This window comes from Nonomuraea sp. NPDC001831 (assembly GCF_042892035.1).
GTDB lineage: Bacteria > Actinomycetota > Actinomycetes > Streptosporangiales > Streptosporangiaceae > Nonomuraea.
Window position 1 is genome coordinate 1 of the sequence record NZ_JBIATU010000001.1, and the last position, 778,011, is coordinate 778,011.

The window sequence follows — 778,011 nt, forward strand, 5'->3', positions numbered from 1 at the left end:
GACCTCACCGGCCGGTCAGCGTCACCACAGCTCCCCGAATCAGGGACGAAATACACCTCAAGTGGTGACCCTCATCCTCATAATCAACTCACTAGTCGAGGGCGGCGGCGAACGTCACGCTCGTGCCCGCGGGACCGGACACGATCGTGATGTGGTCGCACAACATCCGGGTCAGCCACAGCCCCCGCCCGCGGAACTCCAGCCCCGCGGGCGGGCGCGCCTCGCCCATCCAGCCGGGCGGCAGCCCCGGGCCCTGGTCGGTGACCTCGCACCACAGCCGTCCCTCGCCCGACCACAACCGCAGCCGCCCCTGGCCGCCGCCGTGCAGGACCGCGTTGGTGGTGACCTCGTTGACCGCCAGCACGAAGTCCTCCAGCCGCCGGCCGCTCAGCCCCTCGTAGGCGGCCTGCTCGGCCACGGCCCTGCGCAGGAACGTGATGCGCCCGCGCGCGAAGGTCGCCCGGAGCACCTGCCTACCCATCGCCCACCCGGCGGACGACGACGTGCGTGTCGGCCCTGACCAGCCGGAGCACCCGGGCCACCCGCTCGGCGCAGACGACCACGGTCGAGCCGTACGGCCTGGCCGCGGCCGTGACGGTCAGCAGCCGGGCCGAGCCGGCGTCGATGAAGTCGAGGTGGGAGGCGTCGATCACGACCTGGCCCGGCTCCTTCTCCAGCGGCGACAACACCGAGCCGAACGCCGGCCGGTTGGTGAGGTCGACGTCGCCCCACACCCGCAGCCCCGGCGGCGAGGAGGTGCTGGCGAAGCGCAGCAGGGCCTGCTCGGGCGCGATGGGGTGCACCGCGGTGGCCCGCTCGATGGCGTCGAGGGGGAACAGCTCGCGGTCGTACTGGCACACCGCGGCCAGCCAGCGCTCGCCGAACAGCTCGTTGGCGGTGGCCTCGAACGCCGCCTGGGCCTGCGCGTCGCGCGCTCCCCAGGAGGCGTCGATCAGGGCGTAGACGCCGTGCTGGCCGTGCCGGCGCGCCCGGTGGTGGGCGTCGGCCAGGGCGTGCAGCAGGCGGTCGGGGTCGAGGCGGCCGTCGGTGAAGTGCGTGTCGGCGCAGGACAGGATCTCCACCTGCCCGGCCGCCTCGGCGTCGTCGAAGCCCGGGACGAGCGGCGCCAGCCGGCCCCGGGTGCGCTCGGGGGTCTCCGCATGGGTGATGATCACCACCTTGGTCCGGCGGCGCAGCCCGTTGAGTGTGAACTGCCTGGTCGTCGTCATGCGCTCCCGCTCGCCCTCGAACGGCAGGCAGACGTGGTCCCCCAGATCGGGGTCGAGGACCGAGCCCGCGACGTGCACCACGATGTGTCCTCCCTAGCACGCGTCGCCTAGAAATTACCGTGATGCCCGCGATCACGTAACGCGTTCTCGGCAAAACACACCGTCACCCGTTCCGCCGGTGTACGTTTTCGGCGGGGCCGCCCAGGAAGGGTCATGAAAGGCATGGGCGTGAACGTTCTGGAGACGACGCACAGCAGGCACGGGGACATCGTGGTGGTCGCCCTCACGGGCGAGGTCGACGTGGACAACGTCGCCCGGGTCAGGAGGTGCCTGGACGAGGCGGTGGCGGCCGACGGCACGCGGCTGGTGGTCGACCTGACCGGGCTGACCTTCATCGACACCACGGGGCTCGGGGTCCTGGTGCGCCAGCTCGCCGCGTTGCGCGACAGGGACGGCACGATGGCGCTGGTGGCCTCGGACGGCCAGGTGCTGCGGCGGCTGCGCAGGACGAACCTGGCGGCCCTGTTCCCGATCCATGACACCTTGTCGCAGGCGCTGGCCCAGCCGGAGGCGGGAGCACGGGGCAGGGCTGGTTGAATGGCACCATGTCCCTCGACCCCGAGATCGCCGCACGGCTGAAGCGCAACGCGGACGGCCTCGTGCCCGCCATCGCCCAGCAGCACGACACCGGCGAAGTGCTCATGATGGCCTGGATGAACGACGAGGCGCTGCATCTCACGCTCACCACCGGCCGGGCCACCTACTGGTCGCGCAGCCGCGACCGGCTGTGGGTCAAGGGCGACACCTCCGGGCACGTCCAGCACGTCAAGAGCGTGGCCCTCGACTGCGACGGCGACACCATCCTGGTCAAGGTCGACCAGGTCGGCGCCGCCTGCCACACGGGCGACCGCACCTGCTTCGACGCCGGTCTGCTCGGTTAGCGGCTCCGGCATGACGTCTGGCGAGGGTTCCGGCAAGGGCTCCGGGAACGGGCGGCGCGAGTTGTGGGCGTGGCTGGCGCTGACCGTCCTGGGCAGCTGCCTGGTGCTGCTGGCGGCCGGTCAGGTCTGGGTGCGGGTGCTCGGCGCGCAGGCCGCCGACGCGGTCGCGCCGACCGGCGGCGACCTGAGCCCCGTGCTCTCGCCGCTGGGGCTGGCCGGGCTGGCGGGCGTGGTGGCCGTCCTGGCGACCAAGGGCGCCGGACGCCGGGTCGTCGGCGCGCTGGTGGCGCTCTGCGGCGCGGGCGCGGCGGCGGGCACGTGGGCGGGGCTGGCCTCGGCCACCGTGACCGGCTGGCTGCGCGAGCACAACGCGGTCCGCGCGGTGGCCGGCCTGCCCTGGGAGCCCGTGCCCGGCTGGCCGGTGGTGGCCGGGCTCGGCGCGTTCCTGCTCCTGGCCGGCGGCGTGCTGGCCGCGGTGCGCGGCGGCAGGTGGGCGGGCATGTCGTCGCGTTACGACAGAGCGGCTGACGCGACGGGCGAGCGGGCGAGTGAGCGGGCGGGCGCGGTCGCGACCACGGCCCGCAGGGGCCGTGAGGACCGCGAGTTGTGGGACGCGCTCGACCGCGGCGACGACCCGACGGAGTCCCCGGAACCCCGTTGAGGGCGGTAGTTACGAAATCTCCACGGTTCTGAACCTCTGTCTGCTCGGCAAACGTTTTCTCAATAAGCTGCCGGTGCAACTCGTCAGAAGACAAGAGGAGCCAGCTCATGAGCTACGGGGACCAGGGCGGCAGCGGGGGCCACGGCGGGCAGCCCCCCGGTGGCGGCTACGGCCAGCAGCCGCCCACCGGCGGCGGCTACGGCCAGGGCCCGGGTTACGGCCACCAGCCCCAGAGCGGCGGCTACGGCCAGCAGCCCCAGAACGGCGGGGGCTACGGCCAGCAGCCGCAGAGCGGCGGCGGATACGGCCAGCAGCCGCCCAGCGGCGGCGGTTACGGCTACAACCAGCAGCCGCCGAGCTATCCCCAAGAGCCCCTCGGCTACGGCCAGCAGCCGCAGCCCCCGAGCGGCGGCTACGCCCAGCCGGGCTACGGCCAGCAGGCCTACGGCCAGCAGGGCTACGGGCAGCAGGGCTACGGGCAGCAGGGCTACGGCCAGTACGGCGCCCCGCAGCAGCCCCGCTCCACCAACGGCATGGCGGTGGCCTCGCTCATCCTGGGCATCGTCGGCCTGGTCACCTGCGGCGCGACCAGCATCGTCGGCGTCATCCTCGGCCACATCGCGCTCAACCGCATCAAGCGCACGGGGGAGGAGGGCCAGGGCATGGCGATGGGCGGCCTGGTGACCTCCTACATCATGGTCGTGCTGTTCGTGCTCTTCTGGATCCTGTTCGGCGGGTTCTGGCTGACCCTGATCGGCATCGGCTCGGCGGCCTCCGTCAGCGACTACTCGTGAACGGGCGGGGCGCAGCGTGACGCCCCGCTTGCGGTGTGATTACGAATTGTCCGCAACGTGGGCGTTAGTCCACGTAGGGGATGCTTTATCGCTAGGCTGCCGCGCGCAACTCGCTTCACGCTGACGACATGAGGAGTCACGAGCATGAGTTACGGAAACCAGGGCGACGGCGGTTACGGCGCCCAGCCGCCCGGCGGCGGTTACGGGCAGCAGCCGCCGAGCGGTGGTGGCGGCTACGGCCAGCAGCCGCCCAGCGGCGGTGGTTACGGCGGCGGCTACGGCCAGCAGCCCCCGAGTGGCGGCGGCTATGGTGAGCAGCCCCCCGGTGGCGGTTACGGGCAGCAGCCCCCGAGCGGTGGCGGCTACGGCCCGCCCCCCGGCGGCGGTTACGGGCAGCCGCCCGGTGGCTACCCCGGTGGCGGTTACGGCCCCGGCGGCGGCGGCACCCCGCCGGACAACCAGCTGGTCCCGGCGATCCTCACCACCCTGTTCTGCTGCCTGCCCCTCGGCATCGTGGCCATCGTGAAGTCGTCGCAGGTCAACTCCAAGTGGCAGGTCGGCGACGTCCAGGGCGCCATGCAGGCCGCCGAGGAGGCCAAGACCTGGTGGAAGCGCAGCCTGATCTTCGGCATCATCGCCATCGTCCTGCTCATCATCTTCTACGTGGTGGTGTTCATCCTGCTCGCCGCCTCGACGAGCAGCTACGGCTCGTACTGACGGACGGGGATACTGACAGCATGGACATCGCAACAACCGGGCGGCGGGGGACGGGGCGGCTGAAGGGCCTGCTCGCGCCGCTCGGTGTTGCGGCCGCGGCGGGAGCCGTGTTCGGCGTGGTCGGCGTGGTCGACCCCAACCAGCCCGGCCACTACCCGACCTGCCCGTTCCTGTGGGTCACCGGCCTCTACTGCCCGGGCTGCGGCACCTTGCGCACCATCCACGCGCTGGCCCACCTCGACCCGGTGGCTGCCCTGGGGCTCAACCCGCTGGCCGTCGCCATGATCCCGTTCCTGCTGTTCTGGTGGGGCCGGTGGGTCGTACGGGCGTGGCAGGGCAGGCCGCGGCGCACCACTTTGGCCCATCCGGCGTGGCTGTGGGCCTTCCTCGCGGTCGTGATGGTCTACTGGGTCGTCCGAAACCTCCCCTTCGGGGCGTTCCTCGCGCCGTAGTACGGGCCCTGTGGCGAGGTGACCCCGGTGGGGCCGATACCATCGCAGGACAAGGCCGAGAGCGGACGCGAGGCGAACTCTCTGCCACCCCCACTGTCAACCGGAGGGACCTCAAGCGCGTGAGTGAGCGGACGGAAGGACCGAGTGTCCTCGACGACATCCTCGAAGGGGTGCGCGCCGATCTCGCCGCACGTCAGCAGGCCGTGTCGATCGACGAGCTCAAGCGGCGAGCCGAGCGGGCCCAGGGGCCGAGAGACGCGATGGCCGCACTCGGGGGTGACAGGATCTCGGTGATCGCCGAGGTCAAGCGGTCGAGCCCGTCCAAGGGCGCGCTCGCCGCCATCGCCGACCCCGCCGCGCTCGCGGCCGACTACGAGGCCGGCGGCGCCCACGTGATCAGCGTGCTGACCGAGCGGCGCAAGTTCGGGGGCAGCCTGGAGGACCTGGCGGCCGTCCGCGCCCGCGTCGACATCCCCATCCTGCGTAAAGATTTCATCCTCACCTCCTACCAGCTCTGGGAGGCCAGGGCCCACGGCGCCGACCTGGCGCTGCTGATGGTCGTCTGCCTGGAGCAGGAGGCGCTGGTGTCGCTGATCGAGCGGGCCGAGTCCATCGGGCTCACCCCGCTGGTCGAGGTGCACACCGAGGAGGAGCTGGAGCGGGCGGTCGCCGCCGGGGCGCGGGTCATCGGGGTCAACGCGCGTAATTTGAAGACTCTTGAGGTCGACCGCGACGTCTTCGCGAAGCTGGCGCCGAAGATCCCGGATAATGTGATCAAGATCGCCGAGTCGGGCGTGCGCGGGCCGCACGACCTGCTCGCCTACGCCAGGGGTGGCGCCGACGCCGTCCTGGTGGGGGAGAGCCTGGTCACCGGCAAGGATCCGCGCAAGGCCGTGGAGGCGTTGGTGACCGCCGGCGCTCACCCGTCGACGCGCCCCGACCACTCAGCAGAGGGATAGCAGTGGCTAACGAAGGCTCCATCCTCAGCGCCGCCGACCTGGCCGGCGGCGCCGCGTACGGCAACGACCCCGACCTGCACGGCAAGTTCGGCATCTTCGGCGGCCGCTACGTGCCCGAGGCGCTCATCCCCGCGCTCGACGAGGTGGCCGCCGTCTACGACAAGGCCAAGACCGACCCCGAGTTCCTGCGCGAGTTCGACCACCTGCTGCGCACCTACGCCGGCCGGCCGACCACGCTGACCGACGTGCGGCGCTTCAGCCAGGAGGCCGGCGGCGCGCGCATCGTGCTCAAGCGGGAGGACCTCACCCACACCGGCGCCCACAAGATCAACAACGTGCTCGGCCAGGCGCTGCTGACCAGGCGCCTGGGCAAGAAGCGGGTGATCGCCGAGACCGGCGCCGGCCAGCACGGCGTGGCCACGGCCACCGCGGCCGCCCTGCTCGGCCTGGAGTGCGTCATCTACATGGGCGCGGTCGACTGCGAGCGCCAGGCGCTCAACGTGGCCCGGATGAAGCTGCTCGGCGCGACCGTGGTGCCCGTCCACAACGGCTCCAAGACGCTGAAGGACGCCATCAACGAGGCGTTCCGCGACTGGGTGACCAACGTCGACACCACCCACTACCTGTTCGGCACCGTCGCCGGGCCCCACCCGTTCCCCGAGATCGTGCGCGACTTCGCCCGCATCATCGGCGTCGAGGCCCGCCGCCAGATGCAGGAGCTGACCGGCGGGCTGCCCGACGCGGTGTGCGCGGCGGTCGGCGGCGGCAGCAACGCCATCGGCATCTTCCACGCCTTCATCGGCGACGAGGGCGTGGCCCTGCACGGCTACGAGGCGGCCGGCCACGGCCTGGAGAGCGGCGAGCACGCGCTCACCCTCACCGCCGGCTCGGTGGGCGTGCTGCACGGCTCACGCACGTACGTGCTCCAGGACGACGAGGGCCAGACGATCGAGTCCCACTCGATCTCGGCCGGCCTCGACTACCCGGGCGTCGGCCCCGAGCACGCCTGGCTGAAGGACTCCGGCCGCGCCACCTACCACGGCGTCACCGACGACGAGGCCATGGCGGCGTTCTCGCTGCTGGCCAGGACCGAGGGCATCATCCCGGCCATCGAGTCCTCCCACGCGCTGGCGGGCGCGCTGAAGCTGGGCCGCGAGCTCGGCCCCGACTCGACGATCCTGGTCAACCTGTCCGGGCGCGGCGACAAGGACATGGGCACCGCCATGAAGTACTTCAACCTCTGACGCCCCCGGCAGCGCGGCGCGGGTGACCGGGAGACGGCCTGCGGCAGGGCATCATGGTGGGACTCGACCTTCGAAACGGACAGACATGACGACTCTTCAGACGGTTTTCGCCAAGGCGAAGGCGGACAACCGGGCCGCGCTCGTCGGCTACCTGCCTGCCGGCTTCCCGTCCAAGGACGGCGCGATCGCCGCCGCCGCGGCCTTGGTCGAGGCGGGCTGCGACGTCATCGAGATCGGCCTGCCCTACTCCGACCCGCTCATGGACGGGCCGACGATCCAGGACGCGGTGCACCGCTCGCTGGTCAACGGCACCCGCATCGCCGACGTGATGCGCACCGTCGAGGGGGTCGCCGCCACGGGGGCCGCCACGCTCGTCATGACGTACTGGAACCCGATCGACCGCTACGGCGCCGACCGGTTCGCCCGTGACCTGGCCAACGCGGGCGGCGTGGGCACGATCACGCCCGACCTGACGCCGGAGGAGTCCGAGCCGTGGCGCACCGCCTCGGCCGAGGCGGGCATCGACACGGTGTTCCTGGTGGCGCCCAGCTCCACGGAGGAGCGCATCAAGGCCGTGGTCGACTGCTGCACCGGCTTCGTCTACGCCGCCTCGCTGATGGGCGTCACAGGCGCCAGGGAGAGCGTGAACTCGGCGGCCGAGGGCCTGGTCAAGCGCACCCGCGCGCACACCGACCTGCCCGTCTGCGTGGGCCTGGGCGTCGGCACGGCCGCGCAGGCGGCCGAGGTGGCCCGCTACGCCGACGGCGTGATCGTGGGGTCGGCGTTCATCCGCCGCATCCTCGACGCGCCCGACGAGGCCGCCGGGCGCGAGTCGATCATGGCGCTGGCCGGCGACATGGCCCGCGGCGTGCGTCGCTGAGCCCTCGCCGGGCCGTCCCAGTCCGTCGCGAAAGGCGCGTCCCCCAGTGGGGGCGCGCCTTTCGTCATGTCGTGCCGCCGCCGGGGTCAGCCCAGGTCGGGTTCGGTGCGCAGTTCCAGGGCCGGGCCCACCTGGTCGAGCTCCAGGACGACGATCTCGTTCGTCCCGGCGCGCAGCAGCGGGGCCGGGACGTAGAGGGTGCGCTGCGGGCCGCGCTCCCAGTAGCGGCCCAGGCAGAAGCCGTTCACCCAGACGTACCCCTTGCCCCAGCCGGGCAGCGCGAGGAACGTGTCGGCGGGCTCGTCCACCTCCAGGACGAACCGGAAGAACGACCTGGGCCCGGCTTCCGGGCCGTCGGCGAACGGCACCGCGGAGACGTCCGCCAGCGGGATCGGCCGCGCGCTCCACCCGTTCAGGTACTGCTGGTGGTGCAGGACGCCGCCGGTCAGGCCCTTGCTCTCGCCGGTCAGCGGCCCGTAGTTCGTCCGTCCCATCGACTCCACCAGCAGTTCCACCGTGGCGGGGCCGGACACCGTCACCTCCGGCTCCTCGGCGTCGCGCTCGAACACCCCGGCGAGCCGGCCGTCCACGAACACGTGCGCCCGGTCGCGCAGGCCCGGCAGCCGCAGCCGGTACGCGCCGCGCGGCCCCGGCACCTGCGCCCGGTACAGCACCAGCCCGTGCTCCAGCCCCAGCTCCTCGAACGACGGCGGCGCCGGCGCGCTCGTCACCGGCCCCGCCACCGCCTCCAGCGCCTCGCCCAGCGGCACCGACTGCACCGGCCGCAACGTCGCCGGCGGCAGCACGGCCGGGACCGGCGGCACCGCCGGCGGCTCGCCCGCGTACCGCGACAACACCTCGCGGAAGCGCCAGAACTTCTCGGTGGGCGCCCCGCGCTCGTCGATCGGCGCGTCGTAGTCGTAGGAGGTGACGGTCGGCCGCCAGTCGCCCATCGCGCGCTCGCCGGCCTGGTTGGCGCCCGCCCAGGTGCCGAAGTTGGTGCCGCCGTGCGCCATGTACAGGTTCACCGACGCGCCGAGTTCGAGTATGCGCTCCAGGACGGCGGCCGCGTCACCGGCGTCCCTGGTCATGTGCTCGTGGCCCCAGTGGTCGAACCAGCCGCACCAGAACTCCATGCAGAACGGCGGGTCGTCCGGCCGGTGCTCGCGCAGCGCGGCGAAGGCCCGGTCGGGGTCGGAGCCGAAGTTCACCGTGGCCAGCACGCCCGGCACGGTGCCGCCGGTCAGGTACCAGTCGGCCGGGCCGTCGGAGGTGAACAGGGGCACCTCGACGCCCCTGGCCGCCAGGCCGTCGGCCAGGTGGCGCAGGTAGGTCAGGTCGCTGCCGTAGGAGCCGTACTCGTTCTCCACCTGGACCATGATCACGTTGCCGCCGCGGGTCACCTGCCGCTCGACGACCTGCGGGAGCAGCCGGTCGAAGTAGCGGTCCACGTGACCCAGGTACTCGGGGTCGCAGGTCCTGATCCGGCCGGTGAGCCAGGCCGGCAGGCCGCCGTTGTCCCATTCGGCGCAGATGTACGGGCCCGGCCGCACGATCGCCAGCAGCCCCTCCTCGGCCGCCGCGTCCAGGAACGCGCCCAGCTCCTCCAGCCGGCGGAACTCGCCCCTGCGCGGCTCGTGCAGGTTCCACGGCACGTACGTCTCGACGGTGTTCAGCCCCATCGCCCGCAACATCGCCAGCCGGTGCCGCCACTGCCCGGGATGCACCCGGAAGTAGTGCATGGCGCCCGACAACACCCTGAACTCCGCGCCGTCGAGCCGGAACACTCCGTTCTCGACCGAGAAAACACCCATAACTCTTCCTCCGATAGGATTTCGCGCCCCGCAACCCTGCCAAGACCGCAGGTCAACGGCCATGGACAAACCCAGACAACCTGTTGGACTCACCCGCGGAGACCGGATGACCCCGCCCTACGGCAAGTGGATGCAGTACCTGACCCCCGGGCCCGCCCATCGCGGGCTCGGCCTGGTGTGCCTCGGCGTCGGGCGCCAGGAGGGGCGGCTGCCCACGGTGGGGCCGCGCACCCTGCAGCACCACGTGGCCGTCCTGGTGACCGCGGGCCGCGGGTGGTTCCGCCAGGGGGAGGGGCCCGTCGTCGACGTCGTCGCGCCCGCCGTCATCTGGCTCCTGCCCGGCGTACGCCACCACTACGCGCCCGACGAGGCCGGCTGGGACGAGTGGTTCGTCGACTTCACCGGCCCCGCCGCCACCGCCTACCAGGACCTCGGCTTCGTGGACGCGGACAACCCGGTCACCCCGCTCACCACCGCGGAACCGGCCGCCCACGCCATCGGCCGCATTGCCCAGGCGTGCCGCAGGGGAGGCCCGTACCTGGAGGTGGAGACCTCGGCCATCGTGCACGAGGTCCTGGTCGCCCTCAGGCGCGGCCGCGCCGACGAGGACCCCTACGGCGACCCCGTGCTGGCCGGGCTGGCCAGGGACGCCTGCCTGCCGGTGCCGGTCGCCGAGCACGCCAGACGCCTCGGCATGCCGCTCACCGAGCTGCGCCGCGCCGTGCGCCGGCTGGCCGGGTGCAGCCCCAAGGACTACGTGCTGTCCATCAGGCTCAACCGGGCCAAGGACCTGCTGGCCACCACCGACCTGCCGGTCGCCGCCGTGGCCCGGCGCGTCGGCTACGACGACCCGGCCTATTTCACCAGGTTGTTCACCCGCCGCGCCGGTCTGCCGCCGAGCGAATTCCGGGCGCAGCAGTATCGTGGACTTCCTACCATTTCGTGAACGGGACTCTGCCTTAGCCGACGCTTATCCCGAGCGTGATCGGATGATGTCCCGGTACTGTGCGCATTCCCGGCGCAGAGGAAGAGGAGATCACCCGTGGCCGCGTCACAACCGTCACACAACGGCAGATCGGCGATACTGTGGGTGACGACCGTCGCCCGGCTGATCCTGGGGGGCGTGCTGATCGCGGCGGGCGCGCTGAAGATCGGCAATCCGTCCGACTCCGTGGTCGCGGTCAAGGCGTACCAGTTGCTGCCCGAGTCGATCGCCGAGATGGTGGGCTACGTCCTGCCGATCCTGGAGATCGTCGTCGGCGTGCTCCTGGTCGTCGGTCTGCTGACCAGGGTGGCAGCGGTGGTCGCCGCGCTGCTCATGTTCGCCTTCGTGTTCGGCATCGCCTGGGCCTGGGCGCACGGCCTGCGGATCGACTGCGGCTGCTTCGGCGGCGGCGGCCAGCTGGAGACAGGACAGGAGCCGGCCTACCTGCTCGACATCCTGCGTGACTTCGGCCTGGTGCTGCTCGGCGCATGGACGGCCCGCTTCCCGCCGGGACGGTTCGCCCTCGACGGGGCGCTCGGACTGGCGGGTGCCGAGGAGGACACAGGTGACGAAGAGGAGATCGAGGATGAGCAAAGCGCAGCGCACCAAGTCTGACCAGAACATGTCGGCGCGCGAGAAGATCAGGGAACAGCAGGCCGCCGCCCGCGCCCAGGAGAAGCGCAAGAAGGTGGTGACCTACACGACCGCGGCCGTGGTCGCGGTGGCCGCGGTCGGCCTCGGCGCCTGGTACACGATCAGCTCCTCCAAGTCGGAGCAGGCCGGGGCCGAGCTCGCGCCGATCACCCTGCAGCCCGACGGCAGCGCCGTGATGGCCAAGCCGGGCGTGACGCAGCCGGTGGTCGACATCTACGAGGACTTCCAGTGCCCGGTCTGCAAGGAGCTGGAGCGGGTCAGCGGCTCGACCTTCAAGAACCTGGCCGCCGAGGGCAAGGCCAAGGTCGTCTTCCATCCGATCACGATCTTCTCCAGGGAGCCGACGAAGGGCAACTCCGTGCGCGCCGCGGCGGCCGCCCGCTGCGTCGCCGACGGCAAGCAGTGGATGGCCTTCCACGACCTGATCTACAAGAACCAGCCGGCCGAGACCGTCGAGGGGTTCAAGACCGGCCAGCTCGTCGAGTGGGGCAAGGAAGCCGGGGTCACCTCGCCCGATTTCGAGAGTTGCGTCACGTCCCAGAAGCACGCTCCCGCCGTGCTGACGGACAGTGCGAAGATCATGTCGGCGCAGTCGATCGAGGGCACGCCCACCGTGAAGCTCAACGGCACCAGCATCGGCGAGGCGGCGTTCTCGCCGCAGCAACTTCGCGATGCGGTCACGAAGGCCGCCAAGTAGCCGCAGGCTGCGCTACCCTCACCTGACATGCCCCTAGCCTCGATTCCCAGCCCTTCCCAGGGGGTCTGGTATCTCGGAATCATCCCGATCCGGGCCTATGCACTGTGCATCGTGCTCGGCGTCGTCGTCGCCGTCTGGCTGAGCGAGCGGCGCTGGGTCGCCCGCGGCGGCCAGAAGGGGACGATCATCGACATCGCGGTCCCCGCGGTGATCTTCGGTCTGATCGGCGGCCGGCTCTACCACGTCATCACCGACTGGCAGACCTACTTCGGCAGCCGTGCGATCAAGAAGCCGTACCAGGCCCTGTTCATCTGGGAGGGCGGGCTCGGCATCTGGGGCGCGATCGCGCTCGGCGGCGTCGGCGTGTGGTGGGCCGTGCGCAAGCGCGGCATCTCCATGAGCGCCGTCGCCGACACGGTCGCGCCGGGCATCGCCTTCGCGCAGGCCATCGGCCGCTGGGGCAACTGGTTCAACCAGGAGCTCTACGGCGGCCCGACCACGTTGCCGTGGGGCCTGGAGATCGACGTCGACCACGGCGGCGAGCCGGGCGTCCTGTACCACCCGACCTTCCTGTACGAGTCGCTGTGGGACGTCGCGCTCGGCTTCCTGCTCATCCTGGCGGGCAAGCGGTTCGCGCTGCGGCACGGGCGGCTGTTCGCCCTCTACGTCGCCGGCTACACGCTGGGCCGCTTCTGGATCGAGGGCCTGCGCATCGACCCGGTCGGCGGGGTCGACCACGCGGTGACCTTCCTCGGCCTGCGGCTCAACCAGTGGACGTCCATCGTGCTGTTCGTCGGCGCGCTGGTCTACCTCTGGCTGACCAGGAACAAGGACACCGAGGAGCGGGTCGTGCCGCTCGACCTGGCGGTGGATCCGGCGCACGAGAGCGGTCAGGCCGATCCCGGCTCGTCCGACGCGCCGGCCGCCGTGCCGGCCGAGCCAGCCGATCACGGCGAGGAGGGCGACGGCCCGGCCGAGCCCGCCGAACCCTCCGACGCGGACGACGATGCCGCGGCGAAGGAGAAGAACCCGCGATGACCGGCGGCGCGGAGATCCACCATCGCCATCGCGACGTCAGCGGGGGCTGGTTGCGGCCCTCGGTGTTCGGCGCGATGGACGGCCTGGTGTCGAACTTCGCGCTCATCGCCGGCGTCGCGGGCGGCACCGCCAGCACCAGGGTCGTCGCCCTCAGCGGCGTGGCCGGGCTGGCGGCCGGGGCCCTGTCCATGGCGGGCGGCGAGTACGTCTCCGTGGCCAGCCAGCGCGAGCTGGCCCAGGCCGAGATCGCCGTGGAGCAGCGGGAGCTCGCCGGCAACCCGGAGGCCGAGCTGGCCGAGCTGGCTCAGTCGTTCGTGGACAAGGGGGTGGAGCCCGACCTCGCCGCGGCGGTGGCCCGGCAGATCTCCCGCAATCCCGAGCGGGCCCTTGAGGTCCACGCCCAGAACGAGCTGGGTGTCGTTCCCGGCGCGCTGCCCTCGCCGAAGGTGGCGGCGGTGTCGTCGTTCCTGTCGTTCAGTGTGGGGGCGGTGCTGCCGCTCCTGCCGTACCTGTTCGGAGTCGAGGGGCTTACCTTGTCGGCCGTGGTGTCGTGCGCGGCGTTGTTCGGGGCGGGCGCGCTGGTGTCCGCCGTGACGGCGCGCAGCTGGTGGTACTCGGGGTTGCGTCAGCTCGTGGTGGGCGCGGTGGCCGCGGGGATCACGTACGGGCTGGGCAACCTGATCGGGGCGTCAGGACTGTGAGATCGGGACGACGCTCCGGCGACTCCGCCGACAACACCCCGGGCACGGGCGGCCCCTTCGCCTCCAGCGGCGCTTCCGGCGGGTACGGCGGTGCCCCCGGCGCCTACGACGGTTCCGGCCGTTCCAGCGGGGTTCCCGGCGCTTATGACGGTTCCGGCCGTTCCGGCGCGCCCGGTGCTGCTGCCGGGGCCGGCGACGGGCGAGCCGGTGGTTCGCGTGGCGGGCGTGGCGCGGGGTCCGGCAGGGCTCGTCGCCGCTCCGCTGCTCGTGCCGCCGAGGCCGCGGCCTCCGCTGCTCGTGCCGCCGAGGCCGCGGCCCCCGAGCAGCCGGCGACCGGCGGCGACGGCGGACAGGACCTCTGGGCGGCCCGCCGCGCCGCCCGCCCCCAACAGCCCGCCGACGCCGGCTGGGCCGCCCGCTCGTCCGCCCCCCAGACCCCCGACGCTTCCTGGCCCTCCCACCCCGCCCCTCAGGGCTCCGACGCACAGTGGCCCGCCGGTCCCGCCGCCTCCCAGGGGTCGAACGCGCAGTGGCCTGCTGGTTCCAGTTCTCAGGGTTCCGACGCGCAGTGGCCTGCCGGCTCCGGCTCTCAGGGTTCCGACGCGCAGTGGGCGGCTCGTTCGGGCTCTCAGGGTTCCGACGCGCGGTGGCCTGCCGGTCCGGCCGCCTCCCAGGGGTCGAACGCGCAGTGGCCCGCTGGGGCCGGCTCGCAGGGCTCGGTCGCGCAGCCCGCTGCGCCAGGCGCGGCAGCGGCCGCCGACGACGCCGAAGCGCCCCGCGGCAGACGTTCCCAGCGGGGCAGACGTGCCCAGGCTGGCGCGGAGACCGGCCGGGGCAGGCGTGCCCAGGAGGGCGGAGAGGCGCCGCGGGGCAGACGCGCCCCCGACGGTGGGGAGACGGCTCGCGGCAGGAGGCGGGCGCCGGACAACGACGACTCCGTCTGGGCCGCGAGCATGGACGACCTGGCAGAAGCCGCCCGTACGGGCCGCCGCAGCGCGGCCACCGGCGGCGGCGAGCAGTCCCGTCCGGGACGCCGGAGCGCCTCCGCCGACGACGGCGGGCACGACGACGCGGCTGAGGGTTTCGCCGGGTTCGGGGCGTCCGGATCGTCCGCGGAGTCCGGCAGGACCGGGGAGTCCGCCGAGTTCCCGACCGGCTCCGGGTCGCGCAAACGGCGCCGCACACCGCGCTCCGACTGGCAGTTCCCGGTGCTCACCGAGTGGGGCCTGCGTCCGCAGCAGCAGCGGCTGATCGTCATCATCGCCACCGTCATCGGCGTCGTCGCGGGCGCGGCGGGGCTGGTGGCGGTCGTCGGCTCGCTCGGCGAGTACGCCCCCGAGCGGGAGGCCGGCGCCGCCGTCCTCGGCCCGGACGCCGCCATGCCCATGTCCTACCAGGGCTGGAGCTCGCCCAAGCTGTTCGCGGCCCTGGCCGACCGGGCCAAGGACAGCCGGGAGCTCACCGACAAGGAGGTGTTCGGGCAGAGCGAGCTCGCGGTCTCCAAGAAGCTCACGCTCAAGCTCGCCGCCAAGCGCATCGACGCCGACTGCTCGGCCGCCCTGTGGGGCACGGCCCTGCTGGAGAAGGTGGCCGACGCCGACTGCCTCCAGGCGGCCCGCGGCCTGTACGTCAGCTCCGACGGCCGCTACGTCGGCCAGTACACGCTGCTCAACCTCAAGGACGGCCAGTCGGCCGGCGACCTGGTCGAATCCCTGAAGACGCTCTACCGGGGCGGCTGGGCACGGCCGTTGACCTCGTCCAAGGCGGCCTTCCCTGCGGGCGGCTACTCCGAGGGCGGCGGCTACGCGCTCGGCCACTACGTCGGCCTCGTCTGGCTGGGCAAGACCGACGGCCTCGACCCCACCGCCCGGGACGACTTCGTCTCCGTCACCCTGGCGCTGCGCGGCGCCGAGAAGTCCGTCTACCGCCGGGTCGTCGCGATCACGGGGCCGGCCTCGTGATGTCCCGTCGTGCGGTCGTGGTGGCTGGGGCGGCCGTGGGGGTGCTGGCGGTCGCCGTGGCCGGGTGGTTGTGGCTGCGTCCGGGGGAGCCGCGGCCGGCCGCCTTCCGCGGCGAGCCCACCTCGGCCTTCTACGCGGCCGTAGACTCCCGTCAGGCCGACGCCGCGCCGCTGACCGCGCAGGAGGTCTTCACCGCCGAGACGCAGACGCTCGGCGCGCTGCGGCGGGTCTCCACGCAGGAGCACGACGACTGCGACGAGGTCCTGTGGGGAGCGTCGGCGTCCGGGTGCACGCAGGTGCTGGCGGCGGCGTACGAGGGCGACGGGCTGGCCGGGCAGTTCGCCATCTTCAACCTGCCCGACGGGCGCGCGGCCGACGCCCTGGTGGCGGCCCTGGGCAAGGACGGCTTCGTCCGGCAGGACGCCGCGTTCGACGCCGCCCGCAGCCGGGCCCAGGCGCGTGCCATGGGCCACTACGTGACGGTGAGCTGGGCGGGCGGCACGATCTCCGCCGACGGCCTGGTCACGGCCCTGGTCGCCCTCGACGGTCTCGGCCGCGTGGTCCAGAACCGCATCCTCGCCGCCACCTGACCGTCCGCCCTCGTCCGGCCGCCTGCCGCCCGGTGTGTCGCCGAGAGGTCAGGGGGTTGTGGCGGTGAGGGCGGTGACGGTGGTGGAGACGGCGGCGGGCAGGCCGGTCAGGCGGTGGAGGGGGGCCTCCAGCACGGTCAGGTCGTCGGACCAGGGAGCCGTCTGGCGGATGAGGGTGCGGGCCTCGTTCTTGGTGAGCGCCGTGCCCTGGTCGCGGGCCACCGCGACGAGGGCCTCCCGCCAGGTGTTGGCGAGTTTGGCGTGGCCGTTGTCGAGGATCCGGCGCAGCGCCGCCTCGGCCGCACCGGCGGGTTGCGGGCGGCGGACGGCGTCGAGCGCCCCGCCCGTGCGGCGGAACTCGTAGACGGCGGACAGCGCCTCGGGCAGCGGCGGCAGGTCGGCCCCCCACACGCGCACCTGCGCGGCGCGGGTGGCGAGCAGCACGCGGGGCAGCGCCGCCTCCAGCCCCGGCGGCAGCGCGACGGCCACCCGCTCGACGGCCGCCGCGTAGGGTTTGGCCAGCCAGGTAGCCAGCCGCACCCGGGGCTGGGGAAGCTCCTTGGGCCACTCGCCCACCAGCAGGTCGGCCTCGAACCCGGCCAGCTCGGGCGCCGGCGCCGCCGCGGGGGCCGACTCGACCGACTGGGGGCCCTGGGTGTAGATGGCCGTGGCCTGACGGCCCAGCCGGGCGTTGACCGCCGGGCGGGTCTTGGTCGTGGGACGCAGCAGGTAGAGGTCGGCCGCCGAGCCGATCGCCTCCGCCCCGAAATAGCGATTGAAATCCGGATAGATCGCCTCGTAGGCGAGGTTGAGCTCCGACAACGCCTGCTGAACCTTGAACGCCAGCATCGGCGTACGCTCGCTGGCCCCGTACGCCACCAGCACCCGCCCGTCGTCCTTCAGCCCCTCCACGGCCCGCGCCGCGAACAGCCCGATCCCCTCCGGCGTGTACGGCGGGTCGGTGAACGCCAGGTCGTGCTCCCGCGCCGAGGCCGGCAGCCCGAGCCGCAGGTCGGCCCATCGCGTGCGCACCCCGAGCCCCTGCTCGTCGATGTAGGCCAGGATGCGCTCGTCGACGTCGACCACCGTGACGTCGGTCTCGGGATGGACCAGCTTGACGGCCAGCGAGGTCAGGTCGTGGTCGCCAACGCACAGCAGCCGCGCCCCGGGCAGCCAGAACCGCGCCCCGAGCAGCAGCGCGCGCCGCAGGGCCGTCTCGGGGGTGGCCGAGACGTGGTCGAGCACGTGACGGGCCCGCGGCGCGCCCGCGACCAGCGCCGTCAGCCGTTCGAGCACGCCGGGGTAGTGGGGGAGCAGGTGGGCCACCGGGTCTTCGGGCGGCGGCGCCATGGCCAGCAGATCCTGGTAGGCGGGTGTGTCGCCGGGCGGCACCCGGAACTTCTCGCCCGAGCGCTCCAGGCGCATCTCGCGCAGCAGGGCCTCGACGGTCCGCCTGGAGGTGGCGGTCTCCCTGACCAGGCCGGCCAGGGACCACCACTGGCCGTCGCACAGGAGGGTGAGGGCGTGCCGCAGCCGCCTGCCGTCGACGCCCGCCTCGGCGAGCAGGCGCTCCACCCCGTCACGATCCATGCGCCAACCCTATCGAGGGGCGGGGCCGGGTCCGGCCGCCCGCCGGGGAGGGCCGGGCTCGTCCGCGGGGAGCTTACGAGGCTCCTGAGGGTCATGGGACAACAGGGGCGTGACCTGGGAATTCTGATGGCCGGGTCCGGGGTTTGGGATGGGGAGTTCGGATGCTGGAACCATGCGCAATGTTCGCAATGCGGACGTGGCGGGCACCATTCCGGCAGCGTGCGGTAATCTCTACCCACGATATGCAGCAGGGCCAACGTCGTCCCCGCCTGTAGAGCAGTTCTTGACAGACGAAGACGACGGGAGGGATTCAATGCCTGCTGCCCACCTCGGATTCCCCGAGCCTCAGGGCCTCTACCACCCCGCCAACGAGCATGATGCCTGCGGTGTCGCCATGGTTGCCGACGTCGCCGGACGCCGTGGGCACACAATCGTGGTCAAGGCGCTGACGGCGTTGTGCAATCTCGATCACCGGGGAGCCAAGGGTAGCGAGCCGGACACCGGCGACGGAGCCGGGATCCTGACGCAGATCCCCGATGGGTTCTACCGCGCGAGCGTGCCGTTCGCGCTGCCCGAGGCCGGCGCGTACGCGACCGGCATCGCCTTCCTGCCGGCCGACGAGCAGGCCAGGGGCGTGGCCACCGGCCTGATCGAGGAGATCGCGGCCGAGGAGGGCCTCACGGTGCTGGGCTGGCGGGACGTCCCCGTCGACCGCGACCTGCCGGGCCCGAGCGCCCGCGCCGTCATGCCGCACTTCGCCCAGCTCTTCGTGTCGAGCCCCGGCGGCGAGCAGGGCCTCGACCTCGACCGGCTGGCCTTCTGCCTGCGCAAGCGGTCCGAGCACGAGGCGGACGTCTACTTCCCCTCGCTGTCGGCCCGCACGGTGGTCTACAAGGGGATGCTCACGCCCGACCAGGTGGAGCCGTTCTTCCCCGACCTGAGCGACGAGCGTTACGAGAGCGCGATCGCGCTGGTGCACTCGCGCTTCTCCACCAACACCTTCCCGAGCTGGCCGCTGGCCCACCCCTACCGGTACGTGGCGCACAACGGCGAGATCAACACGGTCAAGGGCAACCGCAACTGGATGCGGGCCCGCGAGGCGATGCTGGCATCGGCCCACATCCCGGGCGACATCTCGCGGCTCTTCCCGATCTGCGACCCTGACGGCAGCGACACCGCCAGCTTCGACGAGGCCCTTGAGCTGCTGCACATCGGCGGCCGGAGCCTGCCGCACGCGGTGCTGATGATGATCCCCGAGGCGTGGGAGAACCACACCGAGATGGATCCGGCGCGCCGCGCCTTCTACGAGTTCCACTCCTCCCTGATGGAGGCGTGGGACGGCCCGGCCTCGATCACGTTCACCGACGGCACCCTGGCCGGGGCCGTGCTCGACCGCAACGGGCTGCGTCCGGGGCGTTTCTGGGTGACCGCCGACGGGCTGGTCGTGCTGGCCTCGGAGGCCGGCGTGCTGGACTTCAAGCCCGAGGACGTCGTCCGCAAGGGCCGCCTGCAGCCGGGCCGCATGTTCCTCATCGACACCGCCCGCGGCAAGATCATCGAGGACGACGAGATCAAGGCCGAGCTGGCCGCCGCGCACCCGTACGAGGAGTGGCTGCACGCCGGGCTGGTCAGGTTCGAGGAGCTGCCCGCGCGGCAGCGGGAGATCCCCACGCACGAGGCGCTGGTCAAGCGGCAGCAGACCTTCGGCTACACCGAGGAAGAGCTGCGGATCATCCTGTCGCCGATGGCCAGGTCCGGTGCCGAGCCGATCGGCTCGATGGGCACCGACACGCCGGTCGCGGTGCTGAGCGAGAAGCCGCGGCTGCTGTTCGACTACTTCACGCAGCTGTTCGCGCAGGTCACCAACCCGCCGCTGGACGCCATCCGGGAGGAGCTGGTCACCTCGCTGGCCAGCGTGCTCGGCCCCGAGGGCAACCTGCTCGACCCGGGCCCGACCTCCTGCCGCCAGCTCGTGCTGCCGTACCCGGTGATCGACAACGACGAGCTCGCCAAGATCATCCACATCAACGACGAGCACGACCTGCCGGGCTTCCACCCGCACGTCATCAGCGGCCTGTACGAGGTCGCCGGCGGCGGCCAGGCGCTGCTCGGCCGCCTTGAGGAGATCAGGGCCGAGGCGTCCAGGGCCATCGCGAACGGCGCGCGCATCATCGTGCTGTCCGACCGCGGCTCCTCCGACACGCTCGCCCCGATCCCGTCGTTGCTGCTCACCGGCGCGGTGCACCACCACCTGATCCAGGAGAAGACCCGGACCAAGATCGGGCTGGTCATCGAGACCGGCGAGGCCCGCGAGTGCCACCACATGGCGCTGCTCATCGGCTACGGCGCCGGCGCGGTCAACCCGTACCTGGCGATCGAGACCGTCGAGGACCTGGTCGACACCGGGGTGCTGCAGATCGGCAAGCACAAGGCGGTGCGCAACCTGATCAAGGCGTACGGCAAGGGCGTCATCAAGGTCATGTCCAAGATGGGCGTGTCCACGGTGGCCTCCTACACCGGCGCGCAGATCTTCGAGGCGCTCGGCCTGAGCCAGGAGGTCATCGACGCCTGCTTCACCGGCACGACGTCCCGCCTGGGCGGCGTCGGCTTCGACGTGCTGGCCGAGGAGACCGCCCAGCGCCACCGCCACGCCTACCCGCGGGCGGAGAACGCCCACCGCAGGCTCCAGGTCGGCGGCGAGTACCAGTGGCGGCGCGAGGGCGAGCCGCACCTGTTCAACCCCGAGACCGTCTTCAAGCTGCAGCACGCCACCCGCACCCGCCGCTACGAGATCTTCAAGGAGTACACGAGCCTCGTGGACTCCCAGGCCGAGCGGCTGATGACCCTGCGCGGCCTGTTCAGGCTGCGCAAGGGCCAGCCGGTCCCGATCGACGAGGTCGAGCCGGTCGAGAGCATCGTCAAGCGGTTCTCCACGGGCGCGATGTCGTACGGCTCGATCTCGATGGAGGCGCACGAGACGCTCGCCATCGCGATGAACCGGCTCGGCGCCAAGTCCAACACCGGCGAGGGCGGCGAGGACCCCGAGCGCCTGTACGACGCCACCCGCAGGTCGGCGATCAAGCAGGTCGCCTCCGGCCGGTTCGGCGTCACCAGCGAATACCTGGTCAACGCGGCCGACCTGCAGATCAAGATGGCCCAGGGGGCCAAGCCCGGCGAGGGCGGCCAGCTCCCCGGCCACAAGGTCTACCCGTGGATCGCCAAGACCCGGCACTCCACGCCCGGCGTCGGCCTCATCTCGCCGCCGCCGCACCACGACATCTACTCGATCGAGGACCTGGCCCAGCTCATCCACGACCTGAAGAACTCCAACCCGGAGGCCAGGGTCCACGTGAAGCTGGTCGCCGAGGTCGGCGTCGGCACGGTCGCGGCGGGCGTGTCCAAGGCGCACGCCGACGTGGTGCTCATCTCCGGCCACGACGGCGGCACCGGCGCCTCGCCGCTGACCTCGCTCAAGCACGCGGGCGCGCCCTGGGAGCTCGGCCTGGCCGAGACCCAGCAGACGCTGCTGCTGAACGACCTGCGCGACCGCATCGTGGTGCAGGTGGACGGCCAGCTCAAGACCGGCCGCGACGTCGTCATCGCCGCCCTGCTGGGCGCCGAGGAGTACGGCTTCGCCACCGCCCCGCTGGTCGTCTCCGGCTGCGTGATGATGCGGGTCTGCCACCTCGACACCTGCCCGGTGGGCGTGGCCACGCAGAATCCCGAGCTGCGCAAGCGCTTCAGCGGCAAGCCCGAGTTCGTGGTCAACTTCTTCGAGTTCATCGCCCAGGAGATCCGCGAATACCTGGCCGAGCTGGGCTTCCGCTCGCTCGACGAGGCGATCGGGCACGTCGAGATGCTCGACACGACGGCCGCCGAGAACCACTGGAAGGCCGGCGGGCTCGACCTGTCGCCGATCCTGCACCAGCCCGACCTGCCCGCGGGCACGCCCAGGCGGCGCACCGTCGAGCAGGACCACGGCCTGGAGCACGCCCTGGACAACACCCTGATCCAGCTCGCCGAGGGCGCGCTCGACGACGGCACCCCGGTCATGCTGGAGCTGCCCATCCGCAACGTCAACCGCACGGTCGGCACCATGCTCGGCTACCAGGTGACCAAGCGGTACGGCGGCCAGGGCCTGCCCGAGAACACCATCGACATCGGCTTCACCGGCTCGGCGGGCAACTCCTTCGGCGCGTTCGTGCCCCGCGGGATCACGCTGCGGCTGACCGGCGACGCCAACGACTACCTCGGCAAGGGCCTGTCGGGCGGGCGGATCACCGTCCGGCCGCACGAGGAGGCGCCGCTCGACGGGCACATCATCGCCGGCAACGTCGCCCTGTACGGCGCCACGTCCGGTGAGGTGTTCGTCCGCGGGGTGGTCGGCGAGCGGTTCTGCGTGCGCAACTCCGGCGCGACGGCGGTCGTCGAGGGCGTGGGCGACCACGGGTGCGAGTACATGACCGGCGGCCGGGTGGTCGTGCTCGGGCCGACCGGGCGCAACTTCGCGGCCGGCATGTCCGGCGGCGTGGCGTACCTGCTCGACCTGCGGCCCGAGCGGGTCAACCGGGAGATGGTCGCCATCGAGACGCTGACCGAGCAGGACGCCGAGTTCCTGAAGGAGACGGTCGAGAAGCACTTCGCCGAGACCGCGTCCCCGGTGGCCAAGCAGCTGCTGGCCGACTGGGACGCCGCGCTCGCCCGGTTCGGCAAGATCATGCCGACCGACTACAAGAGGGTGCTGGCGGCGGCCGAGGCCGCCCGCGCCGAAGGCAGGGACATCGACGAGGCCGTCATGGCGGCTGCGGTTCAGGGCTAGGGAGGCGTACTCGATGGCTGACCCCAAGGGTTTTCTCACGCACGAGCGGGAGCTGCCGGCGCGCCGTCCGGTCGACGTCCGCATCAGCGACTGGCGGGAGGTCTACCAGGACTTCCCGCAGGAGAAGCTGACCAGGCAGGCGGCCCGCTGCATGGACTGCGGCATCCCGTTCTGCCACAACGGCTGCCCGCTCGGGAACCTCATCCCCGAGTGGAACGACCTCGTCTACCGCACCGACTGGCGCGAGGCGATCGAGCGGCTGCACGCCACGAACAACTTCCCGGAGTTCACCGGCAGGCTCTGCCCGGCTCCGTGCGAGGCGGCGTGCGTGCTCGGCATCAACTCCGACCCGGTGGCGATCAAGCGGGTCGAGGTCGAGATCATCGACCGCGCGTTCGCCGAGGGCTGGGTGACCCCGCAGCCGCCGCGGGTGCGCACCGGCAGGAAGGTGGCCGTCGTCGGCTCGGGCCCCGCGGGCCTGGCCGCCGCCCAGCAGCTCACCCGGGCCGGGCACGACGTGGTGGTGTTCGAACGCGCCGACCGCATCGGCGGCCTGCTGCGGTACGGCATCCCCGAGTTCAAGATGGAGAAGCGCCACATCGAGCGGCGCCTGGAGCAGATGCGGGCCGAGGGCACCCGGTTCCGCACCGGCGTGAACGTCGGCGTCGACGTCACCGCGGCCGAGCTGCGCGAGCAGTTCGACGCGGTGGTGCTGGCGGGCGGCGCCACCCAGTGGCGTGACCTGCCGGTCGCCGGGCGCGAGCTCAAGGGCGTCCACCAGGCGATGGAGTACCTGCCGCCGGCCAACAAGGTCCAGGAGGGCGACTACGAGGTCGCGCCCATCTCGGCCGAGGGCAAGCACGTCGTGGTGATCGGCGGCGGCGACACCGGGGCCGACTGCATCGGCACCGCGATCCGGCAGGGCGCCGCGTCGGTGACCCAGCTGGAGATCATGCCGCAGCCGCCCGCGTCCCGGCCCGGCAGCCAGCCGTGGCCGACGTTCCCCATCCTGTTCAAGATGGAGAGCGCGCACGAGGAGCTGGCCGACGGCGGCGGGGAGCGCGTCTACGCGGTCTCCACCACCGAGTTCGTCGGCGACGACGAGGGCAACGTCAGGGCGCTGCGCCTGGTCGAGGTCGAGGGGCCGCAGAACGGCTTCAAGCCGATCCCCGGCACCGAGCGGGAGATCCCGGCCGAGCTGATCACGCTGTCCATGGGCTTCCTCGGGCCGGAGAAGGGCGCCCTGCTGGAGGACCTGGCCGAGGTCGCGGGCGAGGGCTTCTACGACGCCCGCGGCAACGTCGCCCGGGACAAGACGTACATGTCGAAGGTGGACGGCGTGTTCGTGGCCGGTGACATGGGCCGCGGGCAGTCGCTCATCGTGTGGGCCATCGCCGAGGGCCGTTCGGCCGCCTCGGGCGTCGACCGGTACCTGAGCGGGGAGACGGCGCTGCCGTACCCGATCCTGCCGACGGCGCGTCCGCTGGTCTGACCTGCGCGAAGGGCCCCGGAGCTGGACGGCTCCGGGGCCCTTCGTCATTTGCACACTCTGCAAGACTTGCAGAGAGTGCAAGTTCTGCGTAGAGTGCAACACATGGAGAGTCCGGAACAGCGCCGTGAGCGCCGCCGGGCCGAGAAGCGGCAGGCCATCCGGCTGGCCGCGGTGCGGCTGGCGCTCGACGAGGGCCTCGACGCCGTGACCGTCGAGGCCGTCAGCGCGGCGGCCGACATCTCGCCCCGCACGTTCTTCAACTACTTCGCCTCCAAGGAGGAGGCGCTCGTCATGGAGCCGATCTGGCGGCCGGACGACATCGTCGCCCTGCTCGCCGACCGGCCGGCCGACGAGCCCGCCTTCCGCTCGCTCAAGGCGGTGGCCCGGGAGCTCGCCGTGCGCGTGCGCCCGATCTGGGACACCATGCAGCCGTTCATGGAGCTCAGCAACCGTTACCCCGAGCTGGCCGCCCGGGCGCGCGCCGCCGACCAGACCCAGATCATGGAGACGGTCCTCGGCGCCGTGCGGGCCAGGCCCGGGGTCACCGGCGGCATCCACGCCCGGATGCTGCTCATCACGACGTTCGGCGCGATGATCTCGGCCATCCAGGAGTCGGCGGCCACGGACCAGCCGGTCGAAGAACTGCTCGACGAGGCGTTCGCGCTGCTCGAACGCGGACTCTGACACATCGGGAAAGAAAGCGGCGATCGGGGTGGCACCCCCGACCGCCGCGGATTCCTCCTGCCCTCGCGAAAGAAGCAAGGAGACAACTGAATGGTATCGACAATCGCCCAGGAGGCCCCACCGCGGCGCGGCCTCCTGCTCAGCATGGGCTCGCTGCTGCTGTGCCTGTTCCTGGCCGCCGTCGACCAGACGGTGGTGGCCACGGCCACCCCCACCATCGTGGGCGAGCTGAACGGCCTGGAGAACGTGTCGTGGCTGGTCACGGCCTTCTCCCTGACCTCCGGCATCGTCGCGCCGCTCTACGGCAAGCTCAGCGACATGTACGGCCGCCGCCGCCTGTACCTGTCGGCCATCGGCCTGTTCCTCGCCGGCTCGGCCCTGTGCGGGCTCGCCCAGACGATGGCCCAGCTCATCGCCTTCCGCGCTTTCCAGGGCATCGGCGCCGGCGGCCTGATGGTGCTGACCCTGGCGATCTCGGCCGACATCGCCACCCCGCGCGAGCGCGCCAAGTTCCAGGGGCTGTTCGGCGCGGTGATCGGCGTGGCCGCCGTCCTCGGGCCGGTCATCGGCGGCTACCTCACCGAGCACGTCTCGTGGCGCTGGATCTTCTACATCAACCTGCCGCTCGGGGCGGTCGCGCTGGCGGTCGCGTTCGCCGTGCTCCGGCTGCCGCGGCGCACCTCGCCGCACCGGATCGACTGGCCGGGGGCCGCGCTGATCTCCGGGGTGCTGACCTGCCTGACGCTTTTCGCCTCGTGGGGCGGGACGACGTACGCCTGGACCTCGCCGGTCGTCGTCGGGCTCGGCCTGGGGGCGGTCGTGCTGGCGGGGCTGTTCGTGCTGGTGGAGCGGAGGGCGAAGGAGCCGGTGCTGCCGCTCGGGCTGTTCCGCGACCGCACGCTCACGATCGCCACGGCGACCATCGTGCTGATGGCCACCGGGATGGTGGGGGCGGCCACCTTCCTCCCGCTCTACCTGCAACTGGCCGCCGGGGCCAGCGCGTCGAACTCCGGGCTGCTGCTGCTTCCCCTGATGGCGGGCATGATCGCCGCCTCGGCCGTCGCGGGGCGGGTGGTGACCCGGCTGGGGACGTACAAGTGGGTCGTGGTGACCGGGGCGGCGCTGGCGACGGTGGCCGCGTTCCTGTTCTCGACCATGGGGCTGGGGACCGGGGCGGTCACGTCCGGGCTGTACATGGTGCTGTTCGGGGTCGGGCTCGGCATGGTGCTGCAGAACCTCATGCTGGCCGTCCAGGTCAGCGCGCCCGCCGCCGACCGGGGCGCGGCCACGTCGGTGGTGTCCTTCGCCAGGAACGTGGGCGGCGCCGTGGGGGTGGCCGTGCTCGGGGGCGTCTTCAGCGGCAGGCTGGGGCAGGCGGCCCTGGCCTCGGGGGTCGCGGGTGCGGTGCCCGAGTCCGTACGGCCGGCGTTCGCCGAGGCGGTCACCGGGGTCTTCGTGTGGGTCACGCCGGTCATGCTGGTCGGCGTCGTGCTGCTGGCCTGCCTGCCGAACGTGCGCCTGCACCGCGACGCCTGACCCTCGTACGGCCTCCGGCTGAGCGGGCTCCGCACGAAACCCCCCAGAGCCCGCTTAGCCCCCCATCTGCCGAAATTTCACACCTAAGTTGCATCAGCCGTTGAGTGTCGGGAAGATGCAGATTCTGCGACAGTCGGTGGATGGGGGAGCAATGCGGCGAGTCGCCTCTGGCCTGACGGCGCTGGCCGTCGCCGCCGCCCTGACCGCGTGCTCGGCCGCCGCCGGCGACCGGGCCACCCCCGAACAGCCCGCGCAGGACGGCCCCACCGGCTCCGCGCAGCCCACCGCGACCCCTCGCCCCGGCCAGAACCAGAACCTGGTCTTCTACGCCGACGGCAAGCAGGGCGAGGCCCTGGCGGCCGTCAAACGCGCCGGCGGCACGGTCGTCGAGGAGGACGGCAAGCTCGGCTACGTGCTCACCCAGGGCGGCGGCGACGGCTTCGCCGAGAACGTCGGCGCCGACCCGGCCGTCGTCGGCGTCTCGCCCGACCGCCGCGTCATCGGCTCCACCTCCTCCCGCGCCGCCCGTCCCACCGGCCGGGGCTTCCCCGACGCCGGATCCATGGCCGGGAAGGGCCTGAGCCAGGAGCCGCTGGCCCACCTGCAGTGGGACATGAAGATGATCGGCGCCGACCGGGCCAACGCCAAGGCCCCCGGCGACAAGAAGGTGCTGGTCGGCGTCATCGACACCGGCGTCGACGGCAAGCACCCCGACATCGCCCCCAACTTCGACCGCGAGCTGAGCCGCAACTTCGTCACCGACAAGCCCAAGGACGAGCGCGGCGAGACCCTGGACGGCCCCTGCGAGGTCCCCACCTGCAAGGACCCCGTGGACGAGGACGACGACGGCCACGGCACCCACGTCGCCAGCACCATCGCCTCCCCGATCAACGGCATCGGCATCGCCGGCGTCGCCCCGGACGTGCGGATCGTCAGCATCAGGGCGGGCCAGGACTCCGGCTTCTTCTTCCTCAAGCCCAGCCTCGACGCCCTCACCTACGCCGCCGACATCGGCGTGGACGTCGTCAACATGAGCTACTACGTCGACCCCTGGCTGTTCAACTGCGCCGCCAACCCCGCCGACACCAAGAAGGAACAGCTCGAGCAGCGGGCCGTCGTCGTCGGCATGCAGCGCGCCCTCGACTACGCCCGCGGCAGGGGCGTCACGCTCATCTCCGCCCTCGGCAACGGCTCCACCGACCTCGGCCACCCCACGGCCGACAAGCAGAGCCCCGGCTACCCGCGCGGCGACGAGAAGACCCGCAAGATAGACAACTCGTGCGTCAACGTGCCCGCCGAGTCCAAGGGCGTGATCTCGATCTCCGCCGTGGGCCCGTCCGGACGCAAGGCCGTCTACAGCGACTACGGCCTGGAGCAGACCGACCTGGCCGCCCCCGGCGGCGACGCGCTGGACGGCAAGGGCGCCGCGGCCACCCGGTCGATCCTGGCCGCCGCCCCCGAGCACGTGCTCAAGGCCGGCGGCCGGATCGACGCCGCCGGCAAGCCCAAGGGCTCCGACGTCGTGCGCGACTGCCACAAGGGCGCCTGCTCCTACTACCAGTACCTCGACGGCACCTCCATGGCCGCCCCGCACGCCACCGGCGTCGCGGCCATCCTGATCAGCCGGTTCGGCAAGCCCGGCCCCGGCGGCCTGTCCATGGACCCCGCCACCGTCGAGGACCTGCTCTACCGGACCGCCACCCCCGTGGCCTGCCCGACCCCGCGCGCCTACGTCTACAAGGTGTACGGCGAGGACGAGACCCACCAGTGCGAGGGCGACCAGGCCAAGAACGGCTTCTACGGGCACGGCGTCGTGAACGCCTGGAAGGCGGCCACCATAGAGCCATGATGTACCGCCTGCTCGCGGACGCGGTGATGGTGACGCACTTCGCCTTCCTCGCCTACGTGGCCGTGGGCGGCTTCGTGGCCTGGCGGTGGCGGCGGACGATCTACCTCCACCTCGCGGCCGTCGGCTGGGCCGTGGTGACACTCGTCACCCACGTGGACTGCCCGCTGACCGTCGCCGAGGACTGGGCGCGGCGCAGGGGAGGGCTGCCGGGCCTGCCGCCGAGCGGCTTCGTCGACCACTACATCGAAGGCGTCGTCTACCCTGAACAGTACGCGAACTTGGTACGGCTCGGACTCGCCGTTCTCGTGTTGTTCTCCTACGTCGGGTACGTTCTCCGTCGTCAGTGACTGCCAAGTGGTCTGTACCAATTAAGGTAGGACTCGTGACTCGTCGCGCGAAAATCGTCTGCACCCTAGGCCCAGCCACTTCGTCCAAAGAACGCCTCCACGAGCTGATCTCCGCGGGCATGGACGTGGCACGGTTCAACCTCAGCCATGGCAACCATGACATGCACAGAGAGGTCTACGACCGGGTCCGGGAGGTGGCGGCCGACCTCGGCCGCGGTGTAGGCGTGCTCGCCGACCTGCAGGGCCCCAAGATCCGCGTCGGCACCTTCGAGGAAGGGCCGGTGCGCCTCGGCTTCGGCGACGTCTTCACCATCACCACCGAAGACGTGCCCGGAGACCGCGAGCAGGTCTCGACCACCTACAAGGGCCTGCCCGGCGACGTGCGGCCCGGTGACAAGATCCTGGTCGACGACGGCCGCCTGGTCCTGGAGGCCACCCGCGTCGACGGCGACCGCGTCATCACCCGCGTCGTCATCGGCGGCATGATCTCCAACAACAAGGGCCTCAACCTGCCGGGCGTCAACGTCAGCGCGCCCGCGCTCACCGACAAGGACGAGGCCGACCTGCGCTGGGCGCTGCGCACCGGCTTCGACATGATCGCGCTGTCCTTCGTCCGCCGTCCCTCCGACGCCGACGTCGTGCGCAACATCATGGAGCAGGAGGCCGTCCGCCTGCCGCTGCTCGCCAAGATCGAGAAGCCGCAGGCCGTCGACCGCCTGCCGGAGATCGTCGAGGCCTTCGACGGCATCATGGTCGCCCGCGGCGACCTCGGCGTGGAGCTGCCGCTGGAGCAGGTGCCGATCGTGCAGCGGCGCATCATCGGGCTGTGCCGCGAGAAGGCCCGCCCGGTCATCGTCGCCACCCAGATGCTCGACTCCATGATGAGCGCCCCGCGCCCCACCCGCGCCGAGGCCAGCGACGTCGCCTACGCCGTCATGGACGGCGCCGACGCCGTCATGCTGTCGGGCGAGACGTCGGTCGGCAGCTACCCGATCGAGTCGGTCGCGACGATGGACCGCATCGCCTGCGCCGCCGAGAAGTCGTCCCTGCACGCCACCCACAGCCTGGAGCGCCTGCCGGAGACCACCGGCGGGGCCATCGCCAGGGCCGCGGCCGAGGTCGGCGCGATCGTCGGCGCCAAGGCGCTGATCGCGTTCACCATGTCCGGCGAGACCGCCCGCCGCCTGGCCCGCTACCGCTCGCCGATCCCGCTGCTGGCCTTCACCTCGGCCCCGCACGTGCGCGGGCAGCTGTCGCTGACGTGGGGCGTGGAGACGTTCCACGTGCCGTTCGTGCACCACACCGACGACATGGTCCGGCAGGTGGAGGCGTCGCTGCTGTCGCTCGGGCGGCTGGAGAAGGGCGACAAGGTGGTCATCGTGGCCGGCTCGCCTCCCGGCACGCCGGGCAGCACCAACGCGCTGCGGGTGCACACCATCGGCTCCGCGGTCTCCCACGCGAACTGACCCGCCACGTTCCGCGCAGGCTCGCCCGGACGGGTGAGCCTGCGCCGGGACGTCCTGTGGGCCCCCTCCGTGGCGACGGCCGGCGGAGAGGGCCCCTGACGGTCAGTGGGCGTGCAGGGCGGCGTTCAGGGTGATGCCCGAACCGGTGCGGGGCAGGGCCTCCACCGCGCCCGACTGCGAGTTGCGGCGCAGCAGGATCCCGTTGGAGCCCGACAGCTCCGCCGCCTTGACCACCGTGCCGTCGGGCAGCGTCACCCGCGTGCCCGCGGTCACATACAGGCCCGCCTCCACCACGCAGTCGTCGCCCAGCGAGATGCCGATGCCCGCGTTGGCGCCCAGCAGGCAGCGCTCGCCGATCGAGATGACCTGCTTGCCGCCGCCCGACAGCGTCCCCATGATCGAGGCGCCGCCGCCGACGTCGGAGCCGTCGCCGACCACCACGCCCGCCGAGATGCGCCCCTCGACCATCGAGGTGCCCACCGTGCCGGCGTTGAAGTTCACGAAGCCCTCGTGCATGACGACCGTGCCCGACGCCAGGTGGGCGCCCAGCCGCACCCGGTCGGCGTCGGCGATCCGCACGCCCTCCGGCAGCACGTAGTCGACCATCCGCGGGAACTTGTCCACCCCGTACACCGTCACCACGCCCCTGGCCCGCAGGCGCAGCCGGGTGCGCTCGAAGCCGGGCACCGGGCACGGGCCGAAGTTGGTCCACACCACGTTGGCCAGCAGGCCGAACTGGCCGTCCAGGTTCACGCCGTGCGGCCGGACGAGCCGGTGGGAGAGCAGGTGCAGCCGCAGGTAGACGTCGTGCGCGTCGACCGGCGGCTCGGAGAGCTTGGCGACGCCCGTGCGCACCGCCACCACCTCGACGCCCCGCGCCGCGTCGCGGCCGGTCAGCGCGGCCAGCTCGCCGGCCTCCTCGGCGGAGATCCGCTCGGTGCCCGTCGCGGGCGGCTCGCCCAGCTCGGGAGCCGGGAACCAGGTGTCGAGAACGGTGCCGTCGTCGGCGATGGTGGCGAGGCCGACGCCGTACGCGCCGGTCGAGGTGGGATCGATTGCAGTCACGAGCCAAAAATACCGGGCGCCCGCTCAGCCCAAGGAGCCCAGGTCCGCCGAGAGCCACCGCTCGGGCCGCATCCGGAACGTCACCAGGACGTGCAGGTCCGAGCCGTGCACGTAGCCCGTCACCGCCTCCTGCGGCAGGTAGCGGGCGGCGATGCGGGTCAGCTCCTCGATCGTCGTGGGGTCGGAGCGCACCACCGGGCCCTCGACCGACACGTACCGGTAGGTCGGGCTGACCCGCTGGACCAGCATCGTGAACCGGCCCGCCTTCGCCACCAGCCGCGCCTTGCGCGACTCGCTGTCGGTCAGGAACCTGATCTCGCCGCCGGGGCTGTAGTCGTACCAGACGGGCACGGCCAGCGGCGACCGCCCCGCGCCCGTCTCCACCGCCAGGCTGGCGATGTGCGGCTCGGCCAGGAACGTCTCCCGCTCGGTCACGCTCAACGGCATCCCCCGCCACCCCCGTCTCGTCCGTCGCAACTCGTCACAAAGGACTGTTCCCGGCGAACCGCCCGCGAAATCCCACCCGGCCGCCCCGCCGGCTCCTTGATCGCCTCGGCGCCCGCACCGGTGAAAACCACTCGCACCGCCGCCGAGGGGACGCCATCATCGACAGGCTGGCCACCCTCGGGCCGGTCGGGCCGGCCGGGTGGGTTCTTAGACGATGACGGGACATCGCCTTGGCAGACATCATCGAGCTCAACCGGCGGTCGGTGCGGGCCACCGTCGACCTGGTGAACACGATCAAGCCCGCCGACCTCGACCGGCCGACGCCCTGCGCCGGATGGGCCGTCCGCGATCTGCTGGAACACCAGATCGTGCAGAACCACGGCTTCGCCCTGGCGGCCTCGGGCGCGCGTTCGGAACTGGCGAGCTGGCGGCCGCGCCCCCTGGGCGAGGACCACGTGGCCGAGTACGCCGCCTCCGCGCAGGCCGTCGTCGCCGCCTTCGCCGCGGACGGCGTGCTCGACCGGGCCTTCCACCTGCCCGAGATCCGCGACGGCGGCCCGTTCCCGGCGGCCATGGCGATCGGCTTCCACTTCATCGACTGCGTCGTGCACGCCTGGGACTTCGCCAGGGCTCTCGGCGTGCCGCCCGGCATCGACGACGAGCTCGCGGCGGCCGCGCTCCCGCTGGCCGCGCAGGTGCCCGACACGCCGGAATCGCGCGGTTCGGGGAAGGCGTTCCTGCCCGGGGTCGCTCCCGGCGGCGCCGCCACGGCCCTCGACCGGGTGGTCGCCCTGCTCGGCCGCTCGCCCTCCTGGACGCCCTGACCGGTCAGCCTTTTCGGGCCTGCCTGTCATGGGTGGGAAAAGAAGAACCGCCCGGCCTACGAGGGGGCCGGGCGGTCAGGCCGGTGCCCCGGGTGGGATTCGAACCCACACTGTATGGATTTTGAGGCCATCGACTCTGCCGTTGGTCTACCGGGGCGACTTCGTCCGGTTGGTGATCTCGCAGCGTAATGCCCGAGGCCGCACCGGCGTGGATCTAATCTACCGGACGTCTGTACTCTTCTGCTCGTGAGTACGCAGCGGCGAGTAGTGATCGCGGAAGACGAGGCCCTGATCCGCCTCGACCTCAAGGAGATGCTCCAGGAGGACGGTTACGTCGTCGTGGGCGAGGCCGGTGACGGGGAGCAGGCGATCCAGCTCGCCGCCGACCTGCGGCCCGACCTCGTCATCCTCGACGTGAAGATGCCCGTGCTCGACGGCATCTCGGCGGCCGAGCGCATCGTGGCCGACCGGATCGCGCCGTGCCTGATCCTCACCGCCTTCTCCCAGCGTGACCTGGTGGAGCGGGCCCGCGACGCGGGGGCGATGGCCTACCTGGTGAAGCCGTTCACCAAGGCCGATCTGGTGCCTGCGATCGAGATGGCGGTCAGCAGGCACGAGGAGATGGTGGCGCTCAGCGCGGAGGTGTCCAGCCTTTCCGAGCGGCTGGAGACCCGCAAGCTGGTCGAGCGGGCCAAGGGCCAGTTGATGGCCCAGCACGGCTGGACGGAGCCGCAGGCGTTCCGGTGGATCCAGAAGGCGTCGATGGACCGGCGGCTGAGCATGCGGGAGGTTGCTCAGATCGTTATAGACGACGCGGCCGAGCGGGCATGAAAAGCGCCTATATCAGGTGATTTAGCCCCGCGGGTTGTGGCCCGGTCACGACTGGGCATCCAACCGGCTTCGGCTTCTTTCTGCGCAGGCGTCCCGGCGCATGCTGATGGGCGGACGGAAGGTCCGCTCATCTCGAACGGAGACGCTTTCGATGATCCGCATTTCCCGCGCGCTGGCCGTCGCCACAGCGGCGAGCCTGGCACTGGCGGCGTGTTCGACCGGCGGCACGACCGCCGGGACGGGCGCCACCGGCGCCGCGTCCGTGAAACCCTCCTCGGCCGCCGCGGTCAAGGGGGACGGCACGCTGACGATCGGCACCGTGTTGCCCCAGACGGGCAATCTCGCCTATCTGGGACCACCCGAGTTCGCCGGGGTCGACCTGGCGCTCAAGGAGATCAACGACGCCGGGGGAGTGCTCGGCAAGCCGGTGGCGAAGATCGACACCGACTCGGGCGACACCACGACCAACATCGCCTCGCAGTCGGTGGACAAACTGCTCGGCCAGAAGGCCGACGCGATCATCGGCGCGGCGTCCTCGTCGGTGTCGGAGTCGATCGTGGACAAGATCACGCGGGCCGGCGTGGTGCAGTTCTCGCCGGCCAACACCTCCGACAAGTTCACCACGATCAACGACCAGGGCCTGTACTTCCGCACGGCGCCGCCGGACAAGCTGCAGGGCCGCGTGCTGGGCGACCTGGTGGCCGCCGACGGCAACGACACGGTCGCCATCCTGGCCATGCAGGACTCCTACGGCTCCGGCCTGGCCGACCAGGTGACCAAGACCGCCGAGGAGGCCGGCGCCAGCGTGGTCGAGCGGGTCGACTACGACCCCAAGGCGGCCGAGTTCTCCGCCGACGTGGCCAAGGTCAAGGCCAAGAACCCGAAGGCGATCGTGCTGATCGGCTTCGAGGAGACGGCGAAGGTCGTGCAGGAGCTGGTCAAGCAGGGTCTGACGGCCGACAAGGTCAAGTGGTACATGGTGGACGGCAACATGTCGAACTCCAACTACCTGAAGATGCCCAAGGGCACGCTCAAGGGCGTCAAGGGCACGATCCCGGGCGCCGCGGCCCCGGAGGCGTTCCAGAAGCGGCTGCTGACGGTGAACCCCAAGCTGACGAACTACACCTACGCGGCGGAGTCGTACGACGCGGCGACCCTGATCGCGCTGGCGGCCGAGGCGGCCAAGGACGACTCGGGCACCGCGCTGGCCCCCAAGCTGATCGAGGTCAGCAAGGGCGGCGAGAAGTGCCAGGACTTCAAGTCGTGCGCCGACCTGCTGAAGGCCGGCAAGGACATCGACTACGACGGCGTGAGCGGCCCGGTGGACTTCAACGACGCCGGTGACCCGTCGGTCGCGACGATCGGCGTCTACCAGTACGACAAGGACAACAAGTACGACGCGGCCAAGGCGCTGGAATATCGCAAGGGCAACATCGCCGGCTAGGCACTGACAGCACCCCGAGCCGGACAACCACCCCAGTCCCGAAATTTCGGGCTGGGGTGGTTCATATGGAGTCATGACCGTAACGCTGATGAAACATGCAATTACAGAGGGTGATTGCGACATTACAAATTAGCATAAAAGTACCCGAAATCCCCACATCTCCCCGTCAAAGAGGCATGCTGAGCTCGGAAAACGCAGCGAGGGAGATCGTTCCCCCGCTGGGAATAAGGGGAGTCTCTTTTATGATCCGCATTGCTCCAGCAGGGCGCTTCCTGGCCGTCGCGGCAGCGGCGAGCCTGGCCCTGACGGCCTGTGGCGGCGGTGGCGACACGGCCGCGCAGCAGACCACGTCCGCGGCGCCGTCCTCGTCGGCCCCGGCCACCCAGACGGAGGCGGCCAAGGGCGACGGCACGCTCACGATCGGCACCGTGCTGCCCCAGACCGGCTCGCTGGCGTTCCTCGGCCCGCCCGAGTTCGCCGGCGTCGACCAGGCCGTCAAGGAGATCAACGACGCGGGCGGCGTGCTCGGCAAGCCGGTCACCAAGATCCACACGGACTCGGGTGACACCACCACGAACGTGGCCTCGCAGTCGGCGGACAAGCTGATCGCGCAGAAGGCCGACGCCATCATCGGCGCCGCCTCCTCGTCGGTGTCGGAGTCGATCATCGACAAGGTCACCGGTGCCGGCGTGGTGCAGTTCTCGCCCGCCAACACCTCCGACAAGTTCACCACCATCAGCGACCAGGGCCTGTACTTCCGTACCGCGCCGCCGGACAAGCTGCAGGGCCGCGTGCTGGGCGACCTGATCGCCGCGGACGGCAACGACACCATCGGCATCCTGGCCATGCAGGACTCCTACGGCTCCGGCCTGGCCGACCAGGTGACCAAGACCGCCGAGGCGGCCGGCGCCAGCGTCGTGGAGCGCGTGGACTACGACCCCAAGGCGGCCGAGTTCTCCGCGGACGTCGCCAAGATCAAGGCCAAGAACCCGAAGGCGATCGTGCTGATCGGCTTCGAGGAGGGCGCCAAGGTCATCCAGGAGCTGGTCAAGCAGGGCCTGACGGTCGACAAGGTCAAGTGGTACATGGTGGACGGCAACATGTCGAACACCAACTACCTCAAGATGCCCAAGGGCACGCTCAAGGGCGTCAAGGGCACGATCCCCGGCGCCGAGGCTCCGGAGGACTTCCGCAAGAAGCTCCTGGAGATCAACCCCAAGCTCGAGGACTACACCTACGCCGCCGAGTCCTACGACGCCGCGATCCTCATCGCCCTGGCGGCCGAGGCCGCCAAGGACGACAGCGGCAAGTCCATCGCCGCCAAGCTGCCCGAGGTCAGCAAGGGCGGCGAGAAGTGCAAGACCTTCAAGGAGTGCGCCGACCTGCTGAAGGCCGGCAAGGACATCGACTACGACGGCATCAGCGGCCCGATCGAGTTCAACGACGCCGGTGACCCCGCCGTGGCCACCATCGGCGTCTACCAGTACGGCGACGACAACAAGTACGCGTCCAAGGCCCTGGAGTACCGCACGGGCAACATCGAGGGCTGACCCTCACCCGCCGCCCAGGCCGCACACGCGCAACGAGTACTGGATCAACCGGTCCTGCAGCGGCTTGGGCGGCACCACGATCACCACCCGCTCGGGCCCGCCGTCCACGGTGGCCCGCACCGGGAACAGGAACGCCTTCTTGGCCTCGGCGAAGGCGTGCGGGTCGCAGCGGCCGGGGGTGAGCGTCACCGGCACCTCCGTCCGCTGCTGCCCGGCCTCCAGCACGGCCACGGGCCGCCCGCCGGCGTCCGGTGTGATGATGTAGTGCGTGGTGCCGTCGAGCTCGGTCAGCGTCACCTTGCCGGCGCCGCGCCGGGTGACCACCAGCTTGCCCCGCATCTCCTTGCCCACCTGCTTCCAGTCGGGCCCGAACTCGATGCCGGCGGCCTCCTTGATGAGGAATTCCGAGCATTCGTCCCGTAGCAGGCGGGTCAGCAGCGGGCTGGGGTGCGGCACCTTGAAGACCACCCGGCGCGGCTGCTCGCCGCCGGCGCGGATGTTGGCCACCACGGTGGCGGGCTGGAGCTGCGGCAGGCCCGCGGGCAGGCAGTTGGCCGCGCCGTAGGTGATGCGCAGGTCGGTGCGCTCGGTCCGCTTGATCGTGGCGTCCGTCTTTTCCGGCGGCAGTGTTTTGAACGACGGCGTCACGAGCTGGACGTCGGCGAAATACACGGGTATGCCGCTGGTATTACGGACGGCCACCTCCAGCGCGTGCACGGGCTCGTCGGAACGCCATTGCTCCAGCGTGACCGATACGCCGGCGGGAGGATCCGAGGAAGGCGGCGGGGGCGGCGGCGACGAGGCGCACCCGGCAAGAAGGACCACCGTGAACAGGACTGGCGTAAAACGCTTCACCCGTCGCACATTAAGCCTGCTAGCGCAGGTCCGTAAGTTGAGGACTGATTACGACTCCGCATCCAAGTGCCGACAGTTCACCCCGCCATCTGGTTCGAGTACACGGCGATTTTGTACGTTTCCGTCATTCGATCGGGAGCGCTCGGCGGTGCTGACGATCCCGGCCTGGAAATGAAGGAGACACTTCATGATCCGCATTGCTCCCGTGGGACGGGCGCTGGCCGTCGCGGCCGCCACCAGTTTGGCCCTGACGGCCTGCGGCGGTGGCGGCAGCAACACCGCCACGCAGTCCTCGCAGCCGGCCGCGCCATCCTCGTCGGCTCCCGCGGCCAAGGGCGACGGCACCCTCACGATCGGTACGCTGCTGCCCCAGACCGGTTCGCTCGCCTTCCTCGGCCCGCCCGAGTTCGCCGGCGTCGACCTGGCCATCAAGGAGATCAACGAGGCCGGGGGCGTGCTGGGCAAGCCCGTCACCAAGTACGACACCGACTCGGGCGACACCACCACGAACATCGCCTCGCAGTCGGTGGACAAGCTGCTGGCCCAGAAGGCCGACGCCATCATCGGCGCCGCGTCCTCCTCGGTGTCGGAGTCGGTGATCGACAAGATCACGGGCGCGGGCGTCATCCACTTCTCGCCCGCCAACACCTCCGACAAGTTCACCACGATCGAGGACAAGGGCCTGTACTTCCGCACCTCGCCGCCCGACAAGCTGCAGGGCCGCGTGCTCGGCGACCTGGTGGTGTCCGACGGCAACGACACCGTCGGCATCCTGGCGATGCAGGACTCCTACGGCACCGGCCTGGCCGACCAGGTGCAGAAGACGGTCACCGACGGCGGCGGCGAGGTCGTCGAGCGCGTCGACTACGACCCCAAGGCCGCCGACTTCTCCGCCGACGTGGCGAAGATCAAGGCCAAGAACCCCAAGGGCATCGTGCTGATCGGGTTCGAGGAGACCGCCAAGGTCATCCAGGAGCTGGTCAAGCAGGGCCTGCCGGCCGACAAGCACAAGTGGTACATGGTCGACGGCAACACCTCCAACACGAACTACATCAAGATGCCCAAGGGCACGCTCGAGGGCGTCAAGGGCACCATCCCGGGCGCGGCCGCTCCGGAGGAGTTCCAGAAGAAGCTCCTCGGCATCAACCCCAAGCTGGAGGACTACAGCTACGCCCCCGAGTCCTACGACGCGATGAACCTGCTCGCCCTGGCCGCCGAGGCCGCCAAGAGCGACGCGGGCACCGACATCGCCGCCAAGCTGGCCGAGGTCAGCAAGGGCGGCGAGAAGTGCAAGGACTTCAAGAGCTGCGTCGACCTGCTCAAGGCCGGCAAGGACATCGACTACGACGGCGTGAGCGGCCCGGTCGAGTTCAACGACGCCGGTGACCCCGCGGTGGCCACCATCGGCATCTACCAGTACGGCAAGGACAACAAGTACGCCACCAAGGCGCTGGAGTACCGCACCGGCAACATCGCCGGCTGATCGGCCTCCCGCAGCACCCTTCGAGAAGGGCCCGGTCCGCGCGGACCGGGCCCTTCCGTCATGCGCAGCCGGCCACGATCTGGTCGGCGGCGGCCCGGTACTGCCGCAGCAGCGCGACCTGCCGCGCGTGCGGCACGTCGTTCCTGGACAGGCCCGCGGTGGCCGTCTCGACGCTCTGGACGGCGGCGTGCAGCGAGGCCGGCAGCCGGTCGCCGAACTGGAGCGTGATGCCGCGCAGCTCGGCCAGCCGGCCGATGACGGCGTCCTCGAAGTACTGCTGCTCCTCCTGGCCCCTCGGCTTGAGCATCAGGCCGGCGTACCCGATGGCCGAGACCACGCGCGCGCACGGGCTGTCGGTCGGGTCACCGCCGGTGCTGTACCGCTGCGCCGAGGAGGCGTCCTCCTGGCAGCCGACGAGCAGGACGGGCAGGACGAGCGCCACTGTCAGCATTCGTTTCACAGCGTTCATTAAAAAACGGAGAAGGGACCCCGGGGGAGCCCCTTCTCCGTTCGATTCGGTTACGCCTTGGCCAGCGTGCCCAGGTACAGCTCGATGACCTTGGGGTCGTTGGCGAGCTGCCTGCCGGTGCCGGTGTAGGCGTTGCGGCCCTGGTCGAGCACGTAGCCGCGGTGGCAGATCTGCAGGCAGCGGCGGGCGTTCTGCTCCACCATGATCACCGTCACGCCCGCCTTGTTGATCTGCTGGGCCTGGATGAAGACCAGGTCCTGGAGCTTGGGCGACAGGCCCGCCGACGGCTCGTCCAGCAGCAGCACCGACGGCTCGGTCATGAGCGCCCTGGCCATGGCCACCATCTGCCGCTCACCGCCGGACAGGGAGCCCGCGCGCTGCTTGCGCCGCTCCTTGAGCGCCGGGAAGAGCTCGGCGACGAACTCGAAGCGCTCCTTGAACTTGCCGGGCACCTGGAAGGCGCCCATCTCCAGGTTCTCCTCGATGGTGAGGCTGGGGAAGACGTTGTTGGTCTGCGGCACGTAGCCGACGCCGCGGGAGACCAGCGAGTGCGCCTTCATGTTCGTGATGTTCTCACCCTTGAGCAGCACCGTGCCGCTGCGGATGTTGACCAGCCCGAACATGGCCTTCAGCAGCGTCGACTTGCCGGCGCCGTTGGGGCCGATGATGCCGATCAGCTCGCCCTCTTTGACGTAGAGGTCGGAGCCGTTGAGGATGTTGACGCCCGGCAGGTAGCCGGCGATCAGCTCGTCGCACCGCAGCACGGCGTCTTCGGCGCCCTCCAGGTGCGCGGTGCGGTCGGTGACGGCCGCCTGCGACTCGGGGGCGGCCTCGGGGGCGTCGCTCACTTCTGCGTCTCCTCTTCGATCTCGGCCTCCAGGGCCGCCTCGGCCTCGTGGAGCTGCGACTCCAGTTCGGTGTCCGAGAGCGGGGCGTCGTGGTGGGCGCCGAGGTAGGCGTCGATCACGCGCTCGTCCGACATGATCGTGTCGGGCGGGCCCTCGGCGATCACGGCGCCCTGCGCCATGACGATCACCCAGTCGCTGATGTCGCGGACCATGTCCATGTCGTGCTCGACGAACAGCACCGTCATGCCCTGCTCGCGCAGATCCTTGACGTGGCCGAGCAGCGACTGGGTCAGGGCCGGGTTCACCCCCGCCATGGGCTCGTCCAGCATGACCAGCTCCGGCTGGACCATGAGGGCGCGGGCCATCTCCAGCAGCTTGCGCTGGCCGCCGGACAACGAGCCGGCGAAGTCGTCCCGCTTGGCGCCGAGCTTGAAGCGTTCGAGGAGCTCCTCGGCGCGGGCGGTGATCTCGTCCTCCTGGCCGCGCCACATCGACGGGATGAGCGCCCGCCAGAACGTCTCGCCCTTCTGCCGCTGGGCGCCCAGGCGCATGTTCTCCATGACGGTCAGGCGGGACAGCGCCTTGGTGAGCTGGAAGGTGCGCACCATGCCGGCGCGGGCGACCTTGTGGGCCGGCACCCCGCTCATGCTGCGCCCGTTGAACGTCCACGAGCCGGAGTCGGCGGTGTCGAAGCCGGTGAGCTGGTTGAAGAAGGTCGTCTTGCCGGCGCCGTTGGGGCCGATCAGCGCGGTGATGGAACCCCGCTGGATCTCGACGTGGCCGACCTCGACCGCGGTCAGGCCGCCGAAGCGGCGCACGACGTTGTCGACGGTGAGGATCGGGTCCGGCTTCGGCACGCCCGGGTCGCGGGCCAGGTCCTTGAAGGCGGCCAGCGCCGCGGCCTTGCGCTCGGTGGCCGTGGTTTCAGCGTGCATTGATTGCTATCTCCCTCTTGTCGCCGAAGATGCCCTGTGGCCGGAAGATGAGCAACAGGACGAGACCCAGGCCGACCAGGATCCAGCGGACGGCGCCCACCTGGTTCGTGTCCATGAAGGTGATGATCCCGGCGCCGACGGCCTCGGACAGCACGCCGTAGATCAGGACGAGCAGCACCCAGAAGATCGACGCGCCCACGACGGGACCGAGCACGCGGGCGGCGCCGCCGAGGATGACCATCGTGTACGCGTAGAACGTGGTCTCGGTGCCGAAGATGTCGGGCTGGACCGAGGCGTAGGCCAGGCCGTAGATGAAGCCGCCCAGGCAGCCCACGACGCCGCCCAGGATGAGCGACTGCATCTTGTAGGAGAAGACGTTCTTGCCGAGGCTGCGCACGGCGTCCTCGTCCTCGCGGATGGCCTTGAGCACACGGCCCCACGGGCTCTTCATCAGCAGGTAGACCAGCCCGCAGCACAGGGCGATGAGCACCCAGCCGACGGTCAGCACCCACAACACCCGGTGGTTGAAGAACAGGGGGATGGAACCGAGGTTGAAGCCGTACTGGCCCTCGGGGTAGGGGTTGAGCGCGTAGAAGCCGTCGGAGAAGCCGCGCTGGCCGTCCGAGCCGCCGAAGACGCTCTTGAACGCCACCGAGCGGAACACCAGCCGGACGATCTCGGCCGCCGCGATGGTCACGATGGCCAGGTAGTCGGCGCGCAGCTGGAGGGTCGGGATGCCGAGCAGGATCGCCAGGAGCACCGCGGCGAGCAGGCCGACGATGATGCCGACCCAGAACGGCAGGCCCATGACGGTGACGGTGACGGCCAGGCCGTAGCCGGCCACGCCCATGAACGCCGCCTGGCCGAAGTTGAGCAGGCCGGTGTAGCCGAATTGGATGTTGATGCCGATCGCGGCGAGCGCGTACAGCACGGTCTCGACGCCGACCGCGGACTTCAGCGTCGTGCTGATGATCGTGATCCAGTCCATTCTGATCCTCCCCCGATCAGCCGATTCGCTCGCGGCGGCCCAGGATGCCCTGGGGCCGGACGAGGAGCACGATGATGAGCACGACCAGCGCGCCGACGCTCTTGAGCTCCGGCGGCACCCACAGGGTGGAGACCTGGATGAACAGGCCGACCACCAGCGAGCCGACCAGCGCGCCGAAGGCGGTGCCGAGCCCGCCGAGCGTGACGCCGGCGAAGATGAGCAGCAGGATGTCCTGGCCCATCGTGTACTTCAGGTTCTGGGAGAGCCCGAGCATGATGCCGGCCAGCGCCGCGATGGCGCCGCCCAGGGTCCAGATGATCCGGATGACCCGGTCGACGTTGATGCCGGACGAGGCCGCGAGCGCGGGGTTGTCCGACACGGCCCTGGCCGCCTTGCCGGTACGGGTGCGCAGCAGCGCGAAGCCGACCAGGAGCAGCACGGCCAGCTCGATGCCCATCGCCACGAAGTTCTTGGGCGCCGCGGAGATCGGCCCGACCTCGATGCCCGGCTGGGCCGTGTACTGTGCGTAGGCCTCGTTCTGGCCGCCGAAGAAGATCAGCATGACGTAGCGCATGACCAGCGCGACGCCGATGGAGACGATCATCATGGCGACGATGCCGGTGCCGCGTTTGCGCAGCTGGCCCCAGAAGAAGCGGTCCTGGGCGTAGCCGAACGCGCCGCCCAGCGCCACGGCGAGCACCGCGGCGGGTATGAGATGGAGGCCGAAGCCCACGTTGAACATGTACGCCAGCACCGCGCCGAGCGTGACCAGCTCGCCGTGGGCGAAGTTGGTCAGGCCGGTCGTGCCGTAGATCAGCGACAGGCCGAGCGCGGCCAGGGCGATGATCAGCCCGAGGTTGAGGCCCTCGAAGGCGAGCTGCGCCGCGGTGTCCCAGACGCTGCTCTCCCCGCTCCCGTCGTCTCCCTGCGGCTGCCCGGCGACACCCTTGGCCTGCAACGCGAACAGCACGGTCGAGCAGTTGCCCTCGAAGACGGTCGGCGTGCGCACGTTGCTGCCACCGCGCACCTCGGCGTTCTTCGGAAGGGAGTTCGGGTCAAGGGTGACCTTGAACTTGCCCTTGTCGGTAGGAACTTCCCACGTGCCCTGTGCGTTGGTTGTGACCTCCTTGACGGGTTGTCCGCCCTCGGTGGTCACGACGATTTTGACGCCGTTCACTGGCTGGCCTTGGAGTTTGAGCGTCCCCTTCAAACCCTGGCATCCGGCCGGCCCCGCCTGCGCGGGACTGGCCAGCAGGAAGATGAGTCCACCCAGGAAGGCCGTGAACGCGATCACGGCTCTGCGCAATGGTGCTCCCTCAAATAGGTCAAGGCGGGGTTGTACCCCTCCATCTCGACACGCGAGCATCGCAGGCACAACTGGGATGCAATGGCGGGAGCTTATTCCGCAGACGCCCGTTTCAGTATGGTTCGTCACCAATTAGTGACATGCGTGTGCCACACATGTGAGCAAACAACGCGGCAGGTCAGGGGCTAAATGAGGGAAGACGCCTGGCTGCGCCGAAAACGAAACGGTAACGATGGGGAGAAAACGTGGACGAGCCCGCGGAGCGGCCTTTGGGGCCATGTAAGGCTTCCCCGGCCGTACACGTTATCTACCGGGCCTCCCCGCGGGCTCTGTTCGGACAACCGTAGCGATCGTTGGGGCCGCTGCGCAAAGGTTCGGTCAAAGTGACGTCAGGGGCGCTGGTCGCGCAGCATGCATGTCAGCCTGGAGGTGCACACCCGCCGTCCCTCCTCGTCGGTGATCTCGATGTCGTACGTCGCCAGAGTGCGTCCGCCGTGCAACCGCGTCGCGACCCCCGTCACGTACCCGGAGGTCGCCGAGCGGTGGTGGGTGGCGTTGATCTCGATGCCGACGGCGATGCGGCCGGGGCCGGCGTGGATCGCCGCGGCCACCGAGCCCAGCGTCTCGGCCAGCACCGCCGACGCGCCGCCGTGCAGCAGGCCGTAGGGCTGGGTGTTGCCCTCGACCGGCATCCTGCCGACGACGCGCTCGGGCCCGGCCTCGACGAACTCGATGCCCATGCGGTGGGCCAGCGTGCCTTCGTGCACCGCGCCGTACGCGGAGAAGTCCAGCGGATCGGTCTGCGTCAAGGGGATGTCTCCACTCTTCCGAGCTCGGGTTTTCTGTCGTTGACGCAGACTAGGCTGCGTACGTGCCGAAGAGTGAAGTGACCCCCAGCCGCCCGTGCCTGTTGCTGCTTGACGGGCATTCCCTGGCCTACCGCGCCTTCTACGCGCTCAAAGACGCCAACCTCATGACCACCGACGGTCAGCACACCGAGGCGGTCTACGGGTTCACCTCGATGCTGACGAACATCCTGCGCGACGAGCAGCCGACCCACGTGGCGGTGGCCTTCGACCGGTCGGAGCCGACGTTCCGCCACGAGGAGTACTCCGACTACAAGGCCAACCGGAGCGAGACCCCCGAAGACTTCCGCGGCCAGATGCAGCTCATCTACGAGCTGCTCGACACGCTGCGCATCCCGCACCTGTCCAAGGCGGGCTTCGAGGCCGACGACCTCATCGCCACCCTGGCCACCCGCGCGGCCGCCGAGGGCATGAACGTCCTGATCGTCACCGGCGACCGCGACGCCCTGCAGCTCGTCGACGAGCACGTCACCGTGCTGATGACGCGCCGCGGCATCAGCGACATGACCAGGTTCACCCCCGAGGCGGTCGAGGAGAAGTACGGCCTGACCCCGGCCCAGTACCCCGACTTCGCCGCCCTGCGCGGCGACCCCAGCGACAACCTGCTGTCCATCCCCAGCGTCGGCGAGAAGACCGCGGCCAAGTGGGTGCGCGAGTTCGGCTCCCTCACCGCGCTGGTCGACCGCGTCGACGAGGTCAAGGGCAAGGTCGGCGACAAGCTGCGCGAGCACGTCGCCCAGGTGCTGATGAACCGCCGCCTGACCGAGCTGCTGCGCGACGTGCCGCTCGACGTCCAGCTCGGCGACCTCACCCAGGGCGCGTGGGAGCGCGAGGAGATCAACAAGCTGTTCGACACCCTGCAGATCCGCGGCGAGCTGCGCGAGCGCGTCTTCAAGGTGCTCGGCACCGGCGAGGCCGAGCCCGAGCAGGGCTTCGAGGTCGAGACCGTCATCCTCGGCCCCGACCGGGTGGCCGGCTGGCTGGCGGCGCTCCCGCAGGGTCGCGCCGGGCTGGCCTTCAAGGGCTCCTACGGCAGCGGCTCGGGCCGCATCGACGGCATCGCCGTCGCCTCGCCCGACGGCACCGCCGCCCACATCGACCCCGTCAAGCTCACCGAGGCCGACGAGGCGGCGCTGCGGGCCTGGCTGGGCGACGAGAGCAAGCCCAAGGCCGTCCACGACGCCAAGGGGCCGATCCTGGCCCTGTGGGCCCAGGGCATGGAGCTGCGCGGCCTGAGCTGCGACACCGCGCTGGCCGCCTACCTCGCCATGCCGGGCCAGCGCACGTTCGCGCTGGAAGACCTGGCCAGGCGCTACCTCCACCGCGACCTGCGGGCCGAGGAGGAGTCCGGCGGCCAGGCCGCCCTGTTCGGCGACGACGAGGACGCGCCGGCCAAAGACCTCGCGCTGCGCGCCCACGCCGTGCGCGAGCTGGCCGACTCCCTTGAGGGCTTCCTGGCCGGCCGCGGCGGCACCCAGCTCCTGGCCGACGTCGAGCTGCCGCTGCTGTCGGTGCTGGCCGAGATGGAGCGGGCCGGCATCGCCGTCGACAGCGAATACTTCGCGGGCCTGGAGGCCGAGTTCGGCGCCGCCGTCAAGCACGCCGTGGAGGAGGCCCACCGCTCCGTCGGCGAGCAGTTCAACCTGGGCTCGCCCAAGCAGCTCCAGGAGATCCTGTTCACCCGGCTCAACCTGCCGAAGACCAAGAAGATCAAGACCGGCTACAGCACCGACGCCGACCAGCTCGCCTGGCTCGCCACCCAGACCGAGCACGAGCTGCCGACGATCATGCTGCGCCACCGCGACCAGCAGAAGCTGCGCACCACGGTCGAGGGCCTGATCAAGGAGGTCGGCGACGACGGGCGCATCCACACCACGTTCAACCAGATCATCGCCGCCACCGGCCGCCTGTCGTCGGAGAAGCCCAACCTGCAGAACATCCCGATCCGCACCGCCGAGGGCCGCCGCATCCGGCAGGGCTTCGTGGTCGGCGAGGGCTACGAGCGGCTGCTGACGGCCGACTACAGCCAGATCGAGCTGCGCATCATGGCCCACCTGTCCGGCGACGAGTCGCTGATCGAGGCCTTCGAGTCCGGCCACGACTTCCACCAGGCCACCGCGGCCCGGGTGTTCGACCTGCCGCCCGAGCAGATCGACAGCGAGCTGCGGGCGCGCATCAAGGCGATGAACTACGGCCTGGCCTACGGCCTGTCCGACTTCGGCCTGTCCGGGCAGCTCAACATCCCGGTCTCGGAGGCGCGGGCGCTGAAGGAGGAGTACTTCACCGAGTTCGGCGGCGTGCGCGACTTCCTGCAGGCCATCGTGGCCCAGGCGCGCACCGACGGCTACACCGAGACGATCATGGGCCGCCGCCGCTACCTGCCCGACCTGACCAGCGACAACCGCCAGCGCAGGGAGATGGCCGAGCGCATGGCGCTCAACGCCCCCATCCAGGGCTCGGCGGCCGACATCATCAAGGTCGCCATGCTCCACGTCCACCAGGCCATCGCCGAGGAGGGGCTGGCCTCGCGGATGTTGCTGCAGGTCCACGACGAGCTGGTGTTCGAGGTCGCGCCGGGCGAGCTGGAGACGCTGCGGCAGCTCGTGTGCGACCAGATGAACGCCGCCTACCACCTGCGCGTTCCGCTGGAGGTCTCGGTGGGCGTCGGGCGTACGTGGCAGGACGCCGGCCACTGACGATGTTTATCCCGACACGGCGGGGCAGTCCGACATATCGCGAACGGCGTGGCCCCGCCGTCTCCGGGGCTTCTCGTCTACGCTGAAGACAGTTTTGGCCGAGATGCCGGGAGTTTTGTGCGGGTACCAGCGTCCTTCACGCGGATCATCGCAATCGCGAACGTGGCCGTGGTGACCGTGGCCGTCGTCGGGCTGAGTCTCTTACCCGACGGTGAGACTCCTACTACCCAGGCGTCGGCCCGGGTCGGCGTGATCGCCCCCGTCTCACCCCCGCAGGGGCAGCCCCAGGACACCTCCCAGCCGCCCGGCGTGGTCGCCACCCCCGACTTCGCCCGGCAGGTGCGCGCCAACGAGGCGGGCATGGTGCCGATCATCATGTACCACCGGATCCTGCGCAAGCGCGTGGCGTCCATCGATCGCACCCCCGCCCAGCTCAGGCAGGAGCTGGAGAAGCTGGCCAGGCAGGGCTACGTGCCCATCACGGCCAGGGAGTTCGCCACCGGCGACATCCGGGTGCCGGCTGGGCGGTTCCCGGTCGTGCTGACGTTCGACGACGGCCATCCGAGCCACTTCGCGCTCGACGACGCGGGCAACCCCGAGCCCGACACCGCCGTCGGCGTGATCCTCGACGTGGCCACCCGATACCCCTCGTTCCGGCCGGCCGCGACGTTCTGGATCAACCGTGAGCCGTTCGGGCTGCGCGACCCGGAGCGGCAGGCGGCCGCGGTGCGGTGGCTGGTCGATCACGGCTTCGAGGTCGCCAACCACACCTGGTCCCATCCGGACCTGCGGCGGCTGGGCAAGAAGAAGGTGCGCGAGCAGATCGTCCGGCTGGAGCGCCTGCTCAAGAAGCTGGGGGCGCCGCCGGACAAGACCCTGGCCCTGCCGTACGGGTCGGTGCCGCGGCCCAAGAAGCTCGCCCGTACCGGCTCCTGGGACGGGACCCGCTATGATTTCGCGGGCGTGTTCCTCGCCGGGGCCCAGCCGTCCCTTTCGCCCTTCGCGAAAAAGTTCGACCGTGGGGCGATCCAGCGGATCCAGAGCAACGGCAAGCGGGGAGAGTGCCGCAAGTGGTGCTCGCAGTACTGGCTGGAGTGGCTGAACAAGCACCCCGGCGAGCGCTACGTCTCGGACGGCGATCCCACGCGGATCTCCGTCCCGCGCGGACTACGGGGTAATATCAACCCCAAGCGGGAGTCCCAGATCATCGCGTACTGATGTGCCTCCGGATTGACCCCGTGGCCAAGGTCTCATATGCTGATCGCTGCGCTGTGGGCTCGCGCGCGCCTCAGACGGAGCGGGCTCGCGCTCGGTCACGTCGATGTCGTAATTCCTCGGCTTGATGCGGAAGAGGGCCTGCCGCGCATCCGCCACATCGACATCCTGTCCGCGTTCGGAGCAATTCCACACATGACGTCCAGCACTGAGGCCACCTCGAGCACCCCGCAGGTAGCGGTCAACGACATCGGGTCCGAGGAAGCCTTCCTCGCAGCGATCGACGAGACCATCAAATACTTCAACGACGGCGACATCGTCGAGGGCACCGTCGTCAAGGTCGATCGAGACGAGGTCCTTCTCGATATCGGCTACAAGACCGAGGGTGTCATCCCCTCGCGCGAGCTTTCGATCAAGCACGATGTCGACCCTGCTGACGTCGTGGAGGTCGGGGAGCACGTCGAGGCCCTGGTTCTCCAGAAGGAGGACAAAGAGGGCCGCCTGATCCTGTCCAAGAAGCGCGCCCAGTACGAGCGCGCCTGGGGCACGATCGAGAAGATCAAGGACGAGGACGGCATCGTCACCGGTACCGTCATCGAGGTCGTCAAGGGTGGTCTCATCCTCGACATCGGCCTGCGCGGCTTCCTCCCCGCCTCCCTGGTCGAGATGCGACGCGTCCGCGATCTGCAGCCGTACGTCGGCCGCGAGCTCGAGGCGAAGATCATCGAACTCGACAAGAACCGCAACAACGTGGTTCTCTCCCGCCGCGCCTGGCTGGAGCAGACGCAGTCCGAGGTTCGCCAGACGTTCCTCAACACCCTGCAGAAGGGCCAGGTCCGCAAGGGCGTCGTCTCTTCGATCGTCAACTTCGGCGCCTTCGTCGACCTCGGCGGGGTCGACGGTCTGGTCCACGTGTCCGAGCTGTCCTGGAAGCACATCGACCACCCGTCCGAGGTCGTCGAGGTGGGCCAGGAGGTCACGGTCGAGGTCCTCGACGTCGACATGGAGCGCGAGCGCGTCTCCCTGTCGCTCAAGGCCACGCAGGAAGACCCGTGGCAGCAGTTCGCCCGTACCCACCAGATCGGCCAGGTCGTGCCGGGCCGCGTCACCAAGCTGGTGCCGTTCGGTGCGTTCGTCCGGGTCGAGGAGGGCATCGAGGGCCTGGTCCACATCTCCGAGCTGGCCGAGCGCCACGTGGAGATCCCGGAGCAGGTCGTCCAGGTCGGCGACGAGATCTTCGTGAAGATCATCGACATCGACCTCGACCGTCGTCGCATCAGCCTCTCGCTGAAGCAGGCCAACGAGGGTGTCGGCACCGAGGTCGAGTTCGACCCGACCCTCTACGGCATGGCGGCCACGTACGACGACCAGGGCAACTACATCTACCCCGAGGGCTTCGACCCGGAGACCGGGGAGTGGCTCGAGGGCTTCGACAAGCAGCGTGAGGAGTGGGAGCGGCAGTACGCCGAGGCCCAGACGCGCTTCGAGGCTCACCGCAAGCAGATCGAGGAGGCCCGCAAGGCCGAGGCGGAGGCCGGCGAGGCCGCTCCCTCGTCCTACAGCGGCGAGACCGCTCCTCCGTCGGGCAGCTCGTCGTCGGCTCCGGCCAGCGGCGCGCTCGCCTCTGACGAGGCGCTCGCAGCCCTCCGCGAGAAGCTCGCGGGCGGCCAGAGCTAAGGCTCAGCCTTGAAAAGCCCCGCACGGGTTTCCGTGCGGGGCTTTTTCATGCCCTTCTCTGGTACGGGCCTCGCGGAGCGCTCTGCCAGGCCGTTGACGGATGGCGCTCAGTAGGCGAGTTCCCCGATGCCGCCGTCGACGCGCAGGACGGTGCCGGCGGTGTAGGCGGACTCGTCAGAGGCCAGGTAGACGGCCGCCTTCGCCACCTCGGTGGTGGTGCCGATGCGATGCAGGGGCACGGTCTGCCGGAGTTCGTCGTAGATGGCGGCCTGCCGCTCGGGGCCGAGCGACTTGAACGTGTCCGTGAGGGTCGGCCCCGGGCTCAGCCCGTTGACCCGGATGCCCCGGTCCTTCAGCTCATGGGTGAGCCCGCGGGAGAGGGACAGCAGGCCCGCCTTGGCGGCGCCGTAGACCGCCGCGTTCTCGTGCCCGACGTAGGCGGAGACCGAGCCGACGAGAATGATCGAGGCCTGCTGTGACAAGAGCGGGAGCAACGCTCTGACCAGGAAGAACGGCCCCTTGAGGTTGGTGGCGACGAGTGTGTCGAACGCCTCCTCGGTCCATTGCTCGATCGGGAGATGGGTGACGTCGGCGGCGTTGCTCATCACGATGTCGAGCTTCGGCCATTCCTGCCGCAACCGCGCCGCGAGCGCCGCCTGGCCGGGGACGTCGCCGGCGTCGCTGACGACGGGCAGCAGCGGGCCGTCCAGCTGCCGGGCGGCCTCGGCCAGCCGTTCCCGTGAGCGGCCGGTGATCGCGACGATCGCACCCTCGGCGAGGAACTGACGGGCCGTCTCCAGCCCGATGCCGCTCGTCCCGCCCGTGATCAGTGCGTGCTTTCCTGCGAGACGACCCATGAAAGTCATCCTCCTGACTGCCGCAAGGCGCATGGTGGTGGTGCCGATGACGGGCCGTCCCGCCATCGTGAGGCGCCCGCCAGAGGCCGGCCGCGTGCTGCGGACGTGGCTCTGGCGGGTGCGTTCGGGGTCAGATGGCGGTACGTCCGCCGTCGGCGGGCACGACGGCGCCGGTCACGTAACTGGCCTGGTCGCCGGCGACGAAGGCGATGACGCGAGCGACCTCGGCCGGGTCGGCGGCGCGCTTGAGCGCGGTCGTCAGGCCCATGCCGCCGACGTCCGGGCCCATGACCGCCACCACCTTGGAGGTGGCCATCGGGCCGGGCGCCACGGCGTTGACCCGTACGCCGGAGGCGGCGAACTCGGCGGCCCAGGCGCGGGTCAGGGACTCCAGCGCTGCCTTGGTGGCGCCGTAGACCGCCATCGGCGGCATGCCCAGTCCGGCGGCGGTGGAGGTGACGTTGACGATGCTGCCGCCCCCGCCGGCGGCCATCTTCGGCGCGAGCTGGGCGACCAGGATGAACGGCGCGCGCACGTTGACCGCGAAGGCCGCGTCGTAGGCGGCGAGGTCCTGGTCGGCGGTCGCGCTGAACGGGACGACTCCGGCGTTGTTGACCAGGATGTCCACCGCCCCGGCCTCCTCGGCCAGCCGCCGCACGGCCCGCGGGTCGGCCAGGTCGGCGCCGATGAAGCGGGCGGTGCCGGTCGCGCCGGTCCGCACGTCGTCCACGACCTGGGCGCCGCGGCCCGGGTCGGTGCCGGTGATGATCACGTTCGCTCCGGCGGCGGCGAGCACCTTCGCCGTGGCGTGCCCGAGCCCGCCGATGGCGCCCGATCCGGTGATCAGCGCCGTCTTGCCGTGGAAGTCCATGGGTTCGGCCTTTCTCCGCCGGTGCGAGCTCCGGCGACTTCTGTGCGACCGTTCAATAAGTCGCTCGGCCTTCAACGTACAGACTTTTGTGCAGGCGGTCAAAAAGTCGTAACCTGGGCACATGGCACGGACAGGGCGCCCTCGCGCATTCGACAAGGACCAGGCGCTGCAGCGCGCGCTGCTGCTGTTCTGGTCGCGGGGCTACGGAGAGACCTCCATCCAGGACCTCGTCGAAGCGCTGGACCTGGAGCGGGGCAGCCTGTACGGCGCCTTCGGCGACAAGCGGCAGTTCTACCTGACGGCGGTCCAGCTGTACTGGGACACCTACGAGCGCGAGCTGACGGCGGCGCTGGCGTCCGGGCCGGTGCTGCCGGCGCTGCGCGAGGTGCTCGCCAACCCGGCCCGGACCCAGGAGTACGCCTCCGACGCCGGCGTGCCGCAAGGCTGCATGATCGGCAACACCACCGCCGAACTGGTTCCGCAGGACGCCGAGGCCCGCGCGATCGTCGCCCGGTCGCACGACCGCTTCACCCGGATCGTCGCCGACGCCCTGCGCCGCGCGCAGGCCGACGGCGAGGTCGTCCGGACCGCCACCCCCGAGGCCCAGGCGCAGCTGTTGCTGTTCACCGTCCAGGGCCTGTCCCTGGTCTCCCGCGCAGGACTCGACACCTCCGTCGCCCTCGCCGCCGTGGACGCCCTGATCGACGCCCTGCGCGCCTGACCTGCGGTTTCTGGACCACCCGACCCCCGGGTGTCGTCACTCGTTGCGAGTCGGTGACCGGTCAGACGGTCTCTGCGCTGGGGCGCCGGGGGGCGGCCCGGCGTCCCGGACGGGTCAGCTGCGGCCGAGCATGTCCGCGGTGAGGATGTTGCCACCCAGACCCCAGCCGCCGTCCGGAACCTCCTCCAGAAGGACCAGGGTGGTGGCCCGGGCTCGTTCTCCGTAGACGGCGGCGTAGGCGTCGGTGACGGCGTCGATGAGCTTCTTCTTGGACTCGGGGGTCAGGGTGTCCGCGGGAACCTTGAGGTTGGCGAATGGCATGTCGGTTTCCTTTCATGTGGGGATTCAGAGTGAGGCGGCAGGCTTGGGTCGTGAATGCCTGGGCGTGCGCGTTGCGGTCCGAGATTCGCCTCATGCCGGGGGCGACGGTGTCTCCGCTCGTGTCAGGGTCGAAGCCGTCAGCCGGCCGAACCCGCTGAGGACCCGGTGACGACGACGGCGTGTCGCGCGGCGGCCATCAGACGATCCCGCCGTTGGCGCGCACGACCTGGCCGTTGATCCAGTGCCCGGCCGGGCTCGCCAGGAAGGCGACGACCTCGGCGATGTCCTCGGGGGTGCCGAGCCGTTCCAGCGGCGGTTGCTTGGCGAGCTGCTGGATCGTCGCCTCGTCCTTGCCGTCGAGGAACAGTTCGGTGGCGGTCGGGCCGGGCGCGACCGCGTTGACCGTGATGTTCCGCCCGCGCAGCTCCCGGGCGAGCACCAGCGTCATCGCCTCGACGGCTCCCTTGCTGGCGGCGTACGCCCCGTAGCCGGGGAACTGCAGGCCGACCACGGACGTGGACAGGTTGACGATCGCGCCACCGTCGCGCACGCGGCGCGCGGCCTCCCGGGCCATCACGAACGTGCCGCGGATGTTGGTGCGGTGCAGAGCGTCCAGCTCGTGGAGGTCGAGGTCGGCGATCGGGGACAACGACAGCCGCCCCGCCGAGTTGACGACCACATCGACCCCGCCGAAGGACTTCTCCGTCGCGTCGAACATCTCCGCGACGGCGTCCTCGTCGGCCACGTCGGCCTGGACCGGGATCGCCTGGCCGCCGGACGCCGCGATCTCCTCGACGACCTGCGCCGCGGCGGAGGCCGACCCTTGGAACCCCACTGCGACCGCACAGCCCCGCGCCGCCAGCGCCACCGCGATCGCCTTGCCTATCCCGCGAGAGCCACCGCTGACGACGGCCACACGCTGGTCACTCATGGAGAACTCCTTATTTATCAGTGATACGTGCTCTCCGTATCGTCGTTACGTGCATCGACGGTAGCGCACAACTCCGTATCGCCGCTAGCGGTTGGCGGTATCATCGATCGCATGGCAGAGACGGACCCGCTTCGCGCGGCGATGATCGAGGCCGCGGAGCGGCAGCTGGCGTCGTCCTCGGACCACGAGGTGGCCACACGCGCGGTCTGCGAGGCGGTCGGCGTAAGCCAGCCCGTGCTCTACCGGTTGTTCGGTGACAAGCGCGGGCTGCTGGACGCCGTCGCCGACCACGGCTACGAGCAATATGCCGCGCTCAAGGCCGCCCAGGAGCAGACCGGCGACCCGGTCGCCGACCTGCACGCCGGCTGGGACGGCCACATGGCGTTCGCCCAGGCGAAGCCGGCCCTCTACCAGCTGATGTTCACTCCGCGGCCGTGGTCGCACTCGACGGCGCGAGATCGCGTGATGGAGCTGCTGGTGGCGGCGCTCACGCGGTGCGCGGCGGTGGGGGCGTTGAAGGCCGAGCCGCAGACCGCCGCTCAGCTGATCCTGGCGGCGAACGTCGGTACCGCCCTCGACCACATCGCCAGACCGGCTCTGTTCGACGACCCCGCGCTGTCCCACCGGATGCGAGACGCCGTGTTCTCGCACGTCCTGACCGGGCCGGGCGCCCAGAACGACGCCGACCCGCTGTACGCCGCCGCGCTGCGCCTGCACGCACAACTCGATCTCACCGGGACCGAGGCCCTGGAGCCGGCCGAGACCGCCCTGCTGCGGCGATGGCTTGAGCGCATCACGCAACCCGTAAGAGGGTGACGGCCGCGCTCGGGAACACGCTGCCGGCCGCAGCCGGATGACATGTCACAGCAGTGCGGGCCATCGCGTGCAGAGTCGTCCCGAGCGGAAGCGCGAAGAGGGCAGCAACGGCGTTCGCTGAGGGTTTCCAGGACTTCAGTCGTGCATTGGCCCGCTCGCCGGGCGCACGGAGCTGGCTCGACGAGCCCTCGGTCACCGGCTTTCACGGCGTAGCGCCCCCGCTGCCGGGTTCACCTTCTCGTCGTTTCCCGGGCCGCCGGAGGGCGGCAGCGGAGCATCGCCCGCCTGGCGGTCTGGGTTGGGGAGGCTGAGCCACAAGGTGGGGCAGGGTAGCCCCTGAGGGGCCGGTTACAGCCGGTCTGTCTTTTCCGTCCTCTGGCCCGAGCGGGGTTCTGTGAGGGGGCGAGGGTTCGGCGGCACGGAGAATCGCCGAACGGGCGCGAGATTTTACCCAACGACCTTTTACGACTTCTCTACCTGCGAAGACGGCCGCTGGGAAACTGGCATGCGGCTGGAGGTACGAGCGTTCGGGGGCGATGCGGTGCGTATGGTTCGGCGCGTGATCCCGGTGGTGGCGGCGGTGACCGTCCTGGTCTCGGCGGCAGGCGGGGGAGTCGGGCAGGCGATGCGCCTGGCCGCGTCGCCCACCCCCTGGCCGGAACGCGACGTGACCGAGCTCGCGCAGCCGCAACCCGAGGCCGCCTGGCCTGAGAAACCGGAGCAGGACACGGCCGGATCAGTGGGATCAGCCGGATCAGTCGGCTCGGTCGGGTCAGCCCGGCCTGACCTGGGAGCGGCCGGATCGGCAGGCTCGGAGCTTGGGGCGGCCGGATCGGCGGCGTCCGAGTTCGGAGCGGCTGGATCGGCGGCGCCCGAGTTCGGGGCGGCTGGATCGGCAGGGCAGGAGGAGCTGGGAGCGTCGGAGCTCGGGGTGGTGGGGCTGGCGGAGCGGGGTGCTGCCGGGCCGGTGCGGCCGGCGCCTGGGCGGCAGACGCTCGCCTGGTCCGAGTGCGGCGGCGGGCTGCGGTGCGCCACGTTGCCCGTCCCCGCCGACTGGGCCAGGCCGCGTGAGGCCCGAGTGGCCGTCCGGCTCGCCATGATGCCCGCCCAGGACCCGCTGCGGCGGCTCGGTGCGCTGGTGGTCAACACAGGGGCCTCGTCGGTCGTACGAGAGGTCGCGGCGCGGCCGGACACCGTGGGCGAACTGGCCAGATGGTTCGACGTCGTGCTGGTCGAGGCGCGCGGGGCCGGGGATGGGGGGCACGCGGGGGCGTGCCCCCGACCCCGGCCGGACCCGGCCCGGCTGCAGGTGGCCGAAGGGCGGACGGCCTGGCGCGCGTTCGCCCGGGACAACGCCGCCTACGACCGGGCCTGCCGGGCCGCGCTCGGGCCGTCCTTCGCCGGGCTGACGTCCTGGCAGGTCGCTCACGACCTCGACGCCGTACGCGCCGCGCTGGGGGAGTCGCGGCTGCGCTACCTCGGCAACGGCTACGGGAGCGTGTACGGGCAGGCGTACCTGGAGCTGTTCCCCGGCCGGGCCGGGCGGATGTACCTGGAGGGGCTGCCCGACCACACCGAGACCGGGCTCGAACGGCGGCTGCTCGCCCACGCCCGTGCCCAGGAGCGGCAGCTCGGGTACTTCCGCGACTGGTGCCGGAACCGTGCCGGCTGCCCGCTCGGCCGTGCGGACGCCGTCCGGGTGTTCGACGGCCTGGTCAGGCGCGCGCCGCTGCGGCTCGGTGGCGGCGGGCGTACGGTGAGCGGGCACGAGATCGCCGCGGCCGTCTGGGCGGGCCTCACGCCCGCAAGGTGGCCGGCGCTCGCCCACGCCCTCTCCAGAGCCCGGACGGGCGACGCCACGGCCCTGACCACCCTGCTCCCCGCCGACCCCCCACAGCCGCCCCCTCCCGGCCCGACGGCAGCCACCCCCGGCACGGTCCAGCCGGCCCCCGCAGGTACGGCGGGAGCACGCCTGAGCGCGGGACAGGCGCCTCCTGGTACGACGGGAACACCCTTCGGCCCAGGGCAAGCGCCTCCCGGCCCGACGGGGGGAGCCCCCGGCGCAGGCCAGGCGGCCCCGGCAGGTACGGCGGGAGCACGCCTTGGCGCTGGGCAGGCGCCTTCGGCTACGACGGGGGCGGCTCCCGGCTCGGGGCAGGCGCCTCTCGGAACGGCCCGCGGCACCGGGCAGATGCCTCCCGCAACGGCCGGGGCCCGGCCCCCTGAGGCGCTGCCGGGGTCGGCGGGGGCGATTCCTCGGGGCGGAGCGGCGGTTCCTGGAACGGCCGCCCCTGGAGGGGTGGCCCCCGGAGCGGCGGCTCCTGGAACGGCGGTTCCTGGTACCACGGCCCCTGGAGTGGCGGTTCCTGGAACGGTCGCCCCTGGAGTGGCAGGGGGAGGCGTCGTGTCCGATGCGGGGACGGCGGGGGTGGTGGCGCGGCCTGGGGAGGCGGTGCCCGGCGTGGTGGGGGGAGTGGCGTCCAACGTGGGGGAGGTGGGGTCGGCGAGTGCGGAGGGGGTCAGGTGGTGTCGTGACTTCGGGTTGGCCGCGCCCGGTTATCGCAGCTTTCTCCAGGTGGAGGCGCGACTGCGGAAGGCGGCCCCGCGGGTGGGGTGGCTGAGCGGGCGGGCGGAGGTGGCCAGGTGCCTGGGGGTGGCGCGCTCGCCGGGCTGGGCGCCGCACCCGTTGGCGTCCGGGCTCAAGGTGCCCCCGGTGCTGGTAGGGGTGGGACGGCTCGACAACGAGACCCCGTCCTCAGGGGCGGCCAGGGCGGCCGGGCAGATCCCCGGGGCGAGGGTGCTGTGGCACGGGGACGGGCAGGGCGCGTACCTGGTGCAGGGCGTGAGCAGGCTGCGCGCGGCCTGCCTGCGTACGAAGGTGCACGACTACCTGGTCAACGGCGTCCTGCCGAAGCGGGGCACGTTCTGCCCGGGCGAGCTCACGGCGGGCAACGCTCCCTAGCCGGCGGCGCGAGAGGACCGTCCGGGGCGGGGAGGCAGGGGGCGGGAGGGCGTGGAAGTCGGCGGGGGCGGCGGGGACGCAGCCGATAGGGTGCTGGCGTGAAGGTCGAACGGGCGGTGGCGGCGGACGCGGGCGAGATCCTCACCCTGCAGCGGGCGGCGTACGTGAGCGAGGCCCAGCTCTACGGCGACCCCTACATCCCGCCGCTCGTGGAGTCGCTGGAGCAGGTGCGCAAGGCCGTCGAGACCGGCGTCGTGCTCAAGGCCGTGGACGCCGGCCGGATCGTCGGCGCCGTGCGCGGGCAGCTGGCCGGCACCACGTGCCTGGTCGGGCGGCTCGTGGTCGCGCCCGACCGGCAGGGGCAGGGGCTCGGTACGGCCCTCCTCGCGGCGCTGCACGAGCAGGTGCCGGAGGCGGGGGCGTTCGACCTGTTCACGGGGCATCTGTCGGAGGGCAACCTGCGGCTGTACCGGCGGCTCGGCTACCGCGAGACCCGGCGGGAGCGGATGGACGACCATCTCACCCTGATCCACCTGCGCCGCACCCCGACCTGACCGCTTCCCCGAGGCACGCCCGGCCTCCGGCCCGTCCGGCGCCCAAGGTCACGGCGCCTGGGCAGGCGGGATCGTGGAGGCGCTGGACATCTCCGGCGACGGCAAACTCCTAGCCTGGCGACCCGGCGCGGCGCTGTCAGCCGTTCAGTGATCTCCGGACGGCGGCGTCCACGAGCTGGCGCACCTCCTGCTCGCTGAAGATGTCGGGCAGGGTGAGCCGTTCGACGATGAGCCAGTTCAGGGCGAGGTAGAGCAGGACCACCGAGGTCGAGTCGCCGGGCAGGCCAGAGGCGGCGTGGTAGCCGATGTTGGCGTCGATGTCCTCGCGGATGCGCTTGGTGAGCACGGCGCGCAGCTCAGGACGCCGGGTGGACTCCAGCCGCAGTTCGAGCAGCGCCAGGTAGCCGGAGTTGAAGGCGGTGACCCGGTCCACCAGCTCGTGCATGAGCTCGGCGTAGCGGGTCTCGTCCTGCACGCCCTCCTGGCTGCGGGCGAGCGTGGCCGCGTCGGGCAGCAACCGTTCATAGATGCGTCCGCCGGCCTGGGTGAACAGGTCGTCGCGGTTGGCGAAGTAGTTGGACGCCGTGCCCGGCGGCACGGCCGCCTCGGCGTCGACGGCCCGGAACGTCAGCCCGCGCGCTCCTTCCCTGGCCAGCACCTCGATGGCCGCGTCGATCAGCGCCTGCCTCCGCTCGGGGTTCTTCCGCACTTGACACCACTCCAGACGTAGTACTACGTTCAAACCACTTCACTCATAGTACTACAGCAGGAGTTGCTCCGAATGCGAAAGCTTGTCTACTACATCGGCGTCTCCCTCGACGGCTACATCGCCGGCCCCGGCGCCGAGTTCGACTTCTACCCCGTGTCCGCCCAGATGGCCGACTGGATCAACGCCCGCTATCCCGAGACGCTGCCCACCCACATCCGCAGCCTGGTCGGCCTTGAGGACGTGCCCAACAAGGTGTTCGACACCCTGGTGATGGGCCGCGGCACCTACGAGCCGGCCCTGCAGGTGCCCACCACCAGCCCTTACTCCCACCTGCGCCAGTACGTCCTCTCCAGCACGCTGACGATCGACGACCCCACGGTCCACGTGGAGACGGGCGACCCGATCGAGCTCGTCCGGCGGCTGAAGGCCGAGGACACCGGCATGGACATCTACCTCTGCGGCGGCGGCAAGCTCGCCGGCTCCCTGCTCCCGGAGATCGACGAGATCATCCTCAAGAGCTATCCCGTGGTGGCGGGGGCGGGCATCCCCATGTTCTCCGGCGGCTTCAGCCCCACCCTGTTCACCCCCACCAGGCGCGAGTCCTTCGACAACGGCGCCCAGGTCACCTGGCTCACCCGCGCCTGACACACACCCCCAAGGAGAAAAACATGCATATCAAGCTTCCCGCCACGATCACCCAGGCCAAATCCGAGCAGCAGGCCCGCTCTCAACAACGGCACGAGCAGCCGGCGCGCGACCTCAAGCCCACGGGCCGGGCCAACCCCTCCCGCCGTCCGACCGCCGCCCCACGCCGCGGCGGGTACTGAGCGGGCCGTCGGGATGACCGGGTACGCCGGGATGGGTAGTCTTTTCCGGTGCTGAAGATTGGGCTCACCGGCGGCATCGGCTCCGGCAAGAGCGAGGTGTCCAGGCGGCTGTCGGCCAGGGGCGCCGTCGTCATCGACGCCGACAAGATCGCGCGAGAGGTGGTCGAGCCCGGCACGGTGGGGCTGTCCCGGGTGGTGGCCGCGTTCGGGGAAGAGGTGCTGCACCCCGACGGCTCGCTGAACCGGGAGCGGCTGGGCTCGGTGGTCTTCGCCGACCCCGACCGGCTGGCCGCGCTCAACGCGATCGTGCATCCGCTGGTGGGGGAGCGGGTGGCCGAGCTGCAGGGCCAGGCGGCCGACGACGCGATCGTGGTCTACGACGTGCCGCTGCTCGTGGAGAACAAGCTGGCGCCCATGTACGACGTGGTGATCGTGGTCGACGCGGCCGACGAGGTGCGCATCCGGCGCCTGGCCGACCACCGCGGCATGCCGGAGGCCGACGCCAAGGCCCGCATCGCCGCCCAGGCGAGCCGGGAGGACCGTCTGGCCGCCGCCGACCTGGTGATCCCCAACGAGGGCTCGCTCGACGACCTGGAGGCCCGGGTCGACGAGGTCTGGCACGAGCTCGTACGCCGGGCCGCCCGCGGCTAGCCACCCGCCCGCGGTCAGAAGGGCGAGTCGAGCGGCACCTGGCTCACCTCCGGCAGGTACGGATCCAGCTCTCCCAGCTCGAACCGCGACATCCCGATGACGTGCCAGAACTGGCCGCCCGGCTCGCCGTGCACCTTGTACCGCCCGTCCGGCGCCAGGGCGGCCCAGCCCTCGGGCAGCCCCAGCAGCGTCGCCCGCCGCCGGCCGCCCTCCCAGAGGATCACCACGCCGTCGTCGCCGGCGCTGGCCAGCAGGTCGGACGTGGGGCTGTAGGCCACCGACCACACCCGGCGCGCGTGCCCGGCGAGGGTGTGCAGCAGCTGCCCGGTCGCGGTCTCCCACACCCGTACGGTCATGTCGTCGCCGCCGGTCGCCAGGTGGCGGCCCGTGGCGTCGAAGGCCAGGCTCCACAGCCGGCCGTCGTGCTGGGTGAGCGTGTGCACCAGGCGCGGCTGCCAGGGCTGGCCGGGCCGCAGCTCCCACACCAGCGCGCGGCCGTCGTTGCCGGCGCTGGCCAGGTAGCGGCCGTCGGGGGAGAAGGCCACGGAGTACACCCGGTCGGTGTGGCCCTCCAGCGTCGCCACCCGGCCGCCGGAGGAGACGTGCCACAGGCGGACGAGCTTGTCGTCGCAGCCGGTGGCCACGTAGTCGCCGAGCGGGCTGAAGGCGATCGAGCGCACCCGACCCCGGTGGTCGACCAGGTCGACGGCCATGCGGCCGGTCGGCCGGTACCAGATCTTGACGCTGTCGTCGTCGTTGGCGGTGGCCAGCATGTTGCCGTCAGGGCTGAACGCCTCGGCCCACACGTGGTCGGTCTCGGCGTGCAGCTCGCGCTCGTAGTCGCCGGTGGTGGCGTTCCAGAAGTGCACGCCGCCGTCGTTGCTGGAGGTGGCCAGCACCGGTCCGGCGGGCGAGAACAAGGCGGAGATCAGCCGGTCGGCGGTGCCGGTGAACTCCCGCAGCCGCCGCCCGGTGCGCGGCTCCCACACCCGGACGACGCCGTCGTTGCCGCTGGTGGCCAGCATCGAGCCGTCGGCGCTGAAGCGCACCGACGAGATCCGCCGGCCGTGGCCGCGCAGCACCCGCTGGCACTGCCCGGACACCGGGTCCCACAGGCGGACGGTGCCGTCGTTGCTGCTGGTGGCCAGCTGCTGGCCGTCGGGACGGAACGCGAACGGCCAGACTGAGCTGCGATGGCCGGTCAGCTCGACGCGCTTGCCGCCGCCCACGGGCTGCAGCCGGACCGTGCCGCCGGAGTCGCCGCTGGCCAGCGTGCGGCCGTCGGGGCTGAAGGTCACCTGGTAGACGGCCGCCGTGTGGGCGGTGTGCACGCCGAGCGGCTCGCCCGACGCCTGCCACAGGCGGACGCTGCCGGCCGTGTCGCCGCTGGCCAGGATCGAGCCGTCGGGGGAGAACGTCAGGCAGTAGACGCTGCCGGCGTGCCCGGCCAGCTCGTGCCGGGGGGACCAGGTGGCGGTGTCCCAGAGGCGGATCGTGCCCGCCTCGTCGCCGGTGGCCAGCAGGGTGCCGTCAGGGCTGTGCACGGCCCGGTAGACGCTGCCGCGGTGGCCGTCGAGGGTCACGGCCGTCTCCCCGGTGGCCAGGTCCCAGACCCGGACGACGCCCGCGGAGTCGCCGGTCACCAGCTGCGAGCGGCCGAAGGAGGCGGTGTAGACCGGCGCGCGGTGGCCCGGCAGCTCGTGGACCAGCCGGCCGGTCGCGGTCTCCCACACCCGGACCACGCCGTCGCCGCCGCCGGCCGCCACCAGCTCGCCCGAGTCGTTGAGGCGTACCGGCCACACGCCGTCGGGATGGCCGGTGAGCGTGTGCAGACGCCGGCCGGTGAGGGTGTCCCAGAGCTGGACCGTGCCGTCGCTCGCGCCGGTGGCCAGCAGGTCGCCGGCGAAGGTGACGGCGTAGACGCGGCCGCGGTGGCCCTGGAGGGTGCGGACCGGGGAGCCGCCGGCGCACAGCAGCACGCCGCCGTCCTCGTTGCCGATGGCGATGGTCGAGCCGTCGGGGCTGTAGGCGATGGGCTCGGGCAGGCGGGAGGTCTGGAAGTGGTAGCCGTACGGGACGCCGATGCCGGCGGGCGCGAACTCCACCTCCACCGGCTGGCCCGGCACCACCGCCGCGCCCCGCAACGGCGGCAGCGTGCCGGTGACGTTGATCAGGGACGCCCGGTGCCAGCGTGCGCCCTCGACCGTGACGTCGCTCAGGTCGACCTGCGCCAGTCGCGCGCCCGACAGGTCGGCCCCGGTCAGGTCGGCGCCGGTCAGCCTGGCGCCGTCGAGCCGAGCGCCGGCCAGGCTGGCGTCGCGCAGGACCGCTCTGGACAGGTTCGTGCCGGCGAGGGTGGCCTCCGACAGGTCGGCGCCGGTCAGGTCGACCTCCTGCAGGTCGCGCGCCGACAGGTCCTCGCCCTTGAGGTTCGCGCCGCGCAGGTCGGCCTTGGCCGGGGTGCGCAGCCTGGCCGCGATCTTGACCGCGTTCGCCCTGGCCACGTCGTCGGGGGGCGGGTCGGCCACCCAGGCGCGCAACGCCCGCACGTCGGCCAGGTCGCACAGGAACTCGACGGTCAGCGCCGACAGCGGCCTGCGGGTCAGCGGGAGGGGATTGTCGAGGTTCGCGGCGATGTGGCGGGCGATGAGCCATTCCATCACCGAGGCGTGGATGAACCCGAACATGCCCTCCTCGGTGCGTACGAGCAGGCTGCCCGAGCCCATCGCGTGCGCGGCGTGCGCGGGCGAGAGCTGGCCCGAGGCCAGGTCGCTCAGCGTCTCGCCGATCTCGGTCAGCTCGTCGACGCCGAGCAGCGTCTCGCCGCTGTCCCACAGGCGCAGCGCCAGCGCGGTCACCACCCGCCACAGCTCGCCGATCGACAACGCGCCGGGCGAGCCGGGGACGCGGGCCCGCCGCTCCTCGAAGGCCAGCCAGGTGCTGAGGATCTCCTCGTACAGCAGGGCCGGGCTGAGGGTGTGCTGGGCGCCGGCGACCGTGCGCAGACGGTCGGCGTCGAGGTCGGCGATGAAGCTGAGCATGCGCGGGTTCTGGGCCAGGGCCAGCAGGTCCTTGATCTCGCCCATGAGCGACATGCGGGCGCCGGCCTCGTCGCCGTCGTCGAACCGGTTGGCCAGGTAGGAGCGGATCTGGTCGTGCGTGAAGTCCTCCACGCTGAGCACCCGCCGCTGCGGCAGCACGCCCACCATCTCGCCGAGCGAGGTCAGCACCTGGCTGTGCGACTTGAAGTGCTGCGTACGGCTGGCCACCACGATCTTGGCCTTGTCCTCGGCCGCGGCGAGCAGGGTGGCCAGGTGGTCGGCCGCCCGGTCGTAGGTCAGCCGGGTGACCAGCTCGTCGAACCCGTCGAACAGCAGCACGATGCGCCCCTGCCGGAGCAGGTAGCGGAACGCCTTGAGGTCGATGAACTCCTCGCCGTGCCCGGCCAGGTGGGCGGCGACCAGGGCGTCGACCGAATGGGCCTTGTCCAGGGCGCGCAGCTCGATGAAGATCGGCGTCAGGTGCGGCAGCTCGGCCGGGATGCGCCTGGCCAGCTCGCGCAGCGCGAACGTCTTGCCGTGGCCGAAGTCGCCGAGCAGCAGCAGGAACCGGCCGTGGTCGGCGGCCAGCAGCCGCATCAGCTCGTCGGTGAGCCCCTGCCTGATCTGGCTCCCCGGCCGGTCGAGCTCGCGGTAGCGCTGGGGGACGTAGAGGCCCGGCGGGTAGCGGCGGTCGCCGGTGAGCCTCGCGGTCTGCTCGGCGACGTACCCCGACAGGTCGAGCAGGCCCTGGAACTCCAGGAAGCTGCGCACCCGCACGCCCTTGCGCATGAGGTCGTCGCGGAGCGCGCGGGAGGCCGGCGGGCCCTGGTAGATCAGCTCGGCGGCCAGGTCGGCGGCGTGGGCGCGGCGGGCGAACCCGGTCGCGGCGGCCTCGGTCAGCTCGCCGACGTGCGCGCCGATCATGAGCTGCCGGACGAAGCCGTCCTCGGGATGGGTGACCACCAGATGGTCGGGGAAGCGCCGGATCTTGGCCCGCTCGTGCCGGGCCTCGCAGACCTCGGTGATGCGGTCGAGCAGCAGCTCGACGGGGCTGGGCTCGCGCTCCTCGGGCTGGGCGGCGGGCGGCGGCGTGCCGGGGGTCTCGCCGGTGAACGTGGCCCGCACCGCCCGCCAGGCGTGCCGGGCCCGGGCGGGTTTGCCGGTGTCGGGCGTCCAGGTGCGCATGCCGTCGGGGGAGATCTCGATCACCTGGTGGCGGCCGGAGCGCGGGGCCGCGACGGCGGCGAAGCCCGGCCGTGGCTCGGCGGCCGGGACGCCCGCGCCGGACCCGTGGAAGAGCAGGTTGAGCCGGTGGGTGAGCAGCCGGTCGAACGTGGGCGCGTCCCGCAGCGCGGCGGGCGGATGGCCGATCGCGCCCAGCCGCAGCCAGGCGCTCTCCTCGTAGGGGCGCAGCCGCTCGGCGAACCACGCGGCCTGCGCCTCGCCCACCAGCGCGTACGCGTCGCGCTCCAGGTGGCTCATCGCCATCGTCGAGTTGAGCCCCGCCACGACCACCCTCAGGTCGGGCACCTCGAACAACGTCCAGGGCTGGCCGCCGTCGAACACCCGGTCGTCGAGCCCCTGGTAGACCTCGCGGAACAAGCCGGCGAAATGCCGCCACTTGGGCCAGTAGGGCGGCTGCGGGCTCACGTCGTCGGCCTCGCACGTCATGAAGTACGCGCTGGCCGCGGCCTTGGTGACGTCGCGCGGGCCGGGCAGCAGCACCAGCCGGTGGGGCTCCAGCCCGATCAGCAGCCGCAGGTCGGTGACGAACTGCGTGGCCTGCGCGAACTGCCCGAGACTCCCCGACTCGGTCAGGTCGCCGCTGACCACCATGAGGTCGGGACGCGGCATGCCCCGGTCGTACATGGCCGTCAGGTCGGCCCAGATGCGGGCCTGCATGTCCTCCGGCGTGAACGGCTCGCCGGGATCGGGCAGCGCCCGCCCGAACCGCGGCCCGCCGATGTGCAGGACGTTGACCGACTCGCGCCCGCGGTCGTCGCCGCCCGAGGGCGGGAACTTGGGGGCCGTCACCGGGGTGCGGCGGGCCCTGGCCAGATCGGTCGTCGGCGGCAGCGTCGGGACGGCCGGGGGCGGGACGACCCGGCCCGAGGGGAAGGCGGGGGCGGCCGCCGGCTTGGCCCGCCCGGCCAGCGCCTCGCCGACCCGGCCCAGCAGCAGCGCCCTGGCCTGCCCGGAGTCGGTGACGCCGAGCAGGTCGACCCAGGTGATCGTGGACAGCAGGCCCTCCAGCTGCACGTCCTCCAGCCGGATCGTGACGAGCTTGTTGGAGGGGTTGTCGGGGTCGGCGCGCATGGCCGCCTGCCACTCCATGCGCCCGTAGCGCGAGGTGAGGTAGTTGCGCGAGAGCACGGCCACGACGAGCTGCGCCTCGCTGACCCCGCGGTCCATGAAGTCGATGAAGTTGGTGCCGGGCACGAAGTCCCAGGCTTGGATCATGGTCCGGTAGCCGGCCGCCTCCAGCTCCCAGGCGATCCAGGTCGCCCAGGCGGTGTCGGCCGGGGAGTAGCTGACGAAGATCTCGGTCGGCCTGCCGTCACGTGCCATCTGCTCAGTATCCACCGTGGAATCGGTGATTTGGAGTCAGTGTGCGATCATCGTCGAGTGTGGCGGCGTCTGGCTGTGCTCGATCTGATCCGGATCGGGCTGCTTGCTCTCGGTCTGGTCTTCGTGGCGACCGGTCTGCTGCCGTGGCGCGACGCCGTCGAGAGCCTGGAGACGATCGGGCCGCTGCTGATCTTCCTGGTGGCCATCATCGTGCTGGCCGAGCTGACCAAGGAAGCGCAGGTCTTCGACGCCATCGCGGCCAGGATGGCGGTGCTCGGCCGCGGTAACTACACCGCACTTTTCTTTCTTTGTACGGCTTTCGCGTCTTTTGTCACGATATTTCTGAACCTTGACACCACGGCCGTCCTGCTCACCCCCGTCATGCTCGCCCTGGCGCCACGGGCCCGCATCGCCGCCCTGCCGCTGGCGATGACCACCATCTGGCTGGCCAACACCGCCAGCCTGCTGCTGCCGGTCTCCAACCTGACCAACCTGCTCGGCATGGGGAAGCTCGGCCTCGACGCCCAGGGTTTCGCCGCCCGCATGTGGGCCCCGCAGATCGCCTCGATCGCCGTGACGATGGTGTTCCTGTGGGTGTTCTTCTGGCGCCGCGGCGAGCGCCGCGACCTGCGCTACACGCCGCCGGTGCTGGAGCCGGTGGCCGACCGCGTGCTGTTCGGCGCGGCCTCGGCGGGCTGCCTGCTGTTCATCGTCCTGCTGCTGCTCAAGGCGCACGTCGCCGTCGCCGCCACCGCCGCGGCGGTGCTGGTGGTGGCCGCCTTCCTGGTGCGCGACCGGGCCCGGCTGACCTGGAGCCTGATCCCCTGGCAGCTCGTCGTCTTCGTGACGGGGCTGTTCCTGGTGGTGCCCACGCTCAGCGCCCACGGGCTCGACGCGCTGATGACGTGGATGATCGGCACGGAGGGCGACCCGTACCGCACGGCCGCGGTGGGCGCGGGCCTGTCCAACGCGATCAACAACCTGCCCGCCTACCAGGCCGTCTCGCAGGTCATCCCGGCCGCCGACCAGGACCGCCTGCTGGCCCTGCTCGTGGGCACGAACGTGGGTACGGTGATCACCCCGTGGGCCTCGCTGGCCACGCTCCTGTGGTTCGAGTCGTGCCGCCGCCACGGCGTCGCGGTGCCGCTGCGCCGTTTCCTGCTGACCGGCGCCGGCCTGGCCGTCACCGGGCTGCTGGCCACCGTGTGGGCCCTGGTCACGTTCGGCTGAGCGCCGGGCGTCTCAGCCGGGCAGCAGCGACAGCAGGCCGGGAAGGGCGCGCGGGTGGGCGGCCACGAAGCTGCGGTCGTCGGCCGTGCCGTCGATGCTCTCCTCGAACGGGCCGCCGTCGAGCGCCCTGATCTCGATCCCGGCCTCCTGGGCCAGCAGCGCGCCGGCCGGCAGGTCGACCGCCTCGGCACGGTAGCCGACGATGCCGTCGATGTCGCCGCGGGCCAGCATCGCCCACGACAGCAGCGGCGCCCACAGTTGCAGCACCCGCCGCGCGCCCACCTCCAGCGCCGTCTTCAGCGCCAGCACGGTGGCGTCGCCCCGGCTCACGCCGTACCCCTGGGTCCAGGCCAGCAGCAGGCCGTGCGGGCTGGCCGTGTACGGCGGCGCCAGCCGCGTCCCCGTGGACGCCACGGCCCCGCGCCCCCGGATCGCCGACCAGGTCTGGGACGTCACCGGATCGTGCACCACGCCCAGCACCGGCCGCCCGGCCCGGCACAACGCCACCCCCACCACGTACGTGGGCAGCCCGATGGCCACGTTGTTGGTGCCGTCGAGCGGGTCGACCAGCCACGTCCACTCGCCGCCCGCCGCGCCGATCAGCCCCGACTCCTCGGCCACGATCGTGTGCGAGGGGAAGGCCGTCAGGATGCGCTCGACCAGCAGCTTCTCCGAGGCCAGATCGAGATCGGTGACGACGTCGCCGGCGTCGCCCTTGGCCCGGATGCCGACGGCCCCGCGCGTGCCCGCGGCGAGCAGCGCCCCGGCGGCCTGGGCGGCCTCGACGGCCACAGAGCGAGCGTGATCCAGGTCCATCGGGCACCCCTCAGGTCAGGTGGGCGGTGATCAGCCGGACGGCCAGCGCCGTCTCCGCGGCGCTCAGCGGTTCCCGGGGAACGTGGTGGCCGCCCGCTTCGAGCGGGCCGAGCGACAGGTCGCGGCTGCCGGGCCGGCCGCGACCGAGCGCGATCGTGGCCGCCTCGCCGCCCTCCGGCACGACGCTGCTGTGGAAGCGGTCGGCCGACAGGGTGTAGGTGTCGCCGGGGCCGAACAGCTCCACCAGCCCGGTCGCGTGCCGCACGGTGCGGCGGGTGGGGGAGATGCGGTCGCCGTCGGCGCCGCTGACCACCTCGAACACCCGGTGCGTGGCGTCGGGCCCCGCGTCGGTGACCACCGCGTGCACGTTGCGCACCTGGCCGTAGAGCACGTGGCTGACCAGGTCCCAGCTGTGGCAGTGGATCTGCGAGGTGGTGCTCTCGGCGTGCTGGAGCGAGTCGGACCACAGGTGGAGGCATACCCCCTCGCCGCCCTCACGCTCCAGCGGCAGGCAGACGAAGCCGAGCGGATGGCGTACGGCCCTCGGGCGCGCGGTTTCCCTCAGCACGCCGAGCGCCCACGACCTGGCCTGTCCGTCGCGGACCCGCTGGAAGACCGACCGATAGCTCATGAGTCGCACTCACGTTCCGTCTCGTCGGAGGGCCGCAGGACGCGCCTCGCCGTAGGGATCGACGGCGCGCAGGGCCTTGCGCGCGATGTCCACGACGTCGCGGCCGTCGTAGGCCTTGGGAAGAGGCACCCCGATGCGACCGAACAGGTCCTGGACCTCCTCGATCGTGGGCTCGTCGCCGAGCGGCGCCTTCTTGTACATGTCCATCGGCACCCGCCGCGCCTGCTCGAAGCTGAGCCGCAGCTCGGTGTCGCAGTTCTCGTAGTAGAACGTGCCGGCCAGCGCGGTCATGGCGCGGTTGGGGTCCTCCACCGTCATGATCAGGCGAGTGGCCGACAGGTCCCAGCGGAATGTCGTCATCGACGACGACAGGCCGACCTCGATGTCGAGCAGGCCGTAACGCTGGCGGTACCAGAAGGCGGCCAGGATCGTCGCGTACGACTCCTTCCTGACCCGGTCGGTCGTCCACGTCTCGCCGGTCGCGTCGGGGGAGTCCGACAGGGAGCGCCGGTAGTGGGCGTACGTCTCGCACACCTCGACGTTGGACGGGTCGATCACCTCGACCCGCACCACGAGGTGCCGTTTCTCCCGGCGGGCGGCGGCCACGCACTCGGGCAGGGTGACCGCGCGCAGGTAGGTGCCGGTGCCGCCCTTGAAACTCCACCGGGTGGTGTCCTTGCGCGCCTCGGCGTGCATCTGGGCGATCTCCTGCTTGCTGCCCAGCACCCTGACGAGCTGCAGCGCGTCGAGGGCCTTGCGGGTGCCGTGGACGAGCGTCTCGATCTCCTCCAGCCGCGACAGCCGGACGGGGAGCTGAGCCAGCGCGCCGGAGGTGATGGTCTCCTCGACCGGGGCCTGACGGGCGCGGTCGCGCAGCAGGGCGGTGGCCACCAGCGCCATGATCACCAGCGTCGCGGCGTTGACGAGCTGCGTCTGCACATCGGTCGGCACCACCTCGTCGGGCATGATGCCGAGCACGCCGATCACGACCGCCAGTAACAGCGCGATGGCGCCGTCGGCGTTCTGGGCCGCCCATGGGGCGACGCGCTTCAGCGCCGCCGTGAACCGTGCCATCGTTCGCCCGCCCGTCCGACGATCAGTCAATCCCTAGGTCATCGTAACGACCGGCGGCATGCGACTTCCAGCGCACGGGAAGGAGGTATCTCCTACCCGGGAATGACATGACATCTCCCCCTGGCAGCTCAGGACCGGGACCTGACCAGGCTCGATACTGGAAGCGCACGGGGGTGGGGATGAAGGGGATCAGGATGTTCGCGGCGGCCGCGCTGGCGCTGGTGCTGGTGGCCGTGCTGGCGTGCCCGGCCCCGCCCGCGGCGGCGTGGGCGGAGGTCCACCGGCCGTCGCTGTCGGAACGGTTCCTGCAGGTCGTGGCCCATCCGGACGACGACCTGCTGTTCATGAGCCCCGACCTGTACGGCGCCGTCCAGTGGCACCGCCCCACGGTGACCGTCTACCTGACCGCGGGCGAGGGCCAGGCCGGCTGGGACGACGACCGCGACCCCGTCGTCTACGCCCGCGACCGCGCGCAGGGCCTGCGGGCCGCGTACGCCTTCCTGGCCGGCGCGCCCGACGTCTGGCGGGTCACGACGATCACGGCGGGCGGCTTCCCCGTCCGGCTCGAGGAGCTGGCCGGCAGGCCGGCGGTCAGGCTCGCCTTCGTCGGGCTGCCCGACGGCGGCGACCCGCGCGCCGACGGCGGCCGCGACGCGCTGACCAGGCTGTGGCAGGACCGCTCCTGCGTGCGCCCGTTCGGCGCCGGCCCCGAGCCGCGCTGCGTCGGCCGGCAGGACGTGGTCGGCGTGCTGCGCGCGCTCTACGCCCGCTTCCGGCCGACGGTGCTGCGCACGCTCGACCCCGAGCCGCCCGCCCGCCGGGGGTTGTGCGACCACCCCGACCACGTGGCCTCGGCCCGCTTCGCGCTGGCCGCGGCGAGCGGGCTGGGCCTGCGGACGGTCTCCTACCGCGGCTACCCGATGACCGGCTGGGCCCCCAACGTCGCGGGGCCGCTGCGCGAGCTCAAGCGCAAGGTCTTCGGCGTCTACCTGGGCCACGACTACCGCGTCGGGCACACCTGGCGCTACCGGGCCTGGACCGAGCGCATGTACCGGGTCCCCTGAGCCGGGACGCCGCCCGGCCCCGGGGAGCGCCCGGCTAGAACCAGCCGCGGCGGCGGGCCATCTGCTCCAGGCCGTGCTGCAACGCCTGGTCGGCCGCGCCGGGGTGGTCGTCGTAGCGCACGGTGAAGCGGTTGTAGGTGTCGTGGCTGGAGGTCAGGAAGCCGCCGCGCTTGTCGGCCTCCAGGATGACGTCCATCTGCCGCGGCCCGGCGATGAACGTCAGCTCCAGCTCGTTGAAGTGCCGCCGCCACTGGCCGCCCGCGTAGTACTCGATCTCCTGGAAGAACGGCATCGTCGAGCCGTACAGCGTGCCGCGCTCCAGGTCGGCCTTCTTGAAGCCGAAGCCCAGCCGGTCGAGGGCGGCGATGACGTGCTCCTGGGCCGGCAGCGGGCTGACGAACAGCGGGTCGAGGTCGCCCTTGTCGATCGCGCCCGCCAGCGCCAGCTCCGTCTGGACGCCGAGCCGCATGCCGTGCAGCGGGTGGCCGCCGATCGCGCTGATCGGCGTCTCCCACGGCACCATGATCTCGAACGGCTGCTGGTGCTGGGCGCCCGAGGCGAGCTGGAACGTCCCGGCCACCTGCTGGCGCAGGAAGCTGTAGGTCGTCTTGTACTCGTTGTCGCCGCTCTCGACCTCCACCACTGCGGTCAGGTCGAGGTAGATGCCCTCGACCTTGTAGTCGGAGCCGCCGCCGCGGAAGTGCACGACGCCGCGCAGCGGCTCACCGGGACGCACGGTCCTGTCGGTCAGCACCGTGTCGACCTCGACGCCCGCGCCGAAGGCGGCCATCAACTTGCGGAACACCATGGGGTCTCTCCTATGCGGTGGGGGTCTGGCCGTTGGCGGCGGGGTGTCCCGTGCCCGAGATGCGGGGGAGCAGCTGGGCCAGGACGAGGGTGGACAGCGCCGAGTCGGCCTGGCCCTGCTGGGTCCGTACGACCAGCGGCTGGGGGGCGTTCTCGGCGAGCTTGGCGCCCACGTCCAGGCGCCGGCGGGCCAGCTCGTACTGCAGCACGGCCCGGTTGTCGCGGTAGGACTCGGCCAGCCTGCGCAGGGCCTTGGCCTCGTTCTCGGCGGCGGTCAGCTCGGCCCTGCCGCGCGCCTCGATCTCCCACGTCACGCGCTGGGCCTCGGTCTCCTGCTCCTCCAGCATGCGCGCCACGTTCTTGCGCGCGGTGTTGTGGGCGGCCTTGACCTCGACCACGCGGGCGTCGCGGGTCTTCTTGGAGCGCTCGATCTCCATGAGCAGCGTGTCGATGCGGCGCTTGCGGGTCAGCTCCCACTCGCGCTCGTAGGCCGACAGCTCCTTGGCGACCTTCTCCCGGGTGGCCAGGTGCTGCTGGTACTGGTCGGGGAGCTGGACGTCGGGGATGTTGGCGCCGGTGACGCGCACGCCGTAGCGGCCGAGCTGGCGGTTGAGCGCCTCCTGCATGTCGCCGACGTCGGAGCCGCGCAGGTCGTAGGCGCGCTCGGTGTTGACCCGCCGGCTGCGCTGCCTGATCGCGTCCTGCACGGCGCTGGAGAGCACGAGGTCGAAGTTGCCCGCGCCGATCGTCCGGACGAACGCCACCGGGTCCACGATGCGGAACTTCAGGAAGAACTCGATCGACTTCAGCGGCACGTTCTCGGCCGTCGGGCAGGCCACGATCGGCGCCGAGTAGGGGATCTCGGTGGAGGTGTCCACGACCGCGTCCACCCGGTCCCACGGCAGCCACAGGTAGTGGCGGCCCGGCGGGAGCGTGCCGGTGATCGCCCCCCAGCGGCTGCGCACGCCGGTGGTGCCCTCCTCGATCTCGATGATCGCCTTGCGCCACATCGTGACCAGCGCCACGACCAGGAAGAACAGCGCGGCCAGCGCGGCGGGCACGGTGAGGTCGGTGAGCGCGGCCATCCCGGCGAAGTACAGGGCCAGCAGGACGAGCGCCATCCAGGCGAAGCCGCGCCGGTCCTTGGGGATCACCACCGGCACGAGCTGGCCCTGCTCGCCGCCGCGCAGCAGCTGGCGGATGTCGGACCAGGAGGCCAGCGACTCCTTGATCTTCGAGAACTCGCGGGTCATCGGACCTCACCCTCGCTCAGGTGGCCGGGCAGCAGGCGCTCGACCGTGCGTTCCAGGTCGTTGTCGGGCTCGGGCGTGGCCTGCGGCTCGCTCACGTCGGCGGCGGCCTTCTTCAGCAGCGCCGCGATCTCGTCCTCGCGGCCGCTGACGCGGGCGGCGATCTCGTCGAGCCGGCCGCGGATGGCGGCCATGTCCTCGGCGGAGAACAGCGTCGCGCCCTTGCCGCCCACGAGCTGCTGGGCCAGGGCCAGGAAGTCGATGTCGGTCTGCTCGCCCACCTGAACCACCTGCGGCAGCCGGGTGGCCACCGACTCCAGCTTGGTCAGCAGGTCCTGCTGGAAGCGGTAGTCGAGGATCTCGGGGGCCTCGGCGGCCGACAGCGCCCGGATGTCCAGGGCCTGGGCCTCCAGGAGCGCGGCGTTGGCGTTGGCCGTGGACTCGGCCTCGACCAGGCGCTGCCTGGCCTGCGCGGTGGCCTGGTGGCTGGCGCGTTCGAGCGCGGTGTCCATACGGGCCTGGTAGCCGGCGATCTCGGCCTGGATGGCGCTCAGCGTCTCCTGCAGCCCCGCCAGCTCCTTGACCAGGTCGCCCTCGTTCTGCTCCTTGCGGAGCTGGAGCTCGTACTCGTAGGTGTAGGCCTCCTTGGCCACCCGGATCATCTCTGGGGCGGCCAGGTCCATGCGGTACTCCTGGCTGGACGGCTCGGCGTGGGTGATGTTCACGTCGGTGAGCCGTACGGCGGGCAGGAACTGCTGGTTCAGGTTCTCCAGCATGCCGAGGGTGCTCTCGCCCACCAGGTCGTAGATGTCCTCGGCCCGCTGGGCGTAGATCAGCGAGCGGGTGACCTCGCTGATGGCGTTCTGCAGCTTGGACTGGAAGCCGCTGACCGAGCCGAGCACGAAGATGAACTCGGCCGGGTTCTCGATCCTGAACTGCAGGAACAGGTCGACGCTGGCCTTGACGCCCTGCTGGGTCGGGGCCTCCCTGATGGGGGCGTTGAACGGGTACTCACGCGTGGTGTTGACGATGTAGCTGACCCGCTTCCACGGGTTGAACAGCGTCACCCGGCCCGGGTCGGCGATGTGCACCAGCTTGCCGAACTTGGTGATCAGCGCCTTGCAGCCCTCGGGGACCATCACCACGCTCCTGCGCCACCACAGGAACGCGGCGGCCAGCACCAGCGTCACCCAGTAGTGCGGGCCGAAGAAGATGTCCGACCCCGGCACGATCCCGCCGAGCGCGCCGATCAGGCCCAGGACGACGAGAACGGTCAGCGGGATGACCACCTTGGCCGTGCTGCCCTTGGGGATCACCACCGGCGAGATGACGTGCATGCCGTTCTCGGCGAAGCTGCGGTTGACGATCTCGCCGGCCTCGTTCAGCGAGGCGGACCTGGCCTCGATCAGCGTGCCGACGGAGGCGCCGCCGTCGCGGGCGGCGGCGAAGTCGTGCGGGTTGAGCGCGAAGCCGGGCGCCTGGCCGGTGAGCTGGCCGGCCTGGTCGGCGACCTGTCCGATCGCCTGGCTCATCGCCTGCCGTACGTCACCTCCGCCGGCGACCGCTTGGGCTATGCCCTGACCTGCCTGGATCAGTGCCTCTCGGGGTCGTGACATCGAACCTTCCTTTTCCGCTACAGGCGAATCCGACCGTATCGGGTATGACTTGCTGTTCGCTTGCAATGTGTCGTCATATGACTGTTACGTCCCATAGCAGGTGTGTTATGGATGGAGCAGGTCTGCTACCTGGAGGGTTGATGAGCGGGACCGTCCACAACCGCATCGCGCTGCTGCGCGCCGAGCGGGGGGTGAGCCGCAGGCAGCTCGCGCAGGCGCTGGGGGTGCACTACCAGACCGTGGGATACCTGGAGCGGGGCGAATACAGCCCGAGTCTTCACCTGGCGTTGCGCATGGCCGGATACTTCGGGGTGCCGGTCGAGGTGGTGTTCTCCACCACGCCGTTCCCCTGGATCGGGCAGCCCACGGCCTGACGGTTTCTGTCGGTGGCGCCGCCTACAGTGGCAGCATGCGTCCGGTCACAGATTTGCAGCGGAAGGTGGCGCCTTTCGAGGTCGTCACCGAGATGACTCCATCCGGCGACCAGCCGACGGCCATCGCCGAGCTGGAGCGCCGCGTCCGGGCCGGGGAGAAGGACAGCGTCCTGCTCGGCGCCACCGGCACCGGCAAGACGGCCACGATCGCCTGGCTGATCGAGCGCCTGCAGCGGCCCGCGCTGGTCATGCAGCCCAACAAGACGCTCGCCGCCCAGTTCGCCAACGAGCTGCGCGAGATGCTGCCCAACAACGCGGTCGAATATTTCGTCTCGTACTACGACTACTACCAGCCCGAGGCGTACGTGCCGCAGAGCGACACGTACATCGAGAAGGACTCCTCGATCAACGACGAGGTCGAGCGGCTGCGCCACTCGGCCACCAACTCGCTGCTCACCCGCCGCGACACCATCGTGGTCGCCTCCGTCTCGTGCATCTACGGCCTGGGCACCCCGCAGGAATACGTCGACCGCATGGCCAGGCTCCGGGTCGGCATGGAGGTCGATCGCGACCAGCTGCTGCGCCGCCTGGTCGACATGCAGTACACGCGCAACGACCTGGCCTTCACCCGGGGCACGTTCCGGGTGCGCGGCGACACGATCGAGATCATCCCGAAGTACGAAGAGCTGGCCGTGCGCATCGAGATGTTCGGCGACGAGATCGAGAAGCTCGCCACCATGCACCCGCTGACCGGCGAGGTCATCACCGAGGACGAAGAGCTCTACATCTTCCCCGCCTCCCACTACATCGCCGGCGAGGAGCGCATGGCGGCGGCCGTGGCCGGCATCGAGGCCGAGCTGGCCGCGCGCCTGTCGGAGCTGGAGCGGCAGGGCAAGCTGCTGGAGGCCCAGCGGCTGCGCATGCGCACCACCTACGACATCGAGATGATGCGCCAGATCGGCACCTGCTCCGGCATCGAGAACTACTCCCGCCACCTCGACGGCCGCGCCGCCGGCACCGCGCCCAACACGCTGCTCGACTACTTCCCCGAAGACTTCCTGCTGGTCCTCGACGAGTCCCACCAGACCGTGCCGCAGATCGGCGCGATGTACGAGGGCGACGCCTCGCGCAAGCGCACGCTGGTCGACCACGGGTTCCGGCTGCCGTCCGCGCTGGACAACCGGCCGCTGAAGTGGGAGGAGTTCCTGGAGCGCATCGGGCAGTCGGTCTACCTGTCGGCCACGCCCGGCCCGTACGAGCTGGGGCGGGTCAAGGGCGACGTCGTCGAGCAGGTCATCCGGCCCACCGGCCTGGTCGACCCCGAGATCGTCGTCAAGCCCACCAAGGGGCAGATCGACGACCTGGTCCACGAGATCCGCGAGCGCGCCGAGCGCGACGAGCGCGTCCTGGTCACCACGCTCACCAAGAAGATGTCCGAAGACTTGACCGACTATCTTCTGGAGCTCGGCATCCGGGTGCGCTACCTGCACAGCGAGGTCGACACGCTGCGCCGCATCGAGCTGCTGCGCGAGCTGCGCACCGGCGAGTTCGACGTGCTGGTCGGCATCAACCTGCTGCGCGAGGGCCTCGACCTGCCCGAGGTGTCGCTGGTGGCCATCCTCGACGCCGACAAGGAGGGTTTCCTGCGCTCGGAGACCTCCCTGATCCAGACCATCGGCCGCGCCGCCCGAAACGTGTCCGGCCAGGTCCACATGTACGCCGACAAGATCACGCCGTCGATGGAGCGGGCCATCGACGAGACCAACCGGCGCCGGGCCAAGCAGATGGCCTACAACGAGGCCAACGGCATCGACCCGCAGCCGCTGCGCAAGAAGATCGCCGACATCCTCGACTCCCTCCAGCGCGAGGACGCCGACACCGACAAGCTGCTCGGCGGCGGCCGCCAGCAGTCGCGCGGCAAGGCCCCGGTGCCCGGCTTCGCCGCCCGCCAGGCGGGCCAGCACGCCAAGGCCATCGCGGGCGAGATGCCGCGGGCGCAGATGGAGTCGCTGATCGAGTCGCTGACCGAGCAGATGCACCAGTCGGCCGCCGACCTTCAGTTCGAGGTGGCCGCGCGGCTGCGCGACGAGATCAAGGAGCTCAAGCGCGAGCTGCGTGACATGCGGGAGGCAGGCGTCAAGTAGGGCCCGACGACGTGCGCAATGCAGGGGTCGAAGTGGTGGCCGGCGGCAGGCGCGAAGCAGGCGCCTCGTAGGGCCTGGCGGGCCGGTGGCGTGCGCCCGGGTGGCGCGTCCCGCCGGTCCCGGGCTTGGCCCGTGGGTCTGACCTGCGGGAATGAAGGCGGGATCCTGGGGCAGCGGTCCAGGTATGAACAAGTCGATCATCGGGGCTCTGGTCGGTGCGGCGCTGCTCGCAGCCGGCTGCGGCGCCGTACGGGAAGTCGGCCAGTTCGCCGTCGAGCCGACGCCGGGCCCCACCATGGGAAGCCCGTCTCCGTCGATGGAAAGCCCGCCAGAAACGGGGACCATGTCCCCCTCGCCGGGCGCCACGTCCATGAAGCCAGGAGCCGGAGAGCTCAAGGACGCCGCCAAGGTCGCGATGGCCGCGGTGCCCGGATCCAAGGTCGTCTCCGTCGAGAGCGAGGAGAACGGCATGGTCTGGGAGGTCAAGGTCGTCGGCTCCGACGGCACCGAACACCAGGTCGACGTGCAGTCCGGCAAGGTCGTCAAGGGGCCGACGGCCGAGCAGATGGACGAGCAGGAGAAGGCCAAGATGCAGACCCGCATCAACGAGGCCAAGCTCGACTACGCCCAGGCCGCCGACAAGGTCGCCGCGGACGTACCGGAGGGACGCGTCACCGAGCTGAAGCTCGACACCGAGAACGGCAAGACCGTCTGGAAGTCGGACGTGATGACCCCGGACGGGACCAAGCACGAGGTGATGGTCGACGCCGCCACCGGTGAGGTCACCAAGAAGAACGAAACCAGCTGACCCAACGGGGGAGCAGGCCACCTCCGGCCATCGGCGGAGGTGGCCGTCCCGCGGCGTCGCGGGGATGTCTCACGGCTCTGGACGCGTTCCCAGCCGGGCAAGTGCTCTACGGGCTGTAGAGTAAAGTCTTGATCGCGTTTTCGGCCGCCGGCCGCGGCGGTTCGCCGAGCAGCAGAGAGACCTCTTCCCCCATGACCACTCCTTTCCAGTGGCTCGCCACCCGCATCGCCTTCGAACGAGCCGCCCTGCGACGGGCCGCGGGCGCGGCGCTGGCCACCAGCCTGATGATCATCGTGACCGGCGGGGTCGTCCGGCTGACCGGGTCCGGGCTGGGCTGCGACGGGTGGCCGCGCTGCTCGGAGGCCGGTTTCGCGGCCACGCCGGAGCTCGGCGTGCACGGCGCGATCGAGTTCACCAACCGGGTGTTGTCCGGGGTCGTGTGCGTCGCCGTCGGCTGGCTCATCGTCGTCGCCCGGCTGCAGCGCCGTCCGGTGCCCGAGCTGACCCGGTGGGGGTGGGTGCAGTTCTGGATCGTCGTGCTGAACGCGGTCGTCGGCGGCCTCACCGTGTGGGCGCGGCTGAGCCCGTACCTCGTCGCCGCGCACTTCCTGGCCGCCGTGCTGTTCCTGACCGCCACCACGGTCGTCTGGCACAAGGCCCGCCTGCTCGACCGGCCCGCGCGGCCGCTCTCGGCGCCGGTGGGCCGGCTTCCGGCCGCGCTGGTCGCGTCCGTGGCGCTGCTGGTCGCGGCGGGCACGATCGTCACCGGCGCCGGGCCGCACGCGGGTGACTCCTCCGACGTGCCGCGCATGCCGTTCAACTGGACGGCGATGGTGTGGCTGCACGGGGTCGCCGCCGCGCTCAGCCTCGCCCTGGGCGTCGCCCTGTGGCTCAGGACGCGGCGCGAGCCGGGCTCGGCGGCCCACCTGCGCACCACGCTGTTCCTGGCCGTGCTGCTCGCCCAGGGGCTCGTCGGCCTGACGCAGATCGTGACGGACCTGCCCGAGGTCGTCGTGCTGGCCCACCTGCTCGGCTCGGCGATGGTGTGGGTGGGCGCGGTGCGCGTCCTCCTCGACAGCCGGCTCCCGGCGGTGGCGGGAGAGGTACGGCCCCTGCCTGCCGCCGCCCGTACGTAGCCGGTCCGCGCGGACCGGCCCCGGAGTACGTCCGGGGCCGCGCGCGTTCCGCCGGTCACGTCCGGCCGGACTCCTTGCGGAGCAGCTCGGCCAGCGCGTCGGGGTCCGCGGCGGCCACGCCCTTGGCGGCGAACCAGGTGGCCACGTTGCGGGCGTCCCGGTCCAGGTACGACGGGCCCGCGGGGTGGGCGATCACGTCGACGATCTGCGGCAGGTCGATGATCACCAGCCGCCCCTCGTGCACCAGCAGGTTGTACGGCGACAGGTCCCCGTGCGCCAGCCCTTCCGCGGCCAGCGTCACCATGGCCGCCACGAGCTGCTCCCACAGGTCGTCGAGGCCGTCGGAGACCTGGGCCAGCCGCGGGGCGGCGTAGCCGTCGGGGGTGCCGACGAACTCCTCCAGGATCTCCGTCCCGACGATCTGCACCGGGTACGGCACCGGCACCCCCAGCTCCCAGAGCCGGCAGAGCGCCGTGAACTCGGCCACCGCCCACTGCGCGGCGATCACCTGCTTGCCGAAGGCGGTGCGGTTGGCCATGGCCCGGTTCATCCGGCTCTCGCGGGCCCTGCGGCCCTCCAGGTAACCGGCGTCCCGGTGGAACAGGCGGTGCTCGGAGGAGCGGTAACGCTTGGCCGCCAGCAGGCAGACCCGGTCGGTGCCGGGCACGCCCCGCGAGATCAGGTGGACGTCGGCCTCCTTGCCGGTCTTGAGCAGGCCGAGCTCGGTGTCGACGGCGGCCAGCTCGGTGACCAGCCAGCCGGGGTACGGCTTCGGCCCCTTCTCGGTGGGCGTGCTCTGGTCCCAGGTGGACCAGCGGTCGCCCTCGGGCGGCCCGTCATCGGTCTCGGGGGTGCTTTCGAGCCATTCGATGTCGTCGGCGTCGAGCGCGAACTTGCCACGGCGGCGGTGCTGCGAGTGCTTGGGCACGGTGAGATGTCTCCAGTTTCGAGGCCCCACCGGCTCGCCGGACGGATCAGGTCAGCGGACACCTGGTGGGAAGGTCTGAGGTCGCGGAAAACGGCACGCGGGCAACGGTCGTCACGGTCTCAGCCTCCCTTCGTCTCGCTGCGATCGACGCGGACGAGTATGCCGCGTCCGGCACGGCGCTCGCAATCGAATAAACGGCGGCCCGATAATCGGGTGCGCCGCCATTTGCCCGGCTTGTACGGTTCCGCCATGCGGCGATGTGAGGTGTGCGGACATCGGGAACCCGCCGGCGCGCCGGACTGCGACCGCTGCGCCGGGCTGGTGGACGAACTGGTCGAGGAGGGCTGGCGGGCCTTCCTGCTCGCCGAGTTCGGCACCGTGGCCCCGCCGGACGAGCAGCTCATCGCCCGCATGGTGGTCGACGAGCCCGACAGGCACCCGTGGCGGGTCGTCGACGCCGCCTACGACCGCCTGACGTGCCCCGAGTGCGGCGGCCGGCTGAGCCGCGGCCCCGCCGGATGCGCCTCCTGCGACCTCGCGAACGGCTTCCGCTACTCGGCCGTCGAGATCGACCGTCCCGGCGTGCCGCCCGGCAACGAGCACGCGCTGCGGGTCAACGTGGCCGTGACGCGCCGCCCGTACGGCATCGCGGCCACGGAGGTGCTGGTGCGGCGGCTCTCGCTGCCCGTGCTGATCGAGGGCCGCCTGCCCACGACGGCCCAGGCCCAGGCCACCAAGGCCCTGGCCCGCAAGGGCGCCACGGAACAGGAGCTGGCCGCCGTGATCTACGCGGACTGGGACAGCTGAGTGTGACGCGCGGCCCGGCGAAGGGCTCGGCGGGGCCCGTCACTGCTGGTCGGCGGCGGGCCGGTCGGCGGAGTCGCGGGCGAGGGCGACGATCCGCTCCAGGGCCGCCGCATGCCGCTGGAAGGCCGACCGTCCCTGGGGGGTGAGCTGCACGTACGTCCGCCGCGCCCGCTTGTCCTGGTCCTTGCGCACGACCACGTATCCGGCGGCGGCCAGCGCGGAGACCTGCTTGGACAGCGCCGAGTCGCTGGTGCCGACCGAGTCCCTGAGGAAGCCGAAGTCCACCCAGTCGGCCGGCGCCAGCAGCGCCACGACCGACAGACGCGCCGGGACGTGCAGGAACTCGTCGAAGAGCGGATCCATCAGGAGACCCCGCCGTCCCGCCGCACGATCGACCTCATGACGCGGCGGTTGACGGGCGTGGCCGCGACGTACAGCACGGCCGCCACGACCGCGCCCGCGACCGCCTGCGACGGCAGCCCGTGCGCCGGCAGGTCGAACAGCGCGAAGGCGGCGATCCGGCCGATGCCGAAGGCCACCATGACGCAGGCCAGCAGCACGCCGTGGAACAGGGCCTCCCGGCCGGTGGCCGTCCGCCGGACCGCGGCCCGGTGCTCGCAGACGATGCCCACGCCCGCGTACACGACCACCCCGAGCGCCGCGCCGAGGTAGAACCACGGGCTCGGCAGGTCGACGGACGCGAGCATGACGAAGAGGCCGAGCGCGGAGACGACCACGCGGGGGAGCGCGAAACTCTGGCGGACGATCTGCTGCCGGGTCCTGGCCTGGAGGCGGTGGATGTCGTCGAGCGAAGTCTGGGCGTCGTGCTGGTTCATGGGCCTTCCCGGAGGTCGACTACTGCTTTCCTGTGAGGAAAGTACCATCTGTTTTCCTCTCGGGAAAGTCGTTGGTGACCGAACGGCCCGGCGCCGGAGGTGAGACAGGCCTCTTTGATCTTCGGTGCCGGCGGAACCAGGGTCGCTGCATGGTCAAGGCCAGAGGTGACAAACCGTGATCGGCCGCGCAAAGCTCGCCCTCGGGCGGCCGCTCGGGCGTGAGGACGGGGGACTCGGGCGGCCCCTCGGGTGCGAGGGCCGCGGACTCGGGCGGATCCTCGGGCGCGAGGGCCAGGGAGCAGTCTACGAGGAGCGTCGTCGGCTTCCTGATGCGGACCGTGCCGCAGCGGCTCTTCCGCGCGACGCCCGGCCCGTCCGGAGCCGTACGCCGGCTCACGAGCCTCGCCCGCCTGTTCGTGGACTTCGCCGGGAAATGCCGAGCGCCGAAGACGTTCACCGTGCGGCACGTCCTGCGAGGGGACGCCGACAAGGACACCGATGATTTCCGGGCGGCTCCGGTGTCGTACCTGTCGCCGGACGACCCGCGACCACGGAGATGCGCTCATGCGGACGCTGATAGCGACAGTGTTCAACTACTCCCTTGACGGCCTGCTCGCCGACGAGGGCACCGACTTCTGGAAATTCTGCTTCGACCTGCCCGAGAACAACCGGCCCGACTCCCCGGCCTACCTCGACTTCCTGCGCGGCGCGCACGCGCACGTCATGGGCCGCAACGCCTACGAGGGCATCGCCAAGGGCATGACGACCGCCACCGACCACCCGTTCGCCGACATCCTGACCGCCGGGCGCAAGGTCGTCTTCTCCCGGACCCTGAAGACGGCCGACTGGGCCAACACCGCCATCGCCGACGGCGACACGGCGGCAGAGATCGACAAGCTCCGGCTGGACGGCGACGGCCACATCCTGGTCTGGGGCGGTGTCGGCCTCTGGCGGTCGCTCATGCGGCTCGACCTGATCGACGAGTTCCGGCTGAGCGTGTTCCCCTACGTCGCGGGCGAGGGCACCAGGCTGTTCGACGGCTTCCCCAAGTCCTACCGGCTCGACCTGGTCTCCAGCTTCGCCTCCGGCGGCGGCATCATGGAGCTGCAGTACCGCCGGCACCGCTGACCCCCGCCGGGGCCGGAGCCGCGGCTAGGCGGGCGGCCATTCCAGGCCGAGGTCGATGTCCACGTCGAACCCGACGTCGAGGCGCAGCCGCCGGCGATGGACGCCGGCGGACACGTACGCCCCGGCGTCGCGGCCGAGGCGGAAGGCGTGCACCACCGGCTGGTCGTCCTCGCACGCCACCCGCCAGTAGTGCTCGATGCCCGCCTCGGCGTACCAGCTGCGGCGATCCCGCTCCCGGGCCCCCGCCGGGACCACCTCGCACACGAGGTGCACCTGATCAGGACGGAAGGACGTGGTGGCCGGGCCGATCGCCGGTCTGCCGGCCACCAGGACGTCCGGTGAGAGCAGCAGGCGCGGCCCGAGGGCCACGGTCATCGACCGGATCACCGCCAGGTGCGCGGGCGGCCTGAGCGACCGCTCGAACAGCCGGGCCGCGAACATGTGGAAGGCGCTCCGGGGTGGCCGCGTCGTGAGGACGCCGTCGATCAGCTCGGCGCGCCGGGGTGCGTCCGGCGGGAGCGCGTCGAGCGGGCCGGTCGTGGTGAAGCGGCGCGACCAGGCGGGCAGGGCTGGGGACATCGGACGGGCACCTTCCAGGCGAGCGCGCTGCGCGCTCATGGTGCCACGTCAGGCGGAGCTCAGGAGTGGTCTTTGCGCTGCTCCATCGAGCGGCGGTAGAGCTCGTCGATCTGGTCCAGCGGGTCCGGGGGGCGGCGGCGGGCCTCGATCTCCAGCTCCGTGCGCGAGTACAGCTCGTCGATGCCGGAGGACGCGTGGTGCATCTGGTCGCCCAGGAGGTCGGCGCGGATGCGGGCGCACATGGCGGTCAGCTTGGCCTGGTGCTCGCGCAGCCGGTCGAGGGCGGCGTGGTCGACGTACGGCGAGACGCGGCGCTGCTGGGCGTACATGCCGAGCTGGCCGTCGTGCACGTCGGCCTGGGCCGACAGGTCGGCCAGCAGCCGGGGCAGGTCGCCGAGGCCCCAGCCGCGCTGCTGGGCCTGTTCGACGGCCTGGCGGGTGAGGGCCACCTCGCGGCGCAGGTCGAGGCGGAGGCGTTCGACCTCGGCCGCGTCGCCGGTGCCCATGGCGTTGACGTGCGTGGTCAGCCGGGTGGTGGCCTGCCGGGCCTTCCTGGCCGCCTTCTTGCCCACCTTGACCAGCAGATAGACGCCCACGCCGGTCAGCAGCAGGAGGAACGCCAGGATGGCCAGCACGATGACAAGGAACTCGCTGATCTCCGCCACCTCCCGTGGGGTTGTTGCCTAGAAGGATAGTTCGACCCCCAAGGAGTTCAACGCGCGACGGGGATCCGGGGTTCCGGCGACCGGGCCGAGCAAGCTCTTGATCGGGGACGTGGGCGCGTGTTTCAGTGCACATGTTCGGTCGTCTCCGATGAGGGGTGCGCGTGCTCGACGGCAAGGTAGTGATCATCACGGGCGGCGCCCGGGGCATGGGCGCGGCCACGGCGCGCCGGTGCGCGGCGGCCGGGGCGCGGGTCGTGCTCACCGACGTGCTCACCGAGGAGGGGACGGCCACCGCCAAGGACGTCGGGGGCACGTTCGTCCCGCACGACGTCACGGACCCGGAGCAGTGGGCGGCGGTCGTGGCCGCGACCGTCGAGGCGCACGGGCGGCTCGACGGGCTGGTGAACAACGCCGGGATCGTCACCGTGCGGACCATCGAGCAGCAGTCCCTGGCGGAGTTCGAGCGGGTGCTCCAGGTGAACCTGGTCGGCGTGTTCCTCGGGCTGAAGGCCGTGGCCGGGGCCCTGCGGGCGGCCGGTGGCGGGGCCGTGGTGAACCTCTCGTCGGTCGCGGGGCTGACCGCGCTGCCCGGCACGGGCGGGTACGGCGCGTCGAAGTGGGGCGTACGCGGGCTGACCAAGATCGCGGCGCTGGAGTTCGGGCGGGACCGCATCAGGGTGAACTCGGTGCATCCCGGGATGATCGTCACCCCGATGACCGCCTCGCTGGGCGCGGTCTCGGGCGAGGGCACGTTCCCGCTGGCCGCCGCCGGGCGATGGGGTGAGCCCGAGGAGGTCGCCGAGGCCATCGCGTTCCTGCTGTCCGACGCGGCCTCCTACGTCACGGGCGCGGAGCTGGCGATCGACGGCGGCTGGACGGCGGGAGAGACGGCCCTGCTCGGCTCCGTCCCGCGCGCGGCCGCCGCCGCGGAGGAGGAGGCCGGAGATGGCCGTTGACGAGCCGACCCGCGCGGTCATCGACCTGATGAGCGAGTTCTTCCCCAAGGGGGAGGGGCCCTGGGACCCGGTGGCGGCGCGCCGCGTGCTGGCCTCGGTCCCGAACCCCGAGCCGCTGCCCGTGGGCCGGGTGGAGGACCGCGACGCGGCGGGCGTCCCCGTGCGGGTCTACTGGCCGCCGGAGGGCGCCGAGGGGCGGCCGCTGGTCGTGTACTTCCACGGCGGCGGGTTCACCCTGGGGTCGCTGGACAGCCATGACGGCGTCTGCCGCCAGATCTGCGCCGGGTCCGGGGCGGTCGTGGTCGCCGCCGACTACCGGCTCGCGCCCGAGCATCCCTATCCGGCCGCCGTCGAGGACGCCTTCGCCGTCACCCGGTGGGCCCACGAGCACGCGGCCGGGCTCGGCGCCGACCCGGGGGCGCTGGTGGTGGCGGGCGACAGCGCGGGCGGCAACCTCGCCACCGTCACCTGCCTGCGGGCGCGCGAGGAGGGCGGGCCGCCGATCGTGCTGCAGGTGCTGGTCTATCCCGCGACGGACGCCGTCCGCCACTGGCCCTCGTACGACCAGAACGGCGAGGGATATTTCCTGACGACGGCGCACATGCGGTGGTTCTGGGACTGCTACCAGCCCGACCACGAGCGGCGCGGGGAGCCGTACAGCTCGCCCCTGGGCGCGGACGTGAGCGGCCTGCCGCCGGCCCTGGTGATCACGGCCGGGCACGACCCGCTGCGCGACGAGGGCGAGGCGTACGCCCGCCACCTGCGCCACTCCGGGGTCGAGGCGGAGTGCGTCCGGTACGAGGGCCTGTTCCACGGCTTCTTCGGCACGGGCCCGATCCTGCCCGCCGCCGCCGACGCCATGGACCGGGTGTGCGCCGCCATCCGCGCCCTCAAATAAGGGGATATTTCATGCCGTACGCCGAAATTTCGGCAACCATCAGCCTCTTCTACACCGACGACGGCGCCGGCGACCCGCCGCTGCTGCTCGTGCACGGCTGGGGCGCCGACTCCCACCAGTGGTCCTGGCACATCGACGCGCTGGCCGCCCGCCACCGCGTCCTCGCCGTGGACCTGCGCGGCCACGGCTACTCCTCGGTCCCAGAGACCGGCAACACCCCACAGGCGATGGCCGAGGACCTGAACACGCTGCTCGACCGCCTGGACGTCCCCGAGGTGGTCGCGGTCGGCCACTCCATGGGCGGCCAGGTCGCCTCGATCCTCGCGGTCGAGCATCCGGGACGCGTACGGGCGCTGGTCACCCTCGACCCCGGCTACGGCATGGGCCAGGACCTCGCCGCGGGCTTCCCCGGCATGATCGCGGGCCTGCGCGGCGAGCACCCGCACGCCGTCGCCGAGGAGATCGACCGGTGGTGCACCACCTCCGCGACCCCCGCCGTCATCCGGCGCTGGCACAAGCGCCGCCTGTACGGCATGCCCCCGCACGTGCTGGCCGAGGCGTTCGAGGCCATGTTCACCGCCCCAGGGGCCATCGGCGTGCGGCCGGCCAGCGACGAGTACCTGGCCCGCCGGAGCTGCCCGGTGTTGTCGATCTGGGCCGACCCCGGACGCGCGGCCTGGGAGGCCGGGCTGCTCAAGAACCCGGGCTCGAAGGTCGTGTGCTGGGAGGGCTCGGGTCACCGGCTGCACGAGGAGCGCCCGGCGGAGTTCGTGCGCGTGCTGGAGGGCTGGCTCAGGGCGCGTTGACCGGCAGGGCGAGGCATGGTGAGGCATGGGAGGCGTGGTGAGGCGTGGTGAAGGGCCCGGCAGCGCGGACGCTGCTGCCGGGCCCTCCGTGTGAGCGCGCCACGGGATTTGGGGGCCATGACGCTCACACGTCTATGCGGGCAGTTCCACCCGGACGATCTCGCCCTTGCCGGGGGTGAAGCCCTTGTTCGACACGTAGACCGAACCGTCGGCGGCGACCGCCATGCCCAGCGGCACGGTCAGCGTGCCCGGCTTGAGCAGCTCGGTGCGCGTGCCGTCGGCCTCGATCCGGTAGAGCGAGGTACGGGGCTGGTGGTCGGCGGGCACCGGGCCGACCGAGCCGAGCACGAGCAGCCGGCCCGAGGCGTCGAAGGCGACGTCGACGGCGGTGGTGAAGCCCTTGACGGCGGTCCCGGCCTTCCTGCCGGCCAGCCTGAACACCCGGGCCACGCCCTCGGGCTGCGGGAACCCGGCGTGCTCGGCGACGTAGTAGGAGCCGTCGGGGGCGGCCGCGATGCCCATCGGCACCGACTGCATCGGCACCTTGCTGCCCTTGGGGAGCTTGAGCATGGCCGGGGCCGCGACCTTGCGCGCGTGGAACACCGCCCGCAGCGTCACCTTGCCCGACGCGCTGACCTGGAGCACGTCGTTGGCGCCCACGTCCGTGACCAGCGCGCCGCCCTGCGGGGTCGGCACGACCGCGAACGGGTACGAGTCGATCGCGCTGCCCTTGTCCTTCTTGTCGGGGTTGTGCTTGGCCTCGAACGCCAGCAGGTCGCCCATGACGGACGACTTCCCGTCCTTGATCTTCAGCAGCGTGCCGAGGGTGCGGCCCTTGGGGCCGAGGTCGGCCCGCAGCTTGCCGTTGCCGCCCAGGCCGACGGGCACCAGCATGGAGCCGTCCGCGGCGAAGGCGACGTCGTGCGGGCCGGTGCCGAGCCCGTCGGACCCGGCCGAGGGCAGGTCCTTGACCACGGTGGTCAGCGTGCCGTCGGCCAGCTTGGAGATCTTCCCGGTGAGGCCGAGGCACACCTTGCTCGCCTCGCCGCCCGGCTCGGCGGGCACGGTCGCGCACTTGATCTTCCCGCCCGAGCCGGACTCGGCGACGTACAGGGCGCCGTCGGGGCCGAAGGTCAGGCCGCGCGGGCCGTCGAGCTTGGCGGCGACGACGGTGACGCTCGCCTGCGCGGACGCCGACGCCGGGACGGGCGCGACCGACGCGGCCAGCCCGAGAGCAGCGACTCCCCCCGTGATGATGACTCGCTTCATGAGGGAACACCGTAGAAGCGCGGGACGGGGCGGCGGATCAACCCGCAGGGTGAGGCGTACTCAGCCTGGGGGTGGATTTCTTCTGATCCGGCGCCGGGCGCGCAGCCGGCGTACCCGCCGGAAGGTCCACCACGCGAGCAGGACGAGCAGCAGCAGCGCGACGATCACCAGCACCGGCAGGAACACCGCGATCAGGCTCATGCCGAGCGAGCCGGCGTCCTCTGCGGTGCTCACCACGGGCGCGCCCACCCCCGCCGTGCCCGCGTTGATCACCGGACGGGCCGTCGCCTTCAGCGTGTGGACGGCCAGCGCCATCACGATGCCCAGCAGCCAGCCGGCCCACGGGTTCTCGGTCATCCAGGTCGAGTGGTCGAGCTCGGCGGCGGCGTTGGTGGCGGAGAAGACCACGCCGCCCGCGGCCGGGCGCACCACGGTCTGGACGGCGTCGTTGACGGTGTCGACGGCCGGCACCTTGTCGAGGACCATCTCGGCGAGCAGCAGCACCGCGATGATCGCCAGCACGCCCCAGTTCGACAGCCAGGCGTAGCCGTCGGGCAGCTTCACCTTGTCGGTGAGGTTGGCCAGCACGCCCACGACGAGGAGCGGGATGTAGGCGTTCAGGCCGGCGGCGGTGGAGAGGCCGAGACCGGTCAGGGCGGCGAACATCCCCCTAGTCTGCCCCCGCCGCGGCCTCCATCACGCGGGCCAGGCCCGGCCGGGTGAACTCGGCCGCCGCCCGCTCGTACCTCTCCATGCCCCAGGACCAGAAGTCGAAGTCGATCGCGTCGTTGGCGCCGTCCTGGATCGAGGCCCACAGGGTCCAGCCGTACTTGGACATCAGGCCGAGCAGCCGGGCGCGGGCGATCCTGTGGCGCAGGCGGCGGCCGTAGTAGGCGGTGACGAGCTCCTCCAGGTGGCCGGGCGGCAGGTCGGCCTCGCTCCAGAGGTTGCCCAGCTCGAAGCAGGGGTCGTTGTTGCCGGCGTACTCGTAGTCGATGAGGTGGAGGCGGTCGCCGCTCTCGACGATGTTGCCGGGGAGCAGATCGTTGTGGCAGGGGACGGTGGGCTCGGCGCGTACCGCCAGACATTTCCTGATTTCTGCGACGGCGGGCATGAAATCCAGATATTTCGGAGGAAGTCGGAAACCTCGCTCCTGGACGATCCGCAGATACCCCCGCTGCACCTCGAACATGTCGAAATCGCGCACGAAGCGCGGCCCCGCGTGCAGCCGGCGGCACACCTGCGCCACCCGCGCCAGGTTCGCCGGCTCCCACAGGTCGGCCTCGGTGAACGTCCGGCCCGGCAGGAACCCGATCACCAGCACGCCCGCCTCCGGCAGGTAGCCGTGCACGGGCGCGCCCACCCCGGCCCGCGCGGCGGCGAGCGAGTCGGCGTGCTCGGCGTCCTTGTCGATGCCCAGCAGGGAGCCGTCGCTGGCGGCCACGCGCACGACGTAGACCCCGGCCGGGGTGGTGACCTTGTAGTTGCGGTTGGTCATCCCGCCGGGCAGCTCCTCGACGGAGCGCGGCAGGCCGGACAGCAGCGGGATGCGGTCGAGGACCCGGGCGATCGCCATGATCGATGCTAGCTCCGCCGTCCTAAACGGTCTAGACCTTTTACGGTACGCGGGTTAGCCTCGCGACCATGAGCGACTCGGCCCGCATCGTGATCATCGGCGGCGGGGTGGGCGGCGCGTCCGTCGCCTACCACCTCACCCTGCGCGGCGAACGCGACGTCGTCCTGCTGGAGCGGGACGAGCTCACCAGCGGCTCCACCTTCCACTCGGCGGGCCTGGTCGGCCAGCTCCGCGCCGACCCCACCCTGACCCGGATGAACCAGTACTCCGTCGAGCTCTACCGCACCCTCGACGCCGGCTGGACCGAGTGCGGCGGACTCAAGCTGGCCTCCACCCCCGAGCGGATGGCCGAGATCCGCCGCCAGATCGGCTGGGCCAGGACGTTCGGCCTGCCGCTGGAGGAGATCTCGGTCGCCGCGGCGGTGGAGCTGTTCCCGCTGATGGACCCGTCCGGGGTGGTGGGGGCGGCGTACCTGCCGACCGACGGCCAGGTGGACCCCTCGATGCTGTGTTACGCCCTCGCCGCCCGCGCCCGCGAGGGCGGCGCCCGCCTGCGCACCCGTACGCGGGTGCTGGGCATCGACGTCGAGCGCGGACGCGTCGCCGGCGTCCGCACCGACCAGGGGGACATCGCCTGCGAGGTCGTGGTCAACTGCGGCGGCATGTTCGCCGCCGAGATCGGCCGCATGGCCGGGGTGCGCATCCCGATCGTGCCGATGTCCCACCAGTACGTCGTCACCGACGCCTGCCACGACCATCCCGTCCTGCCCACGCTGCGCGACCCCGACCTGCTCGTCTACTACCGGCAGGAGGTGCGCGGCCTGGTCATGGGCGGCTACGAGCGCACCTGCGCCCCCTGGACCGCCTCCGAGACCTCCTACGACGCCGTGCCGGCCGACTTCAACGGCAGGCTGCTGCCCGAGGACTGGCCGCGCCTGGAGGAGATCTCCGCCAACTCCCGGATCCGGGTGCCCGCGATGGCCGACGTCGGCATCCGCAAGCTGATCAACGGGCCGGAGGCGTTCACCCCGGACAACGAGTTCTGCCTGGGGGAGACCGAGGTGGGCGGGTTCTTCGTGGCGGCCGGGTTCTGCGCCCACGGCATCGCCGGCGCGGGCGGCATCGGCAGGGTCATGGCCGACTGGATCGTCGACGGCGAGCCCGGCATGGACGTCCACCACATGGACGTGCGCCGCTTCGGCCGCCAGTACCGGTCGCCGTCGTACACGGTCAAACGCTCGGTCGAGAACTACGAGACGTACTACGACATCCGCTACCCGGGCCACGAGCGCGCGGCCGGACGCCCGCTGCGGGTCTCGCCCGCCTACTCCTGGCACGCCGCCCACGGGGCCGTCTTCGGCGAGAAGGCGGGCTGGGAGCGGGTCAACCACTACTCGGCCGCCCCCGGCGGCGCGGACGAACGCCCCCGCGGCTGGGCCGGACGCCTGTGGTCGCCCGCCGTCGGGGCCGAGCACCGCGCCACCCGCACCGCGGCCGGGCTGTTCGACGAGAGCTCCTTCGCCAAGATCGAGGTCACCGGTCCGGACGCCGCCGCCCTGCTGGAATGGGTGTGCGACAACCGCGTGGCCCGCGAGGTGGGCGTCGTCACCTACACGCAGGCGCTGAACCGGCGCGGCGGCATCGAGTGCGACTTCACCGTCACCCGGCGCGGCGAGCAGGAGTTCCTGATCGTCACCGGCACCGCGTCGGGCTCCCGCGACCTCGCCTGGCTGCGCCGGCAGGCCGCGCTCACCGGCTCGACGGCCAGGATCGCCGACGTCACCGGCCAGTACGCCTGTTTCGCCCTGTGGGGACCCAAGGCCCGCGACATCGTGTCCGGGCTGACCCCGGACCCGCCGGACCTGCCGTTCATGTCGGCCCGGGAGCTCACCGTGGGGGACGTGCCCGTGCTGGCGCTGCGGGTGACGTTCGTGGGGGAGCACGGCTGGGAGCTGTACTGCTCCAGCGAGTACGGGCTCGCCCTGTGGGAGACGCTGTGGCGGGCGGGCGAGCCGTACGGGCTGGTCGCGGGCGGCTACCGGGCCATCGACAGCCTCCGGCTGGAGAAGGGGTACCGGGTGTGGGGCGCCGACATCGGGCCCGGGACGACGCCGTACGAGGCCGGGCTCGGCTTCTGCGTCAAGCCCGGCAAGGACTTCCTCGGCCGCGATGCCCTGGACCCGCACCCGGCCCGCCGCCTGCGCTGCCTCACCCTGTCCGACCCGCGGGCGGTCGCCCTGGGCAACGAGCCCGTACGGGTGGACGGCCAGGTCGTGGCCCGGGTCACCTCCGGCGGCTACGGGTACACGGTCGAGCGGTCGATCGCCTACGCGTACCTGCCGGTCGGGCCGGGGGCCGAGCTGGAGGCCGAGGTGGAGGTCGAGGTCGAGGGGGAGTGGGTGCCCGGCGTCGTGGTCAGGGAGCCGCTGCACGACCCGGCGGGGGCGCGGGTGCGGTGACGCCGCTGCGCACCGACAGGCGCACCCGGTCGGGGCGGAACAGGTCGCGGGCGTACTCGACGGGACTGCCGTCGGCGGCGTAGGCCGTGCGCTCGATCAGCATGAGCGGCGCGCCCGCCGCGATGCCCAGCTCGGCCGCCTCCGCCGGACCGGCGATCACCGGGTCCAGATGCTCGACCGCGGTCCGCGGCTCCAGCCCGTAGTGGCCGGCCAGCAGGGCGTAGAGCGAGCCGCCGAGGTCCTCGTCGAGGAAACCGGGCAGCGCGGGGAAGAAGGACCGTTCGAGCGCCACCGGCGACCGGCCCGCCGACCGCACCCGGGCCACCTCGTGCACCGGCTCGCCCGGCCCGACGCCGAGCGCGGCGGCCACGGCCGCCGGCGCGGGCACGGTGGCGGCCGTCAGGATCCGCGCCTCGGCCCGCAGGTGGGCGCGGCGCATCTGCTCGGTGAACCCGGCCAGGCCCGTCAGGTCGCACTCGATGCGCGGCTCGGCCACGAACGCGCCGCCCGACCTGCCGGGGAGCCTGATCAGCACGCCGTCGCGTTCGAGGGTGGCCAGGGCCTGGCGCAGGGTCATCCGGCTCACGCCGAGGCGGGCGGCCAGCTCCCGCTCGCCGGGCAGCCGGTCGCCCGGGGCCATCTCGCCGGAGGAGATCGCCGCCAGCAGCCACTGCTCGATCTGCGTGTGCGCGGGAACCCCGGTGCCACGCTCCAGCTCAGGCGGTGTCCCGACCACACGCGCATGCTACCGGGCCATCCGGGAGGAACCACTCAGGACGACGAGAGGCGGGCCACGGCGTCGGTGAACTCGCTGATCATGTCGTACACCACGTCCCGGGCCGGCCGCACGCGGTCGAGCTGGCCCACCACCTGGCCCACGTAGTACGTGACGAGCTCCTGGGCGCCGGGGTCGCCGCGGTCGGCCGCCGCGCCGATGCGGGCCATCGCCCCCTCGGCCAGCAGCAGTTGCAGGGGCATGCCCAGCGGCCCGGGGCTCTCCTGCCCGGAGTCCCACTCCTCGGTCCAGGCCGACCTGAGCTGCCGCGCCGGCTTGCCCGTACGCGACCGGGACCGGACGGTGTCCAGCGACGAGGCGGCCAGCAGCTTGCGCCGCAGCGCGGGCGACGTCTCCGCCTCCTCGGTGGTCAGCCACACCGAGCCGCACCAGACCCCCTCGGCCCCGAGCGCCATGGCCGCGGCCATCTGACGTCCCGAGGCGATGCCGCCCGCGGCCAGCACCGGGACCGGCGCGACCGCGTCCACGACCTGCGGCACGAGCACCATCGTGGAGATCTCGCCGGTGTGGCCGCCCGCCTCGGTGCCCTGGGCCACGACGATGTCCGCCCCGGCCGCCACCTGCCTGCGGGCATGCTCCACGGTTCCGACCAGCGCCGCCACCGGCACGCCCGCCGCCCTGGCGCTCGCCACCATCTGCGGCGGCGGCGGTCCGAGCGCGCTGGCGATGAGCCCGATCGGGTGCTTGAGCGCCACGTCGATCAGCGCGGTCGCCCCCGACGCCGTCACCCGCCGGCCGAACTCGTCGGCCACCGCGCTCAGGGGCTGCGGCGGCGCGTGCACGCCGTACTTGGACAGCAGGTGGGCGACGAAGTCGCGGTGGCGGTCGGGCACGAAGTCCAGCAGGTGGGCCCGCAGGTCGAGCGCGGAGGCGTCGATCCGGCCCGGGACGAGCACGTCCACCCCGTACGGCCGCCCGCCCACCCGCTCGTCGATCCAGGTCAGCTCGGCGTCCAGCCGCTCCGGCGAGTACGCGACGGCCCCCAGCACCCCGAACCCGCCCGCGTTCGTGACCGCGGCCACCACGTCGCGGCAGTGGCTGAAGGCGAACAACGGGAACTCGACGCCCAGGCGCTCACAGATGGCGGTCCGCATGCACCGACGCTAACCTCCAGAAGGTTGTTCGGTCCATCCCCGTTCTCGGGGCCGCACGTCCCTGCTGTCAGGACGGTCCGATCTGCCCGTCGAGCGCCAGGGCGATCGCGGCGGCGGCCTCGGCGGCGCCGGGGGCGTGCCAGCCGAGCTCCGGCGTGTACCCGCGGACGCGCTTGGCGGGCACCCCGGCGACCACGCTGTGGTCGGGGAACTCGCCGCGCACCACCGCGCCCCCCGCCACCACGCACTGCCGCCCGAGGACCGTGCCCGGCAGGATGATCGCGCCGGTGCCGAGCCAGGAGCCGGCGCCGATCGAGACCGGGCTGTTGCGCGGCCACTGCCGTCCGATCGGCGTCTCGGGGTCGTCGTAGACGTGGTTCTGGTCGGTGATGTAGACGTACGGGCCGGTGAAGACGTGGTCGCCGATGTCGATCGACTGGTGGGCCACGATGTGCGAGCCCCGGCCGATCGAGCACGAGCCGCCGATCCGCAGGATCGAGTCGGGGCCGAGATCGACGTCCGGCCACATGCCGCAGGAGATCGACACGCGCTCGCCGATCAGCGTGTGCTCGCCGATCTCGATCCACCGCTCACCGAAGATCGCCCCCGGCGGGAAGGCGATGCAGACTCCCTCGCCGATCCGGCGGAAACGATAACCCGCCGTGGAGTCCGGGGAGATCGCCCCGGCGTGGCGGATCGCCGCGTACGCACGGTGAATCAGTGCGCCCATAGCCCGGCGTACTAGTGACATAGGGCCCAAAGTTACCGCTAGGTCATGCCGTTCGGGCATGTGAGGGGCGTTGTTTGATATCCTGAGAGCCCGTGGACACTTCGGCCACCATTCGAGCCACGGGAGCCCCTTTGCGCAGCGCATCGCAAACCAAGCATCTGTTCGTCACCGGCGGTGTCGCCTCCAGTCTCGGCAAGGGGCTCACGGCCTCCAGCCTCGGCCGGTTGCTCAAGGGGCGCGGTCTGCGGGTCACCATGCAGAAGCTCGACCCCTACCTCAACGTCGACCCCGGCACGATGAACCCGTTCCAGCACGGCGAGGTCTTCGTCACCGACGACGGCTCCGAGACCGACCTCGACGTCGGCCACTACGAGCGGTTCCTCGACACCGACCTGCACGGCTCGGCCAACGTCACCACCGGCCAGGTCTACTCCAACGTCATCGCCAAGGAGCGGCGCGGCGAATACCTGGGTGACACCGTCCAGGTCATCCCGCACATCACCAACGAGATCAAAGACCGCATCCGGGGCATGGCCGGCCCCGACGTCGACGTCGTCATCACCGAGGTCGGCGGCACGGTCGGCGACATCGAGTCGCTGCCGTTCCTGGAGGCCGTCCGCCAGATCAGGCACGAGGTCGGCCGCGACAACGTCTTCTTCCTGCACGTGTCGCTGCTGCCCTACATCGGCCCGTCCGGCGAGCTGAAGACCAAGCCCACGCAGCACAGCGTGGCCGCGCTGCGCAGCATCGGCATCCAGCCCGACGCGATCGTGCTGCGCTCCGACCGTCCCGTCCAGACGGTGATCAAGCGCAAGATCAGCCTCATGTGCGACGTCGACGAGGACGCCGTCGTCTCCGCCGTCGACGCCGCCTCCATCTACGACATCCCCAAGGTGCTGCACGCCGAGGGCCTCGACGCCTACGTCGTGCGCCGCCTCGGCCTGCCCTTCCGCGACGTCGACTGGAAGGAGTGGGAGCAGCTCCTGCGCCGCGTGCACCGCCCGGCCAAGGAGGTCACGATCGCGCTGGTCGGCAAGTACATCGACCTGCCCGACGCGTACCTGTCGGTCACCGAGGCGCTGCGCGCCGGCGGCTTCGCCAACGACGCGCGGGTCAACATCCGCTGGGTCAAGAGCGACGACTGCGAGACCCCCGAGGGCGCCGAGCGCGAGCTCGACGGCGTCGACGGCGTGCTGATCCCCGGCGGGTTCGGCGTGCGCGGCATCGAGGGCAAGATCGGCGCCATCCGGCACGCCCGCGAGGGCCGGATCCCGCTGCTCGGCATCTGCCTCGGCATGCAGGGCATGGTCATCGAGGCCGCCCGCAACATGGCCGGCATCGAGGACGCCAACTCCGCCGAGTTCGACCCCGACACCAAGCACGCGGTCATCTCCACCATGGCCGACCAGGAGGACGTCGTCGCCGGCGAGCGCGACATGGGCGGCACCATGCGGCTCGGCAGCTACACCGCCAAGCTCGGCGAGGGCACCCTGGCCAGGCAGCTCTACGGCGGCAAGGCCAAGGCCGACGAGCGCCACCGTCACAGGTACGAGGTCAACAACGCCTACCGCGAGCGCCTGGAGAACGTCGGCCTGGTCTTCTCCGGCCTGTCGCCCGACGGCCGCCTGGTGGAGTACACCGAGCTGCCCCTCGACGTGCACCCGTTCTTCATCGGCACGCAGGCGCACCCCGAGTTCCGCTCCCGTCCCACCCGGGCCAACCCGATGTTCAAGGGCCTCATCGGCGCCGCCCTGGCCTACGCCGACAGCCGCGTGACCACCAAGGTCGGCAAGTGAACGTCACCGGAGCGGCGAGCCTCGGCCCGGAGGCGGTAGCTTGCGTGACCATGGAGGACCGGAAGCGAGTGCGGCCATGATCAGAGACACGCCCGAGGCGTGGGACGTCGTCGCGTCCAAGGAACACTTCCAGGGCTACGTGATCAAGGTCGTCACCGACACGGTCAGGATGCCCCAGGACGAGGTCGCCGACCGCGACTACGTCGTCCATCCCGGCTCGGTCGCCGTGCTCGCGCTCGACGACCGCGACCGCGTCCTGATGATCAGGCAGTACCGCCACCCCACCCGGCAGCTCATGTGGGAGCTGCCGGCCGGCATCCGCGACGTGGCGGGCGAACCGCTCGCCGACACCGCGGCCCGCGAGCTCGCCGAGGAGGCCGGCTACCGCGCCGACACCTGGCACACCCTGGTCGACCTGCGCTCCTCTCCCGGCATGACCGACGAGCGGATCAGGGTCTTCCTCGCCCGCGGCCTGAGCAGGATCCCCGACGAGGAGAACACCTTCGTCCACCGGCACGAGGAGATCGGCATGCCGGTCGAATGGGTGCCGCTGTCCGACGCGGTCGAGAAGGCGCTCATGGGAATGATCCACAATTCCCCGGCCGTGGCCGGTATCCTCGCCGCATATGCGGCTTCGGTTGAGGGATTCGCCCTGTTGCGCCCCGCCGACGCCCCGGAGGCGTGACGGAAGGACCATGTCGTGGAGGCGGTGCTCTCCAGCTACCTCGCCCATCTGGCGGTGGAGCGGGGCCTGGCTGCCAACACGCTCGCGTCCTACCGCCGTGACCTGCGGCGATACTTCGAACATCTGCAGGCGCGCGGGCGGCTGAAGCTCGACGAGGTGGGGGAGGCCGACGTCCAGGCCTTCCTCGCCGCGCTGCGCGAGGGCGACCGGGAGCATCCCGCCCTCGTGGCCAGCTCGGCCGCGCGGGCCGTCTCGGCCGTACGGGGGCTCCACCGGTTCGCCCTGCGCGAAGGCGTCACGGCCCACGACCCCGCCCACGAGGTGCGCCCGCCGCGCCAGCTGCGCAGGCTGCCCAAGGCGATCGCCGTCGACGAGGTCGAACGCCTCATCGCCGCCTCCGGCCCCGACGGCGCCCCGCTCACCCTGCGCAACCGCGCCCTGCTGGAGGTCCTGTACGGCACCGGCGCCCGCATCTCAGAAGCCGTCGGCCTGGCCGTGGACGACCTCGAACCCGACCAGGTGCGGCTGCGCGGCAAGGGCGGCCGCACCCGCGTCGTCCCGCTCGGCCGCTACGCCCGCTCGGCGCTCGACGCCTACCTCGTCCGCGCCAGGCCCGGCCTGCTGGCCCACGGCCGCGGCACCCCCGCGGTCTTCCTCAACGCCCGCGGCGGCCGGCTGACCAGGCAGGGAGCATGGGAAGTGCTCCAGGCCGCGGCCGAACGCGCCGGCCTGGCCGGCATCAGCCCGCACGTCCTGCGTCATTCCTTCGCCACCCACCTGCTCGACGGCGGCGCGGACGTCCGGGTGGTCCAGGAGCTGCTCGGTCACGCCTCCGTCACGACCACGCAGGTCTACACCCTGGTGACGGTCGACAAACTCCGTGAGGTCTACGCCGCGGCGCACCCGCGCGCCCGGCAGTGATCTATAGTCTTTTGCGCGTGCGCGGTGCCCCGGCGTGCCGCCTTGCCGCGTTTAGTGGTGACGCCATAGTGTCCGTCCGGACGGTCCGGTTCGGGATCGTCAGGGAGGTTCGAGCTGGTGACTGTGACGACCAAGGGTTCGACCCCGGGGACCCCCGACAACCCCTGGGGTGACACCAAGACCAACGCGCCTTCCAACGGCGTCAACCTGGGCCCCACCCAGCGCCCGCGGCCGGTGTTCCCTGAACCGGTCCCGCCGCAGGTGCACGGCCCGGCGCGAGTGGTCGCGATGGTCAACCAGAAGGGCGGCGTCGGCAAGACGACCACCACCATCAACCTGGGCGCGGCGCTGGTCGAGTGCGGGCTGAAGGTGCTGCTGGTCGACTTCGACCCGCAGGGCGCGCTCTCGGTCGGCCTGGGCATCAACCCGCTCCAGCTCGACCTGACCGTCTACAACCTGCTGATGGACCGCGGCGTCACCGCCGAGGACGTCCTGCTGGAGACCGGCGTCGAGGGCCTCGACCTGCTGCCCAGCAACATCGACCTGTCGGCCGCCGAAGTGCAGCTCGTCACCGAGGTCGCCCGCGAGCAGGTGCTCGGCCGGGTGATCAAGCCGCTGCTGCCGCACTACGACGTCTGCCTCATCGACTGCCAGCCGTCGCTCGGCCTGCTCACCATCAACGCGCTGACCTGCGCCCACGGCGTCATGGTGCCGCTGGAGTGCGAGTTCTTCGCGCTGCGCGGCGTGGCGCTGCTCATGGACACCATCTCCAAGGTCCAGGAGCGGCTCAACGAAGACCTCGAGATCGAGGGCCTGCTCGCCACCATGTACGACGCCCGTACCCTGCACGGCCGCGAGGTGCTGGCCCGCGTGGTGGAGGCGTTCGGCGACAAGGTGTTCCACACGGTGATCAACCGTACGGTCCGCTTCCCCGACGCCACCGTCGCCGGCGAGCCGATCACCACCTTCGACCCGTCGTCCCTGGGCGCCAACGCCTACCGCGAACTGGCCCGCGAGGTGCTCTCGCGCTGGCCGGCTCCTGCGACAATGGCCAGGTGACCGCAGAGCAGACCGAGGCCCCCCAAGGCTTCCAGGTACACCTGGACGTCTTCGAAGGCCCCTTCGACCTGCTCCTCGGCCTGATCGCCAAGCACAAGCTCGACATCACCGAGGTCTCGCTCTCCAAGGTCACCGACGAGTTCATCGCCTACATCCGGTCCAGGGGCCCGGAGTGGGACCTCGACCAGACCAGCCACTTCCTGCTGGTCGCGGCCACGCTGCTCGACCTGAAGGCGGCCCGGCTGCTGCCGTCCGGCGAGGTGGAGGACGAAGAGGACCTCGCGCTCCTGGAGGCCAGAGACCTGCTGTTCGCCCGGCTGCTGCAGTACAAGGCGTACAAGGAGGTCGCGAAGGTCTTCGCGGGGCGGATGGCCGAGGAGAGCCTGCGTTTCCCCCGCACGGTGTCGCTGGAGCCGCAGTTCGCCAACCTGCTGCCCGAGCTCATCCTCGGCATCGGGCCCGAGCAGCTGGCCCGCATCGCGGCCAAGGCGTTCACCCCGAAACTGCCGCCCACCGTCAGCGTCGGCCACATCTACCAGCCGCTGGCCAGCGTCAAGGAGCAGGCGGCCATCCTGGTCATGCACCTGCGCAGGCTGCGCCGGGCCACCTTCCGCGCGCTGACGGCCGACTGCGAGGGCACCTTCGAGGTCATCGCCCGCTTCCTGGCGGTGCTGGAGCTGTTCCGGGAGTCCGCGGTGACGTTCGAGCAGGTCGAGGCGCTGGGAGAGCTCCACGTGACCTGGACGGGCGCCGACGACGGCGACGTCGCGGTGGGGGACGACTACGAGGATTCCGCGGAGAAACCATCGAATGACTGACAACCCCAACCCCCTGCCGGGCCCCCGTAAGGCCCCCGACTCGGGGTCGCCGCTGCCCGCCTGGATGACTCTCCCGGGCTCCCTCGTCCAGCCGGCCTCCCCGGAGGAGGCGTCCGCCCTGCCCGCCGGCCCCGACCTGCCGGTCACGCCGCCGGAGCCCTCGCCGTCGCCATCGCCCTCGCCGGAGCCCTCGCCCTCGCCGTCGCCGGAGTCGCTGTCCGCCGGGTCTTCTTTTCCCGAGTCGCCTTCCGCGGGCCCCGAGCGGCCCTCGGACACCGCTCCCGACCCGGAGACCGACCAGCAGGCCGACCAGCAGGACACCCCGGAGGACGACGTCCAGGCGGAGGGGCCCGCTCTTGAGGCGGCGCTGGAGGCCATCCTGATGGTCGTCGACGAGCCCGTCGCCGAGATCACGCTGGCCCAGGTGCTGGAGCGCCCCACCCACGAGGTCGCGGCGGCGCTCAGGAGGCTGGCGGCGGAATATACGGCGGCCGGGCGGGGTTTTGATCTGCGGGAAGTCGCGGGTGGCTGGCGTTTCTACACGCGGGCCGACTGCGCGGCGCTGGTCGAGCGGTTCGTCCGCGACGGCCAGCAGACGCGGCTGACCCAGGCCGCGCTGGAGACCCTCGCGGTCGTGGCCTACCGGCAACCGGTGAGCCGCGCCCGTGTCGCCGCCGTGCGCGGCGTCAACAGCGACGGCGTCATGCGGACGCTCGTCGCCAGGGGGCTGGTCGAGGAGGCCGGCACCGACCCGGAGAGCCAGGCAGTGCTCTACCGGACAAGCTCATACTTCCTGGAACGTCTGGGACTACGGGATCTGAGCGAGCTTCCCGAGCTCGCCCCCTTCCTCCCCGACGACGTGGAGAACCTCGAGGAGACAACAAAGTGATCAACAGGCGCAGCACCCCGTCCGGTGATGGACGCGGTCGTGGACGTACCGGCGGCTCCGGCCGCGGCGGGCGTCCCGCCTTCCGCTCCGACGACAACCGCCGCGACGGCTCCGGCGGCGGCTTCGGCGGGGCCGACCCCCGCCGCGACTCCCTTCGTGCCGACCGCGGCGGCGCCCGCGCCCGCTTCGGCGACCGCGACGACCGCCCCCGCCAGGACTCCGGCTCCCGCGGCGGCGAGCGCTCCGGCCGTCCCGCCTCCGGCGGCGACCGCTTCGGGCGCTCCGGCGGCGAGCGCTCCGGCCGCCCTGACTTCGGCGGCGACCGTTCGGGTCGTCCCGGCTTCGGTGGTGACCGTTCGGGTCGCCCTGGCTTCGGTGGTGACCGTTCGGGTCGTCCCGCGTCCGGTGGCGACCGCTTCGGCCGTTCCGGTGGCGACCGTGACGGTTACTCGCGCGGCGACCGTGACGGTTACTCGCGCGGCGACCGGGCGGACCGTCCGGCGCGTGACGACCGCGACGGCCGTTACCAGCGCGCCGACCGGCCCGCCGGTGGCGACCGCGGCGACCGCTTCCGTGACGACCGTCCCCGTGACGACCGCGGTGACCGCGGCCCGCGCGGCGACCGTTTCGACCGTCCGCGCCGTGAGGGCGGGTTCGAGCGTCCGCGCCGTGAGGGCGGGGACCGGCCGCGTGGCGAGGGCTTCGGCGGGGCTTCCCGGTCCGGCGACCGGGGCAGGTTCGGCGACGACCGGCGCGGCGGCTACGGCGCCGACCGGCGCGGCGAGCGCGGCGGTCACGCCGGTGGCGAGCGCGGCGGATACTCCGGCGACCGTGGTGGGTACTCCGGCGAGCGCGGTGGCTTCTCGGGTGACCGCGGCGGCTACTCCGGCGAGCGGGGTGGCTACTCCGGCGACCGTGGCGGGTCCTCCGCGGGCCGTGGCGGCTACGGCGGCGACCGGCGCGGTGAGCGCGGCGGTCAGGCCGGTGGCGAGCGCGGCGGTTACGCCGGTTCCCGGGGCGGCGGGCGTCCCGTGCGTGGCGGTGACGGCGAGCGTCAGGAGCGCGGCGGCTTCCGTGCCGACCGCGGCGGACGCAGGGACGACGCCCCCAGGTCCGGCTCCGCCGGCAACACCCGCGCCCGTTTCGGCAGGCGCGAGGACAACCCCCGTGGGCAGCAGCCGCGTGCCCCGAGGCGCGACGACGTGCAGACGCTCGGCGGCGGACGGCGTCCGGCCGGCTCCGAGAGCCCCCAGGCCAGGCGCGTCAAGGCCGCCCGCCAGCCGCTGCGCGACCGTGCCTTCTACGACGACGACTACACCGACGAGCGCGACACCACCGAGGTGCCCGACGGCGTGCGGCTGCAGAAGGTGCTCGCCCAGGCGGGCGTGGCCAGCAGGCGCGCCTGCGAGGAGATGATCGGCGACGGCCGCGTCACGGTCAACGGCCAGGTCGTGCGCCGGTTCGGCGCCAAGGTCGACCCCGCCACCCAGGTCATCCACGTCGACGGCAAGCGCATCCCGACCGCCCCCGACCTCGTCTACTACGCCCTCAACAAGCCGATCGGCGTCGTGTCCACCATGGACGACCCGCAGGGCCGTCCGTGCCTGGCCGACTACGTCGAGGAGCTGGCGCCCCGCCTGTTCCACGTGGGTCGGCTCGACACCGAGACCGAGGGCCTGCTGCTGCTCACCAACGACGGCGAGCTGGCCAACCGGCTGACGCACCCGAGCTACGGGGTGCAGAAGAAGTACTGGGCCAAGGTGCCGGGGCCGATCCCGCGCGACCTGGGCCGCAGGCTCAAGCAGGGCATCGAGCTGGAGGACGGCATCGCCAAGGCCGACAGCTTCGCCATCGTGCAGGAGCACGGCCAGCAGGCGCTGGTCGAGGTGGTGCTGCACGAGGGCCGCAAGCACGTCGTGCGGCGCATGCTGGAGGAGGCCGGTCACCGGGTGATCGACCTGGCCCGGATCGAGTTCGGTCCGGTGAAGCTGGGCCGCACCAAGGCCGGCACGGTCCGCGCGCTGAGCCTGAAGGAGGTCGGCGACCTTTACGCGGCCGTGAAGCTGTAATCTGGCCGGAACGCAGGGGCCCGTGCGCATCTCCGCACGGGCTCTCCCGCTATGGAAGGGGATAAGGGCGCATGGTGCGGGCGATCCGCGGGGCGATCCAGGTGGACGCCGACGACCGCGACTCGATCATCCAAGGGACGACCGAGCTGGTCCAGGCGATCATGGAGCGCAACAGCCTGACCACCGACGATGTGATCAGCGTGCTGTTCACCGCCACCCCCGACCTGAAGTCCGAGTTCCCCGCCCTCGCCGCGCGCAAGCTGGGTTTCCACGACGTGCCGCTGATCTGCTGCACCGAGATCGACGTGCCGGGGGCGCTGCCGCGCGTGGTGCGTCTGATGGCGCATGTGGAGACCGACCGTCCGCGGGCAGAGATGCAGCATGTGTATCTGCGGGGCGCGGTGGCGCTGCGGCAGGACATCGCCCAGTAGGCGACCGGCGTGAGCCGGATCGTCGTGCGGCACGTGCCTGACGGACACGGCAGGCAACACTCTCACTAGCCCGATAAATCAGGACATCGATATGGCCTCGGAACTCCGTACCGTGCTCGTCGTCGGCACCGGTCTCATCGGCACCTCGGCGGCCCTGGCGCTGCGCAAGCACGACGTGCGGGTGCTGCTCGCCGACCGTGACGCGGGCGCCGTGCGGCTGGCCAGGGAACTGGGCGCGGGCGAGGAGTGGGAGCCGGAGCGGCTGCCCGCCGGTCAGGTCGACCTGGCGGTCATCGCGGTGCCCCCGGCGCACGTGGCCGACGAGCTGCTGAAGCTGCAGAGCCGCGGCGTGGCCCGCTTCTACACCGACGTCGCCAGCGTCAAGGCCGAGCCCATCCGCATGGCCGCCCGGCTCGGCTGCGACCTGACGACCTACGTCGCCTCCCACCCGCTGGCCGGGCGGGAGAAGTCCGGGCCGGGGGCGGCCAGGGCCGACCTGTTCCTCGGCCGGCCGTGGGCGCTGTGCCCGACCGGCGAGGCCGCCGACGACGCCAGGGCGGCGGTGCTCAGGCTGGTCGAGCTGTGCGGCGCCAACCCGGTCGAGGTGGGCGCGGAGGAGCACGACCGCGCGGTCGCCGTCGTCTCGCACGCCCCCCACGTCGCCGCCTCGGCCGTGGCGGCCCGCCTGGCCGACGCCACCGAGGTCGCGCTCGGCCTGGCCGGGCAGGGGGTGCGCGACGTGACCAGGATCGCGGGCGGCGATCCCGGGCTCTGGCTCGGCATCCTGTCGGGCAACGCGACCCCGGTCGCCGAGGTGCTGGAGGCGGTCTCCCGCGACCTGGCCGAGGCCGCGACCGCGCTGCGCTCCCTGGCCGAGGGCGACGGCACCGCGAGCGGCGACCTCACCCAGCTCCTCAAACGCGGCGTCGCCGGGCACGGGCGCATCCCGGGCAAGCACGGAGGTCCCGCCCCCGCGTACGTGGTCGTCCAGGTGGTCATCGGCGACCGTCCCGGGCAGCTCGCGCGGCTGTTCCAGGTGTGCGACGAGGTCGGCGTCAACGTCGAGGACGTGCGGCTGGAGCACGCGCCCGGCCTGCCCCTGGGCATCGCCGAGCTGTGGGTCCAGCCGGACGCGGCCGCCCCGCTCGCCGACGCCCTGCGCGAACGCGGCTGGCAGGTCCCCTGACGTCCGCTGACCGGGGCCATTGAGCGCGACGTGACGGGCGGGCGCCCAGCGCGCCGCCCACGGCGTCAGTCGGCCGTGCGTTCCAGCCTGCGGCGGGCGCGTTCCACGGCGACCGGCAGGCCGCGCCGGGCGGCCAGGGCCCTGGGCAGCCGCCGTACGGCGGTGCGCAGCCCCTCCCGGCCCGCCGGACCGGCCAGCAGCGCCTCCAGGGACCGACGCGCCACCACCGGCCAGGGACGGCGCAGCACGGCGGTCAGCACGGCGTTGCGCGCCGCCAGCGCCTGCCTGCCGCGCGGGTCGCGGGCGGGGGAGGGGTGGTGGTGGGCGACGACGTCGTCCACGTAGGCCAGCCCCCAGCCGCGCGCGGCCAGGTCAACGGCCAGCCGTTCCTCCTCGCCGAAGAAGAAGATCACGTCGTCGAAGCCGCCCGCCTCCAGGAACGCCTCCCTGCGCACGACGGCCCCGCAGGCCAGGAAGCCCAGCACGCTCGGCCCCGGCAGGTCGTCCTCGACGCCGAGCGGGGAGTCGCGCATCGCCTGTGAGACCGCGTCCAGCCGCTCCTGCGGCCCGACCAGCACGCGCGCGCCCAGCACGGCCAGGCGGGGGTGGGCGTCCAGCACGTCGGCGGCCAGCTCCAGGGCGCCGGGCGCCCACCAGGAGTCGTCGTCGGCGAAGGCGACGTAGGGGGTCTCGGCCAGGCGCACGCCGACGTTGCGGCCCGGCGCGCCCAGGTTGGACCCCGCCTCGACCACCTGGACGTCGGGGAAGTGCTTGCGGACGAACCCGGCGGTCCCGTCGGAGGAGCCGTTGTCGACGAGGATCACCGGCCTCGGGTGGCGGGGGATCGTCCGGGCCAGCGTTCTGACCCGGTCCCTGGTGGCCACCACGACCGTGACCCGCGCTCGGTTCGTCTCCGTCACGCCGGACCTCCTTACCTGGGCCGACGCTCTTACTCCTCGCCGGCGGGATTGACGGCGGGACGCAGGAGGCGTACAAAGGTCGGTAACAGCGTTACCGAGAAGAAACGGTGTTACTCACATGGCGGTCACCGCGTACCGGCAAGCCCAGCAGGAAGGCCAGAGCGTGGTCAGGACGGCCATCCTCGACGCCGCCAAACACCTGCTCGTCGCCGAGGGCCCGGCGGCGCTCACCGTCCGGCGCATCTCCGGCGAGGTCGGCTGCTCCACGAAGGTGATCTACACCCTCTTCGGCGGCAAGGACGGCCTCAGCGAGGCGCTGTGGCTGGAGGGCTTCGCCCGGCTGGAGGCGCGCCTGCTGGCCGTCCCCGCGCAGGACGACCCGCTCCCGGCGCTGCACGCGGGCCTGGCGGCCTACCGCGAGTACGCGCTGGACGAACCCGACTACTACCGGGTCATGTTCCAGAACGCGATGCACGGCTTCCAGCCCGCCCCCGACGCGGTCGCGGCCGGACGGCGCACCTTCGACATCCTGGTCGAGGCCGTGGCCGCCTGCCTGGAGTCCGGACGGCTGCGCGGGGCCGCCGCCGGCGAGATAGCCGACGTGCTGTGGATGGCGATCCACGGCGCGGTGAGCCTGGAGATCTCCGGCTTCTTCGACAGCGCCGAGGCGGAGCGGCGCTACCGGCTGCTCTACACCTCCGTGCTCACGCCGTTCCTGACCTGAGAGGAAGCGCACGATGACCAGCACCCCCTTCCGCAACGGCTTCGCACCCGCGACGGAGGAGATCACGGCCTTCGACCTGGAGGTCACCGGCCGCATCCCCGCCGAGCTCGACGGCCGCTACCTGCGCAACGGCCCCAACCCGCTCAGCCTCGACGACCCGGCCGCCACCCACCTGTTCATGGGGGAGGGCATGGTCCACGGCGTGCGGCTGCGCGGCGGGCGGGCCGAGTGGTACCGCAACCGGTGGGTGCGCAACGCCGAGGTGGCCCGCCGGCTGGGCGAGCCGCCGGCGCCGGGCCCGGTGCACGCGGGCATGGACTTCGCGGCCAACACGCACGTCATCGGCATCGCCGGGCGCACGTTCGCGACCGTCGAGGCGGGCGGGCTGCCGTACGAGCTGAGCTACGAGCTCGACACGGTCGGCGCGTGCGACTTCGTCGGCGGCCTGCCCGGCGGGTACGCCGCCCACACCCACCTCGACCCGGTCACCGGCGAGCTGCACGCGATGGCCTACTTCGCCGGCTGGGACCACCACCAGCACATCGTGATCGACCCCAAGGGCGTGGTCGCCCAGGTCAGGGACATCCCGGTCGCCGACCGCCCGATGCTGCACGACTTCGCGCTGACCCGCCGGCACGTCGTGATCTACGACCTGCCGGTCACGCTCAGCATGGCCCACGCCGAGCGCGGCGCGCCGCTGCCGTACGCGTGGGACGACGCCCGGCCCGCCCGGCTCGGCCTGCTCTCCCGCGAGACCGGCGACGTGCAGTGGGTGGAGATCGACCCGTGCTGGGTCTTCCACACCCTCAACGCCTACGACGACGGCGACCAGGTCGTGGTGGACGTCGTCCGCTACCCCAAGCGGTTCGTGGACGCCCGGCTCGACCTCGGCGGCGCCCCCACGCTCGACCGGTGGCGCATCGACCCCGTCGCGGGCCGGGTCACCACCACCCGCCTGGACGACCGTCCCCAGGAGTTCCCCCGCATCGACGAGCGCCGCACCGGCAGCCCGTACCGCTACGGCTACACCTCGGCCGCCGCCGACCTGCACGACGTGATCTACCCGGCCGCCGAGCTGGAGGACCTGCCGGACGAGGCGTTCGACAACACGCTCATCAAGCACGACCTGGAACGCGGCACGCAGGAGGCGCGGCGGTTCGGGCGCGGCGCGTACGTGGGGGAGCCGGTCTTCGTGCCCTCCGGCGCCGCCGAGGACGACGGCTACCTGCTCACCTACGTCAACGACCCGGCCAGGGGAGCGGCCGACCTGGTGATCCTGTCGGCCCGGGACTTCGCCGGCGAGCCGGTCGCGGTCGTGCACCTCCCCGCCAGGGTCCCGCTCGGCTTTCACGGGAGCTGGATCGCGGACTGACCGGAGGCGGTAGCCTCTTCAGGTTGGGGAAACACACGTGAAGAGGGAGAGGCCGTGTCCGGTCTGGTCGTCGCCATGGACGGTCCTTCGGGGTCGGGCAAGTCGAGCGTGTCGCGCGGGGTCGCCCGTGCGCTGGGCCTGCGTTACCTCGACACCGGGGCCATGTACCGGGCGATGACGTGGTGGATGCTCCGGCAGGGCGTCGACCTGGCCGATCCCGAGGCGATCGCGGCCCGTTGCGGCGAGCCGTCCATCGTCTCCGGCACCGACCCCGAGGGCCCCGCGATCCTGGTCGACGGCGTCGACGTGGGCGGGCCCATCCGGGAGGCCGAGGTGACCGGCGCAGTCTCCGCCGTGGCCGCCGTCCCCGAGGTGCGCAGGCGGCTGGTCGCGCTGCAGCGGGAGATCGCCGCCGCCGGTGACATCGTGGTCGAGGGCCGCGACATCGGCAAGGTCGTCTGCCCCGACGCGCCCGTCAAGGTCTACCTGACGGCCAGCGCCGAGGCCCGCGCCCGCCGCAGGAGCGCCGAGCTGGCCGGCTCCACGGTGGAGGCGCAGCAGGCCGCCATGGCCCGGCGTGACACCCTGGACTCGACACGTAAGACGGACCCACTCTCGATGGCGGATGGCGCCGTCGAGCTCGACACCACCGCGCTGAACCTCGAAGAGGTCATCGCTGAGGTGCTGAGGCTGGTCAAGGAGCGCACCTGACCTCCAGGTGCGGTACTCACCTAAGGATGAACAACCATGTCAACGGGGGATTGGGTCGAGGCTGACCTCGACGAGCTGGAAGTCACCGAGCACGGCGACACCACGCCTCTGCCGGTCGTGGCCATCGTGGGCCGCCCCAACGTGGGCAAGTCCACGCTGGTCAACCGCATCATCGGTCGCCGTGAGGCGGTCGTGGAAGACGTGCCGGGCGTCACCCGCGACCGCGTCACCTACGACGCCAACTGGCGCGGCCGCCGCTTCACCGTCGTCGACACCGGCGGCTGGGACCCCGACGCCACCGGCATGAACCTGCGCATCGCCGAGCAGGCTCAGGTCGCCGTCGAGCTGGCCGACGTGATCGTGTTCGTGGTCGACGCCACCGTGGGCGCCACCGACGCCGACGAGATCGTGGGCGCGGTGCTGCGCCAGTCGGGCAAGCCGGTGCTGCTGGCCGCCAACAAGGTCGACAACCAGCAGCTGGAGCTGGAGGCCGCCGCGCTGTGGTCGCTCGGGCTGGGCGAGCCCTACCCGGTCTCGGCGCTGCACGGCCGCTCCAGCGGCGACCTGCTCGACGTGGTGCTCGACGCGCTGCCCGAGACGCCGCAGCTGACCTTCGGCGGCGAGCGCGGCCCGGCCCGCGTGGCGCTGCTCGGCAAGCCCAACGTGGGCAAGTCCTCGCTGCTCAACAAGCTGGCGGGGGAGGAGCGGGTGCTGGTCGACCCGATGGCGGGCACCACCCGCGACCCGGTCGACGAGCTGATCGAGCTGGGCGGGCGCACCTGGCGCTTCGTCGACACCGCCGGCATCCGGCGGCGCGACCGCGAGCTGCAGGGCGCCGACTTCTACGCGGCCATGCGCACCCGCGCCGCGCTGGAGCGCTCGGAGGTGGCGATCGTGCTGATCGACGCCAGCGAGCCGCTCACCGAGCAGGACCTGCGGATCATCGGCCTGGTGATCGAGTCGGGGCGGGCCATGGTGGTGGCCTTCAACAAGTGGGACCTCGTCGACGAAGACCGCCGCTACTACCTGGAGAAGGAGATCGACCGGCAGCTCGTGCGCACCCCGTGGGCGCTGCGGGTGAACATCTCCGCCAAGACCGGCCGCCACATGGACCGGCTGGTGCCGGCGCTGGAGAAGGCGCTCGACTCCTGGTCCACCCGGGTCCCGACGGCGCGGCTCAACGCGTTCCTCACCGAGCTGGTGCACGCGACGCCGCCGCCCGTCCGGGGTGGCAAGCAGCCGAAGATCCTGTTCGCCACGCAGGCGTCCGTCGAGCCGCCCAAGTTCGTGCTGTTCACCTCCGGCTGGCTGGAGGACACCTACCGGCGCTTCATCGAGCGGCGCATCCGTGAGGAGTTCGGGTTCGCCGGGTCGCCGATCGACGTCACGATGAAGATCCGCGAGAAGCGCCCCAAGAAGGATAAGTAACGGCGTTGCCGTATCATCTACGGCAACACGTGGACGGAGACGAGTAGCCAGCGGGCCGCACGGGCCCAGAGAGCCGCCGGCAGCTGTGAAGGCGGTCCCGTGTCCGCTGGTGAAGACACTCCTGAGTGCGGGGAGGAAATGCCCCGCCGGCTGACCCCCGTCACCGGGTCGTGGAGGCCGCCCCTCGCGGGGCGGCGAAAGTGCGGTGGCACCGGGAGCTCCCTTCTCCCCCGCACTCCCAAGGGGTCATGCATTTCCTGCAGAGGAGCTGTAATGATCTCTCGTGTCCTGTCGGCGTCGCTCGCTGAGCACGCCGGCCGACGAGTGACGATCGCCGGCTGGGTCCATCGCCGCCGGCACCTGAAATCCGTCTCCTTCCTGGTCGTACGCGACCGTGCCGGGCTGGCCCAGGTGGTCAGCGCGGACGGGGAGCTGCCGCCGGAGGAGAGCGTCGTCCGGGTCACCGGCACCGTGACCCCGGCCGGGCAGGCGCCCGGCGGGGTCGAGCTGACCGGGCCGGAGATCGAGGTCCTGGCCGAGCCCGCGCAGGCGCCGCCGTTCGACCTCTACCGGCCGGTCGTGGCCGCGACGCTGCCGACGGTCCTCGACCACGCGCCCGTCGCGCTGCGGCATCCGCTGCTGCGGGCGCCGCTGGAGATCTCGGCGGCGAGCGTGGCGGGGTTCCGCGAGACGCTGGACGGCCTCGGGTTCACCGAGATCCACACGCCCAAGATCGTGGCCTCGGCCACCGAGTCCGGCGCGAACGTCTTCGGCATCGACTACTTCGGCCGCCGCGCCTACCTCGCGCAGTCGCCGCAGTTCTACAAGCAGACGATGGTCGGGGTGTTCGAGCGGGTCTACGAGGTCGGGCCGGTCTTCCGCGCCGAGCCGCACGACACCGTCCGCCACCTGGCCCAGTACACCAGCCTCGACGCCGAGCTGGGGTTCGTGGCCGACCACCGGGACGTGATGGCGGTGCTGCGGGAGGTCGTCGACGGCATGGTCGAGTCGGTGCGCCGCCGGGCCGGATCAGCCGTCGAGGCGACCGGGGCCGTGCTGCCCGCCGTGCCCGCCGAGATCCCGGCCGTGCACTTCACCGAGGCCCAGCGGCTGACCGGCGAGGATGAGCCCGACCTGTCACCGGCCCAGGAACGGTGGTTGTCGGACTGGGCGCTGCGCGAGCACGGGTCGGAGTTCCTGTTCGTCACCGGCTACCCGATGTCCAAGCGGCCGTTCTACACCCATCCCGACCCGGCCAGACCGGGCTACTCCAACGGCTTCGACCTGCTGTTCAGGGGCCTGGAGCTGGTGACCGGCGGCCAGCGCCTGCACCGGTACGACGACTACGTCCAGGCCCTGGACGGGGACGTGGAGCCGTACGAGGGCTACCTCCAGGCGTTCCGGTACGGGATGCCACCGCACGGCGGGTTCGCGCTCGGCCTGGAACGCTGGACGGCCCGGCTGACCGGCGCCGCCAACATCCGGCAGACCACCGCCTTCCCCCGCGACCTGCACCGCCTGTCGCCCTGACCGGCGGCGCCGCCTGATCCGCGGTCAGGATTCGGGGTCGGGGACGGCGTCCGCGAGGGCGGGCGCCGCCTCCGGCAGGGCGCGGCGGGGCATGAGCAGCGCCACCGCCGCCCCCAGCAGGCAGACGAACGCCGTGAGCAGGAACATCTCGGTGTACTCGATGTGCAGGGCGGCGTCGACCTGGGCCAGGTAGTCGGCCAGCCGCCGCTGGTAGGTCTGCGCGTCCACGCCGAACGGCAGCGGCGTGTCCAGGTCGGCGGTCAGCGACTGGAACCGGTGGAAGCCCCACGCCGACACGCCCGCCACGCCGACGAGCATGCCCATCATCCTGGCCACCACGACCGCCGCCGAGGCGACGCCGTGCTGGACGGCCGGGCTCACCCGCAGGACCGCCGACGAGACCGGCGCGATCACCAGCCCGAGGCCGAGCCCGGCCACGACCAGGTCGGCGTCCACGGCCAGGCCCGCTGCGGCCAGGTCGAGCGGCCAGCGGCTCATCAGCCAGTATCCGGCCGCGGCGAGCAGCAGGCCGGGCACCGCCACCGCGCGTTCGCCGGCCCGCCGGGCCAGCACGCCGCCGAGCAGCGCGCCCACGGCCAGCGCGCCGAGGAACCGGGCCAGGACCAGCGCCGCGCCCAGGGCGTCCTTGTCCAGCAGCGTCTGGGCGGCGAACTGCACGAACACCATCGTCACCAGCAGGGCCGCGCCCGCCAGGAAGCTCACGCCCAGCGTCGCCAGCAGCGGTGACTTGCGGGCGGCCGACAGGTCGAGCAGCCGGACGGGGGAGCGGATCTCCCACCAGACGAACACGCCGCCCGCCACCGCGCCGGCCGCGATCACCGGCGGCCCCCACGGCGGCAGCACGGTCGTGGCCGGGTCGGGGTTGTACAGGCCGACGACCAGGAGGGCCAGCGCCAGCGCCAGCAGCGCACCCCCGACGACGTCGACGCGGGCCGTGCCGGACGGCGGCCCGGCCGGGACCGTACGCTGCACGGCGACGGCGGCCAGGGCGGCGAGGGGCACGTTGACCCAGAAGATGGCGTGCCAGCCGCCCAGCTCCACGCCCGCGACGGCGACCGGCGGGACCAGCGCCAGCACGCCGCCGTACAGGGGGCCGAGGGCGCTGCCCAGCTCCTGCGCCGCGCCCACCGCGCCCAGCGCGAGCGGCCGGTCGCGCGCCTCCCACAGGTCGCCGATCAGCGCCATCGTGATCGGCAGCAGCGCCCCGCCCGCCACGCCCTGGACCGTACGGCCCGACACCACCATCGCCTCACCGGCCGCCAGCGCGGTCAGCACCGAGCCGAGCGCGAACGCCGCCAGGCAGGCGTGGATCAGCGGCCGCCGGCCGTGACGGTCGGAGAGCTGGCCGAGCAGCGGCATCGCGGCGACGTAGCCGAGCAGGAACCCGGTGACGACCGGCGTGACCCGCTCCAGGTGGTTCTGCGGCACGCCGACGTCGTGGGCGATGTCCATCAGTACCGTCACGACCACGTAGGCGTCGAGCGCGGCCAGCAGCACCACCGCGCCGCCCGCGCCGAGCGCGACCCGGCGGGCGCGGTCCGCCGGGACGTTCCGGCTCACCCGGCTCACCCGGCTCACCCGGCTCATCCGGACGGGGGCGGCGTGATCGTGACCGGCGCGTCGTAGTCGCTGAACGTCACCGTCACCGTGCCGTTCTGCAGCGGCAGGCTTGCCTTGGTGAGCCTGCCGGTGGCCTTGTCGATCCAGACCTTGCCGTTGACGCCCTGCGTGACGCCCGGGACGATCTGCCCGACGACCTGCCCGGAGAACGTCGTGGCCACCCGGTACGAGCCGTCCTCGACCGCCTCCACCCTGGGGTCGGTCGCCGAGGCGAGCAGCTGCGCGATGCCCTTGGCCGGGTTGAGGATCACCGACGGGTCGTAGAACTGGGCGAGCTGCTGCCTGGTCATCGTCTGGAAGCCGCCGGTCGGCCCCTTGAAGTGCACGGTGTCGCCGATCACGGCGAAGGTGATCTCCTGCAGGGTGCCCAGCACCTCCAGCGTGATCGTGCCGTCGGCGTCGCCCGCCGAGGTGAGCCTGCCGTCGGCCTTCTTGAGCGGCACCTGGGGCTTGCCCTCCGTGGCGATCGAGAAACCGGCCGACCTGACGGCCTTCATGGCCTCCGACGACTTCTTCATCAGGTCGGGCCCGGCGGGGAGCTCGTCACCCCCGCCGCCACCCGCGGAGCAGGCCGGCATCAGCGCGAGCACGACAACGATCAGCAGCTTTCGGAGCATGAGCGGATCGTAGCGAGCGCCCGGGAACGCCGGTGAGCCGTCGCCGATATCGGTTGGGCCTCAGCGCAGCTTCTTCAGATGGTCGACGATGGGCCCGAACGCCTGCTCCAGGGCTTCCAGCTGGTCGTCGGTGAGCCGGTCGACGAAATGCTCGCGCACGCTCGCGACGTGGTCGGGCGCCACCCGCTGGATCGTGGCCCAGCCCTCGTCGGTCAGGACGGCGAACGTGCCGCGCCGGTCGTCGCGGCAGTCTTCCCTGGTGACCAGCCCTTTGGCCTCCATGCGGGAGATCTGGTGCGACAGCCTGCTGCGCGACTGGATCGTGGCGTCGGCCAGGTCGCTCATCCGCATGCGCCGCTCGGGGCTCTCGGAGAGGTTGACCAGGATCTCGTAGTCGTTCAGCGAGAGCTGGTGCTCCTGCAGCTCCCGGTCGAGGCGGTGCATGAGCAGCTTGTGCAGCGCGAGATGCGTACGCCAGGCACGCTGTTCGGCGGGGGAAAGCCAGCGGGGCGCGCTCATGATCCCCAATCTATCGCACGCCCCCGACGATGCGGCTACCTGCGGGGGGCCGTCGCGCAGGGCCGCCGTACAGTGAGCTGATGGAGGAGAAGTCGGGGGAGAGCCTGGCGACCGTGCTGGTCGCGGGCGCCGCGAACCTGACCATCGCCCTGGCCAAGCTCGTCGCGGGGCTGATCGGCGGTTCGGCCGCGATGTTGTCCGAGGCGGCCCACTCGGCCGCCGACACGATGACCGAGCTGCTGCTGCTGGTCTCCGTACGCCGGGCGGGCAAGCCGCCGGACGAGCGCCACCCGTTCGGCTACGGCAAGGCGGGGTTCTTCTGGGCGATGATGGCGGCGGTCGCGACGCTGGTCGGCGGGGCGGGGTTCTCCGTCACCCACGGGCTGCACGAGATCAGCCACGGCGAGGAGCTGGGCAACCTCACGCCGTCCTACGTCGTGCTGGCCGTCTCGTTCGTGATCGAGGGCATCTCGTTCACCAAGGCGTACTCGCAGTTGCGCGCCGAGGCCGGCAGGTACAAGGTGCGTCCGACGCGGCTGGTGCGCATCACGTCCGACACCGCGCTCAAGGCCGTGCTGTTCGAGGACGCCGCCGCGCTGGTCGGCCTGGTGATCGCGGCGCTCGGGCTGCTCGGCTCGCAGTGGTCCGGCTCGGCCCTGTGGGACGGTGCGGCCTCGGTCGCCATCGGTTTGCTCCTGCTGGTGGTCGCGCTCATCCTGATCCAGTCGAACCTGTCGCTGCTGATCGGCCAGGCCGCCCCCAGGCAGATCGAGGTCGGCATCCGCGCGGTGCTGCTGGCCCAGCCCGAGGTGGACGACGTGGTCGAGCTGCTGACGATGATGATCGGGCCGGGTTCCATCATGGTCGCCGCGAAGATCGACTTCCGGGACGAGGCGAGCGCGGCGGGCGTGGAGATCGCCTGCGACGAGATCGACCGGCGGCTGCGCGACCGCTTCTCCGGCGTCACCCTCGTCTTCCTCGACCCCACCCCCACCCGCCGCCGCTGACGACGTGACCGGTTTCCTCAACGCCCACTGAGCGTCGGCCGAGTCGCTCGGGTACGGCTCGCGCTCAGTCGCCGCGCCGTCCCGGCACAACCGGCCCCGCAGACCGGCATCACGGACGGAGGCTCACGCAGGCACTCTCAGGCGCTCGAGGGCGGCCAGGACGAGGTCGAGGCCGAAGGCGAACTCCTCCGCCGGGTCGTAGCCGGCAGCGGCGAGCACCGCGGCGGACTCGTTGAGGTAGGGGAACTCGTCAGGAGGAAGCTGGGGCAGGAAGACGTCCTCGGTCATGTCCGCGAACTCGTCGGGGGTGTCGAACGGCAGGCTGGCTTCCTGCAGGGCGAAACCGTAGACATAGCTGTCGAGCAGCCAGTTGGCGTGCGTCGCCATCAGGACCGGGAAGCCGGCCCTCCGCAGGCAGGCGGTGACCGCTTCGCGGTGGCGGAGGTTCGCGGGCCCCGGCGATGTCCGCGACTCCATCAGGCCGATCGCCCACGGGTGGCGTGCGAGAACCTGCCGGGCGGATGCCGCCCGGCGTCGCATCGCCGACTGCCAGTCGGTCTCTTCGGGCGGGAGCTCGATCTCCTCGAACACGAGGTCGATCATGGCGTCCAGCAACTCTTCCTTGTTCGCCACGTAGTAGTAGAGCGACATCGCGCCCGCGCCGAGCGCGCCGGCCAGCCGGCGCATGCTCAGCCCGTGGACCCCCTCGCGGTCGGCGAGCCGGACCGCCTCGGCCACCACCCGTTGCCTGCTCAGCGCCGCGTCCGACGTCCCCTGGCGTTGTTCCCTCGCAGACACGGGTCTCCTCTCGCGCGCTCGAACGGCTTGACAATCGTCCGGCGCACGGTCATGGTACAGCGTACTACTCGTAGTACAGCGTACGACGTACGATGTACGAACCAGCCGGAGTCGTAGCTCGGACGTGAGGAGGCTGCTGTGGGAACCGAACCGCGATCGAGTGCCGGAGCACGCCTGATGCCGGGGACGAGTCCGGCCGCGGCGACGACGATGCGGGCCGCCGGCCGGCACCGTTACGGCCTGCCCCCAGCGCTCGAGTCGGCCGAGGTCGGGGCTACCGCTGTCCGGTCGAGGCGATGTGCTCGTCCAGGTGGGCGCGGCCTCGGTACATCCCTGCCGCCAGTCCGGCGGCGGGACCGCTTCTCTCGAAAGAAGAACCGATGACCATCCGAGCGAAAACCCCGAACCTGCTCGACAACCGGTCGGTCCCCGTGCACGCCAAGCTCGTCGCCGCATGGACCAGCTTCATGTTCCTCTACATCTACGTCGACTACTTCCACCTCCACAAGCCCGGCGTCATCGACAACCTCCGTGCCGGCGTCGTCTTCGAGTTCGACGTCAGCCCGACGTTGTTGACCATGATGCTCGCGTCCGTGGCGATCCCGGCCCTGATGGTGATGCTCTCCATGACGCTGCCCGCCCGGGTGAACCGCGCTGCGAACCTCGTCGTCGCCTCGCTCTACATCCCCTACTCGGTGTTCAACGCGGTGGGGGAGTCGTGGGAGTGGGCCCCCTTCTACGGCCTCTCCATCGGAATCGAGGTGCTGCTCCTGGCCTTCGTCCTGCGCTCCGCCTGGACGTGGCCGCGAACCCCCGCCGTCCCGGCCGGTCCCGCGGCGGCCGCCCTTCAACACCTGACCTGAGAAACGGTCCCTAGCCGGGCCTTCGGAACGACGGGACGGGAACGCGCTCGGCCGGCGTGTCGGTGACGACGGCGACCCTGATGTCCGGGGCGGCCCGCCATTCCAGCAGGTGACCGACCGGCAGCGGGTCGACGCCGGTCGTGCGCAGCTCGTCCAGGGTGAGCTCGCCGCGTTTGACCAGGGCTTCCTTACGGGTCCAGTGGCGGATCAGGTCGTCGTTGCCGGTCACCAGGGCGCGTTCGGCGGGGGTGAGAGCGTGGTCGGCCAGGCCCTCGTTCAGCGGGCCCGGCGGCACGTGCTCGGCGTCCACGCCGACCCGGCCGGGGCCGGCCGCGGCGCACACGTAGCCGCGGGTGTGGCTGAAGCTCACGCCCAGGCCGGGGGCCTCGCGCAGGTACGGCCTGCCGTGGCCGGGGCCGTGCACCTCGCAGTGCTGCAGCAGCGTCAGCCCCTCCGGCGGAAGGTCGAGCACGGCCGCGGCGCACAGGCGTACGAGCAGGTGGGCCGCGACGAAACAGGCGCGGTCGGCGGGGAAGACGAACCGGTCGGCGCGTTCGCGCTCGGCCTCGGTCAGCCACGTCTCGGGAGCGCGCACCTCTTCGGGGCGGCCGCCCATCGCCAGGGGGACGATCGTCAGTCCTTCTTCTTCGCCGCGGGGTCGTCGAGCTTGTACTGGTCCTCCGAGGCCGCGCCGAGCACGGTCACGTCCTGGACCTTCCAGGCGCCCTTCTGCTTCACAAGCGTGATCTTAAGGTGCGAATCCTTCACCGAGCGAATCGCCTGCGCGGTGTTCACCTGCTGGTCCACGACGACGATGGCGTGCGCGGTGGCCTCGTCGGCGTCGGCCAGGTAGACCTCGCGGACCTTGGCCTGGGAGACGGCCTTGAGCTTGACGATCACCTGGGACATCGCGCCGCCGAACGCCGCGTCGTAGGTGGCCTGGAAGTCGCCCGTGGCCTGGGCGGACAGGGTCGAGCGGGTGCTCTGGAGGTCCTTGTAGTCGTAGCTGAGCAGGGCCTGGCTGAAGGCGCTCGCGGCGCCGGAGACCTCCAGGCGCAGGGCGCGTTCGCTCTCCAGGCGGGCCAGCGCGTCCCGGGCCCGGGAGGCGTCGATCCACTGCAGCACGGCCGTGGCCGCGACGGCCGCCGCCAGCATCGCCGCCAGCGCGCCGAACACCCGCGTCCGCGTGAACCGTCCACTCGCCGCCGTCCGGGGCACCGGCCCGTTCCCCGCGGCCTCGGTGGGGGTCTCGGTGGGGGCCTCGGTGTCGGGAACGGTGTCCGGGGCGGTGAGGTGGTGGTCGGTGGTCATGGTGACTCCTCACGGCGGCGGGCTGCCCGGCCCGCCGCGATCCAGCCCACGATGCCACCACTCACCACGACGGCGAGGAAGATCGCGACAATCAGCGGCGTGGGGCTCGGTGGGGTACGGGACGCGTCGCCGGCGGCGGCCACGCTGCTCGACGACGCCGGGGACGGCGGCTCGGGCGCGCCGGACTTCTTCTTGACGGCCTTCGGGCCCTCGGCGTCGGGCCCGCCGGTGTCCAGGTCCGTCCTCGACGCGCCGGGGTCCGGGCTGGCGGGGGTGTGCTGGGTGGCCCTGGAGGTTTCGCGCGAGGTGCCGGCGGGGGTGGGCGAAGGGCAGGTGGCGAGCCGGGGGACGTGGGGCGGGCCGACGGGGCCCGCGTACTCCTCGGCCGGGGTCGGCCCGCCGGGCACGCTGAAGATGAACGACGCCTTGCCGTACACCGTGTCCCCCTGCCGTTCGCTGATGTCGTCGGCCAGGCTCAGCGCGGTCGGCATGACGCTCAGCAGGTGGTGCACGTCCTTCTCGGTCGTGGCGGAGAAGGCCGGCCGGTGCGGCAGCCCGGCGGCGGTCAGCAGGCAGGAGAACCCGGGCCTGGACCTCCTGATCGCCGCGTCGAGCCGGGCGAACACGCCGGGGCCCTGGTCGAGGAAGGCGTTCAGGTCCGTACGTGAGGCCCGCAGCGAGCCCGTGACCGCGCTCAGGTCCGTGATGCCGGCGGCCAGCCGGTCCTTCCGGCCGGCCAGCGTGTGGGTGAGCCGGGTGAGCTGCACCGACAGGTCGTCGAGGGTCCGGGAGTCGTCGGCCAGGGTGGCGGTCAGGTCGTGGGCGTTCTCGATGACGGCCCTGATCGCGGGCGCGCGCCCGTCCAGGGCGGTGGCCAGCTCGTGGGTGATCGTCTCGGCGTCGCCGGCGGGCACCGCGTCGAGCAGCCTGCCCACGCCCTCGAACAGCTTGCGGTAGTCCAGCGGCACGGCGGTCCGCGACAGCGGGATGGTGTCGCCGGGCGCGAGGGACGCCCCGCCCACCCCGCGGGCGGGCGGCGACAGCTCCACGTACGGCTCCCCGACCGCGGACTTGCGGCGCACCTCGGCCGTGCTGTCCTTGGGCAGCCTGATCTCCTTGTCGATGTCCAGCCCGACGACGATCTTCCCGGGCGCCAGCCGCACGTCGCCGATCCTGCCGACCCGCACCCCCAGGTACGCCACGTCGAAGCCGCGTACGAGCCCGGGGGAGGAGGCGAACTCGGCCGACACCCGGTACGGCCGCTCGATCACGTCGAGCCGGATGATCGTGCTGAACGCCCAGATCGTCATGACCACGCCGAGCAGCACGAAGAAGCCGACGTTCAGGTGCACCCGGTGCCTCATCGCGGCGGCTCCCACAGCAGGCGGAAGTCGCTCAGCCGGTCGGCGGCCTTCCTCGCGGCCTCGGCCCCCTTGTTCCGGGGCAGCAGCAGGCCCTTCAGCCAGACGTAGATCAGCACCTGGCCGTTGACCGTGATCGGCGGCGCGTCGATGAACGCCTGGATCCGCGCCACCAGCCCCTTGAGGTCGTCCTTGCCCCGCTGCATGGCCGAGGAGACGGCCTCCAGCTCGCGCAGCAGCGTGCGCAGCCGGGCGGCGTGCCGGGGGTACACGGTGAGGTTGGCCTCCTTGGCCAGCTCGGTCAGCGCCATGATGGCCCGCTTGACGTGCTTGCGGCCGTGCGCGACGCGGCTGGTGGCGGCGGCCAGGGCGCCGGGCAGCCGGTCCAGCTCGTTGCTGCCCTCGGCGAGGTCGTCGCCGAGCCTGGCCAGCGCGTCGATGCCGGTCGCCAGGTCCCGCCGGGCCGCGGCGTAGGCGTCGGTGACCTCGGCGGTGCGCCGGATCAGCTGGTTGACGTCGGCGCCCTTGCCGGCGAACGCGGTGGAGGCGGCGTCCAGGATCGCGTTGACGTCCTGGGCGCCGAGCGCCTCGACGAGCGGGCCGGCCTTGGCGGTGACCTGCTCGATGTCCGGTTCGACCGAGGTGTCGGCGATCGTGGCCCCGTCCGCCAGGTACGGCCCCGTGGCCAGGTCCCGGCCCGCGGGCGGGCTGAGCAGGACGTAGTTCTCGCCCAGCACGGACGTCTTGGCCACGGTCGCGGTGCTGCCCACGGGCACCCGGTGCGTGGACTGGATCGACATCGTCACCCTGGCCCGGTAGCCCTCCAGCCGGATGCCGGTCACCGTGCCCACCCGGACGTCGGCGATCTGCACGCTGTGCCCGGCCACCAGGCTCTGGACGTCGTCGAAGGTGGCGTTCAGCGTCAGGTCGCCGGTGGTCGCGCCCAGCGTGCGCAACGAGCAGGACGCGGTGAGCACCAGCGCGGTGAGAACCAGCGCGAGCAGCGGGCGGGCCCTCATCGGGCGGCCCTCTTCCGCTCGAAGGGACAGTTGCTCAGCCCGGCCGGCAGGCACGGCACCTCGCCCAGGTTCAGCGCCTGGAACAGCGGCGTCAGCCAGGTCCTGGTCATCGCGTTGAGCACGACGCGGATCTTCAGCACGTGCTGGTCCCGGTCCCAGGAGTCGATCAGCACGTCGGCCAGGTCGGCCGCGCCCTTGACCGCCCGCGCCATGGACTCGCTGTTGGCCCGGACCGTCAGCACCAGCTCGGCCAGCGTGCTCGCGGCCCGCGGCAGGCGTGCGGAGTAGGCCTCGATGATCAGGTCGCCGCGCCGGACGAAGCCCGCCATGTCCGCGACGAAGCCGCGCAGGCGCTGCCGTTCCTCGGCCAGGATCGCGCCGGCCTCGGCGAAGGAGTCGATCGCGCCGGTCACCTGGTCCTGCCGCCTGTTGAGGCCGGTGGCGAGCCGGTTCAGGCCCTTGGCCAGGGCGACGAGCTGCTCGTCCTGGCGGGCCAGGGTGTCGGTGAGGCGGGCGGTGCCGTCGATCGCGGCGTTGATCGTCCGGCCGCGCCCCCGTAGGCCGTCGGCCAGGTTGCCGGCCACGTCGCCCAGCTTCTCGCCGTCGAGGGCGTCGGTGAGCCTGGTGAAGGCGGCCAGGGCGTCGTCGATCTCCACGGGCAGCTCGGTGCGCTCCGGCGGGATGACGGCGCCGGGCGCGATCCGCCGGTCGCCCGGCTTCCACGGCGGGTACAGCACGACGTTGCGCTCGCCCAGCGTGTTCTGCGGCGCGACCACGGCCTTGACCCCGGCCGGCAGCGGCACCTCGCGGTCGACCAGCAGCTCGACCCGTACCTTGTCGCCGTCGATGCGGATCTTCTCCACGCGCCCGGCGTCCAGCCCCATGACCTTGACCCGGGCCTGCTCGTACAGGGAGGGCGTCTTGCGGAAGACCGCGACCAGCCGGTACGGCTGCTCGCCCAGCACCGAGCAGCCGCCGTTCGCCGCCAGCAGCGTCCCGGCCAGCAGGACCGGCAGGAGTCGTCTCATCGGTCGCCCTTCCTGTCCTTGGCGACGGCGGCCAGCACCTCGGGGTCGATCGGGCCGAGTCCGGTGGCGACGGCCTCCAGCCACGGCCCCTGACCGCCCATGGTGGCCAGGCCGGAGAACGTCGGGCCCGCCCAGGCCAGCAGCGAGTTGAGCCGCTCGCCGCTGCCGCTGAGGCGGCTGGTGACGGCCGAGGTGTCGTCCAGGATCCGGATCAGGGCCCGCTCGTGCTCGTCGATCAGGCGGGTGGTGCTGCGCACCAGGCCGCTGCCGTCGCCGAGCAGGGTGCGCAGCTCCTTCCTGCGGGCGCGCAGCTCGTTCAGCATGATCTGGACGGCGTCGATGAGCCGGCCGAGCTGGCGGTCCTTCCGCTCCAGCACGTCCATGATCTTCGTGCCGTTGTCGAGCAGCCGCTGGAGTTGCGGTTCGCTCCTGCTCACGGTGTCCGACAGGTCGCCGATGTTCTTCAGCAGCCTGCTCACCCGGCCGCGCCGGGAGGTGTCGATCTTGCCCAGCTCGGTGAGCAGGTCGTCCACGGCGTCGGTGTCGAGCCGCCGGACCAGCCGGGTGGCGTCGTTGACCGCGTCGTTGACGAGCGTCGGCACGCCGGTCCGGTCCACGGGGATGCGTCGCCGCGCCTCGGGGAGCTGGTCGAGGTACGGGGCGGCGACCGGGCCGGTGAGCTTGACGTAGCGGCCGCCGAGCAGGTTCGACAGGGCGATGTCGGCGCGGGTGGACCGGCCGAGCCGCACGCCGTCGTCCACCTTCCAGGTGACGACCACGTTGCCCTGGGCGTAGTCGGCGCGCACCTCGGTGACCTTGCCGACCCGCACCCCGGCCACCCGCACGTCGTTGCCGGTGCGCAGGCCGCCCGAGTCCACGAAGACGCCCGACACGTAGTAGCCGCCTTCGAGCAGTCCCAGGTTGCCGACCAGGAACGTGGCCACCAGCAGCGCGCCCAGCACGGCCACCGACACCAGGCCCACCACGACCTTGTTCCGGTCCCGGAACGACCTGACCGCCATCACCGGCCCACCAGCAGCCTGCGCAGGTCCTTCTCGCTCTGGACCCGGGTGTTGCGCAACGGCGGCGGCGACCGCATGGGGTACGGGCACGGCGAGGGGCCCAGCGCCAGGCAGGGCACGGCGGTGATGAAGTAGTGCCCGCGGTCCACGGTCGAGTACGCGCGGGCGAACAGCGGCTGGAACGTGCTGACCGTCCGGTCGATCTCGCGGACGTGCCGCCGGATGCCGCCGGTCAGCCCGGACAGGTTCTCCACCACCCGGCCCAGCTCGCCGGCGTTCTTCCCGATCACCTCGTCGGAGGTGCGGAAGGTGGCCGACAGCTCGACGAGGGCGTCGTCCACCAGTTCGCGGTTGCCGGCGAACGCCTCGGAGAGCGTTACCAGGTCGTCCACCAGCCGTTCGATCTGCCGGTCGCGCCGGGCCACCACGCCGGTGACCGTCGCGTAGTCCTTCAGCAGCTTCTCGATGGTCGCCCTGCGCTCGCTGAGCGTGCCGGTGACGGCGTCGACGTTGTCCAGCAGCCGCGGGATGTTCCGGTCGTTGCCCTTCAGCGACCTGGCCGCGGCGGTGAGGAGCCGGTTGATCTGCTCGGGGTCCAGGCTGCGCGTCAGCGGGCCGAGGTCGCCGACCAGCTCGCCGACGTCCACCACGGACGAGGTGCGCACGATGCGCGACCCCGGCGCCAGCCGGCCCGGCGCGGTGCCCGGCAGCAGGTAGACCACGCGCTGGCCGATGGCGTTGCGCCAGCGTACGGCCGCCTCGGTGTCGGTGGGCACCCGGACCTCGTCCCGCACCTCCAGGGTGACCTCCGCCCGGCCGGCCACCACCTCGATCGACCGCACCCGGCCGACCGGCGCTCCGGCGATCTTGACCTCGTCGCCCTCGGTCAGCCCCGACACGTCGTCGAACGCGGCCACCAGCCGGTAGCCGCCGCCGGTGCCGACCCGGGCGACCTGGACGGCGATCAGCACGATCAGCGACATCGTCAGGCCGACGAACAGGGCGAACCGGACGAACGTCCACCTGCGCACGACCCGCGTCCTGGAGACCGCCACCTCAGCGCCTCCCGTCGGTGCGGCCGCAGACGCCGACGACCAGCTCGCAGACGTCGGTGGCGACGAACGCCTCGACCTGGAGCATGCCGCTGCCGTCCGGCCCCGGTGTCTCGATCAGCTCGTTGAGCAGGTCCACCAGCCTGCCCAGCCCGCGTACGCCGTCACCGGCCAGGCCGAGCTGGGCGTAGACGAGGGCGGCCACGCGCTCGCCGGAGTGCACGGCCGCGCGCAGGTCCTGGCGGTGCGCGCGCAGGCCGTGCGCGGCCAGCCCGGAGACGGAGGTGATCTCCTGGAGCAGGGCGCGCACCTTGTCGGCCCGCCGCAGCAGGTCGGGGGTGATGACATCGGCGTCGGAGGCGATCGAGACCAGCTCGTCGCCCTTGTCGGACAGGGCCGTGCCGAGCGCGGCGGCGTCGTGCAGGAACCGCCGGGCCCGCTCCCGCTGCCGGTGGGCGACGCCGACGACCGTGCCGGCGTCGCCGATCAGCTCGCGCAGGTTGCGGCCCTCGCCGTCCAGGCCCTTGGCCAGGGTGTGCACGATGACCGTGACCTCGCGGGGATCGACGGCGTCCAGGCCCCGGTAGGCGTCGCCGAGCGTGTCGGACAGGTCGAGCGGCTCCTCGGTGCGGGTGATGACCGCGCCGCTGCCCAGGTAGGGCCCGGTGGCCTCGCCGGGGCCCGGCCGCAGGTCGATCATCTTCGGGCCGAACACCGACAGCGGCTCGACGGCCGCGACGGTGGTCCGCGGCACCTTCACGCCGGGCTGGAGGTGCATCGTGACCACGGCCCGGCCCCTGGCGTCCAGGGTCACGTCCGTCACGTCGCCGACGGTGATGCCGCGGATCTTGACCTTGGAGTTGGTGTCCATGCCCTGCCCGGCCCGGGCGAACACCGCCTCGATCCGGGTGCCGCGCGCCTCGGTGGCGCCGCGCACGACCAGGAACGTCGCCGCGGCTAGCGTCAGGACGACGCCCAGGGCGATGCCGAGGCGGACGGCGAGCGGAAGTTCGGATCGGGACACCGGCTCACCCCGTCAGCGGAATGTTGCCGCCGCCGCCCCAGAACAGGAACGACAGCAGCAGGTTCAGCAGCACGATCGTGACGATCGACTGGCGGATGGCGCGCCCGGCCGCCACGCCCACGCCCACCGGCCCGCCGGTGGCGTGGAAGCCGTGGTAGCAGTGGATCACGATGACGGCGAAGGCGAAGATCCCGACCTTGACCAGGCTGTAGACGATGTCGCTGACCGGCAGGTACAGGTAGAAGTAGTAGTCGTAGGCGCCGGGCGCCAGGCCGAACAGCGCCGTGCACATCAGACGGGTGGCGAAGAAGCTGGCGAACAGCGCGATCAGGTAGACCGGCAGCAGTGCCAGCAGCGCCGCCACCACGCGGGTGCAGATCAGGTAGGTGAAGGCGTTGATGCCCATCACCTCCAGCGCGTCGATCTCCTCCGAGATGCGCATCGCCCCGAGCTCGGCCGTGAACGCCGAGCCCACCTGCGCGGCCAGCGCGGTCGCGGCGATGATCGGGGTGATCTCGCGGACGTTGGCGAAGCTGCCGATCAGCCCCACGAACGACTCCGCGCCGATGGCCTGCAGCCCCTGGTAGCCCTGCAGGCCCACGGTCGCGCCCACGACGAACGCCATCGTGAACACCACGAAGATCATGCCGCCGCCGACGACGGTCGCGCCCACCCCCACCACGACGTCGCTGACCTGCCTGATCACGACCTTGCGGTACCGCAGCCGCAGGACGACGTCGCGGACGGAGTAGAAGAGCACCTTCCCCACGAACAGCGGCCAGTCGGCCGGCGTCGCGAGCCGCTCGGCCAGGCGCCGCCCGCGGCGGGCGAGCCCCGGCCCGGCCGCCGGCGCCGCCGTCACATCGACCTCGGCGGGTAGGCCAGGAAGTAGACGGCCGAGATCACGTAGTTGAACGTGAACACCAGCATGAACGTCAGCACGGTCGCCTGGTTGACCGCCCGTCCCACGCCCACCGGGCTGGTCGCGCACGTCATGCCCTTGTAGCAGGCCACGGCGGCGGCGACGAAGCCGAAGATCCACGCCTTGAACAGGGTGACGTACAGGTCGGAGGCGACGACCAGGGACAGCGCGCCGTCGAAGTACGCGCCCGGCGTGACGCCCTGCACCACCACGTTGAAGAAGTAGCCGCCGCTCGCGCCGGCCAGGATGACCAGCGGGCACAGGCAGACCGCGACCGTGGAGGCGGCCCACATGCGCGGCGTGACCAGGCGGTGGACGGGGTTGACCGACATGACCTCCATGGCGCTCAGCTCGTCGCGGATGTGCCGCGCGCCGATGTCGGAGGTCATCGCGCTGCCGCCGGCCCCGGCGATCAGCAGCGCGCTGGCCAGCGGCGCCACCTCGCGGATGAGGCCGACGAACACCGCGCTGCCGGTGGCCGAGCCGGCGCCGAGCTGCCAGGCCAGCTCGCCCACCTGCAGCGCCACGGTCGCGCCCAGCGGCAGGGAGACGAGCAGCACCGGGACGCTGGTGACCTTGGCGAGGAACCAGCACTGGTCGACGAACTCCCACCACCAGTTCCGCACGTCCCAGGTGCGGCGCAAGCCCTCCAGGACGATGACGAACAGCTCGCCCACCTGGCCCAGGAGCGACCCGGCCGCGCGCCCGACGTACCCGGTCGGGGCCATCAGGCGCCCGTCCGCACGCGTGTACCCGCCATGACCACCTCCGGCTACGGATCAGTCACCTTACTGACGGGTTGTCTAGTAGTCGATGCCTTGTCGGGAATTTGCGCAAAAGCTATGAGACCCGGGTCACACCTTGTCAGTCACCTACGAAAAGTGACCGGGCCGTCACGAACGGACCACGTTCATCCAGGACTCGATCTCGTCGGGGTGGCGGGGGAGCGCCTTGGACATCAGGGTGGCGCCCTCGGCGGTGACCACCAGGTCGTCCTCGATGCGGATGCCCATGCCGCGCAGCTCGGCGGGCAGCGTCAGGTCGTCGGGCTGGAAGTACAGGCCGGGCTCGACCGTCAGCACGTTGCCCTCCTCCAGCACGCCGTCGAGGTAGACCTCGGCCCGCGACCTGGCGCAGTCGTGCACGTCGAGGCCGAGCATGTGGCCGCTGCTGCACAGCGTGTAGCGCCGGTACAGGCCCGACTCCATGAGGGCGTCGGGGGAGTCCTTGAGCAGGCCCCAGTCGTGCAGGCCCTCGCAGACGACGCGCATGGCCGCCAGGTGGAAGTCGCGGAAGCTCGCGCCGGGCTTCAGCGCCGCGATGCCGGCGTCCTGGGCGGCCAGCACCAGCTCGTACGCCTGCCGCTGCGCAGCGGTGAACCGGCCCGACAGCGGGAACGTCCGGGTGACGTCGGCGGTGTAGAGGGTGTCGGTCTCGACGCCGGCGTCCAGCAGCAGCAGGTCGCCCTCGGCCAGCGCGCCGTCGTTGCGGATCCAGTGGAGCACGCAGGCGTGGGCGCCGGAGGCCACGATGCTGTCGTAGCCGACCGCGTTCCCCTCCAGGCGCGAGCGCAGCCCGAAGACGCCCTCCAGGTAACGCTCGCCGCGCGGGTGGCCGAGGGCCGCGGGCAGGGCGCGCACGACGTCCTCGAAGCCGCGCACGGTGGCGTCCACGGCCGACTGCAGCTCGCCGACCTCCCACTCGTCCTTGACCAGCCGCATCTCCGACAGGAACACCTCCAGCTCGGCGTCGCCGCCGCCCGCCGGCACCAGCGCGTCGACGGAGGCGTCGACGCCGCGCAGCACCCGGGCCGGGCCTTGCGGCCGCAGGTCGCGGATGTGCGCGCACTCGATCTGGTACAACTCCGACGCCTCGGCCAGGTCGGGCCTGCGGCCCACCCAGAACTCGCCGTAGCGGCGGTCGCGGTAGAACTCCTCGCCCTCCTCGCGCGGCGAGCGCGGGCGCACGTACAGCACGGCCTGCCCGGACGGCTCGATGACCAGCACGTCGCCGGGCTCGCCCGCGCCCGTCAGGTAGGAGTACGCGCTGTGCGGACGGAACCGGTAGTCGCTGTCGTTGCTGCGCACCTTGAGCGTGCCGGACGGGACGACCAGCCGCTCACCGGGGAAGCGCGCGGCCAGCGCCGCCCTGCGCCGGGCCGCCCAGGGGGCGATCGGCAGCGCGGTCACGCCGGTGCGCCGGGTGTCGGCCCAGCCGGTGCGCATGAACGCGGCCAGCTCCGGGGTGATGGGCAGGTCGTGGCTTCCGGTGTTGAGCTGCTCGGTCATCGATGCCTTCCACGTCGTCGGAGATGCGGCAAGTCAGCCTACGTGACCGCTTGACGGGGTCCCCACTCGGTTGTTTGCCTGTGAGGACCGGGCATAAGCCGGCCCTCGGCCGGGGACAACGGGAGCAGAGGTGGTGCACATGCTCATCGGGACGATCCTGCGTAACAAGGGAAACGCTGTCACCACGGTGGCGCCGGCGGCGACGGTTCGGGAACTGCTCGGCAAGCTCGCCGACCACAACATCGGCGCGGTCGTCGTCTCCACCGACGGCACGACGATCCAGGGGATCGTCTCCGAGCGCGACGTGGTGCGGCGGCTGCACGACCGGGGCCCCGAGATCCTCGACGCGCCGGTCTCCTCGATCATGACGACCGAGGTCCGCACGGCCGGGCCCGGCGACAACGTCGACGAGCTGCGCCGCACGATGACCACCCACCGGCATCGCCACATGCCCGTGGTCGAGAACGGCCGCCTGGTGGGCATCGTCAGCATCGGCGACGTGGTCAAGAGCGCGATCGAGGAGCTGGAGACGGAGAAGGCGTCGCTCGTCGACTACCTCCACCGCTGACCGGGGCGTTGACAGGGGCGTCGATGGGGATGGCACCCTTGGTCCGTGACGTACGGCCCCCCTGAGCCCCCTCGGGCGACGAGCAGTCCGCCGATCATCCTGCTCGTGTCCGGGCTGGCCGCCGTGGTGGCCTTCATCCTGGGCGTCTTCGTCGGGTACGGCGCAGAGGGCTCGTCGGCCTCGCCGGCCCCCAGGGTCACGGTGACGGTCGAGGGCACCGGCCCGCCCTCGGCCTCCGGCCCCGCCACCCAGCCCGCCCAGACGGACGCCCCGCAGACCGGCCCCCTCCAGCGGGACCCCCTCCAGACCGGCCCCGCTCAAACCGGTCCCGCGCAGACCGGCCCCGCGCAGACCGGCCCCGCGCAGACCGGTCCCGCCCAAACCGGTCCCGCCCAAACCGGTCCCGCCCAAACCGGCCCTGCCCAGACCGGACCCACGCAGCCCGGACCCGCGCAGACCGGATCGACGGCCGGGATGCGCACGTTCGTCGTGGGCGTGGACATGCAGCCCGGCACGTACCGCACGACCGGTCCCGTCGCGGGCTCCACGAACTGCTTCTGGGCCCGGCTGAACAGCACGTCCCCCGACCTCGGCTCGGTGATCAACGCGGGCGCGCCGACCGGCCCGGCGAGCGTCACCATCGAGCCGGGCGACAAGGCGTTCCAGACCGCAGGCTGCGCACAGTGGACAAAGGCGTGACGGCCGTGGCCGCCGAGTTCGACCTCCTGGTCGTCGGCGACGCCAACCCCGACGTCGTGCTGGCGGGCGCGCCGCGCCAGCCGGCGTACGGCCAGCGCGAACAGCTCGTCGCGGGCGGCGACCTGGTCCTCGGCGGGTCCGGGGCGATCACCGCGTGCGGGGCCGCCAGGCTCGGCCTGCGCACCGCCTTCGCCGGCCGCGTGGGCGACGACGCGGCGGGACGTTTCGTGCTCGGCGCGCTGGCCGAACGCGGGGTGGACGTCTCCCACTGCGTCACCGACCCCCGCCCCACGGCCATGACCGTCGTGCTCGCCGACGGGACCGACCGGGCCATCCTCACCTCGCCCGGCTGCCTGCCGTACCTGAAGGCAGGCCAGGGCGATCGCGGCCCGCCTGTCCGGCGTCCGTGACGGGCCGCTGGAGGCCGTCGCGGCGCGGCTGGGCGCCCTCGGGCCGGCCGTCGTCGTCAAGGACGGCGCGGACGGCGCGCTGGCCTGGGAGTCCGGCCTGGTGACGCGGGCCCCGGCCAGGCCCGTCGAACCGGTGGACACCGTCGGCGCCGGCGACAGCTTCGACGCCGGCTACCTCGCCGCCAGGCTGCGCGGCATGAGCCCGCGTGAATGTCTCGACGTGGCCGTGGCCTGCGGGTCGTTGTCCACCCGCGCGGCCGGCGGCATCGCCGCCCAACCCGCCTGGGACGACCTGTGAAGACCGCCGTCCCGCGTCGTTGCGCGGGTGAGTCCCGCTGGAGGAGGATGCGCTCAGCCCAACAAGGAGGATGACATGTCGGTGTTGCAGAGCTTCCTGGACAGCGTGCGCGGCGGTGCGATCGAGGTGATCGACCTCACCGCGCCCCTGTCCTCCGAGACGCCGATCCTCCAGTTGCCCGAGCCGTTCGGCAACACCATCCCGTTCCGGCTGGAGGAGATCAGCCGTTACGACGACCGCGGCCCCGCCTGGTACTGGAACGACATCCACACCGGCGAGCACTCCGGCACCCACTTCGACGCCCCCGTCCACTGGGTGACCGCCCGCGACGGCCAGGACGTCTCCCAGGTGCCCGTACGCAGCCTGATCGCGCCCGCGGTCGTACTCGACTTCGCCGCCGAGGCGGCCAAGGACCCCGACTTCCTCCTGCAGATCGACCACGTCAAGGAATGGGAACGCGCCAACGGCCCGCTGCCCGACGGCGGCTGGCTGCTCTACCGCACCGGCTGGGACGCCCGCTCCGCCGACCAGGCCGCCTTCCTCAACGCCGACGAGACCGGCCCGCACTCGCCGGGCATCTCGGTGGAGTGCGCGTCCTGGCTGGCCGCCGAGACCCCGATCCTCGGGCTCGGCGTGGAGACCGTCGGCACCGACGCAGGGGCCGCCCACTCCTTCGACCCGCCCTTCCCCTGCCACTCCTTCCTGCTCGGCGCGGGCAAGTACGGCCTGACCCAGCTCCGCAACCTCGACCGCCTGCCGGTGACCGGGGCCGCCGTGGTCGCCCCGCCGCTGCCGATCGTGGGCGGCTCCGGCAGCCCCGTCCGCGTCCTGGCCCTGGTGGAACGTTGACCGTCCCGGAGACGGCGGCCGCGGCGGTCGGCCGGGCGCTGGCCGCCGGCGGCGTCCGCACGGCGTTCGGGGTGGTCGGCAGCGGCAACTTCCACGTCACCAACGCGCTGGTCGAGCACGGCGTGCGGTTCGTCGCCGCGCGGCACGAGGGCGGGGCGGCGACCATGGCCGACGCCTACGCCCGGATGAGCGGCGAGGTCGGCGTCGTCACGGTCCACCAGGGGCCGGGGCTGACCAACGCGATGACGGGGATCGCCGAGGCGGCCAAAAGCCGTACGCCGATGATCGTCCTGGCCGGGGAGGCGACGGACGCGCGCTCCAACTTCCACGTCGACCAGGACGCCCTGGCCGCGGCGGTGGGCGCGGTCCCCATGCGCCTCACAGACGCCGCGCGGGCCGAGGAGCAGGCGCTCGAAGCCTTCCGCGTGGCCTCGCGGGAACGCCGCACGGTCCTGCTGAACCTGCCGCTCGACGTGCAGTCCGCCCCCTCGCGCCCCCTCGGGCCCGCACCGGCCGTGACGGGCGCGGCCGGGCCCGTCCGGTCAGCCGCGCGGGACACGACGGCACAGTCCGGCCTGGCAACCGCGGACGACGCGACGGCAGGGTCCGGTCTGGCAGCCGCGGACGACACGGCGGCAGAGTCCGGCCTGGCAGCCCCGGACGACGCGACGGCCGAGCTGCGGCGGCTGCTGGCCGGGGCGCGGCGGCCGGTGTTCGTCGCGGGCCGCGGCGCCCGGCACGCCCGCCGCGAGCTGGAGGCGCTGGCCGACCGCACCGGCGCCCTGCTGGCCACCTCCGCCGTCGCCAAGGGCCTGTTCCGCGGCAGCCCCTGGGACCTCGACGTGAGCGGCGGCTTCGCCACCCCGCTGGCGGCCGAGCTGATCCGCGGCGCGGACCTGATCGTCGGCTGGGGCTGCGCCCTGAACATGTGGACGACCCGCCACGGCACGCTGATCGCGCCGGAGGCCGAGGTGGTCCAGGTCGACCTCGATCCGGCGGCCGTCGGCGCGCACGTCCGGGCCGATCTGGGCGTGGTCGGGGACGTCCGCGCCGTGGCGGCGGCCCTGACCGGGCCGGGCGGCGCCGCGCCGGGCTACCGGTCGGCCGAGCTGGCCCGGCGGATCAGGGACGAGGGGCGCTGGCGGGCGGTGCCGTACCGGGACGAGAGCGGCGCGGGCCGCATCGACCCGAGAACGCTCACCATCGCCCTGGACGACCTGCTCCCGAGCGAGCGCGTCGTGTCCGTCGACTCCGGCAACTTCATGGGATACCCCTCGATGTTCCTGGACGTGCCGGACGCAGGCGGGTTCTGCTTCACCCAGGCGTTCCAGTCGGTCGGGCTCGGCCTGGCGACCGCGATCGGGGCCGCCCTGGCCCGTCCGGACCGGCTCCCGGTGGCCGCCCTGGGCGACGGCGGCGCGCTCATGGGCATCGCCGAGCTGGAGACCGTCGTCCGGCTGGGGCTGCCCATGGTGGTCGTGGTCTACGACGACGAGGCGTACGGGGCGGAGGTGCACCACTTCGGGCCGCACGGGCATGCGCTCGGCACGGTCCGCTTCCCGCCCGCCGACCTGGCCGCGATCGCCCGGGGCCACGGGTTCGCGGCGGTGACCGTCACGGACGCCGCCGGGCTGGCGGGCGTGGCCGAATGGCTCAAGGGGCCCAGGGACCGCCCGCTGCTGGTACACGCCAAGATCACCGGCGAACGCGGCTCCTGGTGGCTGGAAGAGGCCTTCAAGGGCCACTGAGGAGCACGGCGAAGGCCCGCCGAACGGCCGTGCGGCACGGAAGGCCGCCGAACGACCGGTGCCATCCGCCGGGTCCGGGTCCGGAGGTCCGGATTAGGGGTCCGGGGTCCGGGTTCGGGTTCGGGTTCGAAGTCCGGGTTCGGGGCCGGGGCGGTCAGAGTTTGCGGTAGGTGCGGGCCTCTTCGGCGGCGGCCAGCACCTCCGCCAGCGACCCGCCCGTGCACGCCGCCACGCACGCCGCCACCGCCCCCTCCACGAACGGCACGTCCGCGACCACCACCCGGCCGTCCTCCTCCAGCAGCCGGGCGGTCAGCACCGAGCTGCCGAGGTCGGGGATGATCAGCACGCCGTCGCCCTGGTCCACGCCGCGCACCGCCTGCTCGACGAGGTCGAAGCTGGTGCCCAGGCCGCCGTCCGCGGTGCCGCCGGCCGCCGCCACCGGCACGGGCTCCGCGGCGATCCCCAGGGCCAGCGCCGCCGTCTCGGCCGCCAGCCCGGCACTGTGCGAGACCAGCACCACGCCCACCATCAGCCCTCCGCCCGCCCCTGGCCCTCTGCCGACGAGGTCCGCCCCTCCGCCGGGACCTGGCCCGCCTGCTCCCGGCCCGCCGCCTGCTCCCGGCCCTCCGCCGGGACCTGCCCCTCCGCCTGGTCCCGGCCCTCCGCCCGGTTGCGGGCCGTCGTGGCCAGGGCGCGCATGATCAGGGCCGCCGAGGCGGCGCCCGGGTCCTCGTGTCCCACGCTGCGTTCGCCCAGGTAGCTGGCCCGGCCCTTGCGGGCCTGGAGGGGGATCGTCTCGCGCGCGCCCTCGGCCGCCGCGTCCGCCGCCCGTTCGAACGCCTCCAGCGCCCCGATGCCGTCCCGTACGGCCAGGGCCAGCGACCGGGAGGCCGGGACCAGCGCGTCCACCATGGTCTTGTCGCCCACGGCCGCCTTGCCCAGCCGTTCCAGCGCGACCACCCCCTCCTCGAACGCCGCCTCGAAGCGGGCCAGCGTCACCGGGGACTCCAGCGTCCGGCCCATCTGGCGGAACATCGACCCGTACAGCGGGCCGGAGGCGCCGCCGACGCGGCGGATGAGGGCCGTGCCCGCGTCAATCAGCACCTGCCCGGGGGAGCCCGGCGGCCGGTCGGCCAGCGCCCTGGCGACCTCGGTGAAGCCGCGGTCCAGGTTCGCGCCGTGGTCGGCGTCGCCGATGGCCGCGTCGAGCTCCGTCAGCCGCTCGCGGTCGCGGCGGACCAGCCGGGCCGCCTCGTCGAGCCAGTCCGCGAAGAAGCGGGTGTCCATCAACGCCCCCAGCGCAGCGCCGGCGTCTCGACGGGCGCGTCCCAGAGCCGGGTGAGCGTGTCGTCGACCCGGCACACGGTGACCGAGAAGCCCTGCATGTCCAGGCTCGTCACGTAGTTGCCGACGAGCGAGCGGGCCACCCGCGCGTCCTTGCCCTTCACGAACGCCGCGACCTCGGCGAACAGCACGTACAGCTCCATGAGCGGGGTGCCGCCCATGCCGTTGACCATGACCAGCAGGTCGCCGCGGAGCGGCAGGTCGCTGTGCAGGGCCTCCATCGCGACGGCGGCCAGCTCGCGGGCCGAGGCCATCGGCACCCGCGTGCGGCCGGGCTCGCCGTGGATGCCGATGCCCAGCTCCACGTCCGTCTCGGGCAGGTCGAACGTCGGCTTGCCGGCCGACGGCGTCGTGCACGAGGTCAGCGCGATGCCGAACGACCGGCTGCGCTCGTTCACCTCGGCGGCCACCCGGGCCACCTCGGTCAGCGGCGCGCCCTCCTCGGCCAGCGCACCCGCGATCTTCTCCACGAACAGCGTCGCGCCCGTGCCGCGCCGCCCGGCCGTGTAGAGCGAGTTCTGGACGGCCACGTCGTCGTCGACCAGCACGGAGGCCACGTCGTTGTCCTCGGCCAGCTCGGCGGCCATCTCGAAGTTGAGCACGTCGCCGGTGTAGTTCTTGACGATGTGCAGCACCCCCGCGCCGCCGTCGACGGCCTTGGTGGCCTCGATGATCTGGTCGGGCACGGGCGAGGTGAAGATCTCGCCGGGACAGGCGGCGTCCAGCATGCCGTGGCCGACGAAACCGGCGTGCAGGGGCTCGTGGCCCGAGCCGCCGCCCGACACCAGCCCCACCTTGCCGGGACGCGGCCCCGCGGCCCGGTAGACCACGCGGTCCTGGACCCTCAACCCGGGATGGGCCGCCGCCATGCCGTTCAGCGCGTCCTCCACCACGGAGTCGGCGGTGTTGATGAGCTTCTTCATGGTCAAAACATCTGCCCGTTCTCACGGGAGGGCAAGCGCCGCCGCGTGAACAGGGGCGATGTCCTACGATCTCGTGACCCGAGCCGATCTTTTCCGGGCGAGAACAGGTCTCCTGAGTGGCCTGCCGACCGGCGTGAGTAGGCTACCTTCTGCTCATGGCTGAGATTGTGTACCCGCCGGTGATCGCCGCCGCGCGGACCCTCTTTCGCGTGCTCGACTACCGCTTCCACATGGAGGGCACCGAGCACGTGCCGCGGACCGGGGGAGCGGTGCTGGTGAGCAATCACATCAGCTATCTCGACTTCATCTTCGCGGGGTTCGCCGCGCTGCCGTCCAAGCGGCTGGTGCGCTTCATGGCCAAGCAGGACGTCTTCGACCACCGTGTCTCCGGGCCGCTGATGCGCGGCATGCACCACATCCCGGTCGACCGCGGGGCCGGGGCCGGCTCGTACGCCACCGCGCTGCGCAAGCTCAAGGCCGGCGAGGTGGTGGGCGTCTTCGCCGAGGCCACGATCAGCCGCTCCTTCACCGTCAAGGAGATCAAGAACGGCGCGATCCGCATGGCCCAGGCCACCAACGTGCCGGTCATCCCGGTCGCCCTGTGGGGCAGCCAGCGGCTGTGGACCAAGGGCCGGCCCAAGCAGCTCACCCAGCGGCACGTGCCGATCACCATCCTGGTGGGCGAGCCGTTCCACCCCAAGCGCGGGGAAGACGTCAATCAGCACACCGTCGACCTGCACACCCGCCTGTCGGAGCTGGTCGACCGGGCGCAGCGCACCTACCCCGAGGTGCCGCCGGGCGTGTGGTGGCAGCCCGCGCACCTGGGCGGCACCGCGCCCACCCCCGAGGAGGCGGCCGCGATGGACGCCGCCGAGGCCGAGGCCCGCGCCCAGAGGGACTGACCCCGGCAGAGCAGGCCAGGGCCGGTCTGAGCCGGTCTGAGCCGGTCAGATGGCGGCCTGGTAGGCGCTGGCGCGCATGCCCGCCAGCAGGCCCGCCGTCTGCTCCGGCGTGTAGCGGCGCACCGGGTCGTGGTGCAGCAGCCCCTCGATGAGCGGGCGCATCACCCCGGCCCGCCGCGGCGGCGGGTACGGGCCGCTGCGGGCCATGCCGAGCACCGTCGCCGCGTCCTGCCCGGGGTAGGGCGGCTGGCCCTCGACCGCGCTGTAGAGCGTCGCGCCGAAGGACCACATGTCGGCCTCCTTGCTGGCCGGCCCGCCGTGCAGCCGCTCCGGGGCCATGAACGCGGGCGTGCCGCGCAGCCGCCGCGAGGTCGTCATGCGGATGTCGCCCTCCGCGGTGGCGATGCCGAAGTCGGTCAGCACCACGCGGTCGCCGGTCAGCATCACGTTGGCGGGCTTGACGTCGCGATGGAGCACGCCGGCCTTGTGCGCGGTGCGCAGCGCGGCGAGCAGGTGCTGCCCGATCGCCGCCACCGACTGCGCGGGCAACGTCCCCACCTGGGAGAGCAGCTGGTGGAGTGAGAGCCCGTGCAGGTACTCCATCACGATCCAGAGCTTGCCGCCCACTTCCATCAGGTCGTGGACCGTGACGATGTTGGGGTGCGTCAGGCCGGCCGCCATCCGGGCCTCACGCAGCACCCGGCGGCGAACCATCTCGGCCTCACCGGCCAGAGTCAGCTCCTTCAACGCCACCTCTCGGTGGAGGAGCCGATCGAACGCCCGCCAGACGACTCCCATACCCCCACGACCGGCCTCCTCGTTCAGGAGGTACCGTCCGCCGATCTCCCGCATACCATCCCCTCAAGCTCGGGGATAATCATGTCATCTCCGCACACGGCATAGGGTGCCTAACGTGATCTGGATATGTCGGGAAGTGTAGGTTCGCTGGTCAGCGCCGCAGAAATTCGCCCAGGCAGGGCGCGCCACACGAGCGCCACCGCCACCAGGCACAGCCCCGCGGCCCCGGCCAGGACGGCGGCCAGCCCGAACAGGTCGCCCGCCAGGCCGCCGAGCGCCGCGCCCACCGGCATGCCGCCCATGCCGACCAGCCGGTAGGCGGAGTTCACCCGTCCCAGCAGCTCGCCGGGGATCAGCCGCTGGCGGACCGAGACGACCAGCACGTTGGCCGCCGCCCCCGTCACGCCCCACACCACCGCGACCGGGTACAGCGCCCACGGCGACGGCACCAGCACGGGGACGAGCAGCAGCAGGCTGCTGATCAGCCACGCCCCGACCAGCGTGCCGGCCTCGCCGGCCAGCCGCGTGACCGGCCCGGTCAGCGGCGAGCCGAGCACCGCGCCGACCGCGAACGCCGTCATCATGAGGCCGTAGCCGCTCGGGTCGAGGCCGATGCGCGACCCGTCGCCGACGGCCCACAGGACGAAGACGGCGAAGTATCCGGCGTTGGCCATGTTCATCATGCCCGCGGAGATCGCCAGCCTGCGCAGCAGCCGGTGGGCCCACAGGTAGCGCAGCGCCTCGGCGATGTCGGCGCGCAGCGGGCGGCGCGGCCCGGACGCGGCGGGAGCGGCACGGAAGGAGCCGGCCATGCCGGTCAGCAGCAGGGCGGCGGCGGCGTACAGGAGGGCGGGGGCGCCGAAGAGGGCGGCCGGCAGCAGGCCGGCGAGCAGCCCGGCCAGCGGCGCGCCGACGAAGTCGTTGCCGACGGTCTGGACGCCGACGATCCGGGCGTTGGCCCTGGTGAGGTCGTCCTTGGAGACGGTCATGGGCAGGACGGACTGCGCCGAGGTGTCGGCGAAGACCTCGCTCACCCCGGCCGCGAAGATCACCGCGAGCAACGTCCACAGGTTCAGCAGGCCCGCCGCGGCCAGCAGCGCCGCCACCGCCAGCACCGCCGTACGCGCGGCGTTGGCCAGCGTCATGACCCGGCGGCGGTCGGCCCGGTCGGCGACCGCCCCCGCGTGCAGCGCGAGCAGCAGCCAGGGCGCGGTCGCGGCGGCCCCGGCCAGCGACACCAGCGTGGGGGAGCGGGTCATGGACACGGCCAGCAGCGGCGCGCCGACCCGCAGCACACCGTCGGCCAGGTTCGACAGCGCGGTGGACGACCAAAGGAACCAGAAGGCTCGGCCGAGACGATTCACGGCTCACTCCGATAGTGTGTAAAGAAAAGTGTGCATAGATTCCTTTGCAAAGATAGGCTTGCACAGTGACAGAAGGCAAGAGCTTCTCCGCCCGCACCCTCGACGCGAAGGCGCTGAAGTCGTTCGCGCACCCGCTGCGGCTGCGCATCTACGAGCTGCTCGACGAGCACGGCCCCGCCACGGCCACCGGCCTGGCCGGCCTGCTCGGGCAGAACACCGGGGCCACCAGCTACCACCTGCGCGAGCTGGCCCGCCACGGCATGATCGAGATCGCGCCCGAGCTGGGCCGGGGCAAGGAGAAGTACTGGCGGATCACGCCCGGCGGCTTCAGCTTCGGGCCGGCCGGGGACCATCCGGAGGAGGCCGACGCCCTGGAGTTCCTGCTGGACGACATGGTCCGGCAGCGCGGCGCGGAGCTGACCCGCTGGCGTGAGGGCTCGGCGCGGGCCCCCGAGGAATGGACGCAGGCCAGCGTGTTCGCCCGCCGCTCGCTGCGGCTCACCCCCGAGGAGACGGCCGACCTGCGCGACCGGGTGCTGGAGGTGCTGGACCGCTTCCGCCGCCTGTCCGACGGCAGGGACACCCCCGCCGGCGGCGGCCACGTCGTCGTGCACTTCGACGTCCTGCCGCTCGGCGCCACGGGCGAGCCGCCCGCGGCCGACCGGCCCTGACCCCCGCAACGCACGGCGCCCCCGTCCCGGGAGGGACGGGGGCGCCGCGGCCGGACGGTCAGGAAATCAGGCTCATGGCCCGCTCGACGGTGCCCTCGGGCGCCTTGGCGGGCGAGCCCGCGTCGAACGGCGGGCAGGGGTCGTACTCGATCGCGAGCTGCACCGCCTGGGCCGTCTCGACGTCGTCGGTCCGGGCCAGCAGGGTGAGGGCCATGTCGATCCCGGCCGACACCCCGGCGGCGGTCACGATCTTGCCCTCGGTGACGACGCGCTCGCTCACCGGCTCGGCGCCGACGCCCGTCAGGCCGTCCAGCACCGCCCAGTGGGTGGTCGCGCGCACGCCCTTGAGCAGCCCCGCCGCGCCCAGCACGTACGAGCCGCTGCACACCGACGTCGTCCACCGCGTGTGCTCGTGGGCCTCGCGCAGCCAGCCGAGCAGCGCCTCGTCCGACATCGCCTCCCGGGTGCCGGGCCCGCCGGGCACGATCACCACGTCGGGACGCGGCAGGTCGGCGTAGGAGGCGGTGGCGGCGATCGACAGGGTGCCCTGGTCGTCGGTCACCGGGCCCACCTCCCCGGCCACGAACGTCACCGTGACGCCGGGCGCGAACGCCAGCACCGTGTAGGGGCCGACCGCGTCGAGAGCGGTGAAACGGGGATAAAGCGGGATTGCCACATGCATGGTGTCATTTCTCCTTCGACTGGAATCTGCGGCGGTGCTCGCCCGGCGACACCCGCCAGTGGCGGCGGAAGACGCGGTAGAGGGTCTCCGGCGTGCCCAGGCCCGCCTCCCTGGCCACGGTCTCCAGGGGGTGCCCGGTGACCTCCAGGAGGCGTCTGGCGGCGTCGGCGCGGCTGCGTTCGACGTACCGGCCGGGTGGCAGGCCGGTCTGCTCGGTGAAGACCCGGGAGAAGTGCCGTTCGCTCATCCCGACGCGCCGGGCGAGCGCGGGCACGCTCAGGTCGGCGGCCGGGTTGGCGTCGATGTAGCCCTGCAGCTCCCGCAGGGGGAGACTGCGCGGGGTCATGGCCCGCATCGGCGCGCTGAACTGGCTCTGCCCGCCCGGCCGGTGCAGGTAGACGACGAGCCCGCGGGCGACGTCGCGGGCCAGCTCGTGGCCGTGGTCCCTGGCCACCAGCGCGAGCGCCAGGTCCACGCCGGACAGCACGCCCGCCGAGGTCCACACGTTGCCGTCCTCGATGTAGAGAGGATCGGGGTCCACCTCGACGTCGGCGTAGCGGTGGCGCAGGTCGTCGGCGGCCAGCCAGTGGGTGGTGGCCCGGCGGCGGTCGAGCAGCCCGGCCTCGGCCAGCAGGAACGCCCCGTTGCAGACCGAGGCCACCCGCCCGGCCCGCGCGGCCAGGGCGGCGACCGCCCCGACCAGCGCGCGGTCCTCCAGCTGCCCGGGAACCGCCAGTCCGCCGGCGACCATGAGCGTGTCGATCGGTCCCGCCACCTCGCCGAGCGCCCCCGCCATGACGGTGACCCCGTTCGACGCGCTCACCGCCCCCGCCTCCACGGCGGCCACCTCGACCCGGTAACCCCGCCCCCGGGCGATCAGGTCGGCGGTCGCGAACACGTCCGCCGGCCCGGCCATGTCCAGCAACTGGAAGCCCGGGAAGACGACGATCACGATCCGTCGCTGCATGCCTTCATGCTGGTCGCGGCCCTGCGTTGGCGTCAATGACACAAACCTTGCACATTACGCCACCCGCTCTCGCCTCCAGGCGCAGGCAGGTTACACTTATTGCAGATATCGAGTGTCGGAGGTGGTCATGCCCCGCAGCGGCGTCCTGGCCGGCGCGACGCGCGTCGAAGCCGACAGCGGTGACCGCAGGCTGCTCGAACATCTGGAGGCGACGGCTGCCGCAGGGAACGCGTCGCTGGTGCTGCGCGGGCCGGACGGCACCGATCTCGTGCTGCCGCGCTCGTTGGTCACGCTCCTGGTCGCCGCGGCGCACGACCTCGGCAAGGGGCACGCCGTCTGGGCCCTGCCTGCCGAAGTCCTGTTGAGCCCCAACGAGGTCGCGGAGTTGCTCGGCCTGTCGCGTCCCTTCGTCGTGCGGCTGCTGGATGAGGGCGAGATCCCCGCACAACGTCTCCCAGGCAGTCGCCATCGTGTCGTTCGCCTGGAAGATGTCCTGGAGTTCCAGGATCGCCGGGAGCGTCGCGCCGAAGCCCGTCGCAGGATCATGGAGGTCGCCGAAGAGGCGGAACTACCCTACTGATCTCCCGAGGGATATTGGCTGATGGCGCGGGTCTTCGTCGACACCAACGTGCTGTTCCCGTTCTCGCTGATGGACCTCGTGCTCGCGCTGACCGAGGACGCCGTGCACACGTGGGTCTGGAGCGATCACCTGCTGTCGGAATGGGAACGGGTCATCGTGCGCGAGCAGCACCGCTCCGCCCGTTCGGCAGCGCGTATCGGGGCGGTGATCCGTGAGTTCTTCGCCGACAGCCGGGTCTCCGAGGACGACTACAAGCATCTGATCGATCAGATGGAGGGCCCTGACCTCGACGACCGCCATCACATGGCTGCCGCGATAGCGGGTCACGCCCGGACCCTGGTCACCTGGAACGTCGCGGACTTCCCGGCGGCGTTCCTCGGCCGCCACGGGGTGAGCGTCAGCGCTCCCGATGCGTACCTGTGCTCGCTGCTGAGCCGCAGTCCGCGTGAGGTGCTGAGCGTGCTGGCCCGGATGGCGGCGGGGAAACGCCGTCCGCCCATGACCACACATGACGTCCTCGCCGCGCTGGACAGGGCCGGGGTTCCCAGCTTCGCCAGAGGCGCGAGGAGTCTGCTGACGATCGTAGAGGGCGGTTCGTGACGGAATTGGAGACGGCCGGCACCCCTGCAGGGGTGCCGGCCGTGGCTCTTGGGGGCGTCAGCCCATGTGCGGGTAGCGGTGGTCGGTCGGCGGGACGAACGTCTCCTTGATCGTGCGGGCGTTCACCCAGCGGATCAGGTTGAAGATCGAGCCGGCCTTGTCGTTGGTGCCCGAGGCCCGCGCGCCGCCGAACGGCTGCTGGCCCACGACCGCGCCCGTCGGCTTGTCGTTGACGTAGAAGTTGCCCGCCGCGAAGCGCAGCCGCTCCGAGGCCGCGGCGATGGCGTACCGGTCCTGGGCGATGATCGAGCCGGTCAGCGCGTACGGGGCGATGCCCTCCATCTGGTCGAGCACCGTGTCGAAGTCGCTGTCCTCGTAGACGTGCACGCCGAGGATCGGCCCGAAGTACTCCTTGACGAAGATCTCGTCCGTCGGGTCGGCGCACTCCAGGATGGTCGGCTTGACGAAGTAGCCGACGCCGGAGTCGTAGGAGCCGGTGAGCACGTCGATGTTCGAGGCGGCCCGCGCCCGGTCGATGGCGTCCTTGTGCTTGGCGAAGGCCCGCTCGTCGATGACCGCGCCCATGAACGTCGACAGGTCGGCCGCCACGTCGCCCACGGTCAGCGACTCGGCCACGCCCACGAAGTCGTCACGCATGCGGTTCCACACCGAACGCGGCACGTACGCCCGCGAGGCCGCCGAGCACTTCTGGCCCTGGTACTCGAAGGCGCCCCTGACCAGCGCGGTCGAGAGCACGGCGGGGTCGGCCGACGGGTGGGCCAGCACGAAGTCCTTGCCGCCGGTCTCGCCCACCAGGCGCGGGTAGCCGTGGTAGGAGCCGATGTTGGCGCCGATCGTGCCCCACAGGTGCTGGAAGGTGGGGGTCGAGCCGGTGAAGTGCACGCCGGCCAGCGCCGGGTGCGTCATCGCGACCTCGGAGACGGCCTGCCCGTTGCCGGTGACCATGTTGATCACGCCCGGCGGCAGCCCGGCCGCCTCCAGCAGGCGCATCGTGTGGTGCGCGGCGAGCTGCTGCGTCGGCGACGGCTTCCAGACGACGACATTCCCCATCAAAGCGGCAGAAGTCGGCAAATTTCCGGCGATGGCGGTGAAGTTGAACGGCGTGATCGCCAGCACGAACCCCTCAAGGGGCCGGTACTCCATCCGGTTCCACACGCCGGGCGACGAGATCGGCTGGTCGGAGTAGAGCTGACGGGCGTAGGCCACGTTGAAGCGCAGGAAGTCGATCAGCTCACAGGCCGAGTCGATCTCCGCCTGCTGCGCCGACTTCGACTGGCCCAGCACGGTGGCCGCGTTCAGCGTCTGGCGCCACGGACCGGCCAGCAGGTCGGCGGCCTTGAGGAAGACCGCGGCCCGCTCGTCGAAGGACAGCGCCCGCCAGGCGGGCGCCGCCCGCAGGGCGCTGTCGATGGCGTCCTGCACGTCCTGAGCCGTAGCGTCGTTGGTACGGCCCAGGACGGAGGCATGGTTGTGCGGCTGCACCACGTCGATGGGCGCGCCGCCGCCGAGCCGCTGCTCGCCGTCGATGGTCATGGTCAGGTCGACGGGGGAGCCGGCCAGCTCCTTGATGCGGTCCTCCAGTGCCGTACGCTCGGCGCTGCCCGGCGCGTAGCCGAGCACGGGCTCGTTCACGGGGACGGGGACGTTGCTGATGGCATCCATTTACTTACCCCCAAGGGCACGAAGGAAGAAGGCGACGTTGGCGGGGCGCTCGGCCAGCCGGCGCATGAAGTAGCCGTACCAGTCGTCGCCGTAGGGGACGTACACGCGGACCGTGTGACCGGCTCCGGCCAGGGCCTCCTGCCGGTCGGTCCGGATCCCGTAGAGCATCTGGAACTCGTGGTCGCCGAGCGTGCGGCCGAAGCGGTCGGCGAGCAGCTCGGTGATGGAGATCAGCCGGTCGTCGTGCGTGGCCACCATGGGGTAACCCTTCCCCGCCATGAGGATGCGCAGGCATCGCACGTACGCCTTGTCCACGGCCTGCTTGTCCTGGTGCGCGACCGAGGCGGGCTCGCGGTAGGCGCCCTTGACCAGCCGGACGCGCGAGCCCTCGTGGGCCAGGTCGCGGCAGTCGTCCTCGCTGCGGAACAGGTAGGCCTGGATCGCCACGCCGGTCGACGGGTAGTCCTCGCGCAGCTTGCGCAGGATGCCCAGTGTCGAGTCGACGGTGGTGTGGTCCTCCATGTCGAGCGTGACGGTCGAGCCGTTGGCCGCGGCGGCGGCGCAGATCTCGCGGGCGTGCTCCAGGGCCATGCCGTCGTCGAGCCGCTGACCGACCGCCGACAACTTGACCGACACCTCGCCCCGGGCGCCGAGCTGCAGCGGCTTCAGCGCCTCCAGCAGCGTCACGTACGCCTGCGCCACGGCCTCGGCGGCGCGCGCGTCGCGCGTCTCCTCGCCGAGGTGGTCGACGGTCACGGCCAGGTTGGCGTCACGCAGCCGTTCGATGGCGTTCCGGGCCTCCTGGACGCTCTCGCCCGCGACGAACCGGTCCACCACCTTGCGGGTGAGCGGAAAGCCTGACACGGAGCGGCGTACGACGCCGCTCCCGGAGGCGGCAAGGAGCAGTTGACCCAACATGCCTCAAGTCTAGAAACCCCAGGTCAGAGGGGGCCATGAACGCGCGTAACGATCGATGTGGCAGGCTGTCATACAAATGCACAACACGTCCGACCTTCAGGAAATCGTCGACGAGATCGCCGCCACGCTCGGGGCGTCCGCGACGCTGGAGGACCGCTCGTTCCGGCTGCTCGCCTACGGCGCCCAGCACGGCGACATCGACACGGTCCGCCAGGAGTCGATCCTGCGCCGGCGCGCCACCGGCGAGGTGCGCGACTACTTCGAACGCTACGGCATCGCCAGGGCCGGCGGCCCGGTCCGGATCCCGGCCGACGCCGAGCTCAAGGTGCTGGCCCGGGTCTGCTGGCCGCTGCGCCACGGCGAGGTCACCTACGGCTACCTGTGGCTGCTGGACTCCGGCAGCCTCGCCGACGAGGCGCTGCGCCGCGTCGCGCCGCTGGTCGCCAGGGCCGCCGCGGCACTGGCCCAGGAGGCCAGGAGCCGCCAGGACCTCGGCCGCGGCCTGCTCGCCCTGCTCTCCGCCGACCCCGAGGAACGCGCCGCGGCCTCCATCGAGGTCCCCGGCCCGGTCACCGCGGTCGCCGTGCGCGAGTCCAGCGAGCGCGTGGCCGCCCTCTGGACGCTCCCGCGCGGCGTGCTGGCCCGCACCGGCTCGCCCGTCGCCCTGCTGGCCCCCGCCCACCTGGCCGGAGAGGTCGCCCAGACCCTGCAGAGCGCGTACGGCACCGCCGCCGGCATCGGCGCCCCCAGGAACGACCCGGCCGAGGCGTGGCAGAGCTGGCGCGAGGCCCGCCAGGCGCTGCGCATCGCCGAGCACTTCCCCCGGCACGCCCCCATCGCCCGCTGGCAGGACCTGGGCGTGCACCGCCTGCTGGCCCGCCTCGGCCGCGCCGACCTGCGCGAGCTGGCCGCCGAGACCGCCGCCCTCGACGCCGAGCTGGCCCAGACGCTGGAGGCCTACCTCGACCTCGGCGGCCACGCCCAGAAGACGGCCGCCGAGCTGGGCGTCCACCGCCAGACCCTCTACTACCGCCTGGGCAAGGCCGAACGCCTCCTGCACCGGGACCTGTCCGACGGCGACGACCGGCTGACCGTGCACCTCGGGCTGAAGGCGGCCAGGCTGCTGCCTCAGGACGGCCGGTAGACCTTCACCCAGTCCACGTACATCGACACCGTCGCGGGGGTGGCGGAGTCGCGGCAGCGCGGCTCGCACACCACGTCGTTCTGCAGCGCCAGGCCCATGCGGTCGCCGCCGGGCACGTACGGGCCGCGGTAGTCCCACACCTTCCCGCCGTCCAGCCAGAACGTCAGCCGGCCGGGCAGCCAGTCCACGGCGGCGGTGTGCCAGCGGGTGAAGTCGGCCCGCAGCTGCCGTTGCGCCCGCCCGTGCCCGCCGTGCACGAAGATGCCGCCGCCCTGCCGGCGCGGGTCCACGATCTCGGCGAAGTCGACCTCGGCGTAGCCGTCGCCCTCGCTCTGGGAGGTGGGCCACAGCAGCGCGACCGGCGTGTAGCCGCTGCCCGCCTCGGCCCTGAACCGCACCTCCCACCTGCCGTAGCGCTGGGTGAGCCGGGTGGCCACGCCGCCGGACAGGTCCTTGCCGCCGTACCGGCCGCCCTTGAGGCGCAGCATGCCGTCCGCGACCGTGGCGGCCCGGCCGGTACGGGGGTTACGGGCGGCGTCCGGCGAGTGGTGCACCATCCACCTGCTCGTGTCGACCGAGGAGCCGTCGAAGTTCTCGACGAGGACGGGCGCGCCCCACCTCGACGTCTCCGCCTGTGCGCTCTGGGGGAGCAGGGCGAGGGCCGTGATCAGCGCCGCCGCCGCCCGCTTTGAACCGCGAGTAAGCATGCGGACCATCGAAGCAAAGATCTCACTCTGGTAACAAGGGCCCCTTCCGGACAGGCTGGGCGCCGCCCAGCATCGCCCTGGTCAGCTCCTCGCGGTCGCGCGTCATCTCCGCCAGCGCCGCCGACAGGTGCTCCTGGCTCAGCGCCTCGGCCCGGCCGCCGGAGCGCAGCGCCTCCAGCACGGCCCTGCGCAGCAGTTCCTTGAAGAACGAGGCGGTCATCCCGTCCGTGCCGGCCACCAGCGGCTCCAGGTCGATGCCCGCCAGCAGGTCGCCGCCGTACAGGCGCAGCAGCGCGGCCCGCAGGCGCGCGTCCGGCCGCGGCACCTCCACGGCCAGGTCCACCCGGCCGGGCCGGTCGGCCAGCGCCTGCTCCAGCACCTCGGCGCGGTTCGTGGTGAGCACGAAGGTGACGTCGGCGTCCGCGCCGACGCCGTCCATGGCGTCGAACAGGGTGAACAGCAGCGGGCTGCCCTCCTCGGAGAAGCGGCGGTCGCGCGCGACGAGGTCGACGTCCTCGACGACCACGATGGCCGGCTGCAGGCGCCTGGCCAGGGCGGCCGCCTCGGAGACGAATCGCAGTCCCGTACCGGCCATGACCACGACCGTCACGCCGGGCATGCGGCCCATCAGGTAGCGGACGGTGTGCGTCTTGCCGGTGCCGGGCGGGCCGTGCAGCAGCAGGCCGCGCTTGAGGTGCTGGCCGCGGGCGCGCAGCACGTCGGCGTGCCTGGCGATGCCGACGACGTGCCGCTCGATCGTCTCCAGCACCCCTTCGGGCAGGATCACCTGCTCGGGGTCGATCGACGGCCGGGGCAGGAACGTCACCAGCTGGTTGCCCCGGTGCTCGGAGACGCCGAAGGTGAGGATCTGGCCGCGCAGCACGTCGTGGTCGCGCATCAGCCGTTCGATCTCCTGGCCGGCGGCGGTCGCGGCCGGGCGGGAGGCCCCGATCAGCTCCACCCGGCAGTCGTCCCTGCCGAACCGCTCGACCGCGCCGCGCACGCCGAGCACGAGCGGCTCGCCGCCGGGCGCGTGCGTCAGGGCCAGCCCGAACGAGACCACCTCGGCCGTCTCCTCCGGGCCGACGGACACGGTGGCGTAGTCGACGGCGCCGACGCCGACCATCTCGGCGCGGGCGGACATGGCGATGACGTCGATGCTGTCGGCGTGCTCGCGTCCGGTCCCGGACACGCCGAACCACTCGGCCCCGCCCCGGGCCTCCAGGTACGCGTCGACGCCCCGCTGGAGGCTCGCGTGCTCCCAGTTCTTGAAGCTGCGCGTGACGCAGATCAGGTCCTCCAGCCCGCAGCCGAGGTGCGCGGTCACCCGGCGCACCAGCTCGGCGGGGGGCTGGGACTCGTCGATCAGGGTGTGGGCGTCCTGCAGGAGCCGCCGCAGCGCGTGTGCCAGCGAACGTGCCTCACTGATCTCCATGGGCGCCACCCTGGCACACCGGGCCACGCCTGGGAACGGCGAGAGGCGGACGGCTTCCGCCGCCCGCCTCTCACACGGTCTCGCACGGTCTTGCGCGGTCTCCGTCAGGCGCAGGCCGACTCGTAGACGCGGACCAGTTCCTGGCTCACGCGCTCCCAGGAGTAGCGCGAGCGCGCCCGGTCGGCGCCGGCGTACCCGAGCGCGGTGCGCAGCGTCGGGTCGCACAGGATCTCGCGGGCCAGCCGCGCGGTGCGCGCCGGCCGGTCCGGCGGGACCAGCAGGCCGGTCACGCCGTCGATCACGGAGTCGAGGTGGGCGCCCACGGCCGAGGCGATCACCGGCACGCCGCAGGCCATGGCCTCCAGCGCGACGACGCCCGTCGCGGCCTCGCGCGGCACCGACACCACGGCGTCCGCGCTGCGCATCAGCTTCGGCACCGAGGCCCGCTTGACCTGCCCCAGCAGCGTCACCCGGTCCGCGACGCCGAGCTGCTCGGCCAGGGCGCGCAACCGGCGCGCGTCCCTGTCGTCGTCCAGGTCCTCGGGCTCGGGGCCGCCGGCGATGACCAGCTCGACGTCCGTCAGCCCCTGCAGCGCCCGCACCGCCGTGTACGCCCCGCGCTCGGGGGACAGCGGGCCGACGTGCAGCAGCCGCTTGCGGGCGCCCTTGGTGGCGATCGCCCCGCGCCGCTGGAAACGCTCGGTGTCCACGCCGTGCGGCACGATCGCGATGTTCCCGCGCGGCACGCCCAGCCTGATCAACGCCGACTCCTCGTCGCCCGAGCCGGCGATGACCGCCTTGGCCCGGCGTCCGAGCGCCCGCTCCAGTTTCTGGTGCGCGGCGTCCACGGTGTGGAAGGTCTGCATGACCGGCACGTCCAAGCCCTTGGCGCCCGCCACGGCGGCGAGCCCTCCGGTCCAGGAGTGGGCGTGGATCACGTCCGGGCGCTCCTGGTTCCACCGCTTCATCAGATGCTCGCCCACGTCGTTCAGGTACGGCACGACGTCGTCGGGCGACAGGTTCTTGGCCGGGCCCACGTCGATCTGCTCCAGAGTGACTCCCGGGGCCACCCGCGTCTTGGGCTTGCCCTCGGCGTCGTCACGGCGGGAGTAGATGGTGACGTGGTGTTCGCGGCCCAGCTCGCGCGCTACGGAGAGGATACGGTGGCGCTGGTTTCCCTTGGCGGACGCGACGATCGCAATATTCATGGCACACCTCAGCGTGGAAAAGCCTTCAAGGTGTGCCTGCGTCTTAGGCACGTTGTTCTACGGAAAGACAATACCCATGTTTAGCCGGATCGCAAACCCCCGCACATCAGACACCCTTGAGCGCCAGGACGACGATCTCGTCCCACACCTGGCCGCCCGAGAAGGCGTGCCGGTCGGCCTCCACCGCCTTGACCACGGTCGCCGGTGACTGGCCCGCGCAACGGCCCAGCACGTCGGCCAGCCGCTCCTCGCCGTACGGCTCGCCGGCGTCGTTCCTGGAGGAGATCAGGCCCTCGGAGTAGAGAACCAGCGTCTCCCCGACGGAGACGGTCAGCTCCTGCACGCCCGTCTCGGCCTCGGGGGAGATGCCCATCGGCACGCCGCCGCCCGCCGCGAAGCGCACGTTGCCGTCGGGCTGCAGCAGCGCCGCCGGATGGTGACCGGCCGAGGAGAGCTGGATCGTCCGGCCCTTGACGAACCCCACCACGGCCATCACGAACATGCCCGTGCCCTGCGCCACCAGAGCCTCGTTGACCTTGCGCATCACCAGGTCGGGATGGGACTCCCAGGTGCTGAGCACCCGCAGCCCGCCGCGCACCATGGCGCTGACCGAGGCCGCCTCCTCGCCCTTGCCCGCCGCGCCGCCCAGGGCGAACCCCCAGCCGCCCGCGACCGGGAACACGTCGTAGAACTCCGCGCCCACCGACGCGCCCGGATGGTAGACCGCCGACGCCTCGTAACCGGGCACGTCGGGCAGGTTGCGCGGCGCCACGCTGGCCGACAGCGCGTCGGCGGCCCGCGAACGGCTCTGGAAGCTCGACTGGGCGCGTACGGCCAGGCCGAGCTGCATCCCCACGTCCTGCAGCACACCGAGGTCGGCCAGCGAGAACGGCGGCCGGTCGTGCGTGCGCACCAGCGTCAGCACCCCGTCGGACTGCCCGATCGGCACCGACAGCAGCGAGCCGGCGCCCATCGCGGTCAGCAGCGGCCCCTCGGCGGTGAAGCCGAGCAGCGACTCGTCGTCGACCATCTCGTGCACCACGCCCGAGCCGCGCTCCAGCACCTGCATCACCACCTGGCTGCCGGCCGGGTCGGCCGACTCCACCTGCCGCACCAGGTCGCCCAGCGGATGGTTCTTCGGCGCAACCACCACAGAACGCCGCGGCAGCCCGTCGCGCACCAGGTCGGCGATCACCCAGTCGGCCCACTCGGCCGCCAGCAGGCGGGTGGTGCGCGGCATCGCCACCGGGCGCAGCAGCGCCTCCTCGTCCAGCAGCAGCCCGCCGACCCTGGCCAGCAGGTCCTGCCGTTTGGAGGCGGCCAGCAGCAGCGCCCCGTCGGACTGCTCGGGCCGCCGCGCCCCCGGCTCGGGGAGCTGCACCTCGGTCGGCAGCGCCACGGCCGCCACCATCTGCTGCGGCTCGCCCGGCATCGTCACCCGCGTCAGCGCCAGCTGCACGGTGTGCGTCCGCCCCTGGTGCGCCAGCCGCGTCTCGAACGCCGACGGCTGCCCGGTCTGCAGCACCGAGTTCAGGTGCGAGCGGAACGCCGCCCGCCTGGAGACGTCGACCAGCAGCGGGAACGACCGCCCGACCAGGTAGCCGTCGGGGCTGCCGAGCACCCGCGAGGTCTCCGGGTTGATCCGCCGGACCACCCCGCCGCCGTCGAGCACGATCACCGGCACCGGGAAGGCCCGGAACACCTGGCGCAGCAGCTTCAGCTCCCGCTGGGTGCCGTCCTTCTTGCTCGCGGCGCGCTTGGGCGCCTTGCGCAGCGCCTCGCGCGCCTCGGCGAGCAACTCGGCGGCGGTGTCCAGTTCGGCGAGGGCGGCGTCGAGCGTGGGCGCGAGGTCGGTAGGGTAGGCGGTCCTCGCCTCACGCAAGGACGACACGCGTCCCGCCAGCGCGTCCAGAGCGTGTTCGAGGTCCGGCATGGTCATCCTTTGACGCTACGCCACCGGGGATAACGGTAGCCATAAGGGGTAGGGGCTTCTTGCTATGGAATCGACGGCGATGATCACTCCCGGGCTCGCCCGAGACCTGGCGGCGCTGGGGCGGCTGGGTGAGGACACCTCCACGGAGAGCGTGTTGCGCGGCCTGACCACGGCGCTGGCGGCCGGAGTGCCCGGGTGCTCGGGCGGCTCGGCCGAACACTGGCGCGACCAGCGGGTGCTGGTCTCCGGCTCGCACAGCGAGCTGATCATGCTGGTCGAGGGCGAACGCGAACTCGGTGAAGGACCGTCCCTGGAGGCCCGCCAGAGCGGCGCCCGCGCGAGCGTGAGCGACGTGCTGAGCGACAGCCGGTGGCCCCGCTACAACGCACTGGCGACCCGCTGGGGGGTGCGTTCGGTACTGATCGTGCCCATCGAGGTGGCGCCGGCGCAGCTCATCGTCGGACTCTACTCCGTGCGCCCGGGTGCCTTCTCCCCGCAGGCCGCCCACTCGCTGGCCGACATGCTGACCGAGCAGGTCGGGGTGGCCATGGCGAACATGTGGGAGTTCGAGGAGGTGCGCACCGACGCCGCCCAGCTGCAGGAGGCCCTGGCCGGCCGGTCGGTCATCGACCAGGCCAAGGGCATCATCATGCAGACCAGCGGATGCACGGCCGAGGCCGCCTTCGAGGAGCTGCGCAGGATCTCGCAGCACCATCAGGTCAAGGTGGCCGATCTGGCCAGGCTTCTGGTGGAGGAGCACCAGCGCAAGTCGACGCGTCGCTCATAGGGCCTCAGCCGATGGCGGCCAGGGCGTCGTCGAGCGTGTCGTACAGCGGCAGGCGCTGCGCCAGCCCGGTGATCCACATCACCTTCGACTTGGAGTACTCCACGCCCACCAGGGCGAACCGCGCACCCGACGACAGGCTGGTCTGCCAGTGATGGACGATCAGCCCGAGCGCTCGCGAATCCATGAACGTCACCCCGGCCAGATCGAGTATCAGGTCGGCTCCGGCCAGCGACAGGTAGTCGGCGAACTGCTCACGCGTCGTGGCGTCGAGCACACCGTCGACCTTGACGACGGTGATCTCGCCGACGGGCGATGACGTCAGGCTCAGGGCGGCCACGGGCCCCTCGCCGTTTTCGGGCATTGTCACGAAGCAACCCTACTGTCACCACGCGACCGAGGAATACTTCCCGCGGCAGGGGGGAGACTGGGACCGAAGTCCAGCAGAGGGCTTCCGTCTCGAGAGTAGAGCGAGGCGTGCCTCTGCCTGGGCTTTTCTGCTGGCGGAGGCCGCCCTGCGACCCATATGAGGAGCAGCGATGGCTGTGCAGGAGTACGTCCTCGAGGAGATGACCGCGGAAGAACTCCTGGCTGAGATGGTCAGGGAAGACACACCCGACAGCCACAGGGAACGGCTGCGCGAGCGCATCGTGGAGATGCACCGGCCGCTGGCCATGGAAATCGCCAGGCGTTACCGTTACCGGGGCGAACCTTTGGAGGACCTCCTCCAGGCCGCGTACGTCGGCCTGATGAAGGCCGTCAACGGCTTCGACCCGACCCTCGGCCACGCCTTCAGGGGCTACGCGGTCGTCACGATGACCGGTGAGGTCAAGCGGCACTTCCGCGACCGCACCTGGGCCATCCGGGTGCCGCGTCTCTACCAGGAGCGACGGTCCGAGCTCAACCGGCTCGTCGCCGACCTCAGCCAGGACCTCGGCAGGTCCCCGACCGTGGCCGAGCTGGCCGCGAAGATGAACATCTCGGAGGAGGACGTCCTGCTCACCCTCGACGCCTCGGCCGCGTACAGCACGCTGTCGCTCGACGCGCCGCTCGGCACCGACGACGACGCGGCCTCGCTCGGCGACGTCATCCCCGAGGACGACGACACGCTGAGCACCATGGTCGACCGCGAGGCCGTCAAGCCGCTCATCGACGCGCTGCCCAGCCGCGAGAAGCACATCCTGCTGCTGCGCTTCTTCGGCAACATGACGCAGGCCGAGATCGCCGCCGAGTTCGGCATCTCGCAGATGCACGTCTCACGGATTCTCCGTAAGGTACTCGACCAGCTCCGCAGTGAGCTACTGGTCGGTTAGCCGCTGGCCGGCTGCTGAGAGAAAGGCGAGTCGCCGGGTGAACGAGGACGTCGAGCCTCAGTCGGGCTACACGAGCCCGCCACCCGGCGTGCCCGTGAAGGAGCTGCGCTTCCGCCTGCCGGACCTGCCGGAGGTCCGGCAGTTCGCCGAGGACGAGGCCCGCGCCGTGGGGATGCCCGAGGAGGCGGTCGGCGACTTCGTCATCGCGGTCAACGAGGTGGCGACCAATGCGGTCACGCACGGGGCCGACCGGGCCGCCATGCGGACCTGGGTGATCAGCGGGGACCTGGTGGTCGAGGTGCACGACGAGGGCTTCTGGAAGCCGGGGCCGCTGCCGGGGGCGGTGGGGGGCATGGGGTTGTGGGTGGCGCGGCTGCTGTCCTCTGATTTCACGTTGAGGGTGGGCAGCGGGGGGAGCACGGTGATCATGAGGTTTCCCGGTAAGGGGTGACCCTCGGGAAGGCCTGCTTCGGGAAAGCCTGCGTCGGCGCCTGGCCCGGTGTGGTGGGCCTGTCTTCCTGGCCCGGTGTGGTGGCCTGTCTTCGTCGATCTCGACGTCGGCTCTTCTTCACCCGTCCGGGCCCCGTCCGGCCCCGTCCGGACCCCCGTCCGGACCCCGTCCGGACCCCGTCCGGGCCCCGTCCGGGCCCCTGCGTCCTCGGCGAGGCGCCCCGATTTTTCTGGATATTTAGCGCTATTTAGTTCTTTGTGTGGTGTTTCGGGTGGGAGGCCGGTTGGCCTCCCACCCGGACAGCGTGCTCAGCTGCTGCTCAGCGGCTGGTCGGTAGCCTGCTCAGCGGCGGCTGCGGCCGCGCCAGTGGCCGGTCCCGCCGCGGATGCCCGCCGTGCCGACGCCTGCCTGGTGCAGGGCCAGCAAGGTCAGCCCCAGCAGGACGAACGTCATGCCGGAGATCCCGCCGATCTTCACGCCCACGAGGTCGAGCAGGAAGCCCAACCCGAAGATGATCGCCGCGACGACTGCGAGCATGTCGATCACCTCCTCGTTTCGGGGGTCAGATTGTGCGTGGACAGCGCGAGCAACTGCTCCAGGACGTTGCGGTAGTCGCGGAACGCCTGCCGCAGGTCCTCGGTGTCGGGGGAGTCGACGTCCTTCCAGCGTTCGCGCAGCGCGCCGGTACGGCTGGTGAGGGAGTTGGTCAGCGACTCCACCACCTCGCCGACCAGGCCGTCAGCACGCTGGATCGCCTCGGCGGGGTCGTCCACGAAGGACGCCTGGACGTCGCGCCAGCGGGCCTGTACCTCGGCGGGGTCCTGGTCGAACAGGGCGACCTCCCGAGGGGCCGCGTGCGAGGGAACGTCATCGACCGGAGCACCTTCGACGTGAGCACCTTCGACGTGAGCACCCTCGACGTGAGCACCTTCGACGGGCGCTCCCTGGACGGGCGCCCCGTCAAGAGGAGCCCCCTCGACTGGCCGCCTGCCCTCGCCGAGCTCACTGTCGGTGAGGTCGTTGTCGGCGCGACGGCTGTCGGTGAGACCGCCATCGGTCGTCAGCCTGTCGCGGGCCGCCCCAGCAGGGGTTACGTCGTCGCGCGCCAAGTCGTCGTCGTCCCGCCCGCCATGAACCAGGACGTCGTCCTGAGCTCGCCCGTCATGGGCCGTCTCGTCGTGGGGACGGTCGCCGCGCGCCGGCCTGTCGTCGGACCGGTCGCCGTGGACGAGCACGTCGTCCGGCCGGTCGCTGTGGACCAGCACGTCGTCGGACCGGTCGCTGTGGACCAGCACGTCGTCGGACCGGTCGTCGTGGTGTGCCCCGGGTCCGGACAGCGCGTCCCGAGAGGTCGCGTGGCCGGGCGTCTCGTCGGTGAGGACGTCGGCGTGCGCGGGGTCGGGGGAGTGGTGGTCGGGGTCGGGGTTGGGGGAGCGGTGGTCGGGGCCGTGTCCCAGAGGGCCCTCGCGGTGCGGCTCGGTCGGCAGGTCGCCGGGGGCGCCGGTGCTCGCGTAAGGGTCCTTGTAGGGCTGCTCGTCGTCATGGTCCCGGTGGGGGGCCGTGGGGTCGTACCCGTGGCTCGCGGGGGTGCGACCGGCGTCGTCCGGGTAGCCGCCGTCGTGCCGCCCGGTGGTGTCGTCGTAACGGTCGCCGGTCCCGTCGGTGAGGTCCCGGTGCTCGTCGTCCCTGGCGGCCTCGTCCGACCGCTGCGACGGGACCTTGAGCTCGTCCTCACTTCTCCTGCTGCTGCTCATCTACGTTCACCGCCCTCGCGTGGTCTCGTGCAGCAGTTCCTCGAACAACGCGCGGTAATGAACCATGGCCTGCCGGAGCTCCTCGGTCGAGGCTTCCTTCCTGGCCGCCCGCCCGCTGATCTCGTGGGCCTTCCGGTAGTGGTCGAGAGTGGCCGCGTGCCCGACCGACAGATCGGACAGCCGCTGCTCGAAGTCGTCCGTGGGGTAGCCGCGGTCCGCCATCACCGAGGTGACGAGCTGGTCCGCCTCGGTCACCGCGAATCCGGGGGCGTCGACGAAACGCTCCTGGACCTCGGTCCACCGGTTGGCGTACGCGTCGCGCGTCTCCTCCGGCAGCGGCCGGATGTCGAGCTCGGAATGGCGCTGCTCGCGGGCGATGAGCTCCCGCTCGGCCTCACGCCGGTTTTCACTCTCGGCCACCGTACGCTCGTACTCAGGGCCGAAACGTTCGCGGAGACGGCTGCGGCGTTGCTGCTGTAGCACGACATAGCCCACTGCGGCGAGCGCCACCACCGCGACCACGACGACGGCCACCCAGATCAAGGTGGTCATTGATGTTCGCCTCCGGTCTCTGTAATGAGACCTGCGACTGCCCACGATCAAGGCCGTCGAAACTCGCGTGCTCAGTGAGCTGCAAGCCCTTTCCTGGCGGCCTCCAGCACCGTCGCGACGTGCGAGCCCGCCGGTGACGCCGGAACCTCACTGAACCCCTCAGCCGCGTCGTACCGGACGTCGAGCCCCGCGTCCACGAGCCGCTGCGCCCACCGCAGCGCCGTGTTCAACCGCTCCGCCGCCGGCGGCTTCCCCTGCGCCGCCGCCGACAGGTTCCGCAGGTTGGTGGCCGGCCCGGACTGCGCGTGCACGCGCGCCAGCTTCCACGGTACGGCGGCACTGTGGTCGAGCATCGGCTTGGCCAGCCCGGCGGCCCGCTTGGCCTGGAGCACCCCCGACTCGGACACCCCGAAATGAGCGGCCAGCTCCTGCACGCTCATCCCGCCGGCCACCAGCCGCGCCAGCTCCGCCCGATCAACGCTCGGCCTCCGCCCCACCACGCCCTCCGCTCCCGCATTCCGTGTACGCGCCTACCTCTGATGTGCGCTAAGGTTATGACGTCCCGCCCCGCAGGGGGCGGCCGACACAACCGGGACGTAGCGCAGCTTGGTAGCGCACTTGACTGGGGGTCAAGGGGTCGCAGGTTCAAATCCTGTCGTCCCGACGGTTGCGAAAGGCCGATAGACGTGGGCATAGGCCCACGTCTATCGGCCTTTTCTCGTGTCTCGATCTTGACCGGCGCTTCCCTAGGCAACTCGCAGCTGGGGACCATTTGGGGACCACGTCCCCGCCATGTGCGCGCTGAGGGCATCTCCGGCCTCAGCGATGGCGCTGAGGTCTGGATGAAGGTAGCGCTGTGTAGTCGTCAGAGACCCGTGGCCGGCGATCTTGCGAAGGACATGGACGGGGACCCCGGCGTCGGCCATCCTGTGCCTGCCGAAAATTCTGTCCATGCAGGTCAAGCGGCATGTGAGTATTCGTGGAGGACGCCGCCGAGCCGGGCTCTTCTACATATGTTCAGGTCGGTGATTCGCTCGGGGACCCTGATCGGGTCCGGGGCGGGACGCAGCAGGGCGGATTGGTTCAGGGCTTGGTGGGCCCGGTGCTGGTTGTAAAACCGTTCGTACTCCCGCAAGGCATGCCGCAGGTGGCGTTCGTTCCAGATCAGGCACCGGTCGAGAAGCTCGTGACGGCACGACTGCACCCACCGCTCCATGATCGAGTTTATCCGCGGCATCCGGATACCGGTGAGCACTGTCTTGATGTCGGCCTCGGCGAGAATCGCATCCATTAGGGCCGGGAACTTCCCATCCCTGTCTCTGATCAGAAACCGCGCTCTGCGGCCCGCATCGTCCAGGTCCATCACCAGATTCTTGATCGCCTGGGTGACCCAGCTTGCGTTCGGGTGCGCGGTGGTGCCGAGCACACGGATGCGCCTGGTGGCGTGCTCGATCACCGCCAGGATGTACTGGCGCTGTCCGTTGAGGGTGATGGTCTCGATGAAATCGGCAGCCAGCAGGGCGTCGGTTTGCGAGCGCAGGAAGCCGGCCCATGTGGTGGAGGCTCGTTCGGGTGCCGGATCGAGACCGGTCTGCTTGAGGATTTCCCACACGGTGGACGGCGTGACCTTGATGCCGAGTGTGGTGAGCTCGCCGTGCACCCGCCGGTAGCCCCAGCCGGGGTTCTCCCGGACCAGGCGCAGGACGAGAGTGCGGATGGACTGGACGGTGGGCGGGCGCCCACGTCGCTTCGTCCGGCAGGTACGGGCATGACGCCGTCGCATCAGATCGCGATGCCAGCGCAGGACGGTGTCCGCTTGGATGAGCAGCCGCAGCCGACGCAGAACCTCCCGGGGCAGCGAGGTCAGGAGCGCGGCCAGGAAGACTCGGTCCTCGGGTGCGAATCACCCGGGTGTCGGCGCCGAGTTGGCGTTCGAGGAGGGTGATCTGGTGACGCAGGGCGAGGATCTCCACGGCCTTGTCTCGATCGCCCATGGGCAGCAAGCGCAGCGCGGCGAACGTGTTCGTGACGGTCATATAGGCCAGGCGAAGCAGCACAGCGGATCATCCTGCCGTACCCGCTTCCGACTCCCGGGTGACCGGATTTCGCGTGCGCCATGCGAAGCAATGACCGGGGCGGATGTAGTTATCGGCAGGCGCAGGCTCCAGTACGGGTTCTAGGCACGGCGGGGACGCCGCCACCGTTCGCCGGCGAGCATGCAGCGGACGTCCCAGTGGCGATTGTGCTTCCCGTCGATCAGTTTGCGGAGGGCCGTGGATGAGCCGAGCGCCAGCAACGCCGACCGTGCACGACCAGGCCTGTGGCGAAGATCGCTGAGCTGTCCTTCGCCAGCGCTGACCGGACCGGGACGTGATCCACAACTTCAACACCGACGGCTTGGACCGGCTCCAGCCTGTGGCACCCCGGCGCCAGCCAACCGGGCACCGGCGAGCGCTCCTGACTGCAGCCCCCGCTCGCCCTGGCCCGCCGACGGAGCGCAAGGTCGTCACAGCTGTCGGGCACGTGGCCGGATGAGGCCATGGCACGAAGACATTTACCGCAGTCCCTCTTGGGGGCTGACGGGACGGAAGGGGTGGGCCTTGCGTAATCTGCCCCCTTGTGGCGGGCCGTGGTTGGGTCGCTTAGGCGCGGATGTGCGGTTTCGCGTTCGAGGTAGGCAAGAGCGCGCGATGGCTGCGGATTGGCTGCCGAGCGGAGCAGGGATGTAATGGATGGTCCTCAATGAGAATGTGAGCTCCACTCTGATTGTTTCGGTCCAACCTGACAGGTTGTGATCATTGTGAGCGCAGTGAGGATCTCTTAACGTCAGCGGGTGGGCTTCCCAGGCCCCGGCAAGGAGGCTCAACGGTGGGGTTTCCACGAGCAGACCGCACGAGCGTTACCGCAGCTCGAGAAGGCTGGGTTCGATCCCTGGCTCCTGCGGATCGCCGGGCTCTGCCAAGTTGGTCTGCGAGTGCGCTCACCCGACATCGATGTGCTCATACCGCCGGCGCCCTCCCCGGGCGGGCAGGAGGGCCAGGCCACAGCCCCACAGGTGTTCTTTGGACCACCGCCGGTGCCCAGGAGCTCAGAGCCCGCCGGGCGCCGGAATGACTTCATCGTTCCCGCTCTTGCAGCGGTGGGGCCGCCACCGTCCGGCAGACCCCGACCTGCCCTGTCCCGCACCGTGCGACCGTTGCAGGACGACGCCGACGCCGGACGCCCTGCCCGTCCCTTGCGGTCGGCGCTCGGGTCGCACCTCCCTCGCCTGACCCGCGACAAGAGCCGGCCGCACGCCCACCCGGCTGACCGGCCCAGCCCCTGACCGGGATCGACACGATCCGGCACCACACCCCCCGCCCATCCAGGCATCACCATCGGCGCCATCGACGACCCAAGCCTGGCTGGGCTGCACTGAGGACCTCTCCCCAAGTCGAAGGGAGCGGTCCGAGGCGACATCCGCAAGTGATCATTCGCGCAGCGCGACCCGCCACCTGTTGGCCGGGCGCCGGGAGTACGCCATCCGTGATGGCGTGCTGCGCTGCATCGACGCGTCGAGGAAGGCGAAGAAGTCAATGGCGTTTCCAATTGCTGCAACGACCACTGGACTTGCCTACACCGCCAACGGTGACCGCACGGTGTCGATGATCGACACCGCGACGGGCACCACTACTGCCACCGTTCGGACTGCTGCTTTCGGTTGGGCCAGTCCCTATGACGTCGCGGTCAGCCCGGACGGCACCCGCGCCTACGCCACCAACCCCGACTACTCCTCCGTGTCCGTGATCGACACGGCGACCAACACGATCACCGCCACGGTCACAGCGCCTGGCACAAGGATCGCCGTCTCTCCCAGCGGCGCGAAGGTGTATGTCACCGGCCAGGGTACGGGTGCCCGGGTGATCGACACCGCGACCAACGTCAGCGCTGACATGCCGGGTGGTGATGGGCAGGACATCGTCGTCTCTCCCGACGGCAGCCGCGTCTACGTCTCCCACTACGTTGATCGCAGGGTGTCGGTGATCGACACGGCGACCAGCAACGTCATCGCCACCGTGCCCACAACCGGTGGCTGCCAAGGATTGGCGGTGCACCCCGACGGCAGCCGGGTGTACGTGGCCGACGACGCAGCCCAAATGGTGTCCGTCATCAACACCGCCACCAACACGATCAGCCGCTCCATCAGTGTGGGATGGCCTCCTTTCAGTGTGGCGGTCACCCCCGACGGAGCGGGCGTCTACGTCGGGCTCGACGACGGCCCGGTGACATTGATCGACTCCGCCGGCAACCGCGTCATGGCCACCATCCCGGTCGAGGAGTCACCGCTGGTGGCGGTCTCCCCGGACGGCAGGTTCGTATATGTTCCCCACTATTCGGCCCACACGATGTCGGTGATCGACGTGTCCACGAACAAGGTGACCGGCACGGTCCCGGTTGGCCGCAACCCGCGCAACGTCGCGTTCGGCCCGGCGGTTCCCCTCAGGACCGACACGTCCACTGTGGCCAAGGGCGCGCCCCTCAAGGTGCGCTACTCCACGACGCTCGGCAATGTCAGCCGTACGAACTGGGTCGGCATCTATCCCGATGACGGCGGCGCGACCATAGGGAAGAAGAACTCCTTCACCTGGGCGTACGCGCCCAACGCCGCCGGCACCGTCACCCTGGACACCGGCAGCGTGCCCGGACCAGGCCGATACGCGGCCTGGTACCTGTACAACGACGGCTACAGCACCGTGGCCGGCCCGCTCACTTTCACCGTGACCTGAGCCCGCGACCACGCGAGGGCCTCGGGCGAGCTGCCACCCAGGCCCTGGGCGATGCAGAGGGCGGCCAGGACCCGGTCGGCTTCCCGGGTGTCGGCCGGCGCACGATGGGCGTCGCCCAGGGCCAGCCACGAGTGGCTGCGTCGCCAGGTCACCAGGTCACCAGGTCACCAGGGCCTGCGTCAGCCAGGCCCAGCGCCCATTACCTGATCGTCCTCACCAGCGGTCCGATGCTGCGCGCCGCCGTCGGCTCGGTCCCATACCTGGCGCTGATCGCCCTGTTCAGCCTGGGGGGCGCCACCGCCGTACGGAACTCCGTGCGCGGCGGGTACTCGCGCCGAGGAATGGATTGACAGGCCGCCGGCGCAGGGCCGCGAAGACGCCTGGCGGCCGGGCGTACCTCGGGTGGCCTCCCGCCCGCCGAGCGGGGGATCTGCCGCCGGTGGTGCAACGATCGATGCTGCGGCCGGCCCGAACATGCCGCCCGGGCCGTGCTTCAGGAAAAGACGACGGAGCGCAGCAGCAGGCGGTCCGAAGCGCCGGCGCCAGGTCGCAGACTGTAGAAGACATCCCCCTCGCAGCCGGCTTCGAGGAAGACCGTGGCGGTTGAGTCGGTCCGGTTCTTCGGCGCGTAGGCGGGCGAGGTGCCGTCAGAGCCGGCTCCCTGGATGTCGATGCAGGTCCCGCTTCGGGGGTTGTTGATGAAGCCGACCACGTCGTACCCGTCGGCGGTGAGGTAGGAGTAGCGGAACTGGCCCATGGCGGCTGAGGCGGAGGCGGGAACCGCCAGAACCAGCATCAGGGCGCCGCCGGCGGCAGCCACAGCAGAGTGCAGACGCATGAGTGCCTTTCGAAGCAGTGCGATGACGTTCTGTAACTATTTACTCACGATCAGTTATTGATGTCGAGTGGCGCCTCGCCCGCGGCGGCGCCGGTCGGCTGGGGCCGGCCGGGCAAGATGTAATCCGGCCGCCATGAGAAAGGGGTGCCTTGACTGACGTGGCGCTCGCGAACGCAGCGCGCTACGGCTGGACTGAAGTTGACGAGATCCCGTCTGGTCACCGAGATCAGGCGGGATCGCGTCGTTTCAGGGATTCCTACGTCACGTCAAGCCGGACCGGGCAGCTGGTTGAGCGCGGCCACAAGCTGCTCCTCCTCGTAGTCGAAGTGGCTTTCCAGCTCCGCGGTCAGCCGGTCGAGATCGGCCTGGAGCTGCCGGAGATCGTCCCGACTGAGGGCCTCGGTCAGGTCATGGTGGATGCGGGCCACTACGACATGCTCATCTCTCAGCTTCTCCAGAACGGGCCGCAGCGTGGGGAAGTGCTGTTCGAGGAGGGGAAAGCCGAGGTGGTCCTCACCCCGGTGATGCTCGTGGAGGGCTTCGCAGAAGGCGAGGCAGTGGGTTTTGAGGTCCATGTCCAGCTGCGGCGGATGGCCGGCGGCCTGGGCACGCAAGGTGGCGAGCTGGTCGCGGAAGCGGGCGTGGATGGCGATCAGCTCGTTGCCCACGGCGAGGGCGCGCTGGAGGTCGTCGGCCACGTCAGCGGGCCAGCGGTGGGTAGTCGGTGTACCCTCGACGGTCGCCACCGTAGAAGGTTTCAGGGTCTGGCTCGTTGTACGGCCCACCGGCCCAGATGCGGGCGGGCAGGTCAGGGTTGGCCAGCCACAGCCCGCCGAGGGCGATGATGTCGGCGACGGGCAGCGCCGCCGCGGCCTCCTCGGCGGAGGCGAACATCCCCGCTACGGGCTTGATCCCGGTGTGCGGATTGAGCACGAGCGTGCCCGGCCAGACCGATCGCAAGTGCTTGGTCAGGGGTCGGTTGCCGATCTCCAGCAGGTGGACGTAGGCCAGGTCAGGCCGCAGGGCGCCGAGGAGCGAGGTGTACAACGTCGAGGGGTCGCGCTCCTCGATGCCGTTGTAGGGGTTGGCCGGTGACAGATGGATGCCGGTCCGCTCGGGGCCGATGGCGTTGGCCACCGCGTGGGTGACGTCGAGGGCGAAGCGGGTCCGCTCGCCGTACTCGTCGTCACGCAGGTTGACGTTGTCGGACAGGAACTGGTGGATCAGGTACCCGTTGGCGGCGTGCAGCTCGACCCCGTCGAACCCGGCAGCCATCGCGTTGCGTGCCGCGGCGACGAAGTCGGCGATCGTCTCGGCGATCTCATGCAGCGTCAGCGCGTGCGGGGTGGGGTGGTCGAGCTGTTCCCCTCTGTGGCTGATCATGTGGCCGCCGGAGGGCACAGCCGACGGAGCCACAGGCAGCCGCCCATCCGGGTAGAGGCTGGAATGGGCAACCCGGCCGCTGTGCCAGAGCTGGGCGAAGATGCGTCCGGCACGATCGTGCACGGCGTCGGTCACCTTCCGCCATGAAGCCACCTGCTCGTCGGTGTGCAGGCCGGGCGTGTTGATGGAACCCTGGCCGATGACCGACGGCTGGATGCCCTCGGTGATGATCAGTCCAGCGCCCGCGCGCTGGGCGTAGTACTCCACCATCAGCTCGGAGGCCAGGCCGTCGTAGGAGCGGCTACGGGTCATGGGCGACATGGCCAGGCGGTTGGGCAGGTCCAGCTTGCCGAGGGTGACGCTGTCGAAAAGGCTCTTCGTCATGGCGCCGACGCTACGGACGGGACTACTGGGGCCGATTCCGTAGCGCCACTGGATAGCGTTACCGATGTGCATGAAGAGGAGAGGGCAGAGCTCCTGGCCGTCGCCGAGCGTACGGCAGCCGGTGCCAGTACCGCCGTCATCGTGTACGGCGAGCCGGGCATCGGCAAGACCACGCTGCTGAACGGCGTGCCGGCGACGATGCGGATCGGCGGGATCGAGGCAGAGGCGGCCCTGCCGTACGCGGCGCTGGACCGGCTGCTGCGCCTCGCGCGGATCGAGACCCTGCCGCACGTCCTGCGGGATCTGGTGATCAGGCCGGCGGAGAACCCGTACCTGGTCGGCCTCTCGATCGTCACTCTGCTGTCGGACCTGGCCCCCGTGACGGTCGTGATCGACGACGCACATCGGCTCGACCGGCAGTCGGCTGAGGCGTTGCTGTTTGCCGCGAGACGGCTGGACGCCGATGGCATCGGCATGATCTTCGCCGCGGAGCACGGTTTCGACGCGCCCGGTCTGCGCGCACTCGCCCTGGATCGCTCGGCGGACGCGGCGGGCCTGCTGGCCGGCATCGAGCTGAATCCGCAGGTGAAAGTCAGGCTCCTGCAGGAGGCGGACGGTAATCCGCTGGCGCTGCTGGAGTTCGTCCGCGCGCTCACTGCCGAGCAACGCCTCGGCCAGGTCTTGCCCGTATCCGTGCTACCCGCGAGCAACGCCGTGCTGGCCAGGTTCGGACATCGCCTCGCCACGGCCGTGCCGTACGAGAGCCGGTTGTTGCTTACCCTGGCCGCCGCCGAGCGCGATGGCGACCTGGCGACCGTCATGTCCGCCGCGGCGGCGCTCGGCTTGTCGGAACGCGACCTGGCCGGAGCCGAAGGGGCGCTGAGGGTGAGCGGGATGCGGCTCGCTTTCCGCCATCCCTTGGAGCGCAGTGCGGCCTACTACCTGGTCCCGCTGACCGACCGGCTGCGGGTTCATCGCGTTCTGGCGGAAACGAGCGCGGATCCGGTCCGTCGCCTTGGACACCTCGCCGCGGTCACACTCGCTCCCGACGAGCGGGTCGCGGCCGAGTTGGAAGATCTTGCACGGCGCGCCGATCCGGCGCTCGCGGCCTGCATGCTCGACCACGCGGCGCAGATCAGCCCGGTTCCGGCGGAGCGGACCCGGCGCAGCAGTGAGGCGGCGAGGAACTTGCTGCGCTCCGACGACTACGAGCGCGCATTGCCGCGCTTGGCCGGGCACGCCAGTGTTCGCGACGCCCTGCTCGCCGGAGACGAGCAGGCCGCCCTGGCCCTGGCGACCAACCAGATCGACGAGCTGCGCGAGCGCGGCACGCTGGGCGAGTTGCCCGGCATCCTGGGCCTGCTCGCGCAGGCTCAGATCGCGGCCGGCCAGTACGGCGAGGCCCGGGCCGCCCTTGACGAGGCGGCCGAGATCGCCCGCGCCACCGGTGGGAGCGAGTCGTCCGCCGAGCTGCTGGCTGAGATCGCCGCCATCCAGGGAGACGCTTCGGGCCAGCCGGGGCTACTGGCGCTGGGGCAGGGCCGCTACGAGGATGCGCTCCCACACCTGCAGGCGGCCTGGCGGACACGGCCCGAGGCCATGACGGTCGCCGCCGACCTGGTGGAGGCCGCAGTCCGGGTGGGCCGGTCCGACCTCGCTGCCGAACCGCTGGACCGGCTCGCTGTCTGGGCCCGGGCTGGAGGCCGGTCCTGGGCCCAGGCTGTCGCGCTTCGTGCCCGCGCTCTGGTGTCCCCCGGGGAGGAGGCGGGGGAGCTCCTGGCGAGAGCCGTCCATCTGCACGAAGGGGCAGGCCGCCCGTTCGAGCGGGCACGGACGGAGCTGTTGTTCGGCCAGTGGTTGCGACGAGCGGGGCGCAAGGCCGAGTCGAGGCACCCGCTGCAGTTGGCCGCGGAACAGTTCGCTCGCCTCGGCGCCACGCCGTGGGCCGAGCGTGCCCGCGGTGAACTGCGCGCGGCAGGAGCGCCGGCCATGACCGCCGCCTCGCCGGACGAGGATCCGCTCGGTGGGCTGACCCCGCAGGAGCGCCGGATCGTCCGGCTGGCCGCGGCAGGTGTCAGCAACCGCGACATCGCTGCGCAGCTCTTCCTCAGCACCCGCACGGTTGAATACCACCTCTACCGCGCCTACCCCAAGCTCGGCGTCAATTCGCGCCAAGATCTTCGCCGGAAGATCTCCCGGCGAAGTTCTTGAGCAGAAGGAGGCGCAGCTTGCGTGCTGTCCGACACAATACGCAAGCACCTCGACGGTGCTACCGGCGTCCGACCTACGGGAAGCGCTCATTCGGCAGGCGGGAAGCGATCCTCAAGTCGGCTGATTCCTTTCAGGCTGGACCCACTTGTGAACGCCCCCTGGCAACCTGCGCCTGAACTCAGAAGCGGTGAGGCTGGAGCACCTGTTCCTTCAACCGCCCTGGCCGCTCTGCCCGTGCAGGGCGTCGGCCCTGACGCGGCCGGCACCTCAAGCGGGGCTCGCCGTTCCCGCTCGGGGCCGTTCGCCACGTGACGTGCTTCGCCTCGTGAACGTCGGTCAGAACGTGGCGATCGGGTTGACCGGGCTGCCGGACGTGCCGGCGAAGCGGACCGGCGCGACCGCGAGGTGGAAGTCCCACTGGCCGAGCTCGGCGGCCGTGGCCCAGCACGCCTCCAGGTCGCAGTTGTCGACCAGCCACAGCCCCATGGCCACGAGGCCGACGGCGTGCACCGGCATCAGCACGTCCTCGTACCCCGACGGCTGAACGTCCTGGGGGGTGTCGGCGGCGATCAACGCGACCTGCCGTTCGTGCAGCCACGGCAGGCAGGACGCGTGCCAGCCGGCCTGCCGGAAACCGCCTGGCTCACCGGCCTCGCGGCGGGCGCGGCCGTAACCGGTGCGCAGCAGCACGGCGTCACCGGGCCGCACCCGCACGCCCTGGCGCCGCTCGGCCTCCTCCAGGTCGCCGGGGACGACGCCCTCCCCCGGCTCCAGCCACGGCACGCCGCGCGCACCGGCGACGTCGAGCAGCACACCGCGCGTGACGATCCCGTTCGCCGCCGCCGTGACGGCCGCCCACGACGAGCCCGTCTCGGCGTCGACCAGTGAGTGGGGCCGCCCGTTGTACATGGTGCCGTCCCAGAAGATGTGGCACGGCGAGTCGAGGTGGGTGAGGCTGTTGCCGTGGAAGGTGAGGCCGAGCCGCTCGGAGGAGAACCCCCAGCGTCGGTCCTTGTGAAAGGCGGCCGGCATGTTCTCGGCGCCCGGCATGTCGGCGCTGCGCGGGCAGGCCGTCGTCGACCGCTCCATGTCCTTGGGTACGGCGACCTCCCACGCGCACGACACGCTTCTGCCGTGGCGCACCGCCCGCGCCGCGGCCAGCCGGACGTCGTCGGTGATGTGGTTGAGGGTGCCGAGCTCGTCGTCGTCGCCCCAGCGGCCCCAGTTCGACAGCGTGTCGAAGTATCCGAGCACGTCGTCCTGCGTGGGCATCGGTCGGCCTGCCGTCATCGCGCTATCGGCTCCTCGGGTCCACGCGGCCCGAGGCGCCGGAGGCGGGGTGTCCCGCCTTCTCCTTCGGCCTGCCGAGGGCCCGCTGACCCGGGATGCTACTGGATCGTCCACGGACGCGCCGCCCCCGCCGGATCCGTGTTCTCGCCGTGATCCACGACCGGAATGATCTCCCGGCATGCAGAAGTACGTGATCTCCGGCGTGGTCGCCGGATTCGTCCTGGTGCCGTCCGTGCCGGCGCTGGCCGCGCCCAACGATCCGCTGGCCGCGCTGCGTGCGTAGCTGCGCGAGGGCAGGGGCGTGACCGTCCAGCAGCGGACGGGTTCGATTCCCCCAAAGAGGAAAACCAGGCCACCTCGCTCGACAAGCCGGAGCGGACCGTCCGCATCGGCCGTACGTCCTACGTCAAGGGCGGGCCGATCGGCGCCGCGCTGCCCGCCGGCAAGTCCTGGTACAAGCAGTCGCCGGGCTGGACGAGCGGGATGACCGCCATGGAGGGCGACTTCATCAACCCGGCCGAGCCGGGCACGCTCAAGGCCATGCTGAGCCATTCCAAGCGCAGCGGCAGCACGTACAAGGAGAGCATGACCGTCAGGAGCTGCTGCGGGTCTCGGCCGGGACGCGCGCCACCCTGTGGTGGAAGCTCACCTCCGGCGTCAAGGTCAACTGGACGCTCACCGTGACCCCCGCCGGGCTGCCGCGCACGATGAGCACCCGGCTCTCCAGTCCCAAGGTGGGTCTGGGCCCGGTCACCATGGAGACCACCTACTCCGGCTGGGGCGCCAAGGTCTCGATCAAGGCGCCGCCCGCGTCGGAAGCGACCACCGAGCGCGACTCCGAAAGGCCCTCCTCCGGCTGCCCCCGGCCCCCAAGCGCTGATCCCGCCGGATCGGACGTGCCGCGCCCCCGCCAGGCTCGGGCGGGAGTGCGGGGGTGGCGCCGGTACGGAAGGTCAGGCGCAGAAGGCGGTCCAGGCGGCGCGGCTCGCCGGGTCGCGCAGGCGGTAGTCGCCGGTTGACCAGTCGAGGCCGAAGTAGAGCGCCCACAGGGTGCCCGTGCCCGTTGAGGTAGGCGGTCATCTGGTCGAGCCAGGCGCCGCGGCGGGTGCCGTCGTCGCCGGTGGCGATGTGGCTGCCGGGCTCGGCCACGCCGGGCGGGAGGTTCTCGGCCTGGTTGACGGCGTAGGTGCGGTCGAGCAGGGCGGCCGGGGTAGTAGTCGTGCCAGTCGCGCCCCGAGGCCGGGTCCACCGTCCAGCCCATCAGGATGAGCATGGCCCGCAGGCGGGGGCTGGCCGCCTCGTCGGCCAGCGCGGCGAGGTGGCTCCAGGCCTGACGGTAGGCCGCGGCGGTGAACTCGCCGTTCCTGATGTTGTTCCTCGGGCTCGTGGTAGAAGGTCCAGTAGATGCCCTGGTCGGCCGGCGCCGCGGCGAACCAGGCGCGCATCGCGGCGTCGTGGGTGTCGGCGACGATCGCGGTGGGGGCCGCTTTGAACGAGATGACCATGGGCCGCTTGCCGGCGTTCAGCTTGCCGGGCCAGGGGTCGGGCAGGCCGCCGTAGAAGACGCGTACCGCCTTCAGCCCGCCGAACAGGGAGTCCTCACGAGCCAGCGCCTGCTGATAGGTCTCGCCGGTCTCGGCGGCGAAGGACGCCCCGCACAGGGGCGGCTGGGCGTAGCTGACGATCAGCCGGGGGCCCAGGTCGCCGGCCTCGCGCGAGTGCACGACGGTGGCCGATTCGGCGCTGGGGTTGGTCATCGCGAAGGAGTACGTCCCGGCCGCGCGCACCGTGGCGGAGACGTCGAGACTGATGCTGGTGGCGCCCCGGCGGGCAGGGTGGCGGTGGCCACGACCGGGCCGGGCGCGGGCCGGACGGGGTAGGTCATGGACTCGGTCCAGGAGTTGTCGGCGACCGAGCGCAGCTCGGTGACGTCGGCCTGCTGCTCGGTCTTCTGGTAGAGCATCTCCAGCCGGGCCGAGGCGATGCTCTGCCCGGCGGGCGGGGCGGGCACCGTGAACTTCAGGTACGCCTGGCTGTGCCAGTGGGTCCTCCAGTTGGAGGCCGCGAGTTTGGCCGACGTCCCGTAGACGGTTCCCGGCGCCTCGGCCACCACGTAGGTGTCGGCGACCGGGGCGATGCTGTCGCGTACCGCCTGCGCTGCGGCCCGGCGGGAGGAGGAGGCTTCCGAGCAGCAGCCCCGAGGACCATCCTTCAGGAGGGCAATGTCGTCACGTGGAAATTCTCCTCGACGGTGCCGGGCGCCCAGTACACCACCGTCTTCTGCCAACGAGTAGCCGCATGGAACATCCGCCGCTCCAGCGGAGTGGAGGGCCCGCCGGCGTTTCATCGGCGGGCTCCGTCATGCGTCATGCGTGCAGGGTGCCGGGGGCGAGGAACCGGCAAAAGCCGTTGGCGCTGAGATGGGTCTTGATCGCAGTGGGCTGAGGCTACTTCTGGTTGCGAAGGACCCGCTGGGGACCACACGCCCTGCTCGCGCCCGCGCGACCTGCAGGCCGTCGAATGGCATGCCGAGTGCAAGAGCGCGTTCGACGTGCGGAAACGGCTACTCCCATGTTCTGGGGGTCAAGGGGTCGCAGGTTCGAATCCTGTCGTCCCGACCAGGTTTTCACTGGTCGGTAAGGGGGTCACTCGAACGAGTGGCACCCTTTCGCATTGGTGAGTGACTAACTGAGTGACTACCGGGCGAAGATCGTGTCCATTGCCGCAGCTCCTTGCAGGCGTACGGGCCGGATCTGCTTCCGATAGACGGCTTCGGTGACCGCCGCCCGCGTCCGCGCCGCCGACGGACATCTGTTCGATCTCGACCGCCCCGAGCGCCGCACCAGCCTCCGGGACGTGCTGCGCCGCCACGGCCGGCCTCTCCGCGTGACCAGCCCGGCGGGCGAGCGGATGGTCCAGGCGGTCTCGACCGGCGCGGTGTTCACCGAGGTCGCCGTCCACCGGCTGCTGGGCCAGGTCCGGGTGCGCCGCGTCGTCGGCGTCTACGACCCCGGCCGGGTACTCAACGAGCGCACCGCGCGCAGCCAGGCCGTCGGCGGCGTGATCTGGGGCATCGGCGTCGCCCTGTCCGAGCACACCCTGACCGACCCCCACCTGGGCCGCATCCTCACCCCGAACCTGTCCGGCTACCTGGTGCCCGTGGCCGCCGACGTGCCCGACCTGGACCTCACGTTCATCGACCGGCCCGACCCGGCCAGCCCGGCGCTCGGCGCCCGCGGCTTCGGCGAGGCTCCCACGACCGGCCTGAGCGCCGCGATCGGCAACGCCGTCCACCACGCCATCGGCCACCGCGTCCGCGACCTGCCGATCACCCAGGACAAGGTTCTCGCCGCCCTTGCCTGACTCCTCGGCGCGGGGTGCGTCACCAGGCCGAATGCCGCGGACCGGGCACGAACGGCCCTACGAGCGGGTCGTGGCCCGGCTGCGTCCGGCCCGGCGGCTGGACGCGGCGCCGTTCTGCGAGCCATGCCGGACTCCACCGGCCGCCCTTTGGCCAAAGTCAGCCCCACCCGCCGCGCTTGAGGAATAGCCTGGCGCCGGGATCCGCCGGTCGGGCCGTAGGGGGCGATCGCGCAGGCGCGTGATCCATGCGTGGTCCGGCCAGGTGTTCTCCCGACAGGGTGGCTGCCTGCCGCGGCACGGCAGCCCCGGTCCGGGTGATCGTGGCCGGCGAGCGTTGCAGGGGGCGACGATGGGGTTGTGGGGGAAGATCGCGAAGACGGGCCGGGTGGCCGAGCCCGCGCCCGCCCGCGAGGAGGGTGGCCCGCCCGCGAAGGCGGCGGAACTCGCCGGATCGGTGCAGATCAGACATGTGGACGCGGGGTCGTGCAACGGCTGCGAGGTGGAGATCGCCTCGGCGTTCGGCCCGGTGTACGACGCCGAACGGTACGGCGCGCGGCTGGTGGCCTCGCCGCGGCACGCCGATGCGCTGCTGGTGACCGGGCCGGTGACCCGCAACATGGAGGTGGCGCTGCGCCGCACCCATGACGCGGTCCCCGAGCCCCGCCTGGTGATCGCGCTGGGCGACTGCGCGCGCGACTGCGGGGTGTTCGCCGGAGCCTACGGGGTGGCCGGGGCGGTGGCCGACGTGCTGCCGGTGGACGTGGAGGTGCCGGGGTGCCCGCCGGAGCCCGCGGCGATCGTGGCGGCGTTGCGCGGGCTGACGGGCCGATGAACCCGGTCGGCACACTGTACGTGGCGGCGCTGTCCGGCTGCGCGCTGGCCGCGGTGACCGCCCTGCTGGCACCGCCCCGGGCGCGGCGGCACCTGGCGGGCTGGTGCACGGCGGCCGCGGGCGCCGCCGCCGCGGCGGCGGGCACGACGGCGATCACAACCGCGATCACGGAGGCAGGCACGACGGCGGTGGGCGGGGCCGGTCGGAGCTGGTCGGCCTGGCTGCCGGACCTGCTGCCGCTGGCCGGGGTACGGCTGGCGGTCGATCCCCTGAGCGGGGTGTTCATCGCGGTCACCGGGTTCGTGGCGGTGTGCGCGGCGATCTACGGGATCGCCTACTGCGCCCACGGCCTGGACGGACGCGTGTTCCAGTCGGTGCTGCCGCTGTTCGTGGCGGCCATGCTGCTGGTGCCCGCCGCGGCAAGTGTGAGCACGTTCCTGCTGGCCTGGGAGCTGACGGCGGTGTCGTCGCTGCCGCTGGTGCTGGCCGAGCACCGGCGGGGGGAGGCCGTGGGCCGGGCCGGGCTCTGGTACGCGGTCATGACCCACCTGGGCCTGGTGACGATCCTCGTCGGCCTGGTCGCGTTCGCCGCCGCGGCCGGCGGGGAGAGCTTCGAGCAGTTGCGCGAGGCCACGCTGTCGCCGACCGCCAGGACGGTCGTGTTCCTGGCGACGCTGGCCGGGTTCGCCTCCAAGGCGGGCATCGTGCCGCTGCACGTGTGGCTGCCGCGGGCGCACCCGGAGGCGCCGAGTCACGTCTCGGCCCTGATGAGCGCGGCCATGGTGAACATGGGCGCGTACGGCGTCGTCCGGGTCGGGCTGGATCTGCTGCACGGCGGCCCCGCCTGGTGGTGGCTGCTGGTGCTGGGAGCGGGCGCGGCGTCGGCGCTGTTCGGGATCCTTCAGGCAGCGGTCGCCTCCGACCTGAAGCGGCTGCTGGGCTACTCCACGACGGAGAACCTGGGCCTGGTGCTGGTCGGGGTGGGCGCGGCGGGCTTCTTCGCGGCCTGCGACGCTCCCGTGCCGGCGGCGCTGGCGCTGGCCGCGGCCCTGCTCCACGTGGTCAACCACGCCGCGTTCAAGACGGTGTTGTTCCTGTCGGCGGGCTCGGTGCTGCACGCGACCGGCACCCGCGATCTGGACGCGCTCGGCGGGCTGCGCGCGCGGCTGCCGTACACCACCGTCGTGTTCGCGCTCGGCGCGTTGTGCGCTTCGGCGCTGCCGCCCGGCAACGCCTTCGTCAGCGAGTGGCTGCTGCTGCAGAGCCTCATCCACGCGCAGCCCGCCGCCGGGGTGGCGGGCGCGGTGACGATGCCGCTGGCCGTGGGGGCGATCGCGCTGTCGGCGGGTCTCGCCATCGCCACCTTCGTCAAGGCGTTCGGCGTGGGCTTCCTGGGCCGGCCGCGCAGCGCGGAGGCCGAACGTGCCGGAGAGAGCCCGCCGGCCATGCTGGCCGCGACGACGCTCGCGGCGGCGTGCTGCGTGGCCCTGGCGCTGGCTCCCACGCTGGTCCTGCCCGCGCTCGTCCGGGCGGTCGGAGTGGCGTTCCCTGGACGGGACGTGGCCGGCGGGCGGGTGACGCTGCGGCTGACCGGGGTCGCGGGGATGATCTCGCCACTGCTGATCGCCGTCGCCCTGGTGGCCGCCGTCGTGGCCGTCCTCTGCCTGGTACGGGTGGGCGCGACGCGGCGGGCACGGCGCGCCGCCCGGCTCTGGGACTGCGGCGCCGGGCCCATGTCGGCGCGGATGGAGTACACCGCCACGTCGTTCGCCGAGCCGCTGCAGCGGGTCTTCGGCGACGTCCTGGAGCCGGAGAGCGGCGTGGACGTCACCCCGATGAAGGAGTCGGCCTACCTGGTGGAACGCGTGAGCTTCCACGCGCGGATCCCTGACCGGATCGAACACCGGCTGTACGAGCCGTTGATCTCCGCCGTGACGGCCGCCGGGCGTGGCGCCCGTGGCCTGGCCACCGGCAGCGTCCACCGCTATCTCGGCTACGGGTTCTGGGCGCTGACCGCGGCGCTGATCGTTCTGGTGGTGCTGCGATGACGGGCGTGATCGGAGCGGCGCTCCAGGTGATCCTGGTCGCGGTCGGCTCGCCGCTGCTGGTGGGGGTGATGCGGCAGGTCCACGCCCGGCTGGAAGGACGCGCCGGCGCCGGGATCGCCCAGCCGTGGCGGGACCTGCGCAAGCTGATGCGCAAGGAGGCCGTCGCGCCACGCGGCACCGGCTGGGTGTTCCGCGCGGCGCCGCCGCTGCTGGCCGGCACGGCGCTGGTCGTGGCCGCGGTGGTGCCGCTGGTGACCACGGACTCGCCGCTGGACGGCGTCGCGGACCTGTTCGCGGTGCCCGCGCTGCTGGCGCTGGGGTCGGTGGCGCTGGCCCTGGGCGCCCTGGACACCGGGACGGCGTTCGGCGGGATGGGCGCCAGCCGGGAGATGACCGTGCTGGCGCTGGTGGAGCCGACGATCCTGGTCTCGACCTTCGCCCTGTCGATCGGCGTCCGCTCCACGAGCCTGGGGGCGATCGTGACGGCGGCGGCCGGGCATCCGCTGTCGGTGCTCTCCCCGGTGAGCGTGCTCGCCTCGGTCGCGCTGGCGATCGTCACGCTCGCCGAGACCGGCCGGATCCCCGTGGACAATCCCTCCACGCACCTGGAGCTGACGATGATCCACGAGGCGACGGTGCTGGAGTACGCCGGGCCCGACCTGGCGCTGATCGAGTGGGCGTCGGCGATGCGGCTGTCGGTGCTGCTGGGGCTGCTGGCCGGCCTGTTCGTCCCCCTGGGGATGGCGGGCGCGGGGGCCGGGGTGCTCGCGCTGCCGCTGGCGATGGTCGCGCTCGTCGTCAAGGTGGGGCTGCTGGGAGTGCTGCTCGCCGCCGGCGAGGTGTTCATGGCCAAGCTCCGGCTGTTCCGCGTTCCGGAACTGCTGGCCGGTTCGTTCCTGCTGGCGCTGCTGGCCGTCACCGCTTCCTTCTTCCTGACCTGAGACACGGACGTGAACATGACCGATGCGACGTACGTCCAGCTCCTGGACCTGGCCTGCGGGGCGTTCCTGCTCACGGGCGTGCTGGTGCTGTGGCGGCACGAGCTGTCGCCGATCGTGCGCCTGTTCGCCCTGCAAGGCGTGGCGCTGACCGTGCTGATCGTCGTCCTCGGCGTCCGGCAGGGGAGCCTCGAACTGGTCCTGATCGGTCTCGGGGTGGGCGCGTTGCGCGCCGCGCTGCTGCCGTACCTGATGCGCCGCGCACTGGTGGCGAGCGGCGCGGGCCGCGAGACACAGCCGCTGGTCAACGTGGCGACCTCACTGCTGGTGGCGGCGGTGCTGGCGATGCTGGCCTACGCGGCCTCCCAGCCGCTGGTACGGCTGTCGCCCACCCCCGCCGCGCACGCGGTGCCGATCGCGCTGACCGTGCTGCTGATCGGGTTCTTCGTGCTGGTGACCCGGCGGCGGGCGCTGTCACAGCTGGTGGGCTTCCTGCTGATGGACAACGCCATCACCGCCGCCGCCTTCCTGACCACCAGCGGCGTCCCGCTCGTCGTCGAGCTCGGGATCTCGCTGGACGTCCTGCTGGCCGTGCTGGTGCTGCAGGTGCTGACCACCCGGATGCAGGCCGCCTTCGGCGGCACCGACCTGGACGAGCTACGGGAGTTGCACGACTGATGGACAGCCTGCTGGTGATCGCCCCGGTCGCGGTGCCCGCGGCCGCCGCGCTCGCGTACGCCCTGATCGGCTGGAACCGGGTCACCGCCTGGCTGGGCGCGTCGGCCGCGGCCGGGCTGCTGGCCTGCGCCGTCGCGCTGGCCGCGGCGGGGAGGCGGGAGGCGCTGGCGGGGCTGCTGCACAGCGACGCGCTGAGCGCCTTCATGCTGATCGTCATCGGCACGGTCGCGCTGCTGGCCATGCTGGCCGGCCCCGCCTACCTGGCGGCCGAGCTCGCCTCCGGGCAGACCGGCCCGCGCGAGATGCGCCGTTACGGCGTGCTGACCCAGTCGTTCGTCGCCGCGATGGCGCTGGCCGTCCTGGCCTCCAGCCTGGGCCTGCTCTGGGTGGCCATCGAGGCGACCACCATCCTGACCGCCTTCCTGGTCGGGCACCGGCGCACCCGTCAGGCCACCGAGGCCGCGTGGAAGTACATGGTCATCTGCTCGGTCGGCATCGCGCTGGCGCTGCTGGGCCTGGTCCTGACCCACGACGCCGGCGACCACGCCGGAGTGGCCTCCCTGGACTGGACGGCGCTGTCCGAACACGCGGGCCGGCTCGACCCCGGCGTGATGCGCATCGCGGTCATGCTGCTCGTGCTCGGCTTCGGCACCAAGGCCGGGCTGGCGCCCATGAACGCCTGGCTGCCCGACGCCTACAGCCAGGCCCCGGCCCCGGTGTGCGCGCTGATGTCCGGGGGGCTGCTGTCGGTGGCCTTCTACGCCGTCCTGCGCGTCAAGGTCATCGCCGACGCGGCGCTCGGCACCGGCTTCACCCGTACGCTGCTGGTCATCGTGGCGCTGGCCTCCCTGGCCGGGGCCGCGCTGCTGCTCATCGGCCAGCGCGACTACCAGCGGCTGCTGGCCTACTCCAGCATCGAGCACATGGGGCTGATCGCCCTCGGCGCCGCGATCGGCAACACCCTCGCCCTGGTCGCCGTCCTGCTGCACATCCTCGGGCACGGGCTGGGCAAGTCGGTGGTGTTCCTGTCCGCGGGACACCTCCACCAGGCGCTCGGCAGCACCCGGATCCGTGCCGTACGCGGCCTCATCTCCAGGGCGCCGATGCCGGCCGGGGCGTTCTCCCTGGGGCTGCTGGCCCTGCTCGGCCTCCCGCCGTTCAGCCTGTTCGCCAGCGAGCTGGGCATTGCGCGGGCGGGCTTCGCCGCCGGCCTGGGCTGGCCCGTCGCGGCGGCCCTGGCGCTGATGCTCGTCATCGTCGCCGCCGTCGGACGCCAGGTCCGGCCGATGCTCGTGGGCGGCGGACCCGGCGAGGCCGTCGCGCTGCCGCCCACCCTGGCCGTCCCGCTGGTGGCGGGCCTGGCCGCCTGCGCCGTCCTGGGCATCACGCTCGGGCCGCTGCGCCCCCTGCTGCAAGCCGCCGCCACGATCGCCGGAGCAACACCATGAGCACACGAACCATCGCCGACGTCGGCACCGCCGAACTGCCCGGCCACGCCGCCCGCCTGCTGGCCGGCGGCCACCGGCTGGCGCTGGTCTCCGCGCGCCAGGAGGCGGACGGGTTCGGGGTGGCGTACCTGTTCGTCGCCGGCGACCCCGATCGCCGTACCGAGCTGCGGCTGCGGCTCCCCTCCGAGCAGCCGGCCGTGCCGAGCCTGGCCCACCTGTCCTTCCCCGCGGGCCGGTTCGAACGCGAGATCCGCGACCTGTACGGCATCACCCCGCTCGACCACCCGCTCCCTCGCCGCCTGGTGCGCCACCACCACTGGCCGCGCGGCTGGTACCCGATGCGCGACGACGCCGGGCCGCCGCCCGCCTTCGGCGACTCCGAGGGGCCGTACCCGTTCGTCACCGTCGAGGGCCAGGGCGTGTACGAGATCCCCGTCGGCCCCGTCCACGCCGGTCTCATCGAACCGGGGCACTTCCGCTTCTCCGTGGTCGGCGAGACGATCATCAAGCTCAAGGCCAGACTCTGGTTCGTCCACAAGGGCATCGAAAAGCTCTTCGAGGGCCGCCACCCCGCCGACGGGCTGCAACTGGCCGAACGTGTCAGCGGCGACACCTCCGTCGGCCACGCGCTCGCCTACTGCCTGGCCGTGGAAGAGGCCACCGGAGCTCCGGCCGACGCGTGGGCGCAGCAGGCCCGAGCCGTGCTGCTGGAGCTGGAACGCCTCTACAACCACGTCACCGACCTGGGCGCGCTCTGCAACGACGTCGCCTTTCCCATCCTGCACGCCCACGCCGGTCGCATCCGCGAACAACTCCTGCGCCTCAACGCCGAGGTCACCGGGCACCGGCTGCTGCGCGGCGCCGTCCGCCTCGGCGGCGCCCGCCTGCGGGGCTTCCCCGACCCCGACATGCTGCACGCCATCGGCGCCGACGTGGCCGAACTCACCGAGCTCGCCCTCGGCCACAGCGTCGTCGCCGACCGCTTCACCGGCACCGCCATCCTGTCGGCCGAGGCCGCCCGCGACCTCGGCACGCTGGGCTACGTGGCCCGCGCCAGCGGCCTGGACCTCGACGCCCGCCGCCGGCACCCCTTCACCGACCTCGGCGACTTCACCCCCGCCCACCGGACCGGCGGGGACGTGATGGCCCGCTTCCAGATCCGGGCCGAGGAGATCGCCACGTCCATCGCCCTGATCACGCATCTGGTCGAGACGCTCGCGGCCCCGGATGCGTCACCGTCCCTCGAAGGGTGCTCCTCGGGCGTGGGGCTCGTCGAAGGCTGGCGTGGCACGATCGCCCACCGCGTCGAGCTCGCGCCCGATCAGACGATCAGCCGCCTGAAGATCGTGGACCCGTCCTTCTTCAACTGGCCCGCGCTCCCGGTGGCGCTCGACAGCGCGATCGTCCCCGACTTCCCTCTGGTCAACAAGAGCTTCAACCTGTCGTACGCCGGCAACGACCTCTGACGTCAGTCGGCGCCCGCCGCGAACCCGGTGACCAGCTCCGGCCGCAGCCGTGCCACCACGTCGATCCGCTCGCCGGGCCACGCCTGGAGCCTGGCCAGGGCCTGCTCCAGCTCCTGCGGGTCCGCCACCAGCCCGGCCCGCCCGGTCAGCACGACGCTCCACCCCGTCCGGGCGGCGGCGTCCAGCTCGTCGGCCTCGTACACGACGACGGAGACCCGCTGCAGCAGCGCGGCGATCTCCGCCTCGTACGGCAGCCCGATCAGCAGGGCGTCACCGTCCATGACATGAGCCACGAACCGGAGGGCCGGCATCGCCCGGCTGATGAACACGATCCTGCCGAAGGTGACGTTCCCCAAGAGCCGCAGCGCCTCATCTCGGGACAGTTCCCTGCTCGTCGGCGCGGACCGCGTGACCTGCTGTTGCACCGCTCCACGATCGCGCACCGGCACCGCCGCCGGTAGGGACGAAAGTCCCTACCGGGGGCGCGCTCCGTCCGCGGGGTGGGCGAGCAGGCGCAGTCCGGCGGCGGCCAGGTCGCGGCTGTCGATCCGGAGCTGTTCGATCTGCTGGAGAGAGGTGAACAGCCGGGTGTCGGCGTCGTCGTTCAGCCGGTCGGTGAGGTACTGGTGCAGGTAGGGGGCGCGTACGAGCTCGCGGATCTCGAAGGCCGCGCGGATCGCCTCCAGCATGGTGTCGCCCGAGTGCAGGTGGTGCTCGTCGCGGTGCCGACCCACCCATTCCGTGTGGGGGTCTGCCACGGCGGCGCCCTGCTCCGAGAGCACGGCGCCGATGTCGTGGAACCACGACGCGGTGGCGCGATCTGCGCGTTCCCCGGCGAACTCGTCGACGATCAGGACTCCGCCCGGCGCCAGCGGCGCTCGTGCCCGTTCGACCGCGCGCGAGGTGACGACCTTGCGGGCGGTTCAGCCCAGGTAGAAGTCCCGGCGAGCAGCCACGAACGCCTCGATCGTCCCGGCCGGCGCGCCGGTCACCCGTTCGACGTCGTCGGAGGCGCGGTCGTAACGGTTCTCGCGGTGCAGCCGGGCCATGGTGGCGATGTGCTCCTCGGTGTGCGGCGGCAGGCCCGCCTTGGCAAGCACCTCGGCCCGCCACCGGTCCAGGGGGACGTCCAGGTAGGACACGGTACGCCCCAAGGCCCGCGAGAACTCCTCGGCCATCTCCGTCATGTCGACCGTGCGCGGCCCGGTCAGCTCGTAGACGTGCCCCACGTGCGGAACGGGATCGCGCAGCACGGTGGCGACCACCCGGGCGACGTCGTCCACGGCGATCGGCGAGGTGCGCCCGGTGCCGAACGGCAGCTCGATCGTGCCGTTCTCCCGGATCGACCGTGCCGCCAGTGTGGTGAACAGCGGATTGTCCAGGAACGACGTCGGCCGGATGTGCACCACCGGCAGGCCGGACCAGTCGAACACCTGCTCCGCCAGCCAGTGCAGCCGCTGCTGGTGCGACTCGGCAGTGCTGGTGGCGGTCATCTGCGACACCGTCATCTGCGACATGTCGACCAGGCCCGTCAGTTCCCCTTGCGCCTTCGCCACGGTGGCCACCACGGTTGCCGCCAGCACATGGTCCGGCGACACGGGCATCGCGAAGTACATCCGCCCGGCTCCTTCCAGCGCGGCGGCGACGGTCTCCGGCCGGGTCAGATCGCCGACGACCACCTCCGCGCCCCGCGCACGCAGGTCCGCGGCACGGTCATCGTCCCGGTGAACCATTGCGCGTACCGGCACGTCCTGCGCGCGCAACTGGTCCAGGACCGTGCGGCTGACGTCGCCGGCCCCGGCGATGAGAACAAGGTTGCTGACGGCCATCGGTCGATCTCTTCCTGGTGGTTGATCATCTGTGCGAAGGTGCGATCGCACGGGCCTGTGGGTGTGACGGAATCGCGCAATGTGATCCCACGGCAGGTGTACCCCACACCGCGGTGGAAGCGCATGACCTCAAGCTCCGTGTCATCGTCACCGGGCCCATGATGAAGACCGGGGCACCTGCTCGGATTCGGGCTCGCGCACCGTCCCGTCGTCGATGCGACATCCCTGAAGCTGCGGCCTGGTTGTCGCCGGAGCTCGCGCGGTGTTTGGATGGGATCATGGCCCTCGACGAGCTGCGCGACCTCCTCAACCGCCACGCTCGGCCTGATCTCGGCACGCCCATCGAGGACGTCCTGATCTTCAAGGCCGAGCGCCCCCGGCCCCCGACGCCGACGACCTATGGCAAGGTGCTGGCGCTCGTCGCCCAGGGCACGAAACGGTTCGCGCTGGGCGACCGCCTGTACGAGTACCGCGAGGGACAGTACCTCGTCGCCTCGATCGACCTGCCGGTGACCGCCCATTTCGCGGAAGCCGGCGCGGACCGCCCCGGGCTCGGGGTCGGGCTCACCCTGCATCCGGCGGCAATCGCGGAGGTGTTGCTGCAGGCGGACCCGGACGACCTGCCGCATCTGGGTGACGACGCGCCGCCCGGCCTGGCGGTCAGCACCGCCTCCGCCGAGCTCCTCGACGCCGTCGTCCGCCTGCTGCGCCTGCTCGACCGGCCCGGTGACATCACCGTCCTCGCGCCGCTGGTCAAACGGGAGATCCTGTGGAGGCTGATCACCGGCGACCAGGGCGCGATCGTGCGCCAGTTCGGGCTTCCCGACAGCAGCCTCAGCCACGTCGCCCGCGCGGTGCAGTGGATCCGCGACCACTACGCGCAGCCCTTCGCCGTCGAGGACGTGGCCGGACTGGCGGGGATGAGCGTCTCGGCCTTCCACCGCAACTTCCAGGCCGTCACCGCGATGAGCCCGATCCAGTTCCAGAAGCAGATCCGCCTCCAGCAGGCGCGGCTCCAGCTCGCCGCGGCCCCGGGCGACGTGGCCGGCGTCAGCCGTCGTGTCGGCTACTCCAGCCCGTCGCAGTTCAGCCGCGAGTACCGTCGCCAGTTCGGCATGCCGCCGAGCCAGGACGCCGGGCGCCTCACTCCAGCACGCGATCGAGACGGATCGGCAGGGATCTCTGCCTGACCCCGGTGGCGTGCCAGACGGCGTTCGCGATCGCGGCGGCCGTGCCGACGTTGCCGATCTCGCCGGCGCCCTTGACGCCCATGGGGATGCCGGGCTCGTGGTCGGGTACGAAATCGGCCTCGATGTCGGGCACGTCGGCGTGCGCGGCGATGTGGTACCCGGCGAAGTCCGCGTTGACGTGCCGGCCGGAGACCGGATCGCGCAGGCCCTCCTCGTGCAGCGCCATGGAGAGCCCGCCGATCATCCCGCCGACGACCTGGCTGCGGGCCATCAGCGGGTTGACCACGCGGCCCACGGCGAACATCCCGAGCAGCCGGCGTACGCGCACCTCGCCCGTCATCGGATCGACGGTCACCTCGGCGAACACGGCGCTGAACGAATGCCGTTCCCGTGCCGGTAACCCGCCGAGCGACCCCGTGGTGTCGGCCGTGACCGTACCGCGGCAGCCCTGGGCGCGCAGCTTCTCCGCGGCCTCGATGATCGCCCACCCCCAGGACGTGGTCCCCCGGGAACCGCCCGCGCCCCACGCGGGACCGAGGCCGCTGTCGGAGATCCGCAGCCGGATCCGGTCCGTGCCGACCGCCAGCGCGTCGGCGGCGATCGCGGTCAGCGCGGTGCGCGCGCCGGTGCCGAGGTCGGTGGCGCCGATGGCCACGGTGAAGGTCCCGTCCGGCTCGGCGGTGATCGTGGCCGACGACGGGAACGCACCGGCGCTGAACGACGTCGCGGCCAGCCCCGTGCCGGCCAGCAGCGCTCCCTCCCGCCGCCGCCGCGGCCGGTGATCGCGGGTGTCCCAGCCGAACCTGCGGGCGCCTTCACGCAGGCACGCGACCAGGTTGCGGCTGCTGAACGGCAGCCCGGACACCGGACCGACCTTCGGCTCGTTGCGCAGCCGCAGGTCGAGCGGATCCACGCCCAGCCGCTCCGCCAGCTCGTCCATGGCCGATTCGAGGGCGAACGACCCGGGCGCGGCCCCCGGCCCCCGCATCGAGTACGGCGGCAGGATGTCGAGCGGGACCGCGCTGAGCCGGGTACGGATCGCCCGCGCCGCGTAGAGCGTCTTGGTGAGCTCGGTGCAGCCCTCCAGGTATTCCACCAGCGGCGAGATCTCGAACGCCGCCTCGTGGTGGATCGCCCGCAGGCGGCCGTCCGCGTCGGCGCCGATCCGGATCCGCTGGTCGGTCGCGGGCCGCATCGCGGTCGCCAGGAACACCTGGGGACGGGTGAGCGTGACCCGTACGGGCAGGCCGAACAGCAGTGCGGCCATCGTCGCCAGGATCAGTTGCGGACCGCAGAGCCCCTTGGAGCCGAAGCCGCCGCCGACGTGCTCGGTGCGGACGCGTACCAGGTCCGGGTGCAACGAGAACAGCGTGGCCAGAGTGCGGGATATGGAGAACGGCGCCTGGTCGGAGTCGATCGCCTCCAGCCGCCCGCCCTCCCACCAGGCGGTCGCCGAGTGCGGTTCCATCGCGCTGCAGTGCTCCTCGGGAGTGCGGTACCGCCCCTCGACCACCACCGAGGACGCGGCCAGCTCCACCTCCACGTCGCCGACGTCCACGGGTTCGTCGAAGATCGCCACCGCCGGACGGCTCGCCGGGTGATCGGCGGAGAAGACCGTGTCGTGCGGCTCCTCGTCGTAGGTCACCGGCAGCGCCTCGGCCGCCGCCCGGGCCTGCTCAAGCGTCTCGGCCACGACGAGCGCGACGGGCCGGCCGGCGAAGGGGATCACCTCGTCCTGCAGCAGCTGTAGTTGGCCGTCCGGGCCGAAGAAGCCGCCCGCCTCCAGGTCGAGGCGGGGCGCGTTCCGGTGGTCGATCACGCCCAGCACGCCGTCCATGTCCTGGACGGCGGAGACGCCGATGTCCCTGATGCGGCCCCGGGACACGGCAGCCAGGACGACCACGCCGAAGGCCAGGCCCGGCATCGGCACGTCGGCGGCGTAAAGGGCGGCGCCGGTGACCTTGGCCCGGCCCTCGACCCGCGGCCGCGCCGCCCCGACCGCGTTCGTCATGGCAGGAGCTCCTCAAGGACGGTCTCGATGAGATTGCCGGCCAGCCGCACCTTGTAACCGTTGCCCGGCAGCGGTTCGGCGGCGGCGAGCTCGGCATCGGCGGCGGCCCGGAACGCCTCGGCCGACAGGGGCGCGTCCAGCAGGAACGCCTCGGCGGTGCGGGCGCGCCAGGGCCGCGACGCGACCCCGCCGAGAGCGATGCGCACCGAGCCCTCGTCCGGGTCGAGCGCCGCCGCGACAGAGACGGTGGCGAAGGCGTAGGACGCGCGCTCGCGGACCTTCCGGTAGCGCGAGCGCGGGGACACCGCGCTCCCCGGCAGGACCACCGCCGTGACCAACGCTCCCGGCGGCAGCGCCGTCTCGCGGTCCGGCGTGTCCCCGACCGGCGGGTAGAACTCCGCCAGCGGGAGCTCCCCGGGACCGTCGAGCGTCTCGTAACGCACGACCGCGTCGAACGCCAGCATCGCGACCGCCATGTCGGAGGGATGAGTGGCCGCGCAGCTCCGGGTCCAGCCGAGGATGGCGTGGTTGTGGTGCTCACCGGCGATCGCGGGACAACCCGTGCCGGGGACCCGCTTGTTGCACACCTGCGTGGCGAAGTAGGCGCACCGGGTCCGCTGCAGCAGGTTGCCGCCCACCGTGGCCATGTTGCGCAGCTGACCGGACGCGCCGGCCAGCACCGCCTGGCTCAGCGCCGGATAGCGCCGCCGTACCTCGGGGTGGGCGGCGAGGTCGCTGTTGGTCGTCGTGGCGCCGACGACCAGCCCGCCGTCCGGCGCCTCGGCGACGCCGGCGAGCGGCAGCCGCCGTACGTCGACCAGCCTCGTGGGAGCCTCCACCCCCGCCTTCATCAGATCGACGAGATTGGTGCCCCCACCCAGGTACCGGGCGCCGCCGCCGGCCGCGATCAACGCGTCACGGACGTCCGCCGCGCGCTCGTAGGCGAACTCCCTCATCCCGCGATCTCCTTCTCGGCAGCCGTCTCCAGCACGGCCCGGACGATGGACGGGTAAGCGCCGCAGCGGCACAGGTTGCCGCTCATCCGCTCCCGCACCTCCGCCGCGTCCAGCACCGGCGCAGGGCCGTCCGGGGACACGTCGGCGGTGACCGCGCTGGGCCAGCCCGCCGCGTGCTCGGCCAGCATCCCGACAGCCGAGCAGAGCTGCCCGGACGTGCAATATCCACACTGGAAGCCGTCGAGCTCGACGAACGCCCGCTGAAGCGGCAGCAGTTCGCCGTCATCGGCCAGTCCCTCGACGGTCGTGACCTCGGCGCCCTCGGCGGCCACCGCCAACGTCAGGCAGGAGACCAGCCGCCGACCGTCGAGGAGCACGGTGCACGCGCCGCACTGGCCCTGGTCGCAGCCCTTCTTGGGACCGGTGTGGCCGAGGTGCTCGCGCAACGCGTCCAGCAATGTCGTGCGGTTGTCGACGTCCAGCCGGTGCGGCACGCCGTTGACCTGGAGCGAGATCACACTGCGGTGCTGGTCTGTCATCGCCCTTCCTCTCTCGGGGCTACGTAATCAGTTCTGCGGCGGGCGGACGATCCACAAGACTGGCGCGTCCTTGCCCATTCCTGCTTGCACCGCGGGCACTCTCGACGGCGATCAGAGCAGCCAGGACGGCCACCACACCGACCAGCCCGGCCGGCGACGGGAGGACCAAGGTGGCCGGGGTGGCGGCAAGGACGGCGCAGGCCGCGGCCGGTCGACGGCGGCCGAGCGTGTGATGCGTCCGGAGCCTGAACAGCAGATGTCCGACGAGGTAGAGCGCGACACCGCCATGGAGCGCGAGCGTGGAGAACACGTCCAAGGGCTCACCCTCACCGGTGTGCGCCACCACCCCCTCGATGCCCAGGGCAGTGAGCAGGACGCCGGCGATGATGGGGAAGTGCCCATAGGTGTAGGCCTCGACGGCCAGGACCACCTGCTCCTTGTCACGTACGCGGCCGAGTCTGCGCGCTGCCGCGCCCGCCACCACGTCGAAGTACAGCCACCACAAGCACACCGCGACGGCGATGCCGAGGACGGCCGCGAGCAGCAGCGCCGCGTTGACGGGCCGTCCCGCGGCCCCGGCACCGACGGCGACGACCGACTCGCCGATGGCCAGGATCAGGAACAACCCGTGCCGCTCGGTCAGGTGCGCCGGGCTGCGCAGCCGCCAGTGGCCGTTCCTGGCCGTGAGATAGATGCCGACCCAGTCCACCACCAGGGCGATCGTGAACAACAGCACCTGCGTCCGGTTGCCCAGCAGCGTCCCGGACACCAGGAGCGCCGCGCCGGCCGTCATGGGCAGCCAGGTGATCGCGATCTGACGGCGCAGCCCGGTGTCACCGTCCGCGGCCACGGCGAAGACCACGAGATGCACCCAGCGCACCACCAGGTACGCGCCCACCAGCACGAAGGCGCCCGGCCCGCCGCCCCACGCCTCCGGGATGGTCAGGCCGACCACGAACATCGCCGCCATCGCGACGACCATCCCGCCCCGCAGCAGACCGCCGTCCGCCCGGGAATGGTTGCCCAGCCAGGTGTAGCCGGACCAGGTGCCCCACAGCAGCGCCAGCATCAGCAGCCCCCGGAACACGCCGTCGGCGTCACGCTCGCGGGCCATGGAGCCGGTGAGCTGCGTGATCGCGAAGACGTAGACGAGGTCGAAGAACAACTCGAAGGGCGTCGCCCGGTGGTCCTCGCCGACCGGCGAAGTCTTCTGCCGCATCTAATCGAGGGCCAGGGCCGGGACACGGGGCCGGCGGCAGAAGTAGACGAACGCGGGCGGCACGTTGGCCCACACCGTCCGGCTGACCACGACCTCGTCGAACAGGCCGCCCAGGGACCGTCGTAACCGCCGGGCCGGCGGCGTCCATCGTGTGTGCGCGTAGGCGAACGTGGTGAACGCGCCGTGCGGGGCGAGGGCGCCGGTGAGGGCGTCGAGCAGGTCGTGCTGGCGGTTCGCGGTGAACGCCGCCCAGGGCAGTCCGCTCACGATGACGTCCGCGCGGTGGTGGCCGCGCGCCGCGAGCACCTCGCCCAGGTCCCGGGCGTCGGCCACGGCGACGTCGATCCGCGGGTACCGGGCGGCGAGACGCCGCGCGAACCGCTCGTTGACCTCGACGGCCAGGTGACGGCCACGGCCGCCGAGCCGGCGCTGGATCGCCGCGGTGAACGCGCCCGTGCCCGGACCGACCTCGACGACCAGCGGGTCACCGTCACGTGTGACAGGCGAGGTGATCAGGTCGGCCAGCGGCTCGCCGCTCGGCGCGACCGCGCCGACGGTGAAGGGGGCGCGCGCGAACTCGTGCAGGAACGCGGCGCGGTCGTGGGCGCTCACCGGACGGCTCCGGAAGACGTGCCCAGCACCCGGGCGAGCCAGTCGTTCCTGGTACGCCGGGCCGCGACCGAGACGCGAGCCCCGGGGCACAGCGCGTCGAAGCCGTGAAAGCCGCCCGCCCAGACGTGCAGCTCCGCCTGGCCGCCCGCGGCCCAGATCCGGGTGGCGAACGCGACGTCCTCGTCGCGGAACACCTCCGCCGTCCCTGCGTCGACGTAGGTGGTCGGCAGGCCGGACAGGTCGTCGGCGATCGCGGGCGACAGGTAGCCGGACACCTCGCCGCCGCCGATGAGCGACCGCCAGCCGAACGCGTTCATCTCGCGGGTCCAGACCCCGGGCGCGCCGGAGTACTGGCGGCTGGAGGTGGTGTCGTTGCGATGATCGAGCATGGGACAGATCAGCACCTGCCCGGCGATCGGCGGCCCGCCCCGGTCACGGGCCATCAGGGTGAGCCCGGCGGCCAGGCCACCGCCGGCGCTGACTCCCGCGACGATGATCCGGCTCGGGTCGATGCCCAGCTCGCCGGCGTGCTCGGCGACCCAGAGCAGGCCCTGGTAGCAGTCCTCGACCGGGATCGTGCCGGTGGCCTCCGGCGCCAGCCGATACTCCACGGAGACGACGGCGGCACCGAACAGGTCGAGCCAGTCCAGGGGGATGTCGATCTGCGAGAAGCGGTCTCCCATGACCATGCCGCCGCCGTGGACCCAGTAGACGCACGGGGCCGGCGCGTCACTGGTCCGGGCCGAGGTGAAGATCGACATCGGGACCGGGGCGGTGATCTCGCGGTGGCCGGCGGCGCGGCCCCGGAGAAGCGCGTCGACCGGCGTGGACGGTAGCCTGCGCAGCTCGGCGAGCACCTCCGCGTCGAGCTCGGGCATGGGAGGCAGGCCGGCGAGGAACGCGCGCAGTTCGGGGTCGAGGCCGGGACGGGGCATGGTGGTCTCCTCGTTCACAGGACGGCCTTGCCGCCGACGGGGATCTCGTCGGCGTACCGCGGCTGCCCGGCCAGCAGCGGCTGGAGGGCCGCGGCGAACGCCTGGGCCTGCCTGGTCGCGAAGAACCGGGCGTGGGCCTCCCGGCTGACCCAGCCCTCGGTGACGTAAACGGTGTCCGGATCGCCGGCCGAACGGCCGACCAGGAAGACGACGCAGTCCTCGTTCGGCAGGGACGGCGCGTCGAGCAGGGCCGCGACCAGGTCGTCGCCCCTGCCCGGTTGCGCGGTCATGGCGGCGTGGAAGCCGTGGCTGATGGTCATGGGATCACTCCTCACGGGTGGTGCCTGTCGCAGCCAACTGTGGGCGCCGCCCGGCCGCCGCCACATCAGTCATCCGACTCCCGCCTCGGACGCCCATCGCGGCCGATGACCTAACCGCCGATGCGGTTAGGTCATTTGACAGATGCGCGGCTCGGGCGCGTGCCCGACCATCGACACGTGACGAGTCCTCCAGAGCCGCCGGCCGTCCTGCGCATGCGGGAGGTCCGGGACCGGGCGCTGTTCGACCCGGACGACGGTGCGGTCACGCCGTCGAACCGGGCCGAGCTGAAAGCGGTCGCGCACCTGCTGAACGTGCTGCTGGCCAGCCTGGTGGTGTCCTCGTTGCAGTACGAGCAGCACGCCCTGCTCGTCCGCGGGCCGTCGCACCGGGCGGTCGCGGAGTTCCTGCACGGCTGCGCCGACCGTGACCGCGCCGGCGCGCGGCTGCTCGCGACCCGCATCGCCCAGCTCGGGTTCGCCGCCGACCACGACCCACGGCACCTCCCGGCGCGCTCGCGCATCATCTTCCAGACGTTCCAGGACGGCGATCTGACCGGCATCGTGACGCAGGACCTGGTGGGGGCGCGGATCCTCGTCCAGTCGTTGCAGGAGGCGGTGCGCTGGGTCGGGGCCGACGACCCCACCACCCGGCGCCTGCTGGAGCGGCTGCTGGAGGAGAAGGAGGCGCAGGCCGACGAGCTCAGCGCGGGGCTTCGGAATCCGGTGCGAGAGCATCCCTGAGCCCGGCGCGGGAGGTGACGCCGAGCTTGGGGAAGATGCGGTAGAGGTGCGCGCCCACCGTCCGGTGCGAGAGGTACAGCCGCTCGGCGATCTGTTTGTTGGTCAGGCCGCTCGCCGCCAGCTCGGCGATCTGCAACTCCTGCGCGGTCAGGGCGGCCGGGCCGCCTGCCGAGGTCTCGGCCGTCCGGTGTCCGGCGGCGTGCAGCTCGTTCTGCGCACGCTCGACCCAGGGCCCGGCGCCCATCGCGGCGAAGCCGTCGCGGGCGATGAGCAGATGCCGGCGCGCCTGTGCCGCCGACCTGTCACGACGCAGCCTCTCGCCGAGGACGAGCCGGACGCGGGAGGCGTCCCACAGCCACCGTTCCGCCACGTGGCCCGACAGCAGCGACTCCAGCCGCGCCCTCGTCCCCTCGTCGTCGGACACGAGGAACTCCGCTGCCGCCTGGATCAGCGTCATCCGGGCCGACAACGCGGCCACGTCGGCGGCCCGCATCGCCTCGACGTGCGCCCTGGCCTCGACCATCCGCCCGGTCCGCACCGCCGCCTCGACGAGGTCGAGCATGACCCACGTGCAGTGAGGCACGTACGCGGCGAGGACGCCGGGCGGGCTCATCGCGGCCGCGTGGTGGAAGGCCGCGCCGAAGTCTCCCTGTCCCAGCGCCGCCAGGGCACGCGGGTGCTGGGCGAACAGCGCCGCGGCTGCCACACCTCGGGGGAGCGCCCAGTGGGTGATCTCGTCGGCGAGCGCGTACGCCTCCTCGTAGCGTCCCCGTCCGGCGGCGAGGATCGCCCTGTTGTACAGGAAGTACCACGCGAAGAAGGAGAAACCGCTGGTCTCACAGACCTGCTGACCCTCGCGGGCCAGCTCCTCGGCCTCGTCCCATCGGCCGACGAGGTAGTCGTCCAGGCACAGGTGCATCAGCGCGCCGAGGTGCCGTCGGGGCGCGCCGCCCTCCCGTCCCTGCCGGACCAGCCGCCAGGAGGGCTCGCGGCACTCGCCCAGCCGATCCAGGTAGACCGAGGCCGTGCCGACCCGCATGATGCGCGTTGGGTCGGTCTCGTCCGCGAGGGCGTCGAGGATGATCTGGCTGCTCGCCAGTGCCGACGCCCCCGTGCGGACCGGGTCGGGGAAGGTCCGGCTCGCCAGCGACAGGACGTCCGGCGGTCGTGGCTCCAGCCGGTCCAGCGCGCGGTAGAACGGCTCCCAGTACTCTGGGGCGCTCCCGTACCAGGACAGCAGCATCAACGTGTGCATGGCTTCGACGAGCGCGGGATCCTCGGCCCGGTAGCCGTGCTCCGCGGTCTCGATGGCGCCGACCAGGAGCCGGTGGGCGGTCGCGACGTCGCCGTCTCCGTTGAGCATCAGGAACGCGGCCGCGTTGGCCGCGTGCAGCGAGCCGGTGGAGTCCGGAGCCGCCCGCCGCGCGTCCGTCAGGAGCGTCTTCGCGTCGTCGATGGCCCCGCTCGCCTCCGCGCCGATGTACGCGGCCTCGGAGAGCCGGCGCCCCCGATCCGCGCTCGTCCCGCTCAGCTCGGCCGCCCGGATCAGCGCGGCGACCGCGGCGAACGCGTCACCGCGAAGCATGATGCGATGCGCCGAGTTCTCCAACAGCGCCGCCACCGTCTCGTCCGGGCCGGTGGCGGCCGCGGCGAGGTGCCACGCGCGACGTTCCTGGTCACCCGTCAGCGCGCCGGCGAGGGCGACGTGCGCGGTACGGCGTTCCTCATGCGTGGACCCGGCCACGATCGCCGACCTGATCAGCGGGTGCCGGAACGCGATCCGCGCCGTGGCGTCGTCCACGCGTACGAACTGCGCCCGCTCGGCGGGGGCGAGGTCAGCCAGCCCGGCCTCGTCCGGCAGGGCGGCCCTGAGCACTCGGACGTCGCCGGTGCCCTCGAACGCGGCCAGCAGGAGCGTTCTCCGGGTCGGTTCGGGCAGGTCGGCGATCCGCGCGGCGAACATCGCCTGGAGCCGATCGCTGAGCGGGACCACCTCCGAGTGCGTCACCGCCGGATGCGTCGCGCCCAGCAGCGTCGAGGGTAACTCCGTCAGCGCCAGCGGATTGCCCTGTGCCAGGTCGAGCAGCCGTTTCCGGATCCGTACCGGCATGCCTGGGAAGTTGTCGTCGACCAATTGTCCCGCCGCCGCTCGATCCAGGGGCTGGACGACCATCTCGGTCAACCCGCGCGGCGCCGCGGAGCTCACCGCGCCCGTCCTGGCAGAGAACAGCAGCGCGGCGCCGACCCCCTGCAACCGGCGGGCGAGGAAGCCCAGCACGACGGCGCTGGCCCGGTCGATCCACTGGACGTCGTCCACGAGAAGGGCGAGCGGCGTCTCGGCGGCGACCCCCTTGACCAGCATGAGGGCGGCGTTGCAGACGAGGAGCGCGTCGGTGGGCGCGCCGGCACCGAACCCCAGCGCCACCGACAACGCCTCCCGAAGCTCGGGCGGCAGGCGCCGGAGGTCGGCTTCGACCGGCAGGAACAGCTGGTTGAGGCAGGAGTAGCTGACATCGGCCTCGAACTCCGACCCGGACGCCCGCAGCACGCGCATGCCCGTCGCGACGGCCAGTTCGGCCGCGGCGGCCAGGAGAGCGGACTTGCCGATACCGGGGTCACCCCACAGCAGCCGCGCGTTGCCATGGCGCCGGGCCGCGTCGAGAAAGGCGGATAGCTCTTCGAGCTCGGCACGGCGGCCGAAGAGTGCGTTGCTGGCCACGGATACCTCGCGCGTCTGTCAGTGCCTCACCGGCTCAGGACGAAGGCTGCTGCGATCATAGCCGTCACTTGATCATCATCGAGGGCCTGCGTCCGCCTCTCTCCTGAGGAAGGCGTGATCGGACAAGGAATCGCGAGCATCGGGCAAGTCCGCGCCGCCTCACGGCCCATCGACGGACGTGTCGGGACCATGGCCGGTACGGCGCTCCTGGTGCACCCCTCCGGGCTGCTGGAGGCGCTGAGCAGGCTGTTCGAGGGGACCTGGGAGCGGGCGCTGCCGATGCGGCTGACCGGTTCGCGCGAGGCGCCGCAGGACGACAAACGGCTGATCGCCCTCCTGCTGACCGGCCTGACCGACGAGGCCATCGCCCGCCAGCTCGGCATCGGCTACCGCACCGCCCAGCGGCGCATCGACGAGCTCATGGCCAGGCTCGGCGCCCACACCCGCTTCCAGGCCGGCGTACAGGCCGCCCGATCGAACACCTCCGGCGTCTGGCAGCGCCTGCACGAGGTACTGCTCGATCGGCTACGCGCCGCCGACGCCCTCGACCTCTCCCGCGCAGCCGTCGACTCCTCGCAGATCAGAGCGTTAAAAGGGGGGCGCAGAACGGCCCGTCCCCGGTCGACCGAGGCCGAGCCGGCAGCAAACATCACCTGATCACCGAAGCTACCGGCATCCCGCTCGCGGTGATCCTCACCGGCGCCAACCGCAACGACGTCACCCAGCTGCGCCCCCTGCTTGACGCCGTCCCGAAGGTGCGAGGCAAGCGCGGCCGGCCCCGCCAGCGCCCGGACGTCGTGCTTGCCGACCGCGGCTACGACCACGACAAGTACCGCTGCCTGGTCCGCGAGCTGCAGACACGCCTGCTGATCGCCCGCCGCGGCACCGCACACGGCTCCGGCCTGGGCAAACAACGATGGGTCGTCGAGCAGACCTTCGCCCTTCTGCACGCCTTCCGCCGCCTGCGCATCCGCTGGGAAGTCCGAGCCGACATCCACGAGGCCTTCCTCAAACTGGCCTGCGTCCTCATCTGCTGGCGGCGCCTCACTTCATTGCGTTAGGAGCTCTAAGGCGGCCTCAGTCCCCAACGTTGTCCGGGGTGGACAGGAAGACCTGCAGGGTCGCCGAGGTCGCGGTCGGAACGAACCTGATCCGTGCGTAGGCAATGCCCTGGAGGTCCAGGAGAAGCCGGCGGCTTCGAGCTGTCCTTCGCGCTCGCCCCGCCGCACGCCATCGGCCAGTACCAGGGGCTGTTCGGGATGGGCATGAGCGCGTTGGAGTTCCTCGACCCGGCCGTCGTTACCACGCTGTGCCTGGGCTGGAGCCGCCCCGGCTGGATCGCCCTCGGCGTCGGCTTCGCCCTCGTCGGCCTCCTGGTGCCACCCGCGCCCCGGCTCGCCGAACGGCGGGCCACCCTGGTCAGCGCCCGGGTGGCGGATCAGCGGCCGTGATAGTGCGGTAGATCGAGCGGCGGCACCGGGAAGCCGCCTGCGGTCGGCTCTTCGCCGAGCTCCTCGAACTCGGCGTCGACCTGCGCTTTCCTGGCTTCCCTTCGCCGCCGGCCGACGGTGTCGAACCGCGTCCAGATGGCCAGTACGCCGACGGCGATGACGACCCCGAGCGCGATGGAGACGACTCCCGGGCTCTGCATGATCGTCCGGACGGCGGCGACGAGGAGGATCCAACTTAGGTTGACCGGGATGAGGACCTTCCAGCCCAAGGACATGAGCTGGTCGTAACGCACGCGGGGCAGCGAGGCGCGGACCCAGATGATGAAGCAGAACGTCAGCACGAACTTGACGAAGAACCAGAGCATCGGCCACCAGCCCTCGTTCGCGCCCGCCCACAGCGAGATCGGGAACGGCGCCCGCCAGCCACCCATGAACAGGGTGACCGCGATGCCGGAGGCGGTGAACGTGTGCAGGTACTCGCCCATCATGATCAGAGCGAACTTCAGCGACGAGGAGTACTCCGTCTGGAACCCGCCGACCAGCTCACCCTCACCCTCGGGCAGGTCGAACGGAATCCGCGCCGCGTCACCGAACATGCAGACCACATACACCAGGAACGACGGCAGCAGCATGATGCCGTACCACAGCGACGTCTGCGCGTTCACGATCTCCGAGGTCGACAGCGTCCCGGCGAAGATGAAGACGGCCACGAACGACAGGCCCATCGCGATCTCGTAGGAGACCACCTGCGCCGCCGAACGCAAACCACCGAGCAGCGCGTACGGCGAACGCGACGACCACCCGGCCAGCACCACCCCGTACACCGAGATGGACCCCATCGCCAGCATGAACAACACCGCCACCGGCAGATCGACCAGCTGCAACGGCGTCTGGTGCCCGAACATCCACACCTTCGGCCCGAACGGCACGATCGAGAACGCCACGAACGCCGGAACCACCATGATGACCGGAGCCAGCAGATACAGCACCTTGTCCACGGTGTTGGGGAAGAGATCCTCCTTCAACCCCATCTTGATCGCGTCCGCCACCGACTGCAGGATCCCGAAGGGGCCCGCCCGGTTGGGTCCGATGCGGTTCTGCATCCTGGAGATGAGCTTGCGCTCGAACCAGACCCCGAACACGACCCCCAGCGACAGGAAGAGGAACAGGAACACCGCCTTGACGATGGTGATCCCCAGCGGATCCCTGCCGAAGTCGGCGAGCGTGACTCCCATGACGTGCTGCCCCTTCCCGTCCCGGGCACGCCGTTCGGCCGGGAGCGGAAGGTCACGCTATTCGGCGAGCCGCCCGGTGTCTTGAACGAATGCGAACAGCTGCGCGGGCGTCAGCCGCGACATCGCCCTGATCTCCCGGCTGAGATGCGGCTGGTCGGCGAAACCACAGCTCAGGGCCGCGTCCAGGGTGGCTGACGGGCGGCGCCAGCTGTCCACGGTCCGCTGGAAGCGGGCGATCCGGGCGACGGTCTTGGGTGACAGACCCACCACTCTGCGGAATCCGAGCTCGACGTACCGCCTGCTGACACCGACCTCGGCGGCGAGGGCCGCGATCGTGCGCGGACAGTCCGGGGCCTGCAGCCGCCACCAGGCGCGCATGATCAGGTGGTCGTGTCCCGGGCCGGGGCTCAGCCATGCCGTCAGGCGCTCCCACAGCAGGGCGAAGCGCTCATCCCAGCTCGCTGACTCGCCCAGCCGCCCCGCCAGCTCCTCGGCCCGGACGCCGAGGAGGTCAGCGAGCGGCACGGTCGCCCCGGCCACCTCCCGGACCGGCGCGCCCGTCAGCGCGGACATCCCGGCGGGGGTGAGCCCGACCGCCATCCCGTGACGCCACGGCGTGCGGACCGCGAACGTCGCGGTGGCGCGCGGGCCGGTGACGATCGGGCTCATGCCGGTGAAGTCGACGATCAAGGTGGCCGCGTTGAGCGGCAGCATCCGCGCGTCCTCCGCCGTCCGCGTCCGGAACCCCGCCGCCCCCAGCGCGTACGGGCGCAGGTGCGGCGGCGACTGCCGCACGATCATCTCGTACGGCTCAGCCTGCCTCAGCGCGGGCACCGAGTGGATCATGCCGTGGTCGGCAGGAGCATGGCGCGTGCCTGACGTGCCGTACATGCCAGACCGACCATGGATGACGCGTCAGACACGTTCTGAATCCTTCATGTGCCCAGCATGCCTGACACTCCAACAGCACCGAAGACAAGCAGGAGCCCTCCGTCGCGACGACCAGCCGGCCCTCGACGCGGGCCTGCAGCTGCGCGCGCAGCACGTCGACGCAGGCTGAAAACGTCTCAGGGTCCTGGTTCACGGGCCCGGACTGCAGGGATAAAACGCCTTAACGTCCCAATAGCCCCCAGGGGAGCAGCCGGTCGCGCAGGTGCACCGGGAGTAGCGCGCATTCATCAATGAATCTGATTATTTCGCTCGAATCAATCGCTCCTGACGATAGCCTGGCTCTCATGGCTGACGTGGAACTGCGCCACCTGAGGACGATGGCCGCCATCGCCGAGGAGGGGACGTTCGGCCGGGCGGCGGTTCGCCTCGGCTACACCCAGTCGTCGGTGAGCCAGCAGATCGCCGCGCTGGAGAAGGCCGTCGGCGGGGCCGTCTTCGACCGGCCGGGAGGTCCCAGGCCGGTGCGCGCCACTCCTCTCGGCGAGTTGGTCCTGGCCCACGGGCGTGATCTGCTCGCGAGGTCGGAGGCGCTGACCGACGCCGTCGAGCGGTTCAAGGCGGGCCACGGCCGGATCGACATCGGCACCTTCCAGGGCGCGACCCGGTTGATCCTGCCCGCAGTGGTGCGCGGGTTGCTGGGCGAGCACCCCGGCTGCGACGTCAGGCTGTCGGAGGTGGCACCGGAGAACCCGGACATCGGAGATCTCGACCTGTTGTTCCACTACGACCGCATCGACGGCGACGTCGAGCACGTCGAGCTGCTGGACGAGCCTCACCTCCTGGTGGCCGCCGCGGGCGCGTTCCCCGACGGTCCGGTGCCGGTCGAGCTGCTCGACGACACTCCCATGGTCGCCTGGCCGCCCACCGTCCACCAGAGATGGCTGGAACGGGAGCTCGCCGGCGCGGGCGCCCGGCCGCGGATCGTGTTCCGCACGGCCGGCCACGAAACCGTCGTCTCGATGGTGCGGGTGGGCCTGGGCTCGGCGGTGTTGCCCTGGCTCGCCCTCCTGGGGTCGGACGTCTGGTCCGACGACCGGCTCCGTGTCCATCGGCTGGAACCGCCGCCCACCTGCACGTGGTACCTGTGTCGGCCGGCCGGGCGCACCCGGTCGCCGCTGGCGGCCCGGGCCATCGACCTCGCCGTCGCAGCCGCCGCTGAGCTGGCCGGCCAGATGGAACACGGTATATCGCTGTAGGCGATCGACTCGATCGGAAATCATAGCTTTTCGCGATGGGGCGGCCAGGCTTAGCGTGCCGGACATGAACGCCAACCAAGATCACCCCGAGCGGCTCCTCGACATCAACGGCATAAAGCTCTGCGTCCAGACGTTCGGCGACCCGGCTGCGCCCGCCCTGCTGCTCATCGGCGGCGCCGAGGCGTCGATGGACTGGTGGGACGACGACTTCTGCGAGCGCCTCGCCGCCGGCGGCCGGCACGTCATCCGGTACGACACCCGGGACACCGGCCGCTCCACGACCTTCCCGCCCGGCGCGCCGCCGTACGGAAACGACGCCCTGTTCGACGACGCCGTCGGCCTGCTCGACGAACTCGGCATCGCGGCCGCCCACATCGTCGGCGTCTCCATGGGCGGCGGAATCGCCCAGCGCCTGGCCGTGCGCCACCCCGGCCGGGTCGCCTCCCTGACGCTCATCGCCACCAGCCCGGGCGGACCCGGCGGCCCCGACCGCCATGACCTGCCGCCTATGAGCGCCGAACTGGCGAAGCGGTTCGCCGAGGGCGGCGACCAGACGCCCGACTGGTCCGACCGCGAGGCCGTCATCGCGTACTACACCGACGGCGAGCGCACCTTCGCGGGCACCATTCCCGTCGACGAGGAGCGGATGCGCCGCATCGCCGGCCGCGTCTGGGACCGCAGCCCGTCCCCTGCGTCGGCGCAGAACCACTGGCAGCTCGACGGCGGCGAGCCCGTCCGCGGCCGCCTCGGCGAGATCGCGGCGCCCACGCTGGTGTTGCACGGCACCGCGGACCCGCTGCTCCCGTACGGGCACGGCGAGGCGCTGGCACGGGAGATCCCGGGAGCCCGGCTGGTCCCGCTCGAGGGCATGGGGCACCAGATGCCACCGCCGGAGCTCTGGGACGTCGCGATCGCAGAGATCCTTTCGGTCTCCAGCGGAGAGCGCCCGTGAGCCGGCTGCGATCGGCACTCTGGCTGCCGCTCTTCGACGAGCTCGCCGACCCGCGGGCGGTGGCGAACCTGGCCGCCGACGCGGAGGAGGCCGGGTGGGACGGCTGCTTCGTGTGGGATCACCTGTCCTGGCGGGAGCCGGTCCAGCAGGTCGCCGACTCGTGGATCACGCTGGCGGCGGTCGCGACCGCCACCGAGCGGCTGCGGCTCGGTCCGATGGTGGCGACGCTCGCCCGCCGGCGTCCGGCCAAGGTGGCGCGGGAAACCGCGACACTGGACCAGCTGAGCGACGGCCGCCTCACCCTGGGCGTCGGACTCGGCAGCGATCGGTTCGGCGGCGAGCTGTCCAGGACCGGCGAGCAGCTCGACGACCGGCAGCGGGGGCGGATGCTCGATGAGTCCTTGGCCATCCTGGCCGCCGCGTGGTCCGGAGAGCCGGTGCGCCACCGCGGCGAGCATTACACCGTCGATGACATCACGTTCCTGCCGCAGCCGGTTCAGCGGCCAGGCGTGCCGGTATGGGCCGCCGGATTCCCCGGCAACGTCAAGCCGATCCGCCGCGCCGCCCGGCTCGACGGCTTCTTTCCGATCAACCTGGAACGCCCGGACCAGCTCGCCGAGGTCGCCGGCACCCTCACCGAGCTGCGAAACGGCGACATGGCCTCGTACGACATCGCCGTCAGCCTGCCCGCCGGCGTCGACCCGCTGCCGTACGCCGCCGCCGGCGCGACCTGGTGGCTGACGGAGTTCGACCCGGGTGTACGGCTCGACACGGTACGCGGCGTACTCCGCGACGGCCCGGCGAACCCGGGCGACGGCGCCTGAGCCGCTTCACCGGCCTTCCTGATCTCCGACGAGTCGTCCTGCGTCAGCGGCGCGGAGATCCCCATGGACGGCGGGCGCACCGCCCACGGCGGCGCCGAATCCATCTCCGACGCCTCCGCTGACCGGCGAGTCATCACTCCGCTCCTGGGCAGACCGCATGGTCTGATCGGATGGGGAGGAGAAACGTCGTGAACGGCGAGATGCATCAGGATCGGATGACCCGGCGGTTGTGGCCCGGCGGAGCGGAGGTGGGCGCGGTCGGGCTCGGCTGCATGGGGATGACGTGGGCGTACGGCGACTCCCCGGACGCCGAGGACCCCCGTACCGTCATCGGGCGGGCGCTGGACCTGGGCGTGAACTTCCTCGACACCGCCGACGTGTACGGACCCTTCATCAACGAGGAGACCGTCGGCAGGGCCATCGCCGGACGGCGGGAGGAGGTCGTGCTCGCCACCAAGGGCGGCAACGTCGCGCGGACCACCGGGAACGGCGCCCCCGCCCTGCCTGTGCCGGACGGAAGGCCCGAGCATCTGCGCGCGGCCGTCGACGCCTCGCTCCGGCGACTGGGCGTGGACCATGTCGACCTGTACTACCTGCACCGCCCGGACCCCGAGGTGCCGGTCGAGGAGAGTGTCGGCGCCCTGGCCGAGATGGTGGCGGCGGGCAAGGCGCTGGCCGTGGGGGTCTCGGAGTTCAGCCTGGAACAGCTCGACCGGGCGCAGGCCGTCCACCCGATCAAGGCCGTGCAGTCGGAGCTGTCCCTGTGGACGAGAGACCACCTGTCCACGTCGCTGGAGTGGTGCGCCCGCCACGACGCCGCCTTCGTCGCCTACTCACCGCTCGGCCGCGGTTTCCTGACCGGCCGCTTCCGTGAGGCCGGCTTCTCCCCGGACGACTACCGCTCCCGCAACCCCCGCTTCCAGGAGGAGAACCTGAAGGCCAACCTGGTCATCGTGGACGCGGTGGAGCGGATCGCCGCACGGCACCAGGCGACCGCGGCCCAGGTCGCCCTCGCCTGGACGCTCGCCCAGGGAGAGCACGTCGTCCCGATTCCGGGGAGCCGGCGTCGCTCACGGGTGGAGGAGAACGCCGCCGCGGCACGCCTCAGGCTCACCCCGGAAGACCTCGCGGACCTGGACGCGTTGCCCGCACCGGCCGGCAGCCGGTACTGACCCGCCGCCCCCGGGAGGGGGCGGGCCGACAACTTGGCGCAGCGACCAGCGAAATGCGACGCGCCCACGTACCGGTACTCGATCACGATTTACGGCCGGTGGAAGTGCCCTGACGATGTGGCATGCGTAGTTGTCGCCGTTCACGGTGGACCGGGCTGGATTCGTGGTCCTTGACTACCGCCCCCGCTCGTCGTTCGATTGCCGGCCGGTTGCGTGAATGCCCGGGAGCATGATGAGGGACCGATCGGCCGCGCGATATCTCCCGCCACGTAGACCCTGTCGGTCGCCACGCCGTTGAGGTCGAAGGCGCGCCCGCCGGCGTCGCAGCCGACACCCCAAGAAGCCGGCCGCCAGTCCGGAGCCCTCCAGCAACGCCACCATGACCCCAGGCGGGGCGTCTCGGACTCCCAACGCTCTTCGGGCCTCGATGGCCATGTGGGGGGCGGAAACGAGCACGCAGCCGTTGCGGAAGCTGAAATGTCGCTACGGCGGTTTAGTGTTGCAAACCGTGAGCGATGTGATCGATTGTCACCGTGAGCGTGTGCGCGCCGCCGACCCTCTCGTCGCCGTCGCGGATCTCGGCGAAGACCTGATCGAGACCGTGAACGCTGTCGGCGCCCCCTCGGTGTCCAGAGCCGATCCCGGCGCCCCGTCAGTGCGCTGGGGCCCGCTGACCACCTACTCCCTCCAGGCCAGAGTCGCCGACGACAACCCCGCGTACGCCCTCGGCGGCCTCCTCGACCGGTGGATCTCGACCCTCGACGCCGAGCCGGGTTCCGGGCTGGTGGTGAACTGGCCGAGCCGGGATGCCGCGCCCGTGGCGGCACTGGTCAGGCGGGGGTTCGCGCCACGCTCCGTGCTCGGCGTCCGCGTCGGCCCCGCTTCAGCGGGCGGGCACTCGTCTCCAGGTATACGGCGGGCCACGGCGGACGATCTGGATGCCATGTGCCGGCTGTACGTGGAGCTGGTCGCCTACGAGGCCCAGTTCGGCTGGCTCTCGGTGCTGCCCTCGACGCCCTCCGCCGCCCGGGCCGAGCTCGAGGAGAAGCTCGCCCGTGACGACGGCTGGTGCTGGCTGGCCGAATCGGACGGTGAAGTCGTCGGCATGCTCGCAGTCCATCACCCCGACCATTCGGGCTGGATCGCGCCCGCCGTGCAGAAGCCTCCGCCCGTGGCGTACGTGGGCTCCTTGTACGCGCGGCCGGTCAGCAGGGGCCGCGGCATCGGCACTGCGCTGGTCGCCCACGCCCATGCCGAGGCCGCAGCGGCAGGCGTCGAGACCATACTGGTGCACTACGCGGCCCCGAATCCGCTGTCCGTCCCCTTCTGGTCCCGCCAGGGCTACCGTCCGCTCGTCACGACCTGGGGACGGTTCGCTTAGGCGAGGCGGCGGCCCTGCGTATCGGCGGCCCGTCTGCAGCCCTACTACTGGTCGACCACGGGAGGAGGAGGCGAGATCCCCGGCGTAAGCCCGGGCTGCGTTGCTTCGGGGGCTGACGTGGGCGGGTGAGGCGCGTTGGCAACCCGAGTGTTCACCGATGAGGAGATCCGCTGTGCCCGCATCGTCTCCGGCAGTCTGCGGGCCGGCGCGGACAGCACCGCTCGATCTGCCCACAACAGCCTCGGACGGCCAAGGTGACGGCGCAACACGGCGACCTCGTGCCGCGGCACGAGGATCTCCATGTTCTTGGTCGCGTCGCTACGAGTCAGCAGCGTCAGCCGGCCCACGATGCGGCAGGCGTGAACGGAGTATTGAGACCCTTCAGGGTGGGGTGACCGCGCATCCGACTGGGGCGTGGACGGTGCAGCGGGCCGCAACTTGGTCATGGACCTGGCGAGCGCATCGCCAGGCTACGATTCTTGATCCACGATCGGAACCGCACAAAATCACATACGGGACAGCAGCTCAGCCTTCCGCCGCGACCTGTTCGATCATGGAAGCTTGTACGGCGGCCAGCACGGCGGCGGCGAAGGGCAGGGAGTGATGCGTGGCTCCCCAGCCGATGCCGAACACCACGGAGGCGGGATCGTTGTTGGGGTTGGAGAGGGCCTGGTGCCCACGGATGCGCAGCCGCAATGACCCGCGAGCGTCCTCCAGTGCATTCCACTCGACGCCCTCGATCTCGGTGATCGGGTAACGCCGGTCACCTGCCGTGTACTTGGCCGGGGAAGCTCCGGACGCGAACCAGGTGAAGGTGACAGCCTGCCCGTCGAAGGCGGCCTCACCGTCCCATGCCTTGAAACGACGCGGTACCGAAGGACCGGCGATCAGGAACCGCTCAGCCGGACCGCGCTGGGACAGGGCCGCGCGCACCTCGTTGGCATACTGGTCGGCCAGCGTCTTCGTGGCGGCGGGCAGCACCAGCCGGTACGGATCGAGCGACTCCTGGAGCTGCCCCGTTGCCGCGGACATGACCGGATCGGCTCCCTCCCGGGGAACCACCCGCAACACCACCCTGCCACGTGCACCAGGCTCCAGCATGACATCGGCCAGCGCGTCGTACGGCACGAACCGCTCTCCGAGCTCCATGCTCAGTTTCGACGCCTTACCCGGCTCAGGCGTGATGCGCAGCCCACCGTCCTCGAACTCCCACGCGCAACCTCGCCCCTTCAGTACGTCACCCATGCAGGCAAGGATAGGTGCCCGAACACTGGCGGCTACGCAGACGGGCGACCACCGCGACGAACTCGCCGGGCCTGCGCACGTCGCCGGCCGCCACGTTCAGCGACGATGACTACGGCGACTTCTGCCGGCGCACTTCGGAGGAGCAGGAAGCGGTCGACCGTGACCGCAGCATGGTGACGCACGGCCACCCCTTCCATGTCGGCCGCTGAGGTGATCGGTTCTGCGGCTGCCGAAAACTCCATCCATGCAGTTCAAGCCGCATATGAGTGGGTGATCCGTGAAGGCTGCAACCGAGGCTGTCTGCCAAATTTCCGACCTGATGTGAGAGATGATGGCCTGTCGTGGTCGGCAGGATACGCAGGCCGACGAATGGCTTGCTCAATGCAAGAGTGTGTTTGACGTGCGGAAACGGCTGCTCCCATGTTCTGGGGGGCAAGGGGTCGCAGGTTCAGATCCTGTCGTCCCGACGGTTGCAAAGGCCGATCGACTTGGGCATATGCCCAGGTCAATCGGCCTTTTCTGTTTCCTCGATCTTGAGAGTGATCTCCTGGGCAACCTCGGCCCATCCGGTGATCTCGCCCTGCGTGTCGACGGCATCAGCCATCGGGGGTGCCCCGGCGACGTGCGCCCGGTGACACGGCGGTGCGGGCATGGTGATCGTGCGGGGGCTCAGGTCAGGGTGCGGATGACGCGAGCCGGGTTCCCGTAGGCGACGACGCCGGCGGGGACGTCCTTCGTGACCACGCTGCCGGCGCCGACCACGGAACCCTCGCCGATCGTGACCCCCGGCAGCACGATCACGCCACCGCCGAGCCACGCGTCGGGCCCCACGGTGATCTTCTCGCCGTACTCGTAACCTGCCTTCCGCAAGGTGGGGTCGAGCGGGTGGGTGCCGGTGAGCAACTGGACGCCCGGGCCCAGCCACGCCCCGTCGCCGACGTCGACGGGCGCCATGTCGAGAAAAACACAGCCGAAGTTCACGAACACCCGGTGGCCGAGGGAGATCGGCTCACCGTAAACACAACTGAACGGCGGCCGCACCTCGACCGAATCGCCGACGGAACCGCACAGCTCTTTCAGAATCAGCTGCCGGAGCTGTGGATCGGCGGCGCTCGACGAATTGAATCGCGCCACGATCAGGGCCGTTTCGAGCCGTTCGGCGTTGAGTTCGGGATCGTCCGCGATATAAAGCTCGCCCGCAAGCATCTTCTCTTTCGCTGACGCCATCGATGACCTCTCCATGGTGTGGATCCGGGCGATCATCGAGTGTAACCCGCGACTCCGGAGTTCCGCGAGACCGCTCTCCGCCGCCGGACCGTCAATAATTTTCGGACCGAAATTCGCGCGCCGTCGCCATTTATGGCGGGCATGGTCGGAAGCCCGGCGCGCACGAGGATCGCCGCCTTCCCTGCCCCGGTCGAGGGGGCGTCCCAGGCGTGTACGCTGTGGAGCGAAAAAACGCGGAAGTCCGCGCTTGGCAGCGTCCGGACCGGGGAAGAGACCCCGCCGGGATAATGTCGGCACAGGTGGCCTCGAATCCAGAGGTTCCGAACGACTGGGATACTCCGCCAGGGGTGGCCAGATGCGAAGGAGCGACTGAAATGGCACGCCTCGGTGATCGTGCGGATCAGCTCAAATGCTCGTTCTGCGGAATGAGCCAGCGGCAGGCCAGGAGGCTCATTGCGGGCCCGGGCGTCTACATCTGCCAGGAGTGCATCCAGATCTGCAACGAGATCTTCGAGGAAGAAACCGAGGAGACCACCGAGGTCAGGCGCGGCAACCTGCCCAAGCCGCACGAGATCTACAAGTTCCTCGACGCGCACGTCGTCGGACAGGAGAAGTCCAAGAAAACGCTGTCGGTCACGGTCTACAACCATTACAAGCGCGTCTTCTCCGGCAGCACCGGCTCGCGCGGCGACGACGTCGAGCTCGCAAAGTCCAACATCCTGCTGCTCGGGCCCTCGGGGTCGGGCAAGACGCTCCTGGCCCAGACCCTGGCCAAGCTCCTCGACCTGCCGTTCGCGATCGCCGACGCGACGACTCTGACCGAGGCCGGCTACGTGGGCGAGGATGTCGAGAACATCCTGCTCAAGCTCATTCAGGCCGCCGACCACGACCTGCGCAAGGCCGAGACGGGCATCGTCTACATCGACGAGATCGACAAGATCGCCCGCAAGAGCGAGAACCCGTCCATCATGAGGGACGTGTCGGGCGAAGGCGTCCAGCAGGCGCTGCTGCGGATCCTGGAGGGCACCACGGCGTCCGTCCCGCCGCAGGGCGGCCGCAAGCACCCGCAGCAGGAGCTCATCCTGATCGACACCACCAACGTCCTGTTCATCTGCGGGGGCGCCTTCGCGGGCCTCGACCAGATCGTCGAGCAGCGCGTCGGGCAGCGGCGGATGGGCTTCAATGCGGTGCTGCGCCCGGCGGGCGAGCAGCACGGCCACGGTGACGCATTGGCGGCACTCATGCCGGAGGACCTGGTCAAGTACGGCATGATCCCAGAGTTCGTCGGCCGGTTGCCGGTCATCACGACGGTGCACGACCTCGATCGCGAGGCCCTGGTCCAGATCCTGACCGAGCCGCGCAACGCGCTCGTCAGACAGTACGCGCGGTTGTTCGAGCTCGACGGCGTCGAGCTCGGGTTCACCCCCGACGCGCTCGACACGATCGCGGAGCTGGCGCTGTTGCGCGGCACGGGAGCGCGAGGCCTGCGGGCCATCATGGAGGAGGTGCTGCTGCCGGTCATGTTCGACGTTCCCAGCCGCACCGACGTGGCCCGGGTGCTGATCACCGAGGACACGGTGCTGCAGAGCGTCAACCCGAGCTTGATCCCGCTCGGGCGCGCCGCCCTGGCCAGGAAGCGCGGGCCCCGGGAACAGTCGGCGTAGCAGCCGCGCCCCGCGCCGGCGGCCCTCCTGGCCCGTCGGCTGATCACCAGGTGACGGGGACCGCCTCGATACCGCCTGAGAGCTGGCTCGTCCTGATCCTGAGCTCGCCGGGCGGCACTGCCAGCCGGAGTCCGGGCAGAGCGGTGGTCAGCTCGGTGAGAGCGGCCCGCAGCTCGACGCGCGCCAGCGGGGCACCCAGGCAGTACCTGCCGCCGTGGCCGAACCCGAGATGGGCGCCGGCGTGCTTGCAGCCGATGTCGAACCGCTCCCCTCCGGGGAACTCCGTCCGGTCCCGGTTGGCGGCCACCAGGCTCAGCAGGACCGCGTCGCCTTCCTTGATCCGCTCCCCGCCCACGTCGATGTCGGCCCGCGCGTAGCGGACGACGCCCCCGATCGAGACGATGGGCGCCGCGCGCACGATCTCCTCCACCGCGTCGTCGATGAGCTCCGGCTCCGCCACCAGCCTGTCCCACTGGCCCTGGTGACCGAGCAGCATCGCCACGCCCACGTCGATCCGGCCCGTGGTGGTCTCGTGGGCGGCGAACAGCAGTCCGGCGCTGCGGATGGCGACCGTGTCGTCGTCCTGCGTCCTGCACAGCTCCGACATCACGTCGTCGGCCGGCTCGGCCCGCTTGCGCCTGGCCAGGTCTCCCATATACACGATCAGTTCCGCGAGCGCCGCCATCGAGGCGTCCCTGTCCCGGAGGCCGGCGATCGTGTACGACAGGGCGCGGAACCGCTCGCGGTCCTCGTACGGCACGCCGAGCAGCTCGCAGATCACCAGCACCGGAAACGGCCAGGAAAAGTGGGTGTGCAGGTCCACCGGAGGAGTGAGTCCGGCCATCTCGGCAACGAGTTCGGCGGCGAGCTGCTCGACCCTCGGCCGCAGCCTCAGTATGTGTTTCGCGGAGAAAAACGGCGACAACATCCGGCGCATCGCCGTGTGCCGCTCGACCTCGGTGTCGAAGGTGTACTCGGGGGAGGGGCCGCTGAACAGGCTCGCGTTCGAGATCCTGGCCGCGCGTTCGGGCTCGCGGTGCGACATTCCCAGCCGGTCGTCGTTGAGCAGTTGCTTCACGTACGCGTATCGGGAGACGAGCCAGGCCTCGTCGCCGGCCTGCGTGCGGACGCGGGCGACCGGCTGGTGTTCGGACAGCTCCAGCAGCCGCGGCGGCGGGGACATCGGGTCGGGTTGAGGGAAGGGCAACGCCGGCAAACCGTCCTGGGCTGGCATGGGAATTCTCTCACCTCGGCAGTGGTCGCTCGTTATGGGAAGTTATAACAAGGGCGCCCGCGTATGGGAAGCAGGCGCTTTTTTCGCGGCGAATATTTCGGGGCACAGCCTCGATTCCCGCCTATCTTGACAGCTCGTCGGTCATCGCCAAAGATGACCTCTGGAATGTCTGGTGCAGCGGCCCGCAGTGGCCCGGAGAGGGCGCTCATGACTCAGCAGACCATTACCAGAATAAAAACTCTGTACGAGCGCCAGGGCTGGTGCCGGCTGGACCACCGGTTATCCGACGGCGAAATCCAAAAATTGCGGGACAGCGTGGAACGTCACATTAGTGAGCGCCGTCCGGGGTTGGTATACGAAGAAGGCTCGCAGGCGGTGCGCGGAATTCACGGCTGCCACCGTTTCGACCCGGTGTGCTCGGACCTGACCCGGCTTCCCCCGCTGGTCGACGTTGCCGAGGAGATCCTCGGCACCCCGGCCTATGTCTACCAGTTCAAGGTGAACCTCAAGCAGCCGAGGGACGGCGCCGAGTGGCCCTGGCACCAGGACTTCCCGTTCTGGCAGACGGAGGACGGCATGCCCGCGCCGCACGCCGTGAACATCGCGATCCTGCTGGACGACGCGCACGAGCACAACGGGCCGGTGGTCCTGGTGCCCGGTAGCCATCGGCTCGGCCCGCTGTGGAACGCGGCGGAGGACGAGGACGACTCCGCGGCCGACTGGCGCGTCAACATGCGCGCCTCGCTGCCGCTGACCGTACCCGGCGAGGTCGCCTCGCGGCTGGCTGCGGAGCGGGGCACCGAGGTGCTGACCGGACCGCCCGGAACCATTTATGTGTTCCATCCGTGCATCGTGCACTCGTCGTCGGCCAATCTCTCGGCCGACAGGCGCGCGCTGCTCATCATCAGCTATAACTCCGTCACCAATCTGCCGCGACATCCGAACCGGCCGGAGTTCCTGGTCGACCGGGATTCCACCCCCATCGTCAAGCTGGGGCGTGAGACACTGTGATCGAGCACTGAGCCCATGCGTATAGCCCTCGTGAACATGCCGTTCGCCAACTGGCACTACCCGTCCTTCGCGCTCAGCCAGCTCGCCGCTCTGGGACACCACGAATTTCCCGGCCAGGTGACCTCGGACGTCTTCTACCTCAACCATGATTTCGCGCGCTATTTCGGTCTGCCTGAATACGACTCGCTCGCCAACGACGGGGAGCATCTGCTCGCCGGGCTGGGCGAGTGGGTCTTCCGCGACATCGCCTTTCCGGAGGCGGGCGACAATGAGCGCGCCTATTTCCGCCGTTACTACCGCGGCCCGCGCTGGCTGCGGCTGCGCGAGCGCGTCCTGCAACGGCGTCCCGGGCTGGAGGAGCGCTGCCGCGAGCTGATCGATCGGTACCGGCTGGCGTCCTACGACGTGGTGGGCTTCAGCTCGATGTTCGCGCAGAACGTGCCCAGCATCGCCGTCGCCCGGCTGATCAAGGAGATCAACCCCGAGGTCGTGACGCTCATGGGCGGCGCGAACTGCGAGGCGCCGATGGGGGCCGTCATCGCCGAGCAGACGCCGACCATCGACTTCGTGTTCTCGGGTCCGTCGATGCACACCTATCCCGAATTGCTGCGTGCCCTGCTGAACGGCGACACCGAGACGGCCCATACCATCCCGGGGATCGTCACCGGGCGCAACTGCGGCGATCCCCGCTTCCGCAACGCCGTCGGCCGCGACCGGGACATCGAGGACCACATCCCTCCCGACTACTCGGGCTGGCTGACCGCGCTACCGCGCGACGAGGTGCTCTGGAAGGCGGTCCAGGACGGCACCGCCCACCCCCAGCTCTATTTCGAGACGTCACGGGGCTGCTGGTGGGGTGCGCGCTCGCACTGCACGTTCTGTGGCCTGAACGGGCTCGGCATGGACTACCGCGCGTTGTCGGCGGGCAAGGCGATCCGTCAGTTCGAGCGGCTCTTCGAACTGGCGCCGTGGTGCAACCGCTACGTCTGCACCGACAACATCATGCCGCGAAATTATCCCAAGGAAGTCTTCGGCCCGCTCCAGCCCCCGGCCGGCACGTCCATCTTCTACGAGGTGAAGGTCCCGATCGCCGATCACGACCTCGAGGCCATGGTCTCGGGCGGCGTGAACCAGATCCAGCCCGGCATCGAGGCGCTCTCCACACAGACACTTTCGATCATGCGGAAGGGCACCACCGCCTTCCAGAACCTGCAGTTCCTGAAGAAGTGCATGCGGCACGGCATCGAGCCGTACTGGAATCTGCTCATCGGATTCCCCGGCGAGCCCGAGAGCGTGTTCCAGAAGTATTTCGACGACCTGCCGTCGTTGGTGCACCTGCCTCCCCCGAACGGCGTCTACGTGGTGCGGTTCGACCGATACAGCCCGTACCACACCAACGGCGGCTTCTACGGCCTGGAGCTGCGGCCCTCGGATCACTACCGCTACGTCTACCCGTTCCCCGAAGACACCTTCACCGACCTGGCCTACTACTTCACCGACGAGAAGCTCGGACCGTACGCGGCCGCGTCCACCCGCTGGCACGCGCGGCTGAGCGAGCGCGTCGAGGAGTGGACCAGAGCCTGGTCCCGGCGGCCGCCGTCGCTCACGCTCGAACGCGGCGCCGACGGTCGGGAGCAGATCATCGACTCGCGCGGCGGCGGGCCCGCCACGACCCTGCCCGTGGACGCGGAGACCCGGCTGCTGCTGCACCGGTTGTCGTCGCCGGCGAAGCCGGACAGGCTCGCCGCAGAGCTCGGGCTCGACCCGGAGGCCGTGGCGCGGCGGCTGGCTCTCCTGCGGGAGCGGTCTCTGCTGTTCGAGGAGGACGGCAAGATCCTCAGCCTCGTCCTGACCGAAGCCGGCGCGCAGGCGGACCTGCCGGCCTCGCTCGAAATCGTCTGAGAAATTCGCCGGTCTCATCAACTCCAGGGTGGTCGGTACGGTGCACACGAAGCACGTCAACGGAACTCAGCCAACCGGCAACATCATCAGTGAGCTAGGCCACCGCTGGTCGGACGGAGGTGACAGCCTTGACGCCATCTGCCGCTACGCCCTCATGCCCGCAGGCAAGCTCTTCCGTCCGATGCTCATGGTCGAGTCGGCGCTCGCCGTGGGAGGCACGATCGCGCATGTCCTGCCGGCCGCCGTCGGCAGCGAGTACGGCCACACGGCAAGCCTGATCCACGACGACATCATCGACTGCGACGAGTTGCGCCGCGGCCGCCCATCCGTGTTCTCCAGGTACGGCATCGAGGACGCGATCGTCGCGGGCGACGCCCTGATCTTCCATCTCTTCCTCTGCCTGGCCGAGTGCCGGCGCGCCGGGGCGCCGGCCGAGCGGGTCGTCAGGGCCCTGGAGATCGCCGCGACGGCGGGCTTGGACATGTGCCGCGGCCAACACCTGGAGAGCGAGATCACCAAGAACTCGATCCGCGATCGCGACCGCTACCTGCGCATGGTGGACCTCAAGTCCGCCGCCCTGTTCCGCAGCGCCTGCCAGTGCGGCGTGGTGCTCGGCGGCGGGCTGGAGGCGTCGGTGCGGTCGATGGGCGGTTACGGGACGGGCCTGGGTGTGGCGTTCCAGATCATCGACGACCTGTTCGCGTTCACCGACGACGGGTCGGTGACCGGGAAGCACCCGGCCAGCGACGTCCGGAACCGGCGGCTGACGCTGCCGCTCATCCTCGTCTACGAGAGCGCGGACCCCGTCGCCGTCCGGCTGCTCGACGACGCGTTCTCCGGCGAGCTGGGAGATCAGGAGGCGCTGGCCGCCGCCACCAAGGCCGTCGAACGTACCGGCGTCCTCGACATCTGCCGGAAGGTCGCCCTGGAGCACATCACCGCGGCGAAGGACGAGCTGCTGCTCCTGCCGGACACGCCGAGCCGCGACCGGCTCGGGCAGCTCGCCGACGACGCGGTCGAGCGAGTGCGCTGATGCCGAGCGGCGGGTTGAGAGTCGCGCTGGTCGCGCATGCCGAGACCTGGCGCCCCTACGGGCTGACCTACGTCGGCCTCGTCGGCCTGGCGGCCGGCGCCCTGGCGGCGCCGTCGCCGTCGCCGTGGCAGCTCCTGGGCGCGTGGGGGGTGCCGACGCTGGGCTGGTTGGCCGGCCTGTACGGCGGCGACTACTTCGACAGGAAGCTCGACGCGATCGCCAAGCCACACCGGCCGATCCCGTCCGGCCGGCTGCCCGCGCGCACCGCGCTGGCCATGATGGTGATCTGCTGCGCGGCAGGAGCGGTGGGCGCGCTGCTGCTCAACTGGCGCACGCTCGGCCTCGTCGGCCTGGCCCTGGTCGCGGGCATCCTCTACAGCACGTGGTTCAAGGCGCGCGGGCTGTCCGGCAACCTGGTGCGGGGTGGCCTGACCGCATTCGCGTTCCTGTTCGGCACCATGGCGACGGCCACGCTGCCGCCGCCGTACCTGCTGCCCGTCGCCGCCCTGTTCTGGCTCCACGACGCGAGCTCGAACCTGGTGGGGACGCTGCGCGACCTGGACGGCGACAGGGAGGGCGGGTACGGGACCGTCCCCGTGCGGCATGGCGTGACGGTGGCGCTGACCTGGGCGGCCGTGCTCTACGCCGCCGTGCTGGCGCTGGCCGCCGCCGTTCCCGCGCTGGTCCCGCAGCCGCGCCCGGCCGGCTGGTACTGGATCCTGCTCGGGATCGCCGCCGCGCTGGGAGCTTCCGCGCTCGTCTCGATCCTGCGGGCGCCGCGCCCGCTGTCCCCGCGGACCGCGCTGCGCGCGCACGAGTTCTTCGTCCTGGAGCGGCTGGTGCTCGCCGCCGCCCTGCTGGCACTCGGAACGGGAGCCGGCCTGGCCCTGCCGCTGCTGGTCGCGGTCCTCGTCCTGACCTGGCTCACCCAGCGCATCATGCGGGCCCGGTACGAGTTCGCCCAGGTCGCCCCCGGAGGGGAGAAGGAAGGGATGAACGCATGACTGACGTGCGGCGGAGCGTCGAGCTGGCCGTCGATGCCCTGTTCGGCCGGCAGCGCGTGAACGGCTCCTGGCAGGACCACCTGCCCTCGGCCCCGATCGCCACGGCCTCGGCCATCGTCGCCCTGCACTTCGCCGACCCCGTCGGCTCCGCATCGCTGATCCGGGCGGGTGCGGCGTGGTTGCGGGCGGCGCAGAGCGACGACGGCGGATGGGGAGACGCGGCGAAGGCGCCGTCCACCTTCAACGTCACCCCGATGGCGACGGGCGCGCTCTCCCTGATCGACCCCGAGGGCTCCGCCGAGCACATCCGGCGGGGGCTGGAGCGCATCGAGGGCTTCGGCGGCATGGAGGCGGTCGCGGACCGGGACATCTGCAAGATCTTCCTCATGTGCCAGCAGTTCCTCAGCCTGGGCGGGCTGTACGACGAGCGGAAGATCATGCGCCTGCCGTTGGAGATCATCTTCCTCCCCCGGATGTTCCGGCAGAAGGTCTCCTTCACCGTTCCCTGGCTGCTGCTGTGGGGCATGATGCAGGCACACACCCGCCCGTGGAACCCGCTGCGCAGAGCCGTCAACCGGGTCTGCGAGCGGCCGATCTTCGCCTACCTCGACGAGCTCGAGCAGTTCGAGGGCGAGGACGGCGGCTACCAGGAGTCGCCGTTCATGGTGGCGCTGGCCTGCCTCGCGCTCGCCAGGGCGGGGCTGCGGCGCGACATCGTCGAGCGCTGCATCGCCTACCTGCACAGGACCGTCCGGCCCGACGGCTCCTGGCCGGTCAACCGGGACCTGGAGCTGTGCGCCACCACGTTCGTCACCCACGGCCTCCAGGACACCGGGTACGCCTCCGACGAGCGGCTCGCCGCCACCCGGGAGTGGATCCGCGACTGCCAGCGCCACACCCGCTTCTCCGCCACGGGGTGCCCGCCCGGAGGCTGGGGATGGTCGTGGCGCTGCGGCTGGCCGAACACCGACGACACCGCGGACGCGCTCATCGCGCTCGCCCGCTTCGGCGACCCGCGTACCGACGGGCAGGTACGCGCGGGCGTGGACTGGCTGATCGCCATGCAGAGCAGGAACGGCTCGTGGAGCTGCTTCTGCAGGAACAACCCCATCGCCCTGGACGGCGCCTGCTCGGTGATGAGCGCGCACGCGGTGACCGCGCTGCGCGAGTCGGGCGGCCTGACGGCGGCCGACCGGCCGATCGCCAAGGCCCTGGCCTGGTTCCGCCGCAACCAGCGAGAGGACGGTTCGTTCACCACGCCCTGGTACCGCGGCCTGGTCGCCGGGACGGGGAACGTGCTGGACGCACTGGCCGGGCTGGGGCTCGCCGACGACCCGACGGCCCGGCGCTGCCGGGACTGGCTGCTGGCCAACCAGAACCCCGACGGCGGATGGGGCCAGGACGAGTTCGGCGCCTCGACGGCCGAGGACACCGCCTGGGCGCTGCTCGGGCTGCTCGGCTCGGGCCCGGCGAGCGAGCCCGCCGTGCAGGACGGCGTCGCCTGGCTGGTGTCGCACCAGCGTCCGGACGGGCTGTGGCAGCCCACGATCCTCGGCATGTACTTCCTGGACCTGAAGTACTCCTGCGATCTGCTCGCCGCGGGCTACGCATTGCAGGCGCTCGCCCGATACCGGCAGGCCACGGCCCCGCCCGGCCCGGGAAAGGCCGTCCATGCCGGACTATGACGTCCTGATCTGCGGCGCGGGCGCCGGTGGGCTGACCCTGGCCCACTTCCTCGGGCGGCAAGGACACCGGGTCCTGCTGGCCGACAAGCAGTCGAGGCCGCGCAGCGCGCACAAGGGCGAGCTGGTGCAGCCGAGGACGGTGCAGATCCTGGAGGCCGCCGGGCTCGTCGAGCCGCTGGCCGAGCGGGGCGCCAGGACGGTCCGCCGCCTGAGCTGCCACACCCCGCGCGGCGACGAGCTCATCGACCTCGACTTCAGGCTGCTGGACAAGCCCTACGACTACGGCCTGCTGCACTACTACAAGGACTTCAGGGACGTGCTCGGCGGCCGGCTCGGGTCCACCGTCGACTACTGGCAGGGCGCCTCGGTGCGGGAGCTGCGGCGCGACCGGCACGGCCGCGTCGCCGGGGCGTACCTGGGGACCGCCGGCCGCGTCACCGAGGTGGCGGCCACCCTCACCGTGGCCTGCGACGGCCGGGAGTCCCGGTTGCGCAACGCCGCCGGGATCGAGCCGCGGATCCGGCGCTACCCGCACCAGCTCGTCGGCCTCGACCTGCCCGACGCGCCCGAGCTGGGGGAGGACATGGCCATGTACCTCACGCCCGGCGGGCTGCGGGTGCTCTTCCAGATGCCCGGCGGCCGGGCGCGGCTCTACGTCCAGATACCGGCCGGCCGCTTCCGCTCCATCGGCCGCCGCCATCTCGGGGCCTGGGCCGACGACCTGCTGCGGGAGGTCCCGGCGCTGCGGCGGGTGGCCGGGCCGCTGCGCGCCGGGCTGGACAGCGTCCAGGTGCTGCCGGCCTGGCGTTTCGTGGCGCCCACGTGGCAGGTGCCGGGGCTGGCGCTGCTCGGTGACGCCGCGCACGGTGTGCACCCCATGGTCGGGCAGGGCATGAACGCCGCCATCGGCGACGCCTGGTGCCTGGCGGGAGAGCTGGAGGCGGTGCGGGACCTCAGCGCCACCGCCGTGGACGAGGCGATGGGCCGGTACGAGGCGGCGCGGCGGCCCGTCCTCGGCTACGTCAGCCGGCTCAGCCACACGCTGGCCCTGCTCTTCACCAGCACCTCCGCCACCGTACGGCTGGCCCGCCCGCTGCTGCTGAGCCGCAACAGCGGCAACGACGTGCTCCGCCGCCGGATCGTCGCGGGCATGGCCGGGTTCACCTCCGATCTGTTCACCGGCTGGGCCATCCGGTCCGCCCTCGGGCTCACGCGCAGGTGATCCAGGCATGCCTGTCGCACTCGTCACCGGAGGGACCTCGGGGATCGGCGCTCAGTTCGCCCGGACGCTGGCCGGGCAGGGATACGACCTCGTCCTGGTCGCACGGGACACCGGCCGCCTCCGTACGAGCGCGGCGGAGCTGGCCGGACGACACGGCGTGACGGCGCACCCGCTGCCCGCCGACCTGTCCACGCCGGCCGGACGCGCGCTCGTCGCGGAGCGGCTCTCGGCCGAGCCGGTCGACATGCTGGTGAACAACGCCGGCCTGGGGGTCGCCGACGGCTTCGACGCGGCCCCGATCGACCTGCTGCAGCACCAGCTCGACGTGAACGTCACCGCCGTGCTTCGCCTCACCCACGCCGCGCTCGGCGGGATGCTCGCCCGCGGGCGCGGGGACGTCGTCAACGTCTCCAGCATGGCCGCCTTCATCCCCGGCTACGAGACGACCTACTCGGCGAGCAAGAGCTGGGTCACCTCGTTCTCCGAAGGGCTGGCGGCCGAGACGCGCGGTCGCGGCGTCCGCGTGATGGCGCTGTGCCCGGGCTGGACGCGCACCGAGCTCCACCAGCGGGCCGGCGTGCGCGCGGCCGGGCCCGCGTTCCTGTGGCTCACGGCCGCACGCGTGGTCGAGGAGGGGCTGGCGGACCTGCGGCGGGGCAGGGTCGTCTCGGTGCCCGGGCGGCGGTACAGAGCGCTCATGACAGTTCTGGATCTCGCGCCGCGAGGCGTCGCACGCGTGCTGGGCAGGCACGTGCGACGCCGGCGCACCTGACGAGGGGAATGGGTGAGATGACGCAGGTGAGCCCGTGGTTCTGGTTCCCCGCCCGCCGGCCGGACGCGCCGCTCAGGCTCGTGTGCGTCCCGTACGCCGGGGGCGGCGCCGGGGCGTTCCGCGCCTGGCCGGCGTCGTTGCCCGGCGTGGAGGTGGCCGTGGTCCGGCTGCCCGGCCGGGAGACCCGCTTCAAGGAGACGCCGCTGCGTGACTTCGACAAGGTGCTCCACGTGCTCGCCGCCGAGCTGGCCGCGCTCCGGGACCGGCCGCTGGCACTGTTCGGGCACAGCCTGGGCGGGCTGCTCGCGTTCGAGCTGGCCCGGAGGACGTCCCCCGTCCAGCTCTTCGTCTCCGCCACGCGCGCGCCGCACCTGTTCTCGGCGGAGCCGGTGGAGTCGCTCTCCGACGCGGAGTTCATCGACTACCTGCGTGCCTTCCGGCTGCTGCCCGCGGCGAGCTCCCAGACCGACCTGCTGAGACTGATGCTGCCGGCCATCCGAGCCGACTTCGCGGTGGCCGCGAGCTACGTGCACCGGCCCGGGCCGCCGCTGGCGTGCCCGCTGCACGCCTTCTACGGCGAGGCTGATCCGTCGGTCGCCAGGGCGGCGATGGAGCCGTGGCAGGAGTGGACCACCGGGAGGTTCACGCTGGAACCCGTGCCCGGTGGCCACTTCTTCCTGCACGCCGAGGAGCGGCGGATGCTCGCCGGCATCGACGCCAGGCTGCGTGAGCACACCTACTGATAGGCCTGCGCCTGCGCGCTGTACGCCTCGGCGTAGGCGCCGCCGCGTCGCATCAGTTCCTGGTGGCTGCCCGACTCCACGATCTGCCCGCCGGAGACGACGACGATCAGATCCGCCATCCGCACGGTCGAGAGGCGGTGCGAGACGTACAGCGTGATGGCCCCGTTCCTGGCGCCCGCCTGCCTGGCCACCGTCGCGTAGCGGTCGAACAGCTCCGCCTCCGCGTGCGGGTCCAGCCCCGAGGCGGGCTCGTCGAACATGACGAGCAGCGGCGAGTCAGGCATCATCGCGCGGCTGAGCGCCAGGCGCTGCCATTGACCGCCGGAGAGCTCCCTGCCTCCGCTGAAGCTCCCGCCGAGCTCGGTCTCGGCGCCGTCGGGCAACGAGGCCACCAGCTCGGTGGCGCCGCCCTGGTCGAGCGCGGCGGCGAGCGCGGCCTCGTCGTCGATGCGCTCCAGGTTGCCGAGGCCGACGCTCTCCCTCAGCACGAACTCGAAGCGCACGAAGTCCTGGAAGCCCGCCGACAGCCGCGACCGCCACTGCTGGAGGTCGAGCCCGTCCAGCGGCTCGCCGTCCACGGTGATCCGCCCCTGCTGCGGCTCGTAGAACCGGGACAGCAGCTTGACCAGCGTGGACTTCCCGGCGCCGTTGTCACCGACCAGGGCCACGATCGACCCCGCGGGGATGTGCAGGCTCACGTTCTTGAGCACGTCGACGTCGGTGCCGGGGTAGCGGAAGGTGACGTCGTCCAGCGCGATCCCGTCGGTGAGCCGCTCGGGGACCGGCCCGTGGCCGCTGCGGCTCTTCCACTGCTCGGCCATCTCGCGCAGCCACAGGTACTTGTCCGTCGTGGTGGCGAACCCCATCAGCCCCTTGACCGACGTGACCAGCATGCTGACCTGGCTGTTGAGCTGCGCCGCGAGCAGCAGCGTCAGGAAGACGTTGCCCACCGTCGCTCGTCCGTCGATCGCCAGCAAGATGACGATCACGACCGCGCCGAGGAAGGCGACGGCGAAGGCCAGCCAGCCGACGACGTTCAGGGCCGAGGCGCGCAGCGCCGCCCGGCGTCGGACGCGGGCCATGTCGCTCCGGATCTCGCGCTCGCGACGGGCGAGTTCCTCGCCGAATCCGAAGACCCGCAGCTCCTTCGCCGAGCCGGGAGAGATGGCCACGTTGAAGATCGCGTCGGCCAGCCGGCCCTTCTCCGCGGTGCTCATGATCGCCGCGAAGGAGGCGCGCTGCGCCCGCGCGGTCATCCAGATGGACGGCACCGCGAACAGCGGCAGCAGGATGAACACCGGATAGATCACGGTGAGGATGGCCGTCGTCACGACGACGCGCAGCACGACGGCCAGGGTGACGAGCGTGTAGTCCACCACGAGGGAGAGCTGCGAGCGGAGCTGCCGCAGCAGCGCGATCTCGTCGGCGTGCGCCGGGCGCTCGTAGTGCTCGAGACCGGGCACGCCGGAGGTGATCTCCATGATCCGCCGGTCGACCAGCAGGTTGGTCTTGTCGGCCAGCGTCGTCCGCTGGCCCAGCGCCACCGACTGGCACAGCCCGTTGACCGCCACGGCGACGGCGAAGATCGCCGCGGCGCGGTAGGCCGCGCCGCTGTCGCCGGCGAGCACGGCGTCGGCCAGCAGCTTGAAGCAGTACAGGGAGCCGACCAGTGCCAGAGTGCCGAGGGCGGTCAGCGCGTACACGGTGACCATCAGCATCCGGTCCGCCTCGTAGCCGAGCCGCATCATGGCGACCATGCCCCTGAGGCGCTCACGCAGTGCGCTCATGACTCCACCTCGCTGGCGTACCGCTCGGCCTGGAGCCGGAACATCTCGGCGTACTCCCCGTCCAGGTCCAGGAGCTCCTCGTGGGTGCCCTGCTCCACTATCCGTCCGTCGTTCATGACCACGATGCGATCGGCACGTCGCACGCTGGAGAAGCGGTGCGAGATGATGATCGTGGTGAGGCCGCGGGTTATCTCCAGGAACCGCTCGTAGAGCTCCGCCTCACCCCGCGCGTCGAGGTTCGCGGCCGGCTCGTCGAGCACGAGGATGTTGGCGCCCCGCTCCACGGCGTGGAACGCCCTGGCGAGCGCGATGCGCTGCCATTGACCTCCGGACAGGTCCTGACCTCCGGTGAACGCGCGGGAGAGCGGCGTGTCGAGGCCGGCGGGCAGCGCCGCGATGATGTCCTCGGCGCCGGCCCGCGAGACGGCCCTGGACACGGCTTCGTCGTCCGTCTCCTTGCCCAGGTCGCCCAGTGCGATGTTGTCCCTGGCCGGCAGCGGGTAGCGGACGAAGTCCTGGAAGATCGCCGAGATGCTGCGGCGCCACTGCCCGGCGGGAACCTCCGCGAGGTCCTCGCCGCCGATGGTGATCCGGCCCTCGGTCGGCGCGTAGAGGCGGGTGAGGAGCTTGATCAGGGTGGTCTTGCCGGCCCCGTTGACACCGACGATCGCCAGCGAGCGACCGGTCTCGATCTCCAGGTCCAGCCCGTCGAACACCTGTTTCTCCGAGCCGGGATAGCGGAAGCCGACGCCGTCGAAGCGGATCGTGCGGGCCGTGAGCGGCTCGTCCTCGCCGCCGCTCTGCCGGGGCGCGTCAGCGGAGAGCCTGCGTTCGAGCTCGTCGAGCGCGGGCAGGCAGGCGGTGCCGTACTCCACGCTCAGGAGGTCCGGGCTGGGAGTGGCGAGCTCGTTCACCGCCAGAAGCGCCATGAGCAGGATGATGGCCGAGCCGAAACCGAGCGAGCCCTCGATCAGCGAACGGGCGATCACCACCATGGCGATCAGGTTCGCGGCCAGCAGCAGCAGGTTCGTCCAGACCGCTGAGCGGGCGTCCTTGCGGCGCGTCGCCCAGACCGGCGTGATGGCCGTACGCCATTCGGAGGTCATCCGTGCAACGAGCCAGTCGAGCAGGCCGAAGACCCGGACCTCCTTCCCCGCCTCGGGCAGCATCAGCAGATCGCTCAGGTAGGCCGCACGGCGCAGGATCTGATCGCGCTCGGCCATGACCTGCACGCTGCGGACGTACTCCGCCCGGTTCCCCTTGGCGGCCAGCGCGCACGCCACGATCACCACGATCGGCAGCCACCAGTTGAGAGTGAAGAACAGCAGCCCCGCGCCGACGGCGGCGGCGGCGCTGCTCCAGATCTTCACCAGCCCGCTGGCCGCGGTCCCGGCCGTGAAGCCGCTGACGGCGCCGCGGGCCGTGGTGATGAGGCCGGCGACTTTTTCGTCCTCGAAGTGAGCGATGCCGGCGGGCTTGTCCACGATGAGCATCAGCCGCCGGCGTACCGCGTCGTTGGCGCGGTCGGAGACGAGCTGCGCGGTCGCTTCTCTGGCGACCTCCGTCAGATATTGGCCGACGTAGAGAAGACCGAGAGCGACCAGCGCCCAGAGCAGCTCACGGCCCGCCGCACTGCCGAAACCACCGCCGACCGTCGAGGGAACGCGTTCGAGCGCCAGCCCCACGACAATGATGACGCTCATCGGCAACGCCGCGCTGAGCAGTATCAGCGCGGCGCACCCTAAAGCGAGGCCAGGGCTCAGCCGAAGCATGAGACGTACCAGCCGCCAGCGTGGCGCCACAGCGGGGAAGAATCGCAGCAGCGTATCGCGTGCCGCAAAAGTCACGACGACTCCTTCCGAGGTAATCAGGGGGATGTCGAGAGAATACTGAGTCCGGGTTCGGCAGTCTACGGCACCAATGAGTGGCCGGCGCAGGTGTTCTGAATTTCTCACGAGGAATGCCACGGCTCCCTCGTGCCCCCATATTCGCAGGTCACAGTGGCGATCTCGCAAAACGGCGTGCTCCGTGAGCTCAGCTGTATTTCGTCGTGGCGGCGCCCGGAAAACTCGTCGGAAAGTGGCTCTTCGTGATTTAGGCGGATGGCGCGGTTCCGGCTTCCGCCGGTGGTTGCGCAGCGTGAGCAGCGGCGCCTGTGGTCGGGCCGGCTGCTGCTCAGCCCCGGCCGGCAGGCCCTGCTGCTGCCGGTCCACCTGCGCAAGGGCGAGACGATCATCGAACTGGGAGCCGGTCTCGGCGTGTCCGCGGCGACCGCGTGGCGGTGTGTCTCCGGCAAGCGCCGCGTGGACGGGATGAACGTCCGGGTCATCGCCTCGCCGGACGGTCCGGTCGTGCGGACGTCGGGAGCGCCGTCCGCATCCGGGGCGTCCCACGCGTCCCGGAACGGGCCGGGAGCCGGTAACTGCCCAGGGGGCCGGCATTGATCCCGAACTCGCGCGCCACCGACCGAGCATGCCCTGGCCTGGTCCAGATTCCGTCGGGCCCGCCGGACCCGCGCCCTGATCCGGCCCCCTCCGACCTCCTCGGGGGTATTACGGACAGCCGCGGAGCCGCCCCCGCGCCCCGGTCGGCCGGAGAATCGAGGTGGGCAGTCTAATCGACACCTACATGACATCATCGATCACATATCGCAGCGGATCGGTTTCCGTCTGCTGCGTCGGCGGAACCGCTCTCTGCAACACAACTAAAGCGTCCACCATATCGGCTATTTAACATCCAGGACATTGACAGGCCCGATATGGCGATCTACTCTGCCTAGCAGTATTTCGAACTGTGCCCTGGTGCGGACCTCGGTGGAACGTGGTGAAGCGATGCCTTCAAGGTCCGCAGGCTACTCGTCCGGGGTGACATTAGGTTGAGCAGGCGGCGTGTGTCCGGGGTGGGGCTGTCGACGCTGATCCGGGGCATGCGATTCAACTCGTAGGCTGGTGCGGTGTAGCGAATGAGTGAGTCCTCCAGGTGAATGACCGGAAAACTGATGACATCGTCCTGCACGGAGCGCTTTGCGTTCAACGTGGAATTCTCATGTTCACCGGATATGTGCCGGCCAGCATAATAGCCGGCCAGGTCCGCGTCGACACGCATGATCCGGTTTCCGGCACGGGATATCAGCGGTCCGTGGCCAGGTTTCGTATCGCGAAGGTGGCCGAGTACTATCTGCGCGGCGGTACGATGCCCAACCCGCTCATGCTCAACATACGAGACTGCGATCTCCCGCCGGTGCGTATCGTGCCGGCCGGCGGCCAGCGGGCCGCCTACGAGGAGGCCTGCAGGAACCGGGGGAACTGGTCGGGCCCCGCCACGCTGGAGCTCGGCTCCGAGGTGCCGCTCTGGGTGTACGACGGCCAGCACCGCCGGGCCGCCCTCACCCAGTTGCTCACCGCGATGCCCGACGAGTTCGCCTCGTTCCCCGTCCCGGTGGCGATAACCCTGGGCCTCAGCTGGAAGGCCGAGGCGCGCGAATTCTACGAGCTCAATACCAATGCGGTCAGCGTCCAGACCGATCTGGCGTGGACGCTGCTCGCCGCGCTCGCGGCCGAGGACACCGAACTCCGCGGAGCTCTCGCGGAGAAAGGAAAGGACTGGCTCATTCGCGGCGACCAGGCCGTGGCGGAACTGGAGAAACTCGACGGCCCCTGGCAGGGAAGGTTCCGTCCGGTCAACCGCAGGAAAAGGAAAGGCGACGGCCGGATTGTCGGGCGGTCGCAGTTCGTCCGGTCGTTGCGGCCGGTGCTGGAGTTCCCGCTCCTGCGCGGCGCCGATCCGTCGGAAATGGCATTGCTGGTGAACTCCCATTGGTGTGGAATTGCGGAGGTCCTGCCGGAGGCGTTCAACGGCGATCCCGACGAATATGTCATCCAGAAAGGGGTCGGAATAAACGCGATCCATGCCCTGCTGCCACAAGTCATCGAGGTGATCCGCAGCCGCGACGGCAAACTGGGCGACGTACAGGAACATGCCGAAGTGATGGAGTGGCTGCGGAATATTTCCGGATACGCGGTGATCGACTCTCTCCAGGTGCGGGTCGCCGGCGTCGAATTCTGGAAGGTCGGATCCGCGGCGTCGTCCTTCAGCGGCAACGGCGGCCTGCGCCGGTTGGTGTCGCTCCTCCGGTCGGCGCTCCCGACCCCTGAACAGCAGGGCATCATTCGCTGAGCCCACTCCTGGGTGATCTCGCGGGAGCCGGTTGAGGCATGGCCTCCCGGCTCCGGTGGCGCGCGTCTCCACGGCGGATCCAGGTATTCGGTCACGAATTCACGCGATGAACCGGGGCGGGCTCCGGCGTGCCGCGGAAACAGGCGCGACGTGCACTGTGCAGCGACCGGCCGGGCGCGCCCAATTTTCCCGGGCCTTTTTTCAGGCGGACTTCTGTCCGGCCCGGCGGCCGAATTTTCGCGGGGCTTTCCGGTGGAAAACACGACTATGGACAGCCGTGCATAGGGGCGTTTACTCTGCCAATGCACAGCGGTGCGGGACCGACTGGAGAGGGCGTGCGGACCTGTCATGAGGAAAGACGATCCACGGGTTCATTTCAGCCGCTCCGAATTCGGGCCGAGCCGTGAGCTCGTCGCCATTCGCGACACAGACGGAATCTCGGCGGTAAATATTCCGGGGATCGAGCCCATGTGGTTCGTGACCCGTTTCCCGGACGTCCGCGAAGTGCTGGGCGACCACAAACGTTTCCGCATCGTGAGCGGTGAAGAACTAGGACAGGCAGGGCCGTCCCTCGACGAGGAACAACGACGGATCCTGCGGGCCGGCAACCTTCTCGCGTTCGACCCGCCAGAGCACACGCGCCTGCGCAGGGTGGTGGGACCGGCGTTCACGGCCGGGCGGATCAAGGGCATGGAGCCCCGGATACGCCGGATCGTGGACGAACAACTGGACGCGATGGCGCGCAGCGGCCCACCGGTCGACCTCGTCCGGTCCTTCGCCACGTCGGTCCCGGCACTGGTGATCTGCGAGATTCTTGGCGTACCGGTGACGGATCGCACGTTCCTGCAGGAACAGGTGGACAGGATGCTGGACATCGCGGTCGCGCCGGCTGAACGCATGGCGGCCGAGCAGGCGATCCGCGCGTACATGTTCGACTGTGTGGACCGGATGAGCCAGGCTCCCGGTGACGGTCTGCTCCCGGCCCTGATCCGGCAGCAGAACGGCGAGCGGCTGTCGAGGGAGGAGCTGGCGGGTCTCGGTCACCTGCTGATGGTCGCGGGCAACGAGAGCACGGCGAGCATGCTGGCCCTCGGCACACTCGCCCTGATGCGGCACCGGGACGAGCTCGAGCTTCTCCAGGAGCAGCCACGCTTCACGGAGGCCGCGGTGGAGGAGCTGCTCCGCTGGCTCACCGTCGTGCACATCACGGCACCGCGCCGGACCACCGAGGACGTGGAGATCGCCGGACAGCACATCCCGAGCGGGAGCCTGGTGATGTGCTCGCTGCCTGCGGCAAACCGCGACAAGGCGCTGATCGACGATCCCGACCGGCTCGACCTCTCGCGCGGCGAAGCGGGCCACATCGCTTTCGGCCACGGAATTCATCACTGCCTCGGAGCGCCGCTGGCCCGGCTGGAGCTCAGGGTGGCGCTGCCGAGGCTGCTGCAGCGTTTTCCCGGCCTGCGCGCCACGGACGACGAGGCACGTTTCCGCACGACGAATATTGTCTATGGGCTGACTTCTCTGGAGGTCACCTGGTGAGGAAGTCGAGGTAGGCATGCCGCTGCCGCTTTCACTCTCGCAGGAGGAACTGGCCCCGATCGGTCCAGTGACCATGATGACCGCCTACGAACTCGCCGGCGGAATCGACACCGAACGGCTCGCGGACGCGCTCGACCTTGTGATCTCCCGGCACGAGCCGCTCAGGATGCGGTTGCTCAAGCAGGACGACGGATCGCTGCGGCAGGAGTTCCGGGACACCGGGCAGCCGGCCCGGCCGGAGGTGCACGTGGTCGAGTCGATCGACACGGCGCTGGCCGACTTCCAGTTGCAGCACCCTGACATCTACAAGGACGGTCCGGTTCGCAGCGCGTTCTTCCGTGACGAGGAGGCGGGCAGGACGGCCTTCGCGCTCCACATCGATCACATGGCCATCGACGGGTGGGGTCTCGAACTGCTCATAAGCGAGCTCACCCAGGCCTATGCCGCCCTGTGCTCGGGTGTGCAGCCGGAGCTGCCCGGCCTGAGGATCTCGTTCACCGACCACGTCGGGCTGGAGTGCGAGGCCGGTGAGACGGTCACCGACGCGCAGGTCCGCTACTGGTCGGACCTGCTGCTTGACAGCTCACCGTACGAGCTGCCCACCGAGCTGGCCAGAACCGGCGCGAAAGAGGCGGTCGCGGCCACCATCGCCAGGGCGGTGAGCGCCGAGACCACCACCCGGCTGCTCGAGCTGAGCAGGAAGCTCCGGGTCCCGATGCCCGCACTGGCGATCGCGTCGATCGGCGTCACGGCGATGGCCAGATCCGGCGTCACGGACATGCTGGTCAAGAACGTGCACCTGGGCCGTGACGTGCCGGGCTCCATGAGACTGGTCGGCTGCTTCACCCGGACCTCCTTCGTGAAGCTCGGCCTGGACCGGGACCTCCCGATGGAGCGGCTGATCAGGAACGCGGCGCGGGGCTGGTTGGACAGCGTGACGTATTCCGCCGCGCCGTTCACCCTGGGGCGGCTGTTCAGGCACCTGCTCGGCACGGGTGCGATGGACTTCGAGACGATGATGCGGCTGGCCAGAGCGCTCACGGTGAACTACTTCGCGTCCCCGGAGAGACCGTCGCAGGACGACCCGGTCCTCGGCACGCGCATACCCGTCCCGACGCAGTCGGCGTACAGCGTCGGGAACGACGTCATGCCGCTGCTGATCGAGGTCAGAGTGGGCGAGCAGGTGAACATCGGCTCCATCTGCAACCCTGAGCGCTACCACAAGGACGGCGTGGCCACGTTCCTGGACGGGGTCACCGCCGGGCTGGCGGCCATCGCGGCATCGGATCCGAGCGGCTCCACCGGCACGGTGGCCGACGCGATCACGTCGTCGGGCGGGGAGGGCTGAGCATGCGCATCGGCCTCTATCTCGCGAGCCTTCCCTGGCCGGCGGAGCCGGAGGGCTGCCGGTCCATGCTGGACGATCTGCTCCAGGCGGCCGAGGGAGCGGATTTCCACAGCATCTGGACGCCGGATCACTTCTTCAACGTGCCCCTCTTCGGCGGGGCGGGTGCGCCCATGCCCGAGGCGTACACGACCCTGTCGTGGATCGCCGGACGCACCAGGGACGTGCAGCTGGGAACCCTGGTGACGGCGGCTCCCTACCGGCACCCCGCCTTGATGGCGAAGCTCGCGACGACGCTGGACGTCCTGTCCGGTGGGCGTGCCTGGCTCGGCGTGGGCGCGGGCTGGTACGAGGAGGAGACCCAGGCGCTGGGCCTGCGGTTCCCGTCGGCGCGTGACCGGCTGGGCGAGCTCACGGAGGCGGTGCGGATCGCACGCCAGATGTTCGACGGTGATTCGACGCCGTTCCGCGGCACGTATTTCACGCTGGAGCGGCCGTTGAACGTGCCTCCCCCGACCGGGCGGATACCGATTCTCATCGGCGGTGAGGGCGAGCGCAGGACACTGCGCATCGTGGCGGAGAACGCCGATGCCTGTAATTTCTACGACCTTTATGATCTGGCCGGGCTGGAGCGGAAACTGGCGGTCCTGCGCCGGCACTGCGAGGCGGTGGGCAGGCCGTACGACGACATCGTGCGGACCACCGTGGGGCTGGTGAGCGGCGACGACGTCCCGCTGCACGTGGAGCGGCTGGGCCGCATGGCCGAGGCGGGCGTCGACCTGGCGATCCTCTGCGCACCGAATCCGGCGGACGAAAAAGAGTACGACATGCTGGCCGAGGTGGCCAGGCAGGTACGGGGCGAGGGCCGTGCGGAGCCCGCCCTGCTGCAGAACGCGGCACGCCGCCGGGAAATCGTCCAGTAAAAGGCGCGGCGAAGACCGCGTGTCCGAGCTGCGGAGCATTTGGAGACGGGGAAATACCATGGCGAATCCGGATCTCTTCACTGTGGTGAAGAACGACGAGGATCAGTATTCGATCTGGTGGGCGGAGCAGGACCCGCCGGCCGGCTGGGCCCTTTGCGGCAAGTCCGGCACCAAGGAGGACTGCCTGAGCTACATCGACGAGGTGTGGACCGACATGAGACCTCGCAGTCTGCGCTTGGCCATGCGCTCGGGCGAGGCTGGCTGATCACGTGAGAGACGAGGCCACAGACCGATCGCCCCTGGACCGGAACGGCGTTCAGGCACCCGTCCTGCAGCTCACCCTGCACGAGCTCATCGACGCTCAGACCGCCCGCGTGCCCGGGGCCGTGGCGCTGGCCGAGGGACGCCGGCAGGTGACGTACGCGGAGCTCGCCGCGCGGACCGACCGGCTGGCCGCCCGGCTGCGGGGCCGGGGAGTCGGCCCGGAGACGGTTGTGGGGGTGTGCGGCCCCAGGAGCGCGTCGCTGATCGTCGCCCTGCTGGGCGTCATGAAGGCGGGGGGCGCCTTCCTGCCGATGGATCCGGACCTGCCCGCGGACCACGCCGCCTTCAGGCTGGCGGACGCCGGCTGCCGGCTGATCGTGGCGACCGGTGACGTCGACGGATTCGGTCAGGCCGGGACGGAGGTCGTGCGGCTGGACCGCGTCGAGCAGGAGCTCGCCGCCGAGCCCGGCGATGCCCTTCCGCGTGCCGCCGTCCGGGACAACCTCGCGTGCGTGATCTACACCTCCGACACCACGGGCCGTCCCAAGGGCGTCGAGGTGACACACGGCCAGCTCGTGAACTACTTCTCCTGGCTCGCCGATCGGGTCGACCTCACAGGCGGCCGTGGCGTGCCGCTGCACTCGACCATCGACTCCAACGGGACGGTCCCGGCCCTGTTCGCCCCGCTCGTCGCCGGGAACACGCTCAGGCTCGTGCCGGACGACGGAGAAGCGGACGGGCTCGCACGCTTCCTCGACGACGAGCGCGACCTGAGCCTCCTCACGATCACGCCGGCGAAGCTCGACGCGACCACCCACCGGCTCACGGACGGAATCCCGGACGACGCGGCGCGCGTGGTCGTGCTCGCCGATGAGGATCCCGGCCGGCCGGACGAGATGCCGCGGTGGCGCGACGCCGACGTCCACGTCCTCGACGAGGACATGAGGCCGGTCGCGCCGGGCGCGGTGGGCGAGCTGTACGTCGGCGGGCCGGTCATCGCCCGCGGCTACCGGGGGCGGCCGGGCCTGACCGCGGCGGCGTTCGTGCCGCATCCTTTCCGGGCCGGGGCGCGTCTCTACCGCACCGGTGATCTCGTACGGCAGCGGTCGAGCGGTGATCTGGAGTTCATGGGCCGGGTCGACGACCAGGTGAAGATCCGCGGGTTCCGCGTCGAACCCGGCGAGATCCAGGCCGTGGTCCAGGAGTGCCCCGGCGTGCGTCAGGCCGTGGTGGATGTGCGCGCGGACGCGTCCGGCGGCCGGCGGGTCGTGGCCTACCTGGTGCCCGACGCGGCGGAGGACGACGATCTGGCCGCCTCTCAAGTCGGCCAGTGGCAGAAATTCTTCGACGACACCGCCACGCGGGTCGCGGACGACGAGCGGTTCAACCTCGCGGGCCCGACCAGCAGCTTCGACGGACTGCCCCTCTCCGACGACCAGATGCGCGCCCGGGTGGACGCCACTGTGGCCAGGATCGGGCGGCTGGCCCCCTCGCGCGTCCTGGAGATCGGCTGCGGCACGGGCCTGCTGACCTGGCGCATCGCTCCTGGATGCGAGCGTTACGTGGGAACGGACCTGTCGCCCGCCACGGTTGCCGGACTCGGCGCCGCGCTCGAGAAGGCAGGCGTCGACAATGTCACGCTGTTCGCCTGCGACGGCCTCCGGACGGCCCAGGTCGCGGGCACCGGCTTCGACACCGTGATCATCAACTCGGTCACCCAGTACTTCCCCGGTCAGGACTACCTGGAGCAGGTGCTGAACGACGCGATAGCCGTGATGGCCGGATCGGGCACGGTGTTCGTCGGCGACGTTCGCAGCCTGCCGCTGCTCGGGGCGCACCACCTCGCCGTCGCCCTGGCCCGCTCCTCGGACAGCTCGCCCCTGCGGCACCTCGAAGGCCCGGTACGCCGTTCGCTCGGCGAAGAGCGCGAGCTGGCCGTCGCCCCGGCCTACTTCGCCGACTTCGCGCGGCGTCACGGCCGCGTCTCCCACTGCGAGGTCCTGCCCAAGCGCGGGCGCATGGACGACGAGCTCACCCGCTTCCGCTATGACGTCATCCTCCACGTGGGAGAAACCCAGACCTGTGAGATCGGCACCTGGCTCGACTGGAACGCGGACCGGTTGTCGCCGCAGTCGGCCCGCGAGCTGCTGGAGAGCCACCCGGCCGGGGTCGGCATCAAGTCCGTCCCCAACGCCCGCGTCAACCGGCCGGCCCACGCTTTCCAGCTGCTCCTGGACGGAGCCGCCGGCCCGCTCACGGCCGACGACCTGGAGCGTCGCGTGCAGAAGGGGGTCGACCCCGAGGACATCTGGGCCCTGGAGGCGGAGCTGCCCTGCTCAGTGCACCTCAGCTGGTCGCGCGGAGCAGCCACGGGCGACTTCGACGTGGCCCTCGTCCCCTCGGCGGAGGCGGGCTCCGTCCTCTTCCCGCAGGACGACCTCCTGCGACACCGCCCCCTCACCAACGACCCCCTGGCCGCTCGGCGCGTGCGAGCCAGGGCTCGAGACCTCACGGCCGCGGCTCGGACCTACGCACGTGAACGGCTGCCCGAGCCCATGGTGCCGTCGGCGTTCGTGGTGGTGGGCGAGGTGCCGCTGACGGCCAACGGCAAGGTGGACTGGCGGGCGTTGCCGGAGCCGAGGTCGGCGTTGCCGGAGCTGGCTCCGGTGCCGCGTGACGGCGGGGAGCTGGTGTCGTCGTTCGCGCAGCAGCGGTTGTGGTTCCTGGATCGGTTGGTGCCGGGTAATCCGTTCTACAACGTGTCGCTGGCGTTGCGGCTGGTGGGTGCGTTGGATGTGGTGGCGCTGGAGGGGGCGCTGCGGTGGGTGGTGGGGCGGCATGAGGTGTTGCGGTCGGTGTTCGCCGATGTGGACGGGCGGCCGTTCCAGGTGGTGGGGCCGGTGCCGGGGCGGTTGCTGGAGGTGGAGGAGGCCGCGGATGTGGCGCGGGCGCGGCTGGTCGCGGAGCGGGAGGCGGTGACGCTGTTCGATCTGGCGTCCGGGCCGTTGCTGCGGTCGCGGCTGGTGCGGCTGGGCGAGGGCGATCACGTGTTGTTGTTGACGATGCATCACATCGCCTTCGACGGCTGGTCCCGGGGGGTGCTGCTGGGTGAGTTGGGGGAGTGTTACGCCGCGTTGGCCGCTGGGCGGGAGCCGGTGTTGCCGGAGTTGCCGGTGCAGTACGCCGACTTCGCGGTGTGGCAACGGTCGTGGTTGCGCGGTGAGGTGCTGGCGGGGCATCTGGACTATTGGCGGGACCGGTTGGCGGGGATGCCGGCGGCGATCGAGCTGCCGTTCGATCGCCCCCGGCCGGAGGTCCTGTCGCACCGGGGCCGGGTGGCGTCGTTCCGGGTCCCCGCGCAGGTGGTGGCCGGGCTGCGCGAGGTGGGCCGGGAACAGAACGCGACGTTGTTCATGGTGACGTTGGCGGCGTTCCAGGCGCTGTTGTCGCGGTATTCGGGGCAGCAGGACGTGGTGGTCGGATCGCCGATCGCGGGCCGGATACGGCCGGAACTGAAGCGACTGGTCGGGTTCTTCGCCAATACGTTGGTGATGCGGACCGACTGTTCGGGTGACCCGTCGTTCACGGAGTTGCTGGGGCGGGTGCGTGAGGTGGCGCTGGGCGCTTACGCGCACCAGGACCTGCCGTTCGACAAGCTCGTCGAGGAGCTGCACGAGCAGCGGGATCTGTCGCGCAACCCGCTGGTGCAGGTGATGTTCCAGCTCTACCATTCCCGCAGCGACTCGGAGTTGCGGTTGCCCGGCGTGGAGGTCGGCTGGTTCCAGCCGGATCAGGCGACGGTGCGGTTCGACGTGGAGGTGCTGCTGCAGGACGGGTCGGATGGCGGACTCGAAGGCAGCTTCATCTATTCGGTCGACCTGTTCGATCAGGACACCATGGAACGGCTGGCGGGCAACTACGTGGCTCTGCTGGCGGAGGTTGCGGCCGACGCGGCCCGTCCGGTGTCGGCGTTGGTGCGGCCGAGCGGTGCGGAAGCGGCCCTGATCGAGGGCTGGAACGCCACGCGGGTGCCGGTGCCGGACGATTCGGTGGCGCAGTTGTTCGCCGCTCAGGCGCTCGCGTCCCCGCAGGCGCTCGCGCTGGTCTGCGAAACGGACAGACTGACGTACGCGGAGCTGAACGCGCGCGCCAACCCGGTCGCCGCGTTCGTCCGGTCGGCCGGGCTGGGGCCCGATGACGTGGTGGGAGTGGGCCTGCCGCGAGGCGTCGATCTGTTGGTGGTGCTGGTCGGCGTCGTGAAGGCGGGCGCGGCCTATCTGCCGCTGGATCCCGAGCTGCCCGTCGAGCGGCGAGAGTTCATGATCGCCGATTCGGGGTGCCGGCTGGTCATCGGCGCCGATGAGCTGGTGGCGATCGCGGGTCTGCCCGCGGATGAGGTGTGTGTGCCGGTGTCGCCGGACAACTTGGTGTACGTCATGTACACCTCGGGCTCGACCGGCCGTCCCAAGGGTGTGCAGGTGCCTCATCGGGCTGTGGTCGGGTTGGTGCATGCGGGGTTCGTGCGTTTCGGGCCGGATCGGGTGTTCCTGCACGCGGCCACGGCCGCGTTCGACGCCTCCACCTTCGAGATCTGGGGCGCGTTGCTGCACGGCGGGCGCTGCGTGATGTTGCCGGAACGGGTGCCGACCGCGGCAGGGCTTCGGGAGCTCATCGCCGCGGAGGGCGTGACGACGGCCTGGTTGACGGGATCGTTGTACAACCAGGTGATCGATGCCGATCCGCGGGCGTTGGCCGGGGTCGAGCAGTTGATGGTGGGCGGGGAGGCGCTGAGCCCGGGGCACGTGGCCCGGGTGCCGGAGGGCGTGGAGCTGGTCAACGGGTACGGGCCCACCGAGTGCACCACGTTCGCCACGACGTTTCCGGTGGCCGGTTGGCGGGCTGAGGACGGGCCGGTGCCGATCGGCCGGCCGATCGGCAACGTCGAGGCGTATGTGCTGGACGAGCGTATGCGGCCGGCGCCGATCGGTGCGGTCGGTGAGTTGTATCTGGCCGGGCCGGGGCTGGCGCGCGGTTATCTGGGGCGGCCGGGGCTGACCGCGGCGGCGTTCGTGCCGCATCCTTTCCGGGCCGGGGCGCGTCTCTACCGCACCGGTGACCTGGTGCGGCAGCGGTCGAGCGGTGATCTGGAGTTCATCGGCCGGGTCGACGATCAGGTGAAGATCCGCGGGTTCCGTGTCGAACCCGGCGAGATCCAGGCGGTGATCGCGTCGGTTGCGGGGATTCGGCAGGCGGTGGTGGTGACCCGGGCCGAGGAGGCGGGAACCAAGGGGCTGCTTGCCTACCTTGTCAGCGACTCGCCCGCGGCGGAGACGGTGGGCATGGTTCGCGCCGCATTGCGGGCGCGATTGCCGGAGTACATGGTGCCCTCGGCGTTCGTGGTGGTGGACGAGGTGCCGCTGACGGCCAACGGCAAGGTGGACTGGCGGGCCCTGCCGGAGCCGGGATCGGGGCGGCCGGAGCTGGGCAGCGCGCCGGTCCGGCCGCGCTCCGAGGTGGAGGAGGTGCTGGCGTCGATCTGGGCTGCGGTCCTGGGCCTGGACGAGGTGGGCGTGGAAGACAACTTCTTCGATCTGGGTGGGCATTCGCTGCTGGCGACGCAGGTTCTGTCGCGGGTGCGGCAGGTGCTGGGCGCCGAGGTTCCGTTGCGGGCACTGTTCGGGGAGCCGACTGTGGCGGGCCTGGCTGTTGCGGTGGAGATGGCGTCAGGGTCGGCGTTGCCGGAGCTGGCTCCGGTGCCGCGTGACGGCGGGGAGTTGATGTCGTCGTTCGCGCAGCAGCGGTTGTGGTTCCTGGATCAGTTGGTGCCGGGTAATCCGTTCTACAACGTGCCGTTGGCGTTGCGGCTGGAGGGTGCGTTGGATGTGGTGGCGCTGGAGGGGGCGCTGCGGTGGGTGGTGGGGCGGCATGAGGTGTTGCGGTCGGTGTTCGCCGATGTGGACGGGCGGCCGTTCCAGGTGGTGGGGCCGGTGCCGGGGCGGTTGCTGGAGGTGGAGGAGGCCGCGGATGTGGCCCAGGCGTGGTTGATCGCGGAGCGGGAGGCGGTGACGCTGTTCGATCTGGCGTCCGGGCCGTTGCTGCGGTCGCGGCTGGTGCGGCTGGGCGAGGGCGATCACGTGTTGTTGTTGACGATGCATCACATCGCTTCCGACGGCTGGTCCCGGGGGGTGCTGCTGGGTGAGTTGGGGGAGTGTTACGCCGCGTTGGCCGCCGGGCGGCAGCCGGTGTTGCCGGAGTTGCCGGTGCAGTACGCCGACTTCGCGGCATGGCAAGCGTCGTGGTTGCGCGGTGAGGTGCTGGCGGGGCATCTGGACTACTGGCGGGACCGGTTGGCGGGGATGCCGGCGGCGATCGAGTTGCCGTTGGATCGGCCTCGGCCGGTCGTGCCCTCCTACCGGGGTGGGGTGGTGCGGTTCCGGGTGCCCGCGCAGGTGGTGGCCGGATTACGTGGGGTGGGCCGGGAGCAGAACGCGACGTTGTTCATGGTGACGCTGGCGGCGTTCCAGGCGCTGTTGTCGCGGTATTCGGGGCAGCAGGACGTGGTGGTCGGATCGCCGATCGCGGGCCGGGTGCGACCGGAGCTGGAACGACTGGTCGGGTTCTTCGTCAATACGTTGGTGATGCGGACCGATTGTTCGGGTGATCCGTCGTTCACGGAGTTGCTGGGGCGGGTGCGTGAGGTGGCGCTGGGCGCGTACGCGCACCAGGACCTGCCGTTCGAGAAGCTCGTCGAGGAGCTGCACGAGCAGCGGGATCTGTCGCGCAACCCGCTGGTGCAGGTGATGTTCCAGCTCTACCATGCCCCCGGCGACTGGGAGTTGCGGTTGCCCGGTGTGGAGGTCGGCTGGTTCCAGCCGGATCAGGCGACGGTGCGGTTCGATGTGGAGGTGCTGCTGCAGGACGGGCCGGACGGTGGCCTTGAAGGCAGCTTCATCTATTCGGTCGACCTGTTCGATCAGGACACCATGGAACGGCTGGCGGGCAACTACGCGGCTCTGCTGGCGCAGGTCGCGGCCGACGCGGCCCGTCCGGTGTCGGCGTTGGTGCGGCCGAGCGGTGCGGAAGCGGCCCTGATCGAGGGCTGGAACGCCACGCGGGTGCCGGTGCCGGACGATTCGGTGGCGCAGTTGTTCGCCGCTCAGGCGCTCGCGTCCCCGCAGGCGCTCGCGCTGGTCTGCGGCGCGGACCGGTTGAGCTACGGGGAGCTGAACGCGCGCGCCAACCAGGTCGCCGCCTACGTCCGGGCAGCCGGTGTCGGACCCGATGACGTGGTGGGAGTGTGCTTCCCCCGGGGCATCGACCTGGTCGCGGTGCTGGTCGGCGTCATGAAGGCGGGCGCGGCCTACCTGCCGCTGGACCCCGAGCTGCCCGTCGAGCGGCGAGAGTTCATGATCGCCGACTCCGGGTGCCGGCTCGTCATCGGCGCCGATGAGCTGGTGGCGATCGCGGGCCTGCCCCAGGACGAGGTGTGTGTGCCCGTGTCGCCGGACAACCTGGTGTACGTCATGTACACCTCCGGCTCGACCGGTCGTCCCAAGGGCGTCGCCATCCCTCACCGCTCCGTCACCAACGCCCTGACATGGATCAACCACCTGTGCCCCATGGCGGCTGACGACGCCATGTTGCAGAAGGCTCCCGCCACGTTCGATGTGTCCGTCGCGGAGATCTTCCAGGCGCTCATGTCCGGCGCACGCCTGATCATCGCCGAACCGCACGCACACGCCGATCTCCCCTACCTCGTCGAGCTCATCCGCACGGAGAAGGTGACCGACGCCCACTTCGTGCCCTCGATGCTGGAGCTGTTCCTCACGGAACTGGGCGACGAGCGCTGCCCCAGCCTCAAGCGGATCATCGCCGGCGGCGAGGCACTGTCCACGTCTCTCGCCGAGTGGTTCCATACGCGCCTGGACGCCGCCCTCTTCAACCTGTACGGGCCGACCGAGGCCCTGACCGGCAGCATCCATCCCGACCAGCGGGCCAACGACGGCACCTCGGTGCCGATCGGCCGGCCGATCGGCAACGTCGAGGCGTACGTGCTGGACGAGCGTATGCGGCCGGCGCCGATCGGCGCGGTCGGTGAGTTGTACCTGGGAGGCTTCGGGCTGGCGCGCGGCTATCTGGGGCGGCCAGGTCTGACCGCGGCGGCGTTCGTGCCGCACCCCTTCCGGGCGGGGGCGCGTCTCTACCGCACCGGTGACCTGGTACGGCAGCGCTCGAACGGAGACCTGGAGTACCTGAGCCGGGTCGACGACCAGGTGAAGATCCGCGGGTTCCGCATCGAACCCGGCGAGATCCAGGCCGTGGTCCAGGAGTGCCCCGGGGTGCGCCAGGCCGTGGTGGGCGTGCGCGCGGACGCGTCCGGCGAGCATCGGGTCATGGCGTACCTGGTGCCCGATGCCGATGCCGCGGAAGACCTGCTGGTCGCGGCGCGTGGCTACGCGCGTGCGCGGTTGCCGGAGTACATGGTGCCGTCGGCGTTCATGGTGGTGGACGAGGTGCCGCTGACGGCCAACGGCAAGGTGGACTGGCGGGCCCTGCCGGAGCCGGGATCGGGGCGGCCGGAGCTGGGCAGCGCACCGGTCCGGCCGCGCTCCGAGGTGGAGGAGGTGCTGGCGTCGATCTGGGCTGCCGTGCTGGGTCTGGACGAGGTCGGGGTGTTCGATGACTTCTTCGACCTCGGTGGGCATTCACTGCTGGCGACGCAGGTGATGTCGCGGGTGCGGGAGGTGCTGGGTGCCGAGGTTCCCTTGCGGACACTGTTCGAGGAGCCCACGGTGGCGGGTCTGGCCGCCGCGGTGACAGCCGCCTCGGGCACGGCGTCGGCGTTGCCGCAGTTGGCTCCGGTGCCGCGTGACGGCGGGGAGCTGGTGCTGTCGTTCGCGCAGCAGCGGTTGTGGTTCCTGGATCGGTTGGTGCCGGGTAATCCGTTCTACAACGTGTCGCTGGCGTTGCGGCTGGAGGGTGCGTTGGACGTGGTGGCGCTGGAGGGGGCGCTGCGGTGGGTGGTCGGGCGGCATGAGGTGTTGCGGTCGGTGTTCGCCGATGTGGACGGGCGGCCGTTCCAGGTGGTGGGGCCGGTGCCGGAGCGGTTGCTGGAGGTGGAGGAGGCCGCGGATGTGGCGCGGGCGCGGCTGGTCGCGGAGCGGGAGGCGGTGACGCTGTTCGATCTGGCGTCCGGGCCGTTGCTACGGTCGCGGCTGGTGCGGCTGGGTGAGGGCGATCACGTGTTGTTGTTGACGACGCATCACATCGTTTCCGACGGCTGGTCGTGGGGCGTTCTGCTGGGTGAGTTGGGGGAGTGCTACGCCGCGTTGGCCGCCGGGCGGCAGCCGGTGTTGCCGGAGTTGCCGGTGCAGTACGCCGACTTCGCGGCATGGCAACGGTCGTGGTTGCGCGGTGAGGTGCTGGCGGGACATCTGGACTACTGGCGGGACCGGTTGGCGGGGATGCCGGCGGGGATCGAGTTGCCGTTGGATCGCCCCCGCCCGGTCGTGCCCTCCTACCGGGGTGGGGTGGTGCGGTTCCGGGTGCCCGCGCAGGTGGTGGCCGGATTACGCGCGGTGGGCCGGGAGCAGAACGCGACGTTGTTCATGGTGACGCTGGCGGCGTTCCAGGCGCTGTTGTCGCGGTATTCGGGGCAGCAGGACGTGGTGGTCGGATCGCCGATCGCGGGCCGGATACGGCCGGAACTGGAACGACTGGTCGGGTTCTTCGCCAATACGTTGGTGATGCGGACCGACTGTTCGGGTGACCCGTCGTTCACGGAGTTGCTGACGCGGGTGCGTGAGGCGGCGCTGGGCGCTTACGCCCACCAGGACCTGCCGTTCGAGAAGCTCGTCGAGGAACTCCAGGAACAGCGGGACCTGTCCCGCCACCCGCTCTTCCAGGTGGTGTTCCAGCTCATGCAACCGCAGCACGTCGAGATCGGGCGGTATCAGAGCTCCTTCTGGACGCTCGAACTGCCTGACGTCGAGGTGAAGCCGCTCACCGGCGTCGCCCAGCGGACCTCGCGCTGCGACCTCGAGGTCCTCCTCGCCGAAGGCCCGGAAAGCGGGATCGACGCCACCGTGATCTACCCGCTGGACCTGTTCGACGGGGAGACCGTCGAGCGGTTGATGGCGAACTACCTGGAGGTGCTGCGACGGGTCAGCGTGGCCCCCGGGTCGCCGGTGTCGGTGCTGGCACAGCCGAGCGTGGGCGAGCAGGCGCTGTTACGGCAGTGGAACGCCACGCGGGTGCCGGTGCCGGACGATTCGGTGGCGCAGTTGTTCGCCGCTCAGGCGCTCGCGTCCCCGCAGGCGCTCGCGCTGGTCTGCGGCGCGGACCGGTTGAGCTACGGGGAGTTGAACGCGCGGGCCAACCAGGTCGCCGCCTACGTCCGGGCAGCCGGTATCGGACCCGATGACGTGGTGGGAGTGTGCTTCCCCCGGGGGATCGACCTGGTCGCGGTGCTGGTCGGCGTCGTGAAGGCGGGTGCGGCCTATCTGCCGCTGGACCCTGAGCTGCCCGTCGAGCGGCGAGAGTTCATGATCGCTGACTCGGGGTGCCGGCTGGTCATCGGGGCTGACGAGCTGGTGGCGATCGCGGGTCTGCCCGCGGATGAGGTGTGTGTGCCGGTGTCGCCGGACAACCTGGTGTACGTCATGTACACCTCGGGCTCGACCGGTCGTCCCAAGGGTGTGCAGGTGCCTCATCGGGCTGTGGTCGGGTTGGTGCATGCGGGGTTCGTGCGTTTCGGGCCGGATCGGGTGTTCCTGCACGCGGCCACGGCCGCGTTCGACGCCTCCACCTTCGAGATCTGGGGCGCGTTGCTGCACGGCGGGCGCTGCGTGGTGTTCCCGGAGCGGGTGCCGACCGCGGCGACGCTGGGTCAGGTCATCAGAGCCGAGCAGGTGACCACGGCGTGCCTGACGACGTCGTTGTACAACCAGGTGATCGATGCCGATCCGCAGGCGTTGGCCGGGATCGAGCAGTTGATGGTGGGCGGGGAGGCACTGAGCCCGGGGCACGTGGCCCGGGTGCCGGAGGGCGTGGAGCTGGTCAACGGGTACGGGCCCACCGAGTGCACCACGTTCGCCACGACGTTTCCGGTGGCCGGTTGGCGGGCTGAGGACGGGCCGGTGCCGATCGGCCGGCCGATCGGCAACGTCGAGGCGTATGTGCTGGACGAGCGTATGCGGCCGGCGCCGATCGGCGCGGTCGGTGAGTTGTATCTGGCCGGGCCGGGGCTGGCGCGCGGTTATCTGGGGCGGCCGGGGCTGACCGCGGCGGCGTTCGTGCCGCATCCTTTCCAGACCGGGGCGCGTCTCTACCGCACCGGTGACCTGGTGCGGCAGCGGTCGAGCGGTGATCTGGAGTTCATCGGCCGGGTCGACGATCAGGTGAAGATCCGCGGGTTCCGTGTCGAACCCGGCGAGATCCAGGCGGTGATCGCGTCGGTTGCGGGGATTCGGCAGGCGGTGGTGGTCGCCCGGGCCGAGGAGGCGGGAACCAAGGGGCTGCTTGCCTACCTTGTCAGCGACTCGCCCGCGGCGGAGACGGTGGGCATGGTCCGCGCCGCATTGCGGGCGCGATTGCCGGAGTACATGGTGCCCTCGGCGTTCGTGGTGGTGGACGAGGTGCCGCTGACGGCCAACGGCAAGGTGGACTGGCGGGCCCTGCCGGAGCCGGGATCGGGGCGGCCGGAGCTGGGCAGCGCGCCGGTCCGGCCGCGCTCCGAGGTGGAGGAGGTGCTGGCGTCGATCTGGGCTGCCGTCCTGGGCCTGGACGAGGTGGGCGTGGAAGACAACTTCTTCGACCTCGGCGGGCACTCCCTGCTGGCCGCCGAGGTCGTCGGCGTCGCCAACGACCAGGGCTTGCCCGTCACCCTCGTCGACATGTTCGAACACCAGACCATCGCGGCGATCGCGGCCAGGTTGCGTGAGAGCGGAACTCGCTGAGCCGAAGGAGGCTAGAGATGACAGACATCGATCCGGTCAAGTTGAGAGAGGAATACGACGAGAACGGCTTCGCGATTCTCCGTGGCGTGATCGACTCCGAACTCGTCCGGGAAGCCGGCGCCCACACAGCATGGCTGGGGCAGAAGTATCCGGATCTACGGCCCGAGGAATACCACCACCCGCTGATGCGGAACGACGCCTTCTGGGTCCGCATGGTCGCGGACGAACGGCTCGTCGACATCGCCGAGCTGTTCCTCGGCCCGGACATCGCCTGTTTCACCGGCCATTACGTCTGCAAGCCGCCGTACGACGGCCGGCCCGTCCTGTGGCATCAGGACGGCGCCTACTGGAAGCTCGACCCGATGGAGGCCCTGACGGTCTGGGTCGCGGTGGACGCGTCGACGACCGAGAACGGGTGCCTGCGCGTGATCCCCGGAAGCCATCGCGCTGCCATGCACGAGCCCGTCCCCCGCTCGGACATCCCGAACATGCTCTTCTCCACCTGCGAGGAGGACCTGGTCCAGGAGTGGCTGGACAAGGCCGGCGAAGTGGCCATCGAGCTCCAGCCGGGAGACGTGTCGATCCATCACCCGCACCTGCTGCACCACTCCAGGCAGAACACGTCCGCGATGCGGCGGTGCGGCCTCGACGTGGGATACATGGCGGCGACCACCCGTATCTCCAACGAGGGGCTCTACCTGGATCCGCTCCTGGTCCGCGGCGCTCCGATCCCCGGGATCAACAACTACCGTCCCTACCCCCTGTGGCAGGAGGGCGAGACGATCCCGTTCGCCGGCGACGCGGAGTGGAACGAGCGGGCCGCCGCGATGAACGGCACGTACGGGTTCAGCGAGGCGGAGCGCGACGAGAGCCCTCTTGAGGCCGCCCACCGCATGGTGCGGCGCCTCAAAGAGGGGACCGTCAAGAGTTGATCCGAAGGGGACGAATGAACAGCAACGATGCCAAGGAGATCGCGGCGGATCTCGCCGCGAACGCCGCCCTGCTGGAAATGGCCGAGGAACTGGGGATCTCCACGCTCCTGGACCGGGCGGCGCCGTTCACCCTCGACGAGGTCGTGGCGGCCGCCGGGGTCCCTGAGGCCGGCGCCCGCGCCTTCCTGCGCGCCCTGCTCGCCGCCGGGCTCGTGGAGCAGGGCGCGGACGCGCGCAGCTTCATACCGTGCGCCGATCTGGCCGATCGCCGCTACGAGGCGGGTTACCTCTCGTGGGCGCTCAACGCGAACCGCCCGTACATCGATCATGCGGTGGAGTTCCTGAGCGGGCCGGAGGCGGCCGCCGGGCAGTACCGGCGCGACGGCCGGCGGGTCGCCATCTCCTCGCGCTGGATCGGCTCCTACGGCTTCTATCCGGACATCGTCGCGGAGATCGCCGGCCGCAAGCCGCAGCGCGTCGTCGACCTCGGCGCGGGCGCGGGCAGGCTGCTGATCCACCTCCTGACCACGCTGCCGAGCAGCACCGGCCTGGCGCTGGACATCAGCCCGGCGGCGTGCGAGGAGGCCGAGCGGTCCGCCCGGCGGGCGGGCGTGCACGACCGGCTCACGGTGGCGAACCGCTCCATCGAGTCGCTCGTGGAGGACCCGGGCCCGGTCCGTGGCGCGGACGTGGTGCACGCGGGCTTCGTGATGCACGACGTGGTGGGGGACCAGGAGGTGTTCGACGGCATCCTGCGCGCCTGCCGCGACTCCATCGCCGACGGCGGGTGCCTGGTCGTGACCGACGCCGTCCCTTACGCGGACACCCCGCGGGACCGGGCCTTCAGCGCCCTGTTCACCTACCTGCACGCCGGCTCGATGCAGGTGCTGCTGCCGCCCGAGGCCGAGTGGCGCGCCGGGTTCCGGCGGGCGGGGTTCACCGACGTGTCCTGCACGCCGCTGCGGATGCCCGGCAGCCGCCTGTTCGTGGCCGCCGGGTGACCGCGATGCCGTCACGTGATCACGAGGACACCGTACGCCGGGCCAAGGCACTCTACGAGGCCAGGAAGAGCCGGGTGCCGATCCCGCCGTTCACCGACACGGACCCGGGGCTCGGCATGGACGACGGGTACGCCGTCCAGCGAGAGCTCGTCGCGCTCCTCCTCGCGGACGGCGACGCCGTCATCGGGTACAAGGCGGGCCTCACCTCCGCCCCGATGCGCAGCATGTTCGGGGTCGACACCCCGGACTACGGGCCGGTGCTGTCCTCCACGGTTCTGGCCGACGGCGCGACCGTGTCGTGCGAGGCGTTCATCGCGCCCAAGGTGGAAGCCGAGATCGTCTTCCGGCTGGCGAAGCCGCTGGCCGGACCGGGAGTGACCGTCGAGCGGGCACGCGCTGCGATCGGTGAGGTCCGCGCCGGGCTGGAGATCGTCGACTCGCGGATCGAGGACTGGCGCATCGGGCTCGCCGACACGATCGCCGACCTCGCCTCGAACGGCGCCGTCGTCGTCGGGCACCCGGTCCCGCCCTCGCCGGACCTGGACTACCGGCTGGTCGGCATGGCCTTCTCCCGCGACGGCGAGCTGGTGGCGACCGGGGCGGGCGCCGCAGCCATGGGCGATCCGGTCGCGGTCGTGGCCTGGCTGGCGAACGTGCTCGGTGAGCAGGGGGTCTCGCTGGAGGCCGGGCATCTGATCATGACCGGTGCGCTGCACGCGGCGGTCCCGCTGCGCCCCGGCGACACGTTCACGGCGGAGTTCGACCATCTCGGCGCGATCACCTTGCACGTCGGCGGGGGAGGGGCATGAAATCGGACGGACGGCTGTCCGTGGCGGTGCTCGGCGCCGGGCTCATCGGGGTCGACCTGGCGATCAAAATCATCCGCTCCGATGCCCTCGACCTGCGGCTCGTCGCGGGCCGGGACGTCGCCGCCCCAGGGTTGCGGCAGCTCGCCCGGCTCGGCGTGCCGGTCGCGACCGACGGCGTCCGCTCCCTCCTCGCCACCGAGGAGCCGTTCGACGTCGTCTTCGACGCCACCAACGCCGCGGCCCACGCCGAGCACGCGGAGCGGCTCGTGCCCCTCGGCACGAAGCTCGTCGACCTGACGCCCAGCAAGGCCGGGCACCTGGTCGTCCCGACCGTCAACGGGGCCGATGTCACCGGCCGCCACGACATAGCCGACATCAGCATGGTGACCTGCGGCGGGCAGGCCTCGATCCCGGTCCTGCACGCGATCGCGCGGGCATACCCGATCGACTACATCGAGGTGGTCACCACGGCCGCCACCTTGAGCGTGGGCCGCGGGACGCGCCTGAACCTCGACGAGTACGTGGAGACCACCCAGGACGCGATCCGCGACTTCACCGGGGTCGAGAACGTGAAGGCGCTGCTCAACATCAGCCCGGCCCGGCCGCCGGCGACCTTCCGGGTGTCCATGTCCCTGCTGGGCCGGGGCCTCGAAGCCGGTGTGGTGAGCGCGCTGGCGGCGACGGCCGTGAGCGAGATGCGCCCGTTCGTCAGGGGGGTCGACGTCATGGCGTGCACCGTGAACGACGGCAGGGCCTTCGTCGCCGTGGAGGTCACCTCCTCCGGCGACCGCATCCCCTCCTACGCCGGGAATCTCGACATCATCAACTCCGCCGCGCTCACCGTCGCCGAGTTGTACGCGGCGCACCGGCCGGCGATCGCAGGGGCGGAAACGTCATGAGCCAGACAGCGGACACCAGGGACGAGCGCGCGGGCAGACCGATCCTGATCCACGATCCGACGCTGCGCGACGGCCACCACGCGGTGCGGCACGACCTCGGGCGCGAGCAGTTGCGGGCGTACGCGGAGGCCGCGGACGCCGCGGGCGTGCCGGTGGTCGAGGTGGGCCACGGCAACGGGCTGGGCGCCTCATCCCTCCAGGTCGGCCAGGCGCGGCTGAGCGACGACGAGATGCTCTCGACCGTCAGGGAAGCCCTGTCGTCCAGCAGGCTGGGCGTCTTCATGCTGCCCGGGTGGGGCACGGTCCGCGACCTCAACAAAGCCCTCTCGCACGGCACCGATCTGGTCCGGATCGGTACCCACTGCACCGAGGGAGACCTCGCCGAGCGGCATCTGGGGTACCTGCGCGACGCGGGCGTGGAGGCGCACGGCGTCCTGCTGATGAGCCACATGGCGAGCCCCGGGCGGCTGGCCGAGGAGTGCGCGCGCCTCGTCGGGTTCGGCGCGACCGGCGTGGGCATCCTCGACTCCTCGGGTCACTACCTCCCGGCGGACGTCACCGAGCGGGTCGCGGCCATCCGGGCCGCCGTGGACGTGCCGGTGATGTTCCACGGCCACAACAACCTCGGCATGGCCGTGGCGAACTCGATCGCCGCCGCCGAGGCGGGCGCCGACATCCTCGACGCCTGCGCCAGGGGCTTCGGCGCCGGCGCCGGCAACACGCAACTGGAGGTCCTGGTGCCTGTCCTGGAACGGCTCGGGTTCCGTACGGGCATAGACCTGTACCGGCTCCTCGACGCGGCGGACGTCGCCGGGCGGACGCTGATGCCGGCCCCGCCCACCATCGACTCCATCTCCATCGTCAGCGGCCTGGCCGGAGTCTTCTCCGGGTTCAAGAACCGGGTGCTCGACGTCTCCGAACGCGAGGGCGTCGATCCGCGCGACGTCTTCTTCGAGCTGGGCAGGCTCCAGGCGGTCGCCGGCCAGGAGGACCTCATCGTCGACGTGGCGCTCACCCTGCGCAGGTCCGCCGGCGGCACCGGCTCATCGATCAGCACGAACGAAAGAGGGGCAAGCCGTGTATGAGGCGCTCAAGGACATCTTGGTGGACCACTTCCAGATGCGAGCGGATGATGTCACCGCGACTGCGAGCCTGGTCGAAGTGGGGCTGGACTCCCTCGCTGCGGTCGAGCTGTCGGATGTGTTGAGCAGCAGGTTCGGCATCGAGGTCCGCGACTACGAGCTCCTGGAGCTCGCCACGGTCGGGGACGTCGCCCGCTTGCTGGAGGAGTGCGCCGCCACCCGGACGTGGCCGCGATGAACGGCGCGACGGACCAGGTCCGCATGGTCGACCTCGCCTCCATGACGCGGAAGGTGGTCGTATCTCCCGGGATGTGCGGCGGCGGCTCGCTCGTCTTCGGCCGCATCGGGGACTGGACCTGGGAGGCCGTGGCGGCGGCGTGCGGCACCAACGTGCACCGGGCCCGCACGGCGGACGGGGACCCCGCCTACCTGTCCTTCTACTATTACCGGGTACGCGGGGGGAAGGTCGTCCACCCGCACGGCCTCACGTTCGGTGACGAGCTCCAGGTGGACTCGCGCGTGTTCCAGTTCGGCAGCCAGTCGGTGCTGACGCTGCACCGGCTCGCGCCCCTCGCCCTGGGCCTCGCCGCGACCCCGCTGGACCCGGCGGAGATGTACGAGCTGCCCCATCCGGACTGCATGTACGTGGAGAACTTCAACCGGTGGGTCACGCGCGGCCGCCCGGCCAGCAACCGGGGCCTCGCCCAGGTCGTGCCTCCCGACTTCGTCTTCGCCGGCCTGCCGCGACTGCCGAACGACTACTCGCCGCGCACACTGGTCGGCCGGGCCCGCGGGGCCGGAAGTTTCTGCGCTCCGGCGCCGCCTGGTTACGCGATGGCCGGCCCCGAGCACACCTTCGAGTACACGCTGGACGTCACGCGGGACATCAACGGCGCCGGACTGGTGTATTTCGCCTCCTATTTCTCCATCTTCGACTCTGCGTTGCTGCGCCTGTGGCGCTCGCTGGGTCGCGCCGACGAACAGTTCCTCCAGCGCCGCGTGATCGACCAGAAGGTGGGTTACTTCGGCAACGCGGACCCCGGCGCCGTGTTCGCCATCACCGTCCGGAGATGGCACGACCCGGCCCAGCCGGAGATCGAGATCATCGACATGGCACTGCGCGACTCCGTCACGCGTCATCTGCTCGCGACCACGGCCGTCGAGATCGAGTGCGGGCCCCAGAACTGAGCTCGGGAAGCCTCGGCTTCCCGGGCTCGTCGAGCTTGGTCGGGGAGCGCCTGCTGCCGGGGCGGTGATCATGAACCGTTCACCGTGTTCAGTTGTGGCTCGCCGACCTCGTACCATCGCCGAATGATCGAGCTTCAGGAAGACGGGGAGATCGCCTGCCCGGCCGCGCTGGTGTGGGCGGTCGTCGCCGACTACGGCCAGGATCCACGTTGGCGCAAGGGCGTCGAGACGATGGCGCCGCGCCCCGAAGGCATCGTTCAGGTGGGCACGACCACTGCTGAGGTGATGCGGTTCGCGGGTCGGACCTATCGCAACGGCGGCGAGGTGATCCAGGTGGAGCCGGGTCGCTCGTTCGCCTGGCGCACCACCTCGGGGATCGACGCCGAGGGCGGCAGGCTCGTCGAGCCGCTCGGCGCGGACCGGTGCCGCTTCACCTTCCATGTGCGAGTCGCCCCGCGCGTGACCTCCGAGAGGTTGCTGGAGCCGGCGCTGAAGTGGTTGTTGCGACGGTCGATCCGCGCCGACGTCCGCCGATTGGCCGGCCTCTGCGCTTCCTGACCCCGAGGTCACCTCGGTGCGGGGTCGCCGGGAACGATCGGCCGCTCATGCCACGCGACGTCTGGGGCCACCGCACCCAGCGTCGTCGGCTTGTGCGAGGGGTGGGGTCGTGGTTCGCGTCCTGTCGGGGCTGCCGCCAGGGATCGGCTTCCAGGTGCCGGAGGTGGTCTGCCGGGCGCGGCCTCGCATCCGTCCGGTGCGGCTTCTTCTGCAAGCGGTTCACAACGTGTCGGTGAGGGCGTCGAGGTCGGCCAACGGCTGGGACGAGTACGCCACGATCACCCTGGACTCCGGCCAACGCAGGCACGGCCTCGTCCTGGACGTCGACCGCGACCTCGCCGTCATCCAGGTGCTCGAAGGCGCCGGAGGACTCAGCGCGAGGACGACCGGGGTCGCCTCCCCGGGAAGCCCGCTGCGCGTCCCGGCACGGAGCGGGGGTCGGAGGAGGCCCGGACGTCGAACCTCGCCTGGAGCAGCCGGCCGCCCGCGACACCGCGGCCCTCGATGAGGTCGACGAGCATCCCGACCGCGATGTCGGCCGTCTCGACCGGCAGGAAGCTGAGCGTGCTGACGGGCGGATCCGTGAACGGCGCCGTGGGATCCTCCGTCGCGCAGACCAGCAGCAGGTCGCCGGGCACCGACCTGCCGAGCTTGCGGATCCTGTCCAGGAGCAGCGACGGGCTGATCTCGACGAGCACGACCAGCGCGTCCGGCGGTTCGGGATCACTCAGCAAGCTCTCCACCGCGGCGAGCGTCGGCTCGAACCCGGGGCCGTCGAGCTGGGCCAGCAACGGGTCGCGGCCCCTTTCCGCATTCCAGTCGAGGTAGGCCTGGACGGAATCGCGGTGGTAGCAGGCCGTGGTCGGGGCGCCGACCGCGGCGACCCGCCGGGCGCCTCCCTCCTCCAGGTGGTCGAGCACGCCGCGCAGGGCCGCGCCGTAGTCGAAGTCGACCCACGGCCACGGTGTCCCCGCCACGGCCCTGCGGTCGGAGACCACGGCCACCCCCGCGGCGAGAAAGTCTCCGACCAGCGGATCTCCCTCGACCGGATCCACCACGAACACGCCGTCGAGAGGCAGGTCGGTCCAGTAGTCGTCGGGGCCGGTGGTGGGCAGCAGCACCACGCCGTATCCGTGGGTCATGCCCGCGCGGGTGGTGGCGGCGGTCAGCCGGGCGAAGTAGGCGAGCTCGGTGTAGAACCACGGATGCTCGACGAACTCGCGGGCGGCGAGGCCGAGCAGGCGTGAGCGCCCGGCGCGCAGCCGCCGCGCCGTGGCGTTCGGCCGGTAGCCGAGCCGGCGCGCCACCTGCCGGACATGCTCGCGGGTGGCGTCGGGGAGGCGGCCCGCGCCGTTGAGCGCGTCCGAGACGGTGGTCTTCGACACCCCCGCCGCGCGGGCGACGTCCACCAGGCGCACGCGCGCGGCGGCCTTACGGTTTGGCTCGTCCATGGGTCCGATCTTTGCAGGATGTCAGGCGATTCGCCACCTCGCTGACCGTTGCTGAATCGTTCCTTCAGTGTCTTGTGCAGGAACGTTCCTTCACCAATACTCATGGCACTTTCCCGCACGAGGATGAGGTGGTCCGATGCGTACCGCTCGACTCGCCGTCGCGGCGCTGGCCGTACTGGCGGCCACTGCCTGTGGAGGGGGCGCGGCCGCCCCGAAGGCCGCCGGCTCCGCAACCTTCACCGTCACGGCGGACCTGCCGCCGGCCAAGGGCCCGGTGGACGCCGTGACCTGGGCGCTCTACGCGGAGCCGCAGTCGCTCGACTACGCCTACGCCTTCGATTACCCGCCCAACACCGTGCTCGCCAACGTGTGCGAGCAGCTCATGCGGATCACCCCCGGCTCCCGGGTGGAGCCGGGGCTGGCCAGTAAGGCCGAATCCCCGGATCCCGGGCGCTGGGTGTACACGATCCGCCAGGGCGTGCGCTTCCACGACGGATCGCCGCTCACCGCCGACGACGTGGTGGCGAGCATGCGGCGGCACATGGACCCGGCGGTGGGTTCGTACTGGGTCTCGTCCTACCAGAACGTCAAATCGGTGGAGAAGACCGGCCCCATGGAGGTCACCGTCCACCTGAAGAAGCCCGACCACCTGTTCAACGAGCAGATGGGCACCTCGGCCGGGACCATCGAGAGCGCCGCGTTCCTGGCCGCGCAGGGCTCCGGGTACGGCACCCCCGACAAGGGCGTGAACTGCACCGGCCCGTACTCCCTCGACAAGTGGGAGAAGGGGCAGGCGATCAACCTGAAACGCTTCGACGGCTACTGGGACCCCGCGCTCAAGGCCAGGGCCGCGACCGTGCGCAACGTCTTCATCTCCGACCCGGCGGCCCGCGTCAACGCCCTGCTCTCGGGCGAGGCGGACGGCAGCTACCTGGTCCCCACCACCGGCTTCACCCGCCTGGGCAGCGCCTCCAGCGGCAAGCTGTACTTCGGCCCCAACAGCGCGGCCGTCAGCCTCATCCCGCTCAACCTCAAGGGCACGCTCGGCGACCTGAGGCTGCGCAAGGCGCTGTCCATGGCGCTCGACCGCAAGAGCATTCTCCAGGCCAGCGTGGCCAGGGTTGCCACGCCGGCGAAGGCGCCCGCGGCGATCGGCGCGTGGGGCATCGCCCCCGAGGCGGCCAAGCAGTACTACGCCAAGCTCCCCGAGCTGAACACCGACCTCGAAGGGGCCAGGAAGCTGGTCAAGGAGGCCGGCGGGACGGGCAAGAAGATCGTGATCGCCACGAGCACGATGGCTCCCGACATCGGCGTCATCGCCAACGCCGTCCAGGCCGCGGGCCAGGCCATCGGACTGCGGGTCGAGCAGAAGGCGGTGGCCCCCGACGCCTACTCCGCGCTGTTCTCCGACCCCAAGGCCCGTCAGGGCGTCGACCTGGTCATGACCATCTGGTACGACTCCACCCCCGATCCGCTGGAGTTCTACGGAATCCTGCAGACCGGCAACTTCGCCAACTACGGCGGCTACTCCGACCCCGAGTACGACAGGCTCGTCGACCAGGCGGGCGCCGAGGCCGACCCCGCGGCCCGCGCCGCCGTGGTCGCCAAGCTCCAGGAGATCGCCGTCCGGGACATGGTGTGGATCCCGCTGTACGAGGTGCCGCACAGCATGTTCCTCAACAAGCGGCTCACCGGCGCGCCCACCGGCATCACCCAGCTCGTCTATCCGTGGGCGGCAGTGCTCGGGTCGGCGAACTGATGGGCGCCTTCCTGGCCCGCAGGCTCGCCGGTCTGGTGGCGACGCTGGTCGGGGCGTCGTTCGCGGTGTTCTCCGCCGTGTACCTGGCTCCCGGAGACCCGGCCTCCTTCCTCACCCAAGGGCGTTCGGCCTCTCCGCAGGCGATCGCGGCGATCAGGGCGCAGTACCACCTGGACGATCCGTTCCTCATGCAGTACCTCAAATGGGTCGGCGGCGCGGTGACCGGGGACTTCGGCCGGTCGGTGCAGTTCCGGCAGGACGTGACCGGGCTGCTCCTGGCCAGGCTGCCCACGACGCTCTTCCTGGTCGGCTACGCGGGGCTGCTCATCGTGGTCGCGGGGCTGATCCTCGGCGCCCTGGCCGCGCTGCGGCCCGGCCCGCTCGACCGGATCGTCCTCATCGGCACCGGGGTGGCCACCGCGACCCCCTCCTTCGTCGCGGCGATCGGGCTGATCTCGCTGTTCTCCGTCCAGCTCGGCTGGTTCCCCGCCTTCGGCAACGGCGAGGGACCGGTCGACCGCGTCTGGCATCTGACCCTGCCCGCGGCCGCGCTCGCCCTGACGTTCGCCGGTCTGCTGGCCCGGGTCACCCGCTCGTCCATGCTGGAGGAACTGGCCCGCGAGCACGTCGAGGTGGCACGCTCGCGCGGCGTCCAGGAGAACGCGGTGATCCGGCGCCACGTCCTGCGCAACTCCCTCGGCCCGATCAGCACGGTCACCGGCACGGTGATCGCCGGGCTGCTCGTCGCGACTTCGATCGTGGAGACCGCCTTCGGCCTGTCCGGGATCGGGCAACTGCTGGTCAGCTCGGTCACTGTCAAGGACTTCCCGGTCGTGCAGGCCGTCACCACCTTGATCGTCGTCGTCTTCGCGGCGGCCAACCTGCTGGTCGACCTGGTTCAGCCGGCCATCGATCCGCGTCTGCGCAGGGCGTAGTGAAGGAGTCCTCTTGACAGCCGTGACCTTCCACCGCCGCTACCGGCTTCCCGCGGACCGGATGACCGTCGCCGGCGTCGCCGTCCTGGCCTTCCTGGTGACGGTGGCGATCCTGGCGCCGGTCGTGGCGCCGCACGATCCGCTCGCCATCGACTTCTCTGCCGCGTTGAGCGGCCCGAGCGCCGATCACCTGCTCGGGGCCGACCAGTCCGGCCGCGACATCCTGTCACGCCTGATCCACGGCGCGCGGGCGGGACTGCTCGGCCCGCTCCTGGTGGTGACCCTGTCGACGGTGGCGGGCACCCTGCTCGGCGTCCTGGCCGCCTGGACCGGCGGTGTGCTCGACGCGGTCCTGTCCCGCGCCATGGACTTCGTCTTCGCCTTCCCCGCGCTGCTGCTGGCGATCACGCTGGTGGCCATGTTCGGCCCCGGCCTGACCGCGCCCGTCGTGGCGATGAGCATCGCCTACACCCCCTACGTCGGACGGCTGGCGCGCGGCGTCGCCCTGCGGGAGATGTCCCGCCCCTACATCCACGCCTACCGGGTGCAGGGCTGGTCCGGGTGGGTCATCTGCCTGAAACACCTGGTCCCCAATGTCGTCCCGCTGATCCTCGCCCAGTCGGCGATCAACTTCGGCTACGCGCTCATGGACCTCGCGGCGCTGTCCTTCCTCGGGTTCGGCACGCAACCGCCCGTCCCCGACTGGGGCGCCATGATCAACGAAGGGGCCTCCGCCCTGCTCCAGGGCGCCATGCTGCCCGCGCTGGCCCCCGGCGCGGCCGTCGTGATCACGGTGGTGGCCTTCAGCGTCGTCGGCGAGGGCATCGCCGACCGCGTCTCCGGGAGGGAGCGCTGATGCTCCAGATCGACGATCTGACCGTACGGCTGGCGCCCGGCCAGGCGGCCCGCCCCATCCTGGACGCGGTGTCGCTGCGCGTCGCCCAGGGCGAGGCCGTCGGGCTCGTCGGCGAGTCCGGGTCGGGCAAGTCCGTCACCTGCCGGGCCGTGCTCGGCCTGCTGCCCGGGCGGACCGCCGTGAGCGGGCGCGTCCTGGTCGACGGCCAGGACGTGCTGGCGCAGACCGCAGCGGGGCTGCGTGCCCTGCGCCGCCGGCGCGTGGCGATGATCTTCCAGGATCCGCGGGCGTCGATCAATCCCGTCCGGCGGATCGGCGACTTCGTCACCGAGGGACTGCGGGCGGGCGGGCTGCCGTACCGGCAGGCTCTCGATCGGGCGGAGGGGCTGCTGGAGGCGGTGGGCATCGAGGACCCGAAAGCCGCGCTGCGCCGTCACCCGCACGAGTTCTCCGGCGGGATGCTGCAACGAGTGATGATCGCCGGGGCGCTGGCCGCGGAGCCCGACCTGCTGCTCGCCGACGAGCCGACGACCGCCCTGGACGTCACGACGCAGGCGGAGGTCATCGCGATCCTGTCCCACCTCAGGACCGCGCGCGGGATGGGCATGCTGTTCGTCACCCACGACCTGGAGCTGGCCGCGGCCATCTGCGACCGCATCTACGTGATGTACGCGGGCCGCATCGTCGAGGAGCAGGCCACCGGCGAGCTCTTCGCCCGCCCCCGGCACCCGTACACGGCCGGGCTGCTGGCGGCCACGCCCCGGCTGGAGTCCCCCGAGCCGCCGCACGGCGTGCCCGGCAGGCCGCTGTCGCTGGCCGAGTCCCCGGCCGGGTGCGCCTTCGAGGCCCGCTGCGCTCTGGCCGTCGAACGATGCCGGGAGCGACGGCCCGACCTGGAGATCCTGGAACGCGCGCAGGTGGCGTGCCTGAGAGCTGGAGAGCCGGTCCATGACTGAGAACGTGCTGGAGGTCGAGGGGCTGCGCAAGGCGTACGGCCACAAGGCGGCCGTGGACGGCGTCTCCTTCTCGCTGCGGGCCGGCGGCTCGCTCGCCGTGGTGGGCGAGTCGGGATCGGGCAAGACGACGACCGCGCGGATGCTCGTCGGCCTGGAGCTCCCGGACGCCGGGCGGATCAGCGTCGAGGGCCGGAACCGCTCGCGCGCCCCGCGGGGCCGCCGGGCCAGGCTGTCGCGGGCGCGCGAGATCCAGCTGGTCTTCCAGGACCCCTACCTCTCCCTGGATCCGCGGATCAGCGTGAGCGAATGCGTGGAGGAGCCGCTACGCCTGCATTTCGCCCTGGACAAGCAGGCCCGGCGGGCCCGGCGCGAGGAACTGCTGGAGCGCGTCGGGCTCGGCGAGCGTGAGGCCGCCGTACGGCCCAGGCGGTTGTCCGGCGGCCAGCGCCAGCGGGTCGCCATCGCCCGCGCGCTGGCCACCGCGCCGAAGGTGCTGATCCTGGACGAGGCCACCTCGGCGCTCGACGTGTCCATCCAGGCGCAGATCCTCGACCTGCTGGCGCGGATCCGCCGCGACCTCGACATCGCCTACCTGTTCATCACCCACGACCTGGCCCTGGTCCGGCACGCGGCCGACGACATCGTCGTGCTCCACCGCGGCAAGGTCGTCGAGGCCGGGCCGACCGCGCAGGTCCTGGCCGCCCCCCAGCATCCCTACACCCGCCTGCTGCTGCACTCCGTGCCGCGGCCGGGCTGGGATCCCGCCCAGATCGCCGCCGACCGGCGCGCCCTTCAGGAGATCATGTGAGTGAGCTCGCACACCTGTCCGCCACGCAAGCCCTGAAGCTGTTCAGGACCCGGGCCCTGTCGCCCGTCGAGCTCATGACCGCGGTCATCGAGCGGGCCGAGGCCGTCGAGCCGCGGGTCAACGCGCTCAGCGAGACGATGTTCGACGAGGCGCTCGATCAGGCCAGGAAGGCCGAGCGCGCCTACCTCGGCAACGGGTCGCCGCGACCGCTCGAAGGGCTGCCGGTCGCCACCAAGGACGAGCAGCCGATCGCGGGAAGGCGTGCCAGCGACGGTTCCCTGGCCCACGCCGGGCACGTCGCCGACACCACCCATCCGGTCGTCGAACGGGTCGTCGCCGCCGGCGGGATCGTCCATGCCCGCACCACCACGCCGGAGTTCTGCTGCGCCGCCTACACGCACTCCCGGCTGTGGGGCCTCACCCGTAACCCCTGGAACCTGGACTACTCGCCCGGCGGTTCCTCCGGCGGCGCGGGCGCGGCCCTGGCGTCCGGGACGGCGACGCTCGCCACAGGGTCCGACATCGGCGGCTCGATCCGCCTGCCCGCCGCGGCCACCGGCACGGTCGGATACAAGCCGCCTTACGGGCGGGTGCCCGCGATGTCGCCGTACAACCTGGACCACTACTGCCATGACGGGCCGATGGCCCGTACCGTCGCCGACTGCGCGCTCCTGCAGAACGTCATCGTCGGGCCGCACCCGGCCGACGTCGTGTCCATCCGCCCCGCCGTGCACATCCCCGAACGCCTCGGCGACGTCGCCGGGTTGCGCATCGCCTATTCCCCCGACCTGGGGAACTGGGAGATCGAGCCGGACGTCGCGGCCAACACCCGCGCGGTCGCCGACGCGCTGGCCGCCGCCGGGGCCGTCGTGGAGCAGGTGGAGGTGCCGTTGCGGCGCGCCGACGTCATGCGCGCGGCCTTCATCCACTTCGGCGCCATCTTCGGTCCCATGGTCGCCGGCGTGGCGGACACGCACCGCGACGAACTCACGCCCTACGCCCTCGCCTTCGCCGAGGACTCGCGCGCCGCGCTGGCGCGGGACGGCTTCCTGGCCGGGCTGGAGCTGGAGGGCCGCATCTACGCCGTGATCGGCGACGTGCTCGACCGGTACGACGCGCTGATCTGCCCCACCGCGGGCACCGCCGCGCTGCCCGCGGGCGAGGACTACGTGGACACCAAGCTGACGGTCAACGGGGTCCAGTTCGACCACTACCTGGAGTACTCGCTGACGACCGTCTTCAACATCGCCAGCCGCTGCCCCGTGCTCAACGTCCCGTCCGGTCTCGCGTCGAACGGCGTGCCGACGGGGACGCAGATCGTCGGCCGCAGCTACGACGACGCGACGGTCTTCCACATCGGCGCCGCCGTCGAACGCGTCCTGCCGTGGCCCACCCGCCCGCAGCTCTGAGGAGACTTTCATGACTTTTGCCGCCAAAACTGCCGACATCGTGTTCCTCAACGGCCGGGTGCGCCCCATGGCCGGCGCTCCCAGCCGCGCGCTGGCCGTACGCGACGGGCGGATCCTGGCGCTCGGCGAGGTCGAGGAGGTGCGCGACCTGGCCGGCCCGCGGACCGAGATCGTCGATCTGGCCGGCCGGACCCTGCTTCCCGGGTTCCAGGACGCCCACGTGCACCCGGTGCTGGCCGGACTCTCCATGACCCGGTGCGACCTGCACGAGGCGCGGGACGCCGCCGACGCCCTTGCCGTCGTCCGCGCGTACGCCGCGGCCAATCCCGAGGTGCGCTGGATCTCCGGCGGCGGATGGTCCATGGAATGGTTCCCCGGCGGCACGCCGAGCCGGATCGCCCTCGACGAGGTCGTCCCCGACCGGCCGGTCTACCTGACCAACAGGGACGGGCACGGCGCATGGGTCAACACCGAGGCCCTGCGGCTGTGCGGCGTCCACGACGGAACCCCCGACCCGAACGACGGGCGCATCGAGCGCGAACCCGACGGAACCCCTCAAGGAACCCTGCACGAGGGCGCCGCCTCGCTCGTGGGCAGGCACGTGCCCGAGCCCACGGACGAGGACCTGCTCCGCGGCCTCCAGGCCGGCCAGCGACGTCTGCACCAGGCCGGAGTGACGGCATGGCAGGACGCGATGGTCGGCCCGGAGGTCCAGCGCGCCTACGAAGCAGCCGCCGACGCCTCCATACTCACCGGGCGCGTGGTCGGCGCCCTGTGGTGGGATCGAGACCGGGGCGAGGAGCAGATCCCCGAACTGCTCGCCCGCCGTACCACCACCGGACGGTTCAGAGCCACCAGCGTGAAGATCATGCAGGACGGCGTGGCGGAGAACTACACCGCCGCCATGACCTCCCCCTACCTGGACGGCTGTGGATGCCGGACCGGCAACAGCGGCATCAGCTTCGTCGGGCCCGAGGACCTGCGCGCCTACGTCACCCGGCTGGACGCCGTCGGGGTCCAGGTCCACGTGCACGCCGTCGGCGACCGGGCCGCCCGGGAGGCGCTGGACGCGTTCGAGGCGGCGCTCAAGGTCAACGGGCGCAAGGGCAACCGGCATCACATCGCCCATCTCCAGGTCGTCCATCCCGACGACGTGCCGCGGTTCGCGGCCCTGGAGGTCACCGCCAACATCCAGCCGTTGTGGGCGGCGCACGAGCCGCAGATGGACGAGCTGACCATCCCCTTCCTCGGCGACCGGCGCGCCGCCTGGCAGTACCCCTTCGGCGACCTCCTGCGCTCGGGCGCCGCCCTCGCCGCGGGCAGCGACTGGCCGGTCAGCAGCCCGGACCCGTTCCTCGGCATCCACGTCGCCGTCAACCGGATGCTCCCCGACGGATCGGGGCGGCCGTTTCTGCCCGCGCAGCGCCTCTCGGTGGCGGCGGCCCTGTCGGCGTACACGATCGGCACCGCCCGGATCAACCACCTCGACACCAGGACCGGGACCATCGAGCCCGGCAAGCTCGCCGACCTCATCGTCACCGACGCCGACCCGTTCGCCGTACCCTCCGGTGACCTGGGCGGCATCACCGTCCTCGCCACCTACGTGGAGGGACGACAGGTGCACGCGCATCCGTCCTTCTGACCGCTCGCCGCCGGGGGAACCGGTCCCCGTCCTCCCCGCCCGCCCCAGGGCGGGAGCCGCGCCGCCGTGACGAGACGGTGATCACCGTTAGCGATCATCGGCTCATGAAGCGCATGAGCGCCGTGCTGGTGATGGCCGGCCTGCTGAGTGTCACGATTCCCGGCGGCGCCGTTCGCGCGGCTCCTGAGTCGCAGTCCCTCGACTCCGTCGTCGAAGCGATCCAGCACCAGTTCGCGAAGAAGGGCAGCGTGCGGTTCACCGTCAAACGGCGCGCCGGGCCTCCGGCCACCTGGGGCATCAAGGCGTCCGGCGCGTACCGCTTCAACGCCTCAGGCGTGTACGCCGCCGACACCACGACGATCTCCCAGGAGGCAGGGGGGACGGGCCGGTCTCGGGAGATCAGCATCGGCCCGGACTTCTACTCCCAGGGCTACGTACGTTCCAAGGACGGCAAGTACATCTGGAAGTCGCCGTCAACGGTGGGGAAATGGACCTACGGCGGGCGGAACCTCTCCGGCGTCATCTGGGGAGAGGACCTGATCAACGGGATCAACCCCGGATTCCTCAGGCTGGGCGCCCACAACGGCGCCTTCAGCGGCGACGGCGGAACATTCGAGGGAGTCCGGACCACGGTCTTCAACGGCGTCGTGACGGTTCCGGAGGTGGGGGAGCGGCAGGCCGGCATGTTCTTCGAAACCGAGCAGGAGGGCGGCTCGTGGCGCGGGTCCATCACCTGGAAGCTGTGGGCGGGCCCGGACAATCTGCCGCGACGCTTTCACGCCATCCTGAGGTTCACCTCGGCGTACGGGGGCGATGAGGTCGAGACGATGACGATGAACATCATCTATCGAGGTTGGGGGAGCCCGGTCAAGATCACGGCCCCGCCCAGGAGCCTCGTCACCGATGACTGGTGATCCGACGGGCACGTCCGGCCGTGTTCACGGGGTGGTGCCCATGCCGTACTGAGCCGCCTGCAACGACCACAGCTGCGCGTATTCGCCGCCCAGAGCCAGCAGCTCCTGGTGGCTGCCGCTCTCGGTGATCCGGCCGTCCTGCAGGACGAAGATGCGGTCGGCGTGCTGCACGGAGTGCAGGCGATGGGTGATGAGGATGACCGTGCGTCCGCCGGCCAGGGCGCGCACCCCGGCGAAGGTCTCGGCCTCGGCGCGGGGATCGAGGGCGGCGGTCGGCTCGTCCAGGACCAGCACGGGTGCGTCCCGGAAGTACGCGCGGGTGACCGCGATGCGCTGCCACTGCCCGCCCGACAGGTCGACCCCGCCTTGGTACTCGGGAGCGAGCAGCGTGTCCCAGCCGTCCCGCAGGGAGGCGATGAGATCGGTGGCGCCGGAGGCCGCGGCGGCGCAGGCGAGCGCTTCGGGGGTGGGGCCGGTGGTGTGGCGGCCGATGGCGACGTTGGCGGACACGGTGAAGGGCCATCGTTCGTAGCCCTGGGACAGCAGGGCCACCTGGTCGAAGAGCTGGGTTCGGTCGAGGTCGGTGGTGGGGGTGTCGTCCCAGGTGACCGATCCGGATTCGGGGAGGTAGAGGCCGGTGAGAAGTTTCGCCAGCGTGGTCTTCCCCGAGCCGTTGTGCCCGACCAGGGCGACGATCTGGCCGCGGCTGATGGCAAGGTCGACGCCGTCGAGGGCGGGCTCGTCGGCGTTGGGGTAGCTGAAGCGCAGGCCGCGTGCCTCGATCAGGTCGGGGCCGTCGGCCCGCCGCAGGCCGGTGCCGTCGCGGGGGATGGCCAGGCGTTCGGCCTGACGGCAGGCGGCGGCCCAGTCCTCGGTGTAGAGGCCGTGTTCGAACACGTTGTTGATCGAATAGATCAGGTTGCCCAGCTGGCTGGTGCCGGTCTGGATGGCCAGGACGGCGGTGCCGGCGGCGGCCAGCTGCATGCGTCCGGTGATCAGGAGCCAGCCGAGCACCACGTAGGTGGCGCCCGTCGTCAGGCCGCTCAGCGCCCCGGCCAGCAGTTCGCCTCCGGCGTCGGCGCGGGCGAGGCGGGCCTGCTCCCGCGCCGAGCGCAGGGCCATCCGGTCGTGGTGGCGGAGCAGGAAGTCCCCGGCGGCGTGCGCGCGGATCTCCTCGGCGGGGTCGGCTCCGACCAGGAGCTGGGCAAGGCTGCGCTGCTGCCGTACGGGAGTCAGCCACCGCAGGCGGGAGGCTTTGCGGCGCAGAGTGGAGCGCACCAGCGCCCAGGCACGCGGCAGGATGATGAGCGGCAGCAGCGGCAGCAGCAGAGGGTGCAGCACACCCAGGACGCCGGCGGCGGCAGTCATGCCCATCAGCGCTTTCAGCATGCGGATGACCTGATCGATGACGATGTCGATCCATCCGGCCCCGTACTGCGCGGCCTCCAGCAGATCATGGAACTGGGCGCCCTGGAAGTGCAGCAGCTCGACGTTCGCGGCGCGGCTGAGGAGCTCGTCGTAGGCCAGGTGCTCGACCTTCGGCTGGAGCCGTCCGGAGGCGGCACCGGACCAGGCGGTCAACACCGCGACGCTGATGCCGGCGGCCGCCACCAGGACCAGCGCCGGTACGGCGGCCTTGACGCGGTCGGGGGTGGGCCCCACCGCGAGGATCTGCTGCAGGACCCGGTTGGTGGCCAGCAGCCCGAACGCGGTCGCGGCGCCGACGATGAGCTGGCAGGTCACGACGATCACGAGCGCGGCCGGGTCGGCTCGCCAGGACAGCCGCAGGCAGATGCCGATCAGCGAGGGCAGCTTGCGCATGATCACGCCGAAGCCGACCGCCAGGTCGGCCTCGTGCCGCGCCCAGCCCATGCTGTATTGGAAGCCGCCGCCGAAGATCGGATCCGTGGCGGGCTCCTGTACGGCGGCCTGCTGCCCGGTGTGGTCGGCAGGGGGAGGATCAGATTCGGACCGTACCGTCACGGACGAGGCTCCGTTCTCTCGGGGAGTGCTTCTTCCGCTCGCCGTCGGCGTCCCCTCTCGCCCGGGTGGCGGCGTCCTGCATGTGATCGTGGCGTCGACGCGGGCATACCGTTGTCCTGGCTGCTGGAGGGCCTTGCCGGGTGAGGCGGTCGCAGGCTCACGGTGGAGGGCGGCGGGCAGATCCCGAAGACGAGCGGTCTCCTGATCGATGTCACCCGGCATCTGCCGAGCGGCTGAGCGGGCGCGATCCGGCCCATGAAGGCGGCCCTGGAACGGCCCCCACGAGCGCGACGCCCGTACGTCAGGCGGCGCCGCTTCCGCAGGGCCGGCCTGGGATCCGCTCGCGAGTCCATGGTGCGGCCCCGTCTGCCGCGACGCGTTGTAGCGCGATGCTGGTCCAGGCCAGTGCCGGCGTCAGCACGATCATTCCCGCGGCGGCTGCCCGGTTGATGGCGCTCATGGGGGTCATGCGATCACCTCAACACGCACGCGCCCCACCCGGAAGACGATGGTGACGGAACCTCGTGGGCACACTATTCGCGCGAGCGCGGCACTGACCTGGCTGTACAGAGGAACGGGCCGACAGGCGCAGAGCCGCGCCGAAGGCCGGCGGAACTCTTGCGCCGAGTGCACGCCAACGCCACGCACACCTCGGGCAAGCAGCCTCGCAGAGGCCAGCCGGTCGGGGGCCTCCAGCGTCGTGGACCGGCGCGGGCGTGCAGGGCGGTGAGTGCGCTCTGGTAAGCGCTGGACGGGGTAATCCTGGATCCGCACCGCATCGCCAGGCGTCAGTGCCCGGATGATCAGGTCACGGTCATGTGATCGTGCCAGGTCGCGCCCGCCGTCGCCGGGCGAGTTCGGCCTCCTGGAGGCGCACCGGGCCGGGGCCTTGTCCCTCGAGGGCGTCGTCGGGGTTGAGGAGCAGGCAGGCCTTCATCGACAGACAGCCGCAGCCGATGCAACCGGTGAGTTCCTGTTCGAGGTTCTCGATGGCGCGGCGGCGCTCCTCGAGCTGCCTCCTCCAGATGCGGGACACTCGCTGCCAGTCCTTGTGCGTGGGCGCACGATCGGCAGGCAGCGTGGTGAAGACCTCGGCAACGTCCGACAACGGGATGTGCAGCCGCTTGGCCACGATGATCAGTGAAATCCGGCGCAGCATGTGCCGCGAGAAGACCCGCTGGCCGCCGACCCCGCGCTCGCTGATGATCAGGCCCCTGCGTTCGTAGAAGTGCAGCGCGGAAGCGGGCACCCCGGTCCTGCGGATGACCTCACCGATCGCCAGGTGATCGTCCGGGCTGGCGCGCACGATCATCCTCCTTCATTCTCCGGGCGTCGCCGCACGACCACGGATCAGGGCGATCACGACGACCGACAGCACCAGGCACAGTAGCCCGATCCCGAGCTGGGTCAACTGCCAGGACCAGGTGAACGCATCGAGTTCGACGGCCTCGGCACCGCGCGTGAGACGTCCCGCGCCGACCTCGGCGGCCCGTACGGCGTCGCCCAGCTTCGCGGAGAGGAGACCGGTGAGCGAGGCGCCGAACGCGGCGATCACCAGGGCCTCCGCGGCGCCGCGCAGGGTGTTGAGGAATCCGGCCGCCATGCCGACCGAGTCGGCCGGCACCAGCGCCATGGCCTGGCCGTCGGTGATGCCGAACGAGGCGCCCATGCCCACGCCGATCATCACCAGCGGGGCCGCGACGACCGCGACCGCGTGGTCGGCGTTCAGCGCGGTCAGCCACAGGTTCCCGGCCACGACCAGCGCCAGGGCGATCATGATCAGCAGCCGGGGCGACACTCCCCTGTTCACCAGAGTCACCGCCACCATGGGCACGACCAGGACGGGCGCGGTCAGCAGGAGCATCGCCGCGCCCGCCGCCGAAGGCGACAGGTCCGCCGCCGACTGCAGGTAGGTGGGCAGGAAGACCAGCACGCCGAGGAAACCGATCGAGGTGGTCAAGGTCGCCAGGCTCCAGCCCAGGAATCCCCGGTTGGTGACCAGGGCCGGGGCCAGCACCGGAGCGGGGCTGCGCCGTTGCATGACGCCGAACAGGGCCAGGCAGGCCAGGCCGGCGACCCCGATGATCAGGATGACCGGGTGCAGCCAGCCGAGCGCGGGCGCCTCGAGCAGCCCGAACATCAACAGCGACAGCGCGGCCACGAACAGAGCGCTGCCCGTCCAGTCGACCGGGCCACCGGCTTCCGCCCGCGACTCGCGGGCCCGGGTCGCGCCCAGGCCCACCAGCAAACTGACGACGGTGTAGACCGCGAACCCGCCCCGCCAGCCCGTGGCGTCGATCAGGAGCCCTGACAGGGTCGGGCCTATGGCGATGCCGATCCCGGCCATGGTCCCCATCAGAGCGAAGGCCCGGTTGCGCGCCGCGCCGTCGTAGCTGGCGGCCAGGATGGCTCCGCCGGCCGCCATGATCCCGGCCCCGCCTGCGCCGGAGACGATGCGAGCGACATCGATGACGATGATCGACGGGCTGAGCGCCGTCGCGAGGAATCCGGCCGCGAAGACCAGCGCCGCGACGACGAACACCCGGCGGCGGCCGACCCGGTCGGCGGCTGACCCCGCGATGAGGGTCATCGCCGCGAAGGCCAGGTTGTATCCGGCGACGACCCAGTTCAGCGGGGCACCGGAGGCTTCGAGGTCACGGCCGATGCTCGGCAGTGCGACCGCGGTCCCGGAGATGGACATCGCCACGATGACCACGCCGGTCAGGATCACCGGGAGGGTTGAGCGCGGCGGCTGATCCGTGGCGGGATGTCGGGCTGAGCCGGTGGCTGCGGTGTCCATGCTGTTCGCTCCTCTGGTCCTTCGGACGACGGCGAACAGCCCATCAGCTCAACCTAAGTTGAGGTCAACTGGCCAGGTCACAGCCGTTCTGGCGCAGCCGAACACACATACGGCGCAACCGCGGCGGAGGCGGTGCTCTCTTCGGGGCGTTGCGGTCACGGCAGTGGCGGGGACTTCAGCGGACCCGGCGGCGGGTGGCCACCATGCAGTCGGGAGCGTCTGGTGTGGGGTTGTCGTGGACGGTGGGGGATCGGTCGAGGACGGCGGTGTACTGCGCCGGCGTCGTAAAGTCGGGCTGGTGCATGAACGCCCGCCGCTACGCACGTCTCCCGCAGCGCTCCGAAGCACACGTGAACTGGCACGCCCTGCGGGATGCCGGTCCCCGAGGGCAAGACGTCGAAGAAGCGGCATCCCGCAGGGCGGCTTATACCAGCTAGGGGTATGTGGTATCGGGCTGGCCGGACGCCGGTGAGGAGGAGGTGAGCGGGGTCGACCAGTTCAAGGAGACGTTCACCCTGTGCCAGGACCCGGACTAACAGCGCGCCTTCATCGACGCCCTGGTCGCAGCCGGGGCACTCACGTTGGCCGACTACGAGGCCACCGGCGGCATCCACGGCGCCGTCGCCCACACCGCCGAGAACCTCTACGCCGATCTCGCCGGTTGGAGGGGCGGCGATCACACAGGGCAGTGTCCAAATCACGAGCCCCTCACGGCAGCGTGCTCCAGTAGGACCAGAACCGCACGCCGATCGCGGTGACGACGGTCAGGAACCACACGGTGAGCGGCACCGCGTGGTAGCTGACCACAGCCTGGACGGCGCGCCCGGCGCGGACGCCGGGCAGGTGGCGTTGCCGGAGGTTGTGCAGAGTGACGTACCAGAAGATCGGGATCGTGACCGCCCAAACCACCATGCAGTACGGGCACAGCGCGCCGATGACGTACAGGCTCTGGTAGATCAGCCAATGTATGAACACCACGCCGAAGGTGACCCCCGTCTGCAGGCCCAGCCAGAACCATCGGGGCAGGGCGGCGCCCGTCAACAGCACGACGCCGATCGCGGTGACGACGGCGAAGCCGGCCACGCCGAGCAAGGGGTTGGGGAAGCCGAACGCCTCGGCCTGCGGCGTGTTCATCACCGACCCGCACGACAGGACGGGGTTGAGGCTGCAACTCGGCACGTAGGCAGGGTTCTTCAGCAGAGCGATCTTCTCCACCGACAAGGTGAACGCGGCCGCGAACCCGGCCGGGCCGCCGAGCGTCAGCAGCCGGGGCAGCAGCCGCGGGAACGGCGCCGTCTCCTGCTCGTGCACGTCGCTCACCGGCGGCGCGGCGACGGGCTCAGCTTGCGAGCGCTGCATCGATGGCCGCCTTGAAGTCGGCTTCGGACTCGGGCTGCAGCCGCCGGCCGTTGAGGAAGAACGTCGGCGTCCCGGTCATCCCCAGGGCCTTGCCATCGGCGACGTCCTTGTTGATGCGCTCCAGCGTCTCCGGGGCGTTGTAGGCCTTCTCCCAGGCGGTCATGTCCAGGCCGAGGCTCTTGGCGAGGCCGCGGAAGACGTCGTCGGCGGGTACCCGCTTCTCGCCCCGCTGGGTCTGGGTTTCGTACATGCGCTGGTACATCGCCTCGAACTTGCCCTGCCGGGCGGAGGCCTCGACGGCGCGGGCGGCGCGCTCGGCGTTGAAGTGGCCGGGTAGCGGGAAGTGGCGTGCGACGAAGGTGACCTTGCCCGCGTACTGCTTGCGCAGGTCCTCCACCACTGGGAAGGCCGCCCGGCAGGCCTCGCACTCGAAGTCGAGGAACTCCACCAGCGTGACCTTGCCGTCCGGGGCGACCGAGAGTTTGTGGCTGTCGGCGCGCACGTACTGCGCCTTACCGGCGGCCACGACGGCAGTCTCGGGGCCGGAGAGCCGGTTGACGACGAGCACGGCGGCCAGCAAGACGATGAAAACGCCGATTACGGTCAGCGACACGGCGAGGTTCTTGTTCCGTTTGCGGGCGCGCGCCTCCTGCTCGCGCATCGCGTCGATCTTCTTGCGCCGTATCTGGCTCTGATCTGGGGTTTTCGCCATGCGCCCTCTCCTCACCGCAAGCAGCCCGTTCCCGCCCGGCATCGGACAATCCGATGAGCATTGATCGTTGTCTGACCAAGGTCGTGAAATGTCAGCCCGCCACACAGGAAGCGGCAGGCAGGGGCCAGTCTTGGTGGCTGATGGATTGTCTGGAAGCCGGATTCGCCGTCCAGACAAACAGTGCGCGCGGAACTGATGGCCAGAGCCAGTTCATCGCGCCGGGCCGTGATTCGTCTCCGTGTTCCGGCCTGAGCTGGAACACGCAGGTCAGCGCTCCCCCTCTGCACCCGCTCGTTCTCGGTCGTCGTCTCGTTCACGCCATGGAGCGCTGTGTCCGATCTTGTGCAGCCCTTGTCAGGGAGTCCCGGGCCGGCCGAGCTCCTCCACCCGTCGATGCTGCCCTCTTCGGAGAGAGCAGCGGCCGGTTCGACATGCTGAGGCTTGACGGGGGTGGCGATCACGCGGACGATCACGTTGCACCTTGACGGGCTGACGAAGCGAGGTCGCGGGGGATGAGCGACATGCCTGAGAATCGCCCGGGCGAAGAACTGCCACCGCCTATCGGTCCTCCCGCGTCTGGGCCGCCGTGGTCTTCCGGCCCTCCTGCGTCCGGGCCGGCGCCGCCTACCGGTCCTCCCGTGCCCGGCTTGCCACCCCCTGGCCCTTCCTTTCCCGGCGTTCCTTTCCCGGGCCCGCCGGTTCCAGGTGGTCCGCCGGTCGGCCGACGGACGCCGAATCGTCGCCGGATGTGGTTCCTCGTCGGCGGAGGAGCGGTGGCGGCGCTGGCCGCGGTGGCCGTCGCGCTCACCGTTCTGATCAGCAGCTTAGGTCGCCTGCCCGGCCTGACCCGCCCGGTGAACACGGCAGGCCCCGCTGCGACCACGGAGGTCAACAGCGCGATCAGCCATCTGGCCGGGCTCCCGGCGGCTCACTACAGGGGAACGCTGGCCGACCGCGGCCAGCAGCTGGGCCTCGACGTCAAGGTCACCTCAAAGGGGTCGACGGCGGGCACGGTGACCGTGAGCGGTCAGAAGATCAAGATATTCACCGCCGGCGGCAGCACCTATGTGAAGGCCGGACCGGGCTACTGGCGCACGAACGGCGCCACTGCGCGCCTGAGCAAGGAGTACGCCAAGCGCTGGGTCAAGATGAGCACCGGACCCGCCGGTTTCGCGCTGTCGAAGCTCCTCGCCCCGCCCAGTCTTGCCCGGCTGCTGGGCCTGTCCGGACAGGTCGACTTGTCGAGCGGCCCGGTCACCAAGGTCAACGGCGTCCAGGCACGTAAGGTGACTGCGCCGATTGGCGCCATCTATGTGACGACGACTGCTCCGTACCAGATCGTCCGCATCGATTCCGGGGCATCCGGCGGCGGTCCGGCACCTCCCACCCCCCATATCACCGGCACCGGTCTCTCCGGCGGCGCCCTCGTCGTGCGGCCGGCGCGATGGCGTGACGATTTCCGGTTGAACATCACCGTCTCCGCGCTGACGGGTGCCCAGGCACGGACGTTTATCGACCAGCTCAAGCAGGAAGCCAAGGCCCTCAGGGGCGCCATCGACTCCAGCGTGGCCTTCTCGGCGGCGAGCTCCGGCAGGCTGTCCCCCTGTAACAACAGCGGCTGCACCGCCACCATCACGATCAGCAACCGGGTAAAGCTCGACAGCCCCTATCTCAAGGTCGGCGCGATCACCGCCGACGTCATCATCGACTTCCAGCTGGACGGCAGGCCTGTCGGCTCATGCCGGCGGCAGGTCTCCATCCCTGCCAACGGCGAAGCGGTCGTCACCTGCAGCGTCTCCTACCACGCCGCCACCAACCGCAGCCACAGCGTCCGCGCGCAGTCCACCGGATTCGCCCGGGCCCTCGTCAAAGCCGAGATCCCGGCCACCATCAAGGCACTTGAGGCGGAACAGCAGGCAATCCCCTCTGCCGGCTCTGACACCGACAACATCGTGACCGACGCCCGCGTTCTGAGGACGCCGCGGGTGGGCACGACCGGCGGCGGACCGGGCAGATGGATCAAAATCAACTACACCAAGCGCAGGCATTGGATGCGTTACCAGGAGCAGGTCACGGGCGTTCGGATCAGCCGCGAGTACAAGGTCAACGGCGTCAAGTTCGACGGGTACGACGGCCCTCGGGGAGTCCTCCTGGATGCCAAGCTTGGCTACAGTAAGAAGCTTGACGAGCATGGAAACCTCACCAAGAAGCAGGCGGACAAGTTCAAGGTTCAGGCCAATCGGCAGATCGAGGCCGCCAAGGGGACCGGCAAGTCCATCGAATGGAGGTTCTCCAACGAGCGGGTGGCCAATGCCGTCAGGGAGTTCTTCGAAGAAGAGGGCATCAACATCAAGGTCGACCATCAGCGGATGAACTGGAAGATCAGATAATCGTGCGCAAGATTCTGGTGCGGGGATTCTGGGGTCCTCGCCGGCAGTCTGCGCAGGACTGCGCCGAACGCTGGGCCGCCTGCTTGACGAGGCTTCAGCGCACCGCGCCCGAGCTGTTCACCACCTGGCACTCGCCGCTGGACGAGGATGAGAAGGATCCTCCTGCGCTCAAGCCCGACGCAGGGAGCCTGCTGGCCGAAATGGCGCGCTTCGACGAGTACCTGGAGGTGGAACTCGGTGCCACGAAGGCGGAGCTGGGCTTCACCCTTTCCGCTTGGAGCACCGCGCCGCACGGGGGAAGCGTCGTGTTCCGCGGAACCGTGGGGTCTCATGCCGAAGGCTCAGAGGTCCGCAACAGCATCACGGTGACGATGCAGGGCGAAGAGGTGGCGGCGCACGGCTGGGAGGTCGCCGCCGGCATCCTCACCATCGTCGCCGAGCACTGGGACGTCGACTGGGGGGACGCGGGCCACGCCCAACTGTGGGCCCGGCTCAAGGAACATCGGTCGCTGCGGCCGTCCGACCTGCGAGCCGGATACGTCACCTACCTGTCGGCCCGCCGCTGGGCGGAGGCTCCGGCCCCGCAGGAGGGGACGATCAGTCCCTTGGGCGGCGGTGCGCTCATCGATCTGAGGGCGGAGGTGACCCGCGCGAGCAGTGATGACCCAGTTGTCCGGCTTGATCAAACGCTCGCCGCCTCGCCCGCGTTCACGCCGGTGCCTGACGACCGCGGGACCTGGTGAACCGTTCGATGAAGCTGTCACTCAAGTGCCGGTGACGCGGTGAAGGCGACGAGCCCAGCCGCCATGGTCGCGGCTGCCGCCACTCCTGGTGTCCAAGATGATGCTCGTGGCCGGTCTCACCGAAGGGCAGATCGCGCGGGCGGTCATCGAAGCGGCCGACCTCGACGGTGTGGCGACTACGTCGGGCGGTGACGCTTGATGACGGTCATCTGGACGCGCCACGAGTACACGTACGCTCCCGCGCCCGAGGTGCAGCCTGGCCGCCGGATCGTCTACACGACGCAGGCCGGCCGAGGGCCGGGAACGCCGGCGATCGACCGGGGCATGCACAAGGTGGTCGAACCGCTCAAGCGGAGCGGCAACGTCTGGGTACTCCAGTGCGAGCGCGAGGTGTTCTTCGGGCGTCACCCGCAGGCCGGGGTGCCCATCGCCGATGCGGCCTTGATCAGCGTCGGCGCCGAGGGCGATGATGCCTCATGAGCGACACCGTGAAGCTCCGCAGCTGGTCCGAGACGCGACGCGGAGGCCAGCGATGAACGCCACGCCGATCGACCTCACCGAGGGGCAACGCAAGCTCTTGATTCGCATCCGGGACTCCACAGTGATCACTGGCGACGTGAACACCTTGTGGGGCGACTGGGCGAAGCGCGCTGCCTTCAAGTGGCTGGCCGAACAGGGGCTGATTCGCGACGAGCGGGACGATCTTGCGAATGGATACCGCTGGCACCTCACCGACGCGGGCCGCGCCGAACTGGAACGGCGCGGGACCGAGGAACACCGCCGATGAGTGAGGTCCTGGACCATGGCGAGGTAGTGGCCGTTGACGCCGGCGATCTGGGTCAGGCACTCTGGGTGAGGCTCAGAGGGGCGTCCTTCTCCCGAAGCTGTCCCCAGCCGTCAGGTGGCGCTGATCGGGCACGCCTATTCTGGCCGGTTCCGGAATGGCTGAGTCGCAGGTCAGCGCATCCGAGACAATCTCCATGCGGTTCCAGGCGCATCCCAGCGCTGACGTCCGGTGCCGAAAGCTGCGGTTCGCTGGGCTGGTCGGGGTCCTGCTGAACGATCCCCTGATGTTCGGCTCCTGCTACACGCAGCTCACCGACGTCTTCCAGGAGCAGAACGGGAGCTACCGCTTCGAACGTACGATCCCGCATCCGCGCGGCCCAGCTCCGTCCCGCCGCGGCCGAAGCCGCTACGGGGGTGGCCACCGAGGTGGCCACCGGCGGGCGGCCACCTCGGAAGCACATGGCTAGGTCGCCAGACCCGAGTTGATCTCGGCGAGCAGCTGGGTCGCCTTCGTGTAGCGGACGAGGTTGTCCAGCGTGGGCGGCTGCGCGAGGGTGGCCTGGACGTGGCGGACGGCCTCGCCCACCGTCCGCACCCCCAGGGCCCGCGCGGTGAGGCCGTCCACGGCGGTGCCGGCGTTGATCCGGCGGTCGGCCAGGTTGAGCGTGGTGGCCAGCAGTTCGGCTCGCAGTGTGCGCGGCTGCGTCAGCGGCAGGGTGAGGACGGCGGTGGACTCCCGCAGGGAGAGCGCGCCGTTCGCAGCCGAGCCGTCGGCGCCGTCGAAGCGGTCGTCGGTGGCCTGGACGCGGGCGAGCGCCTCGGCGGTGCGCAGGTCGGGCCGCAGCGCCCAGAACGTGACCAGCCCCGGGTCGCGGCTGGGGGAGACGGTGGTGATCCGCGTTTCGGCCGCCGCGGCGGCGGGGCTGGTGGGGCACGGGCCGGAGCCGTCGGCGCTCAGCGAGACCGGCACGGTGACCGTCGCCGCGTCCAGGAACAGCAGGCTCGGCCGCGCGGTGAAGGCGATCGTGCCGGTCCCAGTGCCGGTCCCAGTGCTGGCGGGCAGCGTGCCGATGGCCCAGCGCAGCGTGGTGGTGCCGTCGGCGTTCCTGCTCACGGAGCCGGGGCGGGGCCCGGCGCCCTGGTCGAGCGCGGCGCTGTAGTAGAGGCCGGCGGGCAGCGTGGCGGTGAGCGTGGCGCCGGAGGCCGCGGCCCCGCCGGTGTTGCGGTAGGTCAGGGTGTAGGCGGCGGCCTCGCCGGCGTCGACGGTGGCGGGCGCGGTGACCGCCACGCCGATCACCGGCCGGTGCACCGTGGTGGACACCCCGGCGGTGTTGTCGGACAGGGTGCCGGTCTCGGCGTATCCGCGCTCATTGGTCCCCGACACGGCCGCCGTGTTCGTCAGGACCGTCCCGTCCGTGGTCGCACAGGGGACGTCGTAGGTGAACGTCTCCCGCGCGGAGCCGCCCGCCGGCACGTCGGACGTCGTGCGGTGGACGACGTCGCCGCCGGGCATCGTGTCGTCGATCTTCACCGCCGTGGCGGTGGCGGGGCCCTTGTTGCCCACGGCCACGGTGTAGGTGAGCCGGTCGCCGGGGGAGGCGTCCTGCCTGTCCACGGTCTTGGCGGCGGTGAGGTCGATCGGCGGGTTGAGACTCGCGGCGGCCTCGGCGGTGATCTCGGCGCTGCCCAGGCCGAGCACGCCCTTGTGCGCGCCGTCCTCGAACCAGGGGCTCTCGCGGAAATTGAGGTTCAGGTGGTCCCAGTCGTTCCAGGAGGTGAGGGTCTGCTTGGGGGAGACGGGACAGGACCTGGTGTCGGGGCCCATGATGATGTGGTTGACGTCCCCGGACTGGCTCGTCGCCCTGGTGCCGTCGCCGTTCCAGTCGACCGGCTTGTTGGCCGGCGTGGTCAGCGCGACTCCGGGTCTCCCGGCCACCACCGTCCCGTACACGACCGTCGCGCTACCCGCTCCCGGCAGGGCGTCGCCCACCTCGTCGAGCCCCTGGTCCTCGTTCATGGGGGCGCGCTCCTGGGGCTGGTAGTCCAGGGGGCGGGACGCGGTGGACGCCGTGGGGAACTGGTAGGAGTAGTTCATGACGCTCAGGTAGTTCGGCTTGCAGTTGATGCTGTCCAGGCCGCCGTGCTGCAGCCCGAGCGTGTGGCCGAGCTCGTGCATGAACGTGCCCGCCTCCGCCGCGGTCTGGCCGCCGTTGGCGGTGATCCGCGTGTTGTCCCACGCGCCGAGCGAGATGACGAAGTCGTTGCCGCCCGGCAGGGCGACGCGGGCCAGGTGGGCCAGGTCGACGTGCTGCTGGGTGTCGTCGCCCGCCTCGGCCTGGCCCGATGTGGTGCCGAGGCCGGTCAGCCCGTGCACCGACACGGCGTAGCGGAACGCCAGCCGCTTGGCGCCCAGGATGTTCTCGCAGTTGCGGGAGATCCGGTCGAGCACGTCGCCGAAGTTCCCGTCGCAGGCGATGGCGGGGTCGCCGAACTTGACATCGTCGAAGTCGTCCCAGCTGCCGGGGCTCTTGGTGTCGAACGTGATCCGCTCCGCCTCGCCGGCCCGCTCCCCGGTACGGACGTGCAGGGTGATGCCGTGCGCCGCGAAGGCGGTCACCACCTGGCTGATGGCGTTCGGGTCGAGCTCCCTGGAGCGCCGGCAGTACGACGCCAGGCAGAACATCGCGTCCAGCTCGACGAAGATGTCCTTCTTGTTCGGGTCGGCGCTGTACGGGGGCTGGTTCAGCGCGAGATCGACCGTGCCGTCCTGGTCGTAGTCGATGCCGTTGATCTCCCAGTCGTCCAGCAGCCCGTCCTGGTCGGTGTCACGGCCGGTGTGCACCTTCAGGGTGGTGGAGCAGGTGCCGATCGTCGTGTCGCCCGACAGCGTCGAGGTGATGTCGATCCGCAGGCCGCTCGCGTCGCCGAGGCCCTCCGCGTACGCCGGCGGCAGGTCGAACTCCCCCTGCACCAGCCCCGTCTCGGCCGATAACAACTGCCGGTAGAACGGCGTGGCGTGCCAGTAGTGGAACCCGGCCTCCACCGTGGCGGTGAACCAGCCGCTCTCCTGACTGTCGTTGAGGAAGGTGATGCGGGCACGGGGCCGCTCGCCCTCCGCGAGCGACAGGGGCGAGGTCCCGAGGAACTCGCACTCACCGTGCACCGCGGCGTCGGCGTGCCCCGCGGGGGCGCCGAGCAGGGCGGCGACGACGAATAGGACGAGCGGCACGATCACGCGGCGGATGAGCATGGGCCGAGTGTCGGCGCCCGCGCTCGTGCCGTCATGAGTAGCCCGTACTCATCCTGTTCCGGCGGCGGCCACAGCCTGGCCGCCACCCCTGCGACGGTGGTTCCACAGCCGGGCAACGACCCGTCCAGTCCGTCACTCATCTGAACTTCTGGGGCGAGGCGCGGGTCGAAATCCGAGTACGGGGTTACTCATGACCGATCTCGCCTGGGCCGGTGACGGTAGGGGAGTTCAGCCCGTGTCACCGAGGAAGCGCAGGAGAGATCATGAGTGGTAGGCGACTCGCCGTAGCCGTTGCGTCAGCCGGTCTGCTGGCCGGCACGCTCTGCGTGCCCGCCTCGGCGGCGACGTCGGCGTCGTCGGCCGGTCCGGTGTACTGGTACCAGGTCGTGGCTCAGCACAGCGGAAAGTGTCTGGACGTGGCGTACGCCAGAACCGGGCACGCCGCCAACGTCATCCAGGGCACCTGCGCTCCCCGCGGCAGCGGCTACAACCAGCAGTGGCGCATCGTCGACAGCGGCGCCTCCGGCAATTACATCCGCCTCATCGCCCGGCACAGCGGCCTGTGCCTCGATGTCGCCTATGCCAGCACCAAGCACGGAGCGAACGTCATTCAAGGCGTCTGCGGCGGCCCGGCCGCCTACAACCAGCAATGGCGCATCGAGTACGTCAAGAGCGACGGCACCGCCCGCATCCGCGCCCGGCACAGCGGAAAGTGTCTGGACGTGGCCAACGCTCGCCTTGAGCACGGCGCCAACGTCATTCAGGGCACCTGCGGCGGGCCCGGATCCGGCAACAACCAACTGTGGCGCTTCCAGCAGGTCGGCGTCAGCTGGGAATAGGATCCGATGGCCCCTGCAACGGGCTGGTCGTCTCACTACTCACCTGAGATCGTGACGGCGACCACGTCGGTGGTCATCGCGTTTCCGACGGTCGGTCTCATGGCGCACGGCGAGGCGCTTGACGTCGTGGGCGTCCATGAGGCGGGCGGCCGAGGCCGCGGACGCCTCGGGGGAGACGCTGATCGCCGGGCTCGTCAGCAGCGCTCCACCAGCTCGGGCGTGGGGTGGAGACCGACCTGCACGAAGGCCCGGCGGCTCGGCGGCTCGTCGAGATCTCCGCCGGCGCCACGCTCGTCGTGGTCGGTCCTGACCGACAACGAGCCGGACGCCTCCGCGGTCGAGTTCGCGTTCGCCGAGGCGGCCATGCGCGGGCTGCCTCTCGCCGCCTCGGCAGACCTGGGCAAGTGGGCGGCACGCCATCCGGTCGTGCCGGGAACGCCCGACTAGGCCCTACGAGCCGCGTCGGAAGGAGGCACCACGGCCACCGGGCAGACCGCGTGGTGGAGCACGCCATGGCTGACCGAGCCCAGCATCGCGGAGGCGAACCCGCCGAGGTCGCGCGAGCCCACCACGACGAGGTCGGCCGTGGACGAGGCGTTCCTGAGGGCGGCCACGGGGTGGTCGCAGGCCTGATCATCGACGATCCGCACGTCAGGGTTGCCCTCCCGCCAGGGCACGACCTGCTCGGCGGCCTCGCGGGCGTTCTGCTCGAAGCCCTCGCTGAGCACCCTGTAGGCGGTCGCGTACGAGGACAGGATCGGCGGCTGCCAGGCGTAGAGCACCAGGAGCTCCGCCTCCTGGGCGCGTGCCTGGGCCAGGGCGTACTCCATGGCTGCCTGGGACTGCCATCCGTCGTAGCCGACCACGATCCGGCCGTGCCGTACCGTGGCGGCCTCCCGGACGACGACGACCGGGCTCGCGGCGTGCCCGGCCAGCGCGAGGCTCGTGGAGCCGAGCACCATTCCGGCGAAGCCGCCCAATCCTCTGCTGCCCAGCACCAGACTGTCGGCTCCCGCCGACTCCCTCACCAGGTCGTCCACCACCGGGCCCGGCAGGATCTCCGTGCCGACCTCCACGCCCGGAGCCAGGCCGCGTGCCCGGTCCGCCGCCGATTCCAGCATCCCGGCACAGTACTCGGCCGTCCCGGCGTCGCGGGCCCACTGCTCGCACACGTGCACCAGGCGCAGCTCCCGCGAGCGTCTGCGGGCGTCAGCCGCGGCCCATTCGACCGCCGCCATCGAGGGCGGGGAGCCGTCCACGCCCGCCACGATCCGTCCAGTCATCTCTTTCGTCTCTCTGTCGATCATCCGGGCGGCAGCCGCGGGTTCAGCACGTCGGCAGGGGTCATCGCGACCGGGCACCAGGATTCGAGCAGCGCGGTCTGGGTGACGGGGCCGAGCAGCAGGCAGGCGGCGGCTCCGTTCCCCCGGTTGCCGAGGACGAGGAGCGTGGCGTCCTTAGTCGAGTCGACCAGTACACGTCGGGGGGTTCGGTCACGAACTCGGTGAACACCGTCACCTCGGGGCGTCTGGCGGCCAGATGGGAGACGACCTCCCGGAAGCGGTCCTCCGCGCCCCTGCGCAGCGCGTCGGAGTCGACGAAGGGGAGGGGATCCGGCCAGGACGCCGATCCGCAGTCGGACCAGCAGCACAGGGCCGTCACGCTGCCGTCGCGCAACGCCGCCTCGTCCAGCGCGAAGTTCAGGGCCGCCAGGCTGGGCGGCGACCCGTCGAGACCGACGACGATCCGGGCGTCCCGGTCGTCGGCCGGCTGGAGGGACGGACGTACGACCACGACGGGCCTGGCGCTGTGCGCGGGCACCTGCACGGCGGCCGATCCCACCTGGAGCCCTTCGAATCCACCCTGGCCACGGGAGCCGAGCACGGTCAGCTCCGCCCCGCGCGCGACCTCCAGCAGCACCGCCGCGGGCGTGCCCTTTCCCAGGACCGGCTGGACGTCCACCTCCGGAGCCAGCTCCTTGGCGCGGCGCACGCCCTCGTCGACGACGCCGAGGGTGACCTGCTCGATCTGCGTGAGGACCTCCTCGGCGACCGGCCTCGGCGCGTAGGGCCAGTGCAGGGCGTGGCAGACCAGTACGGGGAGCCTCCGCAGCCGCGCCTCCTCGACCGCCCAGCGCAGCGCGTCACGGCTCTCGGGCGAGTCGTCGTAGCCGACCAGGATGGGCCGGTCGGCCTGGTCATCGCGCACTGCCGCCTCCTGGGCGAGGAATGGTCCTGCCGGGATGAGCCTTCCCGCCGCTTGCGGGATGAGCCTCACCGGCCGGGAAACTCTTGGTCTGTCTCGCTTGCCCTGGCTTGTCCGTCAACGGGCTCCAGGCGCACCGCCGTGACCTTGTACTCGGGGCACGACGTCGCGGCGTCGCCGCGATCCGAGGTGAGGGCGTTGACTCCGCTGGCGGGGAAGTGGAAGGCGCAGAACACCTGGCCGGGTGTCATGTCATCGCTGACCTGGACGGTCAGGTGCGCCTCCCCGTGGCGGCTGCGCACCGTGACGCGGTCGCCGTCGCCCAGGCGGTGGCGGGCCGCGTCGACGGGATGGACGTCGAGCCGGTCGGTGGGGTCGAGCAGGAGATTGTCCGTACGCCGGGTCATGCCGCCGGAGTTGTAGTGCGCCCAGCGCCGCCCCGTGACCATGACCAGCGGGTAGCGGTCGTCGGGTTCCTCGCCCGGCGGCAGGTAGGGCGCGGCGCTCAGGTGCGCCAGCCCGTCCGGGGTGGCGAATCGTTCCCGGTGGAGCGAGGACTCTCCGGGCCGGTCCGGATGACGGCACGGCCAGGCGACGGCCCCTTCCCGGTCGAGCCGCTCGTGCGACAGACCCGCGAAGACGGGGGCCAGCCGGCCGCACTCGGCCAGTGCCTGAGCGGGTGTGGCGCACCCGAGGTCGGCGCCGAGCGTCGCGGCAACCGCGTGGATGATCTCGAAGTCGGGCCGCGCGGCCCCCGGCGGGGCGAGCGCGGCCCGCACCCGCTGGAAGCGGCGGTCGAAGTTGACGAACGTGCCGTCCTTCTCCAGCCAGGACGCGGCGGGGAACACGACGTCGGCCCCGCGCGCGGTCTCGGACAGGAACAGCTCGTCGCAGATCACGAGCGGGCACCTCTCCAGGGCCTGGACGACCTGGTTGCTGTCGGGATCGGTGGCGCACACGTCCTCGCCGAGGATCCACAGGGCGCCCAGCTCTCCGGAGCGGGCGGCGGCGAACATCTCCGGGATCCGCAGGCCGGGCCGGGGCGGGACGGGCACGCCCCACACGCGTTCCGCGCGGAGGCGGGCGTCGGCGTCGGTCACCTTGGCGTACCCGGGCAGGAGGTCGGGGAGGGCCCCCATGTCGGACGCGCCCTGGACGTTGTTCTGGCCGCGCAGCGGGTTCACACCGAATCCGCGCCCGGTGCCGACCGCTCCGCGAAGGATGGCGAGGTTGGAGAGGGCGCGTACTCCGTCCGTGCCGTGCAGGTGCTCGGTGACGCCCAGCCCGTAGACGATCGCCGGTCTCTCCGCCAGGCCGAACAGCCGCGCGGCGGCGACGACGTCGGAGGCGGGCACGCCCGTGACGCCGGCCGTACGGTCGGGGGAGTAATCAGCGAGCAGCGCGGTGAGCTCGGGCAGACCGGCCGACCGCTCGCGCAGGAACTCGTCGTCGATCAGGCCCTCGGCCAGCATCACGTGGGCCATCGCATGGAAGAGGGCGACGTTGGTACCGGGACGGGGGCGCAGGTGGACGTCGGCATGGCGGGCCAGGCCCACCGCGCGCGGGTCGGCGACGACGAGCCGCGTCCCGCGCAGCACGCGCTGGAGGAGCCGTGCGCCGACCACGGGGTGCGCCTCGACCGGGTTCGCGCCTACCAGCAGCAGGCAGTCGGCGCTCTCCACGTTCTCGAAGGGGTCGGTCCCGCCCGGCAGGCCGAACGCCGCGGTCAGGCCGGCCGCCGACGGGGCGTGGCACAGCCGTGAGCAGTTGTCGACGTTGTTGGTGCCGATCACCGTCCGCATGAACTTCTGCAGCAGGTAGTTCTCCTCGTTGGTGGCCCTGGCCGAGGAGATCGCCGCCACCGCGCCGGGGCCGCCCGCCGCGACCGCCGCGCGAAGCCCTCGGGCCACGTGCTGGAGGGCTTCTTCCCAGCTCACCGGTTCCAGGCGGCCGTCGCGGCGCAGCAGCGGCCGGGTGAGCCGGTCGGGCGAGCGGAGGAAACCGTGGGCGAAGCGGCCCTTGACGCAGGCGTGGCCGCGGTTGACGGGGCCGTCGTGGGCGGGCAGCACGGCGGTCACCGAACCGCCGCTGGTGAGCACGTCCAGAGAGCAGCCGACCCCGCAGTAGCCGCAGGTGGTGCGGGTACCCGGCAGTTCCGGTGCCTGGTCGCCGCCGGGCAGGCCGGGCTCGGTGAGCGCGCCGGTGGGGCAGGTGTCGACGCAGCCGCCGCAGGCGACGCAGTCGGACTCCGCCCACGGCCCTCCCGTGCCGGGCGCGACCACCGTCTCGGAGCCCCGTCCGGCCAGGGTGAGGGCGAAGGTGCCCTGGACCTCGGCGCACATGCGCACGCACCGGCCGCAGGCGATGCACAGGTCCCGGTCGAGGCGGACGTACGGGTGGCTGTCGTCGCGGCCCCGGCCGCCGGCTCCCCGGGCCGTGTCCGGCGCGATGCCGAGGTCGTGGCAGACCCTGGCCAGCTCGCTGCGGCCGTGCTCGCCGTCCAGGGCGTGCGGCGGCAGGACCGAGACGATGACCTCCACGGCCTCGCGGCGCAGGGAGCGCAGGTCATCCGCGTCGACCTCGATCGGGGCGTCCTCTGCGGCCGGTGTCACACACGCGGCGACCACCTTGCCGCCGGCTCTCACCAGACAGGCGCGGCAGGAGCCGGCCGGCGTCAGGCGGTCGTCGTGGCACAGCGTGGGCAGGCCGATCCCGGCCGCGCGGACGGCGTCGAGAACCGAGGCGCCCTCGGCCACGTGCGCGGTCGTCCCGCCGACGCGCACTCTCACCCGTCCCACCCCGCGAGCCGGTCGCCGAAGGCGCCGACGAGGCTGCGCACGGCCGCCGGGACGCGCCGCCCGAAGGCGCACAGGCTGGCCTCACCCATGACGCGGAGCAGCCGCCCGTGCTCCTCGCCGGCCTGCCCGGCCCGGACGAGCTCCAGGCCCCGCCGCGACCCGACCCGGCAGGGCGAGCAGGCCCCGCAGCTCTCGGCAGCGGCGAACTCCCACACATGGCGCAGCACGTCCGCGGGGTCGATCCGCTGGTCGAAGGCGACCAGCCCGGCATGCCCGAGCGCCGCCCCGCGCGCGGCCAGATCCGTCTCCGACAGCGGCACGTCGAGCTGGTCGGCGGCGAGGAAGCCGCCCAGAGGGCCGCCGACCTGGACGACGGTCAGGTCCGAGCCCTCGCGCAGGCCGCCGCCGAGCTCCTCGACGATCCTGAGCACGGGCGTGCCGAGCTCGACCTCGTAACAGCCGGGCCGGGCGAAGCGCTCGGACAGGCAGACGAGCTTGGTGCCGGTCTCCGACAGAGTGCCGCGCGCGGCGTAGGCGTTCCCGCCGTGCTCGACGATCCAGGGGATCGCGGCCAGCGTCTCGACGTTGTTCACGACGGTGGGAGCGTCCCACAGGCCGTGCTGTGCCGGGTACGGCGGGCGCGGCCGGGCGCAGCCGCGCCCGCCTTCGAGCCCCGAGATGAGGGCGGTCTCCTCACCGGCCACGTAGGAGCCGGACCCCTCGGCCACCTCGATGTCGAGATCGACGTCGGTGCCGTGGACGCGCCGTCCCAGATGTCCGTCGGCATGGGCCCGCTCGACCGCCGTCCGCATGGTCGCCAGCGCGCGCGGGTACTCCGATCGGACCAGCACCACACCACGGCTGCCTCCGCAGGCGAAGCAGGCCAGCGCCAGCCCCTCCAGCACCCGCCCCGGATCCGCCTCCATCAGCAGCCGGTCCGCGTAGGAGCCGGGATCGCCCTCGTCCCCGTTGGCCACCACCACCGTGCCGGGCGAGCGTCCGGCAGCGGCCCACTTGGCGGCGACCGGGAACCCGGCGCCGCCGCGTCCGCGCAGCCCGGAGGCCGCCACCTCGCCGAGAACCCGCTCGGGCGTCCCGGCGCGCAGGACCGCGGGCCATGCCCGCCAGGCCTCCTGACCTTGGACGACGCCCGCGAGCACGACGGGAGCGCCGGTGACGTCGGCGGCGGGAATCGGCGGATCGCAGGGCGGTGCCAGGCCGGAAAGCTGTTCGGCGAGCGTCGCCCCCGTGCACGGCGTGTCGCCGTCGAGGCAGGCGGGGCCCGCGTAGCAGTAGCCGAGGCACCGGACGCCCTGCAGGGAGAGCTCCCCGTCCGCGTCGACGTGATCGGTGGCGACGCCCAGCGCCTGCTCGACCTCGCTGACGTGCCCGCCCGCCCGAGCGGCGAAGCAGGCCGCCGCGGTGCAGACCCGTACGTGGCGCCGGCCGTGCGGGGCGGCCAGGTCGGCGTAGAAGGTGGCCGGCCCGAGCGCCGAGGCCGCGGGCAGCCCGAACCGCGAGGCCGTTTCCGGAGCCCAGGTCTCGGCGGGCCCGTGTCCGGCCGCGGCGGCCTCGGTGAGGGCGTCGAGCAGCCGGACCCCAGGACGGCCGTGACGGTCTGCCAGGGCACGGAACGCGTCGAACCGGCTGTGAGCACCCACGTTCCTCTACATGCGCCCCTGATCCGCCGCCACACCCCGGCGAGGGTCAGGCTTGGGCAAGGGACTGTCCGCGATCGCGCTGAGTGGTTTCTGGTTACTCGTTTCTAGATGTCGGTTTCGGGAAGCCGGAGGTCGAGGGTTGCGGGGCGGGGAGGGTGATGCGCGAACCGATCGGGGCGTACCCTATGTGATCGGCGGAGCTCCCTGAAATCCTCCCTGGGGAGCAGGTCGGCCTCTGAGACGACGCCCACGACCCGCCTGTCGTCGTCCACCACGAGCATCGCGTCCACCTGGTGTTCGATCCGTGCCTTGGCGATCTCCTTGGAGGGAGTCCGACCGGATGAACCGGCCCTCTCCTTAGATGGCGGCAGCGGTGCGGGGTGAAGGCGAGTGCCGATGGTCCCCGGAGTGAGGGGACGAACGACCCGACACTGAGTGACCGACGCGGGGCGTGGGCTGCTTCACTGGACGTCCCGGATGTGATGGCCTGGGTGCATCGTCTCCAGGAGGTGGACCATGAGCACGCGCTCGCCGAAGCAGGCAATGGACGCGGCGGTCGAGGCCGGTCGATGGGCTCCTTCCGTGCACAACACCCAGCCGTGGACCTTCTCGGTCTCCGAAGAGGAGATCGGCCTGAAGGCCGACACCGCGAGGAAGCTCGCGGCGAGCGACGTCGCCGGCCGGGAGCTGCTGATCAGCTGCGGTGCCGCCCTGTTCACCATGCGCACCGCCATGCGCTGCGAGGGGTACGAGCCCGTGGTCCGCATCCTCCCCGACCCCGATCGGCCGGGGCTGCTGGCGACGATCAGGCCGGGCCAGGAGGCCGAGGCCGACGAGACCACCCGGTTGCTCGGCGGCGAGATCCAGCGGCGGCACACGCACCGGGCGGGCTTCGCCGACGTGCCGATCCCTGATCGGTTCGTGGAGTCGCTGGTGAAGGCGGCCATGAGCGAGGGCGCCAAGCTGACGCCCGTCCGCGCCGCGGACGCGGTGAACGTCCTGGCCGCGCTCACGCAGGCGGCGCAGTCCGTCCAGGCGCAGGACCAGAGGTTCAACCTGGAGGTCATCCGCTGGGCCAGACCGCCGGGCAGTACCCGTACCGACGGCGTGCCTGCCGAGAGCTACCCGCGGGAGGCCGCGCCGACCGCGCCGCACTTCCCGCAGCGCCAGTACTCCTGGCGGCAGGGCTGGGGCGCCGAAGGCGGCCAGGAGGAGACAGCGATCGGGGTCGTGGCCGTCATGACCACCCGGGGTGACGGCCGGGAGGAGTGGATCGCCACCGGTCAGGCGCTCCAGCGGGTCCTGCTGCACGCCTCCGCGCACGGGGTCAGCGCCGCGTTCCACACCCAGGCGCTGGAGATGGACCTGCTGCGCGAGTTCCTGCGCCAGGAGCTGTTCTCCGGGGAGCACCCGCAGATGATCATGCGGCTGGGCGTCACGTTCGACGACAGGGAGACGCCCCGCCGGCCGCTCTCCGACGTCCTGGAGTAGAGGGGACCAAGGTCCTCCCGCCGGGGGGCGTACGACACTGAGCGCGGACGGGCGCGGGCGGTGTGATGGAGGTGCGAACAAAGGACGCACCCCCCACCGAAAGGGAGGCCCGCCATGGCCACCACCAGTCACCAGCCCGTGATGGAGGGGGACGCCGGCACAGCGGCGCACACCCCCGTCGAGTACGTCTGGGCGGTCGCCCGGATCGCGATCGGCTGGATCTTCCTGTGGGCGTTCCTGGACAAGACGTTCGGCTGGGGTTTCGCGACCCCGGCGAACAAGGCGTGGATCGCCGGGGGCAGCCCGACGACCGGCTTCCTCAAGGGCACCGGCGAGAACGCGCTCGGCGGCCTGTTCGCTTCGCTGGCCGGTCAGGCGTGGGTGGACTGGCTGTTCATGGCCGGTCTGCTGGGCATCGGCCTGGCGCTGGTCCTCGGGATCGGCACCCGGGTCGCCGCGGTCACCGGCACGCTGATGCTGGTCCTGATGTGGGCGGCTGAACTGCCCTTGGCCAACAACCCCTTCATGGATGAGCACATCGTCTACGCGATCGTCCTGATCGGCCTGGCCCTGGCCGGCGCCGGAACCACTCTCGGCCTCGGCAACCTGCTCGTCGTGCGGCGCAACGCCTGGCTCAGGTGATCCCTCAACTCGTCGGCCCACCCCTTGCCTGGGTGGGCTTCCGGCGTTCCTTGGATCCCGAGGGGCTTCCCGGCCGTGCGGCGCTGCCGGCCTGTGGGCGGCCGACGGCCCCCTGCGCGCGAGCTCAGCGCGTGTGGTCGGCGCGGTTCCACCACGCGGCGGCCCGCCGATCATGAAGCTGGCCGTTTGCAGCCAGCCGCGTTCGCCGGTGCCGAGCTGGCTGGCGCCGTTGTGCCAGAGGCTGTAGCCGGGCCGGGTGGCGCCGTCGACCAGCAGCACCGCTGGCACGAGTACTCCGGCGGCGATTCCGCAGCTGAGAAGGGTTGTGGTCGGGCGCATGGGGAGCAAGCCTCCTAGCTCCGCGATCGGAAGATCGCGGGCCGACCAGGCTTCCCGGCTCACCGACGTTCGCGCCCCTTCTGGGGCACGTTCATGCAGACGCCTGGAATGTAACACCTGGCCGCCCGCCCGGCCAGGTCTCACACGGCTTCAGCCCTTGATGAAGCGGCGGGTCATGTACCGGCGCACCGGCGGCAGGGACGCCAGCCGCCGGTGGAGCTTGAGATCGAGAACATCTGGGCCAGAGCGGCGCGGGCGGCGCCTTGAGGCGTTCGCCGCGGAGAAGTTCGCGCCCATGGCCCGCTCCGATCAGCGGGCCGAAGGGGGTCCTCGTAGATGCGCGGAAGACATTGCGTCCTGGCCCGGCCGGGCCGACCATTCCCATATGTCGCATCCGGCCTCCTCGCGGGCTCCTCGTAGGCGATCGGAGCCCTGCCGCCGGCTGGTGCGATGGGTGGGCGCGTCGGCGCTGGTCCTGAGCGTGATCGCCATCGGCGCGGCAGCGGCACGCCTGGAACCGCCGCCCGGCGCCGCCCCCGTCCAAGGGACCCCGTCGCCGTCGCCGTCTTCCTCGCAGGAGGCGCCGGAAGCCTCTGCCTCTCCGCTGCGCGTCACCGTCCGTCCGTCGAGTGTCCGCGTCGGCACGCATACGGTCCGGGTCACTGTCTTCTGCGACGGATCGGGCGGAGAGGGGGTCGCCGTCTCCGAGGCATTCTCCGACGACCTGCCCGCCGGGCAGCACCTGGATCGGTCCCTTCCGTCCGGAGCCCGCTACGCCGACGCGGTGCTCGATCCCGAGCTTCGCCCGGGCGTCTACCGGGTGCTGGCCCGATGTGACCCGATCATGCGAATGGGCGCAGCGGAACTGACCGTCCTCCCGGACGGCGCCTCCTCGCCTCCCACGTCCGCCGGCCGGGCCAGGACCGCGACCACGCGCATCACCCTTGCCCCGGCTGGACCGGACGCCTGGCGTACCCACCCTGACGCGACCGAGGACCAGTTTCCCCCGGACACCACCCTCTACCAGCTCCAGGTCACGCACGAGCTGCGCGTCCCCGCCGGCGATCCCGACGTCGCGCTGCTGCGGGAGGGGGCGGCGGCGGTCGATCCCACGGCCTTCGCCGCCTCCAGGCTGGGCGCGGTGAACGCCGACCATGCCGACCTCCCCACCTCCTTCGCCATGCCGTCCATCACCGTCGCCCCCGACGGGCGTCAAGCCGTCATCACCCTGACGGGCCGCGCCTACCGGCAGTCCTTCTCCGCCGAAGACTTCGTCGGCGTGCGATACACCCCGCCTGCGGCGGACGACCGGCCGCCTCTCGCGGACCACGAGATCCTCATCTCCGCGGCGGGATCGACGCTGGCCGGGGTCCACGGCCCTGTCATCGAGCAGGACCGCCGTTCGGTACGGCTGCACGGCGACCGCGAGATCAGAGCCGCCTTCGTCCCCGACGACGGCACCGCGTCGGTGTCGGAGTACGTGACCGGCGAAGCGATCATCGGACAACTGCTCGCGAGCACCGGCACCCAGCAGGAGGACGACGAAGAGAACGAGCCGGAGGACGTCACGGAGGACGGGGCCCACGATCCCGACAGCGGACCGCTCAACCGCATCTGGACCGTGGTTCAGTGGGTCTCCGGGCTCGCCGCGATCCTGCTGCTGCTCAACGCCGCCCTTCGGGCTTTGGGCCGGTCGTGGTGGCGTCGCCGCCGTAACCTGCTGCCGCCCGCGCTGCTGGCGGTCACCTGCCTGACGGTGCCGTCGCCGGCCTGGCTGGGGGGAGAAGAGGGCTGGTGGGCATGGGTCGCTCTCGCCCTGGTGACGATCGGCGTTCCGCTCCTGGCCCTGCGCTCCGCGATGCGGGCCGTGCCCGGCGGTGGGCCTCTGCTGGTCGTGGCCGGCTCGGTGTTGGCCACGCTCGCAGGGATGATCCTTTCCCTCTGGGCGATGCTGGTGGTGACCGGCCAGACGGGCGCGCTGTGGTGGCCCATGGTTGCGCCGGCCGCGGCCGCGGTGCTCTCGGCGGTGCCCCGGTGGCGGCGGGCAGTGCCCGCCGCCGGGCTGCTGTCCCTCGCCGCCGGGGTGATCCTCCTGGTCCGGGCGGCCCTGCTGGGGTTCGTCATCGACCCGGTCGTGGCGCTCGTCCTGCCCCTCCTGTCGTTGTCGGTGCTGGCTCTGGGGTGGGTCGCCGAGGCCGGCCGCGGCTGGTCGCCGCGGGTGGCGGTCGCCTGGGTGTGCGGGGTGTGGGTGGCGTTCGGGGGCCTCGCCTACGTGTTGCTGGCCGGGACGTTGTTCTCCGGGGGACGGGACGAGCCGGACTGGCCGCTGCTGCCGACCATGACCGCCTTCGTGGCGTTCGGCGCGCTCCTGCTGGCCCTGGCCGTGCTCGTCGTCCGGACGCGGCGCATCGGGCAGGGTCCGCAAGCGCTCGCCTCCTCGGTCGCCCTTCACACGGCGGTGCTCTTCGTTCTGCTGCTGCACGTGCAGGTCTGGACGACTCTGGAGTACTTCGGGGTGACGTTCGTCCTGGCTTGGGCGGGGATGGCGTGGTTACTGCCGCCACCGGCCGCGCAAAGTCCCTACCTGGGCGAACCGGTCACCGCCGAGGAGCACCGCCTGCTCGTGCGGGACCTGATCAGGCGACGCCACGCTCGCGCCGCCCTGACGGAGCTGCTGCGCCGGCGTCCACCGGACGACGTCCCGCCCGCCGAGATCGAGGAGCGCCGCACGGCCTTGGAGCGTGCCGGCGACGACAACCGCCGGTCCATCGACTCCGACCACGCCCTGACCACGCTCGCTGGACGCACCCCCTGGCAGAACGCGCTGGCCGGTCTGTCCGCCGGCCTGCTGCTCAGCCTGCCCTTCTCCACGGTGCGCATCCTCGCCTCGATCGACAGCGGACGGGCCCAGGACGACCAGGTGCTGCTGGCGGCCCTGTCGCTGCTGTCCCTGCCGGTGCTCTGCATGATCTTCGGGTACTTCTATCCGCGGGTGCGCGGCCTCACCCCGCTCACCAAGTCCATGACGCTCCTGGTCGCCGCGCTGCTGATCGAGCTGCCGGCCTACATGCAGACGCTGGTCGTCGCCGCCGCCACCCCCGACCTGGATCAGCAGGGACTGCCCACGCCGCGGGAGGCTTGGATCGGCGTCCTGGTGGCCATGGGCAACATCGCCGTGGTCAGCATCGGGCTGGGCCTGTGGTGGGAATGGCGGCTGATGTGGCTGGCCGCCGAGCCGTGGGGACGTCTCAGGGACGTCCGCCGTCTGCGCGCCCTGGCGGCCCCGCTGGCTGCCATTGTCATCGCCACCGCCACCGCCACGGCGACCGCGTTGGTGAACAACGTCATCGTCCCCCTGCCCGCTGGTCAGACCGTGCCTGCCGGCACGTCCTCATCACCGAAGCCCTAGCAGGTCGGCGTCGCTGCCCGGCCTTCGGCGCTGCGCCTGCGCGAGCGCCCGGACAGCCTGGACAGGCCAGGCAAGGGCGGGAGGGTGGTCGTCGGCGACGGGCTGACCGGGATCGAGGCCGCCACCGAGATCGCCGAAGCCCGGCCCGGCCTGTCGGTGACGCTGATCGCGCGCGGCAGGCTGGGCGCCCGGCTCTCCGCCGGAGCCGGCGGCCACCTGCGCCAGGCATGCGATCGGCTGGGCATCACCGTCCTGGAGCACACCAGCGCCGAAGCCGTCGAAGCGACGCGGGTGCTGTGCGCCGACGGCACCGCCCTCGCATCCGACGCGACCGTGTGGACGGCCGGGTTCGGAGTGAGCCCCATCGCCGCCGCCGGCCACTGCCGATGTCCTGCGCCTCGGCCGGCTACACCGCAAAGGCAGGCCATCGAGGCGATCGTGGGACGCCTGACCGGCCGCAAGATCGCGGCCACCAAGCTGATCCACAACTGCAATCTCATCAGCCTTGGGCGGCGGGACGGGATCCTGCAGACAATCGACGACGAAGGGCGGGCAAAGCCGAAACACCGGGGCGGCCGCAAGCCCGCACGGATCAAGGGGCATCCTCAGGATGGCGCTGTGGGCCACCTCGCACCTCACCTACGCCATGCCCAACCGCAAGCACCGCCTGGCCGCCGCCCCTGACGCGGCCCCGCGACAAGGCGCTCACACACCCGCCTGCCGTGGTCCGCTTGCACAACACCGCCACTGATCACTGGGACACCAGCCGGTTCGAGGCCGGCCGAAACGAACCGGCCGGCCTCACTGGCCTGCCTACCGGCTGCCGGGCTCCGCCGCCACCGAAGACACTGTGCAGGACGCGGGCGGCGGCCTGCTTGTCGGCCTCACCGATACGGGGTGCCCGTCGGCGCCGGCGGGCTCTGGTCGGGCGGCAGCAGCAGCCCGATGCCGTCGAGCATGCGGTGGAGCCCGAACTCGAAGATGTTCTCCGGTTCCGATGCCTCGAACGCCTCGTTCCCGAACTCCGCGACCATCGGCAGCCGCGCCGCCCCGATGCTGCGCGCGAACGCCTCCTTGCGGGCCTGCGCCCACTCCCGCCGCGTGTGCCTGCTGGTACGGGCGGCCTGCGCCTCGTGGGCGAGCGGCACGGCGGCGCTCTGCACGTACGTGCCGATCATGATGGCGACCTGGACGAGCGTGGCGAAGTCGAGCCCGTGCCCGTCGAGGGCGCGCATGCGCCAGTCGGTGTAGGCCATCAGCGCGGGCGCGACCGGCGGCCGGGTGGTGACCGCGACGAGGTGGGACATCCACGGATGCCGCCGGTAGAGCTCCCACTCCTGCCGGGCCGAGAGCTCCAGCCTGGCCCGCCAGCCGTCCGGCCCCGGCTCGGGCAGCGGGCGGGCGGCGAAGACGGCGTCGACCATGAGGTCGTTGAGCTCCTCCCGGCTCGGGACGTACCGGTAGAGGGACATCACCCCCACTCCCAGGTCGGTCGCGACGCGCCGCATCGACAGCGCGGCGACCCCCTCCCGATCGGCGAGCGCGACGGCGGCCCGGACCACCCGGCCCTGGTCGAGCGCCGCCTCGGCCGGACGCCCCGGCTGGGCCGCGGGCTCCTCGGGGGCGGGCGGCTCGGCGAGCCGCGCCCGGTAGGCCCTCGTGCGGCAGGCGCGCGAGCAGTAGCGCCGGGGCCGCCCCCGCTCCGCCGTCCGCAGCTCCCGCCCGCACACCTCGCACGCCACCGCGCCAGCCCTCTTTTCGTCACGGTCAAATTCCGTGACGAAATTATATCTCACCCCTATGACGTCGCGCTCATATGCAATTGATGTACGGTGTATTTATGACTCGTGCAGCGTACATAAATCCTGTGACGAAAATGGCTCTGGAACTCCACCATGTGACGAAACGCCACGGCGAGGGCGCCACCGCCGTCACCGCCCTCGACGACGTCTCGCTGGCGATCCCCATCGGCACCTTCGCCGCGGTGATGGGCCCTTCGGGCTCGGGCAAGAGCACCCTGCTCCACTGCGCGGCCGGTCTGGACCGGCCCGACTCCGGCTCGGTCGTCCTCGACGGCCGCCGCCTGGACGGCCTGGACGAGGCCGCGCTGACCCGGTTGCGCCGCGAGCGGATGGGCTTCGTCTTCCAGTCCTTCAATTTGGTGCCCACCCTGACGGTCGCGCAGAACGTGACCCTGCCCCTGGAGTTCGCCGGCCGCCGCGTCGACGCGCGCCGGGTGCGGGCCCTGCTCACCCGGCTCGGCCTGGGCGAGCGCACCGGGCACCGGCCCGGCGAGCTGTCCGGCGGCCAGCAGCAGCGGGTGGCCATCGCCCGCGCGATGCTCGGCGAGCCCGCCGTCGTGTTCGCCGACGAGCCGACCGGCGCCCTCGACACGCAGGCCGCCCGCGAGGTGCTGGCCATCCTGCGCCAGGCCGCCGCCCAGGACGGACGGACGATCGTCATGGTGACCCACGACCCCGTGGCCGCCTCCTACGCCGACGTCGTGGTGTTCTTCGCCGACGGCCACGTCGTGGACCACCTGCCGCGCCCCGACGCCGCCACGGTCGCGGCCCGCATGGCCCGCCTGTCCGCGCCCGCCCACGCCGGGGGTGCGCGATGAGGTGGCGGCTGGCCCTCGGCACGATCGGCGCCCACCGGGCGTCCTACCTGGCCTCGGCCGCCGTCATGGCGGCCGGGACCGCGCTGCTCACGGCGTTCGCGACCCTGCTGGAGACCGGCCTGGCCACCGGCCGCGACCCCGGGTTCCTCGTCATGCTGCCGGCCATCCTGGGGGGCTGGACGCTGGCCGTCGTGGCCTTCGGCGTGGTGTCCACCGTGTCGCTGACCATCGGCCACCGCGAGCGGGAGCTGGCCCTGCTGCGTTCCATCGCGGCCACCCCGCGCCAGATCCGGCAGAACGTCGTGCTGGAGACGCTGGTCGTGGCCGTCCCCGCGATCGCCGCCGGGCTGCTGCCGGGCGCCGGGCTCGGCGCGGTCGTGCTCGCCCGCCTGGCGGACGCCGGGCTCGTCGGGGCGGGCGTCGAGCTGGTCGCGGGGTGGGCGAGCGCCGCGCTCGGGGCGGGCACGTCCCTGGTCGCCGCGCTGGCCGCCGCGCTGATCTCCAGCAGGCGCGCCGCGTCGGTCCCGCCGGTGCGGGCGCTGGCCGCCGCCGGGCCCGCCCGCGCGCTCGGCCGGGGCCGCCTGGTGTCCGGAGGGCTGCTGCTGGCGCTGGGGCTGAGCCTGTCGGTGACGACCCTGTTCATGGCGGACGGCCCGCTGCTGTCCAGCACGGCGGGCCCGGCGGGCGTCGCCGTCGCGGTCGGCCTGGCCCTGCTCAGCCCGGTCGCCGTCCGGCCGGTGGGACGGCTGGCCGGGGCCGGGCTCGGGGCGTCCGGGCGGCTGGCCGTCCGCAACCTGCACGCCCGCGCCCCGCAGACCGGCAGCGTCGCCGGGCCGCTGATCCTCATGGTCGGCATCGCCGGCGGCACGCTCTACATGCAGAGCACCGAGGACAGCCTCCATCGGGGCGCCGCCGACGTCAGCGCCCGGCTCGCCCCGGTGAACTACCTGGTCGTTGCCATGATCATCACGTTCACGGCGATCGTCGTGGTCAACACGCTGATCGCCGCGACCCGCCGCAGGGGCCGCGAGTTCGGGCTGCTGCGCCTGTCGGCCGCCACTCGTGCCCAGGTCATGGCAACTGTCGTGGCCGAGGGCGTGCTGACCGCGGTCCTGGCCCTTGTGCTCGGCACGGTCGCCGCCGCCGCGACCACCGTGCCCTACAGCCTGGTCAAGACCGGGTCCCCGATGGCCGCCGGGCCCGGCTGGGTCTACGCGGCCATCGCCGGGGGCGCGCTGTTGCTCGTCCTGGCGGCCACGGTGCCCACCGCCGCGGGAGCGCTGCGGGTCAGGCCGGTCGAGGCGCTGTCCGCCCCCTGACCGCTGACCTGCGGCTGAGTCATTCCAAGCTCATGCTCTCAGCGCCTCACCGGAGTGGCGGGGCCTGCGGTGTCGGCGGGAGCCGAAGGGGTGAAGGTCCGGAGCCCGCGACTGGCGGGATCGGCCAGGCCGCGCAGGGCGATCAACCCGGCTCCGAGCAGTACGAAGCACACGGCCAGCGCCAAGGCCATGAGTGCCACGCCGTCGTACCCGAACGTGTCCACATCCAGAAAGGGATAGGGATACCGCTTCCACGCGCCGGGGGGCAGCAGGGCGCCTCTGACCAGGGCGAAGGCCAGATACGCCATCGGGTAGACCAGCCATCGGAGAGCGGCTGCCCATCTTGGCCGAGGAGCGTTCCGGTCGAGGAACAGCCAGTCGATCACCGCCATGACGGGCGTCACATAGTGGAGGAGGAAGTTGCCCAGACCGTAGCCGTGCAGGGAGAGGTGTTCGAAGGGGCTCGCTCCACGCATGCGTAGAAAGTGCCAGACCAGCCCAGTGATCACGATGTAGAGCGTCACGGCCCCCTTGAGCTCGGCAGAGGGGCGCCGCCTGCCGAGCACTTTCCAGGAGTAGAACCCCATCAGCAGCAGATTGCTCTGCACGGTGAAGAGCACGAGCGGGTTCAGCGGGCTGCCCAGGCCCATCCAGGTATAGATCAGGCCCACCATGGCAGCCGCTATCAGCATCAAGCGGGACGCCGTCACCCACATCACAGGGATCATGGTCACACGAAGCGCATCGTACCGACCCGCGATCCGCCGATCGCTGGAACGTCGCAAGCCGGGGCCGGGCCCTGGCCGCGGCGGCCTCCTCCGAGCCCACCCGCGCTTGCTAGCCATAATATGACTAGTTAGAGTATGACTATGGCGCAACGTTCCGTCCTTGGACTCATCGTGCTGGGGCTGCTCACCGAGGAGCCCATGCACGTCTACCGCATGCAGAAGCTCATCGAGCGGTACGGCAAGGACCGCGTGGTGAACGTCAGGCGCCGGGCGAGCCTCTACCAGGCCATCGACCGGCTGACCCGTCTGGGCCTGGTGGAGGTCCTGCAGCGGGAGAGCACCGACAGCCATCCGGACCGCACCGTCTACGCCATCACCGACCTGGGCCGCGAAACCGCCGAACGCTGGCTGCGCGAGATGCTGCGCACCACGGGCGGCGAGTTCCCCGAGTTCGTCGCGGCCGTTTCGATACTGGTCGGGCTCCCGCCGGAAGCGGCGTGCGAGGAGCTGGAGACACGCGCCCACGCGCTGGCCGCGTCGCTGGCGGAGGTGGAGTCGACGCTGAAGTCCTCCGGCGAGGTGCCGCGGCTGTTCCTGCTGGAGGAGGAGTACCGCCGCGCGGTGCTCGCCGCCGAGCTGGAGTGGGTCCGCGGCGTGGTCGAGGACCTGCGGCAGGGACGGCTGACCTGGGACGAACCATGGCGGCGCGCGATCGCGTCCGCCCTCGAACCACCGGAGGAACAGGCATGAGCAAGGAGCTGTACCACGAAGTGACGGGCTCGGGCCCGTTACTGCTGCTGATCGCCGGCGGCACCGACGACGCCAGGGACTTCACCGGGATGACGCCGCTGCTGTCCGACAGCTACACGGTGGTCTCCTACGACTGCCGCGGCATCTCCCGCAGCCGGTCCGACGGCCCGGCTGCGGACGTGACGATGGAGACGCAGGTGGCGGACGCCCGCTGGGTCCTGGAAGCCGCCGGCGGCGGACCGGCGCACGTCTTCGGCAACAGCAGCGGCGGCCTGATCGCCCTCGCCCTCGCCGCCCGCCATCCCGGCCTGGTGCGTACGGTGGTCACCCACGAGCCGCCCGCCGTCTCCCTCCTCCCCGCCGACGATCCCCGCAGGAAGCTGGGCCTTGAGGTGGACGCGGCGTACCGGAGCGGCGGGGTGGAGGCGGCGATGGCGATCTTCGCGGCCGGCGCCGGTTTCGACACGTGGGACCCGGACCCGCCTGGCGGAATCGCGGAGTCCCCGGAGGCGATGGCGCAGATGCAGGCCAAGCTCGCCCGGATGCAGAGCAACCTGGAGTTCTTCTTCGGGCATGCGGCACTGCCGTACATGTCGTACGAGCCCGTCGTGGCTTCCTCGATCCATGTCGTGGTGGCAGTCGGTGAGCAGTCGCGCGGGCAACTGCCCCACGACACGGCACTGGCGCTGGCCGAACGGCTGGGCGTCAAACCGATCATGGTCCCGGGCGGCCATTCAGGCTTCGTCACCCACCCGACCGCATTCGCCCACAGCCTCCGCCACATCCTTGCCTAGCCCGGCCTGCTGCAAACCCATCTCATCCTCGCGGGGCCCTGCCCTGTGGGTCCGCAGAACTGCGATGGTCTCGACCGGGTGGCCCGGCCCGTCCCTCGTCCAGGTCGAGTTGAGCCCCACCCGGTAGGCGGCCACCGCGGGTGAGACGCTCTCGGCCCGATCCGCAGCGTGAGAGTGTGAGCGCGCTCGACTGCTCTTCAGACGCTCTGGCATCCCTGGAGCCGCTTGGGCAGGCGCGTCCGCCTCCGTGCCCCGCACGCCCGGGCGAAGGTGGTGCGCCAGCGACAGGAACCGGCCTCGGCCGTGGACGCCTGCCCGCGGTGAGGTGCGGACGGAGCCGCAGCAGCCGCCCCGCTCAGGGGCGAAGCGGTGCGGTCGATGGGGATGCGGTGTTGAGGACGGTGGCCAGGTCGGTCGATGGGGAGGCGGCGAGGAGGCCGGTGGCCAGGTCGGTGCGGGTGTGGGTGGCCGTACGGCCCGCGCGTCTGGTCGTGACCAGGCCCGCGGCTCGGAGGGCGGTGAGGTGCTGGGAGACGGCGCCGGGCGTGACGGCGAGGCGGGAGGCCAGGTCGCCCGTGGACAACGGCTCCGACAGGGCTTCGAGGAGAGCGGCCCGGGTACGGCCGAGCACGGCGGTGAGGCCCTCGGGCGCGGACCGGGTGTCGTCCCAGAGCCGGCCCGCGCCGCCCGCGGGATAGACGAGCCAGCCCGCCTCCAGAGGTGAACGGTCGACGAGCACGTCCGGCCAGGTGAAGACGCTCGGGGTCAGCACCAGGCCGCGTCCCTCGAGCTCAACGGTGTCGTCGCCCGCGCACCGCGACACCACGAGCTCGCCGCCGCTCCAGGCGACCTGTGTGTGCAGGTGGGTGAGCATTCCTTCGACGCCGCCCTCCGCGAGCCGTCGCGCCTGCCGGTCGACGTCGGCGTCGAGGATGGCGCCCAGCCGGTCCATGAGCGGGGCGATCAGCGCGGCATGGCAGCGCTCCAGTTCCTCTGCCACCCGCTCGAGCAGCTCACCGGCGGGCCTCGCCCGTATGCCCGCCTTGGCCAGCTCCGACGCCACGAACGCGGGCGGCATCGCGCGCAGCCGGGCGAGCTCCGCGCCGATCCCGGCCGACGGACCCGGCGGCACGTTCATGAGGAAGGACGGCACGGGCCCCGCCACCAGTTCCGCGAGCTCCTGATCCGGCGCGAAGGCCGTCCGCCGCCGCCAGCGGGCGTGCACGGGATGGGCGGCGGGCCGTACCAGCGCTCTGACCGCGAGCACGGTCTCGGTCAGCGGCGAGACCGCGAAGCGCACCTTGGCCGCCTCGGTCCCCGACAGCCTGATGCGCAATGGCACGCTTTAGCCCCTTCTAAACGGTTCTGTCGAGTACCCGCATCTTCGCAGACTGGTGGCCATGCAGACCTTCGTCTCCTACGACGGCACGACCCTCGCCTACCGGGCGGTCGGGTCGGGCCCGCCTCTGATCGTGCTGTCCGGCGGCCCCGGACGCGCCTCGTCCTACCTCGGCACCCTCGGCGGGCTGGAGCGGCACCGCACGCTCGTCCTGCTCGACACCCGCGGCACGGGTGCGTCGGAACTGCCCGCCGACCTGTCGACTGTCCGGGTGGACCGGCTCGTGGACGACGTCGAGGCCCTGCGGATCCACCTCGGCCTCGACGCGATCGACCTGCTCGGCCACTCGGCGGGCGGGGGCTGGGCGCTGCTGTACGCCGCCGCCCACCCCGGCCGTCTGTCGCACCTCGTGCTGGTCGCGCCGTCCCTGGTCGCCGTCGGCCTGCCCTCCGACGTCGGCACGGAGGAGGTGCTCTCCTCCCGTTCCAAGGAGCCGTGGTACGGCACGGCGCTGCCTGCCTACCAGGGGATGGTCGCCGCCAGGTCCTTCGCGGAGGCGGCGCGCTTCCGGACGGCGTTCGAGCCGCTCATGTACGGCCGCTGGGACGCGGCGGCTCAGGCGCATGCCGCCGCCGACCCGGCCGAACGCTCATTGCCGGTCAGCGAGCACTACTACGCCGGCTACACACCCGACCTCGGCGTCCTTCCCGCGCTGCGCGCGTTGCCCGTGCCCGTGCTGTTTCTCGGCGGGGCCGTCGACCTGTGGCCGACCGCCGCGAGCCTCGCCCAGGCCGCGCCGCTCTTCCGCGACGCGACCCTTCACGTGCAGCCGAACGCAGGACACTACCCGTGGCTCGACAACCCCTCCCACTTCAGCAGCACGGTCGCCGCCTTCCTCACCGCCTGAGGGGAGCTGCCGGGGGCTGGGGTGAGCGCCGGTCCGTCAGGTCGCCGACCGGCTCCTGCGGGCTTCCCGTTCCCTGTGGTCGATCGAGAAGGTGTCCCTTCGGTACCGACCGCGCGCCGGCGGTGCAGTCGCGCTCCAGCCGGTCCAGGTCGAGCCGGTCCGGCGCTCACCGTCGACGCGTGAGTGGAGCTGGGCCGGCGGTCGAGCTCTCCGACGCTGTATCGATCACTTCGTCCAGGACGTCGCGGGAGCGGATCAGGGCGGTGATCATGTGGTCGATGCGGTCGCGTTGCGCGGTGAGCTCGCGGAGCAGCTTCGGGGTCGCGATCTCGTTCGGGCGGCCGTCGGCATCTCTCATGCAGGGCAGCAGTTGTGCGATCTTCTTGCTGTTCAGGCCCGCGGCGTAAAGCGTCTGGATGCGTACGACGCGATCGACCGCCCACTCGCCGTAGTCCCGGTGTCCACCAGGGGTGCGCTCGGCGCGGAGCAGCCCTTGCGCCTCGTAGTAGCGCAGGGAACGCTCGCTCACCCCGCTGCGCCGAGCCAGCTCGCCGATCCGCATTCCGCACCTCGCCCGAGGACGACTTGAATCTGACACTGATGTCAACTTCTACCATGCCCGTACGACGAACACATACCTACTTGGAGGCGTCGATGAGTGACCTGACCGGCAAAGTGGCGCTGGTGACCGGCGGCAGCCGCGGGATCGGCGCGGCGACAGCAAGACGGCTGGCCGACGCGGGGGCGGCGATCGCGCTGACCTACATCCAGGCAGCAGACCAAGCGCGCGAGGTCGCCCGGCAGATTGAGGCCGATGGTGGCAGGGCGGCGGTGGTCCAGGCCGACCTCGCCCAGCCGAACGCCGCGGCCGAGGCGGTGGAGCAGACGGTACGACAGCTGGGCCGCATCGACATCTTGGTGAACAACGCAGGTTTCCTCGCCTACGGCCCGCTGGCCGAGGTGTCCGCTGCGGACCTGGACCGGGTGCTCGCCGTGGACGTCCGGTCGGTGTTCCTGGCCGCCCAGGCCGCCGCCCGGCATATGGGCGAGGGCGGGCGGATCATCAGCATCGGCTCGTGCTTCAACGGCCGCGTTCCCGGTTCGAACTTCGTCCTGCAGGCGATGGCCAAATCCGCGCTCACCGGGCTGACCAAGGCACTTGCCCGGGAACTGGGGCCGCGCGGGATCACCGCCACCATCGTGGACCCTGGCCCGATCGACACCGACATGAACCCGGCCGACGGCGAGACTGCCGATTTCCAGCGCTCACTCACCGCCCTGGGCCGGTACGGCGAGGTCGCGGACATCGCCGCCGCGGTGGCCTACCTGGCGGGTCCCGGCGGCCGTTACGTCACCGGCACCACCCTGGCCGTGGACGGCGGGTACACCATCTGACGGCGGGTCGCCCTGCTCCGCCCGAACGCCTTCCAGCGCTGCATCATCCCAAGCCCGCCGTTGAGCCTGTTGCACAGCTCCGAGCACGCGTCCGGTTCACCGACGAAACCTGTGGAGTCCTACGTCATGACCTCTCACCTGATCTTCCGCCCCATCACCGGACCAGAGGAGATCGACCTCTTCAACACACTGCCCGGCCCCTACAACGACAGCCTTGCGGACGATCTCCGGAACGGACACTCCAAGGCCGACTGGATGTGGATGGCCCTGCGCGACGGCCGGCCGGTGGCGCGGGTCGGCTGGTGGTCTCGCAGCGGCACTGGACCGGAAGTCATGGAAACCCTCGACATCGAAGACGCTTGCGACGACCCGATTCGGATCGACATCGGCGAGCAGCTCCTGCGCACCGCCCTGGCCGAGCTCTTCTCGGGGGGCGCCCGTCCACCTGAGTACGTTCTCCAGCCCGTCCCGGCGGACTGGAGGGACGATCCCAGGACCGGCAGCCGGATCAGGGACCGGATGGAGGTGGTGCGGCGCACCGGCGGCAAGGTGTTCGTCGAGAGGCTCCGCTACCGATGGACCTCCGATACGCCGTTGCCCGCACCCCGAGGCCGACTCACCTTCCGTCCGATCAGGAACGAGGAGGAAGCGATCGTCCTCTTGAGCAGCATCCTTCCAGGCACGCTCGACGCCTACAGCCGGGCCGACATCGCACGCTCCTCCATCCAGGACTACGCCCGTGTGCAGTACCACGACGAACTGCTGAGCTATCCCAGCCCACGCGAATGGTGGCGGGTCGGCATCCACCGAAGCGGCGAACCGGTAGGGATGGTCGTCCCGGCGCGAAGCCCGAACGGCTTCGTGATCGCCTACCTTGGGGTTGCCGAAGGCCATCGTGGTCAGGGCTTCGTCAACGACCTGCTCGATGAGGGAACTCGCCTGCTGGCCGCCCAGGGCGCCGAACGCATCACCGCGGACACCGACCTGGGGAACGATCCGATGGCCCGGGCCTTCGAGCGTGCCGGATACGACAACTTCGCCCGGCGCATCGACATGTGCTGGGACTGAAACGGCCATCCCTCCCGCGAGGATCATCTCTCGGGGGCTGGACGGGCACCGATCGAGCCGCGTGCGTGAAGGCGAGCCGTCACGTGAGGCGTCCCGGCGTTCCTGGCGCCGGCTCCTGTCGGGTGCCCGGGGCGGAAGTGTGCACGATGCGGTTTGAGCCCGCTTGGACAGATGAAAGGTTGAAATGTCGGTAACGATCCCAGGCTTCGACGAACACCTGATCAGGGTGGACGGCCTTGACCTTCATGTTGCTTCCGGAGGAGCGGGACCTCCGCTGCTGTTGCTTCACGGCTTCCCGCAGACGCATTTGACCTGGCGAGATGTCGCTCCGACGCTGGCAGACCGCTTCCGCGTCATATGTCCCGACCTGCCCGGCTACGGAGCCAGCGCCAAGCCACAAGGCGGCCACGAGCACTATGCCAAGCGTGTGACCGCGGCGACCGTGGTGGCGCTGATGCGGCAGCTCGGCCACGAGCGTTTCAGCCTGGTCGGCCATGACCGTGGAGCGCTGGTCGCATTCCGGGCAGCGTTGGATCACCCCGACGCCGTCGCTCACCTCGGCGTGATCGACGTCATACCCACCGTGGACATGTGGGAGTCACTGGCAGGTGTGGGCGGGGTCTTCGGCTTCCATCTGTATTTCCTCGCGCAGCTCAACGACCTGCCGGAGCGGATGATCGGCGCCGACCCCGACGCGTTCTTCGGCCACTTCCTCGATTCCTGGGCCGCGGCCGGCACGTTCGACGCCGAGGTCCGTGAGGCATACCTGGCCGCGACGCGTGATCCGGAAACGATCCACGCCATCTGCCAGGACTACCGTGCCAGTGCCTTCGTCGACGCTGCCCACGATCTCGAGGATCGGCGGGCCGCTCGGCGTATCGAGGCTCCCACCTTGGCAATCTGGCAGGACCCGGGCGACATGGTGCTGCCGTTCGACCCCTCGGCGATATGGCGCGGCTGGGCGCCGGATGTCCGCACCTTGATGCTGCCGGGTGGGCACTTCCTCCCGGAGACCCAACCCGACGCTGTAGCCGAGGCGATCAGCGCCCTGCTCAGGCGGACGTGAAGTGCATGGGACGCGGCCCGGTCATCGACGAAAAGGACGTCCCTGCTCGAACCCCGCAGTCGCGCTGACCAGAGCCGCAGGACGCTTGCACCTGCATGGAGAAGCACGCCATGCAGGTGCCGCGTCAGTTCTGGCTCAGCGGGAGACCGGACGTGGTGGCCTCGCCGTCGTGCACCTTCGGGTCGTTCGGCGCCGTTGGCCTGCGCTCGCTTGACCGTCTCGTAGGTCAGTCGACCGCCGGTTTCCAGGACCTCAAGCCCGGTGCCGCCGCGTTGAACCACCAGCCGGCCCGCCTCGCCCGGTCAACTGTCCTCCCGCAGAGCCAAGGCGGCTGATCGGGGCCCGGCGTCAGGCGAAGAAGCGCGTCAGGTGCGCGGTGACGATCTCGGGCTGTTCCTCGGGGAGGTAGTGGCCGCTGCCGGGCACGAGCACCACCTCGACCTCGGTGCCCTTGTCCGGCAGCACCGCCTGGAGGAGCAGGTGGCCGTTCTCCCCGCCGCCCAGGCCCAGGATCGGGGCGGCGACCCTGCCGTAGGTCTTCTCGTCGGCGATGTCCTGCGCGAAGGCCCGGTACCAGGAGTTTCCCGCCCGGATGGCGTCCGGGGTCGAGTAGGCGTGGGCGTAGATGTCGCGGTCTCGGTCGCTGATGGAGGCGGGATCTTCGATCAGGTAGTCGCACATCCAGTCGATGAGCTCGCGGGACCGGCCGGCGAGCAGGCGTTCCGGCAGGCCGGGTACCTGGTTGAAGGCGAACCACCACAGGAAGCGGCCCGGCCCGGCGTGGATGTCGCCGTCCACCTGATGGCGGCCGGGACGGGGAAGCAGGGAGTAGTTGAAGAAGCGGTCATCCGGGTGCGCGATGTCCAGCAGGGCGATGCGGCGGGTGCGGGCGGGGTGATTGGCGGCCATGGCGTAGGCGACCATGCCGCCGATGTCGTGGCCGGCGATGTCGGCCCGCTCGTGGCCCAGGTGATGGACGAGCGCGGCGATGTCGGCGGCCATCGTCTTCTTGTCGTACCCGGAGGCGGGCTTGGCCGAGCCGCCCATGCCGCGCAGGTCGACGGCGATCACCTGGTGTTGTCGGGCGAGCGGCGGCATGATCTTGTGGAACTCCCACCAGGTCTGCGGCCATCCGCCCAGCAGGATCAGGGGCCTGCCGCGCCCGCCCGTCACATAGTGCAGGCGGGTCCCGTTGACGTCGGCGTGCCTGCTGACGAACCCACCCTCGAGCGAGCTCGCCAGCTCGGCGTCGGACGGTACTTCACTCACGATGGTGTCTCCCTGAGGATGTCGTGCCGGATTGTGCAGGAGGTGCGTACGGCCACCGCCGCGTGGGAAGCCTCCCGGCGCGAGCTCGGCGTCAGCGAGGTGGATGACTGCCTCGAAGAGCAGCCGACGTGGCAGGAAGCGCACATGCTGGTCGGCTCCGGGGGGCGGGTCAGGGGCATCCGGGTCGGCGGTTCCCGCAGCCAGCGAGGCTATTCCTTGACATTGGCGTCAAGGTCAAGCGGTTCCATGCGCTCGCGCCATCTGGCGTCAGCGGGACTCGGCCCATACGGGCGCACTCGGTTGTTGCGACCGCGGGAGGGCGCTGAACCGGCGGGTGGAGACGGCGGCGGTCGTCGGTGGCGAGCTTGCCGTCTACGGGTCCGATTTCCGCCGGGTGCATCCTGTCCAGGGCGGACATGATGAGCGCATGACGGCGGAGACAATGACGAATGACGGTCCGGCTCCGGGGGGCGACGAGGGCAGGAGCTCACTGGCAGTGCTGGAGAGGTTCTACCGGGCGGAGGTCGCCTATATCGCCGCAGGGGGGTTCGGCAAGGCCGACTTCGGCGAGCTTGCCGAGTGCCTGGACCCGGAGGTCGTGATGTACCAGGCGGACTCCCTGCCCTACGGGGGCACCTGGCGCGGACCGAGCGGCATCGAGCAGTTCATGGCCGCCATGAGCGAGGCATGGCAGTCCCTGGAGTTCCTGGAGCAGAAGTATGTGGTCGACGGCGGCAGTGTCGTGGTCTGGAACCGCGGCATCCTGCGCGCCCGCGCCACCGGCCGGGCCCTGGAGACCTCGGTGATGCAGCTGATGACGATCAGGAACGATCGCATCACCGAGATACACCCGTTCTACCTGGACACTTCTGCGGTCCTGCACGCCCTACGCCCGGACGACGACGTCTAGCCGTTCTGTCCCGTGAGGTCGAGTACGCGGCCGCCCGCATCTGCGACGGAAACGAGCGCGGCCACCGCGAGCTGCTCGACAGCACCTGTCACCCAGGTCCTGGGATCGACGCGTCAAGCATGTCCCGGGACAGGACACGGATGAAAACATGACACAAGGCGTCGGGTTTCAGAGTGATCATCAATGCACCGGTCCGCGCCGATGTGGGGGTGGACCGGGGGCCTGACCTTCGACGGGGACGACAAGCTCGCCGAGGTGTCCAGGTCATGATCTGCGGTACGGGCCGAATCCGGACCGGCCGCGTGCCGACGGAACTGATCAAACGGCCGCGTGGTGGCGGAATCAACTTGTGTCGACACGGGCGGGAGTCCATCCGCCCGTGTTCTGCTGTGTTGCGAGAGGGTGGATCAAGGGTGACTGCGTTCGTACGGGACGTCGCCAGTATGGGGCGAGAGGCCATCGAGGTGGTGGGGGCTCGTACCAACAATCTGCGGGACGTGTCGGTGAGCATCCCCAAGGGGTGGCTCACCGCCTTCACCGGGGTGAGCGGCAGCGGCAAGACCTCGCTGGCCATCGACACCCTGCACAACGAGGCCCAGCTGCGGTACCTGGAGGGGCTTTCGCCGTTCGTACGGCAGTACATCACCCAGCGCAATCGGCCGAAGGTCGACCGCATCCTCGGGCTCGGCGCGACGCTCGCCGTCGACCAGCGCCGCCTGAACCGCAACCCCCGGTCCACGGTCGCGACGATCACCGGCATCGACGGGCATCTGGGACTGCTGTACTCGCGCCTCCCGGGGATCGGCGCCGACCCGGCGGCGCAGAGCGTCAACGGGCATCTGACGACCGCTCATTTCGACCGCAACACCCCGGAAGGCAGCTGCGCGGACTGTCACGGCGTGGGCGGGCGCTGGCAGGCGCAGGAGGACCTCGTCATCACCCATCCGGAGCTTCCCCTCTTCGAGGGGGCCTCGCCCTGGTACGCCAAGTGGCGGTCGGGGGAGCACGCGTTCGTGCCGGCGCTCGCCGACAAGCGCGGCGTGGACCTCGGCCTGCCATGGCGGTCGCTGCCGGAGGAGTTCCGCCACTGCGTGCTGTACGGCACAGGTGAGGAGAAGGTCGAGGCGACCGTCGACATGACCAGCAAGAAGGAGACGGTCTCGGTGACCTACACCTCCAGCCAGCCGCTGCGGGGCGCGCTGGCCGAGGTGGAGCGGGTGTTCCTGAACGCCCAGACCGCCACCGCCAAGCAGCGCTACCTGCCGTACATGCGCAAGCAGCCGTGCGGTACCTGCGGCGGCAGCGGGTACGACCAGGTGGCCCGGTCCGTGCGGCTCGGCGGGCTGACCTTTCCCGACCTGCTCCAGGTGGACGTACGGGAGGTGCGCAGCTGGGCCGGGCGGCTGGCCGGCGACCTGGACGCCCGGCAGCGCGAGGTGGGGGAGCCGCTGCTGCAGGACCTGGGCCGCAGCCTCGGGATCCTCGACCGCCTCGGCCTGGCCCATCTCCAGCTGTCCAGGAGCGCGGCGACACTGTCCGGGGGCGAGTTGCAGCGAACGCGGCTCGCCGCGCAGCTCAGCACCGAGCTGAGCGGCATCGTCTTCGTCCTGGACGAGCCCGGGACCGGGCTGCATCCGGCGGACAAGGCGCACCTGCTCGACATCGCCCTGGAGCTGCGCCAGGCCGGCAACACGGTGCTCCTGGTCGAGCACGATCCCGAACTGATCGCCCGGGCCGACTGGGTGATCGACATGGGGCCCGGCGCGGGCCGCCTCGGCGGCGAGGTCCTGGTGTCGGGGCTTCCCGCCGACGCGGCCGCCCACCCCACGTCACTGACCGGACGCTACCTGGCCGGTGAGGGGCCCCGGCTGCGCCGGACCCGCCGTTCGGCCGGGGATGACACCGGCTGGGTGGAGCTGCACGGCCTGCGTGCGCACAACGTGACCGCAGACGTGGTGCGTTTCCCCGCCGGCCGGCTCACCTGCCTGACCGGGGTGAGCGGCAGCGGCAAGAGCAGCCTGCTCGGCGCGCTCGCGGCGAGCGCGGAGGCCGCGTTGAACGGGACGACGATCGACACCGTGCGACAGGTGACCGGCCTGGAGGGGTTCGACTGGGTCGCCGTCGTCGATCAGGAACCGCTCGGGCGCACGCCGCGATCCAACCCGGCCACCTACAGCAAGGCGTTCGACGTCGTCCGTAAGCTGTTCGCCGAAACCGACCTGGCACGCGCACGTGGGGTCAACGCGTCCTGGTTCAGCTTCAACACCGCGGGCGGTGGCCGCTGCGAACCCTGCACCGGTTATGGCCGCAAGCTGGTCGACATGCACTTCCTGCCCGATGTGTGGGTGGTCTGCGACGCATGCCAGGGGCGGCGCTACACGCCGGAGGCCTTGGAGATCACGTACCAGGGATTGGCCATCGACCAGGTGCTGGAGCTGACCGTCGCCGAGGCGGTGGAGCGGTTCTCCGAACCCCGGCAACTCGCCGAGACCCTGGGGGCCTTGAACCAGGTCGGGCTCGGCTATCTGCAGCTCGGCCAGAGCGCCACGGAGTTGTCCGGCGGCGAGGCGCAGCGGCTGAAGCTGGCCTCCGCCATCCAGCGCGGCGCCGCGGGCCGCAAGGCCGGTCTCGTCGTTCTCGACGAACCCGTCTCGGGCCTGCACCCCTCTGACGTCCAGCGGGTGGTGGATGCGTTCGACGTGTTGCTCGACTCGGGCAACACCGTCGTCGTGGCCGAACATGACATCCCCGTCGCCGCGTCCGCGGACTGGGTGATCGACCTGGGGCCGGGAGCCGGTCCGGACGGGGGCGCGGTGGTCGCGGAGGGCACCCCGGACGCCGTCGCGACCGCGAACACCCCGACCGCCGGCTTCTTCCGGCGGTACGCGGCGGGCCTGCCGCTCCTGGAAGGACCGCGGCTCGGGATGGTGGCACCAGCCGCCCAGCAGGTGTGAGGGACACCGGAACGGCGGGGCGCGAACGTGTCAGCCGGCCGGGTGGTCGCAGGTGACGTCCTTGCCGGGCAGGACGCCGTCGACCAGGTAGCCGGTGACCTTGGTGTCGACGCAGGCGTCGCCCGCCGCGAGGTAGACGCCGTGGCGGAAGGCGCCGGTCAATGTGATCATGCGGGAGCCGGTCAGCGCCCGGTGCATGGCCTGCTGGCCCGGATAGGGCGTCGCGGGGTCGCCGGCCGCGCCGACGATCAACGCCGGTACGGAGTTGCCGATCCTCGTGGGCGCTTCGAGCGGCTTGACCGGCCAGAACGCGCACGGGCTGATGTTGCGGACGAGCGGTCCGAACAGTGGTTCGGCGGTGCGGTGCCGCTGGATGTCGCGGTAGTAGGTCGCCGGGTCGCGGGGTGCGGCCCGGTCACCGCACAGGATCGCCGTGCCCGCCCGGTCCGAGGCCGCTCCGGCACCGGTGAACAGGCCGTCGAGGAATTCCTTCAGCGAGGCGGGCGGCGGCGTCTCACCGCCGCGGCTCAGCGCCCGCGCCTCCTCGGCGAGGACGGCATAGGACTGCGGGCCGTCGCTGTAGAGGCGTGCGAACAGCCAGTACGGCACGACATGGGCATCGACGCGGTATCCGCCGATCTGCACAGGATGCCGGTTGATCTTCTCCACGGTCGCCAGGACGGCGTCACGTGTCCCGCCCAGCCCGTACTCCTTGTCATGTGCTGCGGCCCAGGACGCCCAGCGCCGCAGCGCGGCGTCGATCGCGGGGGCGGCGCGTGCCAACATGCGCGGGCCGTACACCTGCGGGTCGACGGCGCTGTCGAGCACCACCCGGTCGGCCCGCGAGCCGAACAGCTGCAGGTAGGTCGCACCCAGGTAGGTGCCGTAGGAGTAGCCGAGGTAGGACAGCTTCCGCTCGCCGAACGCGGCCCGGATCACGTCCATGTCGCGTGCGGTGTTCCTGGTCGTGGCGTACGGCAGGGTCTGGAGATTGCCCTTGGCGCAGCCGGCCGCCAACTGTTCGGCGAGGCGCACCCCCTCGTCGAAGGAACGCCGGTCGGGTCCCGCCGAGCGGAGGAAGGTGTCGGTCCGCCACCGGCAGTTGATCGGTGTGCTGCGGCCGACGAACCGGGGGTCCATGCCCACCAGGTCGTAACGGGCCGCGACCGCGGGCATCTCCTTGCCCAGGAGCGTCATCGAGAGGCCGGCGCCTCCCGGCCCGCCGGGGTTGAGCAGCAGGACGCCGCGGCGCCGGGAGGAGTCGGTGGCCTTGATCCGGGAGAGCGCGATGGAGAGGGTCCGCCCCTGCGGGTTGCGGTAGTCCATCGGGACCAGAACGGTGGCGCATCGAGCACCGGCGGCGTCCATCTGTGCGCCCATCTGATCGCCGGGTCCGGTTGCGCAGGCGCGCCAGGTGATCGTCTGATGGTGGAAGCGGTCCAGGGGGGTGGCCGCCTGCGCCGGTCCGGCGGCGCCCAATCCGATTCCGGCCGTGAGTGCCACTGCGGCAGCCGTTCCACTCTTGCTGAGGAGCATGCGTCGTTCCTTGGTGAAGGGGTTGTTTCCTGCGGGTCCGGCACGCGTCGAGTTCGACGCTCCGGTCATGACGGGTCCGGTCTCGGGGGCGCCCCCTGCTGATCGCCGGCTGTATCCAAACTAGGGGCCTGAGCAGCCCCTGGACATCGTGCGGAAGGTCGATCCGGGCCCTGCCACCGGCACACCAACCGCCCGCTTCTCTGCAACCGCTGCCCCAACGACGACTCCTCCCAAAGGAGGACAAAGCGGGTCAGGCTGGCGGCTACCTTCGTCTCATGAACGTGGTGCGACGATGGGGCCGCTGGTGGCGCGGCTTGCCGGTGATGGTCGCCGACAGCCTGCTGGCCGGTGTGTCGACCGCGCTGGCGGTGACGCAGGCCGCCTTGTCCGCCCATGACCCGGTCGTGCTGGCGTACCTGCTGGCGGTGCTCACCAGCGCGCCGCTGGTGCTGCGCAGGCGCCACCCCGTCCCCGTCCTCGCGGTGATCACGGCGGGCCTCATCGGCTGCGGCCTGGCCGGTTACCCCAACGGATTCCAGGCCCCGCCGGTGCTGGTCAGCCTCTACACCGTCGCGGCCTACCGCCGGGAGGGCCACCGCGACGGCGTCCTGGCCCTGGCGTTGATGGCGGGCATCCTCGTTCCCGACCTCGTCAGGTCCGGGCTGACCTTCGCGATCGTCAAGAGCCTGGTCGAGAACGCGCTTCAGCTCGGCGCGGCCTGGGCCATCGGGGAGGGGGTGCGCAGCCGCCGGCTGCGCCATCAGGACCTCGTCGAGCACGCCCGCCACCTGGAGATCGAACGCGAGGAGAAGGCCCTGCGAGCGGTCGCCGAAGAACGTGTGCGCGTCGCCAGGGAACTGCACGACGTGGTCGCCCACCACCTGTCGGTCGTCTCGATCCACTCCGGTGCCGGCGGCCGCCTGATCGACACCGAGCCCGACGCCGCACGCGAGGCGTTCACCGCGATCGCCGTCACCACCCGCGAGGCGCTGGCCGAGCTCCGGAACATGTTGTCGGTCCTGCGCCTCACGTCCGACACCGTCGAGGACTCCTACGCCCCGCAGCCGGGGCTGGCCCAGCTGGACACGCTGCTGGAACGCTCCCGCCTGTCCGGCCTGTCGATCCGGCGGGAGACCTCCGGTCAGGTACGCCCGCTGCCGCCCGGTGTGGACCGGTGCCTGTACCGCATCACCCAGGAGTCATTGACCAACGTGCTCAAACACGCCCCACACGCCGACGTGACCCTTACCCTGACCTACCAGCCCGCCGCGGTCACGCTGCAGGTCGCCGACGACGGCCCGGCCACCACCGGGTACAGCTCCGACGGGCACGGCCTGATCGGCATGCGCGAACGAGCCACCCTCTACGGCGGCACCCTCACCGCCGGCCCGCGTGCGGACGGCGGCTTCACCGTGACCGCGCACCTGCCCGCCTCCCCACTCGCCGAGCCCGCCTCCCCGCTCGCCGAGCCCGCGTTCGCCACGGCCCACCCGCAGCAGAGCGCACCACGCCCTGGGGCGCCCCGATGACCGGCCCCCACACCGGCCCCGACACCGGCCGCGGGACCATCCGCGTCCTGGTCGTCGACGACCAGGCCCTGGTCCGCGCGGGCCTGGTCGCTCTCCTCCGCACCGACGCCGCTCTCGCGGTCGTCGGCGAGGCCGCCGACGGCCACGAAGCCATCGCCCAGGCCGCGGCGACCGCCCTGGACGTCATCCTGATGGACATCCGCATGCCCGGCCTGGACGGCGTCGCCGCCACGCGCCACATCCTCGCCCACGCCGCCGGCCCGGCGCCGAAGATCCTCATCCTGACCACCTTCGACCTGGACGAACACGTCTTCGCCGCCCTGCGCGCCGGCGCCTCGGGATTTCTGCTCAAGGACACCCCCGCCGACCAGATGCTGGCCGCGATCGCCACGGTCGCCCGCGGCGAGGTGCTGCTGGCGCCCAGCGTCACCCGGCGCCTGGTCGACCATTTCGTCGCCGCGCCCGAACCCGACCGGCGCCGGCCCGAGGAACTCGCCCGGCTCACCAGCCAGGAGACCGCCGTGCTCCACCTGGTCGGGCGGGGCCTGACCAACCAGCAGATCGCCACCCGCCTGAACATCGCCGAGGCCACCGTCAAATCCCACCTGGGCCGCCTCATGACCAAGCTCAAGCTGTCCAGCCGCGCCCAAGCCGTGGTCGTCGCATACGAGACCGGCTTGGTCGTCCCCGGAGCCGGATACCGCACTTGATGCCCGGCACCTCACCGGTTCGGGAGCACGGACTCGTTCTACGTCAGTTCCACGAAGGTGGGATTGGTGTAGCACCAGAGGTCGTGCCAGGGGTTCTCATTGCGGCCCGTGTCCGCGGCCGGCTCCATCCCGCCGGGAGCGCTGCGCCTGCCGTCGGTGCCACGCAGCCGGAAGTAGAACGGCTCGCGCACGTCGCGGAACTTGTAGTGGAACTGGGCGACCCGGCCCTTGCCCTTCGGCGTGAACGACTCGACCACGCTCACGTCCGGGGTGGTGAAGACGTCGGGGTCGGCGGCCGGTCCGGTGATCGCACCGCGGATCAGATCCAGGCGGGCGAGCCGGGGGATCTCTTCATTGGCGTTGGGACGGCCGGCGAGATCGACGGAAATGGTGATGGTGACGTCGTCGCCGCGCCGCACCGACAGCCGTCCGCCGAAGGTGGCCGGGGCGTTGCCGGGGGCGTGCGCGTCGACGTGCAGCCCGTCGATGAGCCCGCCCATCGACACCCAGGATCGCCCGGCCCTGATCGCCTCCATGACCGCGCCATAGCTGCGTGAGGTCGCCCCCACAACCGTGCGGCTGAACTGGCCGGGCCAGAAGTCGGCGTGCCGCAGCGGGACGCCGCCGTCGATGGGATCGGGGTATCTGCCGTGCTGGTCGTACCAGTCAGCGGGCCGGGAGGGCTCGACGGTCGTGTCGCCGTTGTAGAAGTGGCCGTCGGAGTTGGCGGTGATCCACCAGCCCTTGCCCTCGGCGAGCATCGAGTCCCACATGCCGCCCAGGATTCCGGTCATGGAGTCGAAGCCGCCGTACGTCGGGTAGTGCTCCGGCCGCCAGCCGGCCCAGGAGTCGGGGTCGGCGGTGTTGTTGAAGTCGCCGCGGGCCCTGGGCTCGTTCTGGGCGCCAGGCGCGCCCTCCATGCCGACGGCGATGTTCGGCGCCGTGTCGCGGTAGGTGCGCAGGTCACGCGGGGAGTACCGGCCGCGCCGCATCACGTGGTTGATCAGGAACAGCGCGGAACTCGCCGAACCCGTGCGCAGCGCGGTCCCGAGCCAGGCGAGCGCCTCCAGCGCCTTGGCCTCGTTCGCCGGGGTGCCGGCGCCGGTGCCGTTGATCCTGGAGTCGAAGAGCCGCTCGAACGCGCGCAGCAGTTGGATCTCGTCGCGAGCACCGTCGAAGAACACCGTGGCGTGCTCGCCTCCCGGGACGTTCCACTCGAGCCCCTGCCACAACAGCAGCTCAGGGTGCCTGGCCCGGGAGGTGACGATGTCGGCATAGGTGGACTCGACCGCGAACTTCTCGTGCGCGGCGTGCCCGTGGTCGGTGATGACCAGCCAGTCCAGGCCGTGCTTGAGAGCGCCCGCGGCCTGCTGCTCAATGGTGTACATGCCGTCGTAGCTGTACTGCGTATGAACATGATGGTCGCCGGCCAGCCAGTGCAGCGCGCGGGAGCCTCCGCTGGTTGCGGCGGCGGGACGCGTGGTCAGCCCTCCCAGAGCGGTGACGCCGAGACTGCTCAGGCCGAGCAGCCCACTGTTCAGCAGAAAGCGCCGCCGGCCGAGGTCGGCGGGCGACAGTTCGGTCTCTGAGACGGACAGGTCGGCGAACGCAGCCGTTCCTTCCGGCGCGCTGTGGGAGTGTGCATGGGTGCGGCACATGGGACATACCTTTCATCTGGAATACCTGGTGCGTCGTTCTCGGGTGGCCCATGAGCTTTCGCACGAAATGGGGCGGAACAGGTGACCTGCGGCCCTTCGTCACGCTCGCAGAGGAGCGTGACGGCTTGCATGGAGAGGAAGCGAATGCTGGGCGACTTCTTGCCGAACGGCGGAAGGCTCCGGCGAGCCACCTGTCGCGCTGTACGGGGCGCCTCTGCGCTGCCGGGCCTCCCACCTCTTGGGGCGGTCAGTTCGTCCGACATCCGGGCGTGACGTGCGGCGATTCGCGCAAGGGGCACCCGTGCCTGGTCGCAGGCATATTCGCATGACGGTCCGCACGATGATCCGATAGAGAGGACCCATGTCGATTCATGTGCGCCTTGACGACCTGTGCCGGGAGACCTGGGAAGCGGTGGCCGAGCTGAGGGTGGCTGACGACCAGGCTGATCTCATTGCGTCGAACCTGTACTCGATCGCGGAGAGCCGGTTCCTGCCGGGCTTCGTGACCCGTGCGGTGATGCACGACGAGCGCGCCGTGGGCTTCGCGATGTACGGCCCTGATCCCGATGACGGCCAGATCTGGCTCTATCGCTTGATGATCGACAAGGATCACCAGGGGAAGGGGCTGGGCCGAGCGGCCCTCCAGCAGGTCATCGCCCACGTGCGGGACGCGTTCGACGTGCCGGTGCTGCGGCTGGGAGTGCGTGGCGACAACATCGCGGCCAGGGCGCTCTACACCTCTGCCGGGTTCGTCCCCACCGGGCAGGTCTTCGGCAGGGAGGAGGTCCTGGAACTCCGCCTGCGGACGGGGCACACCGAAGCGTCCGGTGACGTGCACGATCCTCGAAAAGGAAATCCCGGAAGCTGATACACGCCTGACCAGCAGGGGCACGCATCAGACGGTGGCCGCACGTGCGCGGGGGGCAGGCAGGCGGCGGTTGCGCGACGGGGGGGCGGTGGACCGGCCTGCCCGGCGAGCGCCGGGACTGCCGCGCCGGCCGCCCCCTTTCTCCCGTGCCGTCTGCCTTCCACGCCGATGGCGCGCCGCGGCCCACGAGTTCGCGTCCCCCGCTCAGGCGCCGGGCGCCAGCCTGAGGACGGCGGCCGGCAGCCCGCGCAACGCCTCGGGGACGACGACCCCGCCGGAACGATCCACCGCGGCTGGGCCGTCACCCCAGGTGGCTCCGGCCCGCGCCCGCTCGACCAGGTCGCCGGCGAGTGTCAGCCGTCCCGCGGCCGGGTCCAGGGCGATCACGTGGAGGGCGCCGTCGGGGGCGGCGGTGTAGCGGACCGGGTCGCCGACGGGCTCGGCGTGCCGGACCCACGGCCGGGTGCCGTAGATCGCCTCGCCGTGGGCCGCCAGCCAGGCGCCCAGGTGGCGCAGCCGTTCGACCTGGGACTCCGGCAACGAGCCGTCGGCCCGCGGCCCGATGTTGAGCAGCAGGTTGCCGTTCTTGGCGACGGTGTCGACCAGCAGGTGGACGAGCTCGTCCGGCCGGACGAGGTGGCGCTCGTCCTCGGCCCGGTTGAAGCCGAACGACTGGCCGAGCCCGCGCGTGGCCTCCCACACCCACGGGGAGGTCTGCTGCTCGGAGACGTACTCGCGGGTGCGCGAGCCCAGGTGCGGCACGCCCCAGCGGTCGTTCACGATGCCCTCGGGCACCCGCTCGTAGTAGTGCTCGAACAGCGCCTGCAAACTGTACGGCCCGGCCGCCTTGCCCGAGTCGGGCCAGTCGATGTCGTTCCACAACACGTCGGGGGAGTGCCGGTCGATCAGCTCCATGGCCTGCTCGAAGCAGTAGCGCGCGAACGCCTCGTCGTTGCGGCGCAGCGTGAACAGGTCCGTCATCGACTGGATCGGCGGGAAGTCGGACACGTGCCAGTCCAGCGCCCCCGAGTAGTACAGGCCGAACCGCAGGCCCGCCGCTCGGGCGGCGCGGTCCAGCTCGGCGATCAGGTCGCGGCGGGGGCCGCGGCGCGCGCTGCTGAAGGCCGTGGTGGCGGTGTCCCACAGGCAGAACCCGTCGTGGTGCTTGGCCGTGGGCACGACGTAGCGCGCGCCGGACCCCGCGATCAGTCGCATCCAGGCCGCCGGGTCGAACGCCTCCGCCCGCCAGGAGTCGGCGAGGTCCTCGTACGGGGTGCCGACCCCGTACTCCCGCTCGTGGAAGGCGCGGGCGGGCGAGCCGGGGATGCGGACGGTGTTGGCGTGCCATTCGGCGTACTGGTGGTGGCTGAACTCCAGTTCCACGGGCACGTGCTCGCCGGGCAGCCGGGCGGTCGCCCACGCGGGCACCGAGTACAGCCCCCAGTGGACGAAGACGCCGAACTTGGCGTCCCTGTACCAGTCGGGCACGTCCCTCGCCGGGTAGTCGGCGCCCAGGTCGGGGCCTACACGGCGGTCGAAAAACAGCACTATGGTCCTTTCAGCGGCCGGCGAGACCGGCGGTGGCGATGCCCTTGACCAGATGCTTCTGAAGGGCGAGGAGGAGCAGCAGCGTCGGCAGGATGGACACGATGGAGGCGGCCATCACCAGATGCCACTGGTTGCCGTTCTGGCCGAAGAACAGCTGCAGGCCGAGCGGCACGGTGCCGCGCTCGGTCACGTCGTTGACCATGATCAGCGGCCACAGGAAGCTGTTCCAGTAGTTGATGAAGGTGAACACGGCCAGCACCCCGAGCGCGGGCCTGGCCAGCGGCAGCATGATGGACAGGAAGATCCGCGCCTCGCTCGCGCTGTCGATGCGCGCCGCCTCCTGCATCTCGCGCGGCACCGAGCGGAAGAACTGCCGCAGCAGGAACGTGCCGAACGCGGTGAAGGCCCATGGGAAGATCAGCGACTGGTAGCTGTCCACCCAGCCGAACTTCTGCATGAGGATGAACATGGGCACGACCAGCACCTCCTGCGGCACCATCAGCGTGGCCAGGAACAGCAGGAAGACGCCGTCCCGGCCGCGCCAGCGCAGCGAGGCGAAGGCGTAGGCGGACAGGGCGGAGGCGGCCAGCACGACCAGCGTGCCCACGCCCGCCACCAGCACGCCGTTGAGGATGTAGCGCTGGAACGGCACGTACGTGAACACGTCGCCGAAGTTCTGCCACCGGATCCGCGAGCCGATCAGCGACCCGGGATCGCTGAACGTCTCGCCCGCCGGCTTCAGCGCGGTGGCCACCGCGAAGATCAGCGGATAGAGGAAGGCCAGCGTCACCGCGGCCAGCAGCACGTGGGAGACGACGGATCTAACTCTCATAGTGCACCCACCGCCTCTGCCCGAGGAACTGCGCGGCGGTCACGAGCAGGATGATCGCGAACAGCACCCACGCGCCCGCCGCCGCCAGCCCGAGCTCGCGCGACTGGAACCCGGCCTGGTAGACGGTCATGACGAGCGTCTCCGTGGCGTTGCCCGGTCCGCCGGCCGTCAGGATGTACGGCTGCGTGAACACCTGCAACGAGTTGATCACCGTCATCGTCGTGGCGAAGAACAGCGCCGGCGAGATCAGCGGGAGCTGCACGCTGACCAGCCTGCGCAGCCCCGTGGCACCGTCGAGCGAGGCCGCCTCCAGGACCGAGGGCGACATCTCGTTGATCGCCGCGGAGAAGACGATCAGGTTGTACCCGAACCCCTGCCAGACGCTCATGGCCACCACCGACACCAGCGCGGTGCGCCCGTCGGCGAGCAGGTTCGGCTCGGTGCCGACCATCTGGAACAGCAGCTTCCAGATGACCGCGTTGGCCACCATCGGGGTGATCGCCGGAATGAAGAACAACACCCGCCACAGGTTCTGCCACCGCGACCTGCTGATCCAGAACGCCAGCGCCAGCGCCAGCACGATGTTGAGCGGCACGTACAGGCCGGTGAAGACGAACGTGTTGCGCAGCGCGGACAGGAAGGCCGGGTCCTCGCCGAACAGGTAGCGGAAGTTCTCCAGGCCGATGAAGCTGCTCCCGCCCAGCATCGGCCAGTCGAAGAAGCTCATCACCACGGCCATGCCGACCGGGAACAGGGTGAACAACCCGAGGCCGAGCACGCTGGGCGTGGCGAACCCCAGCGCGCTCCACTGCTCTCGTGACCTCACTGCCCGCGCGCCCCCTGCTGCTGGATGGTGGCGAGCGCCTCCTTGGCGCCGCTCGCGCCGGTGTAGACCTGGAGCAGGTGCTGGGCCATGAGCTTGGTGACGTCGTCCCAGTTCTTGGTGGTGAACAGCGGCACGCCGCCGGCCACCGCCTCCTTGACCGCCGACACCGCCGCCCGCACGTCGTCGGCCTTGTCCTGGTTCTTGCCGACCAGGAAGTTCTCGTACGCCGACTGCTCGGAGGTCATCGCCGGGAAGCCGCGCCCCTCACCGGCCAGGTATGCCTGCGCCTGCTTGCCGCTGAGCACGGAGACCGCCTTGACCGCCTGCTCCTTGTACGGGCAGCCCTTGGCCACCCCGAACCCGGAGTTGGCCACGTACGTCTTCGCGCCCCCGGACCCGGCGGGAAGCTGCGCGACGCCCACCCGGAACTTGGCGGTCTTGATCGTGGATCCGATGTTCCAGGAGCCGTCGACCGCCATCATGGCGTTGCCGTTGACGAACTGCGTCTCGCCCCAGCCCAGCTCCGCCGACCCGGCCGGCACGCTGGCCGCCTTGTTCCCGGCCAGGCCCGCGTACCAGGTGGTGGCCGCGACCATGGGCTCGCTGTCGAGCTGCAGCTTCACGTCGTCGGTGACCGGCTTGGCGCCGTTGTAGGACAGCAGCATCGACAGCAGGTGCAGGTCGGAGAAGGACATGCCGAACCCGTACTTGCCGCCGGTGGTCAGCTTCCTGGCGGCCTGCTCGAAGTCGGCGGTGGTCCAGCCGGGCTTGGGCTCGGCCAGGCCGGCCTTGGCGAAGGCGTCCTTGTTGTAGTAGAGGAGCATCGGGCCCAGGTCGTAGGGGAGGGCCAGTTGCCGGCCGTTCATCTTCAGCGCGTCCAGCGCCGCGGGGGCGAAGCCTTCGGGAGCGGTGAGGGGTTCGAGGAGATCGGCGTAGGCGCCCAGGCGCAGGCTCTGCATGGAGACCACGCATGGCTGCTCGCCCGCGGCGAACTCGGTCTGCAGCTTGGTGAAGTAGGCGTTGAAGGGCGCGGTCCGCAGGTTGATCCTGATCTTCGGGTCCTGCTGGGTGACCAGCTTGGCCAGGTGGTCGAGCTGGGCCTTCTCCTCCTCGCTGCCCGCCCACATCTCCCAGTCGAGGGTGACCGTACCGTCGTCCTGCTTGGCGCCGCCCGCCGTGCCCGCCCCGCCGCCGCCGCACGCGGTGACGCCGGCGAGGAGTACGAGCCCCGCGGCCAGGAGTGCCTTCATGGGGGGACCTCCGTCAAGGTATATTTTTCGGGGTCGAATTTATTATGATGCGGAACCATAGGCTTGCTCCGGAACACACGTCAAGAGGGAGGACCGCGGATGCGCGAGGACCCGGCCAGGACGGAGATCCTGACGACGCTCGGGTCCGGACCGCTCAACCGCACGCAGCTCGCCCTCAGGCTGGGGCTCGGCGCGGCGACCGTGACCGAGCACACCCGGCGCCTCATCGAGCTCGGCTACGTACGCGAGCTGGCGCCGCAGGCGGCCGGGCGCGGTCGCCCGAAAGTGCCCCTTGAGCTGGTGCCGGACGCCGCGTACACGCTCGGCCTGCGGGTGCACCACACGCACGTGGTCGGCGTGCTCATGCGGCTCAACGGCAGCGAGGCGCGCCGCTTCACGGTGCCCTTCGACCCCGGCGCCGACCCCGTCGGGCAGCTCGCCGCCGTGTGCGCCCGCGAGCTGGCCGACCCCGTCGCCGGCGGCCGGGTGCGCGGCATCGGCCTGGCCGTCCCCGGCGTGATCGACCAGGCCAGGGGGATCGTGCGCATCTCGCCGCACCTGGGCTGGTCGGATCTGCCGCTGCGGCCCCTGCTGGCCGAACGCCTGCCGGTCCCCGTCCTCATCGACAACGACACCCGCGCCAGCACCAGCGCCGAGCTGCTGTTCGGCGCCGGCTGCGACCACGACGACTTCCTGGTGCTGGCCGTCGGCGGCGGCATCGGCATGGGCATCGTGCTCGGGCGGCGCATCCATCGCGGGCCCGACGGCGTCGCGGGCGAGTTCGGGCACGTGCCGATCGACCCGCAGGGGCCGCCCTGCGTGTGCGGGCGGCGCGGCTGCCTGGAGTCCTACGCGGCCGACTACGCCCTGGCCGCCCGCGCGTACGAGCGCGGGCTGACGCCGGCGCCGGTGCCGGTGGCCGAGCTGCCCCGGCTGGCCGCCGAGGACGTGCCGGGCGTGCGCGACCTGATGGCCGAGGCGGGGGCGGCGCTCGGGAGGGCGGCCGCGGGCGTGGTGAACGTCCTGGCCGTACGGGCGCTGGCGGTGATCGGCGAGAGCCACGTGTTGTGGCCGTATCTGGAGCCCGGGTTCCGGCCGGCGGTGGAGAGCGGCGTGCTGTCGGGAGTGGAGATCATGGTCCGCCCCTGGGACGACAGCGGCCACGCCCGAGGCGCCGCCACCCTGGCCCTGTCGGCCACGGTCGCCGCCCGCTGACCGGCAACGCCCTCATCGAGAGCGGTGACCATGGGCGCACCGGAATCACCGCGCCCCTTCTCGCTCGGACGGACGTCGTGAACACCTGTCTCCGGATCGGTGAAGAACGGGTGTGAACCCAGGGATCGAGAGGTGACCTCGATGTCACGCGCGCTGCCGGACCAAGCAGCGGACGCCGTGATCATTGAACAGTCCCGGCGGGAGCCTGAGCGCTTCTCCGCCATATTTGACCGCTACTACCCCGAGATCCACGGCTATGCCGCACGCAGACTGGGCGCGGGCCTGGCCGACGACGTCGCCGCGGAGACGTTCCTCATCGCCTTCGACAAACGGGCAGGCTACGACGTCTCCCGCGCCGACGCGCGGCCCTGGTTGTACGGCATCGCCTCCAACCTCATCGCCCGCCATCATCGCGCCGAAGTGCGCCAGTACCGGGCCCAGGCCAAGGCGGGCGCCGACAGCCCCGTGGAGGACCACGCCGACCGGGTCGCCGTGGCCGTCGACGCGGGAGCCCGCACGCGCCGGCTCGCCGAGGCGCTCGCCGGGATCGCCGATCGCGATCGGGATGTGCTGCTCCTGGTCGCCTGGGCGGAGCTGACCTCGGAGGAAGCGGGCAGCGCCCTCGGCATCCCGGCCGGAACGGCCCGCTCACGGCTGCACCGGGCCCGCAGAAGAATCCAGGCCGCACTCGAAAGGGACGGATCATGAACGACCTCGAGAGGCTGCGCGAGGACTGGGCGCACCCGGCGCCGCCGGCCCCCGACGCCCAAGCCGCAGCCCGGGCGGCTCTTCTGGCCCGCGCCCGCCGACCACGCTCCAGGCGCCGATGGGCGATCCGGGCGCTGGCGGTGGCCGCCTCCGCCGTGATCGTCACGACCGGGGTGAGCGTGTTCCAGGGAGAGCGCACGCTGCCCGCCGCCCACGCTCAGGTGGTGCTGACCAGGATCGCGGCGGCCGTACAGGAGAAGGAGTTCACGCCGCCCCGCGGCGACCAGTGGATCTACACCGAGAGCCGTGTCGCGGATCAGGGCAAGCGGGTCGGCCAGGGTGAACGGCTCACCCCGCAGACGCCGCCGCCGGAGACGGTCGAACCGTTCTGGATCCGGGCCGACGGCAGGAGGGTCGGCTATTTGGTGAGGGGCAAGCTGACGACCTCCGATCCCGGTGAGCGGACGCCGGAGAACACCTACGCGCTGCTGGCCTCGCTGCCCACCGACCCTGACGCGCTCCTGGCCGCATACGATGAGCTCTATCAGGCTGCAGGCCACTCGGTCGACGACGAGTGGATCTTCCTGCGCTTGGCCGTGACCCTCAGCCAGAACCTCGTCCCGCCGGAGCACGAGGCCGCGATCTTCCGGGCGATGGCCAAGCTGCCGGGGGTGACGGTGGACGAGCGGGCGACCGACACCGAGGGACGTCCGGCGCTGTCGATCTCTCAAGTCGCCGAAGGCTGGCGCAAGGTCGAAATCCTCCTGGACCCCGTGACCTACGCCTACCGGGCGCGGCGGGAGACTGCGATCACCGACCACGAGGAGCGTTACCCCAAGCCGGACGGGATCCTCATGTCCACGTTGAAGGACGGCGAGTTGGTTCCCGTTCCTCCTCATCTGGAGTGGAGCGTCGAGAAGGGCACGACTTGGTCGGTCTTCACCCGCGTCGCGATCGGCGTCGTGGACCAGGCCGGGGAGCGGCCATGACCTCTGCCTGCCGGGCGGGGGAGGGGACGACGGCTCTGAGCGCGGGCCACGCCAGCAGCGCCAAGGCCGCGGCGAGTGCCGCCACGGCCAGCATGGCGCCCGGCAGCCCGGACGCCTGCGCCCAGTGCCCCACGTACACCGGCCCGGCGAGGTAGCCGAGATAGGCCGAGGTGGACACGACCGAGGTGGCGGCGCCGCGGGCCGCGCCGGGGACGTTGGCGGTGGCCAGGGCGAGCACGGTGGGGAAGAGCACGGCGGTGCCGACGGCGGCCAGGGCCAGCCCGAGCAGAGCCAGAGGGAGAGACGCGGTGAGGGCGAGCAGGGACGTCCCCGCCGCGGAGATCACCGCGCCGGCGGTGAGGACGATCCACGCGCGCCGGGCCTGCACCGCGCTGATCGCGAAGCGGGTGAGCGAGACGGCGAGTGCGAAGACCGCGGGTCCGGCGCCGACCAGCGCGGGTCCGGCGTGCACGGCATCGGCGAGGTAGACGGCGCTCCAGCTCTGGTGGGCGTTCTCGACGGCGAATCCGAGCGCGCCGAGTCCGCCCGCGACCAGCAGGAGCGGCAGATGAGCGCGCAGACCCGGCCGGCTCCGCGCGGCCGAGGTACGGTCGTGATCGTGACGGCCGGCATCAGGCCGCGCGCGGTCGCCGGTGACGAGGGCGGCGCTCACAGCGCCGGCGGCGAGCAGGACCAGCACGTACGTCACGACCACGGGCAGGCCGGCGGCGTTCAGCAGGCCGGTGACGAGGCTCGCCGCGACCACGGCCAAGGAGAAGAAGCCGTGCGCCCTGGTGATGACCGGACGGCCAGTGGCCCGTTCGACGGAGCCGGCCGCCGCGTTGATCGTCACGTCCGCGGCGCCGGACGACGCGCCCAGAACCGCCAGTCCCACGGATGAGGCAAGCAGGTCGTGAGCGGTGACGGCCACGGCGATGCCGGCGAGGCCGAGCGAGGTGAGCGTGATCGCCGTGACACGATGCCCCCACCGGTCCACGGCCCGGCCCGCCAGAGGCATCGCGGGCAGGGCGCCGACGGCGATGAACAGCAGCGCCGTGCCGAGTTGGCCATCGGTCAGCCCGGCCTGGTCGCGAATGGCGGGCACGGACGCCCCCCACACGCCCCAGAACGCGCCGAAGACGGTGAATCCCGCGTACGGCACCCAGGCTCGGAGGTGACCGTGACCGGCGCGGGCCCGTGTATCGATACACATGCTGTGTAACGATACACAAGATAGGGTGAGGCATGGCCAAAGACCCTTCTCGGCCCCGTCCGACCATGGCGGAGGTGGCCCGCGCGGCGAAGGTCTCGGTGATGACCGTCTCCTACGCCTACGCCCAGCCTGACCGCGTCTCCGACCGCACCCGGGCCAGGGTCCGCGAAGCCGCCGCCCGCCTGGGATACCCCGGCCCTCATCCGGGCGCCCGCTCACTGCGCCGGGGACGGACCGGCAGCCTCGGGGTGGTGCTCGGCGAGCACCTCACCTACGCCTTCGAGGACCCCCAGGCCACCCGGTTCCTGGCCGGCGTCGCCGAGGTCTGCGCCAGTCACGGCCTGGGGCTCACGATCGTGCCCATCACCGGGGCGCCCTCGGACACCGACCGGGTCGCCGAGGCCGCGGTCGACGGTTTCGTCGTCTGGACGACCAGCGACGACGACCCCGTGCTGCAAGCGGTGGCCGCCACCGCTCTGCCCGCCGTCGTGCACGGCGGACCACACCACCGGGACCTGCCGATCGTGGCCATCGACGACCGTGCCGCAGCCCGCGCCGTCGCCGCCGAGGCCCTCGCCGGCGCCCGGCGGCCGATGGTGCTCAGCTTCCCGCTCGATCGCGCCAGGACGCCGGGGGTCCACCACGGGCTGGATCCGGCCGAGGCGACTTTCCGCGTGACCCGTGAGCGCCTGCGCGGGGTCCGTGACGCCTGGGAGGCGGCCGGCGGCCGCTGGTCGCAGGTGCGGGTCGCGGTGTGCGCACGCAACAACGCGCGCGAGGCCGACTCCCTGGCCACGGCGTTCCTGACGGGGCCGGACGCGCCGGACGCCGTCATGGCCATGAGCGACGAGCTCGCCCTGGGCCTGCTGCGAGCGGCCGCCCGTGCCGGTCTCGCCATCCCCGGCGACCTCGCCGTCACCGGCTGGGACGGCACCGACGCGGCCGCCGCCGCCGGGCTGACGACCGTCGCGCAGGACCTGCGTGCCCAGGGAGCCCGCTGCGCGCAGCTGGTCCTGGGCGAGGAAGCGGCAACCGGTCCGATCGAATGGCGCCTGGTCCTGCGCGAGTCCACCCGGCGATGACCACGCTCAAGGGCGCGCTCCCGCGACTGAGAGCGCGGGTCACTTCAGCGCGCCCGCCGTCATGCCCGCCTGGATCCGGCCCTGGAGGAGGGCGTAGACGATGAGGATCGGCGCCATGGCGATCGTCAGGCCCGCGAACAGCCCCGACCGGTCACCGGCGTAACCCTGCTCGACCGCCAGGTTGGCCAGCCCCTGCGACAGGACGAACTTGTCGTCGTCGCTGACCAGGACCAGGGGGATCAGGTACTGGTTCCACTGGCCGATGAAGTTGAAGATCCCGACGCTGATGAGCCCCGGCCGGGCCAGCGGCAACATGACCCGGAAGAAGATGCGCGCCTCGCCGCACCCGTCGAGCTTGGCGGCCTCGGCGACCTCCTCGGGCAGCGTCCGGAAGAAGGCCACCAGGAAGAACATCGAGAACGGCAGCGAGTACGCCGTGTACACGAGGATGAGCCCGGCCAGCGAGTTGCCGAGCCCGAGGTTCTGGACGACGAAGAACAGCGGGACCAGCGCCATGAAGACGGGGAAGGTCATCCCGGCGATGAAGAAGTAGTACAGGGCGTTCTTGAGCCGGAACTCGAAGCGGGCGAAGATGTAGGCGCCCATGGACGACAGCAGCAGCGTCAGCGCGACGCCGCCGCCGACCACGACGACCGTGTTGCCGAAGTACGTCCCGATCGAGGCGGTCTCCCAGGCGCGGGCGAAGTTCTCCCAGCGCAGGGCTCCGGGCAGCGACCACGCGTCCGCGACGATCTCGGGATCGGACTTGAAGGCGCTGACGACCGCCCAGACCAGCGGCAGGATCGACACCACGGCCCACAGGACGAGGAACGCCTGCGCGACGGCGACCGTCGGGCCGACGGAACCGCGCCGCCCGGACCGGGGCCCGCGCGGGGCCGCGGCCGTCCGCCCGCTCACCCGCTCATGCGTGGCGATGGCCATCAGAATTCGATCCTCTCTCGGCGGGTCGCGGAAAGCGTGAACGCGGACAGGGCCAGGGTGACGCCGAAGAGCACGACGCCCATCGCCGAGGCGTAGCCGAACCGGCCGTAGGAGAACGCGTTCTGGTAGAGGTAGAACGAGCCGACCTGGGTGGAGTCGTTCGGCCCGCCGCCGGTCATGATCTGCACGACGGCGAAGGCGTCAAGGGCGGCGATCCCCAGGTAGACGGCGGCCGTCCTGATGTTCTCCCAGATCAGCGGGATCGTGATGCGGAAGAAGACCTGCGTCCTGGAGGCGCCGTCGAGCACCGCGGCCTCCAGCAGCGAGGCGGGGATGGCCTTGATGCCGGCGGTGAACAGCACGACGTAGAAGCCGACGCCGTTCCAGACCAGCACGGCGAGCACGGCCCAGAAGGCCAGCCGTTCGTCGCCGAGCCACGACGGCTGCACCCCGCCGAGGCCGACGGCCCGCAGCGCGCCGTTGAGCAGGCCGTTGATCGGGTTGTAGACGTTCATCCACAACACGCCGATGATCGCGATCGACAACACGTACGGGAAGAAGTAGACGACGCGGTAGAAGGCGGCGCCCCTGACGCCCCGGATCTCCCCGCCCCGGGGGCCGCCCGCGACGTTGAGCATGAAGGCCAGGAACAACGCCAGCCCGATGGTGACGAGTGGCAGCGTCACCAGGAGGATCACGTTGTTGCCGAGGGCCTTCCAGAACACCGGGTCGCCGGCCAGTTCGGCGAAGTTGCCGAGCCCGACGAAGCCGAGCTCGGCCGACAGGCCCCGCCAGTCGGTCAGGGCGATGTAGAACGCCTGGACGTAGGGCGAGGCCACGAACACCGTGTAGAGGAGGACGGGCGCGGCCAGGAAGCCGATGATGATGCGGCTCTGGTGCCGGTTGCGCATGGATCGTCCGCCTCAGCGCCGGGCCGCGTCGGTGAGGCGCTGGGCCTCCGTGGCGAGCTGGGCGGCCTTGACGTCGCCGTTCATGAAGCGGCCCATCACCTTGGCGATGTCGTTCCACAGGCGGCTGTTGCGGGTGTCGAGCTTGACCCCGAAGACGTTGTCGCCGGCCTCGGCCAGCGCGGCGTTGATCGACACGAGCCCGTGCTTGGCGTCCCCGGGCAGCTCGGCCCTGCGGTTGGCCGACAGGGTGCCGGCCTGGGCGATGAAGCCGGCGGCGCTGTCGTCGGCCAGCATCGCCCGCAGGAACTCCAGGCCGCCGGCGGTGTTGGCGGCGTCGCGCGGGATGACGTACGGCTCGCCCGCCTTGGCGCACAGCGCGCCGAACGGCCGGTCGTCGGCGGCGGTGATCGACGGGACCCGGCAGATCGACATGTCGAAGCCGGCCGGGACGCTGTCGCCCATCTCCTTCTCCAGCCACGAACCGCCCGGCACGAACCCGGCCTTGCCCTGGAGGAACTGCATCTGGGCGTCGGTGTGGTTGAGCCCGGAGCTGCCCTTCAGCACCCAGCCGTTGGCGGGGACGGCCTCGAACGCCTTCAGCGCGGCCACGGCCCGCTCGTCGGTCCAGGCGTCCTTCTCCATGTTGTTGATCTTCTCGACGACCTCCTTGCCGGCCACCTTGTAGATCATCGAAGCGAGCCACCAGAACATGTAGTACGGGAACTGGCCGGGGTAGACCCAGGGCGCGATGCCCGCGGTGGCCATCTTCTCGCACAGGTCGAGGTAGGCGTCCCAGGTCTGGGGGTAGGTCCAGCCCTTCTCCTTGAACAGCGACGAGCTGTGCCACGCGCCGTAGGCGCCGTAGGAGATGTTGAGCACCAGGAACTCGCCGCCGTGCGTGCCCACCTCGACCACGCCGGGCCGCAGGGTGTCGGCCACGGTCACGTCTGGAGCGCTCCACGAGGGGGCCGCCAGCAGCGGCGCGAGCGGCAGGAGAGCCTTGTCGCCGACGAGCGCGCCGTAGTCGATGGCGTTGGAGCCGGAGTTGTTCACCACGTCCGGCGGGTTCTTGGCGACGAAGCGGGGCTGCAGACTCTGCTGGATCTGCTGGGTCGCCGACTGCTTGATGTCCGCCTGGGGGTGCTTGCTGCGGTACAGCTCGATCGGGCGCTTGATGTAGGTCTGGCCGTAGCCGCCGTCGAAGACGACGATCTCCACGGGCGCGTCTGACGCGACCCCGAACGGGTTGCCCGCGACGGCGCGTCCCGTCGGGGTCGCGGCGGGGGCCTGGCGCCCGCCCGGCGTGGCGCACGCGGCCAGCGCGCCCGCCACCGGGGCCAGGGTCATGAACGCCAGGACCGAACGGCGGGTCGGGCTGGGCTGCGACGGACGGTCGTTCATTCGGTACACCTCCACAGGAATCGTGCTCCTTTGACGATCCTGAGTAAGGTAAGCTACCTTACTAACATGGCTACAGCAACAGGCAGTTCTTCCGCTCCACCGTGGAACTCCTTCGATCAGGCGTTCCGCGGCCAGCCCGAGGCTCTGACGGCCCTCGCCGCCGCCCTGCCGGAGCAGCTCGGCCGCCATGGGGGCGCCGTCGCCGACCGCCTGGTCGTGTTCGGGATCGGGGCCAGCAGGGCCGCCGCCCACGTGCTGGTGGCGGGGCTGACCGCCCGCGGCGTCCCGTGCGAGCAGCTGACCGGGGCCGACTTCACCGCGGCCCAGGTCCGGCCGGGGACGACGTACCTGGGGGTCTCCCAGTCGGGCCGCAGCGTGGAGATCGTGCGCGCCCTGTCGGCGGTGCCCGAGCGGTCGCGTATGAGCGTCGTCAACCGGGCGCCCTCGCCCGTGGCCGACCTGACGCCGCGGCGCCTGTGGCTGGGCGGCGTCGCCGACTCCCGGGTGTCCACCGTCGGCTTCACCGCGACCGCGCTGGCCATGGCCATGCTGGCCGGGCACCTGACCGGCGACCTCGACGCCGGGCGCTGGGCCGCCTTCGGGCCGCGGCTGGCCGAGGTGATCGACCGGCGGCGCGCGGACGCCGCCCGCATCGCCGCCGACGTGCTGGCGGCCGGTCACGCCGACCTGATCTCCTCGGGGGCCGGGATGGCCGCGGCCGAGGGCGGGGCCCTGCTGCTCCGCGAGGGCGCCGCGGTGCCCGCCGCGAGCTTCGACACCCGCTCGTACCTGCACGGATTCATGGACAGCGCGCGGCCGGGCAGCGTCCACCTGATCGTCCACCGCGGCGGCGAGGCGCTGCTGGCCCGGCAGCTGGCCGACCACGGCGCCACCGTGCACCTCCTCGGCGCCGAGCCGGTCGCCTACGACGGGACCGGCCCGCTCCACCAGATCCACCTGCCCGGCATGACGGACGCCGAGCTCGCCGTCGCCGCCACCGTCATCTGGCAGATGGTCGTCCAGGAGGCGTGCGCGGCCACCGGCCGCCGCCCCGAGGACCCGGTGTTCACCCGCATCGACACGAAGGTCGGGACCGCCGCGTGAGCACGGTCGACCGGCCGCGCCGCGCCGTCGCGGGCCTCGACATCGGCGGCTCCTACCTCCGCGTCCACATCGAGGACGCCGACACCGGCGACAGGCTCGCCGCCGAGACCAGGACCAATCCGACCTGGGGCGCCCTGCCGATCACCGGCCGGGCCCGGCTGATCGGCCAGGCCCTGCGCCAGGTCACGCCGGCGGACGTCGTCCTGGTCGCGGTCGGCGTGGGCGCCCGCGGCTGCGACTCCGACGCGCTGGTACGGGAGCTGCGCGCCGCCGTCTCCGCCGAGCTCGGCCCCGGCGTCGCCGTCGCGGTCTGCAACGACGCCCTGCTGGTCGGCCTGGCCGCCGGGCGCGAACACGCGCTGTCGGTGATCGCCGGCACCGGCGCCGTCGTCGGCGGCAGGACCGCCGACGGCACGATGGTCCTCACCGACGGATGGGGCTGGATGCTCGGCGACCACGGGAGCGCGCCGCGCATCGTCCTCGACGCCCTGCGCGCCTACACCGAACGTCTCGACCAGGGCGGCAGCGACCCCGTGCTGCGGCCCTTCGTGACCGGGGCCTTCGCCCTCACCGAGGACCGCCGTCTGCCCGCCGCGCTCAAACGCTCGTACGAGAGCCTGGGCGACCTGGCGGCGGGCGTCTTCGCGTGCGCCGACGCCGGCTCGCCCTGCGCCCGGCAGGCCGTGTCCGAGAACGCCTCGCGCCTGGCCGGCAACGTCGCGGCCGCGCTGCGCCTCGGCGTACGGGCCGACGCCGTGGTCGGGGCGGGTGCGATCATGGTCAAGCAGCCCGCCTTCCGGACCGCCTTCGCCGCGGGGCTCACCGCCCAGAAGGTGTCCCTGCCGCTGTCGGTCCTCGACGCCGAACCGGTCCTCGGGGCCGTCCGGCTCGCCCGCCTGGCACCGCTGAACGAACAGGAGCAACCCGCGTGAACGCCCACCTGCGAGAACTCGCCCTCGGCACCGTGCTGCCGGCCTTCGAGGGGACCACCGCCCCGGCGTGGCTGCTCGACCGGCTGCGGGAAGGGCTCGGCGGCGTCGTCCTGTTCGGCCGCAACATCGTCTCGCGCGAGCAGGTGGCGGCGCTGGTCCGGCAGATCCTGGACGCCCGCCCCACCGCCGTCGTGGCCATCGACGAGGAGGGCGGCGACGTCACCCGCATCCACCACGACGAGGGCAGCCCCTACCCCGGCAACCGGGTGCTGTGCGAGAACGACGACCTGGCGGCCACCCGCGCCGTGGGCCGCGGCATCGGCCTCGAACTGCGCGAACTCGGCGTCAACTACAACCTCGCGCCCATCGGCGACTACGTGACCGACCCGCTCAGCCCGCTCACCACCCGCTCCTACGGCCGTACCCCGGAGCTCAACGCCGAGCACGCCGCCGCCTGGATCGAGGGCCTGCAGAGCGCGGGCGTGGCCGCCTGCCTGAAGCACTACCCGGGGCTCGGCGGATCGCTGCTGGACTCGCACCTGTCGCTCGGCCGGGTGACCGCCGGGCGCGCCGCGTTCGAGTCGGAGCACCTGCGCACCTTCACCCGGGCCGCCGAAGCCGGGGTGGCGTCCATGATGACCGCCCACGTCGTGGTCGAATGCCTCGACCCCGGAGCGCCCACGACCCTGAGCCCGGCCGTGATCGACGGCCTGCTGCGCGAGCGGATCGGCTACGACGGCGTCGTCATCTCCGACGCGCTGGAGATGCACGGCGTGCTCAACCACGCCTCCTCGCTGCCGGCCGCCGCCGTGGGCGCGCTGCGGGCCGGCGTCGACGCGCTGTGCCTCGGCGCCGACCAGTTCGAGGAGGCGACCCGGGCGGTCGTCGAGGCGATCGTGGCCGCGGCCGAATCCGGCGAGCTGAGCGTCGAGCGGCTGGAGGAGGCCAACCGGCGTGTCCGCGCGATGGCCCGCGCGTACCCGGGCGTGCCCGGCTCGGCCGACACGGCGGCCGACACGGCGGCCGAGCGGGCGGCCGGCCTACGGGCGGCGTGGGGAGCGACCGTCGTCGAGGGGGACGTCTCGCTCGGCGGGGGACGCGTCCACGTGCTGACCTTCGACGACCGCACGTCCATCGCCGCGGGTCCCGTCCCCTGGGGGATCGGGCCCGAGCTGCGCGCGGCCGGCGTCGAGTTCGCCGACCACGTCCTGACCCCGCCGATCGAGCACCTTCCCGATCTCCCGGAGCTCGCCGCCTCCGATATCGTGATCGCCGTGGTACGGGATCTGCCCCGCCATCCCGGCAGCGCGGCCGTCTTCGAACGCCTGCGCGCGCCCCGGCTGGTCGTCGTCGACATGGGATATCCGGGCACGCCCTACCCGCGTGCCACCGGCGTGATCCGCACCTTCGGCGCGTCGCGGGCGAGCGCGGCCGCCGCGGTGCGCGCCCTCACCGTCGCGAAGGAGACCCCGGTTGGCTGACGACACCCGAGCCGCGGAACTGCCCCCGACCCAGCGGCACGTGCTGAGCCACACGCTGGGCCACGGCTCGACCACCCGGCCGCGGCTGCTCACGGCGACGGGCCTGTCCAAGCCGAGCGTCAACGACGCGGTCAGCTCCCTGGAGAAGGCCGGCTACCTGCGCCGCAACGGGCGGCACGTGCCGGCCACGGGCAAACCGGCCGTGGTGTTCGAGGCGGCTGGCGAGGTCGGCTGGGCGCTCGGCATCGACCTGGGCAGCTCGCACGTCGAGCTGATGGCCGTCGACCTCGCCGGGGCGGACACCGAGCACGTCTCCGTCGCCGAGCCCGGCCGTCCCGGCGCCGCCCGCCGGCGCGAGCCCACCGCGGCGATCATGGAGCGGGCGGCCGCGCAGCTCGCCGCCTGGTGCGCGGACCCGCGCCGCCGGGGCAGGCTGCGGGCCGTGACGATCGCGCTTCCGCAGATCATCGACGCCGGCCGCCGCCAGGTCACCGCCGCCGACGCCGGCCGCGAGCAGGGCGCGGTCGCCACGCTGCTCCACGCGCTCGCCGGCCACTACGACGGCCCGGTCCGGCTGGAGAACAACGTCAACTGCTCGGCGGTGGCCGAGATGCGGATCGGCGCGGGGGCCGACGTGCCGAGCCTCGCCTACCTGCAGCTCGGCGTCGGCGTCGGCGCCGGGATCATCAACGAGGGCCGCCTGGTGCGCGGCGCGCACGGCGCGGCGGGGGAGTTGTCGCGGTTGCCGTTCCCGTGGGCCGACGGCGCCGAGCAGACCTCGCGGCACGCCATGGAGGACCGCCTGGCGGCCTCCCGCCTGGTCGACTCCTACCGGTCCCGGGCGGCCGCGGCCGCCGACGCCGCCGACGCCGCCGACGCCTCCGTCGGCGAGGTGGTCCGGGCCATCCTGGCCGACGTCGCCGCGGGCTCGGCAGAGGCGAAGGCCGTCCTGGACGCGTACGTGCTGGACGTCGCCAGGGCGTGCGCGGCGCTCGCGGCCGTCGTCGACCCCGACCTCGTGGTCATCGGCGGAGAGATCGGGGACGCCCCCGAGGTCGTCGCGGCGGTGCAGGCCGCGGTCCGGCCGCTGCACGAGTTCGTGGCGGTGTCCGGCAGCGTCGTCGGCGCGCTGGCCACCACGCTCGGCGCGGCCGTCCTCAGCCTGGAACAGGCGCACGGCCAGCTCCTCGGCGAGTACGCCGGGCACGCCGCGCCCGCCGTCGACCGCCTCGCCCCACCTGCGGGAGACCGCCCGACCGGATGATCAGCCGGGCCGCGGCGGCCTCGCCGGAGCGGGCTTCCGGTGTCAGGCCGGCGGCACGTGGTCGCACTGCGACGCGACCACGGTGCCGTTGACGTACGCGGGCCTCGGGCACAGGAACGTCTTGGGAGGCGAGGACACCCCGGACGGGAACGTGACGTAGGCCGGTTCCGGGCTCGACGCCGGTCCCGTGCAGGGGCCGGCGAGGATGTCGATCCCGCCGCGGTAGGGGTTGAGCGACCAGAAGCCCTGGGTGCAGTCGTACACACGTTCCTGGGCCGCGGCCGCCGTCGCGGGCAGGAGCGCTGCCGCGACGAGGGCGAGGACGAGCGTTCGGGCGTGGCGCATGATGCTTTCCCTTCTGAGTCCTGAGGGTTACCGGACGAAGCGGCCCGGGCCGGCGCCCGAGGAGCCGTTGGCGTGGGCGGCTGGGGTCGCCAGGAGGGGCGCCGCGAGCACTGCGGCGGCGATGACAGAACCTTTGAGCGGACGCACGATGCTCCCTTCAAGGAGACGGTTCCGCTCAAGAAACTAGGCAGCCCGGCCAGGGGCTGCCCAGAGGCATCTGTCACCGGTTCGTGTGCGCTTCTCCCAGATCTGACGGGGTCCTTGCCCGGCGCCCGGCACGTCCTTGGACGAGCACCCTCCGGCCGTCCACCCGGTGCGCCGCAGTGACCATGCCCCGGCCGATGGGGGTGCAGGATCGGTGTCGGTAACGACAGCCGCCGCCGGCCCGAAGAAGATCCTGAGGTCAATGGGACGCCGGTGAACGGGCATGATGCGAAGGAGACGTCAGGGTGGGTTTCTCGTTCAAGGTCATGCCGGGAGTACGCCTCAGGGTCAGCAGTCGCGGCCTGAGAGCCGGGATCGGACCCAGCTTCGCGCGGATGCATGTGGGAGCCGGCCGTACCGGGCTTTCTTCCTCGGTGGGGCCGATGAGCTTCTACACCAGCCTCGGCGGGGGACGCCGACATGCCACGACCGGGCGCCGTCCCACGGCCGGTAGCCTGCAGCGGCAGCTGGCCCAGGCACAGCGCGCCGCCGCGCAGGCAGAGAAGGCCGCCGAAGCCGAACGGCTGGCGGGCGTCTTCCTGCAGATCCTCGACCTGCACCGGGCCGAGTTCCCGCCCGCGCAACCCCCCATCGCCGCACCTGTCCCGTCGCCGGACCTCGCGGCCTTTCTGGCCCCTCGGGAGCAGCAGGAGCTGGCGGGAATCGGCGTGTTTCAGCGCAGGGCCCGTACCGAGGCCAAGCAGCGTGCGCGGCAGACCGCCGAGGCCGACATGCGGAACTGGTGGACGCAGGCCAACGTCGAGCGTGACCGGTACCAGTGGGAGCTCAACCGTCAGTGGCAGCGCCTGTGCGGGAACGATCCAGAGATGGTCCTGCCGGTTCTGGCGGAGGCGTTCGAGGACAACGAAGCGCCTGCGGCGCCCGTGGCGCTGAACGGCTCGGAGGTGTCCGTGGTGATCCTTGCGCCGGGGGCGGACTTCGTGCCTGAGCGTTTCCCCTCCCGTACCGCTGCAGGCAACCTCTCGCTGAAGAAGCTCACCAAGACGGAGCGCGCGAGCTACTACACCCTGGCCTTGTGCGGATACCTGCTGGTCACACTGCGCGAGGCGTTCGCCGTGGCCCCTGGCCTCAGCGCCGCGCGCGCTGTGGTGCTGCGCACCGATCGCATAGACGCGTACGGCCGGACGCAGGTCAGCTGCATGCTCGCGGGACGCTTCGAGCGGCGCTCGTTCGATGGCGTGCGATGGGACGCCGTAGACGCGGCCACCGTGGTCAACGACACCGGTGTCAACCTGATGATCAACCAGAAGGGTGCCGCCAAGGAGCCGCAGCCGCTCGATCTTCGTTTCGAGCCCGAGCTACAGGCATTGGTGAACGCGGTCGACATCACCGAACTGACCGCTCGCTGATTCGCCTCCCGGGAGCTGGACCATCGCCACCCACTTCCTGCGGCCTCGGCGATCGGACGCGCTGTAGGCTGAGCGCGCCCAGCCGGCCGGCACCTCAGGCGGTGCTTGCCGAGCAATGCGAGATCCGGCCCCTCCCTCGGCGCCGGAGCCGCGCGCTGGCCAGGCGGGGCCTCCGTCGGGGCGTCGGTGGGCTCTCGGGGATACTGATCTTCATGGCTACCGATCCGGTCCCGCGTGAGGTCAGGTTCGTCAGCGACGAGGTGGAGCTGGCGGGGACGATGGCGGTTCCCGATCGTGGCGAAGTGGCTCACGGGGTGGTGATGGTCGGTGGGTCCGGGGCGTCGGACAGGGACAACGACACGTACTTCCCGCCCCTTCGCCGGCACCTGGTGGAGGCCGGCATCGCCGTACTGTCCTACGACAAGCGGGGCGTCGGCTCGTCCACCGGTGAATGGCGGGATGCGACCCTGGACGACCTGGCCGGCGACGCCCTCGCTGCACTGCGGTTCCTTCGCGCGCAACCTGGCATGCGGACCGGCGAGGTGGGACTGTTCGGGCACAGCGAGGGCGGCTGGGTCGTCCTGCGCGCCGCCGCCAGAGCCGGCGCGCCATGGGTGATCACCAACAGCTGCCCGGGGATGACTCCGGCGGCTCAGGACCGGCACGCGTTGGCCAACGCCCTGCGGCGGAGCGCGGCGACTACGCGGCTGGCCGAGGGCGTGCTGACCTGGTACGACCGGCTCGTCGACGCAGGCCGGAACGATCTCGGCTTCGCCGAGGTGGCCTCGCTCTTCGACGAAGCACACCCGTTCACCGGCTTCTGGGGCGACATGGACGAGCGCCTCTGGGAGTTCCAGAAACGTAAGCAGGACCACGATCCCGTCCCGGACGCGCTGCGCCTGCGCTGTCCGCACCTGGCGATCTTCGGCGGCGCCGACGAGCTGGTCCCCGTCGCCGACAGTGTCCGGCTGTTCGGCGCTGCTGCCTGCCATCCTGATCGTGACCCGCGGGCGAGATTGACCGTGGAGGTGTTCCCCGGCGCCGACCACCGGATCCGGACGAACGGTGGCACGAGTACGGCGCCTGGCCATCTCGACACCTTGACCAGGTGGATCAAGGACAGAAACAGTCGCCTGGGCCCGCAATAGGGGGACCTTGTCGCCGGCCGCTCGTTTCCCGGTTACAACGCTAGCGATCCTGTCTCGCGGGTCCAAGGCGGCCGACCTGATAGGGCTCAAGGTCGGTGAGTGGCTCGGCTGACCGGAAACGTGTGCGTTCACTGGCCGGAAACCGAGCCTGGTCGGGATCGAGGAGATCAATGAGCTCGACCAGTTGATGCTGCATCCGCACAAGCCGCTCCGTCGCCCCGTCCGGAGAGTGCGCCGCGTTCTCGATGTGCCGGAACAGCTCCTGAGTCCAGTCCCGGAATTCGTCGTCGTCCTGGACCTTGCGGGTGAATTCGGCGTAGCCGCGACACCAGCGGTTTCCAGGGCTGCTGTCATCAGCGATCATGAGCTCACCGATGGCCCGCTGGTCGGCTCGGAACAGCCGGTAGTCCGTCCCCGGGATGCGGGCGGTGCTCAGCGTGCGGCTGATGCTCGCGAGGCAGAGCAGCACTCCGCGGTTACGGCGGTTCTTGCCGAGGTCCAGGAATCGGATGTCCCGCCGCAAGATCTCGGCCCATCCGAGGTATTCCGCGAAGACATATGCGGTGCTGAACCGAGCGTATCTCGCTTCGCGTTCGCTTCCGTCAAGCATGAGCGCCTGCATGAAGCCGGCACCTGCAGCACGGTCGGCCTGGTGGCCGAAGAGGATGTTGTAGATCCTGCTCTGCAGATCAAAGGCGACCCACAGCAGGGAGTCTCGATAGCGGGTCATGTAGTCCAGACGCTCGACGTTCTTCAGACGAGACTGCCACCAGAAGCCGATGCCCGCCGTCGAGACCGCCCCCAGCACCGCGATGACAGCCGATATCAGACTGACCATGTGCCTCATCCTCGGGAAGAGAATCCGCGCCTGCCTCGTGCGCTGCCAGGATCCCCTGCACACCGTGGACCTTCAATGGTTGTTCCGGTGAGAGTGCGCTCCGCGAGTTGACGGGCTCCCAGGCGGTGTTCCGTCGCCCCGCAGCTCATCCGGCTGCATCCCCGGACCTCACCGGCAGCTTTGTCACAGTCATCATGGACGGCCTTCGCCTGCGCCCTTCTTGATCGTGCACAGCCTGCTCGTCGCCCGGGACCGGCCGGCCGGGACGGCTGGTCCCGGCTCAGGCGTCCGTTCGTCAGAGGGGGCGGCGCGGGCCCGCCTGGGCGCGGATGGCGGTGGTCGCGGCGTTCAGTTCCTGTTCGTCCTTGATGGTGCGGTTCTCCTCGTACGTGACCCCGGGGGGCGGGGCGTCGTGGCCGAGCGGGTCGGCGTCCCAGAAGTTGCCCCGGTAGACGACGTTCTCCAGCGGCGGGCCCACGTGCAGCACCGCCGTGTTGTCGGCGCGCGCGACGACGTTCTCCTCCACCCGCACCCAGGAGGCGCCGTAGTCGGTGTAGAGCCCGAAGTTGTACGGCGTGCGGGTGTCCTCTATGACGTTGCCCAGCACCAGCGCCCCGTCGTCATGGGAACCGCCCTGCGGCCCCGACACGTACACGCCGCCGCCGTCGGCCAGCACCTGCATGGTGTCGACGGTCCGGTTGCGGACGATCCAGGTGCCCTCGCCGGGCCCGGCGGTGATCCCGCAGTGCGGCACGTCCCTGACCTCGTTGTGCGCGACGACGCACCCGGACGTCCCCATCACCGCGATGCCCGGCGAACCCGGATATTCGAGCCCGACGCCGCGTACCAGGTTGTCCTCGATCACGGTGCCCCGGCTGCCCGTCACCACGACGGCCCCCGCCGAGAGCGTGTCGAAGTCACAGCCGCGCACGACGTGCCCCTCGCCGCCGGACACCCCCAGCCCGGACGCCCCCAGCCGGGTGAACCGGCACCCCTCGAGCACCACGTCCGAGCAGTCCTCGAACGTGACGCAGGCGGGAATCGTCACGGAAGCCGTGGGATACGTCACGGACGCCCCCTCGCCCAGCTCCGCCACGCCGACGCCGCCGCCCTCGTAGAAGCCGCTGCCGTGATAGTGCACGAAGCCTTCGGGGCGGCTCGGGCGCAACCAGGTCGCCTCGGCGAACGTCAGCCCGCGGAAGGTCACCCGCCGCGCACCGGACCCGCGTACCAGGGTCTCCAGCGACGGGGCGACCACCCGCGTACGGGCCGGGTCCTCGCCGGGGCGGGGCAGGTAGCGCAGCACATGGTGGCCCGGCCGTGAGCGGTCGAGCACGAACGTGCCCGGCTCGCGCAGGAAGCTCGGGTCGTTCTCGATCCTGGTGGGCAGGCCGGGCCCGGCGGAGGTGGTGCCCTCCCAGGTGGAGTTGTACAGCTCGGCGGCCCATCCGAAGGCGGGCGTCGCCATGGTGATCACGGTCCGGTCGCCGTCCTGGGCGACGTCCGCGACGGGCAGGCGGCCCTCGGTCCACGGGTACACGCCGCGGTGGACGAACTCCACGTCGCGCGGGCTGGTCCAGGCCAGCGGCGCGGCGCTGTCGGTGACGTAGCCGGTGGCGGTCGCGGCCGGGGACGAACCGGGCAGCCCCTCGATCGCGGCCCGGGCGGCGCGGCGGCCGTCCACGTAGAGCTGGCGGGTCTCCAGGTCGCCGACGTCGGCCAGCCAGACGCCGTCGCGCACCTGCCAGACGGTGATCGTCCGGCCACCGCTCAGCACGGCGTCCTCCTGGTCGGGGGTGCCGTGGCCGTAGGCCTGGTAGACGGTGCCCGAGTCGGCCTCGGTGAGCTCCAGAGGCTCGCCCAGCACGTGGACGCCGCCCCTGAGATGGACGACGGACTCCCCGCCGGACCCCCTGGCGGCTTCCCGGGCGCGTCGGACGGTGGCGAAGGGGCGGTCGAGGGAGCCGGGCCAGGAGTCGTCCCCGCCGGGTGCGACATGGAAGTGGAACACAGGTTTCCCCTTTGCTGTTTATGGCGTACACGGAGTAATACACCATAAACGAGGGAGGCGCCAATGACGCGAGGTGCGGCGGGGGACCCGGACCACGGGCTCGAGCTGTTGTGGCGGGACGCGGAACGGGAGCCGCGGCCCGGCCTCAGCCTGGGCCGGATCGTGCGGGCCGCGGTCGAGCTGGCCGACGCCGAGGGCCTGGAGGGGTTGTCGATGCGCAAGGTCGCCGACCGGCTGGGCTTCACGACCATGTCCCTCTACCGCCACGTACCCGGCCGCGACCAGCTCGTGGAGCTGATGCGCGACGAGGTGCTGGGCGAAGCCCTCGTCCCCGCGCCGGACGCCGGCTCGGACGCCGGCTCGGACGCCGGCTCGGACGCCGGCTCGGACGCCGGCTCGGACGCCGGCTCGGACGCCGGCTCGGACGCCGGCCCGGACGCCGGATCGGACGCCAGTGTCGGGTGGCGGGGGCGGCTGGAGGAGGCGGCGCGCCGGGCGTGGGAGCTTCGCATGCGCCACCCGTGGCTGGCCGAGGTGCGCGGCTCCCGCCACCTGCCGGGCCCGAATGCGGTCGCCCACTACGACCACATGCTCGGCGCGCTGACCGGCACCGCGCTGCGGCCGTCCGAGGTGGTCGCGGTGGTCGGCCTGCTCGGCCGGTTCGTGGACGCCGAGGCGCTGCTCCTGTCCGAGACCCGGCGCGAGGAACGCCGCAGCGGCGTGTCCGAGCAGGAGTGGTGGGGCGCCCGCGACTCCCTTTACCAACGCCTCGACCGCTTTCCCGCCCTCTCGCGCCTGTGGGAGACGGGCGGCTGGGACGACCCGGAGGACTCCTTCACGTTCGGCCTGCGCCGCCTCCTGGACGGCGTCGAGGTGCTGATCCGAGAGCGTGACGAAAGCCGTGACGAAAGATGCCCCGAGTGTGGCGCCCCGCTGGAAACCGCCCCCTCGGGTCGCCCGCGCGTCTACTGCTCGCGGGCCTGCCAGCAACGCGCCTACCGCAAGCGCAGGTCGGCCGACTGACCCGACCCGGCGGCCCTGTGCGGTGCCTCGATGATCGTCTCCGGAGGCTCTCAGCCGATCAGGTTGTAGGCGGCGGCCACACTCAGATAGGCGAGCGCGGCGAGGACCACGACGGTGCAGTGGATCCGCCCGGCCAGGGTCCACCAGCCCTTGGCCCAGGCCAGCCCGGCGGTGACCAGCGTCACGCCGGCCCCGGCCGCGGCCAGCCCGGGCAGCGTGGTGATGGTCGTGAACAACGGGCTGCCGCCCAGGAAGAACTCGGCCTGGTTGGCGTCGAAGTCGGCGAACATCGCCACGAGGGATCCGGCGGAGGCCGTGACGAGCACCGCCGTGATCCACGCGGGCAGCCCGGCCAGGCGCGGCCCGCGAACCGTCCGCCCGTGAACCGTCCGCCCGCGAACCGTCCGTCCGTGAACCGTCCGTCCGTGAACCGTCCGCCCGTGAACCGTCCGCCCGTGAACCGTCCGCCCGTGAACCGTCCGCAGGGGCGCCGTCCGCCCGGCTCCGGCGGCAGCCCCGAAAGCACCCGCGGGCGCGGATCCGTCGCCGGACCCGCCGGACCCGCCGGACCCGCCGGGCCTGCGGCGGCGCCGCGCGAGGCGTACGGCATGCAAGAGGGGTCCGCCCACAGCCGACAGCAGCAGCACGGTCAGGCTCACGCCGAGCACGCCGAGATGCAACGTGGGCGACTGGTACCAGGCCAGGCGCTCCAGCGGCCCCGCCGGGTTCTCCGTGGCCAGCAGGCCGTCAGGCCGGAACTGGATGGTGCGGTAGCCGTTCTTCTCACGGAACAGGGCGGGGGCGATCTGCGTCCACTGGCGGCTCTCGGTGCGGCCGAGCGCGACCGCGCCGGTGGTGGTCAGGAGGCCGTCGCCGCCCGCGCTGACCGTCACGGTGCTGGTGAGCGAGCTCAGCTTGCCCAGGTCGGTCATGTCGGCGGCCAGGACCGTACGGTAGGTGCCGGTGTACTGGGCGACGTCGGGCAGCGGGCCCGGCGTGCCGTCCGCCGGGGCGGGAGCCGGGGCGAAGCGGTCGGCGAAGGCGTTGACCAGGGACCAGGCGGAGTCGGGGCCGCCCTTGCCGATGCCGTTGTAGGAGGCGTAGACGCCGATGCCCCGGTCGGGGATCAGCGCCATGATCGCGAAGTAGCCGGGAATGTTGCCCCGGTGCACCAGCAGGCGCCGGCCGTTCCTGGTGTACTCCTGGAAGCCGTACCCCATGCCGGCGGTGCCCTCGGCGTTGCCGAAGCGGCGGCTCTGCATGAGCCGCACGCTGTCCGGCCGGAGTATCCCGCCGCCGCCGGTCAGCTGGGCCAGCATGAACGTGGCCATGTCGGTGGCGGTGGAGCGGAAGCCGGCTCCGTGCGGCGGCATGTGCCCGTATTTCGCCCCTTCGGCCCGGACCTGGTGGCCGTCCTGGAGACGGTAACCGGGGGCGAGCGCCTGGGCGACGGGGCCGGGCTCGGGCTGGGTCATGCTGGAGTGGGTCATGCCGAGCGGGCGGAAGATGTTCTCCTGCACGTACTGGTGGAAGGGCAGGCCCGAGCGCACCTCGACCAGGTAGCCGGCCAGGCCCATCCCGTAGTTGGAGTAGACGGCCCTGGCGCCGGGCGGCCGGATGCGGGGCGGCTGGTGGTCGGCGAGGTGGGCGCCGAGCGGGTGCACCTCACGGGCGGTGGCCGCGCCGGTGCCGAAGTCACCGCCGGCGAACCCGGCGGTGTGGGTCAGCAGGTTCGCCATGGTGACCGGCCGTCCCGGGTAGGCGTCGTCGATCTTGAACGTGGTGAGGTACTGGTTGACGTCGGCGTTCAGGTCGATGCGGCCCCGTTCGACGAGCTGCATGACGGCGGTGGCGGTGATCAGCTTGGCCACCGACGCGGGGGCGAAGACGGTCCGCTCGGCGTCCACGGGACGGCCGGTCTCCACCTCGGCGACGCCGTACCCCTGGGCGAAGACCTGACGGCCGCCCGCCACGACGGCGATCGCCGCCCCCGGGATCTGGTGCTCCTTGAGCTGGCGGGGCACGTAGGCGTCGGCGAACTGCCGTACCGACCGTGCCGGATCGGCCGCCGTCGCGGCGGCCGGGGCGCTCACTGCGAGCAGCGGCGCGGCGACCGCCAGCGAGCACATGAGGGCACGCCAGCGGGATGATTTGCGTTCGAGCAGCATGAGCTGCTCTCCTTTCTGTGGGAGCACGTACGCGTCAAAGGCACGCCGTCACGGCGTGGTCGTGCGGTTCCGCCGTCCGGGGGTGAGTTGCCGCTCGCCCCCGGACCTGTGTCACGGGCTCGTCAGTCGACGCTGAGCAGGATCCTCTCCATCGCCGCGACCTTCTCCGTCAGCTCGCCCAGCCTGGCCTGCACCTCACCCTGCCGCTGCACGGCCTGCTCGGCCAGTTCGCGATATCTGGCCATCTCGGCCGTCAGCACGTCGGTGCGGTGCCGTTCGAACCGGAAGTAGAACGCCATGCAGGCCGTGATCGCGCCGAACAGAATCAGCACGACCACGATGGGGATCACGATGGAACCGATGTCGATCACTGCGGGGTCTCCTGCACCTGATGGGGTCCTTCCTCGTCGTCCGCGCGCAGAGCCGCGAGGACGGTGTCGATCGTCAGGGTGAGCTCGAAGGGCAGCAGCTCGATGTACTTCATCGCCTTGCCGTCCGCCGCCAGCTCCAGCCGCCCCTCGACCAGCCCCGCCTTCTCCAGCCGCTCCAGATGCATGTAGAGCAGCGCACGGGACACCTTGATCCGGCGGGCCAGCTCGCTGACGTGGACCCGGCCGCCGGCGAGCTCGGCGAGGATCTGCAACCTGAGCGGATGCCCGACCGCGCCGAGCAGGCGGAGCAACTCTTCGCTGGTCGGCATGTCGTCCTTGGAGGGTCTGTCTTGCACCTGTTAGTTCAGTCTTACAGGTGCAAGTGTACGCGTCAAACCGCTTCGCCGGGGCGCTTGCGCGCGGGTGGAGGATCCTCTACCGTCATCCCGACTAAACCAGTCGCTTATTAAGGAAAAGGGGCGGGGCCGGTGATCCGTGGTGTCGGGTTGCGGGCGGCGGGCGTGGTCCTGCTGGCCGCGATCTGGTGGGCGGTCGCGGCCTCCCACCTGTGGCCCGAGGTGTTCGTCCCCAGCCCGGGATCGGTGTGGGACCAGCTCTTCCTGACCTCCTCCGTGCACGACGGCCGGCGCGGCTACGGCGGCTACCTGCTGTCGGAGCACCTGCTGGCCAGCCTGCGCCGCATCCTGCTCGGCAGCCTGTACGGCATCGCCGGCGGCATCGCGCTCGGCCTGGTCGTCGGCCTGGTGCCCACCGTGCGCGCCCTGCTCAATCCGCTCATCACGTTCGTCCGCACGTTGCCGCCCCTGGCCTACTTCAGCCTGCTGATCATCTGGCTGGGCATCGACGAGCCGCCCAAGGTCTCGTTGTTGTTCGTGGCCGCGCTGCCGCCCGTCGCCGTGGCCACCGCCGACGCCGTGCGCGGGGTGCACGAGGACTACCTGTACGCGGCCAGGTCGCTGGGGGCCGGGCGCTGGCAACTTCCGTACCGGATCGTGCTGCCCTCGGCGCTGCCCGAGGTGATCACCGGCGTCCGGGTCGCGGTCGGGGTGGCCTACACCACGGTCGTGGCCGCGGAGACCGTCAACGGAGTGCCGGGCATCGGCGGGATGATCCGCGACGCCCAGCGCTACAACCAGACCGACGTCGTCGTGCTCGGGCTGCTCGTCATCGGCGCGTCCGGCCTGCTCATCGACACGCTCCTGCAACTCACCGAGCGCCTGCTCGTGCCCTGGCGCGGCAAGGCCTGACCCCCTGCGAAGGCATCAGCCATGAAACACCGCCTCATCCCCGCGCTGGCGCTCGCACTGTGCCTGGCGGCCTGCTCCACCGGCACCGGCGCCGCCCCCGCCGCCGACGGCAGCCCCGCGGAGCTGCGCATCGGCTACCAGCTCATCCCGAACGGCGACCTCATCGTCAAGGACCAGCGCTGGCTGGAGAGCGCGCTGCCGAACACGAAGATCAGCTGGATCAAGTTCGACTCGGGCGGCGACGTGAACACCGCGATGGTCGCGGGCAGCATCGACATCGGCCTGGCCGGCAGCAGCCCGGTCACCCGCGGCCTGTCCGCGCCGCTGAACATCCCGTACCAGGTGCCGTGGATCTTCGACGTCATCGGCGAGAACGAGGCGCTGGTGGCCCGCCAGGCGGGCTCGGTGGCCGAGCTGAAGGGCCGGAAGATCGCGACGCCGTTCTCCTCGACCTCGCACTACAGCCTGCTGGCCGCACTCCAGGAGGCCGGGCTGAGCGAGTCGGACGTCACCGTCGTCGACCTGGAGCCGCCGGACATCCAGGCCGCCTGGACGCGCGGCGACATCGACGCCGCGTACGTCTGGACGCCCGTGCTCGGCGAGCTGCGCAAGGGCGGCAAGGTGCTGGTCACCAGCAAGGAGCTGGCCGCCAAGGGCAAGCTGACGGCCGACCTGGCCGTGGCGCGCACCCAGTTCGCCACCTCCTACCCCCAGGCCCTGCGCACCTGGCTGACGCAGCAGGACCGGGCGGTCAAGCTCGTACGCACCGACAAGCGGGCCGCGGCGGCGGCCGTCGCACGCCAGCTCAACCTCAGCCCCGACGAGGCCGCCCGCCAGATCGACGAGCTGATCCTGCTGGACGCCAAGGAGCAGGCCGGCTCCGCCTACCTGGGCACCCCGGACAAGCCGGGCGCGCTCGCCGAGAACCTGCGCAGCGCCGCCGAGTTCCTCAAGGCCCAGAACAAGCTCCCCGAGGTGCCCGCCCTGGAGGTCTTCCAGAAGGGCCTGGACACCAAGGACCTGCGCGATGCCTTCGCAGGCTGACACGCGCACCGCGGCGGCGGTGCGGCTGGAGGGCGTCTCGCTCACCTACCGGCCGCGCTCCCGCTGGTCGAAGGCGGAGCCCGTCGAGGCGCTGCGCGGGATCGGCGCCGACATCGGCGCGGGCGAGTTCGTGACGATCGTCGGCCCCTCGGGCTGCGGCAAGAGCACGCTGCTCAGGCTCGTCGCCGGGTTCGCCGCGCCCACCTCCGGGACGGTCGCCGTGGGCGGCGAGCCCGTGGCGGGGCCCGGACCCGACCGGGGCGTGGTGTTCCAGCAGCCGCGCCTGTTCCCCTGGCTGAACGTACGCCGCAACGTCGAGTTCGGCCTGCGCATGACAGGGGTGCCGAAGCAGGCCAGGCGGGCCAGGGCCGACGAGCTGCTCACGCTGGTGGGGCTGGGCGAGGTGGCGGGACGGCGGCCGTACGAGCTGTCCGGCGGCATGCAGCAGCGCGCCGCCATCGCCCGGGCGCTCGCGCCCGACCCCGCGATCCTGCTGATGGACGAGCCGTTCGCCGCGCTCGACGCGCTCACCAGGGAGCGGCTCCAGGAAGAGCTGCGACGGCTCTGGCAGGCCACGGGCAAGACCGTGCTCTTCGTCACGCACAGCGTCGACGAGGCCGTCTACCTGGGCACCCGCCTGCTGGTGATGAGCCGCGGGCCGGGCACGGTCGTCCTCGACCGGCCCTCGGAGCTGCCGCACGCGGCCGATCCGCGCGCCCATCCAGACTTCCCGTCCGTACGCGAGACCGTGGCCGCGGCCGTCCGGCGGGCCGCCTCGTCCGACCTCGAGCTTTCCTGACGCGTTTCGGCCGAGCAGGCGGGGGAGGATTCCGGTCGGGCCAATCAAGCGGTGGGCCTGAAAATACGTGGCCCTAAACGCTGGGAAGGCCAAATCGAAACTCCCTGACGGGCTGAACTATTGGCCTGTTCTGAGCCGGCGTCAACGATTTCCTGGCCATTGGCCAATAGTGGTCAAGGACCGGCGTCGCACGGCCCGGCAGTGCTTCGGTCTGGCCTGGTCCGACATCGATTCGGCGACCCACACTTCGGCCATTGGCGCCTGTCATAGCTGGTGGGGACGAGTGGCGGAGGCTTGAACCCTGTCCGGATGTGGCCACGGCTGGAGGGTGATTTCCCGCCCGCAATCAAGTTTCATGGAGGCGAACAGCGCGTCGCCGCCTCGATCATCGACTGGAGGGAATCGCATGGCCATTTCTGCTGTCGCAAATTCTGGCCGGCACCGACAACTCCATGATGTCCAGGCGCAGCCGTGGTTCGGCAGCTCATCGCGGGTTTTCTTGACGGGCGTATCTGCCGGAATTCGAGACTGAAGAATATGTCTCCGATATGGCAACTGCGCCTCTCTTGACCCTTGGAGCGTCGACCGGCTCGATGTGGTGACCGCCGGCAGGGTCGCACCGTCCGGTGTGTGTGGCAGGGCCCTGCCCCCGAATTCCCCCGACCAGGGAGGTACCCATGGCTCCTTACCCGTCGCGAGTCCGGCTGATCGTCAAGCAGTCGGGCAAGGTGCTGGCGATCGAGAACGCCAGCCTCAAGGACGGCGCCAGCCTGAACCAGTACGACACCGGCACCCAGGACAACGAGAAGTTCGAGCTGCGTGACGCCGGTGACGGCTACGTCCGCATCGTGGTCAAGCATTCGGGCAAGGTGCTGGCCATCGAGAACGCCAGCCTCAACCCGGGCGCGAGCCTGAACCAGTACGACACCGGCACCCAGGACAACGAGAAGTTCGAGCTGCGTGACGCCGGTGACGGCTACGTCCGCATCGTCGTCAAGCATTCGGGCAAGGTGCTGGCCATCGAGAACGCCAGCCTCAACCCGGGCGCCAGCGTGAACCAGTACGACACCGGCACCCAGGACAACGAGAAGTTCCGGCTGGAGCCCATCAGCGACGCCAACTGGTAGCTCACAAGGTTGAGCACGTCCGGCCGTCCGTGCGCCGGACGGCCGGGCGTACCTGACATCGCGCGTCACCTGCAAGGGGGACGTGCCCGTCCGCCCGGCTGAGCGCCCAGCGCGACCTGAGCCGTGGTCTCGTGGACGTCAGCGAATCCTCGCGGACGCCAGTGGCGCCGGCGTCTCCTGACCCGGCCAGGCACCACGGAGCACGACGTCCGCGAGCTCGACGCCGACGTCGAGCCGGCGGACGACGACCAGTTCGACCGTGTCTGTCACGATCACCGTCGGGTCGTCCTCGGTGACCCGCTCGATCTCGCGCACCGCCGGCAGCACCACTGCCTCAGCTCCACCACCGAGGACGCTCATGTCAGGCTCGCGACGCACCAGACGGCCGTCGACCTGCACCAGTTTCTCGGCCTGGCCCGTGCCATTGATGATCGCGCCTGCCAGCGCCGCAGCGTAGACAGGATCGCCGACCCCGTCATAGATCCAGCGCATGCCCAGCACCGAGTGCTCGGCGGTGCCCAGCAGCCACGCGTCGGCACCGGGCAACGGCGCCTCCCGGTAGGTGAGCGGCATCTGATGAACCGGGCCGTCACCGACCCGTACCAGGATCGTCTCCATCCCGACCGCGCCGGCCGGGTCGTCGAACCGGAAGGAGGCGACGTGCCGCATCTTGCCGGCCGGCCCGCTGTACCAGGGGCGTCCCGGCAACCAGCCGCTCAGCAGCTCAAGCTTCGAAGGCCGAACGGTCGCCTGGTAGAGCAGTGCCATGGGGGCATCGTAGCGTGATCGAAGAATGCGCAAACGGGCGAACTTCCGCCGCGACCGGTCCGCCGGCGCCCGAACCGGGGTCAGCCGAACAGCAGCGTCACGTCCAAGCCGCCCTCGGCGCGTGGAAGGGCCGTCAGCCGTGCGCCGTGCGCCTGGGCGACGGCCCGGACGATCGCCAGGCCCAGTCCGTGACCGCCGGTCGTGTGGGTGCGGGGGGCGCCGAGCCGCTGGAACGGCTGGAAGAGCCGCCGCAGGTCCTGCGGCCGGATGGGCGGGCCGGTGTTGCCGATCGTCAGGCGGGCGCCCTCGCCGGTGAGGCCGGTGGCGATGGTGACGTGTCCGTCGGGGACATTGTGGTGGAGCGCGTTGTCGACCAGGTTGCCGATCATGCTGGCGATCAGGTCGGGGTCACCGCTGACGGGCGCGGGGTCCAGCGACGTACGAACCGTGACCGCCCGCCCGGCGGCCTCCGAACGGCGCGACGACACCACCTGCTCGGTGACCTCGGCCAGGTCGACCGGCTCCCGGTGCTCGACGCCCTTCTCTCCTTCGGCCAGCGTGAGGAGGGCGCCGATCAGGCGTTCCTGCCGCGCTCCGAGAGCGAGTGCCTCCTCACACGCGGCCCGCAGGCTCGCCTCACCCGCCTCGGGGTCGGCGAGCGCGACCTGGAGCACCGCGCGCTGACCGGCCAGCGGGGTGCGCAGCTCGTGGGAGGCGTTGGCCACGAAGTGGCGCTGCGCCGCGAACGCGGAGTCCAGCCGCTCGAACAGGTCGTCGAGCGTACGCCCGAGCCTGGTCAGCTCGTCGTCAGGGCCGCGCAGGCCGAGCCGGCGGTTGAGGTTGGTGGCCGAGATCTCCCGGGCGGTCACGGTCATGGCGCGCAGCGGACGGAGGAAGCGCCCGGCCAGCCACCACGCGGCCACCACGGTCAGGGCCACGACGACGATCCCGGTGACCGTGAGCACGGCGTCGACCTGCTGGGCGGAGGCGTCGGGCGGGGGAGCGGCGTCCCCGGCCCGGAGGCGGACCTGGTCCCTGCCGAACAGGAATCCGGCGACCAGCATCATCGGGACGACGACCGCCAGAACCAGTCCGGCGTACAGCGTCGTGAGCTGCGCGCGCAGGGACGGCCGTCGCAAGTGGCTGCGAACGCGGCCGGTCACCGTCGGGTTCATCGCGGGACCCCGATGCGGTAGCCGCCCTCGCGGACGGTGCCGATCACCGGTGGTTCGCCGAGTTTGGCCCGTAACCGGCGCACGGTCGTCTTGACGGCCGTGGTGAACGGGTCAGCGGCCTCGTCCCAGACCCGTTCCAGCAGCTCTTCCGTGGATACGACCCGGTCACCGGCGGCCAGCAGGCACTCCAGCAGCGCGAACTCCTTCGGGGTCAGCTCCAGGCGCCGCGCGCCGCGAAAGGCCACCCGCCTGCCCGGGTCCAGCGTCAGGTCCTCCGCCCGGAGGATCGGCGGCACGGCGGGCGCCGAGCGGCGCGCCAGCGCGCGCACGCGGGCCACGAGTTCGGCGAAGTCGAACGGCTTGGGCAGGTAGTCGTCCGCGCCCAGCCCCAGACCCTCGACCCTGTCCCGCACGGTGCCGGCGGCGGTGAGCATCAGCACCCGCGAACCCGTGTCACCGGCGGCGATGTCACGGCACACCTCGTCGCCGGGCGTGCCCGGCAGATCGCGGTCCAGCACCACCACGTCGTACCGGGTGGCGGCCAGGCGGGCCAGAGCGTCGTCGCCGTCGAGGACGACGTCCACCGCCATGCCCTCGCGCCGCAGCCCGGTCCCGATCGCCCGCGCCAGAACCTCGAAGTCCTCGACGACCAGCACTCGCACGACCGTCCTCCTCACCCCGGTGGTGGCGCCGTCCCGTCCACTGTTTCCCGTCAATGGCCACGATGCCAGGGATCGGGTGTCGGCCGGGTGTCAGCGGCTGACACCCGGCCGACACCGGCCGTGCCGTACAACCGTCCGTGATCCCCCCTCGGAAAGGACGAGACGTGACAGATCCGCGGTTGACCCGGCGCAGGTTCCTCGCCGTCACCGGAGCCGGCACGGCTGCCGGCGGACTGCTGGCCTCCAGCTCGGCGGCCGGCTCGACGGGCGGCTCGACGGGCGGCTCGACGGGCGGCTCGACGGGCACGGGCGAGGTGTCCGCACGGGGCCTCACCCAGGCCGTCCTGTCGGCCTTCGAACACCACCGGCTCGTCGCCGTCGGCGAGTCGCACGGCCAGCAGGAACACGGCGACGCGCAGCAGATGCTGCTCACGGACCCGCGGTTGCCGGACGTGGTCGACGACATCGTCGTGGAATTCGGCAACGCGCTCTACCAGCCGGTCGTCGACCGGTTCGTCGCCGGCGGGGCCGTCGAGGACCACGTGTTGCGGCAGGTCTGGCGGAACACCACGCAATCGCCCGGGGGCACCGGCGACCAGCCGATCCGTGAGCAGTTCTTCCGTACGGTCCGCGCCGTCAACTGGGCGCTGCCCGCCGCGCGGAGGATCCGGGTGCTCCTCGGGGACCCGCCCATCGACTGGTCACGCATCACCACCCAGGACCAGGTGGACGGCTTCCTCGCCCAGCGTGACACCCACATGGCGTCCCTGGTGCGGCGGGAGGTGCTCGCCAGGAACCGCCGGGCGCTGATCTGCTACGGCAGCGGGCACGTGACGCACTCGCCGGCGCGGGGCCAGAACGCCGACCACGCGATCCCGCTGATCGAGGAGCAGACCGGCCGGCGCGTGTACGTGATCGTGGCCGGCAGCCATCCCCGCCTGGCGGCCTGTCCACGGCGTACCGTGATCGCGTGCTCCGGCACCTGGCTGGAGTCGGCCGACGCGGGACACTTCATGGACGCGCCCCGGCTGTGCGGCTTCCCGCTGGGGAAGCTGGCGGACGCCGTCCTGTACCTGGGGCAGTTGAAGGACCTGACGCAGCCGCTGTGGAATCCCGCGATCTTCCTCGATCCGGTGTACTGGGCGGAGCTCCAGAGACGCAACGCGATCAACGGGAACCTCGTCGACCTGGAGGCGTACCGGCGGCAGCAGCCGATCTCCCTGCCCTCCTCACCTCCCGTGAGCTGCTCCTGACAGCGCCGGCCGGGCACGCCGTAAGCCCGGTGAAGTGCGTGTGCTGGACGCGGAGGCTGATGAAAGTTTCATGGCGACGCTCTGGCCGGCCCGCCTCGATAGCTCAAGGTGAGCGCGCTCGGCGGCCGCCTCGTCCGGCCGCCGCGCGCCATGGCGCTCTTGACAGCGCCTTTCCGGCTCGTATTTGCTCCCACCGTCCCTTCCATCGGCCCGGAAGAGCTCGACCGGTTAGCGCTTGTTAGCGCTAACATACGAGAGGTGGATGCATGAGACCAGGCGAATCGCGCAGGAGAAGGCGCGCGGGCATCGCAGCCGCCCTGGCGGCTGTGATCACGGCGGCGGCCACCACTCTGGCCATGTTTCTGGTGGGCGCGCCGCAGGCGTCGGCCGCGGTCCTGACCGAGGTGACGAACTTCGGCACCAACCCGGGCGGGCTGCGGATGTACCTCTACGTCCCCGACAGGGTGGCGGCCAGGCCGGGCGTCCTGGTGGCGATGCACGGCTGCAACGGCTGGGCCCCCGGCTTCCACCAGGGCACCGAGTTCGCCTCGCTGGCCGACCGGTACGGCTTCATCGTCATCTACCCGCAGGCGAACAAGAGCGCCAACGGCCTGTCGAACTGCTTCGACGTCTGGTCGAACGAGGCCCTGCGGCACGGCGGCGGCAGCGACCCGGTGTCGATCGTCTCCATGACGACCTACGTGCTGCAACGCTACAACGGCGACCCGCAGCGGGTGTTCGCGACCGGCTTCTCCTCGGGAGCGATGGAGACCAACAACCTGCTCGCCACCTACCCCGACGTCTTCAAGGCCGGAGCGCCGTTCTCGGGCGTCCCCTACGGCTGCCTCGGGCCCGCCGGATGCGGCGACAAGACCCCGCAGCAGTGGGGTGACCTCGCCAGGAACGCCTACCCCGGCTACACCGGGCCCCGGCCGCGCGTCATGGCCTGGCACGGCACCGCCGACTCCGTCCTGCCGTACACGATGTTGCAGGAGGAGGTCGACCAGTGGACCGACGTGCACGGCCTGAGCCAGACCCCCGCCTCCACCGACAGCCCCCAGTCCGGCTGGACGCGGCGTGTCTTCGGTTCCGGGCAGGTCGAGGCGTACACCGTCACCGGCGCCGGACACGACCTGCCCCACCCGGGGATGGCGGCGTACGCCATCCGCTTCTTCGGCCTGGACGGCGGCTCGTCCACCACGACGCCGACCCCGCCACCGGCAGGTCAGATCAGGGGAGTGGCCTCCGGCCGCTGCGTGGACGTGCCCAACGCCGGCACCGCCGACGGCACCGCCGTGCAGCTGTGGGACTGCAACGGCCGCACCAACCAGCAGTGGACGCAGACCCCGGCCGGAGAGCTGAGGGTGTACGGCAACAAGTGCCTGGACGCCGGAGGCGCCGGCAACGGCGCCAGGATCCAGATCTACTCCTGCTGGGGCGGCGACAACCAGAAGTGGCGCCTCAACTCCGACGGCACCATCACCGGCGTCCAGTCCGGGCTGTGCCTCGACGCCGTCGGCGCAGGCAACGGCAACGGCACCGCGCTCCAGCTGTACAGCTGCTCGGGCGGCGCCAACCAGAAGTGGACCCGGACGTGACGCCCCTGGCCCGCCGCGTCGGCCGCGGCCCCGCGACGACCCGGGCATCGCGTGCCGCACTCGCGGCCGCCGCCGTCCTCCTGATGGCCGCCGCCGTGCTGCTGGGCGTCAGGCCCGCCGCCGCCGCGTCGCTGACCCGGGTCACCGGCTTCGGCAACAACCCGACCAACCTGAACATGTACATCTATGTCCCGGACCGGGTGGCGGCGAGGCCGGCGCTGCTGGTCATGGTGCACTACTGCACCGGCTCGGCGTCCGGGGTGTTCAACGGCGTCGGGCACGACTACGTCACCGCCGCCGACCAGTACGGATACATCATCGTGGTCCCGGAGGCCACCCGCAGCGGCCAGTGCTTCGACGTGTCCACTCCGGCCGCGCTGAGACGTGACGGCGGCGGGGACTCCACCGGGATCATGTCGATGGTCGGCTACGCCCGGCAGCGGTACAACGTGGACCCCGCCAAGATCGTGGTCAGCGGCTTCTCCTCGGGCGCGATGATGACCAACGTACTCGCCGCGCAGTACCCCGACGTGTTCTCGGCCGCCGCGGCGTTCTCCGGCGTCCCGGCCGGATGCTTCGCCACCGCCGACGGATCCTTGTGGAACAGCGAGTGCTCCGGCGGCCGGATCGTCAAGACCGCCCAGCAGTGGGGCGACCAGGCCCGCGCCATGTTCCCCGGCTACACCGGCGCCTACCCGCGCATGCAGCTCTGGCACGGCACCGTCGACACCACACTGGCCTACGCCAACTTCGGCGAGGAGATCAAGCAGTGGTCCGGCCTGAACGGGGTGAGCCAGACCCCCGCGTACACCGACAGCCCGCGCTCGGGCGTCACCCGCACCCGGTACGGCGGCACCGGGAACCAGCCGCGGGTCGAGGGGCTCAGCTTCGCGGGGCAGGGCCACTCCCTGCCGTTGACGGGCATGTTCCCTTACGCCCTCTCCTTCTTCGGGCTCGACGGCACCTCGCCCGGCCCGGCGCCCGGCGGCCAGGTCAGGAACGCGGGGTCGGGCAGGTGTCTCGACGTCGCGGGCGCCTCCCAGGCCAACGGCGCCCAGGCGCAGATCTGGGACTGCCACGGGCAGCCCAACCAGCAGTGGACGTCCACCGCCTCCGGTGAGCTGCGCGTGTACGGCGGCAAGTGCCTGGACGTGGCCAACCGGAGCACAGCCGACGGCGCCGGCGTGATCATCTGGGACTGCAGCGGCCAGAGCAACCAGCAGTGGCGCTTCAACGCCGACGGCTCCATCACCGCCGTCGGCGCCGGCAAGTGCCTGGACGTGCCGAGCAACAGCACCGCCAACGGCGTCAAGCTCCAGATCTGGTCCTGCAGCGGCGCCGCCAACCAGCGCTGGACCCGCACCGGCTCATGACGACACCCAGGAGGTGGAGAAGCGAATGCGCAGCATTCTCGGCCTGACGACGGCCGCGTTACTGGCGGCCGGCTCCCTCGTCGCGATCGGCGGTGCCACGTCCCCGGCCGTCGCGCTGGAGAACGGCCTCGCCCGCACCCCGCAGATGGGCTGGAACGACTGGAACAGCTTCGGCTGCAACGTCAACGACGGCCTCGTCCGCCAGACGGCCGACGCCATGGTCTCCAGTGGCATGGCGGCGGCGGGCTACACCTACGTCAACATCGACGACTGCTGGTCCACCAAGAGCCGGAACGCGAGCGGCGACCTGGTGCCGGATCCGCAGAAGTTCCCCAACGGCATCAAGGCCCTGGCCGACTACGTGCACTCCAAGGGGCTCAAGCTCGGCATCTACTCCTCGGCCGGCACCACGACGTGCGCGGGCTACCCGGCCAGCCTGGGCTACGAGCGGCGGGACGCGGCCCTGTGGGCGTCGTGGGGGATCGACTATCTGAAATACGACAACTGCGGCGACCACCGCGGGATGAACGGGCAGCAGCGGTACACGGCCATGCGGGACGCGCTGGCCGCCGCCGGCCGCCCGATCGTGTACAGCCTGTGCAACTGGGGCCAGGAGAACGTGTGGACCTGGGGAGCGCCGGTGGGCAACTCCTGGCGTGACACCGGCGACATCGCGGCCAACTGGAATTCCATCATGGGCATCCTGGACCAGCAGGTCGGGCTGGAGTCGTACTCGGGCCCGGGGGGCTGGAACGACCCGGACATGCTGGAGGTCGGCGTCGGTTCGGTGACGGGCACCGAGGGGCGCGCGCACTTCAGCCTGTGGTCGCTGCTGAACGCGCCGCTCATCGCCGGCAACGACCTCCGTACGATGAGCGCCGACACGCGCACCATCCTCACCAACACCGAGGTCATCGCGGTCAACCAGGACTGGGGTGGCCGGCAGGGCCACAAGATCAGCGACAACGGCGACCTGGAGGTCTGGCGCAAGCCGATGAAGAACGGCTCGGTCGCGGTCGTCCTGCTCAACCGGGGCACCTCGACCGCGACCGTCTCCACCACCGCCGCGGCCCTCGGGCTGGGCTCGGCGTCCTCCTACTCCGTGCGTGACCTGTGGGCGCACACGACGTCCTCCTCGCCGGGGACGATCAGCGCGCCGGTCCCCGGGCACGGGGCGGCCATGTACGTCGTGACGGGAGGCGGCATCGTCCCGCCTGCCACGGTCGCGATCAAGGGAGTGGGCTCGGGACGGTGCCTCGACGTCGCCGGCGCCTCGCAGGCCAACGGCGCCCAGGCGCAGATCTGGGACTGCCACGGCCAGGCCAACCAGCAGTGGACGCCCACCGCGAGCGGCGAACTGCGCGTCTACGGCGGCAAGTGCCTGGACGTGTACGACGGCGGAACCACCGACGGCACCAACGTCATCATCTGGGACTGCAACGGCCAGAGCAACCAGCAGTGGCGCTTCAACGCCGACGGCACCCTCACCGCCGTCGGTGCGAACAAGTGCCTGGACGTGCCGAACAACGCCACCGCCAACGGCACCAAGCTGACCATCTGGTCGTGCAACGGCGGCGCCAACCAGCGCTGGACCCGTAGCTGACCCGTCATCCCGGGAGCGATCGTGAGAATGGCATTACGGTTTCCGGCCACCACAAGAGCCGGACGCGGAATCGTAGGGGTGCTGGTCCTGCTCGGGCTCGTGGCGCTGCTGCCCGCCCACCCGGCCAGGGCGGACAATCCGATCATCCAGACCGTCTACACCGCCGACCCGGCGCCGCTGGTGCACAACGGACGGGTGTACCTCTACACCGGCCACGACGAGGACGGCTCGACCTGGTTCACCATGAAGGACTGGCGGGTCTGGTCCTCCGCCGACATGGTGAACTGGACCGACCACGGATCCCCGCTGAGCCTGACCACCTTCAGCTGGGCGAAGTCCGACGCCTGGGCGGGACAGACCATCTACCGGAACGGCCGGTTCTACTGGTACGTGCCCACGACCAACCGGGCGACCGGCCGCATGGCCATCGGGGTGGCCGTCTCCGACAGTCCGACCGGGCCGTTCAGGGACGCACTCGGACGGCCGCTGATCGAGAACGGCGAGATCGACCCGACGGTCTTCATCGACGACGACGGGCAGGCCTACCTCTACTGGGGCAACCCGCACCTCTGGTACGTGAAGCTGAACGCCGACATGACCTCGTACTCGGGAAGCGCGACGCAGATCCCGCTCACCACGGCGGGATTCGGCGCCAGGACGGGTGACGCCAACCGCCCGACGCTGTTCGAAGAGGGGCCCTGGGTCTACAAGCGGAACGGCCTGTACTACCTGGTGTTCGCGGCCAAGTGCTGCTCGGAGTTCATCGCCTACTCCACGGCCCCCGGCCCCACCGGGCCCTGGACCTACCGAGGGACGATCATGCCCACGCAGGGCGGCAGCTTCACCAACCACGCGGGGATCGTCGACTTCCAGGGCGGCTCGTACTTCTTCTACCACAACGGCGCACTGCCGGGCGGCGGCGGCTTCACCCGTTCGGTGGCCGTGGAGAAGTTCGCCTACGGCTCCGGCGGCACGATCCCGACGATCAACATGACCGCGTCCGGGGCGCCCCAGGTGGGCACCCTCGATCCGTACGTCCGCCAGGAGGCCGAGACGATCGCCTGGGAGTCGGGGGTCGAGACCGAGCCCTCCAGTGAAGGCGGGATGAACGTCGGCTGGATCGAGAACGGCGACTCCATCAAGGTCAAGGGCGTCGCGTTCGGCGCCGGCGCCAGGACCTTCACCGCGCGGGTCGCCTCGGCGTCCGCCGGCGGCAGGCTCGAACTCCACCTGGACGGCGTCAACGGCCCGTCGGCCGGGACGTGCACCGTGCCGGGCACGGGCGGCTGGCAGAGCTGGACCACCGTGTCCTGTCCGGTCAGCGGCGCGACCGGCACCCGCGACCTGTACCTGAGGTTCACCGGCGGAAGCGGCTACCTGTTCAACATGAACTGGTGGCAGTTCAGCTGACGTCGCATCCCCACGCGTCACCGGCGTCACCGCCCTCGCCGGAGGGCGGTGACGCCACCCCGCAGCACGCGGGTGCGGTACGGCCCCGCCGCCGTGATGGGCGGAGGGGCCATGACCTGCTGGGACCGATCTATCCGAGCACCGGGTAGTTCGCGCGGAACACGTTGTGCGGGTCACGGGCCCGCTTGATCTTCCGCAGCCGCGCGAGCGCGTCGCCGGAGAAGGACTGCGCCGCCGTCTCGCCGGGGGACAGCAGGGTGTACGGCTTGCGGCCGCTGACGTACGCCTCCAGGTCGGCCACGACCTCGGCCTGCTTGGCGCGCGTCGCGTCGGCCGCGTGCGGCAGGCCGAGACCCACCAGTCCGAGCAGGTACGGCTCAGCCACCGCGCCGCTCGCACCGGCCCCGGCGCCCGGCTCGGCGAGCGCGCCGCCCAGGTGCCTGATCTGCACGTTGATGAGCGGCTCGATCGGCTTGGCCAGCAGCAGTTCCACCGCGTCCGCGTCCAGCCCGGTGAGCAGCTCCGCCCGAGCGATGGACGGGACCGGGCCGGTGGGTTCGGCGGATATGACCCCCAGGTCGGCAACCGGGACGACGCCGCGGCTGTCGGAGATCGCGTCCTCGATCTTGTCGATGCGCGCCAGCAGGTCCGCCCCCTGCGCCGCCTCGCCCAGGTAGGCCAGATCCAGCGTCACCATCGGCGGCGCGCCGGGGGGCTGGAGCCGGTTGATCCAGACACTGAGTTCACGCGGCGCGTCGGCGGTGATCTCCAGGAACGCGTCGTACACCTCCCTGGTCCGGTGCTCGGGCCAGATCACGCGCCCGCCGTACAGGTCCGGAGCGGGATACAGGTCGAGTTCGAGGGCGGTCACCACCGCGAAGTCCCCGCCGCCGCCGCGCAGCGCCCAGAACAGGTCGGGGTCGGACTCGGCGGTCACCCGGCCCGGCTCGCCGTCGGCGTCCACGATCTCGATGGCCCGCACGCTGTCGGAGGCCAAGCCGTACGCGCGGCTGAACCAGCCGACCCCACCGCCCAGGGTGTAGCCGGTCACGCTGACCCCCGGCGCGCTGCCGGACAGGCCGGTCATATCCAGCGGACCGGCCGCCGCCAGCACCTGCCCCCATTTCACGCCCGCGCCCACCCGGACCACGCGCTCCTGCGGGCGTACCTCCACCTCGTTCAACCGGCCGGTACGCAACAGGATCAGGCCGTCCACATCACCCGAGGCGCCATGCCCGCTCGGCTGCGCGGTCACCGTCATGCCCGCCCGCCGCGCGTAACGCACGAGCGCCGTCACGTCATCGGCATCCGCGGCCTCCGCCACGGCCGCCACCGGCTGCCTCACGGTCAGGTTCCACGCGGTGGCCGCCTGTTCGAAGCCGTCGTCACCGGGCAGGAGCACACGCCCCTTGAGGACACCGGGCAAATCGTTGATCGTCATTGTCGTCTCCCTGGTCGAGTTGTCAGAAGAATGTGGGCGTCAGGCGGGCTGCGCGGCGGTCGCGGAGGCGGTGCCGGCCTCGCGGAGAGTCAGCAACCCCGTGACCGCGATCAGCGCCGCGGTCAGGCCGTGGACGCCGAGCGCGACAGCCGTGGATCCGTGGTGGGCCAGGACGTTGACCATGTCGCCGAACGGGGCGACGGCCGTCATCAGCAGGACCCAGCCCAACGGGCGGCGGTGGCCTGTCACCAGCAGGACGCCCATGGCCAGGCCCATCGCGATCTCGCGGCTGCCCTTCACGATGGAGAAGCCGCTGCCGTCAGAGGGCCAGTTCGCCAGCCCCGGGAAGGTGGTCCCGAGGGGCAGGACGAAGGACAACCCGAGGTAGAGGGTGAACAGGACGACGACGGCGGCCAGGACGGTGTTGAGCTTCTTCAGCGACATGGTCGTTCTCCTTTGTCTGTACGGACGGTCAGGATGTTCAGCCGCGGACACGGCGGATGTGGCGGGCGTAGCGGGGGCGGCCGATGACGTGCCAGATGACGCGGACCGGAACGGGAAGGCCGCCGAGGACGACGGCGCGCTCGGCCGGGTTCGCGTCCTCCAGGACGGCGCCGCAGAGCGTGAGCAGGGTGCGTCTGGGCGTGTTGTGCACCAGGTGATCGCCCAGGGAGGCCCACTCCCGTGGGGTGATGTGCTTGGCCGCGAGAGGGAGGAGGGTGGCCTCCTCGTCGTGGAGGTGTTCCAGCAGGACCGCGCGGTGCTCGCAGAGCGCGGCCGCCAGGGCGTCGCGCTCGTCGGCGCCCGCGGTGGCCTCCCAGGCGGGGAACGCGGCGTCGAGCCTGCTCAGGGTGGCCGCGACGCGTTCGTGCTGGGCCTGCATGCGCAGCACGACGTCGGCCTCCAGGTCCACCCGGGACAGCAGCGGCGGCCACAGCAGCTCGTCCTCGGCCTCGTGATGGTTGCGCAGGCCCAGCCGGTAGAGGCGGAAGTGGCCGGCGATCACCTTGGCGCGAGCGGTGTCACCCGGGGCGACGGCCGCGACGAGCTCCACCAGCAGCCGCGACTCACGGCGGAGCGCGCGGTGGACGATCTCCATGTCCTGGGCGTTGACGCTCATCTGTTCCCGCTCCTTCATCGGTTGCGATGTGTTCAGCCTGCTCCTGGGTCTTTGGAAGGCATTTGGAAGGCATTTGGAAGGGTTTGGAACGTCCACGTCAGATGCGCGGATCATGGTCTTCACCGCTGGACACGAGCCCCGCCGTCCCGGCCCCCCGGCCGGTCAGCGTTCGATGGGGACTGCCGCGGGATGAACGTGTCGTCGTTGGTCCTGGTGATGTCGAAGGAGGCCGCCACATAGGCGCCGTCACGATGGAGCGGCAGCACGTCCACGTTGGGTTTGTCCGCTTGGCTGCGCCATGACCAGGTGAAATCGGCCACCCGCGTTCCCGGATCGGCGCGGAAGGGGGGCCGCCGCTCCCGTGGAGCCGCGTGCTCGGCCGGGGGAGGGGCTTGTGGTGGCCGCGTCCGGGACCTGTTGCTTGATGGAGTAGGAGATCTCCACGCGGCGGTTCCTGGCCCGCCCTGCCGGATTGTCGCTGCCCTCCCGCGGCTTGTATAAGTCAATGCTCATAGAGCGGAGGATGGTTGGGACGACCGCGGCGAACCGGCCGCGTCAGAACTCCCAGGTGTCGTCGCGCAGGAGCACCACCTTCCCGCCGGGCCCCAGCCCGGTGACCGTGACGTCCGGGCCGCCGACCATGAAGTCGACGTGCACGCGCGAGGTGTTCACGCCTGCGGCGTCCAGCCGTGCGGGGTCGTCCGTACGCAGGTGGGCGGGCACGCCCGGAGGCAGCCCTGCGCCCCAGGCCAGGTGGCAGGTGGCGTTCTCGTCCAGAAGGGTCTCCAGGTAGGTGATGCCGCTTTCGCCCACCCGCGAGGAACGGTCGACCAGAGCGAGCTCGCCCAGCCGGGCGGCGCCCGCGTCGGTGGCCTGGTGCGCGCGAACGACCTCGGCTCCGGCGCTCGCCCTGACATCGGTCACGACGCCATCGGCGAAGGTCAGCTCCAGGTCGCGGACGAGGGTGCCGTCGAGGGACAGCGGCCGGGTGGCGCGGACCGTACCGGCGACGCGGCGGTAGTCAGGAGTGGTGAACACCTCCTCGGTCGGCAGGTTCGCCTGGAACGGGCGGCCGTTGACGTCCTCCAGGCGGGCGGCGGTCCAGTGGGCGTCCGGGAGCAGGCCGATGGTCAGGTCGGTGCCGGGGCCCTCGAACCGCACGGCGTCCAGGCGCATGTCGGTGAGCCGTCGGGCGCGATCGAGCAGTTCGGCGATGCGCTGCCGCCACGCCTCGCGCGGATCGGGCTCGTCGAGACGGAGGATGCGGCGCAGGTGCCGCCACAGCCTGGCCTGGTCGGGTTCGCCGAAGACGGCACGGGCCCACTCGGGGGTGGCGTAGGGGACGATCGTCCAGCGGACCAGGTTGTTGAGCTGGAGCCGCTGCCGTGAGGTCAGCGCCGGCATGCGGTCCAGCCCGACGCGGATCGGATCCAGTCCGGCCAGGAGGTCGGGGGCGGCGGCGCCGCGGACGTTGACGATGATGCCGCCGTCCCGCCCCAGCTCGTGGTTGCGGGCGTCGAGCCACGAGGGCACCTCGGCCAGGCTCGCGGTGTCGGCGTGCCGGAGTCGGGAGCGTTTGGCGTGCGGGTCGAAGTACCAGATGTCGGCGTAGCGGGCGCCTCGGGCGTAGGCGGCCTCGGCCAGGGCACGGGCGAGCGGGGCGTGCTCGATCTCGGCGTTGATCAGCACCCGGTCGTCCGCCAGCAGGGGCACGGCCACGTCGAACACGACGTCGGCATAGTCGGACAGGTCGGCGGGGGGAATGGTCAAGGGGGGCTCCTTCGCGTTCGTTGTGGTGCATGGGCGGGAACAGCAGCGCTCCGGCGGACGGCGACGAGGACGCCGCCGTGGACCCGGAGATGGAGACCGCAGGTGACGACCGGCGAGACGCCCACGATGCCTGCCTGCCGGCCCAGCGGGCCGGTGAGGTGTCGCGGAACCGCCGGGACGAGCGGCCCGATCGGCAGGGACGCGCCGGCCGCGCAGCCGAGCAGGCGGCCGATCACCGTTCGTCACGTAGTTCGAGCAGGAGGGCGGTCATGCTGACCTTGACGCCGTCGTGCGGCGGTCCGGCCTTGTCGTGCAGGAGCGCCACGGCCTGGTCGATCAGGCCGACGATCTCCTCCCAGACGGGCCTGGCCAGCCACACCTCGGCGTCCATGGACGTGCGCCGGCGAGCGGTCTCGGCCAGGCGCCTGGCCAGGTCGGTGCTCATCGCCTGGTGGAGGAGCTGCTGTCCCTCGGACCGGTCGAGGCGCTCGCCACTGGACGGGTCGTACCGGTAGAGCAGCTGCGGGCGGCCCTTGCCTGCCCGCGGACGCTCCTCCGTCTGCTGGAGGAAGCCCGCCTTGGCCAACTGGCGCAGGTGGTAGCTGGCCGAGGCGTGCGCGATGCCGAGCTCGTCGGCGACCTCGGTGGCCGACATCGACGCGCCGGTGAGCAGCGACACGATGCGGATACGCAGCGGGTTGGCCAGGGCGCGCAGGGGGACAAGATCGTCCTGGTTTTCCAAAGACACCTTGGGATAATAATTTTCCCAACGACTCTTGGGAAGAGGTGGCTCACGGATGCTGCTGACGATCCTTGGCGGATGCGGTGCCTGGCCGGCGGCGGGTCAGGCGTGCAGTGGTCACCTCGTGGAGCACGACGGGTTCAGGCTGCTCGTCGACCTTGGCTCCGGGACGGTGCCGCGGTTGCTGGAACGGGTCGGCGCCGATCAGATCGATGCGGTGTTCATCAGCCACGGACATCCCGACCACTGCGCCGACCTGAACCCGCTGTTGCGGGCGCGCACCATGCGTGATGACCCGTCGGCGCCGTTGCCGGTGTACTCGCTGCCCGGCGCCCTGGACGCGGTGCTCGCGCTGGACCGCCCGGGAGTGCTGACCGACGCCTACGTCCTGCACGAGTTCGCCGTCGGCAGCGCATTCGACCTCGGCCCGTTTCGCGCACAGACTCGCCTGCTTCCGCACTCGGTCCCCAATGCCGGCGTACGGCTTACAGCGGGCGGACGGGTGCTCGCTTTCGCCGGCGACAGCGGCCCGAGCCCCGACAGGGTGGAACTGGCGCGTGACGCTGACCTGCTGCTGGCCGAGGCCACCTATGTGGACCAGGTTCCGGAGGGTATGCGGCGTCACCTGACCGGCGCCCGTCAGGCAGGTCGGCAGGCGCTGGAGGCCCACGTCCGGCACCTGCTCCTGACGCACCTGCAGCCGGGCACGGACACCTCGGCCGCGCGGGCCGCCGCCGGGGTCGAATACGACGGTGAGATCGGCATCGCCACGTCCGGTCTCGTCCTCGACCTGTCGTGAGCCGAGGTCTCAGGGGTCGAAGAACGTTCACCGCACAGGCGCAATCACAGTAGTCGATCGCCTGGTGATGGACCGCGTCCCTCATCGATCTCTACTGTATCAGGATTGACTTATATAAGTAGTGGCTGAAATTATGGCCCGCGCACGCACTCGACGTGCTCGGCGGCGCTGGACGCTGAAGTCGCGAGTGCCGCCACCCGCTTGAGGAGACTCCGTCCGATGAGGGACGAACAGGCTCGAACGACGAGAAGAAGGACGAATGATCGACATCGTCAACCAGCTGAACGCCACCCGGCGGGAGATCGGCAACCGGCCGGCCGCCCCCGAGTCCGGCAGGGACGGCGGCAGATGACCCGCCGCTCGGTGGGTCGTCCCGTTCTCAGAGGAGTGGGCCGGATGGCCGACAACCCCACCACCACAGCGGTCAGCAGGGCCACGCGGACGCTGCTGACGTGCGGCACCGTCGCCGGACCGCTCTACATCATCGTGGTCCTGCTGCAGCTGCTCACCAGGGACGGATTCGACATCAGCCGGTACCCGGCCAGCATGCTGAGCAACGGCGACCAAGGATGGATGCAGATCGCCAACTTCACGGTCAGCGGCCTGCTGTTCGTGGCCGGAGCGGTCGGCCTGCACCGGGCTCGTGGCCCGGCGGGCTGGGACGGCGCCTGGGGGCCGCACCTGGTCGGCGTCTTCGGCGCCGGGATGATCGCCGCTGCCTGCTTCTCCGCCGACCCTGCCGACGGCTTCCCGCCCGGGACGCCCGTCGGCCCGCCCACAAGCATGAGCACGGAGGCGATGCTGCACCTCCTCGTCTCCGGGATCGCCTTTCTCGCGCTGATCGCCGCGTGTTTCGCGTTCGGACGGCGGTTCGCGGCGGCCGGGCGTCGCGGCTGGGCCGTCCTGAGCATGGTGACCGGCGGGCTCTTCGTGGCGGCCTGGATCTCGATCTTCGCGGCGCAGGGCTCCAGGGCGGCCAATGTCGCCTTCGCCCTGGCCATCGCGCTCATCATGGCATGGGCGTCGACCCTGGCCGCGTACCGGCTGGCTTCGACCCGGCGTCGCGGCGTCACCCTGACCGTGGTCTGAGCGGGCATCGTGACCTCATGACGTGATCACGGCGGGGTTCCCCTCGCTCCAGACGCTGGTGATCCTGCGGTGGGCGAACCGCCAGCCGTCCGGGGTGCGGCGCAGCCGGTCGTCGTAGCGACCCCCGGCAAGGAACTTGTCGCCATCGGGCAGGCCGAGGCGGACATGCTGGGCCTGGTAGTAGCACGTGTGCTCGGCCTCGTCGCCGTGCACTGTGGCGACATGGTTGCCGTTCAGGTGATGGGTGGCGTCGAATCGCTCCACGCCGGTCCTGATCCTGGCGATGATCGCCTCAGGCCCGTGGAGCCGTTCGCCCGAACCGCTGTACTCCCAGCAGGCGTCGTCGGTGAACAGCGCGCCCAGGGTCCGCCAGTCCCTGGTGTCCAGGGCCGTCGCGTAGGCGATGACGGCGTCCACGATCGCGGTGCGGTCTGCCAGTTCCTGCAACATGGGGCCACCTTCCGGTTTGGTGCACGATTTGATACGGAGTACATGATTGGTGACTGTCGAGACCGGCGGAAGAAGGCACTTTCATGTCCCAGAGTCACATCGATGTGTCAGCCCTGGCCCGCGAGGCGTGCCCGGTCTCGGAGGTCCTCGATCACGTCTCCGGGAAGTGGAGCATCGGCATCCTGGTAGCCGCTGCGCAGGGTCCGGTCCGGTTCACGGAGCTGGAACGCTCGATCACCGGGATCAGCAGGCGCATGCTCACGCTCAAGCTGCGCAAGCTGGAGCGGGACGGCCTGCTCGTCCGCACCGTCCATCCCGTCGTTCCGCCCAAGGTCGAGTACACGCTGACGGAGATGGCCCGGGAACTCCACAAGTCGCTGCTGGAGCTCACCGACTGGGCCAAGCGACACGGCGCCGCCGTCGCCGCCGCCCAGGCCGCCTACGATCACGAACACAAGGGGTGACGGCAGCCACCGCCCAGAAGACTCCGTGCCCTTGACGGTCAGACGGCCCTCGCTGCGGAGCGGCTCGACCAGCTTGGCGGCGCCGAGGCTGCGCAGGAATCATCAGCCCCACACCCGGCGGTGCTGCTGACCACCGGACGGCGCGACGCGCGGGTGCCGCCGTGGCAGCCGGCGAAGCCGGCCGCCCGCCTGCAGGCGGCCGGCGCCTCCGGCCGGCCGGTGCTGCTGCGTGTGGAGGAGCACGGCGGTCACGGCGCCGGCTCGACCCGGGAGCAGGAACATGCCCTGCTCGCCGATGTGCTGGCCTTCCTGTTGCACGCGTTCGAGGCGTCACGATGAGGACGACCGAGCAGTGGGCCCCGTGCCGTCGCCCGAGTACCACGTGCCCGCCCCCGCGCAGACCTTGAGCTGCTGAGGGCTTGGGCGAACCAAACGAGGAGCCGGGAGAGGGGATAGCTTTAGGTGTCCGTACGGCTACTAATGGTGATAACTCTGGAGTGATCAACAAACAGCAGATCGCGAGCGCCCTGAGCGCCGCGCCGCCGGTCGTCCTGTCCTCCAGCGCCAGCTCCAGGGCCGGCGCCACCACCACCGCCCCGCCCGCCGAGCAGTGGAGCGACCGCTGGCAGCTGCCCGGCGGCACGGCCTGGGTGTACTACGGCGAGCGGAACCAGACCCTGACCCGGCCGGTGCTCCTGGCCGACGGCTTCGGGGCCGGGGCCACCGACATCGACGAGCTCTACGACGGCCTGGAGCGGCGCGCCTTCCCGCTGATCAGCGAGCTGCGCCGGCGTGACCGCGACGTCGTCGTCATCGGCTACGACGACCGCGGCGCCTCCATCCTCGACAACGCGGAGACCGTCACCGCGGCGATCCACCGCGCCGCCGCCGAGCGGGTCGGCGACAGCCGCCTGCTGGCCGGTGGGTTCAGCATGGGCGGCCTGGTCACCCGCTACGCCCTCGCCCGGATGGAGAGGCAGCGCATCGACCACCAGGTCGGCGTGTACTTCTCCTGGGACACCCCGCACCGCGGCGCCTACGTGCCCATCTCGCTGCAGGCGTTCGCGCACCACAGCAAGGCCTACGACCCGCGCTTCTCCGACCTGTTCAACAGCCCCGCCGCCCGCCAGCTGCTGGCCTGGCACCTGCCTGACCCCAATGGCGTGCCCGGCGTCGACCCGCTGCGCACCCAGTTCCTGCGCGAACTGGAGTCCGTCGGTGGATGGCCGCGCATCCCGCGCCTGCTCGCCGTGGCCGACGGCGCGGGCAACGGCGCGGGCAACGGCACCGGCGCCGGCGAGAGCGCGCTGCTCGGCACCGGCGACCTCATCTCCGGCACCGATCTGCGCACCCAGCCCAAGGCGCCCGAGACCCTGGCCGCCAGGCTTCGCCTGCTGACGCCCGACGTCATCGAGGTCCAGGCGCCGGGGGTCCCGTGCGTGGACGGCGCGCCCGGCGGCATCCTGGACGGGTTCAAGATCCTCGCCGACGCGCTCAACGCCATCGCCGAAGCCACCGGTCTCGGCCTGGACGTCGACAATCCGATCGCCGGCCACTGCTTCGTCCCCTCCATCAGCGCCGTCTCCGTGCGGGACGTCACCGACGCCCACCTGTACACCGACATCGACGCGCTGTCGCCGGACGAGAGCGACTTCGACGACTTCCTCTGCGCCAACGACAACCACGGCCACACCGAGATCACGGAAGAGGCCGCCACCTGGCTCCTGGACCGCCTGCCCGACTAGAACGCGCCACCGATCCCGCAACAGTCGGGCATCCTCGACGTCGCGAACGGATCAGAGCGAAGCGGCCCCGTGATCACCAATGGGATCACGGGGCCGCTTCTCATCATGTCCCGAGGGGGAACGGTGTCTGCTTCCCGCGTGAGCGGGCTGCGTCCACCGGTCCGCTGAGTGGACCGAAGATTGCCCGCCGCCGTGCCCCGCCAAGAATATGGATGCTGTACAGGGCCGATCACGGTCAGTGACAGCCCGAAGATCGCGTGACACCAATGTCCGGCGGCGGCGATCAGGCCGCTGACGAAGGGACGGCCACGATGAACAACCGATCGGCGAGGGCCCTGTCCCGAGCCCTGATCGCAGCGGTGGTGGCGGCTGCTGTGATGACGGCCCCGGGCCTGACCGGCACGAGCAGCGCCTCGGCCGCGGCCGACCCGACATGCGGGAGCTGGATCTCCAGTCTCGTCTTTCCCGGCCTGTCGGCCCGAGCCTGTATCTGGGGCACCGGTGCCCCCTGGAAGCAGGCCCAGACGGAGGTCTTCAACGGCACGGGCTTCTCGGTGGAGGTCGAGAACCTCACCGCCCGCCTGGAGTCTCTTCCCGCGGACGCCCGTTGCGTCCACATCAGCCTCCAGAACGGGCAGACGGCGTTCTGCGGCACCCGTAGCGTGCCCGACAACAATCCCTTCCAGTTCGACCGCGCCTTGGGCACCGCCCAGGTCACGGACCTGATCAGGCGGGAGCAGTTCTCCTTCGATTCCCCCTTCGTCGGGTGAGCGGCGGCCGGGGCGGGAGAGGTCATCAGGTGATGGGCACGTCGTGCATCGGGGTGAACCCGAACAGGTTCACGTCCACGCTGGTCACCTCGGCGGGTGGGGCGGTCATGAGCACGAACATCCGGATCTGCTCGCCCGCTCCCAGCGACTTCAGCACTGTGCTGGAGCAGACGCAGTGCCGGGGCACGTCGAGGCGGCCGGGCGTGGTCAGCGGGAAGTAGCGGGTACGAGCCGCGTCGGTCAGCGCGAGCCAGAAGAAGTCGAGCTTGTACCCGTAGATGCCGGCCTGCTGGTCGACGTCGGGGTCCCAGGCTCCCCTCTCCAAGGAGACCTTGTCGCCGCCGCCGGCGTGCCGGAAGGTCACGGTGGCGATGAGGGTCCTGTCGTTGATGCGTCTCAGTTCCCGCAGGTCGGCTTTGAGGCCGGTCAGCTCGCGCAGGCCGGTGGCCGTCGGAACCGCCGTGGTCGCCGTCGTGGTCGCCGTGACGGACGGCGTCGGTACGGGGGTGCGCGGCGCGCCGGCCGGCTTGGGCAGCCGCTGGAAGGTCACCTCGACCCGCCGGTTGCGGGCGCGGGCGGCATCGGAGGTGGCCGGCACGGCGGGCTCCGTCTCGCCCTTGCCCTCCACCTGCAAGGGGACCGGGCCGACGAGGCCGGTCAGTGCCTTCTGCACGGCCTTGGCCCGTCTCAGGGACAGGTCCATGTTGTAGGTGTCGTCGCCGACGTCGTCGGTGTGCCCGACGACCCGCACGGCGCCCTGGGCCTCGGTGCGGACGCGCTCGGCGACGCGCTGCAGTGTCTGCTTGGCGCGGCTGGTGAGGGTGGCCTTGTCGAAGGCGAACAGGACGTCGGTGTTGAGCGCGAGCTCGACCTGCTGGTCCGACTCGGTCACCGAGGTCGTGGTGGCGTTGGAGCGGGTGGCGAGCGGGACGGTGAGCGGGAAGGCGGCGGCGATGGCGGCGGCGTCCGGTTCGCCGTCCAGCCGGGGGCCGGTGCCGGCGGGGCTGATCGGCAGGGGCGCGGTCAGTCCGGCGCTGTCGAATCCGACGGCCAGGCTGGTGGTCTCCGGCGGCACCTGGTAGGTGGCCCACATCAGCGCGGGGCTGCCGGGCGTGGCCTTGGCGAGCGGCCCGGAGTAGCTGCACAGGCAGCGGGCCCGGACCTCGGCGTCGTCCTTCTTCATCGGGTAGTAGACGGAGAAGCGCGGGTCGTCCAAGAGGTAGAAACCGGAGGCGGCCTGGATGTAGTCGTAGGGGGTGCCGCCGGCCAGCTGGCCGGCGTGGAAGCCTTCGAGCCGGACCTCGCCCTGCTCGGCGCTGATCCTGAACCGCGCGGTGACGGCGTCGGGGGCGCTGCGTTCCAGCCCGATCACGTCGATGCGGGCCGTGGCCACGCCGTCGGTGTGGCCGTCGCCGTACAGCGTGGCCAGGGGCGGAGCGTCGGCGGGCGGCGTGCCCCCGTTGGCGGTGGCCGCGGAGGGGCTGGCGGACGGCGCGACGGACGGCGGTCGTGTGGTGGCCGCCGGGGCTGACGGGACGGAGCAGCCGCCGAGTAAGAGCAGCGCCGCGATCAGAATCCGGCCGCTCGCTGAAAGCCTGCCAAAGTTCATGATCCGCCATTAAATCAGCATCGATTCGCCGCGTTCGACGCACTCTCGGCGGCGAGCAGCGCCGCGCGCAGCCGTTCGTACGTCGGGGCCAGCCGGCGCAGCCCGGCCGCCAGCGACGCGTCGTCGCCCGCCACGAGCGGGCCCTGCAACCCGCCGACGATGCGGGCCTGCTCGGCGGCGACGGCCGCGCCCGCGTCGAGGCGGAGGGACGACAGGCAGGCCGCCAGGTCGTTGAGGCGGCGGGCGCCCACCCGCACCGCGAACGCCTGCCACAGCGTCCTGATCTCGGGATCCAGCCCTTCCTCCACCAGTTCGGCCGTGCGCTCGGCGGCCTCGGCCAGCCCCAGCGTGCCGGGCGGGACCCGCACATCCGTACGGCCCGCCAGCCAGGCCAGTCCGGCGGGCAGCGAGCGCCGCAGCGCCTCCTGCCGGCCGACCTGCTCCCGGCGGGTGAAGCCGTGCCGCATCAGGAACGGCCGCTCCAGATAGGGGATCAGCTCTCCGCGCCACGCCTCGGCGAAGGCGCCGACCGGCAGGGTGGCGTACGGGTAGCCCTGCGGGTCGTGCACCAGCACGGTGTCGCCGGCCACCTCCAGCACCACCAGGTAGTGGTCGGCGCCGACCGCTTCGCCCGACCCGGGCTGGTAGGCCAGCAGGCCGAGCTCAAGCGGGCCGGCCAGCACCGGGCCGTCCTCGCAGGCGCGGCGCAGCCGGTCGAGCGCCGCCGCCGCCGTCCCGCCGTCGGCGCGCTCGCACTCCCAGCCGAGCAGGCCGAGCGCGGCGTCGATGCCGATCCCGGGGTCCCAGCCGAACGCGTCGAACAGCGGCAGCCGGCCGCCGATGAGCTGCATCCCGTACGGGGAGCCCGTCAGGACCTCGATCACGGCCGGAGGCGGCGCCTGGCCGCCCAGGACCATCGCGAGGGAGTTGGCGTAGCAGTACGGCCCGGAGCCGACATAGGTGACCGACATGCTCCGCACCGTGCCGCCTGACACGGTGTCAGGGTCAAGTCCGTCGTCGTCACGGCTCCAGGTGGGTGAGGTCGAGCCGATCCAGCAGGTCGGGGTCGGCCTGGTCATGCTGCTCATGGGCGCCGGGCAGTTGGCCACCTTCTCCTTCCTCACCCTCTACCTGCAGACGATCAAGCAGTACTCCCCGATGATCACCGGCCTGGCCTACCTCCCGTTCGCCGTCGGCATCGGCATCGGGTCCGGGTTCGCCGGGCCGGCGTTGCAGGCCCGTACCTCCATCGACCCGCCGGTCACGTTCGGCCCGCGGGATCCGTCATAGCGGCGGAACACCGTTGAACCAGAAAGGAACCCCAGCACCATGACCAGCACCGAGCAGCAGCACCGCCAGTCGCGCCTGTCCAACCCGGCCGTGCTCGTCCCCGAGCTGAAGGAGATCGCCGGAGCCCTGTTCAGGGCGACCGGGAACGGCTCCGTCCCGGAGGTCACCATCAGCCTGCTCCAGCTGCGCGCCGGGCAGATCGTCGGCAACACGTACCTGACGGTTCTGCACACCGGCAGCCTCCGCAAGGCGGGGGAGACGGAGGAGCGCATCACCGCCGTGGCGTCCTGGCCGGACGCCCCCTACTTCACCGAGGCCGAGCGCGTCGCGCTCGCCCTGGTGGAGGCCGTCCTCACCGCGAACCCGGCCGGCGAGCGCGTCCCCGACGAGCTGTACGAGCGGGCGCGCGAGCACTACGACGAGAAGGCGCTCGCCACGCTCATCATGGCCATCGGCCAGGTCGGCTTCTTCACCCCCCTGGCCCTCATCGGCAAGCCGCTGGCCGGCGTGTCGCCGACGGAGCAGTGGAGGCAGTAGCCGGCAGACCCGCTCAGGGTGAGGACGCGGTGCCCGCGCCTCACCCTGAGCGCTTTCAGTGCTCGGACACCTACCCGCCGAGCGTGACGAGTTCGACGTCCTCCAGGTATTCGGGGTCGGCGAGCAGGTCGATATGGGTGATCCGGCCGTTCGCGATGGTGAAGGCGAAGACCACCCGCGGCCGTCCGCCCGGCGCCCACACCAGGCCGGGTGCCCCGTCGATGAGCGCGAGCTCGGCGGCCCGAGCCCGGCCGGCGAAGGTCTCGGCCACGCCGTCCGCCCCTCGTACCAGCCTGGACGCGCCGGAGAGCACGGCGGTGCGGTCCGCGCTGATCTCCACGTCGGGGTCGAGCAGCGCGAGCAGGGCCGCGAAGTCACCGTCACGGGACGCGGCCCGGAAGGCGGCGACGATCTCCCGCTGCCTGACGGAGCCGGTCCCTGCTCCCGGGACCGACGGGTGCTGTACGCGCCGGCGGGCGCGGCTGGCCAGTTGCCGGGCCGCGGCCGGCGAACGGTTCACGATCAACGCGATCTCGCCGAACGGCACAGCGAACATGTCGTGCAGGACGAACGCGATCCGTTCCGCCGGCGCGAGCATGTCGAGCACCACCAGCAGAGCCAGGCCCACCGAGTCGGCGACGACCACCTCGTGCTCCGGATCGTCCGCCTCGCGAAGGCCGGCCACCGGGTCCGCGCCGGAGACGCGCAGCGGCTCCTCGCGGCGCGTCCGGCGATCGCGCAGCATGCTCAGCGCCACCCGTGCGACGATCGTGGTGAGCCAGCCCGGCACGTTCCGCACGTCCTCCGCGCCGGCGCGGCTGAGCCGTAACCAGGCCTCCTGCAGGGCGTCGTCGGCCTCGCTCGCCGAGCCGAGCAGCCGGTAGGCCACCGCCCACAGATGGTCGCGATGCTGCTGGAACCAACCGGCCAGCAGGTCCTTCTCCTCCATGACGCCCGTCCCTCTCGTGCTGTCTGCAACAGATGACGGAAACGACCGCACAGATGTGACGGCCGGCGCGCTGTCACAACCTCCCCTCGCGGCGCGTCATCAGGGCGGAAGTCCAGCCGATCAAGCGGAGAAACACATGCAGACACGGATGAAGAATCCCGCCGCCGTCCTGCCGGCGGCGATGGCGCCCATCCAGGAGCTCTTCAAGGCCGCCCGTACGGGCGGCGTGCCGGAGACCACGCTGGGGCTGGTGCACCTGCGCGCCAGCCAGATCAACGGTTGCGGCCCCTGCGTGGAGTCGGGGGTCCGCAGCGCCAGGAAGAGCGGCGAGAGCGACGAGCGGACGGGGCTGGTCGTCGCCTGGCGGGAGACGCCGTACTTCACCGACGCCGAACGGGCCGCGCTGGCCCTCACCGAGGCCGCCACCCGGCTCGCCGACCGCAGCGACCCGGTCCCCGACGACATCTGGGACGAGGCGGCCCGGCACTACGACGAGGCGGGACTGGCCGCGATCATCCTGATGGTCGCGGTCACGAACCTGGCGAACCGGCTCAACGTCACCACCCGGCAGCTGGCCGGCCAGAAGTGGGGCTGAGTCGCATGGCGCACACGACGGAGGACTCATGACCGTACGCACCTGGCCGCGACGGCTCGCCACGGTCCTCTACTGGTATCTGGCCGCGTCGTTCTTCGTCGGCTTCGTCACCAAGTTCTGGCCCGGGCCGACCTTCTTCGGTCCGGCCTACGCGGAGAAGTTCGTGGACTGGGGCTGGCCGCCGTGGATGCGGTTCGTGGTCGGCGCGCTGGAGCTCGTCTTCGGGCTGACGATGCTCGTCCCGCGGCGGCGGGTCAGGTTCATCGGCGCGGCGGGGCTGGTGTTCGTGCTGACCGGCGCGGTGACGACGCACCTCATCGACGTCGCCCCCCTGTACGAGGAGGTGTCGGCGCCGCTGCACCTGATCATCATGATCGGCGTGGCGCTGGCGAACTGGCCGGCGGACTGGCGGGACCTTCTCCACCCTCTCGACGACCGGAGCGTCCGCGCGGAGCCGAGCCCGTCGGTGGGACGCGCGTCGACCGTTCGGTAGAGAAACCGGCCTGGCCGTGATCAAACACGTGATCACGGCCAGGCCGTGAAGCCTGCCGTGCACAACACCGTGGCCCGGGCACCCGCATGTCCTTCGGCGGATGCCCGGGCCGCGGCGCCGTCTTCAGCTCGTCACTGGTGCGGCGCCTGCGTCGCGGGAGGGCTGGAGGTCGACGACGACCTCGTAGATGCTGGGCCGCGCGGTGATGTGCAGGCCGGGGTCGTTGAGCAGCCGCTGCGCGCTCTCCTGCCATTCGGGTCTGCCCAGCGCCTCTTCGAGCTGCCGCCCGCTCTCCCAGTGGGCCACGTTGACGAACCGCAGCTCGGCGTCGTCGATCAACGATCGGTGCAGCCGCGCCCCGACGAATCCCGGCTGCCGCGCCATGATCTCGGCGTTCTCCCTCCACAGCGGCAGGAACGTCTCCGACTCCGCCACCGGGACGGTAAAGGCGTTGATCATGGTGATCGGCTCGTCGACCGGCGTTTCGGTACGGGTGATCGGAACTTCGTTCATGATTTCTCCCTGGTGATCGGTGATGAGAGGGTCAGTTCGCCATGCCGATGACCTGCTCGACCGTTTCCGGCCGGTCGAGCACCGCGAGCATGGCGTGGGCCACGTCGGCGCGTGAGACGTACCGGCCGCCCGGCACGTTCTGTGCCACCGCCGTCCGGTAGGCGCCGGTCACCGGCTTGTCGGTCAGCTGCACCGGCCGGAGCACCGTCCAGTCCAGGCCGCTGTCGCGCACGGCGTCCTCCATGACGGCCAGGTCGAGGTACTGCGGACGCAGCGCGGCCTTGACGATCGGATACACCACGTAGCGCAGGAACGGCCCGTCGCCGGGGTCGTGCCGGGGCGGGTTGGGCCGGCCGGGGGAGGGGGTGGTGCCCACCGGGGCGGCGCTCACCACGACCAGCCGGCGGGTCCCGGCGGCCTGCATCGCCGCGATGATCGCCTTGGTGCCCCTGGAGGCCACCCCGGCGGCGGCGTTGTTCGGCGGGCCGAGCGCCGACAGAACGGCATCGGCTCCTTCGACGGCGGGCAGCAGCGTCGTGACGTCGGCCGTGGCCAGGTCGGCGGCCCGCACGACGCGGACCGGCTTCCCGTCCAGCTTGGCCGGACTCCGTACGACGGCCGTGACGTCGTGCCCCTCGGCCAGAGCCTGGTCGAGCAAATGCCGGCCGACGCCGCCACTGGCGCCGAAGACGGTGAGTTTCATGGACGAATCCCTCCGGGTTCGTGGAAAGGGGGTTGCCGAGGCAGGCGATCCCTGCGCGTGGGCGGCGGCCGGCGGGACCGCCTCGAAGACGCCCCAGTCGCTGACATATATGGACACCCACTTGCTCGCGTTCTGTCTTCGCCTGTACGACGAGGCGGGCACGGCGAAGGTGACGACTCCCGGGAGCGACGCTCCGCGAGGTGCCGGCGGCCGAGCCCGTTCCGCCGCCTCCATGACCCGGCGCGCGGCGGAAATGTGACAGCGGGAATGATCACGTCCCCCGCGTCTCCGGACTCACGGCCGGCCGGTGCCGCTGATCCCGGGCCGGGGGCGGCCTACCAGGAGGCGCCGGCCGTCCTGTCCGACTGCGTCGAGCGCGAACTCCGCACCGTCGAGGAGGAACCGCACTTGTGCGGGCCACATTCGTCCTGCAACGATCTCACTTTTATCAATGGCGCCATCGTCGAGTGTCAAAGATCAGACGATGACGAAAGAGAGAAACTCCTGACAGACGGTTTGATCATTTCGCGATGCCCGTCTCGAGGAGCTTCGGGTCCTCTTGCGACCTCGCAAGAGAGCCCGGCGAGATGCGGACCGGCGCCAAGGTCAGGGGGCCCTTCAACATCGCCCTTTCCCTGCCTACACTGACCCTGACGTGGACAGGCCGCGCGCACAACAACCGCACCAATCGCCACCACCGCGCGGGACGCCTCGAGATCGGGACCAGCCGAAAACGGAGAAGGACATGGCGCATCCCCCCAAAGATTCCTTCGTGGTTGCAGAACGTCTACGCATGGACCTTGCCGAACGCTTCTTACGTCCCGTGCTACTGCCTGTCCGCGAGTTCTCTTCGGATTTCGGCGACCGGTCGGATGTGGATCTGACCCCGCCTCCCGGAACGGTCGTGGTGTATTTCGCCCGCGACACAACGGTCCTGGATCGCCTGTCCCGGGCTTTTGAGGCAGCGGATCTGACCGTACTGGCGGAGCTGCGCAGAGAACTGGACGGCAGGCGTTCCATCACGCCCTCCAAGAACTTCGACCTGCTGCAGCTCGTGAGACAATCCGACTGCGTATTCGACATCCGCTACGGAGGTCGAACGCTCGCCAGTAACAAGATCCTGCCGGACGCCGAGCTCCTGGGCTCCGTATCCATTTCGTGGACCGGCGGAGAGCTCGACGACAACCTGTTCTCGGTCGTCGAATACCATAAACGCGAGGAGGCCGGTCCACACCTGCAGTACGTGGCGTACCGGCGTCCGCCGTATCTCACGGACATGGAGCGATCCATGGTCTCCCGAATTCCGTCCGCGATCTCGGAAATCCACCTGGGCGTGCTGACACCGGACGAGACGCGGACCGCGCGCGAGGTCTGCGCGATCGTCGAGAAGGCAGCCAAAGACGCGGCCAGGACGCGGACGTGCGGCCCCGACCTCACCCTGCTTGCTCGGCTGGAAGAGGAGATCCGCAACGGTACGATCTCCCCCGAGGCGTCCGTTCGTGAACTTGTCCGAGCGCGCCTGGAGCTCATGACCCGCACACTTCAGCAGTAAGTCCGTGGCCGAGAACATCCTCGGATGGCTTGCCTGGACAGTGCTGTCCGGTTGGTACCTGGCCACCGTCGCCGTGAACATCCCCTACGTGGAACGCTTGATCGGCAGCCGTTTCGCCTCCAGGCGGGTCTGGTCATTCATTCCGAACTGGTCGTTCTTCGCTCCGCGTCCTGCCGTCAGCGACACCTTTCTCTTCTATCGAGACCGTCTGGCCGGCGGAACCTGCTCGCCGTGGCGAACGGCAGCCGAACCGCCGAAGCTGCACTGGCTGCGCCGGATGGCGTGGAATCCGCACAGCCGGCCGGGAAAGGCGATATCGGACGCGGAGTCCGTGCTCCTGCAGGAGGGGATCGCCGCCAGATCCATGGCTGCCGAATCCCTCTTCCTGACGGTTCCGTATTTGCTGCTGCTCAACCACGTCTGCTCCTTTGCCGTCGGTCCTGGGGTAGGAGCCCGTCAGTTCGCCCTGGCTCGCCGCGACGGGCGCAGCCGTCAGTTGGAAATCGTCTTCGTCTCCGGATTTCACACGCTCGGGGATCGCCAGGACGCTCAGGAGGACAGGCAGGCGTGGACGTAGCGATGTTTGCGCAGGCCCTTCCCTTGTCGGTTTCGCTGATCGGGCTGGCGGGACTGATCCGGGCCGGTGAGGACTGGGTAATCCGCAAGGAGTACGGCGCGGACGGGGTGATGTCCGGGGACATCGTCCTGCTGCAGCAACCGGGCAGGCCCGGCTCTGTGTGGACGGCCCTTCGTCCCCTTCTGAGATCCGACCGGGTGCTCTCGTTCTGCATCGTCGGCCGCCTCGCGTCGGGCGCGGCGCTCACAGTGACTCCATGGGGTGCCGATCACCTCGTCGGCCCCCTGCTGTTCTTCAACCTCGCGCTTCTGATGTTCTCCTTGCTCCGGTGCGGCTACGGCGCCGATGGCGCCGACCAGATGCTCATCATCGTCTGCACGGGGGCCTTGCTCGCCCAATCGGGAATTCCGGCGGTTCGTTCCGCGGGTCTGTGGTTCGTGACCGGGCAGTTGGTTCTGTCGTTCGTGGTGGCTGGGATGGCCAAGCTCTCCGGCGAGGAGTGGCGTTCAGGGAAGGCGATCTGCGGGATTCTCAGCACGGAGCGCTATGGGATGCCGGCACTGGCCGGCGTGCTGACCCGGCACGGCAGCCTGTCCCGCCTGCTGGGCTGGGGAGTCATCGTGTTCGAAGCATCGTTCTTCATGGTGCTGTTCGGAGTCGAGCCGCTCACGCTGGCCTATCTGGGGGCGGGGCTCGCTTTCCATGCCGGGGTGGCGGCCACCATGGGGCTCAACAACTTCCTCCTGAGCTTCGCGCCTGCCTATCCCCTGGCGGCCATGTGCCTGGCGTCCTAGTACTGCAGCCGCGGAAGCCGGCGTCTCCAGGATCGGCCGGGGGCCGTGTCACGTGGGCTGGGCCGGGTGTGTCCCGGGGGCCGTGCGGCGGCGGTAGTCGCCGGGGGTGGTCCCGTACTGCTGGCGGAAGGCCAGGTGGAAGCCGACCGCCGAGTGGTAGCCGACGCGTTCGCCGATCCGGCTGTGGGCGAGCGTGGTCTCGCTCAGCAGGCGGGCGGCCTCCTGCATGCGGCGGGCGGTCAGGTGCCGGATCGGCGCCTCGCCGACCAGCTCGCGGAAGGTCGCCGCGAACGCCGAGCGCGACATCCCGGCCTCGGCCGCCAGTGACTCCACCGTCCAGGGCTCGGCGAACCTCGTCTGTACGGCGTGCAGCGCCGCCCCGATCGCCGGGTGACGCAACGCCCGCAGGACCGGCGAGCCGTCGGGCAGCTCGGCCATCTCGCCCACCGCGGCCCGCAACGCCAGCACGAAGACCAGCTCGAAGGCGCGCAGGGCGACCAGTGTCGCGCCGGGCTCGGCCAGGTCCCATTCGCCGGCCAGCCGTCCGAGGGTGCCGCCGAGCAGCCCGTGACGTTCCAGCGTGGCCCGGTCGAGCACCAGGACGGGCGGCAGCGCCCGGTAGATCGGCGAGATGGCGGCCCGGTCGTAGTGCAGCCCGCCGCAGAGCAGGACGGTCCGCTCGCCTGGCCCGCCCAGCTCGACGGTGCTCACGCCGCCCTGCGGCCGCTCGGGCAGCACGGCCGCGAGCGGCACGGCGGGACGCCCCGGCCGGTCGCCCAGCCGGTGCGCGCTGCCGTGCGGGAAGACGGCCAGCTCCCCGGCGCGCAGCAGGACGGGCTCGGCGCCGGGCAACTCGACGGCACACGTGCCCTCGTGCACGTAGTGCAGCAGCGCGCAGTCCTCGCCCTCGCCCGCGACGCCCCAGGGCGACCCGGCCTGCCAGCGGCTGTGGAAGACGCCCTCCAGCCGCAGCGGGGCCAGCAGAGCGCTCAGCAGGTCACCATCCACCGGACGATCCTTAAAGAAGCCGATATTTCGCTTTATAGAGCGTATCGCCGACTCGTTGGAAGCTGTCCGTCATGACGTTTCTTGTGATCGGCGCGGCCGGCGCCCAGGGCGGCGCGGTCGCGCGGCGGCTCGTCGCCGAGGGGCATACGGTGCGCGGACTGACCAGGAGCGGCCGGGTGCCGCACGGAGTGCAGCCGGTCGCCGGCGACCTCGGCGACGCCGAGGCGGTGAAGGCGGCCTTCGCCGGGGTGACGCACGCCTCGGTGACGCTGCCCATGGTCTACGAGCCGGACACGGTGGCCGCCCACGTCCGTCATGTGCGCGACGCCGCGCTGGCGGCCGGGGTGCGGCGGCTGGTGTTCAACACCGCCAACCGGCTGCCCGAGGCCGCCACGCGGGTGGCGGCCTTCGAGACGCGCCGCCGGGCGGTGCGGACGCTGCGGTCGGCCGGGCTGCCCGTCGTGGTGTTGTGCCCGCCGGTCTACCTGGACAACCTGGCCGCGCCGTGGGTGACGGGGCCGCTGGCGGCCGAGGGCGTGCTGCGCTACCCGCTGCCCGCCGACCTGCCGGTGCCCTGGCTCTCGCACGACGACCTGGGCGCCGCCACGCACGCCGCGCTCGTGCGTGACGATCTGGAGGGAGCCGTGCTGAGGCTCGGCGGCCCCGACGTCGTGACCGGCGACGAGCTGGCGGCCGCCTTCGGCGCCCGTTACGCCGCGCAGGATCCGGCCGAGTTCGAGTCCGGCCTGACGAGGGCGCTGGGCGCGCCGACGGCCGCCGCGGTGGCGGCCACCTACCGCTGGGCCGCCGCCGACCGCGACCTGTTCGCGGCCGACCCCGCGGCGGCCGATCTGCTGGGCCTGCGGCTGACGCCGCTGCGCACCTGGATCGCCGCCCAGCCCTGGGCGAACCGGTGAACGACGTCGAGGCGGAGATCGTCCGCCACCACGCGGTCGTCGAACGCTGGCTGACCGGCGTCGCCGCGCCGGAGGAGTTCGCCCGCTTCGCCGACGCCCACGCCCCCGGCTTCACGCTCATCACCCCCGCCGGCCGGACGCTCACCCGCGACCAGGTCCTCGCCGAGGTCGAGGCGCTCCACGGCCGGGCGCCCGGGCTGACCATCGAGATCCGCGACGTACGGATCGTCGCCTCCCACGGCGCGCTCGTGGCGGCCACCTACCAGGAGGTCCAGCCGGACCGGACCCGGCAGTCCACAGTGGTCCTCCAGTCCGCCACGTGGTTGCACCTGCACGAGACCTGGCTCCCGTGACGTCCGGTGCAGGTCGGGGGCGGAGCGCGGCGCCTGGCCGGCGCGGCCGCCGACGGCCTCACCAGCAGGTCAGGTCGGGGTTGGGGGAGGGGCCGCAGGGGCCTTGGTTGCCGCCGCCGTCGGCGACCGTGCCCGGGGGCGCCCAGATCAGATGGCCGGCGTTGCCGGTGCCGACGTTGTTCCTCAAGGTGACCGGCGGGATGACAGCCAGGCGCGACGCCAGGTGGATGCCGCCCTGGACCACCTGCCCCTGACGGTCGACGAGACCACTGGGGTTGTGGCCGTTGCCGACGAACACGTTGTCGGAGACGGGATCGGGACCGGCCCGGTTGCTCCCGTACGAGTTCTCCACGAACATGCCGACGGTCTTGTTGCCGTTGAACACGTTCCTGCGGACGATGAGGTGCTTCAGCATGGAGCTGGAGTGCAGGCCGATGTCGTTGCCGGTGAACAGGTTGTACTCGATGGTGTTCGCGTCCTGCGGCAGGAAGGTCTCGCCGGCGCCGATGCCGGCGGTGGGCGAGTTCTTGAAGACGTTCCCCTGCACGAGGTTGCGGCGGCTGTCGTTCGACAGGCCCATGGGGAAGGCGTCGAAGACGTTGCGCGTGAAGACGCCCCGGTCCGTGGCGCTGACGGTGAGGGTTCCGCCGGTCAGGGCGCTGTTACGGATCGTCGAGCCGGAGCTGCGCACCAGGACGGTCTGCCCGGTCACCGTGCACCGGTCGACCGTGAGCAGCCCGTCGACCAGCCTGATGCCGGACAGCAGGCAGGCGTCCTTGCGGGTGCCGGTGAAGGTGACCGTGCCCGGCCAGACGTCGACGGGGGCGAGCAGCCGTACGTCGGTGGCGGTGAGGACGGCGCCGCCGTAGTCGATGTAGATCGCGTAGGTGAAGCCGGTGATCGTGCCGTTGCGGACCGTGGTGCCCTGCCTGCCGGTGGCCTTCAGCCCGTTGCCGGTGCCCGAGCCGGTGATCGTGTGGCCGTTGAGGTCCAGGTCGACGTCGTCGGCCCCGATGGTCAGGGCGCCGGCCGGGCAGGTCAGGTCGGCGGTGAGCGTGGTGTCGGTGGTCAGGACGTCACCGCAGGCCACCGCCGTGGTGGTCGCCTCCGCGGGGTTCGCCGACATCAGGGTGGCCGATAAGAGGAGCAGGCACGCGGCCGCCCCGCGGGCGATCGCCGCCTTGGGTGCTCCGGGCATGATGATCTCCTGTCAGTCCATGGAACAGGGGGTCGTGATCAGAAGCATGCGCGAGATGATCCATGTGCAGGAGTCACTCGATCGCGACCGGCGAGTGGGAAAACTGTGGCCGCCGCAGATGTAACGCATCGCACCGGTCCAAGCGCGGCTGCAGGGCGGCGCTCGAGGTGGTGCCGGGGCTCGTCCTGTCCGCCGGCGAACGTCAGCGCGGCGGCGGATCGGAGCGTTGGCTGCCGTTGGCGAGGGTCGCTCGGAGCCGGTCGTGCTTGAACTGGTATCTGGCTCCGGCGGTGCGCAGCACATGACGCCGGCGGGCGTCTTCGAGGAACCGCATCCCGCGCAGCGGGAACAGCCGCCGCATGCGGAGCTGGGCGAAGAGCAGGCCGGTACGCCAGATGTCGGAGATCGCCGCGACGGAACCGAGGGTGATCATGATGCCGAACCCGGCGGCGGTGACGATCCCGGCCGGCACGCCGTGGGCGCGGCCGTTCTGGAAGCCCAGCGCCATGCTGATGGGGATCGCGGCGCTGCACGCCACCAGCAGGGCGCGCCGGCGGTCCAGGCGCCAGCGCATGAGGGGAGTGGGCGGGGTGTCGATGTCGGCGATCGGACGGGCCACGGCGACCATGAGCCCGAACCCGAAGGCGGCGATCAGCCCGGCGAACGTTCCGTGCAGCGGCGTCTTGCTCAAGCCGTAGGCCAGCCCGATCGGCCCCCCGATGGCCGCGGCGGCCAGCAGGTCGACGCCGCCCGGACGCAGCCTGCTCCACCGGGAACCGGCGCCGGACGTGGGGCGGATGCGGGTGGCCGCGTGCCCGGCGACGGCCGCCGCGACGATCCCGGCGGCCAGGCCGTACGGGTAGGCGCTCTGGTTGCCCACGGCCATGGTCACCACCACGAAGATCGCCAACCCGGCTGCGGCGTTGAACGCCGGGCGAGGCCGTCGGTGCGGCGGCCGGGCGGGCCGTCCACCGAAGGCGGCGCCGAGCCTGTCCGCCCAGCCGGAGCGGGGATCGCGCAGTTCGGAGACCAGGCCGGCCAGTAACCCGAAACACCCGCCCATGAGGGCGCCGTACCACACGCCGAACGCCGTCCCGGTGTCACCGGCGACCGTGTACTGCCCGATCGGGCCGAACACCACGGCGCCGATCCCGCTCGTCAGCAACATTCCGGCAAGGGCGTTGATCAGGCAGCGCTCCCACATCGGCGCCCAGTGGTGCATCTGCCACCATGCCAGGTCGCCGCGGCCCATCCGGGCGGCCAGAAAGCTGAGCCACCTGCGAGCCTGCTCCGCCGAAGGGCCGGACCGGTGCGGCGGGTAGGTGGCGGGAACGACGCGATCGAGCAGGAAGTCCTCGGCCTGCTCGCGCGTGGTGAAGTGGCCTGGCCGGAGCAGGCCGGCGGCGGCCTGCGGGTCCTCCCGCAGGAGGGTGAGCGTCAGTGGCGTGTCCAGCGCCTGGCTGACCGGGTCGTCGGGGTGTTGTCGGAGACGGCCGATCAGTCGGCTCATGGCGTCGTCGTCGCCGGCGAGCCGGTCGGGCTGGTGGTCCTGTAGATATCTGACCGCCTGCTCGGCCGCGACCGGCAGGAGCTCCACCGCCGCGGCGCCGTGCAGCGGGCCGGTCCTGGCCTGTACGGCGGAGCTGAAGTCGTCGGTGCGGGCCAGCACCAGGAGCCGGAAGGAACGGCGCTGCCGATTGACGTGGTGCAACGCCTCGATCTGGCGAGGCTCGTCCATCTCGTCGAAGCCGTCGAGGAGGAGCGAGACCATGCCGTGGCGGACCAGTTCGCCCGCTGCGTCCGGGCCGTATTCGGGGGAGGTGAGGAAGTCGTAGGCGGTGGCGAGTTGCCGGGCGAACCAGTCGCTGAGACTGTGGCGCCGGGGATCCCAGTCGCAGGCGTTCAGCAGCACCGGAACCGGCGTGCCCATGGCCTGCTGAGGGGTCAGGCGGACCCGGTGATCCAGCGCCTCCAGCAGTAACAGGATGGCTGTCGCGCTCTTGCCGGTGCCGTAGTGACCCATGACGACGATGCGGCCGGAGCCCAGCCCCGCGTACAGGTCGAACAACCCGGCGAGCCCGCCGCCCTCGACCGCCTGTGCCGTCGCCTGCCGGACGCCGGGCAGCGGCGTGAAGCGGGGCCGCCGCGGGTCGTCGAGGGCCACGCGCAACCGGCTGGCGACGGGCCTGGAGGTTCGCACCCAGCGCGGGGGGATCGGCGGCGGGTTGTCCAAGCCGCGATCGGCCGCCTCGTCCTCCCACTGCACCCGCAGCTTTCTCGCCAGCGCGTTGGCCGCCTTGGCCAGCCGGACGCCATCCTCGCCCTCGGGCACGATCCTTGACAGGTCAACGTCGTCCGGGCCCGGGCGACATCGTTCCTGAGCGAGATCAGGGGAAGACGCAGCCATTTCCGGACACCTTTCCTCCGGCGGGCCGGATTCGCACTCCTCCTTCATATCACGTGCGGTGTCCGCCGTTTCATTTCTGCCCGTGGCCATCGGGACAAAGGCGCTGCGAATGGGGACGGCGACGGTGTCGGACACCCTGGATTCGGCGAGCACGGTTTTCGCCGGGCCGGCGGTGGCGGTTCCGCGCATTGTCCACGCATGGTGAGCGCGGCGCGCGAGGTCGAGGAAGGCGGCGTGCTCGGGGTGCTCGACTTCCAGCCCTGCCCGGACGAGCACGGAAGAGATCAATGTCTGGCGCGGGAAATGCCGCTCCTTGCGCCAATGTCCAATCGTGGATGCGCTCAGGTCCAGCGCCCTGGCCAGGTCGACGTCCAATGGCTTCCCGTCGGCGTCACGGCGGGACTGCCAGCGTTTTCCCTGCTCGGAGCGCCAGGCTGCCTCCTGCACGTACCCGAAGAAGCGGCCGAAGAACTCGGCGATCGCATCATCTTCCGCCCCCGGTGTCCGATTGGTTCCGACCATGCCTTGTTCGACCTCCTGGTTCTCGATGGGTAATTCACGGCATTTTCCATCTCCACCGTATCGCGTCCCGGCGCCGCTCCTCCCGCGCGATTGCATGTGCAATGCAATTGTGTTGGGCCAGGTCGCAGGCCTTGCCATTTGCATTTGAGGTCATTTCTGTGGAATGGCTTTACGGTTCGAGTCAAGCGATGATCTCCTTTCCCGGGACGCGATCGCGGCGGCCGGCCAATAGCGCCATCCGGGCGATTGACGCTCTCGGCCGTCGGCGAAGCCGCCGGCCGCCTGAGAACACCAAGGGAGAATCACCATGCAGAGCACCAGGAAAATCAGATGGGCCGCCTCGTTCGCGGCGGCGGCTCTCGCCGGCAGCCTCACGATGACGGCATCCGCCTCTGCCGAGGCCGCCGTCACGGCGCCGTGCGGTCTCAGCTACACGACGGGCGACGTGCCCGGCGGGCCCCTGAAGATCGTCTACTACACGATCCGCAACTGCCACGCCTACACGGTCAAGCGCAAGCTGGACATCGCCGGAACCACGGACGAGCCGTGTCTCACCATTCCTGGCGGAGGGACCGTGTCAAGGACGCGGGTCATCGCGGGCTGGGCGGGCGTCAGAGGGATGAAGCCCTGCTGAGTCCGCGCAACCGGCGCTGACAAGCGTGACTCGTGCGCCTCCCGGGGCCGGCCCGCGGCCGGGCCGTCCCCGGAGGCGCCGTCGGAAGCAGCGCCGGTGGGGCGTTCCCGGTCCAGCGCCCACGGGCGCCGCTCAGTGGCCGCCACCGGCGGCGTGCTCGCGGTGGTCGAGGTGGGCTCGCAGCTCGGCGAGCCACTCCCGGCCCCTGCTGCGCCCGTCGGGGAGCTGGTCGTCGCGGTCCCAACGCCAGGAGACCGCGAGGGCGAGGCTGAGGATCCGGCAGTCGGCGAGCAGCCCGGAGTCGGCGCCCGGGTAGTGCGCGGCGACGTCCTGCGGGGCATGGGCCAGGTCGAACTCGACGGGGCCGCGGCAGGCGGTCTCCAGGTCGATGAAGAGCGGTCCGTCCACGGTGGCGAGCAGGTTGCCGGGGTGCGGTTCGCCGTGCAGGAGCTGTTGCCGCGGGTTGCGGTCCAGGATCGCGCGGCTGATTCCGCGGAGGGTGCCGGTCAGCAGGGCGCGCTCCGCGGCGCCGAGGTCCGGGCTGACCGCGGGGTCCACGACCACCCGGAGGGCGTCCTCGACCCGGTCGGTGAACGGCGGTGCGGTGAAGTGCGGCGCGGCGTCGGTGACGCGGTCGGTGAGGTGCGGTGCGGCAGCGGCGACGCGGTCGGCGAGGTGCGGTGCGGGCGAGTCGATGCGGCGCAGGCCGGCGTGCAGCCGGGCCAGGGCGTCGGCGTAGGCGGCGGGCGGGTGGTCCTCAGGTGCGGCGGTGGGCTCGTAGTAGGTCCAGAGGGTGACGGCGAAGCCGTCGCGGACATGGACCCGGGGCTCGGCCCTCGGATCGAGACCCGCCACCGGGCTGCCGGTCCCGGCGAGGCGCCGGGCGAGCTCCACCTCGAAGTCCGGGCGGTGCGCGAGGGGCGCGACCCGGGCGAGGACGCCGCTGGGCCGCAGCCGGACGGCGATCCGGTTCGAGTTGTGCAGCACGGCGGCGTCGTCGGCGCCCAGGCCGTACTCCGCGGCCGTGTCGACGGCCGCGGCCACCGCCCGCGGGATCTCGGTGTCCTTCACGTGTTCGGCGCCTCTCCCTGCTGGAGTTGATGTGCGCGGCGCAGGGGGATGCGGTCGCGGGGTTCGTCCGGTGGCCGGTGCCGCGTCAGCGCCCGCGGGCGGGCGGCTGCCTTCGCAGAAGTACGGTCACGTCGGTATGCAACACCACCCGGCTGGTTCGGCGCATCCGGTTTGTTGCCGGGCCGGTGCTGGTGCTGGTGCTGGTGCTGGTGCCGGTGCCGCGGCCCGCGATCTCAGGTCCACGGGTTCTTGGTCAGGACGGTCGACGTGCTGCGAGGACGGTCGCCCGGCGGGGGAGTGGACGCCGGCGGGTGCACCTTGGTGGTCTTCACGAAGCCATCCAGATTGCCCTGCACGGCGATCTGCTTGTTCTTCTGCGCCTTCTTCTTGGCCGGGAGCTTCTCCTTGGACGTGGCCACCTTCTCCTTGACGACGGCCTTGGGGGTCGAGACGGTTCTCTGCCGCGGCGCCTGGGTGACGGGGGTGTCGATGGAGGTGGTGGTGATGATGCCCGACTTCGCCGACCTGCCGAAGAAGTCCTTCTCTTTCCCGACGATCCTGGTGCCGGATCCCTCGGTGATGTAGACCTTCTTCCCGGCGGCCTGCAGCTTCTCGGCGGCGGCGCGGAGTCTGGAGTGCACCCAGTCGGGAGCCGCGTCCGGAAAGACGTAACGCAGGTGACAGACCTGGCTCGGCAGGAGAAGCTTCTTGACGTAGTCGTCGAGCTGGGCGTCGAAGTCGTTCACGAAATCCTCGGTCGGGGTCTGGTTGGTGCCGTACCCCTTGTACTCGCAGAAGCAGAGTGCGGGCTCCGGCTCTCCGCGGGTGAAGACCAGCTCGATGCTGTCCACCGATCTCCCCTTGCTGGAGTTCGGGATGGTGATCGGCAGTTCGACGTCCTTGAGCAGGTACTTGCTGCGTGCCGCCAGCGTCTTGTTGATCTGGAAGATGTAGCCGCGCAGCTCCGCCCATTCGACGGTGGCCGTGCCTTCGTCGATCGCCCTCAGCAGCCTGTCGATGTTCTCCCGCATCCACTCCAGCCTGCGGCCGTCGTCGAAGCCGTCCCGGTCGAGGACGGACAGCGCCTCGTCCAGCCAGGCGCTCGTCTCGGCGACCTGCTGCTTCGCGGGCACGGAGTCCATGCCCTTCTTCTTCGCCCCCGGCAGCACGTACGGCTCCGGTTGCGGGCGGACGGCGAGGAGGTAGGCGCGGACCGTCGCGGTGAGTTCGTCGACCGTCGGGTCGGGGCCCTCGACGGCCTGCGTCTGCCGTTTGAGCAGAATCTTCGCCATCAGGGTCAGCTGCTTGAGCGAGAACTTCTTCATCGTCTGCGTGCCGGCCAGGGTGACGAGGTCATGCATCTGCTGGGCGTAGTCGTAGGACGACGACCCCTCTTCCGTGCCGGCCATGACGCTCTGTGCGAGTTCCAGGGCGCCGGTGCGCAGCTCGTCACTCGACGGCTTCTGCTTCTCGGCGGGCTTCGGCGGGTCCATGTCCAGGGTCGTGGTCGTCAGCGAGATGGACGGGGTCAGGAACGACAACGACTGCTTGGGCTTGGTGATCGTGCCGGGTTCGCCGTCCGTCGTCAGGACCGGCGTGATCGTGACCGGCGTCTTGTCGCCGCCGGTCGGGCCGGGGCCGGTGTCCGTGTCGATGGTGATGGGCACGCGGTTGGGGTGGAAGTCGCCCTGGTTCTGGTTCGCCTTCTTGGTGTTCGGGGGGGCCAGCGTCTTGGCTTTTCTCTTCATGGTCGTGATCCGTCCTGGTCAGCGGGCGCGGTAGAGGAGGGCGAGTCGCAGACCCGCCAGGGCGGAGCGGTCACCGGTGAAGGCGAGCACCAGGGGAGCGGTGGCGGGGAGTCCGGGGGTGGGCAGGAGGCGGCCGTCGACCAGCGGGTTGCCGTGCACGGCGAACTGGGCGGCGCCGGGCGTGGCCGGGTCGTACACCGGGTAGATGCCCGTGATCTGCGGGCTGTACAGGTCCGGCAGCAGGGCGGGGGACAGGGGAAGGGTGAGAGTGTCGGTGAACGACTCCCACTGCTCGGGGAACTCCGCGGCGACGTCGATGAACCGGGCCGCGTCGTACGGCCGCAGCAGCCCCTTCACCCCGGCCGCGAACGTCTCGCCACCATGGTCCGCCTCGTACCGCAGCGTGATCCTGGCGTCGTGCAGACCGGCGGGGTGGTCGGCGGAACGTAGGCCGGGCAGGGTGAGACGCCAGGCGGAGACCGCGCCCGTGCCCTCGAACGGCAGGTAGCGGTCCTCGTCGTAACGCAGCTCGAACAGGCCGTTGTTCTCCCAGCCCTCGGGCGGCTGCGACAACGCGATCTGCCGGCCCGCCCGCCAGTCGGTACGCACGCTGCTCGGCGGGGTGCCGGTCGGGGTGAGCAGGTACTGCACGCCCTTCGGGTCCGGGGTCAGCAGGGTGTGGTGCGTGACCTGGGCGAGTGTGGCGTTGAGCGGCAGCGTCGCCCCGTCCGCGCCGACGAACGTGATGGCCATGGTGCGGATCTGGCGGCGGTAGTGGCCGGGGAAGTCGCGGTCGAAGAAGCCCTCGGTGAGCGCGAACTCGCAACTGCCGGTCGTCCGCAACGTGAACAGCGCCACCGGATCCAGCTCCAGCAGCGAGATCTGCCGGGTGATCTCCAGCCGCCGCCCGTCCCCTGCCGTGTACGCCTGACCCAGCCGGTCCAGGTCGTGCGCGAGCAGCTGCCCGGCGAGCAGGCCCTTGCGCCTGCTGTCCCAGTGCGCGGAAGTGATCACGCCGCCGGTGGCGCCCCGCTCGTACTGGTAGGCGCGTTCGGCGGCACGGGCCAGGTCGGCCGCCATCCCGTAGGTCTGGAAGTACAGCCCGGCCAGCCGGCCCGACATCCATTGGTACAGGTCGGCGCCGGTGAACTTCTCCCGCAGGAACGCCGTCACCGCCTCCTGGTCGGAGATCTGCCGGTGCAGGATGTCCAGTTCGCGCCGCGCGATGGCCAGCCGCGCCTCGGCGCTCGTGACCTGGTGCTCGATCTGCGCGCTCTCGTTGGTGGCGATGGCGAGCTGCAGCTGGTTGTCCTGCATGGCCCGTTCCTGCTCCGCGCGCACGCCGAGCAGTTCGCCCAGGACCGACAGCCCCTCGCCCAGCGACTCGGCGATCCCGGCGACGCTGTCCAGGGCGTCGCCGATCTCGTCGCCGCCGGCCATCGTGCCCATGATGAACGGGCCGACCAGCACCTGCGGCGCGCCGTGCGCGGCGGAGGCGCCGATCCGCAGGCCGCTGGAGGTGAAGTGGGCGGTGGACGCGGCGGCCATCATGGTGAGCTGGGCGACCTGCAGCGGCGTGACACCGGCGTCGATCACCTGCTGGAAGTGGGCCATGCGCGCCCGCGCCCCGGCCAGCCCGGTCCGCAGGCCGGCGAGGGTCTCCTCGGCGTCGGTGATCTGCGCCGCCTTGACGGCGCGGGTGAGTTCGAGAATGCCTGACTCCTGGGTGGACTGCAGCAGGCTGAGCGCCTCGGCGTCCTGGCGCTCCAGCACGTCCTGCAGGTTCGCCCCGAACTGGCAGACCCGGTCGGTCAGCTCCTGCGCCCTGCGGTACAGGTAGGCGAACCGGTGCTGCGGCACCTCGGCGGCCGGCGTGACGCTCACGCCGTCGAGCTCGCCCGCGTATGCGCCCGCGACCAGCGTCATCGGGTCGATGGGCGGCTCGAACAGCGGCAGCGGCCGGCTGATGCCCATGATGTCCAGCGACGCCCTGATCTTGGTCAGCCGGTCGGCGACCAGATCCCAGTAGCCGAGCAGCGTGGTGTTGACCGGCGCGAAGAAGTACGGGTGCCCGATGCTGGCATGCACCCTGGCCAGCTCCCCGAACAGCTCGTCGGAGGCCGAGACCTTCTCCAGCTCGGCGAAGCCCATGGCCGCGTCCAGGGGCATCGGCCCCAGCTCCTGCGGACGCCGCCCGAGCAGGTCGTGGGCGAAGATGTACAACATCCGCGCCTCGTCCACGCTCTCCGGGGTGAAGCGCCGGTAGAGCTGGTCGCCCCAGTCGAGCAGGTTGTCGATGTACCCGGTGACCACCGCCCGCCGGTAGGCCACCGGCCGCAGCGCCGCGATCGTGTGCGGGTCGAAGGGATCGTCGCGGTACGCCTCCCGCAGGCTGTCCACGTCGCCCGTCGCGTCGTACACGCGGGGCAGCTCCATGGCGATCGCGAGCTCCTCACCCGGTGGCAGCGCGGCCAGCGCGGCGAGGTCCCTGCGTTGCTCGTCGGTGAGCGCCGCGCCGCCACGGAAGACCGGCACGAGCGAGTCGAGCAACGCGATCGCGCCGGCGAGCGCCGGATCCCCGTACGCCCGCAACGCGTCGGCCAGCGCGGCCGGGTCGGCGCCGAGGAAGGGCAGGAACCGCCACGGCTGACCGGGCCGCGTGGGGTCGAAGACGTACTCGTACCAGGTCCGCGCCTCGTCGAACCGCTGGGCGGCGTTGAGCGCCTGCGCGATCAGCAGCGGGGCGTGGAAGAAGATCTCCCAGTAGTAGATGCCGTTCGCGCTGGTGAAGTCCAGGTGGGAGCGGCCGGGCAGCCAGGCCTTCTTGACCCGTTCCGGGCGCACCTTGATCGTGACGGCGTCGGAGGCGCCGGTGTCGAAGGCGGGCAGCTCGTCGGTCTCCTGGGTGGAGGTGTCCAGCAGCGCGGGCACGCCGCCGGCCAGCAGGCGCTGGTTCAGCTTGTAGGCGGTGCTGGTGGTGAGCCTGACGATGTCGTGCGGCACCTCGGTGTACTCGTACGGGTGCGGCAGGCCGCCGCCCTTGGCGTACACGGCGTACTGGTCGCCGACGAACAGGTACACCTCGGCGCTGGTCTCCAGGGCGCCGGTGATCCCGGCGGGCAGCTCGCCCCAGTTGCCCGCCAGGGGCCGCCACTTCCAGTCGCCGACCCTGGCGTACTCGCCGTCGCTGATCGCCCAGCCGCGGAAGACGGCCTCGACGGTGTGGTTGATCGTCTGCGGGTATCCCTGGTCGACCACCTCCGGGACGCTGTACCCGGGGCCGAGGGTGTAGCGGGCGAGCCTGGTGCCGCTGGTGATGAACAGGTACGTGTCGTCGACGACCCACGCCGCGTCCACCGAGGTCCAGCCGGGCCCGTCGGAGGAAGCACCCTGCTGGCCCGGCGGGTCGTGCCGGACCGGCAGGTCGATCTTCCCCGGCCCCCGCCCGCCGCGTGACCCGCCGCGCGCCGGTTCTGGCGCGGCCGTGGGACCCGCGGCGTCCGGCTCGGCGTCAGGATCCGGCTCGGCTCCCGGACGCGACGGGTCCCACGGCCGCAGCGGCTCGGTGAGCCCCCAGTGCCGGGAGATGTACTTGCCGCGCTCCGCGGTGTTCGACCCCGGCGCCATCCTGGTGAACCGGCCGCCCCGGCTGTTGGTGAAGAAGTAACGCGTGCCGTCGGGCAGCGTGACAGCGGCGTCCACGCGCACCCAGTCGGGCAGCCCGGTGGCCCCCTTGATCGGCGCCAGCGCGGCCGGCTCTCCCGCGGCCGGCAGGATCGGCCGGCACAGGAAGCTGCCGCCCTTGTGGTCCACGCTGAACCAGGAGCCCTCGCCCGTCCCGGAGCCGGCCGGCTGGTTGAACCAGATCACCGAAGCCGGGTCGATCCCGCCCGGCTCGTCGAAGATGGTCGTCACGTCTCCCGTGGGCGGCTGCACGGCGATCCCGGGCACGGGCACGCTGTACAGCTCGGGGGTGAGCGCGTACGACGTGCCCATGCTGCCGCCGCCCGCCAGCGTGGCCACGTACGAGGCGATGATCGCCTGGTGGTCGCCGCCGCCGGGCAGCGAACCGGGCCGCACCGCGAGGGTGACGCCGAGGATCGGGATGTTCGTCGACGACCCGGTGGCCAGCAGCTGCGCGGGCACCCACTCCTGGTTGAGGTTGACGTAGGAGTAATAGATCGTGACGGCGTGCCGTACCGGTGCGCTCACCTGCTGGCCGGTGCCCGACTCGACGACCGCGATGGTCGTGGTGCCGGTCCGCTCGGGTGGCAGGTCCTCGACGGTGGCCCAGAACACGAAGGTCCGGTCGAAGGCCCGTACGGGCTGGACGCGGTCGGCGTCGATGCGCAGGTCCACCTTCTGCCAGGGCCGCCAGGTGGCCGACAGCTTGTCGCCGTCGCGGAAGGTGGCCGTACGGCAGTAGTAGCGCCGTGGATCACTGCGGGTACGCCCGAACAGGACCAGGTCGCGCGCCCCGGCGTGGGCGGCGTCCGCGTACCCGCCGGCGATCTCCAGCCGGGACACCTCGGTGTACTCGTCCAGGTAACGCTTGTACGCGCGCTGCGCGCCGGCGGAGGTGACGCCGCTCTGCAGCAGGTCGCTCTCCAGGTCGGCGAAGCCGGGCGTCTTGGTGTCACGCAGCTCGGGACGCAGGTAGTTCTCCGGATACAGGTAGACCCGCCGGTTGGCCTCCCACACCCGGTAGTTCTTCATCCACGACCACCAGCGGCGCAGCCGCGCCCGTGTCTCCGGGGCGGCGAGGCCGGGGGCCTGCTCCAGGTCCAGCAGGCAGCGGTGCAGGTAGAGCTGCACGGCCGCGATCGCCTCGCGGATCCGCGAGGTGACGCCCTTGCCGCCCATGTCCACGTCGATGAGCTGCCGGTCGAACAGGTCGGTGGAGTCGGCCAGGCCGGGGTCGGCCGCGAGCACGACCGACAGCAGCGCGTCGCGCCGCAGGACGCTGTCGCGTTCGCCGGTCAGGCCGGGCAGCCTGGACGGCGGCACGCCGACCTTGCGCGCGAGCGCGAACAGCTCGCGCGCCGCCAGCACGAAGCCCATGTCCGACGCCGACGGCATGGTGCGCTGCGCCCACATCAGCTCGGCCACGTCCCAGCCGAACAGGGCCGCCATCGTCTTGTACGGCTCCTCGTCCGCGGCCGTCAGGGCCTCGGCCGGCGCGGCGCCGAGCGCGGCGAAGCGGATGATCGTGAACAGGTCGGCGAGCCGGTGGTCGGCGCCGTCGCCGAAGCCCTCGGTGAGCGTGCGCACCAGGCCCGCGTCGCTGACGTACGTGTCGCCGCGCACCAGGTACAGCCGTCCGGCCAGGGTGAAGGCGGCGTCCACGCCGGACTCGAAGGCGGGCGGCACGGCGCCCCAGTCGTCCTTGATCGTCCGCGGGAAGCCGGGGTCGGCCAGGTCGAGGACGCCTGCCGGGTCCGGCCCGCCGTCCGTCAGGCCGCCGGGTTCGATCGTGTAGCGGACGTACTGGTCGCGGCGGAAGGCGTACACCGCCTCCTCGATGGCCACCACGGCGTCCACGGGGCCGTCGAACGCGTTGCGCACCCGGCCCCACACCGGTGGCGGCGTGCCGGGGGCGTCGGCCCGCAGGTAGGTCTGGCCCGCGAACAGGTGGATGCCGTGGCCGGCGAATCCCGCGTCCACCCCGTCGAGGAACGCCTCGGGCAGCGGCGCGGGCAGGCCGAGGTCGTCGGCGAGCCGGGCGAAGATCGCCCGGGGGTAGCCCTCGTCGGGCCGGACATACTCGTTGCCCGTGTAGCGGCTGTAGCGCTCGCCGGACAGCAGGTAGGTGCGCTCGCCGACGATCAGCGCGGCGTCGAGCGGGCCGCCCAGCGGACGGGTCCGTCCGGCGAGATCCTCGTAGCGGGCCTGGTAACCGGCCTCGTCGCCGCTGGCGAAGGCGGTGTCGAGCACCGCCTCCTGCCCGGCCGAGACCACGTGGCAGCGGCCGCCCATGAACAGGTAGAGGCTGCGCCGCCCGGTGACGGCGGCGTCCACGCCGGTCAGGGCGTCCTCGAAGGACTCGGCCAGCCCCGGAAACTCTTTCCTGAAATTTCGGGACATGGGCTTGGGGTAGCCGGGGTCGGCGTAGGCGTACTCCTGCGTGGAGTACCGCGCGTACCGGTCGCCGCTGATCAGGTACGTGCGCCCCGCCCAGGTGAACGCCGCGTCCACCCGCCGGAACGACTCGCCGGCCGGTCGGGTGAGCGGGCCGAAGGCGCCGTCGGCGTAGCGCCGGTACTGCTCGCCGAAGCAGAAGTAGGTCGCCCCGTCGCCGCCGACGTACGCGCTGGTCAGCGTGCCCTCGAAGCCCCGCCAGAGCCGGCCGATCGGCCGCGGCGCCGACCCGTCGGGCAGCGTGTACGTCAGCCCGGACAGCAGCACCAGCGAGTCGCCCACCGGCAGCACCGCCCGGGGCACCTCCTCGGCGTTCCAGTACGACGCGTCGGTGACCCGCGGATACCCGGGATCGGGCGCGGTGTAGTCGTGGCCCGAGTAGACCACGTACCGCATGAACCCGTTCTCGTCGGGCCGCTCGAACAGGTAGGTCGCCTGCCGCCACACGTACGCGATCGCGACGCTGGTCAGACCGCCCCACGTCGCGGCGATGGGGCGTGGCCGGCCGCCGTCCACCGTGTACTGCTCGCCGCTGAACAGGTAGGTGCGCCGGTCGCGCCCGGTGAACCCGGCCTCCACCGCGCCGAGCCCGCGCGGCCGGCCCCACGCCTCGGCGACCGGGTACTCGCGATCGACGAGCGTGTCGTAGCAGGCGTCGCCCTTGAACACGTACGTGACGCCGTCGGTGCCGCGCAGGACCGCGTCCAGGCCGGCGCGGAACCGCTCGGGCACCTCGCGCAGCAGCCTGGGCCTGGCCGGGCCGCTCACCGCGCCCAGCCCTTCCACCGACCCCTGCCGCCGCCAGCCGCCCGGCCCCTCGACGATCAGCTGCCCGTCCTCCACGAAGGCACAGGACACCCCGGGCACGTCGTACGTCCGGTGCAGCGCGTCGGACACCACATGACAGGTGTGCTCGCGGAACAGGTAGACGTTCCCCCGATCGGCGAAGGCCGCGTCCACCGCGTCCAGCTCCGCCGTCAGCCTGCCCAGCCGCGGCTCCTCCTTCAGGTCGGAGAGCGCGCGCGGATACCCGAGGTCGGGCGTGGTGCCGGTGTAGCGGATGAACTGGTCGCCCGAGAACAGATAGGTGTGCTCGGCCAGCTGCAGCGCCGCGTCCACCCGCCCGGTGCGCACCAGGTTGTTGCGCGTCCGTCCCCAGAAGGCGGCCACCGGCGCGGGGTAGCTGTCGTCGGTCCTGCTGTAGTCGCCGCTGGAGTACCGCACGTACTGCTCGCCGGAGAACACGTAGGTGCGCCCGTCGCGCCCGGTGAACGCCGCGTCCACCGAGGCGAACGGCAGGCTGTCCCACTGCTCGGACAGCTTCCGCGGCGCCGACCACCAGCGCCGCCGCGCGTCGAACTCGACGTACCGGTCGCCGCGGAACAGATGCGTCCGCCCGTCGGCCGAGGTGAAGACCGCGTCGACCGTCGAACCGAACGTGTCAGGCAGGTTCCACCAGTTGCCGGGCAGCGGCTGCGGATAGCCCTCGTCAGGCTTGGCGTAGTCCGCGGTCGAGTACCGCACGAACCGGCCGCCGCCGAACAGGTACGTCTCGCCGTCCAGCACGAAGGCGGCGTCGACGCTGGTCAGGCCGCCCCAGTCGGGGGCGATCGCGCGCGGGTGGCCGAGGTCCACGCGCGAGTAGTCCGTGCCGGAGTACCGCAGGTACGTCCCGCCGCTGAAGAGGTACGTCCGCCCGTCCAGGCCGACGAACGCCGCGTCGACCCGGCCGCTGGGGAACGCGGCGGGCATGTTCCCCCACCGCTGCGTGGTCGGCACGATCCGCGCGTCGCCGGTCAGCGCGATGGTACGGCCGTCCTTGAACAGGTGGACGACGCGGCCCGCGTCGGCGAAGGCCGCCTCGATGTCGCGCTCGAACTCGGCGGGCACGCCGGGGAACCGCGTCTCGATCTTCACCGGGTAGCCGTCGTCGGCCTGCGCGCCCTCGTTCTCCAGTGACGCCGTGTGCAGGGCGACGCGGTCGCCGCGGAAGACGTACACGCCGGTGGGGTCGGCGTACGCGGCGTCCACCAGCCCGTCGAAGCCGTGCCCGTCGAACCCCGGCGCGCCGGGCTGCTCGCCGTCGCCGGCACCGGCCCCGCGCCAGAACCCGGCCTCGTCGCCGAAGGCGTGGAACGCGCCGTCCCGCCCGAAGAAGCCGGGCTCGCCGAACTCCGCCGCGGGACGCGGGAACCCTTCGTCCACCACGCCGAAGTCGCCGGTGGAGTAACGCACGTACTGGTCTCCGCAGAACAGGTAGGTCCGCCCGTCGTCGTCCACCAGCGCGGCGGTGATCTTCCCGCCGCCGGCGAAGTCGTCGCGGAAACGTCCCCAGGCCTGCTCGTGGGCCACCCATCGGGTGCCGCCGGGCTCGCGCACGTACGCCCGCGCGCCGCTCACCAGCCAGTCGGCCCCCGCCGGGTGCCGGAACGCGGCCTCCACCCGGGTCAGACCCGGCACGAGCGTGGCCAGCGGCGCGGTGGTGGTGAGCGTTCCCTCGTGGAAGCGCCAGTACCGGTCGCCGCGGAAGACGTACACGTCTCCGTCCGCGCTCTCCAGCACCGCGTCGATGCCGTCGGCCTGGTCGGGCAGCGCCAGCGGCTCGGGGTAACGCCCGGCCAGCCGCAGGTCGGCGAAGGCGAGCGCGACCCGGCGCTCGTCCAGGCCGAGCTTGGCGGCCAGCCGGGCGAACGCCCTGATGCGCCGGTACGCCGTCGTCGGCGGCTGCAGCAGGTCGGTCAGCTCGGCGCCGACCCCGGCGCAGATCGCGGTGACGACCGTGGCGGGCACGCCCAGCCTGTCCTGCGCGACCGCCAGCAGCGCCGCCGCCTGGGCCTCCTCCTGCGTGACGAGCACCGCCTCGATCTCCGCGACGGCCTCCTGGGTCGCCACGGCGACCGCGTTCAGCAGGCCGAAGACCTGCGCGCTGTAGTCGGCGACGCCCGGCAGGTAGAACTCGACCACGCTGTTGGGCTCGGCGAAGAACGCCAGGCGATCCTCGGGCACGGCCAGCTCTTCGTCCAGGTCCCCGCCCTGGATCAGCGCGTCCAGCACGACCTGCGCCCCGGCCTCCTCCAGCCCGAGCGCGAGCAGCGACCCAGGGGCGAGCCGGTAGGGCCGCTGCTCCTCCGCGATGGCCCGCAGCCGCTCCTCGACGACCGGATCGTCCCACTCGCCCGCGTCGATGATCCGCCGTCCGACGGCCGGCTCGGCGATCTCGACGAAGGCCTCGGGCGGGAAGAGGCAGACCCGCGCCCACAGCTCGGCGACCTGCTCCTGCATGATCGCCAGAACGTCCGCCTTGTACGGCTCGAACTCGGCGGAGAGCGCGAAGTCCTCCGCCGCCAGCTCGGCCACCGCCTGCTTGTCCCGGTAGTTCCCTTCGCCGTCGATGAACCCGTTGTACTTCAGGTTCGCCAGCAGCCCGTCGGGCGCCGCGCCCAGCTCGATCTTCAGCGGCTCCGTCAGATAGGCCTGGCCGCCGGCCCTGATCAGCTCGATGACGTCGGCCGCGACGTCGCCGAGGTCGGCGTTCAGCTCGCCGACGGCGGCGTCCAGCACCACGCCCTCGGCGTCGATGTAGCCGTTGTAGATGAAGTTGTCGTACAGCTCGGCGCGCTGGGCGATCGACAGCCCGGTCAGCTTCTCCAGGTGCGACGGATAGCACATGTCGCCCAGGTCGCCGAACAGCTCGGCCACCTTGTCCCGGTACGCGGAGAAGTCGGTGGCCAGCTCCGACGGGACCTCGACCAGCTCGCCGTCGGCCGTGAGGTTGCCGCGGAGCACCAGGTTGGTGAAGATCTTGACGGCCAGCCGGTCACCCAGCCCCAGCCCGGCGAAGTCGGCCGGCGTGATCTGCGCCGCCCCGATCAGGGCCGCGTACGCGTCGGCGGGCCCCTCCCAGATCGCCCGGGACGCGCGCTCGCTGAACCGGTCCGACACGAACATCCGCGGCCCCGGCGCCACCAGCGCCAGCGCCTCGCCGAGCGCGGCGGCGAACTCCTCCTCGCCCTCGGCGGGCTCGCCCGGCACGGCCTCCGGCGCCGGCCCGCCGGCGAACTCGGCCAGGTCCTGAACCGACAGCCCGCCGTCGCGCATCCACCGCACCACCAGCGGCAGCGCCTGCGCCAGCCATAACCCCGCCCCCGCCGCGGGCATGGCCAGGATCCGCCTGCAGTCGCCCCGCCTGCGTGGCGTCGCGAACGGCATGGTGAACGGCACCGCGAACGGCACGGTGATCGATCCGTCCAGCAGGCGCAGCAGGTCGAACAGCTCGTCCGCGGTGAGTCCGAGCACGGTCATCAGCCGCGCCGCCCGGTGCAGCGCCGACGGGCCGGCCTCGCCGGTGACCACCTCGGCGAAGCGGGCACGCAGCCGCTCCAGCTCCGCGGCCCCGATCCCGAGCGCCTCGGCCGCCGTGACCCCGGCGAACGTACGGACCTCCAGCTCGGCCGGCATCGGCGCGGCCAGGCTCACCGTGACGTCCATGGGCAACCCGAGCGAGCGGCTGACGTGCACGGCCGCGGCCAGCACGCTCAGCGCCGCCGCGTCCAGCCGGTTCTCGCAGCAACCGCTGAGCACGAGGTCCAGGTCCTCGAACGCCAGCCCGGCCCGCCGCGCCAGGCGGACGAACCGGTTGAACCGGTCCAGCCAGGCGAGCAGCTCGGCGCCGCCCGGCAGGCTCAGCCGCCCGCCGGCCACGCTGACGGCCGTGCCGCCCTGCCTGACGAACGCCGCGCCGAGCACCCGGGTCAGCTCGACCTCCGACAGCCCCGCCGTCCGGCGCAGCCGCGCGGCGTCCGCCAGCACGCCGAGCTGCTCGGTCTTGCCCTCCGCGTCCTTTCCCACCTGGAAGGACGCCCGCAGCTCGGCCTCCGCCGGCCGGGCGGCCGTGACCACGCGGACCACCTCGGGCGACAGGCCGAGGAACCGCTCAGCCAGCTCGGCCGCCTGCGCGCCGAACAGCCGCGGAATCTCGTCCCGCCGGACGTCGTGCCTCGTCAGGAACGTTCCAAGCTCTTCGTAGGCCAGGTTGAACGGCTTGTCGAACGGGAAGGGCATGGTCTTCATGCGCTCGTACGGGTCCGGGCCCGCCAGCCGTTCGAGTATCTCGACCACGATGTCGATGTAGGGGAGCTCGGTGGTGGTGTGCTCGGCGTCCAGCGGGATCTCCCGGATGTCGGGCCGCCGCTCGTGCAGCCGCGCCCCGTCGGCGTCGACCTCCTCGTCCAGCAGCCGCAGCAGATCGGCCAGGTAGGCCGCCGGCGAGTTCACCGTCCGCGCCTCGTCCCCCGGCCGGAAATCCAGTTCACCGAACAGCAGCTGGTAGTTGGGCAGGCTGTCGCCGACTCGCATGGGAAAAACCTCCGAATCGCGGGCGCGCAGGGCAGTCCGGCGGCGCCGCGTACAGGTGAAGTCGTCTTCCGGAGATGAAGAATGGGGGTCGACAGCGGGAAGGACCGTTGTGCGGTGAATCCGTCGTCGTCCCGGTAGCCGCCCCCCCTTGGCGCGACCGTCAGCGGCCAGGCCCCCCACAGCACTGGCTCAAAGCGCCGCCCGGCCTCGTCACGGCAACGCACCGGACAGGGACAGGCAGTAGCAACAATGCATCGACTTCAAAGTCAGGTCAATGCATGACGACACCGGAGATTCCGCCAATTTCATCGCGTGCTGGTCCGCGCGTCAGCACATCGACGGGATGCAGGTGAACGGGTTCTCCAGCGGGGACGGCTGCTGCGGCTGGGCGGGCGGCTGGGTGGTCTGCCGAGGCGGCTCGCGCGTGGGCTCCGGCGGTTTCTCCGTGTTCCTGGCAGGCGTCGGGTGGGGCGCCGAGCCGTCGTCGACGCGGCTGCTCACCGGGTCGCCCGTCCTGGCCGGCCGGGTCGCGGGGGCCGAGCTCCCGGGCCGGGCCCGCTGCGTGGCCGGCGGGGCCGACGTGGCCGACGTGGCCGGCGGGGACGACGTGCGCCGCGCGGTGCTCCTGGCCTCCTGCGGTGAGGCGGTGACCGCGGCCGGAGCCGAGGTGGTGATGCCGGCCGACGGGGGCGCGACCGAGCCGATCGTGGCCGGGGGCGGCGCGGGCGGGCCGTCCCCGAAGAACAGCACGCCGCCCGCGACGAGCAGCGCAGCCGTCGCGGCGGCCGCCGCCGGCAGCGCGCGCCGCCGCCCCCGACCGGCCTGAGGCTCCGGCGGCGGGGGAGACCCGGCGGCCGGTTCCGGTACGACTGAGCGCGAGGTCAGCCCGGCGACCAGGTCGTCGGCGCTCGGCCGCGCGGCCGGGTCCTTCGACAGGCCGGCGGTGACGAGCCGGAGCAGGACGCCGTCCAGCCCGGAGACGGCCGGCTGCTCGTTCAGGATGCGGTTGATCACGGCGGGGGTGGAGTCGGCGCCGAACGCGGGCCGCCCGGAAGCGGCGAACACCATGGTGACGGCCCAGGCGAAGACGTCGGCCGCGGCCGTCACCTGCTCGCCGCCGAGCTGCTCGGGCGCCAGATAGGACGGCGTGCCCATCAGCGGGCCCGTCGAGGTGTTGCCCGGCGCGTCCAGGGCCCGGGCGATGCCGAAGTCGATCACGACCGGGCCCTCGGGCCCCATGAGGATGTTGGCCGGCTTGAAGTCGCGGTGGAGCACCCCGGCCCGGTGGATGGCGGCCAGCGCGGCGGCGGTGCTGATCGCCAGCCGTTCCAGCGCGGCCCCCTGCCGTGGTCCCTCGGTGGCGACCAGGTCACGCAGCGAGGGGCCGGGCACGTACTCGGTGACGATGTAGGGCCGCCGGCCCGCCAGGTCGGCGTGGAGCACGGGCGCGGTGGAGAACCTGGCCACCCGCTGGGCGATCTCGACCTCCCGCAGGAACCCGGCGCGCGCGCCCGGATCGGTCAGCAGGCCGTTGTGCAGCAGCTTGACGGCCACCTGCCGGCCGGAGGGGGCGCGTCCCAGATAGACGACGCCCTGGCCGCCCTCGCCGAGCCGGGCGACGAGCTCGTACGGCCCCAGCGTGCGCGGATCGTCCTCCACCAGCTGATCCATCTGGCTCCCTGCGACACATGAACGGACAGGACAAAAGGATGGTGCAATGATGCCTGTTCCTTCAGGCTGACAGGCCGCTCGGGTGGGCGTCGGCGACGAGGCCGAGGACGACGTCGTGCTCCAGCAGCGCCTTGAGGGCGCTGATCAGGAACGTGAAGCCGCCGGTGGAGTCGGTCACCTGCTGGACGAGCTCGTCGCCGGTGCCGGTGAACCCGGTCTCGGTGACCTGGACGTAGGTGGTGTCGTCGGGCATGGGGATGAAATGGAACTCGACCGTGGTGGGGGCGTCGGGCGAGTAGTTGCCCCAGGTGAAGCGGATCCGGCGGTTCTCGTCCACATCTTGGACCGAGGCTCGGGTCGACACCCCGTACATCTCCCATTCCCAGGTCAGCTCGGCGCCGGGGGTCATCCTCCCGCTGCTCCTGGTGTACCAGATCTTGCTCGTGACGGCGGGGTCCACGATGGCCTGGAACACCTCGCGGGCGGGGCGGCGGATGAGCATGCCGACCTTCACCGAGGGGATCGTGGTGAGCTCGAACGTCCGTGCGGACATGCGCTGGTTCTCCTTTCGCGGTCCGGCCTTGTCATGGTCAGCGTGTCAGGTAGGCGCGTAACGCGCTGATGAGGGCGGCCGGGTTGTCCTCCTGGACGTTGTGCCCGGCGTCCGGCACGACCACGAGCTCGCCGTCCGGGACGTGCGCGACCAGGCGTTCGGCGGTGGCCTGGGGGAGCACCCTGCTGCGTCCGCCGCGCACGAGAAGCACCGGCGTCCTGCTCAGCCGGTCGGGCAGCCGCTCGATGGCCGCCAGGATGGCGGGGAAGTCCGGAGGCCGCGGATCGCCCTTCGGCACCCAGCCGCCGCCGGGTGCGCGGCGGAACAGCGTGCTCATGCGGTAGGCGACGCTGGGCCGGTGGGCGCGTGGATTGACCCGCATCGCGGTCTCCACCACCGTCTCCAGATCGCGCACCGGGCCGAGCCCGCCGATGAACGTCCGCACCCGCCAGGTGCTGTCGAAGTCCACGCCGGGTGCGACGTCGATGAGCACCAGCCGCTCCACCCGGCCGGGATGCTCGTCGGCGACCTGGGCCGCGACGACGCCGCCCAGCGACATGCCGACCAGCTGGACCCGGTCGAAGCCGAGATGGTCGGCCGCGGCGACGACGTCGGCCGCGAGGGTGCCGAGGCGGTAGTCGCCGGACCAGCCGCTCTCGCCGTGACCTCGCAGATCCAGCGCGACCAGCCGGGCGGCGCCGCGCAGGCCGAGGCAGACGAAGTCCCACGTGTGGGCGGTCAACGCGCCGCCGTGCAGCAGCAGCACCGGGGATCCCGGTCCGCCCCAGTCGAACGCGTGCAACCGGCAGCCCGCCCGGGAGAAGTGGATCTCGCGGGGCGGAGCCGGATCGTCGATCGCGACACCCAGTGCCGCCGCCAGCTCGGTCATCGCCGGAATCGCCAAGTGTCCCCGCATGCGCCGCCTCCCTTACCTTGAGCACTCAAGGTAAGGGAGGCTGCCTTGACCGGTCAAGGTAAGGTGGGCGCATGGCCGCCCGAGTACGACGTCAGCCCGAGGACGCCAAGCGGCTGATCCTCGAGGCGGCGAGCAGGCTGCTCGCCGCGGGCGGCCCCGCCGCCGTGCAGGTGCGCGCCGTCGCCGCGGAGGTCGGCGTGTCCGACGCCGCGGTCAACCACCACTTCGGCACGCGTGACCGGCTGCTGGAGTCGCTGCTGCGATTCGGCGGGGCCAAACTGAAGGCCGAACTGCACGTCGTGCTCGACACGTGGGCGGGCGCCCCGATCGATCCCGCCGAGCTGGTGCGCACGCTGGCCGCGCTGTACGCGGGTGGTTACGCCGAACTGGCGCTCGCGCTGCACCGTTCCGGCTGGCGGGACACCGGGAGCGGGATGCTGGACGAGGTGGTGGACCGGCTGCACGCCCAGGCCCGGCAGCAGTGCGAGGCCGCCGGGCGGACGCCGCCGTCCCGCGAGGCGATCCAGCTGACCGTGTGCGCGCTGCACCAGGCCGTCGCGACGGAGCCGCTGTTCGGCGACGAGTTCCGCCGGAGCGTCGGGCTGGACGACACCGCCCGCGATCGCCTGCTCGACTGGTGGATCGAGACCCTGCGCAAGACCGTCGCCGGACAGGGCTAGCCGATCAGAGCCCCTGGGGAGATCAGCCGGCCGCCCGGCGGTTCCGCTGGGCCGTCGCGGCGATTCCGTCGAGCAGGGCACGCAGGCCGAGGTCGAACGCGCGCACCGCGGCCTCGGCCGCGCTGCGGTCGAGGCCGCCGTCGTGCCAGGTCCGTTCGATCGCCGGGTAGCGCGCCGGGTCGAAGGTGGTCTCCCAGAACTCCTGGCGGGCGGCCCACCAGTCGTCGCCGGACAGGCCGCTGAGCCGCTCGGCATGGGTGTGTTCGGCGAGGGTGGCGGCCGCGGCGTCGACGAAGGTGACGATGGAGTCGCTCGCCGCGGACGTCTCGGCGGCGGACAGCCCGGTCATGGACAGAGCGGCCAGCAGGAAGTCGGCCCTGGCGAGCAGGCCGGGCCCCAGGGGCGGTCGTACGGTCGACACCATGCGCAGCCACGGGTGGCGTTCGTGCAGGGCCGTGTTCTGCTTCGCGTAGTGCTCGATCCGGTCCCGCCAGGAGCCTGATCGGGTCAGGTCGAGCTCCTGCCAGGCGGCGTCCACCATCAGGTCGACCAGTTCGGCCTTGCCGGGCACGTGGGTGTAGAGCGTCATCGTGCCGACGCCGAGGGACGCGGCGAGCCGGTCCATGGTCATGGCGGCCAGTCCTTCCCGGTCCGCCAGCGCCATGGCCGCAGCCACGATCTTGTCCAGGGACACCTTGGGCGGCCGGCCGCGGCCCGATCGAGCCTGCGGGGAACGCCAGAGCAGGCGCAAGGTCTCCCGAGGGTCTCCACCGCCGCTGCGTTCCATCAAGCCTCCCCTTTTCCGTAGATCGTACGGTAACGTTTTATCCGTAGAGCGTACGGAAAAGGAGGACGGGCGTGCGAGTGCTGGTGACCGGGGCGACGGGGAACGTCGGGCGGCAGGTGACAGCGGGCCTGGTCGAGGCCCACATTCAGGTACGGGCGCTGACCAGGGACCCGGGCCGGGCCCGGCTGCCCGGCGCGGAGGTCGTCCAGGGAGATCTCACCGAGCCGGCCAGCGTGCCGTTCGACGGCGTGGACCGGATGTTCCTGTTCCCGGAGCCGTCGACGGCGAAGGGGATCGTCGAACGCGCGAAGCGGGCCGGCGTGCGGCGGATCGTCGTGCTCTCGTCGGGCGCGGTGAGCGGCGGGTTCGACACGACCTTCCATCCGCCGGTCGAACAGGCCGTTCAGGAGTCCGGTCTGGAGTGGACACACCTGCGGCCGGGCGAGTTCGCCGCCAACAAGCTCTCGCTGTGGGGGCCGTCGATCCGGGCCGAGCGGCTGGTGCGGGACGCGAACCCGGACGCGGCCTGGTTTCCCGTGCACGAGCGGGATGTCGCCGACGTGGCGCTGAAAGCCCTGCTGGAGGAGGGGCATCACGGCAAGGCGTACGACATCAACGGCCCGGAGTTGATCAGCCTGCGCGGCCAGGTCCGAGCCATCGCCGACGCGCTCGGCGAAGAGGTGAGGTTCGAGGAGGTCACTCCGGCGCAGGCGCGCGACATCTACCTGAAGATCGGCGGATTCGCCGCCGAGGCCGCCGACTTCCTGCTGGGATTCACCGACTACGACGGCAATCCGGCTGACCCGGCCGGCAGCACGGACTTCGATCCGAGCACCCTGGGTCCGTTGCCCACGGCGCAGTCCGTGACAGGCAGCCCGCCGCGGACGTTCGCGCAGTGGGCGCGGGATCATGCCGAGGACTTCCGCTAGAAGAACTCGTCACCGCTGCGTGCCCGCACTTCGTGACCGGCACTCCGCGACGACCCCCGCCGGAGGGTACGGTGCCAGGTGAGTGTCTAGGGTTCCGCCGCCGGCCCCGTTCCACGCGGGTCCGGCGGGCTTGGTCCGAGCGACACCGCCGGCGGCTCGGGTGGTCACCGGTCAACTGAAGGGGCAAAAGCCTGGAGGTCGTGCCTCCCGCGAGCGCGGGAGCCGGAGAGGCCTCCTGGTGTGCCCGACCGTTGTCCTGTTCATCCAGCATCTGCCCGGTGGGATTCCGCGGCAGAGCGCACCGTTTCTCGAGCCGTCCGCCGGTCTCGTCCCCGCGCTGCTGACCGCGTCGGTGCTGGCCTTCGCTCTGGCCTGGCTGTCGTCGGTGGGCGGCGTGGGTGGCGGCGTGTTGATGCTGATCGCGCTCACCGCCCTGTTCGGTCTTCAGGTGGCCCTGCCCACCCTCGCACTGACTCAGCTGGCCAGCAACGGCGGCCGCGTCTGGTTCAACCGGCGCGCGGTCCGGTGGCGGCTCATCACGTGGTACTCCCTGGGCGCCGTCCCCTTCGCCCTGGCCGGCGGTCTCCTGCTGCCCTACGTGCCGGTCGAACCGCTCAAGCGCGTGCTCGGCGCGTTTCTCGTCGTCACCGTCCTCTGGCGGCGGTTCCGGCCGGCCCCGGCGGTGCCGGCCGACAGGACGTTCGCCGCCGTCGGCGCCGGTTGCGGACTCGCCTCAGCCCTGTTCGGGGCGGCAGGGCCGCTCGCGGCCCCGTTCTTCCTCGTCAAGGGCGTCATCGGCAGCGCGTACATCGGCACCGAGGCTGCCGCCTCCCTGGTCATCCACCTGACCAAGATCGTCGCTTATGGCGCGGGCAGCCTGCTGTCCGTCCACGTGCTCCTCCTCGGCCTGGCGCTCACCCCGGCCGTCGTCGCCGGCGCGTGGCTGGGCAGGAGAACCGTCGCCCGGATGAACGCCCGGACCCTCGTGCTGGTCATCGAGGGCGGAATCGTCGTCGCGGCGATCTTGTTGCTCGCCGGGATCTGAGCCTGGACGACGTCGTCAGGGCGGCGGCGAGGCGATCAGCGCCGCGATGCCCTCCAGGAGGCGGTGGAGCCCGAACTCGAACAGGGTGTCCAGGTCGAGCGAACGAAGGGGGACGAGGGCGAGGTTCGGGAACGCCGTTCCGCCTGAAGGGCCCGTCAGCGCCGGTGTGCCGCGGGTGTCCATCCACTGCTCGCCGGTGATCCCCGAGTGGGCCGCGGCCGCCGCCTCGGACTCCAGGTCCGCGGCCACCCCTCGGACGTAGGCGGCCACGCAGGCGTGGATGTGCAGGCTGGTGGCCGGGTCCAGGCCGAGCCCGTCCAGGGCGCGCATCATCCACTCGCTGTGGACCATCGCGCGGGGAGCGAGCAGGGGGCGGGTGAAGGAGACGGCCTGAGCCAGCCACGGGTGACGCCGATACATGGCCCACTGCTGCCTGGCCGCCGTCTCCAGACGGTGGCGCCAGCCGGGCGGCAAGGGCTCCGGAAGCGGGAACTCGCCGAACGCGGCGTCGGCCATGAGCAGGATCAGCTGCTCTCTGCCGGCCACGTGGCGGTAGAGGGCCATGGTGGTGACGTCCAGCTCGGCGGCGAGGCGGCGCATGGACAGTGCGGCCAGCCCCTCGGCGTCCGCGATGGCCGACCCCGCGCGGACGATCCGGCCCCGGTCCAAGGACGCCGCCGGACGTCTGCGGTCGTGCGGCGTCCTCGGGGAGACGCCCGGGGTGTCGACGACCGTGCCGACCCCGGGAACCGGCCGCGCCAGGCCGGCCTGCCGCAGAGCGGTCAGCGCCTTGCCGGCCGTGGCCATGGCGACGCCGAACTCCCGGACGATCTGCCGCGTGGAGGGCAGCAGATCACCGGGGCGGAGCTCGCCGCCTTCGATGCGTCGGCGCAGCTCGGCGGCGATGCGCAGGAAGGGCGGATCGGCGGAGGACTCGGCAGGGCTCGTCACAGGACTCCCTCCATGGGGCCGCACTAGTGCACCCAAGCTCGGGCCGGCCGTTGATCCGGCCCCATCATCCCACTTGAACCAGGTGCACTAGGGCGCGCTTGGCCATGGGCACCTGCGCAGTCTACGGTGCACACATCCAGCCGGAACCCCCTGGCCGGAGACCGAGACGAGCGGAGCACCGAGATGCCGAGCGCGATCCCCACCCCGGTACGCGCAGCACTGGAACTGGACGGACGCCACCTGTCCTACCTCGACTTCGGCGGCCCCGGCCGGCCCCTGCTGGCCCTGCACGGACATCTCGACCAGGGCGCGACCTGGAGCGGCCTGGCGGCCGAGCTGGGCCCGCACTGGCGGGTCATCGCGCCCGACCAGCGAGGGCACGGCGAGTCGGACCGAGCCGCGGACTATTCCCGCGAGGGGTACGTCGCCGACCTCGCGGCCCTGCTGGAGCACCTGGACGCCGGCCCGGTCGTGGCTCTGGGGCACTCTCTGGGCGGACTGAACGCCTACCAGCTCGCCGCCCGTCACCCGGCGCTCGTCCGCGCCCTGGTCGTCGAGGAGATCGGCGCCGTCGTCTCAGGTCCGAGCCGTCTGGACTTCCTGCTGTCCAGTCCGTACGAGGCCGCCACCCGTGACGAGCTGGTGGCCGGGCTCGGCGCAGCGGGTCCGATGTTCGCGGGCCGCCTGCGGCACCTGCCGGACGGCCGCTGGCGCCTGCCGTTCCATCCCCGCGACACGGTCGAGTCGGAACGCTCCAACTGGGGCGACCACTGGGCCGACTGGCTGGCGACCGACGTCCCCGCGCTGCTTGTGGTGGGTGAGAACAGCCCGATCACCTGCGGTCAGGCGCACGAGATGGCCGAGCGGCGGCCGCACACCCGGCTGGTGACCCTCCACGGTGACCACTTCGTGCACCTCCAGGACCCGGCGGGTTTCATCGGCGCGCTCCAGGACTTCCTGCGAACGCTCGACGTCACCTCCGCGTGACGAGCGGGAGCCGGCATCGCCTGGGTCGTCGCGGCCCGTCTGATCGGACGGTGGCCTATTCGCAGGTGTTGACGTACTCGATCTCGCGGAGGTGTCTCTTCCACTCCGCGGGGCTCAACGGTCCGCGTGCCCGGTCGCAGACCGCCGTGGCGGCTCGCTCGCCGTCAAGGGGATGCGCGCGCACCACGCCGTCCGGCGTGGCGCTGAACAACGTCCGGCCGTCCGCGCTGAACGCCAGCGTCGCGCTGCTCTCGAAGCCCACGTCGACATGGCCGTCGAAGATCGTCCCCAGGGGTTGCCGGGTGTCCGCGTCCCACAGCCGGATTCTGTCGCCGGCCGCGTACGTGGCGATGGTCCGTCCGTCCGCGGACCAGACAAGGGTGTAGATCCCGCCGTCACCCACGGCCGGGAACCGGAGGCCGCTGGTGCCGGTGAAATCCGGACTCCAGAGCGACAGCGGCTCGGCCTCCATGCTGACGGCCACGCGTCCACCGTCAGGGCTGAACGCGTACGGTCCGCCGGGCAGGCTTCCCGCGCCTTCCGGCCGCGGCAACCGGGCGCCGCGCAGCGGATCCACCAGCGTGATCTCCGGTGCGAACCCGGCCACCAGCAGCTTCCCGTCAGGACGGAAGGCCATGTTCGCCGACCCGTGCACGTCCTTCACCGTCCGCACGGTGGAGGAGGACAGAGTCCACAGTTCGAGCGGGAAGGGCATGGCCCCGTCCACGGCCTCGCGGGCGGGGGCGACTGCGAGCGTGGCGCCGTCAGGACTGAAGGCGAGACCGTCGACGCTGTTCGCCTGCTTGTTCGCGACCCCGAAAGAGCTGACCGGCAGGGCCGTGGACGTGTCCACGATCATCACCCCGACAGGGGACCCGGAGGAGCCGGCCATCCGTGGCGTGCCGCCGATGGCGAGTCTTCTCCCATCGCTGCTGAAAGCGAGCGCAGGGCGGTGCAACGTCCCTTCGCCCACGTCGATCGGCGGACCGAGACTTCTCCGGCCGGCCACGTCCCACAACCGCACCCGGCCGGCTCCGTACAGGGCGAGCACCCGCCCCCCGGGCCCGAGGAGGGCCCTTCCCCCAGCCGTTCCGGGCAGCGCGGGGCGGTCGTCCAGGCTCCGCAGGTCCATCGTCGACACGGTGCCCGCCAGGCGGACCCTCATGACGTGGTCCGGCTCGTCGAAACGGACCTGGTCGATCGGCGCGCCGAGTTCGCGCTGCAGGACCATCTGGCCGTCGCTCAGTCGCATCACGGTCAGGCTCTTCGCCCCCTCACCTTCGTAGGCGAGGAACCGGTCGCCGTAGCCGAAGGAGTAGATCTTGCCTGCCGGCCCCCCTCCGTCCCCCTTGAGCGCGGCTCCCGAGGGCACACTTCGCAACAGGAGCCTGTTTCCCGCCACACCAGCCTGACCAGGCGGATGCGGGACGGCGGCCGTGACGGCCAGTGTCCGGCCGTCCTCACTGAACACGGCGCTCTGGACGTCCTTCTTCTGCGGCAGCCAGTCCGCCCGGAGCGCTCGGTTCGTCCTCAGCGCCCACAGTTCCGCCCGTCCGCCTCCGGTGGAGTAGACGACGCCCAGGGTGCCGTCGGCGTTCACGGCGTCCACGCCCGCGCCGGAGCCGGCGCGGAGCTGGCGACGGGTGGCCACGTCCCACCAGTGCGCGCCGGTGCGGCTGCGTGAAAGGTCGGGGACGGCGAGGAACCGTCCGGCGGGGTCGAACGCCAATCTGCCCGCGTTGCCCTGGCTCGCCCCGCCGGCGAAGCCGTTCCCCATCGCCGTGCCGGTCGGGACGTCCCACAACCGCACCTCGTGGTCGTCCTGGACCGCCAGGACTCGGCCGTCGGGACTCAGCGCCCCCATCACCGCCGTAGGGCTCACGCCCGGGAACTCGCGCACCTTCCGGTGTTCGCGTACGTCCCAGATCCTCACCAGACCGGCCCGGACGCTCACCAGCGTGCGCCCGTCCCGGCTGGTCGCGTAGACGGTGCCGGCGGTCACGTCCGGATCGGTGAACGAGTCGAGTCCGTCGTCCGACAGGGAGTCGTACAGACCGCCGCGCGACTGGGGGATCGAGGGGCTGAGCCGCCATGCCGCCACGCTCAGCCGCATGGCGAGCCGGGGGTCCCGCCGGCGCAGGTCCGCCGCGCGCAGCAGGAGCGACCGGGCCGTCGCCTCGTCGCGCTGGCGGCTGGAGACCTCCCGCAGGTGCTCCGCCAGGCCGAGCCCGCCGAGCGTCGCCACGAGCAGGACGACGAGCGTGACCGCGATCAGGCCGCGGCGTTTGGACTGCCGCCTGGCCTGCTTGGCCGAGACGTCGAGGAACTCGCGCTCCAGCGCCCGCAGCGCGATGTCCCGGCGCTCGGCGGAAGCCCAGCCCAGCGTCCTGTCGAGGCCGGAGCCGCGCAGCAGGTCGGCGGGCTTGCGGCCGTGCTCGTCCCAGAACCGGGCGGCCGCGGTGAGCCGCCGGTGGACGTGCAGGCCCTCGCGGTTGTCCGCCACCCAGTGCCGCAGCCGCGGCCAGGCCTGCATCAGGGCCGGGCTGGCCAGGGTGTAGGCGGAGTCGACCTCGGTGATGAGGCCGGCGGCCACGTACAGGGACAACAGCGACTCGACCGGCCCGGTCGCCTCAAGCTCGTCGCGGGGGACGTGCCTGACGGTCTCGCCGTCCTCCTCCGTGAGGCCCACCATCCGGAGGAAGAGATCAGGTGCGAGGGTCCGCTCGCCGTCGGAGAGCTCCCCGAACAGCTCCTCCGCGATGGTGCCCAGATCGGGCTCGGCCGGTAGCGGCGCCCGCACCGCCGCGGCGGCGTCGCCGCCCGCCGCCAGCAGCCGGTCGTCCAGCCGGTCGCCGTCACGGGCGTCGTCGCGGGCGTCGTGGCGGACGTCGTGGTGGACGTCGTCGCGGACGTCGAGCAGGCCGAGCAGCACTGTTCTGGCCGAGGGCCGTTCGTCCGGATTCCTGGAGGTCGCCGCCGTGACCAGCCCGTCGAGCGGCTCGGGCAGCACGCCGGGATCGGGCCGGAAGCCGAGCACGGTGTTGACCACCGACAGCGGCTCCTGCCCCGGGATCGGGTCGCGGCCGAGCGCGGCGAACAGGACGACCAGCGCCCAGGCCCACAGGTCGGCGGCCGCCGCGGCTCCGCTCCCCGTGAAGACCTCCGGCGCCATGTAGTTGGGCGTGCCCATGATCGGACCGGTCGTCGTCAGCGGCCCGGCCTCCCGGGCCACCCCGAAGTCGATCACCCTCGGTCCGCCGGGGCCCAGGATGATGTTGTCCGGTTTGAGGTCGCGGTGGACGACGCCCGCCTCGTGAATGGCCGTCAGCGCGGTGGCGACGCCGATGGCCAGCCGCCGCAGCGCGTCGCCTCCGTACGGCCCGGCCTCGGTGACGACCTGGCGCAGCGTGGGTCCGGGCACGTACTCGCTGACGATGTACGGCTCGGCGACGTCGGTTCTGGCCTCGATCACCCGGGCCGTACAGAACGACGACACCCGCTGGGCGGCCGCCGCCTCCTTGCTGAGCCGGGCGCGCGAGGCGGCGTCGCTCAGCCTGGGCACCTTGACCGCCACCCGCCGGCCCGCCTCGTCGTAGGCCTCGTAGACCACGCCCTGCCCGCCTGCGCCGAGCCGTCTGGCCAGCCAGTAGTCACCGAGCCGGTGCGGATCCGAAGGGGTGAGCGGAACAGGCGACATATGCGAATTCTGGGTCAAGGGAGGCGCGTGCCGGTACGCCGGCCGTTCATGAGCAGGGTCAGGCGGTCCCGGCTCCGGACTGGGATCGCGCGGTCGGCCGGGCGATGGCGGGTTCGGGGACGCGCGCGCATCGGGGCGGCGGTGGCGACGTTCGCGGTGCCGTGGGCGACGACGATCCGCTCGCCGGGGTCAATCCGTGAATTCCCGGCTATCCCGCGAAATCGATCTTGTCAAGAGTTGATCATTTAAGGCCGGTACCATACTTTTCGTTCATCCGACCCTGACGGGAGCGACGGATGAATCTGAATGCGGCAGTTGCGACCGGAGCCGCTGCTCAGGTCATACTCATCGTGGTTTTCCTGATAGCGACACTGTCAAAGACCATAACCCACCGCGAACTCGGCCGGACCATCGCCCAACTCGGTCCGGCGGCTCTGGGAAGGCATGCCGCGATCGCGGTGATCGCCGTCGAGATGCTGGCCGTGATCGGCCTGACGGTGGCGCCGGCCGCCTTGTGGCCCCGCGTGCTGATCGTGCTGCTGTCGATGGCGTTCGCCGGCGCCGGGATCCGCGCGCTGAGCCGTGGCGAGAAGATCAAGTGCGGTTGTTTCGGGAACGGCGGCGCGGTGCTCGGCTGGCGCCAGGTGCTGTACCTCCCGCTGTGGCTGGCGCTCGTCGTGCTGGCCGAGGCGAACCCGCCGACCTGGACCGGGCAGGAGGGCCTGCTCGGCCTGGCCGTGGCGCTGCTGGCCATGGTCGCCTGGAAGCTGAGGGCCGAACTGCGCCTGCTGCGCCCGCTGCGGGAGGACCGGATGGTGCTTCCCGACCCCACCCAACCCGAAGCGGAGGTGCACGCCGCATGACGACGGTGCTGCTCATCGTGATCTGCCTGCTGGCCGTGGTGCTGTTCGTCCAGATCGGCGCGCAGGTGGAGCTCTTCCAGCAGGTCAAGCAGATCCGGGGCTACCTCGACATGGAGGACAAGCCCACCCCGGTGGAGCTGGGCACCCTGGAGGGTGCCCCGCCGAGCCGCTTCGGCCTGCCGGCGGCCCTCGACGAGGCCGAGCGGGCCATGGTGCTGTTCCTGTCCAACAAGTGCGAGACCTGCCACAACCTGGCGTCGGCGCTGCGCGGGGGAGCGGTGCCGCCATCGATGTGGGTCGTGGTCGTCCCGGTGTCCGGGGACGGCAACGAGTTCATCGCCGAGTTCGGACTGTACGGCGACCGGGTCGTCCTCGACGAGGACGAGAGCATCGTCGGCAGCATCGGGCTCGACATCACACCCGTCGCACTCCACGTCACCGAGGGGAAGCTGACACGGGCCCACACGGTGCCGACGGTCAGGCAGATGTACGCGGCCGCCCCTGTTCCCTACAAGCACCACCTGGCCGGCAAGCCCTCCGTACGGCACTGATCCGATTTCACCCCACGGCCAGAGAGGGCCAGCATGGATCATCTCAACAAAATGTCGGACGGACCCGACGCGTCGGGCCGGCGCGGATTCCTCGGCTGGATGGGCAGGGTCGGTGTCGCGGCCATCGGCGCTGTCGCGGGCGCGACCCTGATGACCAAGCCGGCGGCGGCGGGCAACTGGCGCTGCTGCAACCTCGCCCTTCCCAACACTTTCTGCAAGACCAACAGCAGCGGGCAGTACGTCTGCCCGTCCGGCTACAGCATGAAGGTGTGGCAGTGCTGCAGCGGCTCGGCGCCGTACCAGCGGAAGTACGCCTGCGGTGAGTGCACCAAGGGCGCCGACTGTGGTTCGGGCCCGTTCATCTGCTCGGCCGGCTGGACCGTCAACGCCAACGGCTGCTGACAGCGACCGGGTGGCCGGTCCGGCGCGACGTCCGCGGCCGGCCACTCCGGATGGAGGATGTCGTGTCCTTTGACACCTGGCTGACCTTCGCGCTGCTCCTGCTCATCGCGAGCGCGGGCTTCGCGCAGTTGTTCAGCTTTTGAGGCCTTTCTTTCGTCGGATACCTCCGCCCCCTGGTCCAGGGGAGAGTTCCCGGGGAGAAGCCCATGTACCGGCCGATCCTCATGCTCATGCTCGGCTTCAGCCTCTCCGCGCCGCTCGCGTACGGGCTGGTGCATCTGCTCGGCTCCGGCCTGTTCGGCGGAATGCCGGGGACGGGTGCCAAGCTCGCCGCGGCGACGGTGATGCTCGCCTGCCTGGTCATCGACTCCGGCCTGTTCGGGCTGCGCACGCCCATGTGGCGGCGCCAGACTCCGCAGCAGCATTTCTACCGGTTCGGCCCGGCCAGGGGCGCGCTCCTGTGGGGGCTGGACACCGGCCTGGTCCTGACCACGTTCAGGGTCACCTCGCTCACCTGGGCGGCGCTCGGCGTCACGCTGTTCGGGCTGGTGCCGTGGTGGGCGGGTCTCGCCTACGCGATCGGCTTCACCTGGCCGGGCTTCGCGCTGGTCGCGATCGTGCCGCCGTCGAAGGACCTGGTGGAGATCCCTGAGCCGATGTGGCTGATCGACTGGCTCATGGAGAAGGAGAAGCCGGTCAGGCGGCTGATGCTGGGCCTGCTCACGGTCGCGTTCGCCGGCGTCGTCGCTTCGTCGTTCCTGGGCTGACGCGCCGCCCGCCGCTCGCGCGGGCGGCGCGTCGAAGGTCAGCAGGCGCCGTTGAAGAAGGAGATCTCACGCCGGACGACGGGCTCGCCCGGCACCCGGAACTCCAGCGGGACGCACCTGGGCTCCTTCACGTAGAAGCCGCCGACGAACATCGTGTCGTGGTCGGAGCAGGCGGTGAAGGACACCGAGTGATCGGCCTCGGCCGGGGTGCGGGCGTTCCTGGACGGCTCGGAGTAGAGCAGGCCCGCGCTGTCGTGGAACTTCGCCGGGATGGACACCGTGATCGTCCTGCCCTTCCTGACCAGCGCGCCGACCTTGAACTTGTGGCCGCTCCCGTACTGCTCGGCCCGGGCGTCGCCCCACGCGAGCAGCCCGGGGATGAGCAAGGGCCCCACCACGAGGTCGTCCGGCTCGGCCGCGCGGCTCGCCGTCTTCTCTCCGGGGAACTCGCCGTTGCGGTTCGCGCAGTTCAGCACCCGCGGATTCGCCAGGCTTCCCGGCCGGCCGGCCGACTGCGCCGCCGTTCGCGCGTCGGCCTCCCCGGCGGCACAAGCGGTCAAGGACGGCAGCAGCGCCACCACCGCCGCCCAGATCGATCCCCTGCGTACACCTTTGAAGATCATTATCCAGTTGTACACCTCGGTGCCGGAGGTGGCCAGACGCCAGTGGATCACCTTCGGCGCCGTGGTCACCGGCTGCTGGTGAGCGGCTCGGCGCAAAAAAGGATCTTCAATCGGAGCCCCGGAGCGGGCTAAGATCACCAGCGGAGGCGTCCGGGTGCCTGGTGGCCCCCTCGGTCTTCAAAACCGATGGCGCCGAGCATCTCGGCGCGGCGGGTTCGATTCCCGTCCGCCTCCGCCAGACCTCACCCCTGGAGTCCTGCTGAGCATCGACGCGTTACTGGCTCGGGCACGTGCCGGGCTGCGCCGCCTGCCGCCTGCCGAGGCCTTCGCCGCGGCGAGTCGTGGTGAGGCCTACATCGTGGACACCCGCCCGGAGTTCCAGCGGCGCAGCGGCGGCGAGGTGCCCGGCGCCATCGTGATCGAACGCAACCACCTGGAGTGGCGGCTCGATCCCCGTTGCGACGCGCGAATCCCCGAGGCCACCTCGGCGCACATCCGCTGGATCATCCTGTGCGACGAGGGATACTCCTCCAGCCTCGCCGCCTCGGCCCTCAGGCAGATCGGGCTGGCGAACGCCACCGACGTGATCGGCGGCTTCCAGGCGTGGATCGCGGACGGGCTGAGGGTGAGCCGTCCCGCCGCCCTCACCCGGCCGCGCGGTCCGGGCGAACCGGGCACGGACCCGAGGCCGACGGCCGCCGAGCGCGCATGTGGGTGATCGCCACCGCCGGGCACGTGGACCACGGCAAGTCGGCCCTGGTCCGCGCGCTCACCGGGATGGAGCCTGACCGCTGGGCCGAGGAACGACGCCGGGGCATGACCATCGACCTCGGCTTCGCCTGGACCACGCTCGGCTCCGGCCGGCAGGTGGCGTTCGTCGACGTTCCCGGGCACGAGCGGTTCGTCACCAACATGCTCGCCGGCGTCGGCCCGTGCCCCGCGGTCATGTTCGTGGTGGCGGCGGACGAGGGGTGGCGGGCCCAGTCCGCCGAGCACCTGGCCGCCCTGCACGCCCTGGACGTCCGGCACGGCCTGCTGGCAGTCACCCGCACCGACCTCGCCGATCCCGGACCGGCGCTGGAGGAGGCCCGCCTCCACCTGGAAGGGACGAGCCTGGCGGGGATCGACGCCGTCCCCGTCAGCGCCCGGACCGGCCAGGGCCTGCCCGAGTTGTCCGCCGCGCTCGACCGGCTCGCGGCCGGGCTCCCGGAACCGCGCCGGGACGGCCCGGTGCGGTTGTGGATCGATCGGGCGTTCACCGTCACCGGGGCCGGGACCGTCGTCACCGGCACGCTCACGCACGGCACGCTGCGGGTGGGCGACGAACTGCTCGCCGGGTCGCACCGGCTCCAGGTCCGCGGCCTTCAGACGCTCAACCAGCGGCGCGACGCGGTGCCGGCGACGGCTCGCGTCGCCGTCAACGTCAGGGGCGCCGATCGGGACGCGCTGCAACGCGGCACCCCGCTGCTGACCCCGGACGCCTGGATCACCACCCGGTCGGCGGACGTGCGCCTGGAGCCCGGCGCGGACGTCGGCCGGGAACTCGTCTTCCATCTGGGCTCCGCCGCCGTTCCGGCCCGGGTGCGCCCTCTCGGCGCGGGCACGGCCCGTCTCACCCTCGCCCGGCCCCTGCCGCTCAGAGGCGGTGACCACGGCCTGCTCCGCGATCCCGGCCGCCGGATGATCGTGGCGGGGGTGCGCGTCCTCGACGTGCGGCCGGCCCCCCTGCGGCGACGGGGAGCCGCGGCGGTCAGAGGGGCCGCGCTCGCCGGCGTCACCGTGCCCGCCGCCGCCGACCTGCTGCGCTGGCACGGACTGCTGAGCCGGGCCGAGCTGACCGCGATGGGCGCCGCCCCTGACGGGCCGCCGGTGACGGGCGACTGGTTCGCCGACCCCGGCCACTGGTCCGAGCTGCGGCGCCGCCTGAGCGAGCAGGTGTCGCAGCACGACCAGGGGATCACGGTGGAGGCCGCCGCCCGGCTGCTCGGCCTGCCCGACCGGCGGCTGGCACGGGCGCTGGTCGCCGAGCCGCTGACGATCAGAGCAGGGGTGATCGTCAACGGCGACCGGGCGCGGGCGCCGATGCCGCCGCAGGTCGAGCAGGCCGTCGCCCGGCTGCGGAGCGACCTCGCCGGCCGTCCCTTCGACGCCCCCACCGCCGAGCGCCTGACCGAGCTGCGACTGACCGGCGCCGCCCTCGGCGCGGCCATGCGCGCGGCTGCGTTGCTGCACATCGGGAGGAACGTCGTCCTCCTGCCGGACGCGCCGGAGCTGGCGGTCGCCGTGCTGAGCACGCTGCCCGCGCCCTTCACCGTCAGCCAGGCCCGCACGGCCCTGGGCACGAGCCGCCGCGTCGCCGTACCGCTCCTGGAGTACCTCGACGCCCGGGGGCACACCCGGCGGGTCGACAACGACTCCCGGATCTGCGTCCCGCCCGTGGGGCGCTGACGCACCCGTCCACCTGCGGGCCCGCGGGTCAGAGGAGGGCGGCCTCGTGGACCAGGACCGCCGCCTGCACCCGGTTGCTGAGCCGCAGCTTGGCCAGCGCGCGGCTGACGTGTGCCTTGACGGTCGTCTCGGTCATGGACAGCTCGCGGCCGATCTGCCGGTTGGACAGGCCGCGGGCGACGGCGAGGACGACTTCGTGCTCGCGGTCGGTCAGCTCGCCGAGGAGTCTGCGGGCGGCGTCGATCCTGGAGGGCTGCCGCCGTTCGGCGGCCGCGGCCGGTGCGCTCGGCCTGATCTCCGCGTTCGGGTCGCTCGGCGCCGCGGCCCTGCTGGCGCCGGAGGCCGACCTCGCCCTGGACACGGGGGCCGACTGGCGGAACGTGGCCGGCATCGCCGCCTACTACGCGGTCGCCGCCGTCATGGCGGTCGCGGTCGGCGCGCTCGTCAGGCACACCGCCGCCGCCCTGACCCTGCTGCCGGGCTACGCGATGTTCGCCGAGTCGCTCGTCCCGGCGATCCCCGGCATCGGCGCCGACATCCACCGGTGGCTCCCGTTCAACGTCGGCAAGCAGTTCCTCATCGGCGTCCCGGCTCCCGCCGCGGCACCCCCAGGCCCACCCGCCCCACCTCCGTCGACGTCGCTGCTCGACCCGTGGTGGGCCCTCGCCTACTACGCGGCCTTCGGCCTCGTCCTCCTCGCGATCGCCGTCGTGACGGCGAAGCGGCGCGACGTCTGACGACACCCGGGGCAGTGGCGGGGAGTGCCACCGCCCCGGGCCTAACCTCTGTGGTCAGTACGGCTGGTCGCCGTGCACTCTGGTAGGGCGTAGGTGACTCCGGTCAGGCGTTCGGACAGTTGCCACAGGTGAGCGGCCGTGTCGGTGTCGCGGATGGCGCGTTCGCGAGTGCGGCGTACGGGCTCGCCGCGCAGTTGCAGCAGCCCGTCTGGAACGATGTAGCTGCCGCCGGACAGGTCCGGTACCGTCGCCGCGTACAGCGAGGTCTTCGCCCCTTCTGGCGTCGGGCGGAAGGCTGCGCGCACCAGCAGGCGCGTGACGGTCGCGTACAGTCGTCCTCTGCCGCTGTTGGCGCCGCCGGTGAGCACGTTGGTGCGGGTGAGCCCGGGAGCGACGGCCATGCTGCGCAGCCGCAGCCCGGCAGCGTCGGCCCGGCGCTGCAACTCCATGGCGAAGTAGAGATTGGCCCGCTTGGACTGCACGTAGGCGAACGCCGTGCGATATCTGCGCTCGGCGTTGAGGTTGCGCAGGTCGAAGCGGGCGAAGCGCTGACCTTCGCTGCTGACGGTGACCACCCGCGGGTCGGGCGCGGCGAGCAGATGCGGCAGCAGCACGCCGGTCAGGGCGAAGGTGCCCAGGTGGTTGATGCCGAACTGCGACTCGAACCCGTCGGCGGTCCGGGCGTACGGCACCATCGCCACCCCCGCGTTGTTCACCAGCAGGTCGAGCCGGCCGCGGTCCCACCCGGCGGCGAACTCGCGGACGGAGGCCAGGCTGCCCAGGTCCACCTGGCGCAGTTCCAGGCGGGCGCGGGGCACCTCGCCCTGCATGCGGGTCAGCGCGCGTCGGCCCCGTCCGGGGTCGCGGCAGGCCAGGACGACGTGCGCGCCGCGGCGGGCCAGTTCGCGGGCGGTGATGTAGCCGATGCCGCTGTTGGCTCCGGTCACCACCACGACCCGGCCGGTCTGGTCGGGGATGGCGTGGAAGGTCCAGGCGGGAGGGATGTGCATGATGTGCCACCTCAGAGGAAGGGACCAGCGCATCGCAACTTTGAGTTGCGATAGATTGATCCTGTCATTCGCCCTCGAATATCGCAACTTGGAGTTGCAATGCGGTCTGGTCCATCCCCTGCCCGGCCGGTCGGCCGCGGCGTCAAGGTACGCGCCGCCGTCCACGCCGCCACGCTCGCCGAGCTCGTCGACAAGGGCTATGCCGCGCTGACCGTCGAGAACGTCGCCCAACGCGCCGGGGTCCACAAGACAACGGTGTACCGCCGGTGGAAGGACCGCGAGAGCCTGCTCATCGACGCCCTGGCCGAACACATGGCGACGGACATCCCGGTGCCCGACACCGGCGCGATCGAGACCGACCTGCGGGCGCTGGCGCGCTCGATCGTCCAGGCGTTCACCAGCCCGGCCGGGCAGGCCATCCTGGCCGCCATGTTCACGGGGGCGGCTCACCTTCCGGAGATCGCCGCAGCCCGCCGGCTGGTGTTCGACGATCGGCTCGCCAGGGCTGAGCCGGTGCTGAGGCGTGCCGTCGAGCGCGGCCAGCTGCCCGGGGACACCGATCCCGCCGAAGTGCTGAAGACCCTCGCCGCGCCGATCTACCTGCGCCTGCTCATCACGGCCGAACCCGTCGACGACGCGATCGCCGACCAGGCGGTGCGCGTCACGCTCGCCGCCGTGCGCGCGGGCGCCCTACGGCCAGGGCGCGACGATGAGCCGGGCGGCGAGTGAGGAAGCAGGCCCGGTTGCGGCCGCTGCCGTCGCCCCCCCCGGCGTCAGCTCTGCGCGGTGAGGTGAGCTTGCCGAAGATCTCCTCCGCCCGCCGGCAGGACGGTCGCACCGGTACGTGCGCGCATTGGCTCTTGATCCACTTGGCCGGAGATCAGTAGGGTTGGGCGCTTTACTCCTCACCCCCCGCCTCGGAGTGCCTCATGCGCCGCCATCGTTTCGGCCGGCTCGCCGCCGGTGTCGCGGCCCTCTACCTGGCCGTCGTGATCGTCCTCGCCGTCGTCGGACTGGTCACCGGCGACCTCGTCCCTCTGTGGAGAGTCGTCGCGGATCCGGACGGCTACATGGCGGACGAGATCCGGCCGTGGCCGTGGCTGCCCGCCCTGCTGGTGCCCATCGCGGCGGTGCAGGCGTGGGCGTACCGGGAGGTGGCGCGCGGGCGGCTGCGCGGGGACCCGGCGCGGCACGGCCGGGAGGCGCGCCTGCTGCGGGTCGCTTCCTACGCCATGGTCGTGTACCTCCTGACCTGGCGGCTGCCGATCCCCTACCTGTGGTGGACGTCGCTGGTCGCCGACGTGATCGAGCTCGTGGCGATATGGCTGTTCTTCCGCGTGCTGCGGGGGAGCACCCGCCGATGGCCACGGGTGCTCATGCTCGTGACCGGCCTGCTCAGCGTGGCGCACGACGTCGTCAACACCATCACGTACCAGACGGGCGACTACCTCCTCACCGGGCAGAACTGGACGTGGGCGCTGGACGTCCTGTGGTCGGTGTGGCTGGCGTCGCTGCTGGTGGCGCAGGCGCGGGACCCGCGCTGGAGCGGCGCGACGGTACGGGTCGGCGTGATCGCGGTCTTCTTCTCCCTGCTCTCGTCCGGGTCGCTCTCGATCGTGGCGTTCGGCGGCGTGGACGAGGTGCCGTGGAAGCTGCTGACGCCCTCGCTCCTGGGCGCGATTTCGGTCTTCTCGCTGGTCTGGTGGGCGCGGTCCGCGCACGACCTGGGCACGCCCCAGCCTTCCGCGCCCCGGACGGAGCCCGTGCAGGCGCGCGCCCGCCGGTGGCCGCTGCCGGCCGTGGCGGTCGTGCTCCCGCTGGTGCCCGCGGCCGTCAACCTCGCGCGGGGGGTGCCGTTCTGGCTCGGACCGAAGAACGTGCTGGGCGACGCGGTACGCGAGTACACCGGGTCGGAGGCCACCGCGTACTGGTTCGCGCTGGACCTCCTCGTCGGCGTCGGCGCGCCGGCGGTGCTGATCCTCGTGGCCGTGCGGCGGCGGAGACGTACGTTACTGCGCGCCACGACGTTGAGCCTGTTCCTGCTGGGCGGGGTCGGCGCCGTGAGCGCGTTCACATCGGAGCACTCCACCTTCTTCGGGGAGCTGTGGCTCTACCCGGAAAGCCTCTACGTCGCGCGGGGCGCCGCCGTCCCCTACGACGGCGCCCAGCTCCTGTCTCCCGGCATCTCCCCGCTCTGGTACGCCCTCGCGCTCACCGTCTCCGGCCTCATCCTGCTCTTCCTGTACGCCGCCCCGCCCGCTCACCGCGTCCGCCACCACGTCCTTCTGGCCGGGCTCGCCTCGGCCGTGGCCCTGTGCCTGCTGCCCGCGGCGGACATGGCCCGCGGCCCCGTCACGGACTGCGTCATGCCGGAGCCGTGGCAGATCGACACGGGGGAGGCGGAGCCGCGCGAGCTGACGGCCGAGCAGAAGTTCGTGTGCTCCCTGCGCGGCGACCACCGCGCAGGGAGCCTGCACGTGTTCCCCGACACCACCCCCGACCAGGTCGTGCTCGCCTACGGACGCCACCTGTGCGGCGTCCACACCCGCAACGACCCACGGGAGCTGGCCCGGCTGAAGATCGACCGCGCGTCCCTCACCTATCCTCTGGACGGCATCTGTCCCAGCGCCACCACGATCGTCCAGGCCGCGAAGGCCGAGCAGGACAAGGAGATCGCGGCGATGGAGGCCGACTCCCAAGCCATGTGCGACGCCACGCCGCGCCACCGCCCGCGCACCAGGCCGGCCCGGGCGATCCGGATCAAGGAGCCGCAGTGGACCGACTACGGGGTGCTGCAGACGTACGAGGGGGAGGGAGAGGAGGAGACCGGGCCGGACATCGATCCCGGCAACGGGCTGGTCTCCTCCGCGCGCGGCATCCTGGCCGTCATGACCCACCCCGACTTCGACCTCTGCGTCACCCTGGAGACCTACACCCGCCGGCCGCCCGTCGAGACCAAGGGCTGGGACAAGGTGGTCGAGGTCGGCTATTACAGCCCGGGCGGAAAGATCGTGCTCAATGACAACCTCAGCGGCACCGAGCTGCCCAACCTCGCCCTCAACGGGCGCAAGGGGCACTACCGCATCCGCGTGCACTACGCCTGGTTCCCCTGGAAGGGCGAGGCGGAGGGCGGGCAGCGGCTGCTGATCATGGCGTATCCCGGCAAGGGCGACAAGGAGATCGTCCATCGGAACCGGAAGATGACTTGATCCTCTTTTTCGAGGGTTTCATCCGATTAGTCGCCGATGGCACTGTCTGCCCGTGATCGTGCACTGAGGTTTCGGGAGTGTCGGGTCGTTAGAGTGCTCGGCGTGATGCTTGCTGATCTTCGCCTTCGTCGGCTCGGCCGCTTCCCGGTCGGCTTCATCGTGGTCATGCTCGTCATGGCCGCCGGCTGCTCGGAACGGTCACCGGCGGAGCCGAGCCGGCCTGCACAGGTTCCCGCCCCTTCGCCGTCGGCAAGTCCTCCGCCGGCGCGGGAGCTGGTCGATCTGCGGACCAAGGTGAAAGGCAAGGTCCTGTTGCATCATGTCGCCGACAGCGGTGATATCGAGTGGGTCGGCAAGCTCAAGGTGGGAACCTCGTACAAGATCGCTTTGGATTGTGCTGGTTCCCAGGGGCAGCTGACGATCGTGATGAGTGAGGGTTTTCAGGTGTCGCGGCAGTGCGCCTCGGGTTACATCACGTATACGATCGGTGATTACCCTGTCTCGAGACCGGAACCATACACGCTGACGGTCAACGCTCCGGCCGATGCCAGGTGGGCGGTGCTGGTGACAAGAGTCTCGTGAGAGCCGGCGGTCGAGCATCGGCACGCCGCATCGACCGCGCGCCCTTCGATCATCTGCCCCCTGGGCGCCGGCCGGTTCTGCGGCGGTGGGTGAGTTGCGCAGTTCCTGACCGTCCGTGCCAGCATGATGGATCATGCCGGGATACGAGACGAGTGACGCGACCCTGGCCGCCATCGCCGGCCTGCTCGGGACGACCGCCGAGCGCGTACGGCCCCTCCCGCAAGGCGGGGCCAACCATGTCCTCCTGCTCGGCGACGACCTGGTCCTGCGCATCCCGCGGACCGAGCAGTTCCTTCCCGACCTGGCCAAGGAGGCCGCGGTCATCCCGTACGCCCTGCGCGCCGGCGTACGCACCCCGGAGATCGTCGCGTTCGACGACACCTGCTCGGTGGTGGACGTCCCCTACATGGTGCTCACCCGGACGCGGGGAACGGATCTCGCATGCCTTGAGCTCCCCGACGCGGACGCCGAACGTCTCTACCGGCAAGTCGGGCGGGAGCTGGGCAAACTCCATCGGCTCACTCCGGACACCGCACCCGCCCTGGCCGGCGTCCCCGCGGACGACGGCAACGCGGACCCCTGGGCGCTCACCGGCCGCCTCCTGAAGGACGGCTGGATCGACGCCGAGACCGCCCGCTGGCTCACCGGCTGGTTCGACCGGCTCTCACCACATCTCCCCACGAGCCCGCCTTCGGTCCTGATCCACGGCGACATCGCGCCCCAGAACCTGCTCATCTCCCCGCACACGGCTCAGCTCAACGGGATCGTGGATTGGGGCGACGCCGAATGGGCCGACCCCGCTGCCGACTTCGCCAAGATGCCCCTCACCGGCATCCCGGCCATGCTCGACGGCTATCGGCAGGAAACCGGCCAGGAAAGCGCCACGGGCACGCCGACCTGGGAAGCTCGCGTGTTGTGGTTCCACCTCACCTGGGCGCTGGGACGCCTGGCGCAACCCGTCCCGCGCCCGGGCGAACGCCACTGGACCGCACCTCCGGCCAGCCGACTCCTCGGCCTGCTCCGCTTCTTCACCTCAGCCCCACCCGCTCCTTGGACCGATCTGTCCTGAGGGACCGCGCCCTCCGTCCCCCGGAGACGCCTAAAAGAGCACTACTCCCGTGTACGTGGTCAGTGTCGCAGCCCAGAGCAACCAGCCTGCGAAAAACTCCTTGTACCGACTTCGGAGCAGGCCCACCAGACCCGTGCTCAACAGCGCCACGCAAACAAGCGAAAACCCGAAGGGCACGCCGATGGCCAGGCTGGTGAACGCCAGCAGTATCAGCGAGCCGACTCCGGTCAGGAACAACCCGGCTGCCACGTGAACAGCCCTGCTGATCGTCACGACGACACTCCTTCATTCACGAGCAAGACGAAATCGCGATGAGAAGCGCAGCGGCGTCGGATATCCGCACCTCGCCGATCAAGAGCCTACAGATCGTGCCGTCGCCGGCGAACGAGCACCCTGCTGGAGGAAACCTCATGCACGTCACCTACAGCGGCCCCAATTCCGGGCCATCCTGCGGGACCTGAACGTGCCTGACGGCGTGCAGATGGCGAGTCGCTCGTCACGGATTCCATCCTGACGGGCGGTGCCAGGTTCACCCCTTCGGGTGAGGCCGGAGCGATTCCGCCCGGCCAAGCTTCGAGCTTGTGCGTTTCCTCCGTCTCATACCTCTCAGCGTCGTCACGCTCGTCGACCGGACGACCCCGGCCTCGCGCTCCACCAAGATCACTCATTGCGCTGGATCCTCACGCGCGCACGAATCGAGGTCATCATGACCGCGTCCGCCACGCGTTCCCGTTCTGCCGGATCACCCGTTGTCGATGTCACGTGGTTCTTCGCGATCGCCGTCCTGCTGTGTTTCGCGCTGTCCGTCCCGATGGTCTTCCGGCTCGTCCCGACGGACCTCTACAACCTGATCACTCCGATCATGCAGCAGTCCCCGCTGCTCGCAGCGATCATCATGTGGCTCGCCCGACGCCCCGGAACGTTCCGGGAGACGTTCGCCACCAGGTGGCGCGGCACACCCCAGTGGGCCGGCATCGGCATCGGCCTCATCGCCGCGATCGCCGCGATCCAGACCGCCGTCGCGCTGGCCTCGGGGATCTGGCGGCTCAACCCGCTCGACCAGATCCTCGCGGCGACCATCTGGATCGTTCCGGTCTTCCTCATGCAGTCGGTCCTCGCCATCGGCGAGGAGTTCGGCTGGCGCGGATGGCTGGCGACGCGCGCCGCATCATGGGGATTCTGGACGCTGGCCCTCGTCAGCGGTCTGGTCTGGATCGTCTGGCACCTGCCGGTCCTGGCCGTCATCGGTGATCGACCCCTCTGGGACATCGTCATCTACTTCGCGGGCATGCTGCCATGGGCGCCGCTGTTGCTCGCACTTCGCCGGCGGTCGGGGAGCGTCTGGCCCGCGGTTCTGACGCACGGAGCGATCAACAGCGTCCGGGTGTACCTGCTGCAATCCGTCCCCAACGCCACGGATCACCTGCTCATCGAAGTGATCGGCTGGATCCTCACGCTGGCCGCCGCCGTGTGGCTGATGCGCCCGAGCCGGACGCGGCTCGTCCGCGGGCCTGCCGAAGCTTAGACCGTGCCGAGGCGCCGGCCTCCGCGACCGGAACTCCGGCGACCGCCGCAGCAACTCGTCCACCAGCTTGGTCGCCTCGGCGTCGCCCGTGCTGCCAGGCAGGTGAGCCACGGGGGGCTCCTCCTCCGGGAGGATCCATCCCCAGGGCTGTCTGGATACCGTTGACGCATGCGATGGCGTGGCAAGGCGCTGGATGTCCTGCTGGTGACGGCCGCCATCGGCTTCGACGTCCTGACCACGTGGCACACCTGGGGGACCGCGTCGGCGCCCGTGGTGATCTGCGGCGCCTTCTCCGTGCTGGCCGGGGCGCCCATGGGATTCCTGCGGCGGTGGCCGGTGGCGGTGGTCGGCTACCTGGCGGGGCTGCTCGTCCTCACCGACCAGCTCGGCGCGTTCACCGTCAACACCGTGCAGATCCTGCTCATGGCGGCCCTCGGGGTCGTCGCCCACCGGGCGCGGCCGCTCACCGTGTCCTGCTCGGCCCTGGTCGTGGGCGTGACCACCGCGGTCAACCTGGCCGATCCGGGCCACCCCTTCACGGCCAACGCCTGGTGGTACTGCGGCGGAGCCGTCGTGGTGCCCGTCCTGATCGGCGTCTACCTGCGCGGCCCGGCCGGACGCCTTCCCGAGCGCGACGTCACTCCGGACGTGCTGCTGGCCGGCGGCGGACTCACCCTGGCCGTCCTGAACACCTGGACGGACTGGGACGCCACCGGCGGCCCGGTCTGGGGCACCGCATCGGTGGTGGTGCTCGCGGGCCTGTCCCTGGGCGTCGCGCGGCGGCTGCCGGGGCTGGTGTTCGTCCTTCAGGTCATCCTCATGCTGCTGGCCGACCAGTACTTCGAGGAGGCGACGGGCACCTGCGTCATGCTCGTCCTCGCTGCCGCGGGCGTGTTCGCCATGCGCGTGGCCTCCTGGCTCTGGACGTTCGTCGTCTACCTCGTCGCCGTTCTCGCCGTCGCCGCCTTCACCGCCGCGATGGGCGACGCCGGGTGGCAGCCGACGCGCGTCCTGGCGCTGATGACGCTCGTCATGGCGCCCGTGGCGAGCGGCCGCTACCTGCGGGCCCGGCAGGCCGCGAGCCAGGCGGAACGGCTGCGCCGTCGGGAGTCGCAACAGCGCGCGCTGACCCAGGTGCGCGCCGACCAGCTGGCCGAGCGCGAGAGCATCGCCCGCGAGATGCACGACATCGTCGCCCACCACGTCGGCGCCATGGTCCTGCGGGCCGGCGCCGCCCGCTACGCCGACCCCGGCGGGCCCTCCAGCCAGGCGCTCACCGACATCCGTGACACCGGCCACCAGGTGCTCGAAGACCTCCGCGGCCTGCTCGATCTGCTGCGTGACCCCGGCAAGCAGCCCGACCTGCCGGCCGACCCGGCCACCGTGATGCGCCAGTCGGCGGAACGCATGAGCGCGGCGGGGCTGCTCGTCGAGCTCGACATCGACCCCGAAGTGGCACGGGCGCCTCTGGTGGCTCGCGTCTCGGCTGCCAGGATCGTCCAGGAGGGGCTCACCAACGTCCTCAAACACGCGGGGGCGGGCACCTGGGTGCGGGTGAGCTCACCGCGGCGCCCGGCGGGCTGGCCGTCGAGGTGCGCAACGGCCCCCCACCCGCCGCCCCGCTCAGCCTGCCCTCCTCCGGGCAAGGGCTGCGGGGCATCCGCGAACGCGCCCACGCGCTCGGCGGCACCCTCACCGCCGGCCCGGCCGAGGACGGCGGCTGGCTGCTGACCGTCCTGCTGCCCGCCGGGCGCGCGGCCTGATCCGCCCGGTCCGGCGATGGGGGGCGATCCGCAGGGACCGTAGGAGGGGAGCACCGTCGAACCGCGGCACAGTCCGGAACTGCGGGTCGGTTCCCACGGCCGTACCTGTCCGACCCGGCCGCCACATCCGCCTGAGCCGGAAGCCCTCTGCTCGCTGCACTGCCGCGCCGGGTCAGCCGGCCGCGGAGCGCACGATGTCGTCGACGAGAGCGGCCAGACGGTGCGGCTGGGACAGGAACGGGCAGTGGCCGCTGGTCAGTCTGCGGATCTCGGTGGCTCGGGCTGCCATCCGCTCCTGCAGGACGGGCGGGACGGCCTGGTCCCGCTCGGTGATGATGTACGTGGAGGGGATGTCGTGCCGGCCGCCCGTGTCGGCCTTCTCCGTGAAGGACCGTCTGGTCTGGTTGACCAGGCGGCTCATCTCCTGCTCGGCCTCGGCGTCCGGCAGGTCGCCGTAGAGCGCGGTGCGTGGCTGGTCGATGAGGGGGAACAGGCCGCTCGTGTCGTCGGGGTCCGGCAGGCCGTGGAGGGTGTGCAACGACTGTCCCCGGTCCGGCAGGTACGCGGCCAGGTAGATCAGCCGCTCGACGTTGCCCGCCCGGGTGGCGGCCTCGGTCGCCGGGATGCCCCCGTAGGAGTGGGCGAGCAGCACGACCGGGCCTTCGACCGCGGCCAGTTCCCCGGCCAGCACGGCGGCGTCGTCGTGCATGCCCGCGGTGGGACGTTCGCCGGCGCTCGGAAGCGCGGGCGTGCGCGTGGCGTAGCCGAGGGCGTGCAGCTCGGGCTGGAGCCTCGTCCAGGTGCTCGGCCGGTGCCAGGCGCCGTGGACCAGCATCACGGTGGTCATGAAGGGACTCCTCCTATGTGATCGATGGGGACATAGGGTGATGCGTCCTTCGGTCGTGGTCACCATGCGGCCGGAGCCGCCACCGGCGGAGTCGGATCAACTCGGCGCAGATGGCCACGGCCGTATCTTCCGACGTGCGCGAGCCGAGGTCGAGACCGATCAGCGAGCGCGCAGTCGGCGACTCCGCCCCGTCAGCCCCGGTCTGTCGCCCAGGGCGTCAGCAGGTCTGATCCTTCGCGCCGGGCGCGGGGCCGAGCAGTCGCAGGATCTCGTCGGACAGAAGCTCGTCCGGGCCCTTGAGAGCGTCGGCGAGTCTTGTGTCGGTGCAGAAGATCATGTCCGCGGCGATCTTGTCCTGCACGATCCGGGCCACGTTGTCCAGGGCGACGGGGATCGGCTCGGAGGGGAGCTCGGCCGTGGATATGTCGATCAGGTGGCTGTCGGCCTGGGCCGGGTCCATGAACTTCCTGATGATGATGGAGTTCTGGTTCCGGGAGGAGGTGGTCCAGATCGTGAAGACGACGACGTACAGGCCTTTCCAGGCGTCAGCGCCGAGTTGACCGCGCCAGCGGGTCATGATGTCCGTGACCCCTTCGATCTGCACCTTGGACGCCCAGTACATGTTGGTGCGGATGTTCGGGTAAACGCTGCCCGAGTAGTCCTCGAAGGAGTTCATGTCGAAGGAGCGGCTTCGTGTCGCGTCCGCGATGAATTCGCGTGATCTGTCGAGAATGTTCGCGCACGACTGCTGAAGGCCGAGGGGAAGTTCCGCCGATTCGAGTCGCCGCCGGGCCGTGTTGATCGTGGCGGAGACGTCCCGGAGCGGCTGGACCCAGCCGTGCCCCGGGCCCTTGAACGCGACCATGTCCAGGTCGTGCGGATCGATCCTGGCGCTCTGGAACGCCGGGACCTGCTTGGGCAGGTGAGGGGCGATGACGGTGAAGATGCCCAGCGGGAGGTGGGCGATCGACTTAGCCAGCTCGAAGATCTCGTCGACCGGGTGCAGCGACTCCAGGGTCCGCCCGTTCGAGACGAGGCTGTACGAACCACCCCGCCGGTCGTTCTGGACGACGATGACCGGGCTCAGGTGGTTGACGAGGTCGGCTTTCAGCGCGGCGTAGTTCCGCCGCGTGTCGGCGTTGACCGCACGGATCGCGTCGCGCGCCGTCCGTTGTCCGGCCGCGTCCGGCGGTGAGGCGCCGGCACGGGCGACGGGCAGGAGGTTGCCGCCGAGCAGCGTCGTGGCGCCGGCCGCGGTGGCGGTGCCGAGGAATGTTCTGCGTGTGACCACTGTCTGACCTGCCTCTCGAAAGCCGCCGTACCTCATGCGTGCGGCAGGACCGGCGAGCCGTCCTGGGCCGGAGAGTTGACTTAATGTTTGTGTATGGTAACGGTAAGTAGCTGATTCTTCGGGTCGCAACAGTGAGGGCCGCCGACTGTGGCCGTCGCGTCGCAGGCAGGAGGAGGAATGTCGATTCTCAAGGGGATGGCGATCGGCGGTCTCGCGCTGCTGGTCGCCGTGCTCGTCCCGGCCGCGACCGGCGCACGTGCCGCGATCGGGGTCACCAAGTGCACCGGTTCCCAGACGGTGACGTACACCCCCGGCCTCACCGATCAGCCCCGGGAGGTCACGGTCAGCGGGAACGCCCCCTTGATCGAGTGCGTCTCCAGCAGTGATCCCACCATCTCCCAGGCCACGTCGACCTTCTCCGCCACCGGGACGTTCTCCTGCACCTCCGGCACGAGGGCCGGGAGCCGGAGGATCACGTGGAACAACGGCAACACCAGCACGCTGTCCTCCACGTCCACCGTCTCCGTCAACGGCGCCGAGAGCCTCGTTCTGATCAAGGGCGTGGTGGTCGACGGCGAGTTCAAGGGAGCGCCGTGGACCGGCACGTTCACCATGTTCAGCACGAAGCCTCTGGCCTGTCTCACCGAGCAAGGGCTGGCCGGCGTCGTCGGCTCGCTCACCCTGAGCATCGGCTCACTGTGAACCGGGCCGGCTTCCGCGGACACGTCGCGGCGCGACTGCGTGTCAGCAGGGCTGGAGGGCGGGCAGGCGGCCTTCGAAGTAGGCGGCCGGTGTGACGCCCATCAGCGTACGGAACTCGGCCGTCATGTGGGACTGGTCGTAGTAGCCGGTGGCGGTGGCCAGGTCGGCCCAGCGGGGGCCGTCGGCGCGACCGAGGGCGAGGGCTTTGCGGACGCGTTCGATGCGTTCGTAGCGTTTGGGCGACAGGCCGACGGCGTCGGCGAACAGGCCGCGCAGGTGACGTTCGCTGACGGCGAGGTGGCGGTGCGGGCGCTGACGTCCGACGAGCACGGGCGATCCGTCCTCACGCTGACCGGGCCCGAACTGCTCAGCGTCCCGGACATGGCCGAGGTGCTGGGGGAGACGCTCGGGCGGCCCGTCGAGACGGTGGACGTGCCGCTGGAGGTCTACCGCACGCAGCTGATCGCCGCCGGGATGGATGCCGAGTTCGCCGACGTCGCGGTCGACGGCTCCCGGCTGGTGGCGCGGGACGGCAACGCCCGGCTCACCCCTGACGTCGAGCGGGTGCTGGGACGTCCCCCTCGTACGTTCCGCGCCTGGGCGGCCGATCATCTCCGGTGACGCCGGCCGCCGGGTCAGGGCGGGTGTGCCGTCACTTGTTCCAGGCCACCAGGAACTCCGCCAGCGAGATGCGCCCGTCCACGTCCCCGTCGTGCTCGTCGGAGGAGTGAAAGATCGAGTCGAGTTCGGCCGCGGTGACCTCCTCGCCGCGGGCGTTCATGGCGAGCGCGAACTCCTCGCGGGTGATGTATCCGTCCCGGTCGCGGTCGAACTCCTCGAACGTGGCGGCCGGGTCGTCAAGGTCTGGCATCGGTGACCTCTCCTTCGATGTGCTGACAAAGCAACATCGAAGCACAAGCGCGAACCCCGGCGAGGGACGATGGGCCGAAAAGCCGTGCGGGTGCACGCAGTCCGGCAAGCGAGGACGAGCCGGCCGGCGGCCTGGCGGCGACGCTAAGGCCGCGGTGTCCGCTGCTGCGATCTCACTCGGGCGGTGAAGGCCTCGACGGCGTCGACGAGCGCCTCGAAGCGGACCGAGTGGTACAGGTCGAAGGCGTGGTTGCCGCCACGCAACTCGGCGTAGACGACGGGGGAGGCCGACGTACGGCGGAGCTGGTCGGCGAAGTGCCTGGCCTCGGCCACGGGCACCAGCGGGTCCAGATCGCCGTGGGCCACGAGGAACGGCGGTGCGTCCGCGGTGATGTGGGCCAGTGGCGAGGACTCGGGCCCCTGCCCGAAGTAGGAGCCGTACCAGCCGTTCAGGTAGATGGCGCCGGTCACGGAGGTGTCGGCCTGTTCGAAGCCCGGCTGGAAGGCGGGGTCGTTCGGGGTGAGCGCGGCCAGCGCCGCCATGTGCCCGCCCGCCGAGCTGCCCGCGACGAACAACGTCGAGGGGTCGGCGCCGTACTCGTGGCCGTGCTCACGCACCCAGGCGATGATCTTCTTGAGGTCGATCAGGTGGTCGGGGTGCTGGAACCGGGGCCGCAGCCGGTAGTTGGCGCTGACGCACACCCAGCCCTGGCCAGCGAGCCGGTAGAGCAACGGCAGCGACTGGCTGTTCTTGTGGCCGCCGGTGTAGCCGCCGCCGTGCAGGTGGATCAGCACGGGCGCGCCGGACGGCCGCGAGCGGTGGTGGTAGACGTCGAGCAGGTTGCGCCGGCCTGCGTCGCCGTACGAGAGGTCGGCCACCCGGCGGACGTCCATGCGTCGCTTGAGTATCGGCAGGAACAGGATGCGGGCCCACGGCGGACGACGGCGCAACCCGGCGGCGAGGTCGGCGTCGATGGCGGCACGCCAGCCCGCGCCCAGGCCGGCGTCCATCGCGCGCCGGATCCTGGCCCGTTCCCCCAGGCCGCGGCAGGCGATGACCGTGAGCCCGATCGTCGTCACGGCGGCCAGGGCGACGACCGCCCAGCCGCCCGCCGTGCGGATGTCACCCTCGGCGAACGCCAGCGCCGTCGGGGCCAGCAGCAGCCAGAAGAAGGCCGCGAACGGTAGCTCGTTGGCGGCCAGCCCGAAGAAGTAGCTCACCCGGCCGAGCGCGCTCCACCCCGGCAGCGGCCGCAGCGCGAACAGCGTCCCGATCGCGGCGAGTGCCACAGGAACCAGATATCCGACGGGCACCGAACCTCCACAGCCGCACGTCCTTCGAACGCGCCCAGCCTCTCCCGCCCGGCCGCCTCGCATCTACGACGGATCCGGTAACGTCCTTTAACCCTGAGGTGAAGAATGCGGAGGCCCGCCCGTGGAGATGCGAGAGATCGAGATCTTCCTGACGCTGGCCGAGGAGCTGCACTTCAGCCGTACGGCCGAGCGGCTGGGCATCAGCCCCGCCCGCGTCAGCCAATCGATCAAGAAGCAGGAGCGGCGCATCGGCGCGCCCCTGTTCGACCGCACCACCCGAGCGGTCCGCCTGTCCCCGCTCGGTGAGCAGCTGTACCAGGCGCTCAAGAGTGGCCACCGGCAGATCACGCAAGGGATCGCGACCGCCCAGGCCACCGCCGACGGCACCGCGGGCACCCTGACCCTCGGCACGGTCGGCCCGCTCTCCACGCAGATCAAGAACGTTCTCGACCTGTTCCTCGCCCGCCACCCGAACGCCCGGCTCCAGCACCGCGAGATCCAGCCCGCCTCCCCTCTGGACCTGCTGAAGTCGGGGGAGGTGGACGTGGCGCACCTGTGGCTGCCGATCCGCGAGCCCGATCTGACCGTCGTGCCGACCTCGTACGCCTCCGACGTGGTGTTGATGGTCTCCGCCGACCATCCCTACGCGGGACGTGACTCCATCTGCCTGGAGGACCTCGGCGACTGCACCGTGGTCGAGGGCCGGTCGATCCCCTCCTGCATGGAGGAGATCTTCAACCCCTACCACACCCCTTCCGGACGCCCCGTCCGCCGCGGGCACAAGGTCACCACCTGGCAGGAGACCCTCAGCGCCGTCGCCTCGAGCCAGGCCACCGCCGGAGTCACCACCGAGGCCGCGACCTTCTACCCCTGGCCCAGCCTCGCCTTCGTGCCGATCCGCGACGCCCCTCCGTGCCAGTGGGCCTTCGCCTGGCGTACGGCGAGCGAGACGCCGCTCGTCCGCGCCTTCGCCCGAGCGGCGGCCGACACCCGGAGGCCGTGACGCCGGCGCCACGGCCTCCTCGTTCCTGGTCAGCTGATCGCGGAACAGCCTGCTACGGGTGTCCGGGCATGTCGGCCAGCTTCCAGACCGGGGTGCCCGAGCACGGCACCAGTTCGAGGACGGCTCCCGCGGCGGTGCTCCGGTCCGCGGCGGCGACGCACCTGGAGTTGCTGAGGGACACGATCTGCTGCCCGTCCCCCGACGGACGCAGCTCGAACCGGTAGTCGCTGAGCAGGGGCGCGCACGAGGCGCGGGTCAGGCTGTACTGGATCCCCGCCCTCGGGGTCCCGACCTTGAGGCACTGCTCTCCGGACGGGTCGGAGATCTGGTAGGTCTTCGTCGCCACGCGGCGGAACAGCAGCCGCTGCTCGGTCCCGCACGCCGCCTGGACGACCTGCGTGCCGGAGAACGACAGGCACTTGCCGGAGTGGCTCGCGACGGCGGTCGAGGTGAAGTCCCGGTCCGTCAGCCCGGACCGCAGCTGGAGGTAGGCGGGCTTCTTGGCCAGCTTCTCGTCCAGAGGGTGGGCCGCACCCCAGCCGGGAACCCCGGACGGCACCCACGAGTACTTGTCGGTGAGGCTCCACATGGTCAGGGACACACAGCGGTCGACGGCCAGGCACGCCTCGGCGGCCCGGCGGTAGACCTCGCCCTGGGCGGCCAGCTTGGCCGCGTCCACCGGCAGCTTGAGGCGGACGTCCAGCTCGGTGACGGCCACGTCGACGCCCAGCCCGGCGAACAGCTGCAGGGTGTTCTTGAGCTGTGTCAGCGGCATCGTGGCGGGCATCGGGTCGGCGATCATGGCGTGGGTCTGGAAGCCGACGCCGTCGATCGGCACGCCTTGGGCGAGCAGGTCGTGGACGAGCTTGTAGAGGCCGTCCCGCTTGTCGTTGCTCCACTCGGCGTTGAAGTCGTTGATGTAGAGCTTGGCCGCGGGGTCGGCGGCGTGGGCCCAGCGGAAGGCGTCGGCGATGTAGCCGGGGCCCAGGCGCTTGAGCCAGATCGACTGCCTGAGGGTGCCGTCCTCGGCGAGGACCTCGTTGACGACGTCCCACACGGCGACCCGGCCGGCGTAGCGCCTGACGGTGGTCTCGATGTGCCGCTTGAGCGCGGCGCGCAGTTCCTGGTCGCTGAGTGAGCCGTTGCTGACCCAGGTGGGCAGGCCGCCGTGCCAGACGAGGGTGTGACCGCGGACCGTCTGCTTGTTCTCCTGGGCGAAGGAGACGACGGCGTCCGCCTTGGCCCAGGTGTGCACGTCGGGTTCGGGCTCCACGTTGACCCACTTCATGGCGTTCTCGGGGGTCACGCTGTTGAACTCGTACTTGAGCTTGTCGCGGTAGCCGTTGTCGCTCTCCAGGGCGCGGTCGTTGACGGCCGCCCCGATGCGCAGGTTGCGGGCCGCCGCCACGGTACGCAGGGTCTCCTCGGCGGCGGAGGCGGGGATGACGGCCGTCGCCACGACGCCGAGCAGTACGGCGCTCATACCGGCGAGGGACAAAAAGGACAGTTTCATCTCTACTTTCGCAATCGGATCACGAGCCGAGAAGCTCGTCGTGTGTGAGGGGGCACGTCGTCCACCGGGACCGTGGCGAAGCGCGGTGCGGGGCTGGTCCCCCCACCAGGCCCATGACACTAGGGCGGCCCGTCCTCGTTCGCTCCTCGAATTCGCCTCGCCGCCGCGTCCCCCGGGTCTCTACACTGGCGCTCGAAGATCAAGGGGGAAGCGTGATGGCCACGGCCTGGTTCGGCATCTTAGGACCGATGGACGTCCGGGTGGGCGACCGCCCGGTGGTGCTGCAGGGGGCACGGCAGGAAAGGACGCTGGCGACGCTGCTGCTCGACGCCGGCCGGGTCGTCACCGTGGACCAGCTCGTGGACGTCGTGTGGGACGAGCCGCCCGCCTCCGCCCGCCGGCAGATCCAGGACCTGGTCACCCGGCTGCGCCGGCAGCTGGTCGACGCCGGGGCCGCCCCCGGCCTGATCACCACGCAGCGCGCGGGCTACCTGCTGGAACCCGGCGAGCACGGCCTGGACACCCGGGCCTTCGAGGCCCTGGCCGCCGCGGCGCGCCGCACCGCCGCCCAGGACCCGGCGGGGGCCGTGGCCGGGTACCGCGAGGCGCTGTCGCTGTGGCGCGGCGCCTTCCTGGCCGGCATCCGCGGCCAGCCCTTCGAGGGCGCGGCCAGGATCTGGCAGGAGCGCCGGCTCGCTGTCGTGGAGGAGTGCCTGACGCTGGAGCTCTCGCTGGGCCGCCATCACGAGGTCACCGCCGAGGCGCTGGCGCTGGTGGAGCAGCACCCCTACCGGGAGTCCCTGGTCGAGCTGCTGATGCGGGCGTTGCACGGTTCGGGGCGACTGGCCGACGCCCTCGACGTCTACCGGGCGCTGCGGCGGCGGCTGGCCGACGAACTGGGCCTCGACCCCGGCGCCGACCTGCGGCGCCTGCACGACGTCCTGCTGCGCTCCCAGGCCGGCGCCGTCCCGGCCGCACAGTCGTCAGGGCACGTCGCGGCGATGCTGCCCCCCGGCGTGTACGGCTTCGCCGGCCGCGACGCCGAGCTGGCCAGGCTGGACGGCCTGCTCGCCGGGGCCGCAGAACAGCCCACGGCCCTGGTCGTCGCCGCCGTGACCGGCGCCCCCGGCGTGGGGAAGACCGCGCTCGCCGTCCACTGGGCCCACCGCGTACGCGACCGGTTCCCCGACGGCCAGCTCTACCTGAACCTGCGCGGCTTCGACCAGAGCGGGCAGCCGATGACGCCGGTCGAAGCCGTGCGCGTCTTCCTGGACGCCCTGGGAGTGCCGGCCGGCCGCGTCCCCGCCGGGATCGAGGCCCAGAGCGGGCTGTACCGCAGCCTGCTGGCCGGGCGCAGGATGCTGATCGTGCTGGACAACGCCCGCGACGCCGAGCAGGTCCGCCCGCTGCTGCCCGGCGCGCCCGGCTGCCTGGTGCTGGTGACCAGCCGCGACCAGCTCTCCGGCCTGGTCGCCGCCGAGGGCGCGCACCCGCTCCGGCTCGACCTGCTGTCCGTGCCCGAGGCGCGGGAGCTGCTGGCCCGCCGGCTGGGCGGCGACCGGGTGGCCGCCGAGCCCGGCGCGACGGCCGAGATCATCGAGCGGTGCGCGCGGCTGCCGCTGGCGCTGGCCGTGATCGCCGCCCGCGCCGCCATCCACCCCGGCTTCCCGCTGGCCGCCATCGCCGGCGAGCTGCCCGCCGTGCACGACAGCCTGGACGCGTTCGACGCCGACGGCACCCAGCTCCGCCACGTCTTCTCCTGGTCCCACCAGGGGCTCAGCGCCGCGGCCGGGCGCATGTTCCGGCTGCTCGGCCTGCATCCCGGGCCCGACCTCACCCTGCCGGCCGCGGCCGGCCTCGCGGGCCTGCCGGTCGAGCGGGCCCGTCCGCTGCTGGCCGAACTGTGCCGCGCCCACCTGCTCACCGAGCACGCCCCCGGCCGTTACACCTTCCACGACCTGCTGCGCGCCCACGCCGTCGAGCTCGTCCAGGAACTCGCCGACGAGCCGGAGCGCCGCGCCGCGACGCGCCGGCTCCTCGACCACTACCTGCACGCCGCCCACGCCGCGGCCCTGGGGCTGAACCCCCGGCGCGACCTGATCCCCCGCACGCCGCCCGGCGGCGGCACGGCCGGCGAGGATCCGGTGGACGAGCGGGCGGCGCTGGCCTGGTTCACCGCCGAGAGCGCCGTGCTCGTCGCGGTGATCTGTCAGGCCGCCGCCCAGGGCTTCGACGCCCACGCCTGGCAGCTGGCCTGGGCCGTCGCCGACTTCCTCGACCGCCATGGCATGCGGCACGAGCAGCTGGCCGTCCGGACCGCCGCGCTGGCCGCCGCGCGGCGCGCCGGCGGCCGGCTCGGGCAGGCGTGCGCCCACGGCAACCTGTCCGCCCTGTACGGCATGCCGGGCCGGCACCGCGACGCCCTCGGCCACGCCACGCAGGCCCTCACCATGTACCGGACGACGGGCCACCTGACCAGGCAGGCCCGCGAGCTCAACCTGGTCGGCTGGTTCCACGCCCAGCTCGGCGACCAGGAAGGGGCGCTCGGCCACTGCCGGCAGGCCCTCGACCTGCACCAGCGGCTCGGAGACCGGCTCGGCCAGGCCAATTCCTGCGACGGCCTCGGCTACGCCAGCCACCTCCTCGGCCGCCACGAGGAGGCCGTCTCCTGGTACAGGCGCGCCGTCGAGCTGTTCCGCGAGGCCGGCGACCGTTACCACCAGGCGGACACCCTCGTCCGCCTCGGCGACTCCCTGGACGGGACGGGCCTCGGGGACGCCGCCGCCGACGCCCGGCGGCAGGCGCTGGCCCTCCTCGAAGAGCTCGGACACCCGTCGGCCGCCCGGCTCAAGGCCCGCCTGACCAGCTGACGGCTGACCGGAATCCGCCGGCCGGGGCGGACGCGCGCACCACGACCGGCGGGCTCAGCGCCAGGTCGCCCGCTGGAGAACCGGGCCGAGCCGGCTGTCGCTCCACTGGTCGAAGACGAGGATCTTCGACTTGGGCAGGTGCCAGATCCGCTCCTGATAGGACACGCCGGTCCGCTTGGCCGACTGCGTCGAGCAGCCGACGCGCCAGACGCGGTAGGTCGCCTTGTGGCCCGCGCCGACCGGGCGGACGCCGCGGACGACGAGCTTGCCGGGGAAGTCCTCTATGTAGCGCTTGTCCGGTGCGCAGCTCGCGAGCCCGTTGCCCGGGTGGTACGGCTCATCGGGGTCGTACGGGTTGCCGTGCCGGGCCAGGGAGATGCCCAACGGCCCGACCAGGTAGAACCCACGGCACTCGACGGCGAGCCGGTCACAGCCGCCGGTCCTGACGTGGATGCCCCACCTGTCCTCCTTCCCGACCTTCCAGGTCGCGGGGATCTGGAGCGTCATGCCACGGAAGGTCAGCGGCTTGGTCGCCGCGCTCTGCGCGGGTGCGCCGGTGAACAGCAGGGAGGCGGTCACCACCAGGGTCGTCAACATGATCCAGAGGCTAGGGACGCCCGCTTGTGGCTCGGCTGCAACGCACTTGGAGCCCGCTCGAACGGCCCGCTCCTGCCGGGCGCCCCCTCGGTCCGTGATGGCTAGTCGCGGCCGCTGCCGCGGTAGAGGTCCAGCTCGCCGTCGAGTTCCAGGGCGAGCACCGTGGCGTGCGGGTCGATCGCGTGCGCGGGCGGCGCGTCGATCCACAGGACGCCGGGCACGCCGTTGAGCTCTCCGGTGATCGAGTGCCCGAGCTCGCAGTCGGCGCCCACCACCCTGGCCCGCAGGACGGTGTTGCGCAGCCCGCGCACCGTCACCGTGTCGCGGGGCGGGTCGAAGCAGACCAGGTACAGGGTCCTGCGGTCGGCGGACAGCGTGCTCGGGCCGTAGTGGTGGCCCGCCGGCAGCCCGGCGGTCGTGCCGTACACCGCCTCGGCGTGCCGGTCGATCCAGGCGCCGAGGCCCTTCAGGCGGTCGGCCTGTTCGGGGAGTATGCGGCCGTCGGCGGTGGGGCCGACGTCGAGCAGGAGGTTGCCGCCCGCGCCGATGGTCTCGGTGAAGTAGCGGACCAGGTGGCCCACGGGCTTGTGGTTGGTGTCGTGCGGGCGGAAACCCCAGTTGTCGTTGACGGTGAGGCACAGCTCCCATGGGCCGTCGGGCGGCGTGATGGGGACGCCCTGTTCCGGTGTCGCGTAGTCGCCGCGCGAGAGCATGCGCGCGTTGAGCACGGTCCGCGGCTGTACGGCGAGGATGCGGTCGGCGAGGGCGTCGATGCCCCACTGCTCCTCCGAACGTTCCCATTCGCCGTCGAACCACAGCAGGTCGGGCCGGTAGCGCTCGACCAGCTCGTCGACCTGGCCGTCGCGGTAGGCCAGGTAGCGGGCCCACGCGGCCGGGTCCTCCTGCCCCTCCGGGGGAGTCACGTAGGGGCTCGGGTGGGCCTGCGGGCCGCGGACGCTGGGGTAGTCGGGGTGGTTCCAGTCGGAGTGCGAGTAGTACAGCCCGACCTTCAGCCCGCGCTCGCGCAGCGCGTCCGCGAAGGGGCCGACCAGGTCGCGTCCCGCCGGGGAGGCGGTGACGTTCAGCTCCCCGTACGCGCTGTCCCACAGCGCGAAGCCGTCGTGGTGCCGGGTGGTGAGCACGGCGTACCGGGCTCCGGCCTGGGCGAACAGCTCCGCCCACGCCGCGGGGTCGTAACCGTCGGCGGTGAATCCGTCGAGCTGGGCCAGGTAGGCCTCACGGGAGATGTCGCCGTAGTAGAACGACCAGGACTCGGCCACTCCCTCGACGGCGTAGAGGCCGTAGTGGACGAAGATGCCGAGCTTGGCGTCGGGAAACCAGGGCTGCATGGGCACGGGGGGATCCTTCTCCGGTTCTTACCATTTCCAGGGCGGCGTCGAGGCGCTGGAGAGCGTCTTGCCGCCCAGGGCCGAGGCGTAGAGCTGTTCCATGACCGAGGTGGCGGCCAGGCCGCCCGCGCCGGTGATCGACGCGCGGTCCTTCAACGCCGAGGGGACGATCGGGGGCGCGGGCCGTACGGTGCACAGCCTCTCGACGTGACGGCGCAGCGGGTCGAGAAAGGTGTCGCCCGCCTGGACGTTGCCGCCGCCGACGACCACGATCTCGGGATCGACGGTGAGCACCAGCGCGGCGATGCCGATCGCGATGACGTCGGCGAACCGGTCGACGGCGGCCACGGCCAGCGGGTCGCCCGCGGTGGCGGCGTCGAACACGCCCTCCCTGCTGACCCGCCGGCCGTCGGTGAGCTCGACGTCGTGCAGGTGCTGCTGGGCATGCTCCCAGCCCATCTGCGGCAGTGCGCCGATCTCGCCGGCGGCGCCGTTCGCGCCCCGCACGACGGTGTTGTTCAGGACGACCCCCGCCCCGGTGCGGTTGCCGGAGTGCACGTAGACCATCGAACCGGCCTCGGCGGCGCTGCCCTTCCACGCCTCGGCGAACGCGGCGAGGTTCGAGTCGTTCTCGACGGCGATGGGGCACTCGAAGGACTCCGCGAAGGCGGCGCGGACGTTGAGCCCCTCCCAGTCGTCGAGGCCGCGCGTGACGACGTCCTGGTAGACCACGGCGGGCACGGACACCCCCATCGCCCACACGTCGGCGCGCCCGCGGCCCTGCGAGCCGAGGAGCTGGTCGACCACCTCGACGGCGTCGGCCAGGACGGCCTCGGGCGGGTCCGCGGCGGAGACGGTGATCGAGCGGGTGGCCAGCACCTCGCCGTTCAGGTCGGCGAGCTCGGCCCGGGTGGTGTGCTGGCCGATGTCGATGCCGGCGACGACGGCCGCCTCCGCGTTGAAGCGGTAGCGGTTGGCCGGGCGCCCGGCCCCGGTGGGGGAGAGGGGCTCGACGCTCGTCACCCAGCCGAGGGCCACCAGGTCGCCCACCACCGTGTCGGCCGCGGTCTTCGACAGCCCGGCGACCTGGGCGATCGCCGGGATGGTGAGCGGCTCCGCGCGGATCGCCTCGATCACCGCCAGCGAGTTGAGGCGGCGCAGGCGCGACTGGCCGACGGGCTGGCGCAGCAGGCTCGCTTCACGTCCGATCAGCACTCACGTGGCCCTTTCGTTTCCTTGGACGTCTTCCATTAAAACACAAAGTGTATTTATTATTGCCAACCGTGCCTCCCAGCAAGAAGGGACCATCCATGCGCAATCGCGCCATAGCCGTCGCCACCTGCGCCTCCGCCGTGCTCGCCCTCGGCGCGTGCGGCCAGAAGCTCCAGGACGCCGGTCCGTCGGCGTCCGCCGGCGCCCAGCCCGCGAGCCTCCTCTATTGGGGCAAGTGGGCCAAGGGCACCCCGCAGGCGAACCTGTTCGAGAGCGTCATCGCCGACTACACCCGGCAGACCGGCGTCAAGATCGACGTTCAGTGGCTCGCCCAGGGCCAGGAGCAGCAGGTCAAGAACGCGGTCGCCACCGGAGCCGGTCCCGACTTCTTCGACACCGCCATCGACCACACCGCCGAGTTCCGGGCCGCCGGCGTGCTCGGCGACATGGGCCCGATCTTCCGGACCACGATCCCGGGCGAGGGCAGAACCGTCGAGGAAGTCCTGCCGAAGAGCGTGCTCAAGGCCATCAGCGACGACAAGGGGTACGGCTTCGTCCCGCACAGCGTCTTCTCCATCGGCCTGTGGTACGACTCCGCCAAGTATCCCGACTTCGCCCCCAAGTCGTTCGACGAGTTGCTGGAGATCGCCAAGAAGGAGAAGGCGTCCGGCCGCGCGCCGATCGCGCTCGACGGCTCGGTCAACGCCTACAACTCCTTCTGGATCCACCAGATGCTGCTGTCCACGGCCGGCCCCGGCATCCTGCTGAAGCTCGCCGCCGACCCGGCCGCCTGGGACCTGCCCGAGGTGAAGCGGGCGGCCAAGGCGCTGGAGTCGCTGGTGAAGGCCGACCTCTTCGAACCCGACCACATGGCCACCAAGTTCCCGGCCGCGCAGAACGCCTGGGCGGCCGGCAAGCACAGCTTCATCCTGAACGGCTCCTGGCTCGGCAGCGAGACCGCCTCGCTGCGGGCCGCCGCGGTCAAGCCCCGCATCATCGCCTTCCCGCCGGTCGACCCCGCCAAGGGCTCGGTCGCCACGGTCGGCGCGCTCGGCTGGGGCGTGAACGCCAGGTCGAAGAACCAGAAGGCGGTCGCCGACTTCCTGGCCTTCGCCATGCAGAAGAAGTACATCGACCGCATCGGCACCGAGGCGGCCAACATCCCCTCGCGCGCCGACTCGCCCGCCCCGGTGGAGCTCCAGCAGCTGCAGGCGTCCATCCGCGACGCCGAGCAGGTCACGCTCGACGGCGACGGCGTCTCGACCGTGCAGCCCAAGTGGCTGGCCGACGTCTTCCTCCCGCTCGACGACAAGTTCGTCGCCGGCAAGCTCAGCGCCGAGGAGTTCCTGGCCGAGGGCAAGGCGAAGACCGCCGCCATGAACGGATGACCGTGACCGTGTCCGACACCGCCCCGCGGGCGCCGTCCGCGGACAGGCGGGCCAAGGTGTCCCGCGGCGCGCTCCAGGACGAGCGCCGCCGGTTGTACCTGCCGATGCTGCTTCCCGCACTGATCGCCTACCTGGTCTTCTTCGTGCTGCCGTCGTTGTTCGGCGTCGTGCTCAGCTTCGCCGAGTGGTCGGGGCTGGGGACCGAGCTGTCCTGGGTCGGGTTCGCCAACTACGTGTCGATGGCCGGGAGCGAGCTGTTCCGTGCCTCGTTCGTCCAGACGCTGGCCCTGACGCTGCTCGTGGGCCTGGCGCTGTTCCTCATCGCCGGCGCCTCCATGATCGTATTGCGTGCGGCCCGCGGCGGCGCGTTCATCCGGGCGGCCGTCTTCCTGCCCTTCATGATCTCGCCCATCGCCGTGGGCCTGGCCGTCTCGTTCCTGTTCAACCCGGACGGGCTGATCAACACCGTGCTGGGGACCCTCGGCCTGTCCGAGTTGCGCCAGCCCTGGCTGGCCCCCGAGCTGATCCTCAACGTGATCATGGCCGGAGTGGTCTGGAGCGCGGCCGGCTTCTACGTGGTGCTGGTGATGTCCGCGGTCGACGGCATCCCGCCGAGCTACTACGAGGTGGCCAGGATCGAGGGCGCGAGCGAGCTCCAGCAGTTCCGCCACGTCACGCTCCCGCTGACCAGGGACATGCTGGCCATCGCCGCCTCGCTCTGGGCGATTGCCGGCATCAAGACCTTCGAGATCGTCATCGCCTTCGTCGGCACGGCGGGCACCCCGCCCCCCGAGGCCAGGACCCTCGCCGTCGAACAGTACCTCCGGGTCACCGGCGGCCGTGAGGGCGGACTGGCCCAGCTCGGCGAGGCCGCGGCGATCGGGATCGTGATGACGGTGATCACCGCCGTCCTGATCGTCCTGTCGCGCAGGATCCAGCGGCGCGAACGACTGGAGCTGGCGTGATCCGCGCCGGGCTCGCCCTGATCAGAGCCCTGATCTGGGGCTGGGCGCTGTTCAACGTCGGCATGGTGGTCTGGGTCGTGCTGAACTCGGTGAAGAGCTCGCGGGAGATCTTCGACAACCCGGCCGGCCTGCCCGCCGCCTGGATGTGGGAGAACTTCGCCACCGCCTGGTCGGACTCCGGACTCGGCGCCGCCGCGGCCAACTCGGTGGTCCTCACCCTCGTGTCCGTCGCGCTCATCATGGCGCTGTCCATCCCCGCCGCCTACGCGGTGGCACGGCTGGGCGGGCGCTCCAGCGGTCCGGTCGCGACCTTCTTCGCGGTGGGCATGAGCATCCCGTTCCAGGCGTTCGCCGTCCCCATGGTCCTCATCGGGGCCGGGCTGTCCCGGTTCATGATCGACTGGGTCACCGGCGCCTGGGACACGCGGATCACCGTCACGCTCTTCTACGTCGTGCTCAGCCTGCCGTTCAGCATCTTCGTGCTCATCGGCTACTTCCGCTCGCTGCCCGGCGACGTGGAGGAGGCGGCCGCGCTCGACGGCGCGTCGCCGTTCCGCACGTTCCTGCAGATCATGGTGCCGCTGGCCAAGCCCGGCATCACGACCGTGGCCGTGCTGAACGCGCTGAGCCTGTGGAACGAGACGGTGATCGTGCTGATGCTCGTCCCCGAGCAGAGCGCGCAGACCCTCAACGTCGCCCTGCTCAACTTCTACTCCAACATGCAGTACACCTCGAACTGGGGCGGGCTCTTCGCCGGCGTCGTCATCGTGGTGCTCCCGATGATCGCGACCTATCTCTGGTTCGGCCGCCGCATCGTCAACGGCATGACGCAGGGCATCGGCAAATGACAAGAAACGGAACTCCCATGCACGCAACGGTCGGACTCATCGGCGCCGGTGGCATCGCCAACGCGCACCTCCCGGCCTGGCTCGACCTCGGCCACGACGTCGTCGTCCACTCGATCGCCGACGACGCCGAGGCGCTGATCCGGCGCCACGGGGGCGGCCGGACCGTCCCCAGCCTGGACGCCCTGTTCGAGGCGGCGGACGTCGTCGACATCTGCACGCCGACGCACACCCACTACGAACTGGCGCTCGCCGCGCTCGGTCACGGCCTGCCGACGATCTGCGAGAAGCCGCTGACCCGTACGCTCCCCGAGGCGGAGGACCTGGTCGCCCGCTTCGCCGACGCCCGCGTCCCGCTCTTCCCCGCGCACGTCGTCCGCTACTTCGCCGAGTACGCCGAACTGCACCGGGCCGTCACCCGCGGCGACATCGGCAGCGTCGCCGTGCAGCGGCACACCCGCCAGGGCCGCAGCCCGGCCGGCGGCTGGTTCCTGGACGAGGCGCTCTCCGGCGGCGTGCTGCTCGACCTCATGATCCACGACATCGACGTGGCACGCTGGATCGGCGGAGAGGTCGAACGCGTCTTCGCCCGCACCCACGCGGTCGGCGGCAGCCAGAGCACCCAGGCGTTCCTCACCCACGCCAACGGCTCGATCTCCGTGCTGACGGCCACCTGGACCACCGCGCCGATCGAGTTCAGGACGCTGTTCGAGGTGGCCGGTTCGCACGGGCTGCTGCACGCCGACTCCGACGAGCGCCGGCCCTACCGCTACCAGGGCGACGCCGTGCCCGCGCCCGACATCCTGCCCCCCTTCTCCCCGCTGACCAGCCCCTACCGGGCCGAGATCGAGGACTTCGTGCGCTCGGTCGCCACCGGCGTCCCGCCGCGCGTCACCGCGCTGGACGGCCTGGCCGCCATGCGCATCGCCGACGCCGTCGCCCGCTCGGCCGCCGAAGGCCGGCCGGTCGACCTCAAGCCCCTGGAAGCCGCATGAAGATCGCCCTGCTCTCCTTCGCCCACCTGCACGCCGCCGAGTACGCCGCCGCGCTGCTGCGCTGCCGCGACGTGGAGATCGGCGCCTACGCCGACGGCCACGACGGCGTCCCGGACGGCGTCACCGTCTTCGCCACCGAGGACGACCTGTGGGCCTGGCGGCCCGACGGCGTGGTGATCTGCGCCGAGAACACGCGTCACCGGGAGTTCGCGCTGCGCGCCGCCGCCGAGGGCGTGCACGTGCTGTGCGAGAAGCCGCTCGCCACCTCGCTCGCCGACGCCACCGAGATGCTGGAGGCGGCCCGCGCGGCGGGGACCGTCCTCATGACCGCCTTCCCCGTCCGCTTCGCGCCGGCCTACGCCGACCTCCGGGCCGCGGTACGGCGGGGCGACCTCGGCCGGATCGTGTCGATCGCGGCCACCAACTGCGGCGGCGTCCCCACCACCCGCGACTGGTTCACCGATCCGGCCAGCAGCGGCGGCGGCGCCCTGACCGACCACGTCGTGCACGTCGCCGACCTGCTCGCCGACCTGCTGGACGACGACCCGACCGAGGTCTACGCGATCGCCAACTCCATCCCCAACCCGGGCAAGGCCGTCGAGACCGCCGGGCTGGTCTCCCTGCGCTACCGCGACGGAACCATCGCCTCCATCGACTGCTCCTGGTCGCGCCCGCCCGGCCGGCCCAACACCGGCGACCTGGTCACCCTCACCGTGATCGGCACCGAGGGCGTGGCCGACATCGCGCCCTTCTCCGGGGTCCTCACCGGATGGAACAGCGGCCCCCTCGCGCACGGGTACGGCGCGCCGCTCGACGACCTGCTCATCCGCGCCTTCCTCGACGCCGTCCGCGACGGCGAGGCCCGCCAGCCCGACGCCAGGGCGGGCCACCGGACCGTCGCCCTCGTCGAGGCGGCCTACCGCTCCCTGCTCGCCGCCGCCCCCGTCCCCCTGGAGCTCTGATGATCCGCCACCTCCTCGGCGTCACCGCGACGACCGCCGCCTTACTGGTGGCGCCCGCGCACGCCGCCTCCGCCGCCGAACCGGCCGCCGGCCGTACGACGGTGACCTTCTCCGACACCCACGAGATCCTGCACGGCAACCCGTACACCGGCACCGCGTTCGACGTGAACACCCACAGGACGCCCGGCACGCCCGGCTACACCTTCACCGACGACCCGGGCATCACCGACTTCATCGAAGGCAGGAAGAAGATCCCCGCCGACGCCGACGTGGTGCGGCTCCAGATCGCCTGGGCCGACTTCGAGCCCGACGACGGCGTCTTCGTCTGGGACCGCCTCGACGCGTTCATGAAGCGGGTGAACGAGCAGGGCAAGACGGTCGAGTTCCAGCTGCTCATGTCGGAGGCGCCCGACATCGTCAACGACCCGGGCGTGTTCCCGTACGAGTACCCGCCGGCCTGGCTGTTCGACAAGGCCGGGGTGCCCTTCCGGATGGCGCCGTACAACAACTACTTCTCCAAGCAGCCGATCTACCACAACCCGATCTACCTGGACCGGCTCAAGCGCGCGGTGGACGCCTTCGCCGGCCGCTACGACGGCGACCCGGGCGTGGCGTGGGTGGACCTGCGCGCCTTCTCGCTGTTCGGCGAGTGGTCGGGCTGGAACGACGCGATGAACTTCCCGTGGCCCGACAACGCCACCCGCGTCTCGACGCTCCGGGCGATCCTCAAGATCTACGACGACGCGTTCGACAAGTCGATGGTCATGATGCAGAACGCCGGCGCGGAGGTGAACAAGAACGATCCCGACGCCGACACCCAGGCCAAGCGGTTCAGCGTGTACGGCTACGACAAGGCGGCCACGTTCGACAACTGGGGCGTGCGGTCCGACACGGTCAACGCCGGCTTCGTCTGGCACAACTACGGCGACACCGCGCAGGCCCCTTACGTCAACCGCAGGCTCCGCCGCGACATGATCCAGGTGTCCGAGGGCTCCAACTGGGACAACCCCACGATCATGCTGAACAACCCCCGCCTGTTCGTGAAGAACTCGCTGGAGGGGTACCACTCCAACCTCCAGGGCATCAACAACACCGGCTTCGCGAACTGGCAGCCGATGAAGGACGCCTACGGCGAGTGGTTCGAGACGCTGGCGCGGTTCACCGGCTACCGCTTCCTCATGCCCACCGCGACCTACGACACCGAGGTCGAGCCCGGTGGCGAGTTCCGCATCTCGCACACCTGGACCAACAACGCGGTGGGCTTCAGCCCCCGGCGCTACCCGGTCGAGGTGCGCTTCACCGACAAGACCACCGGCCACGTCGTGTGGCGCGGCACCGACGCCACCCTCGACCAGACCAAGCTCTTCAAGGGCGACGTCCGCCAGATCAACTCGGCCTTCACCCTCCCGGCCGACCTGCCCGCGGGCTCCTACGAGGTGGCCGTCGCCATGCTCGGCGAGGACGGCAAGCCGCGGATCGAGCTGGCCATGCCGGGCGGCAAGGACAAGGTCTACCCGATCGGCGCCGTCCGGGTCGCCGCGGGAGCCGTACCGGCCGGGCGGCCGACGACCCCGCTGACGCAGTTCACCGTCCAGAACGAGGACTACACCGCGGCCGTCGGCGCCTACGGCGTCGAGACCCCGCCCGAGGGCGGCCTCGGCGCGCTCTACATGGACGCGGCCGGCGAGTCCGCCGAGTACGACAACGTCGACGTGCCCGCCACCGGCACCTACCGGGTCGAGTTCCGGGCCTCCTCCGAGGAGGCCAACCACCTGAAGTTCGAGGTCGACGGCAAGGAGGTCACCACCGTCAAGGTGCCGGACTCCGGCGGCTACAACACCTACCGGACCTTCGAACGGCGGATCCCGCTCACCGAGGGCCGTCACACGATCAAGCTCACCCGGCCCGACGGGCGCTGGTTCTTCCTCAACTGGATGCGGTTCACCCTGGAACGGCCCGAGTCGATCACCCTCCAGGCCGAGTCGGCCACCGGGCAGCAGGGCACCCAGAACACCGACCTCGCCGACAGCGACGACGGCACCCCCGGCGTCACCTCCATCGACACCGGCGACTGGTCGCGCTTCGACGCCGTCAGCGTCCCCGCCGACGGCAAGTACCTGCTGCAGCTTCGCTACTCGACCGTCAACGACAAGCCGCTGAAGTTCCGCGTCGAGATCGACGGCGCCGACGCCACGGGACCGCTGAGCCTGCGCCCCACCGGGGGCATGCTCAGCCCGCGGACCGAGGACTTCGTCCTGCCGCTGACCGCGGGCGAGCACTCGGTCAAGGTCGTCTGGATCGAGGCGAGCGCCGGCGTCGTGTGGAACTGGCTGCGGCTCGACCTGCAGGGCACGTCCGAGCAGACCGTCGAGGCCGAGCACTGGACCATGCAGTGGAACACCGACCAGGAGTGGAACTGGAAGGGCCCCGACACCGGCGTCGTCACGAAGGACGGCGTCGTCGGCGGCATCGACCCGAACGACTACCTGCGCTACGAGAACGTGTTCGTCCCGAACACCGGCATGTACAAGGTGACCTTCAAGGGCTCGGCCGCCCAGGACACCACGTTCAGGTTCGAGGTGGACGGCGACCGCACCACGGTCTTCGTCCCCAAGTCCGATGACGCGAACGTGACGACCTGGGGCAAGATGACCGCCGGCCTGCACACCCTCCGGATCGTCAGCGAGGGCGGCGGGCTGAAGCTCGACAAGTTCACCATCACCGCCTCCACCGCCGCGATCAAGGCACTCGACGTCACGGGCGCCGGCACCCTCAAGGTCGGCGAGCCCGCCCGGCTGTCCGTCGCGACGGTCGGCGCGGACGGCACCCGCACGCCGGTCACCGAGGGCGTCACCTTCAAGAGCTCCGACCCGTCGATCGCCACCGTGGACGCGGACGGTCTCGTCACCCCCCGCACCTGGGGCACCGCCACGATCACCGCGATCCACGACGGATTCTCCGGCGAGCACAAGATCACCGTCACCGACCCGAAGGTGCTGCTCACCTACGTCAACGACACCGACAAGCGCATCGTCTACCCCGAGGACGACTTCACCTACAGCCCCGACCGCGGGCTGGGCGACCACGACGACGACGTGCACGCCGGCTGGCGCGCCGGGCAGGCCGTCGAGTTCCCCTTCACCGGCACCGGCATCAGCCTGCTGTCCGAACGCTACTCCGACATGAGCACCATCGACATCTACGTCGACGGGAAGCTCAAGGCCACGGTCGACTGCGACTCCCCGGTACGGCTCGCCGCCCAGCGGGTGTTCCAGCTCAGCGGGCTGCCGATGGGCGATCACACCATCAAGGTCGTCAACGGCGCGGACAAGTTCCTCATCATCGACGCGTTCGTGGTCGAGACGCCCAACACGTGGAACGGCGCCGAACTCGGGGTCGGCAACGTCAACGCCAAGTCGGTGACCCTGACCTGGCCGTCCGTGCCGGCCGCCACCGGCTACGCGGTCCTCGACGGCGGCACGGAGGTCATGCGGGTGACGGGGACGACGGCTCGGGTCACCGGGCTCCGGGGCCGCACGAGCTACACCTTCACCGTCCGCCCGCTGGCCGCCGACGGCACGACCCTCCCGATCGAACTGTCGGCCACGGTCCGCACGAAGGGCTGACCCTACCCGCCCGGCCGCCCCGGCCAGCCCGAACGCCCGGCCGCACCGGCCCCCTGGCCGCACCGGCCGGGCGGGCCGGCTCGGCCGGGGCGGCCTTCGCCGCTGATCTGCGGGCTGTTCCAGCACCACCATGAGCGCGCCCACCCGGCGGCCGGCACGCGCTCGACGTGGATCGTCTCCAACCGGCTTCCGGCGTCCCGCGTTCATTAGGGCGGAAGGAGTCGCATGGACAAATATGAGGGATTCAGGGAGTTCGTCAGCGCCCGCCAGCAGGCGTTGATGCGCACCGCGTACCTGCTCACGGGAGACGCCCACCGGGCTGAGGACCTCCTGCAGACCGTGCTGACCCGGATCGCCAGGCACTGGCCCAAGCTGGCCAAGGACGGCAACCCGGAGGCGTACGCCCGGCGGGCCCTGGTCAACGAGCACGTGTCCTGGCTGCGGCGCAGACGAACGGACATCCTGACCAGCAGCCCGCCGGAACCGGCCTACGATCCGGAGTCGGCCGGGCTGCACCGGATGGTCCTGCAACAGGCGCTCGTCCGGCTGACTCCACGCCAGCGCGCCGTCCTCGTGCTGCGCTTCTACGAGGACCTCAGCGTCGAGGAGACCGCCGAAGCGCTGGGCTGTTCACCTGGCACGGTCAAGAGCCAGACCCACTACGCCCTGGGCCGCCTGCGCGTCCTCGCGCCCGAACTGGCCGATCTGCTGTCCGAAATCGATCCGGTGGAGGTGCCGCGATGACGAGGTTCCGTGACGAGCTCGACGCGATCGCCCGGCAGGCGCCCGACGTCGATCTCGCCGAGGTCGCGCTGCGCGGCGCCCGGCGTACCCGAACGACCCTGATCAGCGGCTCCGCGGTCGCGGCCGTCGCCGCGCTGACGCTGGCCGTCACCCTGCTCGTCGATCCCGGCGGGCCCGCCGACGTCGGCGCCGTCACGAGCGGGACGCCCTCGTCCGCTCCGACCTTCCGCGGCATCCCCGCGCGGCCGACGCCGTCGCCGGAGGACCTCGTCCCCGTCCGCGCCGTCCTGCCCGCGTCCGGGGTGGGGCCGGCGCGCTACGCCTACTACGACTTCTGCCAGGACGCGTGGAAGCCCGGCCAGGACAACGCGCCGGTGGCCGACGAGACGTGCCTGCAGTGGAAGGTGGTCCTGCAGGACGGGACCCGGTACCGGGTCGCCGACGCGCTGAGCGTCTACACCGACCAGAGCAAGAAGAACTACATGAACACCGCCGCCCCGCTGGCGATCTCCCGCGACGGACGCCGCATCGCCTACTACGCGTCCGAGCGCGAGCGTTTCGCCGTCCGCGAGCTCGGCACCGGTCAGGTCTGGGAGATCCCGCAGGTCGTCAGGCGCACGACCATGGTCAAGGGCGGCGGGGTGATCACCTTCTCGCCGGACGGGCGCCGGCTCGGCCTGAACCTGGCCGGCGTCCCCGAGGTCGTCGTGGACGTGGAGAGCGGGCGGGTCGTCGAGGAGGTGCCCAAGGGCTGGCACTCCCTCAATCCCGCCGACGAGGGCGTGCCCATGGTCGTGGAGCACGAGCGAGGCCGGCTCGGCGTGCTCTCGGACGGCAAGGTGACGGTCTTCGCCGACCCGAAGACCCTGTCGCTGACGGGAACCGTCGGCCCGGACGGCACGACCGTGGCCATGCTGACCGGCCCGTCGGCGCCGGGGGAGACCGTGACGAACGGCGAGCCGTACGACAAGGTCGTCACCGTGGACCGGGCGAGCGGCCAGGTCAGATCCGCGGTCAAGCTCGACCGGCCGCGGCAGCTGAGCCCGCACCGGCTCGGGTACTGGCTCAACGAGCGTGAGGTCCTGGCCCTGGGCGGCGCCGTACGGGATCCGGGCTCCGACCGGTGGCCCGACCTGGGGGACACGGCCTACGCCATCGATGTGACCACCGGCGAGATCCGGAAGCTCGGCGCCTACCGGCTGCCACCGTGGGGCGGCAGCGTCTCGGTGCCCGGCTTCCCCAGCGGCTGACGAGCGCGAGTCGGCGTCGACACCGAATCGGTGCAGGGCCGGCGACGGCCTGTCTTGTTCGCAGGGAGAGGGTCAGTCGTGGAAACGGCCCTCGCGCGTGTACTTGCAGGACAGGCAGTCGGGGTCGGAGCCCCAGGTGTCGTCCTGGATGACCCTGCGGTAGCGGTTGACCAGGCCCTTCTCGACGTGCTGCTCCTGCCCCGGGTACACCAGGGTGTCGCTCTGCTCCGCCCACTTGCCGAGGGCGTTGTTGAAGTAGAAGAGCCGATGGCGGGCGGCGATCTGGGGCGGGTTGCCGGCCGCGGCACAGTTGATGAGCCAGCTGTCGGCGTTGACGTACTTGCCGCCGTAACTGGAGGAGTAGGAGTCCCTGGGCAGCATGCCGGGGTGGCCCACGTCGCGCCAGTGGTACCAGGGGTAGTAGGTCTTGTTGCAGTTGACCGCGCCGGACATGGTCCGGACCGCGGGGGCGGCCAGGCCGTCGGCCTCCACCGGCTCCTCGGTGACCGTCCGGCGCTGGAGCTCAGCCGGCAGCGGCTCGGCGCCATGGGCCTCCACCAGCCGCCGCGGGACCGCGACCGAGACCGGGGTGATCTTCAGGTAGGTCTCCAGGAAGCTGTCGCCGCTGTCGCGGACGAACAGGCCGGCCCGGCCGATGAAGGCGGTCTGGACGATGCCCACGTCGCCGGAGGGCCGGCTGTCGTTGAACTCCACGGTCAGCCCGTTGCCGTAGCGCAGCATCGCGAGCTTGACCTCGGCGTCCGCCTCTTCGGCGATCGGCGCCGCCCGCAGTTCCTCCGCTGTGGGCTCGTTCACGGCCTTCGTCGTGGCTGCGGCCGGGGTGGTGGCTGGGGCGGTGAGCATGAGGACGCCGGCGCTCGCCGCGAGCAGGCCTGGGATGACTCTCACGATCTTCTCCTCGCTGGTCGGGACTGAGGACAACGGTAGAAATGGATCTTTCAGTTGCCTTAAAGTCCAGCCCGGCAGATACTTCTCGCTGTGACGGCGACCGAGCCTCTGCTGGCACGAGCGCAACTCACCGCCCTTCTCGATCAGATCCCGCGACACCGGCTCACCGTGGTGACCGCCGGCCCGGGCGGCGGTAAAACCTCAGCCGTACGCGGCTGGGCGCGGGCCCGGCCTGATCATCCGGTGGCCTGGCTGACCTGGGCCGACGACGCCACCCTGATCGAGGAGATCTGCCAAGCCCTGGGCGCGCCCGCCGGATGGATCCGCTCCGCCGGGCTCGCCACCGAGCTGGCCGCCGCCGTCTGCCGGCCGACCGTGCTCGTCATCGACGAGGTGGAGCGGATCGAGCCGGGCACCCCCGGGGCGCGCCTGCTCGAAGAGCTCTGTCACCACGGCGGCGACGACCTTCACCTGGTGTTGATCTCACGGTCCGCCGTGCCCTTCCCGATCCAGCGCATGCGCGGCCTGGGCCACGTCTTCCAGGTGTCGGCCGAACAGCTGGCCTTCACCGCTGCCGAGACCCGCTCACTCACCTCGATCGTGCTGGGGTCGGACGACCTGGCGGAGGAGGTGCACGAGCTCACCAAGGGGTGGCCGGTCGCCGTACGGCTCACGCTGAGCTGGCTGAGCGGCCTGCCCCCGGTGGACCGTGCCAGGCGGATCGCTGCCACGCCGGTGTTCGACTATCTGGTCGAGGAGGTGGTGAAGGACGAGCATGAGGAATTCCTCCGCGCGACCGCTGCGCTGCCGTGGTTCACCGACGAGCTGTGCCGGGCGATGGGCGTCGCCGTCAGCCGCGAGGAGCTCCGCGCTCTGGCCGCCCAGCACATCCTGATCACCACCTGCGATCAGGGCTATGTGGTGTCGAACCTGGTCCGGGAGTTCATGGGCGATGCCGGACGGACGTCGGCGGCGGCCCACTGGTACGAGTCGCAGGGGTTCGTCCGGGAGGCGCTGGCGGTTTGTGACGAGCCCGGCCATCGGGTGGCGATGATCGAAAGGTGGCACGCGTCGCTGCTTGCCGAGGGGCACGCGGCCGAGCTCGTCCGGGCCTGCGGCGCCGTGCCGGAGAAGTCGCGGACGTGTGCCGTGAACCTGGCCGAGGGGCAGGCGCACCAGGTCCTGGGGGACTGGGCGGGCGCGCTGGAGTGCCTTCGCCGTGTCGATGCCACCGACCCCGCGGTGGCCTGGCGGATGGGGATGATCTATTACCAGCGGGGCGACTACCAGGCGGCGTTGTCGACCTTCGAGCTGGCCGGCGGCTTCGACGGGTCGGCGTTTCCGCTGCCCTCGTCGAGCTCCTCGGACCGGGCGATGCTGCTCGCCTGGTCGGCCAGCGCCCGCTGGCTGGTCGGCGAGAGCGCGCAGGCGACCCGACTGGCCGAACAGGCCCTGGCGATGGCCACCCTCTGCCAGGACGAACGCGCTGCCGCCTGCGCCCACACCGCGCTGGCCATGGTCACCCACGACGCCGGCGACGGGGCCGGAAGCGAACGGCACAGCGCCCTCGCCCTCGCCGCCGCGGAGAGCTCAGGAGACCTGTTGTTGTCGGCCCGCGTCCTGGCCAACCGCGCCGCGAGCCGCGCGGAGGAGGCCCGCTACGAAGAGGCCATCGCCGACTCGGACCTGTCGGCCCGGCGAGCGGACGTGGTCGGGGACCCCGTCCAAACCGCGATCGCCCTGCACAACCGCGCCGAGGCACTCATGGGCCTGGGCAGGCTCGACGAAGCCCTGGCCGACTTCCGACGGGCACGCGACATCTTCAGCCGGTTGGGCAGCGACAAGCTCGGCCACCCGCTGGCCGGGCTCGGCAAGGTCCACCTGGAGCGCGGGGAGCTGATGCACGCCCGGATCAGCTTCGAGAACTCCCTGAAGCATGCCGAACAACTGCGAAACGCCCATCTGACCCAGACGGCCCTGGCCGGACTGGCCCGCGTCCACGCGGCCGACGATCCGGCGCTGGCCGTACAGCTGGCCGAACGCGCGGTCGCGGCAGGCGGCGGCTCCAGCCGGGTGGACGCGCTGCTGGCCGCCGGCTGGGTCCGGGCGGAAACCGGAGACCGGACCAAAGCCGGCGCCTACGCCCGATCCGCCCACGAGGCGGCCGTCAGCCGCCGCGACCGGGCCAAGATGGCGGAAGCCCTGGAACTGTCGGCCTTCACGGTGGCCGAGTCCCCGGGCGAGCGGGCGGACCTGCTGGCCTCCGCAGCGGAGATCTGGGCGCAGATCGGCAGCCCGGTGGACATCGCGCGCAACGCCTTCGCCCGTGCGCGGCTCAACGGCTCCGGCCTCGACGAGGCGGAGCGGGAGCTCCGCCGCGCCGGCATCCGCGGGCCGCACAGCTGCGGCGCCGGCCTGCTCCGCGTGATCACCCTCCTCGACCATGACGCCGTGCGGTTGTGCATGCTGGGCGGGGTACGGCTCAGCCGCCGCGGCGGCGCCGTCGAATGGCAGTCCCGCAAGGCGCGCGACCTGCTGACCTGGCTGGCGTGCCAACGCGGCCGCACTGTCGCCCGGGAAGCGGCGATGGAGGTCCTCTGGCCGGGTGAGGAGCCCGCGTCCTGCTCCAACCGGCTCTCGGTCGCCCTGTCCACCGTGCGCTCGGTCCTGGATCCGCAGCGGAAGTTCGGGCCCGCGGAGTTCGTACGCGCCGACAAGTACAGCATCCAGCTGGTCGGACTCCGTACCGATGTCGAGGAGTTCCTCTGCGCGGCCGCCGGGGCGCTCGCCGCCGGAGACGAGGATCTGCTGGTCGCGGCGGAAGCTCGCTACACCGGGGACGTCTGCGAGGACTCTCCTTATGCCGAGTGGCTGGAGCCTCTCCGTGAGGAGGCTCGCGCCGTGCACCAGGCCCTGCTCCGCGAACTGGCCGCACTCGCGGAGCAGGCCGACGACCCCGACAGGGCGGTCCGCTACCTGCTCCGGCTGCTCGAACGGGATTCCTACGACGAGGCGGCCCACCTGGACCTGGTCCGGACGCTGACCAAGGCCCGCCGCCATGGTGAGGCCCGTCGGCGCTACCGGCTCTATGCCGAGGCGATGAGAGAACTCGACGTGGAACCGGCCCCCTTCACCCTCGCATGAGCGCAGAAACGCCGCGCGGCGATGAGTTCTGTGCGGATGCGTGGTCGATACGGCTGGACACACCGGCGGCGGTGGGCCCGTGCTGGGAACGTCCAGCGCGGGAGGAAGCACATGGAGGCAGTGATGAGCGTCGGCGACGCCAAGCAGGAGCACACCATCCGGACCGGCGCGCAGGGGGTGGGCGGTCCCAGGGTGCTGGTGGCGGGGGCGAGCATCGCGGGACCCGCGCTGGCCCACTGGCTGCGCCGGCGGGGGGCCGAGGTGACCGTGGTGGAGCAGGCTGCCGAGCTGCGTCCCGGCGGGCAGGCAGTGGACGCGCGCGGGATCGCCAAGGAGGTCATCGCGCGCATGGGGCTGGACGCGGCGGTGCGCGCGGCGTGCACCGACACCGCCGGCGCGCACACCGTGGACGCGGACGGGCAGGTCCTGGAGACCTTCCGCGCCGACGACGACGGTGGCGACGGGTACATCGCGGACATCGAGATCCTGCGCGGGGACCTGTCCCAGCTGCTCTACGACGACACCCGCGACGGCGTCGAGTACATCTTCGGCGACCGGATCGCGGAACTCGCCCAGGACGCGGACGGGGTCGACGTGGTCTTCGCGGGCGGCGACCGGCGGCGCTTCGACCTGGTGGTCGGGGCCGACGGGCTGCACTCGGCGCTGCGGGCGACGGTCTTCGGGCCGCATGAGCGGTTCCTCCGCCACCTCGGGCACGTGCTGGCCTTCTACAGTGTGCCCAACAAGTTCGGGCTGGACCGCTGGCTGCTGGAGTACCAGGATCAGGAGTCCGGGCGCTCCGCCCTGCTGCGGCCCATCCAGGACGCCACCCGGGCGATGGCCATCTTCTCCTTCCCCTCGGCCGACTTCGACGTCGACCACCGGGACATCGCGGCCCAGAAGGACCTGCTGCGTGCGCGGATGGCGGGCCTGGGCTGGTTGACCCCGGACATCCTCGCGCACCTGGACCACACCCCGGACTTCTACCTCGACCAGGTCGCCCAGGTGGTGATGGACCGCTGGTCCAGCGGACGGGTGGGGCTGCTCGGGGACGCGGCGTTCAGCTCTTCGCCGATGTCGGGGCAGGGCACCGGGCTGGCGCTGGTCGGCGCCTACCTGCTGGCCGGAGAGCTGGCCGCCGCCGGATGGGACCCCGCCGCCGGGTTCGCCCGCTACGAGGCGCGGATGCGCCCGTTCGTCGAGGCCAACCAGGAGATCGGCCGGTTGAACGCCCGCAGCCGCCTCGTCCCGGGGCCGGACGCCGAGCCGCGCCCCGATTTCACCGGCGAATGGTTCACCGAGCTGGTCGGGCGCGCGATCAACGGCGTCGAGCTGCCCGACTACGCGGGCATACCGGACTCCGCAGCGACGGGTCCCCGTGCCAGGGCCTGACGGATCCGGCGGGTGAGGTCGTCGGCCAGGATCTCGGCCTGGCCGGTGGCGAGTCCGTCGAGTGCCTGGGTGGCGACGTCGGCGGGGTCGGCCTTCGGGACGCCGTCCAGCCCGGCGGTCATGTCGGTGTCCATGAAGCCGACATGGAGGGCCGAGACGCTGATCCCCCTGGGCTGGAGTTCCTCGCGGGCCGCGTCGGTCAGCGCCCACGCGGCCGCCTTCGCCGCCGCGTACGCCCCGGCTCGCGCCGGGTGCAACCACGAGAGCACCGACAGGACGTTCAGGATCGCGCCTCCGCCGTTGGCCTCGATGACCGGGGCGAACGCCCTGGTGACGGCGAGGGGGCCGTAGAAGTTCGTCTCCAGTTCCCGGCGCACCGCGTCGAGGTCGCCGCCGATGAGAGGCGTGCCGGTGGAGATCCCGGCGTTGTTGATCAGGACGTTCGCGTCGGCGGCGATCCGCGCGGCGGCCCGGATCGACGCGTGGTCGGTGACGTCGAGGAGCAGCGGGGTGACTCCTGGCAGGTCCAGGTCGTCGGGACGGCGGACGGCCGCGTAGACCGATGCGCCGCGGTCCAGCAGTTGTGCGGCCAGGTGGCGTCCCAGACCCCGGTTCGCCCCGGTGACCACCGCGACCGCGCCGTTCAGAACCATGCCTGCCTCCATGATGCGGGTGGAATAGATGATGAACGTAATCTATATGTCGCAGCATAGGATAGATGACAACTGACATCCGAATGGGGGCGCAGATGGGACGCGGATCACAGGCGCAGGCGCGGCAGAACCGCCGGCGGGTCGTCGCCACGGCGTCCCGCCTCTTCCGCGAGCAGGGCACCGAGGTCAGCGTCGCCGACCTGATGAAGGCCGCGGGTCTGACCCACGGCGGCTTCTACAAGCAGTTCCCCTCGAAGGAGGCCCTCATCGGCGAGGCGACCGCGCGCGCCTTCGAGGAGCACGCCGACGTTCGGGCCGGCGCGCTCGAACGGCACGCGGGAGATCGCGAAGCCGCCCAGCGGGCGTTCATCGACGCCTACCTGTCCACCACGCACCGCGACAACGCCGCCGACGGCTGCCCCGCCGCCGGACTCGCCGTCGACATCGCCCGCGGTCACGGGGACGCCGAGGCCCGCCGCGTGTTCACCGAGCAGGTCGGCGACATCGCGGCCTGGCTCGCCACCGCCGACCAGGACGGCGTCGCACGGCTGTGCACCATGGTCGGCGCCCTCGTCCTGGCCCGCGCCACCGCGGGCGACCCGCTGTCGGAAGACATCCTCGCCGCCGCCCGCACGGCGCTGACCGGCGACCGGACCACTCCCTAGAGAGACGCCGCACGTGATTCGCCCGTTTCGCAACCCGCGGTGGAAGCTGCGCCTGCAGAACAACCGCTTCAGCGACGCCTTCGCCACCCCGCGGCGCGGGGACATCAACGTCCTGATCGCCTGGTTGTCCAGGTCACCCGCCGCACGTCGGTCCCTCTGGACACGCCCGAGATCGCCCGCTGCCTCGGCCCTCTTCCACCTCAGCACTGACCTGCCGAGCCATGGACTGACATTTCCCCATCTCGGCAATATTCAGATGTGACGCGGCACGCTGATCGCTACTGTGGGATCAGCTTCGCGAGACCCGGAAATGCGTGGGTCGAATGGGCATCGGTTATCTTTCTCCAACAAAGAACCCTCCGGTGCTCGTCACGCACATCCGCGCCTTTCCGGGCCGCGCGAAGCTGGTCAGGTCTGGTGCCGGCACGGGTCGAATCTCATCGGTTATCGCCTTCCAAGCCGGTGATTGCGGGTTCGAATCCCGTCACGGACTTCGGGTTCGTGTAGCTCAATGGCAGAGCACCGTAAACGGCCGGTGGGTCACCCACATCCGTGCCGGTTCCAGACCTGATCGCACGTCAGCCTTGCCGGCGGTACGGGTCGAATTCGATCGGTTATCGATTCCCATTCGAGTCGTCCGGGTTCGAATCCCGGCGGCCCGCACTCGCGGGCCGTGGTGTAACCGGCAGCACGCTGAAGACCGGTCGGAAGCCCCACATCCGTACCGCCGGCAAGGCTGACGCGCACAGGCAGGGGAGCGGGTCGAAGTTCGTCGGTTATCGGGAACAGATTGTCGCAGGTTCGAGTCCTGCCCGCCCGGCCCGGCAGGACCGGGCGGTAGCTCAGCTGGAAGAGCGTCTGTCATAAAGACCGGCGGACGTCACCACATCCGCTCCTCTTCGTCATATCCGCCCTCGGGCGGGTCGAAAGGAAGGAGCCCACGATGGCCCGTGACCCTCTCGCGAGCGTTTCGGCGATCACGACCCCGCAGACGCAGCCGATCCCCGGCCGCACCGACCAGGTCATGAACGCCGCCGCCGGCTACGTGTTCGCCAAGGACGTGTGGCGCAGGCTGGAGGACTTCCTCATCCTCGGCACCACTGGCGGCACCTACTACGTGGACGAGAACACGCTGACCGCCGAGAACGCCGGCGTGCTGTTCCAGGCCATCGCCGAGGACGGTCCGCGCGTCGTCGGGCTGCTCACCGACATCTCGACGGCCCGGCCGCCGCGGGCGCCGAAGCAGCGTCCAGCCCTGTTCGCTCTCGCGGCCTGCTACGCCAAGGGCGACGCCGACACCCGGCAGGCGGCCAAGGCGGCGCTGGCGAAGGTCGCCCGGACCACCGACCACCTGGCCCAGTTCTTCGGCTACTACAAGAACCTCGGCGGCAAGGCGACCGGTCGAGGCACCACGCCCACGACGGGCCGGAGCCTGCGCACGGCGCTCGGCTCCTGGTTCCTCACCGGTGAGCCCGACGCGGTCGCGTTCAAGGCGTGCAAGGCGGCCCAGCGCAGGACGCCGCAGGGCGAGGCGTTCGCGCTGCGGGACGTGCTGCGGATCGCCCACCCGGTCGCCGACTCCGACCAGCGCAGGACACTGTTCGGCTGGATCGCCGGCAACGTCTCCGACGACGAGGCGCGCGACGAGCTGCCCGCCGTCGACCGGTTCCTGACCGCGAAGGCCGTCACCACGGCCGAGGACGCGGTCCGGGTGGTCACCGAGGCCAAGGTGCCGTGGGAGTTCCTGCCGGACCAGGTGCTGAGGGAGCCGTCGGTGTGGGAGGCGCTGATCGAGACGGTCGGCCTGACCGCGCTCATCCGCAACCTGGCCCGCATGACCCGGCTCGGCACCCTCAGGCCGGCGGCGGACGCCACGTCGCGGGCGGTGCTGCGGCTCACCGACCGGGAGGCGATCCTGCGCGCCCGCATCCACCCGATGGACGCCTGGCTCGCGATGCGCGTCTACGCCTCCGGGCAGGCGCAGCCCAACCCGCGCGCCGACCGGCACACCTGGCAGCCCGTCCCGGCCGTCCTCGACGCGCTGGAGGAGTCGTACGAGTTGTCGTTCGGCGCGGTCGAGCCGTCCGGGAAGCGGCTGCTGGTCGCCGTCGACTCGTCCGGGTCGATGAGCTGGGGCGGCGGTGTCCGGGTGGGCGGTTCCCCGATCGGCTCCCCGTACGAGGTGGGCAACGCTATGGCGGTCATGTTGTCGCGTATCGAGCAGGGCGGCGTGCACGTCATCGACGTCGACACGTCCGTGCACGCCTCCAGGGTGACCCCGCGCACGAACCTGCGCGAGATCGCCTCGTGGCAGCCGTCGGGCGGCGGCACGGACCTGTCGCTGCCGTTCACGTGGGCGCGTGAGCAGCGCATGGAGGTGGACGGGATCATCGTCCTCACCGACAACGAGACGTGGGCGGGATGCTCCCACCCCACCCAGGCCCTGGACGCCTACCGCCGCACCGTCAACGCCGACGCTCGCGTGGTGGTCGCCGCGATGACGGCCGCGGGATACTCGATCGGCGACCCCGAGGACGAAGGCGTCCTGAACGTGGTCGGCCTGGACGCGTCGCTCCCGCTCATCGTCAACGGCTTCATCCGCGCCTGACCAGCGCGGCCCTTCACCCGAAAGGCGCGACGCGTCACCTCCGTTTCCGGAGACGTGTGCCCCGGCCAGGACGAGAATCCCGGCCGGGGCTTCCCCGTACGCGCGCAGGCGATAGCGGCGGTTGCGTTGGCGGTCGGCGCGAACAGCCGCGCCTCCAGGTCGCCGGAACGCCCTGGTCGCGAGCACGACGAGTAAGGCCGAGCCCTTTCGGTCGGACGCCCTTCTCCCATGCCTGTTCGCTCTGCCGGGTGTCCTCGCTCTCATGCCGAGGCCGGTCCCGAACCCCTCCCGCGGGCTGTTTCCTGAAAAGATCTCCGATGGAGCTGCTGAATGGAGGCGTGCGCCGATGGATCACAAGCGGGCGAAACTGACGACCCGACGGCGGGGCCACCTCGTCCCGGAACACCGCGGCGGCGAACACACCATGGCTGACCTCACCGAACGCTTCTCCGCCCACCGGGCGGCGGCGTACCGCGTGCCGGAACGCCTCCACGACGTGCACACGGAGGCGCGATGAACGTCCCGGTCTGGCCGGAGCCCTTGCGGCCGGGTGATCCGCGCCAGGCGGGGGCCTATCGGCTGGAGGGGCGGCTCGGAGGTGGCGGGATGGGGCAGGTGTTCCTGGGACGCTCTCCCGGCGGCCGCCCGGTCGCGGTCAAGCTGGTGCGGCCCGACCTGGCCGACGATCCCGGGTTCCGGCGCCGGTTCGCCCTGGAAGCCGAGGCCGCCCGCCGGGTCGGCGGGTTCTACACCGCCCAGCTCGTCGACGCCGACCCGGAGGCCGACCCGCCGTGGCTGGTCACCGCCTACATTCCCGGCCCGTCCCTGCACCAGGCCGTCGAAGCGCACGGCCCGATGCCCGCGCAGGCGGTCACCGTGCTGGGCGCGGGACTGGCCGAGGGGCTCGGCGCGATCCACGCCTGCGGCCTGGTGCACCGCGACCTCAAGCCGTCCAACGTGATCCTCGCCGCCGACGGCCCCCGCGTCATCGACTTCGGCATCACCCGTGCACTGGACGCCACCTCCCACACCCTCTCCCGCGCGGTGGTCGGCACCCCGTCGTTCATGTCCCCGGAACAGGCGCGAGGCCATGAGATCGGCCCGCCCAGCGACGTCTTCTCCCTCGGACTCGTCCTGGCGTTCGCCGCCACCGGACGCAGCCCGTTCGGCGCAGGACGGGCCGAGGCGGTCGTCTACCGCATAGCCCACGACGAACCCGACCTGACGGGGCTGCCCGCCTCCCTGACGGAACCGGTGAAGCGCTGTCTGGCCAAGGATCCCGGTGACCGTCCCGGCGTGGCCGACCTCCTCAAGGAACTCGCCGAACCCACCCGGACGACCACCCGATGGCTCCCGCCGCCGTTCGCGACCATGATCGCCGAACGTCAGCTGCAGACCCCGACGGAGCGGTACCCGCACGAGCCGGGTCACCAGGCGCCCAGCGGCTCCGGCAGGCGCCGCCCGGCCCGGCGCCTGTTCCTGCTCGGCGGTCTGGCCGCGCTGGGCGCCGCGGCCGTCCCGATCGGCTGGAACCTCTGGTCCGGCCGCAACCGGCTGACCGACCAGGATCTGTACACGGTGGCGTTCAGCCCCGACGGGCGCACCGTCGCGGGAGGCAACATCTCCGGCGACGGCTGGCTGTGGGCCGCTGACTCGCACGAGGTGATCGCCGACTTCTCCGCCGACGATTCCGCCAACCGCGCCATGGCCTTCACCCCCGACGGCTCCGCACTGGTGACCGCCGGGATGAGGATGCCGCTGAGCTTCCGCCACCCCTCCACCGGCAGGGTGACACACTCGCTCCCCTCGCCGGTCGGCGGCGCCCACACGATGGCGTTCAGCACGGACGGCGCCCAACTCGTCGTCGGGGGGAACATCCCGGTCGGCAACCCGGAAGCCGCCGAGATCTGTGTCGTGTGGGACGTCGCAGCCAAGCAGCCGAAGCACAAGCTGCCGTTCGCCACGAAGGCCAGTTCCGCGGTGTACTCGGCGGCGTTCATCGACGCCGGTCACTCCGTCCTGCTGGCAGGCAAGGACCTCACCGCGGCCGGCGGGACGGACGGATTCTGGCGCTGGGACCTCGACGGCGGCGACCTGGAGTCGATCGGCCCCGGCGGAGAGGGCTCGGCCGTCGCCGTGAGCCCGAACGGGAAGCAGTACGCGCTCGGCGGCGCCCACGGCTGCTCCCTGACCTCTGGTGACGGAACCGGGCTGCGCGCCATCAGCGACGCGGACGTCGACGCCCTCGCCTTCAGCCCGGACGGCGCCACCCTGGCGGTCGCCGACGAGGACGGCATCCGGTTGTGGGACGCGGCGACCGGCCGGGCGAGAGCGAGCGTGACCGACCGCAGGGCCGCTGCGCTGGCCTTCCGTCCCGATGGAACCTTCCTGGTCTCAGGAGGTTGGTTCGTGGACGCCGAAGGCTGCTGGCTGTGGCCGATCGAAGGCCCGTGACCGGGTCACGCGTCCGGTGTCACACCGACGACGAGGCCGACCGCGTCAGCCTGCCGGCCGGGCGAGGGCCAGGGCGTGCGCCCGGTCGAGGGCTTCCGCGGCGGCGCAGGGGATGTCCGGCTGCACGCCGGTGCCCTCCCAGTTCGCGCCCGAGACGGGGTTGACGGCGCGGCCGATGGGGACGGTGGCCTCCAGGTGGGGGTGCACGGTCCAGCCCTTGCACGGGTGCGCCCCGCCGCGGGTGGGCTCGCCGACGACGACGGCGCGGCCGAGCTGCTGCAGGTCGTAGGCCAGTTCCTCGGCGGCGGAGAACGTGCTGCCGCTGGACAACACGTACAGCGGTTTGCTGCCGCCGAAACGCGCGCCCGGAACGTGCGGCAGGCTCCAGTACTGCTCGCCGCGCTCGCCGCCGCGCCAGTGCATGGTGTTGAGGTGGGTGCGCTCGTCCAGGAGGTAACTACAGACGAAGGCGACGGTGTCCGGGTCGCCGCCCCGGTTGTCGCGAAGGTCCAGGATCAGCGCCTGGGCGCGGGAGGCCAGGGTGAGCGCGGCGCTCAGCGGTTCGGCGGCCCACTCCAGCGGGAACAGCATCGGCGCCAGCTCCACCACGGCGACCCCTCCGTCGAGCAGCTCCACCCGGGGCGCGCCGCCCAGCGAGGTGTCGTAGTCCCGGCGGATGGACTCCAGGGTGGCCGCGCCCTGCTCGGGGGAGACCGGGTCGGCGTGGTGCTTCAGCCTCAGGTGTTTGTCGCCGTTGACGGACTGCAGGTCCGCGGTGACCAGACGGGCGAGTTCCGCGGCGTCGCCGACGTCGTAGGCGCCGTCGGCGAGGCGTCGTCGTAGCAGGTCGGCGACTTGCTCGGCCACCTCGGGGAAAACGTAGTGCTCGGTCAGCAGGCGGGTGGTCTCGTCGATGACGGGGGCAGGCCGAAGGTTCGTCAGGGGCGTCATGGCAGGAAGTAGAGCACCGGCCTTCCGAAGACGTCAAAGACGTTCAACGCCTTCGAAAGGCGGCGAAACGGCCTGCGCGCGGTCGGTTTCCCGTGCCCGTCGGCGGGTCAGCGCGTGAGCGCGTCCGGGAAGCCGGCTGGGATCGGGCCGTCCATCAGGTGGGTGGCTCGTTCCGTGCGCAGGTGGAGGGCCGTGCGGCCCTGGCGTTGTGTGGACACCAGGCCCGCCCCCCGCAGCGCGCCCAGGTGTTGTGAGACCGCGCTCGGCGTGATGCTCAGGCGGCTGGCCAGAGCCGCGGTCGTCAGGGGTTCGGCCAGGGCGGCGAGGATGAGCGTTCGCGTGTGGCCGAGCACCGGGATCAGGCCGGTCACCGCCGGCCGGGGCGACTCCCAGAGCAGGCCGACGCCCATCGCCGGATAGCGGATCGACGCGGCGGCGATCGGCGCCTTGTCGACGCCCACGTCCGGCCAGTTGAAGACGCTGGGCTGCAGGACGAGGCCGTGTCCGCCGGTGTCCACCGTGTGCACGGCGTGCGGGGTGCGCCGGCCGTGCACGACCAGCTGGCCGTCGTCCCAGGCGATGTCGCGGTGCAACTCGGCGAACAGCGCCTGCACCCCGCCCTCCACCAGGGTCAGCGCGCGCCGGCCGAGGTCGGCCTCCAGCACGGCGCGCATCCGGCCCCACTGCGGCGCGATCAGCAGCTCGTGGCAGCGATGCAGCGCCTCGGCCAGCCGCGGCAGTACCGTCGCGGGCTCGGGGGCGTCCTCGGGCGGCATGCCGAGGACCGCGCCGTACTCCTGCCGGAAGAAGTCCTCCTGCGTGGCGCGTACCAGGTCCAGCTCCGCCGCGATGGACGGCAGGCGCTGCGCCGGCGCAGGGAACAGGAACGACGGCAGCGGCCCGGCGATCAGCGCGCGCAGCAGCGGCAGCTCGCGTTCGCGCGCCAGCAGCGGGCGCGCCCGGCGCACCCAGGGCCGGTGGACGGCATGACCGCCCGTGCCGAACAGGATCCGCAGCGCCAGCACCGTCTCGCCCAGCGGCGAGACGGCGAATCGCACCTTCGCGACCGACGCCGCGGTGAACCTGATCTCGACCGCCATCCGCCCTCATCATGTAGCTGTGGCTGAACGATAGCCGAGGCGCGCCGTTTCCCCGCAGGCTGGCGGGCATGGACTTCTTCACCTCCCACGACGGCATCGAGCTCGCCTGCCACGTGTCCGGCGACGGCCCCTCTCTGGTCTGCCTGCCCGGCGGGCCGATGCAGGCCTCCGCCTATCTCGGCGACCTCGGGGGCCTCTCGGCGCACCGGCGGCTGATCATGGCGGACCTGCGGGGCACCGGGCGGTCCGCCGTGCCGCCGGACACCTCCTCCTACCGTTGCGACCGCCTGGTGGAGGACGTCGAGGCGCTGCGCGAGCATTTCGGGCTGGACCGGATGGACCTGCTCTCCCATTCCGGGGGCACGAACCTGGCCGTGCTCTACGCGGCTCGCCATCCGGAACGCGTCAGCAGGCTCGTCCTGGTCACTCCGAGCGTCGCCGCCGTCGGCATCAGGATCACCGAGGAGGTCCGGCGGGAGACCGCCCGGTTGCGCGAGGGGGAGCCCTGGTTCCCGGGGGCGTTCGCGGCCCTGGAGAAGGTCATGTCAGGGCAGGCCACGCCTGACGCCGTCCAGGCCATCGCGCCCTTCTGGTACGGCCGTTGGGACGAGACGGCCCGGGCGCACAAGGCCGCCGAGGACGAGCAGCGGAACAACGAGGCGGCGGCCGTCTTCGGCGCCGAAGGCGCCTACGACCCCGACGCCACCCGTGCCGCGCTCGCCCGCTTCACCTCGCCGGTGCTGCTGCTCGCGGGCGAGAGGGACCTGAACTCCCCTCCCGCCGCGATGGCCGAGCTCGCCGCGCTGTTCCCGCACGCCGAGCTCGTCGTCCAGGCCGGAGCGGGGCACTTTCCGTGGCTCGACGACGCCGACCGGTTCGTGGCCACCACCTCGGCGTTCCTGCGTCAGGTCGGCGAGAGATCGAAGGGCGCGGGGGAGTGGCCCGCCCAGATCCGGCGGGAGACCTCTTCGGGGTAGGGCAGAGTGGCCGGTACGGCGTCCAGGACGCGGGTGAGCCGCCGGCCGGGCAGGTACGCGGCCCATCCCGCGTCGCCGGTGGTCACGAAGCGCACCCATGCCTCCCTGAGCTCGCGGGAGAGCGCGACGGCCTCGGGGGCGGGCTCGTCGCCGAGGAGCTGCGCGCCGACGGGGCTGTCCAGCGTGCCGAACGCCAGGGGGACGTCGAGGCTGTGGCAGGCGCCCAGAGCGCCGCCGAGCGCCGGGGCGGTCCAGCACAGCTCGAACAGGTACGAGGTGCCGCCGGCTGCGGCGTTCGCCTCGGCCAGCTGCTGTGACGGCATGCGGAACAGGGCGTCGGAGTACACCGTCTCCACCAGCTCCTCCGGCCCGGCCTGCGGGAACCCGGCCCGGTACGCCTGCCCGCCATGCGGCTGAGGGGCGAGCATTTCCAGGGCTGTGCGCGCGTCCTGCTCGGTGAAGCCGCCCTGCCGTCCGCTCATGACGCTGAACAGCCGGAACTCGTCCCGGGTGTGGCCGACCAGCAGCTCGATCCCGCTGGCGCGCCCGCCGGTCAGCGCGGACCAGGGCGTTTCGGGCAGAACCTCGCCGTCGACGACGGGGCACAGGGCGGTGCCGGTCTGCGTGAGCCGTCCCCAGCTCTCCCGGTGCGCCTGGAGGCCGGCGTTGAAGGAGGTGAGCTCCGCGGCCAGGCGCCAGGGGTCGAGGTCGCGCAGGGCCGCGGCGGTGGGGGCGGCCGCGCCGAGCCGGTCCGCGAGCGCGGCGGTGACCTGCCGGGCCAGCGCGGGGGTGCTGTGCAGCCCCGGCACCGAGTGGGCGACGGCCCGCCGGAACAGGCCGCGCGCCGCCTTCATCGTCAGGAGGGCGGCGACCGACCCCGCCCCGGCGGACTGCCCGGCCACGGTGACCCGGCCGGGGTCGCCGCCGAACGCGGCGATGTTCCGCTGCACCCACTCCAGCGCCGCGATCTGGTCGAGGAAGCCGCGGTTGGGCGGCGCGTCGTCGAGGAACGCGAAACCCTCCGCGCCCACGCGGCAGTTGACGGTCACCACGACGAGCCCCGCGCCGGCCAGCACCGCCGGGTCGTACATCGGGTCGCTCGACGCCGCCAAGACGTAGCCGCCCACGGGGAGCCACACCAGCACCGGCAGCCCGGCCGCGCCCGGATCCGGGGTGCCGACGTTCAGCGTCAGCCAGTCCGTGCCCCGCGGCGCGCCCACGTCGACCGGCAGGGAGAGCGGCACCGGGGGGCCGAACTCCGCCGCCTGCCTCGTCCCGTCCCAGCGGCGCGGCGGGGCGGGCGCGGCGAAGCGGAGCGCTCCCACCGGCGGCTGGGCGTACGGGATGCCGCGGAACACCGCGTGCCCCTGCCGCCGGCGCCCCTGCACCACGCCTTCCGCGGTCCGCACCCTCGGCTCCTCGGACATGACGCCTCCTCCCTCGAACGGACCCTCATGGTTATAGGTCAAGTGTATTATGTCAACTGTATGGGAAAAGCTCGACGAGGGAGAGACCCGGGATGCCGAAACAGGTGGACCACCGCGAACGCCGCGAAGCGATCGCCCGCGCGTTGTGGCGGGTGGTGGAACGGCGCGGCGTCACCCACCTGACGACCCGGGTGGTGGCGCAGGAGGCGGGCATCTCACTCGGGCAGCTGCAGCACTACTTCGCCTCCCGGGCCGCCATGCTCTCCTTCGCCATGGAATTCGCCGCCGAGCAGACCTCGCTCCGCGTCGAGCAGGGCCTCGCGGGGCTCGGCGACCGTCCGCACCCCCGCGACGTGCTGCGACTGACGCTCGCGGAGATGCTTCCCCTGCACGCCGACGCCCGCGCCACCAGCCGGATGAGCGCCGCCTACGTCCTGGAGGCGCTGCACGACGAGGCCGTCCGAGAGCAGGCGCGCCGCGGCCTCCTCCAGGGACGGGCCCTCGTCGAGCGACTGGTCCGCCAGGCGATCGCCGACGGGCACCTCGCCCCCGACCGCGACCCGGCGACCGAGACCGACCTGCTCCTCGCCCTCACCGGCCTCACCCCCCTCCTCGAACTGGACGTGATCACCCCCCAGGACGCCCTCACCGCGATCGACCTGCATCTGGACCGGCTGTTCGCCGGGCCGGCCCGAAGCGGGTGACCTGCGCCCCGACTGCCCGGGAAGGCGGACCAAAAGATCTTCAACGTCACGACGCGCCGGGGGACGACCTGGGGCGGCTCGTTGCCTTGAGCCGGATAGATCCTGACCGGCCTCAGCTTACGGTTACTAATCGTGATATTCAGTAACGTCAAGTGGCTGCCCTGTGTAGCGGGAGCCACCATGACCGCAGCGCTGGCACTCGTGCCGACCGCCGCGCAGGCGGCACAAGGCAGCCAGACATTCAGCTACACAGGAGCTCCGCAGACGTTCACGGTTCCGGAAGGGGTGTGCGAGCTGGTCGTGGACGCCTTCGGCGCCGCGGGCGGCACCGCTGTCTACGGATCGCCCGGCGGGCGAGGCGGCGAGGTCAGCGGCACCGTACGGGTCAACCCGGGAGACCAGCTGACGATCGACGTCGGCGGCGCGGGCACGGGCGGGAACCTCGACACCGGCGAACCCGCGGCAGGGGGCTACGGCGGAGGCGGCCGGCCCGGCGGGTACCGGGAGGACCTCATGCCCGGCAACGGCACCAACGGCGGTGGCGGAGGCGGCGCGACGACGATCTCCCTCGGCACGCAGCCGCTCGTCATCGCCGGCGGCGGTGGCGGCGGCGCCGGCAGCTTCGCCGGTGGAACGGAGGGCCGGGGCGGCGACGGCGGCCAGAACGGCACCGACGGCGCCACTCCGAACGAACCCGGCGCCGGCGGCGGTGGCGCGTCGGGCGGCAACGGCGGCGCCGGCGGCCCCGGCGGGCAGCCCGTGACCGACTCCGATCTTCCCGGCCTTCCCGGCGGGGACGCCCAAGGACGTAGCGGCGGGAACGGCGCCGTCAACCTCGCCGACCCGCACATGGGATCCGGCGGCGGCGGTGGCGGTGGCGCACAAGGCGGCGGCGCCGGCGGCTCCTCCTCCGGCAGCAGCCTGTACGGCGGCGGCGGTGGCGGAGGCTCGAGCCTCGGCCCCGCCGGAGCCACCTACACCACCGGCGTCCGGGAGGGCAACGGCGAGGTCACCCTCTCCTACGACACCGAGTCGTGCGGCGTACCGCCCACGCCGGAGCCGTGTCCCAAGGAGAAGCTGAGGGTGGACAAGGTCGCCGACCGGACCAAGGTCTCCGTCGGTGAGCCGGTGCGCTATCGCATCCGTGTCACCAACACCTGCGATCGGACCTTCCTCGACGCCACCGTCACCGACGACCTGACCGATGTGCTCGACAACGGCTCACTCGCGGGACCGATCCGGGCCACGACCGGAACCGTCCGGCGCGTCGGCGACACCCTGGTCTGGACCGGCGATCTGGACCCAGGTGAGACGGCCACGATCAGCTACACGGTGATCGCCCGCACGCCCGGCTTCCTGCGCAACATGGTCACCTGGCGCTGCAAGTCGGCCGAGGCCCGCTTGACCTGCACCGACAGCACCATCGTGAAGGTCGTCCACAAATCACCGCACAAACCCCGGCCCTGGTAACCGGCCCATGCCGCACGGGGGCCCCAGGCGCGGCCTGAGGCCCCCGGAGGTCCGCTCGCCCGCCGGCGGCACCTGCCGCACCCATGTCCGCGTCCTGGTCGACCGGCGTGACAGGTGATCACCAGTGGATCACAAGACGGCGCCGGTAGACCAGGACGGGTGAACGATGCTCTTCATCCGCTCAGCCGCAGGGAAGGCCCGTCCGGGGCGGACGAGCCGTCCGAGGCCGAGCGGCCGGTGATCCCGCTCGACACCTCGTTGCCCGACGTGTGCGTGCGCCTGCCCGCGTGCCTGGCGCGGCACGTCCGGTCGGAGGGCGGGATGGGCCGGCTGCTGGGCGGCCTGGCCCTCGCGTGGGGGGCGTACGGGCTGCTGTGGGTCGCGGCCGGGATCTGGCTGCCGGGGCCGCCCGCGCTCGCGGTCGCGACGGCCATGACGCTGCCGCCCACCCTGGTGTCGCTGGTGCTGCACCGCAGGTGGGGGCATCGGGGGTGGTGCTGGGTTCTGCGGTCGCTGGACCCGGACGCGGTCATGATGGTCCTGGCGCTCCTCCTCGGCCCGTTCCGGTGGCTCGAACCGGTCTTCTGGGCCGCGGTCTGGCCGTTCCGTCAGGTCCTGCGGTTGTTCGCCTGGATCGGGCGGGTTCTGTCGGCGCTGGGCGATCTGTAGCGCTCGCGTGCGCGGCCGCCTCGGCCCCGGCCGGGGTCGAGGCGGCCGTACGGGTGTGGGGACGGTCAGCTGGTGAAACGTCCCTCACGGGTGTACTTGCAGGCTCCGCCGAGGCAGTTCGGGTTGGACCCCCACCCGTCGTCATAGCTCACCCTGCGGTGGAGCTTGATCGTGCCCTTGACCTCTTCCGCCTGGAGGCCGGGGCCGACCTTCTCCTCCGCCTGCTTCCACCAGCTCGTGCCGTTCCAGTAGTACAGCCGGTGCCGGGCCCACAGGTAGCTCGGCGAACCCGCCGGCAGGCAGTTGAAGATGAAGCTCTCCGCGCGACGCTCCTTGAAGCCGCCGAAGTCGAGGGTGGTGAACGACTTGGGCGCCATGCCGGCCTGGCCGTTCTCGTGCCAGAGGTGCGAGCTGAAGTGCTCGGCGGTGCACGAGGCGGACAGCACGGCGCCGGCCGGAGCGGTCAGGCCGCGTACGGTGACCGGCTCGCTGGTGATCCGCCGTCCCTGCAACTCGGCGGGCAGGTCGGGGCCGTGGTCGTCGACGAGACGCCGGGGCACCGGCACGTCGGGCGGCGTGATCTCCAGGTACGTCTGCAGGTAGCTGTTGCTCCGGTCCCAGGCGATGAGCGGCGCGCGGCCGATGATCCCGAGCTGGGACATCCCGACTTCGTCGGAGGGCTGGCTGTCGGAGAAGGTCACGGTGAGACCGGTCGTGTACTCGATGGACGCGAGAGGGATCTCCCGGTCGCTCTCCTCGGGTTCGGCCGCGGCCGGGGAGGCGGCGAGCGCGATCGTGGCGGCGATTGCTGCGATGAACCTCATGTCGCTCCTTGCGGTTGGTGTCGGCCCGCGCAGAACGTTAGGCAGCGACCTTTCAGCGGCCTTAAAGCCGAGCTCAGCGCCTGCTTCCGGCGCACCGGACCGGAACGCCGGAAGCGAGGGCGCGGCGTCATCGGCTCATGGGGCCACGGTCAGGGTGAGGGTGGCCGTGTGGTCGAGGGCGACGCCGTCGCCCAGCACCGTGATCGGGTAGGTGCCGGCCGCGGTGGTCGCGCCGACCGTGACGGTCAGCGTGGAGGTGGCGCCGGTGGTGATGCTCGCCGGGCTGAAGGAGGCCGTCATGCCCGCCGGAAGCCCCCTGGCGGACAGCGAGATCTGCTGCGCGGCGCCCGAGACGACGGCGCTGCCGACGGTGACGCTCACGGTCTGGCCCGGCTGCACGGTCGCCGCGGTGGGGCTGACCGCGACCGAGAAGTCGCACGTGTACGGCTCGCCGGCCCGGGCGGGCACGCGCACGGCGTTCCACGCGGCCTTGACCGTGTTGTACTCCAGGCACGACGAGGGGAACATGTCCAGGGCCGCCTGCAGCGAGGCGCGGCGGGCCATGGTGTGCGGCCAGGCGGAGGTCTTGCGCAGCAGCGTGCCCATGTAGATCTGGCCCGCCTTGCGCGCGCCGAGCCCGACGATGGAGGAGGAGTCGCAGGTCGGGCTGGGCGGCTGGCCGTTCGCCGGGTTGCTGCCCTCGGCCAGCAGGTAGAACCAGTGGTTCTGGACGCCGGCCCCCACCTGCGGCGGCATCGACGGCACCGCGCTGCTGTAGCAGTCGGGGTGACCGGGGATCAGCGACGGCTTGTACATGTAGCGGATCGGGCCGGTTCCGTCGACGTTGACCTCCTCGCCGACGGTGTAGTCCGGCGGGTCGAGGGTGGCGGGCTCGTTGGCGTACTGCTCGGTCAGCGCGCCGAAGATGTCGCCGGTGGACTCGTTGAGTATGGCCTTCTCGTTGTCGCCGAGGTCGATGCCGGGCGTGGTGGCGAAGACGATGTGGCCGTACTCGTGCGCCACGACGTCCATCGCGGTGAGCTGGCGCAGGTTGTCGGAGGTGTGGCCGAAGACGGTGTTGACGCCGTTCCAGTAGGCGTTGACGTCGTTCAGGCCGACGCGGGCGGGGTAGCCGTCGCCGGCGCCGTTGAAGCCGGAGCGTCCCAGCCACGCCTTGAGCATGTCCCATTCGGTGTCGATCGCGAAGAGCGTGTCGACGCAGGCGGTTTCGAGGTTGGTGCCGCTGCCGTTGCCCCAGAAGTCGTCGGGCCCGGTGAAGGCGGCGCCGTTCGGGCCGCCGCAGCGCACGTTCCGCCGCACCGGGTCGATCATGGCGAAGGAGGAGCCGGTCGCCATGGTGCCGATCGTGACCGGGTTGCCGTTGTAGTAGCTGTTGCCCACCCCCGCTCTGACCTCGTCGGACTTCAGGACGACCGCGCCGGTCAGCGCGTCGACGAACACGTGCAGCTTGCTCTCCCTGCCGCCGGCGGCGCCGTGGACGAGCACCTCGTAGGCCAGCCGGCCGCGTCCCTGGGCCATGACCAGCAGCCGGGGCGTGGCGACGGAGGAGACCCGGGGCAGCTGGCCTGCGGCCACCCGGGCTGCTTCGGCGGCGCTGAGCCTGGGCGTGGTGGCCACGTCCAGGGGGCTGTCCTGGGAGACGGAGGTGCTCAGGACCTCGCCGGTGGCGGCGCTGACCACGACGAAGTCGCCGCCGTAGACCGGCAGCCCCCGGTAGGTGCGGGTGTAGGGCGTGTAGCGCAGGCCGCCCTGCCCTTCGGTCGGGCTCTGCCGTACGTACGCGTCCTCGGGCGAGCTGTGCAGCAGTGCGGGCCTGGCCTTCACCAGGAGGTCGGCGGGATCGCCTTTGGCGGCGTCCGCCGGACCGGGGACCGAAGTGGCCACGAGCACACAGACGGCACTCGTGACCAGGGCTAACACGGCATTGCGTCTCATGGGGTCGCTCCCTTTGCGCCGGCGGGCGATGGATGGGGTCACCTGCATTTGAGTTGATGAACTACAGAAGGTCAATATCGAGGTAAATAGGCGGAAAAATCGGGATTTATGGCTCTTGGGCGTGTGTAGCTGGCCATGTCGGGCGCAGGGCTGCTTCGGCTGCAAGATCACCGATAGGCTGTCGCGCCGAACACCTGGAGCCCCGATTGTCGCGATCAGCCCTGCTGGTCTGGGCGGCCGCCCTGACCGCCGCCGCTTACCCGACCTGGATCGCCTGGCAGCCCGACGACCTCGCCTCGCAGCTCTACTTCTGCATGGGCGGGGTCGGTGATCTCGGGGGCATCTCGCCGTTCCTGCCGCTGCGCGGGGACCTCGGCACGCTGACGGCACTCATGACGACCTGGGGAATCCCGGTGCTCGTCGTGCTCGCAGCCCTGGGACACTGGCGTTCGGCGGCGGCCGGGAGACGGGCCGCGGGGCTGCTCGTCCTGATCGCGATCGCGATCCCGCTCACCCCCTCGTACGCCGGCGACGGGCCATGCGGCGAGGAGCTCGAACTGTTCGGCCTGGACTGGTTCCAGGCCGTGATCGGCTCCTGGGGGCGCGTGGAGAACGCCCTGCTGATCTCCGCCGCGCTGGTGCTGCTCGCGACGCACGCGTTGGGCCCCGCCCAGGAACCCGCCGTGACGCCGATCTGGCGCGCGGGGCTGTTGTTCCTGATCGACTACCTCGTCGTCGCCTGCGTCGTCACCCTCGCCGTCGTGCTGACCGACGGCTGGCCGACCGGCACGAGCGGCGGCCTGCTGAACTGGCTCAGCTTCGAGGCGATCCTGGACGAGCCCGCCCGGCTGCTGTTCTGGCCGGCGCTGATCGGCTACGTCCTGCTCAGGCGGCGGCTCGCGGCACGTCCCGCCGTGGTCGCGGGCCTGCCCCGGCGCTCTGCGGTGCCGCCGTGGGTCTGGCTGGTCCGGACGGCGGCCGTGGCCGCTGCCGCCTTTCCCACCTGGCAGTCCTGGGGGACCGTGCCCGCCGAGTGGGCGCCTCGGACGTCCGGCTCGGGGATGCTCAGGACCGTCCTGGAAACGCTGCGCGGCGACGCCGGCCGCGTGGTGGAGTTCGCGGTCGGCTGGGGTGTGCCGGTCATCGCCGTCGTGGCCTGCATCGGCCTGGGGAGCCCCGCTTCCGTGGGCCGGCGGGTGGCCGGGACGCTGGCCGCGCTCGCGGTCGTCCGGCAGCTCCTGCTCACCCTTCGCTTCGACACCGACCTCTGCTGCCCGGCCCCGGAGACCTGGGACGTCAGCGTCCTCTACGTCAACGGCGAGCCTCTGCAGAACTGCGTCCAGGTGCCGGACGGCTGGCTCACCGCGTCCTTGCTGGTGGCGGCCGTGCTGATGCTGCTCGCCGCACGCTGGATGCCCCCCGACGACCGGCCGGCGCGCACACGGTCGTCGCGGCGGGTGACGGCGCTGCTGATCGACTACCTGATCGTGATCACGATCCTCCTCGCCCTGCCCAGGCTGGACGCCACGTACGCGCCGGACCTCGACCACGGCCTGCTGGACTCGATCTGGCGGGAGCGGATCTTCCAGGACGACGGGCGGCTGATCGTCCTGCCGGTGGTCTTCCTCTACGCGCTGAGCGGGCACACCCTCGGCAAGCTGGTCATGCGCCTGCGGATCGTCGCCGCCGGCACGGGCCGCCGCCCGGCGTGGCGCAGGCTGGCCGTGCGGGCGCTGGTCTTCCCGCTGCTCGCCTTCGTCCCGCAGGCCGGGATCGCGCTGCTGGCCCTGGACGGACTGTCGGCCCTGACCGACCCCGCCGGCCGCGGACTGCACGACCGGCTCGCCGGAACCCTCGTGGTGGAAAGACCGGGCAGCCGGAAGAGCCGGTGACGCGAGGAACTCCACCCGTCAGCACGTATCTGGGGCACGCCGGACCTGCTCGGGAGGGGCAGCCACGCACATCCCCAGGAGGCGCCCATGCCCAGGATCGGGTTCGAATGGCAGTTCCAGCGTGACGAGCTGAGGTTTCTGGCGAACACCAAGAACGGCTGGCAGACCGAGAACGCCCTGCCGTCCAAGGGACGGGTCTGCTCCTGGCAGGACCCCGGGGTCGCCATCGAGTCAGACGGCGGCGACGTCGAGATCATCACCGACTCGGTGACGACGTGGGCCGCCCTGCGCCGTCAGCTCGTCTTCATCGGCGAGCTGATCAGCCTGCTGACGGGCCGTTCCCCCGACACCACCCAGCTTCCCGACCCGTTCCTGCGGTCCGACGAGCAGGAGGACGAGCCGACGACCGGCACCAGGCGGTCGAGCAGGGCCCGGACGAGCACCAGGACGCAGGCCGTGCGCGTGGCCCAGGGGCACCTCAAGACTTACGACGACGTCCAGCCGGCCGACGGCCTGCGCTTCGTGCCGGGCACCAACGTGGGCAACATCCTCACCGTGTCCCTGGCCGCGCCCGTCAAGAGGTGCGACTTCGACCTCACCGGCAACCCGGTGATGACGACCGTCTACGCCAAGGGCGACGTCCTGGCCCTGACCGCCGGCAGGGACCTCGTCCACGGCACGGCTCAGGCCACCCTGGACGTGCCGCTGGCCGAGCTGCCCGCCCGGCTGGGGGTGCTCGGCTTCGATCCCAGTGCCCGGGTGGGCGCATGGCTGCAGGGACGCCACCAGACGGCCAACCTCATCGGGTTCGTCACGCTGATCCAGTACATGTTGTGGGTCTTCGCCCATCAGAACCTCACCTCCGGCGACGGGCCGAAGGCGGGCTTCGCGCTGCTGCCGCGCACGAACCTGCGCTCGGTCTACATGAACGCGCTGACGGAGGTGGAACGGTCCGCCTTCGACGCCATGGTCAACGCCCTGCCCGACGGGGACCAGAATTCCCGGGTGTGCCCTCGGCCGTACGGCCTGGGCGGGCGGCAGACGTACGACAACCAGCTCAGCCTGTTCTGGTGGCTGCGGTCGATCCAGGCCGGCGACCCCGGCCAGGGCAACGAGACGCTGGCCGTCCACATGAGCGGCGACGGCCCGCGCGGCATCGCCTACGACGCGATGTCCCCGCCCCGCGGCTACCCCGCCCACGAGCCCTTCCCCGGACGGCCGGCGGAGTGGTTCACGTACTCCATGGGTCAGAAGACGACGCCGTACAAGGCGACCCACGTGGTCGTGGAGTACCGGCAGACCGACCTCTTCGGCCTGAAGAACGGCATGGGAACCTACGAGCAGTTCGTCACCGCGGCGATGCACGCGGCCCGCAGCGCCGGCCTGGACGTGCCGAACTGACCACCGGATCAGCCGGAACGGCTCAGGCACGGTCAGCGGCGTGATTCTGCGACGGCGGACGTCACCGCAGCGGGGCCGGCTGAGCTGCTCCGCCGGCCACAGATCCGACAGATCATTGTGGTACTGCACCGCGCACAACAGGGTGACGGCGATCTCCCGGGCACGGTCACGCCCATGGACGTGTTTCTGCAGGTCAAGCGGTGAGTGTCTGGGGGAGCGGGTGGCGGGCCGGTGTAATCTACATTGTAAAGGCGGGCGGCCGGTAAGGTCAGCATGCATGTATCCGGTCACGATCTCGTCCCCGAGGCTGGCCCTGCGGGAGTTCGTCCCGACGGACGTCGACGGGCTTCTGGCCGTCTACGGCGACCCGCGGGTCACCGAGCACATGAGCTTCGAGCCCCGAAACCGCGAGCAGGTCGAGAGCATCATGACCGGCGTGATGGAGTCGGCCCGCCACGACCCGCGGACGGACTACTGTCTTGCGGCGGTGCTGCCGGACGACGAGCTGGTGGCGTTCGCGCGCATCTCGATCGACCTCGGCCACCCGCTGCAGAACAGTGCCCAGATCGGGTTCGCGCTGCGCTCGGACCGGTGGCGTCAGGGGCTGGGCGCCGAGGTCGTACGTCTGCTCCTGCGGCTCGGGTTCGAGCAGCTCGGCGTCCACCGCGTCTGGGGCGCGCGAAGCCCGGTCAACGAGGCGTCCGGGCGGGTCATGAGCAGGCAGGGGATGGTCGAGGAGGGCGTCATCCGCGGGCACCTGAAACTCGCCGGCGGGTGGCGGGATTCGGTCGTCCACTCCATCCTGGCCCCGGAGTGGAAGGCGGCGTCCGGCTGATCGAGCACCGCCGGCATCGTGGTCAGGGGGGCTGACGCGCCCCGATCCGGGGTGGGATCGGTGCGCCGGTGCTCACGGTTTCAGGTGTCCGGCGGCGACCAGTCCCGCGAAGGCGAGGTCGGTGTCGGTCATCTGCCCGCTGAGCACGTGCTGGACGAACGCGCCGACCGGCATCAGCACGGTCTCGACGAACTCGCCGTCGTCCAGTCGCGGCTCGGCGACCTTCCGGCACCCGCGGGCCAGGACCGCGTGGCGGCGATGTGTGGCGTACGAGGCCAGAAAGGTCTGCATGACCACCTCAAGCGTCGCGGCCTCGTAGCCGGTCTCCTCCAGCAGTTCCCGAGCCGCCGCGACCTCGACCGGCTCGTCCCCGTCCGCGTTTCCGCCCGGCAACTCCAGCAGTACGCGTCCAGGCCCCGGCCGGTACTGCCTGGCCAGCACCACCTGCTCATCGTCGGTGAGGGCGACGATCGCGACGGTCGCGCCGCCCACGAGGATGTCCCACACGTCCTCGTCGCCGTCCGGGTAGCGGTACCGCCGGGCGCGGACCTTCAAGAACCCGGCCGGCTCGTCCAGCTCACCTGTCTGCGTCCACTCACTGACCCTGGCATCACCCACACACCTCAGCCTATGGATCCACAGGCCTTCAGCGCTGTCCTGGAACAACCGAGCGCGTCCGGTCATCCGGACGAAGAAACAAGGTTCACCGTGTAGGTCACGAGGATTTTTGCGTCCACATCTTCAGTGAAGGCGTGATAGTTGCACTCGATCGTCTGGAAACCGTCGATCTCGTCGAAGCGTACCTTGCGGTTGAAGGGGCCTTGATAAGGAAGGTCTTCGTTCAGGAACGCTATGTGTTCTTCCAGGCTCTGGTTGAATACCAGCATTTGGTTGAGATGACCTTCGGTCTCCTGCTCGAAGTGCGAAACCGTGAGCTGCTTCGTGACGTTGTAGGTGAGGCTCTCGCCTGGCTTGATGCGTGTCGCGCCGCTTGGATGAATCGGCTCTTCGAGGTTCAGGCGCAGATATAGCTCCTCGGCCTCGAAGGTTTGTTCGTCGTCTACGGCGCGGACGATTCTGGCGGTTATGGCACCTTTCGGCGAGACGCTGCGCGTGCCTACGTTGTGAATGGTCGCCAAAGAAACGTCAATTGTCTTGGTGGCCATGATGCCCTCGCCATATCCGTGATCGCTACAGTGCGGAACCGATCGATGTCGCTCGGCAACCACATACCCGGCTGGCGGCGTCGGCAAAGACGTAGTCCCGGCTCAGCTGAGCGAGTCTGGCGGCCCCGCGCCCCTCCGGGCTCGCTCCGGGGGCCATGTGCGCCAGGCTCACACCCTTGGACAGCGCGCGAGCCTGGCCTTGCTCACGGGCTGGGCGAGTCCAGGCCGACGCTCACCCGCCGGCGCCGGGGTAGAAGTCCTCCTTCATGGGCGCGAACCCGCCCGTGCTGGGGTAATAGTCTTCTTTCGGGGCGATCCCACCGCTGTGGGGCCAGAAGTCGTCGCCCATCGGGGCGATTCCGCCGCTGCTGGGCCAGAAGTCTTCCTTGGCAGCTGCCGGGCCGGCGGCCAGGGCGAGTCCGGCTGCGGCCAGCAGCCCGATCGCGGCCAATTTGAGCGCTGTCCTGGTCATGCCATCACCTCTCGTCACTCTTGATGTGGGTTTCCGCTCATGCCTCGGCGTGGGTACGCATTCAGTGCCCAACGGGGGCCGCCGGCGATCCGGTCCGGGCGGTTCCGGGTCGCGCGGCCCCACCAGCCGGTCCGACGGCCTCCGTGGCGTCGGACCGGCCCGGTGCCGCCGGATCACCGGCGGATGCGGACTACGCGGCGCAGTTTTCCCTTCTCCACTGGATCCGGGTGACGGTCACGGGGGAGTCGACCGTCTCGTGTCCCGCCGCAGGGTCGCCGTCCGCGGGGGGAATGCACTTCGTGTAGGCGGCGCCGTTCGAGTAGACGTATGAGACAAGGACGTGGTCATAGATGCCGACCATGCTGTTGTTGAAGAAGGATCGGATGTTCGGATACTGGCTGTTTTTGTCCTGGTTGATGGGGATTACCCTCCCATCGGCCGTATACAGGCAGAAGTAGCCCTGTGGGCAACCGTAGGTGCCATCGGGAAGGGTTGCCGCGCTCGCGGGCGATGCGAACGCCAGTCCTGCCAGAAAGACGGCGGCGACAGCAGCCGGGACGAACCTGTTCAACATGAGTTCTCCTCGCTTGTTGCCTGGGCGGGACCAGGTCGGGAAGGGCGGCCCGCCGAGCGGGTGACGGCAGGCAGGGGCCGGTCTTGGCGGCTGGTGGAGTGTCCACTGGCGCCCCTGGCGGCCGCGTGCGGAGTTCGAGCGCCTGACCGCTGAGCTCGGCACAGCGCACGCCGCCATCACCACAGCGCCCCACCGGACAGCCCGGCCAGCGGCCCGGGTTGGGACGGTCCCGGGTCGCGCGGCCCCGGCAGTCCGGTCCGACGGCCTCCGTGGCGTCGGACCGGACCGGTTCCGCCGGACACCGGCGGATGCGGACTACGCGGCGCAGTTTTCCTTTCTCCACTGGATCCGGGTGACGGTCACGGGCGAGTCGACCGTCTCGTGTCCCGCCCCGAGGTCACCGTCCTCCGCGCGGTGAATGCACTTCGAGTAGGCGGCGCCGTTCGAGTAGACGTATGAGACAAGGACGTGGTCGTAGGTGGCGACCACGCCGTTGTTGAAGAAGGACCGGACGCCCTTGTACGGGCTGCTGGCCACGCTGACCGGACCCCAGTCTTCGCCCCGGCCGATGCTGATCTTCGTGCCTTCGGAGATGACCTCCGTCGAATACACGCAGAAGTCCCCGGCCGCGCACCCGTACGCCTTGTAAGAGGAAAGGGCCTCCGCGCTCGCCGGCGACGCGAATGCCAGTCCCGCCAGAGAGGCGGCGGCGACGGCTGCCGGGATGAACCTTTTCAGCATGCGTTCTCCTCGCATTGTTGCCCGGGTGGTCCCAGGTCGTGAAATGGCCGGCCCGCCGAGCGGATAACGGCAGGCAGGGGCCAGTCTTGGTGGCGGCTGCATTGTCTGGAACCCCGATTCGCCACCTGAACAAAAATTGATCATCTTCACAGGGCTGGGCATGTCTCCGCGGGTGACGGGTTGCCGACGCTGCCGGTCACGCCGGCGTACGTGCAGGCGTGCGGCCGGCGGGGACGTCAAGCAGTGGCGGACCTGCTGGACGGCGGCGTACGACGCTACGTCGGCACTCTTACCTCCACGGACTCGGCCGCAGACGTCAGCGCCCTCGCCTTCTCGCCGGACGCCCGCGTGCTCGCCGTCGGGATGACCAACCGCGTGGTTCAGCTGTGGCGCACCGAAACACGGCAGCCCATCGGGGGCCCATCACCGCCTCCGGGGACATCGTCCTGGCCATGACCCTGCACGACAACGCCCTCTACGTCGCCTCCGAGCGCATCCCCTGCCAGCGCTTCGACCTCACCCCGGCGGCCGCGGCCGCCACCATCTGCCAACGGGCAGGCGGGGGCCTCACGCCGGAGAAGTGGGCCACCTATTTCCCGGGCTACCCCTTCCGGCCCACCTGTGGCCGTGACGCCCGATGAGGCGCGGCTTCACATCGGTCACGTCATGGGGTGGGCTCCTCCGCGGCGGTGGGAGCCGGCCGGTTCTTCATGGTCAGGGCCAGGAGGATGGCGGCGGCGGTGAAGGCCGCGGTGACCCCCTCGGTGAGGACCTGGTGGGCCGGTCCACGCGAAGCGCGCCTGGCCGCGCCGAACACCGTGACGACGAGCTCCGCCGCCGGGCGGGTCAGCCGGCCTGAACCTGCCGGTCCAGGGGGCTCAGCGGGCCGGCTCGTCGCCGGTGAACGTCGCCGCCTGGGGCGCGGCCGCGAAGACGGTGCGCAGCTCGGCGAGCAGGTCGTCGAGCGTGGGGTCCGGTGAGGCGGTGGTCCAGCCGCGCAGGGCGGCGTGGAAGGCCGCCACCAGCAGGTCGAGCGCCAGCCTGGGCCGCGGGTCGCGGTCGCCGAGGCCGAGCCGCCTGCGCAGGGTGGCCTCGAAGGCCGCGCTGGTGCGGTCGCAGAACTGCAGCCCGTGCGCGGCGATGGACGGCGTGCGCTGCGACAGCTCCTGGCTGAGCCGCACGCGGGCCACCCATTCCGGCCCCTCCGCCGACATCCGCCGCACTGCCGCGAGCATCGCCTCCTGCAGCACCTCCAGCACGGGACGGCCGCCGAGCGGCGCGTGCTCGACGTCGTCGAGGAGGGCGGTCCACAGGGCCTCCAGCGGGGCGGAGGCGACCTCCTCCTTGCTGGCGAAGTTGCGGAAGAACGTGCGCTTGGAGACCTCGACCTCCGCGCACAGCTCGTCGAGGGTCACCTGGTCGAAGCCACGCTCGGTGAACAGCGCGAGCGCGGTGTCCACCAGGGTGGCCCGGGTCTTGAGCTTCTTGCGCTCGCGGAGCGGCAGCAGGTCGGCGGTCATCGTCCCCAGTGTATCCGGAGCGCATATGCCTCCTATAGGCTTATGCCACTCAGTGGCACTTTGGAGGATGTCGTCATGCGCGCTCTGATCGTCGACCGTTCCGTTCCCGGTGGCCTGCGGGTGGGCCAGGCGCCCGACCCGGTGCCGGCGCCCGGCGAGGCGCTGGTCCGCGTCACCGCCACGTCGCTCAACTACGGCGAGGTCCGGCACGCTCTGCAGGAGGCGCCCGAGGGCACGGTGCTCGGCTGGGACGCCGCGGGGGTGATCGTCCAGGCCGCGGCCGACGGCTCGGGGCCCGCGGCGGGCACGCCCGTGGTCACGCTGGGCTGGGACGGCGGGTGGGCCGAGCTGCGGGCCGTCCCGACCGACCGGATCGGGGTGGTGCCGCAGGGCGCGGACCCCGGCGCGATCAGCACGATCCCGGTCGCCGGCGCCACCGCGCTGCGCGCGCTCGACCGCCTCGGGCCGATCCTGGGGCGGCGGGTCCTGGTCACCGGCGCGACGGGCGGCGTCGGCCGGTACGCCGTGCAGCTCGCCCGGCTCGGCGGCGCGTACGTCATCGCCGCCACCGGCGACCCGGACCGGCACGGCGACGGGCTGCGCGCGCTCGGCGCGGACGAGGTCGTCGCCGCCCCCGCCGAGAGCGGCGGACGGCTCGACGGCGTCCTGGACCTGCTCGGCGGCGTCCCGCTGGTCGAGGCGTTCGACCAGCTCACCGAGGGCGGCACGCTGGTCGCCGTCGGACACTCCACCGGCGAGGGCGAGAGCTTCCCGTTCGGCGCGCTGTTCGGCGGGGCCGACCGCCACGACCGCTCGCTCGTGACCTTCCACCTGCTCTACTGCCACGGCCTGCACCGCGACCTGACCTGGCTGGCCGGGCAGGTCGCGGGCGGCAGGCTGAGCCCGGAGATCACCTGGCGCGGCGGCTGGGACGACGCCGCCGAGGCGGCGGCCGCCCTCCTCGACCGCCGCGTGCACGGCAAGGCGGTGCTCGACCTGGCGTGAGAGCGGGCCGGACGAGCAAGGCGGAGAGCCCGTGCGGGGCCCGGGGTCTCCAGAAAGAATGCGGAAGGCTATGACATGACCGGCGGAGATGAGCCGGCACTACACGCCGCGCTCGCGCGACGGCCGCCTCGCCCAGCACGTGCACGCCAAGGACGTGGCGGGTCCGGTCAGCCGATCGGCGGTGCGAGGTACTCCAGCGCGTAGCCCTCGCCGGCGGGCGTCACGCGGGCGATGCCGGGTGAGTCGAGGTGGGCGCCGGCCACGAAGTGGTGCGGCCGGCTCAGTCGTTCCAGCAGCGCCGCTCGCGCGGCGCGGGCCCGGGACTGGTCGCCGTCGAGCTCCCAGGACACCTTCGGCTGGTCGAACTGCAGCGTGGGGACGTGCACGGTGTCGCCCCAGACGAGAAGGTGGCCGGTGCCGCTCCTGATCTCGTAGACGGTGTGGCCGGGGGTGTGGCCCGGCGTCGGCAGCGCGGTGGCCCACTCGTTGATCGCGACCTTCTCCGACACGGGCACGACCCGGTCGCGGACCGGCTCCAGCCGCCGCCCGCCGAAGACCGAGGCGTCGCCCGCGCCGATCCACACGCGCTCAAGCTTGGGGAACGCCTCCGAGCCGTCCGGCGCGATCAGGCCGCTCACGTGGTCTTCGTGGTTGTGGGTGATGGCCGCGTCGGTCACCTCCGCGCGGTCGACCCCCGCCTCGTCGAGCGCGTCGTAGATCAGGCCCATGGTGGGGTCGTGCCAGGCATCGGACGCGCCGGTGTCGATGAGCAACGACCGGGTGCCGTCGGTGACGTAGAAGGCGTTGACCGACAGCCGCAGGTTGTCGCCGGCCAGCGGGACGGCGGCCGGCAGCTCGCCGAGCGGGCGCCCGTCCTCGTCGCGCAGCCGTGTGGGCGGCATGTCGATGTAGCCGTCGCGCAACGAGATCACCTGCAGCTCGCCGAACTCGAACGTGGCATGGAGCCGGCCACCCGAACTGAAACGCATGGAACCTCCGTCATGTCGGGCGCATGTCGCCCGTCTTCGATAGAAGACTCTGTCTTCTTTAGGAGAAACCCTACACTGTGGGACAGCGAGGTACGGATCGATCGAGGAGCACGGTGGTCGAGAAAGACGGAAACGTGGCCGAACCACAACACGGTGACGACCTGGCCGGCGCGTTCGGCGTCAACGTGCGGCGACGCCGCGAGGAGGCGGGCCTGACGCTGGAGCAGCTGTCCGCGCAGTCGTCGGTCAGCCGGGCGATGTTGTCCAAGGTCGAACGCGGTGAGAAGAGCCCGACGATCGGCGTCGCCTCCAGGATCGCCCACGCGCTCGACGCGTCGCTGTCGGACCTGATCGGCGCGCCGGCCGGGGCCGCGTCCGGCGTGGCCGTCGTCATGCGCAGGAGTCACCGTCCGGTGTTCCGTGACCCGGAGACCGGCTTCGAGCGGCACATGGTGTCGGCGGCCCCGGGCGCGGGAGGGGCCGAGATGGTCTTCCACCACCTCCCCGCCCAGGTGTCCACCGGGCTGCTGCCCGCCTACCCGCCGGGTACGGAGAAGCAGCTCGTGGTGCTCGAAGGCACCCTCACCGTCGCGATCGGCGGGATCAACGAGACCCTGGAGACGGGCGACTCGCTGTTCTTCCAGGCCGACGCCGACCACGGCTTCGCCAACCGGACGAACGCTCCCTGCGAGTACATCATGTTCATCTCCCGCCGAACCTGATCGGCCGGGGCGAAGGCACGCCACGCTGCACGCCCTGCACGGCGACCCGGTCGACTTCAAGGCGCTCACCCCCGGAGCCCACTGGGACGCCGACGACCCCGGCGAGCGCATCGCCTGGCTGCGTATCCTGTGCTTTGGCTTCCGGCCCGTCCCGGACGAGGAGCCGTCGGAGGACTGATGGTGTTCATGGTGATCGAACGATTCCGCGGCCAGGACGCCAAGGCCGTCTACCGGCGGTTCCGGGAGAAGGGCCGCATGACCGGCGAAGGCCTGGTGTTCGTCTCCAGCTGGGTGACGGCTGATCTGAGCCGCTGCTTCCAGCTCATGGAGTGTGACGACATCGCACTTCTGCAACGCTGGGTCGCCGAGTGGTCGGACCTCGTCGAGTTCGAGATCGTGCCGGTGGCGCCCGGAGCCGCGACCGCCGCCGCCCTCGACGGCTGACCCGGACGCCGCCGGTCAGAGCATCGGACGCGGATAACCGGCCGGGGGCGTGCCCAGCAGCCACGGCTGGTGGACGTGGGCGGCGGGCACGCCGGCGAGCTCGGGGACGTGACGGCGCACGTAGTCGCCCGCCGGGTCGTACCGCTGGGCCTGGCGCAGCGGGTTGAAGCCGCGGTTGGGGCGCGTGTCGTTGCCGGTGCCGGCGATCCACTGCCAGTTGCCCGAGTTGTTGGCCACGTCGCCGTCGAGCAGGTGCTCGAAGAAGTGCCGGGCGCCGGCCCGCCAGTCGATCCCGAGGACCTTGACCAGGTAGGAGGCCACGATGAGGCGGGCCCGGTTGTGCATCCAGCCCTCGGCGAGGAGCTGGCGCATGCCGGCGTCCACGACGGGCAGCCCGGTCATGCCCTCCCGCCAGGCCTGCAGCGCGTCCTCGTCGTCGCGCCAGCGGTGGCCGCGGGGGCGGTAGTCGTCCCGGTTGATCCGCGGGAAGGCGTAGGTGACCTGGTGGTGGAAGTCGCGCCAGCACAGCTGGCGGACGAACGGCTCGCTGCCCGCGGCCAGGTGGGCCAGTTCCAGCGGGGACAGGCAGCCGAACCTCAGGTACGGGCTCAGCCGGGAGGTGCGGTCACCGGCCAGGTCGTCGTGGCCGTCGGCGTACCCCGGCAGGGCGCGGCGGATCCACTGCCGGGCGCGGTCGCGGGCGGCGGTCTCGCCGCCGGGCACGGGTTCCGGCCGGGCCGGGCGCGGCAGCCGCCCGGCGTCGAGGTCGTGAGGCGTCGGCACGTGGCGGGGGGCCGGGAGCAGCGGACGGCGCCGGTGCCCGCTCCAGGCGCGCCAGTACGGCGTGAAGACCCGGTAGTGATCGCCGCCCCCGGACGGGGTGAGCGTGCCGGGCGGCACCACCGTGACCCCGGGGAAGAGCTCGTAGCAGAGCCGTTCGCGGGCCAGCCGGTCCTGCCTGCGCCTGGCCAGCAGGCTGACGTCGGCACTGGCGAAGACCGCCGCCGCTCCCGTTCCGTGGACGAGCTTCATGGTCTCGGTCACGACGTCGCCGTGCCGGACGACCAGGTCCCCGCCGCGTTCCCGGAGACAGGCCCGCAGGTCGGCCAGGCACTCCAGCAGGAAGCCGCGGCGGCGGCCGGCGGGGACGGCGTCGTCCAGCACGAACAGGGGGAGCACGGCGCGGGCGCGCTCGCAGGCGGCCGTCAGGGCCGGGTGGTCGTGCACCCGCAGGTCCCTGTTGAACAGGACGATCACCGTGTCCATCGACGTCCCTTCGCGACGAGACCGGATGCGGTCGCGGGTCGAGTCACGACGCGGCCGCGCCGGCCTGGCCGCCGGTGCGCAGGCAGCCACGATCGTGCATCAGACATGCCTCACAGATGCCCAGCCGGCCGCGCCCGCACGCGCACGGTGACCGGACCGCTCCGGCATGAGGGCCGGGGGACGGGGAAGGTGCGTGGGCATGGCATTGTGCCTGGTGACAGGGGCGACGGGGTACATCGGCGGGCGGCTGGCGCCCGAGCTGCTGGCCGCCGGTCACGACGTGCGGTGCATGGTGCGCTCGGCCGGACGCCTGCGCGACCTGCCGTGGGCGGAACAGGTCGAGGCCGTCGAGGCCGACGCCACCGACGCCGAGCGCACGCGCCGGGCACTGGACGGGGTGGACGTCGCGTACTACCTGATCCACGCGATGGGGACGAGCGGCCGGTTCGCCGAGCGGGACCGGCTGGCGGCGCGCACGTTCGCGGCCGCGGCGGCCGAGGCGGGCGTGCGGCGGATCGTCTATCTGGGCGGGTTGACGGCGGACGAGCGGCTCTCGCCGCACCTGTCGTCGCGGGCCGAGGTGGGGGAGATCTTCCTGCGCGGCGCGGTCCCGGCGGTGGTGCTGCGGGCCGCGGTGATCATCGGGTCCGGGTCGGCCTCGTTCGAGATGCTGCGTTACCTGACCGAGCGGTTGCCGGTGATGACGACGCCGCGGTGGGTGCGCAGCCGTACCCAGCCGATCGCGGTGCGGGACGTGCTGCGTTATCTGGTGGCGTGGGCGCAGGTGCCGGGGACGGTCAACCGGGGGTTCGACATCGGCGGGCCTGATGTCCTGACGTATGCCGACATGATGCACGGCTATGCCGCGGTGGCCGGGCTGCCGCCCAGGTTGATCATTCCGGTGCCGCTGCTCACCCCCCGGCTGTCGAGCCTGTGGGTGGGGCTGGTCACGCCCGTCCCCGCGAGCATCGCGCGCCCGCTGGTGGAGTCGCTGCGCAACGAGGCCGTGTGCGGCGAGCACGACATCGCCCGCCACGTCCCCGACCCCGAGGGCGGGCTGGTCGGCTTCCGCCAGGCGGTGGCGCTGGCGCTGATGAAGATCAAGGAGGCCGACGTCGCCACGCGCTGGTCCTCGGCGTCCACGCCGGGCGCGCCGAGCGATCCGCTGCCCACCGATCCCGACTGGGCGGGCGGCAGCCTGTTCGTGGACGACCGGAGCCTGGCCGTGCAGGCCAGCCCGGAGGCGGTGTGGCAGGTGATCGAGGGCATCGGCGGCCGTAACGGCTGGTACTCGCTGCCGGTGGCCTGGCAGTTGCGGGGCCTGGCCGACCGGCTGGTGGGCGGGGTCGGGCTGCGGCGCGGCCGGCGCGATCCGGCCCGGCTGCGGGTGGGCGACTCGATCGACTTCTGGCGGGTGGAGGAGGTGCTGCCCGGACGGCTGCTGCGGCTGCGCGCCGAGATGCGGCTGCCCGGACTGGCCTGGCTGGAGCTCGGCGTCACCCGCTCCGGCGGCCGGACGATCTACACGCAACGTGCCATCTTTCATCCGCACGGCCTGCTCGGCCATCTGTACTGGTGGGGGATCTCGCCCTTCCACGGCCTGATCTTCGGCCGGATGCCGGTCAACGTGGCCGCCGCGGCCCGCCGCAGGGACCGGTCCGCGGCTACGAGCTGACCAGCGCCAGATCGAGCACGTCGATGCCGACCGGGGTGCGCCCGATCGCGATCCGGCTCAGCGACCACGGGCCGGGGAAGCGGTGCAGCAGTGCGTGCACCGCGATCGCCACCTCGTGCCGGGCCAGGTGCGCGCCGAGGCAGAAGTGCACGCCGTGGCCGAAGGACAGGTGCTCGTTGGGCGTCCGGTCGAGCCGGAACACGTGCGGCTCGGCGAACACCCGGGGATCCCGGTTGGCCGAGAGCACCATGGCGACCACCCGCCGGCCCGCCTCGACGGGGTGCCCGGCGATGCGGGCCGGGCCGGTGGTGAACCGGTCGGTGCCGCCGACCGGAGGCAGGAAACGCAGCACCTCCTCGACGGCGGCGGGCACCAGCCAAGGGTCGGCACGCAGCCGGGCCGGCGCCTCCGGGTGGGCCGCCAGGCACAACAGGGCGTTGACCAGCAGGGTCCTGGTCGACTCGTGGCCGTTGACGAGCAGCAGCGTGCAGAAGTCGAGCAGTTCCTCGTCGGAGAGCCGGCTGCCGTCCGGTTCGGCGGTCAGCAGGGCGCCGATCACGTCGCCCCGGGGCCGGGTGCGGTGCTCGGCGAACACCTCGCCGAAGTACTCGGCCAGTTCGGCGTGCGCGGCGCGGAACGCGGCCCGGCGCGCCGGGTCCTCGCTGAACGCGCCGGCGAAGGAGGTGATCGCCTCGGTCCAGCGCACGAAGTCCGGTTGCCGGTCCGGTTCCACGCCCAGCAGCGCGGCGACGGTGCGCACGGGCAACGGGTGACCGAGCCGGCCGATCACGTCCAGCTCGCCGTCCACGCCGGCCAGTTGCGTCCGTACGGTGTCGGTGATCGAGGGCAGCAACGACTGGATCGCGCGGGGCGTGAAGGCCCGGCTGACCAGCCGGCGCAGCAGGTGGTGCCGGGGCGGGTCGATCGCCGACAGGCTGCCGAGCATCGGGTTGTCCCGGTGCGGCGGGGGTTCCGCGCTGTGACGCAGCTCGTCGGACGAGAACGTCCGGTGGTCGGTGAGCACCTGCTTCACCTCGGTGTGCCCGTGCACCAGCCAGCTCTGCAACGGTTCGGCGAAACGCACCCCGTCCCCGGCCAGACCGTCCTGCGCGGTCTGCCGGTACCAGTCGAGGATCTCCTTGACGACGTCATCGGTCATGCGTCGAGTGTGTTGGCCCCCGACCGGCCGATGCTTGGAGAAAACGGCCACCCTGCAGCAGCGCGGTCGGTGGCGCGCCTACCGCGTGTCGGAACTCGGCGAGCAGGTGCGACTGGTCGTAGCAGCCGCTGCGCACGGCGATGGCCGCCCAGTCGGGGCGCTCGCCCCTGGCCAGCGCGGCGCGCGCGGCGGCGAGCGCGTGGTGCAGCCGCACCACCCGCGCGTAGGACTTGGGCCGCAGCCCGACCGCCACCCCGAACCGCCGTCGCAGTTGCCGCTCGGACAACCCGGCCCGGGCGGCATGCTGCTCCACCGGCGCACCCGGCGCCGCGTGCATCGCCGCCAGTACGACGCGCACCCGCTCGTCGACGCGGCATCGTCCGGCGCGCGCCCGTACCAGGGCCAGCGCCCCGGCCAGCCGCTCGCCCACCGCCCCGGCCGGCCACTCGCTCACCGCCCCGGCCGGCCGCCCGACGTCGATGGGCGCCCTCGGCGGCCGCCCGATGTCGATGGGCGTTCCGGCCAGTGGCACCTCGTCGGCCGCGATCCCGAACAGCCCGGTCACCGTCCCCGGTCGCAGCCGCACCCCGAACAGGGGCCCGCCTCCGGGCAACCGTCCCTGCCGGACGCGTGTCTCCGGACCGGCCAGCCGGCACTCTCCGTCGGGCATGACCAGCAGGTCGACGGCGGGGTACGGCAACCCTCTCGGCACGGTGTCGCCGCCCAGCACCCAGATCCCGGCCACGAGGTGGGCCAGCTCGGCGGGCACGGGCAACGCGGTCACCCGTGCAGTCAACCCGGCGACCGCCGCGCCCGCCACCGATTAACCGGACCGCGGGACGCCCGACAGGCGCCACCGCCGCGGGACCCGGCGCGGTGCGCCGGATCCTCACCTGGTCAGTCGGACGAGATGTGCGGACCGGCGTCCAGCTTGACCTCGTTCAGCCGGCCCGTGGTGACGTCGTAGACGAACCCGCGGACGGAGTCCTTGTGCGGGATGAACGGGTCGGCCAGGATGCGCCTGGCCGACTGGCGCACGTCCGCCTCCAGGTCCTGGAACGCCTCGGCGGACCAGTCGGGCTTGACGCCGACCTCCTGGTAGATGTCGTCCTTGAAGCCGTCGTCGGTGAAGGTGAGCATGCCGCAGTCGGTGTGGTGGATGAGGATGATCTCGCGGGTGCCCAGGAGGCGCTGGCTGATGGCCAGGCTGCGACGTTCGCCGGCGGTGACGACGCCGCCGGCGTTGCGGATCACGTGCGCGTCGCCCTCGCGCAGGCCGAGCAGGCCGTAGACGTTGAGCCGGGCGTCCATGCAGGCCACCACGGCCACGCCCCGGGCGGGCGGCAGCGGCAGGTCGCCGGAGTCGAAGGTGGCGGCGTAGCGTTCGGAGTTGGCGATCAGCTGGTCGGTGACGCTCATGGGGGACGTCCTCCTGTCACGTGCCGGGACCCGCGGTCATAGCCCACATTCCCTACTGACTGTACATGTTATTGCCCCGCTGTGTAGCCCCCCCTGCGTTCGGCGACGGCGGAGGCGGACAGGAGGGTCGCGGTGGAGAGGGTGCCCCAGAGGGGGGCCGGACCGTGGGAGGCGAGGGCGGTGATGACCGCAGGGGAGACGGCGAGGCCGAAGCCCGTGGAGAGCTGGAAACGGGCGAGGACGCGTCCCAGGAGATGGGCCGGCGCGAGGGCGGTGACGAGCGCCGTCGCGCTGCCGGCGTAGACGATCTCGCCGATGGTGCAGACCACGGACACCATGGCGACGGCCGGGACACCCCAGCCGGGCCCCAGGGACGTGGCCGCCAGGAACCCGAGGTAGGACCCGGCGAGCACCACACCGGCGAGCGCCAGCACGGTCCGCCGGGAGAAGCGGGACAGCAGGACGGTGACCGGCACCTGCAAGGTGACCACCAGCACCGTGTTGGCCACGAAGACGGCCGCCGGCCACACCGGGGACGCGTGCATCTGCGTCACCAGGACCAGGGGCACCGCGATCTCGGGGACGTTGAGGCAGAAGACGTAGACCACGTTGGCGGCCAGCAGCGCGCGCATCCGGGGCGCGGGCCCGCCGGCCATGTCGTTGGCCGGGGCGGCGGCTGGACGCGTGCGCAGGCGCACCGACCACGCCAAGGCCGCCGCCGCCAGATAGGCGAGCCCGGTGACGGCCGCCAGCACCCGCAACGCAGGGGCGCCGCCCGCCAGGCACGCGGTGGCGAGCAGGGCGCCCACGCCCAGCGCGGCGTTGCGCAGGGCGCGGCCCGCCGCGAGGGCGGCGTCGCGTTCGCGGCCGTGGGCGACCGTGGCCACGAGGGCCGCGTGGGCGGCCGGCCATGCCTGGTTGCCGATGCCGAGGAAGAGCGCCGCCGTCGCGAACAGCCAGACGTGCCCCGCGGGGGCGGCCAGCAGCAGCGCCACGCCCAGCACCCGCACCAGCATCGACGCCGCCACGACCGTGCTGCGTGCGCCCCGGTCCAGCCATCGGCCGACCGCGGGCATGCACACCAGGCCCACGACGACGCCGGCCGTCATGGCGAGGCCGGTGACCGGCGCGGACAGCCCCAGCACCGTCACCCCGTAGAGCAGCAGGAAGGGCCGCAGCAGGCCGGTGCCGAGCGCGTCCACGGCCAGGGCGACGGCGTAGCGGGGGCCTCCGGAGGCGCGGACGAGGGCGCGCGGCCGGATCATGGTGGTGGATGCCATGGCGTCAACCATGCGTCCGGCCGCGGGGGTGGCTCCGCCAGTTGACGGACACCGTCAATCGGCGCGGTCGTGGGCCGTCCGACCAGGGATGATGGGGGGATGACGCTGAGGATCGACATCGGCGGGCCGCCGTCCGGGCGGCTGCGGTTCGCCGCCTCCCCGCTGGCCGAGCTGACCGCGATGCTGCACGTGCTGGCCGAACCCGGGCATCACCCGCAGCTCGCCGGCTGGGCCGGGGACGTCTGGGCCGGGCTGCGGCCGGAGCTGGCCGAGCGACTCAGGGAGGCGGAGTTCCTCTGGCGTTCCTCACGAGCCGACTTCCTGGTCCCCGCGCGTCCCCGGCCGACCCTCGCCGAGGAGCTCGACGATGTCGACCGCATCGACGACGAACGCTACGTGACCGCCGCGCTCATCACCACGTGCGGCAGCAACCGGGTGCACTTCGCCGCGCCCTCGCCGCTCACCGACGCGACGGCGCGCGAGCGGGCCCTCGACCTGGCCCAGGCCCGCGGCGCGCTCCAGGAGGCCTTCGCCGAACGGCTGCTCGCCGACCCGGCAGCCGTGCGGGCGCGGGTGCGTGAGACCCTCGAACAGTGCGCCGAGGCGTTCTTCGACGCCGCCTGGACGGGCGTCGCCGCGCAACTCGCCGCCGACCTGCGCCTGAAGAACGACCTGCTGAAGCGCCAGGGCGTCGGGGCGGCGCTCGCGTCCGTCTCCGGCGCCGTCACCCTGGCGCCGGACGGCAACCGCATCATCGTGGACAAACTGCAGGACAACGCCACCACCGCGCACGACGCCGGGGTCACCTTCCTGCCCAGCGTCTTCGGCCGCCCGCACCTGGTGGTGGTGCACGCGCCCGGATGGCAGCCGGTGGTGCAGTACCCCGTGGCCGAGGCGGGCCCGTCGGAGCCGGTGTCGCTGGAGACGGTCACGCTGCGGCTGGAGGCGCTCGCGCATCCCGTACGGCTGCGGCTGCTGCGCACCCTGGCCCGCGGCCCGCACACCACCGGCGAGCTGGCCCACGCCTGGGAACTCTCACCTCCGGAGGTCTCCCGCCACCTCGCCGTCCTGCGCCGCGCGGGCCTGCTCACGGCCCGGCGGCACGGCCGTTACGTGCGTTACACCGTCAATGTCCCCGATCTGACGGCGCTGGGCGCCGACCTGCTGACGGCCGTGCTGCGCTGAGCGGCTCCGGCTGTCAGGCTGAGTACGTTCGAGACGACCCTTTCGTGGAGGTCTGATGCGCGCAGGTGTCGTGGTCGCCGCCCAGCCCGGTGTGGAGGAGCTGGCCGTGCGGGCCGAGGAGCTGGGCCTGCACAGTTTCTGGGTCAACGACAGCCCGATGGTCCACGGCGATCCCTTCGTCGCCCTGGGGCTGTGCGCCAAGGCCACCAGCCGCATCAGGCTGGGCGTCGGCGTCACCTCACCGGCGCTGCGCTCGGCCCCGGCCGCCGCGAGCGGGCTGGCCAGCCTCAACGCCCTGGCGCCGGGCCGGATCAGCTGCGGGGTCGGCACCGGGAACACCGCCCGGCGCACGCTGGGCATGCGGCCGGCCTCGGTGGCGGCGATGGAGAGCTTCACCGCCGCGCTGCAGGACCTGTGCGCCGGCCGGAGCGTCGAGTACCGCGAGGGCGACCGGGCCTGCGACGTCCGGTTCCTGCACGCCGGGGCGCACGTGCACACGGACGACCCGATCGAGTTCGTCGTGGCCGCGCTGACCGGGCCGAAGGCCGCCGCCGTCGCCGGCCGCCGCGGCACCGGCCTGATCTCCTTCGGCCTGCTCGACCCCGCCGCCTGGCGCGCCCTGCACGACGCCCGCCGCCAGGCCGCCCGCGGCGCGCCCCGCGACCCCGCCTCCTACGTGGTGACCGCGCTGCACGTACTGGAGGAGGACGAGGATCCGGGCGGCGCCGCGGCCAGGGACGCGACCGGCCACCTCGTCCTGTCACTGCTGACCTTCGCCGCCGACACGGCCGCCGACACGGCCGCCGACACGGCCGCCGACACGGCCGCCTTCGCCGAGCGTCTCGGCCCCGAGGAACGCGAGGCCGTACGGCGGCTTCTCGACCGGCGCGGCACCACCGCCACCGCACCCGACCGGCACACCAAGCTCTACCCCGGCTACCTCGGACGGATCGCGCCGGAGGATCGCGACCTGATCCTGCCCTCGCTGATGAACACCCTGGCCCTGGTCGGCACCCCCGACGACCTGCGCGCCCGCATCGCCACCCTCGAACGGGCCGGCGTCGACGAACTGCTCATCCAGCCGGTGGTCGACCCACCCGCCGAGATGGCCCGGCTGGCCGAACTCCTCACCTGAGCGGACCCGCTCCTGGGCGCGGTGGAGGTCCGGCACGGGGGCGGGAGTGGCATCTTCATGTGCGCACCCGCCCTCCCCGGACGACGTGGGCGACCTCACCGATCGTCTCGATGTCGGCGAACGGATCTCCCGCGACGACGACGAGATCCCCGCGCGCACCGGGCCGCAGGACACCCAGGTCGGCCCGGTCGAGCAGCCGCGCGGCCTGCGAGGTGGCGGCCCGGAGCACGGCCAGGGGCGTCATCCCCTCCGACACCAGCACCACGAACTCCCGCCAGCTGTCCTCGAACGGCACGGTCCCCGCGTCCGTGCCGAAGGCGACGGGGACCTGCCCCGACAGCAGGCGGCGTGCGTTCCGCAGGATGTCGTCGGCCACCGGCGCCACCTTGTCCCTCGCGCCCGCCGGCTGGCCCGCCCAGAACCGCGGGTCGTCGAGATGGTCGATGTAGACGTGGCAGGCCCATCGGGTGGGCACGAGAGTCGTCCGGTGTTCCGCCATGACGCGCAGGGTCTCGTCGGTGGCGAAGGTGCCGTGTTCCACGCTGCGGACGCCCGCGCGCACGGCCCGGCGGACGCCCTCGTCGAAGTGCGCGTGCGCGGCGGTGGGCAGGTTCAGGTCACGAGCCGCCGCCACCAGGGCGGTCATCTCCTCCTGGGTGTAGGCGACGGTGTCCGCCGCGTCCGCGGGGCTGACGAAGCCGCCGGTCGCGGCGAACTTGATCCAGTGGGCGCCCAGCTGGCGCTCGATCCTGACCTGGCGGACGATCTCGTCCACCCCGTCCGCGACCGCCGCCGCGCGGCCTCCGTAGGGCGGCTGCAGGGTGGAGCGGGGATCGCCGTGGCCGCCACGGGCGGAGATGATGTGGGGGGCCACGAGCATGCGCGGCCCCTCGATCAGGCCGGCGTCCACGGCGCGGGCCAGTTCCACCGTCACCGGGTCCGCGGCGGGGCAGCCCAGGTCACGGACGGTGGTGAAGCCGTGGGACAGCAGGGTCCGTAACGCGGGCAGCGCGTCGAGGGCCTGGCGGGAGGCGGGCCGGCCGCCCGTGCCGTCACCGGAGGCCACGTGCACGTGACAGTCGATGAGGCCGGGCAGCACCGTCCCGGACGCCTCCAGGACGCGGGTCCCGCGCGGACGCCCCACGCGCGTGCCGGTCTCGACGATCAGGTCACCGCGCATGAGCACCTCGAAGGGGCGAAGACAGTCGTCGCGCAGGCCGTCCCAGCCCTGCGCGGCGGTGACGAGGAGGTGCGGCTCGCCGGGGCCGGTCATCGGCCCGGGACCTTGGGCGGGAGCTCGGGACGGTGGGCGGTGGCCGGCTCCAGGGCGGGCGGCGGCCAGATCTCCTCGTAGGCGCATCCCATCTGGAGCAGATGGGCGTCGGCGCCGGCCGGCGCGCACAGTTCGAGCCCGACAGGAAGTCCGTCGGCGGTGAGGCCGGCGGGCAGGCTCAGCGCGGGCAGGCCGAGGACGCCGGCCCAGTCGGTGTTCCGGATGAAGGTGGGGAAGGTGGGATGTTCCCGGCCGTCGATCACCACGGACTCCTCGCAGGCGAACGGCTGGGCAGGCAGCGGAGTGGTGGGGTAGACGAGGGCGGACAGCCGGTGGGCGCGCTGGTGGTCCGACAGGGCGCCGGCCAGACGGGAGAGGTTCTCGCACGCCGCCCGGTAGTCGGCGGCCGGCACGCGCGCCGGGCCCAGGGCGTCGTTCATCGCCGCCCGCACGCCGGGCGAGGCGATCTGGGCGAGCAACTGGTCGAGGGTGGGCGCGGGCGACGTCTGGGCCAGGTAGTAGGGGATCTCCCAGGCCGCCTCGTACAGGGCCACCGTCATGGCGTCGCGGGCGAGCGACGCGCCGGCGCCCGCCGGAAGGGTGGCCTCGACCAGCACGGCGCCGGCCGCGCTCAGCTCCTCCAGGCGGCGTTCGGCCACCGCGGCCAGCGACGGCTCCAGCCCTTCCCAGAACGGCCGGCGGGGCACGCCCAGCCGCAGCCCCGCCCAGCGCACCGGTTCGGGGGCGGGGCCGGGCGCGGCCACGACGGAGTCGAGCAGCACGATGTCGCGCATGGTGCGGGTCAGGAAGCCGGCGGTGTCCCTGGTGCGGGAGAGCAGAAGCAGGCCGCGCTGGGGATACCGGCCGGCGGACGGACGGTAGCCGAACACGGCGCACAGGGCCGCCGGGATCCGCACGGAACCCCCGGTGTCGGTGCCGAGACCGGCCGGGGCCAGGAAGGCGGCCACGGCGGCGGCGCTGCCGCTGCTGCTGCCTCCGGCGAAGCGATCGGCGGCCCACGGGTTGCGGACGGGGCCGAAGCCGGGATTGTTGCCGGTGATGCCGACGGCCAGCTCGTGCATGTTGGTCTTGCCGAGCGCCAGTGCGCCGGCGGCGCGCAGCCGCCGCCAGATCTCGGCGTCCCGCCCGGGACGATGGGCGCGCAGCGCCGGCGTGCCGGCCGTGGTGGGATGGCCGGCGACGTCGACGTTGTCCTTGACCGCGATGAGGACGCCGTGCAGGGGGCCGCGCCGGTCCGCCCTGTCGGCCTGCGCGGCGGCGTCGAGGACGGCGCCCTCGTCGCACGAGACGAACGCGCCGAGCGACTCCTCCGCGCATCGCCCGAGCAGACATCGCGCGTATTCGGAAACGGATATGCGCCTGTCCCGGATTGCGTTGACGGCCGCCCTCGAACTCCAGGCGGCCACGTCGTCACACATGAGCGTTCACCTTTCGGAGGCGCCGCGCGAGCCGGCCACGAACCAACGTAACACCTCCCGGCGGGACGGAATGTCCGGCCCGTCAGAGGTCTGGAACGCGAGTTCGCCGGACACTCAGGAGGCTTTTGCGGCCGGTGTGATAAAAGCCGCGAAAAGTCTGTTGTTAAGGCCGGAAAATGCCGGGTAATCGTGCCGACCGACCGGAATCACCGGACGGCGGAGATGACATGGGAACCGTTCTCGACGAGGTGACCGAGGATTCCTGGCTGCGCGGTCATTTCAAGGACGCCGAATGGGTGGCGGAATACCTGGACGCCGGCGCGCCGTCCGGCGACCCGATATACCTCAGCCTGGGGGAGACGTGGTCGGAGGCGCCTGAGGGGCTGGCCCGTCTGCTCGGCAGCGGGCTGCCGTCGTACGCGCACGGATACGTCATCTCCCAGTACGGCCTGCCCGCGCTGCAACGCCTGCTGCGCGGTTACGTCGCCCGGACTCACGCCCTGCCCGCCGGCTTCACCGCGGGCGCCGGCTTCGAGGTCGCCGTCACCTGCTCGGGGACCAGGAACGCCATGTTCGACTACGGGCGGCTGATCCTGGCGGACCTGCCGCGCAGCGCGTCCCCCACCGTCATCGCCCCCGCGCCCGGCTGGGACTACCGGGGCGTGTTCGCCGGGCTGGGTTTCCGGATGACCTACCTGCCGCTGGCTCCCTCGCAGGGCTTCCAGCCCGCACCGGAGGCGCTGCGCGAGGCGCTGGCACGGGCGGGCGATCCGCGCGGGGTCATCGTCGTCATCAACGCCCAGCACAATCCCACCGGCGTCAACTGGGACGAGAACCTCGTCGCCGACATGGTGCGCCTGACCGTCGAGGCGCGGGCGAACCTGCTCATCGACGACGCCTACTACGGGGTCACCGATCCGGGCACCGCGCCCACCAGCGCCCTGCGGCTGCTCGCCGAACGGCTCGCCCGTCCAGGCGCCGGGGACCGGCCCGTCCGCTGGCTGGCCGTGCGCTCCCTGGGCAAACAGTTCAACTGCAACGGCTGGGGCATCGGGGTCAGCGTCGCGCCGCCGCCGATCCTGGACCGGCTCGTCAACGACTTCCAGCTCCAGCGCTCCTTCACCGCCGCGGTGCCGTTGCAGAACGCCATGGCGAGGTGGCTGGACGGCGGCGAGTCCGAGCAGTACCTGCGGGCGTTCCGGCAAGGATGCGCCGACAAGCGGACGTGGGCGGCCGGCTTCCTCAGGCAGGAGCTCGGCTGTCCCGCCGAGGCGCTCTGCCCGGGAAACTGCACCAGCTACTTCCTGTTCCGGGTGCCGCCGTCGTACGCGGCGGACGCGCGCGACGGCGTCACCCGGTTCCGCCGCGACTGCCTGCGCCGCGCCGGGGTGCTGCTGGGCGCCGGCACCATGACCCCGCAGGCGGCGCCCGAGGAGGGACAGGCCATGGCCGTCCCCTACGTGCGGATGTTCCTCGGCCCGCCGATGAGCAGCGTCGAGACCGCGCTGCACCGGCTGGCGGAGGCCGGGATGAACTGGGAGCGGTCATGCTGAGACGTCGCCGGAGCGCCACCGCGCCCGCCGGCCTGACCTACGAGAACTACCTCTGCCTGGACCGGCTGCTCGGCGCCCAGCGCCCGATCTCGGAGCCGCCGCACCACGACGAGCTGCTGTTCATCGTTCAGCACCAGACGACCGAGCTGTGGGTGAAGCTGATCCTGCACGAGCTCGACGACGCGGTCCGGGAACTCCGGCACGACCGGCTCCGGTCGGCGTTCCGCTCCCTCGACCGGATCTTCGTGATCCAGCGGCAGCTCATCGAGCAATGGTCGGTCATCGCCACCCTGAAACCTGACCGTTTCGCCGAGTTTCGCCCGGCGCTCGGGGGCGCCACCGGTTTCCAGTCCGTCCAGCTCCGGATGCTGGAGTACCGGCTCGGCGACAAGCGCCCCGAACTGGTCGAGGAATACGACGGGTCCGTCCGGCAGGACGCGCTGCGCGCGGCGATCGCGCAGCCGACGGTGTACGACGAGTTCATCCGGTTCCTGCACCGGGCAGGGCATCCTGTCCCCGCCCGCCACCTCGGCCGGACCCACAGCTGTCACGAGGAGCCCGACCAGGAAATCGTCGCCGTGCTCCGCCGCGTCTACGAGGACCAGCGGGCCCACGCCGCCGAGTACGAGATGGCCGAACGCCTGGTGGAGCTGGAGGAGCGGCATCAGATGTGGCGGTTCCGCCACATGCGCACCGTGCGGCGCGTCATCGGCGACAAGCCGGGGACCGGCGGCTCCCGCGGCGTGCCGTACCTGGCCTCCCTGGTCGACCGGCCGCTCTTCCCCGAGATCTACGCCGCCCGCACCGTCATCGACCCCTGACCGGCACCACACTCACGCGCCCAGGAGCCCCGCCATGAGCGACCGACCTCAGGACCCGCGTCACCAGCGCGGTCTGGAGCTGATGAACGAGATCGACCCTGCCGACGGCGGACGCATGCTCGACGAGTTCGCCACCATCGCCCCCGATCTCGGACGGTTCCTGGTCGAGTTCGCCTTCGCCGACATCTACGGCAGATCCGTGTTGTCGCTGCGCGAACGGCAGTTCGTCCGGCTCGCCGCCCTGGCCGCGATGGGCATCGGCGGCGCGCCGATGCGGGCCAACATCAACTCCGCGCTGAACGTCGGCGTCCCGGTCTCCGACATCGCCGAGACGTTCATCCAGTGCCTGCCCTACGCGGGCTTCCCCCGGGTCATCACCGCGGTGGAACAGCTCAAGGCCATCGTGGCGGAGCGGCCGGACCAGGACTGACCCGACCGGCGCACCGGCGCGCGGAACGGCGCCACACCAGGACGGCCGCCGCGGGCGCAGCGACGTGCGCCTTGCCGCTCCATGTGCCGGCGCGACGACGCGGGTCCCCGTTCCGCCATCCTGACCTGCGCCTTACCCGGTCCTGACGTCCGACCTACGTCAAGTCAGACCGGCGTTCGCGGCATGGGGCGACGGGTAGGAGGCGGCGCCTGCCGGAAGGAACCTTCCGGCGCGGCGTCCCGCACGTCGACTCCATGACCAAGGAGTTCCCATGAAGCTGGAGCGAGCCTCCGCGGCGGAGGCCGCCGAGATCCTGCCGTGGTTCGAGGACTATCTCACCCGTCCGCATCCGGAACTGGGCCGGGACAACGCGGTGTGTCCCTTCGTGCGCTCGGCCCTGGACGCGGGGACCGTCACGATCGAGGTGGCCGGGCTGGAGGAGGGGGAGGGCCTGGAGGAGCTGTGCGCCGCGATGCGCGCCCAGGCCGGGCGGTTCGCCCGGCGGCGGCCGCCCGAGGGTAAGGAGGGCCTGGCCACGCTGGTCACCTTGGTGCGGGGCCTGCCCGAGCACCGTACGCCGCTGCTGGACGAAGCGCATCGGCGGGTCAAGAGAAACGTGGTGGCGGACGGGCTCATGATCGGCCAGTTCCATCCGGGCTGCCCGGAACCGGCCGCCCGCAACCCCGGGTTCGCGGTGTCGCGCGCGCCGCGCCCGCTGTTCGCGATCCGCCACATGGCCCTGCACGACATCCTGTTCCTGCACGCCGATCCGGCGACCTTCGCCGCGTACCAGGAGCGTTTCGCCGACCGATACAGCGGCGACGCCGCGCACGTCGATCCACGTTTCGCCGAGCTCTACCGCGCCGCGGCCCAAGGGCCGGGGACGACTGCCACCAAGACGCCGTACATCGACTACCAGAGCATCGACGTGCTGCTGTCGTTGCAGCACCCGCACACCCGCCAACCGGCCGAGATGTCGTTCTATCTGGTGGGCCAGGTCAAGGAACTGCTGTTCAAGCTGGTGTACGAGGAGGCCTGCGCCGCCCGGCTGGCCTTGGTCGAGGACCGCGTGGACGACGCGACCTGGGCCCTGCGGCGCGTGTGCCGGACCATCGACCTGCTGGCCGACGCCTGGTCGGTGCTGGAGACGATCTCACCGCCGGAGTTCGGCGCCTTCCGCGGCGAACTGGACGGCGCCTCCGGGATCGACTCCTACATGTACCGCATGGTGGAGTTCGTCCTCGGCCACAAGTCCGAGCAGATGGCGCGCCGGCACGCCGGGGTGCCGGGCGTGGCGGAGCAGGTCTACCGGGCTCTTCGCCAGACCAGCCTCTACGACGAGGCGACCGCCCTGCTGGCCAGGCGCGGGACGGAGATCGGTGTGCCCGGCCGTCCCGGCGAGCTCGGCGGCGAGGCATTGCGCGCGGCATGGGCCGCCCTCTACCGCGACCGCGGGCCGGACGACGACCTGTTCCGGCTGGCCGAGGCGCTGACGGACGTGGCCGCCGCCTTCGGCAGATGGCGCTCGTGGCACCTGCTGACCGTCGAGCGCACCATCGGCGGCGTGCCCGGCACCGGCGGCACGGCAGGGGTGGGCTGGCTGCGCCGCAGCGTCGAGCACCGTTTCTTCCCCGAGCTGTGGCAGGCCAGGTCCGACCTCCGGCCGGACGACGCCCGGCCGGCACTGAACCCCGAGCACTGCCCCGTCGCCCGCGACAAGGGCTGACCCGCGCCCTCGCGCATCGCATCCCGCCCTGCCGAGCCGCCATCGAACGGAGAAAAGATCATGTCCGACGCCGACCATGTGGCCCAGGCCATCCTCGATGACTACGCCGCCCGCAGCCCCTCCTCACGGGCCGCCTTCCGAGCGGCGGCGGAGGTGCTGCCCGGCGGCGACACGCGTTCCATGATCACCTACACGCCGTACCCGCTGTACTTCGACGAGGGCGAAGGCGCCCACGTCAAGGACGTGGACGGCAACCGGTATCTCGACGTGCTGTCCAACTACGGCGCGCTGGTCCACGGGCACAACCATCCCGCCCTGGTGGCCGCCGTGCGCAAGCAGGTCGGGCGGGGCACCGCGCCCGGCGGCCCCAGTCTGCTGCAGATCAGGCACGCCGAGCGGCTGTGCGCCCGGGTCCCCGCGCTGGAACGCCTGCGTTACTGCAACTCCGGCACGGAGGCGACGATGTGGGCCATCCGAACGGCACGCGCCTTCACCGGCCGCGACCTCATCGTCAAGATCGACGGCGGCTACCACGGCACCCACGACTGGGGTCATGTCAGCGCCTTCATCACCTCCGGTCCGCGTTTCCCGCAGCGACTTCCCGGCCTGCCTGACGCCCGCCTGGCCCAAGGCGTGCCGCGCGCGGTGCTGGAGTGCGTGGTGACCGTTCCGTTCAACGACCTCGACGCCGTCCGCAGGGTGCTGCGCGCCTGCCGCGGCGAGGTGGCGGGCGTGCTGGTCGAGCCGATGCTCGGCGTGGGCGGCGGAGTGCCCGCCGAGCCCGGATACCTGGAGGGCCTGCGGACGGCCACCGAACAGGAGGGCGTGCTGCTCATCCTGGACGAGTGCGCCACCTTCCGCATCGGCCCCTGGCAGGTCCGCCACGAGCTGCGGCCCGACCTCACCACCTTCAGCAAGATCATCGGCGGGGGGCTGCCCCTCGGAGTGTTCGGCGGCCGGGCCGACGTCATGGCGATCTTCGACCCGTCCCGGCGGGACCCGGTCTACCATGCGAGCGCGTTCGGGGCCAACAACCTCTCGCTGGCCGCCGGCATCGCCGCGCTCGACCATTTCGGCCCCGACGACATCGACCGGCTCAACGCCATGGGCGAACGGCTGCGTGCCCTGCTGGACGAGGCCGCCCGTGAGCGCGGCATCGCGGGCCACGCCGTGGGAGCGGGCTCGCTCGGCTACTTCCACTTCGGCGCCGACCGGCCCCGTGATGCCGCCGCGACGGCCGCCCTGCGGCACGGACGGGAGGACCTGCGTGCCCTGCTCCACCTGCACCTTCTCAACCAGGGATTCCTCACCGCCCGGCACGGCCTGTTGTGCCTGAGCCTGCCGATGGACGACGCGGACGTGACCTCCTTCGCCGCCGCCTTCGCCCACGCCCTCGACACGTTGCGCCCCTACCTGGCCGAGCGCCATCCGGATCTTCTGGCGCCTGCTCCGGCGATGCCATGAGTCGTCCTGCCCGCTCGCTCGCGCTGACCGCGCGCCTGCTGCGCGAGGGCCGTCTGAGCTGCGAGGAACACGCACGCGACATCCTGGACCGGTGTGCCGAGCACGCCTCGTGCAACGCCTTCGTCACCCTGGACGCCGACCGCCTGCTGACCGCGGCGCGGGCCGCCGATCGCGCTGACCCCGCCGCCCGCCGTCCCCTGCACGGCATCCCGCTCGCCGTCAAGGACAACATCGACGTCGCCCTCCTGCCCACCACCGCCGGAACTCCGGCCCTGAGCCGCCATCGGCCCGGCCGTTCGGCGGAGGTGTGGCGGCGTCTGGCCGGCGCCGGCGCCCTGGCCCTGGGCAAGACCGGCATGCACGAGCTCGCCTACGGCGTCACCGGCCAGAACGCCGCCTTCGGCACCGTGGGCAACCCGGTCGTCCCCGGCCACATCTGCGGCGGCAGCAGCTCGGGAACGGCCGCGGCCGTCGCCGCCGGGCTCGCCCCGGCGGGACTCGGCACGGACACCGGCGGCTCGGTCCGCATCCCGGCGGCGCTCTGCGGCCTGGTCGGCATGCGTCCGACCACCGGTCGCTATCCGGCCGCCGGAGTCCTGCGCATCTCCCGGACCCGGGACACCGTCGGCGTCGTCGCCACGGACCTGGCGGACGTCGCCTTCCTCGACGGCCTCCTGGCCGCGGACCCGGCAGAGCGGTACGCGTACCCGCGGGCACCGCTGCTCCCTGACGGGCGGATCCGGCTCCTGCTGCCAGGGCCGGCCTGGACGGGGCTGGACCCCCGGGTGGCCGCCGTGACCGCCGGCTGTCTGCGGGAGCTGCGGTCCGCCGGAGCCGACCTCGTGCAGGTCGACCTGCCCGATTCGGCCGACCTGCTGGGCGAGGCCGCGCTGCCGGTGCCGCTGCACGAGACCTGGCACGAGCTGGCCTTCTACCTGGCCCGCTGCGAGACCTGCCGCGACCCCGGCGAACTGATCCGCCGGATCGCCAGCCCGGACGTGGCCGACGTGCTCGCTCCACTGCTGCACGGCCCAGTGGTCCCCGCCGAGCGCTACCGGCACGCCCTGCGCGTTCAGGACGACCTCGCCGACGCAGCCGCCGGCCTGCTGCGCGAGCACCGGGCCGACGCCTTCCTGTCGCCCACGACCATCCTGCCCGCCGCGCCCGCGGACGTCGGTGCCGAGGTCAGCGTGCTCGACCGGCCCGAGCCGGTCTTCCTCTCCTACATCCGCAACACCGCCTTCGCCGCGGTCATGGGCTGGCCGTCGATCAGCCTGCCCGCCGGTACGACCCCCGAAGGGCTGCCTGTCGGGCTGCTCCTCGACACCCCGCCCCATACCGACAGATTTCTGCTCGCACTGGCCGCGCGATGCGCCCGGACCTGGCGTTCCTCCGCCGAACCGGCCGGCGGCCCCGCCCACCACGACCCTTGAGGAGGAGCCGTGTCCGACTTGTGGGACACCGACACGCTCGACCTGCCCGCCTATCTGGCCCGCGTGAGTCCCGGCACGCTGCCCGGCACCGCCGGACCCTCCCTGCTGACCCGGTTGCACCGCGCCCATGCCACCACGCTGCCGTTCGACAACATCGACCTGCTCCTCGACCGCACGCCGAGCCTGTACATGCCCGACATCGTGGACAAGATGTGCCGGCGGCCGCGCGGCGGCTGCTGCCACGAGCACAACCTGCTCTTCGGCTGCGTCCTGGAACGCCTCGGCTTCCGCGTGGACCGCCTGGCGGCCCGGGTCATCCTCGGCGGCCGGGGCCCGCGCCCCCGCACGCACATGGCCCTGCGGGTCCTGGCCGACGGCAACGCCTGGCTGTGCGACGTGGGCTTCGGCGAGGAGGGCTTCCTCGACCCGCTGCCGCTGCGGCCGGGCGAGGTGACCGCACAGGGCTTGCGCGGGTTCCGCGTCCGGACCCACCAGGACCACCAGTGTCGTGTGGAGGTGAACCGGAACGGGGAGTGGGAATGCCTGTACCTGCTGAGCCTGGAAGCACGCCCGCCCGTCGACTTCGCCGTCGCGCACCACTACCTCAGCACGCATCCCCGCTCGATGCTCAGGCGGGAGCTGTACCTCCAGCGGCTGTCCGGCGCCACCCGGCTGAAGCTCCGCGGTCACACGCTGACGCGAGTCACCGCGGAGCACGCCGAGGAGAGCTCAGTGGATTCCGACGGCCTGCCCGACGTGCTGAGCGCCTTCGGCATCGTCCTGCGCGAGGAGGAACTGGCGGCGCTGCGGCGACGGGTCGCGGCGACATCCGAGGCGTACGGCAGGAGACACGATGCACGCGCTACATGACGTCCTCGACAGCGGCCGGCTGGCCAACCCGCTGGGCGACGCCCGCCTCATCGAGCATTACCGGAGCTCGGGCGGCGATCCGGCCGGCCTCATCTATCTCAGTCTGGGGGAGACGTGGACGCAGGCGGCTCCCGGCCTCGTGGCCGCCCTGTCGCGGGGGCTGCCCGATCTGAGCCATGGTTACACCCTCTCGCCGTACGGGCTGCCCGACCTGCGACGCGCGCTCACCGAGCACATCGCCACCACGCACCGGTTGCCGTGCCCGTCAGGCCCGGCCGACTACGACGTGGCGGTCAGCCAGGACGGCACCCGGGCGGCCATGTTCGACTTCGGGCGGCTGCTCGTACGCGACGGCGCGGTGCCGCCCACTGTGCTCGTCCCGGCGCCCGGATGGGACTACCCAGGGGTCTTCGCGCCTCTCGGGTGCCGTGTCCGGTACTACGCGGTCGATGACGCGCAAGGCCACCAGCCCGTCCCTGATCAGGTGGCGGCGGAGCTGGAACGAGCGGCGGCGACCGGCCGCCCGCTGTTGGTGCTCAACGCCCAGCACAACCCCACCGCCGCGAACTGGGACGGGCGAACCGTCAGGGCCGTGATCGCCACGGCCCTGGACCACCGTGCCGCCGTCCTCGTCGACGACGCCTACTACGCCGTCCACGACCCGGACGTCCGGCCCACCAACACGCTGAAGATCCTGCTGGCGGAGATCGGGCGGCATCCGCAGGGCGCGACGCCCTGGCTCGCCGTCCGCACGCTCGGCAAGCAGTTCCACTGCAACGGCTGGGGCGTCGGCGCTCTCACCGCTCATCCGGCAACCCTGGCGGCCCTGGCAGCGCAGCAGCACCATCACTCCTACGGCAGCGGCCTGCCCCTCCAGGCCGCCATGGCCCGCTGGCTGCGCGACCCCGCCTGCGAGATCTACCTGCGGGCCATGCGAGCCCACTACGCCGCCGCCCGCCGGCACGCCGCCGCACGCCTGACCGCCGATCTCGGCTTCCCCCGGCACGCCTGCCACGCGGGCGAATGCACGTCCTATCTGCGCCTGCGCGTCCCGCCCCGGTACGTGGACGAGACCGGCAGTGAAGAGGGCTATCGCCGGCTCTGCCTCGACCGGGCAGGCGTCCTGCCGGGCACGGGCAGCATGGTCACCCCTGGCCCTCCCGGCGACGGCCACGCCCACGTGCGGCTGTTCCTCGGCCACCCTCGGCCGATCCTCGACGAGGCGCTCGACCGCCTGGCCCGCCACGGACTCGGCTGGGCATGACACCGGCCGCCGCGCTACGAACCGCCGCTCAGGGCCCGGGCCGCCCGGAGCCCGCCGGCGCGGGGACGATCGCCACCGGACACGCCGAGCGCCGGATCAGCCGGGCCAGCCCCCACGGCCGCCGCCACGCCAGAACCCCCATCGGACGCCGGGCCTCCACCACGAGCAGGCGGGCCGCGACCGAGGCCGCCAGGAGCGCGGAGCGGGCGTCACCGTCGCAGCGCTGCTCGTGCACCCGGACCTCCGGATGCAGCCGCCGCCACCTGCCCAGCGAAGGTCCGGCGGCCGAGCCGGCGCGCAGGACGCGCAGCCGGACGCCGTGCGCGGACGCGGTCCGGAAGGCGTAGCCGAGGAGGGCGTCCGGCGCGGGCCCGGGCTCCAGGAACACCACGACGTCGTCGTACGGACGTGCCGTCGCGCGCTTGGCCACGACCACCGGCGCGTCGGCCCTGGCGGCCAGCGCGAGGGCGACCGAGCCGAACAGCAGGTCGATCACCTCGTTGCGGGGACGGTGGCCGATCACGATCTCGACGGCGTCCCGCCCCGCGTCGCGCAGGACGGCCGCCGGCGCACCGGGCGCGACGTGCGCCGTCACCGCCGGGTGCCGCCCCCTGCCGCGGACCCGGGCCAGCGCGTCGGCGGCGACCCCCACGGCGATCTCGTACGCCGATTCGACGATCATCGGAGCGGCGAACGCCTTGGCCGCCGGAGGCCCCGCGAAATATCCGGCCAAATCCATGGCATGCACGATCCGCAACGGCCTTTTCCGGCGGATCGAGTCCTCCGCCGCCCATTCCAGGGCGACCGACGAAGGCGCGGACACGTCGGCGCCGACCACCACGGGGGCTCTGTTCGACGGCCCGTTCATGGGAATTCCTCCTTCGTCGCGCCAGCATTGCCGGACAATTCGCTGCCACGCATTCCTGACATGGCCCTGAATTCGCGCTGACATCCGCCGTACGCCCGGCGATTTCCCCGGAAGTCGCCGTGCGATCTCCAGGGCGACGGGTAATGGCGCGCTACCGGAGCACGTCCCCTCTAGCTTTCTCAAGGTGAAATGACATGCGCGTCGGAATCGTCGGAGCCGGTCTGTCGGGGCTCACCCTGGCCTGGCTCCTGGCCGACAGTTGCGAGACCGTGGTGCTCGAATCCCGCGACCGCGTCGGCGGCACGATGCGGTCGGTCCGCGTCCGCGCCGACGGCGGCGAGGCGACACTCGACTTCGGCGCCCAGGACGTCTCGCCGGACCTGTTCCCCACGCATCGCAGGCTGCTGGAGCTGCTGGGGTACGGCGACGAGCAGTTCGTGGACCTGCCGGCCTCGCTCACCGTCCTGAAGGCGGGACGGCGGGAGCCGCTGCTGGTCAGCCCGCACACCCCGGAGCCGTCCTGGCCCCGGGACGAGCGGCTGGGGGCGGCCTGGCAGGCGGTCGGGGCCTTCCTCCAGCGGGCCACCGAATGGGACAAGGAGGACGTCAGCTGGGAACGACCGCTGGCCGACCTGGTCGAGCCCCTGCCGGTGAGCCAGGAGATCAAGCGGGACGTGTTGTACGCCCGCCCGGCCTTCCTGTTCTGCTGCAGCCTCGACCAGGCCATGACCCTCTCGGCCCGCGCCGCCGTTGCCTTCTACGTCAACACCGCGGGCGAGCCGAGATGGCAGCAGCTCCTCCCGGGGCTGGAGAGCACGGCCTGGGCCCTGGCCGCGCGCGCCCCCGCCGCCAGGATCAGGACCGCGGCCGGGGTGCGGCAGATCCGCCGCGCGGACGGGCGCTACGAGCTCCTCGACACCGCCGGCGAGCGGCACGTCGTGGACGAGCTGGTCCTCGCGGTGCCGCCGTGGGAGGCGGTGCGGCTGCTCGGGCCGCTGGCGGGCACCCAGGAGGTCCGCGACGTCCTGGCCTGCTTCGAGCCGGTGGACACGACGTACGCGCTGCACCTGGATCCCGCCTACCTGCCGGAGAGCCGCGCCCACTGGTCGACCAGCGCCTTCGAGGTGCACGACGGCTGGAGCGAGAGCACCGACTGGTTCGGCCCGTCCAGGGGCGTCGAGGTCTTCAAGAGCCAGCTCACCCACCGCGACCGCCTGCCGAGGCAGGTGGTCCTGCGGGAGGACTACCGGCATCTGCTCATCACGCCCGCGGCCGTCCGGGCCCAGCGCCGCCTCGACGCGCTGCAGGGACGGGGTGGGCTGCACCTCGCCGGCCAGTACACCACGTGGGTCTCCAGCCAGGAGTCGGCCGTGCGGTCGGCGGTCGCCGTCGCCCGCAGGCTCGCGCCGCGCTCGCCGCGCCTGGCGGAGCTCCTGTCCGCCTGACCGGGACAGGTCCGACCGGGACAGGTCCGACCGGGACAGGTCCGACCGAGACAAGTCCGACCGAGACAAATCCGACAGAGGCAAGGAGGTATGTCATGCGCGCCGTGCGGTTCCACCATCACGGTGACCCCGCCGCCGTCCTGTCCGTGGACGACGTGCCCGTCCCCGTCAAAGGGCCGGACGACCTGCTCGTACGGATGACCACCCGGCCGATCAACCCCTCCGACCTGATGTACGTGCGAGGAGAGTACGGACGCGAGGCGACGTTCCCCGCACCGGCGGGCTTCGAGGGCGTGGGCGTGGTGGAGCGGGCCGACCGGGCGGGCACGTACCGCGAGGGCGCGCGGGTCGCCGTGGCCGCCACCGGCACCTGGCAGGACTACGTCAGCGCCGCACCCGCCGAGCTGATCCCGGTCCCGGACGCCATGCCCGACGAGGTCGCCTGCCAGCTCACGGTGAACCCCTTCGCGGCGCGCCTGCTGGTGGACCAGCTCGACGTGCCGCCCGGCGGGTGGCTGCTGCTGTCGGCGGGCGCGTCAGCCGTCTGCCGGATGGTCCTGGCCTACGCGGCCAGACGCCGGATCCGGTGCCTGCACCTGGTCAGGCGGCCGGAACAGGTGACGCAGCTGCGCCTGCTGGGGGCGGACGAGGTGATCGACGTCTCCGCCGGCCCGTGGGTGGACCGGGTGCTGGCCGTCACGTCGGGCGGGGCGGCCGCCGCGATCGACTCGGTCGGCGGCCAGACAGGCCGCGGCCTGCTGGACTGCCTGCGTCCCGGTGGCCGGCTCGTCGTGTTCGGGGCGCTGTCCGGCGAGCCGATCCCGCTGCCGTCCCGCCAGGTCATCTTCTCCTCCCTCACCGTGCGCGGGTTCTGGCTGCCCGAACGGCTCGCCGCGCTGGAGCCGCACGACCGCGCCCGCCTCACCGAGGAGGTGGTCGCGGACGTCGCCGACGGCTGGCCCGGCGTGGACGTGGCCGGCCGGTACGCGCTGCCCGAGGTCAGGGCGGCGGTGCGGCACACCGCACGGACCGGCGGCGCGGGAAAGGTGCTGCTCACCGAACGACGACCGGACGTCCCCGCCCCGGGGCCGGCCGGCGACCCCCAACCCGAATGACGGAAAGGACATCATGAACGACCTCATCATCCCGTGCATCGACGTGGCCGGCGGCAGGGCGACGCCCCCCTCGGGCATCCCCGGCCTGGCCGACCCCGCCGACGCCGTCGAGATCGCCTCGGTCTACCTGCGCGACGGCGCCGGGCCGATCTTCGTGGACGTGCAGGAGCCATGGACCGAGCACGAGACGTTCCTGCCCCTGATCCAGGCGCTGAGCGGGACGGGCGGCACGTTCTGGGTCACCGTGGACAACGGCTACATGCCCTCGATCGAGGCGGCCGAGGCCCTGCTGACGGCGGGCGCGGCGGCGGTCGGCCTGAGCACCACCTCGGTGGAGCACCCCTCGGTCCTGCACACGCTCGTGCAGCGGCACGGATCCGGCCGCGTGGTGGGCGTCATGAACGTCGCCCGCGCCGGCGACGGCCGCTGGAACGTCGCCATCCGCGGCGGCGAGCAGGAGACCGACCTGGACGCCGTCGTCTGGGCGAAGATGCTGGCCGACCTGGGCGCCGGCCGCCTGCTGGCCAACAGCCTCGACCAGGAGGGCACCGGCAACGGCTACGACCTGGAGATGACGCCGGCCATCGCCTCGGCGGTGGGCGTCCCCGTCATCGCCTCGGGCGGCGCCGGCGCCGTCGAGCACCTGTACGAGGGGCTCACGACGGGCGGCGCCCGGCACGCCCTGGTCAACAACCTCTTCCACAGCGGCCAGGCCACGATGACCCAGGCGCACGAGTTCCTCGACAAGGGCGGCCTCAGAAATCCCGTGGAAGGCGCCGCGGAATGACCGCCGAGACGCTGATCAAGGAGCTGGCGCGGGCCCGGGCGCAGTCGCCGCCGCCCAACCCGCTGCTCGCCCTGGCCGCCGACGGCCGGGTCACCGTCGGCCACCTGCGCCGCCTCGTCGCGATCGAGCGCGCCTACCACCATGCCGAGCTCGTGGCCTACGGCGAGCTGCTCACCCAGTTCCCGCACCCGCCGGCCGCCGGTTTCCTGCTCAAGGTGGCCGGGCTGGTGGACGAGGCGCGTGCCGCGCTCGCCGTCGTGGCCGAGCGGCTGGGCGAGCCGCCGGACCTCGGCGACGACCTGGCCGCGCACGCCTTCTGCGGGTACGTCTCCTGGCTGGCCCTGCACGGCAGCCAGGCGGCCATGGCCCTGTCGCTGTACTCCGCCCCGGACGGCGTCTACTACGGCGGCGCCGTCGAGCTGGTGCGGCTGCTGGACGAGCACGGCGTGACGGTGCCCGGGGAGTTCACGGCCTACTACGGCAACAGCCCCGACCCCCTGCTGACCGACGACGCCGCGGCGGTCGTGGACGACGGCCTGGCCCGGGGCGACGACCCCGGCGAGGCCCTCCGCGCGGCCCGGCTGTGCGACAGGTACATGGCCCTGCTCTGGACGGCGGCGGCCCGCACGTGAGGGGCCGGCCCGGACGCCACGGCAGGAGCCCGGCATGACCGCCCCGGTCCGGGCCGACGTGCACGTCCGCCTGGCCCCCGGGGTGACGACGCGCGACTACGAGCGAAGGTTGCGCGAGATGAGCGGCGTGGTGCACGCGCACGTGGTCGTCGGTGACTACGACCTGACCGTGCGGGTGGCCTGCGAGGACGGCGCGCAGCTCCGGGGGACGATGGCCCGCCTGCGCCAGGCCGGCGCGCAGGCCCTCGCCGCCGAGCTGATCGTCCGCACGCTGCTCGGCTAGGGACGCTCGGCCGGGGACGCTCGCCGGGGACGCGCGGCAGCCGGATGTCAGGTCCGCGTCAGGCCCTTGTCACGACCTCGGGGAACGCAGACATGTCCGCACAAGAGAAAGGTTTCACCATGACCGCCACCGCAGAGCTCACCCTGGCCACCTCCGCCGTCACCGAGCTCCGACGGCTGCGCGACCGCTCTCCGGTCGGCAACCGCCTGCTGGACCTGGCCGAGGTCGGCGGGCTCACCCTGGAGCACCTGCGCCGGCTCGTCGGCATCGAGCTGCAGTGCCACATCGCCGAGCTGGCCGCGTACGGCACCGTGATCGCCCGCTTCTCCGACAGCCCCGTCGTCGGCCTCTACCTGGACGTCGCCCGCCTGGTGTACGACGCGCACCCCAAGCTGCTGGCCTGCGTCCGCCCCCTGGGCATGGACCCGGCCGCGGCGGGGCGGTGGCCGTCCGGGCCCGACGCGCAGGCGTTCAACGGCTGGGTCTCGTGGCTGGCGCTGCACGGCGGCCAGGCCGACAACGCGCTGGCCCTCCACACGGACATGACGGTCTACTTCCCCGGCTGCCAGGCCCTGCTCGAAGCGGTCCGCAAGCAGGGGCTGGACGTGCCGCAGGAGTTCGTCGACTACTACGAGGGCGGCCAGTCCGACGAGCTGGAACGGCGGGCGCTGGAGGTCGTCGAGCACGGCCTGCGCAACGGCGAGGACAAGGCCACCGCGATCACCCGCGCCCGGCAGCTGGAGGAGCACATCGGCAGCTTCTGGACGGCAGCCGCGCACACCGGCTGAGCTGGAGAGGACCCCACATGAGCCTGAAGGAATGGAACGACACCGCGCGGCCCTACCCGCGCGACGCGGTGCTGCCCGAGCTGTTCGACGCCCAGGCCGCCCGGACCCCGGACGCGCCCGCGCTGACCGGCGGCGGCCGGACGCTGACCTACCGGGAGCTGGCCGGCCGCGCGGACGCGCTGGCCAGGGTGCTGCGGCGGCAGGGCGTGCGGGCGGGGACGCCCGTGGCCCTGCCCGTGGAACGGTCGGCCGAGGCCGTCGTGGGGATCTGGGCCGTGCTCAAGGCGGGCGGCGCGTACGTCCCGCTCGACCCCGAGGACCCGGTGGCCCGGCTGCGCGAGCTGACCCGGCGGCTCGGCGTCGAGCACGTCGTGACGCGCGCCCACCGGCGTCCGTTGCCGGACGCGCGGCACGTGCTGCTGCTGGACGGGCCGGTGCCCGAGGCCGGACCGCTGCCGCCGAAGGTGGCCTCGGCGACCGATCCGGCCTACGTCATCTTCACCTCCGGGTCCACCGGCGTGCCGAAGGCGGTCGCCGAACCGCATCGCGGGCCCGTCCGGCTGGCGACGGGGACCGACTGCGCCGCGTTCGGCCCCGACGACGTCGTCCTGGCCACCACGAACCCGACGTTCGACGTGTCCTGCTTCGAGATCTTCGGGGCGCACCTGAACGGCTCCCACCTCGTCGTGCCCGAGCCCGAGGCGCTGTTGTCGCCGCCGGACCTGGCCCGCGAGCTGCGCGAGCGCGGCGCGACCGTGCTGTGGCTCAGCGCGGGCCTGTTCCACCAGCTCGGCTTCGCCGACCCCGGCATGTTCTCCTCGCTGCGCTACCTGGTGGCGGGCGGGGACGTGCTGAACCCCGACTGCGTGCGCGGGGTCCTGGCCGCCGGGCCGCCCGAGCACCTGGTCAACGGCTACGGTCCCACGGAGAACGGCACGTTCTCCACCGCCCACGAGGTGACCGAACTGCCGCCGGACGCCGAACGCGTGCCCATCGGACGGCCGATCGCCAACTCCACCTGCTACGTGCTGCGCGAGGACGGCAGCCCGTGCGAGCCCGAGGAGGAAGGGGAGCTGTACGTCGGCGGCGACGGCGTGGCGCTCGGCTACGTGGGCGACGAGGAACGCACGGCCGAACGTTTCCTGCCCGACCCGTTCCTCGGCGGGGACGCGCGCATGTACCGGACCGGCGACCGGGCGGCCTGGCGGCCAGGCGGCGTGCTGGACTTCCTGGGCCGGCTGGACCGGCAGGTCAAGGTCAGCGGCTACCGGGTGGAGATCGGCGAGGTCGAGTCCGAGCTGGCGGCCCATCCGGAGGTGCGCGAGGCCGCCGTGACCGTACGGGAGTCCGGGCGGGGCGACCGGGCGCTGGTGGCGTGGGCGGTGCCGCGGCGGGCGGAGGACCGGCGGTCCTTCGCGCTGCGGGTGCGGGCGTTCCTGCGGGACCGGCTGCCCGCGTTCATGGTCCCCGGCCGGGTCGCGGTCGCCGACGAGCTGCCGCTGAACAGCAGCGGCAAGGTGGACACCCGCGCCCTGGCCGAAGCCGGCGGCCGGCCGTCGGCCGGCCCCGCCGACCCGCCGCGAGGCGAGATCGAGCGGTGCGCCGCCGAGGTGTGGACGGCCGTGCTCGGGACGCCGGTGGAGTCCCGCGCCGACGACTTCTACGAGCTCGGCGGCACGTCGTTGCAGGCCGTCCAGATCGTCACCGCGCTGCGCGCCCGCCCCGGCATGGGCGGCCTCCCCGGCCCCGCGCTGGTGCGCGCGCTGCTGGACTCCACGTCGCTGGAGGCGTTCGCCACCCGGATCGCCGCCCTGCGCGCGGGGGCCGACGGCGCGGACGGTGAGAGGGACGTGGACCTCGCCCGGGAGGCCCGGCTCGACCCCGGCCTCCGCTTCGGCCCGGCGGACCCGGCGCCCCCTCGGGAGATCCTGGTCACCGGCGCGACCGGATTCCTGGGCGCCTTCCTGGTCCGGCGGCTGCTCGACGTCACGGACCTGCGCCTGTCGTGCCTCGTGCGGGCGGCGGACGGCGAGGACGGGATCCGCCGGATCGGCGCGGCCCTGCGCAGGTACGGCCTGCCGGCGGCGGACCTCGACACGAGGGTGACCGCGGTGCCCGGCGACCTCGCCCGGCCCGGCCTGGGGCTGACGGCGGCGGAGCTGGACGGGCTCGCCGGCCGCACGGACGTCGTCCTGAACGCCGCCGCCAGGGTGAACTTCGTCTATCCCTACTCCCGGCTCCGGGACGTCAACGTCGGCGGCGTGCGCTCGCTCGTCCGCCTGGCCGCCCACGGCGGGCGCGCGCGCCCCTTCCACCACGTGTCCACGGTGGACGTGCTCGCCGCCGCGGACGGGCCGCCCGCCGGCGGGCGGGTGCGCGAGGACGATCCGCTGCCGCGTCCGGACCGGCTGCGGCAGGGGTACGCGGAGACCAAATGGGTGGCCGAGGCCCTGCTGGACGAGGCCGCGGAGCGCGGGCTGCCGGTCGCCCTCTATCGGCCGTACGAGATCACCGGCAGCCGGGACCGGGGCGTGTGGAACACCGGCACCATGATGGCCGCCGTGATCAAGGCGATCGCCGAGTCCGGGGTCGCGCCGGACGTGCCGCTCCGGCTGGACTTCGTCCCCGTGGACTACGTGGCCGAGGCCGTCGTGGCGCTGCTGGCCGGGGCGCCGGCGCGCGGCCGCGTCTATCATCTGGCGAACCCGCGCCCGGCCGCCCTGTCACTGCTGGTCGAGCGGCTGCGCCGGCAGGGCTACCCCGTCCGGGTCACCTCCAGGGACGACTGGGTGCGGGAGATGGAACGCCTCTGCGCCGCCGACCCGTCTGCGCCGCTGGCCGGGTACCTCACGCTGCTCACCGGCGAGGAGGCGGCGGCCGGCTCCGTGCCGGCCCGGCAGCTCGCCGGCGCCCTGCCGGAGCCGGATCTCACGAACCTGGCCGAGGCGGCCCCGGACGTGCCGGCCGCCTGCCCACCCGTGGACGCCGGACTGCTCGACCTCTATATCGGATGGCTGCGCGAAACCGGCTACCTGCATCAAAGCACAACAGCATCCCGAGAAACACATTCTCCGCGCGGTTCCCGTGGATAAGTTAACATTTACAGTTGCCGGGCGCGGCACAATCGATGCGGGCGATGATGATCTCATTTGACATTCTGGGCCCATTGGAAGTCAGGGTCGATGAAGACCGGATTCAGATTGCCGGCCCGAAAAAACGCTCTTTGTTCGCCGTGCTGCTGCTCCGGCACGGCGACGTCGTCCCGGTCGAGGACCTGGTCGCCGAGTTGTGGCGGGACGACCCGCCCAGGCAGGCGGCGAACGCGCTCCACGCGCACGCGTCCCGGTTGCGGATGTCCATCATGCGCTGGCGGGAACGCCACGGCCTGCCGATATCCCTGCAGACCCGCTATCCCGGATATTGTCTCCAGGTTCCGGCCGAGGCGATCGACGCCGTGCGCTTCGAAGAGCTCGACGCGGCGGCGAACACGGTGAAGTCGGCCGAGCCGGACAGGGCCGTCGCCCTCCTCCGCGAGGCGCTGGCGCTGTGGCGCGGCCCGGCGCTGCAGGACGTGCCGCGCGGCCCGATCAGGGACCAGGCCGCGCAGCTCCTGGAGAGCCGGCGGATGCTGACCACCGCCAGCCTCATAGAGATCAACCTCGACCTGGGCCGGCACGTCGAGATCATCCCCCAGCTCGAGGCGCTGGTGCTGCAGAACCCCCTCGAAGAACGGCTCTATTCCCAGCTGATGGTCGCGCTGCATCGCGCGGGCCGTCCCGCCGACGCGCTCGGGATCTACCAACTCGCCCGCGTGTCCTTCGCGAAAGAGATCGGGCTGTCCCCCTCGCCCGCGTTGGAAAGGCAAATGCTGGCCATTCTCAATCGATCCACCAAATAGCCGGACGAGACAAGGAGAAACCGATATGAAGACCGACCGCAGGCTCGACGCCGTCTCCCTCGTGCAGGAGATCGGCCGGCGGACGGCGGAAAACCCGATCGACAATCCGATCGTCGCGAAATTGCGGGAGGACCGGTTCACGCCGGCGGATCTGCGGCGGCTGCTGGAATTCGAGGTGCGGCTGAACCGCACCGAACTCGCCGCCTACGCGCTGGCCGCGTCCAGGTTCGCCGGCCAGCCGGAGGACGTGTACTGCCTGCGTCTGCAGGAAATGGCGTCGCGCGCCCGGACGAAACTTCTGGACTGCGCGCGCGTCCTGCCCATCGAACCGCGCACCGGAGCCGACGGCCGGGCCGAGGGCTTCACCGCCTACGCCTACGGCTCCTACCTGAGCTGGCTCGCGCTCAACGCGAACCGGGCCGGCCTGGGCGCCGCCTCGCTGGTGGACGTCCGCTCGTACTTCGACACCTCCGACGAGCTGGGCGCCTGGTTGCGCAGCCCCGGCAGCGGCGCGCCCGAGGAGGCGGTAGCCTTCTACGGCGGCGAGCCGGAGGGGTTGAGCGCGTCGGCCGTCGCCTTCATCCAGGCCGGGCTCGACGCCGGCGACGACCCGGACGAGGCGCTGCGCCTCAGCGACGTGATGCGCGACGTCATGGGGTACTTCTGGCGAGCGGTGTCGGTCGGCTGACGCGTTGGCGGTCCCCGGGGATCAGGCCACCGGACAGCCCAGCCGGCCACCCGGGGACCAGGCCCTGCCCGCCCGCATCCCTATCCCCGGCCCGTGTCCGGCGGGCCGGCGACGAGGGCGGTCAGGGCCTCGGGCGTCGGATGGTCCTGGACGGCGGACACCGGAAGCCGGACGCCGCACACCTCCTCGACCCGCTGGACGATGCGGGTGGCCGCCAGCGAGTGGCCGCCGAGGTCGAAGAAGTCGGATCGGGGGCCGACGTCGTCCACCATGAGGACCTCACGCCAGATCTCCACCATGCCGGTCAGGGGGATGGTCATCGCCCGCTCCTGTTCTGCTCCTGTGCCAGCCGGCGCCGCACGCCGGGCCGGTCGATCTTGCCGTTGGCCGTCAACGGGATCCTCGGGCCGGGCACGACCCGGGTGGGGATGGCACTCTCCGGCAGGTCCGCCGACATGAAACGCCGCAGTTCCCCCACGGTGGGGCACGGCCCGGACACCACGACGAGCGCCCCGAGGGCACGCGTGTCGCCGACGGTGGCGACGGCCGCCTGGCGGACGCGCGGATGGCGCAGCAGCGCGGCCTCGATCTCGGCGGCCTCGACGCGTACGCCGCGCACCTGGAGCTGGCCGTCGTCCATCCGTCCCTGGAACTCCAGCTCGCCGCGGGCGTTCGCGGCGGCCAGGTCGCCGGTCCGGTACCAGCGGCCGGGAAGGCCGGGCAGGGTGACGAAGCGGCGGGCGGTCTCCTCGGGCCGGCGATGGTAGCCGAGCGCGAGCACCGTGCCGCCGATGTGGATCTCCCCGGTGCTCCCGGCAGGCACGGGCCGCCCCCGCGGGTCCACCAGGACGACGCGGGCGCCGTCGATCGGCCGGCCGATGGGCGGCAGGCCCGAGTCCGGCACCCGCCCGATGGGGTGCCAGGTGGCGCAGACGGTCGCCTCGGCGGGCCCGTAGTGGTTGACCAGGTCCCAGCCCCGAGGGAGGCGGCGCAGGCGCAGCGCGTCACCGCCGGTGAGCATCGTGCGCCAGGGGATGTCGTCGTCGGCGTCCAGCTCGACGAGCATCTCGGCGAGCGGGGTGGGCGCGAACAGGATGTCGATCGCCCGCTCGCGGCCGAACTCGACCAGCTCCACGGGCGAGACCCGCACCTCGTCGGGAGCGACCACGAGCGTGCCCCCGGCACACAGACAGGGCCAGATCTCCCAGACGGCCGCGTCGAACCCCAGGCCGGCGGTGTGCAGCTGACGGGTGCGCGGGCCCGTCCGGTAGGTGCGGTGGTGCCAGGAGACCAGGTTGGCCAGGCTCTCGTGGCCGACCAGGACCCCCTTGGGCGTCCCGGTGGTCCCCGAGGTGTGCACGATGTACGCGGCCCGGGCCCGGGTCCGCCGGAACTCCGTCCCGCCCCGGTCGAGCTCGCCGGGCGTGCGGCCGGAGCGGCCGGACACCAGGATCGTGCCCGGCCCCATCTGGTCGAGCAGGGCCCGTTGCCGCCGTCGGGGGAGCGCCGCGTCGATGGGCGCGTACGGGCGGCCGGACAACATGGCCGCCAGCGCGGCGACCACGAAGTCGCGCCCCCGCGGCAGGCGCACGCAGACCGGCGCGCCCGGCGGGCCCGCCCGGTCCAGGGCCGCGGCGCCGCTGACGGCGCGCCGTAGCAGCTCGCCGTACGTGAGGCCGCCGCGGTCGTCCTCGATCGCGACGTGGCCGGGCTGGACGGCGGCGATCCGCGACACCATGTCGGGCACGGTCACGTTCATGGGCAGCTCACCTCTCGCGTGGTCGGGGGCAGGACGTCCTGCACGGCGTGGGCGATCGCGGCGGCCCCCTCGTCGGTCAGCACGCTCCAGTGGTCGCCGGGGATCGGCCGCACCCGCACGCCGGCCGGGTACAGGGACGAGAGCCACCGTTCCAGCCACCGGCAGCGGCGCGGCGAGGCGCCGGCCCGCAGGACGACCGCCGGGCAGGGCACCGGGCGGGGGCGGTGGAGGAGGAGCGCGCGCAGGTTGCGGCGGTAGACCCCCGCGAGGTCGAACCCGTCGCCGGACGCCTCGACGAGCCCGGCGATGCGCCGCCCGGCCTCGGTGGCGGCCTCGGTGGCGGCTCCGGTGGCGGCTCCGGTGGCGGCTCCGGTGGCGGCTCCGGTGGCGGTCCCGGTCGCGGTCCCGGTGGCGGCTGCGCCGGGGCTACGGCGGGCACGGCGCAGGTGGCGCAGGTGGCTCAGCGCGTCGGCCAGATGGCGGGGATGGGCGCCCACGGGGATGCCCGGCCCTGGTGGCGGATGCCCGTCCACGCAGATCAGGAGGGCGACCGGGTCACCGTCCCGGGTCAGCTGCCGGGCCATCTCGTGGGCCACGACCGCCCCCATCGACCAGCCGAGCAGGACGACGGGCCGCCCGTCCGGCCGTACCCGCCGGAGCTGGCGTACGTGGCCGGCGGCCAGGGCCTCGACCGTGCCGGGGTGGCGGGTCCCGGCGACGAGCCCGGGGGTGTCGAAGGCGTGGCAGGTCCGGCCGGTCAGGGCGCCGGCCAGCGGCCGGTAGGCGAGCGAGCTGCCCGACGCGGGCGGCACCAGGAAGATCGGGTCGGGCGACGGGCCCCGGGCGAGGAGCGTTGGCTCGGCGTCCGGCTCGTCCCCGGCGTCCGGCCCGTCCCCGGCGTCCGGTCGGTCGCCGGCGGACGGTCGGTCGGCGAGGTCGATCAGCTGCCCGAAGGTGGGGCGTCCGGCGAGGTCGAGCAGGTGGCCGAAGGTGGGGCGTTCGGCGAGGACGCCGACCGGGATCTCGGCCCCCAGCCGCTCCCGCGCGGCGGCGGCCAGCCGGACCAGCCCCAGGGACTCGCCGCCCAGCCGGTAGAAGTCGTCCTCGGGGGAGACCGCGTCCACGCCGAGCGCGTCCCGCCACAGGTCCGCCAAGGACGTGCGGGCGGCGTCCGGCCGGTCGGGGGAGGTCGCGGGCGGCGGGAGCGGGGTGGCGTCGTCCGGCGTGACCGGGTCGAACGGCGGGGCCGGGAGCGCCCGGCGCCGCCAGGCGGCGGGGTCGTCCCGGGTGGGGGCGTCCTGGTCGGGATTGTCCACGTCGGTCCAGTTCACGGGGGCGCCGTGGGCCCACAGGGAGCCAAGCGCGTCGAGCACGCCGGTCCGGTCCGTGCCGTGGCGGCCGGGGAGGGCGACGGCCGCGAGATCCGCGTTCCATAACGGATGGCGCCGCAGGGAGGCCGTCGTCGCGGTTCCCGCGCCCAGTTCGGCGAACAGTTCGGCCGGGCCGTTCAGCAGGTCGCCCACGCAGGCGCGCATCCGGACGGTGCCGCACAGCTGCGCCACCCAGTAGCCGGGATCGGCCGCGGTCCCGGCGTCCAGGGGCTCGCCGGTGAGGCCGGACAGCACGGTGAAGTCGAGGCCGCCCCGCACGGGCGTCCTGGCGACGGCCCGCGACAGCGCGTCGGCGGCCGCGCGCATGGACGGGGAATGGAAGGCGTGGCCCGTACGCAGCGGCGCGTGGGCCACTCCGGCCGCCGCCAGCTCCGCGCGCAGCCGCTCGACGCGTTCGCGCGGGCCGGCCAGGATCGTACGACCGACGTCCTCGACCGCCACCGACAGGCTGGTGTCCCGCCCGAACCCGGGCACCGCCTCCGCCACCCGGTCGAGCGGCAGATCGACGGCCAGCATCCGGCCGGGCGGGCAGGCGCGCATCGCGGTCGCGCGCTCCGCCACCAGGACCAGGGCGTCCTCGAACGTCCACAGCCCGGCGGCGGCCACCGCGGTGTACTCGCCCAGGCTGGAGCCCAGCGCGGCGACCGGCCGCAGGCCCCAGTCCATGAGCTGGCGCGCGATCCCGTAGCCGAGCACGAACAGGTTCACCTGCTGGACGAGCGTGTCGTCGCCGCCGTCCCGGCCCAGGACGTCCGGGTCGAGCCCGAGCCGCTTCGCGAGGACGGTCCGGGCGCGCGCGTCGGCCTCCCGCACGGCGGGCAGGCAGGCGCGCAGCGCATCGGCGGCGCCGCCGGCCCGCGGACCGCCCTGGCCGGGGAACAGCAGCGCGACCCGCCCGGCGTCCCGCGCCCGCAGCGGTGTGGTCTCCCTGGCCAGCTCGCGGACGGCCGCCTCCGGCGTCTCGGCCACCACCGCCCGTCGCAGGGGCAGTTCGCGGCGGCCGAGGCTCAGCGTGCGGGCGGCGTCCGGCATCGAAGGGGCGTCCGCGGCGCCGAGCCGGTCGGCCAGGTCCTTGCGGTAGGCGGACAGGGAGGGCGCGCTGTGCGCCGACAGGCACAGCACCCGCGGCCCAGGACGGGGCGTGCCCGCCGTCAGCGCCGGTGGCGAGGCGAGCACGACGTGGACGTTGGTCCCGCCCATACCGAGCGAGCTCACCCCGGCCAGCGCGGGGCCGGGCCACGGCCGCCGCTCCGTCGCGACGCGGAAGGGGCCGCCGTCCAGGCCCAGGTCCGGGTTGGGGCGCTCGAAGTGCGCGCTCGGGACGATCTCCTCGTGCCGGAGCATCAGCGCGGTCTTGATGAGGCCCGCGACGCCGCTCGCCGCGCCCGCGTGCCCGATGTTGCCCTTGACCGAGCCGAGGCCGCAGAACCCGGCCCGCCCGGTGTGCGCGCCGAACGCCTCGGTCAGGGCCGCCACCTCGACGGGGTCGCCGAGCCGGGTCCCGGTGCCGTGCGCCTCGACGTAGGACACCTCGGCCGGATCGACGCCCGCCGCGTCGAGGGCGCGCGCCGTCACGTCCCGCTGCCCCTGCACGGACGGAGCGGTGAAGCCCACCTTGCGGGCGCCGTCGTTGTTGGCCGCCGACCCGCGGACGACCGCGACGATCTCGTGCCGCTCGCGCAGGGCGTCCGCCAGCCGCCTCAGCACCACGACGCCCACGCCGTCGGCGGGCACGGTGCCGCGGGCCCCGGCGTCGAAGGGCCGGCAGTAGCCGTCGGGCGAGAGCACGTCGCCCTCGACATGCCGGTAGCCGCCCTCCGGATGGACGCCGATGCGCACGCCCCCGGCCAGCGCCACGTCGCACTCGCCGTCGCGCAGGCTGCGGCACGCCAGGTGCACGGCCAGCAGCGAGGTCGAGCACGCCGACTGCACCGTGATCGCGGGTCCGCGCAGGCCGAGCTTGTAGGCGACCCGGGTGGCCAGCATGTCCTTGTCCCAGGCGGTCTCCGGAGCGCCGTCCTTGACCAGGGGAGGGTCGCAGCCGCCGAAGACGCCGATCGCGCCGTCGAAGCGGACCGGGTCGAGGGCCGCGTCGTCGAGCGCGAGCGAGGCCGTCTCCAGGAACACCCGCTGCTGCTGATCGATGGACGCGGCCTCGGCCCGGCTGTAGCCGAAGTAGCGCCAGTCGAACAGGGCCGCCCCCGGCATGACGCCGTACGCCGCGACGAACCCCTCGCCGGACGGGTCCGCGCCGCCGCGCGGGTTCGGGCGGCGCTCGATCGTGTCGGCGCCGGTGCGCAGGTTGTGCCAGAACCGTCGCACGTCCGCCGCGCCGGGGAAGCGGCAGGCCATGCCCACGATGGCGATCAGGTCAGGCATGCCCGCCTCCTCCGACGGCCGCCGTCACACCGTCCGCGGTCAGACGGGCGGCGAGGGAACGCACGGTCGGGCAGGCGAAGAACACCGTCACGGGCACCTCGGCGCCGAGCTCGTCCTCCAGCCGCACCTGGACGCGGGTGAGCAGGCCGGAGTCGCCGCCGGCCTCGAAGAAGTTGTCGTCCAGGCCGATCCGCGGCCGGCGCAACACCTCGCGCCACACGCCCAGGACGTGCTCCTCCAGCGCCGCCGCCGGCCCGCCGGGGCGGCCGGCGCCTCCCGCGTCCGCCCGTGGCGGGGCGGCCGCCGGCGGGTCGCCGGGTCTCAGCGGGGTGGTCCGCCCCCGGGCGAGGTCGTCCAGGGCCGCGGCGACGAGCCGCGCGAGGCGGGCCGCGTCGCCTTCGTCCAGCAGGCCGCCCCGGCAGGTGATCGTTCCGTCCAGGCCGCCGTCCGCGGCCGTCCAGACCGTGATCATGACGGGGTGGGCGGCGTGCGGCCGGGTCTCCGGGAAACGCATCCTGGTCAACGGGCGCCCGCCCAGCTCGGCCGGCTCGCCGTCGTCGCCGGTCTCGAAGGCGAGCAGGACCTCGCAGAACGGCGCCGCGTCCAGCCGCCGGGCCGGACGCAGCCGGGCCACGACCCGCTCGTAGGGCACGTGCTGGTCGTCGACGGCTTCGGCGATCTGGTCGCGCAGGACGGCGACCAGCTCGTCCGGGGTGCCGGCCGGCCCGGTGCGGGAACGCAGGACCACCAGGTTGACGCACGGCCCGACGGCCTGGGCGAGCGCGGGATCGGCTCGGTTCTCGGCGGGCACGCCGAAGGTGACGTCGTCGCGTCCGGTCCAGCGGTGCAGAGCGGCGGCCACGGCGCCGGCCACCACCGTGAACGGGGTGGCCCGCAGCCGCCGCCCGGCGGCGCCCAGCTCCGCGCCCCGCACCGGCGGCAGCGGAACCGTGACGGGCTGCTCGCCGGGATGCGCGGCCGGCCGCAGGATCGTGCTCGGCGCGCCGGCCAGACGCCGTCCGGCACGGGCCAGCGCGGCCTCGTCGTCCCGCGCGAGTTCGGCCGCCGCGACGTCGCGGAACTGCGGCCCCTCCCACGGCGGCGGTGCGCCGCCCGCCTGCGCGGCCGCGTAGCAGCGGCCGAGGTCGCGCATGAGGACGCGCACCGAGCCGCCGTCGGTGACCAGGTGGTGCTGGCGCAGCACCAGCACGTCGTCCTCGTCGGCGGGGCGCAGGACGGCCAGGTGCAGCAGCCGTCCCGCGGCCGGGTCCAGGGCGGGAGCCCCGGCCGCCCACCGCGCGACGTCGTCCTCGGACACCTCCCGGGACCGGATCTCCCGCACGTCCACGTCCGGCTGCCAGGGGTCGCCGACGAGCTGGCGCAGCCCGTGCTCGCCGGAGCGGAAGCGGGTGCGGAGGATCTCGTGCCGCCCGGTCAGCTCGGCCGCGGCCCGGCGCAGCGCGCCGTCGTCCAGCCGCCCGGCCACCCGCCAGGCGACGGTTTCCTGGTAGGAGCCGGGGAGCAGGCGGTCGGCCAGGTGGATCTGCCGCTGGGTGGCCGAGGCCGGTGCCTCGTCCGCGTCCGCCTTGCGTAGGTCGGCGGCGTTCTCGGCGAGCGCCTCGACGTCGAGCTTGCCGTTGACGGTCACCGGCAGGCCGGGCACGGTGGCGTAGGCGTGCGGGATCATGTACGGCGGCAGCCGTTCGGCCAGGTGGCCGCCCAGCTCGTCGGGCGTCGGCGGCGCGCCCGAGAGCACCAGGTAGGCCACGATCCTGCCCTCGGAGCCGCCCTCCAGCAGCACGGCCGCGTCGCCGACGCCGGGGTGCTCGCGGAGCCGGGCGGCGATCTCGCCCGGTTCGATCCGGTAGCCGTGCCACTGGAACTGGTCGTCCACGCGGCGCAGGTAGAGCAGGCCGCCGTCGGGGCCGAGGCGGGCCAGGTCACCGGTCCGCAGGAGCACGTCCGCGCCGAACGCGTCCCGCACGAACCGTTCCCGGTCGAGCTCAGGCCGGCGCAGGTACCCCGCGGCGACGCCCGCTCCGCCGAGCCACATCTCGCCGGTCGCGCCCTCCGGGACGAGCCGCCGTCCCGTACGCGGGTCCACCAGGTGCACACTGGTGTGCGGGAGGGGGCGGCCGATGGGGCTGACGTCCCGTTCGCAGTCCTCGGCGGTCACCTCGTGGACCGTGGCGTGGACGGTGGCCTCGGTGATCCCGTACAGGTTGACCAGCCGGGCGCCCTGATGGCGGCGGTGCCAGTCGCGTAACCGGGACGGGTCCAGCCGCTCGCCGCCGAACAGCACGTACCTCAGGTCCGGCAGCGGCTTGGGGTCGGCGTCGTCCACGGCGACCAGCCGGGCGAAGGCCGACGGCGTCTGGTTGAGGATCGTGACGCGCTCGCGCAGCAGCGTCTCGCGCAGCGCCCACGGGTTCTGGACGTCCCCGTCCGGCATGACGACCAGCCGCCCGCCGGTGGCCAGGCAGCAGAAGATCTCCCAGACCGACATGTCGAAGGCGCAGGAGTGGAACTGCGCCCACACGTCGTGCGGCGAGAAGTCGAAGGGGAAGTGCGGGCCCGAGATCCGGGACACCACGTTGGCGTGGGTGACCAGGACGCCCTTCGGCTGCCCCGTCGTGCCCGAGGTGTACAGGCAGTAGGCGGGTGATGATCCCGGAAGCTCCGCAAGCGGGGCGTCCCCGGCCGCCGCACGGAGGTCGTCGAGCGTGACGGCGCTGTCCTCCCCGGACGGGGTCTCCTCGACCAGGAGCCGGCTACGGCTGTCCTGGAGGATGAACGAGGCCCGGGATCCGGGATGGCGGGGATCGATCGGGACGTACCAGGCGCCCGCCAGGAGCGTGCCGAGGATGGCCTCCACGGTGGCGGGGGCGGGCGGCAGCCTGAGCGCGACGGGGTCTCCCGGCCGGACCCCCGTCGCGGCCAGGCCGCCCGCGATCCGGGTGGCCCGTCGCCACAGCTCGCCGTACGTGACGCGCTCGCCGTCCCCGACGACCGCCACCGCTTCCGGTTGCGCCTCGGCCTGTGCCCGGACGAGACCGTGGACGGTGGCGCCGGCCGCCGCCGGCCCCGCCGGGGCGGGAGCCGGGCGGGTGACGAGGTCGAGGTCGCCCAGCCGCCGGTCCGGCGCTCGGGCCACCGTGTCCAGCAGGGCACTCAGGTAGCCGGTCAGCTGTCCGACGCGTTCCGTGGCCGGGCGGGGGCCGGACACGCCCAGCCATGCCCGTGGCCGTCCCTCCTCCAGGGCCAGGCGCACGTGCAGCGGGCCCGGCGCGTTCCCTCCGGGGCCGGTCGTCCGTACCGTGAGGGTGGCCGGCGGCGGGGAGAGCGCGGGGCACTCCGACACCTCCCGGCACAGCCGGGAGAACGGGACGTCCACCCCGACCCGCACCTCGACCGTCCGGGGCGGGCCGTCGCCGGGGAGGTGCAGGGCGAGCCGCACGCCGCCGTCCGCGCCGTACAGGGAGAGCAGGGCGGCGAGGCCCGCCACGAGGCGGACCGCCGGCTCCCGCGCCGCGTCCGGCGGAACGGGGACCGGCCGTTCCACGGTCGTCTCGTGCAGTTCCGGAGAGGCGTCGCCGCCCACTTCTGCCAGGAACGCCTCGATCCCTTCCTGCGGTCGTCGTGTCACTGGGAGCTCCCGTTCGACTGGTCAGGTGGTCGCGTGAGCGTCTGCTCGCGTGATCGTGCCGGCTTGTTCGTCCGATCGCTGCTCGCGGGATTCCGCGGGCCGGGCGCCGCCCCTACCCGGGCCTCCAGGGGGGCACACGGCGACCGCCGCGCACGTCAGAGCCCTGTCACAGCACGATCAGCCGCACGTCAGGACGGGTTGGCAGGAGGGAGGCGGACGCACGTCCCATCGACGAGGGGAGAACCATGTACACCGACTTCGAGCCGACCCCGCTGGCCGGCCAGGCCGTACGGCGGCTGCGGCAGCTGCGGGACGACGACCCCGTGCCCAACCGGTTCCTCGACCGCATGGACGCCGGGACGCTCACGATGGACCACGTCAGGCAGCTCGTGGGCGTGACCCACAAGTGCCACCCCGCCGAGATCACGGCGTTCGCCACGATGATCGCCCGCGACCCGCACCCGCTCGCGGTCGAGTTCTTCGACGGCATGCTCGGCCTGATCCACCGTGCCCGGCCCAAGCTGGCCAAGGTGATGGCCGCCCTGGACCTCGACGAGGAACGCCTGCACCGCTGGCCGGCCGACCCCGCCGCCTACCAGGTGGCCGGGACGTGGGGCTGGATCGGCTTCCTCGGCACCCAGGCCGACGCCGCGCTCGCCCTGTACTGGGACATGGTCCGCTACTTCCCCGACAGCGACGAGATGCTCGCCCGCCTGCCCAAGACCGGCCTCGACGTGCCGGAGGAGTTCGTCGCCTACTACGGCGGCGGGCAGTCCGACGAGCTCGAACGTCAGGCGCTGGCGGTGGCCGAGCACGGCCTGCGGCGCGGGCAGAGCGCGGACGACGCCGTGTTCGCCGCCCGCCTGATGGAGGAGAGCATCGGCCAGTACTGGGCCGCCGCGGCCGCCGACCCGCGCGAGCCCCGGCCCTGATCCCGGCGATCCCTTCTCGGAGGCGCGGCTCCCCGCCCCGCCACCTGCGTCTTCGTGCGCGACGCCCGGCGGTGCGCTCGGCCCGTGCCGGCGGGCGTCGTCCCCGTCTTGTGCAAGGGCGGCGAATGCGGTGGACTCGCTTGATCACGACAAACCGCGGGTGTGTGCCGGCGGCGGGCCAGATCCGAGAAGGGACACGCAACAATGAAGTTATCGCGGAGCGGCCAGAAGATGTCTGACATGTCGGGCCTGCGGAGCATCATGGAGGACGTCGCGACCTCCACCGCCTCGGGCGCGTCCGACTGGCTGAACCTGAGCATCGGCAACCCCGCCCAGATCAAAGAGGTCATCGACGCCTGGAGGGACCTGACCGCGACCGTCGTGGCCGAGGACTTCGCCGCGACCAGCAGCCGCTACGGGCCCTCACGCGGCATGCCCACCCTGGTCGAGGAGATCGTCACCTCCTTCAACGCCCGCTACGGCTGGGGCATCACGGCCGACAACGTCGTGGTGGGGCCGGGCAGCCAGATGCTCTTCTTCATCGCCACCGCGCTGTTCTCCGGCCAGACCGCCGACGGCTCGTTCCAGCGCGTGGTCCTGCCCATGACCCCCGACTACGCCGGCTACCTGGGCCTGTCCACGGACCCCGACGGCGTGACCGGCATCGCCCCCGCGACCGAGCTGATCGGCGACAGGTCCTTCCGCTACGCCTTCGACTTCGAGGCGGTGGAACGATGCCCCGAGATCGGCATGCTCCTGCTGTCCAGCCCCAGCAACCCGACCGGCCGCAGCATCGACGGCGACGAGCTCGCCCGGCTGATCGAGCTGGCCCGGCGCCGTGACGTGCCGCTGATCGTCGACCACGCCTACGGCGCCCCCTTCCCCCGCGTCGCCGCCTCCCGGGTCGCCCCGCAGTGGGACGACCACCTGATCAACTGCTTCACCCTGTCCAAGGCGGGCATGCCCGCCGAACGCGTCGGATTCGCGATCGGGCCGTCCCGGTACATCCGCGCGATGGTGTCGTTCATGGCCAACTCCGTCCTGCACGCTCCGCAGCTCATGCAACGGGTGGCGGCCAGGGCGCTGTCCTCGGGGCTGCTGGACCGGCTCGCCTCCACGGTGATCAACCCGTTCTACCGGGCCCGCCGCCTGTACGCCGAGCGCCTGCTGGCCGACCTCCTGCCCGAGTCCGTCGCCTGGCGGCTGCACGCCGGAGAGGGCGGCATGTTCTGCTGGTTGTGGATCGATCACGACTGGTTCGACGACATGGCCCTGTACCGGCTGATGAAGACCAAGAAGGTCTTCGTCGTCCCCGGCCGCCACTTCTTCGCGCCCCCGGCGTCGGCCGCCACGCCGGAGCCCCACACCAGGCGGTGCTTCCGGATCAGCCTCACCGCCGACGAACACGTGATCGCCGAGGGCGTCGGAAGGATCGCGGAAGGCCTCCTGGAGCTGCGCCGCGGCTCCTGAAGGCCCGCGCCGCCCGGACCTGCCGCCCCTCACGAGCCCAGGCCCGGCGCGGCCCCGCCACCAGGACGCCGCTACCAGGACACCGCTACTTGGCGAGGCCGAGCCCTCGGACCAGGACGGTGGCCGCCTTGGCGATCACGCTGTTGTCCATGGTCGCGTTCGGGGCGGTGCGATTGGTGTAGATCGCGATGATCACCGGCGCGCCGGAGGGCGGCCAGGCGACGGCGATGTCGTTGGCCGGAGCGTACGCGCCGGCGCCGCCGCCGGTCTTGTCGCCGACGATCCAGTCCCGCGGAACCCCGGCCCGGATGCGCTCGGCGCCGGTGACGCTGGCCCGCAGCCAGTCGTTCAGCCGCTGCCGGTCCTCGGGCACGAGCGCGTCGCCCAGGCTGAGCTGCTGCAGGTCGCGGGCCATGAACGCGGGCTTGACGGTGTCGCGCTTCTCGCCCGGCTTCCAGTCGTTGAGTTCCGGCTCCCAGCGGTCGAGCCGCCCGACCGGGTCGCCGAGCGAGCGGTAGTAGCGGGTCAGCCCGGCGGGTCCGCCGATCTGCTTGAGCAGCACGTTCGCCGCGGTGTTGTCGCTGGCGGTGACGGCCGCGTGGCACAGCCGGTCCGCGGTCATGCCGTTCCTGACGTTCTCCGGCCGTCCGCTGATCGGCGAGTTCGCGACCACGTCCTCGGCCGTCCAGTGCAGCGTGCGGTCCAGCAGGCCGGGGTCGGTCGTGCGGGCCTTGTCCAGGATGGCGCCGCACAGGACGGCCTTGAAGGTGGAGGCGCCGGCGAATCGTTCGCCGCCCCGGTAGGAGAGGGTCCTCCCGGTGCCGGTGTCGATCGCGTAGGCCCCGATGCGTCCCTGGTAGGAGTTCTCCAGCGCGCGCAGTTGCTTCCTGACGCCGGCCGTGCCGCTCTCCGGCCGGGCGGCGGCGAGGACGGACGCCGAGCGCGTGTCGGCCCCCGCCGAGCCCGCCAGGCCCACGACGGCCGCCATCGCCGTCGAGGTCGCCAGCACAGAAGCGCCGAGCCTGGTACGCAGCCCTCCGTGACGAACGTCTCTCATCCCGACTCCCCGATCTCGATCCGGACCTTCCCGAGCGCGACCAGAAGACCAGAGGCCGCAGCGGGATGTCCAATAGCGATATGAGACACCGAACCATAAGGATCCGGATATTCACCCAGGTGCCGAAGAACTCCCGCGCGGCGCTGCCCGCATCCGGGTCCGGCGCGATCGGTGGTCGAGGCGGTACGGCGTCGGTGACCGGGCGCCCGTGTGCGCCGGCCCTGCGCTGCGGGTGATGGGATCGGTTCCATGCCCACAGTGATCACCGGCCTCGACCGGTGCATGCAGGCGGGGTCCCTGCTGCCCGCGGTGTCGGCGATGACCGAGTTCGGCTCGGCGCTGCACGTCCTGCGCGACCCCGGTCACCACGGCCTGCAGGACTGGGCGGCGAAGACCTTCGCGGCGATGAGCCCTGGCCTGGCGGCCTGGACCCGCTCGTGGTGGTGGACGGCGCAGGCCATCAGAGCGACGCCGTTCGTCACCCCCGAGCCCCCGGCGGAGAGCTTCGACGACCGGCTCGAACACCTGCGTGCCATGCCCGCCCAGGAGCTGGCAGGTCAGTTGCTGCGGCCGATCGCCCCCTCGGGCGACCGGCAGGTCGCGCTCCAGTGGTCACGCGCGCGAGATCCGGCGGTGGCGGCCCGCGTCGAAGCGCTCGTCAGGCACCCGCAGGACGCGGCCGCCGATTTCCTGTCGTTCCTGCGTCGCAGCCGCCAGGAGTGGTTCGAGGCAGAGTGGACCCGGATCCGGCCGGTGCTGGCCGGGCGGGCGCGACGCTTCGCCGACCTGGCGGCCCGGCAAGGGCCAGGGCCCGCGCTCGCCGCACTCGACCCCGCCATGGAGCGCGCCCCGGGCGGGGTGGCCGTACGCATCGCCAAGATCCAGGCCGCCCGTCATGACGTGTCCCGGCGCGGGCTGGTCGTCGCGCCCAGCACCTTCATCCGCCCCCACCTGTACGTGGCCGACGTCCCCGGCCGGCCACTCCTTCTCCTGCACCCCGTCGACGCCGGGCTCCCCGTGCCCTCCGCCGCCGCGGTGCGGCGACGGCTGGAGGCCCTCGCCCACCAGGGCCGCCTGGAGGTCGCCCGGGCGATCGCCACCGAACCGCGGACGGCCGGCGAGATCGCGATGTTGTGGAACGTGGACCCGACGCAGGTGAACCGGCACCTGCGCGCCCTGGCCGCGGCGGGACTGGCCACCACGGCCCGTCAGGGACGGTTCGTGCGGTACCGGCTCGCCGCCGACGTCCTGGAGGAGCTCGGCAGGGACGTGCTGTCGCTGCTGCTGCGCTGAGCACGATTGATCGCATTCGTCAGTCCGCTGGCCGGACGGCCACGGCGGGTGCTGAAGTCCCTCCCAACCACTTCATCGAGGGAGAACCACCGTGACGATCCTGTCTCCGGAAGAGGCGGCCGGCCGCCTGCGCGCCGATCGGGACATCCTCCTCGCCCGCGTCACCGGGCTCACCGAGCAGCAGCTCGACGCCGACCACCTGGTTGATTCCGGCCCGCTCGGCGACTTCTGCCGCTCCTTGCACGACCTCATCGCGCACGTCCTGATGTGGGACGAGATCAACCTGGCGGTGCTGACGGAAGCTGCCGCGGGCCGGCCGCACTGGAGCCTCGATCCCCGCTGGGAGGACCCCGCCGTCGGGCAGGCGCTGAACGTCGGCGGCGTGGAGGCGGGCCGGCACCTCCCCGCCTCGCTGCTCCTGCACCGGTTCGGGGCCGTGCATGACGCGATCCTGACGGACCTGAGCCGATACGACACGCAGTCCTGGGACGCGCCCGGCCTCGGAGCCGTGGTGCAGAGGGCGTGGACCGTGCCCGGCAACCCGGCGTACTGGCACGCCGCCGTCCACCTCCGCCGGCTGCCGTCCACCCCACCTGCCGCCGGCCGCCGGCCACGAGGATGAAGCCTGCCCGGGGGCGAGGCCCGGTCCCGTCAGCCTTCGTCACCGAGCGTCCGCGACGGGCGTGCACGGCTGCACGGGGGTGCCCGCCTGGGCCAGCCAGGCGCCGAGCTGCCAGGGCACCTGCGGGTTCCCGTTGTCGCGGAACTCCACCACGAGCGTCTCGCCCGGTTTGATGTACTGCGGGAAGATCTGGAGCGTCCGGACGGACTTCACCCGGGTGGCCCTGTATGATCGCGACTCCTCCACCAGCGAACGCAGCTCGCTCGGGTTCGAAGCCGGCTCCCCGTCGTAGGCGCGGTCGACGCCGGTGAATCGCGGGCCCGCGCACCGCGTGGCCGGAGCCAGGAAGGTCACGTCGGCCTTGACGCCCACCGCATCGAGCTTGGCCTCCAGGCCGGCGGGATCGCGCAGCTCGTTGACGGTGACCTCGACCGTGCCGTCCGGGCCTCTGGTCACCGCGTGGGCGGCGGGCCCGATTCCGGCGACCAACGGTGTGACGGTGATCGCCGCCGCGACCCCGGCCGCGACCAGCAGCCGAGGGCCGGTGACGACGCGTCGCCGGGGCTGCATCCCGCGGAGCAGTCGTTGCCGTGCGCCGGCGAGTTCGTCCGGGGTGGCGGGGGGAACGGTCTGCCACATGGCCTTCAGGGCGTCCATCGGCGTTCTCCTTGTCTGCTCAGGGCTTGACGGATCTGAAGACGGGCCCGGTTGAGTCGCGAGGCGACGGTTCCCGGCGGGACGGCCAGCGCGTCGGCCACCTCCTGGTAGCTCAGTTCGGCCCAGGCGACGAGCAGCAGCACGTCGCGATCGGCCGGTGCGAGCTCCATCAGGGCCAGCGCCAGCGGGCGGTTGACGGCCAGCGTGTTGACCTCGTCCTCGACCCGGGAGCCGGACAGCTCCGCCGGATGCACGCCGCTGCGCACGTAGGCGCGGTAGAGGCTCATCTCGGTACGCCGCCTCCGGCCGATCAGGTTGGAGGCGATGCCGTACAGCCATGGACGGGCGTCGGGGCGACTCCGGTCGTAGCCGCCGCGGTGCTGGAAGGCGGCCAGGAAGGTGTCGGCCACGACGTCCTCCGCCTCGCTGGGGCCCAACCGTCTGGTCACGTAACGGTGCAGGAGCGGCGCGTGCCGGTCGAACAACGTGGCGAAGATCTCGGGCTCGTCGAGCGATCTCTCGATGAGGAGCGCGTCGTCGACCTCGACTGCTTCGCGAGGGATTGTCATGCATACCGACCTTTCCTGGCGTATGCGGTCACCTGTACTTACCGCGCGGGCCCGAAATCCTTCACGGGAGAACGCGGTCAGTACGGGCGCGAAGTCGTTCGCCGAAGAGCCGGCCAACCGCCGTCGGACGCCTGCGCCGAAGAGCCGGCCAACCTCCGTCGGACGCCTGCGCCACGCTGCGGACGGACGGGGGAGGGGCGCCCCTCTCAGCTGGGCGTTCTCCAGGTCCCGTGCGCCGGGAGGTCGGAGCGGGGGACGACGAGGCCGCTCTCGTAGGCGAAGACGATCGCCTGGGCGCGGTCCCGGAGGTCGAGCTTGGCCAGGATGCGGCCGATGTGCGTCTTTACGGTCTGCTCGGCGACGATCAGGGCCGCGGCGATCTCGGCGTTGGACAGGCCGCGGGCCACGTGCACAAGCACCTCGGACTCCCGCTCCGTCAGCGACTGCACCCGGGGTGCGGAGCCGGGCAGCGCGGGCCGGCACCGGGCGATCTCCTCGATGAGGCGCCGGGTCACCGAGGGCGCGAGCAGGGCGTCGCCGGCCGCCACCACCCGCACGGCCGCGACCAGGTCCGCGGGCGGCGCCTCCTTCAGCAGGAACCCGCTGGCGCCTGCGCGCAGCGCCTCGTAGACGTAGTCGTCCAGGTCGAAGGTGGTGAGCATCACCACACGCGGCCTGTACCGGGGGCCGGGCGGCGCCAGGAGCAGCCGGGCCGCCCGCAGGCCGTCCATGCCGGGCATGCGGACGTCCATGAGGACGACGTCGGGCCGCAGCCGCCTTGTCCGCTCCACCGCCTGCTCGCCGTCGGCCGCGTCACCGACGACCTCGATGTCCGGTTCGGCGGCCAGCAGGGCGCCGAAGCCGGCCCGGACCATCGCATGGTCGTCGGCCACGAGCACCCGGATCGTCACGGGTGCTCCTCGTCGTGTGCGGCCTGCACCAGGGGTAACGTCAGCTCGACCCGGAACCCGCCCCGTGGCGTCGGCCCGGTCAGCAGGACGCCGCCCACCATGGCGGCCCGTTCACGCATCCCGGCCAGCCCGTGACCGGTGCCCGCGGGCTCGGCGAGCGTGCGCCCCGCGCCCGCGGGCGGCCCGTTCTCGACCACGACCCGCAGCCCGGAGCCGTTCCCGGTGACCGCCACGGCCGTGGCGGCGCCCGGCGCGTGCCGGATCACGTTGCTGAGCGCCTCCTGCACGATCCGGTGGACCGGCAGCTGCAAGCCCGGGGGCACGTGCGCGGGCAGGCCACTCACCGTCAGCTCGACGGGTGTGCCGGCCTGCCTGGCGCTCTCCACCAGCACGCCCAGCTGGTCGAGGCCCGGCAGCGGGGCGCGCGGCGGCATCGCGTCGGCGCTGCGCAGCACGCCCAGCAGGCGCCGCATCTCGGCCAGTGACTGCCGGGCCGCCGCCCCGATGGAGTCGAACTCCCGCTCGGCGTCGGCGGGCACCCCGCCGAGCCTGCGCGCCGCGCTGGCGGCCTGTACGGCGATCACCGACATGTGGTGGGCCACCACGTCGTGCATCTCCCGGGCGATCCTGGTCCGTTCCTCCAGCAGCTCGCGCCGGGCCCGCTCGGCCGCGCTGACCTGTTCCTGCTCGGCGACCCGCGCCCGGGCCCGGCGGCGCCAGCGCACGTTGTCGCCGACGATCAGCGGCACCGGCACGACGGCAGCCACGAGCTGCAGCGCCACGGCCCGGTCCGTGGACGACATGGGCACCAGTGACACGTCCGCCAGCGCGCCGAGGAGGGACAGCGCCCACACGGCCGCCAGCATCCATCGCGGCCGGTGCTGCGCCAGCACGAACAGCACGATCAGATAGGCGACCACGGGCATCGGCAGCCACGGCCACGGATTGTTCGCCGGCGGCGGCGCGACCAGCAGCGGCGTGACCAGCATCCCGACGTAGAGCAGCAGCCAGGCGGTCACCGGCCGGTGGCCGCAGATCGTCACCGGCGCCGCGCAGGCCGCCGCGAGCGCCACCGTCAGCTCCACCGGAGCGTCGTAGACGGTGGCGAGCATCCCCACGTTCATGGCGAACATGAAGCAGGCGACCACCCAGGGTGCTCCGGCCCGCACTCTCGCGAACCGGAGCGCGGGCAGGACCGCCGTTCTGGCCGGGGCCGGGGCGAAGGCGCGCGACATGCCATCACCGTAGCCGTCGGCCTTCGCGAACGGATCAGCCCCAGAGCCGACCTCTGGCCTCCCACCTGGGTATGACGCGCCGGCCGGATGGCCAGAAGGTATGACCGGTATGGACGGCTCCGTGGTGTGACGTGCCGGGCCGGGCACGCTGCCTAGCGTCGGATCCCATGAACGACAACAGCGATCTCGACAGCACCATGAACGACAGCAGCGATCTCGACAGCACCATGACCGACAGCAGCGATCTCGACAGCAGAAAAAAGGGGCGCGGACGGACAGCCCGGCGGCTGGCCGCCGTACTGGCCGCGCTGGGCGTCGCCGTGGCGGGGCAGGTCGTCGCACCGCCCGCGGACGCCGCCGCCGGACGGCAGCCGCTGGACGGCCTCTGGCGGGCCGACGGGTACGGCACCGTCTTCGACATCGGCCAGGGGCGGCTCACCACCTACGACACGACGGCGATCAGCTGCCTGCGCGGGGTGCTCTCGGCGGAACAGACGGCGCGGACGCGCGACTCGGCGTCCTTCACGGCCCGGGAAGGCGCCCGGCGGATCGTCGTCGAGACGCGGGGGGCCGGCCGGGCGCGGCTACGGTACCCGGGCAGCGTCGGCGCCATCGACCTGCGCAGGCTGCCCCGCCTGCCCCGGGCCTGCGCCACCCCCACGCCCGCTGATCCGGTGAAGGTGTTCGACGTCTTCTGGACGACCTTCGCCGAGAACTACCCGTTCTTCGCCACCAAGGGCGTCGACTGGCGCGCCGTACGGGACCGGTACCGGTCCAGGATCGGTCCCGGCAGCGGGGACGAGGAGCTGTTCGCCGTACTGCGCGACGTGCTCAAGGAGCTCGGGGACGCGCACACCGCGCTCCTCGCGGGCGGCAGGCAGTTCGCCAGACCGTTGCGTCCGGGCACCAGGCAACTGGACGGGGTGCCGGCCTTCGTGGCCTTCAACGAACGCGTCCGGGAGTTCGTCGAGCGGAACGACATCCGCAAACCCCTGCAACAGTGGGGACGAGGCGTGATCGGGTACGCCGACCTCCCGGGCGGCCTGGGCTACCTGCGGCTGGGCGCGTTCGACGGCTACGCCGACGGCGGCTTCGAGCCCAACGCGGCCGAGCTGGACCGGGCGCTCGACGAGATCTTCACCGTGTCCCGCACCTCGGGGCCCGGCCGGCTGCGCGGTCTCATCCTCGACGTCCGCGTCAATCTGGGCGGCTACGACGCACTCGGCCTGCGGCTGGCCTCCAGGCTCACCGGCAGGCCGTACCAGGCGTACGCCAAGCAGGCCCGCAACACCCCGGGCGATCCGCCCGGTTTCACCCGTCCTCAGCCGGTGTCGGTACGGCCGGCGGCCGGACCGCTGTACACGGGCCCCATCGCGATGCTCACCAGCAGCCTGACCATCAGCGCGGGCGAGACGTTCACCCAGGCCATGACGGGACGGACGCCCCGGCCCGAGCGGATCGGGGAGAACACCCAGGGGGCCTTCTCCGACTTCCTGTGGCGGCGGCTGCCCAACGGGTGGAGCTTCGCGCTGCCCAACGAGCGTTTCCTGACCCGCGACGGGGCCTCCTTCGACGTCACGGGCATCCCGCCGCACCTGTCCGTCCCCGGCGTCCTCAGCGACGAGGAACTGAACGGCGGCCACGACGCCGCCTTCGCGAAGGCCCTGTCCTACCTGACGAGCCGGCGGCGGCGATAGCTACGGGTTCTTCGTGACGAAGCCTCTCGTCATCAGCCACACGGCGAAGACGAAGCTCTGCAGGGCCAGTGGCGCGTTCATGGCCAGATAGAGCGGCGTGACCACGTCGATCACGCGAAGCAGCACGAGGAAACTCGCCGACACGGCTGCCGCGATCGCCAGGAATCCCCACCCGGACAACCATCGAGGGACCGATCTCGACCGCCACAGAATGCGGAACAACAGGAGATCTCCAAGGCTCAGCGAGATGATCAATGCGACGTGATTGACCAGATCGCGTGCCGTCCGCAGTACTTCTCCTGCGGCCTCGATGCCGGGTGCGGCGGCAGCGTCGGCCTGGGTGAGCTTCTGGCCCAGGACGAGGAACAAGGGCAGGGTGATGACGCCGACGAAGTGGAACGTCGCCGCGATCAGCCTGAAGCCGAGGAAACCCAGGCTGAGTGCTTCGTTCCCCGCCCGCACCATCGGATACAGCAACAGCGCGAACCCGACATAGGCGGGGATCATGATGGACTGAGCGACTGCGCCGAGGAGGACCTGGCCCTCGTGTGCGGGAGCGAGAGCGAGACGGCGTGGTTCATCGACAGCGGGAACGACGCTCAGCGCGCCGGCGATCATGCCCAGGATGACCAGCGCGCCGGCAATTGCGGTTGCCCGCCTGTTCGTGTGCACGATTCTTGTCCCGAGATCGTCGTGGCGGTCAGCCGGTGAGCAGGTCCATGCGCAGGAACTCGGTGATGCGGAGCAGTTTCGGTGGGCGTGCCACTTTCTCGGGGAGGGCCTGGAACGCCTCGTCCTCCCCGACAAGGCGGGGGGCGGTGAGTTCCACTTCCCTCCCGCCGACGCGGAGCCGCGCGTTCCCGGCCGCCAGGACGTTCTGCACCCAGTCCGAACGCGATCCATAAACCAGCACGAACAGGTAACCGCCGTCGACGGGATGCGCGTCGAGCGGCGTGCGGTACGTGGCGCCGGAAACGCGGCCGACGTGAATCAGCACCGGCCATTTCCCGCCGGTTATCGCGCGGGGGTTGAACACCTTCTTGTTCACGTGCCCCCACCACTTCGGCATCGGCATGGAAATCTCCTTCTGCGAGCTCCGTCAAGCGGGAGAACAGCCTTACGTCCGTAAGGCCGCTTACGGGTGTAAGGTTGGCTTACGCTCGTAAGGCTGTCAACCCGTCCTCACCGGAGCCGTCATGCCGTCGCAACCGCTCAGCAGAGTCCTCGTCCTGGAAGCCGCGATCCGGGTCGCGGACCGGGGCGGCGCGGAGGCGATCACGATGCGCCGGGTGGCCCAGGAACTGGGCGTGGAGGCGATGTCGCTCTACCACCACGTGCCCAACAAGGACGCGATCCTCGACGGCGTGGTCGACATGGTGTTCGCGGCGATCGAGTTGCCGGGTGCCGGATGTGACGATTGGCGCGATGCGATCCGTACGCGAGCCGTTTCCGCCCGCGCGGTGTTGTCGCAGCACAGCTGGGCCCTCGGCCTGATGGACTCCCGCCGCGATCCGGGGCCGGCGACGCTGCGCCACCACGACGCCGTCCTGGGCGTCCTGCGGGAGGCGGGGTTCACGCTGCCGATGGCCGCGCACGCCGTGTCGCTGATCGACAGCTACGTCTCGGGGTTCGTCCTGCAGGAGGCGAACCTGCCGATGGCGACGCCGGACGATGTCGAGGACGTGGCCGGTGACATCCTCCGGCAGTTGCCGGAGAAGGAGTTGCCGTACCTCGCCGAGATGATCCGCGACCACGCCCTGCGGCCGGGCTACGACCACACCAGCGAGTTCGGTTACGGCCTGGACCTGATCCTGGACGCCCTCGAAGCGCGCCGCAGCGCCCAGCGCGCGGGCGAATCCGGATGAGCTTCTCGGTACGGGCGGCGAGCACGTGAACGGCCGGCCGCACGGCCGCGTCGCGGGGTGCCGCCGCCTGGTCGAGGGCGAGGGAGGTGAACGGGCCGGGTCCGGTCGGGTCAGTGGCGGTGGTGGTTGTCGGGTTGTGCGGGGTCGCCGGGGTGTTCGAGGCCCGGCACCAGTCGCAGCCGGTGGGCGCGTGCGTGGTCGAGCCAGCGTACGAACGCCACCCTGCGCGCGGAGTCGAGAAGGCCGTCGGCGGGTGCGTCCCGGTCCGGGGCGGGGTCGTGACAGGCGACGAGGGTGGCGGTCCAAGGGCCGGCGGTCACCGTCCGGCCCGGTGCGGCGGCGGCCAGGGCCTCGGCCAGGGCGACGGGCAGCGAACCCGGTTCGGCGTCGAACTCGCCGTCCGGGGTGCGTAGCCGCCATGTCGGTCCGGCGGGCGGTCGCGCGGTGGCCTCCCGGTACGCGGCCGCCTCCGACGCCGAGACGGTGACGCCGGCGGTGACGGCCTCGTAGACGGCCCGGACGGCGGCGCTGCCCTCGTAGGCCGCCGCAACGATCGACCCCAGCTCAACAGCCGCCCGCTGATCGAGCCGTACCGCGAGCGCGTCGGTGGGGGAACGGTCGGGGCGGGGTGGTGGGGGCTGCTCCAGGGGCAGTCCGCGGGCTGTGGCCTCGGCGGCGCACAGGTGCTCGGTCAGCACCACCTGGGCCACCCAGCGCGTGAGCTGCCGGTCCTCGGCCGTGCCCGGTGCCGGAAGCGCCGCGGACCTCGGGCCGGCCCGCAGGGCTGCGAGCCGCCGGTCCAGCTCGAAGCGGGGGAGCGGGCAGCCGTCGAGCCACCCGAGCACCGGCCCCACACCGGCCGCCACCGGCTCGCCGGTGACGGGTGCATGGGCGGAGTGCGGATGGTCCGCTCCGGGCACGGGGGCGGAGGTCGGACGGTTCGCCTGGGGCGTCGGGGCGGAGGTCTCAGAATCACACCAGGGATGGTCCGGGCGGGGGGAGAGGGTCACGGGGTCACCACCAGTTCGACGGTCGGCGCGTACTGGCAGCGGCCGAACCACATGACCTTGCCCAGGGCCCATGCGGAGCCCGGGGCGGCGTCGCGGGGTGCCGACACCTCGAACTCGGCGACCGTGCGCTCGCCGGCCGCCAGGACGAACCCGCGGACCGGGGCGGCGATCAGGTCCCACGTGCCCCAGGGCGAGACGACCTGCAGCTCGCCCCGGATCTCGCCGTTCGTGCGGTTGTGCAGCGCCAGCCCCAGCACGGCCCGCCCGCCGGGAGCGACGCGCACCGACGGCGTGGTCACCTCCACCGACAGCCCGGTGTCGCGGCCGGGACGGTCCTTGCTGCCCTGCGCGGCCACCCAGTCCTCGGGGACGTCACCGGGCACGGGCAGCACGCCGGGCAGGTCGCCGACGGCGACGGTGACCACGTCCTCGACGGTCTGGCCGTCGTGCCGGATCCGGGCGGCGACGAAGTACAGGCCGGGCCCGACGCCCGGGGGAGGGGTCACCGTGACCGGGAACCGTACGTGCCCGCCCGCCGCCAGCCGGTACGGGCGCCGCGTCACACCGGCCGTCCAGCCGTCGGGGACGAGGATCTCCACGGCTCCTTCCACGTCGGCGTCGAGCAGGTGCGAGGAGAGCACCACCGTCAGCTCGGCGGGCTCGCCCCCGGTCCGCACCAGGCCCGGCGACGCCGTGACGCTCACCGGCAGATAGCCCATCGGCGCTGGCCCCCGGTTGTGCAGCCAGTACCGCGCATGCACCGGCTGCGCCACCTCGGCCACCGGCCCCAGCACCGCGCCTCCGCGGGCCGAGCCTTCCGGCGGCAGGACGGACGCGGTCGGCAGGACGGGCGCGGTGGGCAGATCGGGCACGGTCGGCAGCGCGGGTCCGGTCGGCAGGGAGGGCAGGCCGATCACGGTGGCGACCTCGGCGCCGGTCAGCGCGACGGCCCCCTCGACGGGTCCGCGCCGTCGTTCGAGCAGGTCGGCGCGGTGCGTCTCGCGGAGGGTGAGCGCACCGGAGAGGACGGCGTCGCGGCCGAGCCCGGTGGACTCCATCAGCCGCACGGTCACCCCCGCGGCCGGGTCCGCCGCGGCGGCCGACCCGTGCGCGGTCGGGTTGCCCGCCGGCTTGACGGTGCCGACCAGCACCTCGCGGGCGGGCTCGACCTTCAGGTACGACCGGGTCGGCGGCAGCGGGCCCCCGTGCGGCTCGGCGATCACGGCGTACAGCGGATGGTTGAACTCCTGCCCCCGGGCGGGCAGCGTCAGCGTGCGCCAGTCGCCCTCGCCGGAGACCAGCGCGTAACGGAACTCGTGGGTCCAGTGCATGAGCTGGAAGCCCGCTCCGTCGGGCAGCGTACGGCGGGGCGGGTCGATCCACACCCCGGACGGCCACCCGGTGCACGAGCGCATCAGCGACAGGTGCAGCGTGCCGGCCGGATCGACGGCGAACCCCGGCAGGCCGTAGGTGAGCAGCGCGACGGTGTGGCCGGTGAGCAGCTCGGACTCCGGGACCTCGCCGGGGCAGGCGGAGCTCACGCGGGCGTCGGCGAGGTCGGCGGTCAGCGCGGCGGGATCGGTGGTGACCAGGGCGGGCAGCGCCCGCAGGTCACGCAGGTCGGCGTTGGGCCGCCAGGCCTCGCGCAGCGGCCGGGCGGCGGGCACCCAGACGCGCCCGTCCCGCTCCAGGACCTCGGCATAGGCACGGCCCGCGCGTTCCAGCAGCTCGCGCACCGCGTCGTTCTCCCGCGGGCCGCCGATCATGACGCGGAAGTCGGGCAGGTTGGAGTCGACGTCGAGCCAGCCGTACCTGGACCAGTCCGCCCCGGCCGTGGTCGCGGTGACCCCGGCCCTGACCAGCGCGACCAGCAGGTCGCGCACGTCGGCGGCGTCGTCCGGGCCGGGCACGACCACCTCCGCCACGCCGAGCGCCCGCTCGCCCAGCGGCCGGCCGTCCGGGCCGGTGAGGGCGACGCGGGCGGTGGAGCCCAGGCCGAACCAGGTGTTGGCGGGGTTGTCGAGGGTCCACGGCGCCTCGGCGGCGTCCACGTCGGGCAGGGCGAACCCGCGCCCGACCACGGCCCCGGCCACCTCGCTCACCGGCAGCGCGCCGGGCAGGTCGGCGGGGAAGCTCAGCCGCAGCAGCCGGTCCGCGCCGCGGTAGTCCAGGACGCGGGTGGTCAGGTCCACGTGGTCCACGCCGTCCCAGAGGGTGACGGTCTGCTCGTAGCCGATGCCGTCCACCGTGCCGGTGATCACCAGGCGCTCGCCGAGCGGGCAGGTCTCGCGCCGCACCTCGGCCGCGCCTTCCGCCGCGCCGACGACCGGGCCCTTGGGCACCAGGTGCCAGGGGCCCTCGCCGAAGTCGGGATGGGCGGGGTACTCCTCGTAGACGCGCAGCTCGTTGCCGACGCAGCCGGGGCGTAGCAGCTCGCGCCCCGCCTTCTTGTCCAGGACGGCCGACAGGCAGCCGCCGCGGCCGGGGTCAGCGGTGACGCGGTAGCGGGCGTTCTCGACAGTCACGCCGGGCGCGGAGGTCCATGCGGCCGCCGCACCTGGCGTCTCCTGCCGGGACGATCCCGGCAGGAGACGCCAGGTGCGCCACCCGGTGGCGGGCACGTCCTCGGCCAGGAAACGCAGGGTCCCCCGGTCCACGACGCACGGCACCTCCACGCCGGCGTCGTCGAGCACCCGTCCGCCGTCGAGCCCGGCGGGCAGCCGTACGGCCACCGGCGCCGACCGGTCGAACGACAACGTGTTCGCGACGACGACGGCGACGCCTTCGCCGCCGGTGTCCACGCGCGCGACGAGCGAGGCCAGCGACACGTCGCGCACCGCGCCGGCCAGGTCGTACGCCTCGCGCCAGCCGGACAACAGGTCCAGGTAGACCTGGTCGGACTCGCTGCCGGTGATCGCGTCGTGGTGTGCCCCGTAAGCGAGCTGCCGCCACACCTTGTCCAGCGCGGCCTCGGGGTAGGTCCCGAGCCCTTCGAGCGCGGCCAGGGTGGCCAGCTTCTCCGCGTCCACGGCGGCCACCTCGCCCGCCCGCTGCGCCTGCTTGGTGTCGATGTAGGAGACGTCCTTGCCGGTGTAGACCGGGTTCATGTCGCGGGTCTGCGGGCTGGGACGGCGTCCGGCGGCCGCCAGCTCGGCCCGGACCGCGTCGAGGAAGTCGCGCGGGGTGGCGCAGACGAAGCGCGGCCAGACGTAGCGGGCGTTCCAGGAACGGTGGATCTCGGTGACCCACTTGTTGGGCGGGGTGTAGTCGGTGCCCACGGGCAGCAGCAGGTTCCGCGTCGCCCCGACCGGCCTGAGCTTGCGGTACAGCTCGTACACGGCGTGCTCGGCGCTCGCCAGGTCGGCGGCGGAGTCCATCCACCAGCCGGCCGAGTAGTGGTGGGGCATGAAGTGCGTCAGCACGCCGAGCCCCGACGGGGCGATCCACTCGAACTCGCTGGGGAACTGCATCACCCGGGCGTCGTCCTTGGCCTCGCCGAAGTCCTTCTGGATCGGCCCCCACTGGTGGAAGGGCCCGCGCGCCCACGCGCTGCCGGTCAGCCCCGCCGCGGCGAGGTATCCGGGGAACTGCGGGTCGTGCCCGAACGCGTCGAGCTGCCACGCCGTCGCCGGGTCCCCGCCGAGGATGTCGCGCTGGTAGCCGATGCCGTACACGATGTTCCTGATCGTGACCTCGGCGCCGGTGAGGTTGGTGTTGGGCTCGTTGTACGTCCCCCCGACCAGCTCGACCTGCCCGCGCTCCATCAGCAGCCGCAGGTCGGCCCGGCGCTCGGGATGGACGTCGAAGTACGGCTTGAGATAGTCGATCTCGGCCAGCACGAACTTGTAGACGGGGTCGCGCAGCGCCAGGTCCAGGTGCGCCTCCACCAGCGCGAACCCGTTGCGCTCCCACAGCGGGCGGGTGGTGGCGTCCCCGGACAGCAGCTCCCACGGCGAGGTGTAGGCCGCCTGCGTGTTCCACCACACCGGGTCGTAGTGGAAGTGGGAGACCAGGAACATCGTCCAGCCGGGCTCGGCCACGACCACCACGGCCTCGGCCCGCGCGCCGCCCGCCGTCACCACGACCGGCAGCTCGGCCCCCGGGACCGGGTCGGCGATCTCCAGCGGGACCTCGACCTCGCCCGCGCCCTCCGCCTCCCCGGACACGCCCGGGCCGGTGACGGCGACCCGGGCCGGCGGGCCGTCGAGCGTCACGCGCAGCAGCTGGCGCGGGGCGTCCTCGGTGCCCGTGAACAGGTCCGTGGACTCCACGGAGACGATGGCGACTGACACGGTCTTCCCTTCAGGAAATCGATGATCACGCGGTCGGCCCGCCGTTCACTCCGGGGTGAGGACGGTGCCGATGCGCCGGGTCGCGAGGTGGGCGGGGTCGTCGGCGCGGTCGCCGGCGACGATGGCCACGGGCCCGGACTGGCGCAGCCGGACCCATGCGGCGTGGAAGGCGCTGCCCGGCGCGACCTCGGCCCGGCGTCCGGGCTCGGTCCGCAGGTCCACGTCGCACCGCAGGGCCGGGCGGCTCGCCTCGGCACGGCCGCGGCGCTCGTCGATGATCGCGGCGAGCTCCTTGGCCGCCGGCTTGGGACGGTGGTCCACGGTGAACAGGCCCAGCTCGTACTCCCGCTCGGGGAAGTCGGAGAGGGAACGGTCCAGGTCGTGGGAGCACCACCAGGTGACCCCCCACAGGGCGGGGTTGACGGTCACCGCGTCGAGCGTGCGGCGGACGAACTCGGCGGTCGCGGCCTCGGGCACGTCCGGCCTGGGCACCCCGATCTCCTGCAGCCAGACGGGCCTGGCCGGGTCGAGCGAGGTGGCCGCGGCCAGCTCGACCAGGTAGTCGGCGTGCGAGACGGTGGCCGGCCCGAGCGGGCCGTCGATCGCGGAGACGCCGTTGAACACCCAGGAGTGCACTGTGGTCAGGTCGCCCAGGTCCACGTTGTCGGCGGGGTGGAAGGGGTGCTCCGGGTCGTACCAGGTGGCGTCGTACAGGGAGTGGAGGGCGAGCAGGCCGGGCGCGGCCGCGCGCACGACGTCGATCAGCTCGGCGGCCCACGCCGTGGACGCCTCGGGGGTGGTGGCGTTGCTGGGGTAGAGGTTGTTGACCTCGTTGCCGAGCGTGACGGCGAACACGTTGCCGCGGGTGGCGACGGCGCGGGCGAGCCGGTCGGCGTAGGCGGCGATGGCGTCGCGCGCGCCGCGGTCGGTGAACAGGCTGCGCCGGTGCCAGGTGAGCACCCAGGAGGGCAGGAAGTCGAAGCTGGACAGGTGCCCCTGGAGCAGGTCCACGGCGACGGACAGGCCGAACTCGGCCGCGACGTCGATCACCGCCAGCAGGTCCGCCACGCCGCGCTGCCGGACCAGCCCCGGGTTGGGCTGGATCCACGGCCAGATCGGGAACACGCGCACGTGGTCCAGGCCGATCGAGGCCAGGTCCTCGAAGTCGCGGCGGACCGCGTCGAGCGACAGGTCGAGCCAGCTGTGGAACCAGCCGGCGGAGGGCACGTAGTTGGCGCCGTGGCGGATGGGGTCGAGCAGGGGCACGCGTCCTCCGGGGGTCGAACGATCTCCCGGCGGAGCCTAAAGCGATTTAGTCGCCCTGCCAAGCCCCCGGAGCCGCCGTGCTCTCCCGGACCGTCAGCCGGGGGGTCTCGGTCTTGACGTCCTTGCGCTGCTCAGGGTCGGCGATGACCTCCAGCATCACCTCGGCCAGCCGCTTGCCGAAGGCGAACGTGTCGCGGGAGAGCGCGGTGATCGCGGGGTGGGTGATCCGCGTGAGCACCGAGTCGTCGAAGGCCACGATGGACAGGTCGTCGGGCACCTTCACCCCCATCTCGCCGGCCACCCCCAGCCCGGCCAGGGCCATCACGTCGCTGTCGTAGACGATGGCGGTGGGCCGGCGGGGCCGCGACAGCAGCGCGCGCGTCGCGGCGGCGCCCTCGGAGTCGCTGAAGTCGGTGTGCACCGACACCGCCTCCTCCAGGGCCAGCCGCCCTGCCCGGTCGCGCAGCGCGCGGGCGCGCCGCTGGGTGTGCCGGAACGCGGGCAGGCCCGCGACGTGCGCGATCCTGCGGTGACCGAGCGCGGCCAGGTAGTCCACGATCGACAACATGGCCTCCCGGTCGTCGGCCCAGACGCTCGACAACGACCCGTGCCGGCCCGGCCCGCCCAGGACGACGGCGGGCACGCCCAGTTCCTCCAGCACCGCGATGCGCGGGTCGCGGACCATGAGGTCCACCATGACGAAGCCGTCGACCCGGTGGGCGGAGGTCCACTCGCGGTAGATCTCCATCTCGGCCTCGGCGTCCTCCACGATCAGCAGTTGCAGCGCGACGGCCTGGGCCGACAGCCCCGACTGCAGGCCGGACAGTAACTGGGCGAAGAACGGCTCCACGCCGAGTGCGCTGGCGGGCCGGGCGATGACCAGGCCCACCGCCTCCGCGCGCGCCCCGCCCAGGGCCCGGGCGGCGCTGTGCGGACGCCAGTTCATCTCCTTGGCGACCTGCAGGATTCGCGCGCGGGTGGCCTCTCCGACCCCCGGGCGGCCGTTGAGCGCGAAGGACACCGCGCCCTTGGAAACCCCGACCCGCTCGGCGATGTCGGTGATCGTCGGTCGGCGCACCACTGCTCCTTCACGAATTCGTCTCAGCTATTGACACACGAGTCTAGCCAGGTGAATAGTCCCGCAACTAGAGCGATTTAGTAACCAAGGAGAGCGCCATGCGTAGGTACTGGACGGGCCCGGCGGTGGCAGCCGTCATGGTCGTCTCGGGCTGCGGCCTCGGCGGGTCCGCCGAGCCGGGAGCCGCCGCCCCGACCGCGGCGGCCACGGGAGAGGTGAAGGGCACTGTCAGCCTCCAGACGTGGGCCCTGAAGCCCAAGTTCACGGCGTACGTCGAGGGCGTCATCGCCGCCTTCGAGAAGAAGTACCCCGGCACGAAGGTCGAATGGCTCGACCAGCCGGCGGACGCCTACTCCGAGAAGGTACTGAACCAGGCCGCCTCCGGAACACTCCCCGACGTCACCAACCTGCCCCCGGACTTCGCCAGGCCCCTGGTCCAGCAGGGCATGCTGCTCGACGTCGCCGCCGCCGACCCCAAGCTCGCCGACGAGTACGTCGCGGGCGGCATCGACGCCTACACCTTCCGCGGCTACCCCGGCACCTACGGCTACCCCTGGTACCTCAACACCGACGTCAACTACTGGAACTCCGAGTTGATGAAGAAGAACGGCCTCGACGCGGCCAAGCCGCCGACGACGTTCGACGAGCTGGTCGAGCAGGCCAGGACGTACAAGGAGAAGTCCGGCGGCAAGACCTACCTGATGAGCCGCCGCCCCGAGCTGGGCGACCTGGCGCAGGCGGGCGTGAAACTGCTGTCCGACGACGGCAAGAGCTTCGTCTTCAACACCCCCGAGGCCGTCGCGGTGATCGAGAAGTACCGGGCCGCCTTCAAGGAGGGCTTACTGCCGCGCGACGTGCTGACCGACACCTACGCGGGCAACGCCAAGCTGTTCAACGAGGGCACCGTGGCCTGGACGACGGCCGGCGCCAACCACATCATCGCCGTCAAGACCGACAACCCCTCGCTCGCGCCCAAGGTCGTGCCCTCGACCGCGATGGGCACCCCGCCGCTGTACGTGCAGGGCCTGTCGGTGTCGAAGAAGAGCAAGAACCCGGCCGCGGCGATCGCGCTGGCCCGCTGGGTGACCAGCGCCGAGAACCAGGCGGCGTTCGCGCACGAGGTCAGCGTCTTCCCCAGCACCAAGGCCTCGGCCGGCGACCCGTTCTTCACCCGGAGCGACGGCACCAACGCCGGCGACGCCAAGGTCATCGCCTTCAAGTCGCTGGCCACCGCCAAGGTGCTGCAGCCGGTCGAGGTGACCGAGGCGATGAGCAAGTTCATCCGCCAGCAGATCGCCCTCGCGCTCAACGGCGAGGTCTCCGCCAAGGAGGCGCTGGACGCCGCGGTCGCCAAGTGCAACGAGCTGCTCAACCAGTGATCACCCCCGCGATCCCCGCACAGGGCGCCCTCCGCCGCCGGCTCACCCCCTGGCTGCTGGTGGCGCCCGCCGCGTTGTGGCTGCTCGTCTTCAACGTCTGGCCCTCGCTGAACACGCTGGTGCTGGCCTTCACCAACGCCAAGCCGCTCAGCGGCGGGCACTTCACCGGGCTGGCCAACTTCGGCCGCATGCTCGACGACGACCAGCTCGGCGACGCGCTGCTCAACAGCGTCGTCTTCATGCTGGTCTGCCTGCCGGTGCTCACCCTGCTGCCGCTGCTGCTGGCGATCCTGGTGGAGAAGAAGATCCCCGGCATCACGTTCTTCCGCACCGCCTTCTACACGCCGGTCGTCGCCTCCGCCGTCGTGGTCGCGCTGATCTGGAGCTGGCTGCTGAGCGACCGGGGCCTGATCAACGGGCTCATGCAGGCGATGGGCGTGCTGCAGGGGCCGCTGCCGTTCCTGACCGACCGGTGGCTGCTGGTCCTCAGCGCCATCACCCTGACGGTGTGGAAGGGGCTGGGCTACTACATGATCATCTACCTGTCGGCGCTCGGGAACGTGCGGCGCGAACTGCACGAGGCCGCGGCCGTGGACGGGGCGGGGGCCGTACGCCGGTTCTGGAGCGTGACGGTGCCCGGCGTGCGCAACACGATGTTGCTGGTGTCGGTGCTGGTCTCGGTGTCGGCCCTGCGCGTGTTCTCCGAGCTGTTCGTGCTGTCCAACGGCACCGGCGGTCCGGGCGGGCGGGCGATGTCGCTGGTCATGCTGATCCAGATGTACAGCCGCGGCTTCTACGGCCACTTCGGCTACGCCTCGGCGCTGAGCATCCTGCTCTTCGTCATCACGATCGGCCCGATGCTCCTGCTGACCCGGCTCAACAGGAAGGCGGACTGACATGGCCGCTATGAAGGCGAGCCCGCGACCCGCCGCCGCGGTGGCCCGCCCGGGGCGGCACGGCGGCCGCCGCCGGGGCCGGGGCGGGTTCGGCGCCACCAGGCCGGGTGAGCTGGTCCTGCGGTACGCGCTGCTGCTGCTCGTCCTGGCGATCACCATCCTGCCGTTCCTGTGGCAGTTGTCCACCTCGCTGAAGGGCCCGTTCGAGGACGTCTTCGCACAGACCCCCAGCTTCGTCCCGCACCAGCCGACGCTGGCGAACTACGCGCGCGTCGCGGACACCATCCCCGTGTGGACGTACGCGCTCAACTCGGTGATCGTGGCGGTCATCGTGGTGGGCGGCAACGCGGTCGGCGCGACGCTGGCCGGGTTCGCGCTGGCCAGGCTGGAGTTCCGGGGTGCCAAGCTGCTCCTGGTGCTGTTCCTGTCCACGCTCGTGCTGCCGGGCGAGGTGACGATCGTCTCCCAGTACGTCACCGTCCGCGGCATGGGCCTGGCCGACACGCTGCTCGGCGTGGCCCTGCCCGGCGCGATCGGCATGCTGAACGTGCTGCTGATGCGCACCGCCTTCCAGGCCATCCCCAAGGAGATGGACGAGGCGGCGGTCATCGACGGGGCGACCCCCTGGCAGCGGCTCGTCCGGCTCGGGCTGCCGAACGTGCGCGGCATGCTGAGCGTGATCACGATCTTCGCGTTCATCGGCGCCTGGGACGACTTCCTGTGGCCGCTCATCGTGCTCAACGACCCGAAGAACTTCACGCTGACCGTCGGACTGCAGTACCTCAACGGCACGTTCAGCGCCAACCCCCGTCTCATCGCCGCTGGGACAATGATCTCCTTCCTGCCCATCGTGCTCCTGTTCGCCTCGCTGCAGCGCTTCTTCTTCCGGGGCGTCGCCGAGGGCGCGATCAAGGGCTGAGCCGGTTCCGAGAACGAGGAGTCTCTCTCCATGCATGACGACCGCACCCTGGTCGAAGCCCGCCTCAAGCGCGTGCTGGACGAACGTCTGCGCCCGGCCGTCTACCCCGAGTCCGTGCCGATGGACGTGCGCGTCTGGACCGCGCCGGGCGAGCCCGTACCCGTCGCCGAAGGGCTGGCGGCCCCGACCGAGCCGATCGCGGTCGGCGCGGCCTGGGGCGCGCCGTGGGCGACGAGCTGGTTCACGGTGACCGGCACCGTCCCGCCCGCCTGGGCGGGCCGGACCGTCGAGGCGGTGCTCGACCTCGGCTTCGACGAGAACATGCCGGGCTTCCAGTGCGAGGGCCTGGTCTACCTGCCCGACGGCACGCCCGTGAAGGGGCTCAACCCGCGTAACCAGTGGGTGCGCGTCGGCGCGCCGGTGGCCGGCGGCGAGCAGGTCGAGCTGCGGATCGAGGCGGCCTCCAACCCGGTCGTGCTGGACTACAAGCCGTTCGTGCCCACCCTGCTCGGCGACAAGGAGACGGCGGGCAGCGAGCCGCAGTACCGGCTGGCGCGCATGGACCTGGCCGTGTTCGACGAGACGGTGTGGAACCTGATCCTCGACCTGGAGGTGGCCGGGGAGCTGATGCACGAGCTGCCCGCCGACAGCGGCCGCCGCGCGGAGCTCACCCGGGCCATCGACCGCGCCCTGGACGCGATCGACCTCCAGGACGTCAACGCCACCGCCGGGGCGGCCCGCGCCGAGCTGGCCGGCGTGCTGTCCGCGCCCGCCGTGCCCTCGGCGCACCGGATCAGCGCGGTCGGGCACGCCCACATCGACTCGGCCTGGCTCTGGCCGCTGCGCGAGACCGTCCGCAAGGTCGCCCGTACGGCCTCCAACATGACGGCGCTGCTGGCCGACGAGCCGGAGTTCGTGTTCGCGATGTCGCAGGCCCAGCAGTGGGCGTGGATCAAGGAGCACCGGCCCGAGGTGTGGGCCAAGGTGACCAAGGCCGTGGCGGCCGGGCGGTTCGTCCCGACCGGCGGCATGTGGGTGGAGTCCGACACCAACATGCCCGGCTCCGAGGCCATGGCCCGCCAGTTCGTGCACGGCAAACGCTTCTTCATCGACGAGTTCGGCGTCGACAACGAGGAGGTGTGGCTGCCCGACACGTTCGGGTTCGCGGCCGGGCTGCCGCAGATCATCAAGGCGGCGGGCTCGAAGCGGCTGCTCACGCAGAAGATCTCGTGGAGCCGGACGAACACGTTCCCGCACCACACGTTCCTGTGGGAGGGCATCGACGGGACGCGGGTGTTCACGCACTTCCCGCCGGTCGACACCTACAACTGCTCGATGAACGGCCGGGAGATCGCGCACGCGGCCCGCAACTTCAAGGACAAGGGCGTCGCCCGGCACTCGCTGGCCCCCACCGGCTGGGGCGACGGCGGCGGCGGCACCACCCGCGAGATGGTGGCCAAGGCCGCCCGGCTGCGCGACCTGGAGGGCTCGGCCACCGTCACCTGGGAGACCCCCGCCGCCTTCTTCGCCAAGGCCGAGGCCGAGTACCCCGACCCGCCGGTCTGGGTGGGCGAGCTCTACCTGGAGCTGCACCGCGCCACGCTGACCAGCCAGGCCAAGACCAAGCAGGGCAACCGGCGCAGCGAGTCGCTGCTGCGCGAGGCCGAGCTGTGGGCCGCCACGGCCGCCGTGCGGGCCGGCGCGCCCTACCCGTACGAGCAGCTCGACCGCATCTGGAAGACGGTGCTGCTGCACCAGTTCCACGACATCCTGCCCGGCTCGTCGATCGCCTGGGTGCACCGCGAGGCCAGGGCCACCTACGCGGCGCTGGCCGAGGAGCTGACCGGCCTGATCGACGACGCTCAGCGGGCCCTGGCCGGAGACGGCCCCCACGAGCTGGTCTTCAACGCGGCCCCGCACGCCCGCAACGGCGTGCCGGCCGGCGGCGCGGCCCCGGCCGTACCGGGGGCCCCGACGAACCGGGAACCCCGCGAGGGCGGCGGCTTCGTGCTGCACAACGGCCTGCTCCGGGTCGAGGTGGACGGCCGCGGACTGATCGTCTCCGCCTACGACCTGGGGGCCCGGCGCGAGACCCTGCCCCCCGGCCAGGCCGCCAACCTGCTCCAGCTGCACCAGGACTTCCCCAACATGTGGGACGCCTGGGACGTGGACGAGTTCTACCGCAACACCGTCGCCGACCTCACCGCCGCCGACGAGGTGACGGCCGGCGAGCGGCCCGGCTCGGTCCGCGTCACCCGCTCGTTCGGCGGCTCGTCCGTCACGCAGGTGATCTCGCTGGACGGGCGGCGGGTCGACATCGCCACCGAGGTCGACTGGCACGAGACGGAGAAGTTCCTCAAACTGGCCTTCCCCCTCGACGTGCGCGCCGAGCGCTACGCCTCCGAGAGCCAGTACGGCCACGCCTACCGCGCCACCCACACCAACACGAGCTGGGAGGCGGCCAAGTTCGAGGCGTGCAACCACAAGTTCGTGCACCTGGAGGAGCCCGGCTGGGGCGTGGCCGTGGTCAACGACTCCACCTACGGCCACGACGTGACCCGGACCGTGCGCGCCGACGGCGGCACCACCACGACCCTGCGGGTGTCGCTGCTGCGCGCCCCCCGCTTCCCCGACCCCGAGACCGACCAGGGCAGGCACACCTTCCGGCACGCGCTGCTGCCCGGCGCGACGATCGGCGACGCGGTGCGCGAGGGCTGGTTCCTCAACCTGCCCGAGCGGGTGCTGTCCGGCGCCGCCGAGGTGGCGCCGCTGGTCACGGTGGACGACGACGCGGTCGTGATCACCGCCGTCAAGCTGGCCGACGACGGCAGCGGCGACGTCGTGGTGCGCTTCCACGAGTCGCGCGGCGGCCGGGCGACGGCCACGCTCACGGCCGGCTTCCCCGTCACCTCGGTGACCGTGACCGACCTGCTGGAGCGCCCGCTGGCCGAGCCCGAGCGGCCCGGCCGGTCGATCCCGGTGACGTTGCGGCCGTTCGAGCTGGTCACCCTCCGGCTCGGCCGCTGACCGCACGTTCCCGATGAGGGGCGCCCGTCCGGGCGCCCCTCACGTGCGTTCACGGCGGAGGCGTCAGGGGGTGTAGACGGCGGAGCTGCCGTACAGCTTGCTGGTGAAGGCCGAGATGTAGGAGGCGGTGTTCGCCGAGGTGAGGTTGTAGGTGAGGAAGACGCCGTACCCCTCGCTGACCGTACGGCGGGCCAGGGAGGCGGCGGTGGACGAGCTGGTGCCGGTGAACGACACGGCGGCCGGCGACAGGCGGGACCTGGAGGTCGGGCCGTTCGGCACGGACCAGGTGCCGTACCAGGGGTTCCAGGCGTAGTCGAAGGTGTTGTTGATGCTGACGCCGTTGTAGGAGAGGCGGTCGGCGGCCGGGCCGATGTCGTAGAGCGTGATGAGCTTGTTCGGCAGCTTCTGGCGCAGGGCCTGGACCAGGTAGACGAAGGAGAAGTCGTTCGGCTGGCCGGTGCCGTTCCTGCCGTACTCGACGTACTCGTCGTCGAAGTCGATGCCGTCGAGCCCGTACGTCGTCACCACGTCGGCCAGTTCCTGGGCGAACGCGTCGGCGGCCTGCCGGGACGGGAAGTTCGCGAAGCCGGCGCCCTGGTGGTTGCCGAGGATCGACAGCAGGACCTTGATGCCCTTCTGCTGCAGCGGGCGGACCTCGGTCGCCACGTTGTCGAGCACCCGCTGCACGTTCTCGTTGCAGTGGAGGTAGGCCTTGGTGCCGTCGTAGTTGATGTTGGCGGCGAAGATGACCGCGATGTCGAACACCTGCGCGCCGCCTCGGGCGAGCGTGTACTTCGCGACGTTGGTCATGCTCTCGCTGTTGACCTCGATGTAGACCACCGAGAGCGGGCCGGTCTTGGCGGCCGCGCGGCGCTCGGCGTGTGCCGCGGTGGGTAACGCGGCACCTGCGGCGGTCGCGGCCAGCGCTGCCAGCAGGGTCCTTCTGCGCATGAGCGGTGAACTCACGATCGACTCCTCAGGGCATGGGGGGATGATTTGCTATATCGGTTAAGTCCGGTCCACTCGTTCTCGCGAGGCTGCATGGGGGCTGGAGATAAATCGGTATAGCGCCTCGATCATCGGCAGCCCGGGGCCCGCTGTCAAGGTGTCCGCGGCGCGGAAAGGCGTCGCGCGCACCGGAGATCTCTCCGGTGGTAGTGTTCCATACATCCAAATATTTAGATGTATGGAGCAGTGATGACGAAGGTGCTGATTGTCGGTGCCGGCGCGCTGGGGCAGGTCTTCGGGGCGTGGCTGGCCGCGGGCGGGGCCCGGGTCAGCTATCTCGTCCGGTCGGGCCGGGAGGGCTGGGAAGGGGCTCCGGTGTACCGGCTCAGACGGGGGCGGGCGCCGGTGACCGAGCGGATCACGCCGTACGAGGTGCGCAGCGAGCCGCCCCGCGAACAGTGGGACATGGTGTGGCTCTGCGTGGACTCCCCGGCGCTGCGCGGCGACTGGACGGGCGCGCTGCGTGCGGTGACCGGCACGGCGACGGTGGTCACCATCGGCCAGGATCCGGGCGATCTGCGCACCCTGGCCGGCGTCTGGCCGCAGGAGCAGATCGTCCAGGTGACCCCGACGCTGCTGGCCTACCAGGCGCCGCTGGAGCACGAGGTCCCCGCGCCGGGGGTGGCGTACTGGGTGCCGCCCGGTACGGCGACGGGCGTCACCGGAGCGCGCGCCCCGCAGGTCGTCGCCGCGCTGCGGGCCGGCGGCGTGCGGGCCAGGCGGGTGCCGCGGGCCGGCGCGGGGGAGCTCACCGCCGCCCGGATGATCCCCTACATCGCCGCGCTGGAGTCCTCCGGCTGGCGGCTGCCCGCGTCCGGCCCGCGGTTGCGAGGGGCCGCCGCAGCCGTCCGGGAGGCCGTCGCGGTGGTCCGCGCCCAGCACGGGCTGCGCGCTCCCGTCCCCGTCCCGTCCTGGGCCGTGGGCCTGGCGTTGCGCGTGCTGCCCCGGCTGCTCCCGTTCGACCTGCGCCGCTACCTGGAGACGCACTTCACGAAGGTGAGCGCGCAGACCCGCCTGATGCTGGACGGCTGGATCGCCGAAGGGTCCGCCAGGGCGTTGCCGGTCGGCCGCCTGTCCGCCGTGCGCGACTCGTTGCCCGCATGAGCGGCTCGATCGAGGCCCGGGACGTCCTCGCGCTGTTCGCCCGGACCCGGCCGCTGTTCACCGCCCTGGGGGACGAGCGCAGGCAGGAGATCGTCGTCCACCTGCTGGAGTCCGCGGCCCCCCGCAGCGTCGGCGACATCGCCGCGCACCTGGAGCTGTCCCAGCCCGCCACCTCCCACCACCTCAAGATCCTGCGCGACGCGGGTCTGCTGACGGTACGGCGCAAGGGCACCCTGCGCCTGTACGACCTCGACGCCGACGCCTATCCGGAGCTGCTGACCCCCATGCGCGACCTCATCACGTTGATCATCTCGTGCGCCTCCGGCCCCGGCGAACAGCCGGACGGTCAGTAGCGGCCGGCAACCGCCCGCGCGCCTTCCCGTCCCGGTCTGTCACATCGGGAGCGGCTGTCCCGTCCTCGCAGTGCTGTCCATCCAGCTGAGGAGATCTCCGTGACACACCCCCACGGGCGACGGGCGAAGGAGCAGGGGCGATGAAGGTACTGCTGGCCGGGGCGACCGGCGCGATCGGGGTTCCGCTGCTGTCGGCGCTGGCCGCGGCGGGGCACGAGGTGGTCGCCGTCGTCCGCGATCCCGCCAGACGGCGGATCGTCACCGACCGCGGCGCGCACGCCGTCGTCGCCGACGTGCTCGACCGGGACGCGCTGCTGCGCGCGCTCGACGGGCACGCCGCCGACGTCGTCATGCACCAGGCCACGGCGCTGCGCGGCGCCTCGCGCAGACTGCGCCCCGACGACCCCACCCTCGCCCTGCGTGACCGCGGGACCGCGCACCTGCTGGACGCCGCGCGGGCCGTCGGCGCGCGCCGGTTCGTCACCCAGTCGCTGATCACCGGGTACGGCTACCGCGACCACGGCGACCGCGTGCTGACCGAGGACGACGAGTTCGGCGTGCACGTCGGCACCGTCGCCGACCTGGTGACCGACTCCAGCGTGGCGACCGAGAGCCAGGTGTTCGCCGCCGACGGCATCGAGGGCTTCGCCCTGCGCTACGGCATGTTCTACGGCAGGAACGCCTTCAGCGACCTGTTCGCCGACCTGATGCGCAAACGGGCGCCCGTGCTGGACACCACGATGCGGGTCTCGCACGCCAAGGCCACCCGCGACCTGGGCTGGACCCCGGTGCACCCGAGCGTTCCGGACGGACTGGAGGACATGCGATGACGAACGGCTACAGCAGGCCGGCCAGGATCTTCGTCCAGGCGGCCGTGGCGGTCGGCGCGCTGACGATGCTGGGCTTCGGCGTGTGGATGCGCCTCGACCCGGCGGGGTTCGCGGTCTTCGCCCGCTTCCCCAATCACGTGCACTTCCTGCACGACGCCGGGGTCTTCCAGATCGGCATCGGGCTGATGATGCTGAGCGCGCTGGTGTGGCGCGACGTGCTGTCGGTCGTGCTGGTCGGGTTCCTCGTCGCCAACACGCTGCACGTGGTGAACCACGCGGCCGACCTGGACCTCGGCGGCAACCCGGACAACTGGTGGCAGCTCGCCCTCCTCTCGCTGCTGACGCTGGCCGGCCTCGTGGTGCACCGCAGGCAGCTCAGCCGCCGGTCACGGGCGCAGAGGCAGGTCATGGGCGGTGGGTGTCCGATAGCTTGCGACAATCCGCGTGACATGACATGAGGAGTGTTCATCGTGACATCCGAGACGAACCCGGCGGCTGACTCCAGCGAGTGGGAGGCCGCGCTGGCCGGCGCGTTCGAGATCCTGCTCGGTGGAGGGACGGCCGTGGACCCTGCCGCCAGGTACGGCGTCTACTACGCCTCGGACACCTTCGACGAGTTCCTGTTCCCGAACGACTGGGCCACCGCCGACGCCCTGTCGGGCCGGGAGGCGAGGCGCCTCCCGGATCCGGACGGTGCACACCCCTTCTCGCCCTGGACGTGGCGGTTCGACCTGGGCGGGTCGTTGTTCTGGTTCGACCCCGATCTGCTGGCGGGAACAGGGCCTTGGGACGAGGACGGGCACAAGGGCCCCCGGCCGTTCGGCGACGCCTTCGTGGCCGACCTGCGGGCCGTGTCCGCGGTCGACGAAGCCGATGAAGCCGGTGAGGTGCTGGTGCGCGGCGCGCAGTTGGGGCCGCTCCTGAGCCGCCACGGCGTCGATCTGACCGGCGGGGCGTGCGAGAAACTGAACGGCTGGCTGACCGTGCTGCTGCGCGTCGCCACCGACGGCACCCTCACCGACGCGATGCGGGCCGCCACGTTCACCGAACGTGGCCCCGGCCACCTGGTGTCCGTCTCCGACCTGCGGTACGCCCGCTCCGCCGTGCAGCCCTGGGAAGGGCGGCTGGGCGCGGTCGCGCATCCCGCGCTCCGCGACCATCTGCGCATGCTCTGTCTCGCCAAGGACGACGCGCGCAGCGAGGGCGGCTTCTACTGCGGCGACGGCCCCTGGCCGTGGACCGACGTCCTGGAGGCGGTCGGCTGCTCGCTCGTCGCGGGCTGGGGGTTCGGCGAGTCCCAGGCCGGCACCGCCGTAGTGCGTCTGTCGGACGAGCCGGAATCACGCTGACTACCTAGGCAAGTCATATCACCTGACTCACATAAAAATGACAACTAGGCATTGCTGATATCTCAACCCACTCGTACTGTGATCCCAGTCGCTCCGTAGAACGAAGGAGATCCAGTGCCCCCCAGTCACGATCCTCGACCGGCCGGCTGGCGAGTCGGCGCCGACATCGGCGGCACCTTCACCGACGTCATCGCGCTGGGGCCGGACGGCGAGGTCGTCCCCATGAAGGTGCTGTCCACCCCGCCCGACTACGGCGCCGGCGTGGTGGCGGCGACCACCGGCGTGCTCTCCCTGGCCGGGGCCCGGCCCGAGGCCGTGGTCGCGATGCTGCACGGCACGACCGTCGCCACCAACGCGATCCTGTCGATGAACGGCGTGCGCACCGCGGTGGTCACCACCCGCGGCTTCCGCGACGTGCTGGAGATCGGGCGGCTGCGCCGGCCGGTGCTCTACGACCTGTCATGGTCCAAGCCCGAACCCCTCGCCCGGCGACGCGACCGGCACGAACTCGACCAGCGGATCACCGCCGACGGCCGGCTCGCCCCACCGGCCGGCGAGGACGAGATCCGCGCCCTGGCCGGACGCCTGCGCGCGGACGGCATCGAAGCGGTGGCCGTGTGCCTGATCAACTCCTACGTCCGCCCGGACGAGGAACGGCGGGTCGCCGCGCTGCTGCGAGCCGAACTGCCCGGCGTGTACGTCACGGCGTCGGTCGACGTCTCCCCACAGCCGCACGAGTTCGAACGCACGAGCACCGCCACGGTCAACGCCTACGTCGGCCCCACCGTGCACGGATACCTCACCCGGCTCGAAGCGGGGCTGCGCTCGGCGAAGGTGCGCGCGCCCCTGCTGGTCATGCAGTCCAGCGGCGGACTGCTCGACGCGGCCTCCGTCGCGCGACGGCCGGTGCAGATCATCGAGTCCGGTCCGGCGGCCGGCGTGACCGCCGTGCAGAAGCTGGCCCAGTTGATGGGCCTGTCCACGGTGGTCGCGTTCGACATGGGCGGGACCACGGCGAAGGCGTCCCTGATCGAGCACGGTGAGCCGTTCGTCTCGGCCGACTACGAGGTCGGCGGCGGCATGAACGGCGCCCGCGGTCTCAGTTCCGGCGCCGGGTACCCGGTGCGGGCGCCGTCGATCGACATCGCCGAGGTCGGCTCCGGCGGCGGCAGCGTCATCTCCGTCGACGCGGCGGGCGCCCTGCACGTGGGGCCCGTCAGCGCCGGCTCGCGTCCCGGTCCCGCCTGCTACGGCCAGGGCGGCGAGCTGCCCACCCTGACCGACGCCAACGTGACGCTCGGCTACCTCAGCCCCGACGCGCTGGCCGGCGGCCGGGTGGCGATCCACCCGGAGCTGGCCGCGAAGGCGTTGTCGGCGGTGGCCGAGCAGCTCGGCGACGACGTGGCGGGCGCCGCGCGCGGCGCGTACCAGGTGGCGGTGTCGAGCATGACGACCGCGGTCAAGGCGGTGACCAGCGAACGAGGGCGGGACCCGCGGGAGGCCACCATGGTCGCCTTCGGCGGCGCGGGCCCTCTGTATGCCGCCGCGCTGGCCCGCGAGCTGGGGATCTCGACCGTGATCGTGCCCGTTCATCCGGGACTGTTCAGCAGCCTGGGCCTGCTCGTGGCCGACACCGAACGCCAGGAGCTCACCCCGTACCGGGCCGGCCTCGCCGACGTGGGCGCGCTCGCCGCGGAGTTCGCGCGGCTGTCCGCGCTCGTGCGCGACCAGCTGGGCGCCGACGCCGTCGTGGACCGGCTCCTGGACATGCGCTACCGCGGCCAGCGATTCGAGCTGCGGATCCGGGTGCCCGACGGCGACCTCACCGAGGACCTGCTCGCCGAGACGCGGTCCCGCTTCCACGCCGAGCACCGGCGCACCTACGGCCGGGCCGGCACGGACGAGCTGGTGGAGCTGGTCAACCTCCGGGTACGCGGCCGGCTCCCCACCCCGGTGTCCATCGCGGACGTGCTGAGCCTGCCCCTCGCCCCCGGCGGCGAGCCCGCCGTCCGCGCGTGCCGGTTCGAGCGGACCATGCCCACGCCCGTCGTGGGCCGGTCGGATCTCGGCCCCGAACCGCTCGAGGGACCGATGGTCGTCGAGGACATGGACGCCACCACCCTCGTCCCGCCCGGCGCCCGGGTGCACCTCGACCGGCTCAACAACATCGTCATCACCTGGAGCGCCTCATGATCCGCGACGCCGTGACCTTCGAGGTCTTCCGCAACGCCGTCACCGGGATCGCCGACGAGATGGCGATCACGATCCTGCGCACGGCTCACTCGCAGCTCGTGGCGTCCAGCATGGACTTCTCCGCCGCCCTGTGCGACGCGCACGGCCGGGTGATCGCCCAGGCCAACACCCTGCCGGTGCACCTCGGGTCCATCCCGGACGCGATGGAGGCGATCCTCGACGAGTTCGGCGACCGGATCCGTCCAGGAGACGTCTACCTGCTCAACGACCCGTCCCTGGGCGGCATGCACCTGCCCGACATCTTCGCGGTCGCCCCGGTGTTCGCCGGAGCGGACCTCCTGGGCTTCGCGGTCACGGTCGTCAACCACACCGACGTCGGCGGGTGGGCCGCCGGTTCGATGGCCGTGCAGTCGACCAGCATCTTCGCCGAAGGCGTGCAGATCCCGCCGTCGTGCCTCGTCGAGGCCGGCACGGTGAACGAGACGTTCCTGCGGCTGATCCTGCGCAACGTCCGCGAGCCCGAGCTACTGCGCGGCGACCTCGAATCGCAGCTCGCGGCCTGCCACACCGGGGCCGAGGGGCTGCGCGCGCTCGCGGCGCGGCACGGCGTCCACGGGCTCGCCGCCCTCGTCGACGAGCTGCTCGACTACTCCGAGACCCTGCTGCGCGCCGCGCTCGCCGAGGCCGTCCCGGGCGCCTACGAGTTCCTCGACCACATCGACGACGACGGCCTCGGGTCCGGGCCGATCCCGATCCGGGTCAAGGTCACGCTGTCCGGGTCGGGGATCGAGCTCGACTTCACCGGCTCCTCGCCGCAGGTGGACTCCGCGCTCAACGCGACGGCCTCCTTCACCCGCTCCGCCGCCTACGCCGCCCTGCAGGGCGTGCTCGCCTCCGACATCCCGGCCAACAGCGGCTTCTACCGGCCGTTCAGTTTCGTCATCCCGGAAGCCTCCATCCTCAACGGCCGGCGGCCGGCCGCGCGCGGCGCCCGCGGGCTCGTCGGCTTCCGGATCATCGACGCCGTGCTCGGGGCGCTCGCCCCGGTGTTCCCCGCCCGGGTGCCGGCCGCCGGGGAAGGCGGGCCCGACGGGATCGCGATCGGCCTCGTCGGGCCGGACGGGGAGTCCATGGTGTTGTGGGACCCGCTGGCGGGGGCGTGGGGCGCGCGTCCCGACCGCGACGGCGTCGACGGGATCAGCTCCCTGGGCGCGAACCTGACCAACACGCCGGTCGAGGAGCTGGAACGCTCCGGCCACCTCCGCATCGACGGTTACGGCTACCTCCCCGACAGCGGCGGAGCGGGCCGCTGGCGCGGTGGCCTGGCGACCTTCCGCGACATGACGCTGCTGGCGGCCGAGGCCAAGGTGCAGATCAGGTCCGACCGGCGCAGGTTCCTGCCGTACGGGCTGGCCGGCGGCGCACCGGGAACCCCCTCGCTCAACATGCTCGACCCCGGCGGTCCCGGTGAACGGGTGCTGGAGTCCAAACCGCACTTCGAGATGACCGCGGGAACCCGCCACCGGCACGTGACCGCCGGCGGCGGCGGGCACGGCGTCCCCTTCGAACGTATCCCCGAACTGGTCCTCGAAGACGTCCTCGACGGCAAGGTCACCCACGAGGGAGCCGAACGGGACTACGGCGTCGTGATCACCGCGGACGGCCTGATCGACAGGGACGCCACCGCCAGGCTGCGAGGCCGGGCGCGCTGAAGCCGCTGCACACCCCCCACACCGATTGGAACCCCCCATGAGTTCACCCGTCGCGACACCACCGAGCACCGTCTCACCGCGCACCTGGCGCAAGGTGGGCGTCCGGATCATGCCCCTGGTCGGCCTCGCCTACGTGGCGAGTTACATCGACCGCGCCAACGTCGGTTACATCGCCGCGCCCATGTCCCGTGACCTGGGCCTCGGCAGCGGCCAGATCGGCCTGGCCGCCGGGCTGTTCTTCATCGGCTACGTCCTGTTCGAAGTGCCGAGCAACATGATGCTCAGCCGGTTCGGCGCGCGGAAGTGGATCGCCCGCATCATGATCACGTGGGGGCTGGTCACGGCGGCGACCGCGGCCGTGAACTCCCCGGCCACCCTGTTCGCCGCGCGGCTCCTGCTCGGGTTCGCCGAAGCCGGTCTGGCCGCCGGGATCCTGCTCTACCTGACGTTCTGGTTCCCGCGCCGCCAGCGTTCCTGGGCGCTGTCGGCCTTCATCGTGATGATCCCGCTGTCCTCGATCATCGGCTCTCCGCTGGCCGCCGCGCTGCTGGAGTGGGGCCAGAGCCTGTTCGGCATCGCGGGCTGGCGGGCGCTGTTCCTCGTCGAGGGCATCCTGACGGTCGTCGTCAGCGTCCTGATCTTCGTCTTCCTGCCGAACCGCCCGGCCGACGCGCGCTGGCTCGACGACGAGGAGAAGGCCGCCATCGAGAACGTCCTGGCCGCCGAAGCCGCCGAACAGCGCGCCCGCGGGGCGCTCACCGGGCTGCGCCAGGCGCTGACCAGCGGCCGGGTGTGGGCGATGGCCGTGACGTGGTTCGCGATCGCGTTCGGGCTCTACCCGCTGCAGTTCTTCCTGCCCACGATGATCAGGTCCATCACGCAGAGCGTCGGCGACTCCGCCGACGTCAGCAGCGTGCTGCTGTCCGCGATTCCCTACGTGGTGGCCGCGGTCGCCCTGCTGACCTGGGCTCGCCTCGCCGCGCGCTGGACGGCGGTCACGGCCACGGCCGTGCCGATGGCGCTCGGCGCGGCGGGGCTGCTGCTGGCGACCTTCACCAGCAGCGGCACGCTGTTCGTGCTCGCCGTCTGCCTGAGCGTCGCCGGGATCATCACCGCGATGCCGCAGTTCTGGCGGATCCCGGCGATCGGCCTGACCGAGGCGGCCGCCGCCTCCGGCATCGCCCTGATCAACTCCGTCAGCAACCTCAGCGGATTCATCGGTCCGTACTTCACCGGGACGATCGCGTCCGCGACCGGCAGCTTCACCTACGCGCTGCTGGCCATCGCGATCATCATGGTCGCCGGGCTGGCCGTCCTGCTCACCGCGGGACGCCGGATGGAGCGGCTGGACGGGAGCCTGTCATGACCGCCGCCGACCGGCAGGGAGGCAGGGCGTGAACGCCGCGCTGCTGAACCGGCTCCGGGCCGAGCTCGACGGACGCCGGGCGACCACCGGGCTGCGCCGCGACCTCGTGGTCTCGGGCGCCCAGGGGCCGGCGCTCGGCGTGGCGGGGGAGTGGCTGGTCAACTTCGCCTCCAACGACTACCTCGGGCTCGCCGGCGACCCGGAGGTCCTGGACGCGGCCCGGCGGGCGCTGCGCGAGACGGGGCTCGGGGTGGCGGCGGGCCGGGTGCTCTGCGGCACCCGGGCCGTCCACGGCGAGCTGGAGGCGGGCATCGCCGAGCTGGTCGGCGCCGAGGACGCCGTGCTCCACAACTCCTGCTTCGACGCGAACCTCGGCCTCTTCGACGCCCTGCTCGGCCCGCAGGACGTCGTCCTCAGCGACGCGCTCAACCACGCCAGCCTGATCGACGGCATCCGCCTCACGCGGGCCCGGCGGCGCGTCTTCGCCCACGCCGACCTCGACGAGCTCGAACGCCACCTCACCGAGTCCGCCGGCGCGCGCCACCGCCTCATCGTCACCGACGGCGTCTTCAGCATGGACGGCGACGTCGCCGCGCTGCCCCGGCTCTGCGAGCTGGCCGAACGCCACGACGCGGTGCTCGTGGTGGACGACTCGCACGCCACCGGGGTGCTCGGCCCGACCGGCGGAGGCACCCCCGAGCACTTCGGGCTGAAGGGACGCGTCGACGTGCTGACGGGGACGCTCGGCAAGGCACTGGGCGGCGCGGCCGGCGGCTTCGTCGCGGGCGACCGCGCGCTGGTCGAGACGCTGCGCCAGGTCTCGCGGCCCTACATCTTCACCAACGCCATGGCCCCCGCGCTGGCCGCGGCGGCGCTGGCGGCGATCCGCATCGCACGGCGGCGCCCGGATCTGCGGGAACGCCTGGCCGCCAACACCGCCTGGCTGCGCCGGGCGTTGCGCGACCTCGGCTACGAGGTGCCGCCAGGGGAGCATCCGATCATCCCCGTGATGCTGCGCGGCGGCACGCTGGCCCGCGACGTGGCGGCGGCGCTGCGCCGCGAGGGCGTGCTCGCCTTCGCGCTCTCCCACCCGGTCGTCCCGGCCGGCGAGGAGCGGATCAGGGTGCAGGTCTCGGCCGCGCACACCGCCGGCCAGCTCGAACAGGCCGCAGCCGCCTTCGGCCGCGCGCGTGCCGTCCTGGCCGGCTCATGAGCACGGCCGACGGACTGCGGGCGCCGACCAGCGCCGACGGACTGCGGGCGCCGACCAGCGCCGACGGCAGTGAGCTGGCGGGCCGGGTCGCGATCGTGACCGGCGGGGCCAGTGGCATGGGCCTGGCCGCGGCCCACGCGCTGGCCCGCCGCGGCGCGACCGTCGCCGTGTTCGACCTGGCCGCGCCCGGCCCCGCCGAGCTGGCGGCGACGCTGGCCGTGCCGGCGGACCGCGTCCGGTCGCTCGCGGTGGACGTCACGGACGGCGACCAGGTCCAAGGGGCGTTCGCCGCGCTGCTGGAGGAGCGGTCGCGGCTCGACATCCTGGTGAACGCCGCGGGCGTCGCACCGCCGACCCCGTTCGAGGAGATCACCCGGGCCGAGTGGAACCAGGTGCTGGCGGTCAACGTGCTCGGGACGGCCCTGTGCTGCCAGCAGGCGCTGCCCGCGATGCGCGCCCGAGGCTGGGGCCGCATCGTCAACTTCTCCTCCACCGCCGGCAAGACCATCAGCACCGCGGGCGGCGCCCACTACACGACGGCGAAGCACGGCGTCCTCGGGCTCACCCGGCACCTGGCGAAGGACTGCGGCCCCGACGGCATCACCGTGAACGCCGTCTGCCCGGGACTCATCGACACCCCGATGGCCCGCGCGCTGCTGCCCGGAGAGGCACTCGAACACGCCACCCGGTCGTTCCCGGTGCCCCGCGCCGGGCAGCCCTGGGAGGTCGCCGAGCTCGTCGCCTTCCTCGCCTCGGACCGCGCCGCGTACATCACCGGGGCGGCCATCGACATCAACGGCGGCGACCTGATCGTCTGACGCGGCGCCGCCGAACACCCGCAACCAGCACCCCACGAGAAGGTGAGCTTTCTGTGAGCACAGGGACAGTCAGGATGATCCGGCACCGGATCGACGGCCGCGAGACCGCCGGCCGGTCCAGCCGCACCGCCCCGGTATGGAACCCCGCGACCGGCGCGCACCAGGCCGACGTGCTGCTGGCCGAGCCCGACGACGTCGACGCCGCCGTGCGGGCCGCGCGGGCCGCCCTGCCGGCCTGGGCCGACACCTCGGTCATGCGGCGCTCGCGCTTGATGTTCGCCTTCCGCGAGCTGGTCGACAAGCACCTCGACGACCTCGCGCGGCTGGTCTCCGCCGAGCACGGCAAGGTCCTCGACGACGCCAGGGGCGAGCTCGTCCGCGGCCTGGAGGTGATCGACTTCGCCTGCGGGATCCCGCACCTGCTCAAGGGCGAGTACTCCGACCAGGTCTCGACCGACGTCGACCTGTTCTCCTTCCGGCAGCCGCTCGGCGTCTGCGCCGGGATCACGCCGTTCAACTTTCCCGCCATGGTCCCGCTGTGGATGCATCCGATCGCGATCGCGACCGGCAACACGTTCGTGCTCAAGCCCTCCGAGCGCGACCCGTCGGCGGCCAACCTCATCGCCGACCTCTACGCCGAAGCCGGTCTGCCCGACGGCGTCTTCAACGTCGTCCACGGGGACAAGGTCGCGGTCGACGCGATCCTCGACCATCCGGACATCGCCGGCGTGTCGTTCGTCGGCTCGACGCCGGTCGCGCGGTACGTGTACGAGCGCGCGACCGCGGGCGGCAAGCGCGTCCAGGCGCTCGGCGGCGCCAAGAACCACGCCGTCGTGCTGCCCGACGCCGACCTCGACCACGCCGCCGACCATCTGGTGGCGGCCGGGTACGGCTCGGCGGGCCAGCGCTGCATGGCGATCTCGGTCGCCGTCGCGGTGGGCGACGTGGCCGGGCCGCTCGTCGAGCTGATGCGCGAGAAGGCGCAGGCGATCAAGGTCGGGCCGGGGCTGGCGGCCGGGTCCGAGATGGGGCCGGTCGTGTCGGCGGAGGCGCTCGACCGGATCAGGGGTTACATCGACTCCGGCGTCGCCGCGGGCGCCGACCTGGTCGTCGACGGGCGCAAGCTCGACCTCGGGGGCGACGGCTTCTTCGTCGGGCCGACGCTGTTCGACCACGTCACGCCCGACATGGACGTCTACCGCGACGAGATCTTCGGCCCGGTGCTCGTCGTCGTGCGGGTCGGCTCGCTGGAGGAGGCGATCGACCTGATCAACGGCAACAACCTGGCCAACGGCACGGCGATCTTCACCAGGGACGGCCATGCGGCGCGGCTCTTCCAGCGTTCCGTCCAGGTCGGGATGATCGGCGTCAACGTGCCGATCCCGGTGCCCATGGCGTTCCACTCGTTCGGCGGCTGGAAGCAGTCGCTGTTCGGCGCCCACCACATGCACGGCCCTGAGGGCGTCGCCTTCTACACGCGCGCGAAGGCCGTCACCAGCCGGTGGCCGGAGGAGAGGGAGGACGGCCCGCGCCACCGCGGCGACCTCTCCTTCCCGACGGCGGTCTGACCGGACGGCCCGGCCTCGCGCCGCACCCCGCGGGCCCGGTCGGACGGCCCGGCCTCCGACCGGCCACGCGCCGCCCCTCGCAGGCGCGGCCCCCGCCCGGCGCCGGCTAGGCCGGCGGGCGCGAGGCGGGCAGCTCGATGTGCGCCCTGCTCACCGAGGTGCTCTTCGCCAGAACCTGCAGCAGGTCGCGGCGCACGCGTTCGCACCGGGCGCGCATCGCGTCCCGGGCGGCGTCCGCGTCACGGGCGCGCAGCCCCTCGTAGACGGCCCCCAGCTCGCCGGGCGGGCTCGCGATGCCGGGATCGATCAACGCGGCCATGCGCAGAACCCGTTCCAGCTCGTCGAGCACGTCGACGATCGCCTTGCCGAGGCGCGGGTTGCCGCTGAAGTTGGCGATGATGCCCTCGAACTCGATGCCGGCCCGGAGCGACTCCTCCTGTTCCACCTCGCCCGCCGCGAGCGCGATGGGCACCTTGGACAGCGCTTCGAGCCGTTCGAGCGCCGGCGCCGTGACGCCGAGGCGCGCCGCGGCGGCGGCCGCCTCGCCGGACAGCAGCGTCCGCAGGGCGCACAGGGCGTCGGTGTCCTGCAGCGTGATCGGGCTGACGACGTAGCCCGCGCGCGGAAGCGCGGTCACGAGCCCGTCGCGCCGCAACCGGGCCAGCGCCTCGCGCACCGGCGTCTTGCTGATGCGCCATTGCTCGGCGAGCGACGTCTCGGTGAAACTGCTGCCGGGCGACAGCGTCAGGTCGATGATCTGGCGGCGGATCGCCCGATATGCCTGACTGGTGCGGTCGAGGCCGGTCTCGTCCGTGCCGACCAGCAGGAGCGCGGGGATGTGCGGGGTTCCGCTGACCACACCATGAATGTCGGACATCGCGCCAGGATACCAATTCACAGCGTTGATACAGCAGCTCGGTCGTCGGGAACTGGATAGAGATATTTATTCTTGTTGTTGATATCTCAGTATGCGATGCTTCGTCCCATGCAGCGAAACTCCTGGTCCCTTCCCGCCGCGAGCGACTTCCCGGCGCTGGGGGCGATGAGCACCCGCGCCCGCGCGGAGCGCAGCGCCCGCGACGGCGTGCGGATGCTCCCGCTCGCGGGCGCCCCGATCCTGCCCATGCCCGAGCACGTACGGCGGGCGGTGGCGGGCGCGATGGACCTGCCCGATCCGCGCGACACCCGCGGCCTGCCGGAACTGCGCGCCGCGATAGCCGCCGAACTGGAGCGCGAGCACGGCCTGCGCGTCGATCCCGAGCGCCGCCTGCTGATCACCCACGGAGCGATGCAGGGGCTCTCCCTCGTGCTGCGCACGGTGCTCGCGCCGGGTGACGAGGTGATCGTGCCGACCCCCACCTACTTCTTCGACGGCGCCGTCCGCGAGGCCGGCGCGACGCCCGTCGGCGTCCCGTCCCGCGAGAGCGACGGCTGGGCGCTCGACCTGGCCGGTCTGGAGGCCGCCGTCACGAGCCGCAGCCGGGCCGTGCTGCTGTGCAATCCGACCAATCCGACGGGCTATCTCCCCGACGCCGCCACCCTCGCGGCCGTGGTCGACCTCGCCGCCCGCCACGGGCTCCTCGTCATCTCCGACGACTCATGGCAGCACTTCACCTACGACGGCCACCGCTACCACCCGGTGGAGGCGTACGCCGACCGCTGGCCGCACCTGGTCACCGTCACCAGCCTCAGCAAGTACTACGCGCTGGCCAGCTGGCGGCTCGGCTACGTCCTGGCGCCGCCACCGGTCATCGACGCGCTCAACCGCCGCTTCGAGTGGGAGGCGGTGTGCTGTGGAGCGGTTCCCCAGCGGGCCGCGGTCGCCGCCCTGACCGGCCCGCGCGACTGGCTCGACCGGGCGCTGTCCACCTACCAGGCCAAGCGCGACCTCGTCTGCGACGGCATCGCCGCGAGCGGCCTCCCCGGGCCCGTCCGGCCCATGGGTGGCGCCTTCCTGCTCGCCGACTGCTCACGCCTCGGCGAGACCCCGGCCGCCATCGACCACGCGCTCCTGCGGCACGGCATCGCGACCGTACGCGGCGCCGACATGCACGGTCCCGACACACATGTCCGCATCACGTTCGGCTCCGACGAGCGAACGCTCACCGAGCTGATCCGCGGCCTCGAACGGGCCCTCAGGGCGTCCTGACACCCCCGGACATGCCGGTCTTGTTGCGTTTTTGCGGCAAATTTCGTCAGTCGGTCACCAGGTCGACAATGAAGGGAGATCATGGCATCAGCCTCGGGGAACAGGTCGATCTGCTGAAGGAGACCGATGAACGAGCGAATCCTGCCGTTACCCGCCGTACTGCGCGCCGCGCGAACCGTCATGTGCATTCAGGTGGTCCTGGTGGCCCTGAGTCTGATCGTCTTTGTGACCGGCCTCGTGGAGGCGGCGCTCGTCGGGCTCCTGCTGATCCCCATCCTGGTCAATGTCGTGATCGGCGTGGCCATCGGCGTGGTCGTGGCCAGGATGAGGTCGCGCCGGCCGTGGGTCCGCTGGACGGGAGTGGCCGTCGAGGCGGTCCTGGTGGCCACCCAGCTCTGGGGAATGATCAGCGGCCCGAGCATCGGGGGCGTCGCCGGCCTCGTGCTGGCCGGGGGCGCGATCTACTGCCTCCTGTCGCCGCCCTCGACCGCCTGGTTCACGCCCGCGGCCCCGGCGACAGCGGCCCGTTGACACCCGCCCCCGGTAGGGGGTCGAAGGCGCGCGCCTCTAGCCGAACTTGACGAAGGTCGGGAAGGGGGCGGTGAAGGTCTCGAAGTTGCGGGAGCCGACGAATCCGGCGAAGACCGTGCAGTTGCTGTTGGTGTAGAGGGTGGCGTCGGCGTCGGTGTCGTTGTGGGCGTTGCGGGCGCCGCCGGAGACCGGCAGGCAGGCGCCGTTGGGCGTCGGGATGTTGAGGGTGGTCTCCTGTCCGTTGCTGGCCCTGGTGTAGAAGAACGTGCCGGTGGCGGCGTGGGCGGAGACGGGGAGCGATGCCGCGACCAGCGTGGTGGCCAGGGCGCTCAGAGCGAAGGCGGGAAGACGTGTCATGCCTCCAGATTATACGTAGAGTAAATAAGCGACAACTCTGAGTAACAAGGAAGTTCCGGGGTTTCCTCCCGAGAGGCGACACCCGGGTCCGTCCGCTGCGCGGCCCTTCATGACTCCTGTCATGTGCAGCCGATGACAGCCGGGACTGACCGCGGAACCGCGTTCGGATCATGCTTACGCCATGAACATCCGGACGCTTGGAAAGAACGCCTCGGCCATCGCTCTGACCGCCGGGATGGTGCTGGCGGCCGGCCCGGCGCAGGCCGCCCCCGCGCGGGAGACCGCGCTCGACCGGCAGGCGCTGCGGCAGTCGCTGGACGCCGTGCACGAGGCCGGCATGTACGGCATCTACTCGACCGTCCGCGACGGCGAGCGCAGCTGGCGGGGCGCCTCCGGCGTGGCCGACGTCGCCACGAGGCGCCCCGCACGCCCGGACATGCTGCACCGGGTCGGCAGCATCACCAAGACGTTCACCGCGGTGGCCCTGCTCCAGCAGGTGGCCCGCGGCGCCGTCGAGCTGGACGCCCCCATCGCCCGCTACCTGCCCGACGTCGTGCCCGGCGAGCGCGGCCAGAAGATCACCGTGCGGATGTTGCTCAACCACACGAGCCACATCGCCGACCACGTGGGCCCGGCCTTCCCCTCGCTGCTCCAGGGCACGTTCGAGAGCCTCGACGACAACCGTTTCCGCACCTTCTCCCGCCGGGAGCTGGTCGAGCTGGGCCTGGCCGCCACGCCCACCGGCGAGCCGGGCGCCACGCCGGGGATCTACTCCAACACCAACTACCTGATCGCCGGCCTGCTCCTGGAGAAGGTGACGGGCGAGAACGCCGAGCGGTACATCACCCGCAACGTCATCCGCAAGGCGGGCCTGCGGCACACGTCCTTCCCGCGCACGCCGGTCATCCCCGGACCGCACTCCAAGGCGTACGAGTCGATGTTCGGCTTCATCGACCCGCCCAAGGACTACAGCGTCTACAACATGTCGTGGATCAGCACGGCGGGCGCCGTCGTGTCCACGATGGAGGACCTCAACCAGTTCTACCGGGTGCTGCTGCGCGGCGGGCTGATCGGCCCGGCCGAGCTGGCCGAGATGCAGAAGACCGTGCCCGTGGCCGGCGTGTCGGGGGCCTACGGCCTCGGCATCTACGCCACCGACCTGCCGTGCGGACGGTTCTGGGGGCACAGCGGCGGCGTCTTCGGCATGGCCACCGACTCCTACACCAGCCCGGACGGCGTCCGCCAGCTCTCCATGGGCGTCAACCGCACGAAGTACCAGAGCCTGGACGAGAACGGCAACATCGAGATCAGCCCGATCGACTACGCCACCGTCGACCATCTCCTGCTGGGGCTCTGCGGCCAGAGCGCGGCGCGCACGAAGGCCGCGCAGCCGCAGATCGTCCCGTTCGCCGTGGACCGGCTGGTCTCCGTCAAGCGCTGACGTCACGCGTGCCCGAGGCGCGGCCTGGGCACGTCGCCGCCGGCCCGGAGGGAGCTGTCAGCGGCGGCGTCAGTGCGGTGACGGTCCGGTGTCAGGGCGCTTCGCGAAGGTTGACCCATGGCCGCCGGACCGGACAACGGTCCGGCGGATCGACCACCGCGACAAAGGAGACACCATCATGGCGATCGGCGGGAACGGCTTCTCCGAGCAGGGGCTGCGCAGGCTGCGCGAGGTGCTGGCCCGGCACGTCGACTCGGGCCGGATCCCGGGCCTGGTCGCCCTGGTGAGCCGCGGCGAGGAGACGCACGTCGAGGCGATGGGCACGATGCGGCACGACGGCGGCGCGCCCATGCGCCGCGACACCGTCTTCCGGATGGCCTCCACGTCCAAGCCCGTCTCGATCGCGGCAGCCATGGTGCTGCTGGACGAGTGCCGGCTGCGGCTGGACGACGTGATCGACCCGTGGCTGCCCGAGCTGGCCGACCGGCGCGTGCTGACCAGCCCCGGCGCGCCGCTGGACGACACCGTCCCGGCCCACCGGCCGATCACCGTGCGGGACGTGCTGACCTCCACCTTCGGGCTCGGCATGGACTTCACCGCGCTGGGCAAGCCGATCATGAACGCGATCTTCGAGCGGGGCCTCACCCCAAACCTGCCGGTCGAGATGCCCGAGCCGGACGAGTGGCTGCGCCGCCTGGGCGAGCTGCCGCTGATGTACCAGCCGGGCGAGCAGTGGCAGTACCACATCAGCAGCGACCTGGTCGGCGTGCTCGTCTCCCGGGTCACCGGCCGGCCGTTCGAGGAGTTCCTGCGCGAGCGCGTCCTGGAACCGCTCGGCATGACCGACACCGGCTTCCACGTGCCCGCCGACCAGATCGACCGGCTGCCCGCCCTGTACGCCCCCGACCCGGCCACCGGCGAGTTCCTCGTCTGGGACGAGCCCGAGGGCGGGCGGTGGAGCAAGCCGCCGGCGTTCCAGGGAGGCGGCGGCGGCCTGGTCTCCACCGCCGACGACTACCACGCCTACTTCCGGATGTTGCTCAATGGCGGCACCCACCGGGGCACCCGCATCCTGTCCCGGCCCGCCGTCGAGCTGATGACCACCAACCGGCTCACGCCGCGGCAGAACGACGCCCGCACCGCCCTGGCCAGGAACAACGTGCACATCTCCTTCGGCCAGGGACAGCAGGGCGGCTGGGGCATGGGCATGGCGGTGCGCACCTACCGCGGCGACTACGCCCCGGTCGGCCAGTTCGGCTGGGACGGCGGCAGCGGCACCTCGGCCTACGCCGACCCGGTCAACGGGCTCACCGGCGTCCTGCTCTGCCAGCTCGGCTACTCCGTCCCCAACCCGGCCCACCTGATGAACGACTTCTGGACCACCCTCTACCAGGCCCTCGACGACTGACCCGGGCCACGCTGACCCGCGCAACCCCGGAACGGCGTCGCTCAACCGGGCGAGGACGGCCACGACGGCCTCGCCGCCCGTCCAGATCGCCACCGCCGTGTATCCCAGGGACAGCAGCAGCCCGATCAGCGAGCCCACCAGCCGGCCGCGCACGCCGAAATGCGCGCCCGCGGCCACCGTGTTGCTCGTCCCGGCCCGGAACCCCAGCAGCGCCAGCGGCGCCGCCACCATCAGGCCGAGCGCGGTGCCCGCCACGGCGGCCGCGACGATCTGCCACCAGCTCAGGCCGTAGGTGACGGGCAGCCAGCCGAACACCGTCGCGCTGAGCGACAGGTTCGACCCCACGAGCACCCACGGCACGCTCGCGGGGCGGGCGGCGAGGACCGCCCGCCCCGCCTGCCGGGACGCTTCCACCGCGCGGCCATGGGGCTCACTCGTGCGGCCACAGCCCGGCCAGGCGGGCGATGCGAAGACCGGCGTGCAGTTCCAGGCGGATCGACCCGTCCGTGATGTCGCAGCCGATGACCTCCCGGATGCGGTCGAGCCGGTAGTAGAGCGTGCTGCGGTGGATGCGCAGCCGCCGTGCCGCGCTCTGGATCTCGCCGCCGCTGTCGAGGTAGCCCTCCAGCGTCGCCGCGAGCTCGACGCCGTGCGGCGCGTCCAGCAGGCGCCGCACTCCCTCGGGGAACTGGCTCGGCGTCAGCCGGTCGAGCGGCAGCTGCAGGAGCAGGCGGTCGAGGCCGAGGTCGTCCCAGAAGACGCGCTTGCCGTACCGCTGCGGATCGAGGCGCGAGGCGCGGTGGGCGAGCCGGGCCTCGTGGTAGGAGTCGACCGCCTCCGCCAGCGACGGCTTCACGCTGCCCACGCCCGCCACGACCGCCTCCAGGCCGGGACCGGCGAGCGCGCGTTCGAGCCTGTCGTGATTCACCGGACGCGGGAAGAGAACGATTCCCTCGGCCCCGAGAACGGCGCCGACGATTTTCACCGTCGTCGATCTCGTGGTGAATTCCAGAGTCGCCTCGACGGCCAGCCGGGTAATGGATCTGGGCGCCGATTCCGGGGCCCGGAGAACGAGCACGGAATAATGCTCGACATCGTCGATGAGATTGTCCCGGACGAGTTTCCCGGCCGCCTTCGCACGCTTCTCCGGCGATTCTCCGAGCAATTCCGCGAGCAGCTGCCGCGAATTCTCGGTGCCGTGCCGGCGATCGGAGATGCGCAGCGACAGCAGCGCGCCCATTTCCGGCGCGGCGGATTCCAGCACCGCGAGGTCGTCGGCGCGCGGCGCCTCCCGGTCCTCGACGTAATAGACGTAGCCGAGCAGTTGCTGCTCATGACGCAACGGCAGCACGACCAACTCGCCGTCGTCCTGGGGGACCCGCACGCCGTGCCTGGCCTGGCGCAGCCGGTGCTCCTCCACCAGCGGCTTCGTCAGCGGGGCGGTCGAGCCGGCGAGCAGCCGGGCCAGCCGGGCGAGCCGCGCGTCGGTGTCGTGGACGCTGAACGCCGCGGTCCTCAGGTCGCGATCGACCACCACGAGCGCCACGCCCAGGCGATCGGCCAGATCTTGCACGGCGTCATCAAGGCTCACCGGGGTTGCTCCTGTCCTGCGACACAGCGTCGGATCGGCGCCGACAACTAACGACAGATCGTACGAAGCGCATCAACGTGGTGTCCGTCTACGGTGGTGCGACAGCGCACAAGTTAGCAATGCGAGGGGTGCGAGTGGCAAGCCCGCCGTCGCCCCGCGGGCCGATCACAGCCGTCCGCCCGATCAACAGATCATGCCGGGCAATGCCCGTACAGCACGGGAAGGAACCCATTCCAGTGACCGAGCGCACCGTCGAGACCAACGGCTATTCCACATTTTTTCTGGAAAGCGGCGACGACGACCGCGAGACCGTGATCCTGTTGCACGGCGGCGGCCCCGGCGCCAACGCGGTGTCGAACTGGAGCGGCTTCGTGCCCGCCCTCAGCGACGACTACCACGTGCTGGCTCCCGACCTCGTCGGCTACGGCCGCACCGACCATCCCGAGGACATGCCGGGCAGCCTGACCGGCTGGATGCGCCTGCGGGTCGAGCAGGTGCTCGCCCTGATGGACGCCCGCGGCGTCGAGCGGGCGCACCTGGTCGGCAACTCGATGGGCGGCGCCCTGGCCATGCACCTGGTGATGACGGCGCCGCAGCGCTTCGACCGGATCTCCCTGATGGGCAGCGCGGGCGGGCACTCGCAGCCGACGCCCGAGGTCATGCGGATGGTGTCCTTCTACAAGGACCCGACGATCAGCGCGCTGGAGAACCTCACCAAGTGGTTCGTCCACGACGAGGACGCGCTCGGCACGTCGATCTCGGAGATCACCGAGACGCGTTACCAGGAGGTCATGCGGCCCGAGGTGCGGCGTTCCTTCGAGCGCTTCTTCTCCTCCTCGCCCGCCGAGATGGCCGTGCCGCCGTCGGCGCTGCGCCGGATGCCGCACCCGTTCCTCATCGTGCACGGCCGCGAGGACCGGTTCGTCACCCCCGACTCCAGCGTCTTCCTGCAGCAGCACCTGCCCAACGCGCAGCTGCACATCTTCCCGCACTGCGGCCACTGGGTGCAGATCGAGCGCGCCGCCGAGTACGCGGCGCTGCTGCGGGGCTTCCTCACCGACGCGTTCTGACCCCGTACGACAGGAGACATCAGGCATGGACATCAAGCAGCTCGGCTACCTCGGCCTGTCCGCGCGCGAGCCGGACGCCTTCACCGCCTACGCCACGGACATCCTCGGCATGCAGCGGGTCGCGGGGGAGGACGGCGCCACCCACTTCCGCATCGACGACGTGCACCACCGCATCACCGTCGAGGCCGGCGAGCAGGACGGCGGCGCCTACTACGGCTGGGAGGTCGCCGACGCCGGCGCGCTGAGCGCCGCGCTCGACGAGCTGAGCGACCACGGCGTCCTGGCCCATCAGGCGACCCAGCGCGAGCTGGAGATCCGCCGCGTGGCCGGCATGGCGCACTTCCTCGACCCGGCGGGCAACCGGGTGGAGCTGTTCCACGGGGCCTCGGCGGGCGAGGGGCAGTTCACCTCGGCGCGGGACATCGAGCGGTTCGTCACGGGCGACCTCGGCCTCGGCCACGTGGTGCTGGCCAGCCCGGACGTGGCGGCCCAGCAGCGGTTCTACACCGACGTCCTGGGCTTCAAGATCAGCGACACGATGCGCAGGCCGTTCCAGGCCACGTTCCTGCACACGAACCCGCGCCACCACAGCATCGCCTTCGTGGACGGCCCGTTCTTCGGCATCCACCAGCCGTTCCTGCACCACTTCATGCTGGAGGTGCCCGACATGGACCAGGTCGGGCGCACCTACGACCTGGTGCTCGACCGCGACGTCCCGGTCACCATGACGCTCGGCCGGCACAGCAACGACCAGATGTTCTCCTTCTACGCCGAGTCCCCGGTGGGCGTGCACACCGAGTTCGGCAGCGGCGGCGTGCTCATCGACGACGCGACCTGGCAGGTCACCGAGATCCCCGGCCCCGACCTCTGGGGCCACCGGCACTGACGTCCCTCCCTTCTAGGAGCCATTGACATGGAAACCCTCACCCCCGTCGTGGAGACGGACGTGCTGATCGTCGGCGCCGGACCGGCGGGCGCCACCGCCGCGGCGCTGCTGTCGACGTACGGCATCGCCAACGTGGTGCTCAACAAGTACGCCGGCGTCTCGAACACGCCTCGCGCGCACATCACCAACCAGCGCGGCGTCGAGGTGCTGCGCGACCTCGGGCTGGAGGGCGAGGTGACCAGGAACGCCACCCCGCAGCAGCTGATGGGCGAGCACGTGTACGCCACCAGCCTCGCCGGCCAGGAGCTCGGCCGCCTGCGCACGTGGTACACCCACCCGCACTTCAAGGCCGAGCACGACCTGGCCAGCCCGTGCTCGGTGTGCGACCTGCCGCAGCACGTGCTGGAGCCCATCCTGGTCAACGCCGCCGCCGCGCGCGGGTCGTCGGTGCGCTTCAACACCGAGCTGCTGACGTTCACGCAGGACGACGACGGCGTGACCGCCCTGGTCAAGGACCGGCTGACCGGGCAGCAGTACGGCATCCGCAGCAAGTACCTGATCGGCGCGGACGGCGGCAACTCGACCGTCGCCGCGCAGGCGGGACTGCCGCTGGTCGGCAAGATGGGGCTCGGCGGCTCGATCAACGTGGTGTTCGAGGCGGACCTCACCCGCTTCGTCGAACACCGGCCGGGCGACATGTACTGGTTCGTCCAGCCGGGCGTCGGCCACGACGGCAACGGCATCGGCGTGCTGCGCATGGTGCGCCCGTGGACCAAGTGGGTCGGCGTGTGGGGCTACGACGTCAATGCCGGGCATCCCTCGCTCACCGAGGAGGACGGCGTCCGCATCGCCCACCAGCTGATCGGCGACGACCAGGTGCCGGTGACGGTCGAGTCGATCTCCACCTGGGCGGTCAACGACGTCTACGCCACCGACAACATGGCGGGCCGGGTCATCTGCGTCGGCGACGCCGTGCACCGGCACTCGCCCATGAACGGCCTCGGCTCCAACACCTCCATCCAGGACAGCTACAACCTGTGCTGGAAGCTCGCCATGGTGGTGCGCGGCGAGGCCGCCCCGGCGCTGCTCGACAGCTACCGGGACGAGCGGCTGCCGGTCGCCAGGCAGATCGTCCAGCGCGCCAAGCGCAGCGACGGGCTGATGCCGCAGCTCTTCATGGCGCTGCGCCTGCCGCCCGCCTCCGGCGCCGCGGAACTGCGCGACGCCCTCGACGCCCTGCTGTCGCCGACGCCCGAGGGCGGCGAGCGGCGGCAGGCGTTCGACGCCGCGATGCAGGCCACGATCATGTGCTTCAACACGCACGGCGTCGAGACCAACCAGCACTACACGTCCGGCGCGATCGTGCCCGACGGCACGCCCGAGCAGCCCGCGCCGCGGGACGAGGAGGTCTACTACTTCGCCTCCACCCGTCCGGGACGCCACCTGCCGCACGTGTGGCTGACCAGGGACCAGCAGCGCGTCTCCACCTTCGACCTGTGCGGCCGGGGCAGGTTCACCCTGCTCACCGGCGTCGGCGGCGCGGCCTGGCGGGAGGCGGCCGAGCGCGTCTCCGCGCGGCTGGGCGTGCCCGTCCGGGTGCGCTCGATCGGCCGCGGCTGCGACTACGAGGACAGCTACGGCGACTACCGCGCCCTGTCCGAGGTCGGGGAGGACGGGGTGCTCCTGGTCCGTCCCGACCACATGGTGGCCTGGCGGTCCGCGTCGATGGCGGACGATCCGGAGGCGGCGCTGAGCGCCGTGCTCGGCCGGATCCTCGGCCTGGCGATCAAGGAGTAGCGGGCCATGCGCATCGCGGTGGCCGGCGGCGGGCCCGGCGGGTTGTTCTTCGCCGCGCTGATCCGGCAGGCGGACCCGTCGTCGGAGGTGACCGTCTTCGAGCGCAACCGCGCCGACGACACCTTCGGCTTCGGGGTGGTCTTCTCCGACCGGACCCTGGAGGCGATCCACGAGGCGGACCCCGTGCTGCGCGCGGCCCTGGCCGAGCACGGCAGGCACTGGGACGACATCGAGGTCCGGCTGAAGGGCGAGCGCATCAGGTGCGGCGGCAACGGCATGGCCGCGGTCGTCCGGCGCACGCTCCTGCTGCTCCTGCAGGAACGGGCCCGCGCGGTCGGGGCGGACCTGCGGTTCTCCACCGAGGTGACGCTCGCCGACCTGGCCGGCTACGACCTGGTGGTGGCCGCAGACGGGGCCTCCTCGCGCATCCGCGAGGAGCTCGGCCCCGGCCTCGGCTCGCAGGTGGAGACCGCCGCGGCCAAGTTCGTCTGGTTCGGCACCGACCACCTCTTCGACGGGCTCACCTTCGTCCACGAACGCGGCCCCGACGGCGTCTTCGCGGTGCACGGGTATCCGATCTCCGACACCATGTCGACGTTCATCGTGGAAACCGACGAGGCGTCCTGGCGGCGGGCCGGCCTCGACGCGTTCGACGAGGGCCTGCCGCCCGGGATGAGCGACCTGCGCTCCAAGGCGTACCTGGAGAAGCTGTTCGCCGAGCACCTCGAGGGCGGCCGGCTGCTCACCAACAACTCCCGGTGGGCCAGTTTCCGCACCCGCCGCACCCGCCACTGGCACACGACGTCTCCGCGGCCCGTCGTGCTGCTCGGCGACGCCGCGCACACCGCGCACTTCTCCGTGGGCTCGGGCACCAAGATGGCCATGGAGGACGCCGTCGCGCTCGCGCGGGCGCTGGCCGGGCACCCCGGCGACCTGGCGGCCGCGCTCGCCGGCTACGAGCGGGCCGCCCAGCCGCCGGTCCGGCACATCCAGGACTCGGCGCGGCCCAGCCTGGCCTGGTGGGAGAGCTTCGGCAGCTACCACGACGCCCTCGAGCCGTGGCAGTTCGCCTACCACTTCCTGTCCCGCAGCATCTCCGACGCGCGCCTGGCCAGACGCGCGCCGCGGTTCGTCGCCGCGGCCCACCGCCGGTGGCTCGACCGGCACGGCGCCGCGCCCCTGGAGACGGGCTTCGAGGCCGCCGGGTGGTCGGCGTCCGGGCGGCTGCTCGACGTCCTGCCCGGCGCGGACGGCGCTCCCGCCGCCGTCCGGGGGAGGAACGACCTGCCGCTCTCCGCGACGCCGCTGCCCGGCGCGTGGGGCGCGCTGCTGGAGGCGCCGGACGACGAGGACGGGCTGCCTGACCTGTCCTGGCTCGCCGCGGCCGGCGCGACCCTGGTCGCCGTGCACGGCGGCACGGCCCTGACCCGTACCCGGCTGTGCGAGGAGGCACGGATGCGCGCGGGACTGCCCGCACTGCTGATCGAACGCGAGCCCGACCGCGACCGGGCGCTGACCACAGTGCTCTCCGGCCGCGCCGACCTGGTCGGAGTGCTCTCATGAACGGCCTGGGACCCGGTCGGAGCGCGCACGTGGACGGCCCCGGACCAGGCGGCGGTGCCCCCATGGGCGACCTTGGCCCGTTGTTCGGCCCGCGGGGTGTCGCGGTCGTCGGCGCGTCCCGGGACCCGGGCAAGCTGGGCGCCGCCATGGCCCGTTCGCTGTCCGGTTTCGGGGGGTTCCTGGCGCTGGTGAACGCCCGCGACGACGCCATGCACCCGTCCGTCGGCGCCGCCGCCGCGGCCGGGCCCGTCGATCTCGCGGTGCTCTGCGTGCCCGCCGCGGCCTGCGCCGGCGTGCTCGCCGAGGCGGCGCAGGCGGGCGTGCGGGCCGCCGTCGTGTGCGGCGGCGGGTTCGCCGAGGCGGGCGGCGCCGGGATCGAGCACCAGCGACGGCTCGCCGCCCTCGCCCGGGACTCGGGCCTGCGCCTCCTCGGCCCCAACACCAGCGGCTTCCTCGCCCCGCACGCGCGGCTGACCGCCAGCTTCGTCCCCGGCGCCCACCGGGTGCGGCCGGGCGCCGTCGCCGTCGTGGCCGCCAGCGGCGGCGTCAGCCACGCCCTGGCGTTCGCGCTGACCGAGGCCGGGCACGGCGTCAGCCTCGCCGTCGGCCTCGGGAACGCGGCCGGCGTCACCGCCCCCGACGTCCTCGACCACCTCGCCGGCGACCCCCGCACCGCCGCCGTCGCGCTGCACGTGGAGTCGGTGGCGGACGGCCCCCGGCTGGTCGAGAGCGTGCGCCGCCTCACCGCGACCCGGCCGGTCGTCGCCCTGGTCGTCGGCCGCCACGACGTCGGGGCCTTCGCCGCCTCGCACACGGGGGCGCTGGCGACCTCCTGGCGCACCACGCGCGCCGCGCTGGCCCAGGCGGGGGCGGTCCTCGTGGACGACGAACGCGAACTCGTCGACGCCGTCGGCGCGCTCGCGGTGACGCGGGCCCGCCCGTGCGCCGACCCGGGGGTGGGGGTCGTGACCGCCCAGGCGGGTCCTGGCCTGCTGCTCCTGGACGACCTGCGCGGACGCGGGATCCGGGTGCCCGAGCTCGCTCCCGGCACCAGGGAGACCCTGGCCGGGCTGCTGCCGCCGCTGACCTTCCAGCGCAACCCGGTGGACACCGGCCGTCCGGGGCCCGAGCTCGGGGCGGTGCTGGCCGCCACCGGCGCCGATCCCGGCGTCGACGTCATCGCGGGGTACGTGCTGCACGAACCGGACGCGGTGGACGTCGTCGCCGCCGTCACCGAAGGCCTGACCGCGGGCGTCCCCGTCGTCCTCGGGCTGGCGGGCACCGGCGACGAGGTCGTCCGCGACCGCATGGCCCTGCGCGGGTCGGGCGTGCCCGTGGCCGCCGACGCCCGCGGCGTCGCCGCCGCCACCGCCGCGCTGCTGGCCGACGCCCGCGCGCGCACGGCCCGCCCGGCCGCCTCCGCCCTCTGGCGGGCGCCGGCCGTCCCGCCCGGCCGGTACGACGAGCACACCGGCAAGGCCCTGCTCGGACGGCTGGGCCTGGCGACCATGCCCCGCCACGCCTGCGCGGACCGGGCCGCCGCCCACGCCGCCTTCGATTCACTCGGGACGCCGGTCGCCGTCAAGCTGCTGGACGCCGGCGTCCTGCACAAGACGGAGATCGGCGGCGTGCACCTGGGCGTGTCCACCCCCGCCGGCCTGGACGCCGCGCTCGACGCGCTGGACGCGGCGGGCGCGCGCCGCTACCTGGTGGAGGCCATGGCGCCGGCCGGGATCGATCTGGTCGTCGGCGCGCGGCGCGACCCCGTCTTCGGGCCCGTGGTGCTCGTCGGGCTGGGCGGCACCGTGGCCGAGGCCCTGGCCGACGTCGCCGTCCGGCTCGCCCCGCTGTCACCCGGCGAAGCCGCCGGCATGGCGGCAGAACTGGCCGGACGGGCCCTGCTCGCCGGGTGGCGCGGCGGCCCCGTCCTCGACCCCGACGACCTCGGCACGATCGTCTCCAGGCTCGGCGACCTGCTCGCCGCCAACCCGCTCCTGGACGAGATCGAGGTCAATCCGCTCCGGCTCACGCGGCGAGGTCTGATCGCGCTTGACGCCGTCATCCTCACCAGGAAGGCCGACGATGCCCACCCCGATCACTGAGCACACCGTGCCCTGGCCCGACGCCGACGTCGCCCGTTTCACCGAGCAGGGCTACTGGGCCGGGGTCCCGCTCGGCACCCTGCTGCGGGAGGTCGCCGACCGCGATCCGGACGCCACGGCGCTGGTCGACGGGCCGGGGCTGCGCCTCACGTACGGCGAGCTGGTCGATCGCGCCGACGCCGCCGCCGTGCGCCTGCGCGAGCTCGGCATCGCGCCGGGCGAGCGCATCATCGTGCAGCTGAGCAACTCGTGGGAGTTCGTCGTCCTCCTGCTGGCGTGCCTGCGCGCGGGCGTCGTGCCGGTGATGGCGCTGCCCGCCCACCGCCGGGCCGAGCTGAGCCATCTGGCCGTGCACGCCGAGGCGGTGGCGATCGCCGTCCCGGACCGGAGCAGGGACTTCGACCACCAGCGGCTCGCCCACGACCTCGCGGCCGACGTGCGCGCCGCCACCGGGGCCGGATGGCGGGTGCTGGTCGCCGGGGACGACGTCGCGCCCGGCAGCGTCGACCTGCGGGCCCTGTGCGGCCCGCCCGCCGGCCGGACCGGCTTCGACCTGCCCGCGCTCTCCTCCCGGGACGTGGCCGTCTTCCTGCTGTCCGGCGGCACGACGGGCCTGCCCAAGCTCATCGCCCGCACCCACGACGACTACGCCTACAACGCCCGGGCCAGCGCCGCGGTCGCCGGGGTCACGAAGGACTCGGTCTACCTCGTCAGCCTGCCCGCCGGGCACAACTTCCCGCTCGCCTGCCCGGGGATCCTCGGCGTCCTGCTCGCCGGGGGCCGGGTGGTCATGCTGCCCTCGCCCGAGCCGGTACGGGCCTTCGCCACGATCGAGGCGGAAGGCGTCACGCACACCGCGGTGGTGCCCGCGGTCGCCGGCCGCTGGCTGGAGCGGGCCGCGCAGCACGGCGCCGGGCAGCTCGCCACCCTGCGGGTCGTCCAGGTCGGCGGCGCCCGCCTCGCCGACGAGCTGGCGTGCCAGGTCGAGCCGGTGCTCGGGGCGAGGTTGCAGCAGGTGTTCGGCATGGCGGAGGGCCTGCTGAACTTCACCCGCCTCGACGACCCCGTGGAGACGGTGTGCGGCACGCAGGGCCGTCCCCTGAGCCCCGCCGACGAGATCAGGATCGTGGACGAGCAGGACCGGGACGTGCCGGACGGCCGGCCGGGGCTGCTGCTCACCCGCGGGCCGTACACCCCGCGCGGGTACTACCGGGCGGCGGAGCACAACGCCCGCTCCTTCACGCGGGACGGCTGGTTCCGCACGGGCGACATCTGCCTGCGCACCCCCGAGGGCAACCTCGTGGTGGCCGGCCGCGACAAGGACATGATCAACCGGGGCGGGGAGAAGATCTCCGCCGAGGAGATCGAGAACCTCGTCTACCGGCTTCCCGCCGTGAGCCAGGTCGCCGCCGTGGCCATGCCGGACCCCGTGCTCGGGGAGCGCGTGTGCGTGTACGTCGTGCCCCGGGCCGGGGCGACGGTCACGCTGGAGGAGATCCGGGCGCGGATGGAGAGCGCGGAGGTCGCCCGCTTCAAGCTGCCCGAACGGCTCGTCGTCGTCGAGGAGCTCGCCTGGACCAAGGTCGGGAAGATCGACAAGAAGGCCCTCAGGACCGACATCGCCGACCGCCTCAAGGCCGAGCTCGCCGGGGGGTGACGAGGCCGGCCGCCGCTCCGGCGCGTACGGTCGGCGAGCTTTCCTGCTCGGTGCGTGCTCGTCCGCCGCGTAGCGCCACGTCAGGCCCGGCGCGGCGGCTCCACGGGCTTTTGGCGTGCCCGAAATCCCGATAAATACGGGCTTGTGGTGGATTACGGCGCTCGGGAAGGATGCTGGGAGGCGGACGGTGATCCCGTCCGATCGCAGGCGAGACGAAGGACGCCGGATGACCCAGGCCGACGCGGTTGCATCACTCGTGGAGCGCAGGTTAGGCCGCGCCCTCGATCCCGACCTCAACTTCTTCGAAGCCGGTTTCGACTCGCTCGCGCTGGTCGAGCTGCACGAGGAGATCACCGCGGCGCTGGGCCTGAAGCTGCCGGTCACCGCGATGTTCACCCACCCGAACCTGCGCGCGCTCTCGCACCTGATCGCCAAGGGCCAGGAGGCCGCCCCGGCCCGGCAGGACGGCGTCCGCCGCCGTCCGCTGGGCGGCAGCCGCCGCGACGTGCGCGCCAGGATCCGCGAGGAAGGTCGGTGACCTCGCACGAACAGCCCGTCGCGGTGATCGCGGTGGGGCGTTTCCCGCTGGAGGCCGCGGCGGCCGAGGAGGCCGGGCACGATCCAGGAGCGCAGGCCGTCCGGCTGTACGGCGGGGTGGGCAAGGCCTGCGCCGCGCTGCTGGCCGGGGAGTGCGAGCTCGCCGTGACCGACGCCGGCGAGCTGCCGCCGGGAACGCTGCGCGGCACCCTGGTCCTGCGGCTGCTCGACCGGGCGCTGCTCGACGGCGACCTGGTGCACCGGGTGATCTGGCCCGGCGACCTGGAGGTCGAGGAAGGGTATCCGCCGGTGCACGCGCCGGGCGACGGCCGTCCGCGGGTCGTGGTGTGGTCCGGCCGCACCCGCGAGGAGGCCGAGTCGGTACGGCGAAGCCTGGCCGGCTTCCTCGCCGGCCTGCCGGAGGACCGCTACGCCGACGTGGCGGGCACCCTGCAGCAGGGACGCGCCCACCACCTCGTGCGCGGCGCGGTCGTCTGCCGGAGCGCCGCGGAGGCCGCCCTCGCGCTGGGCCGGGAGCACGACTACGAGCAGGAGCCGGTCAGCCCGGCCCTCTCCGCCGGGGCAGCCGGGCTGTACGGCGTGGAGCCGGTGTTCACCGAGGCCGTGGACGTGTGCGAAGAGGTCTTCGAAGCCCGCGGCGTCCAGGCGTCACCCGCCCTCACCACCGCCTACGGGCTGGCCGCCACCCTCGCCGCCTGGGGCGTCCTGCCGGCCGTCCCGGACCCGGCGGCCCTCGTGGACGACCCCTCGCCGCACGACACGCTCACCGCCCTCACGCGGGCGAACCCCGGGGCCGAGGTCGAGGCGGGTCCCGACCGGGCCGGGTTGCTGGCCGCCGTGGCCAGGTTCTGGACGGGCGGCGGCCGGGTGGACTGGGCCGCGCTGGACCCCGATCATCCGCTGCAACGCGTCCCCGTCCCGAGGCCGCAGCCGGAGCTGCCCGCCTCCGTGGAGGAGCCGCGCCCGCTGTCGGCGGTGCCGTACTCGTTCTGGGTGCTGGAGCAGCTCGCGCCGGACAGCGGCGTGTCGAACCTGGCGGTGGCGCTCAGGTTCCGGACGCCGCTGCGCCGGCTGCCGCTGCAGATCGCGGTGAACCGGCTGGTCAAGCGGCACCCGGCGCTGCGCCTGCGGTTCCCCGTGGTGGACGGGACGCCCGTCCGGCACCTGGTGGCCCCCCAGGACGCCCAGCTGAAGGTCGAGACCCGGGCCACGACGGAGGAGACGCTGGTCGCGGACCTGCGGTCCTTCCTGGATGAGCCCTTCGACCTGGGCCGCGACCTGCTCGTCAGGGTGGGGCACTTCACCCTGCCCGACGGCGCGGGAACCGTGGTGTGCCTGGCCGGCCACCACATCATCATCGACGGCACCTCCATGCAGCTCCTGGTGGAGGAGCTGGGCCGCTTCTACGACAGCCAGACCGGGCACGGCCCGCTGCCCCCCGAGCTGGCGGGCCCCGCGCCGATGCTGGAGCCGGGGGAGCCGTCGGAGGAGTCGATCGGCTACTGGCTGGACCGGCTCGACGGCGTCGACCCGGCCGCCATGGTGCTGCCGGGCAGCAGGCCCTCGCCGGTCCGGCCGACGTTCGCCGGGCACACCTGCTCCTGGCAGGTGGACGCCGAGACGGTGGCGGCCCTGGACGAGCTGCGCGCCAGGCTGCGCACCACCGGCAACATCGTGCTGGCCACCGCCTTCCTGCTGACGCTGCGCGGGCACGGCGCCGGCCCGGACCTGGTGATCGGCATGCCGGTCAGCACCAAGACGGGCGAGCAGCACCGGCGCGTCGGCTACGCCGTGAGCACCCTGCCGCTGCGCGTCCACGTCGAGCCGGACGACGACTTCGAGCAGCTCGCCAGGCGCGTGGAGGAGGCGTTCGCGGAGGGCGTCGAGCACGCCGGGGCCTCGGTGGAGGCGGTGCTGACCCGCCGCGGGCACGGCACGGACGACTGGCGGGTCCCGCTGTTCCGGCACATGTTCAACTATCGGCCCTGGAGCGACGAGAAGGTGCACATCCAGGGCGAGGTGCCCGGCTATGTGGACAACCTGATCGACCGCAGCCGCCTGGACATGCAGTGCAACGTCATCCAGGAGCCGGACCGGCTCACCGTCCGGATGGTGCACAGCACCGAGGTGCACGACGAGGACGAGATCGCGGCGTTCACCGCCAGGCTGTGCGCGGTGGTGCGGCAGGCGGCGCGCGGCGGCGTGCCGGACGTGTTCTCCCCGGCCGACCGGGCGCTGCTCGACCGCATCAACGACACGGGCCGCACCTGGCCGGGCACGCTGGCCGGGCGCATCGTGCCGGGCCCGGCCGTGGCGGTGCGCGAGGGCGACCAGGAGGTCACCTACGACGAGCTGCTGGGACGCGCGGCCGCGGTCCGCGACCTGCTGCGCGAGCGCGGGGTGGGTGACGGCGACGTCGTCGCCCTGGCCCTGGGGCGCTCGGCGGACCTGGTGGCGGCGGTCCTCGGCGTGTGGCAGGCGGGAGCGGCGTTCCTGCCGCTGGACGTGCGGCAACCGGAGTCACGCCTGGCCTTCCAGGTGGCCGACTCGGGGGCGCGGCTGGTGGTCGCGGCGGGCAGCCCGCACTGGGCGGGCGGGACGCCGGTCGTGCCGATGCCCGGCACGCGGGGGGACCACGTACCGGCCGAGACCGGGGACATCGCCTACGTCATCTACACCTCCGGCTCCACCGGGCAGCCCAAGGGCGTGCAGGTCACGCACGCGAACCTGACGAACCTCGTGCTCGACTTCGCCGACCGGCTGGGCGCGCCCACCAGCGTCCTGTGGTCCACCACCACCTCCTTCGACATCTCCTGGCTGGAACTGCTGCTGCCGCTGGCCTGCGGCGGCACCGTGGTCGTGGCCTCCGACGAGGACCAGCTCCAGCCGGGCAGGTTCCTGGAGCTGATCGCCGGAAGCGACGTCCAGGTCGTGCAGGCCACCCCCACCGCGTGGCGGCTGATCGCGCCGGAGGCCGGGCGCGAGCTGGCCGGGCGCACGGTGTTGTGCGGCGGCGAGCCGATGCCCGCCACCCTGGCCAGGGACCTGCTGGAGCTGGGCTGCCGGGTGTTCAACGTCTACGGGCCGACCGAGACGACCATCTGGTCCACCGCCGCCGAGCTGCGCGAGCCGCCGCTCGACCCGGTCCCCGCCGGGGAGCCGCTGGCCAACACCCAGATCTTCGTCACCGACGCCGCGGGCCGCGAGCTGCCGCCGGGCGTGCCGGGCGAGCTGTGCGTCGCCGGCGCGGGGGTGAGCGCGGGCTACCTCGACCGTCCCGAGCTGACGGCGCAGCGCTTCGGCCACCACGACCGGTACGGCCGGTTCTACCGGACCGGCGACCGCGCGCGCATCCGCCACGACGGCCGGCTGGAGCTGCTCGGCCGCGACGACCGGCAGATCAAGCTGCGCGGCCACCGCATCGAGCTGGGCGAGGTCGAGGCCGCGCTGCACGGGCACGAGGCGGTCCGGACGGCCGCGGTGATCCTCGACGGCGACCCGCAGACCGACGGACGGCTCGCCGCCTTCCTGGAGGTCACCGGCGAGACCACCGAGGAAGAGTTGTGGCGCTTCGCCAGGACGCGGCTGCCCGACTACGCCGTCCCCACCCGGTACGTCGTCACCGGAAGGCTGCCCACCACGGCCAACGGCAAGATCGCCTACCGTGAGCTGAAGGTGCCCGACGAGGGCCGCGCCCCGGCGCGGGAGGCGGGCGACGGGCTGGTCCGGCAGGTGGTGGCGCTGTGGAGCGAGGCGCTGAACCGGCCCGGCCTCGGGCCGCACGACAACTTCTTCCTCAACGGCGGCCACTCCGTGCTGGCCGTCCGGCTGATCGGCCCGCTGGAGGAGCTGGCGGGCCGCGCCGTCTCGGTACGGGCCGTGTTCGACCATCCGACGCCGGCCGAACTGGCCCTGCACCTGGGGGAAGCCCGATGACGCCGTGGTACGTCCAGGTCAAGGAGGGGGAGCGGGCGCTGGTCGCCTTCCCGCACGCGGGCGGCGGTCCTGCCTCGCTCGGCGAGCTCGCCGGGCACTTCCCGCCCGAGGTGGGCCTGTGGTCGGTCAACCTGCCGGGACGCCAGGCCAGGCTGGCCGAAGAGCCGCGGACCGACCTCGACGGGCTGGTCGAGGACCTGGCGCGCGACCTGGCCGGGTGGCGGGAGCCGTACACGCTGTTCGGCTACTGCAGCGGGGCGTTGCTGGCCTTCCTCGTCTGCCGGCGCGTGGTCGAGCTGGGCGGGCGGCCGGAACGGCTGGTCGTGGGCTCGTTCGCCGCGCCGGACGTCACCCTGCTGCTGCGCCGCCTGCCGTCGTTGCCGTCGTGGCTGTTCTGGGAGCAGCTGATCGAGCTCGGCGGCGTCCCGCCGGAGCTGGCCGACCGGGAGGCGCTCTGGCCGGTGCTGGAGCCGGCGCTGCGGGCCGACTTCGGGCTGCTGGCCGGCTATCACCACCGGCCGGGACCGCCGCTGCCGGTGCCGATCTCCGTCCTGTACGGGGCCAGGGACGCCTCGCTGACCCGGGGCGGCCTCCTGGGCTGGCGGCGGCAGAGCGTGCACCGGCCCGCGTTGAAGGAGCTCGACTCCACCCACTGGCTGGCCGAGGAGACCCCGGACGCCCTGGCCGCCGCGATCGTTGAGGAGATGGGATGCGCCTCGGTTACAGCATGAGCTACTGGGGCGGCGCGGGCCTCGGCCCGGCCGACCACCTGGCGCTGGTCCGCGAGGCGGAGGCCCTGGGCTACTCGTCCGTGTGGGCGGCCGAGACCTACGGGACCGACCCGGCGAGCCTCCTGGCCTGGATCGCCGGCCAGACCGAGCGCATCGCGCTCGGCACCGGCGTGCTGCAGATGTCCGGACGCAAACCCGTGGTCGCCGCGATGACGGCGGCCACCCTCGACCAGGTCTCCGGCGGCCGCGCCCGGCTGGGCGTGGGCCCGTCCGGCCCGCAGGTGGTCGAGGGCTGGCACGGCGAGCGCTTCGACCGGCCGCTGGCCCGCGCCCGCGACTACCTCCAGGTGGTGCGCAAGGCGCTGGACGGCCAGCCGGTGCGGCACGAGGGCCCCACGATGACGCTGCCCCTGCCCGGCAGCGAGGGCAAGGAGCTGACGCTGGCCGTCGCGCCGGTCCAGGAGCGGCTGCCGGTCTACCTGGCCGCGATGGGCCCGAAGACGGTCGCGCTGGCCGGCGAGCTCGCCGACGGCTGGCTGGCCATCCACTTCCCGCCCGACCACCTGGCCCGCATGGCCAAACACCTCAACGGCGCCGCCCTGGACGTCGCCCCCATGGTGCTCACGCTCGTCGAGGAGGACCAGGAGCTGGCCTACGACATGATGCGGCCCATGCTCGCCCTCTACCTCGGCGGCATGGGCTCGCGCCGGACCAACTTCTACAACCGCCTGGCCGCCACGCTCGGCTTCGAGCAGGAGGCCACCCGCATGCAGGAGGCCTTCCTGGACGGGCGGCAGGGCGAGGCCATGGCCATGCTGCCCGACGCGCTCGTGGACGCGATGACCATGTGCGGCCCCGCGGGCAAGGTGCGCGAGCGGATGGCGGCCTACCAGGAGGCGGGCGCGACCACGCTGATCGTCGGCCTGGTCACGCCCACCCGGCGGCTGCGCAGCCGTCAGCTGCGGCTCATTGCGGGTCTGGCGCCGGCATCCCGATGAGCTTGGCCAGCGGCGACCAGGCCATCGCCGCGATCGGCACCAGCGCGCCGACGGCGATGACCACCCACAGCGTCGTCCGCGTGCCCACGGCGCCGGCCAGCAGGCCGGCGCCGAGCGCGCCCAGCGGCGCGGGGATCAGGCCCAGCGAGTAGATCGAGGCCACCACCCGGCCCTGGAGGTGCGGCGGGGTGACCGTCTGCACCAGGCTGGTGTTGGTGACGAAGAAGATCTGCGAGCTGACGCCGCTGACCAGCTGCGCGACGACGAGCATCGCCACGGAGACCCAGACCGGGCCGACGGCCAGCGGGATGAGGAAGAGCGCCAGGTTGCCGTACACCATCGACCACACCAGCACCTTGCCGATCGCGTAACGCCGCATCACCTTGACGGCGACCAGCGCCCCGATGATCGCGCCCACGCCGCCGCCGGCCAGGATGCTGCCGAACCAGGCCGCGGGCACGCCCAGGTCGCGGATCACGTACAGGGCGTAGATCGAGTTCATCGAGCCCAGGATGAACAGCGAGTACACGGCCGAGGAGACGGCCAGCGGCCGGATCAGCTCGTGCCGCATCACCCAGCCCATGCCCTGCCAGATCGCCTTGTGCACCTGTGCGGGGGTGGTGTCGTCCGGCTCCGGACGGGCCTCCGGCCGCTTGATCAGGGACACCGCGATCGCGGAGGCCAGGTACGACACCGCGTCGATGATCAGCAGCGCGGGCGCGGCGAGCACCTTCAGCAGCGCCGCGGCCAGGCCGGGCCCGAACGTCTGGGCGGCCGACTCGGTCAGCTGCAGCTTGGAGTTGCCCTCCATGAAGTTCTCCCGCGGCACCAGGAACGGGAAGTAACTGCGGTAGGCCGTCTGGAAGAGCGTGCTGAGCAGGCCGAGCGCGAAGATGACGCCGTAGAGCCAGGTCAGCGTGAGCAGGTCGGCGAACCACGCCACGGGGATCAGCATCAGCAGCACGAAACGCGCCGCGTCCGTCCAGATCAGGATGGGCCGCTTGCGCACCCGGTCGGCCAGCACGCCGAACAGCAGGAAGAACACCATCGGCAGCCGCAGCAGGAAGCCGACGACGCCCATCTCCGCCTCGGAGGCGTTCAGGACGGTGACCGCGATGACGGGGAACGCGAACAGACTGATCGCCGAGCCGAACTGCGACAGGCTCTGGCCCGCCCACAGCCGCAGGAAGTCGGGGTGCTTCCAGAGGCTCGTCTGCTCACTGGTCGGGGATGCCATGATCCATCCACCTTCTGATCTCGGTGGCCGCTCCGGCGACCAGGGGTTCGTACAGGATCGGGACGCGTTCCTCGGGGATCGCGACGTGGGCCAGCCGCCCCTTGGCGACGGAGGGCCAGTTGCCGTCCTCGCGCCTGGGCGCGAAGAGCGCGACGTCGCCGTCGTAGGGCTCGTGCCGGTAGCCGCCGACCGCGTGCGCGTTGGCCCGGAACACGGCCAGGTAGCGGCGCGCCTGCTCGACCTCGGCGGTGTCGGGCGCCAGCCGGTCGGCGGCGGAGGCGGCGCCCATGACCGTCAGGAGCTGCTCCTCCGGCGGACGGGCGGCGAGCTCGGCCGGGTCCAGCCCGAGGGTCTCCTCGGGGCCGCCGGCCAGCGCGTGGAACAGCAGGACCGTGTCGTCCTCCAGCGACGCCTCGGCCACGGGCTCCTCGGCGTTGGCGTAGAGCAGCACGACGAGCGGCACCTGCTCGCCGCGCTCGCGCAGCCGCCTGGCCACCTCCAGGGCGATGTTCCCGCCGATGCAGAACCCGCCCAGCACGTACGGCCCCGCCGGCCGCACCTCCAGCAGGTCGGCCACGTAGGCGTCGGCCATCTCGGCGAGCGTGGCGTGCGGCTCCTCGCCGGGCGCGAGCCCGCGCGCGGCGATGGCGTACACCGGCTGGTCGGGGCCGAGGCGGCGGGCCAGCGGGTGGTAGCGGAAGACCTGGCCGCCGAGCGCGTGGATGAAGAAGATCGGCGTGCGGTCGCCGTCCGGGTTGAGCGGCACGACGTGGCTCGGCGGCGCCAAATCCTCGGGCTGGCGGAGCACCCTGGCCAGCTTGCTGATCGTCGGCGCGGTCAGCACGGTGCCCACGGGCAGGCTGCGTCCCAGCTCCTGGCGGATGCGGGCGGCCAGCCGCAGGGCGCTCAGCGAGTGGCCGCCGAGCTCGAAGAAGTCGTCCAGGATCCCGGCCGCGGGCACCTGCAGCACCTCTTCGTAGAGCGTGGCCAGGCGCGCCTCCACCTCGTCGCGTGGCGGCACGTACGGCCGGCCGCTCGCCGTCTCCGGCGCGGGCAGCGCGGCTCGGTCGAGCTTGCCGCTGCGGGTGAGGGGGAGGGCGTCCAGGCTCACCCACCGGCGCGGGATCAGGTGGTCGGGCAGGACGTCCTGGAGGTCGGGCACGTCGCCCACCACGTAGCCGACCAGGCTGTGCCCGTGCGCCGTGACGGCCGCGTCGCGGACCCCCGGCTGGGCGCGCAGGACGGCCTCGATCTCGCCGGGTTCGACGCGCATGCCGCGGATCTTGACTTGGTGGTCGGTGCGGCCGAGGTATTCGAGTTCTCCCGAAGGTAGCCAGCGGGCGAGGTCGCCGGTTTTGTAGAGGCGTTGGCCGTTGGGTGCGGGGAGGAAGCGTTCGGCGGTGAGTGCGGGTTTGCCGAGGTAGCCGCGGGCGAGTTGGGTGCCGCCGATGTAGAGCTCGCCGGGGGTGCCGATGGGGACGTCTTGGAGGTGTGGGTCGAGGACGTGCAGGGTGGTGTTGTGGACGGGTTTGCCGATGGGGACGGTGGTTTCTCCGGGTTGGCAGGGGTGCCAGGAGACGTCGACGGCTGCTTCGGTGGGGCCGTACAGGTTGTGCAGTCCTGGGAGGTCATGGGGTGGGAGGGCTTCGCCGGAGCAGATGATCCGGGGTGGAAGCTGGATGTCTTCTTCTTCCAGGAATGCCTGCAACATCGAGGGGACGAAGTGCGTCGTGGTGATGTTCTCGGTCTTGATGAGGTCGCGTAGGTAGGCGGTGTCGCGGTGGCCGCCGGGCCGGGCGATGACCATGGTGGCGCCGGTGATGAGCGGCCAGAACAGTTCCCACACCGAGACGTCGAAGGTGGTGGGTGTCTTGTGCAGGACGCGGTCGTGCGGGGTGAGCTGGAAGGTGTCCTGCATCCAGCGCAGCCGGTTGACGATCGCCCGGTGGGAGACGCCCACGCCCTTGGGTCGCCCGGTCGAGCCGGAGGTGAAGATGACGTAGGCCAGGTTGTCCTCGTGCACCGGCGGCGGGGTGAACCGGTCTCCGGAGGCCGCGGCGGTGAGCACGGTCGCGGCCCCCGCGTCGGCGAGCATGCCGCGCCGCCGTTCCTCGGGGTCGGCCGGGTCGAGGGGCAAGTAGGCGCCGCCGGCGGCCATGACGCCGAGCAGCACGACGGGCAGGTCCAGCCCGCGTTCCATGCAGACGCCCACCGGCTGGTCCACCCGCACGTCCAGCCCGGCGGCGACCGCGCGGGCCCGTTCGGCCAGCTCGCGGTAGGTCAGCCGGTCGCCCTCGAAGACCAGCGCCGTCGCGTCCGGGGTGCGCTCGGCCTGCTCGAAGACCAGCTCGTGCAGGGTGCCGCCCGGATGCTCCCGATCGGTGGCATTCCAGCGCGCGAGCTGGGCCGCGTCCTGCGGTGAGATGCCGGCCTGTCCGGACAGGGCGCGGAGGTAGTGGTCCCGGATCGCCGCGACCTGGTCGGCCGGGAACTGCGTGGTGTCGTAGGAGATGGTCAGCGTCAGCCCCTGGCCCGGCGTCCGGACGAAGGCCGTGCTGAAGGCGAAGTCGGTCTGCTCGAAGAAGTCCTGGCCCTCGATGGGCGTGGCGGCGGCGCCGTTCACGTGGAAGTCGCGGAAGTCCACGTGCGTGTCCAGCAGGCGCGCGCGACCGCTGGCCCGCTGGATCTCGAAGAGCGGGAAGTGCCGGTACGGCAGCGCCGCCACCTCCGCCTGGAAGACCCGCTGGACCAGGTCGGGCGCGTCGGCCCGGACCCGCAGCGGGACGGTGTTGAGGAACAGGCCGAGCACCTCGTCGCCGGCCTCGCTCTCCGGGCGGCTGTGCGTGAGCATCCCCGTCAGGACGTCGGGATCGCCGGTGAGCAGGGCCATGACGCGCACGTGCGCCGCGAGCACCACCGAGCGCAGCGGCACCCGGGCGGCCGCCTGCTCGGCCAGCGCCTTGGCCAGGTCGCCGGGGAGCGCCGTGGCCAGCACCGCGACCTCGCGCGGCCCGCCGGTGGGGTAGCCGGGCATCCGGGGCAACCGGCCCTCCGGCGCCTCGGCGATCGCGTCCCGCCAGAACTCCGCCGCCTCCGGCCGGGCCAGCATCGCCTTCTCGGCCGCCACCAGGTCGCGGAAGCGCGCCGCCGGCGGCTCCACCGGCAGCCCGGGGGTCGCATAGCGTTCCAGCAGCTCGCTGACCAGCCGCGCGACGCTCCACCCGTCGAGGATCGCGTGGTGGAAGTAGACGGTCAGCGCGAACCGGTCGGCCTCGGGCCGCACGTGGACGCGGAGCAGGGGGGCCCGCGTCCAGTCGAACGGCCCGTACTCCGGCTCGCCGCCGGAGACGGTCAGCGGGATCTCCGCACGGTCGTGCACGAGCTGGACGGGCTCGCTGAACCCGGTCAGGTCGAAGGACGTCCGCAGCACCTCGTGCCGGGCCGACAGCTCGTCCAGCGCCCTGACCAGGGCCGCCTCGTCGAACGTGCCGCGCAGCGTGAGCGTGGTGTGGTCGTGGAAGGTCACGCCGTCCAGCTCGCTGTGGTACAGCATCCCGGCCTGGAGGGCGCTGAGCGGGTAGGCGTCGATGATCATCGCATGAGCCTCTCTCTGTCCGCCACGCTGAGCAGGTCGAAGGCTCCCGCCGTGGTCTCCGATACGGCCTGCCGCGGCCGCAGCACGGCGGCCAGTTCGGCGACCGCCTGATGGGTGAACAGCTGCTGCAGTTCCACGTCGTAGCCCGTGGCGCGCAGCCGGGCGACGACCTTGAGACTGCTGATGGAGTCGCCGCCCACGGCGAAGAAGGTGTCGTGCCGGCCGGCCCGGTCGAGGCCGAGCACCTCCTGCCAGACCTGCGCGACGGCGATCTCCGCCGCGCCGCGCGGCGGCTCCCACGGCAGGTCGGCCGGGCGGTCGGGCGCGGGCAGGGCGGCGCGGTCGAGCTTGCCGTTGGCGGTGACGGGCAGGCGGTCCAGCCGCACCCACGCCGTCGGGATCATGTAATCCGGCAGCGCGTCGGACAGCTCGGGGACGTCGCCGACGACGTAGCCGACCAGGCGGCCGTTCACCAGCTTGGCCGCCGCCGCCGTCACGCCGGGTCGCTCCCGCAGCACGGCCTCGATCTCGCCCAGCTCCACGCGCATGCCGCGGATCTTGACTTGGTGGTCGGTGCGGCCGAGGTATTCGAGTTCTCCCGAAGGTAGCCAGCGGGCGAGGTCGCCGGTTCTGTAGAGGCGTTGGCCGTTGGGTGCGGGGAGGAAGCGTTCGGCGGTGAGTGCGGGTTTGCCGAGGTATCCGCGGGCGAGTTGGGTGCCGCCGATGTAGAGCTCGCCGGGGGTGCCGATGGGGACGTCCTGGAGGTGTGGGTCCAGGACGTGCAGGGTGGTGTTGTGGACGGGTTTGCCGATGGGGACGGTGGTTTCTCCGGGTTGGCAGGGGTGCCAGGAGACGTCGACGGCTGCTTCGGTGGGGCCGTACAGGTTGTGGAGTCCTGGGAGGTCATGGGGTGGGAGGGCTTCGCCGGAGCAGATGATCCGGGGTGGAAGCTGGATGTCTTCTTCTTCCAGGAATGCCTGCAACATCGAGGGGACGAAGTGCGTCGTGGTGATGTTCTCGGTCTTGATGAGGTCGCGTAGGTAGGCGGTGTCGCGGTGGCCGCCGGGCCGGGCGATGATCATGGTGGCGCCGGTGATGAGGGGCCAGAACAGTTCCCACACCGAGACGTCGAAGGTGGTGGGTGTCTTGTGCAGGACGCGGTCGTGCGGGGTGAGGTGGAAGGTGTCCTGCATCCAGCGCAGCCGGTTGACGATCGCCCGGTGGGAGACGCCCACGCCCTTGGGCCGCCCGGTCGAGCCGGACGTGAAGATGACGTAGGCCAGGTTGTCCTCACGCACCCGCACCACGGACCCCGCAGCCGGCCGCACGTCCGCCGCCGTGACCATCAGGTCGGCGCCCGCGTCGGCCAGCATGCCGCGCGTGCGCTCCGCCGGGTGGGAGGGGTCGAGGGGCAGGTAGGCGCCGCCGGCGGCCATGACGCCGAGGAGCACGACGGGCAGGTCCAGCCCGCGTTCCATGCAGACGCCCACCGGCTGGTCCACCCGCACGTCCAGCCCGGCGGCGACCGCGCGGGCCCGTTCGGCCAGCTCGCGGTAGGTCAGCCGGTCGCCCTCGAAGACCAGCGCCGTCGCGTCCGGGGTGCGCTCGGCCTGCTCGAACACCAGGTCGTGCAGGGTGCCGCCCGGATGTTCCCGATCGGTGGCGTTCCAGCGCGCGAGCTGCTTCCGCTCCTCGTCCGGCAGGATGTCCAGACGCCCCACCGGCACGTCGGGGGACGCCACCACCGCACGCAACAGCGCGGCGAACCGCTGCGCCAGCCGCTCGATCGTCTCCGGCCGGAACAGCTCGGCGTTGTAGACGAAGCGGCCCTGCAACAACTCGCCCCGCTCGGCGGCGTAGAGCTCCAGGTCGAACCGGGTGGTCGTGCTGTCCGGCTCGAAGCCCTCGCCGTCGCCGCGGTAGCTCTGCAGCGCGAACAGCACCTGGACCAGCGGCGGGCGGCTGACGTCGCGTTCGGGGTCCAGCTCGGCGACCAGCTTCTCGAAGGGCAGCTCCTGGTGGCCGTAGACCTCGATCGCGCCGTCCCGCGTGCGCCGCAGCAGCTCGGCGAAGCCGGGGTCGCCCGCCAGCCGCGCCCGCAACGGGAGCAGGTTGACGAACAGCCCGACCATGTCCTCGAACTCCGGCCGGGTCCGTCCGGCCACCGGCGACCCCACCGCGAAGCCGGTCGTGCCGGACCAGCGGGCCAGCAGCACCTGGAAGGCGGCGAGCAGCCCCATATAGAGCGTCGCCCCCTCGGCCCGGCACAACTCGCGGAACGCCGCCACGTCCAGCTCCACGTCGTGCCAGCCGCCCCGGAAGGTCTGCCGGGCCGGGCGCGGCCGGTCCAGGGGCAGGTCGAGCACCTGCAACCCGTCCAGCTCGGCGCGCCAGAACGCCAGGTCGCCGGCCAGCCGGTCGCCGCTCAACCGCTCCCGCTGCCACAGGGCGTAGTCGCCGAAACCCAGCCGCGGCCCGCTCCGCGGCGGCGTCAGCAGCTCGCGGAGGATGAGGTCGGCCGACCAGCCGTCGGCGACGATGTGATGGACCGCCACCAGCAGCGCGTGGTCGTCGGGCGCGAGCCGGACCAGGGTGGCGCGCAGCAGCGGGCCGTCCGCCAGCTCGAAGGGGAGCGCGGCGTCGGCGCTCAGCACCTGCCTGGCCGCCGCCTCGCCCGGCACGTCCACGACGCGCAGCGGCACCCGCACCCGGTCCGCCACCCGCACCTCCGGCCGCCCGTCGGGGCCGGCGGGGAAGGTCATGCGCAGGCTCTCGTGCCGGGCGACCACGGCGTCCAGCGACTCCCGCAGCCGTTCGACGTCGAGCGGGCCGCGCAGCCTGGCCGACACGGGCAGCACGTACGCGCTCGTCCCGGGGGCGAACTGCTCCATGAACCACAGCCGCTCCTGCGCGAACGACAGCGGCGGATCGCTGCCCTCGGCACGTCGCGGGATCTGCTCCGCGGCGCCCAGGCCCGCGACCGCCTTGCGGAAGCGGGCCTGCACGCGGGTTCGCCGTTCATCCACGCTCGTCGGCCTCCTCGGCCAGGTGTTCCAGGGCCGCGGCCAGCAGGCGTGGCGTCGGGTGGGTGAAGGCCAGCTTGAGCGGCACGTCCAGCTCGACGGCCGCGGCGATGCGGGCCGTGGTCCTGGTGGCCAGCAGCGAGTGGCCGCCGAGCTGGAAGAAGTCGTCCAGCACGCCCACCCGCTCCAGCCCCAGCACCTCGGCCCAGACCAGGCAGACGAGCTCCTCGGCCGGGCCGGCCGGCGGCTCGTAGGCGGCGCCGCGCGGCCGGCCCGGCGCGGGCAGGGCGTCCCGGTCGACCTTGCCGCCGGGGGTCAGCGGGATGCGGTCGAGCGAGACGATCGCGCTGGGCACCATGTGCGGGGGCAGCTCGGCGGCCAGGTGCTCGCGTAGGGCGTCCCCGGCGTCGTGGACGGCGTAGGCGATCAGCCGGTCGTCGTGGACCACCACCGTGGCCTGCCGCACCGACGGGTGGGCGAGCAGCGCCGACTCCACCTCGCCCGGCTCGACCCGGTAACCGCGCACCTTCACCTGCCGGTCCAGGCGGCCGAGGATCTCCAGGCTCCCGTCCAGGCGGAAGCGGGCCCGGTCGCCGGTGCGGTAGAGGCGCGACCCGCCGGGGCCGGGGACGAACCGCTCGGCCGTGCGGGCGGGCGCGCCCCGGTAACCGCGGGCCAGGCCGCTGCCGCCGATGTGCAGCTCGCCCGCGACACCGGCCGGCACCGGGAGCCCGTCGGGGCCCAGCACCTGGAGCGTGGTGCCGGGCAGGGCGACGCCCACGGCCGGCCGGCGCAGCGCCTCGGACGGGTCCATCTCGGCGGTGGCGGCGATGATCGTGGCCTCGGTGGGGCCGTAGCTGTTGACCAGGCGCACGCCCTGGGGGCCGGACGCGTACCAGGCGGCCAGCGCGGGGCCGGGCAGCGGGTCGGCGCCCAGGATGACCAGCCGCAGGCCGGGCGGCCATTCGACGCCCATGGCCACCAGCTCCTGCCAGTACGACGTGGGCAGGTCCAGCACGGTGAGCGCGGCGCCCTCCGAGGTCTTCAGGAAGTCCGGCAGCGGCTCGTCCGGGCACAGGACGAGCTCCGCGCCGGCGGCCAGCGCCGGGTAGATCTCCTCGGCGTGCGTGTCGAAGCTCGGCGAGGCGAACTGCAGGACGCGGTCGCCCGGCCCGAGCTCGTAGTGGCCGCGCATCCAGCCCACCCGCGACGCCAGCGCCTCACGCGGCACCTCCACGCCCTTGGGACGCCCGGTCGAGCCCGAGGTGTAGATCACGTAGGCCAGCGAGCCCGGCCCCGCGATCTCGGCGCGCGGCGCCTGCGGCGACTCGCGGAGATCGTCCTCGTCCAGCACCAGGGCCGCGCCGGCGTCGGCCGCCATCCACCGCAGCCGCTCCGGCGGGTACGCCGGGTCGAGCGGCAGGTAGGCGCCGCCCGCCCGGCCGACGGCGAGCATCCCGGCGATCAGCTCCACCGAGCGCCCGGCGCGCAGGCCGACGACCGTGTCCGGGCCGACCCCGGCCGCGGCCAGGCGTCCGGCCAGCGCGGCGGCCATGGCGTCCAGCTCGGCGTAGGTGACCCGGCGGTCGCCGTGGCTCACCGCCGTCGCGCCGGGCGCCAGCCGTACGCGCTCCTGGAAGAGGTCGAGCACGTCGCGCGCGGGGGGCTGCGGGGCGTCGAGGACCGGCGGCCGGTCCTCGGGCAGCAGCATGGCCGCGCGCAGCGCGGACAGCGGCGTGCCGGGGTCGCGCACGACCGCCTCCAGCACCCGCTCCCACCGCCGCAGCAACCGCGTCGCGGTCTCCTCCTCGAACAGGTCGCGGGCGTAGGACAACATCGCCCACAGGGAGCCGTCGAACTGGGTGACGTCCAGCATCAGGTCGAACTTGGCCTGGGTCGCGCCCGGGTCGAACATCTCCGCCTCGACGCCGGGCAGCGGCAGGGCGCCGGCCTCCTTGTCCTGGATCACGAACATCGCCTGGAACAGCGGCGTCGTGCTCAGGTCGCGGCGGATGCCGAGGTCGTTGAGCAGGCGTTCGAAGGGGATGTCCTGATGCGCGAACGCGTCCAGGACCGTCGCCCTGGTCCGCGCGAGCAGCGTGCGGAAGGACGGGTCGCCGGACAGGTCGCCGCGCAGCACGAGCGTCTCGGGGAAGAAGCCGACGACGTCCTGGAGCTCCGGACGGTCGCGGCCGGCGATGACCGAGCCGACCGTCAGGTCGTCGGCGCCGCAGTGCGCGCCCAGCAGGAGCTGGTAGGCGGCCAGCAGGACCATGAACAGCGTGCCGCGCTCGTCCTTGGCCAGCTGCTCCAGCCGGGCGGTCAGCTCGGGGCCGATGCGCCGCGCGCAGTAGTCGCCGCTGGCCACCCGTACAGCCGGCCGCGGCCGGTCCGTGGGCAGGTCGAGCGGCTGCACGCCGTCGAGCTTGGCGCGCCAGTAGTCCAGCGACTCCCGCGACGGCTCGCGGCCGCGCTGCCAGGCCGCGAAGTCGCGGTAGTCGATCGACGGGACGCCCAGCCCGGCCGCGTTCCCCGTGTAGCAGGCGGCCAGCTCCGAGAAGATGATCTTCAGTGACCAGCCGTCCGCCACCAGGTGGTGCAGGACCAGGCAGAGCACGTGATCGGTCGCCGACAGCGTGATCAGGTGCACCCGCACCAGCGGCCCCGTGGCCAGGTCGAACGGCGTGTTGGTCAGCTCGGCCACGATCGCCGTGGCGCGCGCCTCGCGTTCGGCGGCGGGCAGGTCCGTGAGGTCCACCAGCACCGGATCGAGCTTCAGCGCCGGCTCCACGACCTGGACCGGGCTGCCCTCCACTGCGGGGAAGCGGGCCCGCAGCATCGGGTGCCGCGCCGCCACGGTGGCCAGCGCCCCGGCCAGGTCACGGATGGACAGCTCGCCGCGCAGCCGCTGCACCATGTACATGTTGTAGGAGGCGTCGGCGGGGTCGAGCCGCTGCAGGAACCACAGCCGCTCCTGCCCATAGGAGAGCGGCGCCGGCGCGTCCGGGTCGCTGCGCGGGGGGATCCCGGCGGGCCGGGCCTTGGGCTGCCGCTGGAGCCTGCGCTCCAGCGCCGCGCGCTGCTCCGGGCTGAGGCGGGCCAGCCGCCCTCTCACCTCGCTCATCCGTCCGCGTCCTCCGCCAGGAGATCGTCCAGCTCGACGTCGCCGAGCTGGAGTTCCAGCACGGCCAGCGCGTGCTCGGCCACCGTGGTGAGCTCGAAACACACCCGCAGGTCCATCTCGATCCCGTACGCCTCCCGGTACCGGGTGATCAGCAGGACGGCCAGCAGCGAGTGCCCGCCGAGCGCGAAGAAGTCGTCCTCGACGCCCACCCGGTCACGGCCGAGCAGCTCGCCCCAGAGCGCGCACAGCTCCTCCTCCAGCGGCGTCTCCGGCGCGACGTAGCTGGTGCCGAGATCGCTGCGGCCGGGCCCGGTGGGCGACGGCAGCGCGGCCCGGTCGAGCTTCCCGCTCGGCCCCACGGGGAACCCGGTGACCGGCACGAACGCCTGCGGCACCAGCGCCGACGGCAACGTGCGGGCCGGCCCGGTCCGCAGCTCGTGCGACAACCGGCTCGGATCGCCCGTCCAGTCCACGTAGGCCACCAGCCCGCGGCCGCCCGGCGCGTCGTCGCGCAGGGCGACGACGACCCCGCGCACGCGTGGGTCCGCGGCCAGCGCCGCCTCGACCTCGCCCAGCTCGACCCGCCAGCCGTGCACCTTGACCTGGTCGTCGATGCGGCCGAGGAACTCCAGCTCCCCGTCGGCGCGCAGCCTGGCCAGGTCGCCGGTGGCGTACAGCCGCGCCCCGGGCGGCCCGTACGGGTCCGGAACGAAGCGCTCGGCCGTCAGCCCCGGCCGTCCCGCGTAGCCGCGGGCCACCTGGACGCCGCCGATGTGCAGCTGGCCGGGCACGCCGACGGGCATCGGCTCCAGGCGCTCGTCGAGCACGTGCAGGCGGCAGCCGGGCATCGGGCGGCCGATGGGGATCACCGTCTCGCCCGGCCGGCAGGCGTGCCAGGAGACGTCCACGGCGGCCTCGGTGGGGCCGTACAGGTTGTGCAGCTCCACGCCGGGCAGGCGCTCGAAGAAGCGGGCCGCCGTCCTGGGCGGCAGCTCCTCGCCGCTGCACACCACCCGCCGCAGCGACGCGCACGACTCGATGTTCGCCTCCTCCAGGAAGAGCGCGAGCATCGACGGCACGAAGTGCATCGTGGTCACCGCGTGCCGCTTCACCAGGTCACGCTGGTGGGCGGGGTCGCGGTGGCCGCCCGGCCGCACCGGGACGAGGCAGGCGCCCTGCAGCAGCGGCCAGAAGAACTCCCACACCGACACGTCGAAGCTGGTCGGCGTCTTCTGCATCACCACGTCGCCGGCCGTCAGGCCGAACGTCTCCTGCATCCAGGCGAGCCGGTTGACGATGCCGCGATGGGTGTTGACCACGGCCTTCGGCCGGCCGGTCGAGCCCGAGGTGTAGATCAGGTACGCGGCGTCGTCCGGCCCGGTCACCGGGTCGAGGTCGCCGGAGCCGAGGTCGTGGTCGTGGTCGTCCTCCAGCAGCACCGTCTCGACGGGCCCGAAGGACGGCAGGTGGCGCTGGGTGAGCAGAACCTGCGCCCCGGAGTCGGACAGCATGAACTCCAGCCGGTCGCGCGGGTACTCCGGATCCAGCGGCACGTACGCCCCGCCCGCCTTGAGCACCGCCAGCAGCGCGACGACCAGCTCGGGCGAGCGTTCCGCGCAGACCGCCACGGGCCGGCCGCGCTCCACGCCGATCTGCCGCAACCGCCGGGCCAGCCGGTTGGCGCGGCCGTTGAGCTCGGCGTAGGTGAGCGTGAGGTCGCCGAAGAGCACCGCGGGCGCGTCGGGGGTCGCGGCGGCCCGGGCCTCGATCAACGTGTGCAGGGTGCCGGGCTCGGCCTGCGGCCCGCCGTCCCCGAGAGCCAGCACGCGCGCACGCTCGGCCGCGTCGAGCACGGGCAGCTCGGGGACCGCCCGGTCGGGGTCGGCGGCGGCCGACTCGACCAGGGTGCGCAGGTTCGCCTCGAAGCGTTCGATCGTCTCGGCGTCGAACAGGTCGGTGGCGTACTCCAGCCGGGTGTGCAGCACCCCGTCGCGCATGTTGACGTCGAGCTGGAGGTCCACCTTGGCGGTGCCGTTGGCGATCTGCCCCTCGTTGGTGCGGATCGCCAGGTTGAACATCACCTGGTAGATCGGCGGCACGCTCAGGTCCCGGGCCGGCTGCAGGTCCTCCACGAGCCGCTCGAACGGCAGCTCCTGATGGTCCAGCGCCTCGGCCACCGTCGCCCGCACGCGCCCGGCCGCCTCGCGGAAGCCGGGCGCGCCCGACAGGTCCACGCGCAGCGGCACCGCGTTGACGAACATGCCGATGACCGGCTCGGTCTCGGGCAGCAGCCGGCCCGCGACCGGCGTGCCCACCACGATGTCGTCGATCCCCGACCAGCGCGACAACACGGCGGCGTACGCGGTGAGCATCACCGTGAACAACGTCGTGTTGAGCTCCTTGGCCAGCCGCTCCACGGCCGCCGACAGCTCGGGGGAGTAGGCGCCGAGCCGGATCCCGCCCCGGTAGCTGCGGCGGGCCGGCCGCGGCCGGTCGCCCGGCAGGGCGAGATCGGCCGGCACCCCGGCCAGCCGCTCGCGCCAGTGCACCAGCTCGGTCTCCAGGAACTCGCCGGACAACCTGCCGCGCTGCCACACGGCGAAGTCGGCGAACTGGATCGGCAGCTCGGGCAGCTTCGGCGGCCGGTCCTCGCCGAGCGCGTCGTAACACTCCTCCACCTCGTCCATGAAGACCATGGAGGAGACGCCGTCGAAGATCGTGTGGTCGAAGACGACAACCAGCCGCAGGTCGTCCTCGGCCAGCTTGACGTGCCTGCCGCGGTACAGCGGCGCCCGTTCCATGTCGAACGGCAGCACCGCGTCCGCCCTGGCCAGGCGGGCCAGCTCCGCCTCTGCGGCGGCCCGCGGAAGGTGGCTCAGGTCCGTCTCGGTCAGCGCCGTGGGCGGCGCGCCGGGGTGGACGATCTGCACGACCTGCCCGTCCCGGAAGTCGAACGTGGTGCGCAGCGCCTCATGACGCCGCACGACCAGATCGATCGCCCGCTCCAGCCGGCGGGGGTCCACCGGCTGCCTGGCCGCCATCGGCATGACCATGCCGATGTTGTAGACGGCCAGATCGGGCTCGAAGCGCGAAAGGAACCACATCCGCTCCTGGCCGGAGGACGCGGGGAAGGCATCACTCACTGTCCATGGCCTCTCGCAGACTCTTCGGCCGCATGTCGGTCCACACCTGCTCGATGTGCGCCAGACAGGCTTCCTTGGTGCCGGAGAAACCGGCGTCGTACCAGCCGGAGGGGTTGTCCCGGCCGGCGGGCCAGATGGAGTACTGCTCCTCGTCGTTGCGTACGACCTTGGTGTCTGCGCTGGTTTCTGTGCTGGTCTCTGTGGTGGTCTCTGTGCTCATGCGGAACTCCGGGGGAGGCGGGGGATGGTCTGGGTGGCGGGCCCGGAAGGAGCGGGCTCGGGGGCCGAGGCCGTGGCGGCGTCGATCAGGGCCGCGACCCCGGCCACGGTCGGCTCCTCGAAGAGGTTGCGCATCGGCAGCCGGACCCCCAGCTCCTTGCGGATCAGGGCGATCAGCTGGACCGCGATGAGCGAGTTGCCGCCCAGCTCGAAGAAGTCGTCGTCGACGCCGATGTGGTCGCCGCCGAGCACCTCGCCCCACAGGCGGGCGATGGTGGCCTCGGCGTCGTTGCGCGGCGCGACGTAGCCCTCGGCGGGCGCCTTGTCGTGCCGGTCGGCGACCGCCGCCGGATCGAGCTCGCTCTCGACGGTCTCCTGGGTCAGCGAGCCGACGCCGGCGACGAGCTCGGCCACCGTGCTGGCCGCCACCACGACCTGGGGGCCGAGCGGGGCGGCGAGCAGCCTGCGCAGGGAGAGCGCCCCGTCGGCCGGCCTGATGCCGGCCGCGTCGTCGGCCGCGATCGGCGCCGCCGTCGCCGCCGTGGACGCGGCCGGGGCGGCGACCTGGGACCCGGCGCTGGAGCGCACCCCGGACACCACGGCCTCGGTGTCGATCCTGCGCAGCACGTAGTCGGAGATCTGCACCAGCACCGTGCCGTCGGGCGCGATCAACGTGACGTCGACGACCAGCACCTCGTCGGTGTCGGTGCTGGTGATGCGCAGATGGCTCCAGAACGCCTCCGGCAGGCTGCCGAAGACGGTGATGCGGCCGTAGCCGAGCGGCAGGTAGTGGCCCTCGACCGCGACCCAGCTGAAGGTGGTGGCGGCGTCGAGCAGCGCCGGGTGCAGCCCCCACCGGTCGAGGTCGGCCATCAGCGCGTCGTTGGCCTCGAACAGGCCGAGCGCCTCCTGCCGGCCGACATGCGTGGCGGTCAGCGTCCGGTGCCAGTGCGCGCCCAGCGTGAGCAGGCCCGACAGCGGGACGCCGCCCTGCTCGTCCGCCGAGGACACGCAGCGGTCCATGATGGCGCGCAGGTCCACCCGGTCGGCGGGCGGCGGGCTCACCTTGGCCGCGGTGCCCCTGGCGTGGGTGCGGTGCGAGCCGCCGATGATGCTCTGCACCTGGAAGTCGGCGCCGTCCGCCTCCGGGGTGAAGAGCACCCGTACTTCGGCGGTCGCGCCGTCGGCCACCGACAGCGGTTCGACGAACACCACGTCCCGCAGCTCGACCAGCCCGCCGCCGGGCAGCACCGCCTCGGCGGCCGTCCTGGCCAGCTCGACGTGGCCGGTGCCGGGCAGCACCGGCACGTCGGCGATGCGGTGCTCGTCCAGCACCCAGTGCGTGCCGGGCGAGAGCGTGCCGCTGCACCAGTCGAGCCCGCCGATCTCCCCGGCGTGCCGCGCGTCGAGGACCGGGTGGTCGAGCGCCTTGATCCGGTCGCCGCGCTGCAACGCGACGAATCCGGCGGGCGCCGCGGTCTCCACCGCCATGCCGACTTCCAGCCATCTGCCCCAGTTGACGCTGACGACCTGGGCGGCGTTCCAGCCTCGTCCGGCGCGGGCGTGCGCGTCGAGGAAGTTGTTGGCCGCGCAGTAGTCGATCTGGCCGAACCCGCCGGCCACCGCGGTGATCGACGAGCAGAGCACCACGGCCTCCAGCTCCAGGTCGCCGAACGCCTCCTGCAGCGCCAGCGTGCCGAGCAGCTTGGGCCGGAGCACGGCCTCGGCCGCCTCCCGCTCCTTGACCTGGGCCATGCCGCCGCCGGGCAGGCCGGCCGCGTGCACGAGCACGTCCACCCGGCCGAAGGCGGCCAGCGTCTCGTCCCTGACCCGGCGCATGTCCGCCGGGTCGGTCACGTCGGCGGCCAGGGTCAGCACCCGCGCCCCGGCGGCCTCCATCCGGCCGATCGCCTCGGCGGCGCGCGCCTCGCGGGCCGACCGCGGCGGGCCTTCGGGCAGCCCGCTCCTGGACAGCAGGACGATGCCGACGCGGGCCCGCGCCGCCAGGTCCTCGGCCAGCGAGATGCCGATGCCGCCCAGACCGCCGGTGATCACGTATACCTGGCCGTCGCGCGGCTCGCCCGGCTCGCTGTCCACCTCCACCTGCTCGTATCCGAGCAGCCAGCGCTTGCCGCCGCGCAGGGCGACCGGGGCCAGCAGCCCGGCCTCGCCCGGCTCCGGCGCGCGGCCCAGCTCGGCGGCGACGCTCCGCACCGCCGCCGCCCGGTTCGTGTCCCCGTCCGGCGCGTCGATGTGGCGGACGCGCAGCCACGGCGTCTCCAGCGGGACGACCCGGGCGAAGGCCGCCAGCGTCGCGTGCTCCGGCCGGGTCAGGTCGCCGCCGACGACGTCCATCGTGCCCGCGGTCACCAGGTCGAGCTGCACCCCGCCCGGCGGCTGGGCCGCCGACAGCGCCTGCACGAGACCCAGGACGCCGAAGAAGCCGCGGTCCTGCGCCGCCCACGCCTGCTCGCCGCCGGTGAGGGCCCAGGCGTGCACGATCCGCTCGGGGATCTCGCCGACCGCCTCCAGCAGCGCGTCGTAGTCCTCCCGTACGGCCGGCCGCACCGTGAAGTGCCCGTCGAAGGCGCCGAACGCGGCACCCGGCCGCACCTCCAGCACCTCGGCCCCGGAGGCGCGCAGCGCGTCGGCCAGCGCGGCCGAGTCCTCGTCCACGAAGGCCAGGCAGCGCGTGACCGGCGACGGAGTCCCCGGACGGGCCGGCGCCTGGTGCCAGACGGGCACGCCGTACCACCGCTCGGGCGGCAGGGGGCCGTCGGCCTGCTGCGGACGGGCGACGCCGCCGGCGAAGGCGCCCTGCGGGTCGGGGTCGATCCAGGCGCGCTGCCGCTCCCACGGGTAACCCGGCAGCGAGACGCGGAAGCCGGGGGCGCCGAAGTCGTTCAGCTCGATGCCGTGCACCCACAGCGCGCCCACGGCCTGCGAGAGGACCGCGACGTCGCCGGCCCGGTCGCGCGGGCCGGGCAGCGACGGCAGCGGCGCGATCGCGCCGGCGGCCAGCTGGGTGCCGGCCAGGCCGCACAGCTGCCGGCCCGGCCCGCACTCGATCATGATCCATTCGCCGTCGGCCAGGAGCGTCGAGACGCAGTCGCCGAAGCGGACCGGTTCGCGCACGTGCCTGGCCCAGTAGGACGGGTCGGTGGCCTCCGCGGCGGTGATCCAGGTGCCGGTCACGTTGGACAGGAACGGCAGGCTCGGCGCGGCCGGGCGGGCCGCCGCGACCAGCTCGCGGAACTCGCGCAGCATCGGCTCCATCATCGCCGAGTGGAAGGCGTGCGAGGTGCGCAGCCGGGTGCAGCCGATGCCCTCCTCCTCCAGCATCTCGGCCAGCTCCGCGATCGACTCCGACGGGCCGGACACGACGCACGTGCCGGGGCCGTTGACGGTGGCCACGGAGACGTCGTCGGGCAGCATCGGCGCGATCTCGTCGGGCATGAGCTGCACGGCCAGCATGGAGCCCGGCGGCAGCGCCTGGATCAGCCGGCCGCGCGCCGCGACCAGCCGCATCGCGTCGGGCAGGGTGAAGACGCCGGCGACGGTGGCCGCCGCGTACTCGCCGATGCTGTGGCCGATCATCGCGGCGGGCTCGACGCCCAGCGACAGCCAGAGCCTGGCCAGCGCGTACTCGACGGTGAACAGGGCGGGCTGGGTGAGGGAGGTCTGCCGCAGCGCCTCGTCCGCCTCCTCGCCGGTGGCGAAGATCTGGTCGCGCACGTCCAGGACGGCCGCGCACTCGTCGACCGCCTCGCGGAAGATCGGCTCGTTGCGGTACAGCTCCGCGGCCATGCCGCCGTACTGGGCGCCCTGGCCGGAGAAGAGGAAGGCCACCTGCGGCGGCCGCTTCGGCTTGGCGCCGGTGACGATCCGCCTGGGGTCGGACAGCGCGGCCACCGCGTCGCCCGGCGAGGTGGCGACGACGACGGCCCGGTGCTTGAGCTCCCGGCGGCCCACGCGCAGCGTGAACGCGGCGTCGGCCAGGTCCGTCTCGGGGTGCGCGGCCAGGTGCGCGGCCAGCCGCTCGCGCGCCGCGGCCAGCGCGGACTCCGTCCTGGCCGACAGCTTCAGCAGGTGCGCGGGCCGCTCACGGGGCAGCGACGGGCGCGGCGGGGCCTCCTCCAGCACGGCGTGCGCGTTCGTGCCGCCGATGCCGAACGAGCTGACGCCCGCGCGGCGCGGGAACTCGTCACGCTCCCACTTCGTCGGCGAGGAGACGACGTAGAACGGGCTCGACGGGAAGTCGATCTTCGGGTTGGGGCTCTTGAAGTGCAACGTCGGCGGGATCAGCTTGTTCTCCAGCGCCAGCACCGTCTTGACCAGGCTGGGGATGCCGGCCGACTGGCCGAGGTGGCCGATGTTGCTCTTGACCGAGCCGATGCCGCACCACTGGGTGTCGCTCGTGTGCTGGGCGAACACGCTGGACAGCGCGGCCACCTCGATCGGGTCGCCGAGCGCCGTGCCGGTGCCGTGCGCCTCGACGTAGGTGACCGTACGGGGGTCCACGCCGCCGACGCCCAGCGCCTGCGCGATGACCGCGGCCTGGCCGTCCAGGCTGGGCGCGGAGAAGCCGACCTTGCCCGCGCCGTCGTTGTTGATCGCGTTGCCCAGGACCACCGCGCGGATGTTGTCGCGGTCCTCGATCGCCTCCGACAGCCGCTTCAGCACCAGGACGCCGCCGCCGCTGCCCCAGGTCGTGCCGCCGGCGTCGGCGTCGAAGGAACGGGTGTGCCCGTCGGGGGAGACGATGCCGTCCTGGTCGTAGATGTAGCCCTCGCCCTGCGGCAGGTCCAGCATGGCCGCGCCGGCCAGCGCCATGTCGCACTCGCCGTTGCGCAGCGCCTCGCACGCGATGTGGAAGGCCACCAGCGCGGTCGAGCACGCGGTGTGCACGGTGTAGCTGGGGCCACGCAGGTCGAGCTTGTAGGAGGTGAGGGTGGCGCAGTAGTCGACGTGGTTGCCCACCATGACCGCCAGCCAGCCGGCGTTCTTGTGGGCCTGGGCGTTGCTGCGGATGTTGCGCCACTGGTAGGTGTCCGTCCCGGTCCCGGCGTAGACGCCGATCTCGCCCGGGTAGCGGAACGGGTCGTAGCCCGCGTCCTCCAGCGCCGTGTGCGACAGCTCCAGGAACAGCCGGTGCTGCGGGTCGCGGACCTCGGCCTCCCTGATCGACATGCCGAAGAACGCCGCGTCGAAGCCCTCGTAGTCGTCCAGCGTCATGGCGGCCGGCACGAAGTTCGGGTCGGCCAGCAGGCTCTCCGCCGTGCCCAGCGCCCGTTGCTCCTCCAGGGTGTACGTGGTCAGCGACTCGACGCCGTCGGCGAGGTTGCGCCAGAACTGCTGCGCGTCACCCGCTCCCGGGACTCGGCACGACAAGCCGATGATCGCGATCGGCTCGGCCGTGGGCTCGTCCGTCATGGGGCAATCCCCTTCTCGTTGCGGTTCCTCAACCTGTCTCGCCGTGAGGCCAGGCGGCGTGCCGCCCGGTCCAGCCCCGGACTGCCGCCCGCGCCATCGAGATGAGCGGCCAGCGTCCGGATCGTGGGATGCCTGAACAGCTCCGTGATCGGGATCTCGCGGCCGGTCGCCGCCCGCAGCCGGGCCTGCACCGCCGCCACGGCCAGCGAATGGCCGCCGATCTCGAAGAAGTTGTCGTCGGGGCCGAGCCGCGGCACGCCCAGCACGGCGCGCCACACCTGGGCGACCGTCTTCTGGGTGGGGCCGTCGAGGCCGCCGCCGGCGGCCTTCGGCTGCTCGACCGGCCGGCCGCGCAGCGCGGCGCGGTCCACCTTGCCGTTGGGCGTCAGCGGCAGCGCGGGCAGCGCCACCACCTCGCTGGGGACGGCGTGCTCGGGCAGCGCGCCGCGCAGCTCGTCCAGGAGGCGGTGCGCCGCCAGGCCGGGCCGGGCGGGCACCACGTAGCCGATGAGCGTGCCGCCCTCGACCCTGGCCGCGGCGGCGCGCACGTCCCGGCAGGCGGCGAGCGCGGCCTCCACCTCGCCCAGCTCGACCCGGAACCCGCGCACCTTCACCTGGTCGTCGGCGCGCCCGGCCGGGGTGATCGTGCCGTCGGGGTTGCGCCGGCCGAGGTCGCCGGTGCGGAACCGGTCGCCGGCGAAGCGCCGGCCGGTCAGCGCCGGATCCAGGTAGCCGTCGGACAGGTGGCGGCTGCGGACGACCACCTCGCCGAGCTCGCCCACACCGGCCCGCCTGCCGTCCGGCGTCACCACGATGATCTCGCTGCCCTCGACGGGCCGCCCGATCGGCACGACCTCCGGGTACGGCTCCGCGAGCTCGTGCCACGCGTGCGCCTGCGGCGTCTCGGTCGTGCCGTAGAAGGCGACGATCCGGGCATCGGGCACGAGCGCCCGCAGCCGGGCCGCCTGGACGCCGGTGAACAGGTCGCCGCCCACGCCGGCCAGCCGCACGTCGGGCAGCGTGCCGCCGGTGGCCGCCAGCATCGCCGCGAGCTGCGGCGTCAGGTGCAGGACGGTGATCGCGTGCTCGCGCAGCCAGGTGACGAGCTTGCCGGGGTCGCGGACCAGCTCGTGCTCGGGCACGAACAGCTCGGCGCCCGCCACGGCCGGCACGAACATGTCGCGCAGCGCCGGATCGTGGGCCGGCCCGTGCAGCAGCGCGAACCGGTCGTGCGGCCCGACGGCGAAGGTGCGGACGTACCAGGACAGGAAGTGGGCCAGCGGCCGCTCGCCGGTGACGACCGCCTTGGGGTCGCCCGTGGTGCCCGAGGTCATCGAGAGGTAGCCGGGACCCGGCAGCAGGGCGCCGCCCTCGCGCAGCTCGATCCCGTCGTCCCGCAGGACCGCCCGCGCTCCCGCGGCGGCGAGCTGCCGCTCCTGGACGGCCGGAGGATAGGCCGAGTCGATCACCACCCACCGTGCCCCCGCCGCCAGCACGCCGAGCAGGATCCCCGGCAGCTCGGGCACCCGGGAGGCGACGACGGCCACCACCGCCCCCGGCTCGACCCCCGCGCTCCGCAGCGCCGCCTCGGTCCGCCGCCGTGCCCCGGCGTGCGCGTCGCCGGCCAGCTCCAGCAGGCCGGGCCCGTCCCAGGCGGGCAGCGCGGCGTCGGGGGGCTCGGGGCGCGCCCGTCCGGTCAGCACGTCGCCGAGCAGCTCGACATAGCCGTCGACCAGCGCCGTCATGCGCTCGGCGGAGAACAGGTCGGGGTTGTAGACCAGCTCCAGCGCGTAACCGCCGCGCTGCTCGCCCACGTACATCGTCAGGTCGAACAGCGCCCCGGGCAGCCCCGGCCGCAGCGTCTCGCTGACGCAGCCGTCCAGGTCCAGATGGGCCTGCGCGAAGTTGTACATGTTGAACATGACCTGCGTGATCGGGTTGCGGCTCAGATCGCGCGGCAGCCGCAGCGACTCCAGCAGCTGCCCGAGCGGCACGTCCCGGTGCCTGATCGCCGCGTTCAGCTCGGCCGCGCACGCCGTCACCTGCCCGGCGAAGTCGCCCCGGGGGCGCAGCCGCAGCGGCAGGACCTGCACGCACATCCCCACCAGCGACTCGAACGCCACGTGCGGCCGGTCGGCGTAGGCCGCGCCCACCACCAGGTCGTCCCGTCCGGCGAGGGTGGCCAGGCGGCGTCCGAAGGCGGCCAGCAGCACCGCGTACGGGGTGGTGCCGAGTTCCGCCGCCAGCTCGGCCACCCGGCCGGCCAGTTCCGCGTCCACCTCGCCCCGGACGGCGGCGCCGCGGAAGGTCTGCGCGGGCGGCCTGGGCGCGTCCCTGGGCAGGTCCAGCACCAGCGGGGCGTCCTGCAGGCGCTCGCGCCACCAGCCCAGCGCCTGGGCGTCGCCGTTCGCGCGCAGCCAGCGCACGTAGTCGGCGAACGTGTGCTCGCCCGCCTCGACCGGCTCGCCGCGGTAGGCGGCCGACAGGCCGCGGAAGAGCACGTCCTGCGACCAGCCGTCGAACACCAGGTGGTGCGCGGTCAGGCAGAGCACGTGCTCGCCGGGGGCCAGCCGGAGCAGCCGGGCCCGGAACAGCGGCCCGGCGGCCAGGTCGAACCGTTCCCGCGCCTCCTTCTGCAGCGCCGCGTCCAGCTCGGCGGGGGAGAGGTCGTCGATCGGCAGCGGCACCTCGCCCGGCGGCGCCACCGTCACGTCGGGGATCCCGTCGCGCGAGGCCACCCGCCAGCGCAGCGCCTCGTGGGCGGCCACCACGGCGGTGAGCGCCCGCCGCAGCGCGGCGACGTCGAGCGGGCCCCTGATCCGCTCGGCCATCGCGATGTTGTGCGCGGCCGACTCGGGCGCCAGCTGCTCGACGAACCACATCCGGCGCTGGGCGGGGGAGAACGCGGCCGGGCTGCCGGTGGGCGGCGCGGCGGCGGAGGCCCGCTCCGCGTCCGCCACGAGCGCGCGCAGCGCGCCGTAGGTCCGGCCCTCGTACACGTCCTGGACCGAGACCACCCGGCCCAGCTCCGCGCGTACCGCGGCCACCAGCCGCATGGCCCGCAGCGAGTGGCCGCCGCGCTGGAAGAAGTCGTCCTCGTCGTCCGGGACGGGCGCCTCCAGCACCCGCGCCCAGATCCCGGCCAGCCCGCTCGCCGTTCCCCGCTCCCGCTGCGACTGCGCCCGCAGGGCGGCGAGGTCCACCTTGCCCGAGGCGTTCAGCGGGAGCAGCGGCAGCCGGACCAGCCTGGTCGGCAGCATGTACGGCGGCAGCCGCACCGCCAGGTCCTCGCGCAGGGCGGCCAGGTCGGGCGCGTCCTCGGGCGTCACGTAGGCGACCAGCTCGCCCGTGAAGTCCACCACCGCCTGCCGCACCCCGGGATGGGCGCGCAGCGTCGTCTCCACCTCGCCGATCTCCACGCGCTGCCCCTGGACCTTCACCTGGCGGTCGAGGCGGCCCATGAACGCGATCTGGCCGTCCTCCTGCCGCGCCACGTGGTCGCCGGTCCGGTACAGCCGCGCACCCGGCTCGTCCGAGAACGGGTCGGGCACGAACCGCTCGGCCGTCAGCGCGGGCCGGTCCAGGTAGCCGCGGCTGACCTGCGGCCCGCCGACCAGCAGCTCGCCGGGGACGCCCGGCGGGCACTGGTTCATGTCCTCGTCCACGATGTACGCCCGGCAGCCGCTCAACGGCCGGCCGATCGGCAGCGGACGCTCCCACACGCCGTGGAACTCGCCGCCCACCACGACGACGGTCAGCTCGGTCGGGCCGTACAGGTTGTGGAACCGGGTGTGCGCCGACCAGCGGGCCACCTGCTCGGGCGGGGGCGGCTCGCCCGCCGTCACCACGTCCCGCAGGTGCGGCAGCCGGCTCGGGTCCACCAGCGGCAGCAGCGCGGGCGGGAGGTAGCCCCAGGTGACGTCGTGCCGCTCCAGGAAGTGCTGCAACCGGGCCGGGTCCACGCGGTCCTCGTCCGGCACGAGCTGCACGCAGCCGCCGACGGTCAGCGGGAGCACCATGTCCATGATCGAGGCGTCGAAGCCGAGCGCGGAGAAGGCCATCGAGCTGCAGGTCGCGTCCAGGCCGAAGCGCGCGACGGTCGCGGTGACGAAGAAGACCGCGTTGGCGTGGCTCACCACCACGCCCTTGGGCCGTCCGGTGGAACCGGAGGTGTAGATCACCCACGCCGCGTTGCCCGCGACGGCGCCGCTCTCCTGAGGTTCGGCCGGGCCCGGCTGGAAGGCGTCGACGAGCGTGGCGGCGCAGCCGTCCAGGAGCTCGTGGCCGCGTTCGTCCACGACGACCACCGCGATCCCGGCGTCCTCCAGCACCTCCTCCAGCCGCTGGCGCGGATGCCCCGGGTCCAGCGGCACGTACGCCCCGCCCGCCAGATGCACGGCCAGCACCGCCACCGGCATCAGCGGGGTGCGGCGGGTGCACAACCCCACCCGCGCCTCCGGCCCGACGCCGAGCTCGCGCAGCCGGCCCGCCAGCGCCCACGCCCGCTCGACCAGCTCGGCGTAGGTGAGCACGTTCTCCCACTGCCGGACCGCCGGGGCGTCCGGGGTCCGCGCGGCCTGAGCCGTGATCAGACTGCTGAGGAGTGTCATCCTGCGGCCTCCACACCCGGCCGTACCAGCCGGCCTTGCCGTACCGTCTCGAAACGCAGCAGGAAGCCCGGCGCGCGCACGGCGATCGCGGCGATCGCCCGGCCCAGCGGCAGGTGCGTCACCCGCCACCCCGCCAGCCACTCCGCCTCGGCACCTGCTTCGGGGGACGCCTCCGGCACCCATGGCCGGCCCGGACGCTGCCCGGCGAACCCGAACCGCGCCGGATCCACCCGCAGCCCGCCACCGGACGCCTTCAGCAGCGCCTCCTTGGCCGTCCACGTGCGCAACGCGCTGTGCAACCGCAGTTCCTCGGGCAGCGCGGCGAACTCGTCGCGCTCCCGCTCGTCCAGCATCCGCTCGAAGAACGTCTGCTCGTCCGCCGGCGGGCGGAAGCGCTCCAGGCCGGCGCCCACCTCCCGGCCGGTCGTCAGCGCGACCAGCGCCAGGCCGCCCGACCGGGCGACGCTGTAGGTCAGCTCGGTCCCGCCGTACGGCAGGCCGCCGGACCGGCCGGGCGGCTCGGCGAGGCCCGGCTCGACCCCGTACTCCCTGAGCAGCCGCCGCAGCAGCACCGACCTGCCGACGAACCCGCGCCGGCCGTCCTCCTGCCGGAACCGGGCCGCCCGCGCCGCCTCCCGGGGCGACAGCTCGTCGAGGGCCGCGCACATCTCGGGCAGCCCGTCGAGGTCGGCCAGCCACACGTGCACCTCGTCCGCGGCCAGGCTCCGCTCGGGGCCGGCCGCGATCGTCCGCGCCACCTCCTCGCCGTGCGTGGCGAGGAAGAGGTGCGCGGCGTCGAGCGTGTGCAGACGGAAGGCCGAGGAGGTGTGGCGGGCCCAGGCGAGCATCGTCGGGTGGGTGACCTCCTGGTCGTGCGCGCCGGCGAAGGCGACGATGGGCACGTCCAGGGGTTCCTGGCGGGTGAAGCGGTAGCGGCGCAGCCACTCCATGTCCGTCCGCAGGGCGGGGATGAGCAGGGCCTTGACCTCGGGCTGCGTGCGTAACTCCGCGGGCGCGCCGAGCCGCAGGATCAGCTCGTCGATCAGGTCCTCGTCGCCCAGGCCCGTCCACCGTCCCAGCGTCTCCTGGCGCTCCGGCGGGTGCGCGGCGCCGACGTAGAGGCAGTCGGGCGCCCGCACGCCGAGCCGCCGCAGCTCGCGGACCACCTCGAAGGCGACCCGGCCGCCCATGCTGTGCCCGTAGATCGAGTACGGCCTGCGCTCCCGGTCGACGACGGCGGCGACGGACCGGGCGATCAGCTCAGGGGACAGGGCGCCGGGCTCGGCCACCCGGCCCTCCCGGCCGGGCAGCATGGCCACCCGCACGTCCAGGACGCCGTCGAACGCCTGCCGCCACGCCCAGAAGGCGGTGACGTCCCCACCGGCGTAGGGGAGGCAGAAGAGGGTCCGAGCGCCGGGCGGGTATCGCGTCAGCGAGGCGAACGGTGTCTCGGACAGCGGCTGTTCTTCTGGCATCGCGACGCGAAGTCACCCTCCGGCAGGTCTGCCGCGCCGGGCGAGGTCGTCGCGCGGGCGGCAGGAAAGATGGGCCGCTCGTCAGGGTTCGACCTGGCGAGGGGCGGCTCACGGCTGAAGCCACGCCATTCCTATTATTTTGTCCGAAAGTCAGTCAAGGGATGAAATTTAAACCAATGATGGAATGCTGGTTTCGGGCATCGACAAAACCCGCTTCCGGCGGGTCTGTCTACGGACGGTGGACCTCCCCGGCTGGGCCGATGATCTCCGCCGGTGCTCGCGTCCTGGGATTCTGCCACCCTCTGTGATGATCTTGTCCCTCTATGGAATGCCCGTAATTGGGATTTCGGTCATGACGTTCGCCGGGATCCCTGTCCCTATTGACTGATTGAGTCGGGTCCGATTCTCCATATCGGTCAGATCGGCGGTCATCTCGCTGGCAGGGGCCTCGCCGGGGGCTGACAGCCACAGGCCCCCGCCGAGTCAGATCCGGGATCAGAAGACCTCCCCGTGCCCGGCGCGCACGGGGAGGCCCGCCTTCACCGCCTCGGCCGGAAGTAGTGCCCGACCATGTAGGCGGTGACCTGGGCGCCGATCTTCGCGCCCTGCACGTCCGCCGTGCGCGTGTGGATGCCGCCCCACACGCGGGCCTCGATGACCTCGGCCAGGGCGTGGGAGAAGCCGCGGAAGCTCCTGGTGGTGCCCGAGGCGGAGCTGTAGCCGCTGAAGGGGATGTCGTCCCTGCCGAAGAAGTGGGCCAGCGCCGACATGCTGGCCGCCGTGAAGCACGTGTGCCCGGAGGTGTAGTCGGGGTGCGGCGGGGTGACGAGCAGCGGCGTCCAGTCCGGGGCGGCCGCGGTGCGCGGGTTGCCGTCGGTGTCGGCCAGACGGATCGCCGTGACCGGCCGCCAGAAGGCCCACGCCGCCTTCTCGTTGTAACAGGCGGTCGTGGCGTCGGCCTCGGCCAGGTCCACCATGGCGAACATGCGGGCCGCCTGGAGCGGGTTCAGCCGCCGCGTCGTGGCCAGCTGGCGTTTGATCTCCCACTCGGCCAGGTGCCGGTCGTGCCACCAGATCGCGGCCTGCGTCTGGTCCTGGGTCCTGACCTTGCTGTCGGCGCCGCCGATCCGCTTGAGCTCGTTGACGTCCCTGGCGTAGCGGGAACTGGTCAGCGCGGGCGGGCCCGAGGTGCGGAACATCGACGCGCTGGGGATGAGGAACGGCTTGAGATCGCCGACCCAGGCCCCGTCCGAGGCGTTCGTGGGCGGCGTCGGCCGCCACTGGCCGGGCTGGGTGCCGATCGGCCAGGTCTGGTCGCCGAACGCGCCGTCGTTCTCCCTGGCGGCGATCATCGCGGCCGCCGCCTGCTCGCCCACGGCGACGCCGCGTCGTTTCGCGCCGCCGTCGGGGATCGTGGCGAGGTAGTCGTCGTACTGGGTCGTCAGCCGGGCCTGCTGGGCGGGGAAGAGCTTGTTCAGCACGCGGAAGGCCGCGGTGGCGACGGCGGCCTCCGTCGACTCCCCGCCGTCGGCCCGCGGTGCGATCAGGTACGGCTGGTACGGGGTGCCGGCGATCGCGTTCACCGCGTCGTAGACGGCTCCGTGCACCATGGCGAAGCTGCGCGCCTGGACCTGCGGCTGCTGGCCGGCGACGTCCCAGATGGCGGTCTGGGCGTTGCGGTCCCAGACGACGACGGCGTTCTCGGGCGGTTGCGAGCCCGACGCGTACGCGGTCGGCGAGCCCGGTCCCGCCGGGATGACGGCGGCGATGACGAGGACGGCCAGCCATCGTGTGATGACCGGCCGTCGCCTACCAGGTGATTGAGGCATTCGAGAAAATTACTATGTCGCCTCAAAGCCGTTAAGCGGCCAAATGCGCGAAAACTCGATAACAACCCACCCGAAAAGGGCCGGCCGGGACGACGTGCCGCGCGGCCTTGTGGCGGCGCGTCCTCTCAGGGGGTCTGACGTCGGGTGATGCCGCCGGCGCGGTCATGGCCGCCGCGGACGGTACGCCGGTCGCGGTTTTCCCGCCCGGCGATGACGTTCGCCGCGATGAGCAGTCCGGAAGGGACGATCGCGGTGATGAAACCGCTCATTCCGATCAGGCCGACGCCAATGGCCCCCCAGACGAGGATCGCCCAGCCGACATATCCGGGAACCTGCTGCCCCTGCCGCCCCGTCCGCGCCACCAGCAGGCCCAGCAGCGCCAGCACCACGACGAACCCGCCGGGCAGCGCCCAGAAGACCGCCTGTGAGTCGCCGTCCGCGAGGCCGTTGCGCAGGTCTCCCGCGAGCCAGCTGGCCCAGGGGGCGAGGGGGGCGAACACGGCGGTGTGCGCCAGGGCGATGAAGATCATGGCCCGCCCGGCCCAGACGGTGAGCCGGCTCGGCGGTGTCGCCGTCGGGGGCGGAGAGGAAGTGCTCATGCCTGCCAGCCTCTCCCGGAGGCCGGCCGGCGTGCTCCCTCGCGAGGGGGAGGCCGCTCCCTCTCCGGGGCGGTCTCCGGAGCCGCCCGGGCGCGGCGGCGCCGCGATCGCCCGCGGCGCGGGCCCGATCAGCTCGCAGGCCACGCGGTGAGGACGGCGGCCAGCAGCGTGTCGTCGTGGCCGGACGGCACCGCGCGCAGGTCGAGCAGGCAACGGCCGTCCTCCACCCGGGCGAGCACGGGCGGCCGCGCCCGGCGCAGCGCGGCGGCCGCCCGCCGGTCCAGCGCGACGGCGGCGCTCGGCAGGGACACCCCCGGCGCGCCGCCGCCGCCGACCACGCTCCGGCTGTCGACGGCCTCGGCGTCGATCCCCTTGCCGCGCAGCCGGGCCGCCAGGTCCTCGGCGCGGGCGCGCAGCGTGGCCTGATCGGCGTGCAGGCTCTCCCAGGTCGGCGTCGGCGGGCCCGCGACCGTGGCCTCCAGCGCCGCCAGCGTGACCTTGTCCACCCGCAGCGCGCGAGCGAGGGGGTGGCGGCGCAGCCGGTCCACGAGGCCGGCGCGGCCGAACAGCAGCCCGCATTGAGGGCCGCCGAGCAGTTTGTCCCCGCTGGTGGTGACGAGGTCCGCGCCCTCGGTCAACCAGCTCGTGACGTCGGGCTCGCGGGGCAGCAGCGGCTCGTGGGCGAGCAGCCCCGAGCCCGCGTCGGCGACGAGGGGGACGCCCCGCTCGCGGCACAACGCCGCCAGCCGCGACACCGGGACGTCGGCCGTGAACCCCTCGATCCGGTAGTTGGACGGGTGCACCTTCAGCACCAGGCCCGTCCGCGGCCCGATCGCGTCGGCGTAGTCGGCGAGGGCGGTGCGGTTGGTCATGCCGACCTCGCGCAGCCGGGCCCCCGTGGAGACGAGCAGGTCGGGAAGGCGGAAGCCGTCCCCGATCTCGATCAGCTCCCCGCGGCTGATCACGATCTCGCCGCCCGCCGCCAGCGCGGTGGCGGCCAGCACGAGCGCCGCCGCGTTGTTGTTCACGACGTGGACCGCCTCGGCCGCGGGCACCGCGGCGGCCAGGGCGGCCAGCGCCGTGCGTCCCCGTCTGCCCCGGCCGCCCGTGTCCAGGTCGAGCTCGACGTCGGTGACCCCGGCGGCCAGCTCCACCGCCTGGCGGGCGGCGTCCGACAGCGGGGCGCGGCCCAGGTTGGTGTGCAGCAGCACGCCGGTGGCGTTGATCACCGGCCGCAGGCCGGCGGCGGAGGCGGGCAGTGCCGCCAGCGCCGCGGTCAGGACGTCCTCCGGCGCGAGCTCTCCCTCTCTGGCCCGCCGCTGCGCCGCGACGATCACGGCCTTGACCTGGGCGTGGCCGAACCGCCGCCGGGCCTCGACCAGCCGGGGGTCGGCGAGCAGGGTGTCCGTCCGCGGGATGGATCGACGATGGTCGGTCACGCTAGGGATGTCCGTTCAGCGTGGGAAGCACGATGTCTCCAGGTCTCGTACCGGGGCCGATCAGGCATCATATGATCAACCACCAGAAAGGCGATCATGGCTGCCGTGATCGCCCTAAGGTGTGATCATGAAGAGGCTCACACAGTACGCCCAAGGCGGCGGCTGCGCCTGCAAGATCCCCGCGGCGGACCTGGAGTCGCTGCTCGGCAACTCCCGCATGCCGGTCCCGCGAGATCCCGCGGCGGAGCTCGTGGTGGGGCTGGAATCCGGCGACGACGCCGCCGTGGTCCGCACCCAGGACGGATCCGTGCTCATCAGCACGGCCGACTTCTTCACCCCGGTGGTCGACGACCCCTACGACTGGGGCCGCATCGCCGCCGCGAACGCCCTGTCCGACGTCTACGCCATGGGCGGGCGTCCTGTGGTCGCGCTCAACCTCCTGTGCTGGCCCCCCGACCGCCTGCCCTACGACCTGGCCGCCGAGGTGCTGCGGGGCGGCGCGGAGGTGGCCGCCCAGGCCGGCTGCCACCTGGCCGGCGGGCACAGCGTCGTGGACGCCGAACCCAAGTACGGCCTGGCCGTCACCGGCGTCGCCGACCCCGACCGGCTGCTGCGCAACGACGCCGGCCGCCCCGGCCTGCCGCTGTCCCTGACCAAGCCGCTCGGCCTCGGCGTGCTCAACAACCGGCACAAGAACACCGGCGAGGTCTTCCCGCACGCCGTCGAGACCATGACCCGGCTGAACGCGGACGCCTCCCGCCAGGCCGTGGCCGCCGGGATCCGCTGCGCCACCGACGTCACCGGCTTCGGCCTGCTGGGCCACCTGCACAAACTGGCCCGCGCCTCCGGCGTCACCGCCGTGCTGCACGCCTCGGCCGTCCCGATGCTGGACGGCGCGGCGCAGGCCGTGAAGGAGGGGTTCGTCCCCGGCGGCTCCCGGCGCAACCTCGACTGGGTGGCCCCGCATCTCGATCCCGGCGACGTCCCGGAGGAGACGCTGCTGCTGCTCGCCGACGCGCAGACCTCAGGGGGTCTGCTGGTCGCCGGGGAGATCCCCGGCACGCCGGTGGTCGGCGAGCTCATCGAACACAACGGGCACACCGTCGTCATCCGTCCCTGAAGGGGGCCGGCGCCGGGCCCGCGTTCCGCACGCAGGCCCGGCCGGCCCCCTCACCCACGGAGGAAGGCTTCTCAGACCGCGGCGCCCCACAGCGCCAGCCCCATCAGCAGGACCAGCGCCGCCCGGCCGAACGTGCGGGCCGAGGCCTGCTCCGGGGCGCCGAAGCACAGGCAGGGAGCCGCCTGCTCGCCCATGACCAGGAGATACGTCTGCGCCACCGTGAACGCCAGGCCCAGACCCGTCCCGGCCACGCCCACGAGCACGTCGCCGGCGACGGGGGTGAAGGCGGCGAGCGCGACGAGCGCCTCCACGGTCACCACCGTGAAGGCGCCCGCCCGGGCCACCCGTCCATGGAGCCCGAAGGCCGCCAGGCCGCTCCGGAAGGCGCCGAGGTCGCGCGCCTTCCCGAGCACCGCCAGCACCAGGACGAGCCCCAGCCCGTAGCGGGCGACGAGGGCGATCATCCGATCACCAGCATCGCCACCACGGGCACCGCGAGCACGACGAACAGGACCTTCATCCTCGGCAAGGTGAAGGAGAAGGCCGTGTCCGCCTCCATCCGGTCCCGCGCGAAGGCGAAGGTCAGGAGCATCATCGCCCGCGCCGCCGCGAAGCCGGCGCCCGCCAGGAGCGCCTCCTGCCAGGACGCCAGGAACAGGATCGCCACCGCCATGATGTGCGGCAGCCCTGTCGGCGAGTACGTGCGCATCCCCGTGCCCATCTCGGCGCCGAACTGCACGGCGCCCCAGAAGGGAATCCTGGTGACGAACTGCGGCACGAGCCGCGCGTTCTGGAGCAACGGGAAGGAGAGCACGTCCAGCTCGCGCAGCAGGAAGATCACCGCCGCCGCGGCGACCATGATCTGCGAAACCACTGCCGGGAACGGAGCCCGCAGCACGGAGCCGACGACCACCAGCACGAACGTGACGGCGCCCGCTCCCACGAACAATCCGGCGATGAAGCCGGCGACATCAGCACCCCGCCGGACCGACGAGGACAGCACCCAGGCGCTGTTCAGGCTTCAAACGGAGCCCGAGAGGGAGAAGCCGGCGACGAGGGCGGCCACCAGCCAGGTGAAGCCCTTCGTGTCCGCGCCCGCAACCCTCGAACACAGCACCAGGGCCTCCGCCGCCGCGATCAGTGCCAGTCCTGGCACCAGCAGGCGGACGGATTTTCTGGTGGCGGAGTCGCTCATGGACCCGGGTCAGATCGCCGTACGGCAGATGGAGAAGCGGGAGACGTTGCCTCCGCCGCAGTCGTGGTACTCGTACCAGCCGTCGGAGCACATGCGGCGGGTGCTGGTGGTGCCGCCGCCGTACCACTTCCAGGCGTTGTTGCCGTCACAGCTGGAGGGGTTGTGGGTGTAGCGGAGGTTGTAGCAGGTGCCGGACGCGCCGTCGTTGCGGTGCCAGGAGCCGGAGCAGTTGCCCGAGTAGAGCGCGGAGGACGGCACGCAGACGGAGCCGGCGTCGGCGAAGCCGTGGCAGGTCTCCCACGCGGTGTAGGCGGCGGCCGTCGCGCCGCGCGGCTTCGACCAGGGCAGGAGGTCGAGGACGCCCAGCCCGGTCGCCACGGCGGCGCCGGTGGCGATGCCGAGCACGCGCCGCCTGCTCCAGCCCTCGCGCGTGGCGCCCACCCGCGTCGGCAACGCCTGCTCGGGCATCTCCTCGGCGCTGGGTATCTGGTCGAGTATCGAGGTCCGCTTCTCGGCCTTCACAGCTTCACTCCCTTTCTGTTCGCAACCGCTCGCTCGACGATCTCCGTGAGCGCCTCTCCCGACCCCACCGGAGCCGTGAACACCACCACGCCGTTCTCGTCCACGACGAGCAGGGCCGGGCTGTAGGGCACGCTCGCCGCGCGCCAGATCGCCGGGTCCTTGATCACCCGGATGGAGCCGGGCAGGGACTTGTCGAACCCGGGGTCGTCCGACAACACGGTGAACGACAGGTCCGAGGGCAGGCCGGCCGCCATCCCGGCGGCGGCGAGCAGGACGTCGTCGCAGATCGGGCAGCGACGGTTGACCTTGATGACCATGGTCGTGGCGCCGGGCACGCCGAGCCCGTTCGCCTGGGCCTCGGGCCCGGCCGCGGCGAAGCGCACGCCGACCCCGTTGTAGGTGGCCAGTTCCAGCTCGCGTACCCGCCGGTAGAGTCCGGCGCCCGCCGCGAACAGCAGAGCGACCAGGACGGCCAGGATGATGACCACCGCGGTCAGCGGTTCCACGTCAGGCCCGCCACTCGACGCGCTTGACCTTGTTGAGGAAGTCGGCGGCGGTCTCCGGGGTGCCCGCGGCCGAGCGGGCCGCCACGCCCGCCTTGCTGTAGTTCGGGGCGTTCCAGGGGTGCAGGGTCACGATGGCGGTGTCGGTGACCAGGAGGAAGGGCGCCACCGAGTCGGACGGCGGCGCGGGCAGCCGCCACAGCTCACCCGAGGGCGCTCCGTAGCCCCGCCACTTGGGAATGCGGTTGATCCCCGCCTGCTTCGGCTCGACCGTCATGGTGCCGACGCCCGCGATCGAGATCGCGTAGAGCTCCATGGAGACGTCGAACCGCCTGCCGCCGTCGGCCACCATGCCTTCGGGGGTGTCCTGCCACGTCACGCGGCTGAACATGTCGACGATGTCGGCCGACTCCCACTCGGGGGAGTAGAAGAGCCCGTGCGCCATGTGCCAGGGGCCGAGCCAGGCGGCCCACCTGGCGTCGGAGGGGTCCTCGCAGTCGTAGACGACGACCTCGCCGCCCGCCAGGGAGAAGCGCTCTCGCTCGCGTCCGCGGACCGAGTTGACGCCTGCCGTGAGGGAGGACAGGGGGGCCAGTTCGAGCCCCCAGGTTTCCGCGGTGGTCTTCCGCGCCCCGTATTTCGGGGTGTAGCGGACGTGGCCGGTCCAGGAGGCCAGCGAGGCGGCCTCGGCGTCTTCGACCTCGAGTTGGAGGAAAGAGTTCTTGACGGTACGAAGAGAGGATAAATGCGCCATTAAGCCCCAGCCTTTCGTGGCAGATCGCGGGCGCTAGATCATTCGGCTCGAAGCCTTACATGCGCCATCACCCAGGTCAAGACACAAGATCCACACGTTTTTCCGCTGGAAAATACGGGAGAAAGGTGCCATTACGGCCGCGTTACTTTGGCGTTGGCAAATGGCCATATTCCTGTCATCTGCGGCCGTCGCGGCCACGGCGTGACCTCCACCCGGCAGGGCGGCGAGGACCAAGGTCCTTCGGCCGACGGTCGTAGGGCACTGCCGACGGCGCGCGGAAAACGGTGCGATGGAAGCGCGGAAGAGAACGACGAACCATCGCTGAAAGGGGATCGTCATGGCCGCCACGATCGACAGGCCCGTCACCTACCCGGGCATCGCCGCCGCCGGACGCCGTCCGGTCGACTACGTCTGGGCCGTCGCCCGGATCGCGATCGGCTGGATCTTCCTGTGGGCGTTCCTGGACAAGACGTTCGGATGGGGTTTCGCGACCCCGGCGGGCAAGGCGTGGATCGCGGGCGGCAGCCCGACGACGGGCTTCCTCAAGGGCACCGGCGAGAACGCGCTGGGCGGGCTGTTCTCGAGCCTGGCCGGTCAGGTGTGGGTGGACTGGCTGTTCATGGCCGGTCTGGCCGGCGTCGGCCTGGCGCTGGTGCTGGGCGTGGGCACCCGGATCGCGGCGGTCGCCGGAACCCTCATGCTGACCCTGATGTGGGCCGCCGAACTTCCGCTGGCCACCAACCCGTTCCTGGACGAGCACATCGTCTACGCGATCGTGCTGATCGGCCTGGCCATGACCGGCGCGGGCGCCACGCTGGGGCTGGGGAACCTGCCGATCGTCCGCCGCAACGCCTGGCTCAGGTAGTGCCCGCAAGCGAACGCCCACCCCGCACCCGGGGTGGGCGTTCCGCGTTCAGGGACGAAGGCCCCGCCGCTCCGCTCTTTGGCGGACCGGCCGGGCGAGGAGCAGGATGGAGAGAGGGGCAAGGAGGTACACCATGTCGATCGAGGTCAAGGACGTCATGGGCCGGGTGGCCGTCGCCGTGCCGGCGGACGCGTCGTTCGCCGACGTCCTCAACGCGATGAGGCGGTACGGAGTGGGCGCGGTCACCGTGACAGACGCCGACCGGCGCCCGGTGGGCGTGGTCTCCGAGGACGACCTGCTGCTCAAGGAGATCGACCCGGTACGGCACAGCGTGTCGATGTACGAACCCGACCGCCTGCTGGACGAGCACCACCGGGCGACGGCCGTCACCGCGGGCCGGCTCATGTCCGCCCCGGCGATCACCGTCACGCCGGGCACGTCCGTGCGCGAGGCCGCCAGGCTCATGCACGACCGGCGCGTCAAGCAGCTCCCGGTGATCGACCCGGCGAGCGGGCGCATCGTCGGCACCCTGCACCAGCGCGACGTGCTGCGCGTCTTCGCCCGTCCGCGGGCGGAGCTGGAGGGCGAGGTCCGAGCCGTGCTCCCGGCGTCCGGGGCGATCTCCGCGCAGGTCGAGCAGGGCGTGGTGCGGCTCAGCGGGCGCGTGGAGCGCCGGTCGCAGGCGATCGCGGCGGTGCAGGCCGTCCGCGCCGTCGAGGGCGTCGTCGACGTCACCAGCGAGGTGACCGCCGACCACGACGACCTGGTCACCGTTCCGCCGCCGCGGTAGAGCCCGGAACCGCCGGCCGCCGTTCACGCGGCGGGGCGCACGTCCGCGAGGGAGACCGGTGAGAACGTCCGGTCGAGCCGGGTCACCTCCAGCAGCCGCAGGACGGCCGGCGTCACCCCCGTCAGCCGGAGGCTGCCGTGGCGGGCGGCCGCCAGGTCGCGCGCGGCCACCAGCGCGGCCAGCCCGCGGGCATCCATGAAGGTCACCCCGCTGAGGTCGAGGACGAGACGCGTGCCCTGCTCGGCGAGGGCGGCGGCGAGCCGGGCGCGGAAGCCCGCCTGCGTGGCCAGGTCCAGGTCTCCGGAGACCTTCAGCACCGCCCGCCTGCCGGTGCGGGACCGTGCCTGAGAACCCATGTCCGTCTCCTTACCTTCGGCGGGCGGCCGGTGGCCGGCGTTCGTCGCGGAAGCACGATGCCCCCGATGCGAAGCTACGAGAACGCCGGTCACCGGCATAGGGCCCAAAGTCCCACCTCCGGCAGCCGAAGGACCGGACCCGGGACATACGGCCCTGAGGACCAAGGTCCTTCCAGCGGGGGGCGTACGACACTGCCCCGGAGCGGGCGGGCGCAGTGGAATAGGGGTGAGACAAGGACGTACACCCCCCACCGAAAGGGAGGCCCGCCATGGCCACCACCGTCAACCGGCCCGTGATGGACGTCGCTCCCGTGCGGGCGGCGCGTACCCCGGTCGACTACGTCTGGGCCGTCGCCCGGATCGCGATCGGCTGGATCTTCCTGTGGGCGTTCCTGGACAAGACGTTCGGCTGGGGTTTCGCGACCCCGGCGGGCAAGGCGTGGATCGCGGGCGGCAGCCCGACGACGGGCTTCCTCAAGGGCACCGGCGAGAACGCGCTGGGCGGGCTGTTCTCGAGCCTGGCCGGTCAGGTGTGGGTGGACTGGCTGTTCATGGCCGGCCTGGCCGGCGTCGGCCTGGCGCTGGTGCTGGGCGTGGGCACCCGGATCGCGGCGGTCGCCGGAACCCTCATGCTGACCCTGATGTGGGCCGCCGAACTTCCGCTGGCCACCAACCCGTTCCTGGACGAGCACATCGTCTACGCGATCGTGCTGATCGGCCTGGCCATGACCGGCGCGGGCGCCACGCTCGGGCTGGGGAACCTGCCGATCGTCCGCCGCAACGCCTGGCTCAGGTGAATCGCACCCGCCACGGGCCCACCCCTCGGCGGAGGGATGGGCCCGTGGCATTTCACGTGGGAACCGCCGGTCACCGTCTCACGGCGTCAGCGCTGCAGCTTCAGCACTCCCGGCCGGTAGGGCAGGAGGCCGTAGTCGCCGCCCGAGCTGGGGCTGCGGCCCTGGTAGAGGAGTTGCAGGTTGCACGGGTCGACGGTCATGGTCTGGTCCGCGCCGGTGCGCACCAGCTCGCCGTGGCTGATGTCGTTCGTCCAGGTGGCGCCGCTGTTGGCCTTGCCGGCGAACGGGTTGCCCTCGGTCGCGGCCTGGGGCGTCCAGGAACCGTTCAGGCTGGTGGCGGTGAACGAGCGGAAGTAGCGGCCCTGCGCGCCGATCGCCTCGACGATCATCAGGTACCGGTTCTGGCCCTGGAGCTTGTAGACCTGGACGGCTTCGAACAGGTTGTTCGTCGTGTCGCTCATGACCACGGTCGAGGCCGTGCCGAAACTGCCGGGGAAGTTCCCGATGGGCATGCTCGCCCGGTAGATCTTGCCGTTGTCCCCGGCGAAGAACAGGTACATGTCAGTGTTGTCGCCGATGACCGTCTGGTCGATGGGGCCCGTCCCGGAGCCCGAGATGCTGCCGGAGAAGAGCGTCTGCGGCGCCGACCAGCTGTTGGGGTTGGCGGGGTCGGTGGAGGTCCGGTACGAGAAGGCCGGCCCGCCCCACTGGTAGGCGAGCACCCAGACGTTCTTGGGGGCGAAGAAGAACAGCGTGGGGGCGACGGCGGCGAAGGACATCGTGTTCTGCGTGGCCGAGGCCATGTCGGACCAGTTGGCCAGCGGGCTGAAGTTCATCGACCCCCACCTCGTCCCCGTGTCGTGGGTCGTCGCGTAGACCAGGTGCCGCCCGTTGTAGGGGGCGACGGTGAAGTCCTTGAGCGAGACCCAGCCCGCCTTCGGCGTGGCCAGCGGGCCGGTCGAGGTCCAGCGGTAGGTCGAGGGGAGGTCACACATGCCGGGGTTGCCACCGTCCGTCCGTACGAGTTGCCATTGCTGGTTGGCGCCGCCCCAGTCGTCGTACTGGACGATGTTGGCGCCGTCGGCGGTGGAGGCTCCTTGGACCTCCAGGGCCTTGTTGCTGTGGCGGGAGATGAGCCTGACGTAGCCGTCGGGGCTGTCGGAGAGTTTCCATTGCTGGTTGGCGCCGTTGAGGTCGCTCCATTGGACGATGGAGCCGCCGTTGGCGGTGGAGAAGTTGTAGACGTCCAGGACTTTGCCGGAGTGGCGGGACTTGATGCGGTAGTAGCCGCCGCCGGAGTCGACGAACTGCCATTGTTGCTGGTTCTGGTTGTTCCTGGTCCATTGGGTGATGCGGCCGCCGTCGGCGGTGGACAGGTTGTAGACGTCCAGGGCCTTGCCGCTGTTGCGGTTGACCAGGACGTACCAGGCGTTGGTGTCGACGGTGGCCGCGTGGGCGGGCTGGACGGCGACCAGCAGGCTCGCCAGTAACGCGGCCACCGTCGCGAGGACGGTCAGGGGACTGAGTTTCACCATGTGCTCCGATGCCGTGTCAGGGGGTGGTCAGGTCGAAGCGGCGCACGGTGACGGCGCCGCCGAGGGACTTGGTGGCGTAGTTGAAGATGCCGAAGCGGTAACCCATGAAGAACTGCCAGGCGTTGTTCAGCGTGAAGGCCGGGCCGAGGCCCACGAAGGTGCTGCCGTCGGTGCTGTAGGAGAAGCGGGCCTGACGGCCGGACCCGGGCCGGATGTCGGCGGTGACCCGCAGCCAGATCCGGCCGCCCGGGGCGTTCGCGCTCGCCGCCTCGGCGCCGGTGCCGGTGGTCTGCCACGAGCCGTTCATGGTCAGGCCGTTGGTCATCACGACCCGGCTGACGCCGTTGTCGCGTTTGACGCCGATCCACGCCGACTGGTCGCGCAGCATCGCCAGCCCGGCGCGGTCGCCGTCAGCCATCTGGGAGTGGTCGAGCTCGATCGTCGCCGTCGAGGACGGGCCCTGGATGCGGTGCGTCAGCGTGTTCCGGGCGGCGTAGAGGTCGCCGGTGACCGTCGCGGTCTGCAGGCGCAGGCCGTTGCCGGTGGAGAAGCGGCTGGTGTCGGGGTTGTGGTTCCACTCCCAGCGGGGGCCGAGCGTGGCCGAGGTGAAGGCGTCCGGGCCGATCATGGACGACACGGTCCGGCTGGTCTGGATGTTCGGCTTCGGGTAGTTGACGCCCCAGCCGCCGTTGACCGTCTGCACGACCGGCCAGTCGCCGGACCAGGTGATCGGCGCCAGGGCCGGGACGCGTCCGCCGGGGTAGGCGTCGACGAAGGCCATGTAGTACCAGTCGCCGTTCTGGGTCTGCACGAGTCCGCCCTGGTGCGGGACGCCGCCCCCGGCGACGGGGCCCGGCAGGTCGAGCAGGACCTGGCGCATCTCGTACGGGCCCCAGGGCGAGGTCGAGCGGAGCACGTACTGGCCGTTGGCGGGGCGGGTCAGCCAGATGTAGTAGTAGCCGTTCCGCTTGTAGAAGCGGGACCCCTCCAGGGTGCCGACGTTGCCCGGCGTCTGGAACACCTGCTGCGCGCGCACCTGGCTGAGGCCGTCGGCCGAGAGCTGGGCCACGCTGATGGTGCTGTTGCCGTAGGCGACGTACATGGTGTCGTCGGAGTCGACCAGCAGGCCGGCGTCGTAGTAGCAGTTGTTGATCTGTGCGCGCTTGGTCCACGTGCCGTCCACGGCGGAGGCGGTGTAGACGTAGGTCCGGTTGAACTCGACGCAGCCGAGCCAGTAGAAGGTGCCGTTGCTTGGCCGGTAGTTGAGGGCCGAGGCCCAGATGCCCTTCACGTACGCCCGGCCGCCGCTGAGGTCGTAGGCGCCGGAGCCGAAGTCGAGCCGCGGCACGGAATGCCCGGCGTACTCCCAGTCGACCAGGTTGTAGGAGCGCAGGATCGGCGCGCCGGGCGAGTAGTGCATGGTCGAGGCCGAGTAGTAGTAGGCGTCGCCCACCCGGATGATGTCGCCGTCGGCGAAGTCCTGCCACACGACCGGGTTGGCGTAATTCCCGCCGCCGGTGCCGTTGACCGGGACGAGTTGCCATTGCTGGTTGGCGCCGCCCCAGTCGTCGTACTGGACGATGTTGGCGCCGTCGGCGGTGGAGGCTCCTTGGACCTCCAGGGCCTTGTTGCTGTGGCGGGAGATGAGCCTGACGTAGCCGTCGGGGCTGTCGGTGAGTTTCCATTGCTGGTTGGTGCCGTTGAGGTCGGTCCATTGGACGATGGAGCCGCCGTTGGCGGTGGAGAAGTTGTAGACGTCCAGGACTTTGCCGGAGTGGCGGGACTTGATGCGGTAGTAGCCGCCGCCGGAGTCGACGAACTGCCATTGTTGCTGGTTCTGGTTGTTCCTGGTCCATTGGGTGATGCGGCCGCCGTCGGCGGTGGACAGGTTGTAGACGTCCAGGGCCTTGCCGCTGTTGCGGTTGACCAGGACGTACCAGGCGTTGGTGTCGACCGTCGCGGCCGACGCCTCCTGGGCGGTGAGCAGCACGCCCACGAGAAGCAGGGCCGAGACGGCCGCGAGCACACGTCTCACAGGAACCTCCAGAGGTTGTCGTCCGAGCCGTTGTCGTCGGCGAGCACGACCTGCGCGCCCTGCGACGTGCCGGCGACGCCGAGGACCCGGCCGCCGCCCGCGCACTGGAGGCGGAAGGCGGCGGCCGACCCGTGGCGCAGCCGCCAGCGGTGATCGGCGGTGCCGTTGTCGGCCCACTGCACGACGCGCGACCCGGCGGCGGTGCCCATGTTCTCCACGCCCAGCACCTTCTGGCTGTGGGAGTTGCGCAGCCGCAGGTAGCCGCCGGTGTCGTTGACGGCGGTCCACAGGTGGTCGGCGGTGCCGTTGTCGCCCCACTGGACGACGAGCGCGCCGTCGGCCGTGGACATGCCGGTGACCCCGAGCACCATCCCGGTGCCCACGTTCTGCAGGCGCCGCGCGCCGTTCGGCAGGAACCGCCACTGGTTGTCCGGGCTGCCGTCGTCGGCGCCCTGGACCACCCGCGCGCCGTTGGCGGTCGAGCCGTTCTGGACGGCCAGCAGCTTCGAACTGTTGACGTTGCGGATCTTGACGGAGCCGTCGCCGACGTCGATGATCGTCCACCGGTGGTCGGCGGTGCCCGTGTCACCCCATTGGAGCACCGGCGCGTTGTCGGCGGTCGACATGTTCTCGACGCCGAGCACCTTCCCGCTGTTGCCGTTGCGGAAGCGCAGCGCGGCGCCGTCGACGATCGGGATCCAGTCGTGGTCGGCGGTGCCGTTGTCGGTCCATTGCAGAGCGGGGGCGCCGTCGGCGGTGGACATGTCCTGGATGCCGAGCACCAGCCCGCTGGCCGCGTTGACCAGCCGGAAACCGGCCCCCGCCGCCGAGCCGCCCTGGGTGTTCCAGTAGACGACGTAGTTGTGGCCGTGGGCGTCCTGGAACGGCTCCAGGCGCACCTGCGCGCCGCTCGCCGTCGCCGTGAAGGCGAGCGCGGTGGTGCCGGTCCGGGCGATCGAGGACGGGGTCAGGACCGGGGCCGACGACAGGCTCGTGTCCCCGTAGTCGCCCGACAGCACGACCGGCCCGTACGTCACGGCCTGCACGCCGGGGTTGTCCGCGGCGGCCTTCATGACCACCCGCATGGGCAGGCGCACGGTCACGGTGTCGCCGGACGACCACGTCCGGGTGAGGGCGGCGTAGCCGCCCGGCGCGGCCGCGACGTCCTGCCGGACCCCGTTGACGCTGATCGTCGCGCCCTGCGTCCAGGCCGGGATCCGGACGCGCATCGTCCACGATCCGCCCACGTTGCCGGTGACCTGCAGCGACGTGGTGTCGCTGACCGGATAGGAGGTGCTCTGGGTCACCGTGATGCCGCGCCCGCTCCAGTCGAGGACGGAGGGCACGAACAGGTTCACGAACAGGGTGGTGTCGTCGTGGAAGTAGATCGAGTCCATGAGCTTGGTGTTGGTCTCGATCCCGGTGCCCTGGCAGCACCAGAACGAGCCGTAGTCCGTGCTCCAGGTGCCGCCGCCCCAGGCCGGACCGACGCCTCGCCGTCCGCCGGGATTGAGCGGGGTGAAGTAGGTGACGTGCCCGTGCGCGTCCGCCGGGTTCTGCTGGCCGAGCAGGTGGTTGAGCAGGGCGTTCTCGTAGTAGTCGAAGTAGTCGGCCCGGTCGGGGGACAGCAGCCACAACTCCCGGGTCAGTTTGAGCATGTTGTAGGTGTTGCACGCCTCGCCGGTGTCCCTGGTCAGGTAGGAGGCGATCGCGCCGGGCGCGCGGAAGTGCTCGGCCTGGCTGTTGGAGCCGTTCACGTACGTGTGCGCGCCGACCGTGATGGCCCAGGCGTTGACGGCGATGTCGCGGTAGCGGGTGGCGCCCGTCGCCTTGTACTCGCGGGCCGCGCCGATCCACTTGGGCACCTGGGTGTTGGCGTGCAGGCCGTTGAGCCGGTCCTGGTTCGCGGCCAGCGGGTCGAACACGGCCGCGTGGTCGAACCGCTGGGCCGTGGCCAGCCAGCGGGGGTCGCCGGTCGCCTGGTACAGGTCGGTCAGCACGGCGTTCATGCCGCCGAACTCGGTGCCGAGCATGGCCTGCGCCTGCCCGGCGGACAACCGCGACGTCCGGGCGTCCACCCAGCCCGCCAGGGCCAGCAGCACGGACTTGGCCTGGGTGTCGCCGATCAGCCGCCAGACGTCCAGCAGCCCGGCCAGGGTCTTGTGGACGCAGTAGTACGGCACGTTGCCGTTGGTCAGCGTGCGGTTCTCCAGGGCCGAGAAGTCCGACTCGGGGAACCCGGACAGGTAACCGCCGGTGAACCCGGCGGCCGGGTTGTTCGCCTGGCATTTGGCCAGTTCCGCCACCATGTAGCGAGCCTTGTCGCGGCAGGTGGTGTCACCGAGCACGGCGTACGCCTGCGCCCAGGCCGTCAGGAAGTGGCCCTGCGCGTGCGACCGGAACGGGAAGCCGGGCGCGTCCCAGCCGCCGTTGGGCGCGGCGCCGCCGGTGGACAGCCGGTGGTTGGCGCGGAAGACGTACAGCAGCCGGTCGACGTCGACGAAGCGCAGGTAGGCGAGGGTGCGGTTCTGGTTGTCCAGCAGGCGGCCGGAGGTCAGCCGCACCTGGCCGAGGTCGAACTCGTAGGCGGAGACGCCGATGTCGGGCCTGCTCCAGGGGACTGCGGCCAGGGCGGGGGACGTGCCGGCCAGCTGACCGACGACGGAGAGCGCGGCGGTCGCGCCGGTGGCCTGGAAGAGCTGACGGCGGCTCAAGGACATGCGGAGCTCCTTGGGGTGGGGGGCGGTGAACGGCCGGGGCCGGTCACGGGGTCAGCAGGTCAGCGCCTGTGCAAGGCCGTTGCCTGGTCTTCGGCGCATGTTGTTAGCGCTAACAAATGGCCGATCGGGTCACCGTCGTGTCCTGGGCCATCGGTTGGGGCATGTCGGGGGCTCCTTGGCTGGGTAGGGTTGTTAGCGCTAACATCGTCCTGCCGGTGGGTCTGGTCCGTAGTGAGGGAGTACATCCGACGGTCCGTCCGGCGTCAATGAGCGGATCGCCGGCCGAGCCGGGGTCTGTCCCGCGCATGTCTTCCCGCCTGGAGTTCTGTCTCCGCGGAGACGTCCCGTCACGATGAAAGTTTCACGGGGGATGCGGGAAGGCGACCCGCCCCCGGCTTCGCCGGGCCGGGGGCGGTCGGCGGGCGGAGCCGGGCCGTCGCGCCGGAGCCCCGGCGCGCCGGCCCGGCGAAGCTCACGCGGTGCCCGCGTTGTAGGTCCACTTCTGGTTGCTGCCGCCCCAGCAGGTGTACAGCTGCAGCCCCGTGCCGTTGCCGGTGCCGCCGCCCACGGCGTCCAGGCACAGCCCGGACTGCACGCCCACGATCGTCCCGTCGGTGTTGACGCGCCATTTCTGGTTGTCGCCGCCCCAGCAGGAGTAGATCTGGATCTTGGCGCCGTTGCCTGTGCCCCCGGCGTCCAGGCACTTGTTGCCGTAGACCTTCAGTTCTCCTGCCGAGGTCTGGGTCCACTGCTGGTTGCTCTGACCGTTGCAGTCCCACAGTTGCACCGCGGTGCCGTCGGCGGTGCCGGAGCCGGGCACGTCGATGCAGCGGCCGGCGGCCGTGCTCCTGATCTGCCCCGCGCCGCCGCCGGGCGGGGGTGTCGTGTTGCCGCCGTTCAGCGCGTTGAGCACCGCCGTGTAGGCGGCCTTCTTGTTGCCGTTGCCGTCGAAGAGCAGCGCGCTGGCGCCGGAGCCGAGCCAGGAGTCGGTGTCGCGGACGCCCCAGGTGGTGATGCCGGCGCACCGCGGCACCGCCAGACAGTCGTTGACGACGGCGGCGTACGTGGTGGCCGAGCCGCCCTGGATGTCCAGCTCGGTGATCTGCACGTCCACGCCCAGGGCGGCGAAGCTCTGGATGGTCGTGCGGTAGTTGCTGTTGTACGGGCTGTTGCCGTTGAAGTGCGACTGCAGGCCGACGCAGTCGATCGGCACGCCTCGCGCCTTGAAGTCCTTGACCATGTTGTAGACGCCCTGCGTCTTGGCCCAGGTCCAGTTGTCGATGTTGTAGTCGTTGTAGCACAGCTTGGCGGCCGGGTCGGCGGCGCGCGCGGTGCGGAAGGCCACCTCGATCCAGTCGTTGCCGGTGCGCTGGAGGTTGGAGTCGCGCCGGCCGCCGCCGCTGTCGGCGTAGGCCTCGTTGACCACGTCCCAGGCGTAGATCTTGCCCTTGTAGTGGGCCATGACGCCGTTGATGTGGTCGATCATCGCCTGGCGCAGCGAGCTGCCCGACAACGACTGCATCCAGCCGGGCTGCTGGGAGTGCCAGGCCAGGGTGTGGCCGCGTACCCGCTTGCCGTTCTGCACGGCCCAGTTGTAGACCCGGTCGCCGTTGGTGAAGGTGAACTGACCCCGGTTGGGCTCGGTGGCGTCGATCTTCATCTCGTTCTCGGCCGTCACCATGGTGAACTCGCGGTTGGCGATCGTCGTGTAGGCCGAGTCGCCGAGCTTGCCCGCGGCGATGGCGGTGCCGAAGTAGCGGCCGCTCTGCGCGGCGGCCGCGCCGAGCGTGCTCGCCGCGGCGTCGGCCGGAATCGCCGTCGCCAGTGCCGTGATCAGGCCGAGCGCGCCGATCGCGCCGGTGATCAGTGCCCGGCGGCGGGCGCCGGGCAGCCGTCCGGCGGTCGGTGGGGACATGGCGTTGACACGCATGCTGGAGCCTCCGTACGCGAATCATGGGGAAGGTCGTGGGACGCACTTCGGAGGGGTGCGCCCGAGGCGCTGGGGAGCGGATGGGGGGAGCCTGGCTCGGGCACTCAGTGTGTTGATCTGGCCGAAAGTTGTCAAGATTCGGGTAAAACTTTCGGAGTCCGGGGTGCACGCAGAGGCATGTCGTCCAGGCCTGGAGCTGTCGAAAGTTTCGGCCGACGGGTCGTGAAAGTTTCACGGCGACGGTGGCGCCCGGTTGGAGGTGGGACGCGTCTTCGGCCGCTTCGGGGTTCGGGCTGCAACGCCACTTCTCCGGCGTGCCCTACGGCTGCCCCGGGCTCGCCGGCTGCGGCGACAAGACACCGCAGCGGTTCCGGCCGGAGCCGCGCCGACGGTCGTCGCTCAGGAGGGCGGCGCGAACGGGGCGGCGACGTCGGTGACGTGTTCCGCCGGGCCCGCCGTCTCCCGGTTCGGGTGGTAGATCTCGCGCATGGACAGCGCCGGGGCCAGCCCGTGGCCGTCCAGCCAGGCTCTGAGCGTGTCGTACGCCGGCAGGATCGCCGGGTAGTGCGACCGCTCCTTGCTGACCTCGACGTACGCGGCCCGGTGGGACGGCTCCAGCCGGACGCCGATCCGGCCGGCGGGCTCGATCGGGCTCCCGGTCGGCAGGCACACCTCCACCGGGCCGTTCGAGTCCTCGCTCACCGTGCCGTGGAAGACGGCGAACGGCGGCCCGGACAGGCAGCCGCCGGCCGCCCCCAGGTGGGCGAAGAGCGCGGCCGAGGCGTCCGTGATGAAGTCCGTCAGGCCGGAGGCTCGCGCATGGCCGTGGATGAAGATCACGCGCTGCTCGGGCACGTCCCGCAGGCGCACCTCGTACGCGGGGGTCGCCTCCTCCAGGAAGACCTGCCGGATGTAGGCCAGCAACGACTGGCGGGCCCGCCATTGCTCCTCACGGGCGCTCCAGTGCTTCGCGATGGCCTCGACCGCCGCGGGGCCGTCCAGCCGCAGCACCCTGCCGACCTCGGCGAGGGGCATGTCGATGGCGCGCAGCAGCGTGATGCGCCGGGCGGCGGCGAGTTGCGCCGGGCCGTAACGGCGGAAACCGGTGCGGGGATCGACCTCGGCGGGCGGCAGCAGCCCCTTGGCGTCGTAGAGCCGCAGCGCCTTGAGCGTCAGGTTGGACCGCGCGGCGAACTGTCCAGTGGTCATCAGATCGGACACCGCCCGAGTATGGCCCCTGCCCCTGGGGCGGAGACAAACCACCCGGATCGCCGTCCGGGCGGCCCGTCGCGCCCGGCGCGCGCTCCGGCGGCCGTGCCATCATGATCTTGGTCGGCCTTCCGTCCACGCGTCCCGCGTCACCCCTCAACCCCGAAGGGATCGCCATGAACGATCAAGCCCCCAGTTCCGCGCGGATCTCTGCCGGTCGAGCCGAGCGTCCTCGGCGTGGTCCGCGAGGTACGGCCGGACGCGCGCGTCGTCCGCGTGGACAACGATCCCGAGGTCGTCCCCGCCGGTCGGGGCTGTGCGGACGCGCCCACCGTGTTCGGCGACCTGCGCGACCCTGCCGCGATCATGAAGGATCCGGCCGTGACCGGGCTCATCGACTTCGGCGAGCCCGTGGGCGTCATCACCGTCGCCGTCTGGCACTTCATCCCCGAGGACGCAGCGTCCGAGTACGCGGCGACCCTGCGCGCGGGCCTCGCGCCCGGCAGCCATCTGGCGATCAGCCATGTCTGCGCGGACACCGTCCCGGCGGCCGCCCAGGAGGCGGGCAAGGCCGTCTACGCCCGGACGGCCAACCCGGTGCGGCCCCGCACCGAGGCCGAGATCCGGGCCCTGTTCGGCGGGTTCACGCTCCTCGACCCCGGCCTGGTGCCGCTCGGCGACTGGCGGCCGTACGACGGCGACCCCTATCCCGAGCAGGCCACCGAGTCCCTCGCCGGGGTGGGCGTCCGGAACTGACGGCCACCTTCCGGTTCTCCGTGCCGCCACCCGGCCCCCGGAACGGACTTAGGGTCTTGGGCATGGCCGACCCCATTCTCGTGCTGAACACGGGATCCTCCTCCATCAAGTACGAGCTCGTCGATCCGCACACCCGCGAGCGCGCCGCCAGAGGGCTGGTCGAGCGCATCGGGGAGGACCTCGGGCGGATCACGCACCACGGCGGGGACGGGCCGCCGTACGTCCGGGAACGTCCCTTCGCCGGCCACGGGGACGGGCTGGAGGCGATGCTGGCGGCGTTCGCCGCCGCCGGGCCCGAGCCGGTGCCGGTCGCGGTCGGGCACCGGGTGGTGCACGGCGGCACCCGGTTCACCGACGCGGTGCTCATCGACGACGACGTCATCGCCGCGATCGAGGAGCTGGCCCCGCTCGCGCCCCTGCACAACCCGATCAACCTGACCGGCATCCGGCTGGCGCTCAAGGTGTTCCCGGACGTGCCGCAGGTGGCCGTGTTCGACACCGCGTTCCACCGCACGCTGCCGCCCGAGGCGTACACGTACGCGGTGCCGCGCGAGTGGCGGGCGCAGGGCGTGCGGCGCTTCGGCTTCCACGGCACCTCGTGCGCGTACGTCTCCCGCCGCGCCGCCGCCCTCCTGGGGCGCGACCTCGCCGGGCTCAACCTGATCGTGCTCCACCTCGGCAACGGCGCCAGCGCCACCGCGATCTCCGGCGGGCGCAGCGTCGACACCTCCATGGGCATGACGCCGCTGGAAGGGCTGGTCATGGGCACCCGCTCGGGCGACGTCGACCCGGCCCTGGCCGCGTACCTGGCCCGCACCGGCGGCCTGGACGCCCAGCAGGTCGAGCACGAGCTCAGCCACCGCGGTGGCCTGCTCGCGCTCACCGGATCCGGCGACATGCGCCAGGTGCGCGCCCGCGACGACGACGAGGCCAGGCTGGCCCTGGAGATCTACACCCGGCGCATCCGCAAGTACGTCGGCGCCTACCACGCGCTGCTCGGCTGCCGGGTGGACGCGATCGTGCTCACTGGCGGCGTCGGCGAGCACGACGCCGCCACCCGCGCCGCCTGCCTGGCGGGGCTGGAGCGGCTCGGCATCGCGGTGGATCCCGTGCTCAACGCCGCAGGGGCGTCCGGCGAGCGCGCGGTGTCCGTCCCCGGCGCCGAGGTGCCCGTGCTCGTCATCCCCACCGACGAGGAGTGGGAGATCGCCCACCAGACGTTCGCACGCCTGAGGTCCGCCTGACCGGGCCGCGCTACGCGCCTTTGTCCGTGCTCCGGTTGAACGTCGGGAGCGTGGTCAGGTCACGGGCGGCGGCCAGGTGGGAGGCGAAGTTCGGGTCGAGGAGGCCCAGGAGCAGCACGACGGCCCAGGCCACGACGGCGATCATGGCGCCGTCGTCGAAGGGGGCCGGGAGCCTGAGGCCGAGCCGGTCGGCGGTCACCAGGCCGGCCACCGGCAGCAGGGCGATGACCAGCGTCCGGACGGTCTCCAGGACGCGGGCGTGCCACGAACGGCGGGTCTCCTCGGGGGTGGTGTCACGGGTGGGGAGCCGGTCGTACTCGCCCGTGATGACCGTGCGGGTCAGCTCGGCGACGCGGGTGCGCAGGTCGTCGTAGGCGGTCGGGGACGGCAGCGCCACCCACAACTGGAGGTCGATGACGGCCTTGGCCGCCTCGACCGCGCGGGCGCGGACGACGGCCCTGGTCAGCGGCGTCCCACCCCGGGCGACGGTCGGGATGCCGACGCGCAGCAGGAAGGCGACCCTGCCGAGCAGGGCGAGGATCTCCCTGCGCGCCCCCGGCGCGAGCTGGCCGCGGCGGTCGGGCTCGGCGCGGGCCAGGACGGCCGCCAGCTGCTCGAAGAGCGGCTCGGTGGGTGGGGTCCTGGACTCGCGGTCCCACTGCCACATCACCACCTTGACCGGGATCATCCCGAGGACCAGGGCGCAGCTGACGGTGCCGATGCTCTGGGGGATCGGCAGCCATCCCCGGCCCGCCAGCTCGACGGCCCACGCGGGGCCGGCGGTGTGCCGGAGGTACAGGACGGCCGGGAAGCAGCCGACCCCCAGGACGCTGGCCAGCGGATCGAGGAGATAGCGGAAGAGCGGGCGATGCCGCCGGTTCTCGATCCAGACGGCGATCCAGATGAAGACCGTGAGGCCGGCGACGGCCAGGAAGACCTTCTGCACGGAGTTGACGGAGAACTCCGACACCAGGACGACGGCGGCCACGCCGAGCATGGGCAGCAGGATCCAGGCGCTCACGTTGTCCTCGACGTGCCTGCGGCGCACCGACCAGCGGGCGGTGGAGGCGGCCACCGCCCGGTAGCGGCTGCGCAGGAGCGCCGGGTCGTCGCCGGGATCCAGGCTGCGCGCGAAGACCGGCCAGGTGCCGTTCAGCTTCTTGGCCAGGGCGAACATCTCCGCCAGCTCGGGTTTCTCCAGCAGGCCGCCGGTGCGGGCAGGCGGGACGGGTGCTGCGACGGGGGGAACCGCTTCTTCGGTCATGAGGACGTCCTCACGTGGAGCGGGCTACTGCGCGAGGGGCGCTTCCCGACACTACAGAGCGTGGGACGGAGAGGCGGTGGCGTGACCGGATCGGGCCAGAACTCGCCCGCCGAGCCGATGAGGACCAACGGCCCTGCCGGGCGGGACTTCCTCCTCCGGCGCCGCGCCGCCGCCCGTAGGAGCCTGACGGTGAGAGCTTCGACCGGTGAAGGAGATGCGCGATGAGCACTCACGTCGTCGTCGGTGTGGACGGGTCCGTCCCGGCGACCGGAGCGGTGGAATGGGCGGCCGCCGACGCGCGGCGGCGGGGCCTGGACCTGCGTCTCGTGCACGTCGGCCCGCAGTGGCTGCACGAGGCGAACGCCGAGCACTGCGCCCGGCTGCTGGAGGAGGCCGCCGACCGGGCCCGCGCGCTGGCCGGCGGCGTCAAGGTGACGACGGAGCTGCTGTCCGGGAACGTGGCCGCGGAGCTGATCCGCGAGTCGGCGACGGCCGCCGGGGTGGTGCTGGGCAGCCGGGGGCTCGGCGGGTTCGCCGGGATGACGGTCGGCTCGGTGAGCCTGGCGGTGGCGGGGCACGCGTCAGGGCCGGTCGTGGTCGTCCGCGCCCCCGCCGCCGGCCCCGAGCACGGCACGGTGGTGGTCGGCTACGACGGGTCGCAGGACGCGCAGGCCGCCATGGAGTACGCCGTCACACAGGCCAGGGCCCGCGGCGCGCGGCTGCACGTGGTCTCGGCCTGGCAGATGCCCGTCTTCTCCCCGTACGCGGTCACGTACAACTCCCTGCTCCAGGACCTGATGCGCGAGGAGACCGGCGCGGCGCGCGAGCGGGTCGTGCCCTGGCGGGAGGCCAACCCGGACCTGGTCGTCACCGACGAGCAGCCGTGCGCCCACCCCGTCACGGCCCTGATGCAGGCGGCCGGATCGGCCGACCTGGTCGTCGTGGGCTCGCGCGGCCGGGGCGGCTTCGCCTCCGCCGTGCTCGGCTCGGTCAGCCACGGTGTGCTGCACCACGTGACCTGCCCGGTCGCCGTGGTCCGGCCGGACGCGGAGGAGCGGTCATGAACGGGTCACCGGCGGCCGGACAGGTCATGAACGGGTCGCCGACGGCGGGACAGGTCATGAGCCGGGTCCTGGTGGCCGTCAAGGCCGAGGAATCGCCGCTGATGGCGTGGGAGCTGATGCGCCGGGCCGGCGTGCACCACCTGCCGGTCCTCGACGGAGGGCGCCTGCTGGGCATCCTGACCAGGGAGTGCCTGGCCGCGTCCTGGTCCGGCGGGCCGCAGGAGCAGGCCGGCCGCGAGGTGCGCGACCTGCTCGGCGGCGCGCGCACGCCCCGGGTGGGGCCGGACACCCCGCTGAGCAGGGTCGCCGCCGCCATGCTGGACGCCGACGTGGACGCCGTGCCCGTGCTGTCCGGCGACGGCCTGGTGGGCCTGATCACCGCCCGGGACGTCCTGTCGGCGGTCGCCGGACGGATCGCGCCGCGGCCCGAGCCGAGCGAGGTGGTGACCGGGATGTTCCACCTCGAACCCATCCTGCCGGAACGGCGGGAGGCGTGAGATGAAGGCCCTGGTCGTCTACGAGTCCATGTTCGGCAACACCGAGCGGATCGCCCAGGCGGTGGCCGAGGGGCTGGCCACTCGGATGCGGGCCGAGGTGGCGGAGGTCGGCTCGGCCCCCGCGCACGTGGGGGACGAGGTCACCCTCCTGGTGGTGGGCGGCCCGACCCACGCCTTCTCCATGAGCCGGGCCGCCACCCGCGAGTCGGCCGCTCAGCAGGCCGCCGGGCCGCTGGTGTCGCGCGGCGGGGGCGTGCGCGAGTGGCTGGCCACGCTCAGCACGTCGTCGGCCGGGCTCTGCTCGGCCGCCTTCGACACCCGCGTGACCAGGCCCCGCCTGCCCGGCTCGGCCGCGCGGGCGGTCGCCAGACGGCTGCGCCGCCTCGGCGTCCGGCTCGCCGTGCCGCCGTGCGGCTTCTACGTGACCGGCACGCAGGGGCCGCCGGCGCCGGGCGAGCTGGAGCGGGCCAGGCAGTGGGGCGAGAGCCTGGCGGCGTCGTTCCCGGTGCCCGCGTCCTGACAGCCTCGTGGAACGGCGCCCGGCGGTTCTCCGCCGGGCGCCGTTCTCAGTGCCGCGCGGGCGTGGGGGACGGGTGCAGGATCCGGTCCAGGCGGGCGGCGGCGTAGCCGAGCGTGGACAGCGCGACGACGATCAGGAGGTCTCCCGGCGACAGCGGCCGGGTGCCGAGCAGTTCGCGCAGCGGCGGCAGGTAGATCCCGGCCAGCTGCAGGACGAACGCGCCCGCCACGGCGAGCAGCAGCATCGGGTTGGCCAGGGTGCCGGGGCGGGTCCGGGTGCCCAGCGCCACGCCGAGCTGGGTGGCGCCGAGGGCGAAGAAGGCCATGCTCTGCCAGGGCCGCCCGGTCATCGACCCCCAGACGGCGACGCCCAGGGTGACGGCGGTGAGCACGACCGCGATGCGCAGAACCCGCTGCCACAACCCCGCCCCCATGATGCTCTGACCCGGCGGACGCGGCGGCTGCGACATGGTTCCCGGCACCGTCGGCTCGCCGCCCAGGGCCACGCCGGGCAGGCCGTGGGTGAGCAGGTTGATCCACAGGATCTGCGCGGGCAGCAGCGGCAGCGGCAATCCGAGGAACGGGCCCAGCACCATCACGGCGATCTCGGCCGCGCCGCCCGACAGGCCGTAGACCAGGAACCGGCGGATGTTGGCGTAGACCCGGCGGCCCTCCTCGACGGCGGCGACGACGGTGTCCAGGTTGTCGTCGGCGAGCACGAGGTCGGCGGCCTGCCGGGCGACCTCGGTGCCGCGCCTGCCCATGGCCACGCCGATGTCGGCGCGGCGCAGCGCGGGGCCGTCGTTGACGCCGTCGCCGGTCATCGCCAGGACCTCGCCCCGGGTGCGCAGGCTCTCGATGATGTCGAGTTTCTGCTCGGGGGTGGCCCGCGCGTAGACGCCGGCCGGGCCGTTGTCGAATGCGCCGGGTTCGCGGCAGTCGACGACCCGGTCGGCGGCGCCGATGATGCCCAGGTCGGCGGCCACGGCGCGGGCGGTGCCCGGATGGTCGCCGGTGATGAGGACCGTCCTGATGCCGGCCCGCGCGCAGTCGGCCACGGCCGCGGCCGCCGCCTCACGTGGCGGGTCGAGGATCGCGACGAGCCCGAGCAGCCTCAGCCCGTCCTCCCGGACGGGCTGCGGGACGGCGTCCAGGTCGGCGCTCGCCACCGCGAGGACGCGGTAGCCGTCCCGGGCGTACCGGTCGGCGCGTTCGGCGGCGCCGGCGAGCAGCTCCGGGCCGTCGGTCAGCACGGACGGGCGCAGCAGCGCCTCGGGGGCGCCCTTGCAGATCAGCCGGACGCCGCCGCCCGGCAGCAGGTGCACGGTGCTCATGCGCTTGCGGTCGCTGTCGAAGGGCAGCTCGGTGACCCTGGGGAACCGTTCCTGCAGGCCCGCGCGGTCGAGTCCGAGCCGGGCGGCGGCGGCCAGCAGCGCGGCCTCGGTGGGGTCGCCGAGCGCCGTCCACTCGCCACCTGGGTCCTGGGGCGGGCGCAGGCGGGCGTCGTTGCACAACGCCGCGGCGGTCAGCAGCGCGGCGAACTCCTCCGGGTCCCCGCCGGTGATCTTGCCGTCGGGCGCGTAACCGGAGCCGGTGACCGCCGCCTCGGCCGCCGGGGTCCACAGGTGCCGGGCGACCATCCGGCCCTCGGTGAGGGTGCCCGTCTTGTCGGTGGCCAGCACGGTCACCGAGCCCAGCGTCTCCACGGCGGGCAGGTTGCGGACGAGCGCGTCACGGGCCGCCATCCGGCGGGCGCCCAGGGCCAGGCTCAGTGTCACGACGGCGGGCAGCGACTCGGGCACGGCGGCGACCACCAGGCTGATCGCGGTCACCACCATCAGCTCGACCGGCTGGCCGCGGACCAGGCCCAGGGCCAGCACCAGCGCCGACAGCAGCACCGCGACACCGGCCAGCAGCCGGCCGACCCCGACCAGGCGGCGTTGCAGCGGCGTGAGACCGGCGCCCTTGACCATGAGCGAGGCGATGCGCCCGCTCGCACTCGCCGCGCCGATCGCGGTGACGACCGCCCGGCCCCGGCCGCGGGCCACGACGGTGCCCGAGGAGACCGCCGCGCCCGCGTCCTTGTCCACCGGGACCGACTCGCCCGTCAGCGCCGACTCGTCGACCAGCAGCGCCGCCGACTCCACCACCTCGGCGTCCGCCGGGACGATGTCCCCTTCGGCGAGCACCAGCAGATCTCCGACCACGACGTCACCCGCCGGGATCTGCCGCTGGTGGCCGTCGCGCACCACACGCGCGTCGGGGGTGGCCAGCTCGGCCAGGGCCGTGATGGCGCGGTCGGCGCGCACCTCCTGCGTCACGCCGACCGCCGTGTTGACCACGATCACCAGGCCGATGACGGCCGCGTCGGTCCAGTCGCCGGTGGCGATGGTCAGCGCCGCCGCGATGAGCAGCACGATGATCAGCGGATCGCGGAGCTGGGTGACGACGCGCCGCCACAGCGGGGTGGGCGGTTTGCGCGGGAGCAGGTTGGGGCCGTCCCGTTCCAGGCGGACGGCTGCCTCCGCCGACGACAGGCCAGAGGACGAGGGCGTCACGTGGGTGTCCTTCCTGCCGTGGCCCTCGGGCCGGCGGAGTCGCTGCGAGGTGTCTTCAGGATCTAGTCTTCGCCCTGCTCAGGGCGGTAAACGTGCAGGTCTCCCCGCCCCTCCAGCCTCCAGGGACCGGCCGGACGGCGGCAGGGTCGAAAGTCACCGGAAGCGGGGCTTTCGGCACTGTTCCGCCCCCATCGCGCGGGCCGATCGTGGAGGTATGAGCATTCGCCTGATCGTGGCCGGGACCGACGGCACCGAGGACTGCGCGGCCGCGCTGCTGTGGGCCGCCGACGAGGCGGCCCGTCGCGGGACGCGGCTGGTCGTGGTGCACGCGTGGGAGCCCTCGACCGAGCACAGGGCGCCGTACGCGCCCTGCCCGTCCCGGCCCGCCGGGTTCGAGGAGGCGCGCGCGAGCGCCCTGCTCGATCAGGCGGTGGCCCTGGTCATGGACCAGTTCCCCGGCGTCGCCGTCGAGGCGCGGCTCGTGCGGGGCCGCCCCGAGACGGTGCTCGCGGACCAGGCGCGCGGGGCCGGCCTGCTGGTGCTCGGTTCCGCCGTGCGGCCCGCCGGGGACGGGCGGCTGGGCGCGGTGCTGCTGTCGTGCCTGCGCCTGCCGCCGTGCCCCGTGGTCGTGGTGCAGGCTGCGGTGACGGACGGCGGGACGCCGGCGAGGCCGCCCGCCCTCGCCGGACGGCATGCGGGAAGGCCCTTCGGCCCTGGCCCGGCCGACCTTCGGCTCTGCGGGGGACGGCGGGAGGCCGGGTCTCATGGGAGGTGACCAAGGAGGGAACATCATGATCGTTGTTGGCGCCGACGGCTCGGTGGCCTCGCGCGCCGCCGTCGCATGGGCCGCGGACGACGCCTTCCGCATGCGGCTGCCGCTGCGGATCGTGCACGCCGTGGACCGCACGCCGTACCAGATCCACCGGTTCTCCCCGGGCTGGGCGCCCGACCTGCCGGCGGACGAGGGCGAGCGGATCCTGCGGGAGGCCGCGGCACTGGCCCGGGAACGGCAGCCGTCCGTCGAGGTCACGACGCAGGACGTCGAAGGCTTGCCGGCCGTCGTGCTGCGCGGGCAGGAGAAGGAGGCTGCCGAGATCGTGCTCGGCAGCCGCGGCCTCGGCGGGTTCGCCGGCGCGCTGCTGGGCTCGGTCAGCACGCACGTCGCCGGGCACGCCCGCTGTCCCGTCGTGGTGGTGCGCGGCGACCTGCGGCAGGCGCGCGGCGAGGTGGTGGCAGGCGTGGACGACTCGCCGGAGTGCGAGCCGGCCCTGGCCCACGCCTTCGAGCAGGCCCGGCTGCGGGCCGCCACACTGCGGGTGCTGCACGCCTGGCAGCTGCCCGTGCACGCGTTCGCGCCGGAGGCCGCCTACGCCATGGACGAGGTCCGCGCCGCACAGCAGCAGGTCGTCGACGATCGGGTGAACGTGTTCGCCGCCGACTACCCCGAGGTCGTCGTCGTGCGGGAGACGCCGTCGGCGCACCCCGTGGACGCGCTCACCGCGGCCTCGGACCACGCCGACCTGCTGGTGGTGGGGTCGCACGGGCGCGGCGGGCTGGGGTCGGCGCTGCTCGGGTCGGTCAGCCGCGGCGTGCTGCACCACGCCCGCTGCCCGGTGGCGGTCGTCCGGCCGCGGGACTGACGGCACGTCGCCGCGTCGGCGCGGGCGTCGGCGCGGGCGTCGGGACGGGCGTCGGGATGGGCGTTGGGACGGGCGTGGAGCGCCGTTGCCTTTGTCTTGGCGACGGGCCGGTTACCAGAACCAGGGGGAGGCCGAGCGGGACGGCTCGGACAGTGACATGACCGGAGAGGGCGCGCTGGACGTCGCAGCCGCGGCCGCGCTGCCGGTCGACGACGTCATGGCCCGGCTGGGCGGCACCGGCGACGGCCTGAGCCAGGCCGAGGCGGAGCGCCGCCTGGCCGCCGTCGGCCCCAACTCCCTGCGCACCCACCGGGCCCGGCGAGTCGCGGTGCTGGCCCGCCAGCTGCGCTCGCCCCTGCTGATCCTGCTGGCGGTCACCGCCGCCGCGTCGTTCTTCCTCGGCGAGTCCACGGACGCGATCATCATCGGCGTGATCCTGACGGTGTCGGTCGGGCTGGGCTTCTTCAACGAGTACCGGGCCGAGAAGGCCGCCGAGGCGTTGCACTCCCAGATCCGGCACCGCTGCCTGGCCCTGCGGGACGGCGGTCCCCGGCTGGTGGACGTGGTCACGCTGGTCCCGGGCGACGTCGTCACGCTGCGACTGGGCGACATCGTCCCGGCCGATCTGCGGCTGGTGTCGTCGGCGGGGCTGGAGTGCGAGGAGTCGGTGCTGACCGGCGAGTCGCTGCCCGTGGCCAAGGCCGTCGAGCCCGTCGGCCCGGACCGCCCGCTGGCCGAGCTGGCCAGTTGCGCGCTGATGGGCACCGTCGTGCACGCCGGGTCCGGCACCGGCGTGGTGGTGGCCACCGCCGGACGGACCGAGTTCGGGCGCATCGCGCTCCGGCTCGGCGACCGCCATCCGGACACCGAGTTCCAGATCGGGCTGCGCCGGTTCTCCATGCTGCTGGTGCGGGTCGCCGCCGCGCTCACCGCCGGGATCTTCGTCGTCAACCTCGTGCTGCACCGCCCGGTGCTGGACGCGCTGCTGTTCTCGCTCGCGATCGCCGTCGGCATCTCCCCGCAACTCCTGCCCGCCGTGGTCTCGACCGGCCTGGCCGCCGGCACCCACCGGCTGGCCCGGCACCGGGTGCTGGTCAAGCGGCTGGTCTGCATCGAGGACCTGGGCGACATCGACGTGCTGTTCACCGACAAGACCGGGACCCTGACCGAGGGGCGGATCAGCTTCATGCGCTCACTCGGGCCGGACGGCAGCCCCGACGAGCGCGTCCTGGAGCTCGGCCTGCTCTGCAACGAGGCCGTCGTCAGCGGCCGGGACGGGGAACCGGGCCACTCGGCGAGCGGCAACCCCCTGGACGTCGCCCTGTGGGACGCGCCCGCCGCCGCCGCGCTCCGGCCCGGGCCGCCCGGCCGGCGGCTGGCCGTCGTGCCCTTCGACCACGAACGCAGAACCGCCTCGGTCCTGGTCGAGGACGGCGACGGCCGGATGATCGTCACCAAGGGCGCGCCGGAGGCCGTGCTGGCGCGCTGCACCCCCGTCGCCGACCGGGCCAGGGCCGTGCTGGAGGCCGAGTTCGCCGCCGGCAACCGCGTGGTGGCCGTGGCCACCCGGCGGCTGACCGGCGACGCCGCCCGCCGGACGACCCTCAGCCAGGCCGACGAGCACGACCTCGCCTTCCGCGGCCTGCTGGTCTTCCTCGACCCGCCCAAGGCCGGCGCCGAGCAGGCGCTGCGCCGCCTGGCCGGCCTCGGCATCACCGTCAAGGTGCTCACCGGGGACAACCCCGCGGTCGCGGCCAAGCTGTGCGCCGATCTGGGCCTGCCCGGCGGACGGGTGCTGACCGGCCAGGACGTCGAGGCCGCCGACGACTCCCGGCTGGCCGCGCTCATCGAACAGGCCGTCGTGTTCGCCCGGGTCAGCCCGGAGCACAAGGCGCGCATCGTGCGGGCCCAGCGGCGCAACGGCCTGGACGTGGCCTTCCTCGGCGACGGCGTCAACGACGCGCTCGCGCTGCACGCCGCCGACGTGGGCATCTCCGTCGACGCGGCCACCGACGTCGCCAAGGACGCCGCCGACGTGCTGCTGCTGGAGAAGGACCTCGCCATCCTGGCCGACGGCGTCATCCAGGGCCGGCAGATCTTCGCCAACACCATGAAGTACGTGTTGATGGGGACGTCCAGCAACTTCGGCAACATGTTCTCCGCCGCCGCGGCCTCGGCGTTCCTGCCGTTCCTGCCGATGCTGCCGTCCCAGATCCTGCTCAACAACCTGCTCTACGACTCCAGCCAGCTCGCCATCCCCACCGACAACGTCGATCCCGAGCAGCTGCGGCGCCCGTCCCGGTGGGACGTGTCGTCGATCCGGCGGTTCATGTTGTTCTTCGGGCCGGTCAGCTCGCTGTTCGACTTCGCCACCTTCGCCGTCATGCTCGGCGTCCTGCACGCCGGGCCGCCGCTGTTCCGCACCGGCTGGTTCGTCGAGTCCCTGGCCACCCAGGTACTGGTGGTCTTCGCGATCAGGACCAGGCGGGTGCCGTTCTTCCGCAGCCGTCCGAGCCTGCCCCTGACGGTCGCCGCACTGAGCGTCGTGGTGCTCGGCGCGGTCATCCCGGTCACCCCGCTCGCCGGCGCCCTGGGCTTCCAGCCGCTGCCCGGCCCGTTCTTCGCGGTGCTGGGGCTGATGGTGGTCGCCTACCTGGCCCTCGTCGAGCTGGCCAAGCGCCGCTTCTTCCGGGCCGCCCCGGAGAGCCTGGCCGGGGGCGGCCGCACCGCCGCCCACCCGACGCATCGCAGGGCCCACCGGTTCAGCACGGTGGCCGCCGCCCTCGCCGCCGTACGTCCGCCCTCCGCCCCCCGAGAAGGGGACCAAGGTCCCTAGGGCGCGGGCGCGCATCCGGAAATCATCGTCATCATGACGACGACGCAGCACATCGACGCTTACTGGCGCGCGGCGAACTACCTGTCCGTCGGGCAGATCTACCTGCTGGACAACCCGCTGCTCACCGAGCCGCTGCGGCCGGAGCACGTCAAGCCGCGGCTGCTCGGCCACTGGGGCACCACCCCGGGGCTGAACTTCTGCTTCGCCCACCTCAACCGGATCATCGCCGAGCGCCGCCAGGAGATGATCTACATCGCCGGTCCCGGCCACGGCGGGCCCGCCGCCGTCGCGCATGCCTGGCTGGAGGGCTCCTACTCGGAGAAGTACCCGGAGGTCTCCCAGGACGCCGCCGGGATGCGGCGGCTGTTCCGGCAGTTCTCCTTCCCCGGCGGCATCCCCAGCCACGTCGCGCCCGAGACGCCCGGCTCCATCCACGAGGGCGGCGAGCTCGGCTACTCGCTCGCGCACGCGTTCGGCGCGGCGTTCGACAACCCGCGCCTGGTGGTGGCCTGCGTCGTCGGCGACGGCGAGGCCGAGACCGGCCCGCTGGCCGCGAGCTGGCACTCCAACAAGCTGCTCGACCCCTACCGCGACGGCGTCGTCCTGCCGATCCTGCACCTGAACGGCTACAAGATCGCCAACCCGACCGTCCTGGCCCGCATCCCCGAGCAGGAGCTGCTCAAGCTCATGGAGGGGTACGGCTACCGCCCGCACCTGGTCGGCCCTTCACACGAGGAGATGGCCCGCACCCTCGACACCGTCTTCGACGAGATCGCCGCCTACAAGGAAGGCCGTCTGGAACGCCTCCCCATGATCATCCTGCGCACGCCGAAGGGCTGGACCGGCCCGCGCGAGGTGGACGGCAAGCCGGTCGAGGGCACCTGGCGGGCCCACCAGGTGCCGCTGGCCGGGGTCCGGGAGAACCCGGCGCACCTGGCGATGCTGGAGGAGTGGATGCGCTCGTACCGGCCGGAGGAGCTGTTCGACGCCGACGGCCGCCCGGCGCCCGTCCTGCTGGGGACGGTTCCCGAGGGGCCGCTGCGGATGAGCGCGAGCCCGCACGCCAACGGCGGTGAGCTGCTGCGCCCGCTCGCGTTGCCCGACTTCCGCGACCACGCGGTGGAGGTCAAGTCGCCCGCGACCCAGTCCACCGAGCCCACGCGCGTGCTGGGCGCGTTCCTGCGCGACGTGATCAACGCCAACCCGCACACCTTCCGGCTGATGGGTCCCGACGAGACGGCGTCCAACCGGCTGCAGGCCGTCTTCGAGACGACCACGCGGGCCTGGAACGCCGAGGTCGAGCCCACCGACGAGCACCTGGCCCCGGGCGGCCGGGTCATGGAGGTGCTGAGCGAGCACCTGTGCCAGGGCTGGCTGGAGAGCTACCTGCTGACCGGCCGGCACGGCCTGTTCAACTGCTACGAGGCGTTCATCCACATCATCGACGCCATGTTCAACCAGCACGCCAAATGGCTGCAGTCGGCCAAGAGGATCCCGTGGCGGCGGCCCGTCGCCTCGCTCAACTACCTGCTGTCGTCCCACGTGTGGCGGCAGGACCACAACGGCTTCAGCCACCAGGACCCTGGCTTCCTCGACGTGGTCGTCAACAAGAAGGCCGAGGTCGTACGCGTCTACCTGCCGCCGGACGCCAACACCCTGCTGTCCGTCGGCGACCACTGCCTCCGCTCCCGCGACTACGTCAACGTGATCGTGGCGGGCAAGCAGCCGGTGCTGGACCTGTTCACCATGGACGAGGCGGTCGCCCACTGCACCCGCGGCCTCGGCGTCCTGCCCTGGGCGTCCTCGGACGAGGGGGCCGACCCGGACGTGGTGCTGGCCTGCGCGGGCGACGTGCCCACCCTGGAGACGCTGGCCGCCGCGGCCATCCTGCGCGAGCACCTGCCGGAGCTGAAGGTGCGCGTGGTCAACGTGGTGGACCTGATGCGGCTCCAGCCGCCGTCGGAGCACCCGCACGGCATGCCCGACGCCGAGTTCGACACCATGTTCACCACCGGCAAGCCGATCATCTTCAACTTCCACGGCTACCCCTCGCTCATCCACCGCCTCACCTACCGCCGCACCGGCCATCCCAACATCCACGTGCGGGGCTACAAGGAGGAGGGCACCACGACCACGCCGTTCGACATGGCCATGCTCAACGACATCGACCGCTACCACCTGGTCATCGACGTCATCGACCGCGTCCCCGGGCTCGGCGCCACCCAGGCGCACCTGCGCCAGCGCATGGCCGACGCCCGGCTGGCGGCCCGCGCGCACACCCGCGAGCACGGCGAGGACGCCCCCGCCGTCCGCGACTGGACCTGGTGACGCGCGAAGGACCGCCGGCCCGCGCGGCCGGAAAAGGAGGGCCAAGGTCCCGTCAAGACGGCCGCTGCACCACGGGCGGCCGGCCTTGCGGGACCGAGGCTGAATGCCAGCGACGTCTGAAGGGATCAGGGCCATGGATCGCATCGTGCTCGGCTACGACGGCTCGGACTTCTCCGTCCAGGCCCTGGACTGGGCGCTGGACGAGGCCGAGCTCAGGAACCTGCCGCTGACCGTCGTCCACGCCTGGCAGTGGCCGTACGGCGACGCGGACGAGGAGGCCAAGGCCCACCTGCGCAAGGCGGCCGAGCACGTCCTGTGGCACGGCGCCGAGTGCGCCCGCTCCACCAGTTCGGGCGTCCGCGTGGAGACCGACCTGTACGAGGGCCCGGCCGCCCAGCGGCTGGTGGAGCTGTCCGCCGACGCCACGCTCGTGGTGGTCGGCTCGCGGGGGCTGAGCGCGCTGCCCAGGGTGGTGGTCGGTTCGGTGGCCGGGTACGCCGCCGCGCACGCCGACTGCCCGGTGATCGTCGTACGCGGTCCGGGGCCGCTGCCCAAGGCCACCCGGCCCGGCCCGGTCGTCCTGGCCGAGCGGGAGCCGGACGCGGCGGCCGTCGAGTTCGCGTTCGCCGAGGCGGCCATGCGCGGGCTGCCGCTCGCGGCCTCCGCCGACCTGGGGGAGTGGGCGGCTCGCCGTCCGGAGGTCCAGGTGGAGCAGGGTGAGCCCCATGAGCGGGCGACGCTGGTCGTGGTCGGCCGGACGCGGGCGGCGCATCTCGGCACCGCGAGCTCCCTTCCGCAGCACGCGCCCTGCCCTGTCGCGGTGGTACCGGCGACCGCCCCCGAGAGCTCCTGAGACCTCCAGGATCACCCGGACGCGGGCGGCAGCCGCAGGTTCGGCACGGCCGCGGGCGTCACCGCGACCGGGCACCCGGACTCCAGCAGGGCGGCCTGCGTCACCGCTCCGAGCAGCAGGCAGGGAGGGGCCTCGTTCCCCCGGTTGCCGAGCACGAGGAGCGTGGCGTCCTTGGAGGCCTCCAGCAGCACGCGCGCGGGGCGTTCGGTCAGGAACTCGGTGACCACCGTCACCTCGGGACGTCTGCGGGCCAGGTGGGAGACGACTTCGCGGAAGCGGTTCTCCGCGCCCTTGCGCAGCGCGTGCGAGTCCACGAAGGGCAGCGGCTCCTGCCAGGACGACGACCCGCAGTCGGTCCAGCAGCACAGGGCCGTCACGGTGCCCTCGCGCAGGGCGGCCTCGTCCAGGGCGAGGTCGAAGGCGGCCAGGCTGGCGGGTGAGCCGTCCAGGCCTGCCACGATCCTGACGTCCTGGCGGGCGGGCGGCCGGAGCGGCGGCCGGACGACCACGACCGGCGTGACGCTGTGCGCGGGCACCTGGACGGCGGCCGACCCCACCTGAAGGCCCTCGAACCCGCCCTGCCCGCGGGAGCCGAGCACCGTCAGCTCCGCCTCGCGCGCGGCCTCCAGCAACACCGCCGAGGGGGTGCCCCGGCCCAGGAGCGGCTGCACGTCCAGCTCCGGCGCCAGCTCCCTGGCCCGCCGGACGCCCTCGTCCACGATGCCGAGCGCCACCGGTTCGACGTGCCGCATGATCTCCTGGGCGACGGGCCTGGGGGCGTAGGGCCAGTGCAGGGCGTGGCAGACCAGGACGGGCAGCCCGCGCAGGCGCGCGTCGGCGACCGCCCAGTGCAGCGCGTGGCGGCTCTCGGTCGAGTCGTCGTACCCGACGAGCACGGGCCGGCCCGCGTGTGCGTCGATCACTGCCGCCTCCGGGAGCGAGATCTGTCCGGTCACCTGCCGGATGAGCCTGCCCGAGACCGGCGGGACGAGCCCCACAGGCGCGGAGATTCTTGGCCTAGCCTGCTTGCCCGTCGCGCACCGGCGTCCCGAAGTTGGAGGGGAAAGCGGCGACTTTTGGTGGGTTTAGGCCCCTTATATCCGTTTTGGCGGGTATGGGGACGTCGAAGGCGCGAAGGAGGCAGGATGCGCGGACGGATCGTGGCCGCGGTGGACGGCTCCGCGTCATCGACCGCCGCGGTGGAATGGGCCGCCGGCGACGCGCAGCGAAGAGGGCTGCCGCTCCGGCTCGTGCACGTGTGCGAACAGTGGGTGCTCGGCGTGGACGGCGCCCGCCACTGCGCGGGCGCGCTGGAGGCCGCCGCCGGCCGGGCCCGCGCGATCGGCGGGGGCGTCGAGGTCACCACCGAGATGCTGGCGGGCAACGTGATCGACGCGCTGATCGTCGAATCGGCCGCGGCCGACAGCCTGGTGCTGGGCAGCAGGGGCATGGGCGGCTTCGCCGGCATGGTGCTGGGGTCGGTGGGCCGGGCGGTGGCCGGGCACGCCTCGGGGACCGTCGTGGTCGTCCGCGGGGTGGTCGCCGTCCGGCACGACCTGGTGGTGGCCGGCGACGACGGCTCGGCGGGGTCGCGGCAGGCCATGGCGTACGCCGTCGAGCAGGCCCGTGCGCGGCGCGCCCGCCTGCACGTGGTCTACGCCTGGCAGGCGCCGGCGGTCTCGCCGTACTGGGCGGCCTACAGCCACCTGCTGGCCGACTCCTTCCAGGAGGAGGCCAGGGCGGCCCGGGCGCGGGTGAACCCGTGCCGGAGCGAGAACCCCGACGTCGAGATCACCGACGAGCAGGTGCGCGGGCACCCGGTGGCCGCGCTCACCGAGGCGGCCGCCGCCGCGGACCTGGTCGTGGTCGGCTCGCGCGGGCGGGGCGGCTTCTCCTCGGCGGTGCTCGGCTCGGTGAGCCACGGCGTGCTGCACCACGCGGCCTGCCCGGTCGCGGTGGTACGGCCGCGTGCGGAGCAGGCATGACGGGACCGGGGGTGTTCGGAGTGCCGGAGGAGGGGGCGTCATGGCCGGTGTGATCGTGGTGGGAGCCGACGGCTCGGCCCCCGGCGCCGCGGCGGTCGGATGGGCCGCCGACGACGCCGCGCGGACCGGCGCGGAGCTGCGGATCGTGCACGCTCTGGACCGGCAGCCGTACGCCGTCACCAGGTTCCCCGACTACGGCCAGGGCAACTACCTGCTGATGGCGGCGGCCAAGGTGCTGGAGGCGGCCGAGGCCACCGCGCGCGCCCGGCAGCCGTCGCTGCGGCTGCACGCCCAGGTCGTCGAGGGCACGCCCGCCGCCGTCCTGCTGGATCAGGCGCGGCAGGCGGACGAGCTGGTCATCGGCAGCCGGGGGCTGGGCGGGTTCGCCGGCGCGCTGCTGGGCTCGGTGACCATGCACGTGGCCGGGCACGCCGCCTGTCCCGTGGTGGTGGTGCGCGCCGAGGGCGGCGGGCCGGTCGGCGAGATCGGCGTCGGGATCGGCGACTCCGACGTCTGCGAGCCGGCCATCGGCTACGCCTTCGAGCAGGCCAGGCTGCGCGGCGCCCGGCTGCGCCTGATCCGCGCCTGGCAGATCCCCGTGCACGCCTTCGCCCCGGAGATCGCCTACGACGTGGACGAGGTCCGGGCCGCCCAGCACGAGGCGGTGCGCGCCAGGACGGCCGGATGGCGGGAGAGCTGTCCCGAGGTGACGGTCGTGGAGGACGTCCAGAGCGCGCACCCGGTCGAGGCGCTCACCGGGGCGCCCTGCGACCTGATCGTGGTCGGCTCCCACGGGCGGGGCGCGTTCGGCTCGCTGGTGCTCGGCTCGGTCAGCAGGGGGGTGCTGCACCACGCCCGCTGCGCCGTCGCGGTGGTCCGTCCCTAGAGGTCGTCCCTGGTCAGGAGGGTCGAGAAGCATGCAAGCTGGAATTATGAGGCAAACCCTGCGCTTCGGACGGGTGGCGGGGATCCCCGTCGGCGCTCACTGGTCCGCGCTGGCCATCGTCGTGCTCGTGGCGGTGGGTCTGGGCTCCGGGGTCCTGGCCGTCGCCGCCCCGGGCGCGGGCAGGACGGCGTACTGGGTCGCCGGCGCGCTCACGGGGCTGTTGCTCATGGTGTCCCTGCTCGCGCACGAGCTGGCGCACGCGCTGGTGGCCAAGCGGTGCGGCATGGAGGTGGAGTCCGTCACGCTCTGGGCGCTGGGCGGCGTCACCCAGTTCCGCGACGAGGCGCGCACGCCACGGGCCGAGGTGGTGACGGCGGCCGCCGGCCCCGCCGCCAGCCTGCTGCTCGGCGGTCTCGCCCTCGCCGTCACGGCCGTGCTGCCGCCCGGGGTGCCCAGGGCCGCCGTGGCGTGGCTGGCCATGATGAACCTGATCCTGGGCGTGTTCAACCTGCTGCCCGGCAGCCCGCTCGACGGCGGGCGGGTGCTGCACGGCCTGATGTGGAGCCGCCACGGCGACCGCGCCCGCGCCGACGCCGGCGCCGCGCGGGCCGGTTACGCGATCGGCATGATGCTGACCTTCATCGGGTTCGTCGTGATCTGGGTGTGGAACCCGCTGGGCGGGATGTGGGTGGTCATCACCGGCTGGTACATCGCGGGCGCCGCCCGCGGCGAGATCATGAGCAGGGCGGCCCGGCGCGGCCTCGGGGGAGTGCTGGTGCGGGACGTCATGACGGCCACGCCGGACCTTGCCCCCGCGTGGCTGACCGTGCAGGGGCTGGTCGACGCGGTGGTGCTCGGCTCACACCAGTCCGTCTTCCCCGTCGTGGGGTTCGACGGGGCGCCGCTCGGCGTGGTCTCGCTGGAGACCCTGCTCGCCGTGCCCGCCGAGCGCAGGGGGGACACCCGGGTGGAGACGCTGGTCGCCGCCCAGAAGCCGCCGCGCGCGCTGTCGCCGGACGACGACGCGGCCGCCCTGCTGGAACGTCCGTCGCGGGTCGGCGGCCTGTCGGCGGTGGTCGTCGAGGGCGGCCAGATCACCGGCATGATCACCGACGCCGACCTGGGCAGGGCGCTGCAACAGGCCCTGCTGCGGCCCGCCGCCCCCGTGTGACGCGGGCCCACGGCGGCGGACGGGGCGGCGGCCGGGGCGGCGGACGGGGCTCACAGGCCGTGCACGCGGCGGCCCGTGACCTGGTGCGGCACGACCCGGATGTAGAGATGGCGCTCCCCGCCCGCCCAGGGCGTGACGCCCGCGTCGGCCAGCTTGGCCACCTCGTCCTCGGGCACGTGGTGGGCGGGCCCCTGGATCAGCACGCTCCAGCCCTCCTTGCGCACCTCGTCGATCCGGTCCACCTGGAAGCCGATCATGATGTCCACGCCCTCCAGGCCGGTGCGCAGGTCCTGGTCCATGGGGCCGCCGCGGGACGTGCGGAACAACACGGCGCCCTCGTGCAGCCGGTAGTTGACGGGCAGCACCGTGGGCCCGTGCGAGCCGTTGAACGCGATCCGCCCGATCCCGCCCGGCGCGACCAGGCGCAGGCACTCCTCGGGATCGAGGACCTCCAGGACCGGCTCGTCCGGGCCGGCGCCGGGGCCCGGCGGGCGGTCGCGGCCGCCGCCCAGCAGGTCCTGCGGGGTCGTCCCCAGGGCGGTGGCCAGGCGGGTCACCGTGTTCCTGTCGGGGATGCCGAGGTGGCCCTCCAGGTACGTGACGTACCCGGGGGACATGTCGGCGCGCTCGGCCAGCTGGTCGACGGTCAGGCCCAGCCGGTCACGGTGGTGGGCCACCCGGCGTCCGAAGTCGCCGCTGTTCGTCATGATCATCTCCTTCTCCGTGAGGACGAGGCCCGCACCGCCCGGCACGGGGACGCCGTCGACCCGCGTGCCGTCGTGGCCGGCCTCGACGGTGATCCGGCGTCCGCGGAACAGGATCGGCGACGAGAGCGTGCCGAGCCGTCCGGGCAGCAGCGGGTCGAGGAACAGGCCGTCGGGCCTCGGCTCCAGGCCCAGGTAGCAGCGTTGCAGCATGTCCACCGTCCCGGCCATCGCGCCCAGGTGCACGCCCTCGGCGGTGGTGCCGCCCTGGACGTCGTACACGTCCCCGACCAGCGCCTCGGCGAAGAACTGCCAGGAGCGCGCCCGGTCGCAGCGCGACAACACCCAGGCGTGCACGACGGCGCTCAGCGTGGAGCCGTGGCTGGTGCGGTCGAGGTAGTAGGCGGTCGTGCGCGGGATCAGGCTGGGGTCGGCCGGGTAGCCGAGCCGGTCGAGGATCGCCAGCAGCTCGTCGGCACCGAGCAGGTAGAACAGCATCAGCGTGTCGGCCTGCTTGGACGCCTTGTAACGGTTCACGTCGTCGCCGTCGGCCTCCAGGGCGCGGTCGAGGCGGCGGACGCCCGCGTACCGCTCCCAGTCGAGCTCGGCCAGCCCGGCGTAGCCGGTGAACTGGCTGATGACGCCGTCGTGGAAGTCCACCCGCATGCGGCGGGTGATGTCCTCCCACCGCGCCGCCTCCCGCGCGCCGGCCACCCCGAGCCGGAGGGCGTGCCGCAGCAGCCACACGGTCATGACGTTGGTGTAGGCGTTGTTGGCCAGGCCCGGTTCGGCGGCGCCGGGGTAGGCGGTGTGGTACTCGTCCGGGCCCATGACGCCGCGGATCTCGTACCGGCCGGAGACGGGGTCGAGCACGGCCAGCGAGGCGAAGAACCGCGCGATGCCGATCAGCAGGTCGGCGCACCACGACGGCATGGAGCCGGTGGCCAGGCGGTACTGCCACACGTTGTAGGCGATGGCCAGGCCGACGTGGCGCTGCAGGTGGGAGACGTCCGGCAGCCAGCGCCCCGAGTCGGGGTTGAGATGGTAGGTCTGGGTCTCCTCCCGGCCGTCGCTGCCGCTCTGCCAGGGGAACATCGCGCCGTCGTACCCGGCCGACCGGGCGGCCGCGCGGGCCTCGGGCAGGCGGCGCCACCGGTAGCGCAGCAGGCCGCGGGAGATCTCGGGGAAGCGCAGGTTGAGCCAGGGCAGGACGAACAGCTCGTCCCAGAACACGTGCCCCCGGTACGCCTCGCCGTGCAGGCCCCGCGCCGGCACCCCGGCGTCGAGGTCGGCGGTGTGCGGCGACAGGGTCTGGAGCAGGTGGAAGATGTGCAGGTGGACGATCTGCGACAGCTCCGGCCCGTCCACGTTCAGCTCGGCCCGCTCCCACAGCCGCTCCCAGGCCGCGGCGTGCGCCTCCAGCAGCTCGGCGAAGGCCGGGGCCGTGGCCGCCCGCCGCAGCGCGGCCGACAGCGGGTCGTGCACGGCGGGATCGCGCGAGGTCAGCAGCGCGACGACCTTGGTGAACGTCACCGGCGCGCCCTCGGCGAGCGCCAGCACGTGCTCGCTGCCGACGTGGTCGGGCTCCAGGGCGGGCGAGCCGGGGGAGGGGGCGTCGGCGCGGGCGGCCAGCGCGACGGTGACGCGGGAGGAGCGGGTGGTCGCGGTCAGCCAGGTCAGCCCGTCGCGGTGGCCCGTGGCGTGCTCCGTCAGGTGGTCGCCGCGCAGGTCGCGGTAGCGTGCGACGCCGCTGTTGGTGACGCGCCCGTCCAGCCCGGCGCGGACGCGCAGCGGGCCCGACCAGTTCTCCGCGGTGAAGGTCGTCTCCAGGGCGGCCAGGGCGGGATCGGCCATGGAGACCAGGCGGCGTTGCCGCACCCGGGTGACCCGGCCGAGCGCGTCGCGCCAGCGCAGCTCCCGCCGCAGCACCCCGTGGCGCAGGTCGAGCTCCTGGGTGTAGCCGAGCAGTTCGGCCAGCTCCGGGCTGAACCAGTCCTGGCCGGGCGTGGCGAAGCCGAGCGGCAGCCAGTCGGGCAGGTTGACCAGGTCCTCGTTGACGACCGTCCGGCCGCCCACCTGCGAGGCCAGACGGTCGTAGCAGCCCGCGTGGTAGGTGCCGGGCGTGCGGATGCGGCCCTCGGGCGTGGCTCCGCGGGTGGCGAAGCGGCCGTTGCCGAGCGTGCACAGCGCCTCGCGCAGCCCGGCCGAGCTCGGCGCGAAGCCCTCGTAGGTGAGCGTCCACGGGTTCCCCACGCCGAGGACGCTACCCACCTGCCCTTCCCCCAAGACAGGGACGTTGGTCACCTCCCCCGGGGGCGTACGACACTGATCCGGGCCCGATGGCGTTCCGGACCCGGCGAGGGCGTCGAGAATGAGGGGCATGACACGAGCTGTGTATGTCGCCGCCGGCGAAGCGGGAAGCAACAAGGGGACCGTCGCCCTCGGGCTGGTCGAGCTGCTGTCCCGGCAGGTGGGAAGCGTGGGCGTGTTCCGCCCCGTGGTACGGGCCGGGCGCGAGGACGGCCTGGTCAACACCATCCGCAGCCGGTTCCAGCTCGCCCTGCCCTACGAGGCGTGCGCGGGCGTCACCTATGACGAGGTGCACGCCGACGTCGAGCGGGCGGCCGGCGACATCGTGGCCCGCTTCCGCGCGCTGGCCCGGCGCTGTGACGCGGTCGTGGTGGTCGGCACCGACTACACCGACGTGGGCGCGCCGACGGAGTTCGGGTTCAACGCCCGGCTGGCCGCCGACCTGGGCACTCCGGTGATCAACGTGGTGAGCGGCAGGGGCCGGACGGCCGCCCGCACCGCCGCGGCGGTCGAGGTGTCCGCCAGGGAGCTGGCCCACCATCACGCCCAGGAGCTCGCGGTCGTGGTCACCCGGTCGACCGGCGGGCCGCTCACGTTCAGCCACGCGACGCCCGTGTTCGTGCTGCCGGAGACCCCTTCGCTGCGCGCGCCGACGGTCGCCGACCTGCTCGACGCCTGTGACGGCCGGTTCTTCCTGGGCGAGCGCGACGGGCTCGGCCGGGAGGCGAGCGCGCTGATGGTGGGCGCGATGTCGCTGCCCGGCATCCTGGAGCGGCTCACCGAGGGCGCGGCGGTGATCATCCCGTCTGACCGGGCCGCCGCGCTGCTGCCCGGCCTGATCGCCGCGCACACCTCGCCGGGCTTCCCGGCCCTGTCGGCGGTCGTGCTCACGGGCGGCACGGAGCTGCCCGGCTCGGTGGAACGGCTGCTGCGCGGCATGGAGATCCCGCTGCCGGTGATCGCCACCGGTCACGACACCTTCGACACCGCGACCCGGCTGTCGGCCGTGGAGGGGCGGTTCACGCCCGAGGCGGGCGGCAAGATCGACACGGCGCTGCGCCTGTTCGCCGCGCACGTCGACGGCCCGCTGCTGCTGGAACGGCTGGACATCGCCAAGACCGACGTCGTCACGCCGCTGATGTTCGAGTACGAGCTGCTGGACCGGGCCCGCGCCCGGCGCAGGCACATCGTGCTGCCCGAGGGCGAGGAGCCGCGCATCCTGCGCGCGGCCGACATCCTGCTGCGCCGCGACGTGGCCGACCTCACCCTGCTCGGCGACGCCGAACGCATCAGGGTCCAGGCCGCCCAGCTCGGCCTCGACCTGGCCGCGGCCAGGGTGCTCAGCCCGTTCGACCCGGAGCTGCGCGAGCGGTTCGCGCACGCCTACGCCGAGGCGCGGGCGCACCGGGGGATGACCGTCGAGCTGGCCCGCGACACGGTCACCGACGTCTCCTACTTCGGCACGCTCATGGTCCACGCCGGCCTGGCCGACGGCATGGTCTCCGGCGCGACGCACACCACCGCGCACACGATCAGGCCGGCGTTCGAGATCCTGCGGCTGGGGCTGGTCTCCAGCGTGTTCTTCATGTGCCTGGCCGACCGGGTCCTGGTCTACGGCGACTGCGCGGTCAACCCCGATCCCACCGCCGAGCAGCTCGCCGACATCGCGATCGCCTCGGCCGGCACCGCGGCGATGTTCGGCGTCGAGCCCAGGATCGCGATGTTGTCGTACTCGACGGGCACCTCGGGCGCGGGCGCCGAGGTCGACAAGGTGCGCGCCGCCACCGAGCTGGTCCGCGAGCGGCGTCCCGACCTCCAGGTGGAAGGGCCGATCCAGTACGACGCCGCGGTGGACCCGGCCGTGGCGCGGGCCAAGATGCCCGGCAGCCAGGTGGCCGGGCACGCCACCGTCTTCGTGGTGCCCGACCTGAACACCGGCAACAACCTGTACAAGGCCGTCCAGCGCAGCGCGGGGGCGGTCGCGGTCGGGCCGGTGCTGCAGGGGCTGCGCAGGCCGGTCAACGACCTGTCGCGGGGCGCCACCGTGGCCGACATCGTCACCACCGTGGCGGTCACGGCCGCCCAGGTGCGCGACGAACCGGCGTCCTCCGGACCGTCAGCCGGCGCCTGAGGCGCGCCACCGCCGGGCGGCGAGCGCGGCGGCCAGTACGGCCACCAGCCCCGCCCACGTGACCGGATGGCTCCAGACGGCGGCGCCGGCCTGCTGGACGAGCACGAACACGCCCATGACGACGACGAACCAGCCGAACGCCGTACGCAGCGCGTCCTGCGGGATGCGGCCCGCGAGCCGGCCGCCGGCCAGGCTGCCGACCACCGCGGACGCCGTCACGATCAGGGCGAGACGCCAGTCGATCGCGACGCCCGCCAGGTGCCCGGCGAGCCCGGCGAACGACTTCATCGCGATGACGAGCAGCGAGGTGCCGACCGCCACGCCCATCGGCAGCCCGCCCAGCAGGGCCAGGGCCGGGACGACGAGGAAGCCGCCGCCGGAGCCGACCAGCCCCGTCACGGCCCCGACGACCAGGCCCTCCGCCGCGATGTGCGGCAGCGGCAGGTCGCCGTGGGCGGGCCGCGCCCGCTTCCTGGGGCGCCGCGGCCTGCGCAGCATCGCGACCGCCGTGGCCAGCATCATCAGGGCGAAGGCGACGAGCAGCGCCGTGCCGGGCACGTACTCGGCCAGGCGGCCGCCGCCGTACGCGCCGGCCATGCTGAACGCGCCGAAGAGCAGCCCGGTCCGCCAGCGGATCCGCCGGGCCCGCGCGTGCGGGACCAGCGCGGCCAGGCTGGTGACGCCGACGACGAACAGCGAGGTGGCGATCGCCTCCTTGGTGTCCTGGCCGGCCAGGTAGACCAGGATCGGCACGGTCAGGATCGAGCCGCCGCCGCCCAGCACGCCGAGGCTGACCCCGACGAGCAGCGACGCCGCGACGACCAGCACGGTCACCGGGTGCTCCGCAGGTCGGCGAGCACCGTGCGGAGGTCGGTGCGCGGCCCCCGGTTGTAGGGCAGCCGGGACAGCAGGACGCCCATGGCACAGGAGTTGCTGACGGCCGCGTACGTCAGGCCGGCGCCGATCGCGGTGCCGATGAGGTGCGCGCCGGGCAGGAAGATCCCGGCCAGACCGGTGACCAGCACGACGGACCCGGCCACGAGCCGCACCTGGCGCTCGATGTCCCACCGCTCGGGCCCCCGCTCCAGGGGTGCGCCGGCCGTCTCCCACGCGACGATGCCGCCCTCCAGGACGCGCAGGTTCGGCAGCCCGGCCTCGGCGAGGGCCTGCCCGGCCTGCGCGGCCCGCGCCCCGGAGCGGCAGACGAGCACGACGTCCTCGTCCAGGTGGGTCAGCAGCTCGGCCCGGTGCTCGCGCAGGGTGTTCAGCGGCACGTTGTACGAGCCGGGGATGTGCGCCGTGCGGAACTCGCCCGGGGTGCGCACGTCGAGCAGGCGCGGCGCCCGCCCTTCCTGGACGAGCCGCTGCAGCACGGTGGGGGTGAGGACGGAGGAGGTGTTCATGGATCTTCCTTCACCGATACCCCTGGGGGTATCGAGTCGACATAGGTGTGGGACGGGGAAAGGGGACAGCCCGGTCAGACGCTGGCCGGCTCGGCCGACAGGGCCCACGCGGCGTAGCCGCCGAGCACGTCGGAGACGTCCTGGAAGCCGCGGTGCCGCAGCAGGCTCGCCGCGACCGAGGAGCGGTGACCGCCCGCGCAGTGCAGGACGAGGGGCCGGTCGGCGGGCAGCTCGCCGCTGCGGGCGGGCAGCTCGCTCAGCGGGATGTGCAGCGCGGCGTCGATGAAGCCGTTCGCCTCGCGCTCGCCCGCGGTGCGCACGTCCACGACGACGGGCGGGGCGTCGCCGGCGAGCGCGGCGCGCAGCTGCGCGGCGGTCAGACGGCTCGCCGGGGCGACCTCGGCGGCCAGCGCCACCAGCGCGTCGTCGGGGTTGCGCAGGTAACCCGCGACGCGGTCGAAGCCGATCCGGGCCAGCCGGGTGACGACCTCCTCCTCGCGGTTCTGCGGCGCCATGACGACCAGCTCGGCGGCCGGGTCGAGCACGGTGCCCGCCTGCTCGGCGAAGCGCCCGTCGGCGGGCACGTTCACCGCGCCGCGCAGGTGCCCGGCGGCGAAGTCCTGCGGGTCGCGGGTGTCCACCACGACCGTGCCGGCGGCCCGCAGGTCGGTGAACCCGTCGAGGGTCAGCGGCACCGGCGCCGCCGAGGCGTCGTAGCGGGCGCGGTCCCTGCGGTTGAGGTCGGCGTCGTAGGCGAAGTAGCCGGGCGCGGCGGGCTGCCCGGCGGTGACGAGCGCGACGAACGTGTCACGGTCCATCGGCGCGCACGCGTAGTTGGTGGCCCGCTGCTCGCCGATGGTCGACCGCTTCTCGGCCGAGAGGTTCTTGCCGCAGGCCGAGCCGGCGCCGTGCGCGGGGAAGACCCGCACCTCGTCGGGCAGGCCCATGAGCTTGTTCTGCACGCTGTCGTACAACATCGCGCCCAGTTCCCCGGGGGTGACGCCGACGGAGGCGAGCAGGTCGGGGCGGCCGACGTCGCCGATGAACAGCGCGTCGCCGGTCAGCACCCCGTACGGGACCGGGTCCTCGGCGTGCTCGTAGACCAGGACGCTGATCGACTCCGGGGTGTGGCCGGGCGTCTCCATGATCTCCAGGGTGACGTCGCCGAGGGAGATGCGCTCGCCGTCGCCGAGCTTGCGGATGGGGTACTCGGTCTCGGCGCGCCGGCCGTAGCCGATCCAGGCGCCGGTGTCGTCGGCCAGCTCCAGATGGCCGGCGACGAAGTCGGCGTGGAAGTGGGTGTTGACGACGCCGACGACGGTGAGGCCGTGCGCGCGGGCGTCGGCCAGGTACTCGGAGACGTCCCGCCGGGGGTCGACGACCACCGCGTGGCCGGTGCCCTCGTCGGCGATCATGTACGACGCCTGCGAGAGGCAGTCCAGGTAGTACTGGGTGAAGAACACGACGATCCCTTCCTGTGAATACCCCCGGGGGTATGACCTACCCGACAGTAGGTTGTCCTCGAAGGGGATGTCAAATACCCCCGGTGGTATTGCCAACGATACCTGGGGGGGTATGGTGACCAGGACATATCCACCCTCAAGTCGTCCCAGGCGCGAAGGGCCCTCCGCCGTGCAGAACATCCCCGCGCCCGCCCCGGCCGGCCGGCCGCCCGTACGCCTCGGGCTCCGGGCGAACGCCCTCCAGTTCTCCCTGCTGGTCGTCGTCAACGTCGCCGTCGGCGGCCTGGTGGGCCTCGAACGCACCACCGTGCCGCTCATCGGCACCCACGTCTTCGGCCTGACCAGCGACCTCGCCGTCTTCTCCTTCATCGTCGCCTTCGGGCTCACCAAGGCGGTCACCAACCTGGCCGCCGGAGCCCTGACGGCCCGGTTCCGCCGCAAGCAGCTCCTGGTCGCCGGGTGGCTGATCGGGATCCCCGTCCCGTTCGTCCTGGCCTGGGCACCCTCCTGGGGGTGGATCGTGGCCGCGAACGTCCTGCTCGGCCTCAACCAGGGGCTGACCTGGTCGATGACCGTCAACATGAAGATCGACCTGGTCGGGCCCGCCCGGCGGGGGCTGGCCACCGGCCTCAACGAGGCCGCCGGGTACACCGCCGTCGGCGCCACCGCCCTGCTCACCGGCTACCTCGCCACCCGGCACGGCCTGCGGCCCGTCCCCGAGCTCGTCGGCGTCGTCTTCGTCGCGGCCGGGCTGGCCCTGGCCCTGCTCGTCCGCGACACCGCGGCCCACGTGGCCCTCGAACTCGACCGGCACCCCCGGCCCGCCGCCGGGAACATCGGCCCGGCGGCCGCGTTCGCCCGCACGTCCTGGCGCGACCGCTCGCTGCGCGGCGTCAGCCAGGCCGGCCTGGTCAACAACCTCAACGACGGCCTCACCTGGGGTGTCTTCCCCCTCCTGTTCACCGACCACGGCCTGGGCCTGGCCGCCGTCGGCCTGATCAAGGGTCTGTACCCGCTGCTGTGGGGTGTCGGCCAGATCCCCGCCGGGCACCTCGCCGACCGCCTCGGCCGCAAACCCCTCATCGTCACCGGCATGCTCGTCCAGGCCGGCGGTCTCCTCCTGGCCGTCGCGCCGCTGGGCGACGCCCTGCTCGCCGGGGTCCTGTCCGCCGTCGTCCTCGGGCTCGGCACCGCCATGGTCTATCCCGCCCTCATCGCCTCGGTCTCCGACCACGCCCACCCCTCCTGGCGGGCCAACGCCCTGGGGGCCTACCGCTTCTGGCGCGACGTCGGCTACGCCGCGGGAGCCCTGGTCGCCGGGGTGCTCGCCGACGTGCTCGGCCTCGGCGCGACGGTCGTCGCCGGCGCCGTCCTCACGGCCGTCTCCGGCCTGCTCGCCGCCCGCTGGATCACCGGCCGTACGGAGGGCTGACGGCCGGCCCGTCCCAGGTCAAGCGCGTTCCAAGGTGTGGTCGGCATTGATCGCGCGGCCGGGGACGGCGGAAGCCCCCGTTGATCCCCTGCTGGTTACAGTCCGTAGTGATCGGCTGGTTCAGGGGGGAAGATGAAGAGTGTTCGCATAGTCGCCGGCAGGATGGCGAAAGTGTTGTGCGCCGGGCTGCTCGCGGTCCCGTCGTCCCCGCTGGTCGTGCCCGATCCGTCGCCGGACACGTCGGTCGTGACGGTGCGGACCGGCGGCGACCGCACCGGCGACACCACCGTGGGGCCGCTGGCCGGGGTCGAGCTCGGCCTGTTCGCCACGCCCGACGCCGCCCTCCCGGTCGACGCCGACTGGGGTGTGTGCGTGTCGGACGGCGACGGCGACTGCAGCTTCGTCGTGCCCGGCACCGAGCCGGGCGGCGACAACGCCGGCGCCCGCTTCTACGTCAAGCAGCTCTCCGCCCCAGCCGGCTGGTACACCAACCCCGAGCTGCGCACCGGCCGCGGCAGCGGGTCGAACTCCGTCGCCACGCCGTACGTCTTCCAGACCCCCGCGCTGGAGAGCGGCACCACGTACTCCTCCACCAGCGACTTCATGATCAACAACACCCGCGGGGACGCCACCGCCTCGACCGGGATCTGGCAGCAGTCACGGGTCAACCCCCTGCCCGACCTCACCTGCGGCCTCGACGTCGCGCTGCTGCTGGACCTGTCGGCCTCGGTGGGCAGCGCGCTGCCCGACCTGAAGGCGGCCGCCGACACCTTCACCGACGCGCTGACCGGCACCCCGTCGCGGATGGCGCTGTTCACCTTCGACCGCAACTCGCCCAGCGCCGGCACCACGAACAACCCCGAGCTCATGCCGGTGTCCACCGAGGCGGGCGCCGAGGCGTTCAAGAGCCAGTACGCCGACTGGCAGCTCGGCAGCGGCACCAACTGGGACCGCGGCCTGTGGGCGGTCGCCGAGGCCGCGCCGCGCTACGACCTGCTGGTGGTGCTCACCGACGGCAACCCCACCTACTACGACACGCTGCTCGGCGACGGCAGCAACACCCGCATCGCCGAGGTGGAGGCCGGGATCTTCTCCGCCAACGCGGTCAAGGCCGAGGGCACCCGCGTGCTGGCCGTCGGCGTCGGCAACGGCGTGACCGGCCTGACCGCGCTCAACCTGCGCGCCATCTCGGGCACCACCGCCTTCGACGGCTCCAACGCGGCCGCCGCCGACTACTTCCAGACCAGCGACTACGCCGCCGCCGGGCAGGCGCTGCGGGAGATCGTCCGCGCCCAGTGCGAGGGGTCGCTGTCGGTGATCAAGCAGCTCGTCCCGTCCGGCAACACCGGTGAGGACGTCACCGGCGCCACCCCGGCCGGCCCCGGCTGGGACTTCACCGCCGAGACCGGCACGCCGGGCATCGGCGGGCTGCCCGCCACCGAGTCGACGACCGGCGACGGCACGGGATCGGTCAACTTCGACCTCACCTTCAGCCAGACCGCGTCGGCCGACGTCACCGTCACCGAGGCCCAGCACCCCGGCCACACCCTGGTCACCCAGGACGGGCGCAACGCCGTCTGCCGCCTGATCGACACCGGCGTCGAGGTGCCGGTGAGCAACAGCGGCGGCCTCGGCTTCACGGTCGAGGTGCCGAGCGACGCGGCCGTCAGCTGCACCGTCTACAACCGCCCGCCCGCGCCGACCCCGACGCCCACTCCGACGCCCACACCGACCCCGACGCCTACTCCGACGCCTACTCCGACACCGACGGTGACCCCGACGGTCACCCCGACGCCCACGGTCCCGCCGACCGTCACCCCCACGCCGACCCCGACCCCGACCCCGACGCCGAAGCCCACGCCCACGCCGAAGCCCACGCCGACCCCTCCGGGGCACTGCCACGAGGGACATCCGTACTGGGACCACTGCGAGGAGCACCCGGGCTGGCACGACGTCTGCCACAAATCGGCCTTCGCCTGCCCGCGCCCGCCGGAGTGGCCCCACCCTGACGAGGCATGGAACGAGGAGTGGTAGCCGGCCGACGGGCGGCACGCGGGAGGGGCGACTCGGGAACGGGGACGGACGATGAAGGACGAAGCAGGCAGCGGGCCGGCGGGCGTGCGCCGTCGCCAGATGCTGGCCATGCCCGTCGCCCTGGCCTGCGGCTCGGCGCTGCTGACCGGCTGCGACACCGCGCAGCCGGCCCGCAGCGCCGCGACGGCCGGCCCCACCCGCGGCCCGGAACAGGCCGGGGAGGCGCCGGTCACGCCGCCGGAGGACCTCATGCGCGAGCACGGCGTCCTCAAGCGCGTGCTGCTGGTCTACCGGGAGGGCGTCCGGCGGATCGGCGCCGGGGAGCGGGTGCCCGCAGGCCCCCTGCACGCCGGCGCCGGGATCATCCGCACGTTCGTCGAGGACTACCACGAGCGGCTCGAAGAGCGGTACGTCTTCCCGCGCCTGGTCGGGGCGGGCAGGCTCACCGACGTCGTGCCCGTGCTGATCCGGCAGCACCGGCGCGGACGCGTCCTGACCGGCCGCATCCTGGACGCCACCGCGCGGCCCGTCCCTCAGGGCGCCCGCCGTGGGCTGGCCGCCGATCTGGCCGCCTTCGTCCGCATGTACGAGCCGCACGAGGCCCGCGAGGACACCGTGGTCTTCCCCGCCATGCGGGCCGTCATCCCGCCCGAGGAGTTCGCCGGCCTGGCCGAGACGTTCGAGGACGAGGAGCACCGCCGGTTCGGCGCGGCCGGCTTCACCGGCGTGGTCGCGCAGGTGGCCGACGTCGAGAAGGCGCTCGGCATCTACGACCTCGACCAGTTCACCCCCCGCGGCTGACCCCGGCCCGTGGTCGCGGCGCGCGGTCAGGCGACCCGGGTGGCGGCGCGGTCGGTGAGCCTGCCGTCGTCCATGGTCAGGACGGTGTCCACCTGGTCCAGGGTGGCCAGGTCGTGCGTGACCATGACGGTGGCCAGGTCGTTCTTCCTGGTGAGGTCGGCCAGCAGGGAGACGATCCGCTCGCCCCGGCGGTGGTCGAGCGCGCTGGTGGGCTCGTCCACCAGCAGCACCTCGGGGGAGTTCATCAGGGCGCGGGCGATGTTGACGCGCTGGCGCTCGCCGCCGGACAGCTGGTGCGGGCGTTTGTGCTCCTTGCCGCCCAGATCGACGGCGAGCAGCAGCTCCCGCGCCCGCGGGCCGGCCGCGCGCGGGGACTCGCCGGCCAGGTGCGCCATCACCAGCAGCTGGTCCAGCGCGGTGAGCGAGGGCAGCAGGTTGGCCTGCTGGAACACGATGCCGACGTGGTCGCGGCGGACCCTGGTGCGGGCCGCCTGGCCGGCTCCGGAGACGTCCTGCCCGGCGATGATCACGCTGCCCGCGGCGGGCGTGATCAGGGTGGCGGCGACGGCGAGCAGGCTCGACTTGCCCGAGCCGGACGGGCCGACCACCGCGGCGAACTCGCCCGCCGCGACGGCCAGGCTGACGTGGTCGAGCGCGGTCAGCGTGCGGTCGCCGTCGGGATAGGTCAGGACGACGTCGGTCAGCTTGAGTGTCATCGGGAGGCTCCCAGGGCGGTCAGCGGGTCGACAGAGGTGATCTTGCGGATGGCCAGCGCGGCCCCGGCGGCTCCGAGGACGATGAGCACGGCCACCGGCGCCACGGTGGTGGCCGCCGACAACACGAACGGCACCGTGCCCTCGGCCAGCGCGCCGAGGGCCGCGCCGAGCAGGCCGCCCGCGCCCGCGCCGCCCAGCAGCACGATGACCGCCTGGGCGAGCGCGTCCCGCAGCAGGTAGCCCGAGCTCGCGCCCAGGGCCTTCAGCACGGCGACGTCGCCGCGCCGCTGGATCGTCCAGACGGTGAAGAAGGCCCCGATGACCAGGGCCGAGATCGCGAACAGGAACCCGCGCATGAGCTGCAGCGATCCGTTCTCGGAGGAGAACGAGCCGATCGCGGCGGGCGCCTGCGACAGCGGGACCGTCGTGGTGCCGAGCCGCGCGTCGGCCGTGGCCAGGCCGGCCGTGCCGCCGGAGGGCAGCCCGGCGCCGCCGGCGGGCAGCGCCAGGACGGTCGCCACGCTGTCGGCGCCGGCCTGGCGGCCCATCTGCTCCCAGTCGCCGATGCCGAGCCAGACGACGGGCGTGTGGCTGTAGGACGCCTGGCCGCCGACCCCGGAGACGGTGAAGTCCCGGCCCGCGATCCGCACCGTGTCCCCGGCGCCCACCCCGGTGTCGGCGGCGAGCGCGGAGGAGAGGACGACCTTCCCGTCGTCCACCGGCCGCCCCTGGGCGAGGACGCCGCCCGGCTGGACGCCGAAGAGCGCCACCCCCGCGCTCCCGTCGTCGCCGTAGCCGAGCCTCGACATGGACACGCCCAGCCGCTCGGCGGCGTCGCCGGTCGCCCGCCGCCACTCCTGCCAGGTCCGGTCGCTGACGCGGCTGTCGGCGAAGGACGGTTTCCCGCCGCCGGCGAAGACGAGGTGCCCGGCGGGCAGGCCCTCCACGGCCGAGATGTTCTCCCGCGCCAGCCCGGCGGTCAGGCCGGACAACATGGTCACCAGGAGGGTGATGAGGAAGACGACGGCGCCCATGAGAGCGAACCGTCCCTTCGCGAAGCGCAGGTCTCTGAGCGCCACGAACACGGCGCGTCCCCCGTTGCGGTTGAAGGTCACGTTGACGTCCTCCAGCGTGCGCGCCGCCGGACCGGCCGGGCATCGTGCATGCGGTCTGCCCGTAATACTTCTTTCGGACGATTTGTGGCGCAGGGCGGTCGCATACGCTTGGTGAGAGATGTCTGACTATCCGTTCCCGCCCGCCCTCCGCCTGCTGCGCTGGACCGTGCACGGCACGTTCGCGACCCTCCTGGCGATCGCGCTGGCCGGCGTCGCCGGGACCGGACGGCTCGCGCCGACGCTGGGCGGAGCGCTCCTCGGCGCCCTCTACGCGGCGGGCATCACGATCGAGGCGCGGCTGCCGCACTTCGGCGGCCCGACGCACCTGCTGCTGGGTCGGATCTGGCTGGTGCTGACCACGGCCGGGTGGGCGCTGCTCGCCCTGGCCGCGCCGCAGTTCGTCTGGCTGGCCTTCCCGCTCTTCTTCGCCTACCTGCACCTGCTGCCCCTGGCGGTCGCGCTGCCGGGCGTGGCGGCGCTGACCGTCGCGGCCGTGCTGGCCGCCGCCTGGCACGAGGGCCGGCTGACCGCCGCCCTGGTCATCGGCCCGACGATCGGCGCGGCGGTGGCCACCCTGATGGCGATGGTCTACAAGGCGCTGCACGCCGAGAGCGAGCAGCGCCGCCTGCTGATCGACGACCTGGTCCGCACGCGGGGGAGACTGCTCCAGGCGGAGGGCGACGCCGTCCGGCTGGCCGAGCGGGAACGCCTGGCCAGAGAGATCCACGACACCCTGGCACAGGGCATGTCCAGCATCATCCTGCTCCTGCGGGCGGCCCGGCGGGACCTGGCCGACGACCTCCCGGCCGCCGAGCGCCGCATCGCCGAGGCGGCGGACGCGGCCAAGGAGAATTTGGAGGAGGCCAGGAACTTCGTCCGCGGCCTGGCCCCCGCGGCGCTGCGGCACTCGTCGCTGGCCGCCGCGCTGCGCAGGGCCGGCGACTCCGCCGTGGCGGGCACGCCCATCCAGGCGCGCTTCGAGGTGTCCGGCACCCCGGCGCCGCTGCCCGCCGACTACGACGCGACGCTGCTCCGCGTCGCCCAGGGCGCCCTGGGCAACGTCAGCCGCCACTCCGGCGCCGCCCACGCCGGGGTGACCCTCACCTACCTGGACGACGTGGTCATGCTGGACGTCTACGACGACGGCCGGGGGTTCGACCCCGGACGTTCGGCCGGCTTCGGCCTGCGCGCGATGCGCGAACGGGTGAGCGCCCTGGGCGGCAGCCTCACCGTGGAGTCGGCCCCCGGCGAGGGCACGGCCGTCGTCGCGACCCTGCCGCTGCCGCCGCTGGAGGGGCCGTGATCCGGATCGTCCTGGTGGACGACCATCCCGTGGTCCGCTCCGGCCTGCGCGCCATGCTCGCCGGGCAGCCCGACTTCGACCTGGTCGGCGAGGCCGCCACCGGGCAGGAGGGCGTGCGGCTGGCCGCCGCGCTCGCCCCCGACGTCGTGCTGATGGACCTGCAACTGGGGACGGGCATGCACGGCAGCGAGGCGACCCGCCGGATCGTGGCCCTGGACGGCCCCCGCGTCCTGGTGCTCACGACGTTCGACACCGACGCCGACATCGTGGCCGCCATCGAGTCCGGCGCGACCGGCTACCTGCTCAAGGACGCCCCGTCGGAGGACCTGCACGCCGCCGTCCGGTCGGCCGCCGCGGGAGCCAGCGCCCTGGCGCCGAGCGTGGCCGCCCGCCTGCTGGGCCGGGTCAGGGCCCCCGACGCCACGCTCAGCCCGCGCGAGCTGGAGGTGCTCGGGCACGTCGCCGCCGGTCTGTCGAACCGGCAGATCAGCAAGGCGATGTTCCTCAGCGAGACCACGGTCAAGACCCACCTGGCGCACATCTACACCAAGCTGGACGTGGACTCCCGCACCGCGGCCGTCGCGGCGGCCTCGAAGCGGGGCCTCATCCGTTCGCCCTGAGCTCAGGCGGTGACGATGGCGAAGTCCGGCTTGGGCTGCTCCAGCAGGGAGAACAGGCGTCGCAGGACGGTCAGGTCGCCGTCGTGGTCGAGCCCGCCGCCCTCACCGTCACTGTCGCCGTCGGCGGCGAGCAAGGAGAGCAGGCGCTGCCGGGTGAGCCGCAGCGTCAGGTCGGCCCCGCCGCCCGACGGTGACCGCTGGTGGATGAGGGCGCCGTTGGACATCGTGGTCCGGTGGCGTTCGTCCCGGTCGGTGAGGTGCCAGTCGATGGCGAAGCGCTCGTTCCAGGCGCCGGGGCCGTTCACCCGGATGGCCAGGGAGTCGAAGATCTGCTCGCTGGACAGCGCGGCGAGCACGTCCGGCGAGGTGGTGTCGGTGGCGCCCGGGGAGGGGCCGTCCTTCAGCTCGGCCGCGCCGGTGAGGTAGAAGTTGCGCCAGGTCGCGTTCTCGGCGCCCTGGCCGAGCCGGGTGTAGACCTGGGCCAGCAGCCTGCGCGCCGAGGCGTCGTTCCCGTCGGCGTGGACGGCGTGGTCGAGCAGGGTCGCGGCGAAGCGCAGGTCGCCCTCCTCGACGTAGCGGCCGGCCAGGGCCACCACGGCCGAGGTGCCGCCGAACGACTCGACGTAGCGCCGGGCCAGCTCGACGGGCGGGTGTTCCCACAGGTGGGCGGGGTTGCCGTCGAACCAGCCGAGGTAGCGCTGGTAGACGGCCTTGACGTTGTGGCTGACCGAGCCGTAGTAGCCGTGGGTGTGCCAGACCTGCTCCAGCGCGGGCGGCACCTGCATGACCTCGGCGATCTCGGGGCCGGTCAGGCCCTGGTTGAGCAGGCGGAGGGTCTGGTCGTGCAGATAGGCGTACAGGTCGCGCTGCTGGGACAGGAAGGTGACGATGTCGTCCCGGCCCCAGGTGGGCCAGTGGTGGGAGGCGAAGGCGACGTCGGCCCGGTCGGCGAAGAGCTCGACGGCCTCGGTCAGGTAGCGGGCCCACATCCGGGCGTCGCGGACCACCGCGCCGCGCAGGGTGAGCACGTTGTGCAGGTTGTGGGTGGCGTTCTCGGCCAGGCACAGGGCACGGTGGTCGGGGAAGAGGAAGTTCATCTCGGCCGGGGCCTCGGTGCCCGGCGTGAGCTGGAAGACGACGCGGACGCCGTCGATCGTCTCCTCCTGGCCGGTGCGGGTGACGTCGAGGGTCGGCGGGATCAGGGAGACGGTGCCCTGCGAGGTGCCCATGCCCAGCCCGCAGCCGAGCTGGCCCTCGGGGGACCGGGGGAGGAGCTGGCCGTACATGTAGAGGGCGCGGCGGTTCATGGCGTTGCCGGCGTAGACGTTCTCGGCGACCGCGTGCTCCATGAAGCCGGCGGGGGCCACGATCGGCACGTTGCCGTCGGTGACGCCGCGCACGCCGCCGAAGTGGTCGACGTGGCTGTGGGTGTAGACGACCCCGGTGACCGGCCGGTCCCCGCGATGGTCGCGGTAGAGCCCCAGCGCGGCGGCGGCGCACTCGGCGGAGACCAGCGGGTCGATGACGACGACGCCGGTGTCGCCCTCCACCAGGGTCATGTTGGACAGGTCCAGGCCGCGCACCTGGTAGATGCCGTCGGTCACCTCGTACAGGCCCTGCCGGGCGCACAGTTGCGCCTGCCGCCACAGGCTCGGATGAGCGGTCGGCGGGCAGTCGCCGGCCAGGAAGTCGTAGACGTCGTTGTCCCAGACGACCTCGCCCCCGGACGTCCTGACCACGCCGGGGGTCAGCCTGGCGACGAAGCCGCGATCGGCGTGCTCGAAGTCCGTCCGGTCCTGGAAGGGAAGGTCTGCCATGTGAGCGTCCTGCCCTCGGCAGTCTGCGATGAGGGCAAGGAGAGCCTCAAGAAAGAGCATCTCCGGCGGTGCGGCCGCCGGTCCGAGGAACGTTCCTGTCATGTGTGCTTCTCCGGCCGGCGTGCTGGCATGGGTGCGGAGCGCGGCCGCGGCCGCCGTGATCACCGGCGTCTACTTCGTCGTGCCGCTGCCGACCGAGAAACTCCAGGACGGCTCGCCCGAGCTGCGCGCCCTGGCCTGCCTGGCCGGGGTGATCACGCTGGCCTGGCTCCTGGGGCGGCAGGTGGCGCGCGCGCTGCGGCCCGGCCGGTCCCTGGCCGAACAACTGGCGATGCTGCTGACCGTCGTCACCGTCGTGGTGGTCTTCTTCGCGGCGCTGTACTTCCTGATGGCCGCCCAGTTCCACGGCCTGCGCACCCGGGTGGACGCGCTCTACTTCTCGGTGATCACCCTGGGCACGGTCGGCTACGGCGACGTCGTCCCCCTCGGCCAGGGGGCCAAGGCCGTGGTCATCGTGCAGGTGATCTTCGATCTGATCGTCGTGACGTCGGCGCTCGCGCTCATCGTGGGCGTGTGGCGCTCGCACAGGTCGTCATGAGGGCTCTTCTTGCAGGCAGGGGACCGGGGACGCCGTGGCGGCACGGGGGTGCGTGGCCAGGTAGTCCTGGAGCTCGCGGTGCCGGAACTGGTAGGCGATCCCGGAGATCCGCAGCAGCCCGGCGTCGTAGCAGCCGTGCAGGAACCGCCCCAGCCGCCACGGCAGCCGGCCGCGCGTGGCCAGCAGGAGCCCCAGGTAGCGGCGGGCCAGCAGCGGCGACCAGGACGCCACCAGGGACATGCCGAACACCGCGCCCACCGCGGCCGCCGCGACGACCGGGATCCCCGCCAGCAGCTTCACGAACCAGATGCCCAGCATGAACCCGAACCCGGGGCCGAAGGTGAGCGCGGCCACCAGCGTCGAGACGACGTCGTTGCGGATGACCGTCCTGGGGTCGGTGCCGTCCCAGGAGCCGGCGTATCCGCGCTGGACGTCTCTGCCGCTCGCCATCCCCACGCCGACCAGGAGGCCGAAGACGATCGGCGCCCACAGCGGCAGGGCGGCGCCGAACTCCATGATGACGGCCGCGCTCGTCAGGCAGCCGTACAGGGCGGCCAGCACGCCGTCCACGACGCTCCGCCTGCGGCTCTGCCCGCCGCGGGACCGGAGCAGGCCGTCCTCGTCCGCCGCGGACCACGCCTGCCGGTAGGCCGTGACCGGTTCGGTCAGCAGGCGCACCGCCACCGTGCCGGGCAGCAGGAGCAGGGCGACGGCCATCACCGTCGCGCCCGAGATCCGGCCGTCCACGATCTCCACCCGCGAGAACACCGCGACGGCGGCGACGACGACGGCGGCGACCCCGGGAAGGCAGGTCGCCAGGGCCACCAGCGCGCCGAAGAACCGCGCCCGGTCGCCCGCCAGCGGCCACAACCGGTGCAGCACCAGGTCCGTGCCGGACAACACGCGCCCGTGGAGCGGCGGCCGGCCGGTGTTCGCGCGCAGATGAGCGGCCAGGACGGCCAGGTAGGCGTGCGTGCGCCCGGCGTCCGGCCCCTTGCCCGCCGGGTCCGCCGCGGCCAGGCGGGCGGGGATGAACAGGCCGAGGAGATGCTCCCGTACGGACCGCTGGTCGGCGAAGCGCGTGAGGGCCTCGGGCGAGCGCACGTAGCGCCCGGTGACCGGGTCGCGTTGCTCGTAGACGCTGACCGCCAGGGTCAGCCGCCACGGCGTGCTCAGCGCCTCGGCCAGGACATGGCCGTCGCGGGTCAGCGCGTCGAGGACCGGCCGCCAGCGGTCGGGGTCCTCCTGGTCGGTGACGGCCTGGACGAAACGCCACGCCTGGTCGCCGGCCACCTTCCCCACGTCGACCCGGACGATCCCGCGGGGGACGGCCCGGTCGGCGGCCAGGGCGTCGTACTGGTCGGTGCGGCAGGTCAGGACCATGCTGCAGCGGTCCAGCCCGTGCTCGTAGTCCTCCAGGGCGCGCAGCGCCCGCGCGGCCCGCGACCCGTAGCCCGGCTCGTCGGTGTCGTCCATCTCGTCGAGCCCGTCCACGACGGGCAGGATGCGCTCCGCCGCCACGAGCGTGCGCGCGGTCACCGGCTTCAGGCCGTACGCGGCGGTCAGGTGCCGGGCGAGCATGTCCCGCACCGGCACGTCGGGATCCAGGCTCGCCGCGGAGATCCGCACCGGGACGCGGTCCTCGGGCCGCCGGCCGTCGAGCAGCCGGAGGATCAGCTCGATGGCGAGGACGGTCTTGCCCGAGCCCGCCACCCCGGTGATCACCAGCCGCCCCGGCCCGCCCAGCTCGCGGAAGTAGGCGGCCACCTGCTTCAGGTTGCCGGCCGGCGGCGCGGAGACGGCGCCGCCGGCGGGGTGGAAGGAGAAGCCGACGTCGATGACGGCGTCGCTGCCCTTGCCGCCCAGCAGCTGTGCCCGCTGGGCCCGCTCCTCGGCCAGCACCCGCCCGGCCAGCAGCGTGGCGGCCGCCTGCACGTCGGTGTCGGCCAGCCGCTGCGCCTGCCACCAGGAGATCGCGGCGATGCCCGTCCCGGCCAGCCCCAGCCCGGCGCCGACCGGGTCGACGTCGCCGGGATAGAGCGTCCACAGCCGCAGCGCGGCGGCCGCCAGCATGACCATCCCGGCCGCCACGCCCGCCCGGAACCACCATGTCTTCGTCCGCCGGCTCACGGTCCCAGCATTTCAAAGCGGGCGCCCGTCGTGTGCGGGGAACGCGACAAAGATCCTCTTCATCCCGTACCGGCTCGCGGCCCGTGCAACCCCGCGGGCGGCACGTGCGAAACACAGGTATGTGGAACGCACACCGGACCGGCAGGCGACGGGCGCGGCCCTGAGATCGGCCCGGAGATCGGCCCTGAGCTCGGCGCTGCGGCCGGGCCGCGCGCTCGGCGTGCTGTCGGTGCTGGCGATGATGGGCTGCCAGGTGGCGTCCGGGCTGGCCGCGCGGCCCGAGCGGCTCACCGGGGTGATCGTCGTGCTGCTGGCGGCGTGCGCCGTGGCCTTCGCCGCGGACGCCTGGGGCGCGGCCAGGGCGGCGGCCGCCTTCGCCGGGGCGGCGCTGACCGGGTACGCGGCCGAGCTGGCGGGGCTGCTGACCGGGTTCCCGTTCGGCTCCTACGGCTACAGCGACGCGCTGTGGCCGCAGGTGGCCGGGGTCCCCGTGGTGGTGGTGCTGGCGTGGGGCGGCATGGGGCTGGCGGCCCACGCGGTGGCGGTCGCTGTCGTGCCGTCCGGCGGGGTGGCCAGGGTGTGCGCGGGCGCGGGCGCGCTGACGGCGTGGGACCTGTTCCTCGATCCCCAGATGGTCCGGCTCGGTCTGTGGACCTGGGCGCGGGAGGGCTTCTACCGCGGCGTGCCGCTGAGCAACTTCGCCGGCTGGCTGCTGGTGTCGGCGCTGGTCATGGTGGTCGTCGGGCGGATCGTCCGCCCCGGCGCCCCGGCGCGCGGGCTGCTGGCGCTCTACACGGTCATGGCGGTGATGGAGACGGTGGGCTTCGCGGCGGTGTTCCAGCCGCCGGACCTGCTGGTCGCCGCCGCCGGAGGGATCACGATGGGCGCGTTCGCCGCGCCGGCATGGAGGCGGTCATGGCCGAGGTGACGGTGATCGGCGGCGGCATGGGCGGCATGGCGTGCGCGCTGCTGCTGGCCCGCCAGGGTCACGAGGTGCGGCTGTACGAGCAGTTGCCGCGGCTGGGCGGCAAGCTGGCCGAGCATCGCCGTGACGGTTTCACCTTCTCCCTCGGCCCGTCGCTGCTCACCATGCCGCGCGTGCTGCGCGAGCTCGGGCTGGACCGCGAGCTGGTCGAGCCCGAGCTGCTGTGCCGCTACCGCTTCGCCGACGGCGCCGTCCTGGACGCCCACCGCGACCCGGCGCGCATGGCCGCCGAGGTCGAGCGGCTGGCGCCGGGCGAGGGCCGGGCCTGGACGGCCTTCCACCACTGGGCGCAGGGCTGCCTGCGGGCGGCGGAGCGGACCGTGTTCGCCGGGCCGCCGATCCGGCGCCAGGGAAGGCCGCGGCTGTCGGACCTGACCGCGGTGGCCCCCGCTCGCACCCTGGCCGGGCTGGCCCGGCGCCACTTCCGTGACCCCCGCCTCCGCCAGTACGTCGGCCGCTACGCCACGTACGCCGGATCGAGCCCGTACCGGGCGCCGGCGGCGCTGGGCTGCGTCCCGGCGCTGGAGCACGGGCAGGGCGTCTGGTACGCGCCCGGCGGCCTGGCCCGCCTGGCCGACGACCTGACGCTGCTGCTGAAGGCCGCCGGGGTGGAGATCTTCCTGTCCGAGCCCGTCGCCGCCGTCGAGGCCGACGCGTCCAAGGTCACCGGGGTGCGGCTGGCGAGCGGGCGCAGGGTGCGGGCCGACGTCGTGGTGGCCGGCACCGACGCCGCCGCCCTGTACGGCCTCCTGTCGCCGGACCGGCGGCGGCTGCGCCGGATCGCCCGGCTCGGCACCTCCTCCTCGGCCTTCCTGCTGCTGGCCGGGGTGGAGGGCCGCACGCCGGGGCTGCCGCACCATTCGGTGCTGTTCTCGGCCGACTACGAGCGCGAGTTCGCCGACATCTTCGACCGGGGCCGTCCGCCGCTCGACCCGACGGTCTACGTCGGCTGCTCGGCGGTGGACGACGCCTCCCAGGCCCCTGCCGGGTCGGAGAACTGGACGATGCTGGTCAACGTGCCCGCCCGGGATCCGGCCCGGTGGGGGATCGGCGTCGAGGCGTACCGGGACCTGGTGCTGGAGCGGCTGGCCGGGCGCGGCTGCGACCTGGCCGGCCGGTTGCGCTTCGTCGACGTCCTCACCCCCGCGGACCTCCGGGACCGGTACGGCTCCTGGGGCGGCGCGATCTACGGCAGCGCCTACCGGGGCAGGCTGGCGTCCTTCGCCCGGCCGGGCAACCGGGGGCCGAGACGCGGACTGTACCTGGTGGGCGGCTCGGCCCACCCCGGCGGGGGCCTGCCGATGGTGACGCTGGGCGCCCGCATCGTCGCCGGTCTGGTGTCCCAGGACCTCGCGGGCGGTCCGCGATGAGGGCGCTGACCGTCGCGCAGGGCGTGGCGGCGGCCGTCGTCGTGGCCCGGCTCGCGCGGGGGCGGCGGCGGCTGCCCGCGCTGCGGGCCCGTCCGGTCGCGGGCGAGCCGGTCTCCGTGGTGATCCCCGCCCGCGACGAGGAGGCCAGGATCGGCCCGTGCCTGCGCGCCGCGCTGGCCGCCCCGGGCGTCCGCGAGGTGATCGTCGTGGACGACGGCTCCCGGGACGGCACGGCGAGGCTGGCGGCGTCCCTGGGCGCCACCGTCGTCACCGCCGATCCGCTGCCGCCCGGCTGGGTCGGCAAGCAGTGGGCGCTGCGCCAGGGGGTCGCCGCCGCCCGCGCCGGCGTGGTGGTCACGCTGGACGCCGACGTCCGGCCCGCGCCCGGCCTGTTCGGGGCGCTGGCCGCGGCCCTGGACCGCTACGACCTGGTCAGCGCGGGCCCCCGGTTCGTCTGCGACGGCCCGCTGGAGCAGGCCCTGCACGCCTCCATGCTGGCGACGCTGGTCTACCGCTTCGGCCCCGTCGGCCCGCCGACCCCGCCGCCGCCGCACCGGGTGATCGCCAACGGCCAGTGCATGGCCTTCCGGCGCTCCCGGATGACCGCGGCGGACGGCTTCGCGCTCGTCCGCGACCGGATGACCGACGACGTGGCGCTGGCCCGCCGCCTGGCCGCACAGGGCTGGTCGGTGGGCTTCCTGGACGCCGGCGGCCTGCTGGAGGTCGACATGCACGACTCGGCGGGCGAGTTGTGGCGGGAGTGGGGCCGTTCGCTGCCGCTGGCCGACGTGACCGGCCCCGGCCGGCAGGCGGCCGACCTGGCGGTCATCTGGCTGACGATGGCGCTGCCCGTGCTGCGGCTGGCCGCGGGCCGCCCGACCGGCCTGGACCTGGCGCTGCTGGGGCTGCGGGTGTCCCTGACGGCGGCGTTGCGGGGCAGCTACCGGCGGCCCGGGGCGAGCCTGCCGCTGTCGCCGCTGCTGGACCCGGCCGCCGCGGTCCGCCTGACGCAGGCCACCGTACGGCCGGTGCGCAGCTGGCGCGGCCGCACCTACGGCGACGCCGGGCTCGCCATCGACGGCGAGGGCGGCGGCGGCGTCAGCGGGGGGACGAGCGGCGGCGGTCGGCCAGCGCGGCCTGCCCGAAACGCAGCCCGATGAGGCACATCAGCCCCCCGGTGGCCGCCACCAGCTCGGCCGGCATGAACAGCAGCTGCAGCAGCGGCACCCCGAACACCGCCAGGCGCGCGCCCGCCGCGAACGACCGCGTCGCCAGCGCCGCCAGCGTCAGCGCCGCCACGGCCAGCGCGAACGCCGGCGGGCAGATGACCGCGACCCCGCCGGCGAAGGTGAGCACGCACCGGCCGCCCCGGAAGCCGGCGAACAGCGGCCACGCGTGCCCCGCCATGGCCGCCGCCACCGCCAGGTACACCGGCGCCACGCTCGCCCCCGACACCACGCCGAAGGCGGCGGTGTGGCCGCCGCCGATCGCCAGCGCGACCAGGGCGGCCAGAGCGCCCTTCAGCGTGTCGCCGGCGAACACCGGCACGCCCGCCCACCGCCCGAGCTGCTCCTTGACGTTCCAGTACCCCGGGTTGCGGTCGCCGACGTCGCGCGGATCGACGCCGTGCGCCCGCGCCGTCAGGACCGCGACCGGCACCGACCCCAGCAGGTAGCCGATGACGACCGACCCGAGCACCTCAACCATCGCGTCGTTCCACCTCGTCCGGTACGGCGGCAGGGGGGCGATGAAGCACATGGCCTTCGACCGGCCGCTGCTGCGCCGCCCCGGCGGCCCGCTCTTCTGGCGGCTGCTCGGCACCGGCCGGGGACGCTCGATGTCGCTGGGCGCCGACCTGCGGCGCTGGGCCCTGTTCGCCGTCTGGCGGCGGGAGAGCGACCTGGCGGAGTTCCTGCGCGACTCGCCGATCGCCGCCCGGTGGCGGACGGAGTCCGCGGAGTACTGGCAGACCCGGCTCGCCCCGGTCGCCTCGCGCGGCGCGTGGGGCGGGCGTGACCCGTTCGGCGGCGTGCCGGCCCGCGACGACGGCGGGCCCGGCCCGGTGGCGGTGCTCACCAGGGCCTCCGTCCGGCCCGGCCGGCTGGTCGCCTTCTACCGGTCGGTCCCGCCGGTCGAGGAGCTGCTGGGGCGGCAGGACGGCTGCCTGGCCTCGGTCGGCATGGGGGAGTGGCCGCTCGCCCGGCAGGCCACCTTCTCGCTGTGGCGGGACCGGCGGGCCGTACGGGACTTCGCCTACCGGGGCCAGGCCCACCGGCGGGTCATCGAGCAGGTACGGGCCCGCGACTGGTACGCCGAAGAGCTGTTCGCCCGCTTCGTCCCCTATGCCAGCGAGGGCCGCTGGGACGGGCGCGACCCGCTGAGCTGACGTCCTCATCCCGCCGCCGTGACGGCTGCCGCCGCGATCCCGGCCGCCGGGTCCCGCTCCGCCAGCGTGTGGGCCACCACGCAGGCGCGGGCGATCGTGGCCGCCCGCGAGGAGCCGTGCGCGACCACGACGGTGCCGCGCAGGCCGAGCAGGACGGCGCCGCCGTGCGTCTGCGGGTCGTAGCGGCGCGCCACCTCGGCGAGCCGGTCGGGGGCGGCGATGCCGGCGTCGGCCACCATGGTCAGCGCCGTGCGCACGCAGCCCTCGACGTTCTTGAGCACGACGTTGCCGGTGAAGCCGTCGGTGACGATCACGTCCACCGTGCCGGCCAGGACGTCGTGCCCCTCGATCGGGCCGTGGAAGCGCACCGGCAGCGCGCTCAGCAGCTCTTCGGCCTCCCGGGCCAGCCGGTTGCCCTTGCCCGGCTCCGCCGCGATCGACAGCAGCCCCACCACCGGGTCGGCCACGCCCAGCACGGCCCGCGCGTACCCCACGCCGAGCAGCGCGAACTGGGCCAGCATGGCGGGGCGCGGATCGGTGATCGCGCCGGCGTCCACCAGCACGCTCGCCCCGCCCGGCAGCGACGGGAGCGCCACGGCCAGCGCGGGCCGCAGCACGCCGGTCGCCCGGCCGATGCCGCGCACCGCGCAGGCGACCACCGCGCCGGTGGCCCCGGCCGACACCAGCGCCCCGCCCTCGCCCCGTCCGACCAGGTCGCAGCCGATCGCCAGGCTGGAGGCGGCCAGCGCGGTCGCGCCCGCTCCCCGCTCGGTCATGGGCACGGCGTCCTCGGCGTGGGCCACCGCGATCTCGTCCGCGGCGCCGTGCCGCCGCAGCTCCTCGGCCAGCCGCGGCGCCGGTCCGGCCAGGACGACGGGCACGCCGTGCTCACGGCAGGCCAGCACCGCCCCCGCGACCACCTCGGCGGGCCCGTGGTCGCCGCCCATCGCGTCCAGCACCACGGGGGCCGCGCCGGTCACGGCAGCTCCACGCGGACGCGCCGCTCGGCCCGGCCCGACTCGGCGGAGGCCAGCAGGTGCCGGGCGAAGACGGCGGCCTTGCGGCGGCGCGGCACCCGCACCCGCCCGGCCAGGACGTCGAAGCCGCGCCGCTCGATCTCGGCCAGGATGCCGCCGTACAGCTCGAAGGCGGCGCGCACGCACGGCCGCGAGGAGGCGACGAGCAGGCCGATGCCCTCGTCGGCGGCCCGGTAGTGCTCGCGGGCCCGCCCGGCCTCGAAGGCCAGCAGGTCGCGCACCGCCCGCCGGGTCCGCCGCTCGCCCAGCATGCCGGGCACGACGCCGAACTTGTCCAGGTCCTCCATCGGCAGGTAGACGCGGCCGCGGGCGAAGTCCTCGGCGACGTCGCGCAGGAAGTTGGTGAGCTGGAAGGCCAGCCCGAGCTGGCGGGCCGGCTCGCGGGCCGCCTCCTCGTGGCCGGGCGCCGGCTCCAGCACCGGCAGCATCATCGTGCCGATCGCGGCGGCCGATCCCGACATGTACCCCAGCAGGTCGTCGTAGGTCGCGTACCGCCGCACGGACAGGTCGGCGCGCATCGAGGCGAGGAAGGCGCGGACGTCGCCGTGCTCGATGCCGAAGGAGTGCACGGTGTGCAGGAACGCGGGCAGCATCGGATCGCCCGTCGCCGCCCCGGCCAGCCCGGCCTCGACCTTGGCGGCCAGGTCGTCGAGCGCGCGGGCGCGGTCGCCGGTCATGGTGAAGGAGTCGACGATCTCGTCGGCGTAGCGGGCGAAGCCGTACAGGGCGTGCACGTGCCGGCGTTTCCACTGCGGCAGCAGGCGGGTGGCCAGGTAGTAGGAGCGGCCGTAGCGGGCGTGGAGTTGTCGGCAGCGTTCGTAGCTGGCGGTGAGCGTCAACGGGCCTCCTTCAAGATGCGTTCGGCGGCGAGCCGGCCGGAGATCAGCACCGGGGGGATGCCGACGCCGGGCGCGGTGTACATGCCGGCGAAGTGCAGCCCCGGCACCCGCCGGGCGACGGCCGAGGGCCGCAGCCACGCCGTCTGGGTGAAGCGGTGGTCCAGCGCGAACGGGGTGCCCGCGCTGTGCCCGCGCGCCGCCCAGGCGGGCGGGTCGAGCACCAGCCGGGGCGCGCCGGACAGGTCGCCGTGGCCGAGCGCGGCCAGGCGGCCGAGCAGCCGCTCCTCCAGCTCCGGCCGCAACCGGTCCCAGTCGGCGGTCCGCAGGTTGGGCGCGGGTTCCAGGACGCTGAGCGTGGCCTGCCCGGGGGGCGCCGCCTCGCCGTCCGGTTCGGGATGGGTGATCAGCAGGCTGGGATCGGGTTGCGGACGGCCGGCCGCCAGCGCCGTGAAGGTCTCCTCCCAGACGCGCCCGAAATGCAGGGTGTGGTGGGCCTGGCCGTCGAGGGGACGGTCCAGGCCGACGTGCAGCACCAGGCAGGAGGGGGAGTGGTGGGGGCGGCGCAACCGCCAGTCGGCCGCCGGGCCGGGCAGCAGCCGCCGGGCGGCCAGGCGGTCGCAGGCCACGACCACCTGCCGCGCCGCGAGCCGCTCGCCGCCCGCCAGCAGCACCCCGGTGACGCCGTCGGAGTCCGTCTCGACCTTGGCGGCGCGGACGCCGTAGCGGAGGTCGGCGCCCAGCTTCGCCAGCAGGGCCGCCATGGCCGAGGGGATGGCGTGCATGCCGCCGCGCCGCGGGAAGTACACGCCGCCGACGGTGTCCATGTGGGCGATGACGGCGTAGATGCCGAGCGCGCGCTGCGGCGCGAGCCCCACGTAGAGGGACTGGAAGGTGTGCGCCTTGATCAGCCGGGGATCGCGCAGGTGGCGGGCGGCCAGGCGGTCCAGCCGGCGGAAGCCGCCCAGCCGGGCCAGCCGGAGCAGCGCGGCCGGCCGGGCCAGGGCGCGCAGCCGGCTCACGTCCGCGTCGATGAACGTCGGCCACTCCACCCGGAACAGCTCGTCGAGCAGCGCCCGGTAGCGGTCGTAGCGCGCCGCCTCGGCGGGCCCGCACACCGTCCGCACCTGCTCGGCCATCGCCTCGCGCTCGGGCAGGACGTCCAGCCGCGACCCGTCGTCGAAGACCATCCGGTACGACGGGTCCAGGCGGTGCAACGGCAGCCAGTGCCGCAGCTCCTGCCCGGCCGCGCCGAACACCTCCGCGAGCACGCCCGGCATGGTCAGCACCGAGGGGCCGGTGTCGAAGCGGAACGGCCCGAGCCGGGCGGTGCCGCAGCAGCCCCCGGGCTCGTCGAGGGCCTCGACCACGGTGACCTGACGTCCGGCGGCCGCCAGGTGGACGGCCGCGGCCAGCCCGCCCAGCCCGGCCCCGACGACGACCACCGGGCTCATCGGGCGGCCGTCCCACGCCCGTGCCCGGCCTGCGAGGTCACCGTGTCCATGCACGCAGCTCCTTCTGTCGCTATGAACTGCTTTCGTGCCGGGAGCGCGCCCGGTTGCACGACACCGGACAACGGGATCAAGCCGGACGCGCCCAGCCATGCGCCCAAGCACCCCGCAAGCGCGAAAAGATAGTCGGACACGTCGAGCGGCAGCGGGAACACCATGGACGAGGACACACCGGTCAGCGAGGACGCGGGATTCGGCATCGGAGCCGTCTCCCGGCGTCTCGGCATCCCCGCGCCGACCCTGCGCACCTGGAACCTGCGCTACGGCCTGGGCCCCAGCCGCCGCAGCCCCGGCGGCCACCGCCGCTACGGCGCCGCCGACGTGCGGCGGCTGGCCGAGATGAAACGCCTGATCGCCACCGGTCTGGTGCCGGCCGAGGCGGCCCGGCTCGCCCTCGCCCTGCCCGACACCCCCGCCGCGCCGCCGTCCGGCGCCCGGACGACGCCCGTCCCGTCCGGCGGCCTGCGGACGCCGCAGCCTCCCGGCGGGCGGCCCGCGCGGCGGCAGGTCGTCGCCGCGCTGGCCCGCGCCGCGGTCATGCTCGACGGCCGTGCCGTCGCCGCCCTGGTCGAGGAGACGCTGGCCGCGCAGGGCGTGGTGTGGACGTGGGAGCACCTCTTCCTGCCCGCGCTCGACGCCGTCTGCTGGGGCCAGGACGCGACCGGGTCCGGCATCGACGCCGAGCACCTGCTGTCCGGCCACCTCCAGGCGGCACTGCACCGGCTCGCCGGCGACGTGCCGCCGCAGTCCGACCGGCCGGACCGGCCGGACCGGCCGGTGGTCCTGGCGTGTGCCGAGGAGGAGCAGCACAGCCTTCCGGTGCACGCGCTGGCCGCCGCGCTCGCCGAACGCGGCGTGCAGACCCGCGTGCTCGGCGCCCGCACCCCCTACGCGGCGCTGGCGCACGCGATGCGGCGGCTCGGTCCCGCGGCCGTGTTCGTCTGGTCGCAGCGGGCGGAGACCGGCGACACCGCTCCGCTCGCCGCCCTGCCCCAGGTGCGTCCGGCCTGCCGGATCGTCATCGGCGGGCGCGGCTGGCAGGGCCGGGCACCGGCGGGCGTCGTCAGGGTGTCGACGCTGCCCGACGCCGTCGCATGCGTCATGTCGACCTTGATTTGAGCCGCCCTTTCCCCCGATGAGCTTGTGACCGCCTGCCGCGCCTCGGTATGAATAAGTTTTGAATAGGTTTTTGCGGTGAGGGGCAGGCGCATGGACACCAGTGACGAGGAAGCGCTCGGCGAGTGCTACCGCACGCACGCTGCCTCCGTGCGCGCCTACCTGCGCCGGTTCGTGCCCGCCCAGGAGGTGGAGGACCTGCTGCAGGTGGTCTTCGCCGACGTCTGGCGCTCGCGCGGGCGGTACGATCCCGGGCGCAGCCAGGCCGCGTGGGTCTTCGCCATCGCCCACCGCCGCGCCGTCGACCATCTGCGGGTGCGGCGGTTGCTGACCGTGCCGCTGCAGGAGGCGGGCGATCTGCCCGGACGCGCCCGGCCGGCGCCCGACGCGCTCGGCGACCGCGACCAGATCGACCGCGCGCTCGCCGAACTGTCGGACGCCCAGCGGCAGGCCATCGAGCTGGCCTACTTCGCCGACCTGACCCAGCGGGAGATCGCCGACCACCTGCGCGTGCCCATCGGCACCGTCAAGGCCCGCATCTCCCGCGGGCTGCACCGGCTCTCGGACCTCCTGGCCGGAACGGCCTGAGCCGAGGATGTATACGGCGTAAACCGCCATAGTTTACTCTGTATACATGCGAGCAATTGGGAAAAGGCGGTTATGGATCGCGGGTCTGGCGATCGTCGTCGTCCTGGCCGGGGCGACGGTGGCCGGGGCGTGGTTCGGCAGCGAGCAGTCGGTCGGCGTCGTCCGTCACGGCACGAGCAACACCGAGGTCCTGGCTGTGCGGGGCGACCTGGTCACGCTCGCGCGCACGCCGGAGACCGGCAGGCCGGGCACGTACTGGCTGGAGTGGACCGGCTCGTACGCCATGCTCGGCGACGTCGTCGCCGGCGCCGCCGACCGGGTGACGCGCAAGGTGCTGCGCGGCCACGTCCCCTCGGTCGGCACGCCCGGCTGGTTAGGCGACGTGCCGCCCGGCGATCCCGAGGTGGCCTGGGGGATCGGCTACACCGAGATCATGGTGCCCACCGAGCTGGGGCCCGCGCCGGCCTGGTACGTGCCCGGCGAGGGCGACACCTGGGTGGTCGCCGTCCACGGCCAGAACGGGCGGCGCAAGGCGGAGCTGAAGGTGCTGCCCGTCGTGCACGGGCTGCGGCTGCCCTTCCTGGACATCAGCTACCGCAACGACCAGGGCGCGCCCGCCTCGCCCGACGGGCTGCTGCACCTGGGCGACTCGGAGTGGCGCGACCTGGAGGCCGCCCTGCGCCACGCGCGGACGATGGGGGCACGGCGGTTCGTCCTCTACGGCACCTCGATGGGCGGCCAGATCGTCGGGCAGTTCCTGGACCGGTCGCCGCTGGCGGCCCTGGTCGACCGGGTCGTCATGGACGCCCCCATGATCGACGCCGGCATGACCGCCGAACAGGGCGTCAGGAACCACCACCTGCCCGGCTTCCTGGCCGGTCTGTCGAACCAGGTCGTCCGGTGGCGTACCGGGGTCGACACCGGCCGGCTCAGCCTGATCCGGCGTCCGCCGCGGGTCCGGCCGCCGCTGCTGCTGATCCACACCGTCCCCGACGCCGAGCACCCGATCCAGGAGGCGTACGGTCTCGTGGCCACGGGCAGGCGGGTGGGGTGGGAGATCCGGTTCGAGCCGTTCGAGCGGGGCGGGCACACGCAGGCGTGGAACGTCGACCGCGCCCGTTACGACCGCCTCGTCCGCGACTTCCTGTCCGGGGACGCCTCCCGGACCTGAGCCCCGGACCGGTGACCGGAGGAACGGCCGTGGTCAGCCGTTGGCCTCCAGCAGGCGGGCGCCGAGTGAGGTCAGGTGGTGGTGGACGGCCCGGCCGTTGCGGCGGGTGGCGATCAGCCCGGCGTTGCGCAGCACGGTGACGTGCTCGGAGGCGGTGGACGCGCTGATCCTGAGCCGCCCGGCCAGCTCGTCCGTACGGCAGCCGTGCCCGCCGACGGCCCGCATCACCCGCGCCCGCGCCCGCCCGACCAGCGCGGCGAGTGTGTCGAAGGCCGGTGACGGCAGCACCTGCCGGCCGCCGTCGGGCATCGGGACGGTGAGCACCGAGCTGCGCCGGTCCCGGGTGGTCGCGATGCCCAGGTAGCGGGGGGAGGCGCCGGAGATCGGATGCAGCAGCAGGCCGCGTCCGCCGAGATCGACGGTGATCGGCGGCCCGCCCGCGACGACCATGCCGCCGCCGTCCCAGGACAGCCGCGGGCTGAGGGTGCTGAGCGCGGAGCCGAGCCCGATCCGCGCCACCGTCTCCTGGTAGGCGGCCAGCCGGGCTTCGAGCCGGCGGCGCATGCCGGGCCATTCCGGGGCGAGGAAACGGTGGAAGAGCACGTACATGCTGTCGGCCAGGGCCCGGCGGAACCGCGCCGGATCCATGTCCAGGTCGGGCCGTCCCGGCACCCCGCTGAAGCGCCACAGGTCGCCGCCGAACTCGCGCTCCTCGGGCGGGGTGTCCAGGGCGGCGAGCGTGTCGAGCTCGTCGGAGAGCGCCGCGGTCTCGATCGGCGGGGCCACCTCGGAGGTGACCAGCCCCTCGTGCAGGGTGACGCGGGAGGCGCCGCGGTTGAGGATGTCGAGCAGCGGCAACGTCCGGCGCGGCACGGTCCTGGCGATGTCCCGCCAGATCGAGCCCTTCTCGGTCAGGTCGGGATGGTGGACGCTGAAGGCCGCGAAGATCGCGTGGGTCAGGGGCGAGACCACGAACCGGGTGGCCGCGAGGTCGCCCACCTGGAAGTTCAGACGCATGCGCCAATCGTCGCCCGATGATCCATTTCAAGCAATCGTCCGGTTGACAGGGGAGCTCTTCGGCGGCGACGGCAGACCCAAGCGCACGAGCTCGGGTGACGTCGCCACCGCCACCGTGTTCGGCCCGCCGTCGCAGGGGCCGCCGGGCTAGGCCGGCTCGTCCGGGTCGCGATCCTCCGCCGGGGCGATCTGCAGGGGCGCCGTGGCCTCGCCGGTGAGCTCGCGCCCCGGGCCCAGGACGTGGCCGAGCTGCCTGGCCAGCAGCGGGACGGTCGCCGGCGGCAGGTACGCGTCCGCGCCGGCGTCGAGCAGCCGCCGGACCGGGCCGTGGTACCGGACGCCGAGCTCCGGGTCCTCGATCTCGGTGACGACCACGCGGGCCTTCGGGAACATCGACCGGAGCCCGGCGATCAGCTGCGGGCTGCCGGCGGGCACCAGCAGCACGTCGGCCGTCGCCGGGGCGGCGTGCATGTCGAGCACCACGTAGTCGGCCCCGAGCCGGTCGGACAGGGCGACCCGGGCGGCGTTCGACAACTCCATCGCGGTGGCCACGACCGTCACGCCGTCGTGGCCGACCGGCGGCGGATCGGCGGGCTCGTCCGGCGCCGCGCGGCCGACGACGGCGCCCTGGACCACGTCGACGGTGCTGGAGATCGTCGCGATCGACGCGCCGTCACGCGTGAGGACCACGCTCTCGCCGGGTTCCAGGGCGTCAATGAGCGCCACGACGTCCTCGGGCAGGCGGGCCACGTCGATCCGCGGCGCCGGACGGGCGGCGCGTGCGCGCCTCACCATGCCCGCGCCCCCGAGGCGCCGCCTGAGCGGATCACCATCCGGGCCCCCTTCCGATGCCGTGATCTTGTTGGACGCCCCCGCCCGGCCCTTGGTTCGGGCCGCGCCGAAGTTCCCCGGATCTAAAGCCCGAAGGCGCCGCCCTCGACGAGGATGAGCAGGCCCAGCCCGATCAGGACCACGGGCAGCAGGACGTGCCCCCACCGGCTCAGGGCGCGGGCGACCAGGGGGCGGGTGGCGAAGAACCGTCCGGCCGCGCACCACACGCCGACCAGGACGAGGAACACGACGACGTACCCGGCGGTGGCGCCGGGACCGGCGGTGGCGAAGACCGGCACGTACACGCCGATGTTGTCGCCGCCGTTGGCGAAGGTGACCGCGGCGACCTCCAGCGTCCTCGGGCCGCCGGGCGGGTCGGCGTCCGGTTCGCCGTCGTCGCCGTCGCGGCGGCTCCGCCACGCCTGCCAGGCGGCCTTGACGCCCAGGGCGAGGGGAAGCAGCCCGAGGTACGGGATCAGCGACCCGGGCAGGAAGGTCGCCCCGAAGCCCGCCGCCACGGCCACCGCCACGAGGGCGAGGAAGCCCAGGTACTGGCCCGCCACGACCCGGACGGCGACGCCCCGCCTGCCCGCGCCCTGGGCGAAGAACAACGCCAGGATCAGGATGTCGTCGATGTTGGTGACGGCGAACAGCCCCGCGGCCTGCCCGACGATGCCCAGATTCACCAGAGAGGGTCCTTCTGTCCGGAGATGCCCGGATGACCCTATCGGGGCGCAGGCGGGCCGGAGAGCCGCCGATGCGGCGTCCCACACCGGACGGGTTCGGCCGAGATGCTGTTGGACACCGTGCCGGCGCGGCTTCGCTGTCGTCCACCGGACGCGGCCGGGCGGGCACGCCCGATGCGCCCCGGAGCGCGTCGGCCGCTTCCGCCGACCCCGATCGAAGGAGACCACCATGCGCGTACGCAGCGCACTCACCACCGCCGCCCTCGCCGCCGCCCTGACGCTGCCCGGCGGGCCGGCGCACGCCGGGCCGGACGCCCACCCGCGGGCGGCGGCGGACGGCCCCTGCCGGGCGGAGCAGACCCACCGCGTCGGCGGCACGGTCATCAGGTACGAGCAGTTCGGGGCGCGGTCCGTCTGCCCGCCCGGCACCTACCAGCACTGGCACCAGGTGCACATCCGCTGCGGGATCGAGCCGGAGCGCCCCGGGCCCATGGTGGGAGGAACGTCCGTCTCGGAGGAGTGGTGCCCCAAGAACACCCTGCTCCAGGACTACTGGGTCACCCAAGGCCCGCAGGAGGGCTGACCGGCGAGGGCGCGGGCAGGCCGTGCCTCCGCCGCGCCCAGGCCGGGGCCCACGTCCCGGCCAGGGGCTCGGCCGCCGTGGCGGCGAGGTGGGCGCGCAGGGTGGCCAGCGCCGGGTGCGGGTTGTCGCGGCGCCACAGGAGCGAGTGGGGGTAGACGGGCGTGGGGCCGGTCACCGGGATGCGGCGCAGCCCGTGACCGGCGGGCCAGACGAGCCGGGTCCGGTCACCCATGAACGTGGCCAGGGCCGGGGTGTCGGCGATGGTGTCGAGGAGCACGTCGGAGCCGAAGTTGGGGCCGGTCGCCTCGATGGTGAGGCCGAACTCGGCGACCAGGTCGTCGTAGAAGGCGGTCCACTCCGTGCCGGGGGCGAGGCCGGGCATCCAGATCCGGTGTCCGGCGAGCCGGCCGAGGGTCACCGAGCGGGCGTCGGCCAGCGCGTGGCCGGGTCCGGTGAGGAGCTGGAGGGCCTCGTCGACCACCCAGGCGGACTCGACGTCGTCGGGAAGGGGCCGGCCGGGCATGGCGACGGCGCGGAAGGAGGCGTCGATCGTGCCGGACCGGATGGCGGAGACGGCCGCGTCGATGTCGAACAACATCACCACGTCGAGGTCGATGCCGGGGTAGGCGTGATGGAAGCCGCGCATCAGGCTCGACCCCACGCCGCGCGAGGCCAGCACGTCGACCCGCAGCGGACGGCTGCCCGCCCGTACGGACGCGACCGCCCGCTCGGCGACCCGGAGCAGCTCGCGGGCGTGCGGCAGGAACGCCTGCCCGTCGATGGTCAGATTCGTGCCCCGCGGGGTGCGGGTGAACAGCCGCACCCCGAGGTCGCGTTCCAGGGCGGCGATGCGCTTGGAGACGGCCTGCTGGGTGACCGCCAGGTCGGCGGCGGCCTCCTGGAACTGCCCCGCCTCGGCGGCGGCGACGAAGGTCCGGACGATGTCGAGGTCCATGCGCACACTTTACGGACACAACCATCGGTTGTGCAGGTCGGGGCATCCGGTTGTTTGATCTCCTGGTCACCGGCGCGATTGCATGCTCCCGATCGCATATCGGTTGTACGGGCGAGTGACGAGGAGCGTCGGACATGAGGGACGGGCACCGGCTGGGCCGCCGGTTCGGATGGTTGTGGGCGGCGTACGGCACCAGCGCGCTCGGCACGTGGCTCGCCTTCGGCGCGTTCCCGCTGATCGCCGTCCAGGTGCTGCACGCCGGGCCGGCGGAGGTCGCGGCGTTGTCGGCGGTGGGCGCGGCCGTGGGCGCGGCCGTGGCGGTGCCGCTCGGCCCGTGGGTGGAGTTCCGCCGCAAGCGGCCCGTGCTGATCGCGGCGGACCTCGTGCGGTTCGCGGCGCTGCTGACGATCCCCGCCGCGTTCGCGCTCGGCGTGCTCACCTTCGTCCAGCTGCTGCTGGTCTCGGTCGTGGTGGCGGCGGCCGACATCACCTTCCGCGCCGCCTCCGGGGCGTACCTCAAGACGTTGCTGCCGGGCGAGCACCTGCTCGTCGCGAACGCCCGCCTGGAGTCCACGACCTGGACGACCACGATCGTCGGGCCGCCGCTGGGCGGCGCCGCGATCGCGCTGCTCGGCCCGGTCGCGACGGTGGTGGCCGACGCGGTCAGCTACCTGCTGTCGGCCCTGGGCGTCCGCGCGGCGGGCGGCGGCGAGCCGCTCCCCGGACGACGGGAGCCCGCCCGCATGCGCGCCGGCGACCTGCTCGACGGCTGGCGGCACATCCTCGCCGACGCCGCGCTGCACCCGCTGTTCCTCAACACCGCCCTGTTCAACGGGCTGCTGATGGCCGCCGACGCGCTGCTGGCCGTCCTGATGCTCGGCCGGCTGGGGTTCGCCTCGTGGCAGTACGGTCTCGCCTTCGCCGTGCCCGCGATCGGCGGGCTGCTCGGGGCGCGGCTGGCCCGTCCGCTGGTCACCCGGTTCGGGCAGCACCGCGTCCTGGTCGTGACCGGGACGCTGCGCGCGGTGTGGCCGGTCGGGCTGGCCTTCGTGGGGCCGGGCACCGGCGGGCTGCTGCTGGTGATGGGCGTCGAACTCGGGCTCATCTTCTGCTGCGGCGTCTTCAACCCCGTCTCGGCCACCTACCGCCTCGAACGCACCGCGAACGACCGGATCACCCGCACGCTGTCGGCCTGGTCGGTGACGACCAAGGCGTCGACCGCGCTGCTGACGGCCGCGTGGGGGGTGCTGGGCGCGCTGCTCGGCCCCCGCATGGCCATCGGCCTGGCCGGCGTGCTCCTGCTGGCGACCCCGCTGCTGCTTCCCCGGCGCGCCGCCGCGGCCCGTCCCGAGCCGGTGCCGGCGTCCCACGCCTGAATCCCCCTCATCACCAAGGAGACAACGATGACCGTCACGTCCCCCGAGCTCGACCCCCGCACGACCGCGCTGCTCGTCCTGGACCTCCAGCAGGGCGTGCTCGCCTCGCTGCCCGGTCCGGAGGAGCAGGAGGCGCTGCTGTCCCGGGTGGCCGGCGCCGCCGCCGGCCTGCGCGCGCACGGCGCCGCCGTCGTCCACGTGCGGCTCGGCTTCACCGAGGCGGACTGGGCGGCGATCCCGGCCGCCAACCCGACGTTCTCGCTCATCGGGCGCGGACGCCTGCTGCACCACGAGGATCCCGGCACGGACTTCCACCCGCGGGTCGCGCCCGAGCCCGGGGACCTGGTCGTCCGCAAGACCCGGGTCGGCGCGCTGTCCACGACGGACCTCGACCGGCGGTTGCGGGAGCGCGGGATCACCACGCTGGTCGTCGCCGGGCTCACCACCGGCGGGGCCGTCCTGTCCACCGTCGCCGACGCCGCCGACCGCGACTACCGGCTGCACGTCCTGTCGGACGGGGTCGCCGACCCGGACCCGCACCTCCACCGGACGCTGGTGGGCGGCGTGTTCCCGAGAACGGCCCACGTCGTCGACACCGCCGGGCTGCTGTCGCTCCTGCGCGCAAGCCGATAGCCGCGAACGTTCGATTTCACTTTCGTATCGCGGGCGGGCCGAATTACCCGCGCCCCCAATACTGGGTGCATGGCTCCCTCGAACGGCGACTTCGACGCGTTCGCCTCGATGATCGACGAAAGAGTCACGGCACGCAGGGCCGCTCCGGCGCTCGTCGTGAAGATCTATAAGGGCACCCGGGCGGCCGCCCCCGGCGTCGTGGTCAAGGCGCTCGCCCGCCGCCTGCGCACGGCCGACGACCGGCCGCTCGTCCCGTACGCCGAGGTCGACGCAGCCACCGGCCTGGACGGGATCGTCGTCCAGCTGGGGAACACGACGCCACGCGGCTGGGGCACAGTACGTTTTCCCCGTTATCGGGTGTTGAAGGCGATAAAGGAAGGTGAGCAGGCAACCGGTGCACTAGAGCTGGCTTTTCACGACCTCCACCCAAATCTCGCCTATTTCGTCCGGAACGCCAACCAAGTAGGCGGATTGTCGTTGTTTTTCCAGGTTCTGCTGTTCATCGTGGCGGGCTGGGCGATCCGGGGAGTCTTCCGCTGGTCGTGGCGCCGCCGGACCCGGGGCTGGTTCCCCCGCCACATCGGGCACGACAAGGCCGACTTCTTCCCCGAAGCCGGCCGGCTCATGTGGGGCCCCGACCGGGAGAAGCAGGAGGGGGCCCTGCTCCGGGCGCTCCTGTGCGACCTGGAGGCGGCCTTCACCCCCAGGCTGTCACCGTGGCGGCGGCGTCGCCGCAGCAGGTTCGTGCTCTTCGTCACCGGCGACGCCGCGCTCACCGACCGCGTCGCCGAAGCCGTACGGGACACCCGCGTACGCCGCACGATCGTGATCGCCGCCCCGGCGTCCGGCGCCGAGGCCCCGGGCCCGGACCTCAGGTGGACGGCGAGCGCCCTCGACGGCAGGACGGCCCTCGCCACGACGGCCCTTGCCACGACGGAGGGCGTCATCCAGGGGACCGACGGCCTCGACGCCGCCGCCCTGGCGGGCCGCACCAGGATCCCCGTACGGCTCGGCAGCCCCGCGCTCGCCACGACGGAGGCCGTGGCGCAGGGCCTGGCCGTGGCCGGGCTGGCGGTCCTGCTCGCGATCCCCTGGCTGCCCCCGATCCGGCCGCCGGACACCTCCTGCCTCGCGCGGCCCGCGCCCGGCTCCGCGGGGCCGCCCTCCCCGGTCCCGGACGCCGCCGGGGCGCAGCGCCTCTACGCCGCGGACAAACAGCGGATCGAGGCCGAGAACGCCAGAGTCGCGGCCAAGGAGAAGGAGGGATACACCGTCAAGACGGTGGTGTACCTCGGCTCCGGCGTCGTGACCTTCGAGCACCCCGAGTACAACGGCGTGCTCCCCGAACTGCGCGGGATCCGGCTGGCCCAGCAGAAGATGAACGACATGGCCGAGGCCACCCCGCACAGCCGGCGCAACTACGACGGCAACGTCTTCGTGCGGGTGAACGTCCAGGAGGCCGGCGCCGGGTACGCGAAGGCGCCCGAGATGGCGCGCCGGATCGCGGCCCAGCCGGACCGCAAGGTGCTCGGCGTCATCGGGCTGGGCGAGAGCAGGAAGGAGACGATCGAGGCCCAGCGGATCCTCGGCGACGGCGGCCTGCCCATGCTGGGCATCGGCGCCACCTCGGAGACCTTCCAGTCGCACCCGCTCTATCACCAGGTCTCCTACGACAATCCGGAGCAGGCCCGGCTCATCGCGGCCTTCGCCAGGAACGCCGGCGTCATCCCCGCCAAGGACGGCACCTGCGCCCCCGCCGCGTCGGCCGTCATCCTCGGCGACCCCGACGACGACTACAGCAAGACCCTCAGCGACGACCTCGCCGCCGCGTTCCGGCCGAGCACCCAGCTGTGGTTCTCGCCGTCGAACAAGAGCCCCCAGCCCGGCGGCAAGACGGTCTACAGCCTGTCGGCGCTGGCCGACGAGACCTGCGCGATCGTCGCCAAGGACCCGCGGCGCACCCTGGTCGTCTGGCCGGGACGGGCCCAGCGGCTGCGCGACTTCCTGCAGACCGTCAAGGGCAAGAACGCCTGCCCGAGCGCGCTCACCGTGCTGGCCGGGGCCGACGTCACCACCACGGTGGCGCGCGCGCAGCAACTGTCCTTCGACGGCGTCACGCTCTACTACTCGGCGCACGCGCTGCCCAGCCGGCCGCCGAACGAGATGGGCAAGGAGTACCTCGACCGCTACTCCGCCGCCTACGGCCACGACGCCTGGTACGACCACTGGCGCGGGCCGCTCGCCTACGACGCCCTCATGACCATGGCCACGGCCGTCAACACCGTCTGCCAGCTCAACAAGGCGGCGGGGTGCGGGCGGGGCTCGGTGCAGGTGCTGTCCTCCTTCGGCGTCGGCGGCGACGCCGGCCTGCGCGGCGCCACGGGCACGATCGTCTACCCGAGCGATCCCCGCAACGCCTCGGGCGCGGTGACCGTCGTGCCGTCCGACAAGAGGTTCCTCATCCTCCGCGACACCCCCCAAGGGCCGGTGGTGGCCATGGAGTGCGGCCGCCGCGACGGCGGCGACGTGAAGACCACCTGGGGTCCGCACGACGAGTTCGCCTGCCCCCGCCGCTGAGCCCGTGCGCTGATCCCGGGCACGGGCCCGTCACGCCGGGGTCAGGCACCGCTCCTGGTGCGCAGGACGAGGCCGCCGCCGTCCGCGGGCCCGAACCCGAGCTCCCGCAGCTCGGGGACGTCGATCGCGGTGACGACGCCCAGGGCGCCGGCCTCGGCCACCTCGTGGACCGCGAGGCGGGCCAGCGCCCGGCGCACCCCGGCCGGGACGCCGGGCAGCACGCACGCCACGTCGAGGCGGGCCATGGTGTGCCGCTCGTCCTCCCAGGACGCGGCCGCGTGGCCGACGAAGGGCTCCCCGCGGTCGTGGTCGAGGTAGGCCTGGAGCCAGCAGGCCAGCCGCGCCTCGGCGATCAGCCGCCGCGGGACGCCGACGTCCAGCCCCGCCCTGGCCAGCCAGAACCCGGCATCGGTGGCGGGCGCGTCGTCGTCGAGGGGGACCGCGTCGACGTAGTATCCGGCCGGCCAGACGTCCGGAGCGTCGCGGGTGTCCAGCAGGACCCGGCCGTCGCGGACCGTCCGGCGGCTCCGGCGGACCAGCCCGGTGTCGAGCTCCTCCATGAGGAGGAACTCGACGTCGTGGGCCCACGCGTCGGCCGAGGACACCGGAAGGCCGGTCCACGCGCTCTCCGACGCCGCCGGGAACCCGATGCGCAAGGCGTACGTGTTCGGGTCCCGCCGCCAGCGGAAGACCACCAGCAGGCCGTCGCCCTCCGCCACGACCTCGACCCCTGCGAAGCCCGCCGTCACGGCGCCAGGACGCAGCAGCCGCGCCCTGACGGCTGCGAGCGCATCGGCACGGGACCACTCGACAGTCACGCCTCCAGGCTGTCACATCCGCGAGCGGGCGTGACCGTTGCTCACCTGTCGCCGGGCTCCGCGGGGCAGGGGTCGCCGACGCGGACGGGCGGGACCGGGCAGAGCACCTTGCGACGCTGCTCGGTCAGGCCGCCGAGCCAGGACTCGTCGTGGACGTAGCCGTACCTGCTGCCCGCCCATACCGGGCCGTAGCGGTAGATGACCACGCGGCGCTCGCCGGGGTTGGTGCGGGTGGAGCCGCCGTGCATGAGCCCGTCCACGAAGAGCAGCGCGTCGCCCTTGTCCAGGTGGACGGGGATCGCGCCCGGCAGGGTGTCCATGCGGTCGCCCCTGGCGTAGTCGCCGGCCAGCGGGTGCCGGAAGTTCGACTTGTGCGAGCCCGGCACCACCATCGTCGCGCCGTCGCCCGCGCCGATGTCGGTCAGCGCGAGGATGATGTTGACCTGGCCGCAGCGGAAGACGCCGTGGTCGTAGCGGTAGCCGCAGCGCAGCGCGGTGCGGTAGCCGCCGGAGTGCACGGGGTGGTGCCCGCCCGACTCGCGGATGGAGGCGATCGTCTCGTCGACGAAGACGCCCGGGATGTAGCTGTCCTCCTCGCCCGCGTAGTGCCTGACCAGGCCGAACCAGCTCGGGTGGTCGACCAGCTCCTCGAACGGCCGGCCCGCCGCCACCGCCTGGTGCAGCTCGAAGCCGGTCTCGGGGGTGTAGTCGCGGCGCTGTGCGCCCCGGTACCACTCGCCCCTGGCCAGGTGGCGGGGGAAGGCGTCGAACTCCTCGTTGAGCCGCCGCAGCAGATCCGCGTCCACGGCGTTCCTGAGGATCAGGTAGCCGTTGAGGTCGAACAGGAAGTCGTCCAGCTCGGACATGGTGGAACCTCCGGGGTGTGGTGAGATGCCGCCACTCTGCCGTGATGGGGTCGTTCCGGTCATCCACCCGGAAGATCGGAGATGTCGCATATCCTCAAGGTGTGCGATCTCTCGCCCAGGTCATCGGCCTGCAGGCGTTCCACGTGACGTCTGGTCCCATGCCCCGCTCCCACCTCCACCCCGAGGTCGAGTTCAACCTCGTCCTGTCGGGCACCGCCCGGTACGCGACCGTCGGCGGCGAGGTGGACCTGCCGCCCGGCCGGCTCGCCGTCTTCTGGGGCGGCTACCCGCACCGGCTGCTCACGGCCGAGGGCGTGGACTTCCTGTGGGCGACCGTCCCGCTGAGCGCCGTCATCGGCCACGACCCGCTGCGCGGCGCGGTCGAGCGGGCGCTGTCGGGAGAGTTCCTGTACGGCACCGCCGCCGAGGGCGAGCACGACCGCTTCCTCATGAGCCGCTGGGACCGGGAGCTGCGCCACGAGCCGGCCCCCGCCGTGGCCGAGGTCTGCCTGCTGGAGATGCACGCCCGGCTGGCCCGCCTGACCGGCGGGCCGCGCGGGACGGCGCCCGCCGAAGCGGCGGCGGCCGGATCGGCCGAGCGGATGCTGGCCGTCGTCGCCCGCCGCTACACCGACCGGCTGACGGTCGAGGAGATCGCCGAAGCCGCCGGGGTGCACCCCACCTACGCGGCCCTGGCCTTCAAACGCGCCCTCGGCATGCCCGTCTGGCAGTACGTCACCCGGCTGCGGGTCGCCCACGCCTGCCGGTTGCTGCTGGTCACCGACTGGGGCGTGGACAGGGTCGCGCACGCCAGCGGCTTCCGGACGAGGTCGAGCTTCTACCGGGCCTTCGGCGAATCGACCGGCCTGACGCCCACGGAGTTCAGGCGGCGGGCGAGCGCCGACGGGGGGTGCCCTCCGTGACGCCCGCCGGGAAACGCACGGTGACGCGCAGGCCCCCGGACGGGCGCGGGACGAGGTCGAGCGTCCCGTCGTGCGCGCGGACGATGCTGCCGACGATCGCCAGGCCCAGCCCGACCCCCGCGTGATCGGCGCGGACGCGGTCGGTGCCCCGCCGGAACGGCTCCACCAGCGTGGGGACCACGTCCGGGTGCAGCTCGTCGCCGGTGTTCTCGACGGTGAGGGTCACCGTCCCGGCGTGCACGGCGGTCGTGACCCACACCGTGCCCTGCCCGGCGAGGTTGTGCACGATCGCGTTGTGCACGAGGTTCGTCGTCATCTGCAGCAGCAGCGCGGGCGAGCCGGTGGCGGGGGCCAGGTCACCGGCGGTCTCGACGGCGAGGCCGCGCCGCTCGGCGAGGGGCAGCAGCGTCTCGACGGCCTCCTCGGCGATCAGCGACAGGTCGACGCGCTCGCGCGGGAAGGACCGCTGGTCGGCACGGCTGAGCAGGAGCAACGCCTCGGTGAGGTCGATCGCCCGGGTGTTGACCAGATGGAGGCGGTCGACGAGCTCGGCGGGGTCGCGGGTGGGGTCGGTGCGGGCGACGTCGAGCAGCGTCCGGGCGACGGCGAGCGGGGTGCGCAGCTCGTGGGAGGCGTTGGCGGCGAATCTGCGCTGCTCGGCGACGTGCGCCTCGAGCCGTACGAGCATGGTGTCGAAGGCGTCGGCGAGCTCGCGCAGCTCGTCCGCGCGGCCCGGCAGCCGGATGCGGTGGGAGAGCGAGCCGCCGGTGACTGCGCGGGCGACGTCGGTGATGCGGGTGAGGGGCGCGAGCATCCGGCCGGCCAGCAGCCACCCGCCCACGAGGCCGAACACCATCAGGAACACCAGCACGAGAGCCGCGACCGGGGCGAACGACCGCAGGATGGCCGAGCGGTTGACCATGAAGTCGCCGGTGGAGTAGATGGCGTCGTCGGGCAGACCGCGCATGTAGTACACCCCGACGGCGCCGAGCGGCACGAGGCCCGCGACCACGAGGAACCCGGCGTAGCTCAGGGTGAGCTTGAGCCGCACGCTCAGCCCGGGGGCCCTACCCACGATCGTCCCCCTCGCTCCCGGCCGCGGGCGCCGTGTCGATGCGGTAGCCGACCCCCGGCACGGTGGCGATCACCCAGGGCTCGCCCAAGCGCTTGCGCAGGGACGAGACCGTGATGCGGACGGCGTTGGTGAAGGGGTCGGCGTTCTCGTCCCACGCCCGCTCCAGGAGCTCTTCGGCGCTGACGACCCCGCCCTCGGCCGCGACGAGGACCTCGAGCACGGCGAACTGCTTGCGGGTGAGCGCGACGTAGCGGCCGTCGCGGAAGACCTCGCGGCGGAACGGGTCCAGGCGCAGGCCCGCGATCTCGCGCACCGGCGGCCTGCTGTGGGCCCGCCTGCGGTCGAGCGCTCTGAGGCGGAGCACGAGTTCGCGCAGCTCGAAGGGCTTGGTGAGGTAGTCGTCGGCGCCGAGTTCGAAGCCGCTGGCCTTGTCGTCGAGCCGGTCGGCGGCGGTGAGCATGAGGATGGGCATGCCGCTGCCGGAGGCGACGATGTGCCCGGCGATCTCGTCGCCCGAAGGCCCCGGGATGTCGCGGTCGAGGACGGCGATGTCGTAGGCGTTGACGCTCAGCAGCTCCAGGGCGGTGTTCCCGTCGCCGGCGATGTCGGCGGCGATCGCCTCCAGGCGCAGACCGTCGCGGACGGCTTCCGCCAGATAGGGCTCGTCCTCCACGATCAGTACCCGCATACCCTGACCGTACGGCCCGGGGCCTATCGCCGGCATATGAAAAATCCCATACGGGCCGGCAACGGCCCGCTGCCTTGACTGGCGGCATGATACCCAGCGGACCAGCACGAACGGCAGCCCGCGTGGCCCGGCCGGCCCTGGTGGCCGCGCTCGTCGTCCTCGGTGTGACGCTCGCCGCCGGCGTCGTCGTCCATCAGGCGGCGACGTCCCCGGCCGTCTCGGCGTACGAGGAGGCCGAGGGGGCCGTGCCCGACGGCGCGACGGTCTTCGACGACGGGGTCCCGGCCGTCGCCGGCCTCGACGCCGACCTGCTCCGGGCCCTGCGCCGGGCGGCGGCCGAGGCGGCGGGCGACGGCGTCGAGTTCGTCGTCAACAGCGGCCGGCGTTCCCCGGCGTACCAGGAGCGGCTGCGCCTCGAGGCGGTCGCCCGGTACGGCTCGGCGCGGGAGGCCGCCCGATGGGTCGCCTCCCCGGACAGGTCGTTGCACGTGTCCGGGGACGCGGTCGACCTGGGGGCGGCCGCCGCCGGATGGTTGTCGGCGCACGGCGCCGCGTACGGGCTGTGCCAGATCTACCGCAACGAGCCCTGGCACTACGAACTGCGTCCGAAGGCCGTCGGCCGCGGCTGCCCGCGCATGTACGCCGACCCCACCCGCGACCCGAGGCTGCGGCGCTGACCCGCGTCCCGCTCAGGACAGGGGCACGCCGCGGTAGGCGCGCCAGAGCGCCAGGTCGTAGCCCAGGCCCAGGGCCGCGCCCAGCAGCAGGGGAGCGCCCAGCGCGGCCAGCGTGCCGGTCAGCATGGTGGTGGCGGCGATCGGCGCGACCGAGACGGCGACGCCGCGGGCCAGGCTGGTCATGCCGGCGGCGGCCGTACGCTGCCCCGGCGGGACGACCGCGGCCGTGAACGCCTGCCGCGCCGGTACGTCGATCTTGGACACCGTCTGGCGGAGCAGCAGCAGGACGACGGCGGTGGCCAGGTCCGGGGCGAACGGGATGCAGGCCAGCAGCAGGTTGGCCACGGTGTGGGGGAGGAGCATCGTGGCCAGCAGGCCGCGCCGGGCGGCCAGCAGCGGCGCGGTGAGCTGGGCCAGCGCCGGCAGCAGATCCGGGTCGGCGGGCGCGGTCCGGGGCGGCTCGGCCTGCGGCGTCAGGTTCCAGAACTTCGATCGGAAACAGGCTCCTGGCCTGCGCGTTCGGCATGGGGCATGATGCCCCGGGCGGCGCGGCGGCCGCGCCGTGAACGCGCGAAGACGCACGACCATATTGCGCGGGCCCGCCGCCGCGTCAGGCGGCGGGTTCGAGGTGGACGTGCAGGTCGGTGGCGTGGGCGGGGACGGGGTCGCCGTCCGGCCCGGTGACGGCGGTCACGGCCAGACCGCGGTCGCGGCCAGCTCCTCGAACACCTCGCGGGGATACCAGTGCAGGACCCACGGGCGTTCGGCGACGGTGACGTCCGGGCCGTGGTGGCGTTCGTAGCGCAGGAGGGTCGTCTGCGTCCGGGCGGTCTCGTCGCGTCGCTGGGAGACGACGGACACCCGCAGGGCGGCGCCGTCGGGGGCGACGGCCGTGCGCGCCCGGCCGAGCTGGTCGGCCGGGACCGGGTCGGGGGTGAACAGCGGAACCAGCGCGACGCCGCCCTCCTCCAGGTGGGCGCGGATGCCGCGCAGGGCCGCCAGCGCCGTGGCGTCGTCGGGGAGCAGGGTGAAGGTCGGCCCGGCCAGGAAGATCGACCGGTAGCGGCGGGGCAGGCTCAGGCTCTCCATGCGCTGGTGGAACAGCGTCACGGACACGTCCAGCTCGCCGGCCCGGTGCCGGAGCCGGGCCAGCATGTCCGCCGAGGAGTCGACGCCGTCGACGTCCAGGCCGCGCCGGCGCAGCTCCAGCAGGGGATCGCCGTCCCCGCAGCCCAGCTCCAGCGCGGGGACGCCGGTACGCCCGACGAAGGCGGCATAGGGCTCCGGGTCCTGGGAGACGGATTTCAGCGGCCCGTAGAGCTCCGCGACCAGGCCGGTGTAGAAGTCAGCTGGATCCACCTTCGTCACAGTACGCACATGATCCAGCTGGTTCACTCCATTATCGAGCCGGGGACGGCCGCCGAGGCGTTCCAGAAACCGGCGTACCGGCCGCCGCGGCGCAGCAGCTCGTCGTGGGAGCCGGCCTCCACGATCCGGCCGCCGTCGAGGAAGACGACGTGGTCGGCGCGCCGGACGGTCCGCATGCGATGGGCGACCATGACAACGGTACGCCCCGCCATCAGCCGCTCGACGCCCTCGTGGACGGCCGCCTCGTTCACCGGGTCCAGCGCCGAGGTCACCTCGTCCAGCAGCACGACGGGGGCGTTCTTCAGCAGCGCCCGCGCGATCGAGACGCGCTGGCGCTCGCCGCCGGACAGCAGCGCCCCGCCCTCGCCGACGTTCGCCGCCCAGCCGCCGGGCAGCCGCTCGACCACCTCGTCCAGCCGGGCCGCCGTCGCCGCCGCCCGCACCTCGGCCTCGCCGGCGTCCGGACGGCCGAGCCGCACGTTGTCCTCGATCGTGCCGTCGAACAGGTAGACGTCCTGGAAGACGACGGAGATCCGGCTCATCAGCGTCTCGGTGCTCATGTCGCGCACGTCCACGCCGCCCACGCGGACCGCGCCCGCGTCCACGTCGTGGAAACGGGCCAGCAGTTGCAGCAGCGTGCTCTTGCCCGCCCCCGACGGCCCGACCACGGCGAGCCGCTGCCCCTCGGGCACGGAGAACGACACGTCGCCGAGCACCGCGCGGTCGCCGTGCCGGAAGGCGACGGACTCGAACGCCAGGTCGTGGCGTACCGGCTCGACCGGTTCGCGCGGCTCCGGCAGCGGCTCGGTGCGCAGCACCGCGTCCAGCCTGGCCAGCACGGACCGCGCGGCACGCAGCTTGCCCCCGACCTCCGACAGCGACAGCAGCGGGTCCGCGCAGCGGGCGGTCAGCACGAGCACCGCCAGGACCTCCGCCACGCCGAGCTCCCCGCCCAGCGCCAGGTAGGCGCCCAGCGCCAGGATCAGGCTGAACGCGGCCTGCACCACCAGCGCCAGCCCCACCACGCCGGGCAACGTCGAGACCACCGTACGGCGGGAGGCGCGCCGCACCTCGCGCAGCGAGTCGTCGAGCAGCGCGAACCGTTCGCCGGTGCGGCCCGCGGCGCGCAGCACCGGCTGGGTCTGGAGGAACTCGACGACGCGTCCCGCGGCCTCCTTGTCGCGTTCGTGGCGCTCGGCGTCGGCCGCCGCCGTCGAGCGGGCCGTCCAGCGCTGGACCGCCGCCACGACGGGCGCCGCGGCCAGCGCGGCCAGCCCCGTCCGCCAGTCGACGGTGAACATCACCGCCACGATGGTCAACGGCGTGACCAGCGCGGAGACGAACGGCGCCAGCAGGTGGGCGATGATGCTCATCGCCTGCAACAGGCCGCGGCTGGCCATCACGGACACCTCGCCCACCCGGCCGGTGTCGTACCAGCCGAGGGGGAGCCGGGCCAGGTGCTCGCCGAGCCGGTGGTACATGCCGCGCAACATCGAGGTCCCCACCCGCATGCCGGCCAGGTCGCTGGTGTAGCGCAGCACGGCGTAGACCGCCACCGCGGCTCCGAACGCGGCCAGCCAGGGCCAGGCGTCCGCGGGCGCGCCCCCGAACAGCGCCCGCAGCACGGGCACCAGCAGCGCGTAGGACAGCCCCTCGGCCGCGGCGGTCGTCGTCATCAGGGCCACGGTGCGGCGCGCCGGTCCGGCGTAGCGGTGTCCCAGCACGCGCAGCAACATGCGGATCATCGGGATCGTCCTCCTTGCGGCACGGCGTCGCCGGTCTCGGTCTCGTCGGTGAGCGCCGATCGGTGGGAGCGCCAGAACGCGGCGAACCGCCCGTCCCGCGCCAGCAGGTCGGCGGGCCTGCCGCGCTCGACGATCGTCCCGTTCTCCAGCACGGCGACGGTGTCGGCGTCGATGACGGTCTCCAGGCGGTGGGCGATGACCAGGATCGTCCGCTCGCCGTCCAAGGTCGCCAGGGCGCGGCGCACCGCCTGCTCGGTCTGCGGGTCGGCGCAGGCGGTGGCCTCGTCCAGCACCAGCACGGGCGTGGCGGCCAGCAGCGCGCGGGCGATCGAGATGCGCTGCGCCTCGCCGCCGGACAGGCCGGTGTCCTCGCCGATCACCGTGTCGTACCCGCGGGGCAGTTCCAGGACGCGGTCGTGGATGTGCGCGAGCCGGGCGGCCCGCACGATCTCCTCGCGGCCGGCGTCCGGCACGCCCAGCGCGATGTTGTCCGCGACCGACGCGCGCAGCAGCCGGACGTCCTGGAAGACGAAGGAGACCCGCCGGTAGAGCTCCCGGCTGCCGATCTCGCGCAGATCGACCCCACCCAGGACGACCGAGCCGTGCGTCGGGTCGAAGAACCGCGGCAACAGCCGCACCAGCGTGGACTTGCCGCCGCCCGACGGCCCGACGAGCGCGGTGACCGTGCCCGGCTCCAGCTCCAGGTCGATCCCGCGCAGCACCTCGCGGCCGTCGTCGTAGCCGAACCGCACGTCCCGCAGCTCGATCCGGTGCCCCCGGGGAACGACCGGACGGGCGGGCTCCGGCAGCGGCGGCACCGCGAGCACGTCCTTGATCCGGGCAACCGCGCGCCGGGCGGCCTGGAGATCGTCGAAGCCGTGGCCGAGCGCCGCGACCGGGGCCGTCAGGCCCAGCCCGAGCAGCAGGAAGGGCAGCAGGTCGGCCGGGGCCAGGCCGCCGCCGGTGATCAGGGCCGCACCGCCGGCCAGCACGACCAGCAGCACGAACGGCGGCGACAACGCGACCTGCATCCCCGCCGCGATCAGGGACATGCCGCGCGCCCACCGGCCGAAGGTGCCGGCGAAGTCGTCGGCGGCGCGCAGGAAAGCCTGGTGGGCGCGCCCGGCGCCGCCGAACGCCTTGACCACCGCGATGCCCTGCACGAACTCCACGACGGAACTGGCGATACGCCCCATGGCGGCGTCGAACTCCTCCTGCTCGCGCAGCCGCGCGGGCCGCATCATCAGCGGCACCAGCGCCAGGGCCAGCGCCACCGGGATCAGCGTGATCAGGGTGAGCCGCCAGTCGACGGTCAGCAGGTAGGCCAGCGACACCGCCGGCACCACGAACGCCGCGGCCAGGTCGCCGGGGGCGTGGGCGATGAACGGATGCACCGCGCTGACGTCCTCGCCCACCACCTTGGCCAGCTCGCCGGTGCGGCGGGTGGACAACCAGCCGAGCGGCACGCGCCCGAGCCGGTCCGCCAGCCGCCGACGTAACGACAGCTGCACCCGGCCGTCGAGCACGTGCCCGAGCCCCGACGACGCGCCCGTCAGCAGCAGCCGCACGAACAGCCCGGCCACGCCCGCGAGCACCGCGATCCGGACGCGATCGGCGTCCACCGGGCCCGGCGACAGCAGGACGCGGCCCACCTCGACGACCGCCAGCAGCGGCGCCAGGCCCGCGACCGCGCCGATCACCTGCGACACGACGACGGCGACGAACGCCGGCACGTGCGGCCGCAGCAGCCCGCCCGCGCCCGTTTCCGGCGGCGGGACGGCCTCGGGCGGCTCGGGGACGGCCTCGGGCGGCTCGGGGGCCGGCCGGTGTCCCCGGCTCGTTTCGCGGCTGCCGGTCATGGGTCCTCCAATTCCGCTACCTGAAGTATCGATACTTAAGGTAGCGCAATCGGATATCGTTCAGGCATGTCCCGAGCGAGCACTTCCGCCAGACCGCCCGGTCGCCCGCGCTCCGGCGTCAACGCCGAGGTGTTCGCCGCCACGTTGCGCACCGTCCACGAGCTCGGCTACGCGCGGGCCACCGTCGAGCGCATCGCCGCCGCGGCCGGTGTGGCGAAGACGACGGTCTACCGGCGCTGGCCGACGAAGGGCGAGCTGATCGTCGACTGCCTGCTCGACGCGTTCGGTCCGGCGCCGCTGGAGGGCGCCGACCGGGCCGAGATCATGTCGTCGATCATCCGGTGGATCGCCGGGAAGATCAGCGAGCCGGGCACGGGCGACGCGTTCGCGGGCGTGTTCAGCGACGCCGTCAGCGATCCGGCCCTGCGTGAGGTCCTGTCCACCCGGTTCCAGGACCCGTACCGGCTCGCGCTCCAGGAGGCGCTCGGCGAGCCGGAGCAGCGCGTCCTGCTCTACATCGACGTCGTCGTCGGCACCTTGCTGCACCGGATGGGCATGACCGGCGAGCCGATGGTCGAGGCCGACGTCGACGCGCTGACCGAGATGGTTCTGCGGCACTTCGCCGGCGAGCCCGGGGAAGCGCCCGGCGCCTGATCCGCGTGCCGCGTCGGCTCCGCGGATGGTCAGGCGGAGGGTTCCCGGCGGAGTGGACGGGCCGGGCGTCGCCGTAGGCCGACGCCCGGCGCCTGCGCCGGTGCGGGGGTCACGACACCCCGGAGGCGATCTTGTTCAGCAGGCCCTGGTCGCCGCGGGCGGCCTGGTCGTGGACGTGGGCCGGGCCCGCCGGGGCCGGCCAGGCGGGGCCGAAGCCGGGGTAGGGGTGGGGCAGCGGTGCGGGAGCGGCCGCGCGGGCCGGCCCGGCCAGCGCGGCGGAGGCCAGCACGCCGGCCACGGCGGCGGCGATCGCGAGGCCGGCTGATCCGCGTCTTCTCTTGAACATTTCGAGGTCCCCTCGACGTGGTCTGGAAGGACCGCCGACAGTAGCAGATTGTTATAGCTCAAGTACAGAGAGTCACATGGCGTGGTGTGAAGCAGTAGCGTGACCGCACGTGAGCGATTACACAGGGTCACCGTCGGTCGAGCTCCGGTCCCCGCGGCGGTGGGTCGTGCTGCTGCTCTGCTGGGCCTCGCTCACCATGACCTCCGTCGACCGTTCCACCTGGGGGCCCGCGTCGCTGCAGGCGGGCGAGGCGCTGGGGGTGTCGCTGGCCGGGCTGGGGGCGTTCGCGACGGCGTACTACGTCGGCTACGTGCTGTCCAACATCGGCGGCGGGCTGCTCGGCGACCGGATCGGCAGCCGGGTCGTGTTGTCGGGGTCGTTGTTCACGGCGGGCGGCTTCATGATCGCGTTCGGGTCCGTGCCGTCCGCCGGGGCCGGGATCGCGGTGCAGGCGCTGATCGGGCTCTGCGCGGGGGCCGACTTCGCGGCGGGCGTCAAGCTCATCGCGTCCTGGTTCGGCGAGCGGGAGCGCGGGCTGGCGATGGGCGTGTTCACCATGGCCTCGTCGCTCGGCACGATGATCGCCAACGTGCTCGTGCCCCGGCTGATCCAGTGGTACGACTGGCGGGCCTCCTACCACCTGTTCGGGATCGTGTCGATGGGGCTCGCGCTGGTGTGCCTGACACTGCTGCGCGACCGGCGCGAGCCGCCGGCCGCGCCGGCCGCGCGCCCGTCGCTGCGCGGCCTGGCCCGCGACCGGGACCTGCTGCTGATCGGCCTGGCCGGCTTCGGCGGGCTGTGGGGCACGTACGGCTTCGTGACCTGGTCCAACACCCTCATGGTGAAGGGGCACGGGCTCGACCCGGTGACGGCCGGGACGGTCGTCGTGGTGTTCGCGGCGGCGGGCGCGGTGGGCAAACCGGTCATCGGCCTGGCCACCGACCTGGCCGGACGGGGACGCAAACGCCCGGCGGTCGCCGTGCTGGTGGCCTTCGCCGGCTGCCTGCTGCTGTTCGGCCGCATGGAGACGGAGACGGCGTTCCTGGTGACGGCCGGGTTCGCGGGGCTGGGCGCGTACCTGTACTCGCCGTTGCTGATCGCCATGGTGCCCGGCCTGTCCGGGACGGCGCTGGCCGGCTCGGCGGCGGGCGCGACGAACGCGGTGGCGCAGCTGGGCAGCGTGACCGTGCCGGTCGTCGTGGGGGCGGTCTACCAGGCCGGCGGCTCCTTCTCCGCCGCGTTCGCCACCCTGGCCGCCGGGCCCGTGGCGGGCGCGGTGGCGCTGTGCTTCGTCCGCGAGGCGCGGGGGGGGGGGGGGGCCCCCCGCCCCCCCCCCCCCCGGGCGGGGGGGGGCCCCGGGGGGGCGGGGCCCCCGGGGGGGGGGGGGGGGGGGGGGGGGGGGGGGGGGGGGGGGGGGGGGGGGGGGGGGGGGGGCGGCCCCCCCCCCCCCCCCCCCCCGCCCCAGGTCGGTTCGCCGGCGTGACGGCGCCGCCGGGCCGGGAGGCGTTCGGCGTGACGGCGTGACGGCGGCAAGCCGGGAAGCGGTCGGGCTGCTGTGTCGTCGCCGGGATTCAGCGCAGCCGGTCCAGCACCGCTCGCAGCACGGGGGCGAACGCGTCGGGGTCGTCGGCGAAGCCCGTGTGGTCGCCGGGGAACAGGACGGGGTCGAGCCCGAGCGCCTGCCCGAGGGCGCGGGAGGCGCGGTCGCACAGCTGCCCGGCCGACTCCTCGCCGATGCCGATCACCAGACCGGGCGTCGCGCGCAGCCGGTCCAGGTCGGGCGCCCAGTGCGTGGTGGCGTGCAGCTCGTGGGCGAACCAGCGGCGCTCGTCGGCGACGTCCCGCGGGTCGCGCGGGCCGCCGAACATCATCTCCAGCGCGCCGTCCGGCACCGTGATGCCGGCCTGGCCCATGACCCCTGCCCAGGCTCCGACGACGTCGCCGCTCAGGTAGGCGGCGATGAGCTCGTCGGTCTGGCGGTGCAGCTCGTCGCGGTCCGGCAGCAGCTCGATCAGCGGCGGTTCGTGGGCGACGACGCCGCGCACCTGCTCGGGACGGGCCTGCGCCAGGGCCAGCGCGGTGACGGCCCCGCCGCTGGAGCCGAAGACGACGGCCGGACCGGCGTCCACGTGCGCCAGCAGGCGGGACAGGTCGTCGGCGCGCAGCCGCGGCGTGGAGTCCTGGGCGGGGTCGTCCAGCGGGCTGTGCCTGATGCCGCGCGGGTCGGTGGTCAGCACCGTGTGGTCGCCGGCGATCAGGTCGGCCAGCGCGGCGAAGGAGCCGGCGTCCATCGGCGCGCCGACGAGTGCGACGAGCGGGCCCTGGCCGCGTACCTCGAAGTGCAGGCGGGCGCCCGGGACGTCGAGCGTGGAGACGGTCGTGGAGACAGTCGCGGTCATGATGTCCTCCTGGAAGCGGCGGCCCTGACGTGGGCCGCCGGATGGTCGGCCGCGGCCGCGGTCGTGGCGACCGCGTCCAACAGCGGTGGTGCGGCGACGGCCACGAGCAGCGCCAGGGCTGCCGGGATCACCAGGGCGAGGGGCAGCGACGCCGTCGTGGCGACGTACCCGATGAGGGCGGGGCCGACGAGGCCGCCGCCGTAGCTGACGGTGGTCACCGCGGACAGGCCGCGCGCGGCCCCGCCCACGGTGCCGAGCAGGCTGGCCACGACCGGCCAGACCACGGCCACGCCCGCGCCGGACAGCGCCCAACCGGCCATGGCGCAGCCCAGCCGGACGGCCGCCTCCACGGGCAGGACGCCCGCGAGCAGGACGAGCCCGTAACCGGCGGTGGCGGTCGCGCCGGCCAGCCGGATCGTGACGCGGACGCCGAGCCGCGTCCTGACGGCGTCGCCGGCGAACCGGACGAGCGTCATCGCCACGAAGAAGACGGTGTAGACGAGCGACCCGGTGGCCGGGTCGGCGCCCAGGACGCGGGTCGCGTGCACCCCGGCCCAGTCGGTGGCGGCGCCCTCGGCGACGAACGCGGCGGCGCCGATCACGCCCAGCATGGCCAGCACCCCCGGCCTGAGCCGAGCCACCCCCCGCCCCTCCGCCCCCCGCCCCTCCGCTCCGCGCACCCCGCCCGCACCCCCGCCGACGGCCCCGAGAGTGGTCCTGACAGCGCCCCCGACGGTGACCCCGACGGTGGTCCCGGCAGCGCCCCCGACGGTGGCCTCGACGGTGGTCCCGGCCGTGCCCCCGGTGGCGGTCTCGCCCGTGGTCCCGGCCGTGGTCCTGACGGTGATTCCGGCCGTGGTCCCGGTGGTGGTCCCGGTGGTGGTTCCGGCCGTGGCCCGGGTGGTGGCCATGGCGGCGCCCCCGACGGCGGCCATGGCGGCGGTCAGCGCTGTCGCGCCCACCAGCATCAGCACCCGCACGTCGGCCCCCGCACGCAGGGCCGCCGTGACGAGCGCGCCGCCCGCCACCGCGCCGAGCGTCCACGTGCCGTGCACCGTGGCCATGATCGGCCGCCCGAGCCCTCGCTCGACGGCCACCGCCTGGACGCTCAGGGCCACGTTCAGCAGACCGAAGAGCACCCCGAGCAGAGCGGCCGAGACCATCAGCGGCCCGGGACCGGCCGCCAGCGCCGGGCCGGCCAGCGCCAGCGCCGCCGCCGGTGCGCAGACCCGCAGCAGCCCGCCTCCGGACCACCGGTCGCACAGCCGTCCGGCCACCGGCATGGCCACGAGGGAGCCGGCGGCCAGCACCATGAGCAGCGCGCCGAGTCCGCCGGGCCCGAGCCCGAGGCGCGCGTCGGTGGCGGGCAGCGTGGCGGCCCACACCGCGTTCGTGACGCCCGTCAGCCCGTAGCAGAGGGTGATCGTTCCTCGTCCGGCCATGTCCTGATCCTTGCGGTGGCGCGGCGTCGGGGTCCAACACCTGTTCGAACGCGATTCACGCGCCAGCAGTGTGAATCAGGTAGGAAGGTGGCATGCCGGACGACGTCGAGATCCGCCTGCTGCGCCACTACGTGGCCGTCGCCGAGGAGTTGCACTTCAGCAGAGCCGCCCAGCGCCTGTACGTGGCGCAGCAGGCGCTCAGCCGCGACGTCCGCAAGCTGGAGGACCGGGTGGGCCGCCGGCTCCTGGAGCGCACCACCCGCAAGGTCGCCCTCACCCCGGAGGGACGCCTGCTGCTGACCCGGGCACGGGAGATCCTCGCCCTGTACGACGCCACCATGCTGGACCTGCGCGGCCGGCCCAGGTCGCTGACGGTCGACGTCGTCGGCGCCGGTCTGACCCCTGCCCTGGTGCTGGCCGCGGCCCGCGCCCACGCGCCGGGGGTGGAGTTCTTCGCCCGCTTCCACAGCGGCACCGAAGCGGCCCCGCCCCTGCTCGCCGACGGCCGCCTGGACGTCACCTTCGGCCGCAGCCCCGAACCGCCCGGCCTCGGAACGCTCAGCTCCGGAACGCTCAGCTCCGGAACGCTCAGCTCCGAAGCACTCGGCTCAGGAGCGTCCGGCCTCGGAGCGTCCGGCCTCGGAGCGTCCGGCCTCGGAGCGTCCGGCCTCGGAGCGTCCGGCCTCGGAGCGCCCGGCGTCAGAGCGCCGGGCCTGGGAGCGTCCGGCCGCGTGCGGTGGCGGCCGGTACGCCACGAGCGCATCGCGGTGCTGCTGCCCGAGCGTCACCCGCTGGCCCGGCTGCCCGTGATCCCCCTGGAGTCGTTGCGCGGCGCGAGCCCGTGCATCCGCGCCGGCGACCACGCCACGCCCGGCTGGGAGCACGCCGTCCTGCAGTTGCTGGCCCCCTTCGGCGTCGACGCCGCCCTGGCCCACCCGCACGTGCGCGGCGGCGACGAGCTGGCCCAGCACCTCCGCGACCGCGACGCGCCCATCCTCACGCTCACCACGCAACCCGACATCCAGGGGGCGGTCCTGCGCCCGCTCGTGGACCCGGTCGCCATGTTCCCCTGGACGATGATCTGGCGCGCCGACGACGACCATCCCGGCCTGCAAGCCCTCCACCAGGCCGTGGACGAGCTGGCCGCCGCCCACGACTGGCTCGGCGTCCCGGACGGCGCGTGGTTCCCCGGACCCGAGGCCAGGCCAGCCCGTCAGAAGGCGTAGCTGTCAGAAGGCGTAGCTGTCAGAAGGCGTAGTCGTCAGAAGGCGTAGCGGATGCGGCAGTAGGGGAGCCTGGCGGCGATCAGCCCGGTCAGGGCGGCGACGTAGCGGCCCTTGTGTCCGTTGCGGTAGCGGACGTTCCAGCCGCCCGTCTCCGACCGTTTGGCCTGCTGCAGCTCAGGCCGCCACAACACCTCCTCGGCCTTCGGGTGCCAGCCCAGGTTGACCTGGTGGAGCCGGTCGTTGTGGGTCAGGAAGATCACCTCGGCGGCGAGCTGGGCGCGGGCCTGCGGTGACAGCGCGTCGTCGAGCCGCTCCAGCAGCTCGGCCCAGTCCTCCAGCCAGCCGTCCCGGACCACCACCGGGCTCAGGTTGACGTGGACCTCGTAACCGGCCGCGACGAAGTCGTCGATCGCGTCGATGCGCTCGGCGACCGGCGAGGTGCGGATGTCCAGGAGCTTGGAGTCGGCGGCGGGCATGAGGCTGAACCGCACCCGCGTACGCCCCCGCGGGTCCCAGCCGAGCAGGTCGCGGTTGACGTACTTGGTGGCGAAGCTGGCCTTGGCGTTGGGCAGGTCGCGGAAGAGCTCGACCAGGTCCCGGACGTTGTCGCAGATCGTGGCGTCGAGCGAGCAGTCGGAGTTCTCGCCGATGTCGTACACCCACAGGCGGGGATCGACCTGGTCGGGCCGGGGCTTGACGCCCTGGCGGCCGGCGTGCCGCCGCAGGTAGCCGGTGATCTGGTCGATGTTGGCGAACACCGTGATCGGGTTGCTGTACCCCTTGCGGCGGGGCACGTAGCAGTAGGCGCACGCCATCGCGCAGCCGTTGGCCGTGGAGGGCGCGATGAAGTCGGCCGAGCGGCCGTTGGGCCGGGCCGTCAGCGACTTCTTGACGCCGAGCACGAGCGCCTCGGTCTTGATGCGCACCCAGCGGGCCACGTTCGCCTCGTCGCCGTACAGCTCGGGGATGCGGTGGTGGCTCTCGACCTCGACGATCTCGGCGGCGGGGAACCTGGCGAGGATCTCCCGCCCGCGCGGCAGCGCGGCGGCCGCGGGCTCGGCGTAGATCCGCCGGACGTCGAGGAGGCCGGTCACGGCCGCTCCGGCTGTTCCATGGGGCAAGAATATGCGGTCCGGGACGCGAGTTGCCAGGTCAGCACGGGTGCGCCGCAGCTTCGGCAGTGCTCGCGCCGGTACACCCAGCGCTCGGAAGGGGCCTCCGGGTCGCTCACCACCTGCCCGGCGTCCCGGCCGAGAGCGAGATACCTGACCGCCGCGTCCCACAGCCGCCCGGCGGTCTCGGCGCGGACGCCGCGGGCGTTCGGATGCAGGCCGACGAGGAACAGCAGCTCGGCCCGCCACGCGTTGCCGATGCCCGACCACACCTTCTGGTCCAGCACGGCCGCGCCCACCGGCCCGCCGAACGCGGTCAGCCGTGCCACGGCCTGCTCCGGCACGGCGTCCGCGCGCAGCGGATCGGGCCCGAGCGAGTCACGCAACGCCGCCACCTGCCCGCGGGTCAGCGCCTCGCACCGCGCGGGCGCAATCAGGTCGTAGGCCACCTCGCCGGTCGCCAGCCGCAACCGGGTGCCGGGCCGCGGCGACGTCCCGGGGTCGTCGTACCGCAGGAAGATCCCCCGCATGCCCAGGTGGACGTGCACCGTCGGCGCGTCCGCGAAGTGGTACAGCAGGTGCTTGCCGAGCGCCTCCACCTCCGTCAGCACGCGTCCGTCCCACGGCCGCGCGTCGAACCGCCCCTGCGGTCCCGCGGCGAGCACCGTCCGGCCGGCCAGGTCCGCGTGCTGCCCGGCGGCGTGCCGGTGGATGAGGTGTCCTTCGGGCATGCCCGGGGCCCTACCCCGTGAGCTGCGCCGACGCGCCGCGGGCGGCCGGTCCGCTGAGTGGACCGAACGTTGCCCGCCGCCCTTCCGGCCCAACAGCATGGACGCGACGTAAGTGATCGCTCACGCAGGGCGACGAAGGCTCGGGCGGTCATACCGTCCCACGGAAGGACGAGCACCATGAACGACAGAACGGCGAGGGCCCTGTCCCGGGCCCTCATCGCGACGGCGGTGGCGGGGGCGGCGGTGACGGCGCCCGGTGCGGCCGACGCGAGCAGCGTCCGGGCCGCGGCCGACCCGACCTGCGGGAGCTGGGTCTCCAGCGCGGTCTTCCCCGGCCTGTCGGCCCGGGCCTGCATCTGGGGCACCGGCGCCTCCTGGAAGCAGGCCCAGACCGAGGTCTTCAACGGCACGGGTTCCGCGGTCGAGGTCGAGACCCTGACCGCCACGCTCGACCCGCTCCCCGGCAACGCCCGGTGCACCGCCATCCACCTCCAGAACGGGCAGACCGCGTTCTGCGGCACGCGGAGCGTCCCTGACAACAACCCCTTCCAGTTCGACCGCGCCGTGGGCTCCGTCCAGGTCACCGACCTGGTCCACCGGGAACAGTTCGCCTTCGCGTCCCCCTTCGTCGGCTGAGCGGAAAGGGTGGTGAAGCCTTGACCGGTCCCGCGGAGGAGCCGGAGCAGGTCCGCCTGGTCCGCACCGCCGACCTGGCGGATCTGCGCTTCGGTTTTCCCGGCCTGTCGTTCAAGCGCCCGGCGGCCGGCCGGATCCTGGTCAGGACCGTGCCGGAGCGCGAGGGGCTGATCGTCGTCACGTTCGCCGCCCAGCACATCGTGGAGCAGGCGTTCTTCGAATCGGCCGGGGCCGGGCTGCCCGATCCCGTCCCGGTGCAGCCCCATCCGGCGCCTCCCGTCGTCTCCCGGATCAGCGGGCGCAGCACGCTCGTCTTCGTCGTGGGGCCCGAGGACGAGGTGCCGTACACCGCCGCGGGCCTGCTGGCGGCCATGAGACGGCTGCCGCTGCGCACGGTGGGCGACCAGGGCCAGGCCGACCCGCTGCGCGACCCGGAGGGGGATCCGCGGACCGCGATCGAGCTGCCGTACCGGCTGCTGCTGTCCCCGCCCCCCGACGTGCGCTGGACGCACCGCACGGCCCCCGCAGACGACGCGGACCGGGTGGAGCTGTGGCACACGCGGCTGCGCGACACACGGGCCAGGGCCGTGTGGACCAGGGACTTCCCCGGCGACACGCCGGTCGATCCGCCGCCCGACCCGCTTCCCACGTCATTGACGCCCGCCGACCGGGCCGCGCTCGTCCACCTCACCAGCGACCGCGGGCTGTTCACCGAGCCGGGGCACCAGCCGTACGTGCCGGTGCCCGTCGAGGTCGGCCACCTGATCCTGTCCGCCCTCGGCGGCTGGCTCGACGCCCTCGGCAGCTGGGACCCCCGCCCGGCGATCACGAACGTCAGCCAGTGGCGGCACCGCGCGGCCATGGGCCGCGACCACTACGTACGGGTGCTCTACTCGGGCTATCTGTGCCCCTTCGGGCACCGCGCGGACCTGGTGAAGGTGACCGAGCGGAAGTTCGACCCTGACCGCCCGGAACATCCCGCCTACCTGGCCCAGCGCATCTTCATCACCTGCCGCGAACCGGTCAGGGACTTCCCGCCCGGCGCGGCCCGCCGCGACGCCGACGGCGAACGGCTCGACGCCCAGTTCCCGTTCCGGCGCGTCGAACTGCTGACCCTGGTCACCCCCGACCTCTCGCCGCCCGCCGACGTCCTGCCGGTGGGCGAAGGGCAGCACGCCTTCTTCCCCGCCGTCCGCGACCAGGACCCGTTCCTGTTCAAGGTGCGCGCGACCGACCTGGCCGGACGGGTGACCGAGTTCAGCACCCCGCTGCTGTTCCTCACCGAGAACTTCAACAAGGGCGCCGACCTGGTGGCGGCGGCAGCGGCGTACAACGCCCTGGACCCCGGTCCGGCGGAGGCGCCGCCGGACCGGCTGAGCGCCGCCCTGCACGGAGCCCGGGTCGCCGTCGCCGCGCCCGCCGCGCCCGACGACACCACCGTCGAGGCCGCGACCCTCGTCTGGGGGACGGCCCTGCCGACGGACCGCGACGACCAGCTCCACCAGCGGATCCCCGGCTTCCTGCCGGTGCTGCGCTGGGCGTCGGCGGTGGTTCCGGCCGTCAGCAGGCTCACCGGCGCGTCCGGGCCCCGCCCGGTCCGGTACGCCCGGCGCTACCGGCTGGCCGCCTTCGACCGGACGCCCGACCGGCCCGGCGACCCCGTCAACCCCGGCGAGGTGTTCCTGGAGCTGGTCAGCGGCACGTCCCCGCTGGTCATGGACTTCGACGACCAGCGGGACCGCGCCGGCGGCCTGGCCGCGCCCACGTTCACCGTCGCGGGCCTGTCCCGGCTGACCGGCCCGGTCAGCGCCGCCCGAACGCCCGCCGCCGGAACGCCCGCCGGCACGTCCGCCGCGGCGGCCGACCCGCTCGGCACGGTCGCCGACGGCACCTTCCGGCCCTCGGACTTCTTCGACGCGATCGGCGCGAAGCTGTTCGGCGTCATCCCGCTGTCCGCCCTGGTCAAGGCCGCCGGCCTGGACGAGGAGCTGAAGGCGCCGCGGTTCGTCACGCAGACCCTCAACGCCGCCACCGCCTTCCTCACCGACCTGCGCCGCGCCGAACGCCGGCTCGCCGACGTGGCCGCCCGCTTCCCGGCGGTGGCCGCCGCGGCCGAGCGGGTACGGACCACCGCGCTGACCCTCGCCGCCGCCGTCGAGGCGTTCATCGCGGGAACGGCCGACCTCGGCCGGGTGGACGCGGCCTTCCGCGACTTCAGCGCCGCCCTCGACGCGCTCGGCGCCGGCCTTCCCGCCGACGTGGACCACGCCGTCGTCACGCTGCTCGGCCACCTGCGACAGGCCCTCGCCATCTGGGACGACGCCCCCGCCGGGGTGCTGCCGCTGCGGCGGGCGATCGAGAGCGCCGGAGCCGGCCTGCGGCTGCCGGAGTCCGTCGCCGCCCGGCTGGAGTGGACGCCCGACATCCAGCCCTGGTCGTTGCGCGAGGGCGACCAGCCGATCTTCGTCCCGCACGACGGCCACGGCGACCCGGCGCGCAAGGGCCGCTTCTCCGTGGTCGTCGACCTGCGCGCCGGGCTGCGGCCGGACACGCCTCCGGCCGCCGACGTGACCTGCACGCTGGAGGAGTTCGACCTGGTGCTGCTGCCGGGCGTGCTGGAGGCGATGCGGCTGGACTTCCGGCGGATCAGGTTCACCATGCGGGCCGGCGAGAAGCCCGACGTCGAGGTGGCGTTCCGCGACGTCGAGTTCATCGGGGCGCTGTCGTTCGTCGAGACGCTGCGCCGGATCATCCCGCTCGACGGGTTCAGCGACCCGCCGACGCTCGACGTCTCCCCGCGCGGCGTGCTGGCCAGGTACGGGATGCCGCTGCCGAACCTGGCGATCGGCGTCTTCAGCCTGGAGAACATCTCTCTCAACGCCTACCTGGACCTGCCGTTCGCGGGCACCCGGCCGCTGGAGATCGGGTTCGCGTTCTGCCGCAGGGACGCGCCGTTCCGGCTCACCGTCTCGCTGTTCGGCGGCGGCGGCTGGTTCGGGATCGTGCTGTCGCCCGACGGGGTCCGCGCGCTGGACGCCGGCCTGGAGTTCGGGGCCGCGGCGTCCGTCGACTTCGGGGTGGCCAGCGGCAGCGTGTCGGTGATGGCCGGGATCTACTTCCACCTCGACGCCGCGACCGGGCAGGCCGTCCTGTTCGGCTACTTCCGCGCCCGCGGCGAGGTGGACGTCCTCGGCCTGGTCTCCGCCTCGATCGAGCTCTACCTGGAGCTGGGGTACGAGGGCGGCGACGCGGTCGGCCGGGCGCGGATCACGATCACCATCGAGATCGGGTTCTTCGAGGAGTCCGTCGAGATCAGCTGCGAGAAGCGGTTCGGCGGCGCCCGGTCACTGGCCGCCGCCGCGGAGCTCGCCGCGGGCGCGGTCGTGGACGGCGGCGAGACGGCCGGTTCCGCGGCCACCTTCGCCCAGATGATGGCGCCGTACCGGGATCCGGTCACCGGCGCGCGACGAGACCCGGTCGCCGAGTACTGCGGCGCCTTCGCGGAGGTGGCCTGACATGAGCGAACGGACCGGACAGAGTACGGGGGAGCGCATGGGCACGTTCAAGGTTCTGTGGACGGCGTTGCCGGCCGGGGTGGCCGGACCGGGCGAGGTCCGGTTGTCGGTGGCCGTCGGGCCCCGGCTGGAGGCGCCGCGCGGCCGGCTCGACGACGTCGCGGAGTTCACCGACTGGCCGGGGACGTTGCGCGAGACCGTCCTGCCGGCCCTGCGAATCGTGTGGGACGGCCACGCGGCCCCGGTCGTCCCACACCCCGACCCGCGATCCCCCGCCCCCGACTCCGACCTGTGGGGCAGACTCTTCCCGGCCGCCTCGCCGGTGCGGTCGCGCTCCCTGGCCGCCGCCGGCGCCCTCGGCGCGGCGGTCGTGGCCGGTTCGCCGGGCGTGCGGGTGTTGCGGTCGTTCCCCGCGGCGCTGGTCCACGAGCGCATCGCCACGCTGTACGACCAGATCGGCCAGGCCGTGATCAGCGACCGCCTCACGCCTCCGGGAAGCGGCGAGGCCGCCCTCGGCCGGCGCGGGGACGGCCCCCTGCGACGGCCCTGGCGTCAGCCGTACACCGGTCTGGTCCGCGAGCTCCCGGTGGTCGGCGAGATGAGCAGGTTCAGCGGCGACCCCCAGGCCGCCTACCGGGCCATCGACGGCATGATCGGCGGGGGCGTCCGCGCCGCCGCCGACTCCGGCCCGGCCACCCTCGACCGGACGAGCGAGGCCTACCGCAGCGACGAGACGAGGTTCGCGCTGGCCGAGGCCGTCAGGTTCTACGACCGGCCCAAACCCCCCGGCGACGGCGGCGGCCCGGCGGGCGCGGCGGCCGGCGGGGCCCGGCCGGAGCCGCCCGACGTGGAGTTCCACGGCGTCTGCGGCTTCCTGGCCGACTATCCGGAGCTGTGCCGCCGGCTCGGGCTCGTCCTCGACCTCGTCGTCCCCGTGCCGCCGGGGCTCGCCGCCGCCGGACGGCTGCGGGTGGCGTTCGAGGACGTGCCACCGCCGTTCGACACCGACCGGCTGCGGCCGTGGACGCTCTACGACTTCGCGCCGGGGGAGCGCTTCACCGCCGCGTCGCCGCCGGGGCACCCCGTCCAGGGCGGCTGGCTCGGCCTGGGCGGCGACGACTGGACGGTCACCGACGCCGACATCGACGGCTCGGCCATCAAGGCGGCCGACTTCACCGCGCTGATCGAGCGCATGCACGGGCTGAGCGGGCCGAGCGGCCAGCCGAGCGCCCAGCACCTGGGCACCGGCACGACGGCGCTCCAGGGCGCCGGGCTCACCGTCTTCCACCGCGGACGGGACGCCTGGCTGGCCGCCCAGATCGGCGACGACGCCGCCCACCAGCGGGGACCGGCCGACCAGGTGCCCGAGCTGCACGCCGGGCACCTGGTCCGCGGGTTCCGGGTGGACGCCGGGGTCGTCGGTCCGGACGGCGCGGTCGCCGGCTGGCTCTCCCTGTGCCGCCGCCGGGGCTCCTACCTCATCCGCCGCGGCGGGCAGCCGCCGTACTGGATCGAGGGGATCGCCGACGACGAGGGCGCAGTCCGGGCCAGCGCCGTCACCCGCGACGCGACCAGGACCGACGAGCTGTACGTGCACCAGGCGCTGTTCGGCTGGGACGGCTGGAGCCTGGCCGCCCCGCTGCCCGGCCGCACGCTGGACAGGTTCGGCCGGCCGGTCGTCGCCGATCCGGAGGTGGACGCGAACTTCCCGCTCGACACCAAGTTCACGCCGGTGCCCGGCTCGCTGCCGGCGCTCCGGTACGGGCGCACCTACCGGCTGCGGGCCCGCGTCGTGGACCTGGCGGGCAACGCCCTGGACCCGGAGGCGCAGGCGCCCGCGTCCGCGTTGTCGCGGGCGATCACGTACTCGCGGTGGGAGCCGGTGCCGCCGCCGGTGATCGTCGAGCGCAAGCCGTTCAACGAGGGCGAGTCCAGCCAGTGCCTGGTCATCCGGAGCACCGTCACGGCCGACGGACGCGACGTGCCCGCCTGGGAGTGGGCCCTCGACCGCCAGGACGTCCCCGGCCACACCGACCACCCGCCCGCCGCCGACGGCCTGAGCCGCCGGTACGTCTACTACGACGAGCGGTTCGTCGCCCCGCCCAAGACGTCGCTGCAGATGGCCGAGCGGCACGGCCGCTTCGACGACGCCATCGGCGGCGACCGGCCGCAGGAGGTGCGCAGAAGGTTCTTCACGGCCGCCGCGCGCGAGTCCGGCACGTTCCTCGACACCGTGGTGAGCTACGCCGACGACCCGCGCCGCACCCGCGACCTGCTGTTCTTCGGCGAGATCGCGGTCGCCAAGCACGACGCCGCCGACCCCGAGCCGGTCACCCGGCTGCCCGTGGCGCGCGGCGCCGGGCTGAAGCGGGGCGAGTTCGTCGTGCACACCGCCGCCGAGCTGATCCTGCCGTACCTGCCCGACGTCCTGGCCAGGGGCGTCACGCTGTACGGCCTGCCGGGCGCGCCGCCCCTTCATCCCGTCTCCTTCTACGACGGCTTCCACGACGCCTGGCCGGACGCGGCGCCGTTCACCCTGCGGATCGAGGAGGGGGACGGGCCGCCGCGATGGCAGGACGTCCCGCGCCGGCTCACCGTCCACCTGCCCAAGGCCGAGACGGCGACCGTACGGCTCAGCTGCCGGCTCACCGCGGCCGACCTCGCCCTGCTGCCCGTCTGGCAGCGCCTGCTCGTCTCGGACTTCTGGCGCGACCTGACCGACGCCGAACGGGAGCTGATCGCCGAGGAGACCGTCGCCGGGCTGAACTGGCTGCTCACCCCGTACACGGAGCTGCGCCTCGTGCACGCCGTCGAACGCCCGCTGTCGCCGCCCGCGCTCGCCGGGCTGGACTTCGCCCGCGACCCCGAACAGACCTTCGCCGACCTGGGCGGCGTCCTGCGCGCGCACCCGCGCAGCACCGGGCACGTCGACATCGACGCCACCTGGACGCGCTGGATCGACGACGTCACCGAACCGGCCCCCCGCCGGATCAGGGAGCACGCCCACGTCGGCCGGGTCGAGCTGGCCTACGCCGACCGCGACGAGGTGCGCCTGCCGCACTCGGCCACCTCGCTCCGCCACGACTTCGGCGACACGCTGCACCGCAACGTCGCCTACCGGCCGACCGCCACCACCCGGTTCCGCGAGTACTTCCACCCGTCGATCACCGCCGATCCTGGCCTGGTCACCAGCGCCGGCGAGCCGAGCGCCGGGCCGTCCGGGCGGGGCTGGCCGGTGCCCGCGAGCAGGCGGCCGGAGCCGCCGAAACCGTCGTACCTGCTGCCCACCTTCCGGTGGACCCGGCAGCAGGACCGCCGCGAGCGGCGTTTCGTGTCGGTGCGCGACGGGGCCGGCGTCCGGGTCCACCTGGACCGGCCGTGGTTCTCCTCCGGCGACGACGAGTTGCTGGCGGTCGTGCTCGACCCGCCCGGGGGCGACGCGCTGCCCGGCCGGCTGGCGACCCGGTGGGGCACCGATCCCGTCTGGTCGGACGCGACCGTGCTGCCCCCGCCCGCACCCGGCAACTTCCCCGGCCCCGTCACCGCCGTCGGGCTGCGGCTGGCCGAGTCCGGGGAGGGCCGCGAGCTGACGGGGGCGGTCGTGGCGTACGAGCCGTCGTACGACGCGGCCAAGCGCCTGTGGTTCGCCGACGTGGACGTGGACCTGGGCGCGGCCGGGCAGGCGTCGGCCTGCTTCCCGTACCTGCGCCTGGCCCTGGCCCGCTACCAGCCGCACGCGCTGACGGGGCTGGAGTTGTCGCCGGTGGTGCAGGCGGAGTTCGCGCAGCTCGTGCCGCGCCGGACGCTGACGGTCGAGGAGGTGTCCGGCGGGGGATTGCGTGTCGTCCTCGCCGGGCCCGCCGCCGCCACCGAGCTCGGCGCGCAGGCCGGTGCCGGGCTGCCCGGGGTCGCGGCGAGCCACCGCGTGACCGCGACCGTCCAGCGGCGGCCCTTCACCAGCGCCGAAGAGCTGGACTGGACGGACACGCCGATCAGAGCCGAACTGACCTGCGGCGCGGCCCAGACCGGCTACCAGTGGTCGGCGGTGATCCCGCCGGCGGTGCTGGACATCGTCTGGCAGTACCGTCTCCTGGTGGAGGAGCGCGAACGCTACCGCACCGACCCCGGCACCGCCGACGAGACGGTCGTCATCGACGCGGCCGGGGGTGGCGCGCCGCAGCGGATCCCGGTGGGCGAGCGGCTCGCGCACGCCGACAGCGTCCCGCTGCGGGCCCGGCTGGGGCGGCTGGTCATCGACTTCGACGCCTGACGCCTCCCCGGACCGCCCGGCCCTGACCGGCGGCGACGGCCGCCGGTCTCCCCTTCGGACGGCCTTGGGACGGCGGGCGGCCTCCTACAGCCTTGGGCCGGGTACGGCCTTGGGCCGGGGCTCAGCGGTCGCGTGGCGGGGCTTCCGGGGCGGCCAGCAGGCTCAGGGCGCGGCCCGCTCCCGGCACCCGGGCCAGATTGGCGCTGATGCACGCCGCCGTCTCGCGCACGGCGTCGGCCAGCAAGGGCAGCCGGGACGTGCCGACCACCACGACGGCCGCCGCGGCCACCACGGCCCCCGTCGGCGCGCGGACGGGGGCGGCCACACATCCCAGGGGCGGCAGGGCCGCCTCGAAGTCGAAGGCCACCCGCCGTTCGCGGGCGTCGCCGACCCGCCGCGCCCACTCGGCGGGGGAGTGCCCCTCCGGCAGGCTCCAGCCGGGGTCAGGACGGCGGCCCGACGCCGGGTTGCCCACCGCCAGCACGACCTCCGCGGCGCTGGCCGCCGGCAGCACCAGGCCGGGACGCATGCGGAAGACCTCGTCCACGGCCGGGTCGCCGATGCCCGAGACGACGATGACGTCGTCGCCGTCCCTGACCGCGATGGTCACCGCGCATCCGGCGGCGGCCAGCCGGCGCAGCGGCCGCACGGCGGCCGTGCTCAGCACCTGGGCCGGTGACCAGCGCTGACCCCAGCGGAACATCCGCGTGCCGATGCGGTAGCGGCCGTCCTCGCGGTGAACCAGGCCGAGGTCGGTGAGCCGGCACAACAACCGGTGGGCGGTCGCCTTGGGCAGGCCGGTGGCCACGGCGAGCTGCGTCAGCCCGGCCTCCTCCACCCGCGCGAGCTCCTCCAGCACCGCGAACGCGCCGTGCAGCACGCCGCGCCCGGCGGCGGGCCCGGCTCGTCCGTCGGCACCGTGGCCGCCGAGCTCTTCCGGGCAGAATTCCATCGCGCACCCCCCGGGTCGCACTGACCCACCCGTTCGTATCACCAGGACGGACGCGCTCCCCAGAATCCCGACCGCCATAAGTGACTAACCAATCACACACAGTGATGGTGCGAGGCGAGTGCACACTTCGGAGCCTGCGTCGCAAGAGGTGCGGACGGCTATAGGCGAGTTTCTCCGTCGATAGGGTGACGTGTCGCAATGACACGACTACTTATCGTGTGCGAGCGGTATCAGTCGTTCGGCCGGACGGACACCGGCGACGGGCGCCGAACAGTTCGCGAAGACGCGTCCTTCGCCGGTCCTTTCCCGTGTGCCGCAAAGCCCCGCCTTCAGGAAGGGACTACATGCGCAGCAAAGTCGTCGCGGTCTTCCCGGGCAGCGTAGCCATGCCCGCCGCCGGGGTGCTGGCGCCCCTGGCCGCCCGTACGCCGGCCGTCCAGGAGCTCCTGCCGGAGATCGACGCCGTCGCCGCCGAGTACGGCTCGCCCCCGCTCAGCGCCTACCTCCTCACCTCGGACGCCCCCCGCCCGCCCGGCCCCGAGAGCCACTACCTGGCCCTGATGGCGGTGTCGTTAGCCGCCTTCGACACCCTCGTACGGGAGGGGCTTCAGCCGTACGCGCTGGTGGGCCACGGCCTCGGCGAGCTGTGGGCCCTGGTCGCCGCCGGCGTGCTGAGCGCCGGCGACGGCGCGCGCCTGGCCTGCGCCCGCAGCCGCGCACTGACCGGCCTGGACTGGCCGGGCACGATGATGTCCCTCGACGTCTCCGCCGTGCAGGCCCGGCACCTGGTCGCGCTGCTCGATCATCCCCACCTCGTGGTCGGCTGCGACGACACGCCGCGGCGGTGCGTCCTGTCGGGGCCGCGCGAGCTGATGCCGCAGGCGGCCCGGATCGCCGGACATCTGGGCTGGACGAGTGCCCCGCTCCAGGTCCCGCACCCCGCCCACACGCCCGCGGTCGCCGCCGCGGCCGCCGAGCTGAGAGGCCGCCTGCCCGGCGTCAGGACGGCTCCGGCGCGCTGGCCGGTGTTCTCCCCGACGCTGGGACGCCTGCTCACCCCCGACGACGACCCCGTCGCCGTCACCGCCGACGCCATGGTCGTCACCGTGCACTTCCACCAGGCCGTCCGGGGGCTGGCCGCACGCGGCGCGGAGGTCTTCCTGGAGTGCGGGGCGGGCGAGGAGGCGGTCGCGCTGGTCCGCGCCATCGTCCCCGCCGCCACCGCCGCGTCCCCGCTCGCCGCCGGCGGCCCGTGGCGGCCGGGCGAGCCGCTCCACCCCGCCGTCCCCCCGAACACCCCCGCGCCGAACGGCTCGGCACCTGCCTCGGCTCCGGCGCCGCACGGCGGCCCTGCCCTGCTCCTCGACCGAATCGGACCGCCGCGGCACGACGAACCCGCAGAACCCGCCCAGCGCGACGACCCCACAGAAACAACCCCGCCTGACGGATTTGGAGGGTTTGGTCAGCGCGGCGAAGCGGCGGAACGGGTCGCGTCGCCGCAGGCCGGTGCGGGGCTCGTGCCCGCCCCGGCCCCGCCGGGGGACGCCGATCAGGAGCCGAGCCGGTCGGGGGCGGCCGACGTCACGCCTCTCGGTCAGGAGGCGGACCGGTCGATGGCCGACGTCACGGCTCTCGGTCAGGAGGCGGGCCGGTTGGGGGCGGCCGGTGTCTCAGCTTTCGGTCAGGGGGCGGGCGGGTCGATGGTCGGTGGTGCGGATTTCGGGGAGGTGGTGCGGCCGCGGCTCGCCCCTGCGCCGCCACTGGCGCCGCCGCTGTTCCCGTCCGTCGAGCGGATGTTGCCCCCGGCGACGCTTCTGCTGTGCGGCGGGGCCGACGTCCTGGCGTTGCGGGCGCTGACCGACGATCGTGACGACGTGGTGGTGGCCGACGCCGACACCATCGACTGGACCTGGCTCCCTCTGACGCCCCGGCACCTGCGGGTGGTCGCCCGGCCCGGCCCCGACGCCGGACCGGTGCACGAGGCGATGCTCGCCACCGCGGCCCGCTTCCCGCACCTGCACAGCATCGCCGCCCTCGTCCTGGACGCACTGCGCCAGGAGGTGGTGCCGCACCCGATCGCCGGCCTGTTCGCGGGGACGATCCAGCCGCTGGCCGCCGAACTGGCGGGTTGTGCCTGCGTCGCGGTCGCGACCGCGGACGTCGACCTGCCCGCCGCGCTGGACGTCCTGGCCGCCGAGCTGGAGGCGGCGCCCCCGCTGCTGGCCGCCTTCTACCAGGGCCCGCAACGGCTGCTGTACGAGCTCACCCCGGCCTTCGGCGACCAGCAGCGGCAGGGAAACGGACGATCGTGGCCCTGGCCGACCAACACGGCATGAGCACCCCGCCTCCCTGTCGCCGACGCCCGGGGAAGCGACTCCTGACGAAACCGCGCCTTCCGCCTCCGCCACTCCTTGCGTACGCTGCATGACGGTAAGTGACAGGCAAGCATTCGTTCAGGAGGGGCATTGCGCAAGACAAGGCATGTCGCGGCGGTCGTCGCCGGGTCCGTCGCCCTGCTGTCGCTGGGGTTCACCACGCCGGCGTCGGCCGCCACGGTCCTCGACTGCGACACCTTCGTCCACAACAACGACAACTACCTCGGCATCGCGATGTGCAGCAACCCGACGGGCCAGACCTGGCGGTTCCGGGCCGTGATCACCTGCGGCTGGGCGCCCGACGTCGTCGGCGACTGGGTCGACCTCCCGCCGGGTCGTTCGGGCCAGTCCCAGGGCGTCTGCGGCCGGCTCGGCACGGGCGTCGGCGCCGTGGGCGTCGACGAGCGCCGCGTCTGAACCTGAAGATCGGAAACCGCCGGTGAAGGCCCTCGGCCATGCTCAAGGAGCCCTTCACCGGCGGAGCCGGCCGTCGGCGGCGACCGTCAGGATCGGCCGATGCCCTCTCCGTGCGGCGTGCGGGCATCGGTCCGTTCCTCACGCAGTGGGAGAGCTGGAGCGCATACCAGCTCTCCCGCGCCCACCTGCCCGCCTGACGATCCGGCAGGGCGGGGGATGGTGGATGGGGAGTCAGTCGGTGGGCTCCGCGCCCGGTTCCTCCTCGCCGGAGTCCGCGCCGGAGTCCTCGCGGGACTCCTCGGCCACCTCGCGCCGCTCCTGGGCGACCTTCTCCTCAGGGTCGGGCGGCGGCTCGACCGGCTCGGCGGGGATCGGCCGGGGAGTGTCCCGCACTTCGACCGCCGCCCGCGCGGCGGTGGTGTCGCTCTCCCCGTTGACCCGTCCGACGGCGGGCGGCATGTCCTCGGGCAGCTTGTCCTGTTCGTCCATGACTCGCAACTGCCCTGGCCTTGACCTCTTGAACGAAAACCGACACGGGTGCCTCTCCGGGCACACTCCGTGCCATCCGGCCATGACGCCTGCGCCCGCAATACCGCCTATCGATGACTGAACCGGTTGTTCGGAGTGAGACCCAACAAAAGCGAGATCACCCTCATTCGCGGATAAAACTGGTGCGAGTCGGACATAAAGGTGCTGTAGTTACGTTTGGGTTCTGCCGCGAGGGACTCTGTCCGACAAAATGCGCAAAACAGTAGTAAGTGTCATTTCCTCCTTACGGACACGCCTGAGGCAGGAGTATCTTTGACATCCTTGGCGGCGGGCGGCAGCAGAGGATGGCATTGATGCAGTTAATCCGCTTCGAGTCCGAGGATGGCGCGGATATTTACGTCGAGATCGACGACAACGAACCGGGAGTCGTCGCCGCGTCCCGGCTGAGCGAGTCGATCGCCGCGGCCGCCGGATCCTTGGAAGGCGGTCTCGACCAGATTCGCGGACTGGCCCGCACCACCTTCGACCGGCTTGTAGCTTTGCCTCACCCTCCTGACGAAGTCAACGTCGAATTCGGCGTCCGGCTCAATGCGAAGGTGGGCGCCGTCATCGCGCACAGCGAGGGCGAAGGCCATCTCAAGGTGTCCATGACCTGGCGGCGGGTGCCGGACGATCCGGCCTGACGCGGATCACCCGGCAGGCGGGATCGCCGTGCGGACCGGCGGTGCGAGGGGCGGCGGCGCCGTGCGGCCCCGACGGTGTGGACGAGGGGCAGGGAGGCGAGTCGTGGGGCCCGAACGGGGACAGGTGCGCGTGTTGTCGCCCGACGGCGCGCTCTGGGGGGCGGGCGTGCTCACCATGGTGGGCGCGGCCGGTCTGCACGTCGTCACCTGCGCCCATGTGGTCACCGCCGCGGGCGGCGAACCGCCCGGCGAGGTGACCGTCGACCTGTACGGCCGGGGCTGGACCACCGTGGCCCGGTCGTCGCCTGAGGCGTGGTCGGCCCCGCCACCGCTGCAGGAGTCCCCGTCCGGCCTCTCCCTGGACGGCGACGGCGACTTCGCCGCGCTGACCCTGCGCGCGGGGCACCCGCCGCTGCCACGCGGATGCGGCCCCCTGCCGCTGCTGCCCTGCGGCCCTCCCGACGGACGCAGGGTGGCGATCATCGGCTACCCCCGCGGCACGATGTCCGGCCTGATCGCCACCGCCGTCCTGGTCGGCACCGGCGGTCCCTGCCCCGACTGGGTCCAGCTCGACGGGCTGCGGCCCACCGGCCCCACCGTCGAGCGCGGCTTCAGCGGCGCCGCGGTGTGGGATCCCGCGGCCCGGCGGGTGATCGGGCTGGTCACCGCCGCGCACACCGACCGGGCGGCCAAGGTCGCGTGGATGCTGCCCGTGGAGGCCGCGGTGCGGCTCTGGCCGCCGCTGGCCGCCGCCGTCCGCAGCGCCGCTCCCGCCGCGTGCCGCCCGCCGTCCCCGCAGGACCGCTACCGCCTCGCCGACGCCCTGCTGGAGGTGCCGCAGATCGATCACGACGCGGGCGACATGCTCAGGGAGGCGCTGCCCGCGGCCATCCGCCGCGACGTCCGCAGGCACCCGTGGCCGCGTCAGCAGGTTCAGGCCATCGTGCAGGCGTGCGTCGACCACCAGGACGGCTGCGCGGCGCTGCGCGCGGCGGTGCTGCACGTGGGCGGCGAGTCGGACTCGGCGCTGAGGTCCCTGGGAGTGCTCGACGAGGTGTGCTGTTCCGGCGGCCCCCGACCGGAGGAGGACGCATGAGGGTGGCCACGCGAGTCCTCCCGCGCTACCTGGTCGACGCGGTGGCCGACGTCAGCTGTCTACGGGATGCGGAGACCCTGCGGCACATCGTCGAGAGCCTCGGCGCCGACCGCACCCGCGCGAGCTTCGACGTCGCGGGCGGCGTCTCCCTGCGCGGCGTGATCATCAAGCTGATGAACGAGCTGTCCGAGCAGCCGACCGGCCTGGCCGTGCTGGTGGAGGCGCTGGAGCGGTGGGAGGGCGGTTCCGCGGCCATCCGGCGGCTCAGGGTGGCCACCGCCGCCTGGGAGGTCGAGCTGCTGGAGAACGAGGAGTGGGACCAGCTCTTCACGCTGCTCGACCGGGTGCGCATCCCCGATCTCCACCGCCAGTACTGCCTGTTCCTCCAGAGGTGCGGGCTGCCCCTGCCGCCCGTGCGGTGCACCGAGCCCTGGACGGTGTTCCTGCACGCGGCCACCCTGAACGCCCGCCCCGGTTCGGCCCTGCCCTGCTTCGACGTGCTGCGCGACCTGCTGGCGATGGGCGCGGAGGCCGACAGCCAGCTGGAGATCCTCGACTGGGCCGCGGAGCACGACCCCCATGCGCCTCTCGGCGACGAGCCGGTGGCCGGCGACGAACCGGTGGTCAAGGGAAGCGTCTGGAGCCCTTCTGACTACCTCATCATCAGGGTCCGTCCGCTGCTGGAACGAGGCGAGGGCAGCGACGCGATCCTGTCCCACTGGCAGCGTACCCATCCGGGCGGGCAGATCCGGGGCGCGGACCGCCGCGTCTCGCTGAGGCACGCCGAGAAGGAGGTGCGGACACTGATCAGGCAGATCGAGTCCGACCTGGCCCACCGTTCCACGTCCGACCTGGCACTGGAGTTCGTGCTGCCGCGCGACCTGCTGCATCTGCGGGTGGAGCAGTGGAGGAAGGAGTCCTTCCAGGGAGCCGTCGGCGTCCTGGGGGAGGATCACGAGGTCGTCGTGCGCAGCATGGAGCGGCTGGAGCGGCTCGACCTGCACGGCCGGTGGATGAGGCGGTGGAAGGCGTTCTCGGAGGAGCGGGCCGGGCGCGTCCACTGGTTCCCCGAGGACGGCCGCCCCCACCTGCTCTCCGATCCGCCGCCCGCCGTCGTCGTCCTCAGCGTCGCGCCCGGCGAGGTCACCGGGAGACCGGCGGCGGAGGGGCCGGCGCTGGACGAACTGGGCGAGGCCCTGCGCGTGGGCGTCCCCGTGATCGTCTGGGCGCGGACCGGGGCCGACAGCGCGACGTTCCGGGCCGCACTCAGATCGCTGCTGGAGCACCGTGAGGGTACTCGCGACCTGCCGAGTCTTGTCAAGGCGCTACGGATAGCGTCCAATGGGCCGCAAACGCACGATGACGCGCTGATCGGCCGGCACGTCGCTCTGCTGTGGGACGACCCGACCCGGATGCCGGTCGCCTCCGGAGCGGGGGGTCCGTCCGACTCTTCAGAGGTGGAGGGCGCATGATCCACCCCGACACCCCGTCCGGAGCCGCCGACGCCCTCGGCGTACGCCCCCGCTGGTGGATCTACCGCGGCACGGGCGAGCCGCTGCGCGACACCCGGCTGGGCGAGCTGCTGCCGCCGCCGCCTCCCTGGCGCACCTTCGCCGGCGGCGACGTGCTGCAGCCGCCGCCGGAGGACGACGCGGAGATCGTGCGCCGGCTGGGCACGCGATGGCCCGAACGCATCCTGTCCGACGCGGTGCGGCACGAGGCCGAGATGGTCAACGCCGCGCTGCTGCTGCGCCGGCCGTTGCTCGTCAGCGGGCGTCCCGGCACCGGGAAGTCCAGCCTCGCCTACCGGATCAGCCGCGAGTTACGCCTCGGCCGGGTGCTGCGCTGGCACATCACCAGCCGCTCGACCCTGCAGGGCGGGCTCTACGCCTACGACGCGATCGGCCGCGTCCAGGACACCGCCGCGTGGCGGGCCGGGACGGCCGACGACCGCGACGGCGGCGGCGAGGCCCTGCTGCCGCCACCGGAGATCGGCGAGTACATCCAGCTCGGCCCCTTGGGGACCGCCCTGCTGCCCTACGCCGAGCCGCGCGTGCTGCTGATCGACGAGCTGGACAAGAGCGACCTCGATCTCGCCAACGACCTGCTCAGCGTCTTCGAGGAGGGGTCGTACGCGATCCCCGAGCTGCTGCGGGCGCGGCGCAGGCATCCCACGGTGCGCGTCCGCACGGACGACCCGGACGGCGAGGCCGACATCTCCGGCGGGCGCATCACCTGCAAGGCGTTCCCCATCGTCATCATGACGTCCAACAGCGAACGCGAGTTCCCGCCCGCGTTCCTGCGCCGGTGCCTGCTGCTCGATCTGCACGAACCCACCCGCGAGGACCTGGCCGGGATGCTCGCGGCGCACTTCGGGCCGGAGACGGCCGACGAGCTGGGCGGCATGCTGATCTCCCGCTTCCTGGAGCGCAGCAGGGAGCGCGGGGGCCTGTCCATCGACCAGTTGCTGAACGCCCTGTTCCTGGCGACCTCGCGGCGCGACGGCAAACAGGACGACATCGTCCACATGGCGGACTCGTTGTGGCACCGACTGGACGGGCGGGCGTGGGAATGAGGTCACGATGACCCCGTCAGCCGATCAACCACCCGAACCGTCGTGGTTGGAGCTCCGGGACGCGCTGTATCTGGCCGCCTACCAGGACGCCGCCGCGCCCAGCCGCCGCCGGGACGTCCCGGCGCCCCGCCGTCCGGACCCGGCGCCCGACGGCGGCGCGAGCACCCCGCCGGCCGGGAGACCCCAGGACGAGGCCGCAGGGGAGGACCCGCCCCGCGTTCCCTCCCCCACGACGCCCGGCGACGACGCCGAGGAGGAGACCCGGGAGCCCGGCCCGGACGACCCGCCGTACGAAACCGCGCTCGGACAGGGCGCCGGGCCTGACCGGACGCCGCCCGCGCCGCCGCGGCGCTCCACGGGCGGCCGGACCGCGCTGCCGGGGGGCCACGCGCTGGGGCTGGCCTTCAAGCCGTTGAGGTTGTCGCGCCCCTCTCCCCACGACTGGGAGCTCGACGAGGAGGCGACGGCGGAACGCGTCGCCGCCGACCGGTTGTGGCTGCCGGCGTGCCGGCCCGCCGCCGAACGGCTGCTGTCCCTCGTGCTCGTCGTGGACGCCCACCCCTCGATGGTGCTCTGGGAGGACCTGGTCCGCCAGTTCCGCGGGCTGATGGAGCAGACGGCGGCCTTCCGCCACATCACCGCGATCTCCCTCGACATCGCGGAGGCCGGCGCCTGGGCGCGGCGGCGCGGCGGCCCGCCGCGCGGTGTCGGCGAGCTCGGGCCGAACCAGCTCGTGCTGGTGCTCACCGACGGCCTGTCCAGAGGCTGGCGCACCGGGGACGCCGCGGCCTTCCTCCACTCCGTCGCGGTGACCTCGCCGGCGGCCGCGCTCAGCCTGATGCCGCAGGAGGTGTGGGAGTTCACCTTCCCCACCGCCGTGGGGGCCGGGCTGGACGCCCACGGCCCGGCACTGCCCAACCGGCTGCTCAAGATACGCGAGATCAGGGCCTTCTCCTCGTGGCTGAGCGAGCCGTCCAGGGTGCCGCCGCACGCCCCCGTGCCCGTGCCGCTGATGGAGCTGACGCCCGGCTCGCTCGGCCGCTGGTCGAAGCTGGTGGGCAAGGGCGGCCGCCATGACATGGCCGTGCTGCTCACCTCGCCCCAGGGCGACCTGAACGGACGCGCCGGCCCGCACGATCCGGTCGCCGCGCCCGTGCACGGCGACGCCCGCCAGGTGGTCGAACGGTTCATGTCGCGGGCCACCCCCGCGGCGGCCGGACTGGCCAAGAGGCTGGCCGCGGCCCCGCTCAACCTGTTCGTCCTCCGTGTGATCCAGGCCATGAGCCCGCATGCCCAGCTCTGGAACCTCGCGGAGATCATGCTGTTCGGCCTGCTCCGCCGTTCCGGCCGGGACGCGGACATGGAGGACGCCGGACAGGTGACCTTCGACTTTCCCGAGGGGGTCCGCGAGGAACTGCTCGGGAAGAGCACGCGGGCGGAGACGCTCAGCGTGCTCAAGGAGGTGTCGCGATGTCTGGGGCCACGCCTGGAGGCGCTGATCGCCAACGGGGCCGCCCTGGTCGCCTGGCAGACCGACGCCCCCGACCCGCCCGTCACCGGGAGGACCCAGCCCTTCATCCGGACGCTCTGGACGGCTCTTTCGGCGCTGTCCGGACCCTACCTGGCCCGGGCCAACCGTCTGCGCGGGCTGCTGGCCGAGGAGCGAGCGCGGGCGGAACCGGTACCGGATGAAGACGGGCTGCCCGCGATGGCTACGGTAGGTAATAGTTCAGATACTCTTAGTCCTAGCTCTTCTCCGTCTGATCAAGGAGAGCTATCTCCGGCTTCCCTGGGAGGTCTTGTGTCTGGTTCATCCAAGATTGCGTCGCCGGTTCATCACGAAGAATCCCAACAAGGGCCGCGGCGGATCGGTTCTAATCTGCCCTTGCGCAATCGCAACTTCACCGGCCGGGAAGAGTTGCTCACCGAACTCGGGCGGCGGCTCGCCAGTGAGGCGACCACCGCGGTCCTGCCCGAGGCGCTGCACGGTATGGGCGGTGTGGGGAAGTCTCAGATCGCCATCGAATACGTATACAGAAACAGCAAAGATTATCAGCTCATCTGGTGGATTCCCGCGGAACAGACAAACTCGATAGTACAGTCCCTAATCGAGCTCGGTGAGCAAATGGGACTGCAGGCGGGAGCCGACCGCAGTGCCGTTCCGGCGGTGCTGGAAGCCTTGCGGGTGGGTCGGCCCTACTCCAACTGGCTTCTGGTCTTTGACAACGCCGAGAATCCGGGCGAGGTCAGGAAATTCTTTCCCAACGACGGACCCGGGCGTGTGATGGTAACCTCTCGTAACTCTCAATGGTCGACCATGGCCAGCTCTCTTGAGGTTGATGTTTTCTCCCGGTCGGAGAGCATCTCGCTTATCAAGCGGCGCAGCCCGCAGATTCCGCACGAGGCGGCCGACAGTTTGGCAGAGGCCCTGGGAGACCTTCCGCTGGCCGTCGAACAGGCCGCGGTGTGGCTGGCCGAGACGGGGATGCCCGCGCACCAATATCTCGAACTCTTCGAGACCAAATGCGCCGAGCTGCTGGAAGTGGCCCCGCCGGCCGACTACGACCTGCCGGTCGCGGCGGCCTGGAACGTCTCCCTCGACCGGCTGCGGGAGGATTATCCGGCGGCGCTGCAACTGCTGCAGTGCTGCGCGTTCTTCGCGCCCGAGCCGATCGACCGCGACTTCTTCTCGGCCGTCCGCGGGATCAGCGCTCCGCCGGCGCTGCGGGCCGCGCTCGACGACCCGATCAAGCTCTCCCAGGCCGTCCGCGAGATCGGCCGTTACGCCCTGGCCCGCATCGACCATCGCAATTCCACCATCCAGGTGCACCGCCTGGTGCAGCGCGTGCTCATCGAGCAGATGAACCCGCAGGAACGCGCGGAGATGCGGCACTGCGCCCACGAGATCCTGGCCAACGCCGACCCCAGGAACCCGCAGCGGCCGAGCGAATGGGCCCGGTACTCCGCGCTGCTGCCGCACGTGCGGGCCACCACCATGGTGGAGTGCGAGGACCCCTGGACCCGCCAGCTCGTCCTCAACGAGGCCCGCTTCCTGCTGGCCCGCAGCGACTACGCCGAGGCGCTCGAACTGGCCGAGGAGGCCGCCAGGATCTGGCGACGAGTGCTCGGCGACGACCACGAGCACGTGATCCAGGTCGACCAGGTGCGCGCCGAGGCGCTGCGCTGGCAGGGCCGCCACGGCGACGCCTACAAGCTCCAGTCGGAACTGGTCGAGCGCTGCCGCCGGGTGCTGGGCGAGCGCAACGAGAACACCCAGCGCGCGCTGAGCGTGCTGGCGATCCTGCTGCGCCTGCGCGGCGACTTCTACCGGGCCCGCGAGCTCGACCAGGCCGCCTACGAGACCACGCTGCGCGAGTTCGACGCCGACGATCCCGGCACCCTGCAGGCGGCCCACAACTACGCCGTCAGCCTGCGTCTGGCCGGTGACTTCGAGGAGGCCTACCGGCTGGACGAGGACACCCACCAGCGGCTGGTGGAGGTGCTCGGCGACGACCACCGGCAGACGCTCAACAGCCTGCACTCCCTCCACATCGACCAGCAGGAGCTCGGCCGCTTCCAGGCGGCGCTGGAAGGACAGGAGAAGCTGCGTGACCGGGCGGTGCGGCTGCTGGGCGAAGACCACTCGCTGACCATCTGGGTCGCCCGCGAGCTCTCGGTGACGCGACGCAAGACGGGCGACCACCAAGGCGCGTTCGAGCTCTCGCTCCAGGTGCTCGAACTCCTGCAGCAGGTGCAGGGAGGCAGGTCGCTCGACACGGTCCGGGCGGCCCTGAACCATGCCACCGACCTGCGCCAGACCGGCGACCTCGCGGGGGCGGCCGAGCTCGGCCGGGAGACGATGGAGCAGTGCGGCGCGCTGCTCGGCCCCCGGCACCCCCACACGTTCGCCACCCAGACGAACCTCGCCGTGACGCTGCGGCTGCTCGGCCGGCTCGACGAGGCGTTCGAGCTGGACAGCACGGCCGTCGAGGGCCTCGGCGAGGTCCTGCGGGCCGACCATCCGCGCACCTTGCTGGCCCGGACCAACCTGGCCAGCGACCATTTCGCGATGGGTCGCTTCCAGGAGGCCTACGACATCGACACCGAGGTCCTGGAGCTGAGCACCCGCGCGCGGGGGGAGCGGCACTCCGCGACCCTGGCCGTCATGGCGAACCTGGGCCTGGACATGCAGAGCCTTGGCCTGACCAACGAGGCCAAGGAACTGCAGAGCAAGACGCTGCGGTTGTTCCACAAGGTCCACGGCGTGGAACACCCCGCCACGGTCGACATGGAGAACGGCGTCAGGGCCAACTGCGACATCGACCTGCTCAGCATCTGAGGCGGTCGTGGCCCGCGGCTCATGAGCCGAGCCATTCGGCCAGTTCCTCGGGCCCGGGCGGCTGCACGCCGCGGCGCAGCAGCGCGGCGTGCAGCGCCAGGACCAGTTCCGGGCGTTCCACCAGGAGCGACGTTCGCGAGTCCGCCGCCAGGCCCAGCCCGATCCAGGCTTCCGGGCTCGGCGTCGAGCGGCGGTAGAGGTGCCGGGCCTTGGCGGTGTCCTGTGACACCAGCGCCGCGTCGGCGGGCGTGGCGTCGGTTATCCCGAAGGGGCTGGTCGCGCCCGTCTCCAGCGCGGCGCACGCCTGCTTGAACGCCTGCTGGTCCGTGCACCGCAACCGGGCCAGCCAGATCCGCGCGTTGCCCGGCAGGCTCGGGCGGCTCGCGCCCATGCGCGCACCGGGCAGTGCCGGCGGGGACAGGCCGGCCGACCAGCGGCGGGCCAGCTCGTCGGCGTCGCCCGGCCGCACCACGAGGTGGGCCGCTCGCCAGCCGGCCACCAGGTCGCGGCAGCACAGCTCCGCCAGCCGGGCGCCAGGGCCGTTCACCTGCTCGGCCCACAGCGGGTGGGCGGCGTCTGCGAGCGCGGTGACGATGCGGCCGCCTGCCTCGGTCAGGCCGGTGGCCCCGCCCAGCGCGGCCAGTGCCGTGCGCAGCTGCCAGCGGTGGAAGGCGAACTCGAAGTCGGCGCGGTCGCCGTCCTGCTTCCGCCGGGCCTGCCAGAAGGCGGTGACGCCGGCGAAGGCGTGCGCGCCGTAGAGCAAGCCCCGCAGTGGGCGTGGGTCCCCTCGCCAGGGGGCGAAATAGGTCGGCTCGGGGCCCTCAGGCGCGGGAGCGAGCAGCGGCATCAGCTCGTCGACGGTGCTGAGGAGCTGGTGCCGCACCTCGTGCACCAGCGTGACGGCGAGCGAGGCGGCGTCGGCCGGCAGCGACATCGTGACCGCCCCGTAGGCGTCCGGCACCGTCGCGCTGACCACGCGCAGCGTGCTGGGCCCGTCGACGGGCACCAGGGAGCGCACGGTCGCCGTCACCGCCCGGTACGCGCCGGGATGGCGCTCCTTCAGCAGCTCGACGGCCGCACCCAGCAGGTCGCGCCAGCGGCCGAGGTCCTCGGCGGCCAGCGGGGCCGGGTCGTGCAGGCCCCGGAAGTCGCGGTGGGGGGAGAGATGGTCGAGGGCCACGCGGCGCCCGCCGTCCGCCGGTTCGGCCACCGGCAGCGGTGACCAGCCCTCCACCGGACGGGACACGTCGTCGGGCAACCGCAACGATCCGCTGTCGCCGAAGACGACCGTGCCGTGCGCGCGGCTCTCCACGCCCACGACCGGCCACTCGCCACGTCCCACCGCCCCCGTGAGGCCCAGGGAGGGCAGCCAGAGCCGTCCTCTCCTGGCCGGGACCCGTAAGGAGCAGCGCATGCCCGCGCGAACGGCCGCGGCGGCGGCCATCGAGCCGAACAGCCTCGCGCAGGCCCCCGCGACGGTCTCCGCCGGACCGGGCACGGCGCCCTGCGCGACCGTCCGCAGCAGGTGGAAGGCGCAGGCGCCGACGGCGGGGTCGCGCAGCACCTCCTCCACGGCCTCCGGCGAGCTGCGTTGCGCTGCCGTCAGCACCGACCAGGACACGGTCAGCGGGGTGGGCGGAATGTCGTCACGCCGCGGCCTGGGCTGGGCGGCATGACCGAGCTTCAGCAGGGCCGCGAGCGCCGTGAGCAGCCGGCTGCGCTGCGCGGATTCGAGCACGGCCAGATCGGCTGCGCTCACGTCGCCGGTGGCCACGGCCACGAGTGTGGGAATCGGAACCCGGTAGGGCTCAGGTCTGATCAAGAGCGGTGATGGCCGTGCTCGGCACCGTCACGGGCACGGTTCCGCACAGGGCCGCCATACCGCTCTCGCACAACGGGGTCGCGTGGTCGGTCAGCCGGCCGCACAGGGTGGCGATGGCTCCCTCCAGCCCACTGATCTCTCGCAAGGCGTCCAGAGGCACCTGCGTCAGGTCGATGAGGTGCGACTCCAAGCAGGCATTGGTCTCCGTCGCAAAGGTCATGAATCCATGGTGACTCACGTCTCAACGCCGGGGAAGCCTTCGCGTCACGGAACTTGCGCCGTCCGGCGGTCAGGCCGGACGGCGGGCGCGGTTCAGCACGAGGACGCCGAGGACGACGGCGGCCAGGCCGAGGATCAGGTCCAGGTAGCCGCCGACGATGCCGTAGCCGGTGCCCGGACCGCCCTTGGCGGCGCCGATGACCCAGCCGCCGATGACGATGCTGGTCACCCCCGCGACCAGGGCGACGACGGCCCCGCGCTTCCCGGTAGCGGCCACGGTCCCGGTCCCGGTGCCGGTGCCGGTGCCGGTGCCGGGGGTGGCGCGGCGGCGGAGGCGGCCGGTGGAGCGGGCCAGGGCCAGGCCGCCGGCGGCGACGCCGGCCAGGCCCAGCCCGGCGGCGATCAGGGACCACATCCGGCCGGTGGTCATGGCGTACGCGGCGACGGGGTCGGCCTGGGCCGCGAGCAGGTGGTCGATGAACATGGCGGGGTTCCCTTCGGCTGGACGTCAACGTGGAAGAGCATGGCCGCCGGGCCCGCCGCCGGTCGTCCGGCGGGAGCGGGCTTGTCGGGGTGCCGCCGGCGCCGCAGCCGGCTACCGCACGGGCGGCAGGCGGGTACGGGCGTACCGCGTCCGCGGTAGGCGGCGGGTGATCCTCCGGCCGGAGTCGCACGGCCGGACATGCGGCTATGGTGCGCGTATGAGCACAAGGCGGCTCGGCGTCGGGGCCGGGGTGATCGACTGGCTGATCGCGGCCGGCGTGGCGGCGGCGCTGGTGGTCACCGGGTTGTCCGGCCAGCCGTCCGCCACCCCTCTCGCGCCGCTCGGCTACGCGCTGCTGGCGGCGGGCGGACTGGCGCTGGCCGCACGCCGCCGGGCGCCGGTGCCCGTCCTGGCCGTGACGGGGTTGTGCGCGGTGGGGTACCAGGCGGCCGGGTTCGACGTGCCGGCGGTGGCGTACCTGTTCGCGGTGTACGCGGCGATGCGGGCCGGGCGACGGCTGGTCACCGTGGCCGCGAGTGTGATCGTGCTGGCCCTGCTGCCCCTGGCCGCGATGGCCTCCGGCCTGCACGACACGGGCGAGGCGTTCGCGCAGGCCAGGGGCGCGCTGGAGCTGGCCTGGCTGGTCGCGGCCGGCGCCGCCGGTGAGGCGTTGCGGCAGGCGGAGGGACGGGCGGAGGAGGCCGAGCGTACCCGGGAGGAGACCGCGCGGCGGCGTGCCGACGAGGAGCGGCTGCGCATCGCGCGGGACCTGCACGATTCGCTCACCCACCAGATCTCGGTCATCAAGGTGCAGGCCGAGGTGGCCGTGCACGTGGCCCGCAGGAAGGGGGAGCAGGTGCCGCAGGCGCTGCTGGTGATCCAGGAGGCCGGACGCGAGGCGACCAGGGAGCTGCGCGCGACCCTGGAGGCGCTGCGCGACGACACGACTGCGCCGCACGGCCTGGACCGGGTCCCCGAGCTGCTGGAACGGGCCCGGACCACCGGCCTCGACGCGACGCTGACGATCGAGGGACAACGGCGGGACGTCCCGGCCGCGGTGGACCGGACCGCGTACCGGATCGTCCAGGAGTCCCTGACCAACATCGCCCGGCACGCCGCCGCCGCGACCGCGCAGGTCCGCATCGACTACCGTCCCGACGCGCTGGCGATCCGCGTGGACGACGACGGCACGGCCACGCCGGACGCCGCCCCCGTGCCCGGCGTGGGCCTGATCGGGATGCGTGAGCGCGTCACCGCGCTCGGCGGCAGCCTGCGGGCGGCGCCGCGCGGCGCGGGCGGCTTCACCGTCCAGGCCGAGCTGCCGATGGACCGCACGCCGTGATCCGGGTCCTGCTGGTGGACGACCAGCCGCTGCTGCGCGGCGGGTTCCGCGCGCTGCTCGACCTGGAGGACGATATCGAGGTGGTCGCCGAGGCCGCCGACGGGGCGCAGGGCCTGGCCCTGGCCAGGGAGCACCTGCCGGACGTCGCGCTCATCGACATCCAGATGCCGGTCGTGGACGGCATCGAGGCGACCCGCCGCATCGCCGCCGACCCGGCGCTGGCCGGCGTGCGCGTCGTCATCCTGACCAACTACGGCCTGGACGAGTACGTCTTCAACGCGCTGCGCGCCGGCGCGGCCGGGTTCCTCGTCAAGGACGTCGTGCCGGAGGACTTCCTGCACGCCGTGCGCGTCGCGGCCCGCGGTGACGCGCTGCTCGCGCCGTCGATCACCCGCATGCTGATCGACCGGTACGTCACCCGCCCGCCCGCCGCCACCGCCGGCGAGGAGCTGCGGGAGCTGACCAACCGCGAGCGCGAGGCCGTCGCCCTGGTCGCGCGCGGGCTGTCCAACGACGAGATCGCCGCCCACATGGCGATCAGCTCGATGACCGCCAAGACCCACGTCAACCGGGCGATGGCCAAGCTGCGCGTGCGCGACCGCGCCCAGCTCGTGGTCCTGGCCTACGAGTCGGGCCTGGTGACGCCGCGCACCGCGTGACGCGCCGGGAGTCACCGGTTCAGGAGCGCTCGCGCACCACCGCGACGGTGCAGCGCGCGTGGTGCAGGACGCCGCGCATGACCGACCCGAGCACGAACGAGCCCAGCCCGCTCCTGCCCTGCGAGCCGAGCACCAGCAGGCCGGCCCGGTCGCCCGCGGCGACGAGCGTCTTGACGGGGTGGCCGCACTGGACGTCGGCGATCACCCTGACGCCGGGATGGCGGTCCTGCCACGGGGTGAGCTGCTCCCTGGTGACGCGCAGGTGGCTCTCCCGAAGGGCCTCGATGTCGCAGGAGAAGTCGGGCGCCAGCGCGAACGGCAGCGGCCAGGCGTGCACCGCCCGCAGACCGACGCCGCGCAGCTCGGCCTGCCGGAAGGCGTAGTCGAGGGCCGGCTCGCAGGCGGGGGAGCCGTCCACGCCGACGACGACCTCGTCGTGGGAGGCGGCGTCCCCGTCCCGGACGACGACCACCGGGCCGGGCGCCTGACCGGCCACGCTCATGCTGACCGAGCCGAGCACGGCGCCGGCGAAGCCGCCCGCCCCCTTGCGCCCCACCACCAGCTCGGCGGCCTCGGCCGCCTGCTCCCGCAGGACGACCGACGCCTTCCCGGCCATGACCCGGGTGCTCACCTCGACCGTGGGCCGGCGTTCGCCGGCGATCTGCTGCGCCTCGGCCAGGATCCCCCGCGCGCGTTCGGTCATCGAGCTCTCCCACTCGACGGCGGCGATCTGCGGCACCTGGTACGGCCAGGTCTCCACCACGGACACGATCCGCAGCGCGGCCCCCGCCCTGAAGGCGTCGTCGGCAGCCCACGCCACGGCGTCGAACCCGGACGGCGATCCGTCGACACCCACCACGACCAGCTCAGACATCGCTCTTACCTCCCTTACTCATTCAGCCGTCCGGCAGGTGAGCGGACAGGATCGCCAGCCCCAAAACTTGGAGAAATCTGGCGGCGAGGGCGATCCAGGACGGCTCCGCACGGCTTCCGGCCCGCGAACTTGGGCTTTCTTCGCCCGCTCCTGACTTTGGGCAGGCCGGGGCCGAGGAAGATCCACGGCCGGGAGGCAGCATGCCGGGACGGATCATGGTCGGCGTGGACGGGTCCGCGCCGTCGGACGCCGCGTTGGGCTGGGCCGCCGACGACGCGGCGCGTACGGGGGCGGAGTTGCACATCGTGCACGCCCTGGACCGCCAGCCGTACAGCGTCGGCAGGTTCCCCGACTTCGGGCAGTGGAACAACCTGCTGCTGGCGGCGTCCAGGGTGCTGGAGCGGGCCGAGGCGGCCGTCCGGGCGCGGCAGCCGTCCGTGCCGGTGCACGCCGAGATCGTGGAGGGGACGCCCGCGGCCGTCCTGCAGGATCAGGCGCGGCGGGCGGACGAGCTGGTCATCGGCAACCGGGGGCTGGGCGGGTTCGCCGGCGCGCTGCTGGGATCGGTGACCATGCAGGTGGCCGGTCAGGTGCGGTGCGCCGTGGTGGTGGTGCGCGCGGACCCGCCGGAGCGGGTCGGCGAGATCGGCGTCGGGATCGACGACTCCGACGTCTGCGAGCCGGCCATCGGCTACGCCTTCGAGCAGGCGAGGCTGCGCGGCGCCCGGCTGCGATTGATCCACGCCTGGCAGATTCCGGTGCACGCCTTCGCCCCGGAGATCGCCTACGACGTGGACGAGGTCCGGGCCGCCCAGCGCGAGGTGCTCCGGACCAGGACGGCCGGATGGCGGGAGCGGCATCCCGAGGTGACGATCGTGGAGGACGTGCAGAGCGCGCACCCGGTCGAGGCGCTCACCGGGGCGCCCTGCGACCTGCTGGTGGTCGGCTCCCGCGGCCGGGGCGCGTTCGGCTCGCTGCTGCTCGGCTCGGTCAGCCGAGGGGTGCTGCACCACGCCCGCTGCCCGGTCGCGGTGATCCGCCCCGCCGACGACCCCGGGGCCGGCGAGCGGCCGTGAGGGATGGCGGGCGCGATCTGGGCCCGCGAGCGGTGGTGAAGGACGGCCGGTGCGGTCAGCGCCCGTGAGCCGCGGTGACGGAGCTCGGGGTGGTCAGGGGCTGCGCCGCCGTCCCCAGTCCTCGCCGGCCCGTGCCCACTGGACCTCCCACTCCCGGTACCGTCGCCGATCCGTCCAGCACCGGAACGCCGCGAACCCGCCCGCGGCGGCCAGGGAGATCACCGACATGAGCAGGAGGCCGGTCACCACGCCTCTCGTCCGCAGGACCGTACGGGGGGTGGGCGGCGGCACGGGCCGGCCGGCGGCGTCGATCCACAACGGGACCGTCGAACCGGCCCTGGCCACGCCGGGGACCGGCACCGGGCCGCTGCGCGCCGCGCCCGAGGACGTGGTCCAGCTCGCCATCGCCCGCTGCTCGCCCACCGGCATCTCGGTGAGGGCGACGCGGGCGGCCGGCGCGTCGGCCAGCAGCGTCGCTCTGACCTGGTGCCGCCCCACGGCGTGCGTGCTCTCCTCGTGCAGCGCGCCCTCGTAGGCCAGCCGGCCCACGAGGACGGCGGGCCAGACGCCCGCCAGCACCACGAGCCCGGTCACCAGCACGGCGAGCGCCTCCAGCCGGTCGGAACGGCGGCGCAGGGGATTGCCGTCGGGACGGTACAGGCGTACGCGCCGGGCCAGCAGGTCGATCAACGCTTTCAACGGGCACCTCCTTGAAGCACTGTGCGGGTGCCCCGGCGGGGGGCGGCAGGGGCGGGCGGCTCTTGACGGGAGGACCTTCGTCCCGGGTCGTCAGGACGGACGGGGCGGCCCCGCGTTCGGCTCACGGAGGACAAGGCGTGGTCACCCCGCCATCATGAACGAACCAAGAGATCAACATGGCCGTTCTCCTGGGAAGACGCGCCAAGAGACGCCCCGGCCGGCCTCAGCCGGGCTCCAGCGAACGGGGGATCGAGTCCGACGGCCCGGCGGGATGCCCGGTACGCCCCGCCGCGTCATAGATCTTGACCCACCGGATGGCCGGGAACTGCTTGAGCGTCGGCCTGATCTGGTCGGCGACGGTGAAGGCCGATCCGCCGCCGTCGACCGGGCCGGTCAGGTGGACCCTGGCGATCCCGTCCGCGATGGTCAGCCTGCCGAAGCCGGTGGCCCCGGAGCTGACGAAGCGCAGGCCGCGCGCCCGCTCGGCCTCGGTCGGGCCGGCGAACAGCCGTTGCAGCGCGCCGTAGGCGGTCGCCGGCGCGGCCACCGGGCGGGTCACCGACGCCGTGCGCGGGCTCCGGCTGCCGGCGTCGAGGAAGTGGTCGCGTACGGGCACGGTCCGGTAGGACGTGGTGAGGTCGACGACGACCCGGCTCGGCCGGGTAAGCGTGCGCACCTGGTAGGGCACGCGTCTGGCCAGGCCGACGCCGAAGGTGAGCGTGGCCTCGAAGTCGCCGGTGTTGACGACCTGGACGACGCCGGGCAGTGCGTAGGTCCGGCGGGTGGGGCCGTAGGTGACCCGGCCCCGGCGGTCGTGGCCGTCGGCGTGGTCGAAGCGGACCTGGAGGAGGGCGTCGCCGACCGCGCCGACCGTGCGTCCGGAGCCGTCGGCGATCAGCCGGGAGACGTAGCGCACGTCGTGCCGGGCCGGGACCGGGCCGCGGAACTCGAAGACCAGCCGGTCCAGGCCGGGCAGGTGCGCGGCCCGGATGCCGACCAGGACGGGGACGGCGGCCTGTCGCGCGGCCCGCGCGGGTGAGGCCGGCACGCCGGTGACGGTCACCGCCATGGCGACGGCGAGGAGGGAGCGGATCGGGACCATGGTCATCATCTCTTTCCCGTGAACGATCCTGGTCCCAGACTGACGCGCGCGACCCCGGGGCGACACCGCCGGACGTCCTGAACTCCGTGGCCTTCCGGCTTCTAGAATCCGCGGGCATGGGGACTGACAGGCTGCGCCGCAAACCGTACGAGAAGGAACTTCTCCGCCTCCAGGCGGAGCTGGTGGAGGTGCAGGAGTGGGTGCGGGCCGAGGGGCGGCGCGTCGTGGTGATCTTCGAGGGGCGCGACGCCGCGGGCAAGGGCAGCACGATCAAGCGGGTCGCCGAGTACCTGAACCCGCGCGTCGCCAGGATCGCGGCGCTGCCCGTCCCGACCGACCGGCAGCGGTCGCAGTGGTACTTCCAGCGGTACGTCGAGCACCTGCCGGCCGCGGGGGAGATCGTGCTGTTCGACCGGAGCTGGTACAACCGGGCCGGGGTCGAGCGGGTGATGGGGTTCTGCACGCAGGAGGAGTACACGCGCTTCCTGCACCAGTGCCCGATCTTCGAGAGGCTGCTGGTCGAGGACGGGATCCTGCTGCGCAAGTACTGGTTCTCGGTGAGCGACGCCGAGCAGGAGCGGCGCTTCCGCGACCGGCTGGCGGACCCGATGCGCCGGTGGAAGTTGTCGGCGATGGACCTGGAGTCGATCACCAGGTGGGAGGAGTACTCCCGGGCCAAGGACGAGATGCTGGTGCACACCGACATCTCCGAGGCGCCCTGGTACGAGGTGGAGAGCGAGGACAAACGGCGGGCCAGGATCAACATGATCGCGCACCTGCTGTCCACGATCCCCTACCGGCGGGTCGAGCGGGCGCCGCTGGAGATCCCGCCGCGACCGGCCGCCACCGGCTACCGGCGTCCGCCGCGCCGCCCCGGAGGGTACGTCCCCGACGTCACGGCCGGCCTCTGAGCTCGGGGCGCCCGTCCGGGGGGCTCCGCGCCGATCAAGGAAATCCGGCGTACCGGACTTGATCCTCCCTTGTGGGGGAAAAGATGATTGTCTTTGCTTGTGTCCGGTGATCTGCTCGACGTCGTCCTGGTCGTTCTGGTGGTCGGGTTCGGCGTGGCGGGGTTCCGGCAGGGGTTCGTCGTCGGGGTGACGAGCTCGATCGGGTTCGTCGCCGGATGCGTGCTGGGCATCGCCGTCGCCCCCGCCGTGACGAACGCGCTCGTGACCGGCGACATCGCCCAGACGGCCCTCGCGGTCGTCATCGTGTTCCTGGTCGCGCTGGCCGGCCAGTTCGCCGCGTCCACGCTGGGGGTGCGGTTACGCACGTACCTGCGCGGCGAACCGGCCCGGATCCTGGACTCCCTGGGCGGCGGGCTGGTCAACGCCACGTTCGTGCTGCTGGTCGCCTGGCTCCTGGGCAGCCTGCTGGTGTCCGGCCCGTGGACGCTGGTGGTGGAGCAGATCCGAGGCTCGGCGCTGCTGTCCACGCTCGACGGGGCGGCGCCCGAGGCGGCGCGGAACTGGCAGCGGCCCTTCAAGCGGTTCATCGACCGGTCCGACTTCCCGCCGGTGCTCGACACGATCGCCGGGATGAGCCCCGTCCGGGTGCCGCCGCCGGACGTGGCCGTGCTGCGCAGCCCGGCGCTGCGGCAGGCCAGGGCGGGCATCCTGCAGGTCCAGGGGACGGCCTCCGCCTGCGGCAAGCGCATCACCGGCACCGGCTTCACGTACGCGCCCGACCACATCATGACCAACGCCCACGTCGTGGCCGGGGTGGACACGGACCTGCAGGTGGTCGACCACCAGCAGCGGCCGCACCCGGCGCAGGTCGTCTGGTACAACCCCCGCCGGGACGTCGCGGTCCTGTACGTCCCCGGCCTCGGGCTGCCCGCGCTCTCCTTCGACACCCGGGCCAGGGAGGGCCAGGACGCGCTGGTCGCCGGCTACCCGAACGGCGGCGGCTTCACCCCGGAGCCCGCCCGCGTCGCCGAGCGGCAGCGGGCCGGCAGCCCCGACATCTACCACGCCTCGCAGGTGACCAGGGACGTCTACCTGGTCCGGGGCAAGATCCAGCAGGGCAACTCCGGCGGCCCGCTGCTGGCCGTGGACGGCCGCGTGCTGGGCGTGATCTTCGCCGCCGTCGCCGGCCAGGTCGAGACCGGCTACGCGCTGACCGCCGGCGAGGTCGCGCCCGACGCCCGCCAGGCGGCCACGGCCACGACCCCCGTCAGCACCCAGACCTGCGACTGACCCCCGCCCGCCCGCGGCGACGGCGCTCAGCCCGCCGGCGGCAGCGGGTCGAAGGCGTGCCCGGCCCACAACCGGCGCGACGCCTCCTCCGGGTACGCCGCCGTGCCCGGCTCGGCGTCGATGATCCAGGTCAGCCGCTCGCGCGGCTCGTACGCCGGCCAGCCCGGGTCGCCGGTCGCGGCGAAGGCGGTCCACGCCGCCCGCACCCGGGCCGACAGCTCGGCGGCCTCCGGTGGCGGCTCCTGGCCGAGCAGCAGCCCGGCCACGCCCGCCGTCAGGTTGCCGAACGTCAGGGGCAGGCCCAGCCCGTGGCAGGCGCCGAGCGTCCCGCCCATGCCGGGGGCCGGCCAGGTCAGCTCGTACAGGTGGGCCCGGCCGTGCCCGCCGTGGGCCTCGGCCAGCCGCAGGGACGGCATCCGGAACAGCCAGTCGGAGTGGACCAGCTCGTACAGCCGCTCGTCGCCGGCCTCCGGATGGGCGGCCCGGTAGGCCGCCGGGTCGGGGGCCAGCGCCCGCAGCGCGGCGGCCGCCTGCTCGGCGGTGACCTGGCCGAGCTCGCCGCCGAGCGCCATGAACAGCCGGTACTCGTCGCGGTTGTGCCCCACGAGCAGGTCCACCCCGCCTGCCGGTGACCGCCAGGGCGTCGCGGGCAGCACCTCGCCGTCCACGACCGGCGCGAACGGCGTGCGGACGTGCGCGGCCAGGCCCCAGCGCGGGCTGCCGCCCATGCCGGCCGCCACCGCGTCGCCGGCCTCGATCAGCCGTTCCGGCGGCAGGCCCGCCAGCTCGCCCGCGTGCGGGGCCGTCCCCAGCTCGGCGGCCACCGCGGCGGCTAGATCGGCGGCCAGCTCGGGGGTGAAGAACAGGCCCGGCACGCTCTGCGCGATCGCCCGGTGGAACAGGCCGGCCGCGGCGGGCATCGTCATCAGCGCCGCGATGCTCCCGGCTCCGGCGGACTCGCCGAAGACGGTGACCCGGTCGGGGTCGCCGCCGAAGGCCGCCGCGTTCTCGCGCACCCAGCGCAGGGCGGCCACCTGGTCCAGCAGGCCGCGGTTGGCGGGCGCGCCGCGGAAGTGCCCGAAGCCCTCGGCGGAGACCCGGTAGTTGACGGTGACCACGACGACGCCGTCCCGGGCGAGCACGCCGCCGTCGAAGAGCGGGTCGCCGGACCAGCCGTACATGTAGCCGCCGCCGTGGATCCACACCATCACCGGCAGCCGGGCCGCGCCCAGGTCAGGGGTCCACACGTTGGCCGTCAGCCAGTTCCCGTCCGTGCCGGCGCCGCCAGGGGCGCCCAGCAGCCTGGACTGCGGCGGCGGTGGGCCGAACGCGGCGGCCTCGCGCACGCCGTCCCACGCCTCGGGCGGCGCCGGGGCGGCCAGCCGCAGGGCGCCCACCGGCGGGCGCGCGTAGGGCACGCCCCGGAAGACGGCCACGCCGTCCTCGATCCGGCCGCGCAGCCGGCCCGTACGCACGGTGACCTGCGGATGAGCGGTTCCGGCGGTGCTCATGGCATGCTCCTCGCCCGGGGGGGACGGCTCCGACGGCCGTGCGCGGCCATCCTCACCCCGGACGCGGGCCGGCCGCATCCCGTTTTCGACGGCCGCGCCACGGTGCGCAGGCATGGGACGGCCAGGTGCGGGTATGCGGTGCGGATCTCCCGCCCCGGAAGGAGCCGCCGGAATGTCTGACCGCATCGCCGATCCGTGGGGTTCGCGCACGCCGTACGGGCCGCGCGAGGACGGCAGCGCCGAGAGCTGGCCGGTCCGGGTGGACGCCTGCCTGGAGGAGGGGCTGACCGAGCAGGACGTCGAGTCGTGGGCCCAGTCGGCCTCCGTCCTGCACTCCAACGGCGACGCGATGGACATCGCGGTCAAGGACGGACGCATCGTCGGCGTGCGCGGCCGTGCCGTGGCCCGGTCGAAGGAGCTGCTGCGCGGCCCCGGCGGATGGGGGCACGCCCCGGCGGTCAGCCGTCGAAGACGATCAGCTGGCGCAGGGCGGCGCCGTCGGCGAGCTGGTCCATCGCCTCGTTGACGGCCGCCAGGCCGATCCGGGCCGAGACCAGCCGCTCCACCGGCAGCCGGCCCTCGCGCCACATCCGCGCGAACACCGGGATGTCGCGGGCGGGCAGCGCCGAGCCCAGGTAGCTGCCGATGATGCTGCGCCCGCCGGCCACCAGGGCGAGCGGCGAGATCGAGGCGCGGGCGCCGGGCGCGGGCAGGCCCACGCTGACGGTGCGGCCGCCGGGGGCCGTCGCGGTCACCGCGGTCTCGAACGCCCGCGCGCTGCCCGCCGCCTCCACCACGACGTCCGCCTGGCCGGGCAGGTCGTCCGGGCCGTACACCTCGTGCGCGCCCAGCTCGCGGGCGGTGGCGAGCTTGGCCGGGTTGGCGTCCACGCCGATCACCCGGACGTCGTCGAGGGCCAGCGCGGTGAGCAGCGCCGCCATGCCGACGCCGCCCAGCCCGACGACCGTGACCGTCTGCCCGGGGCGCGGCCGGCCGGCGTTGAGCACGGCGCCGCCGCCGGTCAGCACGGCGCAGCCGAGCAGGGCGGCGACCTCGGCCGGCACGTCGGGATCGACCGGGACGACCGAGCGCCGGTCGACCACCACGTGCGTGGCGAACGCCGACACCCCGAGGTGGTGCAGCACCGGGGCGCCGTCCCTGTGCTGGCGGACCGCGCCGCTCAGCAGGGTGCCGTCGTTGTTGGCGGCGCTGCCCGGCACGCAGGGCGTCACGCCCTCGGTGGCGCAGCCGGCGCAGCCGCCGCACCTGGGCAGGAAGGTCATCACGACGCGCCGCCCGGGGGCGAGGTCGTCCACGCCGGGGCCGGTCCGCTCCACCACGCCCGCCGCCTCGTGGCCGAGCAGCATGGGCACGGGACGCACCCGGTTGCCGTCCAGCACCGACAGGTCGGAGTGGCACACGCCGGCCACCTCCACCCGCACCAGCAGCTCGCCCGGCCCCGGCGGATCGAGTTCGAGGTCGCAGACCGTCAGCGGCCGCGACTTCGCGTAGGGCCGGGACCGGCCGATCTCCTCCAGGACCGCGCCGCGAATGCGCATCAGTTCGCCCTTCTTCGTGTCGAGAGGTTGGCCAGCAGCACCCCGCAGCCGCCCAGGACGAGCCCGGCCACGGCGAGCGGGGGCAGCGGCTGCCCGGCCAGCGACCAGGCCAGGACGGCGGTCACGGCCGGGGTCAGGAAGAACACCGTGCTCACCCGGCTGGCGGGGGAGCGCAGCAACATCCGGTTGAGCAGGATGAACGCCGCGATGGAGTTGACCAGCGCCATCCAGCCGACCGACAGCCCGAACGCCGTCCAGTCCGACACCCGGACCGGGCCGAGCGCCAGGCAGGCCAGCCCGGCGGCGGGGGCGCTGACCAGCAGCTGCACCGCGGTGCCGCTCAGCGCGTCCATGCGGGGGGCGTAGCGCTGCTGGTAGAGGGTGCCCGCGCTGAGCCCGGCCAGCCCGAGCAGGCACAGCGCCACCCCGGAGGCGGACAGGCTGATCCGGTCGGCCACCGCCAGGACCACCCCGGCCAGGCCGAGCGCGAACCCGGCCCACTGCCCGGCGCCGACCCGCTCGCCCAGCACCCGGCCGACCAGCAGGATGACCACCGGGTTGAGCCCCTGCACGAGGGACACGACCGCGGCCGGCAGCCCTTCGCCGAGCGCGCTGTAGAAGGCGCCGAACTGCATGGCCTGGATCAGCAGGCCGGCCACGGCCACGTGCGCCAGATCCCGCCCCCGGGGCCACGGCACCCGCCTGACCAGCGCGTACGCCCCCAGCAGCACCCCGGCGACGGCGAACCTGCCGAACATCAGCAACAACGGCGGAGCCGCCCTGACCCCCGGGATGCCCGCGATGAACGCGCTGCTCCACAGGACGACGAACACCTCGGGCGCCACCGGCCACCGCCTCCCGGCGCGCCGGACGGGCGCCGCAGGGGCGGCGGTCTCCCGCACGCGGGCAGGCGTCATCGCAAGGTCCTTCCGGATGAAGACGGATCAGGAGGCGCGCAGGGCCGAGCGGCGCAGCCCCCACAGCTCCTCGTCGGAGGTGCACACGCCGACGGCCCCGTGCCGCAGCGCCTCCACCACGTCGTCCGCGCTCTGCACGAACCCCGCGGCCAGGCACGGCACGCCGACCGCCCGCACCTGCCGCTCGACGTGCCGCAACACCATGGCCGGCATGAGCTGCACCAGGTCGGGCCGCGACCGGGTGATGGACTGCAGGCTGCGCCGCAGGTTCGACCGGTCGGTGACGAACACCTTCTGCATGGTCAGCAGCCCGAGCCCGGTGGCCCGCTCGATCATCGCCTGCCGCGTGGAGACGACCCCGACCGCGCCGATGCCCTGCAGGTACGCCAGCGCCCCGGGATCGTGCCCCAGGCCGGGGGTCGAGTCGATGTTGACGAACCCGATCTTCCGGGCGTCCACCGTGCGCTTGACCGTGGCAGCCAGGTCGCCGAGCGGGATGGAGGCCAGGATGCCGATCGGCGTGGGGGAGGAGGTGAACCGCTCGACCATCTCCACCCCCACCAGCGACGCGGCGACGGGATGCTCGGCCAGCGCGGCGAGCAGACGCTGATCCAGCGGGGCCTTGTGTCGAGAGTTCACCGCATCCACCTTAGTGCGCCGTGTTTTCGAAGGGCGCGGGCAGCCCCAGCTTGCCGGGGTTCATGATGCCCCGCGGGTCCAGCGCCTGCTTGACCGCCACCAGCGTGGGGTAGCCGCTGCCCAGCGCGTCCCGCATGTACGGCGAGCGCAGCAGGCCGACGCCGTGGTGGTGGCTGATCGCCGCGCCGTGCCTGACGAGCACCTCGGCGGCGGCGTCCCAGGCGGCCCGGTACCAGGCGCGCCGCTGGTCGCGTTCGACGTCGCCGCGCAGCGAGAAGTACAGGCACGCGCCGTCGGTGTAGGCGTGCGACTGGTGGGCCGAGGCGCGCAGCGTGCCGGGGACGGCCTCGATGGCGGCCACGACCTCGTCGTACAGGGCGGGCAGCGCGGCCCACGGCCCGGCGATCTCGCAGGTGTCGGAGACGAACCCCGGCCCCCGGACGAAGCCGTCGGCGGCCTTGCCGACGATCATCCGCTCGTCCAGCCAGCGGGCGAAGACGGCCGCGCCGTCCAGTTTCACCGACGCGCGTTCGGCGCAGACCTCGTCGGCGATCTTCATGACGGCGTCGACCAGCACCGGGTCGCCCTCGTCGGCGACCAGCAGCAGGTTGGTGCCGGGCTCGCCGAAGTGGGTGCCGCTCTCGTGCGCGTCGTACAGGCGCAGCGCGGCCGGGGTGGCGCCGCGCTGCAGGATCTCCCGGCACGCGTCGAGCCCGGCGGCGAAGGTGTCGAAGCCGTAGGCGATGCCCACCGCGTAGTCGGGCAGCCGGTGCGTACGCAGCCGCAGCCGGGTGATGACGCCGAGCGTGCCCTCCGAGCCGATGAACAGCTGCCGCAGGTCGGGGCCCACCGCGGCGCGCGGGTAGGTGCCGTAGCTGGCGGTGGTGCCGTCGGGCAGCACCACGTCCAGCCCGACCACCATGTCCTCGATCTTGCCGTAGCGGGTGGAGAGCTGGCCCGCGCCGCGGCAGGCGGCCCAGCCGCCGACGGTGGAGATGGCGAACGCCGACGGCCAGTGGCCGGTGGTGGCGCCGTGCGTCTCCTGCAGCTCCTTCTCGAACAGGTCGCCGAACATGCCCGCCTGCACCTCGACGATCATGGATTCGGCGTCGAAGGACAGGATGCGGTTGAGCCGGCACACGTCCAGCACGACGCCGCCGTGCACGGGCAGCGCGGCGCCCAGCACGTTGCTGCGGCCGGCCGAGACGGTCAGCGGGATGCGGTGCTCGTGGCAGATCCGCACCACGGCGGCCACCTGCTGCTCGTCGTCCACCTCGACGACGACCGCCTCCGGCGTGGCCGGGCGGCCGTCGGTCTCGCCGATGGAGGTGCCCGCCCACCAGTCGCGGGTGCGCAGGATTACTTCGTCCCGGTCGGTGTGCACGGCGGCGCCGAGCGCGCGCAGCTGCGCCACCACGCTCTCGGGGACCGGCACGACCTGGCCCTGCAGGCTGGCCGGGCCCTTGCCCGGCGGGCAGTCGGCGGCCCAGCGCGGCGGCGTGGGCGCGCCCACGACGTAGTCGCCGCGGTTGAACGGGTGCGTGACGGTCTGCCTGCTGATCATGAAAGTCCCTCCATCAGAACGCTCTTCTCGCGGTCCACGCCGCGCACGTAGTCCTCGACCTGCCGGGCCACCTCGTCGTCGGAGAGGCCGAGCTCGCGCTGGAGCAGCCGGCCCACCTCGGGGGCCGCCTCGACCGACAGGTCGCGGGCGAACACCCGCATCCGGGTGCGCCGCGACAACACGTCGTCCACGTTCCTGGCCAGCTCGCAGCGGGCCGCGTAGACCACCTCGGCCCGCAGGTACTCGCTGCCCTCGACGACCGGTTCGGCCAGCGACGGGTCCTCGGTGATCAGCTCGGCGACGAACCGGGCCTCGGTGCCGTACCGCTCGCCCAGGTGGGCGCCGAGCCCGCCGGTCGCGGTGGTCGCCTCGGCGTCGTAGCCAGCGCCGCCGAGCAGCGGCAGCCGCGCGGTGCGGCAGCGGGCCTTGCGGCCGAGCACCTTCAGCGCCTCGTCCACGGCCAGCTCGCCCATGTGCCTGCTGGTGGTCAGCTTGCCGCCGGTGACCGTGACCAGGCCGAAGCCGTCGGTGATGATCCGGTGGTCGCGGCTCATGTCGAGCGTGGCGCCCTCCTTCTCGCCGACCAGCGGGCGCAGGCCGGCGATCGAGCCGATCACGTCGTCCGGGGTGAGGTCGGCGTCGAAGGCGGTGTTGGCGCCGTCGAGCAGGTACTGCATCTCCTCGCGGGTGCACAGCACCTCGTCGGGCGAGCCGTCGTAGTCGGTGTCGGTGGTGCCGACCACGACCACGTCGCCCCAGCGGGTGCAGGTGGCGCGGCGGGCCCGGCCGGGCACCGGGACGGTCACGGTGCCGTCCACCGGCAGCCGCGTCCACGGCACCACGATGTGCACGCCCTTGGCCGGACGCACCCGCGGCCGGTGCGCCGGGTCCGACAGCGCGTCCAGGGTGTCGGTCCACACGCCGGTGGCGTTGACGACGACCCCGGCGCGCACCTCGACCGTGCGGCCGTCCACCTCGATGCGGGCGCCGCGCACCCGGCCGCCCTCCTTGACCAGCTCGCGGCAGGTGGCGCCGTTCAGCACGGTCGCGCCGAAGTGGGCGGCGGTCCTGGCGATGGTCAGGGTCAGGCGGGCGTCGTCGGTGCGGCTGTCGTAGTAGAGCAGGCCGCCCTTGAGCCGGTCGGCGCGCAGCCGCGGCGCCCTGGCCAGCACCTCGGCCACGCTGAGCCGCTGGTGCAGCCGGCCGATGCGCCAGCCGCCCGCCAGGTCGTAGGTCCACAGCAGGCCCTCGAAGGCCTTGGCGATGCGGGCGTCGAAGACGCCGTCCTCGGCGAGGATCGGCAGCACGAACGGCAGCCGTCGCACCAGGTGGGGCGCGTTGCGGCGGAAGCGCTGGCGCTCCAGCAGCGAGCGGCGCACCAGCGGCAGGTTGCCCTGCTCGATGTAGCGCAGGCCGCCGTGGACCATCTTGGAGGACTTGGAGGAGGTGCCCGAGGCGAAGTCGTCGCGTTCCACCAGCGCCACGCGCAGGCCGCGGGTGGCGGCGTCCAGCGCGGCGTAGCAGCCGGTCACGCCGCCGCCGACGACGAGCACGTCCACCGGCTGCGCGGCCAGCCGCTCGATCTGCGCCTGACGGTCCAGCCGCAGCGGGGTGCGCCGGATGGCGCTCCTGGTCTCCGATCTGGGCTTGCGTTCTGGAAGCCGGATCACGAGGGGGATTCCTCCTGTTGGTACGAGATGTGCCGGGTGAGCAGGTCACGCCAGGCGGCGCGGGCCTCCTCGCGGGCGGCGTCGGGCAACGTGGGCTCGAAGACGGGGACGTCCCCGAGCCCGGCGAGGGCGGCGGGCAGGTCGGGCCAGAGCCCGGCGCGCACGCCCCCGAGGTAGGCGGCGCCGCGCAGGCTGGCCGTCTCGTTGGCGCGGGCGCGGCGGACCGGCCGTCCGACGAGGTCGGCCTGGCTCGCCATCAGCACGTCGCTGCTGGCCAGGCCGCCGCCGCAGAACAGATCGGTGACCGGCGCGCCGAGCGCCTGCTCCACCCCGTCCAGCAGGTCGCACACCGAGTGCGCGATGCCCTCCAGGACGCCCCGGGCCAGCTCGGCCCGGGTGGTGGACAGGCTGAGCCCGGTCAGGACGCCGGTGGCCTCGGGTGACCAGACCGGGGTGCGCATCCCGGCCAGCGCGGGCAGGAAACGCACCCGGCTCGGCCCGGGATGCTCGCGGGCCAGCGCGGTCAGCTGGGCGGGCGAGTCGAACAGCCCGATCTCCTCGCACAACCAGCGCACCGCCGAGCCGGTCGTGGCGGCGTAGCCCTCCAGGCTGAACACCGCCGCGCCGCGCGAACGCCAGCCGACCAGCGTCAGCACCCCCGGCACCGCCCGGCGATGCGCGGGCGGCCGGTCGCCGGCCACGGCGTCCAGGAACGTTCCCGTGCCGTGCACGCACATCGCCTGGCCCGGCCGGTGCGCGCCGAGCGCGATCATCGCGGCGTGCTGGTCGCCCATCACCGACAACACCGGCAGCCGCACGCCGAGCACGTCCGGGTCGGTGTGGCCGTAGTCGCCGTCCTCGTCCAGGATCTGCGGCAGCACGTCGCGGGGGCAGCCGAGGAAGTCCCGCCACGGCTCGTACCAGTCGCCGGTGCGCAGGTCGTAGGCGCCGGCGGCGACCGCGTTGGTGGCGGACATGACGTGCCGCGCGCCGCCGGTGAGCCGCCACACCAGCCAGGTGTCGACCGACCCGAACGCCACCCGTCCCGCCTCGTGCGCCCGGCGCACGGCCGGGTCGTCGCGCAGCACGTCGGCGGCCCACAGCAGCGGGGCGCGCGAGCCGACCGGCCGGCCGGTGTGCTCGACCAGGCGGGCGTCCCAGCCGGGCTCCCATTCGCGCAGCCGGGCGGCGTAGCGGCGGTCCTGCCAGACCACGGCGGGGGTGAGCGGCTCGCCGGTGACGGTGTCCCACAGCAGCACGGTGGCGCGCTGGGTGGCGATCGACACGCCGGTGACCTCGACGTCGTGCGCCCGCGCCCACTCCAGGGCCTGCGCGCAGACCTTGGCGGTCTTCGCCCAGATCTCCATGGCATCCTGCTCGACCCGCAGGTGGTCGGGGGAGTGGACCGAGATGGGCCGGTAGGCGGGCGGGGCCGCCGAGCCGTCGTCCAGGACGACTGCGGCGCGCGTGCCCGTGGTGCCCTCGTCGACGCTGAGGATCCCGCGCCGGGTACGGCCGGTCATCGGCGCTCGTCCCTGTTCCGCAGCGCGATCTCCTCCTCCTCCAGGTTGACCGCCACGCGGGTGGGGTCCCACTTGATCAGCAGGCAGGTGACCAGGCCGACCAGCGGCACCACCGACAGCACCATGAGGCTGGCGCCGACCCCGATGCCCGCCTGCAACTGCGGGAACAGGTACAGGCCGGCGACCGAGCCAAGGCTGCCGAGCATGCCGGTCACGCCGGTGCCCAGGGTGCGGATGTCGCTGCGGTAGGACAGCGCGGCGATCGACTTGCCGTTCGGGCCGGGCCCGGCGGAGTGGAAGAAGATGAACAGCACGGGCAGCAGCGCGGCCAGCGCGACCGGCAGTTCCTTGAACGTCGCGCCCATCACCAGCAGCGCCACGAACACCACCGCGTACCCCGCCATCGAGCTGACCCGCAGGCCGAGGCGGCGGCCGGTGTAGGCCGCCAGGCAGCCGCCGACGATGCCGACCGCGTTGAACGCCATCGACCCGATCGTGGCCTTCTCGAACTCCTTGCCGAACAGCTCCAGGCTGATCACCGGCAGGTACCAGCCGACCGCGAAGTACTGCATGGCCTGGGTGAGCGAGATGACCGTGGACAACACCGTGCGCGGCAGGTACGGCCGGCGGAACAGCACGCCCGCGTCACCGAAGCCCACCTGCCGGCCCTGCTCGGCCGCGACGCCGTCCCGCCCGGCGTCCTCCTGGACGGCGAAGCCGTACATGCGGCGCAGGGCCGCGGCGGACTCGCGCAGCCGTCCCTTGGCGGCCAGCCACGTCGGGCTTTCCACCAGGAACGTGAGTTGCAGGACCAGCAGCACGACGGCGAAGACGGCCGAGGAGCCCACCGACCAGCGCCAGATGTCCGCGCCCACGTCGAAACGGTAGAACACCAGCGTGAGCAGCAGGTTCGTGGTGGTGGCGGTGTACCAGACGCCTTGCCAGAAGTTGAGCCTGCCCTTGAGCGCGGACGGCGTGTACTCGGCCAGCAGCGCCATGGCCACCGCGAAGTCGATGCCGTACGCGATGCCGACCAGGCCGCGGCCGGCGAAGACGGTCTGGAAGTCGGAGCCGGCCGCGGTCAGCAGCGCGCCGAGCGCGAACACCACCTTGGTCAGCAGCAGCGGCTTGACCCGGCCGATCCGGGCGGCCAGCCAGCCGCCGAACGGGTTGGAGACGATGGCGATGGCCGGCGCCATGGCGGTGAGCACGCCCACCTGGCCCGGCGACAGGCCCAGCTGCTTGACCATGGGGGACAGGCCGGCGCCCAGGGCGGCGTTGGAGTAGGCGTCCAGGAACAGGCCCGCCAGGGCGAGGAACCAGATCCAGTTGGCCCGGCCGGCCAGCCTCGTCAGGGTGTTGATGGCGTCGGCCGCGTCTCCGGCGTTGCGGATCAGCGTGACCGAGGTGTTCTGCACGGGGGCGTCGCTCATGCCCAGCCGCCTTTCAGGGGGGTGTGATCCCTTGCCAGCGGTCCGGGTACGACAAAGGCACAGACGAAGACCACTGACAGGGATCTCTTCGTCTGTGCCTGCCGATTGACGGGACACTATGTGCCGGTTGTCCGGTATGTCAAGCAGTCGGGGTCGTATCGCCGCAGCTCGCACGCCCCTGCCCGGTGCGCCGGCCGGTCAGGAATACCGGATCTCCCACCAGCCGCGGGTGCACGACCACTTGCCCGCGGCCTTCACGCACGCCCGGAACTTGCGGCCGTTCGGGGCGTCCACCGCGTACGACGTGACGCTGCGGCGTCCGCCGCCCCTGACGACCGCATGGCAGGCGTGGTAGGTGCGGCCCCCGTCGTCGGTCCAGTCGATGGAGATCCGGTCGCCGGAGCGCAGGCTGGTGCCCCACGCCCACCACACGTCCCGGCCGCGGTAGACGCCGCCGGCCTCGTACAGGTAGACCATGCCGCGGCGGCCCTTGGCCTTCGCCATGCGGTGCCAGGTGTTCCTGGGCACGTCCCGGCTCACCCGCAGCCGCGCGCCGCACGAGTAGTTGATCGGCCCGGCGGCCTGCGTCCGTGACACCTGCCGGGCGTCCTGTGCCGCGGCGCCGGCGGGCGAGGCGACGGTCAGGAGGCCGCCGGCCACCACCGCGGCGACCGCCAGGGCTCGAAGGTCACGCATGTGCTCCCCCTTGGTGCGGAATCGTGTGATCGCAACCTAGGGGGGCCGGTGTTGAGGATCCGTTGAGCCCGTGTTGACCTCCGCCGGGGTCCGCGCCGCCGCCGGTCAGGCGCCTGGAGGTTCCCGGGTCCCGTCCAGGTCGGCGCGGACGATGCCGTACATCACGCCGTCCCGCCACTCGCCGGCGCGGAAGCCGCCGCCGCGCAGCACGCCCTCCCGGGTGAACCCGGCCTTCTCCAGCGCCCGCTGCTCGGCCACGTTGCCGAGCTCGGTGGTCGCCTGCACCCGGTTGACCGGCGAGTGGTCGAACAGGTAGCGCGCCAGCAGCCGCTGCGCCCGCGTCCCGTGCCCCTTGCCGCGGAAGCCGGGCGCCACGATCAGGCCCATCTCCCAGCAGTACGACACCCGTGAGGTGAGTTGTCTGCGCCACGACACGAGGCCCGCCCGCTCCTCGCCGGAGGCGATCACGAGCATGCCGCCGTCGTCGCCGAGCATGCCGTTGTCGTCCCAGAGGCGGCGCAGGCGGTGGGGGTCCTGCCAGCCGTACCACTGGTACTCGCCGCTGCTGTCCGGGTCGCCGATCAGCCGGGTCAGGAACGCCAGGTCGTCCTCCCGGACGGCACGCAGTTCAATCGTCATGATCGCGACACTATGTGACAGGTGCGACGTCGGCGCGGGCCCGGCGTCCGGCCCGCAGCGCCAACGCCAGCGCCGCCAGCAGCGCCGCGCCCGTGAACGGCAACCACGACAACCCGGACGGCGGCCCGAACGTCCCGCCCGCCCCGGCACGGTCGAGCACCGCGGCCACCGCGAGCGCGGGCACCGCCTGGGCCGCTCCCGAGACGAGCGCGAGCACGGCGAGCCAGGCGACCCGCGCCGCGTTGCCGCGGCGGTACGGCTCGCCCTCGAACACCGACGTCAGCAGCCCCCCGACCAGGAACGCGGCGACGAGCGCGCACAGCCCGCCCACCAGCACGTCCGCCCGGAAGAGCACCTGCTCGGCCGCCGTCGAGTCCCAGACCCGCAGCGGCAGCTCCCCGTCTCCCAGGGAGAGGCCGCGGGGCAGCTTCACCCCGCTCAGCCCGAGCCGCTCGGCGTCCTCCAGGCGGGGGACGACGCGGACGACGATCTCCCCGCCGGCCTGCGTGGCGCCGTTGACGGCGTAGGCGACCCCCCACACCCCCGCGACGGCCCCGGCGAACCTGACCACGTAGAGGGCCAGCCGCACGAACAGACGATCCATGGACGCTCCAAGGAGACGGACCGATGGTTGTTCATCATGCCCGCCGGGACGGCCCCGCGTACAGAGGGCCCCGAATCACTCGCAGGTCCTGGCCTCAGGACTGCAGAACTTCACCTCGGGGACGTCGGCCGACGGCTCGTCCAGCAGGGGCCGGGGCTGCCCGCGCAGGTGCCGGTCGAAGAAGGCGGTGACGTAGGCGCGGGTGACGTCGAGCGCGCGGGCGCCCGGCACGGTGGCGCCGTCCTCGATGCCGAGCTGGTCCATCAGGACGCCCAGGTCGGTGAAGGACGTGTGCGCGGCCCCCGTCAGCAGCAGCCAGCGCTTCCACCCGGTCAGCCGCGCCCAGACGCGCTCCCACGTGGCGGCCGGATCGCCCTTGCCCGGCGTGTACGTGGCGGGCTTGCCCAGGAACAGGAACGGCCGGGACGTCCCGGCCTCCGGGAGCGTCGTCTCCACGCTGCCGTCGAGGTCGATGCCGGCGCGCAGCCGGGTGTCGGCCGCGATCGACGCGACGGCGGCGGCGCCGCCCGCCGAGTGCCCGGCCATGGCGATCCTGGACGGGTCGATCAGGCGGGACCCCTTCCAGGGCGCGTGCGCGCCCGTGAGCCGGTCGAGCACGAAGGACACGTCGGCCGCCCGGCTCTGCTCCAGCTTCGCCCACCAGGCCGGGCCCTTGTCGTCGATCTCGCAGGTGACGCAGGTGGTGACCCGGCCGTCCGGGAAGGAGGTGGCGACGTTCTCGTAGGTGTGGTCGACGGCGGCCACCACGTACCCGTGGCTCGCCAGTTCCTCGGCCAGGGCCGTGAGCTCGGTGCGGGGCTTGCTGTGCCCGGGGGACAGGACGACGAGGGGCAGGCTGCGGGGGCGTCCGGCGGGGCGGGCGTCGGTGAAGGCGTTGGTCCGGGTCCTGCTCAGGGTGTCGGCCGGGAGGTGGGTGATCCCGCCGTCCTTGAGCAGCAGCTCCGATGCCTTGGCCGTCATGTACGGGGCGCGCCGGCGGCCCGGCGACCTGGCCGGGTACCAGAGGGAGACCATGAGCTCGCGCGCCTTGACCGAGGGGACCCAGGGGTCGGGGCGCGAGGTGTCCTTCAGGTACAGGGACGTGGTGCCGACCGGCCGGGAGCCGGTGGGGGCAGGCAGGTACGTCGCGGGCGCGGGCGCCGCCGATGCCGACGCGGCCGACGGGGCCGACGCCACGGACGCCGCCGCCGGCGAGCCGTGCACCAGCCCGGCGGCCAGGACGACGGCGAGCCCGGCGACGGCCGCGGTCCCGCCGGCCCGGTTCGTTCCGAGGTGCTTGATCATGCACCGCAATATACTCCGAGAGTATATACGCGGTGTATAAGGGAGCGGAGTGCGGGACACCGTAGGGAGGAGGCCCCGCCGCGCGGGTCAGCCGGCGGGCGGGGCGGCGGGCGGAGCGGCGCGGAAGCGGAAGGCGAGCACCGCCGCGCAGAGCAGCAGCACCCCGCAGACGCCCTGCTCGGCGACCATCCAGCCCGGCAGCGGCAGGAACAGCAGCACCCCCACGACCGCGACCAGGATCACGACGAGCACGATGCGCAGGCGCAGCAGGGCCCGGTCGCCGCCCCGCTGGGCGCGCCGGGCGAACACGAACGTCAGGACGGACGTCGCCGCCACGATGACGCCGCGCCCCCATGCCTCGGGGGTGACCAGCGACGGCGCGACGGCGGACAGGACGGCGATCGCCGCGACGGTCAGCAGGCTGAGCGCGGCGTAGGCGGCGACCAGGATCTTGGCCGTGTGCAGGCCGGAACCGGGCAGCGCGGCGGGAGGGGTCGGCGTGGTCATGGGACATCCTCCGGATCTGTGCTGCTGGAGACCGCTCGGAAGGCGTGGACGGCGTGGACGGCGTCGGTGAGGATGACGCTGATTGGACTCTCCCCCACGGGGAGACCCCACGCTATGGGGGATTCCACCCAGATCTACCCGGAGGATCCATGACCCCGCGACTGGTCCATTGCCATCCCGTCACCTGTCTCAACGTCACGGGCATGGGAGAGCCCGGCGGCCCCGAACACCTGTCGGCCATCGGCGCCCTGTACGCCGTGGCCGCCGCGATGGGCGGCGCCGCCGGGCCGCTGGAGGGGCGGTGGTGGGTGGAGGACACGTCGCTGCCGCCGCTGGAGACCCCTCGTGACCAGTGGCGGTGGCACCTGCTGCTGCCGTTGCCCGAGATGCCCGAGCCGGGCGCGGCCGAGGCGGCACGTGAACGGGCCCGCCCGTCGGGGGCCGCCGTCGACCGGGTCCAGGTCGTCACCTTCACCGAGGGCGAGTGCGTGGAGCTGCTGCACGAGGGGCCCTACAGCGAGGAGAAGAGGTCGCTGGAGGTGATGGAGGCGTTCATGGCCGAGCACGGGCTGGTGCCCAACGGGCTGCACCACGAGATCTACCTGACCGAGTTCACCGACCCCGACCCGAAGACACTGCTCAGGCAGCCGGTCACCGCCCGCCCGGAGGAGGCGGCTCACCGGTAGAGGGCCGGGGTGTAGGCGGTGTGCGCGGTCTCGATCCTGCGCAGGTCGGCCGAACAGGGCTCAGGGCAGGACCTCAGGGCAGGACCTCAGGGCAGGGCGAGGAGGCTGACGGCGAGGGCTGCGGCGCCCAGGCCGACGAGCTGGCCGCGGTGGATGCGTTCGGCGAGCACGCCGCGGGCCAGCAGCACCGTGCCGGCCGGGTAGAGGGCGGTGACCACGGCCACCACGGCCAGGTCGCCGCTGCGGGCCGCGAGCAGGAACAGCAGGTTGGCCACCGAGTCGAGCACACCCGCGGTGGCCGACAGCGCGTACGCGGGCCGCTCGGGGCCCAGCCGGCGGCGCAGCAGCCCGGCCGCGGCCAGGGTGACGGCCGAGGAGACCGCCCGCCCCACGATCAACGGCGCCACCCCGCTGTCGGACGGCGCCTGGTGCAGGAAGACGAGCTGGAGGGCGATCGCCGACCCGGCGCCGAAGGCCAGCAGCAGCGCCGTCCGTGACGGGCGCGCCGACCCCGCGCCGTGCCCCGCGCTGACCAGGACGACCGCCACCAGCGCGAGCGGCAGCCCCACCAGCCCGGCGGCCGACAGGTGCTCGCCCTGGAGCAGCCCCACGGCGACGGGCAGCGCGGCCGAGACCAGCGCGGTCACCGGCGACAGCACGTTCATCGGGCCGATCGCCAGCGTGCGGTAGAGCAGGGCGAACACGGCCGCCGAGGCGACGCCCGAGGCCGCGCCCCAGCCGAGCGCGGCGGGGCTGAACGACGCGCCGAGCATCGGCCACAGCAGCAGCTCGACCACGAGGCTGGCCGGGGCCGCGACCATCACGGTGCGCAGCACATGGGCCTTGCGGGCGCCCAGGCCGCCGAGGAAGTCGGCGCAGCCGTAGGCGAGCGAGCTGCCCAGGGCCAGCAGCAGAGCGATCACGACACCTCCCGGACAATCAGCGGAACGACCAAAGAGTACATTAGACTGACCGCTGGAGGACAACGGACCGACCGCGCAGTACATTGCACCGGTCCGTCCCGCGAGGAAGGTGAACAGATGGCCGAGCCGGCCCGCGCCCTGCGCACGGTCGCCCACAACGTCAAGGCCGCCCGCACCCGCGCCGGCCTGTCCTTGGAGGAGCTGGGCCGGCGGGCCCAGGTCAGCAAGGGCGCGCTGGTGGCGCTGGAGAAGGCGCAGGGCAACCCCAACCTGGCCACGCTGGTCCGGCTGGCCGACACCCTGGGCATCCCGGTCTCGGACCTGATGCAGGGGCCGCCGGAGGGCCGCCTGCGCGTGGTGGCCGCCGACGCCGTGGCCCCCTTGTGGACCGGGCCGCGCGGCGGCCAGGCCCGGCTCATGCTGACCACCACCGGCCCTGCCCCGGTCGAGGTCTGGCGCTGGCGGCTGGAACCCGGCGAGGAGTACCCCAGCCAGCCCCACCAGGCCGGGGTGGTGGAGACCCTCAGCGTCGTGTCCGGGCGGATGACGCTCGTCCTCGACGGCGCCGAGCACCCCGTCGAGGCCGGCCAGACCGCCACCTTCGACGGCGACGCCCCGCACGGCTACCGGGGCGAGGGCGACGGCGCCTGCGACATGATCATGACGGTCCACCTGCCTCCGGGCCCCCGGACGCCGTGAGCTCCGCCCGCCGTCAGGAGGCCAGACGCTCGATGGCGAAGGCGGACAGGAAGCCCACGGTCGTGATCAGCCCGGTGAGGACGTGCGCCTGCTCGAACGCCTCCGGGATCATGGTGTCGGCCACCATGGCCAGGATGGCGCCGGCCGCGATCGCCGTGATCAGCGCGATCGCCTCGGGGGAGGCCGACCGGAGGGTCAGGTAGCCGGCCAGGGCCGCCACGCCGCTGATCACGGCGATGCCGCCCCAGACGCCGAACACGTACGCGGGGCTGCGCCCGGCCCGTCGCATGCCGGCGGCGCTGGACAGGCCCTCGGGGACGTTGGAGACGAACACCGCCGCCACGACGGCCAGGCCGATCTCGCCGCCGTGCAGCAGGGACAGCCCGAGCACCACCGACTCGGGGATGCCGTCGAGCAGCGCGCCGACGGCGATGGCGGCGCCGCTGCCCTGCGCGTCGGCCTCGCTGGGCTGCTGGTCGCCGGAGCGCTTGCGGTGGCGGGCGCCGTGCCGCGCCAGGATCGCGTTGGCCGCCACGTACGCGCAGGCTCCGGCCAGGAAGCCGACGGCGGTGGGCAGCAGGCCGCCCGACCGTTCGGCCTCGTCCAGCAGCTCGAAGGAGAGCGCCGAGATCAGCACCCCGGCGCCGAAGGCCATGACGGCGGCGATCACCCGCGCCGGGACCCGCACCAGCATCGCCACGGCCGCGCCGAGGACCAGCGCGCCTCCGGCGACCAGCCCCCATGTCCCCGCTTCCAGCCACTCCGGCATGTGCACCGATCCCTCTCGCGTCTCGTCCCCAGGTTCTCTTGCCTGTGTCCTTCCCGTCACGCGTTCCGGAGGCGGGGATTGGGGTGGAACGCCCCGGGTAGGGCAGGCGGCGGTCCGCCCCCGTCGTGAGGAGACTTGGATGGAGCACCGCCACACCTCTTGCACCCCGCGTCCGGCGCGACAGCTCTACGAGATCACCGCCCTGGACGCGTCCGGCGAACGCTGGCACACCATCGGCTGGGGGATCGACCAGGCGGAGGCCGAGTCGGCCGCGCGCGCGTGCGTCACCTGCCCGGCCCCGCCCTACCGGGCCGCCCGGATCCGGCGCGACGGCCGGGTCCTCGCCGAGCACCGCCGCACCGCGTGAAGGCGCCGCCGTCGCCGCGCGTGGCGCTGCCGGTGATGTGCCACCGGTGGGCGCACATCACGTTCGTGCACTGGCGCTACCCCGTCGAGGTGGTCCGCGAGCTGGTGCCGGACGAGCTCGCCGTCGAGACCATGGACGGGTCGGCGTGGGTGGGGGTGACGCCGTTCCTCATGGAGGACGTACGGGTGCCCGGCCTGCCCGCCGTGCCGTGGTTGTCGGCCTTCCCGGAGACCAACTGCCGCACGTACGTGCGGGACGCGCGCGGCCGTTCCGGCGTCTGGTTCCTGTCGCTGGACGCGGGACGGCTGCTGGCCGCGCTCGGCGGCCGCTCCGGCTACGGGCTGCCCTACCACTGGTCCGACATGTCGGTCCGGATCGACCGGCGGCGCCGCCGCTACCGCTGCCGCCGGCGGTGGCCGGGGACGCCGGGCGTGCGGTGCGACGCCGAGGCGGAGGTGGGCGGCGTCCTGCGGGAGGACGAGCAGGACGAGCTCGCGCACTTCCTGACCGCCCGCCACCGCCTGTTCACCAGAGTGGCGGGCCGGCTGGCCGCCGCCGAGGTCGAGCACCCGCCGTGGCCGCTGCAGCACGTCGAGCTGACCGGCCTCGACCAGGACCTGCTGCGGGCGGCCGGCCTGCCCGACCCGGCCGGCCCGCCCCTCCTGCACGCCTCCCCGGGCGTGGACGTACGCGTCGGCATGTGGTCGTGGTGACCTGACGCCAGGCCCGCGTACGGGGCACATGAAGAGGAAGCCGTTCACGGCGGCCGGGCGGAAGGTACTCAGGGATGACTCCGGTCTCCTCCTCCAGTCGGATGGTCTTGTCGGAGGAACTGATCGATGATCAGGTCCCCGACGATTGGAGTCGCGATGCGAAGACCAGTCCTGATCCTCACCCTCTTATCGGCCCTCGCGGCGCCGCTCGCGCCGGTCCCCGCGACAGCGGCCGCCACCACCGCCCCGGCCGTGCGGTGGACGCCGTGCGCGGAGGATCCCGCGGCCGACTGCGGGACGCTGACCGTCCCGGTCGACTGGAACGATCCGCGCGCCGGGACGTTCGAGCTGGCCCTGGCCCGGCGCCGGGCGAGCGACCCGGCCGCCCGCGTCGGGTCGCTGGTGATCAACCCCGGCGGCCCCGGCGGCTCCGGCGTGGACGCCGTGGTGAACAACTGGCTCGGCTTCACCCCCGAGATCACCAGCCGCTTCGACGTGGTCGGCTTCGACCCGCGCGGCGTGGGCCGCAGCCATCCCGTCACCTGCTCGCTGGAGCTGGCCCAGCAGGCGCCCGACCCGCTGTCGATCAAGGACCAGGCCGGCTGGGACGCCCTGCTCGCCTTCAACCAGCGCTACAGCGAGGACTGCCGCCGGCGCACCGGCCCGCTGTTCGACAACGTCCACACCGGGTACGTGATCCGCGACCTCGACGCCCTGCGCGCCGCGCTCGGCGACGACAAGCTGACCTACTACGGCGTCTCGTACGGCACCCTGATCGGCCAGCTCTACGCCGAGCGCTACCCGCGCCGCGTCCGCGCCCTCGCGCTGGACAGCAACATGGACCACAGCCTGGGCACCCAGGCGTTCCTGGACACCGAGGCCTGGACCTCCCAGGACTCCTTCGACGAGTTCGTGGCCTGGTGCGGCCGGACCGACTCGTGCGCGCTGCACGGCAGGGACGTCCGCGCGGTGTGGCACGAGCTGCTGGCCAGGGCGGAGCGGGGCGAGCTGACCTTTCCCGGGCAGCCGGACGTCAAGCTGCGCAGGCTCGACCTCATCGGCCTGGCCTTCGGCGCGTTCTACGGCCCGGCCTGGAGCCAGCTCGCCGAGCTGCTGGCCGCCATGGAGAGCGGCGCAGGCCCGGTCAGCCCGCTCCTCGCGCCGCCCGTCCGGGCCGCCGGGGAGACGGTCAACGACGCGAGCTTCGTCTTCTGCCAGGACTACGCGCTGCCCGTCCGCGGCTACCGCGACTGGGACCGGCTGCTGCGCAGGTCGGCGGCCCTCGCGCCGGACATGCTGGTCAGCGCCGCGGCGCACCCGCTCGCGCTGGCCTGCCAGGGCACGGCCACGCCCAACCGGCAGCACCGGCTCAGGGTGGACGGCTCGCCGGCGCTCCTGCTCGGCAACGCCCTGCACGACCCGGCCACGCCGCACGTGTGGGCGGCCTCCACGGCGCTGCAGGCCGGCCGGCAGGCCCGGCTGCTGACCTACGAGGGCTGGGGGCACGGCATCTACGGGCGCGGCGAGTGCACGACGGCCGCCTTCGACCGCTACCTGGTCTCCCGTGAGCTGCCCGCCAGGGGCGCCCGCTGCCCGGCCGTACCGCCGGGCGAGTTGTCGCTCAGGCGGGTCCCGAGCCCGAGCCCGCTGCCCGGCCGCCCGGGGTGGACGTCCGTCCTGCGGTAGCCGGATGGTGACGCGGCCTCGCGGCCCCCTCGCCGCGAGGCCGCGTCCTACCCCCGGGCGCCCGAGGTCAGGCGCTCGCGGAGGGCGTCGAGGCGGGTCATGGCCGGGGTCGCGGTGATGCCGTGCAGGACGACCGAGAGCACCACGGTGAAGGCCGTCACCGCCCACAGCTCCTCGGGCGGCACGCCGAAGTCGGCGTGACCCAGCGCGTACGCCAGGTAGAACAGCGACCCCACCCCCCGGATGCCGAACAGCGAGATGACCCGGCGCTCGCGGGGGCCGGCCGGGCCCCGGACCTGGGAGAGCCAGCCCGCCAGCGGGCGGATGACCAGGATCAGCAGCGCTCCGACGAGGGCGCCGCGCCAGGTGAGCGGGGCCAGGCCGCCGGCGGCGACGAATCCGCCGAGCAGGAGCAGCAGCCAGGAGGTGAAGAGCCGTTCGAGCTGCTCGACGAAGCCGTGCAGGACGTTGTTGTAGCCGTGGCCGTGCTCGACCCGGCGGATGGCGCAGGCGGCGACGAACACGGCGATGAAGCCGTAGCCGCTGACCAGCTCGGTGACGCCGTAGGCGAGCAGGGTGGCGCCCAGGGCCACGAAGCCGTCGCGGCGCTCGGCCAGGCGCAGCTCCTCGGCGGGGGAGTGGAAGAACAGCCGGCCGAGCAGGCGGCCGATCAGCAGGCCGCAGACGACCCCGGCGACGATCCGGTAGAGCACGTCCGTCATCGCCCACTCGCCCGTCCAGCCCAGGCCGCCGGCGGTGGCCAGGGCGATGGCGGCGTACACGAAGGGGAAGGCCAGGCCGTCGTTCAGGCCCGCCTCCGAGGTGAGGGCGAAGCGGACCTCGTCGTCGGCGTTCTCGGCGTCGGCCGGCTCGCCCACGCTGACGTCGGAGGCGAGCACCGGGTCGGTCGGCGCGAGCACCGCCCCGAGCAGCAGCGCGGCGGCGACGGGCCAGCCCAGCACGCCGGTCGCCGCCGCCGTGACCCCGGCGACGGTCAGCGGCATCGCCCAGCCGAGCAGCCGCCAGGTCGTCGACCAGCTCCGTAACCCGATCCGCCGGTTGAGCGCCAGCCCCGCGCCCATGAGCGAGACCAGCACGCAGATCTCGGTGACGTGCTCGACGGCCGCCCGGTGGGCGACGGGATCGGGCTCGGGCAGCCCGATCGGCAGCAGGTACAGCCCCATGCCGCCGAGCAGGTAGACCAGGGGAGGGGAGAAGGCCCGGCGGGCGAGCAGGCCGGGCAGGACGGCGGCGAGCAGCGCGGCGGCGCCGCCGAGGGCCAGGACGAGATCGGGGGTGGACATCCCGGCCCCACTGCCCTGATCAACTCAGGACAATCTTCCTTTTATGCTCGCAAACCGCTCAGTATCGCCCGGATCGGCGAGCCTCGGCTGCCGTCGGCATATCGCGGCAATATGCACTAATAGCTACTTTTCCGACCCCTCGCCGCGCGCCTACCGTGACAGGACCCCCCAACTTCTGGAGGAGGATCCGTGTCAAGGTCTCTCCGTGTCACGCTCTCCGTCGTCCTCGCCCTCTCCTTCCTGCTGGTCACCTCCCCGGCCCAGGCCGCCGTGCTGGTCCGGGTGCTGCGGTACGACGCCTCCCGGTCGGCGGAGTTCGTCACCGTGATCGACCAGGCCGCCCAGGTCTGGAACGCGAACGTGGTGAACGTCCGGCTCATGCGGGGCACGCCCGCGAGCTTCGTCGTCCTGGCCGACAACAACTGGCCCAGGACGCTGCCCACCAGCCTCGGCCGTGGCACGATCTGGATGGGCCGCCAGGCGGTCGACCAGGGCTACTACCCGCTGCGGATCGCCACCCACGAGATCGGCCACATCCTCGGCCTGCCGGACCGGCGCACCGGGCTCTGCGGCGACCTGATGTCCGGCTCCAGCGCGCCCGTGAGCTGCACGAACGCCACCCCCAGCGGGGCCGAGCGGGCCGAGGTGGACCGCAACTTCGCCGGCAGCGCGCCCGCGGTCGAGTTCGGCCGCGTCCACGAGGACCGCTGACCTCCGACGCGCCGCGCCAGGCCAGGTCACTCCGTGCCGCCCCGCCGGTTCGTCCGGCGGGGTTGGCCGGCGGGCCGTGATCGTATTGTCTGGGAGCAATCGCCCCCCGACGTGAGGATCAGCGCATGCCACGTTCGAGAGCCGTCCTGTCAGCCCTCGCCGCCGCGGCCTCGGTCCTGGCGGCCGGCGGATCGGCCGAGGCGGCGGCGGACGTGCCGTTACCCTCGGCGGTCTTCCGCGCCACGCACAACAGCTACTCGGGCAACCTCGCCGGCGCCCGGAACTCGATCGCCTACCAGCTCGACCACGGCGTGCGCTTCGTCGAGCTGGACGTCCACGACAACGGGTACGCCACCGCCCGCGACTACTCCGTCGGCCACGACGCCCCCGGCGACGAGGTGGACCACGCGGGCAACCCGGCCTCCAACCTCCTCCGCGACTGGCTCGCGGTGATCGCCGGCTGGTCGGCGGCGCATCCCACGGCCGCGCCGATCGTCGTCGCCCTCGACCTCAAGGACGATCTGACCGACAACCCGTCCTACGCCGCGGGCAACCCGGCCGCGCTGAACGACGAGCTCGTCGCCGCCTTCGGGCCGCGGCTGCTGCGGGCCGAGGACTACCCGGCCGGCCCGCCTGCCGTGGACGCGCTGCGCGGCCGCGTGCTCGCCGTGATCTCCGGCGACGGCACGACCCGCACGCTGTACAAGCGCGACCTCGGCGCCAACCCGGCCGTCGCGGCCAACACCCGCGGCCAGGTCGTGGAGGTGCACGACTCGGGCGCCGGAGCGCTGTGGTACTGGACCGGCGCGTACGGCGCCGACGGCCGGGTGACCTGGCTGCGCCACGGCAGGTACGACAGCGGCGTCACCCCCGCCGTCGCCCTCAACGACGACGGCGACCTGGTCGAGGTCCACCAGTCGCAGAACGCCACCACGCTCTGGTACCGCGTGGGACGCCTGGACGCCGCCGGCGAGATCACCTGGTCCGCCAGTCGCCAGTACGACAACGGCGTGCTGCCGACGATCCGCTTCACCGACGCGAACGGGACCCGGCTCCGGGAGATCCACCGAAGCCAGAGCAACAGCCAGAACTGGGAGTGGTCCGGCACGCTCGACGCCGGCGCGGCGAGCGTCACGTGGAGCGGCAACGCCAGGACCTCCGACGCCCGCCACGACAAGACCACCTCCTACGGCGGCGCGCCCCGCGTGCACGTGTGGACCGGCGCCGACGGCCCGACGCCGTCGCGGACCCTGCGGGTGGACACCGACGCCTTCACCGGCGACCGCATCCGCCACCGGCAGGTCGCCTTCGCCGAGTTCCAGCAGGGCGACAGCGCGGAGCTGCGGCAGGACGCGCTGTTCTACGCGGCGCCCGCCGGGCAGTCGTCGTTCATCACCGAGGCGCGGCGGGCGGGCCGGCTCGTCCGCGGCTGGGACTTCGACTCGGCGGGCCAGGCGACCGATCCGCCGGCGAACTACCCGGCCACCAACCATCCGTACGACCCCTGGTACCAGGACCTGCTCACGCGGGCGGGCGCGGTGGAGTGACCGGCGGACGGCGGCGGGTCAGCACGCGGGTGGTGCCGCCGTCGTCCTCGGTGATGTCGCGTACGTGCTCGAAGCCGAGCCTGCGCAGCACGGCCAGCGAGGCGAGGTTGTCCGCCGCGACGGTGGCGTGCACCTCGGTCAGGCCGAGGGCGTCGAAGCCGTGGCCGACGATCGCCTCGGCCAGCTCCCGGCCCAGGCCCGCCCCCCACACCGCGGGGACCAGCGCGTAGATGAGCTCGTGGCCCGACACGGTGTCGGTCGGCTTGATCTCGGCGTGCCCGACCAGCTCGCCGTCCCGGCGGACGGCCCAGACGGCGAACAGGTCCTGGGCGTAGACCTTGCTGAAGATGCGGCCGAACAGCGCGCGGTCCTCGGCCTCGGTGGCGGTGCCGTCCCCCATCCAGCGCGTGACCCGCGGATCCTGGAACATGGCGACGAACGCGTCCTCGTCGGCGGGGACGTACGGCTCCAGCAGCAGCCGCTCGGTGCGCAGAGTGGGGGTCATGAACGGCGAACCTACTCCACCGCCGCCGGCCCGACGACTCGTTTTCCGGCCGGGACGCCGCCGCTCACGCCTCCAGTTCGGCCGCCCGGCGCAGGTCTTTGGGCCGGCCCAGGGCGCGGCGCATCCGGATCAGGTCCTCCCGCGAGACGTAATGGACCTCCAGGCCGCCGGGGCCGGTCGCGGTCACCGCGCGGTCCAGGCACTCGCCGACCCGAAGCCCGCCCCAGGGGAGCGCCGGGGTGCAGCAGTCGCCGCCGGCCCCCGGGGAGGTGAATCGCGTCTTCGGGCGCAGCAGGGAGTCCGGGTGCACGGGCAGCGGGCCGCCCGTCTCGTCGGCGAGCCGGGCGCCGACCGAGGCGAAGGCGGCGGCCAGGGCCGGGGCCTGGGCGGGGCGGCCGTCCCAGAGCAGGTCGAGGTCGCCGGTCAGCTCGGCCGAGCCGTGCATGATGCCGGCGACCTGCCCGATCACCACGGCCCGCACGCGATGCCGGTGCAGGGCTTCGAGCAGGGGGAACGGGTCGAAGCCGAGCGCGCCGTCGGTGGCGACGGTGCCGGCGTCGTCGTCCGCGTCCTCGTGGCCGACACCGGTGGCCCCCCGTTCCAGGGCCAGTTCGCGGGTACGTCGTGCGGCGGCGCGGAGGCGGTCCAGCGGTTCGTCGATCATCCGGACATGCAACACCGGCCGCCGCCGTGGCGCACCCGATTTTCCGCGTGCCGACCTGGTCGCATGACCAGCCCCGCAGGCCGGCGGCCACCGCTTCCGCAGCACGGCGGTGCCGCTGGAGCCGGGCGAGGGCGCGGGTTCACGGCTGCCCGTCCTGGTCGGCGGGGACGCGGCGCATGAACAGCTCCAGCCGGGACCGGCCGTCCGGATGGTCGAGCGTCACCCGGTCGCACACGCGCTGTATCATCCACAACCCCATGCCGCGCTGCGGCGGCCAGGCCGGGACGCGGTTGAGGTGGGCGTCCGTCAGGGCGCCGCGCTCGTCGATCACGTGCACGGTCACGCCGTCCTCGTCGCTGCGGGCGCTCACCGTGCCGGGCGCCCGGGCGTGTTCCAGGACGTTGCCGGCCGCCTCGCTGACTGCCAGCACCAGCCGTTCCACCCGCTGCCTGTCGAGCCCCGACTCCAGGGCGAACTCGCCCACCAGGCGCCGCAGGTGACCCAGGTTCGTACCGATCGGCACGTGCAGCCCGAAGGACTCGCCCATGGTCACCGCCTGATTCATCCCGTTGGCCGGTACCGGCCCCCCGCCGCAAATCCTAAGCACCCTGATACGACATTCGGCCGGAAATTCCGTGAAACCGCTCCGGAAGGCGTGCCGCGCCTGCCCGGGATGCGGACGACCTCGGCCTACCGGCCGGTTCCGTGCGCGGGCGGCTCGCCGGAGGGGAACAGGATCGCGCTGAGCAGGTAGGGGGCGCGGTCGGGGGCCGGGGTGTTGCCCAGCCGTTCGCCCAGCACGGCCAGCAGGTCGGTCAGCATCGCGGCGAGCTCGCCGGGGCTGAGCCACACCGTGCCCTGCCGGTAGGAGACCGAGTCGGCGACCGGATCGGCGCCCTCGTGGCGCAGGTAGGCGTCGAACTCGGCGATCAGGACGGCCATCGCGGCGGCGAACCCCCTGCGGTGGTCGTCGAGCGACATCGACGCGGCGGCTCCCGCGTCGATCGCGGGACGGTCCCGGCGCAGCCGGTAGCGGCGCTCGGTGGCGCCGCGTACGCGCTGCTCGCCCTCGACCTCCAGGAACCCGCCCTCGGTCAGGTGCGCGACCTGGCGATAGACGGTGATCTTGGGAACCTCGGGCATGCGGGCGCACAACTGCGCGATCGTCATCGTGCCCGCGGCGGCCACGGCGTGCACGATGCGCAGCCGTACGGGGTGCAGCAGCTGCTCGACAGGGTCCATGGCCCAACGATTTCATGTGAGATACCGTTATCCAAAATGAAAACGTTCGGTTCGCGGAGCGGAGGAGGCGGCATGCGGGACGTGCCGGGGCGGAGGGTGCCGGTGAACGGCCGGCACGTCTATGTCGAGGAGACCGGTGACGGGCACTTACCGGTGGTCTTCGAGGCGGGCGGGGGCTGCGGGCGCACCTGCTGGGACGCGGTGACGCCGCTGCTGGCGAGCAGGGCGCGGCTGGTGACCTACGACCGCGCCGGGCGCGGGCGCAGCGGCCCCGCTGCCGGGCCGCTCGGCATCGACGACCTGACGGCCGACCTGGTCGCGATGACCGAGGCCGTCGTGCCGGGGGAGTTCGTGCTGGTCGCGCACAGCATGGGCGGGCTGGTCGCGCGGCGTGCCGCCGAGCTGCTGGGTCCCCGGTTGCGGGGGCTGCTGCTGGCCGACGTCCTGCCGGAGACCTCGCCGGTGTACGACACCTGGGACCGGACCGCCGCGCAGGTCGACCGCGTGATGGCGGTGACGCAGGCGCTCTGCCGGTTCCGTCTGCCGGCGCGGCTGTTCAGCGGGAACGTCCGGCGGCTGTTCCCCGCCGACACCTACCGGACCATGCTCGCCGAGGACTTCACCCCCGCCGGCATCGCCCGGACGCGCCAGGAGATCCGGGCCGTGACCGCCGCGATCCCGGAGTTCCGGGCGCGACCGCCTCGGCCGCCGAGCTGCCCGACGATCGTGTTGTCGGTGACCCGCGCCGCGCGAGGGCGGGAGCGCCAGCACGCCGCCAACCGCGAGCACCAGCGCCGCTACGCCGACAGCCTGCCCGACGGACGCCACGAGGACGTCCCCTCGGGCCATCTGGTCCAGGCCGAGCAGCCGCAGCTCGTCGCCGACCGCACGGCCCGGCTCATCGGGTGAAGCATTCGCCGGACGGGGTGAGCCGGGCGGACATGTTGCGTTCCATCATGTTCAGCGCCGCCTGCCCGAGATCGTCATGGATGGCCGCCACGCAGTCGGGCGGCACGGTCAGCTCGTAGTGCCGCACGTAGGCGTCCAGCGCGCTGTACAACACGCACTGCTCCGTCACCTGCCCGGCCAGGACGACCCGCTCCACCCCGCTCTGCGACAGCAGGTACTCCAGCGCCGTGCCGAAGAAGGCGCTGTGCCGCACCTTGGGCAGGAACGCGCACCCCGACGGCGGCAGGACCGGCTGCACCAGGTCGGGCCGCCGGCCCTTCATCGCCCGCTCCTCGATCTCCCGCCGGTCGGCGGCGAAGTCGCCGTAGTTGTCGTTGACGTACACCAGCTCGACGTCGTCCCGCTCGCGGGCCCGCGCCACCAGGTCCGCGAGCGGCTCGACGATCGGCTCCACCTGCCGGGCGAGCCGCTCGGCGTCCTGGTGCTCGTACGGGTTCAGCATGTCGATGACGACCAGCGCAGATCTTGCCATAACCCCAGTTCTGTCCAGCTAGCTGCCGTTTTATCGCGGACGAATCGGGGCATGGCGGGGTGGGTCAGTTCTGGTCGATGAACCGCTGGGCGAGGGTCCGGCCCAGCGTCACGGCCTGGTCGTGGTTCTCGATGGCCGCCACCTTCGTCCCGGAGCCGGTGAACACGATGTACGTGACGCCGGAGTCGGCGCCGCCGTTGCTCGGGTCGGGGTTGATGCCCAGGTCGGCGGCGGTGCGGTAGGAGGCCTCACCGATGATCCCCGACGGGCCCGTGTCGCCCGTGACCGCGTACTCGACCTGGCCGTTGTAGATGACCGCCACCACCGTCCCGCAGCCGATGCCCTTGGTCCGGTAGTCCCAGATCGAGCTGGGGCTCGGCACCACCACGTACGGGAGCTGCGCGGCGTTGAGCGGCGTGTCCGAGGTGGTGTGGCAGAACGTCTCGGCCTGGAAGCAGCAGTCGGTGTTCTCGTTGCACTGAGCGGTCCGCACGCCGTCGCAGTCGATGTCCAGGTCGCCCTTCCAGAACACGCCGCCGGTCTTGCCGCACACCGCGACGGTCCCGGAGGAGACGTCGGAGTCGGTCTTGTACTTGCCGTTGGAGATCTGGGCGCACGTGGTGACCTTGGCGAGCAGCTGGTCGGCGGTGGGCCCGCCGGCGCCGCCGGTCGTGGTGCCGGTGACCGCGGCGCTGTGCCCGGACTCGTTGCCCGCCGCGTCCACCGCCGTGATCGTGTACGTGTGCGTGGACCCGGCGGCCAGCCCCGCCACCGTGGCGCTCGCGGTGGGCGAGGTCGCCACCACGGTCGTGCCCTCGTAGACGCGGTAGCCGGTGACGCCCACGTTGTCGGTGGAGTCCGTCCAGGCCAGGGAGATGCCGGTGGCCGAGACGCCGGTCACCCGCGGGCTCGCCGGCACCGTGGGCGCCTGGCCGTCGGCGCCGCCGGCGCCGCTGACCGACAGCCTGTCCACGTTCGGGCCGCCCTCGGCGCCGGTCCCGGTCGCGCGGACGGTGTTGACGCCCGCGTTCAGCGTCACCGTGGCGCGGACGTCGGCCCAGGTGTCCCAGCTGCCGGTGCCGGGGAAGGCCAGGCCGGTCACCGCGGTGACGCCGTTGACGGCGACGTCCATCGGGCGGCCGGCGGCGGTGCCGTTGGCGTAGCGGAAGGTCAGCGTGTGGCTGCCGGCCTCGGCGACGTTGACCGACCACTCGATCGAGCCGCCGGGGGCGTTGACGTAGTCGACGAACCCGGCGCCGGTGTAGCCGGTGTGGTTGGTGGCCACGCTCGCCCCCGTCAGCGTCGCCGCCTCGGCCTGGTACTCGGTGGCCGGGGCGTCGGCGGTCGTGGCCTCCAGGAAGTCGAGGTTGGGGTTGCCGCCCGCGGACGCGGCGGTGACGCGGATCTTGTTGTCGCCCCGGTTCAGGGCGGCGGTGAGGGTGGAGGTCGCCCAGGTGTCCCAGTTCGCGGTCGCGCCGAACGAACGCCCGGCGGACACGACCGTGCCGTTGACCGAGACGTCGGCGACGCGGGCGGAGCCGGTGCCGTTGGCGTACCTGATGGCCAGGGTGGCGGTGCCGGCCGCCGGGGCGTCGACGGTCCATTCGGTGTACGGGCCGGCCGCGTTGACGCTGTTGACGAAGCCGGTGCCGGAGAACCCGGCGTGGTTCGCCTCGACGGCGCCCTGGACGTTGGTGGCGTTCTCGGCCTCGTAGCGCACGGTCGCCGCGCGCGCGGGCAGCGCCACGAGCGCGGAGACGGCCAGGCACGCGACGGCGACCGGGACGAGGGTGCGTAAGCGGGTTGCGAGCACGGTCACTCCCTCGGGGGGTGGGGGGCTACTGGATGGCGGAGCGGCGGATCGTGTCGGCGCTGCCGTCGCCGTTGTTGTCGGAGTTGGTCGAGCCGAACCAGATGGCGGCGGCGCCCGGCACCTTCTCGACCAGGCGCAGCCTGCCGTACGTGCCGTTGAAGTAGGAGTTGACGGTCGAGACGTTCTCGCCGTTCAGGACGATGCGCCACAGCCGCTGCCCGCGCAGCGCCGCCATGAAGACCGTGTTGCCGACGATCGCGATGCCGCTCGGCGAGGCCTCGGCGACGCCCCAGGTGTACTTGGGGTTGGTCATGCCGGAGGTGGTGCAGGTGCCCTCGCAGGTGGGCCAGCCGTAGTTCTTGCCGGGCTGGATCAGGTTGAGCTCGTCGCGCGCGGAGTTGCCCAGCTCCGACGACCACAGCCGGCCGGCGGAGTCCCAGGCCAGGCCCTGCGGGTTGCGGTGGCCGTAGCTGTAGACGCGGGTGCCGAACGGGTTGCCGGGCGCGGCGGCGCCGGTCCTGGTCAGGCGCAGGATCTTGCCGTTGAGCGAGTTCAGGTTGGGCGCGTTGGCCGACTGCTGGGCGTCGCCGGTGGTGGCGTACAGGTAGCCGTCGGGGCCGAAGCGGATGCGGCCGCCGTTGTGGTAGCGGTTCTTGTCGATGCCCTGGAGGATCGTGGTGTAGCCGCTGAGCGTGCTGCCGTTGAAGTTCATCTTCGCGATGCGGTTGCCCTCGGCGGCGGTGTGCATGAAGAACACCTCCTGGTCGGTCGTGCCGTTCCAGGTGGGGGAGAGGTCAAGGCCCATCAGGCCGCCCTCGCCGTCGGTGGTCTGCACGTTCGGCACGGTCCCGACCTGCGTCTTCGTGCCCGACGGTGTCACCTTGAACACCTTGAACGTGTCCCGCTCGGTGACCAGCGCGAACGAGCCGTCCGGCGTCCAGGACGCGTCCCAGGGCACGTCCCAGCCGCCCGCGACGGAGGTCGGCGTCTGCGGCACGGTCCCGCAACCGCCCGTGGTGAACGAGGCCGACGCCGGGCTCGGCGCGGAGAGCTGGCCGGCGGTGTCGCGGGCGACGACGTCGAGCTGGTAGGTGCGCGCGCACTCCAGCGGCACGCTCGTGCTGGTGGCGGGCGGCGCGCCGGTGACGGTGGCCAGCACGGCGCCGGAGGCGTGGTCGCGGACCAGGTAGGCGCGCACGCCGCCGTCGTCGGTGGAGGCGGCCCAGGTGACGGTCGCCGACGTGGGCTGCACGCCGCTGACCGCGGGCGGGCCGGGCGGCGAGGGCGGGTCGTCCGGCGGCGCGGGCAGCGTGTGACAGGCGGCCTCGGGGCTGCTCAGCGAGACGTTGCCGGAGGCGTCCCGGGCGAACACCGACAGCTGGTAGCCGAAGTCGGGGTTCAGCCCGGTCAGCGTCGCCGGCGGCGCGGGGGCGGTGGCGATGAGCTGGCCCTGCTGGTAGATGTCGTAGGCCACGACGCCGATGTCGTCCGTGGCGGGCGGCCAGTCCAGCTTCAGGCTGTTGTGGGTGATCTCGCCGCACACCGGCTGGCCGGGCGCGGTCGGCTTCTGGGTGTCGGCCGGTCCGCTGACGCGCAGCCGGTCGAGGTTGGGGCCGCCGTCCGCGGTGGTCGCGGTGGCACGTACGGTGTTGGCGCCCGCGTTCAGGGTGGCGTTGAGCGTGACCTCGTTCCAGGTGGTCCACGCGCCGGTGCCGGGGAAGGACCGGGTGCTCGCGGCGCCGTTCACCGAGACGCTCAGCGGCCGGTCGATCGTCGTGCCGTTGGCGTAGCGGAAGGTCAGGCTCTGCGGGCCGGTGGCCGCCGCGCTGACCTGGAACTCGACGTACGAGCCGGTCACGTTGTCGTAGTTGACGAAGCCGGAGCCGGTGTAGCCGGCGTGGTTGGACTCCACGACGCCCCGCGCGATCGTGGCGGTCTCGGCCTGGTAGTCGGTGAAGCCGCTGACCTGGACGTCGGCGTCGAGGTAGTCCCAGTTGGGGTTGCCCCCGGCGGTGGCGGCGGTGGCCCTGATCGTGTTGGGGCCCGCCTTGACCTGGGCGGTCAGCGTGACCGTGGCCCAGGTGTCCCAGTTCGCGGTGGGGGCGAAGGCGCGGGAGGCGGCCACGACCGAGCCGTTGACGGCCAGGTCGGCGGGCCGGTCGCCGGTGGTGCCGTTGGCGTAGCGCAGGGCCAGCGTGGCGGTCCCGGCGCCGGGCGCGTTGACGGTCCACTCCGTGTAGGAGCCGGCGACGTTGTCGCCGTTCACGAAGCCGCTGCCGGAGTAGCCGGTGTGGTTGGACTCGACGGCTCCCTGCGAGAGCGTCGCGTTCTCGGCCTCGTACCGGGTGGGGGCGGCGTCGGCGGGGCCGGCGGGCACGGCCAGCGCGCCCGCGACCAGCGCGAGGACGCATAACCGGGGCTTCCACGAGTTCATCGGGTGGCTCCTGGGGGGTGAGCGGCTTTTCATCGTGTTCCCACAGCGAGTCACGCCCGTCAACAAGTTGTAGATCTTGGAACGCTCCAACTTTAGGAAACTTTACTAACTCGGCCCGGAAGAGACATCGGAGGTGCGGACGGCCCTCACCCCGGCGGCTGGACAGCCGAGCGGTGGCGCGGGGACGATACGTGATCATGAACCTGAACGACCCCGGACAGGCGCGCCTGCGACCGGCCGAGCCCGACGACCACGGCCGCATCGTCGCCGTGCTGGACGACTGGTGGGGCCGGCCGATCAGCGCCGGGCTGCCGCGCCTGTTCCTCGACCACTTCCACCGCACCAGCCTGGTGGCCGAGGACGGCGACGGCCTGGCCGGGTTCCTCGTCGGGATCCTGTCGCCCTCGACGCCCGGCCTCGCCTACGTGCACTTCGTCGGCGTCGCGCCACGCCTGCGCGGCGGCGGCCTGGCCCGCCGCCTCTACCGGCGCTTCTTCGCGCTCGCCGCGGCCGACGGGCGCGACCGGGTCAGGGCGATCACCTCCCCGGCCAACAGCGCGTCCATCGCCTTCCACGCCGCGATGGGCTTCACGGTCACCGGGCCCGTCCCGGACTACGACGGCCCCGGCGTCGATCGCGTCGTCTTCGAGCTGCGGCTCCCGCCCCGATGACGTCCGCGTCCGCTCATCGGAGGTCTGTCCGGGCGTTGAGCCGGTTCAGGGTCGCCGCGAGGGCCGATCCGTAGACGACGTGCCCCAGGGCCATCACCGCGGGGCGGCCGGGCCGGTCGCGGGAGACCGGCGGCAGGATGTCCAGGCTCGGGATCCAGCCCTCGTAACTGGCGATCCAGATCGTCAGCGCGTACCCGACGCCCAGCGCGGACGGGGTGCGGCGCCCGCGGGTGAGCAGGCCGTACAGGGCTCCGGCGGTGACGCCGAACCCCAGGTGGGCCAGCGCCCCCACGACGCCCTCGCCCGGTTTGGACCGGTGCCGGTGGCCGGGCAGCACCGCCCGCGCGATGCGTTTCGGCGGCTGGTCCTCCATCAGGCCCGCCCGGCTGCCGGCGAGCATCACCACGCTCATCGCCGCGGTCGCCACGGCGCCGGACGCGGCGCCCTTCATGAGGTTGCGCATGTGAAGCCCGGTGCCCGGGACGGAACGCCGGAAACGGGCCATGACCCAGATCACGGCCGGCGGCTGACATGCCGGCCGGCCGGCGGGGCAGGAGGAACGGTCTTCCCGACCAGAGAGGACCGGATGGGCGACACGGCGGCGGAATGCGAGCGGGTGGCCAGGCAGGCGCTCGGCCTGACCGACCTGCGGCCCGGCCAGCTCCGGGCCATGACGGCCCTGGCCGAGGGCAGGGACACGCTGGTGGTGATGCCCACCGGGAGCGGCAAGTCGGCGATCTACCAGGTGCCGGCCTTGCTGCTGCGCGGCCCGACCCTGGTGGTCTCGCCGCTCATCGCCCTGCAGCGCGACCAGGTCGAGGCCCTGCGCGACCGCGACGAGGAGGCCGTCAGCCTGGACGCCGGAACGCGGGCCGCCGAGCGGGCGGAGACGTTCCAGGCGCTGCGGGCGGGGGAGACGGAGTTCCTGTTCTGCGCGCCCGAGCAGCTCGCCCGTCCCGACGTCCTGCGCGAGCTGGCCGCCGCGGGCCCCTCGCTCATGGTGGTGGACGAGGCCCACTGCGTCTCGGCCTGGGGGCACGACTTCCGCCCCGACTACCTGCGGCTCGGCGCGGTGGCCGACGCGCTCGGCCGTCCGGTCGTCGCGGCCCTGACGGCGACCGCCGCCCCGCCGGTACGGGCGGAGATCGCCGAGCGGCTGGGCATGCGCAAGCCGGTGGAGATCGTCCAGGGGTTCGACCGGCCGAACATCTCGCTGGAGGTGCGCCGGGCGCTCGACGACCCCGCCGACGACATCGTCACGACCGTCGCGGCGGCGAAGAAGCCCGGCATCGTCTACACGAACTCGCGCCGGCAGACCGGCCGGCTGAGCGGGCTGCTGGCCGAGGCCGGCGTACGGGCCGCCGCCTACCACGCCGGGCTGCGCCGGGCCGAACGGGACGCCGTGCACGACCGGTTCATGACCGGTGACCTGGACGTCGTGGTCGCGACCAACGCCTTCGGCATGGGCATCGACAAACCGGACGTGCGTTTCGTCCTGCACGCCGAGATCCCCGGTTCGCCGGACGCGTACTACCAGGAGATCGGCCGGGCGGGCCGGGACGGCGACCCGGCCGAAGCCGTGCTCTTCTACCGGCCCGAGGACCTGGGGCTGCAGCGCTTCTTCACCGGCGGGACGCCCGACGAGGAGCGGCTGGCGCGGGTCGCCGAGGCGGTCGCCGAGTCCGGCCCCGGCAGCGACCGCAAGGGCCTGGCCGAACGCGCCGGGCTGTCGGCGCGACGCCTGACCGCACTGCTTGACCTGCTGGAGAGAGCCGGCGCGGTACGGCTCGGCACCCGCAAGGTCGATCCCGTGCCCGGCCTCGATCCCCGCGCGGCGGCGAGCCGCGCCAGGGAGCTGGCCGAGCGCCGCCGGGACGTCGACCGCAGCCGGCTGGAGATGATGCGCCGCTACGCCGAGACCACCGACTGCCGCCGGCGTTTCCTGCTCGGCTACTTCGGCGAGGAGCTCGCCGACAACTGCGGCAACTGCGACACCTGCCGCGCCGGGACCGCCGAGCAGGCCCCCCGGGAGGGCGGCCCCTTCCCGCTGCACGCCCGGGTGGAACACCGCGCGTGGGGGCCCGGCCAGGTCATCCAGCGCGGCGAGGACCGCCTGACGGTCCTGTTCGAGGACGCCGGATACCGCGAGCTCCAGCTCGACGTGGTCCTCGAAGAGGGCCTGCTCACCGAGATCTGAGCCGGCGAAGGGCCGCGCGGACCGGCCTAGCGCCGGGCCGGGCCAGGGAAGCGCAGGATCCAGCGGCGTTGCCACGGGGTCTCGACCGCCCGGGGGTGGTGGTGCTCGCGCGTCCAGGCGACGGCGTCGGCCGGGTCGAGGCCGGCCAGGACGGCGAGGCAGGCGACGACCGTGCCGGTGCGGCCCACGCCGCCCCCGCACGCCACCTCGACCGCCTCGCCCGCCCGCGCCCGCCGGTGCAGGTCGCGGATCCCCTCCACGGCCGCGTCACGGTCGCGGGGCAGCAGGAAGTCGGGCCACTCGATCCACGCGTGCGGCCAGCGCAGCGCGTCCTCGTGACGGCGGGTCAGCCGCGCCGAGCCGAGGTAGAGGCCGAAGCCGGGTGCCGGGCCGTCCGGCAGCGGGTGGCGCAGGCCCCGGCCGCGGATCCAGGAGCCGTCCGGGAGCCGGAAGGCGCCCGCGAGCGGCGGCTCGCCCGTCCCGCCGTCCGTCGAAATGGTCACGGAACCTCCTCGTGCTGTCAGGGGCCGGCTCAGCCCGAGGTCCCGCAGAATACCTTGACGGCCATGCCCATGATCTCCGCCGTGGACGGGTTCCTGGTCGAGGGGTTGAGCGACAGGGTCAGCGACTTGCCCGAGTCCGAGCGGAACGCGAACGTCAGGTAGCCGATCAGCTCCCCGCTGTGCCCCCACACCGTGCCGCACGGCAGCGCGTACGCCTGCAGCCCGAGCCCGTAGCGGAACCCGGCGCCGGTCTCGACGGTCGTGCGCATGGCCTTCAGGGAGGCGGCGCTGGTGAGCCTGCCGCCCAGCAGGGCCGACATGAACCGCTCCAGGTCCGCGGCGGTCGAGATCATCTCTCCCGCGGCCCAGTCCAGCGAGGGGTTCATCCGGGTGGCGTCCACGAGGCCGGGCATCGGCTCGTACCCCTTGGCGTGGGGGGACGGCAGGCCCGCCCGGTCGCCGGGGACCAGCGTGTGGCGCAGGCCCAGCGGGCGCAGGATCCGGCGGGCGACCTCCTCGCCGTACGTGTGCCCGGTCAGCTTCTCCACCAGCAGGCCGAGCACCACGTAGTTGGTGTTGGAGTAGTGCCATCTGCCGTCGTCGGGGAGCTTCTTGGCGAAGGCCACCTTGAGCAGCTCGCCCGGCCGGTAGGAGCGGAAGCGGGCCTCGCCGCGCCAGCGGTTGGTGGAGTAGCCGGGCTCGCTCATGTAGTCGTACAGGTGGCTGGTGTGGTCGAGGAGGCCGCGGACCGTGATCCGGTCGCCGCCGGGGACCAGACCGGGCAGGTGGCCGGCGATCGGGTCGTCCAGCTTCAGCTTTCCCTCGTCCACGAGCTGGAGCACCACGGTGGCGACGAAGGTCTTGGTCACGCTGCCGATCCGGAAGTAGCCGCCCGGCGAGGGGCGTCCGCCGCGCTCGACGTCGCGGACGCCCGCCGAGCCCGTCCAGGTGCCGCGCTCGTCGGTGACCCGGGCGAGGGCCGCCGTCGCGCCCTGTCCCGCCACGATCGCGGCCAGCTCCTGCCCTACTCCGGCGCCCTGGCCGCCCGCCGCCATCGTGGCCGCCACCAGCACGTTCATCATCGTCTGCATCATGCGGTCAACGTTAGGAAGATCGGCCGGACGGCGGAATGCGGTGCTCCGCCCAGTCCTGCTGCGGAAAACCGCAGCGCGTGGGGAGTGGGGTTGTCCCTACCGTGGGTTGGCGTGCTGGCGTACTGATGGAGGCGAATTCTTCGCAGATAGCGTGATTTCATCGTAATCACGCACTGAAATGGATATATCCGGTGTTTAGTCATCAATCGCTTGGTCGTCTCCTGGGCCGTTCCGCCGTCGTCGCCGTGGCGGGGGCCGCCTGTCTCGCCGTCACCGCCGGCGGCGCCGGAGCGATCGTCAACGGCGGGAAGGCCACGGAGGCGTACCCGTTCATGGCCTCGATCCCGATCTCGGCCCCGGCCATGGGGCTCACGGACGGCGTGTGCGGAGCGGCCCTGATCGCGCCGCAGTGGGTGGTGACCGCCGCCCACTGCCTGGACATGGAGATCGGGTCGATCCCGCAGGGCACGGTCCGCGTCGGCAGCGACCAGCGCACGTCGGGCGGGGAGGTGCGCAAGATCGCCCAGGCCGTGCCGCACCCCCGCTACTCCCAGAACACCCCCAACAGGAACGACATCGCCCTGGTCCGCCTGGACCGTCCCGTCACCCAGGCGCCCGTCCCGATCGCCGCGCGGCCGGGACGGCCCGGCACCCCGACCCGGATCATCGGCTTCGGCGTCACCGAGTCCAAGCCCGACCCGGCCGACTGGAAGATGTCCCCGCGGCTCAACCAGCTCGACACGCGCCGGGGCGCCCCGTCCGAGTGCGGGCCCGGATACGCGAGCGCAACCCGCCTGTGCACGGTCAGCAGGGTGCCCAAGGCGATGGCGTGCAACGGCGACTCCGGCTCCCCGCAGCTGCAGCGGGGCAGGAACGGCCGGTGGGAGCTCATCGGGGTCACCTCGGGGCCCGGCGCCAAGAGCCCGTCCTGCGCGGAAGGCCCCGGTCTGTACACCAGCGTGCCGGCGTACGCGGACTGGCTGGACCGGACGATCCGCGCCTACAGCTGACCGGCGGGGCCGCACCGGCGGTTGAAGGCCGCCCGGCCGGGCCGCCGCCGCCGTCGCGCGGCGGGAGCGGGACGATGGACTCTCCCCCCGTGGGAGGCGGCAGGCTGCCTGACGGGGCCGTACCGGCCGGCGGCCCCGCGTCCGATGATCGAACCGGCCAGAGGAGAGCGGCGCATGACCATCGTGGAAGGCATCGAGGCTCGCGGCATGGAGCACTGCGAGACGACGGCGCTGGGGGTGCTGCTGCGCCACCAGGGGCTCGACCTGTCCGAGCCCATGCTGTTCGGGCTCGGCTCGGGCCTGTCCTTCGTCTACTGGGACGCCAAGGGCATGGACGTCCCGTTCCTGGGCGGCCGGGTCAAGCCGTTCGAGCTCACCAGGAACCTGGCCGAAAGGCTCGGGCTGACCCTGGCCGTGGCCGAGACCGGCTCGGCCCGCAGGGCCTGGGAGAACGTGGCCGCCCGCCTCGACGGCGGCCTGCCGGTCGGCCTCCAGCTCGACAGCTACCACCTGGACTACTTCGGCTCGAAGGTGCACTTCGGCGGCCACGTCGTCGCGATGTACGGCTACGACGAGCGGCAGGCGTACCTGGTGGACACCGCGCAACAGGGCGGCGCGGTGCGGACGAGCCGGGACAGCCTGGCGGCGGCGCGGGCCGAACGCGGCCCGATGACCGCCAGGAACCGTTCGTTCACCCTCACGCTGCCGGCCGGTCCGCCCGCCTGGCGGGAGCGGGCCGTCCCGGCGATCAGGGCGTGCGCCGAGGCGTTCCTCGCCGCGCCCATCGCCAACCTGGGCCACCGCGGCATCGACAAAGCCGCCCGCCTGGTGCCCACGTGGCTGGACCGCGTGGCGGAGCCCGCGCATGACCTGTCGCTGGCCGCCCTCCTCATGGAGAAGGGCGGCACCGGCGGCGGCCTGTTCCGGGCCCTCTACCGGGACTTCCTCGGCGAGTGCGCCGCATTCGTCGACGACGACCGCCTGCGCGCCGGCCACCGCCTGTACGCCGAGGCCGCCGCCCTGTGGACGGACGTGGCCGCCCTGATCGCCAAGGCCGGCGAGGGGCGCGAGGCGGCGTACCTGGAGCAGGCCGGAACCGTCCTGCACGACCTCGCCCGCATCGAACGGGAGGCCATGCAGGCGCTGCGCCAACTGTGACCGCGGGCCCCGCAACGGCCTGCGCCAGCCATGAGCGGGCCCCCGGAGCGCTCTGCGCGCGCTGTGAGCGCTGTGAGCGCGGGCCGGGCATGCCGGGCGGGCCGGGCCGCTAGACGGCCGCCCGGTCGATGGCGGTCAGGTCGGCCGCGCGCAGCGACGGGAGGTCGCCGAGCACGGCGTCGGCCGCGCGCCGGCCGGACACCAGCGCCCCCTGCAGGGAGCCGGTGTCGCGGTGGTCGCCGCACACGTACAGGCCGGCGCGCAGCCGCACCGGCCTGCGCAGCGGGTACGGCGGCCGCATCGCCGGCAGCGCCGCCGGCACCTGGTACGTCGCCACGTGCTCCCAGCCGGAGGTGTCGCCGTAGATCTCGGTCAGGCGGCGGCGCACCGGGCGTTCGTCGTCGGCCAGGCCCAGGACCGACGTGGACACCAGGGCCCGCCCGTCGGCGGAGTACCCGGGGGCCGCGTCGGTGAGCACCAGGGTGTCCGTGACGGCCCCGGTGGCGTCCACGATCTGGATCGGCTCGCGCATCGGGGATCGGGGCGCGGCGTGGTAGAAGGTGGTCACCGCGCGCATCTCCGGCGTCTCGATCTCGCTCAGCAGGCGGCCCGCGGCCCGCGGGTCGGCGGCCACCACCACGGCCCGGCCCCCGACCGTGGCGCCGTCGGCGAGCCGCACGCCGCCGGGGCTCACCTCGGTGACTTGGGCGCCGAGCGTGACGGTGCCCGGCGGCAGCCGGTCGGCGAGCCGGCGCGGGATCTCGCCCATGCCGAGGGCGGGCACCCCGATGGTGCCGCGCGCGAACGACCGCCAGAACAGGTGGAAGATCCGGCTGGAGGTCTCCAGGTCGCGTTCCAGGAGCACCCCGGCCAGGAAGGGACGCATCAGGCAGTCGATCATCCTCTCCGACATGCCCCAGGCGCGCAGCTCGTCGTCGGTGCGCCGGTCGGGCCCGCCGCGCAACCGGGACGCCGGCAGCACCAGGTCGCGTGCCGTGAGGGCGGCGAGCACGGCGTCGTCGCGCGGCGTGCCGAGGCCGGTCAGCAGCCCGCTCAGCGCGTGCCGGGGATGCCGCCACGGCAGCATCACCCTGGCCCTGGCCCGCCTCCCCTGGACGATCATGCCCGAGGCGAACGGGCGCAGGTCGAGCGCGTCCAGGTCGAGCATCCGGCGGGCCTCGGGGTAGGCGGTGTTGAACACCTGGTAGCCGCGGTCCAGCCGGAACCCGTCCACGACGTCGGTGCGCACCCGGCCGCCCACCCCGTCGGACGCCTCCAGCACGCGTACCGGCACGCCGGCCTCGTGCAGCCGCACCGCGCAGGCCAGCCCCGCCATCCCGGCCCCCACGACGATGACGGCCCCCGCCGTTCTCCGCTCGTTGTCCATGCCAGGGCCCTACCCGCGTCCCCGCAGCTCAGACGCGACGACCGTGCGACGACCGTGCGACGGGCCGGCGGCGACCATGATCCGGCGGCGGCATACCGCGGCATCCGGCGGCGGACGGCGCGACCGGCGCGTACGGTACTCGCGGGGGAACCGGGGCTACGGCGTCCTCGTTTGTCCCAGGGGATCTGCTCCGCCGAACGAGGGGTGAGAATGCTGAGGGTTCCTCTCAAGGGCTCCTTCCGCTACATCCACGAGCCGCTGCGCCACGACGAGCAGTCGATGCCGCTGCTGGGGAACGCCGAGCTCGTCGACGAGCTGAACCAGCGGCTGCGCTGGTCGCGCGGAGGCACGTTCCTCATCACCGGGTTCCGCGGCGTGGGCAAGAGCACGGTCGTCATGCGCGCGGTGGCGGAGATCGCCGCCGGACGTCCCCAAGACGAGCTCGTCGTGCCCGTCTCGCTGAACGTCGCCCGTCCCATGACGCCCGACCAGCTGCTCTTCGCCGTGGTCAGGCGGACCTACGAGACGCTGCAGGACCGGCGGGTGCTGCAACGCCTCGACGCGGGGGCGCGGCGCGCGTTGCTGCTCGCGCACGTGCGCACCTCGTTCGGGCTCAAGCAGACGCAGTCGGACTCCTCCGAGCGCACGGCGACGTTCAACGTCGGCATGGGCCCGGCCGCCAAGAAGCTGACCGGGCCGGCCGGCTGGCTGAGCCCCAGCGGCAGCCTGTCCGGCAAACGCACCCACGCCCTCGGGCTGGAGGCCTCCTACCTCACCTACTCCGAGACCGACGTCGAGCACGACCTGGCGCGCATCATCAACCTGCTGGCCCGGCAGCCGGCGCGGCGGCGCGGATGGCGCCGGTGGTCCCGCGGGCCGCGGCGGGTCCATCTGATCATCGTCCTGGACGAGGTGGACAAGCTCACCGCGAGCCCCTCCGGCCTCGACGAGATCGAACGGCTGCTGGGCAGCCTGAAGAACACGCTCACCACGCAGGGCGCGCACTTCCTCGTGGTGGCCGGCCCCGACCTGCACGACCACGTCGTCAGGGACACCGGCCGCGGCAACAGCGTCTACGAGAGCGTCTTCGCCTGGCGCTGTTACGTCCCCTGCTCCTGGGAGGCGCCCGGCCGCCTCCTGGAGGCGATGCTCGACGAGCGGCCGGCCGAGTTCGAGCAACTGGCCCGCTACCTCCGCTTCAAGGCGCGCGGCATCCCCCGCCGGCTGCTCCAGGAGTTCGGCGAGCTGGTCAGGTGGGAGGGCGAGCGGCCGTTCCTGGTCATCGGCGACCAGGACGAGCAGCGCGTCGCGTTCTACGCCCGGCTGGAGGAGCTGCTGGAGCTCTTCTTCCGGGAGAGCGGCCAGGACCGGCTCTTCCGGGTGCCGATCGACGAGGACCGGTGGCGGCTCACCGGCTACTACATCGTGGACTGGATCCTGCGCAGGCAGGGCGACACGTTCACCGCACTCGACATCGTCGGCTCGGCCGAGCAGCCCGAGCTCGACCCGCTGCTGCACGTCGGCCGGGCCGGCGTCGACCGGCTGCTGCTGCACCTGGAGGTGCACGGCGTGCTGACCGTGGTCCGCGACCCCGGCAGGCCGGACGCGACGAACTACGGCGGCGACGCCGACGCGCGGCTGGTGTCGTACAAGCTCGCCGACGGGCTGAAGCACACCCTGCTCGGCATCGCCCTCGGCAACGAGGGCGAACGGGCCGCGCTCGACCTGTTCCTGCGCGTCCCGGCCCGCGACGTCACGGTGGTCCCCACGCAGCAGGCGAGCCCGGAGCCGGCCGGGGTCGAGTCGGTGCTGCGCACGGTCGGCGCCCGGTACGAGCTGGTCGAGTTCATCGGCGAGGGCGGCCAGAGCACCGTCTACCGGGGCCGGGACATCGTGCTGGCCCGGGACGTGGCGGTGAAGGTGCCGCGGCGCTTCCCGTCCGGCAACCCCGACGGGGAGGCGCGACTGCGCAGGGAGGCCGCCATCGCCATCCAGCTCGACCACCCCAGGATCGTCCGCACCTACGACGTCGCCCTCGACGACGAAGGCCGGCCGATCCTGGTGATGGAGCTGGTCGAAGGGCGCACGCTCAGCGAGATCGTGCGCCAGCAGGGCCCGCTGAGCCCCGCCGACGCGGTCCGCCTGGGCGTCCAGATCGCCGAGGCGCTCACCTACCTGGACGGCCGCCGGGTCACCCGCATCGACCTCAAGCCGTCGAACATCATGATGAAACCGTCGAAGGACGCCGTCATCGTCGACTTCGGCATCGCCAAGAGCAGGGGGGCGGCCGAGATCACCAGCCCCGGCGACGCCATCGTCGGGACGCCCGCGTACATGTCGCCCGAGGCCGTGCGGAACGAGGTGGTGGACGTCAGGTCCGACCTCTACTCGCTCGGCGTGCTCCTGTACTTCTCGCTGACCGGGCAGTCGCCGTACCCGGGCGAGAGCAGCATCCCCGCGGTCATCGCGGCGATCCTGGGCGGACGGGTCGACCTGTCGGCGCTGACCGGCCTGCCGCACCTGCGGGAGATCATCGCCAGGGCGACGGCGAGCCGGCCGGAGGACCGCTTCCAGCACCCCGCCGACCTGCTGGCCGCCCTGGCCGGCACCCCCGAGGGCCGGGCGCTCCATCTGCCGGACACGCCCGGCCCCGTCCGGCGGCCGGAGGAGTGGACTGTCCCGCTGCCGGACGTCGCCCAGGACGACGTGCAGGTGTACGGCGTCGACTGCAAGAAGGGGCACTTCAACGATCCCCGCGCGGCCGCCTGCGCGGTGTGCGGCCGCGCGCTCAAGCCCACGCTGGTGCCGCACAAGGGCCGCCGGCCGCCGCTCGGGACGCTCGTCCTCGACGACGGGACGAGGCTCCGGCTCGACGCCACCTACCTGCTCGGCCGCTCCCCGGAGACGGCCCCCGAGGTGGTCGCGGGCCGGGCCCGCCCGGTCAAGCTGGCCGACCCCGAGAGCACGGTCTCCCGCCACCACCTGCGGGTCAAGCCCGACGGCTGGGACGTCAACGTGATCGACCTGGGCTCGGCCCACGGCACCCGCCTGCGGATCCCCGGCGAGGCCGCCGCCCACGACCTTCCGCCGGACGAGCCGGTGACGATCCGGCCCGGCACCACCGTCACCCTCGGCCGGTCGCGCTGGATGCGCCTGGAGGACGAGCAGCCGGGCGCGCCCGCCGACGGCCCGCGCGGTGAACGCCTCGGCCTCCACGACGGTCCGCACGGTGAACGTCTCGGCCTCCACGACGGTCCGCACGGTGAACGTCTCGGCCCCTACCGGCTGCTTCGCAGGCTGGGCGAGGGCGGCACCGGCGTGGTGCACCTGGCCGTCGAGCCGGGCGGCGGGCAGGTGGCGATCAAGGTGCTGCGTCCCGAAGTGGCCGGCGACGCCCTCGCCCGGCGGCGCCTGGCCCGGGAGGTCGAGGCGATGCGGCTGGTCCGCGACGACCACGTGGCCGAGGTCGTCGACGCGGACGTGACCGGCGACCCGCCCTACATCGTGACCCGGTACGTGCCCGGCGTGCCCCTGAACGAGCTGGTCGGCCGCCACGGGCCGCTGGAGGTCGCCGCCCTGATCCGCGTGGGGAGGGGCATGGCGAAGGCGCTGGCCGCCATGCACGCGGCGGGGGTCGTCCACCGCGACCTGAAGCCGAGCAACGTGCTGCTGGCGGACGGCGACCCCGTCGTGATCGACCTGGGCATCGCCCAGGCCGTCGACTCCACCAGGCTCACCATGACGGGCATGTTCGTCGGCACCCCCGGCTACCTCTCTCCCGAGATCATCTCGGGGCAGAAAGTGGGGCCGCCGGCCGACGTGCACGCCTGGGGGGCCACGCTGCTCTTCGCGGCCATCGGCCGGCAGCCCTTCGGCGAGGGCTCGTTGGAGAAGGTGTTCTTCAACATCGTGGAGGGCAACGCCGACGTGGAGTCGGCCCCCCTGTTGCTGCGCCCGCTGCTGACCGACGCCCTCGCCAAGGACCCCGCCCTGCGGCCGACCGCCGCCCAGCTGGTCGGCCGCCTGGCCGAGCTGGAGAAGGGCCCGGCCTGACCCCGCCGGGCCCTACGCCCAGCCGTAGACCGACCTGACGGCCGCGGCGACCTCGTTGACCAGCGCCGTGTCGTTGCCGTTGGCCAGCACGGCGTAGCCCGCGCCGAGCTCCGGATAGCCCTTGAACACCGACCTGAAGCCGTAGTTGGAGCCGTCGTGGGTGTAGGAGAAGTTCCGGGTGCCGGAGCCGGCGACGAACAGGCCGCGGCCCATCCCGGGCTGCGGGCCCTCGGTGAGCAGCGAGCGCACCGACGCGCGCGTGAGCGGCCCGGCGATGTCGCCGGTGGCGGTCCAGGCCCGGTTGAGGTACGACACCAGGCGGCACAGGTCGAGCACGTTCGTGTAGAGGCCGGCGGCGGCCGACTCGGGATACCGGTTGTGGCCGCCCGGGATCACCGTCCCGGTCGAGGTGTGGCCGGAGGCGAGCTCGAAGGCGGGGGAGAGCGCGTACGAGCTGCCCGCCATGCCCAGCGGGGCGAACACCTCCTGGCCCATGTAGTCGGCCAGCGACCTGCCGGTCAGCTCCTCCACCATGCGCTGCAGCAGCACGTACCCGGCGCCGGAGTAGTGGTACTCGGCGCCCGGCTCGGTGGACAGCTCGATCCTGGGGGAGTTGCCCTCGCCGTTCATGATCTGCAGCAGGGACGGGACCGTGGCCGCGGCGCCGTACCCGGCGAAGCCGCCGCCGCCGGCATCGAAGCCGGAGCAGGCCCCGGCGGGCGAGGTGGAGCCGCGCCCGACGACCCCGGCCCGGTGTGTCAGCAGCTGCTCGACGGTCGGCGCCGCCGTCGGCGACACGCACGGACGGGCCGGCAGCGTCCAGCCGAGATGCGGGCGCACGTCGGCGGTGAGCGCGATCTTGCGCGTCTGGAGCAGCCGCAGCACGCCCACCGCGGCCACGGCCTTGCTGATGGAGGCGGCCTGGAACGCGCTCTCCGGATGCGCGGCGGGGGCGCCGCCGGCGGCGAGCCGCCCGTAGCCGGTGGACCAGGCGATCTTGTTGCCGACGACCACCGCGACCGCCACGCCCGGCGTCTTGTACGCGCTCATCCGCTGCCAGATGGTCGAGCCGCCGACCGCGTTCTCGAACTGGCGCACCCGGTCGGCGGGCAGCGCGGGCGCCTTGCCCCGGGAGCACAGCGCCCAGCCGCCGCCCGGCCGGAAGGCCACGTTGTGCAGCTGCCAGCCGCCGCCGGCCAGGCTCTTCATCTTCGCGAAGCAGGCGTCGTCGATGCCGCGGGCGTGGAACTCGTCCTGGGCGACCAGGGCCCAGCCGCCGGCCTTGGGGAAGGCGACGCGGGTCAGCCGGCGGCCGCCCTGGGTCAGATTGCGCATCATCTGGTAGCACTCGTCGTCCACGCCGTTGGCCTGGAAGGCGGCGGACGAGACGACCGCCCAGCGGTCGCCCCCGGCGGGCGGGAAGGCCACGTCCACGACCTGCTGCCCGGCGGTGTAGTACGCCTTGATCCGGCTGAGGCACGCCGCGGGCAGGCCGCGGGACGACACGCCCTTGTCGGTGGTGATCACCCACCGGTCGCCGCCCTCCGGCGGGAAGGCGACGGCGTTGACCTTCCGGCCGGCCTTGACCAGCGCCCCCAGCTCCGTGAAGCAGGCGTCGGGGATGCCCCGGGCGAAGTACCGCCCGTCCTGCGTGACCATGACCCAGCCGCCGGACGGCGTGAAGGCGAGCGCCGTGACGCCGTAGGGAGCCAGCTCGGCCAGCTTGGCGTGCGCCTCGGCGGTCAGCCCGGCGTCCGCGGACGGGTAGGCCGCCGCGAAGGCGGGCCCGGCGGGCACCGTGGCGGGCACTGCGGCGGCCGCCAGTCCGGCGACACCGGTCAGGGTGAGAAAACGTCTCCTGTCCACAGGGCTCCTCGGTGCAAGGCGGGGCGAAACACGGTGATCTTGGCAGAGATGTCCGGCCAGGGCCAACCGCGCCCGGCTCCGGCCCGGGCCGGGGAGGGGTTCCTGCTGAGGGACGGGCTGACCAGGACCCTGCGCGAGCACGGCTGCCGACGACAACCGCCGCGTCCTGGCCTCCCCCGAACGCCGACGTCCGCTACCCTGGCGCCGGGAATCCCACCTTGACGCCCTCTTTCCGTATTCGGCCGTACCAGCGTGAAGGATGACGGGTTGACGACGAGAAAGCTGCTCGCGACGCTGGTCACCCTGCTCGTGGTGTGCGTCGGTACGGGCTGTTCCACCTGCTCCGTCACGCAGGGGCCGCCGGTCACCCTGCCGAAGCCGGACGCGGCCGCCGATGTGGTGGTGCGTGCCTATCTGGCGGCCGTCGCCGCCCGTGACGACGAAGCGGTTCGTCTTCTGTCGGCGCCGGCTCATTACCGGCGCGTCCACAGCTGGCCCGACGACCCGCTGGACACCTGGGCCGACGTGCAGGTCTCCGAGGTCGGCGAGCCGACACCCGACGAGTACGGCCCCGGCGGCCATCGGCAGGTGCGAAGCGTCGCCGTCGTCATCGAGGTGCGCCGGTGCGATGAGGACCCGCCGAACGACGACAGGCACTGGCCGCACATGTTCCTCACGGGCCGGCAGTCGGACGACGCCCCCTGGAAGGTCATCGGGTTCGGCGCGGGTTGAGGGCCGCTGGTGCGCCGATGCCGGGAACGCCGGGACGAATTGACTTCGAGCGCGCTCGAATTCCTAACGTCCCGCCCATGACGACAACACTGATCACAGGGGCCAACAAGGGCCTCGGGTTCGAGACCGCCCGGCAGCTCGTCGGCGCGGGGCACACCGTCTACGTCGCGAGCCGGGACGCCGGACGTGGACGGCTGGCCGCCGAGCGGCTGGGCGCGCGGGCGGTGGCGCTGGACGTCACCGACGACGCGTCCGTGGCGGCGGCGGCGCGGGCCGTCGAGGCGGACGGAGGGCTGGACGTCCTGGTCAACAACGCCGGCATCCAGGTGGAGATGGAGGACGGCCGGGTGGCCGGGGCGGCGGAGCTGACCGCCGAGATGATGCGGCGCACGTTCGAGACGAACGTGGTCGGCATGGTTCGCGTGCTCCACGCGTTCCTGCCGCTGCTGCGGAGATCCGGCGCGCCGGTCGTCGTCAACGTGAGCAGCGGCCTGGCCTCGCTGTCCCGGATGACCGACCCCGGCATGGTCGGCCATGCGTACCCGGGCGTCGCCTACCCGGCCTCGAAGGCGGCCGTCAACATGGTCACCGTCCAGTACGCGAAGGCGTTCCCGCAGATGCGGATCAACGCGGTCGAACCCGGCTTCACCCGTACCGACCTGAACGGCAACACCGGCCTGCAGACCGTCGAGCAGGGCGCCGAGATCATCGTGCGCATGGCCCAGGTGGGACCGGACGGCCCCACCGGCGGCTACTTCGACGCCGAGGGGCCCCTCGCCTGGTGACCGGCCCGCGGGGCGCCCCCCGGGGGGGCGCCGGGCCCCCCCGGCCGCCGGGAGGTGCGCCGCGGGGGGGGGGGCGGCGG

At 72.3% G+C, this 778,011-nt stretch carries 662 protein-coding genes, 3 tRNA genes and 7 pseudogenes; 364 read left to right on the forward strand and 308 right to left on the reverse strand.

The genetic code is table 11. The annotated features are described in order from the left end of the window. Positions 1-91: 91 nt before the first annotated feature. Both ACFYYW_RS00005 and ACFYYW_RS00010 read right to left on the reverse strand, forming a co-directional pair. Positions 92-481, reverse strand: a complete 390-nt coding sequence (locus ACFYYW_RS00005; RefSeq protein ID WP_352326361.1) for an ATP-binding protein — start codon at positions 479-481, stop codon at positions 92-94. Next, positions 474-1,310, reverse strand: coding sequence for an MEDS domain-containing protein (locus tag ACFYYW_RS00010; protein ID WP_352326362.1), 837 nt, complete (start codon positions 1,308-1,310; stop codon positions 474-476). Before ACFYYW_RS00010 ends, ACFYYW_RS00005 begins: the two co-directional genes overlap by 8 nt. A 141-nt stretch (positions 1,311-1,451) precedes the next feature. On the opposite strand from ACFYYW_RS00010, the gene ACFYYW_RS00015 reads away from it, so the two are divergent. The 9 genes from ACFYYW_RS00015 (at position 1,452) to trpA (ending at position 7,877) form a co-directional block, all read left to right on the forward strand. Next, positions 1,452-1,826, forward strand: a complete 375-nt coding sequence (locus tag ACFYYW_RS00015; RefSeq protein WP_352326364.1) for an STAS domain-containing protein — start codon at positions 1,452-1,454, stop codon at positions 1,824-1,826. 8 nt (positions 1,827-1,834) lie between these two features. Beyond that, positions 1,835-2,170: a phosphoribosyl-AMP cyclohydrolase gene (gene hisI / locus ACFYYW_RS00020; RefSeq protein ID WP_352326366.1), complete on the forward strand. Its 336-nt coding sequence runs from the start codon at positions 1,835-1,837 to the stop codon at positions 2,168-2,170. A gap of 10 nt (positions 2,171-2,180) precedes the next feature. Next, positions 2,181-2,831: a TIGR02234 family membrane protein gene (locus tag ACFYYW_RS00025; RefSeq protein WP_387643214.1), complete on the forward strand. Its 651-nt coding sequence runs from the start codon at positions 2,181-2,183 to the stop codon at positions 2,829-2,831. A gap of 107 nt (positions 2,832-2,938) precedes the next feature. Then, positions 2,939-3,625, forward strand: a complete 687-nt coding sequence (locus ACFYYW_RS00030) for a DUF4190 domain-containing protein (RefSeq protein WP_387643216.1) — start codon at positions 2,939-2,941, stop codon at positions 3,623-3,625. Between the two features lie 144 nt (positions 3,626-3,769). Beyond that, complete coding sequence (locus ACFYYW_RS00035; RefSeq protein ID WP_364421009.1) at positions 3,770-4,342, forward strand: CD225/dispanin family protein; 573 nt, start codon at positions 3,770-3,772, stop codon at positions 4,340-4,342. Between the two features lie 20 nt (positions 4,343-4,362). Further along, positions 4,363-4,794: a DUF2752 domain-containing protein gene (locus tag ACFYYW_RS00040; protein ID WP_352331286.1), complete on the forward strand. Its 432-nt coding sequence runs from the start codon at positions 4,363-4,365 to the stop codon at positions 4,792-4,794. A gap of 119 nt (positions 4,795-4,913) precedes the next feature. Beyond that, positions 4,914-5,753 (forward strand): indole-3-glycerol phosphate synthase TrpC, encoded by an 840-nt coding sequence (trpC, locus tag ACFYYW_RS00045; protein ID WP_125630391.1) that lies wholly within the window; start codon positions 4,914-4,916, stop codon positions 5,751-5,753. A 38-nt stretch (positions 5,754-5,791) separates the two neighbouring features. After that, the gene (trpB, locus tag ACFYYW_RS00050) at positions 5,792-6,997 is read left to right on the forward strand and encodes a tryptophan synthase subunit beta (RefSeq protein WP_387645446.1); all 1,206 of its coding nucleotides are present in this window, start codon (positions 5,792-5,794) and stop codon (positions 6,995-6,997) included. Positions 6,998-7,082: 85 nt separating this feature from the next. After that, a complete protein-coding gene (trpA, locus tag ACFYYW_RS00055) occupies positions 7,083-7,877 on the forward strand; it encodes a tryptophan synthase subunit alpha (protein WP_387643219.1) in 795 nt (264 codons plus the stop codon). Between the two features lie 86 nt (positions 7,878-7,963). On the opposite strand, the gene ACFYYW_RS00060 is transcribed toward trpA, so the two are convergent. Further along, the gene (locus ACFYYW_RS00060) at positions 7,964-9,691 is read right to left on the reverse strand and encodes a beta-galactosidase family protein (protein ID WP_387643221.1); all 1,728 of its coding nucleotides are present in this window, start codon (positions 9,689-9,691) and stop codon (positions 7,964-7,966) included. A gap of 106 nt (positions 9,692-9,797) precedes the next feature. Between ACFYYW_RS00060 and ACFYYW_RS00065 the strand changes: the two genes are divergently transcribed. The 7 genes from ACFYYW_RS00065 to ACFYYW_RS00095 all read left to right on the forward strand — a co-directional run bounded on the left by ACFYYW_RS00065 (position 9,798) and on the right by ACFYYW_RS00095 (position 16,317). Beyond that, on the forward strand, positions 9,798-10,637 hold the full coding sequence (locus tag ACFYYW_RS00065) for a helix-turn-helix transcriptional regulator (protein ID WP_387643223.1): 840 nt from the start codon (positions 9,798-9,800) through the stop codon (positions 10,635-10,637). Between the two features lie 144 nt (positions 10,638-10,781). Continuing rightward, on the forward strand, positions 10,782-11,291 hold the full coding sequence (locus ACFYYW_RS00070) for a MauE/DoxX family redox-associated membrane protein (protein ID WP_352329684.1): 510 nt from the start codon (positions 10,782-10,784) through the stop codon (positions 11,289-11,291). Continuing rightward, positions 11,263-12,027: a DsbA family protein gene (locus tag ACFYYW_RS00075; RefSeq protein WP_387643226.1), complete on the forward strand. Its 765-nt coding sequence runs from the start codon at positions 11,263-11,265 to the stop codon at positions 12,025-12,027. Before ACFYYW_RS00070 ends, ACFYYW_RS00075 begins: the two co-directional genes overlap by 29 nt. A 27-nt stretch (positions 12,028-12,054) precedes the next feature. Then, positions 12,055-13,065, forward strand: coding sequence for a prolipoprotein diacylglyceryl transferase (gene lgt, locus ACFYYW_RS00080; protein WP_387643228.1), 1,011 nt, complete (start codon positions 12,055-12,057; stop codon positions 13,063-13,065). Further along, complete coding sequence (locus tag ACFYYW_RS00085) at positions 13,062-13,766, forward strand: VIT1/CCC1 transporter family protein (RefSeq protein WP_387643230.1); 705 nt, start codon at positions 13,062-13,064, stop codon at positions 13,764-13,766. The genes lgt and ACFYYW_RS00085 overlap by 4 nt, the downstream gene beginning before the upstream one ends. 953 nt (positions 13,767-14,719) lie before the next feature. Continuing rightward, a complete protein-coding gene (locus ACFYYW_RS00090; RefSeq protein WP_387643233.1) occupies positions 14,720-15,727 on the forward strand; it encodes a hypothetical protein in 1,008 nt (335 codons plus the stop codon). Next, entirely contained in the window at positions 15,727-16,317 is a 591-nt protein-coding gene (locus ACFYYW_RS00095; RefSeq protein ID WP_387643235.1) for a hypothetical protein, read from the forward strand. Before ACFYYW_RS00090 ends, ACFYYW_RS00095 begins: the two co-directional genes overlap by 1 nt. 48 nt (positions 16,318-16,365) lie before the next feature. On the opposite strand, the gene ACFYYW_RS00100 is transcribed toward ACFYYW_RS00095, so the two are convergent. Continuing rightward, complete coding sequence (locus ACFYYW_RS00100) at positions 16,366-17,907, reverse strand: bis-aminopropyl spermidine synthase family protein (protein ID WP_387643237.1); 1,542 nt, start codon at positions 17,905-17,907, stop codon at positions 16,366-16,368. A 313-nt stretch (positions 17,908-18,220) separates the two neighbouring features. Between ACFYYW_RS00100 and gltB the strand changes: the two genes are divergently transcribed. The 7 genes from gltB (at position 18,221) to pyk (ending at position 30,100) form a co-directional block, all read left to right on the forward strand. Next, entirely contained in the window at positions 18,221-22,726 is a 4,506-nt protein-coding gene (gltB, locus tag ACFYYW_RS00105) for a glutamate synthase large subunit (protein WP_387643239.1), read from the forward strand. A gap of 13 nt (positions 22,727-22,739) precedes the next feature. Beyond that, positions 22,740-24,218: a glutamate synthase subunit beta gene (locus tag ACFYYW_RS00110; RefSeq protein ID WP_387643241.1), complete on the forward strand. Its 1,479-nt coding sequence runs from the start codon at positions 22,740-22,742 to the stop codon at positions 24,216-24,218. 102 nt (positions 24,219-24,320) lie between these two features. Beyond that, positions 24,321-24,902 (forward strand): helix-turn-helix domain-containing protein, encoded by a 582-nt coding sequence (locus ACFYYW_RS00115; protein ID WP_364417222.1) that lies wholly within the window; start codon positions 24,321-24,323, stop codon positions 24,900-24,902. Positions 24,903-24,992: 90 nt separating this feature from the next. After that, positions 24,993-26,438 carry an MDR family MFS transporter gene (locus tag ACFYYW_RS00120; RefSeq protein WP_387643244.1) on the forward strand — a complete coding sequence of 482 codons (1,446 nt, stop codon included), beginning with the start codon at positions 24,993-24,995 and terminating at the stop codon, positions 26,436-26,438. 151 nt (positions 26,439-26,589) lie between these two features. Next, positions 26,590-28,287: a S8 family serine peptidase gene (locus ACFYYW_RS00125; protein WP_387643246.1), complete on the forward strand. Its 1,698-nt coding sequence runs from the start codon at positions 26,590-26,592 to the stop codon at positions 28,285-28,287. Further along, positions 28,284-28,634, forward strand: a complete 351-nt coding sequence (locus ACFYYW_RS00130; protein WP_352327604.1) for a DUF2784 domain-containing protein — start codon at positions 28,284-28,286, stop codon at positions 28,632-28,634. The genes ACFYYW_RS00125 and ACFYYW_RS00130 overlap by 4 nt, the downstream gene beginning before the upstream one ends. Positions 28,635-28,669: 35 nt before the next feature. Further along, the gene (pyk, locus tag ACFYYW_RS00135; RefSeq protein WP_352327603.1) at positions 28,670-30,100 is read left to right on the forward strand and encodes a pyruvate kinase; all 1,431 of its coding nucleotides are present in this window, start codon (positions 28,670-28,672) and stop codon (positions 30,098-30,100) included. Positions 30,101-30,202: 102 nt separating this feature from the next. Here the strand turns inward: pyk and dapD are convergent, their stop codons facing one another. Together dapD and ACFYYW_RS00145 are read right to left on the reverse strand one after the other, a co-directional pair. Next, the gene (dapD, locus tag ACFYYW_RS00140; protein WP_352327602.1) at positions 30,203-31,165 is read right to left on the reverse strand and encodes a 2,3,4,5-tetrahydropyridine-2,6-dicarboxylate N-succinyltransferase; all 963 of its coding nucleotides are present in this window, start codon (positions 31,163-31,165) and stop codon (positions 30,203-30,205) included. 24 nt (positions 31,166-31,189) lie between these two features. Further along, positions 31,190-31,612 (reverse strand): pyridoxamine 5'-phosphate oxidase family protein, encoded by a 423-nt coding sequence (locus ACFYYW_RS00145; protein ID WP_358293840.1) that lies wholly within the window; start codon positions 31,610-31,612, stop codon positions 31,190-31,192. A 230-nt stretch (positions 31,613-31,842) separates the two neighbouring features. Between ACFYYW_RS00145 and ACFYYW_RS00150 the strand changes: the two genes are divergently transcribed. After that, positions 31,843-32,436 (forward strand): TIGR03086 family metal-binding protein, encoded by a 594-nt coding sequence (locus tag ACFYYW_RS00150; protein WP_387643250.1) that lies wholly within the window; start codon positions 31,843-31,845, stop codon positions 32,434-32,436. 84 nt (positions 32,437-32,520) lie between these two features. Here ACFYYW_RS00150 and ACFYYW_RS00155 read toward each other — a convergent pair. Continuing rightward, positions 32,521-32,593, reverse strand: a tRNA-Leu gene (locus ACFYYW_RS00155). A gap of 89 nt (positions 32,594-32,682) precedes the next feature. Here ACFYYW_RS00155 and ACFYYW_RS00160 point away from each other — a divergent pair. The 3 genes from ACFYYW_RS00160 to ACFYYW_RS00170 all read left to right on the forward strand — a co-directional run bounded on the left by ACFYYW_RS00160 (position 32,683) and on the right by ACFYYW_RS00170 (position 36,261). After that, positions 32,683-33,267, forward strand: coding sequence for a response regulator (locus ACFYYW_RS00160; RefSeq protein WP_352327599.1), 585 nt, complete (start codon positions 32,683-32,685; stop codon positions 33,265-33,267). A gap of 151 nt (positions 33,268-33,418) precedes the next feature. Continuing rightward, positions 33,419-34,711, forward strand: a complete 1,293-nt coding sequence (locus ACFYYW_RS00165; RefSeq protein ID WP_387643252.1) for an ABC transporter substrate-binding protein — start codon at positions 33,419-33,421, stop codon at positions 34,709-34,711. A gap of 242 nt (positions 34,712-34,953) precedes the next feature. Next, positions 34,954-36,261, forward strand: coding sequence for an ABC transporter substrate-binding protein (locus tag ACFYYW_RS00170; protein WP_364390631.1), 1,308 nt, complete (start codon positions 34,954-34,956; stop codon positions 36,259-36,261). 3 nt (positions 36,262-36,264) lie between these two features. Here ACFYYW_RS00170 and ACFYYW_RS00175 read toward each other — a convergent pair whose 3' ends face one another. Then, complete coding sequence (locus ACFYYW_RS00175) at positions 36,265-36,933, reverse strand: hypothetical protein (protein WP_364417212.1); 669 nt, start codon at positions 36,931-36,933, stop codon at positions 36,265-36,267. A 370-nt stretch (positions 36,934-37,303) separates the two neighbouring features. On the opposite strand from ACFYYW_RS00175, the gene ACFYYW_RS00180 reads away from it, so the two are divergent. After that, positions 37,304-38,599, forward strand: coding sequence for an ABC transporter substrate-binding protein (locus ACFYYW_RS00180; RefSeq protein WP_364390629.1), 1,296 nt, complete (start codon positions 37,304-37,306; stop codon positions 38,597-38,599). 58 nt (positions 38,600-38,657) lie between these two features. On the opposite strand, the gene ACFYYW_RS00185 is transcribed toward ACFYYW_RS00180, so the two are convergent. The 6 genes from ACFYYW_RS00185 to ACFYYW_RS00210 all read right to left on the reverse strand — a co-directional run bounded on the left by ACFYYW_RS00185 (position 38,658) and on the right by ACFYYW_RS00210 (position 43,885). After that, on the reverse strand, positions 38,658-39,059 hold the full coding sequence (locus ACFYYW_RS00185) for a hypothetical protein (RefSeq protein WP_387643256.1): 402 nt from the start codon (positions 39,057-39,059) through the stop codon (positions 38,658-38,660). 59 nt (positions 39,060-39,118) lie between these two features. Next, positions 39,119-39,916: an ABC transporter ATP-binding protein gene (locus ACFYYW_RS00190; protein WP_352331023.1), complete on the reverse strand. Its 798-nt coding sequence runs from the start codon at positions 39,914-39,916 to the stop codon at positions 39,119-39,121. After that, on the reverse strand, positions 39,913-40,851 hold the full coding sequence (locus tag ACFYYW_RS00195) for an ABC transporter ATP-binding protein (RefSeq protein WP_352331025.1): 939 nt from the start codon (positions 40,849-40,851) through the stop codon (positions 39,913-39,915). Before ACFYYW_RS00195 ends, ACFYYW_RS00190 begins: the two co-directional genes overlap by 4 nt. Further along, a complete protein-coding gene (locus ACFYYW_RS00200; protein ID WP_364390627.1) occupies positions 40,841-41,839 on the reverse strand; it encodes a branched-chain amino acid ABC transporter permease in 999 nt (332 codons plus the stop codon). The genes ACFYYW_RS00195 and ACFYYW_RS00200 overlap by 11 nt, the downstream gene beginning before the upstream one ends. 16 nt (positions 41,840-41,855) lie before the next feature. Continuing rightward, positions 41,856-43,016 (reverse strand): branched-chain amino acid ABC transporter permease, encoded by a 1,161-nt coding sequence (locus ACFYYW_RS00205; protein WP_387643259.1) that lies wholly within the window; start codon positions 43,014-43,016, stop codon positions 41,856-41,858. A gap of 518 nt (positions 43,017-43,534) precedes the next feature. Then, positions 43,535-43,885: a PaaI family thioesterase gene (locus tag ACFYYW_RS00210; RefSeq protein ID WP_387645449.1), complete on the reverse strand. Its 351-nt coding sequence runs from the start codon at positions 43,883-43,885 to the stop codon at positions 43,535-43,537. A 131-nt stretch (positions 43,886-44,016) separates the two neighbouring features. On the opposite strand from ACFYYW_RS00210, the gene polA reads away from it, so the two are divergent. The 3 genes from polA to rpsA all read left to right on the forward strand — a co-directional run bounded on the left by polA (position 44,017) and on the right by rpsA (position 49,599). Next, entirely contained in the window at positions 44,017-46,707 is a 2,691-nt protein-coding gene (polA, locus tag ACFYYW_RS00215; RefSeq protein ID WP_387643261.1) for a DNA polymerase I, read from the forward strand. A 162-nt stretch (positions 46,708-46,869) separates the two neighbouring features. Next, positions 46,870-47,925: a polysaccharide deacetylase family protein gene (locus ACFYYW_RS00220; protein WP_387643263.1), complete on the forward strand. Its 1,056-nt coding sequence runs from the start codon at positions 46,870-46,872 to the stop codon at positions 47,923-47,925. Positions 47,926-48,117: 192 nt separating this feature from the next. Next, positions 48,118-49,599, forward strand: a complete 1,482-nt coding sequence (gene rpsA / locus ACFYYW_RS00225; RefSeq protein ID WP_352358288.1) for a 30S ribosomal protein S1 — start codon at positions 48,118-48,120, stop codon at positions 49,597-49,599. 107 nt (positions 49,600-49,706) lie between these two features. Here rpsA and ACFYYW_RS00230 read toward each other — a convergent pair whose 3' ends face one another. Both ACFYYW_RS00230 and ACFYYW_RS00235 read right to left on the reverse strand, forming a co-directional pair. Beyond that, positions 49,707-50,456 (reverse strand): SDR family oxidoreductase, encoded by a 750-nt coding sequence (locus ACFYYW_RS00230; protein WP_387643266.1) that lies wholly within the window; start codon positions 50,454-50,456, stop codon positions 49,707-49,709. Between the two features lie 130 nt (positions 50,457-50,586). Continuing rightward, the gene (locus ACFYYW_RS00235; RefSeq protein WP_387643268.1) at positions 50,587-51,327 is read right to left on the reverse strand and encodes an SDR family NAD(P)-dependent oxidoreductase; all 741 of its coding nucleotides are present in this window, start codon (positions 51,325-51,327) and stop codon (positions 50,587-50,589) included. 121 nt (positions 51,328-51,448) lie between these two features. Between ACFYYW_RS00235 and ACFYYW_RS00240 the strand changes: the two genes are divergently transcribed. Continuing rightward, a complete protein-coding gene (locus ACFYYW_RS00240) occupies positions 51,449-52,048 on the forward strand; it encodes a TetR/AcrR family transcriptional regulator (RefSeq protein WP_387643270.1) in 600 nt (199 codons plus the stop codon). Between the two features lie 114 nt (positions 52,049-52,162). On the opposite strand, the gene ACFYYW_RS00245 is transcribed toward ACFYYW_RS00240, so the two are convergent. Both ACFYYW_RS00245 and ACFYYW_RS00250 read right to left on the reverse strand, forming a co-directional pair. After that, the gene (locus ACFYYW_RS00245; RefSeq protein WP_352328851.1) at positions 52,163-52,369 is read right to left on the reverse strand and encodes a 4-oxalocrotonate tautomerase family protein; all 207 of its coding nucleotides are present in this window, start codon (positions 52,367-52,369) and stop codon (positions 52,163-52,165) included. Positions 52,370-52,565: 196 nt separating this feature from the next. Beyond that, on the reverse strand, positions 52,566-53,300 hold the full coding sequence (locus tag ACFYYW_RS00250; protein WP_387643272.1) for an SDR family oxidoreductase: 735 nt from the start codon (positions 53,298-53,300) through the stop codon (positions 52,566-52,568). 111 nt (positions 53,301-53,411) lie between these two features. Between ACFYYW_RS00250 and ACFYYW_RS00255 the strand changes: the two genes are divergently transcribed. From ACFYYW_RS00255 to ACFYYW_RS00265, 3 genes are all read left to right on the forward strand, one after another. Next, on the forward strand, positions 53,412-54,116 hold the full coding sequence (locus ACFYYW_RS00255) for a TetR/AcrR family transcriptional regulator (protein ID WP_387643274.1): 705 nt from the start codon (positions 53,412-53,414) through the stop codon (positions 54,114-54,116). Positions 54,117-54,675: 559 nt separating this feature from the next. Continuing rightward, complete coding sequence (locus tag ACFYYW_RS00260; RefSeq protein ID WP_387643276.1) at positions 54,676-57,078, forward strand: alpha/beta hydrolase; 2,403 nt, start codon at positions 54,676-54,678, stop codon at positions 57,076-57,078. Between the two features lie 98 nt (positions 57,079-57,176). After that, positions 57,177-57,632 carry a GNAT family N-acetyltransferase gene (locus tag ACFYYW_RS00265; RefSeq protein WP_364390622.1) on the forward strand — a complete coding sequence of 152 codons (456 nt, stop codon included), beginning with the start codon at positions 57,177-57,179 and terminating at the stop codon, positions 57,630-57,632. Between the two features lie 136 nt (positions 57,633-57,768). Here the strand turns inward: ACFYYW_RS00265 and ACFYYW_RS00270 are convergent, their stop codons facing one another. Beyond that, complete coding sequence (locus tag ACFYYW_RS00270; protein WP_387643279.1) at positions 57,769-58,341, reverse strand: TetR/AcrR family transcriptional regulator; 573 nt, start codon at positions 58,339-58,341, stop codon at positions 57,769-57,771. 72 nt (positions 58,342-58,413) lie between these two features. On the opposite strand from ACFYYW_RS00270, the gene ACFYYW_RS00275 reads away from it, so the two are divergent. From ACFYYW_RS00275 to coaE, 3 genes are read left to right on the forward strand one after another with little or no spacing between them, the layout of a single operon-like run. Then, entirely contained in the window at positions 58,414-58,986 is a 573-nt protein-coding gene (locus ACFYYW_RS00275) for a dihydrofolate reductase family protein (protein WP_387643281.1), read from the forward strand. A gap of 23 nt (positions 58,987-59,009) precedes the next feature. Next, complete coding sequence (locus ACFYYW_RS00280) at positions 59,010-59,168, forward strand: hypothetical protein (protein ID WP_387643283.1); 159 nt, start codon at positions 59,010-59,012, stop codon at positions 59,166-59,168. A 48-nt stretch (positions 59,169-59,216) separates the two neighbouring features. Next, a complete protein-coding gene (gene coaE / locus ACFYYW_RS00285; protein WP_364417196.1) occupies positions 59,217-59,819 on the forward strand; it encodes a dephospho-CoA kinase in 603 nt (200 codons plus the stop codon). Positions 59,820-59,833: 14 nt separating this feature from the next. Here coaE and ACFYYW_RS00290 read toward each other — a convergent pair whose 3' ends face one another. After that, on the reverse strand, positions 59,834-65,428 hold the full coding sequence (locus tag ACFYYW_RS00290; RefSeq protein WP_352323459.1) for a TIR domain-containing protein: 5,595 nt from the start codon (positions 65,426-65,428) through the stop codon (positions 59,834-59,836). Positions 65,429-65,503: 75 nt separating this feature from the next. Here ACFYYW_RS00290 and ACFYYW_RS00295 point away from each other — a divergent pair, with 75 nt between their 5' ends. After that, positions 65,504-66,658: an SLC13 family permease gene (locus ACFYYW_RS00295; protein WP_387643286.1), complete on the forward strand. Its 1,155-nt coding sequence runs from the start codon at positions 65,504-65,506 to the stop codon at positions 66,656-66,658. 12 nt (positions 66,659-66,670) lie between these two features. On the opposite strand, the gene ACFYYW_RS00300 is transcribed toward ACFYYW_RS00295, so the two are convergent. The 3 genes from ACFYYW_RS00300 to ACFYYW_RS00310 are packed head-to-tail and all read right to left on the reverse strand — an operon-like array spanning position 66,671 to position 69,179. Beyond that, complete coding sequence (locus ACFYYW_RS00300) at positions 66,671-67,450, reverse strand: inositol monophosphatase family protein (protein WP_364390618.1); 780 nt, start codon at positions 67,448-67,450, stop codon at positions 66,671-66,673. A gap of 34 nt (positions 67,451-67,484) precedes the next feature. Beyond that, positions 67,485-68,105, reverse strand: a complete 621-nt coding sequence (locus ACFYYW_RS00305; protein ID WP_352323462.1) for a hypothetical protein — start codon at positions 68,103-68,105, stop codon at positions 67,485-67,487. A gap of 9 nt (positions 68,106-68,114) precedes the next feature. Continuing rightward, a complete protein-coding gene (locus ACFYYW_RS00310) occupies positions 68,115-69,179 on the reverse strand; it encodes a hypothetical protein (RefSeq protein WP_352323463.1) in 1,065 nt (354 codons plus the stop codon). Positions 69,180-69,358: 179 nt separating this feature from the next. Between ACFYYW_RS00310 and ACFYYW_RS00315 the strand changes: the two genes are divergently transcribed. Continuing rightward, positions 69,359-70,243 carry a PIG-L family deacetylase gene (locus ACFYYW_RS00315; RefSeq protein WP_387643289.1) on the forward strand — a complete coding sequence of 295 codons (885 nt, stop codon included), beginning with the start codon at positions 69,359-69,361 and terminating at the stop codon, positions 70,241-70,243. A gap of 34 nt (positions 70,244-70,277) precedes the next feature. Here ACFYYW_RS00315 and ACFYYW_RS00320 read toward each other — a convergent pair whose 3' ends face one another. From ACFYYW_RS00320 to ACFYYW_RS00330, 3 genes are read right to left on the reverse strand one after another with little or no spacing between them, the layout of a single operon-like run. Continuing rightward, positions 70,278-71,051 (reverse strand): sporulation protein, encoded by a 774-nt coding sequence (locus tag ACFYYW_RS00320; protein WP_364417187.1) that lies wholly within the window; start codon positions 71,049-71,051, stop codon positions 70,278-70,280. A 10-nt stretch (positions 71,052-71,061) separates the two neighbouring features. Then, entirely contained in the window at positions 71,062-72,303 is a 1,242-nt protein-coding gene (locus tag ACFYYW_RS00325; protein WP_352323466.1) for an SPFH domain-containing protein, read from the reverse strand. Then, positions 72,300-73,916 carry an SPFH domain-containing protein gene (locus ACFYYW_RS00330; RefSeq protein ID WP_387643292.1) on the reverse strand — a complete coding sequence of 539 codons (1,617 nt, stop codon included), beginning with the start codon at positions 73,914-73,916 and terminating at the stop codon, positions 72,300-72,302. The genes ACFYYW_RS00325 and ACFYYW_RS00330 overlap by 4 nt, the downstream gene beginning before the upstream one ends. A 140-nt stretch (positions 73,917-74,056) precedes the next feature. On the opposite strand from ACFYYW_RS00330, the gene ACFYYW_RS00335 reads away from it, so the two are divergent. The 4 genes from ACFYYW_RS00335 to ACFYYW_RS00350 all read left to right on the forward strand — a co-directional run bounded on the left by ACFYYW_RS00335 (position 74,057) and on the right by ACFYYW_RS00350 (position 78,378). Continuing rightward, a complete protein-coding gene (locus ACFYYW_RS00335; protein ID WP_387643294.1) occupies positions 74,057-74,290 on the forward strand; it encodes a helix-turn-helix transcriptional regulator in 234 nt (77 codons plus the stop codon). Positions 74,291-74,325: 35 nt separating this feature from the next. Continuing rightward, complete coding sequence (gene uvrB, locus ACFYYW_RS00340) at positions 74,326-76,434, forward strand: excinuclease ABC subunit UvrB (RefSeq protein WP_352323469.1); 2,109 nt, start codon at positions 74,326-74,328, stop codon at positions 76,432-76,434. 184 nt (positions 76,435-76,618) lie between these two features. Continuing rightward, entirely contained in the window at positions 76,619-77,242 is a 624-nt protein-coding gene (locus ACFYYW_RS00345; protein WP_352323470.1) for a PepSY domain-containing protein, read from the forward strand. Between the two features lie 191 nt (positions 77,243-77,433). Beyond that, positions 77,434-78,378, forward strand: a complete 945-nt coding sequence (locus ACFYYW_RS00350) for a heme A synthase (RefSeq protein WP_387643297.1) — start codon at positions 77,434-77,436, stop codon at positions 78,376-78,378. A 55-nt stretch (positions 78,379-78,433) separates the two neighbouring features. Here ACFYYW_RS00350 and ACFYYW_RS00355 read toward each other — a convergent pair whose 3' ends face one another. Then, a complete protein-coding gene (locus ACFYYW_RS00355; RefSeq protein WP_387643299.1) occupies positions 78,434-79,306 on the reverse strand; it encodes a serine protein kinase RIO in 873 nt (290 codons plus the stop codon). Between the two features lie 249 nt (positions 79,307-79,555). Between ACFYYW_RS00355 and ACFYYW_RS00360 the strand changes: the two genes are divergently transcribed. Continuing rightward, entirely contained in the window at positions 79,556-80,113 is a 558-nt protein-coding gene (locus tag ACFYYW_RS00360; protein ID WP_387643301.1) for a hypothetical protein, read from the forward strand. A gap of 39 nt (positions 80,114-80,152) precedes the next feature. Here the strand turns inward: ACFYYW_RS00360 and ACFYYW_RS00365 are convergent, their stop codons facing one another. Further along, positions 80,153-80,476 carry a transcriptional regulator gene (locus ACFYYW_RS00365; protein ID WP_352323474.1) on the reverse strand — a complete coding sequence of 108 codons (324 nt, stop codon included), beginning with the start codon at positions 80,474-80,476 and terminating at the stop codon, positions 80,153-80,155. Beyond that, on the reverse strand, positions 80,476-80,949 hold the full coding sequence (locus tag ACFYYW_RS00370; protein ID WP_387643303.1) for a hypothetical protein: 474 nt from the start codon (positions 80,947-80,949) through the stop codon (positions 80,476-80,478). Before ACFYYW_RS00370 ends, ACFYYW_RS00365 begins: the two co-directional genes overlap by 1 nt. A gap of 564 nt (positions 80,950-81,513) precedes the next feature. Here ACFYYW_RS00370 and ACFYYW_RS00375 point away from each other — a divergent pair. Next, positions 81,514-82,077 (forward strand): dihydrofolate reductase family protein, encoded by a 564-nt coding sequence (locus tag ACFYYW_RS00375; RefSeq protein WP_387643305.1) that lies wholly within the window; start codon positions 81,514-81,516, stop codon positions 82,075-82,077. A gap of 24 nt (positions 82,078-82,101) precedes the next feature. Here the strand turns inward: ACFYYW_RS00375 and ACFYYW_RS00380 are convergent, their stop codons facing one another. After that, positions 82,102-82,656: a Uma2 family endonuclease gene (locus ACFYYW_RS00380; protein WP_387643308.1), complete on the reverse strand. Its 555-nt coding sequence runs from the start codon at positions 82,654-82,656 to the stop codon at positions 82,102-82,104. A 59-nt stretch (positions 82,657-82,715) separates the two neighbouring features. After that, positions 82,716-83,321 carry a hypothetical protein gene (locus tag ACFYYW_RS00385; RefSeq protein ID WP_352323479.1) on the reverse strand — a complete coding sequence of 202 codons (606 nt, stop codon included), beginning with the start codon at positions 83,319-83,321 and terminating at the stop codon, positions 82,716-82,718. A 161-nt stretch (positions 83,322-83,482) separates the two neighbouring features. Between ACFYYW_RS00385 and ACFYYW_RS00390 the strand changes: the two genes are divergently transcribed. Genes ACFYYW_RS00390 through ACFYYW_RS00400 form a run of 3 tightly spaced genes read left to right on the forward strand, consistent with a single transcriptional unit; the run spans position 83,483 to position 85,981 of the window. After that, entirely contained in the window at positions 83,483-84,277 is a 795-nt protein-coding gene (locus ACFYYW_RS00390; RefSeq protein ID WP_387643310.1) for a glucose 1-dehydrogenase, read from the forward strand. After that, positions 84,267-85,175 (forward strand): alpha/beta hydrolase, encoded by a 909-nt coding sequence (locus ACFYYW_RS00395; RefSeq protein WP_387643312.1) that lies wholly within the window; start codon positions 84,267-84,269, stop codon positions 85,173-85,175. Before ACFYYW_RS00390 ends, ACFYYW_RS00395 begins: the two co-directional genes overlap by 11 nt. An 11-nt stretch (positions 85,176-85,186) precedes the next feature. Beyond that, positions 85,187-85,981, forward strand: coding sequence for an alpha/beta fold hydrolase (locus ACFYYW_RS00400; RefSeq protein WP_387643314.1), 795 nt, complete (start codon positions 85,187-85,189; stop codon positions 85,979-85,981). Between the two features lie 132 nt (positions 85,982-86,113). Here the strand turns inward: ACFYYW_RS00400 and ACFYYW_RS00405 are convergent, their stop codons facing one another. From ACFYYW_RS00405 to ACFYYW_RS00415, 3 genes are read right to left on the reverse strand one after another with little or no spacing between them, the layout of a single operon-like run. After that, complete coding sequence (locus ACFYYW_RS00405; protein WP_387643316.1) at positions 86,114-87,250, reverse strand: ScyD/ScyE family protein; 1,137 nt, start codon at positions 87,248-87,250, stop codon at positions 86,114-86,116. Positions 87,251-87,310: 60 nt separating this feature from the next. Beyond that, positions 87,311-87,916, reverse strand: a complete 606-nt coding sequence (locus ACFYYW_RS00410) for a DUF4126 domain-containing protein (RefSeq protein ID WP_387643318.1) — start codon at positions 87,914-87,916, stop codon at positions 87,311-87,313. A 4-nt stretch (positions 87,917-87,920) separates the two neighbouring features. After that, positions 87,921-88,826: a phosphotransferase gene (locus ACFYYW_RS00415; RefSeq protein ID WP_387643320.1), complete on the reverse strand. Its 906-nt coding sequence runs from the start codon at positions 88,824-88,826 to the stop codon at positions 87,921-87,923. Between the two features lie 68 nt (positions 88,827-88,894). Between ACFYYW_RS00415 and ACFYYW_RS00420 the strand changes: the two genes are divergently transcribed. After that, positions 88,895-91,285, forward strand: a complete 2,391-nt coding sequence (locus tag ACFYYW_RS00420) for an FAD-dependent oxidoreductase (RefSeq protein WP_387643322.1) — start codon at positions 88,895-88,897, stop codon at positions 91,283-91,285. Here ACFYYW_RS00420 and ACFYYW_RS00425 read toward each other — a convergent pair. The 3 genes from ACFYYW_RS00425 to ACFYYW_RS00435 all read right to left on the reverse strand — a co-directional run bounded on the left by ACFYYW_RS00425 (position 91,242) and on the right by ACFYYW_RS00435 (position 93,905). After that, the gene (locus tag ACFYYW_RS00425) at positions 91,242-92,021 is read right to left on the reverse strand and encodes a GntR family transcriptional regulator (RefSeq protein WP_387643324.1); all 780 of its coding nucleotides are present in this window, start codon (positions 92,019-92,021) and stop codon (positions 91,242-91,244) included. The two genes, ACFYYW_RS00420 and ACFYYW_RS00425, sit on opposite strands and share 44 nt — an antisense overlap. A 35-nt stretch (positions 92,022-92,056) precedes the next feature. Beyond that, positions 92,057-93,175 carry an NAD(P)H-dependent flavin oxidoreductase gene (locus ACFYYW_RS00430; protein ID WP_387643327.1) on the reverse strand — a complete coding sequence of 373 codons (1,119 nt, stop codon included), beginning with the start codon at positions 93,173-93,175 and terminating at the stop codon, positions 92,057-92,059. Positions 93,176-93,242: 67 nt separating this feature from the next. Further along, the gene (locus ACFYYW_RS00435) at positions 93,243-93,905 is read right to left on the reverse strand and encodes an acyltransferase (RefSeq protein ID WP_352321928.1); all 663 of its coding nucleotides are present in this window, start codon (positions 93,903-93,905) and stop codon (positions 93,243-93,245) included. A 131-nt stretch (positions 93,906-94,036) separates the two neighbouring features. On the opposite strand from ACFYYW_RS00435, the gene ACFYYW_RS00440 reads away from it, so the two are divergent. The 9 genes from ACFYYW_RS00440 (at position 94,037) to ACFYYW_RS00480 (ending at position 103,759) form a co-directional block, all read left to right on the forward strand. After that, positions 94,037-95,701, forward strand: coding sequence for a CTP synthase (locus ACFYYW_RS00440; RefSeq protein ID WP_387643329.1), 1,665 nt, complete (start codon positions 94,037-94,039; stop codon positions 95,699-95,701). A 76-nt stretch (positions 95,702-95,777) separates the two neighbouring features. Next, positions 95,778-96,386: an NUDIX hydrolase gene (locus ACFYYW_RS00445; RefSeq protein ID WP_352321924.1), complete on the forward strand. Its 609-nt coding sequence runs from the start codon at positions 95,778-95,780 to the stop codon at positions 96,384-96,386. 15 nt (positions 96,387-96,401) lie between these two features. Next, entirely contained in the window at positions 96,402-97,307 is a 906-nt protein-coding gene (locus ACFYYW_RS00450; RefSeq protein WP_352321922.1) for a site-specific tyrosine recombinase XerD, read from the forward strand. A gap of 123 nt (positions 97,308-97,430) precedes the next feature. Then, a complete protein-coding gene (locus tag ACFYYW_RS00455) occupies positions 97,431-98,366 on the forward strand; it encodes a ParA family protein (RefSeq protein WP_387645452.1) in 936 nt (311 codons plus the stop codon). Beyond that, the gene (locus ACFYYW_RS00460) at positions 98,363-99,184 is read left to right on the forward strand and encodes a segregation and condensation protein A (RefSeq protein WP_387643332.1); all 822 of its coding nucleotides are present in this window, start codon (positions 98,363-98,365) and stop codon (positions 99,182-99,184) included. The genes ACFYYW_RS00455 and ACFYYW_RS00460 overlap by 4 nt, the downstream gene beginning before the upstream one ends. Positions 99,185-99,551: 367 nt before the next feature. Beyond that, positions 99,552-100,073 carry an SMC-Scp complex subunit ScpB gene (gene scpB / locus ACFYYW_RS00465; RefSeq protein ID WP_387645454.1) on the forward strand — a complete coding sequence of 174 codons (522 nt, stop codon included), beginning with the start codon at positions 99,552-99,554 and terminating at the stop codon, positions 100,071-100,073. Beyond that, positions 100,070-102,142 (forward strand): pseudouridine synthase, encoded by a 2,073-nt coding sequence (locus tag ACFYYW_RS00470; protein ID WP_387643334.1) that lies wholly within the window; start codon positions 100,070-100,072, stop codon positions 102,140-102,142. The genes scpB and ACFYYW_RS00470 overlap by 4 nt, the downstream gene beginning before the upstream one ends. A 71-nt stretch (positions 102,143-102,213) precedes the next feature. Then, positions 102,214-102,573: a chorismate mutase gene (aroH, locus tag ACFYYW_RS00475; protein WP_352321915.1), complete on the forward strand. Its 360-nt coding sequence runs from the start codon at positions 102,214-102,216 to the stop codon at positions 102,571-102,573. Positions 102,574-102,664: 91 nt separating this feature from the next. Beyond that, entirely contained in the window at positions 102,665-103,759 is a 1,095-nt protein-coding gene (locus ACFYYW_RS00480) for a prephenate dehydrogenase (RefSeq protein ID WP_352321913.1), read from the forward strand. 65 nt (positions 103,760-103,824) lie between these two features. Here ACFYYW_RS00480 and ACFYYW_RS00485 read toward each other — a convergent pair whose 3' ends face one another. Continuing rightward, positions 103,825-104,679 (reverse strand): glycosyltransferase family 2 protein, encoded by an 855-nt coding sequence (locus tag ACFYYW_RS00485; protein WP_387643337.1) that lies wholly within the window; start codon positions 104,677-104,679, stop codon positions 103,825-103,827. 118 nt (positions 104,680-104,797) lie between these two features. Between ACFYYW_RS00485 and ACFYYW_RS00490 the strand changes: the two genes are divergently transcribed. From ACFYYW_RS00490 to aspS, 5 genes are all read left to right on the forward strand, one after another. Further along, positions 104,798-105,403, forward strand: a complete 606-nt coding sequence (locus tag ACFYYW_RS00490; protein WP_387643339.1) for a TetR/AcrR family transcriptional regulator — start codon at positions 104,798-104,800, stop codon at positions 105,401-105,403. A 13-nt stretch (positions 105,404-105,416) separates the two neighbouring features. After that, entirely contained in the window at positions 105,417-106,775 is a 1,359-nt protein-coding gene (locus tag ACFYYW_RS00495; protein WP_387643341.1) for a carotenoid oxygenase family protein, read from the forward strand. Positions 106,776-106,829: 54 nt separating this feature from the next. After that, positions 106,830-107,486, forward strand: coding sequence for a (d)CMP kinase (gene cmk / locus ACFYYW_RS00500; RefSeq protein ID WP_352321906.1), 657 nt, complete (start codon positions 106,830-106,832; stop codon positions 107,484-107,486). A gap of 36 nt (positions 107,487-107,522) precedes the next feature. Further along, positions 107,523-108,914, forward strand: coding sequence for a ribosome biogenesis GTPase Der (der, locus tag ACFYYW_RS00505; protein ID WP_352321904.1), 1,392 nt, complete (start codon positions 107,523-107,525; stop codon positions 108,912-108,914). Positions 108,915-109,187: 273 nt separating this feature from the next. Further along, positions 109,188-110,444, forward strand: a complete 1,257-nt coding sequence (gene aspS, locus ACFYYW_RS00510; RefSeq protein ID WP_387643344.1) for an aspartate--tRNA(Asn) ligase — start codon at positions 109,188-109,190, stop codon at positions 110,442-110,444. Between the two features lie 24 nt (positions 110,445-110,468). Here aspS and ACFYYW_RS00515 read toward each other — a convergent pair whose 3' ends face one another. From ACFYYW_RS00515 to ACFYYW_RS00525, 3 genes are read right to left on the reverse strand one after another with little or no spacing between them, the layout of a single operon-like run. Continuing rightward, entirely contained in the window at positions 110,469-112,025 is a 1,557-nt protein-coding gene (locus tag ACFYYW_RS00515; protein ID WP_387643346.1) for an MFS transporter, read from the reverse strand. A gap of 23 nt (positions 112,026-112,048) precedes the next feature. Beyond that, positions 112,049-112,702, reverse strand: coding sequence for an LppX_LprAFG lipoprotein (locus ACFYYW_RS00520; protein ID WP_387643348.1), 654 nt, complete (start codon positions 112,700-112,702; stop codon positions 112,049-112,051). A 60-nt stretch (positions 112,703-112,762) separates the two neighbouring features. After that, positions 112,763-113,221 (reverse strand): MarR family transcriptional regulator, encoded by a 459-nt coding sequence (locus tag ACFYYW_RS00525; protein ID WP_352321897.1) that lies wholly within the window; start codon positions 113,219-113,221, stop codon positions 112,763-112,765. Between the two features lie 80 nt (positions 113,222-113,301). Here ACFYYW_RS00525 and ACFYYW_RS00530 point away from each other — a divergent pair, with 80 nt between their 5' ends. Continuing rightward, positions 113,302-114,228 (forward strand): cation diffusion facilitator family transporter, encoded by a 927-nt coding sequence (locus tag ACFYYW_RS00530; protein ID WP_352321895.1) that lies wholly within the window; start codon positions 113,302-113,304, stop codon positions 114,226-114,228. 123 nt (positions 114,229-114,351) lie between these two features. On the opposite strand, the gene ACFYYW_RS00535 is transcribed toward ACFYYW_RS00530, so the two are convergent. Further along, positions 114,352-115,026 (reverse strand): TetR/AcrR family transcriptional regulator C-terminal domain-containing protein, encoded by a 675-nt coding sequence (locus ACFYYW_RS00535; RefSeq protein ID WP_387643351.1) that lies wholly within the window; start codon positions 115,024-115,026, stop codon positions 114,352-114,354. Between the two features lie 380 nt (positions 115,027-115,406). On the opposite strand from ACFYYW_RS00535, the gene ACFYYW_RS00540 reads away from it, so the two are divergent. Further along, positions 115,407-115,889, forward strand: coding sequence for a DUF6326 family protein (locus ACFYYW_RS00540; RefSeq protein ID WP_387643353.1), 483 nt, complete (start codon positions 115,407-115,409; stop codon positions 115,887-115,889). A gap of 10 nt (positions 115,890-115,899) precedes the next feature. Here ACFYYW_RS00540 and ACFYYW_RS00545 read toward each other — a convergent pair whose 3' ends face one another. The 11 genes from ACFYYW_RS00545 to ACFYYW_RS00595 form a co-directional block, all read right to left on the reverse strand. After that, positions 115,900-116,505, reverse strand: coding sequence for a 4'-phosphopantetheinyl transferase family protein (locus ACFYYW_RS00545; RefSeq protein WP_387643355.1), 606 nt, complete (start codon positions 116,503-116,505; stop codon positions 115,900-115,902). 17 nt (positions 116,506-116,522) lie between these two features. Further along, positions 116,523-117,200 carry a hypothetical protein gene (locus tag ACFYYW_RS00550; RefSeq protein ID WP_387643357.1) on the reverse strand — a complete coding sequence of 226 codons (678 nt, stop codon included), beginning with the start codon at positions 117,198-117,200 and terminating at the stop codon, positions 116,523-116,525. After that, the gene (locus ACFYYW_RS00555) at positions 117,197-118,564 is read right to left on the reverse strand and encodes an MlaD family protein (protein WP_387643359.1); all 1,368 of its coding nucleotides are present in this window, start codon (positions 118,562-118,564) and stop codon (positions 117,197-117,199) included. The genes ACFYYW_RS00550 and ACFYYW_RS00555 overlap by 4 nt, the downstream gene beginning before the upstream one ends. Next, positions 118,561-119,580 (reverse strand): MCE family protein, encoded by a 1,020-nt coding sequence (locus ACFYYW_RS00560; RefSeq protein ID WP_387643361.1) that lies wholly within the window; start codon positions 119,578-119,580, stop codon positions 118,561-118,563. Before ACFYYW_RS00560 ends, ACFYYW_RS00555 begins: the two co-directional genes overlap by 4 nt. Then, on the reverse strand, positions 119,577-120,608 hold the full coding sequence (locus tag ACFYYW_RS00565) for an MCE family protein (RefSeq protein WP_352321883.1): 1,032 nt from the start codon (positions 120,606-120,608) through the stop codon (positions 119,577-119,579). Before ACFYYW_RS00565 ends, ACFYYW_RS00560 begins: the two co-directional genes overlap by 4 nt. Beyond that, positions 120,605-121,630, reverse strand: coding sequence for an MlaD family protein (locus ACFYYW_RS00570; protein WP_387643363.1), 1,026 nt, complete (start codon positions 121,628-121,630; stop codon positions 120,605-120,607). Before ACFYYW_RS00570 ends, ACFYYW_RS00565 begins: the two co-directional genes overlap by 4 nt. Beyond that, positions 121,630-122,685 carry an MlaD family protein gene (locus ACFYYW_RS00575; protein WP_352321879.1) on the reverse strand — a complete coding sequence of 352 codons (1,056 nt, stop codon included), beginning with the start codon at positions 122,683-122,685 and terminating at the stop codon, positions 121,630-121,632. Before ACFYYW_RS00575 ends, ACFYYW_RS00570 begins: the two co-directional genes overlap by 1 nt. 1 nt (position 122,686) lies before the next feature. Further along, positions 122,687-123,706, reverse strand: coding sequence for an MCE family protein (locus tag ACFYYW_RS00580; protein WP_387643366.1), 1,020 nt, complete (start codon positions 123,704-123,706; stop codon positions 122,687-122,689). A 4-nt stretch (positions 123,707-123,710) separates the two neighbouring features. Then, complete coding sequence (locus tag ACFYYW_RS00585; protein WP_387643368.1) at positions 123,711-124,568, reverse strand: ABC transporter permease; 858 nt, start codon at positions 124,566-124,568, stop codon at positions 123,711-123,713. Then, positions 124,565-125,356: an ABC transporter permease gene (locus ACFYYW_RS00590; RefSeq protein ID WP_352321874.1), complete on the reverse strand. Its 792-nt coding sequence runs from the start codon at positions 125,354-125,356 to the stop codon at positions 124,565-124,567. Before ACFYYW_RS00590 ends, ACFYYW_RS00585 begins: the two co-directional genes overlap by 4 nt. 165 nt (positions 125,357-125,521) lie before the next feature. After that, complete coding sequence (locus tag ACFYYW_RS00595) at positions 125,522-126,916, reverse strand: aminopeptidase P family protein (protein WP_352321872.1); 1,395 nt, start codon at positions 126,914-126,916, stop codon at positions 125,522-125,524. A 139-nt stretch (positions 126,917-127,055) separates the two neighbouring features. Here ACFYYW_RS00595 and ACFYYW_RS00600 point away from each other — a divergent pair, with 139 nt between their 5' ends. The 6 genes from ACFYYW_RS00600 (at position 127,056) to ACFYYW_RS00625 (ending at position 131,488) form a co-directional block, all read left to right on the forward strand. Further along, complete coding sequence (locus ACFYYW_RS00600; RefSeq protein WP_352321871.1) at positions 127,056-127,484, forward strand: CBS domain-containing protein; 429 nt, start codon at positions 127,056-127,058, stop codon at positions 127,482-127,484. A gap of 45 nt (positions 127,485-127,529) precedes the next feature. Beyond that, the gene (locus ACFYYW_RS00605) at positions 127,530-128,183 is read left to right on the forward strand and encodes a hypothetical protein (protein ID WP_387643371.1); all 654 of its coding nucleotides are present in this window, start codon (positions 127,530-127,532) and stop codon (positions 128,181-128,183) included. Continuing rightward, complete coding sequence (locus tag ACFYYW_RS00610; RefSeq protein ID WP_387643373.1) at positions 128,168-128,593, forward strand: carbohydrate kinase family protein; 426 nt, start codon at positions 128,168-128,170, stop codon at positions 128,591-128,593. The genes ACFYYW_RS00605 and ACFYYW_RS00610 overlap by 16 nt, the downstream gene beginning before the upstream one ends. Before the next feature lie 28 nt (positions 128,594-128,621). After that, positions 128,622-128,891 (forward strand): carbohydrate kinase family protein, encoded by a 270-nt coding sequence (locus ACFYYW_RS00615; RefSeq protein WP_387645457.1) that lies wholly within the window; start codon positions 128,622-128,624, stop codon positions 128,889-128,891. Between the two features lie 75 nt (positions 128,892-128,966). After that, positions 128,967-129,740 carry a cyclase family protein gene (locus ACFYYW_RS00620; RefSeq protein ID WP_387643375.1) on the forward strand — a complete coding sequence of 258 codons (774 nt, stop codon included), beginning with the start codon at positions 128,967-128,969 and terminating at the stop codon, positions 129,738-129,740. Continuing rightward, positions 129,737-131,488 (forward strand): thiamine pyrophosphate-binding protein, encoded by a 1,752-nt coding sequence (locus tag ACFYYW_RS00625; protein ID WP_387643377.1) that lies wholly within the window; start codon positions 129,737-129,739, stop codon positions 131,486-131,488. The genes ACFYYW_RS00620 and ACFYYW_RS00625 overlap by 4 nt, the downstream gene beginning before the upstream one ends. A gap of 154 nt (positions 131,489-131,642) precedes the next feature. On the opposite strand, the gene ACFYYW_RS00630 is transcribed toward ACFYYW_RS00625, so the two are convergent. The 3 genes from ACFYYW_RS00630 to dhaK are packed head-to-tail and all read right to left on the reverse strand — an operon-like array spanning position 131,643 to position 133,755. Further along, positions 131,643-132,017 (reverse strand): phosphoenolpyruvate--protein phosphotransferase, encoded by a 375-nt coding sequence (locus ACFYYW_RS00630; protein ID WP_364417147.1) that lies wholly within the window; start codon positions 132,015-132,017, stop codon positions 131,643-131,645. Next, positions 132,017-132,775, reverse strand: a complete 759-nt coding sequence (gene dhaL / locus ACFYYW_RS00635) for a dihydroxyacetone kinase subunit DhaL (RefSeq protein ID WP_387643379.1) — start codon at positions 132,773-132,775, stop codon at positions 132,017-132,019. The genes ACFYYW_RS00630 and dhaL overlap by 1 nt, the downstream gene beginning before the upstream one ends. Next, positions 132,775-133,755: a dihydroxyacetone kinase subunit DhaK gene (gene dhaK / locus ACFYYW_RS00640; RefSeq protein ID WP_387643381.1), complete on the reverse strand. Its 981-nt coding sequence runs from the start codon at positions 133,753-133,755 to the stop codon at positions 132,775-132,777. The genes dhaL and dhaK overlap by 1 nt, the downstream gene beginning before the upstream one ends. A 155-nt stretch (positions 133,756-133,910) precedes the next feature. Between dhaK and ACFYYW_RS00645 the strand changes: the two genes are divergently transcribed. Continuing rightward, positions 133,911-134,657, forward strand: a complete 747-nt coding sequence (locus ACFYYW_RS00645) for a lysophospholipid acyltransferase family protein (protein ID WP_387643383.1) — start codon at positions 133,911-133,913, stop codon at positions 134,655-134,657. A 45-nt stretch (positions 134,658-134,702) separates the two neighbouring features. On the opposite strand, the gene ACFYYW_RS00650 is transcribed toward ACFYYW_RS00645, so the two are convergent. Both ACFYYW_RS00650 and ACFYYW_RS00655 read right to left on the reverse strand, forming a co-directional pair. Continuing rightward, positions 134,703-135,509, reverse strand: a complete 807-nt coding sequence (locus tag ACFYYW_RS00650) for a serine/threonine-protein kinase (protein WP_189652565.1) — start codon at positions 135,507-135,509, stop codon at positions 134,703-134,705. 56 nt (positions 135,510-135,565) lie between these two features. Then, positions 135,566-136,819, reverse strand: a complete 1,254-nt coding sequence (locus tag ACFYYW_RS00655) for an MFS transporter (protein WP_387643386.1) — start codon at positions 136,817-136,819, stop codon at positions 135,566-135,568. Between the two features lie 65 nt (positions 136,820-136,884). On the opposite strand from ACFYYW_RS00655, the gene ACFYYW_RS00660 reads away from it, so the two are divergent. Further along, positions 136,885-137,490, forward strand: a complete 606-nt coding sequence (locus ACFYYW_RS00660) for an ArsR/SmtB family transcription factor (RefSeq protein WP_387643388.1) — start codon at positions 136,885-136,887, stop codon at positions 137,488-137,490. A gap of 58 nt (positions 137,491-137,548) precedes the next feature. Here ACFYYW_RS00660 and ACFYYW_RS00665 read toward each other — a convergent pair whose 3' ends face one another. Next, positions 137,549-138,172 (reverse strand): DJ-1/PfpI family protein, encoded by a 624-nt coding sequence (locus tag ACFYYW_RS00665; protein WP_387643390.1) that lies wholly within the window; start codon positions 138,170-138,172, stop codon positions 137,549-137,551. A 4-nt stretch (positions 138,173-138,176) separates the two neighbouring features. Next, on the reverse strand, positions 138,177-139,139 hold the full coding sequence (locus ACFYYW_RS00670) for a GlxA family transcriptional regulator (protein ID WP_387643392.1): 963 nt from the start codon (positions 139,137-139,139) through the stop codon (positions 138,177-138,179). A gap of 127 nt (positions 139,140-139,266) precedes the next feature. On the opposite strand from ACFYYW_RS00670, the gene ACFYYW_RS00675 reads away from it, so the two are divergent. Both ACFYYW_RS00675 and ACFYYW_RS00680 read left to right on the forward strand, forming a co-directional pair. After that, positions 139,267-139,719 carry a helix-turn-helix domain-containing protein gene (locus ACFYYW_RS00675; RefSeq protein ID WP_387643394.1) on the forward strand — a complete coding sequence of 151 codons (453 nt, stop codon included), beginning with the start codon at positions 139,267-139,269 and terminating at the stop codon, positions 139,717-139,719. Positions 139,720-139,740: 21 nt separating this feature from the next. Next, on the forward strand, positions 139,741-140,319 hold the full coding sequence (locus ACFYYW_RS00680; protein WP_387643396.1) for a putative toxin-antitoxin system toxin component, PIN family: 579 nt from the start codon (positions 139,741-139,743) through the stop codon (positions 140,317-140,319). Between the two features lie 57 nt (positions 140,320-140,376). Here ACFYYW_RS00680 and pruA read toward each other — a convergent pair whose 3' ends face one another. Beyond that, the gene (gene pruA, locus ACFYYW_RS00685) at positions 140,377-142,002 is read right to left on the reverse strand and encodes an L-glutamate gamma-semialdehyde dehydrogenase (RefSeq protein WP_387643398.1); all 1,626 of its coding nucleotides are present in this window, start codon (positions 142,000-142,002) and stop codon (positions 140,377-140,379) included. Further along, a complete protein-coding gene (locus ACFYYW_RS00690) occupies positions 142,003-142,920 on the reverse strand; it encodes a proline dehydrogenase family protein (RefSeq protein WP_387643400.1) in 918 nt (305 codons plus the stop codon). It lies immediately after the preceding gene. A 76-nt stretch (positions 142,921-142,996) separates the two neighbouring features. On the opposite strand from ACFYYW_RS00690, the gene ACFYYW_RS00695 reads away from it, so the two are divergent. Beyond that, positions 142,997-144,064 (forward strand): PucR family transcriptional regulator, encoded by a 1,068-nt coding sequence (locus ACFYYW_RS00695; RefSeq protein WP_387643402.1) that lies wholly within the window; start codon positions 142,997-142,999, stop codon positions 144,062-144,064. Here ACFYYW_RS00695 and ACFYYW_RS00700 read toward each other — a convergent pair. From ACFYYW_RS00700 to ACFYYW_RS00715, 4 genes are all read right to left on the reverse strand, one after another. Then, on the reverse strand, positions 144,049-144,771 hold the full coding sequence (locus ACFYYW_RS00700; RefSeq protein ID WP_387643404.1) for a glycoside hydrolase family 16 protein: 723 nt from the start codon (positions 144,769-144,771) through the stop codon (positions 144,049-144,051). The two genes, ACFYYW_RS00695 and ACFYYW_RS00700, sit on opposite strands and share 16 nt — an antisense overlap. 22 nt (positions 144,772-144,793) lie before the next feature. Further along, the gene (locus ACFYYW_RS00705; RefSeq protein WP_387643406.1) at positions 144,794-146,206 is read right to left on the reverse strand and encodes an AAA family ATPase; all 1,413 of its coding nucleotides are present in this window, start codon (positions 146,204-146,206) and stop codon (positions 144,794-144,796) included. Between the two features lie 104 nt (positions 146,207-146,310). Next, the gene (locus ACFYYW_RS00710) at positions 146,311-147,414 is read right to left on the reverse strand and encodes a glycosyltransferase (RefSeq protein WP_352329166.1); all 1,104 of its coding nucleotides are present in this window, start codon (positions 147,412-147,414) and stop codon (positions 146,311-146,313) included. A 106-nt stretch (positions 147,415-147,520) separates the two neighbouring features. Continuing rightward, positions 147,521-149,353: a SpoIIE family protein phosphatase gene (locus ACFYYW_RS00715; protein ID WP_364390590.1), complete on the reverse strand. Its 1,833-nt coding sequence runs from the start codon at positions 149,351-149,353 to the stop codon at positions 147,521-147,523. Between the two features lie 73 nt (positions 149,354-149,426). On the opposite strand from ACFYYW_RS00715, the gene ACFYYW_RS00720 reads away from it, so the two are divergent. Beyond that, positions 149,427-150,134, forward strand: a complete 708-nt coding sequence (locus ACFYYW_RS00720) for a GAF and ANTAR domain-containing protein (protein WP_352330969.1) — start codon at positions 149,427-149,429, stop codon at positions 150,132-150,134. Between the two features lie 4 nt (positions 150,135-150,138). Here ACFYYW_RS00720 and ACFYYW_RS00725 read toward each other — a convergent pair whose 3' ends face one another. Continuing rightward, the gene (locus tag ACFYYW_RS00725; RefSeq protein ID WP_352330975.1) at positions 150,139-150,495 is read right to left on the reverse strand and encodes an STAS domain-containing protein; all 357 of its coding nucleotides are present in this window, start codon (positions 150,493-150,495) and stop codon (positions 150,139-150,141) included. 175 nt (positions 150,496-150,670) lie between these two features. Between ACFYYW_RS00725 and ACFYYW_RS00730 the strand changes: the two genes are divergently transcribed. Continuing rightward, positions 150,671-151,444, forward strand: coding sequence for a SigB/SigF/SigG family RNA polymerase sigma factor (locus tag ACFYYW_RS00730; RefSeq protein ID WP_352330971.1), 774 nt, complete (start codon positions 150,671-150,673; stop codon positions 151,442-151,444). Positions 151,445-151,481: 37 nt separating this feature from the next. After that, a complete protein-coding gene (locus ACFYYW_RS00735; protein ID WP_352330973.1) occupies positions 151,482-151,895 on the forward strand; it encodes an ATP-binding protein in 414 nt (137 codons plus the stop codon). Positions 151,896-152,237: 342 nt separating this feature from the next. On the opposite strand, the gene ACFYYW_RS00740 is transcribed toward ACFYYW_RS00735, so the two are convergent. The 4 genes from ACFYYW_RS00740 to ACFYYW_RS00755 all read right to left on the reverse strand — a co-directional run bounded on the left by ACFYYW_RS00740 (position 152,238) and on the right by ACFYYW_RS00755 (position 154,701). Continuing rightward, complete coding sequence (locus tag ACFYYW_RS00740; RefSeq protein WP_352327439.1) at positions 152,238-152,432, reverse strand: hypothetical protein; 195 nt, start codon at positions 152,430-152,432, stop codon at positions 152,238-152,240. Between the two features lie 5 nt (positions 152,433-152,437). Beyond that, positions 152,438-153,649: a hypothetical protein gene (locus ACFYYW_RS00745; RefSeq protein WP_387643410.1), complete on the reverse strand. Its 1,212-nt coding sequence runs from the start codon at positions 153,647-153,649 to the stop codon at positions 152,438-152,440. A gap of 6 nt (positions 153,650-153,655) precedes the next feature. Further along, positions 153,656-154,201: a hypothetical protein gene (locus ACFYYW_RS00750; protein WP_352327437.1), complete on the reverse strand. Its 546-nt coding sequence runs from the start codon at positions 154,199-154,201 to the stop codon at positions 153,656-153,658. A 71-nt stretch (positions 154,202-154,272) separates the two neighbouring features. Further along, positions 154,273-154,701: a hypothetical protein gene (locus ACFYYW_RS00755; protein ID WP_352358106.1), complete on the reverse strand. Its 429-nt coding sequence runs from the start codon at positions 154,699-154,701 to the stop codon at positions 154,273-154,275. Positions 154,702-154,791: 90 nt separating this feature from the next. Between ACFYYW_RS00755 and ACFYYW_RS00760 the strand changes: the two genes are divergently transcribed. Continuing rightward, a tRNA-Pro gene (locus ACFYYW_RS00760) sits at positions 154,792-154,865 on the forward strand. Between the two features lie 294 nt (positions 154,866-155,159). Here ACFYYW_RS00760 and ACFYYW_RS00765 read toward each other — a convergent pair. After that, entirely contained in the window at positions 155,160-155,984 is an 825-nt protein-coding gene (locus ACFYYW_RS00765; protein WP_387643413.1) for an integrase core domain-containing protein, read from the reverse strand. 1,750 nt (positions 155,985-157,734) lie between these two features. Between ACFYYW_RS00765 and ACFYYW_RS00770 the strand changes: the two genes are divergently transcribed. Then, positions 157,735-158,967, forward strand: a complete 1,233-nt coding sequence (locus ACFYYW_RS00770) for a hypothetical protein (RefSeq protein WP_387643415.1) — start codon at positions 157,735-157,737, stop codon at positions 158,965-158,967. Positions 158,968-159,460: 493 nt separating this feature from the next. Here ACFYYW_RS00770 and ACFYYW_RS00775 read toward each other — a convergent pair whose 3' ends face one another. From ACFYYW_RS00775 to ACFYYW_RS00785, 3 genes are all read right to left on the reverse strand, one after another. Next, the gene (locus ACFYYW_RS00775; RefSeq protein ID WP_387643417.1) at positions 159,461-159,805 is read right to left on the reverse strand and encodes a hypothetical protein; all 345 of its coding nucleotides are present in this window, start codon (positions 159,803-159,805) and stop codon (positions 159,461-159,463) included. 266 nt (positions 159,806-160,071) lie between these two features. Next, positions 160,072-160,503: a hemerythrin domain-containing protein gene (locus tag ACFYYW_RS00780; RefSeq protein WP_387643419.1), complete on the reverse strand. Its 432-nt coding sequence runs from the start codon at positions 160,501-160,503 to the stop codon at positions 160,072-160,074. Position 160,504: 1 nt separating this feature from the next. Then, complete coding sequence (locus tag ACFYYW_RS00785; RefSeq protein ID WP_387643421.1) at positions 160,505-161,572, reverse strand: alkene reductase; 1,068 nt, start codon at positions 161,570-161,572, stop codon at positions 160,505-160,507. A gap of 66 nt (positions 161,573-161,638) precedes the next feature. On the opposite strand from ACFYYW_RS00785, the gene ACFYYW_RS00790 reads away from it, so the two are divergent. Further along, positions 161,639-163,783: a LuxR C-terminal-related transcriptional regulator gene (locus tag ACFYYW_RS00790; protein WP_387643423.1), complete on the forward strand. Its 2,145-nt coding sequence runs from the start codon at positions 161,639-161,641 to the stop codon at positions 163,781-163,783. A gap of 336 nt (positions 163,784-164,119) precedes the next feature. Here the strand turns inward: ACFYYW_RS00790 and ACFYYW_RS00795 are convergent, their stop codons facing one another. The 5 genes from ACFYYW_RS00795 to ACFYYW_RS00815 form a co-directional block, all read right to left on the reverse strand. Beyond that, positions 164,120-165,073, reverse strand: a complete 954-nt coding sequence (locus ACFYYW_RS00795) for a cyclase family protein (RefSeq protein ID WP_387643425.1) — start codon at positions 165,071-165,073, stop codon at positions 164,120-164,122. Positions 165,074-165,474: 401 nt separating this feature from the next. Continuing rightward, a complete protein-coding gene (locus ACFYYW_RS00800) occupies positions 165,475-165,660 on the reverse strand; it encodes a hypothetical protein (RefSeq protein WP_387643427.1) in 186 nt (61 codons plus the stop codon). 5 nt (positions 165,661-165,665) lie between these two features. After that, positions 165,666-165,830 (reverse strand): hypothetical protein, encoded by a 165-nt coding sequence (locus ACFYYW_RS00805; protein ID WP_387643429.1) that lies wholly within the window; start codon positions 165,828-165,830, stop codon positions 165,666-165,668. A gap of 319 nt (positions 165,831-166,149) precedes the next feature. Then, a complete protein-coding gene (locus ACFYYW_RS00810; protein ID WP_387643431.1) occupies positions 166,150-166,830 on the reverse strand; it encodes a hypothetical protein in 681 nt (226 codons plus the stop codon). Further along, entirely contained in the window at positions 166,827-167,420 is a 594-nt protein-coding gene (locus ACFYYW_RS00815) for a DNRLRE domain-containing protein (RefSeq protein ID WP_387643433.1), read from the reverse strand. The genes ACFYYW_RS00810 and ACFYYW_RS00815 overlap by 4 nt, the downstream gene beginning before the upstream one ends. Positions 167,421-167,848: 428 nt before the next feature. Here ACFYYW_RS00815 and ACFYYW_RS00820 point away from each other — a divergent pair, with 428 nt between their 5' ends. From ACFYYW_RS00820 to ACFYYW_RS00850, 7 genes are all read left to right on the forward strand, one after another. Next, on the forward strand, positions 167,849-168,436 hold the full coding sequence (locus ACFYYW_RS00820; protein ID WP_387643435.1) for a molybdopterin cofactor-binding domain-containing protein: 588 nt from the start codon (positions 167,849-167,851) through the stop codon (positions 168,434-168,436). Between the two features lie 349 nt (positions 168,437-168,785). Further along, on the forward strand, positions 168,786-169,268 hold the full coding sequence (locus ACFYYW_RS00825) for an NADH-quinone oxidoreductase subunit B family protein (protein ID WP_387643437.1): 483 nt from the start codon (positions 168,786-168,788) through the stop codon (positions 169,266-169,268). Beyond that, positions 169,265-171,316: a proton-conducting transporter membrane subunit gene (locus ACFYYW_RS00830; RefSeq protein ID WP_387643439.1), complete on the forward strand. Its 2,052-nt coding sequence runs from the start codon at positions 169,265-169,267 to the stop codon at positions 171,314-171,316. Before ACFYYW_RS00825 ends, ACFYYW_RS00830 begins: the two co-directional genes overlap by 4 nt. Beyond that, the gene (locus tag ACFYYW_RS00835) at positions 171,313-172,257 is read left to right on the forward strand and encodes a respiratory chain complex I subunit 1 family protein (RefSeq protein ID WP_387643442.1); all 945 of its coding nucleotides are present in this window, start codon (positions 171,313-171,315) and stop codon (positions 172,255-172,257) included. The genes ACFYYW_RS00830 and ACFYYW_RS00835 overlap by 4 nt, the downstream gene beginning before the upstream one ends. Before the next feature lie 15 nt (positions 172,258-172,272). Beyond that, complete coding sequence (locus ACFYYW_RS00840; protein WP_364092496.1) at positions 172,273-172,932, forward strand: hypothetical protein; 660 nt, start codon at positions 172,273-172,275, stop codon at positions 172,930-172,932. Further along, complete coding sequence (locus ACFYYW_RS00845) at positions 172,932-174,380, forward strand: proton-conducting transporter membrane subunit (protein WP_387643444.1); 1,449 nt, start codon at positions 172,932-172,934, stop codon at positions 174,378-174,380. Before ACFYYW_RS00840 ends, ACFYYW_RS00845 begins: the two co-directional genes overlap by 1 nt. Then, positions 174,377-175,846 carry an NADH-quinone oxidoreductase subunit C gene (locus ACFYYW_RS00850; RefSeq protein ID WP_387643446.1) on the forward strand — a complete coding sequence of 490 codons (1,470 nt, stop codon included), beginning with the start codon at positions 174,377-174,379 and terminating at the stop codon, positions 175,844-175,846. The genes ACFYYW_RS00845 and ACFYYW_RS00850 overlap by 4 nt, the downstream gene beginning before the upstream one ends. A 2-nt stretch (positions 175,847-175,848) precedes the next feature. On the opposite strand, the gene ACFYYW_RS00855 is transcribed toward ACFYYW_RS00850, so the two are convergent. The 3 genes from ACFYYW_RS00855 to ACFYYW_RS00865 all read right to left on the reverse strand — a co-directional run bounded on the left by ACFYYW_RS00855 (position 175,849) and on the right by ACFYYW_RS00865 (position 177,675). Next, positions 175,849-176,271 carry a pyridoxamine 5'-phosphate oxidase family protein gene (locus tag ACFYYW_RS00855; RefSeq protein WP_387643448.1) on the reverse strand — a complete coding sequence of 141 codons (423 nt, stop codon included), beginning with the start codon at positions 176,269-176,271 and terminating at the stop codon, positions 175,849-175,851. A 48-nt stretch (positions 176,272-176,319) separates the two neighbouring features. Next, positions 176,320-176,604: a hypothetical protein gene (locus ACFYYW_RS00860; protein WP_387643450.1), complete on the reverse strand. Its 285-nt coding sequence runs from the start codon at positions 176,602-176,604 to the stop codon at positions 176,320-176,322. 165 nt (positions 176,605-176,769) lie between these two features. Further along, positions 176,770-177,675 (reverse strand): NAD(P)H-binding protein, encoded by a 906-nt coding sequence (locus ACFYYW_RS00865; protein WP_387643452.1) that lies wholly within the window; start codon positions 177,673-177,675, stop codon positions 176,770-176,772. A gap of 278 nt (positions 177,676-177,953) precedes the next feature. On the opposite strand from ACFYYW_RS00865, the gene ACFYYW_RS00870 reads away from it, so the two are divergent. Continuing rightward, positions 177,954-178,865 carry an AraC family transcriptional regulator N-terminal domain-containing protein gene (locus ACFYYW_RS00870; protein ID WP_387643454.1) on the forward strand — a complete coding sequence of 304 codons (912 nt, stop codon included), beginning with the start codon at positions 177,954-177,956 and terminating at the stop codon, positions 178,863-178,865. On the opposite strand, the gene ACFYYW_RS00875 is transcribed toward ACFYYW_RS00870, so the two are convergent. Genes ACFYYW_RS00875 through ACFYYW_RS00905 form a run of 7 tightly spaced genes read right to left on the reverse strand, consistent with a single transcriptional unit; the run spans position 178,819 to position 185,457 of the window. Next, positions 178,819-180,876: a xanthine dehydrogenase family protein molybdopterin-binding subunit gene (locus ACFYYW_RS00875; RefSeq protein ID WP_387643456.1), complete on the reverse strand. Its 2,058-nt coding sequence runs from the start codon at positions 180,874-180,876 to the stop codon at positions 178,819-178,821. The two genes, ACFYYW_RS00870 and ACFYYW_RS00875, sit on opposite strands and share 47 nt — an antisense overlap. Then, positions 180,873-181,832, reverse strand: coding sequence for an FAD binding domain-containing protein (locus ACFYYW_RS00880; protein ID WP_387643458.1), 960 nt, complete (start codon positions 181,830-181,832; stop codon positions 180,873-180,875). Before ACFYYW_RS00880 ends, ACFYYW_RS00875 begins: the two co-directional genes overlap by 4 nt. Further along, a complete protein-coding gene (locus ACFYYW_RS00885; protein ID WP_387643460.1) occupies positions 181,829-182,371 on the reverse strand; it encodes a (2Fe-2S)-binding protein in 543 nt (180 codons plus the stop codon). Before ACFYYW_RS00885 ends, ACFYYW_RS00880 begins: the two co-directional genes overlap by 4 nt. Positions 182,372-182,390: 19 nt before the next feature. Continuing rightward, positions 182,391-183,590 carry a low temperature requirement protein A gene (locus ACFYYW_RS00890; protein WP_387643462.1) on the reverse strand — a complete coding sequence of 400 codons (1,200 nt, stop codon included), beginning with the start codon at positions 183,588-183,590 and terminating at the stop codon, positions 182,391-182,393. After that, positions 183,591-184,202 carry a class I SAM-dependent methyltransferase gene (locus tag ACFYYW_RS00895; protein ID WP_387643464.1) on the reverse strand — a complete coding sequence of 204 codons (612 nt, stop codon included), beginning with the start codon at positions 184,200-184,202 and terminating at the stop codon, positions 183,591-183,593. Then, a complete protein-coding gene (locus ACFYYW_RS00900) occupies positions 184,199-185,137 on the reverse strand; it encodes an alpha/beta hydrolase (RefSeq protein WP_387643466.1) in 939 nt (312 codons plus the stop codon). Before ACFYYW_RS00900 ends, ACFYYW_RS00895 begins: the two co-directional genes overlap by 4 nt. 14 nt (positions 185,138-185,151) lie before the next feature. Further along, complete coding sequence (locus tag ACFYYW_RS00905) at positions 185,152-185,457, reverse strand: putative quinol monooxygenase (RefSeq protein ID WP_387643468.1); 306 nt, start codon at positions 185,455-185,457, stop codon at positions 185,152-185,154. Between the two features lie 177 nt (positions 185,458-185,634). On the opposite strand from ACFYYW_RS00905, the gene ACFYYW_RS00910 reads away from it, so the two are divergent. Next, a complete protein-coding gene (locus ACFYYW_RS00910) occupies positions 185,635-186,198 on the forward strand; it encodes a ferritin-like domain-containing protein (protein WP_387643470.1) in 564 nt (187 codons plus the stop codon). Here ACFYYW_RS00910 and ACFYYW_RS00915 read toward each other — a convergent pair. After that, on the reverse strand, positions 186,158-188,917 hold the full coding sequence (locus ACFYYW_RS00915; RefSeq protein WP_387643472.1) for a helix-turn-helix transcriptional regulator: 2,760 nt from the start codon (positions 188,915-188,917) through the stop codon (positions 186,158-186,160). The two genes, ACFYYW_RS00910 and ACFYYW_RS00915, sit on opposite strands and share 41 nt — an antisense overlap. A gap of 279 nt (positions 188,918-189,196) precedes the next feature. On the opposite strand from ACFYYW_RS00915, the gene ACFYYW_RS00920 reads away from it, so the two are divergent. Both ACFYYW_RS00920 and ACFYYW_RS00925 read left to right on the forward strand, forming a co-directional pair. After that, positions 189,197-189,978 (forward strand): IS5 family transposase gene (locus tag ACFYYW_RS00920; RefSeq protein WP_387645460.1). Its coding sequence is split into 2 segments (ribosomal slippage): positions 189,197-189,506 and positions 189,506-189,978, totalling 783 coding nucleotides; the frame shifts between segments, so codons are not numbered across the junction. A gap of 93 nt (positions 189,979-190,071) precedes the next feature. Further along, a complete protein-coding gene (locus tag ACFYYW_RS00925) occupies positions 190,072-190,368 on the forward strand; it encodes a hypothetical protein (protein ID WP_387643474.1) in 297 nt (98 codons plus the stop codon). On the opposite strand, the gene nuoH is transcribed toward ACFYYW_RS00925, so the two are convergent. Together nuoH and ACFYYW_RS00935 are read right to left on the reverse strand one after the other, a co-directional pair. Then, positions 190,356-191,603, reverse strand: coding sequence for an NADH-quinone oxidoreductase subunit NuoH (gene nuoH, locus ACFYYW_RS00930; RefSeq protein WP_387643476.1), 1,248 nt, complete (start codon positions 191,601-191,603; stop codon positions 190,356-190,358). The genes ACFYYW_RS00925 and nuoH overlap by 13 nt on opposite strands. A gap of 57 nt (positions 191,604-191,660) precedes the next feature. Next, positions 191,661-192,437, reverse strand: a complete 777-nt coding sequence (locus ACFYYW_RS00935; RefSeq protein WP_387643478.1) for a helix-turn-helix domain-containing protein — start codon at positions 192,435-192,437, stop codon at positions 191,661-191,663. 401 nt (positions 192,438-192,838) lie between these two features. Here ACFYYW_RS00935 and ACFYYW_RS00940 point away from each other — a divergent pair, with 401 nt between their 5' ends. The 5 genes from ACFYYW_RS00940 (at position 192,839) to ACFYYW_RS00960 (ending at position 198,079) form a co-directional block, all read left to right on the forward strand. After that, complete coding sequence (locus ACFYYW_RS00940) at positions 192,839-193,750, forward strand: LysR family transcriptional regulator (protein ID WP_387643480.1); 912 nt, start codon at positions 192,839-192,841, stop codon at positions 193,748-193,750. Between the two features lie 64 nt (positions 193,751-193,814). Further along, entirely contained in the window at positions 193,815-194,702 is an 888-nt protein-coding gene (locus ACFYYW_RS00945) for an alpha/beta fold hydrolase (RefSeq protein WP_387643482.1), read from the forward strand. Further along, positions 194,699-195,526: an LLM class flavin-dependent oxidoreductase gene (locus tag ACFYYW_RS00950; RefSeq protein WP_352326378.1), complete on the forward strand. Its 828-nt coding sequence runs from the start codon at positions 194,699-194,701 to the stop codon at positions 195,524-195,526. Before ACFYYW_RS00945 ends, ACFYYW_RS00950 begins: the two co-directional genes overlap by 4 nt. 215 nt (positions 195,527-195,741) lie before the next feature. After that, complete coding sequence (locus ACFYYW_RS00955; protein ID WP_387645463.1) at positions 195,742-196,698, forward strand: aldo/keto reductase; 957 nt, start codon at positions 195,742-195,744, stop codon at positions 196,696-196,698. A gap of 508 nt (positions 196,699-197,206) precedes the next feature. Further along, a complete protein-coding gene (locus ACFYYW_RS00960) occupies positions 197,207-198,079 on the forward strand; it encodes a GNAT family N-acetyltransferase (RefSeq protein WP_387643485.1) in 873 nt (290 codons plus the stop codon). Positions 198,080-198,604: 525 nt separating this feature from the next. Here the strand turns inward: ACFYYW_RS00960 and ACFYYW_RS00965 are convergent. Then, positions 198,605-199,324, reverse strand: a complete 720-nt coding sequence (locus ACFYYW_RS00965) for a DUF4429 domain-containing protein (protein ID WP_387643487.1) — start codon at positions 199,322-199,324, stop codon at positions 198,605-198,607. Between the two features lie 14 nt (positions 199,325-199,338). Between ACFYYW_RS00965 and ACFYYW_RS00970 the strand changes: the two genes are divergently transcribed. Beyond that, entirely contained in the window at positions 199,339-199,533 is a 195-nt protein-coding gene (locus ACFYYW_RS00970; RefSeq protein ID WP_387643489.1) for a hypothetical protein, read from the forward strand. Positions 199,534-199,993: 460 nt separating this feature from the next. On the opposite strand, the gene ACFYYW_RS00975 is transcribed toward ACFYYW_RS00970, so the two are convergent. Then, positions 199,994-200,587 carry a sugar O-acetyltransferase gene (locus tag ACFYYW_RS00975; protein WP_387643491.1) on the reverse strand — a complete coding sequence of 198 codons (594 nt, stop codon included), beginning with the start codon at positions 200,585-200,587 and terminating at the stop codon, positions 199,994-199,996. A 338-nt stretch (positions 200,588-200,925) separates the two neighbouring features. Here ACFYYW_RS00975 and clpX point away from each other — a divergent pair, with 338 nt between their 5' ends. Beyond that, positions 200,926-202,215: an ATP-dependent Clp protease ATP-binding subunit ClpX gene (clpX, locus tag ACFYYW_RS00980; RefSeq protein ID WP_352326375.1), complete on the forward strand. Its 1,290-nt coding sequence runs from the start codon at positions 200,926-200,928 to the stop codon at positions 202,213-202,215. Between the two features lie 43 nt (positions 202,216-202,258). Here clpX and ACFYYW_RS00985 read toward each other — a convergent pair whose 3' ends face one another. After that, positions 202,259-203,398, reverse strand: coding sequence for a cytochrome P450 (locus ACFYYW_RS00985; RefSeq protein ID WP_352326374.1), 1,140 nt, complete (start codon positions 203,396-203,398; stop codon positions 202,259-202,261). A gap of 258 nt (positions 203,399-203,656) precedes the next feature. Here ACFYYW_RS00985 and ACFYYW_RS00990 point away from each other — a divergent pair, with 258 nt between their 5' ends. Genes ACFYYW_RS00990 through ACFYYW_RS01025 form a run of 8 tightly spaced genes read left to right on the forward strand, consistent with a single transcriptional unit; the run spans position 203,657 to position 212,821 of the window. Beyond that, a complete protein-coding gene (locus tag ACFYYW_RS00990) occupies positions 203,657-204,460 on the forward strand; it encodes a phytanoyl-CoA dioxygenase family protein (protein WP_387643494.1) in 804 nt (267 codons plus the stop codon). A 15-nt stretch (positions 204,461-204,475) separates the two neighbouring features. Further along, entirely contained in the window at positions 204,476-206,362 is a 1,887-nt protein-coding gene (locus ACFYYW_RS00995) for a RiPP maturation radical SAM C-methyltransferase (protein ID WP_387643496.1), read from the forward strand. 40 nt (positions 206,363-206,402) lie between these two features. Beyond that, positions 206,403-207,395: a polyprenyl synthetase family protein gene (locus ACFYYW_RS01000; protein WP_387643498.1), complete on the forward strand. Its 993-nt coding sequence runs from the start codon at positions 206,403-206,405 to the stop codon at positions 207,393-207,395. Between the two features lie 14 nt (positions 207,396-207,409). Continuing rightward, positions 207,410-208,399, forward strand: coding sequence for a UbiA family prenyltransferase (locus ACFYYW_RS01005; protein ID WP_387643500.1), 990 nt, complete (start codon positions 207,410-207,412; stop codon positions 208,397-208,399). Continuing rightward, entirely contained in the window at positions 208,396-210,084 is a 1,689-nt protein-coding gene (locus ACFYYW_RS01010; RefSeq protein ID WP_387643502.1) for a prenyltransferase/squalene oxidase repeat-containing protein, read from the forward strand. Before ACFYYW_RS01005 ends, ACFYYW_RS01010 begins: the two co-directional genes overlap by 4 nt. Next, positions 210,071-211,306, forward strand: coding sequence for an FAD-dependent oxidoreductase (locus ACFYYW_RS01015; protein WP_387643504.1), 1,236 nt, complete (start codon positions 210,071-210,073; stop codon positions 211,304-211,306). Before ACFYYW_RS01010 ends, ACFYYW_RS01015 begins: the two co-directional genes overlap by 14 nt. A 7-nt stretch (positions 211,307-211,313) precedes the next feature. Continuing rightward, positions 211,314-212,078 (forward strand): SDR family NAD(P)-dependent oxidoreductase, encoded by a 765-nt coding sequence (locus ACFYYW_RS01020; RefSeq protein WP_387643506.1) that lies wholly within the window; start codon positions 211,314-211,316, stop codon positions 212,076-212,078. Positions 212,079-212,095: 17 nt separating this feature from the next. Next, positions 212,096-212,821 (forward strand): thioesterase II family protein, encoded by a 726-nt coding sequence (locus tag ACFYYW_RS01025; protein WP_387643508.1) that lies wholly within the window; start codon positions 212,096-212,098, stop codon positions 212,819-212,821. Here ACFYYW_RS01025 and ACFYYW_RS01030 read toward each other — a convergent pair. Together ACFYYW_RS01030 and ACFYYW_RS01035 are read right to left on the reverse strand one after the other, a co-directional pair. Next, on the reverse strand, positions 212,815-214,608 hold the full coding sequence (locus ACFYYW_RS01030; RefSeq protein WP_387643510.1) for an ABC transporter ATP-binding protein: 1,794 nt from the start codon (positions 214,606-214,608) through the stop codon (positions 212,815-212,817). The two genes, ACFYYW_RS01025 and ACFYYW_RS01030, sit on opposite strands and share 7 nt — an antisense overlap. Beyond that, positions 214,605-216,311: an ABC transporter ATP-binding protein gene (locus tag ACFYYW_RS01035; protein ID WP_387643512.1), complete on the reverse strand. Its 1,707-nt coding sequence runs from the start codon at positions 216,309-216,311 to the stop codon at positions 214,605-214,607. Before ACFYYW_RS01035 ends, ACFYYW_RS01030 begins: the two co-directional genes overlap by 4 nt. A gap of 486 nt (positions 216,312-216,797) precedes the next feature. Between ACFYYW_RS01035 and ACFYYW_RS01040 the strand changes: the two are divergent. The 15 genes and pseudogenes from ACFYYW_RS01040 to ACFYYW_RS01110 all read left to right on the forward strand — a co-directional run. Next, a pseudogene (locus tag ACFYYW_RS01040) lies at positions 216,798-216,890 on the forward strand (IS5/IS1182 family transposase); the annotation flags it as partial. Between the two features lie 697 nt (positions 216,891-217,587). Then, on the forward strand, positions 217,588-218,784 hold the full coding sequence (locus tag ACFYYW_RS01045) for a DGQHR domain-containing protein (protein ID WP_387643514.1): 1,197 nt from the start codon (positions 217,588-217,590) through the stop codon (positions 218,782-218,784). Positions 218,785-219,132: 348 nt separating this feature from the next. Continuing rightward, positions 219,133-220,326: a cytochrome P450 gene (locus ACFYYW_RS01050; protein WP_387643516.1), complete on the forward strand. Its 1,194-nt coding sequence runs from the start codon at positions 219,133-219,135 to the stop codon at positions 220,324-220,326. Between the two features lie 73 nt (positions 220,327-220,399). Beyond that, positions 220,400-221,674 (forward strand): condensation domain-containing protein, encoded by a 1,275-nt coding sequence (locus ACFYYW_RS01055; RefSeq protein WP_387645466.1) that lies wholly within the window; start codon positions 220,400-220,402, stop codon positions 221,672-221,674. Between the two features lie 2 nt (positions 221,675-221,676). Beyond that, positions 221,677-222,594: a TIGR03560 family F420-dependent LLM class oxidoreductase gene (locus tag ACFYYW_RS01060; protein ID WP_387643518.1), complete on the forward strand. Its 918-nt coding sequence runs from the start codon at positions 221,677-221,679 to the stop codon at positions 222,592-222,594. Positions 222,595-222,652: 58 nt separating this feature from the next. Then, positions 222,653-222,859 carry an MbtH family NRPS accessory protein gene (locus ACFYYW_RS01065; protein WP_352326996.1) on the forward strand — a complete coding sequence of 69 codons (207 nt, stop codon included), beginning with the start codon at positions 222,653-222,655 and terminating at the stop codon, positions 222,857-222,859. Positions 222,860-222,863: 4 nt separating this feature from the next. Next, positions 222,864-234,815, forward strand: coding sequence for an amino acid adenylation domain-containing protein (locus tag ACFYYW_RS01070; protein ID WP_387643521.1), 11,952 nt, complete (start codon positions 222,864-222,866; stop codon positions 234,813-234,815). 17 nt (positions 234,816-234,832) lie between these two features. Continuing rightward, positions 234,833-235,747 (forward strand): phytanoyl-CoA dioxygenase family protein, encoded by a 915-nt coding sequence (locus tag ACFYYW_RS01075; protein WP_387643523.1) that lies wholly within the window; start codon positions 234,833-234,835, stop codon positions 235,745-235,747. Between the two features lie 14 nt (positions 235,748-235,761). Then, complete coding sequence (locus ACFYYW_RS01080) at positions 235,762-236,748, forward strand: class I SAM-dependent methyltransferase (protein WP_387643525.1); 987 nt, start codon at positions 235,762-235,764, stop codon at positions 236,746-236,748. A gap of 5 nt (positions 236,749-236,753) precedes the next feature. Next, the gene (locus ACFYYW_RS01085; protein WP_387643527.1) at positions 236,754-237,557 is read left to right on the forward strand and encodes a 2-keto-4-pentenoate hydratase; all 804 of its coding nucleotides are present in this window, start codon (positions 236,754-236,756) and stop codon (positions 237,555-237,557) included. Continuing rightward, complete coding sequence (locus tag ACFYYW_RS01090) at positions 237,554-238,456, forward strand: hypothetical protein (RefSeq protein WP_364416171.1); 903 nt, start codon at positions 237,554-237,556, stop codon at positions 238,454-238,456. Before ACFYYW_RS01085 ends, ACFYYW_RS01090 begins: the two co-directional genes overlap by 4 nt. Next, entirely contained in the window at positions 238,453-239,541 is a 1,089-nt protein-coding gene (gene dmpG / locus ACFYYW_RS01095; protein ID WP_387643530.1) for a 4-hydroxy-2-oxovalerate aldolase, read from the forward strand. Before ACFYYW_RS01090 ends, dmpG begins: the two co-directional genes overlap by 4 nt. Further along, on the forward strand, positions 239,534-239,776 hold the full coding sequence (locus ACFYYW_RS01100; protein ID WP_352328148.1) for an acyl carrier protein: 243 nt from the start codon (positions 239,534-239,536) through the stop codon (positions 239,774-239,776). Before dmpG ends, ACFYYW_RS01100 begins: the two co-directional genes overlap by 8 nt. Then, positions 239,773-240,726, forward strand: coding sequence for an LnmK family bifunctional acyltransferase/decarboxylase (locus ACFYYW_RS01105; protein WP_387643533.1), 954 nt, complete (start codon positions 239,773-239,775; stop codon positions 240,724-240,726). Before ACFYYW_RS01100 ends, ACFYYW_RS01105 begins: the two co-directional genes overlap by 4 nt. 123 nt (positions 240,727-240,849) lie before the next feature. Continuing rightward, on the forward strand, positions 240,850-241,284 hold the full coding sequence (locus ACFYYW_RS01110; RefSeq protein WP_387643535.1) for an SRPBCC family protein: 435 nt from the start codon (positions 240,850-240,852) through the stop codon (positions 241,282-241,284). A 371-nt stretch (positions 241,285-241,655) separates the two neighbouring features. Here the strand turns inward: ACFYYW_RS01110 and ACFYYW_RS01115 are convergent, their stop codons facing one another. Beyond that, the gene (locus tag ACFYYW_RS01115; RefSeq protein ID WP_387643537.1) at positions 241,656-242,735 is read right to left on the reverse strand and encodes a LacI family DNA-binding transcriptional regulator; all 1,080 of its coding nucleotides are present in this window, start codon (positions 242,733-242,735) and stop codon (positions 241,656-241,658) included. A gap of 136 nt (positions 242,736-242,871) precedes the next feature. Between ACFYYW_RS01115 and ACFYYW_RS01120 the strand changes: the two genes are divergently transcribed. From ACFYYW_RS01120 to ACFYYW_RS01155, 8 genes are all read left to right on the forward strand, one after another. After that, a complete protein-coding gene (locus tag ACFYYW_RS01120; protein WP_387643539.1) occupies positions 242,872-244,494 on the forward strand; it encodes an ABC transporter substrate-binding protein in 1,623 nt (540 codons plus the stop codon). Continuing rightward, positions 244,464-245,429, forward strand: coding sequence for an ABC transporter permease (locus ACFYYW_RS01125; RefSeq protein ID WP_352329865.1), 966 nt, complete (start codon positions 244,464-244,466; stop codon positions 245,427-245,429). Before ACFYYW_RS01120 ends, ACFYYW_RS01125 begins: the two co-directional genes overlap by 31 nt. Before the next feature lie 22 nt (positions 245,430-245,451). Continuing rightward, a complete protein-coding gene (locus ACFYYW_RS01130; RefSeq protein WP_387645469.1) occupies positions 245,452-246,285 on the forward strand; it encodes an ABC transporter permease in 834 nt (277 codons plus the stop codon). Continuing rightward, entirely contained in the window at positions 246,285-247,241 is a 957-nt protein-coding gene (locus tag ACFYYW_RS01135; protein WP_352329867.1) for an ABC transporter ATP-binding protein, read from the forward strand. The genes ACFYYW_RS01130 and ACFYYW_RS01135 overlap by 1 nt, the downstream gene beginning before the upstream one ends. Next, the gene (locus ACFYYW_RS01140) at positions 247,234-248,049 is read left to right on the forward strand and encodes an ABC transporter ATP-binding protein (RefSeq protein WP_387643542.1); all 816 of its coding nucleotides are present in this window, start codon (positions 247,234-247,236) and stop codon (positions 248,047-248,049) included. The genes ACFYYW_RS01135 and ACFYYW_RS01140 overlap by 8 nt, the downstream gene beginning before the upstream one ends. Beyond that, the gene (locus ACFYYW_RS01145) at positions 248,046-249,458 is read left to right on the forward strand and encodes an amidase (RefSeq protein WP_387643544.1); all 1,413 of its coding nucleotides are present in this window, start codon (positions 248,046-248,048) and stop codon (positions 249,456-249,458) included. Before ACFYYW_RS01140 ends, ACFYYW_RS01145 begins: the two co-directional genes overlap by 4 nt. 10 nt (positions 249,459-249,468) lie before the next feature. Further along, positions 249,469-251,100 carry an amidohydrolase gene (locus ACFYYW_RS01150; RefSeq protein WP_387643546.1) on the forward strand — a complete coding sequence of 544 codons (1,632 nt, stop codon included), beginning with the start codon at positions 249,469-249,471 and terminating at the stop codon, positions 251,098-251,100. Positions 251,101-251,231: 131 nt separating this feature from the next. Further along, the gene (locus tag ACFYYW_RS01155; RefSeq protein ID WP_387643548.1) at positions 251,232-252,014 is read left to right on the forward strand and encodes a hypothetical protein; all 783 of its coding nucleotides are present in this window, start codon (positions 251,232-251,234) and stop codon (positions 252,012-252,014) included. Positions 252,015-252,038: 24 nt separating this feature from the next. Here ACFYYW_RS01155 and ACFYYW_RS01160 read toward each other — a convergent pair whose 3' ends face one another. The 5 genes from ACFYYW_RS01160 to ACFYYW_RS01180 form a co-directional block, all read right to left on the reverse strand. Next, positions 252,039-253,997 (reverse strand): ABC transporter ATP-binding protein, encoded by a 1,959-nt coding sequence (locus ACFYYW_RS01160; protein WP_387643550.1) that lies wholly within the window; start codon positions 253,995-253,997, stop codon positions 252,039-252,041. A gap of 814 nt (positions 253,998-254,811) precedes the next feature. Further along, positions 254,812-255,309: a redox-sensitive transcriptional activator SoxR gene (gene soxR, locus ACFYYW_RS01165; RefSeq protein ID WP_387643553.1), complete on the reverse strand. Its 498-nt coding sequence runs from the start codon at positions 255,307-255,309 to the stop codon at positions 254,812-254,814. 6 nt (positions 255,310-255,315) lie between these two features. After that, a complete protein-coding gene (locus ACFYYW_RS01170; RefSeq protein ID WP_387643555.1) occupies positions 255,316-256,797 on the reverse strand; it encodes an MFS transporter in 1,482 nt (493 codons plus the stop codon). Between the two features lie 708 nt (positions 256,798-257,505). Next, entirely contained in the window at positions 257,506-258,156 is a 651-nt protein-coding gene (locus tag ACFYYW_RS01175; protein WP_387643557.1) for a vitamin K epoxide reductase family protein, read from the reverse strand. Next, positions 258,137-258,868, reverse strand: a complete 732-nt coding sequence (locus tag ACFYYW_RS01180; RefSeq protein WP_387643559.1) for a DsbA family protein — start codon at positions 258,866-258,868, stop codon at positions 258,137-258,139. Before ACFYYW_RS01180 ends, ACFYYW_RS01175 begins: the two co-directional genes overlap by 20 nt. A gap of 746 nt (positions 258,869-259,614) precedes the next feature. Here ACFYYW_RS01180 and ACFYYW_RS01185 point away from each other — a divergent pair. From ACFYYW_RS01185 to ACFYYW_RS01200, 4 genes are all read left to right on the forward strand, one after another. Then, positions 259,615-261,258 carry a Tox-REase-5 domain-containing protein gene (locus ACFYYW_RS01185; RefSeq protein WP_387643561.1) on the forward strand — a complete coding sequence of 548 codons (1,644 nt, stop codon included), beginning with the start codon at positions 259,615-259,617 and terminating at the stop codon, positions 261,256-261,258. A 2-nt stretch (positions 261,259-261,260) separates the two neighbouring features. Further along, complete coding sequence (locus ACFYYW_RS01190) at positions 261,261-262,001, forward strand: Imm52 family immunity protein (RefSeq protein ID WP_387643563.1); 741 nt, start codon at positions 261,261-261,263, stop codon at positions 261,999-262,001. A gap of 198 nt (positions 262,002-262,199) precedes the next feature. Beyond that, complete coding sequence (locus ACFYYW_RS01195) at positions 262,200-262,481, forward strand: hypothetical protein (protein WP_387643565.1); 282 nt, start codon at positions 262,200-262,202, stop codon at positions 262,479-262,481. A 52-nt stretch (positions 262,482-262,533) separates the two neighbouring features. Beyond that, positions 262,534-262,788, forward strand: a complete 255-nt coding sequence (locus ACFYYW_RS01200) for a hypothetical protein (RefSeq protein WP_387643567.1) — start codon at positions 262,534-262,536, stop codon at positions 262,786-262,788. 462 nt (positions 262,789-263,250) lie between these two features. Here ACFYYW_RS01200 and ACFYYW_RS01205 read toward each other — a convergent pair whose 3' ends face one another. Further along, positions 263,251-266,037, reverse strand: a complete 2,787-nt coding sequence (locus ACFYYW_RS01205) for a hypothetical protein (RefSeq protein ID WP_387643569.1) — start codon at positions 266,035-266,037, stop codon at positions 263,251-263,253. 263 nt (positions 266,038-266,300) lie between these two features. On the opposite strand from ACFYYW_RS01205, the gene ACFYYW_RS01210 reads away from it, so the two are divergent. After that, positions 266,301-266,876 carry an RICIN domain-containing protein gene (locus ACFYYW_RS01210; protein ID WP_387643571.1) on the forward strand — a complete coding sequence of 192 codons (576 nt, stop codon included), beginning with the start codon at positions 266,301-266,303 and terminating at the stop codon, positions 266,874-266,876. A gap of 194 nt (positions 266,877-267,070) precedes the next feature. Here the strand turns inward: ACFYYW_RS01210 and ACFYYW_RS01215 are convergent, their stop codons facing one another. From ACFYYW_RS01215 to ACFYYW_RS01240, 6 genes and pseudogenes are all read right to left on the reverse strand, one after another. Continuing rightward, positions 267,071-267,241 (reverse strand): hypothetical protein, encoded by a 171-nt coding sequence (locus ACFYYW_RS01215; RefSeq protein ID WP_387643573.1) that lies wholly within the window; start codon positions 267,239-267,241, stop codon positions 267,071-267,073. 78 nt (positions 267,242-267,319) lie between these two features. Beyond that, positions 267,320-268,159 (reverse strand): universal stress protein, encoded by an 840-nt coding sequence (locus ACFYYW_RS01220; RefSeq protein ID WP_387643575.1) that lies wholly within the window; start codon positions 268,157-268,159, stop codon positions 267,320-267,322. 20 nt (positions 268,160-268,179) lie between these two features. Beyond that, positions 268,180-269,153: pseudogene (locus tag ACFYYW_RS01225) on the reverse strand (universal stress protein). Further along, positions 269,150-271,870, reverse strand: coding sequence for a formate dehydrogenase subunit alpha (gene fdhF / locus ACFYYW_RS01230; protein WP_387643577.1), 2,721 nt, complete (start codon positions 271,868-271,870; stop codon positions 269,150-269,152). The pseudogene ACFYYW_RS01225 and the gene fdhF overlap by 4 nt, the downstream one beginning before the upstream one ends. Next, positions 271,867-273,540 (reverse strand): NAD(P)H-dependent oxidoreductase subunit E, encoded by a 1,674-nt coding sequence (locus tag ACFYYW_RS01235; RefSeq protein ID WP_387643579.1) that lies wholly within the window; start codon positions 273,538-273,540, stop codon positions 271,867-271,869. Before ACFYYW_RS01235 ends, fdhF begins: the two co-directional genes overlap by 4 nt. A gap of 104 nt (positions 273,541-273,644) precedes the next feature. Further along, the gene (locus tag ACFYYW_RS01240; RefSeq protein ID WP_387645472.1) at positions 273,645-273,938 is read right to left on the reverse strand and encodes a CBS domain-containing protein; all 294 of its coding nucleotides are present in this window, start codon (positions 273,936-273,938) and stop codon (positions 273,645-273,647) included. A 118-nt stretch (positions 273,939-274,056) separates the two neighbouring features. Here ACFYYW_RS01240 and ACFYYW_RS01245 point away from each other — a divergent pair, with 118 nt between their 5' ends. Both ACFYYW_RS01245 and ACFYYW_RS01250 read left to right on the forward strand, forming a co-directional pair. After that, positions 274,057-275,031, forward strand: coding sequence for an Acg family FMN-binding oxidoreductase (locus ACFYYW_RS01245; RefSeq protein WP_387643581.1), 975 nt, complete (start codon positions 274,057-274,059; stop codon positions 275,029-275,031). A 114-nt stretch (positions 275,032-275,145) separates the two neighbouring features. Beyond that, positions 275,146-275,673 carry a hypothetical protein gene (locus ACFYYW_RS01250; RefSeq protein WP_387643583.1) on the forward strand — a complete coding sequence of 176 codons (528 nt, stop codon included), beginning with the start codon at positions 275,146-275,148 and terminating at the stop codon, positions 275,671-275,673. Between the two features lie 174 nt (positions 275,674-275,847). Here the strand turns inward: ACFYYW_RS01250 and ACFYYW_RS01255 are convergent. Next, positions 275,848-276,012, reverse strand: a pseudogene (locus ACFYYW_RS01255) (DUF998 domain-containing protein); the annotation flags it as partial. 454 nt (positions 276,013-276,466) lie between these two features. Here ACFYYW_RS01255 and ACFYYW_RS01260 point away from each other — a divergent pair. Both ACFYYW_RS01260 and ACFYYW_RS01265 read left to right on the forward strand, forming a co-directional pair. Next, positions 276,467-279,421, forward strand: a complete 2,955-nt coding sequence (locus ACFYYW_RS01260; protein ID WP_387643585.1) for a hypothetical protein — start codon at positions 276,467-276,469, stop codon at positions 279,419-279,421. 84 nt (positions 279,422-279,505) lie between these two features. Beyond that, positions 279,506-280,105, forward strand: a complete 600-nt coding sequence (locus ACFYYW_RS01265; protein WP_387643587.1) for an FAD-dependent oxidoreductase — start codon at positions 279,506-279,508, stop codon at positions 280,103-280,105. A gap of 200 nt (positions 280,106-280,305) precedes the next feature. Here ACFYYW_RS01265 and ACFYYW_RS01270 read toward each other — a convergent pair whose 3' ends face one another. Next, a complete protein-coding gene (locus ACFYYW_RS01270; RefSeq protein WP_387643589.1) occupies positions 280,306-281,163 on the reverse strand; it encodes a TetR/AcrR family transcriptional regulator in 858 nt (285 codons plus the stop codon). Between the two features lie 134 nt (positions 281,164-281,297). Between ACFYYW_RS01270 and ACFYYW_RS01275 the strand changes: the two genes are divergently transcribed. Then, the gene (locus ACFYYW_RS01275) at positions 281,298-282,041 is read left to right on the forward strand and encodes an ABC transporter ATP-binding protein (RefSeq protein ID WP_352325846.1); all 744 of its coding nucleotides are present in this window, start codon (positions 281,298-281,300) and stop codon (positions 282,039-282,041) included. Next, complete coding sequence (locus tag ACFYYW_RS01280) at positions 282,038-283,360, forward strand: FtsX-like permease family protein (RefSeq protein WP_387643593.1); 1,323 nt, start codon at positions 282,038-282,040, stop codon at positions 283,358-283,360. The genes ACFYYW_RS01275 and ACFYYW_RS01280 overlap by 4 nt, the downstream gene beginning before the upstream one ends. Positions 283,361-283,398: 38 nt before the next feature. Here ACFYYW_RS01280 and ACFYYW_RS01285 read toward each other — a convergent pair whose 3' ends face one another. Continuing rightward, positions 283,399-284,088 (reverse strand): Pr6Pr family membrane protein, encoded by a 690-nt coding sequence (locus ACFYYW_RS01285; protein WP_387645475.1) that lies wholly within the window; start codon positions 284,086-284,088, stop codon positions 283,399-283,401. Positions 284,089-284,229: 141 nt separating this feature from the next. Between ACFYYW_RS01285 and ACFYYW_RS01290 the strand changes: the two genes are divergently transcribed. Together ACFYYW_RS01290 and ACFYYW_RS01295 are read left to right on the forward strand one after the other, a co-directional pair. Then, positions 284,230-284,838: a PadR family transcriptional regulator gene (locus ACFYYW_RS01290; RefSeq protein ID WP_387643596.1), complete on the forward strand. Its 609-nt coding sequence runs from the start codon at positions 284,230-284,232 to the stop codon at positions 284,836-284,838. Continuing rightward, entirely contained in the window at positions 284,835-285,632 is a 798-nt protein-coding gene (locus ACFYYW_RS01295; RefSeq protein ID WP_387643598.1) for an alpha/beta fold hydrolase, read from the forward strand. The genes ACFYYW_RS01290 and ACFYYW_RS01295 overlap by 4 nt, the downstream gene beginning before the upstream one ends. A 355-nt stretch (positions 285,633-285,987) precedes the next feature. On the opposite strand, the gene ACFYYW_RS01300 is transcribed toward ACFYYW_RS01295, so the two are convergent. Continuing rightward, complete coding sequence (locus ACFYYW_RS01300) at positions 285,988-286,974, reverse strand: DUF5937 family protein (protein ID WP_387643601.1); 987 nt, start codon at positions 286,972-286,974, stop codon at positions 285,988-285,990. A gap of 58 nt (positions 286,975-287,032) precedes the next feature. Between ACFYYW_RS01300 and ACFYYW_RS01305 the strand changes: the two genes are divergently transcribed. Then, positions 287,033-287,878 (forward strand): alpha/beta fold hydrolase, encoded by an 846-nt coding sequence (locus ACFYYW_RS01305; RefSeq protein WP_387643604.1) that lies wholly within the window; start codon positions 287,033-287,035, stop codon positions 287,876-287,878. Between the two features lie 166 nt (positions 287,879-288,044). On the opposite strand, the gene ACFYYW_RS01310 is transcribed toward ACFYYW_RS01305, so the two are convergent. After that, positions 288,045-288,440: a MerR family transcriptional regulator gene (locus ACFYYW_RS01310; protein WP_387643607.1), complete on the reverse strand. Its 396-nt coding sequence runs from the start codon at positions 288,438-288,440 to the stop codon at positions 288,045-288,047. A gap of 92 nt (positions 288,441-288,532) precedes the next feature. Here ACFYYW_RS01310 and ACFYYW_RS01315 point away from each other — a divergent pair, with 92 nt between their 5' ends. From ACFYYW_RS01315 to ACFYYW_RS01330, 4 genes are all read left to right on the forward strand, one after another. Further along, complete coding sequence (locus tag ACFYYW_RS01315; RefSeq protein WP_387643609.1) at positions 288,533-289,273, forward strand: SDR family NAD(P)-dependent oxidoreductase; 741 nt, start codon at positions 288,533-288,535, stop codon at positions 289,271-289,273. A gap of 126 nt (positions 289,274-289,399) precedes the next feature. Continuing rightward, on the forward strand, positions 289,400-290,341 hold the full coding sequence (locus tag ACFYYW_RS01320) for a GNAT family N-acetyltransferase (protein ID WP_387643613.1): 942 nt from the start codon (positions 289,400-289,402) through the stop codon (positions 290,339-290,341). A gap of 184 nt (positions 290,342-290,525) precedes the next feature. After that, on the forward strand, positions 290,526-291,407 hold the full coding sequence (locus tag ACFYYW_RS01325) for an alpha/beta fold hydrolase (RefSeq protein WP_387643616.1): 882 nt from the start codon (positions 290,526-290,528) through the stop codon (positions 291,405-291,407). Positions 291,408-291,502: 95 nt separating this feature from the next. Further along, positions 291,503-291,742, forward strand: a complete 240-nt coding sequence (locus ACFYYW_RS01330; protein WP_387643619.1) for a hypothetical protein — start codon at positions 291,503-291,505, stop codon at positions 291,740-291,742. 13 nt (positions 291,743-291,755) lie between these two features. On the opposite strand, the gene ACFYYW_RS01335 is transcribed toward ACFYYW_RS01330, so the two are convergent. Then, complete coding sequence (locus tag ACFYYW_RS01335) at positions 291,756-292,676, reverse strand: alpha/beta fold hydrolase (RefSeq protein WP_387643622.1); 921 nt, start codon at positions 292,674-292,676, stop codon at positions 291,756-291,758. Positions 292,677-293,172: 496 nt separating this feature from the next. On the opposite strand from ACFYYW_RS01335, the gene ACFYYW_RS01340 reads away from it, so the two are divergent. Continuing rightward, positions 293,173-293,586 carry a nuclear transport factor 2 family protein gene (locus tag ACFYYW_RS01340; protein ID WP_387643624.1) on the forward strand — a complete coding sequence of 138 codons (414 nt, stop codon included), beginning with the start codon at positions 293,173-293,175 and terminating at the stop codon, positions 293,584-293,586. A 413-nt stretch (positions 293,587-293,999) separates the two neighbouring features. Further along, positions 294,000-296,540 (forward strand): excinuclease ABC subunit UvrA, encoded by a 2,541-nt coding sequence (locus tag ACFYYW_RS01345; protein WP_387643626.1) that lies wholly within the window; start codon positions 294,000-294,002, stop codon positions 296,538-296,540. 30 nt (positions 296,541-296,570) lie between these two features. Here the strand turns inward: ACFYYW_RS01345 and ACFYYW_RS01350 are convergent, their stop codons facing one another. Next, positions 296,571-297,920: an alpha/beta hydrolase gene (locus ACFYYW_RS01350; protein WP_387643628.1), complete on the reverse strand. Its 1,350-nt coding sequence runs from the start codon at positions 297,918-297,920 to the stop codon at positions 296,571-296,573. Between the two features lie 431 nt (positions 297,921-298,351). Here ACFYYW_RS01350 and ACFYYW_RS01355 point away from each other — a divergent pair, with 431 nt between their 5' ends. Both ACFYYW_RS01355 and ACFYYW_RS01360 read left to right on the forward strand, forming a co-directional pair. Further along, positions 298,352-299,605 carry a sensor histidine kinase gene (locus ACFYYW_RS01355; protein WP_387643631.1) on the forward strand — a complete coding sequence of 418 codons (1,254 nt, stop codon included), beginning with the start codon at positions 298,352-298,354 and terminating at the stop codon, positions 299,603-299,605. Then, entirely contained in the window at positions 299,602-300,315 is a 714-nt protein-coding gene (locus ACFYYW_RS01360; protein WP_387643634.1) for a response regulator, read from the forward strand. The genes ACFYYW_RS01355 and ACFYYW_RS01360 overlap by 4 nt, the downstream gene beginning before the upstream one ends. A gap of 38 nt (positions 300,316-300,353) precedes the next feature. Here ACFYYW_RS01360 and ACFYYW_RS01365 read toward each other — a convergent pair whose 3' ends face one another. Further along, complete coding sequence (locus ACFYYW_RS01365) at positions 300,354-301,973, reverse strand: PHP domain-containing protein (RefSeq protein WP_387643637.1); 1,620 nt, start codon at positions 301,971-301,973, stop codon at positions 300,354-300,356. 361 nt (positions 301,974-302,334) lie between these two features. On the opposite strand from ACFYYW_RS01365, the gene ACFYYW_RS01370 reads away from it, so the two are divergent. Continuing rightward, positions 302,335-302,841, forward strand: coding sequence for a GNAT family N-acetyltransferase (locus ACFYYW_RS01370; protein WP_387643640.1), 507 nt, complete (start codon positions 302,335-302,337; stop codon positions 302,839-302,841). Between the two features lie 204 nt (positions 302,842-303,045). Here the strand turns inward: ACFYYW_RS01370 and ACFYYW_RS01375 are convergent, their stop codons facing one another. Genes ACFYYW_RS01375 through ACFYYW_RS01390 form a run of 4 tightly spaced genes read right to left on the reverse strand, consistent with a single transcriptional unit; the run spans position 303,046 to position 307,297 of the window. Continuing rightward, positions 303,046-304,389 (reverse strand): alpha-L-fucosidase, encoded by a 1,344-nt coding sequence (locus ACFYYW_RS01375; protein ID WP_387643642.1) that lies wholly within the window; start codon positions 304,387-304,389, stop codon positions 303,046-303,048. A gap of 10 nt (positions 304,390-304,399) precedes the next feature. Further along, positions 304,400-305,221: a carbohydrate ABC transporter permease gene (locus tag ACFYYW_RS01380; protein ID WP_387643645.1), complete on the reverse strand. Its 822-nt coding sequence runs from the start codon at positions 305,219-305,221 to the stop codon at positions 304,400-304,402. Then, complete coding sequence (locus ACFYYW_RS01385; RefSeq protein WP_387643648.1) at positions 305,211-306,047, reverse strand: carbohydrate ABC transporter permease; 837 nt, start codon at positions 306,045-306,047, stop codon at positions 305,211-305,213. The genes ACFYYW_RS01380 and ACFYYW_RS01385 overlap by 11 nt, the downstream gene beginning before the upstream one ends. Further along, the gene (locus tag ACFYYW_RS01390) at positions 306,044-307,297 is read right to left on the reverse strand and encodes an ABC transporter substrate-binding protein (protein WP_387643651.1); all 1,254 of its coding nucleotides are present in this window, start codon (positions 307,295-307,297) and stop codon (positions 306,044-306,046) included. Before ACFYYW_RS01390 ends, ACFYYW_RS01385 begins: the two co-directional genes overlap by 4 nt. Before the next feature lie 99 nt (positions 307,298-307,396). On the opposite strand from ACFYYW_RS01390, the gene ACFYYW_RS01395 reads away from it, so the two are divergent. The 3 genes from ACFYYW_RS01395 to ACFYYW_RS01405 all read left to right on the forward strand — a co-directional run bounded on the left by ACFYYW_RS01395 (position 307,397) and on the right by ACFYYW_RS01405 (position 310,209). Continuing rightward, the gene (locus tag ACFYYW_RS01395) at positions 307,397-308,512 is read left to right on the forward strand and encodes an ROK family protein (protein ID WP_387643653.1); all 1,116 of its coding nucleotides are present in this window, start codon (positions 307,397-307,399) and stop codon (positions 308,510-308,512) included. A gap of 177 nt (positions 308,513-308,689) precedes the next feature. Beyond that, a complete protein-coding gene (locus ACFYYW_RS01400; protein WP_387643655.1) occupies positions 308,690-309,220 on the forward strand; it encodes an RNA polymerase sigma factor in 531 nt (176 codons plus the stop codon). Continuing rightward, positions 309,217-310,209 (forward strand): CU044_5270 family protein, encoded by a 993-nt coding sequence (locus ACFYYW_RS01405; RefSeq protein ID WP_387643657.1) that lies wholly within the window; start codon positions 309,217-309,219, stop codon positions 310,207-310,209. The genes ACFYYW_RS01400 and ACFYYW_RS01405 overlap by 4 nt, the downstream gene beginning before the upstream one ends. Here ACFYYW_RS01405 and ACFYYW_RS01410 read toward each other — a convergent pair. Next, positions 310,160-311,422 (reverse strand): MFS transporter, encoded by a 1,263-nt coding sequence (locus tag ACFYYW_RS01410; RefSeq protein ID WP_387643660.1) that lies wholly within the window; start codon positions 311,420-311,422, stop codon positions 310,160-310,162. The genes ACFYYW_RS01405 and ACFYYW_RS01410 overlap by 50 nt on opposite strands. Positions 311,423-311,487: 65 nt before the next feature. On the opposite strand from ACFYYW_RS01410, the gene ACFYYW_RS01415 reads away from it, so the two are divergent. Next, positions 311,488-312,504, forward strand: a complete 1,017-nt coding sequence (locus tag ACFYYW_RS01415) for a LacI family DNA-binding transcriptional regulator (RefSeq protein ID WP_387643662.1) — start codon at positions 311,488-311,490, stop codon at positions 312,502-312,504. A gap of 39 nt (positions 312,505-312,543) precedes the next feature. On the opposite strand, the gene ACFYYW_RS01420 is transcribed toward ACFYYW_RS01415, so the two are convergent. Genes ACFYYW_RS01420 through ngcE form a run of 3 tightly spaced genes read right to left on the reverse strand, consistent with a single transcriptional unit; the run spans position 312,544 to position 315,758 of the window. Next, positions 312,544-313,446 carry a carbohydrate ABC transporter permease gene (locus ACFYYW_RS01420; protein WP_387643665.1) on the reverse strand — a complete coding sequence of 301 codons (903 nt, stop codon included), beginning with the start codon at positions 313,444-313,446 and terminating at the stop codon, positions 312,544-312,546. Beyond that, on the reverse strand, positions 313,446-314,357 hold the full coding sequence (locus ACFYYW_RS01425; RefSeq protein WP_357708169.1) for a sugar ABC transporter permease: 912 nt from the start codon (positions 314,355-314,357) through the stop codon (positions 313,446-313,448). The genes ACFYYW_RS01420 and ACFYYW_RS01425 overlap by 1 nt, the downstream gene beginning before the upstream one ends. 12 nt (positions 314,358-314,369) lie before the next feature. Then, positions 314,370-315,758 (reverse strand): N-acetylglucosamine/diacetylchitobiose ABC transporter substrate-binding protein, encoded by a 1,389-nt coding sequence (gene ngcE / locus ACFYYW_RS01430; RefSeq protein ID WP_387643669.1) that lies wholly within the window; start codon positions 315,756-315,758, stop codon positions 314,370-314,372. Between the two features lie 66 nt (positions 315,759-315,824). Here ngcE and ACFYYW_RS01435 point away from each other — a divergent pair, with 66 nt between their 5' ends. Genes ACFYYW_RS01435 through ACFYYW_RS01450 form a run of 4 tightly spaced genes read left to right on the forward strand, consistent with a single transcriptional unit; the run spans position 315,825 to position 320,539 of the window. Further along, a complete protein-coding gene (locus tag ACFYYW_RS01435; protein ID WP_387643672.1) occupies positions 315,825-316,862 on the forward strand; it encodes a hypothetical protein in 1,038 nt (345 codons plus the stop codon). Then, on the forward strand, positions 316,859-317,794 hold the full coding sequence (locus tag ACFYYW_RS01440) for a BadF/BadG/BcrA/BcrD ATPase family protein (protein WP_387643674.1): 936 nt from the start codon (positions 316,859-316,861) through the stop codon (positions 317,792-317,794). Before ACFYYW_RS01435 ends, ACFYYW_RS01440 begins: the two co-directional genes overlap by 4 nt. Continuing rightward, positions 317,791-319,275, forward strand: coding sequence for a glycoside hydrolase family 3 protein (locus ACFYYW_RS01445; protein ID WP_387643677.1), 1,485 nt, complete (start codon positions 317,791-317,793; stop codon positions 319,273-319,275). Before ACFYYW_RS01440 ends, ACFYYW_RS01445 begins: the two co-directional genes overlap by 4 nt. Continuing rightward, the gene (locus ACFYYW_RS01450; RefSeq protein ID WP_387643679.1) at positions 319,268-320,539 is read left to right on the forward strand and encodes an ROK family transcriptional regulator; all 1,272 of its coding nucleotides are present in this window, start codon (positions 319,268-319,270) and stop codon (positions 320,537-320,539) included. The genes ACFYYW_RS01445 and ACFYYW_RS01450 overlap by 8 nt, the downstream gene beginning before the upstream one ends. 42 nt (positions 320,540-320,581) lie before the next feature. Here the strand turns inward: ACFYYW_RS01450 and ACFYYW_RS01455 are convergent, their stop codons facing one another. Continuing rightward, the gene (locus ACFYYW_RS01455; protein WP_387643685.1) at positions 320,582-320,884 is read right to left on the reverse strand and encodes a hypothetical protein; all 303 of its coding nucleotides are present in this window, start codon (positions 320,882-320,884) and stop codon (positions 320,582-320,584) included. A gap of 449 nt (positions 320,885-321,333) precedes the next feature. Between ACFYYW_RS01455 and ACFYYW_RS01460 the strand changes: the two genes are divergently transcribed. Further along, positions 321,334-322,458: a hypothetical protein gene (locus tag ACFYYW_RS01460; protein WP_387643687.1), complete on the forward strand. Its 1,125-nt coding sequence runs from the start codon at positions 321,334-321,336 to the stop codon at positions 322,456-322,458. Between the two features lie 212 nt (positions 322,459-322,670). Beyond that, entirely contained in the window at positions 322,671-323,606 is a 936-nt protein-coding gene (locus ACFYYW_RS01465; RefSeq protein ID WP_387643690.1) for an alpha/beta hydrolase family protein, read from the forward strand. Positions 323,607-323,646: 40 nt separating this feature from the next. On the opposite strand, the gene ACFYYW_RS01470 is transcribed toward ACFYYW_RS01465, so the two are convergent. Both ACFYYW_RS01470 and ACFYYW_RS01475 read right to left on the reverse strand, forming a co-directional pair. Beyond that, positions 323,647-324,444 (reverse strand): hypothetical protein, encoded by a 798-nt coding sequence (locus tag ACFYYW_RS01470; protein WP_387643692.1) that lies wholly within the window; start codon positions 324,442-324,444, stop codon positions 323,647-323,649. Between the two features lie 295 nt (positions 324,445-324,739). After that, positions 324,740-326,455, reverse strand: coding sequence for a right-handed parallel beta-helix repeat-containing protein (locus ACFYYW_RS01475; RefSeq protein ID WP_387643695.1), 1,716 nt, complete (start codon positions 326,453-326,455; stop codon positions 324,740-324,742). A 63-nt stretch (positions 326,456-326,518) separates the two neighbouring features. Here ACFYYW_RS01475 and ACFYYW_RS01480 point away from each other — a divergent pair, with 63 nt between their 5' ends. Beyond that, entirely contained in the window at positions 326,519-327,478 is a 960-nt protein-coding gene (locus ACFYYW_RS01480) for a TetR/AcrR family transcriptional regulator C-terminal domain-containing protein (RefSeq protein ID WP_387643697.1), read from the forward strand. Positions 327,479-327,528: 50 nt separating this feature from the next. On the opposite strand, the gene ACFYYW_RS01485 is transcribed toward ACFYYW_RS01480, so the two are convergent. The 3 genes from ACFYYW_RS01485 to ACFYYW_RS01495 all read right to left on the reverse strand — a co-directional run bounded on the left by ACFYYW_RS01485 (position 327,529) and on the right by ACFYYW_RS01495 (position 330,346). Next, a complete protein-coding gene (locus ACFYYW_RS01485; RefSeq protein ID WP_387643700.1) occupies positions 327,529-329,646 on the reverse strand; it encodes a serine hydrolase domain-containing protein in 2,118 nt (705 codons plus the stop codon). Positions 329,647-329,768: 122 nt separating this feature from the next. After that, positions 329,769-330,017 (reverse strand): hypothetical protein, encoded by a 249-nt coding sequence (locus tag ACFYYW_RS01490; protein ID WP_352326865.1) that lies wholly within the window; start codon positions 330,015-330,017, stop codon positions 329,769-329,771. Continuing rightward, on the reverse strand, positions 330,014-330,346 hold the full coding sequence (locus ACFYYW_RS01495; protein WP_387643703.1) for an ArsR/SmtB family transcription factor: 333 nt from the start codon (positions 330,344-330,346) through the stop codon (positions 330,014-330,016). The genes ACFYYW_RS01490 and ACFYYW_RS01495 overlap by 4 nt, the downstream gene beginning before the upstream one ends. Positions 330,347-330,505: 159 nt before the next feature. Between ACFYYW_RS01495 and ACFYYW_RS01500 the strand changes: the two genes are divergently transcribed. The 4 genes from ACFYYW_RS01500 to ACFYYW_RS01515 all read left to right on the forward strand — a co-directional run bounded on the left by ACFYYW_RS01500 (position 330,506) and on the right by ACFYYW_RS01515 (position 334,255). Beyond that, positions 330,506-331,285 (forward strand): ABC transporter permease, encoded by a 780-nt coding sequence (locus ACFYYW_RS01500; RefSeq protein ID WP_364416115.1) that lies wholly within the window; start codon positions 330,506-330,508, stop codon positions 331,283-331,285. 21 nt (positions 331,286-331,306) lie between these two features. Beyond that, the gene (locus tag ACFYYW_RS01505; RefSeq protein ID WP_387643707.1) at positions 331,307-332,329 is read left to right on the forward strand and encodes a glycine betaine ABC transporter substrate-binding protein; all 1,023 of its coding nucleotides are present in this window, start codon (positions 331,307-331,309) and stop codon (positions 332,327-332,329) included. Next, positions 332,313-333,128 (forward strand): ABC transporter ATP-binding protein, encoded by an 816-nt coding sequence (locus ACFYYW_RS01510; protein WP_387643710.1) that lies wholly within the window; start codon positions 332,313-332,315, stop codon positions 333,126-333,128. Before ACFYYW_RS01505 ends, ACFYYW_RS01510 begins: the two co-directional genes overlap by 17 nt. Before the next feature lie 677 nt (positions 333,129-333,805). Further along, positions 333,806-334,255, forward strand: a complete 450-nt coding sequence (locus tag ACFYYW_RS01515; protein WP_387643713.1) for an RICIN domain-containing protein — start codon at positions 333,806-333,808, stop codon at positions 334,253-334,255. Between the two features lie 138 nt (positions 334,256-334,393). Here the strand turns inward: ACFYYW_RS01515 and ACFYYW_RS01520 are convergent, their stop codons facing one another. From ACFYYW_RS01520 to ACFYYW_RS01530, 3 genes are all read right to left on the reverse strand, one after another. Then, the gene (locus ACFYYW_RS01520) at positions 334,394-335,023 is read right to left on the reverse strand and encodes a hypothetical protein (protein WP_387643715.1); all 630 of its coding nucleotides are present in this window, start codon (positions 335,021-335,023) and stop codon (positions 334,394-334,396) included. 80 nt (positions 335,024-335,103) lie between these two features. After that, positions 335,104-336,198, reverse strand: coding sequence for a sensor histidine kinase (locus ACFYYW_RS01525; RefSeq protein WP_387643718.1), 1,095 nt, complete (start codon positions 336,196-336,198; stop codon positions 335,104-335,106). After that, a complete protein-coding gene (locus ACFYYW_RS01530) occupies positions 336,195-336,860 on the reverse strand; it encodes a response regulator transcription factor (RefSeq protein WP_387643721.1) in 666 nt (221 codons plus the stop codon). The genes ACFYYW_RS01525 and ACFYYW_RS01530 overlap by 4 nt, the downstream gene beginning before the upstream one ends. 164 nt (positions 336,861-337,024) lie before the next feature. Between ACFYYW_RS01530 and ACFYYW_RS01535 the strand changes: the two genes are divergently transcribed. The 5 genes from ACFYYW_RS01535 to ACFYYW_RS01555 all read left to right on the forward strand — a co-directional run bounded on the left by ACFYYW_RS01535 (position 337,025) and on the right by ACFYYW_RS01555 (position 344,097). Then, positions 337,025-338,113: a hypothetical protein gene (locus tag ACFYYW_RS01535; RefSeq protein WP_387643723.1), complete on the forward strand. Its 1,089-nt coding sequence runs from the start codon at positions 337,025-337,027 to the stop codon at positions 338,111-338,113. Positions 338,114-338,379: 266 nt separating this feature from the next. Next, a complete protein-coding gene (locus ACFYYW_RS01540) occupies positions 338,380-339,711 on the forward strand; it encodes a PHB depolymerase family esterase (RefSeq protein WP_387643726.1) in 1,332 nt (443 codons plus the stop codon). Beyond that, positions 339,708-341,084 carry a PHB depolymerase family esterase gene (locus ACFYYW_RS01545; protein WP_387643729.1) on the forward strand — a complete coding sequence of 459 codons (1,377 nt, stop codon included), beginning with the start codon at positions 339,708-339,710 and terminating at the stop codon, positions 341,082-341,084. The genes ACFYYW_RS01540 and ACFYYW_RS01545 overlap by 4 nt, the downstream gene beginning before the upstream one ends. A 25-nt stretch (positions 341,085-341,109) precedes the next feature. After that, positions 341,110-342,687, forward strand: a complete 1,578-nt coding sequence (locus ACFYYW_RS01550; protein ID WP_387643731.1) for a lectin — start codon at positions 341,110-341,112, stop codon at positions 342,685-342,687. A gap of 78 nt (positions 342,688-342,765) precedes the next feature. Continuing rightward, positions 342,766-344,097: a glycoside hydrolase family 43 protein gene (locus ACFYYW_RS01555; RefSeq protein WP_387643733.1), complete on the forward strand. Its 1,332-nt coding sequence runs from the start codon at positions 342,766-342,768 to the stop codon at positions 344,095-344,097. A 130-nt stretch (positions 344,098-344,227) separates the two neighbouring features. On the opposite strand, the gene ACFYYW_RS01560 is transcribed toward ACFYYW_RS01555, so the two are convergent. From ACFYYW_RS01560 to ACFYYW_RS01585, 6 genes are all read right to left on the reverse strand, one after another. Beyond that, the gene (locus ACFYYW_RS01560; protein WP_387643736.1) at positions 344,228-345,538 is read right to left on the reverse strand and encodes an FAD-binding protein; all 1,311 of its coding nucleotides are present in this window, start codon (positions 345,536-345,538) and stop codon (positions 344,228-344,230) included. A gap of 39 nt (positions 345,539-345,577) precedes the next feature. Beyond that, positions 345,578-345,982, reverse strand: coding sequence for a DUF4267 domain-containing protein (locus ACFYYW_RS01565; RefSeq protein WP_387643739.1), 405 nt, complete (start codon positions 345,980-345,982; stop codon positions 345,578-345,580). A 37-nt stretch (positions 345,983-346,019) separates the two neighbouring features. Continuing rightward, positions 346,020-346,658, reverse strand: coding sequence for a hemerythrin domain-containing protein (locus ACFYYW_RS01570; protein WP_387643741.1), 639 nt, complete (start codon positions 346,656-346,658; stop codon positions 346,020-346,022). A 119-nt stretch (positions 346,659-346,777) separates the two neighbouring features. Continuing rightward, complete coding sequence (locus tag ACFYYW_RS01575) at positions 346,778-346,978, reverse strand: hypothetical protein (protein WP_387643744.1); 201 nt, start codon at positions 346,976-346,978, stop codon at positions 346,778-346,780. Between the two features lie 235 nt (positions 346,979-347,213). After that, positions 347,214-348,428: an aminopeptidase gene (locus ACFYYW_RS01580; protein ID WP_387643746.1), complete on the reverse strand. Its 1,215-nt coding sequence runs from the start codon at positions 348,426-348,428 to the stop codon at positions 347,214-347,216. Between the two features lie 232 nt (positions 348,429-348,660). Beyond that, a complete protein-coding gene (locus tag ACFYYW_RS01585; RefSeq protein WP_387643748.1) occupies positions 348,661-349,176 on the reverse strand; it encodes an ArsR/SmtB family transcription factor in 516 nt (171 codons plus the stop codon). Positions 349,177-349,225: 49 nt separating this feature from the next. On the opposite strand from ACFYYW_RS01585, the gene ACFYYW_RS01590 reads away from it, so the two are divergent. After that, positions 349,226-349,969 carry an MBL fold metallo-hydrolase gene (locus tag ACFYYW_RS01590; RefSeq protein ID WP_387643750.1) on the forward strand — a complete coding sequence of 248 codons (744 nt, stop codon included), beginning with the start codon at positions 349,226-349,228 and terminating at the stop codon, positions 349,967-349,969. Positions 349,970-350,365: 396 nt separating this feature from the next. Next, positions 350,366-351,058 (forward strand): DUF998 domain-containing protein, encoded by a 693-nt coding sequence (locus ACFYYW_RS01595; RefSeq protein WP_387643753.1) that lies wholly within the window; start codon positions 350,366-350,368, stop codon positions 351,056-351,058. Positions 351,059-351,073: 15 nt separating this feature from the next. Here the strand turns inward: ACFYYW_RS01595 and ACFYYW_RS01600 are convergent, their stop codons facing one another. Continuing rightward, the gene (locus tag ACFYYW_RS01600; RefSeq protein ID WP_387643756.1) at positions 351,074-351,508 is read right to left on the reverse strand and encodes a nuclear transport factor 2 family protein; all 435 of its coding nucleotides are present in this window, start codon (positions 351,506-351,508) and stop codon (positions 351,074-351,076) included. A gap of 83 nt (positions 351,509-351,591) precedes the next feature. Here ACFYYW_RS01600 and ACFYYW_RS01605 point away from each other — a divergent pair, with 83 nt between their 5' ends. The 4 genes and pseudogenes from ACFYYW_RS01605 to ACFYYW_RS01620 all read left to right on the forward strand — a co-directional run bounded on the left by ACFYYW_RS01605 (position 351,592) and on the right by ACFYYW_RS01620 (position 354,487). Further along, the gene (locus ACFYYW_RS01605; RefSeq protein WP_352324355.1) at positions 351,592-351,972 is read left to right on the forward strand and encodes a helix-turn-helix domain-containing protein; all 381 of its coding nucleotides are present in this window, start codon (positions 351,592-351,594) and stop codon (positions 351,970-351,972) included. 114 nt (positions 351,973-352,086) lie between these two features. Further along, positions 352,087-352,311, forward strand: a pseudogene (locus tag ACFYYW_RS01610) (prolyl oligopeptidase family serine peptidase); the annotation flags it as partial. A 158-nt stretch (positions 352,312-352,469) separates the two neighbouring features. Then, entirely contained in the window at positions 352,470-353,717 is a 1,248-nt protein-coding gene (locus ACFYYW_RS01615; RefSeq protein ID WP_387643759.1) for an esterase/lipase family protein, read from the forward strand. 266 nt (positions 353,718-353,983) lie between these two features. Continuing rightward, a complete protein-coding gene (locus ACFYYW_RS01620) occupies positions 353,984-354,487 on the forward strand; it encodes a hypothetical protein (RefSeq protein ID WP_387643762.1) in 504 nt (167 codons plus the stop codon). Between the two features lie 25 nt (positions 354,488-354,512). Here the strand turns inward: ACFYYW_RS01620 and ACFYYW_RS01625 are convergent, their stop codons facing one another. After that, entirely contained in the window at positions 354,513-356,096 is a 1,584-nt protein-coding gene (locus ACFYYW_RS01625) for an OmpA family protein (RefSeq protein ID WP_387643765.1), read from the reverse strand. A 14-nt stretch (positions 356,097-356,110) separates the two neighbouring features. Further along, positions 356,111-357,067 carry a hypothetical protein gene (locus ACFYYW_RS01630; RefSeq protein ID WP_387643767.1) on the reverse strand — a complete coding sequence of 319 codons (957 nt, stop codon included), beginning with the start codon at positions 357,065-357,067 and terminating at the stop codon, positions 356,111-356,113. 61 nt (positions 357,068-357,128) lie between these two features. Here ACFYYW_RS01630 and ACFYYW_RS01635 point away from each other — a divergent pair, with 61 nt between their 5' ends. Together ACFYYW_RS01635 and ACFYYW_RS01640 are read left to right on the forward strand one after the other, a co-directional pair. Then, positions 357,129-357,386 (forward strand): hypothetical protein, encoded by a 258-nt coding sequence (locus tag ACFYYW_RS01635; protein ID WP_387643769.1) that lies wholly within the window; start codon positions 357,129-357,131, stop codon positions 357,384-357,386. 39 nt (positions 357,387-357,425) lie between these two features. Next, the gene (locus tag ACFYYW_RS01640) at positions 357,426-357,923 is read left to right on the forward strand and encodes a carboxymuconolactone decarboxylase family protein (protein WP_387643770.1); all 498 of its coding nucleotides are present in this window, start codon (positions 357,426-357,428) and stop codon (positions 357,921-357,923) included. 70 nt (positions 357,924-357,993) lie between these two features. Here ACFYYW_RS01640 and ACFYYW_RS01645 read toward each other — a convergent pair whose 3' ends face one another. Then, positions 357,994-358,872: a sigma-70 family RNA polymerase sigma factor gene (locus ACFYYW_RS01645; protein ID WP_387643773.1), complete on the reverse strand. Its 879-nt coding sequence runs from the start codon at positions 358,870-358,872 to the stop codon at positions 357,994-357,996. Between the two features lie 136 nt (positions 358,873-359,008). Between ACFYYW_RS01645 and ACFYYW_RS01650 the strand changes: the two genes are divergently transcribed. Both ACFYYW_RS01650 and ACFYYW_RS01655 read left to right on the forward strand, forming a co-directional pair. After that, positions 359,009-359,467, forward strand: coding sequence for a carboxymuconolactone decarboxylase family protein (locus ACFYYW_RS01650; protein ID WP_387643776.1), 459 nt, complete (start codon positions 359,009-359,011; stop codon positions 359,465-359,467). A gap of 28 nt (positions 359,468-359,495) precedes the next feature. Further along, positions 359,496-359,960, forward strand: a complete 465-nt coding sequence (locus tag ACFYYW_RS01655) for a DoxX family protein (RefSeq protein WP_387643778.1) — start codon at positions 359,496-359,498, stop codon at positions 359,958-359,960. 123 nt (positions 359,961-360,083) lie between these two features. Here ACFYYW_RS01655 and ACFYYW_RS01660 read toward each other — a convergent pair whose 3' ends face one another. Both ACFYYW_RS01660 and ACFYYW_RS01665 read right to left on the reverse strand, forming a co-directional pair. Further along, positions 360,084-360,473: an antibiotic biosynthesis monooxygenase family protein gene (locus ACFYYW_RS01660; protein WP_387643781.1), complete on the reverse strand. Its 390-nt coding sequence runs from the start codon at positions 360,471-360,473 to the stop codon at positions 360,084-360,086. Between the two features lie 31 nt (positions 360,474-360,504). Next, positions 360,505-361,176, reverse strand: a complete 672-nt coding sequence (locus ACFYYW_RS01665) for an NAD(P)-dependent oxidoreductase (protein WP_387643783.1) — start codon at positions 361,174-361,176, stop codon at positions 360,505-360,507. Positions 361,177-361,921: 745 nt separating this feature from the next. Here ACFYYW_RS01665 and ACFYYW_RS01670 point away from each other — a divergent pair. From ACFYYW_RS01670 to ACFYYW_RS01680, 3 genes are read left to right on the forward strand one after another with little or no spacing between them, the layout of a single operon-like run. After that, the gene (locus ACFYYW_RS01670; RefSeq protein ID WP_387643785.1) at positions 361,922-362,728 is read left to right on the forward strand and encodes a hypothetical protein; all 807 of its coding nucleotides are present in this window, start codon (positions 361,922-361,924) and stop codon (positions 362,726-362,728) included. A gap of 4 nt (positions 362,729-362,732) precedes the next feature. Then, entirely contained in the window at positions 362,733-363,305 is a 573-nt protein-coding gene (locus ACFYYW_RS01675; RefSeq protein ID WP_387643788.1) for a hypothetical protein, read from the forward strand. Next, positions 363,296-364,099 carry a hypothetical protein gene (locus ACFYYW_RS01680; protein ID WP_387643791.1) on the forward strand — a complete coding sequence of 268 codons (804 nt, stop codon included), beginning with the start codon at positions 363,296-363,298 and terminating at the stop codon, positions 364,097-364,099. Before ACFYYW_RS01675 ends, ACFYYW_RS01680 begins: the two co-directional genes overlap by 10 nt. A gap of 48 nt (positions 364,100-364,147) precedes the next feature. Here the strand turns inward: ACFYYW_RS01680 and ACFYYW_RS01685 are convergent, their stop codons facing one another. Beyond that, positions 364,148-365,107 carry an AraC family transcriptional regulator gene (locus ACFYYW_RS01685; RefSeq protein WP_387643794.1) on the reverse strand — a complete coding sequence of 320 codons (960 nt, stop codon included), beginning with the start codon at positions 365,105-365,107 and terminating at the stop codon, positions 364,148-364,150. A gap of 71 nt (positions 365,108-365,178) precedes the next feature. On the opposite strand from ACFYYW_RS01685, the gene ACFYYW_RS01690 reads away from it, so the two are divergent. Both ACFYYW_RS01690 and ACFYYW_RS01695 read left to right on the forward strand, forming a co-directional pair. Further along, the gene (locus ACFYYW_RS01690) at positions 365,179-366,024 is read left to right on the forward strand and encodes an SDR family oxidoreductase (protein WP_387643797.1); all 846 of its coding nucleotides are present in this window, start codon (positions 365,179-365,181) and stop codon (positions 366,022-366,024) included. Continuing rightward, positions 366,021-366,377, forward strand: a complete 357-nt coding sequence (locus ACFYYW_RS01695; RefSeq protein ID WP_387643800.1) for a DUF4440 domain-containing protein — start codon at positions 366,021-366,023, stop codon at positions 366,375-366,377. The genes ACFYYW_RS01690 and ACFYYW_RS01695 overlap by 4 nt, the downstream gene beginning before the upstream one ends. A 58-nt stretch (positions 366,378-366,435) precedes the next feature. Here the strand turns inward: ACFYYW_RS01695 and ACFYYW_RS01700 are convergent, their stop codons facing one another. Continuing rightward, entirely contained in the window at positions 366,436-367,575 is a 1,140-nt protein-coding gene (locus ACFYYW_RS01700) for a right-handed parallel beta-helix repeat-containing protein (protein WP_387643803.1), read from the reverse strand. A gap of 202 nt (positions 367,576-367,777) precedes the next feature. Next, a complete protein-coding gene (locus tag ACFYYW_RS01705) occupies positions 367,778-369,907 on the reverse strand; it encodes a hypothetical protein (RefSeq protein WP_387643806.1) in 2,130 nt (709 codons plus the stop codon). Between the two features lie 273 nt (positions 369,908-370,180). Here ACFYYW_RS01705 and ACFYYW_RS01710 point away from each other — a divergent pair, with 273 nt between their 5' ends. Both ACFYYW_RS01710 and ACFYYW_RS01715 read left to right on the forward strand, forming a co-directional pair. Continuing rightward, positions 370,181-370,537 (forward strand): hypothetical protein, encoded by a 357-nt coding sequence (locus tag ACFYYW_RS01710; protein WP_387643809.1) that lies wholly within the window; start codon positions 370,181-370,183, stop codon positions 370,535-370,537. A gap of 274 nt (positions 370,538-370,811) precedes the next feature. Beyond that, complete coding sequence (locus ACFYYW_RS01715) at positions 370,812-371,138, forward strand: hypothetical protein (protein WP_387643812.1); 327 nt, start codon at positions 370,812-370,814, stop codon at positions 371,136-371,138. A gap of 132 nt (positions 371,139-371,270) precedes the next feature. Here ACFYYW_RS01715 and ACFYYW_RS01720 read toward each other — a convergent pair whose 3' ends face one another. From ACFYYW_RS01720 to ACFYYW_RS01745, 6 genes are all read right to left on the reverse strand, one after another. After that, the gene (locus ACFYYW_RS01720) at positions 371,271-372,209 is read right to left on the reverse strand and encodes a phosphotransferase (protein ID WP_387643814.1); all 939 of its coding nucleotides are present in this window, start codon (positions 372,207-372,209) and stop codon (positions 371,271-371,273) included. Positions 372,210-372,442: 233 nt separating this feature from the next. Further along, a complete protein-coding gene (locus tag ACFYYW_RS01725) occupies positions 372,443-373,957 on the reverse strand; it encodes a hypothetical protein (protein ID WP_387643817.1) in 1,515 nt (504 codons plus the stop codon). Positions 373,958-373,975: 18 nt separating this feature from the next. Then, positions 373,976-385,450, reverse strand: a complete 11,475-nt coding sequence (locus ACFYYW_RS01730) for a hemopexin repeat-containing protein (protein ID WP_387643819.1) — start codon at positions 385,448-385,450, stop codon at positions 373,976-373,978. Between the two features lie 327 nt (positions 385,451-385,777). Beyond that, positions 385,778-387,121, reverse strand: a complete 1,344-nt coding sequence (locus tag ACFYYW_RS01735; RefSeq protein WP_387643822.1) for a protein kinase — start codon at positions 387,119-387,121, stop codon at positions 385,778-385,780. A gap of 61 nt (positions 387,122-387,182) precedes the next feature. Then, a complete protein-coding gene (locus tag ACFYYW_RS01740) occupies positions 387,183-387,674 on the reverse strand; it encodes an SRPBCC family protein (RefSeq protein WP_387643825.1) in 492 nt (163 codons plus the stop codon). Positions 387,675-387,711: 37 nt separating this feature from the next. Further along, positions 387,712-388,590 carry an alpha/beta fold hydrolase gene (locus tag ACFYYW_RS01745; RefSeq protein WP_387643827.1) on the reverse strand — a complete coding sequence of 293 codons (879 nt, stop codon included), beginning with the start codon at positions 388,588-388,590 and terminating at the stop codon, positions 387,712-387,714. Positions 388,591-388,661: 71 nt separating this feature from the next. On the opposite strand from ACFYYW_RS01745, the gene ACFYYW_RS01750 reads away from it, so the two are divergent. Then, positions 388,662-389,270 carry a TetR family transcriptional regulator gene (locus ACFYYW_RS01750; protein ID WP_387643830.1) on the forward strand — a complete coding sequence of 203 codons (609 nt, stop codon included), beginning with the start codon at positions 388,662-388,664 and terminating at the stop codon, positions 389,268-389,270. 22 nt (positions 389,271-389,292) lie between these two features. Here the strand turns inward: ACFYYW_RS01750 and ACFYYW_RS01755 are convergent, their stop codons facing one another. Further along, on the reverse strand, positions 389,293-390,057 hold the full coding sequence (locus ACFYYW_RS01755; RefSeq protein WP_387643833.1) for a TetR/AcrR family transcriptional regulator: 765 nt from the start codon (positions 390,055-390,057) through the stop codon (positions 389,293-389,295). A gap of 71 nt (positions 390,058-390,128) precedes the next feature. Between ACFYYW_RS01755 and ACFYYW_RS01760 the strand changes: the two genes are divergently transcribed. Both ACFYYW_RS01760 and ACFYYW_RS01765 read left to right on the forward strand, forming a co-directional pair. Continuing rightward, positions 390,129-390,986 (forward strand): SDR family oxidoreductase, encoded by an 858-nt coding sequence (locus ACFYYW_RS01760; protein ID WP_387643835.1) that lies wholly within the window; start codon positions 390,129-390,131, stop codon positions 390,984-390,986. Between the two features lie 238 nt (positions 390,987-391,224). Beyond that, on the forward strand, positions 391,225-392,031 hold the full coding sequence (locus ACFYYW_RS01765) for a sulfite exporter TauE/SafE family protein (RefSeq protein WP_387643837.1): 807 nt from the start codon (positions 391,225-391,227) through the stop codon (positions 392,029-392,031). A 15-nt stretch (positions 392,032-392,046) separates the two neighbouring features. On the opposite strand, the gene ACFYYW_RS01770 is transcribed toward ACFYYW_RS01765, so the two are convergent. Further along, entirely contained in the window at positions 392,047-392,982 is a 936-nt protein-coding gene (locus ACFYYW_RS01770; protein WP_387643840.1) for a TetR/AcrR family transcriptional regulator C-terminal domain-containing protein, read from the reverse strand. A 183-nt stretch (positions 392,983-393,165) separates the two neighbouring features. On the opposite strand from ACFYYW_RS01770, the gene ACFYYW_RS01775 reads away from it, so the two are divergent. After that, positions 393,166-393,969 (forward strand): alpha/beta fold hydrolase, encoded by an 804-nt coding sequence (locus tag ACFYYW_RS01775; RefSeq protein WP_387643842.1) that lies wholly within the window; start codon positions 393,166-393,168, stop codon positions 393,967-393,969. Positions 393,970-394,024: 55 nt separating this feature from the next. On the opposite strand, the gene ACFYYW_RS01780 is transcribed toward ACFYYW_RS01775, so the two are convergent. Further along, positions 394,025-397,666, reverse strand: a complete 3,642-nt coding sequence (locus tag ACFYYW_RS01780) for a WD40 repeat domain-containing serine/threonine protein kinase (RefSeq protein WP_387643845.1) — start codon at positions 397,664-397,666, stop codon at positions 394,025-394,027. 296 nt (positions 397,667-397,962) lie between these two features. Between ACFYYW_RS01780 and ACFYYW_RS01785 the strand changes: the two genes are divergently transcribed. The 4 genes from ACFYYW_RS01785 to ACFYYW_RS01800 all read left to right on the forward strand — a co-directional run bounded on the left by ACFYYW_RS01785 (position 397,963) and on the right by ACFYYW_RS01800 (position 400,249). Further along, the gene (locus ACFYYW_RS01785) at positions 397,963-398,529 is read left to right on the forward strand and encodes a MauE/DoxX family redox-associated membrane protein (protein ID WP_387643848.1); all 567 of its coding nucleotides are present in this window, start codon (positions 397,963-397,965) and stop codon (positions 398,527-398,529) included. Continuing rightward, the gene (locus ACFYYW_RS01790; RefSeq protein ID WP_352328423.1) at positions 398,526-399,080 is read left to right on the forward strand and encodes a hypothetical protein; all 555 of its coding nucleotides are present in this window, start codon (positions 398,526-398,528) and stop codon (positions 399,078-399,080) included. Before ACFYYW_RS01785 ends, ACFYYW_RS01790 begins: the two co-directional genes overlap by 4 nt. Before the next feature lie 51 nt (positions 399,081-399,131). After that, complete coding sequence (locus ACFYYW_RS01795; protein WP_352328424.1) at positions 399,132-399,482, forward strand: hypothetical protein; 351 nt, start codon at positions 399,132-399,134, stop codon at positions 399,480-399,482. 206 nt (positions 399,483-399,688) lie between these two features. Then, positions 399,689-400,249, forward strand: coding sequence for a hypothetical protein (locus ACFYYW_RS01800; RefSeq protein ID WP_352328425.1), 561 nt, complete (start codon positions 399,689-399,691; stop codon positions 400,247-400,249). Positions 400,250-400,287: 38 nt separating this feature from the next. Here ACFYYW_RS01800 and ACFYYW_RS01805 read toward each other — a convergent pair whose 3' ends face one another. Then, a complete protein-coding gene (locus ACFYYW_RS01805) occupies positions 400,288-400,872 on the reverse strand; it encodes a hypothetical protein (protein WP_387643853.1) in 585 nt (194 codons plus the stop codon). A 142-nt stretch (positions 400,873-401,014) separates the two neighbouring features. Between ACFYYW_RS01805 and ACFYYW_RS01810 the strand changes: the two genes are divergently transcribed. From ACFYYW_RS01810 to selB, 3 genes are all read left to right on the forward strand, one after another. Next, positions 401,015-401,110: transfer RNA gene (locus tag ACFYYW_RS01810), tRNA-Sec, on the forward strand. A gap of 69 nt (positions 401,111-401,179) precedes the next feature. Next, on the forward strand, positions 401,180-401,590 hold the full coding sequence (locus ACFYYW_RS01815; protein ID WP_387645478.1) for a rhodanese-like domain-containing protein: 411 nt from the start codon (positions 401,180-401,182) through the stop codon (positions 401,588-401,590). Then, entirely contained in the window at positions 401,581-403,320 is a 1,740-nt protein-coding gene (gene selB, locus ACFYYW_RS01820; protein WP_387643856.1) for a selenocysteine-specific translation elongation factor, read from the forward strand. The genes ACFYYW_RS01815 and selB overlap by 10 nt, the downstream gene beginning before the upstream one ends. A gap of 28 nt (positions 403,321-403,348) precedes the next feature. On the opposite strand, the gene ACFYYW_RS01825 is transcribed toward selB, so the two are convergent. Then, positions 403,349-403,711, reverse strand: a complete 363-nt coding sequence (locus ACFYYW_RS01825) for a response regulator transcription factor (protein WP_387643859.1) — start codon at positions 403,709-403,711, stop codon at positions 403,349-403,351. Between ACFYYW_RS01825 and ACFYYW_RS01830 the strand changes: the two genes are divergently transcribed. Continuing rightward, positions 403,701-404,057 carry a hypothetical protein gene (locus tag ACFYYW_RS01830; RefSeq protein ID WP_387643862.1) on the forward strand — a complete coding sequence of 119 codons (357 nt, stop codon included), beginning with the start codon at positions 403,701-403,703 and terminating at the stop codon, positions 404,055-404,057. The genes ACFYYW_RS01825 and ACFYYW_RS01830 overlap by 11 nt on opposite strands. A 41-nt stretch (positions 404,058-404,098) precedes the next feature. Here ACFYYW_RS01830 and ACFYYW_RS01835 read toward each other — a convergent pair whose 3' ends face one another. Then, positions 404,099-405,067, reverse strand: coding sequence for an oxidoreductase (locus tag ACFYYW_RS01835; RefSeq protein WP_387643864.1), 969 nt, complete (start codon positions 405,065-405,067; stop codon positions 404,099-404,101). A 99-nt stretch (positions 405,068-405,166) separates the two neighbouring features. Between ACFYYW_RS01835 and ACFYYW_RS01840 the strand changes: the two genes are divergently transcribed. From ACFYYW_RS01840 to ACFYYW_RS01855, 4 genes are all read left to right on the forward strand, one after another. Then, positions 405,167-405,796, forward strand: coding sequence for a TetR/AcrR family transcriptional regulator (locus ACFYYW_RS01840; protein WP_352327455.1), 630 nt, complete (start codon positions 405,167-405,169; stop codon positions 405,794-405,796). A 200-nt stretch (positions 405,797-405,996) separates the two neighbouring features. Further along, positions 405,997-408,276, forward strand: coding sequence for a hypothetical protein (locus ACFYYW_RS01845; RefSeq protein ID WP_387643867.1), 2,280 nt, complete (start codon positions 405,997-405,999; stop codon positions 408,274-408,276). Between the two features lie 102 nt (positions 408,277-408,378). Beyond that, positions 408,379-408,858: a hypothetical protein gene (locus ACFYYW_RS01850; RefSeq protein ID WP_387643869.1), complete on the forward strand. Its 480-nt coding sequence runs from the start codon at positions 408,379-408,381 to the stop codon at positions 408,856-408,858. Between the two features lie 133 nt (positions 408,859-408,991). Further along, entirely contained in the window at positions 408,992-409,927 is a 936-nt protein-coding gene (locus tag ACFYYW_RS01855; RefSeq protein ID WP_387643872.1) for a phosphotransferase family protein, read from the forward strand. A 30-nt stretch (positions 409,928-409,957) separates the two neighbouring features. Here ACFYYW_RS01855 and ACFYYW_RS01860 read toward each other — a convergent pair whose 3' ends face one another. Beyond that, positions 409,958-410,200: a hypothetical protein gene (locus ACFYYW_RS01860; protein ID WP_387643875.1), complete on the reverse strand. Its 243-nt coding sequence runs from the start codon at positions 410,198-410,200 to the stop codon at positions 409,958-409,960. 394 nt (positions 410,201-410,594) lie between these two features. Here ACFYYW_RS01860 and ACFYYW_RS01865 point away from each other — a divergent pair, with 394 nt between their 5' ends. Together ACFYYW_RS01865 and ACFYYW_RS01870 are read left to right on the forward strand one after the other, a co-directional pair. After that, positions 410,595-411,452 (forward strand): CPBP family intramembrane glutamic endopeptidase, encoded by an 858-nt coding sequence (locus tag ACFYYW_RS01865; RefSeq protein ID WP_387643877.1) that lies wholly within the window; start codon positions 410,595-410,597, stop codon positions 411,450-411,452. Between the two features lie 168 nt (positions 411,453-411,620). Beyond that, positions 411,621-413,183 carry a sensor histidine kinase gene (locus ACFYYW_RS01870; protein WP_387643880.1) on the forward strand — a complete coding sequence of 521 codons (1,563 nt, stop codon included), beginning with the start codon at positions 411,621-411,623 and terminating at the stop codon, positions 413,181-413,183. 204 nt (positions 413,184-413,387) lie between these two features. Here ACFYYW_RS01870 and ACFYYW_RS01875 read toward each other — a convergent pair whose 3' ends face one another. After that, positions 413,388-414,062, reverse strand: a complete 675-nt coding sequence (locus ACFYYW_RS01875; RefSeq protein ID WP_387643882.1) for an alpha/beta fold hydrolase — start codon at positions 414,060-414,062, stop codon at positions 413,388-413,390. Positions 414,063-414,279: 217 nt separating this feature from the next. Continuing rightward, entirely contained in the window at positions 414,280-415,482 is a 1,203-nt protein-coding gene (locus ACFYYW_RS01880) for a hypothetical protein (RefSeq protein WP_387643884.1), read from the reverse strand. Positions 415,483-415,530: 48 nt separating this feature from the next. Here ACFYYW_RS01880 and ACFYYW_RS01885 point away from each other — a divergent pair, with 48 nt between their 5' ends. Next, positions 415,531-416,055, forward strand: a complete 525-nt coding sequence (locus ACFYYW_RS01885; RefSeq protein ID WP_364416013.1) for a hypothetical protein — start codon at positions 415,531-415,533, stop codon at positions 416,053-416,055. 42 nt (positions 416,056-416,097) lie between these two features. Here ACFYYW_RS01885 and ACFYYW_RS01890 read toward each other — a convergent pair whose 3' ends face one another. Then, positions 416,098-416,385, reverse strand: a complete 288-nt coding sequence (locus ACFYYW_RS01890; RefSeq protein ID WP_387643886.1) for a helix-turn-helix transcriptional regulator — start codon at positions 416,383-416,385, stop codon at positions 416,098-416,100. Between ACFYYW_RS01890 and ACFYYW_RS01895 the strand changes: the two genes are divergently transcribed. Beyond that, a complete protein-coding gene (locus ACFYYW_RS01895) occupies positions 416,359-416,676 on the forward strand; it encodes a hypothetical protein (protein WP_387643889.1) in 318 nt (105 codons plus the stop codon). The genes ACFYYW_RS01890 and ACFYYW_RS01895 overlap by 27 nt on opposite strands. A 31-nt stretch (positions 416,677-416,707) precedes the next feature. Here the strand turns inward: ACFYYW_RS01895 and ACFYYW_RS01900 are convergent, their stop codons facing one another. Together ACFYYW_RS01900 and ACFYYW_RS01905 are read right to left on the reverse strand one after the other, a co-directional pair. After that, positions 416,708-416,926, reverse strand: a complete 219-nt coding sequence (locus tag ACFYYW_RS01900) for an EF-hand domain-containing protein (protein ID WP_352324672.1) — start codon at positions 416,924-416,926, stop codon at positions 416,708-416,710. Between the two features lie 143 nt (positions 416,927-417,069). After that, entirely contained in the window at positions 417,070-418,239 is a 1,170-nt protein-coding gene (locus tag ACFYYW_RS01905) for an alpha/beta hydrolase (RefSeq protein ID WP_387643892.1), read from the reverse strand. A 127-nt stretch (positions 418,240-418,366) separates the two neighbouring features. Here ACFYYW_RS01905 and ACFYYW_RS01910 point away from each other — a divergent pair, with 127 nt between their 5' ends. After that, positions 418,367-419,242: a LysR substrate-binding domain-containing protein gene (locus tag ACFYYW_RS01910; protein WP_387645481.1), complete on the forward strand. Its 876-nt coding sequence runs from the start codon at positions 418,367-418,369 to the stop codon at positions 419,240-419,242. 52 nt (positions 419,243-419,294) lie between these two features. Here ACFYYW_RS01910 and ACFYYW_RS01915 read toward each other — a convergent pair whose 3' ends face one another. Beyond that, positions 419,295-420,725, reverse strand: a complete 1,431-nt coding sequence (locus ACFYYW_RS01915) for an endo-1,4-beta-xylanase (protein ID WP_387643894.1) — start codon at positions 420,723-420,725, stop codon at positions 419,295-419,297. Positions 420,726-421,003: 278 nt separating this feature from the next. On the opposite strand from ACFYYW_RS01915, the gene ACFYYW_RS01920 reads away from it, so the two are divergent. Then, positions 421,004-423,625 carry a BTAD domain-containing putative transcriptional regulator gene (locus ACFYYW_RS01920; RefSeq protein WP_387643897.1) on the forward strand — a complete coding sequence of 874 codons (2,622 nt, stop codon included), beginning with the start codon at positions 421,004-421,006 and terminating at the stop codon, positions 423,623-423,625. A 54-nt stretch (positions 423,626-423,679) separates the two neighbouring features. On the opposite strand, the gene ACFYYW_RS01925 is transcribed toward ACFYYW_RS01920, so the two are convergent. The 3 genes from ACFYYW_RS01925 to ACFYYW_RS01935 all read right to left on the reverse strand — a co-directional run bounded on the left by ACFYYW_RS01925 (position 423,680) and on the right by ACFYYW_RS01935 (position 426,786). Further along, on the reverse strand, positions 423,680-424,222 hold the full coding sequence (locus ACFYYW_RS01925; protein ID WP_387643899.1) for a hypothetical protein: 543 nt from the start codon (positions 424,220-424,222) through the stop codon (positions 423,680-423,682). 101 nt (positions 424,223-424,323) lie between these two features. Beyond that, positions 424,324-425,571, reverse strand: a complete 1,248-nt coding sequence (locus ACFYYW_RS01930; protein WP_364416179.1) for an alpha-L-fucosidase — start codon at positions 425,569-425,571, stop codon at positions 424,324-424,326. A 27-nt stretch (positions 425,572-425,598) separates the two neighbouring features. Next, positions 425,599-426,786, reverse strand: a complete 1,188-nt coding sequence (locus ACFYYW_RS01935; RefSeq protein WP_387643902.1) for an ROK family protein — start codon at positions 426,784-426,786, stop codon at positions 425,599-425,601. Between the two features lie 95 nt (positions 426,787-426,881). Between ACFYYW_RS01935 and ACFYYW_RS01940 the strand changes: the two genes are divergently transcribed. The 8 genes from ACFYYW_RS01940 to ACFYYW_RS01975 all read left to right on the forward strand — a co-directional run bounded on the left by ACFYYW_RS01940 (position 426,882) and on the right by ACFYYW_RS01975 (position 437,558). Further along, positions 426,882-428,171, forward strand: coding sequence for an extracellular solute-binding protein (locus ACFYYW_RS01940; protein WP_387643905.1), 1,290 nt, complete (start codon positions 426,882-426,884; stop codon positions 428,169-428,171). Next, on the forward strand, positions 428,168-429,136 hold the full coding sequence (locus ACFYYW_RS01945) for a carbohydrate ABC transporter permease (protein WP_387643907.1): 969 nt from the start codon (positions 428,168-428,170) through the stop codon (positions 429,134-429,136). The genes ACFYYW_RS01940 and ACFYYW_RS01945 overlap by 4 nt, the downstream gene beginning before the upstream one ends. After that, positions 429,133-429,984 carry a carbohydrate ABC transporter permease gene (locus ACFYYW_RS01950; protein WP_387643910.1) on the forward strand — a complete coding sequence of 284 codons (852 nt, stop codon included), beginning with the start codon at positions 429,133-429,135 and terminating at the stop codon, positions 429,982-429,984. Before ACFYYW_RS01945 ends, ACFYYW_RS01950 begins: the two co-directional genes overlap by 4 nt. Positions 429,985-430,001: 17 nt before the next feature. Further along, positions 430,002-430,976, forward strand: coding sequence for a Gfo/Idh/MocA family oxidoreductase (locus ACFYYW_RS01955; RefSeq protein ID WP_364416007.1), 975 nt, complete (start codon positions 430,002-430,004; stop codon positions 430,974-430,976). Continuing rightward, on the forward strand, positions 430,973-431,938 hold the full coding sequence (locus ACFYYW_RS01960) for a Gfo/Idh/MocA family protein (RefSeq protein ID WP_387643914.1): 966 nt from the start codon (positions 430,973-430,975) through the stop codon (positions 431,936-431,938). Before ACFYYW_RS01955 ends, ACFYYW_RS01960 begins: the two co-directional genes overlap by 4 nt. Continuing rightward, complete coding sequence (locus tag ACFYYW_RS01965; protein WP_387643916.1) at positions 431,938-435,564, forward strand: carbohydrate-binding protein; 3,627 nt, start codon at positions 431,938-431,940, stop codon at positions 435,562-435,564. The genes ACFYYW_RS01960 and ACFYYW_RS01965 overlap by 1 nt, the downstream gene beginning before the upstream one ends. A gap of 225 nt (positions 435,565-435,789) precedes the next feature. Then, the gene (locus ACFYYW_RS01970; RefSeq protein WP_364344464.1) at positions 435,790-436,308 is read left to right on the forward strand and encodes a SigE family RNA polymerase sigma factor; all 519 of its coding nucleotides are present in this window, start codon (positions 435,790-435,792) and stop codon (positions 436,306-436,308) included. Next, positions 436,305-437,558, forward strand: a complete 1,254-nt coding sequence (locus tag ACFYYW_RS01975; RefSeq protein ID WP_387643918.1) for a hypothetical protein — start codon at positions 436,305-436,307, stop codon at positions 437,556-437,558. The genes ACFYYW_RS01970 and ACFYYW_RS01975 overlap by 4 nt, the downstream gene beginning before the upstream one ends. 72 nt (positions 437,559-437,630) lie before the next feature. Here ACFYYW_RS01975 and ACFYYW_RS01980 read toward each other — a convergent pair whose 3' ends face one another. Then, on the reverse strand, positions 437,631-438,467 hold the full coding sequence (locus ACFYYW_RS01980) for a hypothetical protein (RefSeq protein WP_387643921.1): 837 nt from the start codon (positions 438,465-438,467) through the stop codon (positions 437,631-437,633). 90 nt (positions 438,468-438,557) lie between these two features. Here ACFYYW_RS01980 and ACFYYW_RS01985 point away from each other — a divergent pair, with 90 nt between their 5' ends. Both ACFYYW_RS01985 and ACFYYW_RS01990 read left to right on the forward strand, forming a co-directional pair. Further along, on the forward strand, positions 438,558-441,611 hold the full coding sequence (locus tag ACFYYW_RS01985; protein ID WP_387643924.1) for a tetratricopeptide repeat protein: 3,054 nt from the start codon (positions 438,558-438,560) through the stop codon (positions 441,609-441,611). A gap of 123 nt (positions 441,612-441,734) precedes the next feature. After that, positions 441,735-443,003, forward strand: coding sequence for an FAD-dependent monooxygenase (locus ACFYYW_RS01990; protein ID WP_387643927.1), 1,269 nt, complete (start codon positions 441,735-441,737; stop codon positions 443,001-443,003). Here the strand turns inward: ACFYYW_RS01990 and ACFYYW_RS01995 are convergent. Continuing rightward, complete coding sequence (locus ACFYYW_RS01995; RefSeq protein ID WP_387643930.1) at positions 442,952-443,656, reverse strand: SDR family oxidoreductase; 705 nt, start codon at positions 443,654-443,656, stop codon at positions 442,952-442,954. The two genes, ACFYYW_RS01990 and ACFYYW_RS01995, sit on opposite strands and share 52 nt — an antisense overlap. A 65-nt stretch (positions 443,657-443,721) precedes the next feature. Here ACFYYW_RS01995 and ACFYYW_RS02000 point away from each other — a divergent pair, with 65 nt between their 5' ends. The 3 genes from ACFYYW_RS02000 to ACFYYW_RS02010 all read left to right on the forward strand — a co-directional run bounded on the left by ACFYYW_RS02000 (position 443,722) and on the right by ACFYYW_RS02010 (position 449,383). Continuing rightward, positions 443,722-444,321: a TetR/AcrR family transcriptional regulator gene (locus ACFYYW_RS02000; RefSeq protein ID WP_387643933.1), complete on the forward strand. Its 600-nt coding sequence runs from the start codon at positions 443,722-443,724 to the stop codon at positions 444,319-444,321. A gap of 943 nt (positions 444,322-445,264) precedes the next feature. Next, positions 445,265-446,929, forward strand: a complete 1,665-nt coding sequence (locus tag ACFYYW_RS02005) for a TROVE domain-containing protein (protein ID WP_387643935.1) — start codon at positions 445,265-445,267, stop codon at positions 446,927-446,929. 513 nt (positions 446,930-447,442) lie between these two features. After that, the gene (locus ACFYYW_RS02010; protein WP_387643937.1) at positions 447,443-449,383 is read left to right on the forward strand and encodes a WD40 repeat domain-containing serine/threonine protein kinase; all 1,941 of its coding nucleotides are present in this window, start codon (positions 447,443-447,445) and stop codon (positions 449,381-449,383) included. Between the two features lie 45 nt (positions 449,384-449,428). Here the strand turns inward: ACFYYW_RS02010 and ACFYYW_RS02015 are convergent, their stop codons facing one another. Both ACFYYW_RS02015 and ACFYYW_RS02020 read right to left on the reverse strand, forming a co-directional pair. Beyond that, positions 449,429-450,334: a S41 family peptidase gene (locus ACFYYW_RS02015; RefSeq protein ID WP_387643939.1), complete on the reverse strand. Its 906-nt coding sequence runs from the start codon at positions 450,332-450,334 to the stop codon at positions 449,429-449,431. A gap of 107 nt (positions 450,335-450,441) precedes the next feature. Then, positions 450,442-451,434 carry a DUF5937 family protein gene (locus ACFYYW_RS02020; RefSeq protein ID WP_387643942.1) on the reverse strand — a complete coding sequence of 331 codons (993 nt, stop codon included), beginning with the start codon at positions 451,432-451,434 and terminating at the stop codon, positions 450,442-450,444. A 68-nt stretch (positions 451,435-451,502) separates the two neighbouring features. Between ACFYYW_RS02020 and ACFYYW_RS02025 the strand changes: the two genes are divergently transcribed. Further along, positions 451,503-452,411 carry an alpha/beta fold hydrolase gene (locus ACFYYW_RS02025; RefSeq protein ID WP_387643945.1) on the forward strand — a complete coding sequence of 303 codons (909 nt, stop codon included), beginning with the start codon at positions 451,503-451,505 and terminating at the stop codon, positions 452,409-452,411. Here the strand turns inward: ACFYYW_RS02025 and ACFYYW_RS02030 are convergent. After that, positions 452,339-453,838: a carboxylesterase/lipase family protein gene (locus tag ACFYYW_RS02030; RefSeq protein ID WP_387643948.1), complete on the reverse strand. Its 1,500-nt coding sequence runs from the start codon at positions 453,836-453,838 to the stop codon at positions 452,339-452,341. The two genes, ACFYYW_RS02025 and ACFYYW_RS02030, sit on opposite strands and share 73 nt — an antisense overlap. Before the next feature lie 92 nt (positions 453,839-453,930). Here ACFYYW_RS02030 and ACFYYW_RS02035 point away from each other — a divergent pair, with 92 nt between their 5' ends. The 3 genes from ACFYYW_RS02035 to ACFYYW_RS02045 all read left to right on the forward strand — a co-directional run bounded on the left by ACFYYW_RS02035 (position 453,931) and on the right by ACFYYW_RS02045 (position 456,681). Beyond that, positions 453,931-454,542, forward strand: a complete 612-nt coding sequence (locus ACFYYW_RS02035) for a TetR/AcrR family transcriptional regulator (protein ID WP_387643950.1) — start codon at positions 453,931-453,933, stop codon at positions 454,540-454,542. A 180-nt stretch (positions 454,543-454,722) separates the two neighbouring features. Beyond that, complete coding sequence (locus tag ACFYYW_RS02040) at positions 454,723-456,012, forward strand: hypothetical protein (protein WP_387643953.1); 1,290 nt, start codon at positions 454,723-454,725, stop codon at positions 456,010-456,012. A 159-nt stretch (positions 456,013-456,171) separates the two neighbouring features. Continuing rightward, complete coding sequence (locus ACFYYW_RS02045; protein WP_387643955.1) at positions 456,172-456,681, forward strand: hypothetical protein; 510 nt, start codon at positions 456,172-456,174, stop codon at positions 456,679-456,681. A 65-nt stretch (positions 456,682-456,746) separates the two neighbouring features. Here the strand turns inward: ACFYYW_RS02045 and ACFYYW_RS02050 are convergent, their stop codons facing one another. Both ACFYYW_RS02050 and ACFYYW_RS02055 read right to left on the reverse strand, forming a co-directional pair. After that, complete coding sequence (locus tag ACFYYW_RS02050; RefSeq protein WP_352328190.1) at positions 456,747-457,505, reverse strand: hypothetical protein; 759 nt, start codon at positions 457,503-457,505, stop codon at positions 456,747-456,749. A 135-nt stretch (positions 457,506-457,640) separates the two neighbouring features. Next, positions 457,641-459,461 (reverse strand): M4 family metallopeptidase, encoded by a 1,821-nt coding sequence (locus ACFYYW_RS02055; RefSeq protein ID WP_387643958.1) that lies wholly within the window; start codon positions 459,459-459,461, stop codon positions 457,641-457,643. 206 nt (positions 459,462-459,667) lie between these two features. Between ACFYYW_RS02055 and ACFYYW_RS02060 the strand changes: the two genes are divergently transcribed. The 3 genes from ACFYYW_RS02060 (at position 459,668) to ACFYYW_RS02070 (ending at position 463,589) form a co-directional block, all read left to right on the forward strand. Beyond that, on the forward strand, positions 459,668-461,353 hold the full coding sequence (locus ACFYYW_RS02060) for an RDD family protein (protein ID WP_387643960.1): 1,686 nt from the start codon (positions 459,668-459,670) through the stop codon (positions 461,351-461,353). An 87-nt stretch (positions 461,354-461,440) separates the two neighbouring features. Next, positions 461,441-462,754 carry a hypothetical protein gene (locus ACFYYW_RS02065; protein WP_387643963.1) on the forward strand — a complete coding sequence of 438 codons (1,314 nt, stop codon included), beginning with the start codon at positions 461,441-461,443 and terminating at the stop codon, positions 462,752-462,754. A gap of 277 nt (positions 462,755-463,031) precedes the next feature. Further along, on the forward strand, positions 463,032-463,589 hold the full coding sequence (locus tag ACFYYW_RS02070) for a GNAT family N-acetyltransferase (protein WP_387643965.1): 558 nt from the start codon (positions 463,032-463,034) through the stop codon (positions 463,587-463,589). A 72-nt stretch (positions 463,590-463,661) separates the two neighbouring features. Here ACFYYW_RS02070 and ACFYYW_RS02075 read toward each other — a convergent pair whose 3' ends face one another. The 5 genes from ACFYYW_RS02075 to ACFYYW_RS02095 all read right to left on the reverse strand — a co-directional run bounded on the left by ACFYYW_RS02075 (position 463,662) and on the right by ACFYYW_RS02095 (position 466,542). Continuing rightward, a complete protein-coding gene (locus ACFYYW_RS02075) occupies positions 463,662-464,207 on the reverse strand; it encodes an NUDIX hydrolase (RefSeq protein ID WP_387643968.1) in 546 nt (181 codons plus the stop codon). A gap of 62 nt (positions 464,208-464,269) precedes the next feature. After that, positions 464,270-464,755 (reverse strand): hypothetical protein, encoded by a 486-nt coding sequence (locus tag ACFYYW_RS02080; protein ID WP_352328185.1) that lies wholly within the window; start codon positions 464,753-464,755, stop codon positions 464,270-464,272. Between the two features lie 232 nt (positions 464,756-464,987). Further along, a complete protein-coding gene (locus tag ACFYYW_RS02085) occupies positions 464,988-465,227 on the reverse strand; it encodes a hypothetical protein (RefSeq protein WP_387643971.1) in 240 nt (79 codons plus the stop codon). A gap of 190 nt (positions 465,228-465,417) precedes the next feature. Continuing rightward, complete coding sequence (locus ACFYYW_RS02090) at positions 465,418-465,801, reverse strand: peptidase inhibitor family I36 protein (protein ID WP_387643973.1); 384 nt, start codon at positions 465,799-465,801, stop codon at positions 465,418-465,420. A gap of 315 nt (positions 465,802-466,116) precedes the next feature. Next, entirely contained in the window at positions 466,117-466,542 is a 426-nt protein-coding gene (locus tag ACFYYW_RS02095; RefSeq protein WP_387643976.1) for a hypothetical protein, read from the reverse strand. 452 nt (positions 466,543-466,994) lie between these two features. Here ACFYYW_RS02095 and ACFYYW_RS02100 point away from each other — a divergent pair, with 452 nt between their 5' ends. Next, positions 466,995-467,183: a hypothetical protein gene (locus tag ACFYYW_RS02100; protein ID WP_387643978.1), complete on the forward strand. Its 189-nt coding sequence runs from the start codon at positions 466,995-466,997 to the stop codon at positions 467,181-467,183. A 237-nt stretch (positions 467,184-467,420) separates the two neighbouring features. On the opposite strand, the gene ACFYYW_RS02105 is transcribed toward ACFYYW_RS02100, so the two are convergent. Continuing rightward, positions 467,421-468,062, reverse strand: coding sequence for a TetR family transcriptional regulator (locus tag ACFYYW_RS02105; RefSeq protein WP_387643981.1), 642 nt, complete (start codon positions 468,060-468,062; stop codon positions 467,421-467,423). Between the two features lie 75 nt (positions 468,063-468,137). On the opposite strand from ACFYYW_RS02105, the gene ACFYYW_RS02110 reads away from it, so the two are divergent. Beyond that, positions 468,138-469,067, forward strand: a complete 930-nt coding sequence (locus tag ACFYYW_RS02110) for a zinc-binding dehydrogenase (protein WP_387643983.1) — start codon at positions 468,138-468,140, stop codon at positions 469,065-469,067. Between the two features lie 167 nt (positions 469,068-469,234). Here the strand turns inward: ACFYYW_RS02110 and ACFYYW_RS02115 are convergent, their stop codons facing one another. After that, positions 469,235-470,056, reverse strand: coding sequence for an MBL fold metallo-hydrolase (locus ACFYYW_RS02115; protein ID WP_387643986.1), 822 nt, complete (start codon positions 470,054-470,056; stop codon positions 469,235-469,237). A 113-nt stretch (positions 470,057-470,169) separates the two neighbouring features. Here ACFYYW_RS02115 and ACFYYW_RS02120 point away from each other — a divergent pair, with 113 nt between their 5' ends. Both ACFYYW_RS02120 and ACFYYW_RS02125 read left to right on the forward strand, forming a co-directional pair. Beyond that, positions 470,170-470,778, forward strand: a complete 609-nt coding sequence (locus tag ACFYYW_RS02120; RefSeq protein WP_387643989.1) for a helix-turn-helix domain-containing protein — start codon at positions 470,170-470,172, stop codon at positions 470,776-470,778. Positions 470,779-470,964: 186 nt separating this feature from the next. After that, complete coding sequence (locus ACFYYW_RS02125; RefSeq protein ID WP_352327523.1) at positions 470,965-471,222, forward strand: DUF3303 family protein; 258 nt, start codon at positions 470,965-470,967, stop codon at positions 471,220-471,222. A 15-nt stretch (positions 471,223-471,237) separates the two neighbouring features. Here ACFYYW_RS02125 and ACFYYW_RS02130 read toward each other — a convergent pair whose 3' ends face one another. Beyond that, positions 471,238-472,488: a cryptochrome/photolyase family protein gene (locus ACFYYW_RS02130; protein WP_387643992.1), complete on the reverse strand. Its 1,251-nt coding sequence runs from the start codon at positions 472,486-472,488 to the stop codon at positions 471,238-471,240. A gap of 199 nt (positions 472,489-472,687) precedes the next feature. On the opposite strand from ACFYYW_RS02130, the gene ACFYYW_RS02135 reads away from it, so the two are divergent. Beyond that, positions 472,688-474,163, forward strand: coding sequence for an SDR family oxidoreductase (locus tag ACFYYW_RS02135; RefSeq protein WP_387643994.1), 1,476 nt, complete (start codon positions 472,688-472,690; stop codon positions 474,161-474,163). On the opposite strand, the gene ACFYYW_RS02140 is transcribed toward ACFYYW_RS02135, so the two are convergent. The 4 genes from ACFYYW_RS02140 to ACFYYW_RS02155 all read right to left on the reverse strand — a co-directional run bounded on the left by ACFYYW_RS02140 (position 474,153) and on the right by ACFYYW_RS02155 (position 478,021). Next, positions 474,153-475,322: a cytochrome P450 gene (locus ACFYYW_RS02140; protein ID WP_387643997.1), complete on the reverse strand. Its 1,170-nt coding sequence runs from the start codon at positions 475,320-475,322 to the stop codon at positions 474,153-474,155. The genes ACFYYW_RS02135 and ACFYYW_RS02140 overlap by 11 nt on opposite strands. Continuing rightward, on the reverse strand, positions 475,312-476,106 hold the full coding sequence (locus tag ACFYYW_RS02145; RefSeq protein WP_387643999.1) for a helix-turn-helix domain-containing protein: 795 nt from the start codon (positions 476,104-476,106) through the stop codon (positions 475,312-475,314). The genes ACFYYW_RS02140 and ACFYYW_RS02145 overlap by 11 nt, the downstream gene beginning before the upstream one ends. A gap of 113 nt (positions 476,107-476,219) precedes the next feature. Continuing rightward, the gene (locus ACFYYW_RS02150) at positions 476,220-476,741 is read right to left on the reverse strand and encodes a beta-class carbonic anhydrase (RefSeq protein WP_387644002.1); all 522 of its coding nucleotides are present in this window, start codon (positions 476,739-476,741) and stop codon (positions 476,220-476,222) included. 68 nt (positions 476,742-476,809) lie between these two features. Continuing rightward, positions 476,810-478,021: an MFS transporter gene (locus ACFYYW_RS02155; protein ID WP_387644005.1), complete on the reverse strand. Its 1,212-nt coding sequence runs from the start codon at positions 478,019-478,021 to the stop codon at positions 476,810-476,812. Positions 478,022-478,120: 99 nt separating this feature from the next. Here ACFYYW_RS02155 and ACFYYW_RS02160 point away from each other — a divergent pair, with 99 nt between their 5' ends. Together ACFYYW_RS02160 and ACFYYW_RS02165 are read left to right on the forward strand one after the other, a co-directional pair. Further along, complete coding sequence (locus ACFYYW_RS02160; protein WP_387644008.1) at positions 478,121-479,206, forward strand: DUF5937 family protein; 1,086 nt, start codon at positions 478,121-478,123, stop codon at positions 479,204-479,206. Between the two features lie 55 nt (positions 479,207-479,261). After that, the gene (locus ACFYYW_RS02165) at positions 479,262-480,341 is read left to right on the forward strand and encodes an LLM class flavin-dependent oxidoreductase (RefSeq protein ID WP_387644010.1); all 1,080 of its coding nucleotides are present in this window, start codon (positions 479,262-479,264) and stop codon (positions 480,339-480,341) included. 55 nt (positions 480,342-480,396) lie between these two features. Here ACFYYW_RS02165 and ACFYYW_RS02170 read toward each other — a convergent pair whose 3' ends face one another. Both ACFYYW_RS02170 and ACFYYW_RS02175 read right to left on the reverse strand, forming a co-directional pair. Next, the gene (locus ACFYYW_RS02170; protein ID WP_387644013.1) at positions 480,397-481,614 is read right to left on the reverse strand and encodes an amidohydrolase family protein; all 1,218 of its coding nucleotides are present in this window, start codon (positions 481,612-481,614) and stop codon (positions 480,397-480,399) included. Beyond that, entirely contained in the window at positions 481,611-483,053 is a 1,443-nt protein-coding gene (locus tag ACFYYW_RS02175) for an amidase family protein (RefSeq protein ID WP_387644016.1), read from the reverse strand. Before ACFYYW_RS02175 ends, ACFYYW_RS02170 begins: the two co-directional genes overlap by 4 nt. Positions 483,054-483,280: 227 nt before the next feature. Here ACFYYW_RS02175 and ACFYYW_RS02180 point away from each other — a divergent pair, with 227 nt between their 5' ends. From ACFYYW_RS02180 to ACFYYW_RS02215, 8 genes are all read left to right on the forward strand, one after another. Beyond that, the gene (locus ACFYYW_RS02180) at positions 483,281-484,606 is read left to right on the forward strand and encodes an aminotransferase class I/II-fold pyridoxal phosphate-dependent enzyme (protein WP_352324706.1); all 1,326 of its coding nucleotides are present in this window, start codon (positions 483,281-483,283) and stop codon (positions 484,604-484,606) included. After that, positions 484,600-485,427: a tryptophan 2,3-dioxygenase gene (locus ACFYYW_RS02185; protein ID WP_387644019.1), complete on the forward strand. Its 828-nt coding sequence runs from the start codon at positions 484,600-484,602 to the stop codon at positions 485,425-485,427. Before ACFYYW_RS02180 ends, ACFYYW_RS02185 begins: the two co-directional genes overlap by 7 nt. A 34-nt stretch (positions 485,428-485,461) precedes the next feature. After that, a complete protein-coding gene (locus tag ACFYYW_RS02190) occupies positions 485,462-485,857 on the forward strand; it encodes a carboxymuconolactone decarboxylase family protein (protein WP_387644022.1) in 396 nt (131 codons plus the stop codon). Positions 485,858-486,128: 271 nt separating this feature from the next. Then, the gene (locus tag ACFYYW_RS02195; RefSeq protein WP_387644024.1) at positions 486,129-487,583 is read left to right on the forward strand and encodes a tryptophan 2,3-dioxygenase; all 1,455 of its coding nucleotides are present in this window, start codon (positions 486,129-486,131) and stop codon (positions 487,581-487,583) included. A 60-nt stretch (positions 487,584-487,643) separates the two neighbouring features. Continuing rightward, positions 487,644-489,047 (forward strand): aspartate aminotransferase family protein, encoded by a 1,404-nt coding sequence (locus ACFYYW_RS02200; protein ID WP_387644027.1) that lies wholly within the window; start codon positions 487,644-487,646, stop codon positions 489,045-489,047. Continuing rightward, the gene (locus ACFYYW_RS02205; protein WP_387644030.1) at positions 489,044-490,480 is read left to right on the forward strand and encodes an amidase family protein; all 1,437 of its coding nucleotides are present in this window, start codon (positions 489,044-489,046) and stop codon (positions 490,478-490,480) included. Before ACFYYW_RS02200 ends, ACFYYW_RS02205 begins: the two co-directional genes overlap by 4 nt. A gap of 9 nt (positions 490,481-490,489) precedes the next feature. Further along, positions 490,490-491,350 (forward strand): arylamine N-acetyltransferase, encoded by an 861-nt coding sequence (locus tag ACFYYW_RS02210; protein ID WP_387644032.1) that lies wholly within the window; start codon positions 490,490-490,492, stop codon positions 491,348-491,350. Next, positions 491,334-492,614, forward strand: coding sequence for a pyridoxal phosphate-dependent aminotransferase (locus ACFYYW_RS02215; RefSeq protein WP_387644035.1), 1,281 nt, complete (start codon positions 491,334-491,336; stop codon positions 492,612-492,614). The genes ACFYYW_RS02210 and ACFYYW_RS02215 overlap by 17 nt, the downstream gene beginning before the upstream one ends. A gap of 28 nt (positions 492,615-492,642) precedes the next feature. Here the strand turns inward: ACFYYW_RS02215 and ACFYYW_RS02220 are convergent, their stop codons facing one another. Further along, positions 492,643-493,482: a universal stress protein gene (locus ACFYYW_RS02220; protein ID WP_387644038.1), complete on the reverse strand. Its 840-nt coding sequence runs from the start codon at positions 493,480-493,482 to the stop codon at positions 492,643-492,645. Positions 493,483-493,676: 194 nt separating this feature from the next. On the opposite strand from ACFYYW_RS02220, the gene ACFYYW_RS02225 reads away from it, so the two are divergent. Next, positions 493,677-494,927, forward strand: a complete 1,251-nt coding sequence (locus tag ACFYYW_RS02225; RefSeq protein WP_387644041.1) for an FAD-dependent oxidoreductase — start codon at positions 493,677-493,679, stop codon at positions 494,925-494,927. Between the two features lie 15 nt (positions 494,928-494,942). On the opposite strand, the pseudogene ACFYYW_RS02230 reads toward ACFYYW_RS02225, so the two are convergent. Beyond that, positions 494,943-495,011 (reverse strand): annotated as a pseudogene (locus ACFYYW_RS02230) (pentapeptide repeat-containing protein); the annotation flags it as partial. Positions 495,012-495,022: 11 nt separating this feature from the next. Here ACFYYW_RS02230 and ACFYYW_RS02235 point away from each other — a divergent pair. The 8 genes from ACFYYW_RS02235 to ACFYYW_RS02270 all read left to right on the forward strand — a co-directional run bounded on the left by ACFYYW_RS02235 (position 495,023) and on the right by ACFYYW_RS02270 (position 503,118). Continuing rightward, a complete protein-coding gene (locus ACFYYW_RS02235; RefSeq protein WP_387644044.1) occupies positions 495,023-496,042 on the forward strand; it encodes a zinc-dependent alcohol dehydrogenase family protein in 1,020 nt (339 codons plus the stop codon). 13 nt (positions 496,043-496,055) lie between these two features. After that, complete coding sequence (locus tag ACFYYW_RS02240; RefSeq protein ID WP_352324699.1) at positions 496,056-496,829, forward strand: HisA/HisF-related TIM barrel protein; 774 nt, start codon at positions 496,056-496,058, stop codon at positions 496,827-496,829. Next, entirely contained in the window at positions 496,826-497,461 is a 636-nt protein-coding gene (locus ACFYYW_RS02245; RefSeq protein ID WP_387644046.1) for a hypothetical protein, read from the forward strand. The genes ACFYYW_RS02240 and ACFYYW_RS02245 overlap by 4 nt, the downstream gene beginning before the upstream one ends. A gap of 34 nt (positions 497,462-497,495) precedes the next feature. Then, on the forward strand, positions 497,496-497,744 hold the full coding sequence (locus ACFYYW_RS02250; RefSeq protein ID WP_387644048.1) for an Lrp/AsnC ligand binding domain-containing protein: 249 nt from the start codon (positions 497,496-497,498) through the stop codon (positions 497,742-497,744). A 119-nt stretch (positions 497,745-497,863) separates the two neighbouring features. Continuing rightward, a complete protein-coding gene (locus tag ACFYYW_RS02255; protein WP_387644051.1) occupies positions 497,864-498,532 on the forward strand; it encodes a hypothetical protein in 669 nt (222 codons plus the stop codon). Positions 498,533-498,549: 17 nt separating this feature from the next. After that, entirely contained in the window at positions 498,550-501,624 is a 3,075-nt protein-coding gene (locus ACFYYW_RS02260; protein WP_387644053.1) for an amino acid adenylation domain-containing protein, read from the forward strand. A gap of 14 nt (positions 501,625-501,638) precedes the next feature. After that, the gene (locus tag ACFYYW_RS02265) at positions 501,639-502,430 is read left to right on the forward strand and encodes a BTAD domain-containing putative transcriptional regulator (protein ID WP_387644055.1); all 792 of its coding nucleotides are present in this window, start codon (positions 501,639-501,641) and stop codon (positions 502,428-502,430) included. A gap of 25 nt (positions 502,431-502,455) precedes the next feature. Further along, on the forward strand, positions 502,456-503,118 hold the full coding sequence (locus tag ACFYYW_RS02270; RefSeq protein ID WP_387644058.1) for a hypothetical protein: 663 nt from the start codon (positions 502,456-502,458) through the stop codon (positions 503,116-503,118). An 80-nt stretch (positions 503,119-503,198) separates the two neighbouring features. Here ACFYYW_RS02270 and ACFYYW_RS02275 read toward each other — a convergent pair whose 3' ends face one another. Genes ACFYYW_RS02275 through ACFYYW_RS02290 form a run of 4 tightly spaced genes read right to left on the reverse strand, consistent with a single transcriptional unit; the run spans position 503,199 to position 512,293 of the window. Next, positions 503,199-503,438: a phosphopantetheine-binding protein gene (locus tag ACFYYW_RS02275; protein ID WP_352324691.1), complete on the reverse strand. Its 240-nt coding sequence runs from the start codon at positions 503,436-503,438 to the stop codon at positions 503,199-503,201. Beyond that, positions 503,435-504,877, reverse strand: a complete 1,443-nt coding sequence (locus ACFYYW_RS02280; protein ID WP_387644061.1) for an amino acid adenylation domain-containing protein — start codon at positions 504,875-504,877, stop codon at positions 503,435-503,437. Before ACFYYW_RS02280 ends, ACFYYW_RS02275 begins: the two co-directional genes overlap by 4 nt. Further along, positions 504,874-508,647 (reverse strand): type I polyketide synthase, encoded by a 3,774-nt coding sequence (locus ACFYYW_RS02285; protein WP_387644064.1) that lies wholly within the window; start codon positions 508,645-508,647, stop codon positions 504,874-504,876. The genes ACFYYW_RS02280 and ACFYYW_RS02285 overlap by 4 nt, the downstream gene beginning before the upstream one ends. After that, complete coding sequence (locus tag ACFYYW_RS02290) at positions 508,640-512,293, reverse strand: amino acid adenylation domain-containing protein (RefSeq protein ID WP_387644066.1); 3,654 nt, start codon at positions 512,291-512,293, stop codon at positions 508,640-508,642. The genes ACFYYW_RS02285 and ACFYYW_RS02290 overlap by 8 nt, the downstream gene beginning before the upstream one ends. 245 nt (positions 512,294-512,538) lie before the next feature. Here ACFYYW_RS02290 and ACFYYW_RS02295 point away from each other — a divergent pair, with 245 nt between their 5' ends. Then, positions 512,539-513,225 (forward strand): hypothetical protein, encoded by a 687-nt coding sequence (locus ACFYYW_RS02295; RefSeq protein ID WP_387644069.1) that lies wholly within the window; start codon positions 512,539-512,541, stop codon positions 513,223-513,225. A gap of 204 nt (positions 513,226-513,429) precedes the next feature. Beyond that, positions 513,430-514,695: a valine--pyruvate transaminase gene (locus ACFYYW_RS02300; protein ID WP_387644072.1), complete on the forward strand. Its 1,266-nt coding sequence runs from the start codon at positions 513,430-513,432 to the stop codon at positions 514,693-514,695. A gap of 85 nt (positions 514,696-514,780) precedes the next feature. Here the strand turns inward: ACFYYW_RS02300 and bla are convergent, their stop codons facing one another. Continuing rightward, positions 514,781-515,752, reverse strand: a complete 972-nt coding sequence (gene bla, locus ACFYYW_RS02305; RefSeq protein WP_387644075.1) for a class A beta-lactamase — start codon at positions 515,750-515,752, stop codon at positions 514,781-514,783. Between the two features lie 249 nt (positions 515,753-516,001). Between bla and ACFYYW_RS02310 the strand changes: the two genes are divergently transcribed. After that, positions 516,002-517,045, forward strand: coding sequence for a DUF5937 family protein (locus ACFYYW_RS02310; RefSeq protein WP_387644078.1), 1,044 nt, complete (start codon positions 516,002-516,004; stop codon positions 517,043-517,045). 91 nt (positions 517,046-517,136) lie between these two features. Continuing rightward, positions 517,137-517,667, forward strand: coding sequence for a hypothetical protein (locus tag ACFYYW_RS02315; protein ID WP_352327112.1), 531 nt, complete (start codon positions 517,137-517,139; stop codon positions 517,665-517,667). 39 nt (positions 517,668-517,706) lie between these two features. Here ACFYYW_RS02315 and ACFYYW_RS02320 read toward each other — a convergent pair whose 3' ends face one another. The 4 genes from ACFYYW_RS02320 to ACFYYW_RS02335 all read right to left on the reverse strand — a co-directional run bounded on the left by ACFYYW_RS02320 (position 517,707) and on the right by ACFYYW_RS02335 (position 521,039). Beyond that, positions 517,707-518,324, reverse strand: a complete 618-nt coding sequence (locus ACFYYW_RS02320) for a hypothetical protein (RefSeq protein WP_387644081.1) — start codon at positions 518,322-518,324, stop codon at positions 517,707-517,709. Then, positions 518,312-518,893 (reverse strand): RNA polymerase sigma factor, encoded by a 582-nt coding sequence (locus tag ACFYYW_RS02325; RefSeq protein ID WP_364417957.1) that lies wholly within the window; start codon positions 518,891-518,893, stop codon positions 518,312-518,314. Before ACFYYW_RS02325 ends, ACFYYW_RS02320 begins: the two co-directional genes overlap by 13 nt. A gap of 206 nt (positions 518,894-519,099) precedes the next feature. Then, the gene (locus ACFYYW_RS02330) at positions 519,100-519,804 is read right to left on the reverse strand and encodes a response regulator (RefSeq protein ID WP_387644085.1); all 705 of its coding nucleotides are present in this window, start codon (positions 519,802-519,804) and stop codon (positions 519,100-519,102) included. Further along, positions 519,801-521,039 (reverse strand): sensor histidine kinase, encoded by a 1,239-nt coding sequence (locus ACFYYW_RS02335; protein ID WP_387644088.1) that lies wholly within the window; start codon positions 521,037-521,039, stop codon positions 519,801-519,803. The genes ACFYYW_RS02330 and ACFYYW_RS02335 overlap by 4 nt, the downstream gene beginning before the upstream one ends. 167 nt (positions 521,040-521,206) lie before the next feature. On the opposite strand from ACFYYW_RS02335, the gene ACFYYW_RS02340 reads away from it, so the two are divergent. After that, the gene (locus ACFYYW_RS02340) at positions 521,207-522,736 is read left to right on the forward strand and encodes a S41 family peptidase (RefSeq protein ID WP_387644091.1); all 1,530 of its coding nucleotides are present in this window, start codon (positions 521,207-521,209) and stop codon (positions 522,734-522,736) included. Here ACFYYW_RS02340 and ACFYYW_RS02345 read toward each other — a convergent pair whose 3' ends face one another. Next, positions 522,737-523,408: a DUF4386 domain-containing protein gene (locus ACFYYW_RS02345; RefSeq protein ID WP_387644094.1), complete on the reverse strand. Its 672-nt coding sequence runs from the start codon at positions 523,406-523,408 to the stop codon at positions 522,737-522,739. Between the two features lie 28 nt (positions 523,409-523,436). Continuing rightward, positions 523,437-523,811 carry a nitroreductase family deazaflavin-dependent oxidoreductase gene (locus ACFYYW_RS02350; RefSeq protein WP_352327107.1) on the reverse strand — a complete coding sequence of 125 codons (375 nt, stop codon included), beginning with the start codon at positions 523,809-523,811 and terminating at the stop codon, positions 523,437-523,439. Positions 523,812-523,932: 121 nt separating this feature from the next. On the opposite strand from ACFYYW_RS02350, the gene ACFYYW_RS02355 reads away from it, so the two are divergent. Further along, on the forward strand, positions 523,933-524,601 hold the full coding sequence (locus tag ACFYYW_RS02355) for a TetR/AcrR family transcriptional regulator (RefSeq protein ID WP_387644097.1): 669 nt from the start codon (positions 523,933-523,935) through the stop codon (positions 524,599-524,601). 110 nt (positions 524,602-524,711) lie between these two features. On the opposite strand, the gene ACFYYW_RS02360 is transcribed toward ACFYYW_RS02355, so the two are convergent. The 4 genes from ACFYYW_RS02360 to ACFYYW_RS02375 all read right to left on the reverse strand — a co-directional run bounded on the left by ACFYYW_RS02360 (position 524,712) and on the right by ACFYYW_RS02375 (position 532,247). Beyond that, positions 524,712-525,521 (reverse strand): hypothetical protein, encoded by an 810-nt coding sequence (locus ACFYYW_RS02360; protein ID WP_387644100.1) that lies wholly within the window; start codon positions 525,519-525,521, stop codon positions 524,712-524,714. Between the two features lie 86 nt (positions 525,522-525,607). After that, on the reverse strand, positions 525,608-529,903 hold the full coding sequence (locus tag ACFYYW_RS02365; protein ID WP_387644102.1) for an NEW3 domain-containing protein: 4,296 nt from the start codon (positions 529,901-529,903) through the stop codon (positions 525,608-525,610). Positions 529,904-529,948: 45 nt separating this feature from the next. Then, complete coding sequence (locus ACFYYW_RS02370; protein ID WP_387644105.1) at positions 529,949-531,169, reverse strand: glycosyl hydrolase; 1,221 nt, start codon at positions 531,167-531,169, stop codon at positions 529,949-529,951. A 46-nt stretch (positions 531,170-531,215) separates the two neighbouring features. Beyond that, complete coding sequence (locus tag ACFYYW_RS02375; RefSeq protein WP_352325018.1) at positions 531,216-532,247, reverse strand: LacI family DNA-binding transcriptional regulator; 1,032 nt, start codon at positions 532,245-532,247, stop codon at positions 531,216-531,218. 98 nt (positions 532,248-532,345) lie between these two features. Here ACFYYW_RS02375 and ACFYYW_RS02380 point away from each other — a divergent pair, with 98 nt between their 5' ends. The 4 genes from ACFYYW_RS02380 to ACFYYW_RS02395 are packed head-to-tail and all read left to right on the forward strand — an operon-like array spanning position 532,346 to position 538,468. Then, positions 532,346-533,626 carry an ABC transporter substrate-binding protein gene (locus ACFYYW_RS02380; protein WP_387644107.1) on the forward strand — a complete coding sequence of 427 codons (1,281 nt, stop codon included), beginning with the start codon at positions 532,346-532,348 and terminating at the stop codon, positions 533,624-533,626. After that, positions 533,623-534,522 (forward strand): sugar ABC transporter permease, encoded by a 900-nt coding sequence (locus ACFYYW_RS02385; RefSeq protein ID WP_352325015.1) that lies wholly within the window; start codon positions 533,623-533,625, stop codon positions 534,520-534,522. The genes ACFYYW_RS02380 and ACFYYW_RS02385 overlap by 4 nt, the downstream gene beginning before the upstream one ends. 1 nt (position 534,523) lies before the next feature. Then, positions 534,524-535,441 (forward strand): carbohydrate ABC transporter permease, encoded by a 918-nt coding sequence (locus tag ACFYYW_RS02390; protein WP_387644111.1) that lies wholly within the window; start codon positions 534,524-534,526, stop codon positions 535,439-535,441. A gap of 30 nt (positions 535,442-535,471) precedes the next feature. Continuing rightward, on the forward strand, positions 535,472-538,468 hold the full coding sequence (locus ACFYYW_RS02395; protein ID WP_387644114.1) for an alpha-mannosidase: 2,997 nt from the start codon (positions 535,472-535,474) through the stop codon (positions 538,466-538,468). 63 nt (positions 538,469-538,531) lie between these two features. On the opposite strand, the gene ACFYYW_RS02400 is transcribed toward ACFYYW_RS02395, so the two are convergent. Next, the gene (locus ACFYYW_RS02400) at positions 538,532-539,434 is read right to left on the reverse strand and encodes an endo-beta-N-acetylglucosaminidase H (RefSeq protein ID WP_352325011.1); all 903 of its coding nucleotides are present in this window, start codon (positions 539,432-539,434) and stop codon (positions 538,532-538,534) included. A gap of 231 nt (positions 539,435-539,665) precedes the next feature. On the opposite strand from ACFYYW_RS02400, the gene ACFYYW_RS02405 reads away from it, so the two are divergent. The 11 genes from ACFYYW_RS02405 (at position 539,666) to ACFYYW_RS02455 (ending at position 551,982) form a co-directional block, all read left to right on the forward strand. Further along, complete coding sequence (locus ACFYYW_RS02405) at positions 539,666-540,580, forward strand: ketopantoate reductase family protein (protein WP_387644117.1); 915 nt, start codon at positions 539,666-539,668, stop codon at positions 540,578-540,580. Beyond that, complete coding sequence (locus ACFYYW_RS02410) at positions 540,577-540,933, forward strand: metalloregulator ArsR/SmtB family transcription factor (RefSeq protein ID WP_352325009.1); 357 nt, start codon at positions 540,577-540,579, stop codon at positions 540,931-540,933. Before ACFYYW_RS02405 ends, ACFYYW_RS02410 begins: the two co-directional genes overlap by 4 nt. A 140-nt stretch (positions 540,934-541,073) precedes the next feature. Beyond that, positions 541,074-541,763, forward strand: a complete 690-nt coding sequence (locus tag ACFYYW_RS02415) for an NAD-dependent epimerase/dehydratase family protein (protein ID WP_387644120.1) — start codon at positions 541,074-541,076, stop codon at positions 541,761-541,763. Beyond that, positions 541,760-542,221, forward strand: a complete 462-nt coding sequence (locus ACFYYW_RS02420; RefSeq protein WP_387644123.1) for a hypothetical protein — start codon at positions 541,760-541,762, stop codon at positions 542,219-542,221. Before ACFYYW_RS02415 ends, ACFYYW_RS02420 begins: the two co-directional genes overlap by 4 nt. Before the next feature lie 12 nt (positions 542,222-542,233). After that, complete coding sequence (locus ACFYYW_RS02425; RefSeq protein ID WP_387644125.1) at positions 542,234-543,112, forward strand: hypothetical protein; 879 nt, start codon at positions 542,234-542,236, stop codon at positions 543,110-543,112. A 114-nt stretch (positions 543,113-543,226) separates the two neighbouring features. After that, positions 543,227-545,305 carry a hydantoinase/oxoprolinase family protein gene (locus ACFYYW_RS02430; protein WP_387644128.1) on the forward strand — a complete coding sequence of 693 codons (2,079 nt, stop codon included), beginning with the start codon at positions 543,227-543,229 and terminating at the stop codon, positions 545,303-545,305. After that, the gene (locus ACFYYW_RS02435; protein WP_387644131.1) at positions 545,302-547,017 is read left to right on the forward strand and encodes a hydantoinase B/oxoprolinase family protein; all 1,716 of its coding nucleotides are present in this window, start codon (positions 545,302-545,304) and stop codon (positions 547,015-547,017) included. Before ACFYYW_RS02430 ends, ACFYYW_RS02435 begins: the two co-directional genes overlap by 4 nt. Positions 547,018-547,054: 37 nt before the next feature. Next, the gene (locus ACFYYW_RS02440; RefSeq protein WP_387644133.1) at positions 547,055-548,383 is read left to right on the forward strand and encodes an MFS transporter; all 1,329 of its coding nucleotides are present in this window, start codon (positions 547,055-547,057) and stop codon (positions 548,381-548,383) included. 28 nt (positions 548,384-548,411) lie between these two features. Beyond that, on the forward strand, positions 548,412-549,596 hold the full coding sequence (locus tag ACFYYW_RS02445) for a glycine C-acetyltransferase (protein ID WP_387644136.1): 1,185 nt from the start codon (positions 548,412-548,414) through the stop codon (positions 549,594-549,596). Further along, positions 549,593-550,414 carry an SDR family NAD(P)-dependent oxidoreductase gene (locus ACFYYW_RS02450; RefSeq protein WP_387644138.1) on the forward strand — a complete coding sequence of 274 codons (822 nt, stop codon included), beginning with the start codon at positions 549,593-549,595 and terminating at the stop codon, positions 550,412-550,414. Before ACFYYW_RS02445 ends, ACFYYW_RS02450 begins: the two co-directional genes overlap by 4 nt. A 74-nt stretch (positions 550,415-550,488) precedes the next feature. Next, entirely contained in the window at positions 550,489-551,982 is a 1,494-nt protein-coding gene (locus ACFYYW_RS02455; protein ID WP_387645484.1) for a CoA-acylating methylmalonate-semialdehyde dehydrogenase, read from the forward strand. A 106-nt stretch (positions 551,983-552,088) separates the two neighbouring features. On the opposite strand, the gene ACFYYW_RS02460 is transcribed toward ACFYYW_RS02455, so the two are convergent. Next, positions 552,089-552,859 (reverse strand): GntR family transcriptional regulator, encoded by a 771-nt coding sequence (locus tag ACFYYW_RS02460; RefSeq protein WP_352330652.1) that lies wholly within the window; start codon positions 552,857-552,859, stop codon positions 552,089-552,091. Between the two features lie 108 nt (positions 552,860-552,967). Here ACFYYW_RS02460 and ACFYYW_RS02465 point away from each other — a divergent pair, with 108 nt between their 5' ends. Both ACFYYW_RS02465 and ACFYYW_RS02470 read left to right on the forward strand, forming a co-directional pair. Next, entirely contained in the window at positions 552,968-554,131 is a 1,164-nt protein-coding gene (locus tag ACFYYW_RS02465; RefSeq protein WP_364417985.1) for a pyridoxal phosphate-dependent aminotransferase, read from the forward strand. 126 nt (positions 554,132-554,257) lie between these two features. Then, a complete protein-coding gene (locus ACFYYW_RS02470; RefSeq protein ID WP_387644143.1) occupies positions 554,258-554,662 on the forward strand; it encodes a hypothetical protein in 405 nt (134 codons plus the stop codon). 36 nt (positions 554,663-554,698) lie between these two features. On the opposite strand, the gene ACFYYW_RS02475 is transcribed toward ACFYYW_RS02470, so the two are convergent. Next, a complete protein-coding gene (locus ACFYYW_RS02475; protein ID WP_364389515.1) occupies positions 554,699-555,019 on the reverse strand; it encodes a hypothetical protein in 321 nt (106 codons plus the stop codon). A 181-nt stretch (positions 555,020-555,200) separates the two neighbouring features. On the opposite strand from ACFYYW_RS02475, the gene ACFYYW_RS02480 reads away from it, so the two are divergent. Together ACFYYW_RS02480 and ACFYYW_RS02485 are read left to right on the forward strand one after the other, a co-directional pair. Beyond that, on the forward strand, positions 555,201-556,460 hold the full coding sequence (locus ACFYYW_RS02480) for a serine hydrolase domain-containing protein (RefSeq protein ID WP_387644145.1): 1,260 nt from the start codon (positions 555,201-555,203) through the stop codon (positions 556,458-556,460). A gap of 178 nt (positions 556,461-556,638) precedes the next feature. Then, complete coding sequence (locus ACFYYW_RS02485; RefSeq protein ID WP_387644148.1) at positions 556,639-557,868, forward strand: serine hydrolase domain-containing protein; 1,230 nt, start codon at positions 556,639-556,641, stop codon at positions 557,866-557,868. A 96-nt stretch (positions 557,869-557,964) separates the two neighbouring features. On the opposite strand, the pseudogene ACFYYW_RS02490 reads toward ACFYYW_RS02485, so the two are convergent. Both ACFYYW_RS02490 and ACFYYW_RS02495 read right to left on the reverse strand, forming a co-directional pair. Further along, positions 557,965-558,282, reverse strand: a pseudogene (locus tag ACFYYW_RS02490) (cytosine permease); the annotation flags it as partial. Positions 558,283-558,298: 16 nt separating this feature from the next. Then, positions 558,299-559,459 (reverse strand): PucR family transcriptional regulator, encoded by a 1,161-nt coding sequence (locus tag ACFYYW_RS02495; protein ID WP_387644151.1) that lies wholly within the window; start codon positions 559,457-559,459, stop codon positions 558,299-558,301. Positions 559,460-559,695: 236 nt separating this feature from the next. Here ACFYYW_RS02495 and ACFYYW_RS02500 point away from each other — a divergent pair, with 236 nt between their 5' ends. The 10 genes from ACFYYW_RS02500 (at position 559,696) to ACFYYW_RS02545 (ending at position 574,757) form a co-directional block, all read left to right on the forward strand. Beyond that, the gene (locus ACFYYW_RS02500; protein WP_364418007.1) at positions 559,696-560,529 is read left to right on the forward strand and encodes an alpha/beta hydrolase; all 834 of its coding nucleotides are present in this window, start codon (positions 559,696-559,698) and stop codon (positions 560,527-560,529) included. A gap of 25 nt (positions 560,530-560,554) precedes the next feature. After that, entirely contained in the window at positions 560,555-561,415 is an 861-nt protein-coding gene (locus tag ACFYYW_RS02505) for a VOC family protein (RefSeq protein WP_387644154.1), read from the forward strand. 27 nt (positions 561,416-561,442) lie between these two features. Further along, positions 561,443-563,212, forward strand: coding sequence for an FAD-dependent oxidoreductase (locus tag ACFYYW_RS02510; protein ID WP_387644156.1), 1,770 nt, complete (start codon positions 561,443-561,445; stop codon positions 563,210-563,212). Between the two features lie 6 nt (positions 563,213-563,218). After that, positions 563,219-564,775 carry an FAD-dependent monooxygenase gene (locus tag ACFYYW_RS02515; protein ID WP_387644158.1) on the forward strand — a complete coding sequence of 519 codons (1,557 nt, stop codon included), beginning with the start codon at positions 563,219-563,221 and terminating at the stop codon, positions 564,773-564,775. A 62-nt stretch (positions 564,776-564,837) separates the two neighbouring features. Continuing rightward, complete coding sequence (locus ACFYYW_RS02520) at positions 564,838-566,877, forward strand: acetate--CoA ligase family protein (RefSeq protein ID WP_387644161.1); 2,040 nt, start codon at positions 564,838-564,840, stop codon at positions 566,875-566,877. Continuing rightward, a complete protein-coding gene (locus tag ACFYYW_RS02525; protein WP_387644164.1) occupies positions 566,858-568,534 on the forward strand; it encodes a (2,3-dihydroxybenzoyl)adenylate synthase in 1,677 nt (558 codons plus the stop codon). The genes ACFYYW_RS02520 and ACFYYW_RS02525 overlap by 20 nt, the downstream gene beginning before the upstream one ends. A 226-nt stretch (positions 568,535-568,760) precedes the next feature. After that, positions 568,761-569,072, forward strand: coding sequence for an acyl carrier protein (locus ACFYYW_RS02530; RefSeq protein ID WP_352323355.1), 312 nt, complete (start codon positions 568,761-568,763; stop codon positions 569,070-569,072). Then, positions 569,069-573,028, forward strand: a complete 3,960-nt coding sequence (locus ACFYYW_RS02535) for an amino acid adenylation domain-containing protein (RefSeq protein WP_387644167.1) — start codon at positions 569,069-569,071, stop codon at positions 573,026-573,028. The genes ACFYYW_RS02530 and ACFYYW_RS02535 overlap by 4 nt, the downstream gene beginning before the upstream one ends. Further along, a complete protein-coding gene (locus ACFYYW_RS02540; RefSeq protein ID WP_387644170.1) occupies positions 573,025-573,759 on the forward strand; it encodes a thioesterase II family protein in 735 nt (244 codons plus the stop codon). The genes ACFYYW_RS02535 and ACFYYW_RS02540 overlap by 4 nt, the downstream gene beginning before the upstream one ends. After that, the gene (locus tag ACFYYW_RS02545; RefSeq protein ID WP_387644173.1) at positions 573,738-574,757 is read left to right on the forward strand and encodes an LLM class F420-dependent oxidoreductase; all 1,020 of its coding nucleotides are present in this window, start codon (positions 573,738-573,740) and stop codon (positions 574,755-574,757) included. Before ACFYYW_RS02540 ends, ACFYYW_RS02545 begins: the two co-directional genes overlap by 22 nt. Here ACFYYW_RS02545 and ACFYYW_RS02550 read toward each other — a convergent pair. The 12 genes from ACFYYW_RS02550 to selA all read right to left on the reverse strand — a co-directional run bounded on the left by ACFYYW_RS02550 (position 574,726) and on the right by selA (position 604,483). Beyond that, entirely contained in the window at positions 574,726-575,994 is a 1,269-nt protein-coding gene (locus ACFYYW_RS02550) for an MFS transporter (RefSeq protein ID WP_352323359.1), read from the reverse strand. The two genes, ACFYYW_RS02545 and ACFYYW_RS02550, sit on opposite strands and share 32 nt — an antisense overlap. After that, complete coding sequence (locus ACFYYW_RS02555) at positions 575,975-579,589, reverse strand: amino acid adenylation domain-containing protein (RefSeq protein ID WP_387644175.1); 3,615 nt, start codon at positions 579,587-579,589, stop codon at positions 575,975-575,977. Before ACFYYW_RS02555 ends, ACFYYW_RS02550 begins: the two co-directional genes overlap by 20 nt. Beyond that, a complete protein-coding gene (locus ACFYYW_RS02560) occupies positions 579,586-582,615 on the reverse strand; it encodes an amino acid adenylation domain-containing protein (protein ID WP_387644178.1) in 3,030 nt (1,009 codons plus the stop codon). Before ACFYYW_RS02560 ends, ACFYYW_RS02555 begins: the two co-directional genes overlap by 4 nt. Continuing rightward, positions 582,608-585,736: an amino acid adenylation domain-containing protein gene (locus tag ACFYYW_RS02565; protein ID WP_387644181.1), complete on the reverse strand. Its 3,129-nt coding sequence runs from the start codon at positions 585,734-585,736 to the stop codon at positions 582,608-582,610. Before ACFYYW_RS02565 ends, ACFYYW_RS02560 begins: the two co-directional genes overlap by 8 nt. Next, positions 585,733-588,879, reverse strand: a complete 3,147-nt coding sequence (locus ACFYYW_RS02570; RefSeq protein WP_387644184.1) for an amino acid adenylation domain-containing protein — start codon at positions 588,877-588,879, stop codon at positions 585,733-585,735. Before ACFYYW_RS02570 ends, ACFYYW_RS02565 begins: the two co-directional genes overlap by 4 nt. Further along, on the reverse strand, positions 588,872-589,099 hold the full coding sequence (locus ACFYYW_RS02575) for an MbtH family protein (RefSeq protein ID WP_387644187.1): 228 nt from the start codon (positions 589,097-589,099) through the stop codon (positions 588,872-588,874). Before ACFYYW_RS02575 ends, ACFYYW_RS02570 begins: the two co-directional genes overlap by 8 nt. Further along, positions 589,096-594,531, reverse strand: a complete 5,436-nt coding sequence (locus ACFYYW_RS02580; protein ID WP_387644190.1) for an SDR family NAD(P)-dependent oxidoreductase — start codon at positions 594,529-594,531, stop codon at positions 589,096-589,098. The genes ACFYYW_RS02575 and ACFYYW_RS02580 overlap by 4 nt, the downstream gene beginning before the upstream one ends. Continuing rightward, positions 594,528-599,141 carry an amino acid adenylation domain-containing protein gene (locus ACFYYW_RS02585; RefSeq protein WP_387644192.1) on the reverse strand — a complete coding sequence of 1,538 codons (4,614 nt, stop codon included), beginning with the start codon at positions 599,139-599,141 and terminating at the stop codon, positions 594,528-594,530. The genes ACFYYW_RS02580 and ACFYYW_RS02585 overlap by 4 nt, the downstream gene beginning before the upstream one ends. Continuing rightward, entirely contained in the window at positions 599,138-600,616 is a 1,479-nt protein-coding gene (locus tag ACFYYW_RS02590; RefSeq protein WP_387644195.1) for a thioesterase domain-containing protein, read from the reverse strand. Before ACFYYW_RS02590 ends, ACFYYW_RS02585 begins: the two co-directional genes overlap by 4 nt. Positions 600,617-601,155: 539 nt before the next feature. Then, positions 601,156-602,445 carry a hypothetical protein gene (locus tag ACFYYW_RS02595; RefSeq protein ID WP_387644198.1) on the reverse strand — a complete coding sequence of 430 codons (1,290 nt, stop codon included), beginning with the start codon at positions 602,443-602,445 and terminating at the stop codon, positions 601,156-601,158. A 125-nt stretch (positions 602,446-602,570) separates the two neighbouring features. Beyond that, positions 602,571-603,044, reverse strand: coding sequence for a DUF6463 family protein (locus ACFYYW_RS02600; RefSeq protein ID WP_387644201.1), 474 nt, complete (start codon positions 603,042-603,044; stop codon positions 602,571-602,573). A 128-nt stretch (positions 603,045-603,172) separates the two neighbouring features. Next, the gene (gene selA / locus ACFYYW_RS02605) at positions 603,173-604,483 is read right to left on the reverse strand and encodes an L-seryl-tRNA(Sec) selenium transferase (protein ID WP_387644203.1); all 1,311 of its coding nucleotides are present in this window, start codon (positions 604,481-604,483) and stop codon (positions 603,173-603,175) included. A gap of 127 nt (positions 604,484-604,610) precedes the next feature. On the opposite strand from selA, the pseudogene selD reads away from it, so the two are divergent. Further along, a pseudogene (gene selD, locus ACFYYW_RS02610) lies at positions 604,611-605,620 on the forward strand (selenide, water dikinase SelD); the annotation flags it as partial. A gap of 54 nt (positions 605,621-605,674) precedes the next feature. On the opposite strand, the gene ACFYYW_RS02615 reads toward selD, so the two are convergent. From ACFYYW_RS02615 to ACFYYW_RS02640, 6 genes are read right to left on the reverse strand one after another with little or no spacing between them, the layout of a single operon-like run. Continuing rightward, positions 605,675-606,067, reverse strand: coding sequence for a MauE/DoxX family redox-associated membrane protein (locus ACFYYW_RS02615; RefSeq protein WP_387645487.1), 393 nt, complete (start codon positions 606,065-606,067; stop codon positions 605,675-605,677). Continuing rightward, entirely contained in the window at positions 606,064-606,606 is a 543-nt protein-coding gene (locus ACFYYW_RS02620; RefSeq protein WP_387645512.1) for a hypothetical protein, read from the reverse strand. Before ACFYYW_RS02620 ends, ACFYYW_RS02615 begins: the two co-directional genes overlap by 4 nt. 18 nt (positions 606,607-606,624) lie before the next feature. Beyond that, positions 606,625-606,798 (reverse strand): hypothetical protein, encoded by a 174-nt coding sequence (locus ACFYYW_RS02625; protein WP_352328893.1) that lies wholly within the window; start codon positions 606,796-606,798, stop codon positions 606,625-606,627. Positions 606,799-606,807: 9 nt separating this feature from the next. Next, positions 606,808-607,320, reverse strand: a complete 513-nt coding sequence (locus ACFYYW_RS02630; RefSeq protein ID WP_352328891.1) for a hypothetical protein — start codon at positions 607,318-607,320, stop codon at positions 606,808-606,810. Next, positions 607,317-607,826, reverse strand: coding sequence for a hypothetical protein (locus ACFYYW_RS02635; RefSeq protein ID WP_352328890.1), 510 nt, complete (start codon positions 607,824-607,826; stop codon positions 607,317-607,319). Before ACFYYW_RS02635 ends, ACFYYW_RS02630 begins: the two co-directional genes overlap by 4 nt. 1 nt (position 607,827) lies before the next feature. Then, positions 607,828-608,577 (reverse strand): hypothetical protein, encoded by a 750-nt coding sequence (locus tag ACFYYW_RS02640; RefSeq protein WP_352328889.1) that lies wholly within the window; start codon positions 608,575-608,577, stop codon positions 607,828-607,830. Between the two features lie 337 nt (positions 608,578-608,914). Between ACFYYW_RS02640 and ACFYYW_RS02645 the strand changes: the two genes are divergently transcribed. Together ACFYYW_RS02645 and ACFYYW_RS02650 are read left to right on the forward strand one after the other, a co-directional pair. Then, complete coding sequence (locus ACFYYW_RS02645; RefSeq protein ID WP_387644207.1) at positions 608,915-609,442, forward strand: hypothetical protein; 528 nt, start codon at positions 608,915-608,917, stop codon at positions 609,440-609,442. Positions 609,443-609,575: 133 nt separating this feature from the next. After that, a complete protein-coding gene (locus ACFYYW_RS02650) occupies positions 609,576-610,232 on the forward strand; it encodes a CBS domain-containing protein (protein ID WP_387644210.1) in 657 nt (218 codons plus the stop codon). A gap of 23 nt (positions 610,233-610,255) precedes the next feature. On the opposite strand, the gene ACFYYW_RS02655 is transcribed toward ACFYYW_RS02650, so the two are convergent. Next, positions 610,256-610,588: an STAS domain-containing protein gene (locus ACFYYW_RS02655; protein ID WP_352328884.1), complete on the reverse strand. Its 333-nt coding sequence runs from the start codon at positions 610,586-610,588 to the stop codon at positions 610,256-610,258. A gap of 269 nt (positions 610,589-610,857) precedes the next feature. Here ACFYYW_RS02655 and ACFYYW_RS02660 point away from each other — a divergent pair, with 269 nt between their 5' ends. Continuing rightward, entirely contained in the window at positions 610,858-611,385 is a 528-nt protein-coding gene (locus ACFYYW_RS02660) for a hypothetical protein (RefSeq protein WP_387644213.1), read from the forward strand. A gap of 86 nt (positions 611,386-611,471) precedes the next feature. On the opposite strand, the gene ACFYYW_RS02665 is transcribed toward ACFYYW_RS02660, so the two are convergent. The 5 genes from ACFYYW_RS02665 to ACFYYW_RS02685 all read right to left on the reverse strand — a co-directional run bounded on the left by ACFYYW_RS02665 (position 611,472) and on the right by ACFYYW_RS02685 (position 620,826). Further along, positions 611,472-612,920 carry a non-reducing end alpha-L-arabinofuranosidase family hydrolase gene (locus tag ACFYYW_RS02665; protein WP_387644216.1) on the reverse strand — a complete coding sequence of 483 codons (1,449 nt, stop codon included), beginning with the start codon at positions 612,918-612,920 and terminating at the stop codon, positions 611,472-611,474. Positions 612,921-612,936: 16 nt separating this feature from the next. Next, positions 612,937-614,955 carry an RICIN domain-containing protein gene (locus ACFYYW_RS02670; RefSeq protein ID WP_387644219.1) on the reverse strand — a complete coding sequence of 673 codons (2,019 nt, stop codon included), beginning with the start codon at positions 614,953-614,955 and terminating at the stop codon, positions 612,937-612,939. Next, positions 614,952-617,675 (reverse strand): beta-L-arabinofuranosidase domain-containing protein, encoded by a 2,724-nt coding sequence (locus ACFYYW_RS02675; protein WP_387644222.1) that lies wholly within the window; start codon positions 617,673-617,675, stop codon positions 614,952-614,954. Before ACFYYW_RS02675 ends, ACFYYW_RS02670 begins: the two co-directional genes overlap by 4 nt. 472 nt (positions 617,676-618,147) lie before the next feature. Next, positions 618,148-619,605: an endo-1,4-beta-xylanase gene (locus ACFYYW_RS02680; RefSeq protein WP_387644225.1), complete on the reverse strand. Its 1,458-nt coding sequence runs from the start codon at positions 619,603-619,605 to the stop codon at positions 618,148-618,150. A 399-nt stretch (positions 619,606-620,004) separates the two neighbouring features. Further along, positions 620,005-620,826 carry a MerR family transcriptional regulator gene (locus ACFYYW_RS02685; RefSeq protein WP_387644227.1) on the reverse strand — a complete coding sequence of 274 codons (822 nt, stop codon included), beginning with the start codon at positions 620,824-620,826 and terminating at the stop codon, positions 620,005-620,007. 198 nt (positions 620,827-621,024) lie between these two features. Here ACFYYW_RS02685 and ACFYYW_RS02690 point away from each other — a divergent pair, with 198 nt between their 5' ends. Continuing rightward, on the forward strand, positions 621,025-621,570 hold the full coding sequence (locus ACFYYW_RS02690) for an SAM-dependent methyltransferase (RefSeq protein WP_387645490.1): 546 nt from the start codon (positions 621,025-621,027) through the stop codon (positions 621,568-621,570). Between the two features lie 62 nt (positions 621,571-621,632). Further along, positions 621,633-622,814: an acetate/propionate family kinase gene (locus ACFYYW_RS02695; protein ID WP_387644230.1), complete on the forward strand. Its 1,182-nt coding sequence runs from the start codon at positions 621,633-621,635 to the stop codon at positions 622,812-622,814. A 10-nt stretch (positions 622,815-622,824) separates the two neighbouring features. On the opposite strand, the gene ACFYYW_RS02700 is transcribed toward ACFYYW_RS02695, so the two are convergent. After that, entirely contained in the window at positions 622,825-624,078 is a 1,254-nt protein-coding gene (locus ACFYYW_RS02700) for a hypothetical protein (RefSeq protein WP_387644232.1), read from the reverse strand. Positions 624,079-624,299: 221 nt separating this feature from the next. Here ACFYYW_RS02700 and ACFYYW_RS02705 point away from each other — a divergent pair, with 221 nt between their 5' ends. The 3 genes from ACFYYW_RS02705 to ACFYYW_RS02715 are packed head-to-tail and all read left to right on the forward strand — an operon-like array spanning position 624,300 to position 626,159. Further along, positions 624,300-625,142 (forward strand): universal stress protein, encoded by an 843-nt coding sequence (locus tag ACFYYW_RS02705; protein WP_387644235.1) that lies wholly within the window; start codon positions 624,300-624,302, stop codon positions 625,140-625,142. Beyond that, positions 625,139-625,639 carry an HPP family protein gene (locus ACFYYW_RS02710; protein ID WP_387644237.1) on the forward strand — a complete coding sequence of 167 codons (501 nt, stop codon included), beginning with the start codon at positions 625,139-625,141 and terminating at the stop codon, positions 625,637-625,639. Before ACFYYW_RS02705 ends, ACFYYW_RS02710 begins: the two co-directional genes overlap by 4 nt. A gap of 1 nt (position 625,640) precedes the next feature. Beyond that, positions 625,641-626,159 (forward strand): flavodoxin family protein, encoded by a 519-nt coding sequence (locus ACFYYW_RS02715; protein WP_387644240.1) that lies wholly within the window; start codon positions 625,641-625,643, stop codon positions 626,157-626,159. A 46-nt stretch (positions 626,160-626,205) separates the two neighbouring features. Here the strand turns inward: ACFYYW_RS02715 and ACFYYW_RS02720 are convergent, their stop codons facing one another. Next, positions 626,206-628,716, reverse strand: coding sequence for a cation-translocating P-type ATPase (locus tag ACFYYW_RS02720; RefSeq protein WP_387644243.1), 2,511 nt, complete (start codon positions 628,714-628,716; stop codon positions 626,206-626,208). Between the two features lie 214 nt (positions 628,717-628,930). Here ACFYYW_RS02720 and ACFYYW_RS02725 point away from each other — a divergent pair, with 214 nt between their 5' ends. The 5 genes from ACFYYW_RS02725 to ACFYYW_RS02745 all read left to right on the forward strand — a co-directional run bounded on the left by ACFYYW_RS02725 (position 628,931) and on the right by ACFYYW_RS02745 (position 636,373). Further along, positions 628,931-629,491, forward strand: a complete 561-nt coding sequence (locus ACFYYW_RS02725) for a universal stress protein (protein ID WP_387644245.1) — start codon at positions 628,931-628,933, stop codon at positions 629,489-629,491. 16 nt (positions 629,492-629,507) lie between these two features. Further along, entirely contained in the window at positions 629,508-630,356 is an 849-nt protein-coding gene (locus ACFYYW_RS02730) for a universal stress protein (RefSeq protein ID WP_387644248.1), read from the forward strand. A gap of 157 nt (positions 630,357-630,513) precedes the next feature. Next, positions 630,514-633,192, forward strand: coding sequence for a magnesium-translocating P-type ATPase (gene mgtA / locus ACFYYW_RS02735; protein ID WP_387644251.1), 2,679 nt, complete (start codon positions 630,514-630,516; stop codon positions 633,190-633,192). A gap of 33 nt (positions 633,193-633,225) precedes the next feature. After that, positions 633,226-635,520: a phosphoketolase gene (locus ACFYYW_RS02740; protein ID WP_387644254.1), complete on the forward strand. Its 2,295-nt coding sequence runs from the start codon at positions 633,226-633,228 to the stop codon at positions 635,518-635,520. Positions 635,521-635,653: 133 nt separating this feature from the next. Next, complete coding sequence (locus ACFYYW_RS02745) at positions 635,654-636,373, forward strand: universal stress protein (protein WP_387644256.1); 720 nt, start codon at positions 635,654-635,656, stop codon at positions 636,371-636,373. An 11-nt stretch (positions 636,374-636,384) separates the two neighbouring features. On the opposite strand, the gene ACFYYW_RS02750 is transcribed toward ACFYYW_RS02745, so the two are convergent. Continuing rightward, positions 636,385-637,296, reverse strand: a complete 912-nt coding sequence (locus ACFYYW_RS02750; RefSeq protein WP_387644259.1) for a universal stress protein — start codon at positions 637,294-637,296, stop codon at positions 636,385-636,387. A 222-nt stretch (positions 637,297-637,518) separates the two neighbouring features. Here ACFYYW_RS02750 and ACFYYW_RS02755 point away from each other — a divergent pair, with 222 nt between their 5' ends. Genes ACFYYW_RS02755 through ACFYYW_RS02765 form a run of 3 tightly spaced genes read left to right on the forward strand, consistent with a single transcriptional unit; the run spans position 637,519 to position 640,415 of the window. Further along, the gene (locus ACFYYW_RS02755; protein WP_352323731.1) at positions 637,519-638,358 is read left to right on the forward strand and encodes a universal stress protein; all 840 of its coding nucleotides are present in this window, start codon (positions 637,519-637,521) and stop codon (positions 638,356-638,358) included. 40 nt (positions 638,359-638,398) lie between these two features. Next, complete coding sequence (locus tag ACFYYW_RS02760; protein WP_387644262.1) at positions 638,399-639,244, forward strand: universal stress protein; 846 nt, start codon at positions 638,399-638,401, stop codon at positions 639,242-639,244. A gap of 46 nt (positions 639,245-639,290) precedes the next feature. Continuing rightward, the gene (locus tag ACFYYW_RS02765) at positions 639,291-640,415 is read left to right on the forward strand and encodes a M50 family metallopeptidase (protein WP_387644265.1); all 1,125 of its coding nucleotides are present in this window, start codon (positions 639,291-639,293) and stop codon (positions 640,413-640,415) included. 50 nt (positions 640,416-640,465) lie between these two features. Here ACFYYW_RS02765 and ACFYYW_RS02770 read toward each other — a convergent pair whose 3' ends face one another. Beyond that, positions 640,466-643,372 (reverse strand): pyridoxamine 5'-phosphate oxidase family protein, encoded by a 2,907-nt coding sequence (locus ACFYYW_RS02770; protein WP_387644268.1) that lies wholly within the window; start codon positions 643,370-643,372, stop codon positions 640,466-640,468. A gap of 127 nt (positions 643,373-643,499) precedes the next feature. Here ACFYYW_RS02770 and pta point away from each other — a divergent pair, with 127 nt between their 5' ends. Then, on the forward strand, positions 643,500-645,560 hold the full coding sequence (pta, locus tag ACFYYW_RS02775) for a phosphate acetyltransferase (RefSeq protein ID WP_387644271.1): 2,061 nt from the start codon (positions 643,500-643,502) through the stop codon (positions 645,558-645,560). Here pta and ACFYYW_RS02780 read toward each other — a convergent pair. The 3 genes from ACFYYW_RS02780 to ACFYYW_RS02790 form a co-directional block, all read right to left on the reverse strand. After that, on the reverse strand, positions 645,546-646,394 hold the full coding sequence (locus ACFYYW_RS02780; RefSeq protein WP_387644274.1) for a sulfite exporter TauE/SafE family protein: 849 nt from the start codon (positions 646,392-646,394) through the stop codon (positions 645,546-645,548). The two genes, pta and ACFYYW_RS02780, sit on opposite strands and share 15 nt — an antisense overlap. Continuing rightward, the gene (locus ACFYYW_RS02785; protein WP_364417466.1) at positions 646,391-646,963 is read right to left on the reverse strand and encodes a rhodanese-like domain-containing protein; all 573 of its coding nucleotides are present in this window, start codon (positions 646,961-646,963) and stop codon (positions 646,391-646,393) included. The genes ACFYYW_RS02780 and ACFYYW_RS02785 overlap by 4 nt, the downstream gene beginning before the upstream one ends. 74 nt (positions 646,964-647,037) lie before the next feature. Then, the gene (locus ACFYYW_RS02790; protein ID WP_387644277.1) at positions 647,038-648,426 is read right to left on the reverse strand and encodes a rhodanese-like domain-containing protein; all 1,389 of its coding nucleotides are present in this window, start codon (positions 648,424-648,426) and stop codon (positions 647,038-647,040) included. A gap of 169 nt (positions 648,427-648,595) precedes the next feature. Between ACFYYW_RS02790 and ACFYYW_RS02795 the strand changes: the two genes are divergently transcribed. The 3 genes from ACFYYW_RS02795 to ACFYYW_RS02805 all read left to right on the forward strand — a co-directional run bounded on the left by ACFYYW_RS02795 (position 648,596) and on the right by ACFYYW_RS02805 (position 652,693). Further along, on the forward strand, positions 648,596-649,858 hold the full coding sequence (locus ACFYYW_RS02795; RefSeq protein ID WP_387644280.1) for an MFS transporter: 1,263 nt from the start codon (positions 648,596-648,598) through the stop codon (positions 649,856-649,858). A 162-nt stretch (positions 649,859-650,020) separates the two neighbouring features. Continuing rightward, the gene (locus tag ACFYYW_RS02800; RefSeq protein WP_387644282.1) at positions 650,021-651,892 is read left to right on the forward strand and encodes a vWA domain-containing protein; all 1,872 of its coding nucleotides are present in this window, start codon (positions 650,021-650,023) and stop codon (positions 651,890-651,892) included. 51 nt (positions 651,893-651,943) lie between these two features. Continuing rightward, on the forward strand, positions 651,944-652,693 hold the full coding sequence (locus ACFYYW_RS02805) for a hemerythrin domain-containing protein (RefSeq protein ID WP_387644285.1): 750 nt from the start codon (positions 651,944-651,946) through the stop codon (positions 652,691-652,693). 26 nt (positions 652,694-652,719) lie between these two features. Here the strand turns inward: ACFYYW_RS02805 and ACFYYW_RS02810 are convergent, their stop codons facing one another. Both ACFYYW_RS02810 and ACFYYW_RS02815 read right to left on the reverse strand, forming a co-directional pair. Beyond that, the gene (locus tag ACFYYW_RS02810) at positions 652,720-653,409 is read right to left on the reverse strand and encodes an ABC transporter ATP-binding protein (RefSeq protein WP_387644287.1); all 690 of its coding nucleotides are present in this window, start codon (positions 653,407-653,409) and stop codon (positions 652,720-652,722) included. Next, a complete protein-coding gene (locus ACFYYW_RS02815) occupies positions 653,406-654,494 on the reverse strand; it encodes an ABC transporter permease (RefSeq protein WP_387645493.1) in 1,089 nt (362 codons plus the stop codon). Before ACFYYW_RS02815 ends, ACFYYW_RS02810 begins: the two co-directional genes overlap by 4 nt. Before the next feature lie 148 nt (positions 654,495-654,642). Here ACFYYW_RS02815 and ACFYYW_RS02820 point away from each other — a divergent pair, with 148 nt between their 5' ends. Continuing rightward, on the forward strand, positions 654,643-655,827 hold the full coding sequence (locus ACFYYW_RS02820; protein ID WP_352323719.1) for a sensor histidine kinase: 1,185 nt from the start codon (positions 654,643-654,645) through the stop codon (positions 655,825-655,827). Beyond that, positions 655,824-656,447, forward strand: coding sequence for a response regulator transcription factor (locus ACFYYW_RS02825; RefSeq protein ID WP_352323735.1), 624 nt, complete (start codon positions 655,824-655,826; stop codon positions 656,445-656,447). The genes ACFYYW_RS02820 and ACFYYW_RS02825 overlap by 4 nt, the downstream gene beginning before the upstream one ends. 2 nt (positions 656,448-656,449) lie before the next feature. On the opposite strand, the gene ACFYYW_RS02830 is transcribed toward ACFYYW_RS02825, so the two are convergent. Next, entirely contained in the window at positions 656,450-658,264 is a 1,815-nt protein-coding gene (locus tag ACFYYW_RS02830) for an alkyl/aryl-sulfatase (protein ID WP_387644291.1), read from the reverse strand. A gap of 100 nt (positions 658,265-658,364) precedes the next feature. On the opposite strand from ACFYYW_RS02830, the gene ACFYYW_RS02835 reads away from it, so the two are divergent. Continuing rightward, positions 658,365-658,862, forward strand: a complete 498-nt coding sequence (locus ACFYYW_RS02835; RefSeq protein ID WP_352323718.1) for a potassium channel family protein — start codon at positions 658,365-658,367, stop codon at positions 658,860-658,862. Here the strand turns inward: ACFYYW_RS02835 and ACFYYW_RS02840 are convergent. After that, positions 658,857-660,992: an NACHT domain-containing protein gene (locus ACFYYW_RS02840; RefSeq protein WP_387644294.1), complete on the reverse strand. Its 2,136-nt coding sequence runs from the start codon at positions 660,990-660,992 to the stop codon at positions 658,857-658,859. The genes ACFYYW_RS02835 and ACFYYW_RS02840 overlap by 6 nt on opposite strands. 121 nt (positions 660,993-661,113) lie before the next feature. Here ACFYYW_RS02840 and ACFYYW_RS02845 point away from each other — a divergent pair, with 121 nt between their 5' ends. Genes ACFYYW_RS02845 through ACFYYW_RS02855 form a run of 3 tightly spaced genes read left to right on the forward strand, consistent with a single transcriptional unit; the run spans position 661,114 to position 664,507 of the window. Continuing rightward, a complete protein-coding gene (locus ACFYYW_RS02845; protein ID WP_387644296.1) occupies positions 661,114-661,920 on the forward strand; it encodes a carotenoid biosynthesis protein in 807 nt (268 codons plus the stop codon). After that, positions 661,908-663,347, forward strand: a complete 1,440-nt coding sequence (locus ACFYYW_RS02850; protein WP_387644299.1) for a phytoene desaturase family protein — start codon at positions 661,908-661,910, stop codon at positions 663,345-663,347. Before ACFYYW_RS02845 ends, ACFYYW_RS02850 begins: the two co-directional genes overlap by 13 nt. Beyond that, positions 663,344-664,507 carry a glycosyltransferase gene (locus ACFYYW_RS02855; protein ID WP_387644302.1) on the forward strand — a complete coding sequence of 388 codons (1,164 nt, stop codon included), beginning with the start codon at positions 663,344-663,346 and terminating at the stop codon, positions 664,505-664,507. The genes ACFYYW_RS02850 and ACFYYW_RS02855 overlap by 4 nt, the downstream gene beginning before the upstream one ends. Here the strand turns inward: ACFYYW_RS02855 and ACFYYW_RS02860 are convergent. Next, positions 664,446-665,054, reverse strand: a complete 609-nt coding sequence (locus tag ACFYYW_RS02860) for a glycerol-3-phosphate acyltransferase (RefSeq protein WP_387644304.1) — start codon at positions 665,052-665,054, stop codon at positions 664,446-664,448. The two genes, ACFYYW_RS02855 and ACFYYW_RS02860, sit on opposite strands and share 62 nt — an antisense overlap. On the opposite strand from ACFYYW_RS02860, the gene ACFYYW_RS02865 reads away from it, so the two are divergent. Beyond that, entirely contained in the window at positions 665,026-665,733 is a 708-nt protein-coding gene (locus ACFYYW_RS02865) for a spheroidene monooxygenase (RefSeq protein WP_387644307.1), read from the forward strand. The genes ACFYYW_RS02860 and ACFYYW_RS02865 overlap by 29 nt on opposite strands. A 5-nt stretch (positions 665,734-665,738) precedes the next feature. Here the strand turns inward: ACFYYW_RS02865 and ACFYYW_RS02870 are convergent, their stop codons facing one another. The 3 genes from ACFYYW_RS02870 to ACFYYW_RS02880 are packed head-to-tail and all read right to left on the reverse strand — an operon-like array spanning position 665,739 to position 669,114. Next, the gene (locus tag ACFYYW_RS02870; protein WP_387644310.1) at positions 665,739-666,713 is read right to left on the reverse strand and encodes a phosphate acyltransferase; all 975 of its coding nucleotides are present in this window, start codon (positions 666,711-666,713) and stop codon (positions 665,739-665,741) included. Then, positions 666,710-667,609 carry a phytoene/squalene synthase family protein gene (locus tag ACFYYW_RS02875; protein ID WP_387644312.1) on the reverse strand — a complete coding sequence of 300 codons (900 nt, stop codon included), beginning with the start codon at positions 667,607-667,609 and terminating at the stop codon, positions 666,710-666,712. Before ACFYYW_RS02875 ends, ACFYYW_RS02870 begins: the two co-directional genes overlap by 4 nt. Further along, complete coding sequence (locus tag ACFYYW_RS02880; protein WP_387644315.1) at positions 667,606-669,114, reverse strand: phytoene desaturase family protein; 1,509 nt, start codon at positions 669,112-669,114, stop codon at positions 667,606-667,608. Before ACFYYW_RS02880 ends, ACFYYW_RS02875 begins: the two co-directional genes overlap by 4 nt. Before the next feature lie 159 nt (positions 669,115-669,273). On the opposite strand from ACFYYW_RS02880, the gene ACFYYW_RS02885 reads away from it, so the two are divergent. The 3 genes from ACFYYW_RS02885 (at position 669,274) to ACFYYW_RS02895 (ending at position 671,992) form a co-directional block, all read left to right on the forward strand. Next, positions 669,274-670,236 carry a MerR family transcriptional regulator gene (locus tag ACFYYW_RS02885; protein ID WP_387644318.1) on the forward strand — a complete coding sequence of 321 codons (963 nt, stop codon included), beginning with the start codon at positions 669,274-669,276 and terminating at the stop codon, positions 670,234-670,236. A gap of 90 nt (positions 670,237-670,326) precedes the next feature. Further along, positions 670,327-670,821, forward strand: a complete 495-nt coding sequence (locus ACFYYW_RS02890; RefSeq protein WP_352326341.1) for a sigma-70 family RNA polymerase sigma factor — start codon at positions 670,327-670,329, stop codon at positions 670,819-670,821. Between the two features lie 46 nt (positions 670,822-670,867). Further along, the gene (locus tag ACFYYW_RS02895) at positions 670,868-671,992 is read left to right on the forward strand and encodes a hypothetical protein (RefSeq protein WP_387644321.1); all 1,125 of its coding nucleotides are present in this window, start codon (positions 670,868-670,870) and stop codon (positions 671,990-671,992) included. A 33-nt stretch (positions 671,993-672,025) separates the two neighbouring features. On the opposite strand, the gene ACFYYW_RS02900 is transcribed toward ACFYYW_RS02895, so the two are convergent. The 3 genes from ACFYYW_RS02900 to ACFYYW_RS02910 form a co-directional block, all read right to left on the reverse strand. Next, positions 672,026-673,009: a hypothetical protein gene (locus ACFYYW_RS02900; protein WP_387644323.1), complete on the reverse strand. Its 984-nt coding sequence runs from the start codon at positions 673,007-673,009 to the stop codon at positions 672,026-672,028. 147 nt (positions 673,010-673,156) lie between these two features. Next, complete coding sequence (locus ACFYYW_RS02905; protein WP_387644326.1) at positions 673,157-673,804, reverse strand: hypothetical protein; 648 nt, start codon at positions 673,802-673,804, stop codon at positions 673,157-673,159. Positions 673,805-673,923: 119 nt separating this feature from the next. After that, positions 673,924-674,526 (reverse strand): cadmium resistance transporter, encoded by a 603-nt coding sequence (locus tag ACFYYW_RS02910; protein ID WP_387644329.1) that lies wholly within the window; start codon positions 674,524-674,526, stop codon positions 673,924-673,926. Between the two features lie 229 nt (positions 674,527-674,755). On the opposite strand from ACFYYW_RS02910, the gene ACFYYW_RS02915 reads away from it, so the two are divergent. Beyond that, positions 674,756-675,109, forward strand: a complete 354-nt coding sequence (locus ACFYYW_RS02915; protein ID WP_387644332.1) for a hypothetical protein — start codon at positions 674,756-674,758, stop codon at positions 675,107-675,109. Here the strand turns inward: ACFYYW_RS02915 and ACFYYW_RS02920 are convergent. Beyond that, complete coding sequence (locus tag ACFYYW_RS02920; RefSeq protein ID WP_387644334.1) at positions 675,084-676,064, reverse strand: LysR family transcriptional regulator; 981 nt, start codon at positions 676,062-676,064, stop codon at positions 675,084-675,086. The genes ACFYYW_RS02915 and ACFYYW_RS02920 overlap by 26 nt on opposite strands. A gap of 134 nt (positions 676,065-676,198) precedes the next feature. Here ACFYYW_RS02920 and ACFYYW_RS02925 point away from each other — a divergent pair, with 134 nt between their 5' ends. From ACFYYW_RS02925 to ACFYYW_RS02935, 3 genes are all read left to right on the forward strand, one after another. Next, positions 676,199-677,440: an MFS transporter gene (locus tag ACFYYW_RS02925; RefSeq protein ID WP_387644337.1), complete on the forward strand. Its 1,242-nt coding sequence runs from the start codon at positions 676,199-676,201 to the stop codon at positions 677,438-677,440. A 27-nt stretch (positions 677,441-677,467) separates the two neighbouring features. Beyond that, a complete protein-coding gene (locus ACFYYW_RS02930; protein WP_387644340.1) occupies positions 677,468-678,073 on the forward strand; it encodes a cysteine hydrolase in 606 nt (201 codons plus the stop codon). A 69-nt stretch (positions 678,074-678,142) separates the two neighbouring features. Beyond that, positions 678,143-680,650: a hypothetical protein gene (locus ACFYYW_RS02935; RefSeq protein WP_387644343.1), complete on the forward strand. Its 2,508-nt coding sequence runs from the start codon at positions 678,143-678,145 to the stop codon at positions 680,648-680,650. A 41-nt stretch (positions 680,651-680,691) separates the two neighbouring features. On the opposite strand, the gene ACFYYW_RS02940 is transcribed toward ACFYYW_RS02935, so the two are convergent. Together ACFYYW_RS02940 and ACFYYW_RS02945 are read right to left on the reverse strand one after the other, a co-directional pair. Continuing rightward, positions 680,692-681,468, reverse strand: coding sequence for a hypothetical protein (locus tag ACFYYW_RS02940; protein ID WP_387644346.1), 777 nt, complete (start codon positions 681,466-681,468; stop codon positions 680,692-680,694). A gap of 41 nt (positions 681,469-681,509) precedes the next feature. After that, entirely contained in the window at positions 681,510-682,334 is an 825-nt protein-coding gene (locus tag ACFYYW_RS02945; protein ID WP_352326327.1) for a phytanoyl-CoA dioxygenase family protein, read from the reverse strand. Positions 682,335-682,435: 101 nt separating this feature from the next. Between ACFYYW_RS02945 and ACFYYW_RS02950 the strand changes: the two genes are divergently transcribed. After that, positions 682,436-683,257: a helix-turn-helix domain-containing protein gene (locus tag ACFYYW_RS02950; protein WP_387644350.1), complete on the forward strand. Its 822-nt coding sequence runs from the start codon at positions 682,436-682,438 to the stop codon at positions 683,255-683,257. Here the strand turns inward: ACFYYW_RS02950 and ACFYYW_RS02955 are convergent. Together ACFYYW_RS02955 and ACFYYW_RS02960 are read right to left on the reverse strand one after the other, a co-directional pair. Beyond that, entirely contained in the window at positions 683,217-684,332 is a 1,116-nt protein-coding gene (locus ACFYYW_RS02955) for a sensor histidine kinase (RefSeq protein ID WP_387644353.1), read from the reverse strand. The genes ACFYYW_RS02950 and ACFYYW_RS02955 overlap by 41 nt on opposite strands. Next, a complete protein-coding gene (locus ACFYYW_RS02960; RefSeq protein ID WP_352326324.1) occupies positions 684,325-685,020 on the reverse strand; it encodes a response regulator transcription factor in 696 nt (231 codons plus the stop codon). The genes ACFYYW_RS02955 and ACFYYW_RS02960 overlap by 8 nt, the downstream gene beginning before the upstream one ends. A 122-nt stretch (positions 685,021-685,142) precedes the next feature. On the opposite strand from ACFYYW_RS02960, the gene ACFYYW_RS02965 reads away from it, so the two are divergent. Beyond that, positions 685,143-685,697: a D-alanyl-D-alanine carboxypeptidase family protein gene (locus ACFYYW_RS02965; protein ID WP_387644355.1), complete on the forward strand. Its 555-nt coding sequence runs from the start codon at positions 685,143-685,145 to the stop codon at positions 685,695-685,697. A gap of 12 nt (positions 685,698-685,709) precedes the next feature. On the opposite strand, the gene ACFYYW_RS02970 is transcribed toward ACFYYW_RS02965, so the two are convergent. The 4 genes from ACFYYW_RS02970 to ACFYYW_RS02985 form a co-directional block, all read right to left on the reverse strand. Beyond that, a complete protein-coding gene (locus ACFYYW_RS02970; protein ID WP_387644358.1) occupies positions 685,710-686,279 on the reverse strand; it encodes a hypothetical protein in 570 nt (189 codons plus the stop codon). A gap of 108 nt (positions 686,280-686,387) precedes the next feature. Beyond that, the gene (locus ACFYYW_RS02975) at positions 686,388-687,056 is read right to left on the reverse strand and encodes a class I SAM-dependent methyltransferase (RefSeq protein WP_387644361.1); all 669 of its coding nucleotides are present in this window, start codon (positions 687,054-687,056) and stop codon (positions 686,388-686,390) included. Positions 687,057-687,088: 32 nt separating this feature from the next. Beyond that, positions 687,089-688,810 (reverse strand): ABC transporter ATP-binding protein, encoded by a 1,722-nt coding sequence (locus tag ACFYYW_RS02980; RefSeq protein ID WP_387644364.1) that lies wholly within the window; start codon positions 688,808-688,810, stop codon positions 687,089-687,091. Continuing rightward, on the reverse strand, positions 688,807-690,669 hold the full coding sequence (locus ACFYYW_RS02985) for an ABC transporter ATP-binding protein (RefSeq protein ID WP_387644367.1): 1,863 nt from the start codon (positions 690,667-690,669) through the stop codon (positions 688,807-688,809). The genes ACFYYW_RS02980 and ACFYYW_RS02985 overlap by 4 nt, the downstream gene beginning before the upstream one ends. A 66-nt stretch (positions 690,670-690,735) precedes the next feature. On the opposite strand from ACFYYW_RS02985, the gene ACFYYW_RS02990 reads away from it, so the two are divergent. Further along, positions 690,736-691,323 carry a TetR/AcrR family transcriptional regulator gene (locus tag ACFYYW_RS02990; protein ID WP_387644370.1) on the forward strand — a complete coding sequence of 196 codons (588 nt, stop codon included), beginning with the start codon at positions 690,736-690,738 and terminating at the stop codon, positions 691,321-691,323. Between the two features lie 109 nt (positions 691,324-691,432). Here ACFYYW_RS02990 and ACFYYW_RS02995 read toward each other — a convergent pair whose 3' ends face one another. Beyond that, positions 691,433-691,669 (reverse strand): hypothetical protein, encoded by a 237-nt coding sequence (locus ACFYYW_RS02995; RefSeq protein WP_387644373.1) that lies wholly within the window; start codon positions 691,667-691,669, stop codon positions 691,433-691,435. 109 nt (positions 691,670-691,778) lie between these two features. Here ACFYYW_RS02995 and ACFYYW_RS03000 point away from each other — a divergent pair, with 109 nt between their 5' ends. After that, the gene (locus ACFYYW_RS03000; protein ID WP_387644375.1) at positions 691,779-693,152 is read left to right on the forward strand and encodes an MFS transporter; all 1,374 of its coding nucleotides are present in this window, start codon (positions 691,779-691,781) and stop codon (positions 693,150-693,152) included. A gap of 88 nt (positions 693,153-693,240) precedes the next feature. On the opposite strand, the gene ACFYYW_RS03005 is transcribed toward ACFYYW_RS03000, so the two are convergent. Both ACFYYW_RS03005 and ACFYYW_RS03010 read right to left on the reverse strand, forming a co-directional pair. Beyond that, positions 693,241-694,068 (reverse strand): alpha/beta fold hydrolase, encoded by an 828-nt coding sequence (locus ACFYYW_RS03005; RefSeq protein WP_387644378.1) that lies wholly within the window; start codon positions 694,066-694,068, stop codon positions 693,241-693,243. Beyond that, entirely contained in the window at positions 694,065-695,510 is a 1,446-nt protein-coding gene (locus ACFYYW_RS03010) for a hypothetical protein (RefSeq protein WP_387644380.1), read from the reverse strand. The genes ACFYYW_RS03005 and ACFYYW_RS03010 overlap by 4 nt, the downstream gene beginning before the upstream one ends. A 92-nt stretch (positions 695,511-695,602) precedes the next feature. On the opposite strand from ACFYYW_RS03010, the gene ACFYYW_RS03015 reads away from it, so the two are divergent. Then, positions 695,603-696,736: a LysR family transcriptional regulator gene (locus tag ACFYYW_RS03015; RefSeq protein ID WP_387644382.1), complete on the forward strand. Its 1,134-nt coding sequence runs from the start codon at positions 695,603-695,605 to the stop codon at positions 696,734-696,736. A 35-nt stretch (positions 696,737-696,771) separates the two neighbouring features. Here ACFYYW_RS03015 and ACFYYW_RS03020 read toward each other — a convergent pair whose 3' ends face one another. Further along, positions 696,772-697,830, reverse strand: a complete 1,059-nt coding sequence (locus tag ACFYYW_RS03020; protein ID WP_387644385.1) for a spore photoproduct lyase family protein — start codon at positions 697,828-697,830, stop codon at positions 696,772-696,774. Next, on the reverse strand, positions 697,827-698,579 hold the full coding sequence (locus ACFYYW_RS03025; RefSeq protein WP_387644388.1) for a DNA-formamidopyrimidine glycosylase family protein: 753 nt from the start codon (positions 698,577-698,579) through the stop codon (positions 697,827-697,829). Before ACFYYW_RS03025 ends, ACFYYW_RS03020 begins: the two co-directional genes overlap by 4 nt. Positions 698,580-698,756: 177 nt before the next feature. Between ACFYYW_RS03025 and ACFYYW_RS03030 the strand changes: the two genes are divergently transcribed. From ACFYYW_RS03030 to ACFYYW_RS03040, 3 genes are read left to right on the forward strand one after another with little or no spacing between them, the layout of a single operon-like run. Beyond that, positions 698,757-699,215, forward strand: a complete 459-nt coding sequence (locus ACFYYW_RS03030) for a hypothetical protein (RefSeq protein ID WP_387644391.1) — start codon at positions 698,757-698,759, stop codon at positions 699,213-699,215. A gap of 20 nt (positions 699,216-699,235) precedes the next feature. Next, complete coding sequence (locus tag ACFYYW_RS03035) at positions 699,236-702,730, forward strand: hypothetical protein (protein ID WP_387644394.1); 3,495 nt, start codon at positions 699,236-699,238, stop codon at positions 702,728-702,730. Position 702,731: 1 nt separating this feature from the next. Then, positions 702,732-707,000: a hypothetical protein gene (locus tag ACFYYW_RS03040; protein WP_387644396.1), complete on the forward strand. Its 4,269-nt coding sequence runs from the start codon at positions 702,732-702,734 to the stop codon at positions 706,998-707,000. A gap of 121 nt (positions 707,001-707,121) precedes the next feature. Here ACFYYW_RS03040 and ACFYYW_RS03045 read toward each other — a convergent pair whose 3' ends face one another. Further along, positions 707,122-707,952, reverse strand: coding sequence for a helix-turn-helix domain-containing protein (locus ACFYYW_RS03045; protein ID WP_352327233.1), 831 nt, complete (start codon positions 707,950-707,952; stop codon positions 707,122-707,124). A 344-nt stretch (positions 707,953-708,296) separates the two neighbouring features. Here ACFYYW_RS03045 and ACFYYW_RS03050 point away from each other — a divergent pair, with 344 nt between their 5' ends. Both ACFYYW_RS03050 and ACFYYW_RS03055 read left to right on the forward strand, forming a co-directional pair. Further along, positions 708,297-710,288, forward strand: coding sequence for an acyltransferase domain-containing protein (locus ACFYYW_RS03050; protein ID WP_387644399.1), 1,992 nt, complete (start codon positions 708,297-708,299; stop codon positions 710,286-710,288). Positions 710,289-710,417: 129 nt separating this feature from the next. Continuing rightward, positions 710,418-710,744, forward strand: a complete 327-nt coding sequence (locus tag ACFYYW_RS03055; RefSeq protein WP_387644401.1) for a hypothetical protein — start codon at positions 710,418-710,420, stop codon at positions 710,742-710,744. 231 nt (positions 710,745-710,975) lie between these two features. Here ACFYYW_RS03055 and ACFYYW_RS03060 read toward each other — a convergent pair whose 3' ends face one another. Beyond that, positions 710,976-711,233 carry a hypothetical protein gene (locus tag ACFYYW_RS03060; RefSeq protein WP_364417531.1) on the reverse strand — a complete coding sequence of 86 codons (258 nt, stop codon included), beginning with the start codon at positions 711,231-711,233 and terminating at the stop codon, positions 710,976-710,978. A 344-nt stretch (positions 711,234-711,577) separates the two neighbouring features. On the opposite strand from ACFYYW_RS03060, the gene ACFYYW_RS03065 reads away from it, so the two are divergent. From ACFYYW_RS03065 to fxsT, 5 genes are all read left to right on the forward strand, one after another. Continuing rightward, on the forward strand, positions 711,578-711,916 hold the full coding sequence (locus ACFYYW_RS03065) for a CU044_2847 family protein (RefSeq protein WP_364389571.1): 339 nt from the start codon (positions 711,578-711,580) through the stop codon (positions 711,914-711,916). 103 nt (positions 711,917-712,019) lie between these two features. After that, positions 712,020-713,012, forward strand: a complete 993-nt coding sequence (locus tag ACFYYW_RS03070) for a trypsin-like peptidase domain-containing protein (RefSeq protein ID WP_352327228.1) — start codon at positions 712,020-712,022, stop codon at positions 713,010-713,012. Next, the gene (locus ACFYYW_RS03075) at positions 713,009-714,484 is read left to right on the forward strand and encodes a hypothetical protein (protein WP_387644404.1); all 1,476 of its coding nucleotides are present in this window, start codon (positions 713,009-713,011) and stop codon (positions 714,482-714,484) included. Before ACFYYW_RS03070 ends, ACFYYW_RS03075 begins: the two co-directional genes overlap by 4 nt. Beyond that, positions 714,481-715,587 (forward strand): AAA family ATPase, encoded by a 1,107-nt coding sequence (locus tag ACFYYW_RS03080; protein WP_387644406.1) that lies wholly within the window; start codon positions 714,481-714,483, stop codon positions 715,585-715,587. The genes ACFYYW_RS03075 and ACFYYW_RS03080 overlap by 4 nt, the downstream gene beginning before the upstream one ends. 7 nt (positions 715,588-715,594) lie before the next feature. Continuing rightward, positions 715,595-719,926, forward strand: a complete 4,332-nt coding sequence (fxsT, locus tag ACFYYW_RS03085) for an FxSxx-COOH system tetratricopeptide repeat protein (protein ID WP_387644409.1) — start codon at positions 715,595-715,597, stop codon at positions 719,924-719,926. A 19-nt stretch (positions 719,927-719,945) separates the two neighbouring features. Here the strand turns inward: fxsT and ACFYYW_RS03090 are convergent, their stop codons facing one another. The 3 genes from ACFYYW_RS03090 to ACFYYW_RS03100 all read right to left on the reverse strand — a co-directional run bounded on the left by ACFYYW_RS03090 (position 719,946) and on the right by ACFYYW_RS03100 (position 722,451). After that, complete coding sequence (locus ACFYYW_RS03090; RefSeq protein ID WP_387644412.1) at positions 719,946-721,700, reverse strand: aKG-HExxH-type peptide beta-hydroxylase; 1,755 nt, start codon at positions 721,698-721,700, stop codon at positions 719,946-719,948. Positions 721,701-721,734: 34 nt separating this feature from the next. Then, positions 721,735-721,968 carry a hypothetical protein gene (locus ACFYYW_RS03095; RefSeq protein WP_352327764.1) on the reverse strand — a complete coding sequence of 78 codons (234 nt, stop codon included), beginning with the start codon at positions 721,966-721,968 and terminating at the stop codon, positions 721,735-721,737. Positions 721,969-722,037: 69 nt separating this feature from the next. Further along, positions 722,038-722,451, reverse strand: a complete 414-nt coding sequence (locus tag ACFYYW_RS03100) for a DUF6223 family protein (protein WP_387644416.1) — start codon at positions 722,449-722,451, stop codon at positions 722,038-722,040. Positions 722,452-722,668: 217 nt separating this feature from the next. On the opposite strand from ACFYYW_RS03100, the gene ACFYYW_RS03105 reads away from it, so the two are divergent. Further along, on the forward strand, positions 722,669-723,793 hold the full coding sequence (locus ACFYYW_RS03105; RefSeq protein WP_387644418.1) for a sensor histidine kinase: 1,125 nt from the start codon (positions 722,669-722,671) through the stop codon (positions 723,791-723,793). Further along, on the forward strand, positions 723,790-724,452 hold the full coding sequence (locus ACFYYW_RS03110; protein WP_352327761.1) for a response regulator transcription factor: 663 nt from the start codon (positions 723,790-723,792) through the stop codon (positions 724,450-724,452). Before ACFYYW_RS03105 ends, ACFYYW_RS03110 begins: the two co-directional genes overlap by 4 nt. Before the next feature lie 19 nt (positions 724,453-724,471). Here the strand turns inward: ACFYYW_RS03110 and ACFYYW_RS03115 are convergent, their stop codons facing one another. Further along, positions 724,472-725,326 (reverse strand): universal stress protein, encoded by an 855-nt coding sequence (locus ACFYYW_RS03115; protein WP_387644422.1) that lies wholly within the window; start codon positions 725,324-725,326, stop codon positions 724,472-724,474. 200 nt (positions 725,327-725,526) lie between these two features. Here ACFYYW_RS03115 and ACFYYW_RS03120 point away from each other — a divergent pair, with 200 nt between their 5' ends. Continuing rightward, on the forward strand, positions 725,527-726,402 hold the full coding sequence (locus ACFYYW_RS03120) for a universal stress protein (protein ID WP_387644425.1): 876 nt from the start codon (positions 725,527-725,529) through the stop codon (positions 726,400-726,402). A gap of 93 nt (positions 726,403-726,495) precedes the next feature. Here the strand turns inward: ACFYYW_RS03120 and ACFYYW_RS03125 are convergent, their stop codons facing one another. Then, positions 726,496-727,101: a hypothetical protein gene (locus ACFYYW_RS03125; protein ID WP_387644428.1), complete on the reverse strand. Its 606-nt coding sequence runs from the start codon at positions 727,099-727,101 to the stop codon at positions 726,496-726,498. Positions 727,102-727,324: 223 nt separating this feature from the next. Then, positions 727,325-728,203 (reverse strand): hypothetical protein, encoded by an 879-nt coding sequence (locus tag ACFYYW_RS03130; RefSeq protein WP_387644431.1) that lies wholly within the window; start codon positions 728,201-728,203, stop codon positions 727,325-727,327. A 116-nt stretch (positions 728,204-728,319) separates the two neighbouring features. Between ACFYYW_RS03130 and ppk2 the strand changes: the two genes are divergently transcribed. Continuing rightward, the gene (gene ppk2 / locus ACFYYW_RS03135; protein WP_387644434.1) at positions 728,320-729,114 is read left to right on the forward strand and encodes a polyphosphate kinase 2; all 795 of its coding nucleotides are present in this window, start codon (positions 728,320-728,322) and stop codon (positions 729,112-729,114) included. A gap of 99 nt (positions 729,115-729,213) precedes the next feature. Further along, positions 729,214-730,404, forward strand: a complete 1,191-nt coding sequence (locus ACFYYW_RS03140; protein ID WP_387644436.1) for a MarP family serine protease — start codon at positions 729,214-729,216, stop codon at positions 730,402-730,404. 26 nt (positions 730,405-730,430) lie between these two features. Here ACFYYW_RS03140 and ACFYYW_RS03145 read toward each other — a convergent pair whose 3' ends face one another. After that, on the reverse strand, positions 730,431-731,915 hold the full coding sequence (locus ACFYYW_RS03145; RefSeq protein WP_387644439.1) for a carboxylesterase/lipase family protein: 1,485 nt from the start codon (positions 731,913-731,915) through the stop codon (positions 730,431-730,433). Positions 731,916-732,087: 172 nt separating this feature from the next. On the opposite strand from ACFYYW_RS03145, the gene ACFYYW_RS03150 reads away from it, so the two are divergent. Beyond that, positions 732,088-732,441, forward strand: coding sequence for a hypothetical protein (locus ACFYYW_RS03150; protein WP_352329894.1), 354 nt, complete (start codon positions 732,088-732,090; stop codon positions 732,439-732,441). Here the strand turns inward: ACFYYW_RS03150 and ACFYYW_RS03155 are convergent. The 12 genes from ACFYYW_RS03155 to ACFYYW_RS03210 form a co-directional block, all read right to left on the reverse strand. Continuing rightward, positions 732,374-733,474, reverse strand: coding sequence for an alcohol dehydrogenase catalytic domain-containing protein (locus tag ACFYYW_RS03155; protein WP_387644443.1), 1,101 nt, complete (start codon positions 733,472-733,474; stop codon positions 732,374-732,376). The genes ACFYYW_RS03150 and ACFYYW_RS03155 overlap by 68 nt on opposite strands. After that, on the reverse strand, positions 733,474-734,391 hold the full coding sequence (locus ACFYYW_RS03160; protein WP_387644445.1) for a DMT family transporter: 918 nt from the start codon (positions 734,389-734,391) through the stop codon (positions 733,474-733,476). Before ACFYYW_RS03160 ends, ACFYYW_RS03155 begins: the two co-directional genes overlap by 1 nt. Positions 734,392-734,418: 27 nt before the next feature. Beyond that, entirely contained in the window at positions 734,419-735,030 is a 612-nt protein-coding gene (locus ACFYYW_RS03165) for a glycerol-3-phosphate responsive antiterminator (RefSeq protein WP_387644448.1), read from the reverse strand. Positions 735,031-735,040: 10 nt separating this feature from the next. Continuing rightward, positions 735,041-736,594 (reverse strand): FAD-binding oxidoreductase, encoded by a 1,554-nt coding sequence (locus ACFYYW_RS03170; protein WP_387644450.1) that lies wholly within the window; start codon positions 736,592-736,594, stop codon positions 735,041-735,043. Next, entirely contained in the window at positions 736,591-738,264 is a 1,674-nt protein-coding gene (locus ACFYYW_RS03175) for a glycerol-3-phosphate dehydrogenase/oxidase (protein ID WP_387644452.1), read from the reverse strand. Before ACFYYW_RS03175 ends, ACFYYW_RS03170 begins: the two co-directional genes overlap by 4 nt. Then, the gene (locus ACFYYW_RS03180; protein ID WP_387644454.1) at positions 738,261-739,787 is read right to left on the reverse strand and encodes an FGGY family carbohydrate kinase; all 1,527 of its coding nucleotides are present in this window, start codon (positions 739,785-739,787) and stop codon (positions 738,261-738,263) included. The genes ACFYYW_RS03175 and ACFYYW_RS03180 overlap by 4 nt, the downstream gene beginning before the upstream one ends. Next, entirely contained in the window at positions 739,784-741,220 is a 1,437-nt protein-coding gene (locus ACFYYW_RS03185) for an MFS transporter (protein ID WP_387644457.1), read from the reverse strand. Before ACFYYW_RS03185 ends, ACFYYW_RS03180 begins: the two co-directional genes overlap by 4 nt. 198 nt (positions 741,221-741,418) lie before the next feature. Continuing rightward, on the reverse strand, positions 741,419-741,916 hold the full coding sequence (locus ACFYYW_RS03190; protein WP_387644458.1) for a hypothetical protein: 498 nt from the start codon (positions 741,914-741,916) through the stop codon (positions 741,419-741,421). A 105-nt stretch (positions 741,917-742,021) separates the two neighbouring features. Then, positions 742,022-742,555, reverse strand: coding sequence for a GNAT family protein (locus ACFYYW_RS03195; RefSeq protein ID WP_352327093.1), 534 nt, complete (start codon positions 742,553-742,555; stop codon positions 742,022-742,024). Between the two features lie 10 nt (positions 742,556-742,565). Further along, positions 742,566-743,159: a hypothetical protein gene (locus ACFYYW_RS03200; RefSeq protein WP_387644460.1), complete on the reverse strand. Its 594-nt coding sequence runs from the start codon at positions 743,157-743,159 to the stop codon at positions 742,566-742,568. A 75-nt stretch (positions 743,160-743,234) separates the two neighbouring features. Continuing rightward, complete coding sequence (locus tag ACFYYW_RS03205) at positions 743,235-744,464, reverse strand: alpha/beta hydrolase family protein (protein ID WP_387644462.1); 1,230 nt, start codon at positions 744,462-744,464, stop codon at positions 743,235-743,237. Positions 744,465-744,551: 87 nt separating this feature from the next. Beyond that, positions 744,552-744,971 carry a hypothetical protein gene (locus ACFYYW_RS03210; RefSeq protein ID WP_387644465.1) on the reverse strand — a complete coding sequence of 140 codons (420 nt, stop codon included), beginning with the start codon at positions 744,969-744,971 and terminating at the stop codon, positions 744,552-744,554. Between the two features lie 149 nt (positions 744,972-745,120). Between ACFYYW_RS03210 and ACFYYW_RS03215 the strand changes: the two genes are divergently transcribed. Then, the gene (locus ACFYYW_RS03215) at positions 745,121-745,657 is read left to right on the forward strand and encodes a hypothetical protein (RefSeq protein WP_387644468.1); all 537 of its coding nucleotides are present in this window, start codon (positions 745,121-745,123) and stop codon (positions 745,655-745,657) included. Between the two features lie 86 nt (positions 745,658-745,743). Here the strand turns inward: ACFYYW_RS03215 and ACFYYW_RS03220 are convergent, their stop codons facing one another. Next, positions 745,744-746,580, reverse strand: a complete 837-nt coding sequence (locus ACFYYW_RS03220; protein ID WP_387644469.1) for an EamA family transporter — start codon at positions 746,578-746,580, stop codon at positions 745,744-745,746. 117 nt (positions 746,581-746,697) lie between these two features. Between ACFYYW_RS03220 and ACFYYW_RS03225 the strand changes: the two genes are divergently transcribed. Continuing rightward, positions 746,698-747,279, forward strand: coding sequence for a helix-turn-helix domain-containing protein (locus ACFYYW_RS03225; protein WP_387644471.1), 582 nt, complete (start codon positions 746,698-746,700; stop codon positions 747,277-747,279). Positions 747,280-747,292: 13 nt separating this feature from the next. Here ACFYYW_RS03225 and ACFYYW_RS03230 read toward each other — a convergent pair whose 3' ends face one another. Continuing rightward, entirely contained in the window at positions 747,293-748,048 is a 756-nt protein-coding gene (locus ACFYYW_RS03230) for a ZIP family zinc transporter (RefSeq protein WP_364417574.1), read from the reverse strand. 139 nt (positions 748,049-748,187) lie between these two features. Here ACFYYW_RS03230 and ACFYYW_RS03235 point away from each other — a divergent pair, with 139 nt between their 5' ends. The 3 genes from ACFYYW_RS03235 to ACFYYW_RS03245 all read left to right on the forward strand — a co-directional run bounded on the left by ACFYYW_RS03235 (position 748,188) and on the right by ACFYYW_RS03245 (position 750,814). Beyond that, positions 748,188-748,415 (forward strand): hypothetical protein, encoded by a 228-nt coding sequence (locus ACFYYW_RS03235; protein ID WP_352327104.1) that lies wholly within the window; start codon positions 748,188-748,190, stop codon positions 748,413-748,415. Beyond that, complete coding sequence (locus ACFYYW_RS03240) at positions 748,412-749,128, forward strand: YqjF family protein (protein ID WP_387644475.1); 717 nt, start codon at positions 748,412-748,414, stop codon at positions 749,126-749,128. The genes ACFYYW_RS03235 and ACFYYW_RS03240 overlap by 4 nt, the downstream gene beginning before the upstream one ends. A gap of 156 nt (positions 749,129-749,284) precedes the next feature. Next, on the forward strand, positions 749,285-750,814 hold the full coding sequence (locus ACFYYW_RS03245) for an alpha/beta fold hydrolase (protein WP_387644477.1): 1,530 nt from the start codon (positions 749,285-749,287) through the stop codon (positions 750,812-750,814). Between the two features lie 47 nt (positions 750,815-750,861). On the opposite strand, the gene ACFYYW_RS03250 is transcribed toward ACFYYW_RS03245, so the two are convergent. Beyond that, positions 750,862-752,118, reverse strand: a complete 1,257-nt coding sequence (locus ACFYYW_RS03250) for a cation:proton antiporter (protein ID WP_387644480.1) — start codon at positions 752,116-752,118, stop codon at positions 750,862-750,864. A 189-nt stretch (positions 752,119-752,307) separates the two neighbouring features. Between ACFYYW_RS03250 and ACFYYW_RS03255 the strand changes: the two genes are divergently transcribed. Continuing rightward, positions 752,308-752,829: a snapalysin family zinc-dependent metalloprotease gene (locus ACFYYW_RS03255; protein WP_352328386.1), complete on the forward strand. Its 522-nt coding sequence runs from the start codon at positions 752,308-752,310 to the stop codon at positions 752,827-752,829. 125 nt (positions 752,830-752,954) lie between these two features. Continuing rightward, entirely contained in the window at positions 752,955-754,376 is a 1,422-nt protein-coding gene (locus ACFYYW_RS03260) for a hypothetical protein (RefSeq protein ID WP_387644482.1), read from the forward strand. Here the strand turns inward: ACFYYW_RS03260 and ACFYYW_RS03265 are convergent. From ACFYYW_RS03265 to ACFYYW_RS03280, 4 genes are all read right to left on the reverse strand, one after another. Next, positions 754,351-754,881, reverse strand: coding sequence for a GNAT family N-acetyltransferase (locus tag ACFYYW_RS03265; protein WP_387644483.1), 531 nt, complete (start codon positions 754,879-754,881; stop codon positions 754,351-754,353). The two genes, ACFYYW_RS03260 and ACFYYW_RS03265, sit on opposite strands and share 26 nt — an antisense overlap. A gap of 64 nt (positions 754,882-754,945) precedes the next feature. Then, positions 754,946-755,545: a hypothetical protein gene (locus ACFYYW_RS03270; RefSeq protein ID WP_352328383.1), complete on the reverse strand. Its 600-nt coding sequence runs from the start codon at positions 755,543-755,545 to the stop codon at positions 754,946-754,948. 139 nt (positions 755,546-755,684) lie between these two features. Further along, positions 755,685-756,110, reverse strand: coding sequence for an ATP-binding protein (locus ACFYYW_RS03275; protein WP_387644486.1), 426 nt, complete (start codon positions 756,108-756,110; stop codon positions 755,685-755,687). 125 nt (positions 756,111-756,235) lie between these two features. Further along, on the reverse strand, positions 756,236-756,787 hold the full coding sequence (locus ACFYYW_RS03280; RefSeq protein ID WP_387644489.1) for a helix-turn-helix domain-containing protein: 552 nt from the start codon (positions 756,785-756,787) through the stop codon (positions 756,236-756,238). Between the two features lie 72 nt (positions 756,788-756,859). Here ACFYYW_RS03280 and ACFYYW_RS03285 point away from each other — a divergent pair, with 72 nt between their 5' ends. Further along, on the forward strand, positions 756,860-757,696 hold the full coding sequence (locus tag ACFYYW_RS03285) for an alpha/beta fold hydrolase (protein WP_387644492.1): 837 nt from the start codon (positions 756,860-756,862) through the stop codon (positions 757,694-757,696). Here the strand turns inward: ACFYYW_RS03285 and ACFYYW_RS03290 are convergent. The 3 genes from ACFYYW_RS03290 to ACFYYW_RS03300 all read right to left on the reverse strand — a co-directional run bounded on the left by ACFYYW_RS03290 (position 757,686) and on the right by ACFYYW_RS03300 (position 762,475). Continuing rightward, the gene (locus tag ACFYYW_RS03290; RefSeq protein ID WP_387644494.1) at positions 757,686-758,228 is read right to left on the reverse strand and encodes a cysteine hydrolase family protein; all 543 of its coding nucleotides are present in this window, start codon (positions 758,226-758,228) and stop codon (positions 757,686-757,688) included. The two genes, ACFYYW_RS03285 and ACFYYW_RS03290, sit on opposite strands and share 11 nt — an antisense overlap. A gap of 64 nt (positions 758,229-758,292) precedes the next feature. Beyond that, positions 758,293-760,041, reverse strand: a complete 1,749-nt coding sequence (locus tag ACFYYW_RS03295) for a CBM35 domain-containing protein (protein WP_387644497.1) — start codon at positions 760,039-760,041, stop codon at positions 758,293-758,295. Between the two features lie 25 nt (positions 760,042-760,066). Next, positions 760,067-762,475 (reverse strand): PQQ-dependent sugar dehydrogenase, encoded by a 2,409-nt coding sequence (locus ACFYYW_RS03300; protein WP_387644499.1) that lies wholly within the window; start codon positions 762,473-762,475, stop codon positions 760,067-760,069. A gap of 197 nt (positions 762,476-762,672) precedes the next feature. Here ACFYYW_RS03300 and ACFYYW_RS03305 point away from each other — a divergent pair, with 197 nt between their 5' ends. Next, positions 762,673-763,146: a GNAT family N-acetyltransferase gene (locus ACFYYW_RS03305; RefSeq protein WP_387644502.1), complete on the forward strand. Its 474-nt coding sequence runs from the start codon at positions 762,673-762,675 to the stop codon at positions 763,144-763,146. Between the two features lie 13 nt (positions 763,147-763,159). Here the strand turns inward: ACFYYW_RS03305 and ACFYYW_RS03310 are convergent, their stop codons facing one another. Continuing rightward, entirely contained in the window at positions 763,160-763,609 is a 450-nt protein-coding gene (locus ACFYYW_RS03310; RefSeq protein WP_387644505.1) for a DUF6789 family protein, read from the reverse strand. A gap of 123 nt (positions 763,610-763,732) precedes the next feature. On the opposite strand from ACFYYW_RS03310, the gene ACFYYW_RS03315 reads away from it, so the two are divergent. After that, complete coding sequence (locus tag ACFYYW_RS03315) at positions 763,733-765,343, forward strand: RecQ family ATP-dependent DNA helicase (RefSeq protein ID WP_352325844.1); 1,611 nt, start codon at positions 763,733-763,735, stop codon at positions 765,341-765,343. A gap of 26 nt (positions 765,344-765,369) precedes the next feature. Here the strand turns inward: ACFYYW_RS03315 and ACFYYW_RS03320 are convergent, their stop codons facing one another. Next, the gene (locus tag ACFYYW_RS03320; protein ID WP_387644508.1) at positions 765,370-765,846 is read right to left on the reverse strand and encodes a protein-tyrosine phosphatase family protein; all 477 of its coding nucleotides are present in this window, start codon (positions 765,844-765,846) and stop codon (positions 765,370-765,372) included. Between the two features lie 29 nt (positions 765,847-765,875). Beyond that, positions 765,876-766,940, reverse strand: a complete 1,065-nt coding sequence (locus ACFYYW_RS03325; RefSeq protein ID WP_364417595.1) for a serine hydrolase domain-containing protein — start codon at positions 766,938-766,940, stop codon at positions 765,876-765,878. 245 nt (positions 766,941-767,185) lie between these two features. Between ACFYYW_RS03325 and ACFYYW_RS03330 the strand changes: the two genes are divergently transcribed. Beyond that, positions 767,186-767,950: a S1 family peptidase gene (locus ACFYYW_RS03330; RefSeq protein ID WP_387644511.1), complete on the forward strand. Its 765-nt coding sequence runs from the start codon at positions 767,186-767,188 to the stop codon at positions 767,948-767,950. A gap of 174 nt (positions 767,951-768,124) precedes the next feature. Continuing rightward, positions 768,125-769,108, forward strand: a complete 984-nt coding sequence (locus ACFYYW_RS03335; protein ID WP_387644513.1) for a BtrH N-terminal domain-containing protein — start codon at positions 768,125-768,127, stop codon at positions 769,106-769,108. Positions 769,109-769,217: 109 nt separating this feature from the next. Here ACFYYW_RS03335 and ACFYYW_RS03340 read toward each other — a convergent pair whose 3' ends face one another. Further along, positions 769,218-770,495, reverse strand: a complete 1,278-nt coding sequence (locus tag ACFYYW_RS03340) for an NAD(P)/FAD-dependent oxidoreductase (RefSeq protein ID WP_387644516.1) — start codon at positions 770,493-770,495, stop codon at positions 769,218-769,220. Between the two features lie 210 nt (positions 770,496-770,705). Here ACFYYW_RS03340 and ACFYYW_RS03345 point away from each other — a divergent pair, with 210 nt between their 5' ends. Next, a complete protein-coding gene (locus tag ACFYYW_RS03345; RefSeq protein WP_387644518.1) occupies positions 770,706-774,548 on the forward strand; it encodes a protein kinase in 3,843 nt (1,280 codons plus the stop codon). A gap of 12 nt (positions 774,549-774,560) precedes the next feature. Here ACFYYW_RS03345 and ACFYYW_RS03350 read toward each other — a convergent pair whose 3' ends face one another. Continuing rightward, positions 774,561-776,414, reverse strand: coding sequence for a serine hydrolase domain-containing protein (locus ACFYYW_RS03350; protein ID WP_352325832.1), 1,854 nt, complete (start codon positions 776,412-776,414; stop codon positions 774,561-774,563). Positions 776,415-776,666: 252 nt separating this feature from the next. Between ACFYYW_RS03350 and ACFYYW_RS03355 the strand changes: the two genes are divergently transcribed. Then, entirely contained in the window at positions 776,667-777,146 is a 480-nt protein-coding gene (locus ACFYYW_RS03355) for a hypothetical protein (protein ID WP_387644521.1), read from the forward strand. A 77-nt stretch (positions 777,147-777,223) separates the two neighbouring features. Beyond that, a complete protein-coding gene (locus tag ACFYYW_RS03360) occupies positions 777,224-777,931 on the forward strand; it encodes an SDR family NAD(P)-dependent oxidoreductase (RefSeq protein ID WP_387644523.1) in 708 nt (235 codons plus the stop codon). Positions 777,932-778,011: the final 80 nt, after the last annotated feature.

Coding starts and splice junctions, on each gene's coding strand:
- ACFYYW_RS00005 (WP_352326361.1), bottom strand. CDS start 481: ATGGGTAGGCAGGTGCTCCGGGCGACCTTCGCGCGCGGGCGCATCACG.
- ACFYYW_RS00015 (WP_352326364.1), top strand. CDS start 1,452: ATGGGCGTGAACGTTCTGGAGACGACGCACAGCAGGCACGGGGACATC.
- hisI (WP_352326366.1), top strand. CDS start 1,835: ATGTCCCTCGACCCCGAGATCGCCGCACGGCTGAAGCGCAACGCGGAC.
- ACFYYW_RS00025 (WP_387643214.1), top strand. CDS start 2,181: ATGACGTCTGGCGAGGGTTCCGGCAAGGGCTCCGGGAACGGGCGGCGC.
- ACFYYW_RS00030 (WP_387643216.1), top strand. CDS start 2,939: ATGAGCTACGGGGACCAGGGCGGCAGCGGGGGCCACGGCGGGCAGCCC.
- ACFYYW_RS00035 (WP_364421009.1), top strand. CDS start 3,770: ATGAGTTACGGAAACCAGGGCGACGGCGGTTACGGCGCCCAGCCGCCC.
- ACFYYW_RS00040 (WP_352331286.1), top strand. CDS start 4,363: ATGGACATCGCAACAACCGGGCGGCGGGGGACGGGGCGGCTGAAGGGC.
- trpA (WP_387643219.1), top strand. CDS start 7,083: ATGACGACTCTTCAGACGGTTTTCGCCAAGGCGAAGGCGGACAACCGG.
- ACFYYW_RS00060 (WP_387643221.1), bottom strand. CDS start 9,691: ATGGGTGTTTTCTCGGTCGAGAACGGAGTGTTCCGGCTCGACGGCGCG.
- ACFYYW_RS00065 (WP_387643223.1), top strand. CDS start 9,798: ATGACCCCGCCCTACGGCAAGTGGATGCAGTACCTGACCCCCGGGCCC.
- ACFYYW_RS00075 (WP_387643226.1), top strand. CDS start 11,263: ATGAGCAAAGCGCAGCGCACCAAGTCTGACCAGAACATGTCGGCGCGC.
- lgt (WP_387643228.1), top strand. CDS start 12,055: ATGCCCCTAGCCTCGATTCCCAGCCCTTCCCAGGGGGTCTGGTATCTC.
- ACFYYW_RS00085 (WP_387643230.1), top strand. CDS start 13,062: ATGACCGGCGGCGCGGAGATCCACCATCGCCATCGCGACGTCAGCGGG.
- ACFYYW_RS00090 (WP_387643233.1), top strand. CDS start 14,720: ATGGACGACCTGGCAGAAGCCGCCCGTACGGGCCGCCGCAGCGCGGCC.
- ACFYYW_RS00095 (WP_387643235.1), top strand. CDS start 15,727: ATGTCCCGTCGTGCGGTCGTGGTGGCTGGGGCGGCCGTGGGGGTGCTG.
- ACFYYW_RS00100 (WP_387643237.1), bottom strand. CDS start 17,907: ATGGATCGTGACGGGGTGGAGCGCCTGCTCGCCGAGGCGGGCGTCGAC.
- gltB (WP_387643239.1), top strand. CDS start 18,221: ATGCCTGCTGCCCACCTCGGATTCCCCGAGCCTCAGGGCCTCTACCAC.
- ACFYYW_RS00110 (WP_387643241.1), top strand. CDS start 22,740: ATGGCTGACCCCAAGGGTTTTCTCACGCACGAGCGGGAGCTGCCGGCG.
- ACFYYW_RS00115 (WP_364417222.1), top strand. CDS start 24,321: ATGGAGAGTCCGGAACAGCGCCGTGAGCGCCGCCGGGCCGAGAAGCGG.
- ACFYYW_RS00120 (WP_387643244.1), top strand. CDS start 24,993: ATGGTATCGACAATCGCCCAGGAGGCCCCACCGCGGCGCGGCCTCCTG.
- ACFYYW_RS00125 (WP_387643246.1), top strand. CDS start 26,590: ATGCGGCGAGTCGCCTCTGGCCTGACGGCGCTGGCCGTCGCCGCCGCC.
- ACFYYW_RS00130 (WP_352327604.1), top strand. CDS start 28,284: ATGATGTACCGCCTGCTCGCGGACGCGGTGATGGTGACGCACTTCGCC.
- ACFYYW_RS00145 (WP_358293840.1), bottom strand. CDS start 31,612: ATGCCGTTGAGCGTGACCGAGCGGGAGACGTTCCTGGCCGAGCCGCAC.
- ACFYYW_RS00165 (WP_387643252.1), top strand. CDS start 33,419: ATGATCCGCATTTCCCGCGCGCTGGCCGTCGCCACAGCGGCGAGCCTG.
- ACFYYW_RS00170 (WP_364390631.1), top strand. CDS start 34,954: ATGATCCGCATTGCTCCAGCAGGGCGCTTCCTGGCCGTCGCGGCAGCG.
- ACFYYW_RS00180 (WP_364390629.1), top strand. CDS start 37,304: ATGATCCGCATTGCTCCCGTGGGACGGGCGCTGGCCGTCGCGGCCGCC.
- ACFYYW_RS00195 (WP_352331025.1), bottom strand. CDS start 40,851: ATGCACGCTGAAACCACGGCCACCGAGCGCAAGGCCGCGGCGCTGGCC.
- ACFYYW_RS00200 (WP_364390627.1), bottom strand. CDS start 41,839: ATGGACTGGATCACGATCATCAGCACGACGCTGAAGTCCGCGGTCGGC.
- ACFYYW_RS00210 (WP_387645449.1), bottom strand. CDS start 43,885: ATGGGCATCGAGTTCGTCGAGGCCGGGCCCGAGCGCGTCGTCGGCAGG.
- rpsA (WP_352358288.1), top strand. CDS start 48,118: ATGACGTCCAGCACTGAGGCCACCTCGAGCACCCCGCAGGTAGCGGTC.
- ACFYYW_RS00230 (WP_387643266.1), bottom strand. CDS start 50,456: ATGGGTCGTCTCGCAGGAAAGCACGCACTGATCACGGGCGGGACGAGC.
- ACFYYW_RS00235 (WP_387643268.1), bottom strand. CDS start 51,327: ATGGACTTCCACGGCAAGACGGCGCTGATCACCGGATCGGGCGCCATC.
- ACFYYW_RS00240 (WP_387643270.1), top strand. CDS start 51,449: ATGGCACGGACAGGGCGCCCTCGCGCATTCGACAAGGACCAGGCGCTG.
- ACFYYW_RS00245 (WP_352328851.1), bottom strand. CDS start 52,369: ATGCCATTCGCCAACCTCAAGGTTCCCGCGGACACCCTGACCCCCGAG.
- ACFYYW_RS00250 (WP_387643272.1), bottom strand. CDS start 53,300: ATGAGTGACCAGCGTGTGGCCGTCGTCAGCGGTGGCTCTCGCGGGATA.
- ACFYYW_RS00255 (WP_387643274.1), top strand. CDS start 53,412: ATGGCAGAGACGGACCCGCTTCGCGCGGCGATGATCGAGGCCGCGGAG.
- ACFYYW_RS00275 (WP_387643281.1), top strand. CDS start 58,414: ATGCGAAAGCTTGTCTACTACATCGGCGTCTCCCTCGACGGCTACATC.
- ACFYYW_RS00280 (WP_387643283.1), top strand. CDS start 59,010: ATGCATATCAAGCTTCCCGCCACGATCACCCAGGCCAAATCCGAGCAG.
- ACFYYW_RS00290 (WP_352323459.1), bottom strand. CDS start 65,428: ATGGCACGTGACGGCAGGCCGACCGAGATCTTCGTCAGCTACTCCCCG.
- ACFYYW_RS00305 (WP_352323462.1), bottom strand. CDS start 68,105: ATGAGCTATCGGTCGGTCTTCCAGCGGGTCCGCGACGGACAGGCCAGG.
- ACFYYW_RS00310 (WP_352323463.1), bottom strand. CDS start 69,179: ATGGCACGGTTCACGGCGGCGCTGAAGCGCGTCGCCCCATGGGCGGCC.
- ACFYYW_RS00315 (WP_387643289.1), top strand. CDS start 69,359: ATGAAGGGGATCAGGATGTTCGCGGCGGCCGCGCTGGCGCTGGTGCTG.
- ACFYYW_RS00320 (WP_364417187.1), bottom strand. CDS start 71,051: ATGGTGTTCCGCAAGTTGATGGCCGCCTTCGGCGCGGGCGTCGAGGTC.
- ACFYYW_RS00325 (WP_352323466.1), bottom strand. CDS start 72,303: ATGACCCGCGAGTTCTCGAAGATCAAGGAGTCGCTGGCCTCCTGGTCC.
- ACFYYW_RS00330 (WP_387643292.1), bottom strand. CDS start 73,916: ATGTCACGACCCCGAGAGGCACTGATCCAGGCAGGTCAGGGCATAGCC.
- ACFYYW_RS00335 (WP_387643294.1), top strand. CDS start 74,057: ATGAGCGGGACCGTCCACAACCGCATCGCGCTGCTGCGCGCCGAGCGG.
- uvrB (WP_352323469.1), top strand. CDS start 74,326: ATGCGTCCGGTCACAGATTTGCAGCGGAAGGTGGCGCCTTTCGAGGTC.
- ACFYYW_RS00345 (WP_352323470.1), top strand. CDS start 76,619: ATGAACAAGTCGATCATCGGGGCTCTGGTCGGTGCGGCGCTGCTCGCA.
- ACFYYW_RS00350 (WP_387643297.1), top strand. CDS start 77,434: ATGACCACTCCTTTCCAGTGGCTCGCCACCCGCATCGCCTTCGAACGA.
- ACFYYW_RS00360 (WP_387643301.1), top strand. CDS start 79,556: ATGCGGCGATGTGAGGTGTGCGGACATCGGGAACCCGCCGGCGCGCCG.
- ACFYYW_RS00365 (WP_352323474.1), bottom strand. CDS start 80,476: ATGGATCCGCTCTTCGACGAGTTCCTGCACGTCCCGGCGCGTCTGTCG.
- ACFYYW_RS00370 (WP_387643303.1), bottom strand. CDS start 80,949: ATGAACCAGCACGACGCCCAGACTTCGCTCGACGACATCCACCGCCTC.
- ACFYYW_RS00375 (WP_387643305.1), top strand. CDS start 81,514: ATGCGGACGCTGATAGCGACAGTGTTCAACTACTCCCTTGACGGCCTG.
- ACFYYW_RS00380 (WP_387643308.1), bottom strand. CDS start 82,656: ATGTCCCCAGCCCTGCCCGCCTGGTCGCGCCGCTTCACCACGACCGGC.
- ACFYYW_RS00395 (WP_387643312.1), top strand. CDS start 84,267: ATGGCCGTTGACGAGCCGACCCGCGCGGTCATCGACCTGATGAGCGAG.
- ACFYYW_RS00400 (WP_387643314.1), top strand. CDS start 85,187: ATGCCGTACGCCGAAATTTCGGCAACCATCAGCCTCTTCTACACCGAC.
- ACFYYW_RS00405 (WP_387643316.1), bottom strand. CDS start 87,250: ATGAAGCGAGTCATCATCACGGGGGGAGTCGCTGCTCTCGGGCTGGCC.
- ACFYYW_RS00410 (WP_387643318.1), bottom strand. CDS start 87,916: ATGTTCGCCGCCCTGACCGGTCTCGGCCTCTCCACCGCCGCCGGCCTG.
- ACFYYW_RS00415 (WP_387643320.1), bottom strand. CDS start 88,826: ATGGCGATCGCCCGGGTCCTCGACCGCATCCCGCTGCTGTCCGGCCTG.
- ACFYYW_RS00420 (WP_387643322.1), top strand. CDS start 88,895: ATGAGCGACTCGGCCCGCATCGTGATCATCGGCGGCGGGGTGGGCGGC.
- ACFYYW_RS00430 (WP_387643327.1), bottom strand. CDS start 93,175: ATGCGGACCGCCATCTGTGAGCGCCTGGGCGTCGAGTTCCCGTTGTTC.
- ACFYYW_RS00435 (WP_352321928.1), bottom strand. CDS start 93,905: ATGGGCGCACTGATTCACCGTGCGTACGCGGCGATCCGCCACGCCGGG.
- ACFYYW_RS00445 (WP_352321924.1), top strand. CDS start 95,778: ATGATCAGAGACACGCCCGAGGCGTGGGACGTCGTCGCGTCCAAGGAA.
- aroH (WP_352321915.1), top strand. CDS start 102,214: ATGGTGCGGGCGATCCGCGGGGCGATCCAGGTGGACGCCGACGACCGC.
- ACFYYW_RS00480 (WP_352321913.1), top strand. CDS start 102,665: ATGGCCTCGGAACTCCGTACCGTGCTCGTCGTCGGCACCGGTCTCATC.
- ACFYYW_RS00490 (WP_387643339.1), top strand. CDS start 104,798: ATGGCGGTCACCGCGTACCGGCAAGCCCAGCAGGAAGGCCAGAGCGTG.
- ACFYYW_RS00495 (WP_387643341.1), top strand. CDS start 105,417: ATGACCAGCACCCCCTTCCGCAACGGCTTCGCACCCGCGACGGAGGAG.
- der (WP_352321904.1), top strand. CDS start 107,523: ATGTCAACGGGGGATTGGGTCGAGGCTGACCTCGACGAGCTGGAAGTC.
- aspS (WP_387643344.1), top strand. CDS start 109,188: ATGATCTCTCGTGTCCTGTCGGCGTCGCTCGCTGAGCACGCCGGCCGA.
- ACFYYW_RS00520 (WP_387643348.1), bottom strand. CDS start 112,702: ATGCTCCGAAAGCTGCTGATCGTTGTCGTGCTCGCGCTGATGCCGGCC.
- ACFYYW_RS00525 (WP_352321897.1), bottom strand. CDS start 113,221: ATGAGCGCGCCCCGCTGGCTTTCCCCCGCCGAACAGCGTGCCTGGCGT.
- ACFYYW_RS00530 (WP_352321895.1), top strand. CDS start 113,302: ATGGAGGAGAAGTCGGGGGAGAGCCTGGCGACCGTGCTGGTCGCGGGC.
- ACFYYW_RS00540 (WP_387643353.1), top strand. CDS start 115,407: ATGACCATCCGAGCGAAAACCCCGAACCTGCTCGACAACCGGTCGGTC.
- ACFYYW_RS00545 (WP_387643355.1), bottom strand. CDS start 116,505: ATGGGCGGCCGCCCCGAAGAGGTGCGCGCTCCCGAGACGTGGCTGACC.
- ACFYYW_RS00550 (WP_387643357.1), bottom strand. CDS start 117,200: ATGACCACCGACCACCACCTCACCGCCCCGGACACCGTTCCCGACACC.
- ACFYYW_RS00555 (WP_387643359.1), bottom strand. CDS start 118,564: ATGAGGCACCGGGTGCACCTGAACGTCGGCTTCTTCGTGCTGCTCGGC.
- ACFYYW_RS00560 (WP_387643361.1), bottom strand. CDS start 119,580: ATGAGGGCCCGCCCGCTGCTCGCGCTGGTTCTCACCGCGCTGGTGCTC.
- ACFYYW_RS00565 (WP_352321883.1), bottom strand. CDS start 120,608: ATGAGACGACTCCTGCCGGTCCTGCTGGCCGGGACGCTGCTGGCGGCG.
- ACFYYW_RS00570 (WP_387643363.1), bottom strand. CDS start 121,630: ATGGCGGTCAGGTCGTTCCGGGACCGGAACAAGGTCGTGGTGGGCCTG.
- ACFYYW_RS00590 (WP_352321874.1), bottom strand. CDS start 125,356: ATGGCCCCGACCGGGTACGTCGGGCGCGCGGCCGGGTCGCTCCTGGGC.
- ACFYYW_RS00595 (WP_352321872.1), bottom strand. CDS start 126,916: ATGACCGAGCAGCTCAACACCGGAAGCCACGACCTGCCCATCACCCCG.
- ACFYYW_RS00600 (WP_352321871.1), top strand. CDS start 127,056: ATGCTCATCGGGACGATCCTGCGTAACAAGGGAAACGCTGTCACCACG.
- ACFYYW_RS00620 (WP_387643375.1), top strand. CDS start 128,967: ATGTCGGTGTTGCAGAGCTTCCTGGACAGCGTGCGCGGCGGTGCGATC.
- ACFYYW_RS00630 (WP_364417147.1), bottom strand. CDS start 132,017: ATGGTGGGCGTGGTGCTGGTCTCGCACAGTGCCGGGCTGGCGGCCGAG.
- dhaL (WP_387643379.1), bottom strand. CDS start 132,775: ATGGACACCCGCTTCTTCGCGGACTGGCTCGACGAGGCGGCCCGGCTG.
- dhaK (WP_387643381.1), bottom strand. CDS start 133,755: ATGAAGAAGCTCATCAACACCGCCGACTCCGTGGTGGAGGACGCGCTG.
- ACFYYW_RS00645 (WP_387643383.1), top strand. CDS start 133,911: ATGGCTGAGATTGTGTACCCGCCGGTGATCGCCGCCGCGCGGACCCTC.
- ACFYYW_RS00650 (WP_189652565.1), bottom strand. CDS start 135,509: ATGCGGGAGATCGGCGGACGGTACCTCCTGAACGAGGAGGCCGGTCGT.
- ACFYYW_RS00665 (WP_387643390.1), bottom strand. CDS start 138,172: ATGCATGTGGCAATCCCGCTTTATCCCCGTTTCACCGCTCTCGACGCG.
- ACFYYW_RS00670 (WP_387643392.1), bottom strand. CDS start 139,139: ATGCAGCGACGGATCGTGATCGTCGTCTTCCCGGGCTTCCAGTTGCTG.
- ACFYYW_RS00675 (WP_387643394.1), top strand. CDS start 139,267: ATGCCCCGCAGCGGCGTCCTGGCCGGCGCGACGCGCGTCGAAGCCGAC.
- ACFYYW_RS00680 (WP_387643396.1), top strand. CDS start 139,741: ATGGCGCGGGTCTTCGTCGACACCAACGTGCTGTTCCCGTTCTCGCTG.
- pruA (WP_387643398.1), bottom strand. CDS start 142,002: ATGGATGCCATCAGCAACGTCCCCGTCCCCGTGAACGAGCCCGTGCTC.
- ACFYYW_RS00690 (WP_387643400.1), bottom strand. CDS start 142,920: ATGTTGGGTCAACTGCTCCTTGCCGCCTCCGGGAGCGGCGTCGTACGC.
- ACFYYW_RS00695 (WP_387643402.1), top strand. CDS start 142,997: ATGCACAACACGTCCGACCTTCAGGAAATCGTCGACGAGATCGCCGCC.
- ACFYYW_RS00700 (WP_387643404.1), bottom strand. CDS start 144,771: ATGCTTACTCGCGGTTCAAAGCGGGCGGCGGCGGCGCTGATCACGGCC.
- ACFYYW_RS00705 (WP_387643406.1), bottom strand. CDS start 146,206: ATGGAGATCAGTGAGGCACGTTCGCTGGCACACGCGCTGCGGCGGCTC.
- ACFYYW_RS00710 (WP_352329166.1), bottom strand. CDS start 147,414: ATGAATATTGCGATCGTCGCGTCCGCCAAGGGAAACCAGCGCCACCGT.
- ACFYYW_RS00715 (WP_364390590.1), bottom strand. CDS start 149,353: ATGACCATGCCGGACCTCGAACACGCTCTGGACGCGCTGGCGGGACGC.
- ACFYYW_RS00720 (WP_352330969.1), top strand. CDS start 149,427: ATGATCACTCCCGGGCTCGCCCGAGACCTGGCGGCGCTGGGGCGGCTG.
- ACFYYW_RS00725 (WP_352330975.1), bottom strand. CDS start 150,495: ATGCCCGAAAACGGCGAGGGGCCCGTGGCCGCCCTGAGCCTGACGTCA.
- ACFYYW_RS00730 (WP_352330971.1), top strand. CDS start 150,671: ATGGCTGTGCAGGAGTACGTCCTCGAGGAGATGACCGCGGAAGAACTC.
- ACFYYW_RS00740 (WP_352327439.1), bottom strand. CDS start 152,432: ATGCTCGCAGTCGTCGCGGCGATCATCTTCGGGTTGGGCTTCCTGCTC.
- ACFYYW_RS00745 (WP_387643410.1), bottom strand. CDS start 153,649: ATGAGCAGCAGCAGGAGAAGTGAGGACGAGCTCAAGGTCCCGTCGCAG.
- ACFYYW_RS00750 (WP_352327437.1), bottom strand. CDS start 154,201: ATGACCACCTTGATCTGGGTGGCCGTCGTCGTGGTCGCGGTGGTGGCG.
- ACFYYW_RS00765 (WP_387643413.1), bottom strand. CDS start 155,984: ATGCGACGGCGTCATGCCCGTACCTGCCGGACGAAGCGACGTGGGCGC.
- ACFYYW_RS00775 (WP_387643417.1), bottom strand. CDS start 159,805: ATGCGTCTGCACTCTGCTGTGGCTGCCGCCGGCGGCGCCCTGATGCTG.
- ACFYYW_RS00785 (WP_387643421.1), bottom strand. CDS start 161,572: ATGACGAAGAGCCTTTTCGACAGCGTCACCCTCGGCAAGCTGGACCTG.
- ACFYYW_RS00795 (WP_387643425.1), bottom strand. CDS start 165,073: ATGACGGCAGGCCGACCGATGCCCACGCAGGACGACGTGCTCGGATAC.
- ACFYYW_RS00800 (WP_387643427.1), bottom strand. CDS start 165,660: ATGCTCTCCTTGTACGTGCTGCCGCTGCGCTTGGAATGGCTCAGCATG.
- ACFYYW_RS00805 (WP_387643429.1), bottom strand. CDS start 165,830: ATGGTGACCGGGCCCAGACCCACCTTGGGACTGGAGAGCCGGGTGCTC.
- ACFYYW_RS00810 (WP_387643431.1), bottom strand. CDS start 166,830: ATGACCAACCCCAGCGCCGAATCGGCCACCGTCGTGCACTCGCGCGAG.
- ACFYYW_RS00815 (WP_387643433.1), bottom strand. CDS start 167,420: ATGAAACGCCGGCGGGCCCTCCACTCCGCTGGAGCGGCGGATGTTCCA.
- ACFYYW_RS00825 (WP_387643437.1), top strand. CDS start 168,786: ATGGGGTTGTGGGGGAAGATCGCGAAGACGGGCCGGGTGGCCGAGCCC.
- ACFYYW_RS00830 (WP_387643439.1), top strand. CDS start 169,265: ATGAACCCGGTCGGCACACTGTACGTGGCGGCGCTGTCCGGCTGCGCG.
- ACFYYW_RS00835 (WP_387643442.1), top strand. CDS start 171,313: ATGACGGGCGTGATCGGAGCGGCGCTCCAGGTGATCCTGGTCGCGGTC.
- ACFYYW_RS00840 (WP_364092496.1), top strand. CDS start 172,273: ATGACCGATGCGACGTACGTCCAGCTCCTGGACCTGGCCTGCGGGGCG.
- ACFYYW_RS00845 (WP_387643444.1), top strand. CDS start 172,932: ATGGACAGCCTGCTGGTGATCGCCCCGGTCGCGGTGCCCGCGGCCGCC.
- ACFYYW_RS00850 (WP_387643446.1), top strand. CDS start 174,377: ATGAGCACACGAACCATCGCCGACGTCGGCACCGCCGAACTGCCCGGC.
- ACFYYW_RS00865 (WP_387643452.1), bottom strand. CDS start 177,675: ATGGCCGTCAGCAACCTTGTTCTCATCGCCGGGGCCGGCGACGTCAGC.
- ACFYYW_RS00870 (WP_387643454.1), top strand. CDS start 177,954: ATGGCCCTCGACGAGCTGCGCGACCTCCTCAACCGCCACGCTCGGCCT.
- ACFYYW_RS00875 (WP_387643456.1), bottom strand. CDS start 180,876: ATGACGAACGCGGTCGGGGCGGCGCGGCCGCGGGTCGAGGGCCGGGCC.
- ACFYYW_RS00880 (WP_387643458.1), bottom strand. CDS start 181,832: ATGAGGGAGTTCGCCTACGAGCGCGCGGCGGACGTCCGTGACGCGTTG.
- ACFYYW_RS00885 (WP_387643460.1), bottom strand. CDS start 182,371: ATGACAGACCAGCACCGCAGTGTGATCTCGCTCCAGGTCAACGGCGTG.
- ACFYYW_RS00890 (WP_387643462.1), bottom strand. CDS start 183,590: ATGCGGCAGAAGACTTCGCCGGTCGGCGAGGACCACCGGGCGACGCCC.
- ACFYYW_RS00900 (WP_387643466.1), bottom strand. CDS start 185,137: ATGCCCCGTCCCGGCCTCGACCCCGAACTGCGCGCGTTCCTCGCCGGC.
- ACFYYW_RS00905 (WP_387643468.1), bottom strand. CDS start 185,457: ATGACCATCAGCCACGGCTTCCACGCCGCCATGACCGCGCAACCGGGC.
- nuoH (WP_387643476.1), bottom strand. CDS start 191,603: ATGGGAGTCACGCTCGCCGACTTCGGCAGGGATCCGCTGGGGATCACC.
- ACFYYW_RS00940 (WP_387643480.1), top strand. CDS start 192,839: ATGGCTGACGTGGAACTGCGCCACCTGAGGACGATGGCCGCCATCGCC.
- ACFYYW_RS00945 (WP_387643482.1), top strand. CDS start 193,815: ATGAACGCCAACCAAGATCACCCCGAGCGGCTCCTCGACATCAACGGC.
- ACFYYW_RS00955 (WP_387645463.1), top strand. CDS start 195,742: ATGACCCGGCGGTTGTGGCCCGGCGGAGCGGAGGTGGGCGCGGTCGGG.
- ACFYYW_RS00965 (WP_387643487.1), bottom strand. CDS start 199,324: ATGGGTGACGTACTGAAGGGGCGAGGTTGCGCGTGGGAGTTCGAGGAC.
- ACFYYW_RS00975 (WP_387643491.1), bottom strand. CDS start 200,587: ATGATCGCCCGGATCCACACCATGGAGAGGTCATCGATGGCGTCAGCG.
- clpX (WP_352326375.1), top strand. CDS start 200,926: ATGGCACGCCTCGGTGATCGTGCGGATCAGCTCAAATGCTCGTTCTGC.
- ACFYYW_RS00985 (WP_352326374.1), bottom strand. CDS start 203,398: ATGTCCCCGCCGCCGCGGCTGCTGGAGCTGTCCGAACACCAGCCGGTC.
- ACFYYW_RS00990 (WP_387643494.1), top strand. CDS start 203,657: ATGACTCAGCAGACCATTACCAGAATAAAAACTCTGTACGAGCGCCAG.
- ACFYYW_RS00995 (WP_387643496.1), top strand. CDS start 204,476: ATGCGTATAGCCCTCGTGAACATGCCGTTCGCCAACTGGCACTACCCG.
- ACFYYW_RS01010 (WP_387643502.1), top strand. CDS start 208,396: ATGACTGACGTGCGGCGGAGCGTCGAGCTGGCCGTCGATGCCCTGTTC.
- ACFYYW_RS01015 (WP_387643504.1), top strand. CDS start 210,071: ATGCCGGACTATGACGTCCTGATCTGCGGCGCGGGCGCCGGTGGGCTG.
- ACFYYW_RS01020 (WP_387643506.1), top strand. CDS start 211,314: ATGCCTGTCGCACTCGTCACCGGAGGGACCTCGGGGATCGGCGCTCAG.
- ACFYYW_RS01025 (WP_387643508.1), top strand. CDS start 212,096: ATGACGCAGGTGAGCCCGTGGTTCTGGTTCCCCGCCCGCCGGCCGGAC.
- ACFYYW_RS01030 (WP_387643510.1), bottom strand. CDS start 214,608: ATGAGCGCACTGCGTGAGCGCCTCAGGGGCATGGTCGCCATGATGCGG.
- ACFYYW_RS01035 (WP_387643512.1), bottom strand. CDS start 216,311: ATGAGCGTCATCATTGTCGTGGGGCTGGCGCTCGAACGCGTTCCCTCG.
- ACFYYW_RS01050 (WP_387643516.1), top strand. CDS start 219,133: ATGAGGAAAGACGATCCACGGGTTCATTTCAGCCGCTCCGAATTCGGG.
- ACFYYW_RS01055 (WP_387645466.1), top strand. CDS start 220,400: ATGATGACCGCCTACGAACTCGCCGGCGGAATCGACACCGAACGGCTC.
- ACFYYW_RS01060 (WP_387643518.1), top strand. CDS start 221,677: ATGCGCATCGGCCTCTATCTCGCGAGCCTTCCCTGGCCGGCGGAGCCG.
- ACFYYW_RS01065 (WP_352326996.1), top strand. CDS start 222,653: ATGGCGAATCCGGATCTCTTCACTGTGGTGAAGAACGACGAGGATCAG.
- ACFYYW_RS01075 (WP_387643523.1), top strand. CDS start 234,833: ATGACAGACATCGATCCGGTCAAGTTGAGAGAGGAATACGACGAGAAC.
- ACFYYW_RS01080 (WP_387643525.1), top strand. CDS start 235,762: ATGAACAGCAACGATGCCAAGGAGATCGCGGCGGATCTCGCCGCGAAC.
- ACFYYW_RS01085 (WP_387643527.1), top strand. CDS start 236,754: ATGCCGTCACGTGATCACGAGGACACCGTACGCCGGGCCAAGGCACTC.
- ACFYYW_RS01090 (WP_364416171.1), top strand. CDS start 237,554: ATGAAATCGGACGGACGGCTGTCCGTGGCGGTGCTCGGCGCCGGGCTC.
- dmpG (WP_387643530.1), top strand. CDS start 238,453: ATGAGCCAGACAGCGGACACCAGGGACGAGCGCGCGGGCAGACCGATC.
- ACFYYW_RS01105 (WP_387643533.1), top strand. CDS start 239,773: ATGAACGGCGCGACGGACCAGGTCCGCATGGTCGACCTCGCCTCCATG.
- ACFYYW_RS01110 (WP_387643535.1), top strand. CDS start 240,850: ATGATCGAGCTTCAGGAAGACGGGGAGATCGCCTGCCCGGCCGCGCTG.
- ACFYYW_RS01115 (WP_387643537.1), bottom strand. CDS start 242,735: ATGGACGAGCCAAACCGTAAGGCCGCCGCGCGCGTGCGCCTGGTGGAC.
- ACFYYW_RS01120 (WP_387643539.1), top strand. CDS start 242,872: ATGCGTACCGCTCGACTCGCCGTCGCGGCGCTGGCCGTACTGGCGGCC.
- ACFYYW_RS01135 (WP_352329867.1), top strand. CDS start 246,285: ATGCTCCAGATCGACGATCTGACCGTACGGCTGGCGCCCGGCCAGGCG.
- ACFYYW_RS01140 (WP_387643542.1), top strand. CDS start 247,234: ATGACTGAGAACGTGCTGGAGGTCGAGGGGCTGCGCAAGGCGTACGGC.
- ACFYYW_RS01150 (WP_387643546.1), top strand. CDS start 249,469: ATGACTTTTGCCGCCAAAACTGCCGACATCGTGTTCCTCAACGGCCGG.
- ACFYYW_RS01155 (WP_387643548.1), top strand. CDS start 251,232: ATGGCCGGCCTGCTGAGTGTCACGATTCCCGGCGGCGCCGTTCGCGCG.
- soxR (WP_387643553.1), bottom strand. CDS start 255,309: ATGATCGTGCGCGCCAGCCCGGACGATCACCTGGCGATCGGTGAGGTC.
- ACFYYW_RS01170 (WP_387643555.1), bottom strand. CDS start 256,797: ATGGACACCGCAGCCACCGGCTCAGCCCGACATCCCGCCACGGATCAG.
- ACFYYW_RS01175 (WP_387643557.1), bottom strand. CDS start 258,156: ATGCAGCGCTCGCAAGCTGAGCCCGTCGCCGCGCCGCCGGTGAGCGAC.
- ACFYYW_RS01180 (WP_387643559.1), bottom strand. CDS start 258,868: ATGGCGAAAACCCCAGATCAGAGCCAGATACGGCGCAAGAAGATCGAC.
- ACFYYW_RS01185 (WP_387643561.1), top strand. CDS start 259,615: ATGTGGTTCCTCGTCGGCGGAGGAGCGGTGGCGGCGCTGGCCGCGGTG.
- ACFYYW_RS01195 (WP_387643565.1), top strand. CDS start 262,200: ATGACGGTCATCTGGACGCGCCACGAGTACACGTACGCTCCCGCGCCC.
- ACFYYW_RS01200 (WP_387643567.1), top strand. CDS start 262,534: ATGAACGCCACGCCGATCGACCTCACCGAGGGGCAACGCAAGCTCTTG.
- ACFYYW_RS01205 (WP_387643569.1), bottom strand. CDS start 266,037: ATGCTCATCCGCCGCGTGATCGTGCCGCTCGTCCTATTCGTCGTCGCC.
- ACFYYW_RS01210 (WP_387643571.1), top strand. CDS start 266,301: ATGAGTGGTAGGCGACTCGCCGTAGCCGTTGCGTCAGCCGGTCTGCTG.
- ACFYYW_RS01215 (WP_387643573.1), bottom strand. CDS start 267,241: ATGGCCGCCTCGGCGAACGCGAACTCGACCGCGGAGGCGTCCGGCTCG.
- ACFYYW_RS01220 (WP_387643575.1), bottom strand. CDS start 268,159: ATGACTGGACGGATCGTGGCGGGCGTGGACGGCTCCCCGCCCTCGATG.
- ACFYYW_RS01245 (WP_387643581.1), top strand. CDS start 274,057: ATGAGCACGCGCTCGCCGAAGCAGGCAATGGACGCGGCGGTCGAGGCC.
- ACFYYW_RS01250 (WP_387643583.1), top strand. CDS start 275,146: ATGGCCACCACCAGTCACCAGCCCGTGATGGAGGGGGACGCCGGCACA.
- ACFYYW_RS01275 (WP_352325846.1), top strand. CDS start 281,298: ATGGCTCTGGAACTCCACCATGTGACGAAACGCCACGGCGAGGGCGCC.
- ACFYYW_RS01280 (WP_387643593.1), top strand. CDS start 282,038: ATGAGGTGGCGGCTGGCCCTCGGCACGATCGGCGCCCACCGGGCGTCC.
- ACFYYW_RS01285 (WP_387645475.1), bottom strand. CDS start 284,088: ATGATCCCTGTGATGTGGGTGACGGCGTCCCGCTTGATGCTGATAGCG.
- ACFYYW_RS01290 (WP_387643596.1), top strand. CDS start 284,230: ATGGCGCAACGTTCCGTCCTTGGACTCATCGTGCTGGGGCTGCTCACC.
- ACFYYW_RS01295 (WP_387643598.1), top strand. CDS start 284,835: ATGAGCAAGGAGCTGTACCACGAAGTGACGGGCTCGGGCCCGTTACTG.
- ACFYYW_RS01305 (WP_387643604.1), top strand. CDS start 287,033: ATGCAGACCTTCGTCTCCTACGACGGCACGACCCTCGCCTACCGGGCG.
- ACFYYW_RS01310 (WP_387643607.1), bottom strand. CDS start 288,440: ATGCGGATCGGCGAGCTGGCTCGGCGCAGCGGGGTGAGCGAGCGTTCC.
- ACFYYW_RS01315 (WP_387643609.1), top strand. CDS start 288,533: ATGAGTGACCTGACCGGCAAAGTGGCGCTGGTGACCGGCGGCAGCCGC.
- ACFYYW_RS01320 (WP_387643613.1), top strand. CDS start 289,400: ATGACCTCTCACCTGATCTTCCGCCCCATCACCGGACCAGAGGAGATC.
- ACFYYW_RS01325 (WP_387643616.1), top strand. CDS start 290,526: ATGTCGGTAACGATCCCAGGCTTCGACGAACACCTGATCAGGGTGGAC.
- ACFYYW_RS01330 (WP_387643619.1), top strand. CDS start 291,503: ATGGAGAAGCACGCCATGCAGGTGCCGCGTCAGTTCTGGCTCAGCGGG.
- ACFYYW_RS01350 (WP_387643628.1), bottom strand. CDS start 297,920: ATGGGCGCACAGATGGACGCCGCCGGTGCTCGATGCGCCACCGTTCTG.
- ACFYYW_RS01355 (WP_387643631.1), top strand. CDS start 298,352: ATGAACGTGGTGCGACGATGGGGCCGCTGGTGGCGCGGCTTGCCGGTG.
- ACFYYW_RS01360 (WP_387643634.1), top strand. CDS start 299,602: ATGACCGGCCCCCACACCGGCCCCGACACCGGCCGCGGGACCATCCGC.
- ACFYYW_RS01365 (WP_387643637.1), bottom strand. CDS start 301,973: ATGTGCCGCACCCATGCACACTCCCACAGCGCGCCGGAAGGAACGGCT.
- ACFYYW_RS01370 (WP_387643640.1), top strand. CDS start 302,335: ATGTCGATTCATGTGCGCCTTGACGACCTGTGCCGGGAGACCTGGGAA.
- ACFYYW_RS01380 (WP_387643645.1), bottom strand. CDS start 305,221: ATGAGAGTTAGATCCGTCGTCTCCCACGTGCTGCTGGCCGCGGTGACG.
- ACFYYW_RS01390 (WP_387643651.1), bottom strand. CDS start 307,297: ATGAAGGCACTCCTGGCCGCGGGGCTCGTACTCCTCGCCGGCGTCACC.
- ACFYYW_RS01395 (WP_387643653.1), top strand. CDS start 307,397: ATGCGCGAGGACCCGGCCAGGACGGAGATCCTGACGACGCTCGGGTCC.
- ACFYYW_RS01405 (WP_387643657.1), top strand. CDS start 309,217: ATGAACGACCTCGAGAGGCTGCGCGAGGACTGGGCGCACCCGGCGCCG.
- ACFYYW_RS01410 (WP_387643660.1), bottom strand. CDS start 311,422: ATGTGTATCGATACACGGGCCCGCGCCGGTCACGGTCACCTCCGAGCC.
- ACFYYW_RS01415 (WP_387643662.1), top strand. CDS start 311,488: ATGGCGGAGGTGGCCCGCGCGGCGAAGGTCTCGGTGATGACCGTCTCC.
- ACFYYW_RS01420 (WP_387643665.1), bottom strand. CDS start 313,446: ATGGCCATCGCCACGCATGAGCGGGTGAGCGGGCGGACGGCCGCGGCC.
- ACFYYW_RS01425 (WP_357708169.1), bottom strand. CDS start 314,357: ATGCGCAACCGGCACCAGAGCCGCATCATCATCGGCTTCCTGGCCGCG.
- ngcE (WP_387643669.1), bottom strand. CDS start 315,758: ATGAACGACCGTCCGTCGCAGCCCAGCCCGACCCGCCGTTCGGTCCTG.
- ACFYYW_RS01435 (WP_387643672.1), top strand. CDS start 315,825: ATGGCTACAGCAACAGGCAGTTCTTCCGCTCCACCGTGGAACTCCTTC.
- ACFYYW_RS01455 (WP_387643685.1), bottom strand. CDS start 320,884: ATGCGCCACGCCCGAACGCTCGTCCTCGCCCTCGTCGCGGCAGCGCTC.
- ACFYYW_RS01465 (WP_387643690.1), top strand. CDS start 322,671: ATGGCTACCGATCCGGTCCCGCGTGAGGTCAGGTTCGTCAGCGACGAG.
- ACFYYW_RS01470 (WP_387643692.1), bottom strand. CDS start 324,444: ATGGTCAGTCTGATATCGGCTGTCATCGCGGTGCTGGGGGCGGTCTCG.
- ACFYYW_RS01480 (WP_387643697.1), top strand. CDS start 326,519: ATGACGCGAGGTGCGGCGGGGGACCCGGACCACGGGCTCGAGCTGTTG.
- ACFYYW_RS01485 (WP_387643700.1), bottom strand. CDS start 329,646: ATGCTGCTCGAACGCAAATCATCCCGCTGGCGTGCCCTCATGTGCTCG.
- ACFYYW_RS01495 (WP_387643703.1), bottom strand. CDS start 330,346: ATGCCGACCAGCGAAGAGTTGCTCCGCCTGCTCGGCGCGGTCGGGCAT.
- ACFYYW_RS01505 (WP_387643707.1), top strand. CDS start 331,307: ATGAAACACCGCCTCATCCCCGCGCTGGCGCTCGCACTGTGCCTGGCG.
- ACFYYW_RS01510 (WP_387643710.1), top strand. CDS start 332,313: ATGCCTTCGCAGGCTGACACGCGCACCGCGGCGGCGGTGCGGCTGGAG.
- ACFYYW_RS01515 (WP_387643713.1), top strand. CDS start 333,806: ATGGCTCCTTACCCGTCGCGAGTCCGGCTGATCGTCAAGCAGTCGGGC.
- ACFYYW_RS01520 (WP_387643715.1), bottom strand. CDS start 335,023: ATGGCACTGCTCTACCAGGCGACCGTTCGGCCTTCGAAGCTTGAGCTG.
- ACFYYW_RS01525 (WP_387643718.1), bottom strand. CDS start 336,198: ATGAACCCGACGGTGACCGGCCGCGTTCGCAGCCACTTGCGACGGCCG.
- ACFYYW_RS01540 (WP_387643726.1), top strand. CDS start 338,380: ATGAGACCAGGCGAATCGCGCAGGAGAAGGCGCGCGGGCATCGCAGCC.
- ACFYYW_RS01550 (WP_387643731.1), top strand. CDS start 341,110: ATGCGCAGCATTCTCGGCCTGACGACGGCCGCGTTACTGGCGGCCGGC.
- ACFYYW_RS01560 (WP_387643736.1), bottom strand. CDS start 345,538: ATGACGATCAACGATTTGCCCGGTGTCCTCAAGGGGCGTGTGCTCCTG.
- ACFYYW_RS01565 (WP_387643739.1), bottom strand. CDS start 345,982: ATGTCGCTGAAGAAGCTCAACACCGTCCTGGCCGCCGTCGTCGTCCTG.
- ACFYYW_RS01570 (WP_387643741.1), bottom strand. CDS start 346,658: ATGAGCGTCAACGCCCAGGACATGGAGATCGTCCACCGCGCGCTCCGC.
- ACFYYW_RS01590 (WP_387643750.1), top strand. CDS start 349,226: ATGCTGCTGACGATCCTTGGCGGATGCGGTGCCTGGCCGGCGGCGGGT.
- ACFYYW_RS01595 (WP_387643753.1), top strand. CDS start 350,366: ATGGCCGACAACCCCACCACCACAGCGGTCAGCAGGGCCACGCGGACG.
- ACFYYW_RS01600 (WP_387643756.1), bottom strand. CDS start 351,508: ATGTTGCAGGAACTGGCAGACCGCACCGCGATCGTGGACGCCGTCATC.
- ACFYYW_RS01605 (WP_352324355.1), top strand. CDS start 351,592: ATGTCCCAGAGTCACATCGATGTGTCAGCCCTGGCCCGCGAGGCGTGC.
- ACFYYW_RS01620 (WP_387643762.1), top strand. CDS start 353,984: ATGTCCGGCGGCGGCGATCAGGCCGCTGACGAAGGGACGGCCACGATG.
- ACFYYW_RS01625 (WP_387643765.1), bottom strand. CDS start 356,096: ATGAACTTTGGCAGGCTTTCAGCGAGCGGCCGGATTCTGATCGCGGCG.
- ACFYYW_RS01630 (WP_387643767.1), bottom strand. CDS start 357,067: ATGTCGGTCACCTATGTCGGCTCCGGGCCGTACTGCTACGCCAACTCC.
- ACFYYW_RS01640 (WP_387643770.1), top strand. CDS start 357,426: ATGACCAGCACCGAGCAGCAGCACCGCCAGTCGCGCCTGTCCAACCCG.
- ACFYYW_RS01645 (WP_387643773.1), bottom strand. CDS start 358,872: ATGGAGGAGAAGGACCTGCTGGCCGGTTGGTTCCAGCAGCATCGCGAC.
- ACFYYW_RS01650 (WP_387643776.1), top strand. CDS start 359,009: ATGCAGACACGGATGAAGAATCCCGCCGCCGTCCTGCCGGCGGCGATG.
- ACFYYW_RS01655 (WP_387643778.1), top strand. CDS start 359,496: ATGACCGTACGCACCTGGCCGCGACGGCTCGCCACGGTCCTCTACTGG.
- ACFYYW_RS01660 (WP_387643781.1), bottom strand. CDS start 360,473: ATGAACGAAGTTCCGATCACCCGTACCGAAACGCCGGTCGACGAGCCG.
- ACFYYW_RS01665 (WP_387643783.1), bottom strand. CDS start 361,176: ATGAAACTCACCGTCTTCGGCGCCAGTGGCGGCGTCGGCCGGCATTTG.
- ACFYYW_RS01670 (WP_387643785.1), top strand. CDS start 361,922: ATGGCGCATCCCCCCAAAGATTCCTTCGTGGTTGCAGAACGTCTACGC.
- ACFYYW_RS01690 (WP_387643797.1), top strand. CDS start 365,179: ATGACGTTTCTTGTGATCGGCGCGGCCGGCGCCCAGGGCGGCGCGGTC.
- ACFYYW_RS01700 (WP_387643803.1), bottom strand. CDS start 367,575: ATGCCCGGAGCACCCAAGGCGGCGATCGCCCGCGGGGCGGCCGCGTGC.
- ACFYYW_RS01710 (WP_387643809.1), top strand. CDS start 370,181: ATGGTGAGCGCGGCGCGCGAGGTCGAGGAAGGCGGCGTGCTCGGGGTG.
- ACFYYW_RS01715 (WP_387643812.1), top strand. CDS start 370,812: ATGCAGAGCACCAGGAAAATCAGATGGGCCGCCTCGTTCGCGGCGGCG.
- ACFYYW_RS01725 (WP_387643817.1), bottom strand. CDS start 373,957: ATGAAGAGAAAAGCCAAGACGCTGGCCCCCCCGAACACCAAGAAGGCG.
- ACFYYW_RS01730 (WP_387643819.1), bottom strand. CDS start 385,450: ATGCGAGTCGGCGACAGCCTGCCCAACTACCAGCTGCTGTTCGGTGAA.
- ACFYYW_RS01735 (WP_387643822.1), bottom strand. CDS start 387,121: ATGGATCAGCTGGTGGAGGACGATCCGCGCACGCTGGGGCCGTACGAG.
- ACFYYW_RS01740 (WP_387643825.1), bottom strand. CDS start 387,674: ATGTCCGCACGGACGTTCGAGCTCACCACGATCCCCTCGGTGAAGGTC.
- ACFYYW_RS01745 (WP_387643827.1), bottom strand. CDS start 388,590: ATGCGGGGACACTTGGCGATTCCGGCGATGACCGAGCTGGCGGCGGCA.
- ACFYYW_RS01750 (WP_387643830.1), top strand. CDS start 388,662: ATGGCCGCCCGAGTACGACGTCAGCCCGAGGACGCCAAGCGGCTGATC.
- ACFYYW_RS01755 (WP_387643833.1), bottom strand. CDS start 390,057: ATGGAACGCAGCGGCGGTGGAGACCCTCGGGAGACCTTGCGCCTGCTC.
- ACFYYW_RS01775 (WP_387643842.1), top strand. CDS start 393,166: ATGCCGAGCGCGATCCCCACCCCGGTACGCGCAGCACTGGAACTGGAC.
- ACFYYW_RS01780 (WP_387643845.1), bottom strand. CDS start 397,666: ATGTCGCCTGTTCCGCTCACCCCTTCGGATCCGCACCGGCTCGGTGAC.
- ACFYYW_RS01785 (WP_387643848.1), top strand. CDS start 397,963: ATGAATCTGAATGCGGCAGTTGCGACCGGAGCCGCTGCTCAGGTCATA.
- ACFYYW_RS01790 (WP_352328423.1), top strand. CDS start 398,526: ATGACGACGGTGCTGCTCATCGTGATCTGCCTGCTGGCCGTGGTGCTG.
- ACFYYW_RS01795 (WP_352328424.1), top strand. CDS start 399,132: ATGTCGGACGGACCCGACGCGTCGGGCCGGCGCGGATTCCTCGGCTGG.
- ACFYYW_RS01800 (WP_352328425.1), top strand. CDS start 399,689: ATGTACCGGCCGATCCTCATGCTCATGCTCGGCTTCAGCCTCTCCGCG.
- ACFYYW_RS01805 (WP_387643853.1), bottom strand. CDS start 400,872: ATGATCTTCAAAGGTGTACGCAGGGGATCGATCTGGGCGGCGGTGGTG.
- selB (WP_387643856.1), top strand. CDS start 401,581: ATGTGGGTGATCGCCACCGCCGGGCACGTGGACCACGGCAAGTCGGCC.
- ACFYYW_RS01825 (WP_387643859.1), bottom strand. CDS start 403,711: ATGCCGGCCACGTTCCGCCAGTCGGCCCCCGTGTCCAGGGCGAGGTCG.
- ACFYYW_RS01835 (WP_387643864.1), bottom strand. CDS start 405,067: ATGCACATCCCTCCCGCCTGGACCTTCCACGCCATCCCCGACCAGACC.
- ACFYYW_RS01840 (WP_352327455.1), top strand. CDS start 405,167: ATGCGGTCTGGTCCATCCCCTGCCCGGCCGGTCGGCCGCGGCGTCAAG.
- ACFYYW_RS01845 (WP_387643867.1), top strand. CDS start 405,997: ATGCGCCGCCATCGTTTCGGCCGGCTCGCCGCCGGTGTCGCGGCCCTC.
- ACFYYW_RS01855 (WP_387643872.1), top strand. CDS start 408,992: ATGCCGGGATACGAGACGAGTGACGCGACCCTGGCCGCCATCGCCGGC.
- ACFYYW_RS01870 (WP_387643880.1), top strand. CDS start 411,621: ATGCGATGGCGTGGCAAGGCGCTGGATGTCCTGCTGGTGACGGCCGCC.
- ACFYYW_RS01875 (WP_387643882.1), bottom strand. CDS start 414,062: ATGACCACCGTGATGCTGGTCCACGGCGCCTGGCACCGGCCGAGCACC.
- ACFYYW_RS01885 (WP_364416013.1), top strand. CDS start 415,531: ATGTCGATTCTCAAGGGGATGGCGATCGGCGGTCTCGCGCTGCTGGTC.
- ACFYYW_RS01900 (WP_352324672.1), bottom strand. CDS start 416,926: ATGCCAGACCTTGACGACCCGGCCGCCACGTTCGAGGAGTTCGACCGC.
- ACFYYW_RS01910 (WP_387645481.1), top strand. CDS start 418,367: ATGCGAGAGATCGAGATCTTCCTGACGCTGGCCGAGGAGCTGCACTTC.
- ACFYYW_RS01915 (WP_387643894.1), bottom strand. CDS start 420,725: ATGAGCGCCGTACTGCTCGGCGTCGTGGCGACGGCCGTCATCCCCGCC.
- ACFYYW_RS01920 (WP_387643897.1), top strand. CDS start 421,004: ATGGACGTCCGGGTGGGCGACCGCCCGGTGGTGCTGCAGGGGGCACGG.
- ACFYYW_RS01925 (WP_387643899.1), bottom strand. CDS start 424,222: ATGTTGACGACCCTGGTGGTGACCGCCTCCCTGCTGTTCACCGGCGCA.
- ACFYYW_RS01930 (WP_364416179.1), bottom strand. CDS start 425,571: ATGCAGCCCTGGTTTCCCGACGCCAAGCTCGGCATCTTCGTCCACTAC.
- ACFYYW_RS01940 (WP_387643905.1), top strand. CDS start 426,882: ATGCGCAATCGCGCCATAGCCGTCGCCACCTGCGCCTCCGCCGTGCTC.
- ACFYYW_RS01945 (WP_387643907.1), top strand. CDS start 428,168: ATGACCGTGACCGTGTCCGACACCGCCCCGCGGGCGCCGTCCGCGGAC.
- ACFYYW_RS01955 (WP_364416007.1), top strand. CDS start 430,002: ATGCACGCAACGGTCGGACTCATCGGCGCCGGTGGCATCGCCAACGCG.
- ACFYYW_RS01960 (WP_387643914.1), top strand. CDS start 430,973: ATGAAGATCGCCCTGCTCTCCTTCGCCCACCTGCACGCCGCCGAGTAC.
- ACFYYW_RS01965 (WP_387643916.1), top strand. CDS start 431,938: ATGATCCGCCACCTCCTCGGCGTCACCGCGACGACCGCCGCCTTACTG.
- ACFYYW_RS01970 (WP_364344464.1), top strand. CDS start 435,790: ATGGACAAATATGAGGGATTCAGGGAGTTCGTCAGCGCCCGCCAGCAG.
- ACFYYW_RS01975 (WP_387643918.1), top strand. CDS start 436,305: ATGACGAGGTTCCGTGACGAGCTCGACGCGATCGCCCGGCAGGCGCCC.
- ACFYYW_RS01990 (WP_387643927.1), top strand. CDS start 441,735: ATGAGCGTCGGCGACGCCAAGCAGGAGCACACCATCCGGACCGGCGCG.
- ACFYYW_RS01995 (WP_387643930.1), bottom strand. CDS start 443,656: ATGGTTCTGAACGGCGCGGTCGCGGTGGTCACCGGGGCGAACCGGGGT.
- ACFYYW_RS02000 (WP_387643933.1), top strand. CDS start 443,722: ATGACAACTGACATCCGAATGGGGGCGCAGATGGGACGCGGATCACAG.
- ACFYYW_RS02005 (WP_387643935.1), top strand. CDS start 445,265: ATGGCCCGTGACCCTCTCGCGAGCGTTTCGGCGATCACGACCCCGCAG.
- ACFYYW_RS02010 (WP_387643937.1), top strand. CDS start 447,443: ATGAACGTCCCGGTCTGGCCGGAGCCCTTGCGGCCGGGTGATCCGCGC.
- ACFYYW_RS02015 (WP_387643939.1), bottom strand. CDS start 450,334: ATGACGCCCCTGACGAACCTTCGGCCTGCCCCCGTCATCGACGAGACC.
- ACFYYW_RS02020 (WP_387643942.1), bottom strand. CDS start 451,434: ATGGCGGTCGAGATCAGGTTCACCGCGGCGTCGGTCGCGAAGGTGCGA.
- ACFYYW_RS02025 (WP_387643945.1), top strand. CDS start 451,503: ATGGACTTCTTCACCTCCCACGACGGCATCGAGCTCGCCTGCCACGTG.
- ACFYYW_RS02030 (WP_387643948.1), bottom strand. CDS start 453,838: ATGTCCGAGGAGCCGAGGGTGCGGACCGCGGAAGGCGTGGTGCAGGGG.
- ACFYYW_RS02035 (WP_387643950.1), top strand. CDS start 453,931: ATGCCGAAACAGGTGGACCACCGCGAACGCCGCGAAGCGATCGCCCGC.
- ACFYYW_RS02040 (WP_387643953.1), top strand. CDS start 454,723: ATGACCGCAGCGCTGGCACTCGTGCCGACCGCCGCGCAGGCGGCACAA.
- ACFYYW_RS02050 (WP_352328190.1), bottom strand. CDS start 457,505: ATGAGGTTCATCGCAGCAATCGCCGCCACGATCGCGCTCGCCGCCTCC.
- ACFYYW_RS02055 (WP_387643958.1), bottom strand. CDS start 459,461: ATGAGACGCAATGCCGTGTTAGCCCTGGTCACGAGTGCCGTCTGTGTG.
- ACFYYW_RS02065 (WP_387643963.1), top strand. CDS start 461,441: ATGCCCAGGATCGGGTTCGAATGGCAGTTCCAGCGTGACGAGCTGAGG.
- ACFYYW_RS02070 (WP_387643965.1), top strand. CDS start 463,032: ATGTATCCGGTCACGATCTCGTCCCCGAGGCTGGCCCTGCGGGAGTTC.
- ACFYYW_RS02080 (WP_352328185.1), bottom strand. CDS start 464,755: ATGGCCACCAAGACAATTGACGTTTCTTTGGCGACCATTCACAACGTA.
- ACFYYW_RS02085 (WP_387643971.1), bottom strand. CDS start 465,227: ATGACCAGGACAGCGCTCAAATTGGCCGCGATCGGGCTGCTGGCCGCA.
- ACFYYW_RS02090 (WP_387643973.1), bottom strand. CDS start 465,801: ATGTTGAACAGGTTCGTCCCGGCTGCTGTCGCCGCCGTCTTTCTGGCA.
- ACFYYW_RS02095 (WP_387643976.1), bottom strand. CDS start 466,542: ATGCTGAAAAGGTTCATCCCGGCAGCCGTCGCCGCCGCCTCTCTGGCG.
- ACFYYW_RS02100 (WP_387643978.1), top strand. CDS start 466,995: ATGACCCTGCACGACAACGCCCTCTACGTCGCCTCCGAGCGCATCCCC.
- ACFYYW_RS02105 (WP_387643981.1), bottom strand. CDS start 468,062: ATGACCGCCGACCTGCTGCCGCTCCGCGAGCGCAAGAAGCTCAAGACC.
- ACFYYW_RS02110 (WP_387643983.1), top strand. CDS start 468,138: ATGCGCGCTCTGATCGTCGACCGTTCCGTTCCCGGTGGCCTGCGGGTG.
- ACFYYW_RS02115 (WP_387643986.1), bottom strand. CDS start 470,056: ATGCGTTTCAGTTCGGGTGGCCGGCTCCATGCCACGTTCGAGTTCGGC.
- ACFYYW_RS02125 (WP_352327523.1), top strand. CDS start 470,965: ATGGTGATCGAACGATTCCGCGGCCAGGACGCCAAGGCCGTCTACCGG.
- ACFYYW_RS02130 (WP_387643992.1), bottom strand. CDS start 472,488: ATGGACACGGTGATCGTCCTGTTCAACAGGGACCTGCGGGTGCACGAC.
- ACFYYW_RS02135 (WP_387643994.1), top strand. CDS start 472,688: ATGGCATTGTGCCTGGTGACAGGGGCGACGGGGTACATCGGCGGGCGG.
- ACFYYW_RS02140 (WP_387643997.1), bottom strand. CDS start 475,322: ATGACCGATGACGTCGTCAAGGAGATCCTCGACTGGTACCGGCAGACC.
- ACFYYW_RS02150 (WP_387644002.1), bottom strand. CDS start 476,741: ATGAGCGTCACCGACCAGCTGATCGCCAACTCCGAACGCTACGCCGCC.
- ACFYYW_RS02155 (WP_387644005.1), bottom strand. CDS start 478,021: ATGGCATCCACCACCATGATCCGGCCGCGCGCCCTCGTCCGCGCCTCC.
- ACFYYW_RS02160 (WP_387644008.1), top strand. CDS start 478,121: ATGACGCTGAGGATCGACATCGGCGGGCCGCCGTCCGGGCGGCTGCGG.
- ACFYYW_RS02165 (WP_387644010.1), top strand. CDS start 479,262: ATGCGCGCAGGTGTCGTGGTCGCCGCCCAGCCCGGTGTGGAGGAGCTG.
- ACFYYW_RS02170 (WP_387644013.1), bottom strand. CDS start 481,614: ATGACCGGCCCCGGCGAGCCGCACCTCCTCGTCACCGCCGCGCAGGGC.
- ACFYYW_RS02175 (WP_387644016.1), bottom strand. CDS start 483,053: ATGTGTGACGACGTGGCCGCCTGGAGTTCGAGGGCGGCCGTCAACGCA.
- ACFYYW_RS02180 (WP_352324706.1), top strand. CDS start 483,281: ATGGGAACCGTTCTCGACGAGGTGACCGAGGATTCCTGGCTGCGCGGT.
- ACFYYW_RS02185 (WP_387644019.1), top strand. CDS start 484,600: ATGCTGAGACGTCGCCGGAGCGCCACCGCGCCCGCCGGCCTGACCTAC.
- ACFYYW_RS02190 (WP_387644022.1), top strand. CDS start 485,462: ATGAGCGACCGACCTCAGGACCCGCGTCACCAGCGCGGTCTGGAGCTG.
- ACFYYW_RS02195 (WP_387644024.1), top strand. CDS start 486,129: ATGAAGCTGGAGCGAGCCTCCGCGGCGGAGGCCGCCGAGATCCTGCCG.
- ACFYYW_RS02200 (WP_387644027.1), top strand. CDS start 487,644: ATGTCCGACGCCGACCATGTGGCCCAGGCCATCCTCGATGACTACGCC.
- ACFYYW_RS02205 (WP_387644030.1), top strand. CDS start 489,044: ATGAGTCGTCCTGCCCGCTCGCTCGCGCTGACCGCGCGCCTGCTGCGC.
- ACFYYW_RS02215 (WP_387644035.1), top strand. CDS start 491,334: ATGCACGCGCTACATGACGTCCTCGACAGCGGCCGGCTGGCCAACCCG.
- ACFYYW_RS02220 (WP_387644038.1), bottom strand. CDS start 493,482: ATGAACGGGCCGTCGAACAGAGCCCCCGTGGTGGTCGGCGCCGACGTG.
- ACFYYW_RS02225 (WP_387644041.1), top strand. CDS start 493,677: ATGCGCGTCGGAATCGTCGGAGCCGGTCTGTCGGGGCTCACCCTGGCC.
- ACFYYW_RS02235 (WP_387644044.1), top strand. CDS start 495,023: ATGCGCGCCGTGCGGTTCCACCATCACGGTGACCCCGCCGCCGTCCTG.
- ACFYYW_RS02240 (WP_352324699.1), top strand. CDS start 496,056: ATGAACGACCTCATCATCCCGTGCATCGACGTGGCCGGCGGCAGGGCG.
- ACFYYW_RS02245 (WP_387644046.1), top strand. CDS start 496,826: ATGACCGCCGAGACGCTGATCAAGGAGCTGGCGCGGGCCCGGGCGCAG.
- ACFYYW_RS02250 (WP_387644048.1), top strand. CDS start 497,496: ATGACCGCCCCGGTCCGGGCCGACGTGCACGTCCGCCTGGCCCCCGGG.
- ACFYYW_RS02255 (WP_387644051.1), top strand. CDS start 497,864: ATGACCGCCACCGCAGAGCTCACCCTGGCCACCTCCGCCGTCACCGAG.
- ACFYYW_RS02260 (WP_387644053.1), top strand. CDS start 498,550: ATGAGCCTGAAGGAATGGAACGACACCGCGCGGCCCTACCCGCGCGAC.
- ACFYYW_RS02270 (WP_387644058.1), top strand. CDS start 502,456: ATGAAGACCGACCGCAGGCTCGACGCCGTCTCCCTCGTGCAGGAGATC.
- ACFYYW_RS02275 (WP_352324691.1), bottom strand. CDS start 503,438: ATGACCATCCCCCTGACCGGCATGGTGGAGATCTGGCGTGAGGTCCTC.
- ACFYYW_RS02280 (WP_387644061.1), bottom strand. CDS start 504,877: ATGAACGTGACCGTGCCCGACATGGTGTCGCGGATCGCCGCCGTCCAG.
- ACFYYW_RS02285 (WP_387644064.1), bottom strand. CDS start 508,647: ATGCCTGACCTGATCGCCATCGTGGGCATGGCCTGCCGCTTCCCCGGC.
- ACFYYW_RS02295 (WP_387644069.1), top strand. CDS start 512,539: ATGTACACCGACTTCGAGCCGACCCCGCTGGCCGGCCAGGCCGTACGG.
- ACFYYW_RS02300 (WP_387644072.1), top strand. CDS start 513,430: ATGAAGTTATCGCGGAGCGGCCAGAAGATGTCTGACATGTCGGGCCTG.
- bla (WP_387644075.1), bottom strand. CDS start 515,752: ATGAGAGACGTTCGTCACGGAGGGCTGCGTACCAGGCTCGGCGCTTCT.
- ACFYYW_RS02310 (WP_387644078.1), top strand. CDS start 516,002: ATGCCCACAGTGATCACCGGCCTCGACCGGTGCATGCAGGCGGGGTCC.
- ACFYYW_RS02320 (WP_387644081.1), bottom strand. CDS start 518,324: ATGGACGCCCTGAAGGCCATGTGGCAGACCGTTCCCCCCGCCACCCCG.
- ACFYYW_RS02325 (WP_364417957.1), bottom strand. CDS start 518,893: ATGACAATCCCTCGCGAAGCAGTCGAGGTCGACGACGCGCTCCTCATC.
- ACFYYW_RS02335 (WP_387644088.1), bottom strand. CDS start 521,039: ATGTCGCGCGCCTTCGCCCCGGCCCCGGCCAGAACGGCGGTCCTGCCC.
- ACFYYW_RS02340 (WP_387644091.1), top strand. CDS start 521,207: ATGAACGACAACAGCGATCTCGACAGCACCATGAACGACAGCAGCGAT.
- ACFYYW_RS02350 (WP_352327107.1), bottom strand. CDS start 523,811: ATGCCGATGCCGAAGTGGTGGGGGCACGTGAACAAGAAGGTGTTCAAC.
- ACFYYW_RS02355 (WP_387644097.1), top strand. CDS start 523,933: ATGCCGTCGCAACCGCTCAGCAGAGTCCTCGTCCTGGAAGCCGCGATC.
- ACFYYW_RS02380 (WP_387644107.1), top strand. CDS start 532,346: ATGCGTAGGTACTGGACGGGCCCGGCGGTGGCAGCCGTCATGGTCGTC.
- ACFYYW_RS02390 (WP_387644111.1), top strand. CDS start 534,524: ATGGCCGCTATGAAGGCGAGCCCGCGACCCGCCGCCGCGGTGGCCCGC.
- ACFYYW_RS02395 (WP_387644114.1), top strand. CDS start 535,472: ATGCATGACGACCGCACCCTGGTCGAAGCCCGCCTCAAGCGCGTGCTG.
- ACFYYW_RS02405 (WP_387644117.1), top strand. CDS start 539,666: ATGACGAAGGTGCTGATTGTCGGTGCCGGCGCGCTGGGGCAGGTCTTC.
- ACFYYW_RS02410 (WP_352325009.1), top strand. CDS start 540,577: ATGAGCGGCTCGATCGAGGCCCGGGACGTCCTCGCGCTGTTCGCCCGG.
- ACFYYW_RS02415 (WP_387644120.1), top strand. CDS start 541,074: ATGAAGGTACTGCTGGCCGGGGCGACCGGCGCGATCGGGGTTCCGCTG.
- ACFYYW_RS02420 (WP_387644123.1), top strand. CDS start 541,760: ATGACGAACGGCTACAGCAGGCCGGCCAGGATCTTCGTCCAGGCGGCC.
- ACFYYW_RS02435 (WP_387644131.1), top strand. CDS start 545,302: ATGATCCGCGACGCCGTGACCTTCGAGGTCTTCCGCAACGCCGTCACC.
- ACFYYW_RS02440 (WP_387644133.1), top strand. CDS start 547,055: ATGAGTTCACCCGTCGCGACACCACCGAGCACCGTCTCACCGCGCACC.
- ACFYYW_RS02450 (WP_387644138.1), top strand. CDS start 549,593: ATGAGCACGGCCGACGGACTGCGGGCGCCGACCAGCGCCGACGGACTG.
- ACFYYW_RS02455 (WP_387645484.1), top strand. CDS start 550,489: ATGATCCGGCACCGGATCGACGGCCGCGAGACCGCCGGCCGGTCCAGC.
- ACFYYW_RS02460 (WP_352330652.1), bottom strand. CDS start 552,859: ATGTCCGACATTCATGGTGTGGTCAGCGGAACCCCGCACATCCCCGCG.
- ACFYYW_RS02465 (WP_364417985.1), top strand. CDS start 552,968: ATGCAGCGAAACTCCTGGTCCCTTCCCGCCGCGAGCGACTTCCCGGCG.
- ACFYYW_RS02470 (WP_387644143.1), top strand. CDS start 554,258: ATGAACGAGCGAATCCTGCCGTTACCCGCCGTACTGCGCGCCGCGCGA.
- ACFYYW_RS02475 (WP_364389515.1), bottom strand. CDS start 555,019: ATGACACGTCTTCCCGCCTTCGCTCTGAGCGCCCTGGCCACCACGCTG.
- ACFYYW_RS02480 (WP_387644145.1), top strand. CDS start 555,201: ATGAACATCCGGACGCTTGGAAAGAACGCCTCGGCCATCGCTCTGACC.
- ACFYYW_RS02485 (WP_387644148.1), top strand. CDS start 556,639: ATGGCGATCGGCGGGAACGGCTTCTCCGAGCAGGGGCTGCGCAGGCTG.
- ACFYYW_RS02505 (WP_387644154.1), top strand. CDS start 560,555: ATGGACATCAAGCAGCTCGGCTACCTCGGCCTGTCCGCGCGCGAGCCG.
- ACFYYW_RS02510 (WP_387644156.1), top strand. CDS start 561,443: ATGGAAACCCTCACCCCCGTCGTGGAGACGGACGTGCTGATCGTCGGC.
- ACFYYW_RS02515 (WP_387644158.1), top strand. CDS start 563,219: ATGCGCATCGCGGTGGCCGGCGGCGGGCCCGGCGGGTTGTTCTTCGCC.
- ACFYYW_RS02520 (WP_387644161.1), top strand. CDS start 564,838: ATGGGCGACCTTGGCCCGTTGTTCGGCCCGCGGGGTGTCGCGGTCGTC.
- ACFYYW_RS02525 (WP_387644164.1), top strand. CDS start 566,858: ATGCCCACCCCGATCACTGAGCACACCGTGCCCTGGCCCGACGCCGAC.
- ACFYYW_RS02530 (WP_352323355.1), top strand. CDS start 568,761: ATGACCCAGGCCGACGCGGTTGCATCACTCGTGGAGCGCAGGTTAGGC.
- ACFYYW_RS02540 (WP_387644170.1), top strand. CDS start 573,025: ATGACGCCGTGGTACGTCCAGGTCAAGGAGGGGGAGCGGGCGCTGGTC.
- ACFYYW_RS02545 (WP_387644173.1), top strand. CDS start 573,738: ATGCGCCTCGGTTACAGCATGAGCTACTGGGGCGGCGCGGGCCTCGGC.
- ACFYYW_RS02550 (WP_352323359.1), bottom strand. CDS start 575,994: ATGGCATCCCCGACCAGTGAGCAGACGAGCCTCTGGAAGCACCCCGAC.
- ACFYYW_RS02555 (WP_387644175.1), bottom strand. CDS start 579,589: ATGATCATCGACGCCTACCCGCTCAGCGCCCTCCAGGCCGGGATGCTG.
- ACFYYW_RS02565 (WP_387644181.1), bottom strand. CDS start 585,736: ATGAGCGAGGTGAGAGGGCGGCTGGCCCGCCTCAGCCCGGAGCAGCGC.
- ACFYYW_RS02575 (WP_387644187.1), bottom strand. CDS start 589,099: ATGAGCACAGAGACCACCACAGAGACCAGCACAGAAACCAGCGCAGAC.
- ACFYYW_RS02580 (WP_387644190.1), bottom strand. CDS start 594,531: ATGACGGACGAGCCCACGGCCGAGCCGATCGCGATCATCGGCTTGTCG.
- ACFYYW_RS02585 (WP_387644192.1), bottom strand. CDS start 599,141: ATGACACTCCTCAGCAGTCTGATCACGGCTCAGGCCGCGCGGACCCCG.
- ACFYYW_RS02590 (WP_387644195.1), bottom strand. CDS start 600,616: ATGCCAGAAGAACAGCCGCTGTCCGAGACACCGTTCGCCTCGCTGACG.
- ACFYYW_RS02595 (WP_387644198.1), bottom strand. CDS start 602,445: ATGCCTCAATCACCTGGTAGGCGACGGCCGGTCATCACACGATGGCTG.
- ACFYYW_RS02600 (WP_387644201.1), bottom strand. CDS start 603,044: ATGAGCACTTCCTCTCCGCCCCCGACGGCGACACCGCCGAGCCGGCTC.
- ACFYYW_RS02615 (WP_387645487.1), bottom strand. CDS start 606,067: ATGATCGCCCTCGTCGCCCGCTACGGGCTGGGGCTCGTCCTGGTGCTG.
- ACFYYW_RS02625 (WP_352328893.1), bottom strand. CDS start 606,798: ATGAGCGACTCCGCCACCAGAAAATCCGTCCGCCTGCTGGTGCCAGGA.
- ACFYYW_RS02640 (WP_352328889.1), bottom strand. CDS start 608,577: ATGGCGCATTTATCCTCTCTTCGTACCGTCAAGAACTCTTTCCTCCAA.
- ACFYYW_RS02645 (WP_387644207.1), top strand. CDS start 608,915: ATGGCCGCCACGATCGACAGGCCCGTCACCTACCCGGGCATCGCCGCC.
- ACFYYW_RS02650 (WP_387644210.1), top strand. CDS start 609,576: ATGTCGATCGAGGTCAAGGACGTCATGGGCCGGGTGGCCGTCGCCGTG.
- ACFYYW_RS02655 (WP_352328884.1), bottom strand. CDS start 610,588: ATGGGTTCTCAGGCACGGTCCCGCACCGGCAGGCGGGCGGTGCTGAAG.
- ACFYYW_RS02660 (WP_387644213.1), top strand. CDS start 610,858: ATGGCCACCACCGTCAACCGGCCCGTGATGGACGTCGCTCCCGTGCGG.
- ACFYYW_RS02665 (WP_387644216.1), bottom strand. CDS start 612,920: ATGGTGAAACTCAGTCCCCTGACCGTCCTCGCGACGGTGGCCGCGTTA.
- ACFYYW_RS02675 (WP_387644222.1), bottom strand. CDS start 617,675: ATGTCCTTGAGCCGCCGTCAGCTCTTCCAGGCCACCGGCGCGACCGCC.
- ACFYYW_RS02680 (WP_387644225.1), bottom strand. CDS start 619,605: ATGCGTGTCAACGCCATGTCCCCACCGACCGCCGGACGGCTGCCCGGC.
- ACFYYW_RS02695 (WP_387644230.1), top strand. CDS start 621,633: ATGGCCGACCCCATTCTCGTGCTGAACACGGGATCCTCCTCCATCAAG.
- ACFYYW_RS02700 (WP_387644232.1), bottom strand. CDS start 624,078: ATGACCGAAGAAGCGGTTCCCCCCGTCGCAGCACCCGTCCCGCCTGCC.
- ACFYYW_RS02705 (WP_387644235.1), top strand. CDS start 624,300: ATGAGCACTCACGTCGTCGTCGGTGTGGACGGGTCCGTCCCGGCGACC.
- ACFYYW_RS02710 (WP_387644237.1), top strand. CDS start 625,139: ATGAACGGGTCACCGGCGGCCGGACAGGTCATGAACGGGTCGCCGACG.
- ACFYYW_RS02715 (WP_387644240.1), top strand. CDS start 625,641: ATGAAGGCCCTGGTCGTCTACGAGTCCATGTTCGGCAACACCGAGCGG.
- ACFYYW_RS02725 (WP_387644245.1), top strand. CDS start 628,931: ATGAGCATTCGCCTGATCGTGGCCGGGACCGACGGCACCGAGGACTGC.
- ACFYYW_RS02730 (WP_387644248.1), top strand. CDS start 629,508: ATGATCGTTGTTGGCGCCGACGGCTCGGTGGCCTCGCGCGCCGCCGTC.
- mgtA (WP_387644251.1), top strand. CDS start 630,514: ATGACCGGAGAGGGCGCGCTGGACGTCGCAGCCGCGGCCGCGCTGCCG.
- ACFYYW_RS02740 (WP_387644254.1), top strand. CDS start 633,226: ATGACGACGACGCAGCACATCGACGCTTACTGGCGCGCGGCGAACTAC.
- ACFYYW_RS02745 (WP_387644256.1), top strand. CDS start 635,654: ATGGATCGCATCGTGCTCGGCTACGACGGCTCGGACTTCTCCGTCCAG.
- ACFYYW_RS02755 (WP_352323731.1), top strand. CDS start 637,519: ATGCGCGGACGGATCGTGGCCGCGGTGGACGGCTCCGCGTCATCGACC.
- ACFYYW_RS02760 (WP_387644262.1), top strand. CDS start 638,399: ATGGCCGGTGTGATCGTGGTGGGAGCCGACGGCTCGGCCCCCGGCGCC.
- ACFYYW_RS02765 (WP_387644265.1), top strand. CDS start 639,291: ATGAGGCAAACCCTGCGCTTCGGACGGGTGGCGGGGATCCCCGTCGGC.
- pta (WP_387644271.1), top strand. CDS start 643,500: ATGACACGAGCTGTGTATGTCGCCGCCGGCGAAGCGGGAAGCAACAAG.
- ACFYYW_RS02785 (WP_364417466.1), bottom strand. CDS start 646,963: ATGAACACCTCCTCCGTCCTCACCCCCACCGTGCTGCAGCGGCTCGTC.
- ACFYYW_RS02800 (WP_387644282.1), top strand. CDS start 650,021: ATGGCGAAAGTGTTGTGCGCCGGGCTGCTCGCGGTCCCGTCGTCCCCG.
- ACFYYW_RS02805 (WP_387644285.1), top strand. CDS start 651,944: ATGAAGGACGAAGCAGGCAGCGGGCCGGCGGGCGTGCGCCGTCGCCAG.
- ACFYYW_RS02810 (WP_387644287.1), bottom strand. CDS start 653,409: ATGACACTCAAGCTGACCGACGTCGTCCTGACCTATCCCGACGGCGAC.
- ACFYYW_RS02820 (WP_352323719.1), top strand. CDS start 654,643: ATGTCTGACTATCCGTTCCCGCCCGCCCTCCGCCTGCTGCGCTGGACC.
- ACFYYW_RS02830 (WP_387644291.1), bottom strand. CDS start 658,264: ATGGCAGACCTTCCCTTCCAGGACCGGACGGACTTCGAGCACGCCGAT.
- ACFYYW_RS02835 (WP_352323718.1), top strand. CDS start 658,365: ATGTGTGCTTCTCCGGCCGGCGTGCTGGCATGGGTGCGGAGCGCGGCC.
- ACFYYW_RS02850 (WP_387644299.1), top strand. CDS start 661,908: ATGGCCGAGGTGACGGTGATCGGCGGCGGCATGGGCGGCATGGCGTGC.
- ACFYYW_RS02855 (WP_387644302.1), top strand. CDS start 663,344: ATGAGGGCGCTGACCGTCGCGCAGGGCGTGGCGGCGGCCGTCGTCGTG.
- ACFYYW_RS02865 (WP_387644307.1), top strand. CDS start 665,026: ATGACGACCGACCCGAGCACCTCAACCATCGCGTCGTTCCACCTCGTC.
- ACFYYW_RS02860 (WP_387644304.1), bottom strand. CDS start 665,054: ATGGTTGAGGTGCTCGGGTCGGTCGTCATCGGCTACCTGCTGGGGTCG.
- ACFYYW_RS02885 (WP_387644318.1), top strand. CDS start 669,274: ATGGACGAGGACACACCGGTCAGCGAGGACGCGGGATTCGGCATCGGA.
- ACFYYW_RS02890 (WP_352326341.1), top strand. CDS start 670,327: ATGGACACCAGTGACGAGGAAGCGCTCGGCGAGTGCTACCGCACGCAC.
- ACFYYW_RS02895 (WP_387644321.1), top strand. CDS start 670,868: ATGCGAGCAATTGGGAAAAGGCGGTTATGGATCGCGGGTCTGGCGATC.
- ACFYYW_RS02900 (WP_387644323.1), bottom strand. CDS start 673,009: ATGCGTCTGAACTTCCAGGTGGGCGACCTCGCGGCCACCCGGTTCGTG.
- ACFYYW_RS02905 (WP_387644326.1), bottom strand. CDS start 673,804: ATGGTGAGGCGCGCACGCGCCGCCCGTCCGGCGCCGCGGATCGACGTG.
- ACFYYW_RS02915 (WP_387644332.1), top strand. CDS start 674,756: ATGCGCGTACGCAGCGCACTCACCACCGCCGCCCTCGCCGCCGCCCTG.
- ACFYYW_RS02920 (WP_387644334.1), bottom strand. CDS start 676,064: ATGGACCTCGACATCGTCCGGACCTTCGTCGCCGCCGCCGAGGCGGGG.
- ACFYYW_RS02925 (WP_387644337.1), top strand. CDS start 676,199: ATGAGGGACGGGCACCGGCTGGGCCGCCGGTTCGGATGGTTGTGGGCG.
- ACFYYW_RS02930 (WP_387644340.1), top strand. CDS start 677,468: ATGACCGTCACGTCCCCCGAGCTCGACCCCCGCACGACCGCGCTGCTC.
- ACFYYW_RS02935 (WP_387644343.1), top strand. CDS start 678,143: ATGGCTCCCTCGAACGGCGACTTCGACGCGTTCGCCTCGATGATCGAC.
- ACFYYW_RS02945 (WP_352326327.1), bottom strand. CDS start 682,334: ATGTCCGAGCTGGACGACTTCCTGTTCGACCTCAACGGCTACCTGATC.
- ACFYYW_RS02960 (WP_352326324.1), bottom strand. CDS start 685,020: ATGCGGGTACTGATCGTGGAGGACGAGCCCTATCTGGCGGAAGCCGTC.
- ACFYYW_RS02980 (WP_387644364.1), bottom strand. CDS start 688,810: ATGATCCGCATGTTGCTGCGCGTGCTGGGACACCGCTACGCCGGACCG.
- ACFYYW_RS02985 (WP_387644367.1), bottom strand. CDS start 690,669: ATGACCGGCAGCCGCGAAACGAGCCGGGGACACCGGCCGGCCCCCGAG.
- ACFYYW_RS02990 (WP_387644370.1), top strand. CDS start 690,736: ATGTCCCGAGCGAGCACTTCCGCCAGACCGCCCGGTCGCCCGCGCTCC.
- ACFYYW_RS02995 (WP_387644373.1), bottom strand. CDS start 691,669: ATGTTCAAGAGAAGACGCGGATCAGCCGGCCTCGCGATCGCCGCCGCC.
- ACFYYW_RS03005 (WP_387644378.1), bottom strand. CDS start 694,068: ATGACCGCGACTGTCTCCACGACCGTCTCCACGCTCGACGTCCCGGGC.
- ACFYYW_RS03010 (WP_387644380.1), bottom strand. CDS start 695,510: ATGGCCGGACGAGGAACGATCACCCTCTGCTACGGGCTGACGGGCGTC.
- ACFYYW_RS03015 (WP_387644382.1), top strand. CDS start 695,603: ATGCCGGACGACGTCGAGATCCGCCTGCTGCGCCACTACGTGGCCGTC.
- ACFYYW_RS03025 (WP_387644388.1), bottom strand. CDS start 698,579: ATGCCCGAAGGACACCTCATCCACCGGCACGCCGCCGGGCAGCACGCG.
- ACFYYW_RS03030 (WP_387644391.1), top strand. CDS start 698,757: ATGAACGACAGAACGGCGAGGGCCCTGTCCCGGGCCCTCATCGCGACG.
- ACFYYW_RS03040 (WP_387644396.1), top strand. CDS start 702,732: ATGAGCGAACGGACCGGACAGAGTACGGGGGAGCGCATGGGCACGTTC.
- ACFYYW_RS03045 (WP_352327233.1), bottom strand. CDS start 707,952: ATGGAATTCTGCCCGGAAGAGCTCGGCGGCCACGGTGCCGACGGACGA.
- ACFYYW_RS03050 (WP_387644399.1), top strand. CDS start 708,297: ATGCGCAGCAAAGTCGTCGCGGTCTTCCCGGGCAGCGTAGCCATGCCC.
- ACFYYW_RS03060 (WP_364417531.1), bottom strand. CDS start 711,233: ATGGACGAACAGGACAAGCTGCCCGAGGACATGCCGCCCGCCGTCGGA.
- ACFYYW_RS03065 (WP_364389571.1), top strand. CDS start 711,578: ATGGCATTGATGCAGTTAATCCGCTTCGAGTCCGAGGATGGCGCGGAT.
- ACFYYW_RS03075 (WP_387644404.1), top strand. CDS start 713,009: ATGAGGGTGGCCACGCGAGTCCTCCCGCGCTACCTGGTCGACGCGGTG.
- ACFYYW_RS03080 (WP_387644406.1), top strand. CDS start 714,481: ATGATCCACCCCGACACCCCGTCCGGAGCCGCCGACGCCCTCGGCGTA.
- fxsT (WP_387644409.1), top strand. CDS start 715,595: ATGACCCCGTCAGCCGATCAACCACCCGAACCGTCGTGGTTGGAGCTC.
- ACFYYW_RS03095 (WP_352327764.1), bottom strand. CDS start 721,968: ATGACCTTTGCGACGGAGACCAATGCCTGCTTGGAGTCGCACCTCATC.
- ACFYYW_RS03100 (WP_387644416.1), bottom strand. CDS start 722,451: ATGTTCATCGACCACCTGCTCGCGGCCCAGGCCGACCCCGTCGCCGCG.
- ACFYYW_RS03105 (WP_387644418.1), top strand. CDS start 722,669: ATGAGCACAAGGCGGCTCGGCGTCGGGGCCGGGGTGATCGACTGGCTG.
- ACFYYW_RS03115 (WP_387644422.1), bottom strand. CDS start 725,326: ATGTCTGAGCTGGTCGTGGTGGGTGTCGACGGATCGCCGTCCGGGTTC.
- ACFYYW_RS03120 (WP_387644425.1), top strand. CDS start 725,527: ATGCCGGGACGGATCATGGTCGGCGTGGACGGGTCCGCGCCGTCGGAC.
- ACFYYW_RS03130 (WP_387644431.1), bottom strand. CDS start 728,203: ATGGTCCCGATCCGCTCCCTCCTCGCCGTCGCCATGGCGGTGACCGTC.
- ppk2 (WP_387644434.1), top strand. CDS start 728,320: ATGGGGACTGACAGGCTGCGCCGCAAACCGTACGAGAAGGAACTTCTC.
- ACFYYW_RS03145 (WP_387644439.1), bottom strand. CDS start 731,915: ATGAGCACCGCCGGAACCGCTCATCCGCAGGTCACCGTGCGTACGGGC.
- ACFYYW_RS03150 (WP_352329894.1), top strand. CDS start 732,088: ATGTCTGACCGCATCGCCGATCCGTGGGGTTCGCGCACGCCGTACGGG.
- ACFYYW_RS03155 (WP_387644443.1), bottom strand. CDS start 733,474: ATGCGCATTCGCGGCGCGGTCCTGGAGGAGATCGGCCGGTCCCGGCCC.
- ACFYYW_RS03160 (WP_387644445.1), bottom strand. CDS start 734,391: ATGACGCCTGCCCGCGTGCGGGAGACCGCCGCCCCTGCGGCGCCCGTC.
- ACFYYW_RS03170 (WP_387644450.1), bottom strand. CDS start 736,594: ATGATCAGCAGGCAGACCGTCACGCACCCGTTCAACCGCGGCGACTAC.
- ACFYYW_RS03180 (WP_387644454.1), bottom strand. CDS start 739,787: ATGACCGGCCGTACCCGGCGCGGGATCCTCAGCGTCGACGAGGGCACC.
- ACFYYW_RS03185 (WP_387644457.1), bottom strand. CDS start 741,220: ATGAGCGACGCCCCCGTGCAGAACACCTCGGTCACGCTGATCCGCAAC.
- ACFYYW_RS03190 (WP_387644458.1), bottom strand. CDS start 741,916: ATGCGTGACCTTCGAGCCCTGGCGGTCGCCGCGGTGGTGGCCGGCGGC.
- ACFYYW_RS03195 (WP_352327093.1), bottom strand. CDS start 742,555: ATGACGATTGAACTGCGTGCCGTCCGGGAGGACGACCTGGCGTTCCTG.
- ACFYYW_RS03200 (WP_387644460.1), bottom strand. CDS start 743,159: ATGGATCGTCTGTTCGTGCGGCTGGCCCTCTACGTGGTCAGGTTCGCC.
- ACFYYW_RS03205 (WP_387644462.1), bottom strand. CDS start 744,464: ATGATCAAGCACCTCGGAACGAACCGGGCCGGCGGGACCGCGGCCGTC.
- ACFYYW_RS03210 (WP_387644465.1), bottom strand. CDS start 744,971: ATGACCACGCCGACCCCTCCCGCCGCGCTGCCCGGTTCCGGCCTGCAC.
- ACFYYW_RS03215 (WP_387644468.1), top strand. CDS start 745,121: ATGACCCCGCGACTGGTCCATTGCCATCCCGTCACCTGTCTCAACGTC.
- ACFYYW_RS03225 (WP_387644471.1), top strand. CDS start 746,698: ATGGCCGAGCCGGCCCGCGCCCTGCGCACGGTCGCCCACAACGTCAAG.
- ACFYYW_RS03230 (WP_364417574.1), bottom strand. CDS start 748,048: ATGCCGGAGTGGCTGGAAGCGGGGACATGGGGGCTGGTCGCCGGAGGC.
- ACFYYW_RS03235 (WP_352327104.1), top strand. CDS start 748,188: ATGGAGCACCGCCACACCTCTTGCACCCCGCGTCCGGCGCGACAGCTC.
- ACFYYW_RS03245 (WP_387644477.1), top strand. CDS start 749,285: ATGCGAAGACCAGTCCTGATCCTCACCCTCTTATCGGCCCTCGCGGCG.
- ACFYYW_RS03250 (WP_387644480.1), bottom strand. CDS start 752,118: ATGTCCACCCCCGATCTCGTCCTGGCCCTCGGCGGCGCCGCCGCGCTG.
- ACFYYW_RS03260 (WP_387644482.1), top strand. CDS start 752,955: ATGCCACGTTCGAGAGCCGTCCTGTCAGCCCTCGCCGCCGCGGCCTCG.
- ACFYYW_RS03265 (WP_387644483.1), bottom strand. CDS start 754,881: ATGACCCCCACTCTGCGCACCGAGCGGCTGCTGCTGGAGCCGTACGTC.
- ACFYYW_RS03270 (WP_352328383.1), bottom strand. CDS start 755,545: ATGATCGACGAACCGCTGGACCGCCTCCGCGCCGCCGCACGACGTACC.
- ACFYYW_RS03275 (WP_387644486.1), bottom strand. CDS start 756,110: ATGAATCAGGCGGTGACCATGGGCGAGTCCTTCGGGCTGCACGTGCCG.
- ACFYYW_RS03280 (WP_387644489.1), bottom strand. CDS start 756,787: ATGGACCCTGTCGAGCAGCTGCTGCACCCCGTACGGCTGCGCATCGTG.
- ACFYYW_RS03285 (WP_387644492.1), top strand. CDS start 756,860: ATGCGGGACGTGCCGGGGCGGAGGGTGCCGGTGAACGGCCGGCACGTC.
- ACFYYW_RS03290 (WP_387644494.1), bottom strand. CDS start 758,228: ATGGCAAGATCTGCGCTGGTCGTCATCGACATGCTGAACCCGTACGAG.
- ACFYYW_RS03300 (WP_387644499.1), bottom strand. CDS start 762,475: ATGAACTCGTGGAAGCCCCGGTTATGCGTCCTCGCGCTGGTCGCGGGC.
- ACFYYW_RS03305 (WP_387644502.1), top strand. CDS start 762,673: ATGAACCTGAACGACCCCGGACAGGCGCGCCTGCGACCGGCCGAGCCC.
- ACFYYW_RS03310 (WP_387644505.1), bottom strand. CDS start 763,609: ATGCGCAACCTCATGAAGGGCGCCGCGTCCGGCGCCGTGGCGACCGCG.
- ACFYYW_RS03315 (WP_352325844.1), top strand. CDS start 763,733: ATGGGCGACACGGCGGCGGAATGCGAGCGGGTGGCCAGGCAGGCGCTC.
- ACFYYW_RS03325 (WP_364417595.1), bottom strand. CDS start 766,940: ATGATGCAGACGATGATGAACGTGCTGGTGGCGGCCACGATGGCGGCG.
- ACFYYW_RS03335 (WP_387644513.1), top strand. CDS start 768,125: ATGACCATCGTGGAAGGCATCGAGGCTCGCGGCATGGAGCACTGCGAG.
- ACFYYW_RS03340 (WP_387644516.1), bottom strand. CDS start 770,495: ATGGACAACGAGCGGAGAACGGCGGGGGCCGTCATCGTCGTGGGGGCC.
- ACFYYW_RS03345 (WP_387644518.1), top strand. CDS start 770,706: ATGCTGAGGGTTCCTCTCAAGGGCTCCTTCCGCTACATCCACGAGCCG.
- ACFYYW_RS03360 (WP_387644523.1), top strand. CDS start 777,224: ATGACGACAACACTGATCACAGGGGCCAACAAGGGCCTCGGGTTCGAG.